Raw genomic sequence first — 922,746 nt, 5'->3', positions numbered from 1 at the left:
GCGCCATTGGCGGCGGATATCACGTTCGCTGGCAGTGTTGTCGAGTTCCATGACCTGTAATGCTTCCAGGTAGGCCAATCGCTCTGGCACTGCACCAATATATTGCTGATAAGAGTGCCAGAATGACGCCAGCATCTCTTTGACGACATTGGCGCAGGTGTCGTAATTGCGCCAGTCTAGGTAATAATCTCGCAATGACTGATCCTGAAGTTGCAACCTGCGTGGATTTGCTGGCGCAATACGAAACAGCTTGATCTCCATCGATTGCACTTGCAGCCACTGCTGCGGCAAGAGCATTTCCTGCAATTCGTAGAGTGCATTCATCAACAGAAAATTACGTTTGAACAGATCTTTTTCAGGATTGTCATCAAGCTGGCTCATCAATCCCCGTTGTTGTAACTCTGCGGCAAGATGATGCACTTTCCAGCTGTGTATCGAGGCTTTCAGCAGTGTCATCAATGGCCATATCAACGGGTTGTCTTCATGATGGCGGCAAATATCTGAAGCGTCATCGGCAGGTGGGGGATAGCAGGTCTGGCAAGCAGCATAGCGTCATTCTTCCTGAACTGGCGATAAAACCTACTATGCCACAGCTCGCTCACGGAGCAAGCTAAAAGTGCCCAGAAATAGCAGGGAACAGCCGTATGCTGTTCCCTTAAGTCACTTAAATTTCGTTGATAACCTCATGCTGCGGCAAGCGAGACTTAGGCAGTTTGGCATTAAAGTCGCTGGCATCACTGTAGCCTAGCGCCACAATAACGCTGGCGTTAAGTCCTTGCTCACGCAGCCCCAGTACTTTATTAAGGGTGGTCGCGTCAAATCCTTCTATCGGTGTGGCGCCTATCTCTAAGACGCTAGCACCCAGCAGTAAAGTTCCCAGCGCCAGATAGGTTTGCTTTTCCATCCAGTGTTGCAGATCTTTTTGTTCATAACGGTGCATATTGACGAAAAATTTGCGGCCATTTTGCAGTGCTTGTCTGGCAGCTTCATCAGGGATCCTGCCATCCTGTTGTTCCTGGTCAGCCAGATGCTCCAAGTATTCATCGGTGATGTAATTGCGAGTACACAACACCACCACGTGAGAAGCATTCAGGATTTTCGGTGTATTAAAGGCATAGTTGACAGTAGCTTCAGCGACTTTAGCCTTTCCTTCAGCGGTCGCGGCAATAACAAAATGCCATGGCTGGGAGTTGACCGAAGAAGGTGCAAACTGCAACAGGGTTTTTAGCTGATCAATTTTTTCTTGGGGAATTTTTTTGTTGGGATCCAGCGCCTTGCTGGTGTAGCGGCGCTTAACAATAGTTGTTAAATCAGTCATTTCTTGTTCCTGTATTACACTAAACCGCGACCTTGCATTCTACGATGTCGCCATTGTTTTACAATGATAAAAGTGGTCTGGCGGCACGGCTTACCAAGGCGGTTAATTTTTTGCAGATACTTTTGCTGCATTTCACAAAAGAAACTGCATAAAGCAAGGCGGTAACCGCTAAATTGGTATAAAATGCGCGCCCAAAACCGGAAACCGTCTTTTCAATACACCACGGGTGACAGACAACTGTTGTGACGCACAGTTGGGGCGGCTGGGAATTGGCATGTTACATGATGGGGTCGTTGCAATGATCGAAAAACGCTATATCACCGCACAGGAATTACTGGAAGATTCATTCCGCCTGGCAGCTCAGGTTTATAACAGTGGCTTTCGCCCGCAGTTTATTGTGGGGATCTGGCGCGGTGGTGCTCCAATCGGTATTGCGGTACAGGAATATTTTGATTTCAAAAAAGTCGAAACCGATCATATCGCCGTTCGCACCTCTTCATACTATGGCATCGGCAACGATAAGCAGAGTAAAGAGATCAAAGTGCATGGTTTGCACTACATCATGGAAAATGCCAATGCTGATGATGCATTGCTGATTGTCGATGATGTATTTGACTCCGGTCGTAGCGTATATGCCTTGAAAGAAAAACTGTCACAGATGATGCGCCTGAACCTGCCTCGGGAGATCCGTATCGCTTGTCCTTATTACAAACCCAAAAATACTATGGTGCCGATGAAGCCGGATTACTACATCCATTCTTCTGATGAATGGCTAGTGTTTCCGCACGAAGTCTCTGGGCTGACACCAGAAGAGCTGAGCGAAGGTAAAAGCGACCTGCGTAATATTCATGAGTTGTTTATATAACTAAGGCGTGCGGCTGACCAGCAATGGCTGGTGTCGAACGTTGTAAATAAGCAATGTTTGGCTTAAATTATAATTAAAACAGTGTATTAGCTATATTTTATGACGCTGCCATTACGATGGCAGCGAACATAAGATCCCTCTTCGACTCACCCATGTTATGTCGCCTTGTTGCGTGATTCAGGCTTATGTGGGCGTTGTCCTCGTGCCGTTGGATCTATCCTAGATTACCGAGCATTAGCATACTGCAACGTCTAAGCCGGCTGTGTGTCACTCAACTTGCGTGTTGGCAAGCATACGGCCAATCCATTTATTCAAAGATCTGCGCGGTGGCAGACATGCCCATAGACCACGCTGACCGCGCGCAGTGTGGTCGATTGCGCGCCCTAAGTCTTTAGAGCTTTTCCCGTTGGACGTATTCGCGCACAGTTTCTGGCTTGATTGCTGGATAACGACTGTTTGCAATTGCTTTCAGCTTGCCTTTACCGCCGAATGAACCGCGATAGTACATCAGCGGCAACCAAGCGTAGAAGTTGCCTGGTTCAGCTTGTCGCTTACGGGCAATCTCTTGGTCGAGATCGTCCAAGCTGCCCTTGTTTACGATTGTGAGCGATTTTCCTGACGCGTCTTCATAGGCTTTGACCAGTTCATTGAAGCTCAATGTCTCGCCAGCGACTTCCAACACCTTTGGCAATGGCGCTTCGTCAACCGCTGCCTCCGCAGTGAAGCGCGCGGTATCCCAATAGGTGGTGACATCCGTGACTGCATCAGCGTCGCCCCAGAGCAACGCTTGCCCCTTTTGCAAATCGAATGCCCCGAGGAAACCAAAAACAATCCGTTTATCAAGGAATGCGCCATTCAGTATATGAACCACCTCAACCTCTCCGCGTTCACTATCTGCTATCTTGGCAAACTCACGGCGTTCATCGGTGTTGGGGTTGTCACCATCATCGAGGCCAAAAATATTGTAGGAAAAGCTGGACGGGATAAATCTGCGAACTCCGGCCTGGCGGGCAGCGTGTAGCAAACGGGTCTGTGCACCAACGATGATATCGTTGCCACCATTTAAGGCTGAGACCAGGAAAAGGCACCAGACAGTGCTGATGCCAGTTGTTCGCTGCTGCTTTGTTCAAGGTCAATTGCCACAATCTCGGCACCTTTGTCCTTCAAGGCCGCGAGCTTTTCTACACTCTGTGGCCGAGTTAATATGCGTACTTGCACGTTTGGTTTGTTTAGCAGAGCATTGGCAATATCTTCGCCGAGCACTCCGGATGCGCCAGCCACAACTACAATCTTCTCAGTCATTTCGGTTCCTTATGGTTGCCTCAAGTTCATCGTAGCCGACCAAACATCGAAGCGGCTTAACGCTCTGACGTGCCTTGCATGCGGCAACAGTGATGCAAGCCAAAATTGGCGACAGGTGTCGATTTTTGCATTATAATCGACACTTGTCGGATTGCAACTGTGATAAAAATTGTCTTTGAGTTTCAGGAGGCGGCGTGCCAACGAAAAAAGTGCTCCCAACGATATGCCTGTTTGCGATGTTCGAGTTGAGCGAACCCGCGCCCGTCTAGCAGAAGCCGTGCTGGCTCTGGCCGCTGAACGCGATATCAACAGTGTCTCGGTTGCTGAGTTAACACGATGCGCGGGCGTGAACCGTGGCACATTCTACGACCATGCTCAGTCACCGGCGGCGCTGTTGACGCATGTGCTTGCGAGCGAGTTAGATGAAGTTCGTCGTATAGGCATGGACAGATTACGCCAGGATGGCTTACTGCTGCGTCACTTAACGCGCAGCACACTGCAAGGCATTTTCCAGCATGTGTTAAAGCATGAACAGATTTATGCGGGCCCAAGTCATTCAACTTCTGTGTACGCACTACGAATAGTGCTGGCCGAGCATATTGAACAGTCCACACGTCTGATTTTAAGTGGTGGTTTTGCTATCCCACCAATGATGGATCCACATACTCTGCCGCTATTTGCTTCTTATTTGGCTCATGGTGTTGCTGGCGCGGTGGAAGCCTGGTTACGGATCCCGGCACCCCGGGATGAAGAGATGTTGTTGGCAGTCATCGAAGCTATGTATCCGGCGTGGTTGGCACCAGAACATGCGCCAGCGCCAAGCTTGGACAATGCGTGACTTATGCCATAAATGGTGATTGCACCTTTGCGTCAATACGCCTATGTGAACGGCAGCAGACTGTGCTAATTGGGCAATAAAAAGGGCACTTTAATCGTGCCCTAATGGTTTGCCTGAGCGGTTACAAATCGCGGAATTTCTGCCGTAGCGCCTCATCTCTATCCACCACAATGGCTTCTAATGTCACCACGCGCTGTTTTAGATCTGCCACTTCCTGTTGTAACGCTTCGAGTTGATGCGAGTCCTGTTGTTGTCGCCCGTTGTAGTCCTTAACCAGGGTAACAACAAAGTAACCAATAACGATGATAGCAATCAGCGAAATTAAGCCCATTTCAGTCTCCTTTAACTCGTTAAAGAACGCTGACCATAGCCGCATGGTCAGCGTTTTCGTTAGCGAGTAATTTTCTCAGCAACCACCACACAACGTTGTTCTTCCTGTAACAGTTCTTTCAGTGTCCGCATGGTGATTACCGACAAGGTCGGATTATCTTTTACCGCTTGTTGCAGGCGGTTGACGGAACTGTGGTTACATTCTGTTGGGATCATGGTTGGTGCATAAGTGCGCATAAATACTGGCCCTTTGCTCTGATCCATTTGTGCCAGCGTATCGAGCCGTTCTTCAGCCGTTGCCGCATTTAAGCGTTGTTGCTCTGCTGGATACAGATTGGCCATGGCGATGCGCAATTTCGGGAAGGCTTCACCACTCTGATTTTGGATCCGGCCAAGCCATTCCCGTTTGATGTCTGCTTCTGGACGGATCACGGTTGCAGCGAGTGCAGCTTTAATGCCGGTATCGCTATTATCTTTGGCCGCTTCCTGTTTAAGCAGGGCTTTGCTACCTGGATAATCATAACGATTCAGTTGCCGTACTATGTACCAGCGGGTGTCTTGATCCAGCGTAATCCCATCAAGTTTGGCTTGTCCGCTGAGCAATTTTTCCAAGTGTGTTAGCGCTTCTGTATCACGGGCAAAATCGATGTAGGCATTAAACCAGCGGCGTTGCAGGTCGCTATTCCCTGCGGTTTCCATGGTCAACCGCAGGCTCATTTGGGCCAGTGCACGTGTGACTTTGTCACGATAATCGGCATGCAGCGGCGCCATCTGTGCTAACCAATGCTGGCTGGTGTGTAATGTCCGCAGGATCTGACCAATCAGTGTGTAATCCTGCTCTTTCGGCAAGTTCACAAAGACAGTATCGAGATAGTCGTTCAGCGGCAGATTGCCAGCCATAACACTGTCCCACAAACTTTGCCATAACATGGCGCGCAGCAAGGGGTCGCTAACCCCGGCGAGGTGGTCGCGCGCGGTAGCAAAGGATCTGTCATCCAGTTTTACTTTGACAAATCCCCAGTCGTCATAGTTGGGATACACCAGATCCGGGCATTGTTCCCCAATCAGTGCGGGGACTTGGGTGCTGGCCCCCTGATAGGTTACGGCCACGGTTTTGCTCAGTGTTAACTGCTGATGCTGTTTGTGCAGTAGTGCTATCTGCACTTTTTGCTCGCGCAGTGTTGCTTGTCCGGTAACGGCGGGAGCTTGAGTCAAGGTAAAGTTGCTGATGCTACCGTTGCTACACTGGAAACTGGCTTCAAGGCTATTCACCCCCGCAGTGTACAGCCAGTCCTGAGTCCATTGGCTTAAATCACGGTGAGCGGCCTTCGCTAAGCTGCCAATGAAATCGTCCAAGGTGGCATTTTGCCAGGCATAAGTATGTAAATACTCGCTAACGCCTTTACGGAACACCTCTTCGCCTAACAGATGACGCAGCTGTTTTAGCACTGAGGCCCCTTTGGAATAGGTGATGGCATCAATGTTATCGAAAGCGTTACCCGTAGTTGGAACTGGCACTTCAATTGGGTGGGTGGTGACGCGGCTGTCCTTGTCATAGGCATTTTGCTTCCCACCGGCATAAAAACTGCGCCAAGCATAATCAAACTCGGTAGCGTTAGCGGTAGCCAGCGTACCCATGAATGAGGCAAAACTTTCGTTAAGCCATAAGCCGTTCCACCACTTCATGGTCACCAGATCGCCAAACCATTGGTGTGCCATTTCATGCAGGATCACGCCGGCCAGCATCTGCTGCTGATCCTTGGTCATTTTAGCTTTGTAAAGGAAACGCCCCTCTGCAAAAGTGATGGCACCAGCGTTTTCCATCGCGCCGTACAGGAAGTCAGGTACTAACACCTGATCGTACTTTTTGAACGGGTATTTTACGCCAAAATAGTTCTCAAAAAATTTCAACCCTGCTGAGGTATAACGGAACCAGTCCTGCGGATAAACCTGTGAGGCCACTGATTGGCGGGCAAACAGGCGCATGGGGTAGGGACCGCTCTTGTCGTCTTGCCACATGTGGTACGGGCCAGCATGTAGTGAGAAGTTGTACGGACTCAACTTAGGGCTTACTGGAAAATGCCAAACACGGAAATTGCCATCATTGACGATGTTTTCTTCTCGGGTGGCACTGATCACTTGCCAGTCTGCGGGGGCACGAACAGTAAGCTTGTAGGTGGCCTTGATATCCGGTTGGTCGAACACGGCAAACATCTGTTGTGCCGCGGCGGGCTCAAAATGGGAGTACAGATAAACTTTGCCATCGACCGGATCAACAAAACGGTGCAGCCCTTCACCGTTAGTGGAATGCTTACGGGTAAAGCTGACTTTCACCAGATTATCGCCTTTTAGCAATAACTTGGGATTCAGGCTCAGGTACAGGCCGTTGTAGTTTGGATACAGCACATGCCCATTGATCTCTAACCGTTGAATATTGGCTTTGTTGAGATCCAATGTTAGAGGATTGCTGTTATCCGCCAAGGTGAAATGGATGGTGGTCTGATTGGCAAAGCTGTCGCTGCCATCGAGCTTAAAATCCAGATCATAACTGACATTGCTGACTCTGGCTGAGCGTGCCATTGCTTGTGCTTGTGTCAGATAGGGGAGTTATCCCGCGAGGGAACTTGGGTGTTATTGGTGCTGCCAGGCACTGAGTGCGGCGGTGGCCAGCACTATCATGCCAAACTGCTTAATCCGCATAAGCGACTTCACTGTTGATTCCTTGCTATTTTGTTGTGTTTGTCTTGAAGGTGGCTTTTCGAGCCAGCGTTATAACTTACGTCAAATACTGTTAAATACCAAAACAGAAGTGTTACAAAAAAGCCGCCAGTCGGCGGCTTCATTGGCAGTTTCGGCTTACAGTCCGAGGAACGATTTGCTACGGGTCTTGCGGATCTCTTTCTCGTCTGACCATTCGATCAGCCCGGTTTCCAGATCCATCAGCCGCATGGTCATCTTGTAATAGACGTCTTTAGTGCTGCCATCCTGCTTAACTATGCTGGATAAGTTGCCGTAAAGCATATATTGCGCGCCGATCTGACGACCAAACTTGATGGCGGTAGAAGGATCGACCATGCCCGCATTATTCTGATAATCCAGTTGTTTGCGAACTGAATCGACTTTGGTCATATCGATAAAGCGGAATTTACCGGAGCGCAGTAATTTGTTACTGATGGAATCGGTGACCGATTCGGTATCGATATGTTCTGAAGTTTTATTCTTGATGGAATCCACAAAAATAATGGGCCGACTGTTGGCGGTGAGTGCCACTACCGATGGGAAGGTCATCATGCTGTCTACCATCTTGTCGGTAATCGCTTGCAGATCGGTAGAGCCGAAATTCTCGTTGACGGTTTCCACTTCGGTGGCATCACCATATTCCACCTTGGATTGACAGGCGGAGAGCCCAATAGCCATCGCCATCAGTATAAGCAACTTAAAGTGTTTCATAGTCCGTTCCATTTCCATGTTGTCAAATCAATCTAGTATAAAAACGCGTCACATTGCCAGTATCTATTACCCAAACCAGCGTAGTTTTACCACGCTGAACCTGAATCTCTGTCGTACCGTGCAGCAGATTTATCTGATAAGTGCCGGCATTTACATAGCTGTGGGCTATCTGTGCCGCTGCGGGCAGGGTTAACCAACTGCGGCGATCAGCCTGTTCTGTTACCACGTTGAAAATCTGCATCAGAACACTGCCAACCGTCTGACCATTACGACCTTCCGCTTGCCGTGCGAGTTCAGATTTAGCGTAAACTCGGGCGACTTGCCGCGCCAACAACCAAGGTAATTGTTCTTTCAATGCCGTCATCGCCAGTGCGCCGATATTGACTACGGGCGCGGTAACTAAAGGCGTTCCCAGGCCGTTAATGGTATCACCACTGGGCGAGAGATAATTGCCTCGATAGGTTGGCAGCGAGATAGTTTGCCAATTGCCATTGATAGTAAAGGGCACGCCAAAACTGTCTTTGTAAGGCACAAATCCCTGCTCCACAATAAACACCACTTTCCCCTGGTTGGCAGCGGGGTGTTGGGCTTCCCCAACGCTGGCGGAACTCATCGTACTGTGGCATCTGTAAGGCTTTGGCGAGCCTGACTAAATCCTGTTGGATATAGGGGTTTTCTGGTGCTAGCTGCGCCGCTTTACGGTAGTCGATAAAGGCATCGTTAGCTTCGCCCAGCAGTTCGTGCAGCAGTCCAGTGACATAATAGCTGTAGGCACTGAGAAATGAGCTGGTCAGATTTCCCGATGCCTGGCTGAGACGCGCCATCTCGGCACTTACGGTACCGTTTTCCATCTGCTGCACCGTTTTGCTGGAGGCTTCATAGCGCTGTTGTTCTAACTGTTGCAGTTCGTTGCTGCGGCGAACTTCTACTAAGGCTCCAGCCGTATCGCCGCTGAACAGGTAATTGAGCGCTTGATACTGATGCACCAAAATGCGCTCATAACCTGGGCCGCGATAAGGGATGACGTTATCATTGACTAGCAGGCTGCTACCTTTAGCGCCAACATCTGACAGACTTATCTGTGCCTGAGCGTCATATTTTTCATAGTCGTTTACGGCCGCCTGATAAAAATCCTTACTGGCCGTGAAATCGCCCGCTATTTGTGCCACCCGACCGGCTTCTTCCGCGTAAAGTAAGCCATCTCGACTGCTGATACCGTCTGCCAGTTTGTTGATAGTGGCTTTGGGCTCGGCAGAATTAAGGGCTTTTTGGTTTCTGCCAGTTGGCTCGGATAGGCAATCAGTACGCTGTTATAGGCACAACCTTGTAGTAACAAGAGTAAGAGTAACCATGGCCAGCAGCGAAAACGGCGCAATCTCACTGTTGTGTCTCCTGCTGCAATGCCAGTCTTTCTCGGAGGGTAATGCCATTAAGATGGTCAAATTCATGCTGAAAGATGCGGGCGATAAATCCCGTTAGTTGCTCCTGGCACCACTCTCCGGTCAAATCCTGATAGCGCACTTCCAGTGCCTGATGTCGCAGAATGCTGCAGCGCTCGCCTGGAAGTGATAGACAGCCTTCATCACCGTCGACCATCTCAGTCGAGCAGCGCAACACTTGCGGGTTGATCACCACTTGTGGTGGCATCACTGGCGCATCTGGGTAACGTGGGTTGGGATTAGAAGCCATGATGAATAACTGCACACTGCGGTTAACCTGAGGTGCTGCAATCCCGACACCGTTAGCGGCTTTCATGGTTTGCAGCATCTCGTCAGCCAACGCGCGCAACGCATCGTCGAACACAGTTACAGGTGCGGCTGTCTGCGTCAATACTGCCTGTCCATGGGTCATTATGGTCAGCATCCGTTATCCCTCAGTTTCTGGTGACAAGCGCTGCCCGCATTAATAATGCGGTGGCGGCGTTTCTTCACCTTGGGTCGCAATATTGCTTGGTTCAATGACTTTCAGTTTGGAAATGATCAATTGTAACTGGAATTGCTGTTCCGCTACGACTTTATTTAGGGCGATAACCTCTTGATTCAGCTCTTCCAGTGTGATCTCCTGAAATGCCAATTTGGTTTCCAGTTCTTCGATCCTGTTCGCCGTTTGTTGCATTTTCTACCTCTGTTCCGGTATTTGCCAGCGCTCCAGTAAGCTGGTGCTGCTGAGACTCTGGACACTATTTCCCTGCCATTGTGACACAGAGTAAACCACCGCGCTCTGTGGCAGTGGCTTGTTCGGTAAAGAAACCTGCCAGCTGGCGATTTTTTTGCCAGTGGCAGTCTGCCATAGCTGTAGTTCTCTGGCGGGGGTGCCAGTCAGCAAACGCGTGTTGTTTTGGATAAAGCGGGCGCTGGAAAAGTTCATCTGTCGGGTGGTAATTTTCAATTTACTGATGGTTTTGCCACTGAGACCGTCGCGGATCCAAGCATCCCCCGTGCTGTCTGACATAAACAGCAGCCGACCGTCGGGACTCATGGTGACGTTTAGCACTCGCGATGGCAACTGCCACTGTTGTTGAATCTGGGCGTTCCCTGTATGCCACAGCAGCACTTTGGCGGCGTTGTCTGCCGTTAACGCCAAACTGCCGTCGGCCGAGATGGCAACGCTGTTGACCTTTTCATGATGCCCCAGAAATTTTATCAGCACCTGATGCTGCGGATTGAGCGCCATAACGCTGCCATCGGCTAGCCCCGCCAGGAACTGACCATTGTTAGCAACTGCAACCGCTTGTGCCGTGACGGGTAACGACCACCAGCCGAGGGCGCTGCCATCTGCCGTACGCCACAGCGCTACCGAATCATTGCTCATGGTAATGGCATACTGATTGTTGGGAGAGATGTCGGTGGCAATCACGTCATTGTTCTGGCTGCCTTGGATCCAGTGATAACGTGGTTGGGGCTGGTTAACATCCCAGAAGAAGATGCCATCCTTATTACTGAGCAGGGCATACTGACCATCCTGAGACAGGCTGGCACTGTAACTGGGCTCCGTTAGCAGCGTTTTACTGCTGAGTGGCGACGGTGAACAGCTCACCAATATTGCCCCCAGCAGCAATGCCGAACAAATTTGCAACAAACGGTAAAAATCCATGAACTAGTCCTGCCGTTAATGGTCTGTTTTCCGTGAACCATGTATCGTTGCAGCAATCATCTAGCTGCCGTTATGCTCGCTTTGTAAGTTATCGGCAACTGGTATAAAGTGAGTCGCTCTAACTATTTTAGGTTAATTGTAACCAACTGAAGATCCCGAGGAAGCTTTTCATGAGACCATTTTACAAATTTTCATTGGTAGCGCTGGCTGTGATTGGGCTGGCGGCTTGTAACCAGGAACAGAAAACCGCCGCAAGTGATACCAATGTACAACTGAACACTGATACTCAGAAAGAAGCATACAGTGTCGGGGCTTCCATCGGGCGTTACATGGCTGGTCATATCAAGGAACAGGAAGAACTCGGGATCCCGGTTGATCGTGAGCTGATTGTTGCAGGGTTTAAACAGGGGCTGGCGGGCAATATTCAGCTCAAGGATGATGAAATGCAAAAAATCCTTGAAGCGCTGGATAAGAAAGTAAATGACAAGCGCCAGACCAAAGCCAAAGAAGTGTCAGACAAGAATCTGCAAGATGGTCAGCACTATCTGGAGCAAAACAAGAGCAAAGCCGGGGTGAAGACCACTGAATCTGGCCTGCAATATGAAGTGCTGCAAGAAGGCACAGGTGCCAAGCCAAAAGCAGAAGATACTGTCAAAGTGAAATACAAAGGTATGCTGCTTGATGGTACCGAGTTTGACAGCACAGATAAGCATGGTGGCGAACCTATCGAATTTCCGCTAAACCGCGTTATCCCCGGCTGGACTGAAGGTGTACAACTGATGTCTGTGGGCGCTAAATATCGTTTCGTGATCCCCGCTGCCCTAGCTTATGGTGACCGCGATATGGGCACTATTCCTGCCAACTCCACCTTGATTTTTGAAGTGGAATTGTTGGGCGTTACACCCGCTGCTGATGCCGAAAAGCCAGCCGCTGATGCGACCAAATAAAATTACCGTTTGAATGAGAAAAGGGACGCTTGTCGTCCCTTTTCTGTTCCTGTACTGCGTCCGTGGCACTAGCCACAAAGTTACAACCAGCGGAAACGATAGAACAACCACAGTTGCAACCCCACCAACAACAGCAGAAAACCACAAAATGCCGCAAATGCCCAGTGGCTATCAGCGCCAGGAATCCCGGCAATATTGACCCCTAGCAAGCCTGTGAGAAACCCCAACGGCAGGAAAATCGCACTGATTAAGGCCAGAAAATACAACCGCTGATTCAGCGCCTCGGTTTGCCGATTTTGCAGTTCTTCCTGTGCCACGGTGGCACGTTCACGGATGGAATCGAGGTCTTCAATACCACGCATCAGCGTATCGCTGATCTCGCCAAAGCGCCGTTTCTGGCTGTCATCAAACAAGTTGGCCGGGTCATTGAGCAACTTGATATAAGCTTCCCGTTGCGGTGCCAGATAGCGGCGCAAGACGACCGTTTGGCGCCTGAGTTCTGCCACATCGACTCTTAACTCCCGGCCTTCACCGGATACCAGCAACTCTTCCATATCGGCCAACTTGTCTTCTAGCTGGTCGATAAAATCGATTTTACGATCGGTCAGCCGATCGCACAGTGACAGCAGAAAATCACCACTGTTTTGCGGCCCACCGCCATCGCTAATGGCTTGTTGGATTTCTTTAACCGACAACAATTCACGACTACAGGTACTGATGATCCTTTGCTGATCAATATACAAACGGATTGACACCATGTCTTCTGGGTCCGCACCTGGATTAAGGTTTATGCCCCGCAGCGCCAGTAATAGGCCGTTGCCCGCTCGGACAATGCGTGGACGGGTATCTTGTACTAGCAAGGCGTCAGTTTCTAATGGTGGCAGTTTGCAGATGTTTTTCAGCCAGTGACGTGTTTTTTTATGCTTGTAGTCAAAATGCAGCCACAACAAACCGTCCTGAGGTTGCCAATTGCCAGCTTGTTCCAGTGTCAGGTGTTGGCTGGCGTTCGTGCCGTTGAGCAGTAAACCGCTGATGAGTCCTTCTGCCATGGAAACTCCTAATCTCTGTTGATAATCAAAAACTAACGCAGTTAGGCCAGAAAAAGAAGTGTTGGCGCAAGGATTGAACAGCATTCCTGTGGTGGCTGAGTTAAAATTAACGGTGAAAATTCATTTGCGTGAGAAAATCCATGGAATACGAATTTCGGCGCAATCCCATTACCGGTCTGCCGTTGGCCCGTTTCAGTATGGAACATGAAGTCCTTGGGCGCTGGTTTTCAGAGGAATTGGCAGAAGACAAAACGCTGTGCGAACAGTTAACTACCGCTATTGTGGCATTGCAGCAGGGGAAATTGCAGGAATGGCGCTGGATTGGCCACGATCTGACACTGGAAATGGACGCTGAGCAGGTTCGGGTATTCGCCAATGTTTTAGGCTATGACGTTCCCAGCGATAGTGCCGAAGAGGGGTTATCGTTTTACGATGCGGAATCGGCGGCAGATTGCGGATTAGAAGATTTTCAGGCCGTATTACAGAGTTGGTGTGACTATCTCGCTGGCCGCTAAGCCGTTGGTCTGTTGAGTGGGTGACAGCAAAGCCAACGTTTTGTGGTTGGCTTTATGCGTGCCCTCTTGACGTTAGCGGTTTAGGTAACGTACGGCTATTTCGGTGCGTGATTTGGCGTTGGCTTTGCGCAGCAGGTTTTTGACGTGCACCTTGACGGTTCCTTCACTGATATGCAGCACTTCAGATAACATGCGGTTGCTCAGCCCTTCGGCCAAATGTTGTAGTAGTTGCAACTCACGCGGGGTGAGGGCTTCAATCCAGTCCTCTTCGTTGCTGCTATTCATCTCCAGCATAAATTCTGCGACTTCACTGCTTATCACCCGTTGCCCAGACATGGCTTTTTTCAACTGTTCTAACAACAGATCGGGTTCGGTATCTTTGAGCAGATAGCCATCGGCACCAGCTTTCAGTAAGCGCACCACATCCTGTTTGGCATCCGATACCGTCAGAATCACAATCCGCGAAGTCACGTCTTCCTGTCTGAGGGCGTTGAGTGTGTCCAGCCCCGACATCCCTTTCATGTTGAGATCGAGCAATATGATGTCAGGTTCATTGTCAACGATTGCCGACAATGCATCTATGCCGCTACCAGCCTCGCCAAACAGGGTAAAGTCACCGTCTGACTCTAGCAGTTGGCAAATGCCTCGACGCAACAAGGGGTGATCATCGACCACCAACACAGAATAGGGTTTAGTCATTGTCTGACTCCAGTTGGGGCGGAAATATCAAGGTGACGGAAGTACCGCCAGCATGGTTGCTGGAAAAACTTACTTCACCTGAAAGGCGGCTGGCGCGCTCATGCATGATCCCTATGCCAAAATGCTGATCTCGCTCCTTGAGATGATTGATGCCAATACCATCGTCACTGATTTCAATTTGCACCATATTATCGGCATTTCTTTCACACGAAACTTTGATTTGGCTGGCATTTGCATGTTTGATGGCATTCAGTGTGGCTTCGCGCGTCAATTGTAGAATATGAATATGCTGGTGGGCGGCCAGTAGCTGTGATGGCAGTTTGTAGTCTAAGACAATACGCGTTGAGGTTTGCGATTTTAACTGCTCCAGCATGGCCTCCAAGGCGTTGCGTAGATTGGGTTCTTTGACCGTCAGCCGAAAAGTAGACAGCAGTTCCCGCAGTTGCAGATAAGCGGTGCTGACACCGTCATTGAGTTCGTTCAGTTGTTTATCGACTTTATCGGTGCGGCAACTGGCGTTGAGACTTTTACGTAGCAGGCTGATCTGGATCTTTAAAAACGACAGTAGTTGTCCTAGCGAGTCGTGAAGCTCACGGGCAATGACCGCACGTTCTTCCAGCAACGCCAGCTGTTGCCGTTCTTCACTGGCATTGTGGATGATGATGGAGCGCGCCAACATGATGGCAAAATTTTCAAACAGTACAGCGTTCAACGCCCTTGGTGATATCACTTCCAGATAGCCCAGCCGCTTGCCTTCAAATTTCACCTCAAAGTGGGTGGCGGGTTGGTTTTGTGGCCATTCGTCATCAGCCGAGATGATATCCATCTCTTCGTCATCTTGTTGAATGATCAGGCGTACATGACAAAGCTTTTCATAGTTCCTTAATTTTATTAATGATTTTCGCATTAAATCGGTATTAAGCGTACCCGAATTAAGCATGATCAAATTGTCATAGAGAAACGTCAGCTCATTATTGGCTTTGGTCAGTGCTAAGGTTTTTTCTTGTACTTGTGATTCTAGCCCACCATACAAGGCTGCCAGTTCCTTCACCGTGTAGTGCAAGGCTTCAGATAAGGCACTTAACTCCACATATTCGGTATCAGGCAAGGTGACATTGAAATCTCCTTTGGCGATGGTGTTGGCCGACTCCATCATCTGCCTTAACGGTACTGCCACCTTGCGACGCATAAAGCGGACAGTGATAAAGGCGATTACCAGCATCAAGCCGAGCCCAATGATCTGGCTGAGCACCAGCAAACGTAATTTGAACGCTGCATGGTGTTCCATCTCTGAAACCAACATATCGATGGTGTCGACAAAATCCTTTACCGATGCAGCATAGTCCCGGGAGTTTTCTTGCTGGGCGTACGTTTTCATCACTTGCCACTTACGGATCACCAATTGGTATTGTTGTTTTAGTGCTTTGGGGGATGACCAGTCCATAGAGCGTGTGAGTGCATCTGAATGAAGCGTTGTCTCGAACTCCTGGATCTTAGTTTCAACCTGATGGCTACCCGCATTGGCATAAAATAACAATCGATAACTTTGCATACGCAAAGAACCGGAGGCATTGATGGCTTTGGCATCCCCTAAACTGTAGCTAAGGCTAATGATGGCAAATGTTGCAAGACCACTGGACAGTAGGATCAACAGCAACATCAGCCAAAAAATGGAGGCGGTAAGGCTGCCGCGTTTCATCAGAGTTACTCCAATCTCAGCTGATTTCGCAAAAGTATAAGCGTTTCAGCAACTACGAATGACAAGAGCTTAACAGAGCAACTCGCTAAATCCATATAACGGACGCTATATAACGCATGGCTGTTTTAGCATTAAATAAATTTACTTAACAAAAACTTAAAAATGTGACCCACATCTACTTTACATTTTGATCTGGCGCATATTTGCCGCCCAATATCTCCTTAGAGGTATTTTTAAGGAAGCTTTTTGTGGCTAATTTCACTACGAAATGTCGTGGCTTTGGCCCATACAATAAAATGACTCGGAGATAAGATGGTGAACAATTTCAGCAAAAAATCTGTTGCACTCGGTGTACTGGTTGCTGCTTCTGCCATGGTTGCAGGCGCTTTCGCCAGTGATAAAACTGAGCCGCGCAACGATATCTACAAAGATAAATTTAGTAAGCAATACAACAGCTGGCATGACACAGCCAAGAGCACTGAGAACACGGATTTACTGGCGGCAGATCCTAATCTGGTGATTCTGTGGGCAGGCTATGGTTTTGCCAAAGATTACAATGCACCGCGTGGCCACATGTATGCGGTGACTGATGTGCGCAGCACTTTGCGTACGGGTGCGCCGCGTACTGCCGAAGACGGTCCCATGCCCATGGCTTGTTGGAGCTGTAAGAGTCCAGATGTTCCTAGAGTCATCGAAGAACAAGGGGAATCTGGTTATTTTACTGGGAAGTGGTTCAAAGGCGGGGCAGAGATCACTAACACTATTGGTTGCTCTGACTGCCATGAAAAAGGCTCTCCAAAACTGCGTGTGAGTCGTCCATTTGCGGAGCGAGCATTTGAGACTATCGGCAAGCCCTTCGATAAAGCTTCACATGCTGACAAGCAGTCTATGGTGTGTGGTCAGTGTCATGTGGAGTATTACTTCGAAAAAGTGGATGGCCGCAAAGGTTTTGTTAAGTTTCCATGGGATGACGGTATGACCGTTGAAAAGATGGAAGCCTATTATGACAAGATCGATTTTGCCGACTGGACCAATAAAATTTCTAAAACGCCAATGCTGAAAGCACAGCATCCAGGCTATGAAACTTGGTCTTTGAGCGTACATGGGCAAAATAATGTTTCTTGTGTTGATTGCCATATGCCAAAAGTAACCAATGCTGAAGGCAAGCGTTTTACCGATCATAAAGTAGGTAATCCATTTGATCGTTTTGAAGAAACCTGTGCTCGTTGCCATAGCGCCAGCAAAGAAGTGATGCTGGGACAGTACGAAGCAGGCAAGAAGAAAGTAAAAGAACTGAAAGCTAAAGCCGAAGAGCAGTTAGTGCATGCTCACTTTGAAGCGGGTGCGGCTTGGGCTGCTGGTGCCTCTGCTGATGAGATGAAACCTATCCTAACCGATATCCGTCATGCACAGTGGCGTTGGGATTACGCTATCGCCTCTCATGGTGTGTATGCGCATAATCCTACCGAAGCGTTACGCATCCTGGGCTCCTCTGTTGAGATTGCCGGTAATGCGCGGATTAAACTGGCGCAGTTGCTAACCGCCAAAGGTGTTAAGCAACCAGTGGCGATTCCTGATATTTCCACCAAAGCTAAAGCTCAAGCTGCCGTTGGCCTGGATATGACTAAGCTGGTGTCTGAGAAAGAAGCCTTTAAGAAAGAAGTATTACCCGTATGGGATGCTGAAGCGAAAAACGCGAAGCGACATACAAGTAACTATCTTAGCGTTTAATGACAATAAAAATCCCTGCATTCACTATGCGGGGATTTTTTTAGAAGGCTATTTAATCAATGACAGCAACTGTCGAAAACGCTCGCCAGAAGCTTGCTGCTGTAACTCAAACAACAATGATTCTGTTTGGGTGAGCCAAGCGCCACGTTGTTGCATCATCTGTAACCCCAATACTCGATTTTCTGGGCTGCGAGAGTCTACGGCATCGGCAATAACATGTACGTCTAACCCTTCGTTTAACAGATCGCAGCAAGTCTGATAGACACAAATATGTGTTTCAATACCTGCGAGAAGCACTTGGCGACGACCACTGGATTGTAACTGTTGCCGAAAACTATCGCATTGCCAGCCACTGAAGTGTTGTTTAGCAATGGGTTGGGTGTATTGCTGGAGAATGGTGGCGAGTTCAGCACTGGTGGCGCCGAGTTTGTCTGGCAGTTGCTCTAGCCATAACACGGGTATATCAAACAGCGGCATGGCTTGCGCTAGGATCTGCAAGCGTTGGTGTAGCTGTGTTGTCTGCGACATGATGCGGGCAAGCTTACCCTGCACATCCACAACCACTAAAATGGTTTCTGTGCTTTGCAACATAACTCCCTCCGTAACAAATAATCCCTGACAAATTAACCTGTTCCGGCACAGTTACCAATAAGGCCAAAGTCGATTCGTGAACGCCTCAAAATTGTGCATTCATGAAATCATTGAACCATTTTGGTGCATTTACGCTGGCAGAAATCTAGCAGGTTTTATCTAAGTTATTATAAAACAAAAATTTAACATCTTGGCCTGATGATTGAATTGCACAAACCAACATCACACACAAAAAAGGCGATTTGGGAGGTCTGGATGAAATTAGTCAGCGCAATCATCAAGCCATTTAAGCTTGATGATGTCCGCGAGGCCATTGCGGGCATTGGCATTGAAGGTATGACAGTCACTGAAGTGAAAGGGTTTGGGCGTCAGAAAGGTCATACTGAGCTTTACCGCGGAGCGGAATATCAGGTGGATTTTTTACCAAAAGTGAAACTGGAAATTGCCACCAAAGAAGAGAACCTTGATCACCTGCTGGAGGCTATTACCAATGCGGCTCACACCGGCAAAATTGGTGATGGCAAGATCTTTGTCACTGATCTAGAACAGGTCATCCGTATCCGTACTGGCGAAACTGATAACGAAGCGCTTTAAAGGGGAAAACGATGGAAGAATTAACCAAATTGGGGACTTCAGTGTCAGAGCTGCGCTTTGCACTTGATACGTTCTATTTTTTGATATCCGGTGCGCTCGTTATGTGGATGGCGGCCGGTTTTGCGATGCTTGAAGCTGGGCTTGTCAGAGCAAAAAATACCACGGAAATTCTGACAAAAAACGTGGTGTTATATGCTATCTCTTGCGTGACTTACCTGTTGGTAGGTTATTACATTATGTATGTGGATAATGCCGAAGGTGGCTGGTTACCAAGTTTTGGCGCCTTGATCGGTACTCAAGCGTCAGATGCTACCCATTCATTAGAATCTGATTTCTTCTTCCAGGTAGTGTTTGTTGCAACCGCCATGTCAATTGTCTCTGGTGCCGTTGCTGAGCGCATGAAACTGTGGGCTTTCCTGATATTCAGTGTGGTGATGACGGCCTTTATCTACCCTGTTGAAGGTTATTGGACTTGGGGCGCAGGTTTTCTGTCTGCCGCTGGTTTTTCTGATTTTGCGGGTTCTGGTATCGTCCATTTGGCCGGTGCATCGGCAGCGCTTGCGGGTGTACTGTTACTCGGTGCCCGTAAAGGTAAATATGCAGCAGATGGTTCAGTGAATCCTATTCCAGGTTGTAACTTGCCTCTTGCAACCTTAGGTACCTTTATTCTGTGGATGGGCTGGTTTGGCTTTAACGGCGGTTCTCAGCTAATGGTTTCTGATGCTGAAAATGCTACCGCTGTCGGCAAAGTGTTTGTCAACACTAACTCAGCCGCCGCTTTTGGTGCTGTAGCCGCTTTGATTGTGTGTAAGATGGTTTGGGGTAAGGCTGATTTAACCATGATCCTTAATGGTGCACTGGCTGGCTTAGTGGCGATTACTGCCGATCCTTTACACCCATCACTGGTTATGGCTGGGATCATCGGTTTAGTGGCTGGTGCTCTGGTGGTCTTCTCTATTGTTGCCTTTGATCGCGTTAAGATTGACGATCCCGTTGGGGCTACTTCGGTACACGGTGTCTGTGGTTTGTTTGGTGTGTTGATGGTGCCTGTGTCCAACCCAGATGCCACATTTAGTGCTCAGTTATTGGGTGCCGCTTGTATCTTTGGTTGGGTGTTCATCGCTTCTTTGGTGGTGTGGGCTATTCTGAAAGCCACCATGGGGATCCGCGTCACCGAAGAAGAAGAATACAATGGTGTGGATGCCGCAGACTGCGGGGTAGATGCATACCCAGAGTTTGTGACTGTCAAAAACGCCTGATAATCTCGGTATATAATGAAACAGGGTCCTGCTTGACCCTGTTTTTTTATGGGCGGAGGTAATTATGAAATGGTGCGGGTTAGTGGTGTTACTTTGGTCTGTAAGTGTTAATGCTGGACAGGTGATTGTCAGGGATGCCAGTGAACCTTTTGATGCATTTGCTGTAAGGGATAAATTAATGCAGCAACATGAATGGCAGGAGCAGCTCCGTAACCAACAACAACTGAAGATCTTGCAGGAACTGCCTTTAGGTTGTTTGCAACTGAGTACGCCTTACGTACATTTTCAATGTGGCTCATCCTGGTATCGGCCATATTCATATCAAGGGCATCAACTGTATATTGCGATTCCCCATCCATCGCGGTGATTTCATTTAACCACAGGCAATGCAGTAAAAGCTGATGTAAGCTTATATAAACCTCTTTATGGAGGAACTGTATGTCGGTGGTCTTACAGCGTCTTACCGTGATGATTAGCTTGCTGGCTGGCATTGGTGCCTGCACGGCGGTTCCTGAGCAGTCTGTGGATGCGCCGTCTCTGTGGCAGGATCAGTATTTTCTGCCAGTATCCGATATCCCTGAACCCACTTCTATTTTTGCGTTACCGCCGGCAGTAGTACGCGATGTCAGGTTTGATTTCCAGCACCAATCCGTGGCACAACGCCTATCAGCTCAGCAGTGGCTGGCTAAATATCTGAGTGCTGCCGAGGGCGGATTCCGCTATCAAGACAATGATACTCGTATAGCAGCTGATACCTTTTATCAGCGCCATGGTAATTGTATGTCATTGGTCATACTGACCGCAGCACTGGCAAAAATATTGGATGTTCATGTGATTTTTCAAAGCGTGAAGGTTGCACCTGTTTGGGATCAGCAGGGCAATTTCAATCTATTGAATGGTCATATTAATGTCAGACTAAAAGCGGCAAGCGACAGCAATGTTTATCAGGCATCGGCAGCCGATCTGTTGGTAGATTTTGTGCCGACAGAAACTCTTCGAGCGTACCAAACAGACAAAATTGATGAATCTATGGTGCAGGCAATGTTTTTCAATAACCTAGCTGCTGAAGCAATGGTCAATAACCAGTGGCACCGGGCTTATGCGATGTTGAAAGTTAGTTTGTCTTTGCAGCCGCAATTTATTGCAGCGTTAAATAATCTGGCGATACTTTACCGTAATAACCATCAGTTGCCCATGACCGAGCGCGTTTACCGATATGCATTGCAGTTGCAACCACAGAATCTGACGACACTTTATAACTTTGCGGTATTGTTGGATATGCAAGGACGTTGGGATGAGTGGATTGCGGTGCATCGGATCCTTGAACTAGAGCGTATCCGCAATCCTTATTACTACTATGGCATGGCGCAGCAGGCGTATCGTGAGCAGCGATTTACTGATGCCATCCGCTGGTATCAGTTAGCGATTGAGAAGGCCGATTACCGACATGAGTTTTATTTTGGACTATCTCGTAGCTACTGGGCATTAGGAGAACGAAAGCAGGCGCTTAACAGCCTGAAGAAGGCATTACAGTTGAGCCGCGATGATAATTGGACACTGAGATATCAGGCAAAACTCAACGCCCTGCGGCAGCATTGAATTCGGCTCTTCTCTCTACGCTAGTTTTGCTGGCGAAAGCTAATTGCATCGCGGCGGCATAAAGGCTAGATTTGTTCCTTTCCCCTAAATACTAACTAGCTGGAGCTAAAGAGATACTATGTCGTACCAGAATGATGATGTCAGGATTAAAGAGGTTAAACAATTATTACCCCCTATCGCTATTCTGGAACGATTTCCCGCTACTGATAATGCCTCTGTCACCGTATTTAATGCTCGGCACAGTATCCATAAGATGCTGCGGGCAGAAGATGATCGTTTGTTAGTGGTCATTGGCCCTTGCTCTATTCATGATCCAGATGCCGCAATCGACTATGGCAAACGTCTGCTAGCGCTCAGAGAGCGTTATAAGGCGCAGCTAGAGGTGGTGATGCGGGTGTATTTTGAAAAACCACGAACCACAGTAGGTTGGAAAGGCTTGATCAACGATCCTTATATGGACAAAAGTTTCCAACTTAATGATGGTTTGCGTAAAGCGCGCAAGTTGCTGCTAGAACTAAATGATAGTGGAATGCCAACTGCCGGAGAATTTCTGGATATGATAACGCCACAATATGTGGCTGACCTCATGTGCTGGGGCGCAATAGGGGCAAGAACTACCGAGTCTCAGGTACACAGAGAACTCGCCTCGGGTTTATCTTGCCCAGTAGGGTTTAAAAATGGCACAGACGGCAATATCAAAATCGCCATTGACGCTATTGGTGCTGCGAGTGCCTCCCACTATTTCTTGTCGGTAACCAAATTCGGTCATTCTGCGATTGTCTCTACCAAAGGGAATGAAGATTGCCACATTATTTTGCGTGGTGGTAAAGAGCCAAACTATGATGCGCAATCCGTTGCTGCGACTAAAGAAAAACTGCAAAAAGCCGGATTACCCTGCAATATAATGATCGATATCAGTCACGCCAACTCCCGTAAGGATTTTAGACGGCAGATGCTGGTGGCGGAGGAAGTTGGTCAACAGTTGCGTCAAGGTGAGCAGAGTATTTTTGGCTTAATGGTTGAAAGTAACTTGGTTGAAGGTAATCAAGCGTTAAAAATCGGTCAGCCGTTGCGCTATGGTCAGAGTATTACCGATGCCTGTATTGGCTGGGACGACACTGAAAAGTTGTTAGCAACGCTCAATGACTGTGTGTTGGAACGACGGCAGGCAAACTGAAAAAATACAAATTAACCCCAAAAGGCACTATCGGTGCCTTTTTTGGTTTTCTCACCATGCGTTATGGGGGCATGACTATTTTAGTAGTTGTTGCAGGTACTCATTGGCTTTCGCCAGACTACCAAAAGAGGCAATGAGATTATTACGGCCTTTCTCCTGAATTTCAGGATTTCCGGATTCGACCATCATCCATACCCAAGTCTGGATGAGCGGAAGTGGTGGATACTGAGTTTTTGAATCCATAGCGCTTAGGTCCTTTTTACTTAATTGTCTAATGGAACATCAACAAAAGGGCCCACAATCCAAGTGGTAATATGACATCCTGAAAGTTGCTATAGCGTATCAAATTCTGTTGCCAGAGATAACAAAATTAACGCTAATACTTTGTTTAAAAATGTAAAAGTAGTTGTTGCCAGCAAAGATTTCGTTTGCATCCGCTGCCGCTAGTTAATTGTATTGGCGAAATATGACAATTAGGGGATAAATCTCTGAATTCATCTGCCTTGCTTGCATCTCTTTTGTGTTAAATAACTTGCGACAATTCAGTACTGATTCAGCAAGCCGATTGCATACTGACGCTGCAGTTTACTTAATCTATCAGGAGGTGATGCTATGGAGAACATTGCACTGCTGGTAAACCTTGAAGGCACCAAAAAAGAGTAACCACAGATTGGCGTAGCCTAGCGGCAACACTGCAACAACGTGGTGTTGGTGAATGTGCGTTACAGCAGTTACATACGGAATTACGGGCTGGGCTTATCGTTTCCACCCGTGGATTGACATTGTGCATGAAAGCACAGCCTAAACCACGTTGTGAACTAGGATGGGGTGCCATCAATCCGTCTCAAATGGCAGTTGAACAGCCTCAACTAGCTAACTTTTAAAGATAATAGGGAAGTTTACGATATTACTTGGAGGCAGACTCACGGGTTTGCCAACCATCACACAGGATACTGACACAACCATCTTGCTCAGTAATAGGCTTAAGCCCCGTGATTTTACCACCGCGGTAGCACAGCATCTCGCCTTCGATTTCAATCAACCGACTACAATTCTGGCAGCTTAAAGAAGCATTCTTGCTACAGTCGGAAGGCGCTGGGATCCGGCTGACATAAGTGGTCTTCACTTTAAACTCTCCCATTGTGGAACCGTCAATACATCGTTGTGCAGCATACTAACATTTTTTGTGAGCTGGCGCACAATCTAACTTAGGTAATAATTTTTATTTAGGCAATGCCTAATTTAGTGATTGCATATTTTAGTCTAGCTCATGGCAAACATTAGCGCCAACATGATGACTCGTGAGTCACGGTTTTACCGTTATTATTGCCTGGCTGGCAGCATAGGTTTTTAAGACATTAGCAAATGAAGTTTAAAGCGATATAAATTTAAGGTTGTGCAAAAAATGGCCGATAATTAACTGATGGTATATTGCGAGAGGAAAGGAAGATGGAGATCCGCAATCATGGTTCCTTGGTATCGGAAGTTGCTAAAGACAAAGATGCGCTAGTTGATGGCAATCATGGCAAAGCCGTGTCGGAGGTCGCCAGTAACAAAAGTGTGCAGCATGTTAGCCGACAACTAATGAATCAAGCGATTCTTTCGGCACAAGAACAAGTGACTATCAGTAGTGGTGATAAACCGATGCAGCTATTGTACCGGACCGCCATTGATGCCATTAACCAAGAACTGCAGGCCTCCGGAGATATGGCATTTCAGCCACTGCAACAGCAGGATCAGGTAGATTATTCTCCTGAAGCCACTGCGGGGCGAATAGTCGATTTTGCTACCAAATTTTTTGCTACCTACCAGCAGCAAAACACCGCTCAGAGTCCAGAAGATCAGCTTAATGGCTTTATGGATATTATCGGTGGCGCCATTGATAAAGGCTTCGCAGAAGCCCGGAATATTCTGGATAAGCTACATGTGCTTGACGGCGACATTGCCAATGGTGTGAATGCCACTTACCGCCATGTGCAACAAGGTTTACAGGCATTTCGTGACAGTTTCTCGGCTGACGAATAATCGTCACTGTAGTGACAATTACAAGATTTTTACTCTGCCAAACCCCTTTAACATAAGGGGTTTTTGTTATGTGTGGTGTAGCGTATGCTTAATTGGTCAGATGTATTTTATATGGAGGGCATATGTGGCAAGTTGGCAAGGTAATCGACCGAACTGACTGGAGCGAACGACTCTTCAGCCTGAAAATTGCTGTGGACGTTGGCCCTTATCTGGCGGGCCAGTTCATCAAACTGGCAATGCAACTGCAGGATAAGCGAGTGGCCAGAGCCTATTCCATTATTAATCCTCCAGGCAGCAATTACATTGAAGTTTTAGCCGTGGCAGTACCTGATGGGCAGCTATCTCCGGCATTACATTTGCTACAGCCTGGAGATGCTGTTGATGTGAGTGTGCCCGCTAGTGGATTTCTGACATTGAATGAACTTCCCCGCGGAGAATTACAGGGAAGGCATTTATGGATGCTGGCGACAGGAACTGCAGTAGGGCCTTTTCTGGCGATACTGGATACCGCCGAGCCTTGGCAAAGGTTTGAAAAAATTGTGTTGGTATACGGTGCCAGACAAGCTGACGAACTGGCATATTGTGCCAAGTTACAAACTATGGCGCACGAGCGGTCACAGTTCTGTTTCTTACCCGCCATTACCCGGGAAATCCGCCCGGGAATGTTACACTGCCGTATTCCTGATGGATTAACGTCAGGCGTGATTGAGCAACAAGCGGGGATAGCCATTTCGGCTACCGATTCTCAGGTCATGCTGTGTGGTAATCCTGGCATGATCCGCGATAGCATCACAGTGCTTACAGACAAGGGCTTGCGTAAAAATCTACGGCGGGCCCCAGGTCAGATCACGACGGAAAAGTACTGGTAAGGGAGTATTCCAGCACATATGCGCTCGGCGATACCTCTGGTGCTTATAAGCCATCAGCAACCAGCGCTATTTTAGTGGCGGCTGTGTAGGTATCGTTGAGTTTAAGGGCATTACAAAAGGCTGTAGGCCGAGTTAGCACTAGCTAACAACACGCACCAGTTGCACAGGATGCTCAGCCGCAATGGGATGATGCTCGTATTGCTATAGCAGTGCTAGTCATCTATGGCGAAAGTGTTGTCAGCATGACTAGGGTAACGAATGATTTTATTGCCGTTTTTGACCATTAAAACTGAGCCAATCGTTTCCATGTAAGTCTTCATTGCGTCGCCCCGTGGTTTTGTGTCGTCGTTCTTCCTCTCCAAACGTGCCATATAGATCGGTAACTATGCCAATTTTTACGCGACGGTCACTGTCATTGGCGCGGCGGTCTTCATGGTGAATATATCGACACTTGCAGTCGGGATTATCACATGTCTCAAGGGGAGACTCGAGGCATCTTGCGGGAGAAAACGCTTATTTGCCAAGGTTGATGCGGCGTTGCAAGGAATCTTCAAGCATTCAATACTGACTGCATGAAACGGTGATACCGCCGGTGTACCAACTTTTTGTCGGGTAGTTTTATGTTGTTTGTTGGGAAGCCAACGATGCCGAAAAAGGTAGCCAAGGAGCAGCACCGCTAGCAGCAAAGCACTTTCTAACATGACATTCTTCCTAGACAGATCTTTATGACAGTAAGTGTAGCTTAAATGTTAAAAATATCGTTTGGGCGTGCTATTGGTAGCGGAACCTTGCATAAGATAATTGTTTCAATACATTGCTCTCTATGAATATTTTTTCACAGTTGTGTTACGTTTAGTCCATTAAACATTATCTTGATAACTGCCATATGAACTTCCGAAACTTCCCTGTTGTTTTGCAATGTCGTGCTTTTGTCTTGTTTACCGCGATAAGCGCCGCGGTTGTCATTCCTGCTCATGTTTTTGCGTATGACCGAATAACCGGCAAGGCATTCGCTAGTCGCTCTGAGGTCTATGCCACCCATGGGATGGCGGCAACCAGCCAACCGTTGGCGACTCAGGTGGCATTGGACGTGCTGAAGCGCGGGGAAGTGCCGTTGATGCCGCTATTGCGGCGGATGCGATGTTGGGGCTGGTGGAACCGACTGGTGCAGGTGTTGGTGGGGATCTGTTTGCCATTGTCTGGAGTGCCAAAGACAAGAAGTTATACGGATTGAATGCGTCGGGTCGTAGCCCTAAATCGCTGACATTGGCAATGCTGAAAGCCAAAGGGCTGGATTATCTGCCGCCATATGGTCCGTTACCCGTGTCTGTCCCAGGCGCAGTGGATGGTTGGTATCAGTTACACAGTAAGTTTGGCAAGCTGCCAATGGCAGATAATCTGGCGCCTGCTATTCGCTATGCCAGAGAGGGATTTCCAGTTTCGGAACTGATCGCTTTTTATATGCAGCTTAGTGGTAAGAGACTCGGCAAGTTCCCAGGATTTAAAGCGACATATATGCCGAATGGTAAGATGCCTGAGGTCGGTGAAATCTTTAAAAATCCCGCACTCGCAAATACTTATGAAAAGATTGCCAAAGGCGGTCGCGATGAATTTTATAAAGGTAGTATTGCGCGCAGTATTGCCGCGTATATGAAGGCTCAGGGCGGTTATCTCAGTTATGAGGATCTGGCTTCTCACCATAGTGATTGGGTTCAGCCAGTATCGGCCAATTATCGTGGTTATGATGTCTGGGAATTACCGCCTAATGGGCAGGGGATTGCAGCACTGCAAATTCTTAAGACCATGGAGCCTTTTAATCTGCGTGCGATGGGCCAGACTAGCCCCGAATATGTGCACTTATTTGTTGAAGCCAAGAAGCTGGCTTTTGCTGACAGAGCAAAGTTTTATGCCGATCTGGGGTTTAATGATATTCCGGTTAAACAGCTTATCTCGCAGGACTATAACTACCAACGTGCAACGTTAATCGACCCAAATAAAGCCGCCAAAAGTGTTGAACCGGGAAATCCTAATCTGCTGCATGGGGATACTGTTTATCTGACAACCGCCGATCAGGATGGCAACATGGTGTCACTGATCCAGAGTAATTATCGCGGTATGGGCTCTGGTATGACACCGCCCGATTTGGGCTTTGTGTTGCAGGACCGCGGTCAACTGTTTGATTTAACGCCTGGCCGTTACAATAGCTATGCCCCAGGGAAACGACCTTTTCACACAATCATTCCTGCCTTTGTCACAAAAGATGGCAAGCCTTGGCTCAGTTTTGGGGTGATGGGCGGAGCGACTCAGCCACAGATGCATGCACAGATCCTGATCAATATTATCGATTTTGGCATGAATTTGCAGGAGGCTGGTGATGCTCCCAGAATTCTGCACACCGGCTCTACACAACCTACTGGCGAACAGATGCAGGATGGGGGTTATGTGAGCCTTGAATCCGGTTTTCCAATGGAAACCCGCCGAGAGCTGAGTAAGAAAGGCCATATTTTACAGGACTCATTAGGCGCATTTGGCGGTTACCAGGCAATCGCTCGAGATCCGCTGACGGGTGTCTATCGTGGTGCTTCTGAAAGCCGTAAAGATGGGCAAGTGGCAGGTTATTGATGCCTTGGATCTCAAAACCCCTTGTTTCAGTGTAAATTTTGGCTCAAGTAACAGATAATAGTGCCGAATACTGTTTAAGCTGATAAGGGATCTTTAGATGGATACATTGGATATGCCCCGCGAACAATTGGGTATCTGTGCTGAAGGCAATTTGCATGCAGTTTATTTGATGTTCAATGCCAATGATGGTGTTGAGGCGCAGATGCGACCATGTCTGGCCAATATTGCCCAGTATATATATGAATTGGCAGATCAATATGCCGATAGTGCGTTTAACGGATTTGTCGCGGTTGGTGCCAATTATTGGGACGCCCTATACCCAGATGCCCGTCCAGCTGAATTGCGCCCTTTCCCGGCAATGGAAAGCGGCAATCGTGACGCCCCCGCAATCGAGTATGATCTTTTTCCACCTGCGTTGCGACCGCATGGATATCCTTCACCTTGTAGCCAATGAGGTGTATGGCATGCTGGAAGGGCTAGCTGAACTGGAAGATGAAGAAAGAGGCTTTCGGTTTATGGATGCCCGTGATTTAACGGGATTTGTGGATGGTACCGAAAACCCTAAAGGCCGTAATAGACAACAGGTTGCATTAGTTGATGAGCAGGACCCTGAGTTCAGAGGGGGTAGCTATATCCACGTGCAGAAATATGTGCACAACTTGCGCAAGTGGCAGCGGTTACCGACTAAAAAGCAGGAAGACATTATTGGGCGTACCAAACAGGACAATGTTGAATACGAGTCAGAGGATAAACCGTTAACCGCGCATATTAAACGGGTAAACCTTAAAGATGAAAATGGTCAATCAATGGAGATCCTCAGACAAAGTTTGCCCTTCGGAAACGTTAGACAACAAGGATTGATGTTTATCTCTACCTGTAAGACACCGGAACATTTTGAGAAGATGCTGCATAGCATGATCTTTGGTGATGGAGCAGGTAATCATGACCATTTAATGCATTTCACCCAAGCCGTTACCGGGTCTTCCTTTTTGCACCATCGTTGGATTTTATTACTCAGTTCAGCGAATAACTTGCTTTAAAAAGTAAAAACGCACCTTTACGAGAGGCGCGTTTTTATTTTTTTATGCGTTCAATCTGCATAATTAAAAAGAGATTTGACTGTTTCCAGCGTATCTTCAATCGCTTTGATACTGGATGGGCAAATAAAGATTGTATCGTCACCCGCGATGGTGCCCAAGATCCCTTCGGGTTTGCCGATAGAATCCAGCAACCGAGCTATTAGCTGAGCGGCTCCAGGGCTGGTACGGACGACAATCATTGCCTGATTGTGATCAACATCCAGCACCAAATTCTTTAATGGACTACCCGCAGTCGGGACTCCCAGCTCAGCCGGAAGGCAGTAAACCATCTCTTGTTTGGCATTGCGGGTTCGCACCGCGCCAAATTTACTTAGCATGCGTGATACTTTCGACTGATTGATGTTTGAGAATCCTTCAGTCTGAAGGGCACTGACTATTTCGCTCTGAGAGCCAAAGCGCTCTTCCTTTAAGATTGCCTTGAACGTTCTGATAAGATCATCTTGGTTCTTGGTTACGCTCATGTTGGTTCCATGTCTCTATTCACCCTCACCGGGGTATACTGCATATTTCACTTTTTATTGTCAAGGAATAGTCATTTTTAATGAATAAAAATGCAATGATGTTCAAATTGTGATGGATCAGCCAATCGATACTATAGTTTGCGGTAAAGGAATTGAATCGTTATAAAGTCTTATGTGACTAATGGATAATTGCTATTTAATGGTCGATGCCTTAGATTTTGCCACCATAAAACAAGATCTATGTCACATAAATCCCGAGAATGACGGAGAGTACTATGAAAGTTGCTGTACTTGGCGCCGCCGGTGGTATTGGTCAGGCCCTCGCCCTGCTGTTAAAAACCCAGTTGCCTGCTGGTTCTGATTTATCACTATATGACATTGCGCCGGTCACACCTGGTGTTGCCGTAGATTTGAGTCATATCCCAACGGCCGTTAATGTGAAGGGGTTTGCTGGCGAAGATCCTTCTCCAGCGTTGGTTGGCGCGGATGTTGTGCTGATTTCTGCTGGTGTTGCTCGTAAGCCCGGTATGGATCGTTCAGATCTGTTCAACATTAATGCGGGTATTGTGCGGAATTTGATTGAAAAAGTTGCCGTAGTTTGTCCAACAGCCTTGATTGGCGTTATCACTAACCCGGTTAATACCACAGTTGCCATTGCTGCTGAGGTGCTAAAACAAGCTGGCGTTTATGATAAGAAACGTCTATTTGGTGTTACCACGTTAGATGTTATTCGTTCAGAAACTTTTATTGCTGAACTTAAAGGCATTGATGTAGCTGATGTAAAGGTAAGAGTGATTGGTGGCCACAGCGGTGTCACTATTTTACCATTGCTCTCGCAAGTGGAAGGTGTCAACTTCACTGATGAAGAAGTCGCCGCATTGACGAAACGTATCCAGAATGCTGGCACCGAAGTGGTAGAAGCTAAAGCCGGTGGCGGCAGTGCGACTTTGTCTATGGGGCAGGCAGCTTTTCGTTTTTGTATGTCCCTGATTAAAGGGCTGCAAGGCGATGCAAATGTGATCGAATGTGCTTATGTGGATGGCGGTAGTGAACATGCCTCATTGTTTGCACAGCCAATCTTGCTGGGTAAGAATGGTATCGAGAAAGTATTGTCAGTTGGTGAATTGAGTGCTTTTGAAGTGCAGGCCCGAGACAGCATGCTGGATACTCTAAAAGCAGACATCCAGTTAGGTGTGGATTTTGTAAAGTAAGCATTGGGTTCTTAGTATAAGAAAAGCGGCTAAATGGCCGCTTTTTTGCTAGATGATAGCTGAATTTACCCGTTATCAGTTAATGACTGCGCGAAACCGCTATTTTGGCAAGACTTATCAATGCCTGCTTAAAATCACTATCGGGTAACACGCTAATAGCGCTAATTGCTTTATCGGCTTCCTGTAATGCGCACTGATAGGTGTAATCAAGTGCACCACAGGTATTTAGGGTGTCAATTATTGTTTCAATATGCTCAGTGCCATTACCTTCCTCAATGGCTTTACGGATAACCTGTTTGGCATGTTCATCACCATGTGCCATGGCATAGATTAATGGCAAGGTAGGCTTACCTTCGGCTAAATCATCACCAATATTCTTGCCTAACTCTTCAGTTTCTGCGGTGTAATCCAAGAGATCATCCGTCAACTGGAATGCCGTACCGAGATATTTACCGTAGTCAGCCAGCGCTTGCTTCAATTCAGTAGAGCAGTTTGCCAACACACCAGCTAAAGATGTTGCCGCTTCAAACAGCTTAGCGGTTTTACAGTAGATGACACGCATGTAACTGGCTTCAGTGGTATCTGGATCGTTACAATTCATCAGCTGTAGTACTTCGCCTTCTGCTAGTACGTTGGTGGTGTCAGCCAACACTTTAAGCACTACCATTGAGTCCAGTTCAGTCATCATCTGGAACGCGCGGGTATATAGAAAGTCGCCAACCAGCACGCTGGCGCTGTTGCCAAATAAAGAGTTAGCGGTTTCTCGCCCACGACGTAATGTTGATTCATCAACAACGTCATCGTGCAACAGCGATGCCGTATGGATAAATTCGACAATTGCGGCTAGCTTGAGATGGGCTTGACCTTCGTAGCCAATCGCTCTGGCGGCCAATACAGATAACAGTGGCCGCATTCTTTTGCCACCACCATTAATGATGTAAAAACCCAATTGGTTGATCAGTGCAACATCGGATTCCAGCTGCTTGTATATCAGTTGGTTGACGGCCTGCATATCCGCATCAGCCAGCTGACGGATAATGGTTAAATCCATAGTAGACTCTGATTGAGCGGGACCGCATAAGCGCCCCGATAAAGTGTTATAATGTACCGAAGTTTACCTAAAATAATTGTATAAGACAGTAGTTAAGCAACGTTTGTGAGCGATAACACTGGCTTTTTTGATCTTAGCCATTTTAGGCTTGCCAGTTGGTGATTGTTCGCGTAGAATCCGCGCCCATTGTCATTAAAGTTTTTGTAGCACCCGGGTCTATAATCAGCCGGAGTGTTAGGAATTTCGGAGTAAAATAGCTATGTACGCTGTTTTTCAAAGTGGTGGTAAGCAGCACCGTGTTGCTGAAGGTCACACTGTACGCTTAGAAAAAATTGAAGTTGCTACAGGTGAAACCATTGAGTTTGACCAAGTATTGTTGGTTGCCAATGGTGAAGATGTGAAAGTTGGCACTCCATTGGTTGCTGGTGGCAAAGTCCTGGCTACTGTCGTTAGCCACGGTCGTGACGAGAAAGTAACTATTCAGAAGTTTCGTCGTCGTAAACACCACGAGAAGAAAATGGGCCACCGTCAGTGGTTCACTGAAGTTAAAATCACTGCAATCAATGCTTAATTAGGAGTCTGACTCATGGCACACAAAAAAGCTGGCGGTTCTACTCGTAACGGCCGCGATTCAGAAAGTAAACGTCTTGGCGTTAAGCGCTTTGGCGGTGAGTCTGTACTGGCAGGCAACATTATTGTTCGTCAACGTGGTACTAAGTTCCACGCTGGTGTAAACGTAGGTATTGGTCGTGACCATACTCTGTTTGCCCTGACTGACGGCAAAGTGAAATTTGAAGTTAAAGGTCCTAGCAACCGCAAGTTCGTTAGTATCGAAGAGTAATCTTCTACCTTTACTGCAAAGCCCCGCCATTGGTGGGGCTTTTGTTTTGGCTTAATTTGTTTTTTGGTGCCGACCGGGTTTAGCAGATATAATTCCAGCATTCGGTGGTATCAGGAGAGTTTATGAAGTTTGTTGATGAGGCAGTGATTAGAGTCGAAGCTGGCGATGGCGGAAACGGCTGCGTCAGCTTCAGGCGTGAGAAGTATCTGCCTGATGGCGGTCCCGATGGCGGTGACGGTGGTGACGGTGGCAGTGTATATCTGCAGGCTGACGAAAACCTCAACACCCTGATTGATTACCGTTTTGAACGCTTCCATGCCGCTGAACGTGGTGAAAATGGTCGTAGCCGAGATTGTACCGGTCATGGTGGCCAGGACTTGCTCCTTCGGGTGCCAGTGGGAACTCGCGCTGTTGACGAAGATACTGATGAAGTCCTGGGGGATTTGACTCAGCATGGTCAGAAGTTATTAGTCGCAAAAGGTGGCTTTCATGGTCTTGGCAACACTCGCTTTAAAAGCAGTGTTAATCGCGCGCCTAGACAGAAAACCATGGGAACACAAGGCGAAGTTCGTAGCTTGCGACTGGAGCTGTTATTGCTGGCGGATGTTGGATTACTGGGAATGCCAAATGCGGGTAAGTCTACGTTTATTCGCGCGGTTTCTCGGGCTACTCCTAAAGTTGCCGATTACCCATTTACCACATTGGTGCCAAATCTTGGGGTCGTCAATCCTCGCCCAGGACAGAGCTTTGTGATCGCCGATATTCCCGGGTTGATTGAAGGTGCTGCGGAAGGTGCGGGTCTTGGTATTCGCTTTCTGAAACATCTTGAGCGTTGCCGGGTATTGCTGCATATCGTTGATATTGAACCTGTAGATGGCAGTGATCCCGCAGAATCTGCACGGGCGATTGTCGCTGAATTAGAAAAGTATTCGCCTAAACTGGCAGGGAAACCCCGTTGGCTGGTATTTAATAAGTCCGACTTATTGCTTGAAGAAGAACTGCAAGAGAAAGTTGCCAAAGTGGTCGCAGACATTGGTTGGGAAGGCGAGGTATATACTATGTCTGCCTATACCCGAGAAGGCACTGCGGCTATGGCAGAGAAACTGTATGATTTCATCAGTAAGCTGCCAGTAGCAGAACAGGATGATGACCCGGATGACGAGGTCGAGTTCAAATGGAGTAGTGATCATCTGGAAAACGCTGACGATCTCAACGAAGATTATGATGATGAATTGGACGATGACTTCGATGACGACGATTATGACGTCGAGGTTATATATCAACGCTAACTGCTGATAAAGAGAGCCTGAACTCCTGTGTACGCTGATACCCAAAATGATATCACCCGGCAGGTCGTCCGGGCTGCTCAGCTTTTGCTAGCTTATGGTGCTGAGTCTGATTTAGTGGAAGAGTTGAGTCAGCGCTTGGGGCAGGCGCTAGGCCTCGCAAGTGTCGAACTCTCTATCTCGTCAAATTCTCTGGTGTTGACTAGCTTGGTGCATGGGCGTTGTGTTACCACCACACGGCGTATACGACAACATGGCATCAATATGGCGGTGGTATGTGAGTTACAGCGGATCTGTTTGCTGACAGAAAAGGGGTTGTATGGCCCCAACGACGTACGTAAACGGTTGGCTCATATCCATCCTCGTACTTATCCTAAATGGGTGCTAATCCCGTTTGTAGCGCTATCTTGTGGCAGTTTTTGCCATCTTTCTGGTGGTGATGCCGCCGCTTGTTTTATCACTTTTTTTGCTTCTGCTGTTGGCATGTACGTGCGTTTAGCAATGGCCGCTAAACACTTTAATGTGCTGGTCAATTTCGCAGTGACCGCCTTTGTTACCAGTGTATTAGCGCAGATTGGTTTTATATATCAACTAACGACCACGCCAAGACTTGCTGTGGCAGCCTCCGTGTTGATGCTTGTGCCTGGTTTCCCGATGATCAATGCCATTTCCGATATGGTTAAAGGCCATATGAATGTTGGTATTGCGCGTTGGGGGCAAGCGACGCTAATGACGGTAGCATCGGTGATTGGTATTACCATTGCGATGCAATTAGGGGGCTGTTGACGTGATGGAGTTGCTGCTTAAACTCGCTGATGATGCGTTTTTTGCCTCATTTCCCGCTGCTGGATTCGCCATGCTATTCAATGTGCCTCGACGTTTTTTACCCTATTGCGCACTAGCTGGGGCCGTTGGGCACTGTTTCCGTACCATTCTGATGCAGTTTTTATCAGTACCTATTGAATGGGCGACCTTTATGGCGGCAGCACTGATTGGGGTTATGACCATCATCTTTGCTAAACGTCATTTAGCACCGCCGCTGCTGTATGGTGTCGCAGCCATTATTCCGATGATCCCTGGTTCGTACGCATATAACACTGTGATCGCTTTGGTGGAGTTAGCCGCCCATTCAGAAGTTCGCCCTGAGGTACTGAATCAAGTGGTGCTTAACGGCGTGAAAACTGTGTTTATCTTGGGCGCGCTGTCGGTGGGTCTGGCGATGCCATCATTAGTGTATTATCGTACCCGTCCGATTATTTAACCTGTTAGTTACGGAGTATCTATGCGTATAGCCTTGATCGCCGCCATGGCCAATAATCGTGTCATTGGTAAGGATAATCAGATGCCTTGGCACTTGCCGGAAGATCTACGGCATTTTAAACAAGTGACCATGGGAAAGCCTATCATCATGGGACGACGGACTTACGAATCGATTGGCCGACCTCTGCCGGGGCGGCAAAATATTGTTATCACTCGTAACAGTGCGCTGACAATTCCTCATGTAACGACGGCAAACTCCTTAACTGAGGCTTTTGATAAAGCTGATGTATGTGATGAGCTGATGATTATTGGTGGCGGACAGTTATATGCAGAAGCACTGCCATATGCCGATGTACTTTATTTGACGCAAATATCGTTGGATGTTGACGGTGATACTTGGTTTCCATTCTGGGACGATGGTAGTTGGCACAAATTCTCTGAAGATTTTGGGGTAAGTGCTAACGGATTGGAATTTCACTTTTTAAAGTATATTAAAAAGTGTTAAATTTGGCGGGAAATGTTAAACCCTGTGTGAAACCGGCAATGGCGCTGGTAAGCAAAACAATAAAAAAGCTAAGGAGTGAATAATGCGTCTATTCCCTGTGGCTATAGCTGCGTTGGTCGCTGTATCCTCAATATCAATGCCTGTTCCAGCAAAAGCTGCTGATGATGCTGCATTGGTTGCCAGTATTTGCGATTATGTAAAGTCTAATGACAAGAACCGATTACGTAAAAAGCTTAAGGAAAATCGTGTAAAGCTACGCAACGTATACCAGGGGATTGTTTGTGATGGTAACAGTCTGTTACGAACTGCATACTTGGCTAAATCCGATGAAACTGGTGAGTTTGTCGCTAAGCGATTGTCAACCAACGAGCTCGGAGTCGCTGAATCTGATGGCAAGACTATCTTGAATTGGGCCGACGCTAACGGTTTTGGTAGCAGTGCCATTACTGCCGCTATCAAAGAGCGTTTGGGTGGTGCCGGTGGTGAAGAAGACTAGTCATCATCTATCGTAACCTGTAGAAACTAGTTATTTTTAAGCTATGTTGATGGTTCGCCGCTATTCTCAGAGACGTTATCGTTATGCTGAAGATAGCGGCGAGCTAGCTACCTAGCTAATCACAAGCTTAGCGAGTCAAATGCCCACCCGTTATCGGTGGATTTGAGGCCGCTGGTTACCCGCCGCTTTTCCCATGAATGGCCGTTATCTTTATTTTGTTATCCCGCAGCGGCTATAACGTTTGTCTCGGGTGATGTGCAGATACTGGCTGTTGAATTTCTGATATGTGCTGGCTTCGGCAAACATAACATGCGGTTTGCACAGGAAAGTCATCTTCAAGAGGTCAAATACTTATCGCGGTATTTTGCACTTCGTTATTAGTTTTAAACCACCGCCTATGACGGTGGTGCGCGGCTAATGATTAGGGTAAAGCCGGGTACAAGCCCACCTCGTCATCAATTTTGTGCTTGCAATAACGAGGTGACTATAGGTGCTACGCGGCATATTTTAGACGTTGAATTCCCGTACCGATGATTGCAGTTCTTCGGCTAATCTTGCCACCTGATGGATAGATTGTGCGGTTTGATCGGCACCGGTCGCTGTCTCTTCAGAAATAAGAGCAATGTGCTCCAGTTTCTCTGAAACTTGCTGACTCACAAGGTTCTGTTCTTGTGCCGCACTAGCAATTTGAGTACCGGCATCGTGCGCTTGATGTACTGAGTCGCTGATAGCCTGTAGTGCCTTGTTTGACTGCTCATTTTCTCTACACAGAGCTGTGCTTGTGACTGACCATACTCCATGACTCCGACAGCTTCTGTCGTGCCTTGTTGCAGTACTTCAATCATTTTCTGGATTTCTGCTGTCGATTGCTGAGTTCTAGAGGCAAGACTGCGAACTTCATCAGCCACCACGGCAAATCCACGCCCTTGTTCACCCGCACGAGCGGCTTCAATTGCCGCATTCAGTGCCAGTAGATTGGTCTGCTCGGCAACACCCCGAATCACATCCAAGATTGAGCCGATGGCACCGCTATCAGCATGTACTTTGTCGATCACCTTGGCGGCTTTGGCTACTTCATTGGCAAGCGATTCAATGGTAAGGCGGTTTTCATCCGCGATACCGTGCATGTTTTGCGCCTGTTCATCAGCTTCCTTGATTTGCGCCAGTGCATTATCAGCACTCAGGGATACTTGTTGCGCACTGGAATTGAGCTCAGTTGTTGCGGTAGCCGCCTGATCGACCTGGCCTTTCTGCTCCTGAATGCTAATTGTTGTTTGCGAAGTAATGGCAGAAGTTTCTTCGGCAGCAGCGGCAAGCTGATTAGAACGATCTAAGATACCGGTGATGAGTTTTCGCAAACTGTCGATTAGTCGGTTACAGTTGCGGGACAGCTCGGCAAATTCATCATGCCCAGAATCGTCGAGTCTATGGGTCAGATCTCCTGATGCCACCACACTTAACGCATGATTGATCTGTTTAAGCGCCGCGGTTAATGGCCGGATGACAGCGATGCTGACACCAATGGCAACCAGGATTGCAATAATCACCACTATCAGCGTATTAATGCTGGCAGAGTCAATGCTGTTAATAATGTCGGTATTAATATCGCTCGACAACTTCTCTATGGTGGCAGAGAGATGCTTCATTGCACCAACCGCATTGCCTTTTAATGCTTCTGATTGCGCTAGATCTTGGCTGGTGCTCAATAACAACTGTACTTGCTTGCCTTTTCGTTGCTGAATCGAATCAGCACCTTGGAGCATTTAAAAATCCCGGCGGTTTGCTGATTGATATCTTTCAGCACATTGGGTTTTACCACCCCTTCACCGTGGCGGTTGATGTACTCAAGTTTAGTCTGCGCTTCGCCAATAATGTAACCCAGCTCTTTGTTAATCAGTTCATACTTACTTTGTTCAGTGGTGGCGACCAGGTCGTAAACAGTGCTGACAATGCTGGTGATACTGTTATCAACGGCAGAGGCTGCCGCCGCGATATCACGTTTAGTGGTGTCATTGGAGTCTTCCAAATCCACTAAATCCAGCAACAGTGAGCCAGCATCATCGGCATCGGAATCCAGTTGATCACGTGTTTTTATCAGATTTTCTTGCAGCTGCAATGCTTGCAGTTTGTTATCCATCATTCGCTTACCAAGACCGGTAAACTCTTGGTAACTGCTGTTAACCTCTGGCAGGATACTTTGGATCTCTTGGCGTCCCTGCAATAGCGGTATCAGCGTATTATACTGTTCAGCAAAGATGCTATTTTGTTGTTCAAATTTATTTTTTACATCAGGCAGTTGTGACGAACGGGGGTGTGAAATGCCACCATGATCAGCCGCTGCTGTTCACTGAGACTCTCGGATAAAGCGTTAGTGGCATCCAATGCCGGCAGACTTAATTTCTGAGTAATCTGAGTGGCTTGCTTTAGCTCATTATTGGTGAGCCAGGAAACTGCACCAAGAATTAATAGCAATAGGATCACCACTGTGAACCCGGCTATTACTCGGGTGGCCATGTTTAACTTCATAGGTTACTCCGGAACAATTTTTATTTTTTGTACGAGGGTAATCAGGCGCAATAGTAAAATCATCGGCCAAACAGTGTGTTAGTTTAATGCTATTTTAACCGTTTTTGCGTGATTTTTTGATCTGATTCAAGGTGCCATAATGTCAGGTACTGATCCCAACAGCAACCGGTATCTAGTGCCTGAACTTTAGGATTGCCGGTTTCGCCCATCAATGCAGCCCAATGGCCAAAGACTTTAATGTAACTGTCGGTTTCAGAGGGAAACAGGAACCAAGGCCGCAGCTCTGAGTCGGTACATTCGGCAGGAGGAAGTTTGCAAGCAAAATCTAGGCGGCCATCGCGGTATAAAAAACGGATTCTGGTGAGCGCATTAATGCAATAACGGATCAGTTCATACTGATCCAAACTGGGATCCCATCCTTCTGGCGCATCGGTATACATACGACTGATGACCACATCAAGATAATCGGGTTGCTTTAATGCCTCGGATACGCGGGAGGCTTCTAGGCGAAGCGTGTCCAGATCCCATTGTGGTGGTATACCGGCATGGGTCATAAGCAGGCGATGTTCTGGCAACTCCTGTAGCAATGGTTGTTGTCTTAGCCATTCTAGCAAGCGCGGAAAGTCATCAGCTTCAATGAGTTCTGTCAGTTGGCAGGAGGGGCGGGGTGTGCGTAACCCAGCCTTGATACCAAAAAGATTGAGTTCGTGGTTACCCAGCACCATTCTGGTGGCGTTATCCAAATGCTCAAAAACCTTAATGTTGCCAGTGATTCTGAACCTCTGGCAATCAGGTCGCCTACCGACCACAACACATCCCGTGATGGATTAAAATCCACAGTTTCCAGCAGTTTTTTTAATTCGCTGAAACAACCGTGAATATCACCTACAAAATAATTAGCCACTGCACATTCCTTCCTAATGGATCATTCCGGGTACAGCCAGGCGAAATGCATTTATGGGAACATAAAAGCTTCGACCCTGATCCGTTTCCATCAGATAACGACCTTCCATAAAACCAAGTGGGGTATCAAGCACTGTGCCACTGCTGTATTGGTAAGCAGTGTTTGGCTGAATATTGGGGGTTTCTCCAACCACACCCGCCCCTGAACTTCTGTCTTTTTACCGTTAGCGTCAGTAATAATCCAGTGGCGGCTCTTTAAGGTGATGCTTTCGTCACCCAAATTGATGATGGTGATGGTATAACTGAACAGATATCTGTCCTCATCGGGCGCAGACTGATGGGCAATGTATTCGGTTTTTACCTCAACTCTGACAGAATTATGCTGTTCCATTTCCCTTCCTGTTGTATATGACTCGATGGGGAAACGTAGGACGCTGCAACAGCGTCCCCCGCTGTCTAGATTTTTTCTCGTACAAATAGTTGGCCAAGGCTACATATTGACTCACACTGATCTGCTCGGGGCGTAGCCCAGGATCAATCGCTAACGCGGCAAAATCTTCATCGCTGAATAATTGCTTCAGATTGTTCCGCAATGTCTTCCGGCGCATATTAAACGCAGTAGCGGTGATGCTCTCCAGCAATTTAACGTCTTTGCAGGGCCAAGGTTGCTGCTCATAAGGCACTAAACGGACAACGGCGGAGTCAACTTTGGGTGGCGGGGTGAAACTACCGGGTGGCACTTCAAGCACGGGGACTATCTGACAATAATATTGTGCCATCACGGTCAAACGTCCGTAAGCTTTACTGCCGGGCGCTGCCGATAACCGTAACACCACTTCTTTTTGCAGCATGAAATGCATGTTGCTGATATGTTCCGCAAAACTAAATAGGTGGAACATCAGCGGAGTAGAAATATTGTATGGCAGATTGCCGAATACTTTTAACTTTTTGCCATCCCGCAATAACTGCTTGAAATCAAACTGCAGTGCGTCACCTTGGTGGATTTCCAACTTGTCTTTTAATATTGGGTGATGTTGCAGCCGCTCGACTAAGTCTCTATCTAACTCGATAACGGTCAAACGGTCGATGCCTTCGGCTACCGGCTCAGTGAGCGCCGCCAAGCCGGGGCCAATTTCCACCATAATGTGGTCATTGTCCGGGGCAATGGCAGAAACAATGCGGTTGATTATATGGCTGTCGGTCAGAAAGTTCTGACCAAAACGTTTCCTGGCCGTATGGCCTAAATGTACTTTATTACTCATTAATGCTCAGTTGCGATCAGTTTTTATGTGCTAGCTCAATGGCCTTATTTAAGGCACAAACAAAGCTGCCGAGATCTGCTTTTCCTGTGCCAGCCAGTTCCAATGCAGTGCCGTGATCAACAGACGTTCTGATGTAAGGCAGGCCTAGTGTGATATTGACCGATTTACCAAATCCCATGGACTTTAATACGGGGAGCCCCTGATCATGGTACATGGACAAAACCACATCGGCGTCTTGCAGATACTTAGGTTGAAACAGTGTATCGGCGGGTAATGGGCCAACAATGCGCATGCCTTGCTGCCGTAACTCATCAAGGGCCGGGATGATCACATCCAGTTCTTCACGTCCCAGATGGCCATTTTCACCTGCATGTGGATTAAGGCCGCAAACGTAAATTTTCGGATTTTCCAGCGCAAAGCGATTGACCAGATCATGGTGCAGAATGTTGATCACTTGGTGTAACCGATCGCGGGTGATGGCTTTGGCTACATAGGCCAATGGAATATGGGTGGTTACCAGCGCCACTTGCAATCCTGGACATGCCAGCATCATCACTACATCTTTACAACCCGCTTGATGGGCAAAGAACTCAGTATGCCCTGAAAAGGGGATCCCAGCCTGATTGATGATGCCTTTATGTACCGGCCCGGTGACCACGGCGTCAAATTCGCCGTTCATGTTTTTCTCACCGGCATAACTCAGTGTTTCTACCACATAGGCGCTATTCTGCTCGTCCAAAACCCCACAACGAGCCTCAGCTGCCATCTGAAACGGAACAATAGTCAATGTTCCCGCTTCTTGTGGCTTAGGCGCTTGTGATGGTTGATATGGCCGCAGTTGCAGGCTTAGTCCAAGCATTTTAGCCCGAGACTGTAACAGCGATGGATCGGCGCAGACGACCAGCTCTGCTGGCCAACTGCGTTGAGCCAGTTGTACTACCAGTTCCGGACCGATTCCGGCGGGGTCGCCAGCGGTGATGGCAATACGTTTAGTGTCCAAACTGCTTACCCTCTGTTAGGTTGAGGATCGAAAACTTCAATGTATGCGCTAGCCCGCATTTCGTCCAGCCAGTTCTGTAATTCTTCATTGAACTTACGGCGGAAGATCAGCTCGTGAGCGCGGTTGGTGTTGAATTCTTTAGTGGCATCGGTTGTTCTGCGACCTTCGAGTTGCACTATGTGCCAGCCAAAAGAGGAACGGAAAGGTTCACTGATTTCGTTTTCTTTCAGGTGTGACAAAGTTTGTGCAAATTCAGGAACATAAATTGATGGTTCCGCCCAACCTAGTTCCCCACCTTTAGTTGCAGAGCCCGGATCTTCAGAATATTGTTTGGCCAAATCTTCAAACTTGGCCTTACCACTTTTGATATCTTTAATAAACTGTTCTAGCGTTGCCTTCGCGCGTTCTTCTGACAGAATTGGCGATGGTTTCAACAAAATGTGACGAGCTTTGACTTCCTGTACTTCTTTCGTTTCCAGTCCTCGCGCGTCCATCACCTTGATAATATGGAAACCGGCACTGCTCTTGATTGGGCCGATAATGTCACCTTTTTTGGTGCCATTAACCACTTCGGCAAACAGTGTTGGCATTTCATTGATGTTCATGTAGTCCCAGATCCCGCCTTCCAGTGCTTTGGGGCCCGCGGAAGAAGCAATCGCCATCTCACGAAAATCGGCGCCTTCCTTAAGACGGCTTAAGACATTGTCAGCACGTTTGCGAGCACTTTCCAACTGCTCAGGTGTTGGATTTTGTGGCACTTCAATCAGAATATGACCAATTTGAAACTCGACATTTTTCAGCCCTTGATCTTGAATCAATTGCACCAGATGGTTAATTTCCTGTGGCGACACTTGGATGCGGCGTTGTACTTGAATACGCTGGATTTCACCGAGGGTAATATCTTCTCGCAACTGTTCGCGGTATTGGCTGAAACTCTGGCCATCCGCCTCAATTTTGGCTTGTAGTTGCGGTACGGTGACATTCTGCTGTTTAGCAATGTTGGCGATAGTCTGGTCTAGTTGCAGGTCACCGATATGTAACCCGATGCGATCTGCCGTTTGCAACTGTAGCTTGGTGAGGATCAGACGTTCAATCACCTGGGTGCGCAGGGCGTTATCAGAAGGTAATTTCTGGCCTTTTTCCTGCGCACTGGCTTTAATTTCTGCCATCATATTCTGGACTTCGCTTTCCAGCACCACACCGTTGTTTACCTGAACCGCAATACGGTCCAGCGGTTGCGGATCCGCTAAGGCAAATTGGCTCACTACCAGCGCACATAGTGCAAATACTAAACTTTTACTGGGGGTCATTAACAAAATCCTTGCCACATTTTTTATTAAGGCGGCGACATTTCGCCGCCGTAGTTGTCCAGTTTTGACTGTCAGTTCTGTCTGAGGTTCAGCAATCTACCACAAATCCATGCTAATTCCTTAGATAAAGTGGTTTCCGATAATTGAACAGCCCATCGTTCATCATGTCAGTTACACCTAATGGACCGGTTCCACCCAAGCCTTTGATAACAAAGTTAAGGTAGAAACCTGTTTCAAATAATTCGCGGTTATCAATTGCGGGGTTGTAGTTATCTTGGTAGTTAGTCTTGATGTGGTAATGGTAAGCTAAGCGCACCGCCCAGCAGCAGGATTCGTATTGAAAACCGGTATAGGTCTCAACTGAACGGTCTTCGTTCAGGTCATAGTACCAGTTACCCACAAAGTACAAGCTGTCACTTACTGGCCAGGTGGTTCGGAAACCGGCTTGTGAAATGTCTACACGGTCATTGGTATTACGGTTCAGTAGATCGGGGACAAAACGGTAACTCAGCTGTACTAACTTATTGGGGCCTGGTCGATAATCGAGGGTGACCTCGCTTTTTTTATTCTCTTTATAGCGGGTGTCATATTGAATGGCACTGCTGATGAACCAGTCACTATAGAGATGGGCATCCAATTCTGCGGCTAGCACTGAGGTAGAACTGTCTTGGCGCAATTCATCGGAATAGAGGTTGACCTTACTTTTTCAAAATACAGGATCTGCCCCAGACTGAATTTCAGTTGCTCCAGATTGTGTTCATCAAATAAACGGGTGGTTAACCCGAGTGTCAGTTGGTTCGCATCGGCAATACGATCTAACCCAGAATAGCGACGATCACGGAATAACCCGGTGTAGTCCTGTTGCAGGTCGGCGCTGTCATAAATCCCAATTTGGTCTTGGTTTCTATAACCCACGTACAGATATTGGAATTGGGGTTCAAGCGTTTGACGATAGTTCTCTTCAAAATAACGTGCTTGGCGCTCAAAATTGATTTGGCCGTGAACCCTCACTTGCGGCAGTGTCCGGTTGACGGTTTCCTGCAATTCATCATTTTGCAGATTGTGCTGCCAGTAATTGGTCTGCAACAGTTTCAGTTCACTGGTAAGTGAGCCCGCAGGCCCTTGTATTGGCAAGGTGATTGTTGGTTCAAAGTGCAGGCGATCTGCGGAGTTCCAATCTTCACCGCGATGTTCAAAATTGGTGAGTTCAGAATACAGGCTAAAATCCAGTCCTTGCCAAAAGCGGGGCGCCCGGAAATTGTATGTTAGCTGTGGCATCACCTGATATGGCGCTTGGTCTTCTCCCAGCACTTTGATGTCCTGTACCCGCACGCCAAAGTTCCAGTTATCCGTGTAGTAACCTAAATCACCCACACGGTTAAGTTGGTTATCGGTTGCACGGTTCACATCTGATTTCAGGTCGTTAAAATAGTTGTTGTCAGAAACATCGGTGAAGTTAGCGCGTACTCGCCAGTTTTCATCCAAGGCACCTTGTTGTTGCCAATGAAACATATAACGATCAGGGCTGTGCGCTAATTTGCCATCACTCCCGAGATATTCCAGATTAACTTGGCCTTGTTGGTCTGCCCCAGCCAGATAGCGAAATTCTGTTTTGGTAAACAGCCCGCGGGAACTCATATAAGTTGGCGTAAATGTCAGGTCGTATTCTGGCGCAATATTCCAGTAGAAGGGGTAGAGACTTCAATCCCGTTAGTGGTACTGGAACTCAACATCGGGAACAGGAAGCCTGTTTTACGCTTATCGGTAATCGGTATGGTCATGTAGGGCATATAAAATACCGGAACGCCACCAACCCGTAGCTTGGCATCCCAGATTTCGCCCCACTCATCTTTGGAATCAATACGGATACGGCGCGCTTCTAATACCCAAGACTCATCCTCTGGCGGACAAGTTGTAAAACTGCTGTCTTGCAGGATCAGATTGTTATTCTTGGTAATTTGCAGATTTTTAGCTTTGCCGTGTAACTGTTGCCCATGTAACCAGTATTGCGCATCCGACAGTGAAGCAACGTTAGAACGCATTTGTGCCTGCATCGACTCAGCGGTAACTGTCACCATGGAGTCTTGAAAGACTAAGCTGCCATCTGCTGAGAATTGTTGCAGTCGTTGATCTACTGCCGCCTTGTCAGCGGTTATCCGTCTGTCAGCCTGTGACAGTGAGACATCTCCTTGGAAAACTGCACTTTGACCCAATTTACTTTCTGAATAATCCGATGAAATTTCAATTTGCTGATTATTCTTGTTGGCGGCATCCGTAGTTGAAGGCGTATAAGGAACGGGAGGCACAATAATACACTGGCCGTAGGTTTCATCCGTCTGTGGGTCGGTGGCTGCTATAGCCACGGGGGTGACGAGGCTCAAAGCCAGTATCAGTCGCTTCCGCATCTTTGGTCTTTATCGGTTCTTCTTTGTCTGGAATCGTATTTCGGAGAGTATAGTTGCATCTGTCCAGTTGCAACGCCAGCCAGGAAAAACTCCATCACCATAGGCTGTTTCCTGTTTTTTCCGCCGCTATAATAAAGCAATTTTATCCCAAGAGCCACGAGGTGAACTTGTCGGACTCCAGATTTCTTCAATTACAGCAATGGTTAGCGTGTCAGTTTGCGGTGCCTATAACCGTGAGTTTGATCTCCGGTGATGCCAGTTTCCGGCGATATTTTCGGGTAATGGTGGGAACACAAAGTTATATAGTGGCAGATTCTCCACCAGAAAAGCTGGATAATCAGCCATTTTTAGCGCTGGCCGACGCCTACCTTCAGGCGCAGATCCCGGTACCAGAGATTATTGCTGTGGATGTAACACAGGGTTTTATTTTGCAGCAAGATCTGGGCGACCAGCAGTTACTGTCATTGCTGAACATTGACAATGTGAGCGACTGGTATCGGCAAGCGTTAGCGCTATTACCTCAAATCGCTAAGGTTACTAGTAGTCAGGCTGGGCCTCTGCCGTTATATGATGCTGCGTTTGTCCAACGCGAACTCGCTATCTTCCCAGAATGGCTTTTGCAGCAACATTGGCAGTTGTCACTGACGGGGACGAGCAACAGTTGTTGCAGCAGGTTTTTGCGTTGTTAACCGAAAATGTGTTGGCGCAACCGCGTGTGGGAATGCATCGAGATTTTCATAGCCGGAATTTGATGGTGCGCCAGCAAAGACTTTATGTGATTGATTTCAAGATGCAGTCCAAGGCCCACTCACTTATGATGCCGTCTCTTTACTCCGGGATTGCTACATTCGCTGGCCGGATTCTGTGGTTGATAAGCTGCGTGACGGTTTTTATCAGCAATGTCAGCAACAGCAGTTGCTGGATAGTCAGGTCTCGGTGGCCCAGTTTAACCGTTGGTTCGACCTGATGGGATTACAGCGTCATCTCAAAGCTGCCGGTATTTTTGCCAGACTGCTGCACCGGGATGGCAAGTCAGGTTATATAAAGGATATTCCCCTTACACTTGAATACGTTGCTGATATCAGTGAACGTTATCCTGAGCTTAAAGATTTTGGCGATTGGGTGCGGCAACGCCTGTTGCCATTATGCGGAGAGAACTGTTAATGCGGGCGATGATCCTAGCTGCTGGCCGCGGGGAGCGTTTGCGGCCGCTCACAGATACCTTACCTAAACCGTTAGTCCCGGTAGCCGGAAAACCCTTGATTGCTTACCATCTGCAACATCTGGCGGCATTGGGTATCCATGAGGTGGTGATCAATTGCGCCTGGTTGGCACCGCTGCTGATGGATACGCTGGGCGATGGCAGGCGCTACGGGGTAACTATTCACTACAGCGTTGAAGCGCAAGCGTTGGAGACCGGTGGGGGCATCAAGCGGGCTCTGCCGTTGCTGGGGAGCGAGCCTTTTTGGTGATCAATGGCGATATTTATGTTGATAAACTGCCGTCGCTTCCTATGTTAAAGGATAATTGTCTCGCGCATTTATGGATGGTGGCGAACCCATCTCATCATCCACAGGGGGACTTTGTCTTGAAAGACAATTTTTTGGTTGCGGAAGAAGAAGGAACCAAACTGACCTTTTCCGGCATGGGGATCTATCATCCGCAACTGTTTGCTGATGTTAACGAAACACGTTTTGCGTTGGGGCCGTTGTTACGGCAGAAGATTGCTGACGGATTTGTCAGTGCCGAGCAATGGCCAGCTTACTGGTGTGATGTTGGCACGGTTGCACGCTTGCAGGCGCTGGAGCAGCGATTAACGGGTGCAACTGCGCTTTGAGCTAACTACTCTTCATATTTGCCACGGCAGATGTATGAAACGACAGGATAAATAATGCAAATTTGGGGTAAATTTTTCGGCGGTGTTATCGGCTTCATGTTCGGCCGCTTTTTTGGTGCACTGCTAGGGATCTGGTTGGGGCATCAATTTGACAAGCGGCTATCTGGTACGGGAGATGCGGCCGCGCGTCAACAGCAGTTTTTCAATACTACCTTTGCTGTGATGGGGCATATTGCCAAGGCATCTGGCCGAGTGACTGAAAACGATATCCGTATTGCCTCAATGCTGATGGATACCTTGCGGTTGGACAGTGATGCTCGCCGTGGAGCGCAGCAAGCGTTTCGAGATGGCAAAGCCGTAGATTTTGACTTGCAGCAGCATCTACGGCGTTTTCGGACATTGACCTTTGGCCGCCGCGAAGTGCAGCAGATGTTTTTAGAGATCCAGATTCAAACCGCATTGTCTGACGGTGAACTGCATCCTAAAGAATTGGATATCCTGCACACGATTGCCCGAGAGCTGGGATTTAGTCAGCAGCAATTAGAGGCGCTACTGAAACGTTGGCAGGCTGAATTTCGTTTTCAACAGCCCAATAATAATGCCACATCAGAACATGATGCCTACCATCTGCTGGGGCTGACTCCTACCGCCAGCGATCAGGATGTGAAGCGCGCGTATCGTAAGCTGATGAACGAGTACCATCCAGATAAATTGGTGGCCAAAGGATTGCCAGAAGAGATGATGGAAATTGCCAAGCGTAAAGCGCAGGATATCCAAGCGGCTTATGAGCGGGTTAAGTTGGCGCGGGGCATGCGTTGAGCCCATTGCCGGCTATCTGAAACCAGTGACAATGCCAGCCAGTGAGGTGCATGATGAATCGATACAGTTTACTGCTGCTTGGTTTATTTGGCGGTAACGCAATCGCTGCCGAAGTCTTTGTTACGCCTTATGCGGGCTACAGTTTTGGTGGCCAGGGGCTGGCTGTCAACGGCGTTGACGATTATCGTTCCGGCAAAGCGGAAGATTCTAGTCATCTTGGTGTAATGCTCGGTTTTACACTGTCACCGTTAAGCGATAGTTATTTTCTCTATAGCCACCAGCAGACCGATCTGCTCCAGCAAGTCGATGGTCGTGAACAGCGGTTTGATGCCTTGAGCGTTGATTACTGGCACGCTGGTGGTACTTTGTACTTTTCTCGTGATAACTTACAGCCTTACGTGACCGGCAGTTTTGGTCTTACCCGTTTGCAACCTGAGCAATCATTGGATGCTTCCAGTTATTTTTCAATGAGCTTGGGCGTTGGGGCGCAGTTGTTTCTTACCGATAACTTGGCACTGCTGACTGAAGTCAGAGGGTTTGCCACCTTTGTGGGTAATGACAAGCGCTTTGATTGCTATCAGAACCAACAATGTACTTGGTATTACAGTGGCGATACCGTATGGCAGGGCAGGCCAATATAGGATTGAAGTTGCAGTTTTAAGTAAAAGGAGACAGTTGTTATGACCGAGGCACTCAAGATTGTGGTACTTGATGGCTACACCCTCAACCCCGGTGATCTTTCTTGGGACGCACTGGCACAGTTAGGCCAATTACAGGTATATGATCGAACTACCGTGGCCGAGACTGTTGCTAGAGCCCAGGGCGCGCAAATTCTATTGACCAATAAAACCATATTGGATGCCGCCACCTTAAAGCAACTACCGGATGTGAAATATATTGGCGTGTTGGCTACCGGTTACAATGTGGTGGATCTTAAAGCGGCAGCGGCACAGGGCATTGTGGTAACTAATGTGCCTGCTTATGGCCCCGATGCCGTAGCGCAGATGGTGTTTGCCCATATTCTGCATCATACCCAGCAGGTGGCGAGTCATCATGCAGCGGTCGCGCGTGGCGATTGGAGCAACAGCATCGATTTCTGCTTTACCCTCGCGCCATTGACATCGCTCAGTGGCAAAACATTGGGGGTGGTGGGGTACGGTGATATCGGCTCACAAGTGGTGCGCATTGGTCTGGCATTGGGGATGAAAGTCTTGTTGCACACCCGTTCGCCACGCACAGGCCTACCAGAAGGTGTGACACAAGTGGATTTGCCAATGCTATATCAGCAAGCGGATGTCATATCGCTGCACTGTCCATTGAGCGATGCTACCGCCGGGATGATCAATAAAGACAGTTTGGCGCTGATGAAACCTGGGGTCATTCTGATCAATACCGCTCGTGGCGGACTGGTGGATGAAGCGGCCTTGGCAGAAGCGCTGCATGCTGGGCGCATTCGGGCAGGTGTCGATGTGTTATCTAGCGAACCACCCAAAGCCGATAATCCGTTGATCACCGCGCCGAATATCAGCATTACGCCACACAATGCTTGGGCAACGACCGAAGCTCGCCAAAAGCTGATGGATATCGCGATCAATAATGTGGTGGCCTACTTACAGGGTAAAACCCAGAATCAGGTCAACTAACGCAATAGTCGTGATAAATAAACGCCCGCAATCGCGGGCGTTTTGATGAGCACTAGAAAGTGACTTTCACACAGGCTGCGGCGCGCAGCGCCTTATCAATGGCCGCGGGTATATCGTTATCGCGCGCCAATGCAACCCCTAACCGACGGCGACCATGAATTTCCGGCTTACCGAACAGGCGCAGTTGGGTATCAGGTTCAGATAATGCCTCGGCAATCCCCTCATAACGGATATTGCAGGAATCACCTTCACGTAGCACTACGGCAGACGCACTGGGGCCATGTTGCTGAATGTTAGCAATTGGCAGCCCGAGAATTGCCCGTACATGCAGTGCAAATTCCGACAGATCTTGGCTGATCAAGGTGACCATGCCGGTATCATGTGGCCGTGGGGATACTTCAGAGAAGTAAACGTCATCGCCTTTAACAAACAATTCAACACCAAATAAACCGTAGCCACCGAGCTCGGTCACTACCTTTTGACCAATCTCTTTAGCCTTTGCCAACGCTGCATCAGTCATCATCTGTGGCTGCCAGCTCTCACGGTAGTCACCGTCTTCCTGACGATGGCCTATCGGCGCACAGAAGTGAATACCGTTGACGGCACTGATGGTCAGCAAGGTAATTTCATAATCAAACGGCACAAAACCTTCGACAATAACCCGCCCCTGACCGGCACGGCCACCTTCTTGGGCGTATTGCCATGCTTTGGCAATTTGCGCGGCATCGCGGATCACGCTTTGGCCTTTGCCGGAAGAACTCATCACCGGTTTCACCACACAAGGGAGACCTATTTGCGCGACCGCGGCCTTAAACTCAGTTTCAGTGTCGCAGAATACATAAGGTGAGGTTGGCAAGCCTAAGGTTTCGGCAGCAAGGCGACGGATCCCTTCACGATCCATGGTTAACCTTGTGGCTCGAGCGGTAGGTACTACGTGCAAGCCTTCTGCTTCCAGTTCGACCAACGTCTGGGTGGCAATGGCTTCGATTTCTGGGATCACCAGATCTGGCTGTTCTTCGGCAATAACGTTACGTAACTCTGCACCATCGAGCATATTGATGACATGGAAACGGTGCGCTATCTGCATTGCTGGAGCATTGGGGTAGCGATCGACACCAATGACTTCCACACCTAAACGCTGCAACTCAATTGCTACTTCTTTACCTAGCTCGCCGCAGCCCAGTAACATGGCGCGTTTAGCGCCTTCACACAGGGAGTGCCTATCATTTGTGGGTACCTTTATGGTTATAGTGAAACGCCCTTAGGCGTGATGCCCGCTAGTTTACCCATTTGTTGCTAGTGCTTGCAGTATGCTGATTGAAATGTGATGAAATTCACATAAAATTAGGGTGCTATTGAAGCGTTATAACACTGTCAGATGTCGCTTTTTTCAGCAATTAGTGATATAGCTAATTGCCATTATCAGTTTGATTTGACTCGATATAAATCCGCCAGATTCACGGTGACTCAAGCGATAAATTATGGAACAGTTAGCGTTTTTTGATATTCCTAGTCCCTGTATCGGCATCTGTCAGTCCGATGAGCGTGGCTATTGCAAAGGTTGTATGCGCAGCCGCGAAGAGCGTTTTGGCTGGTTAAATTTCTCTAACGCGCAGAAAGCTGACATCATCCGTCTGTGTCACGCTCGGAAACGCCGTCGACAACTGGCGATGTTAAAACAACGACAGCTGCAACAACGCGAACAGACCGCAGCGCTTAATCAACAGTTGAATTTTGACGATAGTGTCGGTGACGTTGAAACCCTAGACTTGAATGATTTTAAACTGGATTAGTGAGGTTAAGATTGTTTAGTCTGCGGGGCGGAAGTGAGTAATGGCGCTGTTTTTTCCAGACTATTACATTCATTAACGGCGAAGCAGCACACTTGATTACGTCCGCGTATTTTGGCTTGATACATGGCTTGGTCAGCATCGTGCATCAGCCCTTCTAATTTGTAACCAGAAACACCAGTTTCGGAAACGCCAAAACTGGCGGTCAGACTGAAATCATAACCACTGTCACTGGTGTAGAGTGTGCTCAGTCGTTGCCGTAAAAGTTCGGCCATCTCTTTAGCCTGTTTGAGATTGGTCTGTGGCAGCAAAATACAGAATTCCTCACCACCTACGCGGCCTAATAGATCATTATGGCGGCAAATGTTGAGACTGTTTTCCGCGACATTTTTCAGTGCCCAATCACCAGTCTTATGGCCTTTGCTGTCGTTAATCTGTTTGAAATGATCGATATCAAACATCACGCAACTGACGGATTCTTGATGTCGCTGGCTATGTTCTAACAGTTGATGTGCCATTGTCGTGAAATGAGCCCGGCTGAAGATATTGGTAAGTCCATCATATTCAGCAAGTTTGCGAAAATGACGTTGATTGCGCCATGACTGAATGGCACTAAAAATTAATAACGCGATGACACAAATGAGTGCGACGATCAGTTCTCGTTGTGCATAGCTTTGATTCTCTGTCAGCTTTTGTTGCAGTGTCAAAACACGGTTTTGCTGATTTAACAGTGTGATGCGGCTTTGTTGCTCGATACTCTGATGCTGCGCCAACTGATAAGCCATTGTTTTGGCTTTGACTTCATCTAGGTTTGCTTTGTCGGATTCCGCGTAATTAATGTATGCATCTAGGGCTGCGGCGTTATCTCCGTGACTACGATAATACTGGTACAGCACCTTGTAAGCTCGCGTCCTAGCGCCGTTCAATGGAGCTTGAGAACTTTGGACTTTTACTGCGTTATTGGCGGCTTGGAACGCTTTCTCCTGCATATTTAGCTGCCAATAAGCTTCACTGAGGACGGAGTAGTATTCTCCAATAGTTGGTTGATATCCCGTTTTTAACAGCATGGGCATTTGTTGCTCTAACTTTGTGATGGTCTCTTCTGGCTGATTATCTAATAGATAACCCTTTGCTTGAACCCCAATAATAATGCTTGCCATCAATATCTCACCATTAGCTTCGCATTGGGTTATTGCATCAGAAAACGCTTGAGCAGAAGCTTTTATATGGCCTAGTTGACTAGCTGCATCGAGTGCTAGTTGGGCTGCGAAACATGTTTGGCGTTCAGTCGTTGCAATTTTTTTAGTTGTTCACTATAGTTGTATCCCAGTTGATACTGACCTAGAGCATTATAAAATATTGCTGCAATCATTATAGAAAGTGATTGTAGTTGTTCATTTTTTATGGACTCCTTTTGTTTTAAAGCATCATCTAGGTACTGAAGTCCTTCAATCCAGTTCTTCAGGATCGCAAACTCATTGACGATTGAAATTTTTGCTCTGAATTTTTGCTCCTGGTCAGCATTTGATTGTAGTAAATCCTTATAAATGCTGATCGCGGCGTCGATATCTCCTTTAAAGGCGAGCTCATAACCTGAAAGATATTGTAGGTAGTATGTTTCTTGTTCTGATAGTTCGAGGCTATGTTTACGTATTTCATTCAACTTAACACTAAAGGTGCGGGGATCACTTGAACGAATTTCATCTGCTGCTTTTAGTTGCAGCATGAAGTCACTGGCTAAAGTGGAAACTGAAGCCAGTGAAAGCAACAATATTATGGGTTTGAAATAACGGTTAACCGTTAACCGCATCATCTTTTTTGGGTTGCTCATCTTCGTTTGGTTCTTCCTCATCGGGTACTGCTTGAGCACAGCATATAATAGTATTCTCGATGTCCAGTTCAGCTCTTAAACCTGTTAAGTCTCGTGTCTTTATACAGTAAATTTGTGCATTACTTAATTCACTTTTCAGTAATAACTGCTCAAGTTTTTCAGGCTGCAATAATGTTGCATCCCTGCCAAGTTTTTCCAGTAATGCGATCACATCTGTCATGGTTGTTTTCTCCTGCTTATATTGAATGGTATTACATTGTTTTGCTGCTTGGTTATCTCTTTCACTTGGGTTTGAAGTTGCTGTAGCCGCGCTCTCAGCCGCGGATTGGGGATCATGGGAGTCAATGGCGGTATTACCAAAGTGGTATGTAGGTCGATATCGGCAAATATCAATGACTTCAATGGCATCTGTTGCATACGGGGCGTTGGCAATGGGCTCGTTGCTGCCACAGGGATAATCCTGCGCAAGGAGCTCAAGTAATAACCGGCGCTCGACAGCACCGGTTGCATCGATTCCCAAAGCCAACACCTGCCGGAAATAAAATCAGGAGATACTTATTCAGCTAATTGCAGTGTCCTTTTTTCTGAATAACTATAATCGTGATCGTCTTCTGTTGCTATTTGGATCGGGCAGTTACGTGAAGAGTTCATTAATAAATATTCTTTCAGTTTCTCAATATCGTGATCGATAACCGCTTTTTTACTGGCTCAGAAAGCGTTGATATTGAAAGTAAATGTGCTATGTCGTGGTTTTTTAGCGTACTGTCAGTTGCTAGTTTTTCTAGTAGGGTTATCACTTCAGTCATGGTTGTTTTCTCCTGCTTGTATTGAATGGTATTACATTGTTTTGCTGCTTGGTTATCTCTTTCCCTTGGGTTTGAAGTTGCTGTAGCCGTGCTCTCAGCAGCGGGTTGGGGATCATGGGAGTCAATGGCGGTATTACCAAGGTGGTATGTAGGTCGATATCGGCAAATATCAATGACTTCAGTGGCATCTGTTGCATACGGGGCGTTTGCAAGGGGCTGGTGGCGGCTTCATAGAGCCAACAGAGATGCTCTAGGGGATAGTCTTTTGCAAGAATTTCCAAGAGTAATCGGCGCTCGGCAGCACCGGTTGCATCGATTCCCATGGAGAGATCACCCGCAAGACCTATCTGCCATAAGATCAGCATGGCGGTTGGATCTATTCGCCGTTTATACAACATAAATTGGCTGGCTTCGTAATGCTGACAGCCCTGTTTGCCAGGATCCATGCCTAAATCAGCATAAAGACAATCTTCGGCAGAAATACCGGGGATCATTTTGGCTTCATAGCCCATTTCTCTGGCGCGGGCGATAGCATCATGAGGGGCTTTGGCAAAAACGCCGGGATGACCATAAAAGGCACCGACCACATTCTTACCTTGCTTGACTTCAGCCAGCATGGTGTCAACCATTTCGCGGTAGGTAATGTGGCGGGATTTATCTTTGCCATACAAGGATTGTAGGCTACGTACATCGTGGTGGATTTCATTGAGCCACAGCTCGACAAATCCGTCAGAAACTCCAGCAAATACCACATCCGCATTTTCAATATAACTGCGGCTTAGCGGGCAGATATGCGCCCCAAGCGTCATTCCTACCCCTACACAATAAAGACTGCCTGCCATTATTTGTCCTGAAACTGTCTGTCCATATGTTTGGTATTCAAGCGCAATTGTGTTGCTGTTTTTAGTACAGCAGGCAATTTTTCAGCTAAAAAGTTTGCTCTGGCGCCGGTTTGTAATTGTTGTTGCTGATGTTACCGATAGCGCTAACAAAATCCGCTGCCAGCTTATCTTTTCAGCAGTCGTTAATGCATTCTAAAGAGGATAGTATGTGAAAACAATTGATGAATTGTTAATTTGTATGGTTATTTATATAAATAAAAAGCGACCCGTATTAGGTCGCTTTTTATAATTTAAATCAAACAGTTAATTTTACAGCTTGGCTAACTCAACTTTCTGTTCGGCCAGTTTATCCATATCGCGTTTGAACTCAGCCAGTTTAGCGCGCTCTTTATCCAGCACGGCAGCAGGCGCTTTGGCGACAAAGCCTTGATTACTGAGTTTGCCCTCCACCCGCGCCATTTCTTGGGTGAGTTTTTCCAGTTGCTTGTCAATACGCGCCATTTCGGCGGCCACGTCGATAAGCCCCGCCATCGGGATCAGCAACTCCATTTCCCCTACCAACTGGGTGGTGGACATAGGCGCAGTTTCATCTGCGCTCAACACGCGGATAGATTCAAGTTTCGCCAGTGCCATCAGGAATGACTGATTAGCGTCCAGTCGCGCTTGATCTTCAACGCTGACGCCACGCAGCAGCATATTCAGTGGCTTGCCGGGGCCGATATTCAGCTCGGCGCGGATATTACGTACGGCGGTGATCACCTGTTTCACCCACTCCAGATCGGCTTGCGCTTCTGGATTGGCCTTCTCGGGCTGATATTCAGGGAATGCCATTAACATCAGCGTTTCACCTGTAACACCTGCCAGCGGTTTCACCCGCTGCCAGATGGTTTCAGTGATATATGGCGTCAATGGGTGCATCAGTCGCAGTAGCTGTTCCAGCACGGTGACCAGCGTGTGGCGAGTACCGCGCAGTTCGGCTGCGCTGCCACTTTGCAGTACCGGCTTGGTCAGTTCCAGATACCAGTCACAGAACTGATTCCAGGTAAATTCATATAGGGTGTTGGCCGCCAAGTCGAAACGGAAGGCATTGATGTGGTCATCAAAAGTTTTCACGGTTTCGTTGAACAGGCTGATGATCCAGCGATCGGCCAGTGACAAGGTCATTTCACCACCGCTTTGACCACAATCTTGCTCTTCGGTGTTCATCAACACATAGCGCGATGCGTTCCATAGCTTGTTGCAGAAGCTGCGATAACCATCAAGACGCTTCATATCCCAGTTGATATCGCGGCCGGTTGATGCCATGGCAGCCAAGGTAAAGCGCAGCGCGTCGGTGCCGTGGGCTTCAATGCCATCGGCAAACTCTTTGCGGGTGCTCTTTTCAATCTTGGCGGCCAACTGTGGCTGCATCATGTTGCCAGTACGTTTTTGTACCAGCGATTCCAAATCGATACCGTCGATCATATCCAACGGATCCAGCACGTTGCCCTTGGATTTGGACATCTTGTTGCCTTGTTCGTCGCGGATAAGGCCGGTGACATACACAGTTTTGAACGGCACCTGCGGCTTGCCATCTTCGTCTTTGATGAAGTACATGGTCATCATGATCATGCGCGCCACCCAGAAGAAGATGATGTCAAAGCCGGTCACCAACACATCTGAGGGATGGAAGGTTTTCAGTTCAGGCGTTTGTTCTGGCCAGCCGAGGGTGGAGAAGGTCCACAGCGCCGAGCTGAACCAAGTATCCAGTACGTCATCGTCCTGGCGCAGGGCAATGCTGTCAGCCAGTTGGTATTCGGCGCGCACTTCGGCTTCGTTGCGGCCAACATAAACATTACCGGCTGCGTCATACCAAGCCGGAATGCGGTGACCCCACCACAATTGACGGGAAATACACCAGTCTTGAATATCGCGCATCCAAGAGAAATACATGTTCTCGTACTGCTGTGGCACAAATTTGATATCGCCGTTTTCGACCGCTTCGATGGCGGTTTTCGCCAGCGGTTTGACCGACACGTACCATTGGTCAGTTAGCAGCGGTTCGATAACTACGCCGGAACGGTCGCCATAAGGCACCTTCAGTGCGTGAGGTTCGATTTTTTCCAGCAGCCCCAAGGTTTCAAACTCGGCCACCACAGCGTCACGGGCTTTGAAGCGTTCCAGTCCGGCGTAGCGTTCTGGCAAACTGTTATCCAGCGTAGTGTTCTGGCTGCCATCACTGTTCAGCACTTCGGCGATGCTGCGGATATCACCGTTGAGGGTCATGATGCTAAACATCGGCAGACTATGGCGTTTGCCAACTTCGTAGTCATTGAAATCGTGGGCTGGGGTGATCTTCACGCAGCCAGTACCGAACTCGCGATCGACATATTCATCGGCAATGATCGGAATGCGGCGATTGACGATAGGCAGGATGATCTCTTTGCCAATCAATGAGGCATAACGCTCATCTTGTGGATGCACCGCCACGGCGCTATCACCGAGCATGGTTTCTGGGCGGGTAGTGGCAACAATCAGATAATCTTTGCCATCGGCGGTCAGCGCATCACCCGCTAGCGGATAACGGAAGTGCCACATGTGGCCCTGTTTTTCCTTGTTTTCCACTTCCAGATCGGAAATCGCGGTGTGCAGTTTGGGATCCCAGTTCACCAGGCGTTTGCCACGGTAGATCAGCTTGTCTTTGTACAGCCGGACAAACACTTCCTGCACCGCTTTGGACAGGCCTTCATCCATGGTGAAACGTTCACGATCCCAGTCAACAGACGCGCCCATACGGCGTAACTGTTTGGTGATGGTGCCGCCGGATTGTTCTTTCCATTGCCAGACCTTGTCGATAAAGGCATCGCGGCCCAAGTCATGGCGGCTCTTGCCTTGTTCGGCTTCCAGCTTGCGTTCCACCAGCATCTGGGTGGCAATACCCGCGTGGTCAGTTCCCACTTGCCACAGGGTATTTTTGCCTTTCATGCGCTGATAACGGATCAGCGTGTCCATGATGGTGTCTTGGAACGCATGGCCCATGTGCAGGCTGCCGGTGACGTTTGGCGGCGGGATCATGATGCTGTAGTTGCCTTTGCTGCTGTCGCCGCTGGGTTTGAAATAGCCTTTCTCTTCCCAGATTTGGTAAAGGGCCTGCTCAATCGACTTGGGGTTATATGTTTTTTCCATGGGAACCAGTTTTCTCAAACAAAATTAATGGGTTGTGTTGCTAAATCTTGAGTATTGAGCGCTATGCCCTGAGCGCGATACTGACGGTAACGCTCCCGTGCTTGTTGTTTTTGCGCTGCATCATCTGCAACAAAATCAATAATCTGGCTGAAGTTGCCCGCAAATGCTGGGACTTCATATGCCAGATTGAGCAGCACTGGCCGCCGCACATTGGGGCCAAGCCTGTCAAATCCTATCTCTACCGGCGCACCGTTTTTTGGCCCTTCACCTTTGAGGTTATGGGGCACAAAGGCGCTGGGTTCAAATTGCCACAGCAACTCATCTACTTGGTACGCCTGCTGCTGATCTTCACAGTGTAGATACAGCCATTGCCCCTGCTGAAAATACTGCTGTGCCAAACGGCAGGCCAGTAGCGACACCTGTTCGCTGACATTGGCGGCCGGATTTGCGGGCAGCAGATAAAACAGTGCTTGGCTCATGTATCAGCAATGCCTTTGGAGATCCATTCGGGAATGGGGGATTCTACACCAAAGGGGCGGGTGGGTTAAAGTGACGTGCGCGGCTAACGCTAATTCCATTATCGCGCCAATCAACGGATTTTTGTGAGCAATTTTATGCCGAGAACAATTAGCCCGATGAAATAGCCGAAGAGCTGGACGGTGATGAGCAATGCTATCAGCCAATGGGGCGTGGCGATCGCAAAGGAAGGAATCATCAGCTTGAGCCAGTGCAGCTCCCATGGCATTAGTTTGAGGGTGAGCCAGAGCGCTAAGATGAGAGCAATTGCCAATGCGATATAATACGGTGATGACTTTCGTAAATTCACGCCACATCAGCTCATCGTCTTTTAGTTGTGACTTATCACCAGTCGATGGCTGCCATCACCGACAGGCACAAAATCCGCAAAATGATGAATCGCATCGAGAGTATCTTCATGATGGTGAGTAACGTACAGTAACTGACTGATATTACTGGCAGCAATGCGATTGAGTGCATGAAATACCAGCTTACGGTTGAGATAGTCCAGCCCCTGATAGGGTTCATCGAGAATTAACAGTGCCGGCTGTTTGATCAGTGCCCGGGCAATCAGCAACAGTCGTTGTTGGCCATAATCCAGTGAACGGAAGCCAGTCTTGGCAAATTCACTCATCTCCAGCATTTCTAGCCAGGTTTGGGCATTACTGATTTGTAGCGCGGAGGGTTTTTGATACAGACCGATGGAGTCAAAATAACCCGAGAGCAACACTTCTAGGGCGCTGCAATTTACCCGATATTGCAAGTGCAATGACGAAGACACTACGCCAATATGCTTTTTGATATCCCAGATGCTTTCGCCACTGCCGCGTTTAACGCCAAGAATGGTGATGTTATTGCTGTAACACTGCGGATGATCGCCCAAAATCAGCCCCAGCAGCGTGCTTTTACCCGCGCCATTGGGGCCGCGTAATTGCCAGTGTTCACCGCGGTTAATGGTCCAGTTGATATGTTCAAAAATCAGCGTGTCAGTGTAAGCCACTTTTACGTCAGTCAACTGCAGCAGCAGGTTGGGATAATTAGCTGCATCTTGTTGCTTTAGCAACGCCAGCATCCGCGCACTTTTCGCTTCCGATAACGCTTGCATCTGCGCCAGTAAAGGATGCTGTTGCCATGCTTCTCGGCTCAAGGTTTGTGTCAGTTGGTGGTCATCAAACAGTGCCATATGGCTGATAAACGCGGGCAGTTCATCTTCGCGGCTGGTGAGCAACAACAGCTGCGTATGTTTGGCAAGTGTTTGCAGTAGCTTGCTTAAGGCGGCGCGATGGACCACATCCAGCCCGGCATAAGGCTCGTCCAGAATTAACCATTGCGGTTGCCCAGCAATGGCTTTGGCCAACATTAAGCGGCGGGTTTCACCGGTCGATAACAGCCGAAAACCACGATCTTGCAGGTGGGTTAGGTCGGTGATTGCCAATAGCTCCGGCAGTGTCTGCAGATCACAACCATTATCCAGCAAGATCTGCGATACAGTGTCGCCGCTTTGCATCTCGCTTTCATCGTCGGCAATCTGTTGCTCCAGCAGCTTTTGTTGCTGTTGCAGCGATACACAGGCCACTTTGGCTGGCAACCCTTCGATAGTCCCTTTATGGGGTGTTAACTCACCACTCAGCAAACCCACAAGCAACTCGGCGGCTTGGCCTTGCCCGGCAAATACGCCCCAGTGTTCGCCCGGTGCGATGTGCCACTTTTCGATAAACAGTTTGCTGGAAGCGGTTTGGTATTTCAGATCCTGAATAAGCATTTGATTGTAAATATAAGCGATGACGACAGCAGGGTTCCATACTGCAATAATCGCTTCGTGAATGCCAGTAGTTAAATGGCTGACGCTATCAGTGGTTGACGGAGGTTTGCTGCTCTGCTGCCGTTGCTAGATAAGGATAGGAGGCAGTGACCGGGCCAATATTCCACAGCAGATTAACGTCGGCATTAGCTGATATTTGGCTGGTAAAGGGCGCAGGTTCACGAGTCACCCCCACTTTTTGTACCCCAATGGTATCTTCCCAAGCCCAGGCAGTACCGCCTGCGTAGCGTAATTTGATACTGTAAATTTGCGCTGGATAGTGCTGTTTAAGCACTTGTCCCATTAATGTGGCATTGGCATCCCATGCGGTGCCTGGCGTCTGCTTTGCATGCGTATCGCCCGAATTAAGTAGCACTTTTTGCCCGTGATAGTCAGTCGTTGGCAACTTCAGGGCGGTGCGTCAGGCCGTTCACATCGTTTATGCTGTGGCTCGTATTGGGCCATATATCGTCGTCGGTCAGCGGTTTACCATCTGTTCCCCGAGCCAGTAATTGGTAATGTTCCTGATCCAGTCGTTGATAAAAGAAATCACTTTGGCTGTTCTTAAAAGAGGTGTCCTGTAGCGGCACCCCACTGAGCGGAAAAGCCTGTTGCAGCTGCGCCAGTGATTGTGGGTATTCGCCATTGCGAAAATGGTACAGCTCTATTTGTGAATAGAGCGTGTCGAGATTGTTCTGCAATACCTGAGTTTGCACCGAGTTAGTACCAATGTTCCATGTCAGTCCGACTTTATGCATCACTATGAAAAAGTAGCTGTTAGCGCTAAGCATCGCTAAGACCCCAATGCTGGCCAGCAATTTGCCGCCTTGGCGTGACGTCAGTAAACCCCACACTAGCGCGATGATGCCAAAGATAATCCCTAACAGCGGGATAAATGCCAGCGCACCTATTACATAAGGAAATACTCCCAATGTGGCTGGTTCATTAACGGCAGTAGATGGCGATGTGTCGATAACTATTTCACCCGAGTAATCCTGTGTTGTTGGCATACGGCGTTGTGTTAGTAACTGGTCAACGGCTTGGTATCTTTCAGGAAATTGCGCTTGGTCAATATGGCGTAGCACCTCTTCTAGTTCGGCGGTGCTGTAACTTGAGTAATCGGGTTCCATGTCGGTGATATTGCTGTCCTAGTGTAGTTTTGCTGAGTATATGATGCCGCTGGATGACGATGATTTACAACTGTATTCCCTTAATTAAAAAGGTGCCTACAGGCACCTTTCATCGCTAGACACTTAGAGTGTCAGACTATTATTGCTACGGTCAGCATCGGGTAATTTGTGCTCGGGATCCAGCGTGGCACTTTTCACCGCTTTAGTGACGGGTAACACTAGCGTTGGCGTGCCTGTACGCATCCAGCTTTCTACTGGAACACGGAAATCCTCAGTCGTGCCATCGCTGTATTGCAGGCGCAAGGTCGCGGGCATCACCAATGGTTGCTTGCTGATAAGTGTAACGGCGGTGCCTTTGCCTTTTTTATCGTCTACCGCTTTGACGGCGGTGATCCCCATATCCAGTTGCCAGTTATTGAGATACCAACCGCGCCACCACCAGGAGAGATCTTCTCCGGCAGCACTTTCCATGAAACGGAAAAAGTCAGACGGAGACGGATGTTTATACGCCCAAGTGGCAATATATTCTTTAAATGCCGGGTCAAAACGGTCTGGCCCAAGGATCTGCTCGCGCAGTAATACTAAGCCCAGCGCACCTTTAAAATAGGCGACTGAATGACGGTATTTTTCGGCGGTTGCTTCAGCTGGTGCCATCAGCGTAGGTGCTTCTGTGTCAGCTAACACTGGTAGAATTTCATCGACCGGATTGCCACCTTTGGGGGCGTATTCACTGTCGCGTTTGGGGGCAAATTCACCCTTGTTGAAAGCATCTGAGGCATAAACGTCGATAAAGGTGTTGAACCCTTCATCCATAAAGGCATGCCGCCGCTCGTCTGAGCCCACTATCATTGGAAACCAGCTGTGGCCTAGTTCATGGGCGCTAATCCAGAACAGAAAGGCGTCATGGTCGCGCATACCGTCAAACACAATCCCTGGGTATTCCATGCCCGCGCCATGACCACCGAGATTGACGGCGACTGGCCACGGATACGGATACCACTGAGAGAAATGCTCAATGGTGCCTTTTACATACTCGGTGGAGCGATCCCATTTGGTTGGCCCAGCGGCTTCGGGAGGATATGCGGACATTGCCAGTGACGTTTTACCGTCAGGTAGATTGATGCGGGCGGCATCGATCACGAAAGCAGGCGAAGCGGCAAAGGCCACATCACGGGTGCGTTCCATGCGGAAATGCCAGTCGAGAGTGCCACTGTTAACCGGACGGCTGTCAGCTTTACCCACTTCATCTGGTTGACGGATATAAACCGTCTTGTCGCTCTGTTGTGCCTGTTTCAGCCGCTGCTGTTCGGTTTTGGTCAGCACGTCTTTGGGGTTGATCAGTTTACCTGATCCCACCACCCAATAATTCCAGGGAACGGTGACGGTATAATCAATCGTGCCATATTCCAGATAGAATTCCGAGCCGATGTAAGGGTTGTTATTCCAGCCGTGTAGGTCATCATAAACCGCCATCCGAGGGAACCACTGGGCAATTTCAAAGATTTTGCCTTGGGTGGTTGGCGTTACGGCTGTGCGTCCACCCCAGGTACCAGGAACCTGATAGCTGTAGTTGATCTCCAGTTGCAGTTTACCGCCTTTGGCCGCCAGCGGTTGCGCCAGGTCCACCCGCATACGGGTATCGTTGATGAGAAACTTGGCATCATAACTTTCACCATCAATCCGCACTGTGACTTTGTCAAAACGGTAGCCATCGGTGAACTGGCTGCGACGCCATTCAGATGCCATGGTGGAGCGGCTGTCTTTACGATAGATATTCTGATCCAGTTGAACCCATAAGGTTGGCAGACTATCTGGGCTGTTATTGGTGTAAGTGATCACTTCTTCGCCATGCAGCGTATCGCGGGCGGTGTCGATAGTCGCATGTAATTTATAATCGACCCGGTTTTGCCAGAACATGGCACCCGGTTTACCGGCACCACTGCGAATTGCGGTTGCGGGGGTCGGTAACGATAAGGGGGCGAACAGCGTTTGCGGGTCAAAGGTGTTTGCGTTCTGGGCCTCTGGTGCAGCGATAGCTAACGCTGAACAGCCCGCCATACAGATAGCGGTTGCCCTGAGCCAATTGAGCATGATGATTCCTTTATTGTTATTTTGGCAGACGGCTCCAGTAGTAAAATGAACCGGCTGAAGTGAAACAGATCCCATAACATAGCAAGTGGAATGGCTGGAGACGAGCACTGCATGGCGGACAGCAGCAAATCTTTGTTGATGGAATTGTTACAAAACGTATTGCATGGTGATGCTGCCAGATGGCGCTATATGCCTGCGGTAAGGTTGCTGTTTGTCTGCGTATCTTGCAGTAACCAATGGTTGGCGGCGTTAGCTTCAAGCACTTCCTGTAACTGATACTGTTTATAGTAACCCACGTGAATAAACGGATCTGCCTGTAACAGCTGCTCTGCTTGTTGCCTGTCGGTGCATAGCAACAGCAGCATTGCGCCTTGGTTATCCGCATATGGGCCACAAAATCGTAGCTGTCCGGCAGCGGCGAGTTGTTGTAGATGGTGCACATGCGCCAACAGCAGTTCTGGTGTTAGTCCATTGGCTTTTTTATCTGATAACAACACTAAAAAACAACGCATACCACTCCCAGAACGATGATTATTTCCTTTACGCTAACGCTGATACCAGGCGCTGGCAATAACCAGTCCTGGTATCTGATGCATTAAGCGAGTTCTGCTGAATGGGTACTTGCCAGCAAAGCCGGCTGCGTACTCTTGCGCACCACAACGGCTATCGACTTCGATGTTGGGGTTTCGCTGCGATCGCCATAGCTGTCCAGCGGAATTAACGCGTTGGCTTCTGGGAAATAAGCGGCAAGATTGCCCTTGGCAATTTCATGCGGGATCGCCTTGAAGCCAGTGATTTGCCGTTCGACATCGTCATGCCACAAACTAGTGATATCGACTAAATCACCGGTTTTCAAGCCCAGTTGTTGCATATCTGCCGGATTGAAGAACACCACGTTACGCTCACCAAATACGCTGCGATAACGGTCATCGTAACCGTAGATAGTGGTGTTGTACTGGTCATGCGAGCGCATGGTTTGCAGCAAAAACTGGTGCGCGGTTGCCGCCTTGTCTTGTGGCAGCGGCACTATGGCTTGCGGTAGTGGATAACTTATCATCTGCGCTTTACCGGATGCGGTATTCCAGCGCAGTTCTCTGGCTGAATTCCCTAAGTAGAAACCGCCGGGCGCATTTAAGCGTTGATTGAACTGGTTAAACCCTGGGATTACCTGTTCAATCAAATCACGAATGCCGTCGTAGTTGTCGGTGAGTGCCTGCCAGTTTACCGGGTTATCTGCGCCTAATGTGGCCTTAGCCATGCCTGCAACAATAGCAATTTCTGAGCGGATATTCTCACCACGCATATCAATTTTGCCGGCAGAGGCGTGCACCATAGAAAACGAGTCTTCTACCGTTATCTGCTGTGGCCCCGATGCTTGAATATCGATATCGGTGCGCCCCAGACAAGGCAATATCAGTGATACTTTTCCGGGATTAACATGGGTACGGTTAAGCTTGGTGGCAATGTTGACGGTAAGCTCGGCATTACGCATGGCCTCAGCAACAATGGCGGTATCGGGGGCGGCGGCGACCAGATTGCCACCGAGTCCGATAAAGACCTTGCTATCACCACGGCGCAGTGCTTCCAAGGCGGCAACTACGCCGTGCCCCGCTTTTCTTGACGGTTCAAAGTTAAACACCTGCTGCATCCGATCCAAAAAGGCGGCAGAGGGTTTTTCATTGATGCCAACGGTACGATCCCCTTGCACATTGGAATGACCACGCACCGGACATAGCCCGGCACCTTCCTTACCTACTTGACCAAACAGCAGTTGTAGATTCACCAGCTCCTGAATGGTGGCGACTGAGTGTTTATGCTGGGTGATGCCCATGGCCCAGGTGACAATCACTTTATCCGCCGCCTGGTAGATATCCGCCGCTTGAGTAATTTGCTGTTGGCTCAGCCCTGATTGCTGTTCTATCTGTTGCCAAGAGGTGGCATCAACTTGTGCCAGATAATCGTTTAGCCCTTGAGTATGTTGCTCAATAAACGCCAGATCAAACACGGAGTTACCCTGAGAAACGGCTTCACGGTGACGCGCTAGCAACACTTTGACCATGCCGCGAACCGCCGCCATATCACCCCTAACTTAGGAATGAAATAGTCGCTGGTGGTCGGCGTGTAACCATTACTGAGCATTTCTAGCGGATCTTGTGGATTGGTGAACCGTTCCAGGCCTCGTTCCTTCAAATTGTTAAAGGCTACGATACGAGCGCCGCGCTTATAAGCAGTGGCAAGGGTTTCCAGCATCCGAGGATGGTTGGTGCCAGGATTTTGCCCGAACAGGAAGATGGCATCGGCTTTTTCGAAATCTTCGATGCGTGTTGTTCCTTTCCCCACACCGATAGCTTCGGCTAAGCCTACACTGGTGGCTTCGTGACACATGTTAGAACAGTCGGGGAAATTATTAGTACCAAAACGGCGGGCGAATAGCTGATAGGTAAACGCCGCTTCGTTGCTGGCGCGGCCAGAAGTATAAAACTCCGCCTGATCCGGTGTCGCCAGTGCGTTCAGGTGCTTAGCAATTAATGCAAAAGCTTCGTCCCAACTGATAGCTTGATAATGATCGGTTTCCGCGTTGTAACAGACGGGTTCACTGAGTCGCCCCTGAAATTCCAACCAATAGTCGCTTTGTTTATTGAGCCAACTGACGCTATGTTCGGCAAAAAAGTCGTGCCCCACGCGTTTAGACGTGGCTTCCCAATTGACAGCCTTAGCACCGTTTTCACAGAAACGGAAACGTCCTGGAACCCCTTTTTCACCCCAAGCACAACCGGGGCAGTCAAAACCATGATCCTGATTGGTCCGTAGCAGGTTCATCATGTTTTTGGCAACATTTTCACTTTTCAGCAGATGTTCAGTGGTCGCTTTGAGGGCGCCCCAACCACCGGCCGAACCGGAATACTCTTTGTAACTCATTTTTACCTCGTCTGCAGCGATACAGCTGTCGTTGTTCTGCTTCCATACGGAGAGAGCAAGCGTAAATTAAATTGTGATGTATATCACGTTATGGCGGCTAATTTAGCGCTGATGGAACTGACAGGCAAGCAGCTTATGCGATAAAAATCTATAAGTAACAAAATGTTGCATAAATGTTTATGTCGCAATTGGGGCTTGGCGCGCCGTTAGCCACTTAACTAGCGGCGTTTTAGGATAGATGAGCAGATACGAGAAAAACGGCGAGTATGGTCTGCGTGACAACGCCACCATGTTACGTAATTGCTGGCGCGGCAGCCGAGGTCGGCGTGCCAACTTCTAGGGTTACAGCCAACGACTGCCAAGAATAATAGCAGGTGCAAAAGTCATTATGGAAACGGCTACAGATTGTTGAACCACTAGGCGTTGACGCTACTTACGCTAAGGATTACTGAGCTTTTGCGCCATGGTATTTGCTGTACGTTCAAAGGTCAGCGAGACGCGGGTGAACATCCCTTCAATCATTTCCAACTGTTCCAACGATAGTTGTTCTTCACGTATTGCCTGTAATAATTCGGCACTGCGGTCTGTAAATGCCGGCCACTGCTGGCCTCGGCTACAGGCGAGAAAAGCCTGTGCCAGAGCGTGCTGCCATCTGTCCAACAGTGGTTCCAGCCGTTGGTCGCTGACACTTTGTAGTAAACGCCGTAGCCGTGTGGAAACGTGCCCGAGATTCAAGCCAGTCAGCCCTAGATCGGTCATTTCTCTGGCATTGTCAGATGCGGCTTTGTCATAGTTGGCAAGTCGCAGCAAGCGATCGCCCATGCGGGCATTAAACCAGTCTTCTGGGGCGTGATGCTCTGATATTTCTACCAGATCATCTGCCGTTGCTTGCAGCAAGCGACGCTGCATTACTGGGATACCTGGGCCGGTAATCAGTTTGAACAGCCAGTACAGAATGGTTACTCCAACCCCTATCGCTAGGGCATTACTAAGCGTGTAATCCACGGCGAAGGCATAACTCATATCATTGGCCGGGCGCACGAGGATCACAAAGGGAATACACAGCCCCAGGCCATATGGCAGGGTTGGCCGATTAGCCAACGCCATCAAACCGACAAAAAATGGCCCGATAAGCACCAGGATTAAAATCTCGAAATCACCAGAACTTTGCGCTAGCAGGTTGAGTGCAAAAAATATGGCTAATGGTGTCGAGATGGCAACCCCCACTAAGAGTCGTCGCAGCACTAGCATCAGTAAGGTCAATGGTAAGCGAGCCATCATCATGGAAAAGATCACCGGCAGGATCATTAACATCAGCGCCGCAGACGATGCCGTACCTATCCAAATCCCCGCCCCGATAAGGAACAAAACTGCCGTACGAAAACCGGTAGTCAGGCCAATCAATGGATCGCGATGTGGTCGCAGTGCTGGAGCATTAAGCAAGGAATGGCCACTATTTTCCAGGGCATCATAGGCTTTTAGCACCATCACCAGATCAGAAATCAGCTCGGTGGCAACCTTTAGCAGGCGGCTTTGCAGAGGTTGTCCGCAGGGCAGTTTATTCCGCAAGTGGATGAGTTGACGCCGTTGCTGCTGCGCCAACTGGTAACATTCCTGGTAGTCACGGGAGGCCGACATCTGCATAAAGCTCTGGCGCAGCTGCTGCAACATCGTCTGCAAGGTGTGTGAGAGTTGCTCAGGGTGATTACGTTGCAAACGGCCAAAGATCTGGATCACCGCCAGTAATGACATGACTTTGTTACATAAAAGATTGGCCGCTCTACCACGTCCAGGCCCCTCTGGCCCTTCGTAAACTACGGCGCTGGAATCATCATTCAGTGCCGCCAGTTGTTCCAAAATCGTATCAATATATTGATGCCGTTTTTCATGAGAGCCATCTGTTGCCAACTCCTGAACCAGATAATCCAGTGTCCGGTTGATAACGCTACGGGATTGTTGTCTTAGTCCGCTGGCAACCGATTGCGGCCAGAGCAGTAAGCTGACCAGCACCGCACACAGCGCCCCTACAATGATTTCACTGACGCGTGATTGTGCAACTTGGAAAATGGCATCTGAGGTGGCAGTTGTTGGGCTTACCATCACCAGCAATACGATCAGACAAGGCGTAATCCCGGTCATGGCAAAGGCGTAGATAAAGTTGATGGAGCTGACCATTGCCGACAAACCGGCATTGAGTCCGAGCCATAACGCTAATGCCAGAATTGCCAGTTCTGGATAACCGGCAAAAGCTTGCAAGATGGCGATCCCTACCGCCCCGCCTACTAAGGTGCCAATTATCTGCATCAGCCCTTTTTCAATCACCAGGCCGCTCTCTGGACGGATCTGCAAAAATACGGCAGAAATAAGTGCCCAATAGGGGCGATCCAGATTCAGATACATCGCCACAAATAACGCCAGCGTCATGGCAATCACGCCCTTGGTCGCAAAAATCAGCGTGCGTTTATCAGGCGTCAAAAACACCGCCTGTACCGGCGATAGTGTCATGAGTTACTTGTCCTGCAGGAAAATGGAAACTGTCATCCCGGCACTGAGATTGATGTCTGCGGGAATGTTGTCCAAATGAATGTCTACCGGAATACGCTGTGCTAACCGCACCCAGTTGAATGTCTGCTGGATTTGCGGCAGCAGTTGGCCGTTACTGCTGACATTGGTGTCAGCAATGGCCTTGCCAATGCTGGTGACGGTTCCGCTTAATGGCTTGCCACCGCTCATCAGGCTGATTTTAGCCGTCTGTCCAACATGAATAAGTGGCAGCTTGGTTTCTTCAAAATAGCCGGTGACATATAGCGAACCTGTTTGTACCAGCGACAGGACGGCTGTGCCCTGATGTACATAGTTCCCTGGCCGCAGCGTAAGATTAATGATGGTGCCATCTTCAGGTGCGCGAATAACTGTTCGGTGCAAATTAATGCGGGCGGTATTGAGTTCCGCTTGTGCCAATTGGAAAGCCGCCTTGGCTTGTTCCGTGGTGATCCGTGCGGTTTCTAGATCTTCTTCACTGATAACTTCCCGTCCAGTCAACTGTTTACGGCGTTCATATTTGTGGTTAGCCAGATCCCAAGCATATTGCTTGCTCTCTAGCTGTGCCTGTAGTTCAGCCAACGCCGCTTGGTAACGGGTGGCATCAACTAAAAACAGTAAATCACCTTTATGTACTTGTTGGTTATCCTGTACTTCAACACTGTTGACCCAACCGGAAACGTCCGGGGCGATAGTAATAATATTGGCGCGGATGCGGCCATCCCGGGTCCAGGGTGAGTACAGATAGTGATCCCAGACCCAGCGTCCGGCGATAATTGCGACCACTAGTACCGCGAGGGTGAGAGCTACACGCAGTAATTTTCCCATAACAGACTTCATCTCCCGAACAAGTAAACAACCAGGGCCAGATAACAGATGTACAGTGCCGCCTCAAACCAGGCGACTTTCCAGATTTTCTGATATAGCCCGGATATATGCAGTATCTGGCGGGTGACGAACGATATGACAAACGCCAGTGGTGCAAACACCACCAAAGGACTGAACAGCAATCCCCCGAGCGCTAATTCTTCAAGCATGACGGTAGCTCAAACCTGTAAACAAAGTTGGCAATGATGGTAAGCATAAGAGATAACGGCAAATACTCCCAAGCGGAGTATGCCAATCGCCGTGAGCGATGCGGCAAAGCCTAACATAGAATTTCTGGCGGCTGATAGGGGGAACCTTGTTTACCCGTAAAAGTTTGGCAAATTTTACATACACCAGAGTGAAAAAGAGGTAAGTTCTCTTTGAATAACCGATGGTTATCTATGGCCTTTAAAGATTATTCAGTTTGAAAGGCCGATTGAAAATTTCAAAGATTAAGGGAGTTGTTATTGTGAAGCGTCATGTTGCCATTATTGGTTGTGGTCATGTAGGAGCCGATGTTGCTTTTAGTTTGGTGACCCAAAATTTAGCTGATCACATCAGTCTGTTTGATATCAATGCGGCTAAAGCGGCCAGTGAACAACTGGAATTGCAAGATATGGCGGCACTCATCGGCTCTCGGGTACATATCGATAATAATGATGCAAGCCAACTGGCGGCAGACATTGTGGTGATGGCCGTTGGCCCCAGCAAGACGCAAACAGTCGATAGATTACGTGAGCTAGATGAAACAGCTAAAGCTGCCAGCATGTGGGTGCCTAAAATGTTGGCGGCCGGATTTAGCGGTGTGTTGATTAACATCACCAACCCTTGTGATGTGATCACCACTCTTTTGGCAAAACAGTTGGAACTGCCCGCGGGACAGGTTTTTGGTACTGGCACCTCACTCGACAGTGCTCGTATGAAGCGAGTGGTTGGTACCTTACTCGATGTCGATCCTGCCAGTATTGAGGGTTATGTCATGGGAGAACACGGCGAATCCCAGTTTGTAGCCTGGAGCAGTGTCCGGGTTGGCGGGTTACCACTAACACAGTGGCCTCAGGCCGCGCATGCTGATTATGACGCGATGGCAACGGCTATTCGTCGTGGTGGTTGGGACGTGTTGACCGGCAAAGGCTGGACCAGTTTTGGTATTGCTACGGCTACCGCTAAACTGGTTGATGCGGTATTCAGCGATGCCCGCAGAGTTTTTGCTGTATCGGCAATGGACTCACAATTGGGCGTTCATATCGGCCAGCCCGCAGTGGTAGGGGCCAGCGGGATTATTCATCCCATCGCTATCCCATTGGCTGCCGATGAACAGGCCAAATATCAGGCATCCGCAGCGGTGATCCGTCAGGCAATGCACAAAATTGGTTGAGCGTTGTGCCGATTTCAGGTGATACCTAGTGCAAAATGGTGCCACTTCAATTAAGTGCTCTGGATCAAATTACTGCAACATTCATGGCTTAGATGTGGTAAACTGCGCGGCTGAATTCACCGATTAACCGAGAGTAAACCGATTATGTCTGAAAAGTTCACGACAGTTGAACAGCAAGCAAGCTACGGTGTGGGTCGCCAGCTAGGAGAACAGTTGGCCGCTAACTCTTTTGATGGCCTCGATATCCCAGCCGTACAGGCGGGACTGGCAGATGCCTTTGCTGGCGCTGAAAGTGCGGTCAGCATGCAGGAACTGCAGCACGCCTTTACCGAGATCAGCACCCGTATCAAACGTGCTCAAGAAGAAGCTGCAGAAGCCGCTTCCGCTGAAGGTCAGGCTTTCTTGGCTGAAAATGCCAAACGTGCGGGTGTGGTAGTGACCGACTCAGGTCTGCAATATGAAGTCATCACCGAAGGTACTGGTGCTAAACCGACTTATGACTCTACCGTGCGTACTCACTATCACGGTACTTTTACTGACGGTAAAGTGTTTGATAGTTCCGTGACCCGTGGTCAGCCTGCTGAGTTCCCGGTTTCTGGCGTTATTGCTGGTTGGACCGAAGCGCTGCAACTGATGCCGGTCGGCTCCAAGTACAAACTGTATGTGCCACATCATCTGGCTTATGGTGAGCGGGGCGCTGGCGCGGCGATTCCGCCGTACTCGACCTTAGTGTTTGAAGTCGAGTTGCTCGATATTTTGTAATTGTAAATCGCTTGGGTTCGCCCAGGCGTTTTTTTTGTGTGTAAGAAGGAGGGATTATGAGTGCAAGCGTCAGAGTTGCCATTGCTGGAAGTGGTGGACGCATGGGCCGTACCCTTATTGAAGCTGCTGCCCAGCAACCATTAATTGTGTTGGGTGCTGCAATCGAACGCGCAGGTTCCAGCCTGGTCGGCGTCGATGCTGGCGAATTAGCAGCTGTGGGCAAACTAGGTGTACAGGTGACCGATAGTTTGGACGGTGTGGCCGATGATTTCGATGTGTTGATCGACTTCACTAGCCCAGAAGGAACACTGGCCAATATCGATTGGTGTGTGCGTCATGAAAAACCGATAGTCATAGGAACTACCGGTTTTAATGCGGCACAGAAAGCACAATTGGAAGCGTTTGCCGAGCAACTGCCGGTAGTGTTTGCGCCTAATATGTCTGTTGGCGTTAACTTGATGTGGAAACTGCTGGAAGTCGCGGCCAAGGTGATGGGTGAGTACACCGACATTGAGATTATTGAGGGTCACCATCGTTTTAAAAAAGATGCCCCTTCCGGTACCGCATTAAAGATGGGTGAGGTAATAGCCGAAACCCTTGGGCGGGACTTGGAAAAAGTCGCTGTCTATGGCCGTGAAGGTATTACCGGCGAGCGGGATCGACAAACCATCGGTTTTTCAACCATTCGGGCCGGTGATTTGGTAGGCGAACACACCGCCATGTTTGCTGATATCGGCGAGCGGCTGGAAATCACCCACAAGGCATCGAGTCGCATGACATTTGCTAATGGTGCTATGCGGGCGGCGCTGTGGTTACCGGAACAAAGCGCTGGTTTGTATGATATGCAGCAAGTGCTGGGACTGAAGCCGTTGTAGTTTACAAGAACCGCCGTTGGCGGTTTTTTCGCGGATTACCGCTGTAGGTATAGACGAAAGTCGGGATGACCTATAAAATATTTGGAATTTGCCAAAATTTCGTAAAACAGCGGAAATAGCAGGTTGATTTAATAAAAATATATAATTTTTAATGGCTTGGCTCATTACGGAGGTCGCGTTGACTAAGTCTGCCTTACTCGTACTCGAAGATGGAACCGTCTTTACCGGCACAGCGATAGGTGCCGATGGAATAGCTGTTGGAGAAGTGGTTTTTAACACTTCAATGACGGGATATCAAGAAATTCTCACCGATCCTTCTTATTCCCGTCAGATAGTAACCCTAACTTACCCGCACATCGGTAACACCGGCATTAATGCTGAAGATACCGAATCCAGTGCCATTCATGCTTGTGGTTTGATCATTCGTGACTTACCACTCATCGCCAGTAATTTCCGTTCACAACGTTCACTCAGTGACTATCTCACCGAAAATAATGTGGTGGGAATTGCCGATATCGACACTCGCAAACTTACTCGCATCCTGCGTGAAAAGGGTGCTCAGTCTGGCTGTATCATGGCGGGCGATGTGGATGCTGATAAAGCGCTAGCAGCCGCTAAAGCCTTCCCAGGTCTGAAGGGCATGGATTTGGCGAAAGAAGTGACTACTGACAGCGCCTATCAATGGCGTCAGGGAACTTGGACGCTGGAAGGTGGTTTGCCGCAAGACAAAGCCGCCGATGCCTTCAAATTTAAAGTCGTTGCCTATGACTTCGGGATTAAGCGCAATATTCTGCGGATGCTGGTGGATCGTGGTTGTGATGTCACCGTGGTGCCAGCCAAAACGCCAGCGAGCGAAGTATTAGCGATGAATCCCGATGGTATTTTCCTGTCGAATGGCCCCGGTGACCCAGAGCCTTGTGATTACGCTATCAGCGCGATTAAGTCATTCCTGCAGACCGATATCCCGGTATTTGGTATCTGCCTTGGTCACCAGTTATTGGCGCTGGCCAGTGGTGCCAAAACCATGAAGATGAAGTTTGGTCACCACGGTGCCAACCATCCAGTGAAAGATTTGCAGACAGGCACAGTGATGATCACCAGTCAAAACCATGGTTTTGCTGCTGATGAGGCCAGCCTACCTGCGAATGTCAAAGTGACCCATAAATCACTGTTCGATGGTTCACTGCAAGGGATCCATCTGACGGATAAACCTGCGTTCAGCTTCCAGGGCCATCCCGAAGCCAGCCCAGGCCCGCACGATTGTGCACCGTTGTTCGACCATTTTATCGAACTGATTGAGCAATACCGTCAAGCGAAGCAGTAACTCCGGGAGAAGATTCAAGCAATGCCAAAACGTACTGATATAAAAAGTATTCTTATCCTTGGTGCCGGTCCTATCGTTATCGGTCAGGCCTGTGAGTTTGACTATTCCGGTGCCCAGGCGTGTAAAGCCCTACGCGAAGAGGGTTTTCGGGTCATTCTGGTGAACTCTAACCCTGCCACCATTATGACTGACCCGGAAATGGCGGATGCCACTTACATTGAACCGATTCATTGGGAAGTGGTGCGCAACATCATCGCCAAGGAACGCCCTGATGCGATCCTGCCCACCATGGGTGGCCAGACTGCGCTGAACTGTGCGCTGGAACTGGAAGCCAAAGGCGTGCTGCAAGAATTCAATGTGGAAATGATTGGCGCCACTGCCGATGCCATTGATAAAGCAGAAGACCGCGCCCGTTTTGATCAATCCATGCGTAAAATCGGCCTAGAATGTCCTCGTGCCGGTATCGCACACAGCATGGAAGACGCCTATAAGGTGCTGGATCAAGTGGGCTTCCCTGCATTATCCGTCCGTCATTCACCATGGGCGGTTCCGGTGGCGGTATCGCTTATAACGTTGAAGAGTTCGAAGAGATCTGTACCCGTGGTCTGGACTTGTCACCCACCAATGAGCTGCTGATTGACGAAAGCTTGATTGGCTGGAAAGAGTACGAGATGGAAGTGGTGCGGGATCGTAACGATAACTGCATCATCGTCTGCTCTATCGAAAACTTTGATGCCATGGGCGTACACACAGGTGACTCCATCACTGTCGCGCCAGCGCAGACGTTGACGGACAAAGAATACCAGTTGATGCGTAACGCCTCGATGGCAGTACTGCGTGAAATCGGCGTGGAAACTGGCGGTTCCAACGTCCAGTTTGGTATCAATCCCAAAGATGGCCGCATGGTCATCATCGAGATGAATCCGCGGGTATCCCGTTCATCGGCGCTGGCCTCTAAAGCCACTGGCTTCCCGATTGCTAAAGTCGCCGCCAAACTGGCAGTCGGTTTCACCTTAGATGAACTGATGAATGACATCACCGGTGGTCGCACACCCGCTTCGTTCGAACCGTCTATCGATTACGTTGTGACTAAAGTACCGCGCTTCAACTTTGAAAAGTTCGCCGGTGCTAACGACCGACTGACCACCCAGATGAAATCCGTTGGGGAAGTGATGGCGATTGGCCGCACTTTTCAGGAATCAGTACAGAAAGCGCTGCGCGGTCTGGAAACTGGCAAAAACGGTTTTGATCCGATTGTGGACTGGCAAGATCCTGATGCTATGCAGCACATGCGCCACGAATTGAAAGAACCGGGTGCTGAGCGTATCTGGTACGTGGCTGACGCTTTCCGTGCTGGCATGAGCATGGATGAAATCTACAAGCTCACCAACATTGACCCTTGGTTCCTGGTGCAGATTGAAGAACTGATACAACTGGAAGCCAAAGTGGCCGCGACCGGTCTAGCCGGGATGGACGCCGACTTCCTCTATAAGCTGAAACGCAAAGGTTTCTCCGATGCACGTCTGGCCGATGTGCTGGGGATCAGCGAATCTGAAATGCGCAAGCTGCGTTATCGTCTGGAAATCTTCCCTGTTTACAAACGGGTGGATACCTGTGCCGCTGAATTTGCCACCGACACGGCTTACATGTACTCGACCTATGAGGAAGAGTGCGAAGCCAATCCGTCCAACCGTGACAAGATCATGGTATTGGGTGGTGGCCCTAACCGTATCGGTCAGGGTATCGAATTTGACTATTGCTGTGTGCATGCCTCGCTGGCGCTGAAAGCTGATGGCTATGAGACCATCATGGTCAACTGTAACCCTGAAACGGTTTCCACTGACTACGATACCTCTGACCGGCTGTATTTCGAGCCAGTAACCCTGGAAGACGTGCTGGAAATCGCCCGTATTGAGAAACCGAAAGGCGTGATTGTACAGTTTGGGGTCAGACGCCATTGAAACTGGCGCGTGCGCTCGAAGCGGCAGGTGTCCCGATTATTGGTACCAGTCCAGACGCCATTGACCGCGCCGAAGACCGTGAACGGTTCCAGCAGGCTATTCGTCGCTTAGAGATGAAACAGCCTGAAAACGATACCGTCACCACAGTTGAAGCGGCAGTGGCAGCGGCGGAAAAATTGGTTATCCGCTGGTGGTTCGTCCGTCCTATGTATTGGGTGGCCGCGCCATGGAAATCGTCTACGAAGAACAGGATTTGCGCCGTTACTTCAAAGAAGCGGTTAAGGTGTCTAACGCGTCACCTGTATTGCTAGATCACTTCCTCGATGATGCCATCGAAGTCGATATCGATGCGGTTTGTGATGGTAAGACAGTGGTGGTCGGTGCCATCATGGAACATATCGAACAGGCCGGGGTGCATTCCGGTGACTCAGGTTGTTCATTGCCACCATACACCCTCAGCCAGGCGATTCAGGATGAGATGCGTGAACAGGTACGGAAACTGGCATTCGAATTGGGCGTTGTTGGCTTGATGAACGTGCAGTTTGCCGTGCAGAAAAACACCATCTTCATGATTGAAGTTAACCCACGTGCTGCGCGTACCGTGCCGTTTGTCTCTAAAGCGACAGGTGTGCCGCTGGCGAAGATTGCCGCACGGGTGATGGCGGGTCAAACACTGGAGGAACAGGGCTTCACTAAAGAAGTGATCCCGCCATACTACTCAGTGAAAGAAGTGGTGTTGCCATTCAACAAATTCCCTGGCGTTGACCCACTACTTGGCCCTGAAATGCGTTCCACCGGTGAAGTGATGGGCGTGGGTGATACCTTTGCTGAGGCCTATGCCAAAGCACAACTGGGTACGACTTCCAAGGATATCCCGAAATCTGGTCGCGCCTTGTTGTCTGTGCGTAACAGCGACAAGAAGCGGGTTGCCGATTTGGCTGCCAAACTGATTGAGTTGGGCTACGAAATTGATGCTACCCACGGCACGGCTGTGGTATTGGGTGAAGCGGGGATCAACCCTCGGCTGGTGAACAAGGTGCATGAAGGACGGCCGCACATTCTTGACCGCATGAAAAACGGTGAGTACACCTATATCGTTAACACCACCGAAGGGCGTCAGGCCATTGAAGACTCCAAGCAACTGCGCCGTGGTGCTTTGCGCTACAAAGTGAACTACACCACCACCATGAACGCGGCTTTTGCTACCTGTATGGCAAACACTGCGGATGACCGCAATAAAGTCTCATCAGTGCAAGAGCTGCATGCGCGGGTCACCAAATAAGCGGTGAGTTAATCTGTACACTAAGGCCACCTGCGGGTGGCTTTATTTTTGAACGCTCACAACTGTTATCTATTCTTTGCGCCGTAACTCATACATTCTCTATCCTGTTATAGCGCTAATAAATCATGTAAAAACATTGAGATTGGCTGGTACAGCGCATAATTTTTCCGAACATCACTGGCAAGGCCGCGGCAGCTTAGGTAAGCTTGCTGCATGGTGAAGTGATACCAACCCGGTGTTCGCCGTGGTTGTCTGGCAAAAACATCTTTGGCGCCGACAGTATCTGACGTTACTACGAGCGCCCATTCACCCCTTGAGACTGTGCAGGCCCTTTTGGGCCAGCATAGGTCGCTTTTGTTTTACAGGAGACGACAGAGACATGAATAAGGTTCCTATGACGCTGACTGGCGCGGAACAGTTACGCAAAGAGCTGGAAATGCTGAAGTTTGAAAGACGTCCAGCACTGAGTGAGGCCATTGCCACCGCCCGTGAACTGGGCGATTTGAAAGAAAATGCGGAATATCATGCCGCCCGTGAAGAACAGGGCATTTGTGAAGCACGTATCCGTGATATTGAAGGAAAGTTATCCAATGCTCAGGTCATTGATGTGACTAAAATGCCCAACAATGGCCGGGTCATTTTTGGGGCAACGGTAACCATTTTAAATCTTGATACCGATGCAGAAATGACCTATCGCATCGTGGGTGATGATGAGGCGAATATCAAAGAGAATCTGATCTCGGTAAATTCACCTATCGCCCGTGGCCTGATTGGTAAAAACCTAGGGGATGAAGTGGGTATTCAAACCCCGGGTGGTCGCACTGATGTAGAAATTGTATCAGTGGATTATATCTGAGTGTTATGTGCCGAAAAAACCGTCGTAATGGCGGTTTTTTCGTTTATCTAGACGGTGAAATGACAGTTTATCTGCTTGGCTGTCTTGAGTGACAAGAGTGAATTAAGACTGACTTAATCGGCCATAGTCACAATATTCATTAGCTAAGGTAAACAAAAAGACCACTATTAATAAGTGGCCTTTTTGCAGAAGGGAGATTATTTGGCTTTAGGCAAAGCGATTTTTTCTCTTCAGACTGGCGATAAAGCACCAGTATGTGCCCGATAACCTGCACTTTTTCGGATTGAGTTTCACGAACGATGGCATCGACGATAGCATTTTTTAGTTCACGATCTTCTGCTGCCACTTTCACCTTGATCAACTCGTGATAGGCCAGTGCGTTATCAATTTCAGCCAGTACCCCTTCAGTCAAGCCATTGGCACCAAGCAGCACCACAGGTTTCAGACTGTGTGCCAGCCCTTTCAGATGCTGTTTCTGTTTGGTTGTCAGGTTCATTTTTACCAACTTTTGCTGAGTTACTGTTGAAAAGCCGATATTCTACCCTTATATCACTGGCGTGTAACTCTGATTTGTTGCGGATGTTTGATGGTAGGAAAGAAACGTAGCGCTAGCTCAACGCGCTGGATGCAGGAACACTTTGATGATCATTATGTAAAACTAGCGCAAAAGCGCGGCTTGCGTTCGCGGGCGGCTTTTAAGCTGGAAGAGTTACAACAGAAGGATCAACTGATCAAGCCTGGGATGACCGTGGTGGATTTGGGCGCGGCTCCCGGTGGTTGGTCTCAGGTTGCGGTCAAGCTCGTCGGTGAACCGGGCAAACTGGTTGCTTGTGATATTTTACCGATGGACCCAATCGTTGGCGTCGATTTCCTTCAGGGCGATTTTCGTGAAGAATCAGTACTGGAGACTTTGTTGCAGATGGTCGGTGATGACAAAGTGGACGTGGTACTGTCAGATATGGCGCCTAATATGAGTGGTTCCGATGCGATGGATCAACCTCGGGCTATGTATCTGGTTGAACTGGCACTCGACATGTGTCACCAAGTGCTGGCTCCCGGTGGTAGTTTTGCAGTGAAAGTGTTCCAAGGTGAAGGGTTTGATGCGTATATGAAGGCGGTAAAGCAGGCATTTACCAGTGTTAAAACCCGTAAACCGGAGTCGTCCCGAGCCCGTTCCCGTGAGGTGTATCTGGTGGCTACCGGCTACAAGTTGTAGTAACCTGAAAGAGTAAGTCTTGAGACTGAGAGGTTCAATAATTGAGTGACATGGCAAAAAATCTGATTCTCTGGGTCGTCATCGCCGTAGTGCTGATGTCGGTATTCCAGGGATTCTCGCCGTCTTCTTCGTCGTCGCAGAAGATGGAATATTCCACGTTTCTGGATGATGTCCGTTCTGGGCAGGTTGCTACCGTGGAGTTCAAGAGCGATCAGCGCACTATTGAAGGTGTGACCAAAGGCGGTGAAAAATTTGTCACCATTATGCCAATTTACGACCAGGATCTGATTAACGATCTCGACCGTAAAGGCGTGACCATGAAAGGCCAGGAAGCGGAAGAATCAGGTTTCCTGACCCAGATTTTCATCTCTTGGTTCCCAATGCTGCTGCTGATTGGTGTGTGGATTTTCTTCATGCGACAGATGCAGGGCGGTGGCGGCAAAGGCGCAATGTCCTTTGGTAAGAGCAAAGCCAAACTGATGAGTGAAGATCAGATTAAAACCACCTTCGCAGATGTGGCGGGTTGTGATGAAGCCAAAGAAGAAGTGAAGGAAATGGTGGATTATCTGCGTGATCCCACTAAATTTCAGAAACTGGGTGGCCGTATCCCAACGGGCGTGCTGATGGTGGGGCCTCCAGGGACAGGTAAAACCTTGCTGGCGAAAGCGATTGCCGGCGAAGCCAAAGTGCCTTTCTTTACTATTTCTGGTTCAGATTTTGTTGAAATGTTTGTCGGTGTCGGCGCTTCTCGCGTTCGCGACATGTTTGAACAAGCTAAAAAATCTGCACCTTGCATTATTTTCATCGATGAAATTGATGCGGTAGGTCGGCAGCGTGGTGCTGGGCTGGGTGGCGGTCATGATGAACGTGAACAGACCCTTAACCAGTTGCTGGTAGAGATGGATGGTTTTGAAGGTAACGAAGGCGTGATTGTGATTGCCGCAACTAACCGTCCAGACGTATTGGATGCCGCCTTGTTGCGTCCAGGACGTTTTGACCGGCAAGTGGTAGTTGGATTGCCAGATGTGCGTGGTCGTGAGCAGATCCTTAAAGTACATATGCGCAAAATTCCGGTGGCCGATGATGTTCAGGCCAGCGTAATTGCCCGTGGTACTCCTGGTTTCTCTGGCGCTGACTTGGCTAACTTGGTGAACGAAGCGGCCTTGTTTGCCGCCCGTGGCAATCGCCGTGTCGTGACCATGGAAGAGTTTGAGCGTGCTAAAGACAAGATCATGATGGGCGCTGAACGTCGTTCTATGGTGATGTCAGAGCAGGAAAAAGAGTCCACCGCCTATCACGAAGCCGGGCACGCCATTGTTGGCTGCTTAGTACCAGAACATGATCCTGTGCATAAAGTGACCATTATCCCGCGTGGTCGTGCGTTAGGGGTAACATTCTTCTTACCAGAAGCTGATTCTATCAGTGAAAACCGCCGCAAACTCGAAAGCCGGATTTCAGTGGCTTATGGTGGTCGTTTAGCCGAAGAGATCATTTATGGGGCGGAGAAAGTTTCTACTGGTGCGTCACAGGATATCAAGCAGGCCACGGCGATCGCCCGTAATATGGTGACACAGTGGGGCTTCTCGGAAAAACTGGGGCCACTGCTTTATGCTGAAGAAGAAGGCGAAGTTTTCCTTGGCAGATCGATGGCGAAAGCTAAACATATGTCTGATGAAACTGCCGCCATTATTGATGCAGAAGTAAAAGCGTTGATTGAACGCAATTACCAACGTGCGCGGCAGCTGTTGAATGACAATATCGACATCCTGCATGCGATGAAGGATGCCTTGATCAAGTATGAAACTATTGATTCCCATCAGATTGCAGACTTGATGGCACGTCGTGACGTGCGTCCACCGGCAGACTGGAATATGGATGATAAAGATTCTACGGGTGGCAATAGTCGGCCACATGCCGATGAGCCTAAAACTGATGCTTCAGCAGCAGATCTTACTAAGCCTGGCGAGACTCACTAAATCTTGCGCAAGCTTAGTCTTCTAGAAAACCCCGAGAGGGGTTTTCTGTTTTTCTGACAGTATTTTTTAAAGGTATTTTTCGGTGAATATCTGTACAGGTGGCCGGGCATTTGAATTAGTGTCCGGCCAAAAACGTCTAACTTTAGCTGAGCCAAAGGTAATGGGGATACTGAATGTGACCCCGGATTCTTTTTCCGATGGTGGGCAGTATCGTGCGTTCGCCGCGGCGTGTCGTCATGCCGACGAAATGATTGCCGCAGGAGCACACTTTATTGATATTGGAGGTGAGTCTACTCGCCCTGGTGCCGCCGACGTCAGTGTCGCTGAGGAACTGCAGCGAGTGGTGCCGATGGTGGAATATATCGCGGCAAATTCTGATGTCTGGATTTCTGTGGATACCAGTAAACCTGAGGTGATGGCAGCATCAGTTGCTGCGGGTGCTCATTTGATCAACGATATCCGTAGTTTAACGGAACCTGGTGCACTTGAGACCGCAGTTGAGCTGCAAGTGCCCGTGTGTATCATGCACATGCAGGGACAACCACGGACGATGCAGGCGGCTCCTCAGTACCAGAATTTATTGGCGGAAGTCAGTGACTATTTTGCACAGCAGATTGCTCGTTGTACGGACGCTGGTCTAGCACGCGAGCGGTTGTTGTTGGATCCAGGATTTGGTTTTGGCAAGACACTGGAACATAATTACCGATTACTGGCTCATCTTCAGGATTTCGCCAAGTTTGAGTTACCTTTGCTGATCGGATTATCGCGTAAGAGTATGATTGGCAATCTTTTGCAGCGCCCAGTGTCAGAGCGTTTAGCTGGTAGCCTGAGTGGCGCATTGCTGGCGGCAATGCAGGGCGCTCACATTATCCGGGTACACGATGTACCGGAAACCCTAGATGTTTTGCAAGTGTTGGCAGCGACTCAAGCTGCTAACTGAAACCGTAAATAGATGCAGTAACCTTGCGGCGAACGGGTGAGGTTATGGAGTAAGCAAACGTGAGTTCAACAAGAAAATTTTTTGGTACCGATGGTGTTCGCGGCAAAGTGGGTTCGGGCAAAATGACGCCGGAATTGGCGTTAAAGCTCGGGTGGGCTGCTGGGCGAGTATTGTCTCGTACTGGCACCCGCAAAGTGTTGATTGGCAAAGATACCCGCATTTCCGGCTATATGTTTGAGTCAGCACTGGAGGCGGGGTTGTCGGCGGCTGGGTTGAATGTGATGCTAATGGGGCCAATGCCCACGCCTGCTGTGGCATATCTGACCCGGACATTCCGTGCTGAAGCTGGGGTGGTGATCAGTGCTTCCCACAATCCTTACTATGATAACGGCATCAAATTTTTCTCATCTAAAGGCACCAAACTGGATGATGATTTAGAACTGGAAATTGAAGCTGAGCTAGAAAAAACACTGGATTGTGTGGAGTCTCATCTGCTCGGGAAAGTGTCCCGTATCACCGACGCTGCTGGCCGTTATATCGAATACTGCAAAGGGAATTTTCCAGCGGATCAGACCCTTGAAGGGCTCAAACTGGTGGTCGATTGTGCACATGGTGCCACTTACCACATCGCCCCCAATGTCTTCCGTGAATTGGGAGCCGAAGTAGTGGTTATTGGCGACAAACCCAATGGCACTAACATCAATGACCAGGTCGGTGCGACCTCAATGGCCAAAATTTGTGAAACCGTGGTGGCCGAAAAAGCCGATTTAGGGATCGCTTTGGATGGTGACGGTGACCGTATCATGATGGTCAACCGTCATGGTGAAGTGATAGATGGTGACCAAATTCTTTATATCCTAGCAAAGGATGCCTTAACTCGTGGCGTGCTAAAAGGTGGGGTTGTTGGCACCCAGATGTCGAATTTGGGATTAGAACTGGCACTCAAAGCCTTGGATATTCCTTTTTGCGCTCCAAAGTGGGTGACCGTTACGTCATGGAACTACTCACTGAAAAAGGCTGGCGCATCGGTGGTGAGAACTCTGGTCATATTGTTAACCTTGATCATGGAACTACCGGTGATGGCATTGTCGCAGGCATCCAAGTGCTGGCCGCAATGCGCCGCAGTGACATGACACTCGAACAACTGACCGCCCCGATGACTCTGTTACCTCAAGTACTGGTGAATGTGCGCTTTGAAGGCAGCAAAGATCCACTACAAGCCGCAGAGGTTAAGGCAGCTGTTACACAAGTAGAACACGCTTTGGGTGAACGTGGTCGCGTGTTACTGCGTAAATCCGGTACAGAACCATTAATTCGCGTAATGGTCGAAGGGGATGATGAAACGCTAGTTCGACGCTATGCCGAGCAGATAGCAACAGCCGTAACAACCGCTGTTAGCTAACATTGTTGTTAGAATAATTGATATAAATTAATAGGTTAGTTTTTTGTTATGGAGCATTTGCCGCACTTGAGCGTAAAAAGTAGTCGAACAAGCGGCAAATCGCAAAAATTAGCCAAACGAGTATTGTAACTTCACAAGTGGTTCGCTATTATTCACGCCGCTTTCAAAGGAGATGGTGATGGCTCTCAGACGCCCAATGGTCGCCGGCAACTGGAAGATGAACGGTAGCGCGCAATTAGCGCAAGAACTGTTCAAAAAGTTTGCCGCCAAGCTACATAACGACGCCGTGGAAGTCGTACTTTGCCCACCTGCTGTGTACCTGGAAAGTGTAAGGCAGCAATTAGAAGCCAATAAAGAGACATTGAATGGTTCTGTGGTTCGAATGGGCGCACAGAATTTAAGTCAGCATGACTTCGGCGCTTATACCGGTGAAATTTCCGGTGCCATGCTCAATGAAGTTGGCTGCCGATATGTCATCATCGGTCATTCCGAACGTCGCAGAATGTATGGTGAAACCAGTAATATCGTGGCAGATAAGTTTGCTGCTGCCCAAAAACATGGTTTAACACCTATTTTGTGTGTCGGAGAGTCCGGTCCAGCACGAGAAGCAAGACGCACTTTTGAAGTGATTGCTGAAGAGTTGGATGTGGTGATCGAGAAAAATGGCACCATGGCTTTCGATAATGCCATTATTGCTTATGAGCCTCTCTGGGCTGTAGGTACCGGGAAGAGCGCCACACCAGAACAAGCGCAAGAAGTTCATGCGTTTATTCGCAAGCGGCTTTCCGAAGTTTCCCCTTATATTGGGGAAAATATCCGCATCCTTTACGGCGGTAGTGTTACACCCGCAAATGCTGCGGATTTGTTCGCACAGCCAGATGTGGATGGTGGACTAATAGGTGGTGCCAGTTTAAACTCTACCGAATTTTTGAGTTTATGTACCATAGCGATGAGCGCATAAGTTATGTATGAAGTTCTGATTGTTGTTTACTTGTTGGTTGCACTTGGACTGGTTTTCCTGATCCTGATCCAGCAAGGTAAAGGTGCTGACATGGGCGCGTCTTTTGGTGCCGGTGCTTCGGCTACGCTGTTTGGATCCTCTGGTTCAGGTAATTTCCTGACTCGATCCACAGCTATTTTGGCGATTGTGTTTTTTGTCTTGAGTTTGGTGATCGGTAATTTGAGTGCCAACCATAACAAGCAGGAAGACACCTGGAAAAATATTGGTGCAGCTGAGCAGACTCAGCCAGCTCCACAACCAGAAAAGTCAGCGCCAAAATCAGAGGATAAAATCCCTGATTAAGTAGAATTTGCCGGGGTGGTGAAATTGGTAGACGCGCAGCCTTGAGGTGGCTGTGACCTAACGGTCGTGCGGGTTCAAGTCCCGCCCTCGGCACCACGATATAAACCAGGAAAAGTATTAAATATTCCTGAGTTATTGCAAGTTGAAGGTCGAATCAGTAAACTTGCTGCAATTGACGCGGGGTGGAGCAGCCTGGTAGCTCGTCGGGCTCATAACCCGAAGGTCGTCGGTTCAAATCCGGCCCCCGCAACCAGTTCCCGGTATTGAATTTGAAAGCAGATTCTGTACTGAATTACAGGTAATAGAACAAGAAGAACCTCGTAGTAAAACGGGGTTTTTTGTTATCTGGGATGTAGTATTTTACTGCCTTAACGGCGGTGTGATATCGGGGCTTTATAGCCCTTTTTTGTTTTTCAGGAGTGTAATTTGGCAACTTTGGAGTCAAAACTCGAAGCGATGTTGCGGCCTACTATCGAAGCACTGGAATTCCAGTTATGGGGGCTTGAGTTCGTTAAAGCAGGCAAGCATTCAACACTACGCTTGTTTATTGATAGCGAGCAGGGTGTCAATGTCGAAGATTGTGCCAACGCCAGCCGTCAGGTCAGCGCGTTATTGGATGTTGAAGACCCCATCCCTTCTGAATACACCCTGGAAGTTTCCTCTCCTGGTCTGGATCGGCCACTGTTCAACGCTGAACAGTATCAGATGTATATTGGCGATGAGGTTAAAGTTCAGCTGACTATGCCGGTAGCGGGTAGTCGCAATTTGAGAGGTACCGTCGTACGGGTAGAGGGGCAGATGATTACTCTCGACGTATCCGGTAATGAATTGATTATTGCCTTGGATAACATCCGCAAAGGCAATTTAATTGCAAAGTTTTGATGGATTCAAGGTGAACGAGGCAAGACGATGAATAAAGATATTTTGCTGGTCGCTGAAGCGGTGTCCAATGAGAAAGCCGTACCCCGTGAGAAGATTTTCGAAGCCTTGGAAATTGCGCTGGCTACTGCTACTAAGAAAAAATATGAAGGCGATATTGATGTGCGCGTAGCCATCGATCGTAAAACCGGTGATTATGAAACCTTCCGCCGCTGGTTAGTGGTGGATAGTAAGGGTGAAACACTGGAAAATCCTTATCGTGAAATTACCCTGGAAGCGGCTCAATTTGATAGTCCAGAGATCCAAGCTGGGGATTATGTAGAAGATGAGATCGAATCAGTACAGTTCGATCGTATTACTACCCAGACCGCTAAACAGGTCATTGTACAGAAGGTTCGCGAAGCCGAACGTGCTCAAGTGGTAGAACAGTTCCTCGATAAAGAAGGTGAACTGGTGACTGGCGTGGTGAAGAAATCCAACCGCGACAGCGTGATTGTTGACTTGGGTAACAATGCCGATGGCGTGTTGTACAAAGAAGACCTGATCCCAAGGGAAACCTTCCGTCCTGGCGACCGCGTGCGTTCATTACTGTATGCCGTGCGTCCAGAGGCTCGTGGGGCTCAACTGTTTTTGACCCGCTCTAAACCGGAAATGTTGATTGAACTGTTCCGGATTGAAGTGCCTGAAATTGCAGATGAAATGATTGAAGTTATGGGCGCTGCCCGTGACCCAGGTTCACGAGCCAAAATTGCGGTGAAGTCTAACGACCGTCGTATCGATCCTATCGGTGCCTGTGTCGGTATGCGTGGTGCACGCGTACAGGCGGTAACCAATGAACTGGGCGGTGAACGTATTGATATCGTGCTGTGGGACGATAACCCAGCACAGTTTGTTATCAATGCCATGGCACCTGCGGATGTTTCTTCCATCATAGTGGATGAAGATAAGCATGCGATGGATATTGCTGTCGAAGCAGACAGTCTGGCGCAGGCCATCGGCCGTAATGGTCAGAACGTACGTTTAGCCACTCAGCTGACAGGCTGGGAACTGAACGTGATGACTGTTGAAGATATGAATGCAAAACATCAGGCTGAAAGTACCAAAGTTAAAAACCTATTCATGAAAGCACTGCACGTGGATGAGGATTTTGCCCAGGTATTAGCTGATGAAGGATTTGCAACCCTGGAAGAGGTCGCGTATGTACCTGCTTCCGAATTGCTATCCATTGATGGGTTTGATGAAGATATAGTCAATACGCTGAGAGAACGTGCGAAAGCGGCTTTATCTACCCGTGCGCTGGCTTCTGAAGAGGCCTTGGATGGTGCGCAACCGAGTGAAGAGTTACTGGAACTTGAGGGTATGGAACGTCATACCGCATTTAATCTCGCCAGTAAGGGCATTGTGACTCTTGAAGATTTAGCCGAACAAGGCGTAGATGATTTGATCGAAATTGAGCAAATGACAGAAGAAAAAGCAGGTGAGCTTATCATGGCGGCCCGCAATATCTGTTGGTTTGGCGATGAAGAGTAAGTCGATCAACAGGGGAAGTAACTGATGGCAGAAACTACTGTAGAAAAGTTGGCCATGGAAGTTGGAAAAGATGTTGATCGGCTGATCGAACAATTTTCCAAAGCCGGCATAAAGAAGCAACGCAATGACCGCGTGACTGAATCTGAAAAACACCAACTGCTGGAACACCTGAAGCAGCAGCATGGTCAGGAAGGGGCACCCGCACGGATGACATTACAGCGTAAGACAGTGTCTACGCTGAGTGTTTCCGGTTCTGGTGGTCAGTCCAAGGATGTCAAAGTTGAAGTACGTAAAACCCGTACTTTTGTAAAACGTGACCCTGCGGAGCTGGCTCGTCTGGCCGCTGAAGCTGAGGCCCAAGCAAAAGCAGAAGCCGAAGCTAAGGCCAAAGCCGACGCAGAGGCTAAAGCTCGCGCGGAAGCAGAAGCCAAGGCCAAAGCGGAAAAGGCTGCTGCTGAGGCGAAAGCCAAGGCAGAAGCTAAAGCCAAAGCTGACGTTGACGCTGAAGCTAAAGCTGAAGTCGCCAAAGCCAAAGCCGTAGAATTGACACCGGAACAGGCCGCTGCTGCTGAAGCCGCGCGCGTTGAAGCCGCACGGCTGAAAGCTGCGCAGGAAGAAGCGGTACGTCGCAAAGCGGATGAGGAAGCAGCAAAAGCCGCTGCAGAAGCACGCCGTTTAGCCGAAGAGAATGAAAAGCGTTGGGCGGACGAAGAACGTCAGCGCGTTGAGGCGGAAAACCGCAACGATCACCATATCACCACCTCTAAAGTAGCGCGCGCTGCTGAAGATACCAGTGACATGGATGAAGAGCGTTCTGGTCGCCGTAATCGCCATAAACATTCTGGTAAGAAACGTTCGAAAGATGAACGCCAGAGTCGTGATGGTGGAAAAGAACGGGTACTGCGCTCAAAAGCGCCACAGTCCATGAAACATGGCTTCAATAAGCCAGTGGTTGCTGTGAACCGTGATGTGCGTATTGGTGAAACCATCACTGTGAACGATCTAGCTCAGCGTATGGCGGTCAAGGCTACTGAAATCATCAAGATAATGATGAAGATGGGCTCTATGGTGACCATCAATCAGGTGTTGGATCAGGAAACTGCACAACTGGTGGCCGAAGAAATGGGTCACAAAGTGATTCTGGTGCGTGAAAACGAACTGGAACATGAAGTGCTGGCAGATCGTGATGGCGAAGATGTTAAAGTCGAACCACGTGCCCCAGTTGTGACCATCATGGGCCATGTTGACCACGGTAAAACATCATTACTGGACTATATTCGCCGTACTAAAGTTGCCGCAGGTGAAGCGGGTGGTATTACCCAGCATATCGGTGCTTATCATGTGCAGACTGATAACGGCATGATCACCTTCCTGGATACTCCCGGACACGCCGCGTTTACCGCAATGCGTGCCCGTGGTGCACAGGCAACCGATATCGTGATCTTGGTGGTTGCGGCTGATGATGGCGTGATGCCACAGACCATTGAAGCGATTCAACATGCTAAAGCCGGTAAAGTGCCGCTGATTGTCGCAGTGAACAAAATTGATAAGCCTGAAGCCGATGTGGAACGCGTGAAGAGCGAGTTATCACAGTATGGCGTGATGTCTGAAGACTGGGGCGGCGACAATATGTTCGTCTACGTGTCAGCTAAGACTGGTGAAGGCGTTGATGGACTGCTGGAAGCGATTCTGCTGGAAGCCGAAGTGCTGGAACTGACAGCGGTCAGAGACGGTATGGCGGCAGGTGTCGTTATCGAGTCTAAACTGGACAAAGGACGCGGCCCAGTGGCTACCGTACTCGTTCAGGAAGGTACACTGCATCAAGGCGATATCGTGCTGTGTGGCTTGGAATACGGTAAAGTCCGCGCCATGAAGGATGAAGATGGCAACAGCATCATTGAAGCTGGCCCATCAATTCCGGTAGAGATCCTCGGTCTTTCTGGGGTGCCATCCGCAGGTGATGAAGCCACCGTGGTGAAGGACGAACGTAAAGCTCGTGAAGTTGCTCTGTATCGTCAGGGTAAGTTCCGCGAAGTGAAACTGGCTCGTCAGCAGAAGGCCAAGTTGGAAAATATGTTTGCCAACATGACCGAAGGCGAAGTTCAGGAACTGAATATCGTGCTGAAAGCGGATGTTCAGGGCTCGTTGGAAGCAATTTCCGACTCGTTGACCAAACTGTCTACCGATGAAGTGAAAGTGAACATCATCGCCAGCGGTGTTGGTGCCTTGACCGAAACCGATGCGACTTTGGCAGCAGCTTCTAATGCCATTATGGTCGGCTTCAACGTCCGTGCTGACTCGCAGGCACGTAAGACTATCGAAAGCGAAAGTGTTGATCTGCGTTACTACAGCGTGATCTACGACTTGATTGACGAAGTGAAAGCCGCCATGAGTGGTATGCTGGCACCGGAATTCAAGCAGCAGATCATCGGTATGGCAGAAGTACGCGATGTGTTCAAGTCACCAAAACTCGGCGCTATTGCGGGTTGTATGGTTACCGAAGGTCTGGTGAAGCGCAGTGCGCCTATCCGTGTGCTGCGTGATAACGTGGTGATCTACGAAGGTGAACTGGAATCGCTGCGTCGCTTCAAAGATGACGTCGCAGAAGTTCGAGCTGGCACTGAGTGTGGTATCGGCGTGAAGAACTATAATGATGTTCGCGTAGGCGACCAGATCGAAGTATTTGAAACTGTCGAAGTTGCCCGGACTCTGTAACCGGCGATGGCGACAAACAAGGGCGGCTTCGGCCGCCTTTCTTGATTTTGGGGAATAAGATAATGGCAAGAGAATTCAGCCGTACCCGCCGTATAGCACAGCAGTTGCAGCAAGAACTGGCATTTGTGCTGCAACGCGATATGAAAGATCCCCGGATTGGTATGGTAACGGTCAATGATGTTGACGTGTCACGGGATCTGAGTTTCGCCAAGGTGTATGTCACCCTGTTTGAAGAAGACCCAGAGCGTATTCAGGAAAAAATGGCCGCACTGACAAAAGCCGCCCCCTATGTTCGCACGCTGGTTGCTGGTCGCATGCAATTGCGGGTAATGCCAGAACTGCGTTTTGTTTATGACAAATCCCTGGTTGAAGGGATGCGCATGTCGAATCTGGTGACTCAAGTTGTTAACAGTGACAAAGCGAAACATCAGCAGGTTGCAGATGACGCTGAAACGTCCGGAGATGAGGAAAATAACTGATGGGAAAACGACCTAAGGGCCGTTTCGTGGATGGCGTGGTGCTGTTAGATAAACCCACAGGTATGAGTTCCAATCATGCCTTGCAGCGGGTCAAGCGGATTTATAATGCGGTGAAAGCTGGCCATACTGGTGCACTGGATCCTTTAGCGACCGGAATGCTGCCCATCTGTCTGGGGGAAGCAACCAAGTTCTCACAGCATCTATTAGATGCAGATAAACGCTATTTGGTTACAGCTAAGCTTGGCATTCGTACCGATACCAGCGATGCGGATGGTGAAGTGGTCAGCACCCGGCCGTTGACTTTCAGTTCGGCACAACTCGAAACCGCGTTAGCACACTTTCGTGGGGACACTATGCAGGTGCCCTCAATGTTTTCCGCGCTGAAATATCAAGGGCAACCGCTTTATAAATATGCTCGTGAGGGCAAGACGGTACCAAGAGAAGCGCGTCCCATCACCGTATATGAACTCAAATTCATCGCCCTGAAAGATGATGAACTGACGCTGGAAATTCACTGCTCTAAAGGCACCTATATTCGCACTATTGTAGATGACCTTGGCGAAATGCTTGGTTGTGGCGCGCATGTCATCATGTTGCGACGCTTACAGGTGGGGCGTTATCCCACCGAACGCATGGTGACCTTAGCGCAACTGCAACAGTTGTTAGATGATGCGATAGCTCAAGATGTTGTCCCGTCCCAGGTGTTGGATCCGCTGTTATTAGCTGCCGATGCGGCGGTTGCCGATCTTGATGAATGCAATGTGCCTGACGCATTGGGAGTTTATCTGCTCAATGGTAATCCGGTCAGGGTTAACGGACTCAAAGCAGATGCTCTGGTGCGTATCACGCTAGGCGAAGCGCATCGGTTTATTGGTGTCGGTTGTATGAATGACGATGGTTTACTGGCACCTAAACGTTTGATGGTGATGCACGACACTAGCGCTGACTGAACTTGCGCTGGTGCAAGTAACAGGTTATTATTCTGCGCCCTTGGCTGAGTTAGTGATCGGCTAAGGTAATTTGATTAAATATTTGGAGAGACTCATGTCACTAAGTACTGAAAAGAAAGCTGAAATCCTGGCTGAATTTGGCCGTGGCGAAAACGACACTGGTTCACCAGAAGTTCAGGTTGCCCTGTTGACTGCTCAGATTAACCATCTGCAGGATCACTTCAGAGAACACGCTAAAGATCACCACTCTCGCCGTGGTCTGCTGCGCATGGTTAGTTCTCGTCGTAAACTGTTGAGCTATCTGCAGAAGAAAGATGCAGAACGCTATACAGCGCTGATCCAGAAACTGGGTCTGCGTCGCTAATCAGTTTCTCGTCAAAAAGGAGGCTTATGCCTCCTTTTTTGATCATCTGTGGCGGCTAAAGCCCCACTAGACTACTGGGACGCTTTATCACATAGCGTTTTTCAAACTCGTCCAATGGTAGTGGCTCGCTGAAGTAATAGCCTTGGCCGATAGCGCACTCGTGAGTTTCCAACCATTCCAGTTGCTGCTGGGTTTCAATTCCCTCAGCAATGATCTGCAATCCCAGTTGTTTGCCTAAGGTCAGAATCGTTGATGCGATGGCACTGTTACCTGGTAGTTCAGAAATAAAGGCGCGGTCAATTTTAAGCGTGGTTAAAGGCAAGCGCCGCAGATATGATAAAGACGAATAACCAGTACCAAAATCATCCACTGCAATACCAAAACCTGCGGACTTCAGTTGCTGTAACTTTAGGATTGCCTGCTCCACATCGTTCATAAATGCAGTTTCAGTAATTTCGACTTCCAGATACTCGGGTTTTACCTGATAGCGCATCGCTGTGCGTTTAATATGTGGGATAAGACCTGGATCGGCAAACTGTTTAGTGGATACATTGCAGGCAATAGTGGTCTGGAAGTTATAGCGTTTTTGCCACATATTTAGCGTCTTACAGCTTTGCTCAATCACCCATGCACCAATGGCTACTATGATGCCAGTCTCTTCAGCAATAGGAATAAACTCCATGGGACTGATGAGCTTGTCGCCCCGTTGCCAACGGATCAATGCCTCACAGCCAATCAAATTACCGCTTGCTAGCGCCAATTGTGGTTGGAAATACAACACAAACTCATTGTTGCTGATGGCATCGTGCAGTGACGCCTCGGTACGCAAGCGGGTAACGGCGCGCTCGGTCATCTGTTGTTTGAAAAAGGCCCACTGGTTAGAACCTGCTGCTTTGGCACTGTACATCGCAATGTCGGCGTGGCGGATCAGATCGTCCGCCGTATCGCCATCATCAGGATAAAATGAGATCCCCACGGATGCCGCTGGATGTACCGAGTGTTCTCCGAGTTTGATAGGCGCTTTGAGCTGCTCAAAAAGCTTTTCTACAAAATCGGCAGCCTGGCTGGGGAGTGTAGATCTTCGGTGAGAATGACAAACTCATCGCCGCCTAGGCGTACGACTAACCCACGTTTATTGACAAATCGTTTCAGTAACATGGCAATGCGGATCAGGTATTGATCGCCTAATGCATGTCCCAAGGAATCATTGATATTTTTAAATCGGTCCAAGTCGACAAATAACAATGCCAAATTATTATTGCGGATGCTGGCGCGCTGAATAGCAACCGTGAGGGTTTCTAATAACAAGGTACGGTTTGGCAGACCCGTAAGTGAATCTCGGGTCGCCATTTTTCTGAGCTTCCCTTGGGTTTTACTGAATTGCACCAGAATTTGATTTAATTTTGAGGTAACCAGCCCTAATTCATCGTCTTTGTGGTTGCTCAGGATCGGGAGTAGATGCTCGTCAGGTGATTCAGGATCAATGCGATCAATCGCTTCCCCAATCCGAGCAATCGGTTGCGTCAGGAAACGGTGAAACACTAGGGACAATACCAAGGTAATAAACAGTGCGCGTGCCAAGGTTGCGGTAAAACTTAGCTTCAGTTGGCTGAGCAATCCTTCGGCCAGTTCGCGGGTGCTGTAATTTATCTGCAGCGTGCCTATCAGTTGTGGCTTTTCGTTATTGTCCAGATATGTTGGCTGATGCAGATCGCGGCTGATCTGGCGGAATTCGCCAAATATTTTAAGGCTGACGGCAGAAAAAGATCATCTGGCAGCGCTGTGGCGTTACCCACACTGGCAAAGGTGGTGCCATCATCTAAGGTAATGGTGGCGGAACCAACGTAATCAACTTTTAGTAAGCCATCTAAGGTTTGTTTGGCGAGGTTGTCATCCAGTGCCCAAACTGCATTTTCCATGGGTTGTTCAACGGAATCGAGCACTTCTTTCTGACCGCGTATCAGTGATTCGCGTTCAGTCGACACGACCATCAGAATTTCGACGATAAAAATTGCAATAGCGAAAAACAGTGCGGTAAATACCACCAGATTAGTTTGTTTCCACGTCAGTGACCTGAAACGTCTGGTCTGCATCCGCTTTTCCCTTTCCATCAGTACCCTGCGCTGAAGGTAACATCGCTTTCTATAAGAATAATGTTAGTCCATAACTGCATATTTTACGGAACGAAATCCGATAATCTCACTCTATGGGAAAGTTGTTGTTTTGTCACCTGGTTACGCTCTTTATCTGTACAACTGCTTTGCAGTATACTTACGCGCGAATTCAAAGTTATTGAAATTAAGGAATGGGTCACGTGAATCCAATAGTGAAAAGTTTTAAATATGGTCAACATACAGTTTCTCTGGAAACAGGCGTAATCGCACGTCAGGCCGATGGTGCCGTTTTGGCAAGTATGGGCGACACCACCGTTCTGGTAACCGTTGTCGGTAAGAAAGAATCAGACCCAAGCCGTGACTTCTTTCCTCTTACTGTTAACTATCAGGAAAAAACCTATGCAGCCGGTAAAATCCCCGGTGGTTTTTTCAAACGCGAAGGCCGTCCATCCGAAGATGAAACCCTGGTTGCCCGTTTGATTGATCGTCCTATACGTCCTCTGTTCCCTGATGGTTTCACCAATGAAGTTCAGGTCATCATTACTGTGGTTTCCGTTGATCCACAGATTGATCCGGACATCATTTCGATGATTGGTACTTCTGCTGCTCTGGCTGTTTCAGGCATTCCATTTAATGGTCCGCTGGGTTCTGCTCGCGTTGGCTACATTAATGGCGAATATGTTCTGAACCCAAGTGTTGCTGAGCTGGATCATAGCGATCTGGATCTGGTGGTTGCCGGAACCAAGAGCGCAGTACTGATGGTGGAATCTGAAGCGAACATTCTGCCGGAAGAAGTGATGCTGGGCGCGGTTGTTTACGGCCATGAACAGCAACAAGTGGTGATTGATGCCATCGCTGAGTTCCAGAAAGAAGCAGGTAAACCACGTTGGGAATGGGCGGCGCCTGCTAAAAATGAAACACTGGCAGAGAAGATCAAGACTCTGGCTGAAGCAGACTTTACCGCAGCTTACCAGATCACTGCCAAGCAGGAACGTTATCAGGCGGTTGCTGATATCAAGAAAGCCGTGGTTGAAAAACTGCTCGCTGAAGATCCACAAGTGGATACTACTGAAGCCGACAATCTGCTAGGTAGCTTGGAAAAACGTGTTGTGCGCAGCCGTATCTTGAAAGGCTTGCCACGTATCGATGGGCGTGAACCGGATATGGTGCGAGCGTTGAGCGTCATGGCCGGTGTTTTGCCTCGTACTCACGGTAGTGCACTGTTTACTCGTGGTGAAACTCAGGCGTTGGTTACTTGTACTCTGGGAACTGAACGCGATGCTCAGAAAATCGATTCTATCCTGGGTGAACGTACTAAACGCTTTATGCTGCACTATAACTTCCCACCGTTCTCTGTGGGCGAAACCGGGATGGTCGGCTCACCAAAACGTCGCGAAATCGGTCATGGTAAGTTGGCTTGGCGCGGTGTAAAAGCGGTAATGCCATCAGAAGCCGAATTCCCTTACAGCGTTCGCGTAGTATCTGAAATCACTGAATCAAATGGTTCCAGCTCAATGGCGTCTGTATGTGGTAGTTCGCTAGCGCTGATGGATGCCGGCGTGCCAATCAAGACTGCAGTTGCCGGTATCGCTATGGGTCTGGTGAAAGAAGGTGATGACTTTGTGGTGCTGTCAGACATCCTGGGTGACGAAGATCACTTGGGTGACATGGACTTCAAAGTTGCGGGTACTCGTGATGGTGTGACTGCCTTGCAGATGGATATCAAGATCGAAGGTATCACCAAAGAGATCATGGAAATTGCCTTGCAGCAGGCTTATGGTGCGCGCGTGCATATCCTGAATGTGATGGATCAGGCGATCAGCAAAGCCCGTCCAGAAATCTCAGATCATGCTCCACGTATCACTACCATCAAGATCAATCCAGAGAAGATTCGTGAAGTGATTGGTAAAGGTGGCGCAACTATCCGTGCGTTAACCGAAGAAACCGGCACTACCATTGAACTGGAAGACGACGGCACAGTGAAGATTGCGTCCAATAATGCTGACGCAACCAAAGAAGCCATTCGCCGCATTGAAGAGATCACCTCTGAAGTGGAAGTGGGCCGTATTTATAAAGGTAAAGTTATCCGTATCGTGGATTTCGGTGCCTTTGTGAATATCCTGCCGGGTAAAGACGGTCTGGTGCACATTTCACAAATTGCTGAAGAACGTGTGGCCAACGTATCCGACTATCTGCAATTGAACCAGGAAGTTACTGTTAAAGTGATGGAAGTGGATCGTCAGGGGCGTGTACGTCTGTCCATTAAAGAAGCTCAGCAAGCCGCTGCGGCACCAACCGATTCAGCTGAATAATCTACTGAATCGAGTAAAGGAGATCTGCGGATCTCCTTTTTTATTTGCTCGCAGTTTTTTTATGCCGTAGGGTAACTTGGCTGATGGCAGAGGCTTAGCTCTGTTGCTATGATGGACAGCGCATTGGAATTAAGAAGGACTTTTGCATGAATTTTAATTTGCGGACTGCCGTATTTTGCATTGTGGCTGTTGGCGGTCTCCTGAACGGTGGTTGTGCGACGACTTCTACCAATGCTCAGGGGCAGTTGTTAGTGGCGCCCTTATTGCCTGATTACAAGATGGAAATCGCCCTGGCAAAACTGAATGAGATCATTTCCAATGCCAAGCTCACGCAGGAACAACTGGCTCGCTTCCATTATGATCGTGGTGTCATCTATGACCGCCTAGGCTTACGTATCATGGCGCGCATCGAATTTCACGAAGCGTTAAAGTTGCAGCCCGATCTGGCAGATGCCTATAACTTTATTGGCATTTACTACACTCAGGAAGGCGAGTTTGATGCCGCCTATGAGGCTTTTGACTCTGCACTGGAACTCGCGCCAGACTATGATTATGCCTATCTTAACCGCGGTTTAGCGCTTTATTACGGTGACAGGCCGCAACTGGCAATCGACGATATGCAGTCCTTCTTAAACAAAGATCCGGCGGATGGCTATCGGGTATTGTGGTTATATCTGGCCGAATATCAGCTTGACCCAAAGCAAGCATTGCTGACCATGCAGCAGAATCGTAGCAAACTCAGTGATGATGCCTGGGCAACCGTGCTGGTCGATTATGTGCTGGGGAAATCCTCTGAGGCTCAAGTATTTGCATTGGCAAAACAGGGGCTGAAAGGGCCAGCGGAATACGCTGAACGTCTTTGTGAAGCCTATTTTTATCTGGCAAAAATAGCGGAAGAACAGCAGCAAAATGATAAAGCTGCGAATTATCTGCGGCTGGCGCTAGCCACCAATATCTATGATTTTGTTGAACATCGCTATGCCCGTGTAGAGCTGGCACTCTTGGCAAACGCCATGGCTAGTCATAAAGATCATCCACTGTAATGTTTTCAGATAAGCGGCAATTACGGTTGCCGCTTTCCATAATTGTCTACGGCTTTTACCAGAGTTTCGGGGTTGTCCGTTGTTTATCCCGCCAAGATCATAGAAAATAGCCGCCTTTAACAGTTGTCATTCGCGCACTGGCCGCGCTGCTTTGCAGCCGTGTCGGCGCTATTTATGCAGAAGATAGTTATCCATGTCGAATAAGCTAATCCAGCAGGAAGTGGGCAAACGCCGTACTTTCGCCATTATTTCGCACCCTGACGCGGGTAAAACCACCATTACCGAAAAAGTATTGCTACATGGCCATCTGCTCCAGCAAGCGGGCACGGTAAAAGGGCGCGGCTCGGGTCAACATGCTAAATCTGACTGGATGGAGATGGAAAAGGAACGTGGTATCTCGGTGACCACGTCGGTGATGCAGTTCCCTTATAACGAGTGTCTGGTGAATCTGCTGGATACTCCCGGGCATGAAGACTTCTCGGAAGATACTTATCGAACCCTCACTGCGGTGGATTCCTGCTTGATGGTGATCGATGCCGCTAAAGGTGTGGAAGACCGTACTCGTAAGTTGATGGAAGTTACTCGCTTGCGTGATACCCCCATTATCACTTTTATGAACAAGTTGGACCGTGATATTCGTGACCCGATGGAACTGCTTGATGAAGTGGAAAACGAGCTGAATATCATGTGTGCGCCCATCAGTTGGCCAATCGGCTGTGGTAAGTCTTTTAAAGGCGTGTATCACCTGCACCGCGATGAAACTATCCTCTACCACAGTGGTTTAGGTCATACCATTCAGGAAGTGCGCATCATTAAAGGACTGGATAACCCGGCACTGGATAGTGCCGTTGGTAGTGACTTAGCCCAGCAGTTACGCGAAGAGCTGGAACTGGTGCGTGGTGCCTCCAATGAGTTTGATGAAGAGCTGTTCCTCAGTGGCGAGTTAACCCCCGTATTTTTTGGTACCGCATTGGGTAACTTTGGGGTGGATCATATGCTGGATGGTCTTACCAAATGGGCACCAGCACCAAAACCACGGCAGAGCAGCGAGCGACTGGTAGAGGCTACCGAAGACAACTTTTCAGGTTTCGTCTTTAAAATTCAGGCCAATATGGACCCGAAACACCGCGACCGCATTGCCTTTATGCGGGTGGTCTCTGGGCAATACACTCAAGGCATGAAGATGAAGCATGTGCGCATCGGTAAAACCGTGAGTATTTCCGATGCCGTGACTTTTATGGCGGGTGATCGCGAACGCGCGGAAGAAGCCTTTGCGGGTGATATTATCGGGCTGCACAATCACGGCACTATCCAAATTGGTGATACTTTCACCCAGGGTGAAGAACTGAAATTTACCGGAATTCCTAACTTTGCCCCAGAAATGTTCCGTCGTATCCGCCTCAAAGATCCGCTGAAACAAAAGCAGTTGCTCAAAGGCTTGGTACAGTTATCAGAAGAGGGTGCGGTGCAGGTGTTCCGGCCACTGGAAAACAACGACCTGATCGTAGGCGCGGTTGGGGTGTTGCAGTTTGAAGTGGTCGTTGGCCGCTTGAAATCTGAATATAACGTTGAAGCCATTTATGAAGCTGTCAACGTCGCAACTGCGCGTTGGGTATATTGCAATGACGCCAAGAAATTGGACGAGTTTCAGCGTAAGTGTTCCTTTAACCTGGCGCTGGATGGCGGCGATAATCTTACCTATATCGCGCCGACTATGGTTAATTTGAACTTGTCGATGGAACGTTATCCTGACGTAGAATTTGCCAAAACCCGGGAACACTGATAAAAGGCGGAGTAATACTCCGCTTTTTTCTTGAGCGACAGAAAAGGATTGGCAACATGAATAAACTGCTCTCGCTGATAAAACGTGGCTGGCATAAATATACTAGCTGGTGTGATGAGATGGGCCTGACCGAAAACAGCCAACGTTGTTGTATGCCGCGGTTACAGGATCCGCCACTCGAGAAAAAGCCAAAGCCGTTTAACCAAGATCCCCAATAGCCCAGTGTATTAACGGGCAACGGCATATTGATGTCGCCCGTTAGCGGAACTGTGGAAATAACCGATGCTGACTGATTCTCACGCCCATCTTGATGCTGCCGAATTCGATACCGATCGGCAACAACTGTTCTGTGACATGCAGCAATCAGGGATCGACCGTGCCTTAATCCCCGGAGTGTCACCTGCTGATTGGGCGAAACAACAACGGATTGCGGCGGCTTTTCACTGCCCTTACGCACTCGGCATCCATCCTTGGTATTGTCCGGCAGATATTCCAGCGGCAGTTTGCCAACTGGCAGAGCAACTGCAACAGCATCTTGCTGAGCCATTGCTGGTGGCGGTAGGTGAATGTGGGTTAGATAAACCCAGAGCAAATTTCCCGGAGGATGATGCCCGCCGGGTCGGTTGGGAGCAACAAGTTGCCTTACTGGAACCCCAGTTGGCCTTGGCCGTGCAATATCAATTGCCCGTAATTCTGCATGCGGTGCGGTGTCATGCGGAGTTACAGGCAATACTGCAAAAATATCCCGGTTGCTACGGCGTGATCCATGGTTTTAGCGGCAGTTATGAAGTGGCTATGCGATACTGGCAGCTGGGGTTTCGCCTAGGGATTGGTGGTTTGTTACTCGATGCCTCAGCCAAAAAATTGCGCGGCGCGGTGAAGCGTTTGCCATTAGCGGCATTGCTGGTGGAAACCGATGCACCGTCGATGACTCCGGTAACGTTGCGACCTGCGCGTAACACCCCTTGACGCTATTGGCGGTGGTGGCGGAGATCGCTTTATTACAAGAAAAAACTGCCGTTCTGGTATCAGAACAACTGGAGCGCAATTTTATTCAACTGTTTGAGCGTTAAACGGAATTAAGGAAACATTGCGAAGTTTTTTGTAAGGTTTTGAAAAATAAACCCTAAAATATACTTCAACAGGCGATTTTGTGTGGCCCCTTCGTTATAATGCCGCCGCAATAAAGGTCGGTTAACGCCATTAACACAGCAATTAACAATAAAAAGGATAGTTAATGAGTATCGTCATGAGTTTAGTGGGATTAGTTTTCCTGCTGTTTGTTGGGTTCTTGTTTTCCAACAACAAAAAAGCGATCAATCTGCGCACTGTCGGTGGCGCTTTTTTAATCCAGGCGGCTTTTGGCGGCTTTGTGTTGTATGTGCCTGTAGGTAAAGACATCCTGAAAGGGGTTTCCGATGCCGTCTACGGCGTTATCGACAAAGCCAACGATGGTATTCGTTTTCTGTTCGGTGATCTGGCCACTTTCAAAGTCGGCTTTGTTTTTGTCATTCATGTTTTGCCGGTCATTGTCTTTTTCTCTTCATTAATTGCCGTGTTATATCATCTAGGCATTATGCAGTGGGTGATCCGCTTATTGGGCGGCGCCTTGCAGAAGGCCCTAGGCACCAGCCGCACTGAGTCTATGTCGGCCACCGCTAATATTTTCGTGGGTCAGACTGAAGCGCCATTAGTGGTGCGGCCGTTTATTCCTACCATGACCCAGTCGGAACTGTTCGCCATTATGGTGGGCGGTATGGCTTCTATTGCCGGTTCAGTGATGGCCGGTTATGCGCAAATGGGCGTGCCGATGGAATATCTGGTCGCGGCATCGTTTATGGCCGCCCCTGGCGGGTTATTAATGGCCAAATTAATGCACCCAGAAACTGAAGCGCCACACGATGATATTGTGACGCTGCCGGATGACCCTGATAAACCTGCCAATGTCCTGGATGCGGCGGCTAGCGGTGCATCTGCTGGGATGCAACTGGCATTGAATGTGGGGGCAATGCTGCTGGCATTTATCGGCCTGATCGCGTTAATCAACAGTATTATCGGTGGTATTGGTGGTTGGTTTGGTTATGGTAATGCCGCGTTAGCAACAGCGTTTGACGCGTTAAAAACCGCTGCTGCGGCAACCCCAGAATTACAGGCCGCGTTCAATAATTGCGTACAAGCATTGGCTGACCAGGCACATGTCGCGGTAAATACCTTAGTGATTACCGATGTTGATCGGCAACTGGTGGTGGCGCAATTTAGCCAGTTACAACAACCAGAACTTGCCACTGCCGCTAAGACGGTTGTTGATGCCGCTGCCGCTAAAATTTCCTTGGAAATGATCCTCGGATATATCTTTATGCCGCTAGCATGGTTGATTGGTGTGCCTTGGAAAGAAGCAATGCTGGCGGGGTCTTTCATCGGCCAGAAGATAGTGGTCAATGAATTTGTGGCTTACTCTAATTTTGCGCCTTATCTGAAAGATTTGGCGGAAGGCGGTAAGCTGGTGGCTGAAACTGGCATGGTGATGACAGATAAAACCAAAGCCATCGTCTCTTTTGCCTTGTGTGGCTTCGCTAACCTTTCATCGATTGCCATTCTGCTAGGCGGGCTTGGCGGTATGGCTCCTAATCGGCGTCATGAGCTGGCAAAATTGGGGATGCGTGCCGTGATTGCAGGATCACTGGCAAACCTGATGAGTGCCACGCTTGCCGGTTTATTTATCTCGCTTTCCTGATCCTCATACCGGGTCAGATCTCAGGATCTGGCCCGCGCGTCAATTTGCCGCTACAGCTATTTTTCAAGAATTGTTCGTTAATCTGAACCGCTGGTTCTGGAAATGAAATTATCTGCGGTATATCATTGGCCGCCTTGCGCGAGTCGTTAGTCCATTGCCGTGCCGTTTTTTGTCGGTAATGGAGTATTGATTCCGCTATTTTTCGCGCTAAAACGGAGTTTTTCGCGGTGAGGATGCCAGCGTGGTAGTCCTTTCCGGTCTTCACGGAACCAAGTCGTGAGTCCGATGGCTGGTAAGGGCTATGCTTACCAGCTCGGGAATGTCATATCGCTGGCATTTAACCCAGTGATAAACAGATAAGGTTATTTCTCGGAGAGCTTACCATGACTGATTTGAAACAGGCTGCCCGTCAGGCCATTCGGCTGATGGATTTGACCACTCTGAACGATGATGACACAGAGCAGAAAGTGATTGCCTTGTGCCACAAGGCCAAAACCCCCGCCGGAAATACTGCGGCGGTTTGTGTCTATCCCCGTTTTGTCCCTATTGCGCGTAAAACCCTTAATAGTATTGGTGCCAGTGATGTAAAAGTTGCCACTGTGACCAATTTCCCTCATGGCAATGATGATCTGGATATCGCGCTGTTAGAAACCAAAGCGGCGGTGGCATACGGTGCTGATGAAGTGGATGTGGTGTTTCCGTATCGGGCATTGATGGCCGGTAATGCGGACATAGGTTACGCATTAGTGAAAGCCTGTAAACAGGCCTGTGGCACGCAAGCATTGCTAAAAGTCATCATTGAAAGTGGTGAGCTGCAAGACCCTGCACTGATCCGTAAAGCGTCTGAAATCGCGATTGATGCGGGTGCCGATTTTATCAAAACCTCAACCGGCAAAGTGCCAGTAAATGCCACTATTACAGCGGCTGAAATCATGCTGACAGTTATCCGCGAGAAGAATCCTCAAGTAGGCTTTAAACCGGCAGGTGGTGTGCGCGATGCCGCTCAGGCTGCTGAATTCCTTGGTGTCGCCCAGCGTATTTTGGGGGCCGATTGGGTCAGCCCTCGAACCTTCCGTTTTGGAGCCTCCAGTCTGCTGACCAATCTGCTGCATACGCTGGAACTGGGTCAGGCACCCGGTACCGAGCAAGGTTACTGAGTTCACTAGGCAAGGCGTTGCGGCGGCGGGCTGTTTGGTTATCGCTGAGGCAACGCAGGAGTAACCTATGTATCTGGCACAGGAAATCATTCGCAAAAAACGTAATGGTCAGGCGCTGACTGCGTCTGAAATCACCTTTTTTGTCAATGGCATGACCAATAACAGCATCTCTGAAGGACAGATCGCCGCCTTAGGCATGGCGGTTTACTTTCAGGGGATGGATATGGCTGAACGCATAGCGCTAACGCAAGCCATGCGTGATTCTGGACAGGTGCTGAACTGGGATAGTTTACAACTCGCCGGGCCGGTGCTGGATAAACACAGCACGGGGGTCGGCGATTGCACCAGCCTGATGCTGGGGCCAATGATTGCCGCTTGTGGTGGCTACGTGCCGATGATTTCCGGCCGCGGCCTTGGGCATACGGGCGGTACACTGGATAAGCTGGATGCGATCCCCGGTTATCAGACAGAACCTGACAGCCAGCGCTTTCGCAACACGGTAAAGCAGGTGGGTGTGGCAATTATCGGCCAAACCGGCGATCTGGTGCCTGCCGATAAGCGCTTTTATGCCATCCGTGACAACACCGCCACCGTGGAATCGATTGCGTTGATTACGGCCTCTATTTTATCTAAAAAACTTGCCTGCAACCTTGATGCCCTAGTGATGGATGTGAAAGTGGGCAGCGGTGCCTTTATGCCCACTATGGCCGAATCACGGGCCTTAGCACAATCCATCGTCAGCGTGGCGAATGGCGCCGGAACGCGCACATCCGCACTATTGACCGATATGAATCAGGTGCTGGCTTCCAGTGCCGGCAACGCTTTGGAAGTCGCCGAAGCCGTGCGCTTCTTAACGGGTGAGCAGCGCAATCCTCGGCTGTTTGACGTTACTATGGCGCTGTGCAGCGAATTGTTACAGCTCGGCGGTTTGGCCCAAAACGACACTGATGCCAGACGGCAATTGCAGCAGGTGCTGGATAATGGTCAGGCGGCGGAGCGTTTTGGGCGGATGCTGGCAGCACTTGGCGGCCCTCAAGATTTTATTGAACATTATCAAAACTATTTGCCGCAGGCTCAGGTTCGCAAACCTGTGTATGCCGAGGCGACTGGCATAGTGCAGGCCATCGATACCCGGCAACTAGGGCTGGCGGTAGTGGCGCTTGGCGGTGGTCGCCGTAAGCCCGGCGATGTGTTGGATTACAGTGTTGGGCTGAGTGAACTCTGTACCTTAGGCCAGCCTTTGCAACCACAACAACCGTTGGCATTATTGCATGCCCGCAACGAGGACGAGTGGCAACAAGCGGCCGCCATGGTGCGCCAGGCAATACAACTGGGCGATGCCGAAAGCGAACATCTGCCCGAGATTTATGGCTGTATCCGCGATACGGATAGGGCTGCGGAGAGTAAATGAAACGCTGTATTATTTTGATGCTGGACTCTTTTGGTATCGGCGCGACTGCCGATGCTGATAAATTTGGTGATGTTGGTGCCGATACTTTCGGCCACATTGCGGCGTTATGTGCCAACGGTCAGGCGGATATTGGGCGTCACGGCGCGCTGTCGTTGCCAAACCTGGCGCGGTTAGGGCTGGCGCATGCCGCCAAAGAGAGCCGCGGTGCTATGCCCGCTGGGTTCAATGACCATATCCAGGTGCGCGGCGCTTATGGACATGCGGCTGAACTCAGTTCTGGCAAAGATACCCCTAGTGGCCACTGGGAAATGGCTGGCGTGCCAGTCTTATTTGACTGGGGCTACTTCAGTGAGCGGCAGCAATCATTTCCACAGGAACTTACCGATAAAATTCTCTCCCGCGCAGGACTTAGCGGTTTCCTCGGTAATTGTCATGCGTCTGGTACAGTGATCCTCGATGAACTGGGTGAACAGCATATGCAGGGCGGGCTGCCGATTTTCTATACCTCTGCCGATTCGGTGTTTCAGATTGCCTGCCATGAACAGACGTTCGGTTTGGAAAACTTGTATCACTTGTGTGAAATCGCCCGTGAAGAATTGGAACCCTACAATATTGGGCGAGTGATTGCCCGGCCATTTGTCGGCAGCGGACGCGGGGCATTTAGCCGTACCGGTAACCGCCGCGATTACGCCGTGGAACCGCCAGCAGCGACCGTTTTAGACAAACTGCAAGCGGCGGGGGCAACGTCATCAGTGTTGGCAAGATTGCCGATATTTACGCGCACTGCGGCATTACCAAAAAGTAAAGGCTTCGGGGTTGGAAGCGCTGTTCGACACTACCCTAGAACAGGTAAAATGCGCCGCCGACAATACTATCGTGTTCACCAATTTTGTGGATTTTGATTCCCAATATGGGCATCGGCGTGATGTAGCAGGTTATGCTCGGGCGCTGGAGTATTTTGATCAGCGTTTGCCAGAGCTGCTGGCGCTATTGCAGCCGGACGATCTATTGCTGCTGACAGCTGACCATGGTTGTGATCCCACCTGGCCGGGTAGCGATCACACCCGTGAACATGTCCCTGTACTTGCCCTGGGCGCTGGCTTGCGCGCCGGGTCACTGGGACGTCGTAACAGTTTTGCGGATATCGGGCAGAGCATTGCCCAATATTTTGGGCTAGCGCCTATGGCTTATGGCGAATCTTTTCTGCCGTAATGCTGAAACTCCGCTATGGTTGTGCGGAGCATAACGAATTTATTTTTGAACCAAAGGGGTTATTTTTTCATGGCTACACCACACATCAACGCAGTAGACGGCGCATTCGCGGAAACCGTGCTGTTCCCAGGCGATCCGCTGCGTGCCAAATATATTGCTGAGACTTTCCTGGAAAATGTTGAGCAAGTGACAGACGTGCGCAATATGCTGGGTTTTACCGGTACTTACAAAGGTAAGAAAGTCTCCGTGATGGGGTCTGGCATGGGCATCCCTTCATGCTCTATCTATGCCACTGAACTTATCAAGGATTACGGTGTTAAAAACCTGATCCGTGTTGGTACCTGTGGTGCTATCAGCCGTGATATCAAGGTGCGCGACGTGGTGATTGGTATGGGTGCCTGTACTGATTCACGGGTTAACCGCATGCGTTTTAAAGACAAAGACTTTGCTGCCATCGCTGACTATGAGCTGTTAACTGCGGTGGTCAATGCCGCCAATGCACAGAACATCAAGGTACGGGTTGGTAATGTGTTCTCGGCTGATCTGTTCTACTCACCAGAACCGGATATGTTCGATGTGATGGAAAAGATGGGCGTTCTGGGCGTTGAAATGGAAGCGGCCGGCCTGTACGGTGTGGCAAAAGAGTTTGGAGCGCGGGCGTTGTGTGTGGTGACAGTATCTGATCATATCCGCACTGGTGAAGTGACTACTGCTGCAGAACGGCAAACCACCTTTAATGACATGATCACCATGACATTGGAAGCGGTGCTGACACTGTAACTTCTGCTTAAGTTGTAAGAATCAAGGCGCCAGTTGGCGCCTTGATGGTTATTTAAGCGTGACCCTACTATCGGTCGTGGCCGCACTGGCTTCCGCTTTTGCCGCAATTTGCTTCAGTATTTTGCGGCGGCGCTTGACTCTGATGCGACGCCTGTCGAAATCGGCACGTTTGAACGATAATGCCCGCGACAGCAGCATGCCGATCACTCCGGCAACCAGCAACATTATCTGTTGTTGTTTCATATTCTGTTCGTGGGCGGCTTTGATTTCGTTAAAGAAGAGTTTGGGATCGAGCCTAACTTCGATAAAACCGAGATTTTTCCCATCCTGCACTACGCTCTCTACATAAGGCGGGTAGGGCGCCAGCAGATTTTCCAATTCGTCACTGTCAGGATCCACCTCTTCTTCGGTAATATCCTGGGCAAACGACAGTCGCTGACCTGCCTCGCTGTAGATGGTGGCCGCCATCACCTTAGGGTCTTCTACCAGCGCGCTGGTGAGCCATTGTAATTGTTCATCATTCTGTAACTGTAATGCGGGTGCCGCGCCATAGGCGGTTTGCTGTACCAATAATCTGGCCATCTTTTCCGTCTGGGACTTTAGCAATAGCTGGCCTTGTAGTAGGCTGGTTTGCCACAGCTGTACCAGCCCGATGATCAGCGTTATCGCCAGCGCAATCTGCAACAGCCTGATAAAGGTGTGGCTAGTATTCAGCCCTTTGAACAATAACACTTTGTCCCTTAATTCCCAGAGGTTTAGCGTTAATCATAATGGATTATCGTCAACCCTGATAGCAGGAGAAACTTACAGCATGGTGCCAGCCTTTAACCACTTGATCCGTTCTTCGGCCAATGACAGCGAGATTTACCGCTTTCAACAACAGTCATGGCCCGCTTGTGCGGAAGGTGACCACAGTTCACAGTGGCGTTTACGGTTGGTGTTTACTGCTGCAGTTGAAGCTGACGTCCTGGGGTTGTTCAGTCATCTTCCCATCGCCGCCGTGGCCTGTTTGCAACGACAACAGCCGCTATTAGGTGTTGAATTGTTACTGACCGCAGCGCCAGCAGCACCGCAGCTTGATGCTTTGCGCCAAATCGTGGCACTGGAGTGGTTATTATTGCAACCGACTGATGTTCTGCCGGTATTAACCACGCCGGGATTATTGGTGATGGATATGGACTCTACCGCTATTCAGATAGAGTGTATCGATGAACTGGCTGCCGCTGCTGGTGTGGGGGCGGAAGTCGCTGCGGTTACTGAACGGGCAATGCAGGGCGAACTGGATTTTGAGCAGAGTCTGCGGGCGCGGGTAGCTAAACTTAAGGGGGCCGACACGGCCATCATTGCACAGTTATGTGAACGCTTGCCATTAAGTCCAGGATTAGCATCCATGATCGCCGAGTTACAGCAATATGGCTGGCGTACTGCGGTGGCGTCCGGTGGTTTTACGCCGTTCGTCAACCATCTAAAACAGTTATTGGCGCTGGATGCTGCTTATGCCAATGAGTTAGTCCTCCAAGACGGCAAATTTATGGGGGAAGTTACAGGTAAGGTAGTGGATGCTGAGTTTAAAGCAGCGGTGGTGACTGAGTGCGCGGCACGATGGCAGATAGCCGATGGCCAGAAAGTGGCTATTGGCGATGGCGCGAATGATATTCCAATGATCTCCCGCGCCGATTTTGGTTTGGCTTATCATGCTAAACCCAAATTAGCTGCGGTGGCCGATGCCAATATTTATCATCTTGGCTTGCAGGTACTGCCGTTCTTTTTGCAAGCCAGAGGTTGAGGGTTAGTGATTTTGCGGCGGCAGCCGCATTCGCACCTCTGCGGTAATATCCAGCAGTTCACCTACACCAATGATCCGCCACAGCAGTTGTTCCAGCTTTTGCGCCCGGTGTTTGGCGTGCACTTTGATATAATCCAGTTCCCGTTGCAGGTAGCTGATATCCGGTTTGCCTGTCGCGCCACGATAGATTTTTAATGCCATAAATCGGCCGATATAATCCATGCTGGATGAAATCGACCAGTGCTGTAGGCGTTGTCATCTCTTCGGCGCGTTTACACCGGAGAATTTGCGGATGACTACTGCTGCTGACGATGGCATATAGTTCAAAACTGTCAGCACTGTCCTGCGGTTTCATTTGGCGTACAGCTTCAACAAAATCTAGTTTCAGCTTGCCATCGTTCAGGATAGGGCTTAAATCAAACAGCAAGCGGTTACCCTGCTCACGGCTGAACAAATCGCTGATCAGATCACGCTGCATGCCGATACCGATGCAAGCCATGCGAAATGACTTGGTGGTTTTTTCTAACATATATGGCACGGCATGCAGATGGCGCATCAACTGGTTTTTCAAACCATCGGCTAACTCTTTAGCCTGTTGGTTGTTATCGGTCAGCTGTTGCAATTTTTCACGATTATGAATGATAAGACGATTGAGAAATTCCACCCCCGTGTGTGGCACATGACCAACCACTGCGGCTAGGTGCAGCGTCACGCCGTTTTTACGACTGTGAACCAGGCGGTAAGGCAACTCCTGTAATTTAATCTTGGGAGCCAATTCCTGTAATTTCGGAAAACTGAGCAATAACTCCTTACTGTTGTCCAGAGGTTGTGGACTGTCCAGATGCAGTTGCAGCCCCCGGCTAGAGATATCATGGGTCATGGCCTGTAGCTGTTTGCCTTCCTGACTAATGGTAACCAGTGTTTTAAAGGCAAAGCGCGCTTCTCGGCGACGTTCGCTAAAATTCAGGGTTGCCAGTTGTACCTTGTTGTGGGTGTTTTTCTCGGCACCAAAGCATTTCAGGTCATTAATTTTTAGCTCGGATTGCCAGCATTGATATTGTTCAGCCGCGATTTCATCCGTGAGGTCAATCAGTTGTACTAGATAGTGATATTGCGCCAGTTGCTGTTCGGTTAACGGACTATAGTTGAGGTCGTCTCCCGGTAAGGCTGAGGACTTATGCGGTTGTTGGTGATCGAGCTTATCCAGATATAGGCGGCAGACCTTCCAACTGGCTTTAGCGGCACCATAATGGAAGAATAGTGGCATCAACCCTGATTGTTGCAGCTCCGAGAGGGTGGCCGCATAAAAGAAGAGCCGACCTTTAGCATTGTAAGTGAAGCAATACAGTAGGCTATGGCTAATGTCATTTGGGTGCGCGATTAATGCTTGCAGCCGTTTGCTGTCAAGGATGACGGGAAGCTGATTGACATCATTTTCGTCGAGAAAATAGTGCAACAACTCCTGATTGTCGCTGCTGAGTAAAATGGTACTGATCTCAGGCTGCTGTGGCGGATTGTGGCTGATAAACAACGGCAGATGAGGATAGTGAGGCAAATAGTGCCGTTCAAATCCTAAACCGTTGGCGTTCACCACCACATCGTTAATGTCTACCTTGTAGCGGAATTTGTAACCCTGAATGAGTTCTGCCAGCATCTGTGATAGCTGTTCTGAACCACTGACACGCTTTAGCCGCAGCAGACAGTTTTCACCTTCCGTATCGGCATCAACCACCTGGTAATCTACGCCTTGCTGCAGATCGGCAAAATAGAATTCATCTCCCAGCTCCTTCAACTTGACCTTCAACGGTTGTTGTAGATCAAAGCCATGTTGCAGTGGCAAGCGGATCTTGGCGCCGCTGACGGACAGATCCAGCGTGTTACCCACAATTTCGCGCTGCCCCGGTTGTGACACCAAGATCTTGATGCTGTAATTCATCCGCTCTTCTGTGCGGCGAATGTAGTTTCAAGAATAATGCCAGGCACCAGACTCGGCTTGGCTTCTGCGGTGCTCGCTTCTTTTTGGTGGCGCCGCTGCTGATGTGCCTGCATCACTTCTTCATAAACGCCCATGGTGTACTGGTTACGGTATAGCGCCAGTGCGTTTTGGAACACTTGTCTGGCGGGGTCATCCAGATAGTGGTGCTGTTCGCCGAATACGACTTCTGTGCAGGGCAATTCAGATTTATCACGCAGATCGATAATTCGCCAGGCAGGGATTGGCAAGACGGCTGATTTCCATCTTCAGCAGAAAGCGACTGGAAGTGGATTCTCCCTGAGTTATCTGCTCAAACATGTCATTAAAGTTGGGTTCCATCATCAGCGGTTTTAACTGCTCAATCAGGAGACTATGGGCGTCTGCACTCATCTATTCACTCGTAAAAGATGCTAAACTGCGGATCCTGTTTATTCTATGTCGGCTGCCGTGCCAGTAACTGAATGCTAAAATGCCAGTTATCGTGTTGAAAGGGCAGTTATTTTGTTTATTTTTATCTAAATTATCCCAAGATACCATGGCGTATGGCGAAAAATAAAACAGCTTATGTCTGCAGTGAGTGCGGTCAGGATTATCCCCGCTGGCAGGGACAGTGTAGTGCTTGCCAGGAATGGAACACTATTACCGAGGTTCGACTGGGAGCGGTGAGCTCGTCTTCTCGGAGCGGTTTCAGTGGTTATGCCGGGGCTGGTAGCAGCGAAGTCAAAACGCTGGATCAGATAGATCTCAACGAAGTACCACGTATTCCCAGTGGCTTTGCCGAGCTTGACCGCGTGCTGGGAGGCGGGATTGTGGCCGGCAGTGCCATCTTGATCGGCGGTCACCCCGGAGCCGGTAAGAGTACCTTGTTGCTACAGACGCTATGTCAGTTGGCCGAAACCTTACCCGCGTTATACGTTACGGGCGAAGAGTCGTTACAGCAAGTGGCGATGCGCGCCAGAAGACTCGGATTGCCTACTGGCAAGTTAAAAATGTTGTCAGAAACCAATGTGGATACTATTTGTGACATTGCACTGCGCGAGCAGCCGAAAATCATTGTCATAGACTCCATCCAAGTGATGCATATCAGCGATGTGCAATCCTCGCCAGGGAGTGTTGCTCAAGTCCGCGAATCTGCCGCCTTTCTGACCCGTTTTGCCAAACAAAATAATATCGCCATCATCATGGTTGGGCACGTGACCAAAGATGGCAGTTTGGCCGGGCCAAAAGTATTGGAACATTGCATTGACTGTTCGGTGATGTTTGAAGGGGACAGTGATAGCCGTTATCGGACTCTGCGCTCCCACAAAAACCGTTTTGGGGCAATCAATGAGTTAGGGGTCTTTGCCATGACGGAACGTGGCTTACGGGAAGTTGCCAATCCGTCAGCTATTTTTCTGTCACGCGCCGATGAAGCGGCATCGGGTTCGCTCGTCATGGTGGTGTGGGAAGGCACCCGGCCCTTGCTGGTGGAATTGCAGGTGTTGGTGGATCATTCTGCCTTATCTAATCCCAGACGTGTGGCGGTGGGCATGGATAGTAACCGTCTGGCAATGTTGCTAGCGGTGATGCATCGTCATGGCGGCTTGCAGATGGCGGATCAAGATGTGTTTGTTAACGTGGTCGGCGGTGTCAAAGTGACTGAAACCAGCGCCGATTTAACTCTGCTGCTGGCGATGTTATCCAGTTTCCGCGGCGAAGTCTTACCGCGTGATTTGGTGGTGTTTGGTGAAGTGGGCTTATCTGGCGAAATCCGCCCAGTACCCAATGGTCAGGAGCGCTTGGTGGAGGCCGCCAAGCATGGTTTCCGCCGGGCCATAGTGCCAATCGCCAATGCTCCCAAAAAGCGCCGTCAGGCATGGAAATCATTGGCGTTAGCAAACTGAGTGAAGCATTGACGGCGTTGTAACGGCACAGCTCAGGAGTTGTCGTGCTCCATGATGAACTGATCCAGCTCTCGATGTAACTGTGAAGAATCACCAGTATTGAGTTCCAATAACCGCCGCAGGTGGGTGATGCTGTCTACATCAATAAAAGCGCACTTAAGCCCAAGGTAGTTGCGTTTATAGTAAACTGGCTCGGCCTGCATGCTCACTTCAATATCAGAAGCGGGCAAGCGGAAGCTGAGGATCAATGCAGGTGATGGTTCAAAACCATCCGGTAATTGCACCATTGCCCCATTGAGACACAGATCCACTAATCGGGTATTCCAAGTTTTTGTTTCAGTTCGCAGTTGGGCCGGGGTTTCAAACAGCACTCGCGAAAATTTGCGCTTATCTTCCATCAGATGCCCGCATCGTCCTTTAGTTGCCTAAATTGTAGACAGAATTTTAGCGCTTGGCACCAGTCTTTTTATTTTTACCACGTTATTGAACAGATTGTGGGCAGTATAAGGTGAAAACTGTGGTTATTCGCGGCCGCTTTATGCCGCAGTTGCCAGTTACCGCACAGTTCTTCATTCGGCTATCGCAGTCGCTTGGGAATTGTTTTATGATCGCGCGTCCAACATTACCGCTGGTGGCCCGCTATGTTGCCTGTTTCAGGCTGCCTGCCACTTCCAGCGAGATGTTCAGTACCCTATTTTAAGAACAAGGTAACTTCTATGCAGTCATCTAACGCTAATCATGCTGTCACTTCGTCATGGCTGGAGCGGTATTTTGATATTCAAGGGCGTGGCAGCAGTGTCCGCCGCGAGTTAATCGCTGGGCTGACTACGTTTTTGGCCATGGTCTACTCGGTCATTGTTGTGCCATCAATGCTGGGAAAAGCGGGGTTTGACCCAGGAGCTGTGTTTATTGCTACCTGTCTGATCGCCGCTTTCGGCTCACTGTTAATGGGGTTGTGGGCTAATTTGCCAATGGCGATTGGTTGCGCGATTTCACTGACGGCCTTCACTGCGTTCAGCCTAGTGCTGGGGCAACACATGTCAATTCCGGTGACGCTTGGTGCCATTTTCCTGATGGGCGTGGTGTTTACTCTGGTGAGTGTGACCGGTATTCGGCAATGGGTGCTGACCAATTTGCCTCGTGGTATCGCCCACGGTACAGGGATTGGTATTGGATTATTCCTGCTGTTGATTGCTGCCAATAATGTCAGCCTGATTGTTGGCAACAGTGGCGGCGGCTTGCCAGTGAAGCTGGGGGATGTTAACAGTTTGCCGGTCATTGCAACGGTAGTAGGGGTAGCGGCCACAATTGGTTTGGAAAAACGCCGGGTTCCAGGCGGTATCTTGTTAGTGATTATTGCCTTGTCAGTGTTTGGTTTACTGTTTGATCCGGCTGTGAAATTCAGTGGCTTTTTTGCATTGCCAGATTTGACCTCAGAACACAGCTTATTTGGCAAACTGGATATTATGGGCGCGCTAAATCCCGTGGTATTGCCTATTGTGCTGGCGCTGGTAATGACGGCGATTTTTGACGCAACCGGTACCATCCGTGCCGTTGCCGGGCAGGCTAATCTGCTGGATAAAGATGACAATATTATCAATGGTGGCAAGGCGCTGACATCAGATTCTGTCAGCAGTATGTTTGCTGGGCTGGTTGGTGGTGCTCCTGCGGCGGTTTATATTGAGTCAGCGGCGGGGACTGCGGCCGGTGGTAAAACCGGTCTTAGTGCTACCTTAGTTGGAGTCTTGTTTTTACTGCTGATTTTCTTGGCGCCTTTGTCTTATCTGGTACCAGCTTATGCAACTGCACCAGCCTTGATGTACGTTGGGCTGTTAATGCTAGCAAACGTTACCAAACTGGATTTTAACGATAAAGTTGACGCAATGGCGGGCCTAACATGTGCCGTGTTTATTGTGCTGTCCAGCAACATAGTGACCGGTATTATGCTGGGGTTTGCAACCTTGGTTATTGGCCGCATTTGTAGTGGTGAATGGCGTAAGCTCAAACCGGGCGTATTGCTGATAGCTATCGGCCTCGTAGCGTTTTACATGGGTGGTTGGGCAATCTAACCGAGCGAGAAAAAACGGCTGCGGCCGTTTTTTCTTAAACCATCTCACTTATTCAGGAGCAGCTAAGACCTGTGGCACCGTATTTGATCATGCCTGAAGTGCTGACGGTGACACTACGGGAATCGACATTGCTACTATCTGGGCAATAGATGAAAGTTGCTGCCCCATCACTTAAGCCATCAGGCCGAAACGAGATATTACTGCCTTTCACCGTATCGCTGCTGTTAAATCCTTCAACGACTTTTAGTGTTTTGTTGTGATCGTCGGGATCTACGGCATAAACCAGAATGCCATTATGCCAGTCGCTACCACAGACACCATCACTGGCGTAAGCGCAGACAAACACCGTCATCCCATAGCTAACGGCTTGGTTACGGGCAAATGCCAGCGATTGTTCTATACGGCTGATTTCAGAACGCACTCGGTAACCGTCATAGAGGGACTTTAGCGATGGCACGCCTACCGACAGCAGAATTGCGGCCACGGCAACAGTCACCATTAACTCCACTAACGTAAATCCGCGATATTTGCCCGACATGTTACACCCTGTTACTGAAGCGTGAATTTAAAGTATAGGGTGTTCAAGTGCCGGATGTCAGCAGAAATTGCCGTAATTCGCGGTATGACGGTCAATTACGACAGTTAATGTTATCACTGCTGCGCCGGGTTCTTCCGGCCTGATTCACAACGATGGCCTGACCATCCGCCACCGTTTTTTCGGGGCAATAGCTCAGGGTTCCATTGCTGCCACTTGCCAGCCCATCGGCGAGGAAGCGCACCGTTGTGCGGTTATAAAATAGACTGTCTTGGGAATGAAACGGGCCAGATTCCAGCAGTAACTTGTCATCGCTGTCTAGTTGCTGATTGCCATTACGATCAATAAAGATACTGACACCAGGTTGCCAATCACCATCGACACAGCGACTGTCTTCAAGGTGGCATACCGTGACCCGCGAACGGTAACTGATGGCATGATTCCGGGCGAATGCCAATAATTGTTGCAGTTGACGAATGGCTGAATCGGTACGATAGTGCCGTTGCAACTCGGCGAGAGAGGGTACCGCCACGCCGAGTAAAATAGCCAATATCAATAAAGTGATGATCAGCTCCACCAGCGTGAAGCCATATGCGGATAGGCGCTTCATGGGCAACTCCTTTGCGTGGCGATCTCGCATCCGGCGAAATCATGACCAATAGCAAGTGTAGTTGCTTGCGTTTCTCAATGCTGTATCGCTTTTAGATCATTCGCTAATATATAACCCGTGTTTTATGGATAATGCTTACACTCTGGCGCTGGTTTCTTGGGGCTGCGGAGCGTGATAAGCTAGCTCGATAAAAGTGGTATTTAGGTCATGAAGGAGTGCCTGATGAAAAAAGTAGAAGCCGTAATCAAGCCTTTCAAACTTGACGATGTCCGTGAAGCGTTGGCGGAGATTGGCATTACAGGGATGACAGTGCTGGAGGTGAAAGGGTTTGGGCGTCAAAAAGGCCACACAGAATTATACCGCGGTGCTGAGTACATGGTTGACTTCCTGCCTAAAGTGAAAATTGAGCTGGTGATCCAGGATGACTTATTGGATCAGGCGCTGGATGTGATTGTTGATGTTGCACGCACCGGTAAAATAGGTGACGGCAAAATTTTTGTCACCGAAGTTGAGCGGGTGATCCGTATTCGCACGGGTGAAGAGAACGAAGAAGCGGTGTAGTTTTCTCAAAAGTAAGGGCGGTCATTGACCACCCTTATTATATTTTTGCGCCCTTAATACGAGCCATGTACCAAAGTTTAACAGCAGCTTAGCGGCATCATTTCCACTTATCTTCCTTATAGAAGTCCATTTCAGGCGCTTCATCGTAATTACGGCGTTTAGTATCACGACGACGTTGTTTTACGCGCTTACTGTTGCGTTGCTTGTTACGCAGATGCTCTCCCCATGGAGAATCATCATCATCAAATTCATTTGGGTTTGACATGGTCCTGTTCCAGAAAATGTGCATATACGGCGCACCCTCTCTTTTTACCTAAAGGATCTGTCAAGCTAAAGCGAAAAATTTAATGTGTTTTGGTCAAAAATATTTAACAACGTTTTTGTCGCAGCAGTCGCTGCCGTTGCTACTGCCGCTGTTGGCGGCACATGCGCACGACAAACATGCCATCCGAATCTGCTTCAAAGGGCCAGACGGTCAAATATTCTGTCTTTTCCCCCGTAAAGGGATGTTGTAACAGCTGTAGCTGGAAATCGGCATTATCGTTGAGAAATCTATCCACGACGGCGCGATTCTCTGCCAGCGCCAATGAACAGGTGGCATACACCAGTATGCCGCCGGGTTTCACCGCGGCACTGGCTCGTTGCAGAATATCTAGTTGTAACTGAGGCTTATCGGTTACGGCTGTCACCTCATCGAGCCAGCGCATGTCTGGGTTGCGACGCCAAGTACCCGTACAGCTGCATGGGGCATCAACCAGCACGCCATCAAACATGGCCGCGGCTACGGGTAATTTATCAGACGGCCATAACGCTGGGCTGATAATGTCAAATTGCGCACGGCTGGCGCGTTTTTGCAGTTCCTGCAATGCCGATTGGCGGATGTCGGACGCAACAATATGTCCACGATTTTGCATCTGCGATGCCAGTTGCAGACTTTTGCCACCTGCACCACAACAGGCATCCCACCAGTGTTCTCCAGCTTGCGGGGCGCAGATATGTCCAATCACTTGTGATGCCAGATCCTGTACTTCCAGTTGACCATCTTTATATAACGACTGTTCGTTCAGATTGATACTCTGGTGACCGAGGCTGAGGGCATCGTCAAAAAAGGTGGACGCCTCGACGGAAAATCCTGCGGCTTGCAAGGATTGAATCGCGCTTGCTGTCGGTAGCCGTTGTACCCTTAACCATAATGGTGGTCGGCGGCTAAGGCTTTGTAACAGCTGCATCAGCTGGTTATCACTGAGTCCGGGTAATTGCGCCCAAAACCACTCAGGCACGAGTGCTTGTACTGGGAAATCACTACCGGAAAACCACAGTTGTAACAGTTCTGCGGCTTCGGTGAGTTGTTGCCAAGCGCTGCCTTCATGCGGTAATAACCCCGCCCGTAGCTGCCAAGCTGTCAGTGTTGCGTGCCAAGGATGTTGTTCCAATAAACCGCAAGTGGCGAGTTGTCGAAACCAGCGTTGTTCTTCATTGGCCGCCGGTATGCGTATTAACCAGCCATACCAGCGAAACAGTGCAAATAGCGTCTCGCGAATAATGCGCCGGTCTCGACCACCATGTTTTTTATTGAGTCGAAAATAACCCGCAACAACTCGGTCGGCACTCTGTTTGGATTGCAGGATTTCAGTAAATAACAGACGAATTGTCTGGGCGTAACTGTCAGCGTATTTTTCTGCTGGGGTCATAGCATAAAAGCGTTGGAAACTCTTGGCGCCAGTGTAACAGAAGCCGGGCCGCGACGCCTCAGTAGTCGAGCTCTAAAGCGAAGCACAAATAAGCCATCAGTTTCTGTGTGTGCTGGAACTGCTGATTACAGTATTCGGTAAAATTAGTAGCAGTGACGTTACTCAGTGGTACTTCTTTTACAGCAATAAAATCCTTGCGTTTTAATTCGTTAATCAGTGGATGTTGTTTATCGTAACCTTTAGGAGGACGCTGCAGACTGTCGCCATCAAGGTAAAATCCACCGTTCTCAAGGGCTGATAAAGCCTTTTTGTAGCCGTTAGGATTTTCATCAATACATTCTCGGATTTTGCCCAGAATGGGCGATTCAGGATGCCAGATCCCCGCTGCGAGAAAACAACCATCGTTGGCAAGGTGCACGTACAACCCTGGGGCATGTACATCTTTGCCTTGAAAATGACGAAACTGAATACCCACATTGGATTTATAAGGCGCTTTATCATGACTAAAGCGGGTATCGCGTTGCGGGCGCATCAGACTGCCACCCACTTTTTCGCTACCGCAGTGAGTCTTGGCGAGAGCGACACCACATATGGTTGCATCTGCTCAATAAACTGCAACGCAGGTGTCCGCACTTGAGTTTCATATTGTTGCTGATTGGTCTTAAACCAAGCTCGGTCATTATTGAGCTGCAATGCAGCCAGAAAATCAAAACAGCCTTGAGTAAACATGGTTCCCTTCCGTAACATCATTAGGGGGATAACGCGATTCAGCGTTTGGGGAGCGTTGCTTCCAGTTCAATATCGGTGCAGCCTTTATGGCAGCGAATATAACCGGCACTATCGTCACCGACGACGGGTAACTTGGCTTGCAACTGCTGACCACAGTGGCGACACAGCACCACGCGCCCAGCCAGCAGATTTTTAATCAGCTGTTTCTGTTCATGATAGGAAGCCGCGCGGCGACGGTTTAGTTCGTCAAAGTCCAGTATGCCCATAGTCGTTTGCGGTGAGTCACTAAAGTCGCGATTATAAGCTGCTTTATGGAAAGGCTTCAAATGCTGTGGATTATGCAATAAAAAAGCCCCGTAGTGCTACGAGGCTTTTTATAACATGCTAAATTACATGGCGTTTCTAAATATCTGACAGATTTCTTCGTGTGAAGCCTGTTTTGGGTTGGTTAAACCGCAGGCGTCTTTCAGAGCATTTGTGGCTAACACTGGAATATCTTCAGCTTTAACACCTATGCTGCTGAGGTTAGCGGGAATTCCGACATCGGCAGCCAATTGCTTGATAGCATCAATGGCGGCTTGGGCACCAGTGGCATCGCTCATGGAACTGACATCAACCCCAAGTGCTTTGGCAACATCTTTCAGGCGTGGTGCGGCAATCTGTGCGTTATATTCCTGCACAAACGGTAACAGCAGCGCGTTACATACCCCATGAGGCAGATCATAGAAACCACCTAACTGGTGTGCCATGGCATGCACATATCCAAGGCTGGCGTTGTTGAAGGCCATACCTGCCAGAAATTCTGCATATGCCATCTGTTCCCGAGCTTCCATGTTGTCGCCATGAGCGACGGCAGTGCGCAGATTGTCACGGATAAGTTCCATGGCTTTTACGGCACAGGCATCAGTAATGGGGGTGGCCGCAGTGGATACATAGGCTTCAACCGCATGGGTCAGTGCATCCATACCGGTGGCAGCAGTAAGCCCCTTAGGCTTCTTCAGCATCAGTTCTGGATCGTTAACTGAGAGTATTGGGGTTACATGTTTATCAACAATTGCCATTTTAATGTGGCGAGATTCGTCGGTGATAATACAGAAGCGGGTCATTTCACTGGCAGTACCCGCAGTGGTATTGATGGCAATCAGTGGTAACTGTGGCTTGGCTGAGCGATCCAGCCCTTCATAATCACCAATAGTACCGCCATTGGCAGCCACCAAGGCAATACCCTTAGCGCAGTCATGTGGTGAGCCACCACCCAGCGAGATCACACAGTCACAGTTATTTTCCCGCAGGAGTTTGAGCCCCGCTTCTACATTTGACACAGTAGGATTGGGATGTACGCCATCGTAAACCGTTACAGATAGCCCGACCTGACCCAATTTCTCGGCGATATTGCCGACAATGCCAATGCTGACCAGTGGTTTGTCTGTCACGATCAAAGCGTGTTTGAATCCAAGGTTCTTTATATCATTGATGGCGTCATCCACGGCGCCTTGACCCAGTACGTTGACTGACGGGATGAAAAATTTCGCAGCCATTTGTACACCTCCTAGTGTTGTTTGGGCGATTGGATGTGTAAGCTTATTTAACACAAGAAAAATCTAATGTAAATCAAATAAGCTTACAACTCAGATAATTGAACAAAAAATGCGATAATAGTCCCTTGTTATTGTTCAATACCTGTGATAGGTGGTAATTAGGTCTGACCACACTACAGTAGAAAGTGTAGTTCTCTGGGCGGTAAGTGAGCTGCTTTAGGTGTAATTTCCTGTCGTTGTGAAGGCTATTTGTTATCATGGTGCCACAACTCGCCTTCGGCCCGGCCTCAGTGGAAGCAAAATGGAAAAATATGAACAGCTACTGATTTCGTTACGTAAGATCATCCGGGCCATCGATTTACACTCCAAGCAGCTTAGCAAGCATTCTGGCTTGACGGGCCCACAGTTGATTGTGATGCAAAAAATTGCCGTATTGGGGATGCCATTGGCAAAGCAGGTAGCGGCGGAAATTAACCTCAGCCCTGCAACCGTGACGACAATTCTGGATCGACTAGAAGCCAAGGGCTTGGTGATCCGTCAGCGTAGTGTCACAGATAAACGTAAAGTTCACTTGCTACTCAGTGATGCTGGTCAGGCATTATTGCAAGCAGCGCCTAAGCCGTTGCAGGAACACTTCATAAAACGCTATCAGTTACTGGAAGAATGGGAGCAGAGCCAGTTGTTGTCGGCGGTTGAACGTATCGCAAACATGATGGATGCGGAGCAACTTGATGCGGCCCCGCTACTGCTGGTTGGCCAGATCTTGTCACATGAGGATGAATCATCACGGTAGTTTTGGTACAACCACTGCTACAAACTGGACATTTGTAGCAGGCAAGTGATGCCCCTTGTTCCAATCTCCTGAATTCACAATAAAAACCTGAATCCGTTTTGATATGTAAGTCACGATAGGTTGCACTGAATTGGTGATCTATTGCACGTTTTTGTGTCAAAATCTAACCAGCCAGTTCTGCGGTTAGGTGCAGTCGGTTGCTGCAAATTTGTCATGTCACTGTAATAGTTATTTGATTTTAAACATGTTAAATCATGTAGCAGGGGATTAGCGCTATGCCTTAGGTGCTGGATTTGCTTCTGGCATGGTAACTGCTCAATAATTGACTACTCGTCAGCCGACAAACAGGGAGTGCGTCGATGGATCTGGAGAAGTTGTTGTACTTACAGGGCGTGGGCAATGGCTTTGTGGACTGCGATGGCCATTATCACCCAACTCCTGCTGCTGATCGGCAAGCTATTTTGCAGGCGATGTGTCATGCAGAGCTTGCAGCCACAGACGGACAACTTACTGCAGATTGGGTTACACAACGCATTGATTTACTTGATGCCGCTCCTTGGCATAATTTCCTGCAACCGTTCCAATGGAGTGTCGCTGACACGCCCGCTATCAGGTTCCGCTGCCCACAGGCTTACACTGGTTCACTAATGCTGAATATTACCACTGAACGTGGCATTAGCCTCGAGCTGTGCTTGGCGGTGGCGCAATTGCCAGTGGTTGGTGACTATTACACCGATAATCGTCTTTATCTGGAGCGGGAACTGCAATTGGCGCAGTTTTTATCGGCCGAACAGTTATCAGCCATGCTTCCCGGTTATCACCAGCTCACGCTCACCGCACCTGACTGCCCCGAAGGCATGAATAGCGCTACAGGCGAAGGCGTGTGGATGCTATCTCCCAGACGTAGTTATGGGGCAGATCTTCCGCAACAGCTATCGCGCAAGCCTTGGGGCGTGAGTGTGCAATTATTCTCGCTCTGGTCTCGGCAAGCTGGTGATAGTCGTCGCACCGGTATCCCGGTCAAGATTGGCGATTTTCGGGTACTGGCCGAATTTATTCGGTTAATGGCCAGTAAAGGGGCTGACTTTATTCAACTTAACCCGCTACACGCCTTGCCGCTACAGGATGTTGAGGCCGCCAGCCCCTACAGCCCTTACGATCGGCGCCGCTTGCATCCGCTGTATATCAGCACTTCGATGTGCCCAGAAGCTTGCCACAGTGACTGGCAAGCTGAGTTACCCAACAAAATGCCAACCAATAACAACGGCAGTCTGTGGATTGATTACGCCGCAGCCTTCAAAGTAAAAGTCGTTGAGTTGAAAGCTTTGTTTAGAGTTTTTAAGCGTTATCCAGCGCAACATCCACGTAGGCAGGCTTATGCGCGTTTTATCGACGAGGGCGGTCAGGATTTACAGTTTTATGCGGTGACACAAGCACAGGAAGTGGCCGCACCCTGGTTAAAGAATGCCGATTTTTATCTGTATCTGCAGTTTGTGGCGGAGGAACAACTGGCCTATTGCCAAGCGTTGACGCAGGAGTATGGCATGCGTATCGGGCTGGTTCGGGATCTGGCTGTTGGCGCGATAGGTGCGGGCACTGAAGTTCGGCAGCATCCTCAGCAGTTTTGTACACATGCCAGCATTGGCGCCCCGCCAGATCCGTTTGCACCTCAAGGGCAGAACTGGGGCTGACGCCGCTAGACCCAATAGCCACACGACAAGCAAATTTTGGCCATTTTATCGAACTGTTACGCAGCAATATGCGCCACTGTGGCGCTTTGCGTATCGACCATATGATGGGGTTGTTTCGGCTCTGGTGGTGGCCGGTAACAACAGATGGCGCGCAGCACGGCGGTACTTATGTGTATTATCCGTTTGCTTGTTTTATGGCGATTTTACTGCTCGAAAGCGAGCGCGCCGGGTGCATGGTGATAGGTGAAGATCTGGGGCTGGTGCCCACTGAAATTATTGAACCTATGTACCGTGGCGGCATTTTTTCCAACGAGCTGTTTTACTTTTGTGTTGATGAATCCCGCCTGCCGCAATATGCCGGATTTAAACCTCCAACAGAATATAAACCCCACGCATTGATGATGTTGGCCAATCATGATGTACCGACCATGTCCGCTTGGTGGCAGGGCAAGGATCTGCTGCAACGTCACCAACTCAAACTGTATACCGATGACGAGTTACAACAGGCGCAGCAACGTCGGGCTGCTAAACGGCAAGGATTGCTGTGTTGGCTACAGGATATGAGCGGTTGCCCGCTTACTGCGGATGTTGATTTTGCCACGCTGTTGCCCATCTGGGCGGGTGCGGTTGCTGCTGGCAACAGTGAGCTGTTCAGCTTAGCACTCGCAGATCTGTTGGCAGAAGATGATGCTGTCAACATCCCCGGCACCAGTCATGAATATCCTAACTGGCGCCGCCGTTATTCCGTGCCGGTGGAGCAATTGTCGCAGCATGAGCTGTTTGAACAGACCATTGCGGCAGTGGCCGACGCCAGAACTCATCCTCGGAATTGATTAACAGGAGACACGCTGATGAAACGGCAACTATCCGCGAATGCCAATAAAGAGTCTGCCGCCGTTATTACCCCAGTTGCTGGCGGTATTGGCGCTGATACGGCGACCTGTCAGGCATTGGCGCACGGATATCATGGCGATGCTTTTAGTTGGTTGGGGATGCATCGGCTGGTAGTGGATGGCAAAAACTGTCTAGTCGTTAGAGCCGTACTCCCAGGGGCGGTTGCCGTCTTTGTTATTGACCGTAAATCTGGCAGCAAAGTCGCTCAATTACAGCCAGTTGATGGTGCCGAGCCGTTGTTTGTTGGCAAACTTGGAAGACGTACCACCCCTTTGCTTATCAGCTACAGGTGCAGTATCCCGAGGCGCAAGTGTTGCTGGATGATCCTTATGCGGTGCCATCGCTCCTAAATGAACGGGACACTTACCTGTTTTGTGAAGGTCGCCAGCAGCAGGCGTGGCAGTTTCTTGGTGCCAATTGGCAGCAACACGCAGGCGTTGACGGCGTGCTGTTCTGTGTGTGGGCACCCAATGCTAAGGCGGTGTCAGTGATTGCGGATTTTAATTTTTGGGATCAGCGTCGCCATAGCATGCGGTTTCATCCTGGCTCCGGGCTCTGGGAAATTTTCATCCCGGGTTTACAGGGGGAGAGCACTACAAGTACGCCATCCAAACCGCAACGGGGGCGTGGCAGCAGAAAGCCGATCCATTTGCCAGAGCGATGGAACCTCCGCCCCATAATGCTTCGCGAGTGCCTTTTGCTGAACAGTGGCACTGGGGCGATGAAAGCTGGATGCACAGCCGTAGCCAGATTGCATGGCACAAGGCGCCCGTCAGTATCTACGAGGTGCATTTGGGTTCTTGGCGGCGCAAGGGTGCTGATGGCCGTGAATATCTGAATTACCAAGAACTGATCGACCAGTTGCTGCCCTATGTGTCAGCGCTGGGATTCACACATGTAGAATTCATGCCGCTGAGTGAATATCCCTTTGATGGTTCTTGGGGCTATCAGCCAGTAGGTTTATATGCGCCCACTTATCGTTTTGGTAATGCTGCGGCGCTCAAAGCGCTGGTGGATGCTTTTCATCAGGCCGGCATCGGCGTGCTGTTGGATTGGGTGCCAGCGCATTTTCCGAAAGATCCTCATGGTCTAGCACGTTTTGATGGTACCTGTTTGTATGAACACGAAGATCCGCGGCGAGGCAGTCACCCCGATTGGGACACGCTGATCTACAACTATGGCCGTAAAGAGGTGCAGAGCTTCCTGTTGAGTAATGCCTGTTACTGGTTGCAGGAGTTCCATATCGACGGGCTGCGACTGGATGCGGTGTCTTCCATGTTATATCTGGATTACAGCCGTAAGCCGGGAGAATGGACTCCCAATCAGTATGGCGGCCGCGAAAATTTAGATGCCATCGCACTGTTGCAGGATCTTAATACCCGGCTCTATTCCCGTTACCCCGGCATCATGATGATTGCCGAAGAGTCCACGGCTTGGGGCGGGGTCAGTCGGAGTGTCGGGACTGGCGGTCTGGGGTTTGGCTTCAAATGGAATATGGGGTGGATGCACGACACCCTCAGTTATATCAGCCGCGATCCCATTCACCGCAGTTATCACCATCATGAGATGACCTTTTCGCTGGTGTACGCCTACACCGAAGAATTCATCCTGTCGTTGAGCCACGACGAAGTGGTACACGGTAAACGTTCACTCATCGAAAAAATTCCCGGTGATGACTGGCAGAAATTTGCCACATTGCGGGCCTACTACGGTTTTATGTGGGCGCATCCCGGCAAACAGTTGTTATTCATGGGCAATGAATTTGGTCAACGCCATGAATGGCAGCATGACTACAGCCTCGATTGGCATCTGCTGCAATATGAGCCCCACCAGCAGTTGCAGCGTTGGGTGACCGAACTCAACCAATGTTATCGGCAATGTCCGGCGTTATGGCAGCGTGATGGTGAAGGCAGTGGTTTTGCTTGGCTGGATTGTACCGATGCTGCCGACAGCATATTGGCTTTTTGCCGATTTGATGATCACGGCAATGCGCTGGTGGCCGTGTGTAACTTCACCCCCACGGTGCGTCATGGTTACCGTATTGGCTTACCCAAGGCGGGTCATTACCGGGAATTGCTTAATAGTGACAGCCATTTTTATGGTGGCAGTGATGTGGGTAATGGCGGTGGCATTAATGCTGAAGCCCTGCCGTGGCAGGGCATGCAGCACAGTGCCATGATCGAGTTACCGCCACTGGCCACCGTGTATTTCCAATGGCAGGAGAGTGACTGATGCAGATGTGCCACGGCCAACCTTATCCCCTTGGTAGCCAAGTGATCCGCGATGCTGACGGCCAAGTATCGGGGGTGAATTTTGCGCTGTTTTCTGCGCATGCGACGCAGGTGGAGTTATGTGTCTTCCGTGCGGAAACTGGTGGGCACTGGCAGGAAATCGGCCGTTATTCATTGCCGCAGCAGCGGCAACAGATCTGGTGTGGTTTTCTGGCGGGGCGGAACCCGGTATGTACTACGGTTATCGGATTGATGGCCCTTATCAGCCGCATCTTGGTCACCGCTTTAATTCGAACAAACTGCTGCTCGACCCCTATAGTCGCTGGATTGCCGGAACTTTGCAGCCGGGGCCATGGCATTTGGGCTACGCGAGAGTCGATGCCGCGGGTAAACCGTTAGATGACGAGTGTCAGCTGGAATTACCCGAAATTGATCACAATAGCACCCAAAAAGTCAGCGCTGACGGTGGTATTGGCGACGATTCTCGTCCCAATAGCTGTGATAACGCCTGGGCCATGCCGCGTTCCGTGGTGGTTGAAGATCGGCCATTTGATGGCGTGCGGTTATTGTCGCGGCCACTGAGTGATGAAGTGATCTATGAGATGCATCTCAAAGGCTTCAGTGCGCGGTTACCTGGGCTGGCTGAACATCTGCGCGGCACTTTTGCCGGGCTCGGCAGCGATGTGGCGATTAATTATCTGAAATCCTTAGGGGTTACCTGCGTAGAGCTGTTACCGATACAGAGTTTTTTTCCGAACCTTTCCTGACCGATAAAGGCATGAGCAACTACTGGGGCTACAACAGTATCGGCTTTTTTGCGCCCCATCCAGCTTATTGCGCGACTGTTGATGGGGTTCAGGAATTCAAACAGATGGTTGATGCGCTGCACCAGCAAGGTATTCGGGTGGTGTTAGACGTTGTATATAACCATACCGCGGAAGGCAGCCGGCTCGGGCCACAATACAGTTTCCGGGGCATTGATAACGCCAGTTATTACCGTTTGCACCCCAATGATAAACGTTTCTATATCAATGACACAGGTTGTGGTAACTGCCTCAATATTAACCATCCTCGGGTGCTGCAACTGGTAATGGATTCATTGCGTTATTGGGTGTCGGTGATGGGGGTTGATGGCTTTAGATTCGATCTAGCAACTTGTCTCGGGCGTGAGCCACAGGGGTTTGACCGGGGCAGTGGTTTTTTTGATGCACTGATGCAAGACCCGGTACTTAGTGGTGTCATGTTGATCGCTGAACCCTGGGATATTGGGCCTGGGGGCTATCAATTGGGGCAGTTCCCACTGGTATTTTCTGAATGGAATGACAGATATCGCGACACCGTGCGGCGTTTTTGGCGTGGCGATCACGGCATGTTGCCGGAACTGGCTAAACGATTGCATGGTTCTGGTGATCTGTTTGAACACTCGGGTCGTGGGCCATGCAGTTCCATCAATTTTATCAGCAGCCACGATGGTTTCACGCTCCGAGATCTGGTCAGTTATGAACTGCGCCATAATGAAGCTAACGGTGAAGATAACCGCGATGGTCACCACGAGAATTTCAGTGCTAATTATGGCGTTGAAGGGGCAACTGAGCAGCCGGAGATCCAGGCCATTCGGGCGCGCCAGAGCCGTAATATTTTAGCGACACTGCTGTTATCGCAAGGAGTGCCGATGCTGCTGGCAGGTGATGAGCAGGGTAACAGCCAGCAAGGCAACAACAACGCTTATTGTCAGGATAACCTGTTGGGGTGGGTGGACTGGCGGGATGACGAAGAAAGTCATGCGCTGCAACGCTTCTGTCGGCGACTGATTGATATTCGCCGTCAGTCCGCAGCGTTCTGCTGCCCGGGCTATATCCATATCGATGATCCCGCGGCACCTCAGGCGCTGGCTTGGTTTGATGCCAGAGGTGAGGCGATGAGCCGTATCCACTGGTCAGAAGGGCATTGCCGTAGTTTGCAGATGTTGCTGAAAAGCGAAGATAGCCAAGGTCAGCCCGAGATGTTGCTGTTGCTGTTACATGCCGGAGATGAGCTACACACATTTACCCTTCCAAAAATCAAGGTGGCTTGCCGTTGGCAGCCTTTGTTAAGCAGTGTGACCACTGATGGTGAACCGCAAGACAATACGCTGCGAAAAGCCGGTCAACAGTTATCGTTAGTTTCACGTAGTTTATTGTTATTTAAAGCGATTATATCTTCCCCAGTCAATTAACCGCATGTGACATTTGCCGCATCTCGCCAAGGAGGAAGCATGACAGATACCCCGAAAACCCCGGCCCGCCGTACCAGCAAAGGCCGCAGCCAAAACAAGCAAAGCACCGTTAGCCCCGTAACCATCCCGGCTCATGAACCCTGTGAACCTTGTGATTCACTGAAAGCCGCGTTTGCCCGACAGTTGCGTTACGACTTGTGTTGGGACGAGCAAAATGCCGATGCCATGTTTCATGCGCTGGCCCTTAGCGTCAAAGAGCAGTTATTGGACAGCTGGCGTGACACCCGTAACCAGGATTTGCAGCAACAAAAGAAACATGTGGCTTATCTGTCATTGGAGTTCCTGATGGGGCGCACGCTCGGCAATGCGTTGCTGAACATGGAACTCACGGACGAGTGTCATAGTGTGTTGCAGGAATATGCCGTCAGGCTGGAGACCTTAGAGCAGCAGGAACATGATGCCGGACTGGGTAATGGTGGCCTAGGGCGGTTGGCGGCCTGTTTCCTCGATAGCTGTGCGACCCTTGGCCTGGCGGTGACCGGTTATGGTATCCGCTACGAATATGGCATGTTTTTGCAAAAAATTGTGGATGGTTATCAGGTCGAACAGCCGGACCGCTGGCTGCGTGACGGTAATCCGTGGGAAGTCCGGGTACCGCAGCACAATGTGACCGTGCATTTTGGCGGTCATACTCAAAGCTATGTGGATCTCCGCGGCCGGCGTCACATGCTCTGGCTCGATACTCAGGATGTCCTGGCGGTAGCCTATGATGTGCCTGTGCCCGGTTATCGCAATGGCCGGGTCAACACCTTGCGCCTATGGAAAGCCGAAGCGACCAACGAATTTGATCTGGCCGAGTTTAACCAAGGTGATTACACCGAAGCGGTGGCTGCCAAAAATCAGGCGGAGCAGATCACTATGGTGCTGTATCCCAACGACAGCAGTGAGAACGGTAAAGAGTTGCGCTTGCGGCAACAGTATTTTTGTCTTCGGCCAGCTTGCAAGATCTGCTGCGTAACTGGGTGCAACTGCATGGTATGGATTTTACTGAATTTCCCAAGTTCAATGCGATCCAGTTAAACGATACCCATCCGGCTATTGCGGTGCCGGAATTGATGCGGCTGCTGGTGGATGTTTATGAGCTGGAATGGGAGCCCGCCTGGCAGATTGTGAGTCGCTGCATGGCCTATACCAATCATACGTTATTACCCGAAGCGCTAGAGCGCTGGCCGGTGCGCATGTTTGCCCACATGCTGCCGCGCATTTTAGAAATCGTCTATGAAATCAATGCCCGTTATCTTGATGAAGTGGCACATCGCTGGCCGGGCGACGTCAACAAGTTGCGGGACATGTCGATTATCGAAGAGGGGCCTGAGCCGTACATCCGCATGGCCTATCTGGCAATTGTGGCGAGCTTCTCCATCAACGGTGTGGCAGCATTGCACACTAAGCTACTGACATCTGGGTTGTTTTATAATTTCCACGAACTATGGCCGCACAAATTCAACAATCGTACTAACGGCGTCACGCCACGCCGCTGGCTGGCGTACTGTAATCCTGAACTTGCACAATTGATCAGCAGTCGTCTGGGCCATGACTGGGTGACAGATCTCAGTAAATTGTCGGCGCTCAATGCCTTTACTCAGGATCAGGCATTTGTTGATGAGTGGCGTAGCGTCAAACAGCATAACAAGCAGAAGCTGGCAACGCTGGTGGCGGAGCGCTGCCATGTGGAGTTCGATACCCATATGTTGTTTGATGTTCAGGTGAAACGTATCCATGAATACAAACGCCAATTACTGAATATTCTGCACGTCATCCATCTGTACCAACGGGTGTTGAGTGGCGACACCCAAGGGATGCAGCCCCGTTGTGTGTTGATCGGTGGCAAAGCGGCTCCCGGCTACGCAATTGCTAAACTTATTATCAAATTAGCCAACAATGTGGCGCATATGATCAACTGTGATCACCGTGCTAAGCCATGGCTGCGCTTTGCTTTCTTGCCCGACTATAACGTCAGTGCCATGGAAACCATTTGTCCTGGTACTGACCTGTCGGAACAGATTTCTACGGCGGGTAAAGAAGCCTCAGGCACTGGCAACATGAAATTCATGATGAATGGTGCATTAACGCTGGGCACCTTGGATGGTGCCAATATCGAGATGCTGGAAGAGGTAGGCGAAGACAACTTTTTCCTGTTTGGACTCAATGCGCAGTCGGTGGATGAATTACGCGGACATTACCGACCGTGGGAATATATCGCAGCTTCAGAAGCGTTGAGAGGGGTGATGTCGCTGTTGAAAAGTGGTCATTTTAATCTGCAAGAACCGGGGATTTTTGCACCGATTGTGGCCGCCATTGAATCACCTACAGATCCGTGGATGTTGGCAGCAGATTTTGAATCTTTGCGGTTGGCACAACTTGAAGTGGCCAAAGCCTATCAGGACTGGCAACGATGGACCGCTATGAGTATTCGCAATACTGCCGCCAGTGGCCGGTTTTCCAGTGATGTGACTATCGCGGGTTACCGGGATCATATTTGGAAGGCACGTTAACGGCCTTTTTTCAGTTGGGGAGACAGAGGATATGTCAAATTCTAGTTTGCGCTTTATCAGCAACTTAACCCGCGATACCTATGCGTTGATCCTGGCAGGAGGCCGGGGAGTCGTCTGCATGAACTGACCGACTGGCGAGCCAAACCGGCACTGTATTTTGGCGGTAAATTCCGTATTATCGATTTTCCGCTGTCCAACTGTGTTAACTCAGGTATCCGCCGGATTGGGGTGGTCACCCAGTACAAATCTCATTCGCTTATCCGTCATATCATGCGCGGTTGGGGGCATTTCAAGAAAGAGTTGGGGAGTCCGTTGAAGTGCTGCCGGCATCGCAACGCTATTCAGATAACTGGTATCAAGGAACAGCCGATGCGGTATTTCAAAACATCGATATCATTCGCCACGAATTACCACGCTATGTGATGGTGCTTTCTGGCGACCATGTGTATCGCATGGACTATGCCGGGCTGTTGGCGGCCCATGCAGAGTCCGGTGCCGACATGACGGTATCCTGTATGGAAGTCCCGGTCGCAGAAGCCGCGAATGCGTTTGGGGTGATGGAAGTGGACACCGGCAATCGTATTCTCGGTTTTGAGGAAAAACCGGCGCATCCCAAGTCGTTACCGGACAATCCAGAACTGTGTTTGGCCTCTATGGGCAATTATGTCTTTAACACTGATTTTCTGTTTGAGCAGCTCAAGCGTGATGCGCAGAATGCCGAATCACAGCGCGATTTTGGGAAAGATATCATCCCATCGATTATCAAGAATCATAGGGTTTATGCGTATCCGTTTCGCAGTTCGTTTCCTAACGAACCGGCCTACTGGCGGGATGTTGGAACGCTGGACTCCTTCTGGACCGCAAATATGGAGCTGTTGTCACCAACGCCAGCCTTAAATCTTTATGATGCCAAGTGGCCTATCTGGACATATCAGGAGCAATTGCCACCCGCCAAATTTGTATTTGATGACGATGGCAGACGCGGCATGGCGGTGGACTCTGTTGTCTCCAGTGGTTGTATCATTTCCGGCGCCACAGTCCGCCACTGTGTGTTGTTCAACGAAGTGCGGGTTTGTTCTTATTCAGTGGTCGAAGATGCGGTTATCCTGCCTGACGTGGTGATCCTGCGTAACTGCCGTATCCGTAAAGCGATCATTGACCGCGGCTGTATTATTCCCGAAGGCATGGAAATAGGTTATAACCACGAGCACGACCGTGCCAAGGGCTTCCGCGTGTCGGAAGATGGGGTAGTGCTGGTAACCCGAGATATGTTGGGTCTACCGGTAGGTTATGAATAACAGACAACAAGGATAACAGACAACCGATGCGGGTATTGATGCTGGCTGCTGAAAATGCAGCCCTCAAAGGGGCGAAAGTGGGTGGGATGGCTGATGTGTTGCGGGACTTGCCGTTAGCCCTACAGCCTCATGGCGTTGCCGTCGATATGATTATGCCGGACTACGGCTTCTTGGCACGGGAACAACAGGCAGAGTTTGTTTGTGACTTTGTGGTGCCGTTCGACAGTGGCCATTATCCGCTGAAGCTGTATCGCTTGCCTAATCCATTGCTGCCGGATGTGTGGATCTATCTGTTAGCCCATGAGATGTTTGTCTCGCCTGGTCATGCCATCTATACCCAGGATGGCCCTGGTCGCCCATTTGCTACCGATGCCAGTAAATTTGCTTTGTTCTGTACCGCCGTTGCCACCCTGCTTTGTGGTGGCTTGTTGCCGTTACCAGAACGGCTGCATCTGCATGACTGGCATTGTGGCTTTTTCAGCATGATCCGGGCGTTTGAACCGGCGTATGTCAAATTGCAGCAAATCCCTACGGTTTTGAGCATTCATAATCTGGCGATGCAAGGGATCCGACCATTGACCGGCGATATTTCCTCATTGCAGTCCTGGTTCCCGGCCATGACCGCGTTGGGCAGCAAGGTGTTAGCCGCCGCGATTGACCCCCGTTATCCTGACTGTGTGAATCCGCTACGGGCGGCCATTAACCTTAGCAATGCGGTTCATCTGGTGTCACCGGGCTATGCCGAAGAGGTGTTGCAGTCCTCGCGGCCTGCCGATGGATTTTTGGTGGTGAGGGGCTAGAACTGGATCTACAACGTTTGCGCCGTGGCGGCAAGCTGTTTGGTATTCTCAATGGCTGTAACTATAACGCTTGCTTCCCTGAACTGCCGCGAACGCAACTACGGTCACAGTTAAATCAACTGGCGTATCAGGCTCTGCTGAGCAAACTGGGCTATAGCGAGTTTGTCCATTCATCGGAGATGATTGCGCAGATCCGTTTGGCGCAGAGTCAATCGCCACAAGGTTTTTTACTGACATCTGTTGGGCGACTCACCGATCAGAAAATGTTGATCCTAAGGCAACCCTGGCAAGGCGGTTTGGTGTTGGATGCCATCTTAGAACAATTGGCGTCATGGGATGAGTCGGCACGTTTCTGGTTATTGGGCAACGGCGATGCGGCATTGGCGCGGGAGTTCAGCGAAGTGGCCGCCCGTCATCATAACTTTCTGTTTATCAACGGCTATCATGAGCAGTTGTCGGCGGCACTTTATCATTGCGGAGATCTATTTCTGATGCCCAGCTCCTTTGAACCCTGTGGCATCAGCCAAATGCTGGCACTAAAAGCTGGGCAGCCTTGTCTGGTGCATGGTGTTGGTGGTCTTAAAGATACGGTTGCCGATGGCCGCAACGGTTTTGTATTTGCCGGCAATAATCTACAGCAACAAAGTGAAGCCTTGCTGCAAACATTGGCACGAGCCTTAGCCCTTTTTAACACTACGCATTGGCAGCAATTGGTGGCGGTGGCTCAGGCCAGTCGCTTTGAATGGCGTGACAGTGCCCGCGAATATGTGGACAAGCTCTATAGTTCAGCTAACTAATCGAAGAAATTCAAAGGACTCTGCTAAAATCAGATCGATGGTGTAGCGGTTTTTTCAGGGCCTTCGGAGCCAGATATGTTTCTTCCATTAGTGCAGAATGCAGCTTTGCTGTTGGCGTTGATCCTGATCTACGATGCGATTCCGCTGAATCGCAATAACAGTCGTTATCTGGCGTGGTGGCAACTGCTGTCTGGCGTGTTGGTTGGTGGGATCTGTATTGCGGTAATGCTGACCCCGTGGACTTACAGCCCTGGGCTTATTTTTGATAGCCGCAGTGTGCTGCTGTGTATGGCGGGGCTGTTTTTTGGTGGTATTCCAACACTGTTAGCCTGCGTAATTGCCTCCTTGTTTCGTCTCTATTTGGGCGGCGAAGGTGCCTTTATCGGTATTGGGGTGATCTGGACCAGTGGCTTAGTGGGGATTGGCTGGCGGAAGTGGCGTAACTGGAATCGCCAGTCACTGACTCATATCAGCTATCTGGAACTGATTATTTTTCCCTGTTGGCACACGTGCTGATGCTGCTGTGGATGTTGCTATTACCAGCAACGCTTGCGGTTGATGTGATCTCACGTATTGCCCTGCCGGTGCTGTTACTGTTTCCGCTCGTCAATATACTGATGGGCAAACTGCTGTCTCGACGTTTGGAATATGAAATTGCCCAGCGGCTGCAACTGCAAGATGATTTCTTGTTTCGTTCACAGTTTAACGTGGGAAATTACGGGATATCTATCAGTTCGCCTGAGCATCGTTTCCTGAAGGTGAATCCACATTTTTGTTATATGTTGGGTTACAGCGAAGAGGAACTGCTGCATAAAACTTGGGATAGTCTGACGCATCCTGATGATATGGATGACAACATCAGCAATTTCAACCGGATGATGTCTGGCGAAATTGAACGTTACGAATTAGAAAAACGTTTTATCAAGAAAAACGGTCAAGTGCTTTATACCCACGTGACGGTGTCTTGCCAACGCAGTTTCCACCAAGTGCAACTGGTCATTGCCGGTTATATCGATATCGGTGCGGCGAAAGAGGCGCAGCGAGCATTGGCCGTGAGCCATGCCGAGTTAGAGTTGGTGTTGGCCAGTAGTCGCTTAGGCTATTGGATGTGGGATCTGGTGAGCGATCAGATCTCTAATGATCAGCAGACTGCTGTGATGTTGGGGTGTTCTCTGGCAGAACTCAATGAAGGCAAACAAGTATGGCTCAATGCCATTGTTAATGAAGATCGGGTCGAAACCTTTCATGCGCTAGAGCAACATATTGCTGGCATCACTCCCGCTTATCGCAACGAGTACCGTATCCGCCGCACTGATGGCGAAATTCGCTGGATCCGCGATGTGGGAAAAGTGATGGAGCGTAAAGAGGGCAAGCCCGTCAAAATTTGTGGTATTCATCAGGATATCACCCGCGAAAAACAGCGCGAAGCCTCGTTAAAACTGGCCGCTTCGGTTTATGAGAATAGCAGTGAAGCCATGAGTGTTCTCAATCGTCATGGCAAAATTCTCAACATTAACCCCGCCTTTTGCGCCATCATGGGATACCGTGATGAAGATATTATTGGTAAAAATATCAGTCTGTTGAAAAGTGAACGTTACTCAGCAGCTGACTTCCACGCCATCAAAAAAGAGATAGGTAAGTATCAACGTTGGCAAGGGGAGTTATGGGTGCGGCGGCACGATGGTCAGGAGATTATCACTTGGCTGACCATCAACACCATCGGGGGCAAGAAAGGCGAGCCTAAGCAGTGGGTAGCCCTGTTCTCTGATATTACCGAGAAGAAGCATTCCGAACAGGTGATCTGGCATCAGGCTAATTACGATCCCCTTACTGGCCTGCCGAATCGCCGTATGTTGCTGGATCAGCTGTACCATGAGATCCAGCGAGCGCATCGTCGCAATAGTAAGCTGGCACTGTTGTTCCTCGATTTGGACTTCTTTAAGGAAGTCAACGATACCCTGGGGCACGATATGGGCGATCAGTTGCTGATCCAGACGGCTGCCAGGTTGCGTGAGTGCGTGCGCGAATCCGATTTTGTGGCACGTCTTGGCGGTGATGAGTTCACGATTATTCTCTCGGATGCTATCAGCTCTCAGGGGATTGAACGGGTTGCTGCACAGATCCTGGCGCGTATTGCCGAGCCCTACAAACTGGGCGATGAAACCGCTTATATCAGTGTCAGTATCGGCATTACCCTGTATCCCGATGATGGTGATGCCGAAGATGTGTTACTGAAACATGCCGATCAGGCAATGTATGCGGCCAAAGAGCAAGGGCGCAATCGCTACCACTATTTTACGGATTCGATGCAGCAGCAGGCACATTACCGTATGCGCTTGATCCAGGATCTGCGTTCAGCGGTCGAGAACAGTGCCTTCCAACTGAGTTATCAACCCATTGTGGAATTGGCTACTGGTAAAGTCACTAAGGCCGAAGCTCTTATTCGGTGGCATCATCCACAACGTGGGCAAGTTTCTCCGGCTGAATTTATTCCCGTGGCAGAAGACACTGGCTTGATCTTTGCCATTGGTAATTGGGTGTTCCATCAGGCGGTTAAACAAGGTGCGCAGTGGCGCGAGCAATTTGGCACTGCGGTACAGATCAGCATTAACAAATCCCCGATACAGTTCCGCGATGAAGGCTCCCGTTTTCATGAGTGGCTACAGACATTGCAGCAGTTGCCCGATGGTGGGATCTGTATTGAGATCACCGAAGGTCTGCTGCTGGATACCAACATGGCGGTATCGGAAAAACTGCTAGCGTACCGAGATGCCGGGGTGCAGGTGTCGCTGGATGATTTTGGTACCGGTTATTCATCGCTGGCTTATTTGAAGAAGTTTGATATCGACTATCTGAAAATCGACCAGTCATTCACCAAAAATATCGACAATGACGCCAGCAATCAAACCTTGTGCGAGGCCATTGTGGTGATGGCACATAAACTCGGTATGAAAGTGATTGCTGAAGGGGTGGAAACCGCGGCGCAGGCAGCGTTGTTACAACGGATTAACTGCGACTATGCTCAGGGTTATTTTTATTCTAGACCTGTGCCAGCAGCAGAATTTGCCGCGCTTTATCTGCAATCCTCGGTTGTTGATAAGCGCTCGGAATAACCTTTGGCGGCGTGTATACTGCGCGCTTTTATTGCTGCGGATCTATTATGCTGTTTTCTGAATTATCACTGCCTCATCCATTGCTCACTGCGGTGACAGATTACGGTTATCGCCAACTGACGCCCGTACAGCAACAGGTATTACCATTGGCGCTCGCGGGGCATGATCTGCTGGTGTCGGCGCAGACCGGCAGTGGTAAAACGGCAGCGTTTGCTTTGCCGATAATCGCTCGGTTAACGGTTGCTGAGCCGCTTGCCGCCAATGAAACTCCCAGTGCCACACCCAAAGCACTGATCCTTACCCCAACCCGCGAATTGGCACAGCAGCTTGCCACGCATTTTACCGCGTTTGCGCTGGGGTCATCGTTACAGATTTGTGCCGTCTATGGTGGCGTTAATTTTCGGCCACAGCGCCAGCGGTTACAGCAAGGCGTCGATATTCTGATCGCGACACCGGGGCGCCTATTTGACCACTTGAGCCAGGATTATCTGAATCTCAGTCAATTGCAGTTTCTGGTGCTGGATGAGGCCGATCGCATGCTGGATATGGGATTTATTAAAGATATCCAACGCTTGCATAAATGGTTGCCCATCAAGCGACAGACCATGTTGTTTTCTGCCACGTTCCCGCCCGCCATTCGCCAGTTAGGGCAGCAATTGACGCAGCAGCCACAATGGGTTGAATTGCCACACAGTGCGACTCAGGGCCATATCCGTCAGCAGGTGTTACTGGTGCCTAAACAGCGAAAAGCCGAGTTGCTGGCAGAACTGGTGGGGAAACATAACTGGCAACAGACACTGGTATTCGTCAACACCAAGGATGCTGCTAGCCGTCTAGGGCAGGAACTGTCATTGGATGGCATCAGTAATCAAGTATTTCATGGTGACCTAACACAGGGGGCGCGAAATCGGGCTTTGGCCGCTTTTGTTGACGGCCAGATCCGGGTGTTGGTAGCCACCGACGTTGCCGCTAGAGGCCTGGATATTCCGGCTTTGCCACGGGTGATCAATCTGGAACTCCCGCCTGAGTCGGATGATTATGTGCACCGCATTGGTCGTACTGGCCGTGCGGGTATGGACGGCGAGGCTTGGTCTATGGTCAGCCCGCAGGAATTGCCGCAGCTACAACAGTTGCAACAACAACTGAAGCTAACTTTGCCACAGCAAACCCCTGTCGGCTATGAAGCCACTGCACCATTGCCCGAGCGCTATCGTAGTACTGCCAAGGTTGCGGCGACTCCGCGTGCCAAACGTGCTTTCCCTCAGCGGCAGCGAGCCAAACCTGCACGCCGATAACAGGTGTCGCTGTTGGTAGATTTGGGTACACTTGGCAACTTGCTGAATGCCAGTCTCAATAACTTATTATGATCATTACCGCCGTTCCGACCCATGTTATCACCGGTTTCTTGGGAGCCGGTAAAACCACCTTTATCAAAGCCTTGCTACAAACCAAACCGGTTGATGAAACCTGGGCGGTGCTAGTGAATGAATTTGGCGAGATCGGCATTGATGCCGGACTGATGGGCAATGGCAATGCACAGGTTGTGATCCGTGAAGTAGCAGGTGGCTGTATCTGCTGTGCTGCCGGAGTACCGCTGCAAGTGGCGATTACCCAGTTACTGGCCAAAGCCAAGCCGCAACGTTTGCTGATTGAACCCACAGGTTTAGGCCATCCGTTACAGATTATGCAAACACTGCAATCGGACGGGTTTGCTCAGTCGATTCGCTTGCTTGCCTCTGTGTGTCTGCTAGACCCGCGTAAACTGGCCGATGCGCGCTACCGTGAACATGAAACGTTCAAGGCTCAACTTGCGAGCGCTGATATCCTGTTGGCGGCTAAAGCTGATTTGTGGCAGACGCAAATGGATGTCAGGCAGCAGTTACAGCAGTTTCTGGCGCATTATTTCCCTCAAAAACCTTGGTTATCTTGGTCGCAACAGTTACCGCTACCCACTGAGTTGTGGCCATTAATGCAGCAATCAGCCAGTGAGACAACCGCTATTGCCAAGCAGCGAGCTTCATGGCTGCAACCCACTGTAGACTTCAGCACTGATGCCGGCAGCGCAGCCGATGAGGTGTTTGATGCCAGAGGCGTGTTATTCAAACAACATCAGGATGGCAATGCTTGCAGTTATGGCTGGGTATTCTCACCTTCCTGGGTATTTTCACTCGCCCCACTGTTGCAATGGGTCAAAGCCCAGCAGGTGATGCGGCTGAAAGCGGTCATGATCACTGCTGATGGCATTGCAGCGTTCAACATGTTGGAGGGCGAATTACAGCTAGAAGAGCTGGATGATGCGTTGGATTCTCGGTTAGAGCTTATCAGCCGTGAGCCTCTGGATGCTGCACTGTTGGAACAGCAATTATTGGCGTGTGCCGCTGTGGAGGAGTGATGGGAGGCAGTATAAAGATGGAAACTGAGGCTGATCTGGCATTGCTGCAAGCGCCTGTTCCCAAGCTGTTCTGGCGTTATACGGTGCCAACCATTGCCTCGATGTTAGCAACAGGCATTTATGTGACCATCGATGGCATGTTCATTGGTCATTACTTGGGCGCCGATGGCCTGGCAGGGATCACGTTAGCCTATCCGGTCGGCGCGGTGTTATATGCGCTGGGAACCTTAATCGGCATGGGCGGCGCGGCGCTGGTCTCTCTGCTGCTAGGACAGGGGAAAGTCGCCGAAGCCCGGCAGGTGGTGGCAAATAGCTTTACTCTGGCCTTGCTGTGTGGCGCCGTGCTGGCGGTGGTGGGGAGTGCCGGGAGTGAAGCGGTGCTGCGACTGCTAGGTGCCGAAGACCAAGTGTTGGCCTATGCCAGTGATTATCTGTTCTGGTATTTTGTGCTCGGCACCTTGCCAATTCTGGCGACGACCTTCACCGCCATGTTACGTAATGATGGGCATCCGGGCACAGTAACGCTGATCCTGATTTTGGGTGGTGTACTGAATACGCTACTCGACTGGCTGTTGATTGTTGTGCTGCCTTTTGGCTTGGCCGGTGCAGCCATCGCAACCATGTTATCTCACGGGGTGACAGCCGCATTATGTTTGCGCCATTTTTTCAGTAGCCGCACCCGGTTGCAGTTACATCTGGGACAACTGCAACTGCGGTGGCAGCATGTACGTGGCATCTGTCGACTGGGGCTTTCCAGTATGCTGATGAGCCTTTATCTGTCAGTGGTGCTGACGCTGCATAATATTGCCTTGTTATGGCAGGGCAACGAACTACATCTCGCTGCCTATGGTGTTATCGGTTACACCGAAGCCATGTTTTATCTGATTTTTGAAGGCATTGCGCTTGGCACTCAGCCAATCCTCAGTTTCAACACCGGTGCTAGGCAGCCACAACGGGTGCGTCAGGCAGCCAAGCTGGCTTTTAGTGTTACCATAACCACAGCCTTGCTCGGCTGGTTGCTCATCTATGGCAGACCACAGTGGATGCTATGGTTGTTTGCTGGCGATAACCCACAGTTGGCTCCGGTAGCCATTGAGGGCATGTATCTGTATTTCTGGGGCTTACCGCTGGAAGGTATGGTGTTGGTTGGTGCCAGCTTGTTTCAGGCCATCAATCGCCCTAAAGAAGCTGCTATGCTCACCGGCAGCAAAATCCTGTTAGTGGCGGTGCTCTTGTGGGTGCTCGGTGGCTTGTTTGGTGTCAATGGCGTGTGGCTGTCGTTATCTTGCTGTAGCACCCTGTTATGGTTGTGGATGGTGCGTACCTTAAAACGCTTGGATAATGCCATAAAATAGTTTTATCTATTTGTTTTAAAATGGATTAATTTAAAAGTCACTAAAGAAGCGATTACCATATTAGCGGTTTTGTGGTATTAATGAGACCGCATTGAGTCAGTATTCGGAGGTTGGTGTGGTGGCTCCTAAAAGGATCGTAATTGTTGGCGGTGGCGCTGGTGGCCTAGCGCTTGCTTCAAAGTTGGGGCGCAAGCTAGGACGCAGTGGCCGAGCGGAAATATGCCTGGTTGATAAGAGTCCGGTGCATATTTGGAAGCCGAAATTACATGAAGTTGCCGTGGGGGTGATCGACCAATCAATCGAAGGGTTGCTATATCGTGACCACGGACTGAAAAACGGCTATCGTTTCCTGCGCGGTGAAATCACCGGTTGTGATCCTCATAACAAGCAAATCACTCTATCAAAGGTCGTTAACGATGATGGCGAAGCATTACTGGATGAACGCCATGTTGCTTATGACTGTTTAGTGTTGGCAATCGGTAGCGTGTCTAACAGCTTCCATACGCCGGGCGCCGAAGAACATTGTATCTTTCTCGATAATCTGGAAAGTGCCAATCTGTTTCATCAAAAACTGCTGGATAATCTGCTGCTGCTTGATGAAACCAGTGAGAAACTCAGTATCGGGATTGTTGGCGCTGGCGCTACCGGTGTTGAGCTGGCGGCTGAACTTTACCATGTACTGGAATCTGTTAAAGACTTTGGTTATCTGAATATCGACAAGTCCCATCTGGAAATTCATCTGATTGAAGCGGCCCAGAAGATCCTGCCAGCGCTGCCAGACAAAGTCAGTGCCGGGGCACAGTCAGTGCTAGATCATATCGGTGTGCGTCTGCATATCGGCGTGCAGGTTAAAGAAGTCACTAAAGAAGGGTTTGTGACACAGGACGGTGGCATTATCCCCGCCGGACTCAAAGTGTGGGCAGCCGGAGTTAAAGGCCCCGATATGCTGCAACAGTTGACCGACTTGCCAATCAATAAGCGTAATCAGATAGAAGTCGATGCCTGCATGCGGGTAAAAGGGCAAGAATATATCTATGCGTTGGGTGATTGCTCGGCAATGGTGATGGATAACGGTAAAGCCGTGCCACCGCGAGCACAAGCGGCGGCACAGATGGCGGAGACGCTGTACAAAAATTTGGTTAATCGGCTGGATGGTAAGGCGGAACAGCCATTCCGTTATCGGGATTACGGCTCATTAGTGTCACTCAGCCGTTTTTCTGCGGTAGGCAATCTCATGGGCAATCTGCGTTCACGCTCATTGTTTATTGAAGGTTATCTGGCACGCATGATGTACATGTCGTTATATCAACGGCATCTGGCCAGTCTTTACGGCTGGTTTTCTGCCTTGGTATACCGTTTTGCGCAGCGGCTGTTGAAATGGCAACGGCCAAAACTGAAACTGCACTGACAGATTGTCGAAATTCCCGGCAGTTACATCACTTTTGCGATGGTTGCGGTTTTTTATTCGGCAGCAAACAGGGTATAACTAGGCCAAGGGAAGCCGTTTCCTTTCATATTTTTAACAGAATTTTAAAATTAAGAGCCCCAAGGAGCTTTCAATGAGCGAACCATTTGCACTGCTTGATAATCAAAAGCATGCTGACGTTAAGTTTACTACGCCCAAATATGCTCACGTAGCTGATCAGCACATGCTGCCGGTTTCTCTGCATGAATTGCTGTATGCGGCGGTAGAAGTCCCCGTCGTTTTCATCAAAAATAACGACACAGAAGAGTTTCAGGCAGTGATGATGCTGGGTCTGAAACCTAACCAGAATCTGCTGGTAAAAGGCGAAGAGTGGCTGGCGAACTATGTGCCAAACGTGCTGCGCGATTTTCCACTGACAGTTGTGCTGGATCCTGAACAGAAAGAGAAAGTTTGGGTTGGCCTGCGGGAAAACAACGATCAGGTGAGCAAAGAAGAAGGCGAACCATTATTTGTTGATGGCAAGGAAACTGAGTTTCTGAAAAACCGTCGTGAAGCCCTGTTGAAGCATTTTGAACAGGATCAGCAGAGCCGCGCTATCCTCGGCTACCTGAACAGCAAAGGGTTGCTGAGTGCTCAGACTCTGACTGTCGAAATCAAAGGTGAACAACGTAATATCAACGGTATTTACCTGATTGATGAACGTAAACTGGCTGAAATGTCAGATGAAGATTTCTTGGAACTGCGTAAGCGCGGTCTGTTAGGGCCTATCTATAGTCACCTGACATCACTGAACCAGATCCCACGTTTGGTGAAGTTTGAATCTGAACTTTAATTACAGTTCGTGATAGAAAGAGCGCTGCGGCGCTCTTTTTATGCTTATTTAGCAATGATAAACATGCACGCCAGCAAAGCAAAAAGCCACTCAGTTGAGTGGCTTTTCTAAATTCATGGTGCCGGCACCAAGAGTCGAACTCGGGACCTACTGATTACAAGTCAGTTGCTCTACCAACTGAGCTATGCCGGCATAAAATTTGGTGCCCGAACCCGGAATCGAACCAGGGACACGCGGATTTTCAATCCGCTGCTCTACCGACTGAGCTATTCGGGCGACTGATTGTAGCGTCAGTGCGCTGCTTCAAAGCCAATTAACAACGGCTGTTTTTGAAGTGGGCGTATGATAAAGCAGGTTATTTTACTACTGCAAGTGCTTTTTGGCAGTAGTGCCGCTGTTCGCTCAGTTAATGGGCAAAAACACGGATAATCCACCAATCGACCCTGCAAAACAATAGTTGTTCATTGTAGCGGTGAATAGCCCCGCGGCGAGCTAAGCACATAACAACCTGCTATGATATGCGCCCCGCAAACTTTGTGGTGTTTGCGGCGTTTTCACTGTTAAGGGTTCAATCATGGTTCAGACCGAAGCGCGCATGCTTTCTCCGTTACTTATCTTACTAATGGCCGTAGCAACAGGAGTGGCCGTTGCCAACAACTACTATGTGCAGCCACTGCTGGATACCATCGCTAATTATTTCAAAGTGTCACATACCGCTGCGGGTACCTTAGTGACAACCGCACAGCTGTTTTATGGCGCCGGATTACTATTATTGGTGCCGTTAGCCGACATGGTTGAGCGCCGCCGCTTAATCATCGTGATGATGCTACTGGCAACTGTCGGACTCTTTATCAGCGCCATGGCAACTAATTTATATTGGTTATTGCTGGGAACCGCTGTGGCCGGTGCTTGTTCGGTGGTGGCTCAGGTTTTGGTGCCACTGGCGGCAACCTTGGCTGACCCCTCGCAGCGTGGCCGGGTAATCGGCACTGTGATGGGCGGGCTGTTATTGGGCATTCTGCTGGCTCGGGTAGTCGCCGGGGTGATCTCCACATTGCTTTCTTGGCAAGCTGTGTATTGGCTCGCCGCAGGCGCAATGTTGCTCATTACCTTATTGCTGGCGCGTGCCTTACCTGTGTACCGTTCTGAAACGCCCATTCGTTATGGCGAACTGATGCGCTCTCTGCTCGGGCTGTTTCGCACTGAGCCCAAGTTACGTTCCCGTTCATTCTTAGGGGGCTTGTCTTTTGCCATGTTCACTATGTTTTGGACACCGCTGGCATTTCTGTTGGCTAATCCGCCTTATGAATACACAGATGCCACTATCGGCCTGTTCGGCCTTGCGGGGGTAGCGGGTGTTGCCGCAGCACGCTGGGCGGGTAAATTAGCCGATAGCGGCAAAGGGAATACAGGGACTTGGCTAGGACTTGGATGTTCACTCGGCAGTTGGTTGTTGCTGTTTTTTGCTGCCGACTCGCTGGTATTGCTGTTAATCGGTGTGGTGCTGCTGGATTTAGCGGTACAGATGACCCATGTCAGCAACCAAAACGTGATTTATGGTCTGCAACAGCAACTGCGTAACCGCCTCAATGCCGGTTATATGACCTGTTACTTTATCGGTGGGGCTTTGGGGTCCTGGGTATCTGTCAACCTGTATCAGTTAGGCGGCTGGAATGCCGTGTGTTACGGCGGTGCAGCCTTAGCCATTATCGGGTTGCTGTATACCGGGCTTAAAGGCCGTATTGCCAATGCGCTTTAATGGCTTGATCGATTAAACGCCTTTAGTTTTGTGGCACTCACCGATAACGGGAGTGCTGTTTTCTTTGGTAAGCGCCATCTTAACCCTTTGGTTTCTTGGGCTTGATGGCGATTAGCGCAATCAAAATAACAACCGCAATGACAATCCCCTGTGTTAGCGACATGCCATGGTTGTTGGTGGGTGCCGTGTGTGGGGTTTCGGTTACCGCCTTACTCTGTGACGCATCAGCGCTTGTCTTAGGCGCACCACCCACCTCATCGGATACGAGAAACACACCTTGACTGCGGCAAAATGGCATCTGATTTGTGCCATCAATACAGTGTTTTTGTGAAAGCATCTGACCTCCTGTCTGTTATCGACAAAATCCAGCTTAACCTAATTAAGCTATTCTTCAAATTCTGGCTATCTCTGACAGTGCAGGCGCTTGTTATGGTTAAGGCTGATTAGTTAGGTGCGGAGCAGCGCACAGCATTTGTGGTGAGGAAATAGAGACGGTTGTTTTGAGGTTTGTCATTGACAGAGTGTTTTAATACTGAACAAAATACAGTTAAACCAATTATATATGGATGTATTATGGCAGGTATAAAGCGCGGCAAGTTTAAAGATCTAGGGTTAGCGATTCATACTAACGACACGTTTAATGGAGATTATTTAACCAAGTTTGGTTGGCGAACTCAAAACGATGCCAATTGGCCTGGATTATCTGGGAAAGGAGACTCTGTACCGTTTATTGGTGTGGTTGAAGTTGTGCTAGATTCAGGTGAATCCAGTTTTAAACATACAAATGATCTACACTGGGGAGCAGATACGACCATCGTAAAATGGCGACCAGATTTAGAGTCTTTAGTGAAGTTAAACAGTAAGATAAAAGACGTCGATACAGTGCCTTCATCAGTAGGCTATTTTAGTTTTTTCGGCACCGTTTTAGCGATTGTTGGCGTAATTATTTCAATAATTATGTTTGTTTCAGTATTTGGTATTTCCGCGCAAGAAATATCATGGGCATCGTTAATACAATCTCTGCTCGTTTTAGTTTCATCGTTGACTTGGTGGTCATTGGTCAATGTGATCGTAAAGTGTTCCCAAAAGCTCTTTAGCAATACTTAGGCTTATATGAAAATTTGTTTTGATGGATTCTGATTTCAGTTCATAAATGGAAAAAATAGTGCTAGAAAAAATCAATCGTGCGAGTGCTCCAATAGCAGTGTTGTTAGTTGTAGTTGTGCTGATGCTATGGGGCTATTACTTAGTGGATAAAGGTTTTCTTGATAATGCACAATTTCTAGCATGGAATTTTGTTTTATGGGGACTTGGGATTGCATTACTGGTGAAGTCTCGACTTATAGAGTTAAAGATTGGTGAGGCTTTAGTGGTAAAGCTTTCGGAAGAGAATAATAAAGCAGTAAAACAGTTAGACCAATTCATGACTTTAAACAAACGTTTTTTGCGAAACGCCTTAAAAACTCTAGAACTAAGTCCAGGCTACGCCGGTTCATTCCCAGAAATAAATAGTATCGATAGACGGTTAGAGCCATTCAAAGAGTTATTGAAAATTATTGAAAGTGACGGCCTCAGAAATGAATTGCATAGTGAAATAGTTGCTATGGCGGAGGGGTTAGCAAGAAGCCTTATAGACCTTGCAACAGAAGAAGAGGGGATTGGCGCTATCGGTCATAAATATCAAGAGCTTCCAACGATTGATGAATTAACAAAACTAAAGCTGACAAACCCCAAAATTCTCGATGAATATTGTTTTTTAATGACAGTAATTAAGAGCTAACCCCGAAACCTTTCCAATCCACTGAGTTAGTCACCCCTTCCACAATGGGCACTCATTTAACCGTGAGTGCCATTGCTTATGGTAAAGCCCATCACGTGCAGCCGATGCTTGCCGCTCTTATTGCCTTGATAGCTGATCGCATTGGCCGTGCGTTGGTACCGAAAATCGGCACAAAACCAGTGTCCGTGGAGGACTAAGACAGTTAAGTTTAACCCTGGTGGTTAATACATGATTAAGGCGTTTAAAAACGTTTAAAGGCTCAAAAAGAGCCTTTAAATCTAAGCTGGGCAAAGCAGTGCTAACTGTGAGCTAGGACTTGCTCATTGTGCTCGAAACGGTTTCGCATGTTGCCCAGTGCTATAGCTCTTCTTCTTTTGGTGGCACGTAACCTTCAACCTGCACCTCACCACCTTCAAACAGGAAGTGCACCATCTGTTCTTCCAAAAATTTGCGATGTTCGGCATTCATCATGTTGAGTTTCTTTTCATTGATCAGCATGGTCTGTTTATGCTGCCAGGCAGCCCAGGCTTCTTTGCTGATGCTGTCGAAAATGCGTTTGCCGATTTCACCCGGATAGAGTTGAAAATCCAGCCCTTCCGCTTCTTGGTTGAGATAGACGCAATGAACTGTGCGTGCCATAAGATGGTTACTCCTCAATTGCACTAGGTTTTAAGCCGGCCAGAACCCGCTCGGTGGCGGCGGCCAGTCCGACCCGTGATGGTTGGCTTAAGTTATACCAGAGACTGGGGGCGGCTTCCATGACGGCAGCCTGTGATGTTGCCGATTGCTGTAATTTTGCGGCAATCGCGTCGGCATCGTGATGCAATGTCAGCAGCAGTGGTTGTGCGTCCAGATGGAAGTGACTAAAGGTATGGCGAAACCCCGGTAATGCTTCGAGTTCAACGACTGAACACCCCAGTGTGGTAACAGTTTGCTGCAAGGCGGCTTTCGTGTTGTATTGCGGAAAACACCAGAGCCCACCCCAGATCCCCGCTGGCGGACGTTTCTGCAACAAGATGTTGTTCTGATCTCGGATAACCAGCAGCCAAGCGTCTTTGGCCGGAATGGTTTTCTTGGGCTTCTTGCCGGGATAATCCTGTTGTTTGCCCATCTGCTGCGCCTGACAATCCAGTGCTACCGGACATTGCGCACACGCTGGTCGTGAGCGGGTACAGATGCCAGCGCCCATATCCATCATTGCCTGATTGTATTGGGCAATATCGGTTGTTGGAGACAGCTCGGTTGCCAGTTGCCACAGCGCTTGCTCAACCTTGGGTTGCCCCGGCCAACCATCAATGGCGGCATGACGAGCCAGAACCCGTTTAACGTTACCGTCCAGTATCGGGTGATGCTGGCCGAGTGATAATGACAGTATCGCGCCAGCCGTGGAGCGGCCAATGCCCGGCAGCGCCATTACTGCGTCAAACTGCTCAGGAAATACCCCACCGTGATTATCTCGGATCAACTGCGCCGCTTTATGCAGGTTACGGGCTCGGGCGTAGTAGCCTAGCCCGGTCCACAGGTGCAACACTTCATCGGTATCCGCATTAGCCAAGGCCACTACATCAGGAAGCGCTGCATAAAACGGTTGAAGTAGGGAATGACTGTTGCCACCTGCGTTTGTTGCAACATAATTTCTGAAACCCATACTTTATAAGGGGTTTTATTGAGTTGCCAGGGCAGGGTTTTACGGCCGTGCTGACCGTACCAACTGATAATACGTTGCGAAAAGGACATTGTTTTCATGGGCCGCAGTGTAGCTTTAGGCGGATCGCCACACAAGGGATATTACTAGGGCTGATAGCGAACTCATTGCTTATTGATATACTTTTCCACAAGCGGGGCTTGCACTCATCGGTGAACTTTGCATAATGCCCTTCTTTTATGAAGTCTGGGCTGGGTCAGGGGTAATCATGAGCGAAGTCACCACTGCTGAATATAATGAAGAAGGCAAGTATCTGCGCAAAGTTAAAAGTTTTGTTTTGCGAGAAGGACGCCTGACCAAAGGCCAGGAACAGGCTATTGAGCAACATTGGGCTAGCATGGGGTTAGAATACTCCGCCGAACCGATGGCGTTGCAGCAGGTATTTGGTCGTAATGCCGATGTGGTGATGGAGATTGGTTTCGGTATGGGCGCATCATTGGTGGCAATGGCGCAAGCGGCACCTGAGAAAGATTTCATCGGTATCGAAGTGCATAAACCGGGTGTCGGTGCCTGTCTGGCCGCCGCCGCTGAGGCGGGTGTGACTAATCTGCGGGTGTTTCATCACGATGCGGTGGAAGTGTTGCAGCACACGATTCCGGAATCTTCGTTGGCACGGGTGCAGTTGTTTTTCCCTGATCCTTGGCATAAAAAACGCCATCACAAACGCCGTATTGTGCAGCCGGAATTTGTGCAGTTATTGCGTTCCCGTTTACGCATTGGTGGGGTGTTCCATATGGCTACTGATTGGGAAAACTATAGCGAACACATGCTGGAAGTGATGAATCAGGCTCAAGGCTATAAAAATCAGTCAGTTGATGGTACTGTGGTGGCTCGGCCTGACTATCGGCCACTGACCAAATTTGAAGCCCGTGGTCAACGCCTAGGGCATGGTGTTTGGGATTTGATGTTCGAACGTACCGAATAACGAAAGTAACAGAGAGGTTGCCATGGCCATTCGTAGTCGCCGTTTGCGCAAGAAATTGCGGGTTGATGAGTTTCAGGAACTGGGTTTTGATGTCAGTTGGCGCTTTGCTGACAGCTTGAGCGAAGAAGATATTGATGAGCACATAGAACGCTTCATCAATGAAGTGATTGAGCCACGCGAACTTGGTTTTCACGGCGGTGGTCATCGCTTATGGGATGGTGTTATCGCCACCCAGCGCCTCGGTAAGTGTACCGAAGAGGATCGCCAGACCGTGGCACGCTTTCTGAAAAGTCTTAATGCCGAAGAGATAGAGATCAGCGAACTCTACGATATCTGGTGGGGCTAACGACCTCGGTTTTATTAGAAGCAGTGCTACGGCGCTGCTTTTTTATGCCTGTTCCAACCTTTTTTGCCTCTCGGATTGTCATATTCACCAAAAGCTAGTGTGTTTTGCTATTTCACCACTTTCATATAAAAAATATTTATTAATTAATTTAATAAAATCAATATATTAAAAACTGGCACACTATGTGCTAAACCCAATGTGGTTTGATGGATAATTTGCAAAGGATAACTCGAATGAAAACTCTGATGTTGGGCATGACTCTGGGATGTGTACTGCTGACCCCTGTTTCTTCGGTGTGGGCGGTGGAATTTGGTGGACACAACGATGCTTGCGATGTGTCGCTCAATTATGACGTGACGCTGACACCTAAAAAGCTGGTGATTGGTGAGCAGGGAAAAGAGCGGTATCGCGTAGAAATAGATCGCCTGTATGTGGATGGTAAAGAGGTGTCGCTGAACGCTGAGCAGAAAACACTACTGACCCAATATCAACAGGGCATGACCAAGCAAATACCAGAAGTGGTGGGATTAGTAGATGAAGCAATGGCAATGGCGAATGATGCCATAAGCACTGCACTAACACCGCTGCTGGGAGATGATGCCGGCGCCAAGTTGGACGACATGATGACGCAACTGCACGAACGGGTTGGCAAAATGGTGTATCACAAAGGCGATACCTATTTTATTGGTGCTACCGATGACACCCTTGATAAAGCTTTTGATGAAGAATTTTCCCACCAGATTGAAGACTTAGTAATGCAATCGATGGGTTCCATCATGATCAATATCGGCAAGAGCATGATGAATGGCGAAGGCGATTTCAGTGAACGTATGGATGCCTTTGGTAAGCGTATGGATAAGTTGGGCGATGAGATCGATCAGCAAATGGATGAACGTTCTAAGGCGCTTGATAAACGTGCCGACCGCTTATGTGATGATTTTCAACAGGTAATGACAGTAGAAGGGCAACTGCGGCAGAGTGTTCCAGCATTGTCAGCTTACCCATTAGTTTCTGGTCGCCCATAACCTAATAAACGTCTCCTTGGACGTAGACTTCCCCGCATTTCCCTCCCTTGATGCGGGGATTTTTTATGTTCTTTTTTGCGAATACAGAACAATGGAGTTAGAGTAGCGAACAAAGACTTGATATACTTTCGTTCGTTAACCTCTGGCGTCCTGCTGGTGGCTCGGCAAAAACAATCATGTTACGCACGATTTTAGATATTCCTGTATCACTCGGTTAACCGGAGTGATAGCGTTTTTCTTTGTAGAACATCAAGAAGTTAAAGGCTAAGGCAACTTTCATGTTAGAACTATTGGAACCCATTGCGATTTTTACCCACGTCGCCCGTGCCGGCAGTTTCAGTGCTGCTGCCCGCCGTCTGGGAATTTCAAAGTCTAAGGTCAGTACTCAGGTTGCTGATCTGGAGCATAAGCTGGGGGTTCAACTTATCCAGCGTACCACCCGTAGCCTTTGCCTGACCGAGGCTGGGAATCTGCTGTATACCCAAGGGGAAGAGTTGCTGCGTGGTGCGGATCAGGCGGTAGCCAGCGTACATAACCTCAATGATGCTACCCGCGGTGTACTGAAATTAGGGATCTCCCAGTCGTTCGGTACTGCTCATATTATTCCGGCATTACCTGAGTTTATGGCACGCCACCCGGAGTTGGAGCTACAGGTCAGTTTGCTGGATCACAAGGTGGATGTGGTGAGCGAAGGGCTGGATCTGCTGCTGACCATGTCAGAGCAGTTACCTCTGGGAATGGTGGCCCGGCCGTTGATGAAATGCCAATTTATGCTGCTGGCGTCACCGGCGTATATTGCCGCGCATGGCAAACTTACCCGCCCAGAACAGCTAGTGGAACATAACTGCTTGGTATATCACGGTGAGTGGCATGAACACAGTGTTTGGCAGTTCAAAAAGGGTGATGATTACTGCGAAATTGGTGTTAACGGCAATTTCCGTGTCGATAACGCGCCAGCGCTGAAATCTGCTGCGGTAAGCGGTCTGGGGATTGTTTATCTGGCTACCTATCTGCTGGAAAACGAGATAGAAGAGGGCAAGTTGGTGCCATTGTTGCCAGAATGGCATTTGGTCAATCACCTGCCATTGCAGGCGGTGTACCCACGGCGTAAACACTTGGCTCCTAAAGTCAGTGCTTTTATCGATTTCATTAAGAATCACATAGGTACGCCACCTAAATGGGACGAAAAGTACGGTGATATTTTTGCCAAACGGCAGTAACCATCGGCTAGCTTGGCATCTTCATCGCCATTGATGCGAAAAAATCCTCCACGACTGGGAGGATTTTTTATGGTGCTAAGCAATGGGTATTATGTGAGCCGCTGGCTGAGCTTTCAGCAAAACTCGCCCAGCAATTCATTGACGAAGTAATGACCTTTTTCTGTCAATTCCCAGGTATCGCTGTGCACTATCACTAAACCTTTATCTGCACCGCGCTGCATGCCGTCATCCAGCAGCGTGGCGGATAATCCGGTTCTGGCTTCAAACTCCGCTTTAGGAATGGGTACCATCAAGCGTAAACGATTCATCAGATATTCTAGCGGTAGCTCGTCGGCGGCGACTTCTGTGGTCTGGTAATGGTAATGACCCGCTAAATAGCCTTTGGGATGTTTTACTTTAACGGTGCGGATAATCTGCTGCTGTTGCCCTAAGGTTATTTTGCCGTGGGCACCACAACCTATCCCCAGATAGTCACCAAACTCCCAATAATTGCGATTGTGGCGACATTCATAGCCGGGTTTGGCATAGGCGGAGATCTCATACTGGCGGTAGCCCAACTCGGCTAAACGCTGCTGGCCGGTGCGGTAAATTTGCCATAGGGCTTCGTCATCCGGCAGTTGTGGCGGTCTGGAATGGAACAAGGTATTGGCTTCAATGGTGAGTTGATACCAAGACAGATGTGGTGGATTGAGTGCGGCGGCGGTTTCGATATCACTCAGTGCTTGCGGTAAATCTTGCCCTGGCAGACCGTGCATCAGATCCAGGTTGAAGCTCTGATAACCCGCAGTCGCTAGCATTTTAGCGGCATTTTTAGCTTCTTCACTGCCGTGAATTCGTCCCAGAATATTGAGTTTATCTGTGGCAAAACTCTGTACGCCCATGGAAATCCGGCTCACACCCGCTTGTCGGTAGGCGGCAAAGTCGTCATGTTCCAGCGTCCCGGGATTGGCTTCCATCGTGATTTCAATATCATCACAGAAAGGGATCTGCTGCTGTACACCTTGCAGTAGTCGAGCTATCTGGCTGGCGTCAAAAAGTGATGGGGTGCCACCACCGATAAAAATGCTGTGCAATGGCCGCTGCTGCACATATGGGAGGTCGGCTTGCAAATCCTGCAACAGCGCATCGACATACTGTTGTTGCGGCAGTTCTCCCTGCTGGGCATGGGAGTTGAAATCACAATAAGGGCACTTACGCACGCACCAAGGAATGTGGATATAAAGACTTAGCGGCGGCAACTGTAGCATCAGTCGATGATCCCTTGCTGATGAAAAGCTTCCAGCAATAATTTCAATGCCTTACCTCGATGACTCAGTTGATTCTTTTCATCACTACTAAGCTCTGCCGCGGTCTGACGGAATCCTAGTGGAATAAACACTGGGTCATAGCCATGACCATGTGCACCTTTGGGCTCAAGACCTATCTCACCTTCCCAAGCTGCCTGGCAGATAATCGGAGTCGGGTCAGCCGCATGCCGCATATATACCAGTACACATTGGAAACGTGCGCGGCGCGGCGCGGCAACTTGTTCGAGTGCGGCTAACAGTTTCTGATAATTGGACTCAGCGGTAGCATGTTCACCGCTGTAACGGGCTGAGTAGATGCCAGGCTCGCCACCAAGAGCGTCCACTTCCAGCCCTGAGTCATCGGCAATGGCGGGTAATCCGGTTGCCAGCGCGGCATGGCGGGCTTTGATGATGGCGTTCTCTACAAAGCTCAGTCCATCTTCGATGGCTTCTGTTACTTCGAAGACGCTCTGGGGTAATACTTCTATATTAAAGTCGGCCAACATGTCGGCAAATTCTGCCAGTTTGCCTTTGTTGCCACTGGCTAACACGATTTTTTCATGGGATTTATCCTGTACTGAGTCGCTGGCCATCATAGCCAACCCTTGCCGTTATCCGCAAAACATCATCTCAGTCATTAAAGAATTTCTGGTTGAAATCCACTGTTGTATTGAGGTCATTATCTTTACGGATCACCAGCTTGAAGCGGATCTCTTCGGTGTCGCGATAAGGGCATTCCGCCAAATAGTAAATTGAATGACCTTCGCGAATTTCACGAAATTTCAGCTTGAAGCGAGCATCGAGAATATTGGTGGCAATGCCGCTGATTTCTACCGCGACCATGGGTTGCCCCGGCAGCTCACGATCTTGCACCACCACGTTGAGAAAACCGGTATAGGGGCTGCGATCGATGCCGTAGTTGTGGGCGATGGCGGGGGTCAGAAAAGTGCTGGGCAACGCCATATAGTGAATATCGTAATGCCCGACCTGCAGTTTCTGTTCTGCATAAGCAACACTGACGGCGGTCAGCCATAACACAACTAACAGGAGAAATCGGCGCACTGATGGTATTTAAGTTTTTACTGCAACATGGGGAGATTATAACCGCTTAAGCGGCGTAAGCCTATGGCAGTGAGGTAATGACTCAGAGCAATTGTTGGATAAACTCGGGCAGCGCTTTGGGGGCGCTGATACGCACTTGTTTATGCCGCCCCAATTCGCCTTTGATTATGGTCACTTGGCTTTTCGGCACTTTAAACGCTTTTGCCAGCCATTTCGCCAGATAAGCATTGGCTTTGCCATCAATGGGCGGCGCGGTAATGGCCAGTTTTACTTCATCGCCGTGGATGCCAACCCACTGATCACGGCTGGCTTTAGGCTGGATATAGAGGTTGAGCAGCAGATCCTGCTGCTCTTGCACAATCGCGGGCATCAGGCCATCGCCCAGAAGGGCACGTACTGAGCCAGCAACATATTGAGGAAATTAAGACCAACCATCAGCAGCAGTACCGACAGATCCAGCCCTCCCATGGGCGGAATAATACGGCGGATAGGGCTGAGAATAGGCTCAGTCAACTGGATTAATACGTATTCAAACGGGTTACTGCCTTGACTGACCCAACTCAAAATCGCGCGGATAATCAGGATCCAGAACAACAATACCCCGGCTTCCTTGATGACAGACACAATGGCAAAAATAATGGTAGTGCCAAAATCAAAACTGGCTCCGGCGATCAGTGACAACAAGAGGATTTTAATCACGACTACGGCTAACGCCAGTACCACAGACGCGGTGTCAACAGCACCAATGGCGGGCAGAATACGCCGCATCGGGGCAACGATTGGATGGGTGGCTTTGACAATAAACTGGCTGAACGGATTATAAAAATCAGCCCGCGCCAGCTGTAGCCAGAAGCGCAAAATCACCACCATTAGATACAGATCAAACAGGGTATTAACTAAGTAAGCGAATGCATTCATGGATGTTATCGTTCTCTATGGTTGCTCAGAATTCTTTCGCCATCGCTTCAGCTCTGGCAATACAGTTGTTCATTGCTTGTTTGACTAACTCCGGCAGTTCCCCTTGCTTAAAGGTTTCAACCGCTTCATGGGTAGTGCCACCCTTTGATGTGACATTTTGCCTCAGTTGCTGCGGTGATAGTTGCGGGTTTTCCTGGAGCATTCTGGCGGCGCCCAATGCTGCCTGTTGCGCTAGTGCCCGGGCTTTTGATGGCTCCATGCCTAATTCTGCCGCTGCATTTATCATAGCTTCGACAAACAGGAAAAAGTAGGCAGGTGAACTGCCAGCCAAGGCAATGACTAGATTCAGGTCGGCTTCTTTATCTACCCACACCGCTTGACCACCACTGGTCATAATGCGATGGCAGATAACTTTGTCTTCATCGCTGATATTAGCGGGGGCGAACATGCCACTCATGCCTGCACCAATCTGCATTGGCGTATTTGGCATGGTACGAATTAATTTCACTGGTTGTGCCAGATAATCACTGTCGCTATAGCGCGCGGCATTGATACCCGCCGCGATGGTGATAAGCAGTTTGTCGGACAGGTCTAATGACTGCAAAGCGGCACATACCTGTTGCATCAGTTGCGGTTTTACCGCCAGAACAATCACATCGGCGGCGCGGGCGGCTGCCAGATTATCTGTGGTCACCTTGATGGCAAAATCTGTCTGCAATGCTTGCAGTTTGCCAGTGCTCGGGTTACTGGCTTCAATTAACTGTGGTTGATAGCCACTGCTGACGAGGCCGCTGATGATACTGCGACTCATATTGCCGGCACCGATAAAACAGATGCGCTTGTCTGACATAAAATCCTCTGTCTGGTTGCAATTTCACGGTGCAAAACCGCGAATGCCAATAGTATTTGGGCTTAGGGTAGCAAAAACAAGGGCACTACGGCCAATCAAGCCGGTTTTTGGCTGTAGTCTCGGGCACCAAAGATAGCACTGCCGATGCGCACCATGGTGGCACCGTGCGCTACTGCTAACTCCAGGTCGTGGCTCATGCCCATGGACAGTGTATCTACTTGTGGAAATGCCTGTTGCAGCTGTGCGAACAGTTGTTGCATCTGCTGATATTCATGAATAAGTCCGTCACCCTCTTCCGCACTGGGAATTGTCATTAGACCGCGTAACCTAAGCCGTGGTAACTGTGCGATGTCGCTGGCAAGCGCTAGCATGTCCTGGACACCGCTGATCCCCGATTTTGAGGCTTCACCGCTGACATTGATCTGGATGCAGACATTCAGCGGTGGCAGTGAATCGGGGCGCTGTTCGTTGAGTCGTTGGGCAATCTTGCTGCGATCTATGGTATGCATCCAGTGGAACAGTTCCGCCACCGCCCGGCTTTTGTTAGATTGTAATGGGCCGATAAAGTGCCACTCTATGTCAGGATACTGTTGACGGAGTTCGAGAATTTTTGCTGGCCTTCCTGCACATAGTTTTCACCGAAACAGCGCTGACCGGCGGCATAAGCGGCAATAATATCGGTCACGGGCTTCGTTTTACTGACTGCCAGCAATGTGATGTCAGTCGCTTGTCTGGCGCATTTCCCCGCTGCCAGCGTGATCCGGTGCTGGGCGAGTGCCAGTCTCTCTGCTATTGTTGTCATGATGTTAATCTTTCGCTTGTAAGGGATATCCCACTCTATGGAAATCACTGAATTATTGGCTTTTAGTGTAAAGCATAACGCCTCGGATCTGCATCTGTCTTCCGGGGTGCCACCGTTGATCCGCGTTGATGGGGAGGTGAGAAAACTCAATGTCCCAGAATTGACGCATCAGGATGTGCATCGGCTGGTGTATGACATCATGAACGACAAACAGCGTAAGGATTATGAAGAGCACCTGGAAATCGATTTTTCCTTTGAGGTGCCCAATCTGGCGCGGTTCAGGGTGAACGCCTTTAATCAGGCCCGTGGCGCGGCCGCTGTCTTTCGCACCATTCCGAGCGATATTCTAACGCTGGAGCATCTGGGCGCTCCTGAAATTTTTAAGAAAATCTCCTCATATCCTCGTGGATTAGTGTTGGTTACCGGGCCTACAGGTTCTGGTAAAAGTACGACCTTGGCAGCCATGATTGATTATGTGAATGACAATCGTCACGACCATATTCTCACCATTGAAGACCCCATCGAATTTGTACACAAGCCTAAAAACTGTTTGATCAATCAGCGTGAAGTCCATCGCCATACATTGAGCTTTGCGGCGGCGCTGCGTAGTGCTTTGCGTGAAGACCCGGATGTCATCCTAGTGGGTGAAATGCGTGACCTGGAAACCATCCGCTTAGCATTAACCGCGGCTGAAACTGGTCATCTGGTGTTTGGTACCTTGCATACCACCTCAGCCGCTAAAACCATTGACCGTGTGGTTGACGTGTTCCCATCGGGTGAAAAAGATATGGTGCGCACCATGTTGTCTGAATCCTTGCAGGCGGTAATTTCACAGACCTTGATCAAGAAAATCGGTGGTGGCCGGGTCGCGGCTCACGAGATCATGATGGGGACGCCCGCTATCCGTAACCTCATTCGTGAGGATAAAGTGGCGCAGATGTATTCCGCCATTCAGACGGGGATGGCGCACGGCATGCAGACACTGGAGCAGAGCCTGCAACATCTGGTGGCTCGTGGGGTGATCACCCGTGAAGATGCGCTATCTAAGAGTTCTAACAAACAACTAAATCTGTAAGGAGCTGGGATGGACGTCAGACCTTTTCTTGAGGAAATGGTAGCGCGTAAAGCCTCCGACCTGTTTGTAACGGCGGGGTTCCCGCCAAGCGCCAAGGTAGATGGGGAGCTGCGGCCATTAGCCGAGAATCCGTTTAACCAAGAGCAGGCGCTGGAATTTGTAGAGTCATTGATGACGCCGGAAAACAAAAAGGCGTTTCATGACAGCAAGGAATGTAATTTTGCGATTGGCGTTAAAGGCTTAGGGCGCTTCCGTGTCAGCGCTTTCTGGCAGCGAGAAGCCGCAGGCTGTGTAATGCGGCGCATTGAAATCCGTATCCCCACCATGGAAGAACTCAGTTTACCCGCCATTCTCAGAGATCTGGTGATGAGTAAACGGGGGCTGGTGATCATGGTCGGTGGTACTGGTACGGGTAAATCTACCTCGCTGGCAGCACTGATTGGCTACCGTAATGAAAATTCCAAAGGCCATATCCTGACTATTGAAGACCCCATCGAATTTGTGCATCAGCATCGCAAGAGCATTATTACCCAGCGCGAAGTTGGCATTGATACCGAATCTTTTGATGCGGCACTGAAAAGTTCGTTGCGACAGGCGCCAGACGTGATTCTTATTGGCGAAATCCGTAGTCAGGAAACCATGGAGTTTGCACTATCTTTCGCTGAAACCGGCCACCTGTGTATGGCTACCTTGCACGCCAATAATGCCAACCAGGCGCTGGATCGCATAATGCACTTGGTGCCGGAAAGTAAGCATCGGCAATTGTTATTTGATTTGTCTTTGAATTTACGTGGCATTGTGGCGCAGCAATTGATCCCCAAGGCGGATGGTAGCGGCCGCCGCGCCGCCATTGAAATCCTCATCAACACGCCTCGCGTTGCCAGTATCATTCAAAACAATGAGTTACATCTGCTGAAAGAAACTATGGCGAAATCGAATGAGCAGGGTATGCAAACCTTCGACCAGGCGTTGTTTAAGTTATTTAATGATGGCGAGATCACCTATGCCGAAGCCTTACGCCATGCCGATTCGCCCAACGATTTGCGCCTGATGATCAAACTGCAAAGTGGCACGACTGGGTCGGCGGGTTCCATGGAAGGTGTGACGCTGGATATGGATTGAGTAGCAACTGTGGTTGCAGGCGGTACTTTGCTTGGCATATTTTATTTTTTGTATGTAATTCGAATTTTAAATGATTTTTTGTTAGGATCCTGCGCCATTTTTTATATAAAACGGAGGAAAGGATGAAAATTAGCAAAAAACTATGGGCTGTGGTTGCCAGCTTGGGGGTTACCTTTCCGGTGTTGGCTGTGCCTGTTTCCGAGGCGCTGGATATCGGTGGTGCTGTGCGTCTTAACTATGGCTGGAAAGATTACGATAACAATGCCAAGTTTGAGTTTGAGCTGTTTCGTGCCGATGTTAATTATGACGACGGGCAGTTATTTGCCTCGGCACAGTATCGCTGGTATCAAGATCAAGACGTTATTCATCACGCGTGGATGGGCTATAAGTTTTCTGAACAGTCCAGTGTGAAAATTGGGGTAACCCAAGTGCCTTTTGGCCTGTTGCCTTATGCTTCGCATTCTTTCTGGTTCGGCGGCACTTATTATCTTGGATTTGAAGACGATTATGATGCTGGTATTCACTGGCAGTACGAACAGGATGGCTGGCGCTATGATTTAGCCTATTTTGCCAACGATGAGTATGGTGATGGCAGCCGCTTTAAACGTTATTCTTTTGATACTGCCACAACAGCTGCGCATCCATATGAGGAAGCCGGGCAACTCAATGGCAGGATAGAGCGAAGTTTCAGCAGTGGCAATGTCAGCCATAAGCTCGGTGCTTCATTGCAGTTAAATCGGTTTGATTACCAGCAACTAGAAGGTGCTGCAGCGGGCAGCGACAGTGACGGATATGCCGCCGCAATCCATTGGCAAATGGACTGGCACAGTTGGCAAACCCAGTTGCAATATCTCCATTATGATTATGACATGCCGGATGAACGGATGGCGATGTCAGCGTTTGCTTACCCGTTTGAAGTGGCAGCCAAGGCGGATGTTGTGAGCGCTAACCTTTCTCATAGTATGGATGTGCATTGGGGGCCGGTATCAAATATCACCTGTTATAACGATTTTACCCATATTGCGGCATCTGGGCGTGGTCTGGACAACTCCATACAGAACGTCACGGGCTGCTCAATAACCGCCGGTAAGTTTTACAGCTATGTTGACTGGATTGCTGGTAAAAACATGTGGTTCGCGGGTGGCCCAGGTATTGGTATTGATGATGCCAGTGATGGTTGGCATTCGCGTCTGAATATTAATATTGGCCTTTATTTTTAACTCTGGTCATCGGCCTTGTGCTAGCCTAAAACTGCTATCTTATCCATCTACAACTAGGATCTGCATATGAAACTGTCAGGCTATTTATCCGTGATGTTGCTGTGGGCGGCATCAGCAACTGCCGCGCAATGTCCTGATTATCTCAATCTGCAACTGCGTAAATTACATTCTCAGGAGATGGTGGAGCTGTGCGCTGTTACTCAGGGCAAACCTGTGTTGATTGTCAATACGGCCAGTCACTGTGGATTCACTCCACAATTTAAAGGATTGGAAGCATTACATAAAAAGTACCAAGATAAGGGCTTGGTGGTGCTTGGCTTTCCTTCCAATGATTTTTTCCAGGAAGAAAAACAGGAAAAAGATACGGCGAAAATCTGTTATATCAATTACGGGGTTACCTTCACTATGCTGGCAACTTCCGCGGTACGTGGCAGCGATGTTAATCCGGTATTCGCCTATCTTGATGATAAAGCGGGTTCACCCAAATGGAATTTCTTCAAATATCTGGTGAGTGGTGACGGCAAGCGTGTGCAGCAATTTAGCTCTCGAGTGACGCCTGATAGCCAAGAACTCAACGACGCGATTGATAAGTTACTGGCAACCGAGGCCGCGCCAGCAGCACATTAGCACCGTTGGTTACCAAGCGCGGCAGTTGATCTTAAATGTCGTACTGATTCTCAAAAAACTTTCGATGATCAGTACGGCAGAAACCGCATCTACTTTACTCTTACCTAAGGCTTTAAAGCCTCCAAGCTCAAATAATCTGGCTTTGGCATCAGTAGTGGTCAGGCGCTCATCCTGAGTAACTACCGCTACCCCAAAACGACCGTGAATGCGATTAGCAAACTTACGGGCTCGCTGCGTCATTTCCTGTTCACTGCCATCCATGTTTAGGGGTAACCCCACCACCACCAGATCTGGCTGCCATTCCTGCAAAAGTGTGGCGATTTGCTGCCAATCAGGAACACCATCATTAGCTTTCAGTGACAATAGTGGCTGGGCACTGGCGGTGATCTCCTGACCGACCGCTACCCCAATACTTTTGGTGCCAAAATCAAATCCCAGTACGGTTTTGCTCATGCGTGACCTATATCGCCAGACATCTGCCAGGCATCAAAACCCAGTGAGTTGGTGGCTTTCTCCCAGCGTTCTTCAAAAGGGGTGTTAAACAGGAGTTCTTCTGTGGCAGGCAGTGTCAGCCAAGAGTTTTCTGCTAACTCTTGTTCCAGCTGATTACGGCTCCAACCGGCGTAACCCAGCACAACCAGAAAGTGTACCGGAGCCTTGTGCGAGCCCAAGGCCGCCAGAATATCTCGGGATGTGGTCAACATTAAGTTATCGCTGACGGGATTACTGTTGGCCCAATGTGGCTGGTTGCTATGCAATACGAAACCGCGCTCAGGATTGACTGGGCCGCCAATGAGCACTTGGTTTTCCAGCGATGGCAGAAGCTGCGGCGACTCCTTTAAATCCAGTTGCGCCAGTAATTCCTGAACTTCCAAACCTATCGGGCGGTTGACCATCAATCCCATCGCACCCTTGGCATCGTGCTCACAGATATAAATCAATGAACGTTCAAAAAAAGTGTCGTTCAGCGAAGGCATAGCGATAAGGAAATGGTTTTGCAAACTGTCCATTCAACGACTCCTGGTTAGAGGTTTGTCAGCCACCGGCCAGCTTCACCTGATAACCCATCTTTTCCAGCAAGGTTTTAAGTTGTTCCCGATTATCGGTCTGAACTTCGATAGTAAACTCCTTTACCGTGCCGCCACAACCGCATTGTTTTTTTAGCTTTTGTGCCAAGGCTTTGAGTTCATCAATACTCAGTGCAAGACCGCTAATGACTGCCACACCTTTACCTTTTCGTCCTTTACTGTCGCGATGAATACGTACAATCCCATCGCCTTGCGGAATTTGAGGTGACGGCGCTGTTTCGCTGATTCGGCCCTTATCTGTACTGTACACCAAGGTAACATTGGGGTCGGATTTCATGGCACTATTTCCTGAGATCATCTTGTTATCAGTCTAACAGATTTACTATACAGACCTATAGTTTACCGCATGTGGTTGTGTCTTAAAAAAAGCCACCGACTAGGGTGGCCTGAAAACTGATTTTATTTGCAGGGATACAAAATCAGTATGAGTTGTCTCATTTAGAGACATTGACGAGGGAGAGTTAAGTTCAGCCCAACAAGGTGCCAAGTAACACGGATATCATGGACAACAGGGCACTCGCTAACATCCAAGGGCGCCACGATGGAATAAGTAACGTTAGCGGCGTTACCACAAAACCAACGGCTGCTAGGCTAAAGAATGAGAAGGCGTTGGCAAACAGATGTCCGCCGAGCCAGCATAAAATGGTGAGTGGCAGCAATAGCCAGGCTTTATGTAGATCCAGCGATGATAAACCCGGCATGTTGAGGTTTTCAGAAGATGATGTTAACCGGGTCGGAATAGTCAGCAGCAGTAAAGGCAATGATGAAGACACTTAGAAACCAAACCATGATCATCCTCCTTAAATGATGTAATGATAATTATTATCATTTAAAATAAAGCGGAGATCAAGTAGTGTTGAAATACTATGCAACTTTTTTACGGTTGTTGTTCAGTTCGCTGAATTGTAAGCTGTTTAACTGAAGGGTTGCGTTTCCATAACGCAGAAGCGAAAGGTGAGTCCCATGAAAAAACTGATTTTTGCCGCATTGGTGTTGTTGCTTGGAGGCTGTAGTTCCCTCGATACTGGCTGGGATTACAACCCCGAGGTGAATTTTACTCAGTACAAACATTACGCTTGGGTGCCGGCATCTAAGGCGAATGGTGCTGAATATCAATTAAATGGATTGCTGGATCAGCGTGTTCGCGAAGCTGTCGATGCCGAGATGGTGCGCAAAGGCTATGTAAAAGTAGCGCAGAAAGATGCGGATGTGTTGGTGAACTATCTGACCAAAACAGATAAGCGTTTTAAAGTCGACAGTATCAATTCTGGTATGGGATACAGTCCGTTTTGGGGGCCGCGTTGGTATTTCGGTGGTTCATTCCAGACCAATACGCAAGTAAAAGAGTATGAAGTTGGTACCTTGCTGCTGGATCTCGTTGACGCGAAGACCAACAAGCTTATCTGGCGCGGTGCTGCTAATGGCGTGATCCGCGACTATAAAACACCGCAGCAACGCATTGCTAAGATGAACGAAGCGGTAACTGGTGTGTTGGCTAATTTCCCTCCTAAACCGGAAAAATAAGTATTAGCTTAATCTCAGAACAGGCGGCCGTTGGTCGCCTTTTCTATGGCACTTTCTATGATCCTCATCATTATGTGCCTTTGTAGCACGTCAGTTAACGAATTCCAGATGCAAGCCTGTTCACAAAAGGTTATCTTATTACGCGATCCTGCACGGATGCACAGGTAGACAAGGATGCCGCTGGTTGCAACGTTGGGTCAGTAAGAATGTAAATATTAAAGGGAGTATTTTAATGGATAACATCGAAGAGTTGATGAAACAGGTGCCGGAATTGGTGGCAGTATATGGCCTCAAAATTATTCTAGCGCTGGTAATTTTCTTCGTTGGTAAGTATTTTTCCGGCGTTGCCAAAAAGCTCACCGAGCGTCTGCTGAACAATCGTAAAGTTGACAAAACGGTATCCACATTTGTGGCTAATATGGCCTGGGCTGTGGTGTTTACCTTTACCGTGATTGCTACTTTGGGACAGGTGGGGATCCAAACCGCTTCGCTGGTAGCTGTATTAGGTGCCGCGGGTTTGGCTGTTGGTTTGGCATTACAGGGTTCATTGGCTAATTTTGCGGCTGGTGTTTTGCTGGTAATGTTCCGCCCATGTCGAGTTGGTGATTACATTGAAGCTGCGGGTGTCGCTGGGGTTGTGGATGAAATTACCATATTTGCAACTCGCTTAAAGAGCCCTGATAACAAGGTAATTACAGTACCAAACTCTGCCATTATGAATGGCAGTATTGTTAACTACTCGATGATGGATAAACGGCGTCTGGATTTGACCATAGGTGTGTCTTACGATGCCGATATCCGTAAAACCAAGCAATTGTTATGCGATATCTTGGAAAGTAACGACAAGGTTCTAAAAGATCCCGCTTATACCGTAGGTGTGGCAGCGTTGGGGGATTCTTCAGTTAACTTTGCTGTACGTCCTTGGGTCAATGCTGCGGATTATTGGCCAGCGCATTTTGAACTGATGGAACAGATCAAACTGGCACTGGATGAAAATGGCATTGGAATTCCATATCCACAGATGGATGTTCATATCAAAGAGATGCCTGCCAAGTAACAGGTTCTGCGAAAGACCGGCCTTGTGCCGGTTTTTCATTAGCTCAGTCAAAGGAGGACATGATGAATAAATATGCTGCACTATTGGCTTTGACCTTGCTGGGAGTCTGCGGCAGTTTGCAGGCAACGGAAGTTACCTTGGCAGGAAAAAGTGTGTCGCTGTTGGGCAAGATGCCACAAGTCGGGCAGGTCGCTCCTGGATTTCGAGTGGTTGATGACAAGTTTCAGCCGATAAGCCTCAGTGACTATAAAGGAAAAACTGTGCTGATCAGCGCGGTACCGAGTCTGGATACTGGCGTCTGTGCACTCCAGACCAAGCGTTTTAACAGTGAAGTGGCAAATTTTGATGCTGCGTCTGTAGTGATGCTCAGTATCAGTGAAGACTTACCCTTTGCACAAAAGCGTTTTTGCAAGGTAGAGAATGTAGATAATATCAAAGTGTTATCAGATTCAGTCTGGCGTGACTTTGGTGAAAAGTATGGCCTTATCATCAAGGACATGGGAATACTGGCACGCTCAATTTTTATCATAGATCCCGAAGGGAAACTGCAATATCTGGAATTAGTGCCAGATGTGAGTCACCATCCTGATTACGAACAGGCATTAGCCGCCTTGGCGGAGATTAGTAAGCAGTCTTAAGCCGCCTGAACGCCAGCAGATGCTGGCGTCTATAGCATCGCTATTTGGGGTGTTCTTCGGTGGAATAATGAAACGTTGGCACTGACCAATGGAAACGAATTGCCAGCATCCGCAGACTGAAACCTAACCAAAGACTGACACCAAGGCTGAGCCAAGCACCAGTATCACGGAGTTGTAGCATCACGTAGCAACTCGCGGTGACAATCGCCACAATCCCATAGAGTTCTTTGCGAAAAATCAAGGGCAGCTGATTGCAGAGAATGTCGCGGATAACGCCGCCAAACACTCCGGTAATGACCCCCATCACCACGGCAACCGCAGGGCTGAAGCCAAGCAACAGCGTTTTTTGTGCACCGACTACAGAAAACACGGCTAGGCCTAAGGCGTCGATGGCGAGGAACAGTTTTGCCAGATAGTGCATTAGCGGGGCAATGACCACAGTAAGCAAAGATGCCAACATAATCGCCAACAGATAATGCCAGTTCTCTACCCAAATAAGTGGGTAATTCCCCAGCAACATATCACGTAATGTACCGCCGCCTATGGCGGTGGCACAGCCAACAATGACTACGCCAAACAGATCCATGCGTTGCTTGCCAGCCGCTAGCGCGCCAGTCATGGCCTCGGCAATGATGCCAACAAACCATAACAGCAATACAAATTGGCTATCTTGCATTTGGGGTCCTGCGCAATGAGAAAACGCGCATTCTGAATGAAATTAGAGAAAAATCCAAATGAGATATTTTTATTTATTGATTAAAATATCTAATGTGTGTTGTATTTAATATATTGATTTAATTTTATTATTTTTATATTTAAATAATTATTAGATAGGAATTTGTAACGTTAATGTGGCGAAAGCATAGTGGCCTCCCAGTTGTGCAGTTATTGCGTGGCAGAGTGCCCCCTAGCGTTCATCGGATAAGGTAATGATTGATTTAAGAAGTGATACAGTGACACAACCCACGGCAGCGATGCGAGCGGCGATGGCTGCCGCCGTTGTGGGTGATGATGTTTATGGCGATGATCCGACCGTCAACCATTTAGAGCAGATGGCGGCAGAGATGCTCGGTTTTGAAGAAGCGCTGTTTACAACATCGGGCACTCAGGCCAATTTGCTGGCACTGATGTCACACTGTAATCGTGGTGATGAATATATTTGTGGTCAGCAGGCTCACAATTACAAATACGAGGCCGGTGGTGCGGCAGTGTTAGGCAGCATCCAGCCGCAGCCGATTGCCAATCAAGCCGATGGTAGTTTGTTGTTGTCTGATGTGAGTGCGGCCATCAAACCCGATGATTTTCATTTTGCGCGTACTCGCTTAATCAGTTTAGAAAACACTATCGGCGGCAAGGTGCTGCCGCAGCAATATTTGCAGGAAGCACAACAACTGGCGTTTGCCAAAGGCCTTAAAATCCATCTGGATGGTGCTCGTGTGGCCAACGCCGCTGTGGCTCAGGGGCTGGCGATTGCCGACATTATGCAGTTCTTCGATTCGGCCACCTTGTGCCTGTCAAAGGGCTGTGCGCGCCAGTGGGCTCGCTATTGTTAGGTGATGAACACTTTATTCAGCGGGCTAGGCGGTGGCGTAAAATGTTGGGTGGTGGTATGCGCCAAGCAGGGATTTTGGCGGCCGCTGGCGAGTTGGCATTAACCCAGCAAGTGGCGCGCTTGGCTGACGATCACGCTAATGCCCGCATGTTGGCTGAAGGTTTGTCACAATTAGACGAACTTAATGTGGATCTGTCGCTGGTACAAACCAATATGGTCTTTGCCGAACTGGACAGTCATATCGATCCTCAACAACTAACAACACAACTGGCCGAATCTGGTGTCTGCATCAGTGCTAGCAAATCGTTGCGCTTGGTGACGCATAACGATATTGCGACTGCTGACATTCATAAAACTATCGCTGCTTTTAAACACTGCCTAGCGCATTGTTAACTTCATCGGGAGTGCCAAGCGCTCCCTTTCTGCTTTCTTTGGCATGCCATCGTCAACGGTGCTGTTACGGTGCAGTGGGTGACTGAAAATGGTGCAATAGCGCACATTTTACTGCAATTTTAAAATCCAACCATCTGAAATATATCAATAAAAAAATATGGCGTTGTATTTGCTAAATTACCAATATGTAGGTTTAGCAAGTGGAGGCGCCACCATGAAGTATTACAGTCGCCGATTGATTAAGCATGAACATCTGAATCCCGCGGGTTCACTTTTCGGTGGCCAACTACTCAGTTGGATTGATGAAGAAGCGGCAATATTTGCCGGATGTCAGATGAAAAGTCGCAACCATGTCACCAAATTGATCTCTGAAATCAACTTTATGACAGCCGCAAAATTAGGGGATGTAATTGAATTTGGCTTGGAACTGATCAGTATGGGCCACACGTCGATTACCGTGCGCTGTGAAGTGCGCAATAAGCAAACCCTGGCACCTATCGTTAGCATTGACAAGATGGTGTTTGTCAACGTCAACGAGGCAGTACCGCCCGTTCCCCACGGTGCAACTGCCGACGCCGCAGCTTAAAGCGAGCGTTAGTCTTTTTGTATCTCTTGTTTGACCGACTTGACCGCATCGCGGGAGGCATGACCAACGTCCCTGGTAACATCTCGCGCGGTGTGGCCAATTTCTGTGGTCACATCACGGGTTGCATGGCCGATGTCCTTACCTGTTTGTTTTAGTTCAGCACAGGCCGTGAGCCATAACAGGGCACTCAATAACAATGCTGTCTTCATGCGTTGCTCCTTTGATTGGCGGTCTGGCACGAGCTTAATCGTCAAGTTTCCCTGTCAATCTAGCATATTTCAGTAGCAGCTCGTCAGGGCTTTCGACCCGCTGTGGGTCAACATCAATGCAATCGATCGGGCATACCGAAACACAGGTTGGCTTGTCATAGTGACCGACACACTCAGTGCAACGCTCGGGATCAATAAAATAGATCTCTTCTCCCATGCTGATGGCCTGATTTGGGCATTCAGGTTCGCACATATCACAGTTGATACAGGTATCGTCTATCAGCAGCGCCATGGTAAATCTCGATTATTCGCCTTTATGCGGATTGCGGGTGTCCTGACCTGTGGGCAGATTGCGCAGCAAAATACCGTGTTCAAGTGCCACTTCCTGCGGTACCGGTAAGTAAACAGTATGGCCATTGCCCGGGGCACAATCAACGGCTTCGTCCTTGCGGTTATGCAGTGAGTCGATGGTCAGGCTGATGTTACCTTGCGGCGTCATCAACTCAACGCTATCGCCAACACTGAACTTGTTTTTCACTGCAATTTCGGCCAATCCGTTAGCGTTACGCTCCCCGGTCAATTCGCCAACAAACTGCTGGCTGTCACTGACGGAGTAACCATAGTCGTAATTCTGGTACTCATCATGTACATGGCGCCGCAGAAAACCTTCGGTGTAACCGCGGTGTGCTAAACCTTCCAGTTGTTTCATCAGGCTGCGGTCAAAGGCGTTGCCAGCAGCGGCATCGTTGATGGCTTGGCGATACAACTGTGCGGTGCGAGCCACGTAATAAAATGACTTAGTGCGGCCTTCGATTTTCAGTGAATCTACGCCCATACGAGCCAGTCGCTCTACATGCTGAATTGCGCGTAAATCCTTGGAATTCATGATATAGGTGCCATGTTCGTCTTCAAACGCTGGCATATATTCGCCTGGGCGATTACCTTCCTGTAACAGGAAGATTTTATCGGTTGCTGGGCCGTCACCTAGTGTCGGTGTGGCAATTTGTACCGCATCGTCATTGACCGGATTGATGGCAATGATGTCGCCTGCATCGTTTTGTTTGGCTTCATGCACATCATACTTCCAGCGGCAAGCATTGGTGCAGGTGCCCTGATTCGGGTCGCGTTTGTTGATATAACCGGATAACAGGCAACGGCCAGAGTAGGCCATACACAGCGCCCCATGCACGAATACTTCCAGTTCAATATCAGGGCAGTGCTGGCGAATTTCTTCAATTTCGTCCAGTGACAGTTCACGTGACAGAATGACTCGCTTAATCCCCTGACTTTCCCAGAATTTTACTGAGGCCCAGTTGATGGCGTTTGCTTGCACTGACAGATGCACTACTTGTTCTGGAAAGGCTTCACGCACCATCATGATCAGGCCAGGATCAGACATAATCAACGCGTCTGGCCCCATGGCAATGACCGGCTCCATGTCCTTCAGATAGGTTTTCAGTTTGGCGTTATGTGGCGCGATATTGCTGACCACATAGAGCTTTTTGCCGAGCTGATGTGCTTCATTGATGCCGGTCGCCAGATTTTCCATGCTGAAATCGTTATTACGTACTCTCAAGCTGTAGCGTGGCTGGCCCGCATATACGGCATCGGCACCGTAAGCAAAGGCATAACGCATATTTTTCAAGGTCCCAGCAGGGGACAACAGCTCTGGTTTGAACATAACTTACTCTCACTCATGGAAGGTTCGCGGCCACAAATGCGTGGCAGGCGCGGCATTTTACTGAATATCTGCCAATCGATGCAAATGAAAGACTGATTAATTTACTCTGGTTTTATTGCACTAGCGGTGGCCTAGAGAAAGGCGCTATTCTTGGTAACATTCTTTTAATAAATCTTGATTGGGTAAAACTTGTGCAAATACCAACAGATATTTAAGAGCAGAAAGATCTCTACTCCTTGTCACAAGAGGAGCTGATATAATGAGTCACATATTTTAAACATCAAGGTTACATTGAGGCGCGCATGTCAACAGAGCACCAACTGTTGGTCAGTCTTCTGAAAAAATTAAAATACGATACGTTGGTTCTGCCAACGCTGCCGGAAGTGGCAATTCGGGTGCAGGAAGTGATGGGGCGTCAGGATTCCAGTTTGAAGCAGGTCGCTGAAGTTATCGGTCAGGATGCCGCAATTTCTGCCCGGCTCATTAAAGTCGCGAACAGCGCTTTTTACAGCCGAGGTGTTAAAGCCGAAAATATCAGCCAGGCCGTTACTCGCATCGGGTTGACCCAAATTAAATCTATCGTCACGTCCATCGCCATGGAGCAGCTGTTTATCTCCACCAATGAAATGGTCTGGGAAGTGATGGATGAAGTCTGGGGAACGTCAATTGAGGTAACCGCAGCGGCGGCATCTATGTTATTGATGTATAAAGCTCAGCATCCAGAAATTCAACTCAACTATGACACGCTGACACTGGCCGGGCTGGTGCATAACATCGGGGCATTGCCGGTACTGACCGAAGCCGAATCTCACCCAGAACTGTTTTGCAGTATTGAGCAGTTACGTGCCTTGGTGCGTAAGTTACAAGGGCCAATTGGCCGGGCCGTACTGAACAGTTGGGCGTTTACCCCAGAAGTGACGGAAGTGGTGGAGCGCTGGGCCGATCTGCATTACCTGCCGGAAGCGGTGACTTATTTGGATTTTATCCGGGCAGCCGCCTTTTATGTCGGAGAGTTACGCGCTGGGCCTGAGTTGCAGCAGCGCCTAGATGTGTTTATCAACAAAGGCTTGCCTGTGACCCCAGAAGACCTTGCAAGTGATGAATTTTTAGAACATTTTCATTCAATAAAAGCCAGTTACGATTAGCCTTAAATACGGTATGCTGCGTAGCATGTCATAAATGTCAAACCACATCTTTCGGTGTTTGGTGGGTTGGGGATAGCAGATGATCTTTGGGTTGATAGGATTGTTGACCATCAGTGTGTTGGCAGGAGCCATAATATGGATACGTTATCGGCGACTTAAGTCCTTTGTGGCGAAGTTAGCTGAAGACCTGCGTTTTCAGGTCGAACATCGACAACCGCTGGAAATCTCCACTGTGCCCGAACGGGCTGTGCCACTGTATCTGGTTATTAAATCCCTGTTACGACAGTTGCCCTCTAATATCGGCATAGATCCTCTGACCGGATTACCCAACCGTCAATGGTTCAAACGCGCCATTACCCCGTTAATGCCGGTCACTCGCGGTACCCTGGTGATGTTGGATATTGACCGTTTTCGCCTGGTCAATGATCTGTTTGGTTTCAGTGCTGGCGACAAGATCTTACAGGGATATGCCGCCCGCTTACGCCAGAGCATGCCGCAACCACGCTTTGTAGTACGTATGGACGGTGATGAGTTTTTGCTGTTTTACGAGCAGCCGCTAAATACTGCTGCGCTGGAGACGTTGCAGCAGGAGTTGCAGCGGCCTTATCAGATGGATAAAACTCCCATTGGTCTCAAGGTCAGGGTTGGCTATCTGCAACTGGACTCACATCATGCCGATACCAGTCTGATGCTGAAACGCGTTGATTTAGCACTTAAAAAGCGCGTAACAGTCGTAATGGCATTGCCGCTTATGAGGCTGGAGATGACAGCCTGCATCTGCGGGAAATGCAGATTATTCACAGTTTGCCTAAAGCTTTACAAAGCAATCAGTTATATCTGGTTTACCAACCTAAAGAGAGTTTGCACTCAGGCAAATGTACCCAGGTAGAAGCACTGCTGCGCTGGGAACATCCTCAGTTGGGTGTCGTGTCACCGGCGGAATTTATTCCTCTGGCGGAATGCGCGGGCATGATTTCTTTAGTCAGCCACTGGGTGGTGGAAAAAGTATTGCAGCAACAGCAGCAGTGGCGGGCGCATGGCGTTGATGTGCGCGTGGCAATAAACCTTGCAGGCAGTGATTTTGAACAGGATGTTGTGGCCTGTATTTGCGATAAACTGAAACAATATCAGTTGCCTGCTGAAGTGCTAGCGTTAGAAATAACCGAGGGTGTGTTGATCGCTAATCTCAGTGGTACCCGTGATAAGTTACAACAGTTGCGGCAGATGGGCATTGAGGTTGCCATTGACGACTTTGGAACCGGGCACTCGTCGCTCGCCTATCTGAAAGACTTGCCAGTGGACGAGATCAAGATAGATAAGGCCTTTGTTGACGACTTACTGTTGGATCTCCGGGCGCAACGTATCGTGTGTACCACCATTGAAATGGCTCATCATCTTGGCTATCGGGTGACGGTAGAAGGTGTTGAAGATACCCGTCAGCGCGAGCTGTTACGGCGTATGGGGGCAGATCTGCTACAAGGGCAGTTGTTTGCTAACCCGATGCGTGGTGCTGAGCTGGCGTATCACGGAAAAAGCTTACAACTTAACAGCTTGCCGCAGATACAGCCGGCAAGCTGATGATTAAAAAGGATGCTACTGCATCCTTTTGGCGTTTTACGGTTGCTCAGCCTGTTGTTTAGCCAAGGCTTCGTTAAGCTGGGCTTCAACCCAACCGGGTGATTTAGTGTTGTAAGACAACAAGCGATACATGGCCGGAATGACAAACAGTGTTACCAAGGTGGCAAAGGCCATGCCGAAGAACACTACTGTGCCCACGGCGCGGCGGCTTTCCGCTCCGGCACCGCTAGCAAGGATCAATGGGATGGCGCCTACCAGCGTGGTAAAGGCTGTCATCAGAATCGGCCGTAGTCGCCGTGCCGACGCATCAATAATCGCTTGCTCAAATCTCAGGCCGCGATCACGCAATTGATTGGCAAACTCCACAATCAGGATACCGTTTTTAGTAACCATACCGATCAGCATGATCATGCCAATCTGGCTGTAGATGTTAAGCCCTTGCTGGGTTAACCATAACCCCAGAAAACCGCCAAATACGCCCATGGGCACGGTAAACATCACCACCAGTGGATTGATAAAACTCTCAAATTGCGCAGCGAGTACCAGATAGGCAACCAATAATGCTAAGCCAAATACCACCAACACACTGCTCTGATTCTCTTTGAAATCTTTTGATTCACCGGAATAGCTGATACTGATATCACCAGGTAACAGTTCTATCGCCTTGTGATCCAAGAACGTCAGGGCTTCACCCAAGGTATGTCCACTCTCAAGGTTGGCACTCAGCGTAATGGATTTCTTTTTATCGGTATGACTCAGGCGTTGCGCTGACGCTTCTTCTTCCACATGGGCGACGCTATCGAGTGTCACTAGCTGGCCCTTGGCGGTACGCACGTAGATCTTGCTCAAATCTGTCATGCTGTTGAAATGATTTTCGTCACCGCGCAAGTAAACGTCATACTCTTCGCCGCGTTCCACATAGGTGGTTTGGGTGCGGCCTCCGAGCATCACTTCCAGCGTGTCGGAGACATCCGAGACGCTAATCCCCAATTCGGCGGCCCGCTGGCGATTAACTGTGACCAAGAGCTCTGGTGTGGTTTCAGCATAATCTAAGTCTGCACCGTTCATGATGCCGCTATTGTTGGCTTGTTGTTGTAGCAACTGCGCCCACTTGAACAGCTCCTTGTAATCGGAGCCGCCAATCACAAATTTTACTGGCTCACTGGAGCCTCCGCGAAAGCCCGGCAACATCGGACGTATCATAATATCGGGGATCTCTTGCAATGCTTGCGTCACTATTTCTAGGATCTGCTGGGCATTCAGTTGTCGTTGTCCCCAGTCAGGTAGTCGCATGATAACAAAACCCGTCTGGTCGCCCGCGCGCCCCCAAATGCTGGCGCTTGGATGCTGAAAGATTTCAGTATCCCTTGATGTAACAATGGCATCAGTCGATTCTGTACAATGTCCATGTTGGCAGACATGCGGTTGTAACTGGTACCTTCGGCCCCTTTAACAAAGGCATATATCACCCCGCGATCTTCCATGGGCGCCAGTTGCGACGGTACTCTTTGCATCAGCAGATAACTGCCCGCAATACACGCCAGAATCACCAATGGTGCCGCCACTTTGTGGTTGATAGAGAATTGCACCGCACTACGGTAGTAGCGCTCCAGATTCCGGAATATGCAGTCCAACAGTCGATTAAGAGCATTGGATTTTTCATTGGCTTTGAGTAACTTACTGGCTAATACCGGGGTGAGTGTTAAGGCCACAATGGATGAGAACACCACCGCAACCGCCAGCAATACTGAAAATTCGGTAAATAACAGCCCCACCATCCCTTCCATAAAGGAGATAGGCAGAAATACCATTACCAACACGGCGGTGGTGGCGATAACGGCAAAGCCCACTTCACGGGTGCCTTTGTACGCCGCTACCAATGGCGTTTCACCCCTTCTATGTGGTGAAAAATATTCTCTACCACCACAATGGCATCATCTACCACCAGCCCAATCGCTAGGATCAGCGCCATCAAGGTCAGCAGATTGATGGAAAAACCCATGAAATACGCCACCATAAACGCCGAAATCAACGACACGGGTACAGTCACCGCCGGGATCAGCGTGGCCCGCACTTGCCCAATAAAGATATACAGCACCAGTACCACTAAGGCGCCGGTGATATATAAGGTGCTGTATACCTCATCAATCGCCTGGTCGATAAATACGGTAGCATCGTAGCCGATTTTCAACTGTGTGCCCTTGGGAAGAAACGGCTGTAACTGCTCAACCTGATGGATGACGGCTTTAGCCACTTCAAGCGGGTTAGCATCGGACTGCGGAATAATGCCTAAGCTGATATTCGCGATACCGTTACTCTTGTATGTCGAGTTTTCATTTTGTGCGCCAATGTAGACATCGGCGATATCTTTCAAATAGATAGGTGTGCCATCGCTGGCGGTACGCACTTGCAGATAGTCAAAATCCTCAGGATGCAGATACAGGCGCGCGGTACGAACCGTCATAGTGGTGGCATCGTTGCGGATCTGCCCTCCGGGTGACTCCATATTTTCATTGTTCAGCGCGGTGATCACATCATTGACCGTGATGCCGCGGCCAGCCATCTCTTCAGGTTTGAGCTTGACGTACATCACCTGCGTAAGGCCGCCGGAGATATTGATCGAGCTGACGCCACTGATCAGGTTGAATTTGTCTTCTAAGACGCGGCGTGAATAATCGGTGAGTTGGGTGCGATCCATCTCGGTAGAACTTAAATCGACATAAACGGCCGGATCGCCATTGCCATTATCCTTATAGACAATCGGATCTTGTGCTTCTTCAGGTAAGCGCCGTTGTGCTCTGGCGACGGCATCACGGACATCACTGACACCTTCGGTGATATTCCAGCCGAGTTTGAAATTCACGGTAATGCGGGATGAACCGTTACGACTGACCGAGGTGATTTGATCGATACCGCTGATACCCGTTAGCTGATCTTCAATATTCTTGGTGACTTGGCTTTCCATGATGGAGGCACTGGCACCTGTGTACGTGGTGCGGATGCTGACAACGGGTTTTTCTACGTCGGGCATTTCGCGCACCGACAGTTTACTGAAAGAGACCAAGCCAAAAACACACAGCAATAAGCTCAACACTATGGCCACAATTGGGCGCTTGACCGACACATCAGAGAGCAGCATCGCTTGGCTCCTGTTTTGCGGTTTGGTGAGCTTCTGGGTTTGCTGGTGCTGTTTTCAGTGGTTTTACCTGCATGCCATCGCGGATATTAACCAATCCCTGCACCACAATCTCATCGCCAGCTTGTAGCCCATCGGTGATCAATACCAGGTTGTCCACGCGGGCACCTAAATGGACTTCGGTGCGGTGAGCTATCTGCTTATCATCCACTTTGTAAACAAACCGTTTGGTGCCTGAATATTCCAGTGCCTGTACCGGGATCACAGGTTGATGCACGGGGAAAACTCATGATCGCCTCAAGCATCATGCCTGGGCGCAGTTTATTGTGTGGATTTTCAAATTGCACCCGGGTGCGCACATTAAGGGTTTCTTCGTTGATGCGCGGGTCAATCGCCACGACTTTGCCAGCAAACGCTTCGCCAGGCCAGGCGCCACTGCTGGCGGAGACTTCCATACCTAAGCTTAACTGTGACAGATGGGCTTCTGGCACTTGCAGATCGAGCCGCAGTACGCTCAGATCATCCAGTGACAGCAGTGTGTCGCCCTGGCTTACCATCTTGCCGCGACTGAAATCCACCAGCCCGACGATGCCATTAAACGGCGCTTTGATGTGATGATAAGACAAGTCAGCTCTAGTCGAGGCCAATCGGGCAGAGGCAATATCAACACTGGCGCGCTGGGCATCAATCTCCGTTTGTGTGATGGCATCACTGTGAGCCAGTTTTTCATATTCGCCCAACTTGCGTTTTTCATCCGCAAGATAGGCTTCTGCTTCCATCACTGCTGCCGCGGCTTTGGCATCTTCTAATGCCACTAACAACTGACCAGTTATCACTTGCTGATTGGAACGTACCGCAATGGTTTCCACTTTGCCCGCAACTTGTGGCGCAATATACACCGAATGTTCTGCACTGAGTTTGCCTACCAGTTTGATGTCTGATGCTAACTCTTTATCCACCACCGCAGCGGTGACTACCGGGATAACTCTATCCTTGGCGTTGTGTGTTGCTGGTTCAGGTATGGCAGTTTGCCAGCGGTAAATGCCAGCGGCACACAAGCCGACTATCACGATAGTGAAGATAAGTTTTTTCATAGGATCAGTACTGCTACGGTTGTATATCCGCCCCCGGATAATGTCAGCCATTTTAGGTGAGGGAAGGTTAAAAACTAAGTGCTGACTGGGGAAAAAGTGTAAACAAATGCTCTGGATTACTAACAGAATGGTTGCATTTAAGCACTTTGAAACGGGAGTGAAAAGCAGGCGCTAGTCCCCGCCTGCTTTATCTTGAGCTTGCTGGTCGGCTATTTCGTCATCCGTTTGTACTTCAGCCGGTGCGGCGCAATTACATCGGCACCGAAATTGTCTTTTAGCCAGCTGGAATATTCGCTGTAGTTGCCTTCGTAGAAGTTCACTTTCCCTTCGTCACGGTAATCCAGAATATGGGTACAGATACGGTCAAGGAACCAGCGGTCATGGGAGATCACCATGGCGCAACCTGGGAATGCCAATAATGCTTCTTCTAGGGCGCGCAAGGTTTCGACGTCCAGATCGTTAGTCGGTTCGTCGAGCAGCAAGACGTTCCCACCCGATTGCAGCAATTTTGCCAGATGCACGCGGTTACGTTCACCGCCAGACAAAGTCCCAATCACCTTTTGCTGATCGCCACCACGGAAGTTGAAACGGCCAACATAAGCCCGGCTAGGGATTTCCAAGCCATTGATGCGCATGATGTCTTGACCGCCGGAGATCTCCTGCCAGATGGTGTTTTTGTCGTTCATCGAGTCACGGAACTGTTCAACCGAGGCAATCTGTACAGTATCACCAACTTCTACTTCACCCTTATCGGGTGTTTCGGCGCCGGTGAGCATCTTAAATAAGGTCGATTTACCAGCACCGTTAGGGCCGATAATGCCCACGATGGCGCCTTTAGGCACGGTAAACGACAGATCGTCAATCAGCACCCGATCGCCAAAGCTCTTGGTGAGGTGACGCACTTCAATCACTTTGTCACCCAAACGTGGGCCAGGTGGAATAAACAGTTCGTTGGTTTCATTACGGCGCTGGAATTCCTGACTGTTCAGCTCTTCAAAGCGAGACAGTCGAGCCTTACCTTTTGATTGGCGGCCTTTGGCTCCCTGACGCACCCATTCCAGTTCTTTGGCGATGGTTTTCTGGCGCGCGCTTTCGCTAGCGGCTTCCTGTTGCAGACGCTGATCTTTCTGCTCCAACCAAGAGGAATAGTTGCCTTGCCATGGGATGCCTTCACCGCGGTCAAGTTCCAAGATCCAGCCAGCGGCGTTGTCGAGGAAATAGCGGTCATGGGTGATGGCAACCACAGTGCCGGGATACTCGTGCAGGAACTGCTCCAGCCAGGCAACGGATTCCGCATCCAAATGGTTGGTGGGTTCGTCCAGCAGCAACATTTCGGGTTTTTCCAGCAGCAGCCGACAGATAGCTACGCGGCGACGTTCGCCCCCGGAGAGCACTTCAATTTTGGCATCCCATGCGGGCAAACGTAGCGCATCGGCGGCACGTTCCAGAATGTTGTCCAGATTATGAGCATCCTGAGCTTGAATGATGGCTTCCAGCTCACCCTGTTCTTTGGCCAGCGCATCAAAATCGGCATCTGGTTCGGCATAGGCGGCGTATACTTCATCCAAACGCGTTAGCGCATTTTTGGCATCGCTTACCGCTTCTTCAATGGTCTCGCGCACGGTTTTTTGAGGATCAAGTTGTGGCTCTTGTGGCAGATAACCGATTTTCAGCCCCGGCATTGGCCTGGCTTCACCATCGAATTCCTTATCCACGCCAGCCATAATACGCAGCAGCGAGGATTTACCAGAACCGTTCAGACCCAGAACACCGATTTTGGCACCGGGGAAGAAGCTCAAAGAGATGTCTTTGAGAATTTGCTTCTTGGGCGGCACCACTTTGCCAACCCTGAGCATGCTATATACAAACTGAGCCATAGTTACTCTCTGTATTGTCGATTGGCGGCAGTTTACTAAATTGTGATGATGGCTGCCAATCCGCCCTAGGGGGAACTACCGTGGTTTTTTCTGGGTGTATTAGAAATAAGTTGATAATATTCTGCGCTTTAAATTTGTCTTATCCGACTTTTAGTCATACTTGCGTCAGCGGATTGATGCTGGTTTTAACCCGTGGAGAGCTTTATGTTGAGAAGACCCCAGCCACTGGCGCATGTTCGTAGCAAAATGCTGTGGTTGTTCAGTGGCTTGTTATTTCTAGTGTTTTTTGTGATGAGCTGGAGCAGTTACCATGTAGCGCAGCAATCGATATCGCACCAGATTGAGCAAAATTCACTGCCACTTACCAGTGATAATGTCTATTCACAGATCCAGCGGGATCTGGTGCAACCTATTTTTGTGGCGACCTTGATGGCGCATGACACCTTTGTGCGAGATTGGGCACTACAACCTTCGCCGCCGAAAGAGCCAATGCAGCGTTATCTACAGGAGATAGATCGCCGTTTTGGCACCATTATCTCTTTCTTTGTCTTAGATAAAAGTCGTCGTTATTACCTGCCGGATGCAGCGGACCATATTATTGATGAACAGAGTCATCGTTATGAATGGTATCAACAAGTTAAAGCTTTGCCAGCCTCTCAGCCTTATCTGGTAACTGTGGGGCCAGATGCAGAACGTCCCGGCGAGATGGACATTTATATCGACCACAAAGTTTATGACTATCACCAGCAACTGATTGGGGTTACCGGGGTTGGCCTGTCGGTCAATAAAGTCGGCGAACTGATCAACCTCTACGAAAAACGCTACCAGCGTACTATCTATTTTGTCGACCAACAGGGCAAGGTGGTGTTGCATGGGGATGATTTTACCGGGGCTGACACCTTGCAGCAGATGCCGGGCATGCAGCAAGTGGCATTGCGTTTATTGTCTGCCCCATCGGGTAGTTTTCACTATCAAAGCGGTGATGAAAAAGTCTATGTTAACGCACGGTTAGTGCCAGAATTTAACTGGTATCTCGTGGTTGAAGAACACGCCGCGCCAGCACAGAGAGCTGTATTTCGTACCTTTATGATCAATCTGGCCGTCGCCGCCATCGTCACCTTGCTGGTGTTGGGACTCAGCCTGCTGACCCAAGGGCGTTATCAGCGCAAACTCGCGGCGCAAGCGGCCTTGGATCCGTTAACGAAAGCGATGAATCGACAGACTTGTGAGGAGTTTTACGAGTTATTGCTAGAGCAATGTCGACACCAGCATCAGCCGCTATCCGTACTGGTTTTTGATGTCGATTATTTCAAGACGGTTAACGATAAATATGGGCATGATATGGGGGATCTGGTGCTGAAGCGCCTCGTTAAAGAGTTGCGTTCCCAGACCCGTTACGCGGATGCCGTGTGTCGCTGGGGCGGTGAAGAGTTTGTATTGCTGCTGGGGAACTGTAACCGCGAGAAAGCCTGGGGATTGGCTGACCGTATCCGCCAGAGCACTATGGCACTGGATTTTAATGCCGGCACCGGCACTTTCCAGATCACCCTCAGTTGTGGCGTGGCCGAGGCAAGGTTGGAGGAAGACCTATCCGAAGTGGTCAAACGAGCAGATACCGCCCTTTATCGAGCCAAAGAAAATGGCCGCAATCAGGTATTGTACGCGGATGAATAAGTGTTCGAGCTAATAAAACGCCCGGAAAATCCGGGCGTTTTGCACTAGTTTACAAGGCTTTTAATATTTCACTCAGGTAGTCGGGTTGGCTTTCAATCCGTACCAGATGCGGGTACATCAGGCCACCGTGATAGTCGATGCTGATGGTCTTGTACTGATCAAACTCTTTAACCAGCAGTTCTACCGGCGCTTTGCTGGTTTTGGCTGCGGTAATGGCATCTTTTAGATATTCCGCTTTGTAGGCTTCACCGTTGACGGCAATTAAGGTCATGCTAGGTGATAAACCAGCATTAAACGCGGGGCTATCCCATAACACGTCCTGTAGCTTGCCGTCCTTGTTGACAGAAAAGCCTAAGGAATAGGTAAAATCAAAGCGTTTATAGCGATCTTCCATCCCTTTCACTGCTGCTGATGGGGTGTCGTTATACTCCAGCTTCCAGCCTTGATCTTTCAATGAGTCAGACAGATTGACATGGCCTTTCAGCCGCGCATTGATAAAACTGGTCCAGTCGTATTTCTGGATACCATCAAGCGTTGCCACAACATCATCAAACGTATAAGTGTTGATATCCCAGGCTCCTGGATGCACACCAAAGAAGGCTTTGGCAAAGTCATTAAGGGATTTTTTATCACCAGAGAGATTACGTAATTTGGCGTCAACGGCGTACCAAATTAGCTGTCCGCCTTGGTAATAATCTTCACTCATCTGATAGTTACGAAACGCCAGTGGTGAGCGCTGGGCAATGGTCGGATCGTTGGTGGTATCCAGAATGGTGCGCCATTTCATGCCTGGGCGACCTTTATCGTACGTTGCCCCCAGCAGCGCTAGCATATCCATGGCGTTGTCGTGGCTCCACAGCCCAGAACGCGCTGCCACGATATAACCCCAGAATTGTGTCTGTCCTTCATAGACCCACAAGCCGTGATCTTTCTTCACTTGGTTGTAGGTGGGGGTCCATAATTCGGCTGGGCGGCGGTATTTGCCATCCCAAGAATGGTTGAATTCGTGCGCCAGTAGGTCACGACCTAACCAGGATTTATCCCATTTGGTAAAGTAGTCTTGCTTGCCACTGTTTTCGCTGGAACGGTGATGCTCCAGACCGATACCACCAAGTTTGTCGGTCAGTGCCAGCAAAAAGTCATAGTGATTGTAGTGGTGGGCACCATAGAGCTTGTACATCTGCTGTACCAGCGCTTGGTGCGCCTTGAGCCCTTCATCGCTGATTTCTAGATCTTTGGCCTTATCGGCAAATACGTTGAGATGTACCGGGGTGTCCGCTCCGGGATTCAGATCTACTCGCTTGTAATACTTACCCGCAAACATGGGAGAATCGACCAGATTCTCAAAGTCGATGGTCTTAAAGCAGTAGCTGCTGCCTTTGTGATTACTGTCTTCCAGTGCGGTGGCATAGTGCCAGTCTTGCGGCAGTGTGACACAGGAATCTACCTTAATCTGCCGGGTGTAATAGCCCGCTGGATACAGCGCCACAGTGTTCCATTGCAGGTTGAGCATTTCAGGGGTCATCACTACGCGCCCTTGGCTGCGATCTTGCGGTGACAAAAATTTAAAACTCACTTCAACACTGTTAGCACCTTGAGGTACATCGATATGGAAGGCGTAGACATTACCTGGATCTCGTTGCCACTGTAGTACCTTACCATTGGCTTTGAATTCAAAACCGGCGGCTTTATCGATAGGGCCTGTGGGCGAGTGATGTCCCGGGATCCATGACGGATACAGCAGCGTTAGTGGGCCAGGTTTAGCGGGGATCACTTCGCTGATATTAAAAATGCGGTGTGACAGGTCGGTGGCGTCCACCTTGAGTTTCAGGGTACCTGGGTAGGCTTGATCCACGGGGGCCGGGATCTCGGCAAAAGCGGACCCGGCCGCACCCATCAGCGCGCTGAGGACAGCGGCCTTGACGGCAGAATTGTTCACTGGGAGCTCCTTTCTTCTTTTTATCGGGCGCTAGTTTCGGCGCCTCTTTTCAGTGCCGGTGTCCGGCAAAAAAATTATTGTTAGTTCCGGCGCTGTGGCTGGATTTTTGACCTTTATCATTGAGGGTCGTTGGTATCGACGCCAGTATCAGCGGCAACTGATACAACATACACGGCGGAAAAACGCTTTTAAAGGCATAAACTCGGCATCAGAGGGGCTTAAGTGTTGCTGTTTGTTTCAAAGAAATTTGGTCACTGTGTGATTTTCTACTGCAGAACTGAGAAATATCAGCATGCTTTATTGTAAAACTTGCGCTTTAATCTCTTAAGCGCCTGAAAAATGATATATAAGCGTAAAGACTGGGTGCGCAGTTCCAGCAATAAGGAGTCGTTATGACAATTCCGGCTAATGAGTTTGCCCATTATCACGCTCATCTCTACTTTGATGAAACGTCGCAAGAATTTGCGGCGGAGCTGCGTTATACCATTTGTCATGACTTAGGATTACCCGTTGGGCCATTTAATACTCGCCTAGTTGGCCCACATCTGTGTTGGAGTTTCGAGACCGCATTTACTCAGGATGAATTCCCCCAGTTTGTGCCTTGGATGGAACAGCACCGTAAAGGGCTCTCCGTGATGATCCATGCGGTGACTGGGGATCATTACAGTGACCATACCCAGCGTATCTCTTGGTTGGGTCATCCGCAGCCGTTAAACCTGTCAGTGTTTAGGCCAAATGACGCTGTCGATTGAATTGTGCTGGAATAGGGGTAACTGGGTTAATCGCGATAATTGCAGTGCATCGTGCGCTTGTCATCGCCCTGAACAAGACAGTTTGTTGTTAGCCAGCAGCAACGAGCTCAAGCCGTTGGCGCTGCCGCTGTGTTGAGTCTCACTGTCTTGCGCTTATCTCGCAGTGGAGCCCCAAGGCTGACTTAGCCCTACGGTAAAACTGGCTAGAAATTTGGGTGATGGCAAAGACAATGCGGTGTTAGATAAGCAATAGGCTCCTTGCGGAGCCTATAACAAACCACTTTTCGGCTGGCGTTTACTTGACTGCTATCGATGGAACGCTGGCTATTTTGTTACTGATTGGCATTTCCCCGATCAGTTTTCAAAACTCACCCGCTTGCTGGTGGCTAAGGCCGCGCTTTGTGCATTGTGGAATGTGTCTTGTCTCTGCTCAATAAAAAACACTTCCAACTGTTGTTCCTTCGCAATGCTTTGCCCTGCATCAGGCCCCAGACACAACATGGCGGTTGCCCAAGCGTCACTGACTCTGGGATCTTTGCCAAAAACAGAGGCGGATACCAGATTGTGAGTCACTGGTGCCCCGGTGCGCGGATCAAGAATATGGGAGTACTCTTTGCCATTCTCATCAAAGTGATGCCGATAGGTGCCGGAAGTATCGAGGGTTACTCCGGTTTCATCATTGATCGTGATAATGCTGTAGGGTTGCCGTTCGCTATCCTTTCTGTCTGGGCGATCGATAGCAATCCGCCATTTTTTACCATCGGGTTTGTGGCCGCGGATCTTCATGTCACCGCCAAACTCCACCAGATAGTTGCTGATGTTATGACGCTCTAACACGGCGGATAACTTGCTGATACTGTAGCCTTCTCCCATAGAAGAGAAGTTTAACTGCAACCCCGGTAGCGTTTTGCGAATACGCTGACCTGCGCTATCCATTTCCACTTTATCTATGCCTATTTCGGCTTGTGTTGCCTCAATATCGGCAGCAGACGGGAGATTAAACTTATCTTTCTGGAAACCCCATAAATTGAACAGTGGCCCTATGGTTGGATCATAGCAACCGCCAGTTTTATGATTGATCTCCTTGGCAATTGTCAGTAATTGCAGGAAGTCTGCCGATGCTGCTTGCCAGTCGGTCGAGCTACTGTGGTTGAATTTGGAAATATAGGAATCATCGCGGTAAGTGGAAAACTCCGCGTCTATCTGCGCCAATGCAGTATTGAACTGCTGTTCAATATCCTGCGTTGGAATGACTTTCTGACCACCAACTGATGTGATAAGTCGTGCCTTGAGCATATCCCTCCACTTTTTGTAGCTGGGCCGGGCGTCGATACTGTAACACGGCAAAGATAATGGCTACGCCGATCAGCAAAGATAACAACGCCTTGGTAGGAGAAAGTTTAGGCTGGCTGGAGGAGGGCACTGATGGAACCTATGGTGAATAAATTTGGCCCAAGTCTATCATCCGTATTTTCCAGACTCCAGCGCTGGGCGTAATGCCAAGATGCGTGTACCGGATCGGAGATATCTATCGAGGATCTACGTGTGTTGACGCATTTATGTTACTCTCTGATGCAAACATCATTTCGCTGAACAACAATGATTTACTGGAATGTTAACCCGATTTTAATACATCTGGGCCCGGTGGCGGTGCATTGGTATGGCCTGCTGTTTGTGGGGGCTTTTTGCTCGGTTATCGGTTGATGCAATGGATCTGTGTGCGGGAAGGTTTTGACACTGAACCGCTGGATAATCTGCTGCTGTATATCTTTGCTGGCGCCATCATTGGTGCTCGTTTGGGGCATGTTATCTTTTACGATCCCGTGTTTTATTTCTCCCATCCTCTTGAGATTATAAAAATTTGGCGTGGCGGTTTAGCCAGTCACGGTGGCACTGTTGGCGTTATCTTGGCGATTTGGTTATTTGTGCGAAAACATCCTCAAATTGAGTTGCTGTGGTTATTAGATCGGCTAGTGGTGCCTACTGCACTTACTGCCTGTTTTATCCGTCTCGGCAATTTTATGAATTCTGAAATTGTCGGATTGCCGACTCATGGTCACTGGGGCGTGGTGTTCGAACGGATCGATAATTTACCAAGACACCCGGTGCAACTTTATGAAGCCGCTAGCTACCTGTTGATCTTTATCCTGTTGTTAACGCTTTATCGTCGCAATGGTTTCCCTAAACGTGGCTTCAGCTTCGGCATCTTTATGGTGTTGGTTTTTGGTAGCCGTTTCCTCCTGGAATATGTCAAAACACCACAGGCAGCCTATGCTGCGGACTTAATGAGTGTTGGTCAGTGGTTGAGCATTCCGTTTGTCCTATTAGGTGGGGTATTCATCTGGCGTAGTTATCGACAGCAGCAAAGATAGTGTCATCGATAGGGTTTATTAGAATACGTTGAAATTATCGAAAATGTGCATTAATTGCTGCGATTAAATGGCATTTAAATTAGTTAAAAAAGATTATCATTTGTCGTTAGTTGATAACTTTAGGGATTTATTCATGGCAACTCAAAACAGATCATATACCGGGACTGCCAAAGTACTGCACTGGGCAATGGCGATTGTAATTTTAACGGCAATGGCAATCGGGGCGTATTCAGGGCTGTTTTTGTCTTACGGTATTGATGCTGCACATGACCTGCAGAAAAGTGAAACCATCACCTTACATAAGTCGATTGCTACCATCAGCTTATTTCTGATCGTGTTGAGAATTATCTGGCGGGTGACCCATCGGCCGCCAGCGCTGACTGGTATGAGCCAACTGATGATTAAAGCCGCTCATGCCGGACATCATCTGCTGTATCTGTTGATGGTATTGGTACCTGTTGTTGGTTGGGCATACAGCTCTGCCGCAGGATATCCGATTCCGGTAGCGGGTTTGTTCACCATTCCGCCGTTGTTACCAAAATCACCTGACTTGGTGCCATATATCGCCCCAGTTCACAGTGTATTGGCATACACCTTGTTGGTGGTGATTGCGGGTCATGCAGCCTTTGCCCTGAAACACTATTTCATCGATAAAGATGATACTTTGCAGTCAATGCTGCCAGGCCATAAAAAGTAATAGATTTTCCCGCGTGTAGCTAGGCCACCGGCAGTTAACTGCCGGTGGCCTTTGTTTTTACGCCCACAATCACTTTTATTTTGGGGCATTTTGTCGCTTGAACATGACACCGCAGCTACCGAAGTTTGGGGTTATGTAAGTGCTGATTAGCACGCGCTGCGGTTCTAGGCACGGCTTGCCGATCTCTTGCTTTGTGATATTGATCACAAAAATACATTGCTTAAGTTGGTGAGATCCCCTGCGTTGATAGTGCTTAACCGCTTGATGTTGTTAAGCCGTATCTGAATCCGCCCTCTTTATTCCGCAAAATAAGGCAATAACATGCCCGTATCACAAATGGACCTTTCGTTCGCCGCTGTTTTCAGCGCGCGTCTTTTAGCTACACGCTCAGGCGTTTTTGTTGCAAACAATCAAGGTGTTATTTAGCTAACGACTGCAAAACTTGTATAAGTTTTCTCGTGAATAGATTAGCTCATCGGTGGTTATGCAACACACCATCAATGCCTAACTCAGCACCCCGTTATCGGCCAATATATTGCATATGGGGCGGGCGGGTTGTGCGGCCTCTTTATCACATGGGTAAAGCGGCTTGCGCTGTCGTTCCATCGATATTTCCCGATTGCACCGGGTCATTTACCAACTTTCATCTGTTAGTGGGCAATGTTGACCGCTTAGGTTGTTTCGTACTTTTACTATTTTCTGAAGCGGTTGACCTGGTAACACAGATGAATAACTAATCATTTTTGGCGGTTGTGGCCTAGCCATCAGCCTTATAGATTTTTAATAAAAACAGGAGTATTCCGTGTTAATTTGGTTAAGTGCTGGCATCAGTCTGGCACTGGTTGCGATTATTTTCATTCTGTGGAAATGGGGCAACTTACAGATGATTGGTGTAACGCCCGTCAAGCTAGTCACGTTTATCGCAATTTTGTTTACCTCCGGCCTCGACGTTGGGCTGATTATGTTTCCGCTCACTGAGTTCAATCGTTACAGTACGCAAGCTGATTATGATTTCACCAATCCATTAGCGATTGAGTTTGGCTTTTGGGGCTTTTTTATTTGGGCCTTTTATTTCCTCACCTGTTTCTATTTCTGCATTATTGAACCGAAAGTGAAGTTCTTTCAGATCCGCTGGGTACAGCTGCTGAACAACGTGGTGATTGTTGGTACCTGTGCATTTACTGCTTTCTTGCTATTAAAAAATCTACCTTGGTATTTGCCTTCATTGGGCGATGGTAAAACCATTGAACCGAGTTTTTATCTGGTCGTGTTTGCGGCAATTGCCTTGGCGGTGTACAGCAGCACTGAGCTGAAATATGTGCGTATCCTCAGCTTATCATCCACCGCACTATTTTTTGGGCTGATAGCGTATATGTGGGGAAATGCCTTTGTATGGGGCAATAGCCACATCGCTCAATATTTCGCAGAAGAATCCTTACTGGAAGGCTATTTTGTCCATATTGACCGCTTTGTGTTTCCAATTAATCAGTACCATGCGTTTTATCTGTTTTGGTGGCTGGCTTGGAGTGTCATGATCGGTCAGTTTACGGCGCGTTTTGCTGGTGGATTACGCACCTGGCAACTGTTAGTGGTTATGCTGATATTTCCTTCAGTGCCAATTGCCTTATGGTTCGGAGTGTTATGGCATTACCATCAGACACACATTGCGACTTCCGGCGGGATTAACTTTTTGATGGTATTTGTTGGTATTCTCTTTGTGGTTAACTCGCTCGACTCATTAATTCGACTCTACACCGATAACCTCAATCTGACACACCAGCGTTTGGGCCGCCGTAACTATTTTCTGCTGAACTTTGTTAGCTTGGTGGGGTTAACACTGCTGTTTAAAATTGATTTTATTAAAATTCAATGGGTTGGAGCGCTAGTTGTGGGGCTGTTTTACTCTTGTCTTGGGTATATATTCTATAAAAAACTGCACTCGGTAAGCAGAATTACCAGCTCTCCAAAAGAAAACCAACTGAATTTTGATAAGTTCAATGTGAGCCACTAACGTCAACATGATGCGGCTTAAGGCATGATGCTTAATGTTGCGTTGAACACTAAATTCGCCCAATCCATTGCTGATGGGTGATGGTGCTGCAAAGAATAAGGTAAAGTAAGCGCAATACTTTTTGTGAGTGGATCAAGATGAAAATCTGGGTTGATGCTGATGCCTGTCCAGCGGTAATTAAAGAAGTGCTCTATCGCGCGGCAGAGCGGTGTCAGGTAGCGTTGACGTTAGTGGCAAATCAGCCATTACGAATTCCTAAATCTCCATTTATCAGTACATTACAGGTAATGAAGGGGTTTGATGTCGCCGATAATGAAATCGTGGCACGAGTAGCAGTAGGCGATCTAGTGATCACGTCGGACATTCCGTTAGCCGCCGATGTATTGCAAAAGGGCGGTAAAGCGCTGAGTCCTAGAGGCGATGCTTTTACTCCAGATAACATCCGAGCACGTTTGACCATGCGCGATTTTATGGATACCTTGCGGGCGAGTGGCATTGAATCGGGAGGCCCGGCCGCGCTGAATCAGGCAGATAGACAGGCATTTGCTAATGCGTTAGATAAACTACTGGCGCAATATCAGAAATCCCGCACGTAGCGGGCGGCTGAAACACAAGTCACTTATAGCTTATGATCTATAGCCTATAGCTATTTTTTGCAAAATCGAAGACATAATATGTCTGATAATGCTTGCATCCAATCCGTAATCCGTTAAGGTAGTTGGTATTATTGACATAATATGTCTTGGGTGCAGGATGATACCGCAATATCGTTTTAACTGGCCACTGCTGTGGTTGCTTTTTTTGTTGGGGATTATTGGTGCGCTGTCGTTGTTGCCCACCATCAATACACTGTTGTCTACCCTGACACTCTCGCCGTCCATACCTCAATGGGCGCTGCTGCTGTTATCCGTATTTCAAACTGCACTACTGTTATTCTGTGCGCTTATGCTAGGCAACTGGTGCAGTGTCAGGGTGAATCTCAGTGCACCGTTATTCACCATATGGCTAGCCCAACGATATATATCGTGGTCGGCCGTAAAGGCTCCACTGTGGGCTGCGATACGGGTGGCGATACTCTGTAGTGTGTTGCTGCTGTGCTTACAATACTTTGCCATTCCTAGGTTGCCAGCAGATTTCGTTGCAAACGGCAGTAAATTAGCACCACCGCTTTACAGTCGGCTGCTCTATGGCGGTTTGACGGAGGAATTGCTTGTCCGTTGGGGGGCAATGTCTTTTTTATTGTGGCTATTTTACCGGATGTTTTGTGGTGGTAGAGCAACATCATCCTGTGTCGGCCCCTGGTTGAGTATTGTTGTGTCTGCGTTACTGTTTGGCTTAGGGCACTTGCCTGCGGCGTTAATGTTGACTTCTGCCGCCAATCCATTTTTGGTCACGTACCTGTTATTGGGTAATGGCATTTTCGGTATTGCTGCTGGCTGGTTGTTCTGGCGGTATGGATTGGAAGCCGCGGTTATGGCTCATATGCTGATACATTTGCTGTTGTATGTTGGCAGTTAGCAGCAGCTAATTGTTGAGTGACAGTATGTTATCGTCAGTTGCTGAATCAGGCAGATAGGCAGGCATTTGCTAATGCGTTAGATAAACTACTGGCGCAATATCAGAAATCCCGCACTTAGATGGTGTTGAGCTGGCAACGACTATGGCAATCTGCGATTTGCCTTATACCAGCGCGGTTTCTTTATCAATACCCAGTCGTTTCATGCGCGACAGTAGAGTTGTGCGTTTTAAGCCCAGTTTATGTGCTGCTCCTCGTGGCCCCGCGACGATGCCGTTAGTTTCCTGCAACACGGCAATAATCCGTTGATATTCATCATCCTCTTCGGCGTTACGCTGTGGTTTGGGTTCATGTGGTGTCAACTGTAACTCCTCTTCGGCCTCGAATAGACCCAATTCAGGAGGCAGTTGCAGCACATGACCTGTGCTTAGCAGTACTGCACGTTCAATGACATTCTGTAATTCGCGGATATTCCCCGGCCAGTCCATCTCTTGCAACTGCCTCAATACCCGTGATGGGATGCTGTCGATGTTTCGTCCCATATGTTTGCTGGCGCGGAAGACAAAGTATTTCGCCAGATGTGGAATATCGTCGCGGCGTTCACTTAGCGGTGGCAAGCGGATAGGGAAAACATTGAGACGATAAAACAGATCGGAACGAAACTCTTTGTCAGTCACCATCTGTTTCAGATCGCGGTTAGTCGCGGCAATCAGGCGCACATCAACGTTGATCAGCCGATTGCCACCCACCCGTTCAAATTCTTGCTCCTGTAACACCCGGAGCAGTTTCGGTTGCAGTTCCAGCGGCATATCACCGACTTCATCTAAGAATAGGCTGCTCTGATGGGCCAGTTCAAAACGTCCCATGCGTTCTTTGCTGGCACCGGTAAAGGCGCCTTTTTCATGGCCAAACAGATCACTTTCCAGTAACCCCGCAGGCATGGCGGCGCAATTCATTTTTATCATGCGCTTGCCATTGCGAGGACTGAGACGATGAATGGCGCGGGCAAACACTTCTTTTCCGGTGCCAGTATCGCCTAGCAACAGCACACTACAGTCAGTTTTTGCCACCAGTTCCACTTGTTTCAAGACTTCGGTAATGGACTTGCTGCGGCCGATGATCTCATCAAATTGCTGATGGCTGAGACTTTCTACCTGTTCACTCAGATAGTTGTTTTCCTGCACTAGGTGATCTTTCAGACGGTTGATTTCCTGATAGGCGCGGGCGTTGTCTACGGCAATGGCGGTTCGTTCGGCCACTTGTGCGAGCAGTTGTAAGCGCGAGCCTTTGAAGCACGCTTCGTCGGCCTGCGCCAGTTTCAGCACCCCGAGCACTTGTCCGGCAAATTTTATCGGGATCAGACACAACAGGTGTGATTCGGCGGGCCACAGGTTAAATAGCTGAGTTTCGTTACAGGCCAGCGGCTCGTCTTTTGACAATTGCCGTAACTGAATTTCGCCACTTTCTAGCACCTGCTGGCAGATACTGCGTGAGGCGCTGATATGAATTTGGGCTTCCTGTGGTTTCCCCGGCTGGACAAAAAAGGCGTTATAGAGTGTCAGATTGTTGGGATCTGTCTCTGGCAGACAAACGCTAATGGCGCTGATGCCAAAGTAACAGTGAATTTCTCTGGCGATTTTATCTACCAAGGATTCGACGCTGCGTTCGGTGATCACCGCATTGGTGACATTTACCAACACATGGAAATCATCGCGCTCTTCACACAGTTGCCCTTGCTCAAAGCTAAGAGCCAGACGGGATTGCAAATGTTCTAAGGCGACGCCCATGGACTCAGCAACCAGTTCCAGGTGGGCGATGTCGTCATCATCAAAAGCATCGGTATCATGGCGGGTAATTTCCAGCAGTCCCATCAGCCGACGATGATTCAAAATCGGCAGTGCTAGATAGTCGCCAAAGGCTTGGGGGCGGATGCTAACGCTCAAGCGCGGATAACGCTGGCGATAGTCTTCACAACTCAGATGCAGCACGGTTCTGCTGGCCTGCACAATACGTAACGGGCCATTTTGTAATAAGGAGGCTTCGTCAAAACAACAGACGTTACCATCATCAGCTTGAAGATAAAGCCGTGGTGCTGCCATCGGGCCATCAACCAGCACCGAACAGTCATAAGGTAACCCTGTTTCAACAAAGTGCTGATTCAGGCTTTGCAGCATAGTTTCAACACTGGCTTGATCCAGTAGTTGATGCGTCAGCCTCAGGCAGCTTTTCTGTTCACTAAGATATTGAAATCGCTGTGCCATGGTTCCACGTTCTATTACAACAACATAAAGGCCATTGTTCCGGGGCACGGTTGCCTTGAGCAGCTTTCACCCGGTACGCAGCGCATCCATGCAGTTCGCTAAGACAGACAATTTATTAAAACATACTCGCATCTGTCAAAATGCGACTGCTCCCAAACTCCCCAGGAGTTCCTGACGTAATTGCAGTATGTATCACAAACTCACTGATTATTATGAATTACGGCAAGACATCGGGGGGGCGACGGTTGTGACTGGGTCATTATGGCCCGAAATGGCTGGATGCTTGTTGGTTGAACTGGGTACTGAGTACCGCAAAGGGCAGAAGCCTTGGCGTTGCATATGTTGCATGAAGAGCGTTCCTTAAGGCGCTGTGCGCCCTTGTTATTATAGATTGCCAACGGGACGGCGAGCCGTCATGCCAATTGGCAGCGCAGTGTATTGGCGAATACAAACCCATTTGGCGGTTATTGCCCCCTATGCAGATAACCGCGCAATTTTTCCAGTCATGTGTGGCGCTGTACCACGGAGATTTTAGGCGGTCAAACACTCAACTGTTTGTTGCCCCTCGTGGCTACGAGCCTTAGGTAACGGCTGTGCCCGTTATTCTCCATATGAATGTCTGTTTTTAACCGCCGAGCCAGTCGTTGCTCAGGGATAACAGCTCACCAGGTTTAACCCGGCCGCCGCACAGCGAAGTCTTGCAGCAGCAACGACCATGCAAAACCATCCGCAAAAACTATCAGCAACGATCACGTAAAAACTGTCCGTAAAAACCATCAGTAAAAACTATCCGTAAAAACCATGAGCAAAAACAATGCCAGCCATGTGACTCGGTTAACCATGCGTTACCAAGCGGTGTCACAACTGTCGAATTCGTGAGATGTCGAAGCTTAATCTAACGTGAAATTTATCGCTAATTAAATATAACCACATGAAATTAAAGGATTAAAAAATAATTTATCCAATTGGCGCAGAAAATGCTCTTAAGGGACATTGGTCAGCCGTTTGGGGTGACCGCTTAACCGGAGCATTGCTCGCCGGGATGTAGGTCAGACGACCTGCAAAATCGTCCCGATACGGTGCAAAGCCCCGCTTCATGGGAAGTTGTCCCGGTTTTTAGCTCATGGTTACAGGTGTCGACAGATCTGTCAGTGGCAGCTAAGTCGTCAAAAGTGACGAAATGGGCTCAAGGTGGGATGAAGTGCTTAGAGAGAGTATATGAACCGTTTTGTCATTGCCGATCCGCAACTGTGCATCGGCTGCAATACCTGCATGGCGGCGTGTTCAGAGGCACACCGGCTACAAGGGTTACAGACCGAGCCAAGACTAGTGGTGGTGCGCAGTGCCGAAGAGTCGGCGCCGCAGATGTGCCATCAGTGTGAGGACGCCCCCTGTGCCACAGTGTGCCCCGTCAACGCCATCCGCCGTGAGGATAAAGCCATTGTACTCAACGAAAGCCTGTGTATTGGCTGTAAGCTGTGTGCTATCGCCTGTCCGTTCGGTGCCATTACCCTCAGTGGTTCCAAACCACTGGATATTCCATTGGATGTCTGTACGCCACTGGCGGCACCGGCTCCTCGTCCTCCTCGCGCTGTCAGCCCTCTGTTGGACTGGCGCCCCGGGATCCGAGCGGTCGCCGTGAAGTGTGACTTGTGTAGCTTCCGGCCAGAAGGCCCCGCCTGTATCGATACCTGCCCGACGAGCGCCATTGTGCTGGTGAGTGACGAAGCGCTTGCTAAAGCTTCTGCACGCAAACGGCAGTTGGCGTCGCTGCCCAATGCTGGCAACTGGCAGCCACAGTCTGCTACTGGTGCGGCTGCAACTGAGGGGGGCAAAAATTATGATGACGCCATTAAGCTGGTTGGGACTCTCGTTGGCGCTCTATATGGTTGGCGCCCTGTTGTCATTATTGCTTTGCCGTCATGAGGCGTTGGCGATTCGTGCTAGCGGTTGGCTATCACTTGTTGGCGGGGTGTGTGGTGTCATTGCCGCGCTGCCGGTGTTGCTGGATGGCGCGGTTATCACGGCAGATTACGCCGGGCCATTTGCGGCGTTTGCCCATCTGACGCTGCGACTGGATATGCTGGCAGCGTTTATGGTGCTGGTCATTTCTGTGCTAGTGGTGGTGACTTCGCTGTATTCATTTGCTTATCTGCAGGAATATCGCGGAAAAGGCGCCTGGGCGATGGGGTTCTTCATGAACCTGTTTATCGCTTCCATGGTGGCGCTGGTGGCGGTGGATAACGCCTTCTACTTTATTGTGCTGTTTGAAGCGATGTCGCTCAGTTCCTACTTCTTGGTGATCTCCGAGCAGGATGATGAAGCGGTGAGTGCCGGGCTGCTGTACTTCTTTATCGCGCATGCGGGTTCCGTGCTGATCATGCTAGGTTTCTTCCTGCTGTATCGCCATGCCGGTAGTTTGGATTTCGCTGCTTTCCGTGACGCGCATCTGCCAGTGGGTGAAGCCTCTGCGGTGTTTTTGCTGGCGTTCTTTGGCTTTGGTGCCAAGGCCGGGATGCTACCGCTGCACGGTTGGTTGCCTCGCGCTCACCCGGCAGCACCTTCGCATGCATCTGCGTTGATGTCTGGGGTGATGGTGAAGATAGGTATCTTCGGCATTATCAAGGTGGGCATTGACTTACTGGGCGCGACCGAAGTGTGGTGGGGCATAGTGGTACTGGCTTTTGGGGCGGTATCTTCAGTGCTCGGTGTGTTGTATGCGTTGGCCGAACACGATATCAAACGCTTGCTGGCTTATCACACCGTTGAAAACATCGGCATTATCTTGATGGGGGTGGGAGCTGGGATGATAGGTATTGCCACCCATCACCCACTGCTGGCGCTACTGGGGTTACTGGGGGCTTGTACCACCTGATCAACCATGCACTGTTCAAAGGTTTGTTATTCCTAGGCGCGGGCGCGGTTATCTATCGCACGCAGACTAAGGATATGGAGCAGATGGGAGGACTTGCCAAGCTGATGCCGCGTACTGCAGTGGCGTTCCTCATCGGCTGTATGGCAATTTCCGCACTGCCGCCACTGAATGGTTTTGTCAGTGAGTGGTTCACTTATCAGTCCCTGTTCACCATGAGCCACGACGGCAGTGTGGGCCTAAAACTGGCCGGTCCCGCCGCCATCGTCATGTTGGCGATTACCGGGGCGCTGGCTGCCATGTGCTTTGTCAAAGTGTATGGCATCTGCTTCTGTGGGGCGCCGCGTAGTGAAAAAGCCGCCAATGCCCGTGAAGTGCCATTCAGTATGACCTGTGCCATGTGGCTACTGGCAATCCTGTGTGTGCTGCTAGGGCTTGGGGCGTCTGTCATTGCGCCGGTGATCACCAATATCGCCGCACAACTCAGTCATACCACCGCCGTTGCGATGGCCAGTGGTGCCAGTGTCTTCCCTGGGGATGCGGCGCAAACCAGCCTCAACACGCCACTGTTGTTCATTCTGCTGCTGGCGCTGCCGTTGTTGCCGCTGGTTATCTACAGCATCAAGGGTGGCAGTGATCGATTGCATTTCACTCGTCGAGGTACTCCTTGGGCTTGTGGTTACGGTTATGAAGCGCCGATGGCGCTGTCTGCCGGGAGTTTTGCGCAACCGTTGCGGGTGTTGTTTGCACCGCTCTATCGCTTGCGTAAGACACTCGACCCTGCCCCCATGTTGCAACGGTCACTGGATGCCACTACGGATGCCGCCGCCAAGGTGGAACCGGTATGGGATGAACATCTGGTGATGCCGGTAGTGAACGGTGTGCAACGACTCAGTCGGCTGGTGCAGTGGATTCAGTATGGCGATTTTCGTGCCTACTGCCTGTATGTGGTCGCAGCGCTTGTGGTGCTGCTGATCGTCACCATGGCCTAAGGAGTAAAGGATGATGATGCAAAATTCCTTGGTACTGGCACTGATTGCAGGTCTGCTGCAAGCGGTGCTGTTAATGGCCGTGTCGCCACTGTTGTCTGGTCTGTCGCGGGTGATCCGCGCCAGGATGCACTGCCGTAAAGGCCCCGGTGTATTGCAGGAATACCGCGACATTATGAAATTGCTGACCCGTCAGGAAGTTGCACCAAGCAACTGTGGCGGAGTGTTCCGGGTAATGCCGTTTGTGCTGCTTGGCACCATGTTGCTGGTGGCGATGACCTTGCCGCTGGTAACGCAGGCATCACCGATGGCGGCGGGTGGTGATGTGATCACCTTATTGTATCTGTTCGCCATTTTCCGCTTTTTCTTTTCACTGGCGGGGCTCGACTCTGGCAGCACCTTTGCCGGTATTGGTGCCAGCCGTGAGTTGACACTGGGGATCTTGGTGGAACCCATTCTGATGCTGGGGCTGTTGGTGGTGGCGCTGATAGTGGGTTCTACCAATATCGACAACATCAGCAGCACATTGGCATCACAGCAATGGGCGGCACCCACTGCGACTGCCATGGCGCTGCTGGCCTGTGGCTTCGCGGTATTTATCGAAATGGGCAAAATCCCGTTCGATGTGGCCGAAGCTGAGCAGGAACTGCAAGAAGGCCCGCTATCTGAATACTCTGGTGCCGGTCTGGCGCTGGTGAAATGGGGCCTCAGCCTCAAACAGGTGGTGGTTGCTGGATTGTTCCTCGCTATCTTTGTGCCGTTTGGCAAAGCCGACACCCTCACCTTTGCCAGCATTCTGCTGGGAACCTTGGCCTTTGTGGTCAAACTGGTGCTGGTGTTTGTGATTGCGGCGGTGATTGAAAACACGCTTGCCCGTGGTCGTTTCCTGTTGACCGGACGGGTGACCTGGATGGGCTTCGGCGTTGCGGCGCTGGCGTTCATGTTCTATCTGACCGGGCTATAAAGGAGTCAGCATTCTTATGGAGAATATTGCGCTTGCGACCATGCTGCTGCCGTTTATTGGCGCACTGTTGATCGCGTTGATGCCACAGCGACACGCCAAAGTGCTGTGCACGCTGTTCGCGCTGCTGGCCACTTTGGGTATGGCGGCTCTGGCCTATGCCTATCTGGACAGCGGTAAAACCGATGTGACGTTCACCCTGTACAGTTACGGGCATACCCAGCTGTTTGGTTTTGTGATGGATCGCGTCAGTCTGTTGATTGGTTTTGCCGTGGTGTCTCTCGGCTTTCTGATCAGCCTGTACTCCTGTGGTTATCTCACTACCGGTAACCGGGAACATCCCCATGAAGGCAGCAACCGTTATTACGCCTTGTTGCTGGTGTTCATTGGGGCGATGGCGGGGTTGACGTTGTCATCCACCATTCTCGGACAACTGCTGTTTTTCGAAATTACTGGCGGTTGTTCCTGGGGGTTGATTGGCTACTACCAGAATCCCAAGTCATTGCGTTCAGCCTTGAAAGCCTTGCTGGTGACTCACATCGCGTCTGTCGGTTTGTATCTGGCGGCGGCTTGGCTATTTGCCAAAACCGGCACCTTTGAACTCACCGCTATCAGTCAGCTCAGTGATGCCGACAAGCTAGTGGTCTTCGGTGGTGTCTTGTTTGCGGCTTGGGGAAATCAGCACAACTGCCACTGCATATGTGGCTGCCTGATGCGATGGAAGCGCCAACGCCGGTCAGTGCTTATTTGCACGCCGCCTCTATGGTGAAAGTGGGCGTTTACATCTTTGCTCGCGCCATTATGTCGGCAGGCACTGTGCCCCATGAAATCGGGGTGGTTGGGGCGGTCATGGCGACCATCACCATGGTGTATGGCTTCCTGATGTATCTGCCGCAGAAAGACATGAAACGTCTGCTGGCTTACTCCACTATCGCCCAGTTGTCTTACATCTTCTTGGCACTGTCAATGTCCATCTTCAATTCGAAAATGGCGTTTGATGCCGGTATTGCTTACATCTTCAACCACGCTTACGCCAAGAGTCTGTTCTTCTTGGTGGCCGGGGCCATCAGCTATGCCTGTGGTACCCGTATGTTGCCACGGCTGAAAGGCTTGTTGCGCTGTATGCCGCTGTTGGGTATTGGCTTCTGCGTGGCGGCAATGGCGATTGCCGGGGTACCACCGTTTAACGGCTTCTTCAGTAAATTCCCGCTGTTTGCGGCGGGATTTGAGTTGAGTCAGGCGCACTGGTGGTTATTGCCATTACTGATCATTGCGCTGATTGAATCAGTTGCCAGCTTTGCCTGGTTGCTGCTGTGGTTCGGCCGTACCGTGCCGGGTGAGCCTTCCGCCGAGGTGGCTAACGCTTCAGCGGTGCCAATGTCGATGAAGATAGTGCTGGTGGTGTTGATTGTGATGTCGCTGATCTCCAGCGTTATTGCGGCAACCTGGCTGGCGTAGGGGAGGAAATCATATGACTGGAACTTTGCTTGTCAATAACCTCGCCGGACTGATGATTGTCACCTCCATGCTGGTGATTGCCGTGAAAAAGCCGACGCTATCTGCCGGGTTCTACGCGCTGCAATCGCTGGTGTTGGTGGGCATTTTCATCACCTTGGCGAATATGTTCGGTGCCCATGAGCTGTATCTATGGTCCATCAGCTCCTTTATTACCAAAGTTGTGTTGGTGCCGCTCATCATGTATCGCGCTTTCTGTAAACTCGCCGATCCTAAAGCCGATGGCGGTGTCGTCAGTACGGCGGCTCTGTTCATGATTGCTGCGGTGATTGTGCTGGTGAGCTACTTTGCGGTGCAACCAGTGCAATTGCCAATGCTGACTGAATTGAAACCTGTGTTGGCGGTATCGTTGGGACACTTCCTCATTGGGCTGCTGTGCATTGTCAGTCAGCGCAACATTCTCAAGCAGGTGTTTGGTTACTGTCTGATGGAGAACGGTTCGCACCTGACGCTGGCATTGCTGGCACATAGTGCTCCGGAGCTGGTGGAAATCGGTATTGCCACTGACGCCATTTTCGCGGTGATCATCATGGCGCTAATGGCGCGGCGGATTTACCGCACCATGAACACGCTGGATGTTCAGAAACTGATCTCATTGAAAGGGTGAACAACATGGCTACATTGGATCTTTTTATCACCCTGCTGGCGATACCATTGCTGACCTCTTTACTGGCGTTTGCCTGTCGGTTGTCAGGCAATGGCGCGCAAAAGCTGGTTACCACGGTACATGTTATCGGCAGCAGTTTGCTGTTGGTGACTGCACTGGTGGCCGTGTGGACGGTATATCGTCAAGGCGAATTGCTTGCCGCCCACAACTGGCTGCATCTTGATGGCCTGAGTGCGCTGTTCCTGGCGATTCTTGGCATCGTCGGTTTTATCACTGGCATCTACTCTGTCGGTTATATGAACCACGAAGTCGGCGATGGTGAAGTCAGTGTCGGCTCACTTTGCAGTTACTACGGCTTTTTCCATCTGTTCCTGTTCACCATGCTGTTAGTGATCACCAGCAACAACCTGATTGTGATGTGGGCGGCGATTGAAGCCACCACGCTCAGTTCAGCATTTCTGGTGGGGCTTTATGGACAGCAGTCATCACTGGAAGCCGCCTGGAAATACATCATTATCTGCACCGTCGGGGTGGCTTTTGGCCTTTACGGTACAGTGTTGGTGTACTCCAATGCCGCTAATGTGATGGCCAATCCTGGCGATGCGATCTTCTGGACTGAAGTGCTGCAACATGCGGGTGAACTGGATAGCACGCTGATGCATTTAGCGTTTATCTTCATCCTGATTGGGTTTGGAACCAAAACCGGGTTGTTCCCGATGCACGCTTGGCTACCGGATGCGCACAGTGAGGCGCCGAGCCCTACCAGCGCGCTGTTATCTGCCGTATTGCTCAACTGTGCACTGCTGGTGATTGTGCGTTATTACATCCTGATCAGCGCCGCCATTGGCAATGAGTTCCCACAACGGTTGTTACTGGTGTTTGGCTTCTTATCGGTTGCGGTCGCTGCTTTCCTTATCCTAGTGCAGCGCGACATGAAACGTCTGCTGGCCTATTCCAGCGTGGAAAACATGGGACTGATTGCGGTGGCGTTAGGGATTGGCGGCCCGCTGGGTATTCTGGCGGCCATGCTGCACACCTTAAACCACAGCTTGGCCAAAACCCTGCTGTTTTGTGGTTCAGGTAACGTGTTGCTGAAATATGGCACCCGCGACATGAATGCCGTGAAAGGGTTGCTGCGCGTAGCGCCACTCTCTGGCGCGTTACTGGCTGGCGGCGCATTGGCACTCGGTGGCATGCCACCATTCAATGTGTTCCTCAGTGAGTTTATGACAGTGACTGCCGGTATCCATGCCGGGCACCTGTGGCTGGTATTGCTGCTGCTGGCATTGCTGACAGTGGTGTTGGCCGGGTTAGTGCGCATGGTGGTGATGTCAGTGCTGGGCAAACAGCCTGACAATGTCAGCAAAGGTGAACTCGGCTGGCTGACCACTGCGCCATTGGCGTTGCTGTTAGCGCTCATGTTGCTGATGGGCACACATATTCCACAGCCAGTGACACAGTTGCTACAACAGGCCACCACTATTGTGCTGAACGGTGATAAAGCCGGCGAAGCCGAGCTACGGGCGTTGTCTGTGCCGGGTATGTCAAATACCCCGGCGGTCGACACCACAGCTTCTCAATCAACCCCTTCCCAGCAGGAGATGTACCGTGACTAATCAAAACACTGTTGCCAATGCCGACCATAAAGCTGCCGGTTATCTGGCTCGGGTCAGAGCACAGTTTCCCAACGCCATTCTGGAAGAGGAAAGACAGACACAGGATCAGGTCACCATTACCGTAAAAACCGGGTCATTGCCGGAAGTGGTGGAATACCTGTATTACCAACAGGGCGGCTGGTTGAGCGTGCTGTTTGGTAATGATGAACGCACGCTCAATGACCATTATGGCGTGTATTACGTGCTGTCAATGGAAGCGGGCGAGAAGTGCTGGATTGTGGTGAAGGTGTTGGTGGATGCCAACACTCTCGAATATCCGGCGGTGACCCCGCGGGTGCCTGCCGCCGTGTGGGGCGAACGTGAAGTCCGTGATATGTATGGCCTGCATCCCGTTGGCCTGCCAGATGAACGGCGTTTGGTGCTGCCAGATGACTGGCCAGAAGATCTGTTCCCGCTGCGTAAAGACAGCATGGATTATCGCCAGCGTCCAGCCCCCACCACAGATCGCGAAACCTATCCATTTATCAATGAACTGGGCAATGATAAAAACCGCATTGTGCCCATCGGCCCACTGCATGTGACTTCTGACGAACCCGGGCATTTCCGGCTGTTTGTCGATGGTGAACGCATTGTCGATGCGGACTACCGCTTGTTCTATGTGCATCGTGGCATGGAAAAACTGGCAGAAACCCGTATGGGCTACAACGAAGTGACCTTCCTGTCAGACCGTGTTTGCGGCATCTGTGGTTTTGCCCATAGCACCGCTTACACCACCTCGGTAGAAAACTCGCTGGGGATTAAGGTGCCTGCGCGGGCGCAGATGATCCGCGCTATTTTGCTGGAAGTTGAACGCTTGCACAGCCACTTGTTAAACCTCGGCTTGGCCTGTCATTTCACTGGTTTCGACTCCGGTTTCATGCAGTTTTTCCGGGTGCGTGAAGTGTCCATGAAGATGGCAGAAATCCTCACTGGCTCCCGTAAGACCTATGGCTTGAACCTGATTGGTGGGGTGCGCCGTGACTTGCTCAAAGATGACATGCTCGCCACCCGTAAGCTGGCGCAGGAGATGCGCCGCGAAGTGAACGATCTGGTCGATGTGTTGCTCAGTACCCCCAACATGGAAGAACGTACCGTTGGTGTGGGTATTCTTGACCCGCAAATCGCCCGTGATTTCAGTAACGTTGGCCCTATGGTGCGCGCCAGTGGCCATGCCCGTGATGCCCGTGCCGATCACCCCTTTGTGGGCTATGGCCTGTTGCCGATGAAAGTTCACAGTGAACAGGGCTGTGACGTGCTATCGCGCCTCAAAGTGCGCATCAATGAAGTTTATACCAGCCTCAATATGATCGATTTTGGTCTCGACAATCTGCCCGGCGGGCCGTTGCAGGTGGATGGCTTTACCTATCAGCCCCATAAATTTGCCCTCGGCTTTACCGAAGCCCCACGTGGTGATGACATCCACTGGAGTATGACAGGTGATAACCAGAAGCTGTTCCGCTGGCGTTGCCGGGCGGCGACTTATGCCAACTGGACTACGCTGCGCTACATGCTGCGGGGCAATACCGTCTCTGATGCGCCACTGATCATCGGCAGCCTCGACCCTTGCTACTCCTGCACTGACCGCGTCACTTTTGTTGACGTCAACAAGCGCTCTAGCAAGACCGTGTCCTACAAAGAGGTGGAACGTTACGCCATCGAGCGTACCAATTCCCCACTGAAGTAGTCTGCCAAGGAGTCAATTATGCTGAAATATTTGAAAAAGGCGCTACAGACCGGAGTGGTTACTGGCACCGATCCGTTGACCCCGCCGGAGGTAGACAAAAACTTCCGTGGTAAACCGGAGCAGAACCCCGCCCAATGTATTGCCTGCGCTGCTTGTATGAATGCCTGTCCGGCCAATGCATTAACCGTGCAGACCAATCTGGTTAGCGGTATGCAGGAATGGTCGTTGTTTCTTGGCCGCTGCATCTTCTGCGGCCGTTGTGAAGAGGTGTGTCCGACCCATGCCATCGTGCTGACGCAAGAAGTACAGATGGCGGTGTGGCGTAAAGAAGATCTGTATCAAAAGTCAGCATATCCGCTGGCAACTTGTACGGAATGTGGCAAGCCGTTTGCCGTCGCCAAAGAACTGCAATATGCCGAAGATCTGCTGATGGCTACCGGCCAGTTCGAAGATCGTGAAGCGCTGCACCAGCAGCTTAACACCTGCCCGCATTGCAAACGCGCACACAATATCACCCAGTCACAGCGCATTAACCTGAGTCGGTTATTACGGGAGCCAGTGCTATGAGCTTAACTTTACCAGACACACGTGACGCTAACGGCATGCCGATCCCACTGACCGTGGATGAAAGCATCGCCAAGATGAAGGCGTCTTTGCTGAAAAACATCGGTCGTTCCGCCTATGTTTACCGCGTCGACTGTGGTGGTTGTAACGGCTGTGAAATTGAGATTTTTGCCAGCATTTCGCCACTGTTCGACGCCGAGCGTTTCGGCATCAAAGTGGTGCCATCGCCACGGCATGCCGACATCTTGCTGTACACAGGTGCGGTTACTCGCGCTATGCGCGTACCAGCTTTAAGAGCTTATGAGTCTGCGCCGGATCCCAAAATCATCGTTTCCTACGGCGCTTGCGGCAACAGTGGTGGTATCTTCCATGATCTCTACTGTGTTTGGGGTGGTACTGACAAAATTGTCCCTGTGGATGTTTACATCCCCGGCTGCCCACCAACACCTGCGGCAACCCTGTACGGTTTCGCTATGGCGCTGGGATTGTTAGAGCAGAAGATCCACGCCCGTGAACCTTCGGCCATTGACAGTCATCCTGCGCAGTTGCGTCATCCGCAAGTGGCACCGCAGTTGCGGGTTGTAGTAGAGCGTAAAGCGCGTGAATTAGCGGGTTACCGATACGGACGGCAAATTGCCGATAAGTATTTGGAACTGCTAGTAACGCCGGATAGCAATACCGCTGTGGCGCAGTATCTGAGCATGCAGAATGATCCACGGCTGAGCGAGATCATCGACCAATTACAACAGGTTACAGGAGCACTACGGGCATGAGCGAATCGGTCACCTTTTTCATCCTCAATCAGAAATTTGTCGATGACAAGGATGCCAAACCTGAATCGCAACAGCTGGTGTATTACGGTTTGGCCATCGGCCATCACCTCGGGGTGATTGACTGTTTTAAACCCGCATTAACCTGCCCGTTACCGCGTTATCAGGAGTGGCTGGATGCCATTCCTGATGAGCCCGCCCGCCAGAAATTGGCCGGCATTCCTAAGTACGGTGAAATCGTGATCAACAGCACTCATGTGGTGATGCTGGCCGAAGGGCTGGCCGCCATGCGCGGTGATGTTGATGACGAGATCCTGCACTGGCGCGATCAACTGATGACCATGCTGGAGATGATCCAGAACGAACCTGCAATTCATCTGATCGTCAGGAGACTCAATGACTAACGCTAGTTCAGACGCCGAACGCACAGCCAAGGTGCTGTTGTGTGTGGGTAACAGCATGATGGGCGATGATGGTGCCGGTCCATTACTGGCACAGCAGTTGGCCGATCGGCCAATCTATGGCTGGCAGGTGGTGGATGGTGGCAGCGCCCCAGAAACCGAAACCGTGCATATCCGCGAACTGGCTCCAAAATTGTTGGTCGTGGTAGATGCCACGGAAATGGGGCTTAATCCCGGTGAAATCCGCCTGGTAGATCCTGACAGCATTGGCGAAATGATGCTGATGAGCACCCACAGCATGCCGCTCAATTATCTGATTGATGATTTGCGTGACGCGGTGGATGAAGTGGTGATGATTGGCATTCAGCCCGACATAGTAGGTTTTTGTTATCCGATGACGCCTCCTGTCAGTCAGGCGGTGGCGGCGCTGTACCAGAAACTCGCGGATGACGAGTGGCGGCAGATCCCGCAACTGACGGCCGAAGGTGAGCGTTGCTGACAGTCGACAATTTTGTCGATGTGGCATGACGACAGTGTCGTCAAACGCCGCTAATGTGCTACCAATTTCTAGTAACTTTATGTTTTTAATTGGGAAAAATAGTTGGCTTGATTTATGTATTAAAGCCATGAGTGTGTAGGTGCTTTGTAATAGCAGGCAACATAAGCCTGTGGAAACTCGGAGAGTCTTATGAATCGTTTTATTCTCGCTGATGCCAACAAGTGTATAGGTTGCCGCACCTGTGAGGTCGCCTGCGCTGTTGCTCATCGCCCCAACGGGGATGTGACAGGGCTCAGTGCTGTAAACTTCAATCCCCGCATCCACGTGGTCAAAGGGATCGATATCAGCACCGCAACGGCTTGCCGCCAGTGTGAAGATGCTCCTTGCGCTAACGTTTGTCCCAATAATGCTATCCAACGTGAACTCGGCTTTGTGCATGTACTGCAAGACCGCTGTATCGGTTGTAAAACCTGCGTAGTGGCTTGTCCTTACGGTGCAATGGAAGTGGTAACGCATCCGATAGTGCGCAATACCGGCGCTGCCGTTAACGTCTTGGTTGAAAAAGCCCAGGCCAACAAGTGTGACCTTTGTTACACCCGCCCAGAAGGGCCGGCTTGTATCGAAGTTTGTCCGACAAAAGCACTCAAATGTATTGACCGCAATGAACTTGAGGCCATGAGTGCCGAAAAACGCCGCCGCGCCGCACTGGATGCCGGGGCACAGCTCTACTCTTAAGCTGGTAAAGGTAGATAACTATGGAAAAAGCAACCGTTGTATGCCCGTATTGCGGAGCGGGATGCAAGATGAATCTGGTGGTGGATAACGGCAAGATTATCCGCGCCGAAGCCGCAAATGGCTACACCAACCAAGGGGAATTGTGCCTCAAAGGCTATTATGGCTGGGACTTCCTCAATGACACCAAACTGCTGACACCACGTTTGCGTGAGCCGATGATCCGTCGCAGTAAAGGGGCGCCGTTTGAAACTGTGTCCTGGGATGAAGCGATTAAATTCGTCGCTCACCGTTTGTCAGCAATCAAAGACAAGTTTGGTCCGCGTTCCATCATGACCACAGGTTCTTCCCGTGGCACAGGTAACGAAACCAACTATGTGATGCAAAAATTTGCTCGCGCAGTGATCGGCACTAATAACGTCGATTGTTGCGCTCGAGTCTGACACGGCCCATCCGTCGCAGGTCTGCGCGCTACTTTGGGCAACGGCGCTATGAGCGTCTCGTTGGACGATATTGAAAATTCAAAATGCCTGTTTGTGTTTGGTTATAACGGTGCGGATTCCCATCCGATAGTGGCTCGGCGTCTTGTTAAAGCGCATCAGAAAGGGGCCAAAATCGTGGTGTGCGACCCACGTAAGATTGAAACCGCACGTATTGCTGACCAGTTCTTGCAACTGCATAACGGCAGCAACATGGCATTGATCAACGCCTTTATTTACACCCTGATTGAAGAAGAACTGTACGACAGAGAATTTGTTGCCAAGTACACCGAAGGCTTCGACGGCCTGTGGAATGTGGTGAAAGACTATGCGCCAGAAGCGGTAGAAACAGCCACCGGCGTCCCCGCTTTGCAGATCCGCCAAGCCATGCGTACCTACGCTGGGGCAGAATCCGCAGTGATCATGTGGGGCATGGGGGTCACGCAGTACGGTCAGGGCACCGAAACTGTTAAGAGCTTGGCGGCGTTGGCCTTGCTCACTGGCAATCTTGGCCGAGCAGGTGCGGGTGTCGCGCCAGTACGTGGACAAAACAATGTCCAGGGCGCTTGTGATATGGGCGTGCTGCCCGATCTGTTCCCAGGCTACCAGTCAGTGGCTGATCCGGCTATCCGCGAGAAATTCGCCAACGCTTGGGGTATTGACCCGGCGCAGATGGATCCACAGCCGGGAGTGCGTTTGTCACTGGTACCGCATCTGGCAATGGAAGGCAAAGTCAAAGCCTATTACATCATGGGCGAAGACCCCATGCAGACAGAAGCGGATAGCAGTTCGGTTCGCAAGGGCTTAGAAGCGCTGGATTTACTGGTGGTGCAGGACATCTTTATGACCAAGACCGCCGAAATGGCAGATGTGATTTTGCCAGCGACTTCCTGGGGGAACACAGTGGTGTTTATACCTGCTGTGACCGTGGTTTCCAACGTTTCTATAAGGCGGTGGAACCTAAGTACAACGTTAAACGTGACTGGGAAATCATCTCGTTAATTGCTACTGAGATGGGTTACCCAATGCACTATGATAATGATCAGCAGATTTGGGATGAACTCAGAGAACTGTGTCCGATTTACTATGGTGTTACCTACGAGAAGATGGGCGAACTGGGGCATATCCAGTGGCCATGTCCAACGCTGGAACATCCGGGGACGCCAATCCTCTACACAGATTTGAAGTTCACCGCCGTTGCTTCAGGAAAGGGGCAACTGCTGACTCATCAGTGGCGTAAACCGGGTGAGCTGACAACGCCGGATTACCCGCTGGTACTGAGTACCGTTCGTGAAGTGGGCCATTACTCTTGTCGCTCGATGACGGGTAACTGTGCGGCGCTGAAAGCCTTGGCTGATGAACCCGGGTTTGTGCAGATCCACCCGGATAATGCACGGCAACTGGGCATTGAGGATCAGGCGCTGGTGTGGGTTGAATCCCGTCGCGGAAAAGTGATTACCCGCGCCAACTTTAACGAACGCGTCAATCGCGGAGCAGTGTACATGACTTACCAATGGTGGGTCGGTGCCTGTAACGAACTAACGCAGGAAAATATGGATCCGGTCACTAATACGCCCGAGACCAAGTACTGTGCGGTAACCCTGAAATCGATTGACGATCAGAACTGGGCAGAAAGCCATGCGGAGCAGATCTATCAGGATCTGAAGGCGCGTCTGCGCAGTGCGGTAGAAGATGCCAAACCGGCAACCGTGGCGTTGTAGTTGTAATTGCCACAACCTGTTGTTTGAAATGCGTTAACACGTTAATACTCACAGTTAATTTTCGGGGACAGCTTGCTGTCCCCTTTTTGCCGCATACCAAACATGGTTGTTGGTCACACAGCGCCAGTCATGATGACTTTAACGAACGACCTATGCGGTCTGTTTCAATAATTGCTTCAATAAATTGTGCTTTGGTCGGCGTACCAGGGGCATAGCGCCATTCAATCACCGAGGCGGCTTTTTCAGCAACAATCGGCAAATCATCCACGGTCAACCCGATATCCGCCATCGTGATAGGCAGTCCCAACGCCTGGTTAAAGGCCAAAATACGGTTAAATTCTGCGTCATTAGCATCATATTTCAGCAAGCACAGCACACCGAAAGCGACAATTTCACCGTGTAAATGCGACTCACAAGCCGGGATCAAAGAACTGCCGTAATACACACAATGCGCCAGTGAACTGTTGTAGTAATACTGATCCGCCGGGGCGATGTGATCGCTGATATGCACTGTACAGTTGGACACGATACCTGTGAGCATGATGATATCCAGTACCACCTCTTCCAGCGCCGCTGAAACCCGATGATTGCGGCAGTCTTCCAGTGCCTGTTTACCATAAGTCAGCAATGGTGCGGTGCAGGTTTTAGCAATGCCTAAACCCAACTGCGACAGGTGTGACAGTTGCTTGTCGCGACAGCAATATGCTACTTCATATTCTTTGCTTAAGGCATCGCCAATGCCGGCCCAAAACAGCGATACTGGTGATTCAGCAATAATCTGGGTATTGATAAAGGTATGTAGTGGTGGATGATTTTGATAGGCGTAATCCTTGAACGAACCATCCTCATGGTACATAACGCTTAACGAGGTACAAGCGGCACAATTTGACGCCAATGTTGGAAAGGTAAACACGGGTTTATCGAGCAAGGCTCCCAGAACTTTTACCGTATCACAAGCGCGTCCACCACCAACGGCAAACAGCATATCTGCCTGCTGCACCAGTGGCTCTGCTTGTAGACGCTGGACATTTTCCAGGGTGGCATTGCCACCATACCAGAGAAAGCCTAACAGTGTGATTGCCGTGTTTTCGACACTGTCGCTAAGTGCCTGCTGCGTTTTAGACATGGCAATTTCGCCACCAACCACTACGGCCTTTTTGCCATAGGGCGCCGTGATATAAGCAATTTTGTCGTAGGCATCTGCGCCAACGGTATAGTTGGGGAGGTAAATGGTCTGGTTTGACATCGCTGGATCCTGTTTACACACTCATTTTTGATGAATAACTATTGATAATGCTTTGACAGTAATACACTTTTTATCTGCCAATGTCATAAAAATTGTGAGCATTCAACCGCCATATATTCAGTTAATAACGCTATACGGATGATAAATATCCGCGGCTAAGATAATGTGGGAGCTGGCGTCAGCAAGTCGGCATTTTGCGTGATGACGATGCGGAAGTATACCGAGGTCATGGCTTACATTGTGGCGTTTAGCCGGTGTTGTTGTAGATTAATAATCTTTTTATAACAATTGCTTAATCCAATTTATAGACAGTGTGAGGGCCATCAAGATGAAATTTCTGCTCGTTGTGATTGGCTGCATTATGGTTAGCGGTTGCAGTTGGCATGGCACGCATGTCGGTGCACAAGTCTCGCCCCATGGCACGGCCGTGGTGGTTAACGGCAAGACGAAAGATGGCGATATCAAGGTATCCGATATTCCGAAAACGGAGCATCCGTTAAACAACAGCAAAGACGCAGGTAAATCGTAATTTGCTGCGGTGATGTTGGACACAGTTAACAGAAGTTAATGTTTTAACGGTGTTTGTTGCTGGTATTGCGAGACATCTTTAGGCACTATTTCAGACATTAGATGACAGATATTTTGCAGGGAATAACGTGGTAATGAAACGTCGTTTGTGGCTGTTGGCCAGTGTGTTACTGGCGGGAATGAGTTTTGTGGTGGGCGCTAGTGCCGCAACTCAGCAGTTTAAAGAAGGGCAGGATTACATCACCGTAAATCCAGCCGTCAAAGCACCAGGCGTGAAGGCTCCGTATGTTATTGAATACTTGTGGCTGGGGTGCCCGCATTGTCAGGCGATGAATCCCCTTGTGGAAAAATATGAACAGGCTAAGCCTAAAGTAACATTTGTGCGCCGCCCTGCCATTGGGCGCGATCGCTGGGTGTTTGATGCACATGTGTTCTATGCCTTAGAACAGAGTGGTAACAGCAAATTAATCTATAAAATCATGGCGTTTTATCATGATTTTGCGGCATCTGAGCGGCGTTTTCCGGATAAAGCAGATCTCAAACCCTTCTTGGTTGAGCATCATATTGATGCAGACAAATTTTATAAAGCGATGGATAGCGATGCCACGCTGGACAAACTATCGCTAGCCTTTAAAGATCAAGACAGCCTTGGCATCAAAGGTGTGCCCGCATTTCTGGTAGGTGGGAAGTATATGATCAACCTTACTTCCATCACTCATGCCAAAGATCCTGAAAGCTATTTTGCCGCGCTAGTGGATTATTTGTTGACGCAAGCGGGGAAAAATTAAGGCCGCGGTTATGCGCATTTTACGCATAGTTTGGGTATAAGTTGGGGCAAATAAGATTCATGTAAAATAGCCAAGGGACAACAAACGTTGTCCCTTGGTTGTTTCTGACGCCATATTTTTGCTAAGACTGCTAGCGGAAGAAATGCCAGATAACGCTGTTTTCTGACCCCATGCTCCACAGCAGCACCACCACCGCCAACAGCACTTCCAGTACCAGCACTCCCACGCCCAGAGTAACGCCGGACAGGATAAATCCCTGCTTATGGCTGATCCCCAAAAAGCTAGGCGTTCCGGTATATAACAGGTATGCGGTGTAAAGCACTCCGACAATTAATGCCAGCAGACATAACCAGAATACCGGGTAGATGGCGAATATGCCGCTGAGAAACATCGGCGTTCCTACATAGCCTGCAAAAATAGTGCATTCTTTACGGCTGGGTCGATTCGGGATATTGCGTGCCAACCAGTGCAGCAGGCTGCCGACAACACTTACCGCCAGCAGTATCAGTGCATAGAAGGCAATACCTAAGGCTATGCCGTTTAACATGGATACTTTAAAGGATTCGTCACCACCATAAGTCCAACCGAACTGGGTCGTGCCAATAAATGAACTTAACACCGGAATTGCGGCCATCCACAAGGTATGGTGTGCATACATGTGGCCAACCGTTTCGTGCTCGGCGTTGATGTTGTGCCATTCGTGCTCGGGATGCAGCATGAGTCCCCATACATGATTACTCATAACAGACCTCTCAGTTTTTTGAGCAACAGACCATAGCTGTTGCTTAAAAATTGATCTACATCAATAAGTGTAGTCAGAGTGTCAGCATAAGGGCAATCTACTGGGGGCTCTCGTCATGTTGCTCTGGTGTCAGATAACCCCAAGATAGGCTAGTGTGCCAAACGCCGCTGCGGTTACTGGCAGTGATACCAGCGTGGTCATGGCAATGATACTGGCTGCGAGCCGATGATCGCCCCCAGATAGCGTACCATCACGTAACTTGCCGCCGCGGTAGGCGCGATAGACAGCAACAGCACTATGCCTAGATTCATCCCCCTAAATCCCATCAAATAGGCTGATAACACCATAAAGCCAGGATACAGCAGGCACTTACACAGGGTACTGATACCTATGTTGAACCAGTCGGCACTGAAAGAACGAAATTGCAGTGAGGCTCCAGTACAAATAAGCGCTAACGGCAGCGTCAACTGCGAAAAATACTTACCGGTTCGAAGCCGCACTTCCGGTAGCTGGATTTGCCAGTAGGAGATAGGTAATGCCAGCAGAATACCGATAATCAGCGGATTCGTGATAATGCCTTTAATGTGTTGCAGTACGGAACGCTTACCGTCCAGATAGAAATTCAGGACGAACACCGACAGCACATTAAACAGAATGGTAATACATCCCAGATATACCGAGGCTGCCGCAAGTCCGTCACTGCCATAGGTATTGGTACAATAGGCAAGCCCGATAATCCCCATATTGGCGCGAAAACCACCTTGGGTGACCACGCCTCTGACATTGGGTGGTGAGACAGTGAAATGGCAGAACAGCATCAATAACAGGAAAAAGGCCACAGTTGCTATCGCGCCGGTCAAGATAAGCTTGAAATTGGCGGCATGGGAAAAATCAGCCTGGCTGATAGACAAAAATAATAACGCCGGCAGCGCCACATTAAATACCAGCTTGGAACCCGCTTCGATAAACCCTTCATTGAGCATTTTTATGCGGAAGAACACCCATCCCAGTAACAACAGAATAAGCACTGGTAACAGCGTATTGGTGATAAACCCAAACATCAGGATTCCTTTAGTGGTGAAGTGGGGCAGGCGATGTTATAGCCGTAATGGCAACATCATATCAGAGGTTTTTAGAATTTATATACCGTATATTTTGTAGCGCAATACCTTGCCGTATTAGGTAATCCATTGTTATGCAAACACTTTAAGAGATACTCCTGCGGCTAAATAAGCATCTTAGTGGTCACGGCCGCTGATGCCTCAAAAAATATCAACATATTGAAATAAAAAGCTATCTTCTCAGACGGTCGCAGATATACGACATCCGGCAATGTTAGCTTGCCCAAGTTTGTTATAGCAACGCGAATGTGCACGCGTTGCATCTTGTGGTGGTAGCTTTGGTTATCACCGCCAAGGCTATTTCAGGTGCAGATTAAAAAACTGCAACGTGCGGTTCCAGGCCAGTTCCGCCATGGCCTCATTGTAACGGGCGGTGGAGTCATTGTGGAAACCGTGGTTCACGTTGGGATACAGGTAGGCCTGATACGTCACTTTGTTGGCCGCAAGGACTTTTTCATAACCAGGCCAACTGGCATTGACCCGGCTGTCCAGTTCAGCAAAGTGCAACATTAACGGGCCTTTTACTTGTAATTGCAGTTCTTCAGCCGCAGGTGTGCCATAAAAAGGTACCGCGGCGGCGAGGTCATCGGCAATGGTGGCTGCCAGCATATTGACAATATAACCGCCGAAACAGAAACCCACGGCACCCAACTTACCGTTACTGGCGGGAAGCGTTTTGAGATAATGGGCGGCGGCAATAAAATCCTGCTCAATTTTGTGCCGATCCATACTCGCCTGCATCGCTCGGCCGTCATCATCATTCCCCGGGTAGCCGCCTAACGGGTATAAGGCATCCGGGGCAAACGCGATAAAACCACTCTTAGCTAGGCGTCTGGCCACATCTTCAATATAGGGGTTTAACCCACGATTCTCATGGACGACCAAGACCACGGGCAAATCTGTGCTAGGTTCATGCGGCATGACTAAATATCCGCGGCCTTTACCGTGGCCTTTGGCTGAATCAAATATCTGATAACTCGCCTTAATAGCCGGATCATTGAAACTGACCTGCTCCGCTAAGGCATAATCAGGCAAAAGTGCGGTCGTCAGAGTTGTCAGGCTGAATCCCAATACCGTCAACCCGGTCAGACGTTGCATAAATTCACGTCGGTCGATCATGCCGTGCGCATATTCATCGTACCAGTCAAAGGCGGCTTGCGGGATTTCTTGTGAGGATGAGCGTTGCGTGGTTTTCGTCTGAATCGGCATGGCATGACTCCTTCAAGCGGGTAGAAAATTCCTGTTCTGGAGATCCAGCTTAGGCGAAAATCCCCGCATAGAAAAAGTCAGATGTGTTGTTGCGCTGCATTTATTCCGCCAGCAAAGCTTCTCTGGCAGATTTCTGCTGCCTGACCACCGCCGCAAAATTAAGGGCTGGCTGCGATGGATGCCGACTTGGATAGGCAACCGCCAGTTCCACTTGAGATGCGGTATCAGCAATGGTGCGAAATACCACGCCTTTAACACTTAGCTGGCGCATCGACTCCGGCACCAGCGAGATCCCCAGTTCAGCAGAAACCATCGACAATATTGACGCAATTTGCGGTGCGGGTTGGCCTTCTATGGGTTCAAATCCGGCGGCGTGGCATACGGCAACCACGGCATCATGCAGGCTGACGGCCAGTGAACGCGGCGTCATGATAAACGGCTCTTGTTGCAATGCCAGCATATTGATGGCACTGGTGTCGCGGGCTAATGGGTGCGCTGAGGGCAGGGCAATGACCAGTTGTTCGGTCAGAAAATGCTCTATGGTCAGAGTCTTGGGATCTGGGTCTGACGGCCGCAGAATCGCCGCATCCAGCCGATCGGTCAACATCCCTTGGGCCAATGCCAGCGAATTGGCTTCTTCAATGGTCAGCTCTACTTCGGGATAACGGCGACGAAATTGCCGGATAACCGCCGGGATTGCCGGGTGTAGTGCGGCGGTGCCAGTAACCCCCAAACGCAGTTTTCCGGTTTCGCCTTTGGCGGCTTTCTGGGCGGCCTCTTTTGCCTGGCGTATCTGTTGCGGCAAGGATTTTACCGCCGCGAGAAATGCCGTGCCCGCATCGGTTAATTCGGCACCATGCGGTGTGCGATGAAATAACGGGGTGCCCAGTTCATATTCCAGATCTTTGATCTGCTGGCTCAGCGGCGGCTGGGCAATATTCAGCTTTAATGCTGCCCGGGTGAAGTTTTTCTCTTCGGCAATCGCCAGAAAGTAGCGAATGTGGCGTAATTCCATAGTTATATCTAAAACATATCAACATGTGATTTATTATATATTAGAACTATCAATGCTGGGTGAATAAAATAGCGTTACTTTCACAGCCGTACCGTTAAAGCCGTTATAGAGATCATGAATAGTCGTACTCCAGTTGCGCCCCAGACAGCCAGTGCCAGCACTGACACGAGTGAAGCGATTGCCACCTATATCAAACAAGGTTCCAAAGCCTATACCCGTGCCGGAATTGCCTTATTTCTGGCGGGGTTTGCTAGCTTTTCGCTGATTTATTGTGTGCAACCATTGTTGCCGGATTTTGCCAACAGTTTTGGCATCAGCCCGACGCAGAGTTCGCTGGCGTTGTCAGTGACAACGGGGTTTTTGTCATTTGCCATTGTGTTAGCCGGCGCATTTTCTCAGGCGATGGGGCGGCGCGGTTTGATGTTTTGTTCCATGGCGTTAGCAGCACTATTGAACTGTGTTGTTGCCGTATTGCCTGAATGGCATGGCGTGTTGCTAGCCCGCTCGCTAGAAGGGCTAGTATTGGGTGGTGTTCCCGCTGTGGCAATGGCCTGGTTGGCCGAAGAGATAGACCCAAAAGATTTGGGTAAAGCCATGGGGCTGTACGTTGGCGGTGTGGCATTTGGTGCCATGATGGGCCGCGTCAGCATGGGATTGCTGACCGAAATTGCCTCTTGGCGTGTGGCCATGGGCGTACTTGGCGCGCTCTGTTTGTTATCTGCCATAGGCTTTTTGCTGTTGCTGCCTGCATCGCGGCACTTTGTCAGAAAACCCGGCTTAAACCTTAACTATCATCTGCAATCGTGGAAAATGCATTTGCAGGATCTCAAACTGATCAAGCTGTATGTCATCGGTTTTATGTTGATCAGTGTGTTTGTCACCCTGTTCAATTATTCAACCTTCCGTTTGACGGCAGAGCCCTACAGCTTTAATCAGACGCAGGTGAGTTTTATCTTTCTGGCATTTGCTTTTGGGATTGTTTCGTCTTCAATGGCGGGCAGTTTGGCCGATCGTTACGGTAGAACACCGTTGTTGATTGCCGCGTTTGTGCTAATGCTGGCTGGCGCACTGCTAACCTTGATGACACCGATTATCGGTATTATCTGTGGGGTGGCGTTGGTCACCACCGGCTTTTTCGTGGGCCATTCTGTAGCCAGCAGTGCGGTAGGGGCGGCGGCCAAAAGCGCTAAAGGCCATGCGTCGTCACTTTATTTACTGTTCTACTATCTGGGGTCGAGTATTTCAGGTTCTGTCGGTGGTTGGTTCTGGCAGCACGGTGGTTGGCCCGCGGTGGTAATGTTCACCGCCAGTTATGCCGTTGCTGGTCTGCTACTGATTTATGCCGGTATATGGCGCGAGAAACACGCTGCGCATAGCCAGGTGCTTTAACTTCTTATCAGACAGCTCCAGCCGGGGCTGTCTTTCCTTTTCTTATCTGTTGCAAACCACGTTAATTGACATTGTCAGCAATGGTGGTTTTGTGTCCGACACTTTCGACAGTTTTGTCGAAATGACATGACGAAATTGTGGTTTTTAACTAGAATAATCTGCCGTTAAACTCATAACTATTTGTATTTTAACTATAAAAATATTTGGCACAGTTTATGTGTACTAAGCCTGTGTATGACAAGACGCTTTGCGAGAACAGGGACTTAACGCTTGTATACAACTGGAGAGTACTATGAACAGCTTTATTCTTGCCGATGCTAACAAATGTATTGGCTGCCGTACGTGTGAGGTAGCCTGTGCCGTTGCGCATCGTGTTGATGGGGATGTTACCGCACTTAGTGCGATAAATTTTACCCCGCGGATCCATGTTGTAAAAGGGGCGACTATTAGCACTGCGACCCAGTGCCGTCAGTGCGAAGATGCACCTTGCGCCAATGTCTGCCCCAATAATGCTATCCGCCGCGCCCACGGTTTTGTGCAGGTACAGCAAGAACGTTGTATCGGTTGCAAGACTTGTGTGGTGGCTTGTCCATACGGTGCGATGGAAGTGGTGACCTACCCGGTAGTGCGCAACACAGGCGCAGCCGTCAATGTCCTGAGGGAAAGAGCCCAGGCAAACAAATGCGACCTTTGCTACGACCGCCCAGAAGGCCCGGCCTGTATCGAAGTTTGTCCGACCGAGGCGCTCAGATGTGTCGATCGTGACGATTTGGCAATGCTGAGTGCAGATAAACGCAGACGAACCGCACTGGATACCGGTGTTGGGTTCAGTGTTTAGTACTTCTAAAGGTAGAGAAACAATGGAAAAAGTGACAACAGTTTGTCCGTACTGCGGTGCGGGCTGCAAAATGAAACTGGTGGTGGATAACGGCCGTATTATCCGTGCAGAAGCAGCCGCAGGTGCCACCAACCAAAGCGAACTATGCCTTAAAGGTTACTATGGCTGGGATTTCCTCAACGATACTAAACTGCTGACTCCCCATGCGCGAGCCGATGATCCGCCGTGAAAAAGGTGGCCCATTTGAGACAGTATCTTGGGATGAAGCCATCAAATACGTGGCCAAACGTTTTGCCGAAATCAAGGCAAAACACGGTGCCCGCGCCATTATGACTACCGGGTCTTCCCGCGGCACAGGTAATGAAACCAATTATGTAATGCAAAAGTTCGCCCGCGCGGTGCTTGGCAGCAATAACGTCGACTGCTGTGCCCGTGTGTGCCACGGCCCATCAGTTGCCGGGTTGCGTGAAACCTTAGGCAATGGTGCCATGAGCGTTTCCATCGAAGATCTGGAACAGGCTAAATGTCTGTTGATCTTTGGTTACAACAGCGCCGATTCTCACCCGATTGTGGCCCGCCGCATTGTGAAGGCCAAACAGAATGGTGCCAAGATCATCGTGTGCGATCCACGCCGCATTGAAGCCGCCCGTATTGCTGACCAACATCTGCAACTGAACAACGGTTGTAACGTGGTGATGGTCAACGCTTTTATCTACACCTTGCTGGAAGAAAACCTCTACGACAAAGACTATGTGGCCAAATACACCGAAGGTTTCGACAGCTTGTGGGATGTAGTCAAAGACTATGCTCCTGAAAAAGTTGAAGCCATTACCGGCGTCAGCGCCCAGGATATTCGCCAAGCGATGCGTACCTATGCTTCCTCTCCCGCATCGGTAATTTGTTGGGGCATGGGCGTGACTCAGTTTGGTCAGGGCACCGAAACCGTTAAGAGTCTGTCAACCTTAGCATTGCTGACTGGCAACCTTGGTCGCCATGGCGCGGGTGTGGCTCCCGTTCGTGGTCAGAACAATGTGCAAGGTGGCTGTGATATGGGGGTACTGCCAGACTTATTCCCCGGCTACCAGAAAGTTATCGATCCCGCTGTCCGTGCTAAATTTGCTAAGGCGTGGGGCATAGATCCAGAATCCATGGATAAAGACGTTGGCGTTCGTATCACCCAAGTGCCACATCTAGCGCTAGAAGGCAAAGTCAAAGCCTATTACATCATGGGTGAAGATCCGTTGCAGACCGAAGCCGATTTAAGCCTGGTACGCAAGGGTCTTGAAGCGCTGGATTTGCTGGTGGTACAGGACATTTTCATGACCAAAACCGCCGAAGCTGCGGACGTGATCCTGCCGGCAACTTCCTGGGGTGAACACGGTGGCGTATTTACCTGTGCTGACCGCGGTTTCCAACGTTTCGAAAAAGCCATTGAACCTAAATACAACGTTAAACGTGACTGGGACATCATTTCACTGATCGCCACTGAAATGGGTTACCCAATGCACTACGACAACAACCAGCAGATTTGGGATGAACTGCGTGAATTGTGCCCACTGTATTACGGCGCAACTTACGAAAAAATGGGCGAATTTGGTCATGTACAGTGGCCATGTCCAACACTGGATCATCCAGGTACGCCAGTGCTGTATACCGACAATAAATTTGCCACACCTAGCGGTAAAGGGCAGTTGTTTGCCACCCAATGGCGCAAACCTGCTGAACTGACCGACGAAGAATTTCCGCTGGTACTGTGTACCGTTCGTGAAGTGGGACACTATTCCTGCCGCTCTATGACAGGTAACTGTGCCGCCTTGAAAACCTTGGCGGATGAACCTGGGCTGGTCAACATCAATCCTGCCGATGCTCAGGCACTTGGCATCAAAGATCAACAACTGGTGTGGGTTGCTTCACGGCGCGGCAAGGTGATCAGTCGCGCTAATGTCAGCGACCGCATCAACCGTGGTGCCGTGTACATGACTTATCAGTGGTGGGTTGGCGCCTGCAATGAGTTGACCCAGGATAACCTGGACCCCACCTCAAAAACGCCAGAAACCAAGTACTGTGCAGCTAATGTCAGTGCTATCGAGGATCAGACCTGGGCAGAGAATTATGCGGCACAGGTCTACAGCGAGATGAAAGCTCGCTTACGCCATGCTGTGGAGGACGCCAGGCCAGCGGCCGCTACTGCATAAGTAGTATGCAAAACTACATCAACGTCAAAAGTCAAAGGGATCGGTAACGATCCCTTTTTTGTGGGCGGCCCACAGGGCTGACGACTTCTCGGCCTTATGCTAAAAATGGCTACACTCAGGCTTCACGGCTTTCTATCCTTGAAAGCCATTGCCGCTTGGTTATCACTAATTCGCGCCCACAAACTTGAGACCTTGACTGCATTTTCGGAGTATTAACCTTTTGCCCAAACTTTGTTACCAGCTCACCTGCGCTAGCGACAAAGCCACTTCCAGTTGACCAAGTTTTGGTAATGCTACAAAGTGTTCACTTTAACAGTGGCGATTCACTTATATGTATTGAGATAAAGTGAGTTTGGCTTCGTTTAAGCCAGAAATCATTCGATCTATTTGCTCAACTCTAGAAGCAAATTTTTCTTTTAATTTATCACATATCTGCTCTCTTTTCTGTAGACCTAATTGGCATTCTAATATTGGTCTAACTTCCTCAATGGTAAAGCCTATATCTTTAAAAAACTTAATTTTATCAACTAGTTCTATATCATCATTATTAAAGCAACGATAGCCAGAATTAGTACGTGTCGGTTGCAATAGCCCTTTCTCCTCATAGTAACGAATCATTCTGATACTTACGTTTGTTTTTTTAGATAATTCACTTATTTTCATAATACATCCTTGACTCTAACAGCCCTGTCATACTTTAACATGTCATTCTCCAATAAGGAGGATGAAAATGATTAAATTGATATGTATCGTCAAACGTTTACCTGAATTAAGCTATGAGGAGTTTTTAAGGCATTGGGAAGATAATCATGCCAAACTAATCAAGAAGCATGCAAAAGTCTTGGGTATTAAAAAATATACTCAAAGCAGTTCTATTGATTTTAGTGAAATGAATTATCAAATGGTGTTGCTCAGGAATACGACACATTTTGATTTTGATGGTATAGCTGAACTTTGGTATTCCGATATTGAATCCCATCTAAGTTCCAGAAAAAGTCTTGATGGGGCTAATGCTCTTGAAGAAATAATAGCAGATGAAAAACGCTTCATTGACTTATCAAAATCACAAATGTGGTATAGCAGTGAATTATTGATCATTTAAATTTAAGCCTTGCTTGATAGAGGCTTAGCTAGTACAAATCAGTTCATAGGTGTGTCTAACGTGCACACCTTTTCCCCAAAGTGAGTTAGCTAGTTGTCGGTGGAACCAGTAACAAACGGATTTTGTGGCCTAAAAAATTTTATCCATATTCCACATGGTGTTGCTCACCTCTACGCCTAAAAACTGAACAGACATACACTCGTATCAAACGTGCATACATTTTGGGGGATTCTTAGCCAACAATTGTGCACACTTTCTCATTAATGTTAAAATAAATATATTTAAAATTAATTAGTTATGTTTTACATTGACTAGATAGTAGGTTTTGGAAACGTGTATGCGCACTAATAAACGGTTAGGCATCATGGAGACCATATGCCGAGATTAGATACTAGATTGGAAGCTGAAGGTGCAGAATTTCTCGTGCTAGGGCAGCTTCTATTGCAGAGAATCGCGTTGTACAAAACGTACACCAATATGCTTGGCTACGATTTAGTAGCTACTAATCCTGAGTCCAATAAATCGGCGATGGTACAAGTTAAAAGTCGATGGAGAACTGGGGTAGCTGGATTCCCTATAAGAAATTTCAATTGTGATTTTGTCGTCGTAGTTTTACTCAATCGTGGTTCTAAGGATGGTAAAAAAGAAACATTGCCGCCTAAATGTTATGTATTTTCAGTAGCTCTAATTGAGGCAGCTCCCCGCAGCGATAAATGGGGAAAAATAAATTTACGAGATATTCTGGATTGCCAAAATTACGAAGATAAGTGGGAATTTATTTCGGAGTTTCTGTGTTAAAAATGCCTAACAATGTGTTCCAATTGATCTCATACTGTCATGAATTCTAGTTCTAAAATTAGTGCCAGTATGAGGCATCTGAACTTTGCATTATACATTCTATAGAGTATTGATATAGTAAATGAAAATAGATTTCTTTTCGGATTTGTCAGATGAGCTACAAGCAACTCTTAAGGAGTACGGTTTAAATATCCCATCGCCTGAGGAATTACGTCAGCAAGATAAACGTTCTGAAGAAATAAAAGATAGGAGTGAGAACTATGATATACACAATCTCTTACATCACTTCTTTACTGTTTATTCTCGACGTATACCTGTACATAAATGGAATGTCCATATATCAGACAAACTGTCGGAGTCGAGTAAAATTATCGAGATAGTTAACAAACTGTCACATGGTGATGACATAAATATCTTGTTAAGCAATAGAGTAAGTAAGCTGAATCAATCTAAGTTTGCCGATTTACTTCTCGCAGAGTGGGGAATACACCATTTGCACTTTGAAGAGAGTAGAAGTAACGAGTTGCTTTTTATTTACTTTAGTAAAAGTGATGCTTATCTGATCGATATATTGCAGCACGAGAACGCTGATGGTTCGATGGTTACTTGGACTAATACTGATTTAATTCAGGTTATGCATGATAATTGGCCAAATGTATTAAGGCCATATGTTTTTAAAACAAATTCTCAATCGCCAGTGTTGACAACTGAAGAAAGAAGAATCTTAAGAAATAAAGCAGCAAACACTACCATAGTTGTAAATGATGGTACTGAATATATACCCATGGGAGGCGGTTATTCAGCAAGCAAACACCCAATCCATGCTATTGTGCAATCTGAATCGTTATACCTAACAGTCAAGCAGTTACAAAAGACTGTAGAAGAGAATTACCCTGCTATTCAGCAAGCTCTTTCTACATATACAACCAGCCCCAAGTTGGAACTGAAACTCGGTACCAACCTAGAACCTATGGTAGTAGAAGTTGTTCATAAAATTCAGCTCAATTTGCAACAGAGCGAAAAAAATGCATAACAAGAAATTTCAATGGATACATATAACGTGTGGCATTCTTGGTTTAAGGTTATTTTTTGTGATAAATGTTTATAAACCCTTGAATTAGACATTATATACCCGTGATCAAAAAATCAATCGCAGCGATGATTTCGTTTCTGAAAATAGTGAGGTCATCAACTGGGCTGGATAATAGTTTCACAGGAACACTCGCCATCTGATGGGTGAGCAAAACGAAATCCCCTTTAGAAATACTAATCGTAGGACATAAATGGCTTGGAGCCTTTTGTTCTAAAAGTGCTAGTGGCGTCAAAGGAATAACCAATCGCGAATTAAGTGGATCCAGTAATTCATTCTGAACATTCACAAAGAATGGGTAAGCCTTTGCTGTGGCTTTATCGTTATTTCTATATAAAGTAAATTGAGACATCAGAAAACTCGGTGTGAATCAGAAAATAGTCCATGTTTTTCAGTGAGTTCGTTGCAGGCATCAATGGCCTCTGCGTTTTGTTCCAGCCATTCAGCTTTCAGACGTTGGCTAACTTCTTTTTCTAAAGCCATTTCCATAGTTGCTGAAAGATTTATGTTTAAGCGTTTAGCTTGAGCCAGTAACTCACTGTTTAAACTTAAATTTGTCGCTTTTTTGGGGGCTTGAGTACTAAATGCGTTTCTCATAAAGTTATCCGGTGCGTATTAAGTATGCGCATTAATTATATGTGAAAGTAAGGCATGTACAAACTGTTAAAGCATGACTCATAACGCGTGGCACTTTGGGGTTGCAGTCAATTCGCTGTTGATAGAGCATTGCGGGGGTTTTTGTATTGCATTAGCAGCAAGTTAGCAAAGTATTCCCCCATAGAAATATTAATCCGAAACCAATGAATTAGGGCAAAAATTCTAGCTAGGTTTTGTCCCAATTATGTTTGGTTTAGCCTAATTCAGCCCAGTCATTGCGTCACTGTGAACCTTGGCTAAGCGAGCGATTTCATCACTTCTGCGCCAATGCTGAAAGAATGTAAGCGGGCTTGCTGCTCGACAATCGGCCCATTGAACATCAGTTCGTCGGCTTGGGTTTCCGCCAGTAATGCTTCAATCCCTTGGCGAATATCATCGCTATTGCCTACCAGTGAATACTTTAAGGTGCGCTCCATCGCGTTGATTTCATGTGGCTCCCAGTTATCTGCCAGTTTGGTTACGGGCAAGGGGATTTTGCCGGCGGTGCCTCGGTACAGGTGCAAGAATTGTTGCTGCACTGAGCTAAACAGATAATGCGCCTGTTGGCGTTCATCGGCGGCCACCAGATTGACACACACCATGGCATAGGGTTTAGCCCAGCGGGTTGATGGGCGAAATTGGCTGCGATACAGCGTTAATGCCCGCACCATCATTTCCGGGGCAAAGTGAGCCGCAAACGCGAAGGAAGTCCCATCTGTGCCGCTAATTGTGCGCTATAAAGGCTGGAACCCAGTAACCATAGCGGCACTTGTAAACCTTTGCCGGGCACCGCTTGTACTGCGCCGTTTGCCTCACTGAAATAATGCTGCAATTCGGCAACATCTTCTGGAAAACTGTCAACCGCGGCTTGGGGCTGACGCCGCAACGCGTGCATTGTCAGTTGATCGGTGCCAGGTGCCCGGCCAAGTCCTAGATCGATTCGGTCACCAAACAGCGTTGCCAGCGTACCGAACTGTTCGGCTATCACCAGCGGTGAATGGTTGGGCAACATGATGCCGCCAGAGCCTAAACGGATATGGGAAGTACCATTACCCAGGTGACATAACAGCACTGAGGTTGCGGCACTGGCAATGCCTGGCATGTTGTGGTGCTCTGCCAGCCAGTAGCGGGTATAACCTAGGTTTTCGGCATGCTGGGCCAGTTGCAGTGACTGTGCAAACGCGGTGGCAATATCACTGTTTACCGCAACCGGGGCCAAATCCAGCACTGAATAGGGACGCGTCATGTTAGCTCCAAAACATTCAATTTAGATGGCACTATAACACAGAGACGGTAACACAGAGATAGCAGCGGGCTCAGTCACCTGCTGACCGAACCCGTTGAGAACATGCCGCTATTTATGTGCTGGCACCTGTGGTAACAGTGACATCATGTTGACGGCATAACGACTGCCAGCGACTTTGTCGGCGGGGAAAACCTTATCGATAGCAGCTAACTCTTCGGCTGACAGGTTTACCTCTGCCGCTTGGATGTTGTCTTGCAGATATTTCCGGCGTTTGGTGCCAAACAGTGGGATTAAATGCTGATCCTGCGCCAATAACCAAGCCAGTGCTAGTTGTGACGGGGTAATGCCTTTCGTCTGTGCCAATTCAGTCACTGCATCCACCAGTGCCAGATTGCGCTGGAAGTTTTCTCCTGAAATCTCGGATTAAAGCGGCGATAGTCATCGGCATCAAAGTCATCCAGGCTGCGAATAGCACCGCTGAGAAAGCCTCGTCCCAGTGGGCTGTAGGCTACAAAACCTATGCCGAGTTCACGGCAGGTATCCAGTACGCCGTATTCGGGGTCGCGGGTCCACAGTGAGTATTCACTTTGGACGGCGGTAATTGGGTGCACTTGATGGGCTCGGCGCAGGCGCTCTGGGTCAACTTCGCTCAGCCCCAGATAACGCACTTTTCCGGCTTTAACCAGTTCTGCCATAGCGCCAACGGTCTCTTCGACCGGCACATCTGGGTCCATCCGATGCTGATAATAAAGATCAATATGATCGGTGCCGAGACGTTTAAGACTGTCTTCAACCGCCTGTTTAACGTATTCCGGTCGGCCGCAAACTCCGCGTTTTCGAGGGTCGGCAGCATCTCGCACAATACCAAACTTGGTGGCGAGAAAAATCTGTTGGCGGCGGCCTTTCAGCGCCTTGCTTAGCAGTATTTCGTTAGTATGCGGGCCATAAATATCAGCGGTATCCCAGAAGTTAACTCCTGATGCTAGCGCCAGATCCAGCGTTGCCAGTGATTCCTGTTCATCGGCGGCACCATAGAATTCACTCATGCCCATGCAGCCAAGCGCCAATGCTGAAACCTGTGGGCCATTGGCCCCTAACGTTCTGTGTTGCATCTTGAATCTCCCTTATGTCGGTGGACATAGCATCTTTGTTTTTACTTTTAGGATAAAGATGCTTATAACAGTTTTAGAATTCATAAATCACGAACAATATGGATAGGCTGCAAACCCTGGCAATTTATCAACGCGTGTGTGAAAGTCACAGTTTTACCAAGGCGGCGATGAGCCTCAATCTGCCGCGCTCGACTGTAACGCAGGCGATACAACGCCTGGAACAGCAACTGAACATGCAGTTGTTGCAGCGTACTACGCGTCAGGTACGGCTGACTGAATCCGGTATGGCGGTTTTAGAAAAAGCCCGGCAATTGCTAGCGGATTGGGATGAATTGGCCGGACTATTTGCCGAAGACCATCAGCCAAGCGGGGTGCTGCGTATCAGTGTACCAACACACTTTGCGCGGATGCTGATTATTCCGGCGTTGGCAGAGTTCCGGCAGCATTATCCCGGTATTGAGCTGAATATTGGCGTGACCGATAGTCGGGTGGATCTGCTCGAGAGCGGTGTCGATCTGGTGTTACGCGCCGGGCCTTTAAGCGATAGTAATCTGATTGGGCGTGACCTTGGGGCGATTCCTATTGTCACTTTGGCGAGTCCAGACTATTTGCAACAATTTGGTGTGCCGTCATGCCCAGATGATCTCAATGAACACCAGATGGTGGGGTATGTGTTGCCTTCCTCTGGGCGAGTGGAACCGCTGGAGTTTCTGGTCGCGGGTAAATATCAGAAGTTGATGTTGCCCCATCCCATTACCACCAATGGCTCGGATGCCTATATCGCCGCAGGATTGGCGGGCATGGGCTTAGTGCAAGTGCCCGTTTATGGTATTGCGCAATATCTGCAACAGGGATTACTGCAACAGGTGCTGGCGGATTATCCTCCCTCTGCAATGCCAATAGCCATGTTGTATCCTAAAAATCGCAATACCAGCCAGCGCTTACGGGTATTCATCGACTGGTTATCGCGGACTCTTCAGGAGAAAGTGCCGTTGCAGCACCCGGCTAGGGGCGCGCACCCATCAGCTAAAACCTAGTGGCGGATTTTGGGCGGCGGCGTAATATATTCGGCGCAGATGTGCGTACCTCATTGGCTGCTTTTAAAGCTGGTTGATACCGATTAACTGCTGGCGCGCCGCCGCATATCGTCGATAGCTACATCATTTTTCTCAAAATGTTTGATGAGGTACATGGCACTGTCGGCCCGCCGCAACAATGACGATGAATCTACCAGATGGGGGTCGCCAAAACAGATACCGATACTGGTGCCAATCTTGACCGTACGCCCGTTGGGAAGTAGCACCGCCTGAGTCAGTATCTGTTTTATTTTTTGCCCAAACTGTTGCAGCGTTGGTTTGTCATGGTAGCGGTCAGATAACAGTACAAATTCATCACCACCGAGACGAGCGACCACATCGTTGTCAACGGCGCAGCTATTGAGCCTTTGCGCAATAATCTGTAGCAGGTGATCCCCCATGCTGTGACCGTGGCAGTCGTTCACCTGTTTAAAGTCATCAAGGTCGATCATCAATAGCGCGAGTATTCGCTGCTGCTGTCGCGCACGCAGATATGCCGCTTCTAGCAGATGTTCGAGCCCATTGCGATTATAGAGTTTGGTCAACGGATCCCTATTGACCATCTTCTCCAATTCCTGTTTGGCAGTTTCCAGTTCGGCGGTGCGCTGCAACACTTTCTGCTCCAGCAACGATTCCTGTTGCGTTAGCGTGTTAACCAGTGCCGTTTGCGCGGCTTCTTTCTGGTGTTTCATCTCGTTGAAGCGCGAAGCCAACCCCAGCGACAGCATCAGCATTTCGATAGTGGAGCCAATCTGCATGCCATAAAAGGTGATGAAATTATCGGGTAACCAACCAGTGTTGCGTAGTGACACCATTGCCGTGCCGACTAACATACACATCCAGCCAATTAAAAAATAACGGGCGGCCGGAATGTGGCGATACACCCCAAAAGCACCGCACCACATCATCAAGGCCGCAATAGAGACGCCGATTGCCGACATAATCTGTACGCCAATCTGCACCGGTAATATCACAGTTGCCAGTGCCGCCACCGCGCAAAATCGTGCTGCCCACTTGAGGGTCATATCTACAACAGGTGCCCGCTGTTTGGTTGCCATATAATCCCGGGCAAACAGCAGTGCTAATACCACAGCGGTGGAATAGCCGGTGGGCACCACATGATTGATTACCGGTCCTAACAGTGACCACAGATACAGCGAACCTGGGCCGATAGCGGTGACTGTGGTAATACCAAACACCAGCAAAAAAGCGCTGTAAGACAGGTAAGGGCGCTGCTTTAGCACCAATCCCAGAAACATGTTGTAGCACCAGAGTGCTAGAAACATACCGGCAAAAATTACCTGAAATAGCAGATTTCGGTTGCTATGGGCGTGAAATGCCAACTGCGGGTAAAGTGTCGCGTTTAGCGTCATGCTGCCGTAGGCCTGAGCCCGGAGATAGACGGTCACCATCTCATTAGCCGGTAAGGTTAACCAGAATGCCGGGGTCGCATTGGCGATTGCACGGGCAACCGGAGGCATGGCAAATCCGTTGCGTTGGTGTACTGTGTGGCCGTCAGGATATTCAATATAGGCATCTAACTGATCCAGATAACCATAGTGAAAGTCGATGACCCAAGGTGCGGGAGCATTTGCTGTGGCGATAAGCTGTAGTTTCAGCCAGATGGCATCGGTGGTATAGCCAAGATGCAGCGCTTCACTGTGGTCAATTGGGCGAAATGTCAGTTGCTTGGCTTCAGGCAGTGACAGCAGCCCAGACGGATCGCGCAACATGGCAAAAGCGCTGTCTAGCAATCTGGGTTGGTTAACATCCTGTAGTCGTAGCGGTGATGCCTGTGCAGCCGTTGGTGTCAGTAGCCATATACATAGCAGCAGTCCGCAGCGGTAAAAAACATGTACAACAAAACTCATATTACAGGTGGTCTACCGAACAGTAAGGAGTGGGCATTGTAACGATATCTGCCCTGTATTACAGCTACAGTGCAACGTAAATGTGTCGCTCGAAATTAATCTGATAGTTGCGAGTAACGCAAACGGTATTGATAAAACTGTGATTTATATCATTATGATTAATAAGAAAAATCTTATGGTTGATGGTTTTTTGGTAGCATTAACTTATGCAAACTGTCTATCCCGTAATATTCATTAACCAAATAGTGGTAGCTGCGGTGTTTTGTGAGTTTGCAATTATCAATATTTGGTATACGGTATTCAAAATAATTAATATTTGGCCACTGCTTGCAGTGGTTGCTGTCGATGGAATGAAATACAACTATGACGAACACTTCCTTATTGACCTTACTGACAAGAGCGCTGGTACTCATGCTGCCAACCTCGCTAATGGCGGCACCACCGTCCGCGGCAGATATTCAGGCGAGTGTCGATTTACGCCAAAACTGGCAGGGACTAACGCGTGATCTGGCCTTTCCGGCCCAATGGCTGCCGGGGACTCATGAATTCTATTACCGTGTGACGGTTGCGGGTGGCTTTGCTTTTATCAAAGAAAATGCCGACAGCGGACAGAAAGGCCCGGCCTTTGACCAAACCCTGGTTGCCAAAGGGCTGAGCAAGGCTCAAGCTGACAATGTAACGGCGTTAGCACTGCCATTTGACGACTTCTGGTATGAGGATGACGGCATCGGCTTTTACCTGCACTATGAGCCCTGGCATTGCAGTTTGACTCAGGCCGTTTGTGCCAAGAAACCTGAGACTTCGCAGCCGATTGCCGATGATGAAGTGCGCGATCTTCGCGTGCCTGCAGACAATCATTTACGGCCATCGCCAGATGGCAAGCTACAAGCGCATGTGTTTGATCATAACCTGCAAGTTATTGATCAACATGGTCAAACTGTATTGTTGAGTCAGGAGGGAACCGCCGGCAATTTTTACGACCCACAAACCATTCAGTGGTCGCCAGATTCCCGTTATTTAGTGATCTTCCGCGTAACCCCTGGTTATACGCGTTATGTGACGCGGGTTTTGTCATCGCCGCAGACGCAATTGCAGCCCGAGGTGATCAAACAGCTCTATCCTAAGCCCGGCGATGCTATTGATATGGAGCAACCCGTCCTATTTGACCTGCACACTGGCAAACATACCGATATTGATGCCAGCTTGTTCCCGAATGCCTATGATCTGGTCAATTTACACTGGCGAGCTGATAGCAAAACCTTTGCTTTTGAATATACCCGCCGAGGTCATCAGCAGGCGCGTTTAATTGAAGTTGATGCCGCCAGTGGCAAGGGGCGGGTGGTGATTGATGAGACCAGCAATACCTTTATCTATCAATGGCGTGGCTATCGCCATGACGTCAGTCAGCTTGGCAAGGAAGTGATCTGGCTGTCGGAGCGCGATGGTTGGGCGCATCTGTATCTGTATGACGGCAAGCGCGGCAAGGTGAAAAACCTGATAACTCAGGGTAACTGGCCAGTGCGCGAAGTAGTGCATGTTGATGATGAGAAACGGCAAATCTGGTTTGCCGCCAGCGGTGTCAACGCGGGGAAGACCCTTACTTTGTGCACTATTATCGGGTGAATTTTGATGGCTCAGGACTGACGGAAATCACCCAAACGGCAGCCAATCACCACGTCAGTTTCTCTGATGATATGCAGTATTTTGTCGACAACTATTCACGGGTTGATTTGCCCAATATTGCCGAACTGAAAAAAGCCGATGGCACCTTAGTGCGGGTGATTGCTAAAGCCGACATTTCCCAATTAACGGCAGCGGGATTCAAAGCACCACAGGTGTTTGTGGCAAAAGGCCGTGATGGCAAGAGTGATATCTGGGGCTTGATAGTAAAACCGCAGCATTTCGACCCCAGTAAACACTACCCGGTAATTGAGAATATCTATGCTGGGCCACACGACAGCTTTGTGCCCAAAGACTTCTGGCCGTTTGGTTATCACTCCGGTGGCGACAAAGTCATCGGTATGCAGGCGCTGGCAAATTTGGGGTTTATTGTGGTGCAAATGGACGGCATGGGTACTGCCAATCGCTCCAAAGCATTTCATGATGTGGCCTGGAAAAATCTGGGGGATTCAGGTTTTCCGGATCGTATCTTGTGGCATCAAGCGGCTGCCAAGAAGTACCCCTGGTATGACATCAGCAAAGGCGTGGGCATTTATGGTGCCTCTGCTGGCGGCCAGAGCACCTTGAGTGCCCTGTTGTTCCATCCAGATTTTTACACTGTTGGGGTCGCCTTTGCCGGTTGCTATGACAACCGCATGGATAAAATGAGCTGGAATGAACAGTGGATGGGCTGGCCGGTAGATGAGAGCTATCTGCGCAGTTCGGCGGTGGTGAATGCGGCTAAGTTGCAAGGGCAACTGCTGATCATCTTTGGCGAGCAGGACAGTAACGTCGATCCCTCTTCGTCATTGCAGTTGGTTAATGCGCTGATCAATGCCAATAAAGATTTTGATCTGCTGGAAGTGCCTGGCGGCGAACACTCGGTTGGCCGTTCTACCGGGCCGATTGACTATGTGCAGCGGCGGCAGTTTATGTTCTTTATTCAGCATCTGTTACAGCAGCCAACCCCGAACTGGAATAAACAGTAATAGCGCAGCTTTTTCATAAAAAGGCCACCATGAACGGTGGCCTTTGGCTGCTTTGGTTGGGGGGAAGAAAATATTACTTAGCGTGCGCCTTTGGGCCAGTGGTTGGCTCAGCTACAGTTTTTGGGGGATTGCTACCGAGCTTAGCTTTATCGGTTTTGGCGGGTGTTAGTGGTTCGCTAAAGGCGCTGGCGTTAAACGCAGCGGCAAAAGCGGTGCCTTGCGCCTGTGGCAGCCGGAAGTATTGCTGACTCAGCGAAGATTTGAGTACATAGTCTTTACTGCCACTCATTTGCCCCAGACGGTAACTCACATCATCGCCTTGGTTACGTTGCACGGTAAACTGCAACAGCGGTTTATCCAGACCAAAATTGGCTTTTGGCTCTACCCCGAGCAGGTCACTGACACGTAGGGAACTCAGTTGCTGTAGCGCTTGATTGACGGCCCCGAGATTAATGCGGTTACCGGCAGCTAGCGGTGTCAGTTGCCAAGCGGGTTTGTCGGAAGTCACTGGTGCTGCATTTTTCAGGTCTTTGCTATTGCCGTTATCATCAATCAGCTTATCTACCATTTTCTGTACTTTGCCGTTGTTGGCAACGGCGGCTGGCAATTGTTGCTGAGATGCTGAGGTTTGGGCGTGGTCTATTACCCGGCTGAGCGTCGTATCCCCGATTGTTAACGCCTTGATGTTAGTGTTTTTCAACTGCAATAAGTCCTGCTGCATCCACTCCTTATTGGTGACAGGTAAGCGGTAAACCGGCAGATTGGCCAGATATACTTGAGTTTCACCCTCAAGCCGCAGGTGGGTTTCGCGCATACTGGCCGAGGTGCCAAGGTACAGGGTCGCCATATCAACCTGTTGCTGCGACAACACGACTTTGCGTTCAAAGCCGTCTTTTGCCACTTTGAAACGGTGGGCGGCGTTGTCACTGTCCGCAACGGCCAGCCCGTGTTTCAGTGATAGGATCTGCGCCAGCAATGATGTCACTTGTTGCTGATTTGCCGGAAAATCCGACTGGTCAGACAGCAGCCATTTGCCGTTGGTTTTGGCGAGGTTAACGACTTTGCCATCGTTGCCACTGATGCTGATATGGTCGATATCATTATCTTGCAGCGCCAGTAGCGCCTTGGGTTTGGCGGCACCCTGAATGCCACTGTGTTGCGCATTCAGAGTAACCGTTAGCAACAGTTGTAATACCAGCACACCACTCAGAATATAAATGAGTTTTTTCATCTTGTTATACCTCCGCCAGGATCTGCTGATAGCGGCGCAGATCGCTGATTTTTACCTGCCGACGCCACAGCCAAATCAACACCAGACCCAGCAACACCAAGCCATAGTTGAGATATTCCCAGTATTGCTGCTGTTCCAGTTTCATCCCTAACAGGGTTCTGGCTAACTGTGTCCGTCCACGCAAGGCCAGCAGTGCTGGGTCTTCCAGTGACCAGTCAATACTGTTCTGGATGAAGTCCAGCGGCTTGGTGTAGTAGGTGCTCAGCCCTTGAGATTCCAGTTGCAGCGCGGCATCACTGGCAAAACCGTTACTGGCCACCAAAATCAGCCGGGCAGATTCAGGCGAGTGGGCGATGACGCCGCCAAAACTGTTGTCAGTATCGGCTTTGGCAGCAGACTTGGTATTGGCTGTGTTAGTGGCGCCGTTATCCGCCAGTAGTGGCGACGGCTTGCCCGCATAGAAGGAATCAAAACTCCCGGTTTCTGCTACTGCTAGCGGATAGGACTGCTGCTTGCCTTCTAGCTTGAAGCCATTGGTTGGATAGCCGCGGTAGTCTGGCACTAAGTTGCTGCTGGCAGAACTCCAGCTATCGGCAGAACTGGTTAACAGTTGGCTGATGTCGCGGTTACCCGCTTGCTTGCTGTCGATAGTCACAGGGGATGCCCAGTTCAAGGTCAACTGCCCCAATTGCGCGGTGACCGGATTGTCTGGTGACAACTGATTACCACGTAAGTCCGGGAAATACGGATAAGGCAGCATGCGTACTTCTCTTAAGGTGATACCGCCAACATTACGCTCTACGGGCAGTGGCAGCGCCGCATTGCGCGGATCCAGCACCATACGTGGCGCTATGCTTAAGCCATAATGTGCCAACCATTTATCCAGGCCACTCTGTTGCTGCCGAGCGCTAAGTGACTGGCTGATATTGACCGCAAACGGGGAGGTCGCAATCATCACACTGCCACCTCGCATCAGGAACTGGTCAATGGCAAACAACGCTTTATTGCTGAGGTTTTCTGGGGCCATCACCAACAGGAAGTCTGCATCCTGGGATACCTTGCCATCGCTGAGATCTTCATCCACCACCCGCAGGTTTTTACTCAGCACTTCACGCAGCATGCTGTAGCTGGCACCACCTTGCTGCATGTAGTTGGGCTTGGGCGCGACCAGGGCGACAGTCTTCATAAATCCGGGGCGAGCCGTTGCAATGCCGCCTGAATGCTGTGTTTCAACGCATCCTTATCCAGTTTTTCTGGTAGCGGGATCTGCACATGGCTGCCACCGTTTTCCAACGTCATGTAGAACCAGAATGGATGACGATCTGTTAGCCCCATAATCTGCGGTGCAAAACCGTACTGCTGCTTCAGGGTTTTTGCCAGCTCGCTGTTATTTTGCGGATCATCGAATTGGGTCAGCAGCTTGCCATCAGCAGTTTTGTTAAGCTGTTTCAGTACCTCGTCTAATTCGCCACGTAACTTTTGCAATGGCTGTGGCAACTGCGCGGTGGCAGACATATAGCCGTGGAAGGTCACTTTGCCATTGATTGCCGCAAACGGGCTACCACCATCCTGCCATTTGTGCAGCACATTGCGAATGGCGCTGGTAATGGCGTATTCCGGATTTTTCAACAGTACATCCAGATGATCGCCACGGCCTTTTACTTCAATCAGATCCTGATAACTCAAGACCTTATACTGATCACCATAGGCAATCACCACATTGAAATAGGAACTCATCACCCCGGCAGAGTATTTGCTGGCGGTTTCAAACGACAGCGGCTGAATACCATAGCGAGCGGCGGCTTCCTGTTCGGCTTTCTGGTTTTTCTGTGGGTCAACAAACTCTACCCGGACCTTGTTGTCAGAGGCGACCGCGTATTCCTGCAACAGGTCTTTTATCTGCGGCACTAAAGGTTCCAGCAACGGGTGGGTCTTGGCAGAAAAATAGCCACGGATCAGTAATGGTTCCTGCAACTGTTGCAGGTAGTGCTTGCTGGCAGCCGACAAGGTGTATTGTTGCCCTTGGGTCATATCCAGCCGTGCCCAGCCGATAGTCGTTAACCACAAGTTAGCGGCGATAAAATTGACCACGGCCAAGGCGCACAGCAGCCGCCATTGTTGGTGATGGCGGTTATCTGGGTTATTGGCCCAGCGCAGCCGTTCCAGCCGTAGCAGGTTTAACGCAATAAAAATGCCTACCAGCGACAAATAATAATAGATATCCCGTAAATCCAATACGCCACGGGTGATGGACTGAAAATGTGCATCAGTGCTGAATGCCCGCAGCAGATCGCCGGTTTCATAGCCAAATAAATTGGTCAGTTGCGGCGTACCAATAAGATAAAACAGGCCACAAACCACTACGGTGAGGATCAACGCCACAATCGCGTTATCGGTACGGGAACTCATGTACAGACCGATAGCAATATAAGCCGCCGCTAGAAACAGCGAGGCGACATAACCCCCATTACCGGCCCCCAATCCAACGGCCCCATAAAGGATACGGTGAGCGGCAATGGTAAGGTCAGCAGTAATGCCAGTGCTACCAGCGACAGCATGGCGACAAACTTACCCAACACCAGTTTTAGTGGTGCGACCGGGCTGGTCAGCAATGATTCGAGCGTGCCACTGCGTTGCTCTTCTGACCAACTGCGCATGGTCAGGGCTGCCACCAGGAAGATCATCAACAGCGGCATCCACTGAAACAGCGGCCTAATATCCGCGATGTTACGGGCAAAGAAACCCGCTACCCAGAACACCACAAACAGACAGATAGCGAGGAAAGCCCTAAAAACAGCAAGGCTGCTGGGGAATTAAAAAAGCCGCGAAACTCCTTGCGGGCTATTTGACGGATCTCAGCCATGGACAACCTCCCGATTTACCTCTGCAAAGACACTTTCCAAATCACGTTTTTGGATTTCCAGGCTATACAGTTGTAAGCCTGCGTTGCAGATAGCTTTGGCAATCTGTGGTGCCAGTGTTATTGCCGCCTCAACATGGCAGTGCCATAGACCATCGTTCGCTGCCTGTGGGGTTATGGCGGCAATGCCGTGCAGTTGCTGCAAGGTATGGCTGGCATCTTGATTGACGGCAAGACGCAAACCATGAGCGGTCTGTAGATCTTCAATTCTGGCATCCACCACTAATTCGCCATGGCGCATGATCAGCACCCGTTCACACACCGCCTGTACCTCTTGCAGAATATGGGTCGACACAATAACGGTGGCGGTTTCTGCCAGTTCTTTGATCAATTGGCGCATCTGCAAAATCTGTGTGGGATCAAGGCCATTTGTCGGTTCATCCAGAATGATAATATCTGGCTGGTGCAGCAGCGCCTGTGCCACGCCAACCCGTTGTCGATAACCACGGGATAGCGTCTGAATGGTGGCAATGGCTTTTTCTTTAAGGGTACAGCGCCGGATCACCTCCGCCACGCGGCGAGGAATGAGTTGTGGTGCCACGCCATGTAATGCTGCTTGATATTCCAGATAATCAATCACGGTCATTTCCGGCCATACCGGGCAGTTTTCCGGTAGGTAACCAATGCGTGCCTGAATTGCCTGGGTGTCTTTGCCAACCTGCAGTTTATCTATGTCGATCTGCCCCGCTGTGGGTTCTAGATAGCCGGTCAGCATTTTCATAATGGTGGACTTACCGGCACCGTTATGGCCCAGTAAACCGACTATTTCGCCCCGGCCAATTTGAAAGCTAACGTCATTCACCGCGGTAAAAGCGCCATAACGGCGGGTCAGGTGTGTAACCTGTATCATGTTATTCTCCGGTGTCTGGGTAAAAAATTCCGCGACAGCAAATCGCGGTATTAAACGAATAAGAAAAGACCCGCTTGGGGATTAGCGGGTGTCGGGCCAAGGGGAGCCCGCAGCCAGCCGCTGATCGTGGGGGCAGCGGCTTTGATGGAAACTGTGCAAGTGAAACGATGCAGAGGCAAAAGGGTCGGCACTGTCATCATCCATTCTCCGTAAATCAGGTTTTTGTTAGTGTTGTTCTCCTGACCCGCAAGGGGTCTCTATCTGCAAGACCCAGAAAAATTTAGCTAAGTTCCTGAAATTAACCCATGTTAATCTGCCGGAAATATTGCGTTTGCTAAAATAATATCAAGATATTGATTTTAAATCATTTTTGTTGGTTTTTTAGAAGCAAAGATTAAAGCCGAACGGGGACGCTTAATTGCCATGAAGGCGTTACAAAGCGATGGTTGAAGCTGTGGGTGCGGGTGAGTCAGGTGGCTGTCACCCGTGTTAGCAAAGTGTGGCTATTTGAGTTTAATGCAGACCGGTAATGATCTGGTTGCGCCCCGGCGTTTAGCTTCATAGAGACGCATATCTGCCTGGCGGTATAACGCATCAAAATCCTGACCATCAAGCGGCCACTGCGCTAAGCCGATACTGACGGTAAAGTGAATGGGGTGCTTGTGAAAAGTGGGGGCCAATTTTTCAATATCAGTGCGGAGCCGCTCCGCCAATTCTATGGCGTCAGCCTTATGGGTTTTGGGTAACAGAATGCAGAATTCTTCGCCCCCTACGCGAAACAGCCAGTCACTTGCGCGGGTGTGAACGGTCATGCGTTGGCTGAGTTGGCACAAAATCAAATCGCCCGCCTCATGGCCATTTTCGTCATTAATGTGTTTGAAATGGTCAATATCCAGCAGTAACAGGGTAAACGGGGTGTTGGCCGCAGTATGGGAAACGGCGATCTGGCCGAAAATATTTTCCAGATGCAGACGATTGTGTAATCCGGTCAAGGGATCTCTGGCGGCTATTTCCCGCAACTGCCGCACCATCTGCACGCGCTTGTACTCGAAAATATGGCTCATACCCCATAAAAACAGATAACTGACACTGGCATTGATCAACAATGCCACATCCAGACTGCCATCAAGAGCAGGTTGTGCCCATAGCATTACGCTCACGCCCAGCACGCCAAAACAGAAGGTGAACACGCCGCCGAGCAGCAGTCCCAACAGTAGCATATTGACGGGCGGCATCAGCAGCAGCCAATAAAAACCATCGGTATACAATCCTTTGCTGTACATGCCGTAGATGATGACGCCGCCGACAGTCAACATCAGGCCAGATGTCCACCAGTGCAGATGTGACGTTCGCTGTACCCGCAATAAAAACAACAGGCAATACAACGTGATGCAAGATTCCAAAATGGAAACTGTTTTGACATCGTGATGCAGATTACTCAGCGACAAGGCAAAGGCCAGCAGCGCAATCACCCACAGAATGATACGTAGCAATGTACGGCGATAAGCAACTTCATCTTCCCACATCGCCGGGGAACGCATAAATGAACGCGATGGCATCCAATCACCTTTGACGACTGTTCACGACAGCAAGCGTTGAGCCTTAACTGTATTTGGCGGACAAAATACCTTGCCTGAGCATAGATTTCCATGACTCACTCACTGATATGAGGAGTTGTGGTAATGATCTGGCGATATTGAGTAAGAGAATTCTTTGTCATTGTTTCAGCATAAAATATGCCGAAAGCCTAACTTATACAAAATGATATCGCGCTAAAATTATTTTTTGATAGTTTTGCTGAGAATTTACCGCTAAAGTTTGCGGTTCGTTTAGTCTTGCTTAAATTGCCACTACTCCAGTGCTAGGGCCCGCTCTCATGCCGATGCCGCAACACAATGTTTATTATGCACAATCTCCCGAGTTGGAAGATAACAATCGCCGTGCAATTTTGCGCATCATTCTGTGGATCATTGTCGTGCTTGGCCTCATTCTCTGTGGCTTGAACCTGCATCATGGTTCGGTGACTGTGGCTTGGCTGGAGTTTGGGGTCGTACTGTTTTGTAGTGTCTTTTTATATAACCTGAAACGGACATCTAAGCTAAAGTTGTGGATCGCAACCTTGCTGATGCTGGTATTTGTGGTGGTGCTCTATGGCATGCAGATACGCGCACTCAGCGCTGGCAGCTACTATTGGGTCTTGGTGATGCCACCGCTGTCATTACTGTTGTTGGGATTGCACTGGGGCAGTTGGCTGTCGTTGCTGTTTGGCATCGGTGGCATGATGCAGATGCTGTACACCCAGTCAACACAACTGCCGCAGTTCAATCTCTCGCTGAGCAATAACGCACTCTTCAGTTATCTGACTATCTGGGCTGTCAGCCATGTTTATGAATATAAACGCAGTTATGTTGTGCAGCAATTGCAGAAACTGGCATCGGTCGATCCGTTGACCGGGCTCTACAACCGGCGGCAATTAACCGCGGTATTTGAGCACTGTTTTACTGCACATCGGCAAAGCGGATACCCGTTTGGTATGCTGTTGCTGGATGTTGACCATTTCAAAAACATCAATGATGTGTACGGTCATGATGTTGGAGATCAAATGCTGACGCACCTTGCCTGCCTGATGAAGGCGAATCGTCGCCACGATGACTGGGTCTTTAGGGTTGGTGGTGAAGAGTTTTGTTTGCTGGTGGCGCAGTCGGACAAATCGCAATTGCGGCAGATGGCTGAACGCCTGCGCCTGGACGTTGAACAACACCCCGGCATTTATGATGGTCAACAGTGTCCGGTGACTGTCAGTATTGGTATCGCCACCTGGCCGGAAGATGGCAGCACCTTTGCCAGCCTGTATCAGCAGGCTGACAGAAGGTTATATCAAGCCAAAAACAGTGGCCGTAACACTGTGGTTGCCTAGATCCCAAGTTATATACGGAACTGTCCCACCTCGGTTGCCAGACGTTGCGCCAAGGATTCCAGGGTTTGAGCTTGCTTAGCGGATGTTTCCGCTTCCGTTGACAGCCCACCTGAGACTTCACGGATGGATTCAGTATTGCGGTTAATTTCTGCGGTAACTGATGTTTGCTCCTCTGCCGCAGTGGCTATCTGCCGCGCCATATCAGAAATCTGGCCGATAGCCGCACTTATCTGTTGCAGACTGGCATTGGCCGCTTCGACATCGGTAACGCTGACATCGGTCATCTGATTGCTTTTATTCATAGTGGTCACGGCACTGGCCGCAATCTCTTGTAGCGTTGCAATCATCACTTGAATTTCTTGGGTCGAGGCGTGAGTGCGCTGTGACAGTACCCGGACTTCATCGGCCACTACGGCAAAACCGCGGCCTTGTTCACCGGCGCGAGCGGCTTCAATGGCGGCATTGAGTGCCAGTAAATTGGTTTGTTCTGCAATATCACTGATCGTCAACAAGATACTGTTGATTTGCCGTGAATGCTGATCCAGCTCGGCAATAATCGCCGTAGCATTGCCCACTTCCGTTGCCAGTTGCCGAATGGATTGCCGCGACTGACCGGCTTGTTGCTGTCCAGATTCTGCCAGTGTTACCGCTTGTTCGGCGGTTTGTGCTGCGGTTTGCGCGTTACTGGAAATTTCCTGAGTGGCGGAGGCCATTTCTGTCACCGCCGTGGCGACCATAGTGACATCGTCCAACTGTTTGACAATCTCGCGACGATTGCTTTCGGCCACTTGGCGACTGGTTCCGGCTTCTTCGGTCAAATTGCGTGAGACATCGCCAAGCCGTCCTACCATTTGTGCCAGTAACGCCACAAAACGATTAAAGCCCTGTGCCAGTTGGCCTATTTCATCATATTGGTGACGGGTATTAATTCGCACTGTTAAATCGCCACCGCCGCTGGCAATTGAATTCAACGCTTTGGAAACGTTTTCCAGATCGCGGAACTGGCTGCGAAAGATAATGATAAGGACTACCGCAAACAACAATATGGCAATGATGGCGGTGACGATCATGGTGAAGGTCAACTGATTCGCTTCGGCCATAATGACGTCTTTGTTCATCACAAACAGCAATGACCAATCGCTACCAGGAATATCAGCGAGATAGAACAATTTTTGATTGCCCTGGAAACTGTCTTCATAGAGTGAGTTGTGCGAGGACAGTTGCTGCAACCATTGATGCGTGAATCGCGGATCTACATCTGTGAGTGGCTTGTTATCAAAAGATTTATCTGGATAACTTATCAGCTTGCCATCCTGCTGGAGCAAGGCGGTAAACCCCTTGCCTGGCACTTTGAGCTTGGCCAGCTTATCGGTGATTTTGGTTAAAGTCACATTGCTGCCAACCACCCCTTTGGTTTTGCCTGTCTGGTCTATCACCGGTGCACAAAAAGTGACAACCATTTTTTGCAATGAACTACTGATATGCGGTGGTTCAATAATCAATTGTCCAGTGCTTTTGGCCCTTTTGTACCAGCCGCGCACCCGCGGATCAAACCCCGCAACGTATAGCGCGGGATCATGGCGATACATCTCACCCTGTTCATTACCGTACATAGACAAACTGTAATCGAGGGCACGCTGAGCATAGGCGAGCAGAAATGTGGGGTCTTGGTTGGCGGGCATCGCTTCTAAGGAACGCTTCAAACTCAGTAAACCGGTTTTTTTGCCATCAAACCAAGTGCCAATGTTATAGGCAAATAGTTCTCCGGTTTGCTGAATTTGCTCTTGCGTCTGGTTAAGCGACGTTTGCTGGATGGCACTGAAAGAAAGTGAGCTAAGGATGACAGACACAATCAATACCGCAGCCAGACTAGCGCCTAACAGGCGAGTTTTTAGCGTAATCTTCATTTGTCATTACACAGACATGAGAATAATGGGCGTTGATTATAAAAAATTAATTGATTGATTTGAGGTAATTAAGAAACTTTGAATCAAGATTCGATATATTTTAATTTAGTTTTTATTTATTAATAAGTTGATTAAAACATGGCCACACAAAGACCTTTGCTTGCCCTGGGAATTAAGGCGCCAAAAACGCTATTAAATATCGCTTTTGACGCCCGAGGCTATAGTTAGGGTTGCGCTGGTGCTACCTCGCCACCGCCAAGCGCCTGATATAGGGTCGCCTGGGCCGTCAGTTGGTTGTAGCGGTTTTGCAGCAGTGATTCTTCGGCGCTACGTCGATTTTCCTGGGCATCTAACCAGTTCTGAATGGCAATCGCGCCGTGGCGATACTGACTCTCGTAAATTTTCTCCGCTGCCGCCGCCGCGTCATACTGCAACTGTAATTTCTCACCTTGATAGGCGTACTGGCGTCTGGCTGAAATAGCGTTATCCACGTCTTCAAACGCCTGATACAGTGTTTTACGGTAAGTTATCACCGCCGTCTGATAATCAACATCGGCAATCTTGTTGTTGATTTTCATCTGGTTCCACTGCAAAAACGGCAAGGTCAGCCCCGCACCGAGTGTGCCGATTGGGTTTCGTAGCAGTTCTTTTAGCTCGCTGGATGAATCGCCCACGGAGCCGGTCAGATTCAAGGTGGGGAAATAACCGGCAAAGGTGGCATCTTTGCTGGCAAGCGCGGAGCGTAGCGAGTACAGCGCGGCTTTGACATCCGGCCGACGCACCAGTAAGTCCGCTGGCACCCCGGCAGCAATTTCTGGCACGGCGCCGTCAGGCAGTTTTGTTATCTGCAATGGCAGTTGTGTTGGCGGCTGGTTGAACAATATTGCCAAAGCGTTCTGTGCTTCGGTCAATTGTTGTAGCAGCTCGCTATGGCTGGATTCCTGTCCTGCCAGATTACGTTGGGCTTCCAGCACATTGAGTTTGAAACCGCTCCAGCAGCATATTGATTCTGCGTTAACTGTAAGGTTTGTTTGGCATAATCAATGCTGTTTTGACTGAGTGTAATGCGTTGTTTTAGATAGCCAATCTGCCAGTAAAGTGAGGCGGTGGTCGCCACCAGACTCTGGGCGGTACTCTCCCGGTCTTCGGCGCTAGCCATAGCGTTCCAACTGGCCGCATCCACATCGGCCGCGACTTTTCCCCACAGATCCACTTCGTAGCTCACTGACAGGTTGGCCTGGTAGCTAGTATTGCTGTCACCGCCGTCCAGCGGCTTGCTCTTGCTGGCTGAGGTGCTGGCCGACAGTTGCGGCCACATGTCGGTACGGCTTAACCCTGCCTGTAACCGTGCTTTTTGCAAGGTCAGCGTGGCTAATGCCAGATCGTTATTGGTTGTTAAGACGACAGCAATCAGTTGGTTGAGTTCCGGGTTATGGAATTTTTGCCACCAAGGGTCAAGACTGACTTGCTGGTTAACACTGGTCAGTTGCCAATTGGCGGGAATGTTCACCTCAGGTGCTTGAAAATCGCTGCGGGTAAACACGCCACAACCACTCAATGCACTGATACAGATAGCGATTGCTGAAATACGGAATACATCTTTATGCTTCATTGCATTACTCCCGGGCCAAGGCTTCTACCGGATCCAACTGGGCGGCATTACGTGCAGGCAAGAAGCCAAACAGTACGCCAATCAAGGTAGAGCAGGCGAAGGCCGCCACAATGGATGTGGTGGAATAGATCATTTTGAAATCAGTGCTGGCAGAGGAGAACGCCGCGCCTATCAGGAACGACAGGGCAATCCCCAAGATACCGCCACACAGGCACACCAGCACGGCTTCAATCAAGAATTGCCGCAAAATATCGCCTTGGCGCGCGCCAACGGCCATGCGTACCCCTATTTCTCGAGTGCGTTCTGTTACCGACACCAGCATGATATTCATCACGCCAATACCGCCAACTACCAGCGATATGACTGCGATGGCCGAGATCAACAAGGTCATGGTGGCAGTCGTTTTTTCAATATTCTGCCGGATGGTATCCGTATTGATAGTGAAGAAATCCTGCGTGCCGTGGCGCATTTTCAGCAGTGTGATAATGCCTTGTTCTGCCGCATTGCTGGGGGCTGACTGGTTGATGCGAACTGTGATCCCGCCAAGATAATGCTGCCCTACCATGCGCCCACCCACAGTGGTGTACGGCACCCAGACCGTAAGTGCATCGTTATTACCAAAAGCACTCTCTTTTTCTGGGTGACGCCAATGATGCGAGCGGGCAGATTGCCAAGAAATATCACCTGACCTAGCGCATCTTGGTTGGGAAACAGCTGTTTTTCGGTGTTGTAATCAATCACCGCTTCCTGTGCTAGTGCATCGACGCTAGCGTCATCAAAATATTGGCCTTCGGCCAGTTCATAGCCGCGTACCCGGAAATATTCCGGGCCGACCCCTGACACCGATGCTGATACCGCCTGATTAGCGTAACGGATAGTGGCACTGGTGCTGATGGTCGGGGTGACGCTGTCAACATAAGGCAGGTTTTTCAGTGATTCGGCATCATTGGCGGTCAGGGTGCGGATGCGTCCGGCGCGCCTATCGCCAAAACCGCTACCAGGGCGAATATCGATGGTATTGGTGCCCATCGAGCTGATGTTTTTCAATATCGCCTGCCGCGAGCCTTCACCCAACGCCACGACTGACACGACCGAGGCAATACCGATAATGATCCCCAACATGGTCAGAAAGGTACGCAGACGATGCGATGACATTGCCAAGAGCGCCATTTTCAGCGCCTCGCTGTATCTATCTAACCCGCCAAACCAACTGCGCTTGGGCTTGGTATCTGCTTTGACATCGGCGATATCGGCACACTGTTGCTTGCGATGATCGGCAAATATCACCCCATCTTTAATTTCGATGATGCGATCGGCATACTGCGCCACGTGCATATCGTGGGTCACAATAATGATGGTATGGCCATCGTGATGCAGCTCCTGCAACAGCGTCATCATCTCTTCACCGCTGTGGCTGTCGAGTGCTCCGGTGGGCTCATCTGCCAGAATCACATCGCCACCATTCATCAAGGCGCGCGCCACACTCACCCGTTGCTGTTGACCACCACTGAGCTGGCTGGGTTTATGATCTAGGCGATCGCCTAAGCCGAGGCGGCTTAGCAGCAGTTCTGCGCGTTCACGACGTTGCTGCCTATCTTTGGCGGCGTAAACGGCCGGTACTTCGACATTGCCGACCGCCGTCAAATCGCCCAGCAGGTGATAACGCTGGAAGATAAAACCGAAATGTTCACGGCGCAGTTCGGCTAATTCATCGGCTTCCATCGCCGAAGTATCCTGACCGTTGATGAAATACTTGCCTTGGCTGGGTTTGTCGAGACAGCCGAGGATATTCATCAAGGTGGACTTGCCGGAGCCAGATGCCCCGACAATAGCGACCATTTCACCGCGCGCTATGCTGAGATTGACGTCTTTCAGCACCGTCAGTTGCTGCTCACCCGCGGCAAACGAGCGATAGACACCGGTGATTTCAAGTAAAGGTTTACTCATCAATTAAAATCTCATTGGCGGGCGACGGAAACGATTATCACTGTCAGAGGACGGCATGCCGATGATCACTTCTTCACCCTCTTTGAGCCCGTCAGTAATTTCAGCATTGATTTTGTTATTGATGCCGACTTTGACATCACGATATTGCACCTGCCCATTTACCAGCACTGGCACCAGATAGTTAACGCCAGCGTTATTCGTTACCGGACGTTTATGTTCGCCAGCAGATGGCTGTGAGGCCGCAGGTGTTGAGTTTTTAGCCGCGGTATTTTGAGGGCGGCCACTCTTTTGCACCAGGATTTGTGCGGGCACCAGCAACACATCTTTGGCTTGTTTCAATACGATAGACACTTGTGCGGTCATGCCAATGCGCAATATGCGATCGGGATTCTCAACATCAAACAACCCGTTGAAATAGATGGCATCAGAATCGCTGGAGGTCATATCTTTGTCGTTGCCATCCATGGAGGTCGGGCCCGGTTCGATGGCACGTAGTTTGGCGCGATACTTGTGGTACGGCTTGCCGAGAATGGTGAAATACACTTCCTGCCCTGGATGGACGTTCACCACATCGGCCTCGGAGATCTGGGCCTTGATGGTCATAGTATCCAACTGAGCAATCTCCACTATGGTCGGGGTGGTTTGATTGGCGTTCACAGTTTGACCGACTTCAACGGCGGTATAAACCACAGTGCCATCCATCGGCGCACTAATGGTGGTGTACCCCAGATTGACTTTGGCGCTGTCGACTTGAATTTCTGCCTGTTCTTTTTGCGCTTGTAACTGTTTCAGTTCCGCTTGGTAAACCGTCAGCGTGGCATCAGCACTTTCATATTCGGCGCGAGAACTGGCATTGTCTGCCAGCATCGCTTTCTGGCGGTCATATTCCAGCTGCGCTTGCTTGATTTGTGCCTGTTTTGCTCGGTATTGCGCATTGATGCTGTTGAGTGATGCTTGGGCTTCTTTCAGATTATTCTGTTGGCTCAAGCTGTCTATCTGCGCAATCAAATCGCCTTTTTTGATTTGCTGCCCCAAGGTCACTGGCAGGTTTTTGATCTGCCCCGATACCTGGGCACCAACACTTACCAGCTTATAGGCTTGCAACATGCCGTTGGCTAGCACAGTGTTTTCAATGTTGCCACGGTGTACCGCTTCAGTCGCGTAGCTTGGCGCTGGCGGCTTACGCATCGTAACGAACAGCACGGCAGCCAGTACAACCAGTGCGATGATCACCAAGATCACCAGTTTGCGTTTGGAAGACTTTTTCATTTTGGCAGTTTTATCCTGATGCCTGTCGGACCTGTGGGCCGAAAATTAGTAATGTCGGCAGTATATCGACATAGGTAGCGCTGCAAATGGGAAAAGTGTAAGGATTACGTAAATTTCCTCAAAAGTTTGTACAAACCCCCGAGATGTCGTTGCTACAGACACATCTCCTTATAAATATTAACTTTTTGAAATAATTTACGGCGCTTGTCGGTAACCGTTTGGCGGCGCTCACTGTCATCTGCGTGTCATCAAAACGTCTTAAACTCGGTCATTGTCCAGGGGTAGGTTCCGGGAAAGCTGCTGTTTATGGTCAGACTCTTGTCAAATGTGTCAAAACTTCCGCATGCACTACTGGCGCGGATGCGACTATCACTCACTCAAAAAGTGATGCTTGGGCTGTTGTTGTTGGTGTTGTGCCTGCTGTTTGGCAGCGTTACCAATATGCTCGCATCAGCGCAGGTGCGGCATCAGGTCGCAACGATGACCGACAAAACCACGCCTCTGGTGCTGAAAGCCAACGCCTTAGCACAAGTGTTACTGAATGCGGATCGCCAGCTAAAGACAGTTCCCGGTATTAAAGATGAACACTTGACCATCACCACTATCAACAATTTTGGCGAGTTACAGCAAAACTTTGCGGCAGCGCTGGCGCAGTTGAAACAGATTGCTGGCGACAACGAAGAGCTGCAATCGTTAATCTCCCCGCTCGATAGCTTGGATGAAGATTATTTCACACAAGGCAAAACCTTAGGGCAGCAACATCTGGCACAGCTACAGGCGCTGACTCAATTGGATGCGTTGCGGCATCAATGGCGTGAAACTGCGGTGGCTGTTGCAGCGCAGGGCGTCGATATTTCCGGTCTGCAAAGTGCGATGTTGCAACTGCTGGAAGCTGAAGATGATTTTGCCATGTCGCGAGCCACTGACGCGGTACAACAGGCGCGGAGCGATGCTGCCGCACAGCCAGCAGCCACGGCGCTCAGTGAATTGCTGGATAAAATGTTGCAGATGCAACAGCAATACATTGCCGCAACCACAGAGTTAGCATCCTTGACCGAGCTAACCGGCGGCAGTATCGATTACGCTACGGCGGTGTTGGGCACGGTCGATCAGGTCGCTCATGAGCGGGTGGAGCAGGGTGCAAACAAGATCCACGGCTCACTGGAACTGGGCTTCTGGTTGTCGCTCGGACTCCTGGGGGTATCATTGCTATTGGCGCTGCTGGTGGCGGTGAATATCTACCGCTCCATTAAGCGTCCGCTGCTGGAATTGCTAGCCGTACAGCGTGCGGCGGTGGGCGGCGATATTACCCGTAATGTGGCTTACCAAAGTCATAATGAGTTTGGGTTACTGGCTGACAGCACCAATCAGCTACTGGCGCATATTCGCCAGTTACTGACGCAACTGAATCAGGGTGCGGCACAGTTAACACAAGTTGCCAGCGAGAATCGGCAACAGGCAGGTGATGCCCACCAATCATTGGAGCAACAACGGCAACAAACGCTGCAAGTCACCGCTGCTATGGGGCAGATGGGCGCCGCGGTGCAAGAAGTGGCACAGTCTGCCGCCGCATCGCTGGACAGCGTGCTGACCATGGAACAGGCGGTAAACTTGGGCCGTGAACAGGTGCGCGAGACTATTGCAGGAAGTCACCGACTGGCGGCACAGTTGCAACAGGCGGCGCTGTCGCTGCAAAGTGTCGATAACTCTTCGCAGCAGATAGGTGGCGTGCTGGATGTTATTCGCGGTGTGGCAGAACAGACCAACCTGCTGGCATTGAACGCCGCCATCGAAGCCGCCCGCGCCGGTGATCATGGCCGTGGTTTTGCGGTGGTTGCCAGTGAAGTGCGTACTTTGGCGCAACAGACCGCCGAATCAGCCAACACCATTAAGAGTATCATTGAGCAGTTGCAACTGGGGGCTCAAAGCACGGTGACGCTCATGCAGCAGTGTCAGCAGCAAATGGATGCCGATCTGCAACAAAGTGCCAAGGCGGATGCCAGTATGGAAGATATTCGCCAGTTGATCGTCACGGTAAGCCGAAACAGTGAACAGATAGCCAGTGCTGCGGTGGAACAACAGAGTACCACGGAACATATTTCGGCAAATCTGCAACAGATTGCCGCCATCACCGAAAACAACTACCAAGGCATTAGCGGATTTGTTAGCGCTAGCCAACATCTGGAACAACTGGTGCAGGCTCAGGATGAGCTGGTACAACAATTCCGTTATTGATCATTTAACCCGTTGTTAATTATTCCATGCCATGCTGCTCATCAGCATAGACAATGCGTTGGGGTTGCCAGCCATTGTTTTATCGGTATCATACACACTAATAAAAATCATTCTCATGTAGATTATGTCTGGAAATTGGCGTCAGCGAATCAGTTTTCGCATTCATCAGTGGTTGGGTCTTGCCAGCGCGTTGGTCCTGTTAGTTGTCGGTGCCACCGGGGCGCTGTTGGCGTTAGAAGATGATATAACGGCCATGTGGCCGAGGCCGGAAGTAGCAGTCGCTGAGCGTTTGCTGCCAATGCCTGAGCTTGCCCCTAAGTTGCAGTTGCCGGGCAAAATGCTGCAACGCATCTATCTGGAGTCTGAACCTCAACTGCCGGGGCGGGCACTTTATCAAGACCGCCAAAGCAAGCAGCGGGAATGGCGGATCTTTAATCCTTATACCGGGGAGATCCTTGGCGCGCGCCCAGCAATTAGCGAATTTTTTGCTGAGGTGATGGCATTACATCGTTGGCTACTGTTGCCCAATTCCATCGGCAGTGTGATCACTGGCACCGCGGCCTTGATGGCGATTATTCTGTTGATCGCCGGGTTTATCCGGCGCGCACCGGATCGTTTAAGCAGTATTAAAGACTGGTTATGGTGGAAGCGTGGCAGCAAGGGCCGACTGGCTTTATGGCAATTTCACGCCGTTTTAGGCACTTGGTTATTTATTCCTATCTTTATCATGGCATTGACAGGCCCTTGGTTTGCCTTTGATTGGTATCGTAGTGGGCTCAAACAGCTGCTGGCTTCTCCAGAACCGCCAACTATCAAGGCCGATGCAAACATAAGCGCCGATGCCGATGCAGTCTGGCGTAGCTTTTTAGCAGTAAAACCAGATGGCCGTTATGCCCGCTGGTATCTGCCCCGTGAAGCCAATGGCGAAGTGCGGGTGCGTTATCTGGAACCGGATGCGCCTCATTCCAGAGCGTATTCTGCGCTGACATTTGATGCGGCTGGTCATCTGCTACAGCAGCAACGTTATGCCGAACTTCGTGGCGGTGATTACCTGTTAGCTAACATGTATGCCTTCCATACTGGCAGTTATTTTGGGCTGCCGGGGCGGGTGATTTGGTCTTTGTCAGGGCTAGCTTTCGGCTCTTTTGCGATTACCGGTATCTGGCTGTTTTTCAATCGGCGGGCGCGTCCTAAGGAACAGGCCAGTGGCACCGCATCGACCCTGATCGCCTATGCCAGCCAGAGTGGTACTGCGGCAGCGTACGGACAGCGACTTAAGCTCTGGTTAGAACAGCAAGGACAGGGTGTCCATCTGCGCTCTATGGCGAATATGCAGCCGCAGGAGTTTGGTGCCTATCAACAGGTGTTGTTACTCGCCGCTACTTATGGTGAAGGGCAAGCGCCTGACAGTGCCTTGCTGTTCCAGCAGCAGTTGGCGGCCGCGGCTGTGAAACTCAACCATGTCAACGTGGCGGTGCTGGCCTTTGGCGACCGTCAATATCAGCAGTTCTGCGCGTTTGGGCATTGGTTAGCCCAGCGCTTCAGTGAACTTGGTGCGGCAACACTGTTGCCACTGCAAGAGGTGGATCGTGGCGCCGAACAAGCGCTGCAAGACTGGAGTGATGCGCTGGCTCAAACATTGAAACTGGAGCATGCATCATTGGCCGCCGATAGTTGGCAGTCGGCTACGTTGCTGGAAAACCGCTGTCTTAATCCCGGCAGCGACAGACCGGTACATCATCTGGAACTAGCACTGCAAGGCAGTTGGCAAGCGGGGGACATTCTTGAGGTGTTGCCCATATGGTCAGAAAGCCGCAGTCGCCAACACTTGCAACTACAAGGGCTGGATGGTGACGTGATGGTCAGCACCCCCGCCGGGATTATGCCGCTCTGGCAAGCGCAAGCGCAGTATCTGGAAGCGTTTACGGTGACAGAACACGGCTTGACGCCTCAGGCGTATGCCAATGCTGCGGCTCCGCTGACAGCCCGTAGTTATTCAATTGCTAGCATGGATAATGCGTTGCAACTGATGGTCAGGCGCGTGCTTAACAGTAACGGCTTTGAGGGGCGGGCGTCTGGGGCGTTGGCAACAGCCAAAGTTGGCAGTGAATGGCAGGTTCGACTGAAACCTCATAGCAATTTCCACCTGCCTCCGGCCGATGTGCCTTTGATACTGCTAGGCGCCGGTACCGGGCTAGCACCATATTTAGGTTTTTAGCGCAGCGGCGCCAACAAGGGTATAAAACGCCCATATGGTTGTTATTTGGTGAGCGTTACGCCGAGCAGGATAACTACTATGGTGCTGAGTTACAGGCGTTTGTGGCTGAAGGCTTGTTGACCCATCTGGATTTTGCCTGGTCGCGGTCTAATGGACGATATGTGCAGCAGTGCCTAGAGGCCGAGGGCGACCGTCTCCAGCATTATCTGCGTGATGGCGCCCATCTCTATGTGTGTGGTGCCATCGAAGGCATAGGTGCCGGGGTACAACAAGTGTTGCAGCAGCTATTGGGTGAGGCTCAATTGCAAACGTTGCAGCAGCAAGGACGTTATCACCGCGATCTTTATTGAATCACTTATTTTCTATCCACATTACTGCACTGCTGGTGTTGACCCCAGCAGTTGCAGCACGGTTTTGAGCCATCTATCCATTAACTGTTGTTCCTGCTGATGCGGTTTTAGCACGGCTGTATGATTGCCCTGTTGCTGATATTGCTGCATCTGCAAGCTATGCAGTTGCGCCGCCCAGCTTTGCGAAATCACTTCGTCCTGCTGGGCACTCACAACCAGTGTTGGCTTATCCCAACCGTTAAGCATGACCCGAAGATCGGTATCAACATCTTTTATACGCAGTTGTTTTAGTGCTTGTTGGGTGCCAGCATTAATACTGGCATCGGGAACTAGCAAACTCAAAAAAGGATCAAAGGCTTTTGCCGCACTGGGGGCTGCCTGAGCTAACGGGCTACTGGGCGCTAATAATACCAAAGCATCGGCAGCGATGGCTTTTGCTAGATAAGTCGCGCTTATCGCCCCCATTGAGTGCCCTAGCACGATTAACGGACGTGTTGTTGGTAGTTGATTAAACCAAGGTTCCAGATAATTGACATCTCGGGCACCGAAACTGAAATCGGCCACAGTGGTGCCCGCTTGCCCGGGTAAGTCTGGCATTAGCGTATGAAAGCCGCGGCTCTGAAAATAGAAACTCCAAGGTGTCATCCAGCTCCAGTTATCACCGTAACCGTGTAATAACACCACGGTTCCTTGAACCTGAAAGTCACTGGCAGTTATCTCGGTTCTGCCACCAAAGACACTGTCTTGCAGCTCCGTGCTCTGTGCGGATTGGGGCCAGGGTGCTCCGCTAACATAATGGATACAAGGCGATTGGCAATCATAGTGTTGTTGTAACTGCATGGCACTGTAAAAATCTGCCGGCGCATTGATGATGGCGGGATGTCGCTGTGGCTCGGCAATCTGGCTGGCAACATAACTGGCGCACCCCGTTAGCAGTGCTAGCAGCGGTGGCAGCAGTAACACTTTCATCTCTGATATTTACCTTGATTGTTATCTCAGCGTTTCCTGATACTGGCATTGCTGTTAGGGTATTGCAAGTGACGGGCTGGCGCGTAAAAAATGGCGGTTGCTGTTCGCAAAGTGAAACACTGTCATCTTCTAGCAGAAGGATTTTCATCACCCGCTGCGCTGGGATTGTGACGCAGAGCAGAGTAGAATACGCGCAACCCTACCGATAAGACTGTCCAGCTGGAGTAACCAATGCTGAAGAAGAGTATGAACATCGCCGATTATGATGCGGAGCTGTTCCAGGCTATTGAAGATGAGAACCGTCGTCAGGAAGAACACATTGAGCTGATCGCTTCCGAAAACTACACCAGTCCACGGGTCATGCAGGCCCAAGGCTCGCAGTTAACCAACAAGTACGCCGAAGGCTACCCTGGCAAGCGCTACTATGGTGGTTGTGAATATGTGGATGTTGTAGAAAACCTTGCGATTGACCGTGCTAAACAGCTGTTTGGTGCCACTTACGCCAACGTGCAGCCGCATTCAGGTTCGCAGGCAAACTATGCCGTTTATATGGCATTGTTACAGCCTGGCGACACTGTGTTGGGGATGAATCTGGCCCACGGCGGTCACTTGACTCATGGCTCTCCAGTTAACTTCTCTGGCAAGCTGTTCAATATTATTCCTTACGGTGTAGATGCACAGGGCAAGATTGATTACGCCGAACTGGAAACCTTGGCTTTGGAACATAAGCCTAAGATGATCATCGGTGGTTTCTCGGCTTACTCCGGTATCGTTGACTGGGCCAAATTGCGCGAAATCGCTGATAAAGTGGGCGCTTTCCTGTTTGTGGATATGGCACACGTTGCTGGTCTGGTGGCCGCAGGTGTTTACCCCAGCCCAATCCCACACGCACATGTGGTGACAACCACTACTCACAAAACATTGGCCGGGCCACGCGGTGGTTTGATCCTGTCTGCCGCCGATGATGAAGATCTGTATAAGAAACTCAACTCTGCGGTATTCCCTGGTAGTCAGGGTGGCCCACTGATGCACGTGATTGCCGGTAAAGCGGTGGCATTTAAAGAAGCGCTGGAACCTGAATTTAAAGCTTATCAGCAGCAGGTTGTGACCAACGCCAAGGCCATGGTTGAGGTGTTTCTGGAACGTGGCTACAAGATCGTTTCTGGTGGTACTGACAACCATCTGATGCTGGTAGATCTCATCGGTCGTGAACTGACCGGTAAAGAAGCCGATGCTGCCCTTGGCCATGCTAACATCACGGTTAACAAGAACTCAGTGCCTAACGACCCACGTTCACCTTTTGTGACTTCCGGTATCCGTATTGGCACACCTGCCATTACCCGCCGCGGTTTCAAAGAAGCAGAAGCCAAACTGCTGACTGGCTGGATCTGTGATGTCTTGGATAACGCCAGTGATGAAGCCGTCATTGCTACAGTCAAAGCCAAAGTGCTGGAACTGTGCGCCCGCTTCCCTGTTTACGGTTAACCTTTTTAAACAGATCGATTAAACTGGCATGGCCGCTGCATTCAGCGGCCATTTTTGTTTCTGTTCCGCTAAGGAACCGTTCCGTTGACTTGCGCAGGAGGCATGATGCATTGTCCATTTTGCAGTGCGACCGATACCAAAGTGATTGATTCTAGGTTGGTGGCCGATGGTCATCAGGTTCGCCGGCGGCGTGAGTGTACTTTATGTCACGAACGTTTTACCACCTTTGAAAGCGCGGAATTGGTGATGCCTCGGGTGATCAAACGTGATGGTTCCCGCCAACCGTTTGATGAAGACAAACTGCGTGGCGGCATGTTACGTGCCGCCGAAAAGCGCCCGGTGTCTATCGATAAAATCGAAGAAGCCATCAACCGGATCAAATCGGCACTGCGTGCCACAGGTGAGCGCGAAGTCACCTCTGAGATGATTGGCAATCTGATGATGGATCAGCTGATTGAGCTAGATAAAGTCGCTTATATCCGCTTTGCCTCTGTGTATCGCGCTTTTGAGGATGTCTCGGAGTTTGGTGACGCTATCGCCAGCCTGGCAGAAGAAATAACCATGTGGTCAACAACTGATATCGCCATGATGAGCCGGGCAATTATGCTGGCTCGCCGTGGCCGTTATACCACTCGCCCCAATCCCAACGTTGGCTGCGTTATGGTCGATAGTCATGGCACCATAGTTGGAGAAGGTTGGCATCAGCGCGCGGGTGGCCCGCATGCCGAAGTTAATGCTTGGCGCATGGCGGGCGATAAAGCCCGCGGTGCTACGGCTTATGTCACGCTGGAGCCTTGTAGTCACTATGGGCGTACGCCGCCTTGTGCTAAAGGCCTAATTGAGCACGGCCTGAAACGGGTAGTGATTGCCATGACTGACCCTAACCCGCAGGTGGCCGGCCGCGGTATTGCTATGTTGCAAGATGCGGGAATCGAAGTCGTCAGCGGCTTGTTAGCCGACGAAGCCAGACAACTGAATCCAGGATTTTTATCACGGATGGAACGTGGCCGGCCGTATGTGACGGTAAAACTGGCGGCCAGTCTTGACGGTAAAACCGCGCTGGCGAACGGCGAGTCAAAATGGATTACTGGCACCGCAGCTCGGCAAGATGTTCAGCGGCTACGCGCATTAAACTGTGCAGTTATCACCGGCATTGGAACTGTGCTGGCTGATGATCCTTCCATGAATGTGCGTTATCCGCAGTTGGGATATTTGCAGCAACAACTCAGCGAAGATGAGCTGTTACAACCCTTACGGGTGGTGCTGGATAGTGCTTGTCGGATGCCGCTTAATGCCCGCCTACTTCAGTTACCTGGCGCGGTGCTGCTGGTGAGTTGCCAGCCATATCCCTCTGAATTTATCAAGGCGCTGCCAGCGCATGTGCAATGTGTGCAGTTCCCCGGCACTGATGGCCGTATCGATTTAGCGGCGCTGCTGCAACATCTGGGGCAAGACTGCAACTCAGTATTAGTCGAAGCTGGTGCTATTTTATGTGGCGCTTTTGTGAGTAGTGGCTTGGCCGATCAGCTAATTTTGTATCAAGCTCCCAAAATTCTTGGCGCTGCTGGCCGCAATTTATTGCAGTTGCCGTCATTCCAGACGCTGTCACAAATTCCAGCACTACAATTAATTGAACAACGTAAAGTCGGCGTCGATAATCGCCTGACGCTGAAATTAGGGTGTTAACCATGTTTACCGGGATCATTGAGGCCGTTGGTCGCCTCAGCCGTATTGAGCGCCGCGGAGATGATATTCGTCTAACCGTGTCCAGCGGCAAGCTGGATTTAAACGATGTGCAGTTAGGTGACAGTATCGCCACCAATGGCGTATGCCTGACCGTGGTTGAGCGGTTAGCCGATGGCTATGTTGCCGATATCTCGGCGGAAACCGTCAGTCTCACTGGTTTTAACCATTATCAAGTTGGTCAGGCAGTGAACCTGGAAAAAGCCGTCACGCCCAGCACTCGCCTAGGCGGACATCTGGTCAGTGGTCATGTCGATGGACTGGCGCGGGTACTGGAAATTAGCGCCCGTGGTCAGGCCACCGAATACTGGCTGGAAGCGCCGCAGGCGTTAGCGCGTTATATTGCCCACAAAGGTTCGATTGCGATTGATGGCGTCAGCCTGACCGTCAATGAAGTCAGTGGTAACCGTTTCCGTTTGACCATAGTGCCACACACGTCTGGCGAAACCACCATGCCATTGTTGAAAGCGGGCGATAGGGTCAATCTGGAAGTGGATCAGATTGCGCGCTACTTGGAGCGGTTGATGCAACAGACATCAGCAGAACAAGCCAGTGGTGGCGTTTCACTGGCGCAACTTGCTCGGGCTGGATTTATCCGCTAGTCGCACTTATTTCCTGGTTATGCACTGGAGCATGGCTGAATACAGGTTAAAATTTATCACACTGAACTACCACAGGGCTGGATACCGCAGCGTGTGGAACCTGAAGTATATGGGGTCGTATCATGGCGTTACACAGTATTGAAGAGATCGTCGAAGATATTCGTCAGGGCAAAATGGTGATCCTGATGGATGATGAAGACCGGGAAAACGAAGGCGATATTATCATTGCCGCCGAAAAAATTACGCCGGAAGCCATTAACTTTATGGCGCGTTATGGCCGTGGACTTATCTGCCTGACCTTGAGCAAAGCGCGTTGTCAGCAGTTGCATCTGCCATTGATGGTGCGTGATAACGGCGCACCGTTTTCTACCAACTTCACCGTATCTATCGAAGCCGCTGAAGGCGTGACTACTGGCATTAGTGCTCAGGATCGAGCCGTCACTGTGCAAAAAGCCGTTGCGAAACAGGCTAAACCGTCAGATCTGGTACAGCCGGGACATATCTTCCCGTTGATGGCGCAAGATGGTGGCGTATTAGTGCGTGCTGGTCATACCGAAGCCAGGCTGTGATCTGGCACGTTTAGCTGGGTTAGAACCCGCAGCTGTGATTGTGGAAGTGCTCAATGAAGATGGCACTATGGCGCGGCGGCCACAACTGGAAGCCTTTGCTGAAACGCATGGCATCAAAGTCGGCACCATTGCGGATCTGATTGAATACCGCAACAACACTGAAACCACGGTGATTTTAGAAGGTAAATGTAAACTGCCAACCCGGTTTGGGGCGTTTGAACTGCATACTTTCCGCGACACCATTGATAACCAACTGCACTATGCGATGGTGCGTGGCGAGATCAAAGATAACCTGCTGGTGCGAGTGCATTTGCAAAATACTTTCCATGATCTGTTGTATTCCGAACGTGACGAAGCCCGCAGTTGGCCACTGGATAAAGCCATGGCACTTATCGGCAAAGAAGGCGGTGTGGTGTTGCTGCTGGGCAATCAGCAACCTATGGCGGATATCATCGCCAAGGTAAAAGCCTTTGAAGCCGAAGACAAAGGCGAGCAACTGCCGCCAGCACGATTGCAAAAACCTCGCAGCGGGTTGGGGTGGGTTCACAGATCCTGGCAACGCTTGGGGTTAAGCGCATGCGTTTACTGAGTTCAGTGAAACGCTATCATTCCTTGGGTGGCTTTGGTCTGGAAGTGACCGAATATATTCCAGATGAGACAGACAGTAATTAAGCGATAATTTCGTAAATCTCAGCGGCGCAGGTGGGGATTGCATGCTATCATAGCGCCAATTTTTGCCCTTAGCTGGGTGCTCTTTAGTTTAGTTAGGTAACGACATGAACGTGGTTCAAGGTAATATCGAAGCAAAAAATGCCAAAGTGGCAATTGTGGTGTCCCGCTTTAACAGCTTTATTGTGGACAGTCTGTTGGAAGGGGCGCTGGATACCCTGAAACGCTTTGGTCAAGTAGATGAAGACAACATCACCGTTGTCCGCGTCCCTGGTGCTTATGAGCTACCTTTGACCGCTCGTCGCGTCGCTGCCAGTGGTAAGTTTGATGGTATTATCGCGCTGGGCGCGGTGATCCGTGGTGGTACACCACATTTTGATTTTGTGGCCGGTGAATGCAACAAAGGTCTGGCACACGTGGCATTGGAATTTGATATTCCGGTTTCTTTCGGCGTGCTGACCACAGATACCATTGAACAGGCAATTGACCGCGCAGGCGTTAAAGTGGGCAATAAAGGCGGCGAAGCTGCACTGAGTCTGCTAGAGATGATCAACGTGCTGCAACAGCTTGAGCAACATCTGTAACGGGAAATAGCATGAAACCTTCTGAGCGCCGCAGAGCCCGCCGTTTAGCGGTACAGGCCATGTATTCATGGCAGTTGAGCGGGAACAATATTGCAGACGTTGAACACGAATTTCTGACCGAGCAAAACATCGATGGGGTTGATGTTCCCTATTTCCGTGAGCTGTTTGTCGGTACAGCTGGCAAACAGGCTGAGTTGGATAAGCTGGTGACACCTTATCTGGAACAACGCCCGCTGGATGAAGTTGATCCGATAGAAAAAGCGATTCTGCGACTGGCTGCTTTTGAATTGACCTATCGTAAAGATACGCCCTTCAAAGTGGTAATTAACGAAGCCATTGAACTGGCAAAGACCTTTGGTGCAGAAGACAGCCATAAGTTTGTGAACGGCATTCTGGACAAGCTGGTCAACAGCAAGTAATTGCGGGACTCGATAAACGGTATCTTCGGGTACCGTTTTTTCATTGGCAAACGGGAGGTCGGTATCGACCAGAGTAACAATGAAAGAATTCCAACTGATCGAACATTACTTTACCGGCCAGAGCCAACACCGCAAGGATGTTAAGCTGGGGATTGGCGATGATTGTGCGCTGGTAAAGCCTGCTGAAAATAAATTGCTCGCAATATCCACCGATACGCTAGTGGAAAATGTGCACTTCTTACCACAAATGCCACCACAGGCGCTGGGTTATAAATCCTTAGCGGTCAACCTGTCGGATTTGGCGGCCATGGGCGCAGAACCCGCCTGGATGACTCTCGCGCTCACCATGCCAACCGCCGATGATTTGTGGCTGCAAGGCTTTGCCTCCGGCCTGTTTGAGGCGGCCGATTATTACATGATTGCTCTGGTGGGTGGCGACACAACCCGCGGCCCCAAATCGATCACTATTACCGTGCATGGCCAGGTGCCTGAAGGCAAGGCGCTGACGCGCAGTGGTGCCAAACCTGGCGATTGGATCTATGTGACCGGCACGCTGGGCGATTCTGCACTGGGGTTGGATATCCTGCGAGGCAGCAGAACCGTGAGTAGCGAGCATCGCGAATTTCTGATTAATCGGCATTACCATCCATCACCACGGGTGCTGGCCGGACAATCGCTGCGTGGCTTGGCCTCCAGCGCTATCGACCTTTCTGATGGGCTTAATTCTGATATCTGCCATGTACTGAAAGCGTCTGGTGTCGGCGCAGTGATCGATGTGGAAAAATTGCCACTATCACCAGCCATGAGTGACAGTGTCACGCTAGAAACCGCGCTGAACTATGCCTTGTGTGGCGGTGAAGACTATGAGTTGCTGTTCACTGTGCCAGAGGCGCAGCGGGGAGCATTGGATACGGCTCTGAGCCATGCTGGCGTGCGTTTTACCCAGATTGGTCAGATCCAGGCAGTAAACAAGCTCAAATTGCAATTTAAGGGCGAAGAGTTTGTGCCGACACAACAGGGATTCGAGCATTTTCAATGAGTTTTTTCTAAAGACAAACGGTTAGCGGCACTTAGCCTGCGTAATCCTATCCATTTTCTGGCGTTGGGTTTTGGCAGTGGTTTGGCCGCGGTTGCACCAGGCACTTTTGGCACCTTGGCTGCCGTGCCCTTGTATCTGTTGCTGAGTTTGTTGCCGCTATCGACTTATGTCATTGTTACCCTGATGGTGTGTGTCGCGGGGATCTATATCTGTGACAAGACCTGTCGCGATCTGGGCGTTCATGACCACAAGGCGATTGTTTGGGATGAAGTGGCGGGTTATCTGTTGACCATGCTGGCTGCTCCGGCCGGCTGGCAATGGCCAATCGTAGGTTTTGTACTGTTCCGTTTCTTCGATATTGTCAAACCTTGGCCAATTCGTTGGTTAGATAGAAACGTGAAAGGCGGACTCGGCGTAATGGCCGACGATATTCTCGCGGGCGTTGTGGCTTGTCTGTTATTGCAGCTAATCGTGTTATGGGTTTAAACCTCGCTGCTTGAAGTGTGTTAGCTAAACCTGCCGACGAATATTGATTAGTGGTGTGCTACGTCAGAATCTTAGTGAGTAAAAAGCCGCATTGCTGCGGCTTTTTTAACGGGTTTTCGGCGTTAAATCAGATACACATTTAAAGTGCAGGCACCGTGAGCACCGATGACCAGCGCTTGTTCAATGTCGGCAGTTTTTGAGGGCCCGCAATGAACACGCCAAAACCTGTGTCATCTAGGCTGATTTTCGCCAGTGCTTGGTGCATGTTGGCCACTACATCTTCGGCTTTCAATACCAGCATCAGGTTTTCGCAGATAAATGGCGCAATACGGATCCCCGCTAACTCTTCAGTGACCCAGATAGAACCATTTTCCGCTACACCTAGCTGCCCAGGGATCACCGCGTAGTTGATATCTTTCAGTGCGTGTGGATCGCTTGGCACCTCGCGGTTTCCGGCGACGGCATCCACCCGAGAGATTACCTGCTTACCTTCGGCCACCAAGGCGTCTACCTGGTTTTGCAGTGCGGCCAAGGCGTTGTCTCTAATGAGCGTACCGCCACAGGCTTTGAGGCTAGCTTCATACTGACCAATGAGATCATCCAAGCGTGGCGCAATCTCAACTTTTGGCATTGGATGTTCAGGCAGAGCGACAGACTTAAGCGCTGCCAGCATTTCGGCTTTACTGGACATGTTATTTGCTCCTGTTCTTCTTGTACCAAGCCTCAAAACTGGAGGCGGGCGCTTTTGGCAGCTCACGGTATTTTCCCCAAGCACCAGCAAACGGCTTGAGCATACTGCCTGGGAGATAGCGCAGGCTGAAACGGGCCACACTCATGGCGCAGTTCAGCAGGGTAGGGCTAGACATCAGCTTACCAACCATTGGCATATATCCGGCTTTACCGTAAGGCAGTTTGCCTGCCTCAGCTTTTAGGCGCCGTTGGTAGGCAATAATGTTGTGCAGCGGTACTTTGGTCGGGCAGACATAGGTACAGGAACCACACAAGGTACAAGCCCAGGGAATGGTATTGGTATCATCGTGTTTCGACCCCACAGCAATACCAATCGGTCCAGGAATAAAGTAGTTATAGCTATAGCCGCCGCTGCGGCGATAAACCGGACAGGTGTTCATGCAGCCGCCACAGCGGATACATTTCAAACTTTCTGCCAGCAGTTTATCTTTCAGCATTTCACTACGGCCATTGTCGACGATGATCACATGCATTTCACCACCGGGTTTTGGCCCGTGATAGAAACTGCTGTAAGTGGTGATCAACTGACCAATGGCGTTGCGTGCCAAGGTACGTAACAGCACTGATGCGGCTTCTTTGTTAGGGATCAGCTTATCGATACCCATAGAGTGCAGCGTCAGTTTAGGCAAGTTGCAACCCATGTCGGCATTACCTTCGTTGGTGCACACGACGATGGCACCCTCTTCGGCAATGGCCATGTTAACGCCGGTCATCCCCGCATCGGCAGTTAGAAACTGCTCACGCAGATGCGCACGGGCGGCACGGGTCAGATAGGTTGGGTCGCTGGCACCTTTTTCGGTGCCGATTTTTTCGTGGAACAGCTCGCCCACTTCCTCTTTTTTCAGATGGATGGCGGGCACCACAATATGTGAAGGCGGCTGCTTGTTGAGCTGAATAATGCGTTCACCTAGGTCGGTGTCGATGACCTCAATGCCCTTACTTTCCAGATAAGGATTGAGGTGACATTCTTCCGTCAGCATCGATTTGGATTTCACCAGCTTTTTCACCTGGTGTTTGCTGAGGATCTCATGAACGATGCGGTTGTGTTCATCACCGTCTTTAGCCCAATGCACAATAATGCCATTCTTCTGGCAATTGGCTTCAAACTGTTCCAAATATTGTGGCAGGTGGGTCAAGGTGTGCAGCTTGATTTCAGAGCCGAGCGTCCGTAGCTCTTCCCATTCCGGCACCGCTGCCGCCGCCCGGTCGCGTTTCTGGCGTAGTAACCAAAGTGCTTTGGAATGCCAGTCAACACGGGCTTCATCTTTGCAAAATATATCGGCCTTTTCGGCGTGGCCAACGCTGGTTTGTGCTTGTGACATCACGTGGCTCCTAGATGGCGTCGTTGAGGATCTGCGCCAGATGGCGGATTTCAATCGGCAGTTGTCGGCGGCGTATCAGACCATCCAAATGCATCAGGCAAGATGGGTCAAAGCCGACGATATATTCTGCGCCAGTATTGGCATGGGCTTGTGCTTTGTCATTGCCCATTTTGGCCGATACGGCACCTTCATCCATGGCGAAAGTACCACCAAAACCACAGCATTCATCACGAGGTTCTGGATAGAGGATCTCAACTCCTGGGACTTTTTCCAGCAATGCCGCCATTTTGTTGAATCCAGGTTTCATAGATTCACTGGCATTGGCTAATTCCAGCATACGCAAGCCGTGGCAGGATAACTGCAGGCTAACTTTATGCGGGAATGCGCGTGGGAAGCTGTCTACCGGTGCCACATCATGCAGGAACTCGGTCAGTTCGTAGAGCTTATCGATAACCGCCTTGGCTTCTGGACTGTTATCATATTCGTGAAAGTTTTCCTTGGCGGCGACCAAACAGGACGCAGCCGGGCAAACGATGGCATCGCATTCAACACCTTTAAAGGCATTGAGCAGTTTCATCACGGTACTGCGGGCTTCGTTAAAACAGCCTGAGTTAGTCATAGGTTGACCACAACAGGTTTGTCCTTCCGGCAGTATTACGTCATGCCCCAGTTTTTCGAGTAATTCCGTTGTGGCAATCGCTACTTGTGGCAGCAGCTGATTGACCAGACAAGGGATAAATAAAGCTATTTTCATGGCGTTTCCTTAGTGCTTTTATCAACTTTGCTCACATTCGGACCGGTGGCAGTGTGGCTCACTGCTTCAGCTTGTATCGATTGCCGGTTACCGTATGCGCTAGCGAATATATACCTTCGGCTAGCAGAGCAACAGTAGCTATTCAGTAAATGACAAAATATATTTTTTCAAAAATGGGAAAATATAACATATTGATTATTATTGTTTATTTTTATATTGCCGTTGGTTTTTTACCACGGAATTTTATTACATCACATAAATGAAAAAGGGAGTAAATACTCCCTTTTCAAACTCAACTTATCAGCGGCTGCATTCTTCCAACAGATAAGCCAAATGGCGGTACGATACGCCGCTGTGATGGCTCAAACCCACTTCACACATGCGGTTAGCGTAGTAGCCTTCATTGACCTCAGCTGGCAACAGTTTCTTAATGTTGCGCAGGGCTGTGGCATTGATTTCTGGTTTATACAGACCTTTTTCGCCTGCATAACCACAGCAGTCAATCCCTGCGGGTTTCACTATGCTGTCAGCACAGGCCGCAGTGATCGCCTCCATTTTCGGTTCGATGTGCATCTTGCGCGCTGAACATCCCAGGTGCAGTGCCACCTTAGGTTTCTTGGTCAGCTTCAGCTTAGGCATCACTTCATCGTGGAGGAAGTCCACCAGATCGAGGATCTTAAAGTCTGGGTTGCCTGTCAATGTACGGTAAGTGCATGACAGCGCATCAATCACAATCGGTATTTCACCGTTGTTGGAGATCTTCCGCAGTACTTCAATCAACTCATCACGTTTACCGTTAGCGTTTTTAAAGTCGCCTTTGGATTCCCACATCTGACCACAGCACAGGCTGCGGGTCTTAGGTGGCGTGATGATGTTGTAACCGGCGCGTTCCAGCAGCGTAACCACGACATCCGGCAAGGTACGATCATCGGGATCGACCGGTGTCGGGCCAAAGGTACGGCCACCACAGGCGGCAAAGTAAACAACGGTAGGTTGACCTGGTTTAGGGGTAGATGGCTGTGGCAGATTACCGCCTTTCGGGAAATCTGGATTCCAATAAGGCACTTCGGCTGAAAGCGCACGGCCAGCTTTCATCATACCGCCAGTGATGCTGTCGCCAGTCACTTTATGGATGATGTTGAGAATGTTAAAGCCACTGCTTAGCACAGTATTCACGGCGCCCCAGTTCTTTGCTTGGAAATCCAAGACCTTCTGCTGGGTGCTGGTGATATAAGGGGTACGCAGTTTACGCACCAGTTGCCCCATGCTGTTGTCTACTGGACAGGCAATGGTACACAACTGACAGGCCGCACAAGTATCAACCACATCATATTTGGCAGCAACGCGCATTTTTTCCGCGGCGGCTTTGTCACCGGTTTCCTCTAATCGGGCAATTTCACGCAGGGTGGCGATACGTTGCCGAGGTGTCAGGTTCAATGCCGATGTCGGACAGGTTTTTTCGCAGAAACCACATTCAATACAACGGTCTACAAAATCATCCACCACAGGACATGGCTTGATATTTTTGACATGCACCTGTTTGTCATCGTTAAGGATAACACCGGGGTTCAGCAGGCCTTGAGGATCGAAGATCTGTTTGATGCTCTTCATCAGCGTGTAGGCTTCGTGACCCCATTCCAATTCTACGAATGGCGCTACCGCACGGCCAGTACCGTGTTCAGCCTTCATCGAACCATCGTATTTGTTGATCACCATGTCAGCGACGGCATCCATAAAGTCATGGAAGCGGGTGATATCTTCTTCGGAATGGAAGGTCGGAGTGATGATGAAGTGGAAGTTACCTGCCAGCGCATGGCCGTAAATAACCCCTTCGTGATAACCAAATTTATGGAATAGGGCTGTCAGATCATGGGCGCAACTGGCCAGATGCTCTACTTCAACGGCAATGTCTTCGATAATCACCGAGGTGCCTTTCGGACGGGCGCCACCGATAATTGGGAATAGACCGGAACGCATTGCCCAATATTTACCGTATACCGCAGGATCGGTACTGAAGGTAATCGGGCGTTCAGTCTCAATATGCGACAGCTTTTGGATCACATCTTGAGTGTATTTTTCTAGGGTTGCTTGGTCGTTAGCGCGGGACTCAATCAATAGGATTGCTGCGCCTTCTGGCAGTTGGCTCAGCCAATCTGGCATCCCAGGTTTACCGGTAACGGCTTTGATAGACGCCCAGTCCAGCAGTTCGCTGCGGCGACACTTTCACCTTGGATGGGTGGAATGGCGCGTGAGGCATCTTCCATATTGAAGAATACTGCCAGTGCCGAGGCTTTAAATTTAGCTTCATCAACTGTGTGGTAGGTCACTTCGTTAACGAACGCCAGCGTGCCTTCAGCACCAACCAAAACGTGGTTGATAATGTCAAATGGGTCGGCAAAATCCACCAGTGAATTCAGGCTGTAACCTGTGGTGTTTTTAATCGCATATTTTTTGCGAATGCGGGCGGCTAAAGCATCGTTGGCACGGGCCATCTCTCCGAGATTCTTCAGCGATTCCAGCAGTTCGCCATGCGATTGGCGGAACGCCTCTTTTGAAGCTTCGGAGCCGGTGTCTAACTCTGTGCCGTCGGCCAAAACCAGTTTCACCGATGCAATGGTCTGGTAACTGTTCTGTGCAGTGCCGCAACACATGCCAGACGCATTGTTAGAAACGATCCCGCCGACCATTGCTGAGGCCAATGTTGCAGGGTCAGGGCCAATCTTCTTGTTCAGAGGCTTCAGTGCGGCGTTGGCATCGGCACCGATAACGGCAGCACCTAGCGTCACCTTGTTGGAGTCGGTACTGATATCGATAGTTCGGAAACCATCAAATCCCAGCATCAGCAGGATACCTTCACCGATCGCTTGACCAGAAAGACTGGTACCAGCGGCTCTGAACGTTACCGGGGCTTGATACTGGCGGGCAACTTCCAGGGTCTTCTTCACATCATCGAGCGATTCAGCGTGAACCACCACTTCCGGTACAATACGGAAATAACTGGCATCAGTTGACCAGGCAAAACGTCGTACCGGATCATTGCTGACGGCGCGTTCCCCAAGCAACTGGCGCAGACTTTCAGTTACAGCTTGATAATTGATTGACATAAGACATCTCTTTTGAACATTAACCCACATAAGTTGGCAGGGGCTGCGTTAGCCCCTGCTTCTGATCTGTTATACGTTGCGTTTAGTAACCGCCCCACACGAAGGCGATAGTGCCAGCTAGCAGGGCATAACCCAGCGCTACCGGCATCGTTTTACGAATAATTTCTGATTCACGCCCAGCCATACCGACCACAGTAGCCGCCGCAACCACGTTCATAACGCACATCATATTACCAGCGTTTGCGCCCATACCCTGCAATGCAAGGATGAGAGTGTGATTACCTTGGATATTTTCAGCCACACTGTACTGTAAGCCAGAGAACATCATGTTGGAGAAAGTCGCGCTACCAGACAAGAAAGCACCGAAAATACCAACAATTGGTGCCATCCATTCCCAAATGGAACCAAGGCTGGAACCTAACAGATTTGCCAGTGCTACAGGCATTGAAGATAAACCCGCTTCGTTGGCACCTGAGTTCAGGAAGATTTTCACCATAGGCACTGATGCGCCGAGGGAGATGATAGTCGGGATCATTGATTTACAGGAAACGGCCACCGAGCTTTTGATTGCATTCCCGTTCATGCGGAACAGGAAGAAGCCCAAAATACATACGGCAATGAAGAATGCGCCAGGCGCATATAAGGTGGCAAAACTGGCTTTCAGGCTAGTGCCCATGATGCCAGTGATACTGATGTTAAAGCTAGCCAACCAAGCTTTCAGCGGTGCCACAGTACGGGACAATACCAGCAAAGCTGCCATGATCAGATAAGGAGTCCAAGCCGCAAATTGGCTGAAGTGTGCTTCAGCATGTGCAACGGTTGCCCCTTCTTCGTTTTCGGCAAAGTCATGCCAGGGTTGTTTTGGCAGTAACCAGCCTTTACGGGCAACCGGGATAACCAATGCCATACCCACCAAGGCACCGATAACAGAAGGGAACTCTGGACCAGCAAAGTAATTGATTAGCCAAGCGGGTACGGTAAAGGCGAAACCGGCAAATAAAGCAAATTTCCAGATAGCCAGACCTTCTTTAAAGGACTTTTTGCGGCCAAAGAATCCGGTCAGAATTGCCACCATTACCAATGGGATGAGCGAACCGACAATCAAATCCATGGAAATCATGTGCATGGCAATAAAGCGGCCATAGCCAGCGTAAGTACCGCCATGTTCAGCAATCTGTGCCGCTGCCATGCTGGTACCACCTTGCAGCAGCCCCTGTTCCATACCAAACAGCACTGGCAGGCCGATAGCCCCAAATGATACACACACAGAGTCAGCGATCAGCGCTACCACTGCGGCAGCTACTGGAGGAATACCGAGCAGTACCAACAGGGGGCCGCAATGGCCGCTGGTGTACCAAAACCGGCAGAACCTTCGATAAAGGAACCAAACAACCAGCAGATAATAATGACCTGTACCCGCGCATCGGCACTGATGTTAGTAAAACCTGCGCGGATAGTGTCCATTGCCCCCGAATATTTCAATGTGTTCAACAGGAACACTGCGCCAAAAATGATGGTCAGCGGAGTGATGGCGGCCAACAGGCCTTCCACGACTGAAGCTGCCAGTAAATGGGTATCCATGTGCCAGATAAATACTGCAGCCAAACCGGTGATCACCATAGAGATGGGCATCGCTTTGGACGCAGGCATACGTAACAACACCAGGAACAGCATGACGCTGATGACTGGGCTCAGACTAGCTAGAAGTTGCAGAAAGGTCATGTTTGCCTCTTGTTTTCATGTTGCTTGTAGTTGTCATTGTTCCGGTCTGGTTCCCCAAATGGATGCCAGCCGATTTTTGTTATTTGTGGATAATCTTTGTTAATTTTTGCATCTTCAACATGATCTGGATCATCTAGAAGCTGCTGAAGAAAGCCATTTTGTGTCTATGAGAACTTGCGCAGGAAAATCATTGTATTATTTGTGATGTATATCACAAGTGTTTTTAATAGATAATGCTGTAGAGGAATGATGTTTTGATTATTTATGTGGCATTTTTATTGATAGGCATTATTTCATCTGTTTTTGAAAGTTATTGATCTGATTTTTTCACCATTGATTAAAAGTTCATATTTATTTAGAAATATCTAATGTGACGAATATCACATTAGGGGTCGCTAAATATGTTCAAAACATAAGCGAATGTAAATGTACCTTTAAAAACATATGGTTAAAAACAAGTTAAGAAGATGCTTGGAAATGACAATAGCGGGCGCATGAAATGCTCAATAAAGTGATTTTATGAAAGAAAGAATCAAAAGTGATTATCAATGGTCAGATTTTCTCTTAGAAAATCAGGATTAAAAGAGTTTACTGCCCCAACCCAGTTTATTTCGTAACACATGAAAGTAGTTATAACCCTTAGGGTGGATCAGTTTTAATTGCTCACTGGTATTACGGCGGATGATGATTTCATCGCCGGGCATGACCGCCAGCGTAACGTGACCATCGCAGCCTACTTCCAGCGTTTCGCCATTATCGGGTGACACCAGCAGCTTAATGGTACTGGAAGCATCAACCACAATTGGGCGGCAGGAAAGAGTATGAGGAAACATGGGCACTAAGATCAGCGCTTCTAGATTGGGCGTGAGGATCGCGCCACCGGCAGATAACGCGTAAGCGGTTGAACCGGTAGGCGTGGAAACTATCATGCCGTCCGCCCGTTGGCTGTACATGAACTGATCATCGATATACACCTCATATTCAATCATATGGGCAATTTTACCGGGATGCAGTACCGCCTCATTCACCGCGGTGTTAGACGCTTTCAGTTCGCCATGACGGTGAACTTCCGCTTCCAACAAAAAACGGTGCTCAGTTTCATATTCGCCTTTGAGCACTTTGGCGAGAGACTCTTCAAAGGCATCTGGTGGCAAGTCAGTGAGAAACCCCAAATGGCCGCGGTTGACACCGATAACACCGATATCATATTTTGCCAGCACCCGCGCGGCGCCCAGCATATTACCATCGCCACCGACTACAATCGCTAGATCACAGCGCTCACCAATTTCCAACAGGTCAACGGCTTCAACACCTTGGCCTAACTCGGTGGCAACGCGCTCTTCCACCAGTACCTCATGATGGCGAGCTTGCAGCCAATGCAACAAACGTTTGAGGGTTTGAGTGGTGCCCTGGTGGTGCGGTTTGCCGATAAGACCGATGGTATGGAATTCGGAGAGCATACTTTTTGGAACCCCAGGGTTGAAACAGCGAAATTGATCCCCATAATATGCGCAGAGTATGCAGAAACAAAGCATTTAAAGCATTTTTAGCCGGAGTGAAAATGAGCAACGAATCACATAAAGCAGAACAAGCGCAGATGGATGAGGCTGTCGCTGCGCAAGGTAACGCCGCGGAAGCCCAGGCGGCAGATGCCAGTGTGGTAGACGAACTGACCCAGGCCAACTTTCGTATTGAAGAACTGGAACAGGCGTTAGCTGAAGCCCAGGCCAAAGTAGCAGAGCAGCAAGATGCTGTCGTACGTGCGGCTGCTGAAGTAGACAATGTTCGCCGTCGTGCGGCACTGGATGTGGAAAAAGCCCACAAGTTTGCTCTGGAGAAGTTCGTTAACGAACTGCTGCCGGTGATCGACAATATGGAACGTGCCTTGCTGGGTGCCGATAAAGCCGATGAAACCACTAAAGCGATGTTTGAAGGGGTGGAATTAACCCAGAAAACCCTGTTGGCGGCAGTGGAAAAATTCGGTGTGAAACAGGTCGATCCATTAGGGCAGCCATTCAATCCAGAACAGCATCAGGCCATTGGTATGCAGCCCAGCGCAGAGCATCCTGCTAATAGCGTGATGTTGGTGATGCAGAAAGGTTATCTGCTGAATGACCGCCTGTTGCGCCCAGCTATGGTGATGGTGTCTCAGGGCGGTGGCGTTGATACCCAGGCTTGAGCCGAGTCGCTAAATAAAAAACGCAGCCATTGCTGCGTTTTTTTATGGGATGATACCTTGTGATCTTGTGCAGTTTATAAAGCCCCTGAACAACCGGGGCTTCACTTCAGTTAAACTGTCGCGTTTTTGATAAAATCAACAATTTCCGCCATAGGGATTTCTTGTTTTTCCCCGGTACGACGGTTCTTGTATTCAAATACCCCAGCATCGATATTGCGGTCGCCAATCACTATGGTATGCGGAATACCCAGCAGTTCCATATCGGCAAACATCACCCCTGGACGTTCTTTACGATCATCAAACAGCACTTCGATCCCGGCGGCTTGCAGATCCTTATAAAGCTGCTCCGCAATATCGGTAACCCGATGTGACTTGTGCATGTTCATTGGCAGAATGCCCACTTTGAACGGCGCAATTGCATCCGGCCAGATAATACCGCGATCGTCATGATTCTGTTCAATCGCAGCCGCTACGATACGGCTGACTCCAACACCATAACAGCCCATCAGCATGATTTGTGATTTGCCGTTTTCATCAAGCACGGTAGCGTTCATCGCTTGTGAATAACGGGTGCCGAGCTGGAAGATATGGCCGACTTCAATACCGCGGGCAAAGGCATAAACACCCTTGCCGTCTGGAGTGGTTTCGCCTTCAACCACGTTACGAATATCAAATGCCTGTGGCAGGGCGACATCACGTTCCCAGTTGATGTTGAAATAGTGCTTACCATCAAGGTTGGCACCTGCGCCAAAATCACTCATCACAGCAACTGCGTGATCAATATACAGTGGCATTTTCAGGCCAACCGGGCCTAAAGAACCTGGACCGGCACCAATGGCAGCACGGATTTCCGCTTCAGTGGCAAATTCCAGCGGTGCCAGCACGCCTGGCAGCTTGCTGGCTTTGACTTCGTTCAGCTCGTGATCGCCACGTACCATCACTGCAACTAATGGCGTTTCTTCACTGTCGCCACGAACAATCAGGGTCTTAGCGGTTTTTTCAATGGCAAGGCCGAACTGGCTGACCAGTTCATCGATAGTTTTGGCATTGGGTGTATCCACCAATTGCATGGCGGCAGTGGCTGCCGCGCGAGTGCTGGTTGGCAATGGTGACTCGGCTTTCTCGATGTTGGCGGCGTAATCGCTGCCAGTGGAGTAGGCAATCAGGTCTTCACCGCTCTGCGCCAAAACATGGAATTCATGGGACATGCTGCCACCGATAGAACCGGTATCGGCCAGCACTGGACGGAATTCCAAACCCATACGTGACATGATGTTGCAATAAGCGGTGTACATGGCGTGATAGGTATCATCCATGGTCTGCTGATCCAGATGGAAAGAGTAAGCATCTTTCATCAGGAATTCGCGCGCGCGCATCACGCCGAAACGTGGCCGTACTTCATCGCGGAATTTGGTTTGGATCTGGAACAGTGTCAAAGGCAACTGTTTATATGAGCTGATCTCTTTGCGGATCAGGTCGGTGATCACTTCTTCGTGTGTCGGGCCGAGTACAAAATCGCGGTTATTACGGTCAACAAAACGCAGCAGTTCTGGGCCAAATTTGTCCCAACGACCACTTTCGACCCACAGATCGCCTGGTTGCACCATTGGCATCAGGATTTCGATGGCACCGGCTTTTTCCATCTCTTCGCGCACTATGGCTTCGACTTTACGCAGTACGCGCAAACCTGACGGTAACCAGCTGTACAGACCAGATGCATTGCGGCGGATCATCCCGGCGCGCAACATAAGTTGATGACTGACCACTTCTGCGTTGGCAGGAGTTTCCTTTTGAGTTGATAGTAGGTATTGGCTGATTCGCATTTACCCAAGGCCCCATGAAGTTGAATGGCCGACATTTTATCACCTGCTTTGGTGATGTCACGCTGCCACTACGGGGAAATCCACAATTTTATGCTTTCAGTCCAGTGCGGAATTGATATTACTGCCAGTGCGGGGTTTTTGTCGCCGATCGCCTATGACAACCGCTGGGTTGCCCGCAACAATGGCCCATGCGGGGACATCTTTAGTCACTATGGCGCCCATGCCGATAACTGCGCCATCACCTATGGTCACGCCATCAACAATTCCTGCTTGTGCGCCCACCCAAACATCCCGGCCGATAACAATGCCACGGGATTGGCTGCTCTGGCGATACACCGGCATATCCGGTGCCATGCCGTGATTGAAGGCATAGAGGGTGACATTATTGGCGATGCGGCTCTGGGCGCCGATGACGATGCCCTTGCTGCCACCGTCCAGTGAGCAGCTATGATTAATGCTGACTTCATCACCTAGGGTGATAGGGCCATGAAGAAAACAGTTCGCGGCAATCATGCACTGTTTGCCAATGGTGATCGCACGGCCGGGTTCAGCAAATAGGGCAGCTTCTGGCGCGATGAAACAGTTGTCGCCAATGGTGATGGTTTCCAATGCGGTGAGTTGTTGCTGGATCTGTTGTTGCCAGGGTTCAGCCCACAGCAGGTGTTTGGGTTTTAAGCGATACCAAAGCCAGGGCATCCACGATAGCCGCTTTTTGTGCTGTGCCTGTAAGGTGTCAGCATTATGCGTCGGCATCGCAGCTCTTTTCCTGTCGTTGTGAAGGCGCTGGTTGCAGTTCCACTACTTCAATACCGGATGGGGTGGCGTACCAGAAGATATCCAGATCGTACAGTGCCACTTGATAACGTTTCGGGTCGTCTTTCGCCTTTTTATAGGCAGGCCGTGGATCTTGTGCCAACACCGCAATAATCAGCTGTTTAAGGCCTGGATACTGCGCGCTGATGTTAGCGATTTGAGCGTCCGCCGCCGCAGTAAAACTGACGTTTACCTGTTCCGGCGCTTGCTGGGCAATGCCACCGACGGCGTCAGGAATTGCATCGGAAAAAGGTATATAGGGCTTGATATCGATAATTGGGGTGCCATCTAGCAGATCCATTCCAGAAATCTCTAAGACCACTTTGCCTTTTTGCTGCTGGACGGCGTGCAGCTTCACTACCGACTGACCAATGCCATTGGGGCGGAAGGTCGAACGAGTGGCAAACACCCCAAGTTTTTCATTGCCACCAAGCCGTGGCGGGCGCACCGTGGTTTTCCAGCCTTGTGCGAGGTTTTCGTGAAAACAAAACAATAGCCACAGATGGGAATACTGTTCCAGACCTCTTACAGCATCAATATGATTATAGGGCGGCACCAGCTCCACATAACCACGGACAAAGTCTACCAAGCCAGGTTGTCTGGGAATGCCAAACTTCTGTTTATAAGGCGTGCGGCATACAGCAACGGCTTCGATTCTGCTATCAAACTGCATAGGTTGGGATCAGTTTTGCTGCTGCAAGCGAATGGCTTGGCCGACACAAATGGCGCTGCTGTAGCAACCTTTACCAGGTTCTTGTAACTCGGTACAGCTTTTGATAATCAGGCCGTTGGCTTTGATATCCGCGGCTTTGCGGCGGGCATCAGTACGCGCATCCGCTAAACTGGCAGGCACGCCGTTTTCTTCTATCTGGCAGGCATTTCCCTCTACCAGTCCCAAGATCTCATAGGGCACAGTTGGCTGGGTATGATCAAACAATTGCACTTCAGAAGGTTTGAAGTATTCCTGGAACGCTTTACGGTCGAGGTTGGAATTGAAGGTATAATCGCTGCCACAGGCGCATAGAAGCGCTGCCAGTGGAAAAATAACCAGTTGTTTCATGGCCGTACCTTATGGATAGAAGGGCAAATTACGCCCTGCAACGGTACAGGGCGCTTAGGCTGATTCTATCGCTTGAGGTACTTTTGATAAAGCTGACGATGACGATTATTCAGATCGATTTGTCGCCCATCTATATATAATGCCTCAATTTTACTGGTCATCGGGTCGAGAATGTCGCCATCACTCACCACCAGACTGGCATCGTAGCCTTCGGCGATGGCACCCAGCCCTGTGGCGCCGACTATCTGAGCCGCATCATAAGTAATCGCTTTTAAAGCCTCTTCTTGGGTCAAGCCCCAAGCAACCGTTTGCGCTGCTGCTAATGGCAAATTACGGCTATCCCAGTCACCGCTAAAACCAATCGCAAAAGGAATGCCGACTTTTTTAGCAATCCGGGAATTTTGAATGCTTGACCAATCGGCTCATCCGGGCGCGCTGGCAGATCGAGACAATGGGTGTAGATAACCGCGGCATGTTGTTCATTTAACACTTCGGCTAAGCGCCAGGCATCGTAACCGCCCACAATCACTAACGGCAATTGGTATTGTCTGGCAAGCGCTGCGGCTTCTTCAATGGCTTGTTGCTGATCGGCATGAACAAATAGTTTGCCATGGCCCTTGAACAGCGGCATAAGCGCCTGCCAGCGAATATCTTCTTTTTGATGTTGTTTACTGGCACTGCCTAGTTGATAGCGATATGCGGCATTGAAGTGTTGTTTGATGCGCTTAACCGCTTGCTGATAGGCTTCTGCGGCTTTTTCTGTTCGCGCTTTATCGGCATAGACGGTTGGTAACTCGGGCCAATACAGGTGATATTGACCAGTCGCGGTATGGGTGGCGTCTTCAATAGTCCAGGCATCCAGATTCACCAGTAGCGATTGGCCTGCCAAGCCGTCACCACGAGGCGTACTCTGGGCATGGGTGATACCGTTGGCGCGCACTGTTGGCAGTAGCTCTGAATCCGGGTTGTAGGCTGCCGCGGCCAGTAATTGTGGATTATCATCGCCAATATCACTGGTGTCGTTGCTGGAACGCACCATGGAAATTTCCGTGAGCCCGAGCGTGGTATCAAGGGCTATCAATCCTGGATAGATATGCTTGCCGGTCAGGTCTATCACGCGTGCTTCCGCCGCAGATAGATTGCTACCAATGGTTTTGATCTTGCCTTGTTCCAGTAATAGGTCGGTGTGTGACAAGGTGCCATTCAGCACTGTATGTACCGTGGCGTTTTTCAGCAGGGTAGCACCTTGTGGCTTCGCCGCTGGAGCCATGTCATGGGCAACGGCCGCACAGCTACAAGCGCTTAAAATTGTCAGCAACAGCGTACGTTGGATAATATTCACAGAGCTTGCTCCTTATGGCTGTGCCAAGCGTTGTATTCGGTATCACAGTGCCACATAGGTTCCGCTGGCGGCTGTGACTGTTCACCTTGTTTGCGTTCATCGCTGCTGTTGAGTATTTTCTGGATCAATGCTTGACGTTCCTGAGCAATGTCTCGTGTTTTTGGGCATCTTGTTCCCGGTCAAAGTAACGTTTACCGTTAATCCAGACTTTTTCAGTCTTGGCGTAGGCAGATAGCGGGTTGTGGTCCCACAGCACTATATCTGCCTGGCTTGCCGACTTCTACAGAACCGGTGACATCATCTACACCAAGTTGTTTGGCAGGGTTGATGGTGACCATCTTCCAGGCATCTTCTGCTGACATATCACAGTATTTAATCGATTTAGCGGCTTCCTGGTTCAAGCGTCGCTGCATTTCATAGTCATCGGAATTAATCGATGTCAGTACTCCATGTTTTTGCATTAGGCAGGCATTTTGTGGAATGGCGTCATAGACCTCAAATTTGTAGGCCCACCAATCCGCAAAGGTGGATGCGCCAGCACCATGGGCGGCGAGTTCGGGAGCAAGCTTGTAACCTTCAAGCACATGAGTAAACGTTTTGACTTTAAAGTCATAGGCTTCGGCCAAGCGCATAAACATTAGGATCTCAGACTGGACGTAAGAGTGAATATGCACATCGCGCTCACCTTTGACTACTTCGGCTACCGTTTCTAAGCGGTAGTCAGGGCGAGGCTCCAGTGTTTTACGCTTATCGCGGGAGCGCAATTCTGCATATTCTTGGCGATTGGCGTCATATTCGAGTGCTGCATTAAAGGTATCGGCAAACAGGGTTTTTACTCCCATACGGCTCTGAGGAAAGCGTTTGTTGAAGTTTTCGCCCCAGTTGCTTTGTTTGACGTTTTCCCCAACGCAAATTTGATACCTTTGTTGGCTTGTGTAAATTTCAGCCCTTCTGCGGTTTCGCCCCAACGCAATTGGATCACTTGTGCTTGCCCGCCAATAGGATTGGCACTGCCATGCAGCAGGTTAGCGGTTGTAACACCTCCGGCTAAGGAACGGTATATTGCAATGGCATCGGGATCGATAACATCGCCAATACGGACTTCTGCGGTAACGGCTTCTGATGCTTCATTAACGCCACCATTGATGGCGATATGCGAGTGCTCGTCAATAATCCCGGCTGTCAGATACTTGTCGCTGGCATCAATTATCTGGTAACCCGATGGCGTCGTTAACTGCTGGCCGATACGTGCAATTTTACCGTTGGCAATCAAGACATCTGTGTGTTGCAAAACCCCCGCAGCAGCGGAAGTCCAGACGGTGGCATTTTTGAAATGCAGTTTTTCCTCTGTGGGGAGTGCTGTCACGCCAAATGCTTGTACTGGGGTGACTTGCTGCCCTAGGTATTTGACCTCAGTAGGCGGTTTCTGTGTGGCAGTGGTCGCGGCCGCCGCCAATATCACTCCATTAATTGGCTCAACTTTGCCATCGGCCAATAACAGACGGCCGCGCAGGCTATCGTTATCACGCCACAAGCTGAAACGGCTGACGCCTGCTAACCCCATACTGCTGAGATCGGCCGTGAAATTCAGCCGTTGGCTATCGGCGGCAATGTCGCTAACGGTAAGCTCTTTATCGCCGCTACTAAAATGACCTTTGGACTTGCCTGCCGCGGTGTTTGCCATTTGCAGTGACAGATCCAACTCCTGTTGGGCAAAACTCAACTTGTAATCACCTTGCCAACGGTGACTATCTGGCAGCAGCGGGTGCTCTTTGCCTTGCAGCCAGACGCTGACAATCTTGCCATCGGTAAAGGGACTCCCCTGCGTAATGACTAAATCTGCCATATAACCGGGAGCCAGTTTGCCGGTAACGTCTGCAACCCCGGCCAATTCTGCTGCTTGGGTGGTCAGTGCGGTCAGGGCTTGTTTTTCTGTCAATCCGGCAGCAACAGCCATCTTTAACCGTGGCCAGAACGCTTTGGTGTCAATACCATGCTGAGTCAGGGCAAATGGAATATCTGCCGATGCAAGGCTAGCCGGATTCGCTGGGGCGCGTTCCCAATGTCGCAGTTCCGATAGCGACACATTGGCGGCGGCTGTTTCACTACTGACATCTGGCGCAGAGGGAAAATTCAACGGCAAAACTAACTGTGGATGGTAGGCCGCCAGTTCGTTGAGGCGGGCATATTCTTCGCCACTTCCCAACAACTGTACTTTCAGCCCCTGTTGTTTCAATAACTTGGCTGCACGTAATTCATTATTAAGATTGCCGCTATTAAATATAACGCCTTGTTCTTTTATATTACTTAAACGCTCTAAGGCAATATTAAAATCTGGCGTTTTAACCTCTTCGGGATAATCTTTGGCTTTGGCGACACTGTCATTATACCAGCGGGCATCGCTGAAGGTCTGGCGGATAAGTGCAATACTGCCCATTAATGAGGTGGGATAGTCCTGAGGTGAACTGCCCTTATCAAATGCCATAAACTGTTTACTACGGGATTTATAAATTATCTCGTGTGCTTTTTTATCTGCGAGAGATAATGTCACCGCAGTGCCTTGAAATATTCCATCCAGATGCGCACTTTGGACACTTGTAAATCCATTTGTTATCCATTTATCTGCCGCTTTTACATCAGGATAAACTTGGGCGAACCATTCTTTTTCTGCATGAATCGCACCATTTGCTGCGTTACCACCGATACGTTTAATGTTATATATCGGTGACTGGGACTTAGGTAAATTCTTGGAAGATTCTATGCCATATTCCGCATAGGGATCGATAAAACCTGGATAAATTCGCAAGCCAGAAAGATTTATCTCATAGGCATTATGTGGAATATTATTGTCCGGAAGAATTGCTTTGATCCTGTTATTTTCTAACAACAAGGTCGCATTCGATAATTGATTCCCTGGCGACACTATCAGGGTTGCATGAGTCAATGCTGTGAGTGTCGGTGTGTTATCTGCTAACTGGCTTTCTCCGGCCGCGGTTGTCAGGCTGAGCAGGGCGCAGAGACCTGCGGTGAAAGTCTTACGATTCATGAATATTCAAACCTTTCCTGGTCTTGAAGGGCAGAACTCACGTTATCGCAGATAATGTGTAAACACCAATAGTGAATTGTAAGGCTTTTTAAAACGTATTGTTTCTTAAATATCAATGATGACAATAAAAAAGCCCCGTTACTTGGGGCTTTTAAAATCAATTGACCGTTTAGTCAATCAGGAAATCATCCATGGAGCGGCCATTGTCCACTTCATTTTTGAAAACAGTAGGCATACGTCCCTGACCTGTCCAGGTAACGGTTTCGCCATCGATTTCAATCTTATATTTAGGAGGACGTGGCGCGCGTTTTTTAACCGGTTTTGCCGCGGCAACAACACCCAGATCTTCAACAGAAAGCCCTACGGATTCCATTTGTTGCCGGATCTCTTCAATTTTTGCCAGACGATCAGCTTGTGCTTTGGCTTCTTCGGCGGCTTCTTCTTCACGTTCAGTCACAATCTTTTCCAGCTTATTTGCCAGATCACGTAGTTCTTCTACGCTCAGATCTTTGACAGCAGCTTTAAAGCGGCGGGCGTGAGTCAATATTTCAAGAAATTCGCTCATAATTATTTTGATTCCACTCTATATAGAACTTGGGATTAATATGACATCACGACGAATAATAGAAACATTATTAAAATGGATCAAATGAATTTCAGTTCATTCGCCATTTTTTTTAATTTCCAATATAGCTAAATCAATATTTAGGTCATTTACTCGAAATAATTAAGGCAATAAAGCATAGATTATTGTCTAAACACTTGTTTAAATTGATTGACGTGAACGTAAACGTAGCTTAGAGTTGGCTGCAGCTAGGAGCCATCTTTTAAGGTGGCTCTGTTCCTATCAGAAATCTGTTACGAGTGCAGCAAAGGAAGTCCTATGAAAGTCATGGTACCCGTAAAAAGGGTGGTGGATGCCAATGTTAAAATTCGCGTGAATGCGGAACATACAGCAGTTGACACCGCAAATCTGAAAATGGCCCTGAATCCCTTCTGTGAAATTGCCGTGGAGGAAGCTGTCCGACTGAAAGAAGCTGGCACAGCGGATGAAGTCGTGGTGGTGAGTATCGGGCCAAAAGTCGCGCAGGAACAACTGCGGACCGCCATGGCTCTGGGGGCTGATCGCGCCATTCTGGTGGAAACAGATGAGCCTCTAGTCCCTTTATCTGTTGCCAAAATATTGCTGGCCTTGCAGGCACGTGAACAAGCGGACCTGATCCTGATGGGTAAGCAGTCGATTGATGGTGATAACAACCAAACCGGGCAGATGTTGGCGGCATTAGCCGACCTACCACAAGCCACGTTTGCATCTGCCATCCACATTGCCGATGGACAATTGACCGTTAAGCGCGAAGTGGATGGTGGCGTACAGCAACTGCAATTACCTTTACCTGCGGTGGTAACCGCCGATTTGCGGCTCAATGAGCCGCGTTATGCATCGCTGCCGAACATCATGAAGGCAAAACGTAAACCGCTGGATACGCTGACGCTCACTGAACTTGGCGTGACCTTGAAATCGCATCAGCAGGTAGTGGCTGTTACGCCGCCAGCGCAACGTCAGGCAGGCGTGATGCTAGATTCGGTTGAAGCGCTGGTTGATAAATTGAAGAACGAAGCAAAGGTGATCTGACATGACAGTATTAGTAATTGCCGAACATGACAATGTCAGTGTTAAATCTGAAACCGCGAAAGTCATCGCCGCGGCGGCGAGTCTGGCGGGTGATATAGATGTGCTGGTTGCTGGTAGTGGTTGCGCGACCGTGGCCGATGCAGTGGCAAAACTACAAGGGGTCAGCCGTGTCCTGCTGGCGGATAACCCCGCCTATAAAGCCCAACTTGCTGATAATCTTGCCAAGCTGGTGGTCGCGCAGGCATCTGGTCACAGCCATATTCTGGCGGCGGCGACCTCGACAGGGAAAGATTTACTCCCACGCGTGGCCGCTTTATTGGATGTGGCTATGGTATCGGAAGTGGTCAACATTCTGGATGCGGAGACTTTTGTTCACCCGATTTATGCGGGTAATGCCTTAGAAACGGTCAAGAGTCTGGACGCGGTGAAAGTCGCCACGATACGCGCCAGTGCTTTTGCTGCCGTACCGACCACTGGCGATGCGGCAATAGTGGCTGTTGATGCCGTGATACCATCAGTATGCCATGAGTTGTCACATACGGCGGTGGCATCTGCACGCCCCGAGTTGGTTAATGCCCGCGTTGTTGTGGCTGGTGGCCGGGCTCTAGGCAGCGCTGAGAATTTTGTCATGCTAGAAACGTTGGCAGACAAACTCGGTGGCGCTGTTGGTGCTTCCCGTGCGGCTGTTGATGCCGGTTACATCAGCAATGATCTACAGGTCGGACAGACTGGCAAAATTGTTGCCCCCGAACTCTACATTGCTGTGGGAATTTCCGGGGCTATTCAGCATCTAGCAGGAATGAAAGACGCAAAAGTGATTGTGGCGATTAACAAAGATCCTCAGGCACCGATTTTTCAAGTGGCAGATTATGGCTTGGAAGCCGATCTGTTTGAGGCATTACCCAAACTGGTAGAGTTGATTTAATTTAGCTTCTGCGTCAGGATAGGCAGCTATGGGCAGCACCATTGCTGCCTTTTTTGTTTTCTGCCTCGCGCCAAACGGCGTTCTGAGAAGTAGAGGCGCATCTGATATGAGTAGCGGCAAGCAGGGTGATACCGTTTGATGTGTCGTGAAAGGATCCGATGCCGAAACAACTGGAACCATCAATTCCGTTGTTGGGGCTGTGCCCGAATAGGGACAGCACTGCCATGGTGGGCTAAACATAAATAGCCGAATTAACTGCCGTGGAGCGCTACTGAAAAGAAGTCGGTCTGTGATGATCGGCCAGGCACACTGGGCGATACTGCCTATTGTGTGCCTTTTTGTGCCTCCCGCCGGTCACATAAGAACATATTAAAACAATGACAATACTCAGTTATGCCGATTCGGCACTTTCGTTATTGCCGCCTGTGGTGGCTATTCTGTTGGCGATCCTCACCCGTAAAGTGCTGCTATCGCTCGGTATTGGTATTCTTATCGGTACTTTATTGCTGAATCAGTGGTCTATTAATGATTCCGCTGTCTATCTTGCTGACAAGGTCTCAGGTCTATTCTGGAGCGATGGCGCGCCAAATAGTTGGAACTTATATATCTTAGGATTTCTGCTGTTGCTGGGCATGATTACCGCCCTGATAACGGTCAGTGGTTCTGCTCGCGCCTTTGCTAACTGGGCCAAACAACATATCCGTAAACGCAGGGATGCCAAGCTTCTGACCATGTTTCTTGGCTGTGTGGTGTTTATTGATGACTATTTTAATAGTTTGGTGGTGGGCAGTATCTGCAAACCTTTGACTGATCGTTATTACATCTCGCGAGCCAAGCTTGCTTATCTGCTGGATTCTACGGCAGCGCCAGTGTGTGTGATTTCGCCTGTATCGAGTTGGGGCGCTTATATTATCGCCTTGATTGGCGGCATTCTGGCAACGCATGGCATGGCTTCGACCGGACATCTCACCGCGTTTGTCGAGATGATCCCGATGAATTTTTATCCTTTATTTGCGTTATTGTTGTTGCTGTTTGTGGCGCTGTTTGAATTGGATGTCGGCCCCATGCGCCGCCACGAACTCAATGCTCGCAAAGGGCAACTGTATGATGACAGTAAGGGCGTGCCACCAGGTGCCACCGCTGAGCTGGAAGAAGCAGACAGTGGCAAAGTGGGTGGTTTGTTTATCCCTATTTCAGTGCTGGTTATTGCCACTTTATATTTTATGGTACGCAGTGGTACTGATGTTTTGCTCAGTGAAGGTAAAGCATTTTCGATCATTGGGGCTTTTGAAAAAACCGATGTCAGTGCATCGTTGTTCTTTGGGGCGCTGTTGGGATTGGGCACCACGTTACTGCTAGCGTTGCGGCAGAAGTTGCCGCTGAAGGATATCGCAATTGGGCTGTTTGTCGGTGCTAAATCCATGTTGCCAGCCATTTATATCTTGATGTTTGCCTGGACAATTTCAGGGATCATTGGGCAACTGGAGACGGGTAAATTTATGGCGAGTCTGGCAAGCGGTAATATCCCGTTTGCGTTGTTGCCAGCGGTGTTATTTATCTTGGCTGGTCTGACGGCGTTTTCCACCGGTACTAGTTGGGGAACCTTTGGCATTATGCTGCCCATTGCTGCCGATATGGCGATGGGAAGCCATCAAGGCATGATGTTGCCGATGATGGCGGCGGTATTATCCGGTTCGGTTTTTGGCGACCATTGCTCGCCGATTTCAGACACGACCATCTTGTCGTCTACCGGAGCCAGTTGCCATCATATCGACCATGTGACCACGCAGTTGCCCTATGCGTTGCTAGTTGCCTTTATTTCACTTGGTGGTTATCTGGTGATGGGATATACCGAGTCGGTCACCTTGGGGCTGCTGTGTTGTTTGCTGTTGTTTGTGGTCGGGCTGTTTTGGTTAAGAAGGCGCGCAGACAGTTAGTTTGAGGCAGTAAAAAGTGCGGCTGCGGCTGTCATGCCGAGCAGTTAAGCACAGTTGACTGTTTCTTTAAAAAACGCCAAATCCGCTATTAATTTATGTGATAGCGGATTTTTTATGACCGCTCCCAAGCCCTCAATATTATTCAAAAACCAAGACCGCAGAAATACACTAAAAGAAAATGCCGCTCACTTTAAGTGAACGGCATTTCGGCGGATGTCGCGTTTGTTATGCGCCAGCGCTGATTGGTTACATCAAGCCGCGGCGTTTTAGCAGACCATCGGTTGTTGGCTGCTGGCCACGGAAGTTCTCATAGGCTTCCATCGGGGGCACACTATTGCCAACTTCGCGGATTGCTTTACGGAATTTCATGCCAATCTCGCGGTTAAGTCCGCCTTGTGTTTGTACATAGGCAAAAGCGTCCGCTGCCAGAATTTCACTCCACATGTAGGCATAATAGCTAGCGCTATAACCACCTGGAAATGCGTGGGCAAAATAGCTGGAACGATAACGTGGGGGCACCGCCGCCAGGTTCACGCCATGCTTGGCCAATGCCTGAGCCTCAAACTGCTCAACGTTTTGCAGGGGGCGTCAGCGCTCAGGCTATGCCATTCCAAATCCAATAATGCCGCTGACATATATTCCAGCGTATCAAAGCCCATGTTGAAGCTACGGGAGCGCAACAGTTTATCCAACATATCTGCCGGCAGTGGTTCGCCCGTTTGATAATGCTTGGCGTAATTGGCTAATACTTTGGGATGTCCGGCCCAGTCTTCTTCAAAGGTCGATGGAAACTCAACAAAATCCCGTGATACCGAGGTTCCTGAGAGACTTGGATACTTGACCTTGGAAAACATGCCGTGTGTGCCATGTCCCAGTTCATGGAACATAGTGGTGACTTGGTCATAGCTGACGAAGGTGGGTTCGCCATCTGGAGCCTTCTGGATATTCATCACATTGACCACCACGGGTTTTTGTTCCAGCAGGCCGCTTTGGCGTACGAAGGAACTCATCCAGGCTCCACCTCGTTTACCTTCGCGGGCAAAATAATCGCCGTAGAAGATCGCCAGACTACTACCATCGGCGTCAAACACTTCCCAGGCTTTAACATCTGGATGATAGACCGGCAGATCTGGCCGCGGCTTAAAGGTAACACCATAGAGCTGATTCAAGGTGTAGAACACGCCATCTTGCAACACTCGGTTGAACTCAAAATAGGGCTTGAGGCTGTTTTCATCCAGATCATATTGTTGCTGACGTACCTTTTCGGCGTAGTAAGCCCAATCCCAAGGTTGTAGTGTAAAATCGCCGCCGGTTTTGCTAATCATCGCCTGGATGGCTTCGGCTTCTTTTTGGGTATTGGCCACTACGGCAGGCACCATGGAGCCGAACATATCAAACACCGCTTGTGGGGTTTTCGCCATCTGCGGCGCTAAACGGTAGCTGGCCCAGTTATCAAAACCGAGCAGTTTGGCTTTTTCGGCTCTTAACTGCGCTAAGCGTGCCACCAGTGATACTGTTTCGTCTTCGCCACTTAAACCACGGTTAGCTGATGCTTGCCAGATCTGCTGGCGTAATTCACGGTGGTGCAGTTGCGCCAGTATTGGTTGCCGAGTGGTGTTGGTGATGCTCAGCAGGTATTTGCCATCATGTCCGGCGTCTTTGGCCGCTTGGGCGGCACTGCGAATGGCAGAATCTGACAGACCTTCGAGTTGTGCCACATCAGCAACAATCACCGCGCTGGCTTTGGTGAGTTTCAGCAGGCGTTGCTGAAATTCGTTGGTCAGCTTTGATTGTTCTTCGTTAAGGGCGCGGATTTGGGCTTTTTGGGCTTCATCAAGTTGGGCACCAGCAAGTACAAAACCTTGGTGATAGACTTCAATCAGCCGCATCTGTTCGGCATTCAGCCCTAACTGTTGGCGCTGCTGATATAAAGTGTCGATACGTGCAAACAACTGCGGATTCAGATTGATATTGTCTGTATGCGCTGCCATTTTCGGTGCCATTTCGCTTTGAATACGGCGGATCTCTGGATTGCTGTTGGAACTGCTTAAGTTGTAAAACACCGCCGATGCACGGTTGAGTAGCGCCCCAGATTGTTCCAGCGCGATAATGGTGTTTTCAAATGTGGGGGCTGCCGATTGGGTGGCAATAGCTTGAACTTCTTGATCGTGGGCCAAAATGCCCGCTTCTAATGCGGGTTGGAAATGTTCGGTGCGGATCTGCTTGAAATCCGGTGCTTGATATTGCAGTTGGCTGGCGTTTAACAGCGGATTTTGCTGCTCAGTGGCTGCCGCAACGGTTGCTGCTGGCAGTGTATCGGCTCCGCTACATCCCGTTAGTAACAGGGCTTGCCCTAAGGCGATTGCTATAAGCGTCTTGCGCATCTTGGTTTCCGTTGTTGAGTGCAGGTGACGCAGCACGCTAACAACGACGACTTAAGCCAAACTGAAACCGCTTCATGCTAACAGGTGAAAGCTGTGTAAAATTGTAACAAATTGATTGCATTAGCTTAGTGAGCGTATTTCAGTATGCGCTTTACGCCCACTGATTTTTGTCAGTAAACGCGCTAAGATAGCGGCTATTCACAACTGCGGGAGCGCCAGTTTTGGCTCAGCTTTACTTTTATTATTCGGCGATGAATGCCGGGAAATCTACCTCGTTACTACAATCCTCCTATAACTACCGGGAACGCGGCATGAATACGCTGGTGATGACACCAGCAATCGATAATCGTTTTGGTGTCGGTAAAGTGGCTTCCCGCATCGGTTTAGAAAGCGAAGCGCTGATATTTCATAGTGATGATGATCTGGTGCAGATTATTAGTCATGCCCACCAACAGCAGTTTTTACATTGTGTATTGGTGGATGAATCGCAATTTTTGAGTAAAGAGCAGGTTAAGCAGCTCGCCTACGTAGTGGATAAGCTGGATATCCCGGTGTTGTGTTATGGGCTGCGTACCGACTTTCAAGGCGAGTTATTCAGTGGTAGCCAGTATCTGTTGGCCTGGGCGGATAAACTGGTTGAGCTGAAAACCATCTGTTTTTGTGGCCGTAAAGCCAATATGGTGATCCGCCGTGACAGTGAAGGTAAGCCGGTACGAGAAGGGGCGCAGGTGGCTATTGGCGGCAATGAAAGCTACGAATCTGTGTGCCGAAAGCACTTTCGCGAACTGATCTGGGACTGAGATCCAACGCCAGACAAGTCGCAATTTGCGCAGCTTGTCTGGTGCTATTCACTATTCGACCATCGCCTTGTTCAGCAACTGTTGCCGATCGTAAGCCTGTTCCAGTTTGTCCAGTTCCTGATTAATTGCCAGCAGTGCCAACGCCAGTTGATAGATCAGCCAGCCATAGCCGTTTTGCGCAAAATGTTGATAGGCCGTCTGTTGCTTGTCAGCTGCCAACAACTGCTGCTCAGATAATAATTGCTGTTGCAGTTGTTGTTCGAGTTCCGGCGGCAACTGCGGGCGTTGATGACGCTTGCTATTTACATAATCTGCCAGCGCGGCGAAGTCTTGCTGTAAGTGTTGCGCTACTTGTTTAATGCGGCTGTAGGCGGCGTTTTCTTCTTCCTGCCAGTGTGTCATCAGCAGCAGTTCCAGCAGCGTGATAACTCTTACCTGTTCATTGGCCAGTTCCGCTAGGATCTGCGGATGTTTCTTGAGTGTCTGGCTTTCCCATTCCAGTGAGAAAAACAACTTCTTTTGTGCCAATACCGCTTTCATGGCGTTTTCCAGCTTGGTGCGTTCGGCTGGAAGTTCAACATTGGCGTTGGTTTGTAGATGATTAGCGAGAACTTCGGCCATCAGCGAAAAGGATTTGCCCAGTTGTGCCCGCCAGTCCTGTTTGGCTTTAATCGGCAGCACAAAGAGTGATACCAACACGGCAATCAGGCAACCAATGAGAATATTGGCACTGCGCCATAGTGCCTCTGAGGTGTCATGGTTGGCATCGCCGATCACGATGATCATGGTAAAGCCGGTCACCAGATACGCATAACTGTAGCGCCCGGCGTTCAGCAGGACGACCACACAGACGCCAAGGATCAACAACCCCATCAAGCTCCAGTAGCTGTCCATGGCGATCACTAGAAAGACCCCATATGCCGAGCCAATCAGCGTTCCTATGGCGCGTTGTAACGACTTTTCAATCGCCCCGCCCACCTGTGGCAGACCCATCATAATGATCACTATGGTGACCATTGCCCAGATAAAGTGGGGAACTGGCCATAGCCAGTTGAACAGCGCCACAATCAATAAGGCTAAGGCAATCTTCAGCGTATGGATGCTACGGGCATTGCGGTAAATGAAACTGGCAAAACCACTGGGTTTGTCGAATATGGGGATCATTGAGTCTGATTTGAAACTTTTGTAACTAAGGTGAATTATCACAGAAAAGCGGTTTTTCTCGCTACCCCCAGTTTGAAAAACTGAAAAATGCGACGCCGATAAGGAGTTTACACTATCAATGGTGATAAACATCACAAAAATAAAGCCAACAGCTTAATTTTGGGGGAGCCCGCTAACCAAGGCAAGCGTTAGGAACACAGGAGCTGCCGTGAGTGGCGCTCCTGTGCTGAACATTACTTTTTAGGTAACGGCCGCAGTGGCAAAGTGGATTGTGCCATCTGGTAAGCAAATACCGCATAAACTGCAACGTTCTGTGCCAGCGCCTCGGGATCTATCTTATCCAGTGTGTCATTTGGGGTGTGGTGGTAGTCAAAATAGTCATTGCCATCTTGGCGTAGTGAGGCAACCGGTACTCCGACGCCTGGCAGCAGCGAGACTTCTGAGCCTCCACGGGCATTGTTATCCCCCAACTCCACATTCATGGCCGTCAGCCCAGATAAGCTTTGCCAAACCGCCGCCAGCGCGGCGGGATTAACCCGAACATCGGCCCGGTAGATACGCCCCGCGCCAAAGTCTGACTCTGCCGCAATATAGTGGTTCGCCATATCGCTGGCATGCTGTGCCACATAGGCTTTCCCACCCAAGAGACCAATCTCTTCGGCGGCGAACAGTACCACCCGAATTGTGCGCGCCGGGCGCTGTGGTAACTCCGCAACCATTTTGGCTGCGGCAGTGACGATAGCCACTCCGGCTGCATCGTCTATTGCGCCAGTTCCTTCATCCCAAGAATCCAGATGAGCACCGAGCAAGACAATTTCATCAGGCTTGCTGCTACCGGTAAACTCTCCAATCACGTTGTAAGTCGTGGTGTTGCCAAGCTCCTTGGGCGACATGTTTAGTGACAGGGTAACTTCTTGGCCCCGGCTTAATATGGCATCTAACTGATTGGCGTCGGGATTGGTCAGGGCCGCAGCGGGAATGCGGGGAACATCTTGCTGATAATGCATCAGACCAGTGTGCGCCATTCGATCATGATCTGTACCAATAGAACGGATAAGCACGGCCACGGCACCTTTGCGGGCGGCTTCTACGGCACCGTTGACTCTGCCACCAACACTTTTGCCGTAACCACTACCGTTTTGATGCCGTTCAGTTTTTTGATCGATAAACACGATCTTGCCTTGAACTGTAGCGGCATCGGCATTTATCAGTGCAGCTAGATTGTCAAAGCGTACCACTTTAGCTTGTAATCCGCTTGCCGGCGTGGCAACACTGCCACCCAGTGCCGAGATCACTAGCTGCTGTGGGAAAGGGGATATCACACTGGCACTTGCTGTGCCGCGTTGCCACACGGGCACGGTTACGGGTTCTCGGTAAACTTTATCAAATCCTAATGATTTCAGTTTGGCTTCTGCCCAATCGACGGCTACTACATTTTCTGCGCTACCAGCAAGTCTGGGGCCGACTTCCACTGTCAGTGACTCGGCAATTTTATAGGCCAAATCAGATTTCAGGGCGCTGTTCTGTAATTTGCCGACAACTGTTTGATTTGTATGCTCTGTTGCGCTGGTTAAAGGTGCTAAAAGAGTGCTTAATAGCAGTGTGCTACAGAGTAGTAGGGTAGGTCTTTTCATCACTTTCCTTCTTTTTTATAACGTGTGTCCCATTTTTTAAAACAATCTAACAAAAAATGTGCTTTGCGTCCCGACTATGTGCCTTAGCCGCGGCTATATTAGTGTCGGAATTTATTAAAGGAGAGTGGGCTCGTTATGAATATAGAATTAATGCAACAGCGAGCAGACCAAGCGGTCGTATTGCTGAAGGCTTTAGCCAACGAGAGACGGTTATTTATTTTGTGTTATCTCTTGAATGAGGGAGAAATGTGCGTTGGCGACATGAATAAAAAACTCGGTTTGAGTCAATCGGCTTTGTCTCAGCATCTGGCTTGGCTGCGTAAAGATAATTTGGTAGCGACCCGTAAAGAAGCTCAGACCGTTTATTACTCCCTGAAAAGTGACGAAGTCAAAGAGATGATCCGCTTGATCGACAATATTTATTGTCATTAATACGGATTAACTTCAGATGTGATGCGGATTTTTGGCTGGTAGTTGGCCGTTGGCCCAACACGTATATTACGCTTGAGCGATGTAGCAGCAAAATAACCAGCCAAACGCTGCGAGTTTTCCCCTTGTTGCCTGCTATGCGGGTGCCACACTCTCCCTGCCTGCAGCAAACATATCCCTGACGCCATTCTTCCTTTCGAAATAAACTGCAGACAATAAAAAACCGGCTTGCGCCGGTTTTTTCATAAGGGCTGATTAAGCCGCCAGCGCTTTGATGCGGGCGTTCAGACGAGCCTTATGACGAGCAGCTTTATTCTTGTGGATCAGGCCTTTGGTTGCCATACGATCAAGAATTGGCTGCGCTGTAGCAAATGCTTCAACAGCGGCTTTATAGTCACCAGCGCGGATAGCGGCGATAACTTTTTAACATAAGTGCGCATCATAGAACGACGGCTGGCATTGTGTTGACGGCGCTTTTCAGACTGAAGCGCGCGTTTCTTTGCAGTCTTGCTGTTAGCCAAGGTGCAACTCCTAAAAACTGGGAATTATGACTTTTAAAGGCCGAGGAGGATGCCCGTTTTTCACCTTTTTGTCAATGACAATGATGGAATATCCGCCACAAAAGCAAATATTTCCTAGGCGATTTGGCTTTCCTCAACCCAACTCGTGTAAGATGGGGCGCATTCTAACAGCAATTGCCGCCATGTGACAGGGTCCTGATGGAAAATTTGAGAGAGCCCCAGTTTGCCAGTCAGTGGCCTTCCGGGGATGTCTGATTGAGCAAAAAATTGGTGCGTTCGGGTCTAATTGTCAGTGTGATGACCCTGATTTCGCGTATTCTGGGATTAGTCCGGGATGTTGTCGTTGCCAACCTGATGGGCGCTGGCGTTAGCGCAGATGTTTTCTTCTTTGCCAATAAAATTCCTAATTTCCTGAGGCGTCTGTTTGCTGAGGGGGCGTTTGCTCAGGCATTTGTACCGGTATTGACTGAATATCAGGAAACTAAATCTGATGAAGCGGTGCGGCAGCTACTGGCAAAAGTGGCTGGAACTTTGGGGGCTGGTCACCGTAGTGACCTTTATTGGGATCTTGGCCTCTCCGGTACTGACGGCGTTATTTGGCGCGGGCTGGTTTGTTGCTTGGCTGAATCATGAACCCGATGGCACTAAGTTTGAATTGGCATCTTTGATGCTGAAAATTACGTTTCCCTACCTGTGGTTTATTACCTTTACGGCCTTATCCGGCTCAATTTTGAATACTCGCGGCCGCTTTGCGGTGTCAGCATTTACCCCGGTATTTTTGAATGTGGCGATTATCGCGGCGGCTATCTGGCTCAGCCCGCAGTTGCAACGGCCTGAGATTGGTCTGGCGTGGGGGTCTTTGCCGGTGGGGTTATTCAGTTTTTGTTCCAGATCCCGTTTCTGTGGCGTGAACGCGCGCTGGTGAAACCCTCTTGGGGGTGGCATGAGCCGGGGGTGGTGAAGATCCGCAAACTGATGCTGCCCGCATTGTTTGGCGTGTCGGTTTCGCAGATAAACCTGTTACTGGATACCTTTATAGCTAGCTTTTTGATGACAGGTTCTATCAGCTGGCTGTATTACTCGGATCGTTTGTTGGAGTTTCCGCTGGGGCTGTTCGGCATCGCCATTGCTACTGTCATCCTGCCAACATTGTCGCGTAAGCATATTAATGCTGAAGGTTCGGAGTTTGGGCAGACAATGGATTGGGGGTTCGCGCTATTATTTTGCTGGGGGCTCCCGCCATGGCAGGCTTGATTGTCCTCGCTAAACCCATGTTAATGGTGCTGTTTATGCGCGGCGCTTTTGATTTGCAAGATGTGAATATGGCGTCGGCATCGCTTATCGCTTATGGTTCTGGTCTGCTGAGTTTTATGCTGATAAAGGTACTGGCCCCCGGTTATTATGCGCGTCAGGACACCAAAACTCCGGTGAAAATTGGCATTATCGCCATGCTGAGCAACATGGTATTTAACATCATTTTGGCTGTTCCATTCAGTTATGTCGGGCTTGCCATCGCCACCTCTATGTCGGCGCTGCTCAATGCCAGTCTGCTGTATCGTGGTTTACACCGTGCGGGTGTCTACCGTGTCAGTGGTAATACGCTGATCTTTATCGGCAAGGTACTGTTCGCAGTGGCTTTGATGGTGCTGCTGTTATTGTGGCTGTCACCCACGATAAACGACTGGCTGAACTGGTCGATTCACCAACGGATCTGGCATCTGTTACAACTGGTATTAGCTGGTGCTGGATTGTATCTGCTCGTAATATTGCTACTCGGTGGCCGAGTGTGGCGTAAACCGGCGGTCAAGGGCTGATTATATGTGGCAGCTGGTATATAATCCGCCAATTTCCCAGTGTGCAGTTGTTTGATTCATGGAACTGATTCGCGGAATACATAATATTCAAACCCGCCATCGAGGTTGTGTGCTAACCATCGGCAACTTTGATGGGGTACATCGTGGACATGCCGAGGTCATTACCAATCTGGTCAAAAAGCCAGACAGTTAGGGCTGCCAGCGACATTAATGACGTTTGAGCCACAGCCACAAGAGCTGTTTGCTGGTCAGAATGCGCCAGCAAGGATCAGTTTGCTACGCGATAAGATAGCCTTGCTGTCTGAGCTTGGGGTTGACCGCTTGTTATGTGTGCGTTTTGACAAAAAGTTTGCCCAGTTACCCCCAGAGCAGTTTATTGAGTCACTGTTGGTGGAACGGCTCGGAGTACGTTATCTCGTGGTGGGCGATGATTTCCGCTTTGGTCAACAACGCCGTGGTAATTTTGAAATGCTGCAACAGGCGGGGGAGCAACACGGTTTTGCTGTGGTTAATACCACCAGCTTTTTGGTCGGAGACCAACGCGTTAGCTCTACTATGGTGCGTGAGGCGCTGGCGAAAGGTAACTTAGAACTGACGCGGCGTCTGCTGGGGCATCCATTTACGCTCTCTGGCCGAGTGGTTCACGGTCAACAGCTAGGGCGCACCTTGGGATTCCCTACCGCCAATATTGCGTTAAAACGGCAAGTCGTGCCGGTACGTGGGGTTTTTGCCGTCAGGCTACGTTGGCCTGGCAGTGAAGCATTTAACGGCGTGGCGAATGTTGGCTTTCGTCCAACGGTGAAAGGCCAGAATTGTCTGCTGGAAGTCAATTTATTTGATTTCTCTGGCGATCTTTATGGGCAGCGTGTAGAAGTGGAGCTAGTGGCGAAAATTCGTGACGAAAAGCCATTTAACTCACTGGATGCACTGCAAAAACAGATAATGAATGATGCTGACGAGGCTAAGGCGTTACTCAGCAATGATGCGGGCTGAGTCATCAGCCAACTATATGGTAAAGGATCAATGAGCGACTATAAATCAACTTTGAATCTGCCGGAAACTGAGTTTCCGATGCGTGGAAACCTGGCAAATCGGGAACCCGAGATGCTGCAACGCTGGAACGACGACCAGTTGTATCAGCAGATCCGCAACAGCCGTAGTGGCCGTGACATGTTTATTCTGCACGATGGCCCTCCATACGCGAACGGTGAAATTCATATTGGTCACTCACTGAATAAAATTATTAAAGACATCATTGTAAAATCTAAGACCATGTCTGGCTTTGATGCACCCTACGTTCCAGGGTGGGACTGCCATGGTCTGCCGATTGAGCTGAAAGTTGAACAGAAAGTCGGTAAACCTGGACAAAAGATTTCCGCTGCTGAATTTCGTGAGCATTGTCGAAAGTATGCGATGAGCCAAGTCGAGATCCAGCGTGAAGGGTTTATTCGTTTAGGTGTCTTAGGGGATTGGTACAATCCTTACCTCACCATGAACTTTGATACGGAAGCCAACATCGTCCGTTCGCTGGCCAAAGTCATCAGCAATGGTCATCTGCAAAAAGGCGTAAAACCCGTGCACTGGTGTACCGATTGTGGCTCGGCATTGGCTGAAGCGGAAGTGGAATACGAAGACCGTACGTCACCTGCCATTGATGTGGCGTTTGTTGCTGCTGAACCGGAAAAATTGCCGTTGCCTTTGGTGTCGGCGCTGTAACCGCGCCTGCCATGGTGATCTGGACCACGACACCTTGGACCATGCCGGCTAACCGCGCCTTGTGTGTCAGCCCAGAGCTGGATTATGTGCTGGTGGAAGCTGAACTAGAACAAGGCAAGAGAACGCTGGTACTGGCTGAAGCGTTGTATGAAGAGTGTCTACAACGTTATGGTGCCACAGCCACCCAAGTACTGGGACGTTGCAAAGGTGAGGCGCTAGAGCTGATCCGCTTCCAGCATCCGTTTTATGATTTTACCGTGCCAGTGGTACTGGGTGACCACGTTACTACTGATTCGGGTACTGGTATCGTTCACACCGCGCCTGGGCACGGCCAGGACGACTTTGTGGTGGGTCAAAAATATGGTTTGGAAGTCGCCAATCCGGTAGGTGATAACGGCGTCTATAAAGATGACACCCCGTTGTTTGCCGGCAAGCATGTGTTCAAAGCCAATGATGACGTGGTTGCTGTATTGAAGGAACGCGGCGCGTTGCTGCATTATCAGGCCTATCGTCACAGCTATCCGCATTGCTGGCGCCACAAGACGCCGATTATTTTTCGTGCCACACCGCAATGGTTTATCTCTATGGATAACAAAGGGTTGCGTCGTGATGCGTTGAAGGAAATCGAACAGACGCAATGGATCCCTGACTGGGGTGAAGGGCGTATTGAAAAAATGGTCGCTAACCGCCCTGACTGGTGTATTTCCCGCCAGCGTACTTGGGGCGTGCCGATCACCTTGTTTGTCCATAAAGATACCGATGAATTGCATCCAGACAGCGTCGCGCTGATGGAAAAAGTAGCTGAACGTATTGAGCAGCAGGGCATTCAGGCGTGGTGGGATTTAGATATCGAAGAGTTGCTGGGGAGCGATGCTGCCAACTATCGCAAAGTCACTGATACGTTAGATGTGTGGTATGACTCAGGCTCAACTTTCGCTACCGTTGTTGCTACTCGTCCAGAGTTTCGTGGTCAGAGTGCAGATCTCTACATGGAAGGCTCCGATCAACACCGTGGCTGGTTTATGTCGTCGCTGATGCTGTCTACTGCCATGAATGGCAAAGCGCCTTACAAGCAGGTATTGACCCATGGCTTTACCGTGGATGCCAAAGGTCGCAAGATGTCCAAGTCCCTTGGTAACGTGATCCCTCCGCAACAGGTGATCAATAAGCTAGGTGCTGACATTCTGCGTTTGTGGGTGGCGTCGACCGATTACAGCGGTGAAATGACCGTGTCCGAGGAAGTGTTTAAACGTAGTTCGGATGCTTATCGCCGTATCCGTAATACCGCCCGTTTCCTGTTGGCGAATTTGAATGGTTTCAACCCAGAAACGGATACCATCGCCATTGAACAGATGGTGGCATTGGATCGCTGGGTGGTGCGCCGTGCCGCCGCGTTGCAGCAGGAGTTACTGGAAGCCTACAACAGTTATAGCTTCCATATCGTAGTGCAGAAGCTGATGCAGTTCTGTTCCGTGGAATTGGGTAGTTTCTATCTGGATATCATCAAGGACCGTCAGTACACCGCGAAAAGTGATGGTCATGCCCGCCGTAGCTGCCAGTCAGCACTGTTCCTGATTGCTGAAGCCATGGTGCGCTGGATTGCGCCAATTCTGAGCTTTACTGCTGATGAAATCTGGCAGTTAATGCCGGGTAAACGTGACACTTATGTGTTTACCCAAGAATGGTATGACGGGCTACAGTCTGTCACTGTGGAACATGATCTCAGCGACAGCTACTGGCAACAATTGCTGCAAGTCCGTGATGAAGTCAACAAAGCCTTGGAGCAGGGGCGCCGCGATCAACTGATTGGCGGGGCTTTAGAAGCCGAAGTCACTCTTTATGCTGATGCTGCGCTGGCCGATGCACTGGCAAAAATTGGCGATGAGTTGCGTTTTGTACTGTTAACGTCGAAAGCCACAGTGCAACCACTGGCGCAAGCACCTAGCAACGCGACAGAAACCGAGTTGCCCGCACTGAAACTGCAAATCAGCAAGGCAACTGCTGAAAAATGTGAACGTTGCTGGCATCACCGTGATGATGTTGGCGTTAATCCAGCACACCCGCATCTGTGTGGTCGTTGTGTTACTAACATCGAAGGGGATGGCGAGCAGCGTCTGTTCGCTTAAGGTGCGCCTATGCCTGCTAACTGGAAACAGAGCGGCCTGCGCTGGTATTGGATAGTGGTGTTGGCGTTTTTGGCCGACCAGCTATCCAAACAGTGGATCCTGGCCAATTTTGATTTGTATGAATCGGTAAAACTGTTGCCGATTTTCAATTTGACCTATGTGCGTAACTATGGCGCTGCGTTCAGCTTTTTACATGATGCCGGAGGCTGGCAGCGCTGGATGTTTACCGTGGTAGCCGTTGGCTTCAGCGTGGTGTTAACCCTCTGGTTGCGGCGCTTACCGGCAGAGAAACGGCTGTTGTCGGTGGCTTATACCTTGGTGATTGGTGGCGCACTAGGCAATCTGGTGGATCGTCTGGTGCATGGCTTTGTGGTGGATTTTCTGGATTTTTACTGGAACAGCAGCCACTATCCAGCATTCAATATCGCCGATTCCGCTATTTGTGTCGGAGCTTTCCTGATTGTGTGGGAAGCCTTTTTTGGTGATAAGGCCGAACAACCAGCCAAGCGTAAGGAATGACGATGTCTGAGATCCATTCTCTGTTGTGTCATATGGTGATCTTACTGGATGATGGCTCCACCGCTGAAAATACCCGAGCCAACAATAAACCGGTGCGACTGAATATAGGTGATGACAGCCTAAGCCCAGCGTTTGAGGCGGCATTAAGCGGGCTTCACGCCGGTGACAAACACAGTTTTACGCTGTCGGCGGTAGATGCTTTTGGCGAGGTAAACCCAGATAACATCTATTATCTGGATCGTACCCGTTTCCCGGCCGATATGGTGTTGGAACCTGGCGTCATTGTTGGGTTTGCCGCCGCCAATGGCGCTGAAATCCCGGGGATAGTCCGTGAAGTAGCCGGTGATTCTGTGACTGTGGATATGAACCATCCGTTGGCGGGACAGACGCTGACATTCCAGTTGGAAGTGTTGCAGGAGCTTGACGATGAATGATAACCAGCCGTCTCAGCCGGGACTGAATATTCTATTAGCTAACCCTCGAGGTTTTTGTGCGGGGGTTGACCGTGCTATCAGCATCGTAGAACGGGCACTGGAGCTGTTTTCGCCACCTATTTATGTGCGCCACGAAGTGGTACATAACCGCTATGTGGTTGAGGATCTAAAACGCCGTGGCGCGGTGTTTGTCGATGAACTGGAACAGGTGCCAGATAACAGCATAGTGATTTTCAGTGCTCATGGTGTGTCACAAGCGGTACGTGGTGAAGCCAAACAGCGTGGTCTGAAAGTTTTTGATGCTACCTGTCCGCTGGTGACCAAGGTGCATTTGCAGGTCACTCGTGCCAGCCGTAAAGGGGTGGAATGTATTCTGGTGGGGCACGCCGGGCATCCCGAAGTGGAAGGCACCATGGGCCAGTACGATAATCCTGAAGGCGGTGTATATCTGGTTGAGTCACTGGACGACGTGGCACAGCTACAGGTTAAAAACCCAGAAAATCTGTGTTTCGTCACCCAAACCACGCTGTCGGTGGATGACACCATGGATATTATCGCCGCGTTACAGCAGCGTTTTCCTTGTATTGAAGGCCCACGTAAGGACGATATCTGTTATGCCACGCAAAACCGTCAGGATGCGGTGCGAAAGATGGCCTCGGACGTGGAATTACTGATAGTTGTGGGTTCGCGTAACAGCTCTAATTCAAACCGCTTGCGAGAGCTGGCCGAGAAATCCGGTACGCGCGCTTACTTGCTGGACAATGCCGAAGATATCGATGCCGCTTGGTTTAATGGCGTGCATAAAGTGGCGGTGACCGCTGGTGCTTCTGCGCCTGAAGTGTTGGTGCAGCAAGTGGTAGAAGCCATTGCCACGTTAGCACCAAGTGTGGTGACCGAAGTAGAAGGGCGTCAGGAAGATACCGTATTTGCCGTGCCTGCGGAACTACGTTGACAGATGTTGTGTGCTGCCGTGCCTATCTAGGCTTGCGGTTTGGCAGTAACAAAAAGGCCATGGTTTGTACCATGGCCTTAGTCATTCAGCATACTAAATCAGGAGCGTGTCCAAATCTGCATCAAAGCTGCTGTCAATTTCCTTAAGCTCTCGCATCAAGCGATGTTTTTCCTTTAACGCTTCGATTTCTCGCCACTTACGTTTCTTGGAGTTGCGAGAACGGCCGGGTCTTTCTTCCACTTGGTCAAGCGCACTACCATAATCTAATTGATCCATGGCAACCTCCTGTTGTTGTATGTTTTGTCAGCACTTAAATAGCATATTTGCTGAACAGGGTGCAAGTTAAATGTTTCCTCAGTGTTAAAACTGTAAGACATTTGGATGACAGTTAACTTTGATGGGCGAAAGCAGAAAAAAGGCCGGTACTGATGACCGACCTGACTGGAACTCGAATTAAATCTGCTGTTGTCGGAACAGGTTGATCAGCGCGTTACTTGAGCTGTCTAAGGCAGAACATTCCTCGGCTGCTGTTAGCCGCGACAGCACGTCATTACCAAGGGTTTTGCCAAGTTCTACGCCCCACTGATCGAAGGAGTTGATATCCCAGATGGCACCTTGCACAAACGTACGGTGTTCATATAGTACGATAAGCGCCCCTAAAGTCTCAGGCGTCAGTTTATTCATCAAGATGGTATTGCTGGGCTTATTGCCCGTCATCACCTTATGCCGCGCCACCAGTTGTTTCTCTGCGTCTGGCAGCGCACTATTCTGTAATTCTGATAATGCCTCTTCGTATGTTCTGCCCTGCATTAAGGCTTGGGTCTGGCCAAAACAGTTGGAGGCCAACTGTTCATGGTGAACACCTAATGGATGATGGCTTTGCAGTGGCAATATAAAATCGGCGGGTATCAGTGCGGTTCCTTGATGTAATAGCTGATGATAAGCATGTTGCCCATTGGTGCCTTCGCCCCCCAAATTACTGGGCCAGTGCTGTAATCAACCGTTTCACCATCAAGGGTCACTGATTTGCCATTGCTTTCCATATCCAGTTGCTGGAAATATGCCGGTAATCCCCTGAGATAGTGATCATATGTCAGTACGACATGTGATTGTGCGCCTTGGAAGTTGTTATACCAGACGGATAGCAATCCCATGATCACCGGCAGGTTCTGTGCTAATGGTGTGGCGGCAAAATGCACATCCATTGCTCTGGCACCTTTGAGTAGTGCGAGAAAATTATCCATGCCTACCAGCAGGGCAATCGGCAAACCGATGGCTGACCACAAAGAATAGCGGCCACCAACCCAATCCCACATAGGGAAGATATTGTCGGCGTCAATGCCAAACTCGGTAGCCTTGGCCACGTTGGAGGTAATCGCCGCAAAATGTTTGGCAACATCTGCTTGGGTGTAGCCGTGTCCCAGAAACCAGGATTTTGCTGACAGGGTATTGGTGAGTGTTTCCTGCGTCCCAAAGGATTTGGATGACATCAGAAATAAGGTGGTTTCGGGTGCCAATGTTTTAAGTTTGTCACTGAGACAACTGCCGTCTACATTGGCCACAAAATGGCAGTTGAGTTTGCCATTCCAGTAGGGTTTGAGTGCTTCGGAAATGATTTTCGGACCAAGGAATGAACCGCCAATGCCTATGGCAACCACGTCAGTGATTTTTTCTCCGGTACAACCACGCCATTTGCCACAGTACAGCGCATCAATAAAGGCCGCCATTTTGGCTAAGGTGGCTTGTACTTCCGGCACAACATTGACGTCATCTACTCGAATATCTGCATCGGCCGGCGCCCGCAACGCAGTATGCAGTACTGCGCGGTGCTCCGTGGTATTGATAAGCTCGCCGGCAAACATGGCCGCAATTTTTTGTGGCAATCCGCTATTCTCTGCCAGTTGCAACAGTAATTGCATGACTTGGGCATCAATACGGTTTTTTGAATAGTCCAGTAACAAACCGCAGTCTCTGGCGGAAAACTGGCTAAACCGTTGTGGATCTTCAGCAAACAATTGCCGCATATGGGGCAATTGGCGGCTCAACTCCAACAGTGTTTGCCAAGTCGATGATTGTGTCAGTTTGCTCATGCGATAACCTTGTCGTCCGTTATGGGATGTCAGATGAGTTTGGCTGTTAGCATCTGCTCTAATTTGCCCTGATCAATGGCAAAGTTGCGGATACCTTCAGCGAGTTTTTCAACCGCCATTGGGTCTTCATTCAGTTCCCAACGGAATTCCGCTTCCGTCATCGGTGTCGGGGCGGTTACGGTTTTGTTGTTGGTGAAAGCTTGCGGGTGATAGTCACATCACTGGTAGCCAGTTCTTCCAGCAATGATGGCCCTATGGTTAAGCGGTCACATCCCGCTAGTTCAATAATCTCTCCGGTATTACGGAAACTCGCGCCCATCACGACTGTGTGGTAACCGTGCTGTTTGTAGTAGTCATAAATCTTGCTGACAGAAAGCACTCCCGGATCTTCGCTGGCACTGTAGTCATGACCGGTGTTCTTTTTATACCAGTCAAGGATGCGACCAACGAATGGCGATATCAGAAATACCCCCGCTTCGGCACAAGCACGAGCCTGCGCAAAGCTGAATAGTAGTGTCAGGTTACAGTTAATGCCCTGTTGCTCTAACTCTTTGGCCGCACAGATACCTTCCCAGGTAGACGCCAGCTTGATCAGGATGCGCGACTTGTCTATTCCGGCCTCTTGATAAAGTTGGATCAGCCGCTGTGCTTTAGCAACAGACGCGTTTTTATCAAATGATAAGCGCGCGTTTACTTCTGTAGAAATACGACCGGGAACCAGTTTCAGGATCTCAATACCAATGTTCACGGCTAGTTTATCCGCAGCATCTTCTAGCTGGGTGACAGGATCTTGGCTCTGCGCTTTCGCCCAAGCGATGGCATTATCGATGAGTCCCGCATATTCTGGGATCTGCGCGGCTTTAAGGATTAATGACGGGTTCGTGGTGGCATCTTCCGGCTGATAACGTTTGATAGCCTCAATATCACCAGTATCTGCCACTATGGTGGTCATGGATTTTAGCTGTGTAAGTGTATTTGCCATAGGTAATATCCTTTACTTGGTGTTCTTTCAATATCACTTAATTGCTATTAGAAGTGATTTCGGCTCGCGTTGCCAATTCCCGATGAAAAAATTACAGTAAGCGTAAAAAAACAGCAATTGCTGGGGCGTAATCCCGCCTATTGCTGCGAAATTCGTTACCTTTAAAATAAAAAAGCCGCTTGGGCAGCGGCTTTAGCAGTAAAGAAAACTTATTTCAGCAATGGCTGTTTGTCTTTAAAGCTCATGTGAGCTTCAATGCGACGGTTAACTTCATTGGCTTCTGCTGAAGAGCCTTGCATCAGTGGCTGAGTTTCGCCATAACCCTTGGCGGTAATACGAGTAGCGGCAATACCATATTTGTCTACCAGGATCTTCGCTACCGCGTCAGCGCGTTTCTGAGACAACCACAGGTTGTAACTGGCTTTACCTGGCAGTGAGGCGTGACCAGAGATTTCCAAATCGGCTTTCGGGTACTTATTCATAAAGCTGGCGACTTTCTCGATGTCAGCCATGGACGCTGGTTTAACCACGGAAGAGTTGTTATCAAACTGTGCGGCAATCTTCAATGTTTCCAGTTTTTCCACGTAGATAGAACAGCCCTTGGCGTCTACTTTATGGTCGGCTGGAGTGTTTGGACACTGATCCTGATCATCAGTAACACCATCATGATCACTATCCACAGGCGCAGCTGCCACTACAGGTTCTGGTGCTGGTTGTGCTGCTGGTGCTGGTTTGCTGTAACCAAAACGATAGCTCAGTTCTAACCCCCAGTAGTTGCTTTCCATATCGAGGGTGTTCCATTTGTCTTCGTCGAGATTTTCATAACGACGATATTTTGCCTGCAGTTTGAGGTTTTCTGTCAGGTTGTAGCCAATCCCCAAACCGAAGTAAGGTGCAACACCGCTGTCGCTGTAGTAATGAGCACCATCCTGTTGTTTGTTGGAAATCAGATAGTTCATGGCACCAGCTTCAGCAGACAGCGCCCAATCTTTGGCGAATGGCCAGAAACCTACCAGACCTAAGGTTGCACCACGGGCACCCGCATCATTTTTGACGTTAGCATAGTCAGTCCATTCAGCGCGCCCCAGATTACGATAACCCAGTTCTACACCAAAATAATCGTTAAACATGTAGCCACCGAAGATATCCCAAGCGTATGGGTCATCTTCACCACAGGTTTTCATGGTTTTTTGGTCGCAGTTGGGTTCGTAGTTATTGACACCGACTCCGGCACCTACGTACCAAGGGGTCAGTTCCTGTTCTGTTGCGGCAGCAGCAAATGGTAATGCTGATACCAGTAACAAAGCAGTTAATTTTGCGTTCATCATATTCTCCACGTCCTTTGAAGTTGTTGGCTGTATATTCAGCCTTTAATGGGATAATTCCCGTTGTTAAGTATTAACCGGAAGAATTATCTAGCGTTGGAAGTAAACTTTCCACCTGTGCCACAAAATTTCCGCTATTTGTTAATAATAAGATCTATTTTAGTAATATAAAGGTTATTTATTGACAAGGTTTAGTTAATTTTAGGTCGTTATCTATGCAGATTTCTTTAATTAGGTGGCGCTATTAATTAACCCCTAGGCTGTTGTCATGGTGTGCGATGAATGGCGTAAGTGGTTGTGGTGTTATTGAATTGATACTCATAAGTTGTCAATGTGATGAAACTGCTTGGTTCTTTGCTGTTTTATAATAATTCTTACCGATAGGCCGAAAAATTGTGAGTTTTTCTCAATGAACTGAGCATTTATTGCTAATAATGCGCATTATTGGCGGCTATTTGCGATTTGATAATAACAGATTTGTACTATGGCTTTTTTTAAGGTAGATTGAACTGACTGCCAAATAGAGCAGTGGCTGATAAATACTGGGTTTTATGGATTTCATAGCGCAGTTTATTATCGGATTCTTATGCAAACCGGGAATTTGCGAAGAGTATAAAAATATAATTAAAACAATATGGTGGTTGCAATTTAACGGTGATCCCTTATGGCTATACTGAGCACATGCTCGGCAACAGCCGCACGCTTTCTGTTATTGCTCCAGTTGTCTATTTTGTTTGCATTGGGAGGATGTCTTTGGCTGCGCCGGTAGTGTTGCGTTAACACTTGCCGTTGTCGTCATTGAATTAAGCTCATGGTTGAAACAATTGTCGATTTCTTGAATTCCCTGTTATGGGGCAAGCTATTAGTTTACGCGTTGGTGGGTACCGGTCTGTATTTTTCTGTCAGGCTATTATTCATTCAAATTACGCATCTGGGGCATTCCGCCAAAATCATGGTGACCAGCCGGCAAGGCTGTGACAGTGGGTTATCTTCATTCCAGGTGTTTTGTACCAGCATGGCGGCAAGAGTTGGTGCTGGCAATATGGCGGGGGTTGCTGTTGCAATCAGCACTGCCGGCCCCGGTGCCGTCTTCTGGATGTGGATCATTGCTTTGCTTGGAATGGCCACCGCGATGGTGGAGTCCACCTTAGCCCAAGTCTATAAGGTTAGAGATAAAGACGGGCAGTTCCGCGGCGGGCCCTCCTATTATATGGAGCGAGGATTGGGGCAGCGCTGGATGGGAATCCTGTTTGCCGTGTTTCTTATCATTTCATTCGGCCTGGTATTTAATGCGGTACAGGCCAATACCATCACTGGCGCATTAACGGAAGTGTTTGGTTGGCAGCCGGCATGGATAGGCGTATTGCTGGTTGTGGGCAGTGCGCTGGTGATCATGGGCGGGCTGCGTAAAGTCGCGCGCGTTTCGGAAATTATTGTTCCGGTGATGGCGCTGGCTTATATCGCTATCGCCTTGGTGGTGGTGGCCATGAATATCAGTCAGCTACCTGCAATTTTGCTGATGGTTGTTAAAAGCGCGTTTGGTTGGCAGGAAGTGGCCGCCGGAGGCGTGGCCTACACGGCATCACAGGCGTTACAAGCCGGGATCGCTCGAGGATTATTCTCTAATGAAGCGGGCATGGGCAGTGCTGCTAATGTTGCTGCGAGTGCTTCTCCCACACCAAACCATCCGGCATCGCAGGGATTTGTACAGATGGTGGGGGTGTTTATGGATACCATAGTTATCTGTAGCGCTACCGCGGCGATTATTCTGCTTTCTGGAGAATGGGGTAATGCTTCGTCTGACGATGGTATTCAACTGACCATTAATGCGTTAACACACCACGTTGGCTCTTGGGGCGGCTGGTTCGTGGCTGGGTCTATTTTGTTGTTCTGCTTTACCTCCATTATTGCCAATTATTCTTATGCAGAAACCAATGTGCTGTTTCTTACTGGCAACAGCAGGAAAGCTGTCATGTTATTTAAACTGATAGTGCTGGCGATGGTGATGTTTGGCTCTGTGGCAAAAATTTCGCTGGTATGGAACATGGCTGACTTGTCAATGGGGTTGATGGCGCTGGTCAATATTTTGGCATTGGTGCTGTTATCCGGCGTTGCCATGCGAGTGATCAGTGATTATCGGGAGCAGTTAAGTGCTGGCATCAGCCCGGTATTTGATAAACGTAAGTTCCCGGATTTACAGGCGCAGATAGCGAGTGATATTTGGAATGGAGAATCTGTGGAAGTAACTGATAACGCGAAGGTTGCTCCGGCCAATACCTGAAACCGTTTGTAGCCATCGAAAAAACCACGTGATTACTGCGTGGTTTTTTTATTGTAGATCAGTATGATATTAGCATTGATTGCCAATATGGAGTGCCTGATGCTTATTCTGATTTCTCCTGCTAAGACCCTGGATTTTGAACAGCCAGCCATGGTCTCTGATTACACTCAACCGGAATATCTGGCATACAGCGAGCAACTCATGTCGGTGTGTCGTGAGTTGTCTCCGTCTCAGATCGCCTCCCTCATGAAGGTCAGTGATAAAATTGCTGGGCTAAATGCCGCCCGCTTTGCCCAATGGCGGCCACCGTTTTCTACCGCCAATGCCAAACAGGCACTGTATGCTTTTCGTGGTGATGTTTATACCGGGCTGGATGCTGATTCGATGCCCGCAAGTGTCGTGCAGGCAGCTCAGCAACATCTGCGCATTTTGTCAGGGTTATATGGGTTATTAAAGCCGCTTGATCTGATGCAGCCTTACCGTTTGGAAATGGGGATCCCATTAGTAACAGCTAAAGGTACAAATCTTTACCAGTTCTGGGGCGATGTGATTACTGATGGTATCAACCAGGCACTCGCGCAGCAGGGCGATGATTTGGTCATCAATCTGGCCTCCAATGAATATTTTAAAGCGGTGCGACCAACAAGGTTAACGGGGCGTTTAATCTCTCCAGTATTTAAAGATGCTAAAAATGGTCAGTTTAAAATTATCAGCTTCTATGCCAAGAAAGCGCGAGGCATGATGGCGCGGTATCTGCTTGAGAAAAAGGTTACTACCTTGGCGGAATTGCAGCAGTTCAATGTGGCGGGTTATTACTACAGTGAAGCCCAATCGACGGCGGATAGTCCAGTATTTTTGCGCGAAGAGTCTTAAGTCAGCGGCCGGAAAACTCCGGCCTTTTTTCTGGGGAACGTATTGTTATTTTTGTAATTGTAACTGTTCAGCCGTCTGAATGGGCAATAGATAACGCTCGCCCACCCGCATGATAGAACCGGTAACGGTGAGCTTTTTACTCAGGAAATAAGCTGCCGGATCGATAATCCCTTGTTCTTTAAGTTCAGCAATAGCACTGGCCGTGAGTGTGAGTAACAACTCGCGGGTATGCTCATCATTCAGATAGATAACGCCTTCCTCTGTGCGGCGATCTTGACTGTGGCCGATGACCATCGCAATCTCAACATGGTTACCAACCTGTTCAAGCGCTTGTTGACTACTTAGACGTTCGCGAGCGCGAGCATCAATAAAACAACTGCTAATGAACAGTAACGCGATAACTATCTGCAGTATCATGACAAACTCCCGCTATTGGCCATTTGTGGATATAACATAATAGTCACTATCTTTAATTGACTAAATCCTATTGTCCAGCAAATTGTTGGCGCATGTTTTTCAGTGACAGTTTGCGCGATAAATACTGCTTTTATGGGGCGGCGCCCTGTTGTAATTGGCTGCTTGATAGATAATTTTCTAACTCGCCAGGTGCAAATTGCAGAATCGCTACTTGCGTCTGCGGTGCAGTATTCATGGAAAAGTACACTTGATGTAGGCCAAATTTGCTTAAGTCATCCGCCCGATATCCCCACAATTTTTTGCTGGATATCTGCTGCTGGAACGGGGGAACTTGCCCCATAATCGTGATCTCTTCGCGCACCCCAATGCGTTTAAAAATGCATTTTCACGCTGCCGCCATTCCGCGACAGAGAGGCATTTATGCTGGTCAAAGTCTGGTACCAGAAAGGTATACCAAGGTTTATCCCAATGTTGCTGCCAAGCCCCGCCATTGAATCCAATCACGCTGTTAGCCTCTACTTTGACACTTTTGGCAGCAGTAAAGACATAATTGGCACAGCTGCCAGCGCAGATCTCTCTGACTTCGAGTTCAATTTGTTGCTGGTGCAACCATTCGCCCAGCATCATTCCCCCGAGGGATTTCCACCTCGGCTGGTTATCACTAGACGTGAGATAGGAGCCGGCGCTTTATCGGCTATGGCGAGCAGTTGCTTGACGCTGTCGATACGCGTATCGCCTTTGAACATCAAGGTATGGGCATCTGGCATACTGATCTCTGCCTGTGGTGGCAGATGACTGGTACAGGTGCAGCCGCTTATCAGCAGCAGACTCAGGGAAAATACGGACCGAAACATAGTCCCTCCTCTGGTATATTTAAAGCCAAGGATGGATGATCGCTATTAGCAATATGAGCAAAAAATAGCCATAAGAGGGAAGGTATGCCAGCACTAGTTAACAGATCGCTGAAGTAACCCGCAATATTAGTAACAGCGTGATCTTCTTAGCAAGATACTGTACGGTTGCGAGGCTTAACGCGCATACGTAAGCGCTAGCATGTCAGTGTGTTGTGGGGCCAATATTGGCGCTTATCGGTTTATGTTGGCACGCTGGCCGTGGCTATCGCTTGGTAAGCAAGATATGATATCGAGCGTTGCTAATACCACACCTTTAACACGTAATTCTTCTCTATTAGAACTAGCACTTGTACTAGCCACTGGCTTGCTGCTGATATTGGAAGATGTTTAATTCAGGAGAATAGATGTAATGATGCTAGGTCCTATCATCAATAGTTGCGCCATTATTGTGGGCGGTTTGCTTGGCGCCGGACTGGCAAAATTTATTCCGAAGCGATTACAGCAAGGTCTACCAGCAACCTTTGCATTGGCGTCGGTCGCAATCGGCGTCACTATGATTATCAAGGAGCATAATCTGCCCGTGGTGGTGTTATCGCTGATTTTTGGCACCGCGCTGGGTGAATTACTGTATTTTGAGGCTGGCGTCAGTAAAGGTGCGGCGTTTATACAACAGAAAATGAATCGGTTTTTGCCGATGCCCAGAGGTTTGGGAAAGTCCGAATTTTCACAACAATTTACGGCACTAATCGTCTTATTTGGTGCCAGTGGCCTTGGGGTCATTGGGGCGATGACCGAAGGGTTGAACGGTGATTATAAACTGTTACTGGTGAAATCCATGATGGATCTGGTAACTGCCATGATTTTTGCTATTGGTCTTGGCCCGGGGATCATCATGATCGCTGTGGTGCAGTTTACGGTGCAGGCGTCTTTATTCTTGCTTGCTAAACCTATTTTGCCCTATATGGATGCCGTGACCTATGCAAATTTTTCGGCGGTCGGCGGCATTATTATGCTGGCGATTGGTTTACGCATTGCCAAAATTATGAATTTTGCGGTGGTCAATTTTCTGCCAGCGCTGTTTCTGGTATTGCCTTTATCCCATTTATGGCGGCACTTTTTCCCTGATTAATGACGGCATTAAGCCCTAAGATGCTGCATAAATAATGCGTGGTTATCATTATTAAGCATGGTTGGCGCCGACATTGGAACATGCGTATGCCATAGCTTACTTAAAACACCATAGTGGGCACTTGGGGCGGGATCACCAGTTTGCCCGCGGTTTTGGCTTTGATTTCATCAATGGTGACGCCAGGTGCCAGTTCTTTAAGATGAAACGCACCCTCGTGAATATGCAACAGTGCCAGGTCTGTCAGTACCGTGTTGATGCAAGCAACCCCGGTTAACGGCAGGGTACATTGCGGTAGCAACTTGGAGTTACCGGCTTTATCTGCATGCATCATAGTCACAATAATGTTGCGGGCTCCGGCAACCAAATCCATTGCGCCGCCCATCCCTTTGATCAATTTTCCGGGGATCATCCAAGAAGCGATAGCGCCACTGACATCCACTTCAAATGCTCCCAGCACTGTGAGATCCACATGGCCGCCACGGATCATGGCAAAACTATCGGCGCTGGAGAAAAAGAAGCTCCTTTTACCGCGGTGACTGTCTGTTTTCCGGCATTGATAAGGTCGGCATCAACGGCGGCTTCATCGGGAAATTCGCCCATGCCTAGCAGGCCATTTTCTGACTGCAACATCACTGCTATGCCTGCCGGAATATAGTTGGCGACTAAGGTTGGAATGCCAATGCCAAGGTTGACATAGTCGCCATCGTGCAGTTCGCGGGCTACTCGCATCGCCATTTGTTCTCTGGAAAGTGCCATGTTGTGCTCCTTAGGCCTTAGTGCGCTTGACGGTACGCTTTTCGATGCGTTTTTCGAAACGGCCTTGAATGACACGATCGACATAAATCCCTGGCGTGTGGATATGATCTGGGTCTAACTCGCCAGCTTCAACAATCTCTTCGACTTCTGCCACGGTGATTTTGCCCGCAGTGGCCATCACCGGATTAAAGTTGGCTGCGGTATGGCGGTAGATGAGATTGCCCATGGTGTCAGCTTTCCAAGCGCGTATTAATGCAAAATCTGCCGTGAGAGCTGGTTCAAGCACATAATGACGACCGTTGATTTCGCGGGTTTCTTTACCATCTGCCACCGGCGTGCCATAACCTGTCGCCGTAAAAAAGGCCGGAATGCCAGCACCACCTGCGCGGATTTTTCTGCCAGTGAACCTTGCGGCGTAAGAATCACCTCAAGCTCACCCGTTAACATCTGCTGCTCAAATAGGGCATTTTCACCGACATAAGAGGCGATCATGGTGCTTATCTGGTGCCCTCGCAGTAGCAGTCCCAAGCCAAAGTCATCAACGCCGGCATTATTGGAGATGGCGGTTAATCCGGTCACTTTTCGCCTAACCATTTCGTTGATCAGACCTTCTGGGATGCCACATAAACCAAAGCCACCAACCATTACTGTCATATGGTTTTCTAGGCCTGACAACGCCTCGGAATAGCTGTGAACAACTTTATGCAAACCTGCCATTAGCTGTACTCCTGTGCTGGTGGGGCCAGTTCGGCGGTTAACACCTGGCCGACCTTGCTGCCATTATGACGTTTGAGTACCCGACTGATCTGCGCACCAGCACGAGCCAACTTGGGTAAGTCCACGCCTGTATGAATGCCTAAACCGTGCAGCATATACACCAGATCTTCGGTCGCTAGATTGCCGGAAGCCCCTTGGGCATAAGGGCAACCGCCAAGGCCCGCAACTGAGGCATCGAGTGTGCTAATTCCGCTATCGAGACAGGCCAGAATATTCGCTAGTGCCTGACCATAAGTGTCGTGAAAATGCAGCGCTAATTGGGCTATCGGCACTTTGTTGGCAACGGTGTCTAACATGTTTCTGGCTTTTTGGGGCGTGCCAACGCCAATGGTGTCACCGAGGGAGATTTCATACACACCCAGTTGCTGTAATTCCTCTGCCACGGCAGCCACCTGCTGCGGCGCAACCTCGCCCTCATAGGGACAACCGAGCACGCAGGAAACGTAGCCACGTACTGGGATGCCATAGTGTTTGGCCTTGTCCACTATTGGCACAAAGCGCGCAAGCGATTCACTGATACTGCAATTGATATTACGCTGGCAAAAGCGCTCTGAGGCGGCGGTAAAAATGGCCACTTCATCTACTCCGGCAGCGAGTGCGGCCTCAAATCCGGCAAGATTGGGTGTCAGCGCCGAGTAGCTAACTCCAGCACGGCGAGTTATCTGCCCGAATACTGCGGCAGAGTCCGCCATTTGCGGTACCCATTTCGCTGAGACAAAACTACCCGCTTCGATATGACATAGCCCTGCGTTGGCCAAGGCATTAAGCAGTTGCACCTTATCGCGGATAGCCACCGGCCGTTCATTTTGCAGGCCGTCACGCGGGCCAACTTCATAGATACGGATGGAAGCAGGATACATTAGTCAGACTCCTTAGCACTGAACTGGACTAACAGCGTTCCGTCTTGCACTAACTCACCAGCACGACATAAAAAATTATCGACAATGCCATCAGTAGGCGCGTTGATCTGGTATTCCATTTTCATCGCCTCCAGTACCAATAAGCCGCAGCCTTTACGGACAAAATCGCCCGGCTGCACCAGCAAGGTCACGATCGTGCCATTCATCGGTGCCAGTAACGACGTATCGCCATGATTATCGGCAAGCTGGTAACTCTGAGGGCCGCTATCAAACTGCCAGACATGACCGTGACGCAATAGCCACAGTGTTGTCTGTTGCTGGTAGAAATACCAATGTTGGCTATGGCCGTTGAGCGTCAATTTGAGCTGTTGTGCTGCGGTTAATTCGCCACTGACGATTACTTTAGTGTTGGCATTTCCCTCGGCTTCTGCGGCGTTGATGGTCAGTGAATACTCACCAATAGTTTGCTGCTGTAGCAGTAAGAGGAAACTTGAGGCAGTTGCCATCGCACCATAACGCAACTGTAAATGCCACTCTGGCGCCGCGTTCAGTCGAAATCCTGACAACTGCTGCCAAGGGGAGTTATAAGTGTGACCTTGGGTGTTAGATGCCAGCAGACTCACCATGGCAGCGGCTGCAAGTACCTCAGTGGTTGGCGCGGGTGTGGCCGCTTGTGACAACAATTCATCAAGGTGCTGCGCAATAAAATGGGTGCTGAAATCTTCGCGGATAAAGGCCGGATGTGATGTTAGTGCGGCCAGAAACGCAATATTATGCCACACTCCGGCTATCTGATACTGCTGTAATGCCAGCGTCAATTGTCGCAGCGCCTCGCTACGGTCGGAGTGCCAGATGATCAATTTAGCGATCAACGGATCGTAAAAAGGGGTGATCACATCGCCTTGGCGTACCCCGGTATCTAACCGTAAATGGGGCGCCGCAGTTGGCTCCTGTAAATAAGACAGCGGGCCGGAAGCGGGGAGAAAGTTATGGCTGGGATCTTCAGCATAAATTCGGGCTTCAACGGCATGGCCGTTAAGTGTGACTTGCTGCTGTGTTAATGGCAGCGGCTGACCAGCGGCCACGCTTAGCTGCCAGGCCACCAGATCCTGACCGGTGATCAGTTCGGTCACCGGATGTTCCACCTGCAAACGGGTATTCATCTCCATGAAGTAAAACTGCTGGTCGCTATCCAGCAGAAACTCAATGGTGCCGGCACCGCAGTAGCCGATGGCTTTAGCCGCTGCGATTGCCGCTTGCCCCATCTGTTGCCTGAGTTCATCGCTAAGACCCGGGGCCGGCGCTTCTTCAATGACTTTCTGGTGCCGACGTTGCAGCGAACAATCACGATCGCCTAAGTAAATGCAGTGGCCTTGCTGATCGGCAAATATTTGTACTTCGATGTGCCGCGGTTGTGTCAGATAGCGCTCTAGCAATACGGTGTCATCGGCAAAGGCGGCCTTGGCTTCCCGCTTAGCTGCGGCCAGCGCTGTGGTAAATTCTGACGCATTCGTCACCACCCGCATTCCCTTACCGCCTCCACCATAAGTGGCTTTGATCAACAGTGGAAAGCCAATGGTTAACGCCTGCTGTTGCAGAAAACCACTCGCTTGTTCCGCACCGTGATAACCCGGCACTAGGGGGACGCCAGCAGCAGCCATAATCGCTTTGGCGGCACTTTTACTGCCCATGGCGTCAATGGCGCTGGCGGGCGGCCCCACAAAAATCAGCCCATGCGCGCTACAGGCGCTGGCGAATGCGGCATTTTCTGAGAGAAAGCCGTATCCAGGATGGATGGCATCGGCACCGTAGCGCTTTGCCGCATCGATAATCGCATCAATATTCAGATAAGGCGCAAGGGGAGAATCACCGCTCAGTGCTATTGCTTCGTCGGCAAGGCTGACATGTAATGCCTGACGGTCAACCGCAGAATGGATGGCCAGGGTACGGATCCCCAATCGTTGGCAGGTTCGTATAATGCGGCAGGCAATTTCACCGCGATTGGCAATCAATAACTTGCGAATACTGGCGTCAGTCATGCTCAGACTCCTGCGTTACCGCGGTATTGCCCGGCAACCACTTCGGCGGACGTTTAGCAAAAAAGGCACTAATGCCTTCAGCTGCTTCTTCACTGGCGCGGACGTTAGCAATGGTGTGCACTGTCAGGTGAGTGAGTGCTTCATCGCTCTGTGCTGTTTCAAGCTGTGCTAGCAGCCCTTTACATTGTTGCTGCGCGGCAGGGCCACCTTGTAGTAAGGCGGTGACTATGCGCTGTGCGGCATTATCCAGATCATCATCTACTTGATGCACAAGCCCTAATTGCAACGCGGTGCTGGCATCGATGAGCTCGGCTGTCAGGGCATACCGCCGCAATTGCCGCATCCCGATACTGCGATGAACATAGGGCGAGATCACGGCTGGAAGAAGCCCGAGCCGGACTTCGCTCAGACAAAAGCGGGCGTTGCTGGTGGCAATCGCGACATCACAACAGCAAATCAGTCCCAGTGCGCCACCAAAGGCTGCACCTTGCACTAAGGCCACCGTTGGTTTTGGAAACCTGTCCAGTGTTCGCATCAGCGTTGCCAGTTCGCTGGCATCAGCGATATTGGCCTGCGCGTTCATTTTTGCCTGACGCTGCATCCAGTGCAGATCAGCACCAGCGCTGAAATGTTTGCCTTGGCCGCGCAGTAGCAGTAATCGGCAACTTGAATCGTCAGCAAGCTGATTTAAGACGGTGATGAGTTCAGCTATCAGCCGTTCATCAAAGGCATTAGCGGCATCCGGGCGATTGAGGATGAGTTGACATACGCCTTCTGCATCCCGCTTGAGTAGAGTGTGCTGCATGCTGGCCTCCTACATGCGAAAGACGCCAAAGTGGCTGGGCTCAATAGCAGCATTGGCGGCAGCCGCTAATGCTAGACCGACCACATCGCGGGTTTGCGCTGGGTCGATAATACCGTCATCCCATAAACGGGCACTGGCATGATAGGGATTACCTTCTCGCTCATATTTATCGACGATCGGGGCTTTAAAGGCGGCTTCATCCGCTGCTGACCATGTTTGCCCCTGGCGTTCTAGACTGTCGCGTTTGACCGTGGCCAACACGTTGGCCGCCTGTTCGCCACCCATCACCGAAATACGGGCATTGGGCCAGATCCACATCATGGTGGGCTCATAAGCGCGGCCACACATGCCATAATTGCCCGCACCATAACTGCCACCAATGATGACGGTAAATTTGGGCACATTGGCGCAGGCAACGGCCATCACCATTTTGGCGCCGTGTTTGGCGATACCTTCCTGCTCATATTTTTTCCCAACCATAAAGCCAGTGATGTTCTGTAAAAACAGCAACGGGATCTGCCGTTGGCAACATAGTTCGATGAAATGTGCCCCTTTTTGCGCTGACTCCGAAAACAGAATGCCGTTATTAGCAACAATACCAATGGCATAGCCATGCAAACGGGCAAAACCGCACACTAAGGTGGGGCCGTAATTGGTTTTGAATTCGTCAAAATCTGAGTCATCGACTAATCTGGCAATCACTTCTCGGACATCGTAGGGCTTTTTCAGATCGGTACCGACAATGCCGTACAGCTCCTGACTATCGTAGCGCGGCGGTATCACGGCCGCTTGTGGTGTGATGCTTGATGTAGGAGGATTGAGCCGTGACACGGCTTGCCGTGCTAATTGCAGCGCATGTGCGTCATTTTGTGCCAGATGATCGGCCACGCCGGATAAACGGGTATGCACCTCGCCGCCCCCAATGCTTCGGCGGATACCTCTTCGCCGGTGGCGGCCTTTACTAGCGGTGGCCCAGCCAAGAAGATAGTGCCCTGATTGGCGACAATAATGGATTCATCCGCCATGGCCGGAACATAAGCCCCGCCAGCGGTACAAAGACCCATTACCACGGCAATTTGTGGGATGCCCTTGGCTGACATGCGCGCCTGGTTATAAAAAATACGGCCAAAATGTTCCCGATCTGGAAACACTTCATCCTGCAACGGAAGATTAGCACCACCGGAGTCCACTAGGTAAATACAGGGCAGATGACACCGTTCCGCGATGGCTTGCGCACGCAGGTGTTTCTTGACCGTCAGCGGATAATAAGTGCCGCCTTTAACGGTGGCATCGTTGATAACAAGCATGCATTCGCGGCCACTGACACGGCCGATACCGGCAATAACCCCCGCCGCCGCAACGGTCTCCTCATAAACCTCAAAGGCCGCAAACTGGCCAATTTCAAGAAATGGCGCATCGGTATCCAGCAACTGTGTTAGTCGTTGCCTGGGGGCCAGCTTACCTTTGCTGCAATGCCGCTGCATGGCGCGCGCGCCGCCACCTTCAGCAATTTCTGCCAGTTTCTGTTTGAGATCATCCACTAAGCTTTGCATCGCTTGCTGACGGCTGATAAAAGTGTCAGCACTGGGATTGATCTGGCTGATGATGCGGGTCATGGCGTTTGGCTCCGCTATTGATGAGAGGGCGATTCAGTGACTTTCACTGAACAGTTCACGGCCAATGAGCATGCGGCGAATTTCCGAGGTGCCTGCGCCGATTTCATACAGCTTGGCATCACGCAATAAACGTCCGGCCGGATAGTCATTGATATAGCCATTGCCACCCAGCAACTGAATGGCATCCAGTGCCGCACGGGTGGCTCTTTCGGCGCTGTAAAGAATGGCGCCAGCGGCATCTTTGCGACTCGCTTTGCCTTGATCGCAGGCGCTGGCAACGGCATAAACATAGGCTTTGGCCGCATGCATTTCGGTGTACATGTCGGCCAGTTTGGCCTGCACCAATTGGAATTCGCCAATGGCTTTGCCAAACTGCTGGCGTTCTGCGGTGTAGGGCAGTACCAGATCAAGACAGGCGCTCATGATGCCTAATGGGCCGCCAGCCAAGACTACGCGTTCATAGTCAAGGCCACTCATCAGCACCTTGGTGCCGTGATTCAGTTGACCGAGAATGTTTGCTGCTGGCACTTCACAATCAGTGAATACTAACTCGCAGGTACTGGAGCCTCGCATGCCTAGTTTGTCTAATTTTTGTGCGGTGGCGAATCCTGGAAAGCCACGTTCAACAATAAACGCGGTAATACCTTTGGCTCCCAGTTGTGGTTCAGTTTTGGCATAAACTACAAATACATCTGCATCGGGGCCGTTGGTGATCCACATCTTGTTGCCATTCAGCAGATAATGGTCGCCTTGTTTACGAGCGTGCAGTTTCATGGACACCACATCGGAGCCCGCATTGGGTTCACTCATGGCCAGCGCACCTATGTGTTCACCACTGACCAGCTTTGGCAGATAACGATCTTTTTGTGCGGCAGTGCCGTTACGGAAAATTTGGTTAACACAGAGATTTGCGTGGGCGCCATACGACAACCCCACCGAGGCTGAGGTGCGGGAAATCTCTTCCATGGCGACCACATGGGCCAGATAGCCCATACCGCTACCGCCAAACTCTTCACTAACGGTAATTCCCAACAGCCCCATCTGGCCTAATTGTGGCCATAATGCCGTGGGGAATTGATTCTCTTGGTCGATTTGTGTCGCGAGTGGGGCAATCTGCTCGGTGGCGAATGTCGCAACGGCTTGCCGCAACATGTCGATATCTTCCCCGAGTCCGAAGTCAAGTCCTGAATAGCTGGGTATCATGGTTGGCTCCTGTGTCGGCGCTGACATCTGTGACGACGTGCAGATGATGACAGCGGCGTGATTAACCGGTTTTTTCGGTAGAGATTTCCGCTAGCGCCTGACGACATTGGGTTTCTGCAGCCATCAATTCCATCAATACGATTTTGATGTCGTCCATCTGCTGTTGCAGTGACATTTTTTTATCTTCTATCAACTGCAACATGGTACTGAGTTGTGACAGGCTGCTTTTGTCGGCGTCATACAATTCAAATAGGCGTCGGGTTTCCCCAAGCGAAAAGCCAAGGCGTTTACCGCGCAGGATGAGTTTCAGCCGCACCCGATCTTTCAAACTATAGATACGGGTTTGCCCACGGCGTTTGGGTTTTAACAGCCCCTGGTCTTCGTAAAAACGAATACTACGGGTGGTAATATCAAATTCCCGTGACAGCTCACTAATGGAATAAGTGGTTTGGGGCGTTGGTCGGATACTCATTAAATAACACTCAGTTAGCAGCAGTAAACGCAAGATATATAAAGTTTACGTAAAGGTAAAGTTACTGTTGCTATTTTAGTGCATGATCCTGATTTTTTCTCCAGCGTTTTTAACCTGGTCAGTCCAGTCGATGACTTAGCAAAAAGTCTTAAAAAAGCCGAGTTTAGGCTAACGTCTAATAGGGGTTGATTATAAAAACGTCTATTAATGAAAGCGGAAGGAAGGGGTGTGTTAGCCGAGAGGCGGTCCTTGGGGAGGACAGTTAGATGACAGATCCGGGTTTAGCTCTGTACCAGAAATCCATAGACGATAAGGTGACGTTCTGGGGCGAGTGCGCCAAAGCTATTGACTGGTATCAACCATGGGAACAAGTGTTGGATGACAGCCAAGCGCCATTTTATCGCTGGTTCAGTAATGGTCAGTTAAATACTTGCTATAACGCCGTAGACCGCCATGTGCTGGCGGGTAGGGGCGAGCAGTTTGCCATTCGTTATTTCAGTCCAGTCACTGATACCGAATATGCTGTGACATATGCTGAACTACAGGCGCAAGTAAGCCGCTTGGCTGGTTATATGGCATCTGTTGGGGTGAGCAAGGGCGACAGGGTGGTGATCTACATGCCAATGGTGCCTGAAACCGTATATGCCATGCTGGCCTGTGCGCGTATTGGCGCTATCCATTCGGTAGTTTTTGGTGGTTTTGCCGCGAATGAACTGGCAACGCGTATCAACGATGCCAAACCTAAGTTGGTGCTGAGTGCTTCTTGTGGGGTCGAACCTTCCGGGGTGGTGCCTTACAAGCCATTACTGGATAAAGCGCTGGAGCAGTCTCATCACAAAGTTGAACGCTGTTTGATCCTTGGGCGCAGTCAGTATGCAGCTGCATTACAGGAAGGGCGGGATTACGACTGGCAGCAGGCCATCAAAGATGCCGCACCCGCAGCATGTGTCGCCGTTGCCGCCACTGATCCTTTGTATATCCTGTACACCTCTGGCACCACAGGCCAACCTAAAGGTGTGGTGCGTGACAACGGCGGTCATGCAGTGGCTTTGGCTTGGTCGATGAAGCACATTTACAACATCAATCCTGGGGATACGTTCTGGGCGGCATCGGATGTTGGTTGGGTCGTCGGGCATTCATACATTGTTTATGCGCCACTGCTGGTGGGGGCGACAACCGTGTTGTATGAGGGTAAGCCTGTGGGCACACCTGATCCGGGTATTTTCTGGCGCACTATTCAGAAATACCGTGTCAAAAGTTTCTTCACCGCACCCACGGCAATCCGTGCGATTAAGCGGGAAGATCCAAACGGCAATTATGTGGCTGGAACCGATCTGAGCTGTCTGGAAACGCTTTTCCTCGCGGGAGAACGTTGTGACCCCGATACCTTGCTTTGGGCTGGCGAGAAACTGGGGAAACCGGTGATCGATCATTGGTGGCAGACTGAAACCGGATGGGCCGTGGCTGCCAATCTGATGGGCGTACAGGCTATTCCGGTAAAACCCGGTTCACCCGCGCGCGCCGTGCCTGGATACCAGGTGGAAGTTGTGGATGAGTTTGGCTCACAAGTGCCAGCGGGCCAGTCTGGTAACGTGGTAATTAAATTGCCATTGCCGCCAGGCACTTTAGTGACTTTGTGGCAAAACGATAAACGCTATCAGGAAAGCTACCTCAGCATGTACCCAGGTTATTACCTGACTGGCGATGCGGGTTATATGGATGAAGACGGTTATCTGTACATTATGAGTCGTATTGACGACATCATTAATGTTGCCGGACATCGCTTATCAACCGGGCGCTTTGAAGAAGTCTTGTGTCAACATCCTGCGGTTGCGGAAGCGGCGGTAATTGGGGTTGATGACAAACTCAAAGGGCAAGTGCCGTTGGGGTTGGTGGTTTTGAAAAACGGTATCGATATCAGTGAAAAACAGCTGCATGATGAGCTGGTAGCCAAAGTGCGACAGGAGATTGGCCCAGTTGCGGCGTTCAAGCTGGTAAGTGCAGTGCAAAAATTACCTAAGACTCGTTCAGGTAAAATCCTGCGCGGCACTATGCGTAAAATTGCTGATAATCAGTCTTATACGCCGCCCGCCACTATCGAGGATCCATTAACATTGGATTTGGTGCGTGACGCGCTAACACGCATGGGATATGCCGACGCGTTGCTGCAACAGCACGTTTGAACCCTTGAGTAATCATCAAGTTACAGCCCACGCTGGTGGGCTATTTTGTTGGCTAATTTCATCATTTCCGATCAATCGACTAAATCCTCCACAGTTATCGACAGACTTTGTTGGAAAAAAACCACAGAAGCTCAGTATAATGTGCGCTTTTATACGACTTAGTCGTGATTGCTCTGTGGTTATGGCGACGACAACTGGTGAAAAATTATGAAATTCCAATCTGCTGACATTGGGGTTATCGGCCTAGGGGTGATGGGTAAGAATCTGGCCCTCAACATTGTGGATAATGGTTACCGCGTGGCCGCTTTTGACCTAGATGCTGCCAAGGTCTCTGCGGCTGAACAGCAAGCGTTGGCAGAAGTGCCTGCGCGCGGTTTAGTGCTCAAGGGCTTCGATTCCATGTCAGCGCTGTTGCAATCTCTGAGCAAACCTCGCGTGCTGCTGTTATCGGTGCCAGCCGGTAAACCTGTCGATGGTGTTTGTCAGGCATTGATTGCGGCTGGCATCGACAGTGATGATATTGTCATCGATACCGGTAACAGTTTGTGGACTGACACCATCGCCCGTGAACAAAGCTATAAAGGCAAGTTTATATTTTTCAGTTCAGCTGTTTCTGGTGGTGAAGTTGGCGCCCGCTTTGGGCCTTCCTTAATGCCGAGTGGCGATAAAACCGCCTGGGAACATATTGCCCCAATCTGGCGTGCAATTGCCGCTAAAGTTGACAAGGCTACTGGGCAGCCAATAGAACGGACGCAGCCAGGTCAGGCAATTAAAGACGGTGAACCGTGCACCACTTATATTGGTCCTTCGGGTTCCGGCCATTATGTCAAAATGGTGCATAACGGTATTGAGTATGCCGATATGCAGTTGATTTGCGAAGCATATCAGATCCTGCATCAAGGTCTGGGGATGAATGCTGCTGAAATTGCCAGTGTTTTTGAACAGTGGAATCAGGGCAAACTCAATAGCTATCTTATCGGTATCAGCGCCGAAGTGCTGAAACAGCAGGATCCGCTAACAAGTAAGCCGTTGGTGGAGATGATCCTCGATAAAGCCGGACAGAAAGGCACTGGCCTATGGACGGCGGTCAGCAGTTTGCAGATAGGGTGTCCTGCACCGACCATTGCCGAGGCGGTATATGCCAGGGCGATGAGCACTCAAAAAGCGCTGCGGTTACAACTCAGTCAACAACTGCAAGGGCCACAGACCAATATTGATGCGGCACAGCGCCAAGCGCTTATTGAGGCGCTAGAAGCGGCCCTTTACTGCGCTAAAGTCAGTGCCTATGCCCAAGGTTTTCAACTGATGGCAATGAATGCCAAAGAGCAGGGCTGGCAGTTGGATTTTGCGGCCATCGCTAGTATCTGGCGTGCTGGCTGTATTATTCGTGCCGATTTCTTGCAGACGATTACGGATGCTTATCAGGCGGCACCACAACTGGATAATCTGCTGCAAGCGCAGAGTTTTGCCAGCGTACTGTCACAGTTACAGCCTCAATGGCGACAAGTAGTGGCTACCGCGGCTTTGAACGGCGTTCCTGTGCCTTGTATCAGCTCAGCACTGGCTTATTATGACAGCTTCCGTTGTGCTACTTTGCCGGCCAATCTGCTGCAGGGACAACGTGATTTCTTTGGTTCTCACACTTTTGAGCGTACAGATAAACCCGCGGGGAAAAGTATCACCTGAACTGGAGCCAGGCTGAACGTACATTAGTTAAAATCGGCTGATAACTATCTGGTATCAGATGATAAAAAAGCTTCCATTGGGAAGCTTTTTTATCAATGCCGTTTAGCTGTTAGAACATAGGTCAGAACATTAAACCTACACTGAATAGTGCACTGAACATCATGGTCAGTTTGGCAGTTTTCCCTAATAGCGGGTTAAGCGCTTCGCCGGAACCCTGATAGAAATCAGAAGATAACTTCCGCGCCATAATCAGTGACAGGCCCGCCAATAGCACCGGAAATCCCGGTAATTGTCCCAACAGAAAACCTGCGATAATCAGACCAAATGGCAGATACAACAACGCCTGATACAGTACCCGTGCTTGGGCTTCGCCAATGCGCACGGCGAGCGTTTTCTTGCCGGCTTTGGTGTCGGTCATAATGTCGCGAGTGTTGTTAACCAGCATAATTGCGGCATTGAGCAAACCAACCGCACAGCCCAGCAACCATGATGCCATTGTGGTGTCGCCTGCTTGCAGGTAGTAGCTGCCCACAACGGCAACTAGCCCGAAAAAGACAAATGCCGCCAGTTCACCTAAACCGTGGGAAGCCAGCGGGTACGGACCACCGCTATAGCCTAATGCTGCCAACATAGAGGCTGCGGCTAAAAATGCGATTGGCCAACCACCGTGCCAGATGAGATAACCACCGACCGCCAATGACAATATCAGACATAGCGTCATGGCATTGCGCACTTTATAGGGCGCCAGCATGCCACTTTGGGTCACTCGCGTCGGGCCGACCCGTTCTGCGGTATCGATCCCATTTTTGAAATCAAAATAGTCGTTTGCCAGATTCACTGCAATTTGCAACAACAAGGCACATGTCATGGAGATAATCGCCACCGTCCAACTGAATTTTTCCAGAGGCAGTGCCAGCATATTGCCAATCAATAAGGCCTGCAGCGGCAGGCAGTGTCCGGGGCGTATTGCCAGAAACCAAGGATTCATATTCACGATTCACATCAACAGACTTTCTACGAGGTATAGGATACCAAGAAGCCAAGCGAAAGTTAGCACAATCGGATAAATGCATGTAAAAGAGTTTGAATTAGCGCACATTTGTTGGGCAACCTTCCAAGAAAAATATAGCCATAATGGATTGTGGATTGAAGCGAAAGAAGTGTGAATCGGTCGTAAATCTATCCAGGCATCAATATGCTGAGGAGATGGACATTATGCGTTTCCAGCACAGGACTGCAGTGGTTACGGGCGCAGCTTCAGGATTGGGGCGGGCATTTGCCATTGCTCTGGCGCAACGAGGAGCAAGCGTTGTACTGGTCGACAATCAGGATTGTCGGGAAACTGCGGCAGCGATAGCCGCGTTAGGTGCCGACGTAAAGTATTTCTATTGCGATGTGGCTAATGCTGCGCAGGTGACGGATGTTTGTCAGCAGATACTTACATGCTCTCAAGTGGACTTTCTGCTGCTCTGTGCCGGCGTTCACCGTTCTTGTCCGTTTGAAAAAATTTCTCTGAGTGATTGGCGCCGCCAGATAGATGTTGATCTTACCGGCAGCTTTTTGTTCTGTCAGGCATTCTGGCCGCTGATGCGACAGCAGGCGTTTGGTCGGATTTTGATGTTAACCGGGGCGAGTGGTCTGTTTGGCGATCAGTTTGAGGCGGCATATGCCAGTGCCAAAATGGCGCTGATAGGCTTGGTAAACAGTTTGAGCCTAGAAGGGCAGAGCTACAATATCTGCGTTAACAGCCTTTGTACCCAAGTGCTGAACGGCATGACCGGGCACCATATGGCAGATGATGTGGGCGCGATGTTCTCGATAGAAGCGCCTGTGGCTGCGGCCATGTACCTGTTAGGCGCATCCGCCCCCACTGGCCAACATGTGTTGGCGGCGGCTGGAAGTATCAGCCGATTGCGGCTGGCGGAAACCAATCCGGCTTATTTTAGTGCTGATGACTGTACCCCGAACTGGTGGGAAAAATCTGGCCGAAACTTAGCAAAGCACATCCTTTCAGTTTCCAGAAAAGTGGTGAAGAACAGATAGTCAAATGGGCTCGCAATGCGTGCCGTGAGCACGGCGTATTACTGGAATAATCCGCGAAAACTGGCATTTAACCCTGCGCCTGCGGTACTCTTTATCGTTACCTATTCACAGTCAATGGGATGATATGAGCCAGGTATTGGATGAACTGCTTTCGCTGCTGACACTTGAACCGATAGAAATGGGATTATTTCGCGGTCAGAGTCAGGATTTGGGATTTGGACATGTTTTCGGTGGTCAGGTGATGGGACAGGCGTTGAGCGCTGCCAGACAGACGGTACCGCCAGAGCGTCAGGCGCACTCACTACACTCCTATTTTCTCCGCGCCGGAGATGAAACCCTGCCAATTATCTATGATGTGGAAAATATGCGTGATGGCGGTAGTTTCAGTGCCAGACGGGTGAAAGCCATCCAGAAAGGTCGCCCGATATTTTATATGACTTGTTCGTTTCAGGAACCCGAAGACGGGTTTGAACATCAGGCGCCGATGCCCGATGTTCCCGGCCCCGACGGCCTGATGAACCAGCAAGAACTCGCGATGACTATGCGCGATAGAGTGCCACCAAAGATCCTAGAGAAATTTCTGGCCGATGCCCCCATAGAAATGCGGATGGTGAACCCCTTAAACCCTGTTGCACCTGCGGCAACCGAGCCTACTCGTTATGTGTGGATGCGGGCGAATGGTCGTTTGCCTGCTGAACATTGTATGCACGATTATCTGCTGGCTTATGCCTCGGATTTTAATTTTCTGGTAACCGCCGTACAGCCTCATGGCGTATCGTTTCTAACGCCGGGGATTAGAATGGCAACTATTGATCATGCGATGTGGTTTCATCGACCAGTAAACATCGGTGAATGGTTGCTGTATGCAGTGGATAGCCCCAATGCCTATGGGAGTCGCGGTTACGTCCGTGGGCAATTCTTTAATCAGCAGGGACAGTTGATTGCTTCGGCATCACAGGAAGGACTGATAAGAATGACCAATATTAAGAAGGAATAATAAGCATGCAGGTATTAAAAACGCTGCTGATAGCTACCGGAATGTTATGGCTGGGGGATGTGTGACTGTTGCACCACCTGCACCGGTGGTGGTTAATGGGGCGGCTTCTTACCATGAGCGGATCATGCTGCCAGATGGTTGCAGTATTACTATTGCCATTATCGATCTGGATACCCCCGGCGCAATTGTGGCGCAGAAGTCGTTTAATATTGCGCGGGTGCCGGTGCCATTCAAATTCATTTTGCCAGCCGACTCAGTAGACAGTAAAACCAACTATGGGGTGGTAGCGATGATCATGTATCAGGGAAGGGTGATCTTTCAGACCTATGACCGTTATCCGGTGATCAATAACGGTAAGAACACCACTGAAGTTATTATGAAAGCTGTACCACTGGAAAACTTACAGCAGTAGTTCGTCTATCTCACATTAAGAAGGCGCTTTTCAGCGCCTTCTTTGTCGGTATTAAACTCTGAATACACCAATCTGCTGTTTCAAGGCGGCAGCCACATCAGCTAGCTCTTTAGCGGATGTCACTGTGTCATGGGCTCGGGAATCACCTTCTTTCGCCAGTTCGGTAATTTCATGCAGATTGCGGGTGACTTCGTCAGCTACTGCGCTTTGTTGCTCTGTGGCGCTGGCAATACTGCTTACCGATATTGCCAGCGACGCAATACGCTCAGTAATGGCGCTGAGTTGCTGGTTAGCGGCTTCACCTTGTTCAGCGGATGTGCTGCCCAACTGGTGGCTCTGCGTCATGCGGGTGGCGGTATCTTTCACTTTGGCTTGCAGTTGGACGATAGTTTGGCTGATCTCTGAGATGGAAGCTTGGGTACGGCTAGCAAGCGTACGTACCTCATCTGCAACTACGGCAAAACCGCGCCCTTGCTCACCCGCTCTCGCGGCCTCAATGGCGGCATTCAGTGCCAACAGATTGGTTTGTTCGGCAATGCCATTAATCACATCGGTAATGGTATTGATGGCTTCGCTTTCTTTGGCTACGCCTTCAACCGCCTGCTGACTCTGGCTCAGTTGCTGTGCCAGCATATTCAGGCTTTCCACTACCTGGATCAACTGTTGGTGGCCTTCTCGAGAAGCGTTGTCTACTTCTGCGCTTTGTTCTGCACTTTCTCCGGCATGATTAGCCACATCGCGAATAGATGTCGACATCTCTTCTATGGCGGTCGCTATCTGATCGGTCTGGCTCATCAAGGCTTTTGATTCTTCGCCGTTCAGTTTGGCGGTCTTCTGTGCTTGCTCAGCTTGGTAATCCAACGTTTGAACTGAGTTGAGCAGCTCGGTGATCAGTTTGCGCAGATTGAGTGTCATCTGCCGGGCGCTGGCCGTGATGCGACTGACTTCATTCTGACTATGATCATCTGTCATCGGCAGATCAATGCTGAGGTCACCTTGGCCCAAGTGTTCCATATGTTGCTGTAGACGGCGCAGCGGTTTGATGGTGTTGAGTAGCACCATCGACAGTAAGGCGGTGATCGCAATAATGCCGACGAATGACACGGCGACGTTGATCAGTAACAAGGTTCTGCTTTCTTCATTCAGCTCTTTGGTTTTGACTTTACCCACCAGTAACCACTGCCAGCCGGGAATATCATCGCTCATCGCGACCATATTGTTGCCATCGTTACTCTGGTACTGCACCAAGGTACGGTTATTAACGATTGATTGCAGTGGCAAGCCGTTGAGTTGGGCGGTTGTGGGAACCTCACCAGTCGTCAGCGTCCGGTCAGCAATGACCGACAGGTCTGATTGTTTGAGCAGGATATAACTGCCACTTTCTTCAATGGTTAACTTTTTGACGGCATCTTGAATTTCAGTCATCGACTCGCTGATATCAAAGCCAATGTAAAGAATACCCACAACAGCGCCCTGCATGTCCTTAATCGGCTTGTAAACGGTCATGTAATCTTTGCCAAACAGCCTGGCATAACCTTCATAATCTTTACCACTGATCAGTTTGCTGTAACCGGGGTGATTCTTGCCCAGATAAGTTCCAAGTGCCCGGCTACCATCACTTTTCTTCAATGAGGTGGAGATACGTAAAAAATCATCGCCATCTTTAACAAATACGGTAGCCGTACCACCGGAAAGTTTGGCAAAACGGTCGACTTTACTGATGGAGGAGTTGACTAACTCCGAATCGTGCATCAGCGTTGGGGTGGTTTTGCCTAAAACTTCAGTGGTTTGTCCGGCAGGTTTGGAAAAATGACCGGGATACATGGCACGAAAGACATCAGCATTACGGTGTGCTATCACCAGTAGTGACTGGTATTGCAGCTCTAGTAAATCATTAACGCTGTGCATCTCTTTAGTCATCGCTGAAAGGGCTTTATCTTTCAATGCGGTAGATGCTGTCTGATAGGAAATTGTGCCAACAACACCAAAAACGAGTACTGTCAGTACAAATGCCAGTGTCCCAATCTGTTTGGCTATAGGCCAGTTGCGATAATTCATCTGTCTATCTCTAGTTATTAGTCGGTATTACACCTGCTTTAAATCCCCCAATTGTTCTATTTGGAACATATTGAATTGCAGCAGGAGGTTGCTCAGGAACGGATAAACACCGTCATTATAGCCTTTATCGGCCACAACTTTGTTTTCTTGGATCAATTAAAGCTTAATTATTGATAATTGATGATTTTACAGGCAATCACTAAAAATCTTTCAGTGTAAAATTAAATATTTATTAAATAACAAACGGTTGTGAATAACATTATGGTTTTTAGGTGGATGACTGTTAGTATGCTACGAAATAGCCGGTAGCGGAATAAGCATAAATGTACTACAGCCGCGATTATCTTGGATAGCGCAACATGAGGTATATGATGGAACGAGTCGGAAAGCTGATAGTGACGCTGGTGTCCTTGGTGACAACTACGACCGCAATTGCGGAACCCCAGGCTGCAACTACTTACAGTGTGAGTTTGACCAAGAGTATGAGTGCTGATGCCGACATTGATAATGGCGGGCAGTTAGGTCGGCAATCATGGCAATTAGGCGCGCGTAGCAACTGGACATTGGCACCAACCTGGCGTTTAAGTGCTAATCTTGGCATCGACTGGCTGGATTGGGACTGGAAAGTGCCAGCGCAGTATGCTCAGCAAGCCCCTTTTGAATCAGCTAGACGTTACCATGGTAATCTGATGTTAAGCCATCAGCTCGGCAATGGCTGGTCATTGATGGCCGCGCCTACGCTGCAATTTGCTTATGCTAATGATGCTTCATTGGCGGATAGTAAAAGCTACGGCATTATGGCCGGCGCCATGCGGCACTATGCCAGCGGTAATTATTGGGGGTCGGAGGTGCTTATTTCAACGATATCGGTAAGGTCAGGTTTTTACCGTTAGTGCTGTTTAACTGGCAGATTTCCGATAAATGGCGTTTAGGTAATCCATTAATGCCGGATTTTTCGGGGGCGCGGGTATCGAACTGGCTTACGACCTCACTCCGGCACTGCAATGGGGCATTGGCAGTAGCAAGCATACTGAACGAATTTTGGCGCATGAGCAGCAGGTGGTAGAACTGTCTGAATGGCGACTGTTCAGCCGCGTGGGGTGGCATATCACATCAGACACTGCGCTGAACTTTTATCTGGGGTACAGCGTGTCGCCGGATTTGAAAGATGGTGAACATGGCACTGTGGCTTTGGATGATTATGTCAGCGGCGCCCTGCAACTGCGCTATCGTTTTTAGTTGAAGTCACAGGGCTCAGCGGGTTTATTGGCCAAGCATTTCTCGTTTCAGGCTTTTCTGCGCGGGTTCATCTCCGAGCCAGATGTTCAGCAGGGCCTCGCGGAATGCTTCGCCAGTAATAGTATCTTTGGCAACTCCATTCTTGTAAGCCGTCACGCCGTGTTGTTTATCGGCCACGAGCAAAAATTCATCGCCAACCTTGATTTCGTCTGCAAACAGTTCCGTAAAATGCTGGATGTCTGCCGCTATTGGTTGCGTTTGACCATCGGTGGCATCGTCAAATCCCTCTTTAATAGCATTGCGCATTTTCTCTGAGGTGATAAGACCAGAGAGGATCTTCAGGCTGACAACCGCGGTTGCTTCGTTAAGAACCTCAGCTGTGGTACTGGCTGGCGTAGGTAGATACAAACTTCCCACATATAGATCCATAAAAAACTTACTGCGAACGCCCGCACCGTTGAGCTGTAAAGGTGACTGCGTTAGTGACAGGGTTTCGGGCACATCTACACCAGACACTTCTCTGGCTGAAACGGAGAGGGATAACAACAGTAGCAAGCAGCTCAACGATATAAATTTCATAGAATTTCCTGTAACAATTAACCACGAAGACCCAGACGATAGCTTCCGTCCTGCGCAAACCAAATAGCTTGCCGATGTTGGGTACTGATTAACAGTGGACCATCGTCGCAGAATAAAAAACACTTCCAGTAACGTTTGAAGAGAGCCCAGTTGGTCTCAAGAATTTCATATTTCTCTATGCAAAAATAGACTCGAGTGGTGTCATCCCAAGTCATAAACTCGGTGATGGGGAGTGGCAGTGCCGGATCATCACTCTCCCATTGAGATTGCCATGTGTCTGTATGATGCCAGGTGGAACTGCGTAGCGCCCAATCGCCTTTGGCAAAGTCTTCTGCACAGCTGCTTTTGCTGCTGATCCAGCGATTCCACAAGGCCATGGCACTTTTGCTGGTTAATGGCAAAATATCCGTCTTTTCCTTTTCTGAAACAGGCATTTCGTGGTGATTGAAAATCCACTGGCGGCGGTATTCAGCAAGTGGAATGTAACTGTAAGACAAGCAATTTCTCCTGCTATAGGCGGACGCCGGATTATAACCTTGCTAGCCTGTTTAAACAAAACGAGCGGTAATCATCCCGTAAATTAACCGGCGTCAAAAGTAGAATTTTCTCGTAACATAAGCGCAGGAGATTCTGCATGAAAACATCAAAATTTAGCGATAGCCAAATCCTGGCGATCTTAAAACAAGCCGAAGCCGGTGCTCCTATGATGGCTCGGCTTAAAGAGCTAGAAACGGAAAATGCCCGGCTCAAAAAGATGTCCCCAAGGGGATAATAATATGCCGAGGAACGGCTCAAAGCCGAAATTCTCAAAGAGGCGATCGAAAAAAGGCGGTGCAACACCATTCCATTACCATCAAGTTCGCATGTCGTCTATTTGGGCTGAGTGAAACCTGTTACCGCTATCAGGCTAAACTCAGTGATGACAATGCGCAAATCGCCGACTGGCTGCTGCGGTTAACTGTGACTCATCGCAACTGGGGTTTTGGAATGTGCTTCTACTTTTTACACAATGTGAAACGCTTTGGTTGGAACCATAAGCGGGTGCTTAGGATTTTACCGTGAGTTGGAACTTAATCTGCGGATAAAGCCGAAGAAGCGCTTAAAACGTGATACGCCTGATGCATTATTAGTAGTGCCGGAATCGATAAATCAGTGCTGGTCTACGGACTTTATGCATGCCAGCTCGAAGATGACCGCAGCTTCAGACTGCTTAATATCATTGATGTTTTTAACCGAGAAGGATTGGCGATTGAGGTCGACTTTTCGCTGTCAGCTGAGCGTGTTGTCCACACGCTCAATCAAGTTATTGAATGGCGCTGCAAGCCCAGACAAATTCGTAGTGACAATGGCCCAGAATACATCAGCGCTTTACTGGCAGAGTGGGCAGCAAAACACGATGTTGAATTGAAGTTTATTCAGCCTGGAAACCCACAGCAGAATGCGTATGTGGAGCGGTATAACCGTACAGTTTGCTACAAGTGGCTAAATCAATATTCATTCAGCAGTATTGCCCGAGGTACAAGAACATGCGACAGAATGGCGCTGGTTTTACAACAATGAACGACCAAACAAGGCAATTGGTGGCATACCACCGAAATACAAACAGGCTTTAATAACGCAACCTTCTACTTCTAACGCCCATTAAGAATGGGATGATTACCGAGCCAGCGCTTATGCTACTCTGAGCGTGTACCGAAAGAGTGGACAAAATGCTTATGATCTAATCCAATCCTTTTGGACGGCATTGTTGACTAAATCCTTTTGAACCATTTCAGCGGACAGTGATCCGCTCTTTCAGTACAGACTGACAGAGCGGCATTATGGGTAAAGCTAAGCACAGCATCACTCATACATTGCGTAATCGCGGCTCATTAACCTTTTGGGTTGATGAAGCGGCCATCAAAGGTTGGCTATGCCATCAGCATCATGGTGGCCGGGGACGCGGCTTTCTGTTTACTGACCAAGCGATTGAAGTCGCGCCGTCATATCAAGCAAGTGTCTGCCGATGGCGCGTATGACACCAAAGCTTGTCATACGCTACTCAAAAACAGAGGCATAAAGGCAGTGATCCCCCGAGTTCGATGCAGGGTACTGGTCCGAAGGGCATATCCGCAATGAAGTCGTTAATGCACTGAATGCAGGTTGCCTATCGGAGTGGAAGCAGCAACATGAGTTCGGGAAAAGGTCACTGGCAGAAACCGCGATGTACCGATACAAGCAACTGATAAGCCCGACACTGAGTCTATTACAATGCCCAAGTTGGCGAAGCCTTGGTTGGCGTAAAGGCAATGAACAAAATGCTGATCTTGGGTATGCCTTCTCTGGGAGCAAGTCGCTAAACCGTGCAATGTTTTGGGGCTGTTGCTACTCGTGAAATTATTTGATCAACAATGCCATAGAAGCACCCGAAACTCTGAGAATTTTCATACTTAACATGGTAGGATGGCGCAGCGTTTAAATTGTCAGCCACTACATATAAGAAAAAACATAAAACATAACACCAAATTAAAATTTACTTATTATTAACCATAAACAGCACAAACAGAGAATTTATGAAAAGTAAGGACAAAAGCCAAAAATCCATTTCAACAGTCACCTTATATAACAAAGTGAGCATATTAACAGCCATCACTGTAAACAATAAAACTCTATTCACATTAACTCCTCAATGGTCGAAGTAGAATATTGCTCCACTTCGACCATATAACGATTATAACAAATTTATTACTTTGTCTTGGCGTAATACCATGCTGCGAATGCTGCATTTAATCCCAAATCGGCACAGACTACCGCTACGATTAATGGAACCACTCCACCATTTACAGCAGCAAGCTCCTTGCTATTCAACTCTTTCATAATATCCCCTTATTTAGTAGCTTCATACAGACCAAAAATCATACAGCCTGCAGTTAATCCACCCATAAATGCTTTTGCACCTAGGATCACTAATGGTGCAATACCACCATTAACTTGCTCAATTTCACTCATTGTAAGTTCTTGCATAAAATCTTCCTTAATTTAAACTGTTTAACATTATATTTGCCTAAGTACTCAAACGAATTTTTAGGTTTACTGGGCCTTAAGCGACTGAATAAGGGCGCGGTTTCCGGCTAAAGTTGACGCGTCCTTGCTTTTAACCAATTCGATGCTTTGCTGTTTTGAGCATCACACTTCATCGATTAAAATTCCTTTTTATCTATTCTTTGTTTTCACGTCTTTATTGCACAATACTACACATTGCTCATCATGCATTGCATCTCATCCTGTGCGTATACTTTGCTTGGTACGTCAGCAATACTCACTCAGCCTGCTTGATGGTTTCCTGCCGGTGCGCAATGATGATGTGCATTATGTCGAGGTGTTTTATCTGCTCGCTAATTCTTGCTTCGTTATTAACATCAAGATGACTGATCGCCTCATCCACGAATAGCAGATTCGGTTGCTGGTATAGGGCTATCAATATCAGAAATAAGTTACAGTCAAATCCTCTGAGACTTTATAAATTGCAATAGCCGAGATACTCTCTCTATTTATAACGCCAAAAAACCTAGAGTCATAGCTAGCAAATTTATTTTCACCCAGGAGATAATACTCATCACTCTCAAGCGCTATATTTTCCACATGGACACAATCAACATTCCTGTCACTGTCTTTATAAAAAGGGACACCATTTACATAAACATTATAGTCACAAATAAACACCTTATCGCCAGGGATCGCCGCAATTCTTTTACTAACATTAATAAACCCACCTCCATTTTGCTTAGGCACCTTCAAAGCTATGATTATGTCATTTCGATGCAGGTTCAACCAACTTGTTTTATAAACCACACTATCTTTTAATTTCAAAGTCGGCTCCATTGAGGAGCTCGTTACTTGTCCAACCGCATAACCTAAAAGCAAAGGAGACTGGTATTTAAATAATGCCAGCCAAGAAAAGAAGTTAATTAAGGAAAAAAATAAAACCACAAACTCCGTCCCTCTAAAAACCTTAATCAATACCAAAAAAAACAAACAAAAAGCAGGAGCTAGATGAACATATAAATTTATCGAATAAAACGACTCGGGAAGGTGAAAAAACCTTATAACTAAAACGTTAAACGCAAAAAAAGAAGTAAAAACAGATTGATACTTATTACTTTTGCCACTAAAACTTCCTTATTTAGCAATTCAAACATATCAGTTAAGCCAAAGTTCAAAGGTCTTTGAATTTTGGCTGTTACTAATAAAATTTATTGAATACGATCACAAGTAGGAAATAATTCACTTCCACCAGTTTGATAGCCATATTCAAGTCCTGCCTGATGGTCATAAAAACTATCTAGATGCCCAAGCCAACCGCTCCCACCAGTAACACTTTGTAACTCAGAAACTGTCAACTCTTCTATTTTTTTACTATCGAATTTAGTATTCATAATATCTTCCTTAATTTAAACTTCTAATGTTATGTTTACCTAAGTGCTCAAACGAATTTTTTAGGTTTATTTGGCCTTAAGCGACTAACCAAGGGCGCAGTTTCCGGCTAAAGTTGCCGCGCCCTTGTTTTTAACCAATGCGATACTTTGCTGTTTTGAGCGTCACACTTCATTGATTAAAATTCCTTTTTACCTATTCTTTTTTTCACTTCTTTACTGCGCTTTCTGAGTGTTACCCATAAAACTTTCCATCTCATCCTGTGTGTAGACTTTACCTCGATGCATTACCAATACTCGCTGAGCCTGCTTGATGGTTTCCGGTCGGTGCGCGATGATGATGCGCGTCATGTCGAGGTGTTTTATCTGCTCGCTGATCCTTGCTTCGTTATTAACATCAAGATGGCTGGTCGCCTCATCCATGAACAGTAAACTTGGTTTTTGATAAAGGGCTCTGGCAAGCAACAGGCGCTGTACTTGCCCGCCAGAGAACTGGTTGCCCATATCCCCTACCAAGGTGTTATACCCCATTGTCATTTTACTGATGTCGGTATCAATGGCGGCCATTTGCGCGCACTGCTGCATACGCAAATAGTTAGGCTCGGGGTCGAAGAAGGTTAGATTGTCGGCGATAGAGCCTGATAGCAGAGTATCATCTTGCATGACCGCAGCAACCTGTTTGCGATAGGCGATTAAACCAATTTGAGTAATATCTTGCCCATCCAGCAAAATTCGCCCCTGCGTTGGGATTAACAGCCCCAACATTAACTTTACTAATGTTGTCTTGCCACATCCAGATTCACCCACGATGGCAACGGATTCATTCGCATTGATAGTGATAGACACATCATTGATGACACATGGCTCATTTGGTGCATATCGGAAACTCACGCGCTCAAGCGTTAACTGTCCAGTAACCATGTTGATGGAAGTGATACTCTCCCTATTTGCTTCCTGTTCGTGCAGCGCAATATCAGAGATACGGTCGAGGTGTAAACGCAACATACGAAACAAAATAAGCTGCTCAATCAGGCTAGCAAAACGCTCCGTTAGCTGATTCTTGTATGCGATAAATGCCAGCACCATACCGATTGTTAAACCACCGCTCATCACAATTGTCGCCGCAAGGTAAACCACAATGATGTTCTCTACACCAAACAGCAACTTGTTCATGGCGTCAAAGCTGATTTTGAGCTTGCCTAGACGGATATCTGCATTAATCACTTCGCTGTAACGGTTTTGCCATAAACTTTGACGCTGAGGTTCGCAGGTAAACAGTTTAATGGTTTGTATGCAGCGAATGTTCTCTAAGAAATTTGTTTGCTCTTTGGCGCTCGACTGAATGGACTCTTCAGTTGCTCGGTGCAGCGGCCGATAAAGCGCAAACCTCAATAGAGTGTAAAGTGTAATTGCTGCAACAACAACTAATGTCAACTTGACGCTATAAATCAACATCATCACTAGTACGGCTATTGACATGACGCCATCAACAACCGTTTCGACTAACCCAGTAGTTAAACGCTCTCGCACCTGGGCAAGTGAGCTAAACCGCGAAACCAAGTCACCAACATGGCGCTTTTCAAAATAACTCATGGGTAACCTAAGCAGGTGACGCAATAAATTGACACCCATCTGCATATTGAGCAGGCTCGATACACGCAAAACCAACCAACTACGTACGCTAGAGGTTATTACGTTGATAGCCACAAGCAATCCAAAGCCTGCTGCCAGCACTATGAGTAGTGGTCTATCTTGGCTAATGAGGACCTCATCGACTACCCACTGCATGTAGTAAGGAGTGACTAGCGCAAAGACTTGCAGCAATAATGACAACACGAAAAGTGTAGTTAAAGCTTGACCTAACCCTGTCATCTTGCTCCAGAGCTGCGATAAGCGCATCTGCTGGCGTTCATCAACCTGCTCAAATCCTTTGGTGGGGGTCAACTCTAGTGCGATACCAGTGAAATGCTCGGCAAACTCTTTAAAAGTAAACGTCTTCTTCCCCAACGCCGGGTCATTAATGCTCACCCCGGACTTAGTCACTCCGGTCAACACCACAAAGTGATTCATATCCCAATGCAGCACACAAGGGAATGTGAGCTTACCAACTTCTTCTATCGGGCACTTCAGCGCACGGCTCGCAAGTCCTATGCTGTCACTGAGGCCAATCATCTGCTGCAGATTCATCCCCTTTAAATTTGCACTAAAACGCTTCCTTAATCCGGACATATCAAGCTTGTGCCCATAAAAGCTAGCAACCATGGCGATACAAGCTAAACCACATTCAGCCATTTCCGCCTGCAATATAAGCGGTACGCGTTTCTTGCCTGAAAATTCCAACAGTTCAATTGGGGGAAACTCACTAGTCATATCTGTAGAGGCATTCATTAGCCGACCCTCCCTTTCAGACTGTATATAGGGTCGAGTAGCCAATCAAGTAAGCTCCGCCTATCGAGCACAATGTCAGCTTCAAGCAACATGCCACTTCTTAGAGGAAAAGCTTCTCCATAAGCCAGCATATCCTGCTTAGATAACTGAGTGCGAATACGGTAAACTGGTTCTGACAAGTTAACCGGCACTCTGGCTTCACCATCAAGCAATAATGCCTTATCAATGCGGGAGATATGACTTTCAAGGAACCCAAACCGCTGATAGGGAAAAGCATCAAAGCGTAATCTTGCCTCATCCCCTTCTCTAATAAAGCCTGCACTACGAGTAGGTAATAGTAACTCTGCGACCAGTTCTGCACCTTGAGGGATAAGGCTCATTAACGGGCGATTTGTCGCAATAAACTCTCCTTCAACAATTTGTATTGCGGCAACCGTTCCCGCTTCTACAGCGCGGATAACATAGCGATAATTATTCTCAGTTTCATCGATTTGACGTTGAAGGTCTGAGCGACGTCTTTTAAGCTCACTCTCTTTTAATGCATACTGATGGGGTAAAAGCTTAAGCTCAGCTTGTGACGCATTTAATTGACTAGAAACGATTACTCTGTTAGATTTAGTGTTTTCAATTTCTTGTCGAATATTGATAATCTTCTCTTGCTGAGACTGATAGTCGAGTTTAGAAAGAAAACCGTCCTGATATAACTTCTTATGCTGATTTTGCTGAGATTGTTGAATCGACAATTTTTCAAAAAGCAATTTTTCCAGATTATTAATGACAGAGAGTGAACTTTGATTATCTGATATCGCTGTTCTTAACCTAGCAGACTCATCTCCCAACATTCTTTGGTTTACTACTCGTTCAACTTCGAGCAAGTCTAACTGTTGTTTCAGTTCGCCAATTAAAGATTCACTGAGTTCTTCGCCGGAAGTCATACTTCGTCTGAGAATGATAGTCACTAAAGGATCACCTTTTTGAACTAGTGTGCCCTCTGACACGTGTAGTTTCTCAACGTTACCGCTACGATTGGCGAATGTTTCAATAAGCCCTTTATTGGGAACTAAATACCCTCGAACGGTTTCCTTTCTGGCGTAATGAGAACAAGAGAGAAATACAGCTATAGCCGTAACGACGATAAAAATAATAAACGCAGAATTGTAAATAGACAGGGGCTGTGCCAGCGACACATCACCATGTAGCTTTTGCTTTTGTGCCTCAATGGTCTGTTTTCTGAATAAACTAGACATACCACATCCTTGTACTCAACATCATATCAATTCAATTTGATATATGGGATATCACACTACTAAAAATAATTTTTTGATGTGCTTCAACATCTGTATCTGCAAATAAAACACGGGCCAGCAACACGTGTCAACAAAAAACTTCATTTTCGAAATCAATAAAGAGAAAAATTTAATATTCATGAACGCCAAATTTCTACCACGAAAAATACTAATGCAAATTCATTGGTTTACAAAAAATGCCATTTCACAAATTGTTACATATTATTATCATTTTAGCAACAAGTGCCGCTATAAAAACTAATGAGACAAAGTTAATTGAATCGCCACGGTAATCCCCCTTAAATTAACTGTCTTCAAAGTAGAATTTTCTCGTACCATATGTGCAGGAGATTCTTTATGAAAACGGCTTTGTTTCCTAAATCGGTTGAACTCAAGCTATAGCAGCTGATCTGATCAGCATAGTCCATCAACTCACCCATCAACCGTGTCAAAACCTCAGGGCGGGATCGTACTTCTTAGCCAGTGTTGGGTGTAGCACTTTGCTGTGATCTAATAGCAGCCCATTTAATCAAGTAGCAGCTCTGATGAACTTACTCGAACACTTGACGGTTGTTGGAGAAACCCGCTCTGACATCAACCAAAAGCATAATCTTGTGGACGTCATGTTCCTTGTCTTAATCGCTATTATGTCGGGTGCTGAAGGTTGGTAAGACATTGAAACCTATGGTGGTAGTAAACTTCTCTGGCTACAAAAATTCCGCCCATTTAATCATGGTATTCCTCAACGGCACACCATTGCTCGCATCTTGCGCACTGTGGTTGTAGAGTCACTGCTTGAAGCGCTGCTGAACTGGGTAAATGAGCAGCGGACAAATACAGGCAAGTCCATCATTGCCTTTGATGGCAAGGTGCTCAGAGGCGCTTACCGCCATGATTCAAAGACCGCGTTGCAACTAGTCACTGCCTACAATACTGAAAACGGACTGGTCCTTAGCCAGCAGCCAACAGAAAACAAGAACGGTGAAATCAGTTCCGTTCGTCAGATGCTTGATGTACTGAATCTCAATGGTGAAGTGATTACCCTAGTTGCCTTGCATTGTCAGCGTGAAACGCTGGAAAAAATCAGTGAGAAAAAGGCGCATGTTGTGGTTCAGGTCAAGAAGAACCAGCCCACGCTTTGGTTTCCTAGTTCACTTTGGGCAAATAAAGTCGTCTCAACGCCCTGACTTGATCGTTAGTTCCTTATATCAGTGATTGCAATGCGACCCGGGCTGGTATGTTATCTGGTGCTAGCTCCAATACTTGTGTGTATACCGAAATAGCTGCTTGGTGTTGTGCTATGTGCACCAGAAATTCGGCCAGTTTTAATAATGTCAGTATATCTTTTGGATATTTCTCAACATAATCCAGATAAGTATTGAGCGCTTGTTGGTTCTTCCCCTGAATTTTTAAAACCTGTGCGTAAGCGGGTTTAAATTGATCATTTTTTGACTGTAAAAGGCATAAAGTGTTCTCTGTAAGCGGTAAATTATTAGTCTTAAGTGCAAGTTGAGAAATATATTTTAGTTCAATTTGTGAACGTTGCTCTTCAGGCGTAGTGAGCAATGACTGCAAAGCTTCTTCTGGCTTGTTTTCGATTTCTAATTTATAGGCTAGAGCTAAAGAATATAGTTGTTTATATTGCTCATTTTTATCCACTAATAAAGCTAGGTTGCGCGCTAAATAGTCTAGTCCCTCGTAATGATGTTTTTGTTGAAGAAATATTATTTTACTAAAAATTTTGTAATAAAGAGCGTCGGGAGCTTCTGGTGCAAGATATGTATGATGCTGTTGTTGTTGATATTCTGCTAGTAATTCATTACGTAATGTAATAGGACAGTTATCATTGATCAGTTGTTCTCTGATGATAACTCTTCCTGGGGTCATATCCTTACGCCATTGTTTTGCCAATTCGGCAAATGATGTTGCTTTATTCAACTCAGATAGCCTGCTACTAATGCGGGATAGCGTTTCATCGAGTAATAGCCGTAAGTTGTGAGCAATAGCGTAATAAGCCTGGTAGTAACTGCTATTCATTAATAAAATTTGTTTCTCATCCCACTCATCCTCTTGGCGACTTGTTAAGAAAAAGAAAACTCATAAAATCCATACCCTTTAATTAGGTTTGTTAGTGAAAGGTATTTTTTATTTAATTTTGATTCTGTTTTTTCTAACAGAGATGATAACTTTGCATCTAATGCTTCATGCTTTACTGCTTGTTCACATTGGATTTTTGCTTTATATGTTAATTTTTCAATAGCTGACAGTGCTTGTTGAGTGGTTTTCACTTCGTTAAAACAGTATTGTAGATCTTGTAAATAACTGCATTGACTCTCTTGGTTTTCGGTTAAAGACATAACCATCGACATGACTGCCATTTTTCGGGATTGAGGTAGTCGCATATCCTCTGGAGCTCGATGGGTTACTGACGCAATTTTTGCTGCATTCTCTGATAGATTAAAGACTTCTATCTGTTTTTTACTGAGTATTGACGCTTGCTCCGCTATTTGTTGTGCAGCTTGTAATAATTGTGATGGTGATTCAACTAGTTCACCTTTATAGGTCTCAGTCCATTCTAAGGGTTGCCCAAGGCTTGGGCCTAAGGTTGCTTCGTCTGTGCCCTTTGTATGACTTAAACCTGAGCGGCTATGACATAAATCCACCCCGCTCAATAAAATTTGCTTACAACCAATATATGCGGCAAGGGCTATGGCGCTGTTAGTTACAGTAGGCGCTGCAACAGGCAAATTAGGCATATTATCTTGCCAAGGAAATCTACCCCCATATAAAGCTTAGGGCCTTGCCATTGGCCAATAATAGTATTAGTAGCATGATAGGCATTTACTAATAATAGCTTGTCAGAATATTGTATTACCTGACGACTGACATCGAAACTCACATCTTTAGGATCTACGGTTATCACAAAGTCTGGATTAATGCCTGCTGCTATTAGCTTTCCCGCCACTCGTGATACTGCGATGATCAGTAAAAAGTCTTGATTTTTTTGATCCAATTTAAGTGTTCATCGAGTGATGGACCACCACCTAGCACTACTGCCATATGATGTTTTAGCTGATTTTTTAGCAATGAAATAGGAAAACGATTTTCAGTAATATTTTGCAGTTGCTTATTGACAAAAATTTTTTGCTCATTAGCCTGATTTAGTTCAAATTGTGTTTTTGTTAATAGTGCTTGGATGTTTTTATAGAGTAAGCTGTATTCAATAATAGATTGATTAGCAGCAGCTAATGAGAGGTGGAACATGTAGCGTTTTTTAGCGATACAGACAGTACATCCTTCATCTTCTAAAATATCTTCTAACTGAGATTCATCACAAATCTTAATTTTTTGTTGTGTTTGTTTGTCTAATTCAATATTCAGTAGTTGTAGAATCTCTGGAAGCTCTACAAAAATAAAATAGCTGCCAGGAGTATGTTCATGTTCAAGGATATAGTTGGTTAACAACCCTGAGTCCATGCCAATGAAGATATGCAGCATCTCTTCATATTTAAATAGATCAGAATATTTTTCATTATAAATGGTCTGTGAATCCGCCTTTTCAAATTGCCTGCCGTTGATTGCTGGTAAGTAGGTTTCGCCGAAAGGACTGATACTAAACGTTGCTAATACTGCAGAAGTGATAGATTCCATGAACTTTCCTGAATATCGTCGCAATGGTCAAAAATTTGACAGAAAAAGAGCTGTTTTATAGGCAAAACCTGTAGTCAATATACGTGCCAATTATGTCTTTTGCTAATAGTTGATATGAAGTTTGTATTTTTATTTATAATCATGATGTTATCATGTATTTTCTAGCTTAGAATACCTTTAAGTTAGTTGTGAGCTGTAGTTTGGCGTAAAACTTGTATCATATACATATCAACAATGTGTTAATGGCGACTGTGTATCGTGTGTCCATTGGTGAAAACTCATTTGGGATAAGGATAAAAAATGTTCAATAATCAAACAATCCTAATTACCGGTGGAACCGGCTCTTTCGGAAAAAATATACAAAAACCTTGCTCGAGCGATATAAGCCAAAACGATTGATTATTTTTTCCCGTGATGAGTTAAAACAATACGAGATGCAACAAGAGTTTAATGCTCCATGTATGCGTTATTTTATCGGGGATGTCCGCGACCGTGATCGTTTAACACAGGCCATGAATGGTGTTGATTATGTCATTCACGCTGCGGCGATGAAGCAGGTTCCAGCGGCAGAATATAACCCGATGGAGTGTATTAAAACTAACATTCATGGCGCCGAGAATGTCATCGCCGCCGCCATTGCCAATAAGGTAAAAAGGTCATTGCCTTATCAACCGATAAAGCAGCCAATCCAATCAATCTCTATGGTGCGACCAAGCTAGCATCTGACAAGCTGTTTATTGCCGCTAATAATGTTGTCGGCAGTGGTGCAACACGTTTCGCTGCCGTACGCTACGGTAACGTGGTGGGGTCGCGGGGCTCTGTTGTGCCCTTCTTTAAAAAGCTCGTTGCTGAAGGTGCTGCGTCATTGCCCATCACCCATGCGGATATGACCCGTTTTTGGATCACGCTGCAACAAGGCGTTGACTTTGTATTGAAGAATTTTGAACGGATGCAGGGTGGTGAAATCTTCGTGCCCAAGATCCCTTCTGTGCGCATTACTGATTTGGCCGAGGCTTATGGTCCAGGGTTAACTCCAGAAATTATTGGGATCCGGCCGGGAGAAAAACTGCATGAAGTAATGTGCCCGGCAGATGATTCTCATCATACACTGGAGTTTGACGATCACTTTGTCATTACCCCGAGTATCAAGTTCTTTGGCCGTGACAACGATTTTTGTCATAACTCCCTTAATGAAATCGGCCAACAGGTCGATTTAGGATTTGAATATAACTCTGGTAGCAATCCCCATTTCCTTAATGTGGATGAGATCCTGTCAATGGAAGAAAGCGCATGATCCCTTATGGAAGGCAGGCGATCAATCAAACCGACATTGATGCCGTTGTCGAAGTGCTGAAATCTGATTATCTCACTCAGGGACCCAAAGTCCCTGCTTTTGAGCGAGCCGTTTGCAATTACACCGGGGTTGAATATGCGGTAGCTGTGAGTAACGCAACTGCGGCATTACATATTGCCTGTCTGGCTCTGGGGGTCGGCCCAAATGATTGCGTGTGGACATCACCTATTACGTTTCTAGCATCTGCCAATTGTGCACTATATTGCGGCGCTACGGTTGATTTCGTTGATGTTGACCCCGCAACTGGCAATATGAGTCCGAATTCTCTGGCTGAAAAACTAGCGTATGCCAAACAACAGGGGTGTTTGCCCAAAGTGATTATTCCGGTGCATTTGGCTGGTCATAGCTGCGATATGCAGCGTATTGCCGAGTTGGCCTATGCCTATGGGGTAAAGGTGATTGAGGACGCATCACATGGTATTGGTGGGAGCTACGGTGGCAGCAAATTAGGCTGTTGTCGCTATTCAGATATTACTGTTTTTAGTTTTCATCCAGTGAAGATTATCACCACGGCAGAAGGTGGTATGGCGACAACTAAGGATGCTGCACTTGCTGAAAAAATGGCACTTTTGAGGGCACACGGTGTGGTACGCGACAAAGCACTGTTAACTCGTCCAGATGAAGGCGATTGGTATTATGAGCAGCAGTTATTAGGGTTTAACTACCGCATGACAGAGCTGCAGGCAGCATTAGGTTGCTCGCAGATGCAGCGTTTAGATGAGTTTGTTAAGTGTCGTAATCAATTGGCTGAGCGCTATCAGCAGCAGTTGCATGCTCTCCCTTTAGCTATTGTTAGTCCGCTAAATGATAGTTACAGCGCGCGACATTTGTATATTGTCCGTTTGCCTTCAGAAAAACGTAAAGCTGTGTTTGATAACATGCGCCAGCTCGATATTCAGGTGCATGTGCATTATTTCCCGGTGCATTTACAACCCTACTATCAATCATTGGGATTTAAGATCGGTGATTATCCTAATGCGGAGCAGTTTTATAGTGAGATTTTGACTTTACCACTTTTCCCTGGACTAAAAGACGACAATATTGATTTTATTTGTAATAACCTTTCTGCTTTGTTATCAGACAACTAGTTATTACCACCTTAATGATATTTGCTAACGTATAAATATTCATAGCCTGTCAGTAAATAAAGGCGATAAGAACTTTATCTATGCCACAATTTAATACTTGTTATGAACCATTAAACATAGCTTGGATCTTCTTGCAGAAAATATTTACCCCATCAATGTTTGCAGTTAGTGCCGCTGCATTATCGAGTATTTGTTGTTTAGTATCTGTATCTTTGGCATTAAACACTTGCCGTAAGATTGGTGCTATATCTTGCTCATGCTCACAAATAAAACAGCATTGAAGCTGTTTTAAAAACCGTAATTCATTACTGCTGGTCAATTGTTTCGCTGGCAGTAATATGGTGAGCGCTTTAGATGCGATAGCCTCAAATAAAGATAACCCATAGCAACTGATAATGGTTGCAGACTCTGCAACTAATGTCGGTAGGTTTGCAGGATTTTGAAGTTTTTTCCAATGGGAACTTTCAGGTAATTGTGGCGCTTCCGCATAAGGTCCTTGGATCCAAATGCGCTCGATATCTGCCGGTACGCAGGCATCGATGGTCTCGGCTAACCATGCACCATATTTGAGCGCATCACTACCGCCTGTAAGTACCAATAGTTGATTTTTCTTGGTTGCGGTTTGTGGTGTGAAAAGATAGTTCTCCCAGCCAAAACTCAAATTGGGGTGTTCAAGTTCGCAAAAAAATGAAGGTACAAATAGTAGATCTATGTGTGGCAGTAAAAAGTCACATTTGTCTATCGCAATGATTCTTTGCTGGTTTGCCTTTGCTGTGCAACAAAAATCGATCAGCTGTTGCTGTGGCACAAACGCTGGATGTAAATCGACGATCCATAGATCAGCGTTGAGTTCTTTAAGTACAGTGAGTGCTTCGGTTATATCGGTATGCCATTTTGCCAGGTTCGCTTGTAGCCACGGTAGTGCTCTGGATTCACCAATGATATGCAGTTGCACTCCGATAGAAAGCTGCTCCATCAAGGCATTTGCCAATAGTACACTTCGACGTAAATGCCCCATACCCACATCAGCACCAACCTGACAAAGTATTACGGCTTTACGGTACTTTACATTCGGCAATTTCTGGTGTACATGCGCATTTATTTGCCGTAACTGCGGATCCATGAGTAATTGCTGCTGAACCCAACTGAGACTGACGATAGTTGACTCGCCATGATGTTGATACCAGCGGCGGTATATTTCACTCATAAAGCGGTAATCGGCATCAGTATCTACAGAAATTCTATGTTTTATTTTGCTGAAATCGGCGCAATCCCCAATTTCTAAGGCATCCAGCACTGGCGTGAGTTTATTGCCATAGCCCACATGTTCACGAGCCAAATCCGATGTGCTGATCGCCACTAATTTTTGCCAACCATGATGGCTGTATACTGCAATACCTTCATGGATGGTCTCCGTTCCTGGGGTAAGCTTGATGCTGTCCTTTTGCGGATGGGCGATAAGTTGCGTTAGTGCATGATCGATAAAGGCTGGTTCAATAAGTGGGCAGTCTCCGCAGATGTAGACAATATAATCAGCGTTATATTGTTGCACCACAGTGTCGATACGGCCTACCAGATCATCCACATTGCCGCTATATGCCATCACCTCTACGGCGTGGCTATGGGCCCAATCCACTAACGGCTGGTTGAATGCATCAGCGGTGGTTGCCAGTACCCTAGTATTTATCTGCTGACATTGTTGTAGTCGCTGAAAAATATGGTGGATCATCGGCTGGCCTGCCAGCGATAGCAGATGCTTCCCCGGTAGCCGACTGGAATTTAATCGAGCGCCTACTACTGCAAGAATGTTCATAAAGATTCCTCGGGCAATGAGCAAGGCTCGATCTGGAAACTGAAATCAGGCAGATAGCCACCTGCTTTCAATGTCTCGTCAGCTTCAGCTAGCGAAAACCATAAGCGGTTGAGATAAGTATCATTAATTTTTTTACAGGAAAGCATCGGCAGTGCCGCACCATTGGCGGGATCCCAAGTTAATTTAATCCCATTACTATTAACTCCAAAGCGTACTTCCCCAGTAGTTGCCCCAAGCGCACAATTGGCAGAGACGATGGATGAAACCGGTGTCCCATGGTCAAAATCACTGTCGGCATGAAAATGTTCGGCAGTATCCCCCCAAGATGGGTTTCATACCAACAGCGGCCATGGCAGTTAAGTAGGGTGATAAATCCTAATCTTATTGATGCTTCAGGCCGTAGGTGTTGCTCAAACAGAAATCCGCAGGTGACCGATTCGCCATTGAGTCGGAAATACTTAATGACTTTACCAATTTTTAAGGATAGTTCTGTGCTGATAATAAGTGCGTCTCCCTCCTGCCATAGCTGGTAGGATACCCGCTCTAGATCAGTCACCCTGTCTCGATGAGTAAAGCGCTCTATTACCATGTGGTTGGTATAGAAATCTGCACCATAACTGATGTGGTCAAAAAAACCATGGGAAAGCGTACCAACAATCGGTACAAATTGTTGTGAGTCAAACGCGAGTAATTCGACGGCCAATCCGCGGTTAGCATTGAGTTTCAGATGCACCTCTGCTGTTTTTACCAATAATCGCCGCCGTTCTTCATCATAGCTGATATGCCAGTCATGGCGTTGGTGGTTATAAATTTGCCATTGGGGGCACGGTTTATTCGGCGCCACAAGTGCTAGTTTTTGATAGCGGGTAGGCGTCAGATGGGTACGTAAATCACTGGCCCATAGGCGACATAAGCTACGCCAGTCTTCATCAGTTGTTGTGTTATTGACTATTAGTTGCTGGTAATCTCGGTAACAAAGACTATTGAGCAGTACATCATTACGGCCACTCAGCCCCCAACGCGTGATGTTGTATTTTGCCTGCTTTTTTACAGCGACAGGATGAGCTGCTGTTGCGAGTTTCAGTTTCTCGCCGTCTTGCCATAGCGTTAAGGTTTCACTAGGTAGCAACCATTTGTGTCCTTGGCTTAGCGCCTGCTTAAACAGCATCGCGATTCGTTGCCATTCGCCGTTAATTTTTTCTGCTTCAGTGCCATAACGTCCCGGGCGATAATCAAACACTTCGGCATCACTGCCATAAACTGGGAAAACTTCAATACCGGCATTGGTAATTTTTTGCAGGTACTGTAGATAGTCTTGTAGCACTAGCTCCCCATGCACATAACGCTGAAATTTTTGAAAGCCAATCGCATGATTCCAGATCACTTTTATGCAGCGGCCCGACGCCGTTGCCAGCGTTGCAGGGCGATTAAGTGCCTGGTGATCCCAATGCTCATTATGAGAAAAAGGGTTATCCCACTCGACGATTACAGCATCAAATCCGGCATCAAGGTAGATATCCAGTAAGCTCTCTGACACTGCTTGTTCATTAATATAGGCAATAGTGGGTGTGGTACCGATTAGCGCTTGATAACCCTGCTGACCTAATCTCAGGTTATGTCGATTGACATCTGCGGGAACCAACGGTCCGATAATTTGGCTATCACCACTGGCAATAAGTTCGCAGCAGCCTTGTTTAATAAGCGTTGAGAGATCTTCTAGCCATTGTGGTGCGACTTTCGCTATGGCTTCTAAGGTATAAACGGTTGCTTCAATACCGATGGGGTAGCCAGATTTTGCTAGTTGCAGAATTGGCTCATAACAACAGTTCACCACATCGGCATGATTTTGCTCATCGATTGATGAAAATGCCAGATTCAGATGAAAAACAGTATAAAGTCGCATGAGTTAGTTATGACTCGTAGCAGATTTTTAATTGTGCTAGTGATGTGTTGGCGACGGCTATCGCATCCTCTTTTGTCGCGGCACAGCTGATGACAAAACCAGCACGTTGAGTATGGTTTACTAGCGGTTTTATGATATCGCCAGGTTGAATAAACAGTGATAACAGTTCAACGCCGACTAAAGCCTTTGCTTTATCCAGATGTTCAATTGCGCTGATTTTCCCAGGAGGAAGATCCAGATAGCGAATTGCCACCCCTTTTTCATATTGGGCACTGACCTCTTGTTTGGATAAATGTTCTCCTAGTGCTAGTTTAATTGCTTTTTCAATGAAGTTAACACCCGTTGCCAATGGAATTTGCGTAGTTGAAAAGTACCCCCTGATAAACGCCCCGCAATTTCAATGACTTTGGCCTGCCCATTAGAAAATACCATGTCACCTTTTGCTACGCCGGTTGCAATGCCTAACGCTTTTGCTGCGCGCTCGACCGTTGTGATAACTTGTTGTTTCACTTCTATGGTCTGCGAAGTAGGGCTATCGCCGCCATTTTCAATCATGAACGGTTTGGTTTTTCTAGCCACTCATAGTTTCGGTCGGAAAAACCCAGCGTAAAGTAGTTGCCACAATCTGCTAATGTTTCAGTGCTAAATTGTGGACCCGGTAAATATTCCTCCATCATCACCCGCCCAGTGGGCGATTCTCTGGCAGCTAGTTCCCATGCCTGTGGTAATTGTTCAATACTATCAATATACTGCACACCGCGGGCACCTCGGCTGTCTACTGGCTTGATAACCAGTGGTAACCCAATAAGGCTGGCACATTTTTCAATGTCAGATTTTTCGGGTACGGCACAATAGGCCGGAATAGGGATATTCATCGCTTTCAGACGATCTTTCATCGCCAATTTATCCGCCACCCAATGTGCAGATTCTAAGCTTAAACCTGGCAGTTGTAGCGCCTTAGCAACAATGGCAACACTCATCGGGACATCGGCGCACATGGCTATTACACCATCAATAGTTATGCCTGTAGCTTTCAACGTCATTGCTTGATTGGCGATAGCCTCGCCATCATAGGTGCTGGCAACAATGACATGGTTTGCCCAAGCAAATCCTGGCGCAGATGGATTGCCATCAGCAATAATCAGCCCTAAGCCCATACTTTTGGCGATTTTGATGCCTTCACAGGCTTCGTACCCTGCTCCGATAATTAACAAATATCGCATCTAACAATTCCATGATTTGGTGAAATAAGTTACTTTTAAAAATTAGAAATACTATTTCATTAATTATTTTACATTGAGTAGTCACATACAATATCTTTAATGATATTTTTATATTGAATGCACTGTGCATTTTTTCTTCTAGCAGTGCATGGACTTTAGTTATGTCTATTTTTGGAATGTTAAAATCACTATGTTTTCCTAAATATAATGAATCTAAATTTACAGTTTCTTTAACTATTGTAGTATTAATTTCTTGGCATATTAATGAAGCTGTAGTTCCTTGGGTTAAAGCTAATATGAAACCGTGTCGTCTATATGTAAATAAGTGTTCAATATTTCTATATATAGATAATGTCTCTTTTAGAGTTAATTCATCTTCTATTAATACACATCGCTTTTTATAATTTCTTCCTAATTGTTCGAATACTCTTTTATTTATCACTCTGTCGTCAGTTATTTTACTATCTACGTCATAGTTACATTGGCTAATAAATAAAACATCCATGTCATAATTATCTATTAGTGATTCTATTTTTTTTGCATTCACAATTATTTCATCTTCGTTCGTATTTTTTGTGAAATCAACCCCCTGAAATTCACACCCACATACTTTTTATTTTTTTCTATATATATAGATGATTCGTTACTTTCATTTTTAGTTAATGCAAAGGCAATATCTGGTAATGTTATTATTTTTTTAGGATTGTCAATATATGATTTTGCAACACTAGAAGAATAATTCTCTCTGACTAAAACAGCATTGGAATTATTCAATATGAATTTTAAGTGTTTTTTGCCTAAATCGGTTTCTGGGTGAACTAATGAAATGGAACTTAATACTATTGGTTTTCCCATGAATTTTGCTAAAATAACAATGATAGAGAAGTAAGATAGTGGACCCTTCATAAAGTCGAGTGATATATCGACAAATAGTCTCCCATTCCCTATAATTACAACATCACATTTTGATATTTCATCATAAATTTTTTTAAGTGATCGTTATTGTCATTGCTGTTAAAGCCATTAAAAATTCTACCATGGGATTGTTCTTTTGTTTGGTGATCTAGATTTCTTATACAAGTTACATCAAATTCCTTTGAAAAATTATCATTTGGATGGCGACTAAGTACAATAAAATTTGGGTTTTCTTCACTAAAAATCTTTTTTAAGGCCAAGAATGATGCATAATCACCTAAATTTTTAGTGTCATAACCACCGATTATAAGAAAATTCATTATACATCCTCATTTCAATTATAGATTTGAATTATGTTTAGATCATTCCTTATGTCCAAAATATATTCCATGATCTCTGTTTCAGATGCTCTAGACGAAATAATGATATTAGAATTTTCTTCTAGTCCTAATATAGATTGAGGTGGGATTATTTCAATTCCATCAATTTTTTTCCTTGCTTGGTGGGACTTCCATCGAAAATCATCAATATATCGATAATATTTTTAATATTTGTCATTGATAAAAGCTGTGATGTATGCACTCCGCCACAGTATATATATGATTTATTTTGTCTTTTTATTTTTCCTAATATTTTTTCTTCTATATTTTTCCAGAAAATCTTCTCTCTCTCAATATAAGAAATAAGTATTTCCTTATTCTTTTTATAATTAGAACTAATTGTTTTTTTTGCACTTCTATTTTTTTTGCAACTATTGTTATAACTGGATACTGGTTTATATTATAATTTTTCGATAAGTGTAATATTTGGTATCCACTTGTTTCAACTATTGATGTCAATGATTTTTCACAAAAGTAGTTTAAATGTTCGAAACTTAAAACCCCTATGGGTTGCAAATATTCTTTTTCCCACAATGGAACTTCAATTAATAAATATCCATCTTCAGTTAAGTTTTTTGATATTTTCTCGAGAACTATTTTAGGGTTATATAAATGTTCTAAAACATGAGTTGCAATAATTAACTCAAATTTTTCATCTGATTTATATTTTTCTATAGTACTGTCAATTGTTGGTACCTTATAATGGTTTATGGCATATGTTCTACTAGTATCACTAGGTTCTATTCCTAAAACGTTGGTACTTCCATTTTTTTGAATTGTGACAGTGTATACCCATCGGAACTACCAAATTGGAGCACATGTTTAGGGAATTTCTCACAGGTAGCCTTTATTATGGAAACTAGCCTATTTAAGTCTTTAATTTTTGCTAGACTAGGTGCGCCGTTCCTTCCTGGCGCAACATATGTGGCTATAAATTTATAATAATGCTCCATCACACTAGGAGCTACTGTATGAGTCTGCAATACTAAACCAGTTTCTGGGCAAATTCCAAAGGATATGTCTAATTCACCAATTCCAGTTATATCCCACTTATATGTGATCAGTGACTGGGCTTCACATCCTACAAAACTGGTTCTATCGATCATTGCTATATTATCCAAAATACATCCCGCCGTTCATGTTAAGGGTCTGTCCAGTCAAATAAAACGCATTATCTTGGCATAAATTTTCGACTTGAATCGCAATCTCTTCAGCAGCCGCTAATCTGCGAGCAGGTATATTTCGTACTTTTTCTTTTCCTGCCTCTGTTGCTAGCTCATTTGCTGACATATCTGTTGCAACTAATCCAATCGCCACCGCCATGCTCGCAATGCCGTCCGCAGAATATATTTTGGCGATAGATTGAGTGAAGTTAATTAAAGCTGCTTTTGATGCCGCATAATGCACCTGATTAAATCCTCCCCATTGTCCGCCAATACTTGTGATGTTGATAATTCTTCCCCAATGCTGCTGTTGCATAAAGGGCAACACTTCTTGTGTCGCTCGGAAAGGTCCTTGGAGATTGATATCAAGCATTGTTTGCCAGTCACTGTCTGTGATAGTGGCAAACGGCTTCTCTTGCGCAATCGCACCATTATTAATCAAGATTGATACCTTACTACCAAAGTAATTTTCAATTGCTAGTAGCGACTGTTGGATGGTGTTTCTTGAACGATAATCGATATTAATGGCCAACGTTTGATAACCTTTAGCATTTAATTCAGCAGCTAGATTTTCAGCCTGCTGTTTATTGCTATGGTAACCAATTGCCACCAGATACCCTTTGGTTGCAAAGCAATAGCTCAAGGCCTTTCCGACACCACCTGTCGCTCCAGTAATTAGGACAACATGGCTAGTCATGGTTTGTTTCCTTATTAATGGCAATGACCTTTTGGACAATACTTTCAGTATTCAGTCCATAAAAGGTTGCTAATTCATCCGGTTCGCCAGAACGACCAATAACGTCTTGTAGGCCCATGCGGTACAACGGAGTAGCAGTTGCACTCTCTGCGATGACTTCAGCAACGGCTGAGCCCAACCCTCCAATAATGGAGTGATCCTCGCATGTGATAATGGCTTTGGTTTCCTGACAAGCATCAATAATTTTTTCGCGATCTATCGGTTTGATTGAAGGCATGTGTAATACTCTCACACTTACTTTCCTCTCTAATGCCTTTGCTGCCGATAGTGCCCTGTGTGTCATCACTCCACAACTGATAATGGTGATATCACAACCCTCATGTAGTACGTAACCTTTACCTATTTCAAAGTGGGGTTCTTCAGCAAATACGTTTGGACAAGGGCTGCGACCACTTCTCATGTAAGCTGGGCCGTTGTAGTTTGCTAGTACTTTGGTAGCTGCCGTGATTTCATAAGCATCTGCTGGAGAGAGTACAACCATCGAAGGAATGGCTCTCATACAGGCCATATCTTCAATACACTGTGCTGATGCGCCATCTGGGCCAACATCTAACCCTGGATGGCTAGCAACGAATTTCACATTTTTTTGAATATGCTACTGATAACCGTATTTGTTCAATCCCTCTAAGCATAAATGTCGCAAAAGTTGTAACGAAGGGTTTGAATCCCGTAATAGCCAATCCTGCCGCGGCGCTAATCATATTTTGTTCGGCTATACCGCATTGAATAAAACGTTCTGGATAAGCGCTTCTAAAATGGTGTGTACCGGTGCCGCCAGCAACATCAGCATCCATAACTAAAATTTTGTCATCTGTGTTAGCAAGTTCTGTTAATGCAATGCCGAATGCTTCCCGTAATGAGTTTACTTGCTGTCCGACTAAACTAGGATTATTTGACATTATGGTAGGCCTCCAATTCCGCATCTGTGCAGCCAAGAGCACGCATTGCATCGTTATATTGTTCTGTTGAGAGTGTTACACTGCCATGCCATAGAGGCTTATCCTCCATAAAATCGACCCCTTTTCCCTTAATCGTGTGAGCAATAATGACCTTAGGTTTATTGGTATGTTTAACTTCAAAGGCTTGTTTAAGCGCTGAATGATCATGCCCATCGACTTCTAATACGTCGCACCCAAACGCAATCCACCTATCAAGTAAAGGTTCAAGTCCACATATCTCACTATTGCGCGCATCACTTTGGAGTTTGTTGTAATCAATAATAATGGTGAGGTTATCGAGCTTATGCTGTGCGGCAAACATTGCGGCTTCCCAAACTTGTCCTTCCTGCAATTCACCATCTCCAAGCAGCGCATATACTTGTTGTTGACTCTTTTAAGTTTGAACCCTTTGGCTATTCCTGTGGCAACGGATACACCTTGACCTAACGAGCCAGTACTCACGTGTACCCATGGTGTTTGTGCTACATCAGGGTGCCCTTGCAGAGGAGAATTAATTTTACGTAGTGTCTTAAGTGATTCATGTGACAGTATATTTTTACTTGCTGCCGCAGCATAGAGCGTAGGTGCCGCGTGACCTTTTGACATAATAAAAACATCATCTTTTTCTACAGATTCTGATAGTGATGGCCCAGACATTTGCTGGTGGAAGAGCACTGTGACAATGTCTACACACGATAAAGAGCCACCAGGATGACCTGAGCGAGCATGATAGATGGACCAAATAATATCTTTGCGTATCTTGGATGCGATGCTCTGAGTGTTTATTACCATAATACTAGCTCTTAATTAACGATAAAATTTCGTTTACTTGTTTGGATTAAAGTCATTTCTGATGGTTCTCATAGGTCTTAAACCATCGCTAGGATCGGCGCGCCAGTCACGATCATCGGCTTCGCTGGGTACAAATTGTTTATTACCCGAGCCGTCGATGATGGTGCTACGTTTGGCTGCGGCAATAACGGGTGCCATCTGTTGTGGTAACCAACAGTGTCCGGCTGCGTATTCTGCTCCGGTTTTATCTAAATCTATATGGAATTCAATGCAATCTGCTTGCCAGTGATGTACGGCCCGGTTAATGACAGCGCTCGATACCGAATGATCCGACCAACCAACCTTGACCTTGTAACGTTCGCGGAACGTTCCCAGTACTGCCAAGTTGCACTCGTTCTCTGGTGTTGGATAAGCTGACACGCAATGTAGTAGCGTAATGTCGTTACATCCTGCATTTTTCAGTACCATAACAGCGTGGTCTATCTCATCAATCGTGGCCATGCCTGTAGAAATAACTACCGGTAATCCGGTTGCTGCACAGGTAATTAGCAGTTCATCCCATAACAGTTCGTATGAAGCGATTTTATAAAAGTCTACGTAAGGTTTTAGCTCGGCAACTGCTTGCAGATAAAATGGTGTGCAAGAAAATTGGATTTGGTACTGATCACAGGCTTGTTTCAGCTCAGGTAGAAAGGAAACCGGTAGTTCCCACTCTTTGCGTTTGCGGTGCATTTCACTTCTACTGAGAATTTCCGGAGCAAAAAGTTCATCGATTTTAAACAATTGAAATTTCACCGAATCGCACCCGATATCGGCCGCCGCTTTGATAAATTCAATACAACGCGCCAAATCACGGTGGTGATTGCTGGAAACTTCGGCGATAAAATGGGGCTGACTCATGACGCTGGTATCCTTAAAATTGCTACAGCCTTGTTATCGGCACGGCGATACAATTCCTGATAGTTTGTTAGTTTACACCTTTGAAAATATTGGCAGAACCTCATATTCAATGGTGTCTGCTAACCCCAACCAGTCTCTGTTTTCCTGAGCATTTAATAGCATCGGCATCAATGGCATTAGCTGCTTGGCTAACGACGGTTTCTGTAGCGCGAGCTGTAATTGGTCAATGCATTTACCAAACATTTCAGATGCTTTTACTTCCTGACCAATACGGAAAGTGTTGGCCGTTTCAATAAATAATTGGCAAATATCTGACATCAGAGCTCCTTGAATTGAGTGCCAAGAATATCGGCACCAGCGAGGCTGGAACGGTAAAATTTAACGTGGCTCACTTTTGAAATATAGTTTTCAAGGTTTCGCAGATAGGCGCATAGGTTGAGTGATGTTGCCACTTTTTCACCAACACCATTGACGACCCAGTGACCGCTTTCATTAACTGATTTTTGTAGATTAGTTGCCCAGGCTTTAGTCTGTTCATCGCTGGATGTAGCCGCAAAATCTTGCCAGAAAGCATGTGATTTATTATTGCAAAAACAAAAATCTGCACCACATAAGGTTATTTCCTTACATCCCAGTTTAATTGCAAGATCTACTGCTGGGTGCAGTACACTGCCATTGGTGTAAAGCCTGGTTTTTTCAGGGTATTTTTCTGCTTGTTTATCATAGAGATGACTATGACCCAATGCGTTATATCGGGGGCCTTGCCATTGCTGGATAATTTCTGGCCTTAACCTCGGTTGGTAGACGAGGCTAATACCTGCCGTCTGTTGTAACGGCAGATGGTATTCCGATATAAGACCGTCGATAGCGACTACAATATCAGGTTTTATCCCGTGGTGTAGCAGTCCGTGTAGCGCGGTGTCTACCGCTACAATAATGGGATGTTGTGAGCGAATGCTGATCTCAGCCAGTTTTTCATAATGTTCTTCTAAAGATGGTCCAGAAGCGATGACAATAGCTTTGTCTTGAGTAAAGCGTGACGTTAACGCCATGACATCTGGATCTTGCTCGAAAGCTTCTTTATTGGCCTCAAAACGCTCGATGATGGCGGGGTCATCTGCTCTATGTCTGCGATTAGCATGTTCTCGGTTGAGTTCGTACTGTAACAAATCCCGCAGCCTAGCATTGTCATCTGACACCAATTCCAAATCCGGTGTTATGGCAATATAAGGTGTCTTTAGCTGCATCTGCGAAGGCTGTAAGTCCAGTTCTACGCCTGGATGTTGCAGCCATGGGGTATGGTCGGTGTAGCTTAAGACCAGGGCAAAAATCGCCGGATTAAGAATACAGATCGTAAGCTTGCTCAATCTGGCTTCATCTAACGCAATATACGGTACGTCTCCCATACCAAAACCGTACATAGTGGCCTGGGTTGCTGATGCCGGTAAAGTGCTGAGAAACAGCTGTGTTTCTGCTAATCGATTATGGCGGCTACTTAATTGAATGCCATTTACGCTGATAGTTTGGTTGGCACCACTAACCAAGGCTGCGTCAATATTCTCAATCTGTTGGTGTTGAAGAATTTCCGCAGCCTCTGGCCAACGCTGCTTTATGATATTGAAGTTAGCTTGGAATAGTTCAGTCATTTATTAGCCTTTATTGGTACGTCTATTACATTGTGGCATTGCTGACTGGTCTCCCCACAGGAGATAACCTGAAGTTTAACCCGCCTTAACCAAAATTAACTAATCTATATTTTTCATATAGATAGTCAAAATTGACTTGTCTGTATTTTAACCAAATTTATGCTAAATTAACCCCTAAGGCGGCACATAGGCGGCACAGAATTTGGGGTTAAGTTATTATGATAACTGAAAATAGCTTCACAAAACGTTGTTTCGAACAGCTAAAAATCGACCAAAAACGTTATCGAATTGCTGATTTAGGCCATAGAGAATCAGTTAACGGTCTGATTTTAGAGGTTATGCCGTCAGGAAAAAGGTTTTTCGTTTTCGCCGTAAACACTTAGGGAGACACATCCGTCACGATTGGCGAGTTTCCTAATGTGACTATTGAGAACGCGCGGCGTATGGCGAAGCAGATTGCTTACCAGTTTTCGCAAGGTGAAAACCCCAATGAAGCTAAGCGCCTTGCAAAAGAGGAACTAGAGCGGCAAGCCGCGCTTGCCATGACTGTGCAACAACTGTTTGATGCATGGGAAGCCGAATTTCAAATCAAGATTAAGATTGGCGAACGCCGCATTAAGTCGCTGCAAGATGCCCGCTCAACATGGGCAAACCATCTAAAAGCGCCAATAGGCCGCTTACAGGTTACGGCCATAGATGTTAGCTCGGCAGAAAACCTACTCAAAAAGGTGTTGGTAAAAAGCTCGGCAGCGGTGCGCAATAAATGTCTTACCTTGCTCAAGTCGATGTATGCAGGGCAAAGCCACAATCCGTTTACCCATATCAAAAAGCTCACCGAAACCAAACGCGAGCGCATACTCAATCAAGATGAAGTGCGGCGCTTACTTGCCGCCTTGGAAGATGAACCCGAAATTCACCGCGATATCGTGATGATGCTGTTGCTCACCGGGCAACGTAAAAGCTGTGTGCTTAGCATGGAATGGCGCGAGATCGATCATCAGCGTGGCATCTGGTTGATCCCCACATCGAAGATGAAAGCCAAAAAGCGCATGCTGTGCCACTCACTAAAGAAGCAATGGAAATTCTCCAGCGCCGCAGTGCCAATGCTGAAGCAGGGCAGAAATATGTCTTCCCCTCTTTACTTACCAAAGTCGGCCATGTCACCGAACGCTCAGGCGAACGGAGCTTCTGGCATCGCATTACCGAAAAGGCGGGCTTACGCGGCGAGGGGAGAGGTGAGAGTGTCACCATCCATGATCTTCGCCGCACTATCGCCAGTTGGAGCGTGATGCGCGGCGGCAACATTCAAACCACCAGTAAGCTGTTAGGCCACAGCGATATCAGCATTACTGCCAGTACATATGCCCACTTGGATATTGAGCAGGTGAGGCATGAGTTAGGTATCACTACTGCGCAACTGTTGGGTGCTGCGCAGCATGAGTCGAAGGTCGATAGGTTAGTTAGAGAAGTTAATCTGCTCTCTAAATGTGAAAGGGTTGAGCTTTTTGAAAAATTAACTAACATTTACCCTGTTTAAATCACTATCTATTTTTGTTAAAAGGTATTTTTGAAGTAAAAATAAAATAACATCAAGCAAGAAAAATGAGAAAGTATATAAAAGAGTGTGTTGGAAATTAGAAATGTGAGTTTCTTCTATTAGTCTGCTACTTCCTATTTTTGAAAAAATATAAAAAGATAATGTCAGGCACATAAATATTTTTAAAATGGTGCTTAAAAAGTTTGTCAAAGTTGTTATGACGGCTTTTGAGTTTCTTTCAAGTTCTTCTGTCAAAATTTCGCTTGATATTTTTGTCCTAGCTTTTTGGTTTTTAACTAGCCAGTCACGACAAAAAAAGCAAAAAATGATATCGCTATTGTTGATATTATAAATAAAAATTTTTCTATTGATAAATATCCTAGTAATTTATCAAAAAGGTAGTTTTCTATCTTTAAAATTATGCCATCACTATTCTCTAGTTTGTAGTGGTACGTAAGTGAAATGCAAAATACAAATATAAATGAAGCAGTTAAAATAAATAAAAGAGTTTTTAAATGTTCTTTTAATGTTCTTCTTGTGAAAAATGTTAATATCATTCCTGATATAAAAGATTTTAATATATTTGATATTTTTTGTGTTCCTAAATTCATATTTTATTCTATCTATCATTGTGGTTGTGTGGTTTTTTAATATTTTGCCTTCAACTCTTTGGCTTTATTAAAAGGTGGCAATATATTTTGATGTTTATTTTTAATTTTAGGTGAAGTAAAGTCTCTGCTCATCAGTTGGTTTGAAATATTCTTCATCTAAAATTAAACAATCTAAAACTTCTTTTTGTAAATGGTTTCTAATTCGTTTTCAAAGGGGTTTTACTAACTTCAGCTTTAATCCAGATATCTATGTAATAGTTCTTAATTATGTTTAGAAAAAATGCTAAAGGAGAAAGTACTCTTCTGACTGGCCAGCGACTTTCTGAATTAAAGCCAATGTGAAAGTGGGCTGTAGGATGGTAATTTTCACAATATTGTTCTGTTGATAGATCATATCTAATAATAGGTATTTCGGAATAACATGTACTTTCTGATATTAACTGTTCATATTCTTCATGAGTAAGCTCTCCAATATCTAATAATGAAAGAGCATCATTTTTTTCATTTATGTGCTCTATGAATATGTAAGGATTTGGGTAATAGGCTAACCTTACTGATAAGTTTTCTTCGGAACTCACAATTGCAAATTGAAAAAAAGATTGATCGTATAACATTAAATTAAAATTCTGAGTTTCTAATCCTGCATCATATAACTGCCTGTATGACGTAGCTTCTCTAGATGTTGCTAAAAATCTTGGAGATGATTTTAGAGATGTAGTTGAACCTGCTTGGGCAAGTATATTACGCTCATTAGCCAGTGTTATACATTTCATGATATTTTGATTAAATTTAGCTAACAAATCAAAACTCTCCCTTTGTTAAATCTAACTCCATTTGAATTTCTTCTTCGGTAAAACCTTTCTCAAGTAGGTCGTTATATAGCTTTTGCAACTTTCTCAATTCTTGTGGTTTACTATTCAGATCTCTCTGAATCGTTTCTATTTCTTTTTTATCCGGTACATTGAATATTAGACTAGGTGAATTGTGTAAACTCGTTTCAATTTCATCGAAGAAAAATTGGGCGGCGTTACCTACTCCAGACACTTTGAGCCAAGCTTTAGTTCTTGTAAATGCTGTAAATATTTTATTTCTTCCACTACGAATATTTCTTTGAAAATATAAAGCATCTATACCTGCACAAAACACCACCGCAGCTTCGTTACCTTTAGCTCTATGAACAGTTGAAAGTGTTACCATTTCATCTAATAAAAATGGAGGTGCAGCAGAGCTTGAAATTAATAAATTATTAGATCTTATAGATTTATAGGCTAAATTAGTTGATATTCTTGAAAAATATCTTTTTGCATATCTATCATCTAAACAAATAACTAAAATATCATGTTGCTTTATTCCTTCGTTAATTAGTTTTTCAATATTATTTGTAATCCATCTACATTCATCATCTATGTTTCCAAATTTTTCATACTGTATAATGTCTGTTTTTGATTGATATTGGTAAATTGATAGCGGACTATTGGAAACATCCCTTTTTATGATGGTTTGACTACCAACCTCTAATTCTAAGTTCTCTTCAACACTGTAACCTACATCTTCCCAATGTTCTCTGTTCTCTAACATTTGAACAGGTTTGTCAGAATATATTCCAAATCCAAGGGCATGTGCTGTTACTAATACCTCTAGAGGGTTTCTGTAACATTTATATAAAACAAGGTCATTACTTTGGTTGAACCTTAAATTCAATTTGAATTTTTCTAGATCGACTTTTGGCTCATTTTTTTCATCTTTACCAAAAAGCTCTGTAGGGGTTCTTTGATAAACATTGAATATAGATTGAAGATCGTCATAAGCCCAAACTATATTTTTACTCTCGCCAGACTCGCCTATTGCTAATTTATAGCATATATGGAAAAACTCATTAGGTAAGTCTTGTGCTTCATCTATCAAAATATAATCGTATTTTTGGTTAATTTCTTTATTTTCTATTTTTTTGCATACAGCACTAAATGGATCGCTAGGCTTTGAAATTTTCGCCTCTGAAAAGCTCATGGGTAATATTGAATTATCAGAGCATGCATTGTAGTACACTCCATCGATAGTTCTTCCGCCCCATGAATGTAACACGTCTATATAATCCCAATTTGGTTCGTGGCCACTAAAATGTCTATAGAAGTTTGAAATGGAATCTCTTATTAACCCGTAAAGACTTTTTGTATAGAAAGTAAATAATATTTTCTTTTCTGGATGCTGCAGGTGTATATGGGCAGCCTTCATAGCAAGGACAACCGTTTTTCCTGAGCCCGCTAAACCTCTAATTCTCTGCGGGCCATTAATTAAACTTATTGCTATCTTTCTCTGGTCTTCATCAAAATTTTGAATTTCTTCTTCTAGGGCGATTAAAATATTTAATTTGGTTGTCGGGTCATCAGATTGTTTTGTTCTTTTTGAATATTTCGTAAGTGCTTTTGCCCCCTCAATAATTGAGCGGCATTCATCAAATAAATCATCATTTATTGCATCAGTCGCCAAGTCAGAAATGGTTTCTAATAACTCAGCATGAGAATTTATACAATCATTTTCTAAGTCGATAGTATCGAATTTATTATCATTTGTATAAATATAGCTTTCTAGTCCAATCGCGATATCTCTTTTTTTAACCCTGAGCTTTTTGCTCTTTTTAAGAGTGGAATCTAAAATATTAAATAGCTGGCTGAGATTCTGGTCTTTTTCGTTGATATTATTGTTGGTTGCAGTTTCTAATAATATAATTCCGTGTTTTTTTGATAGGATGCAAAACTTAGACTTTATAGAAATATTGTCATAATCTTTGAATACAGGAAAGCCATAATAAAGGATTGATTCTTGTAGTTGAAGTCGACAAACATTTCTTTCTATTATATCTATGAGTTCACTATCTAGGCCATTGGGAGGAATTTCTGATGCAATAATTTTTTCCACGGTAAGACCTCTTGAAATTTGATGAAGTTCACAATTTTTTCGGTTTAAAAATCAATGTTTTTGTGAAACTTTTTAAGTTTTTCAGAATACAAACTTAAAATCAATAATATATTCTTCATTAGTACACTTATTGACAGAACTCCAAGTAAGAGCGGTCGGTGCCGACTGACCGCGATAGTGTCCATTCATGGGCGCGGGTGACCACTTCAACCCCAAAGCTCACGATTCCTTTGATTCTAGTTAGTATTTCATCGCCGTAGCGGTTGGTTTTGCATTGTTGCAAATTGCCGAAATTTTCGGGAATTGTTAGCTGCACGTTTTCGGCATTGGAACTGCTCATTACTGCATGTTTCTGGATTGATTGCTGGATTTCAGTAACGGGATTGCTGGATGATTCCTGAGTCATTTCAGGGCTGATTCCCGTGCTTATTGCAGGATTGCAGCAATCCATTGCGGGATTTTCCGGAATGGATTCAGGATTTTGCTTGTTGATTTGTTGCTGTTGGTATAACGGGCGAATGGTTTGTTCATCACGCTTACAGAACACGCCGCCCATCAGCTCGGTGTAACGCTGCCAATCGCTTTGGTCTGCTGCTTGGCGGATTTCTTCAATCCATTCTAGGCCATTTTCTGAAATCGCTTTTAAACGGCGTAACTCGCGCCACGGTGTTACGCCCGCACCGCCGATTTGTTGAAACTGGCGAATACCCCAACAGGATGCCCACGCACGAACGCGAATAGCAGACGTTTTTGCATCTTCGCCATAGCTATCTTCATCTATGCCTTCACCATCAATATTCTTAGAGATGTATTTGGCAATATAGCCCGTAGCTGATCCTTTGTTTGGGTCGATGTGCTTTACAGTAAATCTATGCTCTGCTGCGCCTTTTTCATCGCCGTCTTCTTCAAAGCAATAGTGTTGAAAGATGTCTATCAAGGCTTGTTGCTGTTCAGATTTGAGGAATAGTAACAAGTGCCAGTGCGGTGTGCCGTCATGATTTGGTTCGGCAACACGAAAGCCGAATGTGGCAATGGCTTGCCGTTTCATTTCTGCGCGGATTCTGGCAAATGTGCTGCAAAGGTATTTTTGTCCATCCAGCGGCGTTGCACCTTCCCACGTTGGATTGGCCGCACCTGATTTTGAAAAAGCTCGGTGATATTTGGACGGGCAAGTCATGGTAAGGAATAGGGCAGCGTATTGGTTACTCTCTGCATATTCTTCAAAGCCGCGCATTCTGACCATTAACTCAGCGTGGCGGATTTTGGGATTCGATACGTTGAGGCTAGAGAGTTCAGCAAGGCTTTTGCTGTAACCGTCTTCATTGGTGGCGATGGTTTCTTGCAGGAAGTTTTGCGTATGCCAGCGCTGGTTGTCGTACAACGCTTTAGATACATCGCTGATATAGATGCCGCGTTGCTTGTTAACCAAGTTTAGGCGGCGAGCGATGCTTTCAATCTGGCGGCCATGTTGCACGGCAAGTTTCTGTTGCCACCAACGTTCATCCATAGCGCGGTTAATAACACCACGCACCTTTAACGCCTGCATCTCGTTAAGGGTTCCAGTGGCTAACGCTTCCCGAACATCTTTATTGAGTGGCTTGGGCGCGATGTTGAGCGCAGTAATAAAGTGGGTGATTGCGTGGTAAGCGGGTATCAGTTGCCTATTGGTTCCATTAAACAGGGTTAAGCAATTACGGGCGCGCTTCCTAGCTATTAGGCGGTGATCTCGGTCTTCCACGTTAATGGTGTAAACGTGTCCATCCTTGCCAAGGATCTCCGCTATCGCTTCGCGAACATTGATAATACTCAGGTTCGATGCTTGTCGGGTTGGCTGCTTTACATACTCTTCCATAATGCGCTTTTTGAACGCATCAGGCAGCCCGTTAAGTTGGCCGTTAAGCCATTTAGGATCGTCTGGATGGACTTCAGGCATAAGTTTGTCCCTCCAACTGTTCAGCGAGCTGTCGACCTTTGCTGTTTAGTGTGAGTGATGTCCAGCGTAACCCCGTTACGAATAGATCCCGTTCTTGGGTGAGTCCTTCCCGTTTAAGGCGGTAGATAGTGCGCTTTAAAAAATGACCGGCAAATCCTTCCAATTCGGCCACTGTTCCGAGGTCAGGGCAAACTTCAGTACAAAGGTCGACCGAATTACCATTAGCTAACCAAAGCAGCAGGTCGATTTGTTCGGTGCTTAGTTTGGTATCAATTCGGTCTGTTCGGTTTTCCGTTTGGTTAACGGTTCGGTGAGTGATTCGGTTACTCATTCGGTTCGCCCTCCGTATCAACTACCGAATTCGGTTTAGCGTTCGGTCTAGATTCGGTAACGGTTGTACCTGTTAAGTAACGGCGCGGTTCTCGTAACGGTGGCTTGGACTTGTTAACGAGTACCGAACCCGTTAACGGGATTTTGGCCGATGTACCCGTTAACGAGTACTCATCGTTTAATTTTGGTTGTTCCGTTACGGGATTTCTCATTGATAACGGTAAGTCTTCAGGCCGAAGCTTTATTACGTCACGAATTCTGATTAGCTGAAACAACATCATTAAGTGGGTTAGCAGCGTAACGAGATTAGAGAGTGTGTTCATAAACCCTCCCATCAATGAATGCGTCAATGTCGGTTTGGCGATACATCACACGGCGACCAACTTTGACAAAGCGGAGAGGGTAGCGGCCAGTACAGCGCCACACTGACAGAGTGCCTTCAGTGACGCCGAGCATCTCAGCCACTTGTTGCGGGGTTAAAAGTGAATTGTTCATGGTAACTCCTGATTAATGTTTGTAATTCAGGAGCAAGCGTAAAAAGGAAAGGTTGAGATGTATGCGTTTCTAAGGGTTAAAACAATGTGTCTAACCCTTAGACACACATCCCAACTATATGTTAACTATGAATAAAATTTATAAATTTTTTTCATAGTGTCTAACTGTTGTTCAACGGCTAAATGGTCTTTTTCAGGGAGAGTCGGTAAAGTGATAGCGCCATATCCAAAGATATCTATCGGCGCATCATGGTCTGCATCCCATACTTCACCAGTGTTAGTATCTATGGCTGTATAGTCATCAGTAGTTAGGTCTATACCGTGAGTTTGGGCAAACTCTGCCCAAGCATGAATTTCAGTAACATCAGTTAGATGTTCGATAATATCTTCAATTGAACTGCGATTAGGACACTGCAACGCTTCCAGCTTGAGCCAACTGAGTGTGATACGCGGATTTTCGTCCTCTACTTCGGGATAAGTGCTGAATATGGTCTCAATAGCGTCTATTGCTCTGAGTCGGTAGAGTGGTTGCTGATTGAGTGGTGATACATCCCCACTGTGGAGCATGGCGTCTGTGTCTGGTACCGCTAAATCTTCAGCGGAATTATTTCTAATTAGCTCATCAAGCTGCGTTTTTATTTGAGCATAACGCTGATAGTTATCAGCCCATTTGTTTTGCTCTTCAGGAAGTGCCTTTCCACTTGCTTTCTGCTCATACCAGTATTTGCTTCCCCTGAAGTCAATGTACTTCTGTTGCTCATGGCAAAGCCATAGTAGAAGCAATAACTTGGATTCTTTGTTCCCTTCATCTGCACATTGTCTTAATTGATCTAACAGATTGTCTGACGATGAGTTTGCTTCGTCTTCGCTAAAACGCTCAATGGCGAGCCAATTAAGTTCTGTAGCCGATATTTTAGGAGCAGAGTTGGTCAGTTCCATGCTAATAATGCTTACAACTATTTCTGCAATATCGTTGTTAATACCCAATAGCTTTGCTCTGCTTAAGCAGTTGTTTATTGCTTTGCTTGGCGCATGAATTGCCTCATCTATAGATGATTTAAAATTCATCTCTGACAGTGCTGCATACGATTTTTTATTTAGATAGGCTGCGACTAGCTCATACAACTGTGATTTGGATGGACATGTATCCAAAGTTGATTTGGCTTTTGAATGGATAGAGTAAATCAGTGGTTTCAGTGTTTTCATAATCAAGCTCCACGGATTGAGAGCATTATGCTAACAAGCATTACCACACGCGATTATGGCAGCTTTCTCAACCCGATTTAATTATGAAAAGTGTTGGTCAAACTGAACAAATATATGAGGTGTTTACCTTGTGCCTGTTTTCACTCGCGTGCAAGTGTGGCGGGCGCCTATCTGCACTATAGGTAAATTGGGGGAGTAATGGAATCTAATTCTTCTCTTTTTCGATTCCTCTAGAAACCAACGATAAACAGTTTCATCACCTGAAATCGAAAACGGATAACCAATGCTTTCAGCGTGCTTTGCGATTTTGGCATAGTGATTTTTAGTCGCTTGTTTGGGGTTTAAGTATGGCTTTTGGCGATATAGCCTTAGAGCAAATTCCTTTCTTTGCCTGTTTTTTTCATGGCGCTTACTGTTTCCTTTCATCGCAAATGTTGCCGCCACTTTTGCTGCACCAATCTGATTGCTCAATTCATCGAGTAGAGTTTGATAACCTACATTTTGTTCAATGAGCTGTGACTGAATCACTAAGTTAAACAGCTGTTCAGCTGGTTTAGCTAGTCCAGCCATTTTGCAGGCGAGGGCTGATTGCAATCTGAATTGCGCTGTTTGGCTGTATTGCGGGAGCATGTTGATAGATTGGCTTTGAGCAATAATGGGAGCAAAGCCATTAGCTAATGAGTCAGCGTTAGAAAACTGCCGTATGAGATCCATATCTTTGACCAGCGGTAAATCACGCAATGGGGCAAACAATCCAATGTAGGCCTGAATATTATTTTCATGCTGAACTTTCAAGCGTTCACGTATACCTTCAACTTTCGCTAATTGGCTGACAATATCACTGTTAGCGTCGATTTTACGGAGATCAGTAAGTCCAGCTGTGAACGGAATTTCTAGTTCTTGAAAGTATGGCTTTCCATCGATGAACTCGACTGTTGATTTGGGTAATGGAAATTCGTTTAGATCCGCAACAGCGAGTGCATATGCTTGCAACTCAATTGGGGTATTGGAAATGATTTGGCTGACTGCATCACTATCCACAAACTGAGCAAATAGATCTTCCATTCTGACAGCACTTTCTGTGTTATCCATGATGAATGAAAACTATCGAAATTTGATTGAATAGTCCAATTTTTGCACGGAACAGGCAAAAACGGCTTTTTAGCGTAAGCTATTAAAAAAATTGAAAAATTTGTCTGTCGCGAGGCGGCACATATGCGGCACAGAATTTAACGATTTTTATAACTATTTGATAATTATAATAAAAAGTGCCTATTTGGTCTCCCCACAGGGACTCGAACCCCGATCGGTCGCTTAGGAGGCAACTGCTCTATCCTGTTGAGCTATGAGGAGACGGCAGTGATTATACTGGATTTTGCTTTCAATAAAAGATTTGAAATCTAACCGCTTATTTCTTAAGCGCAATATCGTTTACCTGAATATTCAGTGCTGCGTGTTCACCATTAATAAGTGCAGTAGCGGTTGTCTCCGATGTCTGATCAATGGTGACAGTGACTGGCGTGGCAGTTGCCAGTGCATGCGGTCGATTAAGTTGATCATTGACATTGTACTGCATGGCAATTTTAAATTTATCGCCCTTTTTAACGCCATTTTGTCGGCCAATATTGAGGATGACTCGGCTATTGTCGCGGGCGATAATCTGCGCTAATAATGGACGGCAGTTGAGCACCTGATCAATATCTGTGACTGATTGTTGCAGCACAGCGCTGATGTTTTCACCGTAGGCTGATTGCCAGAACTCGCTGGATGTTGGATTGACCATGGCGGTTTTATCAAACTCCCAGGCGGCATTGGTCGCATAATCATGCTGCCAGAGAATTTCACCACTGATCCCATGGTAAAGTGTCAGTCTGAGTTGGAATTGCCGCAGTGGATCATGCTGCCAGAGCCCTAATGGTGCGGAGGTCGCTGGTGCAACCGATATGTCGAGTAATTCTGGCAATAACAGATACTGGCTGTCCGTCATTTCACTGACAATTGTGGGTATCCTTAATCCTGCTGCGGTTGGCGTTGGAATGTCGACTTGTTTCTCGGCCAAGGTAAGAGGAAAGCTAAAAGCGGAGTTTTTCTTGAGCATAGCGGCAAGATGCTGTGATAACACTGAGGGAAGTTTTTCCAGTCGACCATAGCGCAACTGACTACGGTCATACAGCAGTGTTTGCGGAATGAGTATGGCCGCTTTAAGTCCGTCATTGCTACACGATTGCGCATCGTTTGCCTGTAAATCGACCTTGATGGTCACTATCAGTCGTTCGCCATCTTTCTGTTCGTTGAGTAATTCCACCGTTTTGACATTGGCAGCCGCAGATAACTCCAATGCTTGTGTGGTCAGATTACCATTACTGACGACTTGGCTGGCCTGAAAATTGCCTCCATTTTGCAGCAGCGCCATGCGTAATGCATTTTGTATGGCTATTTCACGGGCTTTGCTACTATCACCATTGACTATCTTGGCATCGCCAGTTGCTTCGACCCAGTAAGCCTGGCAGGGGATACTGAGGCCGAGCAATAACAGCAAGCAAAACACGTGTTTCATGGTGACGGTTCCCGTATTGGCCAAAAATCTGGCAGAAGGCATAGATTCTGGTTCGTGATATTCAAAATTTATGCCAGTGAACTGTGTTTAAAGATGGCAAAATTGCTTAAGTGTGGCGTGGCCGTGCCGATACAGGGAAGAGCGCAGAGTATTGTTTCCCGGATTCTTGGAAATATTGCTAATGGAACTGATATGAAAATCAAGATAACCCTCATGGCATTACTGTTGACTGGCTGTAGTCAGACTGCGGTGCCTGTGCCAGAACCTGCGGCAACCACCAAAGCTGGCATCATTGATGTAACAACACAACTCGCTAGAGAACTGGTACGTTACAGTGATGTCTTAGATCAATCTCAGCCATTATTGGTGGCAACTCCTGTTATGGTAGAGGATTTGCAGAGTACTGATAATTTGGCGGCGCAATTGCAACAAGGGCTCATGGCCGGGATGCAGCAGATGGGATTCAATCTGGTGGATCTGAATGTCGCCGATGCTGTGCGAGTAACGCCGCAGGGTGATTTTTTATTGAGCCGTGACTGGCAAAAACTTCCGGCGAATATTTCGGTGGACCAGGTACTGGTTTCTACTGTGAGTTTGGCGCGTCATGGCATAGTGATCAACAGCCGGATTGTCACACTGTCGAGTAACAAGGTGGTGTCAACCGCACAACTTTATGTGCCGCAACAGGCGTTACCGGATTATCTGTTGCCTTCACAATTAGTTGTTTCCAAGCAGGGCCTGTTATATCGCAACAGTGCGGATGGTGATGATAAGGTGCATCTGTTAGGAGAAACAAAATGAGACGATGGCTGCCTTTATTGGCTCTGATAATGCTGGCTGGCTGCACGACTCGTGACCGTTATGTGCAGTGGGAACCGGTGCCACCGGAATCTTTCCCAAAAATTACGGCGGTGGGCTATGCGCCGCTGGCTTCACAACCATCAAAAAATGCCTCTGAAAGAGTGCTGATGGCTATGCAGGCATCAAAAATTGCCGCATACCGGGAGTTGGCTGAACAGGTTTATGGGCAACAACTAACGGCTGAGAGTAAAGTTGGTGATTGGATGCTGAAATCTGATAACGTCAAGGTTTCTGTCAGTGGGATGATCCGCGGTGCGCGCGTGGTTCGCAGTTATCCTGCTGGTGACAATTATGTAACAGAACTAGAGCTGGATTTTGCCAATGTATGGCAACTCTACCAGCAGCAGAATCGGCCTCAGCGCGTAAAAGAGATCACCTATTTTTGAGGTCAAATCAGCAAAATCAAGTAGCGGCAAGGCGGCAACGTCTTGCCGTTTTCTTCGCTAAGAGGCAATAACATTACAGAAATCTAGCATGTTGATTTGATGGTCAGGCTTCCAGGTCATTTCCCAGAGATGAGATAGTCGAGGTTTTTCCCTTGTCATCATAAGTCAGGCTGTTAGCGTTACGACTCATCTGTAGTGCCTGTGCTAGTCGATTGACGCTAGCGGCACATAGCTCTATTAGCTTGCCGTTAGCCAAATTTTTTGTTGGCATACGGCCAGCAAACTTTTGGCATCTGCTACCTGCTTTGACAGTGGTGCTTGGGTGAGTTGTTGCTTGTGCGGATGTTCAGCCAGTGATTTATCAATCTTGGCGACGTGTTCTAGCACTTGCTGTTTTTCTGCGGCGAGTTGCAATAGTGTATCGGCATCGCGTTCTACCAATGCTTTGGTTTCGGCATCAATCAGCGACAACAGACGACCAAGTGTGGTCGTCTGTTGTTTTAACATGCTTTCCAGGTCTTGCGCTTGTGGCATCAGGACTCCTGATCAAGATCTACCATGTCGCTTTCAAACTGGGCGATATTGTTAGCCAGTTTTTCCGGATCCACTTTATAGCGACCTTCGGAAATAGCTAGCTTAATTTCGGCAACTTTTTGCATATCCATCTCTGGCATAGTCGCAATTCGGTTTTGCATCCCCTGTAATTGCTGGGCCTGAGCAGAAACAACAACGGAATCGTCATTGTTGGCAACGGTTGCAGTGTCGGTTTTCCCGGTCGCTTTACTGTTGCTAGGGGTAACAGTTGTTGAGTTTACCCGAGGCTGATTTTGCAGTTGTTTAATGTCCATAGCCTTGTGGCTCCAACACCCTTGAATAAATGTCTAACTCTATTATCGGCAATGCGTCTCCAGGCTTGAGAACTTTTTTACATTTTTACCTGAACTTCACCTACGCGGGTGACAATCGCATCTATTGTTTTGTTTGAACGGATATTTTTTACCCGGATCTGTCCACCAAGGTTACCATCTTCTTCCGCTACGCCAACAGTTTTTATCTGAAATTGTTCCGTTCTGGCAATAATTGAGACCGTATCGCCCTTACAGACAACACAGATATTGCTGCCAAAAATCGGATAATCCTTGGCTACGCGTCGTTTCAGTCGGGTACCCGTTAATTGTTGAACATTACTGAACTGCTCACCGTTGACACTGTACTGATCCACATAGCGCAGCTCCATCAGGGCCGCAGACAGTACCGTGCCTGGCGCCAGCGTTTCTTTGGCCACCACCACTGGATAACTGATATCAACGCGTACTGACAGATAAATTTGCCATGGATAGCTGAGATCTGGACTATCACAGCTGATCCGCACCGTGTTGTTACGGCTAATTTCTCTATCTGATGCGAGTTCTGCTGTTATAGGAGAACTGCAACGCGGGATCGCTAGCCGACTGTCGAGTGCTTGTGGCGTAATATTGACTCTTGCTGATGCTGGCGTGCTGACCTTTTTGCCACCACATCTTTAGCTAACGATTCTATGGCCGATACATCAGGAGTAACCGGCTGCTGAGCTAAGGCTATGTTAGTCCACAATAGTGTGTATAAAAAAATGTATGCTAAATTTAGTTTCATCATTTGTAAGCTGGTTTGAATAGCTGATTTACACTTATACTTCAACAGTCCTCTACCCCTTAAATAGGGAAAGGATTTAATGGCGTCAGAACTTTGACTTAAAGGCTGTATGAAACAACCACAGCAAGTTACGTGCCTTTCCGAAAAACGGAAGGGATTTTATACCCGCAGATATACAAGGCAGGCTTATGTCAGGCATTCTTGAATCAGTCAACAAAAGAACCCAACTGGTAGGGCAGAACCGTCTTGAATTGCTGTTATTCAAATTAAATGGGCGTCAGCGTTTCGGTATTAACGTTTTCAAGGTAAAAGAGGTATTGCAGTGCCCGCCATTAACAACACTGCCAAAATTGAACCCTTATGTGAAGGGCGTTGCCCACATTCGAGGTTCCACTATTTCCGTGATTGATTTGGGCGCCGCAACCGGTGGACGGCCGATTGAGGATCTGAAAAACTGTTTCATCATTATTTCAGAATATAACCGCAGTGTGCAGGGTTTTTTAGTGCAGTCGGTGGAACGTATTATCAATATGAACTGGTCAGAGATGATGCCACCGCCACAAGGTGCTGGTCGCTACTCTTATCTGACCGCAGTAACAGAAATTGACGGCGAACTGATAGAGATTCTCGATGTAGAAAAAATTCTCGATGAAATTTCACCGGCAAAAACTGAGATCAGCGAAGAAGTTGATAGTGCAATTAATATCGACCGTGAACAGAATTTCCATATTATGGTGGTGGATGATTCTGCGGTAGCGCGCAAGCAGATAGTGCGAGCCTTGTCTTCGTTGAACTTGCAGATAGATACTGCCAAAGATGGCCGGGAAGCGTTAGAACGACTTAAGGTGATTGCGGCTGAAATGGATAATGTTGCGCGAGAAATTCCGCTGATTATTTCTGATATTGAAATGCCGGAAATGGACGGATATACGCTGACGGCAGAGATCCGTGATGATCCAAAACTGAAGGATATTAAAGTCGTGTTGCATACTTCGCTCAGTGGGGTGTTCAATCATGCTATGGTACAGAAAGTTGGCGCTAACGACTTTATCGCCAAGTTTAATCCGGATGAATTGGCCGCCGCCGTTGACAAACATCTGACTTTGTCATGATTTGCTAACAGTGATCTTGGGTAAAGATTGTTAACGGTGACTTGTGTTGCCAGCAGCGCTGCTGTATAACGCGGCGTTTGCTAGGAGGCATTAGCGTATTGCTATACGCCTGTATGTTATATGAAGATGGGATATCAAGGTGCCAGATAAATCTCTTGCAGAAACCGAGTACAACCAGTTCCGGCTGTTTTTGGAACAACACAGTGGCATTGTGCTAGGTGATAATAAGCAATATCTGGTACGTAGCCGCTTGGCACCATTAATGGGAAAATACGGCTTGCCATCGTTGTCGGATGTGGTGAAGCAGTCGATGCGACCGACCGAACGACAACTACGGGCAGAAGTTATCGATGCGATGACAACTAACGAAACCTTGTGGTTTCGTGACCGTTATCCTTTTGAATTACTCTCGAATAATATTTTGCCGCAATTTGCCAAATTAGGGCGTCCGCTGAAAATCTGGTCGGCGGCCTGCTCGTCTGGGCAAGAACCTTATTCTCTGGCGATGACGATTCTGGAATATCAGCAACGTCGCTTGGGCGGCTTACCTGGCAGTGCCTCAATTTTAGCGACCGATCTGTCTCCTTCCATGTTGGAACGTTGCAAGAACGCTGAGTATGACAACCTAGCGTTGGGACGTGGTTTGTCCGATGAACGTAAACGCCAGTTTTTTGATACCTTGCCCGGTGGCAACATGCGGGTGAAGGATAATGTTAGACGTTTGGTGAGTTTTCGCGCCCACAACTTGCTTGAGAGTTACACGCTGCTAGGTAAATTTGACATTATCTTTTGCCGCAATGTACTGATCTATTTTGCCCCGGAAGCTAAGGCAAAAATCCTGCGGCAATTTGCTGCCGCTCTTAATCCCAAAGGCATCCTGTTTCTGGGGGCGTCAGAGTCGATTGCCGGACTCTCTGACGAGTTTGAGATGATCCGTTGCAACCCCGGGATCTATTACCAACGCAAAATATAGATGTAACCGATTGATTATTAATAAAATAAAAATGCCAGCAACTTAGCTGGCATTTTTATTGCCTGTGTTATAGCGCTTACTCTGTTGATGCTAAAAGTTTTCAGGGTGATACATAATCCTTGGCACATAGTTTGCTTTGTTTTGACAAACTATCCAGTGAGAGGCGGTTTTATGGCGATCAGTTTTGATAAAGCGTTGGGCATTCATCAGTACACGCTTGGGATCCGTGCGCAGCGTGCTGAAGTGTTGTCTAGCAACATAGCGAACGCTGACACGCCGAATTACCGGGCTAGAGATGTGGACTTTAATGCTGCGTTGCAGAGTGCTGTGGGTAAACAGCAGAGCATGCAGATGGCGGCAACCTCAGAAAATCATTTTGATATGAAATCTCTGGTACAGGAAAACGTCAAATTCCGCATTCCTAATCAGCCTGATACTGGTGATGGCAATACCGTTGATATGCAGGAAGAACAGCAGGCATTTATGCAGAACGCGCTGGAGTACCAGATGTCGTTAGGATTCCTAGGCGGTAAGTTTTCCGGCATGAAAAAAGCTATCAGAGGAGACTGATGATGAGCTTGTTCAATATTTTTAATATTGCCGGTTCCGGCATGTCAGCTCAGTCAGTACGACTGAACACTACCGCCAGTAATATTGCCAACGCTGATTCAGTTTCAAGCAGTATTGATCAAACCTACAAAGCCCGGCATCCGGTGTTTGAAGCGGAGTTGGCAAAGGCAACTAATGGTCAACAGCAACAGGATGGCTATTCGGTGAAGGTGGCTGGCATTGTTGAAAGTGACAAGCCGCTGGTGAAGGAATACTCACCGGATCATCCGTTAGCAGATGCGGATGGCTATATATACAAACCTAATGTCAATGTGGTGGAAGAGATGGCAGACATGATTTCTGCTTCCCGCTCTTACCAGATGAATGTGCAGGTAGCGGATGCTACTAAATCCATGCTACAGCAGACGCTGCGGCTCGGTGAATAAAGGAGATAGGCCGTGAGTACTATCAATTCGGTAAACTCTTCAACAACGGATACCAGCAGCACCAGCAAGGCTAGCAATAATCAGTCGTTGAGTCAGGAAGATTTCTTCGCATTGCTAAGTACCCAGCTATCGATGCAAGACCCTTCTAATCCTGTAGACAATGATCAGATGATTTCACAGATGGCGTCTTTTTCTACTGTAGATGGCATTGGCAAACTGAATGATGAGATCAGTAGCCTCAATACCGTAATGACGTCTAGTCAGGCGCTGCAAGCTTCTGGTCTGGTGGGGCAGAAGGTGTTGGTGCCATCAGGTACGGCTTATCTGTCCGCTGATGAACCAAGTATCAGAGGGGTTATCAGCACCAGTGCGCCAATCAACGCGATTAAGGTATCGGTGCAGGATGCCACCGGACAGGTGGTCAGAACTTTCACGGTTGATGGTAGTGCTGGTGGCAACGTCGATGTTAATTGGGATGGGCTGGACAATAACGGGAATGCCGTGGCGGTCGGTCAATATACCATCAAGGCTAATGGGGTCATTGATGGTACATCGGAAGATCTTTACGTCAGTACTTATGGTCATGTGAGCAGCGTGTCGCTGAACTCCAGTTCTGGCGCCGTACTCAACATGCGTGGCATCGGTGGCGTCGCGCTGTCGGATGTCCTGGCGGTTTCTGAAGGCTAAGTTTTTGCGCCGGGCTACACCGGGCGATTAGTAAAAATATAAGAGGTGGATTATGTCTTTTAACATTGCTCTTAGCGGGATCAACGCGGCGCAGAAAGATCTCAACACAACAGCAAATAACATTGCGAACGTGAACACTACAGGGTTTAAAGAATCCCGTGCAGAGTTTGCTGATGTATATGCTAACTCCATATTTTCTAACAGTAAAACCGCTGTTGGTGGTGGGGTAACAACCACTCAGGTTGCGCAGCAGTTCCATCAGGGAAATATGCAATCCACCAATAATGCGCTGGATATGGCCATTAGCGGTAACGGTTTTTTTGTCACCTCCTCGTCCATTGATACTCAAGATTTCTCGTTCACCAGAGCCGGGGCTTTTAAACGTGATGAAAACGGTTTCTTGGTGGATTCCCAGGGCAACTATTTACAGTGTTTCCAGGTGGATTCCGATGGTAACTCAGCATCGGTCAGTTTAAGTACCACAAAACCGGTACAGATCCCTGATACAGCTGGTAGTCCTCAAGCTTCACAGAATGTCTCCATGAGTATGAATTTGAACTCCAATTCAAGTGCATTAGATCCGGCGGCATTTGATCCTACTGATTCCACTACCTTTAATAACTCAACGGCGGTAACGGTATATGACTCATTGGGTGAGTCACATACACTGACATCCTATTTTGTTAAGCCGGAGAACGGCGCTTACACCGGGGAAAGTAACTGGGTGGTATTTTATGCGGTGGATGGCAAGCAGGTAAATCTGGATGGCGCGGCGGGCACTTACCAGACTGATACCAACGGTGATGGCACTGCTGATAGCACTGGGACTGCGCAAACCACTGGTGGTTGGACCGGAGCGGTACTGAGCTTTGATGCTACTGGCGCCTATAAAGGGTCAGATCCGGCGGTGATTACTACACAGCAGTTAGGTATCTCGGGGGCAAATGTATTGAGTGCTGCCGCTGAGGGGTCACAACAGATCTCCATCGGTTTTAATCAGCCAACACAATATGCCGAAAGTTTTAGCACCACGGAACTGACTCAAGATGGTATTACTGTCGGCCGCTTGACGAATGTGGAAGTGGGAGCCGATGGTTTGATTTCGGCCAAGTACAGTAACGGCTCAACAGTGCCGCTGGCGCGCGTTGCGCTGGCGCGGTTCTCAAATGAACAGGGGTTGACCCAAGTAGGTAATACTTCTTGGAAAGCCAGCCTTGAATCCGGTGAAGCACTGGCGGGTGAGGCTAACAGTGGTGTGTTCGGTGCCATCAAATCATCGTATCTGGAAAGTTCTAACGTGGATTTGACCACTGAATTGGTGGATTTGATTTCAGCCCAACGTAATTTCCAGGCGAACTCCAGAACGCTGGAAGTGAATAACACACTACAGCAAACTGTATTGCAGATCCGCTAATCTCTCTATAAGCGGTAACGGTATTGCCTGTAACGGCAATACCTTGCCGCTTCTCTTTTACTGTTTATTCAACCTTTTGTTTTTCTTCGTTTTCCCTATCTTATAAATACCTGTATTCAGTGGCATGAAGTTTGCTTAATCCAACGTAAGCTCATTTTTTGACGGGGCAACTGGTGGACAAATTTCTCTACATTGCGATGACTGGCGCTAAGCAAAACATGGATGCGCTGGCTGTACGGGCAAATAACCTGGCAAATGCCAACACTGATGGCTTTAAGGCTGACATGGCGCAGGCGCGAGCTATGCAGGCATTTGGCGAAGGCTTGCCTACTCGGGTGTTTTCGATGACTGAGTTACCGTCATCTGATTACAAATCTGGGCCGTTACAAACCACAGGGCGAAATCTGGATATTGCCGTTAAGGATCAGGGATGGATTGCCGTGCAAGCCGATGATGGCAGTGAGGCTTATACCCGTGCGGGCAGTCTGAATATTGACGTTAATGGCATGCTGCGTAACAGCGGTGGTCATCTGGTGATGGGCGATAACGGCCCTATTAATATTCCCTTGCCAGTGCAGAAGCTAGAAATCGCTACGGATGGCACGATCTCTGTCAGACCACAAGGTGCAACACCCGAAGTCATTGAAAATGTTGGCCGTATCAAATTGGTAAATCCTGGAAATAGCAACTTGATGCGGGGTGAGGATGGGTTATTCCGCACACTCAACGGCCAACCTGTGGCAGCAGATGCTGCGGTCAATGTGGTCAGTGGGGCGGTAGAGGGCAGTAATGTCAGCCCGGTAGAAGAAATGGTCAACATGATCAGTCTGCAGCGCCAGTTTGAGCTGCAGGTCAAAATGATGAAAACCGCAGAGGACAACGATAAGTCAGCTGCAGCCTTAGTTCGCATTAGCTAGGAGTAACGATTATGCATCCCGCTTTATGGATCAGTAAGACTGGCCTAGATGCCCAGCAGACCGATATTTCGGTGATTTCCAACAACGTCGCTAATGCTAGCACCGTCGGCTATAAAAAAGGGCGGGCGGTGTTTGAAGATCTGTTGTATCAGACAGTGAATCAAGCTGGGGGAATTAGTGCTGCCAACACCAAGCTCCCTAACGGCTTGAATCTGGGGGCGGGAACCAAGGTGGTATCCACTCAGAAAATCTTTTCCCAAGGGAATATGGAGACTACGGATAACTCCATGGATCTGATGATCCAAGGCCCTGGTTTTTTTGAAATCCAAATGCCAGATGGCACTACCGCTTACACCCGAAACGGCCAGTTTACCTTAGATGATACCGGGCAAATGGTAACGTCTGGCGAAGGTTATGTGTTGCAGCCGGGCATCACTATCCCAGATAACGCCACGAGTATCACGGTGTCGGAAGAAGGTGAAGTTTCGGTAAAAGTCCCAGGCAATGCTGAAAACCAAGTGGTGGGTCAATTGACGATGTCAGATTTCATCAATCCATCCGGTTTGCAACCAATCGGACAAAACCTGTATCTGGAAACGGGGGCAAGTGGTACTCCAGTGCAGGGAACGCCTTCGCTGGACGGCTTGGGCAGCATACGCCAGGGCTCTCTGGAAACCTCCAATGTTAACGTGACTGAAGAGTTGGTGAACCTGATTGAGAGTCAACGAGTTTATGAAATGAACTCTAAAGTGATCTCGGCGGTTGACCAGATGTTGGCCTACGTAAACCAGAACCTTTAATGGGGTGAGGTGATGAAGTTACTAATTAAATTGTTGCCGGTACTACTGCTTGGTGCCTGCGCTTCAAGCCAACAGAAGCCGATTGCTGACGATCCCTATTACGCGCCGGTTTATCCCGATGACAATAGCACGCCACTGGTGCCAACCGGCTCGATATTCACCAACAATCGCGCTACTCCGCTGTTTTCTGATCTTAAAGCACATCGTATCGGTGACATTGTCACGATTCAGTTAGTGGAATCAACCCAGGCGAAAAAGAGCGCAGGTAACCAGATCTCAAAGGGTTCCAACTTGACCGTCAATCCGCTGACAGCGGCGGGAAGCAACGTCACCATCAAGGGCAAATCGTTGGATTTGGGGTATAGCGACAGCATGGATACCACACGCTCAGCTGATACCGATCAGAGCAACAGCTTGTCTGGCGAGATCTCGGCCAACGTCATTCAGGTGCTCGGTAACGGCAATCTGGTGGTCCGCGGTGAAAAATGGATCACCATCAATAATGGCGACGAATTCATCCGTATTACCGGTATTGTTCGGCCCCAGGACATTACGACAGAGAACACAGTGCAGTCTCCTCGGGTTGCGAATGCGCGGATCCAATACAGTGGCACCGGCACCTTTGCCGACTCTCAGAAAGTGGGCTGGTTGACAAAATTCTTTATGTCTGACTGGTGGCCATTCTAAGGAGAATATAGATGAAAAATGTATGGTGGCTACTACTCGGATTGCTGCTGTGCCAGCCGGTGCAGGCGGAACGTATTAAGGATATTGCAGATATCCAGGGCGTACGCGAAAACCAATTGATTGGTTATGGTTTGGTGGTGGGCTTGCCGGGGACTGGAGAAAAGACCCGTTATACCGAACAGACATTTAAGACGATGTTGAAGAACTTTGGCATCAATCTGCCGGAAAGTGTTCGGCCTAAGATCAAAAACAGTGCCGTGGTAGCGGTACATGCGGATATGCCCGCATTTATCAAACCAGGGCAGATGATAGATGTCACAGTATCAAGCCTTGGTGAAGCCAAGAGTCTGCGCGGTGGCAGCCTGTTACAAACGTTCCTGCGCGGTGTTGACGGTAACGTTTATGCGATTGCACAGGGGAGCTTAGTGGTTAGTGGCTTTAGTGCCGATGGTATGGATGGATCCAAGGTGGTTAATAATACGCCAACAGTGGGCCGCATTCCCAATGGCGCTATTATTGAGCGTGAAGTCGCCAGTCCATTTGCCGCCGGTGACTACCTCACATTTAACCTGCGTAGTGCCGATTTTGACACCGCCAAAAGGACGGCCGATGCCATCAATAATCTGTTGGGCCCCGGGATTGCCAAACCTTTGGATGCCGCGTCCATTCAAGTCAGTGCTCCAAGAGATCCGTCTCAGCGGGTTTCATTTCTTGCCACACTGGAAAATATTCAGGTAGAGCCTGCCGATGAATCCGCAAAAGTTATCGTGAATTCCCGTACTGGCACCATAGTGGTGGGTAAAGATGTACGCCTGTTACCGGCTGCAATCACTCACGGTGGCTTGACGGTGACCATCGCCGAAAATGCGCAGGTTTCTCAACCTAATGCGCTGGCTGGTGGCAATACTGCGGTAACACCTAACAGCACCATTGATGTGTCACAAGAGAACCGCCGTATGTTCCTGTTCAATCCAGGAACAACGTTGGATGAGTTAGTGCGCGCAGTAAATATGGTCGGTGCAGCTCCATCTGATGTCTTGGCGATCCTTGAAGCGTTAAAAGTGGCCGGAGCTTTGCATGGTGAACTTATCGTTATCTGATTGTTGACGGCTCGGAATACACAATGGATCAGCTTTCAAACTCCTCACAATTTCTGGACATCGCGGGCCTGGATAACTTGCGTGCCAAGGCCCAGAAGGATCAGAAGTCTGCGCTGAAAGAAGTGGCGCGGCAGTTTGAAAGTATTTTTGTGCAGATGCTGATGAAAAGCATGCGTGAAGCCAATGCGGCGTTTGAGGCAGATAATCCGCTGAATTCACAGTACACCAAGTTTTACGAGCAGATGCATGACCAGCAGATGTCTGTCGATTTGTCGAAAAAAGGCATGTTGGGATTAGCTGACCTGATGGTGCAGCAACTGGATCCTCAGGATTCTGGCATTACACCATCTTCAGTGCTGCGTAACACGCAGGATCAGCCAGCAATGTTGTCGGCTAAGGTCGGGGAACCGGCCCAGGTTGCCGCCACAAAGGCTGCCAGCACTGAAGCCTCGTTGCATTTTTCGTATCGACCCAAGGCAGTCAGCCTGGCTCATGCGGATAGACCGCGAACCAGTGTTAGCGATAGTCGCGCCAATCTCCGTGAAAGCGAAGGATTGTCGCCAACAAAATCAGGGGTATTGGATTATGACACCCTGGATAGCATCCTCACCGGCAAAGCCTTGCCGCAGGATAAACATGGCGATATTCGTTCGCAGGAAGATTTTGTGAAGGTGTTGTATCCCTATGCGCGGGATGCAGCTGAAAAACTGGGGACTTCACCTGAAGTATTGTTGGCTCAGTCGGCACTCGAAACCGGTTGGGGGCAGAAGATGGTCAAAACAACGGATGGCCGTCCCAGCAATAACCTGTTCAACATCAAAGCCGATAGTCGCTGGTCTGGCAATAGCACTACCGCTGCGACCACGGAATATGAAAAGGGCACACCTGTGCGTGAAAACGCTGCTTTCAGGGTCTATGGCAATCTGCGGGACAGTTTCAACGATTATGTGGCGTTGATTTCGCAAAGTGAGCGCTACAGCAAAGCACGCGAGGTTGCCGCTGAACCGGCGCAATATGTGCGAGGCCTTGCGGAAGCTGGCTATGCCACAGATCCGCAATATGCCAGCAAAGTGATGAAAGTATTGCAAAGTATCAAAAGCGATTTTGGACAATTTTTACAAGGGGACGGTGGTCAGTAACCGCCGCCAACAGGAGTTTACATCATGTCTGTTGATTTATTAAACATTGCCCGTACCGGGGTGCTGGCGGCCCAGTCCCAGATTGGGGTGACCAGTAATAACATCAGCAACATAAACACCGAGGGCTACAACCGGCAGGTGGTGACTCAAGCGAGTCAGAACTCCCAGTACATGGGCGGTAACTACTATGGTACTGGCACTTATGTCTCTGATGTAAAACGTATCTATAACGATTATGCCACGCGGGAACTGCGCATTGGCCAAACTGCGCTGAGCACAGCTGAGACCCATTACAACAAACTCAGCGGGCTTGATGAGTTGCTTTCAAAAACAGGCGGTACCTTAACATCTTCGTTGGACTCGTTTTTTCTAGCGTGAATGACTTGGCGGATCAGCCTTCTGATTTGGGCGTTCGACAGACAGTGCTAAGTTCAGCACAACAACTGGCGGCTAACTTTAATCAGATGGATGGCTATCTTGATAACCAGATGCAGCAAACCAACGATGAGATCTCTGGTATCACCGACCGCGTTAACGAAATCAGTACTGAAATGGCCAACATCAATAAAGAGTTGATGAAAACAGATAAGCAGGATCCGCAACTGCTTGATAAACAGGATGCGCTGATTAAGGAACTGAGCCAGTACGCGGAAGTGAATGTTATCCCACTGGATAACGGTGGCCGCAGCATCATGATGGGCAGTTCTTTTATGCTGGTGTCTGGTGAAGTCGCCATGTCGATGGGAACCGTTACTGGTGACCCTTATCCAACAGAGTCAGACCTGACATACACATTGGGAAACAGCACGTTAAAAGTGGATGCCGCTAAGCTTGGTGGCCAGCTCGGAGCACTTTACGACTATCGAGACAATACGCTGCAACCAGCTTCTCAGCAGTTGGGGCAAATGGCACTGGGGGTGGCTGATGCGTTTAACAGCTTGCCAGGCACAAGGGTTCGATCTGAACGGTCAGGTTGGTCAGAATATTTTTACTGATATCAACGATCCGCTCATGGCTCAAGGTCGGGTCGGTGCCTATTCCACCAATACTGGTACTGCTCTCCTCAGTGCCACGTTAGATGATGTCGGCGCGCTTACCGGAGATAGTTACCTGTTGCGCTATACCAGCAGTGGTACTTACGAACTGACTAATAATCAAACTGGGACGGTGACGAATCTGACACTTAATGGCACAACGCTAGAAGGTGCAGAGGGTTTTGCTATCAATATTAATTCTGGAACGTTAGCTGCTGGTGATCGGTTTGAGATCCGTCCTACAGCTAATGCCGCTGGCACCCTGCAAGTCGAAATGACGGATCCTAAAGGCGTTGCCGCTGCCTCACCAACCATTAGTGCTGATGCCGCTAACAGTGGTAACACCGAATTATCGCTGGTCAGTATTGATAATCGTAGCGCGGCGACGTTTCCCAAGACCGGGACTGAACTGACATACACTATTGATTCCTCTGTTGTCCCGCCAACTTATCAGGCGTTAGACGCCGCTGGTACGGTAGTAAGCTTTGGCGCTGCTACTGGTAATCCACCGCAGATCAGCGACAACGGTTTTACCTTTCAATTGGATTCACTCTCGGGCGGCACTGACTCATTTACTTTTGATCTGAGCTTTGCAGTGGGTGACAACCGCAACGCCGTGGCGATGGCCGATTTGGCTGACAGCAAAATAATGGAAGGCGGTAAAGCCACTTTGGCTGACGTTTTTCAGCAGACCAAGCTGAATGTGGGTAGCCAAACGAAAGCCGCCGAAGTCAGCATGAACTCAGCCCAGAGCATTTACGACCAGGCTTATAACCGGGTGCAATCTGAATCTGGCGTCAACCTTGATGAAGAAGCGGCCAACCTGATGAGGTTTCAGCAGGCGTATATGGCTTCTGCGCGAATTATGACTACAGCGAATTCGATTTTTGACACTTTATTTAATGCTGTTCAGTAGGAGTGGTGATCATGCGTATATCCACCGCACAGATGTTTAATCAGAACGTTTCCAGCCTTAATCGCAGCCAAACACAGACCTCTAAGCTAATGGATCAGCTTTCCAGCGGTAAGCAGGTCAACACTGCGGGAGACGATCCTGTGGCTGCAATTGGCATTGATAACCTGAATCAGCAAAATTCACTGATCCAACAGTTTCAGAAAAATATTGACTATGCAAATAAGCATTTGTCATTGGCTGAAAGCCAATTAGGCGATGCCGAATCCTTGTCAATGTCAATCCGCGATCGCATGTTGGCGGCGGTGAATGGTACTTATACCGCCGATGAGCGGCAAGGATTTGCCGATGAACTGCGCAGTAGTTTGGCGGAATTACAAGCGATTGCCAATTCTCAGGATGAATCAGGTAATTATCTCTTCGCTGGGGCTAAAAGCGATACTCAACCCTTTGCTTTTGATAATAGCGGTAACATGGTTTACAGCGGCGACAGCGGTGTGCGTACTGCGTTAGTTGCCGCAGGGATTGCCATGCCAACTAATATTGCCGGCGATGCTGCATTTATGAAGGCGCCCAACGCAATGGGTGATTTTAGCGTCAATTATTCGGCGGCTCAGACCGGTGAATTTTCTGTCAATTCTACGACTATCAGTGATCCAGCAAGCTATGTTCCTGGGGACTACAGCTTTAGTTTTATCGATAACGGCAGTGGTGGCCTTGATGTACAAGTCTTCGATTCTGCCAGCTCTTTAGTGACAACTATTAACAATTTCGATCCAACAAATCCAATATCTTTCAATGGGATAGATGTTTCTGTCGACGGTTCGCCGAACGCGGGCGACAGTTTTTCTATTGCGCCGCAGGACTCTGTCAGCATTTTTGACACTGTGCAGCAGACGATTGATCTGTTTGAAAATGGCGATGAGATCAACACTCCAGCCGGAAAAGCACAGTTGGCACAACTCTTGAATAACTTTGATAGTGGCGTAGATCAGATCCGCATCGGTCGTAGCCAAGCCGGGACCAGTCTCAGTAGCTTGGACAGTTATTCCGACAACCATGCGGATACTAAGTTAGTTAACAGTTCTGCGCTATCAGTTTTACAGGATTTGGACTACGCCTCTGCTGTAACCGAATACCAGAAACAACAGTTGGCAACGAATGCAGTATCAAGCCTGTTTAGCAAAGTAGGCTCTGTTTCGCTGTTTGATTACTTGTAAGGAATATGGCGTCAGCTTTGAGCGTTCTCGTTAAGGACTGGCAAAGTTGGTTCATCGAAAACTTGTTAACTAAGTTAGCCAAGCTCCGAGTCTTGGCGTGAAAACTAGGAAGAGGAATTTTACATGGCTATTACTGTTAATACGAACGTGACTTCCATGAAGGCACAAAAAACCTGAACTCATCTAGCAGTGCGTTATCGACTTCAATGGAGCGGTTGTCTTCTGGCTTGCGCATTAACAGCGCTAAAGACGATGCGGCTGGTCTGGCAATTTCAGATCGCCTCAACAGCCAGATCCGCGGTCTCGATGTCGGTATGCGCAATGCTAATGACGCCATCTCTATTGCGCAGATTTCTGAAGGCGCGATGCAAGAACAAACCAACATGTTGCAACGTATGCGTGATTTAACGGTTCAGGCGGCAAACGGTGCTAACAGTACGGCAGACTTAGCTTCTATCCAAGACGAAATGGATGCTTTGCGTGATGAAATTTCAGCGATTGGCAATAGTACTGCATTCGGTGATACTAAGTTGTTAACCGGTGATTTTGCTTCAGGTAAAGTCTTCCAGGTTGGGCATCAAGGCGATGAAACCATCACGGTTTCTGTTGGTAAGTTAGATTCAACTTCGTTGTCTGTCGCATCTTTAACCATTAATTCTTCTGTGGGTCGAACCTCTGCATTAACAAAAATTGATGCGGCGATTAAGTCCATTGATACCCAACGTGGCAAACTGGGTGCGGTTCAAAACCGTTTGTCCTACAACATCAGTAACAGCCAAAACGTACAGGCTAACGTGGCCGATGCCAAGAGTCGTATCGTGGATGTGGACTTCGCCAAAGAAACCTCTACCATGACGAAAAATCAGGTGCTGCAACAAACCGGGGCGGCGATGCTGTCACAGGCAAATCAGTTACCTCAAGTGGCATTAAGCTTGCTGCAATAATGAGCGCTTGATTGATGATTGGTATAATCCACGCCCGTAATTGGACGTGGATTAATTATTTTATAAACAATATCTTAAAAAAATTTTTTAATTTGCAATAAAAATTTCTAAAGCTCTTGAAGTATGTGCCGTTAAATAGACTGTAACCAGTTAAATCCGCCTGGCTTAAGCATCAAGACAGGCTAGATATTCCTAAGTCAGGTAGAAAGAGGAAATTGTTATGGCTATTACCGTAAATACTAACGTCACTTCAATGAAAGCTCAGAAGAACGTCAATCAATCAAATAGTGCGCTGGCGACTTCAATGGAGCGGTTGTCTTCTGGTTTGCGTATCAACAGCGCCAAAGATGACGCAGCAGGGTTGGCGATTTCAGACCGACTCAACAGCCAGATTAATGGTTTGGATGTTGGTATGCGTAATGCCAATGACGCGATTTCTATTGCACAAATTTCAGAAGGTGCGATGCAACAACAGACCAACATGTTGCAGCGTATGCGTGACTTGACAGTGCAAGCAGGTAACGGTGCTAACAGTACTGCGGATTTGTCTTCCATCAAGGACGAAATGGATGCGTTAAGTGCCGAAATCTCTGCTATTGGTAGCAATACGGCTTTCGGTGATACCAAATTGTTGGATGGCACTTTTGCCAGTGGTAAAAGTTTCCAAGTGGGTCACCAGAGCGGTGAAAATGTTACAGTAACTGTTGCTAAAACAGATTCTTCTGCTCTTGGTGTCGGTTCTTTAGCTGTGGCAACGTCAGCAAATCGTACATCTGCGCTGGCAAAAATTGATGCTGCCATCAAAACCATTGATACTCAACGTGGTAAGCTAGGTGCGGTTCAGAACCGTTTGTCCTATAACATCAGCAACAGCCAGAACGTACAGGCTAACGTAGCTGATGCTAAGAGCCGTATTGTGGACGTCGATTTCGCCAAAGAAACGTCTTCCATGACCAAGTATCAAGTGCTGCAGCAGACTGGTGCGGCGATGCTGTCACAGGCTAATCAGTTGCCTCAAGTCGCGCTGTCACTGTTGTAATTAGTTTCAGGGAACACTCTGGACAACGTGGTGTAAGGGAGATTCGGTGACACGAAGCTCCTTTTTACTATGTTATAGATAATCGGTTATTGAATGCTTAATGGAGGTAACGATGATTGATTTAAATGTCAGTTCATCTAACGCCGCAATTACCAAGCCTGATGTTGTTCAGACTTCGCCAAAAACCAAGTCTTTGACCTCATCAGAATTGGCGTTACAGAAAACGACAGAAACTAAGGACTCAACTGGCACTTCAGCGTCATCTGTCCAAGATGCGACCACTCCAGAGCAGCTTCAGAGTGTTACTGAGCAACTTTCGCACACGATGGATTTGATGCGCAAAGGGTTAGAGTTTCGCGTTGACGATAAGTCCGGTAAAAGTGTCGTCAGTGTGTTAGATATGAATTCTGGTGACGTGATTAGGCAAATACCATCAGAAGAAGCGCTGAAACTGGCGGAAAAACTGTCGGAAGTTGCTGATGGTTTACTGATGAAAACAGAAGCATAACGAAGTCACTTCACGAAGGAGGGTATAATGGCTATTACATCAACAGGCATCGGTTCTGGCTTGAATATTACGAATATCGTAGATACTTTGGTCAGCGCTGAACGTACGCCAAAGAAAGCGTTGCTGGATGATAGAGAAAATACCCTAGATTCTAAAGTGTCAGCTATTGGGTCACTGAAAAGCGCACTGTCTTCGTTTCAGGATGCTTTAAGTAAACTCAATTCTGGTGACGCGTTGAATTTACGTAAAGTTACTCAAAGTAAGGATAATTATTTTACTGCTACAGCAGATAAAAATGCTGCATCTGGTTCATATAACATAGTCGTCGACTCGTTGGCGAAGTCGCAAAAACTGGCGGGTCTAGCAACGTCTGATGCTTCAGCGGCCATTGGTAGTGGCAGCTTAAAATTTGCGATAAGTGGTAGTGAGTTTACCGTGGATGTCGCGGGCACTGATACCCTTGCCAATATTGCCGACAAAATTAATAGTGCTAGCGACAATGTAGGTGTAACTGCTACTGTCATCAGCACTGATGCCGGTAGTCGCTTAGTTTTTACCTCAGACAATACCGGAACAGATAATCAGATGACGGTCACTCCCTCTGGGGCCGAGCTCTCTACCATGTTTGGTAGCGGTAATCTGGAAACTTTGCAGTCCGCCGCTAATTCGGTGATCCACATTGATGGTCAGACTCTGACATCTCAAAGCAATAAAATCGAGAATGCTATCAGCGGCGTTACGCTAGATCTCAGCGATGCCGATCCATCACAAACTACAACAGTGACTGTTGCGCAAGATAATGACGGTGTTAAAAGTAATATTCAGGGGTTCGTTGACGCTTATAATTCACTGATGGATAAAATTAGTGCGCTGTCATCCTACGATGTTGATACTGAAACAGCTGGCGCATTGCAAGGTGATTCGTTGGTGCGTTCACTTGAATCTCAGATCCGTTCAAAACTCAGTAACAGAGTTAATACCGACAGTGGTTCTATTGCGTTATATGATATTGGTATCACTACTGACAGATACGGGAAGTTAGTGGTCGACACCGACTCTACTAAGTTGGATGACGCGGTGGCAAATAGAATGGGCGATATTGCTTCGCTGTTTGCCGCGGATACAAGTGACGGCGGTATTGCAACATCACTGGATGAGATTGTTAAGGGATACGTGAAATCTGGTGGTCTGATTGATTCCCGCAATGATTCGTATACCAAAGAACAGAAGCGCCTTGATAAACAAAGGGAATCTTTGGATATCAAGATGAACTTGCTGCAAGCTAGGCTAACTAAGCAGTTCAATGCCATGGATTTAGTGGTGGGTAATTTGAATTCCCAGGGTTCAAGCGTCGTAAGTGCATTATCTTCTCTTCCTGGCGTAGTGAAAAAATAATTGATGGAATGAGATATGGCTGACAATGGTGAATTAAAGGAATTAAATCAACAGCTTGACCAATTACTTACGCAATTGCTCGCTGCTCCCGTTGAAAGTGAAGATACGGATATTTTGGTATCAAATTTGCAAGACATGGTGCGCAGGCGTCAAATACTGCTAACAGCTTATCTTAATGAGGAAAAAGATACTCAGTTGTTGAATGAGCAGTTGGTTCTTTCAGGAAAATTTGAAAAAAAGCGATGGATATCCGTCAACATCGCCAAGATCTGCTTTCAGTGATGCAGAAAAGTAAGAATCAGTTGAATATTTATAAGTCCGTAGATGCAAACAGGTAGGTAATTATGAGAGGTTCACTGCAGTCATATCGTAAGGTATCGTTAGAAAGTGAAATTGCAGTAGCTTCGCCCCATCGCATTGTCCAATTGATGTTTAACGGGGCTTTAGAACGGCTGGCCCAAAGCCGTTTTGCCATTGAGCAGCACAATTTGGCGGCTAAAGGTGTATACATTAATAAAGCTATTGGCATTATTACTGGGCTAAAAAATAGTCTTAACATGGAGGCGGGCGGTGAGATTGCTGCCAATCTAGATCGCCTTTATGATTTTGCTATTCGGCGGATCACTGAAGCCAATGTCAATAACGATCCTGTCGCACTTGATGATGTCACCGCCATCATTAGAGAAATAAAAGAAGCATGGGATGCCATTCCGGCAGATAAGCACTATCTCACTGCCAACAAAGAACATGCTTAATCTTCAATGAGTTTGTACAAATAGGCGCCAAAATGGGCGCCTATTTTTTAACGGTCGTCATGTTTTTGACGCTTCTGTCAGTAGGCTTTCGCTATTTGGTCTAAAATCTTAATGTTTGAGACATAAAATCGATCGCGGGGTTGCTTATGTCCTGCCGATAATACAATATTCAGCATGGCTGTGGCTTTCGCTATAAACGTGAATAATAAGTTGTGTCTCGTGATGGGTTTTGGACACACAAAAACAATTAGATTAAATAATTACCTATAATTATCAGACCGTAGCGGCCTACTGAATGATGCAAACAGATCAACGAATTTTACTTGTCGGTAATCCATCGGAGCGTTCCAGTCGCTTAAGCTGTGTGTTGGAGTTTATTGGGGAACAGGTGGATCTCATCGCTGCTGATGTGGCGGAAAAACTGACACCCGAGTTACGTTGCCGGGCCTTGGTTTTACTTCCTGAGTGCTTAGAAAAGTCCCAGATCGACGCTTTGAGTAACCGACTTCCTTGGCAACCTATTCTTAGTTACGGCAAGCTTGAGCTTGCTGCCAGTAATATCCTGGGAAACATTGATGAACCTTTGAGCTATGCGCAGGTGACGGAACTGCTGCACTATTGCCAAGTCTATGGGCAGATAAAGCGCCCGCAAGTGCCGACAAGTGCGAATCAGACTAAGCTCTTCCGTAGCTTAGTTGGCCGTAGTGAAGGTATCGCCCATGTTCGGCACCTGATTAGTCAAGTCGCCGAGTCTGGGGCAACAGTGTTGGTGACTGGCCCCTCTGGGACAGGTAAAGAAGTGGTTGCCCGTAATATCCATTATTTATCTGAGCGCCGCGATGGTCCGTTTATTCCCGTGAACTGTGGGGCAATTCCTCCTGAGTTGCTGGAAAGTGAATTGTTTGGCCATGAAAAAGGCTCGTTCACCGGGGCTATCAGTGCTCGTAAAGGGCGTTTTGAATTGGCAGAAGGCGGGACGTTGTTCCTGGATGAAATTGGTGATATGCCGTTGCAGATGCAGGTGAAACTGTTACGGGTATTGCAGGAACGGGTTTTTGAACGGGTCGGTGGTGCCAAAGCAATTCAAGCGAATGTACGGGTAGTCGCTGCTACTCACCGTAATTTGGAAGCCATGATCGAAGCGGGTGAGTTCCGTGAAGACTTGTTCTATCGGCTGAATGTTTTCCCAATAGAAATGCCACCGCTGACCGAGCGCAAAGATGATATTCCACTATTGCTGCAAGAGTTAGTCAGTCGGGTCTTTAATGAAGGCAAAGGGCGTGTACGTTTTACCCAACGCGCGATTGATTCACTTAAAGAGCACGGTTGGGCCGGCAATGTCCGAGAACTTTCCAATCTCGTTGAACGATTAACGATTCTCTATCCGGGCGGGCTGGTGGATGTTAATGATTTACCAGTGAAATATCGCTACATTGATGGCCCAGAATATTCTGTAGATGTCAGTGAAGAGATGCAGGAACGCGATGCGTTGGCATCCATTTTTAGTGATGATGAACCGGTAGAAATCCCTGAAACCCGCTTCCCAAGCGAGTTACCACCGGAAGGTGTTAACCTTAAAGATCTGTTGGCGGAGTTGGAAATCGACATGATCCGCCAGGCCTTAGATCAACAAGATAACGTTGTCGCCCGTGCCGCCGAGATGCTGGGGATCCGTCGTACCACCTTAGTTGAAAAGATGCGTAAGTACGGTATGAGTAAAGAGTAAGTTCAAACTTACTGATTTTTAACTATTATTTATTGGCATAAAACCTGCTTTACCTCGTTAACAGCATTTTTTTGACGGGGTTCTTATGGCTGCTCAACCACTTGCTCAGCTGGAAACCATCTCCCATAGGGGACACCAATGGATCCAGGTGAAGGAAGCCGCCAATATGTCCAACAGAATGGGGCATATACTGCAGGCTATGCCTTCCGGTGTGGTTATTCTTAATGGCGATGGCATAGTGACTGATGCCAATCCGGTGGCGGAATCGTTACTGGATATCCCATTAGTGGGTGAGCGTTGGCTCAGCATCATCAATCGCTCATTTGCGCCCCGTAAAGACGATGGACATGAAGTGTCATTACGTAATGGCCGCCGGGTGAAACTGGCGATCACACCGCTTACTCCTGAGCCGGGTCAGCTGATCATGATCACTGACCTTACTGAAACTCGCTTGTTGCAACAGAATCTATCTCATCTGCAACGTTTATCCGCATTGGGAAAGATGGTGGCCAACTTGGCGCACCAGATCCGCACGCCGTTATCTGCAGCATTACTGTATGCCTCGAATCTTGGCAATCCCCGCTTAGATCAGCCTTCACGTCACCGCTTTCAGGAAAAACTGCTTGGTCGCCTAGGTGAACTTGAACGGCAAGTAAATGACATGCTGTTAATTGCCAAAGGTAAACAGGAACAGCTAGGCGAAAGGGTGCAAATGTCAGCTGTGGTACAACAAGTGATGATGAATTGTGAGCCTATTTGTGGCAAACGCCAGGTAGTTTTGACCGCCGAAATCCTTAGTGATGGTGAGATCCTTGCAAACCTACATGGCCTCAGTTCCGCCATTAACAATCTGGTGATGAACAGTGTTGAAGCCCAGGCTAGCGAGATTGTGCTACAGGTGCGTCGCGCCACCGATAGCATCAGTTTAACCGTTGCCGATAATGGTCATGGACTGGATAAAAAACTCCAGCACAAAGTGCTGGAACCGTTTTATACCACCAAAACACATGGCACGGGGCTGGGGCTTGCGGTTGTGCAGTCAGTGGTGAAGAGTCATGGTGGACAGTTATCACTCAGTTGTGAACCCGGTCAGGGTTGCAGTTTTACGCTGATGTTACCGCTTATTGATAACAACATCTCTGGAGACAACAACGCATGAACGATATCCGGATCTTATTAGTAGAGGACGATGTTTCTCTGCGGGAAGCTTTGTTGGACACCTTACTGATGGCCAGTTTTCAATGTGTTGATGTGGCAAGCGCGGAAGACGCGATTGTCGCACTGAAAAAATGCCAGTTTGACATGGTGATCAGTGACGTGCAGATGCCTGGGATCGGTGGTCTGGGGCTGCTGGATTACCTCAAACAGTATCATTCATCGATCCCCGTATTGCTGATGACTGCTTATGCCACCATAGATAGCGCAGTCAGTGCAATTAAGCTGGGGGCGGTGGATTATCTGGCAAAACCATTTGCCCCAGAGGTGTTGCTCAATCAGGTCAGCCGCTATTTACGGCCAAAAGCCAGCACCGGGGCTCCCGTAGTGGCAGACGACAAAAGTGTGGCATTGCTAGAGCTTGCTGGCCGCGTTGCGGCCTCTGATGCCTCAGTGATGATCCTCGGCCCTAGCGGCTCCGGCAAAGAGGTTCTGGCAAGATATATCCACCAGAAGAGTCCTCGAGCTGATGCACCATTTGTGGCAATTAACTGCGCTGCAATCCCTGAAAACATGCTGGAAGCGACCTTATTTGGCTATGAAAAAGGCGCGTTTACCGGAGCTTATCAGGCTTGTCCTGGTAAATTTGAACAAGCGCAGTTAGGTACCTTGTTGTTGGATGAGATCTCAGAAATGGATCTCGGTTTGCAAGCTAAGCTATTGCGGGTATTGCAGGAACGTGAAGTGGAACGGCTGGGCGGCCGTAAAACTATCAAGTTAGACGTCAGAGTGTTAGCCACTTCCAACCGTGACTTGAAAGAGATGGTTGCTAAAGGCGATTTTCGTGAAGATCTTTATTACCGTATCAATGTTTTTCCGCTGGCGTGGCCAGCGTTATGTCAGCGGCCTGGCGATATTGTGCCACTGGCAAAACACTTGTTGCAGCGACACGCCCAGAGCAGCAGTATTCAGCCAATGCCAACGTTTTCTGACAGCGCGCTAAGGCGTCTGTTGAGCCATCGTTGGCCAGGGAATGTGCGTGAGCTGGATAATGTGATTCAACGTGCCTTGATCCTACATCGTAATCAGCTGATTGACGCTGCTGATATTGTCATTGATCTGCAAGATGTTGCACAGACTAACAACGATGTGGCTAGCGATGTACCCGATGGCCTTGGGGATGAACTTAAAGCACAAGAACATATGATTATCCTCGAGACACTCAATCAGTGTCATGGCAGCCGCAAGTTAGTGGCAGAAAAACTGGGCATTAGTGCTCGAACCTTAAGATACAAGATGGCTAGAATGCGGGAAATGGGGATTGAGTTACCCGCGTAGGCCTCTTAACCGCCGCTTATCACCACGATGGCAGCCTTGAGCTGCCGTTTTGTTAACCTGTCGTTTATTATCTTTTCCCCAATCATTAATCTTTGGCAACCTTCTTGCATTACTCAGCTTATCTACAGATAAGCCGTCAAATGGCTGACGACAGGAGACGACATCATGCAAATCGGTGGCAACCCTCTACTGCAAGAAATGCAGTCATTGCAAGGTGAAATCACACCTAACCCTATATCCTCTTCACCTTTGCGCCAAGTGAATAACACCAGTGGTGCAGATTTTGCGAATTTGTTGAGTCAGGCTGTGGGCCATGTCAGTGAATTACAGTCCACCTCTTCTAGCCTCGCCAGCCGTCTAGATATGGGTGATACCAGCGTGAGTTTGTCAGACACAGTGATTGCCCGAGAAAAGGCGAGCGTTGCCTTTGAGGCCACTGTGCAGGTTCGAAATAAGCTGGTTGAAGCCTATAAAGAAATTATGAGTATGCCGGTATAAATCACCATTAGCACGATAGCGGGAATTTAACGTGAGTACAGAATTAGTCGCAGAAAATAACGCCACTCTTCCTAGCACCAACAATGGTGCCCAGCAGGAAAATAAGTCCGGCGTAATGGGCATGCTCGGCAGTGTCGATATGTTGAGACAAGTCAGTATGATCCTTGTCTTGGCGATCTGTTTGGCATTAGCTGTATTTATCATGATCTGGGCGCAGGAGCCTGAATATCGTCCGCTGGGTAAAATGGATACCGATCAGCAGGTGCAAGTGCTGGATGTGCTGGATAAAAATCGTATCCCTTACAAAATTGATATCGATGTTATCAAGGTGCCAGAAGACCAGTATCAGCAAGTGAAACTGCTGCTGAGCCGCTCCGGTGTATCGACCACCAATGAAGACAAGGATTTCTTAAATCAGGATTCTGGCTTTGGCGTTAGTCAGCGAATGGAACAGGCACGGCTCAAACATAGCCAAGAATTGAATCTGGCGCATGCTATTGAAGAACTTAACAGTGTGAGTCGGGCTAAAGTGATCCTGGCATTGCCCAAAGAAAATGTGTTTGCCCGTACCCGCTCCGAACCCAGTGCTACTGTGGTGGTCACTACCCGTAAAGGAGGCCTCGGTCAGGGCGAAGTTGACGCGATTGTTGATATTGTTGCGTCGGCGGTGCATGGCATGGATCCCAGCAAAGTTACGGTTACAGATGCCTCTGGTCGCTTGTTAAATTCTGGCAGCCAAGATGCTACGTCGGCCAGAGCCAGACGTGAATTGGAACTTGTGCAGCAGAAAGAACAGGAATATCGCAATAAGATCGATTCTATCTTGATCCCGATTCTGGGGCCTGAGAACTTCACTTCACAGGTTGATGTGAATATGGACTTCACCGCGGTTGAACAAACGGCCAAACGGTTTAATCCTGATTTACCGGCGCTGCGCAGTGAAATGACGGTAGATAATAAATCGGTTAATGGTACTAATGGTGGCGTGCCTGGCGCGCTGACAAATCAGCCACCAATGGCCTCCAATATCCCGCAGCAGGCAACTGGGGAAAATGCCGAAAAACCGGTTTCCAGTACCAGCCACAATGAAGCTACCCGCAATTACGAGCTGGATACCACCATCAGCCACACCAAACAGCAGATAGGCAACGTGCGGCGAGTCAGTGTGTCTGTGGCCGTGGATTTTAAATCTGGGCCTGCGGATGCTAATGGACAAACTACCCGGGTGCCACGTACCGATGCCGAAATGGCCAATATCCGCCGTTTGCTGGAAGGTGCTATCGGTTTCAATACGCAACGCGGTGATGTGATTGAAGTGGTGACCGTGCCATTCATGGATCAACTGGTAGAAGCTTTGCCGCCTGTGCCCATGTGGGAACAACCTTGGTTCTGGCGTGCTGTAAAACTGATTTTAGGCGCCTTGGTTATTTTGGTACTGATCTTGTTTGTGGTGCGGCCTATGCTGAAACGGCTGATCTACCCGAACGAAACCAATATGCCAGATGAGCCACAACTGGGACATGATCTGGCCGATATCGAAGATCAGTATGCCGCCGACACACTGGGCATGCTGCATAAACCGGATGCAGAGTACAGCTATGCAGAAGATGGTTCTATCCTGATCCCCGATTTACATAAAGATGATGATATGATTAAGGCTATCCGGGCGCTGGTCGCTAATGAACCGGAACTCTCCACTCAAGTCGTGAAAAACTGGTTACAAGACGATGGCAAATAACGAAGAGGCCAAAGCGCCTGCCAATTTTGATGTAAAGTCCCTCAGCGGGATCGATAAAACCGCAATATTACTGCTGAGTCTTAGCGAAGCAGATGCCGCGTCTATTCTCAAACATCTGGAACCCAAACAGGTACAGAAAGTGGGGATGGCGATGGCGAGTATGCAGGAATTCGGGCAGGAGCGCGTTACCGCCGTGCATAAGTTGTTTCTGGACGACATTCAGAAATATTCCTCTATCGGTTTTAACAGTCAGGAATTTATCCGTAAGGCACTGACCGCCGCACTAGGTGAAGACAAAGCCGGCAATTTGATTGACCAGATAGTCATGGGCAGCGGAGCCAAAGGGTTGGATTCATTGAAATGGATGGATGCGCGGCAGGTGGCCAGCATCATTCAGAATGAACATCCACAGATCCAAACTATTGTGCTGTCTTATCTGGAGCCTGATCAGGCGGCGCAGATATTTGCGCAGTTCCCAGAAAACACCCGCTTGGATCTGATGATGCGTATTGCCAACCTTGAAGAAGTTCAGCCCGCCGCTTTGCAGGAACTGAACGATATCATGGAAAAACAGTTCGCCGGTCAGGGTGGCGCTCAGGCGGCGAAGATGGGTGGTCTGAAAGCGGCCGCCAACATTATGAACTACTTGGAAACCGCGGTAGAAAGCCAGTTGATGGAAACCCTGCGAGAATCCGACGAAGAGATGGCACAGCAGATCCAGGATTTGATGTTTGTCTTCGAAAACCTTATCGATGTCGACGACCGTGGTATGCAGACCTTGCTGCGTGAAGTACAGCAAGATGTGTTGATGAAAGCACTGAAAGGTGCCGATGATCAACTGCGTGAAAAAATCTTCAATAACATGTCTAAACGTGCTGCTGAACTTATGCGAGATGATCTGGAAGCTATGGGCCCCGTCAGAGTCAGCGAAGTGGAAGTGGCGCAGAAAGAGATCTTGTCTATTGCTCGTCGTTTGTCCGATGCCGGTGAAATCATGCTGAGCGGTGGTGGCAGCGAAGAGTTCCTGTAAGGTATCAGTGCTATGGCCGAACATCTACCATCACGGAACATTATCCCTCCCGAAGAAGCCTCGGCGTTTGACGAATGGGTTTTACCGGATGTCGGTGCCTCCTTGCCGCCAAAAACAGAAACCAATGTTTTTGGCCGTAAAACCGCAGAATATCAAGCGCCCCAAGTCGATAAACCCTTGGTTCCTCCCACCATGGCGGAGATTGAAGCCATTCGTGCCGATGCTGAACAAGAAGGTTTTGAAGAAGGCAAGGCGGCAGGGTTTAAAGAAGGTGTAGAACAGGGCCGTTTACAGGGGCTGGAACAAGGCCATGCAGAAGGATTAGCCCAGGGGTTAGAACAAGGTAAAACGGAAGGCTTAGCGCATGCTCAAGCATTACTTAGCCAATTTGAACAACTGTTGACGCAGTTTCAGCAACCACTGGCATTACTCGACTTACAGATAGAACAGTCATTACTGACCTTAGCTGAAAACCTCAGTCGCAGCGTTATCGGTCATGAACTGAAAACCCATCCAGAACAGATCCTGGCGGCGCTACGTCAGGGGATTGACGCGTTACCAATAAAGGAGCAGAAGGTGACAATTCGGCTCCAGCCAGATGATGCGGAATTGGTGCAATCACTGTATGGCGCGGAGCAGTTACAGCGTAATCAGTGGCAAATCGAAAAAGATCCAGGACTTAATCGCGGCGATTGTATTGTGGCCTGCCAGCGTTCACAAGTGGACATGCGCCTAGAAACCCGCTTGCAGAAAGTCTTCAGTGACGTCTTCAATCGTCGCCAACAATTGGCGCGGGATGAAACACAATTAGCCCAGCAGTTGCAGTCCAAAGCGGCTGACAGCGCTGCTAAAGCCGCAGATATCAGTGCTCCTGATGTAGCGGATGATGATGACGGAGAGAGTGATGGAACAACGTCAACGCCATCTGCTTGAGGCATTTCATCAGCTTAGTCAGCGAACCGGACCTTATCAGCCTATCGCCAGTGGGCAACTGGTGCGGGTGGTGGGCTTGACGCTGGAAGCCACCGGCTGTCGTGCCCCAGTGGGGAGTTTGTGCGCTATTGATACCGTATCTGGCACCATGGTGGCAGAGGTTGTGGGGTTCGATGATGATCTGCTGTATCTGATGCCAGTTGAGGAGTTACGCGGGGTGGTTCCTGGGGCGCGGGTTATTCCTCTGGGCGAGCAGACGGGTCTTAATGTAGGCATGAAACTCCTTGGCAGAGTACTTGATGGCAATGGTCAGCCTTTGGATGGGCTCGGGCCGTTGAGCAATCAAGAGCAAACCTCCCGCCACAGCGAGCCAATCAATCCGCTTGCGAGACGCGCAATTACCGAACCACTCGATGTTGGCGTCAGGGCTATCAATGCCATGCTGACGGTCGGGAAGGGGCAGCGCATGGGGCTATTTGCGGGTTCAGGCGTGGGTAAAAGTGTGTTGTTGGGGATGATGACCCGCGGTACTACCGCCGATATTATTGTGGTGGGCTTAGTCGGTGAACGTGGCCGCGAAGTTAAAGAATTTATTGAAGAGATCCTTGGTGAAGCAGGGCGTGCCCGTTCGGTAGTGATTGCGGCTCCCGCCGATACCTCGCCGTTGATGCGTTTACGCGCCTGTGAAACCTCAACACGTATTGCCGAATATTTTCGAGATTTAGGATATGACGTGCTGCTGTTGATGGACAGCCTGACACGTTATGCCCAGGCGCAACGTGAAATCGCTTTGGCGGTAGGTGAGCCACCGGCAACCAAGGGGTATCCGCCCTCGGTATTTGCTCGGCTACCACGGCTAGTAGAACGCGCCGGGAATGGTGGTGAGGGGCAGGGATCTATTACGGCTTTTTATACGGTGCTGACCGAAGGCGATGATCAGCAAGATCCGATTGCCGATGCCTCCAGAGCTATTCTGGATGGTCACATTGTCCTGTCGCGAGCGCTGGCCGATTCTGGACACTATCCGGCAATCGATATTGAAGCCTCCATCAGCCGTGTCGCTCCTATGGTGATCTCTGCCGAACATCTGGAGGCGATGCGCCGGGTGAAACAGATGTATTCCCTATATCAGCAGAATCGTGATCTGATCTCCATTGGTGCCTATTCACAGGGTAGCGATCCGCGCATTGACAATGCCATTCGCCTGGCAACCTGCAACCAATGCCTTTTAAGGCAACATCTGCATGAATCGGTGAGCTTTGCTGACAGCCAGCAGATGTTGGGGCAGTTGGCGGCTCAGTGTCGGGTATAAGGGCGAATAAATGGCACACGATCCCTTACTGACTGTACTTAAACTGGCTAAAGAAGCGGAAGAACAGGCAGCGCTTCGCCTAAAAGCCGCGCAGTTTGAGCATCAAAAACGTGTCAATCAGTTACAGTCGTTGCGGGACTATCGCCTAGATTACATGCGGCAACTGGCGGCTCAGCAAGGGCAACAGATCCGCGCTGACTATTATCAGCAGTTTCATCGGTTTGTGCGCCAAGTCGACGAAGCCATTAAACAGCAGCTAGCCGTGGTGCATGAGGCCGAACAGCAAAAGCAGTATCGCCAGCAACATTGGATGGAAAAACAGCAGAAACGTAAAGCGGTGGAGCTGCTGCTAGAGAAAAAGGCCCAACAAAAGCAACTGCGAGAAAATAAACAGGAGCAAAAACTCATTGACGAGTTTGCGTCTCAACAGTTTCTGCGGCGGAAACTGAATACACATCAATAAAACATTTGGCCTGTTTTTTGCTTTATCCAGCTATTACTGTTAAATATCGCCAAATTTCAGGTTGCTGCAGCAAACTTGTAGCACAGAGATTTCACGCTGGAGGACAGCATGCAACAGCTAGCCAACAACGTAGTGTCATCCCCTCAGAACAATGCGGGGAAAGTTGTCTCAGAATCTGCTAAGGGATCTGATAATTCAGGTTTTTTGACGCTTTTCAGCAAGCACAATCCACCTCAAGTTATACCGGAAACCAGCGCGCAGCACAGGTGAATGCTTACGCCTCATCTGTTACTACTGGCGCAAAAAAGACCGTGGTTGATGCCAATGCGGGTGCTGATGACAAAGTGGCTTCAGTGCTAGGGCAGATTTCCATGGGCAAGAAGTTGCCGCCGGAAGAAAAATTGCAAAATGCCGTCACTAAACTGGCACAGCTTGCCGGGCTGGATGAACAGCAACTCCAGCAGCTTTCAGGGCAAGACCCTAAAGCGTTATTGCAGCAGTTGGCGGCGATGCTGAACAACTCGTCAGCAGTTGGCAGTGCTGCCGATGGTACTGGTAAGAGCGAAGATAATCTTGATTCTGCGCTTGCTCAGCTACTCGATGCCCTGGTGGCACTGTTACCCCAAGATGATACCTCGACTGCCGCCGCCGATTCGGCACAAACATTACAGGCATTATTGTCACAGTTGCAGCAGCACGCCTCTGGCGATGCCGCAGGCTCAGATAAAGCTAGCGATAAAACTGGGGTAAACAGCGACGATGAGTCGCAGACTGATACCCCGCTTGAACAAGCGCTGGCGGAGTTATTGGCGGCATTGCAGCAACTGCCCGTGAATCAGCATTCACCTGCAACGACTACCGCAAGTGGTAAAGATTTACTGGGGGCTAATGGTTCGACGCACTCCTCTCCCCAAGGGCAATTACAGCAATTACTGGCGCAGTTATTGACGGATGAACAAGCACAAGACAAGGCGGGCGCAGGCAATAGCGCCACAGATAAGTCATTGATAGCGCAGATGTCTTCTACTGGACAACTGCTGGATGCGGATGCCGCAGCCAAGCATAGTGCCTTGGATAAATTCAGCGATAGCATCAAAGCAGCACTGGAAAATGTTGCCGAAGCCAGTGCCGATAAAGCGGCTAAATCGCCCTTAATAAAAGATTTGCAGGATAGTATTACTGAGGTGAAATCACCGCAGCATGCCGCTGCGCCTGGGTTAACAACGGCCACTAATCGTAATGGCATGACTCAGTATCAGTTATCATTGCGGCAGGCCGGTGAACCGCAGCAGAGTACTCAAGAATTAGTGCAGCGATTTGCACCAGCCATCAGGCAGCAGTTGCTGACAATGGTAAATAACGGTGTGCATCACGCTGAGATCCGTTTAGATCCCCCGAACTTGGTGCGATGACCGTCAAGTTACAGGTGCAGGGAGAACACACGCAGGTACAGTTCCATGTGACCCAGCCACAAACTCGGGAGTTGCTGGAACAGTCCATGCCCAGATTAAGAGAGCTGTTACAGCAGCAAGGTATGCAATTAGCCGATGGCCAAGTATCACAAGGCGGAGGACAGCAAAGTCAGCCGCAGGGGCAGATGGCTGGCAACGGTGATGTTTCTTCCGCCGCTGTTGGTGAAATTTCCGCCGAAGAACTCAGCACAGCCGCAGAACCGTCGTTAACTTCGACATCCGCTATAGATTATTATGCGTGAGCAGGTAACCTATTAGGTTGGAAATGTTATCGGGTAGCGTAACAGGAATAATTCATGGCAGAACAAGACGAACTGCAATTGCAGGAAAACCCAGAAGGTAAAAGCAAGCGTAAGAAAAAATTGCTGATTATCGGTGGTGCCGCTGGGGTGTTGGTGTTGTTAGTGCTGGCCGCTGTGCTGTGGTGGATTTTTGGTGGCAGTAGCGAGGACGCCGCGCCAGTCGAGGACCCGGCGAAAGCGGCACAAACTGACAACTCTAAAGAAGCATTTTATGTAGCAATGCCAAGGCCATTCTTGTTCAATCTGCCGGGTAATAACCAGACGCGGCTGGTGGAAATTAAAGTACAGTTGATGGTGCGCGGTAGCGATGACGACATCTTGCTGAAAAAACATATTCCGCTGGTGGAAGATGCCCTGCTAACAACATTTAGCAGCGGCAGTGTTGAAAAACTCAGCACTCAAGCCGGGAAAGATGAATTACGGCAGTTAGCGCTGTTGAATGTACAGAATACGCTGCAACCGGTAACGGGCCGTAAAGTGGTCGAAAAAGTATTATTTACCGGCTTTGTGATGCAATAGCCCCGAATTTGACAGGATAGAGGCGGTATCGTGAGTGACTTATTAAGCCAGGACGAAATCGATGCGCTGTTACACGGCGTTGATGATATCGATGAAGATGAGGTAGAAGAGTCAAGCCTTGAAGCTAAAAGCTATGACTTTTCCTCTCAGGATCGCATCGTCCGTGGGCGCATGCCGACACTGGAAATAGTCAATGAGCGTTTTGCCAGGCATCTGCGGATCAGCATGTTCAACATGATGCGGCGTTCGGCAGAAGTTTCGATCAACGGTGTACAAATGCTCAAGTTTGGCGAGTACGTGCATACGCTGTTTGTGCCAACCAGCTTGAATATGGTGCGTTTTAATCCGTTAAAAGGCACGGCGCTGATCACCATGGAAGCACGCTTAGTGTTTATCCTGGTCGATAACTTTTTGGCGGGGATGGCCGGTTTCATGCCAAGATTGAAGGGCGCGAATTCACGCCAACCGAGCGGCGCATCATTCAGTTGCTGATGAAGATCGTCTTTGAAGATTACAAAGATGCTTGGGCTCCGGTGATGGATGTAGAGTTTGATTTCCTTGACTCTGAAGTTAACCCTGCCATGGCTAACATCGTCAGCCCGACCGAAGTTGTGGTGGTAAATTCGTTTCATATTGAAGTCGACGGTGGCGGTGGTGATTTCCATATCACCATGCCGTACTCCATGATTGAACCCATTCGTGAATTGCTCGATGCCGGTGTGCAAAGTGATAAACAGGACACCGACATGCGCTGGTCGCAGGCGCTTAAAGATGAAATCATGGATGTTAAAGTGGGGCTTGATGCAACACTGGTTGAGAAAGAGCTGTCGCTCCGAGATGTGATGGAATTTAAAGCCGGAGATGTTATTCCGGTGGAGTTACCTGAATATCTGGTGATGCGCATTGAAGATCTGCCGTCCTATCGCTGTAAACTTGGCAAAGTTCAGGATAATCTGGCATTACAGATAATGACTAAAATTGCGCGACCGGAAACGGTCAAGACCGAGTTACAGTTGGTCACTCATAAAAATAAGTCAAAAAATCTCTCTGAAATATAAGGTGCAATACGCATGAGTAACGACGAGATGGACGATTGGGCTGCTGCGATGGCAGAGCAAGCCGATGCCGATGAAGAAACCAAAGCGGTGGAACTGGATGAGCTGAAAAGCACGGCCAAAGCGATCAATGTGGATGAGGCCAAATTAGATGCCATTTTAGATATTCCCGTGACCATTTCGATGGAGGTGGGACGTAGCTTTATCAGCATTCGTAATCTGTTACAGCTAAACCAAGGTTCCGTTGTGGAACTGGATCGGGTGGCCGGGGAACCGCTGGATGTGATGGTCAATGGTACGCTGATTGCCCACGGTGAAGTGGTGGTGGTTAACGATAAATTTGGTATCCGTCTGACTGACGTGATCAGCCAAACTGAACGTATCAAAAAACTCAAGTGAGCAGCTTATGAGTCAGACTCTCGCAACTACCGCAGATGCCGCTCAGGCTGTGACGGGGAAAAGCACTGTGGATATCACGGCTTTTGCCGGTATGTTTGGTGGCCTACTGCTGGTATTGCTGATTATTTTTGTGCTGGCCTACCTGTTGAAACGTTTGAATCTGGTCAGTGGTACTCATTCAGTCATTAAAACCTTAGCGCAGACGCCTGTCGGGCCCAAAGAACGTCTGGTATTGGCCGAACTTGACGGACAGCAATACCTGCTGGGTGTCACGGCCGGACAGATTACCTTATTGGATAAATTGCAGCAGCCAGTGTTGGTTGAAACCAATACTTTTGCTAATCGGCTGAAAATGGCTAGGCAGACGCAGCGATGAAGTGGTCACTGCTGTTTGTCTTTCTGGCGGCGATGTTGTCGCCATCGCTGGCCCATGCCCAAGATGCCTTGTTTCCGGCGGTAACCGTGACCACCGGGCCTAATGGCGCCACTGAATACTCTGTCACCATGCAGATCCTGTTGCTGATGACCGCGCTGAGTTTTTGCCCGCAATGGTCATTATGCTCACCTCGTTCACCCGGATAATTGTGGTGCTGGCCATCTTGCGTCAAGCGTTAGGGTTGCAACAGACACCATCGAATCAAGTGTTGATAGGCATCAGCTTGTTCATGACCTTTTTCATCATGTCACCGGTGTTTGACAAAATTTATGATGGTGCGGTGCAGCCCTATATGAATGAGAGCATGACGCTGCAACAAGCGGTGAAAGCCGGGGAAGGACCGCTGAAGCAGTTTATGTTGGCGCAAACCCGCAACACTGACTTGAACTCCTTTATTGAAATTGCCGGTTATAAAGGCATTCAAAAACCGGAAGATACGCCGATGACAGTGGTCATTCCGGCATTTATCACCAGTGAGCTGAAAACGGCTTTCCAGATTGGTTTTATGCTGTTTATTCCATTCTTGGTTCTGGATTTGGTGGTTGCTAGTATTCTGATGGCCATGGGGATGATGATGTTGTCTCCTATGATAGTTTCACTCCCATTTAAGATTATGTTGTTTGTGTTAGTGGATGGCTGGACGCTGGTGATGGGTACGTTGGCGAACAGTTTCGGACAATAGGAGACGCATTATGACACCTGAGGCTTTTGTCGATGTGTTGCGTGAAGCACTGTCGGTGATTGTAATCATCGTGTCAGCAGTGGTTGTCCCCAGTCTGCTTATTGGGTTAGTTGTGTCAGTTTTTCAAGCGGCCACCTCCATTAACGAACAAACGCTGAGCTTTTTACCCTGCTGACCACCTTGTTTGCCCTGATGTTCCTCGGCCATTGGCTGGTGCAAACGCTGATGGATTTTTATGGAAATGGTGCAGCGGATCCCGCAAGTGGTGGGGTAGTACATGGAAATCCTGTTTGACTCCATCCAACAGGTACTGGCGGGATATCTCTGGCCACTGTTTCGCATTGCCAGCATGTTGATGGTGATGGCAATTTTTGGCGCCAGTACCACCCCAACCCGGGTGCGGTTGTTGCTGGCTGTTGCCATCACGGTTGCTGTTGCACCTGTGCTCCCTCCTATGCCGAAAATGGAACTGCTATCGCTGGAATCCGTCTTTATCACGGCGCAGCAGTTATTAATTGGTTCGGCGATGGGGTTTGTCACCTTATTGCTGATGCAGACTTTTGTGCTGACTGGGCAGATCATCGGGATGCAAACCAGTTTAGGGTTTGCGTCTATGGTCGATCCGGCTTCGGGGCAGCAAACCCCGGTGGTCGGGAATTTTTTCTTAGTGTTAACGACGCTAATTTTTCTCAGTGTTGATGGTCATCTGGTGCTGATCCGCATGTTGGTTGCCAGCTTTAACACAATTCCGGTATCTATCCACGGCATCAATATTGCCAGTTATCGCAGTTTGGCTGAGTGGGGCAGCTACATGTTTGGGGCGGCGTTGACCATGTCAATCTCGGCCATTGTAGCGTTACTGACAGTGAATCTTGCCTTCGGGGTGATGACCCGCGCGTCACCTCAATTGAATATTTTTTCCATTGGTTTTCCGGTGGCCATGATTGGTGGTTTACTTATTTTATGGCTGACATTGGGGCCTATCATGGCACATTTTGATGATGTGTGGCATGCGGCGCAGGTGTTGTTGTGTGACGTGGCACAGCTGCAATGCAAGCTTGATGGAGGCTTCTGATGGCGGAGAATCAGGACGGCCAGGAAAAGACCGAACAGGCGACGTCGAGACGGCTGGAACAGGCCAGAGAAAAGGACAGGTAGCGCGTTCGCGCGAATTAGGCACTTCTGCTGTGTTATTAGCCGCGGCGCTTGGAATGTTGGTGATTGGACCGAGTCTGGCCAAAAGCCTGATGGAGATGATGACCAAAGTCTATTCCATGGATCGCTCACAGATTTTTGATACCAACAGTATGTTCACGGTATGGAAGACGGTGATTAGCGAATTGGCTTGGCCTGTGCTTGGCTTCATCCTGATGCTCGGGGCGGTAGCATTTATTGGCAATATCGTTTTAGGCGGAATTACTTTTTCCTCTGATGCCATTATGCCAAAGGGGAACAAGATGAACCCGGTCACTGGCCTGAAACGTATGTTTGGTATTCAGGCGCTGGTGGAGTTGACCAAGGGGATTGCTAAATTCTCAGTGGTGGCGCTCGCGGCCTATCTTTTGCTCACTTATTACTTCCCGGATATTCTCAACCTGTCGCAAGATAATCTGCCTGGTAATGTAGGTCATGCTCTTAAGCTACTGTTGTGGCTATTTATTTTGCTATGTGCCTCGACCTTGCTGATTGTGGTAATCGATGTGCCTTATCAGATCTGGAACCACAACAAACAGCTGCGGATGACCAAACAGGAAGTCAAGGATGAGTACAAAGACACTGAAGGTAAACCGGAAGTGAAAGGGCGCATCCGCCAGTTGCAACGAGAGATGGCACAGCGGCGGATGATGGCGGAAGTTCCCAAGGCTGACGTGATAGTGGTCAATCCAGAACATTTTGCCGTGGCACTAAAATATGATGCCAAAAAATCACCCGCCCCTTATTTGGTCGCCAAAGGTGTTGATGACATTGCCTTTAAAATCCGTGAAATTGCCCGTGAGTACAATGTTCCCATCGTTGCCGCTCCTTTGCTGGCGCGGGCGATTTATCACACTACCAAACTGGAACAGCAAATTCCTGATGGACTGTTTACGGCGGTAGCGCAAGTGCTGGCGTATGTTTATCAGTTGCGCCAGTATCAGAAAGGCCGCGGTAGAAAGCCTACACCGTTACCGCTGAGTCAGCCTATTCCAGACGAGTTTAAACAATACTGATTAGGATTGGTCTAAATTTTGCTTACACCTGTTTAAAGTGTCAAAACTCAGGCTGCAAGATGGATGTAAGAGCAACGTTCGGACAGTTACGTCAGATTAAGCCCGCTTCTTTTAAAGGCATTGGTGCGCCACTGCTGGTCTTGGCTGTTCTGGCAATGATTGTGTTGCCAATGCCCGCATTTTTGCTGGATATTCTGTTTTCCTTCAACATCGCACTGGCATTAGTCGTTTTATTGGTTGCCGTCTATACCAATCGCCCATTGGATTTTGCCGCCTTTCCTACAGTGTTATTGATTGCTACTCTTTTGCGCTTGGCGCTGAACGTTGCCTCAACTCGAGTCGTGTTGCTAGAGGGCCACAATGGTGCTGATGCGGCGGGTAAAGTGATTGAGGCGTTTGGCTCCGTGGTTATCGGCGGTAACTATGCGGTGGGGCTGGTGGTCTTCCTTATCCTGATCATTATCAACTTTGCGGTGGTCACCAAAGGTGCTGGCCGTATCTCTGAAGTGAGTGCCCGCTTTACCTTGGATGCTATGCCTGGTAAGCAGATGGCTATCGATGCAGACTTGAATGCTGGCATTATCAATCAGGATCAGGCTCGTTTACGCCGCGCAGAAGTGACCAGCGAAGCCGATTTTTATGGCTCAATGGACGGTGCCTCTAAGTTTGTGAAAGGCGATGCTATCGCTGGGATTTTAATTCTCTGTATCAACATTGTTGGCGGTTTTATTATCGGTATGGTGCAGCATGGCCTGGGGTTTTCACAGGCGGTGGAAATCTATACCTTACTGACTATCGGTGATGGTTTGGTCGCACAGATCCCCGGCCTGTTACTGTCAATCGCCGCCGCCTTGATGGTGACCCGTCAGAATGAGTCTGGCGACATGGGGCAGCAAGTGGTGCAGCAGATGTTTGATAATCCCAAATCACTCATGATTGCGGCTGCGGTGCTGTTTGTGATGGGGATTGTGCCCGGCATGCCACATCTGGCATTTTTAAGTTTTGCGCTGTTGGCATCGACTGGCGCTTTCTTTATTTTCAGGCGGAATGAGAACAACAAGCAACAGGCATTGGAACTGGTTAAGAATGGCCCGACCGAGAAGAATCTTAACGAACCCAAAGAGCTTAGTTGGGATGACGTCCGGCCAGTGGATACTATTGGTTTAGAGGTGGGATACCGTTTGATCCCTCTGGTCGATAAAGGCCAAGGCGGTGAGTTGCTTAGCCGTATCAAAGGGGTGCGTAAAAAGTTATCGCAGGAATTGGGCTTTTTGGTGCCTGCGGTGCATATTCGCGATAATCTGGATTTGTCACCCAGCGCCTACCGTATCTCGTTAATGGGCGTTGCCTGTGGCGAAGCTGAAGTTCGCCATGATTGTGAGTTGGCGATCAATCCCGGCCAAGTGTTTGGCAAACTCGATGGCGTTGAAACCAAAGACCCGGCATTTGGGCTAGATGCGGTGTGGATAGCACCGGAACTGCGTGAACATGCCCAAACTCTTGGCTACACAGTGGTTGATACCTCAACTGTTATTGCCACCCACTTGAGCCAACTTCTTACCAATAACGCCGCCAAACTGCTGGGTTACGAAGAAGTGCAGCAGCTATTGGATATGCTGGGTAAACGTGCACCGAAACTGGTGGACGGCTTTGTTCCTGATATTATGCCGCTGGGCAGCGTGGTCAAGGTGATGCAGAATCTGCTCAATGAAGGCGTTTCTGTACGTGACCTGCGGACCATCGTCCAGACATTGCTGGAATATGGGCCTAAGAGCAATGACACTGAAGTGTTAACGGCAGCGGTACGTATTGCACTTAAGCGTATGATCGTTCAGGAAATCGCCGGACCCGAGGCCGAAATTCCCGTCATTACTTTGGCGCCAGAACTGGAACAGATGTTGCATCAGTCAATGCAAGCGACAGGTGGCGATGGCCCGAATATCGAACCCGGACTAGCAGAGCGGATGCAAAAATCCCTTGCCAGCGCAGCGCAGAAGCAGGAAATGGTTGGACAGCCCGCCATTTTGCTGACATCGGGTATGCTGCGCGCCACCTTGTCTCGTTTCGTCAAGCACACGATTCCTAACCTGCGGGTGATTTCATACCAGGAAGTGCCAGACGAAAAGCAAATCCGTATCGTTTCCGCTGTAGGCCAGTAGGAGTAACAGAGAGTGAAAATTAAACGCTTTTTTGCCAAAGATATGCGTGCCGCGCTGGCGCAAGTTAAAGAAACCCTCGGGGCCGATGCGGTGATCATGTCCAACAAGAAAGTCACCGGTGGCATTGAAATTGTCGCGGCGGTGGACTACGACGAACCTCAGGCCAATGCTCCACAAGCATCGGTTTTCAGTGATTTGAGTGAAGATAAAGTGTCGCTTGGACATGTCCGCAGTGAAACCAAAGCCAAGCCAACTCCTGCGGCAGATTCACTACAGGCACTGCTTGAGCGGCAACACAGTCGTCTAACGCAACAATTGTCGAAACAGCCAACGGCTGCCAGGGATAATGATCTGCCTGCTTGGGCGAGAGGGCTAGATAGCGATGCTGCGGCTAAACCGCGACAAAATCTGCAAGATTTGGCGCCAGCGTCTACACTCAATGGCAAAAATAGTAATGCGAAACAGCAACTCGAATTGGATTCTATGCGTCAGGAATTATCTTCTTTACGCAATCTGTTAACGCATCAACTAAACGAATTGATGACAGATCAGAAAAACCGTCATGATCCGGTTGGGGCGATGTTAGAGCGTAAACTGTTGGAAGCCGAATTTGCACCACAGGTAGCAACTAAGCTGGCTGCCCTGTCACAGCACTATACTCCTGCGGATTTGGTGAAAGCATTACCCCAATCACTGGCGAATCTGCTGAGTAACCAAGGCGATGATATTGTGCGCCAGGGCGGCATTGTAGCGTTAGTCGGGCCAACGGGTGTCGGTAAAACAACCACACTGGCAAAAATTGCAGCAAGATTCGTTGCGCATCATGGCCCAGACTCGGTGGTATTGATCACTACCGACCATTATCGAATTGGAGCCTTTGAGCAATTGGCAACTTATGGCAAGATAATGGGATGCCCAGTGAAGCAAGCCCAAGATCTCAATGAGTTGGAGCAAATTGTCTACCAGTTCCGTAATCGCAAGCTAGTATTAATCGACACCGCAGGAATGGGGCAACGAGATATACGTTTATGTCAGCAGTTGGATAGTTTGACTGCTAACAGCCGCTTGCCAATCCGCAGTTTCCTGGTGTTATCAGCAACCGGGCAACGGCGAGTACTGGAAGAAGCCATCAACCAGTTTAAGCGCATTCCATTGGCGGGCGCTATATTAACCAAACTAGATGAATCAGTTTCTTTAGGGGCCGCGCTAAGTGTATTGATCCAAAGTGGTTTATCATTAAGTTACACCACGGATGGTCAGCGGGTGCCTGAAGATATGCGGGTAGCTGATACGCTGGGGCTGGCTAAACAAGCACTGGCCGTATTAAACAGAACAGAAACGACAGAATTTAACCCTGAAGTCAGGTCAAATGAAATGACCTATGCATTTGAGTAGTAAGCGATGACCCGGGATCAAGCGAGTGGTTTACGAATGATAAATCAACAACAAAACGAAAAAGTAAAAGTAATTGCCGTTACCGGTGGGAAAGGGGGCGTAGGTAAAACTAGCGTTGCTATTAACACCGCCGTGGCGCTCGCAGAGAAGGGCAAACGGGTAATGGTATTGGACGCCGACTTGGGGCTGGCAAATGTCGATGTGATGCTGGGGTTACGGGCCGAACACAATTTGTCGCATGTGTTGTCCGGCGAAGCGGAACTGGATGACATCATTGTCCGTGGTCCAAAAGGCATAGGTATTATTCCAGCAACATCTGGAACCCAAGCAATGGTGGAATTAAGTCCAGCGCAGCACGCCGGACTTATTCGCGCCTTTAGTGAAATGAAAACGCAGTTTGATGTACTGATAGTGGACACCGCTGCCGGTATTTCTGACATGGTACTGAGTTTTTCAAGGGCGTCACAGGATGTGCTTGTGGTGGTTTGTGATGAACCCACCTCAATCACCGATGCCTACGCATTGATCAAAATACTCAGTCGTGAACACGGCGTATTTCGCTTTAAAATTGTGGCTAACATGGTGCGTAGCCTACGGGAAGGGATGGAGTTATTTGCTAAATTAAGCAAAGTCACTGATCGTTTCTTGGATGTGGCATTGGAACTGGTTGCCACCATACCTTTTGATGAAAATCTACGGAAGTCTGTGCGTAAGCAGAAACTGATTGTAGAAGCCTTTCCTAAATCTCCTGCCAGTATTGCTTATCAGGGATTGGCCAATAAAGTGATCAGTTGGCCAGTACCACAACAACCCGGTGGGCATCTGGAATTTTTGTTGAACGCTTGGTACAGAAACCTGAATACCAGGAGGAAGGTGCCAGTGAATAAAATGGCAGCGTATACCGGGTTTAACGATAAGAGCTTGATCGTTGACCAGTATGCGCCGCTGGTAAAACGAATTGCTCATCATCTGCTAGCGCGTTTACCCGCTTCGGTGCAACTGGACGACCTGTTGCAGGCCGGGATGATGGGGTTACTGGAAGCCGCCTCCAAATTTGATGGTAGCAAGGGTGCCAAATTTGAAACGTTTGCCGGTATTCGTATTCGTGGCGCGATGATTGATGAAATCCGCCGTGGCGACTGGTTACCTCGTTCGGTTCACCGCAATCAGCGGCGGATTGCCCAGGTCATTGACGAACTGGAACAGGAATTGGGCCGGGATGCCAGAGACACTGAGATCGCCCAACGACTGGAAATGCCACTAGATGAATATCATCACATACTAAGTGATGTATCTGCTGGTAAAATAATAGGAATCGAAGATCTTGGTGGAGCTCCAGATGCGTTCTTTGCCGATGAAACCGTGGCAAACGATACCTATGAAACGCTGGTAAACGATCAGTTTAGAGATGCACTAGCCGAAGCAATTAAACATTTACCCGAAAGAGATGCGCTGGTTCTGTCGCTTTATTATGATGAAGCGCTCAATTTGAAAGAAATCGGCGCCATTTTAGATGTCAGTGAGTCTAGAGTTAGTCAGATCCATAGTCAGGCAATGCTCAGGCTCAAAGCAAAACTCAGGCATTGGACACAGAACTAAACGGTTTTTTTGAGCGGTTTTAAAATTCAGCTCTGCGGAGGAAACTTTGGATAAAAACATGAAGATTCTCATTGTTGATGATTTTTCAACGATGAGAAGGATTATCAAAAACCTGTTAAGGGATCTTGGGTTTAATAACACCCAAGAAGCCGATGATGGGTCAACTGCACTGCCAATGCTGCAGAAAGGTGATTTTGATTTTGTGGTCACCGACTGGAACATGCCAGGTATGCAGGGGATTGACCTGTTAAGAGCCATTCGTGCAGATGAACATCTCAAGAATATCCCGGTGTTGATGGTTACCGCAGAAGCCAAGCGCGAGCAGATTATTGCTGCTGCACAGGCAGGGGTGAATGGTTATGTTGTGAAACCTTTCACCGCCGCGACCCTGAAAGAGAAGTTGGACAAAATCTTTGAACGACTTGGTTGATTTTGGGGTGCTATGAAGGCAGAAAACACCGGACTCATTACACTCGAACAAGCACAACACTTAGTCGAATTGTTGTCTGCTGGTGAACAACAACAGGCCGATGAACTGGTTCGTGAATTATCGGTGCCTATTCAGCAAGAGCTATTTGCTGAAGTTGGTAAATTGACCAGACAACTCCACAATGCTTTGAATGATTTTCAACTGGATAACCGGTTGGTGGAACTGGCAAGTAACGATATTCCAGATGCGAAAGAACGTCTGAGTTTTGTTATCGACATGACAGAACAGGCGGCCAATAAAACCATGGATGCGGTTGAAGAGTGCTTACCACTGTCGGATGCTCTCAGTGTCAGCCTTACCAATATCAAGCCTTCATGGGACAGGTTAATGCGTCGCAACCTGCCACTCGATGAGTTCAAAACGTTATGTCACGATGTGCAGCATTTTATGGTGCAAACTGAGGCCGACTCCGGACGATTACACGAACTGCTCAATCAGATACTGCTGGCGCAAGATTTCCAGGATCTGACCGGACAGATGATCCGCCGGGTGATTGATTTAGTTAAAGAAGTAGAAAGCAATCTTGTATCACTTTTGACCATGTTTGGGGCGCAACCTAACGAGAGTCTAATCAGCAACCGCGAAAATAATATAGATGCTGAAGGACCTATCCATAATGCTGGGGCCCGTCAGGATGTGGTTACCGGACAGGATGAAGTAGACGATTTGCTCTCTAGTCTGGGGTTCTGATGAGGAGTCATATTGATGGCCTTTGATGTTGATGAAGAGATCCTGCAGGATTTTTTAATCGAAGCCGGAGAGATTCTGGAGCTGCTGCAGGAGCAGCTGGTGCAGTTGGAAAATAATCCAGGGGATACCGACCTGTTGAATGCTATTTTCCGCGGCTTCCATACCGTGAAGGGCGGTGCAGGTTTCCTGGGGTTAGCCCCTATGGTGGATGTCTGCCATGAAGCTGAAAACACCTTCGATTTATTGCGCACGGGTAAACGCAGTGTTAGCGCCGAACTGATGGATATCATTCTTCAGGCGTTGGATGCCATCAATGTAATGTTTAGCCAAACTCAGTCAGGTGAAGAGCAACAGCCGGCAGAACCGCAGCTGCTGGCTAATCTGAAACTGCTGAGCTCAGGTGCGCCATTACCGTCAGAATCTGGCAATAGTGCCGAAACCGCCGTAGAAGCTGTTGATGACACAACCGCTGACAGCGGCGTGGATGATACGGCCGACAGCGCGGATGCGTTGTTTGATGAGATGCTGGAATCCGTGGCACCAAACGCTGCGGTAGAACCCCCAGCCGCCGAGCCGACAGCCGCAGCTGGTAGTATCGACGATATTGATGAATCAGAGTTTGAAGCCTTACTGGATGCCTTGCATGGCAAAGGTAAAGGCCCGTCAACGAGCGGTGATGCCGGGACTGGCGCCAAAACGCCTGCTGCTGTTAGCAACAACAGTGAAGATATTACCGACGACGAGTTTGAAGCGCTGCTGGATGAATTGCATGGCAAAGGCAAATTTGCTGTTAATCCAGACGCTAAACCGGTGGCCGCCGAAACGGCTGGACACTCGGTCGATTCGGATGAAATTTCTGAGGATGAATTTGAGGCTCTGCTTGATCAACTACATGGCAAGGGTAAGGCGCCAGGACTGGAAACCGAGAGTGCGGCTAATGCAGCCGCCCCTGCGGCGAAGGTAGCGCCCCAAGCGCCTGCGGCAGCAGCGGCTAAAGCTCCGACACCGAAAGCCCCGTCACCGAAAACAGCAGCAGCGCCTAAAGCAGCCGCACCCGCTGAGTCTAAAGTGCCGGTTCCAGCCAAAGAAAGCGCCACTAAGGCAGTGGCTCCGGCTGGTAATAATGCCCCTCAGGCTGAAACCACAGTGCGTGTGGATACCGCGCGGTTGGATCAGATCATGAACATGGTGGGTGAACTGGTACTGGTGCGCAACCGTTTGGTGAGTTTGGGGATCTCTCGCGAAGATGAAGAGATGAGCAAAGCGCTGGCAAATCTGGATTTGGTAACATCCGATTTGCAGGGCGCCGTGATGAAAACGCGGATGCAGCCAATCAAGAAAGTCTTTGGCCGTTTCCCGCGGGTGGTACGCGATCTTGCCCGTAGTCTCAATAAAGACATTGAACTACGTATGGTTGGTGAAGAAACTGACCTGGATAAAAATTTGGTAGAAGCCTTGGCCGACCCATTGGTGCATTTGGTGCGTAATTCCGTGGATCACGGTATTGAAATGCCGGATGTGCGTGAATCTATCGGAAAATCCCGAACCGGGATTATCACCTTAGCTGCCAGTCAGGAAGGTGACCATATTCTGCTGAAAATCGAAGATGATGGCGCAGGGATGGATCCTGAAAAGCTGAAAGCGATTGCCATTAAACGCGGTGTTCTGGATGAAGATACCGCGGCCAGAATGTCAGATCAGGACGCCTATAATCTGATTTTTGCCCCAGGTTTTTCGACTAAAACCGAAATTTCAGACATTTCCGGCCGTGGTGTCGGTATGGATGTGGTGAAAACCCGTATTACCCAGTTGAATGGTTCAGTGCATATTGATTCTGCCAAGGGCAAAGGCACTCGGCTAGAAATCAAAGTGCCGCTGACTTTAGCAATTATGCCAACCTTGATGGTTGAAGTGGCCAAACAGGTATTTGCCTTGCCTTTGTCCAGCGTGAATGAAATTTTCCATCTGGATCTTGGCAAGACTAACGTTGTTGACGGCCAACTGACCGTTATTGTGCGTGAGAAAGCGATACCGCTGTTTTATCTTGAGCAGTGGCTGAACCGCCATCCGCGTGACTTTAAAACCGGCGAAAAACGTCTGGGACACGTGGTGATCGTACAGTTAGGGCTGAAACAGATAGGTTTTGTGGTTGATGCGTTGATTGGTCAGGAAGAGGTGGTGATCAAACCATTAGGTGCCTTGTTGCATGGAACACCAGGCATGGCTGGCGCCACTATAACGTCTGATGGTGGCATCGCGCTTATTCTTGACGTACCGGGACTTCTCAAACATTACACTTCCCGGTCAAGACGCTAAACCATAACTAAGGATTTGAATGGCTATTAAAGTGTTGGTCGTCGACGACTCGGGATTCTTTCGTCGACGCGTGAGTGAAATTGTAAATCAGGACCCAGAACTGGAAGTGGTCGGTTTGGCGGCTAACGGACTAGAAGCCGTGCGTATGGCCGCAGAACTCAAGCCAAACGTCATCACTATGGATATTGAAATGCCAGTGATGGACGGGATCACTGCTGTGCGTAAAATTATGGAGAGCACGCCGACACCGATCCTGATGTTTTCCTCTTTGACCCACGAAGGTGCTAAAGCCACGTTGGATGCCTTGGACGCCGGTGCTCTCGACTTTTTGCCCAAGCGCTTCGAGGATATTGCGACCAATAAAGATGCCGCAATTGAATTATTACAACAACGTGTGAGAGCGCTTGGCCGTCGTCGAGTTTTTCGGCCGATCAGTCGACCCAGTCCGGTGACCCGGCCAACTGTCGGTCGTCCACTGTCGCGGCCATTGCATGAAGAAGAGGCCCAAAAACCGGCTGAGCGTAATGTCGGGCGCGGTGTTGCGCCAGCCAGAGCCAGCGGTAAGCAATATAAATTGTTGGTGATAGGAACATCCACTGGAGGGCCAGTAGCCTTGCAGCGAATTTTGACGCGCTTCCCGGCGGATTACCCACATCCTATCGTGTTGATCCAACACATGCCGGCGGCGTTTACGCCAGCATTTGCCGCACGACTTAATAGTTTGTGCCAAATTGAAGTAAAAGAAGCCAGCAATGGCGATGCTATGCGGCCGGGTTGTGCCTATTTAGCGCCTGGTGGTATGCAGATGATGATAGAGCGCGCTGGCGTGAGTGGCCGGCTTAAAGTGGTAAGTGGCACACCGGAAATGAACTATAAACCGTCAGTAGACATTACTTTTGCTTCTGCGGCCAAAGCGTATGGTGGCGATGTGTTAGCGGTGGTGTTAACTGGGATGGGCGCGGATGGTCGCGAAGGCGCACGCTTGTTAAAAAGCGCCGGTTCCACCATCTGGGCGCAGGATGAGGCATCTTGCGTTGTCTATGGTATGCCACAGGCAGTGACCGTTGCCGGAATATCCAGCCATTCAATTGCATTGGATAGCATGGCTGAAGCGATTTTACGAGAGTCTGCTCGTGGCTGATAACGCTGATCGGCAAACAGGATACTGGTTAAGTATCTTCCTGTTGTCGTTGGCGGTATTGGTGCTCGCAGCTGTCAGTTGGCAGTTACATGTAAAAAATCAGCTGTTGCAGCAGGAAACTGAACAACTTCGAGCATCGCAAGTGGTGCTGATGGTGCCAGATGCACAGGCGGCGCAAATTGCTGACTGGATGGTAAAGCATCCAGACCAAACCGCGTCTTTATTGGATGTGGTGAAACCGGTGCAGGAAGGGACAAAGTCGTTGCAGCAGTCTTTGGATGATGCGCGTCAAAAACAACGCACCCAAGCACCAGAGCCTGCGAATAAGCCGAACAGTAACGATAAATTACCACCTGCGGCATCGGCAACGCCGGTCATGGTGGAACAGCTGCAAAACGGTGTCAAAGTGATACGTTTACCGCACGGCGGTATCCGGGTAACAACCCGGGATGTGAATGATGAGTAAACGCTGACCGGCGCTGCTATGTCCGGTAGAAGGGGCTAAATGTGAGAGTCTGGACCATCGCAAATCAAAAAGGCGGTGTCGGTAAAACGACCTCGGTGGCCAGTCTCGCCGGCGTTTTAGCCAAACGCGGCCAGCGAGTGCTGATGATTGATACCGATCCGCATGCTTCTTTGGGGTATTACCTCGGGATTGATTCAGAAGAGGTGCCAGCTTCTCTTTACGATGTGTTTGTCGCCCATGACCATCTGTCCCGAGATTTGGTAAAGCAACATGTGGTGCCTACCTCCGTAGATGGCATAGATCTATTACCTGCTACCATGGCCTTAGCAACGTTAGATCGTGCGCTTGGTCATCATGAAGGTATGGGGTTGGTGTTGCGTAATCTGATACAGCTGCTGAGTGCTGATTATGATGTCGCTTTGGTTGATTGTCCGCCTGTGCTCGGGGTGTTGATGGTTAATGCGCTGGCGGCCAGCCAGCATATTATTGTGCCGGTTCAGACAGAGTTCTTAGCCATTAAAGGGCTAGAGCGCATGATTAAAACCATGGAGTTGATGGGGCGCTCTAAAAGTACTCGTTACAGTTACTCCATTGTCCCCACTATGTATGATCGACGCACCAAGGCATCGTCTGCAGCCTTGCAATTTCTTGGTGATGTCTATGGCGAGCGGCTGTGGCCAGATGTCATCCCGGTTGATACTAAGTTTCGTGATGCCAGTTTGGCGCATCTTCCGGCCAGTCACTACGCGCCACTGTCGCGTGGGGTCAAGGCGTATGAACGTTTGTTGGATTTCCTGATGAAGGGAGAGTTCGCTCATGCCAAAATCGGTTGATGAAACTGTTTTTGACTATTTCAGCGTGCTGCTGAGCGAGCCCGAAGCTGAAACCCAAGCTACGGAGGTGCCTGCTGCTGTTGTAACTGCTACGGCGATTGCAGGTGTCACACCGATAGCAAAACCTAAGCCAGCTGTCGCCAAACCGATAAGCCAACAACGTGAAGCCTCTGCCGATGTTAAACCTGCCATCGATAAACAGGCATTGCAGCGGTTACTGGCGCAAGTTGCTCCGGCTGCTACTGAGGTTGCGCATGTTCAACCGGTGGCATTGGAAAAAACGGCGGCACCAGCCACAACCGCTGAACCACTGTTAGCGCGAGATACAGTTGCTCCGACTGTGACTGATGCCGTGCCCACCGATGAGACGGTTGCGGCCGTCACGCCCCAAACGCAAGCGGGAACACAACCTCCACAGCTGATAACACCGCTGGAGCAACTGCTGGACGATGAGTTCCAAGTGCTGTTTTTCAATGTTGCCGGGCTGACCTTGGCCGTGCCCTTGCTAAATTTGGGCGGCATTGTACAGATAGAGCACATCAATCATATTATCGGGCGACCCCGCTGGTTTAAGGGCGTGCAGAATTATCGGGAGTCGCAATTGAATGTGGTGGATACCGCCGCATGGGTAATGCCAGAAAAATATGATCAGAAACTGGCACAATCCATAAATTATCAATATCTTGTAGTATTGGAAAACAGTAATTGGGGATTGGCCTGTGAATCACTGGTCAATGCCGTCAAAATTGATAAATCCCAGGTCAATTGGCGTGGGAAAGCAGGGAAACGCCCGTGGTTGGCGGGAGTGGTAAAGGAACAGATGTGTGGCATTTTGCATGTCCGGGCACTTGTTGAAATGCTCAATGCCGGGTTGGGATGTCAAGATCCGATAGACTGAGGTAAATATGACAGAATCAAGAAATGTAGCTGCTGTGTCTACAGGTAAAGACGATGCAGTACTGCAATGGGTGACTTTTAAATTAGATAACGAGACCTATGGCATCAACGTAATGCAGGTACAGGAAGTGCTGCGTTACACTGAAATTGCCCCGGTGCCAGGTGCTCCGCACTATGTGCTGGGTATTATCAACCTTCGCGGTAATGTGGTCACCGTCATCGACACTCGCAGTCGTTTTGGATTACCTGCTGCGGAAGTAGATGACTCTACCCGCATCGTTATCATCGAAGCAGAAAAACAAGTGATTGGTATTCTTGTGGATAGTGTTGCAGAAGTGGTTTATCTGCGTCGCTCTGAAATTGATAATGCGCCAAATGTGGGTACTGAAGAAAGTGCTAAATTTATCCAGGGCGTCAGCAACCGCGGTGAAGAACTGCTGATCCTCGTAGATTTGGACAAACTGCTTTCCGATGAAGAATGGGCGGAACTGGCTCAGTTATAAGCAGTCTGAAACAGACTGTCATAGGATTATGGTAGCAGTTAAGGAGTAAGTACCTGATGATAGGCGATGGTTTTTTGATCGCAGCGCTGGTTTATATTGTTGCCTGTCTTGGTCTAGTGCTATTTCTGCAGAAGCAGGGGAACCGTCTTCGTACTAAAGTTGAGGCTTTAACGCTGTTGGTTAAGGAAGGTGACCGGCAGCGCGATGCGCTTAAGCGAGAATTGCATGAGCTGCGAAGCGGTACCATTGGCGTTGGTCGGCGAATATTGGCACTGGAACGCAAATTGGCGGAACAGGATGTCAAATTGGATGAATCCATGCATCAGGAACCGCAAGCCAAATTATACAGCCGGGCGATTAAAATGGTACAGCTTGGTGCGGGTGCTGACGAGTTGATGCGGGAGTGTGAGCTGCCTAAAGCTGAGGCTGAGTTGTTGATACGCTTGCATAGCAAAAGATAATGAAAAGAGGCGCTTGCCTCTTTTTTTACGCCTGCGCGACGATTTTTTTATGCATGTTTTCCCACTGTTCGGGAAACTTGCCATCCAACATGTAAACAAATGCGATTAACTCTGCAATTAGCAAGTATAGCTCTTTAGGAATGGCGTCGCCTAGCTCCAACATTTGCAGAAAATTACTCAGATGTTCATCGTGATGGATATGAACCCCTGCGGCTTTTGCAACTGCAATGATCTCTTCTGCCAGTAAGTCTTGCCCTTTAGCAGTGATTGTAGGCGCAGATTTTCCATCAAAGCTCAGAGCCACAGCCTGCTTGGGTTTCGGCTTGGTTTCATCGGTCATGTTATGTTCCTTACGCTTTAAGCTGTACTAGATAGTGGTCGCCTGGCAGCAAGGTTGCCGGCACAGGGGCAACGTGTGCCGATATCTCACTTGGCGCTAGCCCTAGTTGTGTCAGCTTTTTCCCTAGCATCTCCACGTTACTGCTAACTTTGTCAATCAACAGTTGGCTACTGCCAATAAAGTGCAGGCTTACTCCGTGTTCCTGCATCTGTGCTTTTGCTAACAGGGCACCAGAACTCAAGTTAAATTTCAGCTGTAACTGCCATTGTTGGCGTTTGTTTGGCTCTTGTGAGTTTGCGGCTGATTGTTCATATTTAGCTTCCAGTTGTTCCTGTCGCTGATCCAAGTAATAAGGAATTGTGGCATACCAAGTTTGATTACCTCCATCAACATTGCTGGCTTGTTGATACAAACGTATTCCTTGAACCATTCGATTCACGTGCTCTAGAGCGTCATTTTCCTGCAACGTCTGTAATAACGCCGCGCCAATTCCGCTTCGACTCTGCAGCGATTGCAGATATTGGCGTAACTTAGGGCTGACATGCAGCTGCTGACTAAATGCCTTCACCCCGATAAGTAACTGCAACAAGGTACTTACTGCATCCGCTTGAGTGGCGTTGGGGGTTGTTACCGGAGCCGCAGGTTGAAATGCTAGCTGTGCTGTTAATTCCGCTTGTAATACCTCAGGTAATGCAAGGCTTCCCATGGATTTAGGTTGCAGTGCTGGTAGTAGTTTCAGCAGCTCAGATGCCACATTCTGCCGTACCTCCATTGTATGTAATTCAGTACGAGGAACGGCGCCTAACTTATTAAAAGCACGTTGTAGATAATTGAACGTGAGGATAGCCTGGGGCGGAAGCTTGGTGCCACTCCCCGGGTTCTCTGTCGTCGCTGGCGGATTTAACGCGGATTTAATATCAGCCTTAGAAACGGCCTGTTCTCCAGTCGTGGCAGCAAGCTTTGTTGCCAATATTTCTTTGCCAAGCAAAGATTTCGCCACGTCAGCAGTATTATTGCTTGTCGATAAAGCTGGATTTTTGGGCAACGCTCCAGTGTCTGCCAATTTTATGGGAATGTTACTGCTGGTTGCTGTCGCGGCTTGGGGACTTGAGCCCTGCTCCCGGTTTTGCGGAACGGCTATCTGTTCCATGGCTTTGAACCATTGGGTAAAAATTGCCCCAATATCCGGTTTGTTCAGCAGCCTTGGCGGTTGCTCTAACACTCCGTCCATTGAAAACTTGAACTGTGAAGCGGGTTGTAGCGTGACGGCTGTTTGGCTAACAACAGGCTGTAGCTGTAACTGTAATCCGTTGTTCTGGGCTACAACTTTTGCCAGATATTGTCCCGTAGGTAGCTTTACATCTTGTGGAATGGTGACAACAACGCCGCCAGCGAAGCGGATATCCGCCTTATCAACGGTAACGGGGGGAGTGGATATCCCTGCGGTCTGCTGGCTAGCTGCTGTAACAATTGGAAGGGAATACCGTTTTGCGATGCCAGTTGCGTCAATGCGTCCGGCAATCGAATTTGGATAGACTTAGCCAATACCAGTAATTGACTGGTGGTTTGTCCCTGTAACACTTCGGGTAATGGCCGCTGGATCTCTAGTGCTGTTACATAGCTTTGTTGCACAACAGCTTTTAATTGCTGAATATCACCATCGGTTTGCAATACATATTGTTGCCCTTGGATCTGCACCTGCAGTTGCCCTCGAGACAGCTCAACCGTCAAGGGTAATATCGTTGCACTGCCTGATACGGGTGTTACGGCAGTGGCTGTATTATTGGGTGGTATTGTGCCATTTATTGGATTCATTGTCTCAATCCGGGGTTTTAATGCGCTTTTTCGAACGGTTGCTGCTAAATATCAATTTGATCTATTTTTTCAGCGCAGTATCCTTACAGCCAAGGAACAGGTCAATGGACAGACTTTTGACGTTTGCTGCATGCTTTAATTACCACTGTATCGGCCTGAACAGTTATATCCTTTAGTCCATCCCGACTAATATTCTGAATATGCTACCCCAGAAGAGAAAGACATGAAGTATCCGTGGCTTTTAGCAATTTTTGCTCTGACATTTTCATTCGCCGTATCGGCTGCAGAGAAAGTGACCAAGAGCGATGACACTCAAGTGCATGAAGACAAACAGGTCTCCATCACTTATAAAGATCCTCGTGACCCTTGGGAAGGGTTTAACCGAGCCATGTGGAATTTTAACTACAACTATCTTGATAAATATGTTGCTAGACCGGTAGCGCATGGGTATCGGGATTATGTGCCAGATCCGGTAAAAACCGGGCTGGATAACTTTGTACAGAACTTGGATGAACCCCATAGCCTAGTGAACAATACCCTGCAAGGCAAATGGCACTGGGCACTGAATGCTGGCGGCCGTTTTGTGGTGAATACCACAGTGGGAATACTTGGCCTCATTGATGTGGCAGATATGATGGGAATGCCACGTAAACAGGATGATTTTAACGAAGTCTTAGGGTATTACGGCGTACCCAATGGCCCCTATTTTATGGCACCATTTGCCGGCCCCTATGTAACGAGAGAAATCACTACAGACTGGGTGGATGAACTATACTTCCCCTTGTCAGAACTGACTCTTTGGCAGAAGGTTCTTAAATGGGGAATTAAGGGGCTTAATGCCCGCGCTGCCGCAATAGAACAGGAACGTTTGGTAGACAACGCACTCGACCCGTACAGCTTTGTCAAGGATGCGTATATCCAATATGTGGATTACAAAGTGTACGACGGTAAGGTTCCATCAAAAAAGGATGATGATGAGTTGCTTGACGAGTATATGCAGGAGTTGCAGTAGCCTTTAACTATCATCGGATTAAACCGGATTATCGGCCAATAACATTCAGATGGTGGTGCCAGGTAGCAGTTCTTGCCGGGAAGTTTATATGGCGCTTGAAACTTTGAATATCTTGTTGGTGGAAGACGATCCGGTATTCCGGGATGTACTTTCCAGTTTTTTACGCACTCGTGGGGCTTTGGTATCCGAAGCCGAAGATGGGCGTGAAGGACTGGAATTGTTTGCCAAAAAACGTTTTGACATCATTTTAGCCGATCTAAATATGCCAAACATGGATGGGCTCACCATGCTACGCCATATTTATAAAAGTGGTTCACAGATCCCCTCAATTATTCTTTCTGGTAATCAACGTATGGCATTGGTTACGGAAGCTTTGCGACTCGGTGCCAGTGATTATCTGGTTAAGCCTCTGAGCGATCTGCATGCGGTTGAATATGCGATCAATCAGTGTCTAGCTTCTGTTGGTGCTTCTCAGAGCGTGCTGGACGAAAACATTGATGAACTTTCTTACCTAGAGTTGAATGAACATTTGGCGTTACTGGAACAAAACACGGAAGCTGCCAAATGTGTCCAACAGCAGTTATTTCCGGGCTCTACCATTGACTATCCCAGCATTCATGTTGACTACACCTTAATGACCCATAAGCGGGTAAGTCCTTACTTTATCGATTCCGCTATGGTCGGTAATGAACATTTCATTATGTACATGGCACATTTTCATCCGGAAGATAATCGGGCAGCCTTTGCTTGTGTGCTTTTAAAAAGTTTTGTAAATCAAAAGGTAAAAGACTGCAATAATCGGCTGGATGATATTGTTACCCATCCGCAAGTGATGCTGAAATATTTGAACGAACGTCTAGTGAATGCCGGTTTGGATCTGTATTGCGATATCATCTATGTAGCATTGCATTTGACGCATAAGGAATTACAGGTTGCTCAAGCAGGAAGAGGGCTTAGATGTTACCTGCGACATGGCGCGGAACTCACTCGTCTGGCACTGGCGGATAGTATGCAATTAGGCTTGTTTGCCTGGGGGCAACCATCTATGCAGTCACGACAATTGAATGGTGACGATACTTTGTGTCTGGTAACTGGTATTCCCAAGCATAAACACATGCTGATGGCGAATGACTTTCAGGGGCTGGTGTATACCCCTGACATGGTGGAAGGTGGCTTTGTACAGATGAAAGTCACCGAATAAACGAGGAATAGACTGTTGCAAGCGCATTCCTCTTAGTGTCGCTCAACGTTTTATTGCCTCATGCGTAGCGGTTACCGCCATTTCCTGCTCCAATGCTTCCTCTTCTCGGCTTGTATGCAACTTAGTTTCGGCGCCATGCATCCAGTCAACCAACTTATCTGCCATGAAGTAAAGCAAAACGCCCGCAATCACTGACGTGAACGCAATACCGGCGAAGATAGCCAATACATTGTTGAGCTGTAGGTTCTGATCCTCGCTGTTACCTATCAGAGAACCGATCATGCCAGCGGTGTAGTTGCCAATAAAAGTGAATACAAACCAACTGCCCATCATTAATGAGATAAGTCTCAGCGGTGCCAATTTGGTGACCATGGATAAGCCGATAGGTGATAAGCTGAGTTCTCCCAAGGTGTGAAAGAAATACGCGGCAACCAGCCACAACATACTGGCTTTGGCCGAGGTTGTTTCATCAACTTGCAGCACGGCAGCAATCATGAAGAGAAATCCTATGGCGAGAAATCCTAAGGCCATGGCGAATTTCACCGGTGAATTAGGCTCGCGGGCACCACAGCGGATCCACACTGATGCGACTATCGGAGCAAAGATAAAAATAAACAATGAGTTGAGTGACTGAAACCATTCCGTAGGTACTTCCCAGTCACCAATCATGCGGTCAGTAAAGTTGTGGGCGAACAGATTGAATAGTCCACCCGCTTGTTCAAAACCCGCCCAGAAAATTGCGGTGAAAACCCCCATGATCAAAATAACTTTTATCCGATCACGTTCTACCGGCGTAAGCGGTGCCTTTTTCTCGTCATCCTTCATCCCTAGCTTAAGTTTGTCCAGTTTTGCCGATGGAATCGTGCCGATATTCCCGAGTAATTTGTTGGCAAACAGATATTGCAGCAGTAATGAGATCAACATGCCCACTCCCGCACATACAAAACCCATCTGATAATTACCATCGAAATAGCGCACCACAGAACCCACAACAATGGCTGAAAGAAAGGCTCCTAGATTTATACCCATATAAAAAATGGTGAAGGCACTATCACGGCGATGATCTCCATCTTTGTAGAGATCGCCAACCATAGTCGAGATATTAGGCTTAAATAGACCGTTGCCGAGCACCAACCCCGTCAGGCCGGCATAAAACAAAATGGTTTCGTTCCCGGGGAGCCAACTATGCGGCATCCCCAGGGTGAACTGTCCCACAGCCATTAACGCACCACCGAGGTAAATGGCTTTACGTTGTCCGAGGATGTTATCAGCTAACCAGCCACCGAAAAGCGGTGTGAGATAAAATAAGCCTGTAAACGTGGCATATAACCGCAAGGCATCATCCTGCGGCCATCCAAGGCCATAACCACCATCGCCACGGACTTTATCTACTAGATACAACACTAGGATTGCCCGCATCGCGTAATAACTAAAACGTTCCCATAATTCCGTTGAGAACAGCAGGAATAGTCCTTGCGGGTGACCTAAAAGGTCTTTTCCGATGTTGCTGATTTCATGTAGTCTTCCACCTTGGGCTAATGGCTGCAAAAATTTAGCAGCGACAGCGAATTGTTAAAAAATAGCTGCCAGCAATATCTATATAAGTCTGCTGACTGGTATAGAAATGGCAAATTTTTAGTTGATAACCACTGGATCTATATAGCTATCTTTACAATCAATGACATATGTCAGGAAATAATAAGTTTAAATTGTATACATTATAATAACGTTCTAGGTCAATGGTTCAGCGACGATTCAGTCTGGCGATCCTATGATGAACCACTATGGAAAATGTTAAAAATAAGTTTTATTTGGCATTAGTTTCGCTGGGGAATTTTGCTTTTAATCCCTTAAGCAACTTTGCTATGATTCATGTCCGTGATAGGACGTCACTCACTAAAGAAGTAGAGACTCAGCATGAAGGCCTGGTACCTATTGTACTGTAAACCCCGCAGTGAAATGCGGGCTCAGCAGCATCTGACAATGCAGCAGCTAGAAACTTACTTGCCAATGTTGCGGTTGGAAAAAAGGGAAAAAGGCCAGTTAGTTATCAGGAAACAACCACTGTTTCCCAATTATCTTTTTGTTAGATTTGATCCTGAACACACCAGTGTGCGACAGTTACACGCCACTCGTGGTGTTGCCCGTTTGGTCGACTGTCGTGAACAGATGACTCCCATTGATGATTTATTGATATCCCGTCTCAAGCGTAGGGAAATGAGTGAACCTGTAGTAACTCCCAATGCGTTAGCAAAAGGTGATAAAGTCCGCTTTACTGATGGGCCATTTGCTGAGTTGGAAGGGATCTTTCAAGAACAATGTGGTGAAACTCGTTGCCGCATATTGTTTAGCTTCTTGGGTCAGATGCAGTCGCTAGTTGTTGATAAACAGTTAGTTGCGGCTAATACATATGCCTGACTGTGTTAGCTTAAAATATATGCCGACAATGACGTTTTCTCATCTCATATTAATCAATTGTACATTTGCTGAGTTTTGATGTGTTTGTGACATATCGAAGACTGTGTTTATGTCGTTTTGAACAAATCGCTATATGGGGCAGTTTGGGGAAGAATTGAACTGACTTGCGCTATCTGATGCAGTAGAATCGGCAAAGCTTTACCCTGTATTTTTTAAGTGATTAAAAATACAGGGTATTACGTTAAAAAATGTAAAAAGTGGGCAATTTGGAAGCCATAATCCATGGGCGGTAGCGTGCCTAAAAGGCGGTTTTATGAATAATTTCATGAAACTAGCGAAGCCAAAGCTCTCTGTGCGCCATGTGGATTGGTTGCGCACCTGAAAGGCAGTTTTATGAATATTTCATAAAACTAGCCCAGATCAGACTTCGATATTTTTACTGTTTGCAAGTCATACAACCAGTTTTGCCAAAATAATGGCTATCGTCATTATTTTGGCGTTTATATGTTAATCAATGAAGATGCGATAGTGTGTGCTGATGTGCACATTATTAGTTTTACGGAGAATATTGCGTGTCACTCATCAAAAGAAAGATAATATTCGCGCTGGCAGCATTGGTGTCATTCGGCATCGTTCAAGTGGATGCCGTTACCATTTCGCCACAGATGGTCGAACAGTTCAAAAATCTGCCAAAATCAGAGCAGATGCGATTGGCACAACAGTATGGTATCGACCCATCACAATTGGCTAGCAAGAATCCATCTTCGTCTGAGAATCGCAATAATTTTAATACAGACATTGTTCAGCCTCGAAATGAACAACAGTCTGATGAACAGAGAAATAAAAAACAAAATGATGATTTAAGTTTTTTAAAAGACGATCAGAACCAGCCCTTGAAACGGTTCGGGTATGACATGTTTGCTGGGTCACCCACCACGTTTGCTCCGGTTTCTGATATCCCTGTGCCTAGCGATTACATGATTGGCCCCGGTGACACTATTAAAGTGCAGTTGTACGGCAAGGACAATGAACAGTACGACTTAATGGTCACCAGAGATGGCGTACTGCAGTTTCCAGGTTTAGGGCCAATCAATGTAAGCGGTTTGTCATTCTCTGAGCTTCGCGATGTACTGTCCAAACAAATCAAACAGCAAATGATTGGCGTGGATAGCAATATCACTATGGGTGAGTTGCGTTCCATCAGAATTTTTGTTGCTGGTGATGCATACAAACCCGGTTCTTACACAGTTTCTAGTCTTTCGACAATCACTCAGGCATTGTTTGTGTCTGGCGGTGTGAGTGATATCGGTTCATTACGAAACATTCAATTGAAACGTCAGGGCAAAGTTGTTGCAACATTCGACTTGTATAAATTGCTATTGGATGGGGACTCTTCCAAAGATCTGCCACTCCGCTCTGGTGATGTGGTGTTTATTCCGGCCATGGGGCCATCAGTCAGTGTGGCTGGGGATGTACAGCGGCCCGCAATATATGAACTAAAACCCAATGAAAATTTGGGAGACGTTGTGAAAATGGCGGCGGGGCTTAAACCTGGGGCCTATCCAAAAAGTAGCACAGTGGAGCGTTATAACAATGATGGACTTAAATCCATCGTCAATGTTGACCTGACCACTGCTTCAGGACAAAAGATCATCGCTAAAGATGGTGACTATCTGCGCGTAAAAAGTGCCTCATCGGAATATGATAATGCTGTCACACTAGTGGGTGCGGCTGTAAGACCCGGTATTTATCAATGGGTTAAAGGACAAAAAGTTAGCGATCTTTTGCCTAGCATTAATGGTGATTTATTGTTAGGTGCCGATCTTAACTATGCACTGGTTGTGCGGCAGATTAATGATGTGGGTGACATCAAGGTGTTGCAATTTTCACCTGCAAAAGCGCTCACTCAAGCCAATGCGAGTGACAATCTGTTATTGCAGCCTAAAGACAAAGTGGTTGTTTTTAATGAAAGTAATAGTTTAAGAAATCGTTACGAACTCAATAGGTTAATTAGGGGAAGAGTTGAGAAAATTAAGGTTATCAGGGCACAGGATAACACCTCTGATAATTCGTTAGTCAACACTGATCTTTTTCAATCGGGTTTTGCACAGCTTGAACAAGCTAAAATCACTCAGCGTACTCAATTAGCCGGCGTTGTTATCAATGGTGATGATGCGCCAGAAGAGCCTAGCTTGGTGTCTAGCGAAGTGGAAAAAATGCTGTCACAGTTGTTTAATGATAGAGGGCTCATTAAGCTAAGCGCAGAGTTTAACCGGCAAGAACTGCTTTATCCTATTATTGCTAAGCTCAAGTCGCAGAGTCGCGCTGGAGATGAAGCCAAGGTGGTTGCGGTTAACGGTCAGGTGCGTTACGAAGGTATTTATCCATTGGCTGAAAATGCCAATGTCAGTGATCTCATTGCTGCGGCTGGCGGGCTCAAAGAAGGTGCTTATACTCAACGTGCAGAGTTAACTCGCACTGTCACAAATACCGATTTATCGTCAATTACTCATATTAATGTGAATGTTGAACAAGCCATGAAGCTGCAAACGGGAGCCAATATAGGTTTATTGCCGCGGGATGTGCTAACGGTAATGAAAACACCTGAATGGCAGGAGACTCAGACAGTAGAAATACGTGGTGAAGTCAAGTTCCCGGGTATCTACAGCATTCGTCGTGGTGAAACATTAGAGCAAGTGCTGACGAGAGCTGGTGGTTTTACTGACAATGCTTACCTACCATCAGCCGTTTTTGTACGTGATTCCATCAAAAAACAAGAAGAGATTGAAATCAAGAAGCTGGCAGATCAATTGCGTCGTGATATTGCCACCCGCGGTATTTCTAAAGATGGTACTGTGGTGAATTATGATGATGCACAGAAAATGCTGACGGATTTAGAGCATATCAAAGCTGTTGGACGTTTGGTTATTGATCTTCCCGCAATTTCTGTAGGGCTACAGCAGGCTGATTTGCAACTTGAAAATAAAGACGTGTTATATGTGCCCGCACAAAAACAAACCATTTCGGTGGTGGGTGAGGTACAACATCCTTCCACACACAGATTTAAAAATGGCTTAACGCTAAATCAATATCTAGAAATGGCGGGGGAGCCAGAAAACGTGCTGATACTGACCGTATTTATGTTATTAAAGCCGACGGTTCTGTCATGATGCCACATAATTCTTTCTGGTTCTCTAGTGAGGATAATCTCACTGCAGGTGACACTATCGTGGTGCCTCTCGATACCGAATACAAAGATAACCTGACCTTGTGGTCGCAGGTAACCTCTATCTTCTATAACTCAGCAGTTGCGCTTGCCGCGATTGCTAATTTATAAGCAGTAACATAATGCCGCGTGCATAATTCTTGGCACGCGGTACCTGCTGCACGAACGAGTAATATGGCTTAATCTGATGTTTTACCATCTGTGTCTATCAGTTTGTCGTATCTTCTTGTAATCGTACTTTAATCTTTAGCTGATGTTTTATTACTCGGCTTTGTACTGACAATTTATAGCCTCACGGTTTATCACAATATTTCTATGTCAAATACCATATCTAATCCGCAGGACGCTGAATTTTCTCAACGGCATTTTGAAGCAAACGATGAAATTGATCTGAGAGAACTATTTGGCGTCATATGGGCCGGAAAAGCGCTCATTATCAGCATCACCTTACTGTTTGCTGTGGCCTCTGTCGCTTTGGCATTGCGGATGCCAAATATCTACAAATCTGAAGCATTGTTAGCCCCTGCCGCAGAGGCACAAGGCGGTGGTTTATCTGCACTGGCAAATCAATTCGGAGGGTTGGCAAGTTTAGCTGGTCTTAACTTTGGCAGATCAGGGAGTACTGATAAAACCAAGCTGGCAATAGAAGTGATGAAGTCACGCAAGTTTACTTCTGATTTTATAGGAAAACACCATATTTTGCCGGAGCTGATGGCGGTGGATAAATGGAGCCTTAGTGATAACAAAATTTCATATGATCCTGAGCTATATGATATCAACACTAAGGAGTGGGTACGGCAAGTTAAACCACCTTTACAAGCTACGCCGTCAATGCAAGAAGCATACAAGAAATTCACTAAGATTTTTTCAGTTACGGGTGATAAACAGTCAGGGCTAGTAACTGTATCTGTAGAGCATAAATCCCCTTATGTCGCCAAACAGTGGGTTGACTGGTTGGTTAGTGATATTAATCAAGTCATGAAACAGCGGGATGTTACAGAAGCCAAGCGTAGCACTGAGTATTTGGAAAAACAGATAGAGCAAACCAATGTCGCTGATATCAGAACTGTTTTGTACAAGTTAGTAGAAGAACAAGCGAAAACTATTATGTTTGCAGAAGTTCGCGATGAGTACATTTTTAAAACAGTTGATCCAGCGCTGGTACCAGAAGAGAAATTCAAACCCAAGAGAGCGTTGATTTGTGTGCTGGGAACGCTACTGGGCGGCATGCTAGCAGTCTTTATCGTACTGGTAAGATATTTTGTTAAAAAAAGAAACTGAGATTTCAGTCATAAGGTCATGAAGTATTCAAAAAGGACATTGAAATGGACTATGTAATTCCCCTGGTATCAAGCTTTTTGATATCTTTTTTCGCGGTAAAAATTATTCGCCCAATCGCGGTAAAAGCGGGTTTGGTGGATTTACCCAATGAGCGAAAACTACACAATGGCGCTATCCCATTGGTGGGGGGATCTGTATTTATATAGGCGTATTGATGGCGTCGATGTTTTTTATCAAAGATAGCCAAACACTTAATATCTATTTCGTTTCCGCGGCCATGCTACTGTTCTTGGGCGTGCTTGATGATAAGTACGATTTATCCGTCAGACTGAGGTTGGCATCTCAGATTATTGTGGCTTCCATGATGATTTTTGGTGCTGGCTATTATCTTCATAGCTTAGGTTCAATTCTTGGCTTTCAAGTTTATCTGGGGGCCGTTGGGACGATAGTCACCATCATCGCGGTGATTGGTGCCATCAATGCCTTCAATATGGTGGATGGTATCGACGGCCTTGCTGGAATGCTCAGTTTGATCACTTTTGCGGCTTTGGCGTTTTTACTTAGCCGGGTGAATAACGATTGGTATTTGCTGCCGGTACTGTTTATAGCATCTATTATTGCCTATTTAATGTTCAATCTGAGTTGGCCGAAAAACTTCGGCAAAATTTTTATGGGTGATGCTGGTAGTATGCTGATTGGTTTAACTGTTGTGTGGCTACTGGTGATAGGTACTGAGGGTAGTGTTAAAGCCTTCAGACCCGTTACTGCTTTGTATTTAATCGCTATCCCACTAATGGATATGACGTCCATTATGTATCGGCGCATTAGAAAGGGCGTGTCGCCGTTTCAGCCTGATCGTAATCATTTGCATCATATTTTTGAACGTGCGGGATTCAATCGTCGTCAGACTTTGGCAATCATCTCTATGATGGGGGCAAGTTTAGCTATTATCGGATGTTTATCAGAAATCTACGCTGTTCCTGAGTGGATAATGTTTACTTGTTTTATGGCGATGTTCTTATCTTATACATGGATATTGACACATATCTGGCAAGTCTTGAGTTGGTTTAGAAAGCCAAGTTAATTGATAAATTAAGAAAATGAAGGTCCTATTGTGAGGGATAGCCTTGATAGCTAAAATCAAGTGATTAAAGTGTATTAAATGATTTTTTATGTCTCAAAATGAAAAATTATGCCTCAGAGCTCCTTCGCTCTTGAGAGTAAAAGATAATTAATTAACGTAGTAGAACAGATTTTTATGGCATTTAAAGTACAACTCCAGCCGTCAGGAGTTATATACAGTAGCGAAAACAAGTTGCTCGAAGATGCTCTAACACAAAATATTGTGTTAGAGCATAGTTGTAAAACGGGAACGTGCGGTGTTTGTCGAGCTGAAATAATTGAAGGTATAGTTGAAAATGAGGTGGGCGAATTAGTGACCACTGGTCATATACTCACTTGTTGCTCCAAGGCAAAATCAGATATTTCTTTAATCGCCAATTATTATCCTGAGTTGGCTGAAATAAAATCGCAAACTGTGCCATGTAAAGTTTCCAGAGTTGAAAATATTACTGATGATATTTTAGTAATTCATTTTCGATTTCCTCCTGCAATTAAATTCAATTATCTAGCTGGACAATATATTGATCTGAGTTATCAGGGGATCCGTCGTAGTTATTCTATTGCTAATTCTAAAAATAATTTAAATGAAATTGAACTTCATATTCGTAAAGTTCAAGATGGTAAAATGTCTAATCTCCTTTTTCTAGCTTAAAAGAAAATCAGTTGATGAGAATGGAAGGACCTAAAGGAACATTCTTTGTTCGCAACAATAATAAGACGCTCGTATTTATTTCTACTGGTACTGGTATAGCACCCGTTAAAGCAATGGTTGAAGATTTGGTTCAATCAGGTGATACCCGAGAAATATTTATATACTGGGGAATGAAATATAGAAGTGAACTTTATGAGAAAAGATTAGAAAAGTTGTCGAATGAATATAAGCATATTCATTATTTACCAGTTTTATCTAGAGAGGATGACTGGCAATGGCATAAAGGCCATGTGCAAAGTGCAGTCTTGAAGGATTTTACAACTCTAGATAATTTGGATATTTATGCTTGTGGCTCAATTGAAATGATTAACGAAGCTAAAGAACTTTTTATTGAAAATGGGTTGTCATCAAATGCATTTTATTCGGATGCGTTTACTCCTGCAAAATAGTTTAAAAATAGTTGGAGAAGTTTGTTAATGAAAGCAGTTATTCTTGCTGGGGGCCTTGGTACTCGTATTAGTGAGGAAACGGTTGTTAAGCCAAAGCCAATGATAGAGATTGGTGGAAAACCAATTCTTTGGCATATTTTAAAAATGTACTCTGCATATGGTATTAATGATTTTATTATCTGTTGTGGCTATAAAGGTTATGTAATTAAAGAGTACTTTGCCAATTACTTCCTGCACATGTCCGATGTTACATTTAATATGCGTGACAATCATATGGATGTTCATCATCGTCGTGCAGAACCATGGAATATTACATTAGTGGATACCGGAGAGCAGTCTATGACTGGTGGACGACTCAAACGTGTTGAAGAGCATCTTAGAGATGAAGATGCATTCTTGTTCACCTATGGCGACGGCGTCGCAGATGTTGATATCAGCGCTACAATAGATTTTCACCGTAAGCATGGCAAATTAGCTACTTTGACTGCGGCATATCCGCCTGGACGATTCGGAGCACTTGACATGAAAGATGGGCAAGTTATGTCTTTCAAGGAAAAGCCGAAAGGTGATGGCTCAATGGTCAATGGAGGTTTTTTCGTATTAAGTCCAAAAGTAATTGATTTTATTGATGGAGATTTAACTACATGGGAACAAAAGCCGCTAATGCAATTAGCTGAACAAGGTCAGCTTATGGCTTATGAACATGAAGGCTTTTGGCAACCAATGGATACGCTTAGAGATAAACACTATCTTGAGGAACTTTGGCAGAATAATAAAGCACCTTGGAAAGTTTGGGAGTAATAACTTTGGCAATTGATAAAGCGTTCTGGCAGGGAAAGCGTGTTTTTGTTACTGGTCATACGGGGTTTAAGGGAAGTTGGCTATCTCTTTGGCTTGAGGATATGGGGGCTGTAGTTAGGGGATATTCTCTTTCAGTACCTACCATACCAAGCTTATTTGAGCAGGCAAATGTTAGTGACGGATTGCTATCCGAGGAAGGCGATATCCGTGACCATTTACACATCCGTCAGTCAATGGCCGATTTCAAACCAGAAATTGTTTTTCATTTAGCTGCACAGCCGCTGGTAAGGCTTTCCTACGAAGATCCTGTAGAAACATATTCGACTAATGTAATGGGGACCGTGTATGTTCTAGAAGCCGTACGTGCTGTTGGTAGTGTAAAAGCCGTAGTGAATATTACTAGCGATAAATGTTATGAAAATCGAGAATGGGTTTGGGGCTATCGTGAAAATGAAGCTATGGGAGGATATGATCCATACTCGAACAGTAAGGGATGCGCTGAACTGGTTGCTTCAGCCTATCGTAATTCTTTTTTAATCCTAAAGATTATGACAAGCATGGGGTTGCATTAGCATCTGTCCGCGCAGGTAATGTTATTGGTGGCGGTGATTGGGCTAAAGATCGGCTGATCCCAGACATTTTGAAATCATTTGAAAAGAAGCAACCCGTAGTTATACGTAACCCTAATTCAATTCGACCATGGCAACATGTGTTGGAACCTCTCTCCGGTTATATACTAATAGCTCAACAACTTTATTTGCATCGCTGTGAATTTGCCGAAGGGTGGAACTTTGGACCAAACGATCATGAAGCAAAGCCAGTTGAATATATTGTTAATAAAATGACTCAACTTTGGGGTGACGATGCCACATGGCAACTTGATGTAGCTGAACATCCACATGAAGCACATTATTTGAAGTTGGATTGCTCAAAAGCCAAAATGCGTCTTCATTGGCAGCCTCAATGGGACTTGGATAGCACGTTGGCGCGCATTGTTCGTTGGCATAAAGCTTGGTTGGCTAAAGAAGACATGCGTGAGGTGACGTTACGTGAAATCCGCGACTATATGCATACCGCTGGAATTAACTAACGCGCTGGCCTTATTCAATAATGCTGACTGAACTCACCAGCAGCAAAATTTAAAAAATAGAGATAGGAATTGAGACTGATGAGCACTCAAGAGTTACGAGAGCAAATTGCGGAACTAGTCGGGAAATATGCCGAGCAAACGTTAGCACCAAAAATATTCGTGGCAGGTCAAAGCGTGGTACCGCCATCAGGTAAAGTCATCGGTGCAAAAGAACTGCAATTAATGGTTGAAGCTTCTCTGGATGGTTGGTTAACCTCTGGCCGTTTTAACGATGCATTTGAAAAAAGTTGGGTGAATACATTGGTGTCCCTCATGTACTGACCACAACTTCAGGCTCTTCTGCAAACCTGTTAGCATTAACTGCACTGACATCTCACAAGTTAGGTGAGCGTGCATTAAAGCCTGGTGATGAAGTTATTACCGTTGCAGCGGGCTTCCCTACTACCGTTAACCCAACCATTCAAAATGGGCTTATTCCGGTTTTTGTTGATGTAGATATCCCTACCTACAATATCGATACAGCCTTGATTGAAGCGGCAGTATCCGAAAAAACCAAAGCTATTATGGTGGCGCATACCTTAGGTAATCCGTTCAATCTCGCTGAAGTTCGCAAAGTTGCCGATAAATACAACCTCTGGTTGGTGGAAGACTGCTGTGATGCGTTAGGTACGAAGTATGATGGTCAAATGGTAGGTACTTTTGGAGATATTGGTACAGTGAGTTTTTACCCTGCTCATCATATCACTATGGGTGAAGGCGGTGCTGTATTTACTAAATCTAAAAAACTGAAAGTGATTATTGAATCACTCCGTGATTGGGGCCGGGATTGCTATTGCGCGCCAGGTTGTGATAACACCTGTGGTAAGCGTTTTGGTCAACAATTTGGTTCATTACCACAAGGATATGATCACAAATACACATACTCACATTTAGGATACAATCTTAAAATTACAGACATGCAAGCAGCATGTGGTTTAGCTCAATTAGAGCGAATTGAAGAGTTTGTAGAAAAACGTAAATCGAACTTTGTATACTTAAAATCTGGTTTAAGTAGTTGTGAAGAGTTCCTAGAACTTCCTGAGGCAACACCTAATTCAGAACCTTCCTGGTTTGGTTTCCCTATTACGTTAAAAGAAACTAGTGGTGTTAGCAGAGTTGAACTAGTCAAGTTTCTTGATGAGGCTAAGATTGGTACTCGGCTGCTTTTTGCTGGTAACTTAATTCGCCAACCTTACTTTGTTGGTCGTAATTATCGGGTTGTGGGAGAATTGGGAAATACTGATCGTGTTATGAATCAGACCTTTTGGATTGGCATTTATCCTGGTTTAACTCAATCTCATTTAGATTATGTCATTTCAAAATTTGAAGAGTTTTTTGGATTGAATTTTTAGTGTTTATAATCTGAAAATATTATATTCTGATAGATGAAAATATTAATTACTGGAATAACTGGCTATCTTGGCTCACATCTAGCTAATAGCCTAGTTGCACAACATGATGTAGCAGGAACTATTCGCATTTCCTCTTGCACTGATAAATTAGTTAGGAAGGAAAAAATATTTTTTATTAATACTGAGCAGCCAAATTGGATGCTTCATATACGTGCGTTTAAACCAGATGTAATAATAAATTCGGCTGCTTTATATGGCCGAAAAGGTGAAAGTTTTTCTGATCTGATTAAATCTAATGTCTTATTTCCACAAAGTATTATAGAAGATATTAATGAAGATGTTGTTTTTATAAATTGTGGCACATCACTTCCTTCATTAGTTAGTCAATATTCATTGACAAAAGACATCTTTGTTCAAATCGCAAAAATGCAATGTGAGTTAAAAAAGATTAAATTTATTAATTTAAATATTGAACATTTTTTTGGCGCAAATGATGACAAGACAAAATTTACAGCATATGTATTTGAACGTTGTCTAGGTAATCAAAAGCTACAATTGACAGAAGCAAATCAAGAACGTGATTTTATTTATATTGAAGATTTGGTTGAAGCATTTAAATGTATACTTGAATCATTAAAAAAACTTGATACTTTTGAGAGTATAGATATTGGTACAGGAAAAACAATAAAGATTAGAGAGTTCGTTGAGTCAGTCGTGAGAATTACTAAAAGTCAATCTGATATTGAATTTGGAGCAGTGCCATATCGAGATCACGAACTAATGTACAGTTGTGCTGATATACGCCGAATACGTGAACTTGGATGGGGTGCTAAATATTCTTTAGATGTTGCTTTAATAGATATGATGAGTAAATAATTTCAGCAATCGACATCGGCATGTCAGAAATTTAAATTTTTAAAGGGAATAATATTTATTATTAATCCCTTGAATTTCAATATTAATTTCATGAATATTCAAAATATGAATGTTGAAAGTGGGCTCGCCAAAGTTCTTAGAAACTTTGGCTGGCTTTTCATTGATAAAGCAACAAAACTAATTGTTGGCTTTTTTGTTAGTGTTTTAATCGCAAGATACTTAGGAGCCGAAGCCCTAGGCAGTCTTTCTTATGCATTAGCATATACTGCATTATTCCAGGCTATGGCTAATTTTGGCCTTGATGCCATCGCAGTGAGAGATATGGCAAGAAATTATGATAAGAGTGGGAAAGTTTTAAATAATATTTTTGTAATCAAGGCTATATTAGCCTTGTTATTTGTTTCTCTTGGCGTGGTAATTGCTTTTGCTTTCCTTAGGCAACATGTTTTTGTGATTTCAATAGTCATATTTTCGATATTTTTTTCACTAGGGAATGTTATAGATTTATACTATCAAAGTATAAGTGGCAGTAAATATACTGTTATATCTAAATTTAAATCATATGCGATATGTGTTATTGCTAGATTGCTAATTGTCTATTGCTCTTTCGGTGCTGTATATATATTCCTAATGATACCAATTGAAGCTCTTTTATCTACATTTTTTCTATTCTCGAAGGCAAAATCTTCAATTGGTCTGAAATTCATTAAACTTAAAGATTTTGATAAAGAATATGCTGTAAATATGATAAAAGAGTCTTGGCCGTTGGCGTTGTCTGCTGTTTCAATTATTGTATTTATGAGAATCGGTGTCTTTTTTATTGAAAAGTTTAAAGATACACACTCTGTAGGGATTTATGCTGTTGGTACTAACCTTGCGGAAATATCATACTTTATTCCAACTCTGCTCGTTACTAGTTTTGCTCCTCTTTTAGCAAAAGCTAAGGCTACTAATATAATGATGTATACATCCAGAGTAAAAATGGTAATCAGATATATGTTTTATGGCGCCATAGGTATTTCAGTTATTTTTGGACTTCTTGGATATATTTTGCTACCTATTCTGTATGGTGCAGAATATGTGCAGAGTAAGTATGTTTTTGCCATTCATGTGCTGACATTAATTCCTGTGTCACTTGGATGTGCTCAAAGTTTGTGGATAGTAAATGCAAATAAAACAAAAATAACGTTATGGCAAACATTTTTAGCTGCTATTCTTAGTTTTATTTTAAATATTATATTAGTACCTATGTATGGTGTCATCGGTGCTGCTATTGCTACGCTTACCACTCAAGTATTTCAATCTTTCATTTTCCATGTTTTTCTATGCCGTGAATTATTTTTTTTGACATGGAAAACTATTCTGTTTAGGTAAAAAATGAATTGCGATTTAAGTATATGTATTCCAAGTTTGAATAGAGCTAATTATCTAGCTGAAGCTCTTCATTCTATTGTAGAACAAGATCATTATGGGTTGGATATAGAAATCTGTATCTCTAATAATGCCTCAGATGAAGATTATAGAGAGGTAGAGGATTTCATATGTAACTATACATCAAATAATTATCATATAAAGTATGTGAAACAGGGAGAAAGAATTTCCCTTGATGAACATATGCACTATGTAGCGAATATGGCATCTGGGGAATATATATATTATCTTGGTGATGATGATTATTTTTATGATGATGCTTTTAAAACATTATTTGAATTGATAAAAGTTGATGGTGTTGATATTGCTATATTTAATGGTACCCCAGTAGATGCTGATGGACATACTATTAGTTCGGGTAGAGAATGTGAGCTAAGACGATTTACGGATATAGATAATGCCTTTCTAAACTTAAAAGGGAAAAGTACATTTGGTGCGGTATTATTTAAACGAGACTATTTAAACGATGAATATTTTTCATCACTTTATGGCGGATGTCATGCTTATACTAGTTTTTGGTTGCCTCTACTGAATAGAGATAATCGGCATGTTCTTATTGTTATGCCCAAAGACCCTGTGGTTTATTTGCGAATGGCTGTTAAAAATTATAAGGTAGCAGCTGTCTATTATCACTCAATACCCTACCATTTGCAGTCATTTCGTCACCTAGTTGTAAACAAAGATTCTTTGGTTCTAGTCAATAAAATTATTAAACAAGTTGAGACTAGAAATGGGTCTATAAAATTTATGTGTTCATTGATGAGAAAAGATGTTTTATTTTCAGATATACCAACAATTAGTATATCTATGTATATAAAAATGTATTGCATATCTTTTATCAATCAATTTTATTTATTCAAAAGCTAAGGTCGTATATGGCTTATTAACTAAATTTTAATTTTAGCAAATATCATGCTCATATAAGTAAATTATTAACAGATTATCTTCCCTCTAAAGTTGGACGTTATGCATTTATCTTCACTGATCAACGCAATAAAGTATTCTTTGTATAGTGATCGCTCTAAGCGTAAACTACAAAAGCCCATCGTTATTCAATTCCCTGTTATCGATATTTGTAACTCTCGTTGTAAAATGTGTCGTATTTGGGAAAATAAAAAAAGTAATGATATTACAGTTGATGATTTGCGTGATGGATTAAGTAGTGATCTATTCAGTCAGGTTGAGGGAATAGGTTTCAATGGCGGAGAACCAACACTTCGAGATGATCTTATAGAATTAGTCGAAGTTGTTCTTGATAAACTGCCAAACTTGAAGCAGATATCTCTTATAACAAATGCTTTTAAATATTTACAAGTCATCGATAAAATCGAAAGTATGGGAAAGCTTGTCAAATCCCGCGGTAAGCATTTTGATGTTATGGTTTCACTTGATGGGTATGGTGAAATACATGATCGTGTTCGAGGTCGTAGCGGTAATTTTGAACATGCGAAGAAAGTTTTAGCGTTTCTTTCTGAATTCGACGCTGTTGATAATGTACGCATCGGTTGTACTGTCATACGTGATAATGTGTTGCATCTTGCTGATTTGTTCGAATTTTGCGTCGAGCACGGCTTATATATCAAATATCGACAAGGTGTATCTCACCAGCGACTCTACACCCAGAATCTGCTTGACCCTTATGCCTTAACATTTGAAGAAAAATATGAGTTTGTAGAATTTCTTGAAGGACTCATTAAGTACTATGAACCAAGTGTGATGCAGCGATTTTTTTATCGTTCCTTGATTGATCAAATCTTGTATGGCAAGCCAAGGACGGCTGGATGCGATTGGCAGCATCGTGGTGCAACGATTACATCCAAAGGAGAGTTGGCTTACTGTGCAGTGAAGAGTAAGGCATTAATGACGAATATTGCGCATGGGGATCCGATGCAGGCATATTTTGGCAATCGAGATCACTTGCAAGATATTTTGAGCAATGAGTGTGATGACTGCCATCATGACTATGTTGGAATTCCAGAACCAGCGGAATATCGTCGCTTGTTGTCAATGCGTATTGAAGAGCGTTTCAGATTAAAGGAAAAACTTCGTCGTATCCCTGGTTTTCAGAGATTGAACAAGCTAAAACTCCATCGACGTTACCGCGTCAAATTAGAATATTACCGCCAGCAACCTAAGTCCTCAGTTGAGTCTCAAATTCCCAATAAACAAGTCCTAATATGTGGTTGGTATGGAACAGAAACTCTTGGTGATAAGGGGATTATTGGCGGTGTAATGCATACTCTAAGAGCTCAACTTGGAGAAGATATTCACTTTACTGTTGTTGCTTTATACCCCTATATTAGCGAGATGACACGTCGTCAAATGCCAGAGTTTCGTAACTCCCGTATCGTTAATCCAGAAGAGGGGATCGCTCTCGCAGCTAGTATGGATTACGTCATCTTTGGGGGCCCCTTATGGCTATTGAACCTCTAGCCCCAATGCAGGTTATTTTTGAGAGGGCTAAACGGGGAGGGGCACAGATAATTGTTGCAGGTTGTGGTGTCGGCCCTCTTGGAGATACATGGCTTAACAGTAGTATTGCCACTATATTACGTTTGGCTGATATCCGTGTTTATCGTGATGCGCGTTCGCGAGACTATGCGCAGCAGATTGGTGTTGATACATCTCTGGACGTTGTGGCAGAAGATCCTGCTTTTACGTGGTTGGCCAGCGTTGCTGAGCAATTACCTGAACACACACCAAATTCTGAGAGACGAGTGTTACTGCTTGGGTTACGTGATTTCCCTTATCATGAATATGCGAGCCATATTCCACGTTCAGAGGCTTTAGCCATTCGCGACAACTATGAGCGTGTTGTTCTAGAAGCATTAACTCAGCTGGTATCCAAACAACCGGATTTAGTGATTAGACCTCTTCCCATGTGCACTAACCATTTTGGTGCGGATGATCGTTGGTTTTATCGCCGCCTTTTTCGTAACCAGACGGCGCTTGCACCAGCTCTTGATTATTCCCTGTTGGGGCCGGAGATGCCTCCGTTGGATTATTGCAAGGCTTTTAAAAGGGCAGATGCATTGTTAGCTATGCGATTTCACTCTTTGGTATTTGGTTTAGGGTTAGGAGTAAATTCTGTTGCAATGGATTACACCTTAGGTAAGGGTAAGGTTTATTCATTGGCTGAGAAATTTGATGTCCCGCTTTTAGATATGAAGGATCTAAATGTGGAGCAATTAGTGACATCGTTAGAGAATGCATTAGATGCGCAATGTGTATCATCTATCTCCATGAAACAACTAACATTTTCCACTTCCTTATTAGCAAAAATGCAGGAATTAGAAAAATGAAAGTCTTGCATATTTGTTATAGTGATCTTAATGGGGGGCAGCTAGAGCAGCGTTTCGTCTGCATCAGGCTCTGCGCAGTCATGGGATTGAAAGCGAAATGCTGGTTGTAGATAAACGATCAGATGATCCATTTGTGTATACTGTATCGAAAATTAGAAAGTTTAGAATAAAATGTGGTAGTTTTTTTGCTCGCCATATTTTGCGGTTACAACACTCTAGGAATTCTATTCTGCATTCTATGAATATTTTTCCCTCTGGACTCGTTAAAGTTATTAATAAATTGTCACCAGATATCGTAAATTTACATTGGTTGGGTGGAGAAATGCTTTCCATAAGTGAGATTGCAAACATCAGACAACCATTGGCATGGACGTTACATGATATGTGGGCATTTTCTGGCTGTGAACATTATGATGATCTAGAGTCTCCAGGACGTTACATTATTGGATATGAAAAATAATCGAAATCCAAATTCGTTTGGACTAGATTTGGATATGTGGAATTTTAAGCAAAAAAATAAAATGGAAGAAGACGAAATTTGTACTAATTACTCCAAGTACGTGGTTAGAAAATTGCTTGCGAAGTAGTTATTTGTTTTCTAATCAACGTATTGAGACTATAAGTAACTGTATCGATCATTCAAAATACAAACCTCTAGATAAATTATTTTGCCGCCAGGTGTTAGGGTTGCCAAAGAATAAGAAATTATTACTTTTTGGTGCCATGTCAAGTACTACAGACCCTAGAAAAGGCTACCATCTACTAATTGCAGCTCTTAATAATTTAAAAAAAACAAGTTATATAGAATCCATAGAACTTGTTATTTTTGGAGCATCTTCTGGAAAAATAGAAGAAACTACAGGTTTTAAAGCGCATTATATGGGACGTATGTATGATGATGCTAGTTTATGCTTACTCTACAATGCTGCTGATATATTTTTGGCCCCGTCGATACAAGATAATTTACCTAATACACTTGTAGAGTCTCTAGCTTGTGGAACACCATGCTTGGCTTTTAATATAGGAGGCATGAAAGATTTGATTGATGATGAGTCTTTAGGGCATTTAGTAGAATTTTCGAAAGATGGAATTAATTTTTCTGACTATATAATCAAAATTATTGAAAATAAAAATGAACAATTCCATATAGCTGAAAAGAGTTTTAGTAAACGATCGTATAGCAATGTGGCTAGTCAGTATGAAGAGGTTTATAACTCATTGCTAGGTGGAGATTATGGCAGAAAATTGTAAGATTTCAATAATCACTGTTGTATATAATGCCCCAGAAGATTTAATTGCTACCATAGAATCAGTTAGGATACAAAAGTTTAAAGATTTTGAATATATTGTTATTGATGGTGGCTCAATAGATAATACTGTGAATGTCATAGAAGATAATAAAAACATTATAGATTATTGGGTTTCAGAACGAGATTTTGGTATTTATGATGCTATGAATAAAGGCATAAATGTATCATCTGGTAACATTCTATGCTTTATGAATGCCGGTGATAAGTTTTATGATGAGAATACTTTAACAATTATTTATAATCGGCTTGTAGTTGAAAAGGATTTAAGTAACACTATTTTATATGGTAATCATGTTGTATCAAAGAAAGGTGTACTCTTTCCAAAAAATGCATCAGTTAAATATCAAGAATTATGGAAAGGAATGATTTTTTGTCACCAAAGCTCTTTTGTAAGTAGAGGGCTTATGGAAAAATATAAATTTGATAAATTTTTGAAAATAGGTGCTGACTTTAAATTTTTTCTACAGGTTAAAGATTCGGCAAATTTTATATATATGGATTCATTTTTTTCCATAGTATCTTCTGGTGGGGTTTCTGATAATAGGAGAATTAAATCAGTTATTGAACGAAGAAATATCTTATCTCAGTTGAATATGCTAACGGTGTCTAGAAATATTTATTACTACATTGAAATTTTAAACCAATTTGTTAAGTTGACTATTAAAAAAATACTTTTAAGATAACACTATGGAATATGTTTATTTTGCATACGGGACTATATATTTAAGTGCGGTTATTATATATTTCTTTCTTTTGAAAAAAATTTCTGCATTTACAATATTTATTTTCATGGCTGTATCTTATTCATTTGCACCTATTGTTTTTGATAATCTTGGCTTTGTATACTATGACAGAGTAGTTTCAACATATAAAGTTTACAATATAGGAGATATCTATGTTGCAACTATTTTTATCTCTATATCCTATGTTATTTTGATATTCTTTGATTTTTTGTTTATAAATAGTTTTGAAAAATTAAAAATAAAGTTTTCCCTTGCAAAAAAAGTCAATAATAGGACAGCGAGTAATGCTTTTATTTTTACTACACTTTCATTGATGTTGTTATTTTTTGTTATGTCTATGTTTGGGATAAAAATTTTTGGTATAAATAATTTTTTCCATGGTTATAGCGATTCTAGTTTAGCTCATAGTGAGTTGATGAAGGCATCTCCTGGTTGGTCATTATATACGAATGGAGCAATGTTCTTCTACATGATGGCATCAATGTTTTTTCTATGTGTGGATAAGAATCATATTAAGAAATTAGTGTTTATTCTTGTTTTAATATTTGCTGCGATGAATATTTATGGCGGTGCTAGGTTAATTACGGTTGCGGGAATATTGGCGATCTATTTTTCAATTAATGGACTTGTAATTAAGTTGTCTACTAAAACAATTATATATTGTTCTCTATTTGTTTTGGTGTTCTTAGCGGTCGGGATTATTCGGAGCGGTAATGTTGGTAGTTCAGTAGGATTGCTATATTCTTTATTAGAGTTCCCTTTTGTAGGATTTGGTCTTTATAATATAATAAGTGTCAAACCAATATTTGACACAAATGTAATGTATTTCTTTCAAGATTTAGTTACATTTTCATTACCGGCTTATTTGGTCGATAAGTCGAATGTTAACAGATATCAAATTGTGCAGCAATATTTCCCTGATACCTTTTGGATATCGCCAATAGGTGGAAATTTCTTTATTACAGACATGTACCTTTATTTTGGAGTGCTGTTTCCGTTCTTTATGTTTATGTTTTTGTTTTTGTTTTACATATTTGTGAAGTTCATTGAAAAGTTGAAGGTTAGCAATTTCTCAATACTGACTTATTCATTTCTGATATGGTGTTTTACATATGGACTTTTTGGCTAATTAGAAATCAGTTACTTGTCGGATTTTCTCTTGTCAGTAAGTTTTTTGTTATTATTACACTAGTTTTACTTATTTCAGGAACTAGAAAAATAATTTTTGGACGTTAATTTCGGTTTTGTATTATGAATGTAGCTTTCATCGGTCCATTTTCTGGAAGTCCTACGGGGCAATCAATAGCGTTAGATAGTGCATTTAAATGTAAACTTTATAATGGAAAGAAATTTGATTTAGGTGGAGAGGATGTGTATTTTTTAAAAAAAATATATCTTGCTATAAAGAATATTTTTTAGTTATATTTTGGCTGTATTCATATTTAAATAGAACTGAATTGGTATTATATATAACAAACTCTAGAAGTTTGTTAGGTTTTTATCGAGAGATTCCTTATTTCTTAATAGCAAAAATTTTTAATGTACCTTTAGTAACACACTTACATGGCGCAGACTTTAATATATTTTTTGAATCTTTAGGCTACTTAAATAGAAAATTGGTTCGTTTTTGTTATAATATACCGAAGGTGAATATTGTTTTAAATGAAAGAATGAGAAAAGAATATAGTTGTCTTGGAATTAATGTCTCAACGACAGTTATTCCAAATTTTGTTGATTTGTCTTTTGTAGATAGTGTCAATAAGAATGATTTAAATAAAAAATTTGATATCAATAATATTAAAGTGATTTTTTTATCAAACTTGCTCGAAGATAAAGGTATTTTTGAATTGCTTTATGGGTATCTTCAATGTTCTGATGATGTGAAGAGTCGTATTAGTATTAACATTGTTGGTAAGCCGATGTTTAAAAATAAATCAAGTTTAAAAAATTTTTTTGATTTGCTTGATGCTACCAATGGGAAAGTTATTTATAAAGGTCCAAAATATAATCAAGATAAATGGAGTGAGCTTTTATCTAGTGATATTTTGATTTTGCCTACATACTATGCTACTGAAGCATTTCCGTTAGTTTTTTTAGAAGCAGCAGCGTCAGGATGTTTTATTCTCACTACAAAACATAACTATTTGGAGAGTGTTCTTTCTGATTTTTATTGTAATTTTTTTGAACCCAAGAGTTCTTCGGAAGTGTCAAGAGTTTTCACAGAGATGACTCGTAATTTAAATACTTTAACTTTAGGAAAAGAAAATAATTTCCTAATATCAAAACGTTATAGTAAAAGTTTTTATGAGTCTAACCTTTTAGATGTGTTTCAAAGCGTATTAGAATAGTAGGAGTAAAATTTGAAAGTTGCATTGATCTCAGGAGTTACAGGTCAGGATGGTTCCTATCTAGCAGAACTACTTTTAGAGAAAGGCTATGAGGTACATGGTATTAAACGCCGTGCTTCTTCTTTTAATACGTCAAGAGTAGATCATATTTATCAAGATCGTCATGATAGTAATCAAAATTTTATTTTGCATTATGGTGATCTGACTGATACTTCAAACTTAGTAAGGCTTATTCAAGAGATCCAGCCTGATGAAGTCTATAATTTAGGGGCTCAGTCTCATGTTGCTGTTTCGTTTGAATCTCCAGAATATACTGCGGATGTCGATGCAATGGGTACATTGCGTTTGTTAGAAGCTATTAGAATTTGTGGATTGGAAAAGAAAACCAGATTCTATCAGGCATCTACGTCTGAGTTGTATGGTTTGGTACAAGAAATTCCTCAGCGGGAAACTACACCTTTCTATCCTCGTTCTCCTTATGCTGTTGCTAAGTTATATGCATACTGGATTACTGTTAATTATCGTGAATCCTATGGCATGTATGCATGTAATGGCATTCTGTTTAATCATGAGTCACCTCGCCGTGGGGAAACATTTGTTACTCGCAAAATTACCCGTGCTTTAGCAAATATTTCTCAAGGACTAGAAAAATGCCTTTATTTGGGGAATATGGATTCTCTTAGAGACTGGGGGCATGCAAAAGATTACGTCAGGATGCAATGGATGATGCTTCAGCAGGACCATCCAGAAGATTTTGTTATTGCTACCGGAAAGCAGATTTCTGTTCGCGAATTTGTGCGTTTATCGGCAAAAGAGTTAGGCATTGAACTTGAGTTTCATGATTCGGGTGTTAATGAATATGCGAGAGTTGTTGGCATTGTTGGGGATAAAGCGCCATCGATTAAAGTTGATGATGTTATCGTCAGAGTTGATCCGCGATACTTCCGTCCTTCCGAAGTTGAAACCTTATTGGGTGATCCTGCAAAAGCAAAAGCAAAGTTAGGGTGGGAACCAGAGATAGCTGTTGAACAACTATGTGCTGAAATGGTGGCTTCTGATCTTGAAAATGCTAAGAAATATGCATTGCTTAAATCTCATGGCCACGATGTTTCGTTATCTCTAGAGGACTAATCATGTCTAAAAGGGTATTTGTTGCCGGACATAATGGTATGGTCGGCTCTGCAATTGTACGTCAGTTGCAGAAAAAATGACACTGAGCTGGTTCTTCGAAATCGTACAGAGCTTGATCTTTTAGATACTCGTTCAGTTATTGATTTTTTTAAAAATGAAAGTGTTGATGAAGTTTATCTGGCCGCAGCAAAGGTCGGTGGAATCATCGCCAACAACACCTATCCGGCTGAGTTTATCTATCAAAATCTGGTTATTGAAACTAACATTATCCACGCTGCACATATAGCTGGTGTTCAAAAGTTGTTGTTTCTAGGTTCTTCTTGTATATATCCCAAGATGGCTGCGCAGCCGATGAAAGAGTCGGCATTATTGACTGGTTTGCTTGAACCAACAAATGAACCATATGCAATTGCTAAAATTGCTGGTATCAAGTTATGTGAATCATATAATCGACAGTACGGACGAGATTATCGCAGTGTTATGCCAACAAATCTGTATGGTATGAATGATAACTTCCATCCACAGAATTCCCATGTAGTTCCGGCATTGATGCGTCGTTTTCATGAAGCTAAGTTAGCCGAAGCAGCACAAATAGTAGTCTGGGGTACTGGAACACCGAAACGAGAATTTTTACATGTAGATGATATGGCGGCAGCATCAGTTTATGTAATGGAATTGAATAAAGATTTATATGAAGCTAACACACAGCCTATGTTATCTCACATAAATGTTGGCACCGGTGAAGACTGTTCTATTAAAGAATTAGCTGAGACACTTGCACAAGTTGTCGGTTTTAAAGGCAGAATTGTATTTGATTCAACCAAGCCTGATGGTACGCCACGGAAGTTAATGGACGTTTCCAGATTACGCGAAATGGGATGGTCATACAGTATTCCTCTTAAAGATGGTCTCCAACATACTTATGAATGGTACCTCCAACATCAGGATGATTTTAGGGGATGACCGTAAAACTTCCATTGGTGGAATTTAGCCAAGTAATTCGGAACACGCCGCTCGTATCTGTCGATTTTGTCATTACTGATGGGAAGGGCCGTTACTTATTAGGAAAACGTAGCAATCGCCCCGCTAAAGGATTTTGGTTCGTTCCGGGGGCGCATTCTAAAGGATGAAAGTATTGCATCTGCATTCAAACGGTTAACTGTAGATGAGCTCGGCATTTGTTTCACTGTAAGCGATGCTAAATTTATTGGATTGTTTGAACACTTTTACGAAGATAATTTTTCAGGAACAGACTTTACCACCCATTATGTTGTTTTAGGCTATATGTTAGTTGCCGATATTAACATTATGAATATGCCTAAAACCCAGCATATGCAATATGAGTGGTTTTCTAGACAATCGTTATTAGACTCTGAAAGTGTGCACATCCATACCAAGTGGTACCTAGAGAAGCTATAGACGTTTAAAGGAGATATACATGTTATTGCCTGTTATCATGGCTGGCGGCTCAGGTTCCAGACTCTGGCCATTATCAAGACAATTATTCCCTAAACAATTTCTTACCTTAAATGGAAGTTTGTCGATGCTTCAAACCACTACCAAGCGGTTGAAGCATATAGAGCATCAACCTCCATTGGTTATTTGTAATCAAGAACATCGTTTCTCTGTAGCTGAACAATTACGTCTGACAGGTTCCCAGCATAGTGGCATCCTACTGGAACCTATAGGAAAGAACACTGCGCCAGCAATTGCATTAGCGGCATTTTATTCCTTAAAAAAGGCTATGACCCTGTAATGCTAGTTCTTGCTGCTGACCATGTGATTAAAAATGAACAGGCATTTTGCAATACAGTAATGCAAGCGATTGGTAGTGCTGAAGCGGGTAAGCTTGTTACCTTTGGGATCGTACCGACATCTGCCGAAACTGGATATGGTTACATTAAGCGCGGTAAAGCAGTCGGTGATAATTCTGTTTTTGAAGTTGCCCAGTTTGTCGAAAAGCCAGATTATGAAACAGCAGAGAATTATTTAGCTAGTGGTCAGTTTTACTGGAATAGCGGTATGTTTCTTATAAAAGCTAGCCGTTATCTAGATGAGCTTAAGCGATTCTCTGCTGAGATATATAATGCTTGTGCTATCGCTGTTAATGAAACCAATGAAGATCTTGATTTTATCCGTATTAACAGTGAAGCGTTTAGTAAGTGTCCAGAAGACTCTATTGACTATGCTGTTATGGAAAAAACAGAAGATGCAGTAGTGGTACCTATGGATTGCCAGTGGAGTGATGTTGGCAGTTGGGCGGCTTTATGGGAGATCAGTGACAAGGATAGTTCAGGGAATGCCTGCAAAGGAGATGTTATATCCATAAACTGCTCTAACTCTTATTTCCATACCCAAGAAAAAATGATCGCAGCGATTGGGCTGGATGATATTGTTATTGTTGATACCAAAGATGCGACTCTAGTGGCGAAAAAATCAGATGTTCAGTTGGTAAAGAAAGTAGTAGAACAGTTGAAAGCTGAAGGACGTAGCCAGTGGAAACACCATCGAGAAGTATATCGTCCTTGGGGAAAATATGATTCTGTAGATAGTGGTGAACGCTTCCAAGTAAAACGTATTACTGTTAAACCTGGGGCTAAGTTATCAGTACAAATGCATCATCATCGTGCTGAACATTGGGTGGTGGTTTGTGGTACAGCTAAAGTGACCATTGATGGTAAAGACCAGTACTTAACTGAGAATGAGTCAGTTTATATTCCGATCACGGCAGTACATGCATTAGAAAATCCGGGGAAAGTACCATTGGAATTAATAGAAGTACAGTCAGGCTCATACCTCGGTGAAGATGATATTGTTCGGTTTGAAGATAAGTATGGAAGAGCCTGATTAAATGAAGATTTCCATTGTTACTGCCACTTGGAATAGTGAATCTACAATTATGGATACACTTGATTCACTGGCGAGCCAAACATATCATTTGACAGAATTTATTATTGTTGATGGAGCTTCCAAAGATAAAACACTAAGCCTTATCCAGGGACGTGATGGGTTAATTAATACAGTTATATCTGAACCTGATAAAGGTATTTATGATGCTTTAAATAAAGGGATTCAGAAAGCTACTGGAGATGTCATCGGTTTCCTTCATTCTGATGATATTTTTGCATCACCAACAACCTTAGAGCAGATTGCTTCAGTATTCGCTGATGAATCTATTGATGCCTTATATGGTGATTTGGATTATGTGTCCAAAGATAATACGTCAAATATTATTCGGCATTGGCAAAGCGGTGATTTTGTAAAAAGTAAAATTAAAAATGGCTGGATGCCCCCACATCCTACTTTCTATATGCGTAGAAAACATTATTTAAAATTAGGTGGTTTTGATCTTTCGTATCGTATTGCCGCAGATTATGAGTCTATCTTGAGGTATCTTTGGCAGACTGATATGAATGTGGCGTATATTCCAAGTGTGCTTGTCAAAATGAGAATTGGTGGCGAAAGTAACCGCAGTCTAAAAAATATTATTCGTAAATCAAAAGAAGACTGGCGAGCGATGAAAGGCAATGGCGTTTCTCCGTTACAAGCAATTCTAGGTAAAAATCTGTCTAAAATTCCTCAGTTTTTCATTAAATAAAATATGTTGAGTACTAATAAGTTAATATATAACAGTGATATCGCTTTCGGAACAAGTGGAGCAAGGGGCTTGCCGTTCATTTCACGTCAAATGTCTGTGCGGCCTTTACTCATGCATTTATTGCAGTAGCACTTCGTTCGTTTAAGTTTGATAGCATTGCAATAGCCATTGATAATCGCCCCAGTAGTTATGCTATGGCCCAGGCCTGTGCAATGGCTGCAAAACAAGCCGGTATAAAACCCGTTTTTTACGGTGTTATACCAACCCCAGCTTTGGCATGCCACTCTATGGAAACTGGTATACCTGCAGTTATGGTGACAGGTAGCCACATCCCTTTCGACCGTAATGGTCTAAAATTCTATCGGCCTGATGGTGAAATATCCAAAGCTGATGAAAAGGCAATTTTAGAAACAGATATTTCATTTGAATCTGTGTCAAAACTACCAGATCTTTACGTCTCTGATGATGCTAAATTGACCTATCTACAGCGATATAAAGTGTTTGCAAGTCCTGCAATTGTGGGAAAACGAGTCGGAATTTATGAACACTCGAGCGCTGGTCGGGATTTGTATCGAGAGCTATTTTCTGACTTAGGTGCTGAGGTCATTTCGCTTGGTCGTAGCGAAGAGTTCATTCCCATCGATACTGAAGCTGTGTCAGAAGAGGATCGGGTTAGGGCGAGAGAGTGGGTTGCTCAATATGACTTAGATTTGCTGTTTTCAACTGATGGGGATGGTGATCGTCCGTTATTAGCGGGTGAAGATGGTGAGTGGCTGCGTGGCGACGTACTTGGAATCCTATGTGCCCAAACCTTAGGTATTGAAGCATTAGCAGTACCTGTCAGTTGTAACACAGCAATTGAACAATGTGGCGCATTTACAGAAGTGAATCGTACTCGCATTGGATCGCCATATGTCATAGATGCATTTGCAGACTTAAATTCTCGTTTTGCTAAGGTGGCAGGATTTGAAGCTAATGGTGGCTTCTTATTAGGTTCTGACATTAGATTGAATGATCAGCAGATCAAAGCGCTTCCTACGCGTGATGCCTTACTTCCTGTGCTGGCAGTATTAAGTCTTGCCAAGAATGGCATTGTGCCGTTAGTTCAACAATTGCCTCAACGATTCACTGCATCTGATCGGATCAAGAATTTTGCTACAGATAAAAGTAAGGCAATGATAACAAAAGCTATTGAGGCTCCCGTTGAGTTTATGGAGAAGCTGGGTTATTCATCTGTGTTAGTTGATTCAGTGAACACTGTGGATGGATTTAGGATCAGTTTAGAAAATGGCGACATTATCCATTTAAGACCATCGGGTAATGCTCCTGAACTTAGATGTTATGTCGAGTCAGATACGCCAGATTCTGCACAATCGCTGGTAAATATGACATTAAAGCAGATACTAATGCTAGATTAAGTGAATTATTTTTTGGTTAAATCATAATGGCTGATAACTAGTCCTTGTCGGTTATTATGATTTTTAGTCTATAATGGTAAAGCTCATTCCGAGCATGATATAAGAATAATTATGTTAGAAATTAAACAAGAACAGGGTAAGTAAAATTTACTAAGATTTGAGTAACAAGTGATAGCTAAATAGCATTAATGATAGATGTTTTAGAGGGATTAATAAAGTGAAATATCTAATTACTGGTGGCTGTGGTTTTCTTGGAACTAATATTGCGGCACAGCTTCTGGTTAATGGCGAAGACATAACTATATTTGATAATTTATATCGCCATGGTAGCTATCAAAATTTGGAGTGGCTTAGAACGATTGGCAAATTTGATTTCATTCATGCAGATATTAGAAATAGCAATGATGTCGAAAAGGTAATTAAACGATTAAAACCAGATGTAATTTATCATCTTGCCGGCCAAGTTGCTATGACCACATCTATTGTGGATCCTCGGATGGACTTTGAAGTTAATGCTATAGGAAGCTTTAACCTACTTAATTCTGTGCGTCTTTTTTCACCTTATAGTTCTATTATCTATTCATCTACGAATAAAGTTTATGGCGATTTAGAACAGTTTAATTATAGAGAGACCAGTACCAGATATGAGTGTATTGAGAAGCCTAATGGATTTGATGAGTCTATTAGTCTAGATTTTCATTCACCGTATGGGGTATCGAAAGGGTGTGCAGATCAGTATATGTTAGATTTTCATCGTATATATGGTTTAAACACTGTTGTATTCCGCCATTCATCTATGTTCGGTGGTAGGCAGTTTGCTACCTATGATCAAGGATGGGTGGGTTGGTTCCTTCAAAAAGCTATTGAAATAAAAAATGGAATGTGCAGAGAACCGCTTACTATATCAGGAAATGGCAAACAAGTTCGAGATTTATTATATTCTAGTGATTGTGTTAGTTTGTATTTAAATGCAAGCAAAAAAATTGAGAAGCTTACAGGGAAAGCATTTAATATTGGCGGAGGAATAAAAAATTCATTATCTATAATAGAGTTGTTTAATTTTTTTGAAAATTTTTTTGAGACTGATATTCATTATAAACAGTTAGCTCCAAGAAAAAGTGACCAAAAAATTTTTATTGCAGATTGTAGTCGAATAGAAAAAATTATGGATTGGCATCCTAAGATTATATGGAATGTAGGAGTTGAGAATGTATATGATTGGTATATATCTACTATAAAGTAAATTTATATGATTATAGATGCTAAAAACTATCTCTTTTAAAGAATGTCGCTAACTAAATGTGAGTTATAAATGGAAAGTGAAAACGTACATGGTTATAATAGGTGTTAACTGTTGGTTAAAGATAATTCCTTATATTCTTCTATTGCTCAAAGCGTTATAGGCCGTTATTCTGTTTATATTTCAAACGTAATGTCAATAATGATTCTTGCTAGAATGTTTACCCCGGATACATTTGGCATAATTGCAGCAGTAACAGTTTTTGCTTTATTCTTTCAATTAGTAGGAGAAGCAGGTCTTGGACCGGCTATTATTAATCTTGATACTTTATTACAAGATGATAGAAATGGTATGTTTTCACTTACTTTAATTGTTGGTGTTTGTGGAAGCGCGGGATTTTTATCATTAGGAAACATATTGTCAGAATTTTATTCTATAGATAGAATAAATGAAGTTATTCCATATGTCAGCATAAGCTTATTTTTCTTTACTGCCAATGTATTACCTAATGCATTCTTACAAAGGGAACGTTTTTTTAAAGATAGCTTGTATAGGCCTAATTACTGAAATTATAAGTACCACTTGTGTAGTTGTTTTATCGAGTATCGTTAACCCCTTACATGCACTAGCTGCAAAAATTGCCATTAGTGCAATATCTAGTTTTCTTTTGACTTACTATTTTTCAGGAAAAACTGAATTTGGTCGTCCTTTTCTAGGCCGAAAGTTATCAGCAATTATACCTTTGTTGAAATTTTCCTCTTATCAATTTGGATTTAATATCATCATTAGTTTTGCACAGAATTTAGATAATATATTGGTAGGGAAGTATTTTGGGTACTATACATTAGGTATTTATGATAAAGCATATCAGCTCATGCGTTATCCTTTAACATTATTGACATTCGCAATGACTCCAGCAATTCAGCCAGTTATAAAAAATTATTCAAATGATATTAATCGGGTGGAAAGCATCCATGTGAATTTTACTTTTAAACTTTCTCTTCTAGGATGGTTGTCTGGGTTATGTATATTTTTGTGGGCAGATATAATTGTTTTGATTATTTTTGGAAGTCAGTGGGTAGCGGTTGTTCCAATTATAAGAATTTTGTCAATATCAATACCTATACAAGTAGTTTTAGCTACAAGTGGTAGTTTTTTCAAGCAATGAATCGGCCTGATATATTATTTTTTAGTGGCAGTATTTCAGCATTATTAATGGTTTTTTCTATAGTGGCAGGTGTCGTTTTTCGAGATGTTATTTTACTTTCTTGGCTTCTTGTCGCTACATTTTATATTAATTTTTTCAAACATATTATTTTATGTATCGAAAAGTTTTTTTTCGTCCATTATATGGATTTGTTTATAAAATGCTTCCAATGTTAATGCTATCTGTTTTTCTTGTAATTGTTGAAATATTTTTTAAAGATTTATAGCTTGGTTATTTTAGGCTTTGTTTCCTAAATCGACTCAGTGAACAAAGCGCCCTATGATTGTTTAAATTATTAAACTACATAGTGAGTTTCAGGCATGCCTAGCCCTGTGAGCTTGTTCAATGCCCTTATCATCGCATAAGTTTCTCCTACCTGAGCGCTGGAGGATCCCCTCATAATTCGGGCCTCCCCGAGAGTGGTAATCATCCCGTAAATTAACCGATGGCAATAGGTAGTTTACGCCATACACGGCACTTGCCATCTGTACCATGTTTCACTTTCCACTCACCTTCGCCGTCTGTCGAGTCCATGGTGCAGCGAGTCTTGGTTTTAAAAGCAATATTGACCGTTTTTGCGTGTTTGTTGATACCAGTGTAATGTGGACACATTTGCGGAATGTCATCCAATTTAAACACTGAGTTAATGAAGCCTTGCAGCGCTCTCAGTGGCATAGAGAAAACACATTTAACCATAGTGCTGTGGTAATGGCTAAGTTGCTAAATACGTGTGGGCGACCTTTCCCGAGTTGCTGGACCTTAACCTTCCTCTGGGCAATAATCAGAGCCACGATTGATTAAAGCTTGATTGTATTGCTTCCAGTTGGTTGTTTTATAGCGAGGTTTGGGCACGGTTGAGGGGTAAGTTGATAGGCTATGCCGATCAGATCAGCGACTATCTCTTTAGTTCAACCGATTTAGGAAATAAAGCCCTTCGGAGTTGAATTCGTGTTTCGGAAAAACCGTAAATATCCCAATAGTCCGATTTAATGGAGTTTCCCTATATTCTTTATTCTAGAATGTGATCTAAATTTGTTTATAATAAATACTATTTAATGCAGATTTTGCTTATGTTATATATAAACGTGCAGTCGAAATTATTAGTACTGTATTTCTATGTGAATTAATGTTTTTTCTTGATAAGGTCGCAGTTTGAATATATTGCATATAGTTGCTGGTGATTTGTCTGGTGGTGCCGCACGAGGCGCATACTGGCTTCATCTTTCTCTAAAAGAAAAAGGTATAAATAGCAAAATATTAAACAATTCAAATTCATTTGTTTTTGATGAGGATATAATATTATCAAATAAAACTATTTTTGAGAAGACTAATGCTTTTTTTAGGAAAGTATTTGATAGATTTTTAATATCTTTCTATGTGAATCGTAAGGATTATATATTTAGCACTGGGATAGTTGGATGTAATTTTAAAAAGATTCATGAGTATAAAAATGCCGATATTATTCATTTGCATTGGATAAATGGCAGCATGATAGATATTAAAGATCTTCACAAGTTGGATAAGCCAATTGTATGGACTATGAGAGATATGTGGCCATTCACAGGAGGATGTCATTATGCTATTAAATGTGATGGCTATAAAGATTACTGTTGCTACTGTCCTCAACTCCAATCAAAAAGAAAGTATAGTTTAGCAAGCTTTTTACATCGGAGAAAAATTAAATTATTACCAAAAAAATTAAGATTGTTGGGGTTAGTTCTTGGCTTAGTAGTCAAGCGTTAGCAAGTACAATATTTAAGAGTCATGACGTTTGTACCATTCCTAACAACGTTGATTGTAGATCATTTTTCCCATTGGAAAAATTGATGGCGCGGAATCTTTTAGGAGTCCATACTAATAAAAAAATTATATTGTGCGGCGCAGTTAGGTTAGATGACTTTTATAAAGGCTTCCAATATTATATTGAAGCTATTAAGTTTTTAGATAGAGAAAAATATTTTTTATGTTTTTTCGGAAATGTCAATAATACATTGATTAGTGCTTTGGGTTTTGAGTTCTTTAGTTTTGGTTATCTTCATGATAGCTCATTGTTACGGCTTTTATATAATAGTGCAGATGTATTTGTGGCTCCAAGTACAATGGAAGCATTTGGGAAAACATTGGCAGAGTCGATGAGCTGTGGTACCCCAGTGGTTTGCTTCGATAGTACAGGACCTAAAGATATTGTTGATCATAAAGTGAATGGATATAGAGCTAAAGTTTTTGATTCTGAAGACTTAGCTAATGGAGTTAATTGGGTTGTTGACTCGAAGAACTATCAACAACTAAGTGACAATTCTATCAAAAAAGTTAGAGAAAAGTTTGATAACTCCATAGTCGCAGAACAGTACATTAAATTGTATAAAGAGTTATTGAGGGACGTTGTTTCTTAATAGCAAAAACATAAGGTTATTTTTAGTAACCAGGATAATATCCATGTCTCATGGAAATGATCAACGATGGAATAAGAGTTATAACCATTTTTCGTGTTGTGATAATCACTGTATAGTTATTTATCCTTATTATGAATAACGCTGTTGGTAGGGAGTAGATGGTAATCATCCCGTAAATTAACCGGCGTCAAAAGTAGAATTTTCTCGTAACATAAGCGCAGGAGATTCTGCATGAAAACATCAAAATTTAGCGATAGCCAAATCCTGGCGATCTTAAAACAAGCCGAAGCCGGTGCTCCTATGATGGCTCGGCTTAAAGAGCTAGAAACGGAAAATGCCCGGCTCAAAAAGATGTCCCCAAGGGGATAATAATATGCCGAGGAACGGCTCAAAGCCGAAATTCTCAAAGAGGCGATCGAAAAAAGGCGGTGCAACACCATTCCATTACCATCAAGTTCGCATGTCGTCTATTTGGGCTGAGTGAAACCTGTTACCGCTATCAGGCTAAACTCAGTGATGACAATGCGCAAATCGCCGACTGGCTGCTGCGGTTAACTGTGACTCATCGCAACTGGGGTTTTGGAATGTGCTTCTACTTTTTACACAATGTGAAACGCTTTGGTTGGAACCATAAGCGGGTGCTTAGGATTTTACCGTGAGTTGGAACTTAATCTGCGGATAAAGCCGAAGAAGCGCTTAAAACGTGATACGCCTGATGCATTATTAGTAGTGCCGGAATCGATAAATCAGTGCTGGTCTACGGACTTTATGCATGCCAGCTCGAAGATGACCGCAGCTTCAGACTGCTTAATATCATTGATGTTTTTAACCGAGAAGGATTGGCGATTGAGGTCGACTTTTCGCTGTCAGCTGAGCGTGTTGTCCACACGCTCAATCAAGTTATTGAATGGCGCTGCAAGCCCAGACAAATTCGTAGTGACAATGGCCCAGAATACATCAGCGCTTTACTGGCAGAGTGGGCAGCAAAACACGATGTTGAATTGAAGTTTATTCAGCCTGGAAACCCACAGCAGAATGCGTATGTGGAGCGGTATAACCGTACAGTTTGCTACGAGTGGCTAAATCAATATTTATTCAGCAGTATTGCCCGAGGTACAAGAACATGCGACAGAATGGCGCTGGTTTTACAACAATGAATGACCAAACAAGGCAATTGGTGGCATACCACCGAAATACAAACAGGCTTTAATAACGCAACCTTCTACTTCTAACATCCATTAAAAATGGGATGATTACCGATGTAAGAGATTGACCTTTATGACTTAGTTTAATTACTTTAGATAAATTCAGCCGTATGTTTATTATTTAAATTAAACTATAATAAATTTTATGAGAATTATGAATTTATTTGTATTAATGAGGAAGTGATGAAAATAGCTATAATACATTCACATTTAAATAATCGAGGTGGTTCACAACGCTATGTGATTGAAATTGCTAATAATTTTAAAAAACTAGGAGTGGATGTAAACATTTTCTGTTATGAATATAATAAAAAATTATGTTTTCAAGAGCTAACTTATAATTTAAATATTAAAAAAATATATACACGAGAGAATGTTTTTGAAGATAAAAATAGTTATAAAAAAAGTAATATATTAAAAAAATATTTGAAGTTATTTTACAATGTTAAAATGATACGCAGAATAGCTAATTCTATTGGCATTGATTACTTATTTTCTTTATATGTTACTAATAAAAATGCAAGTAAAGTAGCAGAACTAATGTTAAATAATCATGATGATTATGACTTGATCTTTGCTCATGAAGAACCTTTATCAGTATATGCGGCGATAAAATATAAGAAAAATAAAAATATTCCTATATATTGGTTTTGCTACGATTCTATAGAAAAATGGTTTCTTGAATGGAAAGTAGAATATCATAATTCTTTTATACGTAATTTTCTGCTTAAGCAGATATATTTTAAATATGATAGATATCTTATAAATAAATTTGTGGATAAATCTGCGGTGTTAGACAAAAAAATGTCGCAAAGATATTTTAAATTATATGGAAAACTACCGTTAATTAGAAGGGGAGGACTTCCTAAAAATGTGATTGGATATGGTAGGGAAAACAAAATTAGAGAAAAATTTAATTTGTCTGATAACATAAATATTATTTTACTATTAACTAGGTTTGTTAAATATAAAAGGGTTCATGATATTTTTGATGTATATATGAAGCTCGATGATGGAATTAGAAAAAATATATTTATTTACATAAATGCACCTGTAACTGATCAGTTATACTATCAGTGGTGTATTGATAAATATAAAGAGGTTTTAGAGAATAATAATATAATATTAGATTTGGAATTTTCTGGAAATGACAATGAAATGTATGATATGTATTTATCATCTGATATATTTGTTTTTCCTAATGATAATCAAACGTGGGGGCATGCTCCACTTGAATCTATGGGATGTGGTACCGCTGCGTTAGTTTCAAGTGGATGTGGAATAAGTGAAGTTGTTAAAAGTATTACTCCTGAAGCAGTTTTTGAAGTAGGTAATATTCATGAGTTAACTGATATGATTGAGAATATGGTTAAGAGTAGATCTTATAAAAAAATATCCGAAAAACAAAAGGATTATGTTAAAAATAATTTAGTTTGGGAAGATGTTTGTAAGATTTATATTGCTGATTTTAAAGACATCTTAGGAAATAAGCATGTGTAGCATATATGGGGGTTAGCATAAACTATAAAAAAGTAGCTAGTCTTTTTTCACATGAACTTCAGCATAGGGGGCCTGATGGAAGTGGTGTTTATTATGATGATGTAAAATGTTTAGTATTAGGTCATAACCGATTGTCCATTATCGATCTTTCTAATTCTGCAGTCCAACCAATGGTTGATGAAAGTGGTAGATATGTAATTGTTTTTAATGGTGAAATATATAATTACCTAGATATAAAACGTCAACTGATTATTTTAGGATATACATTTTTTACTAATTCTGATACTGAGGTACTCTTAAAAAGTTATATAGAGTGGGGAAGTGATTGTGTAAAAAAATTAGAGGAATGTTTGCTTTTTGTATTTACAATAAGAATGAAAATTATCTTTTTTGGCCAGAGATAGATTCGGGATAAAACCCCTTATTTATACTTTTTTAGAAGGGCAGTTTTTTTTAGTTCTGAACTAAAACCATTTTTGAATTCAGAACTTATTTGTAAAAAATTATCTGTTGAATCTATTAGTGAGTATTTCAAATTTGGTTCAGTTAAACAACCTAATACCATCCTTGAAGGGGTATATCAACTAATGCCTGGTCATACTATGACTGTTAAATTTGATGATCTAGGTTATGATGTCACTCGGTATTATGATTATGTAGAAGAATCAAAAAAATTATCTAAAATTACAAATTATAATGAAGCAATTATAAGGGTTCGAGAAGAGTTTGAACATGCTATTAGGTACCATATGGTAGCTGATGTAGAAGTAGGTGCTTTTCTTAGTGCAGGAGTAGACTCTACATCTGTTGTCGCTTTGATGAGGTCTTATAGTAACAAACAGGTAAATACGTTCAGTGTCGGTTTTAAAAATAAAGTAAATATAACAGATGAAACAGATATAGCCTCAAAAACGGCAAAAAATTTGGATGCTATCATCATAATATTATGATAGATGATCAGTATATAATAGACATTTTTGATAACTTTATTTCTAGTATTGATCAGCCAAGTATTGATGGCATAAATAGTTATATAGTGAGCTTGGAAGCTGCTAAAGAAGTCAAAGTGGCTTTGAGTGGGTTGGGTGGCGATGAAATTTTTTCTGGGTATCCTCATTTCAAAACAATTAATAAATATTCAAATAAAAAAAATGATTTTATTTATTTTTTTGCTAAAAAATTATATCAAAATAGATATACTCAAAAATATAATTTCGTTGGTGTCGATGAAGAACGTTGTTTAGAAGAAATTAGAACTATTAACAATAATGCTGAAAACTTTTTACTAAATAATTTTTCTATTGAACACTATCCTTTATCTCCTTATCTATCATCACTTCAAAGAATAAGTAAGTTGGAGATAGATAGATATATGCTTAATACTTTACTCAGAGATAATGATGTCATGAGTATGGCTCATTCACTTGAAGTTCGTCCGGTGCTACTTGATCATAAGTTAGTCGAACTAGCTTTTAGTCTTGATGATAGATTTAAACTTCAAAATGGTATATTGAAATCCGTTTTTGTTGATAGTATGAAAGATTTAATTCCTGTTGATGTTTGGAAGAGGAAAAAAACAGGTTTTGAAATGCCATATGCTATTTGGATGAATGGAATATTGAATAGCTATTTTAAGACTGTTGTTAATAATAAATCTGCTTTAATGATTTTCTCGTTAGATTATTTGTTAGCGTTGAAGAAACGAGTTGCAACTAGAAAGTTGAAAATAAATGATTGGGGAGTATTTATATTTTTATGCTGGCTCGATAAATTTTCAATTGAGATTAGTTCATGAATATTCAACAACTGTGACAGTTTCAGATTCCAAATTTGCACTGGGTGCGTCGAGGGTGTTCAATATTCTGTGTCAGCTTGGTCACAGATCGATGGTAGTGGTCAGTATTATGTTTGGCATAACCAAGATGCTGCTCCATCTCAGCTTCAAGAGCACGCTCAGCAAGCTTTTTGGTCAACAGCTTTAGGATACCTTGCTCACCAGGGCGGGATCGTACTTCTTAGCCAGTGTTGAATGTGGCACTTTGCTGTGATCTAATAGCAGCTCTGATGAACTTACTCGAACACTTGACGGTTGTTGAAGAAACCCGCTCTGACATTAACCAAAGGCATAATCTTGTGGACGTCATGTTCCTTGTCTTAAGCGCTATTATGTCGGGTGCTGAAGGCTGGCAATACATTGAAACCTATGGTGATAGTAAACTTCTCTGGCTACAAAAATTTCGCCCATTTAATCATGGTCTTCCTCGACGGCACACCATCGCTCGCATCTTGCGCACTGTGGTTGTGGAGTCACTGCTTGAAGCGCTGCTGAACTGGGTAAATGAGCAGCGGACCAATACAGGCAAGGCCCATATTGCCTTTGATGGCAAGGTGCTTAGAGGCGCTTACTGAATCGCCACTTACACAGTTCTTTTTACACTCAATATCTCTATGATAAGCTCCACTTATCCAAAAATTTTTATAGCTCTGTTAGATAATAATATGCCAAAAGATACCGTTAGAAAATTTATTATCAACTTACTTCATCGTAACAAAGACTATGCACCCTGTTCAGATGATGAATCGCTTATTCACTCTAATAGGATTGATTCTCTAGATATAGCCGAATTAGTCATTTTTTTGCAGAATAATTATGATATTTATGTATTAACTTCTGATCCTGACGTATTCAATGAGCTTGACTCAATTAATCTCATTGTTCAGTATATTCAGAATGCCAAAGAGCAATGAGATGTGTTGAATCGCTAGCAGTTCTTTATTTTGAACCACTCTGTATATCGAATATTAGCTAAAACATGGGAACCGATGAAAGAACTGTCAATTGAATAATTTTTACCTTCACGTATATCTTCAGGACTAAGGTATATCACTGAAGTTAAGTTTGTTTTTTTGTACTTTGCCAGTTGCCGTCATGGGATATTCAGTAACAAATCTAACGAATCTAGGAATTTTGTAGTCCGCAATATGGCCTTTACAAAAACACTTGATGTCATGTTCCGTTAATGTGTATCCTGTTTTCAAAATGATCCAAGCCACGACTTCTTCACCAAATTTTTCACTGGGTGTTCCGGTAACCTGAACATCGGCAACTGCGGGATGGGTATGTAGAAAATCCTCAATCTCTCGGGGAGATATATTTTCGCCACCCCGAATGATCATATCTTTTAAACGACCAACAATATGGACATAGCCTTGATTATCCATCATTGCTAAATCCCCGCTATGTATCCATCCTTCTGCATCGATTATTGCAGATGTTGCCTCTGGATCGTTCCAATACCCTAACATCAGGCTATATCCGCGAGTACAAATCTCACCAATCTCACCTATTGGAACTATGTTCCCCTGAATGTCGACAATTTTGTTTTCCAGGTGCGGTTGTGTCCTTCCAACCGTGTTTACTCGTTTATCTAATGGATCATCAGCACTTGTCTGAACTGATATGGGACTCGTTTCGGTCATGCCGTAAGCAATCTGTATCTCCTTCATGTGCATTTTATCGATTACGGCTTCCATAACTTCTTGTGGACACGGAGAGCCAGACATAATACCCGTCCGGAGTGAGGATACGTCGAACAGCTCAAACTGTGAGTTGTTTAATATCGCAATAAACATGCTGGGAACACCATAGAGGGCCGTTGCTTGTTCCTCTTCAACAGCAGTTAGGACCGACAAGGGTGAAAACAGCTCGCCAGGATATATCATGGTGGCACCATGGGAAATGCAACCTATGGTACTCAATATCATGCCAAAGCAGTGATATAAAGGCACCGGGATCACCAAACGATCTCGTTCGGAAAATTTCATACTTTCGGTTATAAAAAAAGCGTTATTTAGGATATTAAAATGGCTAAGAGTTGCCCCTTTAGCAAAACCTGTGGTTCCGGATGTATATTGAATCGTGGCGGGCGCCTTAACGTCTACTTGTTGCTGGCGAGTATTTAACTCACTGGCTGTGATAGTATCTGCCAGTTGGGGAGCGTACTCCACTGTATCATACCGACTCTCGGCTCAGTGCTGAGGGTGATGATAGCGTGCAAATCTGGAAATCGTTTTGAGTTAAGTTGTTCAGAGGAATGCAAAAGCTCAGGAATAAGCTGGTAGAGTATCTGAGTATAGTTATTGGTTATAGATACATCAGCAGCTATAAGCCAGTTACACTGCGATTGTTTCAATACGGTTTCGACTTCAGGGCTTTGAAAAGCTGGGTTAATACCAACCAAAATCGCGCCGACTTTAGAGATTGCTAACTGACTAATACACCATTGAACGCTATTGGGCGCCCATATTCCCACCCGCTCACCTTTTTGTACACCTAATGCCAATAGGGCTTTAGCGTAACAATCCACTTTTTGCTGTAGTGCTTGATAAGTCAAACGTGTCGGTTGAGCATTTTTCTGTTGATATCGTACAACAAGAGCTTCATTAGTAGGAAACTGAGCGACTATCTTATCAAAGTAGTTGCCTATCGTCTCCGTGAGCAGCGCCGGAGCTGGTGCCCCTTTCGAATAACTTAAATGAGCCAAATATCTCACTCCTAGATGAGTTGGAGCTTCATGTCGCTAGCGGAACTCGATAAGTTGTTACTTACCTAAGAACATTGTATATCCAGTTTGGATTTTTGTACTTTGCCAGTTGCCGTCATGGGATATTCAGTAACAAATCTAACAAATCTAGGAATTTTGTAGTCCGCAATATGGCCTTTACAAAAACGCTTGATGTCATGTTCCGTTAATGTGCATCCTGTTTTCAAAATGATCCAAGCCACGACTTCTTCACCAAATTTTTCACTGGGTGTTCCGGTAACCTGAACATCGGCAACTGCGGGATGGGTATGTAGAAAATCCTCAATCTCACGAGGATATATATTTTCCCCACCCCGAATGATCATATCTTTTAGACGGCCAACAATATGTATATAGCCTTGGTCGTCCATCGTTGCTAAATCCCCACTGTGTATCCATCCTTGAGCATCGAGTATCGTAGTAGTTGCCTCGGCATTATGCCAATACCCTAACATCACGCTATATCCGCGAGTACATATTTCGCCGATTTCGCCTCTGGCAACGGTATTTCCTTGAGTGTCGATAATTTTGTTTTCTAGGTGTGGGAGCGTCCTTCCCACCGTGTTTACTCGTTTATCTACTGGATCATCTGCTTTTATCTGCGATGAAATTGGGCCGGTTTCAGTCATGCCGTATGCAATCTGTATTTCCGGGATATGCATTTTATCGATGACTGCATGCACAATTTCGGGAGGGCAAGGTGCTCCACAGACCATTCCAGTCCGTAACGATGACAAGTCAAATAGTTCAAATTGCGGATGATTTAATTCAGCAACGAACATGCTGGGAGTACCATGAAGGACGGTTGCTTTTTCTTCTGTGACGGCAGTTAGAACTGACAAGGGTGAAAACAGCTCGCCAGGAAAGATCATGGTGGCACCATGAGTAATGCAGCCTAAGGTACTCACAACCATGCCTAAACAATGATGTAAAGGAAGCGGGATCACAACCCGATCTTGTTTAGAAAAACGCATATTTTCAGTCACGAAAAAGCCGTTATTCAAGATATTGAAGTGGCTCAGGGTTGCTCCTTTAGCAAACCCTGTAGTTCCAGATGTATATTGAATCGTGACCGGATCCTGGATAGCGACTTGTTGCTGCCGGGTGCTTAATTCATCAGCGGTGATAGTCTCAGCTAATTGGGGAAGCGTACGCCACTGTATCATTCCGATGCGTGGCTCTTCACTGAGAGTGATGATAGCTTGTAGATCGGGAAGTCTTTCTGAGTTAAGCGGTTTTGCAGCGAGCAGAAGCTCAGGAATAAGCTGGTAGAGTATCTGAGTGTAATTGTGGGTTATAAATGCATCGGCGGCGATGAGCCAGTTACACTGTGATTGTTGCAGAACATACTCTATTTCATGACGTTGAAAAGCGGGATTAATGCCAATCAAAATCGCACCAATTTTAGCCGTTGCTAACTGGCTAATACACCATTGGATACCATTGGGTGCCCATATTCCCACCCGCTCACCTTTTTGTACTCCTAATGCTAATAGGGCTTTAGCGTAACAATCCACTTTTTGCTGTAGTGCTTGATAAGTCAAACGTGTCGGTTGAGCATTTTTCTGTTGATATCGTACAACAAGAGCTTCATTAGTAGGAAACTGAGCGACTATCCTATCAAAGTAGTTGCCTATCGTCTCCGTGAGCAACGCCGGAGCTGACTTCCCTTTCGAATAACTTCGTTGAGTATCCAAGTGCCTTGTTCCTATGTGCATTGAGCCATCAAAATTTGCGAACTATTTTTACGGTAACTGACAATAGTTTGAGCAACTATACTATTTTCATATTCGTGCAAGACGTAGCTGACCATTTGAACAAAATTTAATTGCACAAATATTCAACTGGTTACAGCTGTATTTTTATTTGTCAGTTAATATAGACTACTTACCTTGTGCTTTGATTCCAAGGGTTACCATATGAAAGAAATTTTTCTAGAGCTAATGAGTTTTTTCTTTTCTAAGAAAAGTCGGATGCTCCTCATTCCTTTCTTAGTTGTTTTACTCGTGTTATCAGTATTGTTTGTGTTTACCGGTAGTTCGAGTTGGGCGCCTTTCATATACGCCATTTTCTAAGCTATCTGATGTTCTTTAATTGAGGTGTTTATGTGGATTCGCTCGTGGGGACGCAACCTACTATTGATGTCGTTGGGGATTATTCTAGCTTTGTTAGCTGGTGAAGGGGTTGTCCGAGTGGCCACCATGGATCAACAAAACTATGTGATCGAAATGTGGCGTTATGCGAAGTTGTTGAAAGAGAAAAGTCCTGATCCCGAGATCGGGCATCAACATCTTCCGAATCATTCCGCAACCTTACAGAATGTGATAATCCAAACCAATGAGTTTGGTATGCGTGGACCTCGACCTGATAGCCATGCTCAGCATCGTGTTGCGATAGTGGGGGACTCAATAGCCTTAGGATGGGGAATCTCCGATCAACAGAGCCTTCGAGGGCAACTCGCACAACGCTTACCAGAAAAATTTGATGTGGTAAATGCGGGTGTGGGAAATATGAATATGGCTCAGTCAGTGAAGCTTTGGTCAAAAATTAATCAAAAAATTAAAGCTGATACACTTATTGTACTTGTGACACCTAGAGCGACGGCTAAAGTAATAACACAAGAGCCGGGATGGTTTGTGAAACATAGTGAATTGGCAGCACTGGCCTTGACATTTATAAAGCAGCTAATGAGTGGTGAATTTGGTGAACAAGCACTGCTACATGGATATCAACAACAATGGCAAAGCGAGGCTGGTCAGGCAATATTAACAAGTGCCTTTAATCAGTTAAAGCATATTACCCAGGTACATAATGCCCGAGTGATCATTGCATCCGTGCCTGAAATGCACGATTTTAACCACTATCAGTTTGGATTTATGGAACAGGAGACTAAGCGCTATGCAGAACAATATGGATTTACGTATATAGATCTGCTCCCCTGTTACAAGGCGCTCCTACTTCATCATTTTGGGTTTCACCTCAAGATATCCATTTAAATGCAGCAGCGTTTGAGATTATATCGAAGGCTATTGCAGATAAGATACCAAGGTAAGCAAGTGCTAAATAACCACGAAAAGCCCGATGTCAAGTCAATTCGACTAAAATTACTCGCCTTATGTTGTAGTATGGTGATGCTATCGGTAATTGTAACATGGATACATGGGCAGTTATGGTTATGGTCCCTGCCATTTTCCTTCATTTTTCTGATATATGGAGTATGGGCACCTCTGAAATTATCTTTATTAATCAGTTTATTAGATCTACTTCATCTAAAGCTTAGAAAACTGTTGTTTTGGCTACTGTTTTATATTGTTATTACCCCCATGAGTTGGATTCTCCGTATAGTGAGACCTAAAAAGATCTGCTTAAAAATTAATAAAAAAGAAACTTCATATTGGGCCGCTCCTGAACAGAAGGAATTGGCTGCTGATGATTTAAACCGGCAATTTTAGGAATAGATACGGATGACCTATATTCTTGGTATTTCTGCTTTTTATCATGATAGTGCAGCGGTACTACTCAAAGACGGTAAAATCGTTGCTGCTATTCAGGAAGAACGATTTTCGCGGATAAAGAATGATGATCGGTTCCCAAAATCAGCCATTCAATGGATGTTAGCGGATAACCAACTGACCATGGAAGACATTGACTATGTGATCTTTTATGAAAAGCCATTCATTAAATTTGAGCGGATCTTGGAGACCTGTATTCGGTTTGCCCCCAAAGGATATGAGCTTTTTTGCCAGGCGATACCCGTTTGGTTAAAGGATAAAATTTTTCAAAAAGTATCGATTACTAGGAGTTTAACTGAATTAGAGGGGGAAAACAGTGGAATAAAAAGCTACTTTTTCCGAACATCATTTATCCCATTGCGCAGCAGCTTTTTACCCATCCCCTTTTACCTCTGCTGCGATTCTTACTATTGATGGTGTTGGAGAATGGGCAACAACGACAATTAGTGTGGGGCATGGAGAACGGATTGAACGGATTGCGGAGCTATCTTTCCCCCATTCGCTGGGGATGCTTTATTCTGCAATTACAGCTTTCCTTGGATTTAAAGTGAATTCAGGTGAGTACAAGGTGATGGGGCTTGCTCCTTATGGTCAGCCCATATACGCAAATGTGATTAAAGAACATCTGATTGATATTAAAGCAGACGGTAGCTTCCATCTGAATATGCATTTTTTCCGGTTTGCAACCGAACTACGGATGTATGGGTCAGAGTTAGCAAAGTTATTTAAAATTCCCCCAAGAACACCAGAAAGTAAATTGCTGCAAGAACATATGGATATTGCGGCTTCGTTACAGGCCGTAACCGATGACCTTTTTTTACAGTTAGCCGATTATGTTAAGCGGATAACAGGACAAACCAATTTGTGTCTTGGAGGAGGCGTAGCATTAAATTGTGCTGCGACAGGGAAAGTGCTAAAGAGTGGGCCGTTTGACCGCGTTTGGATCCAACCCGCTGCAGGTGATGCCGGTAGTGCGCTTGGTGCTGCATTTATATGCCAACATCTTTATCTCAAACAGCCTAGAATTGTCCAAGATGGCTATATGCCTTACCTAGGCGCAGCGTTTAATCAAGAACAAATACAAAATCAACTGGAAAGGTTGAATGCGAAATATACCCTGGTTGCGGATGGGAAATTGTTTATCCAGACCGCGCAGGCATTAGCTGAGGGAAAAATTGTAGCGTGGATGCAAGGATCCGCTGAATTTGGTCCTAGGGCTTTAGGAAATCGTTCGATTTTAGCTGATCCTAGAGTTGCTAATTTGCAACGTGATTTAAACCTTAAAATTAAATATCGCGAATCTTTTCGCCCTTTTGCTCCAGCAATCCTAGAAGATGATGTTGGGGATTGGTTTGATATAACAGGTTCATCACCACATATGAATTTTATCTATCAGGCTAAACCTGGGGTCGCAGAGCAAGTTCCATCAGTCATTCATGTAGATGGAACGGCTAGGTTACAAACAGTTTCCAAAGTAGGTAATGAAAAATTTTACCATTTATTACAAACATTTAAATCAATAACGAATTGTCCAATGCTGGTTAATACTAGCTTGAATGTTCGTGGTGAACCAATGGTGCTTTCTCCTGAAGATGCATTTAATTGCTTTATGAATACCGGGATTGATCTTTTGGTGATTGGTAATATTGTTTTGTTAAAGACAGAGCAAGATAGCCAACTCTATAAAAAATACCACTATGCTTTAGATTAGCCTGTCAAAGGATGATACATGCTTTTTCAATTACCTAGTTTTTTGATTTTTTTATTAGTGTTCTCATCATTATTCGATGGTGTCCAGATAGGTGGAATAAGTTTATCCTTATTCTTTGCAGTATAATTTTTTATGCATTTTGGAATACTCATTATATTGGCATTTTAGTTTTTTATATGATAATAGGCAGTATGGCCTGTTACCTACTCAGATACTCAATAAAACGGCAGATAGTATTCTGGATTATTGTCATTCTATTACCACTTATATTTTTTAAATATACAAATTTCATATTACAATCTTTAGGAATTGATTACCGTCTACATACTGGATTACCATTAGGTATTTCTTTTATTACTTTTACATTAATTAGTTTAGTTGTTGATCGTTCTCATGCGATAGAAAAAAAAACAAGCTGGCTAGATATTGCGCTATACATTAGTTTTTCCCTCATTTAATTGCTGGGCCGATCTTGCGAAGCCATCAATTGATACCTCAGCTAAAGTGTATCAAGGTAACTAAAGATAGTATTATTTATAATATTCCTTTATTTGCAGTTGGGATGATAAAAAAGGTATTGATTGCTGATCAGCTTGCCAGCTATATTGATCCAATTTTTCTGGCACCACAAAATTATCATACATATGATTTAGTAATCGCAGCCGTTGGCTTTACAATCCAAATTTACTGTGATTTTAGTGCTTATTCAGATATGGCCATTGCAACAGCTGGCATGTTAGGTATCCGTTTTCCAGAGAATTTTCATTCTCCTTATTTGGCATATTCACTTACCGAAACTTGGAAACGTTGGCATATGACTTTAAGTTTCTGGTTGAGAGATTATGTCTTCATCCCTTTAGTTCGTTATTGTCGAAATTCGCTACGTTATTTACCAATTTTTTTAACTATGTTGATCTCCGGTCTATGGCATGGGGCTAGCTGGAACTTTGTACTATGGGGAGGAATTCAAGGGGGAATTATGATGTTCGAGAGCTATATTGGTTATGCAAAGCTAATTAATCGCTATCCATACTTAAAGCCAATTTCTATAGCACTGAATTTTTTCCTGTGGAGTACCTTGCTAATCTTATTCCGCTGTTCCTCTATATCAGTCGCAACTGATTACTATCATCAATTATTCTATATTAACGAATTCCAAATTGACTCTATGCATTGGGAAGTGATAAGTTTGAGCCTAATTACATTACTATTGCATAATATTGATCGAGTAAATGAGATCCGTCATTATTTTTCAAAAGTTACACCAGTGCTGATAGTCCCCATAGCCTCTATTGTTATTTTGGGGTGTGCAATGGTTGCTGCTCAACGCCCTGAAAGTTTTTATTATTTTGATTTTTAATTTGGCTGAATTATGAATACAATCAAGAAAGTTATTGTGCTATTGGTCATGCTGGGAATTTTAGTTTTAATATTAGATGGCACTAGTGATTTTTTATTATATGCTCGAGTTCAACATCATAAAAATCAAGAAATATACAATAGAACTAATTTATTGAAAAAAATGTTACCTAATAGTGTTGTTCAGGCAGAATATATTGAAAATTTCATTGAAACTCAAAAGTATCTAAAATATCACTATATTCCTTTTATTGGGAAAATGGCGATTCCTGGCGATCACGGGATTTATCATATCGATGAGCAGGGTCGACGAATTTTAACAACAAAGGCACACGATGCTAAAACTCCTCAAAAACGATTATTAATTTTAGGTTCATCACAAAGTTTCGGATATTACAATAATGATGCACAGAGTTTCGCTGCTCAACTCGAGAATCTATTACCTGAGTATGTTATTGATAACTATTCTGTTCCAAGTCAATCAACAGCCTTAAACTTAGTGAATTGGAGACGTATTACATCATCTGGTCATAAATATGATTTAGCGATTATTGTCAATGGACCAATTGATTTTTACTCTGAATGTTTTGAAAATCCTGAAATACTCTCCCAGTGGCAAATGGAACAGAGCGATAAATATCAATTACCTGCTTTGATTTCAATTCCAAGAATAATCATCCAAAAAATATCGACTATAGAAGCGAACCCATCAGGCTGCCAAAGCGCAAGTGAACAAACACATATGGTGCAGCAAATCACTTTCCGTTTTCAACAGTTGTTAGATTATGGACGCTCACTGAATACAAAAACATTAATTTTCATTCCTCCAGTTCCTTGGGGAAATCGGGCTAATATTGACAATGTAAAAATTCAATTAGGACCGGACAAAGAAGTATTAGCCCAATTGATGAAAAAACTTGAGCCAATATCTAAAAAACATGAGGAAATTATAGACTTAAACCATATTTACGATCATCATAAAGAACAATTTTTTTTAGATGGTTTTGGACATCTAACTGTTAATGGTAATAAGTTATTAGCCAAATATATTGCCACTTATGTGGAGCAGAACGTTCCTATTGATTAAATAGAACTCCCGAATTCAGATAATAAGTGCATCACTCATGGTTAATCGGTGAGAAGAGATCAAGTGCCTATAGGTAGTATTCTGTAATCGCCAAAAACAGGGCTTTGTTTCCTAAATTGGTTGAACTAAAGCAGTAGCCGCTGATCTGATCGGCATAGCCTATCAACTTACCCCTCAACCGTGCCCCAACCTCGCTATAAAACAACCAACTGGAAGCAATACAATCAAGCTTTAATCAATCGTGGCTCGCTGACCTTCTGGATTGATGAGGACGCTATCGCCCACTGGAAAGCCAAGGCCGAGCAACTTGGAAAAGGTCGCCCTCGCGTATTTAGCGACTTAGCCATTACCACAGCGCTGATGGTTAAACGTGTTTTCGCTATGCCACTGCGAGCGTTGCAAGGCTTTATCAACTCGGTGTTTAAATTGGGTGATATTCCACTTTCGTGCCCACATTACACTTGCATCAGCAAGCGTGCAAAAACCGTCAATATTGCGTTTAAAACCAAGACTCGTGGCACCATTGAGCACTTGGCTATCGACTCGACGGGCTTAAAGGTTTACGGCGAAGGCGAGTGGAAAGTGAAAAAACATGGCACAGATGGTAAACGGAGAGTGTGGCGTAAGCTGCATATTGCTGTGGATACGCATAGCCATGAAATCATCGCCGCAGAACTGAGTTTATCCGGTGTAACAGACGCCGAAGTCATGCCGAATTTGCTCAAGCAAACCCATCGGAAAATCCGCAATATCTCAGGTGATGGTGCTTACGACACAAGAGCCTGTCACGATACCGTTCGGAGAAAACGCGCTTTGGTACTCATTCCACCGAGAGAAGGTGCTGCGCTCTGGGAACAAGGGCATCCGCGTAACTTAGCGGTCAGTTGGCAACAGCTACATGGTTCAAATAAGCAGTGGAAAAAACGGTATGATTACCATCGTCGGTCAATCTCAGAAATTGCCATGAACTACTTGGTGGCAGATTAAGCCTGCGAAATTATAACGCTCAGGTAGGAGAAACTTATGCGATGATGAGAGCGTTGAACAAGCTCACAGGGCTAGGCATGCCTGAAACTCACTGTGTAGTATGATCTTTAAACAATTATGATGGCTTTGTTCGCTGAGTCGATTTAGGAAACAAAGCCACGGCACAGCAGAAATGTCGTAGTATTAGGCTCAGTAATTTAGTGTGAGCTATTGGGATGAATGTGTAACTAGGTTGGCTTCTATATAAGCTTTGATATAAATGTTATATATTTAGTTGGAATGTGTTCCACCTAATTTTGCGTGATAGAAGGATATGAGTGTTGATTTATTGCTCGTTGGTGCTGGCGGCCAGATAGGAACTTGTTTGTGTGAGCAAGCAAAGCTTCTTGGTGTGTCATTCATTGCGATGTCTCATGAACAGCTTGATGTCTGTAATGAAGCTAAATTGTCAGCGCAAATAAGCCAATATAAGCCAAAGTGTATTATTAATGCGGCGGCTTATACCCAAGTAGATAAGGCCGAATCTGACCAAGCGGTAGTTTACGCTACCAATGTTCAAGGCGTTATCAACCTTGCCAAGTTCGCGAACGCAGTTGGTGCTATGTTAATTCACCTTTCTACAGACTATGTCTTTGACGGACTGAAGAAAGGTGCTTATCTCGAGTCAGATCAAACCAATCCATTATCCGTTTATGGCAGTTCAAAGCTGGCAGGCGAATTAGTTATCAAAGAGTATTGCCCTCGCCATCTTATTGTTCGGACAGGATGGGTGTTTGGAGAGCATGGCAATAATTTTGTTAAAACGATGCTGAAATTAGCACTTCAGCGAACAGCCTTAAATGTCGTTACTGACCAAGTCGGGGGCCAACCTATGCAGGGGATATTGCCTCGACTTTACTGAACATGACGCAGCAGGCGTTGGATCCTCAGTTCAGCAATTGGGGGATACATCACTATGCTGGGATACCCTATATAAGTTGGTTTGATTTCGCATCGGAGATCTTTTCTCGTGCAGTGCAACAAGGGGTACTTACTCAAATGCCAGAATTAAAGCCAATCGCCTCCACTGAGTATGTCTCCGCGGCTAAACGCCCCGCAAATTCCCGGTTAGATTGCGCTAAAATCAAATCAGTATTTAATATTCCCCCGTGTGACTGGAAGGCTGCTTTGGCAGATTTATCGCCATACATGCCTAAATAACGTGTGTATTTCTCTATAAACAAGAGACGTTAAATGAAAGGTATTATTCTTGCCGGTGGCAATGGCAGTCGCTTACATCCCGCTACCTTGGGGGTCAACAAACAGCTGCTGCCTGTCTATGATAAGCCTCTGATTTACTACCCACTGACTACCTTGATGCTCTCCGGTATCCGGGAGATATTAATCATCTGTACTCCGGCTGACTTAAGTACCTATCAACGAATTTTGGGTGATGGAAGTCAGTGGGGCATACGACTTGAATATGCGTTGCAGCCCAACCCTGATGGTATCGCTCAGGCCTTTATTATTGGTGAATCTTTTATCGGAACTGACGCTGTATGTCTCATCCTAGGGGATAATATTTTCCACGGGCACGGGTTAAGCAAAACATTACAAGAAGCGGCTAGCCGGGAAGAGGGCGCAACGGTATTTGGCTATTATGTCCAGGATCCTGAACGATATGGGGTCGTTGAATTTGATAGAGCTGGTGCGGCAATTTCTGTTGAAGAAAAGCCTTTGAAGCCAAAGTCCAATTACGTTGTTACAGGGCTTTATTATTATGACAACGATGTCGTGGATATCGCTAAAGGTATCAAGCCCTCTGCTCGCGGTGAACTGGAAATAACAGATATCAACAATGCCTACCTTAAACGCGGTAAACTACGGGTTGAAAAACTCAGTCGTGGTGCAGCCTGGTTAGATACAGGGACTCATGATTCTTTACTTGATGCCGCCATTTTTATTCGTGTGCTTGAAAAGCGGCAAGGGCAAAAAGTGGCTTCTCCAGAAGAAACGGCTTACCGCATGGGATTTATCGACAGAACACAGTTAGAAGCCTTAGCCATGCCATTATTAAAAAGTGGTTATGGGGCTTATTTGATGCGAATAGTACAAGAGAGTGAATGGGATAACACATGAGAGTTGTTGCGACCAACATCCCTGATGTAAAAATAATCGAGCCAGAGATTTTCGGAGATACTCGCGGTTTTTTCATGGAATCCTGGCGTGAAGATTGGTTTAACCAAAATGTATGTGAACGCCATTTTGTTCAGGATAACCATTCAAAATCCTATCGGGGTACTCTACGAGGTCTTCACTATCAAACAGAAAATACTCAGGGCAAATTGGCTCGTGTTGTTATTGGTGAAGTGTTTGATGTGGCAGTAGATATGCGCAAGACTTCCGCTACCTTTGGTCAGTGGGTCGGTGTGCTACTTTCTGCAGAAAATCAAAGGCAATTATGGGTGCCGGAAGGGTTCGCTCATGGGTTCTATGTGACAACTGAAACAGCAGAATGTCTTTACCGCTGTACTGACTACTACAACCCACAAGCGGAGCACTCCGTCCGTTGGGATGATCCTGAACTTGCCATTAAATGGCCTTTGCTCAACGGTGAAATGCCGTCATTATCCGTAAAAGATAAAAATGCTCAGTGGTTTAAAAATGCCGTTACATTTTGAGCAACAATAAGTCCCAGGACTCCTATATGAAAAGATTACTGATCACCGGTGGCGCGGGCTTTATTGGGGCTAATTTTGTTCATTATTGGTTTGCTCATCACCCAAACGATTACATCGTAGTCCTCGACGCATTAACGTATGCGGGAAATCTGGACACATTGCAGCCGTTCGTTGCTAACCCACATTTTCGTTTTGTGAAAGGTAACATTTGTGACACTGTGCTGGTTGAGGGGCTGTTGCGTGAAGAGCAGATAGACACTGTCGTTCACTTTGCCGCGGAATCGCATGTAGATAGATCCATTATGGGGCCTGATGCCTTTATTGATACCAATGTGATTGGTACACACAGCTTGTTAAAAGCAGCTCGTAATGTATGGCTATCCGATCCGAAAAATCCGTTACCCCATCGTTTTCATCACATTTCAACCGATGAAGTATATGGCTCTCTTACTGCCGCTGAATTGCCTTTTACGGAAGACTCTCCCTGTAAACCCAATTCACCGTATGCGGCATCTAAAGCAGCATCAGATCATTTGGTGCGTGCTTACCACCATACCTACGGATTACAGGTAACGGTAACTAATTGTACTAACAACTACGGTTATTACCAATATCCGGAAAAACTCATTCCCTTATGTTTGACCAATATTCTGCAAGGTAAATCTTTACCCATTTATGGTGATGGAAAACAGGTTCGTGACTGGCTATTTGTAGAAGATCATTGCCGGGGAATAGAGTTAGTACTTACCTGCGGAACCGTTGGCGAAACTTACAATATCGGTGGTGTAAATGAATGGCAGAACATTGATATTGTGACTTTGTTGTGTGAGTTAATGGACGCTGAGTTTGTCGCTAATCCCACACTTGTTGAGCGTTATCCTGATTCTCCTTGTGCCAAAGGTCTGACAGCTAGAACACTTATTACTCACGTAAAAGACCGTGCTGGGCATGATCGTCGATATGCTGTTGATTGCTCAAAAATTGAAACCGAACTCGGGTTTAAGCCACTAGAAACCTTTGAAACAGGTATTCGAAAAACCATTCACTGGTATTTGGATAATCAGCAATGGGTCGACAATGTGGAAAATAGCGAATACCAGAATTGGATAGCTCAGCAGTATGAAAGTCGCGGCTGACTCAAAAGTTAGCCGCGATTTTTTATTCCATCACTTTATGCAGCTGCTCCATACAGCCTTCACGCATTAACTTACTGAAGGCCAGACGCCACATATGGTGCATATACGTTAAACAATAACTTGGTATCGCTGTGACCCAACATCTGCGAGATATATAGTGGGTTCTCGTGTGCCGCAATATGCAGCACGGCTGCTGTATGCCGGGTGTCATTCGGGCTGTGACGAATGAGATTTGCCTTCTTCAGTGTCGGATACCACAGTTTGATACTGACTGAATGGGGTATCGAGTGGTTTACCCTGGTGAGTAAACACAAACTTGGAATCGCCGCGCTGGCGCTCCTTCAACCGTGTGAACATATCAAAAGTGTATCGCACATCCTCAGATCCAGACGGGACTTGGGAGTCTTAACATCCCCAAGTTCTCCATTCACTCAATTTTGCCGAATGCGGATCAAACGATGGTCAACATCAATGTGCTCCCATTGCAGCGCATTTATTTCTCAGTTACTCATCCCAGTCCAGACGCGCACGATAATCACCCCATTTAAGAGCAACCGTATCCAGAAGCTTTTTCCCTCTTGGGGGAGCTATAGCTCTAAACCGTTATTTAGGCAGGCGCGCTTCTTTATCTGGTCAGAATATTACTGCTGCCAGTAGTGGTTGATAGCGGGTGCAAAACCGTAGGCTTTAAATACTGCGCCGCCAGTTTTTAACGCTTCATCATTGCTGGAGGTGATATACACTTCTCTGGTGCCCGGTTTTAAGGCCAAATTGGTAGAGCGCAAATAGTGGCCTTGTTCTCGGCCGGCCAGGGTGATTTGCCCTATGGGCGTGGCATTCTGGTTCAGTACAATGACGCGTCCTTGCCCATGCAAGGCAACATACAGGTTGCCATCGCTATCGGCTTTCATTGAGTCTGCTACAAGGCCATTGAAGCGATACGCAATGTTTTCTCCAAAGGCACGAATATGGGTAGCATCTTGCATCAGTAGGCGATGTAACACGCCCGCTGAGAACTCCACCACCCACAAAGTTTTACCGTCAGGGGATAGGGCGATGCCATTGCCTCCGCTCAGGTTTTTCAAAATCGGTGTGACGGTTTTAAAGTCTGGCGATACATAGTAAACGCCGCCCACCGGATTGCCGCTATCACCGCTGGCATCGGTAAAATAGAGCCCGCCATTTTTATCAAACACCATGTCGTTCGGGCGAAAGCCTTTATCAGTGGCTACTATGGTTTGCATGTCGCTGCCATCCGGGGCCATTGAAAAAATCTTACCTTTGCTGCCATCAAACGCCACCGCTGCCACCACCAGTTTGCCATCTTTTTTAATGGCGATTGAGCAAGGTGCGTACTCTTTGCTGTTAAAGACGATGCTGTTCTTTTTATGGCTGTCTACTTTCACGATTTGCCCATGATACAGATCGGTCACATAGAGATTGCCGTGGCTATCAAAGGCCGGGCCTTCCAGCAACGTGGTGTCGTCGGTAATAGGTTGCCATAAAGCGGCTTGAGCGGTTTGCAGTTGGTTATCAGGATACGGGATGATATTGGCATCGGCGTGACCCGTTGGGTAATTGAGCTGTGAGTCTGCTGCGCTGGCAATTGCTGGCAGCAAAGACAAGGCAATGCAGCCTGCCAATAGTGTTTTTTCATGAGATAGCCTATTCGATCGATTCAAACTTGTGGATATTGGAGCAACAGCAATACCTTCGACATCAATGGCAAAGAGGATGCCGATTCTCCAATGTTGAGAGTTGTTACTTTAACGCAAAGAAAGTACTCTTTTAATCGTTTAAAGTAGCAGGAACTTTTGTGTGAGTACCATAGATCCCTTATCTGATGTTTTGCATCTACTTGCGGCCCACAGTTATGTCACTATCGGGCAACGGGCTGGGCCAGACTGGTCAATTCGTTACGATGGTTTTGTGGGCATGAAGTTTCTGGCCTTGAGAAAAGGGCAGTTGTGGTTTCGGTTGGAAGCGGAACAACGTTGGCATCAGTTACTAGCCGGGGATGGTGTCATCTTGACGCGTTTTGCGCCGTTCGTTTTGGCAACGGATCCGCGTTTAGCGCCCGTGCCGCTCTCGGCGGTGGATTATGTTATCGCGGATGGTTTTGCCGATCTTGGTGGCGACGACAGCGTTATTCTCTCTGGTAAAATGAAAGTTGATCAAGTGGCATCGGCTTGGTTACTGGATCTGTTGCCTGAGGTGATATGCATCCATCATGGTTCTGATACATCGGCTACGCTGAATTGGCTGATGGACAGTCTGCATAAAGAGATCCTGTTGCAACGTCCAGGCTCCGTATTGGCCGGTAATCACTTGATGCAACTGATTATGATTGAAGGGATCCGTTGCTGGCTGACGTCTGCTACAGACTTAAGCGGTTGGTTGGCAGCGCTGCAAGATAGCCGCGTGCTCAAAGCTTTAGGGGCGATTCATACCGAGCCGAGCCGTAATTGGCAACTTAGCGAACTTGCTGCCGTTGCGGGCATGTCGCGCACTGGATTTGCTCGCTTGTTTATCCAAGCGACTGGCACCTCGGCAATTCATTATTTAACCCAGTGGAAAATGCGTCTGGCAAGTCGGGAACTGCGGTTAAGTAGCGAGCCGATAAAACAAATCGCTTACAAGCTCGGTTATGTGTCGGAAAGTACCTTTAGTACTGCGTTTAAACGCCTATATGGTACTTCGCCAACGGAACATCGGCAGGCATATCGGCAAGATCCATCACAAGTTTTATTAACGGAGCTAACACCAGTGGCCACAGGCAGTTTTGCTTAATGCTGGTTATCCTAATGTGCATGGTGTTCGTTCAAGCGGTTATGGCGGTTTCCTTTCATTGTCGCCTGAGTGCTCGAATCTGCGCCCATCTGCGTAGAAATTGTAAGGGTTATCATTAGTTTGATTTTTGGTTAATGCGATATACTCTGCCGTTACCGCGATTCGTATTGTGTTGCGAAGAGTTTTCCCGGTGTATTAGCTAGCAGTAATGAGGGGCGATTACAGTTTGCCGTGGCATTACAACGAGACATAGTCAAATGACAACAAAAATAGAAAACAATGAAACGGTTTCTGAGCGTATCAGGGCGCTGCGAGACCGATTATCACCCGCCGAACTTGCTGTCGCGAATGCCATTTCTGAAAACTATCCAATGGGTGGCCTGGTTCCGGTTGTTCAGCTCGCCGCCAATTCTGGCACGAGTCCTCCAACTGTGGTGCGTTTCGTCAAAAAACTGGGTTTTGATGGCTATGCCGAGTTTCAAGATACGCTGCGCAATGAAGCTCAGAATCGACTCTTTTCTCCGGTAGGAAGCTACCCGCATAACCGTTCAGGACAAGATGAAACGTCTCCATCGGCACAGGCGCAGTTTGCGTATCTGGAGAGTATTCGCAACACCTTTGCCTCGCTCAGTGATACGGAAATCGCTAAGGCGGTCGAGTTACTTTGTGCCCCTGAGCACGACATTGTGATGGTAGGCGGGCATTTCAGCCAAGTCTTGGCGCAGCAACTTTATCGTTATCTGTCCATTTTGCGGCCGCAGGTGCGAGTGTGTGCCCCTGAAATTCATAGTTTGGTCGACATACGATCTTCAACGGTGGCGGTGGTGTTCGATTTTCGCCGTTACCAGCAAACGACCATTAATTGGGGCATGGACGCACTTAACAAAGGTGCCAAAATCATTTTGGTCACGGATCAGTATCTTTCACCTTTTGCCACTAAAGCTAATGTGTTGTTGACTGCCAGCAACAAGGGCTTGGAGCCTTTTGATTCGATGACGGCCGCATTTGCGGTGACTGAGTTACTGATATCCGAGACGGCTCGTGCACTCGGTAAGCCAGCACGTGACCGCTTGGCAGAGTTTGTCCAACGCCAAGATGATGAAGACCGTCAGATCCTCAAGTTTGATCCACCGGCTCGCGGTTTTTGAGGAGTTAACGGCGTAATGTATTCAACGGTTCCTTTATTCGGGAACCGTCGCTGGCTTATCTATAACGTTAATTCTCTTTTCGACGGTCTAGCGGTGCTGTCGGTAAACACTTAGGCTCGCTCGGTAAGGAAGTTGGTGATGACTCGGCCGACAAGCTCCCCGTCCAATGGTTGCGCTAGCGATGCCTTACTGTCTTGAACCACTTTGTCAGTCGCAATACCTTGGCGCATTTCGCAAAGCGCGTAAGCATATTCAACCTCAAACTCGGGATGCGGCTGTAGTGTAAGGGTGTAACCGTTCTTGTAGATAAGCCCGGCGTACGGCGTGAATGAAGAGTATAACAACACCTCAGCCTCTTCCGGCGCAGCGACCACTTGGTCTTGATGTGAACACGCGATGGCGACTTCTGGCTGGTGGATTAGCGAATTTTCGGGCGCAACCTGATAGATATGCCGACCTAATCCCCAACCTCTATCGACTTTTTCCACCGTACCGCCAAGCGCCTGCGCAATAATCTGGTGACCAAAGCAGACGCCGACCATAGGTATGCGCTGCGCATATGCCGCTTGGATCAGCGCTTCTAATTCATATCTCCATGGAATGTCGTCATAAGCGCTATAGGATGAGCCAGTAATAAATAATGCTTGAAGATCATCCACTTTGGGCACTGGTTGCCCATAAATGAGGCTAACTACTTCAAACTCCATATTGGGATTGTGGAAAGCCAACATGCGTTTGAACATCTCTGGCAATGTGCCAAAACGGCTGCGTAATGCTTGGGGGCCTCGCCGACTTCAAGAATCGTGAGTTTCATATTCCATACCTCTTACTAAAGATAACATCAAGGCGTTGAGTAAGCGTCTATCAGCGCTGTTACTCAACGTGTGGCAAGATAAGATCTTGTTTAATCAAATATATATTGTTTTTTCGATAGACTTATGCGGGCGCCTAGAGGCGTCACCGTCTTTAAGATTTAACTCGGCAATCTGGTTGCCGCTGGGGCTTTCAAGTGACATGGCGCTGCCAAATTTCGCTATCATGTCCAGGGATGACGCGCTCAAATTTATTGTTGACGACACCGCGCATGGTTCGGTAAGTCTCAATTTGATTAAACGCATTGCCTTGGTGATAGCCAGGAGGCCACATTTTTTCGATATTGGAATACCAATAAACAATGTCGCCAGCAGCAATGAATGGGCCATTATGGGTGTTAATTTCAAACCACTGGGAACCAAAGGTGTGGGTATCTTTTGCTAGGCGAGCGGTGATACCGGGAAGCACTTCTTCATCGCCTGTGATGAATTTAATCCGTCCATCAGTAATACCTTGCGTGGCGCGGATAAGATCATTTGGATCAAACGAAGTGAATACCCATTCTTTTTCTTCTTCGGTTTCATGTTGATGCGCCGCGCAAACGGCTTTGCTCCAACCTGTGTATTCATCAAGTTGTATATAGAGTGTCGCATTCGGAAACGCTTCAAAATTCCCCATATGATCAAAATGCATATGGGTCACTAAAATTGTATCTACATCCTCAGGGGTGAAACCAACACGGCCCAGAACATCTTCTGGTGATTCCCAGCTAGAAAAGGCATAACGAGTCAACCAATGGTTGTTCTGAAAGCCACAATCGACCAGGACTACATGCTGCTTTCCACCTACTTCTCCCCTACCAACAAGGTATAAATCATGGGGCTCATAGAAGTACCGGTATTACTATAGATCCCGGCACCGCCGAAAAATCTTGCGCCATATCTACTTGGCAGTAGGCTAATGACCAGATTGACCAATCCGTGTCTATTTTAAACTGTTTGTTCTCTGTCATTTCCTGTTCCCTTTAATTGATATTGGTCGTGATAAGAAATATAGATAGTTTAAATAGCTTTATATTTTTAAATGATGTTTTATGAAATCAATCATTACGCCTTCGCCATGTATAAATTCATCGAGAATATTAAAATGGTTGCGCTCTAATATTGCGGAACTCACTTGCCATTCACTTTGCTCACACGCCGCGGCAAAGTCTTTTGATTGACGCAGAAATTCCGTTGTTTCATTTGAGCCCACAGTTACAAGTAATGGCACCTTGCCATGGTCAGCGGTTAATACAGGTGTGAGTGAAATGGCATTTTCCGGGGTGATTTTTAAAATAGGATTGGCGGTTGTATGAGGAATTGGCCTGACATCAAATAGACCGCTAACGGCAATGGCGGCGATATATGGTGTGGCGGGCATGTCGTATTCATTTTGCCAGTCTGATGACAGTAGTTGCGCAACACCGTGCCCACCTACAGAATGCCCCACAATCATGATTTGATTTCTGTCTACCCCAAGAGACTCGGCATTGTTCCAGAAGTAACTGAAGGCGGCACGGTGTTGGCGGACAATTTCAGCGACGGATACTTTTGGACAAAGAGCGTAATTTTCAACTGCGGTAACTATGCCAAGGTCGGCTAAAGCTCGTGCAATATAACTCCACTCTTTACTGGTGGTGGCTTTCCAATAACCACCATGAATAAAAAAGACTGCCGGACGTAGTTTCGAGTCTTGCTCTTTCGAGGGGTAAAATATATCTAATGTTTCATCACGTGTTGGGCCATAGTGAATATCTAACGTGCACTTTAAATTATTTCTCGCATACTCACTGTTTTTGACAAAATAAGCAACGTATTCGCCAAAATCTGGAACTGTGGCTTCTACATCATATTGTTTATCTATTTCTGATGCGGATGTGAAATTTCTATAAAGTGTTTCAGACATTAAGAACTCCTTGAGTAAGCCTCAAAAGTTAAGATATAAAATAACCACCATTTATTTAATATGATGTCAGCAGTCAATTGGCTTATGGAATTATTACGGGCCAATAAATTACATTGGACACAGTTTTTTATGCGATAAAATAAACCCAGATGTTAAGACGCTTCATTTTTAATAGGTACAACATGCTGATTTACAGATCTAACACCAGTTTGCGAGTTTTGGAGCGGCTGACGCAAATCATCATGGTGCGGTTTTCCTGTTTTTCTTGATCAGAGAGTACGGTATCGCGGTGATCCGGCGTCCCGGCTAAAACCGCCGTCTCACAGGTACCGCAATAGCCATCAGAGCAAGAGAAAGAAAGCCCCTGGCGCACCTTACGCACACATTCGAGAATGGTTTCATCCTTACCAACGGTAATCGTTTCTCCAGACTTGCTCAGTTCCAGCTCAAATGAACCGTCTGGGTTACAGGCTTCGTTCGTTGTCTCATCACCACATGCCGTTGCATCAATCTCAGCAACCGGGGCAAGCTCAACACGGCCGAAGCGTTCCATATACAGATGTATCGATGGTCGGCGAGCGATCTCCGCAGACAAAGCATCCATCAGACTGTTGGGGCCGCAGGCATAAACCGCGGTGTCATCTGCCAGTTCTGCAACAAGCGTTGTAAGCTCAAGACGGCTGCCTTCGTCTTTGATGTGTAGGCTAACGCTGCCGGTGGCTGCGCCAGCTAAGGCTTCGACGTCGGCCAGATAAGCCATCCGTGTACGAGTGCGGCCAAGATAGTAAAGTTGCCATGGTTTGCCCTCGCGTTTTAAGCGAGCGATCATTGGCAGAATAGGGGTAATACCTATTCCACCTGCAATGAACACGTGACGGCTGGCGGGTTCTAAAGCGAAAGCGTTCTTCGGCTCACTTGCGGCGATGACATCGCCAACGTTCAACTGTTCGTGCACATATCGAGAGCCGCCGCGACTGTTAGGCTCAAGCAGAATGGCAAGTTGATAACTGAGCCCAGGTTCACCAGCAACAATAGAGTAAGCACGCACTAACCCATCAGGAAACGCTAATTCAATGTGCGCGCCGGGTTCCCAAGATGGCAGGTCATCACCAGCAAGTTGCAATTTGATGATGCCATCCGCGAGCGTTTCTTTGTCTTTCACTGTCAGTCGCAAACTGAATTTGGGTGCTAGGGCAATATCAGATGTTACTTCTCTGGATGTGGTCATATTCATCTGCTTATCTCACAGCAAAAATGTCAGATTGTGGTGGTTGCGTGGCGCATCAAGCAGGCAAACCACTTTGCGAGCAATTTTGGTAACGCCGTCTTCTTTAATAAAGACATGTCCCATCCAACCACTAAATGTTTGGATTTCATGGCCCGCGCGCATCTCTTGGATCAGAAACTGTGAACGAATCTTCACCTCACCTGCGTTTTCTGAAGGCAGACGCACAAAAGCGGTGCTCACATGCGAGGTATAGGACGGCGGCAGCTGAGAATAAGCCACGCCAGTTCTGAGCCAGACAATTCTGTCCCCAAGACGACGGCGGTCATCGAAGGCGATGGTCACCTGACGCTGTGGATCCGCGCGCTCGGCATCGGGTAAATCGCCAACGGCTGGCACCCAATACACACATTCACGGCTGTAGAGCTGATACCATTTTTCGAAGGCGCGACGATCAAGTAACCAGTTTTCATGGAGGATTAGCGATTCATAGGCGTGGCGTTCCTCATTATTCAGTACTGTGCCGCAGCCTTCCCATTCCTGCATGTCGTTACGCAGTTTGGCATAATAAGCATCGTCAATATAAGTTGACTCAAGCGTATCGCGTAGAATGTCTTCAAGGGTGAAGCCATCCTGCATTGGATCTGTATTCACGCTCATTTTGCTACCCCCAAATTGCCTTGTTCTATGCGCTTGAGCCATTCTTTCCAGAAAACCCGCAGCGGCAGCTCGTCAGAAACTGGGCCGCTTAGCATTCCTTTTGCGCCGATGTATTCTTTGCCTGTATCCAGGTGACGCCCCGTTTGTACCCACTCGACTTCTTCAATTTCGAGGCCGATTTGACACTCTTCGAAATTGGCTAAGTCGTCCGGTTCGCCAAAGGAAGGGAAGTCTTCTTGTAAACGCATGCGTAGTGAATTGACTTCATCCGGCAGGTCGTCTGCTACCAGCGCCGTGGCATACCAGTTGATATGGGTTTTGTTCACGCTTTGTGGCTCTATCACCTGGATCTGGTTACCGATAATCAACAGGTTAGGGAAGATATTCAGGTTCATGCCTGAGCCCATAACCACATCGAGGGCGGCATCCGCTTTATCGCCTAATTTCTCTTTGATCACACGCTCATAAGCACTTTCGCCCGGCATTGGGGCGGACTGATCCCAAAAACGTTTGATCTCTGCACGTTGGTCAATGAAAGTACCGCCATTACCACAGTCAGAAACGGTTTGCAGACCTTCATCAACATTGCCAAGCGCCCATTGCATATCGACACCTCCGCCGTAGCGGTCTTTGCGCATACGTAGCAGCGAAGCATGGGAATAGCCCGGGTGGTAACCATCGGCGGCATTGTCATAAATTAACTTCCAGTTGCCAGCGCAGCTAAACTTGGTTTGTCCACGGCGTAGTTGCAGTTCCGCGCCTGGCCAGCGGTCTAGCCATTCATCTAGCAAAGCTGCTGACGGACCAAGGTGCGTTTTTAAGTCGGGTAACTCAGTATTGAAGGTGCCGAAAATAAAGCCGCGATAGCTCTCAACTCGTAGCTTGCCGAGCCCTAACTCTTGCTTGTCAAACGCTGGGCCGTAGCCGTCTTCAATGGGCACGGCGGCAAGATCTCCCGTATTGGTAAATGACCAGTTGTGGTACGGGCAAGTAAAGCGACGGGCATTGCCTTCGTCGTGTCGGCAAATGGTGGCACCACGATGGGTGCAACGATTGAGCAAACCATGAAAATTGCCATCACGATCACGGGTCACTATCACCGGGCGTTTACCGAGACGTTTGCGTACAAAGTCATTCGGTTTCGGCAGTTCACTTGCATGTGCTAGAAATGTCCAGGTGCCACCAAAAATGCGGCTCATTTCTAGATCAAAAATGTCGCCATCTGTGTAGAGCGTGCGATGGACTCGCCCCGCTTCAATAAGATGATCAAAATGGGGGCTGCTAGTCTGAATGCTCACAAGAAATCTCCTTATTTTTTATTGTATTAGTAGCGAGTGAAGTATTCGTGATGTTCCCATTGGGTCACTACATCTGGTTTTTGCTCCCAATTGGGTTCGGCAGCAAGGAAGCGGTTGATTTCACTTTTCTTCATGGTAACCAACCAATTAATGAAGCCGTCACCCATGGCCGAGCGGAAGAATTCACTCTTGTCCAGCGCTTCGGTGGCTTCCATTAGATTTGTGGGCAGTTTGGGGCGATGGGTAGCTTCGTATGGGTTTGACTCCATTGGCCCCGGATGAAGCTTGCGTTCCAATCCGTCGCAACCACTCAGAATTTGCGATGCAATATAAAGGTAAGGGTTGGCTGTCGGCTCACCAATACGGTTTTCAATATGTCCAGACATATGTCTTGGGCGACCTTGCACACGTACCATTGCGGCGCGGTTGTCGTAGCCCCAAGTTGAGCGATCTGGCGCTAAGGAGTTTGGTTTACGGCGACGGTAGCCATTGATTGTTGGGTTGGTAAATACTGATGCTTCAACCGCGTGTTCCAGGAGTCCAGCAACATATGACAAACCGGTAGGGGAGAGGACTTCTTCGCTGTTAGGTGCGGCAACAAAGGCGTTTGGCACCCCTGGCGCTGAAAGACTCTGATGTAAATGCCAGCCTGAAGCAACAAAACTGGAGAAAATTGGCTTCGCCATGAAGGTGGCATGCAGCCCCATGCGCGCCATTGTCTGTTTTACCATCGAACGGAACAGCACCATTGAATCGGCGGCTTCTAGTGGATCTTGTACATCAAAGGTAAACTCAAGTTGGCCGGGGCCCATTTCGTCTTCCATGGTGCGCAGTGGCAACCCCAGTGCAAGACAATTTTCCGCGAGGGTGTCGGTGATTTCACTAATCTTATCTTGTTGATCTTCTGACATATAAGAAAAACCACGCCATAGTGCTTCAACTGAGGGGGCGCTGGTGGCACACCTAAACCACCCATATTCTGTTCACCAAGATTTTGGTCGGTCACGCGGGTTACATAGAACTCCACTTCAAGCCCAGTGACCAATTTGAAACCAAGATTCTTCAAACGTGAAATGGCTGATTTCAGTTGGTAGCGCCCATCAAAAGGAACCGGCCGACCATCACGTAGGTAAATATCACAAAGCACCCAACCAACCGTTGGCGCCCAAGGTAAGACTCGGAAGGTCAATGGATCAGGAACGAGAATGGCGTTGGAGAAACCGTGCATTTCGTCCATACCCAGTCCGCCTTCCTTACTGAAGGGGTTAAATGCGACACCCTCAGCCGAATCGAAGCTAAAGTAGGCGCTAGTGAATTCTACGCCATCTCGTAGCGCTGACTTGAATGCGCCGGGAAGAAGCGTTTTAGAGCGAAGTTTAGATTGCGCATCTGGCACAGATACGCGAAACGTCTTCAATTCTCCATTTTCCGCCATCGCAGCTATTTTCTTCGCCGCCTCTTGCTGCTCATGAGTCCAAAGACCAAACTCTTCTATGAAACCTGAAAATACTGGAGCATCGCTCATATCCATTCCATTACCTCTGTGAAATTACGTTTTATTAATGTTTTTTACATCTTGTTCATATCTGCTCACATTTATTATGTTTAATAATTTCCATGATCCATGTCAATGTGAAATTTAATAAACATATTATTTTTCTTTACTCGGGTGTTATGCAATGCTAGTGCCGGGGCTGCACGAAAGCCGGTATATAAGCGCTCTGCTTAGCTTTGGCGATATGTTGGCATTGCCGAAATTAGCGGGGTATTTTGATGATGGAGGGGGCGATCCACTGCGTTATCGTGAACAACGCAGAATAAATTTTAATGGCGTTCGCTCAATCGATAGATCATGAAAAAATTAAATAAGAAGTTTTAAAGCAGGTTGGCATGTGGCACTAACTTGGTGCAAATGCATATGGGCGTGTCCCTATTTGGGTCAATTTTTCTGTAACGACAGCTAAATTGTTTTTGTCCTTTGGAAGCGTGAAATATTAAAAAGGCATGTTAAAAAAACAATAATTTATTATAGTTACCAAAGGTTAGCCCTATGGGCCTATATTCTCCTGAACACTTTTACTCAAATAGCAATTAATGCCCTGACTTTAGTGAAAACGTATTTCGGCTAGGGTAAGTCGCATTTATATCTCACTCAATGGCGCGAAATTTAGGTCTTAATTTACCCAATATTCCTTCGGCTAAATTGCTATCAACCATAAACGCTGGCTGGGAAATAATCCCCAAGTTGTCTAAAGCGCGCTGCACCGCAGGTATTGCCGTTATCGGATATTAAACTCTGGTTGGTATAAACGCCGACGGTTCCTGTCGGATCTTTATTCCCTGAAAGATAATGACTATAAAATAAATATCGTATTCTGCGCGTTTCTGAGGGTGATTAGGAATACCGCTTTTCCTAGGTAGTTAGGTGAGGCAGATAACACTATCCTAATGGTTGAAAGTCGGCAGCCGGCTAGTGATGCGTTAGTTAATCGCTACATCACCACCTTCTTCAATAAGATTAACGTGTCCTTCATCAAGCGTTATCTTTGGCTGAAAACGATGAAAAGTGCCCGCCCCATATAGGTGCAATGTTACGAACAGCAGATGTTACCGCTGCACTCATTCGAGGCAAAGAGACGAGGAGGTTGTTTTGTGGTGAGTTAACTGAATTTAGTACATACCAAGAGATTCTGGGTTAATTTTTCGGCAGCGCAGAGGTCGCACCAGCAAAAAAACAACTTTTTTGGCATTTTGAGCAGTAGGAGCAAAAAACAAAAAAGCCTGTAAAAACAGGCTTCTTCGTGGAATTTGATGGTGGCCCCTCACGGACTTGAACCGTGGACCTAACGATTATGAGTCGTGTGCTCTAACCAACTGAGCTAAGGGGCCGTGCTAACGGTGTTTACGTCAAGCGGGTGTGAGTATACGAACTTTGTCCAAGCTTGTCACCCGTGTTTTACTGCTTATTGAACTGTAACGCTTTCAACTGGTTATCTGTTATGCAACCACTGATAAATTGGCAATAAAAAACCCGCAGATGCGGGTTTTTTAGCAATTAAGGGTTATTCATCCAAGAAGGATTTCAGAATTTCTGAGCGACTTGGGTGGCGCAGTTTTCGCAACGCCTTTGCTTCAATCTGACGAATACGTTCACGAGTAACGTCGAACTGTTTACCTACTTCTTCCAATGTGTGGTCGGTGTTCATGTCGATACCGAAACGCATACGCAACACTTTAGCTTCACGTGCGGTCAAACCTGCCAGCACTTCATGAGTTGCTTGTTTCAGACTTTCGCTGGTGGCGCTGTCCAGTGGCAGTTCCAGAGTGGTGTCTTCAATAAAGTCACCCAGATGCGAATCTTCATCATCACCGATAGGGGTTTCCATGGAGATTGGCTCTTTGGCAATTTTGAGCACCTTACGGATTTTATCCTCAGGCATCATCATGCGTTCAGCCAGCTCTTCTGGTGACGGCTCTCGCCCCATCTCTTGCAGCATCTGCCGTGAAATACGGTTCAGCTTGTTGATGGTTTCAATCATGTGTACCGGAATACGAATGGTACGTGCTTGGTCAGCGATTGAACGGGTGATTGCCTGACGGATCCACCAAGTAGCATAGGTAGAAAATTTGTAACCACGGCGGTATTCAAATTTATCTACGGCCTTCATCAAACCGATGTTGCCTTCCTGAATAAGATCTAGGAATTGCAGACCGCGGTTGGTGTATTTCTTCGCAATAGAAATAACCAGACGCAGGTTAGCTTCCACCATCTCTTTCTTGGCACGGCGAGCCTTCGCTTCGCCGATACTCATACGGCGGCTGATATCCTTGATCGCGGTAATCGATAGACCGGTTTCGGCCTCTATCGCTGCCAGTTTGCTATGGCAACGGACAACGTCTTCTTCTACAGCTTTCAGTGCATCGGAATACGCTTTGGCCGCGCTAGCCTCTTTCTGGAACCAGCTAATATCGGTTTCGTTGCCACCGAACAACTTGATAAAGTTTTTCTTTGGCATCTTCGCTTGTTCAACGCACAGCTTCATGATCAGCCGTTCTTGCACGCGCACTTTGTCCATCATGGCACGCATGCTTTTAACTAAGCGATCAAACTGTTTTGGAACTAAACGAAACTCTTTGAAGATTTCGCCAATTTCAAACAGTGCTCCTACGGCATGTGGGTGATTACGACCTTTTTCGGCGATGATTTTCAGTGAGTTTTCGTAGGCAGCACGTAGCTGTGCGAAACGTTCACGCGCTTCTTCAGGATCAGGTCCTTTTGAACCGTCATCATCCTCGCTGTCGGAGTTGTCGCCATCTTCGTCATCATCATCGAGATCATCTTCATCGTCTAAATCATCATCAGACAGTTCGGAACCGATATGAGTGGCGGTAGGGGCCATGTCATCTTCATCAGGATTTACAAATCCAGAGATAATGTCAGACAGACGCAACTGATCGGCTTCATATTGATCATATTGTTCCAGGATCATTGAAATAGCTTGTGGATATTCCGCCACAGAACCTTGGACTTCGTTAATCCCTTCTTCGATACGCTTAGCGATCTGGATTTCACCCTCGCGGGTTAACAATTCTACGGTCCCCATTTCGCGCATATACATGCGCACAGGATCGGTAGTACGTCCCAGTTCGTTTTCAACTGAAGCCAGCGCAGCAGCAGCTTCTTCTGCTGCGTCATCGTCAGTGTTGTCTTCAGACATCATAATGTCATCGGCGTCAGGCGCTTCTTCAAACACCTTGATACCCATGTCATTTATCATCTGGATAATATCTTCGATCTGGTCTGAATCGACCATGTCGGCAGGTAAGTGATCGTTCACTTCTGCATAGGTTAGATAACCTTGCTCTTTACCTTTTGCGAGCAACAGTTTAAGTTGCGACTGCGGAGTATGATCCATAGATATCATCCAATTTGGTAACTGTTACAACGATAAGCAACGACAACTCTAGTGTGCCGCGCAAACCATCAATTATAACCATTTGCACAATACTGTGCCAGCCCAGAGCAATTGCTAAGAGCGGAAAATTTTACATTATGATCGCTTCATTGCGGCGATCAGCTTCTTAAGCTGTAACTTTTCGTCTTTACTCAGATCTTGCTTCAGACTTAGTTCTTGGTAACGCTGTTCAATATATTGATTATTCAGCCATACCAATGCTGTTTTAAACTCTTGCTGCACGTTATCATCCGCCACTTGATGGTCCCATTGGGCCAGTTTGGTCAGGATCGGGTAATCTTCCGTATCCCGGTAATATTCAAGTAGTTGAGCGCTGTTCAACGTTTGGTTTCGAGTCAACTCTAACAAGCGAACCAGCAACTCTATGCCGGCCATTTTCAAAAATTGTAGTGCCGGTTGAGGCACTAAGTTAACCCCTAAACGGGGATCCTGTACCAGCAGGGCAATTGCCAATCTTAAGGGCGTGCCTCTGCCTTTTAATGTCTGTTGCTGCTGTGTTTGCGCAATACTCTTGGGTTGAAAACCCAAGCGGCGCTTCATCTCTTCAAGGTTTCCCATACGCAAACGATACGCGAGATTTTCCAGTAATAGGTTCTGTAACACATTGTCTTGAATGCGTTCTATTAGTGTCATGGCTTGCTTGGCAAGCGATGCTTTATCGTTGCTATTACGTCCCGTTAATGTATCAAACAGAAACTCTTGCAGTGGCTGGGCGCTGTCAATCAACTGCTCAAACGCTTCTTTGCCTGCTTTGCGCACCATAGAATCTGGATCTTCGCTCTGCGGCAAGAACATAAAACGTACGGTATCGCCAGGTTTGAGCATCGGCAGGGCGGTTTCTAGTGCGCGCCATGCGGCTTCGCGTCCGGCATTATCGCCATCGTAGCAACACACGACTTCTTTAGCACTGCGTAGCAGTAGCTGGAACTGTTCGGCGGTCGTCGATGTGCCCAGCGAGGCTACCGCGTAATCAACGCCAAACTGCGCCAGTGCTACCACATCCATATAACCTTCAACAATCAATATCCGTTGTGGATCGCGGTGTTGCTGCCTGAGTTCATAAAGGCCATAAAGCTCATTGCCCTTATGAAATATGGGCGTTTCTGGTGAATTCAAGTATTTCGGCGTACCGTCACCCAGGACTCGGCCACCAAATGCGATGACCCTGCCACGACGATCACGGATAGGAAACATCAGCCTATCGCGGAAGCGATCATAGCGGCGACCTTGCTCATTATTGATGAGCATGCCTGCTGTTAGTAACTTCTCTTGTAGTTGTGGTTTTTGAGCATACAAGTTCAGCAGGTTATCCCAGCCATCAGGCGCATAACCGATACCAAAACGTTCAACAATCTCTTCAGATAATCCACGCTGTTGCAGGTAATCTAATACCCGTTGTTTTTGTGGATGGCTGCGCAGTTGTTTTTGAAAATAACGTCCGGCGTCTTCCATAAGTTGGTACAAATCGCGGCTGATGCTTTCATCGGCACGATTACCAGACTCGCGTGGCACTTCCAGCCCTAATTGCCCGGCGAGTTCACCGATAGCATCAAGGAAGTCCATGCGTTCATATTCCATGACAAAGTCGATAGCATTGCCATGGGCACCACAGCCGAAACAATGGTAAAACTGTTTTTCACGGCTGACGGTAAAAGAGGGAGATTTTTCACTGTGGAACGGGCAGCAGGCAGCATAATTCTTACCGGCTTTTTTAACGGCACTTTGTGGTCGATGAGATCGACGATATCGGTTCGAGCAATAAGCTCGTTGATAAAATCTCTAGGTATTGCCATGCGTTTCAGTCTTCGCCCTTAGACCGATGTAAACAAACAAGCCGCGCTGAAGCACGGCTTGTTTGTAAAACTACACCAGATTACTGCAGTTTGGCTTTTATTTGAGTGCTTACTGCACCCATATTGGCCCGACCTAATACCTGGTTTTTGACTAATCCCATCACTTTGCCCATATCGGCTATGGACGACGCACCCGTGGCTTTAATCGCAGCATCAATGATTTGATGAAGTTCATCATCACTCAAAGGTTGCGGCAGAAATTCTTTCAGTACCAGAACTTCTGCTTCTTCTGCAGCGGCTAACTCAGGACGTCCAGCGGCTTGATACTGCTCGATTGCATCACGCCGTTGTTTCACCATCTTGGTCAGCACAGCTATTACCTGCTCGTCTGTCAGGGTCTCGCGGGTATCCACTTCAACCTGCTTGATAGCAGCAAGCGCCATCCGAATAGTGCTTAGGCGGGCCTTTTCTTTGGCCACCATAGCCTGTTTCATCTGCGCTTTAAGCTGTTCTGTAAGGCTCATAACAGTGATTAGTACAAACGTACGCGACGAGCGTTTTCGCGAGAAAGTTTCTTAGCCAGACGTTTTACCGCCGCAGCTTTGGCACGTTTACGAGCTGTAGTAGGTTTTTCATAAAACTCACGAGCACGCACGTCTGCCAGAATACCAGCTTTTTCGCAAGAGCGCTTGAAACGACGCAGAGCAACGTCGAATGGTTCATTTTCACGTACTTTAATAATTGGCATACGCCATCACCCCTTAGGTGTAATTTGTATTGAGTCACTAGACGTGACACAAGTCAGATTAAAAATGGTGCGGAATTCTAAACCGATTCCCCCTCTCTTGTAAAGGGGACACTCTGTTAGTTTATGGCATTCCGGTTGGATATTCCTAGGTAATCACAGTAGAATTAGCGGCCATTGTAGTTGTTGGATTTTGTAGTAAGCATCATGCGGGTATTAGGTATTGAAAGTTCCTGTGATGAGACAGGTATCGCCATTTATGACGACAAATTGGGATTACTTTCCCACGCGTTATACAGCCAAGTAAAGCTGCACGCCGATTATGGTGGCGTGGTGCCGGAATTAGCGTCCCGTGATCATGTCCGTAAAATTGTACCGCTGATCCGTGAAGCGCTGGCTAAGGCCGAGACTCGCATCGAAGATCTGGATGGCATCGCTTATACCAAAGGTCCTGGGTTGATTGGCGCATTATTGGTTGGCGCCTGTGTTGGCCGTTCACTGGCGTTTGCTTGGAACAAGCCTGCCGTTGGCGTGCATCACATGGAAGGGCACCTACTGGCGCCTATGCTAGAAGCGGAAGCGCCTGAATTTCCTTTCGTGGCGTTATTGGTTTCTGGTGGCCACTCGATGCTGGTTGATGTGCAGGGCATTGGGCGTTATCAGGTACTGGGTGAGTCGATTGACGATGCTGCCGGTGAAGCCTTTGATAAAACAGCTAAATTGATGGGGCTGGATTATCCCGGCGGTCCGCGCTTATCTAAGTTGGCCGCGAAGGGGAAACAACTGATTACAAATTCCCCAGGCCAATGACAGATCGTCCCGGGTTGGATTTCAGTTTTTCCGGGTTGAAAACTTTTGCCGCTAACACTATTGCAGCAGAACCTGATGATGAACAGACCCGTGCCAATATTGCTCGGGCTTTTGAAGAGGCGGTGGTGGATACCTTAGCCATTAAATGCCGCCGCGCGTTGGAATTGACTGGATATCAGCGTTTGGTCATTGCGGGTGGCGTTAGCGCCAATCAGCGCTTACGTGCGGCGCTAGCCGAGCTGATGCAAAAGCGCCATGGCCGGGTGTTTTATCCTCGCGGCGAGTTTTGCACAGATAATGGTGCCATGATCGCTTATGCGGGCTTACAGCGGTTGAAGGCGGGAGCCACTGAAGATTTAGCGGTAAAGGCCCAACCGCGTTGGCCTTTAGACTCCTTACCTGCGATTTAACCCTCGATTAGTTTTTCTTATTACGAAACATCTTTGGCTCTTCACCTTGGAAGAGCCGACGAATGTTATCTTTGTGACGCCAAATGATCAGCGCTGACAGCATGGTGACCGGTAGGGTGAAACGATCATCAAACCAGAGTGTATAGAGCGGCGCGAGCAGACAAGTCACAATGGCTGCTAGGGATGAATAGCGGGTCAGCAACACGACTAACAGCCAGGTGCCCATCAAACTGACTGCCATGTAACTGATAGGTGCCATGGCGCCTAACGCCGTAGCCACGCCTTTACCGCCTTTAAAATCAAAAAACAGCGGAAACATATGTCCGAGGCAAGCAGAGATTGCAATCACCCCTAGCCATATGCCGTGGATCCCCAACAAGTAGGCTCCATATGCGGGGAGAGCACCTTTGAGCATATCGAAAAAGAATACCAGTGCGGCGGCCCATACTCCGCCAATTCGCAACACATTGGTGGCACCAGGATTTTTCGAGCCTTTGCTGCGAGGATCCGGTAATCCCTTGAGACGACATACCAGAATGGCGCTGGAGATAGAGCCGAGCAGGTAAGCCACGGCTATCATGACAATTATCAGCACTACGGTATTCAAATTGGTTTCCTTACACGTCTTAAGGTATTATCGCGCACACCCAACGGGCGGCTTAAACGGCTAGATGGTTATGCTCATGGCGTAGCATCTCCACCAGCGTCTTATCCTACTGAAACTTAGTTCTGTGAGAAAGAGCTGACCGCTAATATCCGGAGGTAAAGCGTGGATTATACCGGCTTTAGCTGTGAAAGCTTATCTGACCTCCATTATCTGCAAGGAATACTATGGATAAAGTCCTGATAACCGGGCTGCAGGTGGATACTGTGATTGGCATCTATGACTGGGAAAAACAGCTGCATCAGACATTGGTTCTGGATCTGGAAATGGCTTGGGATAACCGAGCGGCGGCAGAGCACGACGATTACCAGCAGGCGCTGTGTTATGAAACTGTCAGTAAAAGGGTGGTACAGCTGATCACCGAAAAACCAATAGAACTCATTGAAACGGTTGCCGAACGTGTTGCCCACTGTCTGCTTGAAGAGTTTTTCGTGCCTTGGGTAAAGGTGCGGGTGATGAAACCTGGCGCCGTGGCCGCAGCCCAAGCTGTTGGCGTTGAAATTGAACGTAGCAGGTAGTCAGCGTGAGTCGTATTTTTATCAGTCTGGGCAGCAATATTGAACCCGCGCGTTATCTACAGGCGGGACTGCTGGAACTGCAGACAATTTTTGGAGAACTCAGTTGTTCACCGGTTTACGAAAGTGAGTCGGTAGGCTTTAACGGCAGCAACTTTCTCAACATGGTGGTATCTCTACAGACCGAGATGCCGGTGGCCGCCGTGGTGGCTTGTTTTAAAGCCATTGAATTGCGGCATGGGCGGTTACCGGGTGCGAAAAAATTTGCGCCACGTACGCTGGATCTTGATTTGTTACTCTACGATGCGCAGGTATGCCAGACCCCGGTGGTATTACCGCGTGCTGAAATTCTCACCAATGCTTTTGTTTTATGGCCACTGGCGGAACTTGCGCCGACATTAGTGCATCCAATTGCCGGTAAGTCCTACGCACAGCTGTGGGATGAATATGATAAAACGCGCCAGAAACTTTGGCCGGTAGCCGTAGATTTTGGCCAGTTGGCCTGATATTTCAAGGAGTTGTATGGATATTATACAGGTGGTCATTCTCGCGCTTATTCAGGGATTGACTGAATTTCTGCCGATTTCCAGTTCTGCCCATTTGATTTTGCCATCGCAACTGCTGGGTTGGCAGGATCAGGGATTGTCGTTTGATGTCGCGGTTAATACCGGTTCACTGTTGGCGGTAGTGATCTATTTTCGTCATGAGTTATACCGCATGGCAAAGGCTTGGCTGGCGAGTATTGCCAAGCGGGAAACCAGCAATGAAAGCCAACTGGCCTGGTGGATTATTTTAGCAACGTTGCCCGCCGTGTTCTTTGGATTCATGGCAAAAGGGTTTATTGAAACCCATCTGCGCAGTGCTAGCGTGATCGCCTTTACGACCATCGTATTTGGCTTGTTGTTGTGGTGGGCAGACAAACACTCCCGGCTGGCGCTGACAGAGTATCAATCTGGTTGGCGTAAATCGCTGATGATTGGTTTTGCGCAAGCGCTGGCACTTATTCCTGGTACTTCTCGTTCCGGCATCACCATGACGGCAGCTTTAATGTTGGGGTTAACCCGTGAAGCCGCCGCACGTTTTTCGTTCCTGATGTCGGTTCCTGTGAGCCTGGGCGCGGCCATTTTAGTGGTGAAGGATCTGGCGGAAAGCGCTGAGCCGCTGGATATGCGGGCGTTGATCCTCGGAACCTCTATTTCATTTGTTGCCGCTTATGCTTGTATCCATTATTTCCTTAAGATCATCAGTAAAATGGGGATGACACCCTTTGTGATTTACCGACTATTGCTGGGCATTGGTCTGTGTGGATTTATTGTGTTGCACAGCAATTAACGGTTGGTGCTTGTTCAGCAAAACCCTGGATGAGGCTTAGCTAGCAGGTAAAAAAATCGGCAACACCTTGGTGTTGCCGATTTCTATGGCGGAGTAAACCACCATTATTACTTTTTGTAGCGAGTAGCTACATTGTCCAGACGGTCGTTAGCGCGTTTTGCTTCAGCCTGAGCGTCCAGAGCAGCTGCTTTGGCATCTTTCACGTCAGCAGACAGTTTGCTCTGGTCAGCTTTCATTGCGCTTACTTCGGCAGACAGTTGGTCAACTTTGTTACCCAAGTTGGCAACGCTTTCTTCCAAAGCAGTGGTGTTTGCACAGCCACCTAACAGAGCAGTCATTGCTACGCCAGCAATCATCAGTACTTTTTGTTCATGAAGAAATCCCTTTTAAAGGTTTGGTTTTTAGTCGTTCGGCTGATGTTCAACCGATTCGTGCTTATTATCTCATAGCCAATTTAATTTGCTATGGGTATTAACAAAAACTCCTTTTACCTTATCCAATATGATCAGAAAAGCAAGTTTCAGTGGCAAATTCTGGATTTCTCTACGAAATTTCTAACAAATTGTGCCATTTTTTACGTAGTTTTGCTTAACAAGACTGATTTTTTCCAGACGCTGCAGGTTTAGCTGTTCACGAATAGCCGCTCCTTGATATCCGGCATCAATAATTGGTTGCACATTAACTGTGATGGCAGCGTCAAACAGCTGCTGTAACAGTCTGGCTTGGGGATAGTCTTGCTGCTCCAATCCCAACCGACCAGTGGCGTCAGCCTGACATATTAAGGCCAGTTGTTTTAAGCGATGTGGTTTGCGCCAGAAATCGGCTTTGTCGAACAATTTCAGTATGGTTTCCGGGCGCAACTCCGCCAGTATGTGAATATTCTGGTGTTGATCGCTGGCGAGTAGTGCCAAGTCCCGATATTCGGCGGGCACCCGCAAACGTTCACATAACTGACGGATAGGGGCAAGTCCTCGCTGACCGTGACCATGATGTTTTGGCAACAGTTCTTTCGGTGTCAGCGCTTTGCCCAAATCATGTATTAACGTTGCGAAGCGTACTTGCGTATCCGGCGTCAGCTTGGCGGCCTGTTTGAGAGCCATCATGGTGTGGATGCCGGTGTCAATTTCTGGGTGCCACTTAGCCGGCTGCGGTATCCCAAACAATGCATCCAGTTCTGGCATTAATGGTTGCAGGGCATTGCAGCTGCGCAGCACTTCAAAAAAGACCTGCGGTTCAGCGCCGTGCAAGACTTTTTCCAGTTCTTGCCATACTCTTTCGGCGGTCAAGGCCTGTAGTTCTCCACTGTCGGCAATCTGTTGCATCAGCGCGAGGGTTTCGGTGGCGATGGTGAAGCCTTGCGGGGCAAAACGTGCGGCAAAGCGCGCAACTCGCAGTACTCGCAATGGGTCTTCAACAAATGCAGGTGAAACATGGCGCAGGATACGTTGTTGTATGTCCTGCTGGCCGTTGAAGGGATCGTACAGTTTGCCATCAGCATCCAAGGCCATGGCGTTAATGGTGAGATCGCGTCTTAGCAAGTCCTGTTCAAGCGTAACATCCGGGCTGGCATAACAGCTAAAACCGCCGTAACCGCGTCCGGTTTTGCGTTCAGTACGTGCGAGGGCATATTCTTCTTGCGTTTGTGGATGCAGAAATACCGGAAAATCTTTACCCACTTGACGATAGCCAAGTGCTAGCATTTGCTGCTCGGTTGCTCCTACCACGACATGATCTTGATCTTTAACGGCCAACCCCAGCATTTGATCGCGTACTGCGCCGCCAACCAGATATATCTGCACTTACCCTAAATCCTTCACTAATTCGTATCTGCAGAGGATAACACGAGCAATGATTGCTGTGGACTTCATCGAGCGATCACACAATTCCCCTCTGGAGGTTTTGACAAACATCCGCCTTGTCTTACACTGGGCTGTCTCTTTCAACCAAGGATTGCCGAGCTCATGTACAAGGCGTTTTACGGACTGAGTGATAACCCGTTTTCCATTGCTCCCAACCCCAGTTACCTGTTTTTAAGTGATCGTCATCGGGAAGCGTTGGCACACCTGAAATATGGTCTGGGCGAAACCGGTGGGTTTGTATTGTTGACTGGTGAAGTTGGCACCGGTAAAACCACGGTGTCGCGTTGTCTGTTGCGACAACTGCCGGAGAATACTGACACAGCTTTTATTCTGAACCCGTCACTGACAGAAGCTGAGTTGCTGGCAACCTTGTGTGATGAGTTAGGTATTCACTACGGCGAAACCCCCACACTCAAGCAGCTTACCGACCTTATCAGCCGTTTTCTGCTCAATAATCATCAGGCGGGCAGAAACACCGTCATGATCATTGATGAAGCGCAGCATCTGCGTCCAGAAGTGCTGGAGCAACTGCGCTTGCTGACCAACCTAGAAACCGATACCAAAAAGTTGTTGCAGGTCATTCTTATCGGTCAGCCTGAATTACAACAACTACTGAAACGGCAGGAATTGCGGCAGCTAGCGCAACGTATTACGGCGCGCTATCACTTGTTGCCGTTAACTGAGCAGGAAGTCGCGCTATATGTGCAACACAGGTTGCAGGTCGCCGGGCGGATGGAACCTTTGTTCAACAAAGGGGCGATTCGCGCATTACACCGCTTTAGTGGCGGCATTCCCCGCATCATTAACTTGTTGTGCGAACGCGCGCTCATGGCTGGCTATGGCCAGTCAAAAACGCCTATTGATAGGAAGATGGTGAATGCGGCGGCGGCCGAAGTGCTCGGCGAATTACCACAAAAACGTCGCTGGTGGCTGCCATTATCTGCTGCATTAGTGGTGGTCGTGGCCTTCGGTGGCGGATATTACTGGTTGAACTATCACCAGGCGATGAATCAGGCACAAGCCTCAGAAAACACAGTGGCGTTGACCCCTGCCAAGCCAGCAGCTGTGCAGGCTAATAAACAGGCTGATTTGACCGAGCGGGTATTAAACGGCGCTATCGATAAGAGCCGTGATATAGATACAGCCTTTGCTGCCTTATTTGGTTTATGGAATAAAGCTCCTTATGCGGGCGTTTCTGCTTGCCAATCCGCCAGCCAATTGGGCATGGCGTGTTTTCAACAGCAAGGAAACTTGAGTTCGCTGCAACAACTGAATTATCCGGCAGTGGTGTATCTCACTGACGATGCAGGTAAAGCATTTTATGGGACGCTAGTTGCCAGCAACGCGCAACAACTGCTGCTGCAATTGGGCGAGCAGCAGTTCTGGGTGAGCATGGATTGGTTCAATCAGCACTTCAGTGGCATGTATGAGTTATTGTGGCAGCCACCTGAACAGGCGCAACAGGCCATCACGCCAGTGTCTAGCCTTGAAAAAGTACAATGGCTGGAAAACGCTTTGGCGACAGCAGCGCAACGGCAACCGCGGGTGATGAGCTACTTTGATACTGAGTTGGAACAGGAACTCAAGGCGTTCCAGCGGCAACATGGCTTAGCTGTTGATAGCAATGCGTCTTTGGCAACACTCGCACAACTGAGTATCTATCAGCATAATCTTGGCCCAGTGCTGCAAAGCGGAGGCGTTCGCTGATGTCAATTCTGTTAGACGCGGTCACCCGAGCCAAGCAACAACAACTGGATGATAATCTCGATCCGGTCTTGGCCCCTCGTTTCCCTGTAGAAACGCCAGCAGCGTTCCCCTGGTTGCCAATTGCATTGGCGGTTGTGGCTGCTTTGGCTGTTGGCGGCGCATTGGCGTTTGCTTGGCAACTGTGGCAGGCTCAGTCCCCAGCGATAGTGCCAACATCCACACCGCAAGTGTCAGCGGTGGATACCCGCAAACCGCTTATTAATGAGGCGGTTGTCAAAGATTCTGCAACTGAACCTGAGGTTCGGGTCGCCGGCCGTGCGGCTTTACCTATCGCGCAGCCGTTGCCAATGCCACAGTACAGTGCTCCGGTGGTGCCGCAACCCCAGCCCCAGCCAAATGACACCACAACGGCGGCGGTGCCAACATCTAACGCCCAACCTCAACCACAGGCAACTGCAAGTGTGGCGGCTGACGATGGCAATGAACCGATTATTCTCGGCGCTCAGCCAAATCAACGGGGATTGCAAGCGCTAAAAGAGCTGAAAAGTGAAGTACAGACAGCCGCAGATGAGAATGGCCTGGAGGATCAACCGCAACCTGCACAGGATGACCAGCAGGCTTTGATTGCCAAGTTTCAGGCGGCGTTGAGTGAAGTCGAGCGGCGTAACGCGATTGATAAGCCGATTACACCGACTGATGAACAACCGGTACCGAAACCACAGAACCTGCAATATCCTTCATATGGTAACTTGCCCGCCAGCTTGCAGCTACAGGTGCCAGAATTCAATATTACCGCGCATATGTACGCAACAGATCCTGCTAAGCGTTGGCTGAATGTGGACGGCAAGGAGTTACAGGAAGGCGACAAGATTAAGGGAAAGCTCAAGATTATTGAGATCCGGCCACGTGATGTGGTGCTGGATATTCAAGGGACGCACTTTAAAGTCCCGGCGATTTAATGATGAAAAAGGCGCGGTTAAGCGCCTTTTCTCTTGCGGATATGGGGCATTTTCAGTGATTAAGATAATGCCCTAATAATAGTGTCAGGCCATAGCCAGTGCAGTATGACAGCAACAGTGGTGGTACATATTTAAGATAGGAAACAAACGTCAGCTCTTTAACCTTGCTCATGGCAATAATGCCCGAAGCTGAACCGATTACCAGCAAGGAACCGCCAACGCCCACCGCATAAGTCAGCCCTAACCAGCCAGACAGTTCTAACTGTGGATCGGCTTTAAGCAGGGCGGCTGTCAGTGGCACGTTATCCAGCAGCGCTGACCCCATACCGGTGACAAAATTGGCAATATCTGGATTATGTCCCGCATAAACTTGTGCGAGTTGATCGAGTACACCAATCTCTTTGAGCATCCCCACCAGTAACAGGATCCCCAAGAAAAACAGTAGGGTGTCGTATTCCACTTGGCGAATATATTCGAGGATGCGGATCTCTTCGGTATCGGTGTGAACCGTTTTACCCACCAGAAACATCACCGATAATCCGCTAAGAAAGGTAAGCACCGGCGGAATACCAAATAAGATATTAAGTAGCATCGTCAGGATGATGGTGCTGATGAAAATCAGTGCGATGACCAGGTCAACTGTTTCATATTGCTGTTGTACTGGTGCGGCGGTGACTGTGCCTTTGGCACTCAGCGAGAACAAAATGGCCAGTAAAATAACCGCCACTGCTGCCGGGATCACCAGCAACAGCAGATCTACCATGTGCACATGCCCATCCAAAAAAATCATCAGGGTAGTTACGTCACCAGTGATCAATGACACTCCGCCAGAGTTAACCGCAAAAATAATCAGTACCGCCATCCGCCGTTTAAGATGGCTGTCGAGCTGGAAAGTCGTTAATAGTCCTAGTGACACTAACGTTGCCGTGACATTGTCACAGATAGCCGAGAGCCCGAGTGAGAACAGGGCCACTTGGATCATCAGCATCCTGACGCTGATCTGTTGTGGAAACAGCTTGGCAACGATTATCTGGATCATGCCCTTAGCGTTCAGGTAGGCAACAAAGGTCATGGTTGACATTAAAAACAACCATAACGTAGCGATTTCCAACAGGTTTTCGGATAACCGTTGCTGGATCAGCCGTTGATGAGTGCTGTCGCCTGCCGCAACGAACAAGGCAATCCATGAGATGCAACCTAAAAACAGCGTGGTTTTCGCCTTGTTGATGTGAGTGACTTCTTCAAAAATAATGCTAAGCAGTGCCAGCACTGCCAGAATGAGTAAAAAAGTGTGCAGCATGGGTCGTCCCTGCCAGAATCAGCGCCAGCCTAGTCAGTTGGCTATCAAGCTTTAATTAAGGTTAGTGTGATAAAGCGCACAGATCTGAACACATTGCAGGCGGGGTTGCAATCTGCTAACTCCCTAGAAATGATGGGACTTTGGTCGGGTGGTATTGGTTGTAGGCGCTGATATATCCTGTAGCGTTACTATTACGGCGGGGCTCTTAGCGGTGTTAGCCGTGCATCATGATGGCAACGGCATGCCATAAAAAAACGGGACACAACGCCCCGTCTTCTCAGTCAATGGTATGAATTATTTCATACTGGCAAATACTTTATCTGCGGCAGCCAAGGTGGCAGCAATCTCTTGGTCACCGTGAGCCAGCGACAAGAAGCCTGCTTCAAAAGCACTCGGTGCCAAGTACACACCTTCATCCAGCATACCGTGATAAAACACTTTAAACTGCTCGACATTGCACTTGGTGACTTGTGCAAAGTTGGTGACTTCTGGAGCATCGGTGAAGAACAGACCGAACATGCCACCTACGTAGTTTACCGCCATTGATATGCCATGTTTGGCCGCAGCCGCCTTGATGCCTTCTGCGACACGTTTGGTTTTTTCTGCCAGCGCTTCATAGATCCCAGGTTCACATAACGCTTCCAGTTGCGCCAGGCCGGCACTCATCGCGATGGGGTTACCAGAAAGCGTGCCCGCCTGATAAACCGGCCCGGTTGGTGCAATGTATTGCATCACATCTTTACGGCCGCCAAACGCGCCCACTGGCATACCACCACCAATCACTTTACCCAAAGTGGTGAGATCGGGTGTTACGCCATAATAGCCTTGGGCGCCGCCTTTGGAGACGCGGAACCCTGTCATCACTTCATCGATGATTAACAGCGCTTGGTAGTCATCACATATCGCACGCAACCCTTGCAAGAAGCCTGGTTGTGGTGGCACACAGTTCATATTACCGGCAACGGGCTCAACGATGATACAGGCGATCTCCTGCGGATATTGTTCGAACAAAGCTTTCACTGAATCGAGATTGTTGTACTCGGCAGTCAGCGTATGCTTGGCAAAGTCCTCTGGGATCCCTGGAGAACTTGGCTGGCCCATAGTCAGTGCCCCAGAACCGGCTTTTACCAGCAGGCAGTCGGCATGACCGTGGTAACACCCTTCAAACTTGAGGATTTTGTCGCGTTTGGTAAAACCACGAGCCAGACGAATAGCACTCATGGTGGCTTCTGTGCCTGAACTTACCATGCGCACCTGTTCAATGGATGGCACCATTTCACGAACTTTTTGCGCCATTTCCACTTCCAGTGCGGTTGGTGCACCAAAAGACAAGCCATTTGCTACAGCGTTTAACACGGCTTCGCGGATTTTGGGATGATTGTGACCCAGGATCATCGGTCCCCATGAGCCCACATAATCCACATAAGCCTTGCCATCGGCGTCATAGATGTATGCGCCATCGGCCTTGTCGATAAACAGTGGCGTGCCGCCTACACCGTTAAAGGCGCGCACCGGTGAATTAACACCGCCGGGAATAGTTTGCTTGGCCTGTTCAAACAGGTCTTCAGAACGGGTCATATCATTTCCTTACAGTTGATAACCGACTTATCTGTCGGCCTTACGTGAATACCAGTTGACCGGACACTCGTATTTTTCCAGTTGATCGGCAACGCCGAGTGTCAGGGCGAACAGTGCCATACGGATCAACAAGCCATTATCCGCCTGGCGGAAAATTGCCAAGTAAGGATGGTTGTTGAGATCGTTATCCAGCTCGTTGGCCTGTGCCCGGGAATCCCGTGGCAGGGGGTGCATGATAACAGTATTGGATTTACAGTTTTTGGTGTAGATGGCACTGTTTAAACGGAATTTGCCACGATACTTATCGGCTTCTTCTTGAGACGGGAAGCGCTCTTCCTGGATCCGAGTCAGATACAGAATATCAGCATCATGTAAATTACCTTCCAATTGATCGGTAATTGTGACGCGATGGCCAGCATTTTCAATGTCGGCGATCACAGAGTCTGGCATCGCCAACTCTTTTGGTGAAATCAGCGTGAAGCTGATGTTTTTATACATGCACAATAGGCGTGACAGTGAGTGCACGGTACGGCCAAATTTCAAATCACCCACCATGGCGATATGCATACCATTGATGGTCAGCCCATTACTGTTCAGCTCTTTTTTAATGGTAAACAGATCCAGCAGTGCTTGGGTTGGGTGCTCATTGGCACCGTCGCCGCCGTTAATTACGGGCACGCGGGAACCTTCGGCGAACTCTTTGACTGAGAAGGACTGAGGGTGACGCATGGCAATCACATCGGAATAGCTAGACAGTACGCGGGCGCTATCGTACAGCGATTCACCTTTGGACAGCGATGAATTGGCCATGCCGACAGTCTCGGCTACTCGGCCACCCAACAGGTCAAAGGCGCAGCCAAAGCTGACGCGGGTACGGGTACTGGGTTCAAAAAACAGGTTACTGAGGATGGCACCGTCGAGCACTCGGGTACGTTTTTCCCGTAGTGCATATGGAGTCATGCGTTTGGCAACGTCAAAAATGGTTTGAATATTGTCCAGATTTAACTGGCTTACAGACAGGATGTGAGATCCCTGGAATTGGTTCATCAGCCTTGTTTCCGTGTAGGGTGTGCCGCTGAGACACAGAGGTTATAGGGTGTTTGGCTGAGGCGAAACTATAACAGATGACCCTAATCATGAAAATGATCTGTCTCGGAAAATTACATAAAGTTGTCCTAAACACTACTGTTAGCAACATTGGGATAAATGGCTTGTTATCGCGGCTAAAAAATAGCATATGGCAATAAAAACAAATGGCTAGCACCAATCAAGTAAATATTTGGCACTTTTACCTGGAAATATTTTGCTGCTATAGGGTTCTGGATGTTGCCTACACCACAGAAAGCTAATGCAATTACATAAAAAAATGGAGAATTAACCGTGTATGCCTTAGCATTAGTCGGCCGCTTGCATCCTGTGACGGCCTCGTTTCCGGCAAATTGACTAACAGCTAAGTATCCAGACACATGCCTAAGTTTCCAGATTTTCACTTCCACCCGGGAACCCAACTCAGACTGCGTTTAAGTTCTAACTATTTTACAACGCACCCAGATTATCTGGTGTTATTGGCGTTGTCTGCGTTGGTAGGGGCGATTGCGGGTCTGATCGTATCTCTGTTCGAAATCGCCATTCATTTTATGGCGGATTACCGTATCCATTATTTTGATGATCTAGGACTGCCCGCGTGGATAACGGCAATTTTGGTCATTATTGCCGGAGCCATCGTTGCGGCGTTGGGGTTTTGGTTGACGGCACGTATTGCTCCCGAGACCTCAGGCAGTGGCATTCCCCATGTTGAAGGTGCCCTTGATGGGTTACATGATATTCGCTGGTGGCGGGTGTTGCCGGTCAAGTTCATCGCCGGGGTATGTACCATTAGTTCCGGCATGGTGTTAGGCCGCGAAGGCCCTTCGGTACAAATCGGTGGGGCAGTTGGCCGTATGTGTGCCGAAGCGGCTAAACGTTTTCAATATGCGCCACATGTGTTAACTGCTTCTGGTGCTGCGGCTGGTTTGGCAGCAGCATTTAACGCCCCATTAGCAGGGATCCTGTTTATCGTCGAAGAGATGCGGCCACAATTCCGCTATAACTTTACCTCGTTTAAATGCATCACGTTGGCGACCCTGATGGCCACCATAGTGCTACGTTTCTTCCGTGGGCAGGACGCGGTGATGGACATCCCGACGTTTAAAATTCCGCCTCTTGCTTCATTGTGGCTGTTTGTCGTACTCGGGATTATCTTCGGTATTGTGGGGATTTATTTCAACCGCTGGGTGTTGCGGGCAACGGCCGCCTTTAAAAATACCATAATCACCGCTTATTGAGAGTGACCTTAACCGGGGCGTTATTCGGCGGCGTATTTGCGTTTTTTCAGCTTTATGTGCCAGCACTTTCAGGTGGTGGTATCGCACTTATTACAGATTTTGTGCGTGAGCCTATGGCGTGGGCAATCTTGGTTTTATTGTTCGCGCTGCGGATGCTAGCGACGCTAGGCTGTTTTGCTTCTGGCGCACCAGGTGGTGTGTTTGCGCCAATGCTGGCATTGGGAACGTTACTGGGGCTGGCTTACGGTATTATCGCCGCAAGATTATTTCCTGGTTTAGTTGCTGAACCCGGTGTTTATGCGGTGGCCGGCATGGGGGCGTTATTTGCTGCTACGGTGCGCGCGCCTGTTACCGGGATAGTGTTGGTGGTAGAGATGACCGATAACTACCAGTTAATTCTACCTTTACTCGCTACCTGTTTGGGGGCAACCTTTATTGCCCAAGCATTGGGTGGCAGTCCTTTGTACTCGGCTTTACTGCAACAATCATTGGCAGCCAAAGCGGCAGAAGCTAACGCGGCCGCCAGTGTTGCTACCTCAGATGTTGTTACTGTTGAAGCTGAACCCGCGGAGGCGGCAGCAACTGCGGTGGCTGCGGATGTAGCGTTAAACAACGCCGAAGATCAGCCCGATACTGCCAATAAATCGTAAGATTGTGATACGGCTGCGAGGCAACTGCGGGTTTGTGGAAGACTCGCCAGCAAGCCTATAAGTCCGTAGAATCCTGTTTTGTGTTCCGTTATTGTCGGCATACTTTTTAATTTTTATTGCCAACAGCCACATTTAGCAGCGGTTACTGTCGTTCTTCCTACTAATAATTGCATAAAGGGGCCGTAAGATAATGGCAAGATATCACCGTTGGTTATTTCGCCTGCAGTTGCTTGAGCGAAGTATCCGGCCATCCTCCTTATATTTGCTGGCATTGCTAGTGATTGCGTTTGCTGTCGGCGCGTTATCGCTGTCGTTATGGCAGGATAATAGTCCCACTTCAAATAAATCTAATATTAATAAGATCAATCAATTGAGAGCTGAATTGACTGGCCAGTCACAAATATTGGCCAGTCGCAACCTTGAATTACAGCTAGCAAAAGAGTCCAATAAACAGATGCAGGAGATGTTTACCAAACAACATCAAAAGCAACAGGAGTTGGAGCGAGAACTAGCCTTTTACCGCAGCATTATGGCACCAGATAATAATGTTGATGGTGTGGCAATTAACGGGATGGAGTTACAAGCGGGGCATAAGGCTGGAAGTTATCGCCTACGCCTGATACTGACTCAACTGCAGAAACGTAAGCAGTCGTTAAAAGGCCGTGCCGAAGTGATATTGCAAGGGCTTAAGGCGGGTAAAGAAGCTGAAATCAATCTTGAATCTTTGATTGGTAAAGGCAAACTTAATTTCAACTTTAAGTATTTTCAGGTCGTCGAAAGCGAATTTGTGCTCCCCAAATCCTTTGAACTGCAACGGATCTTGGCAAAAGTGATTGTCCCTGCTAGCCGTTGGAGCAAAGGCGGTGAAACCGAACAGAATTATAGTGTGCCCGAATTACTGACTGGGGAAAAAGACTCCAGCATAATACTTGAACAAGAAAGTCAGGTATTAGATAATTCGCCACAGCAACCAGATGTAAGAGGTAATAATGACTGAACAAGCTGAATCAGCAATGCCCATCCGTTTTACTGATGCGGCGGCTGCAAAAGTGAAAGCTTTGCTGGAAGAAGAACAAAACAGTGCACTTAAACTGCGGGTTTATGTGACCGGTGGCGGCTGTTCAGGATTTCAGTACGGCTTTACTTTCGATGAAAAGATCAACGATGGTGATTTGACCGTGGAAAAACAAGGGGTACAGCTGATTGTTGACCCCATGAGTTTGCAGTACTTGGTGGGTGGCGAAGTGGATTACACTTCCGGGCTGGAAGGTTCGCGCTTCTTTGTCAAAAACCCGAATGCTAAAACCACCTGTGGCTGTGGTGCCAGTTTCTCGGTTTGATTGCCAGTGACACGAAAAACCGTCCAGATGGACGGTTTTTTTATCGTTTTTTCAACCTCAACATCTGTTATTGCATGATATTGAAGTTGATCTCCCGCTTGAAAAAATGACTGACCTTAGCGCTGAACACCAGCCACAGTTGTAGCATGGTCAGTGCGATCAATAATCCCACACTTAACCACCCGGGGATGCTGTCCAGAGAGTGCCACAGCGCACTTTGCTGCAACTGTTGCTGTAATTGTGGATTAATGTCGAGCAGATATGGCAGCAATGTGCTGCCTACAAGGCCGATGATAGCGTAACCCCGTAACAGCCATAAACCTGCCTTATGACGTGCCATGATGGCGAGTAACATCATCAAGGTTAACAGCGACAGGATAACTCCGCGGCCATAAAACAGCCCACTCAGTGCCAGTATTGCGTATACCAGCATCAGCGCTAATAAACGTTTCGGTAAGGGCGTTTTAGTGGGCGCGGTCATCAGCAACTCAGTGTGATTTTTTGGGCGAGAGAGTTTCGTCGAACTCATAAGGGGACACTACCACCCCCAGATCGTCAACCAGTGGAAATACGGCTACCAGCAGATCATCATCGGCCATACCGGGCGTCCAGCGCTCCTGCCAGTCTTTGAGGCTGACCGCTAGCGCTTGGCAATCCTGCCAATCTTCCTGGGCCCACTCTGTGGCGGCGTCTTCGCTAGGCCAAACCGGGATACAGTCTTCTTCATCTGTGGTCAGCATTACGCAGCCATTATCGTCATGTAACACCCATAACTCTTTTTCTCACGGACTTGCTCAATCATGTAGTCAAAGCGTTTATCCGGTGACATCTTCGGGGCCTTTTTCGTGGAAGTTTCAGCTTTCACAGCATTAATTCCTGTCAACTGTTGAAGCGGCGCATGCTACCACTGTGGTGTGAGATGATAAAGCATCCACACTATTATTTTGCCGGAAATCTAGCACCCAGCACGGCTTCTCGGGAAGAGCCAGTGACCGCTGGCAGATTGGCTGGTAAGCCTTCAACATGACGTAGTGCCAACCACGCAAAAGCGATGCCCTCAACCCATTTGGGATCTACGCCAAGCGCGGCAGTCGACAGTAAATGGTGTTGCGGTAATAGCGCTGTCAGTCGTTGCATCAGTGTTTTATTCAGGGCACCGCCGCCGCAGACGTAAACTTCACCATGGGTGCATAGTTTGCGAATGTCATTGGCGATGCTGTAGCAGCTCAAATCTAGTAGTGTTGACTGGATATCTTCTTCACTCAACTGACCAAATTCAGATAACTGTTGCTCCAGCCACGCCTGATTGAACAGCTCGCGCCCGGTACTTTTGGGATAGGCCTGTGAGAAATAGGGATGAGATAGCAACTGCTGCAATAATCCCTGATGGGTAGTACCGCTGGCAGCCCATAGACCATTGTGATCGAATGGCTCCTGTTTCACCTGCTGGATCCACGCATCGACAAGCGTGTTGCCGGGACCGGTATCAAATCCTAGCACTTGGCGGCTGTCGCCAGGCAGAAACGTGACATTACCTATGCCACCAATGTTGAGGATCACCCGAGTAACGCCAGCTTCGGCAAAAACCTGTTGATGGAACGCGGGAACTAGCGGTGCGCCTTGTCCCCCAGCGCGATATCCTTGCGGCGAAAGTCGGCAATAACATCAATACCGGTTTCTGCCGCAATGGTGTTGGGATCGCCTATCTGCAAGGTAAAGCCTATTTCAAGATTGGGCATGTGTCTGACCGTCTGGCCGTGGCTGCCGATTGCGATAATCTCTGAAGCTGGAATGTGCGCTTTTGCCAGCAGTTGTTTGACTGCTTGCGCAAATGTTTTCCCTACCGTGCGATCAAGGCGACCCAGGCGATTGATTTCGTCGTTGCCGGGTTGGCACAACCGCTGTAGCCCTTTGTACAGATGCTCGGGATAATCCTCTGTATGATGGGCCACCAGTTTAGGTTTGTTTCCCGAAAAATCCACCAGTGCAGCGTCTACGCCATCCATGCTGGTGCCTGACATCAGTCCGATGTAATAAGCGGTTTTCATGTGCATATTTCCGTTATTGTCTGGCAATTCTGATCTGTTGATTATGGGCTATCGTTGCCATGAGCTGGTTACTGATAGCCATAAATTTAGCCTTTTCTTTGGTGGCGATAGGCAAAGCCTTCGGCAAGTCAACGGTGCGCGGATTACGGTGAACACCGTTGACGATAAATTCGTAATGCAGATGGGCGCCGGTCACTCGGCCTGTTCGCCCTAACGTCCCGAGAATTTGCCCTTGCTTGATGTTATCGCCACGTTTGACTTTGCGTTTGTTTAAATGCAGATACTTGGTGGTATAGGTGTCATTGTGTTTGATAAACACATAATTGCCATTGTACTGGTTATAACTGGCTTCAATCACTTTGCCATCACCCGCCGCTTTTATGGGCGTACCTATGGCGGCCACATAATCCACGCCCCGATGTGGGCGCACCAAGCCAGTAACCGGATGCAGACGTTTAGGGTTAAAGTTAGAGCTGACATACTTAAAGTCTACCGGCGAGCGCAAGAAGGCTTTACGCATGCTGCGGCCATCCGCCGAATAATAGTTACCATCGGTATAACGCACGGCGGTGTAACGCTGGCCTTGGTTGATAAATTCTGCCGCCATAATATTACCGTTGCGTAAAAACTCACCATCGGCATATTCCTGTTCATAGACTAGGGCAAAGCTGTCGCCAGCACGCAGATCCAATGCAAAATCCACATCCCAGCCAAAGATGGTCGCCAGTTGCATGATCTGCGCTGGGGTGAGTCCAGCATCAACTCCAGCGTTCCAGAAATTACTTTTGATTTCGGCACTGACAAACTGCTGCCGGTTTTCCACATCTTTGTTGGTCACCTTGGCTTGATAACCCTCACCATTCTTTAAAATGATCAGGGTAGTGATGGCATCTATCTGGTAGCGCAGTTCCTGTAATGCGCCATTGCCATCTTTACCTATGATGATCTCTTCACCCGGTATGATTTTGATTAAATTCTGTTTGGCCAGTGGCAGTTGGGTGATGTCATAGACTTCACGAGCACTCAGCTGCGCCCGGTTGAACACGGCCGCCAGCGTGTCACCTTGCTTGATATCAAAATGTTCCAGCTCGGCCATCGCACTGGGTTTGGTATCGGTTTTGGGTTCCAGCGCTTGTTGGGTTTCGTCGGTGATCTCCGAAGTAATGGCTTCGGCGGCCGCTTCAGACTCCTCGGGCTCGCCACTTTCAGAAGTTTCCACGGCTGATGGCGCCTCCGGCGTACGGAATGCCAGCGGCACCTCGTAGCGGATATTGCTGTTAGCCACAGGTGTTTGGCGAGAAGCCGAGGCATCATCAGCGGGAAATATCAGTACGATAAAAGCGAAGACAACGAGAATACAGAGCAGAATCTGGTGTTTTTTCGGCAGTAGTTGCAACAGTGTTATAAGTTTTGCCATTGACCCCGGTACCAAATCGTCAAACTTGGGCATTGCGCACCAGTTTACACACTTTAAATTAGGCTGGCTAACAAGTAACATAAGTCTCTTTGATTTTGAAGTGCCTTGGGAGTTGTTGGCAAAATGGCTGATTTAGCGCAGGTAATGGCAGAGATTAAACGCGGGACAGAAGAAATTCTGCTGGAATCTGATCTGGTTGAAAAACTGCAAGAAGGGCGCCCGCTGAAGATTAAACTCGGTGCCGATCCAACCGCACCCGATATTCATCTGGGACACACGGTAATCCTGAATAAGCTGCGCACTTTCCAGGAACTTGGTCATGAGGTGATTTTCCTCATCGGTGATTTTACCGGGATGGTGGGTGATCCAAGCGGTAAGAACAGTACCCGCCCACCGCTGACTCGGGAACAGGTATTGGCCAATGCCGAAACCTATAAAGAGCAGGTTTATAAGATCCTCGACCCAGCGAAAACCCGGATTGAGTTCAACTCCAGCTGGCTGGAACAACTCGGTGCGGCTGGGATGATCCGTCTGGCATCACGGCAAACCGTTGCGCGGATGATGGAACGGGACGATTTTAAAAAGCGTTACGCTGCGGGCCAGTCAATTGCTATCCATGAATTTATGTACCCCTTGTTGCAAGGCTATGACTCTGTGGCCTTGCACGCCGATGTAGAACTGGGGGCACCGATCAGAAGTTTAACTTGTTGATGGGCCGTGAACTGCAAAAGGCTGAAGGACAGAAGCCACAGGCCGTCATCATGATGCCATTGCTGGAAGGGCTTGATGGCGTTAAAAAGATGTCCAAGTCTGCGGGTAACTATATCGGTGTTAGCGAAGCTCCTGACGAGATGTTCGGCAAGTTAATGTCTATCTCTGATGAACTGATGTGGCGTTATTTTGAGTTGCTGTCATTTCGCCCTCTAGGCGAAATTGAACAGTTCAAGACCGATGTGAATAACGGTGCCAATCCTCGTGATATCAAGATATTATTGGCAAAAGAGATCATTGCCCGCTTCCATAGTGAAGCCGCTGCCGAGGCCGCGCATCAGGCATTTATCGACCGTTTCCAGAAAGGTGCTTTGCCGGAGGATATCGAAGAGATCACTGTGACTGCCGGGGCCGAAGGTGTTGCGGTGGCTAATCTGCTGAAAGATGCCGGGCTGGTGGCATCTACATCTGAAGCTCTGCGCATGATTAAGCAAGGCGCGGTGAAGATGGATGGTGAGCGGTTGGATGACAGCAAACAGCACTTCGCTGCGGGTATCACCGCGGTATTCCAAGTGGGTAAACGTAAGTTTGCCAAGGTTACTGTGGCCTGAGGTCATATCTCTACAGCTTCTTATTTGCTCACCGCTAACATGTTGTTTAGTTGTGGTTAGTTATGGATGTTGGGGGCGATCAGAAACGTACATATTCCAGATGAGGGTGTGTACGTTTTTTTATGCCTGATAGCGAACCTGTCATCTGTCCATGAGAAATACCTGGGCTACGGTTTACTCTATTGAGGGTATTATTAAGATAAGTCATTCTCGTCGCTGGTTTTACCAGATGGCGTTGCCGTAGCACTGTCTTCGAATTAATTTTTAAATTTTTGCATGGCACGACTGACTGGCAGTGCCGTGTCGGCAATAATGACTTCCATGCTGCTAAAAGTGCGGCGCACTTTGCCGATCCGTGCCACGTTGACGACGATGGCGCGATGGATTTGCCAAAACTGTTCTGGATCTAATTCCGTTAATAATTGGCGTAACGATTGCCGTAGCAAATAAGTTTGTTGTTGTTCTCCTTCCTTAACCACCAGACTGAGATATTTATCTTCTGCTCGGATATATAGGATCTGCTCTGTAGCGATCAGGTGAATATCATCGCCTTTACTAGCTTTTAACCACTTGCGGTAATTGGCCGCGGGTGGTTGCTGTAGTTGCGAGCTGAGCTGACTCAGTAACTGTTGGTAATCGAGGTTATTGTTGTTGCGCAAACGGTTTTGTAGCCGCTCACAACAGTGGGCTAGGCGCTGCTCTGTCACCGGTTTTAGCAGATAATCCACCGCGTTTTTTTCAAAGGCATTAACGGCGTGCTCGTCAAAGGCGGTAACAAATACCAGTAATGGTGCTAGTGACGGCTGACAGAGTTTGCTGGCCACGGCCAAACCATCGCAACCCGGCATCCGAATGTCCAAAAACACCACATCAGGTTGTAACTCAGCGATAAGTGTTAGCGCTTGCGCGCCATTTTCGGCCATGCCGCTGATCTCCAGTTGCGGCCACACCTCGGCTAACATCTGTTTAAGATGAAACCTGAGTAATGGCTCGTCATCGGCAATGATGGCGGTTATGGCCTGAGACATGGTATTAGCTCCTCTCGCTGAGCTGCATTAATGGTGTTAACGGTAGAGATAGGGTGGCAATTACCCCATGCGGACTCTGCGGTTGCAACTGCAAGTTGGCTGCCCCGGCAAATAAGTGGTGCAGTCGTTGGCGGATATTACTGAGTGCAACACCATGACCCGATATGGTCGGGACATTGCCAAAACCCACGCCATTGTCGCTAATGACGAGTTGTAATGTTTGTACGTGTAATGTGGCACTGATAGTGATGTGGCCTCCGTGGCTGCTCGGCTCGATGCCATGCACTATTGCGTTTTCGACTAAAGGTTGCAGTAACATGGGCACAAATGGCAGGTGGTTACAGCCATCCGCAATGGCAAATTGATAAGTGAGTCTGTCGCCTAAGCGCATTTGCTGAATCGCCAGATAATCTTCCAGTAGTGCTAATTCATCATTGAGGGTGCCGACTAATTGTCTGCTGCTGTGCAAATTGCGCCGCAGTAGCGAGGTAAACCGAGTAAGCAGTTGTTGTGCATTATTGGGATCTAGGCTGATCAGGGCGTTAATATTTGCCAGCGTATTAAACAAAAAATGTGGCTCAATCTGGCTTTGTAGCTGCTTAAGCTCGGCCAACAATAGCGCTTGTTGTTGCTCAGCCTGCTGACGTTTGGCCACTTCTAACGCTTGCTGCATACGAAACTTTTGCTCAAAGAAGTAAAAACCAAAAGTGAGCGCCCCGGTGATGGTCAGCGCCAGCAACATGCCTGGAAATAACTTAGGAAGATGCTGCCATTGCCAACTGCCAAGGATCCAATATGCCGCATTGATACTGCCGAGTAGCAGCGTTAATACAATACTGAGTAGTGCGCGACCCAGTTGATGAAAATGTGGCAATAGATAGCCCAGAACGGCGGAAGATAAGAAGGCGGCAATCCCGTAACCCAAGCTAATGAGCAGATGGTTGAGAAAATCTCCCGGCCAAACTGAGTAGGTAAATGCCGCAATCAAACTACACGCCAAGGTGATCACCACTAAGCGGATAACGAGATTGTGCCGTGGCTGAGCAAAAATATGGGTCATCAAAAACGTCCAGAGAGTCCAAACCAAGTCACGCTTTGTTGGCCCAGATTAGCAAATGCCGCTGACGGCTGACCACCATAATAGCGCCATGACAATGACAGCGTTAAACTGCTGCGGCCATCCAGTAGTTGATATTGCACTCTGGGTGTCAGTACGACACTGCCATCGCTGGGGCCATACAAGCAGTCGATGCTTATGGTTAACGGCGATAATGCCGTAGTGAATTGTCGCCAAAAGCGCGAATTGGCCGCCAGATGCAATAACACGGTATGTTGCAGAATATTGGTGTGGCTATAGCCGATGGCATACAGACCGGCATTGCGTTGCGTGCTGCTCGATTGCCAGGGTTGTTGCCAAAACTGCGCTTGTTGTTGTGCTCGTTGCCAGTCCGCTTTTGACCAACTGCGGCTATCGTACCAATATTCACCAATCAACTGCACACCATGGCTACTAGCCCAAGTAAAGCCTAACAGGGTTTGCCAGCTATGCTGCTGAGTTTGCCGTTGTATTGCTACGGTTGTTGCTCCCGGCGTCAAATCTGTTAATTTCAGGCGAGTATATTGCTGCTGATATAACATTGAGCCGTGCAGTTCAAGGCTTTCACCTATTACCGTTACTAGCGAAGCTCCCGCTAGCCAATGACGTTGTTGATCCCAGTACACGAGCGCTTGCCATTCATTCGCATCGGTTAGCCAGTAACGGCGCAGGCCTAGCCCCTGCTGGGTTTGACTCGTATCTAATGATGAATGGTGCGAGCGACTGGTAAGCCATTGCCAGGTGCCATCGCTGGTAAATCGCGTCAGCATGGCAACCTGCGCGCCTTGCTCCACTTGGATCCCCACCGGATGACGCTGATAATCGCTAAAAATATTTAATGGCCGATAACCGTAGCCAACGCCCCAATCCAGTTGTAGCTTCCCGAGCGTGAGTTCCCAATCGGCTTGTGCATTCAGGCTTTGCTGCCAGTAAAGAGAACTCAGTGTGGCATGACTTTGCTGCTCACTACTATTCACTGCTTGATTGTGTTGCACACTACCGGTACTACGCCAAGCACCTGTTGTGAGCTGTAGTGATAACAATGATTGCCACTGGGCGTCATTATCAACGTCAGCAAAAAAGGTGGTCGCGCGGGTGTCCTCAACGGCAATGCCGCTTTGCCAATCCCATTGCCATTCCGCAGCTCCTCCCCCAAAAGTGCCGAAACATAGTAATCCAGCTAATAACTGGCAACGCATCACAACTGTTCCAACACGGTGCGGGTTAAAAACACCGGATTAAAGTAACTGGCGGGCAACGGATGGTGACTAATATTGAGATATTGCACTTCGGTGGTTTTGAGCGGTTGCAGTTTGTCGCTGAGCCGCATAGTGACCACCCGACGTTGGCCGTTAAGTTCGCCCGCGTGAAACTGTGCCATTTTGGCCAGTTTTCCTGAAGACAGGTAAAAGGCGGCCTGCAACGGAAAATTATCTTGTTTATCTAGCCATAGGGTGATGCGTTGGTAACTGTTGCTATCGGTCTTAGCACTTAGCTGTAACTGGTAACACGAGTACTGTTGTTCGTTAAGGGTCAGCTCAGTTGCGGTGACTTGCGTTATGTCATAGTCGCGATGCCAGGTTAAGGTAGCAATATCACCAATGGAGGCTTGCCCCAGCAGTTTTTGCATGGGGGTGATCCGGATCGGGCGGCTACTGCGAGGCATGATCAGCCAATATTGTTGACCGAGCATCAGCATCTTTTGCCCCAGCTCGGCCACTGATTTAAACATCACCAGCGAGTTATTGCCGTCGAGATACACATGGTAACGGCGTTGATTAATAAGCTGTTGTTGCTCGTACTCGCTAACTTCGGTCACAACCCGCGCTTGTTCACTGTCAAGGCGATAATGATCGGCTGCCATAAGCATGGCGTTGGCATCGATTTCATCGGCCTGGAGGCCATTGCTGGTTAGCCAGAGCAGGACTATCAGCCCGTTGGCGAGTAAACGAAGACTGCTGCGATTCGCTAAGTTACACATAAGTCAGTGCCTCGGTGATCGGTTTCTTTACGCCGTTACGGGCGGCCAGCCAAGCGGCCAGCACACACACCAGCAGTACCAGTAAACTGCTGGCAAGCCACATATCGACAGAGAATAAAATGGTGAGCGGATATCCCTGAGTCCGCCCCGGTGGTGGTGGCATCTGGATGTTAAGTTGCAGCAAACTCAGACTCAGCGCCGCAGTTGCTAAACCTCCAACCAATGCGCCAAGTAGTGAGAGCAATGCTGCTTCACGCATAAAACCGCCAATGATCTCCCGCGGCCAAGCGCCCATGGCCGCCAGTGTGCCAATCTCGGTTGTGCGTTCGGTGACTGACATAGTGAGCGTGTTAAACAGCGCGGCGAACACCACAAGCGCTAAAATGAAGCCAATCACGCCGAAGATACGATCGTACAGCGCCCTTACTTTTTGATAGAAAAATGCACTTTCATACCAAGGGGTAACTTCCAGCATTTGTTGGGGGCTGTTTAATGCATCGGTTACCCACTGGCTCATGGCGGCGGTCTGGCTGCTATCTTGCAAGTAGACCGATAGGGTACTGACTCTATCGCTTATCAGTAATGACTGGGCGGTGCTGAGCGACACAAACAACTGACGTTTATCTAGCTCAGGTACGCCGGTGCTGAAAATACCGCACACTTTGACGTCCATGGCGTTGAGCGCTCCACTGCTGGTGGTGCTCATCAGCGTGGCCCAATCACCCACCTTCAGCTTGAGCGACTGTGCTAAATCACTGGCGAGCATAATCTGTGGTTCATCAGCATTGAAACGTGGTGAGTCCGCAGGTAACAACGCGTGCCCCTGGCTGACGGTTAGCATCGGCCCTTGCAGATCAAACAAACTCGGGGATACGCCTTGTCCAAGATAGATTGCGGATTTTTGTCCGTTAGAGATCAAACCAGAAAACAGTACCTTAGGTTCGACTTGTGTCACTTCGGCGCGCGCCAATAACTGTTTGGTCAACTGCTGACTGCCGTTGATCCCTTCGGCTAATGGCGTCTCTTCCTGTTCTTTCAGGTAGCCAGGACGGTTCAACAGTAATTCACCATTGGCGCGGATAGCGGCCTGTTCAAGGGACTGGTATGTGGCTAGCCCAAAACCGGCGATGGCGGTTGTTGCAAAAATGGCGATGGCGATCACCAGCAGTGACAGCAGACTGCGGCGTTGATTACGCCACAGATTGCGCCAGGCAAGGCGCATAGCTTGTAATTGAAAAGCGTTCATGCGGCATTCTCCGCCGCAATGCAGCCGTCTTGCAGCTGAATGATGCGATCACAGCTGGCAGCCATACGTGGGTCGTGTGTTGCCACTAAAACAGCACTGCGATGCTGATGACAGAGTTCTCGTAATAGGCTGATAATTTGGGTGGCTGATCCTGTGTCTAAACTGGCGGTCGGTTCATCAGCAATCACCAGTGCTGGGCGACTGACCATGGCACGGGCAATGGCTACACGTTGTTGTTGGCCGCCAGAAAGTTCAGCGGGCTTTTGCCGTAATTGTGGTGCCAAGCCAACTTGAGCCAGCATGTCGCGTGCTGCTTGTTGCTGTTTATTCAACGGCCAGCCTCGCAGTTGTAACGGCAGCATCACGTTTTCTTCGGCGGTTAACACTGGCACTAGATTAAAGCGTTGAAACACAAAACCGAGCTGCTGCCGTCTAAGCAATGTCGCCTTGTGTACGGTTCGTGGGAAGGCTTGTCCGGAAAATTGGATTTCACCTTGATAGCGTAAATCCAGTGCTCCCAAGATCTGCAAGAGCGTACTCTTGCCGGAGCCGGATGGGCCACATAGGGCGACCATTTCCGCCATCGCCAACTGGCCGGTTACCCCCTTGAGTACCGCTACCGTTTGCTTACCCGCGCGATAACTTTTACAGATATTGTCAAAACGCAACATGATTACTCTCCTTTGGCTTTGGCAATCATGGCTGCCATTGTCTGCGTCAGAGGATGTGTTGGCGCTTGTTTAGCCAACTGTTGCTGCCATTGTTGCGCCCGTGCTAAGTCTTTGGCGACGAGGGCGGCGCTGATAGCGCGTTGGTAAATCCATGCCGTGTACTCAGCCGGAACCGCTTGAAATTGCGGCGAGGCGAGTAGGGTGATAAATAGATCGTAACCGCGTTCAAAACGGTTAAACATTTTGGGTACCGCCGTATAGGTTACCGCTGCTAACGCCTGGGTAAGGCTACGAATATCTAGCCCCAGCCGCCGCTCATCATTAGGTGCCTGAGCTAACAGCACCAGTGATTTGTCGATAGCGTTCAGGCCGGTTTCAGCGCATTGGTATTTTGACCAAGGCCAGAATTCATCCTTGGCTGTCATGGTCTTAGCACTGCCCCAATACACTAGCGTTAGCGGATCATCAGCTTGTTGCTGTTTCAGCTGCTCAAGTTTGAGTAACACACTGCCCATATCGCCTTTGGCGGCCGCCTGGTTGTATTCGGCAATTAATGCGGCAGAGGGGGCGGCCTCAGCGCTGATGACATTGCCTAATATTAGCGTTGCCAAAATCAATGAAATGAACGTTCGCATAAGTCTGTTCCTGTAATGAATGACAGAGTGAGCTTATGCAGTGGCAAAATGTGCTGCTTGAGTTTGCGATGAATGGTTGCTAGGTGGCGTGAATGGTAAATAAGTTGTGGTTGGGTTGTTGTGAACTCTGTTGGCGGGCGGCGCGGCATGTCTGGTTTCTGAGCGGCAGAAATGGCGCACCGTTGCTATTGCTGTGGTTGGTACTCATCTGGCACTGTCCTTGGCGTACCTGCTGGGACGTTTTGGGGTAATCTGCGGGGCTGGCAATCTCATGCGCTGGTTCGCTCTGCTACTGATGCTATCGCTGGCCTTTACCCCTGGTAAATTTTTATCGGGACTGGCACTTATATGGAAAAAAGTCTGAGCTATTTACTTACTAAGAAACGGGCCATGAATGAGTTGTGGCATCATGGTGCCCCATCCAGTATTACCTTCCAACATCACGCCCCCGTTGCTGTGACTACCCAATCCCAAGCGATGGCTTTGACATCAGAGAACGGCTGATGAGCTTTTATGCTTTGTTCTATTAATTGAGACCAAAAGGGTAATAGGCCAATTGCTTGTGCTTGCTGCCATAAGGTATTTGCCCGCTGTGCCACTTGCTCATCCAGAATTTCTGCCGGATAACGCGCAAAATCACCCGCCGAAGTTATCGGCAACACACTGTAAACTGTGCGTTGTATATCTTGAAACGGTACTTCAATGAATGCGGTGAACACCCTTAGTTGTTGCTCATGCCATTGGGTAATCACACGCACGGTAATGGCTTCATCAGCCGGGGTTAATGTCTGTAATGCAGGGTGATTTGTCAGCAGCGGCTGGATCAGTGCATCGTCGAGTTGCAACAACTGCTGCCATGCGTGTTCCACTGCGTTGCTATCAGATAATAATTCGCCAGCAAAGGTTTTCCCTGCAATTGACCATTTTTTGCTGTTACAGCGAACGCGCCAATACCCTGGTTGCCACTGCGTGTCTTTAAAAAAATTTCCCATCGCCAGCGAGCGTATCGATTAACTTATTAGTGCTGCGAAATGCCACGGGATAGCCATCCACAATGGTTACTCCCAAAGGCGTGAGTTTTTCGGCTAGTCGTTGCTTATCTTGCAACAGCTGTAGCGACTTTTTAGTGAGTCCTAGCGCTTCACTTTGTAACCGATGATAAGCCCCCACTTCTATATCATAGACGTACTCTAGTGCTCGCTCAGGATAACGGTACAATTGGAAACGATACGCAGCCGCAGGCGGAATACACCAGCGCCAGGCTAATGCTTGCACACGCCAAAATTGCTGCCATTGACTTATGTTGTGTTGCTTTTTGACATGAGGCCCATGCAACTGCACCGTGCGATAACTCGCGCGCCAACTGCTGAATGCGAGCCAACGTAACCATAAATATAACTGCCACAGCCCCCACAACAGCCGCGAACGAGTCCCGCAACTATGCCACCAATAAGCTCGGTGTTGCATTAACGGCGATGATAATTGTGGCAGTAAATAACGCCAACTTAGCAAACCATGGGGGTGGCGGCGCATAGACAGTTGCTTGAGTCTATTGATTAACGCATGCAACACCATCACCTCGGCGTTCAACATCAACTGAAAGCTCGCACCATGGGCGTGGTGTGACCAAAGGTTGACCATTCACATCTAAATACCCCAAGCGCCGCATCATTTCACCATGGTCTTGGATAATCCGCGCCACTTGTTCCCCTGTGAGTTTATCTCGCCAATCACCACTTTTACCTTGTCGAAAGAACTGCTGCGTTTGTGGAGGGCGCTCTTTAAAGCCGTGTTGCTTTTCTTGTTGTGATAACACCTTAAAATCACTAAAGGCGATTGCCTTTTTTATGCGCGCTTGATCAAGCGGTAACTCCAAGAATTGGCAAGCTGCCGTAAAGGTAGCTAACGGATGATTGAGCATATCCTCATAGCGGATAACTAAGCGGTTAAGCTGCGGTGCATCTAACCAGCTACGCACATGCCCAGACCACGTCAACAGTTGTTGCCGCACTTGACTGGTTAAACGGCGTTTATTTTGTGCCATGCAGTGCTGCGGGTTGCCCATATGTTCAATGGCTTGATCCAGCGAACATTGGCAATGGTTAGCGTAGGAAGGGGCTACATCTAACGGATTGCGTACGATGTACAACGCACCTTTAGTACCCGCAACACCGACAATAGGCGTACCGCCGTCAACCATAGTGTATGCATCGTGAATTTTATGGTAACCAAGCTCAGTCGCATCATGTTGCCAGTTATACACACTGGGGCGCAGCGCATCGATTTCATCTTGAGTCAAATCTGCCGTATCAAAGCCTAAGGTTTCATCTAACCAGCCGCGCGCACTGGCAATACTGCCGGTGCTGAGTTCATCAATGACCACGGGCTTATCGCCATCTTCAAGTAAGTTCTGCAAAAAAGCACGAAACCAAGTGTTGCCAGATTTTGGGTAGGATGCTAACCAATAGAGACTACTCATGGGTTAACCTCAATATCCTTGAGAATGGCATCCACCATCGCATTGGCGGTAAATCCTAATTTAGGTCGGGTTAGCCGTGACAAACGGATTTTACTGGCTAACTTGCCACACATACTCAAATGCTGCGGTTTTAGTTGCATCCCATGGAGGAACTTAGCGCGATAAGTATTGTTTTGCAGTGGCATAAATTTCGCCATACCGTTGATAGCTTCAAAGGTGATTTCATCGATATGGTCGCTACCTAGAATATAAATCCAACGGATCGGTAATGCTTGCTGCACTACACCATTAACCGGCAGGTTAAACTTATTCATCTCGGGGCGAATACGGCGTAAGTCATCAGTGACAATCTCAAATTGCTCCGCTGCATCCTGCCATAATTTAATCCGCGGAAATCCTGGCAGCGCCAACCCCGCATCATTTACCGGCACCACATCATCCGCCAGCACATCAAACCCACGTTGCATAAACGCAGCGGCTAAAGTCGATTTACCTGCGCCGGACGGTCCTACACAAATTAAACATTCATCACCAATGCGCACTGCATTGCCGTGGATCACCAACAAGCCACGTTGGAACAGCAAGGCTCCGAACGCGGAACCTAACAAAAACACCCGAATACTATCGTCATCAATGCCATCAGCAGGGTCAATAATAATCTCGTTACCATTGCGCACTAAAAAACGGGCAACGTTCGGTACCTGCAACCACAGTGTATTGGGAGCTGCCCATAAAAATGGTCCCAATTGTTCTCCGTCTGCTAGCCCGTTTTTTGCAACATTGTCAAAGCGAATTGTGACGTCAGTCTGTGTGCCATTAACAGGTACAAGTTCTGGTAAGGGCAACTCACTGGCAATGGTTAGTTGGTAAGCGGAGTAATACATGAAATCAGAGTATCCTGAGCTAGAGAGTATCCTGAGCTAGCGTTAAAAATAGTGTGATTGAGTGAGGAATACCGGCAAAGAGCATAACATAATGAACTTAATAACGATTAGCTACAACCATACAAATTTCGCTTAGTAATTTTAGTAATTACTGATGCCTATGTATTTTTGGCGGCAGCGCTGTCATCTATTCAAATCAAGAGTCCCGCGCAACAGCGAGTATGGCAGCAACAGTTATATCGATATTTAGCCCCATTACTGAACCAACGCTATCCCCATATCAAAGGACATGGCAGGTTAAAAGCCGTTGTAAGAGCCACACAAACCGCCTGCAATCATTATCGTTTTGTTGCACGTTTTGTTGTTTATCACTATTACCAGAGTATTTGCCAAACAATGCTGTTACCTGTTGCCTGGACCTTAACCCAACTGCTACGGCATTTAGCTCAGCTTCACGAGCAAGCACAACCAATGCGGTGGTGCGACGCTATCTTACGCAGTGGAGGGTATGGCTTATCGGCGGGCTGGGCTAAAGCAACAGGTGGTATATGCGCCGCAAATGCAACGGCTATTTATTCCCATAAAACAAAACAGTCGCAGCTAATTAGCTGCGACTGCCCAAACGCCATGGTGGATCTGGACTTTTCAATCTAGCCGTACCTCTGAACTTAGGAAGCTACTCCCGAATTAAGAGAGATTTCAGTGGTGGTTTGATTCGCTTTCGCACGTGTATCGCCCAAAGTGAGATTCTTTAACATTGGCGGGCAATATGGACGCTTAGTCTCTGTGTCCTTTCCTGAATCTTTAACCATTTCAGTCTTTGCTACAGATGATTTCATATCGTCTCCTCTCAATAAGTTCTACGTTAGACAACAAACCCTATGAATAGCGCTGGATGTCATTGCTATTAATAATAGTAAAATATTACGGGTATAACAGATGGGTAAAGTTATTACCATCTTGTTAGCCAGTTTAACGCTTGACTGTTTTTCTCAATCGATACTCTATCTAATACAGTGACGTTAGCTTCAGAGGCATTTTGAGTACTCCAGTGCTGCCATTGTGCAAACTTAAACGGATCCAACAAATCTTGTATGTCAGGGGGTAAATCCATCAATACTGGTGGCTTAGCAATCGCTGCTTGCTGTCGTTTTACATGCTGAGCACCATAGCCCATGTCTTTACTAGACTTCCAAGCCACTTTATTGGGCACTGTGCCAGTAATTGCGCGGCGGTGCAGATAGCGCCCCATGCCTTTAGGGCCAATTTTTTCAATGGTTGGGGTGGAAAGGTATTGCTGTACTAAACGCACATCCCAGAGTGGCCAACGGTAGTCGATGCCAAATGAATTTGCCATGAGAGTACAGTTATCTAGGCGAGTGGTCACATGCAGTTCGTGCAAGTGATGTTGTAGAATAAAATCATTGACTCGTCTAAAAGGTGCATCATAACGGGCGCTTTCCATATAATCGTGCTGAATATTGTAAGCCTCGATCACCTCCTTTTTAATAGGCAGTAGGGCCAGCGCTGACGCCAAGCGGTTAAAAAAGTGGGGCGATAGGCGGGGTTTTGCGGTTTCAATATTGCTTTAACAAGGCGTAATGGCCGAGTTATTGCGTTGCCAGACAGAATGTTGAATAACGCGCCATATTGGTGATTATCGAGGAACTCATAACGCGCCAAATTTGCCGGGTTGGTGACCACTTCATCACCGCCAAAACCTGAAAACAACACTTTGATATTGCGCTGCTGACATTGCTGATAAAACGGTAGATGAAGACTGGCGTTACCATGTTCCTCAGGATACCCCAATACTTTTAAGCTACGTTCCATCCGCTCAGTTTGGTTACCAAGCTGAGCACTCACTAAGTAATTATGGGCAATACCGCAGGCTTGGCTGGTTTCAAGAATATATTCCGGCTCTTGCTCGCACATCGCAAAGCCAAAACTGTGTAGTTGTTCTACCGGATTATCTAAGAATTTTGCTAGGTAGGCGGTGAGTGTTGCCGAGTCGATGCCACCGCTGTTTTCGGTGCCCAAAGGGTAAGGACTATGCATGCGGCAACGGATGCTTTCTTCCAGCACTGCCCGATAGTCATTGACCCAGCGTTCATCGCGTTGGTTCGCTATTGGTGCATCATCACGCCAAAAATGCCAGCGGCGTAGCTGTGGCTCGGCATTGTGCGCCAATAACAGGCAGTGGGCGGGTGGTAGTTTGCGCATTTCATTGTACGCAGTCTTGATAGGATCTTTGGATAAGCACAACCAAAGATAGCGCGCCATCCACTCAGTACTTTTGCTCAGGACAATGCCATCCATAGCTTTAAGTGCCGCAGCTGATGACCCAAAGAATAGTTTCCCTTGCTGCCAACTATAATACAGTGGTTTAACCCCTAACGGGTCGCGCACTAAAAATAGCTGTTGTCGTGGTTTATCAATAATAGCGATGGCAAAATCACCCAAAAGTTGTTCGGGTAGCTGTTGTAAGAAATGTGACCATGCCTCAAGCACTAACTGCGCATCGGTGAGTTGCTCATCTTTATGATTTAAACCTAGTGTGGCGGCTAATTGTTCGCGGTTGTCGAGTCGCCCCCAAAATGCCACGACCACGCCTTTTTGTTCACAATAAAGTGGCAGATGCGGATCACGGTCAAAATAGCCGTGGTGGTGGCGTTGCTCATAGAGCCAGAAGTTCGGCTCAGTATAAAAGCCATCATTATCGGGTTGATGGTACGGTGCAAGGGACTGCTTTATCACATCAGTATTAACTGCGGGAAGTTGAGAATGAGTAGAATAGACTCCAGCAAACATAAAAAATCTGACAATAAAGATGGATGCACCATATTATAATCACTTATCGATAATGTATATCTCTAGGTCACCATCACTTTATCGGTGCTTGGATAAAGTTAGCCAAAGTTTCAAATGGCTAGATTATTATTGTTAGAATATAACTTATTTATTAAGTATTATCGGATTTATCAATAGCTTATTTAGTACAAGGAATGAACATGTCTGAGCTGACACTTGATTGCGAACTGCGCCGTAAGCCTGATCAGATTTTTACTGATATGGATGGCGATACAGTAATGATGGTACCTGAAACTGGTAACTATTTTGGTATTAGCGGAACGGGGAGCCGTATTTGGGAGCTTCTTGAAGCGCCACAATCTATTGCTGACATTGTTGAGCAGATTTGTAACGAATATGACGTTACCGAACAGCAGTGTCAGCAAGACACCTTAATTTTTTGTCAATCTTTAGTTGATAATCAACTGGTAGATATTCAGTCTTGACCTCTGCTTGGATTAAATTTTTACGCCAATCACTATTTATTCAATGTTGGGCCATTCCCACTTGGCTGCTGTTAGGGCTAAGCAAGCTGGCTATTTTTCGCTTATCGTTTCGCAAGCTTGCGCCGCGATTAGGGATTCTACAGGCTAAAGGGTATTGGATCCCGCTGATATCTGAAAAGCAGCGACTAAGAGCAAAGCAGATAAGTAAACTCGTTCAAGGAATTGCGCCCTATACACCTTGGGAATCCAATTGTTTCCCGCAAGCCATTACTGCACGTTTTTTGTTGGGGTTGTATGGCATTCCTGGAGCGTTATATTTTGGCTTATGCAGAGACGCGGGGCAGATTAAAGCCCATGCTTGGGTATGCTCTGGATCAGTAAGAGTGACTGGTGGTTACAGTTTTAATCAGTTTACCGTAGTAGGTGCTTACCTTTTTACATTGAAAATGAGCTGAGATGATGCCCTCTTACGCTACTATTAAGCCGCTAATTGCACTTGTGACATTTAAACGAGTGTTACTCATATTGCTACTCATGATTCTGGCGGGCTTAACCGAAGGTTCGGGCATTTTATTACTGGTGCCATTGTTGCAATCATTACAATCTGCTGCGGTGACACACAATGTATCAGGGCAGATGCTACAGCGCATGGCGGAGTTAGGTGTTCCCACATCAACTTCATTCCTGATGGGCATCGTATTATTGCTGATTATATTAAGAGCAACTTTACTGTACGCCCGTGAGCGCCTCAGCACCATTATGCAACATCAGCTAGTCGACAAAATGCGACTGCGTAGCTTCGCGCTGTTGTTACATGCTGAATGGCGTTGGTTAACGCAGCAAAATCAATCTGATCAGGCTAACAGCTTGTTAGTCGACATCAACCGCATCGGCGTAGGGTTTAATTTTCTACTGGGTTTGTTGGCATCGTTGATGACGTTACTTGCGTACTTGATTGCCGCAGTGAGTTTATCTTGGCAAGTAACGCTGCTGGCATTTATCAGTGGTGGCCTCATTTTGTTAGTGCTAAGTGGTCAGCGAAAACAAGCACTGTCGTTGGGACAGCAGTTAGGTCAGGCTAATCGGAGCATGCAGGCAACAGTACAGCAGAGTTTAGCGGGTATAAAACTCGCCAAAATTTTGGGGCAGGAATCGAGTTTTATTGAACGTTTTGACCACACAATTGCAACATTACGTGAGCAACAACTGGCTTTCCAAAAAGACACTAGTTTATCGAAAGTCTTGTTTCAAATTTTTGGGGCGACGCTGCTTATTGGTTATCTGCTAGCCGGGTTGAATCTGTGGCATATTGAGGTTGCGCAACTGTTGACTTTAGTGATTGTGTTTGGGCGCATGATCCCGTTGTTTATGTCAGCGCAACAGCAGTTACACCATTGTTTACATGCATTGCCGGCACTTGAAGATGCTCAGCGACTGCAAGATGCTTATCGTGTTAATGCCGAACCCACCAAACTCGACAGCCATCAACCTATTGTCATCGGCAAGCAAATTCAACTTAAGAATGTGTCGTTTCAATATCCGGGTAAAAATTCACCTTCACTAGCACAAGTGTCATTAACGTTGAAAGTGCATACCACTACGGCGGTGATAGGCCACTCTGGCGCAGGGAAGAGTACGCTAGCCGATCTGTTGATGGGGTTATTAGCCGCTGATAGTGGTGAGATTTTATTGGATGATATCTTGCTGACTGGGCCCTTACGCCGACAATGGCGGCAATCGGTTGCTTATGTACCGCAAGAGGTATTTTTGTTTAATGACAGCATTCGTAACAACTTGCTGTGGGGTAATCCCAAAGCATCGGAAGCGGACTTATTAAAAGCATTGACATTGGCTGCCGCGGAGTTTGTTTTTGATTTACCAAACCAACTGGATACCATGGTTGGCGATGGAGGTGTTCGGCTCTCCGGCGGTGAGCGCCAACGTATAGTGTTAGCTAGAGCGTTACTAAAACAACCTACGCTACTGATCTTAGACGAAGCTACCAGTGCTTTGGATGTTGAGAACGAACAGCGTATTCGCCAAGCGATTGAAAATTTGCACGGTAATATGACGGTGCTAGTTATTGGTCATCGATTACCGACACTGGAACATGCCGATCAGGTCATTAAACTTGAACAGGGAAGTGTTGTTGCGCAAGGTACGTGGCAACAACTGAAACAACAACACGGTGGTGATGATGCATCTAAAAAGGCTATTACTCGACTTAATTTCTGAGCGCCAAACCATTACCCAGCAGCAACTTGATGTGCTAACTGATGCTGATTGGGCCACAATATGTGAAATGGCAATGTCACATCGGATTGCGCCTTTACTTTACTGGCAACTGAAACAAAAAATGTTAGTGATTCCTGTTTCGGTGAGTGAGCGTTTGCGGAATATCTATAAAAAGTCAGCAATAAGAGCGGTTAAGATGCAGGCTGAACTGCTCAAGTTACACCAACTGTTGTCATCGCAGCGAATTCACCATATTGCCCTTAAAGGGAGTTATCTCGCCAATGTGATTTATCCTCATGCTGCGCTCAGACCGATGCGCGATATCGATCTGCTGCTCCCTCAGGCACAACTGGCTGGAGCTTATGAACAACTGATTAAGCATGGATATCGCCACCCACCAAAATATGCCAAATATAAAGGAAGCTCTGATGATTGGCTAAAATTCAGTAAACATATTCCACCATTGCTTTCTCCGACAGGGGTTATAGTAGAACTGCATCATAAGGTTTTTCACCCAGAAAATAGTCCGAGTGAAGACTTAGTGGCTGACGATAACTTTTGGTATCGTTGTATTGTCGCGCACGTTGCAGGCCAACAAATCCTGTTTATGTCACCTACTGATTTATTGCTGCATCTGATTATGCATGCTAGTTATGACCATCGATTTAATAATGGCCCGCTGGTTCTGACGGATATTGCCTATTTGATCGAACATTGCACCATTGACTGGTCGTTATTTTGGCAAGCGGCTCAGGTCGGTAGTAGCAAAGATGGCTGTTCTTTAGTGTTGCATATGGTGAAGTATTATTTCCCAGAGATACGGATAGAGTCTCTTGATGATCTAGGTAGTAAGGGGCAAAGCTTAGCGATGGATGCTGAGCGATTTGCGCTATTAATGCTACAGGATTATGAGTCACGCGCAGTTCATGCCACATTAAGCAAAATTAAAGCTAGGGGAATAGTAGGTAAAGCTAAGTGGTTTTTTTAAAAATTTTTCCTTCTCGACAAAAAATTGCCTTGTTGTTCCCGGTAAACGCCGAATCATGGTCGGTTTACTGTTATTATCCTTTAAGGTGGTGGCAGCTTTGTAAAAGGATGTTCAATGTCTTAAGTGCTCGAACAAACAAATCCCAAAATCGGCAAGCGGAAGAACTAGCCGCTTTGGATGTCTGGCTCAAGTAATTTATCGTTTCTAGGTTCTGCTGTTCATATGTGAGATATATATTGCAATGTGTGAGATTTTTCACTCATTGTTGATTGTGCTTCGGTAACATACATAGGTAGGCACTGATTCTATATGGTAGTGTGATAGAAATATTCATTTCATCGGGATTATATTAAATGCGTGCTGCTCTCTTGGTTATGAGGCTAATTAGGGGGCAATACCCAGATTATCGAGAGGTAAGGTGCTGTCTGTCGATATTCAGTATTTGAATAATAAATTCAAAAAATGATGATTCGGCTTATATGGGGTTTTGTTAAACTCCGCTTAAACAAACACAAATAGTCGCAAATCTGCTGGTGGCGGGTACCTACCGGGTTCCTTCAAACTGGCTTTGCTGTAAGAGGTTAAGTGGAGTGGTAACAAACGTAAATCAGCAGCGCATGACGCATCTGCAAGCGCTGGAAGCTGAATCGATTCACATCATGCGTGAAGTGGCGGCTGAGTTTGATAACCCCGTCATGCTTTACTCTATTGGCAAAGACTCTTCGGTTTTACTGCACTTGGCACGTAAAGCTTTTTATCCCGGCAAAATCCCTTTTCCGTTACTGCATGTGGACACCACCTGGAAGTTTCGCGAAATGATCCGGTTTCGCGATGAGATGGCGCGTAAGCACGGTTTTACACTGTTGGTTCATAGCAATCCAGAAGGGGTGAGACTCAACATCAACCCGTTTGATCATGGCAGTGCCAAACACACCGATATCATGAAAACCCAGGCGCTGAAGCAGGCGCTGGATAAGTATGGATTTGATGCGGCATTTGGTGGCGCTCGCCGTGATGAAGAAAAATCCCGAGCCAAAGAGCGGGTTTATTCATTTCGCGACAGCAAACACCGCTGGGATCCTAAAAATCAACGTCCTGAGCTGTGGCATATCTACAACAGTAAAGTGAATAAAGGCGAGAGCATTCGCGTGTTTCCTTTATCCAACTGGACGGAGTTGGATATTTGGCAATATATCTACTTAGAAAACATCGAAATACCTGACCTGTATTTGGCGGCAGAACGTCCAGTGGTTGAACGCGATGGCGCATTAATCATGGTCGATGACGAACGTATGCCGCTAAAAGAGGGGAAGTTCCTCAAATGCGCAAAGTGCGTTTCAGAACCTTGGGCTGTTATCCGTTGACCGGCGCTGTTGAATCATCGGCTACCACATTACCAGAGGTCATTCAGGAGATGTTGCTGAGCACCACCTCTGAACGCCAGGGCCGGGTGATTGATCACGATAGTAACGGCTCGATGGAAAAGAAAAAAATGGAAGGTTACTTCTGATTTTTACTGAAAAAGTTGCCAGCAGAATTCGTTTTACGGTCAGGAATGCACACAGATGTCACATAGTTCTGAATTAATTGCCACAGATATAGAAAGTTATCTCAAGGTTCATGAAAACAAAGATATGCTGCGTTTTCTTACCTGCGGGAGTGTCGATGACGGGAAATCCACGCTGATTGGGCGGTTATTGTATGACAGCAAAATGATCTTTGAAGATCAGTTAGCGGCCATTGAGAAAGACTCGCAGCGTTTTAATACCACCAATGAAGCCTTTGATTTGGCGCTGTTAGTGGACGGTTTACAGTCAGAACGCGAGCAGGGGATCACCATAGATGTTGCTTATCGGTATTTTTCGACCGAACAACGCAAATTTATTATTGCCGATACGCCCGGGCATGAGCAGTACACCCGCAATATGGCCACGGGCGCCTCTACCTGTGACTTGGCCATTATTCTGATCGATGCCCGTCACGGTGTGCAGGTACAGACCAGACGCCACAGCTACATCTGCTCCCAACTCGGCATTAAACACATTATTGTTGCCATCAATAAGATGGATATCGTTGACTATGACCAAGCGGTTTATCAAAAGATCAAACAGGATTACCGCGATTTTGCGGAACAGCTGAAATTTACCGATGTGCGTTTTGTGCCTATTTCAGCGCTGAAAGGCGACAATGTGGTGAATGCCAGCGATAACATGAGCTGGTATCCCGGGTCACCCCTGTTAAAACTATTGAATACTGTGACGATTGACCGGCGTGTGGCTGATGCGTTCCGTTTCCAGGTGCAGTATGTGAACCGCCCCAATCTGGATTTTCGCGGGTTTAGCGGCACGGTTGCCTCTGGTGATATCCGTGTCGGTGATATCGTGGCCGTGCTGCCATCGGGCAAACAGAGCCAGGTCAAGGCCATTGTGACTTTTGACGGTAATCTGCCCAAAGCTACCGCTGGCATGGCGGTGACGTTAACCCTGACCGATGAAATTGATATTGGCCGTGGCGATATGCTCGTGCGGCCTCAAGATGCCTGTGTTGTCAGCGACAGCTTTGTTGCCGACGTAGTGTGGATGGCGCAAGAGCCGCTGTATGCTGACCGTGAATACCTTGTCAAAGCCGGCAGTAAACTCACCTCCGGCTATGTTCGGGCGATAAATTTCAAAGTAGATGTCAATACGCTGCAACAGAGCGATGCTAAACAGTTGTTGCTGAATGAAATGGGTGAGTGCCGCTGGGAACTCAACGAAAAAATAGCATTTGATCAATATGATACAAATCGAAATACCGGTGCTTTTATCATTATTGATCGGCTCACCAATGCTACGGTTGGGGCCGGGATGATCCGCCGACTGCCAACGCCAGAGCATACGCCGCGGCCACGTTACAGTGAATTTGAGCTGGAGTTCAATGCGCTGATACGTAAGCAATACCCGCACTGGAATGTGCGCGATATCAGCCAAGACTAACGGCCATGATGCTGACTCGTTGGCGAGGATGATGCCATGGCGCTGGATGCCTATCTTACCTTATTACTGTTTGTTGCTACCGTTGCCGGTCTGATCCGTTTTCAGACTCGGCCGGCGGCAGTATTTGGCGGTTTGCTATTGTGTCTCGTCGCCATGGGGCTAGTTGATCGGCAACAGATACTCACGGGAATGGCAAACTCTGGTTTGGTGACCTTAATCCTGTTGATGCTGTGTTCGTTGGTATTGGAGAAAACCCGTATTCTGCGGTTGATTGCCAAGAAAGTCATCGTGACCAGTTACCGTTCCAGTTGGTTACGGTTATTTGGACTGACTACGCTGTGTTCGGCATTTCTGAATAACACGGCGGTGGTTGCTACTTTGATGGCGCCGATCCGTACGAATCCGCACCATAATGCTAGCCGTTTGCTACTGCCTCTGTCCTATGCCGCCATCTTGGGGGGACGGTAACACTAATCGGCACCTCCACTAACCTGATAGTTAACAGCTTTTATATCAATGAAACCGGCAAGTCCTTGCCCTTTTTTCCTTTGCTGCGGTTGGGCTACTGTTGGTGCTGGGGTGTGGCGTAGTGCTGGCACTGTGCAGCCGCATGTTACCGGATTGGCAAAGTAATGACCTGAATTTAAAAGGCTATTTCATTGATGCCAAAATCACTCAAGGCTCCACGCTTGCCGGTAAGAGTGTGGAGGCCAATGGTCTGCGCCATTTACAGTCACTGTTCCTCGTTGAAGTGGTACGCGGCGGGCGATTGTTGTCGCCTGTAGTGCCGACAGAGATTTTACAGCCGGGGGATCGCCTGGTGTTTGCTGGTGACATCAATAAAGTGATGCAGTTACATCATTTCCACGGACTAGAGCTGTTTGCGGATAAAGATGGTTTGCTGCAGCGGGAATTGACTGAGGTGGTGGTACGTCAAGAAAGCATTGTGGTTGGCCGAACATTAAAAAGTGTTGGCTTTCGGGCATTGTTTGATGCGGCAGTAGTCGCCATTCGCCGTGACGGGCAGAACCTTTCTGGCAAACTAGGGGACGTGACGCTGGCCGCGGGGGATTTTCTGGTTTTGGCGGTGGGCGAGGATTATCGACAGCGGCATAACATCAGCAAAAATTTCATCAGTCTCAGTGGCGTTGAGCCGGAACAGCAACTGCGTGGATGCAGCGAATGGTTGGCGGTCGGCAGTTTTATGGTGGCCGTGACACTAGCGGCTGTGGGCGTGATGGATTTACTGCAGTCGATGTTGTTGTTATTGGGGCTTTATATTTTTAGTGGCTGCATTACTGTCAATGAGCTGCTGCGCCGATTCCCGCTGGATATCTGGCTGATTGTGTCGGTGGCGATTTTATTGTCTTTTGCCTTAATGAACAGCGGCGTGACCGAGTGGTTTGCGCAGCAGGTGCGGCAACATGCCAGTGGACTGCAACCCTTCTATTTACTGTTAGTAACTTATGTCGCTACCTGGTTGCTGACGGAAGTGGTCACCAACAATGCTGCCGCCGCATTGATGTTCCCGCTGGGGATTGGTTTGGCGAAAGGGTTGCAGGTTGATATTCTGCCGTTTGTCATGGTGGTCGCGTTTGCTGCCAGTGGCAGTTTTGTCAGCCCTTTTGGTTATCAGACCAATCTGATGGTGTATAACGCCGGGAAATATCGCCTGAGTGATTTTTTTAAACTGGGTGTGCCGATGGCGTTAACGTATGGCGCTATCGTGGTGGTGATGGTGCCAGTGTTTTTTCCGTTTTAAGCATAGCCGTGGTACTGGTGAAGGATATTTTCATGACAAAACAACATTCCTCTGATGTGGTCTGGCATCCGCACCAGGTCAGTAAGACCGCTAGAGCACATGCCAAAGGCCTCAATAAATCCGCAGTGCTGTGGTTTACCGGCTTGAGTGGTTCTGGTAAATCAACGATTGCCAATGCCTTGGAACAACGGTTGGCGCAACTGGGTTATCACACGTATTTACTAGACGGCGATAATGTGCGGCATGGCTTGAATCGGGATCTGGGTTTTAGTGATGCTGACCGGGTGGAAAATATTCGGCGCATCGGCGAAGTCAGCAAACTGTTTGTTGACGCCGGACTACTGGTGTTGACAGCGTTTATTTCCCGTTTCAGTCTGACCGGCAATTAGTACGACAACTGCATGACGCTGGCGAATTTATTGAAATTTTTGTGGATACGCCCTTGGCTGTTTGTGAACAGCGCGATCCGAAAGGACTCTATCTCAAGGCTCGGGCGGGGAGATTAAGCATTTTACTGGGATTGATTCCGCCTATGAAGTGCCGCTTAGCGCGGAAATTCATCTGCACACCGCTGACATGAACATTGACAGTTGTGTCTCGGCCATTTTGCAATACTTAACAGACGGTGGTTATTTGCAGCCGCGAGGCTGAGGAATTTGCGATGCATTATGATGTGTTTAACGGTGATGCCGACGGCATTCTGTCGCTGGTGCAATTGCGCCTGTTGGCTCCGCGAGAAGCCGTCCTGGTGACAGGCGTAAAGCGCGATATTTCACTGTTGCAACGAGTCTCAGCGGCTGCTGGCGATACGGTGCAAGTGCTGGACATCTCCCTGGAGCAAAATCTTTTGCCGCTGCAACGTCTGTTGCAACAAGATGTAGCAGTCGACTATATTGACCATCACCGCGCTGGCGAAATACCGCAATCGCCGTTACTAACCACCCATATCGATCTGAGTGCCGATACCTGTACTGCATTGATTGTTGACAAACTGCTGGATGGTCAACAACGTCTCTGGGCAATCGCGGCCGCTTTTGGTGACAATATGCTGACGGCCGCCCGGCGCTTAGCGGTAACGTTAGCACTGAATGACACCGACACTGCATTTCTGCAACAACTCGGCACATTAATCAACTATAACGCATATGGGAATAAGGTCGCTGAGTTACATATCGACCCGGCAACGCTGTTTCGCCAGTTAGTGGGTTATCACTCACCATGGGCTTTACGGGACGATTTTTCATCACCTTATTATGTGTTACAGGCAGCTTATGCACGTGATATGCAACAGCTTAGTGCGCTAATGCCTGCGCATAATGATGATGTCCTGCTGCTGTATCGATTACCGGATGCGCCCTGGGCAAAACGTATCAGCGGCGTCTTGGGAAACCAGCTTGCCAATGCCAACCCAGATAAAGCGATAGCCATCGTCACTGATAATCCCGATAGCACACTGATGATCTCACTACGGGCACCACTCAATAATCGGCAGGGGGCTGGAACCCTTTGTAGTCGTTTTGTCTCTGGCGGCGGTAGAGCCGCTGCCGCTGGCATCAATACATTACCTGCGCAACAATTGGCTCTGTTCCGGGAATCCGTCATAGCGTATTATGCCCGCGGCTAGTATAGTTGTGGCCCTTGACTCTGGAATCGATAATGAGAGCATAGGGAAGATAAAATCTATGAAGATTGTTGTGGTAGGAACAGGTTATGTGGGCCTGTCTAATGCGGTGTTGTTGGCGCAAAAACATGAAGTGGTTGCCATTGATGTGATCCCGGAAAAAGTGGATTTGGTCAATGCCCGTAAGTCGCCGATTGTCGACCCGATGATCGAAGAATATCTGGTGGAAAGACACCTTAATCTGACGGCTACATTAGATAAATCCGCCTACAAAGATGCAGATTTTGTCATTATTGCCACACCTACTGATTACGACCCCAAAACTAACTACTTTAATACTGGCTCCGTGGAGTCAGTGATCAAAGATGTGCTCGCTGCTAATCGCAACGTTTGTATTATTATCAAGTCCACCGTTCCTGTGGGTTATACCCAGGAAGTTCGCGCCACTTTTGGCACCGAGAATATTATCTTCTCTCCAGAGTTTTTGAGAGAAGGCAAAGCCTTGTACGATAACCTTTATCCTTCCCGTATTATTGTGGGGGAACGTTCACAGCGTGCTGAAACCTTTGCCCGGTTGCTGGCTGACTGTGCCTTAAAACCCGATATCCCTGTGCTGTTCACCGACAGTACTGAAGCCGAAGCCATCAAACTGTTTGCCAATACATTCTTGGCGATGCGCGTAGCCTTCTTTAATGAGCTTGATACCTACGCAGATTCGCGCGGCTTGGATACCCGGCAGATCATTGATGGTGTGTGTTTGGATCCCCGTATTGGCAGCCACTACAATAACCCTTCTTTTGGTTATGGTGGTTACTGTTTGCCCAAAGATACCAAACAGTTACTGGCGAACTATAACGATGTGCCAAACAATCTGATCGCGGCGATTGTTGACTCAAACCGCACCCGTAAAGACTTTGTGGCTGACTCTATTATTAGCCGTAAACCTAAGATTGTTGGGGTGTACCGGTTGATTATGAAGAACGGCTCTGACAACTTCCGCGCCTCAGCGGTGCAAGGTGTTATGAAACGGATCAAGGCCAAGGGCATTGAAGTTGTCGTCTACGAACCTGTGCTGACAGAAGCGCAGTTCTTTAATTCGCGGGTCATTCGCGATCTGCATGAATTCAAGGCGATGTCTGACGTGATTATTTCCAACCGTATGATGGATGAGTTACGCGATGTGGCTGATAAAGTTTATACACGCGATCTGTTCGGGCAAGACTAACCGCCATTAACAGCTTGATGATATTCGGTAAGTAACCCGCTACGTGCAGTTACTTACCGTACAGGATTTGGAAATGAAATATTTAGTGACTGGGGCCGCAGGTTTTATTGGGGCGCGGGTATCCGAAAAACTGTGCGAGGCTGGGCATCAGGTGGTTGGTATTGACAACCTGAATGATTATTACGATGTCAGTCTGAAACAATCTCGGCTCAACCATCTAGCGGCATATCACGGCTTTCGGTTTTTGAAATTAGATCTGGCAGACCGTGATGGTATGGCGGCCTTGTTTGCCAAAGAGCAGTTTCAACGCGTGATCCATCTGGGGGCTCAGGCTGGGGTGCGTTATTCCATCAGTAATCCGTTTGCTTACGCGGACAGCAATCTCGTGGGAACTTTGTGTGTACTGGAAGGTTGTCGGCATAACAAGGTTGAGCATCTGGTTTATGCTTCGTCCAGCTCAACCTATGGCCTTAACAAAAAAATGCCGTTTGCCACCAGTGATTCGGTGGATCATCCGGTATCTTTTTATGCGGCAACCAAAAAAGCTAATGAGATGATGGCTCACAGCTATGCACATCTCTATGGCTTGCCGACCACAGGGTTGCGTTTCTTCACGGTTTATGGGCCGTGGGGCCGCCCGGATATGGCGCCGATGTTGTTTGCCTCTGCCATCAGTGCCAATCAGCCGATTAAGGTGTTCAACCACGGAGATATGAGCCGGGATTTTACCTATATCGATGATATTGTCGCCGGGGTCTTATTGTGTGCCGACAAAGTACCGCAAGCTAACCCTGCCTGGACTGTAGAGCATGGCAGCCCGGCGACCAGCAGTGCGCCATACCGGATCTACAATATCGGTAATGGTAGCCCGGTACGCTTAATGGATTTTATTTCCGAACTGGAGCTGGCGTTGGGTAAGACGGCTGAGAAAATTATGCTGCCGATGCAGGATGGCGATGTGCAGGCCACCTGGGCTGACACTGACGACTTATTTCAAGCTGTAGGTTACAAACCTAGCGTTGCGATTAAAGAAGGCGTTAATGCTTTCGCGCAGTGGTACCAAGAATATTATCAGCGCTAACACTCGCTAAGCGTATCGACCAAGGTTGGCCGGAGCAGGTCAATCTTGGTCGTTGTGACGGTGTTTTCTGCAACATGCCGTTGTTTAGTAACCAGCAGTTGTTGCACTTTCCTCATTAACAACTGCTTGCCTGTGTTACTGGCATTGCTGCTAAGCTTTCGCTAAAGTGATGCCTTGAACCACCCACGTTATTCCATAGGGACTGCCATGTTTTCGGTTGATACCCACACCCATACTATTGCTTCTACCCACGCCTATAGCACGGTACATGATTATCTGAATGTTGCTAAACAACGGGGAATACAGTTGTTTGCATTAACGGATCACGGCCCAGCAATGGCGGATGCGCCTCACTTCTGGCATTTCGTAAACCTGCGGGTGTTACCTCGGGTTGTGGATGGCGTTGCCATTTTGCGTGGTATTGAGGCTAACATCTGTAACGCCCAGGGCGATATTGACTATTACGGTGACTATCTGGCTGAACTCGATCTGGTTCAGGCGGGTTTTCATGAGCCGGTATTCCCGCCGGCGGATGTTGCCCATCACACCGAGGCGCTGCTTGCCTGCATTCAAAGTGGCAATGTTGACATTATTACTCATCCTGGTAATCCCCGTTATCCTATTGAACAGGAACTGATTGTCCGTGCCGCCGCAGAGCATAATGTGGCGTTGGAGATCAACAACTCATCGTTTGTGTCTTCGCGCAAAGGTAGTGAATCGAATTGTCTGTCTATTGCCAAATTAGCCAAACAGTATGATGCACAATTGGTGCTAGGGTCAGATTCTCATGTCGCGTTTACCTTAGGCCAGTTTGATGAGGCATTGAAGATCATTGATGCCGTGGGATATTCGCACCAACGCTTGCTAAATTACTCACCAAATAAGCTGTTAAATTTTTTGCAGACACGTGGTCATCGTACCGTCAGTGATCTGCTGGCATATTTTGCCTAGTGCTAGCGCGGAGCCTGTTTCTGTCTGCGCTATTGGACCATCGCATTGAGCATTTATCGATAGGCACAACGTTAGCACACTGGGTAAATAGGCCAGCAACAGCTTTGATGGTTGGCATCTTGCTGTAGATCAAGTATTGTCGCATCCCGCCAGTACCCGTTGCTAGGCTGGCATTGTGACACCCTATAAGACCGCAGTTTTTAGGTAATCATTATCCCCTTTGATTACCAGATCCAGTATTGAGATCCAGGAGTAAACATAATGAAATTTGGGATTGATTTAGGCGGCACTAAAATAGAATTAGTCGCCTTAGACGATGCGGCAAGGAGCTTTATCGGCAGCGGGTGGCTACTCCCAGAAATTATCCTGGTACCCTTGATGCAATATGCGATTTAGTTGTCACAGCGGAAAATACGCTTGGTCAGCAGGGAACGGTTGGCGTGGGTATTCCCGGTGTGGTCTCTCCGTTTACTGGCGAAGTTAAAAATGGCAACTCTGTATGGCTGCATGGACATCCTTTAGATAAAGATCTTGGGCAGCGCCTTAACCGCGAAGTTCGGGTTGCCAATGATGCCAATTGCTTCGCTGTTTCAGAAGCTGTGGATGGTGCTGGCGCCGGCAAACGTCTGGTCTTTGGGGTTATTCTTGGCACAGGTGTGGGCGGTGGCATTGCCGTTGATGGCAAGGTTCACGCCGGGGGTAATGGTATCGCAGGTGAGTGGGGACATATTCCTTTGCCTTGGATGCACCCCGAAGAGTTTCGCTCGGCCAAATGTTTTTGCGGCAATTATGATTGCACCGAATGTTATATTTCAGGTACTGGTTTTGTGCGGGATTATAATCTGACCGTCAATCATAAGCTGGCATCCGGGAATGAAATCATGCAGTTAGTGGCTCAGGACGATAAGTTGGCAACGGCGGCATTTGAACGTTTTCTGGATCGTCTGGCGCGCTCGTTGGCATCGATGATCAATATTCTAGATCCTGATGTCATTGTGCTGGGCGGCGGCATGTCTAATGTCGATGCTATTTATGATCGTATCCCGGCGATGCTGACGCAATATGTGGTGGGCAACGAGTGTGAAACGCCTGTTGTTAAAAATCTGCATGGTAGTTCTTCTGGTGTGCGCGGCGCAGCTTGGTTATGGCCGTTATAGCCCATTAACTTAAGTTCACTGGTTTGCAACAGTGCAGCCACGTACACTCTTTGACGATTACAACTGACAATACGACAATTCATGTTTCTGATAAAACAAGTAGTTTCTCAATTCTTTATGCCAATTCCTCTGGCATTGATCTTATTACTCCTGGCGTTATGTTTCATGCGGAGTCGCCCTAAACTAGCTAAAGGGTTGGTGGTGTTTTCCATGGCCTGGTTGCTGTTACTCAGTAGCAGTTTTGGCAGTTACTGGCTGCTATGGCCGCTCGAACATCAATATTCCGTGAGAACTGCGGCCCCCAAACATGCCTGCGTGGTAATGGTGTTGGGATCTGGGCATGATGATGCATTGATGGGGGAAGCACGTCATAAGCTGTCGACTACTGCGTTGGCACGGTTAACCGAAGGGGTCGCGCAGGTGAAAAAGCCGCCAGCAATGATTGCCTATTGGTCGTGAGCGGCTGGACGGGTGGTTTGAACAGTTCCTCTCATGCCCAGCAGTTGCGTGATGCTGCCGTAGCAATGGGGGCCAATCCCAATAGGATCTTAGAGTTGCCTGATGCGCGTGACACCATAGAAGAAGCCTTGGCGCTACGTCAGGCGTTTGGTGCTGCGGCAACCGATATGGGGGATGATGCTGTAGGGGGCGTCAACTGCTACTCGTGACCTCCGCTGCCCATATGCCCCGAGCAATGAAGATTTTTAAGATGGCAGGAATGGAGCCCGTGGCCGCACCTACGGATTTTCTTGCCAGACGCGATCATTGGTGGCGCTTAAGCACGGCAAATCTGGATAATTCAGCGAAAGCCATTCATGAATATTTGGGCATGACTTGGTTGAGTATCCGTATTATGTTGGGCGCTTGAGTTCCATATTGTTATTTCTATGAGCAATGAATCGGTAGCAATACGCACCCTAGGTAAACGCAATGCACTTACGCTAACTATTGTCGGTGCTTTGTTTGTGCTTCTGGGACTTTGCCTGTTTGTGAGTTGGCGTGAATCTTTCATCGTTGCGCTGGTATGTTTCTCGGCCGGGGCTGTTGCTTTGGTATTGGGCATCGCCAAGCAGATCGAACCGGAAGTTATATTACGGCTCGATGCCCAGGGCATGGTATTTTTTCATCGTCGGGGCCAATTACAGGTAAGTTGGCAGAACATTCAACGTCTGGATTTACTGCGGGTACAACGGGGTGTTGATTGGCTGACACTGCCTTATCTTGGCATCAAACTCAAAGCGATTAATCCGGTGCTTGATACCATATCACCACGACTGGCCACTGGCTTACTGGCAGAACAGCGTGCTTTAGTGATGACCGCGGTGGCCAATGATGACGAACTGCAGAGTCTGGAGCATTACCTATCCGCAGAGTTTGAGCCATTAGTCGTGAACGGCGACCGATATCGAGGACTATTGGCAATGTTTGGCCGCCGCTGTTTAATGCTGGATAAATATCTGGGGTTTCATCTGTATATCCCCGTTGAGTTCCTGCCGCTGGCTCCTGAACAACTGTTGCGGCAACTACGGGAATATAGACAACAGCAGTTACTGGCTCTTGATAAATAACCACTTAGGTAGGCTTTCATCCTGTGGTTCCCGCCTCGAAAGATAATCCTCTATTGTTGTGTTATTTGCCGTTATTGAAAGCATTAATCTCAAATAGCTCAAACAGTTAACTGATGGTTTCTGTCTATATATTGATGTTAGGTTGCTGCTGTATCATCGCATCAGTGGCGAATTTACGATGGTAACTTCGTATCTAGGCTTAAGCCTTCCGGCCCTCAGATTTCCATTCCAATTCATAATAGAGCCACTTACGTAGTGTACGGCTTTAGCCGCTTGGTTATTTTCGGGGTTTCTTAATTGAGAAATAACAGAGATGCCAGCGACTGCACACCACAAATCTTAATCTCTCGATGCGTATGCGAGTCGGTTGCTTGCAATGGGTTAGTTTTTAATTCGATGCGTTAATTGATGTTGTCATAAAGAAGTCCTCTTTATGTCAACGTATTCCAGGACGGGACACAGCTCTTCGGCTTTCCATTCGAGCTACTGCTTGATAGACACTTTGCCTTGAAATACTGGCTGCACGACATGCTGCGGCTAAGTTTATTTCTCTTTGGGTTTTGGCTTGCCAGACATACCGGATAAGTACTTTTTCTTAAACCAGCTCCGTATTCATTATCCATGATATCGACCATACCATTGAGGATTTGGTTACGCAGTTTCTCTTCGGCTAGCTCACGCTCAAGGCGCTTGATAGTTTGTGCTGGGGTTTCTTTTGAATTAGGCATAAGGGGATGCTGAAAAGGTTTCGACCAATCGAGTCTACCATGCTTTCTGAGCCAAACGAGTACGGTTGTTTTACCCTGAATGCCAAAGCGCTGCTGGGCTTGTTTGTACGTCATTTCGCCTTTTTCTACACGCTCTACGACACCTAATTTAAAGGCTAAGGTGTAATCACGTTGCGTGCGCTTACGGCTTGAGTTAGTTGATGTTGCCATAAAGAAGTCCTCTTTATGTCAACATATTCCAGGACGGGACACACAACAAATAAAAAGGGATCCGGATGGATCCCTTTTTCGTTACAGATACTAACTAAACGTTATCCGTAAAAACACCACTTACTTGATGATGTGGAACTTCTCAATACCGTAGGACTTACCTTGAGCATGACAAGTGGCACATGATTCAACTGGTACAGTGTTAGGATCTGTCAGACCATCACTTTCTACAGTTGCACCATTAGACACAAAGTGGGCTTCTGCTGATGCGCTGGTGTGACAGCTGCGGCAAGATTCAGCAATTGGTGATACCTGAGAAACAGGACCATAGTTGCTAACTGCGATAGCGCGTTTGCCAGAGGTCAACATACCATTGCCATCGAAGAACTTGGTTCCATCTTTGTGACATACAGAGCAGTCATTAGATGGTGCTGGGTAACCATGCAGTACGCCCTTTTCGTCCAAGAAGATACCTGCTGACTCAAGTTCTGCTCCAGTTTCTGGATTATGCATGTTACCGCTATGGAAACGGTGGGCAACAGTCACCAAATCACGGTTGTGGAAGATCACTGGTGCTGGTGCCGTGCTCAGCACAATCGGAGCATCAGTTGCATCAACTTTTACGCTTCCATTAGCTTCGCGAGCCATTGTCAGGATTTGAGTTTCTGGGTGATATGAACCACTCCAAGTATTGTTATGGCAGTCCATACATTGGTCAAAGGTGTAAACGCCATGACGGTTACCCTTGATATAATCAAGAGAGTTGTGGCAAGCATTACATTTTGCTTCTGCTACAGTGATACGTGCTGGATCAACAAAGCGCGCTTCTTTAGCGGCGGCAGTTGGGTCTGTCAGGTTGAAGAACTTAACAGTTGAGCTGGCACCTACAGGATCACCATAATGGAAGGCCAAGTCTGGGTTATAAGTAGTTGCAGAATCGCAAGCTGCGATTGCTCCATCTTTGCTTACACAGTAATTGGCTTCAGTTCCAACATAGATAGAACCGGTAGCGTTAGCATCGATAACATCGAAAGTCAGCGTTAACACGCCATCAGTAACAGCAGCACTGGCATTCAGGTTCGCAACAGCAGCGTCTGTTGATGCCGGGTTAGAGCCTGAGCCATCCAAGTTAGGACGTCCACTCCAACGGGTTACTTCACCAGTAGTGCTGTCTACGTTACCCATTAAAGTAGAAATCTTGCTGAAATTGGCAAACGCTGTGGTAGCTGTAATTGGTGTACCAGCAATGGTTACATCAGCAGTTACTTCAACAGTGGTATAACCTGTTGTAGTACTAGGTCCAACAATTTTGGCACCAGTAAAGCTGATATCCGCTAATTTTGAATATTCAGCACGTTTACCAACTTTGTGAGCATTGATAGGTGCTAAAGAACCACGGTGACAACCTGAACAGTTTTCGTCATTAGCTTGTGGGATACCTTCGTGGCCTACGCCAGTTTCGAAGTTAACACCAGTATGACATCCTTGACACGCAGCGCGAGTAGGAGCTGTATTCCAAGTTGTTTTCTCTTCATCGGTTGCATTATGGCAAGTAGTACATTCGTAAACTGGTGCTGGGAACTCAATATTTGCCCAAGCACCTGGAACGCCACCTGAGTAATCAGCAACATGTTTGCCACCATGAATACGGTGGATCATTGCTGGCAGGTCAAATACATAACCCTTGGCGGCCTGGTCTGCATCTGGTTGAGTGGCTGGGTTATGACATGCAATACAGTTTTTCACACTTTCATAATTGCCATGTGCTTCGATATTGGCGATTGTGCCTTTGGCATTTTCACCATGACACTGGATACAAGCTGCGTCAGCTACAGTGTCTTTACCTGTAGATTCAACCAGCGCACCAGTTGCTGGAACGTAGTCCAGTGGCTGAGATAATACTTTGCCACTGAGGCTCTTGGTTACATCAGTAGCATCTTTCAGGTTATATACGCGCAAGAATACACGGTGGGGTGCATTCAAATCATCGTTGGCATTCATGATGGGGGCTACACCATCATGCTGCCAAGTGCCTGTATAGGTACCTGGATTTGCTGGATCTTCTGCCAAAATACAGGCATCACCAGTTTCACCACGAGAAGAATATGTACCATCTAAGGTACAGTACATTGAATGAGCACCGTCAGCACCGTTATTTACCCACACTGTAGCTGGGCCATCACCAGTGTCATTAGGCATAGCGGTAGTTGAGTAAATCGCAACCTGATTAATACCAGATAGTGGTTTTTCAGCACCAGCTTGGTCTTTTGCGGTTACTTTGAACTTCAGTGCGAAAGTACCTGTACCAGCCAAAGTATTGTCAGCAGGTTCAATAGTAAAAGCTACATCGCCAGCATTGTAAACGGCAGAAACAGCTGAACCAGCGTCTTGTCCATCTTGACCATTTTGACCGTCAGCACCTGGAGTACCTGGTGCACCATCTGCTCCGTCTTTCCCGTCATCGCCGTCAAATGTACAGGCTGAAAGCCCGAACAGGCCTAACAGGACTAACGCGAGTAATGACTTCTTATGATTTTTCATCATTGCGTCCCTTGTTCAAATTATGTGTACTGCATTTGCAGTAGCTTAAATATACCTACATCTAACGAGGTATTAAGCGAGTACATGCACAAATTGTGAAACATGGGTTAAGAAATTGAAATGGAAATTCCGGATTTCGAAAACTGTAATTTACTGGGGTTTATTTTTTAAGAGAACAAAGCTAAGAGATGATATAAATCAATTAAATCAAAGACAGACTATCATCCTAAAAATAGGATGATAGGGCACCTAAATTTAAATGCTATGTTCCAAAGCGACGTTCTTCTGCGGGCTGTACCCTGAAATCAAGTAATTTAGAAACTAAATCAATAATGAGCTGCCGTTGTGCCTGACTATAACGACGATAATCATTTGACCTTTCAATTAACTGATAACATGGCAGTGCCAATGTTCTTTGGAGTTTATCGACTTCGCTGGCGGGCAACAGACAATACTTTAACTCACTCATTCTGTCTGTCTGGCAAAGTTCGGTAGCGGGGGCAAGGCCTATGCTATTCATAGTAAGCAGATGTGCATGCCATTCTTCCACATCTTCGACTGAGTCCATTTCCGGTGAAGGTAAATTTTCTTGCTGGCAATAGAGTTCGAGTGGATCTATACGTTCGTTGAAATTTTTTACGCTCATATAAACGTAAGGGTAGTGGGTAATATCTTCTAGCGTAATATTGGGGTAGTGTTGCCAAATCGGGTGATCGGCGCGGCATACCAAACCTATCTCACGGCATTCGCCCACTGTGGTGAGTTGCAGCTCCTGATTGTCTGGTATTTCTAGGCTTATCCCCAGATCCAATTCGCCGCTGTGGATCAGATCGGCAGAGTCACCGCGCCATTTATATAAGCGGATTTTACCGAGTTTTTCTGTTATCTCTTTCTGACCAAATACTTTGGACAGTGCGCTTAACAAGCCGTATCCCACCGCGATTTGCAGACAGCCTTCGGTGAGGCAGTCACGACGACTACTGGCTTGTAATTCAAGCTGATAAACAGACTGAATAAAATCACAAACAGGGCGATACAAATTTTCGGCAAGCGGTGTGGCTTTCAGTTTCTGTTGGCGACGGTAAAACAACTCATCATCGAATGCTGCTCTAAGAGAACTGAGGCAACGGCTTATTTTGGGGGCTGATACTGACAATTCCCTTGCCGTGATATTTGCATGTCCTGTTTCGTAAATGGTTTTGAATACCATAAGTGTGAAAATATCCAGCTCACACAGTTGCTTTAAAAGTCGGCTTGCCATAGATATCTCTACTCGAAAGCTGAAATACAGTTAAAGTTAATTAACTTACGAAATATCATGTAAGTCTAAACATAAGTTGCCAAAATAACTGTGACAACCCGCATTCATATCTCTAATTCAGCAATTCGTGTAATAAAATTGTGATCTATGTCATAAGCCGATAGTGGTTATGGGTAAAGGTTCACACTGACGCTGTGTATTATTCTGTTTGTAGCTCAAGGCCTTCAAATAAATTGTTTTTATTGAGCTTATTCTCTGGATTGAGTTCCTGAAGCAGGTTTACCTCATCTTTGACTCTGATACCGATAAACTGGCCGCCTTCAAAGATTTCCATACTTTTGCTGGCAACTTCGCCTTCAACCGTACCTGTGCCTGTAATAATCAGGTGTTCACACTGTAACTTACCTTTAAATATCCCGGATACTTTCAATTCATGGCAGCAAAGCTCACCGTTAATCAGTCCTTCTGCTTCGATAGTGACTTGTTGTTCCGAATGTACCTTGCCAAATACTGAACCGCCGATCAGGGCGTTACCCGTAAATCCTGTTTCGCCGGTAATCTTGCAACCTGAGGCTATGTAGGTGATTTCACCCGTTTTTTTACTTTTACCAAACATCGCGGGAATCCTTTAACCGTGATTAATGTTATGCCTGATGGTATCGGGAAAGTTGCTTGAGCAAAACCACAAAGATTTGACACCTGACAGAAAAGCGCGCGGCTTTAACCTTGGGGGTTAATTGTGATGGCATTTACCGGGCATGCGGCAACACAAGCACCACAACCAGTACACTGTGTGGTTGCCAGTTGTGGCGTTGCTATTCCGCCCGCTTGAGGCATAAAGCTGATGGCGCCAACATCACAAAAATCTTTGCAGCTTTGGCAAGCAACACTTTGATAAGTCAGACAATGAGACTGAAATGTTACGGTCAAGTGCCAAGGGGTAAGCGCGGTATTGGTAAATATCGGTTCCGGGCACACGTTGGCACATTGACCACAGAAACTACACTCGGCACGTTGGAAATCAATCTCTGGGAATCCTGCTGTACCTTTAATCAAGACGCCAGTCTCACAAGCATCAACACACTTACCACAACGGCTACAATGATCTGTAAATGCCGCTTCGGGCACACTCCATGGCGCACGAAGTTTAGTTACTGCACTGGCATGTACAGTAAATAAACGTCGGCGCGATGGATCAACCATTAGCTGTGATACCCATTAGGATTTTGTGACTGCCAACGCCAGCTGGAGTCCACCATGTCCTGCAAGGTGTGGGTGGCTTGCCAGCCCAGTTCTTGTAACGCATAAGAGGGATCGGCGTAGCATGCAGCTACATCGCCAGGACGGCGTGGGGTTATCTGGTAAGGAATGGTTTTGCCACATGCTTTCTCAAAGGCATGTACCATATCCAACACGCTGTAACCCTGACCAGTACCGAGATTGTAAGTGACCAGCCCAGGTTTAGTTTGCAGTTTTTGCAAGGCTTTCACGTGACCTTGCGCCAGATCTACCACATGGATATAGTCTCTCACTCCCGTACCATCAGGGGTCGGGTAGTCATCGCCGAACACGCTGAGTTTTTCACGTTTGCCAATGGCCACCTGCGCAATATAAGGCATCAGATTGTTGGGAATATCATTCGGATCTTCGCCAATCAAACCGCTCTCATGCGCACCGACCGGGTTGAAATAACGGAGGCGGGCAATATTCCATTGCGGATTGGCGCGCTGGAAGTCTGCCAGGATATTTTCTACCATCAATTTTGACTGGCCGTATGGATTGGTGGCGCTGGTGGGAAAATCTTCCCGAATTGGCAGACTAGCAGGATCGCCATAGACGGTTGCTGAAGAGCTGAATACCAGATTGTGTACTCCGGCTTCCTGCATCACTTCGCAAAGCACTAAAGTGCCACAAACATTGTTCTGATAATACTTCAGCGGTTTTACAACCGATTCACCAACGGCTTTGAGACCGGCAAAGTGGATAACCGCATCGAACTGATGATCAGTAAAAATTTTGTGTAGCAGTGGTTTATTGAGAATATCGCCCTGATAAAACTGTACGGTTTTACCCGTTAACTGTTCTACTCGGTGTAACGATTCAACCGATGAGTTGCAGAGGTTATCAACCACAACCGCATTTATGCCGGCATTGAGCATTTCAACGAGGGTGTGGCTGCCAATGTAACCAGCACCACCAGTGACCAATACGTTCATTAATCCAGTCCCTTCACAAATTGTTTCAGATAGCTGACAAACTCGTGGCCCAAGTCGCGGTGGCGTACAGCATGCTCAACAATTGCCTGCATATAGCCTAGTTTGTTACCGCAATCATGGCTTTTCCCCAGCATGTAATAGGCGTTTACTTGCTGCTGCTGCATCAGCATGGCAATGGCATCTGTCAACTGGATTTCACCACCCGCGCCATTAGGGTTTTTGCCAACAGTGGCCAGATCTCGGCAGGTAACACATAACGGCCCACAACCGCCAGATTGGAGGGCGCTTCATCTACCGCTGGTTTTTCGACCAATTCCACCAAGGGAACTGAGCCACCGGGTTGTATATCTTGGCCGTTTACATCGGCAATCCCGTATTGATCCACTAATGCTTGAGGCACACCTTCCACCATGATCTGGCCATTAGCGGTTTCGCCATAGAGCCGAACCATTGCGGCTAAATTGTCTTGTTTGAGGTTACAGCTGGCTTCATCGATCAGCACATCTGGCAGTAACACCGCAAATGGATTATCCCCAACCACAGGTTTGGCACACAGGATCGCATGCCCCAGCCCTTTAGCTTCTGCCTGCCTTACACTGATAATGGTGACATCCTTGGGACAGATGGACTGAACTTCATTCAATAGTTGACGTTTAACACGACGTTCAAGCTGGGCTTCCAGTTCAAAACTGGTATCGAAGTGGTTTTCAATAGAATTTTTACTGGCATGGGTTACCAGCACAATTTCTTTAATGCCTGGCTTCGATGGCTTCGTTGACAACATATTGAATTAACGGGCGATCGACTACCGGCAACATCTCTTTGGGAATAGCTTTAGTTGCTGGCAGCATGCGGGTGCCCAGACCGGCAACAGGGATAACTGCTTTACGAATAATGCTTGATTTCATAGGCATCCTTTTCCTTTTTTGATAGGCCATCTGAAAAGTGTTCATTGTAAACAAACAGCAGATAAATGCTATGTGAATCACTGCCTGGCTCGCCAGTGCTAACTTGATGTTAACTAAAACTCGGCAATTGTTAACAGCAACTATTGCGCTTCTTTTGTGATAGAAATAAGACCTATCTCTGCTATTTCTCAATGCAGTGTAAAGAAGACTTGCCACCTTGTTCAGAACCCTCTAACTTAGTATCCGCACATGGTTGCCGCTTGGCTCATATGCGTAAAATCCCGTAAGCATGTACCAACAGAACAAGGGACAGCAGTCGTTATGCGTCTGGAAATCAGTTGTCAGGACAGGGTCGGTCTGGCCAAGGATATTTTAAGTGTGCTGGAAACCTATGGCATCAATCTGATGTCAATTGACGCCAGCAACAAAGGTTTTTTCTTTTTACAGTTTGCCGATGTCGCGTTTGATGTGCTGAGCGCGCTGATGCCGCAAATCCGCAAAATTGAAGCGGTATATGACGTCAGAACGGTCGCTTTTATGCCTTCTGAACAGGAACACTATGCGCTACAAACACTGCTGAAAACGCTTCCTGATGGTGTTTTTCTCTGGATGCCAAGGGCCGCATCCGCATTGCCAATGAGGCTGCTCAGTTCATGCTGGGAATGCAACTGCATGAAGTGCTGGATGAATCGCTCAATCATTGGGTGCAAGGATTTAATTTTGGACGTTGGCTCAGCGAGCCGCAACTGTTACCCCAAGCTGCCAGAGTACGTATCGGCAACAGTGAATATCTTGCCGAGATGTTGCCGGTCATGTTACCTAATGGCGATGGTGGTGAAATCCGCGCCGGGGCAGTGGTCACGTTAAAAAGTCCAGCTCGGGTTGGGCAGCAGTTTAATGCGCTGCAAAGTCAGAATAAGGGATTTGCTAATGTGTTGGCCGTCAGTGAGCGGATGCAGCAAGTGCTGAAACAGGCTGAGCGCATGGCACAATTGGATGCCCCTTGCTTATTACCGGAGAAACCGGTACTGGCAAAGAGATGATGGCAAGAGCTTGTCATGATGCCAGTATGCGGCGTGAAAAACCCTTTGTTGCCATCAATTGTGCAGCCATTCCTGACAGCGCCGTGGAAGAGGAACTGTTTGGCTACGTCAGTCACGGTAAGCTGATGAAGCGAGGTTTCTTTGAGGAAGCGCAGGGTGGTACCGTGTTTTTGGATGAAGTTGCCGAAATGTCTGCCGCCGCCCAGGTGAAACTGCTGCGATTACTGCAAGATGGAAGTTTCCGGCGGGTTGGTGGCAGTGAAGATATCCGGCCTGATGTGAGAATTATCTGTTCAACCCAGGAAGATCTTGCCGCCCGCTGCCAGCAAGGATTATTCCGAGAAGATCTCTACTATCGGATCCATGTGCTAGCGTTTCATTTGCCAGCGTTACGGGAACGGAAAGTTGATATTTTACCCTTGGCGGAGATGTTTCTGGAACACTATTGTGCCCAGTTGTCCTGTCCCGTGCGGCGGATCTCCGCAAAATGTCGCAGCTTTATGCAGTCTTATGCTTGGCCGGGCAATGTGCGGCAGCTTAAAAATGCTATTTTCCGAGCGGTATCCATGTGGGAGGGCGCCGGAGAACTCTCTGTCGAGCAGTTAAAATTGCCGAGTTACGATGAAAGTGCCGGCTATTTTGACCAGCAATTTGAGGGCACACTGGAGCAAGCCATGAAACAGTATGAAGCGAATTTGTTGCGGCGTTTATATCCTGCCTATCCATCCACTCGGCAGTTGGCGAAAAAACTTGGCGTATCACATACCGCTATCGCCAATAAACTACGAGATTACGGGATCAATAAAGAATAATACTGTTGATGCAATCAGGTGTTCTCCAGCAAAAAGGCGACAAACGCTTGATCTGCTTGGCTTAATGGCCGCTGTTTTTTCCAGGCGATATGTAATTCCAAGTAAACGGGTGGGGAGAAGGGCAAGGCGCGGATGCCATCGTTAGGGGTGATTACCATCTCTAGCACTGTGGTGATGGCATAGCCCTGATTAACTACCTGTTTGATAAGATTGATAAGATTGGTTTCAAAGGCAATTTTGGGGTGAGTTCCAGTGCTTCTGCTTGTTGTAACATCCATTCCCGATGATAGTAACCACGTTTGAACATCACTAATTCATGGTTGAAGAATTGCTCCAGGGTCACACTGGTTTGTTCCGCGAGCGGATGATCCAGTGATGTAGCAACCACCATCTGTTCGTTAATCAGTACTTTAGAGTCAAATTCCGGTTTGAGATCTTGTGCGGTAATAATGGCAATATCCACTTCCTGCTGTTCCAACATACGCAGTGCATCACGAGTGCCGCCCTCAAACAGCGATAATTTTAACCCTGGATATTTATGGCGAAACGCCATTAGGCGGCTTGGCAGGTAGAAGGAGCCCAGCATCCCTGGCACGGCGACTCGAACCTCGCCGAGAGCAAGTTGTGCCATTGAGCGAATATGACTTTCTGCTTGCTGCACCTGCTTTAATATAAGCATTGCATGCTGGTGTAAGGTTTCGCCTTCAGCTGTGAGTTTCAGGCCACTTTCCTGTTTGCGTTGGCGGCGATCGACTAAGGTAACTCCCAGTGACTGTTCCAGGCGTTTAATACTCTGACTAAGCGCCGGTTGTGCTATGTTGAGTTTTTCGGCCGCGCGGGTAAAGCTGCCATAGCGCACCAAGGCATCAAGATGTTTTAACTGTTTAATGTCCACGCGTTATCTCCCTTTAATGTGCATTTGCCAGCGCACTAACTCAGTTTTCAGCATAACAAAAATCAATGAAATTCATATTTTTTATCTATTATTGTTATGTTTTAGTGCGTGCTAATCTTATGGCAATGTCATAAAAGTTTGAGGTGTGTCACATCATGGGCAACAACGCGCTGACACGTATGTCCCGCGATAATCGGTTAATCTGGGCGTTATGTGTGGCTTCCATTGTCATTTACATCAACCTGTACATGATGCAAGGGATGCTGCCGCTGATAGCTGAAAAGTTTCAGGTGTCGGCTGCTCGTTCGACGCTGGTCTTGTCCGTTACCAGTTTTACCCTGGCGTTTTCACTGTTGATCTATGCTGTGATATCCGATCGGATTGGGCGCCACAATCCTATTGTTTGGAGCTTGTGGGCACTGGCATTGTCCAACCTGTTATTGGTCTACATCAGTAGTTTTGACGGGCTGGTAGCCGTGCGTTTGCTGCAAGGTATTTTGTTGGCGTCGCTGCCAGCCATTGCCATGGCCTATTTTAAAGAACAATTGCAGCCGCAGACCATGTTAAAAGCCGCAGCGGTTTACATCACCGCTAATAGTTTTGGCGGTATCGTTGGGCGCTTATTGGGCGGTGTACTGTCGCAGTATTTTGACTGGCAAAGCGCTATGTGGGTGTTGCTGTTGTTGAGTTTGTTGGGGGTGGCTATCACCAATTGGTTGCTGCCTAGTGCGGGCAGTGCGGTGAAGCGGGAGCGCCGTGCTCGACGCTGGCAGTTACACAAGGAAGGCCGTATCGATCTGCGTGGATTCCTGCGGCATTTACAGGATAATCAGATGCGGCTGGCTTACATCATCGGCGGTGTGACCTTCATGATGATGGTGAATCAATATAGCTTTATCCAGTTGCGTTTAATGGCTGAGCCATATCATTGGAGCCGTTTTCAGGCAACGTTGATCTTTTTGTGCTATTCCAGCGGTACCATTGCCTCTTATTTCACCGCCCGCTGGATTGCTCGCCACGGCCAGTTACCCCTGTTTAAAATGTCGCTAGTACTGATGTTAGCTGGCACTTTGCTGACCTTGCTGGAAAATCAGATCACTATCTGTATGGGTTTTTTGCTGAGTAGCTGTGGTTTCTTTGTGACCCATAGCTGTTGTAACTCGTTCGTAGCAATGCGGGCGAACCGCCACCGCGCCAAAGCTACATCCTTATATTTATGTTTTTACTACTTTGGCGCAGCGATGGGCGGCCCCTATCTGATGATGTTTTGGCACCACAGCGGCTGGCAGGGCATTGTTGTAGGCTCAATGCTGTTGCTGGCGGTGATTACTATTGCGGTTTGGCGTCTTGGCAGTGAGCAACGGCTGAGCCTTGCAACAGCGCCACAGTTGGCTAAAGTTCATCATTGATAAAGTCTTTACGCTCAAGCCCATATTTACGCATCTTGTCGTAGAGGGTTTTGCGTGGCAGTTCCAACTGCTCCATGGTGTGTTTGATGGAGCCTTTATTGTGGTTGAGCGCATCTTCAATCAGCAAGCGTTCGAAAAACTCTACTCGCTGTGTCAGTGACATGCCGCTATGCAGTAGCTCGTCACTGCTCATGGCGCCAAATGCGGCATCACTGCCAAGCAGTACATAACGTTCTGCCAGATTGCGCAGCTCGCGTACATTACCGGGCCAGTTGTAGGTACTTAGCCGTGCGACTTGTGACGCATCCAGTGCGATGAGTTCTTTGTGGTATCTGGCTGAGGCTACCCTGGCAAAATGCAGAAACAGCAACGAAATATCTTCACGTCTATCCCTTAATGGCGGAATTTCAATGGTCACCAAATTCAGCCGATAGAACAGGTCATAGCGAAACTCACCTGTGTCACACAGGGCTTTAAGATCAACTTTGGTGGCGGCAATGATCCGAATATCCAGCTCAATGCTCTTATTGGAACCTAGACGCACCACTTTGCGGTCTTCCAGTACCCGCAGCAGCTTCACCTGCAATGCCATGGGCGTACTTTCGATTTCGTCGAGAAACAGGGTGCCGCCATTGGCATACTCGAATTTACCAATACGGGTTTTGTCTGCGCCGGTAAAGGCTCCCGCTTCTGCACCAAACAGTTCACTTTCGATGATGGTTTCTGGAATCGCACCGCAGTTGATGGCCACGAAATTAGCGGCATTGCGGGGGCTGTGATCATGCAGATAGCGCGCTACCAGTTCCTTGCCAGTACCCGTTTCGCCATGCACCAGAATATCTGCCGGAGTGTCCAGCACCTGATGGATGATATGGCGCATCTGACGGATCCCCGGACTGTTACCCAAAATTCTAGGCCCCGGCGTCTTTGCGATTCCAATTCCTGTTTGAGTTTGCGGTTTTCTAAGGTCAGTGCACGTTTTTCCAAGGCACGTTTTACGATGTCGAGCAGATGCTCATTGTTAAATGGCTTTTCCAGAAAGTCATAGGCGCCTTGTTTTACCGCGCTGACCGCCATGGCGATATCACCAAAACCAGTAATTAAAATAACTGGAATATCAGTATCTTGCTGTTTTATTTGTTGCATCACACTGATGCCATCCATGCCTGGCATGTTGACGTCAGTGATGACCACACCCATCCAGTTACGGTCCAGCAGTTTTAGGATTTCCTGTGGCTGAGTGCTGGCTTTGGCGGCAATCCCTTCCAGTTCGAACAACTGCGTCAGTACCGTACCTATATGCGGTTCATCATCCAGAATAAGCACAGTATAAGCATCATGACTCATACGTTTTCCTCCTCTGGACAGAGCGGCAACAGGATTTTGAATTCGGCACCGCCATCCACGGCATTGGCAACACTGATACTGCCATTCATGGATTCTACAATCCGTCGTGAAATCGATAGACCGAGTCCCAGTCCTTGGCGTTGCGAGGTGGTGAAATAAGGCTCAAAAATCTTTTCCATTTGGCTTTCGTTTACTCCGGGGCCGGAATCGCGGATCTGGATGCAAAGCTGTTCTCCGGCACTAATGGTAATGGTGAGTTGCCGCGTTGGAGAGTGCTGCATGGCGGTGATTGCGTTACTGATCAGGTTCACCAGCACTTGTTGTAAGCGTACTTTATCACCAAAAAAGCGTAACGGGGCATCGGGCAGTCGTAACTGTAACTGTACCTGCTGCTTTTCAATCTCGGGGGTGACGATGGTTAACGCATCCTCTACGGCTAGTCGCAGATCGGTAAGTTTGTCCTGACCTTTGGTTTTACGGGTAAAACTTTTAAATTGCGCGACAATTTCGGCCAGTCTGTCTGCCAGACTGATAATGGTGGCAAGGTTCTCCTGTGCTTTATCCTGCATATTGCGTGTCAGCAGGATTTGCGTGTTTTGTGCATAACTGCGCAGCGCCGCCAGCGGTTGGTTGATCTCATGGTTGATACTGGCAGAGAGACTGCCTATGACCGTCAGTTTGGCCGCCTGAACTAGTTCGTCCTGTGTTTCCTGCAATTTGTCATTGGCATCTTGTAATTCGCGGGTACGTTCTTGTACCCGTTGTTCCAGTAGTTGTTGTGCCTGCTGCATCCGCTGCATATTTTTGCGGCGCTCAAGGCTGAACAATAACCCCAGTGCGGCTAACAGATACAGACAGGTCGATAACATCAACAGCGGCGGCAACGAAGTGTACAGCGGTTTTACTGGCGTCATCACATGGACATTCCAGCCCGCTTTGGTCATTTCACTACGGGTATCAATATATTGTGCTTTACCGCTGTCGGTTGGGATCTGATAAATCGGTGTTTTTTCAGAATGCTCAAAGGGCGAATACGGCGGTTTTACCGTTAGCGCACTGATAATACGGTTAGCGTAGCGGCGGCTCTTGTAGATAGCTTGCTGGCTGCTGTCATCCAGTGGCATTAGTGATTTTAAACGCCAGCTTTCCATACTGGCGACAAAGATCACCTGATCATCACCGCTGATAGCCAGCTCATATTGGCCGGATTTTGCCAGTCCGGTGAGTTGTTCTTCAATATCGGCAATGTCGACTTTAACAACAATCACCCCGAGGATTTCTGCTTTTTCCTGAATAGGATAGGAAAAGTAAAAACCCCGGGTATCTGAGGAGGTGCCGACCGCATAGTAGCTGCCTAAACGTCCGGCAACGGCTTCGGTGTAATAGGGGCGAAACGCATAATTTTGACCGATGAAAGAGTAGGGCTTCTGCCAGTTACTGGCGGCAATAGCATCACCATTTTTGTTGAGTAAATAGATATCAGAAGCTTCGGTTACATGTTGAATTTCTTCAAAATAGCGGTTGATGTGTTGGATCTCAGTATGGTCGCCACTGTGGCGTAAGGCTTTGGCCAACAGGGGTTGGTTGACAGCACATGGGGGATACTTTCATAGCGGATCAAGGCGCCATCAATGAAGTTAATCACTTCTTCGAGTTGCCTGCTGGCCAACGGTAATGCTCGGGAAAATCCTTGTTCCAGATGGTACCAGTAAGTCAGTCGCAAGGTTAAAAACAGCCCGCCAATCAGCAAGATGCTGATCAGCAGACGTTTACGCGAAGAGGATTGCGTTTGCATTTCTGGCCATTGCCCTAAATCACGGCGAGTCTGGCCTAGACTCGCCGATACCTCATGATTTTTCAAGGGCTAAGGCGTACGCAGGCTGTCAAGAAATTCTGGCAGTACCAGCGATACCTGCGGCACATAGGTGATAATGAGCAGAAAGCCTAGTAGCAGCAATAACCACGGCAGACAGGCTTTAATCACCCAACCTATGCTGCGGTTGGTAATCCCCGACGTCACAAACAGGTTAAGTCCCACGGGCGGCGTCAGCATCCCAATCTCCATATTGACGACCATGATGATCCCCAGATGAATGGGGTCAATCCCCAGTTTGACTGCAATCGGGAACAGAATAGGCGCCATAATCAACAGGATTGCCGAGGGTTCCATAAAGTTACCAGCCGCCAGTAACAGCAGGTTGACAATGATCAGGAAGCCCCACGGTGGTAAGCCCCAGCCCACAATCGCTTCAGCAATATGGTGGGGAATGCGTTCAGTGGTCAGGACATGGGCAAACAGCATGGCGTTACCAATGATAAACAACAACATGATGGACACTTTGGCACCATCACGCACCACGGTACGCACTTCCTTGTCGCCTGGGGTTTTGATGATCCCGAGTAGCATATGCCACAAGTTGCGCACAACCGCGGTGGGCAGCGCTTCTCCTGGATTGCGCCAAGCAACGTTTTTCAGTGGCCCAATATCACGATAACCAAATACGGCAACCAAATAGGCATAGATACAGGCAACAGCCGCGGCTTCCGTTGGACTGGCAACCCCGCCATAGATAGAGCCCAAGACGATGACAATCAGCATTAAGCCGCCCATCGCTTTGGCAAAGGAAATCGACAGTTTGCCAAGGCCAGGGAAGGGCTGTGATGGCAGTCCCTTGATGCGGGCGGTGATATAAATAGCAACCATCAACAAGCCACCCATCATCAAGCCTGGGATTAACCCGGCCATGAACATTCTGGCGGCAGAAACTTCGGTGGCGGCAGCATATACCAACATCACAATCGACGGCGGAATTAAGATTCCTAAGGTGCCGGAAGTGGTAATAACGCCAGCGGCAAATTTTTCTGGATAGCCCGCACGTACCATACCGACAATCACGATGGAACCAATGGCCGCAACCGTTGCTGGCGATGAACCGGACACCGCAGCAAATAGCATACAAGCCATGACCGAAGCCATTGCCAGGCCACCACGGATGTGGCCGACACTGTCCATGGCAAAATCGATAATGCGTCTGGCAACGCCTCCAGTCGACAAGAATGCCGATGACAGAATAAAAATGGGATCGCCAACAGTGTGTAGTGTTCTGACGTCGATGCGTACAGTTTCAATGCAATCGAGGCCAGTGAATCATTAGAAAATAACAAGATGGTCAGCATGCTGGAAAAACCCAGCGCAATCGCAATCGGCATTCCGAGCAGCATGCAGACAAACAGCGTAATAAACAGCGTGGCAATTGTCATGGTTTCACCTGCGGATCAGAATGGCTATGGTCAGTGGGATTACCCTTGTCAGCTGTATCATCAGCCAACTGCATACTTTCCTTGGCTTCGTCATGGAAGCTGAAACCTAAGGACTGGTTGCGGACAATCGCAATAAACAGTTCAATAAAACGCCAGGTCAGCATGGAAAAACCAAACAACAGAATGCTTTGCGACATCCATAGCGGCACCCGCGGATCTTCCACATCGATACGCCAGGTATCCCAGACTTTATCCGCATCGAGGTTGGCTACCCAGGAATGAGGCAAACTGATATCTTCCATGGGCACCCCGGTGGTATACATCTGCTTCAGATAGTCCCAACTACCAATCAGAAACAGGCTGCAATACACCAGACAGATGACCACGGCCAACAGCGCCGCATATTTACGCGCCTTACGGGGCAGGTTTTTAACAAAGGCGTCAACCCCAATGTGAGCACCAACTTTGACACCGTATGACATGCCAAACAGTACAAACCAACCTGCAATTGTGAGTGTTAGCTCCTGCATCCACAGAAAACCAACATTAAAGAAGAAGCGGGCGATAACCTCCACAAAAACCAAAATGGTCATGGCAGAAATTAATACGTTAAGAAAGCCCTCTTCGAAGTAGGCAAAAATTCGCGATAACATAATCCGTCCCCAGTGGAAAATGGGGGCAGCAACTGCCCCGGACAACTTTACTGGTTGGCTGATTCAGCAGCTGCAATCGTTTCTTTACCGATCTGATCTTCGAATTTCTTCCACACAGGTTTCATGGCATCGACCCAAGCCTGACGCTGCTCTGGCGTTAGCTCAACCACTTTGGATTCTTTTGAATCGATAATCGCTTGGCGATCTTCCGCATTCTTGTCTGCCGCCATTTTGTTACCGTAAGCAATGGCTTCGTCCAAACACGCTTTAATCACTTTGCGTTTATCTGCTGGCAGGCTTTTCCAGAAGGTATCAGAGGTCACGACCATGTAATCCAGCACCCCGTGGTTACTTTCGGTGATATAGGATTGCACTTCGTAGAATTTCTTCGAATAGGTATTGGACCAAGTGTTCTCTTGACCATCAATAGCGCGGGTTTGCAGCAGGGTGAACACTTCAGAGAAGGGCTTTTTCACCGCCATTGCATTGAGGCTTTCAAACTGCGCGGCCAGGACATCAGACGCCATTACGCGGAATTTTTTACCGGAGGCATCTTTGGGTAACAACAGCGGTTCGTTAGCGGAAAACTGTTTCATCCCATTATGCAGATAACCAATACCCACAATGCCTTTGCGCTTCATGGAATTCAGCAGTTTCTGGCCTTCCTCACTCTGTTGGAAACGTTCTACTGCATCCATGTCTTTGAACAGGAAGGGCAGATCGAACAACTGCAATTTTTTGGTATAGCGCTCAAACTTGGACAGCGACGGTGCCACAAACTGCACATCGTTCAGCAACAAGGCCGCCAGTTCATTGTTATCGCCGAAGAGCTGAGAGTTAGGGAAAACACTGACTTTGTATTCACCGGGTAAACGCTGCTCCACCAATTCTTTGAATTTGAGAGCGGCCTGACCTTTAGGTGTATTTTCGGCAACAACGTGGGAAAACTTGATTTCTACTGGCTCGGCGGTGGCCAGGAAGCTGGTTGCCATGACACTGCCGACTAACGCCAGTTTTGCCAGTGTTTTGAATGGTCGAGACAACCGACTGATGTGCTTGGTACTTTTTATAGTCATCGTGCTAATCCTTCTAAATTATAAGTTTTGCAGATACGAGCCCCATAAATTCGTATCTGGACCCGGGAAAACAGCTTTATTTCCCAATGGTTGCCCTGACTAAAGGCAAGTTGTGCGCCAATTTGTTTACTTTTCCGTAACCTATTGGTTATTCAAGTGTAGATTGTTTGATGTGCGTCACATGTAAATGTTGAGTGTGTGAGAAATGGCTCACAATTAATTGTGAAATGGGTGGATTTCCGCCTATTGACGTGAGCGAAGACAGGAACGGCAGCGATTGTGTAAGGTGACGCTTTACTCTTTCCCCTTGATATCCATGACTGCTAGAATAAGCGCTCTTTTTTCACTCGCCTGTGAACAGGCTCCTTACTCAATAAGGTTTGTGTTCGATTATGACCATCAAGACGCGTTTTGCTCCCAGCCCAACCGGCTATTTACATGTGGGCGGTGCCCGTACAGCCCTTTATTCCTGGCTTCATGCTCGGGCCAATAAAGGTGAGTTTGTACTGCGTATTGAGGATACGGATCTGGAGCGTTCAACCCAGGCAGCAGTGGATGCCATTCTTGAAGGTATGGAATGGCTTGGCCTGAATTGGGACGAAGGCCCTTATTACCAGACCAAGCGTTTTGACCGCTACAATGAAGTGATTGCAAAACTGCTGGAAGAGGGTAAAGCCTATAAGTGTTACTGCTCCAAAGAGCGTTTGGAAACGCTACGTGAAGGGCAGGCCGCTAGAGGTGAACGTCAGAAATATGATGGCTGCTGTCGTGATGCCGCACCACGTGACACCGATGAGCCTTACGTAATCCGCTTTAAAATGCCTCAGGAAGGCAGCGTAGTATTTGATGACCACGTGCGTGGTCGTATTGAAATTGCTAATGAAGAGTTGGATGACCTGATCATCGCGCGTAGCGATGGTACGCCGACTTATAACTTCTGTGTGGTGGTGGATGACTGGGATATGGGGATCACCTGCGTTATCCGTGGTGAAGACCATATCAACAACACCCCGAAACAGATCAATATTCTAAAAGCGCTGGGTGCACCTATTCCCGAATACGCCCATGTGGCCATGATCCTCGGTGACGATGGTGCCAAACTGTCAAAACGCCATGGCGCGGTTAGCGTGATGCAGTATCGTGACGATGGCTATCTGCCAGAAGCACTGCTGAACTATCTGGTGCGTTTAGGTTGGTCCCATGGTGATCAGGAGATTTTTCTCTCGACGAAATGGTGCAGTACTTCAAACTGGATGACATCAACAAGTCAGCCTCTGCCTTTAATACCGAAAAATTGCAGTGGCTGAACCAGCATTACATCAAAACGCTGGATCCTGAATATGTTGCAGGCTATCTGCAATGGCATATGCAGGATCAGCAGATTGATACCAGCAATGGCCCAGCATTGTCGGCGGTGGTGACCGCGTTGGCGGAACGCAGCAAAACATTAAAAGAGATGGCTGAACATAGCCGTTACTTCTATGAAGATTTTGCTGAGTTTGAAGAAACCGCAGCTAAAAAGCACCTGCGTGGTGTGGCAATGGAACCCCTGAAACTGGTTCAGCAGAAGCTGGCCGCATTACCTGAATGGACCCAAGAAGCGGTGCATCAGGCGATAGAAGAAACTGCTGCCGAACTGGAAGTGGGTATGGGCAAAGTGGGTATGCCACTGCGGGTTGCCGTCACCGGTGTTGGCCAATCACCATCGTTAGATATTACGCTGTTTCTTATCGGAAAAGTCCGTTGCGAGCAAAGAATCTCCAAAGCGGTTGAATTTGTAGCAGCCAGATTAAATTCCTAAAAAATGCGTTGACACATTTGGGTGTGCTGCATAGAATGCGCCTCGCACTTGAGACATGGGTGACAGTCCGCTGTAGCATGCTCAAATGTTCAAGAGATTCGGGGTTATAGCTCAGCTGGGAGAGCGCTTGCATGGCATGCAAGAGGTCTGCGGTTCGATCCCGCATAGCTCCACCAATTTCTTGGTCCAGGGTCCCCTTCGTCTAGAGGCCTAGGACACCGCCCTTTCACGGCGGTAACAGGGGTTCGAATCCCCTAGGGGATGCCAATTTCACCGATACAGCCTTATATTGGTGGAGTGAAAAAGTCAGCAGGTATAACCGCCTCAGGAAACAGAGTAAAGTTTCAGTCCAGGGTCCCCTTCGTCTAGAGGCCTAGGACACCGCCCTTTCACGGCGGTAACAGGGGTTCGAATCCCCTAGGGGATGCCAATTTCACCGATACAGCCTTATATTGGTGGAGTGAAAAAGTCAGCAGGTATAACCGCCTCAGGAAACAGAGTAAAGTTTCAGTCCAGGGTCCCCTTCGTCTAGAGGCCTAGGACACCGCCCTTTCACGGCGGTAACAGGGGTTCGAATCCCCTAGGGGATGCCAATTTCACCGATACAGCCTTATATTGGTGGAATAAAAAAGTCAGCAGGTTTAACCGCCTCAGGAAACAGAGTAAAGTTTCAGCCAGGGTCCCCTTCGTCTAGAGGCCTAGGACACCGCCCTTTCACGGCGGTAACAGGGGTTCGAATCCCCTAGGGGATGCCAATTCCGATATTCGGAATACGAATTTCGGGGCTATAGCTCAGCTGGGAGAGCGCTTGCATGGCATGCAAGAGGTCTGCGGTTCGATCCCGCATAGCTCCACCAAATATTCAGTTTGTGCCAGTCGCATGAACTGCTCCGGTAGCGGAGAGAAACACTTTCCAAGGTCCCCTTCGTCTAGAGGCCTAGGACACCGCCCTTTCACGGCGGTAACAGGGGTTCGAATCCCCTAGGGGATGCCAAATTCACTTCCATCGGGAATATGAATTTGGGGCTATAGCTCAGCTGGGAGAGCGCTTGCATGGCATGCAAGAGGTCTGCGGTTCGATCCCGCATAGCTCCACCACTTAATTAAAACCGCCTAGTGGCGGTTTTTTTGTGCCTATCATTTCTAGATAGCGTTTTATCTGTTTTAAGCGTTGGCGCCAAAGCCTCAAGAATGCTGCTTCGCCATTATGCGTGGCATCCTTGAGCTCGCTGCATGGCGTTGCAACATGTTGAGTCCAAGCTAACTCATCCTCGCCACATCATGTCCTTAGGGTCAGTTAATATTGGTTAGAACTGAAAACGACTGACTAAATCTTTCAGTCGTTGCGCCAGTTGCTGTAATTCTGTACTGGCGGTTGCGGTTTGATTGGCCCCATCGGTAATCGTGGACGAGGCACTTTGAATATTATTTAGGTTTTGGTCTACTTCTCTGGCGACCGCTACCTGTTCTTCTGCGGCGCTAGCGATTAATAGGGTGCGTTGACTGATATCTTTAATCTGCGAGGCGATTATCTCAATACTCTGACGTGTTGCCCGTGCGTTCTCCTCCATTGCCTGCGCCTGCTGATGGCTTTTTTGCATGGCGTCCGCCGCCTGGCGAGACTCTTGCTGCACTAATCTGATGGTCGACTCAATCTCTTCGGTGGAATTTTGTGTCCGCAGTGCCAGTGTGCGCACCTCATCAGCTACCACGGCAAAACCACGGCCTTGATCGCCTGCCCGTGCAGCTTCAATCGCAGCATTTAAGGCCAGCAAGTTAGTTTGCTCCGCAATCGCGCGAATAACATCCAGCACCTTACTGATATCATCAACTCTACGGGCTAAATCGCTGGAAAGTTGATTTGAACGGGTGATCTCTTTACCCACCGCGACTATCTGCTCGGTGGTTTGTGCAACTTGGGCGAAACCATCTTGCACCGACGATTCTGCTTTCTCTGTCGCATCTGAGGTGGACTGTGCATTGAGGGCAACCTCTTCTACTGCACTGGTCATTTCCGTTACTGCGGTCGCAGCGGATTGAATTTCACCATTTTGGATATTAAGTTCTTGTCGATTGGCATCTGTTTGTTGATTCAACAATAACGCTGCATTGGAAAGCGCGGTTGATGCGGTAGATATTTGGCTAATGGTATCTCGCAACTGCCGCTGCATATTTTGCATGGCGCGCATCACCGCCGCGGGTTCATCGGAACCTTCATCGTTGATGACATGATTAAGATTGCCATCCGCTACAGCTTCTGCACTGGCAACAGCTTCGGCCAGTGGCCGCACAATGCTGCGAGTAAATATCACACTGATAACGCCCATGACGGCAAAACTGAGCAACAACACAATGCCTATGGCGGTCATGGCAAACTCGTAACGCATATCGCCAGCATCACTGGCGTTGGCCGCCCCTTTGTTGTTGAACTCAATCATCGCCTGCAACGCTTGTTCAAGTTCTTTGGCGGTGGGCTCCATGTCCATTAATTTAGAAAAGGCCTGCTGTGTCAGGTTTTGCTTGGAGATGACTAAAAATTCATCATGTTGTGCTAGATAATGTTGTTTTGTTTGGGAATAACGCTCAAATAGTTGTTTTTCTTCTGCAGAGTTGGGATCGATAAGATGTTGATATTGTTTTTCAGAGTTTTCGATATCCTGCATGATCACCACAAATTGTTGCTCAGTCGCACGCATATCTTCTTCTCGGGACTGCTGTACATGGGTAAATTCTGCGACTCGCAATTTTTGGGTGAGATATAGTAAAGCCGAATTCTGACGTACACTCGGTAGCCAGTTTTTGTTGATTTCGGTGGACGCGTTATTGAGCTGATTCATCTGCTGCACAGAAAAAACTGCCATCAAGATCATAATGATTGCAATCAAACCGAAACTTACACCAGCACGCCAAGCAATTTTCATTTTACGCCAGTTCATGATGCCTTTTCTCTCAACAGAATTGTGATGAGAAAAGTGTAGCAAAGGCGCAAAATTTCAACGGTGTAAGTGCAGATTTTTAGTAAAATTTTGGTGTCTATCCGTTAGCCGTCTTTGCCGGGATAACGATTTCGCTATGCACGGTATCTTTCAGACAACTCGTGGCGTGTTATGGGGCATTGGCGGCGAACGATATTAGCGGCTACTGCAATATTATCTTTTCTGGCGAGTGGTGAGTGGAGCGCGCCCAGACCTTGCGGTTGTTGGGGCGCTCTTTTGTTGGCGCAGACGCTATCGCGCCAACATAGGTCATGATAAGTCTGAAGGCTTAACCGTTCTGATGGTTGAACCTAGTCAACGCCAAGGAATCCCCGGTCTGATGAGCCCACAAGTGTGCATAAATGCCGTTGTGTTGCAGCAGTTGCTGGTGGGTTCCCTGTTCAACCACTCGTCCTTGATCTAACACTATCAACCGATCCATCGCGGCTATGGTGGATAGCCGGTGGGCGATGGCAATAACGGTTTTGCCTTCCATCAGTTGATAGAGACTTTCTTGGATAGCCGCTTCAACTTCAGAGTCCAGTGCAGAAGTAGCTTCATCCAAAATCAGGATTGGTGCATCTTTTAACAGCACTCGCGCGATGGCAATACGCTGGCGCTGCCCACCAGAGAGCTTAACGCCGCGTTCTCCCACTTGGGCGTCCAGGCCACTATTCCCTTTAGGATCTGTCAGGGTTGCAATAAATTCTTTTGCCTGTGCTTTTTCAATGGCCTGTAGCATTTCTACTTCTGTGGCATCGGGCCTACCATAGAGAATATTTTCCCGAATGGAGCGGTGCAGCAGTGAAGTATCCTGGGTCACCATCCCGATGTTAGAGCGCAATGAATCCTGTGTGATCTCGCGGATATTCTGCCCATCAATACAGATGCTACCGTCTTCGACATCATAAAAACGCATCAACAGGTTGACCATCGTTGACTTACCCGCACCGGAACGGCCGACCAAACCAATTTTTTCGCCGGGTTTGATATGCAGATCCAGATTATTCAGTACCCCGTTTTGTTCGCCGTAATGGAAATTGACATGGTTGAAGTCGATAGCCCCTTTCGCAACCTGTATGGGTTGTGCTGCCGGTGCATCGGTAATCTTGGCGGGCTGCGATAGCGTATGCATACCGTCCGTGACAGTACCTATGTTTTCAAACAGCGCGCTGACTTCCCACATGATCCACTGTGACATGCCATTGAGCCGAAGCGCCAGACTGACGGCAATGGCAATGGCGCCTACTGTGATGGCGCTGCCCATCCACAACCAGATAGACAGGGCGGCAACGGCAAATGCCAGCAGATAGTTCAGTATCTGCACACTGACATTGATGCCAGTGACTAGGCGCATCTGCTGATAAACCGTATGCAAAAAGCCTGTCATGCTATTGCGGGCATAGTCTGCTTCCTGATGGGTATGGGCAAAGAGTTTTACCGTGGTGATATTGGTGTAGCTATCTACGATCCGGCCGGTCATGGTGGAGCGGGCATCAGCCTGTTCACTGGCCACGCGTTTCAAGCGCGGCACAAAATACCATTGCAGACAGACGTAACATACCAGCCACATCATCATGGGTAACATCAAGCGCCAGTCAGCGCGTGCCATCATCACCACCATAGAAGTGAAATACACCAGAATGTAGACCAGTACATCCAGCAGTTTCATCACGGTTTCACGGATCGCCAGGGATGTTTGCATCACCTTGGTGGCAATTCGCCCGGCAAAATCATTTTGGTAAAAAGCCACACTTTGTTTAAGCAGGTATTTGTGTGCTAGCCAGCGCACCGACATAGGATAATTACCTAGCAGGCTCTGATATACAATCAGTGCATGAGCCAGCGTTAGCAGCGGGATCAGCACCAACACCATCAGTGTCATGCCCAGTAACTTACCGCCTTCTTGTTCCAGCAAGGTAGCGGGGTCTTTGGTTACTAACCAGTCGACTAATTGCCCCATAAAGCCAAACAGTGAGACTTCTAATACCGCCAGCGATGCCGTCAGTAATGACATGATGATGAGTGGTTTTTCAAAACCGCGGGTGTAGTGACGGCAAAATGCCAGTAGTCCTTTCGGAGGTTGTGGCGGATCTATATCTGGTAACGGATTAGTCCAGCCTTCAAAGAGATTGAACAGCTTCTGGATCATGATGTTTTCTTGATTGAGTTTACTCGCTATAGGATACCCTATTTATGAGTTAATCGGCATCGGCTGATGATGTCATAACCGTGATGAGTTCCAATGATAATTGAGTGCCGTTTTCCGCTAGTCACTTGTATCACAGTTGGGTACTCTGGCGAGCAATGGCTGACTGCAGGCGTAACCTATGAGTATTTCCAGTTTATCGACGGCGATTTGTCGTCAAGCGCGTCTTAGTCGAGATCCCCGTTTTGATGGGCGTTTTTTTGTGGGAGTGCTGAGCACAGGGATCTATTGTCGTCCAGTATGTCCCGCGGTGAGCGCCAGTGAGAAAAATGTGCAATATTTTGCCAGTGCTGCGGCGGCAGCGGCCTCGGGTTTACGTCCCTGTTTACGTTGCCGCCCTGAAAGTGCGCCCGGTTCCAGTGCCTGGCGTGGTACCCGTACCACTTTAGAGCGAGCAATGTGTCTGATAGAGCAGGGCGCGCTCAACGGTGACACACAACAAGCCGTTGAATTACTGGCGCAGCGGTTGGGGATCAGTAGCCGCTGGCTGCGAAAACTATTCGCTGATGCGTTAGGCACCTCGCCTTTGCAGTACGCTATCTATTGCCGCCTATTGTTTGCTAAACAGTTATTGCATGAAACCGATATGCCGGTGACCCAAGTGGCATTGGCTTCAGGATTCAATAGCATACGGCGTTTCAATGAGGTCTTTCAGCAGCGATTACAGCTAACGCCAAGCGCTATCCGGCATCGCCCGGCAGTTGAGTCAGCGCCAGCTAACATCGCACTTTATCTGAGTTATCGGCCGCCCTACGCTTGGCAGTCGTTGCGACAGTTTTTACAGCAACGCGCCGTTGCGGGCATGGAATGGTTTGAACAACATGATGAACAAGGTTATGGCCGTACACTGGTCGTCAAACAGTTACAGCAACAGCTTCGAGGCTGGTTTTTTGCTGTGAATGAACCTGAGCAACATAGGTTTAAGGTAGAGGTCGCGCTGGTTGCAGACGATGCGCTCAGTTTGTTGCCGATGTGGTTACGGCAATTAAGACAGGTGTTGGACTTGGATGCCGAACCTGCGGCGATTAACCGTGGCTTATCGGCATTACTGCATTTGTTGCCACAACTGCAATTACAGCCAGGATTACGGCTGCCAGGCTGTGGCTCAGTTGCAGAGGCGGGTGTAAGGGCCATACTGGGGCAACAGGTCAGTTTGTCACAAGCCACCCAATTGTTGCGGCAACTGTTGCAACAAGCAGGCGAAACATTGCAGATAAATGGCCGAGACTGTGTGTTTTTCCCAGCACTGACCGCGTTGACTGGCGCTGTGTGTGCGGCACTGCCAATGCCACAAAGTCGGCAGCAGACATTACAGCGCCTGGCCGATTATCTGCAAACCGTAACTCAGCCTTCTACCGCCGACCAAGCGTTATTAGACGACTGGCAAACCCTTAAAGGCATCGGCCCGTGGACCGTTGCTTATGCCGCAATGCGGGGGCTTTCAGCGCCTGATGTTTTGTTAAGCGGTGATTTGGTGGTCAAAAAACAATTACTACAGTTGTTGCCAGCAACTGCCGCCGCAGACATGAAAACCACAATGCAGCAGATTGTGGCCACCGCATCGCCTTGGGGCAGTTATCTGACGTTAACTCTCTGGCAGCAAGCGGCTGCCAATAATACTACCAATAACCCTAATAGTGACAATCGTCGGAGTCGCATATGAGCCACCATCTGATATCAACCACGAGGCCGTTATTGCCAGTGGCGGAGCTAACCATGGACTCGCCTTGTGGCCCTTTGTGGTTGGCCGCAAGCAGTGCCGGATTAACTGATCTCAGGCCAGTATCGGCGCGCTTGGCTGTCTCTCAGGCAACAACCCCAGCGTCAGTCACGCAGGCTCGCGAGTGGTTGTTGCAAACGGTAGCGCAGCTGCAACAGTATTTTGCTGGGGAGCGGCGTGAATTCAGTATCCCGTTAGCCCCAATCGGTACAGCGTTTCAACGGCGGGTTTGGCAACAGCTGTTACAAATTCCCTACGGTAATGTCAGCAGTTATGGTGAATTAGCTAACCGTTTACAACAACCCAAGGCGGCCAGAGCGGTGGGTAGTGCGAACGGTGCCAATCCTATTGCGATTATGATCCCCTGTCATCGGGTGATAGGAAAAAATGGTACGCTGACGGGCTATGCTTGGGGGCTGACGATGAAGCAGCAATTGCTGGCGTTAGAGCAGGCAGAAGCGTAAATTTTTGCTGAATATCACCAATCACGAATAAACATTGCGGTATTGTCATTGCCGATATTCCCGAGGTGTTGTGGTAAGAAAAGTGGAACTGATCTGGTTAAATGATAATGTCGCCGCGTTAACAATGACGCCGCAGCTTGCGTTACCGCAATTAATGCAAGCACATCAGTTGCTTGCATTATTGCAGTTGCAGCCAACTGCCACCGTGAATGCTGCGGTGGCTGAACTACAATTGCCATTACCTGAGTGCTTGACGCCAGATGAGCAATTACTGCAAACCTTAGCGCAGTTATTACCGCAGGCTCATAGTTTTGTGGCGCAGCAGTTGCAATTAGGACATAAGCTGTTGCTGACGGCGGCTGATGCCGGACTGCTGGGGATCATGATGGCGGAATTGTTGATGAGCGATGGTGCGGCCCCAGTGCATGCGGTGGCACAAGTTCGGTCATTATATGAAGATGCTTTTGCTGATGATGGCTGGGATCAGTTTGTTTTTGATGTGCTTTATCGACTACAAGGCTAAAACTTGTGCACTGGATCCTACCGCAGTGACTCTACCTCATAACAGCTGTGTTATGCTAAAGCGCGATAATTATCGTTTTTTATTTTCGGAGTATTCATGAAAAACAAGGCCAACCAGTCGCAAGGGCTGCTGCTATTTCGTTTGTCGCAGCGTCAGTTATTTGCCATGGGAACCTTGAAAATTCGTGAGTTGGTGCCATTCCAACCACTGAGTCAACTACCTAACGCGCATCCCTGCGTTGTCGGCGCCGCGGCTATTCGCGGACACACCATTCCGGTGGTGGATATGGCAGCCGCCGTTGGTTATGCACCTATTAGCCAGAATGAAATGGCATCGTCTTATATCATCATCACGGACTGCCAGCGGATGGTGATAGGATTTTTGGTGCGCGGCATTGAAAAAATTGTGGAGTGTAATTGGCGCGATATCGAATCGCCGCCATCCAATCTTGGTAAAAATGCGTTTCTTACCGGGGTGACTCGTTACGATAACCAGTTGATCCAACTGCTGGATTTGGAACTGTTATTATCCAAAATTTTCCCACTGGCAGCACAGAATCTTGCTGGGGTGACCGATATTCAACGTGAGCTGCTGCGGCCGTTGCGCATTTTGTTGGTTGATGACTCGAAAGTGGCCCGTAAACAGCTATGCGATGCTTTAGATGATCTCAATATCCCCTATGATGTCACTTCCAACGGCAAGGAAGCCTTGTCGATTATGGAGCAGTGTGCTGCGGAACAAAAACCGATAGATATTCTGGTGAGTGACATTGAAATGCCGGGGCTTGATGGTTACGAACTGGCATTTGAGGTGCGTGATAATCCGCTGTTACGTCACGCCTATATTATTTTGCACACTTCACTTTCGAGCGAAATCAGCGTCAGTCAGGCGCATCAAGTAGGCGCTAATGAAGCCCTGACAAAGTTTGATGCCCGTGAACTGGTTGAAGCCATGCTACGTGGCGCCAAGTCGCTGACAGAAAAGTAACTTGCCGTTATTGACCATGATTTTACGTTTTTCCTCGGTGGCGGCTAGACAAGCCGCTATATCTCCGTTAAAAACGTAGCTGCAATGGCACTTGCCATCATGAATAATAACGACAGGTTAACGAATGAACCCATCCTCCTCTGTTTTTAAGCGATTGTTGCGCACTAGTTTGGTGCTGCAGATTTTTATCGGCATTGTCGCGGGCATTGTGCTCGCCGTTATGGCTCCTCAGTGGGCCAAAAATATCGCGTTTCTTGGTGAATTGTTTGTTGGGGCGTTGAAAGCCATCGCACCCATTCTCGTGTTTGTCCTGGTTGCGGCCTCGCTTGCTAATCAAAAGAAAAATACCCAAACGAATATGCGGCCTGTGGTGATCCTCTATCTTGTTGGGACCTTTGCCGCCGCACTGACCGCAGTTGTTGCCAGTTTTCTCTTTCCCTCGACGCTTGAATTACAACTGTCACAACAGCAACTGACACCGCCACAGGATATTGTTGAAGTCATGCATACGCTGTTGTTCCGCTTGATTGATAATCCGGTCAATGCGCTGATGTCAGGGAATTATATCGGTATTTTGGTGTGGGCGATTGGACTTGGCTTGACGCTGCGCCACGGTAGTGATGCTAGCAAACAGGTATTTGGGGACATTGCTCATGGCATTTCGCAGATGGTGCGTTTTGTCATTCGTCTGGCGCCCTTGGGGGTGTTTGGGCTGGTGGCTGTTGCGGTGGCTGAAACCGGTTTTGGCGTGCTTGCCAGCTACGCTCATTTGTTAGCCGTCTTGCTGGGTGCCATGCTGTTTATTGCCTTAGTGATCAACCCGTTGTTGGTATATTACAAAATCCGCCGCAACCCTTATCCTTTGGTTTTGACCTGTTTGCGGGAAAGTGGTGTGACGGCGTTTTTCACGCGTTCCAGCGCCGCCAATATTCCCGTCAATATGGCGCTTTGCGAAAAGTTGCAATTGCATGAAGACACCTATTCGGTGTCTATCCCTTTGGGCGCTACGGTTAATATGGGCGGCGCGGCGATTACCATCACCGTACTGACATTAGCAGCGGTAACTACTTTGGGAATTCCGGTTGATATGCCCACCGCGCTGTTGTTGAGCGTCATTGCCGCAATTTCTGCGTGTGGTGCTTCTGGCGTCGCTGGCGGCTCGTTATTATTGATCCCTCTGGCATGCAGCTTGTTTGGCATAGATAACAACACTGCCATGCAGGTGGTCGCGGTAGGTATGATTATTGGTGTGGTGCAAGATTCGGCTGAAACAGCGCTGAATTCCTCAACTGACGTGGTGTTTACCGCGGCGGCCTGTATCGGCGCCGAGCGGGCACAGCAGACTCGGTAATCCTTTCTATTTGACTCATAAAGGCAACCCAAATGGTTGCCTTTGTCTTATCTTCCTAAAAGCTGTGAACCACTTCACCAAGTGCTGAAATAAGCCACTTGATGTGATCTTTATCGCGCTTTTACTGGCGCAATAAGTTACACTGCGCACGCATCAGCAAGTTATGACTAACTGTTTGGTTTGTAACTGTTTTGATCATATTTTTACGTTTTTATTACTTTTTGCATTTGGGGGCAAAAGTATTATGGGTTTACTGCTGGATATCCAGAATAAAGTACCGTTGCAATTGCAGGGACTGAGTAAACTTTCCGGTCTTTCTGCGTTGGAAAAACGTCGCAGATTGCAACAAGGTCATCACCATGAACGCCAGTTTGTGGGGTGTTGGCGAGATCCTCGGCAGCAAGTGAATGATGAAATACAGCTGTTTCGCGACAACGGCAAATGGTTCATGGAAACTTGGTTCAGCGATGGCTGCCATAGTTTAGATGAAATGGCTGTCACAGATACTGCCGAAGGCCTGCGCTTGGAAGAAGCTGAAGGCAATCTGTTTGGTGAATACCTGCTGTTGCAAGACGCGAATATCTTGGCGTTTTGCAGCGATAACGGCGGGCGTTATCTGGCTGAAAAACTTAGTGCTTAAGACTTTGCGGCCAGTTTAAAAACCGGCCATGCTGACAAAGTGCATCTCTTTGCCTGACCAGGGGTGATTGAATAGCAAACTGGCGGCATGGAGGCACAGGCGTGGCCGCGCTTGTTGTACTTGTGCATCACCGTAAAAATCATCTCCCAGAATGGGATGCCCCAACGCTAGCATATGAACTCGGAGTTGGTGTGTTCGCCCTGTTGCTGGCTGTAGTGCGACTAACGTGGCGTTGTCTCGGCGCTCTAGCACACGGTAGTGAGTGATTGCTTTACGTCCTGCATCATCTACTTTTTGCAGCGGTGGGTGTTGTTTATCTGCCGCTAATGGCAAGTCCACTGTGCCTTCATCCTGTGCGACAATCCCCCAAACTTCGGCAATATAAAGCTTATCGTTACGGCGTTCTTGAAACTGAGTTTTTAGATTGGATTCGGCTTTTTTGCTGCGCGCAAACACCATGATCCCCGACGTAGCGCAATCGAGGCGATGCACCAGTAATGTCTCTGGATATAACTGTTGCAGGCGGGTGAGGGCGCAATCGTGGGTTTCTGCGGCCATTCCCGGATTGGAAAGCAAGCCGACCGGTTTATTGATGACAATAATGTCACGATCGCGATAACGAATATCCAGCCAAGGTATTGTCGGTGGTTGGTAATGAAATTTCTGCATAAAGCCTCCTTGAGCGGACGGCATTCTATCAAAAACTCAGCCGCGCGGCAGGTATTGTTCTGGTGTTTTGCGTGCCAGCATCCGGCTGTAAGCCATCAATTGTGGATATAAAGTGCGAAAGGCGATCTCGACTTCAACATCGAGCTTTTGAGTGCCACAGCGGCTCCCTGAAACAACTGGGGTTGGGATATGCGTCGGCTAACACCTTGCAAGGCGGCTTCCAGCCCAGCGCGTCCCGCGTAAGCGCATAACCAGTTGTCTTGTTTCATCATAGGGAGCAGGCGTTGCAGGCGCTCTGGTAACTCGGTGGTTTGCTCCAATTGTTGGTAAGCCTGGGCGCAAAATACGGCTAACGTTTGCTGATGATATTCCTCCCAGTAGCGTGCCAGCATGTGGTCAAACGCTAAATCCATCAGCACTGGTGCTACCCGTTGCAGTGCTTTGGGAAACTGGCGGCGCAAGTCGCGGGTCAGCTCATGTTCATCGGTGATGCGATCAATTTGGCGATGCAGCCAGATCCCTTGTTGCAGGTGGAATGGATGGTCTGTGATATTGCCTTTGGCGAAGTCGCCCGCGAGGTTGCCAGCAAGAGAGGTTCCGCTAATATCGGCCAGATGCAGATGGGCCAGAAAGTTCATAATTTGTACTTGCGTGTTTTTATCATCGGGCTATTATGTCGCACCAGAGTATGAAAAGCATCACAGATGCTGGTGCGCGCATATAGTACGGTGTGCGTTTGATTTTTCAATGCTGTTGGTTTTAAGGATCAAGGATGATGTGGAACTGGATCGGCAAATTTATCGGTAAAGACCCCCAACCTCAACGCAAACGGGTACAAGTAGACATTCCGTTTGAGCAGATCTTGTCCAGCCCGCCAATGATGGATGAACACAAGCAAGAGGAAATACCGGAGTCGGAATCCAAGGGTTCTTGATCTTGTCCCGACCAGCCCCTAGACTAGCGGCCGATTTTCGCTATGCAGAGGCTCCTCAATGCGAGTTGCAGATTTCGCTTTCGATCTTCCCGAAGAGTTGATCGCCAAGTTTCCTATGCCTGAACGCAGTGCTTCCAGATTGTTGCATCTGGAAGGTAATACCGGTGCGCTCGATGACCTTCATTTTACTGATATTCTTGATTTAGTCGAAGAAGGCGATCTGATGGTTTTCAACAATACTCGGGTGGTTCCCGCCCGGGTATTTGGCCATAAAGCCAGTGGTGGCAAACTGGAAATCCTTCTGGAACGCATGTTAGATGATAAGCGCATGTTAGCGCATGTGCGCAGTTCCAAATCCCCCAAACCCGGTAGCGAAATCGAGCTGGATGGTGGCTATTGGTTGAAAATGCTGGCTCGCCATGATGCGCTGTTTGAGTTGCAGTTACAGGGGAGGGTACCATTCTGTCAATGCTGGAAGCGGTTGGACACATGCCATTACCGCCTTATATTGACCGGCCGGATGAAGATGCCGATAAAGAACGCTATCAGACGGTTTACAGTAAAAATCCCGGCGCGGTAGCCGCACCTACCGCAGGATTGCACTTTGACCAGGCGTTGCTGCAAAAACTCAAGGACAAAGGGGTCAAACAAGCCTTTGTGACGCTACATGTAGGTGCCGGTACTTTCCAACCGGTACGGGTTGATGATGTGCAAAAACATCATATGCATTCTGAATGGGCCAATGTGCCTGCCGATGTGGTTGATGCTATCCGCGCCACTAAAGCCGCCGGTAAGCGGGTGATTGCCGTGGGCACTACCTCGGTTCGGTCATTGGAAAGCGCTGCCAAGTTTAACGGTGGCGAAATTCAGCCATTTTGTGGTGATACCGATATCTTCATCTACCCAGGATTTGATTTTAAAGTGGTGGATGCCATGGTCACCAATTTTCATCTGCCGGAGTCGACGCTGATCATGCTGGTCAGCGCTTTTGCTGGCTTTGAACATGTGATGCCGGCTTACCATCACGCAGTCGCGCAGAAATACCGTTTCTTCAGCTACGGTGATGCCATGTTTGTGACCAAAAAGTAAACTAAGCACTGTGCTTACGCTATACTGCTGCACCAACCGTAGCAGGTGTTATGGGCAAGGGGACGCATAGCGTTACCGCTTGCCTTCTTTATTTAGGGCCTTTGGCCGAAGCAAGTCGGACTGTTTCTCTGACGAGGTAATCAATGAAATTTGAACTGGATACCACTGACGGCCGCGCGCGTCGCGGTCGTTTGATATTTGCACGTGGCACCGTAGAAACGCCAGCGTTTATGCCCGTTGGTACTTATGGCACGGTCAAGGGCATGACCCCGGAAGAAGTGCGGGCAACTGGCGCGGACATCCTGCTGGGCAATACCTTTCATTTGTGGCTGCGTCCTGGTGAAGAGATCATGCGCAAGCATGGTGACCTGCACGATTTTATGAACTGGCCGCGGCCAATCCTGACGGATTCTGGTGGCTTTCAAGTATTCAGTCTCGGTGATATCCGTAAAATTACCGAAGAAGGCGTGCATTTCCGCTCTCCCATCAATGGCGAAAAAATCTTCCTCGATCCCGAAAAATCGATGCAGATCCAGCATGCGCTCGGGTCTGATATCGTGATGATCTTTGATGAATGTACGCCTTATCCGGCAACACCGGATGAAGCGCGTAAGTCAATGGAGATGTCGCTGCGCTGGGCCAAGCGTTCCCGCGAAGAATTTGATCGTTTAGAAAACCCCAACTCACTGTTTGGGATTATTCAGGGCAGCATCTACGAAACCCTGCGTGATGAGAGTTTAACCGGGCTGGTGGACATCGGCTTTGATGGTTATGCCATCGGTGGCCTCGCGGTTGGCGAGCCTAAAGCGGACATGCATCGTATCTTGGAACATATCTGTCCGCAGATCCCGGCTGATAAACCCCGTTATCTGATGGGCGTAGGTAAACCGGAAGATTTAGTGGAAGGTGTGCGCCGCGGTGTGGATATGTTTGACTGTGTGATGCCAACCCGTAATGCACGCAACGGACATCTGTTCACCAGCGATGGCGTGATAAAAATTCGTAATGCGCGTCACAGGGATGACACATCACCATTGGATCCTGAGTGCGATTGTTATACATGCAAGCATTACTCTCGGGCTTATTTGCACCATCTTGACCGTTGTAATGAGATGCTCGGTGCCCGTCTCAATACCATCCATAATCTGCGTTATTATCAAAGATTGATGGAAGGTTTGCGTGGCGCTATCGAGACAGGTACATTAGACGCCTTTGTAAAGGATTTCTATAGCCGTCAAGGGCGAGAAGTGCCTGATCCGATTGATTGAACCTACTGTTAATAAGAAGAGAAAACTATGTTTATTTCAAATGCTTATGCGAGTGCAGCTAATGGTGCACCCCAGTCTGGCGGCACCATGGAACTGGTGTTTATGCTGGCGATTTTTGCACTTATCTTCTACTTCATGATTTTCCGTCCGCAGTCCAAGCGTGTGAAAGAGCACAAAAACCTGATGTCCTCTCTGGGTAAAGGTGATGAAGTGCTGACCAGTGGCGGTTTAGTCGGCAAGATAGCCAAAATTGCCGATGACAATGATTACGTGCTGCTCAGTCTTAACGACGACACTCAAATCACCATTAAAAAAGACTATATTGCGGCGGTATTGCCTAAAGGCTCTATGCAGTCGCTGTAAGCCAAGGGAGCTGAGGCGTGTTAAATAAGTATCCTATGTGGAAGAACCTACTGGTGATTATTATTATCGCCGTAGGTGCTTTCTATGCTGTACCTAACCTCTTCGGTGAGGATCATGCGGTGCAGGTGGTGGGAACTCGCGGCGCTGCTGTGACTCCAGCCACTGAATCTCAAGTTGAACAACTGTTGGCCAGTAAAGGCATAAAAATCAAGCGCTCAGAACTGGAAAACGGCCAGTTGCTGGTGCGGGTTAATAATGCTGAGGATCAACTGCTGGCGAAGGAAGCTATTGCTTCTACGCTGGGGGAAAACTTTTCGGTAGCCCTCAATTTGGCACCTGCGACTCCGGCATGGCTGGAGAAACTCGGTGCTAATCCGATGAAACTCGGTCTTGACTTGCGTGGCGGTGTGCACTTCCTGATGGAAGTGGATATGAGCGAAGCTATTCGCAAGATGGAAGACGCTAAAGTGGCGGATTTCCGGAGCCAATTGCGTGAGCAGAGCATTCGCTACGCCGGTGCCAAAGCGACACCTAAAGGCATTGAAGTGCGTTTCCGTGATGCCGATACCTTGGCAAAAGCGGAGCAATACCTGAAAACCCATTCCAACAATGAAATGGTGTTTACTGATACCAGTAACGGCGACAACTTTGTGTTGTTAGCGTCAATGAGTGAACAGTATTTACGCCAGATTAAAGAAGATGCACTGACCCAGAACATCACCACTATCCGTAACCGTGTTAACGAGTTGGGGGTGGCCGAGCCTGTGGTGCAACGTCAAGGTGCCGAGCGTATTATTGTTGAGTTACCGGGCGTACAGGATACTGCGCGAGCCAAAGAAATTCTCGGTGCGACCGCCTCTATTGAATTCCACATGGTGGATCAGAAAACCGATTTGGCGGCAGCTAAGGCCGGACGTATTCCTGCGGGTTCTGAAGTTTACAAACGCCGTGAAGGCGGTGAGGTGGTACTGCATAAAGATGTGATGCTGACAGGTGATCATATCACTGGTGCGCAGCCTTCATTTGACCAGTACAGTCGGCCTCAGGTCAGTATCAATCTGGACGCCAAAGGCGGCAGTATTTTCTCTGATGTGACTAAAGACAACATCGGCAAACCGATGGCAACATTATTTATTGAGTACAAGGACAGCGGTGAGCGCAATCCTGACGGCTCAGTCAAAATGAATAAAGTTGAAGAAGTGATTTCCGTCGCCACTATTCAGGCGCGTCTGGGACGTAACTTTGTGATCACCGGGCTGACACACGGCGAAGCGCAAAATCTGGCGCTGTTGTTGCGTGCTGGTGCCTTGATTGCCCCTGTGTCCATCGTGGAAGAACGTACTATTGGTCCAAGTCTTGGTGCTGAGAACATTCAGAATGGTCTGCAAGCAATGATCTGGGGCATGGCCGTTGTGCTGTTGTTCATGATGATTTACTACCGCGCCTTTGGTGTCATCGCCAACCTGGCGTTGACTGCTAACTTGGTGATGGTGGTTGGCGTGATGTCCATGATCCCTGGTGCTGTGCTGACATTACCTGGTATTGCCGGTATGGTGTTGACAGTCGGTATGGCGGTAGACGGCAACGTGCTGATTAACGAACGTATTCGTGAAGAGTTGCGGGCAGGGCGTCCTATCCAACAGGCGATTCATGAAGGTTACGGTAACGCGTTTTCTACTATCGCGGATGCTAACATCACCACCTTTATCACCGCTTTGATCCTGTTTGCTGTGGGTACCGGTGCCATCAAAGGCTTTGCGGTAACACTGATGATAGGTATCGCTACTTCCATGTTTACTGCAATTGTGGGTACCCGTGCGATTGTTAATGCACTATGGGGCGGCAAGCGTTTGAAAAAGTTGTCTATATAGGAGAACGTGGACATGTTGCAGATTTTATCTTTTAAAGGCTCAGTCAACTTTCTCCGTCATGCACTACCTATCAGTATCATGTCGTTGATTTTAGTGGTGCTGTCACTGGTGTGTTTGGCGACTAAAGGCATCAACTGGGGGCTGGATTTTACCGGCGGTACCTCGATTCAGCTGACTTTCAGTAAACCCGCAGATCTGAGCTCACTGCGTGATACTCTGGATAACGAAATCATCGCTGGCGCGGTAGTGCAGAACTTTGGTTCTAGCCGCGATGTGGTGGTGCGTTTACAGACCAAAGAAGGCGTGAAAAGTGATGATCAGGTAAAACTGGTGCTGAGCGCAGCCAAGGCTCAGGATCCAGCAGTGGAACAGAAAAGTGTTGAGTTTGTTGGCCCACAGGTCGGTAAGGAGTTGGCTGAACAAGGCTCTTTGGCGGTATTAGTCGCGCTTATCTGTATCTTGCTATATGTATCATTCCGTTTCGAATGGCGTCTGTCATTAGGGGCTGTTGCCGCCTTGGCACACGACGTAACGGTGACCTTGGGATTATTCTCCTTCCTGCAATTGGAATTTGATTTGACCGTACTGGCCGGGGTGTTGACCGTGGTGGGTTACTCGTTGAACGATACCATTGTGGTGTTTGACCGTATCCGTGAAAACTTCCTGAAGATGCGTAAAGCAACCCCAACGGAAGTGGTAAATACCTCTATCACCCAGACGATGAGCCGTACCATTATTACTACTGGTACCACCATCATCACGGTCATTGCCTTGTTCCTTAAGGGCGGTACCTTGATCCATGGCTTTGCGACTTCATTGTTGATGGGGATTACCGTAGGTACATACTCTTCAATCTACGTTGCGAGTTTCTTGGCCATCAAGTTGGGCATCTGCCGCGAACATATGATGCCAGTACAGGTTGAGAAAGAAGGTGCTGATCAGCCTTCTATCATGCCTTAACCCTGGTTTATCGCTAAAAAAGCCACTTTCGAGTGGCTTTTTTATTGCATAGAGTTCGATTATTTGCCGTGACTAACAATCAAATGTTGATAAAAAGTAAAATTTTACTTGAGACAACTCGACAGCAGCTTTGCTAGGCAGTAGCATGGCGCTTGACAAAAATTAAACAGTTTATTTTTTGTCCATCCGATTTATTCCTGATTTTTCTTTACCTGGTGGGTAGAGTGCAGTGGTAGGAAGTCACATGGAAGAACGTAAAATACTGGTTGCTGGTGGAAATTTGCTTCAGGCGCATACATGGAAAGGTATGCTGGAAGCCTGCGGTATAACCGTGGAGTTACGTGGTGAAGCATTAATGGGCGGCGTTGGTGAGTTGCCGGTTGATATGCAAACGGTTGAACTGTGGATCCCTGAGTCACAACAGGAACAGGCACAGTCACAGTTAGCAACGCTGAATGCCGATCTGCCGCAATGGCAGTGTTTGCAATGTCACGAATTTAATGACGCCAGTTTCGAACTGTGTTGGAATTGCAGTGCCGAGCGTAGCGAGTGTCATAACTGACCTGAATATTGCTATCCGGTAACCGCTGTTGGTGTTGTGCCGACAGACAATTTCTTGTCAGCTTTGGAACCGGACTGATGCGATATTTCCCGCTATTTGTCGATACTTCGAATCTATCTGTATTGCTGGTGGGTGCCGGCGAAGTCGCTAGTCGAAAATTGGATCTACTCGCGCGTTCTGAAGCCGAGATTCACGTGATTGCCCCGCAAGTGTGCGATGCCATTACAGCTTATGCTGACCGTGGCCGCATTATGCTATCTTGTCGAACCGTTACAGCTGCCGATTTGCAAGAAGCCGATCTCGTCTATATCGCCACAGCCGACCGACAGTTAAATCAGCAGTTGGCCGAATTAGCTCGAGCGGAAGGGGCGATGGTCAATGTGGTTGATGACCCCGACAATTGTGATTTTATCACCCCATCATTGGTGGATCGCGGCCAACTGGTGGTAGCCATAAGTACCAATGGTGCGGCGCCAGTGTTTGCGAAAGATATTCGTGGCAAGCTTGAAGCCTTGCTCCCCTCATCATTAGCACCATTGATGGATTTTATTGCCGATAAACGCGCAGAGGTGCAGCAACAATTACCCAATGCCCACCAGCGTCGACGTTTCTGGGAGCGTTTTCTGCAGACGAATGGCGAACGTTTTGATGGCCTCACCCGCACCCGTTATCAGCAGTGTTTTACTGACGCAGAAAGTGCTGGCGAATTGCTATTATTACAACAAGATGTAGCACCGCAGCTATTACCCATCGCAGTGATCCCTTGGTTGCAACGGGTGGATATGGTGGTCATGGATGAGATGGTAGCGCCTGCACAACTGGAGTTGCTGCGACGCGATGCGACTCGGGTTTATAGTCCGCTGGCCGACAGTGATTTGTTGAGCAATTGGGAGCTAGGGCAGTGGCTATTGCGAATTACTGATGCAACCGAAATTCAGCGTTTGAAAGCGGCTTTCCCGTTTGCTAAACATTTGCAGCCAGGCGCTATTTGATTGCTCTTCTAGTAAATAAAAAACCAGTCCCGAAAGACTGGTTTTGGTTTTCATGTTGCGTTTTTATTTATTATTAAACTTCTTCGGCTTCAGTTGCCGCCAGTTCCTGCGCCTTGCCTTTACCAATGTAGATCACCAGTCCGGTGATTAACACTGTCATGATAGTCCCGGCAATGGTGGAAACTGTCATTGGCAGCCCAGCGCCTAGGGTGTTGGAGTTCAGCAGGAAACTGATCACTACGTCGGTCATGAACATGGCTGGAATGGTACAGATCCAGTGCAGTTTGTTGTGACGGAGCAGATACGCTGAGGCTGTCCATAACATCATCACGGCGGTAGCTTGGTTAGCCACACCGAAGTAGCGCCAGATAACCCCAAAGTCGACCTGAGTCAGAATGGCACCCAATATGAACAGTGGGATAGCCAGTACTAGACGTTTGGAGATCTTGGTCTGTGGCATACCGAAGTATTCGGCCAGGATCAGACGTGCTGCGCGGAATGCTGTGTCACCAGAGGTGATAGGCAGAATAATAACGCCCAGTACCGCCAGGAAACCACCAACAGCGCCCAACAGCCCGGTAGATGCACCATACACAACGTTGGCAGGGTTGCCTGCCATGGCATCGCTCAGCCCCTGAACGCCATCAAAGAATGACAGGGCGATAGCACACCAAATCAACGCAATAATACCTTCACCAATCATGGCACCGTAGAACACAAAACGGCCGTTGGATTCGTTTTCAACACAGCGTGCCATCAGTGGTGACTGAGTTGCGTGGAAACCAGATACCGCACCACAAGCGATGGTGATGAACAGTGCCGGCCACAGTGGCGCGTCTTTCGGGTTCAGGTTTTGCAGGAAGTCGCCAGGACCGAAACCGGCTAGCAGTGTGTGCTGGTCAGAGACAATAATCGCAATTGTCAGACCTACGGACATGAACATCAGTAGGGCACCAAAGAAGGGATACAGGCGACCAATGATCTTGTCAATCGGGACGATGGTGGCGATCAGGTAGTACACGAAAATGACGCCAACGAACATGCTGACGCTCCAGCCAGTCAGTTTACCTAACAGGCCAGCAGGAGCAGAGATGAACACAACGCCTACCAGCAGCAACAGTACCAGTGCGAAAATGTTCATGAAGTTTTTGGCGTTTTTACCGAGATATTTGCCCGCCAAGTTGGGTACAGACTGGCCGTTGTTACGGACAGACAACATACCGGAGAAGTAGTCGTGTACCGCACCTGCGAAAATACAGCCGATAACAATCCACAACATAGCCGCTGGGCCGTATAGTGCCCCCAAGATAGGACCAAAGATTGGACCCACACCAGCGATGTTAAGCAGCTGGATCAGGTAAACTTTGCCTTTTGACATTGGGACATAATCAACACCGTCATTTTGGGCATAAGCCGGGGTTTGGCGCTGTTTGTTAATGCCAAATACCTTCTCCACGAAGGTACCGTATATAAAGTAGCCGCCGATCAGCAGACCGACGCACAGTAGGAACCACAACATAGGTTTGTCTCCCCCAATTAGAATCGTAGCAAGTGTAAACAATTGCGTAACAACGCCAAGTTGAGTTTGAGTCAGCGGTCAAAAGCGATGGTTGAGCGGTTACTGATACAGATGAGCGGTTTGGGTGGTAGCTTAACGGTCAGATAATCCAACTTAGCGGTTGAAAATCCGTGTCAGGGGTTTAGGGATACATACCGAGGTTACGCCGTTACTGGAAACCAAATGCTTGTTTCAATGGTTTAAGGAAACGCCTAGAAACTGGGACTTTGGCACCACTGTGCGTGGTCACTTCGGCGCCAGCTTCTAATACTTCTATCTCAGCAATTGCTGATGGCGCAACCAGATACTGCCGATGACAGCGTAACAGCGGAGTTTTCTCTTCCAGCACTTTCAGTGTGAGTTCGGTATGTACTTTCTCCTTTGCTGTGGCTACGTGGATACCGCCAAGGTCACTGAACACGTATTCAACATCCTTGACCGCGATAATTTTTAGGCGGTTTGCGCTGAAACAGGGCAGATGTTCCAGATATTGTGGTAACAGCACATCCAGTGCTCTAGGGCGTAAATCCCGCCGCACTTTTTCCAGCGTCTGCTTGAGGCGTTTTTCGTCGAGCGGCTTAAGCAGGTAATCAAAAGCATGATTATCAAAGGCACGCACAGCAAACTCATCGTAGGCGGTCACAAACACCACTCGCGGCATCTCTTCTGGGTTCAGCATGGCGATCAGTTCCATACCGCTTATCCGCGGCATCTGAATATCCAGAAACAACAGATCTGGCTTATGCTTGCTGATAGCCTGCATCGCCTCTAGGGCATTGCTGCATTGGCCGACGATTTCCAGATCGCCAGCCTGAAGTAGCAAATCAGCCAGTTCTTGTCTGGCATAGGGCTCATCATCCACAATCAAGCAGCTAATCATGTTCAAACCTTGTTAGGTAAACGGATTTTAACTTTGGTAAATACTTCGGGTTCATATTCAACGGTTACCCCGTATTCCTCACCGTATAGGTTTTGGATACGTTTGTGCACTAGATTCATTCCTAAGCCATCAGAATCTGTTCTGGGTTGGTATAAGCCCGCATTGTCAGTAACTTCCAGTATAAGATCTTGTTCTTGTTGTATCGCCTTGACCTCAATAATTCCGGTTTCCATCATGTGCGAAGTGCCATGTTTTACGGCGTTTTCAATAATTGGCTGTAAGGTAAAAGCTGGAACCTGCACGGAATACAGTGCTTGCGGAATATCGATGCTGACATTGAGCTTGTCGATAAAGCGCGCTTTTTCGATAGTCAGGTAAGATTCGATATGTTCCAGCTCATCGCCCAGGCTGACCATGCCGGTGGTTCGTTTGAGGTTGATCCGCAAAAATTGACTGAGTTGCTGCAATAACTGCCGGGCTTTATCAGGGTTACGCCGAATTATGGCACTGATGGTATTCAGTGCATTGAATAGAAAGTGCGGATTTACTTGTGCTTGCAGCAGCTTGAGTTCCGCCTGGGTCAGCAGGTTCTGCTGTTGTTCAAAACGGCCATAGAGGATCTGGTTCGACAACAAGCGGGCGATCCCTTCTCCCAACGTACGGTTGATGTTGAGAAACAGTTTGTTTTTTTGCTCGTACAACTTGATGGTGCCAATAACCTCATTGTCGCTGCGTAGTGGGATCACCAAACTTGAACCCAACTTACAATTCGGGGAGATAGAACAGGAGTAGGGGAACTCCACTCCGTCAGCAAACATCACTTTGTTTTGATGAATCGCATCCATGGTGATTTGTGACGATATCGGCGTGCCGGGCAAATGATGATCGGCACCGATACCGATAAAGGCCATGAGTTTTTCCCGGTCGGTGATGGCTACGGCACCAACATTGGTTTCTTCGATGACAATCTGTGCTACTTGGGTGCTGGTTGTTTCATTGAACCCTTTACTCAGCAAGCCCACACTGCGTTCGGCAATTTTTAACGCTTTAGTGGAAAAAGTGGATGACAGCTTGTCGAACATTGTCTTTTGGTCTCGCACCATACTCATAAATGATGCCGCGCCCAGCGAGTTGACAATCAACATTGGCGGCGCAATCTGCCGTACCAGATCCAAGGCTTCTTCAAAAGGATTGGCAATCATCAGAATAATACACATCTGCATCATTTCGGCATAAAAGGTCACTAAGCCCACCAACATGGGATTAAATACCAGTTCGCTTTTCCCATGTCGCCGCAGATACAAGTTGATCATGCCCGCGCTCAGGCCTTCCATGGTGGTTGACACCGCACAGGCAATATCGGTAAAGCCACCAAGCGTATAGCGATGCAGCCCTCCTGTGAGTCCTACCAAAAATCCGGTGGCGGGGCCACCTAACAGCCCGCCCAGCACCGCTCCCATTGCGCGAGTGTTGGCAATAGCGCCGTGGGTTTGTTCGCCGAAGTAAGTGGCCATGACGCAGAAAGCTGAAAAAACTAGATAGATAAATATCTTATGAGGTAAACGCGTAGAGTTTTCAGTAAATAACTTAAACAACGGCGTCTTGCTGGTGAGGTAGACAATTACCAAATACAGACACATCTGTTGCGTCAAGGCGAGGATCAGTGACATTGCAAACCTGCTAAGTTAACGGACTTGGCGATTTTCCCATATTGCGGAGGGGAATTATATATTGCCAGCGTTATTGCGCTAAATCAGTGAAACCAGCATAAAACCAATATAAGCTATATTTTTAATGCGTTTTATGGAGTAAATAATGAGTGACTCAGTTCATGGTCATGAAGTGCTGCAACTGTTGCTGGAATATCCTCAAGGATTAAGTAAAAGCGAGTTGCTGTTACAGATGTCACAGCGTTTTGGGGCCAATGCTCGTTTCCATACCTGTAGTGCCAGTGATATGGACGCCGAAGCATTGATCCACTTTCTGGCACTGAAAGGTAAATTTATTGATCGCAGCCAAGGCATTACCACGGATGCCAGCCTGATCTGCAATCATTGAATAAATTGTCACTGCTCGGATGATGGCGGCAGATCCTGCACTTGGGTCAAGAGTGCCTGCTGTTCGTCGTCCGACAGATCGCAATAATAGTGGATGAACATCCTGAGCAGCCGGGATTTGGCTATTCCGGTGGATTGGGCGACGTCATCAAGTTGCCGAATACTGGCTTCACTGAGGCTAAAAGTGGCATGGCGAAAGGTATGTGAGGCGGATTTTTTGCCGAGCACCTTGCTGCAAACGGCTGGGTTTGCCCGCAGCATAATTGGTAGCATCTTCGATAAAATCTTCGATAGACACATGTTTAGGTTTCTGTTTTTGTTGCTTACGTTTTAAATCAGTTAAGCTCATAAGAGTTTTCCGGCGGAATGGCCAGCAGTTCATCCGCAATTGCGCGGATCTCTTCCGCTGCTTTGCCATCCGGCTCTAATTCGATGACCGACGAGCCTTTTTCCTCACTGTCGTCGTATATGTTGCGACTAAAAGTTACCGCATTGAGCACCCGCAGTCCGAAAGAGGTCACCACCTCCTTTGCCTCAAGAATACGTTTGCCCTGAGTGGGCAGTGCTGGGCATTGTGTCAGCACGATAGTCGCGACCATTTTGGGATTGACCATTTTACAGGTACTCAGCATGTCTTCCATATGGGGCAGCGTTTTTAAATCGCGACGTTTGGGCCGCAGCGGGATCACGACATAGGTTGCTACCGACATCGCCGCCCGCATCGCTAGATTGTCTTGCCCACCGCAATCGACGATCACGTAATCAAAACGTTCATCAAGGCTCAGCAGGTCGTTACGTATTTTGCCATATAGCTGAATGCAGTTAATCGCGGGCAGTGAGGTATCGTTATTACGGGCTTGGATCCAATCAGATGTGGTTCTTTGTGGGTCACAATCGACCATCAACACGTTGGCGTTGAACTTCTGGGTAATGTGTACCGCAAGATTTTGCGCAAGGCAGCTTTTGCCGCTGCCACCTTTTTCGCCGCCAACAAGCAGTATCATAGATTTTCTCCCAGAGCATTAGATACTTAGTCGCTAAAGTATAGAACAGTCGGTAAAAATCGTACGCTGACTAAAATAATTGCAGCGCGATGCGGTAGCCGGTTTGGCTCTCAGTACAACGACATACTTGCCCTTTGACTATGTTCTGGGCATCGCTACCACTGTTAAAGGTCACCTCAAGCAAGGTGCCAGTGATAAATGGTTGACGGTATTCAAGTAGTAGACCTTTGCGAGATAAATCAATGCAGATAGCTGTGTCGCTATGCGGTTTTTCTTCTTTGTCCTGCCAGTTAATGCGGATCTCTTCTGCTTCGAGATCAACCCTTAGCGATGCTCGCCTTTCTTTAAAGCTTTCAACGTTATCATCACCCATAATTGGTTCCCATCATCTCGTCAAATGACTCAGCTCGTTAAACATAGCACAGAACAGATTTTCACCAACTACCTAATAGATAAACATTAGTAAGATCAAAAAGCCCGGCAAGTGACCGGGCTGAATGTTAGTTATCGTAATCCTGATTCTTCGGATAAGGCATTTTGATTTGCCCCCAGCGGATCACCACAACCGTGCTCGCCAGTACCAGTGTTGACAGCGACACGGCTAGCACCCGCCAGTCTTCCATCGCTTTCATATCCAATATCAGATACCGTGCCAGTGCGACAATCGCGATATAGAGCGGCATTCGCACGGGTAATTTACCCGATTCGGCATAATTGGCTACCATCGCCAGCACTTCCAAATAGATAAAGAGTAACAGCAGATCCGCCAGCTCCACTGAGCGCATATCAATCAGGTGAAAGACTTCTTGACCAATCGCCACTATGGTAGCAAAGGCAATTAATATCAGTACCAAATGCTCGACGGCCTTTAGACTTCTGGAGCCATACTTCCGATATAATTCCATGAAAACTCCAACAAAAGATAATGGGGTTATTATCGACAAAAGCGGTGTCGCTGGGCATGGAAAAGTGCGTGATGTGTCTCACAAATTTTCATATGGTTAAATATTTGTAATGCTAATGGGGGCAACGGCAAATAAAAAAACCGCCAAGCGGCGGTTTTTCTGGTCATCAACCATCGCTTACTTGAGGGCTTCGCTCAGCAGTGGTCGGAAACTTTTTACCAACAATGAGGTGGTTTTTGGGCCACCAGCAACAACATGGCCAGAGGTCAGGTATTTGTAGCCACCAGAAAGATCGGTAACGGTACCACCCGCTTCACGCACAATCAGATCGCCTGCGGCAATATCCCAAGGTTTGAGACCAATTTCAAAAAGGCATCAACGCGACCAGCCGCTACATAACACAGATCCAGTGCTGCTGAACCTGCACGGCGGATGTCGGCACAAATGGTGAAGGTTTCTGCAAACAGCTTCAGATAAGTTTCGGTATGTTGGCGTGCTTTAAATGGGAAGCCGGTTGCCACTAGGCTATGGCTTAAATCAACAGGGTTGTTAACACGTAGGCGGAAGTCGTTCAGCTTGGCACCTTGGCCGCGAACTGCCGTAAACAGTTCATCACGTATTGGGTCATAAACCACGGCAACTTCGGTTTTGCCTTTGTGTTGCAATGCGATGGATACTGAGAAATGGGGCAGGCCTTTAACAAAGTTATTGGTGCCATCCAGCGGGTCTACAATCCACATGTAATCTTGATTCTCACCGCGGTTTTCGCCGTTTTCTTCACCAATAATAGTATGATCTGGATAAGACTTACGGATCTGATAAACAATCGCCGCTTCGGCTTCTTTATCGATATTAGACACAAAATCATTCAGACCTTTGGCGTCGACCTGAACCCGGTCTAACTCAGAAAAACCACGCATAATAACTTGGCCTGCGGCACGTGCGGCGCGCACACCAATAGTGAGCATCGGATGCATTGCAATCCCCTGGATGTAAAAGAACGAAAAATAACCGCGGCATTATACCCTGCCTAATTAAGATGGCAACTGCCGATTTTTCTGTCTTAAAAAATTGGTGGGTATGGTAATATCCGCCACCTGTTTTTTTGATTCGACAGTTATCTTCATGCTCAGCAATATTCGTGTGGTGTTGGTGGGGACCACGCATCCGGGAAATATCGGATCCGTCGCCAGGGCCATGAAAACTATGGGATTATCTTCCCTTTATCTGGTGGATCCTCAGGTAGAGCCAGACGGACAGTCCATCGCTTTGGCGGCCGGGGCGTCTGATATTCTTAAAACGTTAGTTAAAGTGGATACTCTGGATGAGGCTATCCACGACTGTGGCCTAGTTGTTGCGACTAGCGCTCGTAGCCGCACTTTAGAATGGCCGGTGTTGGAGCCTCGGGAAGCCGCTGAAAAACTGGCGCTGCAAAGCCAACATGGCTCGGTTGCTATGGTGTTTGGCCGTGAACGCAATGGGTTGAGTAATGAAGAATTGCAAAAATGTAATTATCATCTGTTCATTCCGGCCAATCCAGAATACAGCTCGTTGAATCTGGCGCAGGCGGTACAAATTGTGTGTTATGAAACGCGTATGGCACATTTGCAGCAAGTGCAGCCCCAAACAGCCGAGCCTATGGAATACCCGTCTGCTGAAGATCATGAGCGTTTTTATGAACATCTGCAGCGCACATTGCAGAAAACCGGATTTATCATCAAAAATCATCCCGGGCAGGTGATGCAAAAACTGCGGCGGTTGTTTACTAAGGCGCAAATCGAAACTCAGGAACTCAACATTTTACGTGGGATCCTGACCTCGATTGAAAAGAAAATAGTCGATAAACCAGGCAATAAAGAGTAGCCGAGGAACACAAATGGGTGTGATATCAAGAATTAGAGAGGATATTCAGTCCATCTATCATCGGGATCCTGCCGCGCGTAGTGCGCTGGAAATCCTGCTCAATTACCCAGGCATGCATGCCATTTGGATGCATCGTGTCAGTCACAAGTTGTGGATGGCTAAATTTTATTTTCTGGCACGTTGCTTATCCACGTTTGCGCGGTGGGCTACCGGGGTGGAAATTCATCCAGGGGCGGTGATTGGCCGCCGTTTCTTTATTGACCATGGAATGGGCGTGGTGATTGGTGAAACGGCCGAAATTGGTGATGATTGCACGCTTTATCATGGTGTTACATTAGGTGGAACCACTTGGAAAGCGGGGAAACGCCATCCAACATTGGGCAACAATGTGGTTATCGGTGCCGGCGCTAAGGTGCTTGGGCCTATCACCATGCACGATGGTGCGCGGGTGGGGTCAAACTCTGTTGTGGTCAAAGATGTACCGAAAGATACCACAGTGGTTGGTATTCCTGGTCGAGCTGTGACCGTTGCCACTGTGCAGTCGAAAGAGAAGAGCGAACGTCGCAATGCCATGGCGAAGAAGTATGGATTCGATGCTTATGCGGTATCCCCCGATAATCCAGATCCGGTCGCTAACGCGATTGGTCAGATGCTGGATCATATGCATTTGATGGACTCCAAAGTTGCGGAACTATGCCAAGCCATTCAGGGCATGGGCGGCGCGGTCTGTACCGAAAGATTGCCACAACTGGATGTTGGGGATTTTTGCGAAGCAGAACTTGCCGCCGCAGAGAAGCGCCAGCAAGCACTTGATGCTTTTGACCCAGAAATCTGACTTTTATAGCTAAATGTGAACTCACAGCATTGAATCCTGGCGGCTAAAAATGTTAAATATCCGACCAAGCCGTCAGGGTATTCGTCAAGAAATTGGGCCATCATCCTAGCGTTAAAGTTGGATTTATAGTTGACTAAAATACTAGGGTATGATGAAATCCAGACATCTCCAATCAAGAGCTGTGGTGTATTAATGAAACTGACATCTAAAGGTCGTTACGCGGTCACTGCAATGCTGGATGTTGCCATCCACTCGGCTCAGGGACCTGTACCTCTCGCAGATATCTCTGAGCGGCAGGGCATTTCTTTATCTTACCTTGAACAACTTTTTGCCAAACTGAGAAAACAGGGGCTGGTAGCCAGTGTTCGCGGCCCAGGTGGTGGTTATCGTCTTGGACGGGAAGCTACCGATATTTCAGTGGGTATGGTAGTCAATGCCGTAGATGAATCGGTAGATGCTACTCGCTGCCAAGGGCAGTCTAACTGCCAAAGTGGCACCCGTTGTTTGACTCATTCTCTTTGGGGAGATTTGAGTAAACAGATTTCTGATTTTTTAAATGGTATCAGTCTTGCGGCGTTGATGCAGAAACGCGATGTGCAGTATATCTCCGTTAAGCAGGATCAGATGCATCAGGAACAACAGAGGATCAGTGCCTAAGGCCAACTCTGTGTAAACCATAAATAATGATAATTGTACGTTGTATGTAGCCTCAACAGAGACTGCGCAGTACGGAGTGTGTAATGAAGCTTCCTATTTATTTGGATTATGCCGCAACAACCCCAGTTGACCCTCGGGTTGCTACAAAAATGGCACAGTACATGACTATGGACGGCGTATTCGGTAACCCCGCATCCCGTTCTCACCGTTACGGTTGGCAGGCTGAAGAGGCGGTAGACATCGCCCGTAATCAGGTTGCGGATCTGATTAATGCCGATCCCCGTGAAATTGTATTTACCTCTGGTGCAACTGAGTCTGACAATCTGGCACTTAAAGGTGTGGCCTATTTTTACCAGAAAAAAGGCAAACACATTATTACCAGCAAGACCGAGCACAAAGCCATATTGGATACTTGCCGTCATCTCGAACGTGACGGTTTTGAGGTCACTTACCTCGATCCTGACAGCAACGGCCTGATCCCCCTGGAACGTATTGAAGCCGCGATGCGGGATGACACCATTCTGGTCAGCATCATGTACGTTAATAACGAAATTGGTGTGGTGCAGGACATTGATGCTATCGGTGAACTGTGTCGCAGCAAAGGCATTGTGTTTCACGTTGATGCTGCCCAAGGTGCAGGTAAACTGCCTCTGGATGTGCAGCAGACCAAGGTTGACCTGATCTCCATCTCCGGCCACAAAATGTATGGTCCTAAAGGGATTGGTGCCCTGTATGTTCGGCGTAAACCACGTATCCGTCTGGAAGCCCAGATGCACGGTGGTGGTCATGAACGCGGCATGCGTAGCGGTACCTTGCCTACACATCAGATTGTTGGCTTGGGTGAAGCGGCGGCGATTGCTAAAGCAGAAATGGAATCTGATAACCAACGTATCCGTTATCTGCGTGACAAGCTGTGGAATGGCATTAAAGATATCGAAGAAACTTATGTCAATGGTGATATGGAACACCGCTTCTGTGGCAGCCTGAATGTCAGCTTTGCTTATGTTGAAGGTGAATCACTGATGATGGCGCTGAAAGACCTGGCGGTATCTTCTGGTTCTGCTTGTACCTCTGCCAGTCTGGAACCCAGCTATGTGCTGCGGGCGCTAGGACTGAACGATGAAATGGCACACAGCTCAATCCGCTTCACCATCGGCCGTTACACCACAGAAGAAGAGATTGATTACGCGATAGAAACTATCAAGAGTTCTATCGGCAAGCTGAGGAGATGTCTCCTTTGTGGGAGATGTTCAAGGATGGGGTAGACCTCAATCAGGTGAAGTGGGCAGCCCACTAATTTTCCCAGCAGACAGATGAATTTGGAGCGGTAATATGGCTTACAGTGAAAAAGTAATTGACCACTACGAAAACCCTCGCAACGTTGGTACGTTCGATAAGAATGATCCTTCCGTTGTGACCGGGATGGTCGGGGCTCCTGCATGCGGCGATGTGATGAAGCTGCAGCTGAAGATCAATGACAACGGCATTATTGAAGATGCCAAGTTCAAAACTTATGGCTGTGGTAGCGCGATTGCCTCTAGCTCGCTGGTCACCGAATGGGTGAAAGGCAAGTCTGTAGAGGAAGCCGCCGCAATCAAGAATACTGACATTGCTGAAGAGCTGGCATTACCTCCGGTGAAGATCCACTGTTCAATCCTGGCAGAAGACGCCATCAAGGCGGCGTTGGAAGAATACAAATCCAAGCAACAGAAGTAATGCCGGGAGTTGACATGGCTGCAATATCAATGACGCCTGCAGCGGCGGATAGAGTACGTACTTTTCTGCAAAACCGTGGAAAAGGGGTTGGCCTGCGTTTGGGCTTAAAGACCTCCGGCTGCAGTGGTATGGCTTATGTCTTGGAATTCGTTGATGAGCTTAACGAAGACGATGAGGTATTTGAGATCGATGGCGTCAACATTATTGTTGATGCCAAAAGTCTGATTTACCTGCAGGGGATTGAGCTGGATTTTGTCAAGGAAGGTCTTAACGAAGGTTTTAAGTTCAATAACCCAAATGCCAAAGGGGAGTGTGGTTGTGGCGAGAGCTTTACTGTTTAAGCAGACCGCAACCGTAGTACGCTGATGAACTATTTTGAGCTGTTTGAAATCCCTCAACGTTTTGATATTGATGTTGCTGAGTTAGCGAATCGTTATCGGGAACTGCAAAAGGCGGTACACCCAGATAAATTCGCTAACGCCGGTGAGCAACAGAAACTGTTAGCAATATCGAAAACGGCCCAAGTCAATGATGCCTATCAGACACTGAAGGATCCTATCCGTCGTGCTGAGCATATGCTATTGCTGCGTGGCATCGATATTGATAATGAATCCACCACCATGAAAGACAGCAGCTTTTTGATGCAGCAGTTGGAGTGGCGCGAAGCATTGGCAGAACTGCGTGGCAGTGACAATATTGAAGCGGATATTGCGGCATTGGAAACTGAATTCAAACAGTACCGGCAACAGCTACAGGAAAACCTGCGTCAACAATTGGCAGATGAACAGACAACAGCAGCAATTTTAGCTGCTGATCAGGTCAGAAAACTTAAATTCATGGCAAAATTGCAAGATGAGTTGACGCGCATTCAGGACGCTTTATACGACTAAGTCCATTGCGAGTTTTCTGGCGTGAAGCACAATGAATTGGCTCAATCTGATTGGGCCAATTTTTTAACCTAGAATGGAACATTATGGCACTTTTGCAGATTGCTGAACCCGGCCAGATGGCCGCTCCTCATCAACACAAGCTGGCCGCTGGTATTGACCTGGGAACCACGAATTCGCTGGTGGCGTCAGTGCGCAGTGGTCAGGCAACCACATTACCTGATGAAGTCGGCCGACACGCGCTGCCATCGGTGGTGCATTATGGCGCTGACGGCCTGACGGTTGGCGAGCAAGCCCTGACTAATTCTGCGCTAGATCCTGAAAATACCATTGTTTCGGTCAAGCGTTTTATGGGACGTTCACTAGCCGATGTGCAGCAAGGCGAGCAGCGTTTCCCTATCATTTTGAAGCCAGCGACAATGGCTTACCGGTATTTGTGACCAGCGCCGGTAAAGTTAATCCGATTCAGGTGTCAGCAGAGATTTTGCGGCCCTTAATCGCGCGGGCAGAGGCAACCTTAGGTGGCGAGCTAGAAGGGGTGGTGATTACCGTCCCAGCCTATTTTGATGATGCTCAACGCCAAGGGACCAAAGACGCTGCCAGTTTGTTGGGCGTCAAAGTATTACGGCTGTTAAATGAACCGACAGCCGCGGCAATCGCTTATGGTTTAGATTCTGGTCAGGAAGGCGTTATCGCTGTTTACGATCTCGGTGGTGGCACCTTTGACATCTCCATCCTGCGACTGAATCGGGGCGTATTTGAAGTGCTGGCAACCGGTGGTGACTCGCGTTTAGGCGGCGATGATTTTGATCATTTGCTAGCAGAAGCACTGCGGCAACGGTTGGGGCTCACCGAACTTAATCGGCAACAGGAACGCCAGTTGCTGATGGAAGCCCGGCGTGTGAAAGAAGCGCTGAGTCAGGCTGATAGCGTAACGGCGACATTAACCGTTGAGGCTCAGCCGTTACAGTGTGATATCTCGCGCAGCGAGTTTGATGCGCTTATTTTGTCATTGGTTCGTAAAACCATCAGTAGTTGCCGTAAAGCATTACGCGATGCTGGGGTTGATGCCAGTGATGTTCTCGAAACCGTCATGGTCGGCGGCTCGACTCGCGTGCCATTGGTGCGTGAACAGGTTGGTGACTTTTTGGTAAGCCGCCACTGACCAGCATTGATCCCGACCGAGTGGTTGCTATCGGCGCTGCTATTCAGGCGGATATTTTAGTCGGCAATAAACCCGATTCCGAACTGTTGTTACTGGATGTGATCCCGTTGTCACTGGGGATTGAAACCATGGGCGGCTTGGTTGAAAAAGTTGTGCCGCGCAATACGACTATTCCCGTTGCCAGAGCGCAGGAATTTACCACCTTCAAAGATGGCCAAACCGCGATGGCGATTCATGTGGTACAGGGCGAACGTGAACTGGTGGCCGATTGCCGCTCACTTGCCCGGTTTACGCTTAAAGGTATTCCGCCAATGGCGGCAGGGGCCGCGCATATTCGGGTGACATTCCAGGTTGATGCCGACGGCTTATTGAGTGTGACTGCAATGGAGAAGTCCACTGGCATCCAGTCCAGTATTCAGGTGAAACCCTCATTCGGGCTTTCTGAGAATGAGATTGCTGGCATGATCAAAGATTCCATGACCTATGCCAAGGCGGATATTGAACTGCGCATGCTTACCGAGCAACGGGTGGAGGCGGCGCGGGTGATTGAGTCATTAAACTCAGCGTTGCAGCAAGACGGTGACTTATTGACCGCCGCCGAGCGAGCCGTGATTGACAGTACCATTGCGGCACTGGATAGCGCTGCTGTCGGCGACGATGCTGATGCGATTAAATCCGCCATTGAAAAAGTGGATGCTGCCACCCAGGACTTTGCTGCCAGAAGGATGGATAATTCAATTAAGACCGCACTGAAAGGTCAGTCGGTTGACAAGATATAGGTGAAATCATGCCTCAGATAGTGTTTTTGCCCAACGAGGAGCTATGCCCCGATGGTGCGGTAGTAGAAGCCAAGACCGGAGAATCAATCCTGGATGCGGCTTTACGCAATGGTATCCAGATAGAACATGCCTGCGAGAAGTCCTGCGCTTGTACTACTTGCCATGTGATTGTGCGGGAAGGCTTCAATAACTTGGAACCGAGCGATGATCTGGAAGACGATATGCTGGATAAAGCTTGGGGGCTCGAACCGGAAAGCCGCTTGTCCTGTCAGGCAAAGGTAGCCGACGAAGATTTGGTGGTAGAAATTCCCAAATATACAGTGAATCAGGTCAGCGAAGGCTGATAACGATAAAGCCGGTCACTGACCGGCTTTATTTTCGCAATGATAAACAACGATATAGTCCAGTTAACGCTACACTATCAATAGCGAATGGACAACTTAGGAGAACCTATGTCTTTGAAATGGGTTGACTCGTTGGATGTGGCGCTGGAACTGCTCGAGGCCTATCCAGAGGTAGAGCCACAAAATGTACGGTTTACCGACCTGTATGAATGGATCTTAGCGCTGGAAGATTTTGACGATGATCCACAGCGGTGTAATGAGCAGATCCTTGAAGCCATTCTGCAATGTTGGATGGATGAGAAGTAAATAGCCGGCGTCAACAAAGGATGGTTTTTGCCATCCTTTGCGATTTTTAACCTTTAGTCAGGGTAAACCTGGTTGCCATCTCGCATAATCCTTGCGGTTTGTGAGATTGGATTAGGATTTGTCACAGTTATTGCGTATAATCCGCGCGAATTTTGAAACTCGCTGATTAAGGATCCTAGTCATGGCGATTGAACGTACTTTTTCTATCATCAAGCCCGATGCCGTTGCCAAAAACCACATTGGTGCTATCTATAACCGTTTCGAAAGCGCTGGTCTGAAAATCGTCGCTGCCAAGATGGTACATCTGACCAAAGAACAGGCTGAAGGTTTCTACGCTGAACACAGCGAACGTCCTTTCTTTGGCGCACTGGTAAGCTTTATGACTTCTGGTCCTATCATGGTTCAGGTACTGGAAGGCGAAAATGCAGTAGCTGCAAACCGTGAAATCATGGGCGCTACTAACCCAGCGCAGGCTGCTCGCGGTACGCTGCGTGCTGATTATGCTGACAGCATCGATGAAAATGCCGTTCACGGTTCAGATGCACTGGCATCTGCTGAACGTGAAATCGCTTATTTCTTTGCCGCTGACGAAATCTGCCCACGTACTCGTTAATTGCTACGTTAGCTAAATAAAAGGCGCCTTTGGGCGCCTTTTTGGTTGTTGGGGAACGTCATGACCATGTGGGTTAATGACTCAGTCGCAATTCCTGACGATGCTCATGGGCATATTGCTCCGAGCAGCGCTGGCATCGCTGTTCTGTTGGATCCTTAGCCAAGCGTTCTGCTTCTATCTCATTTTCACAATCGGCACATAAGCCATAAAGCCCGAGATCTAACTGACACTGTGCCGCATCTAATCGATTGAGCCTATTGTACAGCGGATGATGACACAACTCGGCATCCACCATGGCATCAATGATCTTGCTTACAGGCCAATCTGCCCAGTCAGCGTTAAGCTCTGTGATTGCGACTCTGAGATCCATCTCAATTGCAGACAATCGTTGTCTGATCAGGGAACCACTCACTCTATACCGCCTTTTGCTTGCTTATGAGCCTATTAGTCTAATTGGCAATGGTTGGTCAACTATGATGCGGATCAAATCCGCTTGAGATTTCCCGTGATGTCGGTCAAAAGCAAGGTTTACAACAACAAAGAGTGGTGTTCAGGCGGCGTTTGCTAACACGGCAACGACAGCATCAGTGGTTTTGTGTAGCCGCAGTTCGCGAAATAGCGTGTCTGCTTGGTCGTACTGCCGATTCAGATAACTGAACCATTGTTTGATTCGACCGGGAAAATAATCGTTGCGGGGTTGGCACTGTTGTTGGCGGGTATATTCCATCAGCAGCGCCAGCGTTTGCTGCCAGCTATAGGGCGCATCATTATTTTTGATGTGTGCCGCCAAATTGGGCATGGTGATGGCTCCGCGTCCCACCATGATGCTGTCACACCCCGTTTGTGACATACAGCGTACCGCATCTTCGCGGTTCCAGATCTCACCGTTGGCGATGACAGGGATTGGTAACCGCTGGCGGATCTCGGCGATGTATTCCCAGTAGGCGGGTGGGCGGTAGCCATCCACTTTACTCCGGGCATGGACGGCTAATTCAGTGGCACCAGCTTCATAAATTGCCAGGGCATTTTCCATGAACAGGCTCTTGTCTTCATAACCCAGGCGGATTTTGGCGGTGACCGGGTATTTTTCAGGGACGGCTTGGCGCATGGCCTGCACTATACAATGGATTTGTTCCGGGTATTGCAGTAATACCGCGCCGCCTTTACTACGGTTGACCATTTTCGCGGGGCAACCAAAGTTGGCATCAACACCGTGCGAGCCGAGCTGGATAGCGCGAATAGCATTCTCGGCCATCCAGTCGGGTTCCTGCCCCAGTAGCTGAACCCTCACAGGGGTGCCGCTTTGGGTAAACCCGGCATTATTCAGCTCTGGGCACATCCGCAAAAAGACTTTCTCTGGTAATAATTGATCCACCACGCGGATAAACTCTGTCACCATCAAATCGTAGGGATTAATGGCGGACAACAGTTCCCGCATCATATGATCGACCACCCCTTCCATCGGGGCCAGAATGACTCTCACGTTGGCTTGTTCCACAACACAGATAAAGGCGCGCATTTTACCTGATTGTGGCGGCTTTCTGAAAGGGTTTCCGTATGTGGTGGATTGGCACTTCGCCACGATTCTTTGCTATGGCGCGGAGGGTTGTTAAGATAGCAACCAAATGAGAATTATTGTTATTGCAAGCCTATGATAAAACGCAGTGTATTACTGGGATTAGGGATTGTCAGCCTGCTGTTAGGAATGGCTGGAATTGTGTTACCGCTGCTGCCAACTGTGCCTTTTGTGCTGTTGGCGGGGTTTTGTTTCGCCCGTTCCAGCCCGGCACTGCACCATTGGCTACACCAACATCCGTGGTTTGCTCAAGCATTGAACGATTGGCATCAACAGCGAGGGTTGCGTTTGCCGTTAAAACGTCGGGCGTTGCTGATGACTCTCGCCAGTTTTAGCTTGAGTATCTGGTTAGTATCTTGGGGGTGGTTGAAACTGCTTTTGGCAATTATCTGTATGATACTGATAATTTTTTTATGGCGACTCCCGGTTATTCCCGCGACTGAAAAAGCCACGGCCTATCGCGCTGAATAAGTGATATTGCGATGCGACACACAATCGGATAATCGCTGTTGCAACTGACAACAAAGGGGCTTAAGCTTTAGCCGGATTTAGAAACGCGGTCCACCTTGGTGTGGACTTTTTGTTGTATGAGCCGGTATATTCCGGGAAATTAAGTACTGAAACTATGGCTATTAACCCCGACAGCTTAGCGCTGATTAAGCAAAGCATTAAAACTATTCCTGACTACCCGAAAGCCGGAATTCTGTTTCGCGATGTGACCAGTCTACTGGAAGATCCAATTGCCTATCAGACCACTATCCGTGCCTTTGTTGAACACTACAAAGACTTTGGTTTTACCAAAGTAGTCGGCACCGAAGCCCGCGGTTTTCTGTTTGGGGCGCCATTAGCGCTGGAATTAGGTGTGGGTTTTGTCCCTGTGCGTAAACCTGGCAAATTGCCTCGCGCCACCATTTCTGAAACCTATGAATTGGAATATGGCCACGATACGCTGGAAATGCACGTTGATGCGATTGTGCCTGAAGACAAGGTGCTGGTGGTTGATGATCTGCTCGCAACCGGTGGCACTATTGAAGCCACAGTAAAACTGATCCGCCGTCTTGGTGGTGAAGTCAGCCATGCGGCGTTTGTGATTTCCTTGCCGGATATTGGTGGTGAAAATCGCTTACAGTCACAAGGGTTAGAAGTATTGAAACTGTGTGAATTTGCAGGAGAATAATCTCTTTTGTTCCCGGTCCCGGATCGCCCGGGTAGCATGTCAGATTGGCACATGTTATTGTTTGGCGATCCGTGGAGCTTGCTCCCGTAAAATGAATGTAAAGCTATTCTGGGGAGTTACATGTCCTATCAGGTATTAGCCCGAAAGTGGCGACCTGCCAGTTTTGAACAGGTGGTTGGGCAGTCTCATGTACTGCACGCACTGACCAACGCCTTAAGCCAGCAACGTCTGCATCACGCCTATCTGTTTACCGGTACTCGCGGCGTGGGGAAAACCAGTCTGGCGCGCCTGTTTGCCAAGGGGCTTAACTGCGAACAGGGAATTACCGCAACTCCCTGCGGAAAATGCAGCGCCTGTCAGGAAATCGCCCAGGGGCGGTTTGTTGATCTGATTGAAGTGGATGCCGCGTCCCGCACCAAAGTGGATGACACCCGAGAGCTGCTGGACAATGTGCAATATCGTCCAACCCGTGGCCGTTTTAAAGTTTATCTGATTGACGAAGTGCACATGCTGTCACGCAGCAGTTTTAACGCACTGCTCAAAACCTTGGAAGAACCGCCAGAACATGTGAAGTTTTTGCTGGCGACGACCGATCCGCAAAAATTGCCAGTCACTGTGTTATCGCGTTGTCTGCAATTCAATCTGAAGAGTCTGACCCAAGACGAAATTGCCAAACAGTTACAACATATTGTCACTGAAGAAGCCTTACCGTTTGAACCATCGGCACTGGCATTGCTAGCCAAAGCTGCCAATGGCAGTATGCGTGATGCGTTAAGCCTGACCGATCAGGCGATTGCTTTTGGTGCCGGGCAGATCAAACTGCAACAAGTGCAGACCATGCTGGGCGCAATTGATGAGCGGCAGGTGATTTCTCTGCTACAGGCACTGGTTCAAGCCGATATCGCCCCCTTGTTACAGGAAGCTGACCGTATTTTGGCCTTTGGGGCCGATGCCAATGAAGTTCTGCGCAGCTTATTGGAACTGTTGCACCAGATCACGCTGACACAGTTCGCTCCTGCGGCGGCACAACTGTCATTATATGCCACTCAAATTCAGGAATTTGCTGAGCAGCTTGCTGCTGAGCAGGTTCAACTTTATTACCAGCTATTGTTACAAGGGCGCAAGGATCTGCCGTTTGCGCCAGATCCTAAGTCTGGCTTGGAGATGGCGTTGTTACGGGCGGTTGCTTTTGTCCCTGAAACGCCACCAAAGCGCTGGCAAAGCACGGCTACTCATGCCGATAAACCCGTGTTAACGGCGGCGGAAATGACACCCGTACAAGCGGTGCCAGCATTACCTCAATCAGCCGATAACCTCAATGCTAACCCTTCCATCGACACTTCTGTAGCGGTCAACGCTGAACCGAGTCCGGTGGCAGCGCATATGCCGCGTGAGCCAGTTGATGACGACGAGGATACGGCATGCGTTGCCGAACAAACGCTGATTTTGTCTCAGGCAGAAAGCTTGGGGCATCAGTATCCGTCAGCGGAACTGGCGGAGGAAACCGCAACTGAGGATGAGGCAGAAGCCGAAGTGCCCTTTCGGGACGAGCTGACCAGCGATATGTTTGCTGCCGAGCCCCATCCGCAAGCAACTGAATGGGTTGATGAACCGCAAACAACGGCTGCGACAGCACTGTTTGGCGATGAGTTGCTCGAGCAGGTTTTAGCCACCAGAGAGCAATTGCTACAGGACATCGATGCGCTGGCAGCTGATGATGAACCCGTCAATATGCCAGAGCGTCATAGCGACGCTGCCTCAAAAAAACGCTGAAATCCCGCTAAAAGACCGTCCTTCAAAGAATTCAGTGGCTGCCGAGATAGCCGCCACCGCCATCGTTGCGCCTAGTGAGGCGGAGGACTTGCCTGATGAGCCACTGTCTAATGAGTCATTACTTGATGAACCACCGCTTGATGAGTCAGTAGCAGACTTTTCATTACCAGATGCTTCATTGCCTGATGCCTCATTACCTGATGATAGCTCAGCGCTCTCGTTCTATAGCGAAAGCGAATGGGCCGCACAGCCGTCTGATGAGCAAGCAATGTCGGCCTTTGAGTTAGCAAAGCTAGCGGAGCCGCCAACCCCTGAGGCCGCATTAGCTGCAACGCCTGTTACCGCAAATATTGCAGCGGCAGCGCCAAGCGGCTCCCCAACGCCCACAGTGGTTTCGCATGCCGCCGTCACCATGACGGACACTGCTGACACTTCTGCACAGGTTTCGCCCGCAACTATGAGCATCAAACCGCCTGAAGGTAACCCGGCGGATTTAGGTTGGTATAAGCTGATATCTTCATTGCCCATCCGCGGTCGTGTTCGGCAACTGGCGGCTAATGCTGTATGTTTGTCATTGGGTGAGCAGTGTCTGTTGTTACTCAAACCCGATCAGAAACATCTGGCTGCCGCAGCGGCCATTGACCAATTACAGCAAGCCTTGCAGGACGCCTTACAGCACCCGATAACGGTGGCATTCAATGTCGGCAATGACGCTGCGCGTGAGACACCGCAAGAGATCCGCCAGCGTTTTAAAAAGAGTTATTGGCTCATGCCGAAGAGAAATTACTGGCCGATGACAAGGTGCGTTGGTTAACGCAGCATATGGGCGCAAGGTTGGAACCTGACTCCTTGAGTTACAACCCTGAACAACTGGCGCAAAAAACGGCACTTATTCCAGATGGGCAACTACCGCAGTGATGCAACTCGGTTTGTGTCAAGCTATGGATTGCCAAGCACGATTATTTGGGTAAGATCAGCGAACTTTAACCTGTCACTCACTGTTAATTGAAGAGATAACGTTATGTTTGGAAAAGGTGGAATGGGCAACCTGATGAAGCAGGCCCAGATGATGCAAGAACGTATGGCCAAAGTGCAGGAAGAGATTGCTCGCATGGAAGTCACCGGTGAGTCAGGTGCTGGCCTGGTGAAAGTGACCATGACGGGTAACCACAACGTGCGTAAGGTAGAAATTGATCCCGGTCTGCTAGAAGACGATAAAGAGATGCTGGAAGATCTCATCGCTGCCGCCTGTAATGATGCGGCTCGGCGCGTAGAAGAAAACCAAAAAGAGAAAATGGCACAAGTGACCGGCGGTATGCAGCTACCTCCTGGCATGAAACTACCATTCTGAGCCCAATGGCGGATTAACAATGAAATTCAGTCCATTGGTGGATGAGCTTATCCAGTCATTGCGTTGCCTACCAGGTGTTGGCCCTAAGTCGGCACAGCGGATGGCGTTTCAGTTGCTGGAGCGAGAGCGTAAATCTGGTTTGCAACTGGCGGAAGCCCTAGATAAAGCAATGAAAGAGGTCGGTCATTGTCAGTCCTGTCGCACCTTTACCGAAGAGTCATTGTGTCCGATTTGTGGCAGTGCCAAACGTGGTCATGCCGATACCATCTGTGTGGTAGAAACCCCGGCTGATGTGTTGGCTATCGAGGCTGGCGGCCATTACAGTGGGCGTTATTTTGTGCTGCTGGGGCATCTATCGCCATTAGATGGCATTGGCCCCGAAGAGTTAGGTCTGGCGCTGCTGGAACAGCACCTCGCCAGCGGTGAAATCAACGAGCTGATCCTGGCGACTAATCCCACGGTTGAAGGCGATGCCACCGCCCATTTCATTGCCGATATTGCCCATCGCTATCAAGTCAATGTCAGCCGGATTGCGCACGGCGTGCCGGTAGGTGGCGAACTGGAGTATGTTGACAGCACCACACTGGCATTGTCGTTTAACGGGCGACTGCCGTTGTAATGTTATTCATCAAGATTTATTAAAAAAGTGGATTGCCAAGGCCCTGCATTGCAGGGCTTTGTTTTTTCAATTGTCGCTTTTTATTGCCTAGCCCTTGAAAAAATATTCATGACCCCCACCTTAACTAACAGTCCAATTTGGTGTGTTTTAACCATTAGTTAGCGATAAACGAAGGAACTATTCATGTCACAACAAGAAACTCTTGGTTTTCAAGCTGAAGTGAAACAGCTTTTGCATTTGATGATCCACTCTTTGTACTCCAACAAAGAGATTTTCTTGCGTGAACTGGTGTCAAACGCCGCAGATGCTGCTGATAAGCTGCGTTATCTGGCGTTGACAGATGATTCACTGTACGAAGGCGATGGCGAACTACGAGTGCGCATCACCACCGATAAAGACAAAGGCACAGTGACCATTGACGATAACGGGATCGGTATGACCCGTGAGAGTGTGGTTGAACATCTGGGCACCATTGCTAAGTCTGGTACCGCAGAGTTCTTCAAAAACCTGTCTGGCGATGCTGCCAAAGACTCGCAGCTTATCGGTCAGTTTGGTGTGGGTTTTTATTCCGCCTTTATCGTGGCCGATAAGGTTACCGTTCGCACTCGTGCGGCGGGTGCCAAACCAGAAGATGCGGTGCAGTGGGAATCTAACGGTGAAGGCAGCTTTACCGTTGAAAACATTGTTAAACAAAACCGTGGCACCGAAATTACCCTTTATCTGCGTGAAGATGAAAAAGAGTTTGCCGATGATTGGCGTCTGAAATCCATCATCACCAAATACTCAGATCATATCTCTATCCCGGTCGAAATGTGGCAAGAAGGTACCGCTGAGCACGATGGCCCAGATGGCGAGAAAATTGAGGCCACTGAAGGTCACTGGCAGGTGATGAATAAAGCCACCGCACTGTGGAACCGCAACAAATCCGATATCACCGACGAAGAGTATCAAGAGTTTTACAAACATATTTCCCATGATTTTAGTGAACCACTGCTGTGGAGCCATAATCGGGTGGAAGGCAAACAGGAATACACCAGTCTGTTGTATATCCCCGCCAAAGCGCCTTGGGATTTATGGAATCGTGACTACAAACACGGTCTGAAACTGTTTGTACAGCGGGTATTCATCATGGATGATGCTGAACAGTTTATGCCGTCTTACCTGCGTTTCGTAAAAGGCTTGATCGATTCTAACGATTTACCGCTGAACGTTTCCCGCGAAATTTTGCAGGACAACAAAGTCACTCAGGCACTGCGTAGTGCGCTGACCAAACGTGTGCTCAGTATGCTGGAAAAACTGGTGCAGGATGATGCCGAAAAATATCAGCAGTTTTGGACTGAGTTCGGCCAAGTGTTGAAAGAAGGCCCAGCCGAAGACTGGAGCAATAAAGAACGTATTGCGGGCCTGCTGCGCTTTGCTTCGACCCACAATGACAATGCTACGCAAGATGTGTCGTTGGATGCCTACATTGAGCGTATGAAAGAAGGGCAGCAACACATTTACTATATCGTGGCTGACAGCTACGAAGCCGCCGCCCACAGCCCACATCTGGAGCAATTGCGTAAGAAAGGCGTAGAAGTACTGCTGTTGTCTGACCGTATTGACGAGTGGTTGATCAATCATCTCAATGAATATAAAGGTAAACAGCTGCATTCTGTGACCCGGGGCGATCTGGAACTGGGTGAGCTGGAAGACGCTGAAGAAAAAGCTGAAAAGGAAAAGTTAGCAACTGAGTCTGAAAGTCTGGTAAAACGTATCAAGGATGCCTTGGGTGACAAGGTGACGGAAGTGCGCATTACCACTCGTCTAACCGATACACCTGCTTGTGTAGTGGTTGGCGAAGGTGAAATGTCGACCCAGATGATCAAACTGATGCAGGCCGCCGGTCAACCTGTGCCGGAAGTAAAACCGATTTTTGAAATCAACCCGGCGCATCCTTTGGTCAAACGTCTGAATGACGAGCAGGACGAAAACCTTTTTGCCGATTGGAGCAATCTATTGCTGCAACAATCAATGCTGTCGGAAAAAGGCAGTTTGTCAGATCCTTCCGCTTTCGTTGGTTTGGTCAACAAGATGCTGTTGGACAGCTTGAAATAATCTGGTAGAAAAGGGCCAATAGGCCCTTTTCTTATTTTATTCGGGCTTTAAAACACAACGATTTTATGAATGAATGCCTGTAACAACGATTACAGGCACAACGATGGAAACCACTATGGAACTTACCCGCGACAACATTCAGCAAGTGGTGGAACTTTCCAACCAGCAATTAGTTGCTCTGGTGTTTTGGGCAGCGCAGATGCCGGAAAGCAAGACATTGCTGCAGACGATGGAACAACTCGCAGCGGCTTTTCCTGGTCAATTGCAGTTGGCATCGGTTAACTGTGAAACACAGTTAGAGTTAGCTTCTTATTTCCAAATCCGTAGTCTGCCGACCACGTTATTGCTGAGCCAAGGACAGCCTATTGATGGCTTTGCTGGCGTACAGAGTCGAGAGCAGATCCAGGCGATGCTACAAAAACATCTGCCAGCAGCTTGGGAATTGAAGTTAAATGACGCCAAGGCATTATTGCAGCAAGGTGATGCCACCGCAGCATTGCCATTACTGAAAGACGCTTATGCGGAAGAGGCCACTGCGGCTGTGGCGTTGCCCTATGCGGAAGCCTGTTTGACGAGCGGCGATCTGGCAATGGCTAAGACGCTGTTGGCTACGATTAAACTGGCAGATCAAGACGGTTATTACAGCTCATTGATGTCACAACTGGACCTAGCCGAGAAAGCCGCCGACACTCCTGAAATCCGCGCACTTCAGCAAGCGCTAGAGGCGTCACCAGCGGATGTGGAAGTATTACAAAAGCTGGCCACGGCACTGCATCTAGCACATCGGGATGAAGAGGCTTTAGCGTTGTTATTTACGCCGCTGTCGCATGATTTGAATATTGGTGATGGGGCAGTAAAGCAACAGTTGCTGACCTTGTTATCAGCGTTGGGGCAGGGAAATGCGCTGGCCGGTCAATATCGGCGTAAGTTATACAGTCTGCTGTACTAGCTGATAATATTGGCAAATTCTTCCGTTGTGACCATAAATTAGCTGGAGAATTTGCCAACTTTCGCTGACACCACCTACGGCGAAGGTCGAAACCAAAAACCTTCTCAACAGTGCGCATTTATGCGAAGATCCCCGGCCTGACAAGAATTACAGATGCGAACAGAGGAATCTTAATATGCGCATTATCCTATTGGGCGCCCCTGGTGCCGGTAAAGGTACCCAGGCTCAGTTCATCATGGAAAAGTATGGTATTCCACAGATCTCTACCGGCGATATGCTGCGTGCCGCGGTAAAAGCTGGCACTCCGCTAGGACTGGAAGCCAAAAAGGTGATGGATGCCGGGCAACTGGTGTCAGATGATCTGATTATTGAACTGGTGAAAGAACGCATTGCTCAGGACGATTGCGCCAACGGCTTCCTGCTGGATGGTTTCCCCGCACAATTCCCCAAGCCGATGCTATGGTGAGCAACGGCATCACCATCGACCATGTGATTGAGATCGATGTGCCGGATGAAGAGATAGTAAAACGTATGAGCGGTCGCCGCGTTCATCCTGGGTCTGGTCGCGTATATCACGTTGTGTTCAATCCGCCTAAAGTTGCTGGTAAAGATGATGCTACCGGTGAAGACTTGGTGATCCGCCCTGATGATGAAGAAACCACAGTGCGTAAACGTTTGGCTATCTATCATGAGCAGACTGAGCCGCTGGTTAGCTACTACAGTGCTATGGCCGCTAAAGGTGAAACTCAGTACCGCAAGTTTGATGGTACCCAGAGTGTTGCCTCTGTCAGTGCGGCTATCGAGAAAGCACTGGCATAAGCTATCGGCCAACCCGATTCGCATAATTGAAAAAGTCCGCATCCGCGGACTTTTTTATGTTTTAAGCGGTGTTACCTTGACGCCATGTTTTTTTATCAGGAATTTGCCGTGTCACACAGTCATCCACCTTTTGGCGTTTTACTGGTTAATCTCGGGACACCCACTGCGCCAACCAAAGACGCTGTTCGCGCTTTTTAAAGCAGTTTCTGAGCGATCCCCGTGTTGTGGATCTGCCTGCTTGGAAATGGCAGCCCATTTTGCAAGGGATTATTCTTAACATTCGTCCCGCCAAAGTCGCCAAACTCTATCAGTCTATTTGGTGGCAGGATGGCTCACCGTTAATGGTGATCAGTCAGCGCCAGCAACAGGCGTTAGCCAATCAGTTGGCCTCAAGGCTTGGTTTGGCGATTCCCGTCGCTTTGGGAATGAGCTACGGGGCGCCATCACTGGCCGATGGTCTGGATGAACTGCAACGCGCTGGTGTCGATAAAGTGCTAGTGTTGCCCTTATATCCGCAATATTCCTGTTCTACTGTTGCCAGTGTTTTTGATGGTGTTGCGGCGGCATTAAAACCGCGCCGTAATATTCCAGAGCTAAGGATGGTAAAAGATTACCATGAGCGTCCAGGCTATATTGCAGCGCTGGCCGACAGTATTCGTAACCACTGGCAGCAGCATGGTAAGGCGGCTAAGTTGCTGTTTTCTTTTCACGGAGTGCCAGTACGTTATATCAATGAAGGCGATCCATACAAACAGCAGTGTTTGACCACCGCCGCCTTGGTGGCACAAGCGCTGGCGTTGCCGGAAGCCGAGTGGCAGGTCTGTTTCCAATCGCGTTTTGGCAAGGAACCTTGGTTGACACCTTATACCGATGAAACGCTGGCCAGTTTACCCAGCCAAGGCGTGAAATCTGTCGATATCATCAGCCCGGCATTTGCGGCGGATTGTCTGGAAACGCTGGAAGAAATTGCACAAGGCGGTAAAGAGACATTTCTGCACGCAGGGGTGAACAGTACCGTTTTGTCCCTTGTCTTAATGATGGCGAACAGCACATGGCATTTCTGGCCGATCTGGTGATCTCCCATGCTGAAAATTGGCGTTAGTCACGCTGGCGCGGCCCCGCTGATGTGATAAAATCGCGCCAATTCAGCTGCCGCTAATACGCGGCAGTTTTTTCACCCTAAACCACCGCTTTTGGCGGTGGTGTTGGTTTGGCCCGCTTGGTGGGAGCACTGAGACGCATCATGAAGTTTCCTGGACAACGTAAATCCAAACATTATTTTCCGGTTAAGAGTCGTGACCCGATATTGGCACAACTGACCACCCAACCTTCGCCCGTAAACACCTGGATTTGTGGCATTGATCAGACGCTGGTTGACATTGAAGCGCAGGTAGATGAACAGCTATTAGCCGATTATGGCTTACCGAAAGGCAACTCCACCTTGATTGATGATGTTGCGGCGCAGCGGCTGTACCAACAGCTACAGCAACAGCAGTTGATCACCGGTGAATTTGCGGGCGGGACTATTGGTAACACGGTGCACAATTATTCGGTGTTGGCCGATGACCGCTCCGTGTTGTTTGGCGTGATGAGCAAACAGATTGAAGTCGGTAGTTACGCTTATCGTTACCTGTGCCATACCTCTTCAAAAGTGGATTTGGATTATCTACAGCCAGTGAATGGCCCAATCGGCAGATGTTTTACGCTGATTTCAGCCGAGGGTGAACGGACATTTGCCATCAGTAAAGGCTCGATGGACAAGCTGACCCCCGATCATATCAGCAAACCATTAGTACAAGGTGGTTCGGCCCTAGTGCTAACGGCTTATTTGATGCGGGCGCGTAAGGAAGACGGCATTGCCGACGCAGCAATGCAAGCCATTGAATACGCCAAGGCGGCGGATGTTCCTGTGGTCTTAACGCTGGGTACGCGCTTTTTGATCGAAGACGATCCGCAGTTTTGGCAAGATTTCATTCGTAACCATGTCACAGTGCTAGCAATGAATGAAGATGAAGGCGCCGCGTTGACAGGCTTTGATGATCCATTACTGGCATCAGAAAAAGCCTTGGAGTGGTGCGATATGGTACTGACTACGGCCGGGGCTACCGGGCTCTATACCGCCGGATATGCGGAAGAAGCTGAAAAGCGTGAAACGGCCCATCTGCTATTACCGGGCAGTATCCCAGAATTCAATCGTTATGAGTTTTCCCGGCCGAAACGCAAGCAGGATTGTGATAATCCTATCAAGGTGTTTGCCCATATTTCACCTTACATGGGCGGGCCAGAAAAGATCCGTAATACCAACGGCGCGGGTGATGGTGCATTAGCGGCATTACTGCATGATTTAGCCGCCAATAACTATCATAAAGCACGGGTTCCAGGCTCCATCAAACATAAACGTGGTGGTTTGTGCTATTCCTCTTTTTCGCAGATCTGTAAGTATGCCAACCGGGTAGCGTATGAGGTGCTAGCGCAGAACAGTCCTCGCTTATCTCGCGGCTTGCCGGAGCGGGAAGATAGCCTCGAAGAAGCGTACTGGGAACGTTAACTCTCACAACTAAAAGTAAAGGCGCCTTGAGCGCCTTTATCATTTCTGAAAACGGTAAAATTATGCATTTATTCCGGTTCTGACTTTGGAATAAAGCTACGCACTTTGCCCGCATTGGTGTCGTGATATATCTTTGGATCAAATGCATTTTCACTTTTGGCGACAATCACAGTGGCAACACTATCACCCGTGATGTTTACCGCCGTACGCACCATATCCAGCAGACGATCTACTCCCAAGATCAATGCAATCCCTTCAACGGGCAGCCCTACTTGTTTGAGTACCATCGCTAGCATTACCAACCCAACGCCAGGAACGCCAGCCGTACCAATAGACGCCAGTGTCGCGGTCACGACCACTGAAAAGTAATCTTGGACGGAAAGGTGAATGCCGTAAACCTGCGCAATAAAGACGGTTGCTACCCCTTGCATAATCGCGGTGCCATCCATATTGACGGTAGCACCCAGCGGTAAGGTAAAAGAAGCAACACGATTATCCACCCCTAAGCGATGCTCAGCCGTTTCCATATTAACTGGCAATGTGGCATTAGAACTGGCGGTACTAAATGCGAACAGCTGCGCATCACGCATCTTGCGGAGAAAAATCAGCGGATTAAGCCCTGTAAAAAGCTTAAGCAGCGTTGGGTAGACCACAAATCCGTGCAGTAGTAGCACGCCTAACACAACAGCAAAATATTTAAGTACATCTTTAAAGGTTTCTAGCCCAAGCGTTAATGCCAGCTTCCCCATCAAGGCAAACACACCATATGGCGCTAAATACATTACCAGTGTAACAACCCGCATGATCACGTCATTGAGATCTTCAAATACCGCAGCGACACGGCGGCCTTTGTCACCCACATGAGATACTGCAAAACCAAAAATTACAGCAAAAATAATGATTTGCAGCATATTTCCATCTGTCATCGCCTTGATGGGGTTCGTGGGCACAATATTGATAATGACTTGCGCTAGGCTGGGTGCATCTTTGGCATCATAGGCCAAATTCACTGTGGATAGCGTATTACTGCCAGGATGGATAATTACCGCGACAAAAATCGACAGCACCAGAGCTACCGCAGTAGTAAATAGGTAGAAGGCTAGGGTTTTACCCCCGAGTCTTCCCAGTTTTGAGGGTTCACTCAAGGAACTGGTACCACATACCAGCGAGATAAACACCATAGGCACCACCAGCATCTTCAGGCAGTTGATGAAGATGCTGCCCATGACATTCAAGACACCTTCAGTAATGTACTCCTGGACAAACTGGCTACCGGGAAATGCATTGCGTAATATCAGGCCAATAAAAATCCCCAGCGCCATGCCAATTAGGATTTTGCTGGTAAGCCCTAACTTCCTCTTCATAAACGCCATAATTATTCCTGTTAATTTATAGATCTTATTCTTGGCGTTGTAAGCCTATCAAGAAAGCATAATTCAGGGAACACGAGTGTACAGATATTGGATGCAAATATATGTTTAAAGAATGATAAAATTGAATTTATTGTGTGAACATTATGTTTACTCTAAGCTGTAGCCTATATACGTGTCTTTAAGGTCATATGGATAACAAGGAGGCTGACAATGCGGTCAGCATTTACGCTTTTGGGGCATTATTTTGCAGTTTTTTGCTGAGTGCTTGTGGTGGCGGTGGCAGTGCACTTTCTGACCCTGGGAATGGTCAGACACCACCCTCCGGCAGCAATACCATTTCATTAACTATTTCCAATAGTGATATCAATGCTGATACTCCAGCGACGTTAACCGCTACGGTACAAAATTCGCTTACGGGCGCTGTCTCGGGTGAACTAGTGACTTTTACCCTTAACGACAGTTCACTGGGCACTTTTGTCCCCGCCATTGGCACAGCCCTCACAAATGCCAATGGTGTGGCGACTGTCACTCTGGCGACCTCTAATGTTCCTGGTGCTGGTACGGTTGCAGCGTCCATAGCTTCCGGCGCTTCAGCAACAGTCGGGTTTACCATGGCTGGCGATGGCGGAGCTAGTGGTGGCAGTGCTCAGATTACTCTGAAGCTGACTGATACTAATGGTACCGTTATTAACAGCATTACTTCTACCACCCCAGGAGTGCTGACCGCGACAGTTAAGGGAATATCAAAACAGGTTATTGTGACCTTTGATTCCACTATTGGTGACTTGCCAGTAAAAACAGCCATTACTGACGCTAATGGTGTCGCCAGTGTTAGTGTCTATGCCGGGAGCACTCCTGGTGCTGGGACGGCAACAGCATCGATTGCTACCGGGGAATCTGCGGATCAAGTATTTGTGGTTGGGGCTAGCAATATAATGATGGGCAGTGGTACGCCATTTGTTTCTGGTAAAGCTTCTGTTAGCACCTTGACCCTGTCTGCTGGTGGTACGGCCACTATTTCTGTGATGTTACAGGATGCTGATGGTAACCCTTTCACTGAACCTGTAGATGTCAGTTTCGCTTCCAAATGCTCTAAGAGTGCCACTCCGCAGGCAGTGCTTAGCAGTCCGGTAACTGCTGTCAATGGCCTAGCTTCTAGCACTTATCTGGCGAAAGGCTGTGTGGGTGACGATAACATTACCGTATCGGCAGATGTGGGAGGAAAGAGCTTATCGGCCACAGGTGTTATTAACGTGTTAGCAGCAGATGCTGGCAGCATAGTCTTTATTGATGCCACACCTGAGAACATTGGGATTAAAGGGACTGGAAGTGATGAATCTTCAACGCTGAGATTCAAGGTCTTGGATACCAATGGTAACCCAGTGGCCAATAAGTCGGTCACTTTTAGCCTTAACACAGCGGTTGGCGGATTAACAATTAATCCGCCAAGTGCCATGACAAATAGTGATGGGATTGCTCAAACAGTGGTTAATTCCGGCACTGTTGCTACTAGCGTCAGGGTGACCGCCGCAATAGCGGATACCGATCCGGTGATTTCCAGTCAGTCAAGTGTACTGGTCATATCTACGGGAGTACCAGATCAAGATTCTTTCTCACTTTCTGCCGAAGAATTAAACACCGAAGGTTGGGATATTGATGGTACTCAGGTACCAGTGACGGCGCGGTTAGCCGATGCCTTTAATAACCCAGTTCCCGATGGTACAGCTGTTTACTTCACAACGGAGGGCGGTGCCATTACTCCATCGTGTGTGACCAGTAATGGTGCTTGTACCGTTACTTGGACCAGTCAGAATGTACGCCCAGAAGGACAGACGCTGATCGACAGTTTTGGTGACATGTATCGTAATCCAAGAGCTGAATTGTCTGCTAGTGGCGGTAACTATTATGGTCAGAAGTTTGGTGGTCGTGCCACTATTACCGCAACAGCTATTGGTGAAGAATCTTTTCCAGATCTTAATGGCAATGGCCGATTTGATGCTTCAGAAGTCACTGCATTTTTAGGCAATGATGTGGGTGGCCATCCCTATGATCTGGATGAGGCATTCGGTGATTACAACGAAGATGGTGTGTTCAACCCCGAACAAACAGGTGGACAAGCGGGCGGTGAGCTGGAAGAGCTGATTGATTTCAATAAAAACGGCACCTTTGACAGCAAAGATGGTAAGTACAACGGGGTGTTGTGTTCTATTCCCGCACACAATGGCTGTGCTAATGGTATCGACCAGCCTAAATCGATTGATGTACGGGCTAATTTAGTGCTGGTGATGTCAGGCAGTAACGCGTATGCAACCGTTGCTAACGATATCCGCATTGTTGATCGTGATGGTGATAACCTGGGTGGCAACATTGATATCAATGGCAAGTCTACTGCGATAGTGCAATTTACTATCGCTGATCTGCATAACCAGCAGATGCCAGCAGGCACTGTCGTGACTTTCACTACCTCGGCAGGTTCGGTCGCTAGTTCTGCCAATTACACTTGGCCTAGCTCGAACCACAATGGTGGACGCCAGTTCAGCGTAACACTTAAAGGAGCTGATCAGCCGGACTCTGGCGCATTTATCGTGACGGTGGAGACTCCGGGCGGCCTGACAACCGAGGTTGTTAACATACCCGTCAATATCTATTGATGTGTTGCAAAAAGGGCGCGCTGGCGCCCTTTTTATACTGGTGTGGGGGAGGTCATTGAGATCACTGCTGAAACGGATAGATACTACCAAGTTTCAGCAACTGTGTAAGCTCATCTAGCGCGCTTCTCGATTCCAGTAATAATTGAGGATCTGCCAAATCCGCAGCAACTAAGCGGTCGCGATAGTGGCGCTCGACCCAATGATTTAACTTGCTAAACAACTCATCTGTCAGCAAGACCTGTTGATTAATGGCGGCTAACTCAACATCATTCATGGCGACTCTTAAACGCAAACAAGCCGGCCCGCCACCGTTATGCATGCTTTGCTTCACATCAAAATAATGTATCTGCTTGATCGGCGTATCCAGCGTCAGTAATTCATCTAAATAGGCTTTAACGCGTGGATTTTCTGCACAATCTGTCGGCGCAATTAACGCCATCTCTCCTTGTGGTAAAGTCACCAGTTGAGTATTAAACAGGTAAGTATTTACCGCATCTTGAATACTGACGCTATGGCTCGGAACTTCAATCAGATGCAGTTCTCCCTGGCATTTTGCGCGTAATTCTGCCAGCTTTTTATTGCTGTCCCAGAAGGCTTGTTCATGGAAAAACAGCACATTCTGATTACCTACAGCAATAACATCGTTGTGGAAGACCCCTTGATCAATAATGGCTGGATTTTGCTGAATGAAAACGCAGCCGTCTTCATCTAATTTATGTAACCGGGCAATGGCTGCTGAGGCTTCCAGCGTTTGTCTAGCGGGATATTTCAACGGCTTGGGGAGAGTGGATCGAGCACCGAATGACCGTACACAAATATTTCCACTCCGGCATTATCATATGCTTGGCATAGGCGGGTGTGGTTGGCCGCCCCTTCATCCCCAAGATTGGCATGTGCTGGCAACGGTTGATGATGGGCAAAGTGGCGATTGTCGGCAAAAATAGCTTTTAGGATGTTTGCAGTTGTTGGTGGTTCCAAGCTGCGATGCAACTTATCGACAAGATTTGCTGGGGTAAAGTGGATTTTGCCGTCATGAGTATCGGCACTTGGCGATACCGTCGCCGCATTAGCCGTCCACATGCTGGAGGCGCTGGCACAGGCCTGGCAATAACGCGGGTGCCTGTGTAGCGGCTTGTTGCAATACTTCAGCATCAGAGCCAGAGAAGCCCAAACGGCGCAGCGTGTGTACATCGGGGCGTTCTTGTGGCGCTAGTACGCCTTGCACTAATCCCATATCGGCGAGGGCTTTCGCTTTTTCAAGCCTTGTTTGGCGGCCGCTCGCGGATTCGATGGCTGGGTTGCATGACTCTGCGAGGCAACATTGCCAAAGGACAAGCCGGCATAGTTGTGAGTGGGGCCAACGAGGCCATCAAAATTAGCTTCAAATTGTTTCATGGCGGTTCCTGTTGCTGTGATGCAGGGCGTCATTGTAAAAGTCTGAATGCCAGTATACTGATGTCCGCTCTGCTCACAACCTGTACAAAAGCAAGAGATAAAGCGGTTTATTGTCACAATTGCATAACTATTGCTTGCTTGCAGGCAGAATATGAAATATTAGTTTTTAATAACGCAATATTATTTCTTTAGAATATTTTTTCCTTGCTTAAAAAGTGAGTTGCCGTTGCACATAAAATGGCGATTGACTTGCAAGTCGATAGACAACCCTCTATATATGAGGGCAATTTTTACCTTTCAGAGATTTTTTGGCGCTAATCACACTATGGGAAAATCGCTAGTTATTGTCGAATCGCCGGCTAAAGCCAAGACTATCAACAAATATCTTGGTAAAGAATTTATCGTTAAGTCGAGCGTTGGTCACATCCGGGACCTGCCGACCTCCTCTTCTGCCGAGCCGAATGGCAAGACTAAGTCCGTTGCCGATGTGCGTAAAATGTCAGCGGAAGAAAAGGCCGATTACAAGAAGCAGAAAGAACACGCAGCGTTGGTGTCCCGCATGGGCATTGACCCTGAACATGGCTGGAAAGCCAATTATCAGATCCTGCCTGGCAAAGAGAAGGTCGTAAAAGAACTGAAAGCTCTGGCGGAAGCTGCTGATGAAATCTATCTCGCAACCGACTTGGACCGCGAAGGAGAGGCGATTGCTTGGCATTTGCAACAAGTCATCGGGGGCGATAACGCACGCTTCAAACGAGTAGTGTTTAACGAAATTACCAAAAGCGCGATTAAAGACGCGTTCAGTCATCCGGGCGATCTTAACAATAATATGGTCAATGCCCAGCAGGCGCGGCGGTTCCTCGACCGAGTTGTTGGCTTTATGGTCTCGCCACTGCTATGGAAAAAAGTGGCGCGAGGTTTGTCTGCCGGACGGGTACAGTCTGTCGCCGTGCGACTGGTGGTTGAACGTGAAGCCGAGATTAAGGCCTTTGTGCCAGAAGAGTTCTGGGATGTGCGTGCCAATATGGCAACGCTGGCAGCAGAACCTTTAACGCTGGAAGTGGTGAAGCAACGGGAGCAGGAATTCGCCCCACGCAATGAAGCGGAAGCCATGGCAGCTGTAAAACTGCTGGAGCACGCTTCCTATCAGGTGGCCGCTCGAGAAGTTAAGGCGACACAGAGTAAAGCTAGCGCCCCCTTTATCACCTCTACTTTGCAGCAGGCCGCGAGTACCCGTTTGGGCTTTGGTGTTAAAAAGACCATGATGTTGGCGCAGCGTCTCTACGAAGCGGGCTACATTACTTACATGCGTACAGATTCTACCAATCTTAGCCAAGAGGCGTTGGAAAGTGTCCGTAGCATGATTGCCAAGGAATTTGGTGAAAAATATCTGCCAGCCGCACCGAATCATTACGGCAACAAGGAAGGCGCACAAGAAGCGCATGAGGCTATCCGCCCTTCGGATGTCAAAGTCCATGCCACTACACTGACCGATATGGAGCGCGACGCTCAGCGCCTGTATGAGTTGATTTGGCGGCAGTTTGTATCCTGTCAGATGACGCCAGCACAGTATGATGCGACTCGCTTGACGGTGAAAGCGGGTGACTTTGAGCTGCGAGCCACTGGGCGCACGCTCAAATTTGATGGCTGGACACGAGTGCAGCCAGCGCTGAAAAAGAAAAATGAGGAAGAAGTCACTCTGCCTTATGTGGCTGAAGGCGATGCTCTAGCACTGCAATCATTGGATCCTAAACAACATTTTACCAAGCCTCCTGCAAGATACAGTGAAGCGTCATTGGTTAAAGAGCTTGAAAAACGCGGTATTGGCCGACCATCTACTTATGCCACCATTATTTCGACTATTCAGGATCGTGGATATGTCAGAGTGGAGAATCGCCGTTTCTTTGCCGAAAAAATGGGGGAAATTGTCAGCAAACGCTTGTTGGATAACTTCTCCGACTTGATGAGTTACGACTTTACCGCCGAGATGGAACAGACGCTGGATAATGTGGCGCAAGGGCAGTTGGAGTGGAAAAAGTACTCGATAGTTTTTATAAAGAGTTTAGCCACACGCTGGCGCGAGCGGAATTACCCGCAGAAGAGGGCGGTATGCGCCCTAACCAGATGATTTTAACCGATATCAAGTGTCCTACTTGTGGTCGGCCGATGGGGATCCGTACCGGTTCAACCGGGGTATTCCTCGGATGTTCTGGGTATGAATTACCACCGAAAGAGCGTTGTAAAACCACGCTTAACCTGACGCCGGGTGAAGAAGCCATCAGTGATGGTGAAGATGCCGAGACTGAGGCATTACGGGCAAAACATCGCTGTAAGCTTTGTGGTACGGCAATGGACAGTTATCTGCTCGATGAAACCCGTAAGCTGCATGTGTGCGGTAACAACCCGAGTTGCCCTGGCTATGAAATCGAAACCGGCCATTTCAAAATCAAGGGCTACGAAGGGCCAGTGATTGAGTGCGATCGTTGTGGCTCAGATATGGAGCTGAAAAATGGTCGTTTTGGCAAATATTTTGGTTGTGTGAATCCGGAGTGCAAAAACACCCGCAAGTTACTGAAAAACGGTGAAGCCGCGCCACCAAAAGAAGATCCTATCCATCTGCCAGAACTGAAATGCAGTAAATCGGACGCTTATTTTGTGTTGCGTGATGGTGCCGCTGGGGTGTTCCTTGCCGCCAGTACCTTCCCTAAATCGCGAGAAACCAGAGCGCCGTTGGTTGCTGAGCTGGTGAAATATCGTGAGCTGCTATGGCCTAAGTATTTATACCTGGCAGATGCTCCGGTTGCCGATGATGAAGGGCATCCAACCGTGGTGAAATTTAGCCGTAAGACGAAGGAACAGTATGTCGCCAGTGAAGTTGACGGCAAAGCGACTGGATGGGCGGCACATTATGTTGATGGTAAGTGGCAGGTGAACAGTTCGAAGAAGAAAGCCTGAACTATTCAAGCACATTAAATCAGTCACATTAGTAAAACGCCCTGCATTGCAGGGCGTTCTTTTACCATTTCTTTTTCGGCTGAAACAATACGTCGATATCGTCTTCGTCTTTCTGTTTAGGGGCACTTGGCTGCGCCATCTTTACGGCGCCATTGATCTCTTCCAGCAGTTGCTTGGCCTCTTCAACTTTACGGGTAATGAAAGGATCCCCTGGGGTTTGCCCCTTGATGGTGTTCAGTGTGCCTAACGCTTTGGTAACCATTTGCCGCGATGAACCATACTGCTTCATATAACAAGCGCTACGAGCGCGCGACAGCATACTGTCCACATTAATGCGCAGTTGTAAGCTGTTAATACGCGTCTCTTCACTGGAGAAAACCACAGGATCCATTTTCCCTTTGTTGTGCTCATCGCGAATGATGGCTTTCAACTTTTTAAGGGTCTGTACCAAGACTAGGATTTGCCGATCGTTGTCGGGAAGCCGAAAGTTCTCAATAGACGGCTGCTGGGGGGACTCTTCTGCAGGTTATTGATCATGCCATCTAAGTCCATCACCCGACGTTCATAATCTGCCCGCTGTGCCGCATTGCTAAGCATCATCGCCTGTTGTGCGGCTTCTTTAATTCGTTTGTATAACACCAGATTAGTATGGCTGGTACAGGGAAACATGCCTGTGTTGGCCAATACTTCCTCTGTTTCCTCTAAAATGGCTCGCTGACGAGCCAATTCGGTTCGTCGCAACGCTTCAGCACGCTGTTTTTGCTGTTGCAGGGCGTTAATCCCTATCACTAACAGCAACAGCGCACCGATCAGCACCAGTACCAGGGTAAATGCCATAGTTGTTCCGATAATATATAATTTTAGTAATGCTACAATAAATCAACAAACTAGCCTAGCTATCATAGCCCAGCTTGACGATAGTGTCGTAGATCTTGGACAGGAAAATCATTATATTCCTGTTTGATTTAGTTATAACGTTGTACTATAACGTTTGATTATAGTTAGTTGCTATTCAACCATCATTCTGTCACTGCGTGGTACAGAAATTCAAGGATTTATCAACATGAAGCTGCAGCAATTGCGCTATATTGCCGAAGTCGTCAACCATAACCTGAATGTCTCTGCCACCGCTGAAAATCTATATACGTCGCAGCCTGGGATCAGTAAACAGGTGCGTATGTTAGAGGATGAGTTAGGCATCCAGATTTTCGGTCGCAGCGGTAAGCATTTAACCCATGTCACCCCGGCCGGTGAGCAGGTCATCCGCATTGCCAATGACATTCTCGGTAAAGTTGAAAGTATTAAAAAGGTGTCGGAAGAGTACACCAAGCCTGATCAAGGCGATTTAACGCTGGCGACCACTGACACCCAGGCGCGTTACGCGCTGCCTAAAATTATCCAGCAGTTTATTGCGCGTTACCCCAAGGTTAACCTGCATATGCATCAAGGCAGTCCTTCGCAGATCAGCGAGTCTGCTGCCCATGGCATTGCCGATTTTGCCATTGCGACAGAAGCGATGCATCTCTATACCGATTTGATTATGTTGCCTTGTTACCATTGGAATCGTTCTGTGGTGGTACAAAAAGATCACCCGTTAGCCTCACGGAGTCACATTTCTATTGAAGAGCTTGGGCGCTTTCCACTGGTGACATATGTTTTTGGTTTCGACAAAGCTTCAGAAATCGAAAAAGGCTTTAAGCGGGCCGGAATTGAACCTAGGGTGGTATTTAGTGCCACCAGTGCTGATGTGTTGAAAACTTATGTGCGTTTGGGGCTGGGCGTGGGCATTATCGCTTCCATGGCGGTAGATCCGGTGATTGACAGTGATTTGGTGGCGATTGATGCCAGTCACTTGTTTGCTCACAGCACCACCAAGATTGGCTTCCGTAAAGGTAACTTCCTAAGAGGTTACATGTATGATTTTATCCGTCACTTCGCCCCCATTTAACCCGTGATGTGGTGGAGAAAGCGGAAGCGTTGAAGGATGCGCAGCTCATTGAAGAGATGTTTGCTAGCATGGAGTTGCCCGTACGCTGAACGCTAGCGCTAGGTGGCATTGGTCGTATTATCGAAAGGCCCGGCAGATGTAAGCCGGGCTTATTGTTTCTGTTAACTGCCGCTCAACATTCCACGATATTCACGGCAAGTCCACCTCTGGCGGTTTCCTTATATTTACTGCGCATATCTTTACCGGTATCCATCATGGTTTTAATCACCTTATCCAGCGATACCTTGTGATTGCCATCGCCACGCAGTGCCAGCCGTGAGGCGTTGATGGCTTTGACCGCCCCCATCGCATTACGCTCAATACAAGGCACTTGAACTAACCCGCCTACGGGATCGCAGGTAAGCCCCAGGTTGTGCTCCATGCCGATTTCGGCAGCATTTTCTACATGTTCCACGGTGCCGCCCATAATCTCGGTCAGAGCTGCCGCCGCCATAGAGCAGGCGACACCGACTTCACCTTGACAGCCGACTTCTGCGCCAGAAATCGATGCGTTTTTCTTGTAGAGAATGCCAATCGCGGCAGCCGTAAGCAAAAAGCGCGCGCAGCTGTCTTCATCAACGGGCTCAACAAAGGTGTCGTAGTAGCAAAGTACGGCTGGAATAATGCCCGCCGCACCGTTGGTGGGGGCGGTGACCACGCGTTCTCCCGCCGCATTTTGCTCATTAACGGCCATTGCAAACAGATCCACCCAATCCATGGCATTTAACGGGTCGATATTGTTCTTGCTTTCAGCCTTTAGACGACGGTACAAGGCAGGTGCTCTACGGCGTAATTTTAAACCGCCAGGCAGAATGCCTTCTTTGCGGCAGCCTTTTTCGACACAGTGTTTCATTGTTTGCCAGATGTGCCACAGCTTTGCCTTGAGTTCGGTCTCTGGCCGCATGGTCAGTTCATTTGCCAGCATCAGCGATGAGATACTCAGGCCATTATCCAGACACAAACTAACCAGTTGGCTGGCACTGTCAAAGTCATAAGGCACTTTGGGCAAGGGGATAGCGGGTGAAGCATCTTGCTGCTGAATTTCCTCTTCATTGAGGATAAAACCACCGCCCACCGAATAGTAAGTGCGCTGACATAGGCAAACGCCTTCTCGCCAGGCGGAAAGCGTCATGGCATTGGCATGGGCTGGCAGGGTTTTACGTCTGTGGTAGGTGATACCATCTTCACGGGTAAATTTGACCTGGCGACCATCGGACAATTGTAACGCTTCATGGTCATGTACCTGTTGCAAAATGACATCAACGCTGTCGGTATCAACTGTCTCAGGATCTTCACCCATCAACCCGAGGATTATCGCTTTACCGGTGCCGTGGCCTTTACCTGTCTGCCCTAAAGAGCCAAACAGCTCTGCCCGCAACTCATCTGTTGTCGATAACAGGCCTTCACGGTTAAGTCTTTCAATAAAGAATTTACCCGCTTTCATTGGCCCTACCGTATGGGAACTGGAAGGACCAATACCAATTTTGAACATGTCGAATACGCTGATCATGTAATAAACCCTGATAGTGCTCGCTATTGTTGTACTTCCTGAGTGTCATACTCGCACCCAGTGAAAATTACAGGTAACCTTGGCAGCAATGCTGACCGGATATTGTCTCAAGTATCCCACACTTTGCGACGGCTATATCATTAGTTATTTTAATCAATGTAGATTCGCATTAGCTGCTTTAAGGTTACTGGTAATACGCTAGATATTCAGTATAGCGCTAGCTTGGCGAAATATATGCAACGCTGGAATGGTAAGCTGATAGTGTAAATTTAATAAGGAAAATGCATGAGTTATCTGATGCTGGATGTGGCGGGAACCCAATTGCAGGGGGATGAAGCCGAAGTGTTGCAGCACCCGGCGGTGGGGGGCTTGATCCTGTTTAGCCGCAATTATCAGAGCCGCGAACAATTAATTGAACTGGTGCGTTCCGTCAGACGGTTGCGGCCAGAATTAATTATTGCCGTCGATCACGAGGGCGGTCGGGTGCAGCGGTTTCGTGATGGCTTCAGTCAGATCCCGGCAATGGGCAGTATTCTGCCTGCTGCCCAAGATACGGCACAAGCGCTCGACTGGGCGAAAGAACTCGGTTTTCTTATGGCCATCGAGCTGCTGGCTTGCGATATCGACCTGAGTTTTGCGCCAGTATTGGATCTGCATGGCATCAGTGAAGTGATCGGCAAACGCTCATTTGCCAGCGATGCCGCGACAGTCACTACGCTGGCGCGCAGTTTTATTGGCGGGATGCAGGATGCCGGAATGGTGGCCGTTGGCAAACACTTTCCCGGACATGGCAGTGTCGCCGCCGATACTCATCACGCTCAGGCGCTTGATAACCGCCCGCTGGCAGAGATTGCGGCTAACGATATGCAGCCTTTCGAAACCCTGATTGCCGAAGGCGCGTTGCAGGGCATTATGCCTGCACATGTCATTTATCCGCAGGTAGATGCCAAACCCGCGGGCTTTTCTCCATTCTGGTTGCAGCAGGTGCTACGGCAACAACTGCGGTTTGCAGGGGTCATTTTTTCAGATGATCTCGGGATGAAAGGCGCCGCATTTGCGGGGATTTCCGGCAACGGGCCAATGCTGCCATCGCCGCAGGTTGCGATATGATCCTGGTGTGTAATGAGCCGGAGGGCGCTAGAACATTACTGCATGATTTTACTTGGCCGCACTCGACAGCGGGGATGCTCGCGAGTTTGAAACCAGATCAGGGGCGGCTGCTTGATGCCTTACAAAATGAATCGCGCTGGCAAAGTGCCGCAGCGTTGGCCGCTCGGCTTCATCCTTGATAATTTGACTTGGCACAAGAAAAGTTGCACAAAGATTGGTTAGTTTGAATACTGCACATGCCTGCATAGGGAATAGCAACAATGATTTTGTATCTACATGGCTTTGACGCGACCAGTCCCGGTAATTATGAAAAAGTCAGACAGTTGCAGTTTATTGATGATGATGTGCGACTGTTAAGTTACAGCACGCTTTATCCCAAGCATGATATGCAGCACCTGCTTAACGAAGTGTGCAAACAGCTAAAATTGACGGATGATAAGCAGCCTTTGCTGTTAGGTGTCGGTTTGGGTGGTTTCTGGGCAGAACGCATCGGCTTTCTGGCGGGCATTAAAACCGTGCTGGTCAATCCTAATCTTTGGCCTGAAGAAAATATGCCGGGGAAAATTGATCGACCAGAGGAATACCTGGACATTGCCCAGAAATGCGTTAAGGATTTTCGCAATAAAAACCGTGGCCGCGCCTTGTGCCTCTTATCTGCGCAAGATGAGATGCTGGACAGCCGTCGTAGTTGTGAGCTGTTGCAGCAGTATTACACTGTCATCTGGGATAAACAGCAGCCACATAAGTTTCCGTCACTCTCCAGTCATCTGGTAGCCATCAAAGCATTCAAAAAGCAGCCCTGAGCGTATATTAAGAAGCCCTGAGCGGCACGTTGAAACAGCCCTGAGCGTACATGAAGAAGCCTTGAGCGGCACGTCGAAACAGCCCTGAGCGTACATTAAGAAGCCCTGAGCGGCACGTCGAGACACCTCTGAGCCGAACATCGGCTCGGCCTTTAGTCGCACATGAAAACTGCCAGTGCTGAAAATCAAAAGAGTCCTGATCATAAAGCGCCTAGAATTGCTGCGGTGCCGTATCTTTGGCAAGTCAGCTTTGCGGCTGAGGCGGATTTAGCAACATAATTTGTCGTTTATCTTTGCTTTTTTGTAGTCGGAGTGCTTGATTTATAAGAGCAATAGCAAAGAGGAACAGGTGGCATGAAAAGGGTAATGATCACCATTAGGGGCAAGGTTCAAGGCGTAGGATTTCGCTATTCGGCATTGCAGAAAGCTAATGCACTTGGGGTTACCGGTTATGTTAGCAACCGGGATGACGGTGGGGTGGAGATCTTGGCGCAAGGGGCGTTCCCGGCGGTAGATCAATTAATCCATTGGTGCGAAACCGGGCCGACTAACGCCAAAGTGGACAGTGTTTTTGTGGAAGAGGACGAGGCAGACGAAATCTACCTCGATTTTTCCATTACGGTTTAATGTTGTGGCGGCGTTCCATTGGTGGCTGGCGGCTCATCGGCTGCGGGAGTCTGTGGCTGGTCGTCTTCAGCTTCTTGCGATTCGGGTTCCTGCTGCTCAGCGCCATCAGGTTGTCTGATACGTCTTACCTGTAACATCATGCCCATGGCAGGATGATCAAAATAGTGGATCTCTGTGCTACGAATGCGCCGATTCTGCTCCATAGGAATGCTGAACAGATAAGGCATTACCGTGGCTGGAAGCCCCTCTACCGAGATACTCTTTTGCCCAGGCTGGCGCAAATTGAAACGGGTCTCAACGTAAAGGTAATGACTCAGATAGATATTCAACAGGCCATCAAATTGCCAGACTGCTGCGGGTTTTTCGGGTGACATCAAATTATCAAAGCCGTTGAAGCTACCCTGGTTCAAGGGTTGTTCACTGATAGGCAGGCCGTTGGCCTGAAAGCGACTAGAAAAATCCTGTCCGGCAAACAGATGCAACGGCTGTGCTTGGCGCCGAGGCTTCATCTCTTGCCGCCAAGTGATATGCAACAGGGATTGCACTCCAGCCTGACGCTGTAGCTTGGACATCATTTCACCAAAACGCGCTTTGTCGGCGCCTTCAAGAACGGCGGTTTGCAGATTGGCACTTCGCTCATCTTTAGGATGCACATCTACTGGCATAATTTTCGGCATAACCAGGGTTTGAGCGCTTCCCAGTCCATGACATGGTTGTTGCGGTTGAGTGCCAGAATGAGTGTCACTGCTAGCGCTACCCAGCGTATTCCAGCTGTTGTTGCCGCAGTCGCCCATGGCCATGCTGACGCCGGTGATATCACTGGCAACTTGTGGTGTCAGCAGATCCAGCGCATTGGTGGTTTTCAGTGCCAGTGGGCTATCAGGCCAATGTTCATCAGTTTGCGCCTGACGCTCAAAAATGTAGATTTCCACTTCGTACCAAGGATATTGCGCCGCCTGAACCATTGGACTCAGCGTCAATGCTGTCAGCGTTGCCAGCATAAATTTTGCAAACACTATCTGTCTCCCACTGTGTGTTGTGCCAGCTGTTGCAGCAATAACGAAGTCATTTCCAATCGCTGCTTACTGCCTTCAGTCGCTAACGTGAACTTTAACTTATTCGGGCCGTCCATTCGATAGATTTGTGGTTGCGACTGCAGTAAGCCGATAATGAATCCCGGATCGATCAGATGATCATCGCGAAATTCCAGGCTGCCGCCCCGGTCATGCATCTCTAGCTTCTTAATACCTAATACGGTGGCTTGATGTTTCAGTAACGTCAGTTGCATTAGATTGCGGGTGGCTTCCGGTAACAGGCCAAAGCGGTCAATCAGTTCCACTTTCAGCTCATCCAAGGCGGTTTCACTGCGGCAGTTGGCAATACGCTTGTAAAGCGACAAGCGGATATTAACGTCACCGACATAATCCTCTGGCAGCAGCGCTGGTAGCCGTAAGTCCATCTCACACTGTTCATTGAGCATTTGTGCCAGCGATGGTTCTTTGCCTTGTTTTAGGGCGTTGACGGCGGATTCCAGCATGTCCATGTACAGGCTGAAACCAATTTTGGAGATATGGCCGCTTTGTTCTTCGCCGAGTAATTCCCCCGCGCCGCGAATTTCCAAGTCCTGCGTTGCCAGCATAAAACCGGCGCCTAGGTCTTCCAAAGCATCAATCGCTTCCAGACGTTTACGCGCATCGGTTGTCATCCGCTTTGGATGCGGTGTCATCAAATAGGCATAAGCCTGGTGATGGGAACGACCTACGCGGCCACGCAATTGATGCAGTTGTGCCAGCCCGAACATATCGGCGCGCTCAATGATAATGGTATTGGCACTGGGCACATCAATCCCGGTTTCGATAATCGTGGTACACACCAACACGTTGTAGCGACGGTGATAGAAATCGGACATGACGCGCTCCAATTCCCGTTCTCGCATCTGTCCGTGAGCAACCACTACCTGTGCCTGCGGCACTAATTCACGAATATCGGCAGCGGCTTTTTCAATGGTTTCCACATTGTTGTGCAGAAAATACACCTGACCACCACGGAGAATTTCACGTTGAATCGCTTCGCGTACGGTATTTTTATCGTATTCGCGGACAAAAGTTTTAACCGCCAGCCGTTTCGCGGGTGGGGTGGCAATAATCGACAGATCGCGCATGCCCGACATCGCCATGTTGAGGGTGCGTGGAATTGGCGTAGCCGTGAGCGTCAGAATATCCACATTGGCTCTAAGTGCCTTGATTTTCTCTTTTTGGCGCACGCCAAAGCGGTGTTCTTCATCGATCACCAACAGCCCAAGGTCTTCAAAACGAACATCGGAGTTGAGCAGTTTATGAGTGCCGATGACGATATCCACTTTGCCTTCAGCCAGTGCGTCAATCACTTGTTGTTGCTCTTTAGCAGTGCGGAAACGCGACATCACCTCTATGCGGACTGGCCAGTCGGCAAATCTGTCTTTGAAATTTTCGTAGTGCTGCTGCGCCAATAGGGTAGTGGGCACTAACACCACGACTTGTTTGCCCGCATTTACGGCCACAAACGCCGCGCGCATGGCAACTTCGGTTTTACCAAAGCCCACATCACCACATACCAGCCGATCCATCGCCACTGACGATTGCATATCGTTCAGCACGGCATCGATAGCGGTTTCCTGATCGACGGTTTCTTCAAACGGAAAACTCTGGGCAAAAACAGCATAATCTTCTGGCACCAGTTTAGCGGCAACGCCGGGACGCGATTGCCTGCGGGCATAAATGTCCAGTAATTCCGCCGCCACATCGCGAATGCGTTCAATGGCCTTTTTACGGGCTTTATCCCAGGTGTCATTGCCGAGTTTGTTTAAGCCCGGTTGCTGATCCGGCCCCACGGTATAACGGCTGATAAGATGCAGTGATGAAACTGGCACGTAAAGCTTGTCGCCACCGGCATATTCCAGCTTTAAATACTCGGCAATCATGCCACCGGCATCGAGTGTTTCCAGCCCTTGATACAAGGCTACTCCGTGTTCCAGATGCACTATCGGCTGTCCGACCTTTAGCTCCGCCAAATCGCGCACCAGCGCATCTTGGCTGACTTGGCGCTGTTTATCACGGCGTCTTTGCTGCGCAATGCGGATGCCAAACAGCTCAGTTTCACAGATGATGCTTAACGCTGGCTGTTGCAATTGACAGCCAATGGATAACGGCGACACCAGCAAACCGATAGACTCTGGGCTATTAAGAAATGCCTTGATACTGCTGAACTGCTGTGGCTTTAGACCAATTTTTGCCAGCAGTTCCAGCAAGGCTTCGCGGCGACCTTCGGTTTCGGCACTGAACAGGATTTTGCGGTGTTGCGCAACAAAGTCTGCCAGTGCGGCTAACGGTTGTTTGTGTTTGTGATTAACCGTTAAGTCTGGCAGCGGGTTGACGGCAGCAAGTACCTGATGTTTGTGATTGCTGACACTATCTAGCTGCACCCGCGGCAGTTGTTTAAAACTACCAAACAGTTGATCGGTTAACAGGTACAGATCTTTGGGGGCCAGCAATGGCCGCAGTGGATCGACTTTACGATCTTCATAGCGGTGCTGTACTTGCGCCAAGTGTTCATCGGCGGCGCTTTGTAAATCGCCAATGGTCAGCAGTTGGATTTTGCCGCCCAGATAATCGAACAGGCTGGCGGTTTCATCGAAAAACAGTGGTAGGTAATTTTCGATGCCGGCAGGCATCAGATGCCGACTCACTTGCTGATATACCGATTCCGGTTCTTTGACCACTACTTCAAAGTAGCGGCGGTAGCGTAGGCGGAAGCCTTCAATCGCCGCGTCATCGGTTGGAAACTCACGCGCCGGTAACATGCGGATTGCAGTGACCGGATCTTGTGATAACTGGGTGTCAGCATCGAAGTAGCGGATAGATTCCACTTCATCATCAAACAGTTCGATACGCAAAGGCGCGGGCGAGCCCATCGGAAAAATATCCAGAATGGAACCGCGAATAGCAAACTCGCCGTGCTCGTAAACCTGGCCCACCAGATGATAACCGGCATTGACCAGATGTTCGCGCATCTGCTGTAACGGATAGTGGTCACCCTTTTTCAGCAGCATCACATTGGCACTGAGAAATGCCTGTGGCGGTAATCTGACCATCAAGGTGGTGACTGGCACAATAACTAGCGCTTTTTGGGCACCAGGTAGCCGCGACAGGGTTTCCAGCCGTTGTGAAATCAAGTCCTGATGTGGCGAAAAACTGTCGTAAGGCAGAGTTTCCCGATCAGGAAACAGCCATACCGGCATGTCATCGGCCAGTAGATAACGCAGTTCAGCTTCCAGCGTCAATGCCGTTGGCGTATCGGCGGTGACCAGCAAACTGATCCCGGCATGCTGTCGTGCCAGTGATGCTAACGTCAGTGCGCGGGCAACACCTTCCGGTAAGCCGAGATAACGGATGTCTCCGGCTTTGGTGGCACTCTCGGGTGCCAGAACAGAAAAAGCAGTCATTAAAACGGCAAAGAATGGTTTCTGAAAGATGGCGCACATTGTAGAGATTTGCGCCGGTGAGTACCAGTGGCGTTAGCGGCTGGCTTTGCGCAACTTTAACTGTTTTTGTTGCACTACCAGACTGGCTTTGACCAGTTGTTCTACTTCGGTTTCGGTGATGACGCTGTATTCCAGATCTAGCAGATAGCTCCCTGGATTATCGGGATCTTCGCGGCAATCACTGACTCTGGCAAGACACAGCACCGAGAGGATCTCTTCTCGAACAAACAGCAGCAGTTTTACTTGTGCGTTGCGTGGCAGTGCCTGCTCACTTTGCAAACGCACGCCGCTGCCGCCAAACTGCAGACCAAGACAATGTTGCCCATCCCGGGCTTCCTGTTCCAGCAGGTGCTGCAACACCAAATCTACTTTGCGGGATTGCAGTTTCAGATATTCCACTATGGCCCGGCCATCATCACCCATCTGCCTGAGATGGATCAGGCAGTCACCTTCCAACGCTTTGACTTCGCTCATTAGCTGCATGCCTTTGGATTTCATGCTTTGCAGTTCGGCTTCATCGGGTAATGCTTGGCCTTCCGGCCACAACGAAATGTAAGCATCGAACGGGTGTGGAACGCTGAAATAGCCACTGGATTCTGGAAACAAGGCAATGCCTCTTGTATTTAGCGGGTCAATCCACCTATTATCGTGCCCACTTCAATGATTTAGCAAGCCTGCTGCGGATTTGCCGCACAGCAGTTGAGGAGACATTGTTCTGTCCATGAATCCGGCCCTATCCTGTTTTATCGGTTATCGTTACTGGCGGGCGCGTAAATCTAATGCCTTTGCATCCTTTATTACTTTTTTGCGGTCAGCGGTATTTTCCTTGGTGTTGCCGCACTGATTATTGTTAGTTCAGTAATGAATGGTCTGGAAGGGCAACTCAAACAGCGTATTCTGGGTGCGGTGCCGCAACTGACGGTTCATAGTGAGCAAGCGTTTGATAACTGGCAGCAATTGGCAACAACGCTAACATCCTTACCCGGAGTACGTGGCGCTGCCCCTCGATTGCCACCCAAGCAATGGTGCAATCCAGTAGTAATATCAGTGCGGTGCAGCTTTACGGCATTTTGCCTGAGGCGGATCGCCCGTTGTCTCCGATAGCCGACCATAGTTTCCCAGAAGCCTATAACGCGTTACAGAGTGGTAGTTACAAGGTATTACTGGGCGGGGAACTGGCGCGAAGACTCAATGTCAGTAGTGGCGATAAGGTACGGCTGTTAAGTGGCGATGGCGTGGTGTATTCGCCTTTGGGGCCGGTTCCCAGCCAGCGTACTTTTGAAGTGGCAGGCGTATTTGAGATGGGCTCGCAGGTCGATGCCAATGTTGCCTATTTGCATTATGCCGATGCGCGGCGTTTGATGCGCAAAGCTCCCAATGCGATTCAGGATCTGCGCTTGTTTCTGGATGATCCCTTTGCCGCGCCGCAGTTGACGCCCAAAGTGGCACAGTTGCTGGCCAGTCAGGGGCTGAAGGTTAGTGTCAGTGACTGGCGCGATAATTACGGTCATCTGTTTGCCGCGGTCAAGATGGAAAAAACATGATGTCGCTGATGCTCAGCCTGATCATCGCGGTGGCGGCTTTTAATATTGTGTCGGCGCTGGTGATGATGGTGGTGGACAAAACCGCGGATGTTGCCGTGCTCAAAACCCAAGGGCTAGGGCGGGCAGATATTATGTTGGTATTTGTCTCACAGGGTTCACTGAATGCATTGTTTGGCCTGGCGTTAGGGTTATTGATTGGGATTGTGGCAACCGAACATATCAATCCGCTGTTAAATGGCATCGGCATTAGTATTTTAGGGGCTGGTCAGTTACTACCTGTCATCATCAACCAACAACAGTTGCTGATGATTGCTATCGGCACTGTGATTATTACTTTGTTGGCAACCTTGTATCCAGCACTACGGGCTGCCGCAGTGCAACCCGCCAACGCGCTACGTTACGAATAATTGAGTTAAGAGAAAACAGATGCAGCATCAGCCATTACTGCAGGTCCTAGGGGTCAGCAAAAGTTATCAGGAAGGCAAACTCAATACCCCGGTATTGCACGAGGTGTCACTGACGGTCGAAGTGGGTGAGCAACTTGCGATTGTCGGTAGTTCTGGTTCGGGTAAAAGTACCTTGCTACACATCATAGGGACACTGGATAAACCCAGCGCTGGGCAGGTAATCCTTGACGGTGAAAATCTGTACCAACTATCGGCGGCGCGGCAGGCGCAGATCCGCAATCGCGAATTAGGCTTTATCTATCAGTTTCATCATCTGCTGCCAGAGTTTACGGCGCTGGAAAATGTCTGCATGCCGGGTTGGATTGCCGGGCGTCATAAAACAGAGGTGCAGGCAGGCCCGGCAACTGTTGACTCGGGTTGGGCTGGAACATCGCTTACCGCATTTACCTTCAGAACTCTCCGGTGGCGAACGGCAACGTGTGGCGATTGCGCGGGCGCTTATCAATAACCCTAAACTAGTGTTGGCAGACGAGCCAACCGGTAATCTGGATGCCAATAGCGGTGAATCCGTCTACGAACTTATTCGGGAACTGGCATCACAATTGGGCACCGCCTTTGTGGTGGTCACCCATGACCATCAGTTGGCGGCCAGAATGGATCGGCAACTGCAAATGGTGGATGGTCGCCTGAATGTGGCCGAGGCTCAGCTATGAAGTCGGCGTTGCCTTTACTGATCGGTTGGCGTTTTTATCGAGCACGGCAGCGCAGTGGCTTTGTCAGTTTTATCTCGTTTGCTTCTACTGCCGGCATTGCGTTAGGCGTGGCGGTGCTGATCTTAGTGCTATCGGCAATGAACGGCTTTGAAAGCGAACTGGAAAAACGTTTGCTCGGGGTGGTGCCGCAAGGCGAGTTGTTGTCAGCCGGGCAACCGATTGCCAACTGGCGGCAGATGCTCAGCGATGCCAGTACCATCCATGGCATTACCGCCGCGGCACCTATGGTGAAGATGCAAGGATTGGTACAAAAGCCCGGTGGTTTTGCCGGGTTGCAGGTGGTGGGCATTGACCCAGCGCTAGAGCAGCAAGTCTCGACTTTGGGAAATTATCTGTCTCCTGGCTGGCAAAGTCTGCAAGGTGACGCCAACCATATCGTGATGGGGCAAGGTTTACTGAAAAAACTGGGGCTGAAAATCGGCGATTCGGTGACGCTTTATCTACCGCCACCGCGGGAAGCTGGCGTGTCCACCGATATTGGCCGCGCCCGCAGTCATACACTAGTGATCAGCGGCAGTTTCAGCGTTGGTGGCGAGTTAGATTTTGCCAATGCCTATGTGCCGTTAGCTTATGCACAAAAATTGCTGGAACTGGGCGATGCGGTGACCGCCGTGCGTATCAAGGTGGCGCGGGTATTTGAAGCGCCAAAGCTCATCCGTGAACTGGGCTATCAGCAACAGCAGATGCTGTATATCAGTGACTGGACCCGCACGCAGGGCCATCTGTATCAGGATATTCAGATGGTACGTACTGTAATGTATCTGGTGTTGGCGCTGGTGATCGCCGTGGCTTGCTTCAATATTGTCTCGACCTTGGTAATGGCGGTGCGCGACAAAGCGGCGGAGATTGCGATTCTGATGACCATGGGCTTGGGGCGCCGGGCGATGATGGCGGTATTTATGGTGCAAGGGGCGCTCAACGGTATCGTTGGGTGTGTACTCGGTACTGTGTGCGGTGTGTTATTGGCACAAAATCTCTCGGTGATTGCCGCATTTATCGAAAAGCTGACCGGCCATAAGTTTCTGTCGGCCGATGTGTATTTTATCGATTTCCTACCGTCACGCTTGGAACTGTCCGATGTGTTGCTGGTACTGGGAATGGCATTGATGATGAGTCTGCTAGCAACCTTATATCCGGCCTATCGCGCCAGCCGGATTGCGCCAGCCCAAGCGTTAGCCGCCCGCTAATGCCACTAAAAAATAGGCCGCGAGAGCGGCCTATTGACTATTTATTGCGGCGTTTCTGCCATTGCATGTAGATGGAATACTGCCAGGCGCTGCGCACCACCACATAGCCTACAACGGCACTTATCACCCCAAATACGAAACAGCCAAGAAAGAAGGGTGGTGCGATGGTGGAAAACGACTCTTCTACCCATTTCCACGACAATTCAAAAGCAAACTGCTCTGGCGGATGATGCAATATCTTAGCGCCTGCCAAATACGCCAGATAAAACATCGGCGGCATGGTGACCGGGTTGGTGATCCACACCAGCGCCACAGAAACCGGCAGATTAACATTGAACGCTATTGCCAGCGCGGCGGCTAACACCATCTGAAATGGCATGGGCACCCAAGCGACAAACAAGCCGATAGCGAAAGCACCAGGCGCGGAGCGTCGCGTGAGAGCCCACAGGTTGGGATTATTCAGCAAACTACCGAAAACACGCAGGTATTTATGTTCCCGCAGGACTTCTGGTTTCGGCAGGAACTTTTTTATCAGTTTCTTTGGCATAAGGTTCGATTGCTGTCTTAACTTAGCTGATGAATTACGTATTGAGCGGCTTTTGCCTGGCTCTGATCTCGGCTGTTTTCTGGCCGCAGATGCCATCCTCTCCATTATCACAGTTAATTATTGCAGGGGCTTTACTCCTGTGCGCACTGTGGCATCGCCAACATTATCATCCCATCAAAATACTGCTATGCGGCGCATTTGCCGGCATATTATGGATGATATTGTATTGCCATTCTGTGTTGTCGCTGCGGGAAGTGGACGAGTATTCATCGCTTCGGGGACATACGACACCCCTAACTGTGCGGGGAAAATCATATCACTGGTTAGCAGCAATGGCGACTGGATTAATATAGAAGTTGCTGAAGCACGCACGCCAAGTGACTGGAAGCCAGCAAGGCGCTGGCGATTAGGGTGGGAGCGACAGCAATTGCCCTCAGGGGATAACCTGCCATTGCCACAAATCGGGGAATATTGGCAGTTTGATGTTCGTCCACGTGCATTTCCATCGGTACTCAATCAAGGCGGTTTTAATCAGCAGCGGCACTTACTGGCGCGGCACATTACTGCTAAGGGCTATGTTTTTGCGGCGACTAAGTTAACGCCCGCCAATGACGGGCGAGCGCTGTTGCTACATGGACTGACAACGACACTACAGCATGTTGATAATGGTGATATTTTATTGGCGCTCACCATGGGCGAACGTCAACTCATCAGTGCGCAGCGTTGGCAACAGCTAAGGCAAACCGGCACTGGGCATCTGGTGGCAATTTCTGGATTGCATCTGTCAGTGGTCGCCTTGTGGTTATATGTCTGCTGTCGCTGGTTGTTGTTACGCTGTTGGCCAACCCCGGGGCGACGTAACCTGTTATTGGCGCAAGTGCTGGCACTTGGCGGCGCGGGTGTTTACGCCTGGCTAGCTGGTTTTGGTATTCCGGTACAGCGGGCATTATTGATGTTGCTAGCACTGGTGTTGGTTAACATGTCAATGCGCTCCGTGTCTGCTTGGGAGCGTTGGCTGTGGGCGCTGACTTGTGTCTTGCTGCTGGACCCATTAGCTGCGCTCAGTGGCGGCTTTTGGCTTTCCTTCCTGGCCTTGGCGCTGATCTTGTTGGAGTGGCATCGAAGTGAGCCGCAGCACAATGCTAGTTGGCGTCAGAAACTATGGCACTGGTGTCGTCAGTTTTGGCGGATCCAGTGGCGTTTATGTTTGGGGCTGACATTAGTACAGGCGTTGCTGTTCGGTGGCGTAAGTCTGCACAGTTTCTGGATCAATCTGTTATTAGTGCCTTGGTTCAGTGTGGTGGTGATCCCGCTCAGTTTGCTGGCCTTGTTAGTCTGGAGCCTACTGCAATGGTGGTGGCCAACAGCGGCGCTCAAGCTGTTTATCTGGCAATTAGCCGACGGGTCATTATGGCCCGCCGCTCAGTTATGGCAACTGAGTGACCAGCTGCCGGGCAGTTGGTCACTGTTGCCTTGGTCGCTCACCTTGAGCCTGATGTTTGTGCTGGTCGTTTGGGTCATTTGGTACTGGCGGCCGCGGCGGCTGTTTTTGTGGCTGCCATGCTTGCTGTTGTTGCCCGCGTTATTGCAGGCTGCACAATGGCACGGCTGGCTGATGGCAAAAGGTTGGCAACTGCATGTGCTGGATGTCGGTCAGGGGCTAGCTGTGGTGGTTCAGCAAGGGCCGCGAGCGCTGTTATTCGATACCGGCGCGTCATTCCCCTCAGGATTCAGTTATGCCGAACGGGTGATTTTGCCGTTTCTTGCCGCCGCAGGCGTCAGACAACTGGATTATCTGGTAATAAGCCACGGTGATAACGATCATGCCGGTGGGGCAGCGGTGATGCTGGCGGCATTTCCTAACAGCCAGTTGCTCACCGATGTTGCTGGCTTGCCAGCATCCCAAGGCTGTCGCCCCAGACAATGGCGGTGGCAGACACTGAATTTGACGCTGTTAGCTCCCGAAATCGCCGAGCCTGGCAACAATGGTTCTTGCGTGTTGTTAATTTCTGATGCGCAACATCGGGTATTGCTGCCGGGCGATATTGAACTGGTGGGCGAGGTGGCACTGCTGCGGCAACCTATTGCGTTTAATGCTGATATTTTATTAGCGCCTCATCATGGCAGTAAAACCTCTTCTAGCCCTGATTTTATCCGCGGTGTTAGGCCGTCCTGGGTGGTATTTCCGGCAGGGCTCAGTAATCGTTGGCAGTTTCCCCGTATGGAGGTGCGTGCGCGTTATCAGTTGGTCAATGCCACACAACTGGTCAGCGGCGAGCAGGGGCAGATAAGTTTTACGCTGGATGCTCGCGGGATCACTGTGGCCAGTTACCGTCAACAGATAGCGCCTTACTGGTACAACCGTTTGTTTGGATTTGGTAACGCCGTCAATCCAGAGTAGAATGCCGACTTTGCCAATATTACTGAAGTTACAGTCTCCATGAGCAGTGCGCCTAAACACGAAACCTGGACAGTATTTAAACGGTTAGTCTCTTATGTTCAGCACCTGAAACCGGTGTTTGTTATCTCGGTACTGGGACTGCTTGGCTACGGTGCAGTTGATATCACCTTTATGACTTTCATCAAGCCCTTTGTGGATGAAGGTTTCTCGAGTAAACCTGCCGTTGCCGTAGGTGCCGAGCTGGTGACTACTCAAGGTTTTCAGTCTGGAAACGATGTATTAGCAATGGCGCCATTTATCGTGGTGGGGCTATTTATCCTGCGCGGCCTATGTAACTTTGTCTCCACCTACGGTATTTCTTACATGAGTACCAAGGTGATCCAAGAGATGCGCCAGCAGGTGTTTGAACATATTCTCAAACTGCCGGTCAGCTTTATGGATCAGCAGAATTCCGGCAATCTTATCTCTAAAGTGACCTATGATACTGAGCAGATTGCCCGCGCTTCGGGCAATGCGCTGATCACCATTGTGCGAGATGGCATCACAGTTATCGGCATGATTGGCGTCATGTTTTACTACTCGTGGAAACTCTCGATTTTTATCTTGGTGATTGCCCCGGCTATCGGTTTGGTGATCACTATAGTGAGTCGCCGTTTTCGCAAGGTGTCACGGCAGATCCAGAATGCTATGGGGTCGGTGACCACAGTGACCGAACAGATGATCAAGGGCCATAAAAATGTGCTGGCGTTTGGTGGACAGAAAACCGAAGCAGAGCGGTTTGCTAGCGCCAACGATTTTAACCGTTACCAGAACATGAAACTGGCGACCACCCAGGCTATCAGCCAACCACTGGTGATGATTATTGGCTCTTTCGCCCTAGGCGCGGTGATTTTTGCGGCCAGCCTCGACAGTTTACGGGGCGAGTTGACCGCCGGGATTTTTACCACTGTGCTGGCCTGTATGCTGTCGATGCTGCAACCCATTAAAAACCTCACTCGAATCAATGCCGAATTTCAGCGGGGTATTGCGGCTTGTACCACAGTGTTTGAATTACTGGATACGCCAACCGAGCAGGACAGTGGTAATTATCAGGTAGAACGGGTGCGTGGTGACGTCAGTTTCCGCAACGTCAGTTTCACTTATCCTGGTCAAGATAAACAGGCGCTGGAGCAGGTGGATTTTCATGTGCAACAAGGGCACACCTTGGCGCTGGTCGGGCGTTCCGGCTCAGGTAAATCCACCATCGCCAGCTTGCTGACACGCTTTTACCGTGGTCTGGAAAGCGGCGATATCCTGTTGGATGATGTCAGCATTTATGACTACACCCTTAAGTGTTTGCGCAGTCAGGTGGCCTTGGTATCACAGCAAGTGACACTGTTCAATGACACCATTGCTAATAACATCGCTTACGCGTACCCCGGCGAGGCCAGCAGGCAACAGATAGAAGATGCGGCGCGCTTGGCCTATGCCATGGAATTTATTGAAAAACTGCCTAACGGACTGGATACCGAAATTGGTGAAAATGGTGTGACCTTATCCGGTGGCCAGCGGCAACGTATTGCCATCGCCCGGGCGATTTTACGTGATGCGCCAGTGCTGATCTTGGATGAAGCCACCTCAGCGCTGGATACGGAATCAGAAAAAGCCATTCAGAAAGGCCTCGATAATCTGCGGCGCAACCGTACCTCAATTGTGATCGCGCATCGGCTGTCTACCATTGAAAATGCGGATGAAATCCTAGTGGTTGACCAAGGCCGCATTGTTGAACGTGGTAATCACAAGGCGTTACTCGCGCTAGATGGCATGTACGCCAAGCTGTATCAGATGCAGTTCGGGAGTTGATGCAGATGGAATCGTGGGTCAATCGTATCTGGTACGGTCGGCACTGGGCGCGCTGGTTATTATGGCCTTTGTCCTGGTTGTTTGCCCTTATCAGTGGTCTGCGGCGGCTGGCGTTTCGACTTGGCATTAAAACACAGGTAAAGCTACCGGTGCCGGTGATTATTGTCGGAAATATCACCGTTGGCGGCAGTGGCAAAACACCTGTGGTGATCTATCTGGTTGAGTGGCTCAGGCGGCAAGGTTATCGTCCTGGGGTGATCAGTCGTGGTTATGGTAGCCAGCACACCCATTCGCGGCTGGTGGTTGCCAATTCAACTCCGGCGGAAGTCGGCGACGAACCTTGCATGATTGTTCATCGTACTGGCGTGCCTATGGCGGTCGGTGCCGATCGCATTGCCAGTGCGCAACTGCTGCTGCAATCGGCGGATGTGGATATTATTATCAGCGACGATGGCTTACAGCATTACCGACTCGCCAGAGATATTGAACTGGTGGTACTGGATGCCAACCGTGGTTTGGGCAATGGCATGTTGTTGCCCGCAGGGCCGTTACGGGAAGGTGCTTGGCGTTTAGAAACCGCTGATTTTGTGTTGTGTAATGGTGCGCTTGCAGACAGCACGGCGCACTTTGCCATGACATTGCAGCCTGCCGGGTTAAAACCTGTTGCCAGTGACATTGACCAAGTGCCGCCAACAACCGCACAACCTGTGGTGGCGCTAGCGGGGATTGGCAATCCACAACGTTTTTTGAGACCTTGCAACGGCAAGGATATTCCCTGAGCCAGGCCATAGTATTTGCGGATCATCATCCTTACAATATTGAAGATTTTACCCAGGTTGCCTCGCAACCCATTGTGATGACCGAAAAAGATGCCATTAAATGTCGCACATTTGCAGGCGCACAGTGGTGGTATTTGGCAGTAGATGCGGTATTCTCGGCAACATTTGAAGCGCAATTACTGGAATGTGTGCGTTCAGTAATGAGCAACAAGCATGACTAAATAGAAAGGACAGTCAGATGGCATTTGATAAAAAACTTCTGGACATAGTGGCGTGCCCGGTTTGTAAAGGCAAACTGGAGTATGACAAAGAACACCAGCAGCTGATCTGTAAAGCAGACCGTCTGGTTTACCCTATTGATGATGGTATCCCGGTATTGTTAGCGGATAAGGCCGTTAACTGGCAGGAAAACCAAGAATAGTCGCAGCTTAATACGGTTAGGTTGTGTAACTCATCGCCTTGCAAGGTGATGTTGCAGATTGCTAACAAAGTCCTAGAGGTCAATCTAGGACTTTGATTGGATTGATTGAAACGCTCACGCTTATCCTCAAGCACTTAGGTGTAATGGCTTATACACGCTCTAGCCGTTTTAATTATATGGTGTGTAGTGTGACTTGAGCGTATGCCTATACAGCTCACTTCTGGGACATATCCGTGTTAGGACTTTTGCTCTAATGAAAGCATTTCAGATTATCAATAGTATGGAAAAGCTATAAACCTGTGGCCAGTTTTACTTGACCACTACAACAAAAAGTGATCAAATTTTCGATTTAGTTTATTGAGTGGGCAATATGATTGATAAAAGAAAATGTTTAAGACGTATGTTTGGTTATATGGTTTTCTTTATTATATTATCCCCATTAGTTTATTATGGTTTTAATGAACATGGTGTTAAACATATGCATGATGTTCGTTTTTCTGCGGGGGTAATAGGATTAGCGATTTCTATTGTGTGTTTTTTTTATTGGTTAGTACTATTTGTTAAATCCAAGAAATGACATCTTGGTAATTCATGTGAAAGTGAATCACTACTACTTCTGTAGACAACTGTTAGTTGATGCAGCGCAGTCTTGAAGTGAAACAGAAGTAATCAACGATATCAGTTTGCAACTTACGTAACTCATCCTGCATTTTAATGTATATTAACATGCAGAAATTTCGGGGTTACTCGCATATTTGTGAATCGCCATCGACTCAATAGACACTCTGGGTCATTACTAAAATTTGGTTAACGTAAATGGTCGAGCAGGATTACTAAGTAACCCTTGAACACCGAATGGGGGACTATCTTGTTACTCGTGCCATCAACCCGCTCATGGACAATTTCGAATTTAAGCATTAACTCTAACGCGTCTGTTTCGGATTAAATTCTCTATGGCTTAACGCTTGTAGCCGCGGCTACAAGCGCTCGCGATGGGAGTTCAGCCGCGTTTTTCTGCGGCGACTTGGCTGCACTTGCTATAACTCTTGCTAATCACGCGACTCCTTAATGGCTTCAATTAAAGCATCCTTCATTATTTGCTTAAGTGGCTCGGTTGCTCCCGGCACTGTCTCAGGTGCGAACAGTCGTGAGTATGTAACTACCGCCAAAAACAGCATAAAGACACATTTCCAGCACGAATGCTGCCATTGCGGCTAGTAAGTCTTCCATGGCCTCAAGAGTTATAACGACTAAGCTAACGGGTAGGTTGTTGAACGAACGAGCATGGATTAGACTCGAAAAGAAACTCGGACAGCCATGAATAACGTATGAAAAAGATAAACTACCTACTGATTTTTATAGCATTTCTGCTATCCGGTTGCACAAGTCAACCCACTGTATATATTTATGGAAAGTATCTAAATAATAGCCAAAAAGAGGCTATAATAAACACCTTCGAGAAATCGGACAAATATCACGTGGAGGTAAACGATTTTGATTTTCCAACCGATATAACAGTAAACACTCTCCTCTACTCTTTGTTTTTACAGAAGCCTGAATCTATCGATATCGTATCAAGCTTATCTACCTCTGCTGGATTTTCAATTAAGCAAAAACAAGTTTTTAATGTAGGAAACAACTGGTATACAAAGGACTCAATAGCGTTATTTTTGTTCCCTAAAATTATAGATAATGGCATTACTTTTTTTAAGCAAGATTTAATTAACGATTATAAAGCACAAAATTGTGGTACAGCGACTTCTCTGAAGCTTAATAAGAATGGTTCATTCAACCTCGAATCATTATCAAAAGGCGGCGACAATGTCATTGAATCAATAGATGGCATTTGGAAGTACAGGCAGTACCCATATTTGGAATTGCAAAAAAAGGTTCACCATATGCAGACTATTACTTTGAAATAAGACGCTTTAAGGGTGCAGACAAGGTAAGTGAGATAGACTTCTTGGAATTAATTTCTCTGAATACAGGTAGTTTACCCGAAGGCTGTTCTTTCTTAATTGGTACGAGAATATAAGAGACATTTGAATCCTTGGCCGCAGTGTGAGCGCGGACGCTCACGACTTTAGCAAACGTAGTTCGCATGGGCATAACTTATTTCTTTGGCTCAGAATGGAACGATGTGAATCTCTGTAGCATTACTAAAATTGCTCAATGGACTCGAACCTCAACCATTACCAAAGCAACACTGCAACACAGATGGAGCAAAGTTGATCTTCCGTGATCTGAACGTTCAGTCCCGGATGTTATGACTTTAAAACAATGAAATGCTCGATTAGCCGGATCATTAATGCTTTTTGATCAGGCAGACTTTCCGCAACTAGCAGTGCCAATGCAACCAAAGTGTTATCGTTAATCAGATCATGTATCGGTTTTCCCAGCAAATGCTGGTTGAGACGCAAGTACCACAGAAATAAAAAAGAGCCAGTCCGCTTGTTGCCATCCACCAATGGGTGATTTTTGATGACAAAATAGAGCAAATGCGCTGCTCGGCTGGCCACATTGGGGTAAAACCATTCACCACCAAAGCCTTGCTCGATAGTTTGTATGCTTGATGCTAGCCCGTTACCGCGTAGCTGGGCAAACAGTTCGGTAGCTTCGCCTTTGTCCACTAAGGTCTGTTTAAGTTGCTCAATAGCGGCGATGACGGCCTCAAGCTCCAGCGGGATCATCGCATCCTGTTGATGAGTCACATCCTTGAGACTTTGTTCATCATAACCCTGTAAGAGAGACCAAGAACGTGCATAGTCACTAATTACTGCGACGACAGCAGATCCTTCTGAATTGAGCAGCGTTTGGTTGCTTAAGGTTTGTGAAAGCAACTGAATAGCCTGATTGAATTCAATCCCGCGCTGAGCCAGTCGATGCTGATTCAGCGTATAACCATCGATAAGATGTTGCTTTAAGGTCTTGGTGGCCCACTGACGGAATAACACGCCTCGCTGAGACTTTACGCGATAACCAACGGAAATAATGACGTCTAAGTTGTAGTGATTTGTCTCATAGCTTTTACCATCGCTGGCAGTTGTCCGGAATTTCCGGACAACTGCCGCTTCTTCCAATTCGGCTTCTTGAAAGATATTACGAATATGCTCAGAGATAGTGCGTTTGTTCTTGTCGAACAAAATACACATTTGTGCCTGATTGAGCCACACGGTCTCTTGCTCGAAGGTCACGTTTAGCGTTAACTGACCATCCTGCGTGATAAACACCGCATCATTTAAAGGTGTGAGGCCGTCCATCAGCTCAGACATTAGCTCGCCGCTACCGTTTCATCAGTGTAGGTTAACGTGATTTCAGAAAGTAATTTAGAAGTCGTCATTTCGAAGTCCATGCTTCTGCGTATCTCTATACCAGTAGAACTGTGTGGCATTCATAAAAATAGATCAACTTGGCGAACTAGGTTACCTATCTAGTGGTACTGTAAACAAGGTGTTGACGTACGCCCGAATTGCGCAGGATACCTAAAGTCTTGTATAGCATTGATGTGTATTCTGCATATAAACCTGTCAACCGCTTATGAAATCCCCAGCCAATACGAGATGTATCGTCAACAGTTTTTTTAAACGGGAACTCTGCTCCTGCCTTTATAAATACACAAAATTCTTTTACAAAAATATTATTTATTGTTAACGGCGCTGCGGTATGATTTTTCACCTATCGCCGATTGACGATGTAACTACCTATCGTATAAGGAATCTGTGCGTGGACGCTCAGGACAAACACTATCAATCTGCACTTGCTGCATGGCGTGCAGGTAAAGAAACCCGCGCCATTGTGACGCCATTTGCTTTTAAGCTCGCACCTGAACTAATCGGTATGCCGTTAGCTCGACCGTGGCGGCGGGGCGTGGCCATAGTGCTAGATCTGATGTTGGTATCCTTGCTAAGTAGTGTCTCAAGTATGTGGATTGCCTTGCTGGCCGCTATTGCTACATGGGTGTTGAGCAAGCGACATGAGCAAGTGGTGTCAGCTTGGGCGCGGCGCTGGCTGCGGATAGTGAGCAGTTTGGTGATATTTGTGGTCGTTCTCAAATTTATCGGGCCCTATCTCGATGTCGATAACCACGGTGACACCAATAGCACTATCGGTCAGTTGCAGCAAGTTTCCCATTCGGCTGCCATGGCTATCATCGCTGGTAAACTCGATAATTGTAGCGATAATTCTTGTGTTGAAGAGCTACTGCCATCAATGAAAGAACAACTAGATGCTTTGTTGGCAGACAAGCCTGCAGAGCGGCAGGAGTTAGTCGCATCGCTCTTTAATGACCTCTCGTTTCTTTCGCCTGCGGACAAACAGCAATATGTCGAGCAACTGATGGCAGGGGTTAAGCTTGTGCCTGCCGATGCTCCAGCCACCACTGAAGAAACACCCGATTCAACTCCAACAAATGCGCAAGAGCCTAAGTCCAGCAATGCAATCATTACGTTCTCTGGTCGTCCGGTTGGTTCTAGCGCCACCGTAGGAGACGCAGAGTTGCAGAGCAAGAATGACAAGGCGACTACATCAGATAAGCACTCTCTCATTGATTGGGCTAAAGGTATTATTGCCGATCTGGGGTTAGGGTTAAGTTGGGGCGCGTTGTATTTCACTTTGTTTACTGCCTTGCTACGTGGTCAAACGCCCGCCAAAAAACTGTTGGGCATCCGGGTGGTGCGGCTTAATGGTGAGCCGCTAACTTTGTGGGGGCTTTCGGTCGCTACGGTGGCTATGGTGCTGGTGTGACTACCGGGTTGCTGGGTTTTTTGCAAATCTATTGGGACAGCAACCGTCAGTGTATTCAAGACAAAATTGGTGAAACTGTGGTGGTGATGAACGCCGAACTGACTCATCACGCCGTTGCCGTGGCGAGCGAAAGCGAGGCCGTAGTGCCGCCAGCGGCGACAACACAGGCACCAAGCTAGGCGCGCCAACAGATTAGCGACAAAGTCCTAGACCTAAAGCTAGGACTTTGAGCTGATGGCGGCATTTAACATTTATGCTTAAAACCCTGACCACCATTGCCGTGAGCAAGGCCCAGTCTCTAAACCTTGGTGCCTAAGAGCTGTTGTTTTAAGTCGACGCTGCTGTTGTCTTTGTCTGTGCCAAAATGGTACAGCTCTATGGCAAACATCATCAGCTAAGATAACGGCTATCCGCAATTGTCCCGGTGTGATTATGCCGTTCTTGTACTTGGTGAGCGGCGCTGGCGGCGGCAAAACATTAACACGGCATATTGGGGAAGAAGGCAAAGCGCATTTTGCTATTGTTTCAGTTTAGTTGCTCTTAATGTTAATAATGATCTGTCACACTGTTTCATTTTTGTATCATATTCTGTTTATTAACAAAATTTCAGGATTATATCCTGGTATTTAATTGATCCAGCCCCTTTCCGAGAGAGATAATTAGCCCAGTTATCGGAATGGAGTCCTGTCATGGTTCAGAATTTCAATGACCGGGTACAGCAGGTGTTGCAATCTCATCCCGGACAGCGGGTTTGCCGCTTTGAGTATCAAGGGCAATATTATTGGTTGAAGCAGGCAGAAGTGCTGCATGGCACTATGCGGGTGCTGAAACCTAATCCACAACTCGCTATTGAAAACGAAAAACAAACATTGCAGGCATTACAGCAAAAAGCGGCGCCCGTGCCACGGGTTGTCAGTGAGGGGCCGGGGTATTTTGTGATTGAAGATGCCGGAACCACACTCAAAGATTGGTTGAATACGCCAGGAGTGGACTGCGAGACGTTACAGCAGATCCTAGAAGATAGCGCTACCGCATTAGCCCAGTTGCATACCATGGGATTAGCCCATGGGAGGCCAGCATTGAGAGATATCAGCTGGCAACAGGGGCACGTGACTTTCATTGATTTTGAAGCCAGCCAGCCCAAGAAAAGCATGGTGTTTCAGCACATACGTGATCTGGTGGTATACATCCACAGTTTGTATCGTTATCTCGGCCCTTTGAACGAAAATATCGGCAGTATTGTCGCTTGTTATCGTAATGCGGGCGGAGAACAGATCTGGCAAGAGACAAAGCGCTTTCTCGCCAGTTGGCAGTGGCTGTACTATTTGTTGCGGCCGTTACGGGATATCGGCGGTCGAGATGTGCGACCGATTTACTGGTTGTTGTGGCATTTTCGCCACGCGTCATGATATCGGTGAGCTTGCGGTAAATAGCAGTGTCAAAAAACGGACATTGCTATTTTTGTTTGACTCATCGCATTAACTGGCTGTTTCTTCTTTTAAAAGCATTTCTATGATATTGCTAAGTCCTAACTGGATGAAAAATAGTCAAAAAACAATCTGGTATGACCAGGCTATTTTTTAATCGTTCTTATTGTTTGTTTCCCAAGGAAAAATCTTTGAAACCCGCATTTTTACTGGGTTTTAGCCTATATACATTCATTTGTACCTGCCCTAGAATGCCTACGCCAAACAGGTAAAAATCTGTCAGCCACACGATATGAAACATATGTCACGGTTCGGCGGAAAGGAAATCCTCCGTGCATACACGTTTCAGCTAGTTGAATAGCAACATCACAACAATGTCGCACCTAGCTCACGGTTCGCAGCAGCGATGTGTTTTTGCCCAAACCTGAATGAGATGTACGAATGAAATATTCCGCCATAATGCTGCTTAGCAGCCTTTTCCTTAGCAATGCCTTTGCTGCCGATATGCGGCGGTTTGAAGGTGAACTTTCGCTGAATGTTGAAGATTACCAACAACATGCCATCAGCCACTACCAGTTACAGGACTCGCAAGGGCAGCACCACGATTTATGGTTATCTGAGGCACCTAAATGGTTGCGCCCTGGACAGCGAATCCGAGTGTTTGGTAAAGCCATAGGTAAGCAACTACAGGTCACCGATAACAACATCAGCCTGTTGCAGTCCACGGAGACACTGACATCAACGCAAACTGTGAGTGCTAGCAGCGCGATGGTTGCGGGCGAGCATAGTGTGCTGGTAGCGGAAGTGAATTTTGCCATCAACCCGATAGTGAAATTCACTCAGGCAGAGATCCAAGAGCTGCTGTTTAACCAGTCTGCTGCCTTCTATGCTGAAAGCTCTTATGGCGCGATGACACTCTCTGGGGATGTGGCTTCAGCCGTGACCGTTGATGTTGATGTCTCTGTGTGCAACACCGATGCGTTAGCTCAGGCGGCTGATAGTGAACTGAATGCTCGAGGTTATAATCTTGAGGGTTATGACCACATCATGTATTTGATGCCGACACATCCTAAATGTACCTGGTCAGGCAAGGCTAACGTTGTGGGCAAACGCAGTTGGATTAAGCGGGTGCAGCTATCAACCATCAATCATGAACTGGGGCATAACCTTGGGTTGTACCATGCAAACAAGAAAGATTGTGGCGATTTGACTACTAAAGATAGCAGTGAATGCACCATCTATGAATATGGCGATTATCTCAGCGCCATGAGCGGTACCAATACCGCTAAACATTTCAACGCCTTCCACAAAGAACAACTGGGTTGGTTGAGTGGTAATCGTGTCGTTACGGTTCAAAGTGACACCCGGGTGACGTTATCGCCTGCGGAGTTTGACGGAAATTTTCCACTGCTGCTGAAAATACCCAATGGTCAAGACAGTGCTGGCAATGCGCGGTTTTACTATATCGAGTATCGGCAGGCTGTTGGGTTTGATGCTGCTCTGGCGAGCGATGCCCCAGGTATGCTTGATGGCATACGTTTACGCGAAGGCGTTACTAATAACCCAGCAAGCAGCTATTTACTCGACCCTACACCTAACAGTAGCGATTATGACTGGGATGATATTAGTCTGTCCCCTGGACAAGTATATGAGCAGCAAGGAGTTCGTCTTGAAGTTGTTGCTTCTGATGCAGCATCTGTCACGCTGGATGTTTCTATGCCGAGCGCTTCGGCGCAATGTGTGCGAGCTAGCAGCACGCTTACCGCCCAAAACAGTGTGGCGCAATTGCAGCAAGGGCAGCAAGCTTCCATCGATCTGCTGCTGGTAAATAACGACAGCAACGGCTGTAGTGATGCGGTATATAGTCTGTCGGTACAGCATGATGATGGACTTTATACCTCACTCAGCAGCACCAATATTACGCTAGCGCCTGAAAGCAGCACGCATCTGACGCTGGCTGTAACGGCAATACAAGACAGCGGTAGCAATGCTTGGCAAGTGGACGGAACACGTCAGGCTAGCTCTCAGACACTTGTGGCGGGTGGAAACATTATGCTGTCGCAAGCCATCAGTAATACTGCGCCACAAGCACTGGATGATAGTTTCAGTAATATCACTGGCGCCACGGTACTCAATGTGATGGCGAACGACAGTGATGCGGATGGTGATGTATTGCAGGTGAGTGGTACGACTCAAGGGCAATATGGCAAAGTGGTGGTCAATCCAGATAATACATTGACTTACACGCCGTCTAAGCGCTTTAAAGGCAGTGATCACTTCAGTTACAGCATTACTGACGGCGAGTTTACCTCGTCCGCGACAGTGACTATCAGCAATAGCGCCTCTTCCAGTGGTAGCGGCACGACAGTAAAAGGCGGTGGTAAAGGAAAAACGGTTAATTACCCAGCTATTAAAAAAGGGCTGCATGAGCAGCCCTTGGGGGCTTTAGTGATTAACGCTAGTCTTGCGGCGGTGTCAGCGGACACAAATCACAATTGGCTGTGGACGAGTTGCCTATGGTCGCTAATTCACCTGTATCAACCACAGGTGATGTAGCTTTAGCCGTTGCAGTATTAGCGAGGCTACCACTGGTGCCATTCGGTAGGGTTGCTGGCAGATAGTCACCTGTGGTGACATTACAGACATTGCCACCGAAATTACCTTCCTGCATCCCACCATTATTGACGCAGAACTGATTGCCATCGCAACTGTAACCCGCACCGCAATCTGCATTGGTCAAACACATTTTCGGAAAATCCAAACTGAACATGGCTTGCAGATTGGGATCCACTGAGTCTGTCAGCGAAACGTTCAGCGGCGCATCACCTGTGTTACATACGGTGACATCGTAGTCCTTACGCAAGGCTACCACACCATTGGTTGCTTCCAGCGACAAACTACAGTTTTTATGAATGGTCAGCATTGGGCTCAACGCCAGCGAATCACATGTTGCGGTATACTGATCTGCCACTATGCTGGCAGCGCCAAAGCTGACACTGGCATCTACAGTGTTGGTTCCACCATTAACATCAGAAATGTAATAGCCGTTATAGGTCAATACTTCATTTGGCGCCCAACCATCAGCACCATTGGCAAACATACTTACGCCCTGAGTCACCATAAATGGCGCGGCATCACTGGGTGCATCATCTACGGTGACAGTTTCTACTGCACCTATGCTGCCGATGCCGGTATTGGTGAGTGACAGTGTATAGTCAATGCGGAATTTATTGTCGGCGGTCAGTTCTGTGGCGCCACAAGTCTTGCTGATGGCAATGCTACACAGCGGAAAGTTGCCACCGAGGAAATCTTTCAACTGGGCAGTTTCAGAACGTGATGAACGGGTTTCGATTAAGAAGCTGCTGAAACAGGGAATTTCACTGATCCCCGCAGCCATAAATGCCTGGCTGACATTCAAACGGCCTTCAAACAGCGACTCGATAGCGTAAACATTGAGGGTACCTTCTTTGTTGTCATACGGCCATAAACCGTTGACTGTGCCCGCCAGTTCCACCTGTTCGTTGGTTATTGCACAGGCAATGCCTGAATCGCCCGCCGTACCGCACTTAGCGCCGGAAGCCCCAGATGCGTATAGCAGATCCAGATGTTCTGAAACGCTGCCACCGGCATTTACCCAGCGCATTACCTGTACGTATGGCACTGAATTGGAACCTTGTGGATATTCCATAATGATGAACAGGTCATTCTCCTGGTGCTGACCAGTAAACTGGTTATTGGCTCCTGGCCCCACCTTATCTTGGAAGAACCAGAATCCCATGATGGCATCACCGTTATTGGCATAACGTTCAGCCCCAAAGTAGAACACCAAGTCATTACCTCCGGCACCATTGTCAATAAAATAGGCCGAGGCATAACCGTTACGCAGGTCATCTTTATCGGGTACTGCGCCATCGCGATACCACCATTCAGTGACATCCAATGTATCTTTAGAACCCCCTTTCCAAAAAATAGTTTGGGGTGGCAGGTCAGCAATAACCCCCGTGGTTACATTGGCCATACTGGTGCTCAGATTAATGTTTTGCCAGTCATCCAAGGCGGTTTCTTTGACGGCGTTACCATCCAGTTCGACCTTGTCCACTGTAGCTTGCACCCCATAAAGGGTAAACGTGCAGGCACATAGCAGTGCGGTACGAAACAATCGGCTGAGTTTCATAGCATGCTCCTCTCTGTGTGATGTTAAACGGAATCTCGTTGCACCCTGCAAACCTCTGCATACTAGAATTCCGCAGCTAAACATCAGCGATAAAGCAAGCGTTGAACCATTATTTAACATGGTGAAATATAAAATTATTTATTCTTTTTTGAGTAATTTGTGTCTCAGAAATGAAACGGCATGTAGCAAACGCGAAGCAACAATGACACATATGTTCAGGGGCGAATGTGGCACTTCTTTAACAGGCGGTAAAAGGTTGCCCGGGAAATATTGAGTGCCCGAGCGGCGGCAGAAATATTGTGTTTATTATCGGTAATGGCTTTTAGTAGGACTTCGGTATCTAGTTCGTCACGGCGGTCGGCCAGGTCTGCACATTGTTGGTGGGGGTTCAGCGATGATTCCAGACCAAGTAATTTGGCGCTGATAATGTTGTCATCACTCATGACGACAGCACGGCGAATACGGTTACGCAACTCGCGCACATTGCCCGGCCAGTCGTAGTGCTGCATGGCACTGACCGCATCGTCACTAAATTGCAATTGCTGCCCAGAAACGAGGCAATCTTCAAGGAACTGGCGAGCCAGCAGTGTGACTTCCTCACTATATTGCCGCAAGCTGGGTACATGTAACCTCAAAACATTAATGCGATGATAAAGATCTTCTCGGAAGCGTCCCTCTTCAATGGCGCTTTCCAGATCCTGATGCGAGGCAAATAACAGCCGACAATCAATGGGCAGCAAAGTGTTACCACCAATGCGGGTGATCTGCTTATCATCCAAAAATGCAGCAGGTTGACCTGAAGATCTAATGGTAGATCCGCGATTTCGTCCAGAAAGAGTGTGCCATTATCTGCTTGTTCCAGATGACCAATGTAACGTTTATCGGCACCGGTAAATGCGCCTTTTTCATGGCCAAAAAGCGTTGAGTGGATCAGTCCGGCAGGCAATGCCCCACAATTAATAGTGATGAATGGACCATCACGGCGACGGGACAGATGATGCAGCCAGCGGGCGCACAGTCCCTTGCCGGAACCCGTTTCACCACTGAGCAATACGGTTTCATCTGAGTTGCCAAATTTATGTAGATTATTGCGTAGCTGCTGCAATAAAGGATGCTCTCCTTGTATTATCGGCACGCGCTTATCTGTTGGTTTATGTTGCGGGGTTGGTGACATCAACTGTGTCATGCCCCACATATGCCCAAGGGTATCGGCAAAACGATTCCAATCCAGGGGTGATGATAATAATCGATAAAGTTGGCCGAAAGTAACCAACTACAGCGTTGATCGAGCGTATTGTCGGTGATGGCTAGCCAGTGTATTTGTGGATACTGGCGCTGGATAAGCGCAATCTCTTTGGCAAGATACTGCTGGTTACCACTGTGAATGGCCGCTACTGCTACGCTGATGTCGTGTTGTTGCAGATGCACCAACGCCTGTGCCGCTGAGGTGGCATGTTGGCAACACCAAGCCGTACTTTTCAGTTTCTCACTGCACTCCCGTAGGCTGAGATCAGGATCCAACACTAATAAGCAACGCTTCCAGACCTTACTCCCATCAGGAGGGCACTTACCAGGCTGGTCCATAGCGTTTTCGGGTGTAGTTAGCCCTTCATGTTATAAATTTTAGGAAAGGTTTACGGTGGCAACAAATACTAACCACCGTATTTTGTGAGTTTTTAATGGGCCGGTAGTCCCTGGTACAGCGTGCGGATCCAACGTTCTTTGGGTATAAAGTTCCAGCCCCAGTTCTGCCAGCGTTCAGGTAACGGTGTTGCTAGCATCTCCGCCACTGTTTTATTGACACGTTTGCCATCTTGCATCCAGTTGATACAGTCATCCAACATATGTTTAAAGCGCAGCAAGTCGGCACGGGAAGCCAGCGAACCGTGACCCGGAATAATTTTAGTATCGTCTTCGGTCAGCTCTAGCATTTTGGCAACCGCATCACGGTAGCCCAGCACTGAGCCGCCATGTTCGAGATCAATAAACGGGAAGCGATCTTTAAAAAACAGATCGCCCGCATGCAGCACTTTGCCATCGTGCCAAAGCACTATGGTGTCTCCGTCAGTATGGGCTGGCCCAAGATGCAGTAAGCGCATGTTCTGGTTGTTGATGTGAACCGCCAGTTCTTGGTCAAAAGCCAATACCGGTAAGGCTTTCGCGGGCGCTTGTTGTTCTGTCAGCCGCGTCAGGACATTTGTTTGCGCCATGATAGTCGCGCCATGTTCGCCAAAATAATGGTTGCCACCCGTATGATCTGCATGGAAATGGGTATTGATAACGTACTTGGGGAAACCTTCTTGCAGCTGTCGCAGTGCCGCCATAATCTTATCGGTCATGGGCGCATATTGCGTATCAATGAGCAGTATGCCGTCCTTGCCAACACTTACCCCGAGGTTGCCGCCTGCGCCTTCTAGCATATAGCGCCCAGGCGTGAGTTCAGTCAGTTTAACCGTCACGTCGGCAAAGGCGTTTGCATCAGCAGCCAAGGCCGTTGGAAGCGGGATAAATGTTGCTAAGAGTAAATAACCCAAGAACTGGAATACGCTTGTTAATCGTCTGGATGTCACGGCCTTTTCCTTAAGTTGCCATATTTATAGAGAACACAATACTGTTCCGCGCTGGAATCGCCAACAAAAAAGCTGCCGCAGCAGCTTTTTCAGTGCAACAACTTTAGGTCCAAGGTAATAGTCGGCGGCTTAGCTGCAATGAGTGACCAAAATACATGGCACTTGCATGACGCATGCGGTAAAACGCCTGATAACACAGTGGTACCAAGTACAAACTCGTTAAGGTAGAAAAGCTCAGCCCACCAATGATGGCGATGGCCATTGGCGCATAAGCCGGCCCCCGCACCGATTTGTGTCTGGCCTACTGCCAGCGGCACCAGACCGAGAATGGTAGTCCCAACCGTCATCAGTACTGGCCGCAGACGGGTGATACAGACATCGGATATCACCTTGGATAGCGCATCTAGTTCCGGTGTCATCTGATTTATCTGGTCTACCAACACTATGCCGTTATTAACGACAATGCCCATCAATACCAAGATACCAATCATTGCCATGATAGACATAGGCGTGTGAGTGAGCAGCAGCGCCCAGAACACCCCGGTGATGGAGAACAAAATGCTGGTGATGATGGCACTGGGCAGTAACAGTGACTCAAATAGGGCGGCCATGACGATGTAGATCATGGCAACGGCCAACAACATATTCACCAGCATTACTGACTGTTCTTCATCCTGTTTTTCAAAACCGCCAGTTAAGGAAAAACGATAGCCATCAGGGAAATTCACGTGTTGCATGACTAGCGTGATCTCTTTCTGCGCCTGTTCCATGCTGATGCCTTCGAGATTCGCACCTATCGAGAGCGCGGTTTCGCGATTGTAGTGACGGATAACATCGAACCTAGGCACGATCTGGATGGCGGCAATATTGCTGAGAGTAAATACTTTATCGCCGATTCTCGCGACCGGGAGTTGCTTCAAGGTTTCCAGCGATTGTTGCCATTGCTTGCCATACAGCAGCTCAATACGTAGCTCGCCACTGGGATCATGCCGAAATGAGCGAAGTTGGCTACCACGTAAGGCGGTGCCGATAGTGCTGGCAATATCATTCAGCTTTAAGCCAATACGTGCCGCTAATTCACGGTCAATGTGGATCACCACTTCCTGCTGTGAGCCGTTCAGTTCTGAACGGACATCCTGCAATCCCTTAATATGTGACAGCAAGGGGATCACCTGCTGGCTGAGGCGGATAAGTTCGCTGGTGGAGCGCCCGGTCAAAGTTACGCGTACGCCAGAGGTATCATCGCCCCAGCCAAACTGGGGTTTAGCAAAGGCATATTTGGGAAAACCTTCGCGGATCTGTTTTTTCAACGCATCAACTTCTATCGGTAAGTCTGGTTGCAGCAGAATGACCGAGCTAGCCTCATCGGTGGCGTAGTAGCTGTATACCGCGTCAATATGAAACTTCTCTTTATTGGCGTACAGGTACTGTTCCATCTGATTGACCATGGCTTCTGTAACTTGCAGGCTGTGGCGACCTTCTACCTGATAGTTGATGTACATGCGTTCGGTGCTGTCGCTGTCCTGGTTGTCTTTTTGTACTAATTGCAGTGGTATGGCAGTGGACAGTAAAATTAACACGGCGATCAAGGTAGAGGTTTTAGGGTGTAGCAATACCCAATCAAGGCTGCGCTGATAATGCCGTTGCATTTTCGGTGGTGTCGCATCGACGATTTCTTTTTTCAGTTTAATATGTGCCAGCAGCAGCGGAATCAATGTTTTGGCTACCAACAGCGAGGCTGCTAATGAGATACAGATGGCAACCGCAACGTGTTCCAGCATCACGGTAAGCTGAACTTTGACACCAAAAATATTCGGCAGAAAGACAATCGCGGTGGTGAGTGTGCCCGCCAGCACTGCTAGCGAGACTTTATCAACCCCGGCAATAATCCCTTGGATGCCACCGTGATGGTGTTGCTGTTCTTGCAGTACGCTTTCAGAGACCACCACGGCGTTATCGATCAACATGCCAATGGCTAGCAGTAAGCCCATCATCGACAACACGTTGAGGCTGTAACCAAAGAAGTACATGCCGGCCAGTGTTAATCCAATAGAGATAGGCACTGATGACACCACTATCAGCGTCATCGGCAGGTTGCGCAAAAACAGATACAACACCACAAATGACAGCAGGGCACCGATTAATCCAGACATCAACAGTTCATGCAGCGAGGATTCAACTTCCAGTCCCTGGTTATCCATAATGAACAGCTTGATACCGCGGAATTGCTGATCCTGCTTGACCGCATCGATGACTTTGATGACTTTGCTGGATACATCCACCAGATTGGCGCCAGATTCTTTAAAAATATCCAGTCCAACTGCGTATTTCTGATCCAGATGACGGCCTTGGGTACGTTCCGGCAGTGCAAATCGGATATCTGCCACATCGCCAAGATGTAGTCCGGGGGCGATGGTCAGCGCACCGATTTCGTCGAGATTACGGAATTCCCCTTTGGGCGATACTTGATACAGCACGCCATCATCACGCAGGTTACCACCGCTGATAATAAAGTTTTCCCGCAGTAACTGCTTACGCAATTGTGGCAGTTCAATGCCACTGGCGGCCAGTCGCTGCGCGTCTATACGCACCTCAATCTGTTTCTGATCAACCCCGTAGAGGGTGACTTTAGAGACGCCATCCACCCGTTCGAGTGGCCTGCGCAGCTGTTTATCCAGCAGATCGAATGCTGCCGACAGCTCGCGGTCACTGGAGATGCGAACCGTCAGTACCGGCATATCGGCAGTAGAAAATTGCTGGATCAACACCCGTTCCACATCATCGGGCAACAGATGCCGCACGGCATCTATTTTCTCACGGGCTTCTAGGCTGCGAGTGGCAACGTTTTCACCCCATTTCATTTTGATTTCGATCTCACTGCCATCTTGGCTGGATTTCGATTTCAGCTCATCCACGCCGCCCATAGTGGCTAAGGATTCTTCTAGCACGTTGGTGATATCGCGCTCAACTTCGGCCGGAGAGGAACCTTTGTAGGGCACTTGCACATCGATTTCTGGAATATCAATACCCGGTAGCATCTCCAAAGGCAGCATGCGTGCAGCGGCCATACCAAATAGCAGGATTGCCATAAAAAACATGCTGGTGGTGACCGGGCGCTTTAATGCCAATTCCGTCAGGTTCATGCTTGCGCTCCTGTGATCTTGGCGGCTGGATCAGCACTCGCCTCGTAAGTTTTACGGTCAAACAGGGCGTACAACACCGGAATGACCACTAAGGTCAGCAGGGTCGAGAGGCTCAGACCAAAGATCACGGTAATGGCCATAGGCGCACGGACTTCTGCACCATCACCTAAACCGATTGCCATCGGCAGCAATCCCAGTGTAGTGGTCAAAGTAGTCATTAGGATTGGCCGTAATCGCGATGCTGCGGCCTCGCGGATTGCGGTGAGTTTTTCAACGCCGGCTGCACGTTGCTGGTTGATGCGATCGACCAGCACAATGGCGTTGTTGACCACGATCCCCGCCAACATGATCAGACCAATAAAGACAATGACAGACAGTTGACTGCCGGTCAGCCACAGACCATAGATACTGCCGCTCAGCGCCATGGGAACCGCCATCAGGATCAATAGCGGATGCAGCAAGGATTCAAACTGGCTGGCCATAACGATGTACACCAGAAATACCGCCAGCAACAGGGCAATCTTTAGTGAAGTGAAGGAGCTTTCCATCTCTTCATTTTGACCGCCGAAGCGAGTTTGCACTGAGGCTGACATAGGCACTTTTGCCAGTAACTGGCGGGCATTGGCAACCGCTTGATTAAGATCGCCATAAGCCAGGTTGGCAGAGACAATCGCGACCCGCTGTTGACTGATGCGGTTAATCGCTGAGGGGCCGAGCGTCAGTTCCACATCGGCGACCGCACTTAATGGCAGAGGGTGGGTGCTGTCGGGGTTGATCAGCATGGCGCCGATATCACTTATCTGCCGTCGCTCGTCTGCCTCGCTGCGTACCAGAATGTCGATTTTACGTTCGCGCAGGGTATATTTACTGGCGACTGTGCCACCTACACGTTGGGCAATTCGCGCGGCAATCGTGGGGGCGTCCATGCCCAGTGCTGCAATACGGGCATGATCAAAACGGATACTGATCTCCGGCTGACCATCACGCAGCGTGCTGTTGATGTCGGTAAAGCGCGGGTCTGTTCCCAATGCTTTTACCAACGCATCAGCGCTTTGTTTTAATGGCCCAAGTTCATAGCCACTGAGTTCGATTTCCAGCGGTGTCTTGAAGCTGAATAATTCTGGAAACTTGATATTAGCTTCCAGTTCCGGGATGGTTTTAGCGCGGGCTCTCAGTTTGGCGGCAACTTCATTAAAGGCATGGTGATCGGCCAACACCACCTGTAATCGCCCCCAGTTCTCGCCGCCGCGACTGGTGTCTGAGGTCATCAAGCCGCCACTGCCCGCTTGGCTGTAGGCATGTTTTACCGCTTTATCGTCGCTGATAACGGATGCCAGTTGCTGCAACACTTTATCGGTATGGCTGACTTCAGTGCCTGGCGGCAGCAAGATTTCTACATAGAATTCGCCTTGATTCATCGGTGGGATCAACTGCATGCCTAGGCGGTTTACCAGCAAGCCTGCTGATGCGGTAAACAGCAGCGCAATCGTTATCGTTAAAGCTTTGTGCTGTAACGCACTGTTTAGCAGAGGTTGATAAACATGGGCTAACAACCGATAACCAGCGTTGAATACTGCTGACAGTGGCCGCATCACTAAACCCGCTAACCAACTGCACAATCTTAGCAGCAGCAAACTAACTGTCATCAGCGCTCTTGGCAGCCAGTTCAACAACAGCGTGAACGGCAGGGCAAAGACGGTAGCGCTGTAATAGCGGACTTTTCCCCAGCGACTGGCAGGAAGCGGTTTAGGCAGGTGTTTAACCAAGGGCGGTAATGTTTTGAAACCTTCGCGGGAAGCCAGCATTGGAATTGAGGTCAGTGCCACCAACAGTGAGGCTAATAACGCAAAGGTGACGGTGAGTGCTTGATCCTTGAACAGGGCTCCGGCAATACCATCCACAAAAATCAAGGGGACAAACACCGCCAACGTGGTCAGTGTCGATGCGGTGATCGCGCCGGCCACTTCACGGGTTCCGGTCACGGCAGCATCAAGCCGGTTCATGCCGCTTGCTTTACAACGGTCGATGTTTTCCAGTACCACAATAGCGTTATCCACCAATAATCCTACCGCCAGTGCGATGCCGCCCAGTGACATAATGTTCAGGCTGAGTCCGGCAAAATACATCATGTTAAAGGTGGCGATGACGGAAAATGGAATGGAGATAGAGATGATCAGTGTGGGGATGATGTCTCGCAGAAACAGGTAGATCACCAACATCGCCAGCAGGCTGCCGATTAACGCGGAGGAGGTGACTTCACTGACGGCGCTTTCAATAAATTCCGATTGATCGTAGATCACTTCCGGTACTGGCGCGCCGGTTTTGGCCGCTTGCACCTGCATCCGTTGCAGTTGTTGCCGTACCTTCTGAGCAACCGCAACTGTATTGGCATCCCCTTCTTTGTAAAGCGCCAGTTCAATGGATTCTTTACCGCCAATACGGGTGATGTCCGAACGCTCTTTAAAGCCATCAGTCACCTGGGCAATATCTCCTAAGCGCACTAAGGTTGTGCCATTTTTATAGACGATAATGTTGGCTAATTCGCTGAGGTTACGGAATTGGTTAACTGTTCTTACCAGATACTCTTTGTCACCCTGAACCACTTTCCCGGCAGACAGGTTGATATTTTCTTCAGCAATACGCTGTTTAATGAGTTCGCTGCTCAGGTTTAACTGTGACAGTTTCTGCTGGTTTAACAGAATGTGGATTTCCTGTTCCAGTCCACCCGACAAACGAACCGATGCCACGCCGGGCAGGGTTTCCAGCTCGCGCTTTAGCTCCTCTTCGGCGTAAGTGCGCAGTCGTTTCAGTTCTGCTTCACTGCCATCTTTCGCCGGTAATGCCAGACGCATGATGGGGTCGAGGTTGGGGTTAAAACGTAACAGTACCGGTTTGTCTATATCCAGTGGCAGTTCTATGGTATCGAGCTTTTCACGGACTTCCAGTCCAGCGAGATCCATATTGGTGCCCCATTCAAATTCCAACGCGACATCTGAGGTGCCGGAACGGGATACTGAACTGATCTTGCGCAGACCTTTAACAATCCCTACGGCTTCTTCAATCGGTTTGCTTACCAGCTGCTCAACTTCTACTGGCGCCGCGCCATTGTATTGCGTACGGATAGTGAGGGTAGGGTAACTTAAGTCCGGCAGCAGCTTCACGGCTAGCCGGGAGAATCCCACCATCCCAAATAAGATAATAGCCAGCATAAACATCCAGACGGTGACTGGACGTTTCACCGAAGTGTCAATCATCGACATTGCAGTAGTCCTTGATAATTATTTGGCGGCGGTAAGACTTAATGGCGACAACACTTCAACCAGTGATTGGTCTTTCAGGTTATGCTGCCCGCGTACAACGACTTGCTCCCCAGGTTTAATGCCGCTGATAACCTCGACTTTATCGTCTTGGCGATATCCCAGCTTCACTTCTCGGCGTTGTGCCTTGCCATCCTGAATGACATAAAGCGCTTGAGTATCATCTTGATTAATCACGGCATTGTATGGCACGACTGGCACGTCATTATGGGTGTCGTATTTCAGTTGTACCCGGGTGAACATCCCGGCTTTCATGAGATTTTGCTGATTGGGCACCGACAGAGTCACTTTAAAGGTGCCGCTGGTACTATCAATCACAGGACTAATACGTAATACCGTTGCGGCAATATGGTCTGTTTTATTGCGGTAGACTTGGGCTTCCTGTCCCAGTTTCAGGCTGGCTAACTGTTGTTCCGGTAAATGCATGATGCCGTACAGCTCATCTTGCTGAACAAGGTAAAACAGTTTGTCGAACTCTTTGGCCATATTGCCTTCTTTGACGAAACGGCTGGCAATCACGCCATCAATGGGTGAGCGGATCTCGCTTTCTGTCACCTGTAGCGCTGCCAGATCTCGCTGGGCAATCGCCGATTGCAGGCTGTATTCCAGTTTGGACACACTGTCAGCGCTGATGAATTCTGGGTTTTTCATCTTTCTGTAGCGTTCCAGTTCTTGCGACAGGATCCTTACTTCAGCTTCATTGTGGGCCAACTCATAACGTTGCTGACGGGCATCAATCCTGGCCAGCACTTGGCCTTTGGTGACGCGATCACCTTCTTCCACATAGATATGTTCAATCACGCCCGCAATCCGGGTCGCAACATTCGCTTCTTCTGGCGCTTCCAATGTGGCAGTGGTGCTGTAATAGGAAGACACCTGACCTTCTGCTACTGTGGAAATTTCTACTGGGATGGCAAACTGCTCTTCTTTTTTGTTTGTTGTTCTTCACCACAACCACTGAGCATAAGCCCAGCAAATGCGGCAGCAGCAATACTGTTAATAACAAAGGTGGATGTTGATTTCATTTGAAGATCCTTATCATTCAGATTGCAGCAGTAAAAGCAAGACTGGTGCCATTAATTTATTTCTATTTTAAAACAAATAGTTAAATGTAATTTGGGGCCGCTAATAGTACCGTTAACCGCATGATGTAGCGAAAGCATTTACTAATTGGTGAATTTTGCTAATTTCGGTAACAAAAGCGTTAATTGTGGCGACAGATCGCAGAGTTAGATGACAGCTACAGGCAATTAGGTTGGAAAATAAAAATGAAAAAGGCGCCATTAGGCGCCTTTGGGGATCAATCAGAAGGGGTTAGCGTTTTCCCAGCGGTACAAAATCACGCATGCTGTGACCAGTATACAGCTGCCGTGGGCGGCTGATCTTGTGACCAGGCTGATCCAACATCTCTTTCCAGTGAGATACCCAGCCAACGGTACGGGCCAGGGCAAAAATCACGGTAAACATGCTGGTTGGAATACCAATTGCTTTCATGATAATGCCGGAATAGAAGTCAACGTTCGGGTACAGTTTCTTGGAGATAAAGTATTCATCTTCAAGCGCAATACGTTCCAACTCCATGGCAACATCCAGCAATGGGTCATCAATCTTCAGCTCGCTCAGCACTTCATGACAGGTTTCGCGCATGACTTTAGCCCGAGGATCAAAGTTTTTATAAACACGATGACCAAAGCCCATCAGACGGAATGGATCATTCTTGTCTTTGGCTTTTTCAATGAACTCAGGAATACGGTCAACTGAGCCAATCTCTTCCAGCATCTTCAGACACGCTTCATTGGCACCGCCGTGAGCCGGACCCCACAAGGAAGCAATTCCCGCGGCAACACAAGCAAATGGGTTAGCGCCAGAGGAACCTGCCAAACGTACTGTAGAAGTAGAAGCGTTTTGTTCATGGTCGGCATGCAGAATAAAGATGCGATCCATGGCCCGTTCAACAATAGGGTTGACCTTGTACTCTTCACAAGGCACACCAAACATCATTTGCAGGAAGTTTCCGGCATAACTGAGGTCGTTACGCGGATACTGGAACGGCTGACCAACAGAATATTTGTAGCACATAGCGGCGATAGTTGGCATTTTGGAAACCAGCCGGTAAGCCGCTACTTCGCGGTGTCTAGCATCGGTGACGTCCAGAGAGTCCTGATAAAAAGAGGACAAGGCACCTGTTACCCCACATAACATGGCCATTGGGTGGGCGTCGCGACGGAATCCGCGAAAGAAGAACGCTAACTGTTCATGCACCATAGTGTGGTTGCGAACAGTTTTGGTGAACTCTTCATACTGGGTTTTAGACGGCAGTTCACCGTACAGCAACAGATAGCACAGATCCAAGTAACTGGACTCTACTGCCAACTGGTCAATAGGATAACCCCGGTGTAACAGTATGCCTTTGTCACCATCTATATAGGTAATCGCTGATTCACATGAGGCGGTGGCGAGAAATCCCGGGTCGAAAGTAAAGTAACCTTTGCTGCCCAGTTTACTGATGTCGATCACATCGAAACCAGCTGTTCCCTGTTTTACTGGCAGTTCTATTGAGTCATTCCCTGGAAGTTCTATTTTGGCTATTAGTTCAGCCATACCCCAATCTCCTTAACTTCAATTATGTGAGTGCGGCGTATCAATCGGCCATTACTTTACAAGTAATCTAGATCACATTTCAATTTAAATAAGCGTTTAAATCCGTTAGACATTGGTATAGGTAAGACCAATTTCCCTGTTAACTCTACAGCTTACGGTAAAAAATAATGAAAAAAATAAAATTTCCAGAATGTGATGTTTGTATTTGACTTTTGCGACGAGTATACTTTGCTGCGGTCCTTGGGGGCTATAAACAGGACGCTTTTACCTCTCTTTGTATAGTCTATAAATATGAATAGGGTCAACTAGTTACCTGTTTGTAATAAGCAGTCCATTTGCCAAAGTTGAAACGTGACTTGCGTCACAAATCGATTTTTATCAAAATCGCTTCATATAACAAAAATGCTCAATGGAGCTGAGTGAGCAGAACGTGAAAAAGCAAAGACCTGTCTATCTTGATTTGCAGACCATTCGCTTCCCGGCGGCTGCAATCGTATCCATCCTCCACCGAATTACTGGTGTCATTATGTTGTTTGCTGTCGGTATCCTGTTGTGGTTGCTAAACGCATCATTACAGTCAGCCGAAAGCTTCAATCACTTACAATCACTGCTGGATAGCTTTTTGATGAAGTTTATCCTTTGGGGCATTCTAACCGCGCTTGGGTATCATTTATTGGGTGGCTTGCGCCATCTGGTGATGGATACTGGACGTTGGGAAGAGTTGGCTTCCGGTAAAGCCTCGGCTAACGCAGTGTTTGTGTTGGCAATTGTCTTTTCAGTATTGGCGGGAGTATGGGTATGGTAACCAATGCCGCGAGTTTCGGACGCAGTGGTGTCCATGATTTCATAATGTTGCGTGCCAGTGCCGTGATACTGGCTTGCTATGCCGTATTTCTGGTGGTGTTTGCCGCTGTAAGTTCCCCTCTCACTTATGCTGTGTGGCATGGATTATATGCTGCATTGCCCATGAAAGTGTTTACGCTGCTGGCTTTGATTGCGCTGCTGATCCACGCTTGGATCGGTGTTTGGCAGGTGCTCACTGATTACGTCAAAAATGTCTCACTGCGCGGTGTTTTGCAGTTTGTATTTGTGGTGACTGCCTTCGTTTATCTGGCAGCCGGCATACTGATTGTTTGGGGGTATAAGTGGCTATTCCAGTTCGCGAATTTGATGCAGTAGTGATAGGTGCCGGTGGCGCTGGTATGCGTGCTGCATTGCAGATTTCTAAAGAAGGCAAGAGCTGCGCGCTGTTGTCTAAAGTATTTCCAACTCGTTCTCATACTGTGTCTGCCCAAGGCGGCATCACCGTTGCTCTGGGCAATGCCCATGAGGATAACTGGCAATACCATATGTATGACACCGTGAAAGGTTCTGACTTTATCGGTGATCAGGATGCCATTGAATATATGTGCCAGACTGGCCCTGAAGCGGTTATTGAGCTGGAACATATGGGCTTGCCTTTTTCCCGTTTCGACAATGGCAAAATATATCAGCGTCCTTTCGGTGGTCAGTCACGTAATTTCGGTGGCGAACAGGCTGCCCGTACTGCCGCTGCGGCTGACCGTACCGGTCATGCGTTGTTGCACTGTCTTTATCAACAGAACGTAAAAAATAAGACCCAGGTATTTTCCGAATGGTATGCCTTGGATTTGGTAAAGAATGAAGATGGTGTGATTGTCGGTTGTACCGCCCTGGAAATCGAAACTGGCGACATTGTTTACTTCAAGGCTAAAGCAACTGTGCTAGCAACCGGTGGTGCTGGGCGTATTTTCGCGTCGACTACCAATGCACATATCAATACTGGCGATGGTGTCGGCATGGCTGCTCGTGCTGGCGTGCAGTTGCAAGATATGGAAATGTGGCAGTTCCATCCTACTGGCATTGCGGGTGCCGGGGTGTTGGTCACTGAAGGCTGCCGTGGTGAAGGTGGTTATCTGCTGAATAAAGATGGCGAACGTTTTATGGAACGTTATGCGCCAAATGCCAAAGACTTAGCCTCTCGTGATGTGGTTGCCCGCGCGATGATGACCGAAATCCGTGAAGGTCGTGGTTGCACCGATGGCGATATTGGTCCGCATCTTAAGCTGAAACTGGACCACTTGGGTAAAGAAACGCTGGAAGCTCGTCTGCCAGGGGTATGCGAACTGTCTCGCACCTTTGCTCATATCGATCCGGCTGACGGCCCAATCCCGGTAATTCCTACTTGTCATTATATGATGGGCGGCTTACCAACTCGGGTAACTGGACAAGTGATTCATCGTAATACCGATGGTACCGAGCAGGATGTTAAAGGTCTGTTTGCTGTTGGCGAAATCGCTTGTGTATCTGTCCATGGCGCTAACCGTCTGGGCGGTAATTCGCTGTTAGACTTAGTGGTTTTCGGCCGCGCAGCGGGCCATCACCTCGGCGAAGTGCTGAGCGATGGTGAAACCCCTAAAGCAGCAACTGAAGCTGAAATTGCTAAATCGCTGGAACGTCTGAACCGTTGGGAAAGCAATAAAGACGGTGAAGACCCCTTCAAGATCCGTAAGGATCTGCAGATGTGTATGCAGATGCATTTCTCGGTATTCCGTACCGGTGAAGCCATGGCCGAAGGGCTGGAAGAGCTGCAACAGATCCGTCAGCGTCTGGCAAATGCCAAACTGTCTGACAACTCCAAAGAGTTCAATACCCAACGTATTGAATGTCTGGAACTTGATAATCTGATGGCGACCGCCATTGCTTCTGCTTATGCGGCTAACTTCCGTACAGAAAGTAGAGGCGCTCACAGCCGTGAAGATTATCCAGAGCGTGATGATGCCAACTGGCTGTGCCACAGCTTGTTTGACCCGGTGAGCGAAACTATGGATCGCCGTCCGGTTAACATGGCGCCTAAGTTCCGTGAAGCGTTTCCACCGAAGAAACGTACCTACTAAGGAGTTGTACAGATGAAATTGGATATTGCCGTTTATCGTTACAATCCTGATGTAGACAATAAACCCTACATGAAGGATTACAGTCTGGATATTCCAGATGGTTCTGACTTGATGGTGTTGGATGTACTGTTAAAGCTTAAAGAGCAGGATCCATCACTGGCCTTTCGCCGCTCTTGCCGTGAAGGCGTCTGTGGCTCTGACGGTATGAACATGAATGGTAAGAATGGCCTTGCCTGTATTACCCATGTGTCTTCTTTTAAAGGCAAAAAATTGGTCATCAGACCCTTGCCAGGCATGCCGGTAGTACGTGACCTTGTCGTCGACCTGAGTCAGTTCTATAAACAGTATGAAAAGATTAAACCGTACCTGATTAATGATGGTAAACAACCGGTTCGTGAGCATTTGCAATCTCCTGAAGAGCGCGCACACTTGGATGGTTTGTACGAGTGTATTATGTGTGCCTGCTGTTCTACCGCTTGTCCATCATTCTGGTGGAACCCTGATAAGTTCGTTGGCCCCAGTGGTTTGCTGCATGCGTATCGCTTCCTGATCGACAGTCGCGATACCGCCACAGAAGAACGTCTGTCGGAGCTCGACGATGCGTACAGCGTATTCCGTTGTCATGGCATCATGAACTGTGTTGATGTTTGTCCGAAAGGTCTGAATCCGACCAAAGCTATCGGGCATATCAAGTCCATGTTGTTGAATCGGGCGGTATAAATGCAAGAAGACGGCCAATCATCCATACTGGTATAGGCTCGTCTAGAGTCACTTCTTCGGCATGAGGAGGTGGCTCTATTTTGTATGTAAAGGACAACAATTGCCGCGCAATACGGAGATTTCTCTGGCGGTCTTTATCTGATGAAACATCAGGCAATGCACGTATACCAAGATTGAAAGGAATAGAAATGCACCAAGGCATCATGAAAGCTTGGCTCGAGACCTCCCACTTGAACGGAGCCAACTCGACCTATGTAGAAGAGATGTATGAAGCCTATCAGGAAGACCCAGAGTCAGTCTCCGCGGACTGGCGCGAAGTCTTTGATAACCTCCTCCCATCAATGGTGCGTCATCCGATGTACCGGAAGCAGCCCACTCCAAGATCCGCGACTATTTCCGAGCTTTAGCTATGGAAGGACGCCACAAAGGTGTCGCCCGAGTATCAGATCCTGAAGTTGATGCCAAGCAGGTTAAGGTTCTACAGCTCATCAACGCTTATCGGTTCCGCGGCCACCAAAACGCCAGTCTCGATCCGTTGGGACTTTGGAAGCGTGACAAGGTGGCGGAGTTGGATCCGGCGTTTCATGGTTTGACCGCTGACGATATGCAGCGTGAATTCAACACCGGTTCGTTTGACCACGGTGGCGAAACCATGAAACTGGCTGACTTACTGGCCGCACTTAAAGCGACTTACTGCGGTTCTATCGGTGCTGAATATATGCACATCACCGATACCGAAGAGAAACGTTGGATCCAGCATCGGCTGGAACCAACCTCAGGTAAAGCCAGTTATGATCAGAAGGTAAAACACCGTATTCTCGAAGGTCTTAACGCCGCCGAGGGGATGGAAAAGTATCTGGGGGCAAAATTCCCAGGGGCTAAACGTTTCTCGCTGGAAGGCGGTGATACCTTAGTACCTATGCTGCGCGAGATTATTTATCGTGCCGGGGATGCTGGGACCAAAGAGATTGTTATCGGTATGGCTCACCGTGGCCGTCTGAACGTGCTGGTGAATGTGCTTGGCAAACGGCCCGCAGAGTTGTTTGACGAATTCGCCGGTAAACACCATGACAGCCTTGGTTCTGGTGACGTGAAATACCATCAAGGGTTCTCATCAGACTTTGAGACTCCCGGAGGCAATGTGCATCTGGCGCTGGCCTTTAACCCATCACATCTGGAAATTGTGAATCCGGTAGTGATGGGGTCAGTGCGTGCGCGTCAGGATCGTCGCGGTTGCGCTGATGGCCTGCAAGTTATGCCTATCACCATTCATGGTGACTCGGCTATTACAGGGCAGGGCATTGTGCAAGAAACCTTTAATATGTCGCAAACTCGGGCATATAAGGTTGGCGGTTCCATCCGTATCGTCGTGAATAACCAGGTGGGCTTTACGACCTCTAACCATCAGGACGTGCGTTCTACTGAATATTCTACCGATATCGCCAAGATGGTGCAGGCCCCTATTTTCCACGTCAACGCTGACGATCCAGAAGCGGTTGCCTTTATCGCACAACTCGCGGTGGATTTCCGTAACACCTTTAAGCGTGACATTTTGGTTGATCTGGTTTGTTACCGTCGTCACGGTCATAACGAAGCGGATGAACCGAGTGCTACTCAACCGCTGATGTATAGCAAGATCAAGAAGCATCCAACCACCCGTAAAATCTACGCTGACAACCTTATCAGCCAGCAGAGCATCTCTGCCGAAGAAGTGACAGCCATGGTGAATAATTACCGTGATGCCTTGGATAAGGGTGACTGTGTCGTCAAAGAATGGCGACCAATGACGCTGCATACAGTGGACTGGACGCCTTATCTGAATCACGAATGGGATGAAGCCTATGATGCCGCAGTGCCTTTAGCGCATCTTAAAGAACTGGCCACCAAAATCAGCGACGTGCCCGAGGGGTTCAAGCTACAGTCACGGGTTGAGAAAATCTATACCGATCGCAAGAGCATGGCCGAAGGCGAGAAACTACTGGACTGGGGCGCGGCCGAAACACTGGCTTATGCAACGATTCTGGAGCTGCGCAAGCGGGTTCGGATCAGCGGGCAGGACTCTGGCCGAGGCACTTTCTTCCATCGTCATGCGGTACTGCATAATCAGAATGATGGTACTACTTATCTGCCATTACGTAATGTTGCCGATAAGCAGGGGCCATTTGATATCAATGATTCGGTGTTGTCTGAAGCCTCAGTGCTGGCATTCGAATATGGTTATGCCACTGCTGAACCTGAAGGCTTGGGTATTTGGGAAGCGCAGTTCGGTGACTTTGCTAACTGCGCCCAGGTAGTGATTGACCAGTTCCTGTCTTCAGGTGAACAGAAGTGGGGACGCTTGTGTGGCCTTACCCTGTTATTACCTCATGGTTATGAAGGTCAAGGCCCTGAACATTCCAGTGCCCGTCTAGAACGCTTCCTGCAACTTTGTGCTAACCACAATATGCAAGTGTGTGTACCTTCGACTCCTGCGCAGGTTTACCACATGTTGCGACGCCAGGTTGTTAGACCTATGCGTCGTCCACTCGTGGTGATGTCACCTAAATCACTGTTGCGTCATCCTTTGGCGGTTTCTTCATTAGAAGAACTGGCACAAGGGACTTTCCAGAACGTGATTGGTGAGATTGATACGCTTGACCCCAAGAAAGTAAATCGTGTCGTGTTCTGTAGCGGTAAGGTTTATTACGAGCTGCTGGAACGTCGTCGCAAGGAAAATATTGATAATGTTGCCATTATTCGTATCGAACAGTTGTATCCGTTCCCTCACGAAGAACTGGCGGGCGTGTTGGCTGAATTCCAGCATGTGAAAGATTTTGTATGGTGTCAGGAAGAGCCACAGAACCAAGGCGCCTGGTATTGCAGCCAGCACCATTTCTGGACCGCAATTCCTAAGGGCGCGCAACTGAGTTACGCTGGGCGTGACGCTTCGGCAGCGCCTGCGTGTGGCTACCCAGAATTGCACACACACCAACAGGAATCTCTGATCATCAGCGCATTGAATCTGAAGTAATAAATTTTTAAAAAGGAAAGCGTTCCATGAGTATCGAAATCAAGGTACCAGTTTTGCCAGAATCCGTAGCCGATGCGACTATTGCCACCTGGCATGTGAAGCCCGGTGAGGCGGTGACCCGTGATCAGAATCTGGTGGACATCGAAACCGATAAAGTTGTGTTGGAAGTGGTAGCTCCGGAAGACGGTTCTATCAGTGAGTTTCTGGCACAGGAAGGGGACACAGTATTGGCCGAACAGGTCATTGCTAAATTTACCCCAGGCTCAGTTGTCGGACAGGAAGTGACTAAAGCTCAGGCCGAAGCCAGTGCGCCTAAAGCGGAAGCCGCTAGCGAAGATGCAAGCACCGATGCGCTGAGCCCCTCAGTGCGCCGTCTGGTGGCCGAACATAATGTAGACCCAAGCAAAATAAAAGGGACTGGCGTTGGCGGCCGCATCACCAAAGAAGATGTGGAAGCCCATGTGAAATCCGCCGGCAAAGCGGCTCCTGCCGCAGCACCTGCTCCGGTAGAGTTGGCTGGCGATCGCAGTGAAAAACGGGTACCGATGACACGTCTGCGTAAGACTATCGCTACCCGGTTGCTGGAAGCGAAAAACTCTACCGCAATGTTGACCACTTTCAATGAAGTCAACATGAAGCCAATCATGGATATCCGTAAGAAATATCAGGATGTGTTTGAGAAAAACACGGTATCCGTCTGGGCTTTATGTCGTTCTATGTTAAAGCGGTTACCGAAGCATTAAAACGCTATCCAGAAGTAAATGCTTCACTCGATGGCGATGAACTGGTGTATCACAACTATTTCGATGTCAGCATCGCAGTATCAACACCACGTGGTCTGGTAACCCCAGTATTGCGTGATACCGATACTTTGACCCTGGCTGATATGGAAAAAGCCATCCGCGATCTGGCCATTAAAGGCCGTGACGGCAAGCTGACTGTAGACGATATGATGGGCGGTAACTTCACCATTACTAATGGTGGCGTGTTCGGCTCCTTGATGTCTACACCTATCCTGAACTTGCCACAGAGTGCGATTCTGGGTATGCACGCAATTAAAGATCGTCCGATGGCTGTAAATGGTCAGGTGGAAATCCTGCCCATGATGTACCTGGCTCTTTCCTATGACCACCGCATTATTGATGGTCGTGAGTCAGTCGGGTTCCTGGTAACAATTAAAGACTTACTGGAAGACCCAACCCGTCTGCTGCTTGACCTGTAAGGGGAACTACAGGCAGTGATCTCGTAGCTGGCTCGCTTGCGGGCCAGTTGGACTGAAACGTTGTAAACGGATAAATCATCATGAATTTGCATGAGTATCAGGCAAAAGCCTTATTTGCTGAATATGGTTTGCCAGTGTCTGAGGGTGTCGCTTGCGATACACCTCAGGAAGCAGTGGAAGCTGCTGGTCGCATTGGCGGCGACAAATGGGTCGTAAAATGTCAGGTGCATGCCGGTGGCCGTGGTAAGGCTGGTGGCGTAAAGGTAACTGGAGATAAAGAAGAAATCCGCGCCTTTGCTGAAAAATGGCTGGGCAAGAATCTGGTTACTTATCAAACCGATGAAAAAGGTCAGCCCGTTGCCAAAATACTGGTAGAAAGCTGCACTGACATCGCTAACGAATTGTATCTGGGCGCAGTGGTTGACCGTGCTTCTCGTCGCGTAGTGTTTATGGCATCTACCGAAGGTGGTGTGGAAATCGAAAAAGTGGCGGAAGAAACGCCAGAACTGATCCACAAAGCCGTAATCGATCCGATTACTGGCCCACAGCCATTCCAGGGCCGTGATTTGGCATTCAAACTGGGGTTGAATGCCAATCAGGTGAAACAGTTCACCAAGATCTTTATGGGTCTGGCGACCATGTTCCTGGATTACGATTTTGCCCTGTTGGAAATCAACCCACTGGTCATCACTACCGAAGGCAACCTGCATTGCTTGGACGGTAAGATTGGTGTTGATAGCAATGCGCTGTTCCGTCAGCCCAAAATCAAAGACATGCATGACCCATCACAGGATGATCCACGTGAAGCCCATGCCGCTAAATTTGAACTGAACTATGTTGCTCTTGACGGTAACGTTGGCTGTATGGTGAACGGTGCAGGTCTGGCAATGGGTACCATGGATATCGTTAACCTGCATGGTGGCAAGCCCGCTAACTTCCTCGACGTAGGTGGCGGTGCCACTAAAGAACGTGTATCTGAAGCGTTCAAGATCATTCTGTCAGACAGCAATGTGAAAGCGGTACTGGTTAATATCTTCGGTGGTATCGTGCGTTGTGACATGATCGCCGAAGGCATCATCGGCGCAGTAAAAGACGTGGGTGTTAATGTCCCTGTTGTAGTGCGCCTAGAAGGTACCAATGCGGAATTGGGGGCTAAGGTGCTCGCTGAATCCGGTCTGGACATTATTGCTGCTAAGAGTCTGACCGACGCTGCTCAGCAAGTCGTTAAAGCTGTGGAGGGCAAATAATGTCAGTTTTAGTCAATAAAGATACCAAAGTGATCTGTCAGGGTTTTACTGGCGGTCAAGGCACTTTCCACTCTGAACAGGCATTGGCCTACGGTACACAGCTGGTTGGCGGTGTGTCTCCAGGTAAAGGCGGTACTACTCATCTGGGGCTGCCAGTATTTAATACCGTTAAGGATGCTGTTGCTGCCACTGGGGCGACTGCCTCGGTGATTTATGTCCCAGCTCCATTCTGTAAAGACGCCATTCTCGAAGCTATCGACAGCGGCATTCAGCTGATTGTTTGTATTACCGAAGGTATTCCAACTCTGGATATGTTGCAGGTAAAAGTGAAGCTGGAACAGACTGGTGTACGCATGATTGGCCCTAACTGCCCAGGGGTTATCACTCCCGGTGAATGCAAAATCGGTATCATGCCCGGTCATATCCATAAGCCAGGTAAAGTTGGCATCGTATCGCGTTCCGGTACGCTGACTTATGAAGCAGTAAAACAGACCACCGATGAAGGTTTCGGTCAGTCTACCTGCGTCGGTATTGGTGGTGACCCAATTCCAGGTACCAACTTCATCGACGTACTGGAAATGTTCCAGAACGATCCACAGACAGAAGCCATCGTCATGATTGGTGAAATCGGTGGTACTGCCGAAGAAGAAGCGGCTGCCTACATCAAAGCCAATGTGACTAAGCCTGTAGTGTCATACATCGCTGGGGTAACTGCACCAGCAGGTAAGCGCATGGGGCATGCGGGTGCTATTATCGCGGGTGGTAAAGGTACTGCTGCGGATAAATTCGCTGCGTTGGAAGCTGCTGGTGTTACAACCGTGCGTTCACTGGCGGATATCGGCAAAGCATTGCGTGAAAAGACTGGTTGGTAATCGCTGACCGGGTATTAAAAAGGCGCTGTTCAGCGCCTTTTTTCGTGGATGTTGTCCGAGAAAACAAAAAAGTCGACAGAGTGTCGACTTTTGCATTTAGATGTTCGAGCTATTTACTCTTCATCCCCATGATCGCATTTGCCATCGAGACTGGTACCGTACAGATACAAGCTGTGATTGGTCAGTTTGATATTGTGTTTGCTGGCAATCTCTTTCTGACGGCGCTCAATCACGTCATCAGTAAATTCCATCACTTTGCCACACGTCAGGCACACTAGATGATCATGGTGCTCTTGGGTCGCCAACTCAAATACCGCTTTACCACTCTCAAAGTGATGACGCGTTACAATGCCCGCATCATCAAATTGGTTGAGCACTCGGTAAACGGTTGCCAGGCCAATCTCTTCGCCCATATCCAGCAGCTTTTTGTACAGATCTTCAGCACTGATGTGCTGATTTTCGGGACCCTGCATCAACTCCAGGATCTTTACCCGCGGCAGGGTGACTTTCAATCCAGCTTTTTTAGTGCTTGATTTCCATCTGTCATGGCTTATCTCTTCTTGCGGAACCCTGGACAGACCAGACGGTTCGGAATTGGATATTAGGTTTCATTATATGGGGGTTATTCAGAAACTTAAACCTTTGTCGGTGTTTTTGCCAATATCCGTTACCCATTTAACTATCCTTGTGGTAAAAGCGAGTCTTAACAGTGTTTTTAGTGTGGTTATACCAAGGCACAATTGTTCCTCTGGCAGGCAGCGGGCAAGATGACCAAAAAACAACAGGGGTCGCAGATGTACCATCGTATTGTTGTACTTACAGGTGCCGGTATTTCGGCAGAGTCGGGATTGAAAACCTTCCGCGATCAGGACGGTTTGTGGGAAGAACATCATATTGAAGATGTGGCCACGCCGGAGGGGTATCAACGCAACCCGCAACTGGTAGAGCAGTTTTACAATCATCGTTGGCAACAACTCAATGATACAAACGTTCAGCCCAATGCCGCACATGTAGCGCTGGCGGAGCTGGAACACGCGTTTTCCGGTGAGTTATTCTTGGTTACCCAAAACGTTGATAATCTGCATGAACGTGCGGGTAGTCGCCATATGCTGCATATGCACGGCGAGCTTGGCAAAGGTCGATGTCCCCGGTCTGGGCAAATCTTTACTCTGCACGAACCTTTTGGCCCAGATAACTGCTGCACTTGCTGTATTCCAGCGCAGCGACTGCGCCCTCATATTGTTTGGTTCGGTGAAATTCCTATCGGGATGGATCGTATTCACAATGAATTAGAGCGCTGTGATTTATTTATCGCTATTGGTACCTCTGGTACGGTTTATCCAGCGGCAGGTTTTGTTGATATTGCCAGCCACCATGGTGCGCTCACGGCTGAAGTGAATATTACTGCAAAGGATCCTCACAGTTTATTTCATTTACATTATCAGGGAATGGCAAGTGAAACTGTGCCGTTATTAGTTGAGAAGATCCTAAAGGGCAGCCTTTTTAGTAAATAATGGGCTTATTTTAAATATTAGGTATATAAACCTTTGTTATTTTATTTCGGGATATCCGTCGTCTTAACAAGTTTTACCGATAGATTATAGGTGAAAATGATTTACAATATTTATATAATAAATTATCACCTTAATTATTAATAATAAAACTATTCTGTTGTTCATAATAACGCTGCTCTTAATATTTAATTAATTATTTTTTAAGAATTAATCAGGGTAAAAGATTTTTTATTAAGCTCTGTTTAATAAATCGATATTTCGTTAATTTTATTTTAATAGAGTTAAAGATTGTTTAAGTGTTCATAATTAAAGTTTGTTTTAGGTCAATTTTGTAAATAAAAACTTATCTGATACTTGCTGCGGATATTAAATCCAAAATTAACAATATTAATTAATTAAGGTAAATAAAGCTGACAGTATTTGCCATGACTTTTATTTGTCTTGTGCACGGTTGTTGCTGTCCATGGATTTACTGAGCAGGAGTAAATGATGAACGCAAAATACAGGAAACTGGCATTGCTGCTGGGGGCATTGATGTTAGGAGCTTGTGGTTCAGATGGTAAGGATGGTGCCGATGGCGCACCCGGAACGCCAGGGCTTCCTGGTGAACCTGGCACACCCGGACAGGATTACACCAAAGATCCTGTTACCACTTCACTGACCACAAATCTTGAAGTTCTCAGTTATAGTCTCAATGAAGGCTCTGTGAGCTACGAATTTGAAATTACTGATGAAAATGATAAGTTAATCAATGGGCTGCAAAGCGCAGAAGCCAAGATCGCGGCGCTGACCAGTAAAGGGTTTATCAATAATCGCGATGGTCTGAATGGTGGTGCGGCTACAATGAGCACTGAAGGTGCCGCGCTTGAAGTGTTAGGCGATGGTCACTACCGTTTTACTGCACCTATGCCTGCGGTAAATACCGCAACTGAAGGATTGGTCTGGCTACGTGTGGGTGGGGCGAATGGTAGCGGTATTGCCCGTTCTAAGGCGCTGATAGTTAATAAACCCGAAGGTGTCTTTTCCACAACTACCGAAAGTTGTTACTCCTGCCACGTAGACTACTCTGTGAGTCCGCGCCGCCATGCCAGTTATGTTGCTGAAGGGATGGATGGTGAGGTTAACTTTGTTGAAGGGTGTCTGGTTTGCCATGGCTCGGTGAGTCGCAGCTTTGAAGGTGGTGGCTATGCAACCAATACACTTTCAAAAATCGGTCATATTAACCATCAGGAATTTACTAAAGATTTCAGTGTGATGAACTGTAGTAGTTGCCATACAGAACTGACCGCTAACATCAATATTACCGGCCCTGGCTGTATCGACTGTCACAATACGGGGGTCACTACCCCAGGTGATATTCTGCCCGCCAATGGCCTTGATGTCCGGACTATGCACGCGAGTGCTGCTGGTATTACTCAGTTAAAAGCCCTGCGCACCCAATACACGGTTGCGTTATCGACTCCGGTTTCTGACGGTGCTGGTGGTTGGTGTTCAACTATCACTGTGACAGATGCTGATGGTGCTGTGGTCAATATTAGTGAAAACTACAACGCTGAAGCCTCGAATGAAGCTACTGCTGAAGAGGCTTCTTATATTGCGGGTAAACCTATTGTTTATGCGGGTGCATACCTGCACGCCTATGACAAAGGTGGCATAGTCGGTCGTCCAGGTGTTCGCAATAGTGAATCTAAAACGGACAATCCTGATGGCACTAGAACCGTTTGTTATGCTGCGGCCAATATCTCTACTGGCTATGAAAATGCCGGTTATATGTTCTCAGCCCGAGTAACTTTCTCTACTCCAGGCTGGAAATATTATGACGAAAACGTTCGCGGTCAGACTAACAATAGGATCCGTAGCCATGGTTATGATGGCTCTATGGGCGTGTCATTCACCGCATATTCCGATGTGGTCAATCCAGCTGATGGCAGCAAAATCTCCGGGTTTGAGCGCCGTCTGAATGTGAAAGCTGATAGCTGTACTACCTGTCACAACGATGGCACTGCATTCCACAAAAACGGTGCCTTTGATAACGGTGGTCAAGGATGTATCGCTTGTCACGGCAACGGGATGGCGCGTACTTCAGCAACCTATGGCCCAGGTTTTGGTCCGATGATCCATAGCTGGCACTGGGGTAATGGTGCAACCGTGGGTGAAGTTGAACAGAATGCTGATGGTAGCTGGGTTCAGACCAATAGCGCGAATGGTGCTAGTGCCATTAATCCGGCAGTAAGTTGTGTTGCTTGCCACGATGGCGTTGTCGATCTGTATGCCGTTCCTGCCCAGTTCATTCTGGAACCCAGCAGTAAGATGACCAGCCCAATAACCGCTAACTGCTATGCTTGCCACACTAATGAGTCCGCACTAAATCACATGCAACAGAATGGTGGTGAAGTTTCGGTGGATGCCGTTGGTGAATGGTTCAAGACTCCAACCATGGAATCCTGTGCAACTTGTCATGGTGAAGGTAAAACTTTCGGTATCGATAAATATCATCGATTCTGAAAGTAACTGAATATCCGGCAGTCTATGGCTGCCGGATATCCTGGGGGTATTCCCCAACGGTTCCTGTGCCCTTCAATGCATAGGTGATTGGAATTACAGTCCCTTGTTGCCAATCAATTTTTTGCGGCCTGAGCGATCGGGCCGCCTTTTTTAACCGTGACTTACTATCTGCCGCTGGCTCGACGTCATCTTAGGTAACAGCGCCGCAACTTCCAACATGGCATGGGTCAGTTTACTCAACTGCGCCGAGCTAATGATGTAGGGCGGCATGATGTAGATAAAACGGTTGAAGGGGCGTATCCAAACGCCGCGTTTGACAAACTCACTTTGCAATAACCCACTGTTGACGGGTTCATGTAATTCCAGTACGCCTATCGCTCCCAACACTCTTACCTCTTTGACAGCGGGAAGCTCGGCAGCCGTTGCCAGTTGCTGTTTAAGCTGTGTTTCGATAGCACTAACTTGTCGTTGCCAGTCGTTATTCGCAATAAGCGCTAAACTGGCCGTTGCTGCACTGCATGCTAAGGGATTTGCCATAAATGTCGGCCCATGCATGAAAGCTCCGGCCGGTGAATCACTAATGCCGCGGCCACTTCATCGCTGCATATGGTTGCTGCTAGGCTGATGTATCCACCCGTGAGTGCTTTACCTATACACATGATGTCAGGACTGATCCCCGCATGATCACAAGCAAATAACGCTCCGGTGCGGCCAAAACCGGTAGCTATCTCGTCAGCAATCAGCAACACGTGATACTGGTGACAAAGTTCCCGTGCGGCCTTGAGATATTCAGCACTATAAAACCACATGGCGCCTGCGCCTTGCATGATGGGTTCCAGGATGAGTGCTGCAATATGCGAATGATGTTGCTCCAGCAGTTGTTGCAAACCCGCAATATCTTCTTGGGACACAGGTTCACCAAAACGGCTCGTGGGGGCGGCCGCAAATAACTGCTGGGTGACGTTGTCACCAAACATGGTGTGCATGCCTTCTTCTGGGTCGCACACACTCATGGCGGCAAAGGTATCACCATGATAGCCGTGGCGAATCGTCAGTATTTTCTGTTTTAGTGGGGCATTTCGCCCTTGCCAGTATTGCAGCGCCATTTTCAGCGCAACTTCAACGGCGATTGAGCCGGAGTCTGCCAGAAACACCTTGGTCAGCGAGGGCGGCAATAACGCCAACAGTTGCCGCCCCAGTGCTATCGCGGCTTCATGGGTGATACCGCCAAACATCACATGGCTCAATTTTTGGAGTTGCTGCTGCATGGCGTTAACAATAGCGGGGTGCTGGTAACCATGGATACAAGCCCACCAGGAGCTGGTGCCATCAACCAGTGCTTGACCGTTGTCGCGCATGAGCAGGGCTCCACTTGCCGACGTTATCCCAAAGACTGGCGCAGGAGCATGCATGGAACTGTAAGGGTGCCATAGGTGCTGCTGCTCAAATTGATAGTCAATAATGTTCATTAAATAATCACTTGTAAACTAATAATGATTTAATGCGTTGACTGATATCGACGCCGGGGTATGCTAGCCAAATTAAAAACTACCTTCAAGCCGTTTTATCAAGGTCAGTCGTCTTCAACAGGAATCGTGTTAATGTCGCAGCAGCAATTACGCCATGATTGGCAACGTGAAGAAATTGAGGCGTTATTTGCCTTGCCAATGAATGACTTACTTTTTCAGGCTCACTCACTACATCGGCAACACTTTAATCCGAACGAGATCCAGGTGAGTCGGTTGCTGTCGATCAAAACCGGTGCGTGTCCAGAAGATTGTAAGTACTGTCCACAAAGTGCCCGTTACGATACCGGATTAGCGCAGGAGCGTCTGCTGGAGCTAGAAAAGGTGTTAACCGAGGCGCGTAGTGCTAAAGCCGCGGGTGCCACGCGTTTTTGCATGGGCGCTGCATGGCGTAACCCTAAGCAACGTGACATGCCTTATCTGACTCAAATTGTAAAAGAAGTGAAAGCGCTGGGACTGGAAACCTGCATGACGCTAGGCATGCTCAATCAACAGCAGGCGCAAGAACTGGCGGAGGCCGGGCTGGATTACTATAACCATAACCTCGATACCTCTCCTGAGTTTTACGGCGACATTATCTCCACTCGGACTTATCAGGACCGCTTGGATACGCTGGAATATGTTCGTGCCGCTGGGATGAAAGTATGCTCCGGCGGTATTGTCGGTATGGGCGAAACCGTGACTGACCGTGCGGGCCTGTTGCAGCAACTGGCGAACATGCCAAAACACCCTGATTCTGTACCTATCAATATGCTGGTAAAAGTGGCCGGCACTCCGTTGGCTGAACAGCCGGAGCTGGATCCTCTGGAATTTGTCAGAACCATCGCCGTTGCTCGCTTGCTGATGCCGTTGTCACGCGTGCGACTGTCGGCTGGCCGTGAAAAAATGACTGACGAACTGCAAGCAATGTGTTTCTTTGCCGGGGCCAACTCTATTTTTTACGGTTGCAAATTGCTGACAACCACGAATCCCGAGGAGAACGATGACATGTCCTTGTTCCGCCGTCTTGGGGTAAAACCTGAACAAGGGCAGGTGGCATTGCTGGAAGACGAAGGGGCCGAGCTTTCTGCTGCGGCCAAACATGCGCAGGCGTTAGCCGATAAAGCCTCGGCCCATTTCTATGATGCAGGAGCCTTGTAACCCTTGGCCAATGCAGGCGAATTATTGCAACGTATTGCGTCCCAGCAGCACCAATTGCAGGCGCGAGGATTATGGCGGCAGCGGCAACTGACAGAGCCCGTTGTCGGCAGCGTCAGACGGGTGCAACGTAATGGTCAGCAGTTTATCGACTTTGCTGGGAATGATTATCTTGGCCTAGCGACTCATCCGCAGGTGATTACTGCGCAGCAGCAGGCGTTGCAACGTTATGGTTGTGGCAGTACCGCCTCGCCGTTGGTGAGTGGTTACAGTAACGCTCACGCCCAGTTAGAACAGCAGCTTTGTGAACTGTCTGGGCATGAAGCTGCCTTACTACTGCCCAGTGGTTTTGCCGGCAATAGTGCGTTGTTGAAGACGTTATTCACGGCAAGCGATACCGTTATTGCAGACAAACTGATCCATGCCTCGATGATCGATGCTTTGAGAGATCGTCAGGTGAAACTACAACGCTTTGCTCACAACGATCTGGCACATGCGGAGCAGTTATTGATCAAGACTCCTAGGAGTGCTTTGGTCACCGAATCAGTGTTCAGCATGGATGGCGATAGTGCGCCGCTGACTGAGCTGGCGGCGCTATGCCAGCGGTGTAACAGCCCGCTGATTGTGGATGATGCACACGGATTTTTATTGAGTGATTCACTCCAAGTAAAACCCTTCGCCCGGTTAGTGACCTTTGGCAAAGCCTTAGGTGGCCAGGGCGCCGCCATTCTTGGCTCACAGCAACTCATTGATTATCTAGTAGCTAATGCTCGCGAGTATATCTATTCCACCGCGTTAGCTCCGGCAGCTTGTGCGGGGGTTAGTCAGGCATTGCAACTGGCAGCCGACGGATATTTGCAACAGCAGTTGTCGCAGAATATCGCTTATTTCCGTCAAGCCTGTGCTGCACAAGGCATTGCCTTGATGCCATCCAATAGCGCGATCCAACCGTTAGTGCTGGGTGATAGCGAACGAGTCATGCAGGTTGCTGCCCGCTTGGCACGACGAGGCTTTCTGGTGGGGGCTATCCGGCCTCCTACCGTGCCAGCGGGGAAGGGACGCTTGCGGCTGACATTGAGCGCTGCTCATCAGCCACAACAGTTATTGGCATTGGCAACTGCATTGGCGGAATGTTGTGATGATGCTTGAATTGCCTCAGATTGCTGCGCGGTTTTCACGGGCAGCGCCTTTATATCAGCAACACAATACCTTACAGCGGCGCAGTGCTAGCTTGTTGCTGGATAGAATGACACAGCAAGGCGGTGATTGGTTGGATCTGGGCTGTGGCCCTGGTACTTCTTTGACCGAGTTTCAACCACAGACAGTGGTAGCCGTAGACATTGCCACCGCCATGTTGCAACAGTTGCGCGGTCACTTCCCGGACTATCAAGCAATTTGTGCAGATGCGCAAAATTTGCCGTTCAAAAACAGAAAGTTTGATGCGATATTCTCGAATGTGGCGCTACAGTGGTGTGCCGATCTTGGTGCGGTAGTGCGCGAACTCAAACGCGTCTCTCGGCCGGGCGCGGAAATCTGTGTGTCCATGGTGGCAGACAGTTTGCCGCAACTGCAACGGCTGGGATTATCCAACCGATGCTTTGCCAGTTACGCCGATATTCGTGCGCAGTTTACTCAGGTTCCTTGGCAGTCTCTGCAGATAGAGCAACAAACTATTCGCTGTTATTTTAACGATTTGCGAGCGTTGCTGTATTCCTTGAAAGGGGTTGGTGCTTCAATGGTTGCCAGCGGTGGTGGATTGCGTGGCCGTAGGTATTGGCATTTGTTGCAACAACGGGCGGAATCGTTGCGAACCCAAGCCGGTTTGCCGCTGGATTACACAATAGTGCTGATCACTGCTCGCAGCTGAATTTGGGCAGCTTTTTCAGGAAAACAATGATGATTTTTTTGTCACCGGTACTGATACTGACAGTGGTAAAACCCATGTGGCGGCAGCGCTGTTACACAAGGCCAGAACGAGTTATGGACTGAAAACCGTTGGCGTTAAACCCATCGCATCAGGTTGCACAAGAACTGCGCAGGGACTGCGTAATGCGGATGCTCTGATGTTGATGGAACAATCTAGCCTGAAACTGGATTATGAGAAAATAAATCCGTTTACCTTTGAACCTGCCATTGCCCCCATGTGGCCGCCGCCGATGTTGCTGTAGAACTTAGCCCAGAGAATGTGCTGGCCCGATTAGATTTGACACAGTATGCAATGGCGGATTTTTGTCTGGTAGAAGGTGCCGGAGGTTGGCGTCTACCCTTAGGCAATAATCGCTATTTATCAGAGGCAATAGTCGCGTTGGCAATGCCAGTGATTATTGTGGTGGGGATGAAGCTTGGTTGCCTGAATCATGCTGTGATGACCGAAGAACTGATCCGTGTCGATGGCTTACAGGTTGCTGGATGGGTAGCTAATCGTGCGCAGCCCGAAATGGCACGTTTTGAGGAAAACCTGGCAAGCTTAAAACAGATGATGCAATCGCCATTTTTGGGGATGATCCCTCATCTTCCAGCGGTGACCGTGGCTGACATGGCCGAGTATCTCGACTTAACACCACTATTGCAGTCGCGCTAGCCCACTAGCCGTTGTTGGGTATATTGCCTTTTAAAGCAACTGATCCGGGCACTTTAAAAGGCAACTTATTCGCTAAAACTATCTATCTGTTCTATGACATTGCCTGCAACATATGCGACAAATCGCTACCTGGGGCTACCGGGATTTCTTGTTCCACACCGCTAAACAGGTAAGCTTCCTTATCCCCAAGCAATGTCAGCGTATTGGCTTCCAGCCGCAGCGCTGTGCCTTCTTGGATCCCCAGTACGGGTGTGAGTGGATCTACACAAGTAAACTCCAGAATTCTTTGTGCCCGAGATTCGCCGTTATGTCCCGGTAACGTCAGCTTGCTATAGTGCGGATTGATTTGGAATGGCAGCAAACCCAATGCGGTAAACGAGGGCGGTTCAATGATTGGCATATCATTGGTGGTACGAATACTCTGACCCGCAATATTTGAACCTGCGCTCCAGCCAATGTAGGGTTTGCCTGCTGCGGTTTGCTCACGAATAAGATGCAATAAATCATAGCGATATAACTCATGCAGCAGATGAAAGGTATTGCCGCCGCCAACCAGAATGCCATCGGCATCACGAATGGCTTGCTTTGGATCGCCATGCTGATGAATGGAGGAAATATCCAGTTTAAGGGGCGCTAGTCCATCCACAACCGCGGCTAAATAGCTATCGTACGTCATACTGACACCCGCATATGGAATAAAAATCCACTTACGGGCAGTTGCTGTGAGCGGCTCAATTAATGGCAGCGCATGGGCCAAGTAGGAAGTGTTGCCAGCACGGGAACTGCTTAATAGTAAAGCATTAATAGCCATGAGTTCGTCCTTACCGGTTAATTGGTCTGTCCATAGTAGCAAAAAGCCTCAGCAGGCAACAATGCTGCGAATATCATCACTTCAGTGAGCACTCATATTCTATTAAGTTTGGTTTAATCAGTGCTTTCTAGACTGCTGCCATTCTGCCGCGATGCTGGACAGACATCGGCAAAAATAAACGTAAATTAATCTGCGCATCCCTTGAAAAGTGTTTTTGTGGACATATTATGTCTGTATCGCAATTAAGAAGTAGCGGATTTCATGCACAGGAGCTGATATGAAGCGTGTAATTCTGTTGATAGCAACGAACTTGGCCATTCTTGCAGTGGCTTCCATCGTAATGTCTTTGTTGGGCGTTAACAGCAGTTCAATGGAAGGGTTGTTGGTATTTGCTGCAATATTTGGTTTTGGTGGTGCCTTTATCAGTTTGGCAATTTCCAAGTGGGTGGCTAAACGTTCCATGGGGTGTGAAGTGATCACACAACCGCGGGATAATACCGAGCGCTGGTTGCTGGAAACGGTGGCGCGGCAGGCTCAGCAACTTGGACTGAAAATGCCAGAAGTGGCAATTTATCAATCCCCCGAAATGAACGCATTTGCCACTGGCCCGAGTAAAGATAATTCATTAGTTGCCGTGAGTACCGGGTTGCTATACGGCATGAATGCTGATGAAGTTGAAGCTGTGTTGGGTCATGAAATGAACCATGTGGCTAACGGTGACATGGTGACCCTGACATTGATCCAAGGGGTGGTGAATACCTTTGTTATTTTTGCTGCACGTGTAGTGGCTGGTATTGTCAGCAATGTTGTGGCTAATAATGATGAAGAAGGGGAAGGTCTTGGTACTTTTGCCTACATGGGCGTAGTGTTTGTGATGGAAATGCTGTTCGGGATCCTAGCGTCTTTGATTGTGGCGTATTTTTCTCGGGTTCGTGAATTCCGCGCGGATGCAGGTTCTGCCCGATTGGTGGGTAGCAGCAAGATGATTGCCGCATTGCAGCGCCTTAGTCAGGGGCCGGCGGTAGGCGATATGCCAGCAACCATGTCTGCCTTTGGCATTAACGGCAAACGCTCTATGGCTGAACTGTTCATGAGCCATCCGCCTCTGGAAAAACGTATCGAAGCCTTACGTAAAATGGCTTAATCCCTAGGTTTAGCGGTGAAATGGCTGTTTTTTTCAACAGTCATTTCACTTATTTCAGTATTCTGCCATTAATGTATTAGTAACTGTTTTATCAAGTAAAAATTTTGTAAAAGTCCATTTCAGTTCACAGTTAACTTGATTTAGCGCACATTTTGTTTATTCCGATGTTGTTAAAGTACCCCAGACTTAAATTTAGTTTGCTTAGTACCTAAAGCTTGGCTAAGTTAATTTGAAGTCGTGCTATTTACTGGCGGCTGGATGGGGGTCAACCCTGACATAAGAATTCCCAGTAGCTGTCAAAACCGGAGGATATAATTGTGAGCAATAAACTGTTAAGTGCATTGTTTGGTGCGGGTCTGGCTGCTCTGGCGATGTCATCTGCTTCTTTCGCGGCAGATCAGAAAATCTCTGATTTCCACGTAGATATGGGTGGTGGTTGTGAAACTTGTCATAAAGATGGTTCACCATCTGCTGATGGCGAGTATGAGTTCCAGCAATGCCAAAGCTGCCACGGCGGCCTGGCTGATATGGATGCAGTTCATAAGCCACACGATGGCAAACTGAAATGCGCCGACTGCCATGCAGTGCACGATATGAATGTGGGTCAGCACCCAACTTGTGACAGCTGTCACGATGATGGTCGTACCCCAGAAAAATCCTGGGTAAAAAATAAGTAATATTGATTACTTTCTCAGGCAAAAATGCCGGCATTTTATGTCGGCATTTTTTATGCGGTTTACCAATTGTCCCGTTTGGGCGGATAACTCATTTGTTCATTGGCGTTTTAGGACAGCGTAATCGGTTGTCTTACTGCTAACTCATCAAAATAATTTTTACTACAGTACCGTGCCGCCGTGCACCCGGGAAATTAAACGCTCGTTCAGCATTAGGTTCGATACCTAAATAATCAATCAGCAGCATATTTAAAATCTGTGCGCAGATACCGAGAATAGTGCAGTTTCAGCTCGTATGGTAACAAGAGTCAATTCAGTTTGAGCGCCAGAGTGGAACCTTGGGAGGTGGCATATGCGTCAGTTGCAACTGAGTAAGGCCTTTACCTTGATAGAACCAGGGCCTGTGGTACTCGTTACCACTCATGATGGACAGCACGATAATATCATGACTATCTCTTGGACTATGGTGCTGGATTTTGCCCCACGACTGGCCATCACCACGGGTGCTTGGAATTACTCATTTGCTGCATTGCAGGAGAATAAGACGTGTGTCATTGCCATCCCGACCGTCGACATGATAGACACTGTGGTGGGGATTGGTATGTGTTCAGGTGCTGACACTGACAAATTTGCGAAATTCAAGTTGACGCCTGTCCCCGCTCGTATTGTCGATGCTCCCTTGATTAAAGAATGCCGCGCCAACATTGAATGTAAAGTTGTAGAACTTGTTGAGGCACATAATATTGTGGTACTTGAGGCTGTTGCCGCATACGTTGAGCCTGCCCACAAAGAACACCGTATGATCCATGCCGTTGGTGATGGAACGTTCATTGTTGATGGTGAGCTGATTGACCGGCGGAGGATGATGGCGGCCAAGATCCCATACGGGGTTTAGATGATGAATACCAATGTCTATATCCGGGTTTAAATAAGATTTAGAGTCGCTAAACAAAAGAGTGTACTTTTCCATGTCCATAGCTATTGAGGCTCTTTATTCTGGAGATTTTTATTGACCTCATTTTAGTTTTACGAGACAGTTAGTAATAATTTTCTAATCTCTCTATTTTCTTAGCAAGCACTAACTCTGGAGTCAATATTTTTAAATTAATATTTTGGTTATTATTTCTTTGGACATTAACAACACTTATTATCCGTGTTTACTTATTCATGAAAGAACGATACGGATATGCATCTTGGTTTTTTGAGTGGCTGTTAGCCTGTTTAGCTTGTCTTGGAGTATATGTTGTTGCATTTAAACAACCGATATTTAATCAAATGTTTTGGTGGGCAGTATTGTTTTTTGTGATTTTATCAAGTTTTATGAGAATGAGAAGCTATCGTTTCCAAAATCAGTTAAAGCAATTAACTCTTCGGCAAGCTTTATTTGTTAAGGCTATAATGGTTATCTATACATTACCAATTATTATTATGCTGCTTATTAATGTAACAAATAGTACTGGTGTTTGGGATATGTAGTATTTTTATAACACTCAGTGTGAAAATTTTGAGTGTGGAGCCAAGATATTGGCATTTTTTTAGCAATGAGCTAAAACCAATAAATCCAGTTTATGAATTAGATTCTCTTATTTCAGTCGAGATTTTTAATGGCGGTGACATTTTAGCTCGGTTGGCTAATAAAAATAAGATAACCGTCGAATCCATTTCCTCAGAATAAGAATATCAGGGTACTTTCTATCCGTAGATATGATTTCCCCGCTGATAACTGTATCTTACCTTCAAAGGGAAAAGGCATTATATAGTATTTGTATTGTTTAGATACCTAAATCGCGACACAATGATATGTCAGATTGTGGGCCTAGTCGACTAATGCAAACAATGTTATTTAGTAACCTGATTGATTAGGGACAAATCTTGTGTGTTCCTCAAAGATAAAGCTAAATAATGTAAAGTCAGTGTTAGTTATTAAGATATAAAACGTGTGTCAGAACTGAGTTTTTCTGATACATAGTCAATAAATGCTCTTAGGCGGCTTAACTGTCTCAAGTCCTTGTGATAACCAATCCAAACATTACGTTGCGGGAGTGTTTCATCAAGCTCGACACGATGAAGTCCATGAAATGAATCACCTAATGCTGTAGGTAAAACGGCAATGGCATCACTCGTAAGACAATACTGAGCTTGAGCCTGTCGACTATTACTCATAAACACAACGTTTGCATGAGATAATTTCTTTCGAAGCCAGATATTATCTGGCATTTCGCTAAATTGACCATCCATAGTAATGATATTTAATGTTTGTTCTTTTTTAGTTAAGTCAATTTTCATCTCTTTATTTGCATAAAGGGCATAATTCATAGCCAGCACTTTTCTTTGTACAATATCTGGATCTTTAAATGGAATGATACGGAATACAATATCCGCTTCTCTTTTTTGTAAGTTTAATTGTCTAAAATCTGTATTTAATTCTACGGTAATATTGGGATTGATTTTTGAAAATTCTGCAATGTATTCAGATAAGACATGAATACCAAACCAATCTGATGACGATACTTTTAGATGACCACTTAACATCTGCTCTCGTCCAATCAAGTTGCGTTCCATCGCATGGATATTATTTTCTATCTGTTCAGTATGATGTAAAACTTGTTCGCCTTCGTCGGTCAGCATAAAGCCAGATGCTGTTCGTTGAAACAGTTTATGCCCAAGCGCGGCTTCCAATGCTTGGATACGTCTTCCGACTGTTGGTTGGCTTGAGTTTAACATCCGTGCCGCACCTAGTAGGGTTCTTGTGCGGCTGATCGCGAGAAAGATACGGAGATCGCTCCATTCCATCGGATTATTCATATTTGAAATTTGACTATTCAATTTAATTTATTTGGTTTCACTTAATTATGGGGATAATTAAATAATATTCAATATAGGAGCCATGATTATGAGTAATCAGATGAAAGCCGCGGTGGCGGTAGCCGCTAATACACCGTTAAGCATCCGCCAATTAGCAATTCCAGAACCTAGTGATAATGAGGTAAGGATTAAAGTGGTTGCAAGTGGTGTTAACCCCGTTGATATTAAGATTGCGACAGGCATGGCTGCCCATGCTCGGCAACCTTTTCCCTCAGTACTTGGCATAGATAGCGCGGGGATTATTGATAAATTAGGTGCAAACGTTGAGCAGTTTGCAATTGGCGATCATGTTTATGGAATGGTGGGTGGCATTGGTGGCTATCAAGGTTCTTTGGCGGAATATCAGGTCGTTGATGCAGACCTATTAGCAAAGGTTCCTGATGAGATCTCTTTGAAAGAAGCGGCGTCTATTCCTCTGGTATTTATTACGGCTTGGGAAGGGCTGGTTGATCGAGCCAACGTTTCCAAAAACATGACCGTGTTAATCCATGGTGGTGCTGGTGGTGTTGGGCAGATGGCAATCCAGATTGCGAAAGCTCATGGCGCTACTGTCTTTGCCACTGGGACGGCAAAACATGCTGCTTTTATCCGAAATCTAGGCGCAATTCCTATCGACTATACCAAGGAGAGTGTTGAACATTACGTCAGGGAATACACCAATGGCGAAGGCTTCGATATTATTTATGATACTGTGGGCGGTGAAGTATTAGACAATTCTTTTCGTGCGGTGAAAACCTATAGTGGACATGTTGTTAGTTGTCTTGGGTGGGGAACTCATAGCATTGCGCCTCTCTCATTTCGGGGGCGACATATTCAGGCGTGTTTACCATGCTACCTATTCAGAGCGGTAACGCGCGAAAACACCACGGTTTTATTATGTCTCAGGCGACAGAAATGCTTCGGAACGGTACTTTGCGTGTCCAGCAAGAGGCGACTGTCTACACGCTTGATGATGTGAATGACGTGTACCAGCGTGTCATCGCAGGGAAAACGACAGGAAAGCTCGCCATTGAAATTGCCCCAGAGTGAGCCGCCCATTGCGATAATGCCTATGCCGATTCTGACAGGCATCATCTAGTTTTGTCGGGATATCTGCCGGGTTGTGATTGTGGTTGTATAAGGTGCATCCGTGGTGGCGATAGGGCTTAATTTTCACCACCACGGGAAAACGGTATAAATCGGTAGCGATTCTGTTTGTAGCCCGGTATGAATTTTTAATTTGGATGCAGTAGCGGGAAATTGCGCGATTGCAGGATTGTTGGTATTACTTTCTAACCCCACTTTTATTAAAAATTAAATGTTATGGGAAAGGCCAGACGCTCTTTTGCCCAATAGAGATGTGTCGATATTAAACCTTCACACAGGTCACAATAACATTGCCAGATTGCTGATCCCACGGGATGAGTTTGTCGTAGTCGTGTTCAAACATGTGCACTTCAAAGTAAGGCTGTAATAGTGCAAGCAAGTCAGCAAAACTGAACGCGACCATGGGATGTTCGTCATGCCATATCTGGGTTTCTGTGGCGTTGGATTTTTCAATGCTGAGTTTGAGTGACTGCATGTCGCCTTCACCACTATAGAACCAACTGGAACGGAAAGAGAACAAGTCATCTGCTTGCCTGGCGCTATGTTTAACAAATAACGCATTGTTTATTTTGTCTTTTGCGACTGCATTAAAACAAAAAATACCGCCTTGTTTTAAGGCGTGATATACCCGGCTGATACATTGTTGCAGTGTACTGATGCCAGCGTTGTAGTGGATGGAATAGAGAAAACAGGTAATCAAATCCAGTGGTTCATCCACTGCAAAACTGCTCATATCTTGGCGAATAAATTGCGCTTCTGGACAACGTGTAGCGGCGATATCAAGCATTGGCTGGTTAATATCTAGCCCTCGGCTCTGATATCCAAAATCGATGAAATGACGCAAATGTGGGCCGGTACCGCAGGCTAAATCGAGATGGCGATTGCCACCATTGCCAAAAATCTGGTGGAGTCTGCGAATGCAGTGGCTTTGGGCTTGGTAGTCGATGTCGACACACATTAAATCGTAATAGCCTGAAAGATCGGTGTAGAGTGCATTGGCAGACATAATGGCCTATTCATTTCAGCGTCACTGTGCTTGGGTGGCGCATAGTAAAGCAATCTGTCGGTTTTGCGAAGAGATAAGCGATGCCAGCGGTTAGATAGTGGCAATGGCTGACGCAATTAACTGAGTTGATGGGGGGATTTTTCTATGGTAGTGGCTGCGATAAAAAAGAGTGGTATGTACCACTCTTTTAAATATTCAAGGAGCGCCCGTTACGCTAGCCTAGCCAAGCTTTGGCCTGTTGTTCATCAAGCAAGCGTAACGACACGGTATCTTTTGCCGCGGCGGCGATGGGCAGTTCTCCATGCATCAGTACATCGTCGCGGAACCAGTGCAGGGTGATGGTGTCTCCGACCTGATAGCGTTGCAGCGCCTGTTCAAATTGCGCGCCCACTTGCAGCTCATCCGCCGCAATCAGTAAATCTTTGGCACTGAGTCCGGCTTGGTGCGCCGGGGAGCCGTTGCTGACGCTGGTGAGACGAATACCTAAGCCTTCCACCTTATATTTTGCCCCGAAACCGATGCGGAGTCCGTCAGTATCACCGCCGCCTTGATCGCTATTGCCACTGCTAGCACGTAGTTGCAGCTCAACGCCAAATTTGGCTAGCAGCTCAGTTAATGGCAGATCTGCCGTTTTGTTTAGCCAGGCAAATTCAGCTGTGGCATCACGACCTAATAATTCGCTGTAAAGCTGTTGGTGACTGTCATCAGCGGTGCCAAGGGCTTTTTGAGCAAAACGTTGCCACAGCAGGCGCATCAGGTCGTCCAGCGATTTCTTGCCGTGAGTTTCTAATCTCAGGGTTAAATCGAGGAACAACGCAAATAGTGCGCCTTTGGTGTAGTAACTGACAATCGCATTGCCAGCGTTTTCATCCTGTTTGTAGAATTTGGTCCAAGCATTAAAACTGGAATCGCTCAGGCTCTGTAGTAAGCGGCCACTACCGCGATAAACCCGGGTAAAGGTCTGGCTTAGTAGTTCCAAGTAGCCTTGTTTGTCAATGCGACCACTGCGATAGGTCATTAAGTCATCGTAATAAGAGGTGATGCCTTCATAAGCCCATAACTGGCGGGTGTAACTTTCTGCTAGCAACTGATACGGCATAAAAGCGGCGGGTTTAATACGTTTGACGTTCCAGCTATGGAAATATTCATGGCTACAGAGTGTCAGATAATTGCGATAGTCCTTATCCACTGGCGCATCCAGTGACGCGGGTAATTCATGGCGAGAGCAATGCAACGCCGTGGAGGCGCGGTGTTCCAGCCCGCCAAAACCGTCTTTCAGCACTTGCGTCATAAACAGATAACGCTCGAATGGGGCCGGCGTGCCAAACAGCTGGATCTGGCTTTCACAGATGGCAGTTAAATCGGCCAGCAATCGTGGCATACAGCAGTGATGGCGCCCGCTAAGGATCACGTCGTGGCGTACCCCGCAGGCCTCAAATGTGCCTATGGTAAAGCTGCCCATCTCCACCGGATGATCGATAAGCTCGTCGTAATCAGCCGCACGAAAACGCCCGAACTGCCAGTCGTCACCACTGATGCGTGGCAGCATGGTGGCCAGTTGCCAGTCAGCAATCCCTTTAGGGGTAGAATTTCGACTTCATGCGCTTGCTGCTCGCGGCCAGATACCGCCAGAAAGACACTACTGCCGTTGAAGAAACCGTGGGTTTGATCCAGATGTGCGGTACGCACTGACAAATCCCAGGCATAAACCCGATAACGCAGATGCAAAACTTCGGCGTTGGATGCTACCTGCCAGCGCTGTTTATCCAGTTGCTGCAATACCAGTGGCCGATTGATTTCATCGAAGGCGCAAATATCGATAAGATTTTTAGCAAAATCGCGCACCATGTAACTGCCGGGCAACCAGGCGGGCAGCCACAGTTGCTGTATTGGCGCAGGTTTATCGATACGTACGGTAACTTCAAACAGATGGGCCACCGCGTCGATGGCAGTAATCTGATAACGGATCATGGGAAGAGAATTTTTGTAAACGTAAGATGGGTTTATGCTGCCAAAAATGGCTGTTCCCAGCAATCAAAGTTGCATGTTTCGGTGAATTTATACTGTCCTATTATGCTGCCAGTAACGCTGCCAATGGCCGGAACATATTGTTGCTGTTGCTACGGGTTTACAGCCTTGATAAGGCTATTCGTGACGCTAAGCTGGTTTAGACGCTCCATCTGCGATGGCTTCGGTTATAATGGCTAAACAGCCAAAAACTGTGATATTAAGGCTTTGAAAACAACACACCGGAGAGTGGACTATGGCCGAAGAAACCCTATTTAGTAAAATTGTACGGCGTGAAATTCCTGCGGATATCGTGTACCAGGATCATCTGGTCACGGCGTTTAGAGACATTGCACCTAAAGCGCCGGTGCATCTGTTAATTGTGCCTAATCATGTGATCCCAACGGTGAATGATGTGAAAGCGTCAGATGAACAGGCGCTCGGACGCATGTTCACTGTTGCTGCCAAATTGGCGGAAGAAGCGGGCATCGCTAAAGATGGTTATCGCCTGATCGTTAATTGTAATGAATATGGTGGTCAGGAAGTATTCCATGTGCACATGCACCTGCTAGGTGGTGAGCCATTGGGGCCGATGCTGAGTAGTAAAAGCATTGACAAGAGTGATAAATGAAAACCAATCCAGAATTCTTTCCGATGACCGGTCTGGCGACCCGCTTTGTGAATCAGTTAGTTCAGTGTCGCCGCCTAGGGTTGCGGGTACATGAAGCCAGCGAGCATCATGTATTGCTGGAATTACCCTATAACGAAGCATTGATTGGTTATCCTGATACCGGCGTGTTACATGGCGGCGTGCTCACCACCTTGATGGACACCGCCAGCGGTTGCGCCGTGGTCTGCGCCATCAAACAAAAATTTAATTCGTTAGAAATATCCCCCACGCTGGATTTGCGTGTGGATTACATGAAACCTGCACAACCACACCAACCAATATTCGGCTTTGCCGAGTGTTACCGCTTATCTTCCAGCGTGGCGTTCACCCGAGGTATTGCCTACCAGAACAGCATTGATGATCCCATTGCACACACAGTTGGCAGTTTTATGCGGATCAGCCCTGAAATGGTTGGTGATGCGTTCCGACAGGCGTTAATGGGGGATGAGCAACAGGCATGAGCGAGAACAAAACTCAGGTAAGTGATGTCAAAAGCCTGGTAGCTAAGGTTACTGAAACCAACGATTTTAATTATTTGCTGGAGCATGTGCCTTACGCTCGCTTTATTGGCATGGAAGTGAACCGTTTTGGTGATGAACTGGTGTTTTGCTTGCCGGCGAAAGAAGACAACATAGGTAACCCAGTGTTGCCCGCGCTGCATGGCGGGGTGATGGCAGGCTTTATGGAAATGTCGGCAATTATCCAATTGATGGTATTTATGCAAACCAGCAAAGTGCCTAAGGTTGTCGATTTCTCTGTCGATTATCTGCGCGCCGGTTACTATAAGGACACTTTTGCTGAATGTTACATCACCCGCCAAGGACGACGCGTGGCGAACGTGCATATCAACTGCTGGCAAACCAATCGCAAACAGCTGATTGCAACGGCGAGGGCACATTTTTTGATTGATTGATGAAGGAGTATCCAGAATGAAAACAGCTGTGCTAATGACAGTGGCGTTGCTGACGCTTGGAGCCTGCGCGACCAACACTGCCGGGATTTATGCAAGTTCTCAAGGAATTAACCGGGTCGATAATGTCAGCATTGGCCGCAAGGTCAGTCTGGAAGCCATAAAAGCCTATCCTGATGGCGGTCAGTTGAGCGGCTATGCCACCTTGCGTAGCCACGCATCTTACAATCTCAATCTGCAATATCGTGTCACTTGGTATGACGCCAATAACAACACTGTTGACGCAGAAAATATGAGCTGGGTGCCGGTGACATTACATGGTTTTCAGCAGGTTCAGGTGAAATCAACCGCCCCGAACGGCCGTGCCAGCTGGTTTGATATTCAGGTGCGAGAAATCATTCCTAACTAAACATCTCAACTAAGATATCATCTCAATTAAGCTGGATTCAGACTAAAAAACGTGGCATCAAGCCACGTTTTTTGAGGTCATTATCAACTCAATAAGACTTACAACACTTGTGTCGCTGGACATTGCTCCATTAGCGTCAGTTGTGCAGTTGGCACCGCCCGGATGGTAACGCCAAAACTGGTGATTGCTGGCAGAGTGCAGTTATGATGATGGCGGATACAGGCCGCATCGGCATGGGCTTTGTCCATGGTGGTATGGGCATCGGCCACGAGATCTACCGAATATCCCAGTGCCGCCGCACGGCGCACTGTGGTGTCAACGCAAAACTCGGTCGCAAAACCACAAATCACCAGATGGTCAATGCCATGTTGATCCAGCAACGGTTTTAAAATTGTGTTCTGGAATGAATCCGGCGTGCTTTTCTGGACAAACTGATCGCCATGGCGAACCAGTAAATCCAGTTGTAACTGCCAGTCATTGCTGCCGGGTTCCAGGCCTTTGCGCTGGTGTTGAATAAACACCACTGGATAACGTTGTGCGCGAGCCCATTCAGTGACCGCGTTGATGTTATCAATGGTGGCCGTAGCGCGATAGGGCAGTGGTTCCTGCTCGAAAAAGCGCGCTGTACATCTATGACCAATACCGCTGTTTTCATGTCATGCATTCCTTACTCTCAGTCATCACCTTGAGCGTTGATGACTGACTTGCTTTGCTGGGGAGAATCGGTGCAATTAACCGCACACGGTTGTCCAAATTACGCGGTTCACGAAAGAAAATTTGCGGTGTTGGTCAAAAAAACGACGGGATGACCGCAGTATTTCACTGTGCGTGAACTGCGGTCATGTTGCTAACGGCTGAGGATGTTCTACATCACATTATCGTAACTTATGGTGCGGCGTTCTGGCAGTAGCCGCAGCAACAGTGCCAGTGTGGAACTCAACGTGGCAAAGGCTATCACTGCCTGCCAACCCCAGAGGCCGAACAACTGGCTGGCAACAAAGCTGCCACTGGTCATGCCAATAAATACCCCGGCAAGCAGGATGGCATTGGCTCGGCTCATGGCCTGTGGCGCGGTGTTGTAAATAATGGTTTGGTGCGAAATCAAACACATCTGCACGCCCATATCAAAACTAACCGTCAGTATGGCTAATATTGGAAGATACCAGCTGGAATGGATCCAACTTCCGGCGGCCAACATCAGTAAAAATGATACGCTGGTGAGCAGTGCGCCAATTCTGGTCATGCGCTGTGGCCCAAAATGGTCGGCAGCTTTACCAAAAAGTGGTGCGGTGAGGGCGCCTACAGCACCCGCGAGTCCAAACAACCCAGCAGCACTACTGCCCAGATGAAAACTCTGGAACAGCATCAGCGCTAGCGTGGTCCAAAATGCACTGAACGCGGCGTTTAGCAGCCCTTGTGCCAAGGCGGCTTTTTGCAGACTCGGATACTTGACCAGCAAACTGAACAGTGAGCGATACAACTGGCCAACACTCAGGGTACTGGAGGGGTAAAGCGTGGTAAGGCGCGCCATAATAAAATCGTGACCAGTAACATGCTTGCGGCGGCGGCCAGATAAACACTGCGCCAGCCAAACCATTCACCGATAAAACCACTGATCACTCGAGATAACAGTATTCCGGTCAACAAGCCCGTCATCACCTGGCCTACAATCCGGCCGCGTTGGCTGCTGTCAGTCATTGCTGCTGCGGCGGGGATCACATCCTGCGCCATGGTGGCGGTAATGCCGACAATAAAGCTGGCAAGCAGCAATGGTGCCAACCCCGGGCTGACTGCCGTGAAGGCCAGTGCGGCGGCTAAGGCCAGGCCTTTAATGAGTATCACGCGGCGCCTGTCAAACTTGTCTCCGAGCGGGATCAGCAGCAACAGCCCGAGTGCATAACCCGCCTGCGTTAACGTTGGCAGCGTACCGACGGTGGCACTGTTCAGGTGAAAATCATTCCCCAGCAGCGCCAGTAACGGTTGACAATAATACAGCGAGGCTACGGCCATCCCTGCGGTCAGCGCCAACATGAAGATCAGGTAGCCGGGGATCCCGGCTTGTTGAGTGTTATGTGTATTGTGCATGGATTTCATCATGGTGTACCTACTGATTTCGATGGAAGTGATGATAATCCGCTGATATTTGCTGTGTAGATGGCTGGCTGGTAATCTTTGTATACGTAATGCGTATATGTGGTTGCTCGGCAGCGTTTCCATAACATGACTGGAGTGAAAGCATGGTGATTGCCAATGTGCCCGACCGGGTGGAACTGATGAAAACCTTCATCCGTATCGTTGAAGCAGGTTCAATGTCTGCGGCGGCGAAACAGATGGCCACCACACAGCCCACAATCAGTCGCCGTCTACAAACGTTAGAGCAGCAGTTGGGTCTGAAATTGCTGCACCGCTCTACCCATCAGTTCCGTTTGACCGAAGTCGGTGAGCGTTATTACGCGGGGGCGCGGGAACTGGTCGAGCGCTGGGACAGCTTTGACAGCGAACTGACCGGCGCGATTAGGGCGCCAGAAGGGATGTTGCGGGTTGTGGCACCGCATGCTTTTGGGCAGGATGCGTTGGTGGCGCCGTTGGTGGATTTTATGCGGCGATATCCCGATGTCTCGGTGCAATGGCTGCTGCATGATGATCGTGCCATCAAGGATTTTATCGCTTCGGATATTGATTGTGCCATTCAGGTGGGGGAAGTGAGCGATGCGAATATGGTGGCGATTAAACTGGCCGAAGTCCCTCGGATCCTCGTGGCGTCATCAGCGCTAGTGGCAACCTGGGGCGCACTGACACATCCGCGACAATTGCAGCAGAAACCCTGGTTGTCGCTGCAAACTTTTTACCGTAATGAGTTGACTCTGCATCACCACAGTGGTGAGCACTACACTTTGAAACTCACCCCTAAATTCTACACCGACAGTCTCTATGCCTTATGCAGCGCGGCCGTCAATGGACTGGGCATAGGTGTGGGATCTGCATGGTTGGTAGCAAAAGATGTGCGAGCCGGACGATTACAGCAGTTGTTACCTGGCTGGCAGGCGGCACCGTTACCGGTTTATATCGTCTATCCTTATGCCCGATTTTACCCGGCAAAGTTACGGCTGTTTGTCGATGAGATGAAAATACAGATGCCGCAGGTGATTAGCGCGCTCACAACCAGTTGAATAAGTGGGTTAGAGCGAATAACGGGCTTTCCGCTCTGCGGTGTAATGCCACCAAGGCGCGGCATCTTCTCCTTCAATAAAGCGGGTGATGGCAATAAATACATCGAGGACACAAGGGTCTTGGCGTTCACCTGTCAGGGCGCATAACGCCAGATATAACGCGTAGGGATCGCGCCCGTGCAGTTGCTGCGGTGTGCTAATGCCCAATCGTTGCAGATCGCCCGCCATAGCTTGGCCAACATTGGGCAAGTCGGTCAGTTGCTTTACCTGTTCACGCACCACTTTTGTTGGATTCATGTTGCCTCTTCCCCATTAGCAAATGACTGCGCTGGTTAACTTTCTCGGCGTTACGGTAACTTGCAAATACGCCCCGCGATAAGTGCTCATTGCCGCACCAGCGTAGCACGAGCAAAAACACTGGCGCTATGGTGAGTTGCTGGTCATTTGGGCTAACGCTTGCTGATCGGCTTGTTGCAGATAGTCCTGCAAGGCCGTCAGCAATAATTTCAAGGCTAATGGCTGATGCAAGCGACTGCGATAAATGCCATAGATCCCCAGTAATTGTGGTGGGTAGTCGCCAAGCAGCGGAATTAGCTGACCACTTTGGATATAAGGGGCGGCATCTAACGTCGGCAACATCGCAATACCTGCATCATTGAGGATGGCATCCAGTAAAATGGATGACTCATTAACGCACAGATTCCCTCGAATTGCTGCGTCAATGGGCTCGCCACCCGGCGCTGTAAACGACCAGTAGCCATCAGAAAAATTACTATAGTGCAAACAGTTATGGTTGATTAGCTGCGCGGGGGTTTGTGGCGAGCCATACTCGGCAAGATAGTTGGCACTGGCACATAGTACCGAACGGCAGTCACCCAGTTTTCTGGCAATAATATTGGGATCTAGCTCGTTAGTGATGCGCAGCGCCAGATCGATCCGTTCCGCCACTAAGTTAACGTTTTGATTACTGATCTGTACTTCCACTTTCAGGGCGGGATGTTGCTTGAGAAACTGCTGCAATAGCGGATTCAAGATCCGCTGTGCGGTGAAATGGGCGCAGGAAATACGCAAGGTTCCCGCCACCGTTTGTTGTAGTTCTACTTGGCTGATCCCTTCGGCGACTTGTAGCAGCGCTTGGGTTTGTAATAGCAGTTGCTCCTGCTGGCGTCAGGCTTAATTTGCGCGAGGAGCGATGCAATAAGCGCGTTCCGGCCCAGTCTTCCATTTCGGCTAAATAGCGACTGATCATCGGTCGCGACATCCCCATCGCCCGCGATGCGGCGCTTAAACTACCCAATTCACAAATACGATTAAATACCTGCGCAGCGGTGATCCTGTCCATTTATCTGCTCGATTTAAGAAACAAACTATGTCTTATTATGGGGATTTTGTTGCTGAAAATGAAACTTAAAATAGCAGCATAGATTGAACGCAGGAGATTTCATGATGACTCAAGCAACACAATTCACTTTGCACTGGATTATTGACCCGCTCTGTGGCTGGAGTTATGGCGCCTTACCACTACTACAAGCTACCGCCGCTGCATGGCCAAGCCAAAATGTTTTGCACTCAGGCGGCTTGTTTATCGGTTATAGCCGCCGTCGAATCGATGCCGACTGGCATCGGCATGTCAGTGAACACGATGCCCGTATTGCGGAACTGACCGGCGCAGTTTTTGGTGAGAATTACCGTCAGCACTTGTGCCGTGATCAGTCGGTGGTATTGGATTCACTGCCCGCCAGTGCGGCGATGCTAACACTGCAACAGCAAGATGATGGCGATGCGTTAGCGTTTCTTGCGGCAGCGCAGCACGCTTGGTATGTGGATGGCAAAGATATCACTCAGCCTGCGGTATTGAGCGCCTTGGCCGCAGATTTGGCGATAGACACTGGGCGGTGGCAACAAGCCAGCAGTGATGCGGCTAAAAAGCAGGCCACGCAAGCGATTGAGCAAACGCGGCAACTGATGGCTCAGCACGGTGCCCAAGGGTTTCCCAGTCTATTGCTGCAACGCGGTGAACAATTTATCAATGTGCCGGTTAACCGTTTTTATGGTGAGCCCGCAGCGTTAGTTAAGCAACTGCGCCAATGGTTATCGGCGTGAGTACAGAACAATCGAAAGGAGTAGCAAATGAAACAATTAGTTAAACTGTGGTGGGCCGCCGTTGCCGGGTTACTGGCGAGTGTTGCCAGCGCCAATGGCGCCACATTGCAATTACAGACGTACAATCCACAGCAGAATGGGATATTCCCCATCAGCTCGACTTTGATTAGTGGGCCGCATGAAGCCATGCTGGTTGACGCACAATTCAGCACCCAAGATGGTGCCGCACTGGTACAGCTCATTAAAGCAAGTGGCAAGCATTTGACCACCATTTTGATCACTTGTGGCGATCCTGATTTCTATTTTGGTTTACAGCCGATAGTGGCGGCGTTCCCAGATGCCAAAGTGGTTGCTACTCAAAAAGTCGTCGACCATATCAATGCCACAAAAGCGGCCAAAATTGCGTATTGGGGGCCGTTGTTAAAAGCTGGTGCACCCAGCAAAATCATTGTGCCGCAAGCAACAGATAAAACGCAGTTTACGGTTGACGGTGTAACGGTAGAGCTGCACAAAGCCAATGATTATGGTGCATTTTTGTGGATACCACAGAACCGTACGATTTTAGGTGGCGTGGCGGTGGTGTCTGGTCAACATGTGTGGACCGCAGATACCCAGAGTGTGGCTGCAAGACAAAGCTGGCGTGATGATCTGGATGCCATGTTAGCGCTTAACCCCGTAAAGGTGATCCCCGGACATTATATTCACGCTATGCCAGCGGGGGTAAAGGCGCTGGAATTTACTAAACAGTACCTGCAAGATTTTGATGCCGCACTAAAAAGCGAACATGGTTCAGCCGCTGTGGTGGCGGTAATGAAAGCCAAATACCCCACGTTGGCTGGTGAACAATCGCTGGAACTCAGTGCCAAAGTCAACACAGGCGAAATACAGTGGTAATTCAGTGTGGTTGATGATTGAGGCTATTTGAGTATGTAAGCAGAGAGCGCACTTCAAGTGCGCTCTCTGCTTGATAAGCTATCTTAGGACAAGACAAACACTAACGTTTAGGCGTTCAGCGCTTGATCCAGATCGGCGATGATGTCATCGATATGTTCAATACCGATAGACAGGCGGATCATTTCGGGTTTCACGCCAGCCTGCAACTGCTCCTGTGGCGCCATCTGGCGATGAGTGGTTGACGCAGGGTGACAGGCCAACGTTTTGGCATCGCCAATGTTGACCAAGCGTTTAATCATCTTTAATGCATCATAAAATCGTACTCCGGCCTCGTAGCCGTCTTTCAACCCAAACGACAAAATGGCCGAAGGGTTTCCGTGCATATATTTTTGCGCCAGCGGATAGTAAGGCGACTCTTGTAACCCGGCGTAGCTTACCCAACTGACTTTCGCGTGATCTTTAAGAAACTGGGCGACCTTGGCGGCATTGTAGCAATGGCGCTCCATCCGCAGTGGCAGAGTTTCCAATCCTTGCAACAGTAAAAAGGCATTCATGGGCGATAGCGTTGAGCCGGTGTTACGCAAAGGTACGGTACGCGCGCGGCCAATAAAGGCGGCAGCACCAAACGCTTCGGTATAAATCACTCCGTGGTAAGACGGCTCTGGTTGATTGAATACCGGAAAGCGGGCTTTGTGTTCCGCCCAGGGGAATTTGCCTGAATCGACAATCACGCCACCCAAGGAGGTACCATGGCCGCCAACGTATTTGGTGATGGAATGCACAACGATATCGGCGCCAAATTGGATGGGTTTGCACAGTACCGGGCTGGCAACCGTGTTATCGACAATCACAGGCACGCCTTGTGCGTGCGCCAGTTTGGCAATGTTTTCCAGATCGGCAATATTACCAGCAGGATTACCGATGGATTCACAATACACGGCTTTGGTCTGGTCGTCGATAAGCGCGGCTAGGCTCTCGGGTTTATCATCTTTGGCAAATTTTACCTTGATGCCAAGGCTGGGCAGCATATGGGCAAACAGGGTGTAGGTGCCGCCGTATAACTGTGGTGTGGAGACAATGTTATCGCCGGCCTGAGCCAAGGTCAGAATGGCATAGTTGACGGCCGCGGCTCCAGCACTGACCACCAGTGCGCCTATGCCGCCTTCCAGCGCTGCCAGTCGCTGTTCCAGCACATCATTGGTTGGGTTCATCAAGCGGGTGTAGATATTACCGGGAACGGCCAGATTGAACAGATCGGCTCCGTGTTGGGCATTATCAAATTCGTAGGCAACGGTTTGGAAAATTGGCACCGCGACAGACTTGGTGGTGGGATCAGTTTGATAGCCATAATGGATGGCAATGGTTTCATCTTTCATGAGGCACTTCCGTTAGCAATGATGCCGTTATAGAAGCACATAAGCCATATGCCGGAAAGGGTGTCAGTTCAAAATTCAGCGGTTTACTCTTAGGTTATTGTCACTGCTTGAAATACTGTCCCGGCGTTTTACCAAACTGTTCGCGAAAGGCCGATACAAAAGCGGATACCGAATCATAACCACAGTCCAATGCCACCGTGGTGACCGCTTTGCCATCCCGCAAGGCTTCTAGCGCTTTAAAGAGCCGTAATGCCCGTCGCCATTGGCGGAAGGTCATGCCAGTTTCTGCCTTGAATAAACGGCTGACACTGCGATCGCTTAGCCCCAGCCTGGAAGCCAGTTGTGCCAGCGGAAGTTGTTGATCTTCTACCTGCAACTGCTGACACAGCGTTTGCAAGCGCCGATCCTCCGGCATGGGCAATTGCAATGGCGCTGAGGGCAGTTGCGCCAATTGATCCAATAGCACTTGTGCTAAGCGAGCCGCCGCCGTTGCTGGGGCATATTCTGCCGGGTTGACACTGAATTGGATGATCAACTCGCGCACCAGCGGGGTAATTTCACATACCAGTGGTTGCTGCCAACGTGGTTGCGATAGTTGGTTGCTGTCAACATATAGACTGCGCATCACAGCTGCGCCGCCAGAGACTACTTCGTGCTGTTCGTGTGCGGGAAGCCAGATGGCATATTGCGGCGGTGCCACATAACGGCCGCGACGGGTATTGACCACCAAAATACCAGACAAGGCATAAGACAGTTGGCCCCAGGGATGACAATGCCACTCGGTCTGACTGCCGTTATCACTCCAAGATTCGGCACGCGCATAAATAGGGCGCGGCAACTCAGTCAAGGCCGGGATCAAACGTTTTTGTCTTGTTTTCGACATTCTATTGGTTTTTGCCGTTAGCCGGAAAATAACAGCAGTTTACGCTATGGCAACTGATAATGCGTTAGTGATGGCGCATCTGTGGGCAGTTTATTTGGAAGACAATCATGGTACAGCTTAAATCAATGCTGAAAATTATAAAGAAAGAATGGTTCCTGTTAGGGATGGTCGTGGCGATTGCCTTGGCCGCTATATTACCAGTCCCCGGGCACTCTGGTGGTATCTTGCATCTGGAAAAAGTGACCGCAGTGGGCATTGGTATCATCTTTTTCCTGCACGGGATTGGTCTGTCGCCTGCCGCTATTCGTGCCGGGCTTGGCAACTGGCGCTTGCACCTGCTGACCCAAAGCACCACCTTTGTGTTATATCCACTGTTATGGCTTTGTTTTGCTTGGTTGTTCAATCTGTTATTGCCTGCGGCTTTGGCCTTGGGATTTTGTTATTTGCTAGTGTTGCCTAGCACTATCTCTTCATCTGTAGCTATGACGAGTGTGGCTCACGGCAATGTGCCCGGGGCGATTTTTAATGCCTCGCTATCCAATGTGATCGGCATTTTCATTACCCCTTTGTTAGTTGGCTGGTTTATGGGCGTTGCGGGTGGGTCGCTGGATCTGACTCACACCATTATCAGTATTGCCAAAATGCTGCTGTTGCCTATGTTGGCCGGGCAGTTGCTGCGCCCTAAATTGCTGGGATGGGTACAACAACATAAATCCTTTACCGGAAAGGTAGATAAGCTGGTGATCCTGCTGATTATCTACAACGCCTTCTGTGATTCGGTGATGCAAGGCATCTGGCATGATTTCTCTGTGCCTATGCTAGCCACCACCATTGTGCTGTGTGTGCTGATCTTGCTGCTGGTGGTATTTCTGTTACAGCGGCTGACCAAAGGTTTGGGGTTCCCGGTGGAAGATGAAATCGCCGCGCTATTTTGCGGTACCAAGAAGACTTTGGCGGCCGGAGTGCCGATGGCTAAAGTGATTTTTGGTGCCGATCCGCGCTTGGGAATGTTGTTACTGCCAATTATGTTATATCACCCGTTGCAGATTTTTTACTGTGCGATTTTGGCTAATCGCTATGCTAAACGTCCACAATTGGCGGCGGCCTAAGTTGGTTTTGACGTTAACGACAGATACTAACTTTAGGGTAAGTATTTGTCGGCCGTTAGCTGGCCGCTAGACTGCTCATACTTCATTAGGAAGGTAACCAATCAAGGATTATTTTATTCATGAAACTTTACTTTACTCCTGGCGCCTGCTCACTCGTACCCCATATTTTGCTTGAAGAATTAGGGCTGGCACACGAGTTGGAACAGGTGGATTTGACAACAAAAATCACTAAAAGTGGTGCAGATTTTTCAGCCATCAACAGTAAGGGATATGTACCGGCGTTGGCGCTGGATAACGGCCATATACTGACCGAAGTGTCAGTGTTAGCACAGTACCTGTGTGATCAGCGGCCAGACGCTGGGCTGATCCCTGCTACTGGCGAAGCGCGTTATCAACTGTTGAGCCTGTTGGTGTATATCTCTACCGAAATCCACAAACCTATGGGTTCTTTATTTAATCCTAAGGCGAGTGTTGATGCCCGGGCCGCAGCTCAAGCATTGTTAACTCGCCGCCTTGACTGGATTAGCGCAGAACTCGGCGACAAGCCTTATTTGAGCGGAAGTTATAGTGCCGCCGATGCCTATCTGTTTACCGTGCTCAATTGGGCGAACTTGGTAAAATTTGATTTGAGCCGCTGGCCAACACTGCAGGCGCATAATGCTCGGGTGGCGCAGCGTCCTGCCGTGCAGCAGGCGATGAAAGCTGAAGGTTTACTCTGAGATGAGGTTATCACCATTGGCATTGAAGGTAATGCTGATGGTTGAAAATAACCTAGTGAGCAGTGGCATTTCGCCGCTGCTTTTTTGTGCCCATATCGCATATCAAGACTGTATAAGAATAATCTAATTGTATGATTTTTGTTACAATTAGATAAACTGCAGGGGCACAAAATCATGTTAGTTTAAAACACAATAGGCCTTTTTTAGCAGGAAGCAACTATGCTGAGCATTCAATCTTTAAGCAAAACCTACAGCAACGGTGTTAAAGCACTGGACAATGTGACATTGGAGATCCCCAAGGGAATGTTTGGCTTGTTAGGTCCAAACGGTGCCGGAAAATCTTCCTTAATGCGCACGATTGCCGCCTTACAATCCGCTGACAGTGGCAGCATAGTTTTCGATGGTATTGACGTATTACGCGAACCCCAACGGTTGCGCCAAACACTGGGATACCTGCCTCAGGATTTTGACGTTTATCCGCGGATCAGTGCCTGGGATTTACTGGAACATCTAGCGATTCTTAAAGGCATCAATCATAAAGCTGAGCGCCGCGAAGTGGTGGCCGGCTTGCTGGCGCATACCAATCTCTATCAGCATCGAAATAAAGCCGTGAGTGGTTTTTCCGGCGGTATGCGGCAGCGTTTTGGTATCGCCCAGGCATTGTTGGGCGATCCTAAGTTACTGATTGTGGATGAGCCAACCGCTGGGTTGGACCCAGAAGAACGTAACCGCTTTCATAATCTGCTGGTGAGTCTGGGAGAAGATAAAGTGGTGATCCTGTCGACTCACATTGTGGACGACGTCTCAGAACTCTGTGCCAATATGGCGGTGTTGGCTAGTGGGCAGATCCTCCTGAAAGGTGCGCCGCATCAGTTACTGGAATCACTACAAAGCCGCATCTGGACTAAAACCGTGAGCCAGGCCGAAGCGACCGAACTAGAGCAACATCTGCAAGTTATCTCCAAACGGTTACACGGTGGGCTAACGGTTCTTAATGTCCTTGCCGAGCAAGCCCCAGAGGGTTTTGCTGAAGCAACCCCAGGCTTGGAAGATCTGTATTTTTCAACGCTGCACCGTCATCGCAGCGCCAACAAAGCGGCTTGAGGAGATAACCTATGTTGTTAGCTCTATTACGTTTTGAATGGCGTTATTATCTGCGTCAGCCATCTTTCTATGTGGTGGCATTATTACTGTTTTTTATCAGTTTTTTTGCTGTTGTCTCCGAAAATGTCCGCATTGGCGGCGGTGGCGAGGTACTGAAAAACAGCCCGTTTGCTATTTCGCAAACACTGCTGATCATGGGCATTATCAGTATGTTTGCCGTGGTGAATTTTGTTGGTTCTACCGCGGTACGCAATCAGCAGTGCCAGATGGAGGAGATCCTCTACAGCAAACCGTTGCAACCACTGGCCTACCATTTGGGACGCTTCATTGGCAGTTACCTAGTGGTGCTGGCCGTGTTTGCTTTTGTGCCGCTGGCGATGTGGCTAGGCAGTTATATGCCTTGGGTTGATGCCAGTCGCTTTGGCCCTAATCGGTTAGCCTATTATCTGGTACCGTTTGTGACGCTTTCCATGCCAACGCTGTTGCTGTTATCGGCGTTGTTTTATGCCATGGCTAGCCGCTTTCGCTCGATGATGGGGATGTACCTTACCGCGGTGCTGCTGTTTGTTCTGTATAACCTCAGCGGTGAAATGGCCAGCCAGCCACAGTATCGTAATATTGCGGCGATTCTCGACCCCTTTGGTTTACGCGCTTTTGCGGATGTGTCCCGTTACTGGACCATGAGTGAGAAAAATACACTGGTGGCCGGACTACATGGTGTATTGCTGTTAAATCGTGGCTTGTGGCTGGTAGTGGCATTGCTGCTGTTATTGCTAAGTGGCATCTGGCGCTACCCACAATTAGTGCAGAAGAAAGAGCGTAAGACCAAGAAGGTCGATGCTATCCCCACACTGAAACCACTGTCACAACTGTTATTGCCCACCGCGCCTTCGGTGTTTTCCCAGTTCAATACCCGAGTCAAGTTTGAGATCCGCCAGGTATTGCTGAGCGCTTCTTTCATGGTGCTAGGCGCAATTACGATATTTACGCTCGGCAGCCAACTGCTGGGGAGTTACGGCTGGTACGGCACTTCGGATTGGCCCGTGACGCAAAACATGGTTGATAACATCTCCGGTGCCACCAGTCTGCTGATGGTATTGGTGCTCATTTATTACAGTGCGGAAATTGTCTGGCGAGAACGCAGTTCTGGCATGGGCGATATCATTGACTCACTGCCAGTACCTAATCTGGTGTTTTGGAGCTCTAAGCTGCTGTCTACCATGCTGGTGATGCTGTTGCTGTATGTGCTGGCGACGGCCACCACCATCGTTTTTCAGCTGTTCAAGGGGCAGTACAACCTGGAACTGGCGCAATATGCTATCCGGCTGGGTTATTTTAATCTGCTGCCACTGTTTCTCTCGGTGATCTTGGCGTTTTTCCTGCAAGTGGTGAGCCCCAATAAATATGCCGGGATGGGGCTGTTTATCGCCTATTTCTTGACATCCTTGGTGATGGCGAACTGGGGCCTAGGGCATTCGCTGTATAACTTCGGGCAGTCGCCATTTATGCGCTATTCCGACATGAATGGCTACGGCTGGAGTCTTAAAACCCACACCCTTTACCTGATTTACTGGGGCGCATTCAGCTTGATCCTGTTTGTGGTGGGATATGCGTTGTACCACCGTGGCCCACAGCAAGGCTTGCGTTATCGTTTAGCCATGCTGGGTCAACAAATGGGAACGGTTGGCAAACTGAGCGTCGCGGCGGCAACCGTGTTGTTTGTGTTGATGGGTAGTTATCTGTTCTATCAAACCACAGTGGTGAATGAGTATGTGACCTCAGAAGCGCAGATGGATCTGCAAGCCGATTATGAAAAGCTGTACAAACAGTACGAGTCTCAACCTGGGTTAACCACCACAGCGGTTAATGCCGCCATCGATATTTTCCCCGAGCGGCGGGCGATTAAAGCAGATGTCTCGGTCAATTGGCAGAATCGTTCGGGCGAGGCGATTTCGCGGATCCTGGTCAATCTGCCGTCACATACCAAAGCCACTGATCTGCAAATTGATATTCCAGGTGCCACGCTGGGCGAGTTTGATGATAAGTATCATGTCGCCTGGCTGGAGTTTGCTCAACCACTGGCGCCTGCAACCGCTATCAGCGGTCATATCCGCTTGCTGCGCCAGACCGTGGGCATAGAAGAAAGCGGCTTCGATTACGAAGTGGTGCATAACGGTACTTTTATCAATAACTGGAGCTTACTGCCGCGTTTTGGCTACAACGCCGGCTATGAGCTGGATGACCGCCATGAGCGTGAAAAACGCGGGCTACAAGATAGACCGCGGGCGCATAAACTGGAAGACAGCCGTTTCTATACCCAGAACTTCTTTGGGGTTGATGGCGGTTTTATCGATTTCCAGGCAACGGTATCTACCTCGGCCGATCAAGTCGCGATAGTGCCGGGATATCTGCAAAAAGAGTGGCAGGAAAACGGTCGCCGTTACTTCCATTATCAGATGGATAGTCCGATGGTGAATTTCTACTCGATCCTGTCGGGGCACTATGCGCTGAAAAAACAGGATTACAAAGGGATTGCCATTGAAGTCTATTATCATCCGACTCACGGTTGGAACGTAGACCGAATGATGGAAGCCGTGCGTGATGCCATCGACTATTACAGTCAGGCATTTGGCCCGTATCAGCATCGACAACTGCGGATTATCGAGTTCCCTGGGTATCGCTCGTTTGCCCAAAGCTTTGCCAATACAGTGCCTTACTCCGAAAAAATTGGGTTTGTCACCGATTTACGCGATGGGGAAAAAATTGATCCTGTGTACTACGTGACCGCCCATGAAGTGGCCCATCAGTGGTGGGGACATCAACTGGGGGCGGCCGATGTACAGGGCAGTGCGGTATTGTCCGAAAGCCTGTCGCAGTACTCGGCGCTGATGGTCTTGCAACATAAATATGGCGCTGAGATTTTGCGTAAATTCCTCAAGTATGAGTTGGATCGTTACCTGCGTGGTCGCTCGGCCGAGCAGAAAGAGGAATTGCCACTGTTGCGTACCGAAGGCCAGAGTTATATCCACTACCAGAAAGGCTCGGTGATCATGATGGCGATTGCAGATCATCTGGGAGAACAGCGTCTTAATGACAATCTGAAGGCATTTTTGGAGCGCTATCGTTATCGTAACGATCCTTATCCGACCACGCTGGATCTGCTGACATATCTGCAACGTGATACTAGCGCTGAACAGTCGCAGTTTATCGATGAGTCCTTCCGCGATATCACGCTGTACGATTTGCGGATGACCAAAGCGACGGTTGTGGCGCTGGATGATGGTAAGTTCAAGGTCAGTATGGATATTTTTGCCCAGCGAAAAGTCGCTGACGGGCAGGGTAAAGAGACCGAAAAACCCTTGAATGAAGCGATTGATATCGGTGCTTTCAGTGCTGATCCAGACAAACTGCAAAATCCGCAACAGGTGCTGCTGTTACAGAAATATCCACTGCACAGTGGTGACAATCATCTGGAGATTATACTCGATAGCAAGCCTGCTTATGTGGGGGTTGATCCTTATGTGAAGCTGGTGGACCGCGATGCGGCCGATAATATTTACAAGCTCTAACCGCTGAGCGTGGTTAAACGTTAAATCCCGGTAACTGTTGGGTTACCGGGATTTTTTTGTCATGGATAAATGGCCGTATCATGTTGATGGTGCTTGAGCTAGGCGCACAATTTGCCTAAGGTGATGCCTCTGAATTGCCATTAATGAGGATGAAAATGGACAGTCGATTGGCAATGCAACTTAACGCCTGGTTGGCGCTGGACCCAGATCCGCGAACCCGCGAAGAATTGCAGCGTTTGGCACAGCCGGGCCATGAGCATGAATTGGCGGCGCGCTTTGCCGGGCGCCTAGCCTTTGGCACCGCTGGCTTGCGTGGGGAGGTCGGTGCCGGCCCCAGCAGAATGAACCAGCTTGTGATCCGCCAAACAGCGGCAGGGCTGGGGCAATATCTGCTACAGCAGTTAGCGGATGCTAAAAGCCGTGGTGTGGTAATTGGGTACGATGGCCGCTTGGACTCCGCCCGGTTTGCGCAAGAAACCGCCATGGTACTGACCGCGCTGGGTATTAACGTGCGTCTTACCCGCCGTGTTTGTCCCACCCCTTAGTTGCGTACGGCGTTAAACATTTCGGTGCTGCGGCTGGCGTGGTGGTTACTGCCAGTCACAATCCGCCGCAATATAATGGTTTTAAAGTGTATTGGGGCAATGGTGCCCAGATTATTCCGCCACATGATGCGGGGATCGCGGCGTGTATCGAATACGCTGCTCACCAGCCAGTGACGCTACAATCTTTGCTGGATGCCGAACAGAACGGGCAACTGCAATGGCTGGATGATGATTTTTTCCAGAGTTATCGCGATGCTATTTGGCAGAGCCCTTTGTTACAGGCAGATGCGGCGGACAAGACTATTGGGATTGCCTATACCGCCATGCACGGCGTGGGGGCCCAGATGGCCAAAACGCTATTGGCAGATGCAGGATTCCAGCAGCTGTATTCCGTTGCGGCCCAAGAGCAGCCTGATGGCCACTTCCCTACCGTTAATTTCCCCAACCCAGAAGAACCGGGGGCGATGGATTTGGTGATAGCCGAAGCCAGACAACATCATGCCTTGCTGGCATGTGCCAACGATCCTGACGCCGACAGGTTTGCGGTTGCGGTACGACGTGGTGATGATTATCAGCAGTTGTCTGGCGATCAGGTGGGCATTCTATTGGGGCATTATCTGCTGCATAAAGCGCCAGCGCATCAACGTTTGGTGGGCACCACCATAGTGTCATCGGCATTGCTTGAGCAGATCGCCTTGGCTGCCGGTGGCGAGTGTTATACCACTTTAACTGGCTTTAAGTGGTTAGCCAATGTGGGCATGAAACAGCAAACCGCAGCGCAACAGTTTCTGTTCGCCTATGAAGAGGCTCTGGGATATATCGTTGGCAGTTTGGTGTGGGATAAAGATGGATTATCCGCCCTGTTGGCTTTTGCGCAGATGACGGCCGAATTAACCGCGAAGGGCATGACTATCTGGCAGCAACTGGAGGCTATTTATCGGCAACATGGCATGTATCTCAGTCGACAGGTGAGTATTGCCTTGAAGCCAGATACTGCCGATATCGGTGCTTGGTTGCGGCAAAATCCCCCACAAGCATTGCTGGCATGACAGTTTTGTCGGTGGCAGATCTTAAGCAGGGTCAGCATATTTTTGCCGATGGCCGAGTTGAGCCCATCCCATTACCGAGCAGTGATGTGCTGATTTATCATTTGGAAAACGGTGGTCGGGTGGTGGTGCGGCCGTCAGGCACCGAGCCTAAAATTAAATGTTACTACCAGTTAGTGGAACAGCTAGTGGCGCAGGATGAACTGGTGGCCGCAGAGCTGCGTGGTAATGCGCGTATGGATGCTTTTGTGCAATTGCATCAGGCGTCATTACCCCAATGAGTGGTGAGATATAACAATAAAAACGCCGACATAACGTCGGCGTTGGTTTCTGTAAACGCTTATTTTTTACAGCTGGAAATCCCAAACGGGACATAGAGTGGACACCAGCCTATCGCCGCCGTTAGTAGCGGAATGACGCCGATAATGCCCCACCACGACTGGTAATAATAACCTGCGGCCATAATGGCTAAACCGATAATTACCCGGATGACTTTGTCAGTTGTTCCCACATTACATTGCATAGCGATTCACCTCTTAGCTCATGGCTCATTCTATGAATGGGCAATTGTTGGAAATTTGTGACTAAGTGTCATTATGCTACCAGCAACAGCGACTTACCATGATTTCGTGGAGATAAACTACAGTATAATTACGCAGTTTCGGCCTTGTTCTTTCGCCTTGTAAAGCGCCTTGTCGGCGGCTTTGATAATCTGCTCGGGCAGTTCTCGCCCCTGGGCCTGTTCGGAAACACCAATACTGACGGTGATCTGTACCTTTTTCTGTGTGGCGCTTGAGCTCTTGCCGCGCTGTTCGGCCGTGGCGGTTTTCCGGCGGGAGCGATCTCTGACAATAAATGGGGTGTTGGCGATTAGCGCTCTGATTTCATCCAGATACTCTGCGGCTTCTTGTTTACCCATGCCGTTAAAGATAAAGGTGAACTCTTCACCACCATAACGGAATACTTCGCCTCCGCCGCCAACCTGAGCAATCTTACTGGCCACCATGGCCAGTACATCATCGCCTACATCATGGCCAAAGCTGTCGTTGAATTTCTTGAAATGGTCAATATCCAGCATCGCCAGCGAATAGTGCCGCGACAGTCCTGCCAGCCGTTCAAACAGCTTACGCCGTCCATTAAGCCCGGTCAGTGGGTCGCGATAAGCCAGATCATGGGAGGTTTTAATGCCCGTTAACAGGGCAATGGCCAGCGCCGCTGTGGCAAAAATACTGGAAATGTAGGGCGTGTCCAGGCAGTAAAGGGGCACTATGTTAGCCAGCATCACAAAGAATAGGCCGATCTGAATAGTACCTTTACGCCACAGGCACAATCCCAGACTCAGTATCAGCATGGCGAGGGAAAATAGCAGTCCGTTGACGCTGACCACCATCTGCGCATAACTGCGCGGTGCAAAATAGTTGTCGAGCCAAGCGATAATGCTGGCACCATTGAGCACGTAAAAGGCGGCGGCTAATCCCGCCACCATCAACGCCAAGCCACCGAGGACAAAGGCGTTAGGATGCGTTAGCCCACGTTCGGTAACCAGTTGATTGCACAACATCAGCAGTGGCATGGCGAGCACCAGCAAGGTGTATACGTAGCGTACCAGCTCTGCGGTAATGGGCGACTGCAAGTAGCTGCGGATCAGCAGATAATTAGCCACGGTTAGCAGTACGCTCAGCAGTAATTGCCGTTTCGAAAACTGTAGCGCAATAAAGGTGCCTATTGCCCCCAGAGCATAAGGCAGCCACAGCAGGGCGGTTAGCCACTCGCCGGTAATCTTGTCATGGAAAAACACCGCAATCGTGGCAGCGGCCAAGATAAGCAGCGGCGCAATAAAGCCGTTGATTAAGTGATTCTGTGCCATTGATCTGTCACTAATTCGTGCATGGATGATGGTTGGTCGTTACCGTATGGGCTTCGGCATTGTATCTAACCCAGCTGTTTTTGCTACCGACAAACCCAAAAGCATGGAGTAAGCCATAAAAATGGCGGGAATTAACCGGTGGCAGCGGGTTTAATACTGCCACCGGAGCATCATGACATCAGAGAATAAACTTGCTGACTTCACGATTGATGTCAGCACCCAATTCCTTGAGTGTAATTGCAGCGGCAGAAGAGGTTTCACTGCTGCGTGACATCTCATCACCCACTTCCCGAATGGTTTCGGTATTGCGGTTGATTTCCACGGTAACCGATGCTTGTTCTTCTGCGGCAGAAGCAATTTGCGCTGCCATGTCATTGATATGACTAACGGCTTCATTGATCTGTTGCAAGATCTGACTGGCCGCTTTGGCATCATTAACACTCTCAGATGCCATATCGCCGGCGTGTGTCATGGCGGTTACTGCTTGGGCGGTGGTTTGCTGCAACACTTCAATGGTGGCTTCAATCTCTTTGGTCGAATCGTGGGTACGTTTTGACAACACCCGTACCTCATCCGCCACTACCGCAAAACCACGGCCATGTTCGCCCGCGCGAGCGGCTTCAATCGCTGCATTCAGTGCCAACAGATTGGTCTGATCGGCAATCCCCGCAATGGTGGACAAAATGGAGCTGATCTCCTGCGAATGGCGGTGCAATTCGTGGATGATATTGCCAGTGTTGCCCAGATCGTCCGCCAGTGCTGAAATGGAACTCTGGCTTTTATCAACCTGCACTCGCCCTTGTTCACTGAGCGATACGGTATCCATCGCCTGATGCGAGGTCGACTCGGCATTGCCAGAAATTTCTTGGGTGGCGGATGCCATCTCGGTGATGGCTGTAGCGACCATATGCAGTTCAGACTGGTGTTTTTGCACCCGTTGATGTTGTTGGTGCGCCGTACTGGCTGAAGAGTCAGCTTCCTGTTGCAGTGACGTTGCTGTTTGCCTCAGGTTGGAAATGATGCCGTGCAATTGGGCAATGAAGCGGTTAAAACTCCCTGCCAATTGACCGATTTCATCAGTGCCATTAATTGGCAAACGTTTGGTTAAATCGCCGTTACCTTCCGCAATAGCGTTGAGATTACTGCGGATCTGTTCCAAATCGCGGAATAACACACGGGTCATCAATGCCATAATCACAATGGCTATCAAAAGCATGACACTGCCAATCGCTAGCTGAGTGATCAGTTGCTCATGTACAGGCGCTAATACCGCGGCGCGATCCATGACCATCACAAAGGTCCAGCGCGTACCGGGAATGTCAACGGCGTACAGCAAGCTATCTTGTTGATTAATGTCAGCGCGGGCAATTGTGTGGCCGTTCACCAGTGCGCGTATTTTGCTTGGCGCTAACTCTGCCGAAAACTCTGATGCGGGTTTACGGCGCCATTTGGCGTCTGGATGGGCAATAAGCTGGTCACTATCATCAATCAGCAAGGCATAACCTTTACCAGGAATTGACAACTTGCCTATGGTTTCGGTGAGCGTATCCAGCGTCAGGTTACCACCAATAATACCAATCAGTTGGTTGTCTCGATGGACTGGGTAGGCAATGGTAACCACATATTTGCCAGAGGTTAGCGAAGTGTAGGGATCGCTGATAAATAAGTCGTTACGTTGTTGTGCGCCTTGGTACCAGCTACGTGTGCGCGGGTCATAGTTTTGCAAAATAACCTTGGGGTCGTTTTGCAGCATTTGACCATCGCTTGTCCCAAGATACGTGATAATAAAACCCAGCGCTTGCTGCGTCTGGTGCAGAATAATATGAGGTGCAATTTCTGGGCGTTCACTCAAGGTTACTGCTGTTTTTTCAATAGCCTGAACCCTGTCATCCATCCAGCTACTCAGGTTGACAGAAACTGACTGGGCAAAGCCATCAATATCGAGGTTAAGCGTACTGTTAATAGTGCGGTCAAGCGACGCCATACTCTGCCAGATCAAAGCAAAACTCATCACGGCCAAGAGTAGGGCTGAAGTCAGAGTTATTTTGATCTTTAACGGCCAGTTGTTGATGAAGGACAGCATACATCTCCTTAATCCTGCTGAAAAACGGGGAAATATAAAAAAAGATTTCAGTAATGTGCAAGGAATTCCGGGTGTGGTGGTAACCGGGCTTCAGGCGGATAGTCGAAATCTATGTCATTAAGAAAAGGCGACCATTTTAACAGAGAACTTTAGCACTTTGTGATGAAAAGTTAATAAGCGTTAGTGAGTGATTCTAGGATTGTTGGCTAACTTAGCAAACAGTGCCGGGCAGCATGGTCGCCATCGCCAAGGGTACGGCGGGCTGCTAGGCCGTAAGCGGGCAGGGGCCTGTCCGCTTCTTGCGCTAAACTGGCGTTAGTGGAATGTCGGTGTGTATGCTGGCGTGTTTGCTCAATCGCAGTGGCCAGGCCAGTTGTAATTGCTGCAAGATTGCTTGCTGTTGTTCCGCCAGTTGCTGTTCTTCCACCAGTACATCACGCAGGATTTGTTCAGTGGTCAATGGGTTTGCCAGTACCACACGGAAAACGGTGACGGTTTGTCGTTGATAACGTGCGGGTTGCAGGCGGGTTCGGGAGACAAAAGATTTCCCCTGTTCGCGCTGGTTTTTCTGGATCACGAGTGTCAGATCGTTGAGCAAACCGTTAATCAGAGTGACTTTATCCCAGGCACCACTGGACACCGCCTCATTTAACGCAAGTTGTACTGGCTGCGGCACATAACGATAAGTCAGCAGGCACAGCTCCGGCGCGCTTATCAGTTCAAAGTCTGGGTGGTGGTTGATTAACTCGGCAAAAAAGCGGGCTTTTTCCAGTGAACGATTGATTAATATCTCATAGCCGTGGCGGCCAATGATATTCAAACAAGCGTGTACCAGCATCGCCATGCCTGGGCGCGAACCTTCCAGCGTTTGCGAGCCCAGATCTTTGGAACCGCGACGCAGAATATATTCAGCATGGTGCACAATGGCGCGGGCGAGTTTAGGGTCACGGAATAACACCATTCCGGCACCCATGGGCACATACAGCTGTTTGTGGGCATCAATGGTCACGGAATCCGCGCGCTCAATACCGTCCAGCAGGTAGCGATACTTGGTTGACATCAAACTGGCGCCGCCCCAAGCCGCATCTACATGGAAATGGCACTGATATTCAGCCGCGAGGTCAGCTAACTGGTGCAGCGGGTCGATATTCCCGGTTTCTGTGGTACCGGCAACACCCACAATCGCCATGATGCGCACGCCCTGTGCCGTCAGCCGTTCGGCGGCGGCGCGCATTTGCGCCACATCCACTTTGTTGTCAGCATCGGTTGGGATTGACACAATATTCTGGCGGCCAATGCCCAGCAAGTCAGCCGCTTTGCCGAGGGAGTAGTGACCGCGCTCAGAAACCAGAATAGCCAGATCCTGCCAACCATAATGGCGCAGGGCGGCTGTCAATCCGGCGCTGGTGACGCCGGGAAATTCACCCTCGGCGTGCAGTAACTGGTTGCGGGCAATCCACAGCGCGGTAATGTTAGCAACCGTACCACCGGAGCAAAACGCTCCCAAGGAATGATTGGCGCTGTGCATCCATTGCTGATAAAACTTGTGCTCCTGACCAAACACCAGGTGGTGCATCATTCCCAGCACCTGACGTTCCAATGGTGTAAATGCTTTGGACGTCTCGATTTTGACCAGATTCTGGTTGAGTCCCACCATGACTTTAGACAGTGGCAAGACAAAGTAAGGCATCGCCGAGGTCATATGGCCGATAAAGCTGGGCGCGGCAGTATGCACCGAATGCGCCACCAGGTTTTGCATCATCTCTTCGGTATAATCAGACACAAAAGTCGGTTCCGCCGGGATGTTATAAGCCTGAAAATCCTCTTCAATCTCGCTCAACGGTTTCTCCAGTGCCACAATGCTCTGGGTCAGAAATCCCGCTAAATCCTCAGAAAGCGCGTGTTCAATCTTACTTAACGTCGATTCTGGCGCTTCTGGAACGGTAAAGATGCGCATCATGCTCTGTGCTGAGGCGGTTGCCTTGCGAGGCTTATCGGTCATGGATGGTTCAGATCTCACATTACAAAAGCCAGCCAACGGCAGGCGATGTTTATTGGGGTGCTCACTTTACTGCAAGCAGCATAAGGCGACAAGTTCTGGCTGTCAGTGCCATAAACGCAAGCGCCTCTAGCAGATGGTTACTAAGCCGCCGTTGCTTATGCCGTTTACCTTCATGTGCTCATTTTCTCGACCAGATAATCCACGAATACACGGATACGGGTGGGCACATTGTTACCGCCGATAAATACGGCGTGAATCGCCTCTCTGTCCTGCGGGTTATAGTCTTCAAGCAGCGCAACCAGTTGGCCGCTGGCCAGTGCCTGTTGCACATGAAAGCGGCCCACGCGGGTGATACCGATACCCTGTTGCGCCAGTTCTACCAAGGTTTCGCCGTTGTTTGCGATAACGTTACCTTTGACGGCGAGCATAAAATCCTCGCCGTTCTGCCGAAACGGCCAGCCCGGTTCGATCCGGCGAAAGTTAAAATCGAGGCAGTTGTGCCGGGCCAAATCGGCCGGCGTTTGTGGCTTACCAGCTTTAGCGAGATATTCGGGAGAGGCCAGAACCACGCGGCCGGTATCGCCTAAACGGCGGGCATGTAAACCGCTGTCTGGCAACTGACCAAAGCGGATCGCCACGTCAACCTGACCGGATGCGACATCCCGGAGTTGGTCTGATACATCAATCTCCAGCGTAATATCGGGATAGCGCTGCAAAAACTCTTTTAACAGCGGCACGATTGTCAGGCGGCTATGGGCGGTCGCTGTGGTGACTTTGATCTTGCCTCTGGGGCTGCCACGGTTAGCGATGGTTAGCTCGGTATCATCCAAATCTTTTAAAATACGCCGCGCAGCTAACGCGTAAGATTCGCCTTCGCTGGTTAAACGCAGGCTGCGGGTGCTGCGCACGATAAGGCGCACGCCAAGGCGTTTTTCTAGCCTGGTCATCATGCGGCTGACGGCTGAGGGCGTAAGCTGCAGTTCACGTGCTGCCGCACTTAAACTGCCTGTACAGGCAACCGATAAAAAGGTTTCCATTTCTGCTGTTCTGTCGGTTTTTATTACGCTCATAAGAAACCTGCTGATAGTGATTAGACTATTTGTGTACTGCTTATTTGTGACTCAGGCGCAAAGCTGAATGTCTCTGACGCTGCTTTTTCTCGGTTTTTAACATGAGTATATTCTGCTGCATCACAAATTAGCGAGATTTAATTCACGAGACACAGTATGAACATCAATATTCCTTTATTCGCGCTAGCGCTAGGGGCCTTTGGCATTGGCGTTACCGAGTTTTCCCCTATGGGTATGCTGCCAGTAATAGCCACTGATCTTGGCGTATCTATTCCGACAGCCGGTATGCTGATCAGCGCTTATGCCTTTGGTGTATTGCTGGGAGCCCCTTTAATGACGCTGGCATTCGCCAATATGGCACGGCGTAATCTGCTGCTGTTGTCGATGGCGATATTTACCGCCGGTAACCTGATTTCGGCAATGGCCGACAATTATAACGTGCTGCTGTTGGGGCGAATTATTACATCGTTTAACCACGGCGCCTTTTTTGGTGTCGGGGCGATCGTGGCGATGAACGTGGTGCCGCCAGAAAAACGCGCCGGGGCTGTAGCCGCGATGTTTTCTGGTTTGACAATAGCCACCATCGGTGGCGTGCCGTTGGCATCTTATATTGGTGAAGTGATTGGTTGGCGCCTAGCTTTTTATGGTATGGCCGTTATTGGCCTGATGACCATGTTGGCGCTACGGCTGTCGTTACCGTCCATGGCCAATAAACAAAAAGCCAATGTGCGTAATGAGCTGCGGGTGCTGGGTAAAAAGCCGGTGCTGGTTGCCCTGTTGCTAACCGTGGTTAGCTCCAGTGCGATGTTTACCGTGTTTACTTATATCGTGCCTATTTTGCAGCAAGAGACTCAAGCTTCTACCTTTTTTGTGACGGCAATGCTGGTGTTGTACGGTATTGGTTTGGCAGTGGGCAATATTCTCGGCGGTCGCTTTGCGGATCGTTCAATGAATTTAACGCTTATCGCGTCGTTAGTGGCGGTTATGCTGCTGTTGGTTGTGTTGGCTATCACTGTCGCCGTACCATTAATGGTTGTGCCGCTGATTTTTATGTGGGGTATTGCTAGTTTTGCGTTGGTGCCACCACTGCAGGCTATGGTTGTGCAGGAGGCAGCAGAAGCGCCTAGCCTGGCATCGGCGATGAATATCGGCGCATTTAACTTGGGTAACGCATTAGGCGCGATGTTGGGGGCGCTGATGATAAGTGCTGGCTTTGGCTTGAGCGCCGTGCCACTGGCCGGTGCGGCTACCGCAGCGGTGGGGCTAGTTATGGTATTGTGGTTCAGGTATGGCCGGCGGCCTGCGGTTGTTACGGCAGAGCAAAGCGCCGCAGGCTAACAATATTGTTTAAAAAGTAAAAAGCCTGAAAACAGGCTTTTTAGACATTTGCTGGGGCTTAATCTTAATTGCCGTCATGTGCGTGAACTTGCATGACAAACTTAACGATGATGAACCATCGCTGCCCCAACTGGCGTATATCGAAAAGGTAATCTTAGTTTTTGTCTTGTAGACCAAGCACCCACATAGCAGCAATATTACTGGCGGCCCGATGCAGATTGGGGCGGGCATTGCGTAATGCATGTTCCAGATCTGTGGCGGCCGGGATGATATCGAAAATGGCTGCCATGCCTTTCTCTAGCACTTTTTCTGCGCCGTCACCTAGACAACCCGCTATGCCTATCACCGGCAATTGTCTGGCCTGTGCCAGCCGCAACACACCCATGGGGGTTTTGCCGAAAATTGTCTGGCCGTCAATGCGTCCTTCACCGGTGATCACCAAATTGGCACCCGCCAGCTTCTCATCCAGCTTGACTGCTTCCATGACGATATCGATGCCGGGACGCAGCTTGCCACCAAGAAACGCCATCACTCCCAGCCCCATACCACCGGCGGCTCCCGCACCAGGCTGTTGCCGCAGATCGGCAAAACCGCTGCGAGCCAGAACATCGGCGTAATGACCCAAGGCCTGATCTAGGCTGGTTACCATGCTCGGTGTTGCACCTTTCTGTGGGCCAAATACCGCGGAGGCACCGCGCTCACCACACAGGGGATTATCAACGTCACAGGCGACTTCAACAGTACATTCAGCCAGCAAAGGTTGCAGCCCTGACAGGTCAATGCTGGCAAGCTGTGCCAGTGCGCCGCCGCCAACGGCTAAGTCGTTGCCCGTCTTATCTAGCAAGCGGACACCCAGCGCTTGAGCCATACCGGCGCCACCATCATTGGTAGCACTGCCACCCAGCCCCAGAATGATATGACGAATGCCGCGGGCAAGGGCATCGTTGATCAGCTCTCCAGTACCATAGGTCGTAGTGATCAGTGGGTTACGGTCGGCAGCTTTCACATGATGCAAACCTGACGCGGCGGCCATTTCGATAACGGCGGTGAGCGGTGTTCCCGCAACCTGTCCCAGAATACCGTAGTGGGCACTGACTTTATTGCCCAGCGGCCCGGTGACTGACAATTCAATGATGCTGCCATTGGTGGCATCTACCATAGACTGCACCGTGCCTTCACCACCATCCGCAACCGGCACTTTTAGATATTCGGCATGGGGTAAGTGCAATTTAAACGCCGTTTCGATCTCGGCGGCGACTTCCATAGCACTCAGACTTTCTTTAAAGGAATCTGGAGCGATGACTATTTTCATTGAATGTTCCTGTTACAGCAGGCTGCCGCCCGCTGGACGGCAGCAAATCAGAAATTTACAGCAGTACCAAACTAAGTAACCAGACAAAAATAATGGTCACAACGCCTTGTACTAAGGTGGCCATTGTCTGGGCTTTGTAGGCTTGAGACACGCTCATACGACTAAACTGAGTTACCACCCAGAAGAAACTGTCGTTTGCATGAGACACTGTCATGGCACCGGCACCAATAGCCATTACGGTTAATACATGGCCCATTTCAGAACCTAAGCCAATGGATTCTAGCATCGGTGCTACCATTGCGGAGGTGGTAACCAGCGCCACAGTGGAGGAGCCCTGCGCGGATTTCAGTGCCGCTGCCACAATAAATGGCATGAAGATGCCAATCCCCAATGCAGACAGGGTTGTCCCCAGATAATCACCAATCGGCGTGGCTTTGATGACAGCACCAAAGGCACCGCCAGCACCGGTGATCAGCAAAATGGGCGCGGCACTGGAAAGACCTTCTGAAATCCGTTGTGAAAACTCCTTCATACGGTTTTCTGGTTTCAGCAATAACAGTGACAATAACAGACCAATCATCAAGGCGTTCAGCGGCTGGCCGAAAAAGTGCAGCAGCGCGAACAGATTATCGGTACCAAAAGGTTTGGATGGGAAGGCGGCGATAGAACCAATACAGATCAACAGAATTGGCACAAAAATCGGGGCAAAGGACGCCAGAGCGCTAGGCAGTTTGCCGTAAGCGGCTTTGACTTTCTCGAACTCTTCCGCTTGATGTACCAGTTCTTCGGCACCTTCGCCCTCTGGTTCATCTTTCATAAAACGGTTAGCCCATAGCAAGCCAGCGAGGGCAGCAACAATAGCGACTACCAGGCCGACACCAATAACTAGCCCCAGACTATCTTCCAGCCCCAGGTTCCCCGCTGCCGCGATAGGCCCAGGTGTTGGTGGCACGAAGGTATGGGTTGCGTATAAACCGGTTGCCAGTGCAACGCTCATGGCGACACTGGACACCTTCATACGACTGGCCATGGATTGTTTAAGACTGTTCAAAATAACGAACCCGGAGTCACAGAATACCGGGATTGACACCATGTAACCAATGATGGACATGGTGAGGGTCGGGAAGCGGTTACCCAGCAACTTGATGACCGAATCGGCCATAGTGATGGCGGCACCGCTTTTTCCAGAATAGTGCCGATGATTGTCCCCAATACAATCACCAGACCGATATACCCTAGAATACCGCCGAAACCTGTACCTATGGTTTTGGCAATATCCTTGAGTGGCAAACCGAAGCACAGCGCCGCGATGAACGTCGCCAGCAACAGCGTTAGAAACGGGTGGAGCTTAAGTTTGGATGTAGCGATCACAATGAAGATGATCACTCCCAGTAATATTAATACCAGGTTCATGATGGTCCCTTAATTTTTTGTTATTCGGGTTTGTCTTTAGGCGTTTATATCCCTGTGGCCCAAAGGCACAAGAACTTTGCCATTATGCGGGACTCGGGGCGGGCAAGGCTTTGGAAATGATCACGGAAATCACCTGCAAAAAGGATAATTTTTTGGTCATTTGCACAAAATGCTAGGATTGTAAGCGTTCCAGAACTTCTCCCAGATAAAGCTGCAACAGCCCATCCAGTGAGTTAAGGTCGATACCGGTAATTTGGGTGATTTTTTCGAGACGGTAACGCAAGGTATTGCGGTGAATATAGAGCGCATCGGCGCAACGCTGCTGATCGCCAAAATGCTGCAGATAGACTTGCAGGGTTTTGGTCAGAACGCGGCGGCGGTCGCGCTTTGCAACAACTGAAACGGAGCGGCTAATTCTTGGCCGCGCCAATCATTGCCTAGCCCAGATAGTAATACCGGCAAGGCGTGGTCTTGGTAGAGGTATTTGGTGTGCTCGGGGCTCGCCGTTTGCCCAGTGCCAATGTTTCACAGGCGGTGCGGTAGGATCTGATGATACCGCCAGCGCCAGGAAAGTAGTGTCCCAATGCAATTTTTAGCCGCCCCTTGGTATCGGCTGGAAGTCGAGCCAGCAATTTCTCGATACGCACATCTTCTAGGGATGGATCCCAACTGCAGCCATCAAGGAAAGCCGGTTTCAGGATCACTAACTGATCCAGTGCTGTCAGCGCTACCAGGTTATTGCGCTGTGGATACTCTAGCAGCAACTGAATATCCCGTAAGCTGGTGTGTGGTTGCGCCTGCGCTGATAACTCAATCACGGCGGCTACTCGTGGCACAGTTAAATCGATCTGCAGTTGTTTGGCCCAGGTTTGCATCTCTTCGGGATAACTGCCTTCGTGACGGATCAACTGTAAAATAAACTCTTCACGTTGACGTTTGCGCCATTGTTCCACCTCCATGGAGTTGGCCTGTTCCACCATCATTTCTGCGGTCATTTTCAGCAATTCACCGAACTGCATCAATTGCTCAGGGGCTCCGGTAATTCCCACTACCCCAATAATCTGTCCGTGATAGTGCAGTGGCAGGTTGATCCCGGGTTTTACGCCATGAAGACTATGAACGCTGCCATCATCAATGCTCACTGTACGATTCTGGCTGATAGCCAGCAGTGCGCCTTCGTGGATGGTGTTGATGCGGCTGCTGTCGCCAGAGCCAAGAATTACGCCTTGGCTGTTCATTACATTAATGTTGTGGTCAATGATCCGCATGGTGCGATCGACTATCTGTTGTGCCGTTGCCGCATCGAGGAAGTACATAATGGCTATCCGTTTATCAGCGCAGCAACCCGCTGCTGCAACAAAGGTAACAGGGTTTGTTCAAACAGTGGATGCTGTTTCAGCCACAAACGATTTCGCGGACTGGGGTGGGGCAGTACCAGCATCTGGGGCCACAGTGCTTGCCAAGCGGCAACGGCCTGTGACAGATTGGCTTTGGCCAGCGGATTGCCTGCTAAGTGCCAAGCCATGGCATATTTCCCCAGCAGTAATGTCAGTTGAATATTGGGCAATGACGCGAGTAGTGGCTGCCGCCACGCCGCGGCGCACTCAGGTCGTGGTGGTAAATCACCTTGCCGTCGACCATTTTTTTGTTGGGTGCCAGGATAGCAGAAACCCATAGGCACCAGTGCAAACAAGTCGGTATTGTAAAACTGCTCACGCGTAACCCCTAACCACTGTCGTAATCTGTCACCGCTAACATCGTCAAAAGGCCGACCACGCTCATGAGTGATGCGTCCAGGGGCTTGACCCGCAATGAGGATCCTGGCCGGGGTCGCGGCTTGTAAAATGGGTTTCGGGGGTAACGGCAAATGGGATTGGCAGATACAACAATCCTGAATCTGCTGTAGCAAAATCTCCGATGTAACATTGGCCATTGCGGGTTTAGCTTCCCAGCAGCAATTGCCACAGATGATAGAGGTTGTAAACGCCCCAGCCTATGCTCAGTAACAGCAACAACCAGCGGATACTCAGAAATAATAGGGACTGTTGGGGCTGCTGCTGAAGGGCAAACCAGCCGAGTAACAATGCCAAAATGACCAGTGGCCAGGCCAATAGTGACAGTAGCAACAACAAAGTACTGGCGCCAAGGAGTACCCAACCTGCATGATTGCCACGGCGACGAGCCGAGTTTTTAGCTGTAATGGCAGTAACGCCAAGGAGGCGGCAATGATGATCAATCCCAAATTCAGCATGAGGTAGGCGGTGGAGCTGTTGTCCTCCAATACCATTGCCGTTGCCAGTAGCGGCATCAACAACGACAGTACGGTATGGGTGGTCACAAAGCGTCGACTGCTGTACTGGCCATTAAAGTAAAACAATAGCTGCAAAGCTAAATTCACGAGTGTAAAACCGCCAAGTCCCAGGATGACAAAAACGCTTGCCAGCACGCCATTGGTTGAGTCAGCGAAAACTGGCAATGTGATGATAGCCAGCGAGGCTCCTATTGCTAGGCGCCCACAAAAAGAAGAGCAGAAGTTCATACCGTAAGGTGTTTGTTATAAATGATCCGCCATACCATGTCGTAAACTGGCGTCAGTTGCAAGGGCTGTTTGAAAGACCGCTCACGAATACCTCTGAACTCAAAAAATTGGGCGGGTCCTTCCGCCTGAGTATTATCACAAGGTAAACGGGTATCGCTATCTTAGATAGAAACAGATAATAGCTGTAATGTTAATGAAATGTAATTTACTTTGGTTGCGGTCACGAAGCAAGTGAAATCTGCGGTTACTGTGAACTGACAAGCGAAAGGGATAAGTGAGATACCACCATAGAAAAAGCCCGCATTGCGCGGGCTTCAATCATTGTGTTTGCTTGGGATTAAAGCTTGTAGTTAACGCTTAACATCACCAAGTGCGCTGTGTAGTCGTGGCTGAGATCGCCAAAGCTGACCAGATTCCAGATACCATCAACGGCGAGGTCGTTTGCTGCATCGTTGTCTTCATACTTGACCATCTTGTAATCAAGACGCACGGCAACTTTCTCAGTAGCTTGGTACTGGGCATAGGCATTAACATCCTGCTCTTTAGCAAAATAGTCGCCGTAATCCCCAGTCACGCCTTGACGTACTTTGGTGGTTGAATCAGATTTTGAGTAAGTGTAATCCAATCCAAGGCGCAGTTTTTCTCTAGCAGGTTGTCGTAGTAAACACCAGCACCCACTACATCCACTTTGTCTTTGGTATTGGCAAACCAAGTGGCTACAGTGCTGAAGTTTGCGGCTCCAGCTTGCTCGTTTTTGATCGTCTGATGATTGTAGAACAGGTTCAGATTGAGATCTTCCAGCACCTGATAGTTGATGCTGGCGTCGTAACTTACTTCACGAGATTCTGTCAGACCAATGGTGGTGTCGCTATAGTCGTCCAAAGCGTAACGGCCACCGAGATCAATCGTCAGATTATCCAGCGGTGTATGTGTCACCCGAGCTTCTACCATCTTACGGTCACGGTTGGCCAGATAGTATTTGCGCAGTAATGGATTCGCTTCAGAAGAGGTCCACTGCGAGGCTTCGTAATCGGAGCCATCACGCTTGCCATAACTGCCTTTCAGCGACATGTTCCAGTGTTCCAGTGCGCTGACAGCTAAGCGAGCCCATACACTATTTTCATCGGTGACTTCACGATCTGTGTAGTTGCGTTCATCGCGGCGATAATCGTAACCACCGGTCAGTTTTACACCGGAAATAATCCGGTAATCTGCGGCCAGTTTGCCTTTTTGCACGGTGGAGTCATAAGGTGTGTTGTAAGCGGCATTACCAGTGACGTTATTAACGCTAATCTGTGTCCACTCGTAAACATCTGTCTTATTGTCACGGTCGTAATAGTTGTAACTACCAGAAATCCGCAGATCGCTGTTGATGCGTTTCACAGCACGGATGTCCATGCCGGTTATGTCTACTTCAGCGTCTAGGTTCGCTTCGGGTAATGTGTAGCTATAACCAGAAGTAACAAAATTCTGATCCTGAGTCATACGTCCTAGCATCAGTCGACCACTGACAACACTGCCATCCGCACTGTATTGACCACTCAGTGAGATGGTATGGGCATCGTTATCGGGATCAAGTGACTTATAACCCGCAGTTGCACCACCAAAGGTTGGGGTGTAAGCGCTGTCAAAACCTAAGCCCTGATCATCATTACGGAAGAAAGAACCATTGTAAGTCAGGGCGGTAAACCAGTGATCGCCTTTCAGTTTAATACCGGCTTCTACGGTATCAGTGCTGTAATCTACCGGTTCAGGCAGCATGATTGCCTGGTTGAAGATGCTACCAGTAGTGGTTTTTACCCCGGTTTTATCTTCACGCTGATAATGCACAAAAGTGCTCCACAGCTGATCGGCCTGATATTCAAAACCGAGGCCATAACGTTTGCGTTTCAGCGACAGTTCGAATGGTGACAGGCTGGATTGCAGTGCTGTCATACCATCGCTAGCACCTGCCGCTACCCAATTGCTTGGCAGTGACAGATAATCTGAGCCAATACCAGCATAAGGGGTCAGGGCTGTTTCGCTACTGTAGGTCGCAATCTGACGATAGTTGGCAGAGACTTTATACTTGCCAATTTTGCCGGAAGTGACTTCTGCCCGGCCATTTTCCATGCCTAGGTTAGTGGCTTTGATTTCCGCCTGATAACCATCTTTACCACGGTAACGAATATCGGCATCAACTTTTCCAACGACGTCATTCTCTGCCGCAAGAGTATTGGCTGAGTGAATATCGTCGCTATCGTTGTAACCAACGCCTACGCCAACCTGGCCGCTAGCGCCTGTTTCAATTTTACAGGCGCTACATTTCCAGTTTTTCATATTGATGCTGCCAGTATTGGCATCGGCGATGCCATAACCGTCAGCTGCCATTGCTGCACCAGCGTTTGCCAGTAAAGCAATGGTGATCAAATTAACGTTAAATTTCATCTTCCCGCTCCCTTAACGCTGCAGCAATTTGCCAGATGGGTTGTTAGAACCGTGTACCTGACTGTGGCAATTCAGACAACTCTTGCCACCTGTAAAGGCACTGCCATTCACAGTAGAGCCAAGGCCAGTATTGCCTAAGTAAGCATTGCTGGTATGGCCATCACTGGCGTGGCACTGTTGACATAATTGCGGCGCACGAGTCTTCAACATGGCTTCATTGACAGAGCCGTGTGGATTATGACAAGTCACACAGTTTTCAGTCACTGGTGCATGTTCCCACAGCTTAGGCCCGCGTTTTTCGGCATGGCAGCTGTAGCAGGTTTCGTTAATGGATGGCTTTACCAGATCAGATTCTGTGCTGGTACCGTGTGGATTGTGGCAATCGGTACAGGTCATCTGATTCCATTTCAGCGGATGTGCAGAACGTTTGTTCATGTCTGCTTTCTGCTTAGTGTGGCAACTGGTACAAACTTCGACTTCTGTGGCTTTAGACAGCACAGGATCTTTGGCTGCATGGATAGTGTGGCAAGAGGCGCAAGCGACATCCGCATTATCGTGATGACTGCCATCCCAGTTCATCCGTTTGTCATCTTTATGGCAACTCAGACACACGCTGTTCTGCTTCTGGGCAGACAGTGTTGAGCCTTTACCAAAGGTGATCATTGGTTCGGCACCGCCGCGATTATGGTTGCCCAGGGGCCCGTGGCAGGCTTCACACTGTAAGCCAGCCATTGGACTCTTACTGGAGTCAACCGCGCCATGAACCCCTTCAAAAATGTCCATGACATGTTCAGTTTTGCGGTGACACATTAGGCAAGTGTCAGCACCTTTAGGGAATATTTGCCTTCGGCAAACTTCTTATCGAGGGTTGCTTCCACTTCGGCGGGGGTCATTTTGGCATCCCACTTTGCTGCGTGCGCAGTGTGGGTCAACCCGAAAGACAACACCGCAGCCATCAACGTGGTGCTCAGCATTGTCTGTATCTTTTGGTTTGTATTCATTGTTTGCATCCTTGATTTGTCCAAACTTGGCTGAAGGCAGGAGGCAACACCTCCCTGCGGGTCCGGGCAAATTACATATTGACCACTGTATGATCTGCTGCTGTTGGTTTGTGGCAGAAGAAACAGGTTTCTGACTGCGCGGCCTGGTTGGCGGCGGTGTAATCACCGTTAACAACCGCACCGTAGCTTTCAAGCGTTGCTTGAGAGTGCAAACCATCAGACCCCAGTGCATGACAGGAAGTACAAACGGCAGTGATTGGTGTAGTGTACTGACCCGCTGCGGTTGCCAGTGCGCCTTTGTTTTTGAAGGCATCCAGGTTCAGGTCGTTATGGCACTGAGTACATTGGGTGATCACACCAACTTCGTTATGCAGCAGATGGACTTTCATCTCAAATGCGCCTCTCATGGCTCCGCTAGTGTAAGTACCATCTGGAGTATGACAAGCCACACAGCCGTCCAGCCCAACAGTCATTTTGCCATTGACTTCGCGTCCCAACTGTTCACTGAGCACGAAACCGGCATGGTGACTCTTGTGTAACTGGAAGGTTTCACCGTGACAGTTCTGGCAACCTGCGAAGCTAACTGAGTCAGTGTGGCGATGAGTTGGCGCGCTGCCTGATTTGGTGCCAAAAGCCAGCTGTGCTTTCATGCTGGTGGTTTCACTGTCAGCAGTACAGTTCACTAGGTTTGCGCCACTGGTGCACATTTCCAAGCCGATAAAGCTGAAGGCGGTATCAGCCGCACCACTGCCAAAGGGCAGAACCTGCGTGGTGTAAACCAGTTTACCGTTTACAATGCTGACATCACTTTGCAGTGCGTTGTCGGCAATCAGGTTTTTGCTGTCATGAGCCTTGCCTGAGCCTGGGCTAGCGTTGTAGCCCATGACTGGGAATTCAGGATCGACGTTAGTAACGGCTTCCAGACGTTTGATCTTGCTCAGTTCAGTGCTGGCATCTAGCGGTTTTCCTTCACTGTCAAGCAATGTCACACTCAATGTGGCAGAGTCATCTGTGTTAGCAACCAGTGTCGCTGACATACCTATTTTGGCGATAACAGCTTTTCTGTCCTGATAACCAGTAGAGTGAACTTCTTCGGTCCATTCACTGTTATGGCAGGCAACACAGTTAGAGTTATCAGACTGTTGGCTATGGCCTTGGCCGGTAGCAAAATCAATATTGCTATGGCAGCTACCACAGGTCTGTGCAGTTGGTACTTTAGACCAGTTACCCCAATCAGGTGTTAAGTCGCCCTGATCGTTGTGACAGCTACTACAGGTTGTCAGTGCATCACCTTCATAAATAGGGGTCGGTTGACCATCGGCTCCCATCGTAAAGTGTTTAGCATGGATCAACATGCTGAATTGATCGTCTGAGTTACTCAAACGATTAGGTGTATGACAGCTGGCACACATGTTCACGTCATTGTATGCACCGTTGTGATGGGCGGTACTGACATCTCCATGGCACTTGTTACAGCTCGCGGTAGCCACTATTTTGCGGGAATAGCCGGGTTCATTACCTGAAATAGTGTAATCAACAACGGCATTACTGTTAGGAATTGCAGTGCCATCCGGCAGTGGCGTATTGTACGCCCGGATCATGAAGCGCTGAGCCAAATCCGCATTAAATGTGGTTCTGGTCGCAGCGGCATCAGTAAACTTGGCTGCAAATGTATAGGTGTATATCCCGTTTTTCTTATCGACAAAAGTGCCTGGACAGCTGCTGCTAAGATCACAGGTTTCATCGACAATATATTGCCACTGGCTGGCATTACCGACCCCACTAGCGCCTTGGGGTAACAGTTGCAGCGCGTAAAAACGCATCTTCTGCAAACCAACCACTGCTTTATCGTCCTGGTTGGTCACCTGAAAACGAAGGCTGGCAACTCCATCCTGAACGGTAGTGTCATAAAAGGTAAAGTTCAGATTGTCGACGGTCATGGCGGGACTGCCTCCGGCAGAACCATCAGAACCGCTTGCACCATCTGCGCCATCGCTGCCGCCACAGCCCCTAGGGCCATGGATAACGCACCGGCAGCTAGCAGTAGTGCGTATTTCGATTTACTCGCGTTCATCATTATTTTTTCCCTGCAAAGTGGAAGCACTCGGTCAACATCCTGCCGGTTTATTACCGATAGATAGGTGTTGTAATCAGCTTGTTGACCCATGCTGGATAAAGTATCTCCCACGGAAAGGCTAACTCAGAATATCAATAAATGCTTCTAAACAGGCGTTAATGTGTGACTTGGATCTTTCTATTTAAAAAGGATTATTTGTGTCGTTCTGCTTGTACTACAGCTTTTGCTGAATAACCTGTTAAACTATGTAACTTGCTGTTTACAAAAAGCGAAGGAGGCGATATGCCTCCTTCATTTGGTATAGTGATTAAGTATTAACTTAATTACCGTGAACTTCCATTAACTGGGTTGGGGTGTGACAAGTAATACAGGTTTCAGCCGCCCGATTTTTCACATCATCGGCGCTGCTACCATTGAGAATACCGCCGTTGGTTTCGATGTGAGACTTAGCGGCATCGGTCAGATACTGTTGGTGACAGCTCAAACAGGCCCCTGCATCGGAAGATACCCATGTTTCACCACCTGAGAGATCACCATAACGCCAGGCGCGGTCGGTATCGCGTCCCAAGGTGATGCCATCACTGGTATGGCAAGTCATACAGTCAGTTTTCAGTACCGTACCAGAACCCAATCCGGCATATTTCAGATAGTGGCCTTCCTGCTCATGCACTTTAAAGGCAAAACTGGTTGGCTGGCCATCTCGTAGCGTTTTATCTGGGGTATGACAGGCTTGACAGTTCACACCATTGGCATTGTGCACTATCTCTTGGCCATGACAGCCTAAACACTTGTTGGCATCAATGATAGGCCGACGGGTTGCCACTGTGGCTGAGTCATCAGCGCCAGTATCACCCCATACGAACCGATACGGATCCTGTTTGATATAAACAGTGCGACTACCATCGGTACTGCAATCGGTCAGCTGTACATCGGCTACGCCATAACCGCCGTTATTGAAACAAGCTTGCAGCGTTGACCAGATTTCAAAAGTCTTGCCCTTGGCATCTGCTGGCATGTTCATGTTGTTCAGCGTTAACGTATAGGTCTTGGTCGCTGCATCATAGCTACCTTCGCTCAAGCGTGAACGACGGTTGTTGTAGGAAGCCTCATTGTATGCTGGGAAGTCTTTGTCGATGTCCCAACCAACGACCATACGGCTACTCTGGTTGACGTAGTTCTGATCGACAGCATTGCCATCAGCATCCTGCACCTGCACTTTGAAGGTCAGTTTGTTGTTGGCGTCTAACCCAATGTCAGTCACTTTGACACCCATCTGCTGTGCCAGCGTATAGGCTTTTAATACATCGCCATGACGTTTAACTGCGCTGCCGGTGCCTGGATACGGAGATTCCGCATTGTGGCAAGACATACAGTCTGTGCTGTCATGATGGGCTGATGGTTTTTCAGAATGGCAAGCGATACATGCGGTATTGCTTTTCTCTTGGGTAAACAGTGCCGCATCACTAGGGGCATTAGCGCCTTGAACATGGCATACGGCACAGTTCACTGCGGGTGTTTGTGGGAAGTTGACTTTGCCGAAGTCTTCAACTGCTCCTCCATATCCCACAACTTTGTAGTGATCATCCACTTTGTTGCCATCTGCGTCATAGGTATGGCGCTCGCTACCACGGTGGATAGCATGGATCATATAAGTGAAGTCAATACTGTTTCCTGATTCAGGATCGCCAGATGTTGCGGTATGGCAAGCTTCACAGTTTTCCAGATCTAGGCGACGACCGCCGTGCGCTTTAAGGCTGTCAGGCTGGTGGCAGGTATAACAAGCATTAATTGACACCACATTGCGGGTCTGAATGCCTGTAGTCATATCGCTAGATGGTTGCCAGTCAAAATGGGCATTGACCGCCATGGTGGTCAGTTTCAACTCCAGCGTGGCGCGTTGGGTATCATCAGCGTTATAGGTCACTGGCAGTGGGGTTGTGATATCCGCAACATTGGTCTGGTAGGTGTAGGTGTAAGTGCCGTCACCATTGTCTTTCAGGCAGTCATCGCAACTTTTAGCCGCTTCAACGCTGGCTTGAAACTGCGTTGAAGGATGCAGATTATCTACATCGGTAGGTACGTTGGTTGGCTCTTTGACAACGTTTATATAAGACTGCCATTGGTAACCGTGGTCAAAACCAGCACTGGTATCGGTTGCTGCATCAACCACATGTGTTAACTGGGCGATACCAAAACGCAGATCATCATCTTTGGTGAGTCCTACCACCGCAACGCCGTTAGCGTTGGTCAGTGAAAAGGTAACGCTTACGCTGCCATCAGCAATCGAGGCATCGGTAAAATTGGCTTTCAGCGTAGTGGCGTTTTCGATGTTGATTGTGGTTAATCCGGGTTCACCGGGAGCACCGTTCTGACCGTCTTTGCCGTCGCTTCCGCAACCGGCGAGCACTAAAGACAATAGACCGGCTCCCAATAGCGCTTTGCTCGCGGCATTGAAATTAAACCGTTTCATCATTATGTATCCCTGCAAGGTTTGTTGTTCTCACTGTAACGGGCATTGGTTTTAGAATTGTCGCTACAGTGAGTGGAGTGAGTTTTCCGTGTATAAGACTATCTATATATAAGGAAATAAGCAGTTATTTTAGCCGGGTTATGTGATTGAGATCTGACTATTTACAAAGGCGTAGTCAGGTTCCTGGACAAATGTTCAAAGCCGTTATTCCTAGCCATCAAAGGGGAGAAAATAGTGAGTGGCTAAGGTGATTACCAATGGCATGAGGGGCTTGGTGGCACTGATGAAGCCATCTATACCAGTAGCCAATGGTTTATGTGCTCTAGCTAATATTTTTTATGCTTGTTTGCATGCCTTTGGCTAAAAAAGCGGTACAATCCCCGCTGCATTTGGGGGCGTGAACTTTGATGTGTGTCAGCTTTTTATTACCTAAAATCCGGCTTGTTCCCTGTTTTTCTGACCCAGTACACAAAGTTGCCACAAACCGCAGTTTATTTTCATCTGACCATTTATTCCCACCGGGATTTGGCACATAATACGGACACAATTGAAAATTATTATCGTTTACAACTGACGTTAATAATTCACGCGGCAGCAGTCGGATCAACGGCTGTAAGGCAGTCAAAGTGGTAGAAGCAATGAAGTTAAGTGAATTGAACCCCGGCGATCGCGCAAAAATCTCTGATATCGGACGTCTGGAACTTCCATCCGCCGTTAAGCGCAAGCTATTGTCACTGGGTATCACACCTGATACTCATTTCTCACTTATCCGTCGTGCGCCGATGGGATCGGGTTTAGAACTTGAAATCCGTGGCAGCAAATTGTGCGTGCGTCAGGAATTGGCACAGATCATCGAGGTGGAGAAGGCCAATGATTAAGCAGTTCCATTGTGTCACCGTTGGTAATCCCAACGCCGGTAAATCAACTCTGTTTAATGCACTGACGGGAGCCAATCAGCAGGTAGGCAACTGGGCTGGTGTCACTGTAGAAAAGAAAACTGGTCGCTTCACGCTTAACGGTGTTGATGTTTATCTGACAGACCTACCCGGTATTTACGATATTTTGCCCTCTGAGAGCGATTGTGACTGTTCTCTGGATGAACAGATTGCCCAGCAATTTATGGCAACGCAGAAGATGGATGGCATTATCAACATGGTGGATGCCACCAATATTGAGCGTCACCTCTATCTGACGGTGCAGTTGCGGGAGCTGGGGATCCCCATGGTGGTGGTACTGAATAAGATTGATGCCGCCATCAAACGAGGGATCAAGGTTGATACTGAGGCCATGAGTAAAAAGCTCGGTTGCCCGGTGATTGGTGTGACTTCTCGTGAACCCAAAGATGTTGAAAAAGTGAAAGCTTTGGTGGTGAAGTTTTTTGACGGTCAGGTATCGTCTTCACCGCTAATGCTGGACTATGGCCAAGAAATTGAAGCGAGCGTTGCGGCCTTGCGCGCTGCTGAACCCAATTTAAGTCGTGGCCGAGCACTGGCAAAACTGGCCAATGCTAAGGGTTGTAATACTTGTCATCGCGGCAGTAACGACCAGGAAGTGGAGCAATGTGCTGAGACGCTAGCGCGCGATGGCAAAGACATCGAAGTACACGCTGCGGCGACGCGATTCAACTTTGTGGAAGTCTTATACCAAACTGCCATTCATGCGGAAGGTAAGCCAACGCTGAGTGACCGTCTGGATCAGATTGTGCTGCACCCAGTGTTGGGCGTTCCCATCTTCCTTTTGGTGATGTATCTGACCTTCATGTTTGCCATCAATGTGGGCAGCGCTTTTATCGATTTCTTTGATATCGCGGCAGGTGCCTTGTTTGTGGACCATTTGGGTGCTTGGTTACAGAGTGTCAATTCGCCAGAGTGGGTGATTACTTTGCTGGCCGGAGGACTGGGTCAAGGGATCCAGACTGTTTGTACCTTTATTCCGGTGATTGCGGCGCTGTTTCTGGCGTTGTCAGTGCTGGAAGGTTCCGGTTATATGGCGCGGGCAGCATTTGTGGTTGATGGCTTGATGCGGCGTATCGGCTTGCCTGGCAAGGCCTTTGTGCCAATGATTGTCGGATTTGGCTGTTCTGTACCCGCCATTATGGCAACCCGTACGTTGGGCAGTGAGCGCGAACGTATTGTTACCGGCATGATGGCGCCCTTTATGTCCTGTGGTGCTCGTTTGCCAGTCTATGCGCTGTTTGCGGCGGCGTTTTTCCCTAATTCCGGTCAGAATCTGGTGTTCCTGCTCTACATTATCGGCATCTTTGCCGCCATTGGTACTGGGCTGATGTTGCGTAAGACATTACTGCCGGGTAACAGCAGCGCGGTAGTGATGGAACTGCCAGGGTATGAACTGCCAAAGCTGCGTATGGTCTTCGGTCGTACCAGCAAACGTACCAAGAGTTTTATTCTCGGGGCCGGGAAGACCATTGTACTGGTGGTCACAGTGCTGAACTTTATCAACTCTATTGGGACTGACGGCACCTTTGGCCATGAAGACAGTCAGGAATCACTGCTGAGTGTGGCTAGCCAAAAAATTACGCCAATCTTTGCGCCGATGGGGCTGCAACAAGACAACTGGCAGGCGACTGTGGGGATTGTTACCGGCATTTTTGCTAAAGAGGCTGTTGTTGGCACACTGAATAACCTGTATAGCAGTAATGCTCAGGCCAATGGCGAGCTGACACCACTCGGTGACAGTTTTAAAGAGGCTTTGAATACCATTCCGCAGAATCTGTTAGGCATCAATCTTGGTGATCCTTTGTCACTATCCGTAGGACATGTGGATAACCTCAATGAAGCAGCAGAAGAGCAGGGCGTCGCACAAACCACTTTTAGTGCTTTGCAGAAAGGCTTTAGCGGACAGCTATCGGCATTCACTTATCTGTTATTCATCCTGCTGTACACTCCATGTGTGGCAGCGATGGGGGCACTGGTGAATGAGTTCGGGCCTCGTTGGGCAAGCTTTGCCGCCAGTTGGACCTTGGCGCTGGCCTATGGTACGTCCACCGTGGTTTATCAGGCTGCCACTATTACCCAGCATCCACTGCAGTCGGTTTCTTGGATCGCCTTTTTCAGTGCTGCCTTGGTGGGCTTCTATGCGTGGTTGAAACGTAAAGGAAAGCGTACTCAGCAAATCATTCCTGGGATAAAAATTATCACCGAGTAATAATTGGCCATTTGTTTGAAAAAGCAGCGCTATTCGCTGCTTTTTCTTTTTTACAGAACGTTGACGGATGTAACGACAGTTTTTATCCTAGAAGCATTGTCAGCGGGCATGATCTGTAGGATCATGCCCGTTTTATAAAGATTGCACGGTTCGCAAAGAGGAATTACATGAGTCAGCTGGACACTGAAGTACGTCCGAGTAACTTCATTCGCAATATCATTGATGAGGATTTGGCCAGTGGCAAGCACACCAGTGTGCACACCCGGTTTCCGCCGGAGCCTAACGGTTTCCTCCATATCGGTCACGCAAAGTCTATTTGCCTGAATTTCGGTATTGCCCGCGACTATCAAGGACAATGCAATCTGCGTTTTGATGATACCAATCCGGAAAAAGAAAATATTGATTACGTCAATTCCATCAAGGAAGACGTGAACTGGCTCGGTTTTCAGTGGAGCGGCGATATTCATTATTCGTCCGACTACTTCGATGCCTTGTATGGCTACGCTGTGGAGCTGATCAACAAGGGCTTGGCTTATGTCTGTTTTCTTAACGGCGAGCAGATGCGTGAATACCGCGGCACGTTGAAAGAGCCAGGCAAAAACAGTCCATATCGGAATACACCAATTGCAGAAAACCTCGCGCTATTTGAAAAAATGCGGGCGGGAGCATTTAAGGAAGGCGAATGTAGCCTGCGCGCCAAAATCGATATGGCATCGCCTTTTATGTGTATGCGCGATCCGGTGCTGTATCGCATTAAATTTGCCCATCATCACCAGACTGGCGATAAATGGTGCATCTACCCGATGTATGACTTTACCCACTGTATCTCTGATGCGTTGGAACACATTACTCACAGCTTATGTACGCTGGAGTTCCAAGATAACCGTCGGCTGTATGATTGGGTGCTGGATCATCTGGACGATTTTAACTATGACGGCCGTACTCATCAGTATGAATTTTCACGGTTAAATCTTGAATATACCGTGATGTCCAAGCGTAAGCTGAATGAATTGGTCACCCGCAAACTGGTGCATGGCTGGGATGATCCGCGGATGCCAACCATTGCAGGTCTGCGTCGTCGCGGCTTTACACCGTCTTCCATTCGTGAATTCTGCGACCGTATCGGTATTACCAAGCAGGATAACTTGGTGGAAATTGGCATGTTGGAAGCCTGTATTCGTGAAGAGCTGAATGACAATGCGCCACGGGCCATGGCGGTGATAAATCCTATCCGCATGGTGATTGAAAATTATCCGCAAGATCAGACTGAAATCATCAGTGCGCCAGTGCATCCGAATAAACCGGAGCTGGGTGAACGGCAGTTACCTTTCAGCCGTGAACTGTATATCGATGTGGAAGATTTCCGCGAAGAAGCCAACAAACAGTACAAACGTTTGGTGCTTGGTAAAGAAGTGCGTCTGCGTAATGCGTATATCGTTAAAGCAGAACGCTGCGATAAAGATGAACAAGGCAATGTGACCACCGTATACTGCAGCTATGATGCCGAAACCAAAGGCACTAATCCTGCCGATGGCCGTAAAGTGAAAGGCGTGATCCACTGGGTCGACAAAAACAGTGCCTTGCCCGCCGAATTCCGCTTATACGATCGCTTGTTCAGCATTGCCAATCCTGCGGGCGCGGCTACCTTGGATGAAGCATTGAACCCTGACTCATTGCAGATACGCCACGGCTTTGTTGAAGCCGAGTTAAAAACGGCGGTTGCAGAAAAAGCCTACCAGTTTGAACGTGAAGGATACTTCTGTGCTGACTGTAAGGACTCTACTGCGGAGCATCTAGTATTTAACCGTACTGTGGCGTTGCGTGACTCTTTCGCGTAATTGCCAATTCAAGAGAAGGCGCCTTGTGGCGCCTTTTTTATGATATCACTGTGGTGTCGTTTTACTGCTGTCGTCCTGTCGCCCTCCATACAGATATGACTGAATTCAAGCTGTGGGTTATCAGTCACCAAGTCAATGAAATAACGTCAGTAAGCACCCGATAAGTTGCAAGTGGATCTCCCGCCATCGCTTGTGTCACTACGACCAGCGGCTAGCCTTCCCGCCAACGGTATACCCGTTTAGCAAGATGTTGATACCGTTTCTGCCTGTTGCCAGGGTGCGACAATATGCCACGCCAGTTGTGATCTAGCTCTCGTTATAATGCGCGCAATTTTTACAGATGATTGACATTGAAGGTGATCATTGTGCGCAGCAACACTCAAGAACAAGCACGCAGCTTTTGTTGGAAGCCCACGGCTATCGCTATTGTCGTTAGTTCGGCATGGTCGATGTCTGCCTTGGCCGCAGACACCAGCACCCCGCCTATTGAACGACTACAGGTGTTAGGGCAACAGCCGCAACATCACAGTAGCTTGGGCGCGACTGATCGCATATTGGCACAGCAAGGCGTTGATTTTTCTGCCGCCAGGCGGAGTATCGGCATTACCCATTGTCAACGGTATGATGGGCGATCGCATAAAAGTGCTTATCGATGGTAGTGATGTGACTGCTGCCTGCGCTAACCAGATGAACCCTCCTTTGTCTTATATTTCCGCTAATCAGGTGGCGGCTGTTGAGGTAGTCGCTGGGGTATCCCCTGTGAGTGCCGGTGGGGATAATATCGCCGGGGTTATCAAGGTTAGCAGTATCAACCCAATATTTACTGACAATGCACAGTTGCAATGGTACAGCGGTTATTTATCCGCCGGATACCACAGTGTGAATGATGCAACCCTGTTAGGGGCGGATTCAAACTGGCCAGTCATCGTTTCAGTATCGATTATCAGGGCGCATATGAAGATGCTAATAGTTATCGGGATGGTCATGGTGACAAAGTGCTGGATACGCTGTACCGGGCACAGAATCATGCGCTGACGGCCGCCTGGCGCGATCAAACCCAGCAAGTGGCGTTGCAGCTAACACATCAGTACATCCCATTTCAGGGATTTGCTAATCAATACATGGATATGACAGATAACCACAGTTATGGCGTGCTGGCTCGCTATCAGCGGCAGTTAGTCGATGATGGGGAGTTCAGTGCTCAAGCCAACTGGCACAGTGTCAGCCATAAAATGGGATTTTTCAGTGCAGAAAAAACCGGCATGATGCCAATGAACACTGATGGCGATGATTATAGCTATCAGTTGCACTGGAATTTGCCGTTTGGCGACCATAGCACCTTGTTGCTTGGACAGGAAAGTTATGACTACCGCTTGGATGATGTGTGGCCAGCCGTGACGGGTTCCAGCATGATGGGGCCTAATGACTATATCAATATCAATGATGGCAGACGGTTACGGGCAGCAGCCTTTGGTGAATGGCAACAACAATTGACGGCACGCTGGTGGTGGTCTGCTGGTATTCGTTATGAATATGTCATGACCAATGCTGGCGCCGTACAAGCCTACAACAGCATGGCAATGATGGGCATGACAAATGTCGATGCTGCCGCTGCCAGTAGTTTTAACGCCACCGAGCGTAAGCGTAGCGATAATCTGGTGGACATCACGCTACTGGCGCGCTACCAACTGGCCGCTGGCCAACAACTGGAACTCGGATTGGCCCGTAAAAACCGCGCCCCCAATTTATATGAACGTTACAGTTGGGGACAGGGGATTATGGCTTCCACCATGATCGGTTGGTTTGGCGATGCCAATGGCTATGTGGGTGATATTAACCTTAAGCCTGAAACCGCTAACACGCTCAGCCTCGCTTACACAGCCACTCGCGATGATTGGCAAGTTACGGCGAGTGTTTGGTACAGCCAAGTTGAGGATTACATTGATGCTGCAGTGATTGGCAGCTTCAACCGTAGCGCTTTAGCTAATGGCCAGCGTAATTTGCTGCAATTTACTAATCTGGATGCGACGCTCTATGGTGCCAGAGTCAGCAGTGCCTACCGGTTAGCCGATAATCGCAGCGGTTTGTGGCAAGTCAATGCCAGTGTCAGCGCCACCCATGGGGAGCGAGATGACAGTCACCAAGCGTTATACCAGATAAAACCCTGGCAAACAGAATTGGCGCTGCAACAACAGTTAGGCGATTGGCAGAATAATATTGCTTGGCAATGGGTTGCGGCTAAAGACCGAGTGGACCCGCGGCGCCTGGAAAATTCCACTGCCGCTTATTCGCTGCTTAACTTCAGCAGCCATCTGCAATGGCAAAGCGTTACGCTGACATTTGCAGTGAACAATTTACTGGATCATTACTATGAACTGCCGCTTGGTGGTGTCAGCATTGCTGATTACAAGGCTGACAGCAGCAATGGTTTTGCCCAGTTAGCAGGCTCTGGTCGATCTTTGGAATTTGGTGTCAGTTATGCCTTTTAAGGTATGCTGAGGGCAACCTACCTGACGGAATAAAATGCCATGTTGCTATTGGTCGTGATGTTGTTGTGGCGTCGACCATCACCCCAGCAGATGCTGCTGTTATTGTTGGCGGAAGTATTGCTGGTTAACACTTTTATGGCGGTGAATGGTGCTGCCAGCAACCCGTTTAATGCCGTGTTGTTGTTGCCTATCGTACTCGCTTTCATGTTATTGCCATGGCTTGCCGCTGCACTGTTGTTAAGTGTCAGTATTGCAGCGCAAATCAGTCAGTTGTGGCTATTGCCTCGGCATGGCGAACCGGCGGCCATGATGCTTAACCATTACTACGGTATGGTGGTCGGTTTTGTACTGACATCGGTGTTGGTGGCGGCGGTTGTATGGTATCTGCGCGAGCAGTTAGCGGCACGAGAAGAAGCTATTCATCAGCTACGTGAGCGGCAACTACGTAATGAACAGTTACTTGCTATTGGCACCGCCGCTGCGCAACTTACGCATGATGTGGCAACCCCAGTGCAGTCGATGCGGTTATTGATTGATGAAGTCATGGAGCAGCAATCTGCCGGGGAAGCACTGACCGAACTCGAACGACAATTACAGCGTATTGAACAGCAGCTACGTAACTGGCGCGATATTGCCGATGAAGTACGCGAGGCCAGGTCGCGGCCTTATGAACTGAAGATGTTGTGGCATTCGCTGCAACAACTGCTGTTATTAGCCCGGCCGGAAACCGCTATACACTGGCATTGGCAAGCGGGCTCGGGGCAGTGGCATATTTTGGCTGACGGCACGTTATTGCCCGCTTTGAGCAATATTATTATCAACGCCTGTGAAGCGGCGCAGGCGCAAGCCAACGGTGAGGTTCAGGTGTCTGCTAATCTCATCGATAGTGGCTGGGCGCTAAAAATTATAAACTCGGCTAATGACCTATCACCCAGCATGTTGGCACAGTTGGGTTTTCAGTTATTGCCTAGTGATGATGGACACGGTGTAGGCGCAGTCTTGACCAATGCTACCATTGAAAAATTTAAGGGGCAGGTCAATTGGTATCGCGAAGGCGATAAGATGGTCACTCTGGTGCAATTGCCGTTGGAGGCTCATGCAAAAAATCATAGTGATTGATGATGACGTTAGTTATCTGCAAGTCTTACAGCGTCGCTTGCAACACGCGGGCGCCTACGAGGTGTCAATTTTTACCTCAGCGACTGCGGCGCTACAACAACCCGTCCAGCAGATAGACGCTATTTTACTGGATATGATGTTGGAGCAGGCGTCTGGTTTGGACGCTATCCCGGCCTTGAAAAAACATTTTAATCCGACTCAGTTTATTATGTTGACCGGATACGCCAGCATTGCCACAACCGTGGAAGCCATGCGGCGCGGCGCCACCGATTATCTGGCAAAACCGGTTGGCCTCAATGAAATCCTGCAACGCTTGCAGGGCAGCAACAACGCCAACTTTGTTGCTGATGGCAAACCGCTGACGCCAGCCCAGGTTGAATGGGAACATATTCAGCGTACTTTGCTGGATCATGCTGGCAATATTTCGGCGACAGCAAAGGCGTTAGGGCTACATCGCCGCACGCTACAGCGGAAACTACAAAAGCATTCTCCCGCGCGTATACGTGACTGAGTTACATTCCTAGCGTTACTTAGCCATCGGCGTGTAAACCGCAGCAGTCATACGGCAAATCCCACTAGAATATTACCTATTCAAGATTGATATGACTTGTAACTCATAACAATCTGTTTTTAATGGCTTATTAGTTAGTCAAATTAATCAAGGTTAAATGAAGTATTACATTTATTATAAAAATAATACCAAGTATGACATTGATCAATTTTCGTAATACTCGAAGCCTTTACACTCCCATCACTCGCTAATTTTCTAACCAAATAACAACTGATATGAAATTGACTTCAACAGTAATTTACGGGGTGCCAGTGCTGTTTGTGGCAACACTGGTTCAGGCTGCGGATGCTGCACACACTTCTACCGCAGAGGCACATGCCATTGAACGGGTCGCGGTTTTCGGCCGGCAGCTGAATTTGTTAGGGCAGAGTAGCTCAGCATCTGAGGGCATAGTGGGCGCGGGCGAGATAGCATCCCGGCCGTTGCTACGCACTGGAGAAGTGCTGGAGTTTGTACCGGGAATGATGGTGACTCAGCACAGTGGCTCGGGTAAAGCCAACCAGTACTTTTTACGGGGATTCAACCTAGATCACGGCACCGATTTTGCGACAACGGTTGATGGTATGCCTATCAACATGCGCAGCCACGGTCATGGTCAGGGCTATACCGATCTCAACTTTTTGATCCCGGAATTGATTGGTCAGATCCATTACTACAAGGGCGCATATTACCCGGAAGTGGGCGATTTTTCCGGCGCGGGCTCGGCGGCGATATCGCTGACCGACGATTTGCCCTATCGCCAAATGGCGTTAACTTTGGGGGAATATGGCTATCAACGCTTGCTGGCAACCGGGCAACAGCAGTGGCAAGACAACAAGTTTATTTTTGGCGGCGAACTGCAACGTTACGATGGCCCTTGGAGTGACGTTGAGGAAGATGTGCGCAAGGTGAATGCTGTTGGCCGTTATCTGACACACGTGGGTAATGGACAACTGGCGGTCACCGCGATGGCATACAGTAACGACTGGAACTCAGCCGATCAGATCCCTGAACGTGCGGTCACTGCCGGTATCATTGATGAGTACGGTTCGTTAGATACTGATTTGGGCGGGGATTCGAGCCGCTACAGTCTGTCTGCCAGTTATGTTGACAGTGACTGGCAAGCCAGTGCCTACGTGATCCGCTCACGTTTGAACCTGTTTTCCAATTTCACTTATTTTCTCGATAATCCACAGGATGGTGATGAGTTTCAGCAAGTGGATAACCGGGAGATCTGGGGCGGTAAGTTGGCGCGTGACTGGCACGTAGCGCCATTCGGCATTACAACCGATATCACCTCCGGTATGGATGTCCGCTATGATCACATTGGCAAAGTGGCGCTATATCATACCCAAGCACGGCAGCAAATCGGCACAGTGCGCGACGATGCGGTTGATGAGTTTTCTAGCGGCCTGTTTGGCAAGCTGGAAGCCGAGTTGACTAATGACCTCAAACTGCGTCTTGGCGCCCGTTATGATTACTACAACGCCGATGTTGACAGTGACAATACGCTAAACAGTGGTAATGCTAACGATGGTATCTGGAGCCTGAAAGGCGGGCTGTCTTATCTGGTTAGCGATGATCTGGAATTGTATGCCAGTGCCGGGCAGGGCTTTCACTCTAACGATGCGCGAGGCGCCACTATCAAGGTGGATCCTGCTACGGGTGAAGCACTGAATAAGGTGGATTTACTGGTACGTTCTACCGGGGCGGAACTAGGGTTCCGTTACTATGATCGGCAATATATCAATCTGTCGGCCGCATTCTGGTATCTGGATCTGGATTCAGAACTGCTTTATGTGGGCGATGCTGGAACCACCGAACCCAGCCGCGCTTCACGGCGCTATGGCGTAGAAGTTTCTGCCTATTACTGGCTGAGTGATGCCTTCAGTATTGATGCGGAGTTGGCGGTAACCCGCGCCCGTTTTACTGAAGATGAAACGCTGGAAGGTAAGTATGTGGATGGCACTGTGCCTTGGGTTGCCAGTGCTGGGATTAACTACCAGCCAGATGCAACTGGCATCCACGCGGCACTGCGGCTGCGCTATCTTGGAAAGCGGACGCTGGACAGTTTCAAAGCACATGAAGCTGATGCGACCACACTGGTAAATTTGTCGCTCGGATACGCTTATCAGGATTGGGATGTGAAAGCGGAGATCCTCAATCTGTTTGACAGCAATGATCATGATATTGACTACTGGTACAGCTCTCGTTTGAGCGGGGAAGCGGCGGATGGTGTGGAAGATTTACACTATCACCCAGTAGAACCTCGCATGTTGCGCGTCAGCCTCAGCTACCGTTATTGAGTTTATGTGTGTGTCCAAGCCTGCCGCGGAGGGCTGCCCGGCAGGCTTTTTTGTGGGCAAGAGGTTTATGGCATTCTGCTGCCACTCTTGCCATTGCCGTTATCCCTCGTTCTTCGTTGTGTCCAGATAAATCTCTGCCGTACGACTCTTCTTTATTAATAAATTTATGTATACTGGCTCGCGCCAAGGGGTGTTTGCCTGTTTTTGCAGGTGGACTGAGATGTCTTGTGACGAACCCTTAGAACCTGATCCGGCTAGTACCGGCGTAGGAATGGGCCACAATTTGTGCACTTATCACTTCGCTTATCCCATGCCGGATCTCAAACATGCAAATATTTGAGGTCCAAATGTCTAGATTTTTTTATCCCGGTGTTATTGCCGCAGCCGTACAGCTGGCATTGAGCACTGCTGTCTTCGCTGCCGATAATCCCAGTAACAGTGACTCGCCCAAAGCCACAGAGTCCCCCCCATTGAGGTGATGGTGGTCAGTGCCGACTTTCGTGGCACAGCGGTGGAGAACATGCCTTCCAGTGTGACTGTGGTCGATCAGCAGCGTATTGACGATCAGGCTGCTGAGCACTTTGAAGACATGATCAACAATGTCGCCAACTTCAACTGGTCCGGTGCCACATCGCGGCCACGTTATTTCCAGATCCGCGGCGTCGGCGAGCAGGAAGATTACAAAGGCGCGCCTAACTCATCAGTGGGGTTTATTGTCGATGATATTGACCTTTCTGGTCTGGGAAGCGTGTCCAGCCTGTACGATATGCAGCAGTTTGAAGTATTGCGTGGCCCGCAGGGCACCCGTTATGGCGCCAATGCGCTTGCTGGGCTTATCTATCTGAAAAGCAATGATCCTACCCAAGTGTTTGAACATGGTTTGGAGTTATCGCTGGGGGATGACCATCTGCGTACCCTCAGTGGCTACAGTTCCGGGCCGTTGACCGACTCTGGCAAGTTGCTGTACCGGGTGGCATTGCAGCAGCATAAACAGAACGGTTACATGGATAATCGCTATTTGCAGCGTGATGATACCAATCAGCGCGATGAATTCAGCGGCCGTTTGAAACTGCGCTGGTACGCGAGTGACAATCTGCAAGCGGATCTCACCGTGTTGCACGCCGATTTTGACAATGGCTATGATGCCTGGACATTAGATAATAACGGCAAAAATACCCTGACAGATCAACCAGGAGTTGATAGCCAGCGCACCACAGGTGCCAGCCTCAAGTTCAATTACAGCGGTTTTGCACCGTTCGAGTTGATATCACTGACCAGTTGGGCCAACAGCCATTTCGACAATGGTTATGATGGCGACTGGGCCAATCCCGAGTATTGGGCGGCGCGTGATTGTGACGGCGAGGCGTGTGAGTACAACTACTGGTGGGATAAAAAAGGCAAGCGCCGCACAGTTACACAGGAATTTCGTATCACCTCTAATGAAGCTGGGCGAATTTTTGCGGGTACCACTGACTGGCTTGCCGGTGTCTATCTGATGGATTTGCATGAAGACAATGACCTGTATTCTGAATACAACGGCTGGCCGGACGAGGTGTTGCAGTCAGATTACCGTGCCGATAACTATGCCATTTTCGGCCAACTGGATAGCGATTTAGGCCAGGGTTATCGCTTATCTACCGGGCTGCGGCTAGAGCGGCGTCACAGTGATTACAGTGACAGCAATGCCGATAATTTTGACCCGTCAGAGAATATGTGGGGCGGACACATTGCACTATCAAAGCAACTGACTGCGGGGCAAGAAGCCTACATTCGTATTGCCCGGGGCTATAAGGCGGGTGGTTTTAATATGACCTTGCCGCAGTCGTTGGCGGATAAAAAACAGTTCGATATGGAAACCCTGTATAACTATGAACTGGGGTTGAAGTCGCAATGGCTGGATGGGGTTGCGGCAACACGTCTGGCACTGTTTTATATGGATCGTCGTCAGCAACAGGTTTCCGCCTCTTTGCAGGATCCTGTAGATCAACAGCGCTTTATTCTGTTTACCGATAATGCTGGTAGTTCCAGAAATTATGGCGCTGAGCTGGAAGCTAACTGGTATCTGTCTGATTCAATAGAATTATATGGCAGTGTCGGTTATTTGCAGACCGCTTATGGCACGTATCTTTATAACGATAAATACGGGACGCAGATTGATCTCAGTGGCCGAGATTTAGCGCATTCTCCACGTTGGACATACAGTATCGGCACTAGCTGGCATGCGGATAATGGCTGGTTCGCTAATGTAAATGCCAGTGGCAAGGATAAGTTTTACTACTCGGATAGCAACGATTCGCAATCCAAGCCTTACACCATTGTCAATGCCAAGGTGGGTTACGATGCACAAAGCTGGGCGTTGTACCTTTGGGGACGTAATCTGTTCGACAAACAGTATGGCGTGCGCGGCTTCTATTTTGGTAATGAACCCGATCAGGACTGGGCTGACAAGCAGTACATCCGTTATGGCGACCCGCGTCAGTTAGGTGTCACCTTTAAGCTGAAATTCATCTAATACCCTATGTCCCGGCTCTCAGCCGGGACTCGTTGGAGGAGAATATATGCAATTAACTGTTGATATCAGCATGTACCCGCTGCATGACAACTATAAAGACCCCATTCGCTGGCTGATAAAGCGTCTGGACAGCTACCAAGGTATTGAACGGGTGACTAATTCCCTATCGACTCAAGTTAGTGGTGACTATGACGCGGTGATGCAGATGCTGTCGGTTGAGATGAAAGCCGCGTATGAGCAGTTTGGCAAGGCCATTTTTGTCTGCAAGTTTCTGCAAGGTGAATTTGATTTGCGGCGCAGGACCTGAATATGGCGCAGTTGTGGCAACTTATCAGCCAGGTAGTTACTGAAGCGCAGAGCATGGACTTGTGGGAAGCGCTTGCCGTGATACTGGCATTAGCGTATCTGTTGCTAGCGATGAAGGCTAGCGTCTGGTGTTGGGGCGCGGCGCTGGCTAGTACCGCCATCTATACCGTATTGTTTTGGAAGGTGTCACTGCTGATGGAGTCAGTGCTCAACCTTTATTACATGGCGATGGCGTTTTATGGCTACTGGTTATGGCGCCGTGGCGGTGAGCAGCAACAGGGCATTGCGGTGAGTACCTGGCCGTGGCAACGTCATCTGCTATTGATCGTTATCACCACAATATTATCGTGGCCTGTGGGCTGGTTTATGGCTAATCACACGCATGCTTCGTTTCCGTATCTGGATTCAGTTACCACCTGTTTCGCGGTCATGACCACTTGGTTGGTGGCTCAGAAGGTGTTGGAAAACTGGCTGTATTGGGTTGTGATTGATTTGGTGTCTATTTATTTATACGTCAGTAAAGGGCTGATGCTGACCTCATTACTATTTGTGTTGTATGTGGCCTTAGCGGTTGGCGGCTATTTTTTATGGCGCGCCGACTGGCGGGCACAGCAGCCATCACTGGTTGAGCGTTAATGACACTCGTAAGCATTGCAGGTAGGCTTGCTGGGGACGTACAACGGGCATTGCAACAGTTGGCATTACCCATGCCTACGGCGATTGAGCGGCAAAGTCTGGGGTTGAGTAATCAGAGTTTTCGTTTGGATTTTCACCAAACTTCGCTGCTGCTGCGGCTCAATTCGCCAGTAACCGACCGTATCTGCAATCGCGATAATGAAGTGGCATGTTGGCGTGCGGCGCAAACTGCCGGGCTGGCACCACAGCTGCGTTGGGTCGACAGTGACAAACGTTTTTACCTGAGTGAATGGCTCACCGAATCGGCTAACGGCGTAGCTGCTACATATGTGCCCTGGCGCCAGCTTGCCGTTACACTACCGCACAAACTCTCCTCGGCGTCACTTGCCAGCCAGTCGCCTGTTACGGAGGCGTCAGCAACAGAGTGGTATCCGGCTCAGCAACTGCTACAACTGCTGTTGGGATTACGCGAACTGCCGCCACCCGCATTGGACATCAGCTTACAGTTGCAGTGGCAAATCTATCTGGTGCGATTACAGCAGATGGCCGCTAATGGGGATTATGCGGGTGCTAACACGCATCACGCGGCGCAGTGGTTACAACGGTTACAATGGCTACAACAGTTATCGTTAAGTGCCAGATTTGCCACGCTGGATGCCTGTTTGCTGTCGCACCAATATTGCCATCGGGATCTCAGTGCTCATAACCTGTTGTTGCATAACGACCGCCTCTACTGCATCGATTTTGAATACTGTTGTAGCTCACATCCGTTGTTCGAACTGGCGGGCGTGATCGCCTGTCACCAATTGTCAGCGGCGGCCAGACAATGGCTGATCCGCGAGTATCTTGATGGGCATCCATATTTGACATCGTCCAGCGAACAGGCATTAGCCGCGGCACTGGACATCTTCTGGTTATATTCCTGTGCCTGGGCATTACAGATGGCCGATGGCCGCTGCCGCGATGGTCGAGAATTCTTCAGCTGGTTTGACAACTACCGGCAACTTATACGAGAGTGATAAGTATTCCGCAATGGTTCCGACCGTTATCAAGGACAGGCTGACGGATGAAACGATGGTTACTGCTACTGGCTGCGCTGCTGACGCTTAGCGCTTGTTCCACCAAAATGAGCTATCACTTTCTCGACTGGGCGATTGCTTGGCAGTTAGATGATTACGTCTCGTTGAATAAAGCGCAGCAGCAACAATTTGATCAGGCGTTACAAGCTTTTTGCAGTGGCATCGGCAACAGGAGTTGCCGCGTTACAGTGCCGATTTGCAACAGTTACGCCGTGCCTTGCAACAGCATTCTCTGACACCAGAATTTCTCAGCCAGTTTACGGATAACGCTAGGCAGCACTGGTTGCGGATCTTTTCGCGCACCTTCGACGACATAGTGCCACTGGTAGCTTCCTTTAGTGATGAGCAAGTGGCACAGATAAAAAAACAGTTGGCAAAAAATCAGCAATCCTTGCAGCAAGAGTATCAGGATAAAACCGCCGAACAGCGGCTAGCTCAAGCCGATGCACGCTTGCAGGAGCAGTTACAGGACTGGATTGGCCGCTTAACCCCGCCACAAAAGCAACTGATACACCAATATAATCAGCAGCGGCTCGATATCACCAAATTGTGGTTAGATTACCGTCATGAATGGTATCAACAATTAGTGATAACACTGGAACAGCGTCACGATCCCAGCGTGTTACGGCAGCGCTTGCAATTACTGCTGACTACCCCAGAACAACTGCGGTCGGTGGAATATCAACAAAAATTGGATACTAACCGCCAGCGTTTGGGATTGATGCTGGTGCAGGTGGCACAGCAGATGAGTGCCAAGCAACAGCGGCATATTCAACGAAAACTGGATGATCTTATCAGCGATTTGGACGATCTCAGCGGTGCTAATGGTTGAGTTAGCAGCAGTTGTGGTTGCAAACGTTCCTATTCAGCGGCAATTTGTTATGCTAAGACCACTAGGGTATCTGTTTTAAAGGACATTATTTTGGATGCTTTAACACTTCTTTTGACCCGTCAATCTTGCCCGCGCCTAGTGGCACCGGCACCAGATGCAGAGCAACTGCAAGTTATTTTGGATGCAGCCGCCAGAGTACCAGATCATGGTGGCCTGGCTCCTTGGGAGTTTATTATTGCCCAGGACGAAGGGCTGAATCGGCTAGCCGATGTGTTTGTGGCGGCGGCTACCGAAGCGGGTGATGACGATGAATTTATCGCCAAGGCCGCGAATATGCCGCTACGGGCGCCGATGATTATTACCGTGGTTGCCAAGACGCGTAGTGACATTAAAAAAGTGCCGGAATTGGAGCAGCAGCTCTCTGCTGGTTGTGCTGTGATGGCAATGCAGCAAGCGGCATTTGCGCAGGGACTTGGCGGGATCTGGCGCACGGGTAGTTTTGCCTTTGATGAAACGGTGAATAAATTGCTCGGGCTGGAAGATAGCGATCAGATAGTCGGCTTTTTGTATCTCGGTACTCCCGCCATTGCCATGCCACAGAAACCGCAGAAAGCCGGTAGTACTTTCGCTCGTTATCTGTAGCGCTTGCTTGCCTTCTTGAAATGCCGACGTAAGCGTCGGCATTTTTGTGTCCTAAATTCATGCCGTTGATGTATCTTCGGCGCCACTTCAGCAGCGATAAGCTCTATGCCTTATTTGCTTACATCTCTAATGGTTAGATGTGTAACTATTTGATTTGAAATTGCATTTTATTGCTAAGTTGGCGATTTCCAATTAGCTTCATGTTCCTTTCCTTGGTGTCTGGCACAGTGGAGCTGCAGATGGCCGATATGAGCAGTGAGGCTTTTTTGATCGGGTCGCGGCGGCATTACAGCATCCTGGCTATTTAGTATTGCCACAGTTGCTGGCGCCAGCACTGCTCCAGCAGTTGCAACAGCGCCTAGTACCACAATCAGGGGCTGAGTTTCACCATGCCGCCATCGGTCGCGGTGGTCAGCAACAGCAAAATACGTCCATTCGTGGCGATCATATCCGTTGGCTCAACAATGCAGAACAGCCAGATGCACAGTGGTTAACGCTGATGGAACAGTTACGGGTTGGGCTAAACCAGCGCTTGTTCATGGGGTTGTTTGACTATGAGAGTCACTATGCTTGCTACCAGCCCGGTGCCTTTTACCGTAAACATGTGGATGCGTTACCCGGCAGCCGCAATCGCATCTTAACTACAGTGCTGTTTCTCAACGAGCAATGGGGTGCGGACGATGGTGGTGAGTTGCAGATTTTTGATATGGAAAACAATCTACTACAACAAGTTGTGCCGGAAGCGGGCACACTAGTCATTTTCCTCAGTGAATGTTTTCCCCATGAAGTGCTAACCACCAAACGTCATCGTGGCAGTATTGCTGGATGGTTCCGTGTCAGTAATAGTCACTACGGTTTTTGATGCCGCTAAGTCCCTGAATTTGTATTCAACAGCTTGTCCTTTCTATCGCGTTTCATGCTAGTCTGATAATCAAAGGTCGCTACTGACAAACTCGGTGGCAGGCTATCAAGAAAGACAAGGCGAGAAGGAGAAGGGTTGTGGGACAGGAAGGTTATTTATCCGGAGAGTATGTCATTCTTGAACCGCTGACACTGGCTCATCTGCCAGCGTTATCATTGGCCGTTGCCGATGGCGAATTATGGAATCTGTGGTACACCAGCGTGCCACACCCTGATGAAATGAAGGCTTACATTCAGGCGGCTCTGGATGCTGAGCAACGCGGTGAAGCCCTGGCCTTTGCGGTGCGTTGTCGTGACAGTGGTACCATTGTGGGTTGTACTCGGCTGTGTCATTGGGACCAACCTAATCGGCATATTGAGATTGGTTACACTTGGTACAGCAAGAGTGTGCAGCGCACAGCGGTTAACACGGAAAGTAAATTACTGCTGCTGAGTTATGCTTTTGAGACATTGGCTGTGATAGCGGTGGAATTTCGCACCCATTTTCATAATGAAGCCAGTCGCCAGGCGATTACTCGACTGGGAGCCAAACAAGATGGTATCTTGCGCAATCACCGACTACTGAAGGACGGCACGGTGCGCGATACCGTGGTGTATTCCATCATCGACAGCGAGTGGCCAGAGATAAAACAGCATCTGAAAATTATGCTGGAACATCATAAAACGCAATAATCTAGGTCTTTGTCGCTATACGGACGACATGTATTACGCATTTCCCTTGGCTGCCGTGCTGTTGTGCCCTGAAAAAGTGATCCAGATCAACTTGAAATTCATTTTTGACTAAAGTAGTTTTTGGTCATCCAACCAAAAAGGATGATCAGGATGACAGTTAAAAAACTTATATGGGCGGTGCTGATGCTTGGGGTGAGTGCAACGGCTGGTGCAGGAGAAGCCGAACAAGCATTTACCGACGAACTTCACCAGTGTGCAGCGTATTATCAGTTGGGGTCGCAAATGGTTGCGGCGATGAATGCACCGCAAATGGCGGCGGTAGGGGAACGCCTACAAACGAATGCGAAAACCGCTGAACAACTGGCGGCAAAATATGAGTCCGCTGATGCCACCCAGCAGGCGGTAGCCAAAGCAACTGAGCAGATGATGCAATCTACTGGCGGTAAAGGCATGGGCGCCTTGATGCAGCAATACAAGGACAAGTGCCAGGAAATACTCAATGATCCGCAAAAACGGTTGGATTATTGGGTGATGGCTAAAATGTAAGCATTCAGGAGCCCGCAATTGCGGGCTTTACTTTTTCTGCCGCCATTCCTCTGATGTTGTCAATTGTAGTTGGTTACAGATTATCCCTTGATTTTATTTGTAATTAACCGCCACACTAGAGCCTGTATCAGCCACAGGACGCCCAGTTATGGATCAACGTATGCGACATAAGGCGCTGCTGTATCATTGGTATCAGCAAGGTGCACTCGCCGAAGCGCATATGCCGCAAGCGCTGGCAATGACAAAAGCACAACCTCAGCAATGGCAGGCGTTTTTCAATCAGTTATTGCTGGGCGGCGCAGTGTTGTGTCTAGGATCTGCGTTAATCTGTTTTATTGCTTACAACTGGCAGCATTTTGGGCGTTTGGGCAAGCTGGCACTGCTTGAAAGTATCTGGTCGCTACTGATGTTGGCACCACTCTTATTGCTGAAATATTCCGCACGCATCGCCATATTCAAAGTTGCGCTGCCTTGGGTCAGCTTGTTAACCGCGATTGTTAGCGGTGGCGTGTTGGCTTATGTGGGTCAGGCTTACCAGCAAGGGGCTGATGATTGGCAACTGTTTGCGATTTGGTCTCTGTTGGCGTTGCCGTGGCTTTGGCTCGGCCGTAGCGACTGGCACTGGGGCTTGTTGGCACTTTTGCTGAATTTGACGTTATGGCAATGGTTTGAGGTCAATGGCTGGTCAGCCTTTCAGCATTGGTTCCCAGGTGAACAAGCAACATCTTTACTGTGGTGGCAGGTGCTCTTGAATATCGTCTTGCATCTGACTTTACTTCGTCTTAACCACTTGGCGATGACTCAGTGGCCAGCCGCTAAAGTGACTGAAGCCTTATGTGGTGCTGCCTTATGGCTATTGATGCTGGTGGCGATTGCGAATGCTATTTTCTCCGGTGATTTGCTGTTCGACCGCGGCGCCAGCCCAACATTCTGGTCTTGGTCACAGGCTTGCTGGTGGTTAATCTCTGCAATGATGTTGATCATTTACTGGCGTGGACGCTGTCTGTATGGCTTGGCCTTGCTGATGTTTGCGCAATTGTTTTATCTGCATATGTGGTTGCTGCGTGCTCTTAGCGAATTTCATCTGGAATCTTCCGGCTATCTGCTGATGTCGGCCTCAGCGGTGGGCTTATCGGTGGCGATAAGTTTGTGGTTAATGAAACTGCAACGTCAGTTTGGAGAAGCCTCATGAGCCGGCAGCGGTTGTGGCAGCAATTAGTCGCGCGGCAATTACTGCAAGGCGAAATGCCGGTGGCACCGCCAATACCTTGGTATGTGGTGCTGTTGCAGACGCTGGCCGCATGGATAGCTAGCGGCTTTATGCTGGGGTTTCTCGGCAGTCTGATGCTAGTTTTGCCCGTGCGTGAAAGCGATGGTTTTGCGATTGGTGGCGCGCTAAGTTTTGTCATCGCTATTTTTATCGTGACGCAACAGCAACGCCGCTACAGTGGCCTGTTTCTCTCTCAACTAGGTTTTTGTTTTGCCATGGCGGCCATCGGTGGCATAGCTATCGGATTGGTAGAACGTCTGCATCTGCGCAGCGATGATATTTATCTGTTATTAATCGTTTCGGGGTTGCTACATTGGCGGATATTTGCACTTTTCAGTATCCGTTTCTGTGCCGCATTGCTGATGTTGGGCGCGGCGATCTTGTGGTTACTGGAGCATGGGCTCGGGGTGTTGATATCGCCGGTGCTATTGCTGGCAAGTTTTTGGTTATGGCGCTATGAAGCGGATTTTGGCTCTTGGCGACCGTTGTTGCGGCCATTGGCTTTTGCGGCTGCCTTGTTGCTGCCTTGGGTGCAATTACCTTTATTGGAGCACGCTAGCGTGGCGTTTCATCAAAGCCAATGGGCGTTATCGGCACATTGGCCAGCGTTGCTGAACCTATTCTGTGTGCTCATATTATTACCTGTCACTTGGATAAGGCAGTTACCCATGCTCCGGCAACGGCTGGGGTTAGCCGCGTTACTACTTCTATTCGGCGGCTGGCTCTATTGGATCCCAGGATTGGTGGTAGGCTTGGCATTATGTGTCTTGGGGTTTGCCGCCGCAGAAGGGGGCTGTTGGTGATGGGGGTATTATCGGTCTTGGGCTTCAGTAGTTGGTTTTACTATTCCCTGAGTTATACCTTGTTGGTTAAATCCGTGTTGTTGTTAGGACTGGGCATCAGTTTGCTGTGGCTACTGTGGTTTATTAAAACCCAGTGGTTTACGCCGCAACCGTGGCAAGCGCCAGCACCACAGGAGGCAGATTAATGGTGACTATTCACTATCAGCCTCGACAGAAAACGGCACTTTGGGCATTAGCGCTGGGATTGTGTAGCCTGTTGTTGGTGAATTTATCGGTGTGGCATAAAGAAGGGGTATGGCGTGACGGTGAACCTGTCATGCTGGCGCTGGCACCTAAAGACCCCCGCTCATTGATGCAAGGGGATTATATGGCGCTGGACTATGTGGTGGCGCGTGAGCTTCGGCAAGCGTTACAGCATGACGGCCATTGGCAGCCCAATCTGCAAGGTTGGATGTTGGTGACATTACAAGCACAAGGTGCGGCAGTTTATCGTGGTTATCGTTTTACCAATACCGACATTGATATGACTGGGCAACAGCGGCTGTTACCGTTTAAAGTGCGCAATGGTCGGGTGCGTATTGCCAGCAATGCTTGGTTTTTTGAGGAAGGTCAGGCCTCGCATTTTAACGCCGCCCGTTACGGTGAATTTCGACTCGCACACGATGGTGAACTACTACTGGTCGGTTTGCGAGATGAAAATCTCCAGCCATTGTGAACCGCGCCAGCGTGGCTTCCGCTGGGTCATTCATTTGCGACTAGAACAGATCTGCTAGCGCCTGTTCCAGCTTGGGAAATTGAAAGTGAAAGCCTTCATTCATCGCTTTAGTTGGGATCACGTACTGACCTTTTATCAACAGTTCTGCCATTTCACCAAACAGCAGTTTCAGCACAAACGCTGGCACGGGCAGTACTGCTGGTCGCTGTAATGCGCGTCCCAGCGCGCGGGCAAACTCAGCATTGCTCACCGGGTAAGGGGCTGTGGCGTTATAGATCCCTTGCGTTTGCGGATGATTCAGTAAAAACAGCAGCAATTCAATTAGATCGACCAAGTGGATCCAGCTCATTCCTTGCTGACCATCAGCGATGGGGCCGCCGAGTCCGACTCGAAATGCTGGCAGCATTTTTGCCAGCGCTCCACCTTTCGCGGCCAATACGATGCCCGTGCGCACAATACACACGCGGGTCGCGCTTGATTGCGCCACTAATGCACGCCGTTCCCACTCGGCACAAATATAGTGGCTGAATTCCTCTTGTGGTGTGGCGTCTTCGTCCAGTAGCGTGTCATCCTGACTGCCGTAATAGCCGATGGCTGAACCACTGATAAAACATCTGGGGGCTGACTGGACGCTTTTATCAGACTACTGAGCCTGGAGGTAATATCCCAACGGCTGCGGCAAATCCGTTGTTTCTGCAATTCGCTCCAGCGTTTACCCACAATTGGTTCACCTGCCAGATTGATCACGGCATCAATGCCATTAAGATCCTGCAAGCCATCAAGTGATGGCAGGTATTCATGATGTAGCCCCAGTTTTTGTCTGGCGAGCAAGGGATTGCGGCTGATAATCAGCAGTTGATGTTCCGGTTCGAGACTTGCCACCAATGCGGTACCAACCAATCCAGTGGCGCCGGTAATCAGTATCTTCATTGCTCCTCCGCTGAGATGCCACACTGTCTATGCTGATTATAGAATTGCGTGGTGAAACTGCTGATAAATCAATTTGGCCGTTGCCAACTCAGTTGTAATGACACTGAGTCGGCAAAACGCAGGGCATGCGGTTTATCTACTTCTACCGTGGCATATTCGACCCAAGGATGTTCACTGGCAATTTCCAGAATTTTGCCAGTCAGATGTTCCAGCAGCGAAAACCGATTATCCTCTACCAAGGCGATAATGGCTTTGGTAATCGTGCGATAATTGAGCGCATGTTCCATAGCATCGGTTTGGCTGGCTTTCTCGGCACAGTAATGGATGGTCACATTAATGATCACATCCTGACGGTTGTTGATCTCTTCATCCTTGATACCAATAAAAGTGCGCAATCTGAGATTTTTAATGCGTATAATAGCCAATTCTGGATTCATCATGTGATTACTTATTGTTTGATTTGCAGTTTTATCTAAAAGATTAGCAACTTTATCTGGGAACAAGAAGGATTTTAGCAATGCCGCAATCATACGGTCCGTCAATGGCGTTACGCACCTTTGCCTTAATGGCGTGCATGGTAGTGGTGCTGGCGGGAATAAAAGCCGCGGGCAGTATTGTGGTGCCATTTGTGTTGTCCGTTTTTATTGCGGTGATCTGTACCCCTGCGATTGCGGTGATGACGCGTCATCGCCTTCCTCGCTGGCTGGCGGTGTTGTTGTTGATGGCTTTGATTGTGCTCGCCGGTTTATGGTTGGCGTCAGTGGTGGGCGGGTCAATCAACGAATTTTCTAAACAGTTACCTGTCTATCGAGCACAGTTGGTTGAGCAGTTTTCTTGGGTGCTGGATAAACTGCAACAGTTCAACATTCAGATCTCTAAAGATAAGGTTTTAGCCTACTTTGACCCTGGAATGGCCTTGTCTTTGACCACTAATACATTGTCGAGCGTGGGCAATGTGATGGCCAATTTGTTGCTGATTATTCTGACCATAGTATTCATGTTGTTTGAAGCAGAGTCATTGCCACGTAAGCTGCATATGGCATTAAACGACCCAGATATGCGGTTATCGCAAATAGACCGCTTCTTGCATTCTGTGAACCAATACATGGTGATTAAAACGCTGGTGAGTTTGGCAACTGGCGCTATTGTGGGTATCGGTTTGTGGCTGATGGGGGTTGATTATCCCTTGTTGTGGGCCGTGGTTGCCTTCCTGTTTAACTACATTCCCAATATTGGTTCCATTATTGCGGCGTTACCAGCAGTGTTACTGGCATTTGTACAGCTAGGGCCAACCGGAGCCGGTGGTGTGGTACTGCTGTATTTGGCGGTGAACATGGTGATGGGCAATCTGGTGGAACCCCGTTTTATGGGGCGCGGCTTAGGCTTGTCGACGTTAGTGGTATTCCTGTCGTTAATTTTCTGGGGATGGCTGTTGGGGTCGGTGGGTATGTTACTTTCTGTTCCGCTGACCATGATTGTGAAAATTGCCTTAGAGTCAGGTGAAGGCAGCCGTAAGTTAGCGATATTGTTGGCCGATGATGCCAGTGCCTTTGCCGCTGATAAGGTTGAAAACAGCGCCAATGTTGATAAAGAGTAAAAGGACATCATAACCAATATGCAGTTGTTATTGGATGCTATCTCGCAATTAACGTTACCCAGTGATGCCGCGCGTTTGTTTCATGGGCGTGGTGGTCTGTATCCCGGCTGTGAGCACTTGAACTTAGATTGGTATGCGCCGGTACTGTTGCTGACATCCTTTAAGCCGCTTGCTGAGGCTGAGTTACAACGCTTCACACAGGCGCTGAGTCAGCGATTAGCGGTGTTGCAGTCTCCATGTAATCTGGTCTATCAATATCGCGCCAGCAACCAGACTGAAACCCGTTTGCTGTGTGGCGAGGTGCCAGAGCCGCACCTAGTTACCGAGAATGGTTGCCGCTTTCAGGTGCACTTGTTAACAGGGCAGAACCACGGATTATTTCTGGACATGGCAAATGGTCGGGCGTGGGTGAAAGCGCATGCGGCGCAGTGTAAGGTACTGAACTTATTCGCTTATACCTGTGGTTTTTCTGTTGCCGCAATGGCGGGCGGCGCGGATGAAGTGGTCAATATCGACATGAGCAAAGGCGCATTGGCCATAGGCAAGCAAAACCATCTGCTGAATGATATGCTGCTGGCGTGCGTTTTCTTGGGCACGACATTTTTAAATCCTGGGGTAAGTTGAAAAAACTCGGACCTTATCAACTAGTTATTGCCGATCCACCAAGTAACCAAAAGGGTAGCTTTGTTGCCACCAAAGACTATTTACGATTATTAAGGCATCTGCCGGAATTATTGAGCCCAGGTGCCAACGTGTTGTTGTGTCTCAATGCCCCTGAGCTGGATCGCGCCTTCCTGCAAACACAGGTGGCTGAGGCGGCACCGCAGTTGACCCTGTTATATCAGCTGGAGAATCCTGCAGTGTTTGCTGACCGCAATCCAGAAAAAGCGTTGAAGGCGTTGGTCTATCGTTTTGCGGCTGAGTGACGTCAGTAACGCAGGTTATCGGGCACTATGCTCTGACTGTCACTTTCCAATAAAGAGGCAATGCTGGCGGCATCGGCATGGGTCATCGCGAAAAATTGAAATATCAGCCGATCTTGTACATCTAGCGGCAGATGAATGCGTTCCATAAACATCCGCATCCCCAGAATATCGCCACTGCCGATCAACCCCGCCAGTGTTCGTGCTTCCATGTCTAACAGATGATTCATCATTCAGTCTCCCAATCGACCATTGATAATTATATAAGCAATAGCAGATATACATGACGACCGATGGAATAAATTGCTTTAAAAGTGAGCGCTGTCAGATCCGAAAAGTATTATTTTAGATGATATTTATGAAAGTATTACGGATTTTAATTACTTAAAATTTGCTTTTTTGTACATTATTACGGGTTAAATCGTTAATTTTAACTTTCTTAAATGAAACTAAATTGTAATATTTGGGGCGATGGCAGTATAATCTCATTGCCAGTGTACTCTCCGACGTGCCGTGTTATGTCATTGTCACTGGTAATAACTGCGAGGTGGCTGTGATGCAGACTGACTCACCAATGCTCGATGACACCGGAGATTTTATGGATCTGCACGAATATCAAGATGCTTATTATCAGATACAGGACGAAGTGATTGACTCTTTGCCAGTACAAGCCGACGAAGAATTCTTTCTCGATTAATGTGCAACGGTTGCATCGTTTCTGAAAATAACCCCTTCACACCTTGAGGGGGTTATTTTTTGCGGTGACGCCACGATTATTCCCCATCTATAACGCTTACTTCTGTACTGTTAATGGCCGCCGTTTGTGCGGGATTAATACTCCTCGCTGGTCTTTGTGTATTGGGTAATAACGACACGTAAAAACGGGTTAGACATGAGCTCAATCACATTAACAAAATAACAACACAAATAATAATTAATATCATTTATAAAAATTAATTTAATATGTTATCGTTCCCAAAAGTCTGATGGTGTTGTTGAAAAAATATTCAGCATTTCAGCAAGATAACTTTTGTACTGCAAGTACGGAATTCAGGGGGAATGAACATGCAAAAAGCGGTAGCTGCACAGGTGTTAAGCGTTCTGGCATTAGCGGTCAGCAGCCAACTCTGGGCTGATGATGGTGAGATGGAGCGCCTGGTGGTGACGGCCAGTGCCAAGGATCAACAGTTGAGTACCGCGCCGGCGTCAATTTCTGTGATTGATGCTGACGAAATCAAGTTACTGCCAGTAAAAGATCTCGGTGATGTATTGCGCTCAAGCGTCGGGGTTAGCGTTAATACCGGGACTGGTGGTCGCAACGATATCTATATCCGTGGCATGGGCCAGGGGTATGTGTTGATGCTGATTAACGGCAAACGCGTGTCTTCTTCCAATGGTCTGTGGCGTGGTGGCAACTTTGATATCACCGCCATTCCCGTTGATGCCATCGCTCGTGTTGAAGTGGTGCGTGGCCCAATGTCAGCGCTTTATGGTTCAGATGCCGTGGGTGGCGTTATTAACGTCATTACCAAACAGGCGGATGAACATTGGGATCTGACTTTTGATACCGAATACAGTGCGATGACCGATGGTGATGGTGGCGATCGCACTCGCTCCAACCTGTTTGGTACGGGGAAACTGACTGACACCCTTGGCATGATGTTCACCGCCGAAAAAGCGGATCAAGACACCTGGAATAACGATGAACTGACCTCTGGTTACGATTCTATCGAAGAACGTAATACCAAAAAACTGTATACCTCCTTCAACTGGCAAGTGGCTGACAATCAGACGTTAGACTTAGATTATCAATATGATAATGACAAAGTGCCAATGACCAGTTATTCGGCCACCGCCCAACGTGAGCAAAAAATTGAACGTAATACTTTCAGCCTGACCCATAAAGGTGAATGGGATTGGGGCGGCAGCGAGCTGCTGGCTTATCGCGAAAAATCCAAGATGTACGACTACAACACCCAGTATCGTTTGCAGCCGCCTTTGGGCCGCAATATAGCGGAAACCAATACCATTTTCCGCGGTACTGCGTTTTTCTCGGCACTGGCTCAAGACTGGACTGTGGGCGGGGAATATCACAAGACTGAGGTCGATGACCTAGTGCAATATCCTGTCACGGGTGGTGACAGCACAGAACAACATTCGCTATTTATTCAAGATCAATTGGATTTTCTGGAACAGTTTAGTTTGACTTGGGGCGGCCGCTACGATGATAACCAGGATTATGGCTCGCGTTTTAGCCCCCGTGCCTATCTGGTTTTCGATGCAGAAAACGGCCTAGTCGTTAAAGGTGGTGTCGGCACGGCATTTCGCGCACCATCCTTGTTTGAGTCTTCCCCAACCTTTGCCTCTGTTAGTTGTGGGGGCGCTTGTAACCTGACGGGCAATCCAGATCTAGAGCCTGAAACCAGCGTCAACTATGAACTGTCGGCAATGTGGAGCCAACAGCGTTATGAGTTGTCCGCGACCCTTTATCATAACCGGGTGAAAGATTTAATCACGGTAGGTGCCTGGGATCGCGTCAGTCCAACACGTACTTACTATAACGAAGACAAGGTGACGTTACAGGGGCTTGAGCTGACGGGCAGCGTTGATTTAACCGAAGATCTCAGCCTTAAAGGTAACTATAGCTATCTCGATACCGAGACAGGTACTGGTGAAGAACTCACCGGTCGGCCGCGGCAGACGGCTAATCTCAAGCTTGATTGGCATGTAACCGATGCCTTTATGTTGTACGCCTCTGGTAACTACTACGGTTCCCATCTCAACAGCAGTGCTGAACGCAAAAGTGGTTATACGTTGCTGGACTTAGGTGGCAGTTACCAGTTCAACGAACATGTGAAATTCCGTGCCGGTGTGACTAATGTGACTAACGAAGAACCGGCCAAAGATGACGAGGACTCAGAAATCATCCTGCCGGGGCGCGCCGTTTTTGTGGGGCTAAGTCTGAGCCTGTAACGCGTTTAAATGTGTTTAGCGGTCATCGGCAGCCATGCTGCGATGGCCGTTTTTGTTTACAGCAATTCTACATCATGATTGTTCTTGCTGAATTAAAGTCCCTGCCTAATCCGGTGTTGTTGGCTATATTCATCAGTAGATGAATTTAAGGAGTACACCATGCCAGCCAAACCGGGAAGACCCAAAGGTGATCCACAAACCCGTGCCGCATTGGTCAATGCTGCCAGAGCGTGCTTTTTACACAATGCCTATGAACGGGTGTCAATTCGCGAACTTGCTAGACGGGCCAAGGTGGATGCCGCCATGATCCGCTATTACTTTGGTTCCAAGGCGGGTTTGTTTGAAACCATGGTGCGAGAAACCATCGCGCCGGTAGCACAGATACTTAAACACAATCTCAGCTGTGAACTGCATTCGCCAGAGGAGCTGATGCAGGCTTACTACCAGATGATGGCCGCAAATCCGGCTTTACCGCGACTCATTTTTCAGGTGCTGAATAATCAGCACAACAATGAGGTGTTTTCGATTCTGGCCGGGGTATTTAGCGAAATGCTGGGCAACGCTTCTGGTTGGGTGCAGCAACTGGCCGCACGCGGACAACTAAACCCCACACTGGAGCCACAACTTGTCCGCCTCAGTTTTCTCAGCCTGATGGTGTTCCCGCTGATCGCGCCCAAACTACTGATGCAGGAATTTGACTTTGAATTAACCGATAAGTGGCTGACGAAACTGCTCAATCATAACCGGATTGTGATGCGTGAAGGCTTATTCAATTCAGATAATCTGCCACCCAGCGAACTGGGAGTGAATCATGAATTACAAAAATAGTTGGTGGTTGGTGTTACTGTTTTTGGGGGCTTGTTCGGGTGGCGAGGATGGGCGCGCCATGGGAACGCTGGAACGAGACCGGATGGTGTTATCGGCACCGGTAGCGGAACAGATCAGCGCCATTATGGTGACCGAAGGGCAGCAGGTACACGCGGGTGAGTTGTTATTGCAACTGGATAATCGCAGTGCCAGCGCAGTCGTGGCGCAACGGCGCGCCAGCTTGGAACAGGCCAGAGCGAAACTGCTGGAGTTACAAACAGGTGCCAGAAATGAACAATTGGCGGCGGCTGAAGCGGCAATGCAGGCGGCCAAAGCACAAGCGGAGGATGCCGCCAAGCAATATCGCCGCGCACAGGAGTTGTATCACGCACAAATGATAGGTAAAGCAGAGCTGGACTCAGCCACCGCTCTGAAAAACCAGACTCAGGCACTTACCGAACAGGCGCAGCAGCAGTGGCTAGAATTGAAAAACGGAACCCGCAGTGAGCAACTAGCTCAAGCCCAGGCTCAGGTTGATGAAGCGGCCGCGGCTTTGGCTGCGGCTGAAAAATCGTTGGCCGATCTTAGCCTTAAAGCACCGCGGGATGGCGAAGTGGACATTCTGCCGTGGAAAAGCGGCGATCGGGTTGCCGCAGGGGTGCAATTGGTGACCTTATTGGCGTCCGATCGCGCCTATGCGCGGGTGTATCTGCCGCAAACGGCCTTGGCACAGGTACATCGTGGCGCGAAAGTGCAGGTGTGGCTGGATGGTTACTCGCAACCGTTTAGCGGCACCGTCAGCAATATTCGCAGTCAGCCAGCCTTCACGCCCTATTTTGCGCTGAATGAGCGGGACCGGGCGCGGCTGATGTATCTCACTGATATTGATTTACCAGGCGCTGCTAGCCTACCTGTGGGGATCGCGCTGGAGGTGCGATTACCATGACCGAAGCCGCGATCTCTCCTGCAACTGAGGTGGCCATTAGTGCCAAAGGATTAACCCGGCGCTTTGGTGAGCTGGTGGCCGTCAATCAGTTGGATCTGACCATTGCCAAAGGCACTATCTATGGCTTTCTTGGCCCCAACGGCTGCGGCAAGTCTACTGCAATTCGGCTGCTGACTGGCTTACTGGAACCCAGTGCTGGCGAGGTAACTGTGTTGGGGCAAAGGCTGCGAGGTCATGAAGAGTCGCTCAAAAGTCGCATCGGTTACATGACACAGAAGTTCTCACTGTATGACAACTTGTCAGTACTGGAAAATCTTAAGTTTGTTGCCGCGATTTATGGCGTCAAGGGGCGGCAAGGTCGTGACCGAATTGATGAATTGTTGCAGCAGTATGGGCTGGCGCCCCGGCAGCAACAGCTGGCAGGCACGATGAGCGGTGGGCAGAAGCAACGCTTGGCGCTGGCCTGCGCGACGTTACATCGTCCAGAACTGCTGTTTCTTGATGAACCGACCTCCGCGGTTGATCCACAAAACCGCCGTGATTTCTGGGAGCAACTGTTTGATCTCTGTGCCGCAGGCACCACCATTTTGGTGTCTACCCATTACATGGATGAAGCAGAGCGCTGTCACCGCTTGGCGATTATGGAGCACGGCATCAAACGCGCCGATGGTACGCCCAGAGAGTTGATGCAGTCGATGGGGGCTACGGTTATTGAAGTTAGTGGTGAGGGGCTGCGTCAGCTTAAACAGCAACTGACTGCCCAAGCTGCGGTTATTTCGGCATCACAGGCAGGCAGCCGTTTGCGGGTGCTGGTGAAAGATCAGCAACAAGATCCACTTGGCCTGTTGCGGCCTTGGTGCGTGGCACATCAATTGGAGATAGTTCGCCCCAGTCTGGAAGATGTGTTCGTGACTTGTACCGGAGGCCGCCATGTGGGCTAGATTACTGGCTATCATCACCAAGGAGTTGAAACAGCTGGCGCGTGATCGCATGACCTTCGGCATGATAGTGATGATCCCACTGTTACAACTGGTGCTGTTTGGCTATGCCATCAATACCGATGTGCGTCATGTGCCAGCGGGGTTGTTGACCTCAGTCAGAACAGTTACAGCCGGGCATTATTGCAGGCATTATCCGCCTCGCAAGTGGTGGATTTTAGCCACAGCTACCGCTCCGCTGCTGCGGCAGAACGAGCGATCACCAATGGTGAAGTGAAAGCCGTGTTATATCTGCCAGCAGATTTTGGCGAGCGTTTAGTCAATCATCCGGCATTTGACAGTCGGCGGGAACGTTCGGCGCTGACCCGCCCCGTTGCTCAATGGTTGGTGGACGGCTCAGATACCATGGTGGCCGCCACCATCCGAGCACTTCGTACCATGCCATTAGATGAAGTGGCTAACCGGAGCGTCAGTGCCGTGGTGCCAACATTTGAAGTGGTGGAGTACTTTAACCCTGAGCAGCGTTCCGTGGTGAATATTGTGCCAGGACTGCTGGCGGTGATACTGACCATGACCATGATTATGTTTACGTCTGCCGCCATTGTGCGCGAACGCGAGCATGGCAATATGGAATTTCTGATTGCTACGCCAGTAAAACCATTAGAACTGATGTTAGGTAAAATCATTCCGTATGTGCTGGTGGGGTTAATCCAGGTGGCTATCATTCTCAGTGTCGGTCATTGGGTTTTCGCCGTGCCGATCCGTGGTGGACTCGATTCCTTGTTATTGGCGTCACTGCTGTTTATCTGCGCCAGTCTGACGCTAGGACTGGTGATCAGCACCATTGCCCAGACCCAGTTGCAAGCGATGCAGATGACGGTATTTGTGCTGATGCCATCAATTCTGTTATCGGGTTTTATGTTCCCCTATGAGGCGATGCCGCAAGCGGCACAGTGGATTGCTGAGGCGCTGCCAGCGACCCATTTTATGCGGATGGTGCGCGGTGTGGTACTGCGTCAAGCAGAGGTCATGTCATTGGGCAAAGATGCACTGTGGTTATTGGGTTTTACCTGCGTTGGCGTATTGATCGCTTCAAAGCGCTTCCATAAACGGCTGGGATAGTGGTTTTGCTCTCGGTATTTTCAGGGTATTACTGAAATAACATGGTTATCAGCTTGCCAGAGTGACCGGCGGCGGAAGTTTCACCACGTATGCCGACTAAAACTGCGCTTGGGTCAATGCGTCTTCAAGGCTGCTCGTTGTGGCAGCAGGATAATGAGTAACAGCATACTGGTTAATAACGCCGCAGAGGCTGAATAGCGGCTGAGTTCCAGCCCTCCCTGGGCCAGTGGTTTATCTAGGAAATCTCCGACAACCGCACCTAACGGGCGTGTCAGTACAAATGCGGCCCAGAATAATGCGGTACGCGATATGTGACTGAAATAGGCCAGCAACACAATGAACAGTAATAAGCCACTGAAAACTCCGGCAGCAAACAGATACCCTAAATCGGTACTATCTGCTGTCCAGTCACCAAGGGCTGTGCCCAGTGTCTGTGAAAACATGATGGTCAACCAATAGAAAAGCTGCGCCTTCGTGTTGCTGACAGAGGTAATATCAATCGTTCCGAGTAGTCGTTGCCAGCAAAATAACGTAAGTCCTAACAAGGTGAGTAGCAACAAGCTCCCACCGCCATAACCAATACCCAGTGAGCGGGTAGCAAAATCGGCTAAGGTGGTGCCCACGGTAGTTGATGCCAGAATGGTGGCCCAATAGCGCAACGGCTGAAAATCCGTAGCCCGGATCTGCCATAGCACCATAGCGACGAACAGCAACATAAACAGGGCACTGCTAATGAGATAGCCCAGAGCCATCGACATGGAAACAGCATCGCCCCCGGTTTCGCCGAGGGTCGTCGCCAGAATCTTAATGATCCAGAACCCCAAAGTCACCGCAGGGACTTTGATCAGTGTTGCTTGGGTTGTGCTATTCATCACAAGGTCTCCCCATTAAGTCTGCGAGGTTCTGCTGACTGGCTGGTATTGGTCGTGCGGCGCTTCCATCATAAAAGTGCGATGAGAAAGCATTCTTGCCATTTAAAAACGCAATGCCAAATTAACGCCAAAATAATGCCCTGTTTCACCATCTTTATGGACTGTGGGAGTGAGTAGATAGTGATCCGTGCTATAACTGCCAATCAGCGCCCCGACAGCAAAACAACTGGCATCAAGCAAGGCTTCCCCGGCGGTATTATCACCCACGGCAAATTCACGAAACTCTTCCAACGTACTGACGGCGGTTGGCAGCCAGAAGCCATTCTGGGCACGATCCTGTTGCGGTAAATAATGACCACTTAACGCGGTGACTGCACCCGCAGTGAACAGACCACCCGCAAAATGCCCCAGTTCACTGTTTAAACTTGAATTGCCGTTGGCATGCGCCTGACAGCAGCACAGCAATAATCCACTGATAACTAATCCTGTTTTCATGATGATGCCTTCCGTTAGTGAGCGCATTTGCTCTTTCATTACCCACTTATCGCGTGCTATCCACGGCGCAGCCTATGCTGGATAAACTACAGTCTGCTTGAGCGTTATAGTGAATCTAGCCTTGGTATTCTTAACGGAGAGTTAAGGGGAGCATTTGTGTGGCACCGAGCGTACTGCCAGAGATTTGTGCTATTACAAGCCTTGCCGTTAATATGTTGCAACAATGAGTCTGCTTAATTAATGGAGATTGCCGTGGCTCAACATCCGGTTGAACAACAGATTGCACAGGCGGATAAGGCGATAATGGCCGAAGATTTTGATACCTTGATGCAGTTTTATGCAGCAGATGCGTTACTAGTGGTTAAACCCGGTATGAACGCCATTGGTAAGGCCCAGATCCGTAAAGCCTTTGAAGCCATCGCCGGCTATTTTGAGCATTCATTACAAGTCACACAGGCCGGAATGGTGTTGCTGCCTGCGGGAGATACTGTGCTGGCGTTAGCACGAACAATGGTGAGTGCGAATAACCTGCCAGCAACTGAGCGGCAAGCGACCTACGTGTTCCGGCTGATTGACGGACAATGGTTGTGTGTGATTGATAACTCCTATGGGCACGCCTTGTTAACGGCAACCGCTTAAAACAACGCCGGCAAATGCCGGCGTAATATTTATTTCAGATGACCTGCGTTATGCAGTTGCCGCTGATCTTTTGGCGGCGGATTCCATTGATACAGCCAGGTTTCTGACAAGGGTTGTCCATCCGCCTCCAGATACAGGCGAATATTGATAGGATCTGTGCTGTCGTCTGGCGGCACCAGATCAAACATGGCGCGATAACCATCAATAGCATGTAGTGGTCTTGCGGATTCAATTTCTGTACGGCCTCGAGACACTGAAATCACCGCTTTCACTTCGGCATCCTTACTGAGCATTGGCAGCGAGCCCCCGGCAAAATCCACCACGAAACGCTTACTGTAATAAGGGCGTTTTTTGCCTATCACGCCACCAATACCGGTGAAGGTATCCACCACCCTCGCTTTGGGCGATTGTTGGGGCGCTACGCCCCCCAATACATGTTGTAGCTGAACAATAGTTCCTGACCGGCTTCTACCGGTTGTGCCGGATTCCAGAATGCCACTATGTTATCGAAGGTTTCATCCAAGGTCGGGATTTCCACCAGTTGTACAGAACCTTTGCCCCAGTTGCTGGTGGGTTCAATCCATAGACTCGGACGTTTTTCATAGAAGACGCCGTCGTCCTGATAATGATCAAAGTTGCGGTCACGTTGCAACAGACCAAAGCCCTTAGGATTGTCATCGCTATAGGCGTTAAAGCGTAATTCAGCCGGATTATTTAACGGACGCCAGATCCATTCACCAGTGCCTGTGTGCATTGCCAGACCATCCGAGTCATGGATCTCTGGGCGCCAATCATAGTCAGTACGGCGATCGTTTTCGCCAACCATATACATACTGGTTAATGGGGCAACACCAAGCCGCTCGATGGCTTTACGGGGATAGATAGCCGCATCAACTTTTATCTTTAATCTGGCTCCGGGCTGGATATCAAACCGATAGGCACCGGTGACACTGGGGGAATCCATCAAGGCATAAACAGTGGTCACATCCGCATTATTTTTAGGATGCTCCAGCCAGAAGTCCGTAAACATCGGGAACTCTTCTGGGTGATCCATCGCGGTATCTACGGCCAATCCCCGAGCAGAAAGCCCATACTGCATCTCCTGACCGACAGCCCGAAAATAACTGGCGCCAAGGAAGGCGATAACATCGCGTTCCCAGTCAGTGTGAAACTGCATTCTGAACCCGGCAAAACCAAGATCTTTCGGAAGGGCTTTACCGTCAACCTTGGACTTGCCGTAGTCGAACATTGCCGATGAATACTTGATAGGCGAGGCTTTGCCATCTTGCAGTTCGTACATCTGTACCGGCGTATCAAAATACAAGCCAAGGTGGAACAGCTCGACTCGGAAATTCACCTCGTCGTTGCGCCACAGCGCCGCCTTTTTCTTGAAATGCAGTTGTTGATAATCATCCCAGTCCAGATGTTTAAGACTTTCTGGCAGTTCGCCTTTGTGGCTGACATAGGGCTGTGTTGCCAGATTGCGAGCATGGCCCTTGAGCCAGGCATAGCTAAAATTTTCATCTGCTGGTGGGGATGCTGCACACCAACGGCGCAAGCCGATAAACTCAGCAGCACACCACAGGACATTAATATACTGCGGGTAAATTTTAGCGCCCGCTGCCGTCGGCCTGGCGCTGTGCTGTTTTGGCCTGTACGGTCGATGAACCGTAGATTTTCCATACTTTCTTTTGCAGACAATAAGTTGAATTGCATAAGCAGACTCTGAGTTAGGTAACTTTCCGGTATTTCCCGCCTGGGCGGGTTCCTTACGCTATAGGTTACAGGTAATGACCAAACCTGTGGAGGTGCAGTCTAGGCAACTTTCGCCATAATCTGCATAAAAATCAGTACGCCAGAATCTAGCACATTTTTGTCACAAAGAAATGCCATGACTGGGTTGGGTTCAGGAAAAAAGCTTTGGCATCAGCATTGTAAATTACTATGGGTAAATATTGTTATTTTGTAACCGTTAACTGAATTGAAATATAAAAAAAGCCACCTCGTTAGAGGTGGCGACAGGTTGGGAAGAGCTAAACTTAGTGGATATCAATCTGATGTTTGGTATCGGCTTTCACTGCAGTTTTCGGCAATGTCAGATACAGCATGCCATCGTTGAACTTCGCATCAATGGCATTTTCGTCCACATTGTCCGGCAACTGAAAGCGACGGACAAACTGGCCGTAATAACGTTCGGTCAGATGCTGTTTGTCATCTGTATGTTCATGCTTACGTTCACCGCTGAGTACCAGACAGCCATCTTCAATGTTGAGGCTGATATCTTCTTTCTTCATTTCCGGTAACTCTACTTTCAACAGATAATTGTTAGCATTTTCGCTGATATCTGTTGCCGGCAACCAATGGCGTTCGCCTGCCATAAATGGGCTAGGCCAGTTCACCAAAGAGCCAAAGCGGCTGAACAGGTTGTCGAATTCTTCTGCAGGATTCCAAGGACGTAATTTCATATGACCTCCTTATGTGTTGTTATCCCAAGTTGATTCAACATTGCGGTAATTCTCGATTACCTGCTTAGTAATATGGTAGCGCAGGATGATTTTTCAAGGACAAAACCATAATTTTTTTATGGTATTTGTGCATAAAAGGCGTGGGCTTATGGCAAATGAAAAAGGCAGGAATCATCCTGCCCTTTGCGGTTGTTATTGCGCGCTGAGTGTTCAGGCGGCGGCTTTCATCGCTTTCACAAATGCCCCAAGTTTTTCCAGCATCACCTTAGGGTTATCTAGGTTGGCCGCAATAATCTTGACTATCGCAGAGCCGGAGATCGCACCCGCCGCACCGGCCTCAATGGCCGCGGTTACCTGTGCAGGCTCGGCAATACCAAAGCCCAGCAGTGGCGGTGGTGCGTCAAATTGCTTCAACATATCCAGAATTTCATGTATCGGCATGCCTGCGGCGTTATCTGCGCCAGTAACGCCAGCACGTGATAGCAAGTAAGTGTAGCCTTCGCCATTGTTGGCAACTTGGGTCAAGGTATCGGCATCGGCATTCGGTGGCGCGATAAAGATAGGGGCAATGCCAACACTCTTGGCCGCCGTAACAAAGGGGCGGATTCTTCGACGGGTACATCGGCAACCAATACCGAATCGATACCTGCGGCTTTGGCGCGCTGATAAAAATTCAGTACCCCATTGGCATACACCAGATTGGCATAAAGCAACAGACCAATGGGAGTGTCTGGGTGTTTAGCGCGGATTTGACTGATCATTTCAAAACAGCGGCTAGGGGTGGTGCCATTGTGGAGTGCACGCAGGTTTGCGCCTTGGATCACCGGGCCATCGGCCAGCGGATCTGAAAACGGAAAGCCCAGTTCCAGACAATCGGCACCGTTGGCAATAAGTGTGTCGACAATTGCCAGCGACTGCTCAGGATTGGGATCCCCCAGCGTCACGAAAGGCACAAAGGCGCCGCGTTTTTCTTTGGCAAGCCGGGCAAAACAGTGTTGATAGCGTTCGCTCATTTTAAGCCTCCTGGCTGGCTTCGCGGGCGGCCAGTATGTCTGAAACGGTAAAGATATCTTTGTCACCACGACCGGAAAGATTCACCACCAAGAGGGTGTCATCGCTGCATTCTTTGGCGTAACGCAGGGCGTAAGCGACCGCATGAGCGGACTCCAGCGCCGGAATAATACCTTCATGTCGCGCTAACAGCTGGAAGGCTTCCAACGCTTCGTCATCGGTCGCCGATTCATAATTGGCGCGTCCAGAAGCGTAAAGATAGGCGTGTTGAGGCCCTACAGATGGAAAATCAAGGCCAGCAGAGATGGAATAGGATTCTTCAATCTGTCCCTCTTTATCCTGCATTAAAGGCGATTTCATGCCAAAGAAAATCCCGGTCTTGCCGTGACGCAATGGTGCACCGTGCATATGGGTTTCAATGCCTTTACCGGCGGGTTCGACCCCGATCAGTTTAACGGTTGGCTCATCAATGAAATCCGCAAACATACCGATAGCATTGGAACCCCCACCCACACAGGCGATTACCGCATCCGGTAAACGGCCTTCTCTTTCCAGCATTTGGCGTTTGGTTTCTTCGCCGATCATTTTCTGGAATTCTCTGACAATGGTCGGGAACGGATGTGGTCCGGCGGCGGTACCTAACAGGTAATGGGCTCGTTCATAACTGCCGGACCAATCACGCATGGCTTCGTTACAGGCGTCTTTCAGAGTGGAGGAACCCGCGTGCACCGGGATCACTTCAGCGCCCATTAAACGCATGCGGAACACATTGGGGCTTTGGCGTTCAACGTCTTTGGCCCCCATATAAATCCGGCATTTGAGTCCTAGCAACGCGCAGGCGAGGGCAGTCGCTACCCCATGTTGACCCGCACCGGTTTCGGCGATGATTTCATTTTTGCCCATGCGTTTGGCTAGCAACGCCTGCCCCAGCACCTGATTGGTTTTATGGGCGCCACCATGCAACAGATCTTCCCGCTTTAGATAGATTTTCACCTTAGGGTTGGGTGACAGATTGCGGGTCAGCGTTAAGGCGGTTGGGCGCCCGGCATAGTTCTTCAGCAGGTCGTGAAACTCTGCTAAAAAAGCTTTATCTTCACGTGCTTCGACAAATGCCCGTTCCAGTTGTTTTAGGGCCGGCATCAGGATTTGCGGCACATACATGCCGCCATATTCCCCAAAATAGGGGTTGAGTAACATCTCGCTCATACTATTTCCTTGCAGCGGCGTTGCCGCCGTCAAACGGGTGATTACGCTCTGACGGCTGCCAGTACGTCGTAAATTTTATCGCTGTCTTTGATCCCCGGCGCGACTTCAACACCAGAGTTGAAATCCAGGCCGAAGAATCCCTGTTTTGCCGCGTCTGCCGCGTTATCTGGCCCTAACCCTCCGGCCAGCATTGCTTCATGCTTGCGGGGCAGCGGTTGTTGCCAGTCAAAAACCTTACCTGTGCCGCCAAAGCTGGCACCACTCTTACTGTCATAAAGTAGTCTGTCTGCAAATTGCGGTAGCGCCGAGATAACCGTCTCTTCCGTGGTACTAACGGCGATGGCTTTCCAGATCTCAGTGGTGGTCATGCCTGCGTTATCGAGTGCCTGCCGCAGTTTTTCCAGCATTTTGTCATCTTCGCTGCCATGCAGTTGCACGGCGCTGAGTTGTAGCTCGGCCGCGATAGTGGCCATCTCGGCCACGGGAGCATCAACAAACACACCGACTAGCTGTAGCCGCTGCGCTTGCTGGCGGTTGTTGGCGGCCAGCTCACGCGCTTGTTCTAAGGTGACTTTGCGGGAAGAGTGTGGCGCAAAAATCAGTCCGCCATATACCGCGCCAGCATCGGCCGCAGCATGAATATCGCTATCGCGGGTCAGACCACAGATTTTATGGTGACCGAAAATCAGTTTACGGCAGGCCAGATCCAGATCTGCCTCGGCCATCAGTGAACTGCCCACCAAAAACCATTCACCAAGGGGCTAGCTGCCGGACATCGGCATGGGTATAAATGCCGGATTCGCTGATGACTAGCATTTCCGGTGGCAGTTTCGGTGCCAATCTTTCCGTGGCAGCGATGTGAGTGGTCAAGTCCCGTAGATTACGGTTGTTGATCCCCACCAGCGGCGCATTCAGTGCGATTGCCCGGTGCAGCTCATCTTCGTTCGATACCTCAGTGAGAATATCCAGCTTGTATTTAGCGGCTTCTGCGGCCAGTTGCCGATATTGCACGTTATCCAACACGGATAACATCAGCAGAATGGCATCAGCGCCCTGATGTGCCGCCAGTTTCACCTGATAGGGCGAAATAAAAAATCTTTGCACAAAATTGGCTGGTCTATCTGGCTGCGTACCTGGGGAATAAAATCAAAATCGCCCTGGAAAAACTGTTCATCTGTCAGCACTGACACGGCACTGGCATAGTGACGATAAACCGCAGCAATGGCTTGCGGATCAAAGTCACTACGGATCAGCCCTTTGGACGGACTGGCCTTTTTGCACTCCAGAATAAAACTGGCTTTGGGTCCACTGAGGGCGCGATACAGACTGCGGTGTGAGATTTGTGGCCGCAGGCTGGCTTCAGGAAAGCGCAATTGCAGTTGGGCTATATGATCTTTTTGCTGTCGACAATGCGAGTTAACACATTACTCATTGGTCGTCGTCTCCCGTTGACTGCCCGCCGCCAGTTGCTGTACTAAAGCAGCACCGCGGCCAGAGTCAAGTGTTTGCAGCGCCAGCGCTGTTGCTGCTCGTACATCTTCTGCTAGCCCGCTGATATAAAGGGCGCAGGCGGCATTGATGGCAACAGCATGGCGCTGGGCAGTGGTACCTTTACCATTGAGCACTGCCAAGGTAATGGCAGCATTCTCCGCCGGGGTGCCGCCTTCCAGCGCTTCAATCGTCGCGGCGTCAACACCAAAATCGGCAGGCGTAAGGCAATATTCTATTATCTTGTCGTCCTTTAGTTCAGCAACCAAGGTTTCACCGTGAAGTGCTACTTCATCCAAACCGGCACCGTGCACAACCATGGCACGTTTTACGCCAAGTGCCTGTAACACGCCGGCAATAGGACGCACCAATTCTGGACGGTAAACACCAAGCAACATGTAATCTGGGCGAGCGGGGTTTATTAACGGGCCTAGCACGTTAAACAAGGTGCGGGTTTTGAGTGCCTGACGCACCGGTACCGCATGACGAACACCGCCATGATAGTGAGGCGCGAACAGAAAACAGATCCCTAAGTCGCTGAGACAATGTGCGGCAGTCTCAGGGGACATAGTGAGCTTTATTCCCAGCGCTGACAATAGGTCTGATGCCCCGGATTTGCTGGAAACTCCACGATTACCATGTTTGGCCACTTTGGCCCCCGCAGCCGCCGCGACAAAGCATGCCGTTGTGGATATATTGATAGTGTTATGGCCATCACCGCCGGTGCCAACAATATCGATAACGCCGTTACCACTGACCGGAAAAGGTTTGGCCGCCGCTAACAAGGCATCGGCTGCGCCGCTGATTTCATCAATGGTTTCGCCCTTGATTTTTAGCGCAACCAACAGTGCAGAGATGGCCGCTTCGCTGAGTTCTCCTGCAATCAATGGGGTAAACAGCGCCTGAGCTTGGCTGCGACTGAGCGACTTACCCGCGTAAAGCTGTTCCATTAATGGTTGTATATCAGACATTGGTGACCTCTCTGCTGCTGGATGTCAGATACTGTAGGGCTTGCACCAACAGCGTACTGCCTTGCGTGGTAAGTATGGATTCTGGGTGAAACTGAAAGCCGACAGACGCATGTTCACGGTGTTGTATCGCCATTGGCATGCCATCGAAACTGGCGATAACCTCTAGGCAATCGGGCACTTGGGTGGCTACTAATGAGTGATAACGGGCGACCGATAACGGCGATGGCAGTCCGCTAAACATGCCTTGGCCATTATGTGTCACTGGGCTGGCCTTGCCATGAACAATCTGTTCGGCGCGGCCAACTGTACCGCCGTAATATTCTACTAATGCCTGATGGCCGAGGCAGATCCCTAGGATTGGAAGTTTGCCGGCAACTTTGCCTATCAGCGCCAACATACAGCCAGCCTCTGCCGGAGCGCCTGGCCCCGGAGACAATACGAGTGCCGCTTGCGCAGGTTCTGCGAGCATCAGTGTTGCTAAATAGTCAGCACTGATATCGTTACGATAGATGACAACTTCAAAGCCGAGGCTGCGGAATTGGTCTACTAGGTTGTAGGTAAAAGAGTCAAAATTATCCAGCAGGTAGATTTTCACAGTGCGCCTCCCATTTTGATCGCGCTGATAACGGCTTGCGCTTTTTGGCGTGTTTCTTCAGCTTCGGCCAGTGGTTCAGAGTCATACACCACACCAGCACCTGCTTGGATATAAGCAACGTCATTGCTGACAAAGGCTGAGCGGATGACGATACAGGTATCCATGTCACCCAAACCGTTGATGTAACCTACTGCGCCGCCATAGCTGCCGCGGCGTTTTTGCTCTACTTCACGGATCAGTTGCGCAGCGCGTACCTTGGGCGCGCCCACTAAAGTACCCATATTCATGCAGGCTTGATAGGCGTGTAGCGCATCTAGATCTTGCCGTAACTGACCCGTCACGCGGCTGACTAGGTGCATCACGTGGGAGTAACGATCGACTTTCAATAAGTCGGAGACTTTACGACTGCCACTGGCACTGATGCGGGCAATGTCATTGCGCGCCAGATCAACCAGCATGATGTGTTCGGCTAACTCTTTTTGTCGAGTCTGAGTTCCAGTTCTATGCGGCCATCAAGATCGGCATCTATGTTGCCGTCAATGTCTTTGCCGCGTTTGCGGGTGCCGGCGATGGGGTACATCTCTACTTGGTTACTCTGGGTTTCATATTTCACCGCGCTTTCAGGCGATGCGCCAAACAGGGTGAAATCAGCGGCGCGCAGATAAAACATATAAGGGCTGGGATTGGTGAGTCGCAGTGCCCGGTATGCTCCTAGCGTGTTGGGGCAGGGCAAACTGAAACAACGGGACGGTACTATCTGGAAAATATCACCGGCACGGATATGTTCCTTAAGTTGCTCAACTTGGGCGCCATATTGAGCATCACTGATATTAGCCTCAACCTCAGCATGCACCCCTTTAAGCTGGGGAATTTCCTGTTGCTGTTGGCAAAGCTCGGTGATCTCCACCACTCGTTGCTGTAGCTTTTTGCTAACTTGACTGTCTTTGGTAAAGGCATGGCTGATCACTTCGGCATGCTGGCGTTGGTGATCGACGATGATCAGCGTTTCTGCCAGATAAAATAAGTAGTCAGGACAATGGTTGTCGCTGTTTGCGACATCAGGCAATGGCTCAACGGTGGCAATCAGGTCATAACCTAGCACCCCACCGAGGAACAACCCCTCAAAACAACTGCTGCCTTGCATCTCTATGCCTTGTTGCAGTAGGCGCAGACCTTCAAGTGGTGACAGCGCTTTGAGCCGGGCATCTTCATCCAGCTCACCACTCACTTTACTGAAGCTAACAATCACCAAGCGGTTGCTTTCGCTGACCTGTGCTAAGGGTTTGAAATAACTGGCAATAGCGGGTAACAGTGCAGCGCCATTTTCAGAAAGGGCATTGAAACTGACGGTTTGTCCCATACAGGTGATGCTTAGCGCCGCATGGGTGAGAATGATACTTTTAAGATGGTCTTTGCTGTCTATTTCGGCAGATTCTAGCAGCATGGTATGCGGCCGGTTTTCGGTCAGTTGTTGATATAGTCGTAGCGGATCGTCCTGGTAAGGTAAGGGGCTACGGCTGTAATTGACCGTGGCGATTGGCTTAAGTCTGCTCATTATGTTGATCCTGTGTTGCCTGGTATTTACCTGCTGCGGATATTCTTGCTTCAGAAACGCAAGAAGCCCGCATTTTGCGGGCTTCTTCGTTGAATCTTGCTGTTTCGTTTAGTTACAGCGCTTCACACCACCCGCGTTAAGGGGAGTGCCACCACCATACGATGTTGAGAGAAGCGATGTTAAACATAACGAAATATTCCTGTTCAGTGATTGCCCTATAGAAAACCGCAGACGGCAATTAATGTCAACGAATTATTCACAATTTTTTGGAAATAATCTTGGGTGTTAATAAGATAAATCGCTTTTGCCCGGCAAACTCAAGTACAATAAGCAAATGATTACTGAACAAACCTGTATCGATCTACATTGCCACAGCACCGCCTCTGACGGGGCTTTGTCGCCATCAGATGTAGTGGCAAGAGCCATTAACAACGGTGTTGATGTATTGGCCATCACCGATCATGACACTATTGCTGGCGTGGCAGCCGCCAAGCGCTTTAATCAGCAGCAGCCACAACCCTTGCAACTGGTGAACGGCGTAGAGATCTCTACCCGCTGGCATGCCTACGATATCCATATTGTTGGGCTGGCATTTGACTGTGAGCATCCACCGCTATTGGCTTTTTTGGCACAGCAACGGCAGTTACGAGAGTTGCGGGCGCAGGAAATTGGTCAACGACTAGAAAAAGCAGGAATTACCGGAGCTTATGAAGGCGCTAAAATGCTGGCTGGTGATGCAGCGCTCAGCCGCGGACATTATGCCCGTTATTTGGTTGCCGCTGGGGTAGTTGATGATATCAGCAAGGTATTCAAGCGCTATCTGGCCCGAGGTAAAACCGGCTATGTACCTAATAACTGGGGCGATATGCAGACAGCGATTGCGGCGATCCATGCCGCCGGTGGTATCGCCGTGCTAGCACACCCAAGCGGTTATCAACTTAAAGGCAAATGGTTGAAAAAGCTGGTTCGAGAATTCAAAGAAGCCGGTGGCGAAGCTATGGAAGTGGTTATGGGGCAGCAATCCCCAGACGACCTGGTGCAATTAGCGCAGTTAGCCAATCTCAATGGCTTGAAGGCTTCTGTGGGCAGTGACTTTCATTTCCCTGGTCGCTGGTTAGAACTCGGCAAAAATTTACGCCGACCCAAAGGGTTAGACTGGGTGTGGCAAACAGAGCAATGGACAGTTAAACAATGAGTCAGTTTTTTTATGTGCATGAGGTTAATCCTCAACCGCGGTTGATCAATCAGGCGGTAAATATCCTTAAAAATGGCGGTGTTATCGTTTATCCCACCGATTCTGGCTATGCCTTGGGTTGCATGATAGGTAACAAAGATGCCATGACTCGTATTGCCCGGATCCGTCAGTTGGGGGATAACCATGAGTTTACCTTAGTATGCCGCGATCTTTCAGAATTGTCCACTTACGCACGGGTGGATAATCAGGCATTCCGCTTACTGAAAAATAATACCCCAGGGCCTTATACCTTTATCTTTAAGGCAACCAAAGAAGTACCTCGGCGGTTACAGAATGAGAAAAAACGCACCATTGGTATTCGCGTGCCAGACAATGTGATTGCGTCTGCTTTGCTAGCAGCGCTTGGCGAGCCATTGATGTCGACCACACTGGTTCTCCCCGGTAACGATGTGGCCGAGTCTGATCCAGAAATGATCCGTGATGAACTGGAACACCAGGTCGATGCCATTGTGGCTGGCGGTTATCTCGGTGAAAAGCCCACCACTGTGATTGATATGTCAGAAGACACCATTGAAATCGTGCGTGAAGGTGCGGGTGATATAACGGCGTTTCTTTAACCGATATTAGTCGTTATAATCGCGCGCTCGATGCGCCACCAAGCAAGGAGAAACGGATGACCGAAGGCGTGCAGCAGAGTTTACCGCTGGCTATTGTGCGTGGCGAAGTGCTGCAGGAACTGCCGGTTGATCTGTTTATTCCGCCCGAAGCGCTGGCGGTGTTTCTGGAAGCCTTTGAAGGCCCGCTGGATCTGTTGCTATACCTGATCCGCAAACAAAAACTGGATGTGGTTGATCTGCCGCTGACACAGATTACCTCGCAATATCTGGAATATATTGAGATGTTGCAGGGCGCTAGAGTGGAACTAGCGGCCGATTATCTGGTGATGGCGGCAACACTGGCGGAGATTAAATCGCGGTTATTGCTACCCAAGCCGGAGCTGGAAACTGATGAAGAGGAAGATCCTCGGGCACAGTTGATCCGCCAGTTAAAGGCCTATGAAACGATCAAGGATGCGGCGATGCAGTTGGATCAACTGCCACGCTTGCAGCGCGATGTGTTTCAGGCCAGCGCGGCACCATCAGCGACCATTCGGCCAACGCTGGTGCCACCAGATGTTAGCCTGCTGGAACTGGCACGAGCCTTTGGCGAAGTGCTCAAACGGGTTGAAGCCTATGGCGACCATCAGGTACGCAAAGAGCAGTTATCGACTCGGGAGCGCATGAGTCAGATCCTGGCGCAGCTTTCCAGCGAGCGATACACCCCGTTTAGCGAGCTGTTTTCCATCAGCGAAGGACGTGCCGGGGTGGTAGTGAGTTTTCTGGCATTGATGGAACTGGTCAAAGGGCTGCTGGTGGAGTTAGTGCAAAGCGAGCCTTATGCACCAATTTATCTGAAAGCATTTTAACCGGAACGGAGAACTGGACGTGTCTCAAATCAATGACTTGCAACTGAAACAATTGTTGGAGGCTACGCTGTTTGTGTTGGCAAAACCGGTGTCAGTCAAGGCATTGCGAGAAACAGTTCTGGCGGATTTCAGTGTGTCATTGCCGCGTTTGAAAACCGTGTTGGAAGAACTGGTGCTGGAATATCAGGAGCGCGGTGTACAACTGGTGAATGTTGCCGGTGGTTATCGCTTTCAGACCCGAGACAGTCTGAGTGAAATACTGCAGACCTTATGGCAGGAGCAAGCGCCTAAATATTCGCGGGCGACGCTAGAAACGCTCGCGGTAATTGCTTATCAGCAACCGGTAACCCGCGGCGAGATTGAAGCGGTTCGAGGCGTGGCTGTCAGCAGCCAGATTATTAAAAATTTAACTGATCGCGGCTGGGTTCGCGTAGTGGGGCATAAAGAGGTGCCGGGACGGCCTGCGTTGTTTGCCACTACTGCGGAATTCCTGGCCTATTTCGGCCTCGATAAATTGGCGGACTTGCCGCCATTAACCGATGCTGAATCATTAGCGGCGGTGTTTTCAGGAATGAAAACCATGCCGGAAACCATAGAAGAGTCTATTAATGAGTGAAAAATTGCAGAAAATCTTGGCCCGTGCTGGCCATGGCTCCCGTCGTGAGATGGAGGCATGGATAGCTGCAGGCCGGGTGAGTGTCGATGGTGTAATTGCTAATCTGGGCGACCGCATTGAAGCCGACGCCAAAGTACGTATCGATGGTCGCCAGGTATCGCTCAAGTCTGCCGACGAAGTGATCTGTCGCGTGCTGGCTTACCACAAACCGGAAGGGGAAATCTGTTCCCGTAAAGATCCAGAAGGTCGTCCAACCGTATTTGATCGACTGCCGCGTACCCGTGATAGCCGCTGGGTTGCTGTAGGGCGGCTGGATATTAACACCTCAGGTTTGTTGCTGTTCACCTCGGATGGTGAATTGGCGAATCGCTTGATGCATCCTTCTAACGAAGTGGAGCGTGAATATGCGGTGCGCACCTTTGGTGAAGTCAGTGATCTGGTGGTGCAGAAACTGCGTACTGGCGTGATGCTGGAAGATGGCCCAGCACAGTTTGATCAAATCAAATCAGCCGGTGGCGAAGGCATCAACCAGTGGTGGCATGTGGCGTTACATGAAGGCCGCAACCGCGAAGTGCGGCGCTTGTGGGAAGCGGTAGAAGTGCAAGTCAGCCGTTTGATCCGGGTGCGTTATGGCATGATCGAGTTGCCTAAAACTTTGCCCCGTGGCGGTTGGATGGAACTGCCATTAGAGCAGGTGAACTATCTGCGGCAAATCGCTGGGTTAGAGCCAGAAACTCGCTCCATGCTGGGAATGGATAAACACAGTGTCGCGCGGGCCAAAGTGCGCAGTGCCAAAGTCCGCCGTGCGGTGCGCAAGCAGAAAACTACCCAAGGAAAACCGACTCGATAATCGAGTCTCGCTCGTCATCGTCAACATAAGAGGCCGCATTTTGCGGTCTTTTGTGTTATATGGTGAGTAACCTTTGCACTGGACCGCGCATATGAAGCTGATCTCTTGTAAAAATATTTGGTGTGCTGCTGAACATAATGCTTTTGGCGATTTATGTCAGTTTCAGGGAAAGTTATATAGCGTATTTCGGGAAGCGGCGCAGCATATCTCGCCGGATGGTATGTTGCGGTTGCTGTGTTCCAGTGACGGTGGCGAACATTGGTCCAGTGTTGCCTGTTTTAAATCGAGTACAGCCGATTTACGTGACGGCAAATTAATGGTTGTCGGTGATTATCTTTATGTTTATGGGGCGGCGGTGTCCCATGACAAATCGCCGTTACAGTCTGTGATTTGGTCATCGGCAGATGGGCTGCACTGGTCCGAGGCGGGCAATATTGGCGACCCCAAATATTGGCTATGGCGCATAACGGTAACGCCAGCGGCGTTGCTAGCGGTGGGATATCGCGCCGGAGCTGACGGCGACACCCGTTTATACCGCAGTGCCTTGCCTGAAGCGGGGCAAATACCGGTATTTTCACCGTGGGTTGTTCCGTTTCAGGCGGATGGTTACGTTAATGAGTCTTCACTGCTTGTCGTCAATCAGCGTGCCGTATGTCTGTTACGGCGGGATCCGGTTTGGGATGACCAACAAACGGCCTTGTTAGGTATCAGTGAGCATTATCCTTTCAAAGATTGGTCGTGGCACAGTCTTGATAAACGTATTGGCGGCCCAGTGATGTTGGTCGACGGTGAGCGTTTATTGGCGGTGGTTCGGTTGTACGAAGACCGAGTGAGAACCTCGGTGGTCGAAATTGACACCAAGACGATGACCATAAAAGAATGCCTTGAGATGCCGTCTGGCGGCGATACCAGCTACGCAGGCGTGGTGCAGCAAGGTCGGCAGTTATTGATCAGTTATTATTCCAGCCATGAGCAGCATACCGCTATCTATTTTGCCAAGGTTGCGCTGGATTGAAGCCCTCATGGGCGTTCGCTTATTGTCAGCGTAAGCGAACTCCCAAGGTTGACCCGATATTATTTTAAGAAATCGAGCGCGCCACAAACCGCAGCCACTTGCGCTTGATTGCAGATATCTGCCGTGGCTTTAGGACTGTCTGGATACACTTCGGTGGTACAAGTGTAGGGCGCACCGCTGACACTGGCGCATAAGCCCAATGCTTTGAGGGCATATTCGATAACCCCAGGTTGCACCACTGCTGAGCCGATGATATTGCCGTCCTTATCCGCCGGGGCAATGTGTGTCACTTTAGCAACTGCATCAATAATGGCTTTTTGAAATGCGGGCTGAGGATGCGCGCTGTCATCAACCACATAAAAACCATCGGGGATCTCACCCGGCGCATACTCTTTGCCATCGCGTGCTGACAGCGCTGGGCGGAATTCACTTTCATCGGTGTCAGTGGTTTCGTGCAAGTCAATATGGGCTAAAAATGGGCCATGCTGCGCCGCGACTAATGCCATCAAGGCAGCAGATTCTTCGGCGGGGCTATTTGCATAAAACGAACGGTTAGGATCGATTGCCAGTGGATTCCAGCGGTTGATCACTTCATAACCCCAGGGACTGACGCAAGGGGCAATCAGCAGGTTAACGTCGTTGATATAGTGTGGGGCTTGGGTTTTGGCAAACAGTAATGCCCCTTGAACACCAGAGGTTTCATAACCATGAACGCCACCGGTGATCAAGACACAAGGCTTGGCCGCATCCCAGTTTTTTGATTTCAGCGCGAGTAACGGATAGCGGGCAGGATCGTAACTGAGCGCGCCATATTGGAGTAGCTCAAATTGCTCAGTGAGCGCATGGATTTTCTCGACCACCTGTTGCTGATAGCTACGTTGGATGACTTGGGCTTGACGCCATTGCTGTTTTTCCTTGTCCCCCAAGGAACTCCGGGGATACCTATGGGGTAAGTTGATTCCTGAGCCATTATTTGATTCCTTGTTGTTGTGATTTTTGTGAAACTCATTGCATGTTTAGGGTTTTGGCTGAGCGCTAAATTGCTGGCCGTTTTCGTGGCGACTGTCATCACCCATCAGATATAAATACAGCGGCATGAGTTGCTCTGCCGTTTTGAGTGTTTGCGGGTCTTCCGCTGGATAAGCGTTGGCGCGCATGGCTGTGCGGGTCGCTCCAGGATTAATACTGTTGCTGCGCACTGTGCTGCCATCACATTCATCTGCCAGTACCTGCATCATGCCTTCAGTGGCAAATTTGGAGATAGCATAAGCGCCCCAATATGCCCGGCCTTTGCGTCCAACACTGCTGCTGGTAAACACGATTGAGGCGGCTGGTGCTTGTCGCAGTAACGGCAATAGCGGTTGCGTCAGTGCCAGTTGTGCTACCACATTGACCTTTAGCAGCTGCTCTAACGTTGCGATGGGAAGTTGCTGCAATGGTGTGAGTGTTCCTAATAAACCGGCATTGTGCAGTAACCCATCGAGCCTGCCAAACTGAACCGCAATCAAGTCTGCCAGATGCTGATAATCGGCCGTGGTCGCGGTTGCGAGATCCAGCGGCATGATAAGTGGCTCCGGGCTACCTTGCGCGACAATGGCATCATACACCTGTTCCAGTTTTTGTTGCGTTCGCCCCAGCAAAATGACCGTTGCGCCGTGAGCCGCATAGGTGATGGCAGCAGTACGGCCAATGCCATCACCCGCCCCCGTTACCAGAATAATTTTATGGCGTAGTAAATCTTTTTTGGCCTGATAGTCCAACATCAACTAAATTCCCGTTTTCCCAGCAACCCGCTACCCGATTGGTGTTGCCGATGACTGTTTGTTTTGTTTAAAACAAATGGCTGATTAGTGGCGTAATACCTTGGTTTCATTTGTTTCTGTTTTGTAGCTAAACCGATAATTTTGCATTAACTTGATAAGGATTGGGACTTAGGTCTCATCTCTGTGGTCGCTGTATTTGGGGTATTGTGACCAATTTGTCAGGGAAACAAAACTACTACAACAAGACTTGGGGTTACAAACATGAACAGACTGATAGTGGTTGCTGCCATGACGGCGGCATTTGGACTCACAGCCTGCGGTGGCGACAGTTACGATGAGCTGCAAGACAATACCGCACCGTTGGTACCAGAAACACATCTGATATTTGATCCGGCGAATTCGGCAATACCTGTGCCTAATGACCTACTACTCAGTGGTACGCTGGATGGTACGCTTAACATGCCGGGGGAAAGTTCCGGGGATTATACCGATCCACAATTGGCGTTAGGCGCGTTGGATGGTTGGTCAACCACGCAAGCGATTACCATAGGTTTTACCCCCTCAAAGGACAGCGCTGGTAATGCGGTAGGCTTATTGGCTTCATCGGTGACACAGGCGGGCGCTGTGCGGCTATTCGAGGCAACCAGTGGCGGGCCGTTATCAACCGATAGCAGTTGTCAGTCCGCCACGGCGGTCAGCGCTTGCGCCGTGGCGGATGAGCTGACCTGGGGAGAAGATTTCATTACCCAGGTGTCTGGCAATAATATTGTCGTGATCCCGCTGAAACCGCTTAAACCCGCCCACTCTTACCTTTATGCTGCAACTACTTTAATCAAGGACACTGAAGGCCGCAGCGTTGCGCCTTCCACAACCTATGCTTTGCTGAAAATGGATATTGCAACCCATCCACTCGAAACACCCGATCAGTTGATGTTGCAGACACTGGTCAACAGTTATGAAAAAGGGCTGAGCAGTAGCCACGGTATTGATAGTGACACAATTATTTATTCGGGATTATTTACCACCCAATCGGTAAGTGATGTCTATGAAACAGTTAAACTTTTGATGTTGCAATCGGGTTCACCTTATGCGCCAACGTGGGTGCAACCACCTATGCCAGCAGGGTACACAGCGGCCACCGCTGCGGGCCTGACGGCGGCAGATGGTACCGCCTATGTATTGGCTGATATGGCTGATGTTTATACTGCCGCAATAAGATTACCTATATACGGCGATTGTTCATCTGCTAGTTGTGATGGTATTGATGGCCATTGGCAGGCGCTAGGCGATAGTCCGGTTGCCGTATTGCAGGCATTGCAAAATGGCACCATGAGTCAGAGCCATTTTGCGACTCAGGCGACAAGCTATGGCATAGACCCGAGTGCCGCACTGGCCAATCCATCGTTACTTGCCGGAAAAACTGGACCTTGGATGATGACAGCAACGCGGATGTGAATCGGCATCTGACGCGTTTTAATCCCATCCCCAGCATTAAGGGCTATGAGACGGTTTCCTTGTTGATCACTGTGCCCAACGCCACCAAACTTGCGGCTTTTTATACGAGCCAAGGTAAAACGTTTAACGCACCTATTAGCGGCTGGCCAACAACACTCGCAATGCACGGCTTAGGCGGCGGCAAGGAGATGGCCTTGGCTTATGCTGGCAGTTACGCTGCTGCTGGCGTGGCGCTGGTGGCGATGGATATGCCTCTGCATGGTGCCCGTTCCTATGATGCGAATAATGATGGCGTCTACGAGGTCTCTGCCACCGATCCATCTTTTGGCACTGTGATTGGTAAGCCGCATGCGTTTGATAATGGTAATGCCCTGGTATTTGTGAATATCGCCAGTACCTTATCTGTGCGTGACAACTTCCGCCAGGCTACCGTGGATCACCTCGCTTTGCGCTTAGCCATTGGTGGTTTGAGCGCATCACAGGTGGCTGGTGGTGGTTCTCCGCTGTTTGATGCCGACAAGATCACTGCACAAGGGTTAAGTTTGGGCGCTATTGTCGGCACCGATTTTGCGACTTATGCCAGCAGTGGGCTGGTCGATCCCAGCAGTGGTAGTGCTTTGCCAAATTATTACGGGATAAAAGGCGTATCACTGGTTGCGCCAAGTGGCGGGCTGGCCGGGAGCTTTGCTGGCTCAGCTACCTTCTCGCCCGTGTTGTTTGCCAACATCACGGCATCGGACACCTTTAAGGCGTTAGTCACTGCGGCTAATACAGCAGGGTATACAGAGGATTCTGCTGAATATGCCGCGCTGGTACAGACGGTATATCAAAATTTTATCCCGACGTTTGCCTTTGCGGTTCAAACCGCAATAGACAGTAGCGATCCTATCAGTCAGGCGGCCATGTTGCAGGCGTCAGGCTTGCCGGTGCATCTGCTTGAGATTGTCGGTGATGGTGCCGACAATAAACCCGATCAGGTGTTACCTAACAGTGTGAGTGGCTTTCCGTTGTCAGGAACGGAGCCGCTGATCACAAACCTGGGGCTGAGCTGTGTGGACAGCAGTGGTAGCCACGGTGCAGTGCGTTTCACTAAAGGGCATCATACTTCCATTGTGAGTCCGTCAGAGGTGAGCGGTGTGACCGATGGTATGGCGGCGGCTGCAACCGCAGAAATGCAGTCGCAGGTGGCAACATTTGCCGCGACAGCTGCGGCCGGGACTCCGGCCATTGTGGTTACCAATCCGCAAGTTATCCAGCGCTGCGGCAGTTAAATCAGGTTGTTGATAATAAAACGCCCAGCAATGTTGCTGGGCGTTTGTGTTGCTGACCATGTCACTGTCATTGTCCGTGTGGCTTAGGCACGGCAGTCAAAAGTGCTCCAAATCGGCGCATGATCCGATGGTTTCTCCATGGCGCGTAAGTCATAGTCAACATCGGCTTCTTGCAGCCGCTGCGCTAATGTTGCAGTGGCGAGAATGGTATCGATCCGCAGTCCACGATTCTCGTCAAAACCACGACTCCGATAATCAAACCATGAATAGCGTTGTTCTCGCTCTGGGTGTAATTGCCTGAACGTATCAACCAGTCCCCAGTCGAGCAGTGTTGAAAACCATTGACGTTCTTCAGGCTGGAAACTGCATTTGCCTGTCTGTAACCAGCGGCGAGCATTGGCGGCTCCAATCCCGATATCGAGATCTATGGGGGAAATGTTCATATCACCAATGATGGCAATATCTTGGCTCGGACTGAAGCTAGTGTTAAGCCAGTTCATTAAATCCGCATAGAATTTACGCTTGGCGGGATACTTCACTTCATGGGCAATGTTTTCGCCTTGAGGGAAATAGCCGTTGATAACTGTCAATGTTCGGCCATTAGGCTGCATAAACTCGCCGGTTATCAAGCGGCGCTGAGCGTCTTCTGTATCGCTAGGAAAGCCTTTTTGGATCTGCAATGGCGCTATTTTTGACAATAGCGCTACCCCATAATGGGCTTTCCCACCATGGTAGTGCACCTGATAGCCCATTGCCGCCACTGCATCATACGGGAATGCTTCGTCATGAACCTTAGTTTCCTGCAAGCCAATAATGTCGGGCTGATGGCTGTCAATCAACGCTTGTAGCTGGTGCAAGCGTGCACGCAGCCCATTGATATTGAAAGAAACAATCTTCATTTATGGTAAGACCGGTTTGAAAGGTTTAACAATCACACTGGCATAAACGCCGGTCGCCACGTAAGGATCGGCATCTGCCCAGGCTTGGGCCGCTGCCAGCGATTCAAATTCAGCCACCACCAGTGAACCGGTAAAACCCGCCGCACCAGGATTGTCACTATCAACAGCTGGGTGCGGACCGGCAACCATTAACCGCCCGTCATCGGCAAGCAACTGCAGACGCGCGAGGTGGGCAGGTCTTACTGATAAACGATTTTCCAGGCTATTTTCAACGTCTTGTGATGAGATCATGTACCACATTATTTGAGTTCCTTCCGTTGCTCTTCCGGTATGTGTTTAAACAGATATAACACTGTTACGATAGTATTTAGCAGCGTTACGGCGGTAAGGCCAAACACTTTAAAATTTACCCAGGTTGCCTGGCTTAAATGAAAGGCAACATAAATATTGGCGAGACTGCACAGTACAAAAAATATGGCCCAGTACCAAGTGACTCTTGTCCAGATATGGTCAGCCACTTTGAGTTCGTTGCCTAACATGGATTTGAGCACCGGGCGTTTGAGCCACTGACTGACAACTAACGCCAGTGCCATCAGGGCATAGACAATGGTCACTTTCCATTTAATGAAAACATCGTCGTGCAGAAATAGTGTCAAAGAGCCAAAAATGGCAACCACCACAAAGGTGATGATATGCAGCTTTTCCAGCTTGCGGTATATCGCATAAGTCATAATTAACTGTAGCGCGGTTGCCGCCACCAGTACCCCGCTGGCAACATAGATGTCATATAGCTTATAGACAGCGAAAAAAATGATAAGAGGAAGAAAATCCAGTAACTGCTTCATGATTGGCCAGAGAATTCTGAAAACTAGCCAGAGTGTAACACGCTCCGAGGCTAAGGATAACCCTAGGCTAGAAGGCTCCTACGTTGGTTTTCCCTGTTTCTGGTACAACCTCAATAATTATCCAGCTATTACCGCGCCGTTTGAGTTTTAATGTGCGGTCGTCTATCCATTTTTCGCCCGCTTTTTTGCCAACAAGTTTAACCACTACCGTGACTTCATCAGAGAATTTACGGAAAAAATCGATATCGATATCTTCGATTGACAGAGTGACATCCGTCATCGACAGGTTGAGCATATAACGCTGCACTGACTGTGCAATGTAGTAACTGCGCAGCACATCTTTAATGGGGGCATCAACATATTGCGTGGCTTTTTCAACGTCACGGTCAACATAGATTGCTTGGAAGAAACCAAGAGCAATCTGTTCTGGACTTGCTTCGCCATCTTTGGCCGCATCACTGCAACCAAACAGACATATCATGCAGAAAAATATTACGTATCTCATGCGATTATAGATAGAGGCTGATGTAGTCAGTATCGGGGTTTTTGGGGCAGACCGCAAGCCGTTACACCGCACTGGGCCGCAGCACTAAATTGCGGCTGAATAAACCCGAGGGTTATCCACAAAATCTGTGGACAACTTTGTTGAATACTCACAGTGAACATCCTAACAGATTGAAATAACGTTTAAATTATTGATGGTCAATTTTTGTCGTTCATGGAAAATTTGCGGTGTGATTGTGCAGCATCAATAAAAAAGACGCCCAAATGGCGTCTTTTTTATGTAACACGTTATCAGTTCTGCGTTGCCTGAATGGCGGTTAAGGCAATGGTATAGACGATATCGTCCACCAATGCGCCGCGAGAAAGGTCATTCACTGGCTTACGCATGCCCTGCAACATTGGGCCGATACTGATCAGATCGGCGCTACGTTGTACCGCCTTATAGGTGGTGTTGCCTGTGTTCAAGTCAGGGAATACAAACACCGTTGCTTTACCGGCAACCGGGCTATCTGGCGCTTTGGAACGGGCCACGTTGGGCATTACCGCTGCGTCATATTGCAAGGGGCCATCGATCACCAGATCCGGGCGTTTCTCCTTGGCAATTCGTGTTGCTTCGCGCACTTTATCCACATCAGAACCACTACCTGAGTTACCGGTAGAGTAACTGATCATCGCTACTCTCGGGTCAATACCAAACGCTTTGGCAGATTCGGCTGACTGAATGGCGATATCGGCTAACTGTTCTGCATCAGGATCTGGGTTGATGGCGCAATCCCCATAAACCAATACCTGATCCGGCATCAACATAAAGAAGATAGAGGATACCAGACTTGAACCTGGCGCTGTTTTAATCAACTGTAACGGTGGTCGGATAGTGTTGGCCGTAGTATGCACCGCTCCGGAAACAATCCCGTCAACCTCATCTTGCGCCAGCATCATAGTGCCAAGCACCATGTTGTCTTCCAGTTGTTCACGCGCGACCACTTCGGTCAAGCCTTTACCACGACGCAGTTCCACCATGGGCTGGACATAACGTTCGCGGACTTCGTCTGGGTCGATAATGTCAATGCCTTCGCCAAGGCTGACATCTTGCAGGTTGGCGATACGCATGATTTCATCGCGTTTGCCCAGTAGCACACAGTGGGCAATGCCGCGTTCAGCGCAGATTGCCGCGGCTTTAATGGTGCGCGGTTCATCACCTTCCGGCAACACCACGGTTTTATGGGCTGCCCGCGCCAGTTCTGTCAGTTTGTAACGGAAAGCTGGTGGTGACAATCTGTGCTCACGCGGTGAGTTTTCTGTCACGCTTTCAATCCAGCTTTGATCGATATGGCTTGCAACGTATTCCTGAACTAGATCAATACGTACCGCGTCATCTACCGGAACTTCATGGTCAAAACGCTGAATATTGAGGGATGTCTGCCAGGTGTTGCTGTCGATAAGGAACACGGGCAGGCCGGTTTCGAAAGCTTGTTCACACAAGTCCATAATGGCGGGTTCTGGTTCATAACCACCACTGAGTAGCAAGGCGCCAATTTTGACCCCATTCATGGCAGCGAGGCAGGCAGACACTATCACATCTGAACGATCGCCTGAGGTGACCAACAGCGAATCGGTTTTGATGTGGGTGACCATATTCGGCAATGAGCGGGCGCAGAAAGTGACTTTACGCAGCCGCCGCATGTGCATTTCTCCCGCATTAAGGATCCTGGCACGCAGATGTTTGGCTAAATCTGATGCGCGCGGTGACACCAAGTCAAGATTGTAGGGCACGCTACCTAGGATCCGTAGTGGACTTTTGCCTGGGAGTTGGAACATGCCAGCCGTATCGATATGCTGGCTAGGATCATGGTCAAACATCTCCGACAGATCGGGACGGGTGCGGCCTTCTTCATCAACGGGTGCACCTATTTTGTTGACGATGGCGCCGATCAATCGGCGATTTTGTGCGCCGCCCCATGAATGGTAGGCAATCTCCAAGCGATTCATCAAACCATTGGGGGTGTCGTTGCCAGGCGTTGCCACAAAGATAATATCGGCGTCCAGGGCTTTGGCAACGGCATAGTTGATGTCGTCAGCAAAGTGATGGCTACGAGTATGCACCAGCCCTTCAACTATCAAGGTTTCAGTGGCACCAACCGACTCAGATACTCTAGCGATTATCTGCTCCATCAGCACATCCGTCTGATCGGCACGGATCAGCGATTCGGCATGATCCATATCAAAAGGTTCGAGCGGATTAACGGTTGGGGATTTACTGAGAATGGTGGTGGAGCGTTCTGGCCCTTTATCATCGGGCCGCAGTTGTGCGATGGGCTTGAAAAAGCGCACCTTGACGCCGTGACGCTCAAGTGCACGAACCATCCCCAGACTGATTGAGGTCAGACCAACGCCTGTACCTATGGGGATCAACATAATGTTACGGGACATAGAAACCTCTTCTTAAAACCTTCGCAATAGTCACTGCTGGTGCGTAAGATTTTGTTGTTTGTCCAGATACCGCGCCCGGTAAAATGTGCCACTGGCGCGGTATAACCGTTGATTACTCAATGAGTTTTAAGGCGTCTGCCGCAATAACCCACTCTTCGTTGGTTGGGATCACCATGGCGACTGGGCTAGCGTCGGCAGTAATAATGCCACCGTTACCAAAGCGAGCCGCCTTGTTACGATCGTCATCAACCTGGAATTTAAATATTGCTAAGTTTTCCAAAACCTTACGGCGCACTAAGTCAGAGTTTTCGCCAATGCCACCAGTGAACACTATTGCGTCCAGTTTGCCGAGTGGCACGGTATATGACGCAATATATTTCGCCAGGCGGTAACAGAAGATCTCTAACGCCAGCGTCGCGCCCTTGTGGCCTTCGGCATAACCTTCTTCAATGCCGCGGCAATCGCTGGTCAGCTCAGAAATCCCCAACAAGCCGCTCTGTTTGTTCAGCATTGAATTGACTTCATCAACGGTATAGCCCAATTGATGAACTAGGTGGTAGACGATAGAGGGGTCCATATCACCACAACGGGTGCCCATTACCAGGCCTTCCAGCGGTGTTAAGCCCATGGAGGTATCGACGCTTTTGCCGCCCTTGATGGCGGTAACTGACGCGCCATTGCCTAAATGGGCAGAAATCAGGCACAGTTCCTCAATCGGTTTGTCGAGCATCTGCGCTGCTTGGCGACTGACAAACAAGTGGCTGGTGCCGTGCATGCCATAGCGGCGGATACTGTGTTCACGGTACAGTTTATAGGGCAGGGCATAGATGTAAGCTCTTTCCGGCATGGACTGGTGAAAGGCGGTGTCAAACACAGTCACCTGGGGCAAGTTGGGAAAAGAAGCGATAGCGGCACGAATGCCAATAAGATGTGCTGGATTGTGCAGTGGTGCCAGAGAGGCACACTCTTCAATACCGTCAATGACAGTGTCATCAACAATTACTGAATGGGTGAACTTTTCTCCGCCATGCACAATTCGATGTCCGACGGCCAGAATTTTGGAAGATAATTCTGGCAATGGCCCTAATATATTTTCAACAATGAATTCAACAGCTTCACGGTGTGCAGTATAGGCACCCAGTGACATTTCGTGTTTTTCACCGTTGTATTTCCACTTGATGCGCGAGTCTTTCAGACCAAAACACTCTGCCAGCCCTGAAATCTCTGCATCGCCAGTGATGGCATCGATGACCGCAAATTTCAGCGAAGAGCTGCCACAGTTTAAAACCAATACCAGTTTATTTGACATCTTAATAAACCTTATGCCGTTTTATTAACTGATCCGGGAAAGCCAGCTTCCGAACCTGTGTTCACTTAGCATTTCCTTGTCCAGTTCTATGTTGGGTCAGTTTTTGGAAATGTGCTAAGGTAAAAGCATTCTCTTTACTGCAGGGGCGTTCCTTGAATTCCGGTATCCTTAAGACCTTGAGCGATGGTCAGCATTATATGAAGACCTGGCCCATGGTGCGACAATTGGGTTATCACTTTCCTGAGTTTCGCGTGATCCGCGCTACCCGTTTAGCAACTACCCTGATGCCGGGATTAGCCCTGCTTGCTGGTGGTAGCCAGCTGTATTTATATGGATGGGCTTATCTGCCTCAGGCACTAGCCACTATCCTGTTTTTTATCAGTATGCCACTTCAGGGAATGTTTTGGTTGGGATGGCGAGCACGCCATCCGCTCCCGTTATCATTGCTGGAGTGGGGCAATCAACTTAACGCCAGGCTGGTAGAGCAGGGCGCTGGTTCGCGTCCACTTGGCGCAAAGGCCTGTTACATGGACATGGCGGTTATTCTGAAGCTGGCATTTGAACGTCTTGAAGCCAGTTTCTGGGACGAGATTTAGCCTTAATAACTGGCGTTGATCCCGCGTTTAGTGAATACCGCTTTGATTTTTTCCATCGTATCGTGGCTCGGTGGGGTCACACCTTCTAACTCGTAGGTTTCTCCCATCGCCTGCCACTTGTGTTTTCCCAGTTCGTGGTAAGGCAGTAGTTCCACTTTCTCTACATTGCGCATGGGTTGGATGAATTCAGCCAGCATCTCCGCTGAAGCTTCATCCTCGGTATAACCACCAACCACTACGTAACGGATCCAGGTTTTTTGTCCCCGTTTAGCAAGGTATTGGGCAAACTGTAGCGTCCGTTGATTACTCACTTTGGTCAGATCTATGTGTTTGGCATCATCCATCTGTTTGATGTCGAGCATTACTAGATCTGTGTTATCCAATAGTTCATCAATAACGGGTGTGTACTTGCGTACAAAACCATTGGTGTCGAGACAAGTGTGGATCCCTTGCTGTTTGCAGGCGTTAAACCAAGCCGCCACAAACTCTGCCTGTAACACCGCTTCACCACCGCTGGCTGTCACACCACCGCCACTGGCTTCATAAAACGGCCGATAACTGAGGATTTGCTCCATCAATTCGTCGACCGTTACATCCTTGCCATCGTCCAAATCCCAAGTATCGCGATTATGACAGTATTTGCAGCGCATCAGACACCCCTGCATAAACGCGATGAAGCGTATACCTGGGCCATCAACTGTGCCGAAAGATTCTATCGAATGGATTCTTCCTGTAACTGCCATCAATACTCCTGAAGTGGCTGCAATGTTGCCATTGCAGCCCATCTTATCAGACGGATTTGGTGAAAGTACGGGTAATTACATCTTGTTGCTGTTCAGGTGTCAGCGAATTAAACCGTACCGCATAGCCAGATACACGGATGGTGAGCTGAGGATATTTCTCAGGGTGCACCATGGCATCTTCTAGCATTTCGCGGTTCATTACGTTGACGTTCAGATGTTGACCACCTTCGTGACCCGGTTTATGGGCGAAGTAGCCGTCCATCAGTGCCGCTAAGTTAGCACGGCGGGCTGAGTCTTCTTTACCTAATGCGTTTGGCACGATAGAGAAGGTGTAGGAGATACCGTCTTGCGCATGAGCAAATGGCAGTTTGGCAACGGATGTCAGCGAGGCTACGGCACCTTTTTCATCGCGGCCATGCATTGGGTTGGCCCCTGGCGCAAACGGTGCTCCGGCACGGCGTCCATCTGGTGTGTTACCAGTTTTCTTACCATAAACCACGTTTGAAGTAATGGTCAGAATTGACTGAGTTGGAATGGCATTACGATACATCTGTTTGTGGCGGATTTTATCCATGAAACGATGTACCAGATCGCAGGCGATGTCATCTACACGAGCATCGTTATTACCGAATTTCGGATAGTCACCTTCGATTTCAAAGTCAACGGCAATGCCATTTTCGTCACGTACCGGTTTAACTTTGGCGTATTTGATAGCAGACAATGAGTCGGCAGCAATAGACAGACCCGCAATACCGCAAGCCATAGTGCGACGTACATCGCGGTCATGCAGTGCCATCAGCGCCGCTTCATAGCTGTACTTATCGTGCATGTAGTGGATGGTATTCAGTGCAGTGACATACTGAGTTGCCAGCCATTCCATCATGTTGTCCAAGCGCCCCATGACATCATCAAATGTCAGCACGTTAGCAGTGATTGGCGCAGTTTTGGGGCCGACTTGTTTTTTCAGTTTTTCATCAACGCCGCCGTTGATGGAGTACAACAGGGTTTTAGCCAAGTTGGCACGAGCGCCGAAGAACTGCATCTGTTTACCGATAACCATCGGACTTACACAGCAAGCAATACCATAATCGTCTGATTCAAAATCAGGGCGCATCAGGTCATCGTTTTCATACTGGATTGAACTGGTATCGATGGAGACTTTAGCGCAGTATTTTTGAAGGCTTCGGGCAGATTTTCAGACCAGAGCACAGTGATGTTTGGCTCAGGACTTGGGCCCATGTTGGACAGTGTGTGCAAGAAACGGAAGCTGGTTTTGCTCACTAATGGCCGTCCGTCTAGCCCCATCCCACCAATAGATTCGGTGGCCCAAATTGGGTCGCCAGAGAACAGTTCATCATATTCTGGGGTACGCAGGAAGCGCACCATACGCAGTTTCATGACGAAATGGTCAATCATTTCCTGCGCTTGTGCTTCAGTCAGCAGGCCTTTTTCAGATCGCGTTCAATGTAGATATCAATGAAGGTTGATGTCCGCCCCAGAGACATAGCGGCACCGTTCTGGCTCTTCACTGCGGCCAGATAGCCGAAATAGGTCCATTGAATGGCTTCTTTGGCATTAGTGGCCGGGCCAGAGATATCAAAGCCGTATTTGGCCGCCATGGTTTTCATCTGTGCCAAGGCACGATGTTGCTCGGCGATTTCTTCACGTAACTGAATCACGTCACTCAGGTTTTCACCCGCTTCCATCTGCGCTTGCAGTGAAGTGAACTGGGCAAATTTGTCCTGCATCAGGTAGTCGATACCATAAAGGGCTACACGGCGATAGTCACCGATAATACGGCCACGACCGTAGGCATCTGGTAAGCCGGTCAATACCCCAGATTTACGACAAGCAAGAATTTCTGGTGTGTAGACATCAAACACACCTTGGTTATGGGTTTTACGCAGTTCGCTGTAAATATATTTCAGTTGTGGATCCAGTTCACGGCCATATGCCTGGCATGAACTTTCTACCATACGGATCCCACCATTTGGCAACAGGGCCCGTTTCAGTGGTGCATCAGTTTGTAGACCCACAATGGTTTCGAGTTCGCGGTCGATATAACCGGCATCATGTGAATCAATGGTGGAGACTTTGTCAGTGTCAAAATCGACGGGGGCGTGAGTGCGGTTTTCCTGCTTGATGCCTTCCATCACTTTTTCCCACAAAGTGTTGGTGGCCGCAGTAGGACCTGCGAGGAAGGATTCGTCACCTTCATAAGGGGTGTAGTTGTTCTGGATAAAATCACGCAGGTTGACTGCAGATTTCCAATCTCCAGGTACAAACCCTTCCCAGGCCTTTTGGAACAGATCAGTTGTGTCGGTCATCGTACTTCACCTTTTGTTTGATAAAGTGGGCGGGATTACTGTCCTGTCTGTTTCCTCGGGACGTTAACCCCTGTTCTGTCTCGCTGCTTAATTCTCTGGTCGGAGTCTCAAGCTTTCAGGTACCAAATCAATCAGTCTTTTACCGATTGAAGAATATCTGTAAATGCCCTTAACCTTAAATTGGTAAGACCAATTGTCCAGAAAGATATTAGCATAAGATTGTAGGTGGTCACACCACTTAACAATCACTCGGCTTAAGTTAATGCTAAATTTGCTACTGAGTTATCAATTTTTAAACAATTAAGATCCGTATCCACCAGTGATATTCACTACTAAACTGCAAAATTGTAGATGTTTTATATGGCAAAGATATGAGTAATTACTCTAATCAATTGATAACCGGCTGTTTACATTAATCTTTGAACGAGTCCACAGACATACTGTGAATGGCGCTGAATCGCCAAAATGTGCCAATCTATGGCAGATGCTCCCCCTTGTAACATAAAAAATATGCACTGGATCACGGAACCGCTATGAATTTATGTTATGGAAACAATTGTAATTAAGCGATGGCTAAACAATAAAAATTGTCGTAAGGTGAGCCCGGCTGTCAGTAACTAGGGTATTTCGTGGTTAATTATTGGCCAGCAACCATTAGGGGTAAAGGCTGGCATCGCGGGAATCTAGCAACAGACGGCTGGATATCAGTCAAATTTTGAGCTGCTATTCAATATTGAAAGGAACTGAGAGGCGGCTAACATCTTTCGCAGCATAAATTGATTTCTGCCGATAAAACGAGGCATAAATACTCTGACGATGATGTAGTTTTGCAATATTTGTTTCTAAATCAAAAGTTTCTAATTTTTGGTAACTTTGCGGTCGAAAATTAATTAATGTTCGGCAGACCGAAGTATTTATGGCCTGTTCGCCGAGTGTATGCCTGGCTAGAACTTCGGTTACTGCCCAACAAGGTGGTAAAAAAATGAAACTGTTTTCTGAACATTTGCAAACCGTCATCGCCAGTGGTGAAGGAAAAGTTAATAAGCCGTCCCTTTATCGCTTCATTCAGGCGATTTATGCCGGATTTTTTATCGGTCTGGCCTTCGTTTTTTATGTCACCGTGACTACCGGGAATTCAGAGGCTCATTGGGGGGCAGTGCACCTGATGGGTGGGGCTGTCTTCAGTCTTGGATTGATCCTAGTAGTGCTGTTCGGTATGGAACTTTTCACTAGTACTGTCTTATCTGCTGTGGCCTGCGCGCAAGGGCGTGTCAGTTTTGCCAAGATGCTGTCGTGCTGGATTGAAGTCTATATAGGTAATGCGGTTGGTGCCTTGATACTGGTGGGCTTGGTATGTGCAGGCGGCTTGTATATGACCGATGGCGGGCAGTGGGGCCTGAATGTTGTCGGTATCGCCTTGCACAAAGTGCATCATACCTGGGGACAGGCGTTTGTGCTGGGGATGATGTGTAACATCATGGTGTGTTTAGCGGTGTGGTTTGCTTATATGAGCAAGGATGTCGGCACCAAAGCGTTGTTGATGGTAATGCCAGTTGCCTTGTTTGTGGCAACCGGTTTTGAACATAGTATTGCCAATATGTTCATGTTGCCTGTTGGTATTGCCTTTAAGTATCTGTTACCTACCGATTTGCTGCTGAGCCACGGTTATACCGAGCAGGTTTTAGAAGCATTGAGTATCAGCCATATCGTTACTGCTAATCTGATCCCCGTGACCTTGGGGAACATTGTTGGTGGCGCTGGCGTCATCGGTTTGGGGATTTGGGGAACTGAAAAAGCCTCAGGTGCTCAAGATGCTAAAGTGGTTGAAAATGATAAATCAGCGGCGCGTTCAACTCCTAAAACCGCGGCGTAATATGTTGTTGATGTAGTTTTAATGAATAAAAAAACCGGCAACCGCCGGTTTTTTTATCCAAGATAGGCGTTAAATTGTGCGCCAATCCTTAAATGCTGCTTTGGCTTTTTGCAGCTTTGCGTACGCCTGCAACAGACTCTGATGCTTATTAAAATTCAATAATCCACCTGTCTTAGGCAGGTCATAAGCAGCCTTCTGCCCCTTGATGTGTGCCAGCGCCAGTGCTACGTCATGTTCAGTAAACATGCGGCGGAATTTAGGCAGATATTCCTCAGCCTCCCGATCTTCTTCCTGCATCTGCAACAACGCCAACAAGGTATGATAAAAACGTAATCGAGGTTGTTTTTCTGCCGTGATGCCATAAGCGTTGAAGTCTACGGTCCATTGTGCCCAGTCATAGGCATCTTGCAGTTCGTTCAGCGCCAGTGCCAGCAAACAGCGCAGCTCACCAATACGCAGTGTTGCCCAAGCGCTATTGGCGTCGACGGCAAGGCACAATAGTTGATCGAGTGGTTGAAATTCATCTAGGTCCAGCGCGTCAATTTCAGCCAATACTTGCGCCGCTTTTTGTTTATCTGTCGCCGCATGTAACCACTGTTCTAACAGGGCGCGCAGCTTCATTGCCCGGTTGTTGTTGGCGAATGATAGGTCATCTACCGGATAGATCTCTGAGTAGCCTGGTACCAGTACACGGCAGGCATAAGTTTGCAGGTGGCTGTAGTCAGCGATGTAAACTTCGGCATTTTCATCGTGGAATTTGCCTAGCAGATGGGCAAACTCTTCTTCAGTTGAGCCGCTAAAGTTCCAGTCACTGAAGGGAAAGTCAGCGGTTTCGCGAAACAGATCCCAAGAAACTAAACCCGAGGAGTCAATAAAGTGAGTTTCTAGATTGGTGTGATCCGCTACCTCGTCATTGTTGAATGATGGCGATGGGAAAATATCCAGATCTTTCAGGCTCCGACCTTGCAGCAGTTCTGTTACTGTCCGTTCCAATGCCACTTCAAAGCGTGGATGCGCACCGAAGGAGGCAAAGCAACCACCATTTTGCGGATTGAACAAGGTGACACAGATAACCGGATAACGACCACCTAATGACGCATCAAAGCAAGTAATGGGAAACCCTTCGGCTTCTAGTGCGGCAATCGCTTGTTGTACTTTAGGAAAACGTGCCAATACCGTAGCAGGGATCTCTGGCAGCGAGATACATTCGGCAATAATCTTATTTTTAACATAGCGCTCAAAGCATTCAGATAACGCCTGTGTGCGGGCTTCTGTCTTGCTATTGCCAGCCGACATACCATTACTGACATAAAGATTACCGATAATATTCATTGGAATATACACCAGCTTACCATCAGACTGCCGTTCAAACGGCAGGGCACAGATCCCCCGTTGCGGGTTACCTGATTGCACATCAATCAGCGTGGCAATATCCAAATCTTGTTGTGGGTCGTAATGCTGCCACAGATAGTCGTCAAGTAACCCTGCGGGTTTGGACTCACTTACTGGAAACCATTTTTCATTGGGATAATGTACAAATGGGCCATTGGCTAATTCCTCTCCCAGATAAAAATCCGCAAAGAAGTAGTTACAGGCAAGCCGTTCAAAGTATTCACCTAGGGCACTGGCAAGTGCGGCGTCGCGGCTGGCACCTTTACCATTGCTAAAGCACGCTGGGCAGTTGCGATCGCGAATATGTACAGACCAGACATTGGGCACCGGATTCAACCATGAAGCCTGTTCAATATCAAAGCCCAGATCTGCCAGTCGTTGCTGCATGGTATTGATCGAAGTTTCCAGCGCTTCGTCTTTACCGGGAATGTATGTCAGAGTCATTAAAAAACCTTGCGGGGTTATTGGTGCGAGGGGGCGCATGTTAGCACAGCTGCGATGTTATCTGGCAATCATTATCATTCAACCGCTAGGGTAAGGTTTCATATACGTCAATTGTTACCAGTGGTAACGGCTTGCACATACAGGTTTTTTATCAACAGCTTGACTGCTAGAATGGCAAGCAATTTTTTAGTCTGTTGCAGCCAGCGGCTGCCGGGATTTGAACACTTGGAATTTTTATACGATTACGGATTGTTTTTGGCAAAGGCGATTACCCTGGTGGTGGCCATTGCCGCAGTCGTGTTGCTCGTTGTTGCCGCCTCAATGAAGCAAAAACATGAGCGTGGCGAACTGAAGCTGACACACATCAGTGAAGAGCTGCAGTCGCTGCGGCATCATCTCAAGGCGGAGTTACTGGATAAAAAAGCGTTCAAGGCTTATGAAAAACAACATAAAGCGGAACAAAAAGCGAAAGACAAGCAAGCCACCGATAGCCAATTGCCACGGGTGTTTGTCCTAGAGTTTAAAGGCGGGATAGAAGCGTCTGAAGTGGCTTCGCTGCGGGAAGAGATTTCTGCGGTGCTGGCCATTGCCGATAAAGCCGATGAGGTACTGATTAGTCTAGAAAGCGGCGGAGGTATGGTGCATGGTTATGGCTTGGCCGCCAGCCAGTTGGAGCGCGTCAGACGTGCCGGATTACCGCTGACAGTGTGCGTGGATAAAGTCGCCGCCAGTGGTGGCTATATGATGGCCTGTGTGGCTAACCATATTGTCGCCGCGCCGTTTGCCATTGTTGGTTCTATCGGCGTAGTCGCCCAAATACCTAATTTCCATCGCTTGTTGCGCAAGCACGATATTGATTATGAACAGCATACGGCTGGCGAATTCAAACGTACCTTGACGTTATTCGGCGAGAATACCGATGAAGGTCGGGCCAAGTTCCAAGAAGAACTGGAGCAGACGCATGAATTGTTTAAGGGGTTTGTGAGCAATTTCCGGCCACAGTTGGAGGTTGCCAAGGTGGCAACCGGGGAACACTGGTACGGACAACAGGCATTAGCGCTTGGTTTGGTGGATGAGATTGGCACTAGTGATGACTTGCTGATGAAACTGGCGGACGAAAAACAGGTGATCAAGGTTCGTTATCAGATCCGTAAAAAAATCACTGATAAACTGGCTCATAGTGCTTCGTTGATGTTGAGCGAATGCTACGATAGATTGCTACAAAGAAATCGTCCTATGTAGTGGTTTATGGTGTCCAGTCCTAAGATCGGAACGCTAAAAAACAAAGGCAAGGTAAATTACCTTGCCTTTGTTTTTAGATAGTTACACTGGTATTAAAGCGGGTAACTAATGTGCTGATAGAAGCCGACCATCATTTCCTGGGTCTTAGGATCTAACTCAATCGCTTTAGCAAACTCTTTCAGTGCTGCTTCCACTTGATTCATATAGCGACAGTAACCTGGCTCAGAATAATCATCATGGGTGGCAACCAGGATGAAATCGATTGCTTCGACCTGTTTTTTCCCGTCCCAGTGCTGTAGAAACTTGGGTTCGTTATCATTGGGGTTAAAACCGATCAGTACGGTTTCCTTCGTAGACCCTAGCTCTTCATATTTGCTATTACGTACCAATGGGGTCAAGCCATTCCCCACCATTGCCACATGTTTCAGGTGTTTCTGATTCGCCGCTGCCAGGAAACGGTCTTCCAGATACTGATACAGCGCTGAATAATCATCGGTATCCTGCTTAAGCACCGACATTTTTAATTGGCGGCTCAGTGGCAGTGTAACTTTGACGTAAGCGGTAGAGGTGTAATTGCTTGGCAACTCACACTGTCTGGATTTATAACGCATGTAAATGTTACGCAGCTTATAACCATAGGTTTTGTTTTCGCCTTTGGCAGAGGCAAACAGATCATAGGTCATATGCTGGTGGTCACGGATTTTGACGTTGAGCTGTTTTTCAGGCAGCAGCGGCAATAGGTCTTTGACCACGGCGCGCACCCGGTTGTGAAAGCTAGCCGCATTGGCGCGAATATCTGAACCTGTAGCTAAAAACAGGAAGCGCAGCTTACGTGCTTTATAGTCTGGCTCGAAGTACAGGCTTTGTGCTTCATGGTAAGCCGGGTTATAAAAGAACAAAATCTGCTCTGCGGTTTGCAGGGTATAGGCTTCGGTGTGATAACGCACCACTGGCAGCTTGTCATTGGCAATAACATGCACATTAAACAGCTCTTGATCAGCTGTCAGCTTAAAGAACTGTTCGCTGATGCTGCGGTAACAATGTTCGTAGCTGTCGTAATGAGCAAGTAAGGCATCAGTGACCTTGATGTCAGCCATAATGTACTGATTGGTGCGCGTAGCCAGCGGTACGTATAGTTTTTGCATCAACATAATCATTCCTTGTGAATCGTTGTTCAACGAATGGGGATATTTTAACCGTTTTTAAAGTGCGGAAATATAGAAGACAAGCGGCTTTCAGCACGACATTTATTTATGCTAAGTTACCGTTTTTATGAATAAAACTAATCCGAAGGAATCCTGATGATCCTGGCTACCAGTGACCGACTGATCCTGCGCCATTTCCAAGATGATGACTTAGGCGCACTTTTTGAGATGAACCGTGACCCACAGATCCTGACTTACATCCCTTCTACACCTTTTCAACATCTGCATGAGGCAGAGCAAGTCCTGAAACAGGTGATTTATGCTGACTATGAAAGGTATGGCTATGGTCGCTGGGCCGTTGAGCTAAAAGCCAGCGGTAAGGTTATTGGATTTTGTGGCCCTAAATATCTGGCAGATTTTGATAAGGTGGAGCTGGGCTATCGCTATTTTCCACAATATTGGGGGCAGGGCATTGGCTTTGAAGCTGCCAGTGCCGCATTACCGTTATTTAAAACCCAGTGCGGTGTTGACGAGGTGATTGCGTTGATTATGCCGGGTAATCAGGCGTCAGCAGCGTTAGCACATAAATTGGGCATGCAGGTATACGCCCATGGACAGTACCTTGGGCACGAGGTTGATATTTTCCATACTTGGCTTTAAGCCATAGGCCGTTAATGCGAGCTGTTTACTGCAACGCTTTTTGCACCCATGGCAACATAAATTCGCTGATGGTTGGCTGGGCTTGCTCATTGGGATGTATGCCGTCGCGTTGCATCAACTCTGGGTGTGGGGCAATGACGGTCATAAAAAAGGGCACCAAGGTTACCTGCGGGTTGGTTGCCAACTGTTCATAAACCGCCATAAATGCTTTTTCATAGCGAGGGCCATAATTGGGTGGCACCATTACCTGAGACAGCAACACTTTGGCGCCCGCTTGCTGTGACAGCGTAATAATTTTTGTAAGATTTTTTCAGTTCCGCGGGGGCAAAGCCGCGTAGCCCATCATTACCACCTAACTCTACCAGAACCACATCAGGGTTTACTGATTGCAACAATCCCGGCAAACGTCGCAGTCCGCCAGCAGAGGTTTCACCACTGACAGACGCGTTAATAATGGTATGCTCTGGTAACGCTTTGCGTAATCCTGCAACCCAGCCTTTGTGTTCATCAACACCATAGCTGGCACCTAGGCTGTCGCCAAGCACCAGCAGCGTGGCGGCTTGAAGCGGTAAAGCAGTTAGCATTAATAGCAGTGGTAAACAGACCACCGGACGACAACATAAGGAAGCGATTTTGAACAACAGTGCCATAAAAGTTTCCCATTTGGTTAAAACCGTAACGACTCAGGAAGGTGAGCTGACTATCCTGAAAGGCATCAATTTGGATGTCAAGCCAGGGCAGAGTGTGGCCATTCTTGGTCCTTCAGGTTCTGGCAAGTCTACGCTACTTGGATTGTTGGCCGCATTAGACACCCCAAGTTCTGGTGAAATCTGGTTGGATGGCGAGCCCCTGTCTGGTCTAGATGAAGAGCAGAAGGCGGCACTACGCAAGCAAAAAGTCAGTTTTATCTTCCAGTCGTTTATGCTGGTCGATACCTTGAGTGCCTTGGAAAATGTCATGTTGCCAGCTGAACTCGCGGGAGTTCAGGATGCTAGAGATCGAGCTAAACGAATGCTTGAACGAGTCGGGCTGGGGCACAGATTAACTCATTATCCAAAGCAGTTGTCAGGCGGTGAGCAACAACGGGTGGCGATTGCCAGGGCATTTATCGGTGAACCCAAAGTGCTATTTGCCGATGAGCCCACTGGTAACTTGGATAAGCACAATGCTGATAAAGTCGCCGATATGTTGTTTGCCATGAATCAAGAAAGTGCAACCACATTAGTCTTAGTGACTCACGATTTACATCTAGCACAGCGCTGTGAACGGCAATTAGTCATGGATGATGGGCAGCTTTTTGAACAAGGTGTTGACGATACTGCAGCGGTTGGGGAGTGATGACGATGGCATGGACTCTCGCATGGCGTTTATTTAGGCGTGAACTCAAACAGGGACAGTTGTTACTGATCATTCTGGCGCTCACGCTGGCCGTACTCTCGGTGACCGGATTAGCCCGCGTCAGTGAGCGCTTACAAGTGGCAATTAATGGGCAAGCCAGTAAATTTATTGCCGCTGACCGCATCATCAACTCCCCGGTGGCGCTAGACGACGCAATTTTACAGCAGGCCGTCACATTGGGGCTGAAGTTGTCAAAAAATCTGCAGTTCAACTCCATGGTTTACAGCGGTGATGCGTTTCAATTGGTTACGGTAAGGGCGGTTGATGATGCGTATCCCCTTAAAGGGCAAATTGAGCTTGATAATGGGGTAACCAATAAACTGCCTCAGCCAGGAAATATTTGGTATGAAAGCCGCTTAGCTGCGTTACTTGGGCATCCTGATACTGTTGAGCTTGGTAACAGCCGCCTAAAAATGAGCGCCGCCATCAGCCGTTTGCCTGATGCCGGTTTTAATATTTTTGCCTCAGCCCCTCTGGTGTTGATGCGCCTGGATGATGTTCCTGCTACAGGCGTTATTCAACCGGGGAGCCGCGTCACTTATCTGTATCAGTTTGTGGGTACGCCTGCGCAGTTACAGGCATTTGAAACCTATGCGAAACCGCTGCTCACCAGCTCACAGCGTTGGGTCGATGTACAATCTGGCGATTCTCCGATTGCCAGTGCGGTACAGCGTGCCGAACGATTTCTGTTGTTGTCGAGCTTATTAGGTATCGCCTTGGCTTGCGCCGCTATTGGTATTGCGGCACAGCGTTATTGCCAGCGTCACTATGATGTGGTGGCTATGGTGAAGACGTTTGGTGCCAGTGCCCGCCAGATCCGTATTTTGTTTGGCCTACATTTATTGTTGGTAACTGTAGCTGGGGTCGCTTTGGGATTAGTGGGCGGTTTCCTGCTCGATGCTTTAATTACATTGGCACTGCCTGCTGAGATAGCCGCTTATTCTGCCCCCATTTTACGTCCGTTGTTGTTAGGTATTACCACTGGATTTATCAGTGCGTTTATGTTTTCGGCTTACCCATTATTGCGATTACTTAATATTCCACCACTCAGAGTGCTGCAACGGCAATTAGAAGGCGTGAAGTTAGGCATGTGGCTACATCTGCTACTTAGTCTGCTGGCGATGGGGTTACTTGGCTGGTTGTACTCAAGGTCGCTGACGTTAACGCTTACTGTTGTGGCAAGTGTGGTGTTGTTGGGGCTGTTATTAGGCGTTTTGGGGCTGCTGATGATCCGTATGGGGCAAACTATAGGGATGAAAACCACCAATCCGTTTTCTTTGGCGCTCGCTGGATTACGTCGGCGCGCCAGGCAAAATGCCCTGCAACTGGTGGGTTTTTCTAGTGCGCTGGTGTTGCTTCTAACTATTTTGGCATTACGGCAGGATCTCTTAGATGAATGGCAAAAGCAGCTACCCGACAATGCGCCCAATTATTTTCTGGTGAATATTGCCCCAGAAGAAGTGTCACCAATGCAGACGTTTTTGCAACGTCATGCGATTGATGCAACTGATATTTATCCGGTGATCCGCGGGCGTCTTAGTGCCATCAATGGGGAAGATGTCATCACGCCAGAGCAAAAGGAACAAGGGCAGCGTGGGCGTATGGGAATATCCCGGGAACTTAATCTTACTTGGCGCGATAACATGCCGCCTCATAACCGAATTCTACAAGGTCATTTTAATCAGGCGGACGATGACGTCTCAGTAGAATCCGGCGTTGCCGAACGTCTAGGGATTAAGATTGGCGATAGTCTGAGTTTTGTTATTGATAATCAATCGATTGTTGTAAAAGTGGCAAGTATCCGAGCGGTGCAATGGGAAACCATGCAGCCTAATTTCTTTATGATTTTTACCCGTGAGGCCATGGCACCTTTTGCCTATACATCAATGGCCAGTTTTCATCTCAATGACAACCAGAAAAATGTAGTGCTTGAACTTATCCGTCAGTTTCCGACCGTTTCCATCATCGATGTTGGAGCGATCATCAGTCAGCTCAAAGGCATAGTGTCCCAAGTCTCTCTGGCACTCACACTCGTGCTGATATTAGTCATTATGGCCAGCGCCTTAGTGATGTTAGCGCAGACCGAAGCCGGAATGGCAACGCGTCAGCGAGAGTTGGCAATACTCAGAACATTTGGTGCTTCTGGTGGCTTATTGCGTTGGGCGACTACCCTAGAGTTTGCAATATTGGGGCTTGTCGCGGGAACGTTGGCGGTAATAGTGACAGAATTTTCTATCTGGTTATTAAAAACGCATGTGTTTGAACTGAAGGTTTATGCGCATTGGTCGTGGTGGGTAATTGCACCTATCGCCGGCGCGATGTTGGTGGCAACGCTAGGGTTGTGGCGTTGTAGGCAATTGCTACATAAATCATGTGGTGAGTTATTAAGGTTAGAATAAACAGTTTGAAAAATAGGCAAATAATTTCCTAAGGGATATTGCTATAGGGCAATATTTGTCCGCTTACAGATGTAGGTCATTTATCGTTTGGAATAAAAGAAAGGGAGCAGAAGCTCCCATCTTTTGTGACCATTTATCAGTTCCACCAGCCATTTGCTGTAACTACTTCCAGATGTTGTAGCCCTTCAGGAAGTGCGGCTTTTTTGCGTAGAGGCTTAGAAAAACCCAGCAGTTTCTTGATTGAGTTGATCATTGTATATACCTCTATGCGATAGCTGAATCTACAGGTTTCAGTTTGATATAAGGCGCGGCAGCGACATCAACAGGTTTCAGCTTGATATAAGGTGCGGCAGCAACATCAGCTGGTTTTAGTTTGATATAAGGCGCAGCAGCAACATCAACAGGTTTTAGTTTGATATAAGGTGCGGCAGCAACATCAACAGGTTTCAGTTTGATATAAGGTGCGGCAGCAACATCAACAGGTTTCAGTTTGATATAAGGTGCGGCAGCAACATCAACAGGTTTCAGTTTGATATAAGGCGCAGCAGCAACATCAACAGGTTTTAGTTTGATATAAGGTGCAGCAGCGACATCAGCAGGTTTCAGTTTGATATATGGCGCAGCAGCGAATACAGATACACTTGTCAGAGCTAGTACGGCGGCGATTATTGCTTTCATCTCTTTATCTCTCTTTATTCAGTAAGTTACTCGGATAGCGATAGACTTCTGACGCTAGACAAGAGAGATAAAGCAGATGTCGTGCCAACTTTATTTTGACACTAAGCTCAACAATTAATTAGTGCCATCCCATTGATTAGTGGAAATTGTATTATCTTGTTTTAAATACTCTGTAAATTCATTTTCTGATATCGCCTTACTGTAAATAAATCCTTGTATTTCTTCACAATTTAGTGCTCGCAATATATTCAGTTGTGCTGCTTGTTCAACACCTTCACCCACCACAGAAAGCCCCATGTTATGGGCGATCGTAATAATCGAATCCACCATTTTGAGATCGCGATCAGATTTATCTATATCATCGACAAAGGCTTTATCGATTTTTAGGGTATGAATAGGAAAGCGTTTCAAATAAGAAAGGGACGAGTACCCCGTGCCAAAGTCATCAAGTGCGAGAGAAATCCCCATACGGGTCAGCTGCTGCATGACTTTTATGGCTTTTTCTGGTTGTTTAATTACGGTCCCTTCTGTAATTTCCAGCTCCAGATTATTTGCTGGTAATCGAGTGAGACGTAAAATTGACTCTATTCGGGTTTGTAGGTCCGGTAGCGCAAACTGCCGTGACGATAAATTGACAGCGACTCTTCCGGTAAATAATCCGTCTTCGCGCCATTTTTGAGCCGCAAAGCAGGCTTTCTTTAATACGACATCGCCAACTTCGACAATCAACCCTGTTTCTTCGGCGAGCGGGATAAACTCTACTGGAGGAATTAACCCATATTGGGGATGATTTAGCCTTACCAATGCCTCCATGCCTGCCAATTTGCCCGTGCGCAAACTTATTTTTGGCTGAAAATAGACTTCAAAGAGATCATCTTTTAGCCCTTCACGAATAAGGCTTTCTACTTCTAATTGTCGTAATGCATTGCGATTGAGAGATTCTGAATAGAACTGATATCTGTTACCTCCTGCCGATTTTGCATGATACATAGCAATATCCGCTTTTCTCAGCAGTGCTTGTTCGTTTTGTTCATCTTCAGGATAGAGTACGATGCCAATACTAACTCCTACGACCAAGTCTTCCCCTGATAGGGTGAATGGTTCATTGAAAGCTTCAATAACATCATTGGCAATGAGTGCACTGGAGCCAATATCCGGATTTTTATCTACCAGAATAGCAAATTCATCTCCGCCTAATCGGTAGAGACTGGTGTGTTTGGGAATTATGCCCGCGATACGGGAAGATACCTGGCACAGTAAATCATCGCCAACTTGATGCCCTAGTGAATCATTAATTTTCTTAAAATTGTCTAAATCAAGGATCATGAGTGTATGGTGATGATCCTTTTTAACTAGGTTTTCTAGTGTAACTTGTAGATTAGAGCGGTTTGGTAAGCCCGTTAGGAGATCATTGTTGGTCAAACGACGTAGTTCTTCTTCTTGCTGTTTTCGATGTGATATATCTGAAAAAACACCAACATAATGGGTCAATAAACCTTGCTCATCATAAATTGCATCGATAGTCAGCTCCATTAAGAAAACCGAACCATCACCGCGAATGGATTCAATTTCTGTATTCCACTGACCTTGTTGTCTTAATAGCTGTTTAATTTGTTTATTGTAGTCTGCTGAATATTTCTCAAATAATATAGGCCTGCCAATACTTTGTTCTTTGGTATAACGTGTAATGTTACAAGCCGCTTCATTTAATTCTACAAAGTTAAAGTCAGTATCGAGAATAAAGACGCCTTCTGAAATATTTTCGATAGCTCTTTCAAATAATCTTAATTGTTCTTCTGCGGTCTTAAAACTGCTGATATTTTTAATCGTGCCAGTCATGCGTAAAGCATGATCTTTATCATCACGTTCAACAATCTTGGCTCTATCAAGTATCCATAACCACTCGCCATTTTTACTTCTTACTCGGTAAGTTGCCTCGAAATGATCAGTCTCACCGTAAAAGTGGCGATTTAATGCGTCTCTAACACGTTCTTGATCTTGGGGATGAATATTGCTTTCTTCTCCTTTCTGACCAGAACGTTGACCATCACGTGGAAATTCCAAAGATCCCCAGATGTTGGAACGATATATTTTGCCTGACTCGATATCCCAGTCCCACATCTCGTCACCACTTCCCCACAACGAGAGCTTTAGTCGTTCTTCACTGAGTGCAATTTGGCGTTGTATTTCTCTTCTTCTTAGAATAATTTTTGTGATTATAAATATAACGAATGCTAATAGCAGAATATATGTTATTTTGGCGATACTAGAAAGCCACCATGGTGGTGTGATATTTATTTCTAGTTTGTTCATAATACCTTTTTCACCGGTTATAGGATTAATGGCATATACATTAAACTCATAATTGCCAGGTGAAAGATTAGTATATGTCGCTGAGTTAATATTCTTTGCAGATATCCATGTGTCTGATAATCCTTTTAAGCGATATTGATATTCTGTGTTAGATATGCCAAGTGTTGGTGAGATAAACTGTAAAGTAAATGGATATTCTGAGTACTTTAATGTAATTTTTTTTGCTTTTGAAATAGATTCTTCTAAATGAATATTGTCAATATTTTGTGGTATGTTGAATATTAACAATGATTTTATTAAAGTTTTGGGCGGTCTTTGACTTTTGATAAATTGATCCATTTTTTCTAGATCTACATAACTAATGCCTTCAATTCCACCTAAAATTAGACCTTTACCATACTTTGCAATGCTTTGAGTATTGTACTCAACTTGAGAACCATTCGTTGTAGTTATTGGAAAAGTTGTATACTCTTCTTCGTTATTATTTTGATTTTTATTAATTATTAAAATTTCATTAAGTGATGAGGCTACTATGTTATTATGAGTTTTTATAATCGAAAATATCGGTTTTTTATTAGAAAATAACAAACTATTTTCTTTAGAAGATTTATTATGTCTATAAATTCCATGCGTAGTTCCAAAGAAAATGGATTTTTCATCTGATGTGGCACAAAATACTATATCTGAGCTATAGAGTTGTTTTATTTCTTTTGGACTTTCTATATCGAAGTTGAATATTCCACCTTGAGAGGCGATTATAACTTCATTATTATAATTACTGATATCAAAAATTGGATTGTTATTATCAATTGTCAATTTATTTTCAATGTAATTTGTTTCTGGATTTATAATATATACATAACCTGATGGAGTTCCGACTATTAATTTGTTTAGTATGTTTCTTATTACTGATATAGGAGTGTTTAGTATTTTTTGTTTTTCTTTTGTATTAATGTTTAATATGAAAAGTCCATTTTTCATCCCTATATATAATTCATTATTAATCAAGGTTGAGGATTTAGCCCCATCTATTTCTGTATCCTCAACGTATTCTAGATGTAGATTTTTGTCATAAATTTTAATTTTACTTGATTGGTCTGAAATAACATAGTTTTGATTATTATTGCTCTTTATTGACCACACGGGGGAATTTAATGCTGACAATCTATTTATTATGTTGCTAGCATCTTTTATTAAAATAAAACCTTCATTTAAATTTGAAATGAAAATCGAATTTTTTAACCTTCTTGATATGAAAATGTTATTTAATTGGTTTTTGGCGCTGATCTCACCAATGAATTTAGACTCTCCATTTTCATATAATTGATAGAGAGAATTTTTTCTTATTGAATATAATTTTTCATTCCCACTAAAGATATAATCAGAATCACTATAAAATTTCTGAGTTTCATCATTCTCTATAAAAGAGATATTTTTATCGCTTAAAGTATAGATTTTATCTTTGAACTTTGTTATGAGGTTAATATTTTTTTTAATTATTTTGTTGTTCTTGATTAAATCACCATCTCTTGAAAGTAAAAATATATTATCTTTTATAGATAATGTGTTTTTTACATCAATACCTTCGCTGCTTACCTTTTTTAATAATTTTCCAGAATCATCAATAATAAATGTATCATCAGGAGTTCCAACTAAAATGTTATTTTCATAATTATCGATGTTATTTATATATTTCTTTATATTTAGACTGAGAAATTTTTCATTGGTAGCATCAAACTGATACAAATCTTCATCCGTGCCGACTAATAATATATTTTTTTTGTTATCATAAAAAACACTACGGATAAAAGAGCTTTTTAAACCAGTTTCATCATTCGCATAAAACTGTTTAAATTCTTTGCCATCAAACCGATTTAATCCATTTAATGTGCCGATCCAGATATAGCCATCGGCATCTTCAGCGACAGAAGTTACCGTACTTTGTGATAATCCGTCGGAAACGCCGTAAGTTTCAGCGTTGAGTAGGACTGGAGGCTGCGATGTTGCTTCATCAGACTCATCGGCAAGGCATGTTGCTGTCAGAAAGAAAGACGTAAAGAAGAACAGACAGAGCAACTTTGAAAGTGAATGTGCAGGATAATGTAATCTTTTATAGTGGATGCCAAGTCTCTGAAAGATAACTCTTTCAGAAAGTAAAGCGTTTGTCAAAGTTTAACATCTATGGAACATATTTTGATGTCAGCTAGCCATAGTATCATTGTGAATGATGTCGGCGATATGAAGGCTGATCGCATTGGTGTTATTTCCTTCAATACGCACTTAATCATCTGTAATGCTAAATATAGCGATGCCAATAGCCCTATCCCTTGTGGCTGTATATGAGGCGCATTTAACTGTTGAATTTTTGGGCATTGAGTTTAAATGTTCTTAAATCAGTGATGGTTTCGCCTGCAATCAGTGGTTCCTGTTGTTTATGTTGCTCACCAATGCTGAATAGCACGAGTCTATCGCTATGTTTAGTGCGCATTTTTTTCATCATAAACTTGATTAAGTCGGCCCTTGTTAATTGTTGCAATTCGGCCACAACTTGCTCTCGTTGGTCAAAACCATAATCTTTGTTACCAATGCTTACCCAATAACGCTGACCTCGCGTTTTAAGATTGGCATCGTGTTCCATAATCTGGCTGATCAGTCCTTCTTTAGTTTGCTCCCATTGCTCATTGGTAATTTGCATCACGGCATAATTAAAATCGGCGATGAATTGGTCAATGGTTTCCAACAGTTGTAATGGCCCTGCCACGGGTGACTGAACGTAGAAGATCATCCCTGGATGTCGGTTGAGTGGCAGATAACCTGTACCAACCATGTAACCCAGCTGTTTCTGTGTTCTCAGTTCATGGAAAAAGGGCGACGACATTGCATGGTTTAATAAGCTGAATAATGCCATGTATGCCGGGTCGGCTGTTTCAGACTGATAGTAAACAATAATGGCACTATCTGGATGGGTGATATCCAACTCTCGCTGCAGGGTGCCTTTACCTTGTAGGTCAACTAACTCTCGCGCAGATTCAGGGCTAGGTTTAGATACCAGTGATAGGATGTGTTGCAAGCGTTTCGCGAGCACTTTGGCTTCTTGCTCAAGCCAGTCTCCGTAAACTAGGCCTTCGAGATAGATGCGTTGATAAAAAGCGCTGATATGTTGGTTAAGGTCGTCCAATGTGCAGTCTTCCAGCGCCTCTGCCATCTTTAATGGTTCATAGCTGCGGCGCTGTAAAGTCACGGTAAGGCTGGTAAATAGCTGCGAAATCGGTTTCGCCCGAGAATTATTGTACCAACTCCGTAATAACTGGCGTTTGATGGTATTGAATTGCTGAGGGGTAAAGTTTCGGTCTTTGGCTTTATCTATCAGTAATGCTAATAGGGTTTCCTGTTTTCCGGTATAACCTGTGAGGTGTAAGGTGATGCCGCCTTGGTGGGGGTAGATGTTGTAGCTGAGTCCGGCGACTTCCGCCTGATAGGTATATTCGGTTAGATAATCCAGCAGCATCTCTACGTAGAGGCGGGTCAGTGCAGCATGCCGAACCGTCATACTGGCCTGATCTGAATCCAGTGACAGATAAAGATGCCCCTTTGGCACATTAAATTCATCATCTTTACGGTGCCAAATGCGGTAACCAGGGCCTTCTGCAACGGTTACCGGCACATTGGCGCTGGACTTCTCTGGCCTAGCAACGCTGTCGGCCACAATAAAAGGATTGGGTGCCGGTAGCTGCAACCCGGTAATCTTACCCACTTCACGCCAGCGAGCCAGACGTTGTGCCGCTATGGGGAATACGCCATAGGGGGTTTGGTACCATGCGGCTTGTTGCTGGGTATCCAGTTCTGGCGCAACCAGTTGTAAGCGCATGTTATCTGGTGTCATCAATGCCAGTAACGCATCCATATGAGACAGGTGAGCACCATCCATCCGATAATCACCATACATGATGTCTTCCGCCGGGTAGTGCTGCATATTAATGCTTAGGTGACTGGCAAGATCGAGAGGCTTGATTTGTTCCTGATGGCGAAATGCTAACTGCAAGAGATTGGCTCGCTCCCGATAACGCCACTCATCACGGCCTTCGAGACGGATTAGTCTGATATAGGAAAAACAGGCAGCGATCAGGTCATCCAAGGCATTGAGTCCGGCGTCAGTCAACTGAATGCTGATGTTGTACTCTTTGAAGTTGTAACCGTTGATCCCCCTCCGGCTGACAGATTGCTTGCCCAACCTTGCTCCTTCAGCCAGGCTAGCAAGCTGCCGGCGCCCTCGTTGCCTAGCAGGTGACTAATGTAAGTCAGAGGCTTGGTACGGTAATACGGTTCAATGGCTGGGAGGCTGAAGCTAATTGTGACGCGTTTTTGCTCTTTCAGCGGCACTATCTGTACTTGGCGAGCCAATTGCGTCGCCGAAAATAGTGGGGTGTCAGGGTAATGTTTTTGAAGTTGTTGATTGGCGATGGCACCGAAATATTTATGAGTATGAAACTCAAGTTCTTCTAACGATAAAGGGGCAACCACACACAGCGTCATCAAGTTGGCACTGTAATGTGTCTGGTAAAAAGTCAGTAATTCTTGCCGCAGGAGTTCTTCATCACCGCCCAGAGTTTCCAGATTCCCCACTGAAAATTTGGAAAACGGATGCTGTGGATTTACCGTCTCTTTCAAGACTTGATAGATTCGGCGAATGTCGTCTTTTTGCTTTAAACGGAATTCCGATTCAATGGCATGGCGTTCTCGGTCAACTAACTCACTGTTAAACATCGGCGCAATAAAAAACTGACTGAAGCGATCCATCGATTCTGGAAAAACCTGAGGCGGTACCGTGTAGAAAAATTGGTCAGTTCGGTGCCAGTCCAGGCGTTGTTATTGCCACCATTTTGATTGATAAATGACAGGAAACTACCCGCATCCGGATATTTTTCAGTGCCGAGAAAAAGCATGTGTTCAAGAAAGTGAGCCATCCCGGGACGGTTGACAGGATCATCAAAGTGGCCCACATTGACCGCCATGGATGCGGCCGCCTGGGTGGCTAGTGGATCATTGACGAGTAATACCCTGAGGCCGTTAGTCAGTTCCAGATAGCGGTAGCCGCGGTGATCGTTAGGACTGACAATGATGGATTGCATTGGGGGCAATGTGTAAGCTTCCATAGGGAACGAATCATTATATATTGATGGTCTGTGGCTTTTTTGGCAAATATCAGATACAGCTTTTCGTGCAAAGAATGCGGGAGTGTCGGTTTTTCTGCCAACAGAGATAGGGCTACAATAGACAGATAACCAGAATAATATCTTCTGTAGTGAGTGATGTATGCAGCTATATTTGATGCGCCACGGGGAAGCTGGCCACGAAGCAAAGTATGACAGGGAACGGTCATTAACAGAGTCCGGTCTCCATCATGTTGCCTTGATGAGCGAGTGGCTTAAATCAACTGGCGTCAAATTTCAGTTGGTATTGGTAAGTCCTTATCTGCGGACGCAACAGACGTGGCAGGAAGTGTCGCAACATTTTCCAGCGCCGCGTAAATGTAAGGTGCTGGACGAACTAGTGCCAGCCGCCGATCCTGAAATGGCTGCTAGGTTGGTACTGGCATATGCCGAACAGTATCAAGCTGAAAATGTCTTGGTGCTGTCGCACATGCCGTTACTTGGCTATATGGTGAGTGAATTAGTTGCTGGGGTGGAACCGCCATTGTTTGCTACATCATCAGTGGCGCTGGTGGATATTATGGGTCGCCACGCCGAATTAATGTGGCAGCAAACTGCCCATAGTATTAGTTAGTCGTACAGCGCCGTCTAAGGCGCTGTACTCTTTACGAAGAGTTAACGGCGGTGTGGGTGATCACCAATATCAACCAGCACCAGAATAGCCGCGTCGCCGCCCCATTCCCGTGGCGCTTGATGGAAGGCTTTTACTTGCGGATGTTGTGCCAGCCACATAGGCACCTGTTGTTTGAGAATGCCACTGCCATGACCGTGCATGACACTGCAACACAGCAGATGCTCACGAATACACGCTTGAATCAATGCCGCGATTTCCAGTTTTGCCTCGGTTTGCCGGTAGCCATGTAAATCTAATAAAAGCTCTGGGGTATAGTCGCCGCGTCTTAAACGCTTTAACTCCATGGCATCAACATCTTCACGACACCAACGCATGGGCCCATTTACTGGTAACAATGGCTGATAAATATCAGAAAAATAACTCGTTGCCTGCAGTTGCACTACCTTATCGGCCAACTGCTGACGAGTTTTCACCGGTGGGCGAAAATGGCGTTTGTCTTGGGGCAGGGGCGTAATGCCTTCAACGAGTTGTTGAAACTCCGCCAGCCCTTCTTTATGGGGTTCTTTGCTCATTGCCGCATTTTATTGAATTCTGTTCCTTCTGAACAGAGTTCAGTTACAATGGGACAGTTTTGAGCAAGCCGGAGTGCGATTTTGGACAAGATCTTTGTTGACGAAGCGGTCACCGAACTGAGAACCGTAGGCGACATGTTGCGCTGGGCCGTCAGTCGTTTTAATGATGCAGGCATCTATTACGGTCACGGTACTGATAATGCCTGGGATGAAGCTATTTCTTTAGTATTTCACGCATTGCACTTGCCTGATGAGATTGGTCAGCAAGTCATCCATGCCAATCTTACTAGCAGTGAAAAGCATAAAATTGTCGAACTGATTATCCGCCGGGTGCGTGAGCGCCTGCCTGTGCCTTATTTGACGCACCGCGCCACCTTTGCCGGGTTGGATTTTTATGTGGACGAACGGGTGTTGGTACCGCGTTCACCCATTGCCGAAATGATTGAAAATCGCTTCAGTCCGTGGTTATACAATAAACCGGTCAATCGAGTACTGGATTTGTGTACCGGTAGCGGCTGCATTGCTGTTGCTTGTGCTTATGCGTTTGAAGAGGCCGAAGTTGATGCTTTGGATATCAGTAATGAAGCGTTAGAAGTTGCTCAGATAAATATTGAGACGCTCGGGGTGATGGACCGGGTTTATCCGATGCAGTCCGATCTGTTTAGCGCTATTCCTCAAGGGCCGCAATACGATTTGATCGTCTCCAACCCACCTTACGTGGATGCGGTGGATCTGGCCAATATGCCGGAAGAATATCACCACGAGCCTAAGGTGGGCTTAGCGTCTGGCAACGATGGCTTGGATATTACCCGCCGTATTCTTGCAAATGCAGCGGATTATCTGACTGAAACAGGTTTGTTAGTAGTGGAAGTGGGTAACTCCATGGTGCACCTGATTGAACAGTTCCCCGATGTGCCTTTTACGTGGGTCAGTCTGGAACGTGGTGGCGACGGTGTATTTGTACTGACCAAAGATCAGTTACTGGAACAGCAGCAGACGTTTGCGCCTTGGCGTATTAACGACCAATAATACCGATTAATTCAGGAATAGGGGCAAAACAGTTAGATGTCGGGAAACAGCATAGGTCAGAATTTTGTTGTCACCAGTTTTGGCGAGAGTCACGGTCCGGCGTTGGGCTGTATCGTGGATGGTTGTCCTCCCGGGCTGGCATTGACCGAAGCCGATATGCAGCGGGATCTTGATCGGCGCCGTCCGGGAAGTTCCCGTTATACCACGGCGCGGCGGGAAGCGGATGAAGTGCAGATCCTCTCTGGCGTGTTTGAAGGGAAAACCACCGGGACTTCGATTGGCTTGCTCATCAACAATACCGATCAGCGCAGCCAGGATTACTCCAATATCAAAGATCTGTTCCGTCCCGGCCATGCGGATTACACCTATCAGCAAAAGTACGGTACTCGAGACTATCGTGGCGGTGGCCGTTCTTCGGCGCGGGAAACCGCCATGCGGGTAGCGGCCGGAGCCATTGCCAAAAAATATCTACAGCAACAGTTTGGAATAGAAATCCGCGGTTATCTGTCGCAGTTAGGCCCCATCTGTGCTGAGCAGCTCGATTGGGACGAAATCGAACGCAATGATTTTTTCTTTCCTGATGCGGGCAAGTTGACGGCGCTGGATGAATATATGCGCGAGCTGAAAAAGTCTGGTGATTCGATTGGTGCTAAAGTCAGCGTGGTGGCGACCAATGTGCCAGTTGGACTGGGCGAGCCCGTGTTTGACCGACTTGATGCCGATATCGCTCACGCCTTGATGGGCATTAATGCGGTTAAAGGGGTCGAGATTGGTGATGGGTTTGCGGTGGTAACCCAACATGGTTCTGAGCATCGGGATTTAATGTCGCCTGCGGGGTTTGAATCAAATCATGCTGGTGGTGTGTTAGGCGGTATCTCATCAGGACAGCCAATTGTGGCACATATCGCGCTAAAACCGACTTCCAGTATTAGCATTCCCGGCAAGAGTATGACGGTGCAGGGTGAACAAGTGGAGATGGTGACTAAAGGGCGCCACGATCCTTGTGTTGGCATCCGCGCGGTGCCAATTGCCGAAGCCATGCTGGCCATAGTGCTGATGGATCATCTGCTGCGTCATCGCGCACAGAATCTGGATGTTACCAGCCCGACGCCTGTACTAGGAATGCGTTAACCACCATGATGAACTTCTTTATTCCTGAGGGGCAGTTACGCTGGCTCTCAGGTTGTTATTTTTCTTTTTTGCCATTCTCGGTGCGTTAATTCCTTATCTGGGGGTATTTCTTGAACACCGGGGATTTAACGCCGCTGAAATCGGTTTTTTGATGGCGATTTTTATGGGAACGCGCATCATTGCCCCAAATATGTGGGCGATGGTGGCCGACCGTACGGGGCACCGCGCCGAGTTGGTGAAACTTGGGAGTCTCACTGCGGCAGTTGGTTATCTCAGCTTTTTCTACAACGGCGGATTTATCTACTTGGCGCTCAGCCTGACGTTTTATACCTTCTTCTGGAATGCGGTTCTGGCGCAGATGGAAGTGATTACTCTGGAAACGTTAGGGGCGCAGTCAAATCGTTATGGCAGCATCCGTAGTTTTGGCAGCGTTGGTTACATTATCTGGGTGATAGCAACCGGTGCCGTGGTCAAGTGGTTTGGCCCAGAAGCCGTATTATATGTAGGCATGACCTTATTCGCGGGGTTATTCCTCTGTTCTATGCCATTGCAAGCCAGCCGAACTGCGGCCACCACCGATGAGGTGATGCCGTTGAAGTTCACTAAGCCCATAGTGTGGTTTTTGTTGTCGGCGATGTTGTTGCAAGCTAGTGTCGGCCCGTTTTACGGCTTTTTTGTGTTGTATCTCAAACAGGTCGGTTATTCAGAGGCTACCGCTGGGGTGTTTGTGGCCATGGGCGCGATGGCGGAAATTTTCATGTTTGCCATTGCTCCTAGGTTATTGGGACGCTTTACATTACGGGCCTTGCTGATGACCGGCATGGCGGTCACTGCTATCCGTTGGTTGCTGGTGGCGTTTGTCCCCGACAATATGCTGATTTTGGCGCTCAGTCAGGTGATGCATGCGTTTACATTTGGTTTGGTACATGCTTCGTCCATTCAGTTCGTGCATCGCCACTTTGATAAACACCATCAGAGCAAAGGTCAGGCACTTTATGCCAGTATCAGTTTTGGTGTGGGCGGCGCGTTAGGTAACTGGATCAGTGGCCATATCTGGGGCGATGGCAGCAGTGCCTGGTTGGTGTGGATATTTGCCGCCGCGTGTGCGGTAGCCGCAATGCTGGTGGTGTTGATGCTGCCTCCTGAGGATCAAAACTCTCCGGCAAAACGTAAGCTGGCAATCGCGGCTTGAACTAAGGAACGCTGATGCAACGTCAATTTCGTTTGGGCCTTATCATCAATCCGTTAGCCGGGCTCGGCGGCAGTGTGGCGCTGAAGGGCAGTGATAATGTTGCTGATGAAGCGCTGCGGTTAGGGGCAACACCTAAGGCCAATGAGCGGATGGGCCAAGCATTAGCTGTGGTTAAGGACTATGCCGACAAGCTGCAGATAATTACCGCCGCCGGTGCGATGGGGCAGACGTTGGCCGAACAACTCGGTTTTGCGGTGACCTGTTGTTACCCAGCGCCTGCGCAAACTACCGCTGTTGATACCTGTGAAGCGGTAAAGCAGATATTGAGTTACCAACCAGATTTGTTGCTGTTTGCCGGTGGTGACGGTACGGCCCGCGATATTGATAGTGTGGTTGGCGATACTATTCCGGTCTTGGGTGTGCCCGCTGGCGTGAAAATTCATTCCGGTGTTTATGGTGTCACGCCACACGCTTCCGGTATGGTGCTGAAAATGCTGCTAGACGGGCAATTGGTCAGCCTGATGCAAGCCGATGTGATGGATATTGATGAGGTGGCCTTTCGTGCTGGTACTGTTCGCGCCAAGCGTTATGGTGAAATGACTGTGCCGGCTGCGCCTCGGTATATTCAGTCGGTAAAAATGGGCGGCCGAGAAGTGGATGAGCTGGTGTTAGCCGATATTGCCGCTGATGTCATCGAACAGATGGAAGATGAGCTATATATCATGGGCTCGGGCTCAACTGTTGCTGCCATTATGCAAGAGTTGGGGCTCGATAACACCTTGCTTGGCGTAGATCTTATTCAGGATAAACAGTTAATTGGCAACGATTTGACGGCTGCTGAGCTGTTGGCTGCCACCGCAGGAAAACAAGTCAAGTTGGTGATCACCCTGATCGGTGGTCAGGGACATATTCTTGGCCGAGGTAATCAGCAGTTGTCTCCGGCACTTATCCGCCAGATTGGCAGAGACAACCTCATTATTGTTGCCACCAAAACCAAGCTTAAAGCACTTGCAGGAAAACCGCTGATCGTGGATAGTGGCGACCCGGCGCTGGATGCTGAACTCAGTGGCTATTACCGAATTATTACTGGCTATCGCGATTACGTGATGTATCAGGTGGCTAACCCCGATCTTGTGGAGTAAAAACATGCTGGAAAAATATGAACAGGCACTGCAACACTGGCTGGCGGAAATTGTTGCCAACGGCGATGACGATGCATTGTTTGCTAGCGGTTATCTGCAAGGGCATTTTGCCGTGGTGTTGGCAGAATTGGAGGCTGAAACGGAGCAGGGCGCTGATGCTTTGGCAACCAAGATGAATGATTGTCTGAAACAGGCGGCAAAAGAACTGGAAGATCCTGACTATCGGCTGGTGGAGCACGCCTGGCTGGAGTTACAAGCTCGCATCGTAAGTTAGTGCGCCATCCATCCCCGGAGTCATTCGGGGATGCTGACTGCTACATGTTATAACTCTTTGCCTTTTAAGAGTTTCCGCATCCACTTGCGGTTAGCACTCAAGTGCTCAAGCTCAGAGACTGATAACGGCAGCGGCTGATGTGTAAGTTCCGCCGCCAGCATTTCAGCAGCCAGCGGCGCACTGCATAATCCACGCGAGCCCAGCGCGCCCAATACATACAATCCTTGATGTAATGGCGCCTTGGTTTTGTGCCAGAAATCAATGTTATGTATGACCTTGGCTTGTGAGTAAATAGCGTTAACATCTGGTACGGCGCCTGCCATAGGTAGGTGATCGCGGGTGACCATACGCACACCAACACGTGCTTGTTGCCCCATCTTAAGTTGGCTATGCCAAGTGGTATCAGGGTAACTTTGCTGGAGCTTCTCGAGATTTTCTTGTTGCTCGCTTTCGCTATAACTCAGTGACTGAGAATCTTTGATATAGCTGGCACCGAGACAATGGACGTGTTCCCATGCCGGCGTCAGATAACCTCTGGCGCAAAGTACCGTGTTTACCTCCGCCAGACCTGGCTGGGTTGGCACTTCGCTGACTTGCCCACGAAATCTTGTCGCCGGTAACTGTGCAGTTTGTGGGTAGTCTATTAAGGCGCTGCCATTGGCGATGATGACGCTGGTATAGGGGCCGTAGTTATTTCCCTGCGCATCACTGAGTTGCCATTTATCTGCGTTAGGCGTCAGCCTGATAATCTGGGTGTTTGCTCTTGTCTGGGCGTATCCGCATTGCTGTGCTTGCGCTAAGGCGGCTTGGGTGAATTTTTGCGGGCCAACCCACCCCGCTAGCGGATAGAAAATCCCGGGTTCGTTAACGTTAACACCTGCAACAGCATTGGCGGCATCAACGGCTAACCATTGCAAAAATTCATTATCCCAAGGGTAAGCCGCGGCTATTTTCTCCAACCTGGCGCGGCTGTGTGGATCAAAGCCCGTAAGCAGCACACCACAGAAATCATGGGGAATATCGTGACCATAGGTGACTAATTGCTCAATGCGCTGGCGACTGAACAGAAAGCCCTGTTGAAAAAAGGTGTTTAACGCATCGGCTTCCGGTATGAATTGTGGGTAAAGTGCTCCTTGCCTATTACCGCTGGCGGCCGCTCCAACATCGTTTTCGGCGTAAAATACCTGGGAGTAAATCCCGTGCTCTGCCAGCGATAAGGCCAATGATGCCCCCGCAATGCCTGCGCCGATAATGGCAACTGGCGAATCGCCGTCAAGGCCAGGCTGACAATATCTTGGATAGGGAGTGTTCTGTGTTAATGCTTCATGTCGTAGTGCCTGACGCTCAGCTAAGGCGATGTCATCATTTACTTTAGTTATCTCCGTTGATGACTGACATTGAAATCCGGCGGTAATAAAATGCGGTTTTAATGTAGCAAACTGCTCGTCCGGTAAATGGATAACACAGTTATCGCAGCTAAATCTTGCCAGTTGCCAGATGAAAGGAATGGTTGGCGTGAAAGGGGCTTGCCAGTACCACAGTGTTATCCATGGGCATGGCGCCATAATCGTCTTGAGCAAGTTTCTATGGCTGCCAAGGTAAAGATCAATTGTTATCCGGCCAGCGGCCAATAGTAATCGTTGGCACATCTCTATAGGCAATAGCGGTTGTTGCAACATTGCCTGTACTAGTGGCAAATGTTTGAATGGCTGCAATTGCTTCAGCAGTGCTTGTAAGTGCGTGTTTGCTTTATTTTCAGTATCGTCAGCGGCAAATACCAGCAGATGAAGTTTGGCTGTCGGGCGATGCCGCAACGTCTCGGTACAGTGTTGTAATAGTCGTGGTAGCGCTGCGGTGCCGCAGCCTCCTAGATAGGTTATCTCGCGGGGCGAATGGGACTGTAAAGCAGGGTTTGCGGCAATCACGGACAGATAAATCTCCTGTAACAGCACTAAGGATGTTACATAGGTTCTGAAATTGGCATTATTTTATCTATATTTATGGAAAGCTGACCACTTAAGCCTGCTAAAACAGCTAACATTGCGTCAGCAAATCGTAAGTACTGACAGTACGGAATGGATAGTTAAACATGAAAAGAGTTGTGATCACCGGTCTCGGCATTGTTTCCAGCATCGGCAATAACAAGCAGGAAGTCACTGAATCCCTACGCGCCGGTCGCAGTGGTATTACCCACTCTGCACAGTTTGAAGAGATGCAACTGCGCAGTCAGGTATGGGGCAATGTCAAACTTGATCCCAGTGAATTGATCGATCGTAAAGCCTTGCGTTTCATGGGTGATGCGGCGGCGTACGCCTATCTCGCAATGAAAGAAGCGATTGAAGACGCCAGCCTCACCGAAGCCCAATATTCAGATCCTCGCGTAGGATTGATTGTGGGAACCGGTGGCGCTTCCTCGGCTAATCAGGTGCAGGCAGCAGACACGTTGCGCAGCAAAGGCGTTAAACGTATTGGGCCTTATATTGTACCGCGGATCATGTCCAGCACAGCCAGTGCTTGTCTGGCGACACCTTATAAGATCAAAGGGATGAACTACTCCATCAGCTCGGCTTGCGCCACCAGTGCGCATTGTATTGGTCATGCCGTTGAACTGATCCAGATGGGCAAACAGGATATGGTGTTTGCCGGTGGTGCCGAAGAGATAGACTGGACCCTGACCATGGGCTTTGACGCCATGGGCGCTTTGTCTACCAAGTACAACGATACCCCGGAAAAAGCCTCCCGTACCTATGATGCAGACCGTGATGGCTTTGTCATCTCTGGTGGTGGTGGCATCGTCGTGGTGGAAGAGCTGGAACATGCGCTGGCGCGTGGTGCCAAGATTTACGCGGAAGTTGTCGGCTATGGTGCTTCTTCTGACGGTTACGACATGGTTGCGCCAAGTGGTGAAGGCGCGGCGCGTTGTATGAAAATGGCGTTAGAGACAGTTGATACACCTATCGATTACATCAACACTCACGGAACCTCAACTCCCGTAGGTGATGTGCGGGAACTGGAAGCCATTCGCGAGGTGTTCACCGACCATGTGCCGCCTATCGCGTCAACCAAGTCATTGACCGGGCATGCTTTAGGCGCTGCGGGTGCCCATGAAGCCATTTACAGTTTGCTGATGCTGCAAAATGGCTTTATTGCCCCATCAATTAACATTGATAAACTGGATGAAGCCGCAGAAGGGTTACCTATTGTGCGCGAATATCGCGATGCCAATCTGACTACCGTAATGAGCAACAGTTTCGGTTTCGGCGGTACTAACGCCACCTTGGTGATGCGTAAATATCAGGGATAATCTCAGTTTTTGTCCCAAGAAAGGAAGCTACGGCTTCCTTTTTTAATGGCTAAAAACGCGATGATCAACGGACGCTGTTGTTGAATTAAGATAAAATGAGCACTTGCTCAGTACTATGCGTTGGAAAGAAAAGACCCAATGAAGCTGGTTGTAGATGAAAATATGCCTTATGTGCCACAGCTATTTGCACATTTAGGCGAAATTGTTGCCGTGAATGGCCGTAAACTGGATGCTGCCACGGTGGCTGATGCCGATATTCTGTTAGTCCGTTCTGTCACTAAGGTTAATGAAACTTTACTGCGTGATAACCACAAACTGCAGTTTGTTGGCAGTGCTACTATTGGTACAGATCATGTCGATCTTGATTACCTCGCGGCCAGAAATATTCCTTTCAGTAACGCTCCTGGATGCAATGCTACTTCGGTCGGGGAATATGTGTTTATCGCGTTGCTGGAGTTAGCGGCTAAATACGGTACTTCACTGAAACAGCGTAAAGTTGGCATCGTCGGCGCTGGTAATACCGGAACCGCTGTCGCCAAATGCTTGAGTGCTTATGGCGTGGCAACGTTGTTGTGCGACCCACCCAAAGCGCGGCAAGGCGATAGCCGAGCTTTGTATTCACTAGAAAAACTGTTGCGGGAATGCGATGTCATTACGCTGCATGTCCCTTTGACCGAAACGGGTGTCGATGCTACCCGTCATCTGCTGGATGAGCAGCGGTTACAGGCTCTAAATCCAGGGTGTTGGTTGATCAATGCCAGCCGTGGCGAGGTCATTGATAATCAAGCTTTAATCCGGGTAAAACAGCAACGTCCAGATATGGCGCTGGTATTAGATGTCTGGGAAGGCGAACCTAACCCTATGAGTGAACTGGTCGCGTTGGCAGATATCGCTACTCCTCATATTGCCGGTTACAGTCTGGAAGGGCGGGCACGGGGCACACTGATGCTATATGCTCGGTTGCAGCAGATGCTTGGCTTGGCGCAAACCCAAACACTTGCCGATCTGTTACCGATGCGCTGGAATTCTCGTCTGGCATTGCATTCCGCGCCCTCGGAGACAGAACTGCTATCTTTATGCCGCTTCATCTACGATCTGCGAGATGATGACCGACAATTTAGGAAAATTCATCAAATTCCCGGCGAATTTGACAATATGAGAAAAATCACCGTCATCGGCGTGAATTCAGCGCGCTGGCTCTGGAAAACCTTAGTGGTTCTGGGGTAGATTGGTTGTCCGAATTAGGTTTTTCTGGAGTCCATCGGTAAATGTCGCAAGAATATAACGTTGTTGTGTTGGGTGCATCGGGTGCGGTCGGTCAGACCATGATTGAAATCCTCGAAGAGCGCAACTTTCCTGTCGCTAATCTATATCCGCTCGCCAGCAGTCGCAGTGCTGGTAATACGGTGACCTTCCACGGCAAACAGTTGGACATTATTGATGTGGAAACCTTTGATTGGAGCCAAGCTCAGATCGGTTTCTTCTCTGCCGGTGGTGATGTCTCTGCCAAATGGGCGCCGATTGCTGCCGATGCAGGGTGTGTGGTGATCGACAATACCTCGCATTTCCGTTACGAAGCGGATATTCCGTTAGTAGTGCCGGAAGTAAATCCTGGCGCTATTGCCGATTTCCGCAATCGGAATATTATTGCCAACCCGAACTGTTCAACCATTCAGATGCTGGTAGCGCTGAAGCCTATTTACGATAATTTTGGTATTTCGCGGATCAACGTGGCTACCTATCAGTCAGTATCTGGCACCGGTAAGAAGGCGATTGAGGAACTGGCACAGCAGAGTGCCAAACTGTTGTCTGGCACACCATCCGAACCCAAAGTTTACCCTAAACAGATCGCTTTTAACGTGTTGCCACATATTGATAAGTTTATGGATAATGGCTACACCAAAGAAGAGATGAAAATGGTGTGGGAAACCCGCAAAATCTTTGGTGATGACAGCATATTGGTAAATCCCACTGCCGTGCGCGTACCGGTATTTTATGGGCACTCAGAAGCTGTGCATATTGAGACGGTACAACCCACAGATGCCGCAGCAGTAAAAGCGGTGTTGCGTGATGCTCCAGGGATTGTTCTGTTCGAAGATGACGATGAATATCCGACTGCGGTAACTGAAGGTGCCGGTACTGATCCCGTATATGTTGGTCGTATTCGCAAAGATATCTCTCACGAATATGGCATTAACCTGTGGGTCGTGTCTGACAATATCCGAAAAGGTGCCGCATTGAACAGTGTTCAGATTGGCGAATTATTGATCAGAGATTATTTTTAACTGAGCGATACCGACAGATTTACGTTAAAAAGCCTGCATTCAAGCCAGGCTTTTTTGTTTTGCAAATGTGAACAGTAGCAGCTCTAACGTTTCTGGTTTATAGTAAACCCAATAAATACAATGCCTAAAGCCAGTCGTTTACGGGCGAATATCAGCGCTTGGAAGGGAATAGTTGATGAACTTTCGCACTTCATATCTCGTGGGCCTGACGGCCGCTTTTTTTGCCCTTAGCTCACCATTCGTGACCTTGCCAGCACAAGGGCAAAATCTGAAAGTGACCGGCCCAGATGGTCAAAGCAGGGAACAGCCAAGACAATATGGCCCAACTACCCCTAGAGATACCTTCTGGAGTATTGCCAATCAGGTAAGGCCCGACAACAGTGTCAGTATTTACCAAGTGATGGCAGCAATCTATGAAGCCAATCCTCACGCCTTCACCAGCAAAAACTACAATAGCCTCGAAAAGGGCATGATCCTGCTAATTCCATCCAAGGAAGTGATGCTGGCAATTCCCCGTAGTCTGGCGCAACAGCGAGCAGAACAAGACGATCATGCTTGGCAACAGCAAACCGCACCGGCGACGGTCAAACCCAGCAAACCCAAAGCTAAAAAAGTTGAACAAGCAGTAGAAACCGCCGCAGCAACGCCTGTTGTTGCCGTAGACGCGAAGCAAACCCCTGCCGCTAATTCCGCTGTAGCTGCCTTGGATGTTGATAATCTGCAAACCACCAATCTGAATCTCACTGACGAACTCAGCCGAGCTAAAGATCAGTTGCTGGCTGCTGACGATGAGAAAAAATTGCTGCAATCGCAAATCGCTGAGTTACAACAGCGTGTAACGGTACTTGAAGAGTCTCTGAAAGCCGCGCGGGTTGAGGTAGCAAAACTGCAAAATGACTTGGCGGCCAAGCAAACGGCTGACGCGGCAACTGATGCCAGCCCGGCAGAGAATAAAGATGCCACGGACGTTGTAAGTGCCCAAGCTGAAGCCGAGACTCCAACCCCCGCGAAGGAGCATGCCGCCGCAGTCGCTAAAGAAGACAATGCCGCTCAGCCTCAACCTATAGCTGAGGAACCCCTAGTCATTTCTGGCGCACCATAGTGGACAATCCGCTGTTGCTGCTCATTAGCGCATTGCTGCCGACAGGGTTACTGTTGTTTTTAGGTTGGCTGTTTTGGGGGCGTCGTAAAAAAGCGGCGGCTGAACCGATAACTGAAACGGCTAAAACTGCCGCGGCGGATGAACCGCATCTGGATATAGACGATGATGCCGCCGATTTAGAGGATGACGTCAGTGCTATTCATCTGGATGACGAAGATGTCCTTGATGAACAGTTGAAGGATTTACAGCAGTTACAACCTGAACCTGAAGGTCTGGACACTGCATTCCATGATGATATCTCTGAACATGAGATGTTTGTTGACGATAATGCCTCTGAAACGACCGATGAGCTGAGTGCCGATGATGCTCAGTCACTGGACGATTTGTGGGCTGAGGCGATGGGTGAGCAGACTGACGAACCCGATGTCTCGCTTAAAGATGATGATTTTGACTCACTGCTGGAAGGCTTAGAAGATAACGAAAGCAAGGCCGAGGCTACCAAACCCACAACCGAGGAAGTCTCACTGGCAGATACCTTGCCAGCCGATGTTTCTGCCGCCTTAGCGCAGGAGTTTGGCGAACAAGAGGACGCACCGGTTGACGGTACGGCGGCGGTTACTGATACTGCAGAGCCAGAGCCAGAGCCAGAGCCAGAGCCAGAGCCAGAGCCAGAGCCAGAGCCAGAGCCAGAGCCAGAGCCAGAGCCAGAGCCAGAGCCAGAGCCAGAGCCAGAGCCAGAGCCAGAGCCAGAGCCAGAGCCAAGCAAAGCGAAAGATGATTTCGTGATTGATTTTGACTCCGACCCCTCATTCACGGCAGTTGCTGAAAAGGAAACGAGCGCCTCACCGCAAACACAACTGGCGGCTACGGAAGATGATCTCGGTGATGAAATCGCAGCAGAACTGGGGCTAGATGACGACAGTGATGATGCCGCCGAAGCGGATGTAGATGCTTTGCTGGCGGAACTGGAATCTCCCACCCCCGCAACACGGCCTGAATCTTCGCCAGAACATGAGGCGATACAGGATGCGATAGCGGCGGAGTTACAGCCGGATCTGCCAGTTGCATCGGAAGATGATGATGCCGATGCGTTGTTGGCCGAACTGGAGCGTGATGGCAGCGAAGCGGCCGATGACGATATTGATAACTTGCTACAGAGTTCTACGCCGGTAGAAACCAAACAAGATACTGAATTGTCTGCGGAAGATAAACAGTCTACCGCGTCTGCGGATGAGGCAGATCTGGACGCATTATTAGCTGAACTCACGGAAGCCGAAAAGCAGAAACCTGTTGCCGAGAAAAAGAGTGTTAAGGAAAAAGACACTGGCTTTTTTGATGATCTGAAAGCCCCGCATACCAGTCGTGATGCTGATGACTTACCCGAACTTGCCGTGGAAGACGATGATTTAACTGACGATGAACTGCTGAAGAGTTTTGCTGATGAACAACCATCATTAGCGGAAGATGATGCTTATGACCTGCATTTCGATGAAGAGCAAGACAAGTTAACGGTAGATGAAGCGCTAGCCGCACTAGATGCTGACGAGATTGCCAAAAAACCATTGCAAGCGGTGTCAGATGCCGATCTGTCCGCATTCCAGAAAGAGAATGGTTATATCGATATCGATAAACTGCTCAATGAAGCCAGCGAAGAAACCGTGGAAGGGGATCCCTACAAGTCTGTAGATGTGGATATGGGCGATCTGGACGGGCTGGTGAATGAACAGGATTTAGTGGATGTCGACGATGAGGAAAACTCCGTCAACGCTAAGCTGGATCTGGCTCGGGCCTATATTGAAATTGATGATCGTGACGCGGCGCGGGCTCTACTCAAGGAAGTACAGGTCGATGGCAATGTACGGCAGAAAGATGAAGCCGAATCATTGTTGAAAGATATCGATTGATAGTCCGCTGACCCATAGACCCATGATGATGACGGCACCTGCAGGTGCCGTTTTTTCGCCGAGATAAACAGCACCGGCCAACAGCAACAGACATCTTCAGGATTTACAGCAGTTTCCCTTGGGGTGATGTGGTAGAATCCGCGGCCTTGGAGATGACGGAGGATATGATGCGAATTGCACTGGGCGTAGAGTATGACGGCAGTGGCTATTTTGGCTGGCAGAAGCAAGCGGAAGTGGATTCCGTTCAGGGGCAATTAGAGCGGGCGCTGTCGGTAGTTGCTAATGAAACCATTGCGTTACAGTGTGCCGGACGCACCGACGCCGGTGTGCATGCCACTGGACAAGTGGTGCACTTTGATACTGCTGCGGTGCGAAATCCAGGCGCATGGACAATGGGTGTTAATGCCAATTTGCCCGATAATATTGCGGTGCGCTGGATGAAGGAAGTTTCGCCTGAATTTCATGCGCGTTTTTCGGCAACCGCCAGACGTTACCGTTATATTATCTACAACCATAATTTGCGTCCCGGCATCATGCGCCACGGTGTTAGTCATTATCATGGTGAATTGGATGTGGAAAAGATGCACCAAGCTGCACAGTATTTGCTGGGCGAAAATGACTTTACCAGTTTCCGGGCGGTGCAATGCCAGTCAAAAACCCCGTTTCGTAATCTGCACCGTATCAGTGTCAGTCGCCAAGGCCTGTATGTGATTGTTGATGTCGAGGCGAACGCATTTTTGCACCATATGGTGCGTAATATCGTAGGGTCGTTATTAGAAGTCGGCTTGGGGAACCAACCGCTGGATTGGCTAGGACAATTGTTGGCGATGAAAGATCGGACGCAGGCCGCAGCAACAGCCAAACCGCATGGGTTGTATCTGGTACATGTGACATATCCTGCCCACTTCAACTTGCCACAAGTGCCGCCCGGGCCATTGTTCCTCGCGGGCTGAGTCAGGCGCAAGGGCTGAAATTAAGCAAGGTTAAGAGTGTGAATATGAAGTCATCTGCAACGGTTACGCCGATATCAGTGCCAGACGCATCGGCCAATCTGCCACAATGGTTGGATTATCTGCTGGCGATTCATCCACAAGAAATTGAACTGGGACTAGAGCGAGTCGCAGCAGTGGCTGCGCGGTTACAGTTACTGACGTTAGCACCAGCCAAAGTGATTACGGTCGGGGGCACTAACGGTAAGGGGACAACTTGCCGAATGCTGGAGTTGATCCTACAACAGGCTGGATATCGCGTTGGTGTTTACAGCTCGCCGCATCTGCTACGTTACAACGAGCGCGTGCGGGTCCAGGGCGTCGATGCAACTGATGCCGATTTGATTGCGGCGTTTCAACAAATTGAGCAAGCCCGTGGCGATATCTCCCTGAGTTTTTTGAGTACGGTACACTGGCGGCATTGATGCTATTCAAGCAAGCGGCGCTGGATGTCGTTATTCTAGAGGTCGGTCTGGGTGGCCGTTTGGATGCGACCAATATCATTGATGCGGATGTCAGCGTGATTACGGCTGTCGATTTGGATCATCAAGCTTTCCTCGGCAATACCCGGGAACAAGTCGGCTATGAGAAAGCGGGCATTTTTCGTGGTGGTCGCCCGGCGGTGGTGGGTGAGCCACAAATGCCTGAGACAGTGGCGCAGGTGGCTGCTGCCAAAGGCGCGTTATTGAAGCAAGTGGGCGTGGCGTTTCATTGGCAACCGCTTGATGCGCAGCATTGGTGTTTCAGTGGTGAGCGTTGGCAGTTTCGTCAATTGCCAAAACCCAGTCTGCCAGTCGCTAATGCGGCAACTGCATTAGCCGCACTAGAAGCGCTTTATGAGACGTTGCCTCTTGCCGCCATTGAACAAGGATTACAACAGGCAGCGCTGAGCGGCAGGATGGAGCATTTTTGTGAGCAACCCTTAATCCTGCTGGATGTTGCTCATAATCCTCATGCCGCACGTTATCTCGCGGAGCAACTGCGCACATTACCACAGCAAGGTAAACGCTACGCGCTTTGTGGCATGCTTAAAGATAAAGACATTCATGGGGTATTAAGTGTGTTGGCACCGCTCATTGATGAGTGGCATTTGGTCAGTTTGCATAACGAGCGGGGCGCGACGGCTGCAATGTTGCAACAGGCATTACCTAGCACCAATTGTCAGCAATATGAGACCATGACAGCGGCCTGGAACGCGTTATCTCCACGTTTGCATAACACCGATGTGGTAATTGTCTTTGGCTCCTTTTACACTGTTTCTGGATTCAAAGAAGTTGTCCAAGCTATTGGAAAGGAATAAGGATTTGTCGTCTCAATTTCACAACCGTTTGGTGGGCACCGTGGTGCTGATGGCTTTAGGGGTGATTTTTTTGCCGGATATTCTGGACGGTAAAAAACAACACCAGCAGGAGCAGTTTACTGAGATCCCTTTGCGGCCACAGACTACGACGGTTGTTGCTGCCGATAATGCCAACAATACTGTCCTGGAGGAGCCGAAATCTGCCCCCGCCGTCACAGAGCAACCGGTCGTCGAGGTGGCAACAGATAGTGGCAAAACTGCCACTCCTGCCGTATCCGCCGCGAGCAGCGTAACTCAAACAGAAAACAGTGTTTCAAAGGATGCACAAGCTGCCACTCAGACACCAGAAAAGAGTAAACAAACGCCCCCAAAAGCGACACAAGTCAGCTGGACAATTCAGCTGGGCGCATTTAGTAATGCCACCAATGTAAAGGGGCTGATCCAACGGCTGCGGACGAGCGGATATGCCGCCTACACACTGCCAGAGAAGCCGATTGATGGTAAATTGACCCGGGTTTTTGTTGGCCCAGAAGTGTCTTTGGAGCGGCTAAAAGAGCAGCAAGCGAAAGTGGAATCCTTGACCAAATTGAAAGGGAAAATTATCCAGTTTAATCCGCTGGAAAACTGAGTTAGCCACGTGCTAGTACCTCAAATATTTGCATCGCCGGGGGTGAGAATAAACTCACTCTCTGGTAGAATCCCGGCGAACTTAATTACTGCTGGACACTTCTACCCATGGTTTGGATAGATTACGCCATCATCTTTATTATTGGGCTTTCAACCCTCGTCAGTCTGATCCGCGGTTTTGCCAAGGAAGCTATGTCGCTGGTGGTTTGGTTTGCGGCATTTTTCATCGCTAGCCAGTTTTACCAAGAGCTCGCGACACATATCACCCAAATTAACGATGAGATGCTACGCAACGGGGTGGCGATTGCCATTTTGTTTGTGGTGACGCTGATTATCGGCGCGATGGTGAATTATTTGCTGGGGCAACTGGTTAATAAGACTGGACTATCCGGAACCGATCGCGTCCTTGGGGCTTGTTTCGGTATTTTACGCGGGGTGTTGATCGTCAGTGCCATTCTATTTTTTCTGGATGCTTTTACCGGTGCGCCTAACACCTCCTGGTGGAAAAGCTCACAGCTGGTGCCGGAATTTGGTGTAGTGATCCAGTGGTTCTTCAATTATATGGAGCACGCCTCCAGCTTTGTACCCAAAATATAAAAATACCGTTATCAGAATATCTTACAGCGAGGAAACTTATCCATGTGTGGTATCGTCGGAATAGTTGGCCGCTCATCGGTTAATCAAACCATTTATGATGCACTGACAGTGCTTCAGCACCGAGGCCAGGATGCGGCGGGGATAGTCACCGTTGATGGACAGGCATTTCGTTTACGCAAGGCCAACGGCTTGGTAAAAGATGTGTTTGAGCCAAAACATATGCAGCGTTTGCAAGGCAATGCCGGTATCGGCCATTGTCGTTACCCTACGGCGGGGAGTTCCAGTGCCTCAGAAGCCCAGCCTTTTTATGTTAATTCGCCTTTTGGCATCGCTTTGGCGCATAACGGCAACCTGACCAATATGCGCGAACTCAGCGAAGGGTTACTGAAAAAACGGCGGCATATTAACACCACCTCAGATTCCGAAGTGTTGTTGAACCTGTTGGCCGATGAACTGGACAAGACCGATAGCCTGAGATTGTCTGCCGACGAAGTGTTTGATGCCGTTACACGTGTCCATAGTCAAACTCGTGGTGCTTACGCCGTTACCGCCATGATTATCGGCAATGGATTGTTAGCGTTTCGCGACCCGTTTGGTATTCGGCCTCTGATCCTGGGGAAACATGAAACCGCCACAGGTATCGAATATATGGTTGCTTCTGAAAGCGTGGCGTTGGATGCCGTGGGCTTTGAAGTGATGCGCGATGTGGCTCCCGGTGAAGCGGTATATATTACGCTTGATGGCGAGCTTTATACCCGGCAGTGTGCTGAAGCGCCGGTGTACGCACCCTGTATTTTTGAATTCGTGTATTTTGCCCGTCCTGATTCCACCATTGATAAGATTTCCGTGTACGCCAGCCGTGTACATATGGGCACAAAACTCGGCGAAAAGATTAAAAAAGAATGGTATGACCATGATATCGATGTGGTTATTCCTATTCCCGAAACTTCTGTCGATGTGGCGCTGGAGATTGCCCGCTGCATGAATTTGCCATATCGCCAAGGGTTTGTGAAAAACCGTTATATTGGCCGTACCTTTATCATGCCTGGTCAGCAGCAGCGCAAGAAATCTGTGCGACGCAAGCTCAATGCAATCAACGCTGAATTCAAAGGTAAAAACGTGTTGCTGGTGGATGATTCCATCGTGCGTGGCACAACCTCTGAGCAGATTATTGAGATGGCCCGTGAAGCGGGTGCCAAGAAGGTGTATTTTGCTTCTGCGGCACCGGAAATCCGTTTCCCTAACGTATATGGTATCGATATGCCCACCTCTAATGAGCTGATCGCTTATGGCCGGGATGCGGACGAGATTGCCAAGATCATTGGCGCTGATGGCATTATCTTCCAAGGATTGCAGGATTTGATTGATGCAGTGCGCATGGAAAACCCAGATATCAAACGCTTTGAAACCTCAGTGTTTGATGGTCATTACATCACCAAAGATGTGGATCAAGCTTATCTGGATCATCTGACACAACTGCGGAATGATGACGCTAAAGCCAATCGCAACCGCGATATTGGTACTAATCTGGAACTGCATAACGTTTGCCACCCGTAAGCCAGGGTTCCAGGGTTACACAGTTAAGCCTTATTTTTAAAAAGTCCCCGTCGCCATTTAGGCTACGGGGATTTTTTTATAGCAACACTTGCGTAACTTATGTGATATAACCATCGAAATAACTCTCAACCATGTGCAGCATGTGCTAGGGATAGAATGGATTATTTTTACGCAATGTTGTTATTCGCGGTGTCATCATCGGTGACTCCTGGCCCAAATAATCTGCTGGTGATGGCGTCGGGGGTTAACTTTGGTATTCGCCGTAGTCTGCCATTGCTTAGTGGTATCTGCTTTGGTTTTACCTTGATGTTGCTGTTGGTCAGCATTGGTTTCTATCAGCTGTTTGTGTTATTCCCGTCATTACAGTGGTTGCTGAAAGCTTTTGGTTGTGTCTATCTGTTATATCTTTCTTGGTTGATTGCGCGTAGTGGTACCGTGACGGCGGCAGATGATACGGCTGACCCTTTGGGATTTATGAAAGGGTTACTGTTTCAATGGGTAAATGTTAAGGCGTGGATAGTTGCTGTGGGGGCGATTGCCGCATTTACGAGTGGCGGTGATGGCATATCACAACAGCTGCTGCTGGCTTTAGTCTTCTTGCTGGTGTCTTTCCCTTGTGTTGGCGTATGGCTGTTATTTGGAACCGTATTACAGCATTGGTTAGCAAGTGAACAACGCAGGCACTATTTCAACGGCACAATGGCGGCGTTGTTAGCGCTGTCGATCATCCCGGTACTGATGGAGCTGGCAGGATACCTGTTTCCAGCGCTTGCGGCATAAAGATGCGGCGGCTACTTAAACGCGTAGGATGGTGGTTGCTGCTTGTTTTACTGTTGAGTGCAACATTACTACTATTAGCACGTTCGCGGGATTTTCAGCTATTTGGCCAGTTAGTGTCTCATCTTGATACGCATGAACCAGTTGTGGCGCTGACTTTTGATGATGGTCCTTCGGAACAGTTCACCCCACAAGTGCTGGCAATATTGGCACGCTATCAGGTCAAGGCTACTTTTTTCGTTACTGGCCGAGAGGCGTCACAGCATAGCGCCATGGCCAAGGCCATTGTTGCCGCAGGGCACCAGTTGGGTAATCACTCATGGTCACATCCAAGGCTGGTTTTTCGCTCATATGCGGTTATCACCAATGAAATTGAGCGTACAGATATCGCGATTCGGCAAGCGGGGTATTTGGGCCCCATCTATTTTCGTCCACCATATGGCAAAAAATTACTGCTGTTACCTTGGTATCTTAAGCAACATCAGCGAGTTACTGTTACTTGGAATGTGGAAGCTGACGCTGACTTAGGTGTCGATGCTGATACCATTGCTCAGCAGGTTGTGGCACAGGTGAAACCGGGCAGCATTGTGTTACTGCATGTCATGTATGCTAGCCGTGAGGCATCAAGAGCTGCGCTACCATCCATCATCGAAGGATTACAGGCAAAAGGTTATCGATTGGTCACGATGGCTGAAATGCTACAAGACTCGCAGCCATAAAAAACGGCGCCGCAGCGCCGTTTTTCTATCAAAAGTCAGACTATTTTTGACTGGCTTCCTTGTGGAGCTTGATTACCCCGTAAGCTTGGCCTTCTGCGTGGCAGTAGTAACAAGTTTCGTCACCTGCCTTGTAGATACGACCAGCACTGGCGTTATCTTCAACCACACCACCAAACTCTCTGGCGTGACCAGCCCAATCGGCAACCTTGCTATGGCAGCCAGCACAGGTGGCTACTGTTGGCGACAGTTCTGTTACTTGACCATCGGCAGTGGCGCCTACTGTGGCTACTAACTGAGAGTTTTCTTTCTTCAGTCCAGCAAAGTCCAATTGACCAGCGTCATGACAGGCCTGGCAGTTGGCTGCTGACTGAGGATAAGTTGTCTCATCCCTTGGCGCACCCATACCTTTAACAGTACGAGTTCCTGCGTGCAGAGAATGCACCATTTCACGATAGTTGAGCGTGTTATTGGCAGTGCGGAATGACTTGATATGGTCAGCGCCCGCAGTGTGGTAAATATCGGCGCCCATATAGGCAACAGTGTCATTGTTGTGACAGCTGTTACAGCTACCATCGGTCAATGCTGTGGCACTTACTGGATTATGGCAACTGCCGCACTTATCGTTACCTGGTGCGAAGTTAGCATTGGTTGCTGCGCTGCCAGCTAAGGTATGTGCATCAACAATTCGCTGCTGCATTTCACTATCATGACATGCTTGACATTTGCTTTCGTCGGCCACAATAGCGCGGCTAGCGTTAGCTCCGGTCAAATCCAGTGCGTTAGCAGACATAACTTCAACTTGCGTGTCGGCTTCATCACTGTCGCAATTTACTGCGGTCATGGTGTTATGGTTAGCACAAACAATCATCTTGGCTTTAACTACGGCGGCGGCTGGCGTACCGAAATCAGCGGTATTGACATCGCTAATAGTGGCGGTGAGCTTGCTACCATCCATGCTAAGGGACACTTGATCGCTAGGTAGCATGCCTCTTGTAGCACTGCTGTCTTTGCTGATATCCCATAGCTTATGCTGACCGTTGTTTGCCGGACGAGTCAGTTCGTCAGGTTTACCGTTCACCACTAACCACAGTGCCTTGATGGCATTGTTTTGTGCAGGGAAGGTGTTCAACTTATTAAAGTCGATTGCCGCGGTCAGGCTGTCAGTGTCCAGCGTTACAGCGCTTAATGACATTCCATAGAGGTCTTTAATGCTGCTGCGAGTCTGAAGTAACTGATCGTGGATCAAGCTAGCGCCTTTAGGATTGTTGCTATCAGGGTGGCAACCTGCACAACTGTTGGCCCAAGCATTAGGGAACAGTTCACGGTCATGGAACAGCGATGCCGCAGTACCATTCCAAGTGTTAGGTGCCTGACTGATCTTATCCTTATGACAGCTTAAACAGCTATTGTTACCCGGGATATAGTATTGAGCTGCCTGGGTTGCCGCATCACTAATATGGCAGCTCTGACAGTCGGCAATTTCACCTGGATAATTAACACCACTGTAGTCGTGCATGCTGCCACCGTGACCGACAATCTTGTAATCGGCTTGATGGATTTTATGCACCAATGTGGCCATATCGATCGGATTTCCAGTTTCTGGATCGCCAGAGTAGGTGGTATGGCACATGACACAGCCTTCAAAGTTGAAGCGCTTGCCACCGTGCATCAGTAAACGATGTTCGGTATCGCCAAGATCGGCAGTATGGCAGCGATAGCAGCTTTGTTGTGGATCAATCAGCTGACGTCCTTCATCGGCTTTAGCAACAGCACCTGTTGCTGGCACAAAGTCGTAGGTAATGTTGATCAGTTTTTTGGTGACATCGCTGTCACTGCTTGGCAGTAATTCCAGATAGATGCGAGTCGTCGCATTGGCATCGTAACTGGTATCCAGACCTTCAAACTGTGAATAGCCATTTAGCGCTTTACTGAAAGTATAGCGATAGTGGCCGCTGCCCAGATTCTCAATACAATCCAGTTTACAGCTGGTTTCAATACTGGCCTGCCATTCAGTGGCTGCTTTGGTTCCCGCACCGCTTCCAGGTGCTACCTCATTATTGATATAGCTGATCCACTCCTTACCTTCAGCCATTTGGTCTTTGGTATTGTAATCTGCCACCGCGTCTTTGTTCGGCAGCAGCGGTTGTGGCTGGCCGAGTTTGGCAATACCAACACCTAAGGTGGCAATACTGTCAAGCTTATCCAGGCCAATTACCGCAACACCGTTGGCGTTGCTCAGATAGAAGTCCACACTGGCTTGTGTTTTATCATCTATGTTAACAGCTTCAATCTGTGCACTTAGCGTTGTGGCTTCGCTGATATCTACTCCCACATCGCTAACGGGCGGTGTGGGATCCACTGGGTTATTATCATTATCATTATCATCAGAACATCCTGCTAATATTCCAAAATTTAATGATAATAATGCCAACCATAAAATATGGGGTTTGGTCTTCATATATTCCATTCCTTGTTTAGAAAAGTGTCGGGCTCTAATAGGAATGCACTCGGGAATATACTTTATTTATTTATAGTTAGTTATGTATGTGATGGATCTCAGGTATTTGTATGGTGAGTTTTATGTAATGTCTTTGCGTTAACATATTCGGTTTTGGGAATTTATTTTTTTAACATTTAGCAAAAGTAAAAAACAAATTTGATAGCTATTGCAAAGGGCTGTTTAAAATAATGTGAAAGTTGCTAACTGTGACCTGGGTAAGGAAAAAGAACTTTTAATATCGTTAGTATTAGTCGTCGGGATATATCAGGATGCATATTTTAATTATATTTCTTTAGCTAATAAAGGGAAATAAGATGATCACCAGACGAGGAATGCTGAAAGGTAGCATGGGAGTCGCTGTTGGTACAGTATACAGCGGTACACTCATCAGCTTTTTAACAGGTTGCGGTAGCGACAATAACAATGACAATGGCGGTAAAGATGACGGCGGTCAAGTCGTTGTTATGCCAGGCGGATTAATGGTTGTAAATCCAATACTTTGTGTTGGTTGCCGCCGCTGTGAAGCCGCTTGTGGCTGGAACCATGAAGGCGATTGCGGACCAACAATTGCCCGGGTTAAAGTAGCTCATAATATGAACTACGGTCCACATGGCGTTCAATCAAATTATTATGACCAGCGTGGTGAAGGTGGTGATTTTACACTGGTACCACAAACATGCCATCAATGTAATGTCTGTATGGAAGTATGCCCACAAAAGGCTATTTCAATTAATGAAAAAACTGGCGCCAGAGAAGTGGATGAATCACTTTGCGTTGGGTGTGGTTATTGTGCAGACAAATGTCCGCAGCAAACAATTAAAGTTGTTCGCAGTAAAATGAAATCCGTTAAATGTGATCTGTGTCAGGAGATCCTAATTGTGCACAAGTATGTACTACTGGCGCAATTAAGTTTTATACCTGGGAAGAAGCTGAAGACGCATTGGATATATATAACAACTATACCGGTTTGGTCGGATAAGAGGTAAAACAAATGGCTATGAATTACGGCGGCTGGGCTGGTAAAGTTTTGTGGGTAAATTTAACCACCAGCGAAATTTGGACCGAGCCCACAGAAAAATATCTCGACTATCTTGGTGGTTCCGGTATCGGCTATAAGATCCTGTGGGATCACCATGTCGATGGACAACTGGGTACCGATCCTGAAAACGTGATTGTCTACTCTATTGGGCCTTTGACCGGTTCAGGGGTTATCTGTTCAGGGCGTATGACGGTGACTTCTCGGAGCCCAGCTACACCAGGACACCTGATCACCGATGGTCACGTTGGTGGACATATTGGCCCTGAATTCAAATACGCTGGCTATGATGCGCTGGCTGTTGTGGGCAAGGCTAATTCTCCAGTATGGATCCGTATCGAAGACGATAAAGTCAGCATCGAATCTGCTACAGCTATCTGGGGTAAAGGTACCTTTGATAGTAACGCTGAATTGAACAAATTGATGGGCCAGGATGCGCAAGTATTCTCCATCGGCCAAGCAGGTGAAAACCTGGTACCTATGTCAGGCTTCATGACTCCAGGCGGCCATGCTGCGGGTGGTCACGGTGCCGTAATGGGCTCCAAAAACCTGAAAGGTGTTGGGGTTCGTGGTACTGGTACTTGTCGTATTAAAGCGTCTCGCGATGATATGCGTGCGCTGGACGATCATATCCTGGGCATTATTGGTTCTAACAACAACAACGTTGTGCCATCTACTCCACAATCTTGGGCAGAATACTCAAGTTCCGGTAGCCGCTGGAAAGCCCGTGATGCTATCAAATGGGGTGCGGCTGATGAACCTGTTGAACTGGGTGAAGTCGCTTGGAATGAACGGAACCGTATCGGTTACCGCTGTTCAATGGCAGAAATGTATGTTGGGGTGGAATACACCAACAAATGGCTGAAGCGCATGGGCGGTTGCCATGCTTGCCCAATCCGCTGCTACTGCGAAATGAAAGTACCTGAGTTAAAGAGCCGGTTTAAATTCAAATCTGAATATATTACCAATACTTGTGGTGGCTTCATTTGGGGCAACTACTTGATGCCAACCACTTCTGGTACTGAACAGTTTGCCTTGACTGCAACTGCGGGCGCATACCTGCGTGATGATTACGGTATTTTCTCTGGTTATGGTCTGACTCACCACATGTTTAAGGTCATGAAAAAGGCCGACATATTTAAAGATCTGCTAACCCCAGAAGAATTTGCCGATGTACCATGGGAACTATGGGACAATAATGAACCAGAATTCCTTGTTGATTTGTACAAACGTGTAGCGTTCCCAGACTCATACTCACATCCAAACGGTTTGGGTAGAATGATGGGCGATCCTGTTTCCTATATTGATATTTGGAAACTGGATGGTACTAATGATGCCATTGGTAACTGGAACATTTATGCCGAACATGATGTACATCTGTTTAACCGCAGTATGCGTCATGCCCTGCACCACGCCAGTGAATGTGCTAGCCAGGTGGGTACATTGATCAACGTTATCTTTAACCGCGATCCAATGTGTCACTCTCACATCAACGTGGTTAACGGTGGTTTACCTCATGATATTCTGGCAGAAGTTTGCGCAGAAAAATTTGGTGAAGGTGCCTTTGACCCAGTGAAGTGGTATACCCCAATCAACCAAGGTAAGGTTAACTTTGCTAAATGGTGTGTGGTTAAAAACGTATTGCACGATTCATTAACTATCTGTAACTGGGTATTCCCATTGATAATTTCTCCAGATAAAGACAAGAATTATCGTGGTGACAGTACCATTGAAGCGCAGATGTACAGCTTGGTGACTGGTAATAAGGTCTCTGAAGAAGAGTTGGATATCATGGCCGAACGTACTGTGCAGTTGCACCGTGCCTTCACTGCTCTTGAAATGAACTCTACCAACCTGCGCCTTGATCATGATGTGTTGTCTGACTGGGTTTACGATGTGGATGCAGATAAGAACTTCGGTGATCAAGGTACCATCAAAATGGATCGTGATGATATCCAGAAGGCACTGGGTATGTTCTATGAATCCTGGGGTTGGGATAGTGAAACAGGTATTCCTACTCGTGCGACCCTTGAGAAGTTTGGCCTGGGTTACGCGGCTGACAAACTGGAAGCTAAAGGTTTGTTACCGGAGTAATCGACTATGCAGGATCTGGTGAAATACATCAGACTCTTTAGTCAACACGGAAAACTGGTGACCCTGCCACAAGTGGCAGCGGTCATCGGTCAGGAAGAAGAGCCTGAAGATGAAGATGTTGTTGGACAGTATATTGAGTTAGTACTGGCACCTGAATTTACGGACATCTGTATGCGGCAATCTGCTGATGAGCATTATTTCTTCTCAAGAAAACATATTGTGGAGAGTTATGCTAATCGCTGGTTAGCCATCCGACGTGGTGAAGTGTTACCAACGTTGGTGCAGCAAATCCGCGATGCCAGTTGTCGGCACAATGCGGTCGTTGAGGAGTCTATTCTGCAGTACAAGCCTTATGAGCTTGATAGCGAAGGACAGAACGCCTTGCGGGAGCAACTGGCCGCAGATCCTGAGTGTTGTGATGTGGCTTACGCCATAAATGAAAAGGGTGAAGGTTATTATTACTCCACTCGTGGTTTGAATGCTGGTTATGCCAAAGTTTTGGCAAATTACGACCCCAATGAGTGGTCGTGTTAACTGGTAGTTTTACTCATCGTTGCTATCTGCAATATCAAGGATGATCAGTCCCAGTTTTTGGCCACCCCTAACCCGGGTGGCCTTTTTTATGTACTTACGTGCTTAACGCTACTATTGCTGTAGTTTTTCGACCAAATCCAACTGTGATTGTTGTGGGTCGGTTAGGCTTTGTGTGGCACTTACGCCTTGCGGAGCAATCCACAAGAGACGATCAGATGCTTGCTGATATTGCTGCCATTCTGGTAATGAAGTGCTGTTAGGATTGGCATTTTTTGCAAAATTAACCCAGTATTGCTGCATCATATTGGCTACTTGCTGATCCTCAGCCGTAATCTTGTCGCCATATACCGCTGACAGCGTATTAAAGATAAACGGAATTTCACTAGCATGTGGTGCGCCTGCCCAGGTTGCTTGCTGATGCTGGGCGACATAACCAAAACGGTATTGCCACACGGGGGTATTTTTTCAGCAAAGGTGCGAGCCACAAAGCGTGCTGGTTCCAGCATCATTTTCTGCATGGCAACCTGGTAAGCTAGTGCATTTTTATCGGCAACATTGGCATAGGCGGTGGCGGCAGCTTCGGCTGCGCTACCAAATTGTGCCAACACTGCTGCACGATTGGTGGGCTGAGTCATTACAAACCCTAAATCTGCGCTGTTGGCCCCGACTAACAATGGCACTCTTGCAAAATCGCCCCGTTGATAGGCATCCTGCGGTTCTTTTTCTACAACTTGTCCGTCAATCATTGGACCCGAATAGGTGGCACGGTTTTGTCCCATATTCCACATATTCAGGTCGCCAGTCACTTCTGTGGCTGGCAGCGCTCGTAACGCCTGTAGTGCTGCTTTGTCTGTACCATTAATGCCATGCGCAGTGGCAAAGGCTACGCCAACCGCTTTTGCCTGTTGCCATGTCTGCTCTCCGGCAAGGCTATGACGCCCATTACCGGATTGTATAATTGCTTTTTGAAACAGATCACGACCAAACCGGCTGCTTAACAGTGCATTAATGCTGTAACCTCCGGCAGATTCACCAAACAAGGTGACATTGCGTGGGTCGCCGCCGAACTGAATGATATTGTCCTGTACCCAACGTAAGGCTTTTATCTGATCGGTCAGACCAAAATTTCCGACGAACATAGTGCCATCCATTGCCGGATGGGCAAAAAATCCCAGTCGTCCAAGTCGATAATTAAAACTGACAAAGATCACGCCAGCACGGGCAAACGCGGCACCATCATATACCGGGGAGGCACTACCACCATTAACAAAACCACCACCGTGAACCCAGACCATGACCGGGGTTGGCCCTTTAAAGTGGCTGGGACGCCAGATATTTAAAGTCAGACAGTCTTCGCTGTAGTTATCTGGCAAGGGGGCTGCGTCACCCGGTAACGGCGCTTGCATGCAGCTGGCACCGAAGCTGGTGGCTTGCCGGATACCACGCCATGCGCTGGCGGTTAACGGGCGTTGCCAGCGCAGGTCACCTACAGGGGGTTTGGCGTAGGGGATCCCTAGGAAAATATCTACGCCTTGCTGTTGCAACCCCGCAATGCGCCCAGACTGGATCTGGACGATAGGCGCAGATTGCGCATTGACGGACAATGAGCCGACTAAGCATCCTAATGCGAGACAAATTTTAAGCAGTTTCATGCAAACACCTCTGGTGGGAAAACATGGCCCACCGCCAGAAATGGATACATGATACAACAAACTCGCTGGCGGGTGGGGCGGTCTAAAAGTGTTGCTTTAGCCGCGACTCGCCAGTGCCAGCTTAATGCCTAGGGATACAAACAAGGTTCCAACCAATTTGTTGAGTAGATGGCCTAACTGTTGCCGTCCCTTCAAACGTTTACCTGCCATATCTGCCAGCACGGCTAACGATAAGCAGTAAAGCATGCTGTTAAACTCAAAAATCAGCCCGAGGAACATAAAAGCTAACGCCTTATGGTCAGCATCTTGGCTGATAAACTGTGGCACAAAAGCTAAAAAGAACAGGGCCACTTTAGGATTAAGGGCATTGGTAAAAAGCCCTGAACATAGGTTTGCCACATACTTTCACCGAGCACCATCTGCGGCTGCGTCATATCGATGTTAGAGGCCTTTGCTTTTTGTAGCAGCGCTTTTATGCCGATATAGATCAGATAAATAGCACCGATAATTTTGACAATGGTGAATGCCGTTGCTGAACTGGCAAGAATTGCCGACAGCCCCAGCGCCGCAGCCAAAATATGTACCAGTAACCCGTTGCCAATCCCCAATGCCGCCACACAACCGGCACGCCAACCACGAGAAGCACTTTTACTGATGATCAATAACGAATCTGGCCCGGGAACTAGATTCAGCAGTAAACCTGATAGCATAAATAGCGCGAGATCATGCGTTCCGAACATTTGAGTCATTTACTCCCGTGGTGATGTTGAATTCAGTGCAAACTCTACAGCTTTGGCGGCATGAATTGCGGTGGTGTCCAGTAGTGGTATATCGGTATCTTGCTGTTGCACCAATAACCCGATTTCAGTACAGCCGAGGATGACGGCTTGGGCACCGCGCTTGCCTAATTCGGCAATAATGTTGAGATAAGCCGCTTTTGAGGCAGGCAGTATTTTACCGGCACAAAGTTCCTCATAAATCACCTGATGCACTCGCTGCCGCTGCGGTGATGCAGGGATGAGCACATCAAGCCCAAATTTCTGCTGTAATCGCTCTCGATAAAATGGCTGCTCCATAGTGAAAGCCGTGCCTAGTAATCCAACGGTTTTTATGCCTTGTTGCTGTAATACCTCGCCAGTGGCATCGGCAATATGGAGTATGGGAATATTGACTGCTGCGGCAATGTCATCGGCGACTATATGCATGGTGTTGGTGCAGATGAGCAGCGCGTTGGCTCCCGCTTGTTCTATGTTGCGTGCTGCTTGGCTTAAAATACGGGCGGCTGCCTGCCAGTCACCTTGTTGTTGTAACTGCTCTATTGGTGAAAAATCAACGCTATACAGCACTAATTGCGCTGAATGCAGACCACCTAGCTTGGCATTCACCCCTTGATTGATCAATCGATAGTAGCTTTGGGTACTTTCCCAGCTCATCCCGCCGAGTAAACCTATGGTATTCATTTGCTTCCTATTTCAAGTAATGGAAACTATATCAATGAGATACAGATATTAGACAGAGTGTACATGGGCGTTATTTTTAGTAAACGATCACTGATAAATCGTTATGCAATACAGTATATAACGCTATAACAATATGTTAATGCAATGTTTTGTCTGTCTATTACCCCAGATCATTTCGGGGCATTTACGCTCTTTGGTTATTCCACAATGTTAATGCCACATCAACATAAAACATAGTGTTCCTTTGTAAAACCTTTCTGCCCGTAGCGGCATCAGTAGCTTGGTTCTGTGATGAACGATTAACTTTTTTATATTCATGAAATCAAATGAAATCTTTTGAATAGCTGCTCGCAAAATGGACGTTTTTGCGAAGCTCTGCAAAGACAGAAATCATCATTCTTTTGGTAAAATATAATATGTAATATATTTAAAAATGTTTGCAGAATGTGTGAATTTTAAGCTGTTCACACAATCTCATTTCGGTTTTTTTAACAAGAAAATCATATGCAGTTATGACCAAAGACAACGTCATTAATAACAGTAATCACTGTTTACTACGTGAGTCTAGGGGGAATGAAAATGAGTAAAGGAGCCCAATATGAGTAAAGACCATTCTCAGGAACAACCAGAATTCGACCAATATACTGCCAGTGTTTTACAAAACGGTATTTCACGGCGAACCTTTCTTAGTCGTATGGCCGTTGGCACCGGGGGTTTAGCGTTTGCTGGCCTGGGTATCGGGGCCGCCAGTGCTGATCCACTTGTTGTTGGGCAGACATATGCTGAGATTGGTGGGGCAACACTAGAATTTTTACCAAAACCTAAAATGATTGCTGACGCAGATATTGCGTCCACACAAACCTTTGATGTGGTGGTGGTTGGCGCCGGGGCATCTGGGGTGCCAGCGGCGTTATCTGCGCGTGAAGCCGGCGCGTCTGTGGCGTGTCTGCAAAAACAAGCTATGCCCGTTTCCCAAGGTAATACGGGGTCTGGGGTTGATCTAAAAAACAGTGATAAATCGGCTGTTGAAGCGCTGGTTAATCGCCTGATGGCGGATAATGCGCACCGTTCCCATCCTGGTCTTATCAGAAAATGGGCCTACAACTCTGGGGAAGCGGTCTCTTGGGTTATTGACCGAGCTAAAAAAGTGGCGCACAAATTGTGGATCAGGGCACTGGCCCACAACATGGCATTCACGGTATTGCTGATAAAGGCGACCGGCTGAACTTTATCACCTCTTTCTGTGGCCCTAAACCTTACACCACTGGTGATGGGATGCGAGCTTTGGCTAAAACCGCTGAAAAAGCTGGCGTTAAGTTCTTCTTTAACATGCCAGCACAACAGCTGATCCAAGAAGCCTCAGGCCGCGTTATTGGTGTTATCGCGCAGAGTCGTGACGGTAAATATCATAAATACATGGCAAAGAAAGGCGTGATCTTGTCTTCTGGGGATTACCAGAACAATAAAGCGATGTGCGACTTTTTTATCCCAGATCTGAAAAACTTTGAACGTAAACAGATGGATCGTACCGGTGACGGTTTTGCCATGGCTTACTGGGCTGGCGGTGTTATCGAACCTGTAGGTCACACTAAGATGCTGCATGACTTTGATGCGGGGCCAGCGTCAATGTGTGATATGCCATTCCTTGCGGTCAATCGTAAGGGGGAACGTTTCGTCAATGAAGCGGTAGAAATGTCATTGCTGAATAACTACTTGCGGGATGAAAAGAATGCGGGTCATTACTCTCAGGTATTTGACTCCAACTACATGACACAAGCAAAAGACTGGCCTGGTCACCTGTATTCTCCTGAAGAACTGAAAATCTATATGCCGGAAGAAGCTGGGGAGAAAAAGGTGTATTCCCCTCCATCACCAACACTTACAAGGCCAATACTTTGGAAGAACTGGCGGTGAAGTTGGAATGTGATCCTAAAACCTTTGTGGCGAGCGTTAATCGTTACAACGAACTGTGCAAAAAAGGCAAAGATGACGATTTCGGTAAGACCGCAAGTCGTATGGCGCCAGTATTGAAACCGCCATTCTACGGTATCCATCGTCGCGTACGTATTTCAGCCATCTGCTCCGGTATTTTGGTTAATGAAAACCATCAGGTATTGGATGCCGATGGTAAGAAGATCGACGGGCTATTTATTGTGGGTAACCTCGGCGGCGGCTTCTACGGTGGTGTTGACTATCCGTTAACTGTGTTTGGTTTATCGCTCGGTCGTTGCTACACCTTTGGCTATCTTGCTGGCAAATACGTCGCCAGCCTGTAGCACAGTGTTAGCAATAGGGGTGCCTAAGCATTAGGTGCGTATTACCGAATGAGAAAAATGGAAAAATCAAAATGAAGAATTTTAATTTATTCAAAATGTTGTTAGCGATTGCCTTGACTGTGTTTGCTGGAAGTTCTATGGCCAAAAGTGACGTGCTGCTGGATCAGGTTCACTTTGCTAAAGGGGTCAAATGTGCCTCTTGTCATGGCAATGCTCAACCTCGTGAAGCGGTGACCATGATGAAATGTGTGCAGTGCCATAACACTGAAAAGTTGGCTCAGAAAACCAAAGATCTGCAACCAACCAATCCACATAACAACCGCCACTTTGGTACAGAAACCAATTGTACTAACTGCCACCATGTCCATCAGAAATCTGAAAACTATTGTGTTAGTTGTCATCCACGCTTTGATTTTATCGTTCCCTAGTCATACCACGTGAATCTACAACAGCGGTAACCACAGACCATCTTAGTTAGCTGATAAGATGGTCTGTTTTTTCCTGCAACCTTGTTTTTTCCGCCATCAGTGCATGCTTTTGGGGCATCAACAAGCAAAAATTATGGATAAAAACGCTTGTTTTCAGTCCAGTGTTAATCAGCTATTGGCGATTAATCTGTTAGTTCGTAAACTAAGGTATCTCTTTGCCATAAGAAACGTTAACTGACCCATGATGCTGTTTCGCAGTCTTATCATCTTTGCGATGGTGCTTTGCTGGCAAACTGCAGATGCATCTGAATACGAGTCGCAGCCCCCATTCATCTCAGCGATAGGTTATTTTCAGGAAGACGGTGCTACGGCACTATCATTGCCTCAAGTTCAGCAAAGGTTCCAACAGGGAAAATATACAGCGGTGGCGCGTCCATTTCTCACTTTGGGCATCAACCGCCAAGCTGCTTGGATACGGCTCTCCGTCACGAATCCCTCATCGGTACCTGTGCGGCAAAGTTTGATTGCGGCGCAAACTTGGGTAGAAACAGTGGATGTTTATCTGTTGCGGCAGCGACAACTCCTCAAAAGTTGGCATGCGGGAGATGCTGGGCCTGCAAGTGAGTATTTGGTTCCAACCATAGGTTATATGTTTGATGTCGATATTCCGCCTGGTCAGAGTGAGATCTTTATTCGAGGACAGTCGCTTGACCCGCTGACGCTGCCCATCGCACTTACAGGTATTGAGCAAGCGCGTACGCAGCAGATTAAGACTCATGTTGTTATTGGCGTGATATATGGTTTTTTACTGGCGCTTATCGGTTTTAATGTCCTGTTATATATCAGCCTGAAGCAAGTCGTGGCGCTTTATTATTCCTTCTATATCGGCTGTTTTGTGGTGATGAATCTCGGCTATGAAGGCTTTGCCTTCCCTGGTTTTATCCTAATTCACCACAAATGCAAAACTACAGCACACTGTTTTTTATGGTGTTACATGGTGTCTGTGGGTTGATATTTTTAACGAGTTATCTGCAGTTAAACAAAAGTCAACCATGGTTGACTTGGACACTTAAGCTGTATGTGGCAGTGGGAATAGTCAGCAGTATTATCGCTATCTCGTTACAGATGCACCTGTTAATGGCGTGGATTGCCTTTAGCTTTGTGTCGTTGACGACCTTGATCATGATACTGGTGGCGCTGGTGAATCTTGCGCGTTCCGTGGATGCCCGTTATCTGTTACTGGCGGTCAGCTGCAGTATGTTAGGACTACTCGCCAGTGCGTTATCGGTGTGGGGAGTTATTCCTTATACCTTCTGGGGGTTCCATGGCGCTGAAGTTGGCGTGGTTTTCGAAGCGATGATCCTTGCAACTGTGTTGGCTTATCGGTTACGCAACATAGAACGCGAGCGGATTACCGCGCAGTACTTGGCAACACATGATCTGCTGACGCGGCTACATAATCGTCGCGCATTTGAGGATATTGCCGGGCAATATTTGCAGCAAGCAGAAAACCATAATAAGCCGGTAAGTTTTATAATGATGGATATTGATCATTTTAAGGCTATCAATGATAACTACGGCCACCATGTGGGCGATCAAGCACTTAATCACATCGCCGTTTTGCTGAGTCATCAGCAGCGCAAAGGCGATATCCTAGCGCGTTGGGGCGGTGAGGAGATTGCTATTCTGTTGCCTGATACCACTTTGTCTCACGCTATCCAGTATGCAGAAGAACTCCGTTCCCTTTTGGAACATAACCCGCTGACGGTTGAGAGCAAACAGATTCAGATAACCGCGAGTTTTGGGGTCGCCAGCGGTATCAATCACATGGATGGTCACCTGGACAGTTTGTTTCGAGACGCAGATAAGAGGTTGTATATCGCTAAAGCCAATGGCCGAAACCAAGTTGCACCAACCTTGGACAGTTCAATATCGGCTTGATGTTTTTAAAGCCTAGATTCAGTCATGGTTGTGGGGGATATTTTAGCTTGTGCTACCGTGATGCTAATTCGAGGCTATAAATCTCCACCGGCACCCAATTTCCCTGGCTGTCTGGGCGCTGCTCTTCAGTAAGGTGGTGCATCCCCGCGTGGCGCATAACGCATCCTGATGCCGGATTACTGCGTAGATGTACTGCGCTGATACTGGTTAAGTGATAAGTCTCTGCGGCAACACGTATTAACGCCTGTAGTGCTTCTGAACAATACCCTTGGTTACGAAATTCCCGGCCAATCCAGTAGCCAGTTTCCGCTTGTTGTTCTTGCAGTAGGGTGAGACTGATAGCACCAATGAGCGCCCCAGTATCTTGCAGCGTGATGGCCCAGGAATAACTGTCGCCACATTGTGTCTGCTGCGCTTGCAGTTCTAGCCACAAGCGCGCGTCATCTTCGCTGTAAGGGTAGGGGATATTGAGTGTGTTATCGGCTATCTCACGATCATTTGCCAGCATTGCGATGGTGGCAATATCTGAGGTCACAAAAGAGCGCAGTAATAATCTTGGGCTGATAATCGGCACTTGCTGCTTGAGTGTGAACATGCTGAATACTTCCAATCACTATGCAGTGACAACATGTAGTCGCACTTCCTTGCGACTGATGACAAACTGCAACTCTTCACATATCTCACCTTTGTACTGCGCTTCACGACTGAGTTCAAGCGTCATTCCTGCGCGGGATAACGCATGGATGCAAGCGCTATTGCGCTTATCTGTACAGGCAATAATGCGTTGTACTGGCGTAGTGGCAAACAATAACGCGATGACCCCGTTAACAACCTCGCCGCCGTATCCCTGTCCTTGCGCGTTATAAGTGATGCTGACGCCAAATTCTGCCTGCGAGAGATCGTCTGCCAGCCAGATCCCCACATCGCCTAAGAGCTGATCATCGTCCAAGCGTGCTACGGCTAATTGTTGCCAGCTATCCGCCTTAGGGAAGGTCAATGCGCGTTGTTCGGCAATAAATGTCTCACACTGGGCCAAACTGTAAGGCTGCCAGCCCTGTAATCGTGCGACACGAGGATCGCTACGATAGTGGTAAAAATGGGCAAGGTCTTCCGTGTGGAATGGACGTAGTTGCAAACGGGTTAAACGCCATGGTAAGTGATTCATTGTGAACATCGCCCCGTTAACAGAAATACTGGGTAATCCCCTTGGGGCTTGCGGGCAATACTCACATTGCGAATTTGCACGTCCACAAAACCGGCGTTACGTGCTGCGGTGGCGATTTCCTGATGTTCGAAACCGAAGTGGTGAACGCCAGTGTCATCGGTGTGAAAACTGCCATCTTCTTTATCTAAATCGGCAATGGCAATAAAGCCTCCGGCTACTACCATGCGCTGAAACTTAGCAAACATCGCCGTAATATCTTGAATGTGATGCATGGTCATGGACGAAATGATGCCATCAAATTGACCGGGGAGTTGCTCCTGTTCCAAGTTCGCTGGGATAATTTCCAGCTCGCACGGCAGCTTGGCGCGCTTTTCAGACAGTTGTTGATTCATTGAGGCTGAAATGTCCACCGCGGTAATTTTACCCACCAGTGGTGCTAGCTGCTCCAACAATAGTCCAGTGCCAGAGCCAAAATCTAGCAGGTGCATCTGTGCTGAGAGCTCTATCTGCTGGCTGATGGCCGAGGCGATATTGCCAACGTTATCAACTCGGTTGTTGTCCTGTTCATAGATGTGTGCTTTATGCGAGAAATAATCTTTACTCATGTCACCAGTTCCTGGAGCTAAAAAGGATGAGCAGCCATTGCTGCCGTTATATCAGGCATCTGTATCTTCAATCAAGGCCAGTAAATCCGTGACTCCTACATCTATTCCTGCCTGAAACAGCAAGGTGGTCAGTTGTCCTCGATGATGGGTCTGATGGTTGAAAAAATGCAGCAGTACTGCTGAGAAGGGTTTACGGTGTGGCACGCCTTTACTGTTGTGGTAGACCAGCACAGTACCTAGTTGCTGCGGCGCTAGCGTTGTCACCCAGTCGCACAATTGTTGATCCAGCCACTGTCGTTGACTTTTCAGTGCTGGTAATTCTGGATAAAGGATCTGCTCCAGCTGGGTGGGTGTTGTCAGCGCTGCTACAGCGGTTAGCTTGCCATTGCCATAGTGCTTGGCAAAACGTTGTAACCACAGAATGTCGGCCACTAAAAGATGGTTGCATGTTGCTATGATAGAACCGAAAAAAGCACCACGAGGTTGTTGTAATTGCGCGGGCGTTAGCGTTGCGGCCGCATCATATAACTTGGTGTTCATCCAGTGGTTATAGCGAGCCATCAAGCAGAAATTAGCTAACATTGACATCGGTTCTCGCGCTTCTTGGTTGTTTATCGTCTGATGTTAGCCAATATCAGACGATAAACACAGCTGCTTTTACATCAGATAATGGGTGAATTGCTGCTCGCTGGGAGCCCATGCCGCCAGTTGGCGCAATGTGTAGTCGCGGCGATTGACTATATGTACTGTGTGGTAAAACAACCGATAAATCTCATCTGCATCAGCCTGTTGGTAAGCACGGATTTTCAACATGATGTTACACGGTTATTTAGGGAGTTGAGGAAATGCGGGCAGCTTGTCGAAATGGCGCTCCCAGTGAGCTTTGCTGTCAGTAAAAATGTGCGCTTCTGGCATTATCTTTGGAACTGTATCCAAACAGCCAGCAGGCACTAACAACAATTTATTATCCATCTGTAGCGTTGGTAATGCTGAACCACAATGGCGGCAAAAACTTTTTCCATGATGACTCCCCGTTAGCCGAAAATGGCTCACTTCCTGCGCGCCACTTAACCATGTCAGTTTGGCACTGAACGAAAACAGATTGGCGGCGTGCGCGGAGCCAGTATCCTTGCGGCAACGGCTGCAATGACAGAGTAAAAATCGGTCGAACTGTCCGTCAATTTCAAAAGTGACAGCGCCACATAAACAGGAGCCTCGGGTGACAGTCATCAGCCATCCTCTATTATCGAAAGTAAAAGAATCGGAACCCAAGATTGGCTCCAACTTCTAACAAAAGCTAACGGTTGTGCAGTATACCAATAAAGCGGCAGTTGAACTCAATCTAGCACGCATGCGGGCTTTGCTTGTCAATCAATAGTAGTTAGCAATAGGGATCATGAGCGCAAGCGATGACAGTGCCATTGCCATCATGAGTAAAGCGAATGGCGGCGCATCATCGACGTAACTAAATGTGCAATCCTCAACTGTGCGTTGTTTACCATCCACAGCTAACTGGCCAACATTAATTTATTTCAATATGTTGGCGAGTCGTGTTGCGGTATAACGTGGCACCTTCATCACTTTTATCAATTGCCAGCGTTTAGGCAAAAGGAAACTTCTGCCCCTAATGCGGTAATTTTAGGTGATGTTTAGCAGGTAAATTTTCACTGTTTTTTAGCGTGTCCATTAGTTGACACCGGTCAACATTTTATGAAATGATTCCTGCGGGTCTATGCCTTTATAAGGTATAGAAAGGGAAGAAAAATCTAACAATCACAAGAGAAAGATGTACTTATTGACGATAAAAGCTAAGTAAAAGCAAAAACGTCGATAAGTTGACCTGTTTATTCACTTCAAATTGGTTGGGAACTATGTCCAAGGTAAGCAATAGAACCAAAATCGCTTCTGCGCTTGTTGGCGCGCTGGCATTAGCCAGCAGCAACTTAGTTGTTGCCGATCCTCTTGCTGATGCCCAAAAAGCAGCTGGTCAGATCCATGCTGATGCTGCGGCGTCTCAAAAGAAGATCGATAAGTATTTTGATCAGGCTCAGGATATGCTGTTTGAATATTCTAATGTCGCAGATCAACGAGAATCGCTGAAAGCCTACAATGACTATTTAGCAACGCTGGTTGCCGATCAAAATAATACCATGAAGGGCATTCAGGACGACATTAATGGCGTAGATAAACTGCGTCAGGGTGTTGTGCCTTTAATGTTCAAAATGGTAACAGCACTGGAAAAATTCGTTTCACTAGATCTTCCTTTCAGAAGCGAAGATCGTCATGAACGTGTTGAGAATCTTAAAAATCTGCTGAATAGCGCCGACGTTACTCTCGCCGAAAAATTCCGCATGATCTTAGATGCCTACAGCATTGAGCGTGATTACGGTAACTTCGTTGACGTAGAAACCGGTAAGCTGAATCTGGATGGTAAAGACGTGCTGGTTGACTTCTTCCGTTTGGGCCGCGTAGCTCTGTATGCACAGAGTTTGGACCAGAAGACTGCCTGGATGTACAACACCGCTACTAAGGGTTGGGATAAGCTGGATGACAGCTATCTGCGTGACATCACTAAAGGCATTCGTATCGCCCGTAAGCAAGGGGCTATGGATCTGTTCGCGTTACCTATTCCAGCTGCGGAGGCTGCTAAATAATGAAGAAGTTAATCACTACAGCGCTGGTTGCTGCAAGTTTCTCTCTGGTCTCTGGTATGGTAAGCGCTGCTGATGCCCCAAAAACCATTGATCAGTTGCTGCAACAAATCAAAACTGAACGTGTCGATCAGGGCAAGATTAATGCAAAGCGTGAAGCTGAGTTTCAGGCTGAACGTGGTGACAAAGCGGCTTTGTTACAGCGTGAAAAAAATGCTCTGGCTGCCGAAAAGAAACGTGGTGAAGACCTGAACAAACAGTTCACCGACAACGAGCACAAAATTGCCCAGTTGGAAGATGATCTGAAAACTGCTCAGGGTGACCTCGGTGAAATGTTCGGTGTAGTTAAAGGTGAAGCTGGCGATTTCGCTGGTAAGCTGATCAACTCTAACGTAAGTGCTCAATACCCAGGCCGTGACAAGTTCATCGCTGATTTGGGTGCGCGTAAGCAGTTGCCAAAAATTGAAGAACTGGAAAAGTTCTGGGAAGAAGAACTGTTTGAAATGAACCAGAGCGGTAAAGTGGTGAAGTTTGACGGTTCTGTCACTGATATTGACGGTAACGTTAAAACAACCTCTATTACTCGTATCGGTGCCTTCAACTTGCTGGCTAACGGTAAGTATGTCGTTTGGAATCCTAACCTGAACCTGATCCAGGAACTGTCTCAACAGCCTGAAGGTTACATGGTGAGCGCTGCTGCTGACTTCGAAAAGACAACTTCTGGAACTTCAAAGGTTTATATTGATCCAGGTCGTGGTGCTCTGTTGAACATCTTCACTCAGAAAGCTAGCCTTGAAGACCGTATCGAATCTGCAGGTATCATCGGTTACATCATCATGGGCGTTCTGGCATTAGGTCTGGTGATCGCTATCGAACGTATGATTACCCTGTCTATTACTGCCGCTAAAGTTAAATCTCAAGCTAAGCATGTCGACAAACCAGGTAATAACCCACTGGGTCGTGTACTGAAAGTTTACTTCGAAAATAAAGATATCGATGTTGAAACTCTGGAACTGAAACTTGATGAAGCGATTCTGAAAGAAACTCCAGCGTTGGAAGCGCGTATCTCTATCCTGAAAGTAATGGCCGCGATTGCACCAATGCTAGGTCTGCTCGGTACCGTAACTGGTATGATTGCAACCTTCCAGTCAATCCAGCTGTTCGGTACTGGCGATCCAAAACTGATGGCAGGTGGTATTTCTATGGCACTGGTAACTACCGTTCAGGGTCTGATTGCTGCGTTGCCACTGATGCTGGCTCATGCTTTGTGCGTAACTCGTAGTAAATCCGTTGTTCAGATTATTGAAGAACAGAGTGCTGGTCTGATCGCGATGCATGCTGAGAAGAGGGCTGACTAATGATGCTATACCTGATGGACGTTTGGGCAACCGTCAGGGGCTTCATGGCCGCCGGGGGAAATATCCTTTGGTTGGTAGCGCTTGTGCTGTTCCTTATGTGGGCATTGATGCTTGAACGTTATTGGTACGTCAATTGGGTCGCACCAAAAGTTCATAAGCAGATCATAGCCTCATGGAATGCCAGAGAGGACAGACATTCTTGGTATGCACACCGCATCCGTGAGGCCTGGGTGTCCCAGGCAACTCAAGATATTAGAGCTCGTATGCTGATTATTAATACCTTGGTAGCTATCTGCCCGATGATCGGGTTGTTAGGTACCGTAACCGGGATGGTATCAGTGTTCGATGTGATGGCAGTTCAAGGGACGAGTAATGCTCGTCTAATGGCTGCGGGGATTTCATTAGCCACTATGCCAACTATGGCGGGAATGGTGGCAGCATTGTCAGGGGTGTTTTTTAGCACTCGTCTCGATGCCAAGATGAAGATCCGCATGGAAAAGTTAAAAGACAGACTGCCTCAGCACTAGAGAGAGATTTAACATGGCACGTAAGAAGCATTCCAGTATAGACGAGGAAGCGCAGATCGATATGACCCCGATGCTAGACATCGTGTTCATTATGTTGATCTTCTTCATCGTAACTACGTCGTTTGTGAAGCCATCCGGTTTGGACTACAACAAACCTCAGGCGGCGCATGCGACTTCGAAGCCATCGGCTAACATCTTTATCGGCGTCAGCAAGACTGGCGTGATCATGATGGAAAACCGTCAGGTTGATATTGAACGGGTGTCAGCAAACGTTGAACGTATGCTGGCGGAAGCACCAGAAGCTGCGGTATTGATCCAAGCAGACAAAGAAGCCAAACATGGTTTGGTTATTCGTGTCATGGATCAGGTTAAAGCTGCTGGCATCGACAAGATCTCAGTATCTGCGGGGAAAGACTGATATGTTTAGAGCACTAGTATCTATCATTATTGGTGCTGCTGTTACATTTGGTCTGTTTTGGTTTATGGCTACTCTGGTTGGTGGCGGCGCTAAACGTGCCGACACCTCCGCTGACTCGCCGGTCATTGAGATCACAATGGATAAGCAGGACTCCCAGGCGCAGAAGAAGGTCAGAGAAACCCCTAAACCACCACCACCACCAGAGCAACCGCCTCAGATGGATGAAACGCCACCTGATAACTCATCCAACATTGATACTTCTATGAGTTTCAGTTTTGGTGCGGTTGCTTCAGGCCCTGCTAGCACTGGATTTAAGCTGGGCAATATGATGACTCGTGATGGCGATGCGACACCTATCGTGCGTATCGAAGCACAGTATCCGATTGCTGCAATGCGGGATGGTAAAGAAGGTTGGGTGCAGCTGAGTTTCACTATTACAGAAACCGGTAGTGTTGATGATGTACAAGTTATCGACGCAGATCCTAAGCGTATCTTTGACCGCGAAGCGATCCGTGCACTGAGAAAGTGGAAATACAAACCAAAGATTGTTGACGGCAAGCCCCAGAGACAACCTGGTCAGAAAGTTCAGTTGGACTTTAAGCTGAACAAGGGAGGCAACTAAGATGCATAAGGTGACAAAACTTGCTGCAGCTTTACTGCTGACTTTTTCAGGTAGTGTAGTAATGAATGCCGCAGTGGCAGCTGAAAAGTGTCCTATAGACCTTCGTCAGTCCAAAGCTGTCGGCGAATCATCTGCGCGTAAAGTCCAGAAGGCTTTTGAGTCGTACCAGGCTGGCAAACTGGATGATGCTATTGCAACATTGCTGGAAGCTGACCCACGCGGCGAGTTTGATAAAGCTTATGTCGACCGTATGCTGGGTAACTTCTACGCAGAAAAGGGCCAGATGGATAAAGCCATCAAGTTCCTGAAAGTTGCAGTAGATGCTGATGTGTTGGGCGGTGTAGATCATGCTGCGACCTTGCGGCTTTATTCTGATCTGTTGTTGCAGGAGAAAAAGTACAAGGAAGCCATTACTTATTATCGGAAATGGATAAATTTCACTTGTAAGAAAGATGCAATTGTCTATCGTCGTATGGCGATCGCTTACACTGAAATGCAGCAATGGGATAATGCGCTGAAAACCGTAAATGAAGGAATATCCGTTATGGATAAACCTGATAAGGGTCTGTATCAGCTGAAATTCCAATCACTGTTCAACCTGAAAAAATACAAAGATGCAGTTGGTGTGTTAGAGGTTATGGTACCGCTGTTCCCTGACGATAAACGTCTGTGGGTACAGTTGGCGCAGCTCTATCTGTTAACAGAAGACTATGACCGTTCTCTGGCTACCTATGAAATCGCCTATGATGGTGGTTTCTTAGAAAAATCAGAGAATATTGTCCGTCTATGTCAGCTGTTGGCTTCTAAAGGGTCACCATATCGTGGTGCCCGTATCCTCGAGAAGCACATGAAGAGTGGCTTAATACCTAAGGATGAAAAAAACCTCAGCATGCTGGCAGGTTTCTTCCATCAGGCGAAAGATCTGAAAGATGCTGCTAGCTATTATGGTCAAGCCGCGTCTATAAGTACAAGTGGAACCCTTTATCTGAAACAAGGACGGTTATTGTCATTGGATCAGAAATATAAGGAATCTATCCCCGTACTTGAGCAGGCTCTTAAGGCTGGTCTGGATAATCCAGGTGAAGCACAGTATGAACTGATGTTGTCCTATCTTAGTTTGAAACAGTACAAGGAAGCATATCGCTATGCTCAATTGGCTGCTAAAGATAAAAAGACAACCAAAAGTGCGACCAATTATATCGCCTATATCAAAGATAAGGCGCGTATTTACAAGGTCTCTTTGTAAGTTGAAAAGCCCCGTAAGGGGCTTTTTCTTGCCTATTGAAAATCATCTATATTCAGAAAGTTATAACGTTAATTCCGCGCAATGGTTAACAGTACGTCATCGGCGTCCTTGTCTCCCTTCATACAGCGGTTTTCTGCTTCAATAAAGAGCAATTCCGGTTTTATGTCCATATTGGGCAGACATAAACAAGCCGCAAGACGATAATCTAGGCCAATCCCGTGATGTTGCCGGTATTCCACTGAAAACGCCTGCAATTGATGACTTATCCTGTTGATGACCGTACGGGTTCCCATCTCATCGGTGTTAAATAAGCCCACAGCAAAGAGTTGTTGGTTGAGTCTGGCGAGCAAGTCTGTGGCTCTTAATAACGATGCTTGAATGCGGCCAGTGAAAAAATCCAGCAGATGTGGTTGATTAACCAATCCTGGTAATAATGGCGCTAAATAGAGTAACGCTAGGCTTTGCTGTTCACGTAAATGTCGATACCATTCGCGATGAAAAACTTCCATGAAATAAGTTTGGTTGTATACCCCGGTCTCTGGATCGCGAAAGCCGGAGTTGCTGAATGAATAAATCATGGAACCTCGCCCGTAAGATGGTGTTTCCAAAGTATAGTGGAGCTTTAGCGACAAGGTGTCGTATTAGGAGAATTATCATAATGAACAAAGGGGTTATGTTATCTGCAGTCGTTCTGGCGCTATTAACGACTACTGCATGTAACGCTAGTACCAAAACCATCGCCGCCTCATCATTGGTCACGGCAACACAACCACAAGCAGTAGACAAACAATATCTGGATGTTGTTGAGCAATTTTTAAAGAGTATCTGCAGCAAGAGCCTCTTTACGCCACTTTTGTTGGTGTTAACGACTATAATGCAAAGTTCGGTGGTGAGCTGACTGCACAGTATTTGCAGGACCATCATCGGCTCAATAGTCAGTATCTGGCGTTGGTCACCGCGCTTGATCGGAGCAAGTTATCGCCCCAGTTGCAGCTCAGTTATGACATGTTTATCTATGACCGGAAGATGGCGTTGGCTGGCGAACGATTCCCTAGTTACTTGATGCCAATCAGCCAGTTTTACAGCACTGTCATCACTATGGTGCAACTGGGGAGCGGTGAAAGCGCGCAACCCTTCAAAACGCCACAAGACTATGCCGACTGGCATCGGCGTGTACAAGGTTTTGTACAGTGGATGACATTGGCACAACAGCGCATGAATGAGGGCATCAATGCCAAAGTCGTGCTGCCAAAAGTGCTGGTGGAACGCATTATTCCCCAATTAGATGCTCAGTTGGTCGGTGCGCCAGAAGCTAGCATCTTTTACGCTCCGGTAACGCATTTACCTGAACATTTTTCAGATGAACAACGGGCTAAAATTGCCAAAGAATATCGCAGTATGATTGCTGATGAGTTATGCCCGGCGTTTACATCACTGCGTGATTATTTCAAGAATACCTACTTGGCTGCGGCCAGAGATTCCGCTGGATTCTGGGATTTGCCGGAGGGTAAAGCCTGGTATCAATACCTCGCCAATTATCACACAACTACCACCATGCCTGTTGCGCAGATCCATGAAATCGGTTTGCAGGAAGTTGCACGTATTCGCCAAGAGATGGATAAAGTTAGGCAACAAGTGGGCTTCCATGGCGATTTACCGGCGTTTTTTGCCTCGCTGTCAGCGGAACCGCAATATTTTTCACTACACCGGATGCGCTGATTAAGGGCTATGATGCGATTAAACAGCGGATCAACGCTGTATTGCCTCATTACTTTGCGGTAATGCCCAAAGCCGACTATGTGGTGAAACCAGTAGAAGCATTTCGCCAACAATCTGCTGCTGGAGCTTCCTATGATGCTCCGGCTGTGGATGGCAGCCGTCCAGGGATTTTCTATATCAACACTTATAATCTGCGAGCACAGCCGAAGTGGGGCATGACCACCTTATCTTTGCATGAAGCATCCCCCGGCCACCATTTTCAGATCTCTATCAAGCAGGAACTATCTGGCGTGCCGGAATTTCAGCGATTTGGCAGTTACACCGCATTTGAAGAAGGTTGGGCCCTTTACGCCGAGTATTTAGGCATTGAAATGGGCATGTTTAACGATCCCTATCAGTATTTTGGCAAACTGTCTGATGAAATGCTGCGAGCCATGCGATTAGTGGTGGATACTGGCATGCATGCTAAAGGCTGGACACGGGAACAGGCCATTCAGTACATGAAAGACAACTCACCGATGGCGGAGAGTGACATCATCGCCGAAGTAGAGCGTTACATGGCTATCCCGGGACAAGCGCTGTCTTATAAAGTCGGGCAATTGAAAATTCTGGAGTTGCGACATAAAGCCGAGCAGATGTTAGGAGATAAATTTGATCTCAAAGCATTTCATACACAGTTGCTGACTTCGGGGTCGCTACCACTGGCGGTGATGGAAGCCAAGATCAATCGCTGGATTGCGAGTCAGCAACAGGCTTGAGTGGATATAGCCGCCATTTGGCGGCAGGTTTCTCGCCGTTTACTCATAGCGGAATTGATGCTATTTGTCGGTAATTTGGTCTAGTGGGAGAGTTAACTATTGTCATCTGCAATAGCATTAAATGAGCGCGTTAGTCTGCGTTTTATGGTCGAGTCGGATTGGCCAGCCTTTTTAAGACTCAATCAGGATCAACAACTTAACCAATATATTCGCGAAGTTGATACTGAAGCGGTGTTATGGGAACGCTTCAAGCAACGTAGTAAAGGCCTGAGCGCTGGCTGTGGCGAGTGGATTTCATTGGTGGTGGAATCCACATCGGGTGATTTCCTTGGGCTTATGGGCATTTGCTTGATCGAAGAAACACTTCAACAGTGGGAAGTCGGTTATTTGATGGCCCAAGGACAACAGGGAAAAGGTTACGCTACAGCAGCATTACAATTAATGTTGCAGTGGGCAATTGGGCAACTGGATGTGCATAAATTTGTTGCCCGTTGTGTCGCGGCCAATCTGGCATCCGCGAAGGTTTTGCAAAAGTGTGGCTTTAGGCAGGAAGGTTTGCTACGCCATAACCACCGCATTTTTGGTGAATGGCTGGATGAATGCCATTTTGGCTTATTGGCTGAGGATTGTGTGGTCACTGCGCAATCGTAGTGACGGCCGATGCTCACCATTGCTATAATCGGCGGCAGTTTTTCTGATAAGGCAACCCCAGTGTCACAAATATCTGAATTTTCCCTCAGAGCGGATGAAGCGTTTATTGAGCTTTATAAACTGCTGAAAGCGGAAGGCCTAAGCGCGGACGGCGCTGAAGCTAAACATGTCATCGCCGAAGGTCTAGTAACCGTTAACGGCGAAATAGAAACCCGAAAGCGCAAAAAACTGCTGGTCGGCGATCTGGTGTCATACCAGGGCCAGCAGGTAAAAGTTGTGGCTGCGGCCTGAACGAGGATTAATGATGCAATTCCCTGATGATGATAATGGCCAAATGCTGCAAGCAATGAGCGATTCCGGCATGGATTTGAGCCGTGCGATGGCGGTAGATTTTTTCCTGGTGTTTGAAGATCAGCGTGATGCTGAATCGGCACTGGAAGACTTAACTGCCGCAGGCCACAGCGATGATGTTGAGCTCAATTTCAATGATGAAATTGAAAAGTGGGAAGTGATTGTTTCGGTAGAAATGGTACCGGAATACGACGCGATTGTTGCGAAAGAAACAGAATTAAATGATTTCGCAGCAGAATTTGATGGCATGACCGATGGCTGGGGGTTATGCAGCATCAGGATGGTGACGAATTCGCCGATGATGACGATGAGCATGAATGCGACGAGCATTGCCACCATTGAGCTGTCTAGCGTCATAAGAGCCACCACATCGGTGGCTTTTTTATGTGGTCGTTCCCTTTGCCTTTTACTGCGAAACACCGTCTAATAACGGTCTTGCCTGATACTGACAACAACTCAAGATGGAAATCGAATTTACCCTGCAATTGGCGTTAATTTTATTTTTAGTGGCGTTAGTCGCCGGTTTTATTGATTCAATCGCGGGTGGCGGTGGGTTGTTGACCATTCCTGCGCTGATGTGGGTTGGCTTATCGCCCGCAGCCGCACTGGCGACCAACAAATTACAGGCCTGCGGCGGCAGTTTTTTGCCAGCGTATATTTTGTCCGCAAAGGCATGGTGAAACTCAGTGAAATGAAGCTTGCGATCATTTGTGCACTGGTGGGCGCGGCACTTGGCACCACCTTAGTACAGATGATCGATGCCAATATTCTGAAAATGGTATTGCCATTTCTGATCCTGGCCATTGGTGGTTATTTTTTATTTTCCAAGAAAATTGCCGATAGTGACCGCGCCCGGATATTAACCCCCACGGTTTTTGCCTTTACCGTAGCCTTAGGAATTGGTGTCTATGACGGTTTTTTTGGCCCAGGAACCGGTAGCTTTTTTGCTTTAGGGTTTGTTGCCCTGGCCGGTTTTGGTATAGCCAAAGCTACGGCACATGCTAAGGTGCTGAATTTCGCCACTAATATCTCATCTCTGCTGTTTTTTGCAGTGGGCGGCAATGTTGTGTGGTTGCTGGGGCTTATTATGCTTGCAGGACAGGCATTAGGCGCAACTCTTGGCTCGCGTCTGGTGCTGACGCAAGGCACTAAAATCATTCGTCCGCTGGTGGTGACTATGTCTCTGGCAATGAGTCTTAAATTGCTGGCAGAACAGTACCATATCGGGATGTTTTGAAGTGTGCCATTAGGTTTTAAGTAACAGGAATGGCTGATGAAATTTATCCATACTTCTGACTGGCATCTCGGACGGCAACTGCATGGTGAATCGCTATTGGAGCAACAGCGCATCGCGCTGGCGCAAATCGCCGCATTAGCCGTCGAACATCAAGTAGACGCATTGATTATTGCGGGCGACATTTACGATCGCGCCATTCCGCCTGCCAGTACGGTGACATTGCTGTCCGAGTTTTTGGATGAGCTGATTGGTAAACATCAAATCCAAGTGCTGATTACCTCGGGCAACCACGATAGTGCTGAGCGTTTAGGCTTCGCCGCCAAGCAGATGCGCAGCAGTGGTTTGCATATGGTGGGCAGTTTAAGCTTGCCACTGACGCCGATAAAACTGCATGGCAAACAATCTGATGCGTGGTTTTATCCCATTTCTTACGCCGAACCGGCGGTGGTGCGTCATGCATTAGAAGATGACTCCATTAACAGCCATGAGTTGGCGATGCAGGCGCTACTTGAGCAAGTGACGCAGCATGACAGCGAAAACTTGCCCAAAGTGGTGGTGGCCCACTGCTTTTTGGACGGTAGCACTGAGTCTGAATCAGAGCGGCCACTGAGTGTCGGTGGTGCTGACCATATTTCGCCAGCGTTATTTGCGCCGTTTGATTATGTCGCGCTTGGGCATCTGCATGGGCCGCAATATCGCGGTGTTGAGCATGTGCGCTACAGCGGCTCACCACTGAAATACTCTTTTAGTGAAGCCACCCAGAAAAAATCGGTCACCTTAGTAGAATTAAACGGCGATAGCGCGCCGAGCATCGAACTACTGCCAATCAGCACTGGCCGCGATGTGCGCATTATAGAGGGCAATCTGGCCGACTTACTGCTGCAGGCGAAAGATGACCCGCACGCCGATGATTACTTGATGGTGCGCTTAAGTGACACGCACGCGCTGCTCGACCCGATGGGCAAACTGCGTAGCGCCTATCCTAACGTGTTGCACCTTGAACGCACCGGCTTAATGGCGCAGCAGCAAACTGGTGACATCGGCCGCGACCGCATCAAAAAAGGTGAACTGGAGATGTTCAGCGATTTCTTTGAGCAAGTGGCGGGGAACCCTTATCTGCCGCGCAGCAGCAACATCTGCACCAGTTGCTGGATGAACTGCACCAGGGAGAAGACGCATGAAACCGCTAGTATTGACCATGAGCGCCTTTGGCCCATTTGCCGATAGCCAAACTATCGATTTTCGCCGTTTGGGTGATAACCCACTGTTCTTGATCAACGGCCCGACCGGTGCCGGTAAAACCAGTATTTTAGACGCCATCTGTTTTGCGCTCTACGGCAAAACCACCGGTAACGAACGTGAAGCACCGCAAATGCGCTGCGATTACGCCGATGACAATTTGCTAACGGAAGTGAGCCTCGAATTTACCTTGGGCGAACGACGTTACTTGATCAAACGTGTGCCAGATCAGCAGCGGCCAAAGGCGCGTGGCGATGGATTTACCAACCAAAGCGGCGAGGCGGAGCTACAGCGACTGTACGATGATGGCCGCAGCGAAATTCTGGTTGCCAGTAAAGTGACCGAAGCGACCCAGATGATCGAGTCGTTAACCGGCTTGGATGTCGATCAATTCCGCCAAGTGATGGTGTTACCCCAAGGTAAGTTTCGTGAGTTATTGCTGGCAGACTCAAAAGCGCGCGAGAAGATTTTTAGTCAGCTATTTCAAACCAATATCTACAGCCGCATTGAAGAGCGTTTAAAGCAGCAAGCGGCGACTATCCGTAAAGATGCGCACGATCTAGAACAGAAGCGCCTTGGCATTTTAGAAGCGGCGGGCGTTGAGTCAACCGAAGCGCTGGCGCTCGCTATCAGCGAACTGACTCCGCAATTTGAACAAGCCAAAGCGCAAAAACAGCAAGCCAACGTAGCGCTAGAGCAAGCCAGCAAACAGCTAGAGCAGGGCAAACAACTCAGTGGTGAATTGGCCGAAAAAACACGGCTAGCCGCCAGCTTAGCCGAGCAGCAAGCGCGTAAAGCGGACATCGATGCTTTAAAGCAACAGTTGTCATTGGCGCAATTAGCACAGCAAGTGCTACCGGTGTATCGCCAGCAGCAACAGCGCAGCCAAGAACTCACCAGCCAGCAGCAAGCACTGTACGCGGCTGAGCAACAACTCACCCACGCCACCACGCAAAAACAGCAGGCTGATAAGCAAGCCGCGGGCATCGCTGAGTTAGATCAGCAGCTGCAACACAGTCGCAGTGAGTTGCAGCAAGCTCAGCAACTGCAACCATTGCTACAAAACTATTATCAGCAGCAACAGCAACTTAATGACGCTAATCAGCAACAGCAGCAGGCGGCAAACGCCCAGCAAGCCGCTGAGCATCAACTGCAGCAGCTCCAAACGCACAAAACCCAGTTAGCGCACACCATTGGCGAATTACAGCTGCAAGCGAATCGCCAAGCGGAACTGCAAACCCAGCAGTATCAGTTAGAGCGGCAATGCGACCAAGGGCGACAAATTCAGGAGTTACAGCGACAGCAGCAAAAATTGGCGCAACAGCTGGAGCACAAGGCACAGCAGGGTAAACAGGCTAAGGCGCAATTTGATGCCGCCGAGCAGCAACTCACTGTGTTGCGTATGCAATGGTATCAGGGGCAGGCGGCATTATTGGCGCAACAACTTGGGCCTAATACGCCGTGCCCCGTGTGTGGCAGTGCGGAGCATCCTAATCCCGCGCACAGTGAAGTCGCTATTCCGTCAGAGCAGCAGCTTGAAAGCGCGCAGCAACAGCTTGAGGCTGAGCGCCGCAAGTGCGAGCAGCTGCGCAGCGATTATCGCAGTTTACGAGAGCAGATCAGCGCGATTGATAAGCAGCTTACGCCGTTGTTCACTGCCCTAAATGCCGACAGTAGCGCCGCGCTGCCCGTGACGGAATGGCAACAGGCGTTGACACAAACGCAGCAGCAGTTAGTCAGCGCGCAGCAGGCGGCACAACAGCTGAATAAGCAGCAACAGCAGCTGGCGAACCTAGAGCAGCAGTTGGAGGTGCAACGACAACAGCTTAACAGCGTACAGCAGCAATTGGCGGAGCAGCAACGTCGCAGCAGCAGCTTGCAGGGGGCACTGATTGAAATTCAACGGCGTCTGCCAGAGCAATTGCAGCATTTGGCGGCGGACGCGGCGCTGGCGCAGTTAACTGAGCAACAGCAAGCGTTACAGCAACAGCAAGCTGCATTACAGCAACAAATACAGCAATTGCAGCAGACGCAGCAAGCTGCGGCGTCACAGTTGGCACAAGCTCAAAGCGCGCTGAGCGAGCGTCAGCAGCAGTTACGCCAAACAACCCAATACCGCGAGCAAGCGCAGCAAGAACTTGATAGTGCGTTGCAACAGGCGGGATTTAGTGACGTTAATGCATTAGTGGCGGCACAACGTGAGCCGCAGTTGCAACAACAGTTAACGCAGCAAATCGAACAGTGGCAGCAGCAATGCCATGCATTAGCAGGGCAACTTGACGCGTTGACGCAAAAACTTAAAGACGCAGTGGCACCGGAGCTGGCCGCGTTAACCACCGTGGTCGAGCAGCAACAGCAACAGCTACAGCTGGCAGATGAACAGTATCAACAACTCAATAGCCGTTTGAGTAACCTCACTAACTGCCAGCAAAAGCTCGCCAACGATGCCAAAGCGTTAGCCGCATTAGAGCAGCAATTTGCAGTGATAGGCACTTTGGCGGATGTTGCTAACGGCAACAACCAAAGCAAACTCAGTTTGCAGCGCTTTGTGCTGAGCGTATTGCTCGATGATGTGCTGCTGGAAGCCTCTGAACGCTTGGCGCGCATGAGTAAGGGGCGTTATCGGTTACTGCGTAAAGAGGAGCGCGCCAAAGGTAATCGTGCTTCTGGGCTAGATTTAGAAGTGGAAGACGCCTACAGCGGCAAAGTCCGCCCGGTGGCTACCTTAAGTGGCGGTGAGAGTTTTATGGCGGCGCTGTCATTAGCGCTTGGCCTGAGCAATGTGGTGCAAGCGTATGCCGGTGGTATCAAACTCGATACGCTGTTTATCGACGAAGGCTTTGGTAGCTTAGATCAGGATTCGCTCGAGCTAGCGATTCGGACACTCACTGATTTGCAGTCAGCCGGGCGCATGATTGGAGTGATCTCCCACGTAACCGAAATGAAGGAGCAGCTACTGACGCGAGTCGATGTGCATAAGCAGGCGCGCGGCAGTCATATTTATGTGGTTACACCGTGAGATGTCGTACAAAACCGGCGAAATTTGTATCTAATGTGACATAGGTAACACGTAGCGCTTGTATCCTGGCATTTTTTTGATATAACTTTGGCGTTTCCCTTATGTTTTAGGGGCTTTTATTGGCGGTAATGCAGGAGAGTAGTGTTGCAAACAGAGAAAATCTCATGGTTGAATTTTAACCCGGTGATGCGTTTGCAGGCGCTTCCTTCTATTCATAAAACCTTATTGTTGGCTGGCGGTTTGTTAATCGGTGCGACTATTTTATGGCCATCCAGTCAGGAATTTAGTCCACAACGTGTGCCCTTGTCGTTGGATGTGGAATCCATTCTGACGCAGCCCGCACCGATCACTGCCCCCTTAATCAAGCATCCTTCCTTTGTGCGCACCATTGAACCTGGCGATACCTTGAGCGCCTTGTTTGCTAAAGCGGGTGTGGATCAACAAACCATGTATAAAGTGCTGGAAGCCGATCTGGACGTGCTGGCATTGGATACCCTGATGCCCGGTAACCGCATCAGTTTCTGGCAGGATGAGCAAGGTAATCTCAGCAAATTGGAGTTGTACTTTAACGCTGCGCGCCAAGTGGTGTTTAGTCGTTACCCGGAAGGTGGCTATGAAGTCAATGAGATCAATATTCCAGGTGATTGGCAAGATCGGATAATCAGCGGTGGTATTCAGGGGTCGTTTTATCGTTCTGCCGAAAAAGTCGGTTTGAGTGCTGCAGAAATCCAGCGGGTTGAAATGCTGCTGAAAGATAAGCTGAATTTTGCTCGGGATTTACGGGCGGGTGACAGTTTCTCTGTTTTACTCAATGATCAGTATGTGGCTGGGGAATCTACCGGCGTCAGCCGTATCCTCGGTGTCAGCATCAATATGGGGCGTAGCCATGTTACGGCGTTCCAGAACAGTGATGGCAACTTTTATGACGAGAACGGCCAGAGTCTGGTGCGAGCCTTCCAACGTTTTCCGTTATTGAAACAATATCGTGTCAGTTCTGCTTTTAACCCACATCGGCACCATCCGGTCACTGGCCGTATCGCTCCCCATAACGGCACTGACTTCGCGACACCTGTTGGCACCAAAGTGGTTGCCACCGGGGATGGTGTGGTCACCTTGGTGACGAATCATCCTTATGCCGGTAAATACATAGTGATTGAGCACGATAGCAAATACACCACCCGTTATCTGCATCTGTCAAAAGCGCTGGTGCACAAAGGTCAGCGTGTCAGCCGTGGCGATGTTATTGCCTTGTCAGGCGCCACCGGGCGCATTACCGGGCCGCACTTGCATTACGAATTTCATATCAATGGTCATGCCGTCAATCCTATGACTGCAAAAATCCCTATGGCCGGACATCTGGCGGGGAGCGAGAAACATTCGTTTGAACAACTGGTGGCTTCCCGTAAACATATGATGAATCTTGGTTGAGCGGCACCGATCGATTGTCCAACAAGGCTGCCTCATTGGTGGCCTTTGTTATTGCTGGCGCTAGAGAATATTAGCTGCGGCCGCAGTAGGGTTAACGGCCATCGCGGTTATGACGCAGTCAGGTATGGATCGAGTCCGGCATCTGCCAGCATCAGATACAGCCGTAATTCAAATTCCAGCTGGTGGTAATCTGGCTCCATGTGGCAGCAGAGTTGATAGAAGGCTTTGTTATGTTCTTTCTCTTTTAAATGCGCCAATTCATGCACGACCAGCATTCGCAGAAAGGCTTCTGGTACCTGTTTTAGCCGGGAAGAGATACGGATTTCATTTTTGGTTTTGACTTTATTACCTTGGCGTCTGGCGGCGTATGTATGCAGACCTAATGCTTGATGGCTCAAGGTGATTTTGTCGTCGAAACAAACTTTTGCCAATGGTGCAGACTGCCGTAGATAGCGATTTTTTAAGGCAATAGTGAAGTCATAGAGCGCACGATCAGCGCGGATTTGATGTATTTCGGGATGGCGTTTTAACAAAAACTGCGCAAGCTGGCCCTGCTGGTGCAACGCCGAGACTTTGGCGCGCACCTCATCGCTGTAATGGGCCAGATAATCGATAGCCATCAGTCTTTGGCAAAACGCTTCTGGGTTAGATAGGCATAGGCGGCTTCAAACGCTAGCTGCTGGAATTTACGCAGTTCCAAAGCGGCAAAGTCTACCAGCGGCGGATTACGTTTGTTTTGGTCTCGGATGACTTGTGGGGTGAGCATGGTGACCGGCGTTTTTCCTAACTGGATAGCGCTTTCCAACTTAAAGCTAACCGCACTGCCGGCAAACTTGCCTTTGTAGTGGCGGGCGATCAGCACCACTTCATCCACCTGATAGTCTTCCAGCAGCTTGTGAAAGGCAAAGTGAAATTCACGAATGGCTTCCAGATCTGCCGGATCTGTCAAGGTGAATGAGTGACGACGGCATTCAGGGACGTTATAGCTGTCACCTTTATAGCTCAGCAAACAGATGACAGCTTCGCTGCCTTTTAATTCAACACCACAAACTCGCATAAATATCCTTGCATTGATTGTCGGCTTATCGCCGCATTACTCTTCTGATTCGTCAGTATTTGTTGGCTGTACCGGTAGCGATTTTCGGCGCATTGGTGTATCCCCAGCATCTACTGCTGTTAGGAAACGCTTATCGCGAGCCTGCGGGTTACGCCGCTTTTTAGCTAGGGTATCCGGTTTGGCGGTAGCTTTGCTGGCAACACGACGTTTGTGCTGTGGCCGTTTCGGCGCCAGCCCTGTAAATGTTGGTTCCAATCCCGCTATCACGGCAGTTTCTGGTGCTTGTGCCAGAAATGCGATCACGCGGGTATAAGCCACCCAGTCTTTGGGACCCACCAGTGATATCGCATCGCCTTTAGCGCCAGCGCGCCCGGTGCGGCCAATACGATGCACATATTCTTCAGCAAACTTGGGCATATCGAAGTTGATCACTAACGATACGTTAAGCAGATCCAGTCCACGGGAAGCTACATCTGTGGTGACCAGAATTTGCTGCTGACCACGGCTGAACTGATCCATAATCTGATTACGTTGCGCTTGTTTCAGTTCGCCACTGAGTGCTGTTGCCGAGTAGCCTTGTTGATTCAGTTTAGTCGCCAATCTATCGGTATCATCACGAGTGGCGGTAAAAATCATAATCTGTTTGTGTGACCCGGTTTTGAGCAGTGCCAACAGCAGCGCTTCTTTATGATCCAGATGGTCACAAAGATATACGCGCTGATGAATATCCTGGTGGGTCTCGTGACTGGAGCCAATGGCGACATGTTCAGGCGTATTCAGTAATTCTGCCGCCAGTTCGTGAATATCATCGTGATCCAGCGTGGCTGAAAACATCAAGGTCTGCCGCCGACGGTGATTGGCTGCCTGATGAATTGCCCGCAATTGCGATGCAAATCCCAAGTCTAACATCCGATCGGCTTCATCGAGGATCAGCAGTTCCAAACCATTAAGGTAAAGATGATGTTGTTGCAGATGATCTGCAATACGGCCCGGTGTTGCCACTATGATATGAGGATTTTTGGCCAGCGCCTTGGCCTGATCATTGAAATTCTCGCCCCCAGAATACTGACCGCTTTGTACTGGGTGTTGGCTACCAATAGCCGTAGCTGGCTGTACACCTGATTGGCCAATTCACGGGTAGGCAACAGGATCAATACGCGCGGGTCTTGTTTGCTGAGCGCTCGGGTAGACATCAGCCTTTGCAATGCCGGCAGCAGAAACGCCAGGGTTTTCCCTGAGCCGGTTTTGGATGACGCCATCAGATCACGTCCTGCCAGCGCCACCGGAATAGCGCTTGCCTGGATCTCAGTCGGCTGATCAATTCCCAGATGTTTCAGGGATTGCAGCAGGCGTTTATCCAACGAAAAATCGGAAAATTGCAAAGGTTGTCTCCATAAAATTCAGCGGGCGCATATTATAACGGTTTTTATGGTATTGGGCAGTTTTCATGTGCGTTCTCCTGGAATTTTCTGCTGTCTATGTCGATATGCTTGAGTTTGTTTTTATCGCCCCGATAGAATGGATGTAAATGTTACCTTGGATAAGTCATTGCCAAAGGGGAGAAACACAGAGATGGAAAACGGTTCACCCATCATAGGTATTGCGCTGGGCAGTGGGGCCGCTAAAGGTTGGGCTCATATTGGTGTGCTCAAAGGCTTGGCCGGTATGGGGATCTATCCACAAAAGATTGCTGGTTGTTCTGTTGGCGCGCTGGTTGGGGCAGCATATGCCAATAACCGGCTGGACGAGCTGGAAGAGTGGGTGTGCAGTTTCTCCAGTTGGGACGTCCTTGGCTTGATGGATATCAGTTGGCGCCGTGGCGGACTTATCAGTGGCGATAAAGTGTTTGATGCCATTCAAAGTCGGATTGGCGATTTATTGATTGAAGATTTGAAGAAACCTTTCATCGCCGTTGCTACGGATCTGTATTCTGGGCAAGAGGTATGGTTTCGTAATGGCGATTTGCGGCAGGCGGTGCGCGCTTCCTGCTCAATGCCGGGCTTTATGTCACCCGTCCGCCAAGGAAAACGTTGGTTGGTGGATGGCGCCGTGGTGAATCCTATTCCGGTGTCGGTTGCTAGGGCAATGGGCTGCCAGGTGGTCATCGGTGTTGATTTGCATGGGCACCGCCGTGAAAAACTGCAAGTCTTGCCTGTGAATGTACAGAGTAATAAAGCGCTGCAAGAAGAGGTGATCACGACCGCCATGAAAGCTGGCAATCATAATGAGTCAGGATTTATGGATCTGTTGGCCAAAGGGAAGGACTATATCGCTGGCCTGACCAATAAATTCTCACTGGGAAATAAAACCGAACCCGGCATGTTGGCTGTGATGTCGCAATCGATGGATATCTTGGAACAGCGCCATAAACGTGCGCGATTAGTGGGCGATCCGCCAGATATCTGTGTGCTGCCCAAGGTATCGGATATCGGCACCATGGAGTTTCATCGTGCTGCCGAGGCCATTGCCGCTGGCGAAAATGCGGTGAAGCAGTCAGCTCATCTGATTGATGCGGTATTAGGCGAGTGCTAAAGCGTTATACCATGGCACAACAGTCAGTTAAGAAGGCTGACTGTTGTGTTTTTTATCACATATATTTCGTCTTTTTTGCGTCACTATCGCTGACTGTCCCCTTGGTCAAGTAGCAATTGGTCACAATCGGCGGGCCTCAACAACAATTTTTATCAAGTCGCGAAAGCCATCCTTTTACATGATCCAGATCAATATCTCCCTAGGCGTTTTGTAGCCTAATCTTACCACATGTAGTGTTTAGCTAAAAAATGAGCACTATATATGGTGATAACAACGAGAAAATGGAGTGAAAATCATGCCAGTAGTGATAAAGAGGGATGGGTGCCGTACTCAGTTCGATGAAAATAGAATCCGTGATGCGGTGCTGGCAGCCTCGACGCACTGTGGTATTAACGATGTTGACTATGCAGCAACTGTTGCGGCAGTTGTCTCTGCGGCAGTAAAAGAGAAACAGGACGTTGCTATTCAGGAATTGCAGGATCGGGTTGAAAACCTGCTGATGGATGGCCCCTATAAAGCTGTTGCCCGAGCTTATATCGAATACCGTCACGACCGTGACATCTGCCGTGAAACCGGCAGTAAACTGAGTCTAGAAATCCGCGGACTGGTGGAACAGACCAATACTTCGCTGCTTAACGAAAACGCTAATAAAGACGCGAAGGTCATTCCAACCCAGCGCGACTTGCTGGCCGGGATTGTGGCCAAACACTATGCCAAACATCATATTCTGCCAAAAGATGTGGTTGACGCTCATGAACGCGGTGAAATCCATTATCACGACCTGGACTATGCGCCTTTCTTCCCTATGTTCAACTGTATGTTGATCGATCTGGGCGGCATGCTGAACCACGGTTTCAAGATGGGCAATGCGGAAATTGAAACCCCTAAATCCATCTCTACAGCTACCGCGGTGACGGCACAGATTATTGCTCAGGTGGCTAGTCATATTTATGGTGGTACTACCATCAATCGCATTGATGAAGTACTGGCACCATTTGTGACAAAAAGTTATGAAAAACATATGGATGTTGCGCAGCAGTGGGGCATCGAAAATGCGGCTGCCTACGCGGAAGAACGCACCGAGAAAGAGTGTCACGATGCTTTCCAGTCTTTGGAATATGAAGTCAACACACTACACACCGCTAACGGTCAGACACCTTTTGTGACCTTAGGGTTTGGTTTGGGTACTAGCTGGCAGTCACGTTTAATCCAACAGTCAATCCTGAAAATTCGGATGGAAGGCTTAGGCAAGAATCATAAGACTGCAGTATTCCCGAAACTGGTATTTGCCATCCGCGATGGTGTCAATCATAAGCCCGGCGACTGCAACTATGATGTAAAACAGTTAGCGCTGCGTTGCTCTACGCTGCGGATGTATCCAGATATCCTGAACTACGACGAAGTGGTGCGGGTGACCGGATCCTTCAAAACGCCTATGGGATGTCGCAGTTTTCTTGGTGCTTACGAACAGGATGGTCAGTTGCAGCATGAAGGCCGCAATAACCTCGGCGTGGTCAGCCTTAATCTGCCGCGTATTGCTCTGGAAGCGAAAGGCGATGAAAAGGCCTTTTATCGGATCCTGGATCAACGGCTGGCGATTGCCCGCAAAGCGCTGGATACCCGTATTGAACGCTTGAAAAATGTCAAAGCACGGGTAGCTCCAATCCTGTATATGGAAGGTGCCTGTGGTGTGCGTTTGAAGGCAGATGACAACATCGCCGATATCTTCAAGAATGGCCGCGCCTCTATTTCACTGGGTTATATCGGGGTTCATGAAGCGATCAACGCGCTCTATGGCACTGAAACCCACGTTTATGACAGTGAACAGTTGCGGCAGAAGGCGGTAAACATCGTCGCTTATCTGAAAGCGGCTACCGTGCGCTGGAAAGAGGAAACTGGCTATGGTTTCAGCTTGTATGCCACTCCTAGTGAAAACCTCTGTAACCGTTTTGCTAAGTTGGATGCCAAAGAATTTGGATTGGTGCCTGGGGTAACTGACAAGGGATACTACACCAACAGTTTTCATCTGGATGTGGAAAAGTCCGTTAACCCTTACGATAAAATCGACTTTGAACAGCCTTATCCTGAAGTCTCTAACGGCGGTTTCATCTGTTATGGTGAATACCCGAACATGCAGCATAACAAGGAAGCGCTGGAAAATGTTTGGGACTACAGTTACAGCCGCGTTCCCTACTATGGCACCAATACGCCAATAGATGAATGCTACGACTGTGGCTTTACTGGTGAATTCAGTTGTACCAGTAAAGGCTTTGTATGTCCTAAGTGCGGTAATCATGATCCTGCCCGAGTTTCGGTTATCCGCCGCGTATGTGGTTACTTGGGGAGCCCAGATGCCCGTCCGTTTAACCAAGGGAAACAGGAAGAAGTTAAACGCCGCGTTAAACATCTCTGAGTCGGCACAGGTGCGCCCGTTGGGGCGCACTAGAGGGCAACTATCATGAATTATCATCGTTATTATCAGGTTGATGTAATTAATGGGCCAGGGACGCGCTGTACGCTGTTTGTGGCTGGCTGTGAACATCAATGTCGCGGCTGTTATAACCAGTCCACATGGGATCCACGCTCCGGTCATCTGTTTGATCAGTCAATGGAAGATCAGATTATTAAAGACTTAAACGATAGCCGTATTCATCGTCGCGGCTTGTCTTTGTCTGGTGGCGATCCGTTATTCCCCGGCAATGTTCCGGCAGTGCTGCAGTTAGTGAAACGGGTTCGGCAAGAGTGTGCAGGTAAGGATATCTGGCTGTGGACGGGTTACAAACTCGGCGAATTATCGGCGGCACAACGGGCGGTTCTGCCATATATCGACGTGTTGATAGACGGTAAGTTTGAACAGTCTCTGGCTGATCCATCACTCTTGTATCGTGGTTCCAGCAACCAGATAGTGCATCATCTGCACGAACATCCGTGAGCATTCTGAGTTTAATCGGTTATATCGAACAATAAACTTCATTTTTTGCGTCTGCAAAACACTGCCGCTGTTGCCGGAAGTTGCTATACTGCCGAGCCAGCAGATTCAGTTAACGGTCATCACCTGGCAGTGTTATCTCGGCTATTACGCGCCCTGGGCGCCAGGTATTCCGATCCGTCGTGAAACAGCCTAAAATGGCCCGCCTGAATCAATGTATTGTAAGTCTCATCAACGAGAGACATTAACCGTCTCATGAACTGAGCGCAGTAGTTAAGGTTAATCCATGTCAATTAAATATATCGCCACTGCCAAGTTGCCCACTCCTTGGGGCATTTTCGCCATGCACGGCTTTGAAGACAGCGAGACCGGCAAAGAACATGTGGCGTTGACCTTTGGTGAACTGAATGCCGATGAACCCATGCTCGGACGTATTCATTCCGAATGCCTGACAGGCGATGCACTCTTTAGCCTACGTTGTGACTGTGGTTTTCAATTGCAGACCGCTATGCAAAATATTGCGGCCGAAGGTCGAGGTTTTATTTTGTATTTACGCCAAGAAGGGCGTGGTATTGGTCTGCTGAACAAAATCCGTGCCTATGCGTTGCAGGATCTCGGAGCCAATACCGTTGAAGCCAATGAGCAACTCGGGTTTCCGGCGGATATGCGCAAGTACGATATGATTGCCCCTATGCTGGAAAAAATTGGTGTGCATAGAGTGCGACTGATGACCAACAACCCCGAAAAATGAAAGCGATGCAAGATATCGGGGTAGAAGTCGTAGAACGTGTGCCATTGCAGGTCGGTAAAAACCGTTATAACGAGTTTTATCTGAAAACCAAGTCACACGAATTAGGCCATTTAATCCCAGATTCCTATTTTGAGGAACACCAGGATTAACTGCGGTTGCATCATAAAAAAACAGGCCACTTCGGCCTGTTTTTTTATGGATAGATCAACGTTGAAGCCACTGCTAAAAACCACCCATGATAAACGGGGAGTTGTTGGCGGCTTCGCGTTGGGAGAAGGTTACCGCGAGTCCCGAATGCGGCTTTTATGTAGCGGTGACGCGAATCTAATGACTATCACTGCAGCACATTACGGTGTTAATTCACAAACGGCTGGTAAAAAAGCGGTAAAACTGTCGCTGTCTCAGGTGTTAGCGTCCCACAAATTACTGTCGCAGAATGGCGAGCTATTTATAAAACGCTAATGTCATTAAGTTTTTTCGCTTGCTAATTGCAGAATATGCCGACGGTTATCGATAATTTCTGCGTTCCCCGCGTTAACGATTGCGCTCTTTAGGCTAATTCGTCAGAGTTTTTAGCACTGAGCGGATGCACCTAGGTTATTCCCTTATCCCTCGAAATATCAGGCAAGACTGCTGTATGCCAATACCATTAATCGTCATTCGGGAGCTGTGATGAATCATAAGCAATGGGCGCTACTGGGAACTCTGGGTTTCGCGCTGATAACCTCGGCGGCGCAAGCGGCCACGACACTGATCACCAATGTGAAAGGTTACACATTGGATGACAAGGGAAGCTTGCTGCAATTTCAGCAAGCGTTAATTGCGGACGGCAAAATAGCGGCGTTGGATCCTCGCTCGGTGCCACGGGATGCAATAAAGGTTGATGGTAAACAGCAAGTGATGTTGCCTGGCTTAATTGATGCCCACGGACATCTGCTGATGTTGGGCGCTTCGCTGCTACAAGTGGATGTGCGGGATAGTGCCAGTGCTGCTGCGGCGGCTCAGCGGGTGGCGGCATATGCGGCAACACATCCACAACAACCCTGGTTAACGGGGAGTGGTTGGAATCAGGAGTTATGGGCCGATAGGCAGTTTCCGACCGCTAAAATGCTGGACCAAGCCATGCGTGAGCGTCCGGTAGTGTTGTCCCGGGTGGATGGGCATGCCGTATGGCTGAACAGTAAAGCGTTGACCGCTACCGGGATCGACCGCAATACCCCCAATCCAGCTGGCGGACAGATTGTCAGAGATGCCGCGGGCAATGCGACCGGCGTGCTGGTAGATAACGCCATGGAACTGGTCAATCAAGTGATGCCTAAAGATGGGCCAAAACAGTTTCAGTTGATGTTGGATGCTGCGGCGCCGCATCTGTTGTCCTTGGGGATCACCGCTATGCAGGATGCGGGCATAGGTCATGATGTTTATGACTTCTACTTGGCGCGAGCGGTTGCCAAGCAGTTGCCGCTGCGTATCTATGCCATGGTGGCGGCAACCGACCCAGATCTGCCCAAGCTGTTGGCCAATGGCCCGATATATAGCGCCGATGATTCTCTGGTGATCCGCAGCGTTAAAGTCTTCGCTGATGGTGCGTTAGGCAGTCGCGGTGCAGCGATGTTGGCACCCTATCACGATGCACCACATCAGCAAGGGTTGATGGTGACTGAGCCTGAACAGTTCAAGCCGCTGTTTAATCAGATCATCGGGGCTGGGTTTCAGTTGAATATCCATGCCATTGGCGATCGTGCTAATCACTTGGCATTGCAACAGTTTGCTGACACCTTTGCCACCATTGGTGGTCGCGAGTTGCGTAACCGAGTTGAACATGCGCAGGTGATTGCCCCTGACGATCTGGCGAAATTTGCCCAACTCGGGATCTTACCCTCAATGCAGCCCACCCATGCTACCAGTGACATGAATATGGCCGAGGCCCGTCTCGGTAAAGCGCGCATGGTTGGCGCTTATGCTTGGCATACGCTGTTGCAAAGTGGGGTACATATGCCGCTAGGTTCAGATTTTCCGGTGGAGCTGGCTAACCCCTTTTACGGTTTACATGCAGCGGTTACACGTCAGGATCGTAACAACCAACCGCTAAATGGCTGGTATCCAGAGCAGAAAATGACGCGGTTGCAGGCGTTTAAAGGGTTTACTGAAGATGCCGCCTATGGCGCGCATATGGAGCACAAAATTGGCAGCTTAACTCCGGGCAAATGGGCGGATTTTATTCTGGTGGATCAAGACATTTTTACCGTGCCGGAAAGTGATATCTGGAAAACCCAAGTGTTATCCACTTGGATAGCGGGTGAGCGGGTGTACCAGAAAAACTGAGGCTGGTGGTTGCTGGGCTGACCTAGGCTCGCAGCGCTGTTAACGCTGTTTTATGCAGTGCATGCAGAAACACCGTTAACCAACGGCGGGTTAGGGGAGCAAACAGGATTTACCTGATGACCGCAGTGAGACGCCCATCGCTGACGATGGGCGTTTTGCGTTGCGCGGATTAATAACCCACAGCGCCACTATTGGCGTAGCGTGGATCAGATGCACCGTAACGGCCATCATCGCTAACCATAATGGTCTGGGTGCTGCCCATCGCGGGTTTAACACTGATCGTGTAACCCATCTGTTGCAGCAGGCGGATGGTGTCCAGATTCAGGCTTTTTCTACACGGATTTCATCCGGCAGCCATTGATGATGTATCCGTGGCGCAGCGGTGGCTTCGGCGATATTCATATGATGATCAATCACATTCATGACGATTTGCAGCACGGTAGTGATAATGCGGGCGCCGCCAGGGCTACCTGTCACCATAAACAGTTGGCCATCTTTGGTAATAATGGTGGGGGTCATCGAACTTAGCGGCCGTTTCTTGGCGGCCACGGCATTGGCATCACCGCCCACCAAACCATAACCGTTGGGAACGCCGGGCTTGGCCGAAAAATCATCCATTTCGTTATTGAGCAGGATCCCCGTACCTTTGGCGACTAGACCATTACCGTAGCTAAAATTAAGCGTGTAGGTGTTGGAAACCGCATTACCCCATTGGTCGACGACCGAAAAATGGGTGGTCTGGTCGCTTTCATAGGGCGCTAACTTGCCAGGTGCGATATCACTGGAAGGCACCACCTTGTCTGGGGTAATTCGCTCGGCAATCGCTTTGGCATAGGCTTTACTGGTAAGCGCGGCAACGGGCACGTTTACAAATGCCGGGTCGCCCAGATATTCACTGCGATCGGCATAAGCCTGTTTCATCGCTTCAGCCATCAGGTGAATTGTCGCGGCACTGTTGTGTCCCAATTCGCCAATCGGAAAGTTTTCCAGAATATTCAAAATTTCAATCAGATGGATGCCACCAGAAGAGGGTGGCGGCATGGAGATCACCTGATAGCCGCGGTAGTTGCCGCTAACTGGCGTGCGCTCGTACACTTGATACTGCTGCAAATCGGCCAAGCTCATCACGCCACCGGCTTGTTGAATGGCCGTCACCAGCTTTTCTGCCGTTTCTCCTTGGTAGAAACCCGCTACGCCTTTTTCTGCAATTAACGCCAGCGAATGCGCTAATTCTGGCTGTTTAAACCATTCGCCCGGCGCGTAGTTGCTGCCATCGGCTTTGTAAAAAATCGCTCGGGAACTGGGCCATTGGCTGATGTAGTCTTTTAGTTCTGTCAGCGATTCGGCCAAGTCCGGTGTTACCGCGTAACCTTCTTTGGCCAGTTTAATCGCTGGCGCTAATAACTGCTGCCGACTCATGGTGCCATATTTTTTGCGCGCCAGTTCCATGCCCATCACGGTGCCGGGAACGCCAACCGCGAGCCCGTGTTCCTGACTGAGTTTGGGATCGGCATTGCCATGTTTATCCAGAAAAATATCCCGATGCGCTTTAAGCGGGGCAACTTCGCGGTAGTCGATGGCGATATCTTTATTGCTGTTGGCGAGGTGGATCAGCATAAAACCGCCACCACCGATATTGCCAGCTTCTGGGAAGGTCACCGCTAAGGCGTAAGCGGTGGCAATGGCAGCGTCTACCGCATTACCGCCTTGCTTCAGAATATCGACCCCCACTTGTGATGCCAGCGCTTCCTGACTGGCCACCATCCCCTGTTTGGCCCACACTGGGCGGGCGGTGGCCATGCCGCTGTATATAGAAATATCCTGCGCCGCGATGGCCGCAGGCGAAATCACTCCGCTGACTAAGCTGGAAACCAGCGTTATGGTAAATAACAGCGCTTGGCGCCAACGAGGTTTTAATCGTTGCACTTGCAATCCCTTCTTGGTCGTTATAGATCATGAAAAGCAATGTGCCGAGTACAGTCGCTTAAAGCAATCTCTGTTAACAAAAAAGGAACATAATTGCCAAAATCAGTATGGGAATGCCAATTTATTGAGGATATTTCCAAGGTTCCTGCAATCGAGTGGGATGCTTGTATGGCCTCGACGAATCCATTTACGCGTCATGCGTTTCTGTGGGCGTTGGAACAGAGTGGCAGTGTGGGGGGCGACAGTGGCTGGCGGCCATATCATCTACTGCTTTACCGTCAGCAGCAGTTAGTGGCCGTGATGCCGTTATATCAAAAGTCAGACTCCTGGGGCGAATATGTATTCGACTGGGCGTGGGCCGATGCCTATCAGCGCTACGGGGTGGCCTATTATCCTAAGCTGGTCAGCGCCATTCCGTTTACCCCGGTAACGGGTAATCGTTTGGCGATCCATCCGCAAGCGAAACCCTATGCAGAAGCGATATACCAGCAGGTCAGTGGTATTTTAAAACAGCAACTACAGCAGTTTTCCTCCTGGCACGGGCTATTCCTGGAGGCGTCCGAGTGCCAGCAATGGCAAAGCCGCGCGGAACTTACCTTACTAAGGCGTGAAGGCTGTCAGTTTCACTGGTTTAATCGCGATTATGCGAGTTTTGACGACTTTCTGGCTGCGCTGACGTCCCGTAAACGTAAACAGATCCTCAAAGAACGCGCCAAGGTGCAGCATCTGCATTACCACTGGTTTGCCGGGGATGCAATTGCTAACGAACTGTGGCAGCGCTTCTATTACTGTTATCAGATGACCTATCTCAAACGCTCCGGTCATGGCGGTTATCTGTCTGGTGATTTCTTTCTCAAGTTGGGGCGCTTACTGGCAGACAATGTGCGTCTATTGCTGGTGTGCCGCGATAATGAACCGCCGGAGCAAGCGTTTGCTGCGGCGCTATATCTGGCGGATGAGCAGCAACATGTGCTTTATGGCCGTTACTGGGGCACGTTGCAGGAACTGGACGGGTTACACTTTGAAGCCTGTTACTACCAGGGCCTTGAGTATGCTATCCGTCATGGCTTTAGCTGTTTTAACGCGGGGCGCAAGGGGAGCATAAAGTGCTCCGTGGCTTTGAACCCGTTATGACCCAGTCATTACATGCCATTGCGGCGGCCGAATTTCAGCATGCCATTGAGCATTTTTGTGCAGAAGAACGGCAACACAATCAGCAATATGTTGCGACCATGCGACAGGCGTTACCATTCAAGCATAGTGACTGATTAATCCGCCACTATCAGCAGTGTTTGGTAATCTAGGTGGTGCAACATTTCCCGTAGGATCAACAGTGCCGCATAGGCGTGCTTACCTGTTGGCAGGTTGTCAGTCGCGCTGGCGCGGCCCATCGACAACCAAGCATAGCGTGTGAACAGGGCTTCAACTTGTTCGCGACTGAATTCCGCCACTCCGTCAGTGACATTGAAAATTGCCGCGTGCAGCTGATCGGCACTGATCAGTTTTCTTCCGGCGCTTTTCAGCACCAGATTGCGCATCAGCTCATCTTCAATACAGTTGATGGCATGATCCAGCTCTGGCTCACCAGGAATATCATGCTGGAAAAAATCGCTGGCAATTTGCTCAACACCGATGTGAATGTCATGGGACAAAATGCCAAATTCTATCTCTTTTGATTGTGGCTGCGGCAGCGGCACAAATGTGCAGGCATGACGCCCCAGATGCACCAACATGCTTTCCTCTTGGGGTAACTGATGTTGGATTGCGGCAAGTTGTGATGCTAAATCCTGCTCTTCGACCGTATACATATATTCAATCTTTTCAATGTGGATGATGCGCTGAGTGTCACTGATAGCGCGGATGGCTAGATCATGAAACCTATGGGCAACAAAAGCCAGCATAAAAACAGCATCAGTTGGCAGCGCTAGCGTGATATTGAGGAGTATTACGCTAATTTCAATTGCAAATGTAAAATTAGAGTAATCGTTTACATTAATTAAATTTATTAAAAATCAATAATATGAAATATACATTAACTGTTTTTAGACTTTTGTATAGTAAACGTTTACCTTATGCTGCTGTAGATTTGTCTTCGGTGTGGACCTCTGCACAATATTTACAAGTAAAAGCACCGTGCTTGGCGCGATTGGGGATTTCTTGCCAAGTATTTGATTTTTATTAATAAGAACTATTGCCTGCCTAAGAAGGGGTAAAAATGAAACGACAATTCAAGTTGAGCTTGACCGCGTTCGCGATCGCTCAATGCTTGTCTTTGGCATCTGCACAAGCACAGGAAACCCAAGAACAACAAGACACCACCAAGAACGCTCAGAAGGCGCAGCCTACAGACGCGAACAAACAGCAGGATATTGAAGTTCTGACTGTTCAAGGTTTCGGTGCCACCTTGCAGCGCTCGCTGCAAAACAAGAAGCTGGCAGACTCGACAGTAGAAGTCATCTCTGTCGATGATATTGGTCAGTTACCTGATGTGACCATTACCGATACATTGGCGCGGCTACCGGGGATAGCTGCCGAACGTGATCGTGGTAATGCCAGTACCATCTCTATCCGCGGTCTGGGTGAACGGCTCAATCTGGCGACCATGAATGGCCGTGAAATTGTCAGTGGCGAGCCAAGTCGTAGCGTGCGTTTTGAACAGTTCCCTGCGGAACTTATCAATGCGGTAGAGGTATATAAAAGTCCGCTGGCCAGCAATATCGAAGGGGGCATTGCTGGGTTGGTGAACATGAAGTTTGTTAACCCTTTGGATAAAGATAAACGGCAGGTAAATTTGAGCGGGCATGTGATGGACTACCCGCTTGCTGATGATATTCCTACGGCTGACAGTGACGGTTATCGTACTAGTTTCAGTTATGTTGACCCGATTACGGATAAATTCGGTGTGGCCTTTGGTGTCGCCTATCAGGATCAGCCTTCCATTCAGCGTGATGTAACATCTTGGTCATACAACAAAAGTCCGGCAGAGCAGGGCGATGTGAACGGTGACGGTGTTACCGAAGCTGCCCCTTGGGGCGCTCAGACGGCGACCAAGGGGGCACCAACAAGCGTATTGGTGCCATGACAGTGTTGCAGTGGCTGCCCACCGATCGCCTACAACTGAAATATGATCTGTTTTACTCCAAGTTTGATATTAAAGAACGTGAAGACCAATTATGGTTTGATGGTTGGGGTAACTGGGCCGGAAGCAATGACTGGAACTATCAGAATGCCAGCAATCCAGCGCAAATTGTTACCAAAGCCGATGGCAGTGAACAGATTGTTGCGGGCGGTATGTTATTTGGTGGCAGTCATACTGCCAACAACTCCACTTGGTTCCAGAAAAACGAGCTGGTCAGCACTGGCCTGAATGCCGAATGGCAGGGCGATGACTGGACTATTGTTGCGGATATCGGTTATTCCCAGGCCACCATTAAATCCAAGTGGGTCAATATTTCTTCCTCATACGACAATGCTGATGCGACCCTCAATGGTATGGATTACAGCTGGGATACCCGCGGCGAGAAATTAGCTATCGGTTCCGCTTATGACATTGGCAATACCGCAGACTATCACATGGATTATCTGCAAGTTAACAGCGACCGCGACCTGAAAGACGATATGGTTAATGCTCGCTTGGATTTTTCGCGCATCGTCGATTTCGGCATCATTGACAAGGTTAGCTTTGGTGGTCGTTGGGCTGATCGTGAGAAAGATAATGATGTGGTGAGTTGGCAGCAATCAGTTCTCGACACCAACGCTGTTGTTGATGCTGGTACTTACAGTATGGGTAGCGGTTACAACGTGCCAGTTATGTACACCATGAAAAACTGGTCACAAGTTGTGGATAGTGCTTTTGGTGGTATCGACAGCCGCAATGACCATGAAAAGCTCACCAGCGATTATCTGGATAACTGGAACGTTAAAGAAACCAATAATGCCCTGTATTTGATGTTTGGGCTGAGTGGTGAGCTGGGTTATATCCCCTATACCGGTAACATTGGCGTGCGTTATGTGCGAACAGAATCCACGTCCAGCGGTTTTGACCAAGTGCCTAACACCGAATCGGTTGTACCTGTCTCTTATGACAATGATTATGATGAGATCCTGCCTTCATTAAACCTGCGTTTTAGTATTACCGAAGATTCGCAGATCCGTTTGGGGCTGTCTCGCGCCATGTCGCGGCCACCGCTGGTGGAGATGCGTTCAGGATTGGGATTGAACCAATCTAACACGGTCAACACCGCCTCTAAAGGTAACCCACTGCTGAAGCCCTTTATCGCCAATCAAGTCGATTTAGGCTACGAGTATTATTTTGCTGAAGACGCTGCTTTTACGGTGCAGTTGTTCTTTAAAGATCTGAAAACGCATATCGGTGAATCTACCAGTACCATTAACGTGGGTGGGGATGATTATCAGCTCAGTTCCCCTATCAATGGTGACGGCGGGCAAATTCGTGGTTTTGAAGTGCTGTATCAACAAGCCTTTACCATGCTGCCTGAACCTTTCGATGGCTTAGGTATCTACGCTAACTACAGCTATACCAACAGCAACGTCAAGGAGTTCCAGCCAAGCAACAATCCATTGCCGCTGGCAGGCTTGTCGAAAAATGTGGGTAACCTGACGCTGTGGTACTCAAAATATAATGTGGATGCCAAGGTGTCGTACAACTACCGCAGTGAATATACCCGTGTCGGCAGTTGGGACCCTTCAGAGCTTTACACCATAGGCTCGGAAGCAACGGTGGATGCCAGCATCTCCTACCAATTGACTGAAAACTTCAAAGTGATGTTGCAAGGGCAAAACCTGACCAACGAAGCATCAACTTCCTACTTTGATAATGACCCTTCTCGTCCTCGCGGATATGCAGAATGGGGTCGGCGTTATTTGCTTGGCTTCCAATTGAGCATGTAACCACTCTTAGCAGCACTTGCGTGAGTAAGTGCTGCTGCTTTCCGTGAAGCATCTTTATGTTTTTAAATAATGAGTATGGGTAAGAGGGATTTCCAGGGTGCGATTGAGCAAACAACTATCAGCCGTTTTTATCAGTACATTTATTCTTAGTGCCTCGCTTAAGCCGAGAAGTTGAAACATCGGCTTCAGCGACTCCAAACGTCCAGGTGGCCGAGAGTAAAGTCATCAACTTCAATCAACAGTGGCTATTCAAAAAATCCAGTGATGACAAGCCATTAGCGCAACTCACTGCGCCGTGGGAAAAGGTACGCTTACCCCATACCCCAAGGATTGAGCCCGCCGTAGTGGATGACCAATGGCAAGGCATTGCTTGGTATCAAAAAACGTTTGAGGCTGCGCCTGCCTGGATGAATAAAGTGGTACTGATCCGCTTTGAGGCCGCTATGAATCAGGCAGATGTTTGGCTGAATGGTCAAAAAGTGGGTAGTCATCTTGGCGGTTACCTGCCATTTACCCTGGATTTAAGTCATGCATTACAACCCGGCACTAACACATTATTAGTGCGGCTAGACAATCGTGATAACCCCATTACTGGCCCTAAGCCTTTGCATCTGCTCGACTTTAACACCTATGGTGGCCTCTATCGCGGCGTATCGTTGCAGATAAAAGATAAGTTAATGATCACCGACGAAATGCTGGCGCAGCAAGTGGCGGGAGGCGGTGTGTTTGTGACTTATCCGCAGGTTTCCGCACAGCACGCCACGGTGGCGGTGAAAACCCAACTGCAAAACCAGTATGCCGATAATAAAACCCTGCAATTGACCCAGACCTTGTTGTGGCAAGGGCAAACCGTTGCCCGTTCCACGCAGCAATATCAATTGGCCGCAGGGAAAACCGCTGAATTCACCCAGCAGATGACAGTGACCACACCTCAGCTGTGGAGTCCACAAGCGCCTAATTTATATACCCTGCAAACGGCATTGTTCAGTGGTGAGCAACTGCTTGAACAGCAACAACGGCAGATAGGCATTCGCAGTTTTACCTTTAATGCCAAACATCAATTGTTAATCAATGGCAAGCCCGCGTTTCTGCGTGGCGTGAACCGCCATCAGGAATATCCGTTTGTTGGCTACGCATTATCCGCCGAGGCGGATTACCGGGATGCGGTCAAAATTAAGCAAGCAGGTTTCGATTATGTGCGCTTGTCACATTACCCTCATTCTCCGGCATTTATGGCGGCGGCAGATAAGCTGGGGCTAGTGCTGCTGGACGCAGTGTTAGGTTGGCAATATTACAATCCTGATCCGGCATTTTCTGATCATGTGGTCAAAAGTTGCCACGATCTTATTCGTCGTGACCGTAATCACCCGAGTGTGGTGGCGTGGGAATGCTCGCTCAATGAAACCGAAATGCCCGCGCAACTGATTGCACGTCTGCATGACGCAGTGCATCAGGAGTTCCCAGGCAGCTATTCGGCGGGCTGGGCCAAGGGCTATGACATTTTCTTGCAAGCGCGGCAACATCGGCAGTTGCACTATGAAACACCCACCCAACCTTATGCAGTGTCAGAATACGGTGACTGGGAATATTACGCGCAGAACGCTGGGTTTAACCAAGACAGTTGGGGCGATCTTAAAGAGGAAGAACGCAGCAGCCGTCAACTGCTTAACAGCGGTGAGAAACGGTTATTACAGCAAGCGCTCAATCTTGAAGAAGCCCATAACGACAACTATAACGTCCCGGCGTTTGCTGATGGCTATTGGGTGATGTTCGACTATAACCGTGGTTATATCGGTGATTTAGAAGCCTCTGGCATCATGAGCCTGTATCGCCAGCCCAAATACAGCTACTACTTTTTTGCCAGTCAGCGCGATGCCACTGAAGTTAGCCCATTATTCCAGAGCGGGCCAATGGTGCATATTGCCAGTGAGTGGCAGCCTGACTCCAGTCACGATGTGCGGGTCTTTAGTAATGCCGATGAAGTCGCTTTGTATCTGAATGGTCAGTTGATTGCTAAGCAAACGCCTACCCGCGATAACTATTCAACGAACTTGCCGCATCCACCGTTTATTTTCCATCTAGGCCAATTTACACCTGGGACGCTGCGTGCCGAGGCCATCATTGCTGGCAAAGTGGTGGCGACCCATCAGGTAACAACGCCCGGTAAAGTGGCGGCTATCAGTCTGCATCTGGATACTAGCGGTGTGGCTCCCGCAACGGGCGTTAACGATGTGCTGTTTGTTTATGCTCAACTGCAGGATAAAGATGGGCATCCGTTGTGGGCTAACGATGTCGCATTACAAGCCAGCGTTAGCGGGGATGTCGAACTGCTGAATCAACGTCCGATAGTGACTTCTATGGGGCAGGGGGCGCTGCTGATCCGTATCGGTGACAGTCTCAAGCCAGGCGCAAGTGACGGTAACGGCCGCAGGCTTACCTGCCGCGACGTTATCACTCGAGCAGGCGGCACGATAATGAGAGTGCTGGTCACTGGCGGTGCCGGTTATATTGGTACTCACACTTGCGTTGCCTTGCTGCAAGCCGGGCACCAGGTGGTGGTGCTGGATAATTTCAGTAACAGTCAGCCGCAGGCGTTAGCGCGAGTACAACAGATTTGCGCTCAGACATTGCCCCTGTATCGGGGTGATGTGGGAGATGCCGCGCTGCTGCAACAGATTTTTGCGGAGCAGCAGATTGATGCCGTCATGCACTTTGCCGGTGCTAAGGCGGTTGGCGAGTCGGTGGCTCAGCCACTGTTTTACTACCGCAATAATGTGACCGCTAGCCTGACGCTGATTGAGGCCATGAGCGCGGCAGGCGTGACCACCTTAGTTTTCAGCTCTTCGGCCACAGTTTATGGCGATCCACATCAGGTACCGATTGTTGAAGATTTTCCGTTGGCGCCGACGAATCCTTATGGTCGCAGCAAGTTGATGGTGGAACAGATAATCCGCGATCACTGTACAGCAACCCATGCAACGCATGGATTTAATGGTATTATCCTGCGTTATTTTAATCCGGTGGGGGCGCATCCCAGCGGTTTGATTGGTGAAGATCCCCACGGTATTCCCAATAATCTGATGCCGTTTATTGCCCAGGTAGCTGTAGGGCGTCGTCGTGAGTTATCCGTCTTCGGCGATGATTATCCAACGCTCGATGGTACCGGTGTGCGCGATTACATCCATGTGTGTGATTTAGCCGAAGGCCATGTGCGGGCATTAGAGCAACTGCATGGCCGCCAGGGCTGCCATGTGTTTAATCTTGGAACTGGGAGTGGCATCTCGGTGTTGCAGATGGTGCAGGCCTATGCCGCCGCGAGTGGTTGCGACATCCCCTATCGTATAGTTGCGCGACGAGCCGGTGATGTGGCGCAGTGTTTTGCCGATGCTAGCCTCGCCCAAGAGGTGCTGGGCTGGCAGGCAAGTCGGAAGTTAACCGATATGGTGGCCTCCAGTTGGCGGTGGCAGTCAACTAATCCGCACGGTTATAGCAGTACAACAGTTTGACAGGAATTGAGGTTTGTATGTCAGAGTTTGATGTAAAAGATCATCCCCATCGTCGTTATAATCCGCTCACAGGGGATTGGGTGTTGGTTTCACCGCACCGCGCAAAACGACCATGGCAGGGACAGGTTGAAGCGCCAGAAACGGCGGATATTCCACATTATGACAGTAGCTGTTTTTTGTGCCCGGGTAACAAACGTATCACGGGTGACATTAATCCGGCCTACAGCAAGCCCTACGTGTTTACCAATGACTTTGCCGCGCTGCATCAAGATACACCGGCTGCGAGCCGCGATGATGACGGGCTGTTTGTGTTGAAATCTGAACGTGGCACCAGCCGGGTGGTGTGTTATTCGCCAGATCACAGCCTGACGATGCCAGAGTTGTCTGACGAACAGTTGACCGCGGTGATCCAGGAATGGATCCAGCAGTATCGAGAATTGTCGCAGCATTATAACTGGGTGCAGGTGTTTGAAAACAAAGGAGCGATTAACGGTTGTTCTAATCCGCATCCCCACGGACAGATCTGGGCCAGTTCTTCGGTGCCGACCTTACCAACCAGAACCGATGCGGCGCAGCAGCAATATCTGGCGCAGCACGGTAAAAATCTGCTGTTGACCTATGTTGAGCGTGAACTTGCCGATGGCGCGCGTACCGTGGTGCAAAATGAGCACTGGCTAGTGGTGGTGCCTTATTGGGCTTCCTGGCCGTTTGAAACACTGCTGTTGCCTAAAGCTCATGTGACGCGTATGGAAGAGTTGTCAGCATCACAACAAGCGGCGCTGGCTGATATTCTCAAGCAGATCACTATCCGTTATGACAATCTGTTCCAGTGTGTATTCCCTTATTCCATGGGCTGGCATGTGGCGCCTTATACCCAGCAATATCAAGACGCTGCGGCGCGGGCGCACTGGCAACTTCACTGCCATTTCTATCCACCACTATTGCGTTCAGCCACTGTGAAAAAATTCATGGTGGGGTACGAGATGATGGCTGAAACCCAGCGTGATATGACCCCTGAACAGGCGGCCGAACGTTTACGGCAACAATCCCCCATACATTATAAATCTGCACAAAAAGGTGACGCATGAGTCTTACAGTCGCTGAGCTACATCAGCTGTTTTCATCACAATTTACGGCGACTGCCGATTACCATTTTCGCGCTCCCGGCCGGGTCAACTTGATTGGTGAGCATACCGACTATAACGATGGTTTCGTGTTGCCCTGTGCCATTAACTTCGACACGCACGTACTGGCGCGTAAGAACGGTCTCAATGTTATCCGCGTTGTAGCGGCCGATTATGATAATCAGCTGGATGAAATCCCGTTAGCCACCGCGATTGCACATCACGCTGACTATCAATGGGCAAACTATGTCCGCGGAGTTGTGCAGAGTTTGCAACGTCAGAATATCAGCTTAGTGGGCTGCGATCTGGCCATCAGCGGCAATGTGCCGCAGGGCGCTGGTCTCAGTTCCTCCGCCGCGCTGGAAGTCGCGTTGGGATTGACCTTCACCACGCTGGCCGAACAGCCGATGAGCTTGAGTCAAATTGCGCTCACTGGGCAGCAGGCCGAGAACCATTTTGTGGGTTGTAACAGCGGCATCATGGATCAGTTGATCTCGGCGCAAGGGCAGGCGGGTAATGCGGTGCTGATTGATTGTCGTTCGCTGGAGTGCCATGCCGTTGCCATGCCGCAAGAGCTGGCCGTTGTCATCATCAACTCCAACGTTAAACGCGGTTTGGTGGGCAGTGAATACAACACTCGCCGTGCGCAGTGTGAAGCTGGCGCCGCACACTATGGGGTTAAGGCGCTGCGCGACCTAGATACTGCTGCCATTAGCAATATCTTTGATGAACTGGATGAGGTGACCGCGCGCCGTGTTCGCCACGTGGTGACCGAAAATGCCCGGACATTGGCGGCAGCTAAGGCGCTGGCCAGTGATGATATTAGTACGCTTAGCCAGTTGATGGCGCAATCTCATGCGTCAATGCGTGATGATTTTGCCATCACAGTTCCACCGATTGATTATCTGGTGTCGCTGGTCGATAGCATTATCGGTAACCGCGGCGGCGTGCGTATGACTGGCGGCGGTTTCGGTGGTTGTGTGGTGGCGTTGGTGCCACACGATTTGGTTGCCGAAGTCAAAGCGCAGATCGCGGCCAACTATCCTGAGCACAGCGGTTTAGTGGCTGATGTGTTTGTCTGTCAGCCATCGGCCGGTGCCGAGATTGTTGCCCAACCTTAAAGACGCCAAGGAGAACGCTGTATGTTGTTAGCCCCATTGGATTTTGCCATTTTGGCGGCCTACGTGGTCATTCTGCTTGGATTGGCTTGGTGGGTGTCGCGGGACAAGCCCGGACACGATAAAAATACTAACGATTATTTTTTGGCAAGCAACAGTCTGCCCTGGTGGGCCATTGGTGCCTCGTTGGTGGCCTCGAATATTTCCGCCGAACAAGTGATTGGCATGTCCGGTTCTGGTTATGCAATTGGCCTAGCTATTGCCTCTTATGAATGGATGGGCGCGCTGACGCTGATTATCGTTGGGGCTTGGTTCCTGCCAATTTTCCTCAAGCGTAAAATTTACACCATGCCGCAGTTTTTGCTGCATCGTTACGATAATCGGGTGCGACTCACCATGGCGCTATTCTGGATGGCGGTGTATGTGTTCGTTAACCTGACGGCGGTGCTGTGGCTCGGCGCCTTGGCCATCAATACGCTGACCGGGCTGAACATTAGTGCCAGTCTGGTATTGCTGGCGGTGCTATCTCTGGCTTATTCACTGTATGGTGGCCTGAAAGTAGTGGCGCTGACCGATATCATCCAGGTGTTGTTGCTGGTCGCGGGGGGACTGTTCCTGTCTTATGTCTCGCTGCAGATGGTCAGTGATGGACAGGGAGTCATCGCAGGTTTTGATATTCTGATGACTAAACTGCCCGAAAAGTTCGACATGATCCTTACACCTGATAGTCCCAACTATGCCAGTTTGCCGGGAATCTCAGTGTTGATTGGCGGGCTGTGGGTCATGAACCTGTCTTACTGGGGCTTCAACCAATACATTATTCAGCGGGCGCTAGCAGCAAAAGACTTGAAAGAAGCGCGCAAGGGCATTGCCTTTGCTGCCTTCCTTAAGCTGCTGATGCCAGTGCTGGTGGTATTACCGGGGATTGCGGCGGTGTTGCTGTTGCCGCCACTCGACCGACCCGATCAGGCGTATCCACAATTGATGGGACTGATGCCGGTTGGCTTGAAAGGGCTGATTTTTGCAGCGTTGGTGGCCGCTATTCTCTCGAGTTTAGCGTCTATGACCAACAGTATTTCTACCATCTTTACCATGGATTTGTATGCGCAGGTGCGCCGTCACCGAACTCAGCATCACTATGTCAAAGTGGGCCGTATTGCCAGCGTGGTGGCGCTGCTGATTGCCTTGGTAACCGCGCAGCCATTACTGGGTAAATCAGAACAAGCGTTCCAGTTTATTCAGGAATTTACCGGATTCTTCACCCCGGGATTGTGGTGTTGTTTGTGCTCGGCATGTTCTGGAAAAAAGCGACTGCCAATGGTGCCTTGGCGGCGGCTATCGGCTCGGCGGTGTTATCGGCAGCGGCTAAGTTTTGGCTGCCAGATGTGCCGTTTATGGACCGGGTAGGTTATGTGTTCCTTTGCTGTTTAGTGCTGGCAGTGGTGATTTCGCTGCTGGAAGGCAAAGGTAAAGACCATGAGCACAGTATTCCGTTACACGATATCGACTTCACAACTCACGCGAGTTACCGCATCTGTGCGGTAGTGATCAGTCTGATCCTTATTGGCTTCTATACAACTTGGTGGTGAACATGATGCTGACAGTGACCTTCCGACAATCGCTAGTGGCTATTAGCGCCACTTTACTGGCTGCCGTAACCTCGCCACTGTTGGCGCAAACAACGCCGCTGAGCGTTAGCGTTAAAGACGGCGTGATGCAATGGCAAGACGGCTCGCAAGTGGCGCTATTTGGCGTGAACTATGCCATGCCGTTTGCCTATGGTTACCGCTCGGTGGAACAGTTAGGACTGGACCCGAAAACGGTGATTGATATGGATGTCGCCCATATTGCGCGCATGGGGCTGGATGCCTATCGGATCCATGTATGGGACCGGCTTATCAGTGATAAGCAAGGGGATCTGCTGGATAACGAGCAATTACGCTTGTTTGATTATCTGCAGCAGCAATTGGCACTGCATGGTATCAAAACCATTATTACGCCCATTGCTTGGTGGGGCTCGGGCTATCCAGCCCCTGATCCCCAAGAGCCTGGGTTTTCTGCCGATTATGGCAAAACGGAAATGAACCAGGATCCGCAAGCCATTGCCGCCACCAAAAATTATCTGCGGCAGTTGCTGACCCATAAAAATGCTTATACCGGTAAGACGTTGGCGACGGATGACAACGTTATTGCTTTTGAACTGTTCAACGAACCCAAACATGCTCAATCACCAGCAAAAAGTGCCGCTTATGTGGAGCAACTGCTGGCTACCGTGCGGGGTTGGGCGTCACGAAACCGCTGTTCTACAACATCAGTGAACAGGGGCCTAACCAAGCATTTGCCAGTGCCCTGTGTAACAGTTCGGTGGATGGAATATCCTATCAGTGGTATCCCACCGGCTTGGTGAAAAACTCGGCACTACACAGCAATATGCTGCCATCAGTGGCACATTATACCGACCCGTTTAAGCAGATTGCGGCCTGTCAGCGTAAAGCCAAAATGGTGTATGAGTTTGATGCGGCGGATGTTACCAAAAGTGTGATGTATCCGGCGATGGCGCGCAGCTTCCGTGAGGCGGGTTTTCAGTGGGCAACCCAGTTTGCTTATGATTCAGCAGCGTTGGCGCAGAGTAATTCTGAATACAATACCCATTATCTGAATCTGCTGTACACCCCGGCGAAAGCCATCAGCTTTATGATTGCCGCTGAAGAGTTTCGCCGCTTACCGTTGGGATACCGCGCGGCGGAGTATCCGGCTAGCAATCACTTTGATCATACGCTACTGGATTATCAGGCCGACCTCAGTTTATATGATGACGGCCGCCGTTATTATTACTCCAACAATACCCAACAGGCACCGGCGGATACGGCTCAGTTACAGCATATTGCTGGGGTCGGCAGTTCGCCCCTCGTGACTTACCGTGGTAATGGCGCGTATTTCCTCGATAAACAGCAAGATGGCGTATGGCGACTGGAAGTTTACCCTGATTTATTGCAGTTGCAGGACCCGCATCAGCCACCGAGTTTGCAGCGCGAAGTGGGCAGGTTATATCTGCATCAGCGGCCAATGACACTCACATTAGCGGATCTGGGGACAAGCTTTGCGATTAAAGGGATCAACGCTGGTAATCACTATGCCGCTAATGCCGAGCACGGTCAGATAACGGTAACCCCAGGAGTCTACCTGTTAGGGCGCACAGCAGCGCTAGTCAATAATGCCAAGCAAACCGATGCGACGTATTACTTGCCAACCATTCCAGCGCCTGAACTCGCCTTGGTACATCAGCCGCAACGTCAGCGCAATTTAGGCGATAAACTCAGTTTTACGGCACACATTGCTGGGAAGTCGCCGCAATATCAAGTGACTCTATACCTGCGTTATCAGGGATATAAGGACTTTACCGCCTTACCCATGACGGCGGTCAATGCTGATACTTATCAACTGAGCTTGCCTGACACCGCCGCATGGCAACAGCCAGGAATTCTGGAATATGCCATTAGTGTTAGCGATGGTCAGCAGCAGCTTACCTGGCCGGGCGCCAAAGCTGGTACTCCCGCTGATTGGGATTATGTCGATGCCGGTTACTGGCATACCTTGCTGACACCCAAAGGTACGCCAGTGACATTGTTGGCACCAGCAACGGATCGCGCAGGCTATTACACTCCTAAAAATGCTGTGTCCTGGCCTGCAACTGCGGCAACGGTTGAAGGTGCCACGTTAAAATTATCGGTGGAACAACAAGCCATCAGCACTGGCGGCACCTTGTTGCGGCTGGATCTGGCGAACGATAATCAGCTCAGTGACCGCGATTTGAGTGGTTACAATGCGCTGGCTTTAAGGATCCGTTCACTGGGTAAAGATGACCGTTTGCAGTTTGGTATTATCGGCAACGATGGCTTGGCTTGGGGTACAGATTTCCCTGTATCTAACCAGTGGAAAACCTTGGTGTTACCGCTAGATAAGCTCAAACCGGTAGGCACTTTGCTCGGCCAGGCTTTTCCTACCTTTATGCCAGTTACCGCTGGGCCGTTTGCGGCTCAAACTGCATTGACACTTAATGCCATTGAAGGCTTGCAGTTGGCGTTGCCACCTTTAGGCGCACATCAAACCATGCAGCAACGTGGTATTGAGATTGCCGAAGTGGCATTGATACATATGTAAAAGTGTATTGACTGCGACAGGGTACACTAAAGGCTGACTGGCACCATCAACGGGGCAGGGTATAATCCTTGCCAGCGTTGATAGTCGTAAGGAGACGATGGTTGGTTGACAGTGTTTTCAAGGGGTTAACCCAGCAAAAACTGGCACTTGGTGCCGGTTTTTTCGCCATGCTGTTTGCCAATCAGAGTGTTCAGGTATTAGCAATCCCATTTTATCAGATGCAGCTAGGGGTGGATCCTTTCCTATTAAGTTTGGCGCTGGCGTTGCCGGTGATTGCCGGCACACTGATAACCCCTGGATTGGTTATGTCAGCGACCACTGGCACGGGCGTACTGGTAAGCGGCGGCCGCTGATCATGGCCGGCAGTTTATTGAGTGCACTGTTATTCGGCTGCATTTGGATGGTGCCAACCCATTGGCCGATGTTGTGGCAGCTCAGTTATTTTGCGCTGTTTTATCTGTTGTTTTCGTTAGCGGCGGCGCTGGTTGCCGTACCGACTATCAGCCTGAGCTACGAGATCAGCCATGATGAGTCGCAACGTGCCGCTATCATGGCGGTAAACACCTATTTTATTAAACTGGCATCGGTGCTGTATCAATGGTTATTTCCATTAGCCAGCTTAGCGATATTTGGTTCAGTTGTATTGGGGATCCGTTGGGTCGGCTGGGGCGTAGCGCTGTTACTCATAGGTTTTATGGGCGCGTTACCCGCCCTGTTTTGCCGAGGAACCGCCAACACCACTATTAGCCATACGGCACCAGGTAAGCCTGGCTTTACTGAAAGCCTACAGCAGTTATTACACCATAAACCGCTGATGTTGCTGATGGCTATCTGTCTATTACAGCTTGGTGGTAGCGTATTTGCCGCCAGTATGGATTATTACCTGTTGGTGTATTTCGTCAGTCATGGCGATATTGCACAGGGGCTTACTGGAAAGGTGTGCTGTCTAGCGCTTATGCGTTGACCGGGTTTGCCAGTGTGCCTTTGGTTAACTGGTTACGCGCTCGTTGTGGTGCCGTCAATGCGTTGGGATGGGTGTTAGCGCTGACGCTGCTTGGCGGTATTGCCAAATGGTTTTTGTTTGTCCCTGAAATAGGGTTCTGGATAGTGCTGGATGCGCTGTTATGCACCAGTGTTTGGACTGCCATGACCACCTTAATTCCGGCGCTGAATGCCGGACTGAGCGATGTAGAAACTCAGCTGCGTGGTCGTCCCACCGCTGGCATGTTCGCTTCGATATACAACTCTGCTACCTCGCTGGCCAGTATTCTGGCGTTGCTGGCCTCAGGCGCCACCTTAAATGTAATCGGTTTTGATGCTACCGCTGGTGGGGCGCAGAGCACCCACAGCATCACTGCAATGCGCTGGATCTTAACGGGTGGTACTGTGTTATTCGGTATCTTATCCTTGTGGTGTTTACACAAGTATCACATTGGTTTAAAAGATAAACTTGCTTTATTTGAAGCAAAGGACTGACAAGAGAGACGTTATGGTGACCATCAAAGATGTTGCCCAGATCGCCGGAGTTTCAACCGCGACCGTATCGCGGGTCATTCACAATGGCGCTCAGGTTGGCGAGGCCTGCCGTGCCCGAGTGAAAAAGTCATTGCGGAATTGGGCTATCAACCCAATGCCAATGCTCAAGCGTTGGTGAGCAAGACCACCAATACCATAGGCGTGGTGACACCTCGTCTGTCTATGTCCTTCTTCGGTACCTTGGCAAGTGGTGTTGAAAACGCAGTAAGAGAGAACGGTTACAAGCTGTTGATGGCCAACTCCTTATATGAAACGCGCTCCGAGCTGGATGCTATCCAGTCACTGCGGCAACACAACTGTCAGGCGATTATTCTACACAGTGAATATTCTGACGAGGCGACACTGATCCGTCTGGCCGAAGAGATCCCTGGGCTGGTGCTGGTTAACCGCTATATTTCGCAGATAGCCAACCGTTGTGTCTGGCTGGATAACATTCGCGGCGGACAATGGGTGACGGAATATCTGTTGTCCAAAGGCCATAGGCAATTTGCGGCCATTACCAGTATCTATCAGAACCGAGATCCGGCAGAACGCCTTAAAGGCAGCCGTCAGGCATTATTGGAGCAGGGGCTGTCATTGCCTCCAGAATGGGTGGCAGAAGGAACCGCTAACATGGAAGGCGGAGCGCAGGCCGTGAAGGAATTATTGGCGCGTGGGCTGCCGTTCACGGCCTTATTGGCCTATAACGATTTGATGGCTATCGGTGCCATTCATGCACTGTTTGCAGCGGGGATCCGGGTGCCAGAAGATGTGTCTGTGGTGGGATTTGATGATTTGCCCGTGGCTCGTGCCTGTCGGCCAAGACTCACGACCATGCATTACCCCATTGAAGAGATGGCCTCGTATGCAGTGAATTTGGCAATCAAACTCAGTAATCCCGACTATAAACCCGTAGGGCAAACCCATCTGTTTATGCCGCAACTGGTAGAACGGGACTCGGTTGCCTGTGTAAACAGATAAACGCTGGGGGCTGATTGATGGCACAGTGCTGTTCTGGCGTTGTGCCAGCAAACTAAAGCAACTATCGATAGTTAACCTCATTCCAGCATCCCACCAAAACATTGCACCCTCATTATTAGCTATGGCATACGCTAAAACTTGAAATCGCCACTATACTGCCCTGACTGCCACAGCTCTGACTCTCTGAGTCTTAACAACGGCAGTTCAGTATTAGGACAATCGAGCGGTTTGAACAGAGGATGTTAGCAAATGGCAAAAATAATCTTACTTTTCATCGTTATGGTGATGATCACCTTCCTGCAAGCGTGTGCCACGAATATCGTTTATAGCGATAAAGATCGGCAAATGGGAGAAATCCCTCCTGAACAAGGACTTAGTATATTTATTGACCGTAATGGAGAACTTTATCCGCCACCATCATTAGCGATGGGCAATAGCATGTTTACCTCTCAAAGAGAAACGACGGCAACACTGCAAGCCTATTTTGTACAAGCTTCAAATAGCGCTGACTGGGAAGCCCTACTATCGGAACTTAATATCACCAACACCGCTAACTTTTCCGATCTTTGGCCCATTGTCCAGCAACAGCTGTTTACCCGAGTTACTGACGCCATTTCTCAGGGTTCAGAGCATGGCAAGCGGAAAATCGTTTTTCTCGTGCACGGTTACAATAATGAATTCATGGATGCTGAGTGTTGGTATAGCTTAGTCGAGCAAGACATTGCGAAACGGGCGAGTGTGCATGGGGAGAGCCGTCCTTACTTTATACGCGTGTATTGGGATGGTCTTAGCCAAGCACTGCCGGTTAGTATCTGGACCAAGGCGCAATGGAATGGCCCCATTACTGGGCTTGCGTTACGCCGTATCTTGTATGGCCTTGAAGGCAAGTTGTCGAAAGAGACCCAAATCGCCATGCTCAGCCATAGCACGGGAGCATTAGTTGTCGCCAATGCTGTGGGGGATGGTTCCGCATCGTTAGAATGTAAAGCAAATTTCCAAGCGCATTGTCCTGCCATTCGTGATATGGCATCTATTCCAACATTAGTTTCAACTGTTCGTTTGGGCGTTCTAATCCCTGCTGCAAGCCCAGATACATTTGACTGTTTTAAGGATAAACAAAAGCTACCACAAGCCATCATCTTGGGTCTTAATCAACAAGATTTTCCAACTAACAAAGTCTTCGGTTGTATATGGTTGGGAACAACTTGTATGAATGTGTACCCGGAATATACCTGTAGTAAATTACAAAAGACATTCGCCAACTCACCAGTAGAGTACGCTGTTTTTGAATTTAGTAACTCCTCTCACAATGAAAATCAGCAATTAATTTTTTGGGAAACGCACAGCGTTAAAGACCAAATGCAACGCGATATGTGGCCAGCTTTCATTGAACGTGTGATATTCCCAGGTGCAAATGTTAACTCTAATCATCCAGTGCAGTGTGAACAGCAACCTGTGGAGATATGATATCGATAGTCATCGCCAGACCTGTTGCAGCGCTCTTGGGAAGCTCAGCTTCGACTGTGTAACACGTTCCGCCGCATGAAAGCCAGAGGCAAAGAGCACAACAAGGTGGTAACGGCGGTTGCCCGTGAGTTACTGGGATTTATCTGGGATGTCGGGCAGCGATTTAACCCGGAGAGTCACTCAGTGGGCTAAGCGGTAAAGCAGGTAAAAGTTGCAACCTGAATGAGAGCGATTGGCGGCAGCGGTGTAAGCAACCCTCGACGGCGTTAAGCGATATCAACTCGCGTCCCTAGACAGAGGCAAGGCTCCAACGGCGTAAACAAGTCATGCGGATAACCAACCCCGCGACTTTTATTGGCAATGAAGAGAGCAAGGTCAACCGCCGAAACTGATTTGCCAAAGATCACTCATTCAGGTTCTTTCTGGCCAGACAAGGCTTCTGGACAAGAAAGCTATGTACCTATTGACAGAGGGAATCATATCAACGCCCGCATAAGAGGCGACAAAACTTAGCGGCGATTTAGGGTTAAACTTGCGAAGCACCAAAACTAAATCGCCGCGTAGTTTTGGTGTCCATGCCCAACTTGTTGGGCCTTTATGCGATTGTTAGCTGTGCTGCGTAAACAACAGCGCACAATGATATAAAAGCATTATCGGTAGAAGTAATACCGCCACACTACGAATTGGTATTGCATTAAAAATTAACAGAGGGTTCTCTCTCAGAAATGCTGCTGGTGGCACGAACAAGGGGTATTGTTCAAATTTAATTACCAGATTGAACAATGCTTTTCCTGTAGTGGTCGCGTAATGCTGAATGATTGCGAAATACAGTATACCTGCCCAAAGTATCCCTACGACCTCAACAAGAAGAGCAACAACTTCTAGCACAAAAGGCAGAAGGATTGGGCCGGACATAATTATGACTAGGTACTTTAGATACTTCAGTTTCACTTTATTAAAAATCCTTTTTGTACAGCTAACGCCGCCAACACGGGCCGAGTGACAGCGAGGTCCAGCACAATGCGGATTTTTGCATTGGGCGTTTGTGTTTGGCCTTGTTATGTTTCACGGCGTTGGACCCCAATTGACATATACATAAGATAAGCCCCGAAACCAAAAATAGGTACGCCAGCAAAAAGACGACCAATTACTGCCAGTAGCGATAAAACCGATGTTTCTTGAAATAGCATGTAGACAAGAACAAGGTCTAAACCAACGCCCATGACAGCCGCAACCAAACCGAAAACAAACAAAGTTGGTGAATATACTTTGAACTTCCGGTCGTCATTACTCAACTGCTGCTTACACTGAACGTTATCTTTGACTGCTAAAATATACCAAGGTAGGCCGACGTAAATGAAAGATATAAGTCCGGCCCAGCGATAGTCGCCAATTCCCGGCATAAATAGGATTGCCACACTGACGATGATTAATATTGCTGGCTTTCTAGTTCTTGGCATTAAACCTCTCGGAAACATAACGCCGCATTAAGGTGTGAGCAGCGCTTGGCTATACTTGAGCGAAGCGAAAGCGCCAAGCGTTGCGAATCACTCTTAAATGCTTTGTTATAACTCTTTTACAAGACAGTATGTAGTGTGGCCTTTTGGATAATCGGGCAGCTCACCAAAAACTTTGTACCCACGTTTTTCATAGAACGGTTTAGCCTGAAAGCTAAGAGTTTCCGTACGTATGTATTGAAAGCCTTTTTCTTTAGCAAAATTTTCTGCGGCGTCCATAAGCTTATTTCCTACACCTTTACCTCGAGTTTCCACTGAGAGCCAGAGCAGCTCAAGAATGCAATAATTCCAGAAACCTGTTGCTCTAATACCACCTAGAACTTTACCATTTTCATCTTTCGCAAATGCCGCAAATTTTGTATCAGGCTCGAATACAACTTCATCTGGCATATGTTGTTGATTAAACGCCTGAATACCTTTACTGATTACTTCAAGGTCATTCTTATTAGGATTATCTGTTACTTCAATATTCATTTTTCATCTATACCACGGAGAGTTATAACAGTGTATTAGACGACAAAATGTCGTGTTTAATTCCGACATTTTGTCCAAATTCGTGAATTTACATAAAGAGATATTACTGACATTCTTTTGATAAATAAAAATATTTTCATTTTTTGAACAATCTTTCGTACGTCAAAATACCCCGAAATGTCTAAAATTTGCCCATTTTGCGACATCTGGATACTACTGTTTATAAATACAGTATCGGAGGTCGCTATGACATCACCATTTTTACAAGCATTTGCCGAACATATGACCACGCGTCGATATGCCAAACGAACAGTGCAAGGCTACCAGTATTGGGTCGCGGCCTTTATTCGATATCACCAGATGCGGCATTCTAGTGGGTTACATAATGCGGAAGTCGAACAATTTCTATCCTACTTAGCCAATGAGCGAAATATGGCGGTTAAATCTCAGGCCACTGCGCTGAATGCATTGGTGTACCTGTACCGAGATTTTTTAAATAAGCCATTGTCATTGCAACTCGCATTTGTCAAAAGCACTCGCCAGATGAAATTACCCACGGTATTGACGAAATCTGAGATCAGCCTCTTGTTGCAGCAGGTTGCCCCCAACACAAGTTATGTATTTCGCTGCTGTATGGCAGTGGCCTGCGGCTGATGGAGGCCGTAAGACTGCGTGTAAAGGATATCGATCTGGATTATCAATGTATCCGCATTTGGAACAGTAAAGGTGGTAAACATCGCACGGTAACCTTGCCCCAAAGCCAGTTATCGTCCTTAAAGCAACAGATTGAAACTGTGGATCAGTATTTACAACACGACATCATTCATCGAGATTGGGCCGGCGTATGGATGCCACACCGTTTGCTCGATAAATACCCAAGTCAGAGTCGCTCACTTGCTTGGCAGTATCTATCCCTTCAGCAAAATTAGCGGTAGATCCAGAGTCTGGACTCGTCCGACGCCATCATATTAATGAAAAACAGATACAACGCACCATATCTGCCACGGCTAAACGAGTGGGTATTCAGAAACATGTTTCGCCACACACATTGCGGCACTCTTTTGCCACACATTTACTGGAGTCGGGAGCAGACATCCGTACTGTACAAGAACAGCTCGGTCATGTTGATATTCGAACTACGCAGATTTACACCCATGTTTTATCGCGAGGAGCTAACAGTGTGAAAGCCCGTTAGATCGGCTATAACTCAATTATTAACATAGGGTTATGGTATAGCTACCGCACGGGTGAGATATTGTAATATCCATCCTTGGTGTTTGTATTCGTTGGCATCCTTTACCTATCATTAACAATTTACTGCAGATAGCGGGAGTGAACAAGTGGCAACAATGACAAGGTGGAAAGTTGATAATATAAATCAGGGCCGCGATGGCAACATTGCCATAACGCTGGCCACTGGTTAAGTCAGTCAGTGGCGTACTGTTGGCGAAGGGAATACGTTATATCAGTTACGCCATGGTTATTGGGTGTTACTCATCAAGCATACCTCTAGCGCGTAGAATCGCGGTTTTAAAATCTTCCACATAATCTTTTTGAATGCCTGGAATGGGTTGGTGTGTGTCGGTGTTGCGCATTTTGAGTTGGTAAATAAGTACGTCATCGGGGAGATCGCGTAATTCACCAGTAAATCCCGCCTCGTTGGCCAGCAGTTGTAAGAACTGTAGCAAATTTAAATTAGGGTCTTTCTGCCAAGCGGGATTGAGCATCTCAAGTAGTTCATTAATACGGTGGCAGCTCATAGCGTCATCTCCTCGTAGCCAATTAATTTGAGCTTATCAGCCGCCTATCTCGTTGCAAAGTCTTGGCAGAATTTTGATGTTGTAAATACTGGATGCGCGGGCTATCGAGCTCGGTCTTAATAAAGGCCGCATAGTGGTATGGCGGGTGCATACCACTATGCGACATCGCGCTGATAAATCAGTTGGATAATGCCTCGTGATAACGGGCAAATGCGGCTTCTAAATCAGCGATGAGATCTTCGGTATCTTCCAGACCAATATGCAGCCGGAACATAGGTTTACTGCTGTCCCAATGGGTCACTGTGCGAATTTTATCAACACCAAACTCGGCAACGATCAGGCTTTCATAGCCGCCCCAGGAAAAGCCCATTTTGAAATGCTGCATCCCTTCGACAAAAGCCTTCATCGCTTGGCGGTTTCCGGTTTTCAATACAAACGAAAACAGGCCGTTACTGCCGAGATAGTCACGTTTGAAAAACTCATGACCAGGGCAGGAGGGAAAAGCGGGGTGGCGGATATGGTCAACCTCTGGACGAGTTTCCAACCAGTGAGCAATCTCCAGCGCATTTTTCTCTTGTTGCGCCATGCGCACGCCTAATGTCCGCAGGCCACGCAGTGCTAGGTAGGCATCGTCTGCGGAGACACACTGGCCAAGCAGGTAGCTGTTTTCCCGTAGCTGTTCCCAATGCTGTTCATTAGCGGTGGCGGTCCCCATCATGACATCTGAATGGCCGACAATATATTTGGTGGCAGCTTGAATCGAGATATCAACGCCTAATTCAAACGGGCGGCAATTGATGGGCGATGACCAGGTGTTATCCAGCATAGCAACCAGCCCATGTTGATGGGCTATTTGGCATAACGTTGGCACATCCTGCACTTCCATGGTGATAGAACCGGGAGATTCCAGATACAGCACTTTTGTGTTCGGGCGGATAAGGTTAGCGATTTCAGCGCCAATCATCGGGTCGTAGTAGGTGGTTTCAATGCCCAATCCTGCCAACAGTTTGTCGCAGAGGTCGCGGGTTGGTTCATAAGCACTGTCAACCATCAGCAGATGGTCACCACTTTTCAGGAAGGATAACAGTGCGCCACTGATGGCCGCTGCACCGGAAGGGTAGAGCGCGGTACCAACACCGCCTTCGAGTTCCGCAATGGCTGCTTGCAGGGCAAAGTGGGTGTCTGTGCCTCTGCGGCCATAAAACAATTCACCTTTACCTCTGCCAGCAGTGGCCTTGGCAAGGTGTTCCAGACTATCAAAAACAACGGTTGAGGCGCGGACGACAGGCGGGTTAATCACACCTTTGGTCCATTTTTTGTCCCGGCCTAGGGACACAATTTTAGTAGCTCTTTTCATTATCGGACTCTTGCACGGCTCGGCATTCTGCATTATCAGTAGTTTCCCCACATTCAGGGGAATAGGCATCTTAACACTGAATGGCCAACTGAGAAGTCCTGCTTGCCTGAGAGTTGTTCATGTTAGCCTGGCAGTGGCAAGGTTAAGGTGAACATGACGCCGGAACCATCACCCAGATTGGACGCCTTGATGGTGCCACCATGAAATGCCGCAATCAGCCGCGCAATATACAACCCCAGCCCCAGATGCGGTTTTTCTTGGGTGCCGGCGGGGCGCACTGACACCATGGATTCAAAGATTTGCTCACTCATGTTTTCTGGCAACAGCGGCCCTTTGTTTTCAACGGTGAGAATGGCCTGCTTTGCCTGGGTGCGCAGCACCAGATTGATAGGCGTTTCTGGGGTGTGAAATTCCAACGCGTTGCTGATGAGTTTATCCAGTAACTGCGCAATATATTCCGGGACACCCAACATCATCAGCGGCTCGTCTGGCTGCTTTAAGGTGAAGTGTTTCTGCGGATACGTCATCTGATAACCCGCGACACAGCCACTGACAACTTTGGTTAACGGGAACTGATCGGCATCGCTGTTATTGAGCGATTCTTCAAGTCGGGTGGCTTCACTCATATTGGCAAGGATCAACGACAGCCGTTTTACCCCTTCTTGTGCTCGGTCAACATATTTCATCGCCTCACTGTCAATGGGTTGCAGACTGAGATGTTCCAGTGAACTGCGCACCACCGCCACTGGTGTGCGTAGCTCATGCGATAGCCGTGATGACATATGTTCCAGATAATGGGTGTATTGCCCAAGCCGCGACACAATATTGGCAAAGCTGCGCGAGAGATCGCCAATTTCATCGCGTACCGCTGAGGGGGAATGGTATCGCGCACGCGTCCCTGGCTATCAATGGCTTTTTCAGCCTGATCCCTGAGTTTGCGAATGCGGCTGGAAATGCTAGAAGCAAAAAAGAACAGTGACAGGGTGCCAACACTCATCACAATCAAAATCACGTTAAACAGTTTTTCCAGTGCGCGGTTACGCAAGGTGCGAATGCCGTGAGTGGTTTCTTCCGCTACCACAGCCCCCATCACTTTGTTATCAATCCAGATAGGGCTGGCGGCGGATAACACTACTGCTTTGCTGTCGGGCGTTAAACGCCAAGTGGATGCCAATTTGCCCGCCAATGCTTGTTGGATATGGCTGCCTTGCAGCTCGGTGGAATCCTGCAATGAATCGATAAAATCATTGGGTGGGCGGGTCAATATTTTGTAGTAAATGGGATTGAGATAGGTTTTTTGCAGGCGACTCCAGAAGGTTTCCGGTTCATCGTCTACTTCGCCCCAAACACCATTACTGTTGCGGATATCGCCTGACTTTGCCAGCACGCGGCCGTGGGTATCAACTACCCAAATGCGTGAGCTGTTATGGCTCATGCCTTTGATAATATTTTCGATTTCTGGCGAAGGTACTAACACAGTGCCGAGTTTATCAACGCTGTCTGTGGCCGAGGTGCCAACAATCGCTTCTAGCTTGCGAGTCTTGCTGTCATTGACATCGTGAATGGCAAATCCCAGTTTGCTGCCCACCATCTCTAGCGGCATACGCAGTTCGATGTTGTAACCCTGCTCAGTTTTACGCCACTGCCCTTGGATACGGTTTTCTGGTGTGGCGGGGGCGCTGAGGCTAGCATCGGCAGGCAGTTCATAACTGCTGAGCCAACCATCTTTCATGTTCGCCACCACGTAACGATGAAAACTGCCATCCTGTGCCTGGGTGGCAATATCCAAATAATCATTACGATCAACCGCTAAGCTATTACGACCACGGTAAACCACATGCGGGTCGTTGACCTCAAAAAAGCCATAAAGATAGCCACTGTACTTGCCTACCATATGGCGGAATGACAGCTTGGAGCTGCTGTTCTGCGCCAGAAATAAACGGTAACCGTCACCATATTCCATGGACTTACTGCGATATGCTTCCCAGTCGTCCAGCTTGCCGTCCAGTTGAATTGGCCCTTGCAACGGGTAGGCGTAAAGATCGCGGCCTTTTTCTACTTGTTTCAGGAAACTCGCCTGTGAATCAAACAGTTTTGGGCGTTCGTGCAAGGCGGTAGCTAACGCTTGAGTGGTGCCTTCGAGGGTTTTTTCCTGACCGTGACGCAGATATTTTTCCATCTCCCAGACGTACTGATAACCGAGCCAAGGCAGACCTAACAGAAATAACGACAGCACCAGAGTTTTGCTGCGCAGCCCAATGGGCGGATGATAAATCGGCAGCTTCACGCGTGACTATCCCAACGATAACCCATGCCATATACCGTATCGATGCAGTCAAATTCCGCATCGAGCGCCAGAAATTTCTTGCGGATACGTTTAACGTGGGAGGTGATGGTACTGTCATCCACATAGATTTTGGCTTCCTGCATCAGGTCGCCACGGCTGCGCACATGGCCGGGATGTTTTGCCAGTGCATGTACCATCCAGAACTCGGTTACGGTAAGTTCAAGCGGGACATTTTTCCAACACACCTGAATGCGGTTGGCATCTATCGACAAGTGTCCGCGCTCCATCAAGGATTCACTCTGATTGCTGTTATCGGCTAACTCACTGCGCCGAAACAGCGCCGCTAAACGCGCCAACAAATGCGGAAAACTCACATCTTTGCTGAGATAGTCATCCGCGCCGAGTCGCAGCCCGCAAACCGTATCAAAGTCACTGTCGCGCGCCGTCAGAAAAATAATTGGCAGCGTACCGGACATTGCCCGCAGCGCCTGACACAGGGTAAAACCACCATCAATTTCATGTTCCAGCCCAATATCAATAATGGCCAGATCTGGCAGCCGGGTATTGAATGCCTGCATCGCCTCAGCGCGGTTCGCATAACCTTGCACGCTGTAGCCCTGATTTTGTAATACATCTTTATAGTTCTCGCGGATAGCGGCTTCATCTTCCACGATGGCGATGCGTTTCATGGGCACTGTCATCTCTTGTTCTCAATAATTAGCCGTGACTATACAACAATTTGCCCGATAAAAAAGCGTGCAAAGGCAAATGCCATTTTGTTGCCACAATTGATCGCAGAACTGCCATTTTTGCTCCCTTTAACGGCCATTTCACCCAGGTTTAATGTCTCCATCGACACCACAACAAGTTAACGTTTACAACAAGGAAACCGTGAAATGAAACAGCATATTATCTCTGCGTTAGTGATCTCTTCTCTGATGGTAATGCCGGCAATGGCACAGCAGCGCCAGGACAATCAAACCGAAGCCGCCGTAGGTTTCGGCAGCGGTATGCTTTTAGGGGCCGTGGTCGGCGGTCCGGTGGGGGCGATTGTGGGTGCCTTCAGTGGCAGTCTGGTGGGTAAAAGTGTGGGGGATGACAAATACATCAAAGCCCAGCAACAGACATTAGATGCACAGACACAGCAAATTACCGCGCTTAATCAGCAACAGCAGTCGTTGCAGCAGTTACAAACACAATATGCCGAGGCGCAGCGGCAACTCAACACCTTACAAGCGGCTCGTGCCTCCAAGCTGGAAGAATTGACCGTGGGGATGAATGTACAGTTTCGTACCGGCACGGCTGAGATTGAACCGCATTTTGCGACACAGCTGAAAGATATCGCTTACGCCATGAACTTAGCCCCGAACTGACATTGGATCTTTCTGGCTATGCCGATCGTCGGGGCTCAGCCGAATTCAACCAGCAATTATCAGAGCAGCGCGTCCAAGCCGTACGTGATTTTCTGATCCAGCAAGGCGTGCAAGGTGACAGACTTACCGCGAGTGCTTATGGTGCCAGCGCGCCATTAAGCCAGAACGAAAGTCTGGAAGGCGACTTCTTTGATCGCCGGGTGACTCTGCGTCTGCAAAGTCCTGATGCAGCGCTGGCCGCCAACAATCAGCAGTAAGCCGAGGATACGCCAATGAAAAAGGAATTTTCCGCCGCCTTGGCCGGAACTGCTCGCCGCGATGAAACCCTCGCCGAAGGAACTCTGTCCAGCAGTCAGGCGTTGCTGCCTGACTGGCTGTTCGGCCTGATGCAAGGGGGCGGCTTGTTACTGTTAGCGGTATTGCTGTTCAACCTGCTAGCTTCGGTATCTGCCGTGGCATCCACACAGACACCAGAAGATATGGTGCTTAATCCCGAGTGGCCGGGCACAGGTACACTGGAGTGGCAGAGTGACAATGCCACTCATATTGCGCCGGCGTTGCAAACCGATGTGAATATGCAGGTATCTGGGCTGACCAACCGAGTTACCGTCACCCAACATTACACCAATCACAGTGAACAGTGGCTCAATGGCCGCTACCTGTTCCCATTGCCAGAAAACTCGGCGGTGGACAGCTTGCAGATGAAAATTGGTGAGCGGCTGATAGAAGGGCAGATCAAACCCAAAAAAGAGGCGCGACAGCTCTATGAACAGGCGAAAGCTGACGGCAAGCGCGCCAGCTTGCTGAGCCAGCAGCGGCCAAATCTGTTTACCGCGGAAGTGGCAAATCTGGGGCCAGGACAAATGCTGGAGATCCGGTTTAGTTATCAGCAGACGCTGGATTATCGTGATGGTCAATTCAGTCTGAGATTTCCTATGACCCTGACGCCGCGCTACATTCCAGCTTCTATGCTGGCATCGGCAACGCAATTGCAAGATGCTTTATCACTGCAAACACCAATGCTGGATAGCCATGCACTGAAGCAGGAGCAAGCCAGTAGCAATCGTACCCGTATTAGCATCGCGCTGGATGCCGGTTTGCCCTTGGCCGCGGTGAGCTGCTCTAGCCATCAGATCCAACAACAGCCACAGCCTGATGGCAGTGTGGCCGTTACCTTGGTAAATACCTTGCCGGATCGGGACTTTGTCCTTAACTGGCAACCACAAGCGGCAGTGGTTCCCGAAGCCGCGCTATATAGCCAACTTGGGCTGAGCCATAACGAGAATATGGATAAAAATGCGGCGCCAGATAGCAGCCGTTACAGCCTGTTGATGATGATGCCGCCAGCCGTGAAACCGCAGACCGATAACCCACGGGAATTGATATTGGTGATTGATACTTCCGGGTCAATGTCTGGGGATGCGATGGCACAAGCCAAGAGCGCGGTGCTGTACGCGCTGTCAGGCCTTAAACCGCAGGATAGTTTTAACATTCTGGCGTTCAGCTCCGAGGTACAACAATTGGCAGCGCAAGCTTTGCCTGTGACCGCGCACAATATTGGCCGGGCACAGCAGTTTGTGCGCAGTTTGGAGGCCAATGGCGGCACGGAAATGGCCAAAGCACTGCAACAGGCGTTGCCATTTACTGGTGATACTGGAGCGAATGGCTCCGCAGAGGCGTTACGGCAAGTGATCTTTATGACCGATGGCGCCGTGGGTAATGAAAATGACCTGTTTACCATGATCCGTGACCGTCTGGGCAATAGCCGCTTATTCACTATCGGCATCGGCAGCGCTCCCAACAGCCATTTTATGCGGCGAGCCGCAGAATTGGGGCGAGGCACCTTCACTTATATTGGCAATATGCACGAAGTGGAGCAAAAACGGTGGCATTGCTCAACAAAATTGCGGCGCCAACACTCACCGATGTGCAACTGCATTACCGCGATGGCACGGTGCCGGACTATTGGCCAGCACATATTCCCGATCTGTATATGGGCGAACCTATGGTGATCAGCCTGCGTGAACGCAGTACTGAGCAAAAGACATTGATAGTTTCCGGCACCCTGCAAGGGCAGTTTTGGCAGCAACAACTGTTACTGCCAGCCGATACCCATAAACGCGGATTGGATTTGCTGTGGGCCAGACAACAGATAGCCTCATTGGAAATGGCGCGCAACAGTGAAAATGCTGAGCGTACCGCGAAGCAGGTAACGGCATTGGCACTGAAATACCATTTGGTCAGCAGTTACACCAGCCTAGTGGCGGTCGATGTAACGCCCGTCAACACAGATCCTCAACATAATGCCAATGGCGAAGTTGCTAATGTTAATCCTGCGGGGTGGCAAGCTCCGGGGCGTATGCCACAAACCGCTACCAACAGCCGTTTGCTGCTGTTATTAGGCACCTTGATGCTGGCGGCGGCGCTGGGGCTTTGGCGCTGGCGGCAACGACTGCTAGTCGTGGAGCGCTGTTAATGATTTTTATCAGTGCTCCACAACAGCGCTTTGTCGGCAACTGGTCAGCCGGAGTTAAGCCACTGTGCGTCAGTCTGGCAATGATACTGCTGTTGTTGTCAGGACTGATTTTGGTAGCGAAAGGAGGATATATGCAGGCTAAAGCAATGTTTGCCCAGTACCTGATTGAGGAAGCCTGGAACAAAAGTCTGCAAGACAGACAACCACATAAACCCTGGTTTTGGGCCGACACCCATCCCGTTGGCAAATTGTGGATTGGTGATAACCCGCCATTATATGTATTGGCCGGAGCCAGTGGCCGCAATCTGGCCTTTGGCCCGGCGCAGATGATGAGTAGTGCCAAACCGGGCGAGTTGGGCAATACCGTGATTGCCGGGCATCGTGATACTCATTTCGCGGTGTTGGCCTATGCTAGGCGCGGGCAGACAGTGCGCTTGCAGACGATGGACGGTGCCACACACTTTTACCGCATTCGAGCGACCCGCATTGTGCATCAATCACAAACCCAATGGTTGGAAAACAGTGATGAATCATTGCTCACCTTGGTGACCTGTTACCCATTTAATGCGTTATCAGGCGGTGCGGAATTACGATTTCTGGTGGAAGCTGAAGAAATTGCACCACTGCAACGGTCAGCCTGAAACTACCCGCGCCAGGCAGGTTTACGGCGATTAACATTGCGCTAATCATCAGGAATGTGCTTGATGAGCTAGTCATCAGTCTAGCTTTCCGGTATTTTGCCGTTTTACTTCCTGCGCCAGAATTGGCGTTTACGTTGTAGGCTATAAACGGTTAATGACTGAAAACAGCTCTTTTGATGACATCCGTCCCTATCAAGATGGTGAAGTGTCTGCTGCTCTGGCGCGTATTCTGCAAAGTCATGAACTCCGGCGCACCCTGGCGCGCTGGCGGTTTCCACGCTTGAGCCACTTGGCTCCTTGGCTCACAGACTGGTTGGTGAACCAGCATCTGCATCATCAACTTGGTACCTTGCAAACGGTGGCGGATGTCCAACAGGTGGTGGTCGCTTATATGCAGCGGATGATGGCGACAACCGTGACCGAGCTGAGTTTTTCTGGCTTGGATAAATTGGCGGCAGATAAAGCCTATCTGTTTATCAGCAATCATCGCGACATTGCGCTGGACCCGGCGTTTATCAATATGGCGTTATTCGCCCATGGACAGCAGACAGTACGCATCGCTATTGGTGATAACCTGCTGACTAAAGACTATGTGGCGGATTTAATGCGCTTAAACAAAAGCTTTATCGTCAAGCGTTCAGCCACAAGCCCACGAGAAAAACTCAAAGCCTCAAAACATCTGTCGGCGTTTATTCAACACTCATTGCAGCAAGAACACAGTCATGTGTGGCTGGCGCAACGTGAAGGCCGGGCCAAAGACGGTAACGACGGTACTAACGCTGCGATTATCTCAATGCTGGCGTTGAATCGGCCGAAAACCCAGGAATATGCGGATTATATTCGCGAACTGAATATTGTGCCGGTGGCAATCTCGTATGAGTGGGACCCTTGTGATGCAGCCAAAACGCAAGAGCTGTTCAGCTTGCGCCAGACCGGGGAATATCGCAAACAGACCCATGAGGATATTGCTAGCATCGCCGCGGGGATTGCAGGCTTTAAAGGTCATGTGCATCTGGCCTTTGGCGAACCGTTGACGGCTGACTACGGCAATGCTGAGGCGGTGGCTGCCGAGATAGATCGGCAGATTTGGCAAAATTATCGACTGTATCCCAGTAACTTGCTGGCATATCAGCAACTCACTGGGTCAGATGATATAGCGAAGCACATGAGTGAGGTTGAGTTAGCGGACTGTCAGCAACAGCGGGCGCTATTCCAGCAGCGGTTGCAGTCAATTGCCAGTGCCCAGCAGGATATTTTCTTGGCGATGTATGCCAATCCAGTATTGAACAAAACGGGTGAGGCGTCACCCGTCATCTTGCATGAACAGCAGACCGCCGCCGAAGCTACGCACCCGTCAGTTTAATTCACTTGATACCCGCTAGCCGTTTATGGGCATCACCCGGTTACGGCCTAAGCGCTTGGCTTCATACAAGAGTTGATCTGTGCGTTCAATCAGGCTGGCAGTCGAGTCTTTCGGCTGCCATTCGCTGACCCCGAAGCTGGCGCTGATATTGCCAACACTGGCGTGTTGTTTTCTATCACGCACCGTGACTTTTTCCAGCGAGCGGCGCATTGATTCTGCTAACTGTCTGGCGATGCGCTGCTGACTTTTGGGCACAATAACGGCAAATTCTTCACCACCAAAGCGGTACAGTTTAATGCCATCACGACAACTATCTTGCATCCGCTTGGACACCGCTTTTAATACTTGATCGCCCAACACATGGCCGTAGGTGTCGTTAAAATCTTTGAAATGATCGATATCACTGAGGATCAAGCAAGTGCCTTCCGGTGACTGTTGCAGTAACGCATGCAGATCTAGGTTAAAGGCGCGGCGGTTAAAGCAGCCAGTTAGCGCATCGTACATTACATCATGTTCAGCGGTTGACAACCGTTGCCGTAGCGCCTCAATTTCCTGTTGGGCTTTATCCAATTGCCGGGTGAAGTAGGTGGTACTGTTGATAATATCATCTGAGTCTTGTACCAGCCCTCGAACCATATCCATCACCTGTTCCAGACTGAAGGATTCTTGTTCCAACAGACTCAACTTACCAAAGTTTGCTTCCAGCTTATTGCGAAAGGAGTCCGTATCAATGCTGGTATCGCGTAGCGATTGCGACAGTTCCGTGGTCATGGCTTCCATATTCTGTCGCAAATTGTGGACGTTAAGATCTTTGGGATCACCTAGATGTTGCTGATATAGCACTTCTGCTGTGGTTGGCGGGCAGGTTTGATACTGCGATATGACTTCATCAAGCTGGGCGTTGAGCTGGGAATTTTGCTCGCTGACATAGGTGTACCACAGCGCATAGTTAGTGGGCGTAGTGGGTATCTGATATTTCAGCATCAACGGCAGTGCTTTTTTCAGATATTGTGCCGCTTGCTGCAGTAGTGATTGGGTCATGGGTGTTGCCGTGGTCTGTTATAGCAATATGTTAATATGTCGCGAGCAACTTGTTACAATTTAACAGAGTGTTGCTCAAGCTGACGATTGTCGGCAGCATATTCGCTGTTACAATGAAAATCCAACAGAAAAATCTCAGAAGTAAGGAATAAGCTGTGAAACCCTCATATTTGGTCGGTTTGCTGGGCATCTTATGGTTGCCTATGGTCAATGCCGGCCCTTTCCATTTTGATGAGTCCACTTATCGGCAAGATGTTAAAACCTTAGCCAGTGATAAATTTGAAGGTCGCGGTCCGTTGTCAGAAGGCGAGAAACTGACGATTAATTATCTGGAAAAATCGTTCCGCGACATGGGGCTTAAGCCCGGGTTTGGTGATAGCTACGTGCAAGATGTGCCGATGGCGAAGATCACCGCAGATCAGCAGATGCAACTGCATATCGGCAAGCTGACCTTCAGCAATGGTCAAGATTTTACCGCACGCACCGAGCAGGTCGTGCCACAGGTGCAGTTAGTTAACAGTGATGTCGTGTTTGTGGGCTATGGCATTAATGCGCCGGAATATGGCTGGAATGACTACGCTGGCGTTGATGTCAAAGGTAAAACGGTTATTGTGCTGGTGAATGACCCAGGGTTTGCAACACAGAACCCCAAGGTGTTTAAAGGCAACGCTATGACCTACTATGGCCGCTGGACGTATAAGTATGAAGAAGCCGCACGGCAAGGCGCTAAAGCAGTGTTCATTGTGCATGAAACCGCGCCAGCAGCCTATGGCTGGAATGTGGTGGAAAGCAGCAACACTAACAGCAAATACACCTTGGTTGACGACAATAACAACTTGTCTCATGTCGGCGTTATGGGTTGGATCCAGCACCAGGTGGCGCAGCAGATCTTTCATGCCGCGGGGCTGGATTATGAGCAGTTAAAACTGACGGCTGTGCACCCAGGCTTCAAAGCGGTGGCGCTACCCTTGCAAGCCAATCTGACCATAAACAACCATATTGAACGAGCCACATCGCATAACGTCGCGGGATTATTACCGGGGACAACACAGGCGGATGAATGGCTAGTGATGCATGCCCATTGGGATCACTTGGGCAAGGCCATGGTCGATGGTAAAGAAGCCATCTACCATGGCGCGGTTGATAACGCTTCAGGGGTGGCTGGCGTATTGGCTTTAGCTCGCCACTTTAAAGGCTTGAAGGGCAAAGCCGCACCTAAACGCTCCATTCTGTTTGCTAACTTTACCGCCGAAGAAAATGGCTTATTGGGCGCGCAGTATTTTGCCGAGCACCCACCGGTTCCTACCAAAAAGCTGGTGGCATTGCTTAACATCGATGGTATGAATGTCGGCAAACCTACGGACTATGTGCTGCGCTACGGCGATGGTGTTTCTGAGCTGGAACACTATCTGGCGGATGCGGCTAAAGCCCAAGGGCGTGCAGTGAGAGCCGATCCTAGACCTCAAAATGGTTTGATGTTCCGTTCTGATCATTTTGCTTTGGCTAAGGAAGGCGTACCGGGATTGCTGTTTCTGAGCCTCGGTGATACCGACCCAGATTATATTGCCCATAAATATCATCAGCCCGCCGACCGTTATGATCCGCAGTGGAACTTGGGTGGTGTGGCGCAGGATTTAAGCTTAATGAGCGATATTCTCAACAAACTGGCAAACAGCCATGACTGGCCTAAATGGCTCGAAGATTCCGATTTTAAAAAGCGTCGGGCGCAAGACGGTCTGTGAGCAGTTGCAAATACAGTGATGCAATAACAAGGGAGGCATAAAGCCTCCCTTAATTCTTCGCCGTTATGAGTCAAGATCAGGCTTTTTCTTCCGCCTTGGGCTCTTCGTCTTCGTCCGCAATATCGCTATCTAAGACATCCAGATAAGCATCGGCTTCCGATGGCCTAACCAGATTGGTGCCAACAACGGCATAGAACGGTCGCCCCAATGCCAGCGTGGTGTACTTTATCCAGAGTTTTTCCAGCGGGCTGGTTGCTGCTTGTAATCCTTTGATAACCTCAACAAAGCGTTGTTCATCACTGGTGCGTGGCAACAGGCTGCCTGCGGCCAGTGCTTGCATGGCAACGCCATGGGCCTCAAGCAACTCGGCTTCTTTTTGGGTAAAATCCCCACAGCGCCGAAAGCCCTTGGGAAAGTTAGCATCATCATAGAAACGGCGTGTCGCGGTAAAACTCACAGCATTATCCTGCGGCACTGAAGAAGATGAAGAAGTCGTGGTTAACATGGTCATATCCTTGCAAAATTACCTGTGTCAGAGATTTGCAAGCAGAGTATTGGCTAGTATGATTGATTTATAAATCAAAAAATTTGTCTTGTTTGATAAAGAATTTTTATGGACACCGACCTGCTTAAAACTTTCCTGGAAGTCTCTCACACGCGTCATTTCGGTAAAGCGGCCGAAAATCTCTATCTGACCCGTAGTGCGGTTTCCTTTCGGGTAAAACAACTGGAAATGATCTTGGGCGTTGAACTGTTTGAACGGCAACGGAACAACATTCAGCCCACTCCCGCCGGAGAGCGCATGTTAGTCCATGCCGAAGCGGTGTTACTGGCTTGGGAGCGCGCTAAACAGGATGTATCGCTCAGTCAGGTGCAATCGGTGCAGCTCGCCATTGGTGCCGCGCCCAATATCTGGGACGCTTACCTACAAGATTATCTGCAAGGCTTGCATAAAGGTCTTTCCGGGGTGGCGTTGCGCACTGAAGTGCAGAACCAGTCAGTGATGACCCGGCAACTGATGGAGCGAACCCTTGATCTGGCGATTTCATTTGATCCGCCAAAGTTGGAAGAATTTGAGCTATTACCCGTGGGTGAAGTGGTATTGGGGCTGGTCAGTAATGTCGTGGTTGATTCATTAGCGGCGGTGCGAAAACTGCAATACATTAAGGTTGACTGGGGAACGGCTTTTAATATTCAGCATGCACGTGATTTTACTGAGTTGCCGCTGCCAGTATTGCACACTGGCTCGGCCAGAATCGCACTGGATTTTTTGTTGAATAACGGCGGCAGTGCCTTCTTGCCACAGAAAATGGTGCAACCTTTTATTGATAAAGGCCAACTGCACTGGGTGCCAGCCACTGACACCATCAGCCGCAATGTTTATGTTTCTTATCTGACCAGCAATGACCGTCTGCCACAGATCCTACAGGCGGTAAACTACTTGAAAGCACAGGCCTGAAATAAGCGTTACATGGCAGCTTTCAGCAAGGGCCACAAGATAACCAGCCAAGTGATACCGCACAGACACAAGCTCATAAATACTGCGGCAGAGGCAATGTCCTTGGCTTGACCACTGAGTGGGTGATATTCATCACCGATACGATCAACCACCGCTTCTATGGCGGAATTCAGCAGCTCAACGATCAGCACAATAAACACTGTCAGGATCAGCCATAACTTTTCCACGGCAGGTATGTTCACCCACAAGGCAAACGGCAACATGAGCAGTGCTAGAATAGCCTCCTGACGGAAGGCTGCTTCATGCACCCATGCAGATCTAAGTCCCTGCATGGAAAAACCGGTGGCGCGAAAAATACGCTTAATTCCGTGGTTATTAGCTGGTTTCATAATCTCAACATAGGCCCAGATAAGGAAGAAAAAACCGCAATCACAGTCAGTTACTGAGTGGCGGTAAAAAAGCCGCGACAGTATACCATCAGTTACCTTAAGGGAAAGTGTCAGCGGTGATTTGTCCCCATGACGATTTAATGCGCTAGACTGAAACAACACCTATTCAGGCAGGGAGGCCAGAAATGCGGTTATTCACATTCGCTAGTAAACTCATCGGGTTATTTGGCGTGATCGCCGGATGGCTTGTTATCTCACCGGTCGCCGCCACAACTATTCCAGCACCGGAACTCGCTAAAATCTGGCAATCACAGCATGCAATAGATGCGTTTTTAGTCAGTGAAAAACTCGATGGCGTGAGAGCACGCTGGGATGGGAAACGGTTACTGAGCCGCTCAGGGTTGGCAATTGATGCCCCAGCTTGGTTTACCGCCGGATTGCCAGAACAGCCGTTAGAAGGTGAGTTATGGGGTGGTTACGGCAGTTTCGATGCCGTTTCTGCCGCAGCCAGAAGCCAGGGTAACGATGAGGCTTGGCGCGTCATTAAACTGTATCTGTTTGATGCGCCGACTATTGCTGGTGGTTTTGCCGAGCGTTACCAACAGTTTGCCAGCTTTGACAACCTGACTCCTTATCTGAAAGTCATCCCACAACGTGAGGTTACTGATAATGCTGCATTACAACGCTGGCTAAAAGCTGTATTGGCTCAAGGAGGCGAAGGCTTAATGTTGCACCGCCGTAATGCCATTTACACCAGTGGCCGCAGTGATAATGTATTTAAGCTCAAAGCGGTGCTGGATGACGAAGCGCAGGTCTTGGCGATTTTACCGGGCAAGGGCAAATATCAGGGCATGATGGGGGCGCTGTTGGTCGAGACGGCGTTAGGCGTGCAATTTCGTATTGGCAGCGGTTTTAGCGATGCGCAGCGAGCCAATCCTCCAGCCATTGGCAGTTGGATCACCTTTGCTTATTCCGGCATGACAAGCAAAGGTAAACCTAGGTTTGCCAGATTCCTTCGAGTAAGGTCTGACTATCAATTGAGCCATGACGCAGTGCCTGTTCCTGAGGCGCATGCGCCAGGATCACAAACTATCCCTATAACCGAAACTGAGCCTTTATGAGCGTAAACCACGGGGTGGGGCTGATACAGCACAGAAGGACTGTAGTTAGGCGTTGAATTTGTGAGCAACTCAAACAGCAATCCCGTGCTAGTGCTGGCCGAAAACAGAGATTAAAGCACGTGATTTAACTCAGCAGGATGTGGGGACAATGGCCAGCGTCATTCCGCGAAATACGATGGCACAGACTCTATCCCAAAATGGCGCAAAAATAAACTCTTGCCTCACCCAATGCAAAACGGCCTGATGTGGTGCGAGACGCCACTTGGGCGTTATGCGGTGGTGATGATTGAGCCTATGGCGCGTAGTGTCAGTGGCGTTTGCCAGAATGCTTACGTTTTTGTTCAGCGCGGCGCGCTTCTTTTCGGCTTCTTTAAGCGCTAGCATTTCAGCGACTTCGACCTTCTCTTTTTCGGCCATGGCTGGGGTTTCTAGCGACAATAAGCCAATTTTCCCAGCGCGGTATTCATGCAACAACAATTCTGATGCTTTATGCAGATCCAGATAACCGCCAGAGCGCAGTGCACCACGACGGCGACCAATCTCTTCTAGCAGTTCAATATCGGTTGGTGGCAGTTCATCCAGCTTATAACGTTCTTTGATCTGTTCTGGGTAGGCTTCCAGGAAATAACCGGCGGCAAACATGGCAACATCGTCATATTCAATCGCGGTATCTTTAATGGCTCCCGTGACGGCCAGACGGTAACCAGAGGCTTCATTGTCTACTTTCGGCCACAAGATCCCCGGCGTGTCGGACAGCACTATGCCGTTTTTCAGATTGATGCGCTGTTGGCCTTTGGTCACGGCGGGTTCGTTCCCGGTTTTTGCTACAACTCGGCCAGCCAGTGTATTGATGATGGTGGATTTGCCTACATTGGGAATGCCCATGATCATGGTGCGGATGTCACGTACATTCCCTTCGGCTTGTGGCACTAGTTTACGGCACAGATCTGGTAGCGCTTTTAAGGCTCCGGGCTGCAAGGTGGTTGAGATGGCTTGAGCCTTAACGCCTTGTTCCTGTTCCAGATATTCAATCCATTGGGCGGTAACAAGTGGATCGGCTAAATCGGCTTTGTTCAGCAATTTAATACAAGGCCGGTCACCACGCAGCTTGGCCACCATAGGGTTTTCACTGCTGTAGGGGATGCGGGCATCCAACACTTCGATCACCAGATCGATTTGTGGCATTGCTTCTTCAATCTCTTTGCGGGCTTTGTGCATGTGCCCTGGATACCATTGAACCGCCATTGCTTATTCCTGCTGAATCTGAAAAGTCGCGTATTGTACCATCCTGTTTAGCAAAAGCGCCCGCAGGCTTTGGTCATCGCCCCTTAGATAACGCCGAGTTCGCGCAGACGTTCCAGCAGATAGCTGTCAGCGGTATAGCGTTGTGACAGCACTACTTCTGGCCGAGGATGCAGGAATAGTGGCAGTGAAATGCGCGATTTTGCCATGTTGGCACCTTCGGGATTGATCACTCTATGGGTGGTAGATGGGAAATAACCGCCGGAGGCTTCCTGTAACATGTCACCGATATTGATGATGATATTGCCAAAGTCGCTGGGCACATCCAGCCATTCACCTTCCAGCGATTTTACCTGTAGTCCAGGCTCATTGGCGGCGGGCAGTACCGTCAGTAGGTTGATATCTTCATGGGCTGCCGCGCGGATAGCGCCTGTTGTTTCATTACCTGTCATTGGCGGGTAATGCAGCACTCGTAACAGGGTTTTCTGGCTGTTCTTGATCATCTGTGACAGCGGTTCACTGTAATTGGCGGCAACCTCTGTTGGCGAATAACGCTCAACCCAATCCAACAGTTGTGCGGCAAAGGCATTGGCCTGTTGGTAATACTCCAGAATGTTGTTTTTCAGCGCTGGTGGGAGTTGGCCCCAAGGGTAAACATGAAAAAACTCTTTAATGTCTTTAACACTGTAACCTTTGGCCGTTTCTGATACGCGTGATGGAAAGAAACCGTCCTGGGTTGCCGGGTTAAAGAGATATTGCTCTTTGGCTGGTGAGAGAAAAATGCCTGCCACTCCTGATAAATCGTTTGCACCAGTTGTTGCGAAATCGGGTGGTTGCTCAGCACCCCAAAACCTGTGTGGCGCAGTGACTTAACAAAGCGTTGCGGTGCATCTGCTGCACGAAAGTCTATCGTTTCTAATTTCATCTGTTTCTTGCCCGCGTATATCAGATAAGGTCATCCCGCCAGTGTACTAAGATGGAATGCGCTACTTATGGCGATACTTGTTGAAGTTTTAGTCCGGCGGCAGTTTGGCCGCAAGTCTACCTTGATGTTGTAACAGCAGCAACGTAAAGTGATCGGGATCACAAGCTGAATGCCGCGGCTTAGGTGTTATCAGTGCTGGCGGCGCTGAGCAATACAGGAGTAATTCCATGAAAACCATGCTACCTTTAGATGACTTTGAACGTTATGTCATTGAAGATAAAGGTACTGAGCGACCTTTTAGTGGGCAGTATTATCAGCACGCGGCGCCTGGTCGCTATCTGTGCCGTAAGTGTGGTGCGCCTTTGTATCTGTCTGAACATAAATTTCAGGCGCATTGTGGCTGGCCCGCGTTCGATGATGAGCTCCCCGGCGCCGTTGCCAGAAAAACCGATGCCGATGGTCAACGTACCGAAATTTTGTGTGCTAACTGTGGCGCTCACCTTGGGCATGTATTTGCGGGTGAATATCTGACACCGAAGAATTTACGTCATTGTGTCAACTCGGTATCTATGGTGTTTGAAGCTGCCGAAGATCCCGTGACGGTAGCACCGGCTACCGCTGTGGCAACCTTTGGTGGCGGTTGTTTTTGGTGTACAGAAGCGGTGTTCAAGTCGCTGCGAGGGGTTTTGCAGGTGACCCCAGGTTACGCTGGCGGCGAGGCAAGTACGGCGCATTACCGCCGCGTGTGTAACGGCGATACCGGACATGCTGAAGTAGTGCAGCTAGTGTATGACCCGGCGCAGATCAGCTATGAGCAGTTACTGGAAGTCTTTTTGCCGCCCATGACCCGACCACGCTGAATCGACAGGGAAATGATGTGGGCACCCAGTATCGCTCGGTGATTTTTGCTCATGATGCGCAGCAGATTGCCACCGCGGATGCTGTTATTAAAGCGTTGGCTCAAAGTGGTGAATATCGCGCAGGTATTGTGACCGAACTCAGTGCTTACCAAGCATTTTATCCGGCAGAAGTGGAGCACTTGGACTATTACGCTGGGCATCAGCAGCAACCCTATTGTTCGCTAGTCATCGGCCCGAAACTGGAAAAAATTTGCCACTATTTTGCGGACTGGCAAAAAAACACTGAGCAAAAATAGTGATGCAATGGTGCTGACAGGGGACGAATGTCCCCTGAATTGTTTGTGGTATCAGGCGAGCTGATCATCCGCAACCCGATAATGGGGGTCGGTTAGCAGATCTATTTCCACCATATCACCAGCCTGCTGCAACAGTTTGGTGCAATCTCCAGACAGGTGTTGTAGATGCAACCGCTTGCCAAGCTTAAGATAGCGCTCGGCTAAGGTATCAATAGCTTCCAGTGCTGAATGATCACAGACCCGAGCATTACGAAAGTCGATAACCACCTCATCCCGATCCGCATTGGCATCAAACAGCTCTAAAAAAGAAGCGGTTGAGCCGAAAAATAATGGGCCTTTGAGCTGATAGCAGGTTCGGCCGTCATTGGTTTCGGTACGACTCGCGTGTATCTGTTTGGCATGCTCCCAAGCAAACACCAGCGCCGACACTATGACGCCAATAAATACCGCGATTGCCAAATCGGTAAATACTGTGACCACAGTGACCAGCACAATCACAAACGCATCAGTTTTTGGCACTTTGCGCATCATCTTAAAACTTGCCCACTCAAAAGTGCCAAGTACCACCATGAACATCACGCCGACCAGTGCTGCCAGCGGGATCATCTCGATAAAACTGGCAGCAAACAGGATAAAACACAACAGCGTAATCGCCGCAGTCATGCCAGATAACCGGCCGCGACCGCCGGAATTGATGTTGATCATCGATTGACCAATCATGGCGCAACCGCCCATTGCACCAAACAAGCCGCTGAGCACATTGCCGGTGCCTTGGCCGAGACACTCGCGGTTGCCTTGACCGCGGGTTTGCGTCATTTCATCAACAACTGTCAGAGTTAACAGCGATTCGATTAGACCTACCGCCGCTAAAATAGCGGAATAAGGCAGGATAATGTAAAGCGTATCCCAACTGAGCGGTACTGCGGGAAGGGCAAATGTAGGCAAGGTGCCAGCGATAGTTGCTGTCGCATCGCCACTCATGTTTTGCAGGTAATCAACTACGGTGCGGGTATCCAGTTCCAGACCTGCTACCAGCGCGGTTATCACCAGAATGGCGACTAACGATGATGGTACAGCGTTGGTCAGCTTGGGCAGAAAATGGATGATCGCCATTGTCAGTAGTACCAGTGCCAGCATAATCAATAACGCTGGCTGCGATAACCAGTGCATGTTTCCATCTGCGCCTTTGGTTTGAAACTGTCCGAGTTGCGCCAGAAATATCACAATTGCCAGCCCATTCACAAAACCTATCATCACCGGGGTGGGGACAATACGGATGAATTTACCTAGACGGAACAAGCCGGCAGCAAGCTGTAATACCCCGGCCAGAACGACTGCGGCAAATAGATACTGTATCCCATGACTGTCAACTAACGCTGTCATCACTACCGCCATTGCGCCTGTCGCGCCGGAAATCATGCCGGGGCGGCCGCCCAAAACGGCAGTGACTAATCCCATAATAAACGCGGCGTACAGGCCAACCATAGGCGCTACATGGGCGACAAAAGCAAAGGCAACCGCTTCTGGCACTAAGGCGAGTGCCACTGTTAGTCCTGAAAGGATGTCTGCGCGCGGGCTACCACCTTGGGCGCGGATAAGATCAAACATGTGGCGGGTATTCCTCGTCACTTAAAAACAAAGCCGCGCATACTAACAGAGAATGGTGACCGGAAAAAGTGTGAGATACCTCAAAAGAAAAGCCATGCACTCAGGCATGGCTTTGCTATCAGAGGCGACTGGCTATTCAGGTTTTGCCATATCCGAAGTCGCCGCGTTACCGGTGCTGTGTTTAGGTGTTACCTGAGTATCTTCGGCCTGATATTCATGGCCGTGAGGGACTTCCACCTTAGCTCTGGCTTCAACTTGTGGCTTGGACATGCTAGCCCCTACCATGGAACTGAAGCGACTCACAGGTGCGGAAATCGCTTCAGCGACCTGAACAGGCTCCGCTGCTGCTTCTTCCACGTGAGCGGCGGCAACTTTCACTGACTTAGGTGTTGCTGCAGTTGGTTTTGACATTGGAGCTGAGGCTGCGCTGCTGGCGTGAACCACTGCGGCGGCTTCTGTAAGCTGCGCTTCTTCAGTAGTGACGACTTCATCCACTTCTTGAACTACTGGCGCTTCAGCTACTGCTGGCGCAGCGGTAGTTTCTGCGATTGCAGTTTCCACTACTTCTGTTGTTTGAGCAACATTGGCTGTAGCTTCCTCGGCCTTAACTTCTGCCGCCGGAACCGCTTGCGGTTCTGCGGCAACTACTGCTGGGGCTTCAGTCATATCAACGGCTTTGGTTGCAGGCTCGGTAACTGTTTCGGCCGCAACAACAGCCGCAGTTGCTGTCTCATCGGTGACAGACGCTTGCGGTGGCACGGCATCGGCAACCGGGGCTGACTCAGTGGCAACGGCATTGGCAGCATTGTCAGTGGCTTCTGTCGCAACGGCGGCTGGCTGTTCACTTCCCAGTTCCAAGGCAATTTGCTGTTGCACTGGCGCGTCAGCAACACTCTCTTCTGTTGTTACAACGTCATTGTTTGTGTTGTCTTTGTGCTCATCACGACGACGGCGTTGATGCGGCGCGTAGATGTCGAGGACTACGACGGCTGCGGCGTTGACCATCACGCTTGCTGTTGTCTTGAGCCTCAGCATCACTGCCTTCAACCGCAGGATTGGCTTCATCTGTGCTGGTGGTTTCAACCGCACTGGCTTCAACTTCTGGGGCAGCAACAGTGGTATCAGCAGCGGCAACTTCAGCGGTTGTGGCTTGTGCTGCCATAGTGGTAGTCGCTGCGACTTCAGTGCTTTCTTCTCCCGACAATGGGGATTCAGAAACACTGTCGAGCACTTTATCTGTCGATGCCGATGCCGATGCTTTAGCTTCTGGCTTGCGGCTGCGACGTGCTGGCTTTTCGTCAACGCTGGTTACTGGCAGCGCTGCTGCAGTTTCTACATTTGTCTCAGATTGTTCCGCATTCGCTTTTACAGCGGCGACAGCCACCTCATCTGCGGGTTGCTTTTCGATACGCACTTTGCGGCGCAGATCTCGACGCTGGCGACGTTCACGCACAACTTCTTGGATCGGCTCTTCTGCTACTTCAGCTTTAGCCGACTTATTGCGTGTATTGTCGTCTTTGTCCTTCGTTTCTTTGGCTTTGCTTGTGTCCGCTTTGTCGGTGCGGCTATTCTTCGCCGGACGTTTGCGTGCAGGTTTATCGGTCTTATTGCCATCTGCCGCAGTGGTAACTGGGGATTCTTCCTGCTCTTTGTCTTTTGCTTGCGCAGGTCTACGACGGCGATTATTACGATCGTTGTTACGGGATGACTGGCGACGCTTATTATCATCCTGACGCTTATCGTTTTTCGCTTTATCAGCGGTTGTGTCTTCGGTTTCCGATGACGCAAAAATGGCCGCCAGTTTTTTGAGTAAACGGCTCAGTAACCCTGGTTTAGCTGGTTCAACCGCGGCTTTGGCTGGTGCGGCTTTAGGGGCTGGGGTGGTGATCACGGGCGCAGCCGGTGTTGCAAAACCGCTGAGGGCTGGCTGTGGTGCCACAGCTCGTTCCAGCTTACGCGGTTCATATAGCTGTGATTCCGGCACATCAACACGTTTATAGCTGGCTTCGTCGATTTCATCATCATCACGATGGCGCACCACTCGGTAATCCGGGGTGGTCATGTTGGGATCTGGGATGATATACACTTCGACATCATGCCGTTCTTCGGTGATGCGAATCGCTTTACGTTTTTCGTTCAGCAGGAAGGCGGCAACATCGACTGGCACCACGGCTTCAATCTGCGTGGTGTTGTCTTTTATCGCTTCTTCTTCAATCAGTCGCAGAATAGACAAGGCTAAGGATTCAGTACCGCGGATAGTGCCCTGACCATGACAACGTGGACAGATATGAGCCGCTGATTCTTCCAATGATGGACGCAAGCGCTGACGGGACATTTCCATCAACCCGAAGCGACTGATACGCGCCAACTGGATACGGGCACGATCATGTTGCACGGCATCACGCAGACGGTTTTCAACTTCACGTTGATGGCGAACTGGCGTCATATCAATAAAGTCGATAACGATCAGACCACCAAGGTCACGCAGACGTAACTGGCGGGCAATTTCATCGGCGGCTTCGAGGTTGGTGTTCAGTGCCGTTTCTTCGATATCGCCACCTTTGGTTGCACGGGCGGAGTTGATATCAATAGAGGTTAAGGCTTCTGTTGGGTCGATAACGATGGAACCACCAGAAGGGAGTCGCACTTCACGCTGGAAGGCGGATTCAATCTGTGACTCAATTTGATAATGGGTAAACAGCGGGACTTCGGCTTTATACAGCTTTACGCGTTCAACAAAGTCTGGACGAACCAAAGCTACATGTTCTTTGGCACGTTCAAATACTTTTGGATGGTCAATCAGAATTTCACCAACTTCGCGCCGCAGATAATCGCGGATGGCGCGTACGATAACGTTACTTTCTTGGTGAATAAGGAAAGGTGCCGGACGACTAGCAGCGGCATCCTGAATCGCGGCCCAGTGCTGCAACAGAATTTTCAGATCCCACTGTAGTTCGGGTGCGGCCTTGCCAACACCCGCAGTGCGCACAATCAGGCCCATGCCATCTGGTACTTCCAGCTCTGACATGGCTTCTTTCAGTTCGGTGCGTTCATCACCTTCGATACGCCGTGAAATACCACCAGCGCGAGGGTTGTTAGGCATCAGTACCAGATAAGAACCCGCCAAGCTGATAAAGGTGGTGAGTGCGGCCCCTTTGTTGCCACGCTCTTCTTTATCGATTTGGACAATAACTTCTTGGCCTTCGCTGATCACCTCTTTAATGCTGGGGCGACCTTGGAATGAATAACCTTTGGGAAAGTATTCGCGGGCAATCTCTTTTAATGGCAAAAAGCCATGACGCTCAACACCGTAATCAACAAATGCGGCTTCCAGAGAGGGTTCAACGCGGGTAATTTTACCTTTGTAAATATTGGCTTTTTTCTGTTCGTGACCGGGACTTTCAATGTCCAGATCATACAACTGCTGCCCATCAACGAGGGCAACGCGCAACTCTTCAGACTGAGTTGCATTAATAAGCATCCTTTTCATGATGACGTCATTCTTCTCAATGGGTCATCAAACATCACATCGGCACTGCATTACGGGCCTCGGGTATAATTACCAATGCCTCACGGCAAAGTCCCAGGCAAGGAGGTGCGCATTGCTGTTAGACGCAGTCGCTGCGTGTCGCATCCTATTTATGGCTTATTTTTCAATGATTACAAAAACAAGGAATTCGTTGTAAAACATCAACCAACCCCATAAATTCTTTATATTCTGTCCAGTAATGCCAATTTCGCACGTTGTCGTTTGATAACTGGTTAATGATAATATTCTTTAAAATTGCTGGTGCTTGTATGAAGAGAACCCAAAATACTTGTTCTTTGTTGGTTTGACTGTAAAAGCGCTATTTATCTAAAAAGCTTTTAACAACAGCCTGCAAATCAATGAGATGCTACCAAAATTTGTAAGGTTAACTTCTGTTTGACCAGAAAGTGAACAATGAGTTAGTTAGCCTCTCGGGCGGGCTAAGTCACCATTCGCTGCTGAAATATAGCCGAAATGAAAAATTAGAGCAATCAAATAGCAGCACATCATGTACAATGAGGCGCTTTCTTTTTTCGCGCATGAGTTATGAATAATCCAGAATCCATCACCAGACAGGTGCAGTTGCTGACCATTGACGAAGACAATGCGGGCCAGCGTATTGATAATTTTCTGTTATCAAAACTAAAAGGTGTACCTAAGAGTATGATTTATCGCATCGTCCGTAAGGGCGAGGTGCGGGTCAATAAAAAACGTATTAAACCGGAATTCAAATTGGAGATTGGCGATGAAGTGCGCATCCCGCCAGTCAGAGTCAGTGAAGAGAATCCGCGTCAAGCACCTTCCGCCAATTTACATCGGGTATCGCAACTGGAAGCGCGCATTCTTTTCGAAGACAAACACATTTTGGTGTTGAATAAGCCCGCTGGTATTGCTGTGCATGGTGGCAGTGGTGTCGATTATGGCGTGATTGAAGCCTTGCGTTCATTGCGGCCGCAACAGAAGTTTCTGGAATTGGTGCATCGGCTCGACAAGGAAACCTCCGGGGTATTGTTGGTTGCCAAAAAGCGTAGCGCATTAAGACATCTGCATGATCAGCTACGCAATAAGCAGATGCAGAAGGATTACCTAGCGTTAGTTCGTGGCGAGTGGCAAAGCCATGATCGCATGGTAAAAGCGCCGCTATTGAAAATTACCTTGCCATCTGGCGAACGTATTGTGCGGGTAAACAGCGAAGGTAAACCGTCAGAAACCCACTTCCGTATTATGCAACGTTATGAGGGAGCTACGCTGGTTAAAGCCAGTCCGGTGACCGGGCGAACCCATCAGATCCGCGTTCATTGTCAGTACGTTGGTCACCCGATTGCCTGTGATGAGAAATACAGCGAGCAGAAATTTGACGACAGCATGCGGGCGTTAGGATTGAATCGCCTGTTTTTGCATGCAGCACAACTGCGATTTATCCATCCAGAAACTGAAGTGACTACCGAAATCCAGGCGCCTCTGGATGATGAACTGCAAACGCTGTTGAACAAACTTACTCGGGTGTAACCTGGTAAGCGATTTTGAGCGGTATTGATGAAACATTACGATCTGATTATTTTTGACTGGGATGGCACGCTGATGGATTCCATCGGCCGTATTCTGGCGTGCTTGCGCAATGTTGCCAGCGATATGGGCTTGCTGGAGCCGTCCGAAGCCGCGCAGCGGGATATTATCGGTATGTCGTTGGCGCAGGCGATGCAGACACTCTTCCCAGGAAGACCCGCGCAGGAATATCCCTTAATGCAGCAGAGTTACCGCAACAGTTATCAGCGCCAAGCGCATGTTGCCACACCTTTGTATGCAGGGATTACTGAACTGCTGACACAATTGCAGCAGCAACATTATCAGTTAGCGGTTGCCACGGGTAAATCACGTCCTGGATTGGATCGCTCTTTACAGCAGACAGGGTTGGATCGTTTCTTTCAACTGAGTCGTTGTGCCGATGAAGCTCACAGCAAACCGCATCCAGATATGTTGCAGCAGATACTCGCACATACTGGTGTAAGCGCAGCGCGGGCGTTGATGGTGGGTGATTCAGTATTGGATCTGCAGATGGCAAATGCCGCTGGCGTGGCCGCCGTTGGTGTCAGTTACGGTGCCCATAGTCGCGAACAACTACAGTTACACCGCCCCAAAGCCATTATCAGTGAACCGTTAGCATTGTTATCTGTGTTAACCGCCTGAGCGGCTAACCGAGCACATCTATCCCTTTATTGGCTAACAGGCGGGTGAGGGCAATCAAGGGCAACCCGATCAAACTATTGGGATCGTCGCCTTGTAACCGTTCAAACAACGCGATGCCCAAACCTTCACACATAAAACTGCCAGCACAGGATAGCGGCTGCTCACGGGCAACGTAGTTGGCAATCTGTGTTGCTGTTAACTGGCGGAAATGCACGGTAAAAGGTTCGAGAGTGACTTCTGCTTCCGCGGTATTGGCATCATACAGTGCCAGCCCGGTATAAAAGGTGATGGCCTTGCCTGATGCTTGTGTTAGTTGCTCGCAGGCTTTGGCTGCTGTATGTGGCTTGCCAATAATCTTACCCTCAATGACGGCTACCTGATCGGAACCTATACTGAGCGAACCAGGATACAACTTGCCACCAGCCATCGCTTTCGCCAACGCTAGACGTTGTACCAGCGCCTGCGCCGATTCATCTGCCCGCGGTGTTTCGTCAACCTGTGGCGCACAGGTAACAAAAGTCAGCCCTAGTTTTTGCAAAAGCGCTTGCCGAAATCGGGAGGTTGAAGCCAAGACCAGTGTTCTGGCAGGAATTACTGCATTGCTTGTAGGCACGGTTTACCTTAAATCAAATCGGTGTCGGCGATATTGTCGGTATTGTTATCCTCGTTTGGCAAGCAGTGATTTTGACTCATATGCCGCCGTTTGCTGCTATTTTATGCGTGTGCCGCTTGTACAGCTGCCACTGCTTGAGTAAAATTTTCCTCCGTCAATTTCGAGCATGCGGATGCCAAGCCAGTTAAGGCGTATTTTCTTCGCGTTAACGCTATATTTCCTTTGACTCCGCGGGCTCCAAACTATAAGATGCGCGCCTGCTTATGCAAACAGTAAAGATACCGGTTTCAATTGATCCAATTCGCGCCGCTACCAGTCGCCTGAATTATCAGGGGATAGTGTCTGGGAAAGTGCTGAAAAGATTGAACGAATTATGTGCCGGCGACTGTTCCGATGTGGCAGTGTCACTTGAGTGTGGTGTCGATTTACAGGGGATAGTCTACCTGAAAGGGAAGGCTGTGACGGAGCTCACTCTGTTATGTCAACGTTGCATGACACTGTTTACCACGGAGGTTACGGTCGAATTTTGCTTTAGTCCATGTCGGACACAGGCAGAAATCGATGAGCTCCCGGAAACGTACGATCCTATTGAGTGTGATGAAATTGGCGAAGTTCGTCTTCATGCGATGATTGAAGATGAATTAATCCTGGCTGTGCCATTGGTGCCGTCTCATGATGTGGCTTCATGTCATGCTGGTTCCAACGATATGGCCGTCGGCGAGATTGCAGACGCTCAACAAGAACGTCCGAATCCGTTTGCAGTGTTAGAAAAACTGAAGAGCAAGTAATCC

The 922,746-nt window shown here is 48.3% G+C and carries 711 protein-coding genes, 14 tRNA genes, 164 pseudogenes and 2 riboswitches (1 of these 891 running past the window's edge); of the genes and pseudogenes, 522 read left to right on the top strand and 367 right to left on the bottom strand.

The genetic code is table 11. The annotated features are described in order from the left end of the window. Together KHX94_RS04965 and nfsB are read right to left on the bottom strand one after the other, a co-directional pair. Positions 1 to 471, bottom strand: the 5' portion of a protein-coding gene (locus tag KHX94_RS04965; RefSeq protein ID WP_244859332.1) for a DNA-J related domain-containing protein. 96 nt of this gene lie to the left of the window's left edge; the window shows 471 of its 567 coding nt (coding positions 1–471); the start codon lies at positions 469 to 471; the stop codon falls past the left edge of the window. 193 nt (positions 472 to 664) lie between these two features. Further along, the gene (nfsB, locus tag KHX94_RS04960; protein WP_213682603.1) at positions 665 to 1,318 is read right to left on the bottom strand and encodes an oxygen-insensitive NAD(P)H nitroreductase; all 654 of its coding nucleotides are present in this window, start codon (positions 1,316 to 1,318) and stop codon (positions 665 to 667) included. 298 nt (positions 1,319 to 1,616) lie between these two features. Between nfsB and KHX94_RS04955 the strand changes: the two genes are divergently transcribed. Further along, positions 1,617 to 2,183, top strand: coding sequence for a phosphoribosyltransferase (locus KHX94_RS04955; protein ID WP_213683328.1), 567 nt, complete (start codon positions 1,617 to 1,619; stop codon positions 2,181 to 2,183). A 391-nt stretch (positions 2,184 to 2,574) separates the two neighbouring features. Here KHX94_RS04955 and KHX94_RS04950 read toward each other — a convergent pair whose 3' ends face one another. Together KHX94_RS04950 and KHX94_RS04945 are read right to left on the bottom strand one after the other, a co-directional pair. Then, complete coding sequence (locus KHX94_RS04950; RefSeq protein ID WP_213682602.1) at positions 2,575 to 3,207, bottom strand: Rossmann-fold NAD(P)-binding domain-containing protein; 633 nt, start codon at positions 3,205 to 3,207, stop codon at positions 2,575 to 2,577. Between the two features lie 38 nt (positions 3,208 to 3,245). After that, positions 3,246 to 3,485 carry an NmrA family NAD(P)-binding protein gene (locus KHX94_RS04945; RefSeq protein WP_213682601.1) on the bottom strand — a complete coding sequence of 80 codons (240 nt, stop codon included), beginning with the start codon at positions 3,483 to 3,485 and terminating at the stop codon, positions 3,246 to 3,248. A gap of 223 nt (positions 3,486 to 3,708) precedes the next feature. Between KHX94_RS04945 and KHX94_RS04940 the strand changes: the two genes are divergently transcribed. Further along, the gene (locus KHX94_RS04940; protein ID WP_213682600.1) at positions 3,709 to 4,323 is read left to right on the top strand and encodes a TetR/AcrR family transcriptional regulator; all 615 of its coding nucleotides are present in this window, start codon (positions 3,709 to 3,711) and stop codon (positions 4,321 to 4,323) included. 121 nt (positions 4,324 to 4,444) lie between these two features. Here KHX94_RS04940 and KHX94_RS04935 read toward each other — a convergent pair whose 3' ends face one another. The 7 genes and pseudogenes from KHX94_RS04935 to KHX94_RS04905 form a co-directional block, all read right to left on the bottom strand. Further along, complete coding sequence (locus KHX94_RS04935) at positions 4,445 to 4,654, bottom strand: Z-ring associated ZapG family protein (RefSeq protein WP_213682599.1); 210 nt, start codon at positions 4,652 to 4,654, stop codon at positions 4,445 to 4,447. A 59-nt stretch (positions 4,655 to 4,713) separates the two neighbouring features. After that, positions 4,714 to 7,254, bottom strand: a pseudogene (gene pepN, locus KHX94_RS04930) (aminopeptidase N); the annotation flags it as partial. Positions 7,255 to 7,509: 255 nt separating this feature from the next. After that, entirely contained in the window at positions 7,510 to 8,103 is a 594-nt protein-coding gene (gene lpoB, locus KHX94_RS04925; RefSeq protein WP_213682597.1) for a penicillin-binding protein activator LpoB, read from the bottom strand. Between the two features lie 22 nt (positions 8,104 to 8,125). Next, positions 8,126 to 9,484: pseudogene (locus KHX94_RS04920) on the bottom strand (COG3014 family protein). After that, complete coding sequence (gene def, locus KHX94_RS04915; protein WP_213682596.1) at positions 9,481 to 9,966, bottom strand: peptide deformylase; 486 nt, start codon at positions 9,964 to 9,966, stop codon at positions 9,481 to 9,483. Before def ends, KHX94_RS04920 begins: the two are co-directional and overlap by 4 nt. A gap of 39 nt (positions 9,967 to 10,005) precedes the next feature. Next, complete coding sequence (locus KHX94_RS04910; RefSeq protein ID WP_213682595.1) at positions 10,006 to 10,218, bottom strand: SlyX family protein; 213 nt, start codon at positions 10,216 to 10,218, stop codon at positions 10,006 to 10,008. A 3-nt stretch (positions 10,219 to 10,221) separates the two neighbouring features. Beyond that, positions 10,222 to 11,196 carry a WD40 repeat domain-containing protein gene (locus KHX94_RS04905; RefSeq protein ID WP_213682594.1) on the bottom strand — a complete coding sequence of 325 codons (975 nt, stop codon included), beginning with the start codon at positions 11,194 to 11,196 and terminating at the stop codon, positions 10,222 to 10,224. 170 nt (positions 11,197 to 11,366) lie between these two features. Here KHX94_RS04905 and fkpA point away from each other — a divergent pair, with 170 nt between their 5' ends. Beyond that, positions 11,367 to 12,143, top strand: a complete 777-nt coding sequence (gene fkpA, locus KHX94_RS04900) for an FKBP-type peptidyl-prolyl cis-trans isomerase (RefSeq protein ID WP_213682593.1) — start codon at positions 11,367 to 11,369, stop codon at positions 12,141 to 12,143. Between the two features lie 80 nt (positions 12,144 to 12,223). On the opposite strand, the gene KHX94_RS04895 is transcribed toward fkpA, so the two are convergent. Next, on the bottom strand, positions 12,224 to 13,192 hold the full coding sequence (locus KHX94_RS04895; protein WP_213682592.1) for a zinc transporter ZntB: 969 nt from the start codon (positions 13,190 to 13,192) through the stop codon (positions 12,224 to 12,226). 140 nt (positions 13,193 to 13,332) lie between these two features. Between KHX94_RS04895 and KHX94_RS04890 the strand changes: the two genes are divergently transcribed. Continuing rightward, positions 13,333 to 13,707 (top strand): YacL family protein, encoded by a 375-nt coding sequence (locus KHX94_RS04890; protein ID WP_213682591.1) that lies wholly within the window; start codon positions 13,333 to 13,335, stop codon positions 13,705 to 13,707. A gap of 72 nt (positions 13,708 to 13,779) precedes the next feature. On the opposite strand, the gene KHX94_RS04885 is transcribed toward KHX94_RS04890, so the two are convergent. Then, positions 13,780 to 14,406: a response regulator gene (locus KHX94_RS04885; protein WP_213682590.1), complete on the bottom strand. Its 627-nt coding sequence runs from the start codon at positions 14,404 to 14,406 to the stop codon at positions 13,780 to 13,782. Continuing rightward, a complete protein-coding gene (gene narQ / locus KHX94_RS04880) occupies positions 14,399 to 16,105 on the bottom strand; it encodes a nitrate/nitrite two-component system sensor histidine kinase NarQ (protein ID WP_213682589.1) in 1,707 nt (568 codons plus the stop codon). The genes KHX94_RS04885 and narQ overlap by 8 nt, the downstream gene beginning before the upstream one ends. Positions 16,106 to 16,417: 312 nt before the next feature. Here narQ and nrfA point away from each other — a divergent pair. After that, a pseudogene (gene nrfA / locus KHX94_RS04875) lies at positions 16,418 to 17,820 on the top strand (ammonia-forming cytochrome c nitrite reductase). A 64-nt stretch (positions 17,821 to 17,884) separates the two neighbouring features. Here nrfA and KHX94_RS04870 read toward each other — a convergent pair. Beyond that, on the bottom strand, positions 17,885 to 18,427 hold the full coding sequence (locus KHX94_RS04870) for a hydrolase (protein ID WP_213682587.1): 543 nt from the start codon (positions 18,425 to 18,427) through the stop codon (positions 17,885 to 17,887). Positions 18,428 to 18,682: 255 nt separating this feature from the next. Here KHX94_RS04870 and glnK point away from each other — a divergent pair, with 255 nt between their 5' ends. The 5 genes from glnK to aroG all read left to right on the top strand — a co-directional run bounded on the left by glnK (position 18,683) and on the right by aroG (position 23,056). Continuing rightward, positions 18,683 to 19,021, top strand: coding sequence for a P-II family nitrogen regulator (gene glnK, locus KHX94_RS04865; RefSeq protein ID WP_213682586.1), 339 nt, complete (start codon positions 18,683 to 18,685; stop codon positions 19,019 to 19,021). An 11-nt stretch (positions 19,022 to 19,032) separates the two neighbouring features. Beyond that, positions 19,033 to 20,280 (top strand): ammonium transporter, encoded by a 1,248-nt coding sequence (locus KHX94_RS04860; RefSeq protein ID WP_213682585.1) that lies wholly within the window; start codon positions 19,033 to 19,035, stop codon positions 20,278 to 20,280. 64 nt (positions 20,281 to 20,344) lie between these two features. Beyond that, complete coding sequence (locus KHX94_RS04855) at positions 20,345 to 20,647, top strand: hypothetical protein (RefSeq protein WP_213682584.1); 303 nt, start codon at positions 20,345 to 20,347, stop codon at positions 20,645 to 20,647. Positions 20,648 to 20,718: 71 nt separating this feature from the next. Further along, positions 20,719 to 21,879: a tetratricopeptide repeat protein gene (locus KHX94_RS04850; protein ID WP_213682583.1), complete on the top strand. Its 1,161-nt coding sequence runs from the start codon at positions 20,719 to 20,721 to the stop codon at positions 21,877 to 21,879. Positions 21,880 to 21,997: 118 nt separating this feature from the next. Further along, a complete protein-coding gene (aroG, locus tag KHX94_RS04845; protein ID WP_213682582.1) occupies positions 21,998 to 23,056 on the top strand; it encodes a 3-deoxy-7-phosphoheptulonate synthase AroG in 1,059 nt (352 codons plus the stop codon). 75 nt (positions 23,057 to 23,131) lie between these two features. Here the strand turns inward: aroG and KHX94_RS04840 are convergent, their stop codons facing one another. Together KHX94_RS04840 and KHX94_RS04835 are read right to left on the bottom strand one after the other, a co-directional pair. Beyond that, complete coding sequence (locus KHX94_RS04840) at positions 23,132 to 23,299, bottom strand: hypothetical protein (RefSeq protein WP_213682581.1); 168 nt, start codon at positions 23,297 to 23,299, stop codon at positions 23,132 to 23,134. Positions 23,300 to 23,963: 664 nt separating this feature from the next. After that, positions 23,964 to 24,197 carry a hypothetical protein gene (locus KHX94_RS04835; protein ID WP_244859331.1) on the bottom strand — a complete coding sequence of 78 codons (234 nt, stop codon included), beginning with the start codon at positions 24,195 to 24,197 and terminating at the stop codon, positions 23,964 to 23,966. A gap of 308 nt (positions 24,198 to 24,505) precedes the next feature. On the opposite strand from KHX94_RS04835, the gene KHX94_RS04830 reads away from it, so the two are divergent. Beyond that, positions 24,506 to 25,081 (top strand): DUF5610 domain-containing protein, encoded by a 576-nt coding sequence (locus KHX94_RS04830; RefSeq protein ID WP_213682580.1) that lies wholly within the window; start codon positions 24,506 to 24,508, stop codon positions 25,079 to 25,081. Between the two features lie 122 nt (positions 25,082 to 25,203). After that, on the top strand, positions 25,204 to 25,950 hold the full coding sequence (locus KHX94_RS04825; RefSeq protein ID WP_213682579.1) for a ferredoxin--NADP reductase: 747 nt from the start codon (positions 25,204 to 25,206) through the stop codon (positions 25,948 to 25,950). Between the two features lie 395 nt (positions 25,951 to 26,345). On the opposite strand, the gene KHX94_RS04820 is transcribed toward KHX94_RS04825, so the two are convergent. Further along, positions 26,346 to 26,651 (bottom strand): hypothetical protein, encoded by a 306-nt coding sequence (locus KHX94_RS04820; protein ID WP_213682578.1) that lies wholly within the window; start codon positions 26,649 to 26,651, stop codon positions 26,346 to 26,348. Positions 26,652 to 26,836: 185 nt separating this feature from the next. Between KHX94_RS04820 and ggt (KHX94_RS04815) the strand changes: the two are divergent. Both ggt (KHX94_RS04815) and KHX94_RS04810 read left to right on the top strand, forming a co-directional pair. After that, positions 26,837 to 28,572, top strand: a pseudogene (gene ggt, locus KHX94_RS04815) (gamma-glutamyltransferase). A 97-nt stretch (positions 28,573 to 28,669) separates the two neighbouring features. Beyond that, positions 28,670 to 29,602, top strand: a pseudogene (locus tag KHX94_RS04810) (Dyp-type peroxidase). Positions 29,603 to 29,662: 60 nt separating this feature from the next. On the opposite strand, the gene argR reads toward KHX94_RS04810, so the two are convergent. After that, entirely contained in the window at positions 29,663 to 30,133 is a 471-nt protein-coding gene (argR, locus tag KHX94_RS04805) for a transcriptional regulator ArgR (protein ID WP_213682577.1), read from the bottom strand. Positions 30,134 to 30,408: 275 nt separating this feature from the next. Between argR and mdh the strand changes: the two genes are divergently transcribed. After that, positions 30,409 to 31,344: a malate dehydrogenase gene (gene mdh / locus KHX94_RS04800; protein ID WP_213682576.1), complete on the top strand. Its 936-nt coding sequence runs from the start codon at positions 30,409 to 30,411 to the stop codon at positions 31,342 to 31,344. Positions 31,345 to 31,423: 79 nt separating this feature from the next. Here mdh and ispB read toward each other — a convergent pair whose 3' ends face one another. After that, the gene (gene ispB, locus KHX94_RS04795) at positions 31,424 to 32,395 is read right to left on the bottom strand and encodes an octaprenyl diphosphate synthase (RefSeq protein WP_213682575.1); all 972 of its coding nucleotides are present in this window, start codon (positions 32,393 to 32,395) and stop codon (positions 31,424 to 31,426) included. 259 nt (positions 32,396 to 32,654) lie between these two features. On the opposite strand from ispB, the gene rplU reads away from it, so the two are divergent. From rplU to KHX94_RS04760, 7 genes are all read left to right on the top strand, one after another. Beyond that, entirely contained in the window at positions 32,655 to 32,966 is a 312-nt protein-coding gene (gene rplU / locus KHX94_RS04790; protein ID WP_133040353.1) for a 50S ribosomal protein L21, read from the top strand. A 15-nt stretch (positions 32,967 to 32,981) separates the two neighbouring features. Next, entirely contained in the window at positions 32,982 to 33,236 is a 255-nt protein-coding gene (rpmA, locus tag KHX94_RS04785) for a 50S ribosomal protein L27 (RefSeq protein WP_213682574.1), read from the top strand. A 122-nt stretch (positions 33,237 to 33,358) separates the two neighbouring features. Next, complete coding sequence (gene cgtA / locus KHX94_RS04780) at positions 33,359 to 34,525, top strand: Obg family GTPase CgtA (RefSeq protein WP_213682573.1); 1,167 nt, start codon at positions 33,359 to 33,361, stop codon at positions 34,523 to 34,525. 27 nt (positions 34,526 to 34,552) lie between these two features. Next, the gene (locus tag KHX94_RS04775) at positions 34,553 to 35,308 is read left to right on the top strand and encodes a threonine/serine exporter family protein (protein ID WP_213682572.1); all 756 of its coding nucleotides are present in this window, start codon (positions 34,553 to 34,555) and stop codon (positions 35,306 to 35,308) included. Position 35,309: 1 nt separating this feature from the next. Next, positions 35,310 to 35,783, top strand: a complete 474-nt coding sequence (locus tag KHX94_RS04770) for a threonine/serine exporter family protein (RefSeq protein ID WP_213682571.1) — start codon at positions 35,310 to 35,312, stop codon at positions 35,781 to 35,783. 21 nt (positions 35,784 to 35,804) lie between these two features. Beyond that, on the top strand, positions 35,805 to 36,287 hold the full coding sequence (locus KHX94_RS04765) for a dihydrofolate reductase (protein WP_213682570.1): 483 nt from the start codon (positions 35,805 to 35,807) through the stop codon (positions 36,285 to 36,287). Between the two features lie 82 nt (positions 36,288 to 36,369). Further along, positions 36,370 to 36,783 carry a DUF3718 domain-containing protein gene (locus KHX94_RS04760; protein WP_213682569.1) on the top strand — a complete coding sequence of 138 codons (414 nt, stop codon included), beginning with the start codon at positions 36,370 to 36,372 and terminating at the stop codon, positions 36,781 to 36,783. Between the two features lie 507 nt (positions 36,784 to 37,290). Here KHX94_RS04760 and KHX94_RS21715 read toward each other — a convergent pair. The 7 genes and pseudogenes from KHX94_RS21715 to lptD all read right to left on the bottom strand — a co-directional run bounded on the left by KHX94_RS21715 (position 37,291) and on the right by lptD (position 46,189). Beyond that, positions 37,291 to 39,309, bottom strand: a pseudogene (locus KHX94_RS21715) (methyl-accepting chemotaxis protein). A gap of 89 nt (positions 39,310 to 39,398) precedes the next feature. After that, a pseudogene (locus KHX94_RS04735) lies at positions 39,399 to 40,213 on the bottom strand (symmetrical bis(5'-nucleosyl)-tetraphosphatase). A 13-nt stretch (positions 40,214 to 40,226) separates the two neighbouring features. Then, positions 40,227 to 40,603, bottom strand: a pseudogene (gene apaG / locus KHX94_RS04730) (Co2+/Mg2+ efflux protein ApaG). A 67-nt stretch (positions 40,604 to 40,670) separates the two neighbouring features. Then, positions 40,671 to 41,474: pseudogene (gene rsmA / locus KHX94_RS04725) on the bottom strand (16S rRNA (adenine(1518)-N(6)/adenine(1519)-N(6))-dimethyltransferase RsmA); the annotation flags it as partial. Between the two features lie 16 nt (positions 41,475 to 41,490). Continuing rightward, complete coding sequence (gene pdxA / locus KHX94_RS04720; protein ID WP_189617202.1) at positions 41,491 to 42,474, bottom strand: 4-hydroxythreonine-4-phosphate dehydrogenase PdxA; 984 nt, start codon at positions 42,472 to 42,474, stop codon at positions 41,491 to 41,493. A gap of 5 nt (positions 42,475 to 42,479) precedes the next feature. Then, the gene (surA, locus tag KHX94_RS04715; RefSeq protein ID WP_213682563.1) at positions 42,480 to 43,784 is read right to left on the bottom strand and encodes a peptidylprolyl isomerase SurA; all 1,305 of its coding nucleotides are present in this window, start codon (positions 43,782 to 43,784) and stop codon (positions 42,480 to 42,482) included. Between the two features lie 112 nt (positions 43,785 to 43,896). Continuing rightward, positions 43,897 to 46,189: pseudogene (gene lptD / locus KHX94_RS21710) on the bottom strand (LPS assembly protein LptD). Positions 46,190 to 46,350: 161 nt separating this feature from the next. Here lptD and KHX94_RS04705 point away from each other — a divergent pair. From KHX94_RS04705 to KHX94_RS04685, 5 genes and pseudogenes are all read left to right on the top strand, one after another. Then, a pseudogene (locus KHX94_RS04705) lies at positions 46,351 to 47,353 on the top strand (aminoglycoside phosphotransferase family protein). Next, positions 47,353 to 48,026: pseudogene (gene murU, locus KHX94_RS20990) on the top strand (N-acetylmuramate alpha-1-phosphate uridylyltransferase MurU). Before KHX94_RS04705 ends, murU begins: the two co-directional pseudogenes overlap by 1 nt. 54 nt (positions 48,027 to 48,080) lie before the next feature. Beyond that, entirely contained in the window at positions 48,081 to 48,845 is a 765-nt protein-coding gene (gene djlA, locus KHX94_RS04695; RefSeq protein ID WP_213682562.1) for a co-chaperone DjlA, read from the top strand. A 50-nt stretch (positions 48,846 to 48,895) separates the two neighbouring features. Next, positions 48,896 to 49,486, top strand: coding sequence for an outer membrane beta-barrel protein (locus KHX94_RS04690; RefSeq protein WP_213682561.1), 591 nt, complete (start codon positions 48,896 to 48,898; stop codon positions 49,484 to 49,486). A 39-nt stretch (positions 49,487 to 49,525) separates the two neighbouring features. Then, positions 49,526 to 50,488, top strand: a complete 963-nt coding sequence (locus tag KHX94_RS04685; RefSeq protein WP_213682560.1) for a D-2-hydroxyacid dehydrogenase — start codon at positions 49,526 to 49,528, stop codon at positions 50,486 to 50,488. A 52-nt stretch (positions 50,489 to 50,540) separates the two neighbouring features. Here the strand turns inward: KHX94_RS04685 and purT are convergent. After that, positions 50,541 to 51,715 (bottom strand): annotated as a pseudogene (gene purT, locus KHX94_RS04680) (formate-dependent phosphoribosylglycinamide formyltransferase). A gap of 254 nt (positions 51,716 to 51,969) precedes the next feature. On the opposite strand from purT, the gene KHX94_RS04675 reads away from it, so the two are divergent. Then, positions 51,970 to 52,281: a DUF1289 domain-containing protein gene (locus KHX94_RS04675; RefSeq protein ID WP_213682558.1), complete on the top strand. Its 312-nt coding sequence runs from the start codon at positions 51,970 to 51,972 to the stop codon at positions 52,279 to 52,281. Positions 52,282 to 52,286: 5 nt separating this feature from the next. Here the strand turns inward: KHX94_RS04675 and KHX94_RS04670 are convergent, their stop codons facing one another. The 16 genes and pseudogenes from KHX94_RS04670 to KHX94_RS04595 form a co-directional block, all read right to left on the bottom strand. After that, positions 52,287 to 53,438: a GGDEF domain-containing protein gene (locus tag KHX94_RS04670; RefSeq protein WP_213682557.1), complete on the bottom strand. Its 1,152-nt coding sequence runs from the start codon at positions 53,436 to 53,438 to the stop codon at positions 52,287 to 52,289. Positions 53,439 to 53,533: 95 nt separating this feature from the next. Further along, a complete protein-coding gene (locus KHX94_RS04665; protein WP_213682556.1) occupies positions 53,534 to 54,109 on the bottom strand; it encodes a hypothetical protein in 576 nt (191 codons plus the stop codon). Next, a complete protein-coding gene (locus KHX94_RS04660) occupies positions 54,072 to 54,629 on the bottom strand; it encodes a hypothetical protein (RefSeq protein ID WP_213682555.1) in 558 nt (185 codons plus the stop codon). Before KHX94_RS04660 ends, KHX94_RS04665 begins: the two co-directional genes overlap by 38 nt. Positions 54,630 to 54,911: 282 nt before the next feature. Then, entirely contained in the window at positions 54,912 to 55,757 is an 846-nt protein-coding gene (locus KHX94_RS04655; protein ID WP_213682554.1) for an SAM-dependent methyltransferase, read from the bottom strand. A 309-nt stretch (positions 55,758 to 56,066) separates the two neighbouring features. Further along, positions 56,067 to 58,922 (bottom strand): valine--tRNA ligase, encoded by a 2,856-nt coding sequence (locus KHX94_RS04650; RefSeq protein ID WP_213682553.1) that lies wholly within the window; start codon positions 58,920 to 58,922, stop codon positions 56,067 to 56,069. Positions 58,923 to 58,936: 14 nt separating this feature from the next. Next, on the bottom strand, positions 58,937 to 59,401 hold the full coding sequence (locus KHX94_RS04645) for a DNA polymerase III subunit chi (RefSeq protein ID WP_213682552.1): 465 nt from the start codon (positions 59,399 to 59,401) through the stop codon (positions 58,937 to 58,939). 110 nt (positions 59,402 to 59,511) lie between these two features. Next, positions 59,512 to 59,748 carry a hypothetical protein gene (locus KHX94_RS04640; protein WP_213682551.1) on the bottom strand — a complete coding sequence of 79 codons (237 nt, stop codon included), beginning with the start codon at positions 59,746 to 59,748 and terminating at the stop codon, positions 59,512 to 59,514. 21 nt (positions 59,749 to 59,769) lie between these two features. Next, positions 59,770 to 61,200 carry an ATP-binding cassette domain-containing protein gene (locus tag KHX94_RS04635; RefSeq protein ID WP_213682550.1) on the bottom strand — a complete coding sequence of 477 codons (1,431 nt, stop codon included), beginning with the start codon at positions 61,198 to 61,200 and terminating at the stop codon, positions 59,770 to 59,772. Between the two features lie 88 nt (positions 61,201 to 61,288). Beyond that, positions 61,289 to 61,615, bottom strand: coding sequence for a hypothetical protein (locus KHX94_RS04630; protein WP_213682549.1), 327 nt, complete (start codon positions 61,613 to 61,615; stop codon positions 61,289 to 61,291). 16 nt (positions 61,616 to 61,631) lie between these two features. After that, positions 61,632 to 62,369: a hypothetical protein gene (locus tag KHX94_RS04625; RefSeq protein WP_213682548.1), complete on the bottom strand. Its 738-nt coding sequence runs from the start codon at positions 62,367 to 62,369 to the stop codon at positions 61,632 to 61,634. A 123-nt stretch (positions 62,370 to 62,492) separates the two neighbouring features. Further along, positions 62,493 to 64,460: a M1 family metallopeptidase gene (locus KHX94_RS04620; RefSeq protein ID WP_213682547.1), complete on the bottom strand. Its 1,968-nt coding sequence runs from the start codon at positions 64,458 to 64,460 to the stop codon at positions 62,493 to 62,495. A gap of 185 nt (positions 64,461 to 64,645) precedes the next feature. Further along, positions 64,646 to 64,972: a YciI family protein gene (locus tag KHX94_RS04615; RefSeq protein ID WP_213682546.1), complete on the bottom strand. Its 327-nt coding sequence runs from the start codon at positions 64,970 to 64,972 to the stop codon at positions 64,646 to 64,648. Positions 64,973 to 65,055: 83 nt separating this feature from the next. Then, positions 65,056 to 67,379 (bottom strand): annotated as a pseudogene (locus KHX94_RS04610) (FdhF/YdeP family oxidoreductase). A 438-nt stretch (positions 67,380 to 67,817) separates the two neighbouring features. After that, positions 67,818 to 69,884, bottom strand: a complete 2,067-nt coding sequence (locus KHX94_RS04605) for an FUSC family protein (protein WP_213682545.1) — start codon at positions 69,882 to 69,884, stop codon at positions 67,818 to 67,820. A gap of 3 nt (positions 69,885 to 69,887) precedes the next feature. Further along, positions 69,888 to 70,748: an efflux RND transporter periplasmic adaptor subunit gene (locus KHX94_RS04600; RefSeq protein ID WP_213682544.1), complete on the bottom strand. Its 861-nt coding sequence runs from the start codon at positions 70,746 to 70,748 to the stop codon at positions 69,888 to 69,890. Between the two features lie 8 nt (positions 70,749 to 70,756). After that, a complete protein-coding gene (locus tag KHX94_RS04595; protein WP_213682543.1) occupies positions 70,757 to 70,957 on the bottom strand; it encodes a DUF1656 domain-containing protein in 201 nt (66 codons plus the stop codon). Positions 70,958 to 71,256: 299 nt separating this feature from the next. Here KHX94_RS04595 and KHX94_RS04590 point away from each other — a divergent pair, with 299 nt between their 5' ends. The 6 genes and pseudogenes from KHX94_RS04590 to greA all read left to right on the top strand — a co-directional run bounded on the left by KHX94_RS04590 (position 71,257) and on the right by greA (position 79,225). After that, positions 71,257 to 72,165: a lactate/malate family dehydrogenase gene (locus tag KHX94_RS04590; RefSeq protein ID WP_213682542.1), complete on the top strand. Its 909-nt coding sequence runs from the start codon at positions 71,257 to 71,259 to the stop codon at positions 72,163 to 72,165. A gap of 144 nt (positions 72,166 to 72,309) precedes the next feature. Then, positions 72,310 to 72,927, top strand: a complete 618-nt coding sequence (gene bamJ, locus KHX94_RS04585; RefSeq protein WP_213682541.1) for a BamJ family beta-barrel-assembly machinery protein — start codon at positions 72,310 to 72,312, stop codon at positions 72,925 to 72,927. Positions 72,928 to 72,983: 56 nt separating this feature from the next. After that, complete coding sequence (dapB, locus tag KHX94_RS04580; protein WP_213682540.1) at positions 72,984 to 73,802, top strand: 4-hydroxy-tetrahydrodipicolinate reductase; 819 nt, start codon at positions 72,984 to 72,986, stop codon at positions 73,800 to 73,802. 151 nt (positions 73,803 to 73,953) lie between these two features. Next, positions 73,954 to 75,126 carry a glutamine-hydrolyzing carbamoyl-phosphate synthase small subunit gene (carA, locus tag KHX94_RS04575; RefSeq protein WP_213682539.1) on the top strand — a complete coding sequence of 391 codons (1,173 nt, stop codon included), beginning with the start codon at positions 73,954 to 73,956 and terminating at the stop codon, positions 75,124 to 75,126. Between the two features lie 21 nt (positions 75,127 to 75,147). Next, positions 75,148 to 78,369: pseudogene (carB, locus tag KHX94_RS04570) on the top strand (carbamoyl-phosphate synthase large subunit). 379 nt (positions 78,370 to 78,748) lie between these two features. Next, positions 78,749 to 79,225, top strand: a complete 477-nt coding sequence (gene greA / locus KHX94_RS04565) for a transcription elongation factor GreA (RefSeq protein ID WP_213682538.1) — start codon at positions 78,749 to 78,751, stop codon at positions 79,223 to 79,225. Positions 79,226 to 79,422: 197 nt separating this feature from the next. Here greA and yhbY read toward each other — a convergent pair. Then, a pseudogene (gene yhbY / locus KHX94_RS04560) lies at positions 79,423 to 79,721 on the bottom strand (ribosome assembly RNA-binding protein YhbY). Positions 79,722 to 79,811: 90 nt separating this feature from the next. Here yhbY and rlmE point away from each other — a divergent pair. The 14 genes and pseudogenes from rlmE to rpsO all read left to right on the top strand — a co-directional run bounded on the left by rlmE (position 79,812) and on the right by rpsO (position 92,979). Continuing rightward, a complete protein-coding gene (rlmE, locus tag KHX94_RS04555) occupies positions 79,812 to 80,441 on the top strand; it encodes a 23S rRNA (uridine(2552)-2'-O)-methyltransferase RlmE (RefSeq protein ID WP_213682536.1) in 630 nt (209 codons plus the stop codon). A gap of 50 nt (positions 80,442 to 80,491) precedes the next feature. Next, positions 80,492 to 82,417, top strand: coding sequence for an ATP-dependent zinc metalloprotease FtsH (gene ftsH, locus KHX94_RS04550; RefSeq protein WP_244859327.1), 1,926 nt, complete (start codon positions 80,492 to 80,494; stop codon positions 82,415 to 82,417). 160 nt (positions 82,418 to 82,577) lie between these two features. Then, complete coding sequence (gene folP / locus KHX94_RS04545) at positions 82,578 to 83,357, top strand: dihydropteroate synthase (RefSeq protein WP_213683326.1); 780 nt, start codon at positions 82,578 to 82,580, stop codon at positions 83,355 to 83,357. Positions 83,358 to 83,479: 122 nt separating this feature from the next. Then, positions 83,480 to 84,759, top strand: a pseudogene (gene glmM, locus KHX94_RS04540) (phosphoglucosamine mutase). 178 nt (positions 84,760 to 84,937) lie between these two features. After that, complete coding sequence (gene tpiA / locus KHX94_RS04535) at positions 84,938 to 85,720, top strand: triose-phosphate isomerase (protein ID WP_213683325.1); 783 nt, start codon at positions 84,938 to 84,940, stop codon at positions 85,718 to 85,720. Between the two features lie 3 nt (positions 85,721 to 85,723). Next, positions 85,724 to 86,062 (top strand): preprotein translocase subunit SecG, encoded by a 339-nt coding sequence (gene secG, locus KHX94_RS04530; RefSeq protein ID WP_213682534.1) that lies wholly within the window; start codon positions 85,724 to 85,726, stop codon positions 86,060 to 86,062. A gap of 9 nt (positions 86,063 to 86,071) precedes the next feature. Continuing rightward, positions 86,072 to 86,158: transfer RNA gene (locus KHX94_RS04525), tRNA-Leu, on the top strand. 80 nt (positions 86,159 to 86,238) lie between these two features. Further along, positions 86,239 to 86,315 (top strand) — tRNA-Met (locus tag KHX94_RS04520). A gap of 173 nt (positions 86,316 to 86,488) precedes the next feature. Continuing rightward, positions 86,489 to 86,944: a ribosome maturation factor RimP gene (gene rimP, locus KHX94_RS04515; RefSeq protein ID WP_213682533.1), complete on the top strand. Its 456-nt coding sequence runs from the start codon at positions 86,489 to 86,491 to the stop codon at positions 86,942 to 86,944. A 27-nt stretch (positions 86,945 to 86,971) separates the two neighbouring features. Next, entirely contained in the window at positions 86,972 to 88,471 is a 1,500-nt protein-coding gene (gene nusA, locus KHX94_RS04510) for a transcription termination factor NusA (protein WP_213682532.1), read from the top strand. A 24-nt stretch (positions 88,472 to 88,495) separates the two neighbouring features. Further along, positions 88,496 to 91,186 (top strand): translation initiation factor IF-2, encoded by a 2,691-nt coding sequence (gene infB / locus KHX94_RS04505; protein ID WP_213682531.1) that lies wholly within the window; start codon positions 88,496 to 88,498, stop codon positions 91,184 to 91,186. Positions 91,187 to 91,248: 62 nt separating this feature from the next. Then, positions 91,249 to 91,665, top strand: a complete 417-nt coding sequence (gene rbfA, locus KHX94_RS04500) for a 30S ribosome-binding factor RbfA (RefSeq protein WP_213682530.1) — start codon at positions 91,249 to 91,251, stop codon at positions 91,663 to 91,665. Continuing rightward, a complete protein-coding gene (truB, locus tag KHX94_RS04495; protein ID WP_213682529.1) occupies positions 91,665 to 92,615 on the top strand; it encodes a tRNA pseudouridine(55) synthase TruB in 951 nt (316 codons plus the stop codon). The genes rbfA and truB overlap by 1 nt, the downstream gene beginning before the upstream one ends. A 94-nt stretch (positions 92,616 to 92,709) precedes the next feature. After that, positions 92,710 to 92,979, top strand: coding sequence for a 30S ribosomal protein S15 (gene rpsO, locus KHX94_RS04490; protein ID WP_213682528.1), 270 nt, complete (start codon positions 92,710 to 92,712; stop codon positions 92,977 to 92,979). Positions 92,980 to 93,034: 55 nt separating this feature from the next. Here rpsO and KHX94_RS04485 read toward each other — a convergent pair. After that, positions 93,035 to 95,072: pseudogene (locus KHX94_RS04485) on the bottom strand (putative bifunctional diguanylate cyclase/phosphodiesterase). A 221-nt stretch (positions 95,073 to 95,293) separates the two neighbouring features. On the opposite strand from KHX94_RS04485, the gene pnp reads away from it, so the two are divergent. The 10 genes and pseudogenes from pnp to deoD all read left to right on the top strand — a co-directional run bounded on the left by pnp (position 95,294) and on the right by deoD (position 107,525). After that, the gene (gene pnp / locus KHX94_RS04480; RefSeq protein WP_213682527.1) at positions 95,294 to 97,405 is read left to right on the top strand and encodes a polyribonucleotide nucleotidyltransferase; all 2,112 of its coding nucleotides are present in this window, start codon (positions 95,294 to 95,296) and stop codon (positions 97,403 to 97,405) included. 146 nt (positions 97,406 to 97,551) lie between these two features. Next, on the top strand, positions 97,552 to 98,448 hold the full coding sequence (nlpI, locus tag KHX94_RS04475) for a lipoprotein NlpI (protein ID WP_213682526.1): 897 nt from the start codon (positions 97,552 to 97,554) through the stop codon (positions 98,446 to 98,448). Positions 98,449 to 98,641: 193 nt separating this feature from the next. Next, positions 98,642 to 100,231 (top strand): peptide chain release factor 3, encoded by a 1,590-nt coding sequence (prfC, locus tag KHX94_RS04470; protein ID WP_213682525.1) that lies wholly within the window; start codon positions 98,642 to 98,644, stop codon positions 100,229 to 100,231. A 56-nt stretch (positions 100,232 to 100,287) separates the two neighbouring features. Continuing rightward, entirely contained in the window at positions 100,288 to 100,449 is a 162-nt protein-coding gene (locus KHX94_RS04465; RefSeq protein ID WP_213682524.1) for a DUF5363 family protein, read from the top strand. A gap of 64 nt (positions 100,450 to 100,513) precedes the next feature. Further along, complete coding sequence (locus KHX94_RS04460; protein WP_244859326.1) at positions 100,514 to 101,200, top strand: TatD family hydrolase; 687 nt, start codon at positions 100,514 to 100,516, stop codon at positions 101,198 to 101,200. Between the two features lie 268 nt (positions 101,201 to 101,468). After that, positions 101,469 to 102,965 (top strand): NupC/NupG family nucleoside CNT transporter, encoded by a 1,497-nt coding sequence (locus tag KHX94_RS04455; RefSeq protein ID WP_213682523.1) that lies wholly within the window; start codon positions 101,469 to 101,471, stop codon positions 102,963 to 102,965. 383 nt (positions 102,966 to 103,348) lie between these two features. Then, positions 103,349 to 104,122, top strand: a complete 774-nt coding sequence (gene deoC / locus KHX94_RS04450) for a deoxyribose-phosphate aldolase (RefSeq protein ID WP_213682522.1) — start codon at positions 103,349 to 103,351, stop codon at positions 104,120 to 104,122. 67 nt (positions 104,123 to 104,189) lie between these two features. Then, positions 104,190 to 105,533, top strand: coding sequence for a thymidine phosphorylase (deoA, locus tag KHX94_RS04445; protein ID WP_213682521.1), 1,344 nt, complete (start codon positions 104,190 to 104,192; stop codon positions 105,531 to 105,533). Further along, a pseudogene (locus KHX94_RS04440) lies at positions 105,530 to 106,745 on the top strand (phosphopentomutase). The gene deoA and the pseudogene KHX94_RS04440 overlap by 4 nt, the downstream one beginning before the upstream one ends. Before the next feature lie 69 nt (positions 106,746 to 106,814). After that, complete coding sequence (gene deoD / locus KHX94_RS04435; protein WP_213682520.1) at positions 106,815 to 107,525, top strand: purine-nucleoside phosphorylase; 711 nt, start codon at positions 106,815 to 106,817, stop codon at positions 107,523 to 107,525. Between the two features lie 48 nt (positions 107,526 to 107,573). Here deoD and KHX94_RS04430 read toward each other — a convergent pair whose 3' ends face one another. Next, entirely contained in the window at positions 107,574 to 108,257 is a 684-nt protein-coding gene (locus KHX94_RS04430; protein ID WP_213682519.1) for a YtjB family periplasmic protein, read from the bottom strand. Positions 108,258 to 108,339: 82 nt separating this feature from the next. Here KHX94_RS04430 and serB point away from each other — a divergent pair, with 82 nt between their 5' ends. Then, positions 108,340 to 109,311: a phosphoserine phosphatase SerB gene (serB, locus tag KHX94_RS04425; protein WP_425314063.1), complete on the top strand. Its 972-nt coding sequence runs from the start codon at positions 108,340 to 108,342 to the stop codon at positions 109,309 to 109,311. Between the two features lie 3 nt (positions 109,312 to 109,314). On the opposite strand, the pseudogene KHX94_RS04420 reads toward serB, so the two are convergent. Then, positions 109,315 to 111,676, bottom strand: a pseudogene (locus tag KHX94_RS04420) (PilZ domain-containing protein). Between the two features lie 152 nt (positions 111,677 to 111,828). Here KHX94_RS04420 and radA point away from each other — a divergent pair. After that, positions 111,829 to 113,192 (top strand): annotated as a pseudogene (gene radA, locus KHX94_RS04415) (DNA repair protein RadA). Between the two features lie 9 nt (positions 113,193 to 113,201). On the opposite strand, the gene KHX94_RS04410 reads toward radA, so the two are convergent. Then, on the bottom strand, positions 113,202 to 113,567 hold the full coding sequence (locus tag KHX94_RS04410; RefSeq protein WP_213682517.1) for a PilZ domain-containing protein: 366 nt from the start codon (positions 113,565 to 113,567) through the stop codon (positions 113,202 to 113,204). Positions 113,568 to 113,677: 110 nt separating this feature from the next. Here KHX94_RS04410 and KHX94_RS04405 point away from each other — a divergent pair, with 110 nt between their 5' ends. Then, positions 113,678 to 113,869, top strand: coding sequence for a hypothetical protein (locus KHX94_RS04405; RefSeq protein WP_213682516.1), 192 nt, complete (start codon positions 113,678 to 113,680; stop codon positions 113,867 to 113,869). A 16-nt stretch (positions 113,870 to 113,885) separates the two neighbouring features. Further along, positions 113,886 to 115,238, top strand: coding sequence for an NCS2 family permease (locus KHX94_RS04400; protein ID WP_213682515.1), 1,353 nt, complete (start codon positions 113,886 to 113,888; stop codon positions 115,236 to 115,238). 52 nt (positions 115,239 to 115,290) lie between these two features. Here KHX94_RS04400 and KHX94_RS04395 read toward each other — a convergent pair whose 3' ends face one another. Continuing rightward, positions 115,291 to 115,776: a GspH/FimT family pseudopilin gene (locus tag KHX94_RS04395; RefSeq protein ID WP_213682514.1), complete on the bottom strand. Its 486-nt coding sequence runs from the start codon at positions 115,774 to 115,776 to the stop codon at positions 115,291 to 115,293. A 91-nt stretch (positions 115,777 to 115,867) separates the two neighbouring features. After that, a complete protein-coding gene (locus KHX94_RS04390) occupies positions 115,868 to 116,383 on the bottom strand; it encodes a GspH/FimT family pseudopilin (protein WP_213682513.1) in 516 nt (171 codons plus the stop codon). Positions 116,384 to 116,605: 222 nt separating this feature from the next. Here KHX94_RS04390 and KHX94_RS04385 point away from each other — a divergent pair, with 222 nt between their 5' ends. Further along, positions 116,606 to 116,944 carry a P-II family nitrogen regulator gene (locus KHX94_RS04385; RefSeq protein ID WP_213682512.1) on the top strand — a complete coding sequence of 113 codons (339 nt, stop codon included), beginning with the start codon at positions 116,606 to 116,608 and terminating at the stop codon, positions 116,942 to 116,944. Positions 116,945 to 117,041: 97 nt separating this feature from the next. Here the strand turns inward: KHX94_RS04385 and KHX94_RS04380 are convergent, their stop codons facing one another. From KHX94_RS04380 to yiaY, 5 genes and pseudogenes are all read right to left on the bottom strand, one after another. Further along, the gene (locus KHX94_RS04380; protein WP_213682511.1) at positions 117,042 to 117,209 is read right to left on the bottom strand and encodes a small highly charged protein; all 168 of its coding nucleotides are present in this window, start codon (positions 117,207 to 117,209) and stop codon (positions 117,042 to 117,044) included. Positions 117,210 to 117,348: 139 nt separating this feature from the next. After that, positions 117,349 to 118,635 (bottom strand): RsmB/NOP family class I SAM-dependent RNA methyltransferase, encoded by a 1,287-nt coding sequence (locus tag KHX94_RS04375; protein WP_213682510.1) that lies wholly within the window; start codon positions 118,633 to 118,635, stop codon positions 117,349 to 117,351. A 58-nt stretch (positions 118,636 to 118,693) separates the two neighbouring features. Beyond that, positions 118,694 to 119,364 (bottom strand): annotated as a pseudogene (locus tag KHX94_RS04370) (DUF2461 domain-containing protein). A 38-nt stretch (positions 119,365 to 119,402) separates the two neighbouring features. After that, positions 119,403 to 119,708, bottom strand: coding sequence for a hypothetical protein (locus tag KHX94_RS04365; protein WP_244859325.1), 306 nt, complete (start codon positions 119,706 to 119,708; stop codon positions 119,403 to 119,405). 45 nt (positions 119,709 to 119,753) lie between these two features. Then, positions 119,754 to 120,902: an L-threonine dehydrogenase gene (gene yiaY / locus KHX94_RS04360; RefSeq protein WP_213682509.1), complete on the bottom strand. Its 1,149-nt coding sequence runs from the start codon at positions 120,900 to 120,902 to the stop codon at positions 119,754 to 119,756. A 301-nt stretch (positions 120,903 to 121,203) separates the two neighbouring features. Between yiaY and KHX94_RS04355 the strand changes: the two genes are divergently transcribed. From KHX94_RS04355 to KHX94_RS04290, 14 genes and pseudogenes are all read left to right on the top strand, one after another. Beyond that, on the top strand, positions 121,204 to 121,695 hold the full coding sequence (locus tag KHX94_RS04355; RefSeq protein WP_213682508.1) for a MarR family winged helix-turn-helix transcriptional regulator: 492 nt from the start codon (positions 121,204 to 121,206) through the stop codon (positions 121,693 to 121,695). 359 nt (positions 121,696 to 122,054) lie between these two features. Then, positions 122,055 to 124,219 (top strand): annotated as a pseudogene (gene malQ / locus KHX94_RS21705) (4-alpha-glucanotransferase). A gap of 66 nt (positions 124,220 to 124,285) precedes the next feature. Next, positions 124,286 to 126,512, top strand: a pseudogene (gene glgB, locus KHX94_RS04340) (1,4-alpha-glucan branching protein GlgB). Next, a pseudogene (gene glgX / locus KHX94_RS04335) lies at positions 126,512 to 128,726 on the top strand (glycogen debranching protein GlgX). Before glgB ends, glgX begins: the two co-directional pseudogenes overlap by 1 nt. A 39-nt stretch (positions 128,727 to 128,765) precedes the next feature. Further along, a pseudogene (locus KHX94_RS04330) lies at positions 128,766 to 131,281 on the top strand (glycogen/starch/alpha-glucan phosphorylase). A gap of 31 nt (positions 131,282 to 131,312) precedes the next feature. Further along, positions 131,313 to 132,579: pseudogene (glgC, locus tag KHX94_RS04325) on the top strand (glucose-1-phosphate adenylyltransferase). Between the two features lie 26 nt (positions 132,580 to 132,605). Next, the gene (locus KHX94_RS21380; protein WP_342345809.1) at positions 132,606 to 133,379 is read left to right on the top strand and encodes a glycogen/starch synthase; all 774 of its coding nucleotides are present in this window, start codon (positions 132,606 to 132,608) and stop codon (positions 133,377 to 133,379) included. Positions 133,380 to 133,396: 17 nt separating this feature from the next. Beyond that, a complete protein-coding gene (locus tag KHX94_RS21375) occupies positions 133,397 to 134,176 on the top strand; it encodes a glycosyltransferase (RefSeq protein ID WP_342345808.1) in 780 nt (259 codons plus the stop codon). A gap of 75 nt (positions 134,177 to 134,251) precedes the next feature. Further along, positions 134,252 to 137,289 (top strand): annotated as a pseudogene (locus KHX94_RS04315) (EAL domain-containing protein). Between the two features lie 47 nt (positions 137,290 to 137,336). Next, positions 137,337 to 138,584, top strand: coding sequence for a DEAD/DEAH box helicase (locus KHX94_RS04310; RefSeq protein WP_213682505.1), 1,248 nt, complete (start codon positions 137,337 to 137,339; stop codon positions 138,582 to 138,584). Positions 138,585 to 138,652: 68 nt separating this feature from the next. Next, complete coding sequence (locus KHX94_RS04305; RefSeq protein ID WP_213682504.1) at positions 138,653 to 139,681, top strand: CobW family GTP-binding protein; 1,029 nt, start codon at positions 138,653 to 138,655, stop codon at positions 139,679 to 139,681. Next, positions 139,681 to 141,036, top strand: a complete 1,356-nt coding sequence (locus tag KHX94_RS04300) for an MATE family efflux transporter (RefSeq protein WP_244859324.1) — start codon at positions 139,681 to 139,683, stop codon at positions 141,034 to 141,036. The genes KHX94_RS04305 and KHX94_RS04300 overlap by 1 nt, the downstream gene beginning before the upstream one ends. 118 nt (positions 141,037 to 141,154) lie before the next feature. Continuing rightward, positions 141,155 to 142,444, top strand: a complete 1,290-nt coding sequence (locus tag KHX94_RS04295) for an NAD(P)/FAD-dependent oxidoreductase (protein ID WP_213683322.1) — start codon at positions 141,155 to 141,157, stop codon at positions 142,442 to 142,444. A 151-nt stretch (positions 142,445 to 142,595) separates the two neighbouring features. Further along, a complete protein-coding gene (locus KHX94_RS04290; RefSeq protein ID WP_213682503.1) occupies positions 142,596 to 143,294 on the top strand; it encodes a SapC family protein in 699 nt (232 codons plus the stop codon). Between the two features lie 116 nt (positions 143,295 to 143,410). Here the strand turns inward: KHX94_RS04290 and KHX94_RS04285 are convergent. Together KHX94_RS04285 and KHX94_RS04280 are read right to left on the bottom strand one after the other, a co-directional pair. Next, a tRNA-Thr gene (locus KHX94_RS04285) sits at positions 143,411 to 143,486 on the bottom strand. An 8-nt stretch (positions 143,487 to 143,494) separates the two neighbouring features. Then, positions 143,495 to 143,570 (bottom strand) — tRNA-Phe (locus KHX94_RS04280). A gap of 298 nt (positions 143,571 to 143,868) precedes the next feature. Here KHX94_RS04280 and KHX94_RS04275 point away from each other — a divergent pair. Then, entirely contained in the window at positions 143,869 to 145,053 is a 1,185-nt protein-coding gene (locus tag KHX94_RS04275; RefSeq protein ID WP_244859323.1) for an MFS transporter, read from the top strand. 79 nt (positions 145,054 to 145,132) lie between these two features. Here the strand turns inward: KHX94_RS04275 and KHX94_RS04270 are convergent, their stop codons facing one another. After that, positions 145,133 to 145,390: a hypothetical protein gene (locus KHX94_RS04270; RefSeq protein WP_213682502.1), complete on the bottom strand. Its 258-nt coding sequence runs from the start codon at positions 145,388 to 145,390 to the stop codon at positions 145,133 to 145,135. A 236-nt stretch (positions 145,391 to 145,626) separates the two neighbouring features. Between KHX94_RS04270 and KHX94_RS04265 the strand changes: the two genes are divergently transcribed. Both KHX94_RS04265 and KHX94_RS04260 read left to right on the top strand, forming a co-directional pair. Further along, entirely contained in the window at positions 145,627 to 146,160 is a 534-nt protein-coding gene (locus KHX94_RS04265; RefSeq protein ID WP_213682501.1) for a hypothetical protein, read from the top strand. Positions 146,161 to 146,218: 58 nt separating this feature from the next. Beyond that, entirely contained in the window at positions 146,219 to 146,833 is a 615-nt protein-coding gene (locus tag KHX94_RS04260) for a hypothetical protein (RefSeq protein ID WP_213682500.1), read from the top strand. A 357-nt stretch (positions 146,834 to 147,190) separates the two neighbouring features. On the opposite strand, the gene KHX94_RS04255 is transcribed toward KHX94_RS04260, so the two are convergent. Together KHX94_RS04255 and mutY are read right to left on the bottom strand one after the other, a co-directional pair. Then, positions 147,191 to 147,472 carry an oxidative damage protection protein gene (locus KHX94_RS04255; protein ID WP_213682499.1) on the bottom strand — a complete coding sequence of 94 codons (282 nt, stop codon included), beginning with the start codon at positions 147,470 to 147,472 and terminating at the stop codon, positions 147,191 to 147,193. A 7-nt stretch (positions 147,473 to 147,479) separates the two neighbouring features. Further along, positions 147,480 to 148,579 (bottom strand): annotated as a pseudogene (gene mutY, locus KHX94_RS04250) (A/G-specific adenine glycosylase). 167 nt (positions 148,580 to 148,746) lie between these two features. On the opposite strand from mutY, the gene trmB reads away from it, so the two are divergent. The 4 genes from trmB to KHX94_RS04230 all read left to right on the top strand — a co-directional run bounded on the left by trmB (position 148,747) and on the right by KHX94_RS04230 (position 152,054). Next, a complete protein-coding gene (gene trmB / locus KHX94_RS04245; protein WP_213682498.1) occupies positions 148,747 to 149,463 on the top strand; it encodes a tRNA (guanosine(46)-N7)-methyltransferase TrmB in 717 nt (238 codons plus the stop codon). 22 nt (positions 149,464 to 149,485) lie between these two features. Further along, on the top strand, positions 149,486 to 149,809 hold the full coding sequence (locus KHX94_RS04240) for a 50S ribosome-binding protein YggL (protein ID WP_213682497.1): 324 nt from the start codon (positions 149,486 to 149,488) through the stop codon (positions 149,807 to 149,809). 233 nt (positions 149,810 to 150,042) lie between these two features. Then, complete coding sequence (locus KHX94_RS04235) at positions 150,043 to 150,834, top strand: YggN family protein (protein ID WP_213682496.1); 792 nt, start codon at positions 150,043 to 150,045, stop codon at positions 150,832 to 150,834. 278 nt (positions 150,835 to 151,112) lie between these two features. After that, positions 151,113 to 152,054, top strand: coding sequence for a LysR family transcriptional regulator (locus KHX94_RS04230; protein WP_213682495.1), 942 nt, complete (start codon positions 151,113 to 151,115; stop codon positions 152,052 to 152,054). 113 nt (positions 152,055 to 152,167) lie between these two features. Here the strand turns inward: KHX94_RS04230 and hemW are convergent, their stop codons facing one another. From hemW to KHX94_RS04195, 7 genes and pseudogenes are all read right to left on the bottom strand, one after another. Further along, entirely contained in the window at positions 152,168 to 153,301 is a 1,134-nt protein-coding gene (gene hemW / locus KHX94_RS04225) for a radical SAM family heme chaperone HemW (RefSeq protein WP_213682494.1), read from the bottom strand. Continuing rightward, positions 153,301 to 153,936: an RdgB/HAM1 family non-canonical purine NTP pyrophosphatase gene (gene rdgB / locus KHX94_RS04220; RefSeq protein ID WP_244859322.1), complete on the bottom strand. Its 636-nt coding sequence runs from the start codon at positions 153,934 to 153,936 to the stop codon at positions 153,301 to 153,303. The genes hemW and rdgB overlap by 1 nt, the downstream gene beginning before the upstream one ends. A gap of 34 nt (positions 153,937 to 153,970) precedes the next feature. Next, complete coding sequence (locus KHX94_RS04215) at positions 153,971 to 154,402, bottom strand: DUF4426 domain-containing protein (RefSeq protein ID WP_213682493.1); 432 nt, start codon at positions 154,400 to 154,402, stop codon at positions 153,971 to 153,973. Between the two features lie 82 nt (positions 154,403 to 154,484). Then, entirely contained in the window at positions 154,485 to 154,772 is a 288-nt protein-coding gene (gene yggU, locus KHX94_RS04210) for a DUF167 family protein YggU (RefSeq protein ID WP_213682492.1), read from the bottom strand. Continuing rightward, positions 154,772 to 155,320: a YggT family protein gene (locus KHX94_RS04205; protein ID WP_213682491.1), complete on the bottom strand. Its 549-nt coding sequence runs from the start codon at positions 155,318 to 155,320 to the stop codon at positions 154,772 to 154,774. Before KHX94_RS04205 ends, yggU begins: the two co-directional genes overlap by 1 nt. Before the next feature lie 25 nt (positions 155,321 to 155,345). Next, positions 155,346 to 156,170 carry a pyrroline-5-carboxylate reductase gene (gene proC / locus KHX94_RS04200; protein ID WP_213682490.1) on the bottom strand — a complete coding sequence of 275 codons (825 nt, stop codon included), beginning with the start codon at positions 156,168 to 156,170 and terminating at the stop codon, positions 155,346 to 155,348. 95 nt (positions 156,171 to 156,265) lie between these two features. Then, positions 156,266 to 156,972 (bottom strand): annotated as a pseudogene (locus tag KHX94_RS04195) (YggS family pyridoxal phosphate-dependent enzyme). 37 nt (positions 156,973 to 157,009) lie between these two features. On the opposite strand from KHX94_RS04195, the gene KHX94_RS04190 reads away from it, so the two are divergent. The 4 genes from KHX94_RS04190 to KHX94_RS04175 all read left to right on the top strand — a co-directional run bounded on the left by KHX94_RS04190 (position 157,010) and on the right by KHX94_RS04175 (position 161,016). Then, positions 157,010 to 158,047: a type IV pilus twitching motility protein PilT gene (locus KHX94_RS04190; RefSeq protein ID WP_213682489.1), complete on the top strand. Its 1,038-nt coding sequence runs from the start codon at positions 157,010 to 157,012 to the stop codon at positions 158,045 to 158,047. 9 nt (positions 158,048 to 158,056) lie between these two features. Beyond that, positions 158,057 to 159,169: a PilT/PilU family type 4a pilus ATPase gene (locus tag KHX94_RS04185; protein WP_213682488.1), complete on the top strand. Its 1,113-nt coding sequence runs from the start codon at positions 158,057 to 158,059 to the stop codon at positions 159,167 to 159,169. A gap of 122 nt (positions 159,170 to 159,291) precedes the next feature. Then, a complete protein-coding gene (locus KHX94_RS04180; protein WP_213682487.1) occupies positions 159,292 to 160,389 on the top strand; it encodes a hypothetical protein in 1,098 nt (365 codons plus the stop codon). Between the two features lie 66 nt (positions 160,390 to 160,455). Then, on the top strand, positions 160,456 to 161,016 hold the full coding sequence (locus KHX94_RS04175) for a glutathione peroxidase (RefSeq protein ID WP_213682486.1): 561 nt from the start codon (positions 160,456 to 160,458) through the stop codon (positions 161,014 to 161,016). A 9-nt stretch (positions 161,017 to 161,025) separates the two neighbouring features. Here KHX94_RS04175 and ruvX read toward each other — a convergent pair whose 3' ends face one another. From ruvX to KHX94_RS04155, 4 genes are all read right to left on the bottom strand, one after another. Then, positions 161,026 to 161,469, bottom strand: coding sequence for a Holliday junction resolvase RuvX (gene ruvX / locus KHX94_RS04170; protein WP_213682485.1), 444 nt, complete (start codon positions 161,467 to 161,469; stop codon positions 161,026 to 161,028). Beyond that, entirely contained in the window at positions 161,466 to 162,026 is a 561-nt protein-coding gene (locus KHX94_RS04165; protein ID WP_213682484.1) for a YqgE/AlgH family protein, read from the bottom strand. Before KHX94_RS04165 ends, ruvX begins: the two co-directional genes overlap by 4 nt. Positions 162,027 to 162,051: 25 nt before the next feature. Further along, on the bottom strand, positions 162,052 to 162,381 hold the full coding sequence (yciH, locus tag KHX94_RS04160) for a stress response translation initiation inhibitor YciH (protein WP_213682483.1): 330 nt from the start codon (positions 162,379 to 162,381) through the stop codon (positions 162,052 to 162,054). Positions 162,382 to 162,571: 190 nt separating this feature from the next. Beyond that, positions 162,572 to 162,877, bottom strand: a complete 306-nt coding sequence (locus KHX94_RS04155; protein WP_213682482.1) for a hypothetical protein — start codon at positions 162,875 to 162,877, stop codon at positions 162,572 to 162,574. Positions 162,878 to 163,067: 190 nt separating this feature from the next. Between KHX94_RS04155 and KHX94_RS04150 the strand changes: the two genes are divergently transcribed. The 3 genes from KHX94_RS04150 (at position 163,068) to tpx (ending at position 165,323) form a co-directional block, all read left to right on the top strand. Further along, on the top strand, positions 163,068 to 163,628 hold the full coding sequence (locus KHX94_RS04150; RefSeq protein ID WP_213682481.1) for a DUF4136 domain-containing protein: 561 nt from the start codon (positions 163,068 to 163,070) through the stop codon (positions 163,626 to 163,628). 232 nt (positions 163,629 to 163,860) lie between these two features. After that, positions 163,861 to 164,685 (top strand): mechanosensitive ion channel family protein, encoded by an 825-nt coding sequence (locus tag KHX94_RS04145; protein ID WP_213682480.1) that lies wholly within the window; start codon positions 163,861 to 163,863, stop codon positions 164,683 to 164,685. 62 nt (positions 164,686 to 164,747) lie between these two features. Further along, complete coding sequence (gene tpx, locus KHX94_RS04140; RefSeq protein ID WP_213683319.1) at positions 164,748 to 165,323, top strand: thiol peroxidase; 576 nt, start codon at positions 164,748 to 164,750, stop codon at positions 165,321 to 165,323. Positions 165,324 to 165,363: 40 nt separating this feature from the next. Here tpx and KHX94_RS04135 read toward each other — a convergent pair whose 3' ends face one another. Next, positions 165,364 to 165,999, bottom strand: a complete 636-nt coding sequence (locus KHX94_RS04135) for a trimeric intracellular cation channel family protein (protein WP_213682479.1) — start codon at positions 165,997 to 165,999, stop codon at positions 165,364 to 165,366. Between the two features lie 253 nt (positions 166,000 to 166,252). Here KHX94_RS04135 and ltaE point away from each other — a divergent pair. Next, positions 166,253 to 167,268 (top strand): annotated as a pseudogene (gene ltaE / locus KHX94_RS04130) (low-specificity L-threonine aldolase). 214 nt (positions 167,269 to 167,482) lie between these two features. Further along, positions 167,483 to 167,854 (top strand): acyl-CoA thioesterase, encoded by a 372-nt coding sequence (locus KHX94_RS04125; protein WP_213682478.1) that lies wholly within the window; start codon positions 167,483 to 167,485, stop codon positions 167,852 to 167,854. Between the two features lie 8 nt (positions 167,855 to 167,862). On the opposite strand, the gene KHX94_RS04120 is transcribed toward KHX94_RS04125, so the two are convergent. Genes KHX94_RS04120 through trhP form a run of 3 tightly spaced genes read right to left on the bottom strand, consistent with a single transcriptional unit; the run spans position 167,863 to position 169,744 of the window. Continuing rightward, positions 167,863 to 168,063, bottom strand: a complete 201-nt coding sequence (locus tag KHX94_RS04120) for a hypothetical protein (protein ID WP_213682477.1) — start codon at positions 168,061 to 168,063, stop codon at positions 167,863 to 167,865. Between the two features lie 34 nt (positions 168,064 to 168,097). Then, positions 168,098 to 168,355, bottom strand: a complete 258-nt coding sequence (locus tag KHX94_RS04115; protein ID WP_213682476.1) for a YfhL family 4Fe-4S dicluster ferredoxin — start codon at positions 168,353 to 168,355, stop codon at positions 168,098 to 168,100. Positions 168,356 to 168,367: 12 nt separating this feature from the next. Beyond that, positions 168,368 to 169,744: a prephenate-dependent tRNA uridine(34) hydroxylase TrhP gene (gene trhP / locus KHX94_RS04110; protein ID WP_213682475.1), complete on the bottom strand. Its 1,377-nt coding sequence runs from the start codon at positions 169,742 to 169,744 to the stop codon at positions 168,368 to 168,370. A 302-nt stretch (positions 169,745 to 170,046) separates the two neighbouring features. Here trhP and KHX94_RS04105 point away from each other — a divergent pair, with 302 nt between their 5' ends. The 3 genes from KHX94_RS04105 to KHX94_RS20175 all read left to right on the top strand — a co-directional run bounded on the left by KHX94_RS04105 (position 170,047) and on the right by KHX94_RS20175 (position 172,467). Continuing rightward, positions 170,047 to 170,889, top strand: coding sequence for an HDOD domain-containing protein (locus tag KHX94_RS04105; RefSeq protein ID WP_213682474.1), 843 nt, complete (start codon positions 170,047 to 170,049; stop codon positions 170,887 to 170,889). Between the two features lie 79 nt (positions 170,890 to 170,968). After that, positions 170,969 to 171,778 (top strand): GGDEF domain-containing protein, encoded by an 810-nt coding sequence (locus tag KHX94_RS20180; RefSeq protein ID WP_244859321.1) that lies wholly within the window; start codon positions 170,969 to 170,971, stop codon positions 171,776 to 171,778. Then, positions 171,751 to 172,467 (top strand): EAL domain-containing protein, encoded by a 717-nt coding sequence (locus KHX94_RS20175; RefSeq protein ID WP_244859320.1) that lies wholly within the window; start codon positions 171,751 to 171,753, stop codon positions 172,465 to 172,467. Before KHX94_RS20180 ends, KHX94_RS20175 begins: the two co-directional genes overlap by 28 nt. Positions 172,468 to 172,503: 36 nt before the next feature. Here KHX94_RS20175 and KHX94_RS04095 read toward each other — a convergent pair. The 3 genes and pseudogenes from KHX94_RS04095 to ettA form a co-directional block, all read right to left on the bottom strand. Further along, positions 172,504 to 175,606, bottom strand: a pseudogene (locus KHX94_RS04095) (multidrug efflux RND transporter permease subunit). Then, a pseudogene (locus tag KHX94_RS04090) lies at positions 175,593 to 176,697 on the bottom strand (efflux RND transporter periplasmic adaptor subunit). The pseudogenes KHX94_RS04095 and KHX94_RS04090 overlap by 14 nt, the downstream one beginning before the upstream one ends. 209 nt (positions 176,698 to 176,906) lie before the next feature. Further along, positions 176,907 to 178,574 carry an energy-dependent translational throttle protein EttA gene (ettA, locus tag KHX94_RS04085; RefSeq protein WP_213682473.1) on the bottom strand — a complete coding sequence of 556 codons (1,668 nt, stop codon included), beginning with the start codon at positions 178,572 to 178,574 and terminating at the stop codon, positions 176,907 to 176,909. A 204-nt stretch (positions 178,575 to 178,778) separates the two neighbouring features. Here ettA and KHX94_RS04080 point away from each other — a divergent pair, with 204 nt between their 5' ends. Further along, entirely contained in the window at positions 178,779 to 180,248 is a 1,470-nt protein-coding gene (locus KHX94_RS04080; protein WP_213682472.1) for a sensor domain-containing diguanylate cyclase, read from the top strand. 49 nt (positions 180,249 to 180,297) lie between these two features. On the opposite strand, the gene KHX94_RS04075 is transcribed toward KHX94_RS04080, so the two are convergent. After that, complete coding sequence (locus tag KHX94_RS04075; RefSeq protein ID WP_244859319.1) at positions 180,298 to 182,187, bottom strand: M61 family metallopeptidase; 1,890 nt, start codon at positions 182,185 to 182,187, stop codon at positions 180,298 to 180,300. 392 nt (positions 182,188 to 182,579) lie between these two features. Between KHX94_RS04075 and KHX94_RS04070 the strand changes: the two genes are divergently transcribed. Then, positions 182,580 to 182,939 carry a DOPA 4,5-dioxygenase family protein gene (locus KHX94_RS04070; protein ID WP_213682471.1) on the top strand — a complete coding sequence of 120 codons (360 nt, stop codon included), beginning with the start codon at positions 182,580 to 182,582 and terminating at the stop codon, positions 182,937 to 182,939. A gap of 354 nt (positions 182,940 to 183,293) precedes the next feature. On the opposite strand, the gene KHX94_RS04065 is transcribed toward KHX94_RS04070, so the two are convergent. Continuing rightward, entirely contained in the window at positions 183,294 to 184,235 is a 942-nt protein-coding gene (locus KHX94_RS04065; protein ID WP_213682470.1) for an FAD:protein FMN transferase, read from the bottom strand. A 359-nt stretch (positions 184,236 to 184,594) separates the two neighbouring features. Here KHX94_RS04065 and lgt point away from each other — a divergent pair, with 359 nt between their 5' ends. The 5 genes from lgt to KHX94_RS04040 all read left to right on the top strand — a co-directional run bounded on the left by lgt (position 184,595) and on the right by KHX94_RS04040 (position 189,537). Beyond that, positions 184,595 to 185,311 carry a prolipoprotein diacylglyceryl transferase gene (lgt, locus tag KHX94_RS04060; protein WP_342345807.1) on the top strand — a complete coding sequence of 239 codons (717 nt, stop codon included), beginning with the start codon at positions 184,595 to 184,597 and terminating at the stop codon, positions 185,309 to 185,311. A gap of 133 nt (positions 185,312 to 185,444) precedes the next feature. Then, complete coding sequence (locus KHX94_RS04055; RefSeq protein ID WP_213682469.1) at positions 185,445 to 186,008, top strand: cytochrome b; 564 nt, start codon at positions 185,445 to 185,447, stop codon at positions 186,006 to 186,008. Positions 186,009 to 186,810: 802 nt separating this feature from the next. Continuing rightward, positions 186,811 to 188,019 (top strand): BCCT family transporter, encoded by a 1,209-nt coding sequence (locus KHX94_RS04050; RefSeq protein ID WP_213682468.1) that lies wholly within the window; start codon positions 186,811 to 186,813, stop codon positions 188,017 to 188,019. Positions 188,020 to 188,156: 137 nt separating this feature from the next. Next, positions 188,157 to 188,615, top strand: coding sequence for a YaiI/YqxD family protein (locus KHX94_RS04045; RefSeq protein ID WP_213682467.1), 459 nt, complete (start codon positions 188,157 to 188,159; stop codon positions 188,613 to 188,615). Between the two features lie 157 nt (positions 188,616 to 188,772). Beyond that, a complete protein-coding gene (locus tag KHX94_RS04040) occupies positions 188,773 to 189,537 on the top strand; it encodes a CPBP family glutamic-type intramembrane protease (protein ID WP_213682466.1) in 765 nt (254 codons plus the stop codon). Between the two features lie 162 nt (positions 189,538 to 189,699). Here the strand turns inward: KHX94_RS04040 and KHX94_RS04035 are convergent, their stop codons facing one another. After that, entirely contained in the window at positions 189,700 to 191,796 is a 2,097-nt protein-coding gene (locus KHX94_RS04035; protein WP_213682465.1) for a sigma 54-interacting transcriptional regulator, read from the bottom strand. A 1,218-nt stretch (positions 191,797 to 193,014) separates the two neighbouring features. Here KHX94_RS04035 and KHX94_RS04030 point away from each other — a divergent pair. The 16 genes from KHX94_RS04030 to KHX94_RS22000 all read left to right on the top strand — a co-directional run bounded on the left by KHX94_RS04030 (position 193,015) and on the right by KHX94_RS22000 (position 207,245). Continuing rightward, on the top strand, positions 193,015 to 193,722 hold the full coding sequence (locus tag KHX94_RS04030) for a 4Fe-4S dicluster domain-containing protein (RefSeq protein WP_213682464.1): 708 nt from the start codon (positions 193,015 to 193,017) through the stop codon (positions 193,720 to 193,722). Then, a complete protein-coding gene (locus tag KHX94_RS04025; RefSeq protein WP_213682463.1) occupies positions 193,637 to 194,671 on the top strand; it encodes a proton-conducting transporter transmembrane domain-containing protein in 1,035 nt (344 codons plus the stop codon). Before KHX94_RS04030 ends, KHX94_RS04025 begins: the two co-directional genes overlap by 86 nt. After that, positions 194,659 to 195,660: a proton-conducting transporter transmembrane domain-containing protein gene (locus tag KHX94_RS04020; protein ID WP_213682462.1), complete on the top strand. Its 1,002-nt coding sequence runs from the start codon at positions 194,659 to 194,661 to the stop codon at positions 195,658 to 195,660. The genes KHX94_RS04025 and KHX94_RS04020 overlap by 13 nt, the downstream gene beginning before the upstream one ends. A gap of 10 nt (positions 195,661 to 195,670) precedes the next feature. Further along, complete coding sequence (locus KHX94_RS04015; RefSeq protein ID WP_280529619.1) at positions 195,671 to 196,621, top strand: respiratory chain complex I subunit 1 family protein; 951 nt, start codon at positions 195,671 to 195,673, stop codon at positions 196,619 to 196,621. A gap of 16 nt (positions 196,622 to 196,637) precedes the next feature. Further along, positions 196,638 to 197,387: a proton-conducting transporter transmembrane domain-containing protein gene (locus KHX94_RS20985; RefSeq protein ID WP_280529618.1), complete on the top strand. Its 750-nt coding sequence runs from the start codon at positions 196,638 to 196,640 to the stop codon at positions 197,385 to 197,387. Then, entirely contained in the window at positions 197,318 to 198,076 is a 759-nt protein-coding gene (locus KHX94_RS20980) for a proton-conducting transporter transmembrane domain-containing protein (RefSeq protein WP_280529617.1), read from the top strand. The genes KHX94_RS20985 and KHX94_RS20980 overlap by 70 nt, the downstream gene beginning before the upstream one ends. Positions 198,077 to 198,089: 13 nt before the next feature. After that, on the top strand, positions 198,090 to 198,740 hold the full coding sequence (gene hyfE / locus KHX94_RS04005) for a hydrogenase 4 membrane subunit (protein ID WP_213682461.1): 651 nt from the start codon (positions 198,090 to 198,092) through the stop codon (positions 198,738 to 198,740). A gap of 5 nt (positions 198,741 to 198,745) precedes the next feature. Then, positions 198,746 to 200,356: a hydrogenase 4 subunit F gene (locus KHX94_RS04000; protein ID WP_213682460.1), complete on the top strand. Its 1,611-nt coding sequence runs from the start codon at positions 198,746 to 198,748 to the stop codon at positions 200,354 to 200,356. Positions 200,357 to 200,399: 43 nt separating this feature from the next. Further along, a complete protein-coding gene (locus KHX94_RS03995) occupies positions 200,400 to 202,079 on the top strand; it encodes a hydrogenase large subunit (RefSeq protein ID WP_283105010.1) in 1,680 nt (559 codons plus the stop codon). A gap of 18 nt (positions 202,080 to 202,097) precedes the next feature. Then, the gene (locus KHX94_RS03990; RefSeq protein WP_213682458.1) at positions 202,098 to 202,646 is read left to right on the top strand and encodes a formate hydrogenlyase complex iron-sulfur subunit; all 549 of its coding nucleotides are present in this window, start codon (positions 202,098 to 202,100) and stop codon (positions 202,644 to 202,646) included. Continuing rightward, complete coding sequence (locus KHX94_RS03985) at positions 202,643 to 203,416, top strand: NADH-quinone oxidoreductase subunit B family protein (RefSeq protein ID WP_213682457.1); 774 nt, start codon at positions 202,643 to 202,645, stop codon at positions 203,414 to 203,416. Before KHX94_RS03990 ends, KHX94_RS03985 begins: the two co-directional genes overlap by 4 nt. Next, positions 203,413 to 203,817, top strand: a complete 405-nt coding sequence (locus tag KHX94_RS03980; protein WP_213682456.1) for a formate hydrogenlyase maturation HycH family protein — start codon at positions 203,413 to 203,415, stop codon at positions 203,815 to 203,817. The genes KHX94_RS03985 and KHX94_RS03980 overlap by 4 nt, the downstream gene beginning before the upstream one ends. Then, a complete protein-coding gene (gene hycI, locus KHX94_RS03975; protein ID WP_213682455.1) occupies positions 203,810 to 204,313 on the top strand; it encodes a hydrogenase maturation peptidase HycI in 504 nt (167 codons plus the stop codon). The genes KHX94_RS03980 and hycI overlap by 8 nt, the downstream gene beginning before the upstream one ends. 189 nt (positions 204,314 to 204,502) lie before the next feature. Continuing rightward, complete coding sequence (gene hydN, locus KHX94_RS03970) at positions 204,503 to 205,048, top strand: electron transport protein HydN (RefSeq protein ID WP_213682454.1); 546 nt, start codon at positions 204,503 to 204,505, stop codon at positions 205,046 to 205,048. A 20-nt stretch (positions 205,049 to 205,068) separates the two neighbouring features. Beyond that, positions 205,069 to 206,526: a molybdopterin oxidoreductase family protein gene (locus KHX94_RS20975; RefSeq protein WP_483315918.1), complete on the top strand. Its 1,458-nt coding sequence runs from the start codon at positions 205,069 to 205,071 to the stop codon at positions 206,524 to 206,526. Beyond that, positions 206,478 to 207,245, top strand: coding sequence for a molybdopterin oxidoreductase family protein (locus tag KHX94_RS22000; protein ID WP_213682451.1), 768 nt, complete (start codon positions 206,478 to 206,480; stop codon positions 207,243 to 207,245). The genes KHX94_RS20975 and KHX94_RS22000 overlap by 49 nt, the downstream gene beginning before the upstream one ends. A 127-nt stretch (positions 207,246 to 207,372) precedes the next feature. On the opposite strand, the gene KHX94_RS03950 is transcribed toward KHX94_RS22000, so the two are convergent. Then, positions 207,373 to 208,491: an iron-containing alcohol dehydrogenase family protein gene (locus KHX94_RS03950; protein WP_213682450.1), complete on the bottom strand. Its 1,119-nt coding sequence runs from the start codon at positions 208,489 to 208,491 to the stop codon at positions 207,373 to 207,375. A 328-nt stretch (positions 208,492 to 208,819) separates the two neighbouring features. On the opposite strand from KHX94_RS03950, the gene KHX94_RS03945 reads away from it, so the two are divergent. Together KHX94_RS03945 and KHX94_RS03940 are read left to right on the top strand one after the other, a co-directional pair. Next, complete coding sequence (locus KHX94_RS03945; RefSeq protein WP_213682449.1) at positions 208,820 to 209,020, top strand: hypothetical protein; 201 nt, start codon at positions 208,820 to 208,822, stop codon at positions 209,018 to 209,020. Between the two features lie 133 nt (positions 209,021 to 209,153). Continuing rightward, a complete protein-coding gene (locus KHX94_RS03940) occupies positions 209,154 to 209,807 on the top strand; it encodes a thiol:disulfide interchange protein DsbA/DsbL (protein WP_213682448.1) in 654 nt (217 codons plus the stop codon). A gap of 130 nt (positions 209,808 to 209,937) precedes the next feature. Here the strand turns inward: KHX94_RS03940 and KHX94_RS03935 are convergent, their stop codons facing one another. The 4 genes from KHX94_RS03935 to KHX94_RS03920 form a co-directional block, all read right to left on the bottom strand. Further along, a complete protein-coding gene (locus tag KHX94_RS03935; RefSeq protein ID WP_213682447.1) occupies positions 209,938 to 210,549 on the bottom strand; it encodes a Yip1 family protein in 612 nt (203 codons plus the stop codon). Positions 210,550 to 210,746: 197 nt separating this feature from the next. Continuing rightward, positions 210,747 to 211,610, bottom strand: coding sequence for an AEC family transporter (locus tag KHX94_RS03930; protein ID WP_244859318.1), 864 nt, complete (start codon positions 211,608 to 211,610; stop codon positions 210,747 to 210,749). 357 nt (positions 211,611 to 211,967) lie between these two features. After that, on the bottom strand, positions 211,968 to 212,879 hold the full coding sequence (locus KHX94_RS03925) for a dienelactone hydrolase family protein (protein ID WP_213682446.1): 912 nt from the start codon (positions 212,877 to 212,879) through the stop codon (positions 211,968 to 211,970). Positions 212,880 to 212,979: 100 nt separating this feature from the next. Further along, a complete protein-coding gene (locus KHX94_RS03920) occupies positions 212,980 to 213,894 on the bottom strand; it encodes a LysR family transcriptional regulator (protein WP_213682445.1) in 915 nt (304 codons plus the stop codon). A 114-nt stretch (positions 213,895 to 214,008) separates the two neighbouring features. On the opposite strand from KHX94_RS03920, the gene KHX94_RS03915 reads away from it, so the two are divergent. From KHX94_RS03915 to fdhF, 4 genes are all read left to right on the top strand, one after another. Next, the gene (locus tag KHX94_RS03915) at positions 214,009 to 215,283 is read left to right on the top strand and encodes an MFS transporter (RefSeq protein WP_213682444.1); all 1,275 of its coding nucleotides are present in this window, start codon (positions 214,009 to 214,011) and stop codon (positions 215,281 to 215,283) included. A gap of 292 nt (positions 215,284 to 215,575) precedes the next feature. Further along, the gene (gene hydN, locus KHX94_RS03910; protein WP_213682443.1) at positions 215,576 to 216,121 is read left to right on the top strand and encodes an electron transport protein HydN; all 546 of its coding nucleotides are present in this window, start codon (positions 215,576 to 215,578) and stop codon (positions 216,119 to 216,121) included. A 22-nt stretch (positions 216,122 to 216,143) separates the two neighbouring features. Continuing rightward, positions 216,144 to 216,350: a hypothetical protein gene (locus KHX94_RS21995; protein ID WP_213682442.1), complete on the top strand. Its 207-nt coding sequence runs from the start codon at positions 216,144 to 216,146 to the stop codon at positions 216,348 to 216,350. Continuing rightward, a complete protein-coding gene (gene fdhF / locus KHX94_RS03900) occupies positions 216,325 to 218,316 on the top strand; it encodes a formate dehydrogenase subunit alpha (protein ID WP_213682441.1) in 1,992 nt (663 codons plus the stop codon). Before KHX94_RS21995 ends, fdhF begins: the two co-directional genes overlap by 26 nt. A 327-nt stretch (positions 218,317 to 218,643) precedes the next feature. Here the strand turns inward: fdhF and KHX94_RS03895 are convergent, their stop codons facing one another. After that, a complete protein-coding gene (locus KHX94_RS03895; RefSeq protein WP_213682440.1) occupies positions 218,644 to 218,979 on the bottom strand; it encodes a MerR family transcriptional regulator in 336 nt (111 codons plus the stop codon). Positions 218,980 to 219,046: 67 nt separating this feature from the next. Here KHX94_RS03895 and KHX94_RS03890 point away from each other — a divergent pair, with 67 nt between their 5' ends. From KHX94_RS03890 to KHX94_RS03880, 3 genes are all read left to right on the top strand, one after another. Next, entirely contained in the window at positions 219,047 to 219,418 is a 372-nt protein-coding gene (locus KHX94_RS03890) for an EthD domain-containing protein (RefSeq protein ID WP_213682439.1), read from the top strand. A gap of 375 nt (positions 219,419 to 219,793) precedes the next feature. Next, complete coding sequence (locus tag KHX94_RS03885; RefSeq protein ID WP_213682438.1) at positions 219,794 to 220,216, top strand: hypothetical protein; 423 nt, start codon at positions 219,794 to 219,796, stop codon at positions 220,214 to 220,216. Positions 220,217 to 220,337: 121 nt separating this feature from the next. Continuing rightward, positions 220,338 to 221,249: a hypothetical protein gene (locus tag KHX94_RS03880; RefSeq protein WP_213682437.1), complete on the top strand. Its 912-nt coding sequence runs from the start codon at positions 220,338 to 220,340 to the stop codon at positions 221,247 to 221,249. A 91-nt stretch (positions 221,250 to 221,340) separates the two neighbouring features. Here KHX94_RS03880 and KHX94_RS03875 read toward each other — a convergent pair whose 3' ends face one another. The 6 genes from KHX94_RS03875 to KHX94_RS03860 form a co-directional block, all read right to left on the bottom strand. Next, a complete protein-coding gene (locus KHX94_RS03875; protein ID WP_213682436.1) occupies positions 221,341 to 221,658 on the bottom strand; it encodes a CcdB family protein in 318 nt (105 codons plus the stop codon). After that, positions 221,658 to 221,903: a type II toxin-antitoxin system CcdA family antitoxin gene (locus tag KHX94_RS03870; protein WP_213682435.1), complete on the bottom strand. Its 246-nt coding sequence runs from the start codon at positions 221,901 to 221,903 to the stop codon at positions 221,658 to 221,660. Before KHX94_RS03870 ends, KHX94_RS03875 begins: the two co-directional genes overlap by 1 nt. 296 nt (positions 221,904 to 222,199) lie before the next feature. Then, a complete protein-coding gene (locus tag KHX94_RS21700; RefSeq protein WP_425314038.1) occupies positions 222,200 to 222,616 on the bottom strand; it encodes an LLM class oxidoreductase in 417 nt (138 codons plus the stop codon). Beyond that, positions 222,613 to 223,188: an MsnO8 family LLM class oxidoreductase gene (locus KHX94_RS21695; RefSeq protein WP_425314037.1), complete on the bottom strand. Its 576-nt coding sequence runs from the start codon at positions 223,186 to 223,188 to the stop codon at positions 222,613 to 222,615. The genes KHX94_RS21700 and KHX94_RS21695 overlap by 4 nt, the downstream gene beginning before the upstream one ends. 108 nt (positions 223,189 to 223,296) lie before the next feature. Then, positions 223,297 to 223,560, bottom strand: coding sequence for an aldo/keto reductase (locus KHX94_RS20970; RefSeq protein WP_280529615.1), 264 nt, complete (start codon positions 223,558 to 223,560; stop codon positions 223,297 to 223,299). Further along, positions 223,557 to 224,300 carry an aldo/keto reductase gene (locus KHX94_RS03860; protein WP_280529614.1) on the bottom strand — a complete coding sequence of 248 codons (744 nt, stop codon included), beginning with the start codon at positions 224,298 to 224,300 and terminating at the stop codon, positions 223,557 to 223,559. Before KHX94_RS03860 ends, KHX94_RS20970 begins: the two co-directional genes overlap by 4 nt. A 98-nt stretch (positions 224,301 to 224,398) precedes the next feature. On the opposite strand from KHX94_RS03860, the gene KHX94_RS03855 reads away from it, so the two are divergent. Then, a complete protein-coding gene (locus KHX94_RS03855) occupies positions 224,399 to 225,337 on the top strand; it encodes a LysR family transcriptional regulator (protein WP_213682434.1) in 939 nt (312 codons plus the stop codon). Positions 225,338 to 225,420: 83 nt separating this feature from the next. On the opposite strand, the gene KHX94_RS03850 is transcribed toward KHX94_RS03855, so the two are convergent. Continuing rightward, on the bottom strand, positions 225,421 to 227,247 hold the full coding sequence (locus tag KHX94_RS03850) for a diguanylate cyclase (RefSeq protein ID WP_213682433.1): 1,827 nt from the start codon (positions 227,245 to 227,247) through the stop codon (positions 225,421 to 225,423). Between the two features lie 363 nt (positions 227,248 to 227,610). On the opposite strand from KHX94_RS03850, the gene KHX94_RS03845 reads away from it, so the two are divergent. Together KHX94_RS03845 and KHX94_RS20965 are read left to right on the top strand one after the other, a co-directional pair. Further along, the gene (locus KHX94_RS03845; protein WP_213682432.1) at positions 227,611 to 228,870 is read left to right on the top strand and encodes a DPP IV N-terminal domain-containing protein; all 1,260 of its coding nucleotides are present in this window, start codon (positions 227,611 to 227,613) and stop codon (positions 228,868 to 228,870) included. Next, positions 228,852 to 229,895 (top strand): alpha/beta hydrolase family protein, encoded by a 1,044-nt coding sequence (locus KHX94_RS20965; protein WP_213682431.1) that lies wholly within the window; start codon positions 228,852 to 228,854, stop codon positions 229,893 to 229,895. Before KHX94_RS03845 ends, KHX94_RS20965 begins: the two co-directional genes overlap by 19 nt. A gap of 73 nt (positions 229,896 to 229,968) precedes the next feature. Here KHX94_RS20965 and KHX94_RS03835 read toward each other — a convergent pair whose 3' ends face one another. The 6 genes from KHX94_RS03835 to KHX94_RS03810 form a co-directional block, all read right to left on the bottom strand. Continuing rightward, positions 229,969 to 231,126 carry a DUF4340 domain-containing protein gene (locus KHX94_RS03835; RefSeq protein WP_213682430.1) on the bottom strand — a complete coding sequence of 386 codons (1,158 nt, stop codon included), beginning with the start codon at positions 231,124 to 231,126 and terminating at the stop codon, positions 229,969 to 229,971. Positions 231,127 to 231,130: 4 nt separating this feature from the next. Further along, positions 231,131 to 232,312 (bottom strand): Gldg family protein, encoded by a 1,182-nt coding sequence (locus KHX94_RS03830; RefSeq protein ID WP_213682429.1) that lies wholly within the window; start codon positions 232,310 to 232,312, stop codon positions 231,131 to 231,133. Then, positions 232,309 to 233,607, bottom strand: coding sequence for a GldG family protein (locus KHX94_RS03825; RefSeq protein WP_213682428.1), 1,299 nt, complete (start codon positions 233,605 to 233,607; stop codon positions 232,309 to 232,311). The genes KHX94_RS03830 and KHX94_RS03825 overlap by 4 nt, the downstream gene beginning before the upstream one ends. Beyond that, positions 233,565 to 233,888 (bottom strand): ABC transporter permease, encoded by a 324-nt coding sequence (locus tag KHX94_RS03820; protein ID WP_213682427.1) that lies wholly within the window; start codon positions 233,886 to 233,888, stop codon positions 233,565 to 233,567. The genes KHX94_RS03825 and KHX94_RS03820 overlap by 43 nt, the downstream gene beginning before the upstream one ends. Before the next feature lie 93 nt (positions 233,889 to 233,981). Beyond that, positions 233,982 to 234,896, bottom strand: coding sequence for an ABC transporter ATP-binding protein (locus KHX94_RS03815; RefSeq protein WP_213682426.1), 915 nt, complete (start codon positions 234,894 to 234,896; stop codon positions 233,982 to 233,984). A 503-nt stretch (positions 234,897 to 235,399) separates the two neighbouring features. Then, the gene (locus KHX94_RS03810; RefSeq protein WP_213682425.1) at positions 235,400 to 236,455 is read right to left on the bottom strand and encodes a GGDEF domain-containing protein; all 1,056 of its coding nucleotides are present in this window, start codon (positions 236,453 to 236,455) and stop codon (positions 235,400 to 235,402) included. A gap of 317 nt (positions 236,456 to 236,772) precedes the next feature. Here KHX94_RS03810 and KHX94_RS03805 point away from each other — a divergent pair, with 317 nt between their 5' ends. After that, complete coding sequence (locus KHX94_RS03805) at positions 236,773 to 237,813, top strand: GGDEF domain-containing protein (protein ID WP_213682424.1); 1,041 nt, start codon at positions 236,773 to 236,775, stop codon at positions 237,811 to 237,813. 8 nt (positions 237,814 to 237,821) lie between these two features. Here the strand turns inward: KHX94_RS03805 and KHX94_RS03800 are convergent, their stop codons facing one another. The 4 genes and pseudogenes from KHX94_RS03800 to KHX94_RS03785 all read right to left on the bottom strand — a co-directional run bounded on the left by KHX94_RS03800 (position 237,822) and on the right by KHX94_RS03785 (position 244,548). Beyond that, positions 237,822 to 239,720 carry a methyl-accepting chemotaxis protein gene (locus tag KHX94_RS03800; protein WP_213682423.1) on the bottom strand — a complete coding sequence of 633 codons (1,899 nt, stop codon included), beginning with the start codon at positions 239,718 to 239,720 and terminating at the stop codon, positions 237,822 to 237,824. Between the two features lie 224 nt (positions 239,721 to 239,944). Next, positions 239,945 to 241,332: pseudogene (locus tag KHX94_RS21370) on the bottom strand (efflux transporter outer membrane subunit). 4 nt (positions 241,333 to 241,336) lie between these two features. Further along, positions 241,337 to 243,279 (bottom strand): annotated as a pseudogene (locus tag KHX94_RS03790) (MacB family efflux pump subunit). 3 nt (positions 243,280 to 243,282) lie between these two features. After that, on the bottom strand, positions 243,283 to 244,548 hold the full coding sequence (locus tag KHX94_RS03785) for an efflux RND transporter periplasmic adaptor subunit (protein WP_213682422.1): 1,266 nt from the start codon (positions 244,546 to 244,548) through the stop codon (positions 243,283 to 243,285). A 306-nt stretch (positions 244,549 to 244,854) separates the two neighbouring features. Between KHX94_RS03785 and KHX94_RS03780 the strand changes: the two genes are divergently transcribed. The 3 genes from KHX94_RS03780 (at position 244,855) to KHX94_RS03770 (ending at position 249,351) form a co-directional block, all read left to right on the top strand. Continuing rightward, on the top strand, positions 244,855 to 246,783 hold the full coding sequence (locus KHX94_RS03780; protein ID WP_213682421.1) for a methyl-accepting chemotaxis protein: 1,929 nt from the start codon (positions 244,855 to 244,857) through the stop codon (positions 246,781 to 246,783). Positions 246,784 to 246,907: 124 nt separating this feature from the next. Beyond that, positions 246,908 to 249,001 (top strand): PepSY domain-containing protein, encoded by a 2,094-nt coding sequence (locus KHX94_RS03775; RefSeq protein ID WP_213682420.1) that lies wholly within the window; start codon positions 246,908 to 246,910, stop codon positions 248,999 to 249,001. A 38-nt stretch (positions 249,002 to 249,039) separates the two neighbouring features. Then, complete coding sequence (locus tag KHX94_RS03770) at positions 249,040 to 249,351, top strand: ferredoxin reductase domain-containing protein (protein ID WP_244859315.1); 312 nt, start codon at positions 249,040 to 249,042, stop codon at positions 249,349 to 249,351. 21 nt (positions 249,352 to 249,372) lie between these two features. Here the strand turns inward: KHX94_RS03770 and KHX94_RS03765 are convergent, their stop codons facing one another. Continuing rightward, positions 249,373 to 250,320 carry an alpha/beta hydrolase gene (locus KHX94_RS03765; RefSeq protein WP_213682419.1) on the bottom strand — a complete coding sequence of 316 codons (948 nt, stop codon included), beginning with the start codon at positions 250,318 to 250,320 and terminating at the stop codon, positions 249,373 to 249,375. Positions 250,321 to 250,551: 231 nt separating this feature from the next. Here KHX94_RS03765 and glyA point away from each other — a divergent pair, with 231 nt between their 5' ends. From glyA to KHX94_RS03725, 10 genes and pseudogenes are all read left to right on the top strand, one after another. Next, positions 250,552 to 251,805, top strand: coding sequence for a serine hydroxymethyltransferase (gene glyA, locus KHX94_RS03760; protein WP_213682418.1), 1,254 nt, complete (start codon positions 250,552 to 250,554; stop codon positions 251,803 to 251,805). 102 nt (positions 251,806 to 251,907) lie between these two features. Next, positions 251,908 to 252,339, top strand: a pseudogene (gene nrdR / locus KHX94_RS20155) (transcriptional regulator NrdR); the annotation flags it as partial. Between the two features lie 27 nt (positions 252,340 to 252,366). Further along, a complete protein-coding gene (gene ribD / locus KHX94_RS03755; RefSeq protein WP_244859417.1) occupies positions 252,367 to 253,491 on the top strand; it encodes a bifunctional diaminohydroxyphosphoribosylaminopyrimidine deaminase/5-amino-6-(5-phosphoribosylamino)uracil reductase RibD in 1,125 nt (374 codons plus the stop codon). Between the two features lie 2 nt (positions 253,492 to 253,493). Further along, entirely contained in the window at positions 253,494 to 254,150 is a 657-nt protein-coding gene (locus KHX94_RS03750; protein WP_213682416.1) for a riboflavin synthase, read from the top strand. 122 nt (positions 254,151 to 254,272) lie between these two features. After that, on the top strand, positions 254,273 to 254,719 hold the full coding sequence (gene ribB, locus KHX94_RS21365) for a 3,4-dihydroxy-2-butanone-4-phosphate synthase (RefSeq protein WP_342345806.1): 447 nt from the start codon (positions 254,273 to 254,275) through the stop codon (positions 254,717 to 254,719). Further along, positions 254,691 to 255,391 (top strand): annotated as a pseudogene (locus KHX94_RS21360) (3,4-dihydroxy-2-butanone-4-phosphate synthase). Before ribB ends, KHX94_RS21360 begins: the two are co-directional and overlap by 29 nt. A gap of 104 nt (positions 255,392 to 255,495) precedes the next feature. Beyond that, positions 255,496 to 255,972: a 6,7-dimethyl-8-ribityllumazine synthase gene (ribH, locus tag KHX94_RS03740; RefSeq protein ID WP_213682415.1), complete on the top strand. Its 477-nt coding sequence runs from the start codon at positions 255,496 to 255,498 to the stop codon at positions 255,970 to 255,972. 11 nt (positions 255,973 to 255,983) lie between these two features. Next, positions 255,984 to 256,391: a transcription antitermination factor NusB gene (nusB, locus tag KHX94_RS03735; RefSeq protein WP_213682414.1), complete on the top strand. Its 408-nt coding sequence runs from the start codon at positions 255,984 to 255,986 to the stop codon at positions 256,389 to 256,391. Positions 256,392 to 256,470: 79 nt separating this feature from the next. Next, on the top strand, positions 256,471 to 257,430 hold the full coding sequence (gene thiL, locus KHX94_RS03730) for a thiamine-phosphate kinase (protein ID WP_213682413.1): 960 nt from the start codon (positions 256,471 to 256,473) through the stop codon (positions 257,428 to 257,430). A 36-nt stretch (positions 257,431 to 257,466) separates the two neighbouring features. Continuing rightward, on the top strand, positions 257,467 to 257,916 hold the full coding sequence (locus KHX94_RS03725; protein WP_213683315.1) for a phosphatidylglycerophosphatase A family protein: 450 nt from the start codon (positions 257,467 to 257,469) through the stop codon (positions 257,914 to 257,916). 122 nt (positions 257,917 to 258,038) lie between these two features. Here KHX94_RS03725 and KHX94_RS03720 read toward each other — a convergent pair. The 6 genes and pseudogenes from KHX94_RS03720 to nadK all read right to left on the bottom strand — a co-directional run bounded on the left by KHX94_RS03720 (position 258,039) and on the right by nadK (position 267,028). Then, positions 258,039 to 258,607, bottom strand: a pseudogene (locus KHX94_RS03720) (LutC/YkgG family protein). Between the two features lies 1 nt (position 258,608). Beyond that, positions 258,609 to 259,988 carry a lactate utilization protein B gene (locus KHX94_RS03715; protein ID WP_213682412.1) on the bottom strand — a complete coding sequence of 460 codons (1,380 nt, stop codon included), beginning with the start codon at positions 259,986 to 259,988 and terminating at the stop codon, positions 258,609 to 258,611. 10 nt (positions 259,989 to 259,998) lie between these two features. Then, complete coding sequence (locus KHX94_RS03710; protein ID WP_213682411.1) at positions 259,999 to 260,742, bottom strand: (Fe-S)-binding protein; 744 nt, start codon at positions 260,740 to 260,742, stop codon at positions 259,999 to 260,001. Positions 260,743 to 261,042: 300 nt separating this feature from the next. Beyond that, positions 261,043 to 263,846: pseudogene (locus KHX94_RS03705) on the bottom strand (FAD-binding and (Fe-S)-binding domain-containing protein). Positions 263,847 to 263,928: 82 nt separating this feature from the next. Beyond that, a pseudogene (locus tag KHX94_RS03700) lies at positions 263,929 to 265,568 on the bottom strand (L-lactate permease). 578 nt (positions 265,569 to 266,146) lie between these two features. Next, positions 266,147 to 267,028 (bottom strand): NAD(+) kinase, encoded by an 882-nt coding sequence (nadK, locus tag KHX94_RS03695; protein WP_213682410.1) that lies wholly within the window; start codon positions 267,026 to 267,028, stop codon positions 266,147 to 266,149. A gap of 101 nt (positions 267,029 to 267,129) precedes the next feature. On the opposite strand from nadK, the gene grpE reads away from it, so the two are divergent. Then, entirely contained in the window at positions 267,130 to 267,747 is a 618-nt protein-coding gene (gene grpE, locus KHX94_RS03690) for a nucleotide exchange factor GrpE (protein WP_213682409.1), read from the top strand. 110 nt (positions 267,748 to 267,857) lie between these two features. On the opposite strand, the gene KHX94_RS03685 is transcribed toward grpE, so the two are convergent. From KHX94_RS03685 to KHX94_RS03655, 7 genes and pseudogenes are all read right to left on the bottom strand, one after another. Next, the gene (locus KHX94_RS03685; protein WP_213682408.1) at positions 267,858 to 269,570 is read right to left on the bottom strand and encodes a proline--tRNA ligase; all 1,713 of its coding nucleotides are present in this window, start codon (positions 269,568 to 269,570) and stop codon (positions 267,858 to 267,860) included. A 96-nt stretch (positions 269,571 to 269,666) separates the two neighbouring features. Further along, positions 269,667 to 270,323: an acyltransferase gene (locus tag KHX94_RS03680; RefSeq protein ID WP_244859313.1), complete on the bottom strand. Its 657-nt coding sequence runs from the start codon at positions 270,321 to 270,323 to the stop codon at positions 269,667 to 269,669. Then, positions 270,310 to 271,056, bottom strand: a complete 747-nt coding sequence (gene tsaA, locus KHX94_RS03675) for a tRNA (N6-threonylcarbamoyladenosine(37)-N6)-methyltransferase TrmO (protein ID WP_213682407.1) — start codon at positions 271,054 to 271,056, stop codon at positions 270,310 to 270,312. The genes KHX94_RS03680 and tsaA overlap by 14 nt, the downstream gene beginning before the upstream one ends. 9 nt (positions 271,057 to 271,065) lie before the next feature. Next, the gene (gene rcsF / locus KHX94_RS03670; RefSeq protein ID WP_213682406.1) at positions 271,066 to 271,443 is read right to left on the bottom strand and encodes an Rcs stress response system protein RcsF; all 378 of its coding nucleotides are present in this window, start codon (positions 271,441 to 271,443) and stop codon (positions 271,066 to 271,068) included. Between the two features lie 65 nt (positions 271,444 to 271,508). After that, positions 271,509 to 272,785, bottom strand: a pseudogene (locus KHX94_RS03665) (amidohydrolase family protein). Beyond that, positions 272,782 to 275,831: pseudogene (locus KHX94_RS03660) on the bottom strand (amidohydrolase family protein). Before KHX94_RS03660 ends, KHX94_RS03665 begins: the two co-directional pseudogenes overlap by 4 nt. A gap of 169 nt (positions 275,832 to 276,000) precedes the next feature. Then, a complete protein-coding gene (locus KHX94_RS03655) occupies positions 276,001 to 276,396 on the bottom strand; it encodes an H-NS histone family protein (protein WP_213682405.1) in 396 nt (131 codons plus the stop codon). 318 nt (positions 276,397 to 276,714) lie between these two features. Here KHX94_RS03655 and KHX94_RS03650 point away from each other — a divergent pair, with 318 nt between their 5' ends. The 3 genes from KHX94_RS03650 (at position 276,715) to KHX94_RS03640 (ending at position 280,326) form a co-directional block, all read left to right on the top strand. Then, positions 276,715 to 277,464: an electron transfer flavoprotein subunit beta/FixA family protein gene (locus KHX94_RS03650; RefSeq protein ID WP_213682404.1), complete on the top strand. Its 750-nt coding sequence runs from the start codon at positions 276,715 to 276,717 to the stop codon at positions 277,462 to 277,464. A 1-nt stretch (position 277,465) separates the two neighbouring features. Next, positions 277,466 to 278,389: an electron transfer flavoprotein subunit alpha/FixB family protein gene (locus tag KHX94_RS03645; protein ID WP_213682403.1), complete on the top strand. Its 924-nt coding sequence runs from the start codon at positions 277,466 to 277,468 to the stop codon at positions 278,387 to 278,389. An 82-nt stretch (positions 278,390 to 278,471) separates the two neighbouring features. Then, positions 278,472 to 278,668, top strand: a riboswitch (Lysine riboswitch). A gap of 98 nt (positions 278,669 to 278,766) precedes the next feature. Continuing rightward, positions 278,767 to 280,326: a Na+/H+ antiporter NhaC family protein gene (locus tag KHX94_RS03640; RefSeq protein WP_213682402.1), complete on the top strand. Its 1,560-nt coding sequence runs from the start codon at positions 278,767 to 278,769 to the stop codon at positions 280,324 to 280,326. A gap of 246 nt (positions 280,327 to 280,572) precedes the next feature. Here the strand turns inward: KHX94_RS03640 and KHX94_RS03635 are convergent. Next, positions 280,573 to 282,710: pseudogene (locus KHX94_RS03635) on the bottom strand (M3 family metallopeptidase). Positions 282,711 to 282,931: 221 nt separating this feature from the next. Between KHX94_RS03635 and KHX94_RS03630 the strand changes: the two are divergent. Beyond that, positions 282,932 to 283,510 (top strand): thymidine kinase, encoded by a 579-nt coding sequence (locus KHX94_RS03630; RefSeq protein ID WP_213682401.1) that lies wholly within the window; start codon positions 282,932 to 282,934, stop codon positions 283,508 to 283,510. 51 nt (positions 283,511 to 283,561) lie between these two features. Here KHX94_RS03630 and KHX94_RS03625 read toward each other — a convergent pair whose 3' ends face one another. Then, positions 283,562 to 284,671, bottom strand: coding sequence for an FUSC family protein (locus KHX94_RS03625; RefSeq protein ID WP_425314062.1), 1,110 nt, complete (start codon positions 284,669 to 284,671; stop codon positions 283,562 to 283,564). A gap of 236 nt (positions 284,672 to 284,907) precedes the next feature. After that, complete coding sequence (locus KHX94_RS03620; protein WP_213682399.1) at positions 284,908 to 286,308, bottom strand: M20/M25/M40 family metallo-hydrolase; 1,401 nt, start codon at positions 286,306 to 286,308, stop codon at positions 284,908 to 284,910. Positions 286,309 to 286,443: 135 nt separating this feature from the next. On the opposite strand from KHX94_RS03620, the gene KHX94_RS03615 reads away from it, so the two are divergent. Next, entirely contained in the window at positions 286,444 to 286,740 is a 297-nt protein-coding gene (locus KHX94_RS03615) for an ArsR/SmtB family transcription factor (RefSeq protein WP_133038617.1), read from the top strand. 252 nt (positions 286,741 to 286,992) lie between these two features. Here the strand turns inward: KHX94_RS03615 and rpsT are convergent. Next, positions 286,993 to 287,258, bottom strand: a pseudogene (gene rpsT, locus KHX94_RS03610) (30S ribosomal protein S20). Between the two features lie 270 nt (positions 287,259 to 287,528). Between rpsT and KHX94_RS21690 the strand changes: the two are divergent. From KHX94_RS21690 to ispH, 7 genes and pseudogenes are all read left to right on the top strand, one after another. Beyond that, positions 287,529 to 287,891 carry a lipid II flippase MurJ gene (locus KHX94_RS21690; protein WP_425314061.1) on the top strand — a complete coding sequence of 121 codons (363 nt, stop codon included), beginning with the start codon at positions 287,529 to 287,531 and terminating at the stop codon, positions 287,889 to 287,891. Beyond that, a pseudogene (gene murJ / locus KHX94_RS03605) lies at positions 287,809 to 289,072 on the top strand (murein biosynthesis integral membrane protein MurJ). The gene KHX94_RS21690 and the pseudogene murJ overlap by 83 nt, the downstream one beginning before the upstream one ends. A gap of 58 nt (positions 289,073 to 289,130) precedes the next feature. Continuing rightward, positions 289,131 to 290,065 (top strand): annotated as a pseudogene (gene ribF / locus KHX94_RS03600) (bifunctional riboflavin kinase/FAD synthetase). A gap of 30 nt (positions 290,066 to 290,095) precedes the next feature. Next, positions 290,096 to 292,914, top strand: a pseudogene (gene ileS / locus KHX94_RS03595) (isoleucine--tRNA ligase). A gap of 9 nt (positions 292,915 to 292,923) precedes the next feature. Continuing rightward, the gene (lspA, locus tag KHX94_RS03590; RefSeq protein ID WP_213682398.1) at positions 292,924 to 293,433 is read left to right on the top strand and encodes a signal peptidase II; all 510 of its coding nucleotides are present in this window, start codon (positions 292,924 to 292,926) and stop codon (positions 293,431 to 293,433) included. A 2-nt stretch (positions 293,434 to 293,435) separates the two neighbouring features. Continuing rightward, positions 293,436 to 293,867: an FKBP-type peptidyl-prolyl cis-trans isomerase gene (gene fkpB / locus KHX94_RS03585; protein ID WP_213682397.1), complete on the top strand. Its 432-nt coding sequence runs from the start codon at positions 293,436 to 293,438 to the stop codon at positions 293,865 to 293,867. 22 nt (positions 293,868 to 293,889) lie between these two features. Then, a complete protein-coding gene (ispH, locus tag KHX94_RS03580; protein ID WP_213683313.1) occupies positions 293,890 to 294,819 on the top strand; it encodes a 4-hydroxy-3-methylbut-2-enyl diphosphate reductase in 930 nt (309 codons plus the stop codon). Between the two features lie 93 nt (positions 294,820 to 294,912). Here the strand turns inward: ispH and KHX94_RS03575 are convergent, their stop codons facing one another. From KHX94_RS03575 to KHX94_RS03560, 4 genes and pseudogenes are all read right to left on the bottom strand, one after another. After that, the gene (locus tag KHX94_RS03575; RefSeq protein ID WP_213682396.1) at positions 294,913 to 295,095 is read right to left on the bottom strand and encodes a DUF3545 family protein; all 183 of its coding nucleotides are present in this window, start codon (positions 295,093 to 295,095) and stop codon (positions 294,913 to 294,915) included. A 177-nt stretch (positions 295,096 to 295,272) separates the two neighbouring features. Then, positions 295,273 to 296,909 (bottom strand): annotated as a pseudogene (gene pgi, locus KHX94_RS03570) (glucose-6-phosphate isomerase). Positions 296,910 to 296,938: 29 nt separating this feature from the next. Then, a pseudogene (gene tal / locus KHX94_RS03565) lies at positions 296,939 to 297,891 on the bottom strand (transaldolase). A gap of 209 nt (positions 297,892 to 298,100) precedes the next feature. Next, positions 298,101 to 299,219, bottom strand: a complete 1,119-nt coding sequence (locus KHX94_RS03560) for an OmpA family protein (protein WP_213682395.1) — start codon at positions 299,217 to 299,219, stop codon at positions 298,101 to 298,103. Between the two features lie 808 nt (positions 299,220 to 300,027). On the opposite strand from KHX94_RS03560, the gene KHX94_RS03555 reads away from it, so the two are divergent. Continuing rightward, on the top strand, positions 300,028 to 301,497 hold the full coding sequence (locus KHX94_RS03555; protein ID WP_213682394.1) for an alanine/glycine:cation symporter family protein: 1,470 nt from the start codon (positions 300,028 to 300,030) through the stop codon (positions 301,495 to 301,497). 99 nt (positions 301,498 to 301,596) lie between these two features. Continuing rightward, a complete protein-coding gene (gene yaaA / locus KHX94_RS03550) occupies positions 301,597 to 302,370 on the top strand; it encodes a peroxide stress protein YaaA (protein ID WP_213682393.1) in 774 nt (257 codons plus the stop codon). Between the two features lie 45 nt (positions 302,371 to 302,415). Here yaaA and KHX94_RS03545 read toward each other — a convergent pair whose 3' ends face one another. The 3 genes from KHX94_RS03545 to KHX94_RS03535 form a co-directional block, all read right to left on the bottom strand. Then, positions 302,416 to 302,787: a hypothetical protein gene (locus tag KHX94_RS03545; RefSeq protein ID WP_213682392.1), complete on the bottom strand. Its 372-nt coding sequence runs from the start codon at positions 302,785 to 302,787 to the stop codon at positions 302,416 to 302,418. 130 nt (positions 302,788 to 302,917) lie between these two features. Next, complete coding sequence (locus tag KHX94_RS03540) at positions 302,918 to 303,127, bottom strand: hypothetical protein (protein WP_213682391.1); 210 nt, start codon at positions 303,125 to 303,127, stop codon at positions 302,918 to 302,920. A gap of 283 nt (positions 303,128 to 303,410) precedes the next feature. Beyond that, positions 303,411 to 303,641 (bottom strand): hypothetical protein, encoded by a 231-nt coding sequence (locus KHX94_RS03535; protein WP_213682390.1) that lies wholly within the window; start codon positions 303,639 to 303,641, stop codon positions 303,411 to 303,413. 409 nt (positions 303,642 to 304,050) lie between these two features. Between KHX94_RS03535 and KHX94_RS03530 the strand changes: the two genes are divergently transcribed. Continuing rightward, complete coding sequence (locus tag KHX94_RS03530; RefSeq protein WP_213682389.1) at positions 304,051 to 304,770, top strand: DUF554 domain-containing protein; 720 nt, start codon at positions 304,051 to 304,053, stop codon at positions 304,768 to 304,770. Positions 304,771 to 304,870: 100 nt separating this feature from the next. On the opposite strand, the pseudogene KHX94_RS03525 reads toward KHX94_RS03530, so the two are convergent. From KHX94_RS03525 to KHX94_RS03490, 8 genes and pseudogenes are all read right to left on the bottom strand, one after another. Continuing rightward, a pseudogene (locus KHX94_RS03525) lies at positions 304,871 to 305,526 on the bottom strand (3-oxoacid CoA-transferase subunit B). A gap of 10 nt (positions 305,527 to 305,536) precedes the next feature. Next, positions 305,537 to 306,243: pseudogene (locus KHX94_RS03520) on the bottom strand (CoA transferase subunit A). Further along, positions 306,243 to 307,163, bottom strand: a complete 921-nt coding sequence (locus tag KHX94_RS03515) for a hydroxymethylglutaryl-CoA lyase (protein WP_213682388.1) — start codon at positions 307,161 to 307,163, stop codon at positions 306,243 to 306,245. Before KHX94_RS03515 ends, KHX94_RS03520 begins: the two are co-directional and overlap by 1 nt. Continuing rightward, on the bottom strand, positions 307,163 to 309,202 hold the full coding sequence (locus KHX94_RS03510; RefSeq protein ID WP_213682387.1) for an acetyl/propionyl/methylcrotonyl-CoA carboxylase subunit alpha: 2,040 nt from the start codon (positions 309,200 to 309,202) through the stop codon (positions 307,163 to 307,165). The genes KHX94_RS03515 and KHX94_RS03510 overlap by 1 nt, the downstream gene beginning before the upstream one ends. Further along, positions 309,195 to 310,007, bottom strand: a complete 813-nt coding sequence (locus KHX94_RS03505; protein ID WP_213682386.1) for an enoyl-CoA hydratase-related protein — start codon at positions 310,005 to 310,007, stop codon at positions 309,195 to 309,197. Before KHX94_RS03505 ends, KHX94_RS03510 begins: the two co-directional genes overlap by 8 nt. A gap of 9 nt (positions 310,008 to 310,016) precedes the next feature. Further along, a pseudogene (locus KHX94_RS03500) lies at positions 310,017 to 311,623 on the bottom strand (carboxyl transferase domain-containing protein). Between the two features lie 33 nt (positions 311,624 to 311,656). Then, on the bottom strand, positions 311,657 to 312,826 hold the full coding sequence (locus KHX94_RS03495) for an isovaleryl-CoA dehydrogenase (RefSeq protein WP_213682385.1): 1,170 nt from the start codon (positions 312,824 to 312,826) through the stop codon (positions 311,657 to 311,659). A gap of 61 nt (positions 312,827 to 312,887) precedes the next feature. Next, positions 312,888 to 313,298 (bottom strand): MerR family transcriptional regulator, encoded by a 411-nt coding sequence (locus KHX94_RS03490; protein ID WP_213682384.1) that lies wholly within the window; start codon positions 313,296 to 313,298, stop codon positions 312,888 to 312,890. 266 nt (positions 313,299 to 313,564) lie between these two features. Here KHX94_RS03490 and KHX94_RS03485 point away from each other — a divergent pair, with 266 nt between their 5' ends. Both KHX94_RS03485 and gndA read left to right on the top strand, forming a co-directional pair. After that, positions 313,565 to 315,481, top strand: coding sequence for a propionyl-CoA synthetase (locus KHX94_RS03485; protein WP_213682383.1), 1,917 nt, complete (start codon positions 313,565 to 313,567; stop codon positions 315,479 to 315,481). Positions 315,482 to 315,688: 207 nt separating this feature from the next. Next, positions 315,689 to 317,208: pseudogene (gene gndA / locus KHX94_RS03480) on the top strand (NADP-dependent phosphogluconate dehydrogenase). 80 nt (positions 317,209 to 317,288) lie between these two features. On the opposite strand, the gene KHX94_RS03475 reads toward gndA, so the two are convergent. Next, entirely contained in the window at positions 317,289 to 318,155 is an 867-nt protein-coding gene (locus tag KHX94_RS03475) for a 1,4-dihydroxy-2-naphthoate polyprenyltransferase (protein WP_213683312.1), read from the bottom strand. A 251-nt stretch (positions 318,156 to 318,406) separates the two neighbouring features. On the opposite strand from KHX94_RS03475, the gene KHX94_RS03470 reads away from it, so the two are divergent. From KHX94_RS03470 to KHX94_RS03460, 3 genes are all read left to right on the top strand, one after another. Continuing rightward, complete coding sequence (locus KHX94_RS03470) at positions 318,407 to 319,210, top strand: SDR family oxidoreductase (RefSeq protein ID WP_213682382.1); 804 nt, start codon at positions 318,407 to 318,409, stop codon at positions 319,208 to 319,210. A 124-nt stretch (positions 319,211 to 319,334) separates the two neighbouring features. After that, the gene (tesB, locus tag KHX94_RS03465) at positions 319,335 to 320,207 is read left to right on the top strand and encodes an acyl-CoA thioesterase II (protein WP_213682381.1); all 873 of its coding nucleotides are present in this window, start codon (positions 319,335 to 319,337) and stop codon (positions 320,205 to 320,207) included. Between the two features lie 46 nt (positions 320,208 to 320,253). Continuing rightward, positions 320,254 to 320,619 carry a YbaY family lipoprotein gene (locus KHX94_RS03460; RefSeq protein ID WP_213682380.1) on the top strand — a complete coding sequence of 122 codons (366 nt, stop codon included), beginning with the start codon at positions 320,254 to 320,256 and terminating at the stop codon, positions 320,617 to 320,619. A 51-nt stretch (positions 320,620 to 320,670) separates the two neighbouring features. Here KHX94_RS03460 and KHX94_RS03455 read toward each other — a convergent pair whose 3' ends face one another. Beyond that, positions 320,671 to 322,677: a methyl-accepting chemotaxis protein gene (locus tag KHX94_RS03455; RefSeq protein WP_213682379.1), complete on the bottom strand. Its 2,007-nt coding sequence runs from the start codon at positions 322,675 to 322,677 to the stop codon at positions 320,671 to 320,673. 368 nt (positions 322,678 to 323,045) lie between these two features. Between KHX94_RS03455 and KHX94_RS03450 the strand changes: the two genes are divergently transcribed. Together KHX94_RS03450 and KHX94_RS03445 are read left to right on the top strand one after the other, a co-directional pair. Continuing rightward, positions 323,046 to 323,570: a hypothetical protein gene (locus tag KHX94_RS03450; RefSeq protein ID WP_213682378.1), complete on the top strand. Its 525-nt coding sequence runs from the start codon at positions 323,046 to 323,048 to the stop codon at positions 323,568 to 323,570. A 166-nt stretch (positions 323,571 to 323,736) separates the two neighbouring features. Beyond that, positions 323,737 to 323,916, top strand: coding sequence for a hypothetical protein (locus KHX94_RS03445; RefSeq protein WP_213682377.1), 180 nt, complete (start codon positions 323,737 to 323,739; stop codon positions 323,914 to 323,916). A 24-nt stretch (positions 323,917 to 323,940) separates the two neighbouring features. Here KHX94_RS03445 and KHX94_RS03440 read toward each other — a convergent pair whose 3' ends face one another. Both KHX94_RS03440 and KHX94_RS03435 read right to left on the bottom strand, forming a co-directional pair. After that, positions 323,941 to 324,495, bottom strand: coding sequence for a chalcone isomerase family protein (locus KHX94_RS03440; protein WP_213682376.1), 555 nt, complete (start codon positions 324,493 to 324,495; stop codon positions 323,941 to 323,943). 17 nt (positions 324,496 to 324,512) lie between these two features. Beyond that, positions 324,513 to 324,992: a DUF2947 domain-containing protein gene (locus KHX94_RS03435; protein WP_213682375.1), complete on the bottom strand. Its 480-nt coding sequence runs from the start codon at positions 324,990 to 324,992 to the stop codon at positions 324,513 to 324,515. 137 nt (positions 324,993 to 325,129) lie between these two features. Here KHX94_RS03435 and KHX94_RS03430 point away from each other — a divergent pair. Together KHX94_RS03430 and KHX94_RS03425 are read left to right on the top strand one after the other, a co-directional pair. Next, positions 325,130 to 326,140, top strand: a pseudogene (locus tag KHX94_RS03430) (IS3 family transposase). 175 nt (positions 326,141 to 326,315) lie between these two features. Then, positions 326,316 to 326,834 (top strand): annotated as a pseudogene (locus tag KHX94_RS03425) (transposase). A 385-nt stretch (positions 326,835 to 327,219) separates the two neighbouring features. Here KHX94_RS03425 and KHX94_RS03420 read toward each other — a convergent pair. The 6 genes from KHX94_RS03420 to KHX94_RS03395 form a co-directional block, all read right to left on the bottom strand. Then, entirely contained in the window at positions 327,220 to 327,351 is a 132-nt protein-coding gene (locus tag KHX94_RS03420) for a class IIb bacteriocin, lactobin A/cerein 7B family (protein WP_213682374.1), read from the bottom strand. Between the two features lie 9 nt (positions 327,352 to 327,360). Next, on the bottom strand, positions 327,361 to 327,498 hold the full coding sequence (locus KHX94_RS03415; protein WP_213682373.1) for a class IIb bacteriocin, lactobin A/cerein 7B family: 138 nt from the start codon (positions 327,496 to 327,498) through the stop codon (positions 327,361 to 327,363). 459 nt (positions 327,499 to 327,957) lie between these two features. Further along, positions 327,958 to 328,464, bottom strand: a complete 507-nt coding sequence (gene lepB, locus KHX94_RS03410; protein ID WP_213682372.1) for a signal peptidase I — start codon at positions 328,462 to 328,464, stop codon at positions 327,958 to 327,960. 263 nt (positions 328,465 to 328,727) lie between these two features. Next, complete coding sequence (locus KHX94_RS03405; RefSeq protein ID WP_213682371.1) at positions 328,728 to 328,910, bottom strand: bacteriocin; 183 nt, start codon at positions 328,908 to 328,910, stop codon at positions 328,728 to 328,730. Positions 328,911 to 329,123: 213 nt separating this feature from the next. Further along, complete coding sequence (locus tag KHX94_RS03400; protein ID WP_244859312.1) at positions 329,124 to 331,295, bottom strand: peptidase domain-containing ABC transporter; 2,172 nt, start codon at positions 331,293 to 331,295, stop codon at positions 329,124 to 329,126. Further along, positions 331,295 to 332,542 carry an HlyD family secretion protein gene (locus KHX94_RS03395; protein ID WP_213682370.1) on the bottom strand — a complete coding sequence of 416 codons (1,248 nt, stop codon included), beginning with the start codon at positions 332,540 to 332,542 and terminating at the stop codon, positions 331,295 to 331,297. Before KHX94_RS03395 ends, KHX94_RS03400 begins: the two co-directional genes overlap by 1 nt. A gap of 584 nt (positions 332,543 to 333,126) precedes the next feature. On the opposite strand from KHX94_RS03395, the pseudogene KHX94_RS03390 reads away from it, so the two are divergent. Continuing rightward, positions 333,127 to 333,723 (top strand): annotated as a pseudogene (locus KHX94_RS03390) (ISAs1 family transposase); the annotation flags it as partial. Positions 333,724 to 333,784: 61 nt separating this feature from the next. Here KHX94_RS03390 and KHX94_RS03385 read toward each other — a convergent pair. The 4 genes from KHX94_RS03385 to KHX94_RS03370 form a co-directional block, all read right to left on the bottom strand. Beyond that, positions 333,785 to 334,519 carry a tetratricopeptide repeat protein gene (locus KHX94_RS03385; RefSeq protein WP_213682369.1) on the bottom strand — a complete coding sequence of 245 codons (735 nt, stop codon included), beginning with the start codon at positions 334,517 to 334,519 and terminating at the stop codon, positions 333,785 to 333,787. Between the two features lie 143 nt (positions 334,520 to 334,662). Then, on the bottom strand, positions 334,663 to 335,337 hold the full coding sequence (locus tag KHX94_RS03380) for a hypothetical protein (RefSeq protein WP_213682368.1): 675 nt from the start codon (positions 335,335 to 335,337) through the stop codon (positions 334,663 to 334,665). Beyond that, entirely contained in the window at positions 335,304 to 335,546 is a 243-nt protein-coding gene (locus KHX94_RS21685) for a 6-hydroxymethylpterin diphosphokinase MptE-like protein (RefSeq protein ID WP_425314060.1), read from the bottom strand. Before KHX94_RS21685 ends, KHX94_RS03380 begins: the two co-directional genes overlap by 34 nt. A gap of 17 nt (positions 335,547 to 335,563) precedes the next feature. Next, positions 335,564 to 336,232 carry a motility associated factor glycosyltransferase family protein gene (locus tag KHX94_RS03370; RefSeq protein WP_213682366.1) on the bottom strand — a complete coding sequence of 223 codons (669 nt, stop codon included), beginning with the start codon at positions 336,230 to 336,232 and terminating at the stop codon, positions 335,564 to 335,566. Between the two features lie 300 nt (positions 336,233 to 336,532). Between KHX94_RS03370 and pseB the strand changes: the two are divergent. After that, positions 336,533 to 337,526: pseudogene (pseB, locus tag KHX94_RS03365) on the top strand (UDP-N-acetylglucosamine 4,6-dehydratase (inverting)). Further along, positions 337,523 to 338,674 (top strand): UDP-4-amino-4,6-dideoxy-N-acetyl-beta-L-altrosamine transaminase, encoded by a 1,152-nt coding sequence (pseC, locus tag KHX94_RS03360; protein ID WP_213682365.1) that lies wholly within the window; start codon positions 337,523 to 337,525, stop codon positions 338,672 to 338,674. The pseudogene pseB and the gene pseC overlap by 4 nt, the downstream one beginning before the upstream one ends. A 100-nt stretch (positions 338,675 to 338,774) precedes the next feature. Here the strand turns inward: pseC and KHX94_RS03355 are convergent, their stop codons facing one another. The 18 genes and pseudogenes from KHX94_RS03355 to KHX94_RS03285 all read right to left on the bottom strand — a co-directional run bounded on the left by KHX94_RS03355 (position 338,775) and on the right by KHX94_RS03285 (position 351,104). Then, positions 338,775 to 340,487, bottom strand: coding sequence for a cytidylyltransferase domain-containing protein (locus tag KHX94_RS03355; protein WP_213682364.1), 1,713 nt, complete (start codon positions 340,485 to 340,487; stop codon positions 338,775 to 338,777). 178 nt (positions 340,488 to 340,665) lie between these two features. Next, positions 340,666 to 342,390 (bottom strand): glycoside hydrolase, encoded by a 1,725-nt coding sequence (locus KHX94_RS03350; protein ID WP_244859311.1) that lies wholly within the window; start codon positions 342,388 to 342,390, stop codon positions 340,666 to 340,668. A gap of 7 nt (positions 342,391 to 342,397) precedes the next feature. Further along, positions 342,398 to 342,739 carry a hypothetical protein gene (locus KHX94_RS20140; RefSeq protein ID WP_244859310.1) on the bottom strand — a complete coding sequence of 114 codons (342 nt, stop codon included), beginning with the start codon at positions 342,737 to 342,739 and terminating at the stop codon, positions 342,398 to 342,400. Then, complete coding sequence (locus tag KHX94_RS20135) at positions 342,697 to 342,945, bottom strand: ATP-grasp domain-containing protein (RefSeq protein WP_244859309.1); 249 nt, start codon at positions 342,943 to 342,945, stop codon at positions 342,697 to 342,699. Before KHX94_RS20135 ends, KHX94_RS20140 begins: the two co-directional genes overlap by 43 nt. After that, the gene (locus tag KHX94_RS20130; protein ID WP_244859308.1) at positions 342,942 to 343,613 is read right to left on the bottom strand and encodes an ATP-grasp domain-containing protein; all 672 of its coding nucleotides are present in this window, start codon (positions 343,611 to 343,613) and stop codon (positions 342,942 to 342,944) included. Before KHX94_RS20130 ends, KHX94_RS20135 begins: the two co-directional genes overlap by 4 nt. Continuing rightward, positions 343,570 to 344,160, bottom strand: a complete 591-nt coding sequence (locus KHX94_RS20955) for a polysaccharide pyruvyl transferase family protein (protein ID WP_213682363.1) — start codon at positions 344,158 to 344,160, stop codon at positions 343,570 to 343,572. The genes KHX94_RS20130 and KHX94_RS20955 overlap by 44 nt, the downstream gene beginning before the upstream one ends. Before the next feature lie 2 nt (positions 344,161 to 344,162). Continuing rightward, positions 344,163 to 344,534, bottom strand: coding sequence for a polysaccharide pyruvyl transferase family protein (locus tag KHX94_RS20950; RefSeq protein ID WP_280529648.1), 372 nt, complete (start codon positions 344,532 to 344,534; stop codon positions 344,163 to 344,165). Positions 344,535 to 344,563: 29 nt separating this feature from the next. Continuing rightward, on the bottom strand, positions 344,564 to 344,848 hold the full coding sequence (locus KHX94_RS03330; protein WP_213682362.1) for a hypothetical protein: 285 nt from the start codon (positions 344,846 to 344,848) through the stop codon (positions 344,564 to 344,566). Between the two features lie 321 nt (positions 344,849 to 345,169). Next, on the bottom strand, positions 345,170 to 345,652 hold the full coding sequence (locus tag KHX94_RS21680; protein WP_425314059.1) for a class I SAM-dependent methyltransferase: 483 nt from the start codon (positions 345,650 to 345,652) through the stop codon (positions 345,170 to 345,172). A 2-nt stretch (positions 345,653 to 345,654) separates the two neighbouring features. After that, a complete protein-coding gene (locus tag KHX94_RS03320; RefSeq protein WP_213682361.1) occupies positions 345,655 to 346,029 on the bottom strand; it encodes a hypothetical protein in 375 nt (124 codons plus the stop codon). Further along, positions 346,022 to 346,768, bottom strand: coding sequence for an SDR family NAD(P)-dependent oxidoreductase (locus tag KHX94_RS03315; protein WP_213682360.1), 747 nt, complete (start codon positions 346,766 to 346,768; stop codon positions 346,022 to 346,024). The genes KHX94_RS03320 and KHX94_RS03315 overlap by 8 nt, the downstream gene beginning before the upstream one ends. After that, entirely contained in the window at positions 346,761 to 347,408 is a 648-nt protein-coding gene (locus KHX94_RS20945; RefSeq protein ID WP_213682359.1) for a transketolase family protein, read from the bottom strand. The genes KHX94_RS03315 and KHX94_RS20945 overlap by 8 nt, the downstream gene beginning before the upstream one ends. After that, positions 347,392 to 347,727, bottom strand: coding sequence for a transketolase family protein (locus KHX94_RS03305; RefSeq protein WP_213682358.1), 336 nt, complete (start codon positions 347,725 to 347,727; stop codon positions 347,392 to 347,394). Before KHX94_RS03305 ends, KHX94_RS20945 begins: the two co-directional genes overlap by 17 nt. After that, positions 347,717 to 348,142: pseudogene (locus tag KHX94_RS20940) on the bottom strand (transketolase); the annotation flags it as partial. The gene KHX94_RS03305 and the pseudogene KHX94_RS20940, both read right to left, overlap by 11 nt. A gap of 38 nt (positions 348,143 to 348,180) precedes the next feature. Next, positions 348,181 to 348,558: pseudogene (locus KHX94_RS21675) on the bottom strand (hypothetical protein); the annotation flags it as partial. Between the two features lie 33 nt (positions 348,559 to 348,591). Then, positions 348,592 to 349,458 carry an N-acetylneuraminate synthase family protein gene (locus tag KHX94_RS03295; RefSeq protein ID WP_213682356.1) on the bottom strand — a complete coding sequence of 289 codons (867 nt, stop codon included), beginning with the start codon at positions 349,456 to 349,458 and terminating at the stop codon, positions 348,592 to 348,594. 72 nt (positions 349,459 to 349,530) lie between these two features. Then, positions 349,531 to 349,776, bottom strand: a complete 246-nt coding sequence (locus tag KHX94_RS03290; RefSeq protein WP_213682355.1) for a hypothetical protein — start codon at positions 349,774 to 349,776, stop codon at positions 349,531 to 349,533. Continuing rightward, positions 349,776 to 351,104 (bottom strand): motility associated factor glycosyltransferase family protein, encoded by a 1,329-nt coding sequence (locus KHX94_RS03285; RefSeq protein WP_213682354.1) that lies wholly within the window; start codon positions 351,102 to 351,104, stop codon positions 349,776 to 349,778. Before KHX94_RS03285 ends, KHX94_RS03290 begins: the two co-directional genes overlap by 1 nt. Positions 351,105 to 351,547: 443 nt before the next feature. Between KHX94_RS03285 and KHX94_RS20115 the strand changes: the two are divergent. Together KHX94_RS20115 and KHX94_RS20110 are read left to right on the top strand one after the other, a co-directional pair. Beyond that, positions 351,548 to 352,090 (top strand): annotated as a pseudogene (locus tag KHX94_RS20115) (tyrosine-type recombinase/integrase); the annotation flags it as partial. Beyond that, entirely contained in the window at positions 352,084 to 352,641 is a 558-nt protein-coding gene (locus KHX94_RS20110) for a tyrosine-type recombinase/integrase (protein ID WP_342345803.1), read from the top strand. The pseudogene KHX94_RS20115 and the gene KHX94_RS20110, both read left to right, overlap by 7 nt. A gap of 296 nt (positions 352,642 to 352,937) precedes the next feature. On the opposite strand, the gene KHX94_RS03275 is transcribed toward KHX94_RS20110, so the two are convergent. From KHX94_RS03275 to KHX94_RS03230, 10 genes are all read right to left on the bottom strand, one after another. Then, a complete protein-coding gene (locus KHX94_RS03275; protein WP_213682353.1) occupies positions 352,938 to 353,252 on the bottom strand; it encodes a hypothetical protein in 315 nt (104 codons plus the stop codon). Between the two features lie 197 nt (positions 353,253 to 353,449). Continuing rightward, positions 353,450 to 354,052 carry a DUF2290 domain-containing protein gene (locus KHX94_RS03270; protein WP_213682352.1) on the bottom strand — a complete coding sequence of 201 codons (603 nt, stop codon included), beginning with the start codon at positions 354,050 to 354,052 and terminating at the stop codon, positions 353,450 to 353,452. Position 354,053: 1 nt separating this feature from the next. Continuing rightward, positions 354,054 to 356,168 (bottom strand): DEAD/DEAH box helicase, encoded by a 2,115-nt coding sequence (locus KHX94_RS03265; protein WP_213682351.1) that lies wholly within the window; start codon positions 356,166 to 356,168, stop codon positions 354,054 to 354,056. 127 nt (positions 356,169 to 356,295) lie between these two features. Then, positions 356,296 to 358,101, bottom strand: a complete 1,806-nt coding sequence (locus KHX94_RS03260; RefSeq protein ID WP_213682350.1) for a replication endonuclease — start codon at positions 358,099 to 358,101, stop codon at positions 356,296 to 356,298. After that, the gene (locus KHX94_RS03255) at positions 358,094 to 358,432 is read right to left on the bottom strand and encodes a hypothetical protein (RefSeq protein ID WP_244859305.1); all 339 of its coding nucleotides are present in this window, start codon (positions 358,430 to 358,432) and stop codon (positions 358,094 to 358,096) included. Before KHX94_RS03255 ends, KHX94_RS03260 begins: the two co-directional genes overlap by 8 nt. Before the next feature lie 305 nt (positions 358,433 to 358,737). Continuing rightward, positions 358,738 to 358,926: a helix-turn-helix domain-containing protein gene (locus KHX94_RS03250; protein WP_213682349.1), complete on the bottom strand. Its 189-nt coding sequence runs from the start codon at positions 358,924 to 358,926 to the stop codon at positions 358,738 to 358,740. A gap of 125 nt (positions 358,927 to 359,051) precedes the next feature. Further along, the gene (locus KHX94_RS03245) at positions 359,052 to 360,131 is read right to left on the bottom strand and encodes a hypothetical protein (protein ID WP_213682348.1); all 1,080 of its coding nucleotides are present in this window, start codon (positions 360,129 to 360,131) and stop codon (positions 359,052 to 359,054) included. Positions 360,132 to 360,254: 123 nt separating this feature from the next. Beyond that, positions 360,255 to 361,196, bottom strand: coding sequence for a hypothetical protein (locus KHX94_RS03240; RefSeq protein WP_213682347.1), 942 nt, complete (start codon positions 361,194 to 361,196; stop codon positions 360,255 to 360,257). A 212-nt stretch (positions 361,197 to 361,408) separates the two neighbouring features. Continuing rightward, positions 361,409 to 361,484 (bottom strand) — tRNA-Arg (locus KHX94_RS03235). Positions 361,485 to 361,539: 55 nt separating this feature from the next. Beyond that, on the bottom strand, positions 361,540 to 362,688 hold the full coding sequence (locus KHX94_RS03230) for a flagella assembly protein FlgT (protein ID WP_213682346.1): 1,149 nt from the start codon (positions 362,686 to 362,688) through the stop codon (positions 361,540 to 361,542). 192 nt (positions 362,689 to 362,880) lie between these two features. Between KHX94_RS03230 and KHX94_RS03225 the strand changes: the two genes are divergently transcribed. Together KHX94_RS03225 and KHX94_RS03220 are read left to right on the top strand one after the other, a co-directional pair. Further along, positions 362,881 to 363,489, top strand: a complete 609-nt coding sequence (locus KHX94_RS03225) for a FlgO family outer membrane protein (RefSeq protein ID WP_213682345.1) — start codon at positions 362,881 to 362,883, stop codon at positions 363,487 to 363,489. Then, on the top strand, positions 363,486 to 363,935 hold the full coding sequence (locus KHX94_RS03220; protein WP_213682344.1) for an LPP20 family lipoprotein: 450 nt from the start codon (positions 363,486 to 363,488) through the stop codon (positions 363,933 to 363,935). Before KHX94_RS03225 ends, KHX94_RS03220 begins: the two co-directional genes overlap by 4 nt. A 103-nt stretch (positions 363,936 to 364,038) precedes the next feature. On the opposite strand, the gene KHX94_RS20105 is transcribed toward KHX94_RS03220, so the two are convergent. From KHX94_RS20105 to flgA, 4 genes and pseudogenes are all read right to left on the bottom strand, one after another. Beyond that, positions 364,039 to 364,206: a hypothetical protein gene (locus tag KHX94_RS20105; RefSeq protein ID WP_244859304.1), complete on the bottom strand. Its 168-nt coding sequence runs from the start codon at positions 364,204 to 364,206 to the stop codon at positions 364,039 to 364,041. Beyond that, positions 364,173 to 364,469 carry a flagellar export chaperone FlgN gene (gene flgN, locus KHX94_RS20100; RefSeq protein ID WP_244859303.1) on the bottom strand — a complete coding sequence of 99 codons (297 nt, stop codon included), beginning with the start codon at positions 364,467 to 364,469 and terminating at the stop codon, positions 364,173 to 364,175. The genes KHX94_RS20105 and flgN overlap by 34 nt, the downstream gene beginning before the upstream one ends. Beyond that, a complete protein-coding gene (gene flgM / locus KHX94_RS03210; RefSeq protein ID WP_213682343.1) occupies positions 364,469 to 364,783 on the bottom strand; it encodes a flagellar biosynthesis anti-sigma factor FlgM in 315 nt (104 codons plus the stop codon). The genes flgN and flgM overlap by 1 nt, the downstream gene beginning before the upstream one ends. 77 nt (positions 364,784 to 364,860) lie before the next feature. Continuing rightward, positions 364,861 to 365,567: pseudogene (gene flgA / locus KHX94_RS03205) on the bottom strand (flagellar basal body P-ring formation chaperone FlgA). A gap of 188 nt (positions 365,568 to 365,755) precedes the next feature. On the opposite strand from flgA, the gene KHX94_RS03200 reads away from it, so the two are divergent. The 52 genes and pseudogenes from KHX94_RS03200 (at position 365,756) to KHX94_RS02960 (ending at position 413,417) form a co-directional block, all read left to right on the top strand. Further along, entirely contained in the window at positions 365,756 to 366,679 is a 924-nt protein-coding gene (locus KHX94_RS03200) for a chemotaxis protein CheV (protein WP_213682342.1), read from the top strand. A gap of 133 nt (positions 366,680 to 366,812) precedes the next feature. Further along, entirely contained in the window at positions 366,813 to 367,652 is an 840-nt protein-coding gene (locus tag KHX94_RS03195; RefSeq protein ID WP_213683307.1) for a CheR family methyltransferase, read from the top strand. 171 nt (positions 367,653 to 367,823) lie between these two features. Then, positions 367,824 to 368,222, top strand: a complete 399-nt coding sequence (gene flgB / locus KHX94_RS03190) for a flagellar basal body rod protein FlgB (RefSeq protein ID WP_213682341.1) — start codon at positions 367,824 to 367,826, stop codon at positions 368,220 to 368,222. Positions 368,223 to 368,224: 2 nt separating this feature from the next. Beyond that, positions 368,225 to 368,647: a flagellar basal body rod protein FlgC gene (gene flgC / locus KHX94_RS03185; protein WP_213683306.1), complete on the top strand. Its 423-nt coding sequence runs from the start codon at positions 368,225 to 368,227 to the stop codon at positions 368,645 to 368,647. 21 nt (positions 368,648 to 368,668) lie between these two features. After that, positions 368,669 to 369,334 carry a flagellar hook assembly protein FlgD gene (locus tag KHX94_RS03180; protein ID WP_244859414.1) on the top strand — a complete coding sequence of 222 codons (666 nt, stop codon included), beginning with the start codon at positions 368,669 to 368,671 and terminating at the stop codon, positions 369,332 to 369,334. 52 nt (positions 369,335 to 369,386) lie between these two features. Beyond that, positions 369,387 to 370,748 carry a flagellar hook protein FlgE gene (flgE, locus tag KHX94_RS03175; protein WP_213682339.1) on the top strand — a complete coding sequence of 454 codons (1,362 nt, stop codon included), beginning with the start codon at positions 369,387 to 369,389 and terminating at the stop codon, positions 370,746 to 370,748. Between the two features lie 173 nt (positions 370,749 to 370,921). Continuing rightward, positions 370,922 to 371,665 (top strand): flagellar basal-body rod protein FlgF, encoded by a 744-nt coding sequence (flgF, locus tag KHX94_RS03170; protein WP_213682338.1) that lies wholly within the window; start codon positions 370,922 to 370,924, stop codon positions 371,663 to 371,665. 11 nt (positions 371,666 to 371,676) lie between these two features. After that, positions 371,677 to 372,465 (top strand): flagellar basal-body rod protein FlgG, encoded by a 789-nt coding sequence (flgG, locus tag KHX94_RS03165; protein ID WP_213682337.1) that lies wholly within the window; start codon positions 371,677 to 371,679, stop codon positions 372,463 to 372,465. Between the two features lie 12 nt (positions 372,466 to 372,477). Then, positions 372,478 to 373,152: a flagellar basal body L-ring protein FlgH gene (flgH, locus tag KHX94_RS03160; protein ID WP_213682336.1), complete on the top strand. Its 675-nt coding sequence runs from the start codon at positions 372,478 to 372,480 to the stop codon at positions 373,150 to 373,152. An 11-nt stretch (positions 373,153 to 373,163) separates the two neighbouring features. After that, positions 373,164 to 374,252, top strand: coding sequence for a flagellar basal body P-ring protein FlgI (locus KHX94_RS03155; RefSeq protein ID WP_213682335.1), 1,089 nt, complete (start codon positions 373,164 to 373,166; stop codon positions 374,250 to 374,252). 23 nt (positions 374,253 to 374,275) lie between these two features. After that, the gene (gene flgJ / locus KHX94_RS03150; protein WP_213682334.1) at positions 374,276 to 375,391 is read left to right on the top strand and encodes a flagellar assembly peptidoglycan hydrolase FlgJ; all 1,116 of its coding nucleotides are present in this window, start codon (positions 374,276 to 374,278) and stop codon (positions 375,389 to 375,391) included. Between the two features lie 24 nt (positions 375,392 to 375,415). Beyond that, positions 375,416 to 377,341: pseudogene (gene flgK / locus KHX94_RS03145) on the top strand (flagellar hook-associated protein FlgK). An 11-nt stretch (positions 377,342 to 377,352) separates the two neighbouring features. Next, entirely contained in the window at positions 377,353 to 378,558 is a 1,206-nt protein-coding gene (gene flgL / locus KHX94_RS03140; protein ID WP_213682333.1) for a flagellar hook-associated protein FlgL, read from the top strand. A gap of 123 nt (positions 378,559 to 378,681) precedes the next feature. Beyond that, positions 378,682 to 379,502 (top strand): annotated as a pseudogene (locus tag KHX94_RS03135) (flagellin N-terminal helical domain-containing protein). A 220-nt stretch (positions 379,503 to 379,722) separates the two neighbouring features. Further along, on the top strand, positions 379,723 to 380,541 hold the full coding sequence (locus KHX94_RS03130) for a flagellin N-terminal helical domain-containing protein (protein ID WP_213682332.1): 819 nt from the start codon (positions 379,723 to 379,725) through the stop codon (positions 380,539 to 380,541). A gap of 115 nt (positions 380,542 to 380,656) precedes the next feature. Further along, positions 380,657 to 381,049 carry a flagellar protein FlaG gene (locus KHX94_RS03125; protein WP_425314058.1) on the top strand — a complete coding sequence of 131 codons (393 nt, stop codon included), beginning with the start codon at positions 380,657 to 380,659 and terminating at the stop codon, positions 381,047 to 381,049. Positions 381,050 to 381,076: 27 nt separating this feature from the next. Continuing rightward, positions 381,077 to 382,444: a flagellar filament capping protein FliD gene (gene fliD, locus KHX94_RS03120; RefSeq protein ID WP_213682330.1), complete on the top strand. Its 1,368-nt coding sequence runs from the start codon at positions 381,077 to 381,079 to the stop codon at positions 382,442 to 382,444. Between the two features lie 15 nt (positions 382,445 to 382,459). Then, positions 382,460 to 382,726 carry a hypothetical protein gene (locus KHX94_RS03115; RefSeq protein ID WP_213682329.1) on the top strand — a complete coding sequence of 89 codons (267 nt, stop codon included), beginning with the start codon at positions 382,460 to 382,462 and terminating at the stop codon, positions 382,724 to 382,726. A 62-nt stretch (positions 382,727 to 382,788) separates the two neighbouring features. Beyond that, a complete protein-coding gene (gene fliS, locus KHX94_RS03110; RefSeq protein ID WP_213682328.1) occupies positions 382,789 to 383,199 on the top strand; it encodes a flagellar export chaperone FliS in 411 nt (136 codons plus the stop codon). 295 nt (positions 383,200 to 383,494) lie between these two features. Continuing rightward, on the top strand, positions 383,495 to 384,925 hold the full coding sequence (locus tag KHX94_RS03105) for a sigma-54 dependent transcriptional regulator (protein ID WP_280529612.1): 1,431 nt from the start codon (positions 383,495 to 383,497) through the stop codon (positions 384,923 to 384,925). Positions 384,926 to 385,010: 85 nt separating this feature from the next. Further along, the gene (locus KHX94_RS03100) at positions 385,011 to 386,084 is read left to right on the top strand and encodes a sensor histidine kinase (RefSeq protein ID WP_213682327.1); all 1,074 of its coding nucleotides are present in this window, start codon (positions 385,011 to 385,013) and stop codon (positions 386,082 to 386,084) included. After that, positions 386,081 to 387,418: a sigma-54-dependent transcriptional regulator gene (locus KHX94_RS03095; RefSeq protein ID WP_213682326.1), complete on the top strand. Its 1,338-nt coding sequence runs from the start codon at positions 386,081 to 386,083 to the stop codon at positions 387,416 to 387,418. The genes KHX94_RS03100 and KHX94_RS03095 overlap by 4 nt, the downstream gene beginning before the upstream one ends. 165 nt (positions 387,419 to 387,583) lie before the next feature. Then, positions 387,584 to 387,916 carry a flagellar hook-basal body complex protein FliE gene (fliE, locus tag KHX94_RS03090; protein WP_213682325.1) on the top strand — a complete coding sequence of 111 codons (333 nt, stop codon included), beginning with the start codon at positions 387,584 to 387,586 and terminating at the stop codon, positions 387,914 to 387,916. A 31-nt stretch (positions 387,917 to 387,947) separates the two neighbouring features. Further along, positions 387,948 to 389,654, top strand: a complete 1,707-nt coding sequence (fliF, locus tag KHX94_RS03085) for a flagellar basal-body MS-ring/collar protein FliF (RefSeq protein WP_213682324.1) — start codon at positions 387,948 to 387,950, stop codon at positions 389,652 to 389,654. Beyond that, positions 389,644 to 390,684, top strand: coding sequence for a flagellar motor switch protein FliG (fliG, locus tag KHX94_RS03080; RefSeq protein WP_213682323.1), 1,041 nt, complete (start codon positions 389,644 to 389,646; stop codon positions 390,682 to 390,684). The genes fliF and fliG overlap by 11 nt, the downstream gene beginning before the upstream one ends. Positions 390,685 to 390,696: 12 nt before the next feature. Then, positions 390,697 to 391,617 (top strand): flagellar assembly protein FliH, encoded by a 921-nt coding sequence (gene fliH, locus KHX94_RS03075; protein WP_213682322.1) that lies wholly within the window; start codon positions 390,697 to 390,699, stop codon positions 391,615 to 391,617. Continuing rightward, positions 391,589 to 392,929 (top strand): flagellar protein export ATPase FliI, encoded by a 1,341-nt coding sequence (gene fliI, locus KHX94_RS03070; protein WP_213682321.1) that lies wholly within the window; start codon positions 391,589 to 391,591, stop codon positions 392,927 to 392,929. The genes fliH and fliI overlap by 29 nt, the downstream gene beginning before the upstream one ends. A 10-nt stretch (positions 392,930 to 392,939) precedes the next feature. Beyond that, positions 392,940 to 393,392, top strand: coding sequence for a flagellar export protein FliJ (gene fliJ / locus KHX94_RS03065; RefSeq protein WP_213682320.1), 453 nt, complete (start codon positions 392,940 to 392,942; stop codon positions 393,390 to 393,392). Positions 393,393 to 393,658: 266 nt separating this feature from the next. After that, the gene (locus KHX94_RS03060) at positions 393,659 to 394,804 is read left to right on the top strand and encodes a hypothetical protein (RefSeq protein WP_244859302.1); all 1,146 of its coding nucleotides are present in this window, start codon (positions 393,659 to 393,661) and stop codon (positions 394,802 to 394,804) included. Next, complete coding sequence (locus KHX94_RS20095) at positions 394,801 to 395,106, top strand: flagellar hook-length control protein FliK (protein ID WP_244859301.1); 306 nt, start codon at positions 394,801 to 394,803, stop codon at positions 395,104 to 395,106. The genes KHX94_RS03060 and KHX94_RS20095 overlap by 4 nt, the downstream gene beginning before the upstream one ends. A gap of 54 nt (positions 395,107 to 395,160) precedes the next feature. Next, positions 395,161 to 395,685: a flagellar basal body-associated protein FliL gene (fliL, locus tag KHX94_RS03055; RefSeq protein ID WP_213682319.1), complete on the top strand. Its 525-nt coding sequence runs from the start codon at positions 395,161 to 395,163 to the stop codon at positions 395,683 to 395,685. Positions 395,686 to 395,856: 171 nt separating this feature from the next. Continuing rightward, positions 395,857 to 396,335 (top strand): annotated as a pseudogene (locus KHX94_RS21670) (flagellar motor switch protein FliM); the annotation flags it as partial. Between the two features lie 21 nt (positions 396,336 to 396,356). After that, entirely contained in the window at positions 396,357 to 396,743 is a 387-nt protein-coding gene (locus tag KHX94_RS21665) for a FliM/FliN family flagellar motor switch protein (RefSeq protein ID WP_425314057.1), read from the top strand. A gap of 12 nt (positions 396,744 to 396,755) precedes the next feature. After that, positions 396,756 to 397,139, top strand: coding sequence for a flagellar motor switch protein FliN (gene fliN / locus KHX94_RS03045; protein WP_213682318.1), 384 nt, complete (start codon positions 396,756 to 396,758; stop codon positions 397,137 to 397,139). A gap of 7 nt (positions 397,140 to 397,146) precedes the next feature. Beyond that, on the top strand, positions 397,147 to 397,515 hold the full coding sequence (gene fliO / locus KHX94_RS03040) for a flagellar biosynthetic protein FliO (RefSeq protein ID WP_213682317.1): 369 nt from the start codon (positions 397,147 to 397,149) through the stop codon (positions 397,513 to 397,515). Positions 397,516 to 397,547: 32 nt separating this feature from the next. Beyond that, positions 397,548 to 398,257: pseudogene (gene fliP, locus KHX94_RS03035) on the top strand (flagellar type III secretion system pore protein FliP). 10 nt (positions 398,258 to 398,267) lie between these two features. Next, positions 398,268 to 398,531, top strand: a pseudogene (gene fliQ, locus KHX94_RS03030) (flagellar biosynthesis protein FliQ). A gap of 3 nt (positions 398,532 to 398,534) precedes the next feature. After that, positions 398,535 to 399,332: a flagellar biosynthetic protein FliR gene (gene fliR, locus KHX94_RS03025; protein ID WP_213682316.1), complete on the top strand. Its 798-nt coding sequence runs from the start codon at positions 398,535 to 398,537 to the stop codon at positions 399,330 to 399,332. Further along, a pseudogene (gene flhB / locus KHX94_RS03020) lies at positions 399,332 to 400,467 on the top strand (flagellar biosynthesis protein FlhB). The gene fliR and the pseudogene flhB overlap by 1 nt, the downstream one beginning before the upstream one ends. A gap of 59 nt (positions 400,468 to 400,526) precedes the next feature. After that, positions 400,527 to 402,626, top strand: a complete 2,100-nt coding sequence (gene flhA, locus KHX94_RS03015; RefSeq protein WP_213682315.1) for a flagellar biosynthesis protein FlhA — start codon at positions 400,527 to 400,529, stop codon at positions 402,624 to 402,626. 12 nt (positions 402,627 to 402,638) lie between these two features. Beyond that, positions 402,639 to 404,021, top strand: a complete 1,383-nt coding sequence (gene flhF / locus KHX94_RS03010) for a flagellar biosynthesis GTPase FlhF (protein WP_213682314.1) — start codon at positions 402,639 to 402,641, stop codon at positions 404,019 to 404,021. Between the two features lie 6 nt (positions 404,022 to 404,027). Further along, positions 404,028 to 404,908, top strand: a pseudogene (locus KHX94_RS20090) (MinD/ParA family protein). Then, positions 404,901 to 405,620, top strand: a complete 720-nt coding sequence (locus KHX94_RS20085) for an RNA polymerase sigma factor FliA (RefSeq protein ID WP_244859413.1) — start codon at positions 404,901 to 404,903, stop codon at positions 405,618 to 405,620. Before KHX94_RS20090 ends, KHX94_RS20085 begins: the two are co-directional and overlap by 8 nt. Positions 405,621 to 405,666: 46 nt before the next feature. Then, a complete protein-coding gene (gene cheY / locus KHX94_RS03000) occupies positions 405,667 to 406,050 on the top strand; it encodes a chemotaxis response regulator CheY (RefSeq protein ID WP_213682312.1) in 384 nt (127 codons plus the stop codon). A gap of 12 nt (positions 406,051 to 406,062) precedes the next feature. Then, positions 406,063 to 406,800 (top strand): protein phosphatase CheZ, encoded by a 738-nt coding sequence (locus tag KHX94_RS02995; RefSeq protein WP_213682311.1) that lies wholly within the window; start codon positions 406,063 to 406,065, stop codon positions 406,798 to 406,800. 15 nt (positions 406,801 to 406,815) lie between these two features. Then, on the top strand, positions 406,816 to 409,116 hold the full coding sequence (locus KHX94_RS02990; protein WP_213682310.1) for a chemotaxis protein CheA: 2,301 nt from the start codon (positions 406,816 to 406,818) through the stop codon (positions 409,114 to 409,116). 19 nt (positions 409,117 to 409,135) lie between these two features. Next, the gene (locus KHX94_RS02985; protein WP_213682309.1) at positions 409,136 to 410,257 is read left to right on the top strand and encodes a protein-glutamate methylesterase/protein-glutamine glutaminase; all 1,122 of its coding nucleotides are present in this window, start codon (positions 409,136 to 409,138) and stop codon (positions 410,255 to 410,257) included. After that, positions 410,250 to 410,723, top strand: a complete 474-nt coding sequence (locus tag KHX94_RS02980) for a hypothetical protein (RefSeq protein WP_213682308.1) — start codon at positions 410,250 to 410,252, stop codon at positions 410,721 to 410,723. Before KHX94_RS02985 ends, KHX94_RS02980 begins: the two co-directional genes overlap by 8 nt. A gap of 41 nt (positions 410,724 to 410,764) precedes the next feature. After that, positions 410,765 to 411,556, top strand: coding sequence for a ParA family protein (locus KHX94_RS02975; RefSeq protein ID WP_213682307.1), 792 nt, complete (start codon positions 410,765 to 410,767; stop codon positions 411,554 to 411,556). Beyond that, on the top strand, positions 411,540 to 412,454 hold the full coding sequence (locus KHX94_RS02970) for a chemotaxis protein CheW (protein WP_213682306.1): 915 nt from the start codon (positions 411,540 to 411,542) through the stop codon (positions 412,452 to 412,454). The genes KHX94_RS02975 and KHX94_RS02970 overlap by 17 nt, the downstream gene beginning before the upstream one ends. A 7-nt stretch (positions 412,455 to 412,461) precedes the next feature. Continuing rightward, positions 412,462 to 412,956, top strand: coding sequence for a chemotaxis protein CheW (locus tag KHX94_RS02965; RefSeq protein WP_189617492.1), 495 nt, complete (start codon positions 412,462 to 412,464; stop codon positions 412,954 to 412,956). Between the two features lie 59 nt (positions 412,957 to 413,015). Beyond that, positions 413,016 to 413,417 (top strand): DUF2802 domain-containing protein, encoded by a 402-nt coding sequence (locus tag KHX94_RS02960; protein WP_213683304.1) that lies wholly within the window; start codon positions 413,016 to 413,018, stop codon positions 413,415 to 413,417. 25 nt (positions 413,418 to 413,442) lie between these two features. On the opposite strand, the gene KHX94_RS02955 is transcribed toward KHX94_RS02960, so the two are convergent. From KHX94_RS02955 to KHX94_RS02945, 3 genes are all read right to left on the bottom strand, one after another. Continuing rightward, positions 413,443 to 413,757: an EscU/YscU/HrcU family type III secretion system export apparatus switch protein gene (locus KHX94_RS02955; protein WP_213682305.1), complete on the bottom strand. Its 315-nt coding sequence runs from the start codon at positions 413,755 to 413,757 to the stop codon at positions 413,443 to 413,445. Between the two features lie 10 nt (positions 413,758 to 413,767). After that, on the bottom strand, positions 413,768 to 414,988 hold the full coding sequence (locus KHX94_RS02950; protein WP_213682304.1) for a hypothetical protein: 1,221 nt from the start codon (positions 414,986 to 414,988) through the stop codon (positions 413,768 to 413,770). 125 nt (positions 414,989 to 415,113) lie between these two features. After that, positions 415,114 to 415,572, bottom strand: a complete 459-nt coding sequence (locus KHX94_RS02945) for a hypothetical protein (RefSeq protein WP_213682303.1) — start codon at positions 415,570 to 415,572, stop codon at positions 415,114 to 415,116. Positions 415,573 to 415,795: 223 nt separating this feature from the next. On the opposite strand from KHX94_RS02945, the gene KHX94_RS02940 reads away from it, so the two are divergent. Further along, a complete protein-coding gene (locus KHX94_RS02940) occupies positions 415,796 to 416,584 on the top strand; it encodes an MlaA family lipoprotein (RefSeq protein ID WP_213682302.1) in 789 nt (262 codons plus the stop codon). An 88-nt stretch (positions 416,585 to 416,672) separates the two neighbouring features. Continuing rightward, positions 416,673 to 417,785, top strand: coding sequence for a response regulator (locus tag KHX94_RS02935; RefSeq protein ID WP_213682301.1), 1,113 nt, complete (start codon positions 416,673 to 416,675; stop codon positions 417,783 to 417,785). 42 nt (positions 417,786 to 417,827) lie between these two features. On the opposite strand, the gene KHX94_RS02930 is transcribed toward KHX94_RS02935, so the two are convergent. Then, the gene (locus KHX94_RS02930; protein ID WP_244859300.1) at positions 417,828 to 419,333 is read right to left on the bottom strand and encodes a peptide MFS transporter; all 1,506 of its coding nucleotides are present in this window, start codon (positions 419,331 to 419,333) and stop codon (positions 417,828 to 417,830) included. 369 nt (positions 419,334 to 419,702) lie between these two features. Between KHX94_RS02930 and rfaH the strand changes: the two genes are divergently transcribed. The 28 genes and pseudogenes from rfaH (at position 419,703) to KHX94_RS02790 (ending at position 448,780) form a co-directional block, all read left to right on the top strand. Further along, entirely contained in the window at positions 419,703 to 420,203 is a 501-nt protein-coding gene (gene rfaH, locus KHX94_RS02925) for a transcription/translation regulatory transformer protein RfaH (protein ID WP_213682300.1), read from the top strand. 572 nt (positions 420,204 to 420,775) lie between these two features. Next, positions 420,776 to 423,540, top strand: a pseudogene (locus tag KHX94_RS02920) (SLBB domain-containing protein). A gap of 204 nt (positions 423,541 to 423,744) precedes the next feature. After that, complete coding sequence (locus KHX94_RS02915; protein WP_213682299.1) at positions 423,745 to 424,710, top strand: Wzz/FepE/Etk N-terminal domain-containing protein; 966 nt, start codon at positions 423,745 to 423,747, stop codon at positions 424,708 to 424,710. Positions 424,711 to 424,924: 214 nt separating this feature from the next. Beyond that, positions 424,925 to 425,794, top strand: coding sequence for a UDP-N-acetylglucosamine--undecaprenyl-phosphate N-acetylglucosaminephosphotransferase (gene wecA / locus KHX94_RS02910; RefSeq protein ID WP_342345802.1), 870 nt, complete (start codon positions 424,925 to 424,927; stop codon positions 425,792 to 425,794). 174 nt (positions 425,795 to 425,968) lie between these two features. Next, entirely contained in the window at positions 425,969 to 426,484 is a 516-nt protein-coding gene (locus tag KHX94_RS02905) for an FAD-binding oxidoreductase (RefSeq protein WP_213682298.1), read from the top strand. A 14-nt stretch (positions 426,485 to 426,498) separates the two neighbouring features. Further along, entirely contained in the window at positions 426,499 to 426,933 is a 435-nt protein-coding gene (locus tag KHX94_RS02900; RefSeq protein WP_244859412.1) for a ferredoxin reductase domain-containing protein, read from the top strand. A 27-nt stretch (positions 426,934 to 426,960) separates the two neighbouring features. Continuing rightward, complete coding sequence (gene rfbF / locus KHX94_RS02895; protein WP_213682296.1) at positions 426,961 to 427,734, top strand: glucose-1-phosphate cytidylyltransferase; 774 nt, start codon at positions 426,961 to 426,963, stop codon at positions 427,732 to 427,734. Positions 427,735 to 427,739: 5 nt separating this feature from the next. Then, complete coding sequence (gene rfbG, locus KHX94_RS20080; protein WP_244859299.1) at positions 427,740 to 428,306, top strand: CDP-glucose 4,6-dehydratase; 567 nt, start codon at positions 427,740 to 427,742, stop codon at positions 428,304 to 428,306. A gap of 68 nt (positions 428,307 to 428,374) precedes the next feature. Then, a complete protein-coding gene (locus KHX94_RS20075; RefSeq protein ID WP_244859298.1) occupies positions 428,375 to 428,824 on the top strand; it encodes a Rossmann-fold NAD(P)-binding domain-containing protein in 450 nt (149 codons plus the stop codon). A gap of 78 nt (positions 428,825 to 428,902) precedes the next feature. Beyond that, entirely contained in the window at positions 428,903 to 429,145 is a 243-nt protein-coding gene (locus KHX94_RS20070; RefSeq protein ID WP_244859297.1) for a hypothetical protein, read from the top strand. Continuing rightward, a complete protein-coding gene (gene rfbH, locus KHX94_RS02885; RefSeq protein WP_244859296.1) occupies positions 429,112 to 430,215 on the top strand; it encodes a lipopolysaccharide biosynthesis protein RfbH in 1,104 nt (367 codons plus the stop codon). The genes KHX94_RS20070 and rfbH overlap by 34 nt, the downstream gene beginning before the upstream one ends. A gap of 33 nt (positions 430,216 to 430,248) precedes the next feature. Further along, complete coding sequence (locus tag KHX94_RS02880) at positions 430,249 to 431,091, top strand: NAD-dependent epimerase/dehydratase family protein (protein WP_213682295.1); 843 nt, start codon at positions 430,249 to 430,251, stop codon at positions 431,089 to 431,091. A gap of 90 nt (positions 431,092 to 431,181) precedes the next feature. Next, positions 431,182 to 432,465, top strand: a complete 1,284-nt coding sequence (locus tag KHX94_RS02875; protein ID WP_213682294.1) for a flippase — start codon at positions 431,182 to 431,184, stop codon at positions 432,463 to 432,465. 3 nt (positions 432,466 to 432,468) lie between these two features. After that, a complete protein-coding gene (locus KHX94_RS02870) occupies positions 432,469 to 433,389 on the top strand; it encodes a glycosyltransferase family 2 protein (protein WP_213682293.1) in 921 nt (306 codons plus the stop codon). A gap of 99 nt (positions 433,390 to 433,488) precedes the next feature. Further along, positions 433,489 to 434,955 carry a radical SAM protein gene (locus KHX94_RS02865; protein ID WP_213682292.1) on the top strand — a complete coding sequence of 489 codons (1,467 nt, stop codon included), beginning with the start codon at positions 433,489 to 433,491 and terminating at the stop codon, positions 434,953 to 434,955. Further along, positions 434,937 to 435,824, top strand: coding sequence for a polysaccharide pyruvyl transferase family protein (locus KHX94_RS02860; protein WP_213682291.1), 888 nt, complete (start codon positions 434,937 to 434,939; stop codon positions 435,822 to 435,824). The genes KHX94_RS02865 and KHX94_RS02860 overlap by 19 nt, the downstream gene beginning before the upstream one ends. 97 nt (positions 435,825 to 435,921) lie before the next feature. Next, a complete protein-coding gene (locus KHX94_RS02855; protein WP_342345801.1) occupies positions 435,922 to 436,284 on the top strand; it encodes a hypothetical protein in 363 nt (120 codons plus the stop codon). 218 nt (positions 436,285 to 436,502) lie between these two features. Then, entirely contained in the window at positions 436,503 to 437,075 is a 573-nt protein-coding gene (locus KHX94_RS02850; protein ID WP_342345835.1) for a glycosyltransferase, read from the top strand. After that, complete coding sequence (locus KHX94_RS02845) at positions 437,059 to 437,817, top strand: glycosyltransferase family 2 protein (protein ID WP_213682289.1); 759 nt, start codon at positions 437,059 to 437,061, stop codon at positions 437,815 to 437,817. The genes KHX94_RS02850 and KHX94_RS02845 overlap by 17 nt, the downstream gene beginning before the upstream one ends. 4 nt (positions 437,818 to 437,821) lie before the next feature. Further along, complete coding sequence (locus KHX94_RS02840; RefSeq protein WP_213682288.1) at positions 437,822 to 439,006, top strand: O-antigen polymerase; 1,185 nt, start codon at positions 437,822 to 437,824, stop codon at positions 439,004 to 439,006. Positions 439,007 to 439,334: 328 nt separating this feature from the next. Beyond that, positions 439,335 to 440,225 carry a glycosyltransferase gene (locus KHX94_RS02835; RefSeq protein WP_213682287.1) on the top strand — a complete coding sequence of 297 codons (891 nt, stop codon included), beginning with the start codon at positions 439,335 to 439,337 and terminating at the stop codon, positions 440,223 to 440,225. Between the two features lie 12 nt (positions 440,226 to 440,237). Then, positions 440,238 to 441,356, top strand: coding sequence for a GDP-mannose 4,6-dehydratase (gene gmd / locus KHX94_RS02830; RefSeq protein WP_213682286.1), 1,119 nt, complete (start codon positions 440,238 to 440,240; stop codon positions 441,354 to 441,356). 2 nt (positions 441,357 to 441,358) lie between these two features. Then, positions 441,359 to 442,319, top strand: a pseudogene (gene fcl / locus KHX94_RS02825) (GDP-L-fucose synthase). Between the two features lie 475 nt (positions 442,320 to 442,794). After that, positions 442,795 to 444,203: pseudogene (locus tag KHX94_RS02815) on the top strand (mannose-1-phosphate guanylyltransferase/mannose-6-phosphate isomerase). A gap of 4 nt (positions 444,204 to 444,207) precedes the next feature. Then, positions 444,208 to 444,954, top strand: coding sequence for a glycosyltransferase family 2 protein (locus tag KHX94_RS02810; RefSeq protein ID WP_213682285.1), 747 nt, complete (start codon positions 444,208 to 444,210; stop codon positions 444,952 to 444,954). A 119-nt stretch (positions 444,955 to 445,073) separates the two neighbouring features. Continuing rightward, positions 445,074 to 446,372 carry a phosphomannomutase gene (locus KHX94_RS02805; protein ID WP_342345833.1) on the top strand — a complete coding sequence of 433 codons (1,299 nt, stop codon included), beginning with the start codon at positions 445,074 to 445,076 and terminating at the stop codon, positions 446,370 to 446,372. A 217-nt stretch (positions 446,373 to 446,589) separates the two neighbouring features. Then, positions 446,590 to 447,615, top strand: coding sequence for a GDP-mannose 4,6-dehydratase (locus tag KHX94_RS02800; protein ID WP_213682284.1), 1,026 nt, complete (start codon positions 446,590 to 446,592; stop codon positions 447,613 to 447,615). Between the two features lie 189 nt (positions 447,616 to 447,804). After that, positions 447,805 to 448,780: pseudogene (locus KHX94_RS02790) on the top strand (oligosaccharide flippase family protein). A 483-nt stretch (positions 448,781 to 449,263) separates the two neighbouring features. Here KHX94_RS02790 and KHX94_RS02785 read toward each other — a convergent pair. Continuing rightward, a pseudogene (locus KHX94_RS02785) lies at positions 449,264 to 449,671 on the bottom strand (transposase); the annotation flags it as partial. Positions 449,672 to 449,971: 300 nt separating this feature from the next. On the opposite strand from KHX94_RS02785, the gene KHX94_RS02780 reads away from it, so the two are divergent. From KHX94_RS02780 to KHX94_RS02735, 8 genes and pseudogenes are all read left to right on the top strand, one after another. Continuing rightward, the gene (locus KHX94_RS02780; RefSeq protein WP_213682281.1) at positions 449,972 to 450,562 is read left to right on the top strand and encodes a glycosyltransferase family protein; all 591 of its coding nucleotides are present in this window, start codon (positions 449,972 to 449,974) and stop codon (positions 450,560 to 450,562) included. A gap of 83 nt (positions 450,563 to 450,645) precedes the next feature. Next, positions 450,646 to 451,212 (top strand): glycosyltransferase, encoded by a 567-nt coding sequence (locus KHX94_RS02775; RefSeq protein WP_213682280.1) that lies wholly within the window; start codon positions 450,646 to 450,648, stop codon positions 451,210 to 451,212. Positions 451,213 to 451,443: 231 nt separating this feature from the next. Then, positions 451,444 to 452,373, top strand: a pseudogene (locus tag KHX94_RS02770) (IS3 family transposase). A gap of 227 nt (positions 452,374 to 452,600) precedes the next feature. Then, a complete protein-coding gene (locus KHX94_RS02765; RefSeq protein WP_213682279.1) occupies positions 452,601 to 453,917 on the top strand; it encodes a glycosyltransferase family 4 protein in 1,317 nt (438 codons plus the stop codon). A gap of 5 nt (positions 453,918 to 453,922) precedes the next feature. Continuing rightward, the gene (locus KHX94_RS02760) at positions 453,923 to 454,321 is read left to right on the top strand and encodes a hypothetical protein (protein ID WP_213682278.1); all 399 of its coding nucleotides are present in this window, start codon (positions 453,923 to 453,925) and stop codon (positions 454,319 to 454,321) included. A gap of 183 nt (positions 454,322 to 454,504) precedes the next feature. Beyond that, positions 454,505 to 455,712: pseudogene (locus KHX94_RS02750) on the top strand (asparagine synthetase B family protein). A 269-nt stretch (positions 455,713 to 455,981) separates the two neighbouring features. Beyond that, positions 455,982 to 456,323 (top strand): annotated as a pseudogene (locus tag KHX94_RS02740) (ISAs1 family transposase); the annotation flags it as partial. Positions 456,324 to 456,416: 93 nt separating this feature from the next. Then, positions 456,417 to 456,665, top strand: a complete 249-nt coding sequence (locus KHX94_RS02735) for an acyl carrier protein (protein WP_213682275.1) — start codon at positions 456,417 to 456,419, stop codon at positions 456,663 to 456,665. Positions 456,666 to 456,791: 126 nt separating this feature from the next. Here KHX94_RS02735 and KHX94_RS02730 read toward each other — a convergent pair whose 3' ends face one another. The 3 genes from KHX94_RS02730 to KHX94_RS02725 form a co-directional block, all read right to left on the bottom strand. Continuing rightward, on the bottom strand, positions 456,792 to 457,925 hold the full coding sequence (locus KHX94_RS02730) for an AMP-binding protein (RefSeq protein WP_244859295.1): 1,134 nt from the start codon (positions 457,923 to 457,925) through the stop codon (positions 456,792 to 456,794). Then, on the bottom strand, positions 457,877 to 458,461 hold the full coding sequence (locus tag KHX94_RS20065) for an AMP-binding protein (RefSeq protein ID WP_244859294.1): 585 nt from the start codon (positions 458,459 to 458,461) through the stop codon (positions 457,877 to 457,879). Before KHX94_RS20065 ends, KHX94_RS02730 begins: the two co-directional genes overlap by 49 nt. A gap of 65 nt (positions 458,462 to 458,526) precedes the next feature. After that, a complete protein-coding gene (locus tag KHX94_RS02725; RefSeq protein WP_244859293.1) occupies positions 458,527 to 460,197 on the bottom strand; it encodes an AMP-binding protein in 1,671 nt (556 codons plus the stop codon). A gap of 222 nt (positions 460,198 to 460,419) precedes the next feature. On the opposite strand from KHX94_RS02725, the gene KHX94_RS21660 reads away from it, so the two are divergent. From KHX94_RS21660 to rfbB, 12 genes and pseudogenes are all read left to right on the top strand, one after another. Next, positions 460,420 to 460,575: a DUF5989 family protein gene (locus tag KHX94_RS21660; RefSeq protein ID WP_425314036.1), complete on the top strand. Its 156-nt coding sequence runs from the start codon at positions 460,420 to 460,422 to the stop codon at positions 460,573 to 460,575. 30 nt (positions 460,576 to 460,605) lie between these two features. Beyond that, positions 460,606 to 461,496 (top strand): SGNH/GDSL hydrolase family protein, encoded by an 891-nt coding sequence (locus tag KHX94_RS02720; RefSeq protein ID WP_213682273.1) that lies wholly within the window; start codon positions 460,606 to 460,608, stop codon positions 461,494 to 461,496. A 468-nt stretch (positions 461,497 to 461,964) separates the two neighbouring features. Further along, the gene (locus KHX94_RS20935; protein ID WP_280529611.1) at positions 461,965 to 462,426 is read left to right on the top strand and encodes a carbamoyltransferase N-terminal domain-containing protein; all 462 of its coding nucleotides are present in this window, start codon (positions 461,965 to 461,967) and stop codon (positions 462,424 to 462,426) included. Further along, positions 462,404 to 462,940 (top strand): annotated as a pseudogene (locus tag KHX94_RS20930) (carbamoyltransferase N-terminal domain-containing protein); the annotation flags it as partial. The gene KHX94_RS20935 and the pseudogene KHX94_RS20930, both read left to right, overlap by 23 nt. 114 nt (positions 462,941 to 463,054) lie before the next feature. After that, positions 463,055 to 463,723, top strand: coding sequence for a carbamoyltransferase C-terminal domain-containing protein (locus KHX94_RS20055; protein WP_342345832.1), 669 nt, complete (start codon positions 463,055 to 463,057; stop codon positions 463,721 to 463,723). Between the two features lie 454 nt (positions 463,724 to 464,177). After that, positions 464,178 to 465,083: pseudogene (locus KHX94_RS02710) on the top strand (MBOAT family O-acyltransferase); the annotation flags it as partial. 12 nt (positions 465,084 to 465,095) lie between these two features. Then, the gene (locus tag KHX94_RS02705) at positions 465,096 to 466,169 is read left to right on the top strand and encodes an SGNH/GDSL hydrolase family protein (protein WP_213682271.1); all 1,074 of its coding nucleotides are present in this window, start codon (positions 465,096 to 465,098) and stop codon (positions 466,167 to 466,169) included. Positions 466,170 to 466,349: 180 nt separating this feature from the next. After that, a pseudogene (locus KHX94_RS02700) lies at positions 466,350 to 467,260 on the top strand (IS5 family transposase). 209 nt (positions 467,261 to 467,469) lie between these two features. Next, positions 467,470 to 468,356, top strand: a pseudogene (gene rfbD / locus KHX94_RS02695) (dTDP-4-dehydrorhamnose reductase). 33 nt (positions 468,357 to 468,389) lie between these two features. After that, positions 468,390 to 469,274, top strand: a complete 885-nt coding sequence (rfbA, locus tag KHX94_RS02690; RefSeq protein WP_213682270.1) for a glucose-1-phosphate thymidylyltransferase RfbA — start codon at positions 468,390 to 468,392, stop codon at positions 469,272 to 469,274. Further along, positions 469,271 to 469,816 carry a dTDP-4-dehydrorhamnose 3,5-epimerase gene (gene rfbC, locus KHX94_RS02685; protein ID WP_213682269.1) on the top strand — a complete coding sequence of 182 codons (546 nt, stop codon included), beginning with the start codon at positions 469,271 to 469,273 and terminating at the stop codon, positions 469,814 to 469,816. Before rfbA ends, rfbC begins: the two co-directional genes overlap by 4 nt. Positions 469,817 to 469,842: 26 nt before the next feature. Continuing rightward, positions 469,843 to 470,952: a dTDP-glucose 4,6-dehydratase gene (gene rfbB, locus KHX94_RS02680; protein WP_213682268.1), complete on the top strand. Its 1,110-nt coding sequence runs from the start codon at positions 469,843 to 469,845 to the stop codon at positions 470,950 to 470,952. A gap of 641 nt (positions 470,953 to 471,593) precedes the next feature. On the opposite strand, the gene KHX94_RS02675 is transcribed toward rfbB, so the two are convergent. Beyond that, complete coding sequence (locus tag KHX94_RS02675) at positions 471,594 to 472,595, bottom strand: SMP-30/gluconolactonase/LRE family protein (RefSeq protein ID WP_213682267.1); 1,002 nt, start codon at positions 472,593 to 472,595, stop codon at positions 471,594 to 471,596. Positions 472,596 to 472,770: 175 nt separating this feature from the next. Here KHX94_RS02675 and KHX94_RS02670 point away from each other — a divergent pair, with 175 nt between their 5' ends. Further along, positions 472,771 to 473,742: an AraC family transcriptional regulator gene (locus tag KHX94_RS02670; RefSeq protein WP_213682266.1), complete on the top strand. Its 972-nt coding sequence runs from the start codon at positions 472,771 to 472,773 to the stop codon at positions 473,740 to 473,742. Between the two features lie 257 nt (positions 473,743 to 473,999). After that, on the top strand, positions 474,000 to 474,890 hold the full coding sequence (locus KHX94_RS02665) for a MurR/RpiR family transcriptional regulator (RefSeq protein ID WP_213682265.1): 891 nt from the start codon (positions 474,000 to 474,002) through the stop codon (positions 474,888 to 474,890). A 110-nt stretch (positions 474,891 to 475,000) separates the two neighbouring features. Here KHX94_RS02665 and KHX94_RS02660 read toward each other — a convergent pair whose 3' ends face one another. From KHX94_RS02660 to rpsU, 13 genes and pseudogenes are all read right to left on the bottom strand, one after another. Continuing rightward, a complete protein-coding gene (locus KHX94_RS02660; RefSeq protein ID WP_244859409.1) occupies positions 475,001 to 475,633 on the bottom strand; it encodes a type 1 glutamine amidotransferase in 633 nt (210 codons plus the stop codon). Positions 475,634 to 475,895: 262 nt separating this feature from the next. Next, positions 475,896 to 476,540: pseudogene (locus KHX94_RS02655) on the bottom strand (MBL fold metallo-hydrolase); the annotation flags it as partial. A 234-nt stretch (positions 476,541 to 476,774) separates the two neighbouring features. Beyond that, positions 476,775 to 477,650 carry an alpha/beta hydrolase gene (locus KHX94_RS02650; RefSeq protein ID WP_213682263.1) on the bottom strand — a complete coding sequence of 292 codons (876 nt, stop codon included), beginning with the start codon at positions 477,648 to 477,650 and terminating at the stop codon, positions 476,775 to 476,777. 190 nt (positions 477,651 to 477,840) lie between these two features. Next, the gene (locus KHX94_RS02645) at positions 477,841 to 478,878 is read right to left on the bottom strand and encodes a PDR/VanB family oxidoreductase (protein ID WP_213682262.1); all 1,038 of its coding nucleotides are present in this window, start codon (positions 478,876 to 478,878) and stop codon (positions 477,841 to 477,843) included. Between the two features lie 15 nt (positions 478,879 to 478,893). Beyond that, positions 478,894 to 479,529: an aromatic-ring-hydroxylating dioxygenase subunit beta gene (locus KHX94_RS02640; RefSeq protein ID WP_213682261.1), complete on the bottom strand. Its 636-nt coding sequence runs from the start codon at positions 479,527 to 479,529 to the stop codon at positions 478,894 to 478,896. A gap of 2 nt (positions 479,530 to 479,531) precedes the next feature. Beyond that, positions 479,532 to 480,833, bottom strand: a complete 1,302-nt coding sequence (locus tag KHX94_RS02635; RefSeq protein ID WP_213682260.1) for an aromatic ring-hydroxylating oxygenase subunit alpha — start codon at positions 480,831 to 480,833, stop codon at positions 479,532 to 479,534. Positions 480,834 to 480,859: 26 nt separating this feature from the next. Next, entirely contained in the window at positions 480,860 to 481,711 is an 852-nt protein-coding gene (locus KHX94_RS02630; RefSeq protein ID WP_244859408.1) for a type I glutamate--ammonia ligase, read from the bottom strand. Next, complete coding sequence (locus KHX94_RS20050) at positions 481,597 to 482,358, bottom strand: type I glutamate--ammonia ligase (protein WP_244859290.1); 762 nt, start codon at positions 482,356 to 482,358, stop codon at positions 481,597 to 481,599. The genes KHX94_RS02630 and KHX94_RS20050 overlap by 115 nt, the downstream gene beginning before the upstream one ends. A 1,287-nt stretch (positions 482,359 to 483,645) precedes the next feature. Then, positions 483,646 to 483,722: transfer RNA gene (locus KHX94_RS02625), tRNA-Ile, on the bottom strand. Between the two features lie 173 nt (positions 483,723 to 483,895). Next, positions 483,896 to 485,749: an RNA polymerase sigma factor RpoD gene (rpoD, locus tag KHX94_RS02620; protein WP_213682258.1), complete on the bottom strand. Its 1,854-nt coding sequence runs from the start codon at positions 485,747 to 485,749 to the stop codon at positions 483,896 to 483,898. A 135-nt stretch (positions 485,750 to 485,884) separates the two neighbouring features. Further along, positions 485,885 to 487,602: pseudogene (gene dnaG / locus KHX94_RS02615) on the bottom strand (DNA primase). Between the two features lie 80 nt (positions 487,603 to 487,682). Next, the gene (locus tag KHX94_RS02610) at positions 487,683 to 488,126 is read right to left on the bottom strand and encodes a GatB/YqeY domain-containing protein (RefSeq protein WP_213682257.1); all 444 of its coding nucleotides are present in this window, start codon (positions 488,124 to 488,126) and stop codon (positions 487,683 to 487,685) included. An 8-nt stretch (positions 488,127 to 488,134) separates the two neighbouring features. Then, positions 488,135 to 488,350 carry a 30S ribosomal protein S21 gene (gene rpsU, locus KHX94_RS02605; protein WP_006080725.1) on the bottom strand — a complete coding sequence of 72 codons (216 nt, stop codon included), beginning with the start codon at positions 488,348 to 488,350 and terminating at the stop codon, positions 488,135 to 488,137. A gap of 204 nt (positions 488,351 to 488,554) precedes the next feature. Between rpsU and tsaD the strand changes: the two are divergent. Beyond that, positions 488,555 to 489,567: pseudogene (gene tsaD, locus KHX94_RS02600) on the top strand (tRNA (adenosine(37)-N6)-threonylcarbamoyltransferase complex transferase subunit TsaD). 7 nt (positions 489,568 to 489,574) lie between these two features. Here tsaD and plsY read toward each other — a convergent pair. Then, the gene (gene plsY, locus KHX94_RS02595; RefSeq protein WP_280529609.1) at positions 489,575 to 490,174 is read right to left on the bottom strand and encodes a glycerol-3-phosphate 1-O-acyltransferase PlsY; all 600 of its coding nucleotides are present in this window, start codon (positions 490,172 to 490,174) and stop codon (positions 489,575 to 489,577) included. A 224-nt stretch (positions 490,175 to 490,398) separates the two neighbouring features. Here plsY and folB point away from each other — a divergent pair, with 224 nt between their 5' ends. The 3 genes and pseudogenes from folB (at position 490,399) to KHX94_RS02580 (ending at position 492,078) form a co-directional block, all read left to right on the top strand. Next, positions 490,399 to 490,749, top strand: coding sequence for a dihydroneopterin aldolase (gene folB, locus KHX94_RS02590; RefSeq protein WP_213682256.1), 351 nt, complete (start codon positions 490,399 to 490,401; stop codon positions 490,747 to 490,749). Between the two features lie 5 nt (positions 490,750 to 490,754). After that, a pseudogene (gene folK / locus KHX94_RS02585) lies at positions 490,755 to 491,314 on the top strand (2-amino-4-hydroxy-6-hydroxymethyldihydropteridine diphosphokinase). Beyond that, positions 491,269 to 492,078, top strand: a complete 810-nt coding sequence (locus tag KHX94_RS02580; RefSeq protein WP_213682254.1) for an undecaprenyl-diphosphate phosphatase — start codon at positions 491,269 to 491,271, stop codon at positions 492,076 to 492,078. The pseudogene folK and the gene KHX94_RS02580 overlap by 46 nt, the downstream one beginning before the upstream one ends. 107 nt (positions 492,079 to 492,185) lie before the next feature. Here KHX94_RS02580 and KHX94_RS02575 read toward each other — a convergent pair whose 3' ends face one another. Then, the gene (locus KHX94_RS02575) at positions 492,186 to 492,434 is read right to left on the bottom strand and encodes an Lpp/OprI family alanine-zipper lipoprotein (RefSeq protein WP_213682253.1); all 249 of its coding nucleotides are present in this window, start codon (positions 492,432 to 492,434) and stop codon (positions 492,186 to 492,188) included. Between the two features lie 198 nt (positions 492,435 to 492,632). After that, positions 492,633 to 493,877 carry a multifunctional CCA addition/repair protein gene (locus tag KHX94_RS02570; RefSeq protein ID WP_213682252.1) on the bottom strand — a complete coding sequence of 415 codons (1,245 nt, stop codon included), beginning with the start codon at positions 493,875 to 493,877 and terminating at the stop codon, positions 492,633 to 492,635. 162 nt (positions 493,878 to 494,039) lie between these two features. On the opposite strand from KHX94_RS02570, the gene KHX94_RS02565 reads away from it, so the two are divergent. Continuing rightward, on the top strand, positions 494,040 to 495,644 hold the full coding sequence (locus KHX94_RS02565; RefSeq protein ID WP_213682251.1) for an AAA family ATPase: 1,605 nt from the start codon (positions 494,040 to 494,042) through the stop codon (positions 495,642 to 495,644). After that, on the top strand, positions 495,644 to 496,603 hold the full coding sequence (locus KHX94_RS02560) for a general secretion pathway protein GspB (protein WP_213682250.1): 960 nt from the start codon (positions 495,644 to 495,646) through the stop codon (positions 496,601 to 496,603). The genes KHX94_RS02565 and KHX94_RS02560 overlap by 1 nt, the downstream gene beginning before the upstream one ends. A 52-nt stretch (positions 496,604 to 496,655) precedes the next feature. On the opposite strand, the gene nhaD is transcribed toward KHX94_RS02560, so the two are convergent. From nhaD to KHX94_RS02545, 3 genes are all read right to left on the bottom strand, one after another. Next, positions 496,656 to 497,903: a sodium:proton antiporter NhaD gene (nhaD, locus tag KHX94_RS02555; protein WP_213682249.1), complete on the bottom strand. Its 1,248-nt coding sequence runs from the start codon at positions 497,901 to 497,903 to the stop codon at positions 496,656 to 496,658. A 294-nt stretch (positions 497,904 to 498,197) separates the two neighbouring features. Beyond that, entirely contained in the window at positions 498,198 to 499,481 is a 1,284-nt protein-coding gene (gene hemL, locus KHX94_RS02550; protein WP_213682248.1) for a glutamate-1-semialdehyde 2,1-aminomutase, read from the bottom strand. Between the two features lie 27 nt (positions 499,482 to 499,508). After that, complete coding sequence (locus KHX94_RS02545) at positions 499,509 to 500,528, bottom strand: aspartate carbamoyltransferase (RefSeq protein WP_213682247.1); 1,020 nt, start codon at positions 500,526 to 500,528, stop codon at positions 499,509 to 499,511. A 419-nt stretch (positions 500,529 to 500,947) separates the two neighbouring features. On the opposite strand from KHX94_RS02545, the gene clcA reads away from it, so the two are divergent. The 4 genes from clcA to erpA all read left to right on the top strand — a co-directional run bounded on the left by clcA (position 500,948) and on the right by erpA (position 503,795). Further along, positions 500,948 to 501,805 carry a H(+)/Cl(-) exchange transporter ClcA gene (gene clcA, locus KHX94_RS20925; RefSeq protein WP_280529608.1) on the top strand — a complete coding sequence of 286 codons (858 nt, stop codon included), beginning with the start codon at positions 500,948 to 500,950 and terminating at the stop codon, positions 501,803 to 501,805. Between the two features lie 2 nt (positions 501,806 to 501,807). Continuing rightward, positions 501,808 to 502,455, top strand: a complete 648-nt coding sequence (locus KHX94_RS20920) for a chloride channel protein (protein WP_280529607.1) — start codon at positions 501,808 to 501,810, stop codon at positions 502,453 to 502,455. Between the two features lie 190 nt (positions 502,456 to 502,645). Next, on the top strand, positions 502,646 to 503,452 hold the full coding sequence (locus tag KHX94_RS02535) for a DUF6776 family protein (protein ID WP_213682246.1): 807 nt from the start codon (positions 502,646 to 502,648) through the stop codon (positions 503,450 to 503,452). Beyond that, positions 503,445 to 503,795 carry an iron-sulfur cluster insertion protein ErpA gene (gene erpA, locus KHX94_RS02530; RefSeq protein ID WP_133038015.1) on the top strand — a complete coding sequence of 117 codons (351 nt, stop codon included), beginning with the start codon at positions 503,445 to 503,447 and terminating at the stop codon, positions 503,793 to 503,795. Before KHX94_RS02535 ends, erpA begins: the two co-directional genes overlap by 8 nt. A gap of 67 nt (positions 503,796 to 503,862) precedes the next feature. Here erpA and KHX94_RS02525 read toward each other — a convergent pair whose 3' ends face one another. From KHX94_RS02525 to KHX94_RS02510, 4 genes and pseudogenes are all read right to left on the bottom strand, one after another. After that, positions 503,863 to 504,276: a hypothetical protein gene (locus KHX94_RS02525; protein WP_213682245.1), complete on the bottom strand. Its 414-nt coding sequence runs from the start codon at positions 504,274 to 504,276 to the stop codon at positions 503,863 to 503,865. A 7-nt stretch (positions 504,277 to 504,283) separates the two neighbouring features. After that, positions 504,284 to 504,624: pseudogene (locus tag KHX94_RS02520) on the bottom strand (DUF2750 domain-containing protein). Positions 504,625 to 504,734: 110 nt separating this feature from the next. After that, a pseudogene (locus tag KHX94_RS02515) lies at positions 504,735 to 505,843 on the bottom strand (anhydro-N-acetylmuramic acid kinase). A gap of 13 nt (positions 505,844 to 505,856) precedes the next feature. Next, complete coding sequence (locus KHX94_RS02510) at positions 505,857 to 507,260, bottom strand: peptidoglycan DD-metalloendopeptidase family protein (protein WP_213682244.1); 1,404 nt, start codon at positions 507,258 to 507,260, stop codon at positions 505,857 to 505,859. Between the two features lie 123 nt (positions 507,261 to 507,383). On the opposite strand from KHX94_RS02510, the pseudogene tyrS reads away from it, so the two are divergent. Next, positions 507,384 to 508,582, top strand: a pseudogene (gene tyrS / locus KHX94_RS02505) (tyrosine--tRNA ligase). 257 nt (positions 508,583 to 508,839) lie between these two features. Here tyrS and KHX94_RS02500 read toward each other — a convergent pair. From KHX94_RS02500 to KHX94_RS02470, 7 genes are read right to left on the bottom strand one after another with little or no spacing between them, the layout of a single operon-like run. After that, entirely contained in the window at positions 508,840 to 509,610 is a 771-nt protein-coding gene (locus KHX94_RS02500) for a LytR/AlgR family response regulator transcription factor (RefSeq protein WP_213682243.1), read from the bottom strand. A gap of 4 nt (positions 509,611 to 509,614) precedes the next feature. Next, a complete protein-coding gene (locus tag KHX94_RS02495) occupies positions 509,615 to 510,670 on the bottom strand; it encodes a sensor histidine kinase (protein ID WP_213682242.1) in 1,056 nt (351 codons plus the stop codon). Further along, on the bottom strand, positions 510,670 to 511,908 hold the full coding sequence (locus KHX94_RS02490; protein ID WP_213682241.1) for a hypothetical protein: 1,239 nt from the start codon (positions 511,906 to 511,908) through the stop codon (positions 510,670 to 510,672). Before KHX94_RS02490 ends, KHX94_RS02495 begins: the two co-directional genes overlap by 1 nt. Beyond that, complete coding sequence (locus KHX94_RS02485; RefSeq protein WP_213682240.1) at positions 511,905 to 512,687, bottom strand: outer membrane lipoprotein-sorting protein; 783 nt, start codon at positions 512,685 to 512,687, stop codon at positions 511,905 to 511,907. The genes KHX94_RS02490 and KHX94_RS02485 overlap by 4 nt, the downstream gene beginning before the upstream one ends. Beyond that, on the bottom strand, positions 512,680 to 513,933 hold the full coding sequence (locus tag KHX94_RS02480; protein ID WP_213682239.1) for an ABC transporter permease: 1,254 nt from the start codon (positions 513,931 to 513,933) through the stop codon (positions 512,680 to 512,682). Before KHX94_RS02480 ends, KHX94_RS02485 begins: the two co-directional genes overlap by 8 nt. Then, positions 513,930 to 514,604 (bottom strand): ABC transporter ATP-binding protein, encoded by a 675-nt coding sequence (locus KHX94_RS02475; protein WP_213682238.1) that lies wholly within the window; start codon positions 514,602 to 514,604, stop codon positions 513,930 to 513,932. Before KHX94_RS02475 ends, KHX94_RS02480 begins: the two co-directional genes overlap by 4 nt. Before the next feature lie 2 nt (positions 514,605 to 514,606). Continuing rightward, positions 514,607 to 515,239: a hypothetical protein gene (locus tag KHX94_RS02470; RefSeq protein WP_213682237.1), complete on the bottom strand. Its 633-nt coding sequence runs from the start codon at positions 515,237 to 515,239 to the stop codon at positions 514,607 to 514,609. Positions 515,240 to 515,369: 130 nt separating this feature from the next. Between KHX94_RS02470 and KHX94_RS02465 the strand changes: the two genes are divergently transcribed. After that, positions 515,370 to 515,603 (top strand): hypothetical protein, encoded by a 234-nt coding sequence (locus KHX94_RS02465; RefSeq protein ID WP_213682236.1) that lies wholly within the window; start codon positions 515,370 to 515,372, stop codon positions 515,601 to 515,603. A gap of 76 nt (positions 515,604 to 515,679) precedes the next feature. Here the strand turns inward: KHX94_RS02465 and KHX94_RS02460 are convergent, their stop codons facing one another. The 7 genes from KHX94_RS02460 to KHX94_RS02430 all read right to left on the bottom strand — a co-directional run bounded on the left by KHX94_RS02460 (position 515,680) and on the right by KHX94_RS02430 (position 521,359). Then, on the bottom strand, positions 515,680 to 516,231 hold the full coding sequence (locus KHX94_RS02460; protein WP_213682235.1) for a hypothetical protein: 552 nt from the start codon (positions 516,229 to 516,231) through the stop codon (positions 515,680 to 515,682). Continuing rightward, positions 516,215 to 516,832 (bottom strand): hypothetical protein, encoded by a 618-nt coding sequence (locus KHX94_RS02455; RefSeq protein ID WP_213682234.1) that lies wholly within the window; start codon positions 516,830 to 516,832, stop codon positions 516,215 to 516,217. The genes KHX94_RS02460 and KHX94_RS02455 overlap by 17 nt, the downstream gene beginning before the upstream one ends. Next, positions 516,789 to 517,718: a sulfotransferase domain-containing protein gene (locus KHX94_RS02450; RefSeq protein ID WP_213682233.1), complete on the bottom strand. Its 930-nt coding sequence runs from the start codon at positions 517,716 to 517,718 to the stop codon at positions 516,789 to 516,791. The genes KHX94_RS02455 and KHX94_RS02450 overlap by 44 nt, the downstream gene beginning before the upstream one ends. After that, complete coding sequence (locus KHX94_RS02445; RefSeq protein ID WP_213682232.1) at positions 517,715 to 518,602, bottom strand: hypothetical protein; 888 nt, start codon at positions 518,600 to 518,602, stop codon at positions 517,715 to 517,717. Before KHX94_RS02445 ends, KHX94_RS02450 begins: the two co-directional genes overlap by 4 nt. Positions 518,603 to 519,270: 668 nt before the next feature. Beyond that, positions 519,271 to 519,441 carry a hypothetical protein gene (locus KHX94_RS02440; protein ID WP_213682231.1) on the bottom strand — a complete coding sequence of 57 codons (171 nt, stop codon included), beginning with the start codon at positions 519,439 to 519,441 and terminating at the stop codon, positions 519,271 to 519,273. Positions 519,442 to 519,554: 113 nt separating this feature from the next. After that, positions 519,555 to 520,067: an asparagine synthase-related protein gene (locus tag KHX94_RS02435; protein WP_213682230.1), complete on the bottom strand. Its 513-nt coding sequence runs from the start codon at positions 520,065 to 520,067 to the stop codon at positions 519,555 to 519,557. A gap of 29 nt (positions 520,068 to 520,096) precedes the next feature. Continuing rightward, on the bottom strand, positions 520,097 to 521,359 hold the full coding sequence (locus tag KHX94_RS02430) for an asparagine synthase-related protein (RefSeq protein ID WP_213682229.1): 1,263 nt from the start codon (positions 521,357 to 521,359) through the stop codon (positions 520,097 to 520,099). Positions 521,360 to 521,613: 254 nt separating this feature from the next. Between KHX94_RS02430 and KHX94_RS02425 the strand changes: the two genes are divergently transcribed. The 18 genes and pseudogenes from KHX94_RS02425 to KHX94_RS02355 all read left to right on the top strand — a co-directional run bounded on the left by KHX94_RS02425 (position 521,614) and on the right by KHX94_RS02355 (position 537,461). Continuing rightward, positions 521,614 to 521,898, top strand: coding sequence for a lasso peptide biosynthesis PqqD family chaperone (locus KHX94_RS02425; RefSeq protein ID WP_213682228.1), 285 nt, complete (start codon positions 521,614 to 521,616; stop codon positions 521,896 to 521,898). After that, positions 521,895 to 522,353, top strand: coding sequence for a lasso peptide biosynthesis B2 protein (locus tag KHX94_RS21655; protein WP_213682227.1), 459 nt, complete (start codon positions 521,895 to 521,897; stop codon positions 522,351 to 522,353). The genes KHX94_RS02425 and KHX94_RS21655 overlap by 4 nt, the downstream gene beginning before the upstream one ends. A 70-nt stretch (positions 522,354 to 522,423) precedes the next feature. After that, the gene (locus KHX94_RS02415; RefSeq protein ID WP_213682226.1) at positions 522,424 to 524,133 is read left to right on the top strand and encodes an ABC transporter ATP-binding protein; all 1,710 of its coding nucleotides are present in this window, start codon (positions 522,424 to 522,426) and stop codon (positions 524,131 to 524,133) included. After that, positions 524,093 to 525,121 carry a nucleotidyltransferase domain-containing protein gene (locus KHX94_RS02410; protein WP_244859406.1) on the top strand — a complete coding sequence of 343 codons (1,029 nt, stop codon included), beginning with the start codon at positions 524,093 to 524,095 and terminating at the stop codon, positions 525,119 to 525,121. The genes KHX94_RS02415 and KHX94_RS02410 overlap by 41 nt, the downstream gene beginning before the upstream one ends. Before the next feature lie 617 nt (positions 525,122 to 525,738). Then, positions 525,739 to 526,631: pseudogene (cysD, locus tag KHX94_RS02405) on the top strand (sulfate adenylyltransferase subunit CysD). Between the two features lie 55 nt (positions 526,632 to 526,686). Next, a complete protein-coding gene (cysN, locus tag KHX94_RS02400) occupies positions 526,687 to 528,096 on the top strand; it encodes a sulfate adenylyltransferase subunit CysN (RefSeq protein WP_213682224.1) in 1,410 nt (469 codons plus the stop codon). 36 nt (positions 528,097 to 528,132) lie between these two features. Then, a complete protein-coding gene (locus tag KHX94_RS21350; RefSeq protein ID WP_342345800.1) occupies positions 528,133 to 528,564 on the top strand; it encodes an SLC13 family permease in 432 nt (143 codons plus the stop codon). Positions 528,565 to 528,685: 121 nt separating this feature from the next. Then, positions 528,686 to 529,858: an SLC13 family permease gene (locus tag KHX94_RS02395; protein WP_342345799.1), complete on the top strand. Its 1,173-nt coding sequence runs from the start codon at positions 528,686 to 528,688 to the stop codon at positions 529,856 to 529,858. A 32-nt stretch (positions 529,859 to 529,890) separates the two neighbouring features. After that, a pseudogene (gene cysC / locus KHX94_RS02390) lies at positions 529,891 to 530,438 on the top strand (adenylyl-sulfate kinase). A gap of 81 nt (positions 530,439 to 530,519) precedes the next feature. Continuing rightward, positions 530,520 to 531,482: a DHH family phosphoesterase gene (locus KHX94_RS02385; RefSeq protein ID WP_213682223.1), complete on the top strand. Its 963-nt coding sequence runs from the start codon at positions 530,520 to 530,522 to the stop codon at positions 531,480 to 531,482. A 58-nt stretch (positions 531,483 to 531,540) separates the two neighbouring features. Then, entirely contained in the window at positions 531,541 to 532,704 is a 1,164-nt protein-coding gene (locus KHX94_RS02380; protein ID WP_213682222.1) for a nucleotide sugar dehydrogenase, read from the top strand. Positions 532,705 to 532,777: 73 nt separating this feature from the next. Beyond that, the gene (locus KHX94_RS02375; protein WP_213682221.1) at positions 532,778 to 533,785 is read left to right on the top strand and encodes an NAD-dependent epimerase; all 1,008 of its coding nucleotides are present in this window, start codon (positions 532,778 to 532,780) and stop codon (positions 533,783 to 533,785) included. A 207-nt stretch (positions 533,786 to 533,992) separates the two neighbouring features. Then, positions 533,993 to 534,736 (top strand): phosphatase, encoded by a 744-nt coding sequence (locus KHX94_RS02370; RefSeq protein ID WP_213682220.1) that lies wholly within the window; start codon positions 533,993 to 533,995, stop codon positions 534,734 to 534,736. Between the two features lie 258 nt (positions 534,737 to 534,994). Further along, positions 534,995 to 535,893 (top strand): annotated as a pseudogene (gene mak, locus KHX94_RS02365) (fructokinase). A gap of 165 nt (positions 535,894 to 536,058) precedes the next feature. After that, complete coding sequence (locus KHX94_RS20045) at positions 536,059 to 536,352, top strand: hypothetical protein (RefSeq protein ID WP_244859288.1); 294 nt, start codon at positions 536,059 to 536,061, stop codon at positions 536,350 to 536,352. After that, on the top strand, positions 536,349 to 536,561 hold the full coding sequence (locus KHX94_RS20915; RefSeq protein WP_342345798.1) for a YdcF family protein: 213 nt from the start codon (positions 536,349 to 536,351) through the stop codon (positions 536,559 to 536,561). Before KHX94_RS20045 ends, KHX94_RS20915 begins: the two co-directional genes overlap by 4 nt. 41 nt (positions 536,562 to 536,602) lie before the next feature. Beyond that, positions 536,603 to 536,761 (top strand): hypothetical protein, encoded by a 159-nt coding sequence (locus KHX94_RS20910; RefSeq protein ID WP_280529605.1) that lies wholly within the window; start codon positions 536,603 to 536,605, stop codon positions 536,759 to 536,761. 13 nt (positions 536,762 to 536,774) lie between these two features. Beyond that, on the top strand, positions 536,775 to 537,461 hold the full coding sequence (locus KHX94_RS02355) for a DUF2982 domain-containing protein (RefSeq protein ID WP_425314056.1): 687 nt from the start codon (positions 536,775 to 536,777) through the stop codon (positions 537,459 to 537,461). A 460-nt stretch (positions 537,462 to 537,921) separates the two neighbouring features. Here the strand turns inward: KHX94_RS02355 and KHX94_RS02350 are convergent. The 7 genes and pseudogenes from KHX94_RS02350 to galU form a co-directional block, all read right to left on the bottom strand. Beyond that, positions 537,922 to 538,399: pseudogene (locus KHX94_RS02350) on the bottom strand (IS3 family transposase); the annotation flags it as partial. A gap of 120 nt (positions 538,400 to 538,519) precedes the next feature. Further along, positions 538,520 to 540,943: an OmcA/MtrC family decaheme c-type cytochrome gene (locus KHX94_RS02345; RefSeq protein ID WP_213682218.1), complete on the bottom strand. Its 2,424-nt coding sequence runs from the start codon at positions 540,941 to 540,943 to the stop codon at positions 538,520 to 538,522. A 259-nt stretch (positions 540,944 to 541,202) separates the two neighbouring features. Then, complete coding sequence (locus KHX94_RS02340; protein ID WP_213682217.1) at positions 541,203 to 542,201, bottom strand: LysR family transcriptional regulator; 999 nt, start codon at positions 542,199 to 542,201, stop codon at positions 541,203 to 541,205. A 199-nt stretch (positions 542,202 to 542,400) separates the two neighbouring features. Next, positions 542,401 to 542,817: a bactofilin family protein gene (locus tag KHX94_RS02335; RefSeq protein ID WP_213682216.1), complete on the bottom strand. Its 417-nt coding sequence runs from the start codon at positions 542,815 to 542,817 to the stop codon at positions 542,401 to 542,403. A gap of 104 nt (positions 542,818 to 542,921) precedes the next feature. Next, positions 542,922 to 543,404, bottom strand: a complete 483-nt coding sequence (napF, locus tag KHX94_RS02330; RefSeq protein WP_213682215.1) for a ferredoxin-type protein NapF — start codon at positions 543,402 to 543,404, stop codon at positions 542,922 to 542,924. Next, complete coding sequence (gene galE / locus KHX94_RS02325) at positions 543,404 to 544,417, bottom strand: UDP-glucose 4-epimerase GalE (protein ID WP_213682214.1); 1,014 nt, start codon at positions 544,415 to 544,417, stop codon at positions 543,404 to 543,406. The genes napF and galE (KHX94_RS02325) overlap by 1 nt, the downstream gene beginning before the upstream one ends. Continuing rightward, positions 544,417 to 545,325 (bottom strand): annotated as a pseudogene (gene galU / locus KHX94_RS02320) (UTP--glucose-1-phosphate uridylyltransferase GalU). The gene galE (KHX94_RS02325) and the pseudogene galU overlap by 1 nt, the downstream one beginning before the upstream one ends. A 321-nt stretch (positions 545,326 to 545,646) precedes the next feature. Between galU and tyrR the strand changes: the two are divergent. Next, a pseudogene (tyrR, locus tag KHX94_RS02315) lies at positions 545,647 to 547,180 on the top strand (transcriptional regulator TyrR). 14 nt (positions 547,181 to 547,194) lie between these two features. Here the strand turns inward: tyrR and KHX94_RS02310 are convergent. After that, positions 547,195 to 548,075 (bottom strand): annotated as a pseudogene (locus tag KHX94_RS02310) (LysR family transcriptional regulator). A 155-nt stretch (positions 548,076 to 548,230) separates the two neighbouring features. On the opposite strand from KHX94_RS02310, the gene KHX94_RS02305 reads away from it, so the two are divergent. Beyond that, positions 548,231 to 549,484 carry an MFS transporter gene (locus KHX94_RS02305; RefSeq protein ID WP_213682213.1) on the top strand — a complete coding sequence of 418 codons (1,254 nt, stop codon included), beginning with the start codon at positions 548,231 to 548,233 and terminating at the stop codon, positions 549,482 to 549,484. On the opposite strand, the pseudogene KHX94_RS02300 reads toward KHX94_RS02305, so the two are convergent. The 5 genes and pseudogenes from KHX94_RS02300 to KHX94_RS02280 all read right to left on the bottom strand — a co-directional run bounded on the left by KHX94_RS02300 (position 549,468) and on the right by KHX94_RS02280 (position 555,821). Next, positions 549,468 to 550,831: pseudogene (locus tag KHX94_RS02300) on the bottom strand (sigma-54-dependent transcriptional regulator). The gene KHX94_RS02305 and the pseudogene KHX94_RS02300 sit on opposite strands and share 17 nt — an antisense overlap. Continuing rightward, positions 550,828 to 552,626, bottom strand: a pseudogene (locus tag KHX94_RS02295) (sensor histidine kinase). The pseudogenes KHX94_RS02300 and KHX94_RS02295 overlap by 4 nt, the downstream one beginning before the upstream one ends. A gap of 69 nt (positions 552,627 to 552,695) precedes the next feature. Continuing rightward, positions 552,696 to 554,092: pseudogene (locus KHX94_RS02290) on the bottom strand (TRAP transporter large permease). Further along, positions 554,089 to 554,745, bottom strand: a complete 657-nt coding sequence (locus tag KHX94_RS02285; protein WP_213682212.1) for a TRAP transporter small permease — start codon at positions 554,743 to 554,745, stop codon at positions 554,089 to 554,091. The pseudogene KHX94_RS02290 and the gene KHX94_RS02285 overlap by 4 nt, the downstream one beginning before the upstream one ends. A 47-nt stretch (positions 554,746 to 554,792) precedes the next feature. After that, on the bottom strand, positions 554,793 to 555,821 hold the full coding sequence (locus tag KHX94_RS02280) for a TRAP transporter substrate-binding protein (RefSeq protein ID WP_213682211.1): 1,029 nt from the start codon (positions 555,819 to 555,821) through the stop codon (positions 554,793 to 554,795). A 392-nt stretch (positions 555,822 to 556,213) separates the two neighbouring features. Here KHX94_RS02280 and gltX point away from each other — a divergent pair. The 9 genes and pseudogenes from gltX to KHX94_RS02235 all read left to right on the top strand — a co-directional run bounded on the left by gltX (position 556,214) and on the right by KHX94_RS02235 (position 558,720). Then, a pseudogene (gltX, locus tag KHX94_RS02275) lies at positions 556,214 to 557,622 on the top strand (glutamate--tRNA ligase). 100 nt (positions 557,623 to 557,722) lie between these two features. Continuing rightward, positions 557,723 to 557,798, top strand: a tRNA-Ala gene (locus KHX94_RS02270). 15 nt (positions 557,799 to 557,813) lie between these two features. Then, positions 557,814 to 557,889, top strand: a tRNA-Glu gene (locus KHX94_RS02265). Between the two features lie 87 nt (positions 557,890 to 557,976). Then, a tRNA-Glu gene (locus tag KHX94_RS02260) sits at positions 557,977 to 558,052 on the top strand. Positions 558,053 to 558,139: 87 nt separating this feature from the next. Next, positions 558,140 to 558,215, top strand: a tRNA-Glu gene (locus tag KHX94_RS02255). An 86-nt stretch (positions 558,216 to 558,301) separates the two neighbouring features. Beyond that, positions 558,302 to 558,377, top strand: a tRNA-Glu gene (locus KHX94_RS02250). Between the two features lie 26 nt (positions 558,378 to 558,403). Then, a tRNA-Ala gene (locus tag KHX94_RS02245) sits at positions 558,404 to 558,479 on the top strand. A 61-nt stretch (positions 558,480 to 558,540) separates the two neighbouring features. Continuing rightward, positions 558,541 to 558,616, top strand: a tRNA-Glu gene (locus tag KHX94_RS02240). Between the two features lie 28 nt (positions 558,617 to 558,644). Continuing rightward, positions 558,645 to 558,720 (top strand) — tRNA-Ala (locus KHX94_RS02235). 209 nt (positions 558,721 to 558,929) lie between these two features. On the opposite strand, the gene KHX94_RS02230 is transcribed toward KHX94_RS02235, so the two are convergent. Together KHX94_RS02230 and KHX94_RS02225 are read right to left on the bottom strand one after the other, a co-directional pair. Next, positions 558,930 to 560,558 carry a methyl-accepting chemotaxis protein gene (locus KHX94_RS02230; protein WP_213682210.1) on the bottom strand — a complete coding sequence of 543 codons (1,629 nt, stop codon included), beginning with the start codon at positions 560,556 to 560,558 and terminating at the stop codon, positions 558,930 to 558,932. A 328-nt stretch (positions 560,559 to 560,886) separates the two neighbouring features. Then, entirely contained in the window at positions 560,887 to 562,737 is a 1,851-nt protein-coding gene (locus KHX94_RS02225; protein WP_213683299.1) for an ABC transporter ATP-binding protein, read from the bottom strand. Between the two features lie 190 nt (positions 562,738 to 562,927). Here KHX94_RS02225 and KHX94_RS02220 point away from each other — a divergent pair, with 190 nt between their 5' ends. The 6 genes from KHX94_RS02220 to KHX94_RS02195 all read left to right on the top strand — a co-directional run bounded on the left by KHX94_RS02220 (position 562,928) and on the right by KHX94_RS02195 (position 568,491). Next, a complete protein-coding gene (locus KHX94_RS02220) occupies positions 562,928 to 564,469 on the top strand; it encodes a DNA-3-methyladenine glycosylase 2 family protein (protein WP_213682209.1) in 1,542 nt (513 codons plus the stop codon). Beyond that, complete coding sequence (locus KHX94_RS02215) at positions 564,466 to 564,990, top strand: methylated-DNA--[protein]-cysteine S-methyltransferase (RefSeq protein WP_213682208.1); 525 nt, start codon at positions 564,466 to 564,468, stop codon at positions 564,988 to 564,990. The genes KHX94_RS02220 and KHX94_RS02215 overlap by 4 nt, the downstream gene beginning before the upstream one ends. Positions 564,991 to 565,072: 82 nt before the next feature. Then, positions 565,073 to 565,513, top strand: a complete 441-nt coding sequence (locus tag KHX94_RS02210) for a protein phosphatase (protein ID WP_213682207.1) — start codon at positions 565,073 to 565,075, stop codon at positions 565,511 to 565,513. A gap of 96 nt (positions 565,514 to 565,609) precedes the next feature. Next, a complete protein-coding gene (locus KHX94_RS02205; protein WP_213682206.1) occupies positions 565,610 to 566,500 on the top strand; it encodes a chemotaxis protein CheV in 891 nt (296 codons plus the stop codon). A 124-nt stretch (positions 566,501 to 566,624) separates the two neighbouring features. After that, positions 566,625 to 567,851, top strand: coding sequence for a serine/threonine transporter SstT (gene sstT, locus KHX94_RS02200; protein WP_213682205.1), 1,227 nt, complete (start codon positions 566,625 to 566,627; stop codon positions 567,849 to 567,851). Between the two features lie 244 nt (positions 567,852 to 568,095). Continuing rightward, positions 568,096 to 568,491, top strand: a complete 396-nt coding sequence (locus KHX94_RS02195) for a hypothetical protein (protein ID WP_213682204.1) — start codon at positions 568,096 to 568,098, stop codon at positions 568,489 to 568,491. Positions 568,492 to 568,506: 15 nt separating this feature from the next. Here the strand turns inward: KHX94_RS02195 and KHX94_RS02190 are convergent, their stop codons facing one another. Next, positions 568,507 to 569,160, bottom strand: a complete 654-nt coding sequence (locus KHX94_RS02190) for an RluA family pseudouridine synthase (protein WP_213682203.1) — start codon at positions 569,158 to 569,160, stop codon at positions 568,507 to 568,509. Between the two features lie 95 nt (positions 569,161 to 569,255). Further along, positions 569,256 to 569,798 (bottom strand): acyl carrier protein phosphodiesterase, encoded by a 543-nt coding sequence (locus tag KHX94_RS02185; protein ID WP_342345797.1) that lies wholly within the window; start codon positions 569,796 to 569,798, stop codon positions 569,256 to 569,258. 134 nt (positions 569,799 to 569,932) lie between these two features. Here KHX94_RS02185 and KHX94_RS02180 point away from each other — a divergent pair, with 134 nt between their 5' ends. The 8 genes and pseudogenes from KHX94_RS02180 (at position 569,933) to KHX94_RS02145 (ending at position 577,199) form a co-directional block, all read left to right on the top strand. After that, positions 569,933 to 570,094, top strand: coding sequence for a hypothetical protein (locus KHX94_RS02180; RefSeq protein ID WP_213682202.1), 162 nt, complete (start codon positions 569,933 to 569,935; stop codon positions 570,092 to 570,094). Between the two features lie 58 nt (positions 570,095 to 570,152). Further along, a pseudogene (gene queA / locus KHX94_RS02175) lies at positions 570,153 to 571,183 on the top strand (tRNA preQ1(34) S-adenosylmethionine ribosyltransferase-isomerase QueA). Between the two features lie 143 nt (positions 571,184 to 571,326). Then, the gene (gene tgt / locus KHX94_RS02170; RefSeq protein WP_213682201.1) at positions 571,327 to 572,451 is read left to right on the top strand and encodes a tRNA guanosine(34) transglycosylase Tgt; all 1,125 of its coding nucleotides are present in this window, start codon (positions 571,327 to 571,329) and stop codon (positions 572,449 to 572,451) included. A 27-nt stretch (positions 572,452 to 572,478) separates the two neighbouring features. Next, positions 572,479 to 572,814: a preprotein translocase subunit YajC gene (gene yajC / locus KHX94_RS02165; RefSeq protein WP_213682200.1), complete on the top strand. Its 336-nt coding sequence runs from the start codon at positions 572,479 to 572,481 to the stop codon at positions 572,812 to 572,814. A gap of 17 nt (positions 572,815 to 572,831) precedes the next feature. Then, entirely contained in the window at positions 572,832 to 574,685 is a 1,854-nt protein-coding gene (secD, locus tag KHX94_RS02160; protein WP_213682199.1) for a protein translocase subunit SecD, read from the top strand. A gap of 12 nt (positions 574,686 to 574,697) precedes the next feature. Next, complete coding sequence (gene secF, locus KHX94_RS02155; protein WP_213682198.1) at positions 574,698 to 575,645, top strand: protein translocase subunit SecF; 948 nt, start codon at positions 574,698 to 574,700, stop codon at positions 575,643 to 575,645. A 244-nt stretch (positions 575,646 to 575,889) separates the two neighbouring features. After that, a complete protein-coding gene (locus KHX94_RS02150; protein WP_133038666.1) occupies positions 575,890 to 576,207 on the top strand; it encodes a putative signal transducing protein in 318 nt (105 codons plus the stop codon). A 77-nt stretch (positions 576,208 to 576,284) separates the two neighbouring features. Further along, complete coding sequence (locus KHX94_RS02145; protein ID WP_213682197.1) at positions 576,285 to 577,199, top strand: siroheme synthase; 915 nt, start codon at positions 576,285 to 576,287, stop codon at positions 577,197 to 577,199. A gap of 73 nt (positions 577,200 to 577,272) precedes the next feature. Here KHX94_RS02145 and KHX94_RS02140 read toward each other — a convergent pair whose 3' ends face one another. The 3 genes from KHX94_RS02140 to KHX94_RS02130 all read right to left on the bottom strand — a co-directional run bounded on the left by KHX94_RS02140 (position 577,273) and on the right by KHX94_RS02130 (position 581,307). Further along, a complete protein-coding gene (locus KHX94_RS02140) occupies positions 577,273 to 578,718 on the bottom strand; it encodes a carbon starvation CstA family protein (RefSeq protein WP_213682196.1) in 1,446 nt (481 codons plus the stop codon). A 208-nt stretch (positions 578,719 to 578,926) separates the two neighbouring features. Then, the gene (gene btsR, locus KHX94_RS02135; RefSeq protein ID WP_213682195.1) at positions 578,927 to 579,637 is read right to left on the bottom strand and encodes a two-component system response regulator BtsR; all 711 of its coding nucleotides are present in this window, start codon (positions 579,635 to 579,637) and stop codon (positions 578,927 to 578,929) included. A gap of 2 nt (positions 579,638 to 579,639) precedes the next feature. Beyond that, complete coding sequence (locus KHX94_RS02130) at positions 579,640 to 581,307, bottom strand: sensor histidine kinase (RefSeq protein WP_213682194.1); 1,668 nt, start codon at positions 581,305 to 581,307, stop codon at positions 579,640 to 579,642. A 145-nt stretch (positions 581,308 to 581,452) separates the two neighbouring features. On the opposite strand from KHX94_RS02130, the gene KHX94_RS02125 reads away from it, so the two are divergent. Beyond that, a complete protein-coding gene (locus tag KHX94_RS02125) occupies positions 581,453 to 581,695 on the top strand; it encodes a YecH family metal-binding protein (protein WP_213682193.1) in 243 nt (80 codons plus the stop codon). An 8-nt stretch (positions 581,696 to 581,703) separates the two neighbouring features. Here the strand turns inward: KHX94_RS02125 and KHX94_RS02120 are convergent. The 5 genes and pseudogenes from KHX94_RS02120 to suhB all read right to left on the bottom strand — a co-directional run bounded on the left by KHX94_RS02120 (position 581,704) and on the right by suhB (position 584,580). Beyond that, positions 581,704 to 582,043, bottom strand: a pseudogene (locus KHX94_RS02120) (replication protein RepA). Further along, on the bottom strand, positions 582,030 to 582,698 hold the full coding sequence (locus tag KHX94_RS02115; RefSeq protein ID WP_213682192.1) for an AAA family ATPase: 669 nt from the start codon (positions 582,696 to 582,698) through the stop codon (positions 582,030 to 582,032). The pseudogene KHX94_RS02120 and the gene KHX94_RS02115 overlap by 14 nt, the downstream one beginning before the upstream one ends. Before the next feature lie 70 nt (positions 582,699 to 582,768). Next, a complete protein-coding gene (locus KHX94_RS02110; protein WP_213682191.1) occupies positions 582,769 to 583,071 on the bottom strand; it encodes a PilZ domain-containing protein in 303 nt (100 codons plus the stop codon). A gap of 127 nt (positions 583,072 to 583,198) precedes the next feature. Continuing rightward, entirely contained in the window at positions 583,199 to 583,603 is a 405-nt protein-coding gene (locus KHX94_RS02105; RefSeq protein WP_213682190.1) for a phosphate-starvation-inducible protein PsiE, read from the bottom strand. 177 nt (positions 583,604 to 583,780) lie between these two features. Continuing rightward, positions 583,781 to 584,580: pseudogene (suhB, locus tag KHX94_RS02100) on the bottom strand (inositol-1-monophosphatase). Between the two features lie 148 nt (positions 584,581 to 584,728). On the opposite strand from suhB, the gene trmJ reads away from it, so the two are divergent. From trmJ to ndk, 11 genes and pseudogenes are all read left to right on the top strand, one after another. Next, positions 584,729 to 585,466, top strand: a complete 738-nt coding sequence (gene trmJ / locus KHX94_RS02095) for a tRNA (cytosine(32)/uridine(32)-2'-O)-methyltransferase TrmJ (RefSeq protein ID WP_213683298.1) — start codon at positions 584,729 to 584,731, stop codon at positions 585,464 to 585,466. Positions 585,467 to 585,479: 13 nt separating this feature from the next. Further along, positions 585,480 to 586,301 (top strand): serine O-acetyltransferase, encoded by an 822-nt coding sequence (cysE, locus tag KHX94_RS02090; RefSeq protein WP_213682189.1) that lies wholly within the window; start codon positions 585,480 to 585,482, stop codon positions 586,299 to 586,301. A 192-nt stretch (positions 586,302 to 586,493) separates the two neighbouring features. Beyond that, on the top strand, positions 586,494 to 586,958 hold the full coding sequence (gene iscR / locus KHX94_RS02085; RefSeq protein WP_213682188.1) for a Fe-S cluster assembly transcriptional regulator IscR: 465 nt from the start codon (positions 586,494 to 586,496) through the stop codon (positions 586,956 to 586,958). A gap of 83 nt (positions 586,959 to 587,041) precedes the next feature. Further along, positions 587,042 to 588,255, top strand: a pseudogene (locus KHX94_RS02080) (IscS subfamily cysteine desulfurase). 35 nt (positions 588,256 to 588,290) lie between these two features. Continuing rightward, entirely contained in the window at positions 588,291 to 588,674 is a 384-nt protein-coding gene (gene iscU, locus KHX94_RS02075; RefSeq protein ID WP_133038681.1) for a Fe-S cluster assembly scaffold IscU, read from the top strand. A 14-nt stretch (positions 588,675 to 588,688) separates the two neighbouring features. Beyond that, a complete protein-coding gene (gene iscA, locus KHX94_RS02070) occupies positions 588,689 to 589,015 on the top strand; it encodes an iron-sulfur cluster assembly protein IscA (protein WP_244859286.1) in 327 nt (108 codons plus the stop codon). A 24-nt stretch (positions 589,016 to 589,039) separates the two neighbouring features. Continuing rightward, complete coding sequence (gene hscB / locus KHX94_RS02065) at positions 589,040 to 589,564, top strand: co-chaperone HscB (protein WP_213682187.1); 525 nt, start codon at positions 589,040 to 589,042, stop codon at positions 589,562 to 589,564. Between the two features lie 83 nt (positions 589,565 to 589,647). Next, positions 589,648 to 591,505 (top strand): annotated as a pseudogene (gene hscA / locus KHX94_RS02060) (Fe-S protein assembly chaperone HscA). 8 nt (positions 591,506 to 591,513) lie between these two features. After that, positions 591,514 to 591,849 (top strand): ISC system 2Fe-2S type ferredoxin, encoded by a 336-nt coding sequence (fdx, locus tag KHX94_RS02055; protein WP_212596032.1) that lies wholly within the window; start codon positions 591,514 to 591,516, stop codon positions 591,847 to 591,849. A 108-nt stretch (positions 591,850 to 591,957) separates the two neighbouring features. Next, positions 591,958 to 592,155, top strand: a complete 198-nt coding sequence (iscX, locus tag KHX94_RS02050) for a Fe-S cluster assembly protein IscX (protein ID WP_213682186.1) — start codon at positions 591,958 to 591,960, stop codon at positions 592,153 to 592,155. 181 nt (positions 592,156 to 592,336) lie between these two features. Next, a complete protein-coding gene (gene ndk, locus KHX94_RS02045; RefSeq protein ID WP_133038686.1) occupies positions 592,337 to 592,768 on the top strand; it encodes a nucleoside-diphosphate kinase in 432 nt (143 codons plus the stop codon). Between the two features lie 73 nt (positions 592,769 to 592,841). On the opposite strand, the gene KHX94_RS02040 is transcribed toward ndk, so the two are convergent. Next, complete coding sequence (locus KHX94_RS02040; RefSeq protein ID WP_213682185.1) at positions 592,842 to 593,180, bottom strand: TraR/DksA family transcriptional regulator; 339 nt, start codon at positions 593,178 to 593,180, stop codon at positions 592,842 to 592,844. A gap of 138 nt (positions 593,181 to 593,318) precedes the next feature. After that, the gene (gene dusC / locus KHX94_RS02035; RefSeq protein ID WP_213683296.1) at positions 593,319 to 594,251 is read right to left on the bottom strand and encodes a tRNA dihydrouridine(16) synthase DusC; all 933 of its coding nucleotides are present in this window, start codon (positions 594,249 to 594,251) and stop codon (positions 593,319 to 593,321) included. 168 nt (positions 594,252 to 594,419) lie between these two features. On the opposite strand from dusC, the gene KHX94_RS02030 reads away from it, so the two are divergent. From KHX94_RS02030 to KHX94_RS01980, 11 genes and pseudogenes are all read left to right on the top strand, one after another. After that, positions 594,420 to 594,815, top strand: a complete 396-nt coding sequence (locus tag KHX94_RS02030) for a YbaN family protein (RefSeq protein ID WP_213682184.1) — start codon at positions 594,420 to 594,422, stop codon at positions 594,813 to 594,815. A gap of 154 nt (positions 594,816 to 594,969) precedes the next feature. Next, a complete protein-coding gene (gene apt / locus KHX94_RS02025; RefSeq protein WP_213682183.1) occupies positions 594,970 to 595,521 on the top strand; it encodes an adenine phosphoribosyltransferase in 552 nt (183 codons plus the stop codon). 120 nt (positions 595,522 to 595,641) lie between these two features. Next, positions 595,642 to 597,111: pseudogene (dnaX, locus tag KHX94_RS02020) on the top strand (DNA polymerase III subunit gamma/tau); the annotation flags it as partial. A 217-nt stretch (positions 597,112 to 597,328) separates the two neighbouring features. Further along, positions 597,329 to 598,108: a DNA polymerase III subunit gamma/tau C-terminal domain-containing protein gene (locus KHX94_RS02015; RefSeq protein ID WP_213682182.1), complete on the top strand. Its 780-nt coding sequence runs from the start codon at positions 597,329 to 597,331 to the stop codon at positions 598,106 to 598,108. A 207-nt stretch (positions 598,109 to 598,315) separates the two neighbouring features. Beyond that, positions 598,316 to 598,645 carry a YbaB/EbfC family nucleoid-associated protein gene (locus KHX94_RS02010; protein ID WP_213682181.1) on the top strand — a complete coding sequence of 110 codons (330 nt, stop codon included), beginning with the start codon at positions 598,316 to 598,318 and terminating at the stop codon, positions 598,643 to 598,645. Positions 598,646 to 598,664: 19 nt separating this feature from the next. Then, a complete protein-coding gene (recR, locus tag KHX94_RS02005) occupies positions 598,665 to 599,264 on the top strand; it encodes a recombination mediator RecR (RefSeq protein ID WP_213682180.1) in 600 nt (199 codons plus the stop codon). 183 nt (positions 599,265 to 599,447) lie between these two features. Then, entirely contained in the window at positions 599,448 to 601,361 is a 1,914-nt protein-coding gene (gene htpG / locus KHX94_RS02000) for a molecular chaperone HtpG (protein ID WP_213682179.1), read from the top strand. A 103-nt stretch (positions 601,362 to 601,464) separates the two neighbouring features. Beyond that, a complete protein-coding gene (locus KHX94_RS01995) occupies positions 601,465 to 602,310 on the top strand; it encodes a tetratricopeptide repeat protein (RefSeq protein ID WP_213682178.1) in 846 nt (281 codons plus the stop codon). A 175-nt stretch (positions 602,311 to 602,485) separates the two neighbouring features. Beyond that, positions 602,486 to 603,129 (top strand): annotated as a pseudogene (gene adk / locus KHX94_RS01990) (adenylate kinase). A gap of 84 nt (positions 603,130 to 603,213) precedes the next feature. Next, positions 603,214 to 604,231 (top strand): annotated as a pseudogene (gene hemH, locus KHX94_RS01985) (ferrochelatase). Positions 604,232 to 604,372: 141 nt separating this feature from the next. Next, entirely contained in the window at positions 604,373 to 605,677 is a 1,305-nt protein-coding gene (locus KHX94_RS01980) for an inosine/guanosine kinase (RefSeq protein WP_213682177.1), read from the top strand. Between the two features lie 68 nt (positions 605,678 to 605,745). Here the strand turns inward: KHX94_RS01980 and KHX94_RS01975 are convergent, their stop codons facing one another. Beyond that, positions 605,746 to 607,050, bottom strand: a complete 1,305-nt coding sequence (locus KHX94_RS01975) for a dicarboxylate/amino acid:cation symporter (protein ID WP_213682176.1) — start codon at positions 607,048 to 607,050, stop codon at positions 605,746 to 605,748. Positions 607,051 to 607,238: 188 nt separating this feature from the next. On the opposite strand from KHX94_RS01975, the gene KHX94_RS01970 reads away from it, so the two are divergent. Then, positions 607,239 to 609,701: an Ig-like domain-containing protein gene (locus tag KHX94_RS01970; protein ID WP_213682175.1), complete on the top strand. Its 2,463-nt coding sequence runs from the start codon at positions 607,239 to 607,241 to the stop codon at positions 609,699 to 609,701. A 61-nt stretch (positions 609,702 to 609,762) separates the two neighbouring features. Here KHX94_RS01970 and astB read toward each other — a convergent pair. Then, positions 609,763 to 611,096 (bottom strand): annotated as a pseudogene (gene astB, locus KHX94_RS01965) (N-succinylarginine dihydrolase). A 325-nt stretch (positions 611,097 to 611,421) separates the two neighbouring features. Between astB and topA the strand changes: the two are divergent. Then, positions 611,422 to 614,051: pseudogene (topA, locus tag KHX94_RS01960) on the top strand (type I DNA topoisomerase). Positions 614,052 to 614,112: 61 nt separating this feature from the next. Here topA and KHX94_RS01955 read toward each other — a convergent pair. Beyond that, positions 614,113 to 614,888, bottom strand: a pseudogene (locus KHX94_RS01955) (hypothetical protein). Positions 614,889 to 615,114: 226 nt separating this feature from the next. On the opposite strand from KHX94_RS01955, the pseudogene cysB reads away from it, so the two are divergent. Continuing rightward, a pseudogene (gene cysB, locus KHX94_RS01950) lies at positions 615,115 to 616,088 on the top strand (HTH-type transcriptional regulator CysB). Positions 616,089 to 616,171: 83 nt separating this feature from the next. Here the strand turns inward: cysB and KHX94_RS01945 are convergent. Further along, positions 616,172 to 617,548, bottom strand: coding sequence for an L-serine ammonia-lyase (locus KHX94_RS01945; protein ID WP_213682174.1), 1,377 nt, complete (start codon positions 617,546 to 617,548; stop codon positions 616,172 to 616,174). A 285-nt stretch (positions 617,549 to 617,833) separates the two neighbouring features. Between KHX94_RS01945 and nagZ the strand changes: the two are divergent. The 3 genes and pseudogenes from nagZ (at position 617,834) to KHX94_RS01930 (ending at position 620,088) form a co-directional block, all read left to right on the top strand. After that, positions 617,834 to 618,837 (top strand): annotated as a pseudogene (gene nagZ / locus KHX94_RS01940) (beta-N-acetylhexosaminidase). An 81-nt stretch (positions 618,838 to 618,918) separates the two neighbouring features. Then, on the top strand, positions 618,919 to 619,461 hold the full coding sequence (gene ycfP, locus KHX94_RS01935) for an alpha/beta hydrolase YcfP (protein WP_213682173.1): 543 nt from the start codon (positions 618,919 to 618,921) through the stop codon (positions 619,459 to 619,461). Positions 619,462 to 619,815: 354 nt separating this feature from the next. Then, positions 619,816 to 620,088, top strand: a complete 273-nt coding sequence (locus KHX94_RS01930; RefSeq protein WP_213682172.1) for an acylphosphatase — start codon at positions 619,816 to 619,818, stop codon at positions 620,086 to 620,088. Here the strand turns inward: KHX94_RS01930 and KHX94_RS01925 are convergent. The 3 genes from KHX94_RS01925 to KHX94_RS01915 all read right to left on the bottom strand — a co-directional run bounded on the left by KHX94_RS01925 (position 620,085) and on the right by KHX94_RS01915 (position 625,213). Beyond that, on the bottom strand, positions 620,085 to 621,104 hold the full coding sequence (locus KHX94_RS01925) for a CsiV family protein (protein WP_213682171.1): 1,020 nt from the start codon (positions 621,102 to 621,104) through the stop codon (positions 620,085 to 620,087). The two genes, KHX94_RS01930 and KHX94_RS01925, sit on opposite strands and share 4 nt — an antisense overlap. Continuing rightward, positions 621,104 to 624,568 carry a transcription-repair coupling factor gene (gene mfd / locus KHX94_RS01920; protein WP_213682170.1) on the bottom strand — a complete coding sequence of 1,155 codons (3,465 nt, stop codon included), beginning with the start codon at positions 624,566 to 624,568 and terminating at the stop codon, positions 621,104 to 621,106. The genes KHX94_RS01925 and mfd overlap by 1 nt, the downstream gene beginning before the upstream one ends. A 72-nt stretch (positions 624,569 to 624,640) precedes the next feature. Continuing rightward, positions 624,641 to 625,213, bottom strand: a complete 573-nt coding sequence (locus KHX94_RS01915) for a hypothetical protein (protein WP_213682169.1) — start codon at positions 625,211 to 625,213, stop codon at positions 624,641 to 624,643. Positions 625,214 to 625,328: 115 nt separating this feature from the next. Here KHX94_RS01915 and KHX94_RS01910 point away from each other — a divergent pair. The 3 genes and pseudogenes from KHX94_RS01910 (at position 625,329) to lolE (ending at position 628,518) form a co-directional block, all read left to right on the top strand. After that, positions 625,329 to 626,558 (top strand): annotated as a pseudogene (locus KHX94_RS01910) (lipoprotein-releasing ABC transporter permease subunit). A 19-nt stretch (positions 626,559 to 626,577) separates the two neighbouring features. Continuing rightward, positions 626,578 to 627,271 (top strand): annotated as a pseudogene (gene lolD, locus KHX94_RS01905) (lipoprotein-releasing ABC transporter ATP-binding protein LolD). Beyond that, complete coding sequence (gene lolE / locus KHX94_RS01900) at positions 627,268 to 628,518, top strand: lipoprotein-releasing ABC transporter permease subunit LolE (protein WP_213682168.1); 1,251 nt, start codon at positions 627,268 to 627,270, stop codon at positions 628,516 to 628,518. Before lolD ends, lolE begins: the two are co-directional and overlap by 4 nt. Positions 628,519 to 628,555: 37 nt before the next feature. Here lolE and KHX94_RS01895 read toward each other — a convergent pair whose 3' ends face one another. After that, a complete protein-coding gene (locus KHX94_RS01895) occupies positions 628,556 to 629,065 on the bottom strand; it encodes a DUF2062 domain-containing protein (protein WP_213682167.1) in 510 nt (169 codons plus the stop codon). A 211-nt stretch (positions 629,066 to 629,276) separates the two neighbouring features. On the opposite strand from KHX94_RS01895, the gene KHX94_RS01890 reads away from it, so the two are divergent. From KHX94_RS01890 to KHX94_RS01870, 5 genes and pseudogenes are all read left to right on the top strand, one after another. Then, a complete protein-coding gene (locus KHX94_RS01890; RefSeq protein ID WP_213682166.1) occupies positions 629,277 to 631,466 on the top strand; it encodes a DNA internalization-related competence protein ComEC/Rec2 in 2,190 nt (729 codons plus the stop codon). Positions 631,467 to 631,505: 39 nt separating this feature from the next. Next, positions 631,506 to 633,308, top strand: coding sequence for a lipid A export permease/ATP-binding protein MsbA (msbA, locus tag KHX94_RS01885; RefSeq protein WP_213682165.1), 1,803 nt, complete (start codon positions 631,506 to 631,508; stop codon positions 633,306 to 633,308). Between the two features lie 5 nt (positions 633,309 to 633,313). Continuing rightward, positions 633,314 to 634,308, top strand: a pseudogene (gene lpxK, locus KHX94_RS01880) (tetraacyldisaccharide 4'-kinase). 17 nt (positions 634,309 to 634,325) lie between these two features. Continuing rightward, the gene (locus tag KHX94_RS01875; RefSeq protein ID WP_189617384.1) at positions 634,326 to 634,508 is read left to right on the top strand and encodes a Trm112 family protein; all 183 of its coding nucleotides are present in this window, start codon (positions 634,326 to 634,328) and stop codon (positions 634,506 to 634,508) included. Between the two features lie 1,328 nt (positions 634,509 to 635,836). Continuing rightward, a complete protein-coding gene (locus tag KHX94_RS01870; protein WP_213682164.1) occupies positions 635,837 to 636,430 on the top strand; it encodes a hypothetical protein in 594 nt (197 codons plus the stop codon). Between the two features lie 342 nt (positions 636,431 to 636,772). Here the strand turns inward: KHX94_RS01870 and rhuM are convergent, their stop codons facing one another. After that, the gene (gene rhuM / locus KHX94_RS01865; protein WP_244859284.1) at positions 636,773 to 637,780 is read right to left on the bottom strand and encodes a virulence protein RhuM/Fic/DOC family protein; all 1,008 of its coding nucleotides are present in this window, start codon (positions 637,778 to 637,780) and stop codon (positions 636,773 to 636,775) included. Positions 637,781 to 637,934: 154 nt separating this feature from the next. Beyond that, positions 637,935 to 638,183 (bottom strand): hypothetical protein, encoded by a 249-nt coding sequence (locus KHX94_RS01860; RefSeq protein WP_213682163.1) that lies wholly within the window; start codon positions 638,181 to 638,183, stop codon positions 637,935 to 637,937. 870 nt (positions 638,184 to 639,053) lie between these two features. Here KHX94_RS01860 and KHX94_RS21650 point away from each other — a divergent pair. From KHX94_RS21650 to KHX94_RS01845, 3 genes and pseudogenes are all read left to right on the top strand, one after another. Continuing rightward, positions 639,054 to 639,430 (top strand): annotated as a pseudogene (locus KHX94_RS21650) (RDD family protein); the annotation flags it as partial. Positions 639,431 to 639,940: 510 nt separating this feature from the next. Next, the gene (locus tag KHX94_RS01850) at positions 639,941 to 640,660 is read left to right on the top strand and encodes a lipopolysaccharide kinase InaA family protein (protein WP_213682162.1); all 720 of its coding nucleotides are present in this window, start codon (positions 639,941 to 639,943) and stop codon (positions 640,658 to 640,660) included. Between the two features lie 459 nt (positions 640,661 to 641,119). Further along, positions 641,120 to 643,234 carry an Ig-like domain-containing protein gene (locus tag KHX94_RS01845; RefSeq protein ID WP_213682161.1) on the top strand — a complete coding sequence of 705 codons (2,115 nt, stop codon included), beginning with the start codon at positions 641,120 to 641,122 and terminating at the stop codon, positions 643,232 to 643,234. Here the strand turns inward: KHX94_RS01845 and KHX94_RS01840 are convergent. From KHX94_RS01840 to KHX94_RS01805, 7 genes and pseudogenes are all read right to left on the bottom strand, one after another. After that, positions 643,137 to 644,852 carry a hypothetical protein gene (locus KHX94_RS01840; protein WP_213682160.1) on the bottom strand — a complete coding sequence of 572 codons (1,716 nt, stop codon included), beginning with the start codon at positions 644,850 to 644,852 and terminating at the stop codon, positions 643,137 to 643,139. The genes KHX94_RS01845 and KHX94_RS01840 overlap by 98 nt on opposite strands. A gap of 215 nt (positions 644,853 to 645,067) precedes the next feature. After that, positions 645,068 to 646,436, bottom strand: a pseudogene (locus KHX94_RS21645) (sigma-54 dependent transcriptional regulator). A 92-nt stretch (positions 646,437 to 646,528) separates the two neighbouring features. Next, complete coding sequence (locus KHX94_RS01825; RefSeq protein WP_244859281.1) at positions 646,529 to 647,422, bottom strand: MBL fold metallo-hydrolase; 894 nt, start codon at positions 647,420 to 647,422, stop codon at positions 646,529 to 646,531. 103 nt (positions 647,423 to 647,525) lie between these two features. Next, positions 647,526 to 650,565, bottom strand: a pseudogene (locus KHX94_RS01820) (efflux RND transporter permease subunit). Further along, entirely contained in the window at positions 650,562 to 653,825 is a 3,264-nt protein-coding gene (locus KHX94_RS01815) for an efflux RND transporter permease subunit (protein WP_213682158.1), read from the bottom strand. The pseudogene KHX94_RS01820 and the gene KHX94_RS01815 overlap by 4 nt, the downstream one beginning before the upstream one ends. Before the next feature lie 18 nt (positions 653,826 to 653,843). Beyond that, positions 653,844 to 654,907 (bottom strand): annotated as a pseudogene (locus KHX94_RS01810) (efflux RND transporter periplasmic adaptor subunit). 289 nt (positions 654,908 to 655,196) lie between these two features. Further along, positions 655,197 to 656,483 carry a citrate synthase gene (locus tag KHX94_RS01805; RefSeq protein ID WP_213682157.1) on the bottom strand — a complete coding sequence of 429 codons (1,287 nt, stop codon included), beginning with the start codon at positions 656,481 to 656,483 and terminating at the stop codon, positions 655,197 to 655,199. 409 nt (positions 656,484 to 656,892) lie between these two features. Between KHX94_RS01805 and sdhC the strand changes: the two genes are divergently transcribed. From sdhC to sucD, 8 genes and pseudogenes are all read left to right on the top strand, one after another. Further along, on the top strand, positions 656,893 to 657,288 hold the full coding sequence (gene sdhC / locus KHX94_RS01800) for a succinate dehydrogenase cytochrome b556 subunit (protein WP_213682156.1): 396 nt from the start codon (positions 656,893 to 656,895) through the stop codon (positions 657,286 to 657,288). Beyond that, the gene (sdhD, locus tag KHX94_RS01795) at positions 657,282 to 657,662 is read left to right on the top strand and encodes a succinate dehydrogenase, hydrophobic membrane anchor protein (RefSeq protein WP_213682155.1); all 381 of its coding nucleotides are present in this window, start codon (positions 657,282 to 657,284) and stop codon (positions 657,660 to 657,662) included. Before sdhC ends, sdhD begins: the two co-directional genes overlap by 7 nt. Next, complete coding sequence (gene sdhA / locus KHX94_RS01790; RefSeq protein WP_213682154.1) at positions 657,629 to 659,398, top strand: succinate dehydrogenase flavoprotein subunit; 1,770 nt, start codon at positions 657,629 to 657,631, stop codon at positions 659,396 to 659,398. The genes sdhD and sdhA overlap by 34 nt, the downstream gene beginning before the upstream one ends. 12 nt (positions 659,399 to 659,410) lie before the next feature. Next, a complete protein-coding gene (locus tag KHX94_RS01785; protein WP_213682153.1) occupies positions 659,411 to 660,118 on the top strand; it encodes a succinate dehydrogenase iron-sulfur subunit in 708 nt (235 codons plus the stop codon). Between the two features lie 188 nt (positions 660,119 to 660,306). After that, positions 660,307 to 663,128, top strand: a pseudogene (gene sucA / locus KHX94_RS01780) (2-oxoglutarate dehydrogenase E1 component). 26 nt (positions 663,129 to 663,154) lie between these two features. After that, positions 663,155 to 664,350 (top strand): annotated as a pseudogene (odhB, locus tag KHX94_RS01775) (2-oxoglutarate dehydrogenase complex dihydrolipoyllysine-residue succinyltransferase). Between the two features lie 80 nt (positions 664,351 to 664,430). Then, positions 664,431 to 665,597, top strand: a complete 1,167-nt coding sequence (sucC, locus tag KHX94_RS01770; protein WP_213682152.1) for an ADP-forming succinate--CoA ligase subunit beta — start codon at positions 664,431 to 664,433, stop codon at positions 665,595 to 665,597. Next, complete coding sequence (gene sucD, locus KHX94_RS01765; protein WP_213682151.1) at positions 665,597 to 666,469, top strand: succinate--CoA ligase subunit alpha; 873 nt, start codon at positions 665,597 to 665,599, stop codon at positions 666,467 to 666,469. Before sucC ends, sucD begins: the two co-directional genes overlap by 1 nt. A gap of 113 nt (positions 666,470 to 666,582) precedes the next feature. Here sucD and fur read toward each other — a convergent pair. After that, positions 666,583 to 667,016, bottom strand: a pseudogene (gene fur, locus KHX94_RS01760) (ferric iron uptake transcriptional regulator). A gap of 247 nt (positions 667,017 to 667,263) precedes the next feature. Here fur and cobB point away from each other — a divergent pair. Together cobB and KHX94_RS01750 are read left to right on the top strand one after the other, a co-directional pair. Next, complete coding sequence (cobB, locus tag KHX94_RS01755) at positions 667,264 to 667,983, top strand: Sir2 family NAD+-dependent deacetylase (RefSeq protein ID WP_213683292.1); 720 nt, start codon at positions 667,264 to 667,266, stop codon at positions 667,981 to 667,983. 486 nt (positions 667,984 to 668,469) lie between these two features. After that, positions 668,470 to 670,488 (top strand): multiheme c-type cytochrome, encoded by a 2,019-nt coding sequence (locus tag KHX94_RS01750; protein ID WP_213682150.1) that lies wholly within the window; start codon positions 668,470 to 668,472, stop codon positions 670,486 to 670,488. A gap of 150 nt (positions 670,489 to 670,638) precedes the next feature. On the opposite strand, the pseudogene bioA reads toward KHX94_RS01750, so the two are convergent. Beyond that, a pseudogene (gene bioA, locus KHX94_RS01745) lies at positions 670,639 to 671,957 on the bottom strand (adenosylmethionine--8-amino-7-oxononanoate transaminase). 132 nt (positions 671,958 to 672,089) lie between these two features. Here bioA and bioB point away from each other — a divergent pair. The 4 genes and pseudogenes from bioB (at position 672,090) to bioD (ending at position 675,732) form a co-directional block, all read left to right on the top strand. After that, positions 672,090 to 673,154, top strand: a complete 1,065-nt coding sequence (gene bioB, locus KHX94_RS01740; RefSeq protein ID WP_213682149.1) for a biotin synthase BioB — start codon at positions 672,090 to 672,092, stop codon at positions 673,152 to 673,154. A 3-nt stretch (positions 673,155 to 673,157) separates the two neighbouring features. Then, the gene (locus KHX94_RS01735) at positions 673,158 to 674,300 is read left to right on the top strand and encodes an aminotransferase class I/II-fold pyridoxal phosphate-dependent enzyme (protein WP_213682148.1); all 1,143 of its coding nucleotides are present in this window, start codon (positions 673,158 to 673,160) and stop codon (positions 674,298 to 674,300) included. Further along, entirely contained in the window at positions 674,290 to 675,018 is a 729-nt protein-coding gene (locus KHX94_RS01730; protein ID WP_213682147.1) for a methyltransferase domain-containing protein, read from the top strand. The genes KHX94_RS01735 and KHX94_RS01730 overlap by 11 nt, the downstream gene beginning before the upstream one ends. After that, positions 675,005 to 675,732, top strand: a pseudogene (gene bioD / locus KHX94_RS01725) (dethiobiotin synthase). Before KHX94_RS01730 ends, bioD begins: the two are co-directional and overlap by 14 nt. A 91-nt stretch (positions 675,733 to 675,823) precedes the next feature. On the opposite strand, the gene pepE reads toward bioD, so the two are convergent. Continuing rightward, a complete protein-coding gene (pepE, locus tag KHX94_RS01720; RefSeq protein ID WP_213682146.1) occupies positions 675,824 to 676,543 on the bottom strand; it encodes a dipeptidase PepE in 720 nt (239 codons plus the stop codon). A gap of 277 nt (positions 676,544 to 676,820) precedes the next feature. On the opposite strand from pepE, the gene htpX reads away from it, so the two are divergent. The 4 genes from htpX to KHX94_RS01700 all read left to right on the top strand — a co-directional run bounded on the left by htpX (position 676,821) and on the right by KHX94_RS01700 (position 679,837). After that, positions 676,821 to 677,687, top strand: coding sequence for a protease HtpX (htpX, locus tag KHX94_RS01715; RefSeq protein WP_213682145.1), 867 nt, complete (start codon positions 676,821 to 676,823; stop codon positions 677,685 to 677,687). Between the two features lie 317 nt (positions 677,688 to 678,004). Continuing rightward, complete coding sequence (gene cctA, locus KHX94_RS01710) at positions 678,005 to 678,364, top strand: tetraheme c-type cytochrome CctA (RefSeq protein WP_213682144.1); 360 nt, start codon at positions 678,005 to 678,007, stop codon at positions 678,362 to 678,364. Positions 678,365 to 678,713: 349 nt separating this feature from the next. Further along, a complete protein-coding gene (locus KHX94_RS01705) occupies positions 678,714 to 679,256 on the top strand; it encodes a flavin reductase family protein (protein WP_213682143.1) in 543 nt (180 codons plus the stop codon). Between the two features lie 272 nt (positions 679,257 to 679,528). Then, the gene (locus KHX94_RS01700; RefSeq protein WP_213682142.1) at positions 679,529 to 679,837 is read left to right on the top strand and encodes a hypothetical protein; all 309 of its coding nucleotides are present in this window, start codon (positions 679,529 to 679,531) and stop codon (positions 679,835 to 679,837) included. Positions 679,838 to 680,284: 447 nt separating this feature from the next. Here KHX94_RS01700 and KHX94_RS01695 read toward each other — a convergent pair whose 3' ends face one another. Next, the gene (locus KHX94_RS01695; protein WP_213682141.1) at positions 680,285 to 681,154 is read right to left on the bottom strand and encodes a LysR family transcriptional regulator; all 870 of its coding nucleotides are present in this window, start codon (positions 681,152 to 681,154) and stop codon (positions 680,285 to 680,287) included. Between the two features lie 100 nt (positions 681,155 to 681,254). Between KHX94_RS01695 and KHX94_RS01690 the strand changes: the two genes are divergently transcribed. Continuing rightward, the gene (locus tag KHX94_RS01690) at positions 681,255 to 682,184 is read left to right on the top strand and encodes an alcohol dehydrogenase catalytic domain-containing protein (protein ID WP_213682140.1); all 930 of its coding nucleotides are present in this window, start codon (positions 681,255 to 681,257) and stop codon (positions 682,182 to 682,184) included. 390 nt (positions 682,185 to 682,574) lie between these two features. Here the strand turns inward: KHX94_RS01690 and KHX94_RS01685 are convergent, their stop codons facing one another. Then, a complete protein-coding gene (locus KHX94_RS01685; protein ID WP_213682139.1) occupies positions 682,575 to 683,318 on the bottom strand; it encodes a class I SAM-dependent DNA methyltransferase in 744 nt (247 codons plus the stop codon). A 214-nt stretch (positions 683,319 to 683,532) separates the two neighbouring features. Then, positions 683,533 to 685,289 (bottom strand): annotated as a pseudogene (locus tag KHX94_RS01680) (M61 family metallopeptidase). 292 nt (positions 685,290 to 685,581) lie between these two features. Between KHX94_RS01680 and hinT the strand changes: the two are divergent. From hinT to KHX94_RS01660, 4 genes are read left to right on the top strand one after another with little or no spacing between them, the layout of a single operon-like run. Beyond that, positions 685,582 to 685,956 carry a purine nucleoside phosphoramidase gene (gene hinT / locus KHX94_RS01675; protein WP_213682138.1) on the top strand — a complete coding sequence of 125 codons (375 nt, stop codon included), beginning with the start codon at positions 685,582 to 685,584 and terminating at the stop codon, positions 685,954 to 685,956. After that, positions 685,953 to 686,456, top strand: a complete 504-nt coding sequence (locus tag KHX94_RS01670) for a PaaI family thioesterase (protein WP_213682137.1) — start codon at positions 685,953 to 685,955, stop codon at positions 686,454 to 686,456. The genes hinT and KHX94_RS01670 overlap by 4 nt, the downstream gene beginning before the upstream one ends. Then, the gene (locus KHX94_RS01665; RefSeq protein WP_213682136.1) at positions 686,453 to 686,908 is read left to right on the top strand and encodes a PaaI family thioesterase; all 456 of its coding nucleotides are present in this window, start codon (positions 686,453 to 686,455) and stop codon (positions 686,906 to 686,908) included. The genes KHX94_RS01670 and KHX94_RS01665 overlap by 4 nt, the downstream gene beginning before the upstream one ends. Before the next feature lie 16 nt (positions 686,909 to 686,924). After that, positions 686,925 to 687,314, top strand: a complete 390-nt coding sequence (locus tag KHX94_RS01660) for a YcfL family putative periplasmic lipoprotein (protein ID WP_213682135.1) — start codon at positions 686,925 to 686,927, stop codon at positions 687,312 to 687,314. A 98-nt stretch (positions 687,315 to 687,412) separates the two neighbouring features. On the opposite strand, the gene KHX94_RS01655 is transcribed toward KHX94_RS01660, so the two are convergent. From KHX94_RS01655 to KHX94_RS01645, 3 genes are all read right to left on the bottom strand, one after another. Then, complete coding sequence (locus KHX94_RS01655) at positions 687,413 to 687,880, bottom strand: isochorismatase family protein (protein ID WP_244859403.1); 468 nt, start codon at positions 687,878 to 687,880, stop codon at positions 687,413 to 687,415. Between the two features lie 299 nt (positions 687,881 to 688,179). Beyond that, on the bottom strand, positions 688,180 to 688,845 hold the full coding sequence (locus tag KHX94_RS01650) for an MFS transporter (RefSeq protein WP_213682134.1): 666 nt from the start codon (positions 688,843 to 688,845) through the stop codon (positions 688,180 to 688,182). Next, positions 688,806 to 689,411 carry an MFS transporter gene (locus KHX94_RS01645; protein ID WP_213682133.1) on the bottom strand — a complete coding sequence of 202 codons (606 nt, stop codon included), beginning with the start codon at positions 689,409 to 689,411 and terminating at the stop codon, positions 688,806 to 688,808. The genes KHX94_RS01650 and KHX94_RS01645 overlap by 40 nt, the downstream gene beginning before the upstream one ends. A gap of 140 nt (positions 689,412 to 689,551) precedes the next feature. Here KHX94_RS01645 and KHX94_RS01640 point away from each other — a divergent pair, with 140 nt between their 5' ends. Then, positions 689,552 to 690,484: a LysR family transcriptional regulator gene (locus KHX94_RS01640; RefSeq protein ID WP_213682132.1), complete on the top strand. Its 933-nt coding sequence runs from the start codon at positions 689,552 to 689,554 to the stop codon at positions 690,482 to 690,484. A gap of 9 nt (positions 690,485 to 690,493) precedes the next feature. On the opposite strand, the gene KHX94_RS01635 is transcribed toward KHX94_RS01640, so the two are convergent. From KHX94_RS01635 to KHX94_RS21345, 3 genes are all read right to left on the bottom strand, one after another. Further along, positions 690,494 to 690,781: a helix-hairpin-helix domain-containing protein gene (locus tag KHX94_RS01635; RefSeq protein WP_213682131.1), complete on the bottom strand. Its 288-nt coding sequence runs from the start codon at positions 690,779 to 690,781 to the stop codon at positions 690,494 to 690,496. A gap of 126 nt (positions 690,782 to 690,907) precedes the next feature. Next, on the bottom strand, positions 690,908 to 691,555 hold the full coding sequence (locus tag KHX94_RS01630; RefSeq protein WP_342345796.1) for a substrate binding domain-containing protein: 648 nt from the start codon (positions 691,553 to 691,555) through the stop codon (positions 690,908 to 690,910). Beyond that, a complete protein-coding gene (locus tag KHX94_RS21345) occupies positions 691,449 to 691,751 on the bottom strand; it encodes a helix-turn-helix domain-containing protein (protein ID WP_342345831.1) in 303 nt (100 codons plus the stop codon). Before KHX94_RS21345 ends, KHX94_RS01630 begins: the two co-directional genes overlap by 107 nt. 176 nt (positions 691,752 to 691,927) lie before the next feature. On the opposite strand from KHX94_RS21345, the gene KHX94_RS01625 reads away from it, so the two are divergent. Continuing rightward, positions 691,928 to 692,587 carry a DsbA family protein gene (locus tag KHX94_RS01625; protein ID WP_213682130.1) on the top strand — a complete coding sequence of 220 codons (660 nt, stop codon included), beginning with the start codon at positions 691,928 to 691,930 and terminating at the stop codon, positions 692,585 to 692,587. A gap of 27 nt (positions 692,588 to 692,614) precedes the next feature. Then, entirely contained in the window at positions 692,615 to 693,481 is an 867-nt protein-coding gene (locus KHX94_RS01620; RefSeq protein WP_213682129.1) for a Vmh family MBL fold metallo-hydrolase, read from the top strand. A gap of 107 nt (positions 693,482 to 693,588) precedes the next feature. Here KHX94_RS01620 and KHX94_RS01615 read toward each other — a convergent pair whose 3' ends face one another. Both KHX94_RS01615 and KHX94_RS01610 read right to left on the bottom strand, forming a co-directional pair. Beyond that, positions 693,589 to 694,857, bottom strand: coding sequence for an O-acetylhomoserine aminocarboxypropyltransferase/cysteine synthase family protein (locus KHX94_RS01615; protein ID WP_213682128.1), 1,269 nt, complete (start codon positions 694,855 to 694,857; stop codon positions 693,589 to 693,591). Positions 694,858 to 694,957: 100 nt separating this feature from the next. Then, on the bottom strand, positions 694,958 to 695,740 hold the full coding sequence (locus KHX94_RS01610) for an AraC family transcriptional regulator (RefSeq protein ID WP_213682127.1): 783 nt from the start codon (positions 695,738 to 695,740) through the stop codon (positions 694,958 to 694,960). A gap of 125 nt (positions 695,741 to 695,865) precedes the next feature. Here KHX94_RS01610 and KHX94_RS01605 point away from each other — a divergent pair, with 125 nt between their 5' ends. From KHX94_RS01605 to KHX94_RS01585, 5 genes and pseudogenes are all read left to right on the top strand, one after another. Next, positions 695,866 to 696,849 (top strand): bile acid:sodium symporter family protein, encoded by a 984-nt coding sequence (locus tag KHX94_RS01605; protein ID WP_244859280.1) that lies wholly within the window; start codon positions 695,866 to 695,868, stop codon positions 696,847 to 696,849. Between the two features lie 119 nt (positions 696,850 to 696,968). Next, positions 696,969 to 697,568, top strand: coding sequence for a glutathione transferase GstA (gene gstA / locus KHX94_RS01600; RefSeq protein WP_213682125.1), 600 nt, complete (start codon positions 696,969 to 696,971; stop codon positions 697,566 to 697,568). Positions 697,569 to 697,787: 219 nt separating this feature from the next. After that, the gene (locus KHX94_RS01595) at positions 697,788 to 698,672 is read left to right on the top strand and encodes an ABC transporter ATP-binding protein (protein WP_213682124.1); all 885 of its coding nucleotides are present in this window, start codon (positions 697,788 to 697,790) and stop codon (positions 698,670 to 698,672) included. 11 nt (positions 698,673 to 698,683) lie between these two features. Next, on the top strand, positions 698,684 to 702,241 hold the full coding sequence (locus KHX94_RS01590) for an ABC transporter permease/M1 family aminopeptidase (RefSeq protein ID WP_213682123.1): 3,558 nt from the start codon (positions 698,684 to 698,686) through the stop codon (positions 702,239 to 702,241). 155 nt (positions 702,242 to 702,396) lie between these two features. Further along, positions 702,397 to 704,113, top strand: a pseudogene (locus tag KHX94_RS01585) (phospho-sugar mutase). 59 nt (positions 704,114 to 704,172) lie between these two features. On the opposite strand, the gene KHX94_RS01580 reads toward KHX94_RS01585, so the two are convergent. The 5 genes from KHX94_RS01580 to KHX94_RS01560 all read right to left on the bottom strand — a co-directional run bounded on the left by KHX94_RS01580 (position 704,173) and on the right by KHX94_RS01560 (position 710,854). After that, complete coding sequence (locus tag KHX94_RS01580; protein ID WP_213682122.1) at positions 704,173 to 704,355, bottom strand: YgaP family membrane protein; 183 nt, start codon at positions 704,353 to 704,355, stop codon at positions 704,173 to 704,175. A 117-nt stretch (positions 704,356 to 704,472) separates the two neighbouring features. Further along, the gene (locus KHX94_RS01575; protein WP_213682121.1) at positions 704,473 to 705,699 is read right to left on the bottom strand and encodes a GGDEF domain-containing protein; all 1,227 of its coding nucleotides are present in this window, start codon (positions 705,697 to 705,699) and stop codon (positions 704,473 to 704,475) included. Positions 705,700 to 705,877: 178 nt separating this feature from the next. After that, positions 705,878 to 707,782: a methyl-accepting chemotaxis protein gene (locus tag KHX94_RS01570; RefSeq protein WP_213682120.1), complete on the bottom strand. Its 1,905-nt coding sequence runs from the start codon at positions 707,780 to 707,782 to the stop codon at positions 705,878 to 705,880. 304 nt (positions 707,783 to 708,086) lie between these two features. Beyond that, positions 708,087 to 709,784: a pyridoxal-dependent aspartate 1-decarboxylase PanP gene (gene panP, locus KHX94_RS01565; RefSeq protein WP_213682119.1), complete on the bottom strand. Its 1,698-nt coding sequence runs from the start codon at positions 709,782 to 709,784 to the stop codon at positions 708,087 to 708,089. A gap of 170 nt (positions 709,785 to 709,954) precedes the next feature. Beyond that, positions 709,955 to 710,854, bottom strand: a complete 900-nt coding sequence (locus tag KHX94_RS01560; RefSeq protein ID WP_213682118.1) for a LysR family transcriptional regulator — start codon at positions 710,852 to 710,854, stop codon at positions 709,955 to 709,957. Between the two features lie 156 nt (positions 710,855 to 711,010). On the opposite strand from KHX94_RS01560, the gene KHX94_RS01555 reads away from it, so the two are divergent. Beyond that, positions 711,011 to 712,192, top strand: coding sequence for an MFS transporter (locus tag KHX94_RS01555; protein ID WP_213682117.1), 1,182 nt, complete (start codon positions 711,011 to 711,013; stop codon positions 712,190 to 712,192). A 154-nt stretch (positions 712,193 to 712,346) separates the two neighbouring features. Here KHX94_RS01555 and KHX94_RS01550 read toward each other — a convergent pair whose 3' ends face one another. The 9 genes and pseudogenes from KHX94_RS01550 to KHX94_RS01510 form a co-directional block, all read right to left on the bottom strand. Beyond that, entirely contained in the window at positions 712,347 to 713,504 is a 1,158-nt protein-coding gene (locus KHX94_RS01550; protein WP_213682116.1) for a glycerate kinase, read from the bottom strand. A 55-nt stretch (positions 713,505 to 713,559) separates the two neighbouring features. Continuing rightward, a pseudogene (locus tag KHX94_RS01545) lies at positions 713,560 to 714,917 on the bottom strand (GntP family permease). Between the two features lie 172 nt (positions 714,918 to 715,089). Further along, a pseudogene (locus KHX94_RS01540) lies at positions 715,090 to 716,233 on the bottom strand (sugar diacid recognition domain-containing protein). A gap of 5 nt (positions 716,234 to 716,238) precedes the next feature. Beyond that, positions 716,239 to 716,850: a uracil-DNA glycosylase family protein gene (locus tag KHX94_RS01535; RefSeq protein WP_213682115.1), complete on the bottom strand. Its 612-nt coding sequence runs from the start codon at positions 716,848 to 716,850 to the stop codon at positions 716,239 to 716,241. Positions 716,851 to 716,943: 93 nt separating this feature from the next. Next, positions 716,944 to 717,393 carry a hypothetical protein gene (locus KHX94_RS01530; RefSeq protein WP_213682114.1) on the bottom strand — a complete coding sequence of 150 codons (450 nt, stop codon included), beginning with the start codon at positions 717,391 to 717,393 and terminating at the stop codon, positions 716,944 to 716,946. A 400-nt stretch (positions 717,394 to 717,793) separates the two neighbouring features. Then, positions 717,794 to 719,883, bottom strand: a pseudogene (locus tag KHX94_RS01525) (MtrB/PioB family decaheme-associated outer membrane protein). Between the two features lie 12 nt (positions 719,884 to 719,895). Next, positions 719,896 to 720,857 (bottom strand): annotated as a pseudogene (locus tag KHX94_RS01520) (DmsE family decaheme c-type cytochrome). A gap of 98 nt (positions 720,858 to 720,955) precedes the next feature. Next, positions 720,956 to 722,961 (bottom strand): annotated as a pseudogene (locus tag KHX94_RS01515) (OmcA/MtrC family decaheme c-type cytochrome). Positions 722,962 to 723,280: 319 nt separating this feature from the next. Further along, positions 723,281 to 725,434: an OmcA/MtrC family decaheme c-type cytochrome gene (locus KHX94_RS01510; RefSeq protein ID WP_213682113.1), complete on the bottom strand. Its 2,154-nt coding sequence runs from the start codon at positions 725,432 to 725,434 to the stop codon at positions 723,281 to 723,283. 635 nt (positions 725,435 to 726,069) lie between these two features. Between KHX94_RS01510 and KHX94_RS01505 the strand changes: the two genes are divergently transcribed. From KHX94_RS01505 to KHX94_RS01405, 20 genes and pseudogenes are all read left to right on the top strand, one after another. After that, complete coding sequence (locus KHX94_RS01505; RefSeq protein ID WP_133037734.1) at positions 726,070 to 726,309, top strand: FeoA family protein; 240 nt, start codon at positions 726,070 to 726,072, stop codon at positions 726,307 to 726,309. Then, positions 726,302 to 728,596, top strand: coding sequence for a Fe(2+) transporter permease subunit FeoB (gene feoB, locus KHX94_RS01500; protein WP_213682112.1), 2,295 nt, complete (start codon positions 726,302 to 726,304; stop codon positions 728,594 to 728,596). The genes KHX94_RS01505 and feoB overlap by 8 nt, the downstream gene beginning before the upstream one ends. Before the next feature lie 167 nt (positions 728,597 to 728,763). Continuing rightward, positions 728,764 to 730,434, top strand: a complete 1,671-nt coding sequence (glnS, locus tag KHX94_RS01495; RefSeq protein ID WP_213682111.1) for a glutamine--tRNA ligase — start codon at positions 728,764 to 728,766, stop codon at positions 730,432 to 730,434. A gap of 359 nt (positions 730,435 to 730,793) precedes the next feature. Then, positions 730,794 to 732,923: pseudogene (locus tag KHX94_RS01490) on the top strand (TonB-dependent receptor). 39 nt (positions 732,924 to 732,962) lie between these two features. Then, entirely contained in the window at positions 732,963 to 734,042 is a 1,080-nt protein-coding gene (locus KHX94_RS01485) for an ATP-binding protein (RefSeq protein ID WP_213682110.1), read from the top strand. Beyond that, positions 734,020 to 734,553: a response regulator transcription factor gene (locus tag KHX94_RS01480; protein WP_213682109.1), complete on the top strand. Its 534-nt coding sequence runs from the start codon at positions 734,020 to 734,022 to the stop codon at positions 734,551 to 734,553. The genes KHX94_RS01485 and KHX94_RS01480 overlap by 23 nt, the downstream gene beginning before the upstream one ends. Before the next feature lie 275 nt (positions 734,554 to 734,828). Continuing rightward, positions 734,829 to 736,898 carry a TonB-dependent receptor gene (locus KHX94_RS01475; RefSeq protein WP_213682108.1) on the top strand — a complete coding sequence of 690 codons (2,070 nt, stop codon included), beginning with the start codon at positions 734,829 to 734,831 and terminating at the stop codon, positions 736,896 to 736,898. A 176-nt stretch (positions 736,899 to 737,074) separates the two neighbouring features. Continuing rightward, positions 737,075 to 737,187: riboswitch (TPP riboswitch) on the top strand. Between the two features lie 37 nt (positions 737,188 to 737,224). After that, positions 737,225 to 739,410, top strand: a pseudogene (locus tag KHX94_RS01470) (TonB-dependent receptor). A gap of 46 nt (positions 739,411 to 739,456) precedes the next feature. After that, a complete protein-coding gene (locus tag KHX94_RS01465) occupies positions 739,457 to 739,717 on the top strand; it encodes a hypothetical protein (RefSeq protein WP_213682107.1) in 261 nt (86 codons plus the stop codon). A 2-nt stretch (positions 739,718 to 739,719) separates the two neighbouring features. Beyond that, a complete protein-coding gene (gene pnuC, locus KHX94_RS01460) occupies positions 739,720 to 740,352 on the top strand; it encodes a nicotinamide riboside transporter PnuC (RefSeq protein ID WP_213682106.1) in 633 nt (210 codons plus the stop codon). After that, positions 740,352 to 741,371, top strand: a complete 1,020-nt coding sequence (locus KHX94_RS01455; protein ID WP_213682105.1) for a phosphotransferase — start codon at positions 740,352 to 740,354, stop codon at positions 741,369 to 741,371. Before pnuC ends, KHX94_RS01455 begins: the two co-directional genes overlap by 1 nt. A gap of 47 nt (positions 741,372 to 741,418) precedes the next feature. Beyond that, positions 741,419 to 741,667 carry a hypothetical protein gene (locus tag KHX94_RS01450; RefSeq protein WP_213682104.1) on the top strand — a complete coding sequence of 83 codons (249 nt, stop codon included), beginning with the start codon at positions 741,419 to 741,421 and terminating at the stop codon, positions 741,665 to 741,667. Further along, positions 741,583 to 742,263: a DUF6279 family lipoprotein gene (locus KHX94_RS01445; protein WP_213682103.1), complete on the top strand. Its 681-nt coding sequence runs from the start codon at positions 741,583 to 741,585 to the stop codon at positions 742,261 to 742,263. Before KHX94_RS01450 ends, KHX94_RS01445 begins: the two co-directional genes overlap by 85 nt. 90 nt (positions 742,264 to 742,353) lie before the next feature. Next, on the top strand, positions 742,354 to 742,905 hold the full coding sequence (locus tag KHX94_RS01440; RefSeq protein ID WP_213682102.1) for an NAD(P)H nitroreductase: 552 nt from the start codon (positions 742,354 to 742,356) through the stop codon (positions 742,903 to 742,905). A gap of 310 nt (positions 742,906 to 743,215) precedes the next feature. After that, positions 743,216 to 743,767 (top strand): 2OG-Fe(II) oxygenase, encoded by a 552-nt coding sequence (locus tag KHX94_RS01435; protein ID WP_213682101.1) that lies wholly within the window; start codon positions 743,216 to 743,218, stop codon positions 743,765 to 743,767. 137 nt (positions 743,768 to 743,904) lie between these two features. After that, the gene (locus tag KHX94_RS01430; RefSeq protein ID WP_213682100.1) at positions 743,905 to 744,498 is read left to right on the top strand and encodes a GNAT family N-acetyltransferase; all 594 of its coding nucleotides are present in this window, start codon (positions 743,905 to 743,907) and stop codon (positions 744,496 to 744,498) included. Between the two features lie 150 nt (positions 744,499 to 744,648). Further along, positions 744,649 to 745,044, top strand: coding sequence for a hypothetical protein (locus KHX94_RS01425; RefSeq protein WP_213682099.1), 396 nt, complete (start codon positions 744,649 to 744,651; stop codon positions 745,042 to 745,044). 148 nt (positions 745,045 to 745,192) lie between these two features. Further along, on the top strand, positions 745,193 to 746,236 hold the full coding sequence (locus KHX94_RS01420) for a DUF2157 domain-containing protein (protein ID WP_213682098.1): 1,044 nt from the start codon (positions 745,193 to 745,195) through the stop codon (positions 746,234 to 746,236). After that, a pseudogene (locus KHX94_RS01415) lies at positions 746,233 to 747,302 on the top strand (DUF4401 domain-containing protein). Before KHX94_RS01420 ends, KHX94_RS01415 begins: the two are co-directional and overlap by 4 nt. Then, the gene (locus tag KHX94_RS01405) at positions 747,302 to 747,832 is read left to right on the top strand and encodes a GDYXXLXY domain-containing protein (RefSeq protein WP_213682095.1); all 531 of its coding nucleotides are present in this window, start codon (positions 747,302 to 747,304) and stop codon (positions 747,830 to 747,832) included. The pseudogene KHX94_RS01415 and the gene KHX94_RS01405 overlap by 1 nt, the downstream one beginning before the upstream one ends. Before the next feature lie 40 nt (positions 747,833 to 747,872). On the opposite strand, the pseudogene KHX94_RS01400 reads toward KHX94_RS01405, so the two are convergent. Both KHX94_RS01400 and folX read right to left on the bottom strand, forming a co-directional pair. Beyond that, positions 747,873 to 748,762, bottom strand: a pseudogene (locus KHX94_RS01400) (TIGR01777 family oxidoreductase). Between the two features lie 68 nt (positions 748,763 to 748,830). Continuing rightward, positions 748,831 to 749,199 carry a dihydroneopterin triphosphate 2'-epimerase gene (gene folX, locus KHX94_RS01395; RefSeq protein WP_213683291.1) on the bottom strand — a complete coding sequence of 123 codons (369 nt, stop codon included), beginning with the start codon at positions 749,197 to 749,199 and terminating at the stop codon, positions 748,831 to 748,833. Between the two features lie 80 nt (positions 749,200 to 749,279). Here folX and KHX94_RS01390 point away from each other — a divergent pair, with 80 nt between their 5' ends. After that, positions 749,280 to 750,359 (top strand): AI-2E family transporter, encoded by a 1,080-nt coding sequence (locus tag KHX94_RS01390; protein WP_213682094.1) that lies wholly within the window; start codon positions 749,280 to 749,282, stop codon positions 750,357 to 750,359. A gap of 18 nt (positions 750,360 to 750,377) precedes the next feature. After that, a pseudogene (locus KHX94_RS01385) lies at positions 750,378 to 751,285 on the top strand (class I SAM-dependent methyltransferase). Positions 751,286 to 751,287: 2 nt separating this feature from the next. Here KHX94_RS01385 and KHX94_RS01380 read toward each other — a convergent pair. After that, positions 751,288 to 751,515 carry a hypothetical protein gene (locus tag KHX94_RS01380; protein ID WP_213682093.1) on the bottom strand — a complete coding sequence of 76 codons (228 nt, stop codon included), beginning with the start codon at positions 751,513 to 751,515 and terminating at the stop codon, positions 751,288 to 751,290. A 323-nt stretch (positions 751,516 to 751,838) separates the two neighbouring features. On the opposite strand from KHX94_RS01380, the gene KHX94_RS01375 reads away from it, so the two are divergent. The 6 genes and pseudogenes from KHX94_RS01375 to KHX94_RS01350 all read left to right on the top strand — a co-directional run bounded on the left by KHX94_RS01375 (position 751,839) and on the right by KHX94_RS01350 (position 758,068). Beyond that, the gene (locus KHX94_RS01375) at positions 751,839 to 751,979 is read left to right on the top strand and encodes a hypothetical protein (RefSeq protein ID WP_213683536.1); all 141 of its coding nucleotides are present in this window, start codon (positions 751,839 to 751,841) and stop codon (positions 751,977 to 751,979) included. Positions 751,980 to 752,347: 368 nt separating this feature from the next. After that, on the top strand, positions 752,348 to 754,255 hold the full coding sequence (locus tag KHX94_RS01370; protein WP_213682092.1) for a TonB-dependent receptor domain-containing protein: 1,908 nt from the start codon (positions 752,348 to 752,350) through the stop codon (positions 754,253 to 754,255). A gap of 159 nt (positions 754,256 to 754,414) precedes the next feature. Beyond that, the gene (locus KHX94_RS01365) at positions 754,415 to 755,083 is read left to right on the top strand and encodes a TetR/AcrR family transcriptional regulator (RefSeq protein WP_213682091.1); all 669 of its coding nucleotides are present in this window, start codon (positions 754,415 to 754,417) and stop codon (positions 755,081 to 755,083) included. Beyond that, positions 755,067 to 756,008: an HlyD family secretion protein gene (locus KHX94_RS01360; protein WP_213682090.1), complete on the top strand. Its 942-nt coding sequence runs from the start codon at positions 755,067 to 755,069 to the stop codon at positions 756,006 to 756,008. Before KHX94_RS01365 ends, KHX94_RS01360 begins: the two co-directional genes overlap by 17 nt. Next, on the top strand, positions 756,005 to 756,949 hold the full coding sequence (locus tag KHX94_RS01355) for an ABC transporter ATP-binding protein (protein ID WP_213682089.1): 945 nt from the start codon (positions 756,005 to 756,007) through the stop codon (positions 756,947 to 756,949). Before KHX94_RS01360 ends, KHX94_RS01355 begins: the two co-directional genes overlap by 4 nt. Further along, positions 756,939 to 758,068: pseudogene (locus tag KHX94_RS01350) on the top strand (ABC transporter permease). Before KHX94_RS01355 ends, KHX94_RS01350 begins: the two are co-directional and overlap by 11 nt. A 113-nt stretch (positions 758,069 to 758,181) precedes the next feature. On the opposite strand, the gene KHX94_RS01345 reads toward KHX94_RS01350, so the two are convergent. Then, entirely contained in the window at positions 758,182 to 758,940 is a 759-nt protein-coding gene (locus KHX94_RS01345) for a COG4705 family protein (protein ID WP_213682088.1), read from the bottom strand. Positions 758,941 to 759,042: 102 nt separating this feature from the next. Continuing rightward, complete coding sequence (locus tag KHX94_RS01340) at positions 759,043 to 759,435, bottom strand: hypothetical protein (RefSeq protein ID WP_213682087.1); 393 nt, start codon at positions 759,433 to 759,435, stop codon at positions 759,043 to 759,045. A gap of 252 nt (positions 759,436 to 759,687) precedes the next feature. Here KHX94_RS01340 and KHX94_RS01335 point away from each other — a divergent pair, with 252 nt between their 5' ends. Further along, on the top strand, positions 759,688 to 760,074 hold the full coding sequence (locus KHX94_RS01335; protein ID WP_213682086.1) for a YybH family protein: 387 nt from the start codon (positions 759,688 to 759,690) through the stop codon (positions 760,072 to 760,074). 29 nt (positions 760,075 to 760,103) lie between these two features. Here the strand turns inward: KHX94_RS01335 and KHX94_RS20905 are convergent, their stop codons facing one another. From KHX94_RS20905 to KHX94_RS01295, 10 genes and pseudogenes are all read right to left on the bottom strand, one after another. Continuing rightward, positions 760,104 to 760,505 carry a glucan biosynthesis protein gene (locus KHX94_RS20905; RefSeq protein ID WP_280529603.1) on the bottom strand — a complete coding sequence of 134 codons (402 nt, stop codon included), beginning with the start codon at positions 760,503 to 760,505 and terminating at the stop codon, positions 760,104 to 760,106. Next, entirely contained in the window at positions 760,493 to 761,632 is a 1,140-nt protein-coding gene (locus tag KHX94_RS01330) for an OpgD/OpgG family glucan biosynthesis protein (RefSeq protein ID WP_280529602.1), read from the bottom strand. The genes KHX94_RS20905 and KHX94_RS01330 overlap by 13 nt, the downstream gene beginning before the upstream one ends. 481 nt (positions 761,633 to 762,113) lie before the next feature. After that, entirely contained in the window at positions 762,114 to 762,539 is a 426-nt protein-coding gene (locus KHX94_RS01325) for an Hsp20/alpha crystallin family protein (RefSeq protein ID WP_213682085.1), read from the bottom strand. Positions 762,540 to 762,749: 210 nt separating this feature from the next. Then, positions 762,750 to 763,552: pseudogene (trpA, locus tag KHX94_RS01320) on the bottom strand (tryptophan synthase subunit alpha). A gap of 1 nt (position 763,553) precedes the next feature. After that, a complete protein-coding gene (gene trpB / locus KHX94_RS01315; protein WP_213682084.1) occupies positions 763,554 to 764,756 on the bottom strand; it encodes a tryptophan synthase subunit beta in 1,203 nt (400 codons plus the stop codon). A 41-nt stretch (positions 764,757 to 764,797) separates the two neighbouring features. Further along, positions 764,798 to 766,188, bottom strand: a pseudogene (gene trpCF / locus KHX94_RS01310) (bifunctional indole-3-glycerol-phosphate synthase TrpC/phosphoribosylanthranilate isomerase TrpF). Then, entirely contained in the window at positions 766,181 to 767,215 is a 1,035-nt protein-coding gene (trpD, locus tag KHX94_RS01305; RefSeq protein ID WP_213682083.1) for an anthranilate phosphoribosyltransferase, read from the bottom strand. The pseudogene trpCF and the gene trpD overlap by 8 nt, the downstream one beginning before the upstream one ends. Beyond that, on the bottom strand, positions 767,208 to 767,810 hold the full coding sequence (locus KHX94_RS01300) for an aminodeoxychorismate/anthranilate synthase component II (RefSeq protein WP_213682082.1): 603 nt from the start codon (positions 767,808 to 767,810) through the stop codon (positions 767,208 to 767,210). Before KHX94_RS01300 ends, trpD begins: the two co-directional genes overlap by 8 nt. Beyond that, a complete protein-coding gene (locus KHX94_RS21640; RefSeq protein WP_425314035.1) occupies positions 767,807 to 768,268 on the bottom strand; it encodes a chorismate-binding protein in 462 nt (153 codons plus the stop codon). Before KHX94_RS21640 ends, KHX94_RS01300 begins: the two co-directional genes overlap by 4 nt. Before the next feature lie 11 nt (positions 768,269 to 768,279). Then, the gene (locus tag KHX94_RS01295; RefSeq protein ID WP_425314034.1) at positions 768,280 to 769,365 is read right to left on the bottom strand and encodes a chorismate-binding protein; all 1,086 of its coding nucleotides are present in this window, start codon (positions 769,363 to 769,365) and stop codon (positions 768,280 to 768,282) included. A gap of 334 nt (positions 769,366 to 769,699) precedes the next feature. Here KHX94_RS01295 and rnm point away from each other — a divergent pair, with 334 nt between their 5' ends. From rnm to KHX94_RS01265, 6 genes are all read left to right on the top strand, one after another. Next, entirely contained in the window at positions 769,700 to 770,560 is an 861-nt protein-coding gene (rnm, locus tag KHX94_RS01290; RefSeq protein WP_213682081.1) for an RNase RNM, read from the top strand. Continuing rightward, complete coding sequence (locus KHX94_RS01285) at positions 770,557 to 771,177, top strand: L-threonylcarbamoyladenylate synthase (RefSeq protein WP_213682080.1); 621 nt, start codon at positions 770,557 to 770,559, stop codon at positions 771,175 to 771,177. The genes rnm and KHX94_RS01285 overlap by 4 nt, the downstream gene beginning before the upstream one ends. Positions 771,178 to 771,233: 56 nt before the next feature. Further along, positions 771,234 to 772,025 carry a segregation and condensation protein A gene (locus KHX94_RS01280; RefSeq protein WP_213682079.1) on the top strand — a complete coding sequence of 264 codons (792 nt, stop codon included), beginning with the start codon at positions 771,234 to 771,236 and terminating at the stop codon, positions 772,023 to 772,025. A 19-nt stretch (positions 772,026 to 772,044) separates the two neighbouring features. Continuing rightward, positions 772,045 to 772,641 (top strand): SMC-Scp complex subunit ScpB, encoded by a 597-nt coding sequence (scpB, locus tag KHX94_RS01275; protein WP_213682078.1) that lies wholly within the window; start codon positions 772,045 to 772,047, stop codon positions 772,639 to 772,641. After that, positions 772,634 to 773,491, top strand: coding sequence for a 23S rRNA pseudouridine(2605) synthase RluB (rluB, locus tag KHX94_RS01270; protein ID WP_213682077.1), 858 nt, complete (start codon positions 772,634 to 772,636; stop codon positions 773,489 to 773,491). Before scpB ends, rluB begins: the two co-directional genes overlap by 8 nt. A 91-nt stretch (positions 773,492 to 773,582) precedes the next feature. After that, a complete protein-coding gene (locus KHX94_RS01265) occupies positions 773,583 to 774,506 on the top strand; it encodes an exo-alpha-sialidase (RefSeq protein ID WP_213682076.1) in 924 nt (307 codons plus the stop codon). Between the two features lie 59 nt (positions 774,507 to 774,565). Here the strand turns inward: KHX94_RS01265 and KHX94_RS01260 are convergent. After that, a pseudogene (locus tag KHX94_RS01260) lies at positions 774,566 to 775,476 on the bottom strand (M14 family metallopeptidase). Positions 775,477 to 775,522: 46 nt separating this feature from the next. Further along, positions 775,523 to 776,269 carry a YciK family oxidoreductase gene (locus KHX94_RS01255; protein ID WP_213682074.1) on the bottom strand — a complete coding sequence of 249 codons (747 nt, stop codon included), beginning with the start codon at positions 776,267 to 776,269 and terminating at the stop codon, positions 775,523 to 775,525. 261 nt (positions 776,270 to 776,530) lie between these two features. Here KHX94_RS01255 and KHX94_RS01250 point away from each other — a divergent pair. Beyond that, positions 776,531 to 778,995: pseudogene (locus KHX94_RS01250) on the top strand (VolA/Pla-1 family phospholipase). A gap of 83 nt (positions 778,996 to 779,078) precedes the next feature. On the opposite strand, the gene xthA reads toward KHX94_RS01250, so the two are convergent. From xthA to ackA, 6 genes are all read right to left on the bottom strand, one after another. Beyond that, positions 779,079 to 779,894: an exodeoxyribonuclease III gene (gene xthA, locus KHX94_RS01245; RefSeq protein WP_213682073.1), complete on the bottom strand. Its 816-nt coding sequence runs from the start codon at positions 779,892 to 779,894 to the stop codon at positions 779,079 to 779,081. Next, the gene (locus KHX94_RS01240; RefSeq protein ID WP_213682072.1) at positions 779,895 to 780,194 is read right to left on the bottom strand and encodes a YciI family protein; all 300 of its coding nucleotides are present in this window, start codon (positions 780,192 to 780,194) and stop codon (positions 779,895 to 779,897) included. Beyond that, positions 780,194 to 780,739 (bottom strand): septation protein A, encoded by a 546-nt coding sequence (locus KHX94_RS01235; RefSeq protein WP_213682071.1) that lies wholly within the window; start codon positions 780,737 to 780,739, stop codon positions 780,194 to 780,196. Before KHX94_RS01235 ends, KHX94_RS01240 begins: the two co-directional genes overlap by 1 nt. A 67-nt stretch (positions 780,740 to 780,806) precedes the next feature. Beyond that, positions 780,807 to 781,244 (bottom strand): hypothetical protein, encoded by a 438-nt coding sequence (locus KHX94_RS01230; protein ID WP_213682070.1) that lies wholly within the window; start codon positions 781,242 to 781,244, stop codon positions 780,807 to 780,809. A 290-nt stretch (positions 781,245 to 781,534) separates the two neighbouring features. Continuing rightward, the gene (pta, locus tag KHX94_RS01225) at positions 781,535 to 783,673 is read right to left on the bottom strand and encodes a phosphate acetyltransferase (RefSeq protein WP_213682069.1); all 2,139 of its coding nucleotides are present in this window, start codon (positions 783,671 to 783,673) and stop codon (positions 781,535 to 781,537) included. 112 nt (positions 783,674 to 783,785) lie between these two features. Continuing rightward, entirely contained in the window at positions 783,786 to 784,982 is a 1,197-nt protein-coding gene (gene ackA, locus KHX94_RS01220) for an acetate kinase (RefSeq protein WP_213682068.1), read from the bottom strand. Between the two features lie 152 nt (positions 784,983 to 785,134). On the opposite strand from ackA, the gene yfbV reads away from it, so the two are divergent. Continuing rightward, positions 785,135 to 785,578 (top strand): terminus macrodomain insulation protein YfbV, encoded by a 444-nt coding sequence (gene yfbV, locus KHX94_RS01215; protein ID WP_133037682.1) that lies wholly within the window; start codon positions 785,135 to 785,137, stop codon positions 785,576 to 785,578. A 2-nt stretch (positions 785,579 to 785,580) separates the two neighbouring features. Here the strand turns inward: yfbV and pflA are convergent, their stop codons facing one another. Together pflA and pflB are read right to left on the bottom strand one after the other, a co-directional pair. Continuing rightward, the gene (gene pflA, locus KHX94_RS01210) at positions 785,581 to 786,321 is read right to left on the bottom strand and encodes a pyruvate formate lyase 1-activating protein (protein ID WP_213682067.1); all 741 of its coding nucleotides are present in this window, start codon (positions 786,319 to 786,321) and stop codon (positions 785,581 to 785,583) included. Positions 786,322 to 786,367: 46 nt separating this feature from the next. Next, positions 786,368 to 788,648: pseudogene (gene pflB / locus KHX94_RS01205) on the bottom strand (formate C-acetyltransferase). A 982-nt stretch (positions 788,649 to 789,630) separates the two neighbouring features. Between pflB and focA the strand changes: the two are divergent. Beyond that, positions 789,631 to 790,521, top strand: coding sequence for a formate transporter FocA (gene focA, locus KHX94_RS01200; protein WP_213682066.1), 891 nt, complete (start codon positions 789,631 to 789,633; stop codon positions 790,519 to 790,521). A 69-nt stretch (positions 790,522 to 790,590) separates the two neighbouring features. On the opposite strand, the gene ycaO is transcribed toward focA, so the two are convergent. Continuing rightward, positions 790,591 to 792,357, bottom strand: a complete 1,767-nt coding sequence (ycaO, locus tag KHX94_RS01195) for a 30S ribosomal protein S12 methylthiotransferase accessory factor YcaO (RefSeq protein ID WP_244859279.1) — start codon at positions 792,355 to 792,357, stop codon at positions 790,591 to 790,593. Positions 792,358 to 792,582: 225 nt separating this feature from the next. Here ycaO and sohB point away from each other — a divergent pair, with 225 nt between their 5' ends. Beyond that, a complete protein-coding gene (gene sohB / locus KHX94_RS01190) occupies positions 792,583 to 793,599 on the top strand; it encodes a protease SohB (RefSeq protein WP_213682064.1) in 1,017 nt (338 codons plus the stop codon). A 92-nt stretch (positions 793,600 to 793,691) separates the two neighbouring features. Here the strand turns inward: sohB and KHX94_RS01185 are convergent, their stop codons facing one another. Beyond that, positions 793,692 to 794,750, bottom strand: coding sequence for a DUF3083 family protein (locus KHX94_RS01185; protein ID WP_244859278.1), 1,059 nt, complete (start codon positions 794,748 to 794,750; stop codon positions 793,692 to 793,694). Positions 794,751 to 794,900: 150 nt separating this feature from the next. On the opposite strand from KHX94_RS01185, the gene KHX94_RS01180 reads away from it, so the two are divergent. After that, positions 794,901 to 795,404 carry a GNAT family N-acetyltransferase gene (locus KHX94_RS01180; protein WP_213682062.1) on the top strand — a complete coding sequence of 168 codons (504 nt, stop codon included), beginning with the start codon at positions 794,901 to 794,903 and terminating at the stop codon, positions 795,402 to 795,404. 25 nt (positions 795,405 to 795,429) lie between these two features. Here KHX94_RS01180 and KHX94_RS01175 read toward each other — a convergent pair. After that, positions 795,430 to 795,988: pseudogene (locus KHX94_RS01175) on the bottom strand (arylesterase). A 46-nt stretch (positions 795,989 to 796,034) separates the two neighbouring features. On the opposite strand from KHX94_RS01175, the gene KHX94_RS01170 reads away from it, so the two are divergent. Together KHX94_RS01170 and KHX94_RS01165 are read left to right on the top strand one after the other, a co-directional pair. Then, positions 796,035 to 796,742 (top strand): ABC transporter ATP-binding protein, encoded by a 708-nt coding sequence (locus tag KHX94_RS01170; protein ID WP_213683290.1) that lies wholly within the window; start codon positions 796,035 to 796,037, stop codon positions 796,740 to 796,742. Positions 796,743 to 796,747: 5 nt separating this feature from the next. Then, complete coding sequence (locus tag KHX94_RS01165; protein ID WP_213682061.1) at positions 796,748 to 799,201, top strand: ABC transporter permease; 2,454 nt, start codon at positions 796,748 to 796,750, stop codon at positions 799,199 to 799,201. Positions 799,202 to 799,465: 264 nt separating this feature from the next. On the opposite strand, the gene KHX94_RS01160 is transcribed toward KHX94_RS01165, so the two are convergent. From KHX94_RS01160 to KHX94_RS01150, 3 genes and pseudogenes are all read right to left on the bottom strand, one after another. Continuing rightward, positions 799,466 to 799,879 carry a hypothetical protein gene (locus KHX94_RS01160; RefSeq protein ID WP_213682060.1) on the bottom strand — a complete coding sequence of 138 codons (414 nt, stop codon included), beginning with the start codon at positions 799,877 to 799,879 and terminating at the stop codon, positions 799,466 to 799,468. 114 nt (positions 799,880 to 799,993) lie between these two features. Further along, the gene (locus tag KHX94_RS01155; RefSeq protein ID WP_213682059.1) at positions 799,994 to 804,361 is read right to left on the bottom strand and encodes an EAL domain-containing protein; all 4,368 of its coding nucleotides are present in this window, start codon (positions 804,359 to 804,361) and stop codon (positions 799,994 to 799,996) included. 181 nt (positions 804,362 to 804,542) lie between these two features. Continuing rightward, positions 804,543 to 807,321 (bottom strand): annotated as a pseudogene (locus KHX94_RS01150) (insulinase family protein). Between the two features lie 184 nt (positions 807,322 to 807,505). Between KHX94_RS01150 and sixA the strand changes: the two are divergent. Further along, positions 807,506 to 807,976 carry a phosphohistidine phosphatase SixA gene (gene sixA, locus KHX94_RS01145; RefSeq protein WP_213682058.1) on the top strand — a complete coding sequence of 157 codons (471 nt, stop codon included), beginning with the start codon at positions 807,506 to 807,508 and terminating at the stop codon, positions 807,974 to 807,976. Positions 807,977 to 808,017: 41 nt separating this feature from the next. Here sixA and smrB read toward each other — a convergent pair whose 3' ends face one another. After that, positions 808,018 to 808,548, bottom strand: a complete 531-nt coding sequence (gene smrB, locus KHX94_RS01140; RefSeq protein ID WP_213682057.1) for an endonuclease SmrB — start codon at positions 808,546 to 808,548, stop codon at positions 808,018 to 808,020. 81 nt (positions 808,549 to 808,629) lie between these two features. On the opposite strand from smrB, the gene prmB reads away from it, so the two are divergent. The 5 genes and pseudogenes from prmB (at position 808,630) to KHX94_RS01115 (ending at position 813,316) form a co-directional block, all read left to right on the top strand. Beyond that, positions 808,630 to 809,577, top strand: coding sequence for a 50S ribosomal protein L3 N(5)-glutamine methyltransferase (prmB, locus tag KHX94_RS01135; protein ID WP_213682056.1), 948 nt, complete (start codon positions 808,630 to 808,632; stop codon positions 809,575 to 809,577). Positions 809,578 to 809,613: 36 nt separating this feature from the next. After that, positions 809,614 to 810,708 (top strand): chorismate synthase, encoded by a 1,095-nt coding sequence (aroC, locus tag KHX94_RS01130; protein WP_133038872.1) that lies wholly within the window; start codon positions 809,614 to 809,616, stop codon positions 810,706 to 810,708. A gap of 5 nt (positions 810,709 to 810,713) precedes the next feature. Then, positions 810,714 to 811,900 (top strand): annotated as a pseudogene (locus KHX94_RS01125) (MFS transporter). Between the two features lie 14 nt (positions 811,901 to 811,914). Next, on the top strand, positions 811,915 to 813,042 hold the full coding sequence (locus tag KHX94_RS01120) for an ATP-NAD kinase family protein (protein WP_213682055.1): 1,128 nt from the start codon (positions 811,915 to 811,917) through the stop codon (positions 813,040 to 813,042). A 4-nt stretch (positions 813,043 to 813,046) separates the two neighbouring features. Then, a complete protein-coding gene (locus tag KHX94_RS01115; RefSeq protein ID WP_213682054.1) occupies positions 813,047 to 813,316 on the top strand; it encodes a YfcL family protein in 270 nt (89 codons plus the stop codon). Positions 813,317 to 813,363: 47 nt separating this feature from the next. On the opposite strand, the gene mnmC1 is transcribed toward KHX94_RS01115, so the two are convergent. Next, on the bottom strand, positions 813,364 to 815,241 hold the full coding sequence (mnmC1, locus tag KHX94_RS01110) for an FAD-dependent 5-carboxymethylaminomethyl-2-thiouridine(34) oxidoreductase MnmC1 (protein ID WP_213682053.1): 1,878 nt from the start codon (positions 815,239 to 815,241) through the stop codon (positions 813,364 to 813,366). Between the two features lie 164 nt (positions 815,242 to 815,405). Between mnmC1 and fabB the strand changes: the two genes are divergently transcribed. The 12 genes and pseudogenes from fabB to KHX94_RS01050 all read left to right on the top strand — a co-directional run bounded on the left by fabB (position 815,406) and on the right by KHX94_RS01050 (position 828,477). Continuing rightward, on the top strand, positions 815,406 to 816,620 hold the full coding sequence (gene fabB / locus KHX94_RS01105; RefSeq protein ID WP_213682052.1) for a beta-ketoacyl-ACP synthase I: 1,215 nt from the start codon (positions 815,406 to 815,408) through the stop codon (positions 816,618 to 816,620). A gap of 138 nt (positions 816,621 to 816,758) precedes the next feature. Beyond that, a pseudogene (locus tag KHX94_RS01100) lies at positions 816,759 to 817,888 on the top strand (4-phosphoerythronate dehydrogenase). After that, complete coding sequence (locus KHX94_RS01095; RefSeq protein ID WP_213682051.1) at positions 817,889 to 818,905, top strand: aspartate-semialdehyde dehydrogenase; 1,017 nt, start codon at positions 817,889 to 817,891, stop codon at positions 818,903 to 818,905. A gap of 175 nt (positions 818,906 to 819,080) precedes the next feature. Then, positions 819,081 to 820,007 carry a FimV/HubP family polar landmark protein gene (locus KHX94_RS01090; protein ID WP_213682050.1) on the top strand — a complete coding sequence of 309 codons (927 nt, stop codon included), beginning with the start codon at positions 819,081 to 819,083 and terminating at the stop codon, positions 820,005 to 820,007. Further along, positions 820,007 to 821,911 (top strand): FimV/HubP family polar landmark protein, encoded by a 1,905-nt coding sequence (locus KHX94_RS01085; RefSeq protein WP_213682049.1) that lies wholly within the window; start codon positions 820,007 to 820,009, stop codon positions 821,909 to 821,911. Before KHX94_RS01090 ends, KHX94_RS01085 begins: the two co-directional genes overlap by 1 nt. Positions 821,912 to 822,078: 167 nt before the next feature. Continuing rightward, a complete protein-coding gene (truA, locus tag KHX94_RS01080; protein ID WP_213683289.1) occupies positions 822,079 to 822,864 on the top strand; it encodes a tRNA pseudouridine(38-40) synthase TruA in 786 nt (261 codons plus the stop codon). Between the two features lie 44 nt (positions 822,865 to 822,908). After that, positions 822,909 to 824,200: pseudogene (gene folC, locus KHX94_RS01075) on the top strand (bifunctional tetrahydrofolate synthase/dihydrofolate synthase). A gap of 4 nt (positions 824,201 to 824,204) precedes the next feature. Next, the gene (locus KHX94_RS01070; RefSeq protein WP_213682048.1) at positions 824,205 to 824,828 is read left to right on the top strand and encodes an SPOR domain-containing protein; all 624 of its coding nucleotides are present in this window, start codon (positions 824,205 to 824,207) and stop codon (positions 824,826 to 824,828) included. A 107-nt stretch (positions 824,829 to 824,935) separates the two neighbouring features. Beyond that, the gene (locus KHX94_RS01065) at positions 824,936 to 825,424 is read left to right on the top strand and encodes a CvpA family protein (protein ID WP_213682047.1); all 489 of its coding nucleotides are present in this window, start codon (positions 824,936 to 824,938) and stop codon (positions 825,422 to 825,424) included. A gap of 42 nt (positions 825,425 to 825,466) precedes the next feature. Beyond that, positions 825,467 to 826,981, top strand: coding sequence for an amidophosphoribosyltransferase (gene purF / locus KHX94_RS01060; protein ID WP_213682046.1), 1,515 nt, complete (start codon positions 825,467 to 825,469; stop codon positions 826,979 to 826,981). Between the two features lie 156 nt (positions 826,982 to 827,137). Next, a complete protein-coding gene (locus KHX94_RS01055; protein ID WP_213682045.1) occupies positions 827,138 to 827,761 on the top strand; it encodes a LysE family translocator in 624 nt (207 codons plus the stop codon). 35 nt (positions 827,762 to 827,796) lie between these two features. Then, positions 827,797 to 828,477 (top strand): polysaccharide deacetylase family protein, encoded by a 681-nt coding sequence (locus tag KHX94_RS01050; protein WP_244859277.1) that lies wholly within the window; start codon positions 827,797 to 827,799, stop codon positions 828,475 to 828,477. 40 nt (positions 828,478 to 828,517) lie between these two features. On the opposite strand, the gene KHX94_RS01045 is transcribed toward KHX94_RS01050, so the two are convergent. Beyond that, the gene (locus KHX94_RS01045; RefSeq protein WP_213682043.1) at positions 828,518 to 830,935 is read right to left on the bottom strand and encodes an OmcA/MtrC family decaheme c-type cytochrome; all 2,418 of its coding nucleotides are present in this window, start codon (positions 830,933 to 830,935) and stop codon (positions 828,518 to 828,520) included. 356 nt (positions 830,936 to 831,291) lie between these two features. Between KHX94_RS01045 and KHX94_RS01040 the strand changes: the two genes are divergently transcribed. From KHX94_RS01040 to KHX94_RS01030, 3 genes are read left to right on the top strand one after another with little or no spacing between them, the layout of a single operon-like run. Next, complete coding sequence (locus tag KHX94_RS01040) at positions 831,292 to 831,963, top strand: 4Fe-4S dicluster domain-containing protein (RefSeq protein WP_244859276.1); 672 nt, start codon at positions 831,292 to 831,294, stop codon at positions 831,961 to 831,963. Positions 831,964 to 831,968: 5 nt separating this feature from the next. Next, the gene (locus KHX94_RS01035) at positions 831,969 to 834,107 is read left to right on the top strand and encodes an aldehyde ferredoxin oxidoreductase (protein WP_213682042.1); all 2,139 of its coding nucleotides are present in this window, start codon (positions 831,969 to 831,971) and stop codon (positions 834,105 to 834,107) included. 6 nt (positions 834,108 to 834,113) lie between these two features. Further along, positions 834,114 to 834,641: a hypothetical protein gene (locus KHX94_RS01030; protein WP_213682041.1), complete on the top strand. Its 528-nt coding sequence runs from the start codon at positions 834,114 to 834,116 to the stop codon at positions 834,639 to 834,641. A gap of 111 nt (positions 834,642 to 834,752) precedes the next feature. Here the strand turns inward: KHX94_RS01030 and KHX94_RS20020 are convergent, their stop codons facing one another. From KHX94_RS20020 to KHX94_RS01010, 4 genes and pseudogenes are all read right to left on the bottom strand, one after another. Beyond that, on the bottom strand, positions 834,753 to 835,094 hold the full coding sequence (locus tag KHX94_RS20020) for a carboxylesterase family protein (RefSeq protein WP_244859275.1): 342 nt from the start codon (positions 835,092 to 835,094) through the stop codon (positions 834,753 to 834,755). Between the two features lie 143 nt (positions 835,095 to 835,237). Continuing rightward, a pseudogene (locus KHX94_RS01020) lies at positions 835,238 to 836,293 on the bottom strand (carboxylesterase/lipase family protein); the annotation flags it as partial. A 96-nt stretch (positions 836,294 to 836,389) separates the two neighbouring features. Further along, positions 836,390 to 837,003, bottom strand: a pseudogene (locus KHX94_RS01015) (LysE family translocator). Between the two features lie 39 nt (positions 837,004 to 837,042). Continuing rightward, positions 837,043 to 837,753 (bottom strand): aspartate/glutamate racemase family protein, encoded by a 711-nt coding sequence (locus KHX94_RS01010; protein WP_213682039.1) that lies wholly within the window; start codon positions 837,751 to 837,753, stop codon positions 837,043 to 837,045. Between the two features lie 598 nt (positions 837,754 to 838,351). Here KHX94_RS01010 and KHX94_RS01005 point away from each other — a divergent pair. The 4 genes and pseudogenes from KHX94_RS01005 to KHX94_RS21635 all read left to right on the top strand — a co-directional run bounded on the left by KHX94_RS01005 (position 838,352) and on the right by KHX94_RS21635 (position 842,398). Beyond that, a pseudogene (locus tag KHX94_RS01005) lies at positions 838,352 to 840,029 on the top strand (FAD-dependent oxidoreductase). Between the two features lie 71 nt (positions 840,030 to 840,100). Then, positions 840,101 to 840,457, top strand: coding sequence for a cytochrome c3 family protein (locus KHX94_RS01000; RefSeq protein WP_213682038.1), 357 nt, complete (start codon positions 840,101 to 840,103; stop codon positions 840,455 to 840,457). 241 nt (positions 840,458 to 840,698) lie between these two features. Then, positions 840,699 to 841,783 (top strand): annotated as a pseudogene (locus KHX94_RS00995) (7TMR-DISM family protein); the annotation flags it as partial. Positions 841,784 to 841,813: 30 nt separating this feature from the next. Next, positions 841,814 to 842,398 (top strand): GGDEF domain-containing protein, encoded by a 585-nt coding sequence (locus tag KHX94_RS21635; protein ID WP_425314055.1) that lies wholly within the window; start codon positions 841,814 to 841,816, stop codon positions 842,396 to 842,398. A gap of 52 nt (positions 842,399 to 842,450) precedes the next feature. Here KHX94_RS21635 and KHX94_RS00985 read toward each other — a convergent pair whose 3' ends face one another. From KHX94_RS00985 to KHX94_RS00960, 6 genes are all read right to left on the bottom strand, one after another. After that, positions 842,451 to 842,993, bottom strand: coding sequence for a GNAT family N-acetyltransferase (locus tag KHX94_RS00985; RefSeq protein ID WP_213682035.1), 543 nt, complete (start codon positions 842,991 to 842,993; stop codon positions 842,451 to 842,453). A gap of 18 nt (positions 842,994 to 843,011) precedes the next feature. Continuing rightward, the gene (locus KHX94_RS00980; RefSeq protein WP_213682034.1) at positions 843,012 to 843,563 is read right to left on the bottom strand and encodes a GNAT family N-acetyltransferase; all 552 of its coding nucleotides are present in this window, start codon (positions 843,561 to 843,563) and stop codon (positions 843,012 to 843,014) included. Further along, positions 843,560 to 844,168 carry a class I SAM-dependent DNA methyltransferase gene (locus tag KHX94_RS00975; RefSeq protein WP_213682033.1) on the bottom strand — a complete coding sequence of 203 codons (609 nt, stop codon included), beginning with the start codon at positions 844,166 to 844,168 and terminating at the stop codon, positions 843,560 to 843,562. Before KHX94_RS00975 ends, KHX94_RS00980 begins: the two co-directional genes overlap by 4 nt. 51 nt (positions 844,169 to 844,219) lie before the next feature. After that, on the bottom strand, positions 844,220 to 844,756 hold the full coding sequence (locus tag KHX94_RS00970; RefSeq protein ID WP_213682032.1) for a DinB family protein: 537 nt from the start codon (positions 844,754 to 844,756) through the stop codon (positions 844,220 to 844,222). Between the two features lie 69 nt (positions 844,757 to 844,825). Further along, complete coding sequence (locus tag KHX94_RS00965; RefSeq protein ID WP_213682031.1) at positions 844,826 to 844,981, bottom strand: GNAT family protein; 156 nt, start codon at positions 844,979 to 844,981, stop codon at positions 844,826 to 844,828. 12 nt (positions 844,982 to 844,993) lie between these two features. After that, entirely contained in the window at positions 844,994 to 845,398 is a 405-nt protein-coding gene (locus KHX94_RS00960; protein ID WP_213682030.1) for a GFA family protein, read from the bottom strand. 641 nt (positions 845,399 to 846,039) lie between these two features. Here KHX94_RS00960 and KHX94_RS00955 point away from each other — a divergent pair. Genes KHX94_RS00955 through KHX94_RS00930 form a run of 6 tightly spaced genes read left to right on the top strand, consistent with a single transcriptional unit; the run spans position 846,040 to position 850,990 of the window. Beyond that, positions 846,040 to 846,822, top strand: coding sequence for a DUF3450 domain-containing protein (locus tag KHX94_RS00955; RefSeq protein WP_213682029.1), 783 nt, complete (start codon positions 846,040 to 846,042; stop codon positions 846,820 to 846,822). Next, on the top strand, positions 846,822 to 848,177 hold the full coding sequence (locus tag KHX94_RS00950; RefSeq protein WP_213682028.1) for a MotA/TolQ/ExbB proton channel family protein: 1,356 nt from the start codon (positions 846,822 to 846,824) through the stop codon (positions 848,175 to 848,177). The genes KHX94_RS00955 and KHX94_RS00950 overlap by 1 nt, the downstream gene beginning before the upstream one ends. Beyond that, on the top strand, positions 848,177 to 848,704 hold the full coding sequence (locus KHX94_RS00945; protein WP_213682027.1) for a MotA/TolQ/ExbB proton channel family protein: 528 nt from the start codon (positions 848,177 to 848,179) through the stop codon (positions 848,702 to 848,704). The genes KHX94_RS00950 and KHX94_RS00945 overlap by 1 nt, the downstream gene beginning before the upstream one ends. Before the next feature lie 13 nt (positions 848,705 to 848,717). Further along, positions 848,718 to 849,122 (top strand): ExbD/TolR family protein, encoded by a 405-nt coding sequence (locus tag KHX94_RS00940; protein WP_213682026.1) that lies wholly within the window; start codon positions 848,718 to 848,720, stop codon positions 849,120 to 849,122. A 1-nt stretch (position 849,123) separates the two neighbouring features. Continuing rightward, a complete protein-coding gene (locus tag KHX94_RS00935) occupies positions 849,124 to 849,744 on the top strand; it encodes an energy transducer TonB (RefSeq protein ID WP_213682025.1) in 621 nt (206 codons plus the stop codon). Position 849,745: 1 nt separating this feature from the next. Beyond that, on the top strand, positions 849,746 to 850,990 hold the full coding sequence (locus KHX94_RS00930; protein ID WP_213682024.1) for a tetratricopeptide repeat protein: 1,245 nt from the start codon (positions 849,746 to 849,748) through the stop codon (positions 850,988 to 850,990). A 68-nt stretch (positions 850,991 to 851,058) separates the two neighbouring features. Here the strand turns inward: KHX94_RS00930 and KHX94_RS00925 are convergent, their stop codons facing one another. Further along, positions 851,059 to 851,568, bottom strand: coding sequence for a nucleotidyl cyclase domain-containing protein (locus tag KHX94_RS00925; RefSeq protein WP_213682023.1), 510 nt, complete (start codon positions 851,566 to 851,568; stop codon positions 851,059 to 851,061). Between the two features lie 80 nt (positions 851,569 to 851,648). On the opposite strand from KHX94_RS00925, the pseudogene KHX94_RS00920 reads away from it, so the two are divergent. From KHX94_RS00920 to KHX94_RS00885, 8 genes and pseudogenes are all read left to right on the top strand, one after another. Beyond that, a pseudogene (locus KHX94_RS00920) lies at positions 851,649 to 853,467 on the top strand (DUF885 domain-containing protein). A 99-nt stretch (positions 853,468 to 853,566) separates the two neighbouring features. Then, complete coding sequence (locus KHX94_RS00915) at positions 853,567 to 854,118, top strand: GNAT family N-acetyltransferase (RefSeq protein ID WP_213682022.1); 552 nt, start codon at positions 853,567 to 853,569, stop codon at positions 854,116 to 854,118. A gap of 60 nt (positions 854,119 to 854,178) precedes the next feature. Further along, entirely contained in the window at positions 854,179 to 854,409 is a 231-nt protein-coding gene (locus KHX94_RS00910; RefSeq protein WP_213682021.1) for an RNA-binding S4 domain-containing protein, read from the top strand. Between the two features lie 13 nt (positions 854,410 to 854,422). Then, positions 854,423 to 854,811 (top strand): annotated as a pseudogene (locus KHX94_RS00905) (ribonuclease E inhibitor RraB). Positions 854,812 to 854,930: 119 nt separating this feature from the next. Continuing rightward, a pseudogene (locus KHX94_RS00900) lies at positions 854,931 to 855,706 on the top strand (TSUP family transporter). Positions 855,707 to 855,742: 36 nt separating this feature from the next. Beyond that, positions 855,743 to 856,887: pseudogene (locus KHX94_RS00895) on the top strand (exonuclease SbcCD subunit D). Then, the gene (locus KHX94_RS00890) at positions 856,884 to 859,964 is read left to right on the top strand and encodes an SbcC/MukB-like Walker B domain-containing protein (RefSeq protein ID WP_213682019.1); all 3,081 of its coding nucleotides are present in this window, start codon (positions 856,884 to 856,886) and stop codon (positions 859,962 to 859,964) included. Before KHX94_RS00895 ends, KHX94_RS00890 begins: the two are co-directional and overlap by 4 nt. 144 nt (positions 859,965 to 860,108) lie before the next feature. Next, complete coding sequence (locus tag KHX94_RS00885; RefSeq protein ID WP_213683288.1) at positions 860,109 to 861,392, top strand: peptidoglycan DD-metalloendopeptidase family protein; 1,284 nt, start codon at positions 860,109 to 860,111, stop codon at positions 861,390 to 861,392. Positions 861,393 to 861,499: 107 nt separating this feature from the next. Here the strand turns inward: KHX94_RS00885 and KHX94_RS00880 are convergent, their stop codons facing one another. The 3 genes and pseudogenes from KHX94_RS00880 to KHX94_RS00870 form a co-directional block, all read right to left on the bottom strand. After that, entirely contained in the window at positions 861,500 to 862,015 is a 516-nt protein-coding gene (locus KHX94_RS00880; RefSeq protein ID WP_213683287.1) for a M48 metallopeptidase family protein, read from the bottom strand. Further along, positions 862,012 to 862,449 carry a DUF3010 family protein gene (locus KHX94_RS00875; RefSeq protein WP_213682018.1) on the bottom strand — a complete coding sequence of 146 codons (438 nt, stop codon included), beginning with the start codon at positions 862,447 to 862,449 and terminating at the stop codon, positions 862,012 to 862,014. Before KHX94_RS00875 ends, KHX94_RS00880 begins: the two co-directional genes overlap by 4 nt. Positions 862,450 to 862,485: 36 nt before the next feature. Next, positions 862,486 to 863,831 (bottom strand): annotated as a pseudogene (locus KHX94_RS00870) (DEAD/DEAH box helicase). A gap of 190 nt (positions 863,832 to 864,021) precedes the next feature. Between KHX94_RS00870 and rssA the strand changes: the two are divergent. The 5 genes and pseudogenes from rssA (at position 864,022) to KHX94_RS00845 (ending at position 870,986) form a co-directional block, all read left to right on the top strand. Then, positions 864,022 to 864,981, top strand: coding sequence for a patatin-like phospholipase RssA (gene rssA, locus KHX94_RS00865; protein ID WP_213682017.1), 960 nt, complete (start codon positions 864,022 to 864,024; stop codon positions 864,979 to 864,981). Between the two features lie 295 nt (positions 864,982 to 865,276). Continuing rightward, positions 865,277 to 867,394, top strand: a complete 2,118-nt coding sequence (nrdD, locus tag KHX94_RS00860) for an anaerobic ribonucleoside-triphosphate reductase (protein WP_213682016.1) — start codon at positions 865,277 to 865,279, stop codon at positions 867,392 to 867,394. A 45-nt stretch (positions 867,395 to 867,439) separates the two neighbouring features. Then, the gene (gene nrdG / locus KHX94_RS00855) at positions 867,440 to 867,913 is read left to right on the top strand and encodes an anaerobic ribonucleoside-triphosphate reductase-activating protein (protein WP_213682015.1); all 474 of its coding nucleotides are present in this window, start codon (positions 867,440 to 867,442) and stop codon (positions 867,911 to 867,913) included. A gap of 283 nt (positions 867,914 to 868,196) precedes the next feature. After that, a pseudogene (gene ribA / locus KHX94_RS00850) lies at positions 868,197 to 868,810 on the top strand (GTP cyclohydrolase II). A gap of 523 nt (positions 868,811 to 869,333) precedes the next feature. Continuing rightward, complete coding sequence (locus KHX94_RS00845; RefSeq protein WP_213682014.1) at positions 869,334 to 870,986, top strand: amidohydrolase; 1,653 nt, start codon at positions 869,334 to 869,336, stop codon at positions 870,984 to 870,986. Positions 870,987 to 871,155: 169 nt separating this feature from the next. On the opposite strand, the pseudogene ggt (KHX94_RS00840) reads toward KHX94_RS00845, so the two are convergent. Beyond that, positions 871,156 to 872,867 (bottom strand): annotated as a pseudogene (gene ggt, locus KHX94_RS00840) (gamma-glutamyltransferase). 213 nt (positions 872,868 to 873,080) lie between these two features. On the opposite strand from ggt (KHX94_RS00840), the pseudogene KHX94_RS00835 reads away from it, so the two are divergent. After that, positions 873,081 to 874,180 (top strand): annotated as a pseudogene (locus KHX94_RS00835) (GNAT family N-acetyltransferase). Here KHX94_RS00835 and KHX94_RS00830 read toward each other — a convergent pair. Continuing rightward, positions 874,181 to 874,813 (bottom strand): hypothetical protein, encoded by a 633-nt coding sequence (locus KHX94_RS00830; protein WP_213682013.1) that lies wholly within the window; start codon positions 874,811 to 874,813, stop codon positions 874,181 to 874,183. It lies immediately after the preceding pseudogene. A 314-nt stretch (positions 874,814 to 875,127) separates the two neighbouring features. On the opposite strand from KHX94_RS00830, the gene KHX94_RS20015 reads away from it, so the two are divergent. The 14 genes and pseudogenes from KHX94_RS20015 (at position 875,128) to KHX94_RS00775 (ending at position 891,695) form a co-directional block, all read left to right on the top strand. After that, a complete protein-coding gene (locus KHX94_RS20015; RefSeq protein WP_244859273.1) occupies positions 875,128 to 875,994 on the top strand; it encodes a TonB-dependent receptor plug domain-containing protein in 867 nt (288 codons plus the stop codon). Further along, the gene (locus KHX94_RS00825; protein ID WP_244859272.1) at positions 875,940 to 877,823 is read left to right on the top strand and encodes a TonB-dependent receptor; all 1,884 of its coding nucleotides are present in this window, start codon (positions 875,940 to 875,942) and stop codon (positions 877,821 to 877,823) included. Before KHX94_RS20015 ends, KHX94_RS00825 begins: the two co-directional genes overlap by 55 nt. A gap of 407 nt (positions 877,824 to 878,230) precedes the next feature. After that, positions 878,231 to 879,904 (top strand): annotated as a pseudogene (locus KHX94_RS00820) (glycoside hydrolase family 2 protein); the annotation flags it as partial. A gap of 393 nt (positions 879,905 to 880,297) precedes the next feature. Continuing rightward, positions 880,298 to 881,329, top strand: a complete 1,032-nt coding sequence (galE, locus tag KHX94_RS00815) for a UDP-glucose 4-epimerase GalE (protein WP_213682012.1) — start codon at positions 880,298 to 880,300, stop codon at positions 881,327 to 881,329. 17 nt (positions 881,330 to 881,346) lie between these two features. Continuing rightward, on the top strand, positions 881,347 to 882,417 hold the full coding sequence (locus KHX94_RS00810) for a UDP-glucose--hexose-1-phosphate uridylyltransferase (RefSeq protein ID WP_213682011.1): 1,071 nt from the start codon (positions 881,347 to 881,349) through the stop codon (positions 882,415 to 882,417). Next, positions 882,414 to 883,574, top strand: a complete 1,161-nt coding sequence (gene galK, locus KHX94_RS00805; protein WP_213682010.1) for a galactokinase — start codon at positions 882,414 to 882,416, stop codon at positions 883,572 to 883,574. Before KHX94_RS00810 ends, galK begins: the two co-directional genes overlap by 4 nt. Before the next feature lie 21 nt (positions 883,575 to 883,595). Continuing rightward, positions 883,596 to 885,160: pseudogene (locus KHX94_RS00800) on the top strand (sodium/sugar symporter). Between the two features lie 691 nt (positions 885,161 to 885,851). Further along, the gene (locus KHX94_RS00795; protein WP_213682009.1) at positions 885,852 to 887,732 is read left to right on the top strand and encodes a CIA30 family protein; all 1,881 of its coding nucleotides are present in this window, start codon (positions 885,852 to 885,854) and stop codon (positions 887,730 to 887,732) included. 101 nt (positions 887,733 to 887,833) lie between these two features. After that, on the top strand, positions 887,834 to 888,085 hold the full coding sequence (locus tag KHX94_RS20010; protein WP_244859271.1) for a hypothetical protein: 252 nt from the start codon (positions 887,834 to 887,836) through the stop codon (positions 888,083 to 888,085). Beyond that, on the top strand, positions 887,977 to 888,696 hold the full coding sequence (locus KHX94_RS20900; RefSeq protein WP_342345830.1) for an MFS transporter: 720 nt from the start codon (positions 887,977 to 887,979) through the stop codon (positions 888,694 to 888,696). Before KHX94_RS20010 ends, KHX94_RS20900 begins: the two co-directional genes overlap by 109 nt. Then, positions 888,672 to 889,208, top strand: coding sequence for an MFS transporter (locus tag KHX94_RS20895; RefSeq protein ID WP_213682008.1), 537 nt, complete (start codon positions 888,672 to 888,674; stop codon positions 889,206 to 889,208). Before KHX94_RS20900 ends, KHX94_RS20895 begins: the two co-directional genes overlap by 25 nt. Before the next feature lie 13 nt (positions 889,209 to 889,221). Beyond that, positions 889,222 to 889,386 (top strand): LacI family DNA-binding transcriptional regulator, encoded by a 165-nt coding sequence (locus KHX94_RS20000; protein ID WP_244859270.1) that lies wholly within the window; start codon positions 889,222 to 889,224, stop codon positions 889,384 to 889,386. Beyond that, positions 889,383 to 890,228 (top strand): substrate-binding domain-containing protein, encoded by an 846-nt coding sequence (locus KHX94_RS00780; RefSeq protein WP_244859269.1) that lies wholly within the window; start codon positions 889,383 to 889,385, stop codon positions 890,226 to 890,228. Before KHX94_RS20000 ends, KHX94_RS00780 begins: the two co-directional genes overlap by 4 nt. A 249-nt stretch (positions 890,229 to 890,477) precedes the next feature. Continuing rightward, complete coding sequence (locus tag KHX94_RS00775; RefSeq protein ID WP_213682007.1) at positions 890,478 to 891,695, top strand: hypothetical protein; 1,218 nt, start codon at positions 890,478 to 890,480, stop codon at positions 891,693 to 891,695. 1,058 nt (positions 891,696 to 892,753) lie between these two features. On the opposite strand, the gene KHX94_RS00770 is transcribed toward KHX94_RS00775, so the two are convergent. Then, positions 892,754 to 893,155 carry a hypothetical protein gene (locus KHX94_RS00770; protein WP_213682006.1) on the bottom strand — a complete coding sequence of 134 codons (402 nt, stop codon included), beginning with the start codon at positions 893,153 to 893,155 and terminating at the stop codon, positions 892,754 to 892,756. Between the two features lie 105 nt (positions 893,156 to 893,260). Further along, positions 893,261 to 893,686, bottom strand: a complete 426-nt coding sequence (locus tag KHX94_RS00765) for a GNAT family N-acetyltransferase (RefSeq protein ID WP_213682005.1) — start codon at positions 893,684 to 893,686, stop codon at positions 893,261 to 893,263. A gap of 246 nt (positions 893,687 to 893,932) precedes the next feature. On the opposite strand from KHX94_RS00765, the pseudogene KHX94_RS20890 reads away from it, so the two are divergent. Continuing rightward, a pseudogene (locus KHX94_RS20890) lies at positions 893,933 to 894,892 on the top strand (integron integrase). 284 nt (positions 894,893 to 895,176) lie between these two features. Here the strand turns inward: KHX94_RS20890 and KHX94_RS00745 are convergent. The 5 genes from KHX94_RS00745 to pdsR all read right to left on the bottom strand — a co-directional run bounded on the left by KHX94_RS00745 (position 895,177) and on the right by pdsR (position 899,779). Continuing rightward, positions 895,177 to 895,446 (bottom strand): YihD family protein, encoded by a 270-nt coding sequence (locus KHX94_RS00745; RefSeq protein ID WP_213682003.1) that lies wholly within the window; start codon positions 895,444 to 895,446, stop codon positions 895,177 to 895,179. Between the two features lie 178 nt (positions 895,447 to 895,624). Next, positions 895,625 to 896,803: a cystathionine beta-lyase gene (locus tag KHX94_RS00740; RefSeq protein WP_213682002.1), complete on the bottom strand. Its 1,179-nt coding sequence runs from the start codon at positions 896,801 to 896,803 to the stop codon at positions 895,625 to 895,627. A 122-nt stretch (positions 896,804 to 896,925) separates the two neighbouring features. Next, complete coding sequence (locus KHX94_RS21630) at positions 896,926 to 897,540, bottom strand: ATP-binding protein (protein WP_425314032.1); 615 nt, start codon at positions 897,538 to 897,540, stop codon at positions 896,926 to 896,928. Next, positions 897,486 to 899,078 (bottom strand): proteobacterial dedicated sortase system histidine kinase, encoded by a 1,593-nt coding sequence (pdsS, locus tag KHX94_RS00735; RefSeq protein ID WP_425314054.1) that lies wholly within the window; start codon positions 899,076 to 899,078, stop codon positions 897,486 to 897,488. Before pdsS ends, KHX94_RS21630 begins: the two co-directional genes overlap by 55 nt. A gap of 8 nt (positions 899,079 to 899,086) precedes the next feature. Next, a complete protein-coding gene (pdsR, locus tag KHX94_RS00730) occupies positions 899,087 to 899,779 on the bottom strand; it encodes a proteobacterial dedicated sortase system response regulator (protein ID WP_213683283.1) in 693 nt (230 codons plus the stop codon). Between the two features lie 207 nt (positions 899,780 to 899,986). Between pdsR and pdsO the strand changes: the two genes are divergently transcribed. The 5 genes from pdsO to KHX94_RS00710 all read left to right on the top strand — a co-directional run bounded on the left by pdsO (position 899,987) and on the right by KHX94_RS00710 (position 904,943). Continuing rightward, positions 899,987 to 900,463: a sortase-associated OmpA-like protein PdsO gene (gene pdsO / locus KHX94_RS21335; RefSeq protein ID WP_342345793.1), complete on the top strand. Its 477-nt coding sequence runs from the start codon at positions 899,987 to 899,989 to the stop codon at positions 900,461 to 900,463. A gap of 2 nt (positions 900,464 to 900,465) precedes the next feature. Next, entirely contained in the window at positions 900,466 to 900,720 is a 255-nt protein-coding gene (locus tag KHX94_RS21330; protein ID WP_342345792.1) for an OmpA family protein, read from the top strand. Between the two features lie 15 nt (positions 900,721 to 900,735). Further along, complete coding sequence (locus KHX94_RS00720) at positions 900,736 to 902,475, top strand: marine proteobacterial sortase target protein (protein WP_213682001.1); 1,740 nt, start codon at positions 900,736 to 900,738, stop codon at positions 902,473 to 902,475. Positions 902,476 to 903,019: 544 nt separating this feature from the next. Then, positions 903,020 to 903,580: a class GN sortase gene (locus KHX94_RS00715; RefSeq protein WP_213683282.1), complete on the top strand. Its 561-nt coding sequence runs from the start codon at positions 903,020 to 903,022 to the stop codon at positions 903,578 to 903,580. Positions 903,581 to 903,734: 154 nt separating this feature from the next. Continuing rightward, positions 903,735 to 904,943 (top strand): 1-acyl-sn-glycerol-3-phosphate acyltransferase, encoded by a 1,209-nt coding sequence (locus tag KHX94_RS00710; protein WP_213682000.1) that lies wholly within the window; start codon positions 903,735 to 903,737, stop codon positions 904,941 to 904,943. A 15-nt stretch (positions 904,944 to 904,958) separates the two neighbouring features. On the opposite strand, the gene KHX94_RS00705 is transcribed toward KHX94_RS00710, so the two are convergent. Then, the gene (locus tag KHX94_RS00705; protein WP_213681999.1) at positions 904,959 to 905,984 is read right to left on the bottom strand and encodes a diguanylate cyclase domain-containing protein; all 1,026 of its coding nucleotides are present in this window, start codon (positions 905,982 to 905,984) and stop codon (positions 904,959 to 904,961) included. A 203-nt stretch (positions 905,985 to 906,187) separates the two neighbouring features. On the opposite strand from KHX94_RS00705, the gene KHX94_RS00700 reads away from it, so the two are divergent. Then, a complete protein-coding gene (locus KHX94_RS00700) occupies positions 906,188 to 907,726 on the top strand; it encodes a M28 family metallopeptidase (protein WP_213683281.1) in 1,539 nt (512 codons plus the stop codon). A 76-nt stretch (positions 907,727 to 907,802) separates the two neighbouring features. Here the strand turns inward: KHX94_RS00700 and KHX94_RS00695 are convergent, their stop codons facing one another. Next, positions 907,803 to 908,231, bottom strand: coding sequence for a MaoP family protein (locus KHX94_RS00695; RefSeq protein WP_244859268.1), 429 nt, complete (start codon positions 908,229 to 908,231; stop codon positions 907,803 to 907,805). A gap of 108 nt (positions 908,232 to 908,339) precedes the next feature. Here KHX94_RS00695 and hdfR point away from each other — a divergent pair, with 108 nt between their 5' ends. After that, positions 908,340 to 909,185: an HTH-type transcriptional regulator HdfR gene (hdfR, locus tag KHX94_RS00690; RefSeq protein ID WP_213681997.1), complete on the top strand. Its 846-nt coding sequence runs from the start codon at positions 908,340 to 908,342 to the stop codon at positions 909,183 to 909,185. 8 nt (positions 909,186 to 909,193) lie between these two features. Here the strand turns inward: hdfR and KHX94_RS00685 are convergent, their stop codons facing one another. Beyond that, positions 909,194 to 909,574: a diacylglycerol kinase gene (locus KHX94_RS00685; protein ID WP_213681996.1), complete on the bottom strand. Its 381-nt coding sequence runs from the start codon at positions 909,572 to 909,574 to the stop codon at positions 909,194 to 909,196. A 185-nt stretch (positions 909,575 to 909,759) separates the two neighbouring features. On the opposite strand from KHX94_RS00685, the gene KHX94_RS00680 reads away from it, so the two are divergent. Further along, positions 909,760 to 910,695 carry a DNA ligase gene (locus tag KHX94_RS00680; protein WP_213681995.1) on the top strand — a complete coding sequence of 312 codons (936 nt, stop codon included), beginning with the start codon at positions 909,760 to 909,762 and terminating at the stop codon, positions 910,693 to 910,695. A gap of 129 nt (positions 910,696 to 910,824) precedes the next feature. On the opposite strand, the gene ylqF is transcribed toward KHX94_RS00680, so the two are convergent. Beyond that, positions 910,825 to 911,940, bottom strand: coding sequence for a ribosome biogenesis GTPase YlqF (gene ylqF / locus KHX94_RS00675; protein WP_213681994.1), 1,116 nt, complete (start codon positions 911,938 to 911,940; stop codon positions 910,825 to 910,827). Between the two features lie 83 nt (positions 911,941 to 912,023). Then, a pseudogene (locus KHX94_RS00670) lies at positions 912,024 to 912,862 on the bottom strand (isopenicillin N synthase family dioxygenase). A 236-nt stretch (positions 912,863 to 913,098) separates the two neighbouring features. Here KHX94_RS00670 and KHX94_RS00665 point away from each other — a divergent pair. Further along, positions 913,099 to 914,018 (top strand): annotated as a pseudogene (locus KHX94_RS00665) (bifunctional methionine sulfoxide reductase B/A protein). A gap of 51 nt (positions 914,019 to 914,069) precedes the next feature. Here the strand turns inward: KHX94_RS00665 and KHX94_RS00660 are convergent. Continuing rightward, complete coding sequence (locus KHX94_RS00660; RefSeq protein ID WP_213681993.1) at positions 914,070 to 915,626, bottom strand: SulP family inorganic anion transporter; 1,557 nt, start codon at positions 915,624 to 915,626, stop codon at positions 914,070 to 914,072. A 132-nt stretch (positions 915,627 to 915,758) separates the two neighbouring features. Continuing rightward, a pseudogene (rne, locus tag KHX94_RS00655) lies at positions 915,759 to 919,116 on the bottom strand (ribonuclease E). Positions 919,117 to 919,701: 585 nt separating this feature from the next. Here rne and rluC point away from each other — a divergent pair. Beyond that, positions 919,702 to 920,664: a 23S rRNA pseudouridine(955/2504/2580) synthase RluC gene (gene rluC / locus KHX94_RS00650; RefSeq protein WP_213681992.1), complete on the top strand. Its 963-nt coding sequence runs from the start codon at positions 919,702 to 919,704 to the stop codon at positions 920,662 to 920,664. Positions 920,665 to 920,691: 27 nt separating this feature from the next. Then, entirely contained in the window at positions 920,692 to 921,342 is a 651-nt protein-coding gene (locus tag KHX94_RS00645) for an HAD-IA family hydrolase (RefSeq protein ID WP_213681991.1), read from the top strand. A 4-nt stretch (positions 921,343 to 921,346) separates the two neighbouring features. Here KHX94_RS00645 and KHX94_RS00640 read toward each other — a convergent pair whose 3' ends face one another. Next, the gene (locus tag KHX94_RS00640) at positions 921,347 to 921,955 is read right to left on the bottom strand and encodes a Maf family protein (RefSeq protein WP_244859267.1); all 609 of its coding nucleotides are present in this window, start codon (positions 921,953 to 921,955) and stop codon (positions 921,347 to 921,349) included. Between the two features lie 263 nt (positions 921,956 to 922,218). On the opposite strand from KHX94_RS00640, the gene yceD reads away from it, so the two are divergent. Beyond that, positions 922,219 to 922,743 (top strand): 23S rRNA accumulation protein YceD, encoded by a 525-nt coding sequence (gene yceD, locus KHX94_RS00635; protein WP_213681990.1) that lies wholly within the window; start codon positions 922,219 to 922,221, stop codon positions 922,741 to 922,743. Positions 922,744 to 922,746: the final 3 nt, after the last annotated feature.

Origin of the sequence: Shewanella dokdonensis, assembly GCF_018394335.1 — a bacterium.
Lineage (GTDB): Bacteria > Pseudomonadota > Gammaproteobacteria > Enterobacterales > Shewanellaceae > Shewanella > Shewanella dokdonensis.
Note: the sequence above shows the minus strand (reverse complement) of the source record. Positions and strands in the feature narration are given on the sequence as shown.

Excerpts from the sequence above, each read along its gene's own strand:
- KHX94_RS04670 (WP_213682557.1), bottom strand. The coding sequence starts at position 53,438 with ATGGCAAGCATTATTATTGGGGTTCAAGCAAAGGGTTATCTATTAGAT.
- KHX94_RS20055 (WP_342345832.1), top strand. The coding sequence starts at position 463,055 with ATGCCTTACCTAGGCGCAGCGTTTAATCAAGAACAAATACAAAATCAA.
- KHX94_RS02455 (WP_213682234.1), bottom strand. The coding sequence starts at position 516,832 with ATGTTGAACGCCGAGGTGATGGTGTTGCATGCGTTAATCAATAGACTC.
- pta (WP_213682069.1), bottom strand. The coding sequence starts at position 783,673 with ATGTCCCGTAACATTATGTTGATCCCCATAGGTACAGGCGTTGGTCTG.
- KHX94_RS03485 (WP_213682383.1), top strand. The coding sequence starts at position 313,565 with ATGACAGATCCGGGTTTAGCTCTGTACCAGAAATCCATAGACGATAAG.
- fliN (WP_213682318.1), top strand. The coding sequence starts at position 396,756 with ATGAGTAACGACGAGATGGACGATTGGGCTGCTGCGATGGCAGAGCAA.
- KHX94_RS04820 (WP_213682578.1), bottom strand. The coding sequence starts at position 26,651 with ATGTTAGAAAGTGCTTTGCTGCTAGCGGTGCTGCTCCTTGGCTACCTT.
- KHX94_RS01360 (WP_213682090.1), top strand. The coding sequence starts at position 755,067 with ATGAATTACAAAAATAGTTGGTGGTTGGTGTTACTGTTTTTGGGGGCT.
- rluC (WP_213681992.1), top strand. The coding sequence starts at position 919,702 with ATGAATAATCCAGAATCCATCACCAGACAGGTGCAGTTGCTGACCATT.
- KHX94_RS02215 (WP_213682208.1), top strand. The coding sequence starts at position 564,466 with ATGAGCCACCATCTGATATCAACCACGAGGCCGTTATTGCCAGTGGCG.
- KHX94_RS02485 (WP_213682240.1), bottom strand. The coding sequence starts at position 512,687 with ATGTGTAACTTAGCGAATCGCAGCAGTCTTCGTTTACTCGCCAACGGG.
- pseC (WP_213682365.1), top strand. The coding sequence starts at position 337,523 with ATGATCCCTTATGGAAGGCAGGCGATCAATCAAACCGACATTGATGCC.
- KHX94_RS04310 (WP_213682505.1), top strand. The coding sequence starts at position 137,337 with ATGCTGTTTTCTGAATTATCACTGCCTCATCCATTGCTCACTGCGGTG.
- KHX94_RS03860 (WP_280529614.1), bottom strand. The coding sequence starts at position 224,300 with ATGCAACACAGAACGTTAGGGGCCAATGGCCCACAGGTTTCAGCATTG.
- KHX94_RS20070 (WP_244859297.1), top strand. The coding sequence starts at position 428,903 with ATGAGCACTCAAGAGTTACGAGAGCAAATTGCGGAACTAGTCGGGAAA.
- KHX94_RS20045 (WP_244859288.1), top strand. The coding sequence starts at position 536,059 with ATGCGGAGTCGCCCTAAACTAGCTAAAGGGTTGGTGGTGTTTTCCATG.
- KHX94_RS01595 (WP_213682124.1), top strand. The coding sequence starts at position 697,788 with ATGCTGAGCATTCAATCTTTAAGCAAAACCTACAGCAACGGTGTTAAA.
- KHX94_RS03655 (WP_213682405.1), bottom strand. The coding sequence starts at position 276,396 with ATGAGCGAATTTCTTGAAATATTGACTCACGCCCGCCGCTTTAAAGCT.
- KHX94_RS00940 (WP_213682026.1), top strand. The coding sequence starts at position 848,718 with ATGGCACGTAAGAAGCATTCCAGTATAGACGAGGAAGCGCAGATCGAT.
- rlmE (WP_213682536.1), top strand. The coding sequence starts at position 79,812 with ATGGTAGGAAAGAAACGTAGCGCTAGCTCAACGCGCTGGATGCAGGAA.
- KHX94_RS03275 (WP_213682353.1), bottom strand. The coding sequence starts at position 353,252 with ATGAATTTAGGAACACAAAAAATATCAAATATATTAAAATCTTTTATA.
- trmJ (WP_213683298.1), top strand. The coding sequence starts at position 584,729 with ATGCTCAGCAATATTCGTGTGGTGTTGGTGGGGACCACGCATCCGGGA.
- KHX94_RS21350 (WP_342345800.1), top strand. The coding sequence starts at position 528,133 with ATGGCGCTGGATGCCTATCTTACCTTATTACTGTTTGTTGCTACCGTT.
- KHX94_RS21695 (WP_425314037.1), bottom strand. The coding sequence starts at position 223,188 with ATGACGCGTCCCTATTCAGTGCTGGATTTGGCCCCGGTTGCGGTAAAC.
- KHX94_RS03105 (WP_280529612.1), top strand. The coding sequence starts at position 383,495 with ATGATGCAAACAGATCAACGAATTTTACTTGTCGGTAATCCATCGGAG.
- rluB (WP_213682077.1), top strand. The coding sequence starts at position 772,634 with ATGAGTGAAAAATTGCAGAAAATCTTGGCCCGTGCTGGCCATGGCTCC.
- KHX94_RS03980 (WP_213682456.1), top strand. The coding sequence starts at position 203,413 with ATGAGCGAATCGGTCACCTTTTTCATCCTCAATCAGAAATTTGTCGAT.
- KHX94_RS04830 (WP_213682580.1), top strand. The coding sequence starts at position 24,506 with ATGGAGATCCGCAATCATGGTTCCTTGGTATCGGAAGTTGCTAAAGAC.
- KHX94_RS03830 (WP_213682429.1), bottom strand. The coding sequence starts at position 232,312 with ATGAAGACTGTCGCCCTGGTCGCGCCCAAGCCCAACTACATGCAGCAA.
- KHX94_RS01340 (WP_213682087.1), bottom strand. The coding sequence starts at position 759,435 with ATGAAAACAGGATTAGTTATCAGTGGATTATTGCTGTGCTGCTGTCAG.
- tgt (WP_213682201.1), top strand. The coding sequence starts at position 571,327 with ATGAAATTTGAACTGGATACCACTGACGGCCGCGCGCGTCGCGGTCGT.
- KHX94_RS00680 (WP_213681995.1), top strand. The coding sequence starts at position 909,760 with ATGCGGTTATTCACATTCGCTAGTAAACTCATCGGGTTATTTGGCGTG.
- KHX94_RS21380 (WP_342345809.1), top strand. The coding sequence starts at position 132,606 with ATGCGGGTATTGATGCTGGCTGCTGAAAATGCAGCCCTCAAAGGGGCG.
- KHX94_RS02985 (WP_213682309.1), top strand. The coding sequence starts at position 409,136 with ATGGCTATTAAAGTGTTGGTCGTCGACGACTCGGGATTCTTTCGTCGA.
- rhuM (WP_244859284.1), bottom strand. The coding sequence starts at position 637,780 with ATGTCTGAGCTGATGGACGGCCTCACACCTTTAAATGATGCGGTGTTT.
- apt (WP_213682183.1), top strand. The coding sequence starts at position 594,970 with ATGGCTATTAACCCCGACAGCTTAGCGCTGATTAAGCAAAGCATTAAA.
- KHX94_RS04135 (WP_213682479.1), bottom strand. The coding sequence starts at position 165,999 with ATGCAAGATAGCCAATTTGTATTGCTGTTATGGTTTGTTGGCATCATT.
- KHX94_RS02665 (WP_213682265.1), top strand. The coding sequence starts at position 474,000 with ATGACAACAAAAATAGAAAACAATGAAACGGTTTCTGAGCGTATCAGG.
- KHX94_RS01420 (WP_213682098.1), top strand. The coding sequence starts at position 745,193 with ATGGATCAACGTATGCGACATAAGGCGCTGCTGTATCATTGGTATCAG.
- KHX94_RS02660 (WP_244859409.1), bottom strand. The coding sequence starts at position 475,633 with ATGTTCAAACGCATGTTGGCTTTCCACAATCCCAATATGGAGTTTGAA.
- KHX94_RS03455 (WP_213682379.1), bottom strand. The coding sequence starts at position 322,677 with ATGAATTATCGCAACTGGCCTATAGCCAAACAGATTGGGACACTGGCA.
- KHX94_RS01280 (WP_213682079.1), top strand. The coding sequence starts at position 771,234 with ATGACCGAAGGCGTGCAGCAGAGTTTACCGCTGGCTATTGTGCGTGGC.
- KHX94_RS01425 (WP_213682099.1), top strand. The coding sequence starts at position 744,649 with ATGACAGTTAAAAAACTTATATGGGCGGTGCTGATGCTTGGGGTGAGT.
- nusB (WP_213682414.1), top strand. The coding sequence starts at position 255,984 with ATGAAACCTTCTGAGCGCCGCAGAGCCCGCCGTTTAGCGGTACAGGCC.
- yggU (WP_213682492.1), bottom strand. The coding sequence starts at position 154,772 with ATGCCCGCGATTGTGCAAGAGCAGCAGGATCTGCTGCTCAACCTCTAT.
- KHX94_RS01840 (WP_213682160.1), bottom strand. The coding sequence starts at position 644,852 with ATGAAACTCAGCCGATTGTTTCGTACCGCACTGCTATGTGCCTGCACG.
- KHX94_RS04850 (WP_213682583.1), top strand. The coding sequence starts at position 20,719 with ATGTCGGTGGTCTTACAGCGTCTTACCGTGATGATTAGCTTGCTGGCT.
- KHX94_RS03880 (WP_213682437.1), top strand. The coding sequence starts at position 220,338 with ATGAAAATAGATTTCTTTTCGGATTTGTCAGATGAGCTACAAGCAACT.
- ycaO (WP_244859279.1), bottom strand. The coding sequence starts at position 792,357 with ATGACTCTGACATACATTCCCGGTAAAGACGAAGCGCTGGAAACTTCG.
- fkpA (WP_213682593.1), top strand. The coding sequence starts at position 11,367 with ATGAGACCATTTTACAAATTTTCATTGGTAGCGCTGGCTGTGATTGGG.
- KHX94_RS00745 (WP_213682003.1), bottom strand. The coding sequence starts at position 895,446 with ATGAGCTGCCACCGTATTAATGAACTACTTGAGATGCTCAATCCCGCT.
- KHX94_RS00715 (WP_213683282.1), top strand. The coding sequence starts at position 903,020 with ATGATACTGCTGTTGTTGTCAGGACTGATTTTGGTAGCGAAAGGAGGA.
- tsaA (WP_213682407.1), bottom strand. The coding sequence starts at position 271,056 with ATGCAGTTTGATAGCAGAATCGAAGCCGTTGCTGTATGCCGCACGCCT.
- KHX94_RS03495 (WP_213682385.1), bottom strand. The coding sequence starts at position 312,826 with ATGATACCCAGCTATTCAGGACTTGACTTCGGACTCGGGGAAGATATC.
- KHX94_RS03950 (WP_213682450.1), bottom strand. The coding sequence starts at position 208,491 with ATGTCAAACCAGACCATTTACCTCCCCAACTATACCGTTGGCGCAGAT.
- KHX94_RS01010 (WP_213682039.1), bottom strand. The coding sequence starts at position 837,753 with ATGAATACCATAGGTTTACTCGGCGGGATGAGCTGGGAAAGTACCCAA.
- KHX94_RS01945 (WP_213682174.1), bottom strand. The coding sequence starts at position 617,548 with ATGATCAGCGTATTCGACATGTTCAAAATTGGTATTGGTCCTTCCAGT.
- KHX94_RS01045 (WP_213682043.1), bottom strand. The coding sequence starts at position 830,935 with ATGAAGACCAAACCCCATATTTTATGGTTGGCATTATTATCATTAAAT.
- KHX94_RS20935 (WP_280529611.1), top strand. The coding sequence starts at position 461,965 with ATGACCTATATTCTTGGTATTTCTGCTTTTTATCATGATAGTGCAGCG.
- rpsO (WP_213682528.1), top strand. The coding sequence starts at position 92,710 with ATGTCACTAAGTACTGAAAAGAAAGCTGAAATCCTGGCTGAATTTGGC.
- flgM (WP_213682343.1), bottom strand. The coding sequence starts at position 364,783 with ATGGACATTAAACAACTGCAAAATCAGCCTCGGGTAAACTCAACAACT.
- KHX94_RS01805 (WP_213682157.1), bottom strand. The coding sequence starts at position 656,483 with ATGGCTGAACTAATAGCCAAAATAGAACTTCCAGGGAATGACTCAATA.
- KHX94_RS04385 (WP_213682512.1), top strand. The coding sequence starts at position 116,606 with ATGAAAAAAGTAGAAGCCGTAATCAAGCCTTTCAAACTTGACGATGTC.
- yciH (WP_213682483.1), bottom strand. The coding sequence starts at position 162,381 with ATGAAATCCGACCCCAATGTTACCTTGGTGTACAGTACAGATAAGGGC.
- KHX94_RS03490 (WP_213682384.1), bottom strand. The coding sequence starts at position 313,298 with ATGAGTATCCGACCAACGCCCCAAACCACTTATTCCATTAGTGAGCTG.
- KHX94_RS01705 (WP_213682143.1), top strand. The coding sequence starts at position 678,714 with ATGCGTCAGTTGCAACTGAGTAAGGCCTTTACCTTGATAGAACCAGGG.
- rfaH (WP_213682300.1), top strand. The coding sequence starts at position 419,703 with ATGAAGGCCTGGTACCTATTGTACTGTAAACCCCGCAGTGAAATGCGG.
- tpiA (WP_213683325.1), top strand. The coding sequence starts at position 84,938 with ATGGCTCTCAGACGCCCAATGGTCGCCGGCAACTGGAAGATGAACGGT.
- KHX94_RS03815 (WP_213682426.1), bottom strand. The coding sequence starts at position 234,896 with ATGATACAGGTTACACACCTGACCCGCCGTTATGGCGCTTTTACCGCG.
- KHX94_RS00700 (WP_213683281.1), top strand. The coding sequence starts at position 906,188 with ATGGTCAATGCCGGCCCTTTCCATTTTGATGAGTCCACTTATCGGCAA.
- KHX94_RS02180 (WP_213682202.1), top strand. The coding sequence starts at position 569,933 with ATGATGTGGAACTGGATCGGCAAATTTATCGGTAAAGACCCCCAACCT.
- KHX94_RS04835 (WP_244859331.1), bottom strand. The coding sequence starts at position 24,197 with ATGGGAGAGTTTAAAGTGAAGACCACTTATGTCAGCCGGATCCCAGCG.
- KHX94_RS02965 (WP_189617492.1), top strand. The coding sequence starts at position 412,462 with ATGACAGAATCAAGAAATGTAGCTGCTGTGTCTACAGGTAAAGACGAT.
- KHX94_RS04040 (WP_213682466.1), top strand. The coding sequence starts at position 188,773 with ATGATACCGCAATATCGTTTTAACTGGCCACTGCTGTGGTTGCTTTTT.
- KHX94_RS01685 (WP_213682139.1), bottom strand. The coding sequence starts at position 683,318 with ATGTCTGCCAATGCACTCTACACCGATCTTTCAGGCTATTACGATTTA.
- KHX94_RS04870 (WP_213682587.1), bottom strand. The coding sequence starts at position 18,427 with ATGTTGCAAAGCACAGAAACCATTTTAGTGGTTGTGGATGTGCAGGGT.
- KHX94_RS04620 (WP_213682547.1), bottom strand. The coding sequence starts at position 64,460 with ATGCTCAATTGGCTCAGGGCAACCGCTATCTGTATGGCGGGCTGTTCA.
- KHX94_RS01240 (WP_213682072.1), bottom strand. The coding sequence starts at position 780,194 with ATGTGGTACATGATCTCATCACAAGACGTTGAAAATAGCCTGGAAAAT.
- KHX94_RS20980 (WP_280529617.1), top strand. The coding sequence starts at position 197,318 with ATGTGGCTGCCTGATGCGATGGAAGCGCCAACGCCGGTCAGTGCTTAT.
- KHX94_RS03560 (WP_213682395.1), bottom strand. The coding sequence starts at position 299,219 with ATGATGAACGCAAAATTAACTGCTTTGTTACTGGTATCAGCATTACCA.
- KHX94_RS03895 (WP_213682440.1), bottom strand. The coding sequence starts at position 218,979 with ATGAAAATAAGTGAATTATCTAAAAAAACAAACGTAAGTATCAGAATG.
- KHX94_RS01635 (WP_213682131.1), bottom strand. The coding sequence starts at position 690,781 with ATGAATCCAACAAAAGTGGTGCGTGAACAGGTAAAGCAACTGACCGAC.
- fdhF (WP_213682441.1), top strand. The coding sequence starts at position 216,325 with ATGCGCGAGCCGATGATCCGCCGTGAAAAAGGTGGCCCATTTGAGACA.
- rdgB (WP_244859322.1), bottom strand. The coding sequence starts at position 153,936 with ATGATGGCCAGCGACTCAGTACAGGATAAATCCCATGAAAAAATCGTG.
- KHX94_RS04175 (WP_213682486.1), top strand. The coding sequence starts at position 160,456 with ATGAAACTGTCAGGCTATTTATCCGTGATGTTGCTGTGGGCGGCATCA.
- KHX94_RS00875 (WP_213682018.1), bottom strand. The coding sequence starts at position 862,449 with ATGCGAGTTTGTGGTGTTGAATTAAAAGGCAGCGAAGCTGTCATCTGT.
- KHX94_RS21640 (WP_425314035.1), bottom strand. The coding sequence starts at position 768,268 with ATGCTGGTTGATCTGGCGCGCAATGACATTGCCCGCATCAGTGCCAGT.
- KHX94_RS01570 (WP_213682120.1), bottom strand. The coding sequence starts at position 707,782 with ATGCTGTCCTTCATCAACAACTGGCCGTTAAAGATCAAAATAACTCTG.
- KHX94_RS21345 (WP_342345831.1), bottom strand. The coding sequence starts at position 691,751 with ATGGGGATGTCGCGACCGATGATCAGTCGCTATTTAGCCGAAATGGAA.
- KHX94_RS04465 (WP_213682524.1), top strand. The coding sequence starts at position 100,288 with ATGAATAAACTGCTCTCGCTGATAAAACGTGGCTGGCATAAATATACT.
- KHX94_RS02990 (WP_213682310.1), top strand. The coding sequence starts at position 406,816 with ATGGCCTTTGATGTTGATGAAGAGATCCTGCAGGATTTTTTAATCGAA.
- KHX94_RS04410 (WP_213682517.1), bottom strand. The coding sequence starts at position 113,567 with ATGGAAGATAAGCGCAAATTTTCGCGAGTGCTGTTTGAAACCCCGGCC.
- KHX94_RS02645 (WP_213682262.1), bottom strand. The coding sequence starts at position 478,878 with ATGACCACATCCAGAGAAGTAACATCTGATATTGCCCTAGCACCCAAA.
- pnuC (WP_213682106.1), top strand. The coding sequence starts at position 739,720 with ATGGCGCAGTTGTGGCAACTTATCAGCCAGGTAGTTACTGAAGCGCAG.
- KHX94_RS01375 (WP_213683536.1), top strand. The coding sequence starts at position 751,839 with ATGCAGACTGACTCACCAATGCTCGATGACACCGGAGATTTTATGGAT.
- KHX94_RS04860 (WP_213682585.1), top strand. The coding sequence starts at position 19,033 with ATGGAAGAATTAACCAAATTGGGGACTTCAGTGTCAGAGCTGCGCTTT.
- KHX94_RS02495 (WP_213682242.1), bottom strand. The coding sequence starts at position 510,670 with ATGACCCATATTTTTGCTCAGCCACGGCACAATCTCGTTATCCGCTTA.
- clcA (WP_280529608.1), top strand. The coding sequence starts at position 500,948 with ATGCCTAAGTTTCCAGATTTTCACTTCCACCCGGGAACCCAACTCAGA.
- KHX94_RS04655 (WP_213682554.1), bottom strand. The coding sequence starts at position 55,757 with ATGGCAGGCAGTCTTTATTGTGTAGGGGTAGGAATGACGCTTGGGGCG.
- flgC (WP_213683306.1), top strand. The coding sequence starts at position 368,225 with ATGAGCTTGTTCAATATTTTTAATATTGCCGGTTCCGGCATGTCAGCT.
- KHX94_RS04045 (WP_213682467.1), top strand. The coding sequence starts at position 188,157 with ATGAAAATCTGGGTTGATGCTGATGCCTGTCCAGCGGTAATTAAAGAA.
- KHX94_RS03200 (WP_213682342.1), top strand. The coding sequence starts at position 365,756 with ATGTCAGGCATTCTTGAATCAGTCAACAAAAGAACCCAACTGGTAGGG.
- KHX94_RS01995 (WP_213682178.1), top strand. The coding sequence starts at position 601,465 with ATGGAAACCACTATGGAACTTACCCGCGACAACATTCAGCAAGTGGTG.
- KHX94_RS03925 (WP_213682446.1), bottom strand. The coding sequence starts at position 212,879 with ATGCCGATTCAGACGAAAACCACGCAACGCTCATCCTCACAAGAAATC.
- KHX94_RS03440 (WP_213682376.1), bottom strand. The coding sequence starts at position 324,495 with ATGAAATTTATATCGTTGAGCTGCTTGCTACTGTTGTTATCCCTCTCC.
- KHX94_RS02900 (WP_244859412.1), top strand. The coding sequence starts at position 426,499 with ATGAGAATGGAAGGACCTAAAGGAACATTCTTTGTTCGCAACAATAAT.
- sdhD (WP_213682155.1), top strand. The coding sequence starts at position 657,282 with ATGGTAACCAATGCCGCGAGTTTCGGACGCAGTGGTGTCCATGATTTC.
- hscB (WP_213682187.1), top strand. The coding sequence starts at position 589,040 with ATGAACTATTTTGAGCTGTTTGAAATCCCTCAACGTTTTGATATTGAT.
- KHX94_RS03780 (WP_213682421.1), top strand. The coding sequence starts at position 244,855 with ATGGTCAGACTCTTGTCAAATGTGTCAAAACTTCCGCATGCACTACTG.
- nrdG (WP_213682015.1), top strand. The coding sequence starts at position 867,440 with ATGAATTATCATCGTTATTATCAGGTTGATGTAATTAATGGGCCAGGG.
- KHX94_RS01165 (WP_213682061.1), top strand. The coding sequence starts at position 796,748 with ATGGCATGGACTCTCGCATGGCGTTTATTTAGGCGTGAACTCAAACAG.
- prfC (WP_213682525.1), top strand. The coding sequence starts at position 98,642 with ATGTCGAATAAGCTAATCCAGCAGGAAGTGGGCAAACGCCGTACTTTC.
- KHX94_RS04910 (WP_213682595.1), bottom strand. The coding sequence starts at position 10,218 with ATGCAACAAACGGCGAACAGGATCGAAGAACTGGAAACCAAATTGGCA.
- KHX94_RS02945 (WP_213682303.1), bottom strand. The coding sequence starts at position 415,572 with ATGAATCCAATAAATGGCACAATACCACCCAATAATACAGCCACTGCC.
- KHX94_RS02880 (WP_213682295.1), top strand. The coding sequence starts at position 430,249 with ATGAAAATATTAATTACTGGAATAACTGGCTATCTTGGCTCACATCTA.
- trpD (WP_213682083.1), bottom strand. The coding sequence starts at position 767,215 with ATGTCTGATATACAACCATTAATGGAACAGCTTTACGCGGGTAAGTCG.
- secG (WP_213682534.1), top strand. The coding sequence starts at position 85,724 with ATGTATGAAGTTCTGATTGTTGTTTACTTGTTGGTTGCACTTGGACTG.
- KHX94_RS01625 (WP_213682130.1), top strand. The coding sequence starts at position 691,928 with ATGATGACTCAAGCAACACAATTCACTTTGCACTGGATTATTGACCCG.
- msbA (WP_213682165.1), top strand. The coding sequence starts at position 631,506 with ATGAGCAGTGCGCCTAAACACGAAACCTGGACAGTATTTAAACGGTTA.
- KHX94_RS03805 (WP_213682424.1), top strand. The coding sequence starts at position 236,773 with ATGCCGATGCCGCAACACAATGTTTATTATGCACAATCTCCCGAGTTG.
- infB (WP_213682531.1), top strand. The coding sequence starts at position 88,496 with ATGGCAGAAACTACTGTAGAAAAGTTGGCCATGGAAGTTGGAAAAGAT.
- KHX94_RS04275 (WP_244859323.1), top strand. The coding sequence starts at position 143,869 with ATGGTTCAGACCGAAGCGCGCATGCTTTCTCCGTTACTTATCTTACTA.
- KHX94_RS02970 (WP_213682306.1), top strand. The coding sequence starts at position 411,540 with ATGCCAAAATCGGTTGATGAAACTGTTTTTGACTATTTCAGCGTGCTG.
- flhA (WP_213682315.1), top strand. The coding sequence starts at position 400,527 with ATGGATGTAAGAGCAACGTTCGGACAGTTACGTCAGATTAAGCCCGCT.
- rplU (WP_133040353.1), top strand. The coding sequence starts at position 32,655 with ATGTACGCTGTTTTTCAAAGTGGTGGTAAGCAGCACCGTGTTGCTGAA.
- KHX94_RS03715 (WP_213682412.1), bottom strand. The coding sequence starts at position 259,988 with ATGTCACAAGCACAAACCAGCGTTGGCCACGCCGAAAAGGCCGATATA.
- KHX94_RS02185 (WP_342345797.1), bottom strand. The coding sequence starts at position 569,798 with ATGAACTTTCTGGCCCATCTGCATCTGGCCGATATTAGCGGAACCTCT.
- KHX94_RS02435 (WP_213682230.1), bottom strand. The coding sequence starts at position 520,067 with ATGGAAAGCGCCCGTTATGATGCACCTTTTAGACGAGTCAATGATTTT.
- flgL (WP_213682333.1), top strand. The coding sequence starts at position 377,353 with ATGCGTATATCCACCGCACAGATGTTTAATCAGAACGTTTCCAGCCTT.
- KHX94_RS03130 (WP_213682332.1), top strand. The coding sequence starts at position 379,723 with ATGGCTATTACCGTAAATACTAACGTCACTTCAATGAAAGCTCAGAAG.
- KHX94_RS04825 (WP_213682579.1), top strand. The coding sequence starts at position 25,204 with ATGTGGCAAGTTGGCAAGGTAATCGACCGAACTGACTGGAGCGAACGA.
- KHX94_RS04230 (WP_213682495.1), top strand. The coding sequence starts at position 151,113 with ATGTTAGAACTATTGGAACCCATTGCGATTTTTACCCACGTCGCCCGT.
- KHX94_RS03890 (WP_213682439.1), top strand. The coding sequence starts at position 219,047 with ATGATTAAATTGATATGTATCGTCAAACGTTTACCTGAATTAAGCTAT.
- fliL (WP_213682319.1), top strand. The coding sequence starts at position 395,161 with ATGGCAGAACAAGACGAACTGCAATTGCAGGAAAACCCAGAAGGTAAA.
- nlpI (WP_213682526.1), top strand. The coding sequence starts at position 97,552 with ATGAATTTTAATTTGCGGACTGCCGTATTTTGCATTGTGGCTGTTGGC.
- rbfA (WP_213682530.1), top strand. The coding sequence starts at position 91,249 with ATGGCAAGAGAATTCAGCCGTACCCGCCGTATAGCACAGCAGTTGCAG.
- KHX94_RS04600 (WP_213682544.1), bottom strand. The coding sequence starts at position 70,748 with ATGGGAAAATTACTGCGTGTAGCTCTCACCCTCGCGGTACTAGTGGTC.
- rfbF (WP_213682296.1), top strand. The coding sequence starts at position 426,961 with ATGAAAGCAGTTATTCTTGCTGGGGGCCTTGGTACTCGTATTAGTGAG.
- KHX94_RS04300 (WP_244859324.1), top strand. The coding sequence starts at position 139,681 with ATGGGAGGCAGTATAAAGATGGAAACTGAGGCTGATCTGGCATTGCTG.
- KHX94_RS03650 (WP_213682404.1), top strand. The coding sequence starts at position 276,715 with ATGAAAGTCATGGTACCCGTAAAAAGGGTGGTGGATGCCAATGTTAAA.
- hydN (WP_213682454.1), top strand. The coding sequence starts at position 204,503 with ATGAATCGTTTTATTCTCGCTGATGCCAACAAGTGTATAGGTTGCCGC.
- KHX94_RS02650 (WP_213682263.1), bottom strand. The coding sequence starts at position 477,650 with ATGTCTGAAACACTTTATAGAAATTTCACATCCGCATCAGAAATAGAT.
- ndk (WP_133038686.1), top strand. The coding sequence starts at position 592,337 with ATGGCGATTGAACGTACTTTTTCTATCATCAAGCCCGATGCCGTTGCC.
- trhP (WP_213682475.1), bottom strand. The coding sequence starts at position 169,744 with ATGTTCAAACCAGAGCTGTTGTCCCCTGCTGGGACCTTGAAAAATATG.
- KHX94_RS00810 (WP_213682011.1), top strand. The coding sequence starts at position 881,347 with ATGTCAGAGTTTGATGTAAAAGATCATCCCCATCGTCGTTATAATCCG.
- glyA (WP_213682418.1), top strand. The coding sequence starts at position 250,552 with ATGCTGAAGAAGAGTATGAACATCGCCGATTATGATGCGGAGCTGTTC.
- recR (WP_213682180.1), top strand. The coding sequence starts at position 598,665 with ATGAAATTCAGTCCATTGGTGGATGAGCTTATCCAGTCATTGCGTTGC.
- KHX94_RS01580 (WP_213682122.1), bottom strand. The coding sequence starts at position 704,355 with ATGCAATGTAATGTGGGAACAACTGACAAAGTCATCCGGGTAATTATC.
- KHX94_RS21665 (WP_425314057.1), top strand. The coding sequence starts at position 396,357 with ATGCCGTACTCCATGATTGAACCCATTCGTGAATTGCTCGATGCCGGT.
- KHX94_RS01870 (WP_213682164.1), top strand. The coding sequence starts at position 635,837 with ATGAAAAAGATAAACTACCTACTGATTTTTATAGCATTTCTGCTATCC.
- KHX94_RS04265 (WP_213682501.1), top strand. The coding sequence starts at position 145,627 with ATGGCAGGTATAAAGCGCGGCAAGTTTAAAGATCTAGGGTTAGCGATT.
- KHX94_RS01605 (WP_244859280.1), top strand. The coding sequence starts at position 695,866 with ATGCTGAAAATTATAAAGAAAGAATGGTTCCTGTTAGGGATGGTCGTG.
- hydN (WP_213682443.1), top strand. The coding sequence starts at position 215,576 with ATGAACAGCTTTATTCTTGCCGATGCTAACAAATGTATTGGCTGCCGT.
- KHX94_RS01815 (WP_213682158.1), bottom strand. The coding sequence starts at position 653,825 with ATGTCGATGATTGACACTTCGGTGAAACGTCCAGTCACCGTCTGGATG.
- KHX94_RS04375 (WP_213682510.1), bottom strand. The coding sequence starts at position 118,635 with ATGACCCCAGCAGAAAAATACGCTGACAGTTACGCCCAGACAATTCGT.
- KHX94_RS20050 (WP_244859290.1), bottom strand. The coding sequence starts at position 482,358 with ATGAGCGATGCTCCAGTATTTTCAGGTTTCATAGAAGAGTTTGGTCTT.
- KHX94_RS01590 (WP_213682123.1), top strand. The coding sequence starts at position 698,684 with ATGTTGTTAGCTCTATTACGTTTTGAATGGCGTTATTATCTGCGTCAG.
- KHX94_RS20180 (WP_244859321.1), top strand. The coding sequence starts at position 170,969 with ATGATCTTTGGGTTGATAGGATTGTTGACCATCAGTGTGTTGGCAGGA.
- KHX94_RS03990 (WP_213682458.1), top strand. The coding sequence starts at position 202,098 with ATGCTGAAATATTTGAAAAAGGCGCTACAGACCGGAGTGGTTACTGGC.
- KHX94_RS04205 (WP_213682491.1), bottom strand. The coding sequence starts at position 155,320 with ATGAATGCATTCGCTTACTTAGTTAATACCCTGTTTGATCTGTATCTA.
- KHX94_RS01040 (WP_244859276.1), top strand. The coding sequence starts at position 831,292 with ATGATCACCAGACGAGGAATGCTGAAAGGTAGCATGGGAGTCGCTGTT.
- KHX94_RS04355 (WP_213682508.1), top strand. The coding sequence starts at position 121,204 with ATGGAAAAATATGAACAGCTACTGATTTCGTTACGTAAGATCATCCGG.
- ribD (WP_244859417.1), top strand. The coding sequence starts at position 252,367 with ATGTGGTCAACAACTGATATCGCCATGATGAGCCGGGCAATTATGCTG.
- KHX94_RS01090 (WP_213682050.1), top strand. The coding sequence starts at position 819,081 with ATGAACTTTCGCACTTCATATCTCGTGGGCCTGACGGCCGCTTTTTTT.
- flgG (WP_213682337.1), top strand. The coding sequence starts at position 371,677 with ATGCATCCCGCTTTATGGATCAGTAAGACTGGCCTAGATGCCCAGCAG.
- flgH (WP_213682336.1), top strand. The coding sequence starts at position 372,478 with ATGAAGTTACTAATTAAATTGTTGCCGGTACTACTGCTTGGTGCCTGC.
- KHX94_RS03260 (WP_213682350.1), bottom strand. The coding sequence starts at position 358,101 with ATGCCTGAAGTCCATCCAGACGATCCTAAATGGCTTAACGGCCAACTT.
- KHX94_RS03350 (WP_244859311.1), bottom strand. The coding sequence starts at position 342,390 with ATGCGACTTTATACTGTTTTTCATCTGAATCTGGCATTTTCATCAATC.
- KHX94_RS02285 (WP_213682212.1), bottom strand. The coding sequence starts at position 554,745 with ATGTTATCGCGAATTTTTGCCTACTTCGAAGAGGGCTTTCTTAACGTA.
- KHX94_RS01975 (WP_213682176.1), bottom strand. The coding sequence starts at position 607,050 with ATGGCGTTTATGAAGAGGAAGTTAGGGCTTACCAGCAAAATCCTAATT.
- rssA (WP_213682017.1), top strand. The coding sequence starts at position 864,022 with ATGGAAAACGGTTCACCCATCATAGGTATTGCGCTGGGCAGTGGGGCC.
- flgJ (WP_213682334.1), top strand. The coding sequence starts at position 374,276 with ATGGATCAGCTTTCAAACTCCTCACAATTTCTGGACATCGCGGGCCTG.
- KHX94_RS04235 (WP_213682496.1), top strand. The coding sequence starts at position 150,043 with ATGAAAACTCTGATGTTGGGCATGACTCTGGGATGTGTACTGCTGACC.
- KHX94_RS03985 (WP_213682457.1), top strand. The coding sequence starts at position 202,643 with ATGAGCTTAACTTTACCAGACACACGTGACGCTAACGGCATGCCGATC.
- KHX94_RS01505 (WP_133037734.1), top strand. The coding sequence starts at position 726,070 with ATGAAGTTAAGTGAATTGAACCCCGGCGATCGCGCAAAAATCTCTGAT.
- feoB (WP_213682112.1), top strand. The coding sequence starts at position 726,302 with ATGATTAAGCAGTTCCATTGTGTCACCGTTGGTAATCCCAACGCCGGT.
- KHX94_RS03225 (WP_213682345.1), top strand. The coding sequence starts at position 362,881 with ATGAAAATCAAGATAACCCTCATGGCATTACTGTTGACTGGCTGTAGT.
- KHX94_RS03220 (WP_213682344.1), top strand. The coding sequence starts at position 363,486 with ATGAGACGATGGCTGCCTTTATTGGCTCTGATAATGCTGGCTGGCTGC.
- KHX94_RS03645 (WP_213682403.1), top strand. The coding sequence starts at position 277,466 with ATGACAGTATTAGTAATTGCCGAACATGACAATGTCAGTGTTAAATCT.
- KHX94_RS04105 (WP_213682474.1), top strand. The coding sequence starts at position 170,047 with ATGTCAACAGAGCACCAACTGTTGGTCAGTCTTCTGAAAAAATTAAAA.
- KHX94_RS01550 (WP_213682116.1), bottom strand. The coding sequence starts at position 713,504 with ATGAAAATAGTCATCGCTCCAGATTCCTTTAAAGAAAGTCTGAGTGCT.
- focA (WP_213682066.1), top strand. The coding sequence starts at position 789,631 with ATGAAACTGTTTTCTGAACATTTGCAAACCGTCATCGCCAGTGGTGAA.
- KHX94_RS04165 (WP_213682484.1), bottom strand. The coding sequence starts at position 162,026 with ATGGACAGTTTGCAAAACCATTTCCTTATCGCTATGCCTTCGCTGAAC.
- KHX94_RS02845 (WP_213682289.1), top strand. The coding sequence starts at position 437,059 with ATGGCAGAAAATTGTAAGATTTCAATAATCACTGTTGTATATAATGCC.
- KHX94_RS03380 (WP_213682368.1), bottom strand. The coding sequence starts at position 335,337 with ATGCCTAATTTGCCTGTTGCAGCGCCTACTGTAACTAACAGCGCCATA.
- KHX94_RS04840 (WP_213682581.1), bottom strand. The coding sequence starts at position 23,299 with ATGGATTCAAAAACTCAGTATCCACCACTTCCGCTCATCCAGACTTGG.
- KHX94_RS01285 (WP_213682080.1), top strand. The coding sequence starts at position 770,557 with ATGAGTCAGTTTTTTTATGTGCATGAGGTTAATCCTCAACCGCGGTTG.
- rfbB (WP_213682268.1), top strand. The coding sequence starts at position 469,843 with ATGAAAAGATTACTGATCACCGGTGGCGCGGGCTTTATTGGGGCTAAT.
- KHX94_RS03240 (WP_213682347.1), bottom strand. The coding sequence starts at position 361,196 with ATGGAAGATCTATTTGCTCAGTTTGTGGATAGTGATGCAGTCAGCCAA.
- KHX94_RS02305 (WP_213682213.1), top strand. The coding sequence starts at position 548,231 with ATGGGCAACAACGCGCTGACACGTATGTCCCGCGATAATCGGTTAATC.
- KHX94_RS00960 (WP_213682030.1), bottom strand. The coding sequence starts at position 845,398 with ATGACTGTCACCCGAGGCTCCTGTTTATGTGGCGCTGTCACTTTTGAA.
- KHX94_RS01615 (WP_213682128.1), bottom strand. The coding sequence starts at position 694,857 with ATGAAAGATGAAACCATTGCCATCCATTATGGCTATCAAACTGATCCC.
- KHX94_RS04025 (WP_213682463.1), top strand. The coding sequence starts at position 193,637 with ATGATGACGCCATTAAGCTGGTTGGGACTCTCGTTGGCGCTCTATATG.
- KHX94_RS04395 (WP_213682514.1), bottom strand. The coding sequence starts at position 115,776 with ATGTCGGGCAAATATCGCGGATTTACGTTAGTGGAGTTAATGGTGACT.
- KHX94_RS04400 (WP_213682515.1), top strand. The coding sequence starts at position 113,886 with ATGCAGTCATCTAACGCTAATCATGCTGTCACTTCGTCATGGCTGGAG.
- KHX94_RS00645 (WP_213681991.1), top strand. The coding sequence starts at position 920,692 with ATGAAACATTACGATCTGATTATTTTTGACTGGGATGGCACGCTGATG.
- KHX94_RS02380 (WP_213682222.1), top strand. The coding sequence starts at position 531,541 with ATGAAGATTGTTGTGGTAGGAACAGGTTATGTGGGCCTGTCTAATGCG.
- greA (WP_213682538.1), top strand. The coding sequence starts at position 78,749 with ATGAATAAGGTTCCTATGACGCTGACTGGCGCGGAACAGTTACGCAAA.
- pdsO (WP_342345793.1), top strand. The coding sequence starts at position 899,987 with ATGAAACAGCATATTATCTCTGCGTTAGTGATCTCTTCTCTGATGGTA.
- KHX94_RS03855 (WP_213682434.1), top strand. The coding sequence starts at position 224,399 with ATGGATAGGCTGCAAACCCTGGCAATTTATCAACGCGTGTGTGAAAGT.
- KHX94_RS02190 (WP_213682203.1), bottom strand. The coding sequence starts at position 569,160 with ATGCAGAAATTTCATTACCAACCACCGACAATACCTTGGCTGGATATT.
- KHX94_RS03530 (WP_213682389.1), top strand. The coding sequence starts at position 304,051 with ATGATGCTAGGTCCTATCATCAATAGTTGCGCCATTATTGTGGGCGGT.
- KHX94_RS02220 (WP_213682209.1), top strand. The coding sequence starts at position 562,928 with ATGAGTATTTCCAGTTTATCGACGGCGATTTGTCGTCAAGCGCGTCTT.
- pepE (WP_213682146.1), bottom strand. The coding sequence starts at position 676,543 with ATGGCTATTAATGCTTTACTATTAAGCAGTTCCCGTGCTGGCAACACT.
- glnS (WP_213682111.1), top strand. The coding sequence starts at position 728,764 with ATGAGTCAGCTGGACACTGAAGTACGTCCGAGTAACTTCATTCGCAAT.
- KHX94_RS20095 (WP_244859301.1), top strand. The coding sequence starts at position 394,801 with ATGACCGTCAAGTTACAGGTGCAGGGAGAACACACGCAGGTACAGTTC.
- KHX94_RS03775 (WP_213682420.1), top strand. The coding sequence starts at position 246,908 with ATGTCTGGAAATTGGCGTCAGCGAATCAGTTTTCGCATTCATCAGTGG.
- KHX94_RS01480 (WP_213682109.1), top strand. The coding sequence starts at position 734,020 with ATGCAAAAAATCATAGTGATTGATGATGACGTTAGTTATCTGCAAGTC.
- KHX94_RS21660 (WP_425314036.1), top strand. The coding sequence starts at position 460,420 with ATGAAAGAAATTTTTCTAGAGCTAATGAGTTTTTTCTTTTCTAAGAAA.
- KHX94_RS01575 (WP_213682121.1), bottom strand. The coding sequence starts at position 705,699 with ATGGCACAGAATCACTTAATCAACGGCTTTATTGCGCCGCTGCTTATC.
- KHX94_RS03810 (WP_213682425.1), bottom strand. The coding sequence starts at position 236,455 with ATGCCATCGCGTTCATTTATGCGTTCCCCGGCGATGTGGGAAGATGAA.
- KHX94_RS00980 (WP_213682034.1), bottom strand. The coding sequence starts at position 843,563 with ATGAATCACTTACCATGGCGTTTAACCCGTTTGCAACTACGTCCATTC.
- KHX94_RS04615 (WP_213682546.1), bottom strand. The coding sequence starts at position 64,972 with ATGCGTTGTTTTTTAGTGTTGTTATCAGATAAAAAAGCCAATGGACTA.
- KHX94_RS02425 (WP_213682228.1), top strand. The coding sequence starts at position 521,614 with ATGTCTGAGCTGACACTTGATTGCGAACTGCGCCGTAAGCCTGATCAG.
- KHX94_RS02010 (WP_213682181.1), top strand. The coding sequence starts at position 598,316 with ATGTTTGGAAAAGGTGGAATGGGCAACCTGATGAAGCAGGCCCAGATG.
- KHX94_RS02140 (WP_213682196.1), bottom strand. The coding sequence starts at position 578,718 with ATGTTGTGGTTCCTACTGTGCGTCGGTCTGCTGATCGGCGGCTACTTT.
- KHX94_RS04305 (WP_213682504.1), top strand. The coding sequence starts at position 138,653 with ATGATCATTACCGCCGTTCCGACCCATGTTATCACCGGTTTCTTGGGA.
- KHX94_RS01535 (WP_213682115.1), bottom strand. The coding sequence starts at position 716,850 with ATGGCCAATGTTACATCGGAGATTTTGCTACAGCAGATTCAGGATTGT.
- fliR (WP_213682316.1), top strand. The coding sequence starts at position 398,535 with ATGGAAATCCTGTTTGACTCCATCCAACAGGTACTGGCGGGATATCTC.
- KHX94_RS02855 (WP_342345801.1), top strand. The coding sequence starts at position 435,922 with ATGCTGGTTGTAGATAAACGATCAGATGATCCATTTGTGTATACTGTA.
- KHX94_RS03750 (WP_213682416.1), top strand. The coding sequence starts at position 253,494 with ATGTTTACCGGGATCATTGAGGCCGTTGGTCGCCTCAGCCGTATTGAG.
- KHX94_RS03245 (WP_213682348.1), bottom strand. The coding sequence starts at position 360,131 with ATGAAAACACTGAAACCACTGATTTACTCTATCCATTCAAAAGCCAAA.
- galE (WP_213682012.1), top strand. The coding sequence starts at position 880,298 with ATGAGAGTGCTGGTCACTGGCGGTGCCGGTTATATTGGTACTCACACT.
- KHX94_RS01645 (WP_213682133.1), bottom strand. The coding sequence starts at position 689,411 with ATGATGAAATCCATGCACAATACACATAACACTCAACAAGCCGGGATC.
- KHX94_RS02950 (WP_213682304.1), bottom strand. The coding sequence starts at position 414,988 with ATGGACGGAGTGTTAGAGCAACCGCCAAGGCTGCTGAACAAACCGGAT.
- surA (WP_213682563.1), bottom strand. The coding sequence starts at position 43,784 with ATGACCCCCAGTAAAAGTTTAGTATTTGCACTATGTGCGCTGGTAGTG.
- KHX94_RS01450 (WP_213682104.1), top strand. The coding sequence starts at position 741,419 with ATGAAACGATGGTTACTGCTACTGGCTGCGCTGCTGACGCTTAGCGCT.
- KHX94_RS02565 (WP_213682251.1), top strand. The coding sequence starts at position 494,040 with ATGTACAAGGCGTTTTACGGACTGAGTGATAACCCGTTTTCCATTGCT.
- KHX94_RS02935 (WP_213682301.1), top strand. The coding sequence starts at position 416,673 with ATGGCGCTTGAAACTTTGAATATCTTGTTGGTGGAAGACGATCCGGTA.
- KHX94_RS01650 (WP_213682134.1), bottom strand. The coding sequence starts at position 688,845 with ATGGCGCGCCTTACCACGCTTTACCCCTCCAGTACCCTGAGTGTTGGC.
- KHX94_RS01180 (WP_213682062.1), top strand. The coding sequence starts at position 794,901 with ATGATCCTGGCTACCAGTGACCGACTGATCCTGCGCCATTTCCAAGAT.
- KHX94_RS01120 (WP_213682055.1), top strand. The coding sequence starts at position 811,915 with ATGCAACGTCAATTTCGTTTGGGCCTTATCATCAATCCGTTAGCCGGG.
- KHX94_RS01850 (WP_213682162.1), top strand. The coding sequence starts at position 639,941 with ATGGTTCAGAATTTCAATGACCGGGTACAGCAGGTGTTGCAATCTCAT.
- rcsF (WP_213682406.1), bottom strand. The coding sequence starts at position 271,443 with ATGAAACAACTGGTTATTTTTCCACTGGCAGCGCTTCTATGCGCCTGT.
- gstA (WP_213682125.1), top strand. The coding sequence starts at position 696,969 with ATGAAACTTTACTTTACTCCTGGCGCCTGCTCACTCGTACCCCATATT.
- KHX94_RS02450 (WP_213682233.1), bottom strand. The coding sequence starts at position 517,718 with ATGAGTAGTCTCTATTGGTTAGCATCCTACCCAAAATCTGGCAACACT.
- proC (WP_213682490.1), bottom strand. The coding sequence starts at position 156,170 with ATGTCAGACAAGCGCATCTGTTTTATCGGTGCCGGCAATATGAGTCGC.
- KHX94_RS20000 (WP_244859270.1), top strand. The coding sequence starts at position 889,222 with ATGGTGACCATCAAAGATGTTGCCCAGATCGCCGGAGTTTCAACCGCG.
- KHX94_RS02125 (WP_213682193.1), top strand. The coding sequence starts at position 581,453 with ATGAGTGACTCAGTTCATGGTCATGAAGTGCTGCAACTGTTGCTGGAA.
- KHX94_RS01035 (WP_213682042.1), top strand. The coding sequence starts at position 831,969 with ATGGCTATGAATTACGGCGGCTGGGCTGGTAAAGTTTTGTGGGTAAAT.
- KHX94_RS02940 (WP_213682302.1), top strand. The coding sequence starts at position 415,796 with ATGAAGTATCCGTGGCTTTTAGCAATTTTTGCTCTGACATTTTCATTC.
- fliJ (WP_213682320.1), top strand. The coding sequence starts at position 392,940 with ATGGCACACGATCCCTTACTGACTGTACTTAAACTGGCTAAAGAAGCG.
- nfsB (WP_213682603.1), bottom strand. The coding sequence starts at position 1,318 with ATGACTGATTTAACAACTATTGTTAAGCGCCGCTACACCAGCAAGGCG.
- sucC (WP_213682152.1), top strand. The coding sequence starts at position 664,431 with ATGAATTTGCATGAGTATCAGGCAAAAGCCTTATTTGCTGAATATGGT.
- KHX94_RS01610 (WP_213682127.1), bottom strand. The coding sequence starts at position 695,740 with ATGTCGAAAACAAGACAAAAACGTTTGATCCCGGCCTTGACTGAGTTG.
- KHX94_RS03295 (WP_213682356.1), bottom strand. The coding sequence starts at position 349,458 with ATGAGTCAGCCCCATTTTATCGCCGAAGTTTCCAGCAATCACCACCGT.
- nhaD (WP_213682249.1), bottom strand. The coding sequence starts at position 497,903 with ATGCTGCACACTTTTTTACTCATTCTGGCAGTGCTGGCACTGCTTAGC.
- KHX94_RS03330 (WP_213682362.1), bottom strand. The coding sequence starts at position 344,848 with ATGAATTTTCTTATAATCGGTGGTTATGACACTAAAAATTTAGGTGAT.
- KHX94_RS04380 (WP_213682511.1), bottom strand. The coding sequence starts at position 117,209 with ATGTCAAACCCAAATGAATTTGATGATGATGATTCTCCATGGGGAGAG.
- KHX94_RS02375 (WP_213682221.1), top strand. The coding sequence starts at position 532,778 with ATGAAATATTTAGTGACTGGGGCCGCAGGTTTTATTGGGGCGCGGGTA.
- KHX94_RS03615 (WP_133038617.1), top strand. The coding sequence starts at position 286,444 with ATGAATATAGAATTAATGCAACAGCGAGCAGACCAAGCGGTCGTATTG.
- KHX94_RS03420 (WP_213682374.1), bottom strand. The coding sequence starts at position 327,351 with ATGAAAGAGTTGAATAGCAAGGAGCTTGCTGCTGTAAATGGTGGAGTG.
- KHX94_RS00695 (WP_244859268.1), bottom strand. The coding sequence starts at position 908,231 with ATGTTAACCACGACTTCTTCATCTTCTTCAGTGCCGCAGGATAATGCT.
- galK (WP_213682010.1), top strand. The coding sequence starts at position 882,414 with ATGAGTCTTACAGTCGCTGAGCTACATCAGCTGTTTTCATCACAATTT.
- fliS (WP_213682328.1), top strand. The coding sequence starts at position 382,789 with ATGAGAGGTTCACTGCAGTCATATCGTAAGGTATCGTTAGAAAGTGAA.
- galE (WP_213682214.1), bottom strand. The coding sequence starts at position 544,417 with ATGAACGTATTGGTCACTGGTGGTGCTGGTTACATTGGCAGCCACACC.
- wecA (WP_342345802.1), top strand. The coding sequence starts at position 424,925 with ATGGCGTCGATGTTTTTTATCAAAGATAGCCAAACACTTAATATCTAT.
- KHX94_RS02840 (WP_213682288.1), top strand. The coding sequence starts at position 437,822 with ATGGAATATGTTTATTTTGCATACGGGACTATATATTTAAGTGCGGTT.
- KHX94_RS03370 (WP_213682366.1), bottom strand. The coding sequence starts at position 336,232 with ATGGAATCTATCACTTCTGCAGTATTAGCAACGTTTAGTATCAGTCCT.
- KHX94_RS04855 (WP_213682584.1), top strand. The coding sequence starts at position 20,345 with ATGAAATGGTGCGGGTTAGTGGTGTTACTTTGGTCTGTAAGTGTTAAT.
- KHX94_RS01365 (WP_213682091.1), top strand. The coding sequence starts at position 754,415 with ATGCCAGCCAAACCGGGAAGACCCAAAGGTGATCCACAAACCCGTGCC.
- KHX94_RS02335 (WP_213682216.1), bottom strand. The coding sequence starts at position 542,817 with ATGTTTGGTAAAAGTAAAAAAACGGGTGAAATCACCTACATAGCCTCA.
- KHX94_RS03515 (WP_213682388.1), bottom strand. The coding sequence starts at position 307,163 with ATGTATCCTGCTTCCATCCGTATCTATGAAGTTGGCCCGCGTGACGGC.
- KHX94_RS01485 (WP_213682110.1), top strand. The coding sequence starts at position 732,963 with ATGTTGCTATTGGTCGTGATGTTGTTGTGGCGTCGACCATCACCCCAG.
- secF (WP_213682198.1), top strand. The coding sequence starts at position 574,698 with ATGTTGCAGATTTTATCTTTTAAAGGCTCAGTCAACTTTCTCCGTCAT.
- KHX94_RS04255 (WP_213682499.1), bottom strand. The coding sequence starts at position 147,472 with ATGGCACGCACAGTTCATTGCGTCTATCTCAACCAAGAAGCGGAAGGG.
- KHX94_RS01160 (WP_213682060.1), bottom strand. The coding sequence starts at position 799,879 with ATGAAAGCAATAATCGCCGCCGTACTAGCTCTGACAAGTGTATCTGTA.
- KHX94_RS04895 (WP_213682592.1), bottom strand. The coding sequence starts at position 13,192 with ATGGCAGAAGGACTCATCAGCGGTTTACTGCTCAACGGCACGAACGCC.
- folX (WP_213683291.1), bottom strand. The coding sequence starts at position 749,199 with ATGAATCCAGAATTGGCTATTATACGCATTAAAAATCTCAGATTGCGC.
- KHX94_RS02735 (WP_213682275.1), top strand. The coding sequence starts at position 456,417 with ATGCCAAAAGATACCGTTAGAAAATTTATTATCAACTTACTTCATCGT.
- KHX94_RS02205 (WP_213682206.1), top strand. The coding sequence starts at position 565,610 with ATGAAAAACAAGGCCAACCAGTCGCAAGGGCTGCTGCTATTTCGTTTG.
- cgtA (WP_213682573.1), top strand. The coding sequence starts at position 33,359 with ATGAAGTTTGTTGATGAGGCAGTGATTAGAGTCGAAGCTGGCGATGGC.
- hycI (WP_213682455.1), top strand. The coding sequence starts at position 203,810 with ATGACTAACGCTAGTTCAGACGCCGAACGCACAGCCAAGGTGCTGTTG.
- xthA (WP_213682073.1), bottom strand. The coding sequence starts at position 779,894 with ATGAAGATTGTTTCTTTCAATATCAATGGGCTGCGTGCACGCTTGCAC.
- KHX94_RS02340 (WP_213682217.1), bottom strand. The coding sequence starts at position 542,201 with ATGGCAAGCCGACTTTTAAAGCAACTGTGTGAGCTGGATATTTTCACA.
- KHX94_RS20015 (WP_244859273.1), top strand. The coding sequence starts at position 875,128 with ATGAAACGACAATTCAAGTTGAGCTTGACCGCGTTCGCGATCGCTCAA.
- KHX94_RS03555 (WP_213682394.1), top strand. The coding sequence starts at position 300,028 with ATGGTTGAAACAATTGTCGATTTCTTGAATTCCCTGTTATGGGGCAAG.
- KHX94_RS04765 (WP_213682570.1), top strand. The coding sequence starts at position 35,805 with ATGCGTATAGCCTTGATCGCCGCCATGGCCAATAATCGTGTCATTGGT.
- KHX94_RS04455 (WP_213682523.1), top strand. The coding sequence starts at position 101,469 with ATGAGTATCGTCATGAGTTTAGTGGGATTAGTTTTCCTGCTGTTTGTT.
- deoC (WP_213682522.1), top strand. The coding sequence starts at position 103,349 with ATGACTGATTTGAAACAGGCTGCCCGTCAGGCCATTCGGCTGATGGAT.
- KHX94_RS00845 (WP_213682014.1), top strand. The coding sequence starts at position 869,334 with ATGAATCATAAGCAATGGGCGCTACTGGGAACTCTGGGTTTCGCGCTG.
- KHX94_RS03710 (WP_213682411.1), bottom strand. The coding sequence starts at position 260,742 with ATGAAAATAGCTTTATTTATCCCTTGTCTGGTCAATCAGCTGCTGCCA.
- KHX94_RS01560 (WP_213682118.1), bottom strand. The coding sequence starts at position 710,854 with ATGAGCGTAATAAAAACCGACAGAACAGCAGAAATGGAAACCTTTTTA.
- KHX94_RS03835 (WP_213682430.1), bottom strand. The coding sequence starts at position 231,126 with ATGAAAAAACTCATTTATATTCTGAGTGGTGTGCTGGTATTACAACTG.
- KHX94_RS20910 (WP_280529605.1), top strand. The coding sequence starts at position 536,603 with ATGGCAGGAATGGAGCCCGTGGCCGCACCTACGGATTTTCTTGCCAGA.
- sstT (WP_213682205.1), top strand. The coding sequence starts at position 566,625 with ATGAACCCATCCTCCTCTGTTTTTAAGCGATTGTTGCGCACTAGTTTG.
- KHX94_RS04240 (WP_213682497.1), top strand. The coding sequence starts at position 149,486 with ATGGCCATTCGTAGTCGCCGTTTGCGCAAGAAATTGCGGGTTGATGAG.
- nadK (WP_213682410.1), bottom strand. The coding sequence starts at position 267,028 with ATGCTCTCCGAATTCCATACCATCGGTCTTATCGGCAAACCGCACCAC.
- KHX94_RS02720 (WP_213682273.1), top strand. The coding sequence starts at position 460,606 with ATGTGGATTCGCTCGTGGGGACGCAACCTACTATTGATGTCGTTGGGG.
- KHX94_RS02385 (WP_213682223.1), top strand. The coding sequence starts at position 530,520 with ATGCATTATGATGTGTTTAACGGTGATGCCGACGGCATTCTGTCGCTG.
- KHX94_RS03765 (WP_213682419.1), bottom strand. The coding sequence starts at position 250,320 with ATGAAAGTGTTACTGCTGCCACCGCTGCTAGCACTGCTAACGGGGTGC.
- KHX94_RS20985 (WP_280529618.1), top strand. The coding sequence starts at position 196,638 with ATGGAGAATATTGCGCTTGCGACCATGCTGCTGCCGTTTATTGGCGCA.
- KHX94_RS01465 (WP_213682107.1), top strand. The coding sequence starts at position 739,457 with ATGCAATTAACTGTTGATATCAGCATGTACCCGCTGCATGACAACTAT.
- KHX94_RS02105 (WP_213682190.1), bottom strand. The coding sequence starts at position 583,603 with ATGGAATTATATCGGAAGTATGGCTCCAGAAGTCTAAAGGCCGTCGAG.
- tpx (WP_213683319.1), top strand. The coding sequence starts at position 164,748 with ATGAATAAATATGCTGCACTATTGGCTTTGACCTTGCTGGGAGTCTGC.
- KHX94_RS02575 (WP_213682253.1), bottom strand. The coding sequence starts at position 492,434 with ATGATTGCTGGCGTAGCAATGACTGCTCTGTTAGGTGGCTGTGCAAAC.
- KHX94_RS02545 (WP_213682247.1), bottom strand. The coding sequence starts at position 500,528 with ATGAACCAATTCCAGGGATCTCACATCCTGTCTGTAAGCCAGTTAAAT.
- yaaA (WP_213682393.1), top strand. The coding sequence starts at position 301,597 with ATGCTTATTCTGATTTCTCCTGCTAAGACCCTGGATTTTGAACAGCCA.
- aroG (WP_213682582.1), top strand. The coding sequence starts at position 21,998 with ATGTCGTACCAGAATGATGATGTCAGGATTAAAGAGGTTAAACAATTA.
- KHX94_RS04945 (WP_213682601.1), bottom strand. The coding sequence starts at position 3,485 with ATGACTGAGAAGATTGTAGTTGTGGCTGGCGCATCCGGAGTGCTCGGC.
- KHX94_RS00660 (WP_213681993.1), bottom strand. The coding sequence starts at position 915,626 with ATGTTTGATCTTATCCGCGCCCAAGGTGGTAGCCCGCGCGCAGACATC.
- aroC (WP_133038872.1), top strand. The coding sequence starts at position 809,614 with ATGTCGGGAAACAGCATAGGTCAGAATTTTGTTGTCACCAGTTTTGGC.
- KHX94_RS04150 (WP_213682481.1), top strand. The coding sequence starts at position 163,068 with ATGAAAAAACTGATTTTTGCCGCATTGGTGTTGTTGCTTGGAGGCTGT.
- fabB (WP_213682052.1), top strand. The coding sequence starts at position 815,406 with ATGAAAAGAGTTGTGATCACCGGTCTCGGCATTGTTTCCAGCATCGGC.
- KHX94_RS01620 (WP_213682129.1), top strand. The coding sequence starts at position 692,615 with ATGAAACAATTAGTTAAACTGTGGTGGGCCGCCGTTGCCGGGTTACTG.
- KHX94_RS04030 (WP_213682464.1), top strand. The coding sequence starts at position 193,015 with ATGAACCGTTTTGTCATTGCCGATCCGCAACTGTGCATCGGCTGCAAT.
- KHX94_RS04605 (WP_213682545.1), bottom strand. The coding sequence starts at position 69,884 with ATGACACTATCGCCGGTACAGGCGGTGTTTTTGACGCCTGATAAACGC.
- smrB (WP_213682057.1), bottom strand. The coding sequence starts at position 808,548 with ATGAGCAAAGAACCCCATAAAGAAGGGCTGGCGGAGTTTCAACAACTC.
- KHX94_RS03355 (WP_213682364.1), bottom strand. The coding sequence starts at position 340,487 with ATGAACATTCTTGCAGTAGTAGGCGCTCGATTAAATTCCAGTCGGCTA.
- KHX94_RS03460 (WP_213682380.1), top strand. The coding sequence starts at position 320,254 with ATGGCTGGGGGATGTGTGACTGTTGCACCACCTGCACCGGTGGTGGTT.
- yajC (WP_213682200.1), top strand. The coding sequence starts at position 572,479 with ATGTTTATTTCAAATGCTTATGCGAGTGCAGCTAATGGTGCACCCCAG.
- KHX94_RS02775 (WP_213682280.1), top strand. The coding sequence starts at position 450,646 with ATGGCGCGGAATCTTTTAGGAGTCCATACTAATAAAAAAATTATATTG.
- hdfR (WP_213681997.1), top strand. The coding sequence starts at position 908,340 with ATGGACACCGACCTGCTTAAAACTTTCCTGGAAGTCTCTCACACGCGT.
- KHX94_RS03505 (WP_213682386.1), bottom strand. The coding sequence starts at position 310,007 with ATGCAGCACACTCTACTCAAGCGGGATGCAGAAGGCGTATGTCAACTC.
- KHX94_RS01895 (WP_213682167.1), bottom strand. The coding sequence starts at position 629,065 with ATGCCAAAGAAACTGATAAAAAAGTTCCTGCCGAAACCAGAAGTCCTG.
- cysE (WP_213682189.1), top strand. The coding sequence starts at position 585,480 with ATGGGTGTGATATCAAGAATTAGAGAGGATATTCAGTCCATCTATCAT.
- KHX94_RS00950 (WP_213682028.1), top strand. The coding sequence starts at position 846,822 with ATGAAGAAGTTAATCACTACAGCGCTGGTTGCTGCAAGTTTCTCTCTG.
- KHX94_RS04070 (WP_213682471.1), top strand. The coding sequence starts at position 182,580 with ATGACAATTCCGGCTAATGAGTTTGCCCATTATCACGCTCATCTCTAC.
- KHX94_RS01845 (WP_213682161.1), top strand. The coding sequence starts at position 641,120 with ATGAAATATTCCGCCATAATGCTGCTTAGCAGCCTTTTCCTTAGCAAT.
- KHX94_RS01930 (WP_213682172.1), top strand. The coding sequence starts at position 619,816 with ATGAAAAGGGTAATGATCACCATTAGGGGCAAGGTTCAAGGCGTAGGA.
- fkpB (WP_213682397.1), top strand. The coding sequence starts at position 293,436 with ATGTCTGAGATCCATTCTCTGTTGTGTCATATGGTGATCTTACTGGAT.
- narQ (WP_213682589.1), bottom strand. The coding sequence starts at position 16,105 with ATGAAACGCGGCAGCCTTACCGCCTCCATTTTTTGGCTGATGTTGCTG.
- KHX94_RS02535 (WP_213682246.1), top strand. The coding sequence starts at position 502,646 with ATGGCAAGATATCACCGTTGGTTATTTCGCCTGCAGTTGCTTGAGCGA.
- KHX94_RS01065 (WP_213682047.1), top strand. The coding sequence starts at position 824,936 with ATGGTTTGGATAGATTACGCCATCATCTTTATTATTGGGCTTTCAACC.
- bioB (WP_213682149.1), top strand. The coding sequence starts at position 672,090 with ATGTCGCAGCAGCAATTACGCCATGATTGGCAACGTGAAGAAATTGAG.
- KHX94_RS03285 (WP_213682354.1), bottom strand. The coding sequence starts at position 351,104 with ATGACTGAACTATTCCAAGCTAACTTCAATATCATAAAGCAGCGTTGG.
- KHX94_RS02560 (WP_213682250.1), top strand. The coding sequence starts at position 495,644 with ATGTCAATTCTGTTAGACGCGGTCACCCGAGCCAAGCAACAACAACTG.
- ftsH (WP_244859327.1), top strand. The coding sequence starts at position 80,492 with ATGGCAAAAAATCTGATTCTCTGGGTCGTCATCGCCGTAGTGCTGATG.
- fliD (WP_213682330.1), top strand. The coding sequence starts at position 381,077 with ATGGCTATTACATCAACAGGCATCGGTTCTGGCTTGAATATTACGAAT.
- KHX94_RS03250 (WP_213682349.1), bottom strand. The coding sequence starts at position 358,926 with ATGAACAATTCACTTTTAACCCCGCAACAAGTGGCTGAGATGCTCGGC.
- ylqF (WP_213681994.1), bottom strand. The coding sequence starts at position 911,940 with ATGGCGGTTCAATGGTATCCAGGGCACATGCACAAAGCCCGCAAAGAG.
- dapB (WP_213682540.1), top strand. The coding sequence starts at position 72,984 with ATGAGTGCAAGCGTCAGAGTTGCCATTGCTGGAAGTGGTGGACGCATG.
- purF (WP_213682046.1), top strand. The coding sequence starts at position 825,467 with ATGTGTGGTATCGTCGGAATAGTTGGCCGCTCATCGGTTAATCAAACC.
- KHX94_RS02440 (WP_213682231.1), bottom strand. The coding sequence starts at position 519,441 with ATGAAATCATCTGTAGCAAAGACTGAAATGGTTAAAGATTCAGGAAAG.
- KHX94_RS02760 (WP_213682278.1), top strand. The coding sequence starts at position 453,923 with ATGGGGGTTAGCATAAACTATAAAAAAGTAGCTAGTCTTTTTTCACAT.
- yiaY (WP_213682509.1), bottom strand. The coding sequence starts at position 120,902 with ATGGCTGCGAAATTTTTCATCCCGTCAGTCAACGTACTGGGTCAAGGC.
- def (WP_213682596.1), bottom strand. The coding sequence starts at position 9,966 with ATGCTGACCATAATGACCCATGGACAGGCAGTATTGACGCAGACAGCC.
- KHX94_RS02995 (WP_213682311.1), top strand. The coding sequence starts at position 406,063 with ATGAAGGCAGAAAACACCGGACTCATTACACTCGAACAAGCACAACAC.
- KHX94_RS03155 (WP_213682335.1), top strand. The coding sequence starts at position 373,164 with ATGAAAAATGTATGGTGGCTACTACTCGGATTGCTGCTGTGCCAGCCG.
- iscU (WP_133038681.1), top strand. The coding sequence starts at position 588,291 with ATGGCTTACAGTGAAAAAGTAATTGACCACTACGAAAACCCTCGCAAC.
- mfd (WP_213682170.1), bottom strand. The coding sequence starts at position 624,568 with ATGACTGCTTTTTCTGTTCTGGCACCCGAGAGTGCCACCAAAGCCGGA.
- fliH (WP_213682322.1), top strand. The coding sequence starts at position 390,697 with ATGGCCGAACATCTACCATCACGGAACATTATCCCTCCCGAAGAAGCC.
- lolE (WP_213682168.1), top strand. The coding sequence starts at position 627,268 with ATGAAGTCGGCGTTGCCTTTACTGATCGGTTGGCGTTTTTATCGAGCA.
- panP (WP_213682119.1), bottom strand. The coding sequence starts at position 709,784 with ATGACCGATAAGCCTCGCAAGGCAACCGCCTCAGCACAGAGCATGATG.
- lspA (WP_213682398.1), top strand. The coding sequence starts at position 292,924 with ATGCCTGCTAACTGGAAACAGAGCGGCCTGCGCTGGTATTGGATAGTG.
- KHX94_RS02230 (WP_213682210.1), bottom strand. The coding sequence starts at position 560,558 with ATGAACTGGCGTAAAATGAAAATTGCTTGGCGTGCTGGTGTAAGTTTC.
- KHX94_RS04290 (WP_213682503.1), top strand. The coding sequence starts at position 142,596 with ATGAGCGAACCATTTGCACTGCTTGATAATCAAAAGCATGCTGACGTT.
- KHX94_RS01370 (WP_213682092.1), top strand. The coding sequence starts at position 752,348 with ATGCAAAAAGCGGTAGCTGCACAGGTGTTAAGCGTTCTGGCATTAGCG.
- KHX94_RS04645 (WP_213682552.1), bottom strand. The coding sequence starts at position 59,401 with ATGAGCCAAGCACTGTTTTATCTGCTGCCCGCAAATCCGGCCGCCAAT.
- KHX94_RS04000 (WP_213682460.1), top strand. The coding sequence starts at position 198,746 with ATGGCTACATTGGATCTTTTTATCACCCTGCTGGCGATACCATTGCTG.
- KHX94_RS04760 (WP_213682569.1), top strand. The coding sequence starts at position 36,370 with ATGCGTCTATTCCCTGTGGCTATAGCTGCGTTGGTCGCTGTATCCTCA.
- KHX94_RS00970 (WP_213682032.1), bottom strand. The coding sequence starts at position 844,756 with ATGTCAATGTTAGCTAATTTCTGCTTGATGGCTCGCTATAACCACTGG.
- KHX94_RS02470 (WP_213682237.1), bottom strand. The coding sequence starts at position 515,239 with ATGCGAACGTTCATTTCATTGATTTTGGCAACGCTAATATTAGGCAAT.
- KHX94_RS04035 (WP_213682465.1), bottom strand. The coding sequence starts at position 191,796 with ATGGCACAGCGATTTCAATATCTTAGTGAACAGAAAAGCTGCCTGAGG.
- KHX94_RS04145 (WP_213682480.1), top strand. The coding sequence starts at position 163,861 with ATGGATAACATCGAAGAGTTGATGAAACAGGTGCCGGAATTGGTGGCA.
- glnK (WP_213682586.1), top strand. The coding sequence starts at position 18,683 with ATGAAATTAGTCAGCGCAATCATCAAGCCATTTAAGCTTGATGATGTC.
- iscR (WP_213682188.1), top strand. The coding sequence starts at position 586,494 with ATGAAACTGACATCTAAAGGTCGTTACGCGGTCACTGCAATGCTGGAT.
- KHX94_RS02500 (WP_213682243.1), bottom strand. The coding sequence starts at position 509,610 with ATGTCTCAGGCCATAACCGCCATCATTGCCGATGACGAGCCATTACTC.
- KHX94_RS04065 (WP_213682470.1), bottom strand. The coding sequence starts at position 184,235 with ATGCTCAAGGCACGACTTATCACATCAGTTGGTGGTCAGAAAGTCATT.
- KHX94_RS20130 (WP_244859308.1), bottom strand. The coding sequence starts at position 343,613 with ATGCGATATTTGTTAATTATCGGAGCAGGGTACGAAGCCTGTGAAGGC.
- KHX94_RS02480 (WP_213682239.1), bottom strand. The coding sequence starts at position 513,933 with ATGAACGCTTTTCAATTACAAGCTATGCGCCTTGCCTGGCGCAATCTG.
- KHX94_RS01000 (WP_213682038.1), top strand. The coding sequence starts at position 840,101 with ATGAAGAATTTTAATTTATTCAAAATGTTGTTAGCGATTGCCTTGACT.
- KHX94_RS03315 (WP_213682360.1), bottom strand. The coding sequence starts at position 346,768 with ATGACTAGCCATGTTGTCCTAATTACTGGAGCGACAGGTGGTGTCGGA.
- KHX94_RS02345 (WP_213682218.1), bottom strand. The coding sequence starts at position 540,943 with ATGATGAAAAATCATAAGAAGTCATTACTCGCGTTAGTCCTGTTAGGC.
- KHX94_RS03395 (WP_213682370.1), bottom strand. The coding sequence starts at position 332,542 with ATGTCTAGTTTATTCAGAAAACAGACCATTGAGGCACAAAAGCAAAAG.
- KHX94_RS01345 (WP_213682088.1), bottom strand. The coding sequence starts at position 758,940 with ATGAATAGCACAACCCAAGCAACACTGATCAAAGTCCCTGCGGTGACT.
- KHX94_RS00955 (WP_213682029.1), top strand. The coding sequence starts at position 846,040 with ATGTCCAAGGTAAGCAATAGAACCAAAATCGCTTCTGCGCTTGTTGGC.
- KHX94_RS04890 (WP_213682591.1), top strand. The coding sequence starts at position 13,333 with ATGGAATACGAATTTCGGCGCAATCCCATTACCGGTCTGCCGTTGGCC.
- KHX94_RS04115 (WP_213682476.1), bottom strand. The coding sequence starts at position 168,355 with ATGGCGCTGCTGATAGACGATACCTGTATCAACTGTGATATGTGCGAA.
- ettA (WP_213682473.1), bottom strand. The coding sequence starts at position 178,574 with ATGGCTCAGTTTGTATATAGCATGCTCAGGGTTGGCAAAGTGGTGCCG.
- lpoB (WP_213682597.1), bottom strand. The coding sequence starts at position 8,103 with ATGAAACACTTTAAGTTGCTTATACTGATGGCGATGGCTATTGGGCTC.
- KHX94_RS01660 (WP_213682135.1), top strand. The coding sequence starts at position 686,925 with ATGAAAACAGCTGTGCTAATGACAGTGGCGTTGCTGACGCTTGGAGCC.
- KHX94_RS04080 (WP_213682472.1), top strand. The coding sequence starts at position 178,779 with ATGTTGAGAAGACCCCAGCCACTGGCGCATGTTCGTAGCAAAATGCTG.
- deoA (WP_213682521.1), top strand. The coding sequence starts at position 104,190 with ATGTATCTGGCACAGGAAATCATTCGCAAAAAACGTAATGGTCAGGCG.
- KHX94_RS04190 (WP_213682489.1), top strand. The coding sequence starts at position 157,010 with ATGGAAATCACTGAATTATTGGCTTTTAGTGTAAAGCATAACGCCTCG.
- KHX94_RS03405 (WP_213682371.1), bottom strand. The coding sequence starts at position 328,910 with ATGAATACTAAATTCGATAGTAAAAAAATAGAAGAGTTGACAGTTTCT.
- erpA (WP_133038015.1), top strand. The coding sequence starts at position 503,445 with ATGACTGAACAAGCTGAATCAGCAATGCCCATCCGTTTTACTGATGCG.
- KHX94_RS03945 (WP_213682449.1), top strand. The coding sequence starts at position 208,820 with ATGAAATTTCTGCTCGTTGTGATTGGCTGCATTATGGTTAGCGGTTGC.
- ribH (WP_213682415.1), top strand. The coding sequence starts at position 255,496 with ATGAACGTGGTTCAAGGTAATATCGAAGCAAAAAATGCCAAAGTGGCA.
- KHX94_RS01665 (WP_213682136.1), top strand. The coding sequence starts at position 686,453 with ATGAGCGAGAACAAAACTCAGGTAAGTGATGTCAAAAGCCTGGTAGCT.
- KHX94_RS04665 (WP_213682556.1), bottom strand. The coding sequence starts at position 54,109 with ATGAGCAACCCAAAAAAGATGATGCGGTTAACGGTTAACCGTTATTTC.
- KHX94_RS01265 (WP_213682076.1), top strand. The coding sequence starts at position 773,583 with ATGAAGCTGATCTCTTGTAAAAATATTTGGTGTGCTGCTGAACATAAT.
- KHX94_RS21700 (WP_425314038.1), bottom strand. The coding sequence starts at position 222,616 with ATGATGGTGCGGGCATTAACGCTGTATCGCAGCCAATTTCGCCCATCA.
- KHX94_RS01055 (WP_213682045.1), top strand. The coding sequence starts at position 827,138 with ATGGATTATTTTTACGCAATGTTGTTATTCGCGGTGTCATCATCGGTG.
- KHX94_RS04905 (WP_213682594.1), bottom strand. The coding sequence starts at position 11,196 with ATGGATTTTTACCGTTTGTTGCAAATTTGTTCGGCATTGCTGCTGGGG.
- KHX94_RS03930 (WP_244859318.1), bottom strand. The coding sequence starts at position 211,610 with ATGTTTGGGTTTATCACCAATACGCTGTTACCAGTGCTTATTCTGTTG.
- ruvX (WP_213682485.1), bottom strand. The coding sequence starts at position 161,469 with ATGAGCAAAACCGTACTGGGATTTGATTTTGGCACCAAAAGTATTGGG.
- KHX94_RS02475 (WP_213682238.1), bottom strand. The coding sequence starts at position 514,604 with ATGTTGCGTTTTGACAATATCTGTAAAAGTTATCGCGCGGGTAAGCAA.
- KHX94_RS03915 (WP_213682444.1), top strand. The coding sequence starts at position 214,009 with ATGAATAGTCGTACTCCAGTTGCGCCCCAGACAGCCAGTGCCAGCACT.
- KHX94_RS02705 (WP_213682271.1), top strand. The coding sequence starts at position 465,096 with ATGAATACAATCAAGAAAGTTATTGTGCTATTGGTCATGCTGGGAATT.
- mdh (WP_213682576.1), top strand. The coding sequence starts at position 30,409 with ATGAAAGTTGCTGTACTTGGCGCCGCCGGTGGTATTGGTCAGGCCCTC.
- iscA (WP_244859286.1), top strand. The coding sequence starts at position 588,689 with ATGGCTGCAATATCAATGACGCCTGCAGCGGCGGATAGAGTACGTACT.
- KHX94_RS03415 (WP_213682373.1), bottom strand. The coding sequence starts at position 327,498 with ATGCAAGAACTTACAATGAGTGAAATTGAGCAAGTTAATGGTGGTATT.
- KHX94_RS01700 (WP_213682142.1), top strand. The coding sequence starts at position 679,529 with ATGAAAGAACGATACGGATATGCATCTTGGTTTTTTGAGTGGCTGTTA.
- sdhC (WP_213682156.1), top strand. The coding sequence starts at position 656,893 with ATGGAGCTGAGTGAGCAGAACGTGAAAAAGCAAAGACCTGTCTATCTT.
- deoD (WP_213682520.1), top strand. The coding sequence starts at position 106,815 with ATGGCTACACCACACATCAACGCAGTAGACGGCGCATTCGCGGAAACC.
- ycfP (WP_213682173.1), top strand. The coding sequence starts at position 618,919 with ATGATTTTGTATCTACATGGCTTTGACGCGACCAGTCCCGGTAATTAT.
- hyfE (WP_213682461.1), top strand. The coding sequence starts at position 198,090 with ATGACTGGAACTTTGCTTGTCAATAACCTCGCCGGACTGATGATTGTC.
- fliG (WP_213682323.1), top strand. The coding sequence starts at position 389,644 with ATGGCAAATAACGAAGAGGCCAAAGCGCCTGCCAATTTTGATGTAAAG.
- hemL (WP_213682248.1), bottom strand. The coding sequence starts at position 499,481 with ATGACCCGTTCTGAAGACCTGTTTGAACAGGCCAAGCAAACTATTCCC.
- KHX94_RS01455 (WP_213682105.1), top strand. The coding sequence starts at position 740,352 with ATGACACTCGTAAGCATTGCAGGTAGGCTTGCTGGGGACGTACAACGG.
- KHX94_RS04125 (WP_213682478.1), top strand. The coding sequence starts at position 167,483 with ATGAAGTATTACAGTCGCCGATTGATTAAGCATGAACATCTGAATCCC.
- KHX94_RS00740 (WP_213682002.1), bottom strand. The coding sequence starts at position 896,803 with ATGAAAAGAGCTACTAAAATTGTGTCCCTAGGCCGGGACAAAAAATGG.
- KHX94_RS01095 (WP_213682051.1), top strand. The coding sequence starts at position 817,889 with ATGTCGCAAGAATATAACGTTGTTGTGTTGGGTGCATCGGGTGCGGTC.
- KHX94_RS01670 (WP_213682137.1), top strand. The coding sequence starts at position 685,953 with ATGAAAACCAATCCAGAATTCTTTCCGATGACCGGTCTGGCGACCCGC.
- KHX94_RS02525 (WP_213682245.1), bottom strand. The coding sequence starts at position 504,276 with ATGACCGCGCCCACTAAAACGCCCTTACCGAAACGTTTATTAGCGCTG.
- cysN (WP_213682224.1), top strand. The coding sequence starts at position 526,687 with ATGTCACATAGTTCTGAATTAATTGCCACAGATATAGAAAGTTATCTC.
- KHX94_RS00890 (WP_213682019.1), top strand. The coding sequence starts at position 856,884 with ATGAAACCGCTAGTATTGACCATGAGCGCCTTTGGCCCATTTGCCGAT.
- KHX94_RS00935 (WP_213682025.1), top strand. The coding sequence starts at position 849,124 with ATGTTTAGAGCACTAGTATCTATCATTATTGGTGCTGCTGTTACATTT.
- rfbA (WP_213682270.1), top strand. The coding sequence starts at position 468,390 with ATGAAAGGTATTATTCTTGCCGGTGGCAATGGCAGTCGCTTACATCCC.
- KHX94_RS00945 (WP_213682027.1), top strand. The coding sequence starts at position 848,177 with ATGATGCTATACCTGATGGACGTTTGGGCAACCGTCAGGGGCTTCATG.
- KHX94_RS04595 (WP_213682543.1), bottom strand. The coding sequence starts at position 70,957 with ATGCTTGAAGAATTAGCGCTCGGGGGATTGCTGTTCAGTCCTTTGGTG.
- KHX94_RS21635 (WP_425314055.1), top strand. The coding sequence starts at position 841,814 with ATGATCCTTGCAACTGTGTTGGCTTATCGGTTACGCAACATAGAACGC.
- KHX94_RS02280 (WP_213682211.1), bottom strand. The coding sequence starts at position 555,821 with ATGACTATAAAAAGTACCAAGCACATCAGTCGGTTGTCTCGACCATTC.
- KHX94_RS01730 (WP_213682147.1), top strand. The coding sequence starts at position 674,290 with ATGATGCTTGAATTGCCTCAGATTGCTGCGCGGTTTTCACGGGCAGCG.
- KHX94_RS03475 (WP_213683312.1), bottom strand. The coding sequence starts at position 318,155 with ATGAATCCTTGGTTTCTGGCAATACGCCCCGGACACTGCCTGCCGCTG.
- KHX94_RS01030 (WP_213682041.1), top strand. The coding sequence starts at position 834,114 with ATGCAGGATCTGGTGAAATACATCAGACTCTTTAGTCAACACGGAAAA.
- KHX94_RS02150 (WP_133038666.1), top strand. The coding sequence starts at position 575,890 with ATGGAAGAACGTAAAATACTGGTTGCTGGTGGAAATTTGCTTCAGGCG.
- KHX94_RS04180 (WP_213682487.1), top strand. The coding sequence starts at position 159,292 with ATGAAAATTAGCAAAAAACTATGGGCTGTGGTTGCCAGCTTGGGGGTT.
- KHX94_RS04390 (WP_213682513.1), bottom strand. The coding sequence starts at position 116,383 with ATGAAGCGCCTATCCGCATATGGCTTCACGCTGGTGGAGCTGATCATC.
- ispB (WP_213682575.1), bottom strand. The coding sequence starts at position 32,395 with ATGGATTTAACCATTATCCGTCAGCTGGCTGATGCGGATATGCAGGCC.
- cobB (WP_213683292.1), top strand. The coding sequence starts at position 667,264 with ATGTACCATCGTATTGTTGTACTTACAGGTGCCGGTATTTCGGCAGAG.
- KHX94_RS20110 (WP_342345803.1), top strand. The coding sequence starts at position 352,084 with ATGGCGCGAGATCGATCATCAGCGTGGCATCTGGTTGATCCCCACATC.
- rpmA (WP_213682574.1), top strand. The coding sequence starts at position 32,982 with ATGGCACACAAAAAAGCTGGCGGTTCTACTCGTAACGGCCGCGATTCA.
- folP (WP_213683326.1), top strand. The coding sequence starts at position 82,578 with ATGGGGATACTGAATGTGACCCCGGATTCTTTTTCCGATGGTGGGCAG.
- bamJ (WP_213682541.1), top strand. The coding sequence starts at position 72,310 with ATGTCTGAAAAGTTCACGACAGTTGAACAGCAAGCAAGCTACGGTGTG.
- KHX94_RS01115 (WP_213682054.1), top strand. The coding sequence starts at position 813,047 with ATGCTGGAAAAATATGAACAGGCACTGCAACACTGGCTGGCGGAAATT.
- KHX94_RS03290 (WP_213682355.1), bottom strand. The coding sequence starts at position 349,776 with ATGTCAGATATTTGCCAATTATTTATTGAAACGGCCAACACTTTCCGT.
- rpsU (WP_006080725.1), bottom strand. The coding sequence starts at position 488,350 with ATGCCAATTATTAAAGTACGTGAAAATGAACCATTCGACGTTGCTCTG.
- napF (WP_213682215.1), bottom strand. The coding sequence starts at position 543,404 with ATGGTTGATCCATCGCGCCGACGTTTATTTACTGTACATGCCAGTGCA.
- KHX94_RS03920 (WP_213682445.1), bottom strand. The coding sequence starts at position 213,894 with ATGGAATTACGCCACATTCGCTACTTTCTGGCGATTGCCGAAGAGAAA.
- KHX94_RS03115 (WP_213682329.1), top strand. The coding sequence starts at position 382,460 with ATGGCTGACAATGGTGAATTAAAGGAATTAAATCAACAGCTTGACCAA.
- KHX94_RS04120 (WP_213682477.1), bottom strand. The coding sequence starts at position 168,063 with ATGAAGACAGCATTGTTATTGAGTGCCCTGTTATGGCTCACGGCCTGT.
- KHX94_RS02145 (WP_213682197.1), top strand. The coding sequence starts at position 576,285 with ATGCGATATTTCCCGCTATTTGTCGATACTTCGAATCTATCTGTATTG.
- KHX94_RS01185 (WP_244859278.1), bottom strand. The coding sequence starts at position 794,750 with ATGTTGATGCAAAAACTATACGTACCGCTGGCTACGCGCACCAATCAG.
- KHX94_RS20105 (WP_244859304.1), bottom strand. The coding sequence starts at position 364,206 with ATGCCAACAAAAAATTTGGCTAACGGCAAGCTAATAGAGCTATGTGCC.
- KHX94_RS00705 (WP_213681999.1), bottom strand. The coding sequence starts at position 905,984 with ATGACCCAATCACTACTGCAGCAAGCGGCACAATATCTGAAAAAAGCA.
- KHX94_RS03935 (WP_213682447.1), bottom strand. The coding sequence starts at position 210,549 with ATGAGTAATCATGTATGGGGACTCATGCTGCATCCCGAGCACGAATGG.
- KHX94_RS03095 (WP_213682326.1), top strand. The coding sequence starts at position 386,081 with ATGAACGATATCCGGATCTTATTAGTAGAGGACGATGTTTCTCTGCGG.
- flgN (WP_244859303.1), bottom strand. The coding sequence starts at position 364,469 with ATGCCACAAGCGCAAGACCTGGAAAGCATGTTAAAACAACAGACGACC.
- KHX94_RS00830 (WP_213682013.1), bottom strand. The coding sequence starts at position 874,813 with ATGCTGGCTTTTGTTGCCCATAGGTTTCATGATCTAGCCATCCGCGCT.
- KHX94_RS04690 (WP_213682561.1), top strand. The coding sequence starts at position 48,896 with ATGATGAATCGATACAGTTTACTGCTGCTTGGTTTATTTGGCGGTAAC.
- KHX94_RS02370 (WP_213682220.1), top strand. The coding sequence starts at position 533,993 with ATGTTTTCGGTTGATACCCACACCCATACTATTGCTTCTACCCACGCC.
- KHX94_RS02860 (WP_213682291.1), top strand. The coding sequence starts at position 434,937 with ATGGCTATTGAACCTCTAGCCCCAATGCAGGTTATTTTTGAGAGGGCT.
- KHX94_RS01325 (WP_213682085.1), bottom strand. The coding sequence starts at position 762,539 with ATGAAATTACGTCCTTGGAATCCTGCAGAAGAATTCGACAACCTGTTC.
- thiL (WP_213682413.1), top strand. The coding sequence starts at position 256,471 with ATGAAAGAATTCCAACTGATCGAACATTACTTTACCGGCCAGAGCCAA.
- KHX94_RS02510 (WP_213682244.1), bottom strand. The coding sequence starts at position 507,260 with ATGGCAAAACTTATAACACTGTTGCAACTACTGCCGAAAAAACACCAG.
- KHX94_RS20135 (WP_244859309.1), bottom strand. The coding sequence starts at position 342,945 with ATGATTGAAAATGGCGGCGATAGCCCTACTTCGCAGACCATAGAAGTG.
- KHX94_RS01295 (WP_425314034.1), bottom strand. The coding sequence starts at position 769,365 with ATGAGCAGACTTAAGCCAATCGCCACGGTCAATTACAGCCGTAGCCCC.
- KHX94_RS02915 (WP_213682299.1), top strand. The coding sequence starts at position 423,745 with ATGTCAAATACCATATCTAATCCGCAGGACGCTGAATTTTCTCAACGG.
- truA (WP_213683289.1), top strand. The coding sequence starts at position 822,079 with ATGCGAATTGCACTGGGCGTAGAGTATGACGGCAGTGGCTATTTTGGC.
- KHX94_RS04055 (WP_213682469.1), top strand. The coding sequence starts at position 185,445 with ATGGCAACTCAAAACAGATCATATACCGGGACTGCCAAAGTACTGCAC.
- KHX94_RS03885 (WP_213682438.1), top strand. The coding sequence starts at position 219,794 with ATGCCGAGATTAGATACTAGATTGGAAGCTGAAGGTGCAGAATTTCTC.
- KHX94_RS00975 (WP_213682033.1), bottom strand. The coding sequence starts at position 844,168 with ATGAGTAAAGATTATTTCTCGCATAAAGCACACATCTATGAACAGGAC.
- KHX94_RS03800 (WP_213682423.1), bottom strand. The coding sequence starts at position 239,720 with ATGAAGATTACGCTAAAAACTCGCCTGTTAGGCGCTAGTCTGGCTGCG.
- KHX94_RS03540 (WP_213682391.1), bottom strand. The coding sequence starts at position 303,127 with ATGGGGCAAGTTCCCCCGTTCCAGCAGCAGATATCCAGCAAAAAATTG.
- KHX94_RS02870 (WP_213682293.1), top strand. The coding sequence starts at position 432,469 with ATGAATTGCGATTTAAGTATATGTATTCCAAGTTTGAATAGAGCTAAT.
- rnm (WP_213682081.1), top strand. The coding sequence starts at position 769,700 with ATGATTACTGAACAAACCTGTATCGATCTACATTGCCACAGCACCGCC.
- KHX94_RS01475 (WP_213682108.1), top strand. The coding sequence starts at position 734,829 with ATGAAATTGACTTCAACAGTAATTTACGGGGTGCCAGTGCTGTTTGTG.
- KHX94_RS04955 (WP_213683328.1), top strand. The coding sequence starts at position 1,617 with ATGATCGAAAAACGCTATATCACCGCACAGGAATTACTGGAAGATTCA.
- KHX94_RS04625 (WP_213682548.1), bottom strand. The coding sequence starts at position 62,369 with ATGGAACCCGATTACTCAAGTTACAGCACCGCCGAACTAGAAGAGGTG.
- hinT (WP_213682138.1), top strand. The coding sequence starts at position 685,582 with ATGGCCGAAGAAACCCTATTTAGTAAAATTGTACGGCGTGAAATTCCT.
- KHX94_RS03255 (WP_244859305.1), bottom strand. The coding sequence starts at position 358,432 with ATGAGTAACCGAATCACTCACCGAACCGTTAACCAAACGGAAAACCGA.
- KHX94_RS04650 (WP_213682553.1), bottom strand. The coding sequence starts at position 58,922 with ATGGAAAAAACATATAACCCCAAGTCGATTGAGCAGGCCCTTTACCAA.
- KHX94_RS00925 (WP_213682023.1), bottom strand. The coding sequence starts at position 851,568 with ATGATTTATTCATTCAGCAACTCCGGCTTTCGCGATCCAGAGACCGGG.
- pdsR (WP_213683283.1), bottom strand. The coding sequence starts at position 899,779 with ATGAAACGCATCGCCATCGTGGAAGATGAAGCCGCTATCCGCGAGAAC.
- KHX94_RS03575 (WP_213682396.1), bottom strand. The coding sequence starts at position 295,095 with ATGGATCAATTAGATTATGGTAGTGCGCTTGACCAAGTGGAAGAAAGA.
- KHX94_RS02810 (WP_213682285.1), top strand. The coding sequence starts at position 444,208 with ATGAAGATTTCCATTGTTACTGCCACTTGGAATAGTGAATCTACAATT.
- KHX94_RS00965 (WP_213682031.1), bottom strand. The coding sequence starts at position 844,981 with ATGTTGAAAATCCGTGCTTACCAACAGGCTGATGCAGATGAGATTTAT.
- fliO (WP_213682317.1), top strand. The coding sequence starts at position 397,147 with ATGAGTCAGACTCTCGCAACTACCGCAGATGCCGCTCAGGCTGTGACG.
- folB (WP_213682256.1), top strand. The coding sequence starts at position 490,399 with ATGGATAAAGTCCTGATAACCGGGCTGCAGGTGGATACTGTGATTGGC.
- KHX94_RS01980 (WP_213682177.1), top strand. The coding sequence starts at position 604,373 with ATGAAGTTTCCTGGACAACGTAAATCCAAACATTATTTTCCGGTTAAG.
- hemW (WP_213682494.1), bottom strand. The coding sequence starts at position 153,301 with ATGCTACAGTTGCCGCCGCTAAGTCTTTATATCCACATTCCTTGGTGC.
- pflA (WP_213682067.1), bottom strand. The coding sequence starts at position 786,321 with ATGGCAGTTACAGGAAGAATCCATTCGATAGAATCTTTCGGCACAGTT.
- KHX94_RS02030 (WP_213682184.1), top strand. The coding sequence starts at position 594,420 with ATGATAAAACGCAGTGTATTACTGGGATTAGGGATTGTCAGCCTGCTG.
- KHX94_RS01890 (WP_213682166.1), top strand. The coding sequence starts at position 629,277 with ATGGATGATATTGTATTGCCATTCTGTGTTGTCGCTGCGGGAAGTGGA.
- btsR (WP_213682195.1), bottom strand. The coding sequence starts at position 579,637 with ATGATTAGCTGCTTGATTGTGGATGATGAGCCCTATGCCAGACAAGAA.
- KHX94_RS00930 (WP_213682024.1), top strand. The coding sequence starts at position 849,746 with ATGCATAAGGTGACAAAACTTGCTGCAGCTTTACTGCTGACTTTTTCA.
- KHX94_RS21995 (WP_213682442.1), top strand. The coding sequence starts at position 216,144 with ATGGAAAAAGTGACAACAGTTTGTCCGTACTGCGGTGCGGGCTGCAAA.
- KHX94_RS03450 (WP_213682378.1), top strand. The coding sequence starts at position 323,046 with ATGATGGAACGAGTCGGAAAGCTGATAGTGACGCTGGTGTCCTTGGTG.
- djlA (WP_213682562.1), top strand. The coding sequence starts at position 48,081 with ATGCAAATTTGGGGTAAATTTTTCGGCGGTGTTATCGGCTTCATGTTC.
- KHX94_RS04635 (WP_213682550.1), bottom strand. The coding sequence starts at position 61,200 with ATGCTTATTCAGGATCTGAAATACCAAACCGCTTCCAGCAAACTGTTT.
- KHX94_RS02610 (WP_213682257.1), bottom strand. The coding sequence starts at position 488,126 with ATGAGCCTTACAGAACAGCTTAAAGCGCAGATGAAACAGGCTATGGTG.
- KHX94_RS02130 (WP_213682194.1), bottom strand. The coding sequence starts at position 581,307 with ATGTCACTGATCCTCGCCTTGACGCAACAGATGTGTCTGTATTTGGTA.
- fdx (WP_212596032.1), top strand. The coding sequence starts at position 591,514 with ATGCCTCAGATAGTGTTTTTGCCCAACGAGGAGCTATGCCCCGATGGT.
- KHX94_RS00985 (WP_213682035.1), bottom strand. The coding sequence starts at position 842,993 with ATGTTCACACTCAAGCAGCAAGTGCCGATTATCAGCCCAAGATTATTA.
- KHX94_RS03785 (WP_213682422.1), bottom strand. The coding sequence starts at position 244,548 with ATGAAAAAGTCTTCCAAACGCAAACTGGTGATCTTGGTGATCATCGCA.
- iscX (WP_213682186.1), top strand. The coding sequence starts at position 591,958 with ATGTCTTTGAAATGGGTTGACTCGTTGGATGTGGCGCTGGAACTGCTC.
- KHX94_RS02765 (WP_213682279.1), top strand. The coding sequence starts at position 452,601 with ATGAAAATAGCTATAATACATTCACATTTAAATAATCGAGGTGGTTCA.
- KHX94_RS00775 (WP_213682007.1), top strand. The coding sequence starts at position 890,478 with ATGGCAAAAATAATCTTACTTTTCATCGTTATGGTGATGATCACCTTC.
- KHX94_RS01235 (WP_213682071.1), bottom strand. The coding sequence starts at position 780,739 with ATGAAGCAGTTACTGGATTTTCTTCCTCTTATCATTTTTTTCGCTGTC.
- KHX94_RS01390 (WP_213682094.1), top strand. The coding sequence starts at position 749,280 with ATGCCGCAATCATACGGTCCGTCAATGGCGTTACGCACCTTTGCCTTA.
- KHX94_RS00770 (WP_213682006.1), bottom strand. The coding sequence starts at position 893,155 with ATGCCAAGAACTAGAAAGCCAGCAATATTAATCATCGTCAGTGTGGCA.
- KHX94_RS01355 (WP_213682089.1), top strand. The coding sequence starts at position 756,005 with ATGACCGAAGCCGCGATCTCTCCTGCAACTGAGGTGGCCATTAGTGCC.
- KHX94_RS03100 (WP_213682327.1), top strand. The coding sequence starts at position 385,011 with ATGGCTGCTCAACCACTTGCTCAGCTGGAAACCATCTCCCATAGGGGA.
- htpG (WP_213682179.1), top strand. The coding sequence starts at position 599,448 with ATGTCACAACAAGAAACTCTTGGTTTTCAAGCTGAAGTGAAACAGCTT.
- KHX94_RS04935 (WP_213682599.1), bottom strand. The coding sequence starts at position 4,654 with ATGGGCTTAATTTCGCTGATTGCTATCATCGTTATTGGTTACTTTGTT.
- KHX94_RS02460 (WP_213682235.1), bottom strand. The coding sequence starts at position 516,231 with ATGGGAAATTTTTTTAAAGACACGCAGTGGCAACCAGGGTATTGGCGC.
- KHX94_RS01555 (WP_213682117.1), top strand. The coding sequence starts at position 711,011 with ATGAACATCAATATTCCTTTATTCGCGCTAGCGCTAGGGGCCTTTGGC.
- tesB (WP_213682381.1), top strand. The coding sequence starts at position 319,335 with ATGAGCCAGGTATTGGATGAACTGCTTTCGCTGCTGACACTTGAACCG.
- KHX94_RS03305 (WP_213682358.1), bottom strand. The coding sequence starts at position 347,727 with ATGTCAAATAATCCTAGTTTAGTCGGACAGCAAGTAAACTCATTACGG.
- KHX94_RS01255 (WP_213682074.1), bottom strand. The coding sequence starts at position 776,269 with ATGTTGGACTATCAGGCCAAAAAAGATTTACTACGCCATAAAATTATT.
- KHX94_RS02865 (WP_213682292.1), top strand. The coding sequence starts at position 433,489 with ATGCATTTATCTTCACTGATCAACGCAATAAAGTATTCTTTGTATAGT.
- KHX94_RS01380 (WP_213682093.1), bottom strand. The coding sequence starts at position 751,515 with ATGATGAATCATCTGTTAGACATGGAAGCACGAACACTGGCGGGGTTG.
- KHX94_RS03620 (WP_213682399.1), bottom strand. The coding sequence starts at position 286,308 with ATGAAAAGACCTACCCTACTACTCTGTAGCACACTGCTATTAAGCACT.
- KHX94_RS02115 (WP_213682192.1), bottom strand. The coding sequence starts at position 582,698 with ATGATACTGCTTGTTGGCGGCGAAAAAGGTGGCAGCGGCAAAAGCTGC.
- carA (WP_213682539.1), top strand. The coding sequence starts at position 73,954 with ATGGCTTGGCTCATTACGGAGGTCGCGTTGACTAAGTCTGCCTTACTC.
- KHX94_RS03400 (WP_244859312.1), bottom strand. The coding sequence starts at position 331,295 with ATGAATGCCTCTACAGATATGACTAGTGAGTTTCCCCCAATTGAACTG.
- KHX94_RS01695 (WP_213682141.1), bottom strand. The coding sequence starts at position 681,154 with ATGGAATGGAGCGATCTCCGTATCTTTCTCGCGATCAGCCGCACAAGA.
- fliI (WP_213682321.1), top strand. The coding sequence starts at position 391,589 with ATGGAACAACGTCAACGCCATCTGCTTGAGGCATTTCATCAGCTTAGT.
- KHX94_RS03545 (WP_213682392.1), bottom strand. The coding sequence starts at position 302,787 with ATGATACTGCAGATAGTTATCGCGTTACTGTTCATTAGCAGTTGTTTT.
- trpB (WP_213682084.1), bottom strand. The coding sequence starts at position 764,756 with ATGAGCGAGATGTTACTCAACCCCTATTTTGGGGAATATGGCGGCATG.
- KHX94_RS00720 (WP_213682001.1), top strand. The coding sequence starts at position 900,736 with ATGAAAAAGGAATTTTCCGCCGCCTTGGCCGGAACTGCTCGCCGCGAT.
- KHX94_RS04270 (WP_213682502.1), bottom strand. The coding sequence starts at position 145,390 with ATGCTTTCACAAAAACACTGTATTGATGGCACAAATCAGATGCCATTT.
- KHX94_RS01690 (WP_213682140.1), top strand. The coding sequence starts at position 681,255 with ATGAGTAATCAGATGAAAGCCGCGGTGGCGGTAGCCGCTAATACACCG.
- KHX94_RS02110 (WP_213682191.1), bottom strand. The coding sequence starts at position 583,071 with ATGGGTGATGATAACGTTGAAAGCTTTAAAGAAAGGCGAGCATCGCTA.
- KHX94_RS02955 (WP_213682305.1), bottom strand. The coding sequence starts at position 413,757 with ATGACCGATGAAACCAAGCCGAAACCCAAGCAGGCTGTGGCTCTGAGC.
- KHX94_RS03845 (WP_213682432.1), top strand. The coding sequence starts at position 227,611 with ATGACGAACACTTCCTTATTGACCTTACTGACAAGAGCGCTGGTACTC.
- sucD (WP_213682151.1), top strand. The coding sequence starts at position 665,597 with ATGTCAGTTTTAGTCAATAAAGATACCAAAGTGATCTGTCAGGGTTTT.
- KHX94_RS03535 (WP_213682390.1), bottom strand. The coding sequence starts at position 303,641 with ATGTTTCGGTCCGTATTTTCCCTGAGTCTGCTGCTGATAAGCGGCTGC.
- ackA (WP_213682068.1), bottom strand. The coding sequence starts at position 784,982 with ATGTCAAATAAACTGGTATTGGTTTTAAACTGTGGCAGCTCTTCGCTG.
- flgB (WP_213682341.1), top strand. The coding sequence starts at position 367,824 with ATGGCGATCAGTTTTGATAAAGCGTTGGGCATTCATCAGTACACGCTT.
- KHX94_RS02410 (WP_244859406.1), top strand. The coding sequence starts at position 524,093 with ATGATGCATCTAAAAAGGCTATTACTCGACTTAATTTCTGAGCGCCAA.
- truB (WP_213682529.1), top strand. The coding sequence starts at position 91,665 with ATGGGAAAACGACCTAAGGGCCGTTTCGTGGATGGCGTGGTGCTGTTA.
- KHX94_RS03870 (WP_213682435.1), bottom strand. The coding sequence starts at position 221,903 with ATGAGAAACGCATTTAGTACTCAAGCCCCCAAAAAAGCGACAAATTTA.
- KHX94_RS01750 (WP_213682150.1), top strand. The coding sequence starts at position 668,470 with ATGATGAACGCAAAATACAGGAAACTGGCATTGCTGCTGGGGGCATTG.
- KHX94_RS02445 (WP_213682232.1), bottom strand. The coding sequence starts at position 518,602 with ATGTATTACTCCGCTTACCAACTAACCATTGCCAGTGAGTTGCCCTTA.
- KHX94_RS00710 (WP_213682000.1), top strand. The coding sequence starts at position 903,735 with ATGACTGAAAACAGCTCTTTTGATGACATCCGTCCCTATCAAGATGGT.
- KHX94_RS03940 (WP_213682448.1), top strand. The coding sequence starts at position 209,154 with ATGAAACGTCGTTTGTGGCTGTTGGCCAGTGTGTTACTGGCGGGAATG.
- KHX94_RS02580 (WP_213682254.1), top strand. The coding sequence starts at position 491,269 with ATGGATATTATACAGGTGGTCATTCTCGCGCTTATTCAGGGATTGACT.
- KHX94_RS01875 (WP_189617384.1), top strand. The coding sequence starts at position 634,326 with ATGGCATTTGATAAAAAACTTCTGGACATAGTGGCGTGCCCGGTTTGT.
- htpX (WP_213682145.1), top strand. The coding sequence starts at position 676,821 with ATGAAGCGTGTAATTCTGTTGATAGCAACGAACTTGGCCATTCTTGCA.
- KHX94_RS04675 (WP_213682558.1), top strand. The coding sequence starts at position 51,970 with ATGGAACAGTTAGCGTTTTTTGATATTCCTAGTCCCTGTATCGGCATC.
- KHX94_RS03875 (WP_213682436.1), bottom strand. The coding sequence starts at position 221,658 with ATGTCTCAATTTACTTTATATAGAAATAACGATAAAGCCACAGCAAAG.
- KHX94_RS03640 (WP_213682402.1), top strand. The coding sequence starts at position 278,767 with ATGACAATACTCAGTTATGCCGATTCGGCACTTTCGTTATTGCCGCCT.
- KHX94_RS04940 (WP_213682600.1), top strand. The coding sequence starts at position 3,709 with ATGCCTGTTTGCGATGTTCGAGTTGAGCGAACCCGCGCCCGTCTAGCA.
- KHX94_RS00765 (WP_213682005.1), bottom strand. The coding sequence starts at position 893,686 with ATGAATATTGAAGTAACAGATAATCCTAATAAGAATGACCTTGAAGTA.
- KHX94_RS02905 (WP_213682298.1), top strand. The coding sequence starts at position 425,969 with ATGGCATTTAAAGTACAACTCCAGCCGTCAGGAGTTATATACAGTAGC.
- KHX94_RS01785 (WP_213682153.1), top strand. The coding sequence starts at position 659,411 with ATGAAATTGGATATTGCCGTTTATCGTTACAATCCTGATGTAGACAAT.
- KHX94_RS03230 (WP_213682346.1), bottom strand. The coding sequence starts at position 362,688 with ATGAAACACGTGTTTTGCTTGCTGTTATTGCTCGGCCTCAGTATCCCC.
- KHX94_RS04460 (WP_244859326.1), top strand. The coding sequence starts at position 100,514 with ATGCTGACTGATTCTCACGCCCATCTTGATGCTGCCGAATTCGATACC.
- ribB (WP_342345806.1), top strand. The coding sequence starts at position 254,273 with ATGGCGTTACACAGTATTGAAGAGATCGTCGAAGATATTCGTCAGGGC.
- KHX94_RS01510 (WP_213682113.1), bottom strand. The coding sequence starts at position 725,434 with ATGATGAAACGGTTTAATTTCAATGCCGCGAGCAAAGCGCTATTGGGA.
- flgE (WP_213682339.1), top strand. The coding sequence starts at position 369,387 with ATGTCTTTTAACATTGCTCTTAGCGGGATCAACGCGGCGCAGAAAGAT.
- KHX94_RS02875 (WP_213682294.1), top strand. The coding sequence starts at position 431,182 with ATGAATATTCAAAATATGAATGTTGAAAGTGGGCTCGCCAAAGTTCTT.
- yceD (WP_213681990.1), top strand. The coding sequence starts at position 922,219 with ATGCAAACAGTAAAGATACCGGTTTCAATTGATCCAATTCGCGCCGCT.
- KHX94_RS04185 (WP_213682488.1), top strand. The coding sequence starts at position 158,057 with ATGGACGTCAGACCTTTTCTTGAGGAAATGGTAGCGCGTAAAGCCTCC.
- nusA (WP_213682532.1), top strand. The coding sequence starts at position 86,972 with ATGAATAAAGATATTTTGCTGGTCGCTGAAGCGGTGTCCAATGAGAAA.
- trmB (WP_213682498.1), top strand. The coding sequence starts at position 148,747 with ATGAGCGAAGTCACCACTGCTGAATATAATGAAGAAGGCAAGTATCTG.
- KHX94_RS03680 (WP_244859313.1), bottom strand. The coding sequence starts at position 270,323 with ATGCCGACGCATAATGCTGACACCTTACAGGCACAGCACAAAAAGCGG.
- fliE (WP_213682325.1), top strand. The coding sequence starts at position 387,584 with ATGCAAATCGGTGGCAACCCTCTACTGCAAGAAATGCAGTCATTGCAA.
- KHX94_RS03850 (WP_213682433.1), bottom strand. The coding sequence starts at position 227,247 with ATGAGTTTTGTTGTACATGTTTTTTACCGCTGCGGACTGCTGCTATGT.
- KHX94_RS01405 (WP_213682095.1), top strand. The coding sequence starts at position 747,302 with ATGGTGACTATTCACTATCAGCCTCGACAGAAAACGGCACTTTGGGCA.
- argR (WP_213682577.1), bottom strand. The coding sequence starts at position 30,133 with ATGAGCGTAACCAAGAACCAAGATGATCTTATCAGAACGTTCAAGGCA.
- KHX94_RS01230 (WP_213682070.1), bottom strand. The coding sequence starts at position 781,244 with ATGAGATACGTAATATTTTTCTGCATGATATGTCTGTTTGGTTGCAGT.
- KHX94_RS03685 (WP_213682408.1), bottom strand. The coding sequence starts at position 269,570 with ATGCGAATCAGCCAATACCTACTATCAACTCAAAAGGAAACTCCTGCC.
- KHX94_RS00685 (WP_213681996.1), bottom strand. The coding sequence starts at position 909,574 with ATGAAACCAGCTAATAACCACGGAATTAAGCGTATTTTTCGCGCCACC.
- KHX94_RS02195 (WP_213682204.1), top strand. The coding sequence starts at position 568,096 with ATGGGTTTACTGCTGGATATCCAGAATAAAGTACCGTTGCAATTGCAG.
- sixA (WP_213682058.1), top strand. The coding sequence starts at position 807,506 with ATGCAGCTATATTTGATGCGCCACGGGGAAGCTGGCCACGAAGCAAAG.
- nrdD (WP_213682016.1), top strand. The coding sequence starts at position 865,277 with ATGCCAGTAGTGATAAAGAGGGATGGGTGCCGTACTCAGTTCGATGAA.
- KHX94_RS01640 (WP_213682132.1), top strand. The coding sequence starts at position 689,552 with ATGGTGATTGCCAATGTGCCCGACCGGGTGGAACTGATGAAAACCTTC.
- KHX94_RS01970 (WP_213682175.1), top strand. The coding sequence starts at position 607,239 with ATGGATAACAAGGAGGCTGACAATGCGGTCAGCATTTACGCTTTTGGG.
- rfbC (WP_213682269.1), top strand. The coding sequence starts at position 469,271 with ATGAGAGTTGTTGCGACCAACATCCCTGATGTAAAAATAATCGAGCCA.
- KHX94_RS03510 (WP_213682387.1), bottom strand. The coding sequence starts at position 309,202 with ATGACTGACGCCAGTATTCGCAAGTTATTGATTGCCAATCGCGGTGAA.
- KHX94_RS04015 (WP_280529619.1), top strand. The coding sequence starts at position 195,671 with ATGATGATGCAAAATTCCTTGGTACTGGCACTGATTGCAGGTCTGCTG.
- grpE (WP_213682409.1), top strand. The coding sequence starts at position 267,130 with ATGAGCAACGAATCACATAAAGCAGAACAAGCGCAGATGGATGAGGCT.
- rpoD (WP_213682258.1), bottom strand. The coding sequence starts at position 485,749 with ATGGATCATACTCCGCAGTCGCAACTTAAACTGTTGCTCGCAAAAGGT.
- KHX94_RS04685 (WP_213682560.1), top strand. The coding sequence starts at position 49,526 with ATGACCGAGGCACTCAAGATTGTGGTACTTGATGGCTACACCCTCAAC.
- KHX94_RS04885 (WP_213682590.1), bottom strand. The coding sequence starts at position 14,406 with ATGACTAAACCCTATTCTGTGTTGGTGGTCGATGATCACCCCTTGTTG.